At 42.5% G+C, this 922746-nt stretch carries 776 protein-coding genes, 35 tRNA genes, 2 pseudogenes and 3 riboswitches (1 of these 816 only partly in view); of the genes and pseudogenes, 451 read left to right on the top strand and 362 right to left on the bottom strand.

Annotated features, from left to right (window positions below):
- Nucleotides 1–219, bottom strand: the beginning of a protein-coding gene (pdsR, locus tag CXF83_RS15345) for a proteobacterial dedicated sortase system response regulator (protein ID WP_101091515.1). Its footprint begins 474 nt before the window's first position; the window shows 219 of its 693 coding nt (coding positions 1–219); the start codon lies at nucleotides 217–219; the stop codon falls past the left edge of the window.
- 224 nt (nucleotides 220–443) lie between these two features.
- On the opposite strand from pdsR, the gene pdsO reads away from it, so the two are divergent.
- The 3 genes from pdsO to CXF83_RS15330 all read left to right on the top strand — a co-directional run bounded on the left by pdsO (nucleotide 444) and on the right by CXF83_RS15330 (nucleotide 4227).
- A complete protein-coding gene (pdsO, locus tag CXF83_RS15340) occupies nucleotides 444–1193 on the top strand; it encodes a sortase-associated OmpA-like protein PdsO (RefSeq protein WP_101091516.1) in 750 nt (249 codons plus the stop codon).
- 74 nt (nucleotides 1194–1267) lie between these two features.
- Nucleotides 1268–3547, top strand: a complete 2280-nt coding sequence (locus CXF83_RS15335) for a marine proteobacterial sortase target protein (protein WP_101091517.1) — start codon at nucleotides 1268–1270, stop codon at nucleotides 3545–3547.
- On the top strand, nucleotides 3544–4227 hold the full coding sequence (locus tag CXF83_RS15330; protein ID WP_443019112.1) for a class GN sortase: 684 nt from the start codon (nucleotides 3544–3546) through the stop codon (nucleotides 4225–4227). The genes CXF83_RS15335 and CXF83_RS15330 overlap by 4 nt, the downstream gene beginning before the upstream one ends.
- A 17-nt stretch (nucleotides 4228–4244) precedes the next feature.
- On the opposite strand, the gene CXF83_RS15325 is transcribed toward CXF83_RS15330, so the two are convergent.
- Nucleotides 4245–5270 (bottom strand): GGDEF domain-containing protein, encoded by a 1026-nt coding sequence (locus CXF83_RS15325; RefSeq protein WP_101091518.1) that lies wholly within the window; start codon nucleotides 5268–5270, stop codon nucleotides 4245–4247.
- Nucleotides 5271–5461: 191 nt separating this feature from the next.
- Here CXF83_RS15325 and CXF83_RS15320 point away from each other — a divergent pair, with 191 nt between their 5' ends.
- The gene (locus CXF83_RS15320) at nucleotides 5462–7060 is read left to right on the top strand and encodes a M28 family metallopeptidase (protein WP_101091519.1); all 1599 of its coding nucleotides are present in this window, start codon (nucleotides 5462–5464) and stop codon (nucleotides 7058–7060) included.
- Nucleotides 7061–7149: 89 nt separating this feature from the next.
- Here the strand turns inward: CXF83_RS15320 and CXF83_RS15315 are convergent, their stop codons facing one another.
- Both CXF83_RS15315 and CXF83_RS15310 read right to left on the bottom strand, forming a co-directional pair.
- Nucleotides 7150–8022: a hypothetical protein gene (locus tag CXF83_RS15315; protein ID WP_101091520.1), complete on the bottom strand. Its 873-nt coding sequence runs from the start codon at nucleotides 8020–8022 to the stop codon at nucleotides 7150–7152.
- Between the two features lie 347 nt (nucleotides 8023–8369).
- Nucleotides 8370–8741, bottom strand: a complete 372-nt coding sequence (locus tag CXF83_RS15310) for a diacylglycerol kinase (protein ID WP_101091521.1) — start codon at nucleotides 8739–8741, stop codon at nucleotides 8370–8372.
- Between the two features lie 200 nt (nucleotides 8742–8941).
- Here CXF83_RS15310 and CXF83_RS15305 point away from each other — a divergent pair, with 200 nt between their 5' ends.
- From CXF83_RS15305 to CXF83_RS15295, 3 genes are all read left to right on the top strand, one after another.
- Nucleotides 8942–9829 (top strand): DNA ligase, encoded by an 888-nt coding sequence (locus CXF83_RS15305; protein ID WP_101091522.1) that lies wholly within the window; start codon nucleotides 8942–8944, stop codon nucleotides 9827–9829.
- The gene (locus tag CXF83_RS15300; RefSeq protein ID WP_198553551.1) at nucleotides 9795–10376 is read left to right on the top strand and encodes a DUF1353 domain-containing protein; all 582 of its coding nucleotides are present in this window, start codon (nucleotides 9795–9797) and stop codon (nucleotides 10374–10376) included. The genes CXF83_RS15305 and CXF83_RS15300 overlap by 35 nt, the downstream gene beginning before the upstream one ends.
- 413 nt (nucleotides 10377–10789) lie before the next feature.
- Complete coding sequence (locus tag CXF83_RS15295) at nucleotides 10790–11275, top strand: low molecular weight protein-tyrosine-phosphatase (protein ID WP_232775123.1); 486 nt, start codon at nucleotides 10790–10792, stop codon at nucleotides 11273–11275.
- A 43-nt stretch (nucleotides 11276–11318) separates the two neighbouring features.
- On the opposite strand, the gene ylqF is transcribed toward CXF83_RS15295, so the two are convergent.
- Both ylqF and CXF83_RS15285 read right to left on the bottom strand, forming a co-directional pair.
- A complete protein-coding gene (gene ylqF / locus CXF83_RS15290) occupies nucleotides 11319–12257 on the bottom strand; it encodes a ribosome biogenesis GTPase YlqF (RefSeq protein ID WP_101091524.1) in 939 nt (312 codons plus the stop codon).
- Between the two features lie 106 nt (nucleotides 12258–12363).
- Nucleotides 12364–13203 carry an isopenicillin N synthase family dioxygenase gene (locus CXF83_RS15285; RefSeq protein WP_101091525.1) on the bottom strand — a complete coding sequence of 280 codons (840 nt, stop codon included), beginning with the start codon at nucleotides 13201–13203 and terminating at the stop codon, nucleotides 12364–12366.
- Nucleotides 13204–13588: 385 nt separating this feature from the next.
- Between CXF83_RS15285 and CXF83_RS15280 the strand changes: the two genes are divergently transcribed.
- Nucleotides 13589–14503, top strand: coding sequence for a bifunctional methionine sulfoxide reductase B/A protein (locus tag CXF83_RS15280; protein WP_101091526.1), 915 nt, complete (start codon nucleotides 13589–13591; stop codon nucleotides 14501–14503).
- 71 nt (nucleotides 14504–14574) lie between these two features.
- On the opposite strand, the gene CXF83_RS15275 is transcribed toward CXF83_RS15280, so the two are convergent.
- Entirely contained in the window at nucleotides 14575–16134 is a 1560-nt protein-coding gene (locus tag CXF83_RS15275) for a SulP family inorganic anion transporter (RefSeq protein ID WP_101091527.1), read from the bottom strand.
- Nucleotides 16135–16263: 129 nt separating this feature from the next.
- A complete protein-coding gene (gene rne, locus CXF83_RS15270; protein WP_101091528.1) occupies nucleotides 16264–19566 on the bottom strand; it encodes a ribonuclease E in 3303 nt (1100 codons plus the stop codon).
- A gap of 595 nt (nucleotides 19567–20161) precedes the next feature.
- Here rne and rluC point away from each other — a divergent pair.
- Together rluC and CXF83_RS15260 are read left to right on the top strand one after the other, a co-directional pair.
- Nucleotides 20162–21121, top strand: coding sequence for a 23S rRNA pseudouridine(955/2504/2580) synthase RluC (gene rluC, locus CXF83_RS15265; RefSeq protein WP_101091529.1), 960 nt, complete (start codon nucleotides 20162–20164; stop codon nucleotides 21119–21121).
- Nucleotides 21118–21762, top strand: coding sequence for an HAD family hydrolase (locus tag CXF83_RS15260; protein WP_101091530.1), 645 nt, complete (start codon nucleotides 21118–21120; stop codon nucleotides 21760–21762). Before rluC ends, CXF83_RS15260 begins: the two co-directional genes overlap by 4 nt.
- Before the next feature lie 210 nt (nucleotides 21763–21972).
- On the opposite strand, the gene CXF83_RS15255 is transcribed toward CXF83_RS15260, so the two are convergent.
- Nucleotides 21973–22554, bottom strand: a complete 582-nt coding sequence (locus CXF83_RS15255; protein ID WP_101091531.1) for a Maf family protein — start codon at nucleotides 22552–22554, stop codon at nucleotides 21973–21975.
- A 262-nt stretch (nucleotides 22555–22816) separates the two neighbouring features.
- On the opposite strand from CXF83_RS15255, the gene CXF83_RS15250 reads away from it, so the two are divergent.
- The 12 genes from CXF83_RS15250 (at nucleotide 22817) to CXF83_RS15195 (ending at nucleotide 32059) form a co-directional block, all read left to right on the top strand.
- The gene (locus tag CXF83_RS15250; protein ID WP_102039990.1) at nucleotides 22817–23014 is read left to right on the top strand and encodes a hypothetical protein; all 198 of its coding nucleotides are present in this window, start codon (nucleotides 22817–22819) and stop codon (nucleotides 23012–23014) included.
- A gap of 393 nt (nucleotides 23015–23407) precedes the next feature.
- Nucleotides 23408–23932 carry a 23S rRNA accumulation protein YceD gene (gene yceD / locus CXF83_RS15245; protein ID WP_101091533.1) on the top strand — a complete coding sequence of 175 codons (525 nt, stop codon included), beginning with the start codon at nucleotides 23408–23410 and terminating at the stop codon, nucleotides 23930–23932.
- Nucleotides 23933–23949: 17 nt separating this feature from the next.
- Nucleotides 23950–24120 (top strand): 50S ribosomal protein L32, encoded by a 171-nt coding sequence (gene rpmF / locus CXF83_RS15240; RefSeq protein WP_012142966.1) that lies wholly within the window; start codon nucleotides 23950–23952, stop codon nucleotides 24118–24120.
- A 14-nt stretch (nucleotides 24121–24134) separates the two neighbouring features.
- Nucleotides 24135–25163 (top strand): phosphate acyltransferase PlsX, encoded by a 1029-nt coding sequence (plsX, locus tag CXF83_RS15235; RefSeq protein WP_101091534.1) that lies wholly within the window; start codon nucleotides 24135–24137, stop codon nucleotides 25161–25163.
- A 10-nt stretch (nucleotides 25164–25173) separates the two neighbouring features.
- A complete protein-coding gene (locus tag CXF83_RS15230) occupies nucleotides 25174–26133 on the top strand; it encodes a beta-ketoacyl-ACP synthase III (RefSeq protein WP_101091535.1) in 960 nt (319 codons plus the stop codon).
- Between the two features lie 44 nt (nucleotides 26134–26177).
- Nucleotides 26178–27104 (top strand): ACP S-malonyltransferase, encoded by a 927-nt coding sequence (gene fabD / locus CXF83_RS15225; RefSeq protein ID WP_101091536.1) that lies wholly within the window; start codon nucleotides 26178–26180, stop codon nucleotides 27102–27104.
- 9 nt (nucleotides 27105–27113) lie between these two features.
- On the top strand, nucleotides 27114–27860 hold the full coding sequence (fabG, locus tag CXF83_RS15220) for a 3-oxoacyl-ACP reductase FabG (RefSeq protein ID WP_101091537.1): 747 nt from the start codon (nucleotides 27114–27116) through the stop codon (nucleotides 27858–27860).
- 158 nt (nucleotides 27861–28018) lie between these two features.
- Nucleotides 28019–28252, top strand: a complete 234-nt coding sequence (gene acpP / locus CXF83_RS15215) for an acyl carrier protein (protein WP_011496723.1) — start codon at nucleotides 28019–28021, stop codon at nucleotides 28250–28252.
- Nucleotides 28253–28452: 200 nt separating this feature from the next.
- Nucleotides 28453–29691 (top strand): beta-ketoacyl-ACP synthase II, encoded by a 1239-nt coding sequence (fabF, locus tag CXF83_RS15210; protein ID WP_101091538.1) that lies wholly within the window; start codon nucleotides 28453–28455, stop codon nucleotides 29689–29691.
- Nucleotides 29692–29903: 212 nt separating this feature from the next.
- Nucleotides 29904–30272: a hypothetical protein gene (locus CXF83_RS15205; protein ID WP_101091539.1), complete on the top strand. Its 369-nt coding sequence runs from the start codon at nucleotides 29904–29906 to the stop codon at nucleotides 30270–30272.
- Nucleotides 30273–30566: 294 nt separating this feature from the next.
- Nucleotides 30567–31046 carry an acyl-CoA thioesterase gene (locus CXF83_RS15200; RefSeq protein ID WP_101091540.1) on the top strand — a complete coding sequence of 160 codons (480 nt, stop codon included), beginning with the start codon at nucleotides 30567–30569 and terminating at the stop codon, nucleotides 31044–31046.
- Between the two features lie 137 nt (nucleotides 31047–31183).
- Nucleotides 31184–32059, top strand: a complete 876-nt coding sequence (locus tag CXF83_RS15195; protein ID WP_101091541.1) for an NAD(P)-dependent oxidoreductase — start codon at nucleotides 31184–31186, stop codon at nucleotides 32057–32059.
- A 77-nt stretch (nucleotides 32060–32136) separates the two neighbouring features.
- Here the strand turns inward: CXF83_RS15195 and cdd are convergent, their stop codons facing one another.
- Both cdd and sbcB read right to left on the bottom strand, forming a co-directional pair.
- Nucleotides 32137–33027, bottom strand: a complete 891-nt coding sequence (gene cdd / locus CXF83_RS15190) for a cytidine deaminase (RefSeq protein ID WP_101091542.1) — start codon at nucleotides 33025–33027, stop codon at nucleotides 32137–32139.
- A gap of 97 nt (nucleotides 33028–33124) precedes the next feature.
- Nucleotides 33125–34540: an exodeoxyribonuclease I gene (gene sbcB, locus CXF83_RS15185; RefSeq protein ID WP_101091543.1), complete on the bottom strand. Its 1416-nt coding sequence runs from the start codon at nucleotides 34538–34540 to the stop codon at nucleotides 33125–33127.
- A gap of 178 nt (nucleotides 34541–34718) precedes the next feature.
- On the opposite strand from sbcB, the gene CXF83_RS15180 reads away from it, so the two are divergent.
- From CXF83_RS15180 to CXF83_RS15165, 4 genes are all read left to right on the top strand, one after another.
- The gene (locus tag CXF83_RS15180) at nucleotides 34719–35900 is read left to right on the top strand and encodes a tyrosine-type recombinase/integrase (protein WP_101091556.1); all 1182 of its coding nucleotides are present in this window, start codon (nucleotides 34719–34721) and stop codon (nucleotides 35898–35900) included.
- Nucleotides 35901–36280: 380 nt separating this feature from the next.
- Nucleotides 36281–37180 (top strand): DUF4747 family protein, encoded by a 900-nt coding sequence (locus CXF83_RS15175; RefSeq protein ID WP_101091544.1) that lies wholly within the window; start codon nucleotides 36281–36283, stop codon nucleotides 37178–37180.
- A gap of 2 nt (nucleotides 37181–37182) precedes the next feature.
- Nucleotides 37183–37836, top strand: a complete 654-nt coding sequence (locus tag CXF83_RS15170; RefSeq protein ID WP_101091545.1) for a hypothetical protein — start codon at nucleotides 37183–37185, stop codon at nucleotides 37834–37836.
- Nucleotides 37837–38001: 165 nt separating this feature from the next.
- Nucleotides 38002–38769 (top strand): toll/interleukin-1 receptor domain-containing protein, encoded by a 768-nt coding sequence (locus CXF83_RS15165; protein WP_101091546.1) that lies wholly within the window; start codon nucleotides 38002–38004, stop codon nucleotides 38767–38769.
- Nucleotides 38770–39083: 314 nt separating this feature from the next.
- On the opposite strand, the gene CXF83_RS15160 is transcribed toward CXF83_RS15165, so the two are convergent.
- From CXF83_RS15160 to CXF83_RS15135, 6 genes are read right to left on the bottom strand one after another with little or no spacing between them, the layout of a single operon-like run.
- A complete protein-coding gene (locus tag CXF83_RS15160) occupies nucleotides 39084–39332 on the bottom strand; it encodes a hypothetical protein (protein WP_101091547.1) in 249 nt (82 codons plus the stop codon).
- A 10-nt stretch (nucleotides 39333–39342) separates the two neighbouring features.
- Nucleotides 39343–39537 (bottom strand): hypothetical protein, encoded by a 195-nt coding sequence (locus CXF83_RS15155; RefSeq protein ID WP_101091548.1) that lies wholly within the window; start codon nucleotides 39535–39537, stop codon nucleotides 39343–39345.
- Nucleotides 39534–39800, bottom strand: coding sequence for a hypothetical protein (locus CXF83_RS15150; protein WP_101091549.1), 267 nt, complete (start codon nucleotides 39798–39800; stop codon nucleotides 39534–39536). Before CXF83_RS15150 ends, CXF83_RS15155 begins: the two co-directional genes overlap by 4 nt.
- The gene (locus tag CXF83_RS22855; RefSeq protein ID WP_232775122.1) at nucleotides 39797–40321 is read right to left on the bottom strand and encodes a sigma-70 region 4 domain-containing protein; all 525 of its coding nucleotides are present in this window, start codon (nucleotides 40319–40321) and stop codon (nucleotides 39797–39799) included. Before CXF83_RS22855 ends, CXF83_RS15150 begins: the two co-directional genes overlap by 4 nt.
- Before the next feature lie 2 nt (nucleotides 40322–40323).
- Nucleotides 40324–40683, bottom strand: a complete 360-nt coding sequence (locus CXF83_RS15140) for a hypothetical protein (protein ID WP_101091550.1) — start codon at nucleotides 40681–40683, stop codon at nucleotides 40324–40326.
- A gap of 39 nt (nucleotides 40684–40722) precedes the next feature.
- Nucleotides 40723–41061, bottom strand: coding sequence for a hypothetical protein (locus CXF83_RS15135; RefSeq protein ID WP_101091551.1), 339 nt, complete (start codon nucleotides 41059–41061; stop codon nucleotides 40723–40725).
- Nucleotides 41062–41738: 677 nt separating this feature from the next.
- Between CXF83_RS15135 and CXF83_RS15130 the strand changes: the two genes are divergently transcribed.
- Both CXF83_RS15130 and CXF83_RS15125 read left to right on the top strand, forming a co-directional pair.
- Nucleotides 41739–42074: a hypothetical protein gene (locus CXF83_RS15130; RefSeq protein WP_101091552.1), complete on the top strand. Its 336-nt coding sequence runs from the start codon at nucleotides 41739–41741 to the stop codon at nucleotides 42072–42074.
- A gap of 124 nt (nucleotides 42075–42198) precedes the next feature.
- Nucleotides 42199–42807, top strand: coding sequence for a hypothetical protein (locus tag CXF83_RS15125; protein ID WP_101098025.1), 609 nt, complete (start codon nucleotides 42199–42201; stop codon nucleotides 42805–42807).
- A gap of 256 nt (nucleotides 42808–43063) precedes the next feature.
- Here CXF83_RS15125 and CXF83_RS15120 read toward each other — a convergent pair whose 3' ends face one another.
- Nucleotides 43064–44164 carry an IS91 family transposase gene (locus CXF83_RS15120; RefSeq protein WP_101089235.1) on the bottom strand — a complete coding sequence of 367 codons (1101 nt, stop codon included), beginning with the start codon at nucleotides 44162–44164 and terminating at the stop codon, nucleotides 43064–43066.
- On the bottom strand, nucleotides 44161–45051 hold the full coding sequence (locus CXF83_RS15115) for a tyrosine-type recombinase/integrase (RefSeq protein WP_101097995.1): 891 nt from the start codon (nucleotides 45049–45051) through the stop codon (nucleotides 44161–44163). Before CXF83_RS15115 ends, CXF83_RS15120 begins: the two co-directional genes overlap by 4 nt.
- Before the next feature lie 219 nt (nucleotides 45052–45270).
- On the opposite strand from CXF83_RS15115, the gene CXF83_RS15110 reads away from it, so the two are divergent.
- From CXF83_RS15110 to CXF83_RS15090, 5 genes are all read left to right on the top strand, one after another.
- Entirely contained in the window at nucleotides 45271–45690 is a 420-nt protein-coding gene (locus CXF83_RS15110) for an Imm44 family immunity protein (protein WP_101098024.1), read from the top strand.
- Between the two features lie 108 nt (nucleotides 45691–45798).
- Entirely contained in the window at nucleotides 45799–46653 is an 855-nt protein-coding gene (locus CXF83_RS15105) for a hypothetical protein (protein ID WP_101098023.1), read from the top strand.
- 292 nt (nucleotides 46654–46945) lie between these two features.
- Nucleotides 46946–47263: a hypothetical protein gene (locus CXF83_RS15100; protein ID WP_157822865.1), complete on the top strand. Its 318-nt coding sequence runs from the start codon at nucleotides 46946–46948 to the stop codon at nucleotides 47261–47263.
- A gap of 112 nt (nucleotides 47264–47375) precedes the next feature.
- Nucleotides 47376–48077 (top strand): hypothetical protein, encoded by a 702-nt coding sequence (locus tag CXF83_RS15095; RefSeq protein WP_101089210.1) that lies wholly within the window; start codon nucleotides 47376–47378, stop codon nucleotides 48075–48077.
- 146 nt (nucleotides 48078–48223) lie between these two features.
- A complete protein-coding gene (locus CXF83_RS15090; protein WP_157822866.1) occupies nucleotides 48224–49036 on the top strand; it encodes an 8-oxoguanine DNA glycosylase OGG fold protein in 813 nt (270 codons plus the stop codon).
- A gap of 231 nt (nucleotides 49037–49267) precedes the next feature.
- On the opposite strand, the gene CXF83_RS15085 is transcribed toward CXF83_RS15090, so the two are convergent.
- Nucleotides 49268–49969 (bottom strand): XRE family transcriptional regulator, encoded by a 702-nt coding sequence (locus CXF83_RS15085; RefSeq protein ID WP_101089212.1) that lies wholly within the window; start codon nucleotides 49967–49969, stop codon nucleotides 49268–49270.
- A gap of 105 nt (nucleotides 49970–50074) precedes the next feature.
- Here CXF83_RS15085 and CXF83_RS15080 point away from each other — a divergent pair, with 105 nt between their 5' ends.
- From CXF83_RS15080 to CXF83_RS15040, 10 genes are all read left to right on the top strand, one after another.
- Entirely contained in the window at nucleotides 50075–50275 is a 201-nt protein-coding gene (locus CXF83_RS15080) for a Cro/CI family transcriptional regulator (protein ID WP_101089213.1), read from the top strand.
- A gap of 31 nt (nucleotides 50276–50306) precedes the next feature.
- Nucleotides 50307–50885 carry a hypothetical protein gene (locus tag CXF83_RS15075; protein WP_101089214.1) on the top strand — a complete coding sequence of 193 codons (579 nt, stop codon included), beginning with the start codon at nucleotides 50307–50309 and terminating at the stop codon, nucleotides 50883–50885.
- 10 nt (nucleotides 50886–50895) lie between these two features.
- Entirely contained in the window at nucleotides 50896–51024 is a 129-nt protein-coding gene (locus tag CXF83_RS22985) for a hypothetical protein (RefSeq protein ID WP_269801712.1), read from the top strand.
- A gap of 296 nt (nucleotides 51025–51320) precedes the next feature.
- Nucleotides 51321–52085: a helix-turn-helix domain-containing protein gene (locus CXF83_RS15070; protein WP_101089221.1), complete on the top strand. Its 765-nt coding sequence runs from the start codon at nucleotides 51321–51323 to the stop codon at nucleotides 52083–52085.
- Nucleotides 52082–52750, top strand: coding sequence for a replication protein P (locus CXF83_RS15065; protein ID WP_101089215.1), 669 nt, complete (start codon nucleotides 52082–52084; stop codon nucleotides 52748–52750). The genes CXF83_RS15070 and CXF83_RS15065 overlap by 4 nt, the downstream gene beginning before the upstream one ends.
- Nucleotides 52740–52964, top strand: coding sequence for a hypothetical protein (locus CXF83_RS15060; RefSeq protein WP_101089216.1), 225 nt, complete (start codon nucleotides 52740–52742; stop codon nucleotides 52962–52964). Before CXF83_RS15065 ends, CXF83_RS15060 begins: the two co-directional genes overlap by 11 nt.
- A 20-nt stretch (nucleotides 52965–52984) precedes the next feature.
- Nucleotides 52985–54217 (top strand): tyrosine-type recombinase/integrase, encoded by a 1233-nt coding sequence (locus CXF83_RS15055; protein WP_232775121.1) that lies wholly within the window; start codon nucleotides 52985–52987, stop codon nucleotides 54215–54217.
- A gap of 55 nt (nucleotides 54218–54272) precedes the next feature.
- A complete protein-coding gene (locus tag CXF83_RS15050; protein WP_101089218.1) occupies nucleotides 54273–54491 on the top strand; it encodes a helix-turn-helix transcriptional regulator in 219 nt (72 codons plus the stop codon).
- Nucleotides 54481–54837 carry a hypothetical protein gene (locus CXF83_RS15045; RefSeq protein WP_101089219.1) on the top strand — a complete coding sequence of 119 codons (357 nt, stop codon included), beginning with the start codon at nucleotides 54481–54483 and terminating at the stop codon, nucleotides 54835–54837. The genes CXF83_RS15050 and CXF83_RS15045 overlap by 11 nt, the downstream gene beginning before the upstream one ends.
- Before the next feature lie 81 nt (nucleotides 54838–54918).
- Nucleotides 54919–55632 (top strand): hypothetical protein, encoded by a 714-nt coding sequence (locus CXF83_RS15040; RefSeq protein ID WP_157822867.1) that lies wholly within the window; start codon nucleotides 54919–54921, stop codon nucleotides 55630–55632.
- 1063 nt (nucleotides 55633–56695) lie between these two features.
- On the opposite strand, the gene CXF83_RS15025 is transcribed toward CXF83_RS15040, so the two are convergent.
- Nucleotides 56696–56896, bottom strand: coding sequence for a hypothetical protein (locus tag CXF83_RS15025; protein ID WP_101098019.1), 201 nt, complete (start codon nucleotides 56894–56896; stop codon nucleotides 56696–56698).
- A gap of 478 nt (nucleotides 56897–57374) precedes the next feature.
- Here CXF83_RS15025 and CXF83_RS15020 point away from each other — a divergent pair, with 478 nt between their 5' ends.
- The 23 genes from CXF83_RS15020 to CXF83_RS14915 all read left to right on the top strand — a co-directional run bounded on the left by CXF83_RS15020 (nucleotide 57375) and on the right by CXF83_RS14915 (nucleotide 78135).
- Nucleotides 57375–57704 carry a DUF4406 domain-containing protein gene (locus CXF83_RS15020; RefSeq protein WP_101089156.1) on the top strand — a complete coding sequence of 110 codons (330 nt, stop codon included), beginning with the start codon at nucleotides 57375–57377 and terminating at the stop codon, nucleotides 57702–57704.
- Nucleotides 57705–57744: 40 nt separating this feature from the next.
- Entirely contained in the window at nucleotides 57745–58245 is a 501-nt protein-coding gene (locus CXF83_RS15015) for a lysozyme (protein ID WP_101089132.1), read from the top strand.
- Complete coding sequence (locus CXF83_RS15010) at nucleotides 58223–58738, top strand: hypothetical protein (RefSeq protein WP_101089133.1); 516 nt, start codon at nucleotides 58223–58225, stop codon at nucleotides 58736–58738. The genes CXF83_RS15015 and CXF83_RS15010 overlap by 23 nt, the downstream gene beginning before the upstream one ends.
- The gene (locus CXF83_RS23065; RefSeq protein WP_443018840.1) at nucleotides 58668–58850 is read left to right on the top strand and encodes a hypothetical protein; all 183 of its coding nucleotides are present in this window, start codon (nucleotides 58668–58670) and stop codon (nucleotides 58848–58850) included. The genes CXF83_RS15010 and CXF83_RS23065 overlap by 71 nt, the downstream gene beginning before the upstream one ends.
- Nucleotides 58847–59092, top strand: coding sequence for a holin (locus CXF83_RS15005; protein WP_101089157.1), 246 nt, complete (start codon nucleotides 58847–58849; stop codon nucleotides 59090–59092). Before CXF83_RS23065 ends, CXF83_RS15005 begins: the two co-directional genes overlap by 4 nt.
- A 23-nt stretch (nucleotides 59093–59115) precedes the next feature.
- Nucleotides 59116–59649 carry a terminase small subunit gene (locus tag CXF83_RS15000; protein WP_101089134.1) on the top strand — a complete coding sequence of 178 codons (534 nt, stop codon included), beginning with the start codon at nucleotides 59116–59118 and terminating at the stop codon, nucleotides 59647–59649.
- Entirely contained in the window at nucleotides 59624–61627 is a 2004-nt protein-coding gene (locus CXF83_RS14995) for a phage terminase large subunit family protein (protein WP_101089135.1), read from the top strand. Before CXF83_RS15000 ends, CXF83_RS14995 begins: the two co-directional genes overlap by 26 nt.
- Complete coding sequence (locus CXF83_RS14990; RefSeq protein WP_101089136.1) at nucleotides 61624–61827, top strand: hypothetical protein; 204 nt, start codon at nucleotides 61624–61626, stop codon at nucleotides 61825–61827. Before CXF83_RS14995 ends, CXF83_RS14990 begins: the two co-directional genes overlap by 4 nt.
- 19 nt (nucleotides 61828–61846) lie before the next feature.
- On the top strand, nucleotides 61847–63412 hold the full coding sequence (locus tag CXF83_RS14985; RefSeq protein WP_101089137.1) for a phage portal protein: 1566 nt from the start codon (nucleotides 61847–61849) through the stop codon (nucleotides 63410–63412).
- The gene (locus CXF83_RS14980) at nucleotides 63372–65393 is read left to right on the top strand and encodes a ClpP-like prohead protease/major capsid protein fusion protein (RefSeq protein WP_101089138.1); all 2022 of its coding nucleotides are present in this window, start codon (nucleotides 63372–63374) and stop codon (nucleotides 65391–65393) included. Before CXF83_RS14985 ends, CXF83_RS14980 begins: the two co-directional genes overlap by 41 nt.
- A gap of 85 nt (nucleotides 65394–65478) precedes the next feature.
- A complete protein-coding gene (locus CXF83_RS14975; protein WP_101089139.1) occupies nucleotides 65479–65799 on the top strand; it encodes a DUF2190 family protein in 321 nt (106 codons plus the stop codon).
- Nucleotides 65792–66097, top strand: coding sequence for a hypothetical protein (locus CXF83_RS14970; protein ID WP_101089140.1), 306 nt, complete (start codon nucleotides 65792–65794; stop codon nucleotides 66095–66097). The genes CXF83_RS14975 and CXF83_RS14970 overlap by 8 nt, the downstream gene beginning before the upstream one ends.
- A 22-nt stretch (nucleotides 66098–66119) precedes the next feature.
- Nucleotides 66120–66671, top strand: a complete 552-nt coding sequence (locus CXF83_RS14965; RefSeq protein WP_101089141.1) for a hypothetical protein — start codon at nucleotides 66120–66122, stop codon at nucleotides 66669–66671.
- A gap of 39 nt (nucleotides 66672–66710) precedes the next feature.
- Nucleotides 66711–67145: a hypothetical protein gene (locus CXF83_RS14960; protein ID WP_101089142.1), complete on the top strand. Its 435-nt coding sequence runs from the start codon at nucleotides 66711–66713 to the stop codon at nucleotides 67143–67145.
- Complete coding sequence (locus tag CXF83_RS14955) at nucleotides 67142–67861, top strand: hypothetical protein (protein ID WP_101089143.1); 720 nt, start codon at nucleotides 67142–67144, stop codon at nucleotides 67859–67861. Before CXF83_RS14960 ends, CXF83_RS14955 begins: the two co-directional genes overlap by 4 nt.
- Before the next feature lie 81 nt (nucleotides 67862–67942).
- Nucleotides 67943–71410, top strand: coding sequence for a tape measure protein (locus tag CXF83_RS14950; RefSeq protein WP_101089144.1), 3468 nt, complete (start codon nucleotides 67943–67945; stop codon nucleotides 71408–71410).
- Nucleotides 71411–71442: 32 nt separating this feature from the next.
- Nucleotides 71443–71814 carry a hypothetical protein gene (locus CXF83_RS14945; RefSeq protein ID WP_232775119.1) on the top strand — a complete coding sequence of 124 codons (372 nt, stop codon included), beginning with the start codon at nucleotides 71443–71445 and terminating at the stop codon, nucleotides 71812–71814.
- Nucleotides 71815–71821: 7 nt separating this feature from the next.
- The gene (locus tag CXF83_RS14940) at nucleotides 71822–74302 is read left to right on the top strand and encodes a hypothetical protein (protein WP_101089145.1); all 2481 of its coding nucleotides are present in this window, start codon (nucleotides 71822–71824) and stop codon (nucleotides 74300–74302) included.
- A 14-nt stretch (nucleotides 74303–74316) separates the two neighbouring features.
- Nucleotides 74317–75312, top strand: coding sequence for a hypothetical protein (locus tag CXF83_RS14935; RefSeq protein WP_101089146.1), 996 nt, complete (start codon nucleotides 74317–74319; stop codon nucleotides 75310–75312).
- A 4-nt stretch (nucleotides 75313–75316) separates the two neighbouring features.
- Nucleotides 75317–75601, top strand: coding sequence for a hypothetical protein (locus tag CXF83_RS14930; protein ID WP_101089147.1), 285 nt, complete (start codon nucleotides 75317–75319; stop codon nucleotides 75599–75601).
- Nucleotides 75601–77454, top strand: coding sequence for a hypothetical protein (locus CXF83_RS14925; protein ID WP_232775118.1), 1854 nt, complete (start codon nucleotides 75601–75603; stop codon nucleotides 77452–77454). The genes CXF83_RS14930 and CXF83_RS14925 overlap by 1 nt, the downstream gene beginning before the upstream one ends.
- A 7-nt stretch (nucleotides 77455–77461) precedes the next feature.
- Nucleotides 77462–77674, top strand: coding sequence for a hypothetical protein (locus tag CXF83_RS14920; protein WP_101089148.1), 213 nt, complete (start codon nucleotides 77462–77464; stop codon nucleotides 77672–77674).
- 26 nt (nucleotides 77675–77700) lie between these two features.
- Nucleotides 77701–78135 (top strand): hypothetical protein, encoded by a 435-nt coding sequence (locus CXF83_RS14915; RefSeq protein ID WP_332871123.1) that lies wholly within the window; start codon nucleotides 77701–77703, stop codon nucleotides 78133–78135.
- Nucleotides 78136–78271: 136 nt separating this feature from the next.
- Here CXF83_RS14915 and CXF83_RS14910 read toward each other — a convergent pair whose 3' ends face one another.
- The gene (locus CXF83_RS14910) at nucleotides 78272–78640 is read right to left on the bottom strand and encodes a VOC family protein (protein ID WP_101089150.1); all 369 of its coding nucleotides are present in this window, start codon (nucleotides 78638–78640) and stop codon (nucleotides 78272–78274) included.
- A 522-nt stretch (nucleotides 78641–79162) separates the two neighbouring features.
- On the opposite strand from CXF83_RS14910, the gene CXF83_RS14905 reads away from it, so the two are divergent.
- The 14 genes from CXF83_RS14905 to CXF83_RS14835 all read left to right on the top strand — a co-directional run bounded on the left by CXF83_RS14905 (nucleotide 79163) and on the right by CXF83_RS14835 (nucleotide 91200).
- On the top strand, nucleotides 79163–79639 hold the full coding sequence (locus CXF83_RS14905) for an Arm DNA-binding domain-containing protein (protein ID WP_101089151.1): 477 nt from the start codon (nucleotides 79163–79165) through the stop codon (nucleotides 79637–79639).
- A gap of 252 nt (nucleotides 79640–79891) precedes the next feature.
- Nucleotides 79892–80728, top strand: a complete 837-nt coding sequence (locus CXF83_RS14900; RefSeq protein WP_101089152.1) for a phosphate ABC transporter substrate-binding protein — start codon at nucleotides 79892–79894, stop codon at nucleotides 80726–80728.
- A 40-nt stretch (nucleotides 80729–80768) separates the two neighbouring features.
- Nucleotides 80769–81647, top strand: coding sequence for a PstC family ABC transporter permease (locus tag CXF83_RS14895; RefSeq protein WP_101089153.1), 879 nt, complete (start codon nucleotides 80769–80771; stop codon nucleotides 81645–81647).
- Nucleotides 81644–82540 carry a PstA family ABC transporter permease gene (locus tag CXF83_RS14890; protein WP_101089154.1) on the top strand — a complete coding sequence of 299 codons (897 nt, stop codon included), beginning with the start codon at nucleotides 81644–81646 and terminating at the stop codon, nucleotides 82538–82540. The genes CXF83_RS14895 and CXF83_RS14890 overlap by 4 nt, the downstream gene beginning before the upstream one ends.
- Nucleotides 82534–83259, top strand: a complete 726-nt coding sequence (locus CXF83_RS14885; protein WP_101089155.1) for a phosphate ABC transporter ATP-binding protein — start codon at nucleotides 82534–82536, stop codon at nucleotides 83257–83259. The genes CXF83_RS14890 and CXF83_RS14885 overlap by 7 nt, the downstream gene beginning before the upstream one ends.
- Nucleotides 83260–83550: 291 nt before the next feature.
- On the top strand, nucleotides 83551–84525 hold the full coding sequence (locus CXF83_RS14880; protein WP_101098018.1) for a transposase: 975 nt from the start codon (nucleotides 83551–83553) through the stop codon (nucleotides 84523–84525).
- 556 nt (nucleotides 84526–85081) lie between these two features.
- A complete protein-coding gene (locus CXF83_RS14875) occupies nucleotides 85082–85582 on the top strand; it encodes a hypothetical protein (protein WP_101098017.1) in 501 nt (166 codons plus the stop codon).
- A gap of 189 nt (nucleotides 85583–85771) precedes the next feature.
- Entirely contained in the window at nucleotides 85772–86395 is a 624-nt protein-coding gene (locus CXF83_RS22550) for a hypothetical protein (RefSeq protein ID WP_157822910.1), read from the top strand.
- A 96-nt stretch (nucleotides 86396–86491) separates the two neighbouring features.
- Nucleotides 86492–87055 carry a hypothetical protein gene (locus CXF83_RS14865; RefSeq protein ID WP_101091223.1) on the top strand — a complete coding sequence of 188 codons (564 nt, stop codon included), beginning with the start codon at nucleotides 86492–86494 and terminating at the stop codon, nucleotides 87053–87055.
- 272 nt (nucleotides 87056–87327) lie between these two features.
- On the top strand, nucleotides 87328–88023 hold the full coding sequence (locus tag CXF83_RS14860; protein WP_101091222.1) for a hypothetical protein: 696 nt from the start codon (nucleotides 87328–87330) through the stop codon (nucleotides 88021–88023).
- Nucleotides 88024–88238: 215 nt separating this feature from the next.
- Nucleotides 88239–88568: a DUF4406 domain-containing protein gene (locus CXF83_RS14855; protein WP_101091221.1), complete on the top strand. Its 330-nt coding sequence runs from the start codon at nucleotides 88239–88241 to the stop codon at nucleotides 88566–88568.
- A 489-nt stretch (nucleotides 88569–89057) separates the two neighbouring features.
- The gene (locus CXF83_RS14845; RefSeq protein ID WP_101091219.1) at nucleotides 89058–89882 is read left to right on the top strand and encodes a hypothetical protein; all 825 of its coding nucleotides are present in this window, start codon (nucleotides 89058–89060) and stop codon (nucleotides 89880–89882) included.
- Nucleotides 89882–90688: a 23S rRNA (guanine(745)-N(1))-methyltransferase gene (gene rlmA, locus CXF83_RS14840; RefSeq protein WP_101091218.1), complete on the top strand. Its 807-nt coding sequence runs from the start codon at nucleotides 89882–89884 to the stop codon at nucleotides 90686–90688. The genes CXF83_RS14845 and rlmA overlap by 1 nt, the downstream gene beginning before the upstream one ends.
- Before the next feature lie 305 nt (nucleotides 90689–90993).
- Nucleotides 90994–91200, top strand: a complete 207-nt coding sequence (locus CXF83_RS14835; protein WP_012155714.1) for a cold-shock protein — start codon at nucleotides 90994–90996, stop codon at nucleotides 91198–91200.
- A 657-nt stretch (nucleotides 91201–91857) separates the two neighbouring features.
- On the opposite strand, the gene CXF83_RS14830 is transcribed toward CXF83_RS14835, so the two are convergent.
- From CXF83_RS14830 to CXF83_RS14815, 4 genes are all read right to left on the bottom strand, one after another.
- A complete protein-coding gene (locus CXF83_RS14830) occupies nucleotides 91858–92757 on the bottom strand; it encodes an ABC transporter ATP-binding protein (RefSeq protein WP_101091217.1) in 900 nt (299 codons plus the stop codon).
- Nucleotides 92754–93518 (bottom strand): ABC transporter permease subunit, encoded by a 765-nt coding sequence (locus CXF83_RS14825; RefSeq protein ID WP_145992417.1) that lies wholly within the window; start codon nucleotides 93516–93518, stop codon nucleotides 92754–92756. The genes CXF83_RS14830 and CXF83_RS14825 overlap by 4 nt, the downstream gene beginning before the upstream one ends.
- A 155-nt stretch (nucleotides 93519–93673) precedes the next feature.
- Nucleotides 93674–94348, bottom strand: a complete 675-nt coding sequence (locus CXF83_RS14820; RefSeq protein ID WP_101091215.1) for a YceH family protein — start codon at nucleotides 94346–94348, stop codon at nucleotides 93674–93676.
- 128 nt (nucleotides 94349–94476) lie between these two features.
- Entirely contained in the window at nucleotides 94477–95310 is an 834-nt protein-coding gene (locus CXF83_RS14815; RefSeq protein ID WP_101091214.1) for a CvfB family protein, read from the bottom strand.
- Nucleotides 95311–95847: 537 nt separating this feature from the next.
- Here CXF83_RS14815 and speA point away from each other — a divergent pair.
- The 7 genes from speA to CXF83_RS14775 all read left to right on the top strand — a co-directional run bounded on the left by speA (nucleotide 95848) and on the right by CXF83_RS14775 (nucleotide 103155).
- A complete protein-coding gene (speA, locus tag CXF83_RS14810) occupies nucleotides 95848–97758 on the top strand; it encodes a biosynthetic arginine decarboxylase (protein ID WP_101091213.1) in 1911 nt (636 codons plus the stop codon).
- Between the two features lie 87 nt (nucleotides 97759–97845).
- Nucleotides 97846–98766, top strand: coding sequence for an adenosylmethionine decarboxylase (locus CXF83_RS14805; protein WP_101091212.1), 921 nt, complete (start codon nucleotides 97846–97848; stop codon nucleotides 98764–98766).
- 24 nt (nucleotides 98767–98790) lie between these two features.
- Complete coding sequence (gene speB / locus CXF83_RS14800; protein WP_101091211.1) at nucleotides 98791–99720, top strand: agmatinase; 930 nt, start codon at nucleotides 98791–98793, stop codon at nucleotides 99718–99720.
- A gap of 71 nt (nucleotides 99721–99791) precedes the next feature.
- On the top strand, nucleotides 99792–100433 hold the full coding sequence (pdxH, locus tag CXF83_RS14795; protein WP_101091210.1) for a pyridoxamine 5'-phosphate oxidase: 642 nt from the start codon (nucleotides 99792–99794) through the stop codon (nucleotides 100431–100433).
- A gap of 195 nt (nucleotides 100434–100628) precedes the next feature.
- A complete protein-coding gene (locus CXF83_RS14790; RefSeq protein ID WP_101091209.1) occupies nucleotides 100629–101204 on the top strand; it encodes a YceI family protein in 576 nt (191 codons plus the stop codon).
- Nucleotides 101205–101317: 113 nt separating this feature from the next.
- The gene (locus CXF83_RS14785) at nucleotides 101318–101671 is read left to right on the top strand and encodes a DUF3802 family protein (protein WP_101091208.1); all 354 of its coding nucleotides are present in this window, start codon (nucleotides 101318–101320) and stop codon (nucleotides 101669–101671) included.
- A 608-nt stretch (nucleotides 101672–102279) separates the two neighbouring features.
- Nucleotides 102280–103155 (top strand): putative ATP-dependent zinc protease, encoded by an 876-nt coding sequence (locus CXF83_RS14775; protein ID WP_101091206.1) that lies wholly within the window; start codon nucleotides 102280–102282, stop codon nucleotides 103153–103155.
- A 51-nt stretch (nucleotides 103156–103206) separates the two neighbouring features.
- Here the strand turns inward: CXF83_RS14775 and CXF83_RS14770 are convergent, their stop codons facing one another.
- Nucleotides 103207–105816 carry a PDC sensor domain-containing protein gene (locus CXF83_RS14770; protein ID WP_101091205.1) on the bottom strand — a complete coding sequence of 870 codons (2610 nt, stop codon included), beginning with the start codon at nucleotides 105814–105816 and terminating at the stop codon, nucleotides 103207–103209.
- A 202-nt stretch (nucleotides 105817–106018) separates the two neighbouring features.
- On the bottom strand, nucleotides 106019–107512 hold the full coding sequence (locus tag CXF83_RS14765; protein ID WP_101091204.1) for a methyl-accepting chemotaxis protein: 1494 nt from the start codon (nucleotides 107510–107512) through the stop codon (nucleotides 106019–106021).
- Nucleotides 107513–107940: 428 nt separating this feature from the next.
- Between CXF83_RS14765 and pheS the strand changes: the two genes are divergently transcribed.
- The 4 genes from pheS to lpxM all read left to right on the top strand — a co-directional run bounded on the left by pheS (nucleotide 107941) and on the right by lpxM (nucleotide 112663).
- Nucleotides 107941–108924: a phenylalanine--tRNA ligase subunit alpha gene (gene pheS, locus CXF83_RS14760; protein ID WP_101091203.1), complete on the top strand. Its 984-nt coding sequence runs from the start codon at nucleotides 107941–107943 to the stop codon at nucleotides 108922–108924.
- Nucleotides 108925–108939: 15 nt separating this feature from the next.
- Nucleotides 108940–111327 carry a phenylalanine--tRNA ligase subunit beta gene (gene pheT, locus CXF83_RS14755; RefSeq protein WP_101091202.1) on the top strand — a complete coding sequence of 796 codons (2388 nt, stop codon included), beginning with the start codon at nucleotides 108940–108942 and terminating at the stop codon, nucleotides 111325–111327.
- A 4-nt stretch (nucleotides 111328–111331) separates the two neighbouring features.
- Nucleotides 111332–111628, top strand: coding sequence for an integration host factor subunit alpha (gene ihfA / locus CXF83_RS14750; RefSeq protein ID WP_101091201.1), 297 nt, complete (start codon nucleotides 111332–111334; stop codon nucleotides 111626–111628).
- Nucleotides 111629–111706: 78 nt separating this feature from the next.
- Nucleotides 111707–112663 (top strand): lauroyl-Kdo(2)-lipid IV(A) myristoyltransferase, encoded by a 957-nt coding sequence (lpxM, locus tag CXF83_RS14745; protein WP_101091239.1) that lies wholly within the window; start codon nucleotides 111707–111709, stop codon nucleotides 112661–112663.
- A gap of 88 nt (nucleotides 112664–112751) precedes the next feature.
- Here the strand turns inward: lpxM and CXF83_RS14740 are convergent, their stop codons facing one another.
- The 10 genes from CXF83_RS14740 to hisG form a co-directional block, all read right to left on the bottom strand.
- The gene (locus tag CXF83_RS14740) at nucleotides 112752–113855 is read right to left on the bottom strand and encodes a phosphoribosylaminoimidazolesuccinocarboxamide synthase (RefSeq protein WP_101091200.1); all 1104 of its coding nucleotides are present in this window, start codon (nucleotides 113853–113855) and stop codon (nucleotides 112752–112754) included.
- A 153-nt stretch (nucleotides 113856–114008) separates the two neighbouring features.
- Nucleotides 114009–114791, bottom strand: coding sequence for a transporter substrate-binding domain-containing protein (locus CXF83_RS14735; protein WP_101091199.1), 783 nt, complete (start codon nucleotides 114789–114791; stop codon nucleotides 114009–114011).
- Between the two features lie 177 nt (nucleotides 114792–114968).
- Entirely contained in the window at nucleotides 114969–115616 is a 648-nt protein-coding gene (gene hisIE / locus CXF83_RS14730; protein WP_101091198.1) for a bifunctional phosphoribosyl-AMP cyclohydrolase/phosphoribosyl-ATP diphosphatase HisIE, read from the bottom strand.
- A 37-nt stretch (nucleotides 115617–115653) separates the two neighbouring features.
- Nucleotides 115654–116427 carry an imidazole glycerol phosphate synthase subunit HisF gene (gene hisF / locus CXF83_RS14725; protein WP_101091197.1) on the bottom strand — a complete coding sequence of 258 codons (774 nt, stop codon included), beginning with the start codon at nucleotides 116425–116427 and terminating at the stop codon, nucleotides 115654–115656.
- On the bottom strand, nucleotides 116409–117146 hold the full coding sequence (gene hisA, locus CXF83_RS14720) for a 1-(5-phosphoribosyl)-5-[(5-phosphoribosylamino)methylideneamino]imidazole-4-carboxamide isomerase (protein WP_101091196.1): 738 nt from the start codon (nucleotides 117144–117146) through the stop codon (nucleotides 116409–116411). Before hisA ends, hisF begins: the two co-directional genes overlap by 19 nt.
- Complete coding sequence (gene hisH / locus CXF83_RS14715; protein ID WP_101091195.1) at nucleotides 117143–117853, bottom strand: imidazole glycerol phosphate synthase subunit HisH; 711 nt, start codon at nucleotides 117851–117853, stop codon at nucleotides 117143–117145. The genes hisA and hisH overlap by 4 nt, the downstream gene beginning before the upstream one ends.
- Nucleotides 117850–118929, bottom strand: a complete 1080-nt coding sequence (gene hisB, locus CXF83_RS14710; protein ID WP_101091194.1) for a bifunctional histidinol-phosphatase/imidazoleglycerol-phosphate dehydratase HisB — start codon at nucleotides 118927–118929, stop codon at nucleotides 117850–117852. Before hisB ends, hisH begins: the two co-directional genes overlap by 4 nt.
- Nucleotides 118930–119002: 73 nt before the next feature.
- Nucleotides 119003–120070 (bottom strand): histidinol-phosphate transaminase, encoded by a 1068-nt coding sequence (gene hisC, locus CXF83_RS14705; RefSeq protein WP_101091193.1) that lies wholly within the window; start codon nucleotides 120068–120070, stop codon nucleotides 119003–119005.
- Entirely contained in the window at nucleotides 120070–121377 is a 1308-nt protein-coding gene (hisD, locus tag CXF83_RS14700; RefSeq protein WP_101091192.1) for a histidinol dehydrogenase, read from the bottom strand. The genes hisC and hisD overlap by 1 nt, the downstream gene beginning before the upstream one ends.
- A gap of 4 nt (nucleotides 121378–121381) precedes the next feature.
- Complete coding sequence (hisG, locus tag CXF83_RS14695) at nucleotides 121382–122281, bottom strand: ATP phosphoribosyltransferase (protein ID WP_101091191.1); 900 nt, start codon at nucleotides 122279–122281, stop codon at nucleotides 121382–121384.
- Nucleotides 122282–122843: 562 nt separating this feature from the next.
- Here hisG and CXF83_RS14690 point away from each other — a divergent pair.
- On the top strand, nucleotides 122844–124769 hold the full coding sequence (locus CXF83_RS14690; protein ID WP_101091190.1) for an ATP-dependent DNA helicase: 1926 nt from the start codon (nucleotides 122844–122846) through the stop codon (nucleotides 124767–124769).
- A gap of 13 nt (nucleotides 124770–124782) precedes the next feature.
- Here the strand turns inward: CXF83_RS14690 and CXF83_RS14685 are convergent, their stop codons facing one another.
- Nucleotides 124783–125208 carry a hypothetical protein gene (locus CXF83_RS14685; RefSeq protein WP_101091188.1) on the bottom strand — a complete coding sequence of 142 codons (426 nt, stop codon included), beginning with the start codon at nucleotides 125206–125208 and terminating at the stop codon, nucleotides 124783–124785.
- A 902-nt stretch (nucleotides 125209–126110) separates the two neighbouring features.
- Between CXF83_RS14685 and putP the strand changes: the two genes are divergently transcribed.
- Genes putP through CXF83_RS14670 form a run of 3 tightly spaced genes read left to right on the top strand, consistent with a single transcriptional unit; the run spans nucleotide 126111 to nucleotide 129961 of the window.
- Entirely contained in the window at nucleotides 126111–127607 is a 1497-nt protein-coding gene (gene putP / locus CXF83_RS14680; RefSeq protein ID WP_101091186.1) for a sodium/proline symporter PutP, read from the top strand.
- 9 nt (nucleotides 127608–127616) lie between these two features.
- A complete protein-coding gene (proB, locus tag CXF83_RS14675; protein ID WP_101091185.1) occupies nucleotides 127617–128717 on the top strand; it encodes a glutamate 5-kinase in 1101 nt (366 codons plus the stop codon).
- Nucleotides 128714–129961, top strand: a complete 1248-nt coding sequence (locus CXF83_RS14670) for a glutamate-5-semialdehyde dehydrogenase (RefSeq protein ID WP_101091183.1) — start codon at nucleotides 128714–128716, stop codon at nucleotides 129959–129961. The genes proB and CXF83_RS14670 overlap by 4 nt, the downstream gene beginning before the upstream one ends.
- Nucleotides 129962–130127: 166 nt before the next feature.
- Here the strand turns inward: CXF83_RS14670 and CXF83_RS14665 are convergent, their stop codons facing one another.
- From CXF83_RS14665 to CXF83_RS14655, 3 genes are all read right to left on the bottom strand, one after another.
- On the bottom strand, nucleotides 130128–130379 hold the full coding sequence (locus tag CXF83_RS14665) for a hypothetical protein (RefSeq protein ID WP_101091182.1): 252 nt from the start codon (nucleotides 130377–130379) through the stop codon (nucleotides 130128–130130).
- A gap of 296 nt (nucleotides 130380–130675) precedes the next feature.
- The gene (locus CXF83_RS14660; RefSeq protein WP_101091180.1) at nucleotides 130676–133759 is read right to left on the bottom strand and encodes an efflux RND transporter permease subunit; all 3084 of its coding nucleotides are present in this window, start codon (nucleotides 133757–133759) and stop codon (nucleotides 130676–130678) included.
- A gap of 4 nt (nucleotides 133760–133763) precedes the next feature.
- A complete protein-coding gene (locus CXF83_RS14655; RefSeq protein WP_157822909.1) occupies nucleotides 133764–134927 on the bottom strand; it encodes an efflux RND transporter periplasmic adaptor subunit in 1164 nt (387 codons plus the stop codon).
- Nucleotides 134928–135274: 347 nt separating this feature from the next.
- Here CXF83_RS14655 and CXF83_RS14650 point away from each other — a divergent pair, with 347 nt between their 5' ends.
- From CXF83_RS14650 to CXF83_RS14630, 5 genes are all read left to right on the top strand, one after another.
- Nucleotides 135275–135754 carry a hypothetical protein gene (locus CXF83_RS14650; RefSeq protein ID WP_101091177.1) on the top strand — a complete coding sequence of 160 codons (480 nt, stop codon included), beginning with the start codon at nucleotides 135275–135277 and terminating at the stop codon, nucleotides 135752–135754.
- A gap of 76 nt (nucleotides 135755–135830) precedes the next feature.
- Nucleotides 135831–136169: a hypothetical protein gene (locus tag CXF83_RS14645; RefSeq protein ID WP_101091175.1), complete on the top strand. Its 339-nt coding sequence runs from the start codon at nucleotides 135831–135833 to the stop codon at nucleotides 136167–136169.
- 155 nt (nucleotides 136170–136324) lie between these two features.
- Nucleotides 136325–137872 (top strand): winged helix-turn-helix domain-containing protein, encoded by a 1548-nt coding sequence (locus CXF83_RS14640; protein WP_101091173.1) that lies wholly within the window; start codon nucleotides 136325–136327, stop codon nucleotides 137870–137872.
- Nucleotides 137873–138388: 516 nt separating this feature from the next.
- Nucleotides 138389–139066, top strand: coding sequence for a potassium channel family protein (locus CXF83_RS14635; protein ID WP_232775117.1), 678 nt, complete (start codon nucleotides 138389–138391; stop codon nucleotides 139064–139066).
- Nucleotides 139067–139079: 13 nt separating this feature from the next.
- Nucleotides 139080–140222 carry an AI-2E family transporter gene (locus tag CXF83_RS14630; RefSeq protein ID WP_232775116.1) on the top strand — a complete coding sequence of 381 codons (1143 nt, stop codon included), beginning with the start codon at nucleotides 139080–139082 and terminating at the stop codon, nucleotides 140220–140222.
- A 103-nt stretch (nucleotides 140223–140325) separates the two neighbouring features.
- Here CXF83_RS14630 and CXF83_RS14625 read toward each other — a convergent pair whose 3' ends face one another.
- From CXF83_RS14625 to CXF83_RS14610, 4 genes are all read right to left on the bottom strand, one after another.
- A complete protein-coding gene (locus CXF83_RS14625) occupies nucleotides 140326–140646 on the bottom strand; it encodes a YdbL family protein (RefSeq protein WP_101091169.1) in 321 nt (106 codons plus the stop codon).
- 24 nt (nucleotides 140647–140670) lie between these two features.
- Entirely contained in the window at nucleotides 140671–140871 is a 201-nt protein-coding gene (locus CXF83_RS14620) for a YnbE family lipoprotein (RefSeq protein WP_101091168.1), read from the bottom strand.
- Between the two features lie 95 nt (nucleotides 140872–140966).
- Nucleotides 140967–144191, bottom strand: a complete 3225-nt coding sequence (locus CXF83_RS14615) for a YdbH domain-containing protein (RefSeq protein ID WP_101091166.1) — start codon at nucleotides 144189–144191, stop codon at nucleotides 140967–140969.
- Between the two features lie 474 nt (nucleotides 144192–144665).
- On the bottom strand, nucleotides 144666–145511 hold the full coding sequence (locus CXF83_RS14610; protein ID WP_101091164.1) for a D-hexose-6-phosphate mutarotase: 846 nt from the start codon (nucleotides 145509–145511) through the stop codon (nucleotides 144666–144668).
- Nucleotides 145512–145717: 206 nt separating this feature from the next.
- Here CXF83_RS14610 and CXF83_RS14605 point away from each other — a divergent pair, with 206 nt between their 5' ends.
- Nucleotides 145718–147508 (top strand): acyl-CoA dehydrogenase C-terminal domain-containing protein, encoded by a 1791-nt coding sequence (locus CXF83_RS14605; protein WP_101091162.1) that lies wholly within the window; start codon nucleotides 145718–145720, stop codon nucleotides 147506–147508.
- A gap of 158 nt (nucleotides 147509–147666) precedes the next feature.
- Nucleotides 147667–148347 carry a pyrimidine 5'-nucleotidase gene (gene yjjG / locus CXF83_RS14600; RefSeq protein ID WP_101091160.1) on the top strand — a complete coding sequence of 227 codons (681 nt, stop codon included), beginning with the start codon at nucleotides 147667–147669 and terminating at the stop codon, nucleotides 148345–148347.
- Here the strand turns inward: yjjG and CXF83_RS14595 are convergent.
- A complete protein-coding gene (locus tag CXF83_RS14595; protein ID WP_101091158.1) occupies nucleotides 148344–148952 on the bottom strand; it encodes a DUF938 domain-containing protein in 609 nt (202 codons plus the stop codon). The two genes, yjjG and CXF83_RS14595, sit on opposite strands and share 4 nt — an antisense overlap.
- A 281-nt stretch (nucleotides 148953–149233) precedes the next feature.
- Between CXF83_RS14595 and CXF83_RS14590 the strand changes: the two genes are divergently transcribed.
- From CXF83_RS14590 to CXF83_RS14580, 3 genes are all read left to right on the top strand, one after another.
- Nucleotides 149234–149599: a hypothetical protein gene (locus CXF83_RS14590; protein WP_101091157.1), complete on the top strand. Its 366-nt coding sequence runs from the start codon at nucleotides 149234–149236 to the stop codon at nucleotides 149597–149599.
- Between the two features lie 27 nt (nucleotides 149600–149626).
- Nucleotides 149627–149932, top strand: a complete 306-nt coding sequence (locus CXF83_RS14585; RefSeq protein ID WP_101091155.1) for a Fis family transcriptional regulator — start codon at nucleotides 149627–149629, stop codon at nucleotides 149930–149932.
- Nucleotides 149933–150147: 215 nt separating this feature from the next.
- Nucleotides 150148–150333, top strand: a complete 186-nt coding sequence (locus CXF83_RS14580) for a hypothetical protein (RefSeq protein WP_101091154.1) — start codon at nucleotides 150148–150150, stop codon at nucleotides 150331–150333.
- A 97-nt stretch (nucleotides 150334–150430) separates the two neighbouring features.
- On the opposite strand, the gene CXF83_RS14575 is transcribed toward CXF83_RS14580, so the two are convergent.
- The 4 genes from CXF83_RS14575 to CXF83_RS14560 form a co-directional block, all read right to left on the bottom strand.
- Nucleotides 150431–152479 carry a bifunctional 2',3'-cyclic-nucleotide 2'-phosphodiesterase/3'-nucleotidase gene (locus CXF83_RS14575; protein WP_101091152.1) on the bottom strand — a complete coding sequence of 683 codons (2049 nt, stop codon included), beginning with the start codon at nucleotides 152477–152479 and terminating at the stop codon, nucleotides 150431–150433.
- Between the two features lie 519 nt (nucleotides 152480–152998).
- Entirely contained in the window at nucleotides 152999–156073 is a 3075-nt protein-coding gene (locus CXF83_RS14570) for an efflux RND transporter permease subunit (RefSeq protein ID WP_101091151.1), read from the bottom strand.
- Nucleotides 156070–159363 carry an efflux RND transporter permease subunit gene (locus tag CXF83_RS14565; protein ID WP_101091149.1) on the bottom strand — a complete coding sequence of 1098 codons (3294 nt, stop codon included), beginning with the start codon at nucleotides 159361–159363 and terminating at the stop codon, nucleotides 156070–156072. Before CXF83_RS14565 ends, CXF83_RS14570 begins: the two co-directional genes overlap by 4 nt.
- Before the next feature lie 16 nt (nucleotides 159364–159379).
- The gene (locus tag CXF83_RS14560; RefSeq protein ID WP_101091148.1) at nucleotides 159380–160441 is read right to left on the bottom strand and encodes an efflux RND transporter periplasmic adaptor subunit; all 1062 of its coding nucleotides are present in this window, start codon (nucleotides 160439–160441) and stop codon (nucleotides 159380–159382) included.
- A gap of 580 nt (nucleotides 160442–161021) precedes the next feature.
- Here CXF83_RS14560 and CXF83_RS14555 point away from each other — a divergent pair.
- Both CXF83_RS14555 and CXF83_RS14550 read left to right on the top strand, forming a co-directional pair.
- Nucleotides 161022–161276, top strand: coding sequence for a hypothetical protein (locus tag CXF83_RS14555; RefSeq protein ID WP_101091147.1), 255 nt, complete (start codon nucleotides 161022–161024; stop codon nucleotides 161274–161276).
- A gap of 159 nt (nucleotides 161277–161435) precedes the next feature.
- Nucleotides 161436–162287 carry an RluA family pseudouridine synthase gene (locus CXF83_RS14550; RefSeq protein WP_101091146.1) on the top strand — a complete coding sequence of 284 codons (852 nt, stop codon included), beginning with the start codon at nucleotides 161436–161438 and terminating at the stop codon, nucleotides 162285–162287.
- A 324-nt stretch (nucleotides 162288–162611) separates the two neighbouring features.
- On the opposite strand, the gene CXF83_RS14540 is transcribed toward CXF83_RS14550, so the two are convergent.
- A complete protein-coding gene (locus CXF83_RS14540; RefSeq protein ID WP_101091145.1) occupies nucleotides 162612–163901 on the bottom strand; it encodes a citrate synthase in 1290 nt (429 codons plus the stop codon).
- 410 nt (nucleotides 163902–164311) lie between these two features.
- On the opposite strand from CXF83_RS14540, the gene sdhC reads away from it, so the two are divergent.
- The 10 genes from sdhC (at nucleotide 164312) to CXF83_RS14490 (ending at nucleotide 176008) form a co-directional block, all read left to right on the top strand.
- A complete protein-coding gene (gene sdhC, locus CXF83_RS14535; protein ID WP_101091144.1) occupies nucleotides 164312–164707 on the top strand; it encodes a succinate dehydrogenase cytochrome b556 subunit in 396 nt (131 codons plus the stop codon).
- The gene (sdhD, locus tag CXF83_RS14530; protein WP_101091143.1) at nucleotides 164701–165048 is read left to right on the top strand and encodes a succinate dehydrogenase, hydrophobic membrane anchor protein; all 348 of its coding nucleotides are present in this window, start codon (nucleotides 164701–164703) and stop codon (nucleotides 165046–165048) included. The genes sdhC and sdhD overlap by 7 nt, the downstream gene beginning before the upstream one ends.
- On the top strand, nucleotides 165049–166815 hold the full coding sequence (sdhA, locus tag CXF83_RS14525) for a succinate dehydrogenase flavoprotein subunit (protein WP_101091142.1): 1767 nt from the start codon (nucleotides 165049–165051) through the stop codon (nucleotides 166813–166815).
- A gap of 11 nt (nucleotides 166816–166826) precedes the next feature.
- Entirely contained in the window at nucleotides 166827–167534 is a 708-nt protein-coding gene (locus tag CXF83_RS14520) for a succinate dehydrogenase iron-sulfur subunit (protein WP_101091141.1), read from the top strand.
- Nucleotides 167535–167734: 200 nt separating this feature from the next.
- Nucleotides 167735–170557, top strand: a complete 2823-nt coding sequence (sucA, locus tag CXF83_RS14515) for a 2-oxoglutarate dehydrogenase E1 component (RefSeq protein WP_101091140.1) — start codon at nucleotides 167735–167737, stop codon at nucleotides 170555–170557.
- Nucleotides 170558–170589: 32 nt separating this feature from the next.
- The gene (gene odhB, locus CXF83_RS14510) at nucleotides 170590–171780 is read left to right on the top strand and encodes a 2-oxoglutarate dehydrogenase complex dihydrolipoyllysine-residue succinyltransferase (RefSeq protein ID WP_101091139.1); all 1191 of its coding nucleotides are present in this window, start codon (nucleotides 170590–170592) and stop codon (nucleotides 171778–171780) included.
- An 80-nt stretch (nucleotides 171781–171860) separates the two neighbouring features.
- Nucleotides 171861–173027 (top strand): ADP-forming succinate--CoA ligase subunit beta, encoded by a 1167-nt coding sequence (gene sucC, locus CXF83_RS14505; protein WP_101091138.1) that lies wholly within the window; start codon nucleotides 171861–171863, stop codon nucleotides 173025–173027.
- Nucleotides 173027–173899 (top strand): succinate--CoA ligase subunit alpha, encoded by an 873-nt coding sequence (gene sucD, locus CXF83_RS14500; protein ID WP_101091137.1) that lies wholly within the window; start codon nucleotides 173027–173029, stop codon nucleotides 173897–173899. The genes sucC and sucD overlap by 1 nt, the downstream gene beginning before the upstream one ends.
- Before the next feature lie 615 nt (nucleotides 173900–174514).
- The gene (locus CXF83_RS14495) at nucleotides 174515–174823 is read left to right on the top strand and encodes a hypothetical protein (RefSeq protein WP_101091136.1); all 309 of its coding nucleotides are present in this window, start codon (nucleotides 174515–174517) and stop codon (nucleotides 174821–174823) included.
- A gap of 261 nt (nucleotides 174824–175084) precedes the next feature.
- The gene (locus tag CXF83_RS14490) at nucleotides 175085–176008 is read left to right on the top strand and encodes an AEC family transporter (RefSeq protein WP_101091135.1); all 924 of its coding nucleotides are present in this window, start codon (nucleotides 175085–175087) and stop codon (nucleotides 176006–176008) included.
- Here CXF83_RS14490 and CXF83_RS14485 read toward each other — a convergent pair.
- A complete protein-coding gene (locus CXF83_RS14485) occupies nucleotides 176003–177673 on the bottom strand; it encodes an FMN-binding glutamate synthase family protein (protein WP_101091134.1) in 1671 nt (556 codons plus the stop codon). The two genes, CXF83_RS14490 and CXF83_RS14485, sit on opposite strands and share 6 nt — an antisense overlap.
- 210 nt (nucleotides 177674–177883) lie before the next feature.
- Here CXF83_RS14485 and CXF83_RS14480 point away from each other — a divergent pair, with 210 nt between their 5' ends.
- Nucleotides 177884–178384, top strand: coding sequence for a GNAT family N-acetyltransferase (locus tag CXF83_RS14480; protein ID WP_101091133.1), 501 nt, complete (start codon nucleotides 177884–177886; stop codon nucleotides 178382–178384).
- A gap of 123 nt (nucleotides 178385–178507) precedes the next feature.
- Here CXF83_RS14480 and fur read toward each other — a convergent pair whose 3' ends face one another.
- Nucleotides 178508–178939, bottom strand: a complete 432-nt coding sequence (gene fur, locus CXF83_RS14475; protein WP_101091237.1) for a ferric iron uptake transcriptional regulator — start codon at nucleotides 178937–178939, stop codon at nucleotides 178508–178510.
- A 268-nt stretch (nucleotides 178940–179207) separates the two neighbouring features.
- On the opposite strand from fur, the gene cobB reads away from it, so the two are divergent.
- A complete protein-coding gene (gene cobB, locus CXF83_RS14470) occupies nucleotides 179208–179942 on the top strand; it encodes a Sir2 family NAD+-dependent deacetylase (protein WP_101091132.1) in 735 nt (244 codons plus the stop codon).
- A 5-nt stretch (nucleotides 179943–179947) separates the two neighbouring features.
- Nucleotides 179948–180418, top strand: coding sequence for an AAA family ATPase (locus tag CXF83_RS14465; protein WP_101091131.1), 471 nt, complete (start codon nucleotides 179948–179950; stop codon nucleotides 180416–180418).
- A 78-nt stretch (nucleotides 180419–180496) separates the two neighbouring features.
- On the opposite strand, the gene CXF83_RS14460 is transcribed toward CXF83_RS14465, so the two are convergent.
- Both CXF83_RS14460 and fusA read right to left on the bottom strand, forming a co-directional pair.
- Nucleotides 180497–180658, bottom strand: a complete 162-nt coding sequence (locus CXF83_RS14460; RefSeq protein WP_157822908.1) for a hypothetical protein — start codon at nucleotides 180656–180658, stop codon at nucleotides 180497–180499.
- Nucleotides 180659–181094: 436 nt separating this feature from the next.
- Nucleotides 181095–183188 (bottom strand): elongation factor G, encoded by a 2094-nt coding sequence (gene fusA / locus CXF83_RS14455; RefSeq protein ID WP_101091129.1) that lies wholly within the window; start codon nucleotides 183186–183188, stop codon nucleotides 181095–181097.
- A gap of 1206 nt (nucleotides 183189–184394) precedes the next feature.
- Between fusA and CXF83_RS14450 the strand changes: the two genes are divergently transcribed.
- Complete coding sequence (locus CXF83_RS14450; RefSeq protein WP_101091128.1) at nucleotides 184395–185381, top strand: M61 family metallopeptidase; 987 nt, start codon at nucleotides 184395–184397, stop codon at nucleotides 185379–185381.
- Nucleotides 185382–185475: 94 nt separating this feature from the next.
- On the opposite strand, the gene bioA is transcribed toward CXF83_RS14450, so the two are convergent.
- Nucleotides 185476–186840, bottom strand: a complete 1365-nt coding sequence (gene bioA, locus CXF83_RS14445; RefSeq protein WP_101091127.1) for an adenosylmethionine--8-amino-7-oxononanoate transaminase — start codon at nucleotides 186838–186840, stop codon at nucleotides 185476–185478.
- Nucleotides 186841–187085: 245 nt separating this feature from the next.
- On the opposite strand from bioA, the gene bioB reads away from it, so the two are divergent.
- The 17 genes from bioB to CXF83_RS14355 all read left to right on the top strand — a co-directional run bounded on the left by bioB (nucleotide 187086) and on the right by CXF83_RS14355 (nucleotide 207942).
- A complete protein-coding gene (bioB, locus tag CXF83_RS14440) occupies nucleotides 187086–188138 on the top strand; it encodes a biotin synthase BioB (RefSeq protein WP_101091126.1) in 1053 nt (350 codons plus the stop codon).
- A gap of 121 nt (nucleotides 188139–188259) precedes the next feature.
- Complete coding sequence (locus CXF83_RS14435) at nucleotides 188260–189453, top strand: 8-amino-7-oxononanoate synthase (protein ID WP_101091125.1); 1194 nt, start codon at nucleotides 188260–188262, stop codon at nucleotides 189451–189453.
- Nucleotides 189454–189508: 55 nt separating this feature from the next.
- The gene (locus CXF83_RS14430) at nucleotides 189509–190279 is read left to right on the top strand and encodes a methyltransferase domain-containing protein (RefSeq protein ID WP_101091124.1); all 771 of its coding nucleotides are present in this window, start codon (nucleotides 189509–189511) and stop codon (nucleotides 190277–190279) included.
- A 27-nt stretch (nucleotides 190280–190306) separates the two neighbouring features.
- A complete protein-coding gene (gene bioD / locus CXF83_RS14425; protein WP_101091123.1) occupies nucleotides 190307–190972 on the top strand; it encodes a dethiobiotin synthase in 666 nt (221 codons plus the stop codon).
- Between the two features lie 293 nt (nucleotides 190973–191265).
- Nucleotides 191266–192129: a protease HtpX gene (gene htpX / locus CXF83_RS14420; protein WP_101091122.1), complete on the top strand. Its 864-nt coding sequence runs from the start codon at nucleotides 191266–191268 to the stop codon at nucleotides 192127–192129.
- 301 nt (nucleotides 192130–192430) lie between these two features.
- Nucleotides 192431–192778, top strand: coding sequence for a tetraheme c-type cytochrome CctA (gene cctA, locus CXF83_RS14415; protein ID WP_180961137.1), 348 nt, complete (start codon nucleotides 192431–192433; stop codon nucleotides 192776–192778).
- 374 nt (nucleotides 192779–193152) lie between these two features.
- Nucleotides 193153–195933 (top strand): nitrate reductase, encoded by a 2781-nt coding sequence (locus CXF83_RS14410; RefSeq protein ID WP_198553549.1) that lies wholly within the window; start codon nucleotides 193153–193155, stop codon nucleotides 195931–195933.
- A complete protein-coding gene (gene cobA / locus CXF83_RS14405; protein ID WP_101091120.1) occupies nucleotides 195933–196829 on the top strand; it encodes a uroporphyrinogen-III C-methyltransferase in 897 nt (298 codons plus the stop codon). Before CXF83_RS14410 ends, cobA begins: the two co-directional genes overlap by 1 nt.
- Nucleotides 196822–198003: a glycosyl transferase gene (locus CXF83_RS14400; protein ID WP_101091119.1), complete on the top strand. Its 1182-nt coding sequence runs from the start codon at nucleotides 196822–196824 to the stop codon at nucleotides 198001–198003. Before cobA ends, CXF83_RS14400 begins: the two co-directional genes overlap by 8 nt.
- Complete coding sequence (locus CXF83_RS14395; RefSeq protein WP_101091118.1) at nucleotides 197981–198541, top strand: ANTAR domain-containing response regulator; 561 nt, start codon at nucleotides 197981–197983, stop codon at nucleotides 198539–198541. Before CXF83_RS14400 ends, CXF83_RS14395 begins: the two co-directional genes overlap by 23 nt.
- A 295-nt stretch (nucleotides 198542–198836) precedes the next feature.
- Entirely contained in the window at nucleotides 198837–201452 is a 2616-nt protein-coding gene (nirB, locus tag CXF83_RS14385; protein WP_101091116.1) for a nitrite reductase large subunit NirB, read from the top strand.
- On the top strand, nucleotides 201449–201775 hold the full coding sequence (nirD, locus tag CXF83_RS14380) for a nitrite reductase small subunit NirD (RefSeq protein ID WP_101091115.1): 327 nt from the start codon (nucleotides 201449–201451) through the stop codon (nucleotides 201773–201775). The genes nirB and nirD overlap by 4 nt, the downstream gene beginning before the upstream one ends.
- A gap of 31 nt (nucleotides 201776–201806) precedes the next feature.
- On the top strand, nucleotides 201807–203288 hold the full coding sequence (locus CXF83_RS14375) for a NarK family nitrate/nitrite MFS transporter (protein WP_101091114.1): 1482 nt from the start codon (nucleotides 201807–201809) through the stop codon (nucleotides 203286–203288).
- 17 nt (nucleotides 203289–203305) lie between these two features.
- On the top strand, nucleotides 203306–205138 hold the full coding sequence (locus CXF83_RS14370) for a bifunctional protein-serine/threonine kinase/phosphatase (protein WP_198553548.1): 1833 nt from the start codon (nucleotides 203306–203308) through the stop codon (nucleotides 205136–205138).
- 69 nt (nucleotides 205139–205207) lie between these two features.
- Complete coding sequence (locus CXF83_RS14365; RefSeq protein ID WP_101091113.1) at nucleotides 205208–206350, top strand: tetratricopeptide repeat protein; 1143 nt, start codon at nucleotides 205208–205210, stop codon at nucleotides 206348–206350.
- Nucleotides 206351–206789: 439 nt separating this feature from the next.
- Nucleotides 206790–207425 carry a helix-turn-helix transcriptional regulator gene (locus CXF83_RS14360; protein WP_101091112.1) on the top strand — a complete coding sequence of 212 codons (636 nt, stop codon included), beginning with the start codon at nucleotides 206790–206792 and terminating at the stop codon, nucleotides 207423–207425.
- A 169-nt stretch (nucleotides 207426–207594) separates the two neighbouring features.
- Nucleotides 207595–207942 (top strand): hypothetical protein, encoded by a 348-nt coding sequence (locus CXF83_RS14355; RefSeq protein WP_232775115.1) that lies wholly within the window; start codon nucleotides 207595–207597, stop codon nucleotides 207940–207942.
- A 79-nt stretch (nucleotides 207943–208021) separates the two neighbouring features.
- Here CXF83_RS14355 and CXF83_RS14350 read toward each other — a convergent pair whose 3' ends face one another.
- Nucleotides 208022–208435, bottom strand: coding sequence for a helix-turn-helix domain-containing protein (locus CXF83_RS14350; RefSeq protein ID WP_101091110.1), 414 nt, complete (start codon nucleotides 208433–208435; stop codon nucleotides 208022–208024).
- A gap of 187 nt (nucleotides 208436–208622) precedes the next feature.
- Between CXF83_RS14350 and hinT the strand changes: the two genes are divergently transcribed.
- From hinT to CXF83_RS14215, 27 genes are all read left to right on the top strand, one after another.
- Nucleotides 208623–208979, top strand: a complete 357-nt coding sequence (gene hinT, locus CXF83_RS14345; protein ID WP_101091109.1) for a purine nucleoside phosphoramidase — start codon at nucleotides 208623–208625, stop codon at nucleotides 208977–208979.
- The gene (locus CXF83_RS14340) at nucleotides 208976–209479 is read left to right on the top strand and encodes a PaaI family thioesterase (protein WP_101091108.1); all 504 of its coding nucleotides are present in this window, start codon (nucleotides 208976–208978) and stop codon (nucleotides 209477–209479) included. Before hinT ends, CXF83_RS14340 begins: the two co-directional genes overlap by 4 nt.
- The gene (locus CXF83_RS14335) at nucleotides 209472–209942 is read left to right on the top strand and encodes a PaaI family thioesterase (RefSeq protein WP_101091107.1); all 471 of its coding nucleotides are present in this window, start codon (nucleotides 209472–209474) and stop codon (nucleotides 209940–209942) included. Before CXF83_RS14340 ends, CXF83_RS14335 begins: the two co-directional genes overlap by 8 nt.
- Before the next feature lie 49 nt (nucleotides 209943–209991).
- The gene (locus CXF83_RS14330) at nucleotides 209992–210381 is read left to right on the top strand and encodes a YcfL family protein (RefSeq protein WP_101091106.1); all 390 of its coding nucleotides are present in this window, start codon (nucleotides 209992–209994) and stop codon (nucleotides 210379–210381) included.
- 121 nt (nucleotides 210382–210502) lie between these two features.
- A riboswitch (TPP riboswitch) is annotated at nucleotides 210503–210634 on the top strand.
- 51 nt (nucleotides 210635–210685) lie between these two features.
- Entirely contained in the window at nucleotides 210686–212824 is a 2139-nt protein-coding gene (locus tag CXF83_RS14325; protein WP_101091105.1) for a TonB-dependent receptor, read from the top strand.
- Between the two features lie 66 nt (nucleotides 212825–212890).
- On the top strand, nucleotides 212891–213151 hold the full coding sequence (locus CXF83_RS14320; RefSeq protein WP_101091104.1) for a hypothetical protein: 261 nt from the start codon (nucleotides 212891–212893) through the stop codon (nucleotides 213149–213151).
- A 123-nt stretch (nucleotides 213152–213274) separates the two neighbouring features.
- Nucleotides 213275–213937, top strand: a complete 663-nt coding sequence (gene pnuC / locus CXF83_RS14315; RefSeq protein WP_101091103.1) for a nicotinamide riboside transporter PnuC — start codon at nucleotides 213275–213277, stop codon at nucleotides 213935–213937.
- Between the two features lies 1 nt (nucleotide 213938).
- Nucleotides 213939–214967 carry a phosphotransferase gene (locus tag CXF83_RS14310; RefSeq protein WP_101091102.1) on the top strand — a complete coding sequence of 343 codons (1029 nt, stop codon included), beginning with the start codon at nucleotides 213939–213941 and terminating at the stop codon, nucleotides 214965–214967.
- 135 nt (nucleotides 214968–215102) lie between these two features.
- Entirely contained in the window at nucleotides 215103–215945 is an 843-nt protein-coding gene (locus CXF83_RS14305; RefSeq protein ID WP_101091101.1) for a DUF6279 family lipoprotein, read from the top strand.
- 110 nt (nucleotides 215946–216055) lie between these two features.
- Nucleotides 216056–216649, top strand: a complete 594-nt coding sequence (locus tag CXF83_RS14300) for an HvfX family Cu-binding RiPP maturation protein (RefSeq protein ID WP_101091100.1) — start codon at nucleotides 216056–216058, stop codon at nucleotides 216647–216649.
- Between the two features lie 113 nt (nucleotides 216650–216762).
- Nucleotides 216763–217311, top strand: coding sequence for an NAD(P)H nitroreductase (locus CXF83_RS14295; RefSeq protein WP_101091099.1), 549 nt, complete (start codon nucleotides 216763–216765; stop codon nucleotides 217309–217311).
- Nucleotides 217312–217362: 51 nt separating this feature from the next.
- Nucleotides 217363–217965: a GNAT family N-acetyltransferase gene (locus tag CXF83_RS14290; protein ID WP_101091098.1), complete on the top strand. Its 603-nt coding sequence runs from the start codon at nucleotides 217363–217365 to the stop codon at nucleotides 217963–217965.
- Between the two features lie 427 nt (nucleotides 217966–218392).
- Nucleotides 218393–218797, top strand: coding sequence for a hypothetical protein (locus CXF83_RS14280; RefSeq protein ID WP_101091096.1), 405 nt, complete (start codon nucleotides 218393–218395; stop codon nucleotides 218795–218797).
- A 149-nt stretch (nucleotides 218798–218946) separates the two neighbouring features.
- Nucleotides 218947–219336 carry a hypothetical protein gene (locus tag CXF83_RS14275; protein WP_101091095.1) on the top strand — a complete coding sequence of 130 codons (390 nt, stop codon included), beginning with the start codon at nucleotides 218947–218949 and terminating at the stop codon, nucleotides 219334–219336.
- Nucleotides 219337–219731: 395 nt separating this feature from the next.
- Nucleotides 219732–220418 carry an ABC transporter ATP-binding protein gene (locus tag CXF83_RS14270; RefSeq protein ID WP_101091094.1) on the top strand — a complete coding sequence of 229 codons (687 nt, stop codon included), beginning with the start codon at nucleotides 219732–219734 and terminating at the stop codon, nucleotides 220416–220418.
- Entirely contained in the window at nucleotides 220408–221451 is a 1044-nt protein-coding gene (locus tag CXF83_RS14265; RefSeq protein WP_101091093.1) for an HlyD family secretion protein, read from the top strand. The genes CXF83_RS14270 and CXF83_RS14265 overlap by 11 nt, the downstream gene beginning before the upstream one ends.
- The gene (locus tag CXF83_RS14260; RefSeq protein WP_101091092.1) at nucleotides 221448–222614 is read left to right on the top strand and encodes an efflux RND transporter periplasmic adaptor subunit; all 1167 of its coding nucleotides are present in this window, start codon (nucleotides 221448–221450) and stop codon (nucleotides 222612–222614) included. Before CXF83_RS14265 ends, CXF83_RS14260 begins: the two co-directional genes overlap by 4 nt.
- Nucleotides 222615–222664: 50 nt before the next feature.
- Entirely contained in the window at nucleotides 222665–223852 is a 1188-nt protein-coding gene (locus CXF83_RS14255) for an efflux RND transporter periplasmic adaptor subunit (protein WP_232775196.1), read from the top strand.
- A complete protein-coding gene (locus CXF83_RS14250) occupies nucleotides 223849–225114 on the top strand; it encodes an ABC transporter permease (RefSeq protein ID WP_198553547.1) in 1266 nt (421 codons plus the stop codon). The genes CXF83_RS14255 and CXF83_RS14250 overlap by 4 nt, the downstream gene beginning before the upstream one ends.
- 624 nt (nucleotides 225115–225738) lie before the next feature.
- Nucleotides 225739–227100, top strand: a complete 1362-nt coding sequence (locus CXF83_RS14245) for a Na(+)-translocating NADH-quinone reductase subunit A (protein ID WP_101091090.1) — start codon at nucleotides 225739–225741, stop codon at nucleotides 227098–227100.
- Nucleotides 227100–228314, top strand: coding sequence for an NADH:ubiquinone reductase (Na(+)-transporting) subunit B (locus tag CXF83_RS14240; protein WP_101091089.1), 1215 nt, complete (start codon nucleotides 227100–227102; stop codon nucleotides 228312–228314). Before CXF83_RS14245 ends, CXF83_RS14240 begins: the two co-directional genes overlap by 1 nt.
- Nucleotides 228304–228453, top strand: coding sequence for a hypothetical protein (locus tag CXF83_RS22545; protein ID WP_157822907.1), 150 nt, complete (start codon nucleotides 228304–228306; stop codon nucleotides 228451–228453). Before CXF83_RS14240 ends, CXF83_RS22545 begins: the two co-directional genes overlap by 11 nt.
- Complete coding sequence (locus CXF83_RS14235; protein ID WP_101091088.1) at nucleotides 228453–229226, top strand: Na(+)-translocating NADH-quinone reductase subunit C; 774 nt, start codon at nucleotides 228453–228455, stop codon at nucleotides 229224–229226. The genes CXF83_RS22545 and CXF83_RS14235 overlap by 1 nt, the downstream gene beginning before the upstream one ends.
- A gap of 3 nt (nucleotides 229227–229229) precedes the next feature.
- A complete protein-coding gene (locus CXF83_RS14230) occupies nucleotides 229230–229853 on the top strand; it encodes an NADH:ubiquinone reductase (Na(+)-transporting) subunit D (RefSeq protein ID WP_101091087.1) in 624 nt (207 codons plus the stop codon).
- An 8-nt stretch (nucleotides 229854–229861) separates the two neighbouring features.
- The gene (gene nqrE / locus CXF83_RS14225; protein ID WP_101091086.1) at nucleotides 229862–230470 is read left to right on the top strand and encodes an NADH:ubiquinone reductase (Na(+)-transporting) subunit E; all 609 of its coding nucleotides are present in this window, start codon (nucleotides 229862–229864) and stop codon (nucleotides 230468–230470) included.
- Between the two features lie 55 nt (nucleotides 230471–230525).
- Complete coding sequence (gene nqrF / locus CXF83_RS14220; protein ID WP_101091085.1) at nucleotides 230526–231743, top strand: NADH:ubiquinone reductase (Na(+)-transporting) subunit F; 1218 nt, start codon at nucleotides 230526–230528, stop codon at nucleotides 231741–231743.
- Nucleotides 231744–232272: 529 nt separating this feature from the next.
- Nucleotides 232273–235449, top strand: coding sequence for an NAD(P)-binding protein (locus tag CXF83_RS14215; protein WP_101091084.1), 3177 nt, complete (start codon nucleotides 232273–232275; stop codon nucleotides 235447–235449).
- Nucleotides 235450–235538: 89 nt separating this feature from the next.
- Here CXF83_RS14215 and ggt read toward each other — a convergent pair whose 3' ends face one another.
- Nucleotides 235539–237290, bottom strand: a complete 1752-nt coding sequence (gene ggt, locus CXF83_RS14210) for a gamma-glutamyltransferase (protein WP_101091083.1) — start codon at nucleotides 237288–237290, stop codon at nucleotides 235539–235541.
- Between the two features lie 223 nt (nucleotides 237291–237513).
- Between ggt and CXF83_RS14205 the strand changes: the two genes are divergently transcribed.
- Complete coding sequence (locus tag CXF83_RS14205; RefSeq protein WP_232775114.1) at nucleotides 237514–238728, top strand: GNAT family N-acetyltransferase; 1215 nt, start codon at nucleotides 237514–237516, stop codon at nucleotides 238726–238728.
- 35 nt (nucleotides 238729–238763) lie between these two features.
- Here the strand turns inward: CXF83_RS14205 and CXF83_RS14200 are convergent, their stop codons facing one another.
- From CXF83_RS14200 to CXF83_RS14190, 3 genes are all read right to left on the bottom strand, one after another.
- A complete protein-coding gene (locus CXF83_RS14200) occupies nucleotides 238764–239384 on the bottom strand; it encodes a LysE family translocator (protein WP_101091082.1) in 621 nt (206 codons plus the stop codon).
- A gap of 226 nt (nucleotides 239385–239610) precedes the next feature.
- Nucleotides 239611–240654, bottom strand: a complete 1044-nt coding sequence (hppD, locus tag CXF83_RS14195) for a 4-hydroxyphenylpyruvate dioxygenase (protein WP_101091081.1) — start codon at nucleotides 240652–240654, stop codon at nucleotides 239611–239613.
- A 64-nt stretch (nucleotides 240655–240718) separates the two neighbouring features.
- Nucleotides 240719–241879: a homogentisate 1,2-dioxygenase gene (locus CXF83_RS14190; RefSeq protein ID WP_101091080.1), complete on the bottom strand. Its 1161-nt coding sequence runs from the start codon at nucleotides 241877–241879 to the stop codon at nucleotides 240719–240721.
- Between the two features lie 158 nt (nucleotides 241880–242037).
- Here CXF83_RS14190 and CXF83_RS14185 point away from each other — a divergent pair, with 158 nt between their 5' ends.
- Both CXF83_RS14185 and CXF83_RS14180 read left to right on the top strand, forming a co-directional pair.
- Entirely contained in the window at nucleotides 242038–242943 is a 906-nt protein-coding gene (locus CXF83_RS14185; RefSeq protein ID WP_101091079.1) for a LysR family transcriptional regulator, read from the top strand.
- A 700-nt stretch (nucleotides 242944–243643) separates the two neighbouring features.
- Nucleotides 243644–244003 carry a DUF6508 domain-containing protein gene (locus CXF83_RS14180; RefSeq protein ID WP_101091078.1) on the top strand — a complete coding sequence of 120 codons (360 nt, stop codon included), beginning with the start codon at nucleotides 243644–243646 and terminating at the stop codon, nucleotides 244001–244003.
- 87 nt (nucleotides 244004–244090) lie between these two features.
- Here CXF83_RS14180 and CXF83_RS14175 read toward each other — a convergent pair whose 3' ends face one another.
- Both CXF83_RS14175 and CXF83_RS14170 read right to left on the bottom strand, forming a co-directional pair.
- Nucleotides 244091–245083, bottom strand: a complete 993-nt coding sequence (locus tag CXF83_RS14175) for a cytochrome-c peroxidase (protein ID WP_101091077.1) — start codon at nucleotides 245081–245083, stop codon at nucleotides 244091–244093.
- Nucleotides 245084–245315: 232 nt separating this feature from the next.
- Nucleotides 245316–245543 (bottom strand): PGPGW domain-containing protein, encoded by a 228-nt coding sequence (locus CXF83_RS14170; protein WP_101091076.1) that lies wholly within the window; start codon nucleotides 245541–245543, stop codon nucleotides 245316–245318.
- Between the two features lie 426 nt (nucleotides 245544–245969).
- Between CXF83_RS14170 and CXF83_RS14165 the strand changes: the two genes are divergently transcribed.
- The 3 genes from CXF83_RS14165 (at nucleotide 245970) to CXF83_RS14155 (ending at nucleotide 248568) form a co-directional block, all read left to right on the top strand.
- Nucleotides 245970–246653, top strand: a complete 684-nt coding sequence (locus tag CXF83_RS14165) for a substrate-binding periplasmic protein (RefSeq protein WP_232775195.1) — start codon at nucleotides 245970–245972, stop codon at nucleotides 246651–246653.
- A gap of 124 nt (nucleotides 246654–246777) precedes the next feature.
- Nucleotides 246778–247773, top strand: coding sequence for a M14 family zinc carboxypeptidase (locus CXF83_RS14160; protein ID WP_101091074.1), 996 nt, complete (start codon nucleotides 246778–246780; stop codon nucleotides 247771–247773).
- Nucleotides 247774–247821: 48 nt separating this feature from the next.
- Nucleotides 247822–248568: an alpha/beta fold hydrolase gene (locus CXF83_RS14155; protein WP_101091073.1), complete on the top strand. Its 747-nt coding sequence runs from the start codon at nucleotides 247822–247824 to the stop codon at nucleotides 248566–248568.
- Here the strand turns inward: CXF83_RS14155 and CXF83_RS14150 are convergent.
- Nucleotides 248565–248972, bottom strand: a complete 408-nt coding sequence (locus CXF83_RS14150; RefSeq protein WP_101091072.1) for a YccF domain-containing protein — start codon at nucleotides 248970–248972, stop codon at nucleotides 248565–248567. The genes CXF83_RS14155 and CXF83_RS14150 overlap by 4 nt on opposite strands.
- A gap of 226 nt (nucleotides 248973–249198) precedes the next feature.
- Here CXF83_RS14150 and CXF83_RS14145 point away from each other — a divergent pair, with 226 nt between their 5' ends.
- Both CXF83_RS14145 and CXF83_RS14135 read left to right on the top strand, forming a co-directional pair.
- Entirely contained in the window at nucleotides 249199–250119 is a 921-nt protein-coding gene (locus CXF83_RS14145; RefSeq protein WP_101091071.1) for a pyridoxal-phosphate dependent enzyme, read from the top strand.
- Between the two features lie 892 nt (nucleotides 250120–251011).
- Nucleotides 251012–252619 (top strand): mechanosensitive ion channel family protein, encoded by a 1608-nt coding sequence (locus tag CXF83_RS14135; RefSeq protein WP_101091070.1) that lies wholly within the window; start codon nucleotides 251012–251014, stop codon nucleotides 252617–252619.
- Nucleotides 252620–252684: 65 nt separating this feature from the next.
- Here the strand turns inward: CXF83_RS14135 and CXF83_RS14130 are convergent, their stop codons facing one another.
- Nucleotides 252685–253350: a ChrR family anti-sigma-E factor gene (locus CXF83_RS14130; protein WP_101091069.1), complete on the bottom strand. Its 666-nt coding sequence runs from the start codon at nucleotides 253348–253350 to the stop codon at nucleotides 252685–252687.
- Complete coding sequence (locus CXF83_RS14125) at nucleotides 253343–253987, bottom strand: sigma-70 family RNA polymerase sigma factor (protein ID WP_101091068.1); 645 nt, start codon at nucleotides 253985–253987, stop codon at nucleotides 253343–253345. Before CXF83_RS14125 ends, CXF83_RS14130 begins: the two co-directional genes overlap by 8 nt.
- Before the next feature lie 224 nt (nucleotides 253988–254211).
- On the opposite strand from CXF83_RS14125, the gene CXF83_RS14120 reads away from it, so the two are divergent.
- Nucleotides 254212–255165 carry a chemotaxis protein CheV gene (locus CXF83_RS14120; protein WP_101091067.1) on the top strand — a complete coding sequence of 318 codons (954 nt, stop codon included), beginning with the start codon at nucleotides 254212–254214 and terminating at the stop codon, nucleotides 255163–255165.
- 14 nt (nucleotides 255166–255179) lie between these two features.
- Here CXF83_RS14120 and CXF83_RS14115 read toward each other — a convergent pair whose 3' ends face one another.
- Nucleotides 255180–255836, bottom strand: a complete 657-nt coding sequence (locus CXF83_RS14115) for a hypothetical protein (protein WP_101091066.1) — start codon at nucleotides 255834–255836, stop codon at nucleotides 255180–255182.
- Nucleotides 255837–255948: 112 nt separating this feature from the next.
- A complete protein-coding gene (locus CXF83_RS14110) occupies nucleotides 255949–256308 on the bottom strand; it encodes a DUF2750 domain-containing protein (RefSeq protein WP_101091065.1) in 360 nt (119 codons plus the stop codon).
- Between the two features lie 371 nt (nucleotides 256309–256679).
- Between CXF83_RS14110 and CXF83_RS14105 the strand changes: the two genes are divergently transcribed.
- The 4 genes from CXF83_RS14105 (at nucleotide 256680) to CXF83_RS14090 (ending at nucleotide 259714) form a co-directional block, all read left to right on the top strand.
- On the top strand, nucleotides 256680–257870 hold the full coding sequence (locus CXF83_RS14105) for a lytic murein transglycosylase (RefSeq protein ID WP_101091064.1): 1191 nt from the start codon (nucleotides 256680–256682) through the stop codon (nucleotides 257868–257870).
- A gap of 127 nt (nucleotides 257871–257997) precedes the next feature.
- Nucleotides 257998–258861 (top strand): WYL domain-containing protein, encoded by an 864-nt coding sequence (locus CXF83_RS14100; RefSeq protein WP_101091063.1) that lies wholly within the window; start codon nucleotides 257998–258000, stop codon nucleotides 258859–258861.
- A gap of 72 nt (nucleotides 258862–258933) precedes the next feature.
- Nucleotides 258934–259416: an FKBP-type peptidyl-prolyl cis-trans isomerase gene (locus CXF83_RS14095; protein ID WP_101091062.1), complete on the top strand. Its 483-nt coding sequence runs from the start codon at nucleotides 258934–258936 to the stop codon at nucleotides 259414–259416.
- A 79-nt stretch (nucleotides 259417–259495) separates the two neighbouring features.
- A complete protein-coding gene (locus CXF83_RS14090) occupies nucleotides 259496–259714 on the top strand; it encodes a DUF3389 family protein (protein ID WP_101091061.1) in 219 nt (72 codons plus the stop codon).
- Between the two features lie 12 nt (nucleotides 259715–259726).
- Here the strand turns inward: CXF83_RS14090 and CXF83_RS14085 are convergent, their stop codons facing one another.
- Nucleotides 259727–260737 (bottom strand): glutathione S-transferase family protein, encoded by a 1011-nt coding sequence (locus CXF83_RS14085; protein ID WP_101091060.1) that lies wholly within the window; start codon nucleotides 260735–260737, stop codon nucleotides 259727–259729.
- Between the two features lie 440 nt (nucleotides 260738–261177).
- On the opposite strand from CXF83_RS14085, the gene CXF83_RS14080 reads away from it, so the two are divergent.
- The 3 genes from CXF83_RS14080 (at nucleotide 261178) to CXF83_RS14070 (ending at nucleotide 264715) form a co-directional block, all read left to right on the top strand.
- On the top strand, nucleotides 261178–261849 hold the full coding sequence (locus CXF83_RS14080; RefSeq protein ID WP_101091059.1) for an alpha/beta hydrolase: 672 nt from the start codon (nucleotides 261178–261180) through the stop codon (nucleotides 261847–261849).
- Between the two features lie 383 nt (nucleotides 261850–262232).
- Nucleotides 262233–263981 carry a bifunctional UDP-sugar hydrolase/5'-nucleotidase UshA gene (ushA, locus tag CXF83_RS14075; RefSeq protein WP_101091058.1) on the top strand — a complete coding sequence of 583 codons (1749 nt, stop codon included), beginning with the start codon at nucleotides 262233–262235 and terminating at the stop codon, nucleotides 263979–263981.
- A gap of 293 nt (nucleotides 263982–264274) precedes the next feature.
- Nucleotides 264275–264715, top strand: coding sequence for an Hsp20 family protein (locus CXF83_RS14070; protein ID WP_101091057.1), 441 nt, complete (start codon nucleotides 264275–264277; stop codon nucleotides 264713–264715).
- A 125-nt stretch (nucleotides 264716–264840) separates the two neighbouring features.
- On the opposite strand, the gene ilvN is transcribed toward CXF83_RS14070, so the two are convergent.
- The 3 genes from ilvN to CXF83_RS14055 form a co-directional block, all read right to left on the bottom strand.
- The gene (gene ilvN, locus CXF83_RS14065; RefSeq protein WP_101091056.1) at nucleotides 264841–265335 is read right to left on the bottom strand and encodes an acetolactate synthase small subunit; all 495 of its coding nucleotides are present in this window, start codon (nucleotides 265333–265335) and stop codon (nucleotides 264841–264843) included.
- On the bottom strand, nucleotides 265335–267056 hold the full coding sequence (locus tag CXF83_RS14060; RefSeq protein ID WP_101091055.1) for an acetolactate synthase 3 large subunit: 1722 nt from the start codon (nucleotides 267054–267056) through the stop codon (nucleotides 265335–265337). Before CXF83_RS14060 ends, ilvN begins: the two co-directional genes overlap by 1 nt.
- A gap of 352 nt (nucleotides 267057–267408) precedes the next feature.
- Nucleotides 267409–268629 (bottom strand): multidrug effflux MFS transporter, encoded by a 1221-nt coding sequence (locus CXF83_RS14055; RefSeq protein WP_232775113.1) that lies wholly within the window; start codon nucleotides 268627–268629, stop codon nucleotides 267409–267411.
- Nucleotides 268630–269047: 418 nt separating this feature from the next.
- Between CXF83_RS14055 and CXF83_RS14050 the strand changes: the two genes are divergently transcribed.
- Nucleotides 269048–270907 (top strand): choice-of-anchor I family protein, encoded by a 1860-nt coding sequence (locus CXF83_RS14050; protein ID WP_101091054.1) that lies wholly within the window; start codon nucleotides 269048–269050, stop codon nucleotides 270905–270907.
- Between the two features lie 132 nt (nucleotides 270908–271039).
- Here CXF83_RS14050 and CXF83_RS14045 read toward each other — a convergent pair whose 3' ends face one another.
- Nucleotides 271040–271381 carry a hypothetical protein gene (locus tag CXF83_RS14045; RefSeq protein ID WP_101091231.1) on the bottom strand — a complete coding sequence of 114 codons (342 nt, stop codon included), beginning with the start codon at nucleotides 271379–271381 and terminating at the stop codon, nucleotides 271040–271042.
- 374 nt (nucleotides 271382–271755) lie between these two features.
- Between CXF83_RS14045 and CXF83_RS14040 the strand changes: the two genes are divergently transcribed.
- A complete protein-coding gene (locus tag CXF83_RS14040; protein WP_101091053.1) occupies nucleotides 271756–272508 on the top strand; it encodes a Nif3-like dinuclear metal center hexameric protein in 753 nt (250 codons plus the stop codon).
- An 86-nt stretch (nucleotides 272509–272594) separates the two neighbouring features.
- Here CXF83_RS14040 and metG read toward each other — a convergent pair whose 3' ends face one another.
- Nucleotides 272595–274640 carry a methionine--tRNA ligase gene (metG, locus tag CXF83_RS14035; RefSeq protein ID WP_101091052.1) on the bottom strand — a complete coding sequence of 682 codons (2046 nt, stop codon included), beginning with the start codon at nucleotides 274638–274640 and terminating at the stop codon, nucleotides 272595–272597.
- Nucleotides 274641–274800: 160 nt separating this feature from the next.
- Here metG and apbC point away from each other — a divergent pair, with 160 nt between their 5' ends.
- Genes apbC through CXF83_RS13990 form a run of 9 tightly spaced genes read left to right on the top strand, consistent with a single transcriptional unit; the run spans nucleotide 274801 to nucleotide 281734 of the window.
- Nucleotides 274801–275916, top strand: a complete 1116-nt coding sequence (apbC, locus tag CXF83_RS14030; RefSeq protein WP_101091051.1) for an iron-sulfur cluster carrier protein ApbC — start codon at nucleotides 274801–274803, stop codon at nucleotides 275914–275916.
- An 8-nt stretch (nucleotides 275917–275924) separates the two neighbouring features.
- On the top strand, nucleotides 275925–276563 hold the full coding sequence (gene udk, locus CXF83_RS14025) for a uridine kinase (protein WP_101091050.1): 639 nt from the start codon (nucleotides 275925–275927) through the stop codon (nucleotides 276561–276563).
- A 40-nt stretch (nucleotides 276564–276603) separates the two neighbouring features.
- Nucleotides 276604–277188, top strand: a complete 585-nt coding sequence (dcd, locus tag CXF83_RS14020; RefSeq protein WP_101091049.1) for a dCTP deaminase — start codon at nucleotides 276604–276606, stop codon at nucleotides 277186–277188.
- Nucleotides 277189–278007: an aminodeoxychorismate lyase gene (pabC, locus tag CXF83_RS14015; protein WP_101091048.1), complete on the top strand. Its 819-nt coding sequence runs from the start codon at nucleotides 277189–277191 to the stop codon at nucleotides 278005–278007.
- Nucleotides 278004–279011 carry an endolytic transglycosylase MltG gene (gene mltG / locus CXF83_RS14010; protein WP_101091047.1) on the top strand — a complete coding sequence of 336 codons (1008 nt, stop codon included), beginning with the start codon at nucleotides 278004–278006 and terminating at the stop codon, nucleotides 279009–279011. The genes pabC and mltG overlap by 4 nt, the downstream gene beginning before the upstream one ends.
- Entirely contained in the window at nucleotides 279008–279652 is a 645-nt protein-coding gene (gene tmk, locus CXF83_RS14005; RefSeq protein ID WP_101091046.1) for a dTMP kinase, read from the top strand. The genes mltG and tmk overlap by 4 nt, the downstream gene beginning before the upstream one ends.
- Nucleotide 279653: 1 nt before the next feature.
- Entirely contained in the window at nucleotides 279654–280571 is a 918-nt protein-coding gene (gene holB / locus CXF83_RS14000; protein WP_101091045.1) for a DNA polymerase III subunit delta', read from the top strand.
- Between the two features lie 6 nt (nucleotides 280572–280577).
- The gene (locus tag CXF83_RS13995) at nucleotides 280578–280904 is read left to right on the top strand and encodes a PilZ domain-containing protein (protein WP_101091044.1); all 327 of its coding nucleotides are present in this window, start codon (nucleotides 280578–280580) and stop codon (nucleotides 280902–280904) included.
- A gap of 41 nt (nucleotides 280905–280945) precedes the next feature.
- Complete coding sequence (locus CXF83_RS13990) at nucleotides 280946–281734, top strand: TatD family hydrolase (RefSeq protein ID WP_101091043.1); 789 nt, start codon at nucleotides 280946–280948, stop codon at nucleotides 281732–281734.
- A gap of 245 nt (nucleotides 281735–281979) precedes the next feature.
- On the opposite strand, the gene rsmF is transcribed toward CXF83_RS13990, so the two are convergent.
- Complete coding sequence (gene rsmF, locus CXF83_RS13985; RefSeq protein ID WP_101091042.1) at nucleotides 281980–283404, bottom strand: 16S rRNA (cytosine(1407)-C(5))-methyltransferase RsmF; 1425 nt, start codon at nucleotides 283402–283404, stop codon at nucleotides 281980–281982.
- 111 nt (nucleotides 283405–283515) lie between these two features.
- Here rsmF and CXF83_RS13980 point away from each other — a divergent pair, with 111 nt between their 5' ends.
- The gene (locus CXF83_RS13980) at nucleotides 283516–284742 is read left to right on the top strand and encodes a nucleoside recognition domain-containing protein (RefSeq protein ID WP_101091041.1); all 1227 of its coding nucleotides are present in this window, start codon (nucleotides 283516–283518) and stop codon (nucleotides 284740–284742) included.
- A gap of 97 nt (nucleotides 284743–284839) precedes the next feature.
- On the opposite strand, the gene CXF83_RS13975 is transcribed toward CXF83_RS13980, so the two are convergent.
- Genes CXF83_RS13975 through CXF83_RS13965 form a run of 3 tightly spaced genes read right to left on the bottom strand, consistent with a single transcriptional unit; the run spans nucleotide 284840 to nucleotide 288702 of the window.
- A complete protein-coding gene (locus CXF83_RS13975) occupies nucleotides 284840–287464 on the bottom strand; it encodes an MlaD family protein (RefSeq protein WP_101091040.1) in 2625 nt (874 codons plus the stop codon).
- Entirely contained in the window at nucleotides 287442–288086 is a 645-nt protein-coding gene (locus CXF83_RS13970; protein WP_101091039.1) for a paraquat-inducible protein A, read from the bottom strand. Before CXF83_RS13970 ends, CXF83_RS13975 begins: the two co-directional genes overlap by 23 nt.
- A complete protein-coding gene (locus CXF83_RS13965) occupies nucleotides 288076–288702 on the bottom strand; it encodes a paraquat-inducible protein A (protein WP_101091038.1) in 627 nt (208 codons plus the stop codon). Before CXF83_RS13965 ends, CXF83_RS13970 begins: the two co-directional genes overlap by 11 nt.
- 196 nt (nucleotides 288703–288898) lie before the next feature.
- Between CXF83_RS13965 and CXF83_RS13960 the strand changes: the two genes are divergently transcribed.
- The 13 genes from CXF83_RS13960 to CXF83_RS13900 all read left to right on the top strand — a co-directional run bounded on the left by CXF83_RS13960 (nucleotide 288899) and on the right by CXF83_RS13900 (nucleotide 309716).
- Nucleotides 288899–289180 carry a YebG family protein gene (locus CXF83_RS13960; RefSeq protein ID WP_101091037.1) on the top strand — a complete coding sequence of 94 codons (282 nt, stop codon included), beginning with the start codon at nucleotides 288899–288901 and terminating at the stop codon, nucleotides 289178–289180.
- A 94-nt stretch (nucleotides 289181–289274) separates the two neighbouring features.
- Nucleotides 289275–289733, top strand: coding sequence for a GAF domain-containing protein (locus tag CXF83_RS13955; RefSeq protein WP_101091036.1), 459 nt, complete (start codon nucleotides 289275–289277; stop codon nucleotides 289731–289733).
- A gap of 285 nt (nucleotides 289734–290018) precedes the next feature.
- Nucleotides 290019–290657: an RNA chaperone ProQ gene (gene proQ / locus CXF83_RS13950; RefSeq protein ID WP_101091035.1), complete on the top strand. Its 639-nt coding sequence runs from the start codon at nucleotides 290019–290021 to the stop codon at nucleotides 290655–290657.
- 33 nt (nucleotides 290658–290690) lie between these two features.
- Nucleotides 290691–292733 (top strand): carboxy terminal-processing peptidase, encoded by a 2043-nt coding sequence (gene prc / locus CXF83_RS13945; RefSeq protein WP_101091034.1) that lies wholly within the window; start codon nucleotides 290691–290693, stop codon nucleotides 292731–292733.
- Nucleotides 292734–292807: 74 nt separating this feature from the next.
- On the top strand, nucleotides 292808–295369 hold the full coding sequence (gene pepN / locus CXF83_RS13940) for an aminopeptidase N (protein ID WP_101091033.1): 2562 nt from the start codon (nucleotides 292808–292810) through the stop codon (nucleotides 295367–295369).
- Nucleotides 295370–295457: 88 nt separating this feature from the next.
- Nucleotides 295458–295688, top strand: a complete 231-nt coding sequence (locus CXF83_RS13935) for a DUF2835 domain-containing protein (RefSeq protein WP_101091032.1) — start codon at nucleotides 295458–295460, stop codon at nucleotides 295686–295688.
- Nucleotides 295689–296006: 318 nt separating this feature from the next.
- Nucleotides 296007–298055, top strand: coding sequence for a DUF1302 domain-containing protein (locus CXF83_RS13930; protein ID WP_101091031.1), 2049 nt, complete (start codon nucleotides 296007–296009; stop codon nucleotides 298053–298055).
- Between the two features lie 18 nt (nucleotides 298056–298073).
- Entirely contained in the window at nucleotides 298074–299438 is a 1365-nt protein-coding gene (locus tag CXF83_RS13925; RefSeq protein ID WP_101091030.1) for a DUF1329 domain-containing protein, read from the top strand.
- Nucleotides 299439–299488: 50 nt separating this feature from the next.
- The gene (locus tag CXF83_RS13920; RefSeq protein WP_101091029.1) at nucleotides 299489–300505 is read left to right on the top strand and encodes a WD40/YVTN/BNR-like repeat-containing protein; all 1017 of its coding nucleotides are present in this window, start codon (nucleotides 299489–299491) and stop codon (nucleotides 300503–300505) included.
- Nucleotides 300506–300518: 13 nt separating this feature from the next.
- On the top strand, nucleotides 300519–302822 hold the full coding sequence (locus CXF83_RS13915) for an efflux RND transporter permease subunit (protein WP_101091028.1): 2304 nt from the start codon (nucleotides 300519–300521) through the stop codon (nucleotides 302820–302822).
- 262 nt (nucleotides 302823–303084) lie between these two features.
- Nucleotides 303085–307929, top strand: a complete 4845-nt coding sequence (locus CXF83_RS13910; RefSeq protein WP_101091027.1) for an NAD-glutamate dehydrogenase — start codon at nucleotides 303085–303087, stop codon at nucleotides 307927–307929.
- A 59-nt stretch (nucleotides 307930–307988) separates the two neighbouring features.
- Nucleotides 307989–309008 carry a quinone-dependent dihydroorotate dehydrogenase gene (gene pyrD / locus CXF83_RS13905; RefSeq protein ID WP_101091026.1) on the top strand — a complete coding sequence of 340 codons (1020 nt, stop codon included), beginning with the start codon at nucleotides 307989–307991 and terminating at the stop codon, nucleotides 309006–309008.
- A 174-nt stretch (nucleotides 309009–309182) separates the two neighbouring features.
- Entirely contained in the window at nucleotides 309183–309716 is a 534-nt protein-coding gene (locus CXF83_RS13900; protein ID WP_101091025.1) for a cell division protein ZapC, read from the top strand.
- Between the two features lie 140 nt (nucleotides 309717–309856).
- On the opposite strand, the gene CXF83_RS13895 is transcribed toward CXF83_RS13900, so the two are convergent.
- A complete protein-coding gene (locus CXF83_RS13895) occupies nucleotides 309857–310453 on the bottom strand; it encodes a peptidylprolyl isomerase (RefSeq protein WP_101091024.1) in 597 nt (198 codons plus the stop codon).
- Between the two features lie 423 nt (nucleotides 310454–310876).
- On the opposite strand from CXF83_RS13895, the gene rlmKL reads away from it, so the two are divergent.
- The 5 genes from rlmKL (at nucleotide 310877) to rmf (ending at nucleotide 317423) form a co-directional block, all read left to right on the top strand.
- Nucleotides 310877–313012: a bifunctional 23S rRNA (guanine(2069)-N(7))-methyltransferase RlmK/23S rRNA (guanine(2445)-N(2))-methyltransferase RlmL gene (rlmKL, locus tag CXF83_RS13890; protein WP_101091023.1), complete on the top strand. Its 2136-nt coding sequence runs from the start codon at nucleotides 310877–310879 to the stop codon at nucleotides 313010–313012.
- Complete coding sequence (locus CXF83_RS13885; protein WP_101091022.1) at nucleotides 313002–313241, top strand: glutaredoxin family protein; 240 nt, start codon at nucleotides 313002–313004, stop codon at nucleotides 313239–313241. The genes rlmKL and CXF83_RS13885 overlap by 11 nt, the downstream gene beginning before the upstream one ends.
- 1 nt (nucleotide 313242) lies before the next feature.
- Entirely contained in the window at nucleotides 313243–315153 is a 1911-nt protein-coding gene (locus CXF83_RS13880; protein ID WP_101091021.1) for an ABC transporter ATP-binding protein, read from the top strand.
- Between the two features lie 30 nt (nucleotides 315154–315183).
- A complete protein-coding gene (locus tag CXF83_RS13875) occupies nucleotides 315184–317061 on the top strand; it encodes a DUF3466 family protein (RefSeq protein WP_101091020.1) in 1878 nt (625 codons plus the stop codon).
- A gap of 185 nt (nucleotides 317062–317246) precedes the next feature.
- Complete coding sequence (gene rmf, locus CXF83_RS13870; protein ID WP_101091019.1) at nucleotides 317247–317423, top strand: ribosome modulation factor; 177 nt, start codon at nucleotides 317247–317249, stop codon at nucleotides 317421–317423.
- A 78-nt stretch (nucleotides 317424–317501) separates the two neighbouring features.
- On the opposite strand, the gene fabA is transcribed toward rmf, so the two are convergent.
- A complete protein-coding gene (gene fabA / locus CXF83_RS13865; RefSeq protein ID WP_101091018.1) occupies nucleotides 317502–318017 on the bottom strand; it encodes a bifunctional 3-hydroxydecanoyl-ACP dehydratase/trans-2-decenoyl-ACP isomerase in 516 nt (171 codons plus the stop codon).
- Between the two features lie 67 nt (nucleotides 318018–318084).
- Nucleotides 318085–319794, bottom strand: a complete 1710-nt coding sequence (locus tag CXF83_RS13860; RefSeq protein WP_101091017.1) for a S16 family serine protease — start codon at nucleotides 319792–319794, stop codon at nucleotides 318085–318087.
- Nucleotides 319795–320021: 227 nt separating this feature from the next.
- On the opposite strand from CXF83_RS13860, the gene CXF83_RS13855 reads away from it, so the two are divergent.
- The 11 genes from CXF83_RS13855 (at nucleotide 320022) to rplY (ending at nucleotide 327292) form a co-directional block, all read left to right on the top strand.
- Nucleotides 320022–320112, top strand: a tRNA-Ser gene (locus CXF83_RS13855).
- 200 nt (nucleotides 320113–320312) lie between these two features.
- Nucleotides 320313–320957 carry a UvrY/SirA/GacA family response regulator transcription factor gene (gene uvrY / locus CXF83_RS13850; protein WP_101091016.1) on the top strand — a complete coding sequence of 215 codons (645 nt, stop codon included), beginning with the start codon at nucleotides 320313–320315 and terminating at the stop codon, nucleotides 320955–320957.
- Between the two features lie 28 nt (nucleotides 320958–320985).
- Entirely contained in the window at nucleotides 320986–322815 is a 1830-nt protein-coding gene (uvrC, locus tag CXF83_RS13845; RefSeq protein ID WP_101091015.1) for an excinuclease ABC subunit UvrC, read from the top strand.
- Between the two features lie 47 nt (nucleotides 322816–322862).
- The gene (gene pgsA / locus CXF83_RS13840; RefSeq protein ID WP_101091014.1) at nucleotides 322863–323411 is read left to right on the top strand and encodes a CDP-diacylglycerol--glycerol-3-phosphate 3-phosphatidyltransferase; all 549 of its coding nucleotides are present in this window, start codon (nucleotides 322863–322865) and stop codon (nucleotides 323409–323411) included.
- 152 nt (nucleotides 323412–323563) lie between these two features.
- A tRNA-Gly gene (locus tag CXF83_RS13835) sits at nucleotides 323564–323639 on the top strand.
- 10 nt (nucleotides 323640–323649) lie between these two features.
- A tRNA-Cys gene (locus CXF83_RS13830) sits at nucleotides 323650–323723 on the top strand.
- 82 nt (nucleotides 323724–323805) lie between these two features.
- Nucleotides 323806–323891: transfer RNA gene (locus CXF83_RS13825), tRNA-Leu, on the top strand.
- Nucleotides 323892–324079: 188 nt separating this feature from the next.
- On the top strand, nucleotides 324080–324652 hold the full coding sequence (locus tag CXF83_RS13820) for a type II secretion system protein (RefSeq protein ID WP_101091013.1): 573 nt from the start codon (nucleotides 324080–324082) through the stop codon (nucleotides 324650–324652).
- A 202-nt stretch (nucleotides 324653–324854) separates the two neighbouring features.
- Nucleotides 324855–326207 carry a L,D-transpeptidase family protein gene (locus tag CXF83_RS13815; RefSeq protein WP_232775112.1) on the top strand — a complete coding sequence of 451 codons (1353 nt, stop codon included), beginning with the start codon at nucleotides 324855–324857 and terminating at the stop codon, nucleotides 326205–326207.
- Between the two features lie 96 nt (nucleotides 326208–326303).
- Complete coding sequence (locus tag CXF83_RS13810; RefSeq protein WP_101091011.1) at nucleotides 326304–326852, top strand: DUF882 domain-containing protein; 549 nt, start codon at nucleotides 326304–326306, stop codon at nucleotides 326850–326852.
- Nucleotides 326853–327004: 152 nt separating this feature from the next.
- Entirely contained in the window at nucleotides 327005–327292 is a 288-nt protein-coding gene (rplY, locus tag CXF83_RS13805) for a 50S ribosomal protein L25 (RefSeq protein WP_101091010.1), read from the top strand.
- 61 nt (nucleotides 327293–327353) lie between these two features.
- On the opposite strand, the gene CXF83_RS13800 is transcribed toward rplY, so the two are convergent.
- The 5 genes from CXF83_RS13800 to nhaB form a co-directional block, all read right to left on the bottom strand.
- Nucleotides 327354–328883 (bottom strand): SpoVR family protein, encoded by a 1530-nt coding sequence (locus CXF83_RS13800; protein ID WP_101091009.1) that lies wholly within the window; start codon nucleotides 328881–328883, stop codon nucleotides 327354–327356.
- A 10-nt stretch (nucleotides 328884–328893) separates the two neighbouring features.
- Nucleotides 328894–330162: a YeaH/YhbH family protein gene (locus CXF83_RS13795; RefSeq protein ID WP_101091008.1), complete on the bottom strand. Its 1269-nt coding sequence runs from the start codon at nucleotides 330160–330162 to the stop codon at nucleotides 328894–328896.
- Between the two features lie 52 nt (nucleotides 330163–330214).
- Nucleotides 330215–332149 (bottom strand): PrkA family serine protein kinase, encoded by a 1935-nt coding sequence (locus CXF83_RS13790; RefSeq protein WP_101091007.1) that lies wholly within the window; start codon nucleotides 332147–332149, stop codon nucleotides 330215–330217.
- Between the two features lie 456 nt (nucleotides 332150–332605).
- Nucleotides 332606–333115: a disulfide bond formation protein DsbB gene (gene dsbB, locus CXF83_RS13785; RefSeq protein WP_232775111.1), complete on the bottom strand. Its 510-nt coding sequence runs from the start codon at nucleotides 333113–333115 to the stop codon at nucleotides 332606–332608.
- A gap of 89 nt (nucleotides 333116–333204) precedes the next feature.
- On the bottom strand, nucleotides 333205–334791 hold the full coding sequence (gene nhaB, locus CXF83_RS13780) for a sodium/proton antiporter NhaB (RefSeq protein ID WP_101091005.1): 1587 nt from the start codon (nucleotides 334789–334791) through the stop codon (nucleotides 333205–333207).
- Between the two features lie 303 nt (nucleotides 334792–335094).
- On the opposite strand from nhaB, the gene fadR reads away from it, so the two are divergent.
- A complete protein-coding gene (fadR, locus tag CXF83_RS13775; RefSeq protein WP_101091004.1) occupies nucleotides 335095–335814 on the top strand; it encodes a fatty acid metabolism transcriptional regulator FadR in 720 nt (239 codons plus the stop codon).
- A gap of 84 nt (nucleotides 335815–335898) precedes the next feature.
- Here fadR and CXF83_RS13770 read toward each other — a convergent pair whose 3' ends face one another.
- Both CXF83_RS13770 and CXF83_RS13765 read right to left on the bottom strand, forming a co-directional pair.
- Nucleotides 335899–339924 (bottom strand): translocation/assembly module TamB domain-containing protein, encoded by a 4026-nt coding sequence (locus CXF83_RS13770; RefSeq protein ID WP_101091003.1) that lies wholly within the window; start codon nucleotides 339922–339924, stop codon nucleotides 335899–335901.
- A complete protein-coding gene (locus CXF83_RS13765; RefSeq protein ID WP_101091002.1) occupies nucleotides 339921–341765 on the bottom strand; it encodes an autotransporter assembly complex protein TamA in 1845 nt (614 codons plus the stop codon). Before CXF83_RS13765 ends, CXF83_RS13770 begins: the two co-directional genes overlap by 4 nt.
- Nucleotides 341766–341904: 139 nt before the next feature.
- Here CXF83_RS13765 and CXF83_RS13760 point away from each other — a divergent pair, with 139 nt between their 5' ends.
- The 10 genes from CXF83_RS13760 (at nucleotide 341905) to CXF83_RS13715 (ending at nucleotide 354103) form a co-directional block, all read left to right on the top strand.
- On the top strand, nucleotides 341905–342963 hold the full coding sequence (locus CXF83_RS13760; RefSeq protein ID WP_101091001.1) for an isoaspartyl peptidase/L-asparaginase family protein: 1059 nt from the start codon (nucleotides 341905–341907) through the stop codon (nucleotides 342961–342963).
- Between the two features lie 109 nt (nucleotides 342964–343072).
- Nucleotides 343073–343372, top strand: coding sequence for a hypothetical protein (locus CXF83_RS13755; protein ID WP_101091000.1), 300 nt, complete (start codon nucleotides 343073–343075; stop codon nucleotides 343370–343372).
- Nucleotides 343373–343528: 156 nt separating this feature from the next.
- A complete protein-coding gene (locus tag CXF83_RS13750) occupies nucleotides 343529–344524 on the top strand; it encodes a Solitary outer membrane autotransporter beta-barrel domain (RefSeq protein ID WP_101090999.1) in 996 nt (331 codons plus the stop codon).
- 227 nt (nucleotides 344525–344751) lie between these two features.
- The gene (locus CXF83_RS13745) at nucleotides 344752–345168 is read left to right on the top strand and encodes a CBS domain-containing protein (RefSeq protein WP_101090998.1); all 417 of its coding nucleotides are present in this window, start codon (nucleotides 344752–344754) and stop codon (nucleotides 345166–345168) included.
- Nucleotides 345169–345254: 86 nt separating this feature from the next.
- Nucleotides 345255–349136, top strand: a complete 3882-nt coding sequence (gene hrpA / locus CXF83_RS13740; RefSeq protein WP_101090997.1) for an ATP-dependent RNA helicase HrpA — start codon at nucleotides 345255–345257, stop codon at nucleotides 349134–349136.
- Nucleotides 349137–350079: 943 nt separating this feature from the next.
- Complete coding sequence (locus tag CXF83_RS13735; protein ID WP_101090996.1) at nucleotides 350080–350385, top strand: chaperone NapD; 306 nt, start codon at nucleotides 350080–350082, stop codon at nucleotides 350383–350385.
- Entirely contained in the window at nucleotides 350382–352871 is a 2490-nt protein-coding gene (gene napA, locus CXF83_RS13730; protein WP_101090995.1) for a nitrate reductase catalytic subunit NapA, read from the top strand. The genes CXF83_RS13735 and napA overlap by 4 nt, the downstream gene beginning before the upstream one ends.
- 9 nt (nucleotides 352872–352880) lie before the next feature.
- Nucleotides 352881–353354, top strand: coding sequence for a nitrate reductase cytochrome c-type subunit (locus CXF83_RS13725; RefSeq protein ID WP_101090994.1), 474 nt, complete (start codon nucleotides 352881–352883; stop codon nucleotides 353352–353354).
- A gap of 20 nt (nucleotides 353355–353374) precedes the next feature.
- Nucleotides 353375–353965: a NapC/NirT family cytochrome c gene (locus tag CXF83_RS13720; RefSeq protein ID WP_101090993.1), complete on the top strand. Its 591-nt coding sequence runs from the start codon at nucleotides 353375–353377 to the stop codon at nucleotides 353963–353965.
- A 9-nt stretch (nucleotides 353966–353974) separates the two neighbouring features.
- Nucleotides 353975–354103, top strand: coding sequence for a TIGR02808 family protein (locus CXF83_RS13715; protein WP_101090992.1), 129 nt, complete (start codon nucleotides 353975–353977; stop codon nucleotides 354101–354103).
- A gap of 490 nt (nucleotides 354104–354593) precedes the next feature.
- Here CXF83_RS13715 and CXF83_RS13710 read toward each other — a convergent pair whose 3' ends face one another.
- From CXF83_RS13710 to rmuC, 10 genes are all read right to left on the bottom strand, one after another.
- A complete protein-coding gene (locus CXF83_RS13710; RefSeq protein ID WP_101090991.1) occupies nucleotides 354594–355595 on the bottom strand; it encodes a D-alanine--D-alanine ligase in 1002 nt (333 codons plus the stop codon).
- A gap of 207 nt (nucleotides 355596–355802) precedes the next feature.
- Nucleotides 355803–357800 carry an exodeoxyribonuclease V subunit alpha gene (gene recD, locus CXF83_RS13705; RefSeq protein ID WP_101090990.1) on the bottom strand — a complete coding sequence of 666 codons (1998 nt, stop codon included), beginning with the start codon at nucleotides 357798–357800 and terminating at the stop codon, nucleotides 355803–355805.
- The gene (recB, locus tag CXF83_RS13700; protein WP_101090989.1) at nucleotides 357800–361492 is read right to left on the bottom strand and encodes an exodeoxyribonuclease V subunit beta; all 3693 of its coding nucleotides are present in this window, start codon (nucleotides 361490–361492) and stop codon (nucleotides 357800–357802) included. The genes recD and recB overlap by 1 nt, the downstream gene beginning before the upstream one ends.
- Before the next feature lies 1 nt (nucleotide 361493).
- Complete coding sequence (recC, locus tag CXF83_RS13695; RefSeq protein ID WP_101090988.1) at nucleotides 361494–365171, bottom strand: exodeoxyribonuclease V subunit gamma; 3678 nt, start codon at nucleotides 365169–365171, stop codon at nucleotides 361494–361496.
- Between the two features lie 59 nt (nucleotides 365172–365230).
- Entirely contained in the window at nucleotides 365231–367270 is a 2040-nt protein-coding gene (locus tag CXF83_RS13690; RefSeq protein ID WP_232775109.1) for a transglutaminase TgpA family protein, read from the bottom strand.
- Between the two features lie 61 nt (nucleotides 367271–367331).
- Nucleotides 367332–368327, bottom strand: coding sequence for a DUF58 domain-containing protein (locus CXF83_RS13685; RefSeq protein ID WP_101090986.1), 996 nt, complete (start codon nucleotides 368325–368327; stop codon nucleotides 367332–367334).
- Between the two features lie 20 nt (nucleotides 368328–368347).
- A complete protein-coding gene (locus tag CXF83_RS13680) occupies nucleotides 368348–369256 on the bottom strand; it encodes an AAA family ATPase (protein ID WP_101090985.1) in 909 nt (302 codons plus the stop codon).
- 165 nt (nucleotides 369257–369421) lie between these two features.
- Complete coding sequence (locus CXF83_RS13675; RefSeq protein WP_101091230.1) at nucleotides 369422–370156, bottom strand: EAL domain-containing protein; 735 nt, start codon at nucleotides 370154–370156, stop codon at nucleotides 369422–369424.
- Nucleotides 370157–370476: 320 nt separating this feature from the next.
- Nucleotides 370477–372408 carry a transglycosylase SLT domain-containing protein gene (locus CXF83_RS13670; protein WP_101090984.1) on the bottom strand — a complete coding sequence of 644 codons (1932 nt, stop codon included), beginning with the start codon at nucleotides 372406–372408 and terminating at the stop codon, nucleotides 370477–370479.
- 49 nt (nucleotides 372409–372457) lie between these two features.
- Nucleotides 372458–373951, bottom strand: a complete 1494-nt coding sequence (gene rmuC, locus CXF83_RS13665; protein WP_101090983.1) for a DNA recombination protein RmuC — start codon at nucleotides 373949–373951, stop codon at nucleotides 372458–372460.
- A gap of 214 nt (nucleotides 373952–374165) precedes the next feature.
- Between rmuC and msrP the strand changes: the two genes are divergently transcribed.
- Together msrP and msrQ are read left to right on the top strand one after the other, a co-directional pair.
- A complete protein-coding gene (gene msrP, locus CXF83_RS13660; protein WP_101090982.1) occupies nucleotides 374166–375188 on the top strand; it encodes a protein-methionine-sulfoxide reductase catalytic subunit MsrP in 1023 nt (340 codons plus the stop codon).
- Nucleotides 375189–375200: 12 nt separating this feature from the next.
- Nucleotides 375201–375860, top strand: a complete 660-nt coding sequence (gene msrQ, locus CXF83_RS13655; RefSeq protein WP_101090981.1) for a protein-methionine-sulfoxide reductase heme-binding subunit MsrQ — start codon at nucleotides 375201–375203, stop codon at nucleotides 375858–375860.
- A gap of 338 nt (nucleotides 375861–376198) precedes the next feature.
- Here msrQ and CXF83_RS13650 read toward each other — a convergent pair whose 3' ends face one another.
- Nucleotides 376199–376516 (bottom strand): hypothetical protein, encoded by a 318-nt coding sequence (locus CXF83_RS13650; protein ID WP_101090980.1) that lies wholly within the window; start codon nucleotides 376514–376516, stop codon nucleotides 376199–376201.
- Nucleotides 376517–376704: 188 nt separating this feature from the next.
- On the opposite strand from CXF83_RS13650, the gene CXF83_RS13645 reads away from it, so the two are divergent.
- From CXF83_RS13645 to CXF83_RS13635, 3 genes are read left to right on the top strand one after another with little or no spacing between them, the layout of a single operon-like run.
- Complete coding sequence (locus CXF83_RS13645; RefSeq protein WP_101090979.1) at nucleotides 376705–377202, top strand: putative 4-hydroxy-4-methyl-2-oxoglutarate aldolase; 498 nt, start codon at nucleotides 376705–376707, stop codon at nucleotides 377200–377202.
- A 33-nt stretch (nucleotides 377203–377235) separates the two neighbouring features.
- Nucleotides 377236–379053, top strand: coding sequence for an AsmA family protein (locus tag CXF83_RS13640; RefSeq protein ID WP_101090978.1), 1818 nt, complete (start codon nucleotides 377236–377238; stop codon nucleotides 379051–379053).
- Nucleotides 379053–379601 carry a BsuPI-related putative proteinase inhibitor gene (locus CXF83_RS13635; protein WP_101090977.1) on the top strand — a complete coding sequence of 183 codons (549 nt, stop codon included), beginning with the start codon at nucleotides 379053–379055 and terminating at the stop codon, nucleotides 379599–379601. The genes CXF83_RS13640 and CXF83_RS13635 overlap by 1 nt, the downstream gene beginning before the upstream one ends.
- A 410-nt stretch (nucleotides 379602–380011) precedes the next feature.
- Here CXF83_RS13635 and sodB read toward each other — a convergent pair whose 3' ends face one another.
- Nucleotides 380012–380596, bottom strand: coding sequence for a superoxide dismutase [Fe] (sodB, locus tag CXF83_RS13630; RefSeq protein WP_101090976.1), 585 nt, complete (start codon nucleotides 380594–380596; stop codon nucleotides 380012–380014).
- A 225-nt stretch (nucleotides 380597–380821) separates the two neighbouring features.
- Between sodB and grxD the strand changes: the two genes are divergently transcribed.
- Nucleotides 380822–381169, top strand: coding sequence for a Grx4 family monothiol glutaredoxin (gene grxD, locus CXF83_RS13625; protein WP_101090975.1), 348 nt, complete (start codon nucleotides 380822–380824; stop codon nucleotides 381167–381169).
- Nucleotides 381170–381269: 100 nt separating this feature from the next.
- Here the strand turns inward: grxD and CXF83_RS13620 are convergent, their stop codons facing one another.
- Nucleotides 381270–382523, bottom strand: a complete 1254-nt coding sequence (locus CXF83_RS13620) for a uracil-xanthine permease family protein (protein ID WP_101090974.1) — start codon at nucleotides 382521–382523, stop codon at nucleotides 381270–381272.
- Nucleotides 382524–382697: 174 nt separating this feature from the next.
- Between CXF83_RS13620 and CXF83_RS13615 the strand changes: the two genes are divergently transcribed.
- Nucleotides 382698–383810 (top strand): DUF2066 domain-containing protein, encoded by a 1113-nt coding sequence (locus CXF83_RS13615; protein ID WP_101090973.1) that lies wholly within the window; start codon nucleotides 382698–382700, stop codon nucleotides 383808–383810.
- A 71-nt stretch (nucleotides 383811–383881) separates the two neighbouring features.
- Complete coding sequence (gene hda, locus CXF83_RS13610; protein WP_101090972.1) at nucleotides 383882–384592, top strand: DnaA inactivator Hda; 711 nt, start codon at nucleotides 383882–383884, stop codon at nucleotides 384590–384592.
- Nucleotides 384593–384598: 6 nt separating this feature from the next.
- Here hda and CXF83_RS13605 read toward each other — a convergent pair whose 3' ends face one another.
- The 5 genes from CXF83_RS13605 to CXF83_RS13585 form a co-directional block, all read right to left on the bottom strand.
- A complete protein-coding gene (locus tag CXF83_RS13605) occupies nucleotides 384599–384916 on the bottom strand; it encodes a hypothetical protein (RefSeq protein ID WP_101090971.1) in 318 nt (105 codons plus the stop codon).
- A gap of 38 nt (nucleotides 384917–384954) precedes the next feature.
- Nucleotides 384955–385164, bottom strand: a complete 210-nt coding sequence (locus CXF83_RS13600; RefSeq protein ID WP_101090970.1) for a hypothetical protein — start codon at nucleotides 385162–385164, stop codon at nucleotides 384955–384957.
- Nucleotides 385165–385578: 414 nt separating this feature from the next.
- Nucleotides 385579–385950 (bottom strand): DUF2069 domain-containing protein, encoded by a 372-nt coding sequence (locus CXF83_RS13595; RefSeq protein ID WP_101090969.1) that lies wholly within the window; start codon nucleotides 385948–385950, stop codon nucleotides 385579–385581.
- Between the two features lie 12 nt (nucleotides 385951–385962).
- Nucleotides 385963–386313: an arsenate reductase (glutaredoxin) gene (arsC, locus tag CXF83_RS13590; protein WP_101091229.1), complete on the bottom strand. Its 351-nt coding sequence runs from the start codon at nucleotides 386311–386313 to the stop codon at nucleotides 385963–385965.
- Nucleotides 386314–386386: 73 nt separating this feature from the next.
- On the bottom strand, nucleotides 386387–387847 hold the full coding sequence (locus CXF83_RS13585) for a M48 family metalloprotease (protein ID WP_101090968.1): 1461 nt from the start codon (nucleotides 387845–387847) through the stop codon (nucleotides 386387–386389).
- 111 nt (nucleotides 387848–387958) lie between these two features.
- Between CXF83_RS13585 and CXF83_RS13580 the strand changes: the two genes are divergently transcribed.
- Nucleotides 387959–388174, top strand: coding sequence for a sulfurtransferase TusA family protein (locus CXF83_RS13580; RefSeq protein WP_101090967.1), 216 nt, complete (start codon nucleotides 387959–387961; stop codon nucleotides 388172–388174).
- A 94-nt stretch (nucleotides 388175–388268) separates the two neighbouring features.
- Nucleotides 388269–389363, top strand: coding sequence for an AI-2E family transporter (locus tag CXF83_RS13575; protein WP_101090966.1), 1095 nt, complete (start codon nucleotides 388269–388271; stop codon nucleotides 389361–389363).
- A gap of 47 nt (nucleotides 389364–389410) precedes the next feature.
- Here the strand turns inward: CXF83_RS13575 and CXF83_RS13570 are convergent, their stop codons facing one another.
- Nucleotides 389411–390313 carry a LysR family transcriptional regulator ArgP gene (locus tag CXF83_RS13570; RefSeq protein ID WP_101090965.1) on the bottom strand — a complete coding sequence of 301 codons (903 nt, stop codon included), beginning with the start codon at nucleotides 390311–390313 and terminating at the stop codon, nucleotides 389411–389413.
- Between the two features lie 121 nt (nucleotides 390314–390434).
- Between CXF83_RS13570 and CXF83_RS13565 the strand changes: the two genes are divergently transcribed.
- The gene (locus tag CXF83_RS13565) at nucleotides 390435–391061 is read left to right on the top strand and encodes a LysE/ArgO family amino acid transporter (protein WP_101090964.1); all 627 of its coding nucleotides are present in this window, start codon (nucleotides 390435–390437) and stop codon (nucleotides 391059–391061) included.
- 63 nt (nucleotides 391062–391124) lie between these two features.
- Here CXF83_RS13565 and bcp read toward each other — a convergent pair whose 3' ends face one another.
- Complete coding sequence (gene bcp, locus CXF83_RS13560; RefSeq protein ID WP_101090963.1) at nucleotides 391125–391592, bottom strand: thioredoxin-dependent thiol peroxidase; 468 nt, start codon at nucleotides 391590–391592, stop codon at nucleotides 391125–391127.
- A gap of 12 nt (nucleotides 391593–391604) precedes the next feature.
- Complete coding sequence (locus CXF83_RS13555; protein WP_101090962.1) at nucleotides 391605–392147, bottom strand: glycine cleavage system protein R; 543 nt, start codon at nucleotides 392145–392147, stop codon at nucleotides 391605–391607.
- Between the two features lie 239 nt (nucleotides 392148–392386).
- On the opposite strand from CXF83_RS13555, the gene dapA reads away from it, so the two are divergent.
- From dapA to CXF83_RS13535, 4 genes are all read left to right on the top strand, one after another.
- Nucleotides 392387–393268 carry a 4-hydroxy-tetrahydrodipicolinate synthase gene (gene dapA, locus CXF83_RS13550; protein ID WP_101090961.1) on the top strand — a complete coding sequence of 294 codons (882 nt, stop codon included), beginning with the start codon at nucleotides 392387–392389 and terminating at the stop codon, nucleotides 393266–393268.
- 6 nt (nucleotides 393269–393274) lie between these two features.
- The gene (gene bamC, locus CXF83_RS13545) at nucleotides 393275–394375 is read left to right on the top strand and encodes an outer membrane protein assembly factor BamC (RefSeq protein WP_101090960.1); all 1101 of its coding nucleotides are present in this window, start codon (nucleotides 393275–393277) and stop codon (nucleotides 394373–394375) included.
- A 320-nt stretch (nucleotides 394376–394695) separates the two neighbouring features.
- Nucleotides 394696–395781, top strand: coding sequence for an efflux RND transporter periplasmic adaptor subunit (locus CXF83_RS13540; RefSeq protein ID WP_101090959.1), 1086 nt, complete (start codon nucleotides 394696–394698; stop codon nucleotides 395779–395781).
- Nucleotides 395778–398870 carry an efflux RND transporter permease subunit gene (locus tag CXF83_RS13535; RefSeq protein ID WP_101090958.1) on the top strand — a complete coding sequence of 1031 codons (3093 nt, stop codon included), beginning with the start codon at nucleotides 395778–395780 and terminating at the stop codon, nucleotides 398868–398870. The genes CXF83_RS13540 and CXF83_RS13535 overlap by 4 nt, the downstream gene beginning before the upstream one ends.
- Nucleotides 398871–398964: 94 nt before the next feature.
- Here the strand turns inward: CXF83_RS13535 and CXF83_RS13530 are convergent, their stop codons facing one another.
- The 14 genes from CXF83_RS13530 to CXF83_RS13465 form a co-directional block, all read right to left on the bottom strand.
- Nucleotides 398965–399159, bottom strand: a complete 195-nt coding sequence (locus CXF83_RS13530; protein WP_101090957.1) for a DUF2897 family protein — start codon at nucleotides 399157–399159, stop codon at nucleotides 398965–398967.
- A 15-nt stretch (nucleotides 399160–399174) separates the two neighbouring features.
- Nucleotides 399175–399912, bottom strand: a complete 738-nt coding sequence (gene kdsB / locus CXF83_RS13525) for a 3-deoxy-manno-octulosonate cytidylyltransferase (protein ID WP_101090956.1) — start codon at nucleotides 399910–399912, stop codon at nucleotides 399175–399177.
- 66 nt (nucleotides 399913–399978) lie between these two features.
- On the bottom strand, nucleotides 399979–401049 hold the full coding sequence (gene kdnB, locus CXF83_RS13520; protein WP_101090955.1) for a 3-deoxy-alpha-D-manno-octulosonate 8-oxidase KdnB: 1071 nt from the start codon (nucleotides 401047–401049) through the stop codon (nucleotides 399979–399981).
- Between the two features lie 81 nt (nucleotides 401050–401130).
- Nucleotides 401131–402315, bottom strand: coding sequence for an 8-amino-3,8-dideoxy-alpha-D-manno-octulosonate transaminase KdnA (kdnA, locus tag CXF83_RS13515; protein WP_101090954.1), 1185 nt, complete (start codon nucleotides 402313–402315; stop codon nucleotides 401131–401133).
- A 350-nt stretch (nucleotides 402316–402665) separates the two neighbouring features.
- The gene (can, locus tag CXF83_RS13510) at nucleotides 402666–403280 is read right to left on the bottom strand and encodes a carbonate dehydratase (RefSeq protein ID WP_101090953.1); all 615 of its coding nucleotides are present in this window, start codon (nucleotides 403278–403280) and stop codon (nucleotides 402666–402668) included.
- Between the two features lie 195 nt (nucleotides 403281–403475).
- A complete protein-coding gene (locus tag CXF83_RS13505) occupies nucleotides 403476–404306 on the bottom strand; it encodes an alpha/beta fold hydrolase (protein ID WP_101090952.1) in 831 nt (276 codons plus the stop codon).
- A 51-nt stretch (nucleotides 404307–404357) separates the two neighbouring features.
- Nucleotides 404358–405035, bottom strand: a complete 678-nt coding sequence (locus tag CXF83_RS13500) for a M15 family metallopeptidase (RefSeq protein ID WP_101090951.1) — start codon at nucleotides 405033–405035, stop codon at nucleotides 404358–404360.
- A complete protein-coding gene (gene dapE, locus CXF83_RS13495) occupies nucleotides 405026–406171 on the bottom strand; it encodes a succinyl-diaminopimelate desuccinylase (RefSeq protein ID WP_101090950.1) in 1146 nt (381 codons plus the stop codon). Before dapE ends, CXF83_RS13500 begins: the two co-directional genes overlap by 10 nt.
- Nucleotides 406168–406551 carry an ArsC family reductase gene (locus CXF83_RS13490; RefSeq protein WP_101090949.1) on the bottom strand — a complete coding sequence of 128 codons (384 nt, stop codon included), beginning with the start codon at nucleotides 406549–406551 and terminating at the stop codon, nucleotides 406168–406170. Before CXF83_RS13490 ends, dapE begins: the two co-directional genes overlap by 4 nt.
- 174 nt (nucleotides 406552–406725) lie before the next feature.
- A complete protein-coding gene (crr, locus tag CXF83_RS13485) occupies nucleotides 406726–407235 on the bottom strand; it encodes a PTS glucose transporter subunit IIA (protein WP_101090948.1) in 510 nt (169 codons plus the stop codon).
- Nucleotides 407236–407291: 56 nt separating this feature from the next.
- A complete protein-coding gene (gene ptsP / locus CXF83_RS13480) occupies nucleotides 407292–408998 on the bottom strand; it encodes a phosphoenolpyruvate--protein phosphotransferase (RefSeq protein WP_101090947.1) in 1707 nt (568 codons plus the stop codon).
- An 11-nt stretch (nucleotides 408999–409009) separates the two neighbouring features.
- Nucleotides 409010–409267: an HPr family phosphocarrier protein gene (locus tag CXF83_RS13475; protein WP_101090946.1), complete on the bottom strand. Its 258-nt coding sequence runs from the start codon at nucleotides 409265–409267 to the stop codon at nucleotides 409010–409012.
- Nucleotides 409268–409314: 47 nt separating this feature from the next.
- The gene (locus CXF83_RS13470) at nucleotides 409315–409710 is read right to left on the bottom strand and encodes an ACT domain-containing protein (RefSeq protein ID WP_101090945.1); all 396 of its coding nucleotides are present in this window, start codon (nucleotides 409708–409710) and stop codon (nucleotides 409315–409317) included.
- Between the two features lie 106 nt (nucleotides 409711–409816).
- Nucleotides 409817–411457 (bottom strand): methyl-accepting chemotaxis protein, encoded by a 1641-nt coding sequence (locus CXF83_RS13465; protein ID WP_101090944.1) that lies wholly within the window; start codon nucleotides 411455–411457, stop codon nucleotides 409817–409819.
- Between the two features lie 336 nt (nucleotides 411458–411793).
- On the opposite strand from CXF83_RS13465, the gene CXF83_RS13460 reads away from it, so the two are divergent.
- Both CXF83_RS13460 and CXF83_RS13455 read left to right on the top strand, forming a co-directional pair.
- A complete protein-coding gene (locus CXF83_RS13460) occupies nucleotides 411794–412498 on the top strand; it encodes a DUF3334 family protein (RefSeq protein WP_101090943.1) in 705 nt (234 codons plus the stop codon).
- A 119-nt stretch (nucleotides 412499–412617) separates the two neighbouring features.
- Nucleotides 412618–413634, top strand: coding sequence for a LacI family DNA-binding transcriptional regulator (locus tag CXF83_RS13455; RefSeq protein WP_101090942.1), 1017 nt, complete (start codon nucleotides 412618–412620; stop codon nucleotides 413632–413634).
- A 52-nt stretch (nucleotides 413635–413686) separates the two neighbouring features.
- On the opposite strand, the gene CXF83_RS13450 is transcribed toward CXF83_RS13455, so the two are convergent.
- On the bottom strand, nucleotides 413687–414355 hold the full coding sequence (locus CXF83_RS13450) for a 3'-5' exonuclease (protein ID WP_101090941.1): 669 nt from the start codon (nucleotides 414353–414355) through the stop codon (nucleotides 413687–413689).
- Between the two features lie 196 nt (nucleotides 414356–414551).
- On the opposite strand from CXF83_RS13450, the gene CXF83_RS13445 reads away from it, so the two are divergent.
- Nucleotides 414552–415697, top strand: a complete 1146-nt coding sequence (locus CXF83_RS13445; protein ID WP_101090940.1) for a ribosomal protein uL16 3-hydroxylase — start codon at nucleotides 414552–414554, stop codon at nucleotides 415695–415697.
- 126 nt (nucleotides 415698–415823) lie between these two features.
- Here CXF83_RS13445 and CXF83_RS13440 read toward each other — a convergent pair whose 3' ends face one another.
- Nucleotides 415824–416753, bottom strand: coding sequence for a transporter (locus CXF83_RS13440; protein WP_232775108.1), 930 nt, complete (start codon nucleotides 416751–416753; stop codon nucleotides 415824–415826).
- A 195-nt stretch (nucleotides 416754–416948) separates the two neighbouring features.
- Between CXF83_RS13440 and CXF83_RS13435 the strand changes: the two genes are divergently transcribed.
- From CXF83_RS13435 to CXF83_RS23060, 4 genes are all read left to right on the top strand, one after another.
- Nucleotides 416949–417497, top strand: coding sequence for a transcription elongation factor GreAB (locus tag CXF83_RS13435; protein WP_180961149.1), 549 nt, complete (start codon nucleotides 416949–416951; stop codon nucleotides 417495–417497).
- Between the two features lie 68 nt (nucleotides 417498–417565).
- Nucleotides 417566–418078: a GNAT family N-acetyltransferase gene (locus CXF83_RS13430; protein ID WP_101090939.1), complete on the top strand. Its 513-nt coding sequence runs from the start codon at nucleotides 417566–417568 to the stop codon at nucleotides 418076–418078.
- Between the two features lie 38 nt (nucleotides 418079–418116).
- The gene (locus CXF83_RS22715) at nucleotides 418117–418263 is read left to right on the top strand and encodes a hypothetical protein (protein ID WP_198553546.1); all 147 of its coding nucleotides are present in this window, start codon (nucleotides 418117–418119) and stop codon (nucleotides 418261–418263) included.
- 23 nt (nucleotides 418264–418286) lie between these two features.
- Nucleotides 418287–418538: a GNAT family N-acetyltransferase gene (locus CXF83_RS23060; protein ID WP_198553545.1), complete on the top strand. Its 252-nt coding sequence runs from the start codon at nucleotides 418287–418289 to the stop codon at nucleotides 418536–418538.
- Between the two features lie 177 nt (nucleotides 418539–418715).
- Here CXF83_RS23060 and CXF83_RS13420 read toward each other — a convergent pair whose 3' ends face one another.
- Nucleotides 418716–421217 carry a glycoside hydrolase family 15 protein gene (locus tag CXF83_RS13420; RefSeq protein WP_443018872.1) on the bottom strand — a complete coding sequence of 834 codons (2502 nt, stop codon included), beginning with the start codon at nucleotides 421215–421217 and terminating at the stop codon, nucleotides 418716–418718.
- Nucleotides 421218–421314: 97 nt separating this feature from the next.
- On the bottom strand, nucleotides 421315–422883 hold the full coding sequence (locus CXF83_RS13415) for an MFS transporter (protein WP_101090937.1): 1569 nt from the start codon (nucleotides 422881–422883) through the stop codon (nucleotides 421315–421317).
- Nucleotides 422884–423231: 348 nt separating this feature from the next.
- Here CXF83_RS13415 and CXF83_RS13410 point away from each other — a divergent pair, with 348 nt between their 5' ends.
- Nucleotides 423232–423594, top strand: a complete 363-nt coding sequence (locus tag CXF83_RS13410; protein ID WP_232775107.1) for a hypothetical protein — start codon at nucleotides 423232–423234, stop codon at nucleotides 423592–423594.
- A 10-nt stretch (nucleotides 423595–423604) separates the two neighbouring features.
- Here the strand turns inward: CXF83_RS13410 and CXF83_RS13405 are convergent, their stop codons facing one another.
- The gene (locus CXF83_RS13405) at nucleotides 423605–425140 is read right to left on the bottom strand and encodes a DUF3612 domain-containing protein (protein WP_101090936.1); all 1536 of its coding nucleotides are present in this window, start codon (nucleotides 425138–425140) and stop codon (nucleotides 423605–423607) included.
- Between the two features lie 157 nt (nucleotides 425141–425297).
- Between CXF83_RS13405 and CXF83_RS13400 the strand changes: the two genes are divergently transcribed.
- Nucleotides 425298–425810, top strand: coding sequence for a malate synthase (locus CXF83_RS13400; RefSeq protein WP_101090935.1), 513 nt, complete (start codon nucleotides 425298–425300; stop codon nucleotides 425808–425810).
- Between the two features lie 127 nt (nucleotides 425811–425937).
- Here CXF83_RS13400 and CXF83_RS13395 read toward each other — a convergent pair whose 3' ends face one another.
- The 4 genes from CXF83_RS13395 to CXF83_RS13380 form a co-directional block, all read right to left on the bottom strand.
- On the bottom strand, nucleotides 425938–428040 hold the full coding sequence (locus tag CXF83_RS13395) for a glycoside hydrolase family 97 protein (RefSeq protein WP_101090934.1): 2103 nt from the start codon (nucleotides 428038–428040) through the stop codon (nucleotides 425938–425940).
- Nucleotides 428041–428241: 201 nt separating this feature from the next.
- Complete coding sequence (locus CXF83_RS13390; RefSeq protein WP_101090933.1) at nucleotides 428242–430362, bottom strand: alpha-amylase family glycosyl hydrolase; 2121 nt, start codon at nucleotides 430360–430362, stop codon at nucleotides 428242–428244.
- 63 nt (nucleotides 430363–430425) lie between these two features.
- The gene (locus CXF83_RS13385; RefSeq protein ID WP_232775106.1) at nucleotides 430426–432408 is read right to left on the bottom strand and encodes a glycoside hydrolase family 13 protein; all 1983 of its coding nucleotides are present in this window, start codon (nucleotides 432406–432408) and stop codon (nucleotides 430426–430428) included.
- Between the two features lie 81 nt (nucleotides 432409–432489).
- Entirely contained in the window at nucleotides 432490–435312 is a 2823-nt protein-coding gene (locus tag CXF83_RS13380; protein ID WP_101090932.1) for a TonB-dependent receptor, read from the bottom strand.
- A 478-nt stretch (nucleotides 435313–435790) separates the two neighbouring features.
- Here CXF83_RS13380 and CXF83_RS13375 point away from each other — a divergent pair, with 478 nt between their 5' ends.
- From CXF83_RS13375 to CXF83_RS13365, 3 genes are all read left to right on the top strand, one after another.
- Entirely contained in the window at nucleotides 435791–437419 is a 1629-nt protein-coding gene (locus CXF83_RS13375; RefSeq protein WP_101090931.1) for an alpha-glucosidase family protein, read from the top strand.
- A 51-nt stretch (nucleotides 437420–437470) separates the two neighbouring features.
- Nucleotides 437471–438736 (top strand): sugar MFS transporter, encoded by a 1266-nt coding sequence (locus CXF83_RS13370; RefSeq protein ID WP_101090930.1) that lies wholly within the window; start codon nucleotides 437471–437473, stop codon nucleotides 438734–438736.
- Nucleotides 438737–438884: 148 nt separating this feature from the next.
- Complete coding sequence (locus CXF83_RS13365; RefSeq protein ID WP_101090929.1) at nucleotides 438885–440102, top strand: RsmB/NOP family class I SAM-dependent RNA methyltransferase; 1218 nt, start codon at nucleotides 438885–438887, stop codon at nucleotides 440100–440102.
- 125 nt (nucleotides 440103–440227) lie between these two features.
- Here the strand turns inward: CXF83_RS13365 and CXF83_RS13360 are convergent, their stop codons facing one another.
- Both CXF83_RS13360 and CXF83_RS13355 read right to left on the bottom strand, forming a co-directional pair.
- Nucleotides 440228–442264 carry a sulfatase-like hydrolase/transferase gene (locus CXF83_RS13360; RefSeq protein ID WP_101090928.1) on the bottom strand — a complete coding sequence of 679 codons (2037 nt, stop codon included), beginning with the start codon at nucleotides 442262–442264 and terminating at the stop codon, nucleotides 440228–440230.
- A complete protein-coding gene (locus CXF83_RS13355; RefSeq protein WP_101098016.1) occupies nucleotides 442251–442517 on the bottom strand; it encodes a hypothetical protein in 267 nt (88 codons plus the stop codon). Before CXF83_RS13355 ends, CXF83_RS13360 begins: the two co-directional genes overlap by 14 nt.
- Nucleotides 442518–442957: 440 nt before the next feature.
- Here CXF83_RS13355 and CXF83_RS13350 point away from each other — a divergent pair, with 440 nt between their 5' ends.
- The 16 genes from CXF83_RS13350 (at nucleotide 442958) to CXF83_RS13275 (ending at nucleotide 458083) form a co-directional block, all read left to right on the top strand.
- A complete protein-coding gene (locus CXF83_RS13350; RefSeq protein WP_101098015.1) occupies nucleotides 442958–444247 on the top strand; it encodes a L,D-transpeptidase family protein in 1290 nt (429 codons plus the stop codon).
- Between the two features lie 5 nt (nucleotides 444248–444252).
- On the top strand, nucleotides 444253–444660 hold the full coding sequence (locus CXF83_RS13345; RefSeq protein WP_101098014.1) for a helix-turn-helix domain-containing protein: 408 nt from the start codon (nucleotides 444253–444255) through the stop codon (nucleotides 444658–444660).
- 565 nt (nucleotides 444661–445225) lie between these two features.
- Nucleotides 445226–445432, top strand: a complete 207-nt coding sequence (locus CXF83_RS13340) for a Flp family type IVb pilin (RefSeq protein ID WP_101089105.1) — start codon at nucleotides 445226–445228, stop codon at nucleotides 445430–445432.
- A gap of 74 nt (nucleotides 445433–445506) precedes the next feature.
- Nucleotides 445507–446070, top strand: coding sequence for an A24 family peptidase (locus tag CXF83_RS13335; protein ID WP_101089075.1), 564 nt, complete (start codon nucleotides 445507–445509; stop codon nucleotides 446068–446070).
- A gap of 14 nt (nucleotides 446071–446084) precedes the next feature.
- On the top strand, nucleotides 446085–447407 hold the full coding sequence (locus CXF83_RS13330) for an AAA family ATPase (protein ID WP_101089076.1): 1323 nt from the start codon (nucleotides 446085–446087) through the stop codon (nucleotides 447405–447407).
- A 49-nt stretch (nucleotides 447408–447456) separates the two neighbouring features.
- A complete protein-coding gene (gene cpaB / locus CXF83_RS13325; RefSeq protein ID WP_101089077.1) occupies nucleotides 447457–448260 on the top strand; it encodes a Flp pilus assembly protein CpaB in 804 nt (267 codons plus the stop codon).
- 46 nt (nucleotides 448261–448306) lie between these two features.
- Entirely contained in the window at nucleotides 448307–449743 is a 1437-nt protein-coding gene (locus CXF83_RS13320) for a type II and III secretion system protein family protein (protein WP_101089078.1), read from the top strand.
- Between the two features lie 45 nt (nucleotides 449744–449788).
- A complete protein-coding gene (locus CXF83_RS13315; protein ID WP_232775105.1) occupies nucleotides 449789–450106 on the top strand; it encodes a hypothetical protein in 318 nt (105 codons plus the stop codon).
- A 17-nt stretch (nucleotides 450107–450123) separates the two neighbouring features.
- Nucleotides 450124–451467 (top strand): pilus assembly protein TadG-related protein, encoded by a 1344-nt coding sequence (locus tag CXF83_RS13310; protein ID WP_232775104.1) that lies wholly within the window; start codon nucleotides 450124–450126, stop codon nucleotides 451465–451467.
- 10 nt (nucleotides 451468–451477) lie between these two features.
- Nucleotides 451478–451957 carry a TadE/TadG family type IV pilus assembly protein gene (locus CXF83_RS13305; protein ID WP_101089080.1) on the top strand — a complete coding sequence of 160 codons (480 nt, stop codon included), beginning with the start codon at nucleotides 451478–451480 and terminating at the stop codon, nucleotides 451955–451957.
- Nucleotides 451954–452403, top strand: coding sequence for a TadE/TadG family type IV pilus assembly protein (locus CXF83_RS13300; RefSeq protein ID WP_101089081.1), 450 nt, complete (start codon nucleotides 451954–451956; stop codon nucleotides 452401–452403). Before CXF83_RS13305 ends, CXF83_RS13300 begins: the two co-directional genes overlap by 4 nt.
- A gap of 94 nt (nucleotides 452404–452497) precedes the next feature.
- Nucleotides 452498–453730, top strand: coding sequence for an AAA family ATPase (locus CXF83_RS13295; RefSeq protein WP_101089082.1), 1233 nt, complete (start codon nucleotides 452498–452500; stop codon nucleotides 453728–453730).
- A 1-nt stretch (nucleotide 453731) separates the two neighbouring features.
- A complete protein-coding gene (locus tag CXF83_RS13290) occupies nucleotides 453732–455060 on the top strand; it encodes a CpaF family protein (RefSeq protein ID WP_101089083.1) in 1329 nt (442 codons plus the stop codon).
- A 12-nt stretch (nucleotides 455061–455072) separates the two neighbouring features.
- The gene (locus tag CXF83_RS13285) at nucleotides 455073–456050 is read left to right on the top strand and encodes a type II secretion system F family protein (RefSeq protein ID WP_101089084.1); all 978 of its coding nucleotides are present in this window, start codon (nucleotides 455073–455075) and stop codon (nucleotides 456048–456050) included.
- Nucleotide 456051: 1 nt separating this feature from the next.
- Nucleotides 456052–457011 carry a type II secretion system F family protein gene (locus tag CXF83_RS13280; protein ID WP_101089085.1) on the top strand — a complete coding sequence of 320 codons (960 nt, stop codon included), beginning with the start codon at nucleotides 456052–456054 and terminating at the stop codon, nucleotides 457009–457011.
- 40 nt (nucleotides 457012–457051) lie between these two features.
- Nucleotides 457052–458083: a tetratricopeptide repeat protein gene (locus CXF83_RS13275; RefSeq protein WP_101089086.1), complete on the top strand. Its 1032-nt coding sequence runs from the start codon at nucleotides 457052–457054 to the stop codon at nucleotides 458081–458083.
- A 104-nt stretch (nucleotides 458084–458187) separates the two neighbouring features.
- Here the strand turns inward: CXF83_RS13275 and hypA are convergent, their stop codons facing one another.
- The 12 genes from hypA to asnS all read right to left on the bottom strand — a co-directional run bounded on the left by hypA (nucleotide 458188) and on the right by asnS (nucleotide 472211).
- On the bottom strand, nucleotides 458188–458535 hold the full coding sequence (hypA, locus tag CXF83_RS13270) for a hydrogenase maturation nickel metallochaperone HypA (RefSeq protein ID WP_101089087.1): 348 nt from the start codon (nucleotides 458533–458535) through the stop codon (nucleotides 458188–458190).
- Nucleotides 458535–459551: a hydrogenase expression/formation protein HypE gene (gene hypE, locus CXF83_RS13265; RefSeq protein ID WP_101089088.1), complete on the bottom strand. Its 1017-nt coding sequence runs from the start codon at nucleotides 459549–459551 to the stop codon at nucleotides 458535–458537. Before hypE ends, hypA begins: the two co-directional genes overlap by 1 nt.
- Complete coding sequence (hypD, locus tag CXF83_RS13260; protein ID WP_101089089.1) at nucleotides 459548–460669, bottom strand: hydrogenase formation protein HypD; 1122 nt, start codon at nucleotides 460667–460669, stop codon at nucleotides 459548–459550. Before hypD ends, hypE begins: the two co-directional genes overlap by 4 nt.
- The gene (locus tag CXF83_RS13255) at nucleotides 460669–460917 is read right to left on the bottom strand and encodes a HypC/HybG/HupF family hydrogenase formation chaperone (protein WP_101089090.1); all 249 of its coding nucleotides are present in this window, start codon (nucleotides 460915–460917) and stop codon (nucleotides 460669–460671) included. The genes hypD and CXF83_RS13255 overlap by 1 nt, the downstream gene beginning before the upstream one ends.
- On the bottom strand, nucleotides 460917–461678 hold the full coding sequence (gene hypB / locus CXF83_RS13250; RefSeq protein WP_101089091.1) for a hydrogenase nickel incorporation protein HypB: 762 nt from the start codon (nucleotides 461676–461678) through the stop codon (nucleotides 460917–460919). Before hypB ends, CXF83_RS13255 begins: the two co-directional genes overlap by 1 nt.
- 108 nt (nucleotides 461679–461786) lie before the next feature.
- Complete coding sequence (gene hypF / locus CXF83_RS13245; RefSeq protein ID WP_101089092.1) at nucleotides 461787–464156, bottom strand: carbamoyltransferase HypF; 2370 nt, start codon at nucleotides 464154–464156, stop codon at nucleotides 461787–461789.
- The gene (locus tag CXF83_RS13240; RefSeq protein WP_101089093.1) at nucleotides 464156–465916 is read right to left on the bottom strand and encodes a Kae1-like domain-containing protein; all 1761 of its coding nucleotides are present in this window, start codon (nucleotides 465914–465916) and stop codon (nucleotides 464156–464158) included. Before CXF83_RS13240 ends, hypF begins: the two co-directional genes overlap by 1 nt.
- On the bottom strand, nucleotides 465903–466460 hold the full coding sequence (locus tag CXF83_RS13235; protein ID WP_101089094.1) for a HyaD/HybD family hydrogenase maturation endopeptidase: 558 nt from the start codon (nucleotides 466458–466460) through the stop codon (nucleotides 465903–465905). Before CXF83_RS13235 ends, CXF83_RS13240 begins: the two co-directional genes overlap by 14 nt.
- A 9-nt stretch (nucleotides 466461–466469) precedes the next feature.
- A complete protein-coding gene (cybH, locus tag CXF83_RS13230) occupies nucleotides 466470–467138 on the bottom strand; it encodes a Ni/Fe-hydrogenase, b-type cytochrome subunit (protein WP_101089095.1) in 669 nt (222 codons plus the stop codon).
- Between the two features lie 14 nt (nucleotides 467139–467152).
- Nucleotides 467153–468856, bottom strand: a complete 1704-nt coding sequence (hyaB, locus tag CXF83_RS13225; protein ID WP_101089096.1) for a nickel-dependent hydrogenase large subunit — start codon at nucleotides 468854–468856, stop codon at nucleotides 467153–467155.
- Nucleotides 468853–469995: a nickel-dependent hydrogenase small subunit gene (gene hyaA, locus CXF83_RS13220; protein WP_101089097.1), complete on the bottom strand. Its 1143-nt coding sequence runs from the start codon at nucleotides 469993–469995 to the stop codon at nucleotides 468853–468855. The genes hyaB and hyaA overlap by 4 nt, the downstream gene beginning before the upstream one ends.
- An 815-nt stretch (nucleotides 469996–470810) precedes the next feature.
- Nucleotides 470811–472211, bottom strand: coding sequence for an asparagine--tRNA ligase (asnS, locus tag CXF83_RS13215; protein WP_101089098.1), 1401 nt, complete (start codon nucleotides 472209–472211; stop codon nucleotides 470811–470813).
- Between the two features lie 150 nt (nucleotides 472212–472361).
- Here asnS and CXF83_RS13210 point away from each other — a divergent pair, with 150 nt between their 5' ends.
- A complete protein-coding gene (locus tag CXF83_RS13210; RefSeq protein WP_101089099.1) occupies nucleotides 472362–472697 on the top strand; it encodes a hypothetical protein in 336 nt (111 codons plus the stop codon).
- Nucleotides 472698–472957: 260 nt separating this feature from the next.
- On the opposite strand, the gene CXF83_RS13205 is transcribed toward CXF83_RS13210, so the two are convergent.
- Together CXF83_RS13205 and pabB are read right to left on the bottom strand one after the other, a co-directional pair.
- On the bottom strand, nucleotides 472958–473554 hold the full coding sequence (locus CXF83_RS13205; RefSeq protein ID WP_101089100.1) for a CoA pyrophosphatase: 597 nt from the start codon (nucleotides 473552–473554) through the stop codon (nucleotides 472958–472960).
- A 4-nt stretch (nucleotides 473555–473558) separates the two neighbouring features.
- Entirely contained in the window at nucleotides 473559–475085 is a 1527-nt protein-coding gene (gene pabB / locus CXF83_RS13200) for an aminodeoxychorismate synthase component I (protein WP_101089101.1), read from the bottom strand.
- Nucleotides 475086–475263: 178 nt separating this feature from the next.
- Here pabB and CXF83_RS13195 point away from each other — a divergent pair, with 178 nt between their 5' ends.
- From CXF83_RS13195 to CXF83_RS13185, 3 genes are all read left to right on the top strand, one after another.
- Entirely contained in the window at nucleotides 475264–476784 is a 1521-nt protein-coding gene (locus CXF83_RS13195) for a fumarate hydratase (RefSeq protein WP_101089102.1), read from the top strand.
- A gap of 196 nt (nucleotides 476785–476980) precedes the next feature.
- The gene (locus CXF83_RS13190) at nucleotides 476981–479032 is read left to right on the top strand and encodes a dipeptidyl-peptidase 5 (protein WP_101089103.1); all 2052 of its coding nucleotides are present in this window, start codon (nucleotides 476981–476983) and stop codon (nucleotides 479030–479032) included.
- A gap of 91 nt (nucleotides 479033–479123) precedes the next feature.
- Nucleotides 479124–479441: an antibiotic biosynthesis monooxygenase family protein gene (locus CXF83_RS13185; protein WP_101089104.1), complete on the top strand. Its 318-nt coding sequence runs from the start codon at nucleotides 479124–479126 to the stop codon at nucleotides 479439–479441.
- A 678-nt stretch (nucleotides 479442–480119) separates the two neighbouring features.
- Here the strand turns inward: CXF83_RS13185 and CXF83_RS13180 are convergent.
- On the bottom strand, nucleotides 480120–481700 hold the full coding sequence (locus tag CXF83_RS13180) for an isocitrate lyase (protein ID WP_101089228.1): 1581 nt from the start codon (nucleotides 481698–481700) through the stop codon (nucleotides 480120–480122).
- A 110-nt stretch (nucleotides 481701–481810) separates the two neighbouring features.
- Here CXF83_RS13180 and CXF83_RS13175 point away from each other — a divergent pair, with 110 nt between their 5' ends.
- The 6 genes from CXF83_RS13175 to CXF83_RS13150 all read left to right on the top strand — a co-directional run bounded on the left by CXF83_RS13175 (nucleotide 481811) and on the right by CXF83_RS13150 (nucleotide 489951).
- Entirely contained in the window at nucleotides 481811–482761 is a 951-nt protein-coding gene (locus CXF83_RS13175; RefSeq protein WP_101089227.1) for a LysR family transcriptional regulator, read from the top strand.
- 213 nt (nucleotides 482762–482974) lie between these two features.
- Nucleotides 482975–485164, top strand: coding sequence for a malate synthase G (locus CXF83_RS13170; protein ID WP_101089229.1), 2190 nt, complete (start codon nucleotides 482975–482977; stop codon nucleotides 485162–485164).
- 742 nt (nucleotides 485165–485906) lie between these two features.
- The gene (locus CXF83_RS13165) at nucleotides 485907–486611 is read left to right on the top strand and encodes a response regulator (RefSeq protein WP_101091623.1); all 705 of its coding nucleotides are present in this window, start codon (nucleotides 485907–485909) and stop codon (nucleotides 486609–486611) included.
- Complete coding sequence (gene creC / locus CXF83_RS13160; protein WP_101091624.1) at nucleotides 486611–488083, top strand: two-component system sensor histidine kinase CreC; 1473 nt, start codon at nucleotides 486611–486613, stop codon at nucleotides 488081–488083. The genes CXF83_RS13165 and creC overlap by 1 nt, the downstream gene beginning before the upstream one ends.
- Nucleotides 488084–488156: 73 nt before the next feature.
- Nucleotides 488157–489527, top strand: coding sequence for a cell envelope integrity protein CreD (creD, locus tag CXF83_RS13155; RefSeq protein ID WP_101091625.1), 1371 nt, complete (start codon nucleotides 488157–488159; stop codon nucleotides 489525–489527).
- Complete coding sequence (locus CXF83_RS13150; RefSeq protein ID WP_101091626.1) at nucleotides 489514–489951, top strand: ribosomal maturation YjgA family protein; 438 nt, start codon at nucleotides 489514–489516, stop codon at nucleotides 489949–489951. Before creD ends, CXF83_RS13150 begins: the two co-directional genes overlap by 14 nt.
- 131 nt (nucleotides 489952–490082) lie before the next feature.
- Here CXF83_RS13150 and adhE read toward each other — a convergent pair whose 3' ends face one another.
- Nucleotides 490083–492698 (bottom strand): bifunctional acetaldehyde-CoA/alcohol dehydrogenase, encoded by a 2616-nt coding sequence (gene adhE / locus CXF83_RS13145; RefSeq protein WP_101091627.1) that lies wholly within the window; start codon nucleotides 492696–492698, stop codon nucleotides 490083–490085.
- Between the two features lie 329 nt (nucleotides 492699–493027).
- Between adhE and CXF83_RS13140 the strand changes: the two genes are divergently transcribed.
- Both CXF83_RS13140 and CXF83_RS13135 read left to right on the top strand, forming a co-directional pair.
- Entirely contained in the window at nucleotides 493028–493660 is a 633-nt protein-coding gene (locus CXF83_RS13140) for a YchE family NAAT transporter (protein ID WP_101091628.1), read from the top strand.
- A 159-nt stretch (nucleotides 493661–493819) separates the two neighbouring features.
- On the top strand, nucleotides 493820–494869 hold the full coding sequence (locus tag CXF83_RS13135) for an MBL fold metallo-hydrolase (protein ID WP_101091629.1): 1050 nt from the start codon (nucleotides 493820–493822) through the stop codon (nucleotides 494867–494869).
- A 283-nt stretch (nucleotides 494870–495152) separates the two neighbouring features.
- Here CXF83_RS13135 and CXF83_RS13130 read toward each other — a convergent pair whose 3' ends face one another.
- Together CXF83_RS13130 and yfbR are read right to left on the bottom strand one after the other, a co-directional pair.
- Nucleotides 495153–496487: an anti-phage deoxyguanosine triphosphatase gene (locus tag CXF83_RS13130; RefSeq protein WP_101091630.1), complete on the bottom strand. Its 1335-nt coding sequence runs from the start codon at nucleotides 496485–496487 to the stop codon at nucleotides 495153–495155.
- Between the two features lie 20 nt (nucleotides 496488–496507).
- Nucleotides 496508–497095 (bottom strand): 5'-deoxynucleotidase, encoded by a 588-nt coding sequence (gene yfbR, locus CXF83_RS13125; protein WP_101091631.1) that lies wholly within the window; start codon nucleotides 497093–497095, stop codon nucleotides 496508–496510.
- A gap of 521 nt (nucleotides 497096–497616) precedes the next feature.
- On the opposite strand from yfbR, the gene CXF83_RS13120 reads away from it, so the two are divergent.
- Complete coding sequence (locus tag CXF83_RS13120) at nucleotides 497617–499794, top strand: hypothetical protein (RefSeq protein WP_101091632.1); 2178 nt, start codon at nucleotides 497617–497619, stop codon at nucleotides 499792–499794.
- A 2-nt stretch (nucleotides 499795–499796) separates the two neighbouring features.
- Entirely contained in the window at nucleotides 499797–501491 is a 1695-nt protein-coding gene (locus tag CXF83_RS13115) for a LeoA/HP0731 family dynamin-like GTPase (RefSeq protein ID WP_101091633.1), read from the top strand.
- 79 nt (nucleotides 501492–501570) lie between these two features.
- Here the strand turns inward: CXF83_RS13115 and CXF83_RS13110 are convergent, their stop codons facing one another.
- The 7 genes from CXF83_RS13110 to CXF83_RS13080 all read right to left on the bottom strand — a co-directional run bounded on the left by CXF83_RS13110 (nucleotide 501571) and on the right by CXF83_RS13080 (nucleotide 507041).
- The gene (locus tag CXF83_RS13110; RefSeq protein ID WP_101091634.1) at nucleotides 501571–502785 is read right to left on the bottom strand and encodes a pyridoxal phosphate-dependent aminotransferase; all 1215 of its coding nucleotides are present in this window, start codon (nucleotides 502783–502785) and stop codon (nucleotides 501571–501573) included.
- A gap of 393 nt (nucleotides 502786–503178) precedes the next feature.
- Nucleotides 503179–503739, bottom strand: a complete 561-nt coding sequence (gene efp / locus CXF83_RS13105) for an elongation factor P (protein ID WP_101091635.1) — start codon at nucleotides 503737–503739, stop codon at nucleotides 503179–503181.
- 45 nt (nucleotides 503740–503784) lie between these two features.
- Entirely contained in the window at nucleotides 503785–504993 is a 1209-nt protein-coding gene (earP, locus tag CXF83_RS13100; protein WP_101091636.1) for an elongation factor P maturation arginine rhamnosyltransferase EarP, read from the bottom strand.
- A 108-nt stretch (nucleotides 504994–505101) separates the two neighbouring features.
- Nucleotides 505102–505629: a flavodoxin FldA gene (gene fldA / locus CXF83_RS13095; protein WP_101091637.1), complete on the bottom strand. Its 528-nt coding sequence runs from the start codon at nucleotides 505627–505629 to the stop codon at nucleotides 505102–505104.
- A 52-nt stretch (nucleotides 505630–505681) separates the two neighbouring features.
- On the bottom strand, nucleotides 505682–505954 hold the full coding sequence (ybfE, locus tag CXF83_RS13090) for a LexA regulated protein (protein WP_101091638.1): 273 nt from the start codon (nucleotides 505952–505954) through the stop codon (nucleotides 505682–505684).
- Between the two features lie 10 nt (nucleotides 505955–505964).
- Nucleotides 505965–506186: a DUF2788 domain-containing protein gene (locus CXF83_RS13085; RefSeq protein ID WP_101091639.1), complete on the bottom strand. Its 222-nt coding sequence runs from the start codon at nucleotides 506184–506186 to the stop codon at nucleotides 505965–505967.
- 96 nt (nucleotides 506187–506282) lie between these two features.
- The gene (locus tag CXF83_RS13080; RefSeq protein ID WP_101091640.1) at nucleotides 506283–507041 is read right to left on the bottom strand and encodes an alpha/beta fold hydrolase; all 759 of its coding nucleotides are present in this window, start codon (nucleotides 507039–507041) and stop codon (nucleotides 506283–506285) included.
- Nucleotides 507042–507319: 278 nt separating this feature from the next.
- Here CXF83_RS13080 and seqA point away from each other — a divergent pair, with 278 nt between their 5' ends.
- Both seqA and pgm read left to right on the top strand, forming a co-directional pair.
- Complete coding sequence (gene seqA / locus CXF83_RS13075; RefSeq protein WP_101091641.1) at nucleotides 507320–507883, top strand: replication initiation negative regulator SeqA; 564 nt, start codon at nucleotides 507320–507322, stop codon at nucleotides 507881–507883.
- 32 nt (nucleotides 507884–507915) lie between these two features.
- A complete protein-coding gene (gene pgm, locus CXF83_RS13070; RefSeq protein WP_101091642.1) occupies nucleotides 507916–509568 on the top strand; it encodes a phosphoglucomutase (alpha-D-glucose-1,6-bisphosphate-dependent) in 1653 nt (550 codons plus the stop codon).
- A gap of 204 nt (nucleotides 509569–509772) precedes the next feature.
- On the opposite strand, the gene msrA is transcribed toward pgm, so the two are convergent.
- Nucleotides 509773–510252 carry a peptide-methionine (S)-S-oxide reductase MsrA gene (msrA, locus tag CXF83_RS13065; RefSeq protein ID WP_101091643.1) on the bottom strand — a complete coding sequence of 160 codons (480 nt, stop codon included), beginning with the start codon at nucleotides 510250–510252 and terminating at the stop codon, nucleotides 509773–509775.
- A 247-nt stretch (nucleotides 510253–510499) separates the two neighbouring features.
- Here msrA and astE point away from each other — a divergent pair, with 247 nt between their 5' ends.
- The 7 genes from astE (at nucleotide 510500) to CXF83_RS13025 (ending at nucleotide 519120) form a co-directional block, all read left to right on the top strand.
- On the top strand, nucleotides 510500–511537 hold the full coding sequence (gene astE, locus CXF83_RS13060; protein WP_101091644.1) for a succinylglutamate desuccinylase: 1038 nt from the start codon (nucleotides 510500–510502) through the stop codon (nucleotides 511535–511537).
- Nucleotides 511538–511719: 182 nt separating this feature from the next.
- Nucleotides 511720–512898 (top strand): thiamine pyrophosphate-dependent dehydrogenase E1 component subunit alpha, encoded by a 1179-nt coding sequence (locus CXF83_RS13055; RefSeq protein WP_101091645.1) that lies wholly within the window; start codon nucleotides 511720–511722, stop codon nucleotides 512896–512898.
- A 3-nt stretch (nucleotides 512899–512901) separates the two neighbouring features.
- Nucleotides 512902–513879, top strand: a complete 978-nt coding sequence (locus tag CXF83_RS13050) for an alpha-ketoacid dehydrogenase subunit beta (protein WP_101091646.1) — start codon at nucleotides 512902–512904, stop codon at nucleotides 513877–513879.
- 9 nt (nucleotides 513880–513888) lie between these two features.
- Nucleotides 513889–515466 carry a dihydrolipoyllysine-residue acetyltransferase gene (locus tag CXF83_RS13045; protein ID WP_101091647.1) on the top strand — a complete coding sequence of 526 codons (1578 nt, stop codon included), beginning with the start codon at nucleotides 513889–513891 and terminating at the stop codon, nucleotides 515464–515466.
- A gap of 137 nt (nucleotides 515467–515603) precedes the next feature.
- Nucleotides 515604–516668: a quinolinate synthase NadA gene (nadA, locus tag CXF83_RS13040; protein WP_101091648.1), complete on the top strand. Its 1065-nt coding sequence runs from the start codon at nucleotides 515604–515606 to the stop codon at nucleotides 516666–516668.
- 187 nt (nucleotides 516669–516855) lie between these two features.
- A complete protein-coding gene (locus CXF83_RS13035; RefSeq protein WP_101091649.1) occupies nucleotides 516856–518850 on the top strand; it encodes a methyl-accepting chemotaxis protein in 1995 nt (664 codons plus the stop codon).
- 180 nt (nucleotides 518851–519030) lie between these two features.
- Nucleotides 519031–519120 (top strand) — tRNA-Ser (locus CXF83_RS13025).
- A 74-nt stretch (nucleotides 519121–519194) separates the two neighbouring features.
- Here CXF83_RS13025 and CXF83_RS13020 read toward each other — a convergent pair.
- Both CXF83_RS13020 and cls read right to left on the bottom strand, forming a co-directional pair.
- Entirely contained in the window at nucleotides 519195–519827 is a 633-nt protein-coding gene (locus tag CXF83_RS13020) for a sulfotransferase (RefSeq protein WP_101091651.1), read from the bottom strand.
- A gap of 60 nt (nucleotides 519828–519887) precedes the next feature.
- Complete coding sequence (gene cls, locus CXF83_RS13015) at nucleotides 519888–521345, bottom strand: cardiolipin synthase (protein WP_101091652.1); 1458 nt, start codon at nucleotides 521343–521345, stop codon at nucleotides 519888–519890.
- Nucleotides 521346–521509: 164 nt separating this feature from the next.
- On the opposite strand from cls, the gene CXF83_RS13010 reads away from it, so the two are divergent.
- The 4 genes from CXF83_RS13010 to CXF83_RS12995 all read left to right on the top strand — a co-directional run bounded on the left by CXF83_RS13010 (nucleotide 521510) and on the right by CXF83_RS12995 (nucleotide 527126).
- Entirely contained in the window at nucleotides 521510–522367 is an 858-nt protein-coding gene (locus tag CXF83_RS13010; protein WP_101091653.1) for an endonuclease/exonuclease/phosphatase family protein, read from the top strand.
- A gap of 40 nt (nucleotides 522368–522407) precedes the next feature.
- Nucleotides 522408–524336: a RecQ family ATP-dependent DNA helicase gene (locus CXF83_RS13005; RefSeq protein WP_101091654.1), complete on the top strand. Its 1929-nt coding sequence runs from the start codon at nucleotides 522408–522410 to the stop codon at nucleotides 524334–524336.
- Nucleotides 524337–524507: 171 nt separating this feature from the next.
- Complete coding sequence (locus CXF83_RS13000) at nucleotides 524508–526280, top strand: DUF885 domain-containing protein (protein WP_101091655.1); 1773 nt, start codon at nucleotides 524508–524510, stop codon at nucleotides 526278–526280.
- A 165-nt stretch (nucleotides 526281–526445) separates the two neighbouring features.
- The gene (locus CXF83_RS12995) at nucleotides 526446–527126 is read left to right on the top strand and encodes a response regulator transcription factor (RefSeq protein WP_101091656.1); all 681 of its coding nucleotides are present in this window, start codon (nucleotides 526446–526448) and stop codon (nucleotides 527124–527126) included.
- A gap of 66 nt (nucleotides 527127–527192) precedes the next feature.
- Here CXF83_RS12995 and ald read toward each other — a convergent pair whose 3' ends face one another.
- The gene (ald, locus tag CXF83_RS12990; protein WP_101091657.1) at nucleotides 527193–528308 is read right to left on the bottom strand and encodes an alanine dehydrogenase; all 1116 of its coding nucleotides are present in this window, start codon (nucleotides 528306–528308) and stop codon (nucleotides 527193–527195) included.
- Between the two features lie 180 nt (nucleotides 528309–528488).
- Between ald and lrp the strand changes: the two genes are divergently transcribed.
- The 7 genes from lrp (at nucleotide 528489) to CXF83_RS12955 (ending at nucleotide 536880) form a co-directional block, all read left to right on the top strand.
- Complete coding sequence (gene lrp, locus CXF83_RS12985) at nucleotides 528489–528992, top strand: leucine-responsive transcriptional regulator Lrp (RefSeq protein WP_101091658.1); 504 nt, start codon at nucleotides 528489–528491, stop codon at nucleotides 528990–528992.
- 193 nt (nucleotides 528993–529185) lie between these two features.
- Nucleotides 529186–531696 carry a DNA translocase FtsK gene (locus CXF83_RS12980; protein ID WP_101091659.1) on the top strand — a complete coding sequence of 837 codons (2511 nt, stop codon included), beginning with the start codon at nucleotides 529186–529188 and terminating at the stop codon, nucleotides 531694–531696.
- A 92-nt stretch (nucleotides 531697–531788) separates the two neighbouring features.
- Nucleotides 531789–532415, top strand: a complete 627-nt coding sequence (gene lolA, locus CXF83_RS12975; protein WP_101091660.1) for an outer membrane lipoprotein chaperone LolA — start codon at nucleotides 531789–531791, stop codon at nucleotides 532413–532415.
- A gap of 9 nt (nucleotides 532416–532424) precedes the next feature.
- A complete protein-coding gene (locus tag CXF83_RS12970; RefSeq protein ID WP_101091661.1) occupies nucleotides 532425–533756 on the top strand; it encodes a replication-associated recombination protein A in 1332 nt (443 codons plus the stop codon).
- A complete protein-coding gene (gene crcB / locus CXF83_RS12965; RefSeq protein WP_101091662.1) occupies nucleotides 533749–534123 on the top strand; it encodes a fluoride efflux transporter CrcB in 375 nt (124 codons plus the stop codon). The genes CXF83_RS12970 and crcB overlap by 8 nt, the downstream gene beginning before the upstream one ends.
- An 18-nt stretch (nucleotides 534124–534141) precedes the next feature.
- Nucleotides 534142–535428 carry a serine--tRNA ligase gene (gene serS / locus CXF83_RS12960; protein ID WP_101091663.1) on the top strand — a complete coding sequence of 429 codons (1287 nt, stop codon included), beginning with the start codon at nucleotides 534142–534144 and terminating at the stop codon, nucleotides 535426–535428.
- Between the two features lie 258 nt (nucleotides 535429–535686).
- The gene (locus CXF83_RS12955) at nucleotides 535687–536880 is read left to right on the top strand and encodes an amino acid aminotransferase (protein WP_101091664.1); all 1194 of its coding nucleotides are present in this window, start codon (nucleotides 535687–535689) and stop codon (nucleotides 536878–536880) included.
- Between the two features lie 54 nt (nucleotides 536881–536934).
- Here the strand turns inward: CXF83_RS12955 and yvcK are convergent, their stop codons facing one another.
- The gene (gene yvcK, locus CXF83_RS12950) at nucleotides 536935–537840 is read right to left on the bottom strand and encodes a uridine diphosphate-N-acetylglucosamine-binding protein YvcK (protein ID WP_101091665.1); all 906 of its coding nucleotides are present in this window, start codon (nucleotides 537838–537840) and stop codon (nucleotides 536935–536937) included.
- A 158-nt stretch (nucleotides 537841–537998) separates the two neighbouring features.
- Between yvcK and CXF83_RS12945 the strand changes: the two genes are divergently transcribed.
- Together CXF83_RS12945 and CXF83_RS12940 are read left to right on the top strand one after the other, a co-directional pair.
- Nucleotides 537999–538826 (top strand): glucosaminidase domain-containing protein, encoded by an 828-nt coding sequence (locus tag CXF83_RS12945; RefSeq protein ID WP_101091666.1) that lies wholly within the window; start codon nucleotides 537999–538001, stop codon nucleotides 538824–538826.
- Entirely contained in the window at nucleotides 538804–539424 is a 621-nt protein-coding gene (locus CXF83_RS12940; RefSeq protein ID WP_101091667.1) for a DUF2987 domain-containing protein, read from the top strand. The genes CXF83_RS12945 and CXF83_RS12940 overlap by 23 nt, the downstream gene beginning before the upstream one ends.
- 63 nt (nucleotides 539425–539487) lie before the next feature.
- Here CXF83_RS12940 and ttcA read toward each other — a convergent pair whose 3' ends face one another.
- The 11 genes from ttcA to ccoN form a co-directional block, all read right to left on the bottom strand.
- Nucleotides 539488–540426: a tRNA 2-thiocytidine(32) synthetase TtcA gene (gene ttcA, locus CXF83_RS12935; protein WP_101091668.1), complete on the bottom strand. Its 939-nt coding sequence runs from the start codon at nucleotides 540424–540426 to the stop codon at nucleotides 539488–539490.
- A 79-nt stretch (nucleotides 540427–540505) separates the two neighbouring features.
- The gene (uspE, locus tag CXF83_RS12930; protein WP_101091691.1) at nucleotides 540506–541438 is read right to left on the bottom strand and encodes a universal stress protein UspE; all 933 of its coding nucleotides are present in this window, start codon (nucleotides 541436–541438) and stop codon (nucleotides 540506–540508) included.
- A gap of 89 nt (nucleotides 541439–541527) precedes the next feature.
- Nucleotides 541528–542283, bottom strand: a complete 756-nt coding sequence (gene etrA, locus CXF83_RS12925) for an electron transport transcriptional regulator EtrA (RefSeq protein ID WP_101091669.1) — start codon at nucleotides 542281–542283, stop codon at nucleotides 541528–541530.
- A 55-nt stretch (nucleotides 542284–542338) separates the two neighbouring features.
- The gene (locus CXF83_RS12920) at nucleotides 542339–543031 is read right to left on the bottom strand and encodes a sulfite exporter TauE/SafE family protein (RefSeq protein ID WP_101091670.1); all 693 of its coding nucleotides are present in this window, start codon (nucleotides 543029–543031) and stop codon (nucleotides 542339–542341) included.
- Complete coding sequence (gene ccoS / locus CXF83_RS12915; RefSeq protein WP_101091671.1) at nucleotides 543024–543251, bottom strand: cbb3-type cytochrome oxidase assembly protein CcoS; 228 nt, start codon at nucleotides 543249–543251, stop codon at nucleotides 543024–543026. The genes CXF83_RS12920 and ccoS overlap by 8 nt, the downstream gene beginning before the upstream one ends.
- Nucleotides 543248–545644, bottom strand: a complete 2397-nt coding sequence (locus CXF83_RS12910) for a heavy metal translocating P-type ATPase (RefSeq protein WP_101091672.1) — start codon at nucleotides 545642–545644, stop codon at nucleotides 543248–543250. Before CXF83_RS12910 ends, ccoS begins: the two co-directional genes overlap by 4 nt.
- A 44-nt stretch (nucleotides 545645–545688) precedes the next feature.
- The gene (locus tag CXF83_RS12905; protein WP_101091673.1) at nucleotides 545689–546168 is read right to left on the bottom strand and encodes a FixH family protein; all 480 of its coding nucleotides are present in this window, start codon (nucleotides 546166–546168) and stop codon (nucleotides 545689–545691) included.
- Nucleotides 546169–546305: 137 nt separating this feature from the next.
- Nucleotides 546306–547262: a cytochrome-c oxidase, cbb3-type subunit III gene (gene ccoP / locus CXF83_RS12900; protein ID WP_101091674.1), complete on the bottom strand. Its 957-nt coding sequence runs from the start codon at nucleotides 547260–547262 to the stop codon at nucleotides 546306–546308.
- Nucleotides 547262–547438 (bottom strand): cbb3-type cytochrome oxidase subunit 3, encoded by a 177-nt coding sequence (locus CXF83_RS12895; RefSeq protein ID WP_101091675.1) that lies wholly within the window; start codon nucleotides 547436–547438, stop codon nucleotides 547262–547264. The genes ccoP and CXF83_RS12895 overlap by 1 nt, the downstream gene beginning before the upstream one ends.
- A gap of 11 nt (nucleotides 547439–547449) precedes the next feature.
- On the bottom strand, nucleotides 547450–548064 hold the full coding sequence (gene ccoO, locus CXF83_RS12890) for a cytochrome-c oxidase, cbb3-type subunit II (RefSeq protein ID WP_101091676.1): 615 nt from the start codon (nucleotides 548062–548064) through the stop codon (nucleotides 547450–547452).
- A 12-nt stretch (nucleotides 548065–548076) separates the two neighbouring features.
- The gene (gene ccoN, locus CXF83_RS12885; RefSeq protein ID WP_101091677.1) at nucleotides 548077–549513 is read right to left on the bottom strand and encodes a cytochrome-c oxidase, cbb3-type subunit I; all 1437 of its coding nucleotides are present in this window, start codon (nucleotides 549511–549513) and stop codon (nucleotides 548077–548079) included.
- A 263-nt stretch (nucleotides 549514–549776) separates the two neighbouring features.
- Here ccoN and CXF83_RS12880 point away from each other — a divergent pair, with 263 nt between their 5' ends.
- From CXF83_RS12880 to CXF83_RS12870, 3 genes are all read left to right on the top strand, one after another.
- A complete protein-coding gene (locus CXF83_RS12880) occupies nucleotides 549777–550247 on the top strand; it encodes a hypothetical protein (protein WP_232775103.1) in 471 nt (156 codons plus the stop codon).
- 202 nt (nucleotides 550248–550449) lie between these two features.
- On the top strand, nucleotides 550450–550683 hold the full coding sequence (locus tag CXF83_RS22850) for a hypothetical protein (RefSeq protein WP_101091679.1): 234 nt from the start codon (nucleotides 550450–550452) through the stop codon (nucleotides 550681–550683).
- Nucleotides 550684–550781: 98 nt separating this feature from the next.
- Nucleotides 550782–552074, top strand: a complete 1293-nt coding sequence (locus CXF83_RS12870; RefSeq protein WP_101091680.1) for a tyrosine-type recombinase/integrase — start codon at nucleotides 550782–550784, stop codon at nucleotides 552072–552074.
- Nucleotides 552075–554395: 2321 nt separating this feature from the next.
- On the opposite strand, the gene CXF83_RS12860 is transcribed toward CXF83_RS12870, so the two are convergent.
- The 9 genes and pseudogenes from CXF83_RS12860 to CXF83_RS12820 all read right to left on the bottom strand — a co-directional run bounded on the left by CXF83_RS12860 (nucleotide 554396) and on the right by CXF83_RS12820 (nucleotide 565863).
- Complete coding sequence (locus CXF83_RS12860; RefSeq protein WP_101091681.1) at nucleotides 554396–554575, bottom strand: hypothetical protein; 180 nt, start codon at nucleotides 554573–554575, stop codon at nucleotides 554396–554398.
- Nucleotides 554576–554844: 269 nt separating this feature from the next.
- The gene (locus tag CXF83_RS12855) at nucleotides 554845–555165 is read right to left on the bottom strand and encodes a hypothetical protein (RefSeq protein WP_157822920.1); all 321 of its coding nucleotides are present in this window, start codon (nucleotides 555163–555165) and stop codon (nucleotides 554845–554847) included.
- Between the two features lie 55 nt (nucleotides 555166–555220).
- On the bottom strand, nucleotides 555221–558067 hold the full coding sequence (locus CXF83_RS12850; protein ID WP_269801710.1) for an RHS repeat domain-containing protein: 2847 nt from the start codon (nucleotides 558065–558067) through the stop codon (nucleotides 555221–555223).
- 191 nt (nucleotides 558068–558258) lie between these two features.
- Nucleotides 558259–559230 (bottom strand): transposase, encoded by a 972-nt coding sequence (locus CXF83_RS12845; RefSeq protein ID WP_101091683.1) that lies wholly within the window; start codon nucleotides 559228–559230, stop codon nucleotides 558259–558261.
- 90 nt (nucleotides 559231–559320) lie between these two features.
- Nucleotides 559321–559596: pseudogene (locus CXF83_RS12840) on the bottom strand (transposase); the annotation flags it as partial.
- A 456-nt stretch (nucleotides 559597–560052) separates the two neighbouring features.
- A complete protein-coding gene (locus CXF83_RS12835) occupies nucleotides 560053–560901 on the bottom strand; it encodes a hypothetical protein (RefSeq protein WP_101091684.1) in 849 nt (282 codons plus the stop codon).
- A 683-nt stretch (nucleotides 560902–561584) separates the two neighbouring features.
- Nucleotides 561585–561782 (bottom strand): hypothetical protein, encoded by a 198-nt coding sequence (locus CXF83_RS22540; protein WP_157822921.1) that lies wholly within the window; start codon nucleotides 561780–561782, stop codon nucleotides 561585–561587.
- A 57-nt stretch (nucleotides 561783–561839) separates the two neighbouring features.
- Nucleotides 561840–564560, bottom strand: coding sequence for an aconitate hydratase AcnA (acnA, locus tag CXF83_RS12825; protein ID WP_101091685.1), 2721 nt, complete (start codon nucleotides 564558–564560; stop codon nucleotides 561840–561842).
- A 361-nt stretch (nucleotides 564561–564921) separates the two neighbouring features.
- Nucleotides 564922–565863 carry a LysR family transcriptional regulator gene (locus CXF83_RS12820; RefSeq protein ID WP_101091686.1) on the bottom strand — a complete coding sequence of 314 codons (942 nt, stop codon included), beginning with the start codon at nucleotides 565861–565863 and terminating at the stop codon, nucleotides 564922–564924.
- A 133-nt stretch (nucleotides 565864–565996) separates the two neighbouring features.
- Here CXF83_RS12820 and CXF83_RS12815 point away from each other — a divergent pair, with 133 nt between their 5' ends.
- The 5 genes from CXF83_RS12815 to CXF83_RS12795 all read left to right on the top strand — a co-directional run bounded on the left by CXF83_RS12815 (nucleotide 565997) and on the right by CXF83_RS12795 (nucleotide 569584).
- The gene (locus CXF83_RS12815) at nucleotides 565997–566245 is read left to right on the top strand and encodes a hypothetical protein (RefSeq protein ID WP_101091687.1); all 249 of its coding nucleotides are present in this window, start codon (nucleotides 565997–565999) and stop codon (nucleotides 566243–566245) included.
- Nucleotide 566246: 1 nt separating this feature from the next.
- Nucleotides 566247–567179 carry a sodium-dependent bicarbonate transport family permease gene (locus CXF83_RS12810; RefSeq protein WP_101091688.1) on the top strand — a complete coding sequence of 311 codons (933 nt, stop codon included), beginning with the start codon at nucleotides 566247–566249 and terminating at the stop codon, nucleotides 567177–567179.
- A gap of 15 nt (nucleotides 567180–567194) precedes the next feature.
- A complete protein-coding gene (gene purE, locus CXF83_RS12805; RefSeq protein ID WP_101091689.1) occupies nucleotides 567195–567677 on the top strand; it encodes a 5-(carboxyamino)imidazole ribonucleotide mutase in 483 nt (160 codons plus the stop codon).
- Nucleotides 567677–568777, top strand: a complete 1101-nt coding sequence (locus CXF83_RS12800; protein ID WP_101091690.1) for a 5-(carboxyamino)imidazole ribonucleotide synthase — start codon at nucleotides 567677–567679, stop codon at nucleotides 568775–568777. Before purE ends, CXF83_RS12800 begins: the two co-directional genes overlap by 1 nt.
- Nucleotides 568778–569140: 363 nt before the next feature.
- Entirely contained in the window at nucleotides 569141–569584 is a 444-nt protein-coding gene (locus tag CXF83_RS12795) for a SirB2 family protein (protein WP_101098012.1), read from the top strand.
- A 168-nt stretch (nucleotides 569585–569752) separates the two neighbouring features.
- On the opposite strand, the gene CXF83_RS12790 is transcribed toward CXF83_RS12795, so the two are convergent.
- Both CXF83_RS12790 and CXF83_RS12785 read right to left on the bottom strand, forming a co-directional pair.
- Nucleotides 569753–570355 (bottom strand): class I SAM-dependent methyltransferase, encoded by a 603-nt coding sequence (locus tag CXF83_RS12790; RefSeq protein WP_101098011.1) that lies wholly within the window; start codon nucleotides 570353–570355, stop codon nucleotides 569753–569755.
- Between the two features lie 297 nt (nucleotides 570356–570652).
- Nucleotides 570653–571627, bottom strand: a complete 975-nt coding sequence (locus tag CXF83_RS12785) for a transposase (RefSeq protein WP_101098010.1) — start codon at nucleotides 571625–571627, stop codon at nucleotides 570653–570655.
- Between the two features lie 500 nt (nucleotides 571628–572127).
- Between CXF83_RS12785 and CXF83_RS12780 the strand changes: the two genes are divergently transcribed.
- Entirely contained in the window at nucleotides 572128–574464 is a 2337-nt protein-coding gene (locus CXF83_RS12780) for a TonB-dependent receptor plug domain-containing protein (RefSeq protein ID WP_232775191.1), read from the top strand.
- A 681-nt stretch (nucleotides 574465–575145) separates the two neighbouring features.
- Here CXF83_RS12780 and CXF83_RS12775 read toward each other — a convergent pair.
- Nucleotides 575146–576498 carry a S41 family peptidase gene (locus CXF83_RS12775; protein ID WP_101090172.1) on the bottom strand — a complete coding sequence of 451 codons (1353 nt, stop codon included), beginning with the start codon at nucleotides 576496–576498 and terminating at the stop codon, nucleotides 575146–575148.
- A gap of 242 nt (nucleotides 576499–576740) precedes the next feature.
- Here CXF83_RS12775 and CXF83_RS12770 point away from each other — a divergent pair, with 242 nt between their 5' ends.
- A complete protein-coding gene (locus CXF83_RS12770; protein ID WP_219622744.1) occupies nucleotides 576741–576893 on the top strand; it encodes a hypothetical protein in 153 nt (50 codons plus the stop codon).
- 245 nt (nucleotides 576894–577138) lie between these two features.
- On the opposite strand, the gene CXF83_RS12765 is transcribed toward CXF83_RS12770, so the two are convergent.
- On the bottom strand, nucleotides 577139–580300 hold the full coding sequence (locus CXF83_RS12765) for an efflux RND transporter permease subunit (protein WP_101090173.1): 3162 nt from the start codon (nucleotides 580298–580300) through the stop codon (nucleotides 577139–577141).
- A 12-nt stretch (nucleotides 580301–580312) separates the two neighbouring features.
- Nucleotides 580313–581545 carry an efflux RND transporter periplasmic adaptor subunit gene (locus CXF83_RS12760; protein ID WP_101090174.1) on the bottom strand — a complete coding sequence of 411 codons (1233 nt, stop codon included), beginning with the start codon at nucleotides 581543–581545 and terminating at the stop codon, nucleotides 580313–580315.
- Nucleotides 581546–581909: 364 nt separating this feature from the next.
- Here CXF83_RS12760 and CXF83_RS12755 point away from each other — a divergent pair, with 364 nt between their 5' ends.
- Nucleotides 581910–582533: a TetR/AcrR family transcriptional regulator gene (locus tag CXF83_RS12755; protein ID WP_101090175.1), complete on the top strand. Its 624-nt coding sequence runs from the start codon at nucleotides 581910–581912 to the stop codon at nucleotides 582531–582533.
- Nucleotides 582534–582605: 72 nt separating this feature from the next.
- On the opposite strand, the gene CXF83_RS12750 is transcribed toward CXF83_RS12755, so the two are convergent.
- Both CXF83_RS12750 and CXF83_RS12745 read right to left on the bottom strand, forming a co-directional pair.
- A complete protein-coding gene (locus tag CXF83_RS12750; protein WP_101090176.1) occupies nucleotides 582606–584282 on the bottom strand; it encodes an AMP-binding protein in 1677 nt (558 codons plus the stop codon).
- 940 nt (nucleotides 584283–585222) lie between these two features.
- Nucleotides 585223–587103 carry a methyl-accepting chemotaxis protein gene (locus CXF83_RS12745; RefSeq protein ID WP_101090177.1) on the bottom strand — a complete coding sequence of 627 codons (1881 nt, stop codon included), beginning with the start codon at nucleotides 587101–587103 and terminating at the stop codon, nucleotides 585223–585225.
- An 839-nt stretch (nucleotides 587104–587942) separates the two neighbouring features.
- Here CXF83_RS12745 and CXF83_RS23020 point away from each other — a divergent pair.
- Nucleotides 587943–591215, top strand: a complete 3273-nt coding sequence (locus CXF83_RS23020) for a sensor domain-containing protein (RefSeq protein ID WP_198553544.1) — start codon at nucleotides 587943–587945, stop codon at nucleotides 591213–591215.
- 199 nt (nucleotides 591216–591414) lie between these two features.
- Here the strand turns inward: CXF83_RS23020 and CXF83_RS12735 are convergent, their stop codons facing one another.
- From CXF83_RS12735 to CXF83_RS12725, 3 genes are all read right to left on the bottom strand, one after another.
- Nucleotides 591415–592446 (bottom strand): sensor domain-containing diguanylate cyclase, encoded by a 1032-nt coding sequence (locus CXF83_RS12735; RefSeq protein WP_101090179.1) that lies wholly within the window; start codon nucleotides 592444–592446, stop codon nucleotides 591415–591417.
- 458 nt (nucleotides 592447–592904) lie between these two features.
- Nucleotides 592905–593282 carry a carboxymuconolactone decarboxylase family protein gene (locus CXF83_RS12730; RefSeq protein WP_101090180.1) on the bottom strand — a complete coding sequence of 126 codons (378 nt, stop codon included), beginning with the start codon at nucleotides 593280–593282 and terminating at the stop codon, nucleotides 592905–592907.
- A gap of 63 nt (nucleotides 593283–593345) precedes the next feature.
- A complete protein-coding gene (locus CXF83_RS12725) occupies nucleotides 593346–593696 on the bottom strand; it encodes a MerR family transcriptional regulator (protein ID WP_101090181.1) in 351 nt (116 codons plus the stop codon).
- 541 nt (nucleotides 593697–594237) lie between these two features.
- Between CXF83_RS12725 and CXF83_RS12720 the strand changes: the two genes are divergently transcribed.
- Nucleotides 594238–596124 (top strand): DUF294 nucleotidyltransferase-like domain-containing protein, encoded by a 1887-nt coding sequence (locus tag CXF83_RS12720; protein ID WP_101090182.1) that lies wholly within the window; start codon nucleotides 594238–594240, stop codon nucleotides 596122–596124.
- A complete protein-coding gene (locus tag CXF83_RS12715) occupies nucleotides 596124–596840 on the top strand; it encodes a 3'-5' exonuclease (protein WP_101090183.1) in 717 nt (238 codons plus the stop codon). Before CXF83_RS12720 ends, CXF83_RS12715 begins: the two co-directional genes overlap by 1 nt.
- A 121-nt stretch (nucleotides 596841–596961) precedes the next feature.
- On the opposite strand, the gene CXF83_RS12710 is transcribed toward CXF83_RS12715, so the two are convergent.
- Both CXF83_RS12710 and CXF83_RS12705 read right to left on the bottom strand, forming a co-directional pair.
- Nucleotides 596962–598539, bottom strand: a complete 1578-nt coding sequence (locus CXF83_RS12710; protein ID WP_101090184.1) for a BCCT family transporter — start codon at nucleotides 598537–598539, stop codon at nucleotides 596962–596964.
- Nucleotides 598540–599027: 488 nt separating this feature from the next.
- Entirely contained in the window at nucleotides 599028–599726 is a 699-nt protein-coding gene (locus CXF83_RS12705) for an aspartate/glutamate racemase family protein (protein WP_101090261.1), read from the bottom strand.
- Nucleotides 599727–600266: 540 nt separating this feature from the next.
- Here CXF83_RS12705 and CXF83_RS12700 point away from each other — a divergent pair.
- Nucleotides 600267–601379 carry an NADH:flavin oxidoreductase gene (locus CXF83_RS12700; RefSeq protein ID WP_198553543.1) on the top strand — a complete coding sequence of 371 codons (1113 nt, stop codon included), beginning with the start codon at nucleotides 600267–600269 and terminating at the stop codon, nucleotides 601377–601379.
- Between the two features lie 349 nt (nucleotides 601380–601728).
- A complete protein-coding gene (locus CXF83_RS23015) occupies nucleotides 601729–601857 on the top strand; it encodes a hypothetical protein (RefSeq protein WP_332871137.1) in 129 nt (42 codons plus the stop codon).
- 109 nt (nucleotides 601858–601966) lie between these two features.
- On the opposite strand, the gene CXF83_RS12690 is transcribed toward CXF83_RS23015, so the two are convergent.
- The gene (locus CXF83_RS12690; RefSeq protein WP_101090185.1) at nucleotides 601967–602437 is read right to left on the bottom strand and encodes a GNAT family N-acetyltransferase; all 471 of its coding nucleotides are present in this window, start codon (nucleotides 602435–602437) and stop codon (nucleotides 601967–601969) included.
- Nucleotides 602438–602635: 198 nt separating this feature from the next.
- Nucleotides 602636–603271 (bottom strand): protein-disulfide isomerase, encoded by a 636-nt coding sequence (locus tag CXF83_RS12685; protein ID WP_101090186.1) that lies wholly within the window; start codon nucleotides 603269–603271, stop codon nucleotides 602636–602638.
- A gap of 435 nt (nucleotides 603272–603706) precedes the next feature.
- Between CXF83_RS12685 and CXF83_RS12680 the strand changes: the two genes are divergently transcribed.
- Nucleotides 603707–606019 (top strand): peptidase U32 family protein, encoded by a 2313-nt coding sequence (locus CXF83_RS12680; protein WP_101090187.1) that lies wholly within the window; start codon nucleotides 603707–603709, stop codon nucleotides 606017–606019.
- Nucleotides 606020–606473: 454 nt separating this feature from the next.
- On the top strand, nucleotides 606474–608855 hold the full coding sequence (locus CXF83_RS12675; protein ID WP_101090188.1) for a Lon protease family protein: 2382 nt from the start codon (nucleotides 606474–606476) through the stop codon (nucleotides 608853–608855).
- A 64-nt stretch (nucleotides 608856–608919) separates the two neighbouring features.
- Here CXF83_RS12675 and CXF83_RS12670 read toward each other — a convergent pair whose 3' ends face one another.
- Nucleotides 608920–609840, bottom strand: coding sequence for a manganese-dependent inorganic pyrophosphatase (locus tag CXF83_RS12670; protein ID WP_101090189.1), 921 nt, complete (start codon nucleotides 609838–609840; stop codon nucleotides 608920–608922).
- 327 nt (nucleotides 609841–610167) lie between these two features.
- Here CXF83_RS12670 and CXF83_RS12665 point away from each other — a divergent pair, with 327 nt between their 5' ends.
- From CXF83_RS12665 to CXF83_RS12655, 3 genes are all read left to right on the top strand, one after another.
- Complete coding sequence (locus CXF83_RS12665) at nucleotides 610168–610503, top strand: PBPRA1643 family SWIM/SEC-C metal-binding motif protein (protein ID WP_101090190.1); 336 nt, start codon at nucleotides 610168–610170, stop codon at nucleotides 610501–610503.
- Between the two features lie 542 nt (nucleotides 610504–611045).
- Nucleotides 611046–612236: an efflux RND transporter periplasmic adaptor subunit gene (locus tag CXF83_RS12660; protein ID WP_101090263.1), complete on the top strand. Its 1191-nt coding sequence runs from the start codon at nucleotides 611046–611048 to the stop codon at nucleotides 612234–612236.
- Nucleotides 612237–612238: 2 nt separating this feature from the next.
- Nucleotides 612239–615421 (top strand): efflux RND transporter permease subunit, encoded by a 3183-nt coding sequence (locus tag CXF83_RS12655; RefSeq protein ID WP_101090191.1) that lies wholly within the window; start codon nucleotides 612239–612241, stop codon nucleotides 615419–615421.
- A gap of 246 nt (nucleotides 615422–615667) precedes the next feature.
- On the opposite strand, the gene CXF83_RS12650 is transcribed toward CXF83_RS12655, so the two are convergent.
- A tRNA-Ser gene (locus tag CXF83_RS12650) sits at nucleotides 615668–615758 on the bottom strand.
- 89 nt (nucleotides 615759–615847) lie between these two features.
- Nucleotides 615848–617092 carry a purine nucleoside transporter PunC gene (gene punC / locus CXF83_RS12645; protein ID WP_101090192.1) on the bottom strand — a complete coding sequence of 415 codons (1245 nt, stop codon included), beginning with the start codon at nucleotides 617090–617092 and terminating at the stop codon, nucleotides 615848–615850.
- 117 nt (nucleotides 617093–617209) lie between these two features.
- On the opposite strand from punC, the gene punR reads away from it, so the two are divergent.
- The 6 genes from punR (at nucleotide 617210) to CXF83_RS12615 (ending at nucleotide 620395) form a co-directional block, all read left to right on the top strand.
- Nucleotides 617210–618112 carry a DNA-binding transcriptional activator PunR gene (gene punR, locus CXF83_RS12640; protein ID WP_101090193.1) on the top strand — a complete coding sequence of 301 codons (903 nt, stop codon included), beginning with the start codon at nucleotides 617210–617212 and terminating at the stop codon, nucleotides 618110–618112.
- 202 nt (nucleotides 618113–618314) lie between these two features.
- Nucleotides 618315–618968, top strand: coding sequence for a Bax inhibitor-1/YccA family protein (locus CXF83_RS12635; protein WP_101090264.1), 654 nt, complete (start codon nucleotides 618315–618317; stop codon nucleotides 618966–618968).
- Nucleotides 618969–619025: 57 nt separating this feature from the next.
- A complete protein-coding gene (gene tusD, locus CXF83_RS12630; protein ID WP_101090194.1) occupies nucleotides 619026–619415 on the top strand; it encodes a sulfurtransferase complex subunit TusD in 390 nt (129 codons plus the stop codon).
- A 9-nt stretch (nucleotides 619416–619424) separates the two neighbouring features.
- Complete coding sequence (gene tusC, locus CXF83_RS12625; protein ID WP_101090195.1) at nucleotides 619425–619781, top strand: sulfurtransferase complex subunit TusC; 357 nt, start codon at nucleotides 619425–619427, stop codon at nucleotides 619779–619781.
- Nucleotides 619781–620062: a sulfurtransferase complex subunit TusB gene (gene tusB, locus CXF83_RS12620; RefSeq protein ID WP_101090196.1), complete on the top strand. Its 282-nt coding sequence runs from the start codon at nucleotides 619781–619783 to the stop codon at nucleotides 620060–620062. The genes tusC and tusB overlap by 1 nt, the downstream gene beginning before the upstream one ends.
- 3 nt (nucleotides 620063–620065) lie before the next feature.
- On the top strand, nucleotides 620066–620395 hold the full coding sequence (locus CXF83_RS12615) for a TusE/DsrC/DsvC family sulfur relay protein (RefSeq protein ID WP_101090197.1): 330 nt from the start codon (nucleotides 620066–620068) through the stop codon (nucleotides 620393–620395).
- 372 nt (nucleotides 620396–620767) lie between these two features.
- On the opposite strand, the gene CXF83_RS12610 is transcribed toward CXF83_RS12615, so the two are convergent.
- From CXF83_RS12610 to CXF83_RS12595, 4 genes are all read right to left on the bottom strand, one after another.
- Nucleotides 620768–620853 (bottom strand) — tRNA-Leu (locus CXF83_RS12610).
- Nucleotides 620854–620935: 82 nt separating this feature from the next.
- Nucleotides 620936–621009, bottom strand: a tRNA-Cys gene (locus tag CXF83_RS12605).
- A 10-nt stretch (nucleotides 621010–621019) separates the two neighbouring features.
- A tRNA-Gly gene (locus CXF83_RS12600) sits at nucleotides 621020–621095 on the bottom strand.
- A 432-nt stretch (nucleotides 621096–621527) separates the two neighbouring features.
- Nucleotides 621528–622961 (bottom strand): glyceraldehyde-3-phosphate dehydrogenase, encoded by a 1434-nt coding sequence (locus CXF83_RS12595; protein WP_101090198.1) that lies wholly within the window; start codon nucleotides 622959–622961, stop codon nucleotides 621528–621530.
- A gap of 202 nt (nucleotides 622962–623163) precedes the next feature.
- Between CXF83_RS12595 and CXF83_RS12590 the strand changes: the two genes are divergently transcribed.
- Together CXF83_RS12590 and gap are read left to right on the top strand one after the other, a co-directional pair.
- Nucleotides 623164–624018, top strand: a complete 855-nt coding sequence (locus tag CXF83_RS12590) for a DUF2989 domain-containing protein (RefSeq protein ID WP_232775102.1) — start codon at nucleotides 623164–623166, stop codon at nucleotides 624016–624018.
- A 216-nt stretch (nucleotides 624019–624234) separates the two neighbouring features.
- Entirely contained in the window at nucleotides 624235–625245 is a 1011-nt protein-coding gene (gap, locus tag CXF83_RS12585) for a type I glyceraldehyde-3-phosphate dehydrogenase (RefSeq protein WP_101090200.1), read from the top strand.
- Nucleotides 625246–625855: 610 nt separating this feature from the next.
- Here the strand turns inward: gap and CXF83_RS12580 are convergent.
- The 4 genes from CXF83_RS12580 to CXF83_RS12565 all read right to left on the bottom strand — a co-directional run bounded on the left by CXF83_RS12580 (nucleotide 625856) and on the right by CXF83_RS12565 (nucleotide 628718).
- A complete protein-coding gene (locus tag CXF83_RS12580; RefSeq protein WP_101090201.1) occupies nucleotides 625856–626173 on the bottom strand; it encodes a hypothetical protein in 318 nt (105 codons plus the stop codon).
- 271 nt (nucleotides 626174–626444) lie between these two features.
- The gene (locus tag CXF83_RS12575) at nucleotides 626445–626699 is read right to left on the bottom strand and encodes a hypothetical protein (protein WP_101090265.1); all 255 of its coding nucleotides are present in this window, start codon (nucleotides 626697–626699) and stop codon (nucleotides 626445–626447) included.
- A 90-nt stretch (nucleotides 626700–626789) separates the two neighbouring features.
- Complete coding sequence (locus tag CXF83_RS12570; protein WP_101090202.1) at nucleotides 626790–628130, bottom strand: NAD(P)/FAD-dependent oxidoreductase; 1341 nt, start codon at nucleotides 628128–628130, stop codon at nucleotides 626790–626792.
- A gap of 36 nt (nucleotides 628131–628166) precedes the next feature.
- Nucleotides 628167–628718 carry a GNAT family N-acetyltransferase gene (locus CXF83_RS12565; protein WP_101090203.1) on the bottom strand — a complete coding sequence of 184 codons (552 nt, stop codon included), beginning with the start codon at nucleotides 628716–628718 and terminating at the stop codon, nucleotides 628167–628169.
- A 224-nt stretch (nucleotides 628719–628942) separates the two neighbouring features.
- Here CXF83_RS12565 and CXF83_RS12560 point away from each other — a divergent pair, with 224 nt between their 5' ends.
- The 6 genes from CXF83_RS12560 to CXF83_RS12530 all read left to right on the top strand — a co-directional run bounded on the left by CXF83_RS12560 (nucleotide 628943) and on the right by CXF83_RS12530 (nucleotide 637887).
- Nucleotides 628943–629974, top strand: a complete 1032-nt coding sequence (locus tag CXF83_RS12560; RefSeq protein ID WP_157822893.1) for a DUF3080 family protein — start codon at nucleotides 628943–628945, stop codon at nucleotides 629972–629974.
- A 154-nt stretch (nucleotides 629975–630128) separates the two neighbouring features.
- Complete coding sequence (locus CXF83_RS12555) at nucleotides 630129–631844, top strand: dipeptidyl-peptidase 3 family protein (RefSeq protein ID WP_101090205.1); 1716 nt, start codon at nucleotides 630129–630131, stop codon at nucleotides 631842–631844.
- Between the two features lie 187 nt (nucleotides 631845–632031).
- Entirely contained in the window at nucleotides 632032–633150 is a 1119-nt protein-coding gene (locus tag CXF83_RS12545; RefSeq protein ID WP_101090207.1) for a hypothetical protein, read from the top strand.
- A 295-nt stretch (nucleotides 633151–633445) separates the two neighbouring features.
- Nucleotides 633446–635893 (top strand): M1 family metallopeptidase, encoded by a 2448-nt coding sequence (locus CXF83_RS12540; protein ID WP_232775189.1) that lies wholly within the window; start codon nucleotides 633446–633448, stop codon nucleotides 635891–635893.
- A gap of 3 nt (nucleotides 635894–635896) precedes the next feature.
- Nucleotides 635897–636394, top strand: a complete 498-nt coding sequence (locus CXF83_RS12535; RefSeq protein WP_232775101.1) for a DUF6702 family protein — start codon at nucleotides 635897–635899, stop codon at nucleotides 636392–636394.
- 449 nt (nucleotides 636395–636843) lie between these two features.
- A complete protein-coding gene (locus CXF83_RS12530) occupies nucleotides 636844–637887 on the top strand; it encodes a phosphotransferase (protein ID WP_198553542.1) in 1044 nt (347 codons plus the stop codon).
- A 34-nt stretch (nucleotides 637888–637921) separates the two neighbouring features.
- Here the strand turns inward: CXF83_RS12530 and CXF83_RS12525 are convergent, their stop codons facing one another.
- A complete protein-coding gene (locus CXF83_RS12525; protein ID WP_308303178.1) occupies nucleotides 637922–638431 on the bottom strand; it encodes a hypothetical protein in 510 nt (169 codons plus the stop codon).
- Between the two features lie 889 nt (nucleotides 638432–639320).
- Here CXF83_RS12525 and CXF83_RS12520 point away from each other — a divergent pair.
- A complete protein-coding gene (locus CXF83_RS12520) occupies nucleotides 639321–640364 on the top strand; it encodes a tyrosine-type recombinase/integrase (protein WP_101090209.1) in 1044 nt (347 codons plus the stop codon).
- 127 nt (nucleotides 640365–640491) lie between these two features.
- Here the strand turns inward: CXF83_RS12520 and CXF83_RS12515 are convergent, their stop codons facing one another.
- The 5 genes from CXF83_RS12515 to CXF83_RS12495 all read right to left on the bottom strand — a co-directional run bounded on the left by CXF83_RS12515 (nucleotide 640492) and on the right by CXF83_RS12495 (nucleotide 649424).
- A complete protein-coding gene (locus CXF83_RS12515; RefSeq protein WP_101090210.1) occupies nucleotides 640492–642492 on the bottom strand; it encodes a bifunctional metallophosphatase/5'-nucleotidase in 2001 nt (666 codons plus the stop codon).
- Nucleotides 642493–642889: 397 nt separating this feature from the next.
- The gene (locus CXF83_RS12510) at nucleotides 642890–645469 is read right to left on the bottom strand and encodes a M1 family metallopeptidase (protein ID WP_374702368.1); all 2580 of its coding nucleotides are present in this window, start codon (nucleotides 645467–645469) and stop codon (nucleotides 642890–642892) included.
- Nucleotides 645470–645811: 342 nt separating this feature from the next.
- Nucleotides 645812–646546 (bottom strand): RluA family pseudouridine synthase, encoded by a 735-nt coding sequence (locus CXF83_RS12505; protein WP_101090211.1) that lies wholly within the window; start codon nucleotides 646544–646546, stop codon nucleotides 645812–645814.
- A gap of 410 nt (nucleotides 646547–646956) precedes the next feature.
- Entirely contained in the window at nucleotides 646957–647997 is a 1041-nt protein-coding gene (locus CXF83_RS12500) for a porin (protein ID WP_101090212.1), read from the bottom strand.
- Between the two features lie 83 nt (nucleotides 647998–648080).
- The gene (locus CXF83_RS12495) at nucleotides 648081–649424 is read right to left on the bottom strand and encodes an FMN-binding protein (RefSeq protein WP_101090213.1); all 1344 of its coding nucleotides are present in this window, start codon (nucleotides 649422–649424) and stop codon (nucleotides 648081–648083) included.
- Between the two features lie 196 nt (nucleotides 649425–649620).
- Here CXF83_RS12495 and CXF83_RS12490 point away from each other — a divergent pair, with 196 nt between their 5' ends.
- The 3 genes from CXF83_RS12490 (at nucleotide 649621) to CXF83_RS12480 (ending at nucleotide 653397) form a co-directional block, all read left to right on the top strand.
- Nucleotides 649621–650793, top strand: coding sequence for an FAD:protein FMN transferase (locus CXF83_RS12490; protein ID WP_101090214.1), 1173 nt, complete (start codon nucleotides 649621–649623; stop codon nucleotides 650791–650793).
- Between the two features lie 230 nt (nucleotides 650794–651023).
- Entirely contained in the window at nucleotides 651024–652805 is a 1782-nt protein-coding gene (locus tag CXF83_RS12485) for a sensor histidine kinase (protein WP_232775100.1), read from the top strand.
- Nucleotides 652798–653397: a response regulator transcription factor gene (locus CXF83_RS12480; RefSeq protein ID WP_101090216.1), complete on the top strand. Its 600-nt coding sequence runs from the start codon at nucleotides 652798–652800 to the stop codon at nucleotides 653395–653397. The genes CXF83_RS12485 and CXF83_RS12480 overlap by 8 nt, the downstream gene beginning before the upstream one ends.
- Nucleotides 653398–653450: 53 nt before the next feature.
- Here CXF83_RS12480 and CXF83_RS12475 read toward each other — a convergent pair whose 3' ends face one another.
- The 4 genes from CXF83_RS12475 to CXF83_RS12460 form a co-directional block, all read right to left on the bottom strand.
- Entirely contained in the window at nucleotides 653451–653693 is a 243-nt protein-coding gene (locus CXF83_RS12475; protein WP_101090217.1) for a hypothetical protein, read from the bottom strand.
- 241 nt (nucleotides 653694–653934) lie between these two features.
- Nucleotides 653935–654687: a tRNA-uridine aminocarboxypropyltransferase gene (locus CXF83_RS12470; RefSeq protein ID WP_101090218.1), complete on the bottom strand. Its 753-nt coding sequence runs from the start codon at nucleotides 654685–654687 to the stop codon at nucleotides 653935–653937.
- 86 nt (nucleotides 654688–654773) lie between these two features.
- Entirely contained in the window at nucleotides 654774–656087 is a 1314-nt protein-coding gene (gene pssA, locus CXF83_RS12465) for a CDP-diacylglycerol--serine O-phosphatidyltransferase (RefSeq protein WP_232775099.1), read from the bottom strand.
- 10 nt (nucleotides 656088–656097) lie between these two features.
- The gene (locus CXF83_RS12460) at nucleotides 656098–656430 is read right to left on the bottom strand and encodes a DUF1904 family protein (protein WP_101090220.1); all 333 of its coding nucleotides are present in this window, start codon (nucleotides 656428–656430) and stop codon (nucleotides 656098–656100) included.
- A gap of 262 nt (nucleotides 656431–656692) precedes the next feature.
- Between CXF83_RS12460 and CXF83_RS22705 the strand changes: the two genes are divergently transcribed.
- Both CXF83_RS22705 and dacB read left to right on the top strand, forming a co-directional pair.
- Nucleotides 656693–656869: a hypothetical protein gene (locus tag CXF83_RS22705; RefSeq protein ID WP_180961032.1), complete on the top strand. Its 177-nt coding sequence runs from the start codon at nucleotides 656693–656695 to the stop codon at nucleotides 656867–656869.
- A 30-nt stretch (nucleotides 656870–656899) separates the two neighbouring features.
- Entirely contained in the window at nucleotides 656900–658303 is a 1404-nt protein-coding gene (dacB, locus tag CXF83_RS12450; RefSeq protein WP_232775098.1) for a D-alanyl-D-alanine carboxypeptidase/D-alanyl-D-alanine endopeptidase, read from the top strand.
- 74 nt (nucleotides 658304–658377) lie between these two features.
- Here dacB and CXF83_RS12445 read toward each other — a convergent pair whose 3' ends face one another.
- The 10 genes from CXF83_RS12445 to aroA all read right to left on the bottom strand — a co-directional run bounded on the left by CXF83_RS12445 (nucleotide 658378) and on the right by aroA (nucleotide 668712).
- Complete coding sequence (locus CXF83_RS12445; RefSeq protein WP_101090223.1) at nucleotides 658378–660138, bottom strand: acyl-CoA dehydrogenase family protein; 1761 nt, start codon at nucleotides 660136–660138, stop codon at nucleotides 658378–658380.
- Nucleotides 660139–660595: 457 nt separating this feature from the next.
- Nucleotides 660596–661138: a DUF2058 domain-containing protein gene (locus CXF83_RS12440; protein ID WP_101090224.1), complete on the bottom strand. Its 543-nt coding sequence runs from the start codon at nucleotides 661136–661138 to the stop codon at nucleotides 660596–660598.
- Nucleotides 661139–661161: 23 nt separating this feature from the next.
- A complete protein-coding gene (locus CXF83_RS12435) occupies nucleotides 661162–661968 on the bottom strand; it encodes an SDR family oxidoreductase (protein ID WP_101090225.1) in 807 nt (268 codons plus the stop codon).
- Nucleotides 661969–662067: 99 nt separating this feature from the next.
- Nucleotides 662068–662763 (bottom strand): orotidine-5'-phosphate decarboxylase, encoded by a 696-nt coding sequence (gene pyrF, locus CXF83_RS12430; protein ID WP_101090226.1) that lies wholly within the window; start codon nucleotides 662761–662763, stop codon nucleotides 662068–662070.
- Between the two features lie 66 nt (nucleotides 662764–662829).
- The gene (gene lapB / locus CXF83_RS12425; RefSeq protein ID WP_101090227.1) at nucleotides 662830–663990 is read right to left on the bottom strand and encodes a lipopolysaccharide assembly protein LapB; all 1161 of its coding nucleotides are present in this window, start codon (nucleotides 663988–663990) and stop codon (nucleotides 662830–662832) included.
- Between the two features lies 1 nt (nucleotide 663991).
- Nucleotides 663992–664312 (bottom strand): LapA family protein, encoded by a 321-nt coding sequence (locus CXF83_RS12420; RefSeq protein WP_101090228.1) that lies wholly within the window; start codon nucleotides 664310–664312, stop codon nucleotides 663992–663994.
- Between the two features lie 122 nt (nucleotides 664313–664434).
- Entirely contained in the window at nucleotides 664435–664722 is a 288-nt protein-coding gene (gene ihfB, locus CXF83_RS12415; protein ID WP_101090229.1) for an integration host factor subunit beta, read from the bottom strand.
- 73 nt (nucleotides 664723–664795) lie between these two features.
- Entirely contained in the window at nucleotides 664796–666463 is a 1668-nt protein-coding gene (gene rpsA / locus CXF83_RS12410) for a 30S ribosomal protein S1 (RefSeq protein WP_101090230.1), read from the bottom strand.
- Nucleotides 666464–666560: 97 nt separating this feature from the next.
- Nucleotides 666561–667253, bottom strand: a complete 693-nt coding sequence (gene cmk / locus CXF83_RS12405; RefSeq protein ID WP_101090231.1) for a (d)CMP kinase — start codon at nucleotides 667251–667253, stop codon at nucleotides 666561–666563.
- A gap of 178 nt (nucleotides 667254–667431) precedes the next feature.
- Nucleotides 667432–668712, bottom strand: coding sequence for a 3-phosphoshikimate 1-carboxyvinyltransferase (gene aroA / locus CXF83_RS12400; protein WP_101090232.1), 1281 nt, complete (start codon nucleotides 668710–668712; stop codon nucleotides 667432–667434).
- Between the two features lie 415 nt (nucleotides 668713–669127).
- Between aroA and CXF83_RS12395 the strand changes: the two genes are divergently transcribed.
- Nucleotides 669128–670318: an amino acid aminotransferase gene (locus tag CXF83_RS12395; protein WP_101090233.1), complete on the top strand. Its 1191-nt coding sequence runs from the start codon at nucleotides 669128–669130 to the stop codon at nucleotides 670316–670318.
- A gap of 61 nt (nucleotides 670319–670379) precedes the next feature.
- On the opposite strand, the gene serC is transcribed toward CXF83_RS12395, so the two are convergent.
- Nucleotides 670380–671471: a 3-phosphoserine/phosphohydroxythreonine transaminase gene (serC, locus tag CXF83_RS12390; protein WP_101090234.1), complete on the bottom strand. Its 1092-nt coding sequence runs from the start codon at nucleotides 671469–671471 to the stop codon at nucleotides 670380–670382.
- Between the two features lie 437 nt (nucleotides 671472–671908).
- Between serC and CXF83_RS12385 the strand changes: the two genes are divergently transcribed.
- The gene (locus CXF83_RS12385) at nucleotides 671909–673054 is read left to right on the top strand and encodes a serine hydrolase domain-containing protein (protein WP_101090235.1); all 1146 of its coding nucleotides are present in this window, start codon (nucleotides 671909–671911) and stop codon (nucleotides 673052–673054) included.
- A 103-nt stretch (nucleotides 673055–673157) separates the two neighbouring features.
- Here CXF83_RS12385 and gyrA read toward each other — a convergent pair whose 3' ends face one another.
- Nucleotides 673158–675857, bottom strand: a complete 2700-nt coding sequence (gyrA, locus tag CXF83_RS12380; protein ID WP_101090236.1) for a DNA gyrase subunit A — start codon at nucleotides 675855–675857, stop codon at nucleotides 673158–673160.
- A 292-nt stretch (nucleotides 675858–676149) separates the two neighbouring features.
- Here gyrA and ubiG point away from each other — a divergent pair, with 292 nt between their 5' ends.
- From ubiG to yfaE, 5 genes are all read left to right on the top strand, one after another.
- Nucleotides 676150–676860: a bifunctional 2-polyprenyl-6-hydroxyphenol methylase/3-demethylubiquinol 3-O-methyltransferase UbiG gene (gene ubiG / locus CXF83_RS12375; RefSeq protein ID WP_101090237.1), complete on the top strand. Its 711-nt coding sequence runs from the start codon at nucleotides 676150–676152 to the stop codon at nucleotides 676858–676860.
- The gene (locus CXF83_RS12370) at nucleotides 676853–677548 is read left to right on the top strand and encodes an HAD family hydrolase (RefSeq protein ID WP_101090238.1); all 696 of its coding nucleotides are present in this window, start codon (nucleotides 676853–676855) and stop codon (nucleotides 677546–677548) included. Before ubiG ends, CXF83_RS12370 begins: the two co-directional genes overlap by 8 nt.
- A 401-nt stretch (nucleotides 677549–677949) precedes the next feature.
- Nucleotides 677950–680238, top strand: coding sequence for a class 1a ribonucleoside-diphosphate reductase subunit alpha (gene nrdA, locus CXF83_RS12365; RefSeq protein ID WP_101090239.1), 2289 nt, complete (start codon nucleotides 677950–677952; stop codon nucleotides 680236–680238).
- Between the two features lie 73 nt (nucleotides 680239–680311).
- On the top strand, nucleotides 680312–681442 hold the full coding sequence (gene nrdB, locus CXF83_RS12360; RefSeq protein WP_101090240.1) for a class Ia ribonucleoside-diphosphate reductase subunit beta: 1131 nt from the start codon (nucleotides 680312–680314) through the stop codon (nucleotides 681440–681442).
- Entirely contained in the window at nucleotides 681432–681785 is a 354-nt protein-coding gene (gene yfaE / locus CXF83_RS12355) for a class I ribonucleotide reductase maintenance protein YfaE (RefSeq protein ID WP_101090241.1), read from the top strand. Before nrdB ends, yfaE begins: the two co-directional genes overlap by 11 nt.
- Nucleotides 681786–682206: 421 nt before the next feature.
- Here the strand turns inward: yfaE and CXF83_RS12350 are convergent, their stop codons facing one another.
- Nucleotides 682207–684222, bottom strand: a complete 2016-nt coding sequence (locus CXF83_RS12350; protein WP_101090242.1) for an oxidoreductase — start codon at nucleotides 684220–684222, stop codon at nucleotides 682207–682209.
- A gap of 155 nt (nucleotides 684223–684377) precedes the next feature.
- Between CXF83_RS12350 and sppA the strand changes: the two genes are divergently transcribed.
- Together sppA and ansA are read left to right on the top strand one after the other, a co-directional pair.
- Nucleotides 684378–686219 carry a signal peptide peptidase SppA gene (sppA, locus tag CXF83_RS12345; RefSeq protein ID WP_101090243.1) on the top strand — a complete coding sequence of 614 codons (1842 nt, stop codon included), beginning with the start codon at nucleotides 684378–684380 and terminating at the stop codon, nucleotides 686217–686219.
- Between the two features lie 119 nt (nucleotides 686220–686338).
- Complete coding sequence (gene ansA / locus CXF83_RS12340; RefSeq protein WP_101090244.1) at nucleotides 686339–687355, top strand: asparaginase; 1017 nt, start codon at nucleotides 686339–686341, stop codon at nucleotides 687353–687355.
- A 67-nt stretch (nucleotides 687356–687422) separates the two neighbouring features.
- Here ansA and CXF83_RS12335 read toward each other — a convergent pair whose 3' ends face one another.
- The 3 genes from CXF83_RS12335 to CXF83_RS12325 are packed head-to-tail and all read right to left on the bottom strand — an operon-like array spanning nucleotide 687423 to nucleotide 689182.
- Nucleotides 687423–687704, bottom strand: coding sequence for a YeaC family protein (locus CXF83_RS12335; protein ID WP_101090245.1), 282 nt, complete (start codon nucleotides 687702–687704; stop codon nucleotides 687423–687425).
- Nucleotides 687701–688018, bottom strand: a complete 318-nt coding sequence (locus CXF83_RS12330; protein WP_101090246.1) for a zinc ribbon domain-containing protein — start codon at nucleotides 688016–688018, stop codon at nucleotides 687701–687703. The genes CXF83_RS12335 and CXF83_RS12330 overlap by 4 nt, the downstream gene beginning before the upstream one ends.
- Nucleotides 688019–688054: 36 nt before the next feature.
- On the bottom strand, nucleotides 688055–689182 hold the full coding sequence (locus CXF83_RS12325; protein ID WP_101090247.1) for a M14 family metallopeptidase: 1128 nt from the start codon (nucleotides 689180–689182) through the stop codon (nucleotides 688055–688057).
- Nucleotides 689183–689447: 265 nt separating this feature from the next.
- Between CXF83_RS12325 and trxB the strand changes: the two genes are divergently transcribed.
- Nucleotides 689448–690401 (top strand): thioredoxin-disulfide reductase, encoded by a 954-nt coding sequence (trxB, locus tag CXF83_RS12320; protein WP_101090248.1) that lies wholly within the window; start codon nucleotides 689448–689450, stop codon nucleotides 690399–690401.
- Nucleotides 690402–690745: 344 nt separating this feature from the next.
- Here the strand turns inward: trxB and rplT are convergent, their stop codons facing one another.
- From rplT to thrS, 4 genes are all read right to left on the bottom strand, one after another.
- On the bottom strand, nucleotides 690746–691105 hold the full coding sequence (rplT, locus tag CXF83_RS12315) for a 50S ribosomal protein L20 (RefSeq protein WP_012142467.1): 360 nt from the start codon (nucleotides 691103–691105) through the stop codon (nucleotides 690746–690748).
- 18 nt (nucleotides 691106–691123) lie between these two features.
- Nucleotides 691124–691318 (bottom strand): 50S ribosomal protein L35, encoded by a 195-nt coding sequence (gene rpmI, locus CXF83_RS12310; protein WP_005503401.1) that lies wholly within the window; start codon nucleotides 691316–691318, stop codon nucleotides 691124–691126.
- Nucleotides 691319–691405: 87 nt separating this feature from the next.
- Nucleotides 691406–691948, bottom strand: a complete 543-nt coding sequence (gene infC, locus CXF83_RS12305) for a translation initiation factor IF-3 (RefSeq protein WP_101090249.1) — start codon at nucleotides 691946–691948, stop codon at nucleotides 691406–691408.
- Nucleotides 691949–691951: 3 nt separating this feature from the next.
- Nucleotides 691952–693880 (bottom strand): threonine--tRNA ligase, encoded by a 1929-nt coding sequence (gene thrS, locus CXF83_RS12300; RefSeq protein ID WP_101090250.1) that lies wholly within the window; start codon nucleotides 693878–693880, stop codon nucleotides 691952–691954.
- 288 nt (nucleotides 693881–694168) lie between these two features.
- Here thrS and CXF83_RS12295 point away from each other — a divergent pair, with 288 nt between their 5' ends.
- The 3 genes from CXF83_RS12295 (at nucleotide 694169) to CXF83_RS12285 (ending at nucleotide 695464) form a co-directional block, all read left to right on the top strand.
- Nucleotides 694169–694423, top strand: a complete 255-nt coding sequence (locus tag CXF83_RS12295; protein WP_101090251.1) for a hypothetical protein — start codon at nucleotides 694169–694171, stop codon at nucleotides 694421–694423.
- Nucleotides 694424–694524: 101 nt separating this feature from the next.
- Nucleotides 694525–695262, top strand: coding sequence for a pteridine reductase (locus CXF83_RS12290; RefSeq protein WP_101090252.1), 738 nt, complete (start codon nucleotides 694525–694527; stop codon nucleotides 695260–695262).
- A 1-nt stretch (nucleotide 695263) separates the two neighbouring features.
- Nucleotides 695264–695464 (top strand): CPXCG motif-containing cysteine-rich protein, encoded by a 201-nt coding sequence (locus tag CXF83_RS12285; protein WP_101090253.1) that lies wholly within the window; start codon nucleotides 695264–695266, stop codon nucleotides 695462–695464.
- A 269-nt stretch (nucleotides 695465–695733) separates the two neighbouring features.
- Here CXF83_RS12285 and CXF83_RS12280 read toward each other — a convergent pair whose 3' ends face one another.
- Complete coding sequence (locus CXF83_RS12280; RefSeq protein WP_101090254.1) at nucleotides 695734–696360, bottom strand: riboflavin synthase subunit alpha; 627 nt, start codon at nucleotides 696358–696360, stop codon at nucleotides 695734–695736.
- Nucleotides 696361–696392: 32 nt separating this feature from the next.
- On the opposite strand from CXF83_RS12280, the gene CXF83_RS12275 reads away from it, so the two are divergent.
- From CXF83_RS12275 to CXF83_RS12215, 13 genes are all read left to right on the top strand, one after another.
- Entirely contained in the window at nucleotides 696393–697751 is a 1359-nt protein-coding gene (locus tag CXF83_RS12275) for an MATE family efflux transporter (RefSeq protein WP_101090255.1), read from the top strand.
- Nucleotides 697752–697917: 166 nt separating this feature from the next.
- A tRNA-Met gene (locus CXF83_RS12270) sits at nucleotides 697918–697994 on the top strand.
- A gap of 2 nt (nucleotides 697995–697996) precedes the next feature.
- Nucleotides 697997–698073, top strand: a tRNA-Val gene (locus tag CXF83_RS12265).
- A gap of 29 nt (nucleotides 698074–698102) precedes the next feature.
- Nucleotides 698103–698179 (top strand) — tRNA-Val (locus tag CXF83_RS12260).
- Nucleotides 698180–698230: 51 nt separating this feature from the next.
- Nucleotides 698231–698307: transfer RNA gene (locus CXF83_RS12255), tRNA-Met, on the top strand.
- Between the two features lie 45 nt (nucleotides 698308–698352).
- Nucleotides 698353–698428, top strand: a tRNA-Met gene (locus CXF83_RS12250).
- Between the two features lie 45 nt (nucleotides 698429–698473).
- A tRNA-Met gene (locus tag CXF83_RS12245) sits at nucleotides 698474–698549 on the top strand.
- Nucleotides 698550–698594: 45 nt separating this feature from the next.
- Nucleotides 698595–698670, top strand: a tRNA-Met gene (locus tag CXF83_RS12240).
- A gap of 45 nt (nucleotides 698671–698715) precedes the next feature.
- Nucleotides 698716–698791: transfer RNA gene (locus tag CXF83_RS12235), tRNA-Met, on the top strand.
- Nucleotides 698792–698836: 45 nt separating this feature from the next.
- Nucleotides 698837–698911 (top strand) — tRNA-Met (locus CXF83_RS12230).
- A gap of 45 nt (nucleotides 698912–698956) precedes the next feature.
- Nucleotides 698957–699033 (top strand) — tRNA-Met (locus CXF83_RS12225).
- A gap of 45 nt (nucleotides 699034–699078) precedes the next feature.
- Nucleotides 699079–699155: transfer RNA gene (locus CXF83_RS12220), tRNA-Met, on the top strand.
- Between the two features lie 44 nt (nucleotides 699156–699199).
- Nucleotides 699200–699276, top strand: a tRNA-Met gene (locus tag CXF83_RS12215).
- 1319 nt (nucleotides 699277–700595) lie between these two features.
- On the opposite strand, the gene CXF83_RS12210 is transcribed toward CXF83_RS12215, so the two are convergent.
- Nucleotides 700596–701096, bottom strand: coding sequence for a VF530 family DNA-binding protein (locus tag CXF83_RS12210; protein ID WP_101090256.1), 501 nt, complete (start codon nucleotides 701094–701096; stop codon nucleotides 700596–700598).
- Nucleotides 701097–701412: 316 nt separating this feature from the next.
- On the opposite strand from CXF83_RS12210, the gene CXF83_RS12205 reads away from it, so the two are divergent.
- Complete coding sequence (locus tag CXF83_RS12205; RefSeq protein WP_101090257.1) at nucleotides 701413–703017, top strand: ABC-F family ATPase; 1605 nt, start codon at nucleotides 701413–701415, stop codon at nucleotides 703015–703017.
- A gap of 163 nt (nucleotides 703018–703180) precedes the next feature.
- Here CXF83_RS12205 and CXF83_RS12200 read toward each other — a convergent pair.
- The 12 genes and pseudogenes from CXF83_RS12200 to CXF83_RS12145 all read right to left on the bottom strand — a co-directional run.
- Nucleotides 703181–703402: pseudogene (locus tag CXF83_RS12200) on the bottom strand (prolyl oligopeptidase family serine peptidase); the annotation flags it as partial.
- 227 nt (nucleotides 703403–703629) lie between these two features.
- Nucleotides 703630–704718, bottom strand: coding sequence for a flavin-containing monooxygenase (locus tag CXF83_RS12195; RefSeq protein ID WP_101090258.1), 1089 nt, complete (start codon nucleotides 704716–704718; stop codon nucleotides 703630–703632).
- A 157-nt stretch (nucleotides 704719–704875) separates the two neighbouring features.
- The gene (locus CXF83_RS12190; protein ID WP_101090259.1) at nucleotides 704876–705994 is read right to left on the bottom strand and encodes an HNH endonuclease; all 1119 of its coding nucleotides are present in this window, start codon (nucleotides 705992–705994) and stop codon (nucleotides 704876–704878) included.
- Complete coding sequence (locus CXF83_RS12185; RefSeq protein WP_101090260.1) at nucleotides 705991–706185, bottom strand: hypothetical protein; 195 nt, start codon at nucleotides 706183–706185, stop codon at nucleotides 705991–705993. The genes CXF83_RS12190 and CXF83_RS12185 overlap by 4 nt, the downstream gene beginning before the upstream one ends.
- Before the next feature lie 250 nt (nucleotides 706186–706435).
- The gene (locus CXF83_RS12180) at nucleotides 706436–707413 is read right to left on the bottom strand and encodes a transposase (RefSeq protein WP_101098008.1); all 978 of its coding nucleotides are present in this window, start codon (nucleotides 707411–707413) and stop codon (nucleotides 706436–706438) included.
- Nucleotides 707414–707638: 225 nt separating this feature from the next.
- Complete coding sequence (locus CXF83_RS12175) at nucleotides 707639–707998, bottom strand: hypothetical protein (RefSeq protein ID WP_101098007.1); 360 nt, start codon at nucleotides 707996–707998, stop codon at nucleotides 707639–707641.
- An 86-nt stretch (nucleotides 707999–708084) separates the two neighbouring features.
- Complete coding sequence (locus CXF83_RS12170) at nucleotides 708085–709893, bottom strand: DUF4209 domain-containing protein (RefSeq protein ID WP_101098006.1); 1809 nt, start codon at nucleotides 709891–709893, stop codon at nucleotides 708085–708087.
- Between the two features lie 126 nt (nucleotides 709894–710019).
- Nucleotides 710020–710664: a hypothetical protein gene (locus CXF83_RS12165; protein WP_101092094.1), complete on the bottom strand. Its 645-nt coding sequence runs from the start codon at nucleotides 710662–710664 to the stop codon at nucleotides 710020–710022.
- A gap of 560 nt (nucleotides 710665–711224) precedes the next feature.
- Nucleotides 711225–713411, bottom strand: a complete 2187-nt coding sequence (locus CXF83_RS12160) for an OsmC domain/YcaO domain-containing protein (protein ID WP_101092093.1) — start codon at nucleotides 713409–713411, stop codon at nucleotides 711225–711227.
- Between the two features lie 718 nt (nucleotides 713412–714129).
- On the bottom strand, nucleotides 714130–714420 hold the full coding sequence (locus CXF83_RS12155) for a YkgJ family cysteine cluster protein (RefSeq protein ID WP_101092092.1): 291 nt from the start codon (nucleotides 714418–714420) through the stop codon (nucleotides 714130–714132).
- Between the two features lie 211 nt (nucleotides 714421–714631).
- The gene (locus tag CXF83_RS12150; protein WP_101092091.1) at nucleotides 714632–715414 is read right to left on the bottom strand and encodes an oxidoreductase; all 783 of its coding nucleotides are present in this window, start codon (nucleotides 715412–715414) and stop codon (nucleotides 714632–714634) included.
- A gap of 77 nt (nucleotides 715415–715491) precedes the next feature.
- Nucleotides 715492–716823, bottom strand: coding sequence for an aldehyde dehydrogenase family protein (locus tag CXF83_RS12145; protein WP_101092090.1), 1332 nt, complete (start codon nucleotides 716821–716823; stop codon nucleotides 715492–715494).
- A gap of 162 nt (nucleotides 716824–716985) precedes the next feature.
- Here CXF83_RS12145 and CXF83_RS12140 point away from each other — a divergent pair, with 162 nt between their 5' ends.
- Nucleotides 716986–717321, top strand: a complete 336-nt coding sequence (locus CXF83_RS12140; protein WP_180961067.1) for a winged helix-turn-helix transcriptional regulator — start codon at nucleotides 716986–716988, stop codon at nucleotides 717319–717321.
- Between the two features lie 73 nt (nucleotides 717322–717394).
- Here CXF83_RS12140 and prpF read toward each other — a convergent pair whose 3' ends face one another.
- From prpF to CXF83_RS12095, 9 genes are all read right to left on the bottom strand, one after another.
- Nucleotides 717395–718597, bottom strand: coding sequence for a 2-methylaconitate cis-trans isomerase PrpF (prpF, locus tag CXF83_RS12135; RefSeq protein ID WP_101092088.1), 1203 nt, complete (start codon nucleotides 718595–718597; stop codon nucleotides 717395–717397).
- A 247-nt stretch (nucleotides 718598–718844) separates the two neighbouring features.
- Nucleotides 718845–721451, bottom strand: a complete 2607-nt coding sequence (acnD, locus tag CXF83_RS12130) for a Fe/S-dependent 2-methylisocitrate dehydratase AcnD (protein WP_101092087.1) — start codon at nucleotides 721449–721451, stop codon at nucleotides 718845–718847.
- Nucleotides 721452–721632: 181 nt separating this feature from the next.
- Nucleotides 721633–722772, bottom strand: a complete 1140-nt coding sequence (gene prpC, locus CXF83_RS12125; RefSeq protein WP_101092086.1) for a bifunctional 2-methylcitrate synthase/citrate synthase — start codon at nucleotides 722770–722772, stop codon at nucleotides 721633–721635.
- 134 nt (nucleotides 722773–722906) lie between these two features.
- Nucleotides 722907–723785 (bottom strand): methylisocitrate lyase, encoded by an 879-nt coding sequence (prpB, locus tag CXF83_RS12120; RefSeq protein ID WP_101092085.1) that lies wholly within the window; start codon nucleotides 723783–723785, stop codon nucleotides 722907–722909.
- Between the two features lie 153 nt (nucleotides 723786–723938).
- Nucleotides 723939–724598, bottom strand: coding sequence for a GntR family transcriptional regulator (locus tag CXF83_RS12115; RefSeq protein WP_101092084.1), 660 nt, complete (start codon nucleotides 724596–724598; stop codon nucleotides 723939–723941).
- Between the two features lie 640 nt (nucleotides 724599–725238).
- Nucleotides 725239–726714 (bottom strand): efflux transporter outer membrane subunit, encoded by a 1476-nt coding sequence (locus tag CXF83_RS12110; RefSeq protein WP_101092083.1) that lies wholly within the window; start codon nucleotides 726712–726714, stop codon nucleotides 725239–725241.
- 1 nt (nucleotide 726715) lies between these two features.
- A complete protein-coding gene (locus tag CXF83_RS12105) occupies nucleotides 726716–729790 on the bottom strand; it encodes an efflux RND transporter permease subunit (protein WP_198553539.1) in 3075 nt (1024 codons plus the stop codon).
- An 8-nt stretch (nucleotides 729791–729798) separates the two neighbouring features.
- The gene (locus CXF83_RS12100; protein WP_101092081.1) at nucleotides 729799–730899 is read right to left on the bottom strand and encodes an efflux RND transporter periplasmic adaptor subunit; all 1101 of its coding nucleotides are present in this window, start codon (nucleotides 730897–730899) and stop codon (nucleotides 729799–729801) included.
- 93 nt (nucleotides 730900–730992) lie between these two features.
- On the bottom strand, nucleotides 730993–731880 hold the full coding sequence (locus tag CXF83_RS12095; RefSeq protein WP_101092080.1) for a LysR family transcriptional regulator: 888 nt from the start codon (nucleotides 731878–731880) through the stop codon (nucleotides 730993–730995).
- 574 nt (nucleotides 731881–732454) lie between these two features.
- Between CXF83_RS12095 and CXF83_RS12090 the strand changes: the two genes are divergently transcribed.
- Nucleotides 732455–734698: a tetratricopeptide repeat protein gene (locus CXF83_RS12090; RefSeq protein ID WP_198553538.1), complete on the top strand. Its 2244-nt coding sequence runs from the start codon at nucleotides 732455–732457 to the stop codon at nucleotides 734696–734698.
- A 119-nt stretch (nucleotides 734699–734817) separates the two neighbouring features.
- Nucleotides 734818–737517 carry a bifunctional acetate--CoA ligase family protein/GNAT family N-acetyltransferase gene (locus CXF83_RS12085; RefSeq protein WP_101092079.1) on the top strand — a complete coding sequence of 900 codons (2700 nt, stop codon included), beginning with the start codon at nucleotides 734818–734820 and terminating at the stop codon, nucleotides 737515–737517.
- A gap of 76 nt (nucleotides 737518–737593) precedes the next feature.
- Here CXF83_RS12085 and CXF83_RS12080 read toward each other — a convergent pair whose 3' ends face one another.
- The 4 genes from CXF83_RS12080 to dmeF all read right to left on the bottom strand — a co-directional run bounded on the left by CXF83_RS12080 (nucleotide 737594) and on the right by dmeF (nucleotide 742261).
- The gene (locus tag CXF83_RS12080) at nucleotides 737594–738637 is read right to left on the bottom strand and encodes a GGDEF domain-containing protein (protein WP_101092078.1); all 1044 of its coding nucleotides are present in this window, start codon (nucleotides 738635–738637) and stop codon (nucleotides 737594–737596) included.
- 106 nt (nucleotides 738638–738743) lie between these two features.
- Nucleotides 738744–740369 carry a phosphoethanolamine transferase gene (locus CXF83_RS12075; protein ID WP_101092077.1) on the bottom strand — a complete coding sequence of 542 codons (1626 nt, stop codon included), beginning with the start codon at nucleotides 740367–740369 and terminating at the stop codon, nucleotides 738744–738746.
- Between the two features lie 463 nt (nucleotides 740370–740832).
- Nucleotides 740833–741252 (bottom strand): MarR family winged helix-turn-helix transcriptional regulator, encoded by a 420-nt coding sequence (locus CXF83_RS12070; protein ID WP_101092076.1) that lies wholly within the window; start codon nucleotides 741250–741252, stop codon nucleotides 740833–740835.
- A gap of 28 nt (nucleotides 741253–741280) precedes the next feature.
- Entirely contained in the window at nucleotides 741281–742261 is a 981-nt protein-coding gene (gene dmeF, locus CXF83_RS12065; protein WP_101092075.1) for a CDF family Co(II)/Ni(II) efflux transporter DmeF, read from the bottom strand.
- Nucleotides 742262–742850: 589 nt separating this feature from the next.
- On the opposite strand from dmeF, the gene eco reads away from it, so the two are divergent.
- Entirely contained in the window at nucleotides 742851–743432 is a 582-nt protein-coding gene (eco, locus tag CXF83_RS12060; RefSeq protein ID WP_101092074.1) for a serine protease inhibitor ecotin, read from the top strand.
- Nucleotides 743433–743533: 101 nt separating this feature from the next.
- On the opposite strand, the gene CXF83_RS12055 is transcribed toward eco, so the two are convergent.
- From CXF83_RS12055 to zwf, 4 genes are read right to left on the bottom strand one after another with little or no spacing between them, the layout of a single operon-like run.
- On the bottom strand, nucleotides 743534–744175 hold the full coding sequence (locus CXF83_RS12055) for a bifunctional 4-hydroxy-2-oxoglutarate aldolase/2-dehydro-3-deoxy-phosphogluconate aldolase (RefSeq protein WP_101092073.1): 642 nt from the start codon (nucleotides 744173–744175) through the stop codon (nucleotides 743534–743536).
- A 21-nt stretch (nucleotides 744176–744196) separates the two neighbouring features.
- The gene (gene edd / locus CXF83_RS12050) at nucleotides 744197–746023 is read right to left on the bottom strand and encodes a phosphogluconate dehydratase (RefSeq protein WP_101092072.1); all 1827 of its coding nucleotides are present in this window, start codon (nucleotides 746021–746023) and stop codon (nucleotides 744197–744199) included.
- A 9-nt stretch (nucleotides 746024–746032) separates the two neighbouring features.
- Nucleotides 746033–746737, bottom strand: a complete 705-nt coding sequence (gene pgl / locus CXF83_RS12045; protein WP_101092071.1) for a 6-phosphogluconolactonase — start codon at nucleotides 746735–746737, stop codon at nucleotides 746033–746035.
- A gap of 9 nt (nucleotides 746738–746746) precedes the next feature.
- Complete coding sequence (gene zwf, locus CXF83_RS12040; RefSeq protein ID WP_101092070.1) at nucleotides 746747–748219, bottom strand: glucose-6-phosphate dehydrogenase; 1473 nt, start codon at nucleotides 748217–748219, stop codon at nucleotides 746747–746749.
- Between the two features lie 288 nt (nucleotides 748220–748507).
- Between zwf and CXF83_RS12035 the strand changes: the two genes are divergently transcribed.
- Nucleotides 748508–749362, top strand: a complete 855-nt coding sequence (locus CXF83_RS12035; protein ID WP_101092069.1) for a MurR/RpiR family transcriptional regulator — start codon at nucleotides 748508–748510, stop codon at nucleotides 749360–749362.
- Nucleotides 749363–749546: 184 nt separating this feature from the next.
- Nucleotides 749547–750986 (top strand): pyruvate kinase, encoded by a 1440-nt coding sequence (pyk, locus tag CXF83_RS12030; RefSeq protein ID WP_101092068.1) that lies wholly within the window; start codon nucleotides 749547–749549, stop codon nucleotides 750984–750986.
- A 565-nt stretch (nucleotides 750987–751551) separates the two neighbouring features.
- On the opposite strand, the gene CXF83_RS12025 is transcribed toward pyk, so the two are convergent.
- Both CXF83_RS12025 and CXF83_RS12020 read right to left on the bottom strand, forming a co-directional pair.
- Entirely contained in the window at nucleotides 751552–753828 is a 2277-nt protein-coding gene (locus CXF83_RS12025; RefSeq protein ID WP_101092099.1) for an acyl-CoA dehydrogenase, read from the bottom strand.
- Between the two features lie 11 nt (nucleotides 753829–753839).
- Nucleotides 753840–754487 (bottom strand): TetR/AcrR family transcriptional regulator, encoded by a 648-nt coding sequence (locus CXF83_RS12020; protein ID WP_101092067.1) that lies wholly within the window; start codon nucleotides 754485–754487, stop codon nucleotides 753840–753842.
- Nucleotides 754488–754673: 186 nt separating this feature from the next.
- Here CXF83_RS12020 and CXF83_RS12015 point away from each other — a divergent pair, with 186 nt between their 5' ends.
- From CXF83_RS12015 to CXF83_RS12005, 3 genes are all read left to right on the top strand, one after another.
- Nucleotides 754674–756509, top strand: a complete 1836-nt coding sequence (locus tag CXF83_RS12015) for a M2 family metallopeptidase (RefSeq protein ID WP_101092066.1) — start codon at nucleotides 754674–754676, stop codon at nucleotides 756507–756509.
- Between the two features lie 334 nt (nucleotides 756510–756843).
- Complete coding sequence (locus CXF83_RS12010; protein ID WP_101092065.1) at nucleotides 756844–757434, top strand: YybH family protein; 591 nt, start codon at nucleotides 756844–756846, stop codon at nucleotides 757432–757434.
- A complete protein-coding gene (locus CXF83_RS12005) occupies nucleotides 757430–757891 on the top strand; it encodes a YchJ family protein (RefSeq protein WP_374702339.1) in 462 nt (153 codons plus the stop codon). Before CXF83_RS12010 ends, CXF83_RS12005 begins: the two co-directional genes overlap by 5 nt.
- A gap of 77 nt (nucleotides 757892–757968) precedes the next feature.
- On the opposite strand, the gene CXF83_RS12000 is transcribed toward CXF83_RS12005, so the two are convergent.
- The 3 genes from CXF83_RS12000 to CXF83_RS11990 form a co-directional block, all read right to left on the bottom strand.
- A complete protein-coding gene (locus tag CXF83_RS12000) occupies nucleotides 757969–760140 on the bottom strand; it encodes a putative bifunctional diguanylate cyclase/phosphodiesterase (RefSeq protein ID WP_101092063.1) in 2172 nt (723 codons plus the stop codon).
- 132 nt (nucleotides 760141–760272) lie between these two features.
- On the bottom strand, nucleotides 760273–760551 hold the full coding sequence (locus CXF83_RS11995; protein WP_101092062.1) for a DUF406 family protein: 279 nt from the start codon (nucleotides 760549–760551) through the stop codon (nucleotides 760273–760275).
- Between the two features lie 73 nt (nucleotides 760552–760624).
- Nucleotides 760625–761107, bottom strand: a complete 483-nt coding sequence (locus CXF83_RS11990) for a VC2046/SO_2500 family protein (protein WP_101092061.1) — start codon at nucleotides 761105–761107, stop codon at nucleotides 760625–760627.
- A 141-nt stretch (nucleotides 761108–761248) separates the two neighbouring features.
- On the opposite strand from CXF83_RS11990, the gene CXF83_RS11985 reads away from it, so the two are divergent.
- The 5 genes from CXF83_RS11985 to CXF83_RS11965 all read left to right on the top strand — a co-directional run bounded on the left by CXF83_RS11985 (nucleotide 761249) and on the right by CXF83_RS11965 (nucleotide 763075).
- A tRNA-Tyr gene (locus CXF83_RS11985) sits at nucleotides 761249–761333 on the top strand.
- A gap of 34 nt (nucleotides 761334–761367) precedes the next feature.
- Nucleotides 761368–761452 (top strand) — tRNA-Tyr (locus CXF83_RS11980).
- A gap of 86 nt (nucleotides 761453–761538) precedes the next feature.
- Nucleotides 761539–761623: transfer RNA gene (locus CXF83_RS11975), tRNA-Tyr, on the top strand.
- Nucleotides 761624–761702: 79 nt separating this feature from the next.
- Nucleotides 761703–761787: transfer RNA gene (locus CXF83_RS11970), tRNA-Tyr, on the top strand.
- A gap of 211 nt (nucleotides 761788–761998) precedes the next feature.
- Nucleotides 761999–763075: a PLP-dependent cysteine synthase family protein gene (locus CXF83_RS11965; protein ID WP_101092060.1), complete on the top strand. Its 1077-nt coding sequence runs from the start codon at nucleotides 761999–762001 to the stop codon at nucleotides 763073–763075.
- 81 nt (nucleotides 763076–763156) lie between these two features.
- Here CXF83_RS11965 and queE read toward each other — a convergent pair whose 3' ends face one another.
- Complete coding sequence (gene queE / locus CXF83_RS11960; protein ID WP_101092059.1) at nucleotides 763157–763825, bottom strand: 7-carboxy-7-deazaguanine synthase QueE; 669 nt, start codon at nucleotides 763823–763825, stop codon at nucleotides 763157–763159.
- A gap of 129 nt (nucleotides 763826–763954) precedes the next feature.
- Between queE and queC the strand changes: the two genes are divergently transcribed.
- The gene (queC, locus tag CXF83_RS11955; protein WP_101092058.1) at nucleotides 763955–764641 is read left to right on the top strand and encodes a 7-cyano-7-deazaguanine synthase QueC; all 687 of its coding nucleotides are present in this window, start codon (nucleotides 763955–763957) and stop codon (nucleotides 764639–764641) included.
- 5 nt (nucleotides 764642–764646) lie between these two features.
- Complete coding sequence (rrtA, locus tag CXF83_RS11950) at nucleotides 764647–765213, top strand: rhombosortase (RefSeq protein ID WP_101092098.1); 567 nt, start codon at nucleotides 764647–764649, stop codon at nucleotides 765211–765213.
- A gap of 46 nt (nucleotides 765214–765259) precedes the next feature.
- Here rrtA and uvrB read toward each other — a convergent pair whose 3' ends face one another.
- Complete coding sequence (uvrB, locus tag CXF83_RS11945; RefSeq protein WP_101092097.1) at nucleotides 765260–767260, bottom strand: excinuclease ABC subunit UvrB; 2001 nt, start codon at nucleotides 767258–767260, stop codon at nucleotides 765260–765262.
- 999 nt (nucleotides 767261–768259) lie between these two features.
- Between uvrB and CXF83_RS11940 the strand changes: the two genes are divergently transcribed.
- The 15 genes from CXF83_RS11940 (at nucleotide 768260) to gloA (ending at nucleotide 778811) form a co-directional block, all read left to right on the top strand.
- A tRNA-Asn gene (locus tag CXF83_RS11940) sits at nucleotides 768260–768335 on the top strand.
- 46 nt (nucleotides 768336–768381) lie between these two features.
- Nucleotides 768382–768457: transfer RNA gene (locus tag CXF83_RS11935), tRNA-Asn, on the top strand.
- Between the two features lie 37 nt (nucleotides 768458–768494).
- A tRNA-Asn gene (locus CXF83_RS11930) sits at nucleotides 768495–768570 on the top strand.
- Between the two features lie 34 nt (nucleotides 768571–768604).
- Nucleotides 768605–768680, top strand: a tRNA-Asn gene (locus tag CXF83_RS11925).
- Nucleotides 768681–768712: 32 nt separating this feature from the next.
- Nucleotides 768713–768788 (top strand) — tRNA-Asn (locus CXF83_RS11920).
- Between the two features lie 36 nt (nucleotides 768789–768824).
- Nucleotides 768825–768900, top strand: a tRNA-Asn gene (locus CXF83_RS11915).
- Between the two features lie 183 nt (nucleotides 768901–769083).
- A complete protein-coding gene (locus CXF83_RS11910) occupies nucleotides 769084–771000 on the top strand; it encodes an EAL domain-containing protein (protein WP_101092057.1) in 1917 nt (638 codons plus the stop codon).
- Between the two features lie 114 nt (nucleotides 771001–771114).
- On the top strand, nucleotides 771115–771693 hold the full coding sequence (gene rsxA, locus CXF83_RS11905; protein WP_101092056.1) for an electron transport complex subunit RsxA: 579 nt from the start codon (nucleotides 771115–771117) through the stop codon (nucleotides 771691–771693).
- Nucleotides 771694–771695: 2 nt separating this feature from the next.
- Nucleotides 771696–772265: an electron transport complex subunit RsxB gene (gene rsxB, locus CXF83_RS11900; protein WP_101092055.1), complete on the top strand. Its 570-nt coding sequence runs from the start codon at nucleotides 771696–771698 to the stop codon at nucleotides 772263–772265.
- Nucleotides 772259–774877 (top strand): electron transport complex subunit RsxC, encoded by a 2619-nt coding sequence (gene rsxC / locus CXF83_RS11895; protein ID WP_101092054.1) that lies wholly within the window; start codon nucleotides 772259–772261, stop codon nucleotides 774875–774877. Before rsxB ends, rsxC begins: the two co-directional genes overlap by 7 nt.
- A gap of 3 nt (nucleotides 774878–774880) precedes the next feature.
- Entirely contained in the window at nucleotides 774881–775933 is a 1053-nt protein-coding gene (gene rsxD, locus CXF83_RS11890) for an electron transport complex subunit RsxD (protein WP_101092053.1), read from the top strand.
- 103 nt (nucleotides 775934–776036) lie between these two features.
- A complete protein-coding gene (gene rsxG / locus CXF83_RS11885) occupies nucleotides 776037–776675 on the top strand; it encodes an electron transport complex subunit RsxG (RefSeq protein WP_101092052.1) in 639 nt (212 codons plus the stop codon).
- Complete coding sequence (locus CXF83_RS11880) at nucleotides 776668–777363, top strand: electron transport complex subunit E (RefSeq protein WP_101092051.1); 696 nt, start codon at nucleotides 776668–776670, stop codon at nucleotides 777361–777363. Before rsxG ends, CXF83_RS11880 begins: the two co-directional genes overlap by 8 nt.
- A 65-nt stretch (nucleotides 777364–777428) precedes the next feature.
- Nucleotides 777429–778070, top strand: a complete 642-nt coding sequence (gene nth / locus CXF83_RS11875) for an endonuclease III (protein ID WP_101092050.1) — start codon at nucleotides 777429–777431, stop codon at nucleotides 778068–778070.
- 330 nt (nucleotides 778071–778400) lie between these two features.
- Nucleotides 778401–778811 (top strand): lactoylglutathione lyase, encoded by a 411-nt coding sequence (gene gloA, locus CXF83_RS11870; protein WP_101092049.1) that lies wholly within the window; start codon nucleotides 778401–778403, stop codon nucleotides 778809–778811.
- Between the two features lie 75 nt (nucleotides 778812–778886).
- Here gloA and CXF83_RS11865 read toward each other — a convergent pair whose 3' ends face one another.
- The 7 genes from CXF83_RS11865 to CXF83_RS11835 all read right to left on the bottom strand — a co-directional run bounded on the left by CXF83_RS11865 (nucleotide 778887) and on the right by CXF83_RS11835 (nucleotide 790541).
- Nucleotides 778887–781460, bottom strand: coding sequence for a TonB-dependent receptor (locus CXF83_RS11865; RefSeq protein WP_101092048.1), 2574 nt, complete (start codon nucleotides 781458–781460; stop codon nucleotides 778887–778889).
- Nucleotides 781461–782761: 1301 nt separating this feature from the next.
- Entirely contained in the window at nucleotides 782762–783772 is a 1011-nt protein-coding gene (gene ruvB, locus CXF83_RS11860) for a Holliday junction branch migration DNA helicase RuvB (protein ID WP_101092047.1), read from the bottom strand.
- 9 nt (nucleotides 783773–783781) lie between these two features.
- The gene (ruvA, locus tag CXF83_RS11855; protein WP_101092046.1) at nucleotides 783782–784399 is read right to left on the bottom strand and encodes a Holliday junction branch migration protein RuvA; all 618 of its coding nucleotides are present in this window, start codon (nucleotides 784397–784399) and stop codon (nucleotides 783782–783784) included.
- The gene (gene ruvC / locus CXF83_RS11850; RefSeq protein ID WP_101092045.1) at nucleotides 784396–784917 is read right to left on the bottom strand and encodes a crossover junction endodeoxyribonuclease RuvC; all 522 of its coding nucleotides are present in this window, start codon (nucleotides 784915–784917) and stop codon (nucleotides 784396–784398) included. Before ruvC ends, ruvA begins: the two co-directional genes overlap by 4 nt.
- A gap of 5 nt (nucleotides 784918–784922) precedes the next feature.
- Nucleotides 784923–785666, bottom strand: a complete 744-nt coding sequence (locus CXF83_RS11845) for a YebC/PmpR family DNA-binding transcriptional regulator (protein ID WP_101092044.1) — start codon at nucleotides 785664–785666, stop codon at nucleotides 784923–784925.
- Between the two features lie 108 nt (nucleotides 785667–785774).
- A complete protein-coding gene (gene aspS, locus CXF83_RS11840) occupies nucleotides 785775–787556 on the bottom strand; it encodes an aspartate--tRNA ligase (RefSeq protein WP_101092043.1) in 1782 nt (593 codons plus the stop codon).
- A gap of 162 nt (nucleotides 787557–787718) precedes the next feature.
- The gene (locus tag CXF83_RS11835; RefSeq protein WP_232775097.1) at nucleotides 787719–790541 is read right to left on the bottom strand and encodes a diguanylate cyclase domain-containing protein; all 2823 of its coding nucleotides are present in this window, start codon (nucleotides 790539–790541) and stop codon (nucleotides 787719–787721) included.
- Between the two features lie 151 nt (nucleotides 790542–790692).
- Here CXF83_RS11835 and cmoA point away from each other — a divergent pair, with 151 nt between their 5' ends.
- Genes cmoA through CXF83_RS11795 form a run of 8 tightly spaced genes read left to right on the top strand, consistent with a single transcriptional unit; the run spans nucleotide 790693 to nucleotide 799318 of the window.
- Nucleotides 790693–791424: a carboxy-S-adenosyl-L-methionine synthase CmoA gene (gene cmoA, locus CXF83_RS11830; protein WP_101092042.1), complete on the top strand. Its 732-nt coding sequence runs from the start codon at nucleotides 790693–790695 to the stop codon at nucleotides 791422–791424.
- Nucleotides 791421–792413, top strand: a complete 993-nt coding sequence (gene cmoB / locus CXF83_RS11825; RefSeq protein WP_101092041.1) for a tRNA 5-methoxyuridine(34)/uridine 5-oxyacetic acid(34) synthase CmoB — start codon at nucleotides 791421–791423, stop codon at nucleotides 792411–792413. The genes cmoA and cmoB overlap by 4 nt, the downstream gene beginning before the upstream one ends.
- A gap of 21 nt (nucleotides 792414–792434) precedes the next feature.
- The gene (locus tag CXF83_RS11820; protein ID WP_101092040.1) at nucleotides 792435–793187 is read left to right on the top strand and encodes an ATP-dependent zinc protease family protein; all 753 of its coding nucleotides are present in this window, start codon (nucleotides 792435–792437) and stop codon (nucleotides 793185–793187) included.
- 14 nt (nucleotides 793188–793201) lie between these two features.
- Nucleotides 793202–794707, top strand: a complete 1506-nt coding sequence (locus CXF83_RS11815) for a UUP1 family membrane protein (RefSeq protein WP_101092039.1) — start codon at nucleotides 793202–793204, stop codon at nucleotides 794705–794707.
- A 1-nt stretch (nucleotide 794708) separates the two neighbouring features.
- The gene (locus CXF83_RS11810; RefSeq protein WP_101092038.1) at nucleotides 794709–795659 is read left to right on the top strand and encodes an alpha-L-glutamate ligase-like protein; all 951 of its coding nucleotides are present in this window, start codon (nucleotides 794709–794711) and stop codon (nucleotides 795657–795659) included.
- A gap of 31 nt (nucleotides 795660–795690) precedes the next feature.
- Nucleotides 795691–797370: a M3 family metallopeptidase gene (locus tag CXF83_RS11805; RefSeq protein WP_101092037.1), complete on the top strand. Its 1680-nt coding sequence runs from the start codon at nucleotides 795691–795693 to the stop codon at nucleotides 797368–797370.
- The gene (locus CXF83_RS11800; protein WP_101092036.1) at nucleotides 797315–798415 is read left to right on the top strand and encodes a DUF3541 domain-containing protein; all 1101 of its coding nucleotides are present in this window, start codon (nucleotides 797315–797317) and stop codon (nucleotides 798413–798415) included. Before CXF83_RS11805 ends, CXF83_RS11800 begins: the two co-directional genes overlap by 56 nt.
- Nucleotides 798416–798418: 3 nt before the next feature.
- A complete protein-coding gene (locus CXF83_RS11795) occupies nucleotides 798419–799318 on the top strand; it encodes a LysR family transcriptional regulator (protein ID WP_101092035.1) in 900 nt (299 codons plus the stop codon).
- 39 nt (nucleotides 799319–799357) lie between these two features.
- Here the strand turns inward: CXF83_RS11795 and CXF83_RS11790 are convergent, their stop codons facing one another.
- Nucleotides 799358–799606 (bottom strand): chemotaxis protein, encoded by a 249-nt coding sequence (locus tag CXF83_RS11790; protein WP_101092034.1) that lies wholly within the window; start codon nucleotides 799604–799606, stop codon nucleotides 799358–799360.
- A gap of 476 nt (nucleotides 799607–800082) precedes the next feature.
- Here CXF83_RS11790 and CXF83_RS11785 point away from each other — a divergent pair, with 476 nt between their 5' ends.
- Entirely contained in the window at nucleotides 800083–800448 is a 366-nt protein-coding gene (locus CXF83_RS11785; RefSeq protein WP_101092033.1) for a response regulator, read from the top strand.
- 15 nt (nucleotides 800449–800463) lie between these two features.
- Here CXF83_RS11785 and CXF83_RS22535 read toward each other — a convergent pair whose 3' ends face one another.
- The 8 genes from CXF83_RS22535 to CXF83_RS11750 form a co-directional block, all read right to left on the bottom strand.
- The gene (locus CXF83_RS22535; RefSeq protein WP_157822928.1) at nucleotides 800464–800604 is read right to left on the bottom strand and encodes a hypothetical protein; all 141 of its coding nucleotides are present in this window, start codon (nucleotides 800602–800604) and stop codon (nucleotides 800464–800466) included.
- A gap of 116 nt (nucleotides 800605–800720) precedes the next feature.
- Entirely contained in the window at nucleotides 800721–801827 is a 1107-nt protein-coding gene (gene thiH / locus CXF83_RS11780) for a 2-iminoacetate synthase ThiH (protein WP_101092032.1), read from the bottom strand.
- A 36-nt stretch (nucleotides 801828–801863) separates the two neighbouring features.
- The gene (locus tag CXF83_RS11775) at nucleotides 801864–802628 is read right to left on the bottom strand and encodes a thiazole synthase (protein WP_101092031.1); all 765 of its coding nucleotides are present in this window, start codon (nucleotides 802626–802628) and stop codon (nucleotides 801864–801866) included.
- Between the two features lies 1 nt (nucleotide 802629).
- Nucleotides 802630–802833, bottom strand: a complete 204-nt coding sequence (thiS, locus tag CXF83_RS11770; protein ID WP_101092030.1) for a sulfur carrier protein ThiS — start codon at nucleotides 802831–802833, stop codon at nucleotides 802630–802632.
- A 49-nt stretch (nucleotides 802834–802882) separates the two neighbouring features.
- The gene (locus CXF83_RS11765) at nucleotides 802883–803698 is read right to left on the bottom strand and encodes a HesA/MoeB/ThiF family protein (RefSeq protein ID WP_101092029.1); all 816 of its coding nucleotides are present in this window, start codon (nucleotides 803696–803698) and stop codon (nucleotides 802883–802885) included.
- The gene (gene thiE, locus CXF83_RS11760; protein WP_101092028.1) at nucleotides 803685–805292 is read right to left on the bottom strand and encodes a thiamine phosphate synthase; all 1608 of its coding nucleotides are present in this window, start codon (nucleotides 805290–805292) and stop codon (nucleotides 803685–803687) included. Before thiE (CXF83_RS11760) ends, CXF83_RS11765 begins: the two co-directional genes overlap by 14 nt.
- 2 nt (nucleotides 805293–805294) lie before the next feature.
- The gene (gene thiC, locus CXF83_RS11755) at nucleotides 805295–807319 is read right to left on the bottom strand and encodes a phosphomethylpyrimidine synthase ThiC (protein ID WP_101092027.1); all 2025 of its coding nucleotides are present in this window, start codon (nucleotides 807317–807319) and stop codon (nucleotides 805295–805297) included.
- Between the two features lie 149 nt (nucleotides 807320–807468).
- Nucleotides 807469–807567, bottom strand: a riboswitch (TPP riboswitch).
- Between the two features lie 168 nt (nucleotides 807568–807735).
- Nucleotides 807736–808782 (bottom strand): hypothetical protein, encoded by a 1047-nt coding sequence (locus CXF83_RS11750; RefSeq protein ID WP_101092026.1) that lies wholly within the window; start codon nucleotides 808780–808782, stop codon nucleotides 807736–807738.
- A 366-nt stretch (nucleotides 808783–809148) separates the two neighbouring features.
- Here CXF83_RS11750 and trhA point away from each other — a divergent pair, with 366 nt between their 5' ends.
- Complete coding sequence (trhA, locus tag CXF83_RS11745; protein ID WP_101092025.1) at nucleotides 809149–809838, top strand: PAQR family membrane homeostasis protein TrhA; 690 nt, start codon at nucleotides 809149–809151, stop codon at nucleotides 809836–809838.
- Between the two features lie 242 nt (nucleotides 809839–810080).
- On the opposite strand, the gene CXF83_RS23055 is transcribed toward trhA, so the two are convergent.
- The 8 genes from CXF83_RS23055 to CXF83_RS11710 form a co-directional block, all read right to left on the bottom strand.
- Complete coding sequence (locus CXF83_RS23055) at nucleotides 810081–810245, bottom strand: DUF3861 family protein (protein WP_198553537.1); 165 nt, start codon at nucleotides 810243–810245, stop codon at nucleotides 810081–810083.
- Between the two features lie 14 nt (nucleotides 810246–810259).
- Nucleotides 810260–810394, bottom strand: a complete 135-nt coding sequence (locus tag CXF83_RS22980) for a hypothetical protein (protein ID WP_269801709.1) — start codon at nucleotides 810392–810394, stop codon at nucleotides 810260–810262.
- Nucleotides 810395–810498: 104 nt separating this feature from the next.
- Entirely contained in the window at nucleotides 810499–811308 is an 810-nt protein-coding gene (locus tag CXF83_RS11735) for a RecX family transcriptional regulator (protein WP_101092024.1), read from the bottom strand.
- 413 nt (nucleotides 811309–811721) lie between these two features.
- Nucleotides 811722–812522, bottom strand: coding sequence for a PhzF family phenazine biosynthesis protein (locus tag CXF83_RS11730; protein WP_101092023.1), 801 nt, complete (start codon nucleotides 812520–812522; stop codon nucleotides 811722–811724).
- Between the two features lie 83 nt (nucleotides 812523–812605).
- A complete protein-coding gene (locus tag CXF83_RS11725) occupies nucleotides 812606–813181 on the bottom strand; it encodes a YdeI/OmpD-associated family protein (protein WP_101092022.1) in 576 nt (191 codons plus the stop codon).
- A 534-nt stretch (nucleotides 813182–813715) separates the two neighbouring features.
- Complete coding sequence (locus CXF83_RS11720) at nucleotides 813716–814201, bottom strand: VOC family protein (RefSeq protein WP_101092021.1); 486 nt, start codon at nucleotides 814199–814201, stop codon at nucleotides 813716–813718.
- A 423-nt stretch (nucleotides 814202–814624) separates the two neighbouring features.
- Nucleotides 814625–815569 carry a hypothetical protein gene (locus CXF83_RS11715; RefSeq protein ID WP_101092020.1) on the bottom strand — a complete coding sequence of 315 codons (945 nt, stop codon included), beginning with the start codon at nucleotides 815567–815569 and terminating at the stop codon, nucleotides 814625–814627.
- A gap of 416 nt (nucleotides 815570–815985) precedes the next feature.
- Entirely contained in the window at nucleotides 815986–817104 is a 1119-nt protein-coding gene (locus CXF83_RS11710) for a multidrug effflux MFS transporter (RefSeq protein ID WP_101092019.1), read from the bottom strand.
- A 98-nt stretch (nucleotides 817105–817202) separates the two neighbouring features.
- Between CXF83_RS11710 and CXF83_RS11705 the strand changes: the two genes are divergently transcribed.
- Entirely contained in the window at nucleotides 817203–817988 is a 786-nt protein-coding gene (locus tag CXF83_RS11705; RefSeq protein WP_101092018.1) for an AraC family transcriptional regulator, read from the top strand.
- Nucleotides 817989–818159: 171 nt separating this feature from the next.
- On the opposite strand, the gene CXF83_RS11700 is transcribed toward CXF83_RS11705, so the two are convergent.
- The 8 genes from CXF83_RS11700 to def all read right to left on the bottom strand — a co-directional run bounded on the left by CXF83_RS11700 (nucleotide 818160) and on the right by def (nucleotide 830383).
- On the bottom strand, nucleotides 818160–819380 hold the full coding sequence (locus CXF83_RS11700; RefSeq protein ID WP_219621770.1) for a DcaP family trimeric outer membrane transporter: 1221 nt from the start codon (nucleotides 819378–819380) through the stop codon (nucleotides 818160–818162).
- A gap of 284 nt (nucleotides 819381–819664) precedes the next feature.
- On the bottom strand, nucleotides 819665–820018 hold the full coding sequence (locus CXF83_RS11695; RefSeq protein WP_101092017.1) for a cytochrome c3 family protein: 354 nt from the start codon (nucleotides 820016–820018) through the stop codon (nucleotides 819665–819667).
- Between the two features lie 28 nt (nucleotides 820019–820046).
- Nucleotides 820047–821567 (bottom strand): flavocytochrome c, encoded by a 1521-nt coding sequence (locus tag CXF83_RS11690; protein ID WP_101098005.1) that lies wholly within the window; start codon nucleotides 821565–821567, stop codon nucleotides 820047–820049.
- A 912-nt stretch (nucleotides 821568–822479) separates the two neighbouring features.
- Nucleotides 822480–823010, bottom strand: coding sequence for a DTW domain-containing protein (locus CXF83_RS11685; protein WP_101091902.1), 531 nt, complete (start codon nucleotides 823008–823010; stop codon nucleotides 822480–822482).
- 303 nt (nucleotides 823011–823313) lie between these two features.
- A complete protein-coding gene (locus CXF83_RS11680) occupies nucleotides 823314–826487 on the bottom strand; it encodes an error-prone DNA polymerase (protein ID WP_101091901.1) in 3174 nt (1057 codons plus the stop codon).
- Entirely contained in the window at nucleotides 826487–828064 is a 1578-nt protein-coding gene (locus CXF83_RS11675) for a Y-family DNA polymerase (RefSeq protein ID WP_101091900.1), read from the bottom strand. Before CXF83_RS11675 ends, CXF83_RS11680 begins: the two co-directional genes overlap by 1 nt.
- A gap of 18 nt (nucleotides 828065–828082) precedes the next feature.
- Nucleotides 828083–829663, bottom strand: a complete 1581-nt coding sequence (gene imuA / locus CXF83_RS11670; RefSeq protein ID WP_101091899.1) for a translesion DNA synthesis-associated protein ImuA — start codon at nucleotides 829661–829663, stop codon at nucleotides 828083–828085.
- A gap of 225 nt (nucleotides 829664–829888) precedes the next feature.
- Entirely contained in the window at nucleotides 829889–830383 is a 495-nt protein-coding gene (gene def / locus CXF83_RS11665; protein WP_101091898.1) for a peptide deformylase, read from the bottom strand.
- A 299-nt stretch (nucleotides 830384–830682) separates the two neighbouring features.
- Here def and CXF83_RS11660 point away from each other — a divergent pair, with 299 nt between their 5' ends.
- Nucleotides 830683–832395 carry an MFS transporter gene (locus CXF83_RS11660; protein WP_101091897.1) on the top strand — a complete coding sequence of 571 codons (1713 nt, stop codon included), beginning with the start codon at nucleotides 830683–830685 and terminating at the stop codon, nucleotides 832393–832395.
- An 88-nt stretch (nucleotides 832396–832483) separates the two neighbouring features.
- On the opposite strand, the gene CXF83_RS11655 is transcribed toward CXF83_RS11660, so the two are convergent.
- On the bottom strand, nucleotides 832484–833158 hold the full coding sequence (locus tag CXF83_RS11655; RefSeq protein ID WP_101091896.1) for a hypothetical protein: 675 nt from the start codon (nucleotides 833156–833158) through the stop codon (nucleotides 832484–832486).
- A 222-nt stretch (nucleotides 833159–833380) separates the two neighbouring features.
- Here CXF83_RS11655 and CXF83_RS11650 point away from each other — a divergent pair, with 222 nt between their 5' ends.
- Together CXF83_RS11650 and CXF83_RS11645 are read left to right on the top strand one after the other, a co-directional pair.
- A complete protein-coding gene (locus CXF83_RS11650; protein WP_232775096.1) occupies nucleotides 833381–833734 on the top strand; it encodes an MGMT family protein in 354 nt (117 codons plus the stop codon).
- Nucleotides 833735–833766: 32 nt separating this feature from the next.
- Nucleotides 833767–834558 (top strand): DUF3108 domain-containing protein, encoded by a 792-nt coding sequence (locus CXF83_RS11645; protein ID WP_101091895.1) that lies wholly within the window; start codon nucleotides 833767–833769, stop codon nucleotides 834556–834558.
- A gap of 81 nt (nucleotides 834559–834639) precedes the next feature.
- On the opposite strand, the gene CXF83_RS11640 is transcribed toward CXF83_RS11645, so the two are convergent.
- Nucleotides 834640–835416, bottom strand: a complete 777-nt coding sequence (locus CXF83_RS11640) for a class II glutamine amidotransferase (protein WP_101091894.1) — start codon at nucleotides 835414–835416, stop codon at nucleotides 834640–834642.
- A 241-nt stretch (nucleotides 835417–835657) separates the two neighbouring features.
- Here CXF83_RS11640 and fadE point away from each other — a divergent pair, with 241 nt between their 5' ends.
- Nucleotides 835658–838105, top strand: coding sequence for an acyl-CoA dehydrogenase FadE (gene fadE, locus CXF83_RS11635; protein WP_101091893.1), 2448 nt, complete (start codon nucleotides 835658–835660; stop codon nucleotides 838103–838105).
- Between the two features lie 83 nt (nucleotides 838106–838188).
- On the opposite strand, the gene CXF83_RS11630 is transcribed toward fadE, so the two are convergent.
- From CXF83_RS11630 to CXF83_RS11620, 3 genes are all read right to left on the bottom strand, one after another.
- Nucleotides 838189–840018, bottom strand: coding sequence for a cation:proton antiporter (locus tag CXF83_RS11630; RefSeq protein ID WP_101091892.1), 1830 nt, complete (start codon nucleotides 840016–840018; stop codon nucleotides 838189–838191).
- Nucleotides 840019–840373: 355 nt separating this feature from the next.
- The gene (locus CXF83_RS11625; RefSeq protein ID WP_101091891.1) at nucleotides 840374–841201 is read right to left on the bottom strand and encodes a leucine-rich repeat domain-containing protein; all 828 of its coding nucleotides are present in this window, start codon (nucleotides 841199–841201) and stop codon (nucleotides 840374–840376) included.
- Nucleotides 841202–841268: 67 nt separating this feature from the next.
- A complete protein-coding gene (locus CXF83_RS11620; protein WP_145991633.1) occupies nucleotides 841269–842189 on the bottom strand; it encodes a hypothetical protein in 921 nt (306 codons plus the stop codon).
- Nucleotides 842190–842796: 607 nt separating this feature from the next.
- Here CXF83_RS11620 and trpS point away from each other — a divergent pair.
- Nucleotides 842797–843834 (top strand): tryptophan--tRNA ligase, encoded by a 1038-nt coding sequence (gene trpS, locus CXF83_RS11615; protein WP_101091889.1) that lies wholly within the window; start codon nucleotides 842797–842799, stop codon nucleotides 843832–843834.
- A 521-nt stretch (nucleotides 843835–844355) separates the two neighbouring features.
- Here the strand turns inward: trpS and CXF83_RS11610 are convergent.
- The 4 genes from CXF83_RS11610 to CXF83_RS11595 all read right to left on the bottom strand — a co-directional run bounded on the left by CXF83_RS11610 (nucleotide 844356) and on the right by CXF83_RS11595 (nucleotide 847851).
- Nucleotides 844356–845201: an MBL fold metallo-hydrolase gene (locus CXF83_RS11610; RefSeq protein ID WP_101091888.1), complete on the bottom strand. Its 846-nt coding sequence runs from the start codon at nucleotides 845199–845201 to the stop codon at nucleotides 844356–844358.
- A gap of 82 nt (nucleotides 845202–845283) precedes the next feature.
- Nucleotides 845284–845919 (bottom strand): DJ-1/PfpI family protein, encoded by a 636-nt coding sequence (locus CXF83_RS11605; RefSeq protein WP_232775095.1) that lies wholly within the window; start codon nucleotides 845917–845919, stop codon nucleotides 845284–845286.
- Between the two features lie 156 nt (nucleotides 845920–846075).
- Complete coding sequence (hemB, locus tag CXF83_RS11600; RefSeq protein WP_101091887.1) at nucleotides 846076–847062, bottom strand: porphobilinogen synthase; 987 nt, start codon at nucleotides 847060–847062, stop codon at nucleotides 846076–846078.
- Nucleotides 847063–847578: 516 nt separating this feature from the next.
- Nucleotides 847579–847851, bottom strand: a complete 273-nt coding sequence (locus CXF83_RS11595) for a hypothetical protein (protein WP_101091886.1) — start codon at nucleotides 847849–847851, stop codon at nucleotides 847579–847581.
- Nucleotides 847852–848757: 906 nt separating this feature from the next.
- On the opposite strand from CXF83_RS11595, the gene CXF83_RS11590 reads away from it, so the two are divergent.
- Nucleotides 848758–850251: an EAL domain-containing protein gene (locus CXF83_RS11590; protein WP_101091885.1), complete on the top strand. Its 1494-nt coding sequence runs from the start codon at nucleotides 848758–848760 to the stop codon at nucleotides 850249–850251.
- 249 nt (nucleotides 850252–850500) lie between these two features.
- Here CXF83_RS11590 and CXF83_RS11585 read toward each other — a convergent pair whose 3' ends face one another.
- The 4 genes from CXF83_RS11585 to CXF83_RS11570 all read right to left on the bottom strand — a co-directional run bounded on the left by CXF83_RS11585 (nucleotide 850501) and on the right by CXF83_RS11570 (nucleotide 854361).
- Complete coding sequence (locus CXF83_RS11585; protein WP_101091884.1) at nucleotides 850501–851865, bottom strand: TrkH family potassium uptake protein; 1365 nt, start codon at nucleotides 851863–851865, stop codon at nucleotides 850501–850503.
- A 1-nt stretch (nucleotide 851866) separates the two neighbouring features.
- Nucleotides 851867–852520, bottom strand: a complete 654-nt coding sequence (locus tag CXF83_RS11580; RefSeq protein ID WP_101091883.1) for a potassium channel family protein — start codon at nucleotides 852518–852520, stop codon at nucleotides 851867–851869.
- A gap of 116 nt (nucleotides 852521–852636) precedes the next feature.
- Nucleotides 852637–853332, bottom strand: coding sequence for a response regulator transcription factor (locus tag CXF83_RS11575; protein WP_101091882.1), 696 nt, complete (start codon nucleotides 853330–853332; stop codon nucleotides 852637–852639).
- Nucleotides 853333–853341: 9 nt separating this feature from the next.
- Nucleotides 853342–854361, bottom strand: coding sequence for a DUF4118 domain-containing protein (locus CXF83_RS11570; protein ID WP_198553536.1), 1020 nt, complete (start codon nucleotides 854359–854361; stop codon nucleotides 853342–853344).
- Nucleotides 854362–855048: 687 nt separating this feature from the next.
- Here CXF83_RS11570 and CXF83_RS11565 point away from each other — a divergent pair.
- Nucleotides 855049–856056, top strand: a complete 1008-nt coding sequence (locus CXF83_RS11565; protein ID WP_101091880.1) for a DHH family phosphoesterase — start codon at nucleotides 855049–855051, stop codon at nucleotides 856054–856056.
- A 380-nt stretch (nucleotides 856057–856436) separates the two neighbouring features.
- On the opposite strand, the gene CXF83_RS11560 is transcribed toward CXF83_RS11565, so the two are convergent.
- Both CXF83_RS11560 and CXF83_RS11555 read right to left on the bottom strand, forming a co-directional pair.
- Nucleotides 856437–857981: a glutamate synthase-related protein gene (locus tag CXF83_RS11560; protein WP_101091879.1), complete on the bottom strand. Its 1545-nt coding sequence runs from the start codon at nucleotides 857979–857981 to the stop codon at nucleotides 856437–856439.
- A gap of 311 nt (nucleotides 857982–858292) precedes the next feature.
- The gene (locus tag CXF83_RS11555) at nucleotides 858293–859297 is read right to left on the bottom strand and encodes a DUF4382 domain-containing protein (RefSeq protein ID WP_101091878.1); all 1005 of its coding nucleotides are present in this window, start codon (nucleotides 859295–859297) and stop codon (nucleotides 858293–858295) included.
- Between the two features lie 685 nt (nucleotides 859298–859982).
- On the opposite strand from CXF83_RS11555, the gene CXF83_RS11545 reads away from it, so the two are divergent.
- Nucleotides 859983–860960 carry a zinc-dependent alcohol dehydrogenase family protein gene (locus CXF83_RS11545; RefSeq protein WP_101091877.1) on the top strand — a complete coding sequence of 326 codons (978 nt, stop codon included), beginning with the start codon at nucleotides 859983–859985 and terminating at the stop codon, nucleotides 860958–860960.
- Nucleotides 860961–861207: 247 nt separating this feature from the next.
- On the opposite strand, the gene thiE (CXF83_RS11540) is transcribed toward CXF83_RS11545, so the two are convergent.
- The 12 genes from thiE (CXF83_RS11540) to dnaQ all read right to left on the bottom strand — a co-directional run bounded on the left by thiE (CXF83_RS11540) (nucleotide 861208) and on the right by dnaQ (nucleotide 870144).
- A complete protein-coding gene (gene thiE, locus CXF83_RS11540) occupies nucleotides 861208–861867 on the bottom strand; it encodes a thiamine phosphate synthase (protein ID WP_101091876.1) in 660 nt (219 codons plus the stop codon).
- A 10-nt stretch (nucleotides 861868–861877) separates the two neighbouring features.
- Entirely contained in the window at nucleotides 861878–862681 is an 804-nt protein-coding gene (gene thiM, locus CXF83_RS11535; protein WP_101091875.1) for a hydroxyethylthiazole kinase, read from the bottom strand.
- A 33-nt stretch (nucleotides 862682–862714) separates the two neighbouring features.
- Nucleotides 862715–863377 carry a thiaminase II gene (gene tenA / locus CXF83_RS11530; protein WP_101091874.1) on the bottom strand — a complete coding sequence of 221 codons (663 nt, stop codon included), beginning with the start codon at nucleotides 863375–863377 and terminating at the stop codon, nucleotides 862715–862717.
- Between the two features lie 33 nt (nucleotides 863378–863410).
- Complete coding sequence (locus tag CXF83_RS11525) at nucleotides 863411–864358, bottom strand: ABC transporter substrate-binding protein (RefSeq protein WP_101091873.1); 948 nt, start codon at nucleotides 864356–864358, stop codon at nucleotides 863411–863413.
- 26 nt (nucleotides 864359–864384) lie between these two features.
- Nucleotides 864385–865236: an ABC transporter permease gene (locus CXF83_RS11520; protein WP_198553535.1), complete on the bottom strand. Its 852-nt coding sequence runs from the start codon at nucleotides 865234–865236 to the stop codon at nucleotides 864385–864387.
- The gene (locus CXF83_RS11515) at nucleotides 865229–865996 is read right to left on the bottom strand and encodes an ABC transporter ATP-binding protein (RefSeq protein WP_101091872.1); all 768 of its coding nucleotides are present in this window, start codon (nucleotides 865994–865996) and stop codon (nucleotides 865229–865231) included. The genes CXF83_RS11520 and CXF83_RS11515 overlap by 8 nt, the downstream gene beginning before the upstream one ends.
- Nucleotides 865996–866853, bottom strand: coding sequence for a bifunctional hydroxymethylpyrimidine kinase/phosphomethylpyrimidine kinase (gene thiD / locus CXF83_RS11510; protein WP_101091871.1), 858 nt, complete (start codon nucleotides 866851–866853; stop codon nucleotides 865996–865998). The genes CXF83_RS11515 and thiD overlap by 1 nt, the downstream gene beginning before the upstream one ends.
- A 99-nt stretch (nucleotides 866854–866952) precedes the next feature.
- Nucleotides 866953–867049: riboswitch (TPP riboswitch) on the bottom strand.
- 509 nt (nucleotides 867050–867558) lie between these two features.
- Nucleotides 867559–867635: transfer RNA gene (locus CXF83_RS11505), tRNA-Asp, on the bottom strand.
- A gap of 82 nt (nucleotides 867636–867717) precedes the next feature.
- Nucleotides 867718–867794: transfer RNA gene (locus CXF83_RS11500), tRNA-Asp, on the bottom strand.
- 85 nt (nucleotides 867795–867879) lie between these two features.
- Nucleotides 867880–867956, bottom strand: a tRNA-Asp gene (locus tag CXF83_RS11495).
- Nucleotides 867957–868088: 132 nt separating this feature from the next.
- Nucleotides 868089–869405, bottom strand: a complete 1317-nt coding sequence (locus tag CXF83_RS11490) for a TIGR03503 family protein (RefSeq protein ID WP_101091870.1) — start codon at nucleotides 869403–869405, stop codon at nucleotides 868089–868091.
- Nucleotides 869406–869415: 10 nt separating this feature from the next.
- On the bottom strand, nucleotides 869416–870144 hold the full coding sequence (gene dnaQ / locus CXF83_RS11485; RefSeq protein WP_101091869.1) for a DNA polymerase III subunit epsilon: 729 nt from the start codon (nucleotides 870142–870144) through the stop codon (nucleotides 869416–869418).
- A 72-nt stretch (nucleotides 870145–870216) separates the two neighbouring features.
- On the opposite strand from dnaQ, the gene rnhA reads away from it, so the two are divergent.
- Nucleotides 870217–870696 (top strand): ribonuclease HI, encoded by a 480-nt coding sequence (gene rnhA, locus CXF83_RS11480; RefSeq protein WP_101091868.1) that lies wholly within the window; start codon nucleotides 870217–870219, stop codon nucleotides 870694–870696.
- Nucleotides 870697–870716: 20 nt separating this feature from the next.
- Here rnhA and CXF83_RS11475 read toward each other — a convergent pair whose 3' ends face one another.
- Together CXF83_RS11475 and CXF83_RS11470 are read right to left on the bottom strand one after the other, a co-directional pair.
- Entirely contained in the window at nucleotides 870717–871613 is an 897-nt protein-coding gene (locus tag CXF83_RS11475) for a LysR substrate-binding domain-containing protein (RefSeq protein WP_101091867.1), read from the bottom strand.
- Between the two features lie 16 nt (nucleotides 871614–871629).
- Nucleotides 871630–872364 (bottom strand): class I SAM-dependent methyltransferase, encoded by a 735-nt coding sequence (locus tag CXF83_RS11470; RefSeq protein WP_101091866.1) that lies wholly within the window; start codon nucleotides 872362–872364, stop codon nucleotides 871630–871632.
- A 107-nt stretch (nucleotides 872365–872471) separates the two neighbouring features.
- On the opposite strand from CXF83_RS11470, the gene gloB reads away from it, so the two are divergent.
- Both gloB and CXF83_RS11460 read left to right on the top strand, forming a co-directional pair.
- A complete protein-coding gene (gene gloB / locus CXF83_RS11465; protein WP_101091865.1) occupies nucleotides 872472–873248 on the top strand; it encodes a hydroxyacylglutathione hydrolase in 777 nt (258 codons plus the stop codon).
- 90 nt (nucleotides 873249–873338) lie between these two features.
- A complete protein-coding gene (locus CXF83_RS11460) occupies nucleotides 873339–874901 on the top strand; it encodes a LysM peptidoglycan-binding domain-containing protein (protein ID WP_101091864.1) in 1563 nt (520 codons plus the stop codon).
- A gap of 116 nt (nucleotides 874902–875017) precedes the next feature.
- On the opposite strand, the gene CXF83_RS11455 is transcribed toward CXF83_RS11460, so the two are convergent.
- The 3 genes from CXF83_RS11455 to CXF83_RS11445 form a co-directional block, all read right to left on the bottom strand.
- Entirely contained in the window at nucleotides 875018–875458 is a 441-nt protein-coding gene (locus tag CXF83_RS11455) for a YcgN family cysteine cluster protein (RefSeq protein ID WP_101091863.1), read from the bottom strand.
- 173 nt (nucleotides 875459–875631) lie between these two features.
- Nucleotides 875632–876591 carry a lytic murein transglycosylase gene (locus CXF83_RS11450; protein ID WP_374702329.1) on the bottom strand — a complete coding sequence of 320 codons (960 nt, stop codon included), beginning with the start codon at nucleotides 876589–876591 and terminating at the stop codon, nucleotides 875632–875634.
- A gap of 72 nt (nucleotides 876592–876663) precedes the next feature.
- Nucleotides 876664–876945 carry a YcgL domain-containing protein gene (locus tag CXF83_RS11445; protein WP_101091861.1) on the bottom strand — a complete coding sequence of 94 codons (282 nt, stop codon included), beginning with the start codon at nucleotides 876943–876945 and terminating at the stop codon, nucleotides 876664–876666.
- Nucleotides 876946–877064: 119 nt separating this feature from the next.
- Here CXF83_RS11445 and minC point away from each other — a divergent pair, with 119 nt between their 5' ends.
- The 3 genes from minC to minE are packed head-to-tail and all read left to right on the top strand — an operon-like array spanning nucleotide 877065 to nucleotide 878828.
- Nucleotides 877065–877730 carry a septum site-determining protein MinC gene (minC, locus tag CXF83_RS11440; protein WP_101091906.1) on the top strand — a complete coding sequence of 222 codons (666 nt, stop codon included), beginning with the start codon at nucleotides 877065–877067 and terminating at the stop codon, nucleotides 877728–877730.
- A gap of 25 nt (nucleotides 877731–877755) precedes the next feature.
- Nucleotides 877756–878565 (top strand): septum site-determining protein MinD, encoded by an 810-nt coding sequence (minD, locus tag CXF83_RS11435; protein WP_101091860.1) that lies wholly within the window; start codon nucleotides 877756–877758, stop codon nucleotides 878563–878565.
- 2 nt (nucleotides 878566–878567) lie between these two features.
- Entirely contained in the window at nucleotides 878568–878828 is a 261-nt protein-coding gene (minE, locus tag CXF83_RS11430) for a cell division topological specificity factor MinE (protein ID WP_101091859.1), read from the top strand.
- Between the two features lie 187 nt (nucleotides 878829–879015).
- On the opposite strand, the gene rnd is transcribed toward minE, so the two are convergent.
- The 8 genes from rnd to CXF83_RS11390 form a co-directional block, all read right to left on the bottom strand.
- Nucleotides 879016–880125: a ribonuclease D gene (gene rnd, locus CXF83_RS11425; RefSeq protein ID WP_101091858.1), complete on the bottom strand. Its 1110-nt coding sequence runs from the start codon at nucleotides 880123–880125 to the stop codon at nucleotides 879016–879018.
- Between the two features lie 112 nt (nucleotides 880126–880237).
- Nucleotides 880238–881911, bottom strand: a complete 1674-nt coding sequence (fadD, locus tag CXF83_RS11420) for a long-chain-fatty-acid--CoA ligase FadD (RefSeq protein ID WP_101091857.1) — start codon at nucleotides 881909–881911, stop codon at nucleotides 880238–880240.
- A 167-nt stretch (nucleotides 881912–882078) separates the two neighbouring features.
- Nucleotides 882079–882972 (bottom strand): alpha/beta fold hydrolase, encoded by an 894-nt coding sequence (locus CXF83_RS11415; RefSeq protein WP_101091856.1) that lies wholly within the window; start codon nucleotides 882970–882972, stop codon nucleotides 882079–882081.
- 7 nt (nucleotides 882973–882979) lie between these two features.
- A complete protein-coding gene (locus CXF83_RS11410; RefSeq protein ID WP_101091855.1) occupies nucleotides 882980–883813 on the bottom strand; it encodes a class I SAM-dependent methyltransferase in 834 nt (277 codons plus the stop codon).
- An 89-nt stretch (nucleotides 883814–883902) separates the two neighbouring features.
- Nucleotides 883903–884637 (bottom strand): M50 family metallopeptidase, encoded by a 735-nt coding sequence (locus CXF83_RS11405; protein WP_101091854.1) that lies wholly within the window; start codon nucleotides 884635–884637, stop codon nucleotides 883903–883905.
- The gene (locus CXF83_RS11400; protein ID WP_101091853.1) at nucleotides 884630–884938 is read right to left on the bottom strand and encodes a hypothetical protein; all 309 of its coding nucleotides are present in this window, start codon (nucleotides 884936–884938) and stop codon (nucleotides 884630–884632) included. Before CXF83_RS11400 ends, CXF83_RS11405 begins: the two co-directional genes overlap by 8 nt.
- Before the next feature lie 57 nt (nucleotides 884939–884995).
- Nucleotides 884996–885712, bottom strand: a complete 717-nt coding sequence (tsaB, locus tag CXF83_RS11395; RefSeq protein WP_101091852.1) for a tRNA (adenosine(37)-N6)-threonylcarbamoyltransferase complex dimerization subunit type 1 TsaB — start codon at nucleotides 885710–885712, stop codon at nucleotides 884996–884998.
- 268 nt (nucleotides 885713–885980) lie between these two features.
- Nucleotides 885981–887477: a dipeptidase gene (locus CXF83_RS11390; protein ID WP_232775094.1), complete on the bottom strand. Its 1497-nt coding sequence runs from the start codon at nucleotides 887475–887477 to the stop codon at nucleotides 885981–885983.
- Between the two features lie 213 nt (nucleotides 887478–887690).
- Here CXF83_RS11390 and CXF83_RS11385 point away from each other — a divergent pair, with 213 nt between their 5' ends.
- The 7 genes from CXF83_RS11385 to CXF83_RS11355 all read left to right on the top strand — a co-directional run bounded on the left by CXF83_RS11385 (nucleotide 887691) and on the right by CXF83_RS11355 (nucleotide 898431).
- Nucleotides 887691–889868 (top strand): M3 family metallopeptidase, encoded by a 2178-nt coding sequence (locus CXF83_RS11385; RefSeq protein WP_101091851.1) that lies wholly within the window; start codon nucleotides 887691–887693, stop codon nucleotides 889866–889868.
- A gap of 476 nt (nucleotides 889869–890344) precedes the next feature.
- Nucleotides 890345–891118, top strand: a complete 774-nt coding sequence (locus CXF83_RS11380; protein WP_101091850.1) for a glycine betaine ABC transporter substrate-binding protein — start codon at nucleotides 890345–890347, stop codon at nucleotides 891116–891118.
- 489 nt (nucleotides 891119–891607) lie between these two features.
- Nucleotides 891608–891775 (top strand): hypothetical protein, encoded by a 168-nt coding sequence (locus tag CXF83_RS22530; RefSeq protein ID WP_157822926.1) that lies wholly within the window; start codon nucleotides 891608–891610, stop codon nucleotides 891773–891775.
- A gap of 172 nt (nucleotides 891776–891947) precedes the next feature.
- Nucleotides 891948–892823, top strand: coding sequence for an MBL fold metallo-hydrolase (locus CXF83_RS11375; protein ID WP_101091849.1), 876 nt, complete (start codon nucleotides 891948–891950; stop codon nucleotides 892821–892823).
- 221 nt (nucleotides 892824–893044) lie between these two features.
- A complete protein-coding gene (locus tag CXF83_RS11370) occupies nucleotides 893045–894415 on the top strand; it encodes a sigma-54 dependent transcriptional regulator (RefSeq protein WP_101091848.1) in 1371 nt (456 codons plus the stop codon).
- A gap of 42 nt (nucleotides 894416–894457) precedes the next feature.
- Complete coding sequence (locus tag CXF83_RS11365; RefSeq protein ID WP_101091847.1) at nucleotides 894458–895249, top strand: DsbA family protein; 792 nt, start codon at nucleotides 894458–894460, stop codon at nucleotides 895247–895249.
- An 830-nt stretch (nucleotides 895250–896079) separates the two neighbouring features.
- Nucleotides 896080–898431, top strand: coding sequence for a hypothetical protein (locus CXF83_RS11355; protein WP_232775093.1), 2352 nt, complete (start codon nucleotides 896080–896082; stop codon nucleotides 898429–898431).
- Nucleotides 898432–898598: 167 nt separating this feature from the next.
- On the opposite strand, the gene CXF83_RS11350 is transcribed toward CXF83_RS11355, so the two are convergent.
- From CXF83_RS11350 to CXF83_RS11330, 5 genes are all read right to left on the bottom strand, one after another.
- The gene (locus CXF83_RS11350; RefSeq protein WP_101091844.1) at nucleotides 898599–901658 is read right to left on the bottom strand and encodes an Ig-like domain-containing protein; all 3060 of its coding nucleotides are present in this window, start codon (nucleotides 901656–901658) and stop codon (nucleotides 898599–898601) included.
- 536 nt (nucleotides 901659–902194) lie between these two features.
- Entirely contained in the window at nucleotides 902195–902371 is a 177-nt protein-coding gene (locus CXF83_RS11345; RefSeq protein WP_101091843.1) for a Trm112 family protein, read from the bottom strand.
- Between the two features lie 4 nt (nucleotides 902372–902375).
- Nucleotides 902376–903374 (bottom strand): tetraacyldisaccharide 4'-kinase, encoded by a 999-nt coding sequence (gene lpxK / locus CXF83_RS11340; protein ID WP_101091842.1) that lies wholly within the window; start codon nucleotides 903372–903374, stop codon nucleotides 902376–902378.
- Nucleotides 903375–905192: a lipid A export permease/ATP-binding protein MsbA gene (gene msbA, locus CXF83_RS11335; RefSeq protein ID WP_101091841.1), complete on the bottom strand. Its 1818-nt coding sequence runs from the start codon at nucleotides 905190–905192 to the stop codon at nucleotides 903375–903377. It lies immediately after the preceding gene.
- Nucleotides 905193–905225: 33 nt separating this feature from the next.
- Nucleotides 905226–907547, bottom strand: a complete 2322-nt coding sequence (locus CXF83_RS11330) for a DNA internalization-related competence protein ComEC/Rec2 (RefSeq protein ID WP_269801708.1) — start codon at nucleotides 907545–907547, stop codon at nucleotides 905226–905228.
- Nucleotides 907548–907624: 77 nt separating this feature from the next.
- Between CXF83_RS11330 and CXF83_RS11325 the strand changes: the two genes are divergently transcribed.
- A complete protein-coding gene (locus tag CXF83_RS11325; protein WP_101091839.1) occupies nucleotides 907625–908134 on the top strand; it encodes a DUF2062 domain-containing protein in 510 nt (169 codons plus the stop codon).
- A 115-nt stretch (nucleotides 908135–908249) separates the two neighbouring features.
- On the opposite strand, the gene CXF83_RS11320 is transcribed toward CXF83_RS11325, so the two are convergent.
- The 3 genes from CXF83_RS11320 to yejK form a co-directional block, all read right to left on the bottom strand.
- Nucleotides 908250–909092 carry a M23 family metallopeptidase gene (locus tag CXF83_RS11320; RefSeq protein ID WP_101091838.1) on the bottom strand — a complete coding sequence of 281 codons (843 nt, stop codon included), beginning with the start codon at nucleotides 909090–909092 and terminating at the stop codon, nucleotides 908250–908252.
- Between the two features lie 19 nt (nucleotides 909093–909111).
- Entirely contained in the window at nucleotides 909112–909993 is an 882-nt protein-coding gene (locus CXF83_RS11315; RefSeq protein ID WP_101091837.1) for a 6-carboxytetrahydropterin synthase, read from the bottom strand.
- Nucleotides 909994–910232: 239 nt separating this feature from the next.
- Nucleotides 910233–911261, bottom strand: coding sequence for a nucleoid-associated protein YejK (yejK, locus tag CXF83_RS11310; RefSeq protein ID WP_101091836.1), 1029 nt, complete (start codon nucleotides 911259–911261; stop codon nucleotides 910233–910235).
- Nucleotides 911262–911724: 463 nt separating this feature from the next.
- Here yejK and CXF83_RS11305 point away from each other — a divergent pair, with 463 nt between their 5' ends.
- From CXF83_RS11305 to CXF83_RS11295, 3 genes are all read left to right on the top strand, one after another.
- The gene (locus tag CXF83_RS11305) at nucleotides 911725–911943 is read left to right on the top strand and encodes a YejL family protein (RefSeq protein WP_101091835.1); all 219 of its coding nucleotides are present in this window, start codon (nucleotides 911725–911727) and stop codon (nucleotides 911941–911943) included.
- An 84-nt stretch (nucleotides 911944–912027) separates the two neighbouring features.
- The gene (locus CXF83_RS11300; protein WP_101091834.1) at nucleotides 912028–913812 is read left to right on the top strand and encodes a DUF3413 domain-containing protein; all 1785 of its coding nucleotides are present in this window, start codon (nucleotides 912028–912030) and stop codon (nucleotides 913810–913812) included.
- 157 nt (nucleotides 913813–913969) lie between these two features.
- Nucleotides 913970–914046: transfer RNA gene (locus CXF83_RS11295), tRNA-Pro, on the top strand.
- 68 nt (nucleotides 914047–914114) lie between these two features.
- On the opposite strand, the gene CXF83_RS11290 is transcribed toward CXF83_RS11295, so the two are convergent.
- Entirely contained in the window at nucleotides 914115–914339 is a 225-nt protein-coding gene (locus CXF83_RS11290; RefSeq protein WP_101091833.1) for a cytochrome c3 family protein, read from the bottom strand.
- 462 nt (nucleotides 914340–914801) lie between these two features.
- Here CXF83_RS11290 and CXF83_RS11285 point away from each other — a divergent pair, with 462 nt between their 5' ends.
- Entirely contained in the window at nucleotides 914802–916991 is a 2190-nt protein-coding gene (locus CXF83_RS11285; RefSeq protein WP_101091832.1) for a sensor domain-containing diguanylate cyclase, read from the top strand.
- Here the strand turns inward: CXF83_RS11285 and CXF83_RS11280 are convergent.
- Nucleotides 916981–918420, bottom strand: coding sequence for an alpha/beta hydrolase (locus CXF83_RS11280; protein ID WP_101091904.1), 1440 nt, complete (start codon nucleotides 918418–918420; stop codon nucleotides 916981–916983). The two genes, CXF83_RS11285 and CXF83_RS11280, sit on opposite strands and share 11 nt — an antisense overlap.
- 112 nt (nucleotides 918421–918532) lie before the next feature.
- Between CXF83_RS11280 and CXF83_RS11275 the strand changes: the two genes are divergently transcribed.
- A complete protein-coding gene (locus CXF83_RS11275; RefSeq protein WP_101091831.1) occupies nucleotides 918533–918997 on the top strand; it encodes a DUF6942 family protein in 465 nt (154 codons plus the stop codon).
- Between the two features lie 76 nt (nucleotides 918998–919073).
- On the opposite strand, the gene nadE is transcribed toward CXF83_RS11275, so the two are convergent.
- Nucleotides 919074–919904, bottom strand: a complete 831-nt coding sequence (nadE, locus tag CXF83_RS11270; RefSeq protein ID WP_101091830.1) for an ammonia-dependent NAD(+) synthetase — start codon at nucleotides 919902–919904, stop codon at nucleotides 919074–919076.
- 186 nt (nucleotides 919905–920090) lie between these two features.
- On the opposite strand from nadE, the gene CXF83_RS11265 reads away from it, so the two are divergent.
- Together CXF83_RS11265 and CXF83_RS11260 are read left to right on the top strand one after the other, a co-directional pair.
- Entirely contained in the window at nucleotides 920091–920915 is an 825-nt protein-coding gene (locus tag CXF83_RS11265) for an AraC family transcriptional regulator (protein WP_101091829.1), read from the top strand.
- 110 nt (nucleotides 920916–921025) lie between these two features.
- Nucleotides 921026–921691, top strand: coding sequence for a LysE family transporter (locus tag CXF83_RS11260; RefSeq protein ID WP_101091828.1), 666 nt, complete (start codon nucleotides 921026–921028; stop codon nucleotides 921689–921691).
- 115 nt (nucleotides 921692–921806) lie between these two features.
- Here the strand turns inward: CXF83_RS11260 and CXF83_RS11255 are convergent, their stop codons facing one another.
- Entirely contained in the window at nucleotides 921807–922664 is an 858-nt protein-coding gene (locus tag CXF83_RS11255; protein WP_101091827.1) for a hypothetical protein, read from the bottom strand.
- Between the last annotated feature and the right edge of the window lie 82 nt (nucleotides 922665–922746).

Here is a 922746-nt window from a genome sequence, read left to right as displayed (position 1 = left end):
CGACATTGCTCTAAGTGACTGGCAAAGAGTGAATCCACCGTCGATCTCATACTCCAAGCCGATATCAATAATGGCTAAATCAGGTAGTCGAGTATTGAAAGCGCGCATTGCCTCAGGTCGATTAGCATAAGCCTGAACGCTATAACCTTGCTGCTGCAAAACATCTTTGTAGTTTTCTCTAAGGGCGGCTTCATCTTCTACTATCGCGATTCGTTTCATGGCTTGTTACTTATAGCGTTATCTCTGTAATTGATTGTGACTATACAGGATTTTATCTGCGTTTAAAGGCGGTAGAGTCGATTGCCTTTTTGTTGCCACATTTGATATTTAAATTGCCATGTTTGCTCCCTTTTGAAGACATTTGGCTGCGGTTTAATAGCGTTATTGAAATGACGCCGTATCTCGGCAACTGAATATGAGTTAACACTTAAAAGGGACATATTATGAAAAAGCATATTATCGCATCACTGGTTATTGCCGCTATCACACTTTCATCTCACGCTAGCGCCGCTGAAACGGCAGAAAGCACAGAACGTAGTCATAACGAAGAGCTCATTGGGTTAAGTTCTGGCATTGTTGTTGGCGCTGTCGTCGGTGGCCCTGTCGGCGCCATTATTGGAGCTTTTGCAGGGAGCTTATTGGGCAAGTCTGTAGGCGATGATGATGAGATAAAAAACCAGCAAGTGATGCTAGATAGTAAGCAAGGTGAGCTCGCCACTCTTAATGAACAAAATGAATCATTAATCGCATTATCAACTCAATATGAAGCTGCCCAGCAACAGCTAACAACACTTAAAATGGCACAGGAGCAAAAGCTAACTGAATTAGCATTGGGTCTTAATGTGCAATTCAAAACGGGCTCATCATCTATCGAACCTCACTTTGCTCAGCAACTTGATGATGTGGCTTACGCGATGTCGCTGTCACCTGAGTTGACGTTAGATGTCACCGGTTATGCAGATAGACGTGGTGATAGCGATTATAACCAAGCGTTATCGGAGCAGCGTGTTGCTGAAGTGACAAGCTATTTAGTGAAACAAGGTGTCGCTAATGACCGTTTGCATTATCAAGCTTATGGCGCGACATCGCCGTTAACGGCGGAACAGAACTTTGAAAATGACTTTTTTGACCGCCGCGTCACCCTAAAACTGCAATCACATGATAGCGAACTAGCAGCCAATCCTGCTCGCTAACCCATCTAGAGTCACGCTGATATAGCAGTCTGAAGTCTCTGTTCAGATTGCTTAGCGTTTATAAGGAGATAAAGATGGCTAGGCAAATGATATTGGTTAACAAACGCCAAGGAGTACGGTATTGGCAACGTGCTTTGTTACTGTTAGTTTCGACGATTTATACGGCAGCAGTGAGCGCGACAGGATCGACTGAACCCGCTGGATTTGAATCAGCCGATAGTGCTTATCGATTAAATGATGAGATCCAGCAAGGTAGCTTGATTATTTTTGATGCCATGGGGAACAAAAACGTGTCATTGCCAATGAAAACACAAGTCCATATGCAGGTCTCTGGCTGGACCAACCGAGTGTCTGTGCGGCATGAATTTCATAATGACCAACCGTTTTGGGTCAATGGTGAATATGTTTTCCCTCTGCCTAGTGAAGCAGCCGTCGATGGTCTCAGAATGCTGATCGGCGATAGAGTCATCGAGGGCGAGATAAAAGAAAAACGTAAGGCTAAAGCTTTATTTAATGAAGCAAAAAAGGCCGGTAAAAAAGCCAGTTTACTGGAGCAAAAAAAAGCTAATATTTTCAGCGCTCAAGTCGCCAACTTAGCCCCTGGAGAGACCTTGGTGGTGGAACTCAATTATCAACAGCTGGTCAATTATGACCAAGGTATGTTTAGTTTGCGTTTTCCTATGGTTGTGGCACCTAGATATTATCCCAAAGCGGGATCCGCTGCCGCATCTGTAAACTCAAACTCAACTTTCATTGCTACATCAGTTGCAAATTATGCCACTGCAGCAGTGGATGTTTGGAATAGTGTCAGTCAAAAAAAAAGCCAAAACTGGATAAATAGCGTTGATATCGAAGTAGAGCTAGATGCGGGGTTGGCAATCAGTGAGATTGATAGCCCGTATCATCAAGTGAACATTAGGCGTAACGATGATGGTCAAGCCAATATTCATTTAATCGCCGCAAAGGCCAACAGTGACTTTGTATTAAATTGGCGGCCGAGTGTCGGCAGTACACCAACGGCTGCAATATTCAGCCAACAGGGTAAAACCTATTTAGGTCATCAGCTAAATCAAAACACTAATCAAGCTTCAAAGTCACAATTAGACCCACAACCAAGCTCACCGTTAAGCCTGAACTCACACTCTAGTGATGACGCTAAGAGCGGAAAAATACCGATAACACCACAAGCGCAATATGCACTGGTGATGCTGCTTCCGCCACAACAAGGGAGTATCTCTACAGTGGTCGCCCCAAGAGAACTCATTTTGGTAATAGATACATCTGGCTCAATGTCTGGAGAGGCTATTGAGCAAGCTAAATCTGCAATTATTTATGCATTATCTGGGCTCTCATCTCAAGACAGCTTTAATATTTTGCAGTTTAACTCTCGCGTGTATGCACTGGCAGAGCAGTCCCTTACGGCGAATGCTAAGAACATAGGAAGGGCTCAAGCCTATGTGCAAAGCTTAGAAGCTGATGGTGGCACAGAGATGTCACTTGCTTTAGATAAAGCGCTCAATCAGCAAGCTAGCTCAACTGGGTCTTTACGTCAGGTGTTGTTTATTACTGATGGTGCCGTGGGTAATGAACCGCAGCTATTCAACCAAATTCGTAATCAATTACACGGTAGTAGGTTATTTACGATTGGCATCGGCGCCGCCCCTAATGGCCATTTTATGCAAAGAGCAGCAGAGTTGGGGCGTGGCACTTATACCTATATAGGCAAGCAATCGGAAGTGAAGAGTAAAATGGTCGCGATGCTCGATAAACTTGAAAAACCCACGGTCACCGATGTGGAGCTGCGCTTTGCTGATGGCAGTATTCCTGACTATTGGCCAGCCACTATTCCTGATTTGTATGCTCATGAGCCTATTATGGTTGCAATGAAGCTCCCCAGCTATAGCGAGAAAGAGTTCGTCGTTAGCGGTCAGTTAGCGGGCCAGTTTTGGCAGCAACAACTTTCAATAGAAAAGAACTCTGGCGCTAAGGGTTTAGACTTAATTTGGGCCAGAAAACAGATTGCTGCATTGGAGCTATCAAAAGAAGCGGCTAATAATGATCGAATTGAAAAGCAGATCACGGCCATCTCGCTTAATTATCATGTGATGAGTGCTTATACCAGTTTAGTCGCCATTGATAAAACACCGGCTCGACCTGATGGTGTCATGGTTGTTGACGGACAGGTTTTACCTCATATGCCAAAGGGATGGCAGCGTTTACCGCAAACCGCGACCAGTAGCTATGCTTGGTTAATATTGGGCAGCATGCTATTGGGTTTGTCGATACTTTACTCAGTGTCCTTTTGCGGTAATGGCAGTGGTACTCGCCGTCAAGTCACTAAGGTTATTACATGAGTATGGCTTATCGGCATGCAGCAGTGCGCTTCAGCTTTACATATCGGCGGCTGCATATTGGTTTTACCTGTTTACTGTTCATTTTAGGGCTAACGTTTGTTAGTCAAGGAGCGTATATGCAAGCCAAAGCCTACTTTGCACAATTCTTAATACAGCAAGCGTGGCAGAAAACACTTGATGATCAGCAGCAACATAAACCTTGGTCGTGGGCTGACACATATCCGGTCGCCAAACTTGAGTTTATTGCTTCAAACAGTGAGGTGACGGCAACACCTATCCAAAGGGAGAATGCATCAGTCACGAAAAACCGCAGTCTATACGTGTTATCGGGTGCATCGGGTCGTAACCTAGCCTTTGGTCCCGCTCAAGTATTATCTTCTGCAAAGATTAATAGCCGTGGTAATACTGTCATAGCCGGCCATAGAGATACCCATTTTTCGCTATTAAGTGGTACTCAAATTGGGCAACTCATCACCTTACAAAATGCTGAGGGCATAGAAGTGTTATATCAAGTAATGCAGACTCAAGTTGTACATGAAAGTGAGGTCTCAGTGATGGAAAATGTCGGAGAGACGAAGCTAACATTAGTGACTTGTTATCCGTTTGATAGTGCTGTGGCGGGTGGGCCACTGCGTTATGTGGTTACCGCAGTGCCGTTTGATAAAGTAGAAGCGATTTAGTCGGAATGGGGAAAAGCTTAATGAGTCATCGGCATCACTCTATTGCGACCAAGGCGCTTTGCTTCATAGAGCTGTTTGTCGGCACGTTCAATCAATGTTGAATCGGTATCTTTTTCTTGGTATTGAGCGACACCAAATGATGCTCTGACATTATCGACACGTTGATCTTTACGTTTATCCTTTAAAATTAATTTTTCAAGGCTACGGCGCATTGATTCTGCAAGTTGTCTCGCCCGACCTAATTGGCTCATTGGCACCAATAAAGCAAACTCTTCACCCCCAAAACGATAGAGTTTAATACCGTCATGACAACTTTCATTGAGCCTTCTTGCAACCGCTTTTAACACCTGATCGCCCAGCTGGTGGCCATAAGTATCATTAAAATCCTTAAAGTGGTCTATATCGGCAATGACTAGGCATAATCCCTCGGGAGTTTGCTCAATGAGTCCTTTGATATCTTTATTAAATGCTCTTCTATTTAGCGCGCTAGTTAACGCATCAAAGTGCATGTCATGCTCAGATTTTTTCAGCTGAATTTTAAGCTGATTAATCTCTGACTGTGCATGGGCTAACTGATCAGTAAAGTGCTGGGTACTGTTTTTAATATCGTGTGCGTCGCTGGCGAGACTTTTAACCAGTGTCAGTACTTCTTCAATAGAGAAACCTTCGTTTTCAATTTTGTTTAGCTTATCAAAGTTGGTGTTAATCTTAGTTTGATATTGGTTTGCATCGAGATTGGTATCTTTCAATGATTGCGATAGATCCGTCACCATCGCATCGAGATTTTGACGCATTTCAATAACGTCTAACTCTATTGGATCTGAAAGGTATGCTTGATATAAGCGCTCGCCCTGACTCGGGGGGCAAGTACGGTATTGACTGATCACTTCATCTAACTGCCGATTGAGCTCTGGACTACTTTGACCGACATACGCATACCACAAAGCATAATTGGTCGGCGTGGTGGGAATTTGGTGTTTTAGCATCAAGGGAATGGCTTTTTTTAACTTAGCCGCGGCTTCCCTTAGCAATTGATTTGACATTTTCTTGCCTTAACTTTATTAATTGACTCACTTTGTCATTATTATGCGAATGAGAGATAGCATCATTGTGCATTTTATAAAGCCATTCTATTATGATTTACCTTTGTGGATACATCTCTTTAATGAAAATAAGCCACAAAGAAGCAAATAATTAAAATAAAAACAAGATTATAAACATTAAGGGATAATCAGTGAAAAAACTCATACTAGCAAGCGTGTTGTCTGCGTTAGCCATACCATCATTTGCCCATTCAGATAAAAGCCCTGTTGGGCTAGATCTTGATAAATATCGAACCCATGTTAAAACACTTGCTAGCGATGAGTACGGCGGACGCGCGCCTTTGTCAGCAGGAGAGACATTGACGCTAAATTATATTGAAGCCGAATTTAAGAAAATTGGCTTAAAACCTGGTTTTGGCGACCGTTATTTGCAGCCTGTGCCACTGGCAAAAGTTACAGCAGATCAGAATATGACCTTGAATATTGGTTCGTTAAACCTGACCAATGGCACCGAGTTTACCGCGCGCACACAGCAAATAAGCGAGCGCATTAAACTTGAAAATAGCGAAGTGGTTTTTGTCGGCTATGGCATAAACGCACCAGAGTATGACTGGAATGATTATCAAGGCATTGATGTAAAAGATAAAACGGTCATTGTATTGGTTAATGATCCAGGCTTTGCTACCCAGAATGCGGCACTATTTAAAGGTAATGCCATGACCTATTATGGCCGCTGGACCTATAAATATGAGGAAGCGGCGAGGCAGGGGGCAAAGGCCGTTTTTATTGTGCATGAAACTGCGCCAGCGGCATATGGTTGGGGCGTGGTGCAAAACTCAAATACAGGCAGTAAATTCACCTTAATTGATGATGATAACAACCTAAGTCAAGTGGGTGTAATGGGTTGGATCCAGCATCAAAACGCAAAACAGATTTTTGCTGAGGCAGGTTTAGATTATGAGCAGCAAAAGCAAAAAGCCGCTAAGCCCAATTTTAAGGCTGTCTCTTTAAAAACCACGGCTAACCTAGCGCTAAATAACACTATTGAACGTGCTCAGTCATACAACATTATGGCGTTACTCCCAGGGAGTGACCGTGCTGATGAAATGGTGGTGATGCATGCTCACTGGGATCACCTCGGTACCAGAACCGATAAAAAAGGGGTCAAGCATATCTATAATGGTGCGGTTGATAATGCCAGTGGTGTCGCTGGTGTACTCGAGCTTGCCAGAATATTTAGTTTACGTGCTAAAGAGCAACCCTTTAAGCGCTCAATACTGTTTACTTCATTCACCGCTGAAGAAACGGGCTTAATAGGTGCACAGCATTTCGCAAAACAACCGCCGATACCGACCAAAAAGATTGTCTCTTTCTTAAATATAGATGGCATGAACGTGAATAATAGCGTCGATTACATATTGCGTTATGGTGAAGGCGTATCAGAAATGGAGCATTACCTGAATGATGCTGCTAAGCATCAAGATCGTTTTGTAAAGGGTGATCCTCTGCCGCAAAATGGACTTATGTTCCGCTCTGATCATTTCGCATTAGCGCAAGAAGGCGTGCCGGGTTTGCTATTTATGAGTCTTGGTGACACAGATCCTGATTACATTGCCCATAAATACCATAAGGAAGCGGATGACTATGATCCGAATTGGACCTTAGGTGGCGTACGCCAAGATATCAGCCTAATTTCCGACATTCTTGCGATGCTTGCCAATAATGATGATTGGCCTAAATGGCTAGAAGAGTCTGACTTTAAAAATAGGCGTACCCAAGATGGGAAATAGCTTAGATAGTTAGCAACCAATAAAAAAGACACCGCAAGGTGTCTTTTTTATTGCTATCACAGAGGGAACTAAAATCAGTTTAATGATAATTAGAACTGATAGCTCACTGAAAGCATTGGTCCTGTAAAGCTGTAGTAAATATTGTAATCGGCAATTTTTAAATCAGTATTTTTTAAATTAGAGGTAAATTCCACGTCAACTTCATAATAGTTAAATGCAGCGGTCATATGCCAGTTATCAGTAATAGCCGCTTCGACACCGAGTCTAATATCGACTAAGCCGCCTTTTAATTCATCTAGCTTGATATAGAAATATTGTGCGTGTCCGCTGAACTTAAATCCAGGGTAAATTTCATAACTGCCATAGACACCGATATCAGGTAGGGGGGCAGTCAGCTTCTCATCAACAATTTTAGGAATGCTAATCGTGTCAGGGCAGCGAGTTTCAGTATCGACGTCACAGATCCCAATATCACCACTGAAAGCTGTTTTAATAAACATGGCATGCAAACCAATCGACACACCAACGTCGTAGTTATCACCTTGCCAAATATCATAGCCATAACCGATACGTGCAATATCGATATTTAGCGTGGTATCTAATGCAATTCCAGATTTGACATCATAAGTAATGTCATCCCAAGTAAATTGAAATGGCTTTTCGACCGACTGGACGAGTGCGTTACGGTGCAGCTGTTTCCAGTCTACATAAACATTGTGTCGTTCGTTAAATTGGTAAGTGAATTCAAAGAAGGGTAAAAATTGAGACTCTTCAAGCTTTAAGTCTTGTTCAAAATCGAGGGAGAAATTATTGCCCAGAAGAGGATCGTTAACATCAATACTTGAATCAGTATTTGCATAAAAACCACCCACGCGAATAATGGTATTATTCTCGGCTTTGACACTATAACTTGTCATCAAGGCCAATAACGTGGCTGTGATAAATGTGAAACTTTTAGACATTAAAAGTAACTCCGCAATCTTTTATAATTTTTATTTTTCGCATTTGAATCGAGTCAAGTGCTTAGAGATATTAGAAACAGCATAACAGCATATGTCAAAATGTGAATAAGTTGTTTCAAGATATGTGTAATTTGTTTGATCTGTTGCAGTAAAACTGTATTTTTAACTAGTTTTGGCGTGTTTTGTGGAGGAAATGACAGAAAGTGTACTAAACGTGACTTAACTCTGATGTGATTTTGCAGACGGTGGACGTGTTATAGGGGCTTATATTGGTCTCTATGGCACAAGATGCCCTTTCGCTAGCGAGATGTCGTTAACAGAAAGAGCATGTTTAACTGAAAAGAGCGTTATATAAATTTAGGCAATAAGATCAGCGCCCAGCTTAAGCCACAAAAAGCTAAGCTCATAAATACCGCTGCTGATGCAATATCTTTAGCTTGACCACTTAGTGGATGGATCTCGTCACTAATTCTGTCCACGACAGCTTCAATCGCTGAATTTAATAGCTCAACGATTAGCACCAAAAACAAACCAAAGATCAGTAAAATGCGCTCTACAGTGGTGACGTCAACTAATAGCGCTATAGGTAACATAATGATAGCGAGCATCAATTCTTGTCTGAATGCAGCTTCATGTTTCCACGCAAGTTTAAGGCCTTGCATCGAAAATCCAGTCGCTCTAATTACGCGTTTAATACCATGATTATTTGCAGGTTTCATATACTCTCATCTATGTACGATTATTTTTAATTTGAATTGATCCCAAAAATTGCGGCTCAGTATAGCACGTTAAAATTATGTGTTAATGCAAAAAAGCCCAGCGATAATTCAGCCATTTTGCTGATTGAATATCTCTTTTATGGGGCTAGGCTTTTTAAAAGAGAATGAGCGCGGTGCTTATTTAGTAATGCGAGTTGTTTATGACAAAAATCTACTGGCTAAGTTCAGAACTCAATTATTTGGTACGTCTTTGTTGTGGGGGATTGGCGTTTTTCTTTGTTGTGACTGCGGAGCTAACTGCAGCAGAAATGGCTAAACCGCAGATTCAACTAGCAAAAGAATATGAACAGCAGCGCATTACTAAATTATCTGATTACTTAATAAGTGAAAAACTCGATGGGGTAAGGGGCTATTGGAATGGCTCCGATATGTTGTCTCGTTCAGGCAGAGTCATCAATGTACCCAATTGGTTTGTTGAAGGTTTCCCAAACTACCCCATTGACGGCGAGCTATGGATTGATCGTAATCATTTCGAACAAGTCTCGGCTATTGTCCGCAAGAATAACGCCAGCAAAGCAGAGTGGCAGCAAGTCAGCTTTATGGTTTTTGATCTGCCAGCGGAAAGTATGCCTTTTATAGAACGATATGAAAAAGCACTGGCTGATTTATCACAGATTAGTCCCTACATTCACGTTATTGAGCAGTTCTCAATTGATGACCAAGCTGAATTAGATACAAGGCTTAATGTTATCGTTGAGGCAAATGGTGAAGGTTTGATGCTGCATCGAAAAACGGCGCATTACCAAATTGGGCGCAGTCATGACATTGTTAAATTAAAACCTGTTTACGACGCAGAAGCTGTTGTTTTAGCGCATCAGCAAGGGAAGGGTAAATACACTGGCATGATGGGGGCATTATTGGTTGAAAGTATGCAGGGAAAACGATTTAGTATTGGCAGCGGCTTTACTGATGAAGAGCGCCGCAATCCACCAAAGGTGGGTAGCATTATAACGTTTAAATACTACGGTAAAACACAAAAAGGCACCCCTAGATTTGCGAGTTTTTTGCGAGTTAGAGATCCATTTTAATTCACCGTTTCACCCTTTAATTAGCTGCAAGGCTATTTCTTTCTTACTGCTATTTCAGTATGTTATTCGCACTAATATTTTATATCTTACTGGCAAAACCTTAACTAGCAGTGTTAAAGGCAGCGAAGTGCATACTTGGGAGAAGGCATTGATTAAGTATAAGCAGCGTAGAAAATACAAATATAATCTACATTCAGAATTAATCTATGAGACAGGTCTGTCTGTTAAAGTGCCTATTGCCAATCTTTTTCTTGAGATCAACGCCAGCGGCCGCTTAATTATAAAGGCAGGTTACGCATGGGATGGGCCAAGTAGCCCGGCAATAGACAGCAAAAACTTTATGCAAGGTTCCTTAATTCATGACGCGTTATATCAGCTTATGAGAGATCAGGTGTTACCACCGTCGGATAGAAAACGGGTTGATGCAATCCTTAAAGAGGTGTGCTTGCAAGATGGCATGTCAGCATTTAGAGCATGGTATGTCTACCAAGGTGTGAGATTCGGGGGGGCAAAGTCGGCTGAGTCCGACCTTTTAAGTGCGCCGTAACAGGCGTGTTTATCAGCTAAGTTTATGCGGTGGTAAGCCCTTAGAGCTGTAGACACTTGATAGCGTTACCAAGTTTTATGGACAAATTTCACCTAAGTTTCTTGTATAGGAAATATGATGGTCGTCAATCCAGCGTCAGGTTCATTGGTGATTGGTAAACCGGGCATATAAAATTTGATTATGTTCATGAAAACCTAAATAACTAACATGGATTATTTATGAAGTTAGGCCGCATCATCACATGTAGATACTTGTATTAATCCTGCTAGGTATCGTCTAAGAATATCCTAAAAAAAGCACTTTCACTTCCCCTCAGTAAATTATACTTATGATACCTAGTGAGTTTCAAATTGGTTAGGATTAATAAGTCAACTTATAGTAAATTTGCGATAAACAGAATGGAAAACTCTCTAATGGCTATTAAAAGTGTACTGTTTGTATGTATGGGCAACATTTGTCGTTCACCATCGGCAGAGGCTATGTTCAGAGCACAGGTACAGCAGGCTAAGCTTGATATCAAGATTGAATCAGCAGGTACAATAGCTTATCACCAAGGTCACTCTCCTGATAAACGCTCAATTGCTGCAGGAGTTAAGCGTGGCTTATGCTTTGATGGCATGACTGCTAGACAGGTGAGGATTGACGACTTTAGTGCATTCGATCTTATTTTAGCGGCGGACAAGCAAAATCTTGATGATTTAACAGATATCTGCCCATCTCAATTCCAATCTAAACTTGGTCTTATTTTAGATTATTGTGAATTTTCTGCCGGGGCTATAGCTTATGATGAGGTGCCAGATCCTTATTATGGCGTTGGTGATGGTTTTGAATTAGTACTGGATCTGCTTGAGAACAGTTGTAGTCATCTCGTTGCTAGCATTAGAGATAACAACACATAAAAAAAGCGCCTTATTAAGCGCTTTTTAATATGTTTCTATCAGTCTAGTTAAATCGTTTGCCAGAGCGCTTTAAGCGTTCTTGTTCACGTTTAACTTCCTCTTTAGCTTCTTTCTCTGCAAGTATTCTGGCGACTTCTGCTTTTTCAATCTCTGCCATGGCAGGTGTTTCTAATGATAGCTGGCCAATTTTTCCTGACCGGAACTCATGCAACAGTAGTTCAGATACCTTGTGCAAGTCGATACGACCACCTGGGCGAAGTGCACCACGCTTACGGCCAATAGCCTCAAGTAACTCGATGTCAGTTTCTGGCAATTCCTTTAGCTTATAACGCTCTTTCATTGCTTCAGGGTAGGCTAGGAGAAAATACTCAGCGGCAAACATAGCAACATCTTCATATTCCATCGCGGTATCTTTAATGGCACCAGTCACGGCAAGTCGGTAACTGCTTCTTTCATTGTCGACTTTTGGCCACAAAATACCAGGGGTATCAGACAGCACAATACCATTACGTAAATTAATACGCTGTTGGATTTTGGTTACCGCAGGTTCATTACCTGTTTTAGCAATTGTACGGCCTGCCAGGGTGTTGATGATCGTGGATTTACCGACATTGGGGATCCCCATGATCATGGTACGAATATCTTTTTCAAGTTTGTCTCTACTCGGGACAAATTTACGGCAAAGGTCAGGAATTTTCTTGACTTGAGCTGCTTGTAAAGTGGTAATCGCCATCGCTTTAACACCTTGCTCTTGTTCAAGGTATTCAATCCAAGCTTGGGTCGTTACCGGATCGGCCAAATCTGATTTATTCAGTAGTTTGATACAAGGCTTATCACCTCGAAGCTTTTGCACCTCAGGATTTTCGCTGCTGTAAGGGATACGCGCATCGAGCACTTCAATAACTAAATCGATCTGAGGCATTACCTCTTCGATCTCTTTACGTGCTTTGTACATGTGTCCCGGATACCACTGAATTGCCATGTGCTTGCTCTACTATCAAATTACATTATTGGGGGGATTTTACCTTGTTAAGCTTATTTATAACAAACAAAAAGCGCGTAAAAGCGCTTTTTGAATGCAATAGAGGCTAAATTACGCCTAATTCTCGAAGGCGTTCCATTAAATAGCTATCCGCTGTGTAGTTCTCTGATAATTTCACTTCAGGATTAGGGTGTAAAAATAGCGGCAGAGAGACTCGAGCCTTGGTCACATCGCTGCCTTCTGGGTTAATAACCCTATGGCTAGTCGATGGGAAATAGCCACCTGATGCCTCTTGCAACATGTCACCGATGTTGATAATGATATTACCAAAGTCGCTTGGTACATCGATCCAAGAGTTGTCTTTTAGCTGAACTTGCAGACCCGGCTCGTTTGCGGCGGGGAGTACCGTCAGCAAATTGATGTCTTCGTGCGCTGCAGCGCGGATAGCACCCGCTTCTTCATTACCCGACATTGGCGGATAGTGTAGTACGCGTAAAAGTGTTTTTTGGCTGTCTTCTATCATTTTTGGTAACGCGATTGAGAACTTATCTTTCACTTCTGTTGGTGAATATAGCTCTACCCATTCAAGCAGTTCCGCCGCTAAGCTATTTGCGTGGTCATAATACTTTAAAATGTTGGCTTTTAGTTGCTCAGGAATACGTCCCCATGGATAGATATGGTAATACTCTTTGATATCTTTAACGGTGTGGCCTTTGGCTGTTTCCGAGATATCCGCAGGGAAAAATCCATCTTGTGTTTCAGGTTTAAATAGAAATTGTCTTTTTTCGTCGGTATTAAAGAACGCTTGCCACTCGGTGTAGATATCTTCGACGAGTTGTTTGTCGATTGGGTGGTTACTTAAAACACCAAAGCCAGTGTCACGCAGTGATTTTACAAATTTTTCTGCACTGCCAGTCGCTCTATAATCAATTGTCTCTAAAATCATATTGTCTATTCTTATTTTTAGTTAGCCCGGGGCAAGTTTAGCGGCGCGGATACCGCGACGCAAACGTTAGTGATTTAGATCACATCGGTTATTGTTTACCAAGATGAATAGTGTTGCTGAGATAGACATTAATACAATAGATATTAGAGTGTTATCAATTAACACTGCTGAGTATTATACGGCTAAAAAAATTAATGTTTTTTGTTAAGTAAGCAACATTCACGCTGTTCTGTGGCATTATTGGCTAGAATATAGAACGGGTGTTGATTTATCGGATATACAAATTGCGCCGTAAAATGGCCGATTAGTGATGGTATATGAAAGCATTTGGTTGGATCTATGGTCTATGTGGATCAAGATATAAAATATAGATAGAGTCGTTATCATGCATAAACTGACAGAAATTGAAAAACAAGTCATAGAGCAAAAAGGCACTGAAAGACCTTTTAGCGGAGAGTATTATCAGCACGAAGCTGAAGGAACTTATTGTTGTAAGAAATGCGATGCGCCTTTGTACAACTCAGACAGTAAGTTTAATGCCCATTGTGGTTGGCCAGCCTTTGATGATGAAATTAGCGGCGCGGTAAAACGCAATATTGATGCTGATGGTCAACGTGTTGAAATCGTCTGTGCACAGTGTGATGGACATTTAGGCCATGTATTTGAAGGGGAGTTTCTCACTCCTAAGAATGTCAGACACTGTGTTAATTCGGTATCAATGACCTTTAAGTCTGCATCGGCCACGCCTATCGTTGAAAAACAGTATGAATTAGCCACCTTTGGTGGCGGTTGTTTTTGGTGTACTGAAGCGGTTTTTACGCCTTTAAAAGGCGTTAATAGTGTTGTTTCAGGTTATGCCGGAGGTGATGCTGATGATGCCAATTACAGGGCGGTCTGCAGTGGCATGACAAGGCATGCTGAGGTCGTGCATATTGAGTTTGATCCAAAGATTATTAGCTACGACAACCTGTTAGCCGTATTTTGGCAAAGCCATGATCCAACTACGTTAAACAGGCAAGGAAACGATAGCGGGCCACAGTATCGCTCCGTTGTGTTTATTCATAGTGAGAAGCAGGCTGAAATTGCTAACGGCATGATTGCTACGATGACTGATGCGGGCGTATGGCAAAACCCGATAGTGACTGAAGTCTCAGCTTTTAATGGTTTTTTTGCTGCTGAAGATGGTCATAAAGACTATTTTGAACTTAATGGTGAGCAACCTTATTGTCAAATCATCGTTAAACCTAAAGTCGATAAAGTAAAAGTACTCTTTGCAGAGTTAATGAAAGATAAGTCGTGAAATAGGCAGTCAATCGCAGACAAAAAAAGACGAGCTATTTAGCTCGTCTTTTTTATTGCTGATGTAAACTGTTATGAATCGAGTTTATCGTCAGCGACTTTATAGTGAGGATCTTCAATCAAGTTAACTTCAACTAAATCACCTGCTTTATGCAGTAACTCTTTACAGTCATTACTGAGATGACGTAAATGCAGTTTCTTACCTTCACTGACATAACGCTCAGCTAAGGTATCGATAGCATCAAGTGCAGAGTGGTCACAAACGCGAGAGTTCTGGAAGTCGACTATCACATCTTCAGGATCTGTTTTAGCAGGGAAGAGGTCTAAAAACTCAGCAACTGAACCGAAAAACAGTGGACCATTTAGCTTATAAACTTTCCAGCCATTTTTATCTTCACTGATCTCTACGTTGATATGTTTTGCATGTTCCCATGCAAAGACTAATGCCGACACAATAACACCAACAAACACAGCAAATGCTAAATCAGTGAATACTGTCACGATTGTCACTAGGATAATCACAAACGCATCGTGTTTAGGGACTTTGCGCATGACTTTAAAGCTAGCCCATTCAAATGTACCTAACACCACCATGAACATCACACCAACAAGTGCTGCAAGCGGGATCATTTCTATTAATGATGAGCCGAACAAGATAAAGGCAAGTAGGGCTAGTGCTGCCGAGATCCCTGATAGACGACCACGGCCGCCAGAGTTAATGTTGATCATTGATTGACCAATCATCGCGCAACCACCCATAGCACCAAAGAAACCACTAGTGATGTTACCAACACCTTGACCAATACACTCTTTGTTACCACGACCACGAGTACCTGTCATTTCATCGATAACGGTCAATGTTAATAGCGACTCAATCAGGCCTACAGCGGCCAGAATAAGTGAGTAAGGTAGAATGATGTAAAGGGTTGCTAAACTAAACTCAACAGCCGGTATAGAGAAAGTGGGTAAGCTACCCGCGATTGTTGCGTGTTCATCACCGCTCATTGATTTCAGAAAATCCAATACGGTACGCGTGTCTAGATTTAAGAAGGTTACTAGCAAAGTCACGGTTAGAATGGCAGCAAGTGATGATGGGATCGCGGTCGTTAGTTTTGGCAAAAACTGAATGATTGCCATGGTAACAGCCACAAGACCTAACATCAGTATCAGTTGGTCTTGAGGTAACCAGCTCATAACACCATTAACGTCAGGTGTTTGAAATTGCCCTAGCTGTGCTAAGAAAATAACAATCGCTAAGCCATTCACAAAACCTATCATGACTGGGTAGGGCACAATACGGATAAATTTACCGAGCTTAAGAACACCGGCAGAGACTTGAATGAGACCGGCGAGTACAACAGCGGCAAAAAGGTATGGCACGCCATGTTCGGCAACGAGTGCCACCATAACAACAGCCATAGCGCCAGTAGCACCAGAAATCATACCTGGGCGGCCACCAATAACGGCAGTGATCAATCCCATGATAAAGGCGGCATATAAACCGACCATAGGTTCAACACCCGCTACGAATGCAAATGCTACCGCTTCTGGTACTAAAGCAAGGGCGACGGTTAAGCCTGAAAGTAAGTCAGCTCTTGAACTGGCCGTTTTGTGACGAATGAGATCGAACATTTAACCTCTGTTAACAGTTTGTTGAATAGGAATAAGTCTGGGCGCGCATACTATCAAAATTCACGTTGTTTTAAAATAAAAAAGCCATGCTCTTCAGCATGGCTTTTTTGTCGCGAGTCTAAATCTAGATTAGGTGCGAGTCATATCCGAGTTAGCACTGTTTGAAACTCTTGATTTTACTTCATCATTTTGTTCAGAGGTTTCATATTGGCGACCAGCTGGGGTCTCTATGTTCTCTCTAACGTTAACAACGGGCTTTGTCGTATCAGACATCACCATTGAACCAAAACGACTTGCTGGCTTAGCTTTAGCAACAGGCTTTACTTCTATTGCCGCAGGCTGTGTAACCGCTTCGACTTCAACCGCTTTGCTTTCAGTAGGCTTAATGGCTACTGGTTTTGCCATTGGTGCAGATACAGTCTTTGAGGTAACAGTAGCTTCTACAGGTTTTACTGCAATAGCGGTTTTAACAGGCTCAGGCGTTACAACTGGGCTAGGCTCTTGTTTTACTTCTACCGTAACCGCTGGTGCAGCCTTAGCAACAACAGGTGCTTCAACCACGTTAGCTGTAGGAGCAGGAGCTTTAACTTCAGTCGCAGGCTTATAAGCCGGTGATGTATTCATCGCTGATGAACTTGCTACTGAGTTAGTTTTAGCTTTTACAGTTTCAGTTTCAGTTTCAGCTTCAACTGCGACAGGCTCAGCTTTTACTGTTTCGGCTTTAACTGCGACAGGTTCAGCTTTTACTGTTTCGGCTTTAACTGCGACAGGCTCAGCTTTTACTGTTTCTGCTTTAACTGCGACAGGTTCAGCTTTTACTGCGACTTCTACAGGAGCAGCTTCAACTTTAGGCTCATTAACTTTAGCAACAGGTGCTTCTTCGTGAGTTTCATAAGCTTGAGCAGACGTTGCAACTTCGACCATGTCATTTGGTGTAAATGCTGGAGTCTCAGAGGTGTTTTCATCTTCATCGCGACGACGACGTTGGCCTGCGGCACGAAGGTGACGGGGACTACGACGGCTTCTACGCTGACCTTCTCGAGGTTCACGTGATTTATCATCTGTTGCATCTTCAGTTTGATCAATAGCAACTGACTCAGCAGTTTCAATCGGTGTTGAAACAACTTCAGTCTTAGGCGTTGTATCTGTCGCTGTGTTGGTTTCAACAACATTTGCGACTTCAACGTTAGCCACTACTGCAACAGCGTCATCAGTTGCTTCAGTATTTTCTACTGTTTCAACTTTAGCTCTTGGCTTACGAGGCTGGCGCTTAGGACGAGCGGGCTTATCATCTGCAACTGCTTGTGTTTGAACAGGCTCTTCAGCTTGAGCTACCACTGCTTTAGTTTCTTCTTGCTCGTTACTGACGCGAACTTTACGGCGCATGTTACGACGTTGACGACGCTCACGTGCTGCTTCTTGCTTAGGCTCGACAGTTTCGGTGCTAGTTGTTTCTACGGCCTTACGTGGCTTTTCGCTACGTTGTGGACGTTTAGTCTCTTCTTGCACTTTTGCTTGGTTTTCATTAGCGTCACTGCGATTGCTCTTAGTACGCGTATCTTTACCTTGCTCACTGTCACTACGACCTTCATTGCGGCCTTCGTTACGACCTTCATTGCGGTTGCGGCGAGGGTCGTTGCGACGGTTATTGCTATTGCGACGATTATTGTTACGTGCTTGACCATTGCGGCTTGTTTTATCTTGCTGCTTAGGTTCAACCTTTACTTCTTCACTGCTACTAAAAAGTGAGCCGATTGCGGCTGCAATTTTAGCAAATAAACCGGGCTCAGCTGGTTTCACTGGCGCGGGTTTAGCTTCTGCAGGTGTAGGCGCTGCTATTTGTGGCGTTGAGAAACCTTTCAGTGCTGGCTGTGGTGGCGCAGCTCTTTCAAGTTTACGAGGCTCGTAAAGCTTAGCTTCTTCTTGCTCAAGCAATTTATAGCTAGATTCGCTGATTTGGTCATCTTTACGATGACGTACAACGCGATAATCAGGTGTGGTCATGTTTGGATCTGGGATCACATACACTTCAACATTGTGACGTTCTTCGGTGATACGAATTGCTTTACGCTTTTCGTTCAATAGGAACGCAGCAACATCAACAGGAACAATTGCCTCAATTTGCGATGTGTTTTCTTTGATGGCTTCTTCTTCCATCAAACGCAAAATTGAAAGGGCAAGTGACTCAGTACCGCGAACGGTGCCTTGTCCATGACAACGTGGACAAAGGTGAGCTGCTGACTCTTCTAGAGAAGGACGCAAACGTTGGCGTGACATCTCCATCAAACCAAAGCGTGATATACGGCCTAATTGGACGCGTGCTCGGTCATGATGAACAGCATCTTGCATACGCTTTTCAACTTCACGTTGATTGCGAACAGGGGTCATATCGATGAAATCGATGACCACTAAACCACCTAAATCACGTAGACGTAATTGACGTGCAATTTCGTCGGCCGCTTCTAGGTTAGTGTTTAGCGCAGTCTCTTCAATATCGCCGCCCTTAGTGGCACGGGCAGAGTTAATATCAATAGAGGTTAATGCTTCTGTTGGGTCGATAACAATCGAACCGCCAGAGGGTAAGCGAACTTCACGTTGGAAGGCCGATTCAATTTGAGTCTCGATTTGGAAATGCGTGAATAGTGGCACTTCAGCGTCATAACGCTTAATACGCTCAACAAAGTCAGGACGTACTAACGAAACGTGCTCTTTAGCTTCTTCATAAATACGTGGGTGATCGATTAGGATCTCACCAACGTCACGACGTAAATAGTCGCGGATAGCACGAACAATAACGTTGCTTTCTTGGTGGATTAAGAAAGGAGCCGGCGCACTTTCAGCCGATTCTTTAATTGCAGCCCAGTGATGTTGCAGAACTTTTAGGTCCCACTTCAATTCAGTTGGCTCTTTTCCTACGCCCGCAGTACGGACGATGAGGCCCATACCTTGTGGGATATCAAGTTCAGAAAGTGCTGCTTTTAACTCAGTACGTTCGTCACCCTCGATACGACGAGAAATACCGCCAGCCCTTGGGTTATTTGGCATTAATACAAGATAAGAACCCGCAAGACTGATAAAGGTTGTGAGTGCAGCGCCTTTGTTGCCACGCTCCTCTTTATCAATTTGAATAATAACTTCTTGGCCTTCTTTTATGACTTCCTTAATATTAGGACGGCCTTGGAAAGAGTAACCTTTTGGGAAATATTCGCGTGCGATCTCTTTTAAAGGGAGAAAGCCATGGCGGTCGGCACCATAGTCAACAAAAGCAGCTTCTAAAGACGGCTCTACTCGAGTGATCGTCCCTTTATAGATATTTGATTTCTTTTGTTCGTGACCTGGGCTTTCAATATCTAGATCGTATAATTGTTGCCCATCAACTAGGGCTACGCGCAACTCTTCAGATTGAGTTGCATTGATTAACATCCGTTTCATGATGATTTAATTCTTCTTTATAAAGGTCATCAAACGATACTTATTTCACTGCATTACGGGCCTAGGATTAAAAAACAGGACCTCACGGTCGGTCTCTAGGCAAGGTGCGCATTGCTGTTAGACGCATTCTCTGCGTGTCGCATCCTATTTATGGCTTATTTTTTAATGTTTACAAAAACAAGGAATTCGTTGTAAAACGTCAACCAACCCCATAAATTCTTAAATACTTTCCGGTAATGCCAATTCGAAATGGTAGCGTCTGACGACGAGTTAAAATTATTCTTCGAAATTGGGGCGTTTAAAGCAGAGAAACCAGTTGTAAGTTGGGATTACGTTTTGATTTAGTCGTGAAGGTCCATTTATTGACCTTTTGATTGATACAACGACCTGTAAATCAATTATTTACTATCAAACTGTAAACATTTTTAGTCTCATGCTTTAACGTGATGCATGGGGGATTTGTGAACACTTTATCCACTGGTTATCCCCGTTAGCGAGAGAAATATAGCAATAATAGATAAAATCAGCAATTGAAAAGGCACAATTCTTTTCACTTGTTGTACAATATGCACAACGAAACACATAGCGGCGCAGCATGAATACTCCATCTCCTAAAGTAGAAGTTCGAATGGTTACCATCGATGAAGACCATACCGGACAGCGTATCGATAATTATTTGTTAACTAAATTAAAAGGCGTTCCTAAAAGTATGATCTATCGGATTGTACGTAAAGGGGAGGTGAGAGTTAATAAGAAACGCATTAAACCTGAGTACAAATTACAAGATGGAGATATCGTGCGTATCCCGCCTATGCGTGTCTCTGATTCGAGTGAACGTCCTGGGCCGTCAGCTAAATTAACGAAAGTCTCGCAGTTAGAAGACCGTATTATCTACGAAGATAAATTCATTATTGTACTGAATAAACCATCAGGTATCGCAGTACATGGTGGCAGTGGTGTTGATTTTGGTGTTATTGAAGCAATGCGCTCGTTACGCACTCAGCAGAAGTTTTTAGAACTGGTTCATCGCTTAGATAAAGACACTTCAGGCCTGTTGCTCATTGCCAAGAAACGCAGTGCGCTAAAACATCTACATGATCAACTTAGATCTAAGAAGATGCAAAAAGATTACCTAGCGCTTGTTAGAGGTGAGTGGCAAAAGCATGATAAGGCAGTCAAAGCACCGTTATTAAAACTAACGCTTAAATCTGGTGAACGCATTGTTAGAGTCAATAAAGAGGGTAAAGAGTGTGAAACCCGCTTTAAGATCATGCAACGTTATAGTGATGCAACGCTTGTTCAAGCAAGTCCTATCACGGGTCGAACTCATCAAATTCGTGTGCATTGTCAATATGCGGGTCACCCTATAGCATGTGATGAAAAGTACAGCGAACAGAAATTTGATGACTCGATGCGTGTCCACGGATTGAATAGACTCTTTTTACACGCTGCTCAGCTTAGGTTTATTCATCCTGACACTGAAGAGATGATGGAAGTAAAAGCGCCAATGGATCCTATTCTAGAATCAACGCTAGCCAAGCTTAAAAAAGCATGAAGTCATACGAACTCGTCATTTTTGATTGGGATGGAACCTTAATGGACTCCATCAGTAAAATCGTGGCCTGTATGCAACAGATGGCCGATTCTCTATCTTTAGTTAAGCCAAGCGAAAACGCTATTCGTGATATTATTGGTTTATCTATGGATGAAGCGCTTAAGACGCTTTACCCATTGTTGGGGCAAGCTAACTTTGCGCCAATGATAGCCTCGTATAAAGAGCATTACTTAACGCTAAACACCACTCCGAGCCCATTGTTTGCGGATAGTGAAACGTTACTAAAGCAGCTATCGGCGAGAAACTATCGTATGGCCGTGGCGACAGGTAAGGGTAGAAATGGTTTAAATCGCGTTTTAGCCGAAACAGGTTTGGGTCATCATTTTGAATCTAGCCGCTGCGCTGATGAATCAAAAAGTAAGCCTAATCCTGACATGCTGCTCGAGTTGTTAAAAGAGCTTAATGTTGCGCCTGAACGTGCGGTGATGGTCGGTGACTCTTTGCATGATTTGAACATGGCAAATAACGCTGGCATTGATGCGGTAGGCGTTAGCTACGGTGCTCATAGCCACGACAAACTGATTTTAGCGCAGCCCAAAGCCATTATCGCTACGCCGTTAGCGCTGTTGAGCGTGCTATAAGTTATTCATATGCTTAACGCTAAACCGCGTTAACGCTCGTAGGACGACAGTGCCGCGGTCTCGTCAATCCAAATTGGTGACTCGCCACTGTCCATCCTTGTCATTATATTTATCTCAGTTGCTGCAGCTTGCACGCTTTTGACGACTTTCTTTCATATTCACTCCCTCGCGTCATGAGCATACTCATCTAGTCTCGGCAGACATTGTCATTTACAACACATCTATCCCTTGTAGGTGCAATAAATCGATGAGAGAGATTAACGGCAGACCGACTAATGTGTTGGGGTCTTTACCTTCTAAGCGTTCAAATAGTGCAATACCCAAACCTTCACATTTAAAGCTACCAGCACAATAAAAAGGTTGTTCAATATCGACATAACGGCTAATGGCTTCAGGGGTGAGCGTCCTAAAGTGGACAATGAAGGGTTCGACGATAGCTTCAACCTGACCGCTTTCTACATCGTGTAGCGCCAGTCCTGTATAGAAGGTGATGGATTGACCGCTCGATTGTGACAGTTGTTGTATTGCGGTTTCACGATTAAGTGGTTTGCCAATAATCTGATTATTGATGACTGCTACTTGATCAGAACCAATTACGACACCCTTGGTATATTTGGCTGCGCCTGCCGCCGCTTTAAGCTTGGATAGCCTAAGAACTAAGTCTTTTGGGGATTCGTTGTTTAAAGGTGTTTCATCGACTTCAGGAGAGCAGCAGCTAAAGGGCAAGTTGAGCTTATTTAGGAGCTGCTTTCGAAATGGAGATGTGGAGGCCAATATAAGCGCTTTTGACATGGTTTAACCTTAGAGTTGGCAATCGAGATACTTTTATAGATAAGTATTTTCGCTAAAGATGAATGGCATTAGCAAGTCATTATTGTACTCAACGCCTTTTTTATCTTTTACAAGACGACATCAATGGATGATGGCCTTACTTCTATTTTACGTAATAATATCTATTGATAGGGTAAATTGATGTCAACAGGTAATGTTCAGCCGTTATACAGGTGTTGGTGAATACCATGCAGTCGCAGAAGACATTCACTTGGAGATAAATATGTTTAAGCTATGGGTCGCGATTCTAATTATGCTCAGCGTTGTGGTGCATTTAAGTGGTGACGTGAGTCGACCACTTTATCCCACCATTTTATTTGCCATGGTATTGGGCGCTGTGGCGAGAGAAGGGATAGCAATGCTTGATCATATTATCGTTAGTTGGGTATCAAGGGCTGGCTCGGCGGTTAAGTCATACTAAGATTGGTTAGCGAAAATCATTTTGTACCAAGTGTTTATTTTTATTAACCAGTGCTAATCGCTAACGTTGCGAGTCGTGCGACGATTTTACTTGCCGTTTATCCGAAGAGGGGGGAGCACAAACGGCATCAAACGGACCTAATGCTTAGCCGAAGGGGTATTAATCGGATGCGAAAATAGCTCGATAGTAGCGCTGTTATCACAAATTTTGCGCCTTCGATGGATTTACGAACACTTAAACGCATTTACCGCTGAAATTTAATGTCATGCGCCTTGGGTTTCTTGTACAATGCGGTTACCTAACAACTCACTTAGCTGAATCCATCGGCGGTTAATCACCTTGGAAGAATAAGGGTGTTGACTTCTGCTAAAATTCACCTAAAATGCGCGCCTTATGCAAACAGTAAAGATACCGGTTTCAATTGATCCCGTTCGCGCTTCCGCTAGCCAACTTTCGTATGAAGGTTTGGTGCCCGGTAAGCAGTTAAAGCGATTAAATGAATTATGTGCCGGCGACTGTTCTGATGTGGCAGTGTCGCTTGAATGTGGCGTAGATATACAGGGGATAGTCTACCTTAACGGGAAGGCTGTGACGGAGCTCACTCTGGATTGTCAACGTTGTATGACACTATTTACCACTGAGGTTACGGTCGAGTTTAGTTTTGGTCTTTGTAAGACTGAAGCTGAAATCGATGAGCTCCCGGATGTGTATGAGCCTATTGAGTGCAATGAAATTGGCGAAGTGCGTCTACATCAATTGATCGAAGATGAATTGATAATCGCTATGCCTTTGATTGCCATGCATGAGAATGAAGATTGTCATCAAGGTAAACAAGACGTAGTTGTAGGCGAGATCGAACCCGCTCAAGAGGAGCGTCCAAATCCGTTTGCAGTGTTAGAAAAACTGAAGAGCAAGTAATCTAGGAGACAGGTCCAATGGCTGTACAAAAGAACAAAAAATCTCGTTCAAAGCGCGGAATGCGTCGTTCACATGATTCATTGAGCACGCCTCAATTGTCTGTGGATTCAACGAGTGGTGAACTACACCTTCGTCACAATGTGACTGCGGATGGTTTTTACCGTGGTCAAAAGGTTATCAACAAGTAATTGTTGAGACCCTGATGACAAATCTGACGCTTGCGTTAGATGCGATGGGGGGCGACTTTGGTCCCCGCATCACAGTGCCTGCAACTTTGCAGGCACTTCGCTTAAACCCCCTCTTAAAAGTCATACTCGTGGGCGATCAAGTCCAGATAGACAAATATCTTGTATCTGCTGAACCAGCAGTTAAAAATCGTATTGAGATTAAACATACAACCGAAGTGGTTACTATGTCCGATCGACCTGTCCATGCCTTAAGAAATCGTAAGCAAAGTTCTATGCGTCTCGCAATAGAATTAGTGCGTGACGGTAAAGCACAAGCTTGCTTGAGCGCGGGTAATACAGGTGCGTTAATGGCGATGTCCAAAGTACTGCTTAAGACTTTGCCCGGCATTGACCGCCCAGCACTTGTTACTTGTTTACCTGCGGTAAATAATACGCCTGTTTATTTATTAGACTTAGGTGCAAACGTATCTTGCGATTCAGAAACTTTACTCCAATTTGCGGTGATGGGCTCAGTGCTGAGTGAAACGGTTGATAAAACGGTTTCGCCAAAGGTGGCTTTGCTCAATGTCGGTATTGAAGAGATTAAAGGTAATGACCAGGTTCAGCAGGCAGGTCAACTACTGCAACAAATTCCTCAAGTGAACTACACTGGTTTTATTGAAGGTGATGAGATCTATTCGGGTAATGTCGATGTGATCGTGTGTGATGGTTTTGTCGGCAATATTACGTTAAAAACGTCGGAAGGTATTGCAAGGCTACTCATTCATCAGTTGAAAAAAGGCCTGTCTGATGGTTTTTTTGTACGTATTCTCGCCAAAATTATAGCGCCACGCATTCATTCTTTGTTAGATCAGATGAACCCCGACCACTACAATGGCGCAAGTCTGATAGGATTGCGCGGAATTGTAGTAAAAAGTCATGGGTGTGCAGATGAAACTGCTTTTTTACAAGCAATAAGCTTGGCAGTAACAGAAGCACAACGTCGACTCCCTCAGATGATCGAAGACCGTCTAGAGTCGATTCTTTTAGATATTAATAGCTGATAAATTTCTTATGCATACAAAAATTCTCGGTACTGGTAGTTATCTACCGGTACAAGTGCGCAGTAATCAAGATCTAGAGAAAATGGTGGAAACCACCGACCAATGGATCGTTGATCGCACAGGTATTTCAGAGCGTCGAATCGCTGCAGCAGAAGAAACTGTTGCGACGATGGGGTATCAAGCTGCATTAAAAGCCATCGAAATGGCCGGTATTGATGCAACTGAAATCGATATGATTGTTTGTGGCACCACTAGTGCGAGCAATGCTTTCCCCGCCGCGGCTTGTGAAATTCAAGCGATGCTTGGAATTCATACTATTCCGGCATTTGATATTGCAGCAGCATGCTCTGGTTTTGTTTACGCATTATCGGTTGCTGACCAATATGTAAAATCGGGTGCGGCGCGCAATGTGTTGGTTATCGGTGCCGATGTATTATCTCGTTTGTGTAAACCTGAAGACCGTTCGACTATCATTCTATTTGGCGATGGTGCCGGCGCAGCAGTATTAAGTGCATCCACAGAACCTGGTATTATTTCAACGCATATTTATGCTGACGGCCGTCAAGCTGACTTGTTAAAGTGTTCTATTCCATCGCGTAAAGGGGATGATTCAGAAGAGCTTGGGTACATGACGATGAAAGGTAACGACGTGTTTAAGGTTGCCGTTACGCAACTGTCCCATGTTGTCACTGAAACATTGCGTCAAAATAATATTGAAAAGTCTGATATTGATTGGCTGGTGCCACATCAGGCTAATTTTAGAATTATCAAAGCGACCGCAAAGAAATTGGACATGAGTCTTGATAAAGTCGTACTGACTTTAGCAAAGCATGGTAATACATCCGCTGCGTCAGTGCCGATTGCCTTAGATGAAGCCGTGAGAGATGGGCGTATCCAACGTGGTCAAATGATTTTGCTTGAAGCCTTCGGTGCAGGATTTGCCTGGGGAAGTGCTTTAGTTCGGTTCTAACAGCCGTATTAACGGTAAGACGTCAATTTTAAAGGTAGATTAATATGGAAAATACAGCTTTTGTATTCCCAGGACAGGGTTCACAGGCATTAGGAATGTTGGCAGAACTTGCCGAATCTCAACCGATTATAGGTGAGACATTTGCTCAAGCAAGCAACGTTCTAGGTTATGACCTTTGGGAACTCGTTCAACAAGGTCCGGTTGAAGCGCTGAATCAAACCGATAAAACTCAGCCAGCGTTATTAGCGGCGAGTGTTGCAATTTATCGCGCTTATGCAGCCTCGGGTAAAAGTTTGCCAAAGGTGATGGCTGGCCATAGTCTGGGTGAATACTCAGCACTCGTGTGTGCTGGTGTGATGGGTTTTGAAGCGGCAATTAAATTGGTTGAGCTACGTGGTCAGCTAATGCAACAAGCGGTTCCAGCAGGCACTGGCGCCATGTTTGCCATAATCGGTTTAGACAATGACGCTATCGCAACTGCGTGCGCAGAAGCTGCTCAAGGCGAAGTCGTTAGCCCTGTTAATTATAATAGCCCCGGTCAAGTCGTGATTGCGGGTGAAAAAGCAGCCGTAGAACGCGCTGCGGCAATATGTAAAGAAAACGGTGCCAAAATGGCCGTTGCGCTACCAGTGAGTGTACCTTCACATTGCCAATTGATGAAACCTGCTGCAGATAAACTTGCAATAGCACTAATTGATATTGAATTCAGCATACCTTCAGTAAAAGTGATCAATAATGTTGATGTCGCAAGCCCTAATGCAGCACAAGAGATTAAAGCTGCATTGGTTCGCCAGTTATATTGTCCAGTCAGATGGTCGGAAACTGTAGAGCTAATGGCCGAGCAGGGTATCACCGATTTGTTTGAAATTGGTCCAGGAAAAGTACTGACTGGGCTTAGTAAGCGTATCAATCGCTCACTAACAGCAAAAGCAATTAACGATGTTGCGTCATTCGCGGCATTGACCGAATAAGGAAATCTAATGAGTATAAGTTTTGATCTGACTGGCAAAGTTGCCCTTGTAACAGGCGCTAGCCGTGGTATTGGTCGTGCAGTAGCTGAGACTCTAGTGTCTGCTGGTGCTGTGGTAATAGGGACAGCAACAAGTGAACGTGGCGCAGAAGCTATTCAAGCCTATTTAGGTGATAATGGTCATGGTCTTGTTTTAAACGTTACTGACGGCGACTCGGTTAAAGCCTTGTTCAGCACAATTAAAGAAAAAGCTGGCGATGTTGATATTTTAGTTAACAACGCAGGCATTACTCGTGATAATTTATTGATGCGAATGAAGGACGATGAGTGGCAAGATATTATTGACACTAACCTAACTTCGATATTTCGCACTTCAAAAGCGGTCATGAGACCTATGATGAAAAAACGTCATGGACGCATCATCAATATTGGCTCTGTGGTAGGCACCATGGGCAATGCAGGCCAAACTAACTACTCTGCTGCTAAAGCAGGTTTGATCGGATTTACAAAATCTCTTGCAAGAGAGGTTGCATCTCGTCAAATAACAGTTAATGCTATTGCTCCTGGATTTATCCAGACAGACATGACAGATGAGCTGACGGAAGAGCAGCAACAAGCTATTATGTCTAGAGTGCCAATGGAAAGACTTGGTCAGGCGCAGGAAATTGCTAACGCAGTCCTCTTTTTAGCGTCCGACTCTGCCGCTTACATCACTGGAGAGACTCTCCATGTGAACGGTGGAATGTACATGGTTTAAGTGAATGACGGGCTATTACCTCTTTCGAGAGGTGATCTGCATCAAACGTGAGCCCATTTTGTGGTTAGACCACAAAAGTTAAGCTTGCAATGTCTGTCAAATTCAATAAACTACTCGCAATCTTACGCAAGTGCGTAATTTGAATAGGAAAGAAAACAATGAGCAACATCGAAGAACGTGTAAAGAAAATCATCATCGAGCAACTAGGTGTTAAAGAAGAAGACGTTAAATCAGCAGCATCTTTCGTTGACGATTTAGGTGCCGATTCTCTAGACACTGTTGAATTGGTTATGGCTCTAGAAGAAGAGTTTGATACCGAGATCCCTGATGAAGAAGCAGAAAAGATCACTACTGTTCAAGCAGCGATCGATTACGTTTCTAAGAATCAGTAATCTAGAATTTCTGAAAACAGGCGGCATTTATGCCGCCTGTTTTTGTTTGTAAAAGCCGCTGGTTGATGTAAGTCTTTAAGCAATAATGTCCTCGCTTCCGCTTCAATACACCAATCAGACCTGGCTCGTGAAGGTATTGGTAGTTCAAACTCTTTAGTACTATCATAACAATTCATTTTTAATTAGATAAAGGTGATAGCGTGTCTAAACGTCGTGTCGTCGTAACTGGCTTAGGCCTAGTTAGCCCTGTGGGCAATACTGTAGATTCAACTTGGAAAGCACTGGTTTCCGGTAAAAGTGGTATCGCACCAATAACCAAATTTGATGCTAGCGAGTTCACTACTCGTTTTAGCGGTTCTGTTAAAGACTTTGACGTTGAACAGTACATGTCACGTAAAGATGCCCGTAAGATGGATCTGTTTATCCAATACGGTATGGCTGCTGGCATACAAGCTGTAGAAGATTCAGGTTTAGAGATGGACAAGGTTGATCCTGGACGTGTAGGCACCGCTATTGGTGCGGGCATGGGCGGATTACCTTTGATTGAGAAAAATCACAGCGCTTTATTGAAAGGTGGACCGCGTAAAGTGTCGCCATTTTTTGTGCCAAGCACCATCATTAATATGATATCAGGTCACCTATCGATTAAATACGGCATGACAGGCCCTAACTTCGCGGTGACAACCGCTTGTACTACAGGTGTGCATAATATTGGTTTTGCGGCGCGTACAATCGCGTATGGCGACGCTGATGTTATGGTTGCAGGTGGCGCTGAAGATGCTACTTGTCCATTAGCGGTTGCAGGTTTTGGCTCTGCCAAAGCGCTTTCTACCCGTAACGATGATCCACTGGCGGCTAGCCGACCTTGGGACAAAGACCGTGATGGATTTGTCATTGGCGATGGTGCTGGTGTCATGGTCATGGAAGAATACGAACACGCCAAAGCACGTGGTGCAACCATATACGGTGAACTTGTCGGGTTCGGTATGAGTGGCGATGCGTTCCATATGACGTCACCTCCAAGTGATGGTGCAGGCGCTGCAGCGGCAATGGCGAATGCGATTAATGATGCTAAAATTGGTCGTGAAGCTATCGGCTACATTAATGCCCATGGTACATCGACCCCTACAGGCGATAGAGCGGAGGCTGCAGCGGTAAAGTCGACGTTTGGTGCTCATGCATACGACTTAGCTGTTAGCTCGACTAAATCAATGACAGGGCATCTTTTGGGTGCGGCAGGATCTGTTGAAGCTATCGTTACTTTGTTAGCACTTCGAGATCAGGTTATTCCGCCAACATTGAATTTAGATAATCCAGATGAAGGCTGTGATTTGGACTTTGTTCCTCATACCGCACGTGACTGTAAATTTGAGTATGGTCTCTGTAACTCGTTTGGATTTGGTGGCACTAACGGCTCGTTACTGTTTAAGAAAATCTAGCCACAACCACTCATTATTAAAGCGCCTCTATGGCGCTTTTTTTATGGAAATCATTTTTTAAACCTCAAATAATATGCTTTATCCTCGTTAGATTAACTTTGTATATTTCACAGGTTAACCTTGGTTCATCTTGCCACTCTAAACTGGTATAACCACTTATTGAGGCAGATACTAGTTACATAGCGTTAAACATCATATTTGAGGTTGAAAAATTGATAAATCCACTTGTGATCCCGATCATGCCGGTATTGGGAGTACTCACTGCAAACTTAAATGAACTCATCAGAGGAGAGGTGGTTAATTTGCACCCTAAGCTCATGATCGGGATTAAAACATTTAATGCAGCAGCGGCAGGTTTTGCCTTTATCTGGTTTGCCTTATTGGTGACTGCGATTTCTATCAGTGACCAATACAGTGCTCTTACCGGTGCACTTATCATCGGTCTATTTCTGCTGGGTATTGCGATATATGGGATATTTAAAGGGGCGAAGTTTTTAAGTGCTAGCACTCAAGTATGGATCTATCGTTTGGCATTGCCGCTGATGGCGCTGGGATCATATTTGGTGGTTCACTTTGGATAGAAACAACCAGTCTATTGAATTACTGAGCTATGTAGAGCGGCCCCAAAGCTTTGAAATCTAATTTGACAGTTGAGTCAATGGTACAGGCACCGTCAGAGCGACAACACTGAGATATAAGCGGTTGGAAGCTGGGCACGCCCTCATGTTGAGCATTATGATTAGCAAAACCTAATGACTGGCTTCGAAGATTTGACTTTCCTATGAGCTTACAAGTATGTATTGCCATTGGCATAATGTGTTGCTAAGTGAAAAGGTGTAAACTAAAGCTATAAATTACTATGTATTGAGGTCGATATGGCAGGAACCGATAGACAGCTCACGTTACGATTTTTAGCAGAACCTGCAGACGTTAATTTTGGTGGTAAAGTCCACGGCGGCGCGGTAATGAAATGGATTGATCTCGCGGGTTACGCTTGCGCTGCGGGTTGGAGTGGTAAATATTGCATTACGGCTTATGCTGGCGGAATTCGTTTTGTTAAGCCTATTCATGTTGGGAATATCGTCGAGGTCACTGCTAAAGTCATTTATACTGGTAGAACGTCAATGCATTTAGGGATCGACGTAAAAGCAGGCGATCCAAAGGAGTCTGAAAGGCATCTTACAACGCATTGTGTGTTGATTATGGTTGCGGTTGACGATGCTGGACAGCCAACACAGGTTCCTGAGTGGGTTCCGAGCACTGATGCTGATATTGAATTGCGTGAGTCTGCCGTGCGGTTAATGGATATGCGCAAAAAAATTGGTGCAGAAATGGCAGCGCACGTGACTTTATAGGGTTAAGTCTGACTATAAGAATAGAAAGCTAGCATTTTGCTGGCTTTTTTATTATCTGCGAGAGACTGTTTTGTTCGCGCTAAGCGCAGTAGAATGCCTTTAAACAACATAAAATAACCCTACAAATAGGAATAATAATGGCTAAAGTTGCATTCATCGGTTTAGGTGTGATGGGTTATCCCATGGCGGGTCATCTGGTCAAAAATGGTCATGATGTGACGGTATATAATCGTACTGAGTTTAAAGCTAAGGCTTGGTGTGACGAGTTTTCAGGACAATATTATTCCACTCCCAAAGCGGCAGCAGAAGGCCAAGATATTGTATTTATTTGTGTTGGCAATGATGCTGACTTACGACAAGTAACACTTGAGGCAGAGGGAGTGTTAGCCGGTATGAAACCTGGCGCTATCCTCGTTGACCACACCACGGCTTCTGCAGACGTTGCAAGGGAGGTTGGAGCAGCGGCAAGCAAAATTGAAGTTGGCTTCATCGATGCACCAGTCTCTGGTGGGCAAGCCGGTGCTGAAAAAGGTGTACTGACGGTTATGGCCGGTGGTGCAGAAACAACTTTTGATAGCGTTAAACCTGTCATTGACTCCTATGCACGCTGTGCGGAGCGACTTGGTGACGTGGGTGCCGGGCAATTGACCAAAATGGTGAATCAAATCTGTATCGCTGGCGTGGTACAAGGACTCGCTGAAGGTCTGCATTTTGCTCGTAGCGCGGGTTTAGACGGTGAAAAAGTGGTTGAAGTGATCAGTAAAGGTGCTGCGCAATCGTGGCAGATGGAAAATCGTTATCAAACAATGTGGCAGGGCGAGTATAACTTTGGTTTTGCGGTTGACTGGATGCGCAAGGACTTAGGCATTGCACTAGATGAAGCACGTAGCAATGGTTCTCACTTGCCGCTAACCGCGCTGGTCGATCAATTTTATTCGGAAGTACAGTCGATGGGAGGTAATCGTTGGGATACCTCTGGTTTACTGGCAAAGCTTGAAAAAAACAGACGTTAATTTATTGAGTATAAAAAAATGGACTGCTTTTGCAGTCCATTTTAATTTAAGCTAAGAATAACACGCAAGTATATGCGTTATTCAGGCTCAACAACGATATGTTCAAGTTCTACAGCGGCAACTGCGTGTAGCGCATCCATTGTTGCACCCACTAATGAAACCACGCCTTTAGCGGACTCGATAAGTACAGCACGGTTAATGTCACTGAAATCACGATTGTGACGCGCCATAGTCGACAAGGCCATTTGCATTGGTAACATCGATGGGTTAAATGCAGCGTTTTCTGCATAACGGCCACAAAAAGTAGCGCCATCTTTCGTTTCTAATACCACAGCAGCATAATTTTTAGTGTACGGAGCGTAACTCAGGCCTGCATGATCTACAGCCTCAATAATCATCGGATCGGCAGAATCAAGCGTTAGCGTATGCTGCTGTTTGGTTAGCAAGGGCTCTGTGATATTCAGATCGCTCGGACCAAAGGCATAGGGTAGATAATGGGACAGAGGTAGCATTTTTTGTTCAGGAAGGTGGATGTTCACTTTCTGGCCTTCAACCAGCTCATTCATAAATTGGCGACAGTGGCCACATGGTGAGAAGTTGACGATGACATCTTCAATTTGCCGTTCACCACTTAGCCAAGCATGGCTAATCGCGCTCTGCTCTGCGTGCACAGAATGAAACAGCGCTTCACCAGCAAGTTCAAGGTTGGCACCCATATAGATGTCACCACTTTTGCCTTTAGCAATAGCGCCAACATAAAAGTTACTGATAGGTACTCTTGCAAGTGCTGCTGCAATAGGTAATAAGGCAAGCAGTAATGCTTGTTCTTCCATCTGGGTTGCTGTTTTCAATTCATTAAGTTGCTGAGCATCGATATGCCCAGTAAAGTCTTTATCTAGAATCGGTACAAGTGCCTTAGCCAGAGACTCTGGTAAATTAGCTATGCTTTTTAAAAATCGGTCTTGCATACGCTACTGCCTTTTTATTAACGCTAATGAAATAACATTCTAGTAAGCTTGTTACATATAGAATGCGATCTAGATCGCATTCTGCCGTCTAAAAATCCTAAAGACTTCTAAGATAATGACACAAAGCCTGTAATAATTTCTGCTTTGTTTCATTTTGTTCAGTTTCTTCAATGATGTTTTCAAGCTTGATCATATACTCAGGATCATTGAGTCTTGGCTGACAGAATTCACGCCAACGAATGAGCTCTGACTCATCAAGTGTTTCAGGATAATTACGTGCTTTATATCGAAATAGCATTTCCGGTAGGCGTTCATCGTCAAATGACAGCTCAAGTGCTGCTAAGTTGACGGGCTTAGTATTACGGATCATCTCCATTTTTGCTTTGTCTGCGCGACTAAAGAAGCCACCGCTATAAAGCTGAAGATCAGGATCTGTAATGACTCTATCAGACTCGATATCAAACACCGCAACCAGCTTTTCTCTTATCTCCGGGTGCTGTCTAAGCTTTTTGTATTGCTCTCTGGCAAATGCTTTATCGATATCAAGACGCGCGGCATTCTCATCGGTTAACGTTTTAGCACCGGCAAGGAATGGGCTTTTGTTGATATGGATCTGTTTGATGCCGATAGGTAGCTCATCTTCAGCCAAATCGTCACGCCTTGTGTACATTCGTTCTCGAATTTGCTCAGCAGTTAACTCGATGAGTGGCGTGACGTCCATGGTTAAATTGACACATATAACCGAATTTTTATTGGTGGAGTGAAAGGCAAGCGGTGCGATTAATGTGGTGCAGCCATTTAACGCGCTAATTTTCGAACTTACATGCACTAACGGCTTCATTTCTAGCACGTCGATTAGCTTAGTGACTTCTTGTTTGCGTCGTAAGCTGAAGTAGTAATCGAAGAGTTTAGGCTGTACTGACTTTATAAGCTTAGCCATAGCAATGGTTGCATAAACATCAGACATCGCATCGTGCGCTTTTTCATGACTAAGGCCATTGGCAACAGTGAGTTGTTCAAGTTTAAAACTAGGAGAGCCATCTTCTTTCTGTGGCCAGTTTATTCCATCGGGTCTAAATGCATAACAAGCACGCACTAAATCAATGATGTCCCAGCGGCTATTGTCATTTTGCCACTCTCTAGCATAGGGATCGAAGAAGTTACGATAAAAGCCATAACGAGTAACTTCATCATCGAATCTAATTGAGTTATAACCGACAACACAGGTTTTTTCTTGGCTGAATTGTTGGTTAATTTTAGCCATGAATTCAGCTTCAGGCATCCCTTTTAGATTAGCCAGTTGCGGCGTGATCCCAGTTATCAAAATGGCTTCAGGCGACGGGAGGTAGTCGTTTGCCAGTTTACAGTAAAAGGTCACAGGCTCCTCAATAATATTGAGGTCCATATCCGTTCTGACCCCTGCAAACTGCGACGGTCTGTCTTTTGCTGGGTTTGCACCGAATGTTTCATAATCGTGCCAAAATAAAGTAGGCTGTTTCTTAGTGTTATTCATAGTTCGCTTATGTATCAAAAATACAGATATTTTCTTTATTTATCAGTATTTAAGGGTGAATTGGGTTCGCTTGTATTCAACCTTGAAATACAGTGTTAAAATAAAATTGTGCATCATAATGTGCATCATAATGTGCATCACAATTGTTAACAATGTGCATCACGCGAAGGTTGATAAAATGGCATTATCTGATAGTAAATTAAGGAATATAAAAGCACCTTACCACGGCCCCATTGAGATTGCTGATCGTGATGGTGTCAGTGTACGAATTACCAATAATGCTGTCATTACCTTTTATTATCGCTTTCGTTGGCAAGCTAAGCAACAGCGGATCAAGATTGGTCGGTATCCAGATCTTAAACTTGCCGGGGCTCGTGCAACCGCGCTGGAGTATAGACAGCTGTTAGTTGATAATTTGGACCCTCGCTGCCACGGCGTTAATAGAGGTGCTGCGCGGCTGCTTGGGGATATCTGCAACGACTTTATGAAAGCATACGCTTACCCGCAGTTATCGCCGACTACAGTTGTTTTGTATGAAAGCTTTATCTCTAAGTACATAACGCCTAATTTCAATATCGATGTTGAGCGGTACCGTTACACAGAATGGATTAAGTTACTTGATGGTGTAAGAGAAGAAACGACACCCGCAAACGCTGGGAGTATTCTCAAGCGTTTAAAAACGGTGATACGTTGGTCAAAAGCGCGTGGTGAAATAAAGTCATCTTCCTGCTTAGATATACCGATCAAAGCAATTGGTGCTCACCAGTCGCGCAGAGAGCGCGTATTAGAGTGGGGGGAGGTTGTTGGGTTATGGCGCCAAGTTGAAGCGAGTAGGGCGACACCTAAAACCAAAGCTTGTGTAAAGCTGCTTATTTTAACCGGCGCACGTAACGCTGAGATAAGAGGTGCTAAACGCTGCGAGTTTGATCTTGATAAGGCGATATGGATATTGCCTAAAGAACGCTCTAAAACGGGCAAAATGATCAGGCGGCCGTTAAGTAACCAAAGCATTAGTATTATCGAGTCGCTAGATTTTATTTATGGGCCAGACCGGCATTTCTTGATTGAGGGGTTAAGCCAGGATAAAGCGCTTTCTACTCATGCGCTGAATCGATACGTACAACGCTTAAATGAACGGCTCGATTACCCTCACTTTGTACCTCACGACTTCAGGCGAACAATTTCCACTCGACTGAGTGAAAATAAAATCATGCCGCATGTAACGGAAAAGATGTTGGGGCATGAGCTAGGTGGCATCATGGCTATTTACAATAAGCATGATTGGTATGACGAGCAGATAATTGCCTATCAGTTATATTGGGATTTGCTAAAGAAGCATATTCTGCAGGGGAGTGAGTAAAGAGATCATTTTTAATCTGCTGAGTTATGCTAGCTCACGCACGGACAAAAATGATTTAGAGTTTAAGTCCAAATAGTGGGTAGTAGGATTAGGACATGTATGGCAATCAAATAACTTTACACTTATCTCACATATCCTTGAACTTTGAACGCCTCCATTAATCATGAGTGTCAGCATATATAACCAGCATGAGGCGTTAGTGGGAAGTATAAACCTAAGTAAAGTGGGTTAATCAAGGTAAACAACCGACAGATTGCCAGTTTGCAGTGCGTAACACTATTTTGTGAAGTCCGTTATACTCCCAGCCAAGAACATTCCTCATTGACAAAAACCATTATAACTAATTAATATATATCGCTTTTCAACCTCGGAACTCACTGATGAGTCATTTTATTTTTTTCAATGTCCAACTTCTCCCAGACCCGAAGCATGACTTCATTGGTGCAACTGGATACAAACAACTGTTCACAGAGCTTAATGAGTTCAATAAAGAAGCTAAAAGCAAAAAGAACATTCTTGAAATGTCTTCTAAAATTCAAGCTAAAAGGTATATTTGTTTTGGAGAGGTAAGGGCTCAAGTTCAGTGTTGTAAAGGGACCTTAAGGATGTTTGATTATGTTGAAGAAGTTAAGAATGTTTTCAATAACGCAACTCGTCATAGATCAAGTGGTGTCGGAGCCCAAAACATCAAAGAAAATATCTTCTTATTCAACTATGAGCTCCATATATTAGCAGTTGAGTTTCAAAACCTACCTACGATAGAAAAATGCCTTCAAGCGCTTAGAGAGATCTTAGCAAAATCCGCAACAAACATTTTTCCAGAACATGTACTTACCGTAGAGGTTTTAAACTCTAGGGAACAGTTTGAAACCCTATTGTTAAATAAAGAACGTTTTTCTAGTGCAGAGGTTAGTGTTACTTTTTCAAACCATCAGTTGTTTGATGCAATTGAACAACAAAAGTTGAAAATGACAGAGGAAGAGTTACGAGAAAATGGTATTGTACAAACAAAATTGACTGAAAAAGCAGCGAGCGGAAAAAAGATGAAGCCGACAGAGAGAGCTATGCTTTTGATGCAATTGGCAATGAAGTTTGGTTCATTAAAAGCCGTCTATTATGACAAAGATAACAATAAGCAAAAGTTCAACTCTAACGAAAGCCAGAACGTAATTAAGGAAGATGTATCAATGCTCGGCGGTAAGTCCTTAAAAAATAGAGGGTTAATAAAAAGGATTCTTAGCCACATCACATCCGCAGACCAAAAGTCATCCGAAGGCTAAAAATGAAGTATATAAAAAAAATACCAATCCTTGGGCCGTTAGTCTCAATCATCAATAGTTACGTTTACAACGGAGCTGATGAGGCCTCGACAACTATAGCTCCATTTGGGCATTGGTTTAGAAAACTAGGCGCGAACATCGTTACTGCGGTAGCCTTATCCGCATTATTCATAGGGTATTTTGATCTTGGATATACAAGCTTCCCTTCTTCTGATATTGCGCTAGCTATTTTTCCATCCATTCTAGGTTTTGGTATCGGTGTATATGCGCTTCTATTTTCGATTCAAGACAGGCTTATTGCCTGGATGGAGGGATGTCATTCAATCGACGAGTTACCTTTTGGGCCCAAAGTATTAATATCAGACATGGCTTACCCTCTGATTGTTTATGTATTCGTACTGCTTATCTCTGGAATAAATAAAGCATTTGCGCCAGCAGTAATAGAGGGAGAATTTATCGGCTCTTTTTTGTTATTTTACGGGCTACTTGTAACGCTTGAGTTAATTATCACCATTTACACTGTAAGCGATATTATGTTTACCCTAAAAGTAAATGACATTAAGAAAGATAGGCTTACTCCACAAATTGAACCCAGAAAAAATCAGCTCTCAATTTTTAACCTCAGCCGATTCATGAAGTCAGATAATGACAATTAGAGAGAGTCCTAATTCGTGCCGACCCCTTTATCATTTGAGCTTGTTAGGCGGTTTAGATGTTGGCATATTGTAGCTTTTACTTATGTATTAATCACTTAGCGTTATTTCTTTAAGTTTAGACCCCATTTACTGAACAATATAGTTAATATGAATAAGGAGCTCCTTGTGAGCACAATCGTACCCAAAGTATTTATATCTTACTCTCATGATGACCAAGCCCATAAAAAGTGGGTGTTAGAGTTGGCACAACGATTACGTAATTCAGGTGTTGACGCAATCCTAGACCAGTTCCGTGTTAGTTTAGGTGACGATTTAGGTAATTTCATGGAAAAGAGCGTTGCAGAATCAGGACGCATCATTATGGTTTGTACCGACACATATGTTGCCAAAGCAAACGATGGCTTAGGTGGCGTTGGCTATGAAAAGATGATTATGACTGCCGAATACATGAATCAGATCGATACAAAAAAAGTGATTCCATTGATTCGTCAAAATGGCACTAATAATGTTCCTACATTTCTAAAAAGTCGTTTATACATCAACTTCTCACGCGAAGATGAGTTCGAGCTACAGTTCGACAATCTTCTTCGTGAAATTCATGAAGCACCACTATTCAAAGAGCCTGCCGTGGGTAATAACCCTTTTGAATCAGTGACCGAAAAGCCCGCAGAAAGTATCACAGACAAAAAGACTGAATTATTAAAATACTGGATCGAAAGTTACAACCAAGGTAACGGTTTTTTTACTTTTGACGATCTACATCGTAAGTTAGCTTGTTCGAAAATATTCGCTGAAGTTTACATCAATAAACTAATGGAAGAAGGCTTCATAAAGAAAGGTACAATATGGTCCGGAAACCAAGTTATTAACGGTTTTTCATTAACAGAGAAAGCAAAGCTATATGCAGTTCAACAAGGCTGGGTAACAGATTAAATAATAAGGGAAACCGTACTATATTTACGGCATATTCGCCAAGTAACTTATTCGATTGTAGCTCGATAACATTCTTTACTGAACGCATATTTTACTCAAAAATATCATCGGTAGAAAGAGATCGGACAGGCATAAGTTTTAAGACTATGCAAAACCCTTTCACATTAGTTTGTCTAGAGATAAAGCTTTATTCGGCCTACTTACTTTTTGAACTGCCAAAATGGTTTTGGGGCAATAACATTTTAGACCTACTGTCAGTTTTAGCTACCGATGGCTTAAAACTGACTGGTAGATCCAAGTGAGCTTTTAGCCGATCAATGCACCTCTTGCTTTCTCTCAATAAATGCAATTATTTCGGTTTGCCTGTATTGCTTTAAGCCATTATGGATTAAACACAGTGGTCTAACTATCTGGGTAAAGTCGGGGTCCTTGACCACTTTAGTGTAAAACTTTGCCCTGCTAACGCTGAGGATTTTCATTGTTTGTGTGGCTGATAGTAACTTTTCATCTATCAAATAGTTTTTTATAGGTGCATCTTCAGGTTGATTTTTAGTTGAATCCATTGCTTCGTCCTTATGCTGCAGTTGCAGCGGCTGTTTTAATACTATTAATGTGAGTGATAACTTTTGTGTGACAGGCTTTACAGGCCGTTGCTCCAAACTCTCCATATAAGGTTGTATCGTCATCATATTGATCTGATTCAATTAGAAACTTCGCACCGCGTATGACGTGCTTATTGCAGATATCACAAGTGAATTTAAACTTCATGCCGCCTCCAATTTGTTGCTCTGGCTTAACATTAATTCACTGCGCCAGGCGAGGGTGCTGTATAAATCGTTAGCTAGCTGCAGTAGTAATGGGTCATCAAGGATGTAAAAAGCGACGCCAATCAGAGTGTATGCCTGACTTTCATGAAATCGTATTGCCTGCTCTGAATGCGCGTTACAGTGGTTGGTGTATATTTGAGTCATCAAATAGCGCATTTTCAAGTGTGTATCTTTTGTCAGATCGAATTCAGGACGTTCATTCATACAGCTGCTCCTTGCATTCTAAGTTTAGTTTCGGCGTTGTGTGCAAATGCTTCTGCATCGGGTTGGGTAAAGTGACGAAGGTCATCAGCATCGTAGTTACGGCAAATTCCCCAACCGTTATAATTAATCGGTACGTACTTAATCTCGATCTGCTTATTGTCGTGGTCGATGGATGCAAACGGGGCCGACAGAACGACAGTGCCTTGTTGTGTTATAAATTTGCTCATGCAGGGGTCCTTAGCTTGCACTTGATGCTTTGGGGTACTGGTATATCCAAAGCGTGCCCAATCAAGCTCTTTGACTTGCTCTATATTACTGGCGACCTCTTCAAGCCGTTCTAGGGCTCTGACCAAATTAGAAACCTCAATACCAAACCGTGCAGCGGCACGTTCAATTGGCAAACCGTTAACGTAGTGTTCAATGAGTGCTTTCTTTTGTGGCTCAGAGTTCATCTTGGTGAACTTATGGATCAACAACTGAATTCGCTCAATAGGTTCATGCCCTGGTAAGAGATATTTCATGTTTAACTTCCTGCCCAAGGTTGGAACTTCATAATTTGCTGTTTAGTCTTTGGGTGAAATCTGCCCTCTAGCGGTTGGCGCTGAAAAATGCGTAATGCGCTGCAGGTCGATGTCCTCATGGCTAAAGTGATAAATTCTTTAGCGGCACTCGGTGTGGTCATATCCGCCGATATCTTTGCCGGTGCCTTTATACCTTTGGAATAGTCTTCGTACAGCTTTGCTGCGTATGTGTTTACTGCGGCTCCCCATTCATCCTGAGTTAGCCGGACCAAGTTTTTACCACTTCCTTTAGTCATTTTTACGCGTTTTTTAGCTATTTTTACGCAAAAGTCCATTGATGCTCCGAACACTGCAAAGCTCATAGCGGCTCTCCCTTTTGGTGGACGATCATGGTGTGCTTCTTACGCAGCTTGCGGGTTGAATGGGTAAAGGTTGGTTGCTGGGCTATTGGCCCATACAGTTACAGTGCCGGTTATCCCTTGCTTGGGTTCGGTGTAACGCAGGCTAAAGCTGTTACCCAGTTGGCCAACGCAATTTATAAACTGCTGTTCAAAGGCGGGGCTTGGGTGGTTATAGGTCAAATGCTTTTCAAGCTTTGCAGTGCGGTTTTGTACCCGTGAGCAATCCATGGGATGACTGTGGTTGTTAACCTGTGCCATTAAGCAGGCAAAACGGATAGCAACCAGTAGACGAAACTCATCGCGTTGCCTTGGTGTTGTTTGAACTCTCGCTAGAATCATTTCCTCGTCCTCAGTAGTGGGTATGGCTATCAATATAACTATGGTTAAGTCTGGCGTCAATAACTATGGTTATATTTATTTGTACTTTGGTTATTTTGTGGCAAGAGGTGTGCTTATAGGATATTGAACTAAGGAGAGGTGGAGATGTTAGGTCACGTCGTTTTTGCTGGGTGAGATTGATCCCTTTTACCAGCCTGAATGACTGGTTGGCTATTAGCTTTGGTAGAGGGTGATATAACTGATTTTCCCTAAAGTTGGTTAGCTTTAAGTTAAACGTGGATTACGTATTCTCATGTAGGTTGAACTAAGACTGGATATTTTTACAGGTATAACTAAAAGTGAGTAAAAACACCCATTATGGCGCAAATAAAGATGCCAAAAACAGTCCTGCTAGGCATCGATAATTTTTTAACATTTGATTAAGAGATTATAAATCAACATGATAAAAATTGTCGAAAAGAGATACACGGACCCATTGAACACCCTAGGCTTTCTTTCTCCGCTACCAATGAGGCACTTTTTATGGATTGATTTTATAAATTATCTATTTACAGCAATGCCTTAGAGGTGATATTTTGTTAAAAACTTAACGAGTTGCTAAGAACGTTATCAAGCGACTAATGAATAAGCTGTTAGTACCCAAAGCCGAAAGGTTTCCCACAGAAAAGAGGTCAAAAATGGATTACGCTAGTAATGAACATTATTTAGGGGCGTTAATTAAAGATTTAAGTGATGACCGAAATGCAACGAGTTATCGTGGTTTTTTTACTATTACGGCTGTTGTTAATGGTACAGAAAAGGTATCAGCCGATAGAATCGATTGTATGTTTATCAAGCATCATGATCATGTTGAAGTTGACGTTATGTGGGAAGACTGTGGCTATAAAAATTACAGGGACATGGGCATTTATGGGTTAATGCGATCACAATATTTCTCTATCAAAAATATTTATAAGAACTCATTTCAACTATTGGATAATAATGGCTCATACGAATTGACGTTTGAGTGGTAAGGGTACTAACAAGTCAAAGCACCGGACGCATTACGGCTGTCGCGGTTTTTGCTAAAAACAAAAGCCAGCAAAAACAGCACCAACCTACGCGCCAGTGTTTGATGCGTTATATTTTTGAGATCATATGAACCATAAAGCAGAGTACATAAAAGCACTTTCGATAAATACTAGTCTTGTGTTTAATCGTGAGATGCTCGGCATCGTAGGAAAAGACAATTTTAGCTTTGAACCTATGTATTTGAATATGATTCGATTTACATTTATCGAGTTAAAAAATTTCATTGATAATCAGAGATTTCAGTACTACTGGAAAGATGATGAGGCGATGAAAAATTCATGGGAAGGTATAAAACAATATGTTGATGATATTTCTGCAATAAGGAATGCTATGGGTGGTCATTTAGATGATACTGCAATTCAACATCTTATTAATGAGCGACCAGAAGGGTTTATTGACACTATCACTCTTGAATCTCAAAGGATTTTACTTGGGTTCGGTTTACTTGAATCATGCATAAATAACAAGTGTAAAATGCACAACTATCAATATAGTGATAAGTCATTTTCATTTATGTCTAAATCCGATCAACAAGCATTTATAAATTTTACATTTAAGCTAGTTGATACGATTTTAGAACTTACAGAGTTTATCGTACTCGCACTAAAACCGCTGGTTAATAAAGAAAATGGCAATGAATTAATTGCCCAATTAATCAACAAACACAAAATATAACGAATAAGGATAGGCCGCGCGTAGCCGCGTCCTTATCCCGATTGTTGAACAAGCCCGAGTGATACCTTTATTGTGTAAATATCGGCGTAAGATCTTACGCTTTTTCGATGTGTGCTGAGCAGTAGCATTTTTTACTAGCCGCATCTATCCCTTAGCATCGCCAGCTAATTTCGTTACCTCAACATATCAATGCCTTAGCACCTCCTTATACTTTTCTTGTTCCGCATCTTAAGTGTTAACTTTTTTATCCTTCCGCTTAAACAGTGGCGTTAGGTGTCGTTGGTTTTTGCCTAAGAAAGCTTGTCAGTCGTGCGTGCACTCCCATAAATGTCATCGGCTGCTGGCAGCAGGGACAAGGTCGTATAGCTTTGGTTTTGGTAGCTTTTTCGAACGGCGCAAACATCGTTCCCGCAACCGCTAGCATGAGCTGTATTTGCAGTCTTAGTTTTCGGCAACTTCCTTGCAGTAATCCATAGTCTCTCACTCGACGTAATCCCTTCGGTAGCACATGCTGAAGCACTAACCATAGGAACTCCACCGTAGGTAAAGTGCGTATTTCAGTGGCTTTGGTTTGGCTATTTTGATACTCGAAGGACACTTGATCTTCGGTTGCACTAATGATGCTTTTGTCAGACAAAACGCCGCGATAGAGGTATCTCGACAGGTACTTTAGCGCAGGTAGCCCTTTGCCAACATGCTGGCAGTCGACAACCCACTGTTTCGGGATGGCTGCTGGCAGCTTGATGTTGAGCTTGTCTGTCAATTGCTCAAGCAAGCGTGCTCGCCATACTTTGGCGAGGTTAAAACTGTTAAACAGGTACTTGCCTTTGTTCTTGTGCCACTGTTGTTTGGCTTTGTTGAAACTCCCCGCGGGAATGATGAAGTGAATATGAGGATGGTAGTCGCGTCGCCGATTATGGGTATGTAGCACGCCCGTAAAACCGATGTCACCACCGAGTTTTTTTGCGTTTTTAGCAAATTCCTTGAGCACGCTAGCAGCGACGGTGAACATGGCTTGATAGACAAGTTCAGGCTGATGTTTGGCGGTAACTCTAAGCTCATAAGGCAGAGTGAAAGTGACCATGTAATACTCCACGGGCAACAGTTTAGCCTGCTGTTTTGCCAGCCAGTCGCTCGTGGTGTTGTGCTGACATTGCGGGCAACTGCGATGACCACAAGACAACGGAAAGTCAGCATGATGAGGGCAACTCTGACACGCCCACTGACTCGTTCTCTCAGTATTGGTGCGACAACTGAGCATGGCGAAAATAGCTTGCCGCATCGAGGTTGTGATTTGTTGATCAAAAGCCTGATTAAAGGTATCAAGATGGTCGCGTAAAATATCGATGAACTTCATACGTCGCACTCCCACTTCAAGATTAAATCATCAGCAAGTTTGTTAATTGCCTCAGCGGTATTTTTACGGGTGATGTGGGTCAGTTTGGTGTAACGAGCGGTGGTGTTGAGGCTGTTATGACCGAGCAGGCTTTGCACTGAGCGCAGGTCTAGTCCTTGCTCTAGCAGATGGGTTGCGTAGCTATGTCGCAGATTATGCGGACTGATGGATTTATGAATATTGCACTCAGCAATGACTCGTTTTAAGGCTTTCTGAATGCCGCCTTTATCTATCATCGAATCCGGTTTACCGTCTTTACCAGGAAACATCAGGCGTGGATGGCGATGAGTTTGCCAGTAATATCGCAGCGCTAATAAGGTGCGTTGTGGTAGAGGAACCAATCTATCCTTACCGCCTTTAGCATTGCGAATATGCACCTGCATCATCTGTGAATCCACATCACCTATTTGCAATGAAATGGCCTCGCCGAGGCGCAACCCCATACTGTATAGGGTCAGAAAGCAGACCTGATATCGCAACTTATGTGTGAGACTTATAACGATGGCAACTTCAGTTGGGGTTAGGATATCGGGCAGTCGGTTGACCTGTGGAGGCTTAACGATGTTGAGCCACTCCCAGTGTTGGTTGAGCACATGGCGATAGAAAAACTGTAAGCCGTTACGGTCAAGCTTAACGGTGCTCCACGAGTGTGATGCTATCAGTTGAGCAAAGTAACGCTTTAAATCATCGGTGGTAAGGTTGTCGGGACAACGGTCAAAGAAGGCGGCAATACGCCGTACTGCACGGCTATATGCATCGATGGTGGCGGGTCGCTTGCCTTGTAGGGTTAAGTTGGTAAGATGTTGTTCATAAAGAGAATCAAAGCGGTGTTGTTCGAATGTGTCCATGATAATACTCCTAGTAGTAAAGACCTAACAGGGTCTGTACTAATAAGTATTTAGGATGGGAGATAGAGAGGGCTTTTATCTTTTCTGCCGCAGAGCGGCTTCGTTCAACAAGGCATTTAAACGGAACTAAAACAGTTGGTTAGGTTCCGCTTCGCTCCACATTATAACCAACAATTTTAGTCCGCTTAATGCGGCGTTAGGTAACTCAAAGGGTACGGCGTGAAATTCTTCTTAAGTGGTGAAATAGATGGTTCGAGACCACACGATTTAATTGATAAAAAGTTTCAATTAGCTAGCACTTATATTGAAGAGAAATTGACTCCTTTATTAGCTGAAGGTAACTATGGTGAAGAGGTTTTAGAGCTAAACATTATCCCCATAATTGCTAAGTTATCACCTGAAATGGAAGAGGCTGGTTGGTATAAAGAGCGTAAACTTTTTAAGCGCAAGTCAAACTCCACAGATTTTCGTTTACGAATAAACTATGACGAATTCAGTGCAGGAACAGATGATTCTAGGGTACAGCTTATAATTGATAATATTATTCAGTCTGTTCGTGTATTATCAACACGTGCTAAAAATGATTTCGCTGGTAAACAGTTAGAATTGGACGTTCAAGCTTGCTTTAGTAAAGTGTAAACGTTACCTAACAAGCTAATAAATAAGGATAAAAAATAGTTGGCTGTTTTCGTTCCTCAACATTTTAGCCAACAATTTTTTGCCCATTATTAGGGCGTTAGAGGTTTTATGGATAAACTAAAAGATTTGTTGCCACTAATAAATGACGAGTTTTCAAAAAATGAAATTCCTCACATCCAGCGACCAATGCTAGCAATGAGTGAAGTATCCAAACGCTTGAAAATGAGTTTCTTATTCGATTCAAAAGAGGCAACTTATATTCAGGATTGGTATTCTGTCAGAAGCAAACCTGAATCAATGAAGGCTGGGCCAATTTATCAAGCTGCATTCTATTTTGATTCTGAATTTTGGCCTGTAAAAATACCTATAATCTTTGGATCTGTGAGTGTTGATGCTTTTGATGCAATCAGTGAAATGCCCAATGCAATAAAACATCAAATTCAAAACAACAATCAAAATATCCTGCAATACTCTCTATTTTGGGCCGATTGTTTTGATTTTAGTTACGGTTTTTTTGATGTCGAAAATAATAAAGATCTCAATCAAAAAGGGCTTCAATTTTTGAAAGCCGCATTTGAGGAATTAAAGTCGGCCACGGCTTTATTACTTGAGCCAAGAATTAATAAAAGAGCCATTTTAAATTTAAGAATGGCTTTGGAAATGCTATTAAAAAGCTATTTGGCTATTAAAAAAGGATTGTCAGAGAAAGAAGCCAAATCTATCGGTCATGATTTAAAAAAAGCTTTAATAGAGTTTTCAAAATCATCAAAAATTGACCTACCTGATGAGAAAATTGAGTTGTTAAATTTATTTCCAAAAATAGCCAAAAGGTATGAAGAACAAGATATATCACCTAAAAACATCTCAACTTGCTACAATTTCTCGCTATTTATTGGAGCTACTATTTGTAGAGATTTATCAGGCCGAAATATGAGAAATCATGTGTTGGGAAACAACCTCTAACGAGGCATTTAAACGGAACAAAAAACAGTGGGTTACGTTTCGCTTCGCTACACATTTTAACCCGCTATTTTTGTCCGCTTAATGCGGCGTTATGTTACTTAATCATATACCGGATCAATTTTAGTTTATGTACATCTATAAATTTATAAAAAAATACAATTTCTATCTAACGACATTAGTCTATGTTGTTGCTTTATTTAGCCTATATCCATTTGAAGAAAGCGAATTCACCCTATTAGCATCTGCAACGGGGGTTTTCTTATCGATTCTATATTTTTTTCAGAAACAAAACTTGGAAGAATTAAAGGTGTTTAAAGAGTTATTCACCGATTTTAATAGTAGATATGATTTGTTAAACAATAAATTAAATCATATTGAGACCATTACTAACAATAGTGATTTACTCGATGATTACTTTAACCTATGTGCTGAGGAATATTTATTCTATCAAAAAGGTTTAATTCTAGATGAGGTCTGGGGCGCATGGTGTCGAGGGATTCTTCTTTACCTCGAGAATAAGGTAATATCAGATTACTGGGAAGATGCTCAAAAAGATAATACATATTATGGTTTAAATACATCCAAAATCATAAACGGTGCTAAAAAGTAACATAACAAGCTGTTAAACAAGGACAAAACAGTTGGTTTTGCTCCTTCGTCGCTAATTTTAACCAACTATTTTTTGCCTGTTAACAGGGCGTTATATATCCCTAGGAGTACTTTTGTCAAATTGGTTAGAAAGGTATTGCACTAAAAGAGGTAGAAAATCTCTACAAAGGCAGATTAGTAATGTTAATTGGCGAATTGTTAGTAAAGATTTATATTGCTTTATTGATACGCTTCTTAAAGATCATCCTACAGTATTTTATGATTTTTCCGTTGAAAAAACAGATGGAAATATGGGGCATACAGGTTTTTTTGGATTTGAATCATTACAAGTGACACAGACAAACCGAATGACTGGTACTGGTAACTGGAGTACGAATGGAGATGGAGCGAAAGTCTATAATTATCATAAAGATTACGGAGTCAATTTAGATATTAACTTTTCGGTTAAGGGAAGTATCAACGTTTTTCTTAGACGAGTTAATAAATGTGAGGCTTTAAATTGGGAAGCACCCAATCTATTACTTTTTTATACTGATGATCCTTTAAAATTAACAGAAAAAAAAGTGATCCACTTTATTAAAACTATGCTCTTCTATGCACATGCTACCAGTTTTGATAGAAAGCTATCGATTTTAGATAAATTAAAACTAGCTTCTCTAGAGCTGAAAAGTCACGTAAGACGGAAAAGTATGGGTAGTTATTTATATGAACTTTTTTCAAATAGCTTTTTCTCTATTATTACAATTATTCTAGCAACACTTGCATTGTATATTGGGTATTTGACTTTATTGGCTACAGTACCTGCAACCGGTTAATAAGTAATCGTCAGTCTACATGCAAGCACTTTAAACGGAACAAAAACAGTGGGCAATGTTTCGTTCCTCAACAAATTTTAGCCCACAATTTTTGTCCGCTTAAGTGGGCGTTAGCTGTCCGAGTTACCTTTAATTAATCGAGTATTATGATGTTACCTAATTATTTATTGAAAAATGTTAATCGCATTAAAAATCTTCCTACGCAAAAGTTAGGTTCTTGGAGCTCAGCATATGATGGAATAATATTTGATGAATTTCCCGTTATGCAACGTTTAAGAGAAAAATTCCCTCAAAAAACAATACATAGAGCTGATGTGATTAGCTTATTTGGTTCTGGTGATTTGTATTTAGCTTTTGTGGCTGCAATGGTTTGGGGAGGTATTAGCGCAAGTAGACCGAATATAAAGTCTGATAAAAAAACGACAAATTTATACTTGGCGCTATCACATCCCGAGGAAAAGGTTATTAAGGCAATAAAACATGCTGAAAATTGTTTTTTACAAAATGATTTTATAACCCCTTTCAAAGATATGACGCGCAAAGGTGAGCATTACATACCTTGTATTGGCTTAAGTTATTTTACTAAAATATTCTTTTTTATTGGTCAATCTAATCCAAATATAATAGTTAAACCTCTTGTTTTTGATAAATGGACATCAAATGCTTTCTACGCTCTGCTGTCAGAAACATATCCAGAGGATCGAACTAAATACTTTACGGGTATTAATCTTAAGCCTGAAATAGAAAAGCTGGGAACAGTTGCATTACGTTCGGGTAGTAAACTGTGTGTTGCCTATGAACGCTACTGTGCATTAATGAATAGTTGGTCTATTGCACCTGAAATCAGTGTAACCCCAGATAGGCTTGAACAATTTGTGTTTGGTTCTAGTTTAAAAAGTAGGGGCCAAAGAAATAATCCAAGAATAGAATTATGGGAAATAATAACTTCTAATCAGTAAAAATAGAAATAAAACAGATGAAAAGGCATTTAAACGGAACTAAAACAGTTGGTTATGTTCCGCTTCGCTACACATTTTAACCAACCATTTTTGTTCACTTAAGTGGGCGTTACCGTATATCTGTTTGCAATACTTCCTCTAATGGAAATAGTCATTTCGAAAGCTTTAGTTCTAACGCATTTATGTCAAAAAATGCGTTAGAACTGCTTTGCTTTAGTGATGAAATATTTTTTAGACTAAAACAGAGTACCAAAATACTTTGCCGATCACTGTTACCTGTTTTAACTGGTTGGCGTCGAGGCGTTCGTCGGGGTATTCGTCGAGGTTGTAGCTGCGCAGGCGCATACCGCCGCCAGGAAGTTTGTACAGCATTTTTACGCGCATCATGCCGTCGTGATTAATGGCGTACATTTTTCCGTCAACGATTGTTGTCGCGGATGTGTCTACCCCGACTGTTGAACCGTGGGGGAGTACGGGTTCCATGCTGTTGCCGTTCACTTTTACACAGGCCGCTTGTAGGCTGTTAACGCCTTGGCGTTTTAGGCTGCTTTTAGCAAAGCGTAGCTTAGGCCCTTTGTGTTCGGCGGCCTCAGCAATGCCTTCGCCCGCCGAGAGTTCGACCTCCATGTAAAACGGTATTTCAACTTCATCTTCACCTAATGGGCTATCACTGTCCCATAGTTCAAACCCGCCAGCCCATTCAGCATTCGATTCAAGCCTATTGGCTTTTGTGGCTTCTTCACCATATTGCAATTCTTCGGCTGTGCAACGTAAAGCGGCTGCTAATTTTAGCAGTTTCCCTGTTGTTTGAACTTTACCAGCGACTAGTTTATGAACCATCACTTGAGATATTTCTGCACGTTCGGCTAACTCTTTCTGAGTCATGCCGATGGCTTTCATTCTGTCACGTATGTTTTGGGCGAGTGTTTTCATTAGTTAATTATATTACCTAGGTTATATATAACAACTAACCAAAGTTATTGACTGTAATTAACTATAGTTATATTGTTGCTGTAATTTATTAGCTATGGAGTCACTATGAAAAAAGTCGTAGCCATCGATTATTTCGGTTCACAAGTCAAGTTAGCCGCCGCTATTGGTGTATCTCAAGCTGCCATTTCTAAGTGGGGTGATGACGTTCCAGCGCTTCGCGCATTTCAAATTGAGCGCTTAACCCATGGGGCGCTGCAAGTGAATGCTGTGGTTATTGATAACACCAAGTCAGTGAGTGTGGCTTAGGTTCACTTTAGGTTGAAGGAGAAAACAGTACATGAAACCACAATCACGTTTGAGTTTGTTGATGAAGACCATTCATCGGGTGTTAGAGCTGCCGAAGATGACGCGCTTTGCGCTGGCGATGGATTTTGTTGCGGCGGTTGATCGCCTTGGTTTAGCGGAGGTGCTAGCCACTGAGGGCATTAGCTTTGCCCATACCCAAGACATACATAACGATGCGCGGGTGAATGCGCAAAAGCTGTTCCGTTGGTTGGGGCAGTATGAGGGGCAACATCCACAGGCTGAGCGGTTGTTTCATGTTGAGCAGGCGTTAGTGGCGGCATTGCCGGAGCATTTACGGGTGCGCTATTTAAATGACGTGTTTAGTTGCGTTGGCGTGACGGTGATTGCTGACAAGGTGAGCGATGGTGCCGTGCTTAAGGTAGCTGATATGGCGGCGTCACTCACCAAAGAGAATGCTGAGGCGCAAGTGGCAGTGATCCATTTGGGCGAGGCGCCTAGTCGTGAGCAGTTAGTAGCGGCGCATCGTGAACTTAAGGAATCGGCGGCGACTACGCAGGGGAGTATGCAAGCGTTAGAGCTGGCTTATCCGTATTTGGCTGCAAGGCGATAAGGAGGCTGTTATGAGTAATCAAGAGCAAGAAACCCTTATTTATAAATTGATTGATATGAATCCTAATTGGGCCCCGAGTGACATTATTTTTATGCTTAATGAGATTAAGAAGTTGCGGGATCCTAACGATACCCCTTAGTCGCTATTAAGCATTCTTTATACAGGTCGAGTAGTTTTGAACGGTACTCATCTGGTTTTTGTTTAAGGTTCTCTTTTTAGCTATATCCATTGCTAGATTGAGTGCTACTGATTCTCTACTTGCGATTTTTAGCTCTGTTGAATCAGGCATCTTAACGTCTGTTATTGAAATTTAGACATAAGAAAGCCCGCAAAAGTTTGGCGACGAGCGCGGGCTTAATACCTATGAGAGGCAACAACTATGTTACGCATACAAGCATGTTTCGTCAATTTGGCGAGAGTGTGGGGGAGCCCCGCATGAGTATGGACCTGATGGTAAAGGCCATGAAGGCAAAGGTGGGCAACCCTTTACGTAAGTTAGTGCTCATTAAGCTGGCTGACAACGCCAGCGACACTGGCGAGTGTTGGCCCAGTTATCAACATATTGCTGAGCAATGTGAAATTAGCCGGCGAAGCGTGATGAACCACGTAAAAAGCCTTGAGAACGAGGGCTTTTTGAGGCGTGAATTTAGGAAGGGTGAAAAGGGCAATTCAAGCAATATTTTCCACTTAAATTTAACGTCTTTTGACCGTAATCGACCTAGTGCAGCAGATTCACCCCCTAGTGCAAGAGATTCACTAGGTGGTGCAGCAGATTCACTACCTAGTGCAGGAGATTCACTACCCCCTAGTGAATCTCCTGCACCCAGAACCAGTCACTCTTTTGAACCAGTCAATGAACCTTTAAAAGATTTACCCAAATCGAAAAAAACGATGTTGGATTTTTCTTGTTGGCCAGCGTTGCCGTGTGAGCAAACGCTGGCGGATTGGGTTGCGGTGCGCAAGCAGAAAAAAGCGTCGTTGAATCAGACGGCGGTTAATCGCCTTGCAAAGCATTTGCGTGATGCGATAGTCGCTGGATTTTCGGTGGAAGATTGCATTGCCACTTGTGCGACTCGTGGTTGGGTGGGCTTTGAGGTGGGTTGGTTGATTAACGCTGGCGTGGGGCGTTCGCTTGGTTTGCAGGGGGAGCAAGCTAATTGGTCTGAACAGGTGTTTAACGATGGGGATCCGCTGATATGACTGCTAAAAGTTTGCAAGCAATTTTGAATGGTTCTCGGGTGGGCGGCGGTGAGCCGGTTAATGATTCACTGCGTCCGTCTGACATGGACGTAGCGATTGTTGACAGCGTGTTTGAGAAACTGCGGATCTTGTTCCCTGTGGGGGCGCCTAAAGATAACGCCATTGCGGTGTACAAGGCCGAGTGGTTAAAAACGATGGCAGTGCAGGGTATTCGTAGCCGTGAGCAGGTGCAGTTTGGCTTAAACCGTGCGCGGCGTGAGGTGGGAGACCGCCAGTTTTGGCCAACACCCCGCCAGTTTTGTGCCTGGTGTGTGCCCTCGGCTAACGATGCTGGTTTACCTGAACTTGAAGCGGCTTTTCGTGAGGCGTTGAAGCATTACCGCAATGCGGCGCGGCACCAGTGGAGCCATGAGTTAGTTTGGCTGGCGGTGCGTGAAACGGGCACTTGGTTGTTTAGTCGGGGTCGGCAGAAGGAGGTGCTTGAGGTGTTTACCCGAAATTATAGCGCGTTGATGCGGCGCTACTTGGCGGGTGAGGTGTTTGATATTGAACTGCCTAAAGCATTGCCTCAAGGGGGCAGTATTGCGACGCCGCCTGAACGTGCTAAGCAGAAAATTGTGGATATTCGTCGTTCATTTGGATTGCGAGGTTGTAATGAAAACTAACAAGTTGACTCAAAAAGAACGTTTACAACGCATTATCACTGGGACTCGTTTTTGGTCCTTATTTGAAATACAGGAGGAGTGTTTAACTCGGTTTAAAACGCACGACAGTGAAACGGCGTTGTCGGCGCGTTGGCGTGAGTTGCCTATTGCGGCTCGGGTTAAGCGTTTACGTGAGGGTACACGAAGTACTTATGAATATCGGTTGGCGGGGTAGCTATGGCCAGTGGTGTTGATATGGGTAAACTCAATGATGCGGCTATTCGGCGCTGGCTTAGGGGCGGGATAACGCGTGACTTTAGGGACTTACGTTTTACCGAGCTGCGTTTACGCGCCAGTGCCGATAGGACCAAAGCGAGCGTGTTTTTGGTGTTGAATGAGGGGGGTGATACTAAATGGGAAAAGATTGCCACTTGGCCAAGCGCTTGTATTAAGACCTTGTGCGTCGATTTGCCTGTGATGTTGGCTAAACGCAGTGTTGGCAATATGGTGACCGGACAGTTTGATTGTGTTGGCAGTTTGCTGGACTGGTATCAACGGCACATTAAGGATAATTCGACTTACAGCGGCAGCTGGCGTAGTAACGTGAGGTCGTTGATCAAGTGCCATTTGTTACCCCGTTTGGGTGAACTGGTTTTGAATGAATTGAGCTTTGCGGTTGTTGATGAGTGTTTGGTTAAGACCATGCTCAAAGATGAGTTTGCCCCTAATTACATTCGTGAAGCGGTGAATAAACTCAAGGTGGCGTTTGCGACTGCGGCTAAGCTGCGTTTAATCACTACTAATCCCATTGCCGGTTACCAAGTGACTGACTCAATAAAGCTTAACCGCGCTAAAGATACCCGCCTGTTTGAAACTGATTTATCTGCGTTGTTTGCCCGCTTAAGTGAATCATCTATGCCGGTGACCATGCTGTTTGTGTTGATGATGATGTTTGGTACCCGCATTAATGAAACTCGCCAGGCACGGTGGGAATATTTTGCGGGTGATACGTGGGTGATCCCCGCGAGTCATGCCAAGAATAAGCAAGAGCATCGTTTGCCGTTAACCGATTCGGCCAAGGCGTTGCTTAACCATTATAAGCAGTGGCAGTTAGAACATGTGGGTAAACGAGCTCATTTATTCCCAGGTGTTAAAGGCGCTATTGCTATCCGTACTGCGCATGAGTGGAATACCCAGATCCGTTTTAAGCATTTCACGAGTCATGATTTGCGCATTCTGTTTAGAACCATGTTGGCTGACTTAGGGGTGGATACCATGATCGGTGAACGTTTGGTTAATCATGCCTTGCCTGTGCTTTTGCGTACCTATGTTAAGTCCACGCTTGATAAAGGTATGAGCCAAGCATTAGAGCTGTATCACGCATATTTGATTGAGCGGGGATTTTCATTAGTTGCGCCCGAGATATTACCTAGATCGTCTTTAAATTCTGGGAAGGCGCAAACCCTTATGGCCAGTGGGTGGGTGTAACTATGACTGCATCATTACTAATAGAGTATGCAATGAGTGGATTTTGGGGACTTTTATGATGATTAGAGGTGCTGACTTGCTTAAAACGGGTCGAGCAATACGTGGCTTTACCCAAGATGAAGTGGCTCAAGTTTATGGTATTAGCACTAAGACTTATCGTAATTGGGAGACGGGTAAAACGGCCGTGTCATTCGATGACTTGTTGGCGCTGTGTGACCAGGTGTTTAAGTTGCCACTAGCAAAACTGTCGGAGGTCGCGAACTATGCCGTTTGATGAAAATAATGAGCCGATGATGAATATGAAACGTTTGCGCAGCGAGTTAAAAATGTGGGGGCGCTATTGGGCCAAGCAAGAGTTAGGGCAGGGCTATGCAAGTCGTAGTGCTTGTGATCGCTTAAGCGAACCATTCATACCGAGCGGCTGCGGTGGGACACGTGATCACATCCCGCCAGATCATATCAATCGCTATGACATGAAAGTCTATTGCCTGGCACACGATTGTCGCCGAGCGTTACGGGCTCAATACATCTGCAAAGGACAGTGGCCGCTGATGGGATTTGATAGCGAGAAGACATTTTTGTATTGGTTGAGGCGTGCAGAGATAGCGCTAACGTGTTGACCTTAAGTATTTTTATTGTAGAAAGTGATAATGTTCATTAGTCTAGATGCCATCAATTTTGAAATGAATGGACTCATTGTCATGAGGCTAGAAGATTACTTAAAGAATGGCGCTTTGCTTGTAACGCTGATAACAGCTTATTTCTACTGTTCTAGTATGGTTTACAATATCGCTTATCTAACTCGTTTAGGCTTGGATTCAGACGTGTTAGAACGTAGCTTTAATGCTGTTGTATATCAAGGCTTTATGTTTAATTTGAAGTGGATGATGTACCTTTTTGCTCTATCCTTTCTACTTATTGGTTTACGAGCTCTTAGCATTATCAACTTCCGTCGATACATTAGGAAGGATAAGAATAATGCGAGAAAAGTAATTTGTAGTATTCGTTTTATGTATGGTGCTCTCAATCTCGGCCATAAAGATAGTGACTATTTTGAGCGGACATTGATAAAGAGGTCTATTCAAGCCTGTATATTTTTGGCTGTGATTTACTGTATGTTTTTTAGTATTGGTCACTTTCAAAAGGAAGGCACTAGAGTTGCAGATATAGTTAACGTACAAATTGAAAAGCAGAAAGAAATAATTGCTGGAAGAAAAGGTGTAACGCTTGTTAACCAAGATTTAGAATACTTGGCGATAATCCCAAACAAGCTCGACTTCACTGGACAGAGCCCGCAAATGTTCTTGTACTGTGGTGCTCGCATGTGCGCCAGTTTTGACTTCATTAACGATCAAATTGTCTATCTATCTCACTCTGGTTTTAAAATCAAACACCAAAAGCCAAGTGAAACATAGCATTTTTGGGAAGGTATATTTAATTTTATCTATTGATAACAAATTGTTACGTGGTTTATTTTTTACGGGTCCTTCTGGCTCGAGTCACTGCGGGGGCGGCGACGCGCAGTGCTTCACTACATGTGAGAATTTTCAGGGGTTGGTTGTTGTTTTAATCATTGGGATCGAACCCTTACTGAATTTAACTATGCAGCTTGTTTGTTCGTAACTGATTTTGTTGAAGTTTTAATCGTTATCGTTACTTGTTTCGTAGCCACTTATATTGTGATCTAACACACCAACTTTGCGACAGAACCGGAGGATTAGCTAAAACTAACCCTCCTTTTTTATGAGTATTTCTACTTTATTTTTGGTGTATTACTATTTTTATCGGTTTTTGACATTAAATATAAAAAGTAAATAATGCCAATTGGTTGCATAATATTTAGAATGAAATTCAAAACAATTAACCACTTTGATTCATTAGATTTAACTATTAGTATCAAACTGGTAGTTATCGCCATTAGTAAAACAAATTGACCCAAAAGCGTAGCATTTATGTTCATATTAGTACCTCTTATATGTCACTGTACAAACACCCTTACTATTGCAATCAATATCTCTTTTGAATCGAGATTTATTAATATCTAATGATGTTTAATCAGTAACGCATATTCTCAAGATGGCCTATGTCTTCATGGAAGTTAAGCCTGTTCATTAAGCGCGATTATTGGTTTTAGTCTTTATCAAGTTGAACGTAATCTTCAGACAATAAACCAGCTAGTGCAGCCATAATTATGTAGTAAATGTATATCGTCCACGATTCATGATCTTTTGGAATATAGGCATTGGAATTTATAAATATGAATGCACCAGTGCTGATTAATATCATGTAAATTAAGTATTTCATGAAATTGAATTCAGAGGTGTATCTTTGATTGCATTTCTTACACTCATAGATGTTGCTCTTTGAATTCAATCGATTGCGGAAGTTCATTCCTTTGCAATAAGGACATTTATTCATAGTGTTCTCTGTATACGTTTAGGTTATCAGTGAGTTTGTAAATTTGGGTTATAACTACTGCTATTGAAGATCTCTTATATAAACAGAGCCACAATTTACGAAACAGGAACCACCGTCACCGCCTCCGCCGACAACTCCTCCGCCGTCAGTTGTACCTGTAGAACCTCCACCAACACCACCACCGGATGAGCCTCCAGTTGTACCAGGTTGAGAAGGTAGTTGATCTATATCTGTTTCCTTACATTTATTTAACATTTTCATGTTGTTAGCTCCTTTTTATGAAGCTACAAATTACTATTTTGTATGATTTATAATCAACACTTAATTTGTAATACATGTAACTAAATGTAACCACTTCTGCTTTCTAAAGAATGATAAATCTGAGTTTATAATGAAATACTATCAGCTCGATTAAATCTTAAATCGTTTGCTATCTAGCATTTTGGTCACGAGAATCGATTTCATTTATAGAGCTAAATCCATAGGCTGATAACTCCAGCCTAGACTTCAGGAAGGGGGAAGACAGCCTCATGTTAAATCACTTAACTGATAACTAAACCTAGTGAGGCCGTGGGATTTAACATTTTAGGTCGATGTTTACCTATTTTCGGTAAGTTAGTGCCTTTTTAATTCCCTTAAAAATGGGTAGATTTATGTAAGCTTATTATGAATACCTTTTAGTTCACTGGTTTGGCTCCTTCTTAGGAGCCATTTTTTTTACCTGCAATTTGGTGGTGAGATGATTAAACGCAAAGTGTATATCGCTGGGCCTATGTCGGGCTTACCTGATTGTAATCGAACAAGGTTCCACTTGGCCGCTGACTATCTTCATGTATTAGGTCGCGTGGTGCTGAATCCTGCAAGTTTACCTGCAGGGTTAAGTGAGCCTGAATACATGCAGATTGGTTTAGCCATGATGATGTGTTGCGACGAAATTTATCTGCTCGATGGGTGGGGGCAATCATTTGGCGCAAGAGCTGAGTTGGCCCTGACTCAAAAGTTAGACCTAAAAATCATCTATCAAGAGGGGATTGATCATGAAATACAGCTTCAAGGTTTAGCGGTTTGAACATGGTTGCACTAAGGCCAATATTTCAAGTGAGCTCATTATGAATTTATCTCAAAAATTAGCGGGTTTGGGGTTAGCTGCAGCCGTTGCTTTTGGTGGTGCCGCTTTGGTCATTCCCCATGAGGGACAGGTTTTAGAAACCTATGTTGATCCTGTAGGGATCCTCACTAGTTGTTATGGCCATACGGGGCCGGAATTAAAGCCGCGGCAAACTTTTACTGATCAGCAGTGCTTAGAAACCCTAGCTGATGATTTATCTATGTTTGACCGGCAGCTGCTGCGCTTAACATATCCAGTCGAGTTAACTCTCGGTGAACATGCCGCGTATTTAAGTTTTATTTATAACGTTGGCGCAGAGGCATTTAGAACTTCAACATTACGGAAAAAGCTATTAGCCCAGGAACGACTTGGGGCGTGTCATGAGTTACCGCGCTGGGTTTATGCCAAAGGCAAAAAGTTACCTGGATTAATTAAACGTCGAGAGGCAGAGCGAAAGGTTTGTTTAAAGGAGCTTATTGATGTGGCAAAGACTGATCTCTAGTGGTGGCTTGTTTCAACTGTATTTGATTGGGTTTCTTATTCTTGCATTGGTTGGCTTAGGTGCTGCGCTTAAGTTCAGTCAAGCCGAGGTTGCTATTAAAGTCGGGAAAATTGAAACGCTAACTTTAGCGCAAGCCGTTTTGCATAGCGACCTTGATGCTATTGCTAGAAAGGTCGAAGAGATTGAAGCCGAAAAGCTGCGCTTGAGGTTGGAGGCTGAGCAAGTTTCAAAGTTAAACCAACAGAACGCCGAAGCGAAGGTGGCAATCGAAACAGCCTTTCGTCAGCAAAGGCGCTTGTTAGATGAAATTAGGGGATCACCAAATGAAGCCATTAAAATGTGGGCTAATACTCCTATGCCTGTTGATGTTGTGGTCTTGCTCAAGCAAGCCGCCTATTGTGCGCACCCTGATCACCAATCAGATGAAATATGTATTAGCGCCAGCCGAAATGATGAGCGAATGCTTACCGCCCCCTTTCCATTTCCCCCCTGAAAAGGTGTCTAACGATATGCATCTGGAATACAGTTTGCTGCTCCTTAACGTTATCGCTAAGTGCGAGGCTGATTGGGTAAGGCTGCGCCAATGGCGGGAGTCACAACAATGATTAATGATCCGAACACACAAAAAGTGATTTCAACTGCGGCCTATAGTGCCTCTTTCACAACCGCTGCAGGAGGGGCCGTTTCTGTGAATCAGCTAGCGCTATGGATAGGCATATTGTTTGCGGTGTTAACTTTTGTTGTCAACTGGGTTTATCAGGCGGCAAGAAATAAGCGAGATGCAAAGTTACATGAATTAAAGGCAGAGTTGATTCAAGCCAAGTTGGATAAGTTAGAAGAAGCTTAATTTTTTAGGTAAAGAGGTGTGGTATGGCTCAAATAAAAGTGCAAAAAACAGAGCCATTACTTTTAAATAAAACTGACCTGTGTCGTAGTCTTGGTATTAGTACTACCGCTTTTGATAAGTGGGCTGTGCCCGTCCATTGCAAAAAAGGTCGCGAATGTCTTTATACCATGGCTGATGTGGTTGCTAACCGAGTTGGCAACGAACGCAGCAAGCAGAAATCAGTGGGTGAAGATGTTGATCCCGATAAACCAAATCTTGATTATGAGCGATATAGGCTCACCAAAGCTCAAGCTGATGGCCAAGAGCTCAAAAACCAAAAAGAGCGAAAAGAGGTTGTTGAAGCTAATTTTTGTATTTTTGTGTTGAGTCGAATTGCCGCACAAATCGCCCCGGTGTTAGATCAGATCCACATTCGGGTAAAACGTAAGTTTCCCGACATTCCAGAAAAAACAATCGACGCTATCAAGGCCGAGGTGATTAAAAGCCAGAACACAGCCGCGGATCTCGCTGACGGCATTGGAGAATTATTAGATGAGTATCTCGGCAGCCCAGATTAAGAGTCTGCAAGCCGCCGTATCTGCTGGATTGCATTCGTTCTCTCGCCCACCAATGCTGACTTGCTCACAATATGCCGATAGCCATTTTTATATGTCATCTGAATCTTCTTACACAGAGGGGCGATGGGAAAGTTTACCGTTTCAGGTGGGTATTTTAAATGCCATGGGTAATGACCAAATTACCACGCTGAATTTGATGAAATCAGCGCGTGTTGGTTATACCAAAATGCTAATGGCCAATAGTGCCTACAAGGTCGAACATAAGAAGCGCAATGTACTGATTTACCAGCCTACCGATGGTATAGCCAAAAAATTCATGAAAAAGCATGTAGAAACGGCTATTCGTGATATTCCCATCTGGCGAAAGCTTGCCCCATGGATGGGACGAAAGCATAAAGATAACACCTTAGAAGATAAAATTTTTCTCAATGGTAAAACGTTGATGGTGCGTGGCGGTACCGCTGCAGCAAACTATCGTGAACACTCAACTGATGATGTGATTTACGATGAGCTAGCGGGTTTTGATGAGAGCATTGAGCATGAGGGTAATGCTACGTCACTGGGTGATACCCGTATTGAACTATCGATGTTTCCTAAGTCGATACGTGGCTCAACCCCTAAGGTACTCGGCAGCTGCCAAATGGAAAAAGCCTGCAGCGAAAGCCCACACTTCTTTAAGTTTAATCTTCCTTGCCCTCATTGTGATGAATTACAAGAGCTGAAATGGGGCGGGAAAACCGAGCCCTTCGGCATTAAGTGGGTGCATAACGATAAAGGTGAGCCAGTGCCAAGCTCAGCCTATTACCTGTGTGAACATTGCGCGTGCTGCATCGAAAACAACTTGCTCGACGATATGGAGTTAGACCACCGCGCTATGTGGCTGTGTGAAAACACGGGGGTGACGACTAAAGACTTTATCGATTTTTATGATAGCAATGGCAACGATATTACCACCCCAAGCAATATATCGGTCCATATCTGGTCGGCATATAACTCGCTAAACAGCTGGGCCAAACTGGTCACTGAGTTTTACAAAGCCAAAGGCGACCGCGACAAAATGCAAACTTTCGTCAATACCAAGCTGGGTCAGCCTTGGGACGAAGATAATGGTGAACGTCTAGAGTGGGAAGATTTAGCACGCCGCCGCGAGATGTACCCTGAAAACAAGGTCCCTGAATGGGTGGTCTATCTCAGTGCAGGCATTGATACTCAAGACGACCGCTATGAGGGGCGAGTGTGGGGATGGGGACCCGGTAAAGAGTGTTGCCTCATCGATAGATTTATTCTCAACGGTGATCCAGCTAGCCAGATATTGCTCGATAAAGTGGCTGAGCGTTTGCAAAAAAGCTATATCCGCGCTGATGGGGTGCGGCTTGAGCAAGGCATAGTCGCTTGGGACAGTGGTGGTCACTACACCGACACTGTTTATTCTATGAGTAAAAAACTGGGACCAATGCGGGTTATCCCGATTAAGGGCGCCAACGTTTACGGCAAGCCGATCGCTAACTTTCCCAGAAAGCGAAATAACAAAGGTGTCTATCTCACGGAGGTGGGTACCGACAATGCCAAAGAGTTGATTATGTCTATGCTGCGTATCGCCCCCGATCCGCACATTCGCAAGCCTGGTGCAATTCATCTGCCGCTAAACGAAGCCATTTGTGATGATAGTGAACTACAGCAGTTAACCAGTGAACGCAAGATTGCAGTGCGCCGCAATGGCCGCATCGTGTACCGCTGGGATGCAGGTAAACGCCGTAACGAAGCACTCGACTGTTTGGTCTACGCACTGGCTGCACTGTATATCGCCACTGAACGCTTTGGGATTGATTTAGAAAAATTAGCCGCAACCACAACCGCGGCTAATGACAGTGACGACCCGCAAGATGCTCAATCCGAGCCCAATAAACCCCACACAGAATCACGCTCAACGCAAACCAATAGCTGGTTAGGCGATACGGGCACAGGAGGATGGATATGAGTAAAGCGCAAGCCCAAAAAATGGTTGATGCCTACATCGCCGCTGAGTTAGATGTACTCGATGGTAAGACTGTCATCATTAATGGCAAAACCTTTGGCAGTGAAGATCTAGAGCAAATCCGTAAAGGACGCATCGAATGGGAGCGCCGTTTAAGTAGTTACTCTCGCCCTAATGGCGGTTTTAGCTTTGCCCAGTTTTAAGTGTCACTAAGGAATATTCATGAGCTGGTTAAACAATGCAATCGCCAAAGTATCGCCTAACTGGGCGCTAAAACGTGAAGCAGCACTGCAAAGCTTTGAGGCGATAAAAGGCTATGAAGCCGCTAAAAAGAGTCGTACTCACAAGGCGAATAAAGAATCTCGGGGTGCCAATCAAGCCGTCTTTGCTGCAGGTAAAAGTTTACGTGAGCAGGCTCGTTGGTTAGATGAAAATCATGATTTGAGCATAGGTATTCTCGACCGTATGGAAGAGCGAGTAGTGGGCGCTCAAGGCATTGTTGTTGAGCCGCAGCCGCGAGATTTAGAGGGAAACATTCTCGATGACTTTGCCGATGATTTGCAACGTCGTTTTGGGAGCTGGTCGCTAAAGCCTGATGTGACCGGTCGTTATTCACGCCCTGAGCTTGAACGTTTAGTGTTGCGCACCGCACTGCGTGACGGTGAGGTATTTGGTCAACATGTGTTAGGCAAAGTACCAAAGCTTATCCACCCCAATGAGCAGGGAACGCCATATTCTATCGAGGCATTAGAGCCCGACTTTATTCCTTATGAGCTTAACGATGTGGCAAAACGTATTCGCCAAGGCTTAGAGGTCAATGGTTGGGGCCAAGTGGTTAATTATCACGTGCTACTGGATCACCCTGCAGACCAAAAAGGCTTTCGTTATAAAACCAAGCCAGTCGCTAAAGCCAAGATGTTGCACCTGGGTTTATTCAAGCGCCTGCACCAATTACGTGGAGTTAGCTTGTTTCACGGGATCATGACTCGTCTTGCTGACATCAAAGACTATGAGGAGTCTGAACGAGTTGCAGCGCGGATCTCTGCGGCGTTAGCATTTGTGATTAAGCGTGGTGATGCAACCATGTTTAACACATCTGCCGCCGGTACCAGCAACATTCAGTTTGGCCCAGGCATGACAACTGAACTACAACCTGGCGAAGATATCGACACGTTAGAGTCAAACCGTCCCAATGTTCACCTGGTCGATTTTCGTAATGGGCAAATGAAAGCCGCTGCAGCAGGAACGCGAGGCAGTTACTCATCCATAGCACGAGATTATAAAGGCAGCTACTCAAGTCAACGCCAGGAGCTAGTTGAGCAGGACGAATCAAATCGCATTATGCAGCAATGGTTTTGCGCTGGTTGGTCACGCCCTGTTTACCGTAACTGGTTACGCATGGAGTTGCTAAACAGGGTAGACCCCCTTGTGTTGCCTGTAAATCTCGATATCAAGACCCTTTATGATGCCGTTTACTACGGGCCAACCATGCCGTGGATTGACCCACGTAAAGAAGCCGAAGGTTGGGAAATGATGATAGCCGGTAATGCGGCAACGGAGGCTGAGTGGGCACGAGCCCGTGGCCGTAATCCTGCGGAAGTGAAACGCCAGCGTAAGCGTGAGGTGGAGTATAACCGCGAAAACGAAATGGTCACCGCCAACGACCCCGACCCATTACTTGGAGAAAATCAACGTGAAGAAAACTCATCTAGCACGAGTAACGCTCGCAGCAATCAGCAGCGGCGCAATGCTGAGCGCACCGCAAGGGAGCGCAACGATCAGCAATGATTCAGCCCCAGATAAAAGCTGGTATCAAATTAAGGCGCAAAACGGCAATGCCGAGTTGATTATTTATGACGAGATTGGCGGCTGGGGGATCACTGCAAAGCAGTTTGCTCGTGACCTGCAATCGCTCGGTAAAGTGTCATCCATTACCGCTCGCATTCATAGCCCTGGTGGTGATGTGTTTGAGGGGATGGCTATTTACAACATCATCAAAGGCCATCCCGCACAAAAGGTCTGCTATATCGATGGGCTTGCCGCTTCAATGGCTTCAGTCATTGCTATGGCATTTGACGAAGTGGTGATGCCGGAAAACGCCATGATGATGGTACATAAACCTTGGGGCGGTACCTTAGGCGACGCTGATGATATGCGTAAATATGCCGATCTTCTCGACAAAGTTGAAGGTAACTTAGTCGGTGCTTATGCACAGAAAACAGGGCTCAGTGATGATGAGCTACATAGTTTATTAGCCAGTGAAACCTGGCTAACAGGGCGCGAAGCACTGGAAAAAGGCTTTGCCGACACAGTAACCGATCCGCTGCAGATGGCAGCGTCACTAAACTCTAAACGACTTAAGGACTTTACCAATATGCCTGAAGCTCTAAAAAACCTGTTTGCACCACAGGGTAATACTCCTGGTGCTCAAAGCCCTGCAGCAACAGTGCCTGCATCTGCTTCTGCTGCCTTAAATCCACCTTCTCAGGCCGAAATTCAAGCGGCCGCGATTGCGATGAACAAAGAGCGTATCGATGGTATTAATGCAGCGTTCGCTGCATTCCCGCAAATAACAGAACTTAAAAATAGTTGTATTGCTGATGCCAACATTGATGCTGCCAAAGCTAAAGATATGATCTTGGCCAAGCTTGGTGAAACAACTAGCCCAGCTGCGGCGCAGCCACAAAGCGTGATCATTCATGCAGGCAACGGAAATTTAGTGGGTGATTCGATTAGCGCCCACCTAATGGCAAGAGCCGGTCACGAAAAGGTGGAAAAAGATAATGGTTATTCTAGCTATAACCTCAAAGAGTTGGCGCGTGCGTCTTTGATTGACCGTGGTATTGGTATTGCTGGGTTAAATCAGATGCAGATGGTGGGTCTTGCGTTTACTCATAGTTCATCTGATTTTGGCAATATTTTGCTCGACGTGGCCAATAAATCAGTGATGCAAGGCTGGGATCTGGCGCAAGAAACCTTTGAGCGTTTCACTAAAAAAGGCCAGCTTGGTGACTTTAAAGTCTCCAAACGCGTGGGGTTAGAAGAGTTTGGAAGTTTGCGCAAAGTGCGTGAAGGTGCTGAATATAAGTACATCACTCTAGGGGATAAAGGGGCTGATATTGCGCTGGCCACTTATGGTGAAATTTTCTCTATCACTCGTCAGTGCATCATCAATGATGACATGGATATGCTCACTTCAATTCCTATGAAAATGGGAACGGCAGCTAAAGGCACTATTGGCGATCTGGTGTTTGCTATTTTGACGGGGAACCCCCAAATGGCTGACGGTAAAGCGCTGTTCCATGCTGACCACGGCAATCTAGGGGCTGGAGCGCCAACAGTTGAAGCCCTTGGGGTATTAGCTGAGTTAATGGAGAGCCAAACAACAGGTGGTAAGAACCCGCGTGCGCTTAACATTGTGCCTGATTTTGTGCTGTGTCCGCCTAACCTTAAGCGCACCTTGACCCAGATCATCAAGTCTAGCTCCGTTAAAGGTGCCGACGTGAATGCGGGCATTGCTAACCCAATGCAAGACTTTGCCGAAGTTATCTCCGAGGCACGTTTAAAAGCCGCCAGTGACAAAGCCTATTACCTCGCAGCGGGCCAAGGCCGTGACACTATTGAGGTCGCTTACCTAGACGGCATCGATACTCCCTACATTGAACAGCAAGATGGCTTTAGCATCGATGGCGTTGCCACTAAAGTGCGAATCGATGCGGGTGTGGCGCCGTTGGACCATCGTGGTTTGGTTAAGTCAACGGGAGTGTAATCGAAACCTCTATTAACGATAAAAACCGCTCATGAGCTTAGGCTGTAGCGGTTTTATATTTCACTGAACAAATAGGAACCCTGTTATGAAAAATCAAATTTGTGATGGCAATACCATCGACCATACCCCAACGACAGATATCGTCTCGGGTGCAACTGAGTTGATTGGCAAACTGGTCGGAATTGCTTTAGGTAATGTAGCGAAAGATACCGAAGGAACCTTTGTCACTACAGGAGTGTTTGAGTTGCCTAAAGTATCGGCTGATGCGATTGGCAAAGGTGGCCAGGTTTATCTTAAGGCTGATAATACGATTACCACCACAGCATCGGGTAACACGGCGGCAGGTAAAGCATGGGCCGATGCCGAAAATCCATCAGATTCAGTATGGGTAAAAATAAATGCTTAATTTTGCTGATAAAGCAAAAAGTAAGCTAGAACGGGGATGGCGTAAGCTGGCAGCACCTTGTCAGTTCATTCCTGCTACGGGGGAACCGCCTTTTGAAAGGGGGATGAATCTGCTGCCGACGCAAAGTGACATGAGTCGTGAATATCTCATGGAACCGATCCAATTGGTCGAATGGCTAAAAGCTGATGGTGCAGTGAACGTTGATGATGAGTTTGTAATGGTAGGTAAGCGTTATCAGCTAACCAAGCTTTATGAATTTGACCCGCTCACTGTGAGCTTTGTCTATCTTGAATTGTGATTAAACTTGCTCGAGGTGTGAGATGGCACTTTCAACCACAGGGTTTGATGCGGTAACTAAAGAGCTAAAACGCATGCGAGCCGCCCAAGCTCCAGCAATAGAAAATGCGATTAATGATGCTGCTGAGTTTGGTAGTAAGTTGGCTGTTGATGAAATATTTAACCGATATGGTTTTAAGTCTCGTTCTTACATCGAAAGCCTCATCAGTGTCAGTATTCACCCTAAAAACTTAACTGCTGTGATCAGTGCCAGGTATCGACCTAGCACCTTAACCCGCTTTGCTACTCCACATTACCGTGCGGGGAAAGGCGGTACTAAGGTTGTGGCGGGGTATTCGATTAGCGCTTTGCGTAACCAGCCTGTTTGGTTTAAAGGTGCGTTTACGGTGATCGGGCGCAATGGTAACCAGTTGATGTTTTTGCGCAGTAAAGGGGATAACTCATGGCGCAAACTCAATGGCCAAAAATCTAAATATGGTCCCTCTGTTGCGGGAAGTTTTGGTGTGATCCGCGATGTAATTGAGCCCCCTATTATTACGTATTTGCGTGAGCGTTATGGTCGATATGCTAAGTAAGAGCCGGGCACTTAATGCATAACTAAAGAGATAACTCCGATGATAAAAGCTATTTTAGACCGCTTAAAGCGGGTTGACGGTGCCATTGTGCGTGAAGGTTTTTATGTGTACAGCATCGCCAAAGAGTCGCAGTTTATTTTTCTTCAGCCCTACACGGATGCTTTTGGTGGCCGAAATGGCAACGATAAATATAAAGATGATTTGGTGTTGCAAGTGGTAGCGGGGATCAATCTGACTAAGTCAGATACGCCAACCCTAGATTTAACTCACTTAGTACATCGTATCCGCACCGTGTTTTACGTGGGCCAGCGCGATACTAGCAAGCCCGAATGGCTCACATCGGTGCGACCAATCATCAGTTTTATCGAACCCGAACCCTGCAAGTACATCATGCCCGAAGCCAATGAGAAACATGGCTTAGCGGTGATCACACTCTCAATCAGCAATACCGTTAAATTTGGAGAACTACTATGAGTGAAACAGTAACCGAGAGTTACATCGGCTCTGGCATTGTGTATGTCAAAGGTCGCGATGTTGGTAATGCCTCTGGCGTTAAAATCGATATCGAGCAAGAAACCAAGTCTTTACCTAATTACCGAGGTGGCGGTGGTAATGCTGCGGAAATAACTAAGGTAAAGTCGGTCAAGTTGTCTATGACAATAAATGATTTTAGTAACGACAACATGGCATTGGCCTTACGAGGTGTGGTTGATGTTGTGGCCTCTAGCCCGGTTACTGAAGAACTGATTACTGCGGTTCTTGATGGGCTATGCGATACGGCGAAGATGATTGACACTGCAGTTGCTCCAGTAGTGAAAACTGCCGACGATGCGACCACCTATGTTGTGGATGTTGACTATGTTGTTAGTGCTGGCGGTATTCGTCCGCTCAGTAGTGGCGCAATTGTCGCTGGTGCAGCGCTGAAAGTATCTTATACCTCTAAAGCCGGTAATGCTCTGCAAGCGCTGGTTGAGTCTGGTGAAGAGGTCAAGGTGGTGATTGACGGTATTAACGACGCTACAGGTAAACCTTGGACTCTCAAGTTCTACAAGTGGAAGCCTAGTCCAACATCAGGCCTAGATCTCATTGGTGATGACTTTGGTTCATTCGATATTGAAGGTGGTGTATTGGCCGATACATCGATTGTCGCTGCCAGTAAGTCTAAGTTTTTTGTTCGTAGCGCAGCCTAGCCAATAAGCCTGAAACTTAAAGCCGTTACTACTTGATTGTGGTCGCGGCTTTTTTATTGAGCCTGTTATTGGAGTGTTTAGATGAGTTTTAAAGATCAAGTCGTCAACCTGATCATCAAGGGTAAAGACCTTTTTTCGTCTGAGGCGAAAAAGTCAGAAAAGGCGTTAGCCGATTTAGCCAGGCAGAGTGAAACTTTAAATGACCGCTTGCATGAGCTTGAAGATCTGCAAGGCTCAATTGGCGCAGTCGATAAGCTAACCGGCTCTATAATCAAAGGCAAGGCTGCTTACACAGATAATAGTGTGGCGCTCGATAAGCTCGTCAAAGAGCAAAAACAAGCGATAGCTGCAATTAAACAGCTTGATAATGCCCATAAAGAAGCATCAGCCCAAACGGATCAAACCGAACAAGAATACAAGCAAGCGAAAGTACAGCTCGCGCAATATGAGCAGCAATTGATATCGGCTAAAGCCAATGTTGACAAGCTGACGTCAGAGCAGAAAAAAGGCAGTCAGGCGAGTAAAGAACAAGCTGCCGCATTAAGCAAAGCCAGCGCTGATTTAAAACAACTAGAACAGGCACAAGCATCAACAGAGCAAAGCGCTAAAGCATTGTCAATCGCGCTTGATAGTCAGCGCCGTGAGTTATTAGAAATCGGGGTTGCCTCCGACGAAGCCGGTCGCAAAAAAGCGGAATACACCTTAAAAGTAAAAAATGCCCGTAGTGAGTTAAATAAGCTCGCGACAAGCCTTGGTAAAAGCAAAACCGAACTCGAGCAGCAAACTACTAAGCTCACCAAAGCCGGTTACTCGATGGATAAGCTGGCCGACGCCAGTAAAGACTTAAAGCAGCAACAAGCAGCAGCCCAAACAGCCATATCAAGCGTAAATAAACAACTCTCACGCCATGACAAATTATTAACTCAATCGAAAAAATCAGCCAATGACTTTAGTGGCAGCATTAAATCAGCCACTGGTTCATTGTTTGCTATGGCTGGGGCTTATATTGGTGTTGATCGCCTATGGGAAAGCCTTAAAGGTATTTTGACTGCAGGTGATAACGCCCAAGCATTTAGCGTTCAAATGACCGCTATGATGGGTTCGATTGCCAGTGGTGAGCAAGCAGTGGCTTGGATTAAAGACTTTGCTAATAATACCGGGACCAAGCTGGAAAGTGTACAAAATGCTTTTTCAGCGTTAAAGACGTTTGGCATTGATCCAATGAACGGCTCACTGCAATCGATGGTTGATTACAATGCGCGGTTAGGCGGCAGCCAAGAAAAACTTGAGGGGATCATTCTTGCTGTAGGTCAAGCCTGGGCTAAGCAAAAATTGCAGGGTGAAGAAATACTGCAGTTGGTTGAACGTGGCGTTCCTGTATGGGATTTACTTGAAAAAGTCACCGGTAAAAACGTTACACAACTTCAAAAATTGAGTGCAAGTGGTCAGCTTGGCCGAGAGACAATAAAAGCGCTGTTTGATGAAATGGGCAAACAGGCCAATGGCCAAGCGTCGAAAAGCCTCGATAGGCTAGCGGGGCAAATTAATCTTATCTCAAATAAGTTTGAAGAATTTAAGCGGATCATTGCTGACTCTGGTGTGTACCAGGTAGCGGTTGATTTTCTCCAAGACTTAAATGCTCAGTTTGATCAGCTCAATCAAGACGGCAAGATAAAAGCCGCAGCAGAAGATATAAGCCAATTCTTTTCATCGATGATCCGCGACTCGGGCTCAAGCATAAAGGCGGTACTTGAGAATATCACTGCGTTTACCACAGCACTTAATACTATTTCAGGTGGCATTCGACTGTTCTGGAACGGTTTAAGCGCTGGGGTTTCTACTTTGGCCGCTTCTGTGACGTTACAGCTCGCTAAGATGATGGAGGGTTTTGCCAAGCTTTATGAGTTTATTGGTGCCGATCAATTGGCTGCGAGTGCACGAGACGCAGCTGCAGCACTCAATGCGATTGGTGATGCTTATGTTGCCCAAGTTGAGCAAGACGGCAAGGATGTTCGCGCCGCATGGCTGCAAATCACTGGTGAAGTTGAACGGGCTGCGACCAAGGCTTATAACACTATTTCGACCACGGCAAAAAAGTCATCAGATGATCAGGTAAAGGCCGGTGATAAGGTTGCTGAATCGCAAGACAAGCAGATCGAGAAGATCAAAAAACTTGAGCTTGTGATGGCGAAAGCGGGGATCACCACCGTTAAAACATTAAATGAGCAAGCCGTCGCGGCCAAGAAAACCTATGAAAAAATTAAGCAAGGCGCCAAAGACGGGGCAGCCTCAACTTACGAATTAAACCAGGCTTTTTTAAAGTATGCAGCTGCAGCAGTTGAAGCCGCAGCTGCGAGTGATACCCAAGTCGATGCTAGCATTCGCCAGCAAGCCGCTGCGCTGGGTTTAAGTGGTGATCTTGAAAAAATAATTGATAGCTATAAACGGCTTAAAAATGTGCAGAATGACTTAGGGAAAGATAGTCAGGATGTGCAGGAGCAAGTGGATAAAAGTGCAACAGGTATTGGGACTAGCATTGAAAATACGGCGGGGTGGATCACTAAAAGTGCCGAGCAAGCTGGGGTAGGTTTACAAAGTGTCGCCGCACATTTCACGGCCTTAGCGACAGAAATCCAAAGCAGTGTCGCTAAGCTGAGTGATAATGCGGTTGCTTACTTCGACAGTATTGTGAACAAAACCACATTGCTCATTGATAACTCGTCTGAGCTCGATAAAGTCACCAATGAGTATGACCGTTTGAATGGGGTTATTGGAGACCTTAATATCGCTATCGCTGGCACGATTGATTTTGTCGGTCTACGAACATGGGCACTTGAAACAGAGCGCGCAGGTAAAATTGCTGAGAGGGCTTATTACGGCCAAAAAATTGAACTGCTAAAACTGACCGAAGCACTTGATGGTGCTAAAGATGGTCAAGCTGATCTGATTGATAAAGCCGAGCGCTCAGCCAAAAGCCTCGAGCTTTTGAATGACCAAGATTTATCTAAATTAACAGGAGCTATTGACCGCGCAAAGTCCCGCTTAGATTCGATGCGCCAAAGTGCTGATGACACTCTGTCGTCATTGCGCGACGAGCTTGATGGCTTGCAAGGCGATGAACTATCAATTCAGCAGCGCGAATATGAGCGCAAACTCAAGAGTATTAGAGAGCAGTTAAAAGCCGCACAAACTAGCGGTGATAAAGATTTGTTAGCCCGGTTGCAGGAGTCTGAACGCTTGCTTAAAAGTATTCATGATCTGCGTGTTAAAGATATTAAAGCTGAAACGGCTAAATCAGTCGCGGATAAAGAAAAAAGCAATACACCGCAGATCCCTACAGAAAGCAAACTGCCAAAAACTCCCCCGAAGCCAGTCAAAACTATCGAACCGTCACAATTGGACTTTTCCCAAATTAAGCCGGCAGTGAGTAGTGATGTGGTGACGTTTAGAATGCAAGTCGGGCCGATGGTCATCGATGCGGTAACACAAAGAGGGCTGCTTGCTCAGCTTATGAATGAAATAGAACGTCAGCAGCGGCTTGGTGCATAGCCTTACATCTTTGAGTTAAATAAGAGGTTTCCATGCAAGTGATTGACACAATACAACCTAAATTACAGCAGCTTATGTGGCTTAATCGAAACACTCAAAAAAAGGTATTGGCTAACTCAAAACGGGCTAGCAATGGCGCGTTAATTATTAATCAAGTGATTATCCCTTCTGGTTACTCGGTGGTATTGGGCACAAAGGCCAGTGGCCTCGATCGCGCTGATTATCAATTGCTGCAACAGCATAACGCCAATGTGTTGACTGAATTTACGTTGAAACTTGATGGCGAAGTGATGCAAGTCATTTGGGATAACACTGGGAATGCGGTGAGCGGCGAGGATTTGTTTGATCAAGTTGGCGGTTATGACCTGGTCACAAACGTGGTATTACGATTTCTAACAGTGTGAGCAAACTATGACTATTACCCGCGATAATTTAAAAGTATTTAAGCCTGAATTATTAGGTTCAAGTGATGAGGCTGGGGGCTTACGCACTAAAAATGCGATTGAATCAGGTAAGTTAAATGAGCTATTTACTGCCATATCAGATATTGACCATGCGCAATCAGCTATCGATATCGTTAAATGCTATCCCGCACTGAACACGCAAGATACCGCGACGTTGCTCGACGCTCATGTTTTTGTGAGTGAGCCACCCACTGATCCATTAGTGTCATTAATGCTGGTTGAATCAAAGACATTAAACGATAGCGACAGAATGACAGATATGAAAGAGGTCATTGAGTCTGGGGTGACTAAAGGGCAATTAATCCGTGATGGTGGCCCGGGTTTTTTGTTTAATCAAAATTCATTCTCGGCTGATTATTTACAGTCGAGTACTCAGTTTAATGGTCGAGAATATTGGAAAACGACCAGATTAAGTCCTGGTAGCGTTATCGCGATCAGTGTTGAGTACCCAGATAATGAAGTCGGTGAGTGGCCGCGAAAAACCCATTTTTGTAAAGTGGTATCGGCATCATCAAGTAGTGCGAGTTTCTCTGGTGCGGTACGTTTTGAGCCTGCTATTCCATTTGTAACGCCCGAGCCTAATCTGAGTATTAACGGCCAGAATCGCTGTACTAAGCTGCGTTTTGTTAACTCAGCCAGCCCGCTTTTGTTTCATGGCGTCGCCAAATTGACCGCCGCCGCATCTGGCAGCACTATTGCTGTCACCAAAACGAAAGAGTCACTATTACCCGCAATCATTACCGAGGTGCCGAAAAACGGTAACACCATTACAGGCGGTAGTGATGAAGACGGCGATCCAACGGTGAGCAAGGTGTTTGATAAAATATTGACTCAGCCAAGTATTGAGGGCGATTACAGTTACCTATTTACCACCCCCGATGTATTGGATGATCCTGATAATTTACTCGCTATTTCATTGCAGCCGACCGCGAGCTTTAGAGGTTCGCACTATGTGCAAGCGATAACGCCTGGTGCGGGGAATATGACAGTAACACTGACCTCTAATGCACAAACCTATATTACCGCTAATGTCACACTGCGTTATAAGTCATCTTATCGTTATGCCATTTATAGAAGTAGCGCAGCATTCCCGAGTGATAAGCAATTAACCGTCGGCACGGTTAAGGGCTCTGTGGTGTTCGATGATAGCAATTATCCAAGCCAAGAGATCTACGAACGGGAAGGGGAAACCACAGGCAAGTTATATGATGGTGTTGAGCTATTAGCCACCGTTGATTATTTGACCGGGGGGATCACCTTGCACAATGTTAGCCGTGGCACTTTTACATTAACTTATGCCGGGTTAATTGAGTCAAGTAGTGCCGTCGCTGCGGGTGATACCACCGTATCGTTTGTGCTCTCGGCAACACAGCCGAGGCTAGATAGTTTTTATCTGCAGGTGGAGCGCATATCTGATCGGAGTGTTATTAGTGCCAGCGCCGACAGTAGCGGTGTTGTTACGGGGACAGGTGTTAGCGGCACTATGGTCAATGGATTAGTTGAACTGACATTTACCCATGCTGTTGATTTAACCACACTGCGTTATGACATTACCGAGCAATATCGACAGCTACCTCCAGCCGAAATCTATGGATTAAATCCGTTGCGTATTCCGAATGAGGGCGTGGTTGATATTTTCAGGCAGTGGGGAACCGTAGCGCTGCAGCACAGCCAATATCAACCAGTTCTCACTCCTACTGTAGGGCAAGTTAAAAACATCAGAGTTGGTGCGCGTTTTGCTGATATCACCGATGCTAACGGCGCAAGCCTTTGGACACTCACTGATGAACATTTCAGCCTAGATAAAGCTGCTGGCACAGTGACGTTAAACAGTGATTTTCCAGGTTTCACCGCGCCATTTGTGCTTAGCGATACTATTGGTGAGTTAGCGCTAGTGTCAGTGGTTAGCGATGCTGAATTAGTGCTATCAAGCAAACTTACCCAAGAGTACCCAATCAATTCAACGGTTGCTAGCGTGCAAATTTTAGGTGATTTACACGCACGAGTAGGCCCTGTGCGCGACATGACCGCTTGGTCAAACAATTGGGAAATAGACGGCAGCACTGCAACAGGCAATTTAAATACCGTAGACTTTCCGATCGAAGTCAGTAATGACACGGCCGTCAACGAAGCTTGGGTATTGCTTTTCACCTCTGCCACTGCTTTTAGATGTATAGGGCAACGTATAGGCCAAATAGCCATAGGCGATACCCTAAACGACTTTTCACCGATTAATCCCCTCACTAATAGCCCATTTTTTATTATCAGAGCTGGCGCGTTCGGCGGCGGTTGGAATGCGGGCGAAGCCGTCAGATTTGAGACAATAGCCTCTGCTAAACCAGTGATGGCGATAAGAACGGTACAGGCAGGTCATAGCCAAGTCACCACCGATAAAGCAGTACTTTCGTTCCGTGGAAATGAATCATAACAAGGGTAATTAAAATGGCAGATGCAGTGACGGTATTTTCAAGCGCTGACGATGGTGCACCACAAATTATTGACCGTAAACCAAGTGAGGTGTTAGCGGTATTACAAGCTTGTTTGGTTGATGGGTACGGTAGTAAAGCGCCGCTTGGCTGGACTAAGGAGTTTGAGGACGTAGGGGCTGTAGAGGCGGTATTTAGAAACTCTCCGGCTGATGGTGGTAGCGGTGGGTATTTTAAATTTCAGCTGGGTAGTACCGATACATCACATACTTTATGTTCGATTACACCTGCAATGTCAATGACCGATATAGACACTTTTATTTTACCGGGATACCGTACATTTATAGCAGCCTCAAGTACCCATTGGACAAACTGGATGGTTCTAGGTACAAAACATGCCTTTTACTTAATACTGGGTGATGCTAATAATCTAACCCTTGGTGCTCGTAGAGTCGCGTTAGAAAACCAAATGTTTGTTGGTGATTTCATAGCGAACATACCCAATGACCAAGCTAAGTTTATAGCGATTGGTACATGCATAGCTAAGGGCGCAAATGTAAACACCATTAATTATAATGTTTGTTTTGCATCTTGGTGGAGAAACAGAATCAATCGCCCGGTTACAGCTGGTCTTAAGACATACGGAGTTGATGGTGACGCTACCCCTGTTGATGGTGGTATATACACCCCCGACGGCGCTTGGAATGAATACGACCGTGCTCAGGCTGCTCATACTCAACAAGGTATTTACGTCAAAACATATGTTGGTGTTTTTAATGTATCACCCGGTGCTAATAATAAAGACCTTAACGGTGATTTTAACACTAACAGTCGGGTGTACCCTGCACTTAGAGGAAGTCTCCCCGGACTGTTGACGGAGGTTTACAGCAGCGTTGATAACTATTCGGCGGATACTTATCCAGCTTATAGGGATGTCAACGGTCAAGCTCATTTATTGCTTAGACAACCTAACGTTAGCTTCGACATTCGTTTAAATACAGTAGAGTGGTAACGATATGGTGCTGTTATATGAGGTATACCCTACAGACTTAATTGAAGAATCTAGAGCTAAGTTAGAGTTGGATATAGATCCACTTTCTGAACGGCATTTAATTATGGATAGGCAATCTGGAGCGAGGCTATACCTTGGTAAGAATGACATAAACATGCATTATTTCGCTAAAAAGTACGCTCTTGCAAATCAATTAATCGTGCTCATTTTAGATGATAACGGTGAATATAATGCAGCCGTTGCCGATGGTGTTAAGTGCGAACTGGTTAATTTGGTGGCTACCCCATAATGATCACACTTAAACTAGCCACGCCTTGGTTAAAAGCTGAGAGTCCGTTAATTTTAAGTTTCGACAAGCACCCTAACCGAGTAATACTGCGATTATTAGAGCCGTGGGTTCATTTTAGCTCACCTATTAAACTTAGGTTTGAGGATGAAGTTGAACCTAAACCGTCAATTCGCGATGGTAGCTTAGGGAACGATTTAGTGGTGGTTTGGGTAGAACCACTAAAGGCTGAAGTACAGGTAATGTTCGTTGGCCATAGTGATAGATTTGAAAATCAATTTCAACTTGTTTGGTTGGCTGATATTGCAACAGAAAACCAAAGTACAGCAGTATGGCAAATAGGGCCATTGCATAATGCTGACCTTTATTTGCCGCTGCAGCTTGGTATCCAGCAAGAGCAAAGTAACCGCCTTGCTTGGGTTTCACCAGCTCTGCATCATCAATCAACCTCAGTTAATTGGTTAAGCCGGCAAGCAACAGAAAGTTACTTGCAAGTGCCTTGGTTATTAACGGGTACTTACCAGCATGACACTGCGATAACGTCCCATAGTAACGATGCGGTTGCGGTCGTGATTGATGTTGGGTATTCATCATTAGGTAGCGATATTAGTCATCACGTCTCTGTCGCTTGGGGGCCACATAAAGCCGCTTGGATCTGCTCGACAGATTATCGCCCGCCACCGGTGGGATTAATCACCATGCGTTTTGGTAGATCCGCTATCAATGCTATGCATCCTATTACCTTGAGATTTACGGCCTCAGAGAAACACTGTTATTTCGATAATGGCGGTGGCCCCATAGATACTAATCCACCGTTACCAAACCTTGATTTTAAAGTCCCTATCGAACCTCAGATTAGACGAGCGTATTTAATGCAACCCACTTTAACTTGTACTCGAGTCAGTGACTCTCTATCCATTGTGTTAGACAGTGTTAGCTTTAGTGATAGCCGCAATCAGTATGCTCAATCAGTGGACCTGCAATTTAGCAGTGCTATCGATGCTAGCCGCGCAGAGAATGAATTACTGTTAATTGATATTAATGGCTATGAGTTTTTTGCCCTAGCCGAGCAACCATCAAGCAGTTCAAGCTTTGGAACCGCCAGTTATAGCAGCGCAGGTCGTAGCCGTTCAGCTTTGTTATCAATCCCATGGCGAGCACCTATAAGCTATACAAATGATGTTTCACGCTCATTTGCTGGCTTGTTAGGTGATCTACTTACTAATTCAGGATGGTCTATTGAGCTGGTTGGGGTTACTGATTTTACGGTACCTGCAGGTGCATACTCTATCATGAGGAAATCACCTATCGATGCCGTAAACGAGGCTTGTTCTCAAATTGGTTGCATGATTGTAGCCGATGAGTTTTCTAGCAAGTTAAAGGTTGTACCACGTTGGCCCACGTCGCCGTGGTTAATGAGTGAAGCTATTGCAGATGTGAATATTCACGACTCAGTGATCTTGAGTTATAGCAGTAAAAAACAGATTAACCAGGCATGTAACGCCGCATGGGTTCGTGGTGAGCAGCAAGGCGTGAGCGCAAAGGTGAAACGAGCGGGTACCGCTGGTGATATTCCTACTGCAGATATAAGTGCTCAACTAATTGTTGATAATCAAGCGGCGAGGCTTGCGGGTACCAACGCGATAGCAGCCAGTGGTAATAAAGAGCTGATTACAGTGTCATTACCTATAATGGCCGACTTACCCCCTTTGAAAAAGGGCATGTTGATTGGGGTTACGTATGAAGGCGAAGTATTCAAAGCAACATGCGATAGCGTGAGTATTAGCGCTAACATGGATCAAAGCAGCGGCTTAGATATAACTCAAAGCGTGAACTTAATTAGGCATTTAGAGTAGGGGATTTATGTTTAAGCAATTACAACAAGCGCTATCGATACCGCGCATGATCATGAAAGTACAGAGTGATAACGGCAATGGCACAGTAAAGCTAATCAGTGCTTCAGGCTTATCGATAACCGCGCTTGGCAGTGGATCAGCCGGTGCGAAAGTTTACGTGCAAGATGGTCGAATATTGGGAACAGCAGCAGATTTGCCACATACAGAGATAGAAGTATAAACTAGGTTAAAGTCATGGAGGATTTTATGAAAGCGTTACTACTAATTTCGACGTTGTTAATGGCATTACCCGCACAGAGTGAGGTGTATCGATGTGCTGGCAATGTCTATCAAGCAGATCCGTGTAATGAGTCGAGTAAGCCAATGGATTTAAGCAATGTTGGTAGCGTAGTGGCTAGTGACAGTGCTTTTAAACAAGCTGACATCAGTAGTTACATTCGTAATCGAGAAATTGAGCGTGAAATTACTAAGCATGAGAATAGGCGAAAGAAGGTGCTTACCACCCGTGATAACCGCATGACCAATTTGAAAAATAGAGGCCGCCACGCTAACAATAATTTAGCCGGTGCAACTTGGCAGCAAAGTTTAGCTCAAGAAATGAACGCTATTACTCAGCAAGCGGATACCGAAGTATCAACAATTGATCGCCAAATAACACAGTTAAGATCTGAGATAAAGTGAGTTTTGTAGGAGTTGGATTACAATAAATCTTGTCGTTGTAACGCGTTTTTGGATAAAGACGAGTTAGATAAGAAGCTCTAACTCGTTCGATTGATATTAGATAAAGTCTTTTTAAACCTCAAACACTTTTTCTCCATTACTCCGGTTGATGACACACTGCTTCAATATTATGTCCATCAGGATCTATAACAAAAGCTCCGTAATAATTTGGATGATAACGTTCCCTTATTCCTGGTGCACCATTATCCTTCCCACCACAAGCCAAAGCAGCCTCATAAAATTGCTCTACCTCTTTTCGGCTGCCAGCAACAAAGGCAACGTGCATAGGTGACGGTGACAGATTACCTTTTCCAAGCCAAAATTCTGGCTTTCCATTCATTCCAAAGCCACTTGCTCCCTCGACTTCAACAATTCTTTCAATTCCCAAAGGAGCCAAAGTCTTGCAATAAAATTCATTGCTCACAATAAAGTCTGATACTGAAAATCCAATATGATCAATTATCATAGTAATACTCTCTGAAATTCTGATACCTAACGCCCCGCGGAATAGCGAACAATGCAATACCGAGGGCGCTGTATATAAAAACAGTATCACGCAGGGTATCTATATGTAAAGCCAGTATTAAATACCAAGAATATATTAAGGGACGAGCAACGTCATGATTCGATCTGAGTGATTGTTTAATCGCATTTTAGGGCAGAAGTTTGACTAATCAGGGTATCCGCTAGGAGTTAAATTAAAAATACAAGTGTGCATCACGGCGTGCATTACGAGGTGTTTTATAAGGTTTAATTTGTTATTATTCAGAGGCTTAGTGGTGGTTGCTCATAATCGTGCCAAAATAAAGTAGGCTGTTTCTTAGTGTTATTCATAGTTCGCTTATGTATCAAAAATACAGATATTTTCTTTATATATCAGTATTTAAGAGTGAATTAGGTTCGCTTGTATTCAACCTTGAAATACAGTGTTAAAATCAAATTGTGCATCACAATTGTTAACAATGTGCATCACGCGAAGGTTGATAAAATGGCATTATCTGATAGTAAATTAAGGAATATAAAAGCACCTTACCACGGCCCCATTGAGATTGCTGATCGTGATGGTGTCAGTGTACGAATTACCAATAATGCTGTCATTACCTTTTATTATCGCTTTCGTTGGCAAGCTAAGCAACAGCGGATCAAGATTGGTCGCTATCCGGATCTCAAACTTGCCGGGGCTCGTGCAACCGCGCTGGAGTATAGACAGCTGTTAGTTGATAATTTGGACCCTCGTTGCCACGGCGTTAATAGAGGTGCTGCGCGGCTGCTTGGGGATATCTGCAACGACTTTATGAAAGCATACGCTTACCCGCAGTTATCGCCGACGACAGTTGTTTTGTATGAAAGCTTTATCTCTAAGTACATAACGCCTAATTTCAATATCGATGTTGAACGGTACCGTTATACGGAATGGATTAAGTTGCTCGATGGTGTAAGAGAAGAAACGACAGCTGCATTTTAAAATAAGCCTTGCTGATAAACGCCGTCTCTAATTGATTTTGACGAGCTTACCTGACTTTTTGTTATCAATCTGTCGTTAATTAATGGGCGTATTTGTCCCAATATCTAGTTTAATCTGAAAAGTTGCCGATATAGGTGGCAAAAAGCAGATAAACCGCTTGCTCCTAAGGCATTAATAGCAATAATTGCCCACCTTACCGAATGAACTTCTATCACTGCAAATTCAGCATCCATTTAACTGCTTGGAATTATTATGATGTTTAAAACCTACTCTGTTCGCTTAATGGCGATTGTTACCTTGCTCATATCGAGCCCACTTATTGCCGATGAACTCTCTTCCTTTGATGAAATGAGTGGCCAGCTGAATATTGCTGGTGGTACAGCCCATATCCCGGTGATGAAAAAGGCTGCACGTGAGATCATGGGCTATAACCCTGATATTCGTATCACCATCGCTGGTGGCGGATCGGGTGTTGGCGTACAACAAGTTGCGAACGGGCTGGTGGATATCGGTAATGCTGGGCGTGCATTAAAAAATAAGGAGATGAATCTAGGACTGAATTCATTTCCCTTCGCTATTGATGGTGTCGCCGTTATCATTCATCCGGATAACTCGGTCGATAATCTTAGCCAGCAGCAGATCATCGCAATTTATAAGGGAGAAATTACCAACTGGCTGGAGGTCGGTGGACAAGACCGACAGATACATCTGTTTAGCCGCGATGAAGCGAGTGGTACCCGTTCAGTGTTCACTAAGAAGCTGTTAAAAGGCGCACCACTTGCAGGTAATGCTAATATAGTGCCATCAAATGGCGCGATGAAAACTGCAGTATCACAAGACATCGGTGCTATCGGTTACAGTAGCGTGGGCTATATCGATGCGATGGTAAAAGCGCCTACTTATAATCATATTAAGCCGAGTCAAAAGGCTTGTGCTTCAGGGGAATACCCTGTGGTGCGTCGTTTATATATGAATACCAAAGGAGCACCTAACGCTTTGACTCAGGCGTTCATCGATTACATCTATAGTCAGCAAGGTGCAAAGTATATTCAGGCATCGGGTTATATAGCGCTTGATGTAAAGCCATAAACATACTCTCAGGCCCGCCCCTGAGGTTTGTTGACTGACGATGCAAAGCCACAACCATACACTAAAGCAAAACAGCTTGATGCAAGGCTTACTGATGACCCTAGTGGTCACCAGCGGCCTGCTGCTGTTTTCTGTTTTTTGTTTCTTAATTTGGTTTTCTCTTCCGGTTTTCTTGACTGAAACCAGTCCTGTTTTTAGTCTGCAATGGCAACCGGAGCAGGGACATTTTGGCATCCTTGCCATGGTCTTCGGTACCTTGTCTCTGGCCCTTATTTCGACATCTGTCGCCTTTGTGATTGCCATGGGGATCAATAGCTTTTGCCTGTTATCACGTTGGCGTTGGCTGGTTGTTATCTTGAAGGCTTTGCTTAAGTTTATGGCGGCAATACCTACTGTGGTTTATGGGTTAGCGGCACTTTTCCTACTTTTACCCCTTCTGCGTAACGGTCTTCAGCTAGGCTCTGGCTACAGCTTGTTTGCCGCTATCTGTATGTTGGTATTGCTTATTTTGCCTGTGATCTGTGTGATGTTAGATAACATTACCACGCCATTATGGCAGCAATATGCACTGGGTGCGCATGCACTGGGATTAACCCCTGAGCAGACTTATATGCACGTTATCTTGCCCCATTGCAAAGTCAATTTATGTGGGGCAGCGTTACTCGGGTTCAACCGGTCAATCGGGGATACGATGCTCCCTTTGATGTTGGCAGGAAATGCCACCCAATTGCCTTCTGGGATCTTTGATGCTATTCGCAGCTTAACCGCGCATATTGCCTTGGTGATCGCCACAGATCAGGGGAGTGAGGTTTATAACTCGCTGTTTGCTGCTGGAATACTCTTGTTAATGTGTAGTGCATGTATCTGTCTATTATCACGTTTTCTGGTGGGGCGAAATAATTTGGTGCGACTAGCATGAGACGCGCGATTGGCTTTTGGGGCTATCTCTGTACCTTCTTTTTAATGAGTATCATGCTGCTATTAATCGGTTTCATCTTGCTGAAAGGGGCGCCGACTTTAAGTCTGCAACTTTTCTTCGGAGAGTCGGAACCTCTTGCCGCCATGATGGGGTTGCAGCCTGTATGGGAAGGGATTTGGCCTGCCTGTGTAGGCACGCTTACCGTTGTTTTGTGTGCGGTCTCTTTGGCTTCTGTGCCCGGAATTGCCAGTGGTATTTGGCTCGCGAGCTCGCCTGATAAGCCAGCCCAGAAAGTGTTTAGTATGGCCGTCGATATTCTGGCCGGGATCCCATCTATCTTAATGGGGCTGTTTGGTTTTAGCCTGATTTTACTTCTTCGGGCGAGTTTCTTCCCCCACGCCAATGCCAGTCTTTTACTTGCAGCGCTGTGTTTAGCTCTGCTCATTTTACCTTATATCGCCTGTGCGACTCAAAATGCACTGAGTAGCTTGCCAAAACAATTGTCGGTCACGGGGGCGGCTTTAGGCATGACCCAGTGGCAAATCACGTATCGTCTGGTATTACCACAAGCCAGTCCTGGGATAACGAGTGGACTCATGTTGGCGATTGGCCGGGCGGCTGAAGATACTGCCGTGATCATGTTGACGGGGGCCGTTGCCAATGCGGGATTACCCGGCGGGTTACTGCAGCGATTTGAAGCTTTACCATTCACGATCTTTTATTACAGTGCTCAGTATCAATCACAACAAGAGCTCAATATGGCATTTGGTGCGGCGTTAGTCTTGCTCACTCTTACGAGTATTATTTTTGTTTTACTTGCCGCGATTGTCAGGCGGGGCAATCGAAATATATTGGGATCTGCACAGAGCATTAAAAAGGAACCTATATGTTAGATGTTACCGGAGTTCCCCAAGATGATGTCGTCGGTCACCTTGATGGCGTTTGTATTCGATTTAGCAATAAAACGATCCTCAAGGATGTGAGCTTACGGTTATATAAGGGACAATTACACATGCTGAGCGGCCCATCAGGTTGTGGAAAAACAACCCTTTTACGGGCATTGAATCGGCTCAATGATTGCTTCGACGATCATGAAATGAGTGGCAGTATTGGTCTGACATTGTCTGGGAGAGAAGTCGATGTCACTCAACTGGCTCATAAGCATCTGCCTCTGTTACGTCGTAAAGTCGGCATGGTATTTCAAATTCCTAACCTTTTACCAGGTAGCATCATCGACAACCTACTTCTGCCACTGAAGGTGGTCGCGGAGTTAAATCCAACCCAGGCGTTAGCCCGCAGCCAACAGGTGTTAGTGCAGGTGAGATTATGGGATGAAATCAAGGATAGGCTAAATCATGACGCCTCTTCGTTATCTGGTGGGCAGCAGCAACGCTTATGTCTAGCCCGAACATTAGCGCTTGAGCCTGAAATACTGCTGTTAGATGAACCTACCGCTTCTCTCGATCCTGAAAATACAGCGGTGATTGAGCAGTTATTACAATCATTGAAACAGCAATATACCATGGTGATGGTGTCACACTGCCCCGTCCAGACCAAACGACTGGCGGATAAAACCGTTAAGCTGGATCGGCAGCAGATCATCAGTAGCTAGGACCCGCTATGTCTCAGGTTATACCAATTAGTATAAGAAAGTGATCGACTCAGCGTGTTTTTTTGCCACTAATTCAAGGCGAATGGATGATGGAAAAGAACTAATAGGCAAAACTAATAGGCCACCCATCATAGTGGGCTAAGTTTTTGAGCCTTGCCTATACTTAATTTATTCAATTCTGGATGTTTGAGGAGGCAGGCAAAACTAATAGGCCACCCATCATAGTGGGCTAAGTTTTTGAGCCTTGCCTATACTTAATTTATTCAATTCTGGATGTTTGAGGAGGCAAGGATGCCTAGACCCCGTTCAACACAAGTTAGCTTGGAAGATACACCCTTTTATCATTGTGTCAGTCGCACGGTGAGGAGGGCGTTTTTATGTGGCATTGACGATTACTCTGGTCAGTCTTTTGAGCATCGGCGTGAGTGGGTTGAAGATAGACTTCTAATGCTGACTTCAGTCTTTGCTATTGATATTGCCGCTTACGCTGTCATGTCGAATCACTTGCATATCGTGCTTAGAATTGATTTAGAAACTGCACAATCGTGGTCAAGTATTGATGTGGTTAATCAATGGCATCAATTGTTTAAAGGCACGCTGTTAACACAGAAATTTGCTCACGGTGGTTCAATCGAAGCCTATGAGCTGGAAACGTTGAACGACACCATTGTTGAATATCGCAGAAGACTCATGGATATCAGCTGGTTTATGAGGTCATTGAACGAACCCATCGCAAGGCAAGCGAATAAAGAAGACAAGTGTACAGGGCGTTTCTGGGAGGGACGTTTTAAGTCGCAAGCCTTGTTAGATGAAGCGGCGGTACTTGCCTGTATGGCTTATGTCGACTTAAATCCTATCCGAGCTAATATGGCGACGACACCTGAACAATCAGATTTTACGAGCATTCAACGTCGAATTAAAGCGGTAATCAAAGGTGAACAGCCTATTGAACTGTTACCTTTTCTTGGTAATGAGCGTCAGCCTATGCCAAAAGGGCTGATGTTTGAGCTACAAGACTACCTTGAACTGGTTGATGATACAGGCCGAGTGATTAGAGATAACAAGCGAGGAGCGATTAAAGCAGGCACGAGTAACATATTGAATCGGCTAAATATCCCATTAGCCAATTGGCTTAAAGTCACGAATGAGTTTAAATATTTATTCAAAGGCCCTGTTGGCACACTAGAAGAGTTAACACGATACAGTGAGCACATGGATAAACAACGAGTAGCTAATGCAGGTACTTGTCAGTATTGGCCTGACTAAGCAGTCAGCTTCAACGTCATACACTCATGACTTCCGTGTTTCATGGGGGCGTATTACGCCTAAAATTGACTATTTTACACTTTAAGTCAGCTTAGTTTAATCAACTTAATAAAGTGACCTAAAATCGCAGCCAAATCTGGTGTGAGTATAACGGAACGGTTGATATGAACAGTTCAAAAATCCTGTAGTTTTACCTGATTATTAAAATAGGTGGCTTAGTAGTTTTCTTAAAACCTACTAATCTCTGTTAATTCACTTCTTTTCCGGCATTTATTCGCGCCACTCTGTTGAAAATGGTTCAAGTACTTCTTTGATAGACGTCAATCGTTGATATTGGGTTGAAAGCTAGTTATGTTATTGATTTTTAATGGCTGGCTATTATTTTTTTGCGAAAGGCTGAGATAGCACTCTGTTAATTAAAATTTGTTTATCAAAATACTTTCTAATTAGTTTGATTTATTTTAATTCCTTATGTAGTGTCACTATCAGTTAACAGATGTATCGCTCTGGATGGGCGTTGTTAATGAGTTGTAGCGATAACAAAAGGAAGATGTTAATGAAGTATATTTTGCAGTGTTCATTATTTATATTATTTATATTATTTCTATTTAATAGTAGTGCGTTTGCTTCTTGCTCATATATCTATGGGTATCAAGAAAAAATAGTAAAGAGCGATGTTATTGATTCATATAGAGGTAACGGTAGCCGTACTAAATGTGTAATCTTAAAAGGGCTTAACCCAAATAAAACAATTTTTCAATTTAAAAAACCAAGAAGAGAAAGTGGTGTTTATAGTCAGGTTAGTTACTCGACTGATTTATACCGAATTGATGGAACTAAGATAAAGTCATTTTCAATAAAAGATTCTACTATTTCAGATAGCTTAAGTTTAGTTGGTCAAACTGAGGTTAAGTTAAACTTAATACCTAATACCGGTAGCAGAGAAAATAAATTCACCTTTGATATATTAAATGTAACAGAGGGATCCGATTTTAGTATTGTTATGATAGACGTTTTAGTTAGTAAGTCTTCTTTTCCTCCTGTAGAACCGGAGTGATGTAGAGATTGTTCAAACCAAATGTCTCAAAGGTCAAGTTCTTCAGCCCGAATGATGACACGTGTGTCAGCACCTAGCAGCAGCTCCACTAATTTTTATGCAAGCTCTCCAGGAACTGATCTCGCTCAGTGTACAGATCAAAATAGACCTCCAAATCCAGCACCGGTAGATCAGGTATCTGGCGCGCAAATGAATTATTCAGATATCATACGAACTACTCAAGCTGAATATGCATCTTGGAAATCAAAGTATACGGCTCCTGTTGCGGAAGCTATGGCATATTGGTCTATGTACCAAGATCACAAGACTGCAGGCAAATATGATGTTAAGTCTGGGCAAAGTGATTACAATGGAAATGCCGACGATGGTAATTTCTTGCATGGACTCAGGATGGCCGCTTTTGGCTTTAGTCGAAATTTTACCGAGAGAGCATCAGCATCGTATCAAGGGCTCCAAGATCATGGGTTAAATCCAGTTGGTGCATATGCAAGTTATGCAAAATTTGTTTTAAATACTGGAGATAATGTAGGTGATCCTGAAATGGTTGCTCAAGGATGGGATTACAAGAAGCAGGTTTTTGATTCCAATTCGTCAGAAAAAGGTAATAGTTCTTGTGTAAGCACGTCAGTTAAAGGCACCCCAATCAGTAATAGTGGTCCATCAGGTAGCGGCAGTACCGGTGGCGCTAATGGAGGGGGAATCGGGCTCGTTGGTAATGGCGGGGCTGGAAATGGAAGTGTTGGAACTGTGTGGTGCATAGTACAGAGTGGAATTGTTCAATACTGTTATCGTCAGCAGCATGCTAGTAATTAATAGATAATATTAAACTTTTATTACTCATCCTAAGAAAATGAAAATGAAAATGAAAATAAAAATAAAAATAAATATAATGTTTGGGGTTTATAAATAATGAAAATAAACGTTGGAGTTATTATATCTATAATCTTATTAGTTTTTTTGTCAGCTTGCACAAGACAAGTGCAAGAAGATGAACTTTTTAAAAAATTCAATGAGAATAGGCCTAAATTTGAAAAGTTATCTGAATTATCATGCTCTCTATTAAATGGTAGCTTTAAAAGGTGGGCGTATAAAGTCGGTGATTATAGTAATGAAGCATTACAATCTAAGTCTGATAATTCTAGTATGGATTATGATTTTAAGTGGGCAAACTTAAGTAAATATGGAAAACAATTTAAAAGAGATATCGAAAAAATTGATGGTCTTCTAGTTGACTTAGATGCCGATGGCATATTAATTAGAGAGCCATTAGGGGAATGTCGATTATACATTGGAGTATGGTCAATGTGGATGACAGGTGAGGGGCAAGAGATGCTTTACGTGTTCAATCCTGAAACTATCTATGAATATAACCCTCAAATTCATATCAAAGCGAATAGAGATCTAAAAACTGAAATTGATTTTACTCTACCTTTATCTTCAGGTTGGTACGTAAAGTATAATAATACTCCTTAACCTGTTTTGTAGCGGGTCCTTCGGGCTCGCTTTACTGCGGGGACGGCGAAGCGCAGTGCTTCACTACATGTGAGAATTTTCTGGGGTTGGTTGTTGTTTTATAGCCAAGTTTAAAGCCACTTAAATATCGAGATTTATAATTTAACTAACCGATTGATATTATGTCGTAAATTGTTTCTAATATATTGGTGTTATGAACTGTTTTACAGGGATCGTATAGATCAACTTTTGATCTTATAGGTGTTGTTAAAAATTAATCGAGATATGCAGGTATGCCGAGTTCAGTATTATCCAGTGACTTTTCGTTGCTAAGTTTCTCCGTTGTGGGGGCTATACTAGCCGCGGCCTTTCCTCTTTTTAAGCTTTTGTCATTTCTCCATTTTGAAAAGCACAAAATCAATCTCAAGAAGCTTGAAATCGTTAACTCTGTATTGAGTAAAAACCCCAAGAACCCTAGCATTAAACAACGATATTTGGTTGAGAAAATTTTTAGCTCAATATACAAGTGTGAGCTTTCATATGAGGAAATCTACGGGTTACTTAAGTTTGAAAACCCGAGTAAAGCATTTGATTTATATCCTAAAGCTAGAAAGTGTCTTGAGTTATCTAAGAAAAAGAATTCTTTTAGGTTAAACCGTTCATATAGGAAATTTAAATTTATAAAACTCTCAATATACCCATACAACATTTATCAGTTTAGTAGGTATTTCTTATTTGGTTTTTTAGGTACTGTGATATTTTTACATGCATTCCAAGTCCTTTTAGACAGCAGTATCGATGACAGGATGATCAATGGTTTGTTTCAACCTTCTTGGTTATCTCTTCCTGTGTGGTTCTGGATTTTTTCTATTGTTGCGGCTGGAATCGTACTTTGGGTATATGCGATTAGATCCCTCTTTACAATAGGGTGTGTCGATAATGCTTTTTTATTGGTGGGCATGTATAAAAATCACTTAACCGATAACTAATTGCTTAGGTTAAATCACTTAACTGATAACTAAACCTAGTGAGGCCGTGGGATTTAACATTTTAGGTCGATGTTTACCTATTTTCGGTAAGTTAGTGCCTTTTTAATTCCCTTAAAAATGGGTAGATTTATGTAAGCTTATTATGAATACCTTTTAGTTCACTAGTTTGGCTCCTTCTTAGGAGCCATTTTTTTTACCTGCAATTTGGTGCTGAGATGATTAAACGCAAAGTGTATATTGCTGGGCCTATGTCGGGCTTACCTGATTGTAATCGAACAAGGTTCCACTTGGCCGCTGACTATCTTCATGTATTAGGTCGCGTGGTGCTGAATCCTGCAAGTTTACCACCAGGGTTAAGTGAGCCTGAATACATGCAGATTGGTTTAGCCATGATGATGTGTTGCGACGAAATTTATCTGCTCAATGGGTGGGGGCAATCATTTGGCGCAAGAGCTGAGTTGGCCCTGGCTCAAAAGTTAGACCTAAAAATCATCTATCAAGAGGGGATTAATCATGAAATACAGCTTCAAGGTTTAGCGGTTTGAACATGGTTGCACTAAGGCCAATATTTCAAGTGAGCTCATTATGAATTTATCTCAAAAATTAGCGGGTTTGGGGTTAGCAGCAGCCGTTGCCTTTGGTGGTGCCGCTCTGGTTATTCCCCATGAGGGTATTTTGGATGTTTGAGGAGGTAGACCCCGTTCAACACAAGTTAGCTTGGAAGATACGCCCTTTTATCATTATTGAATATCGCAGAAGACTCATGGATATCAGTTGGTTTATGAGATCATTGAACGAACGCGTCGCAAGGCAAGGGAATAAAGAAGGCAAGTGTACAGGGCGCTTCTGTGTTTTTGAAGGCATAAAATCATGGCAATTAACTTCTATTAAGTGGTTTCATCATAGCATTGCCTTAGTTCAATAGTCTTAACCTCAACGTAATAGCGCCTTATTTGGTTGAATTCACGCCAGTTTGATCACTGGAACCTAGCCTCTATAGCAAGTACAATACGTCTACGTCAATGAGGTGTTGTATGCTTGAACCGCTGTTAATCCAACCGCAAATAATCGAAATTAACCACCAATCAAAATTAAAACTCGTTTTGTCTGAACAGTTTGGCAACTTTAGTGTATTGCAGCTGCAATCTGGCCCTATTGCTGAAGTCGTTGTTGTAAGTGTTACAGCGACTAAAATGTCACTGATGATTCGGCTTCATCCATACTTGTCGCTTGATGTTATCGAAGCGAATGAATATGCCGCATCTGATGCAATCCTTAATCGTAGCGTTGGTCAAGGCTGGCGCCTATTTTCAACGCTGGGCATTTCGCCTAGACTTTGTGCGGAGCAGCTTAGAAAAGGGCTTTTCGTCGCAGTGAGTATCGGTAATGGCTGCCAGTTCAATATCGTGGGTCCTGTAAAATGGGAGTTAATCCCTTTAGAAGCAGATTTTCGATTAGGTAATTTCGCGAGAGAGATCCAGCGAGCGAAACACATTATTGCTCGTTCAATGGATTTAGAGCCCAATGCTGAAAGCCTTTTAGTCGAAATTAGCGAGTTAGACAGTATTTGTTACGACTTAAAACACTTTGCTGCCGAAGGTTTTTTAAAGCACGCCAATGACGATATAAGTCAACTAGATGCTCAATTGATAAGAAAAAGGCAGTTACTCAGTCGGCTATATTCTCAACTCATCGAGCGACCAAACTTGTATCGAGCAGCTAACGTTGATATTAACCAAGATATGTTGATGAGAAAGCTTGAAAGCTATCAACTATTAGCGCCACCACAGCTAAATAAAATTGTAGAACAACTTATGGCAGATGATACTGAGAGTTCATTTGCATTGGAGAATGATTGATGATTTACCGTTGCCCAATATGCGAACAACCTTTAATGCTGCAGAACAAAACTTGGTTTTGCGAGTCTAATCATCGATTTGATTGTGCGAAAGAAGGCTATGTAAACTTACTTCCAGTTCAAAAGAAGAAGTCTAGTGATCCTGGTGACAACAAAGAGATGATGTTTGCTCGAAGAGAGTTCCTGAATAAAGGTTATTATCAAGCGCTAAGCGATAATGTTAATCTGTTGGCAAAGGCTTATCTTAATGATGCTGAATATGGTCTTGATATTGGTTGCGGCGAAGGGTATTACTCGAATCGTTTAGCACAAGAGCTAGGTGATGATTTTACCTTGTACGGATTAGACATCAGTAAATCAGCTTTGAAGTATGCCGCAAAACGTTACCCCAATATTGCTTTTAGTGTCGCCAGCGCTTTTGATATGCCGTTTTCTGATGATAGTTTCGACTTCATGTTGAGGATCTATGCGCCTTCATTAGATACGGAACTTAAACGAGTGATAAAGTCTGGCGGAATTTTGATAACCGTATGTGCTGGGCCGCGACATCATTTTGCACTGAAGGAGCTCATATATGAGACACCCAAAGAGCATACTCAAGAGCCATCGACCATTGAAGGCTTTACATTATTAGAACAAAAGCGCCTTGAAAGTACGCTAATGTTGAGTGACGAAAACGATATTCGTCACTTTTTGCAAATGACACCCTATAACTGGAAGCTTACAGACGAACAAAAGCTGGAGTTATCAGCCTCAGGATTTGAGTGTGAATTAGATTTCAAGATAGAAGTATTTAGAGCTCACTAGTATAGGGCGTAAAAGTCAGTGCTCATGGTTTAAGTCTTTGTTTTAATAAGTTGTATAAGTTTTACGTGTTAGTTCAGTTTGAGATTTTTCAGGGCGAAGATAGAGCCTTAAAAATACTACAAATTTAGTCATTAATGTATGTTGACTTATCATGAGAATGGTTTATAGTATTTGCAGCTTGAAGGTTAGGGCTTATTTTTATGTGTTCAATACGACAATGTTCGTCCTGTTAACATTAAGTAAACCGGCATTTTCCAGCTTTACCGCCGTTAAGGCTTTAATTTATATTTACAGGATTCAATATTATGTCTCAAGTTACTGGCGTTGTTAAGTGGTTTAACTCTGATAAAGGTTTCGGATTTATCGAGCAAGAGTCTGGCCCAGATGTATTCGTACACTTCCGCGCTATCAACTCTGACGGTTTCAAAACTCTTGACGAAGGTCAAAAAGTTCAGTTTACTGTTACTCAAGGTCAAAAAGGCCCACAAGCTGAGAACGTAACTGTAGTTTAGTTACCAGCTTGATTAGCATCTAGCTAATCGCAAAAAAATTCCGAAGAGCCGTGATTTATCACGGCTCTTTTTTCTTTTCTGTATTTTAAAAAACATTTCATTCCCAGCTTAATTCCGCAATAAAATGTAAATCTCAGTATCACTCCGTTTTACCTAATCTAGTTACGCCCCTAAACACAAAACATGCTCTGTCTTGCTTGCATAAACGCTACTAGCCTAAAAGTACCATCGTACGACTCTATGGGTGGATGTTAGTTTTCTACGCTGTTTTCGTTATTTCAGTCACAATCCGCTTGCCAGCTGCAAGGCGATTGATAGCGATTGCATTAAGTGTCCGTTCATTCGGAGGGCGTTTAAATACTTAAGCTAAGTACTAGGCATTAATGGTGACTATCGATTGAGCATTATTCCGTGTTATGGATTTTTTCACGGACCACCATTATCTACAATCAATGTAATGGAGAGCACTGCTTACTTTGGTTATTTGGCGGGTTAAGCAATGTTGGGTAAAGAGTATTATGCAGTTTGAAGTATTGTAGAAAGTGATGTTAGTGGCGGGACAGGGGCAATGGACACTGAAAACACCATTGGTACCTTGCTTGGTACCAGTGGTGTGCGATCATTATTCATTAGACCATTTATTCAGCGAGTCACTTATTAAGAGAAGAGTTTATCTTCAAGGGTTCGTCCTTTGAGGATGGCTTTATATTGCCAGTTATTATGCTTGAATAACGCGAATAGGGCACTTTCAATGGCATAATCCTCTTCGCTATTATGCTTTATCAAAAACTCGTTATGTTGTTTTTTCTCAATTGAGTTTATGTCAGGTAGTGCCATGACAGCATCAACGACTTTATCGGCATCACACTGCTGCATCGTTAGCGTAATGTACTGATTTTGTAAGTTATCATTCATGGACACTGATTGGGTTAGCTGTCCTTGCTCTAGATACAAAACTTGTCCGCAGAGTTTTTCAAGTTCATCTAAATTGTGTGAACTGATGATAAAGGTTGTCTTGTTTGAAAGCGTTCTAACCAATTCTCGAATTTTCTTGGCGTTGGCGGGATCAAGACCTGCAGTCGGTTCGTCTAATAACACTAATTCTGGCGAACCAATTAATGATTGAGCGATAGCGACTCGTTTTGCCATACCGTGGCTTAATGATTTAGGCTTTTGTGAGGCACAATCGGCTAAGTCGACTAAGGATAAGACTCTAAGGGCTTCCGATTTAGCGTCACTTTTAGAAAAACCCTGCAAAGTAGCAAACAGCATTAGTTGAGTCAGGATATCAAAGTTAGGATCAAGAGTGGCATCTTGAGGTAGAGAAGAGACACGTCCAAGCAGTGCGCTATCTCCCGGCGTATGACCCAGTATACTAACCTCGCCATCAGTCGGTGTTATATAACCGCATAAAAGGCTGAATAGCGTGGTTTTACCCGCACCATTGGGTCCAACTAAAGCAATCGGCTCTCCGGCTTCCAAGTTAAGATCAACCTGCCTTAATGCTTGTTTACTGCCGTAGGATTTCGATAAACCTTTACATTCAATGAGTCTCATAGCGCGCTCCGTTTGATATATATACGTCCTAGTAACAGAAGCACTATTGTTTGCAATAAAGCCACAGGAGCATATGCAAAGCTGCCTAAGCCTTGGGTGTTAATCATTAATGAAATCTGAGAGCCTGGAAGGATCCATTTTAATTCACTAATAATGGGTAGGAAGTTATTGATGACAGCGATTGTTATCGACATTGCAGCCCAAATAAGAATGGCATATATGGTTGCTTGACGCGCTGAGTTTGCATAGAGCGAGAGTATCGCCATTAATGCGGTATAGGGTAAAATTACTATAACAAGGTTGACGATAACCAATATGCCACTGGTTATAGCGGGCATTAATAGTGCTGTTTCTCTACTCACTGCGAGCGCAATAGTGGCTAACACCGTTAAAGAAACTAAAATTGTTTGGATTGTCATGTGGCCTAAAAAACGGCCGAAGAAAATACTTTCTCTACTGGTTCTAAGCGTTAAGAAGCGGAATGTACCGCGAGATTTGTCAGAGGAGAACTGATCAGCTGCAATAAAGATACTGAACATTGGAAAAAGGTACAGCGCTGCAATCCAATAAATAGCCAATTCAGCGACAGACCATTTGAACAATTCACTGACAACGTCCGGCCCAAATATGCCTTCGATAAGATCTTTGTAGTGGGGAGTGATTAAAAACTCTGATGCTCCGCGGATTGGATAGAGCAAAATAAGTAACCAAACGAGAGCAAAAGCGGCAAGCGCAATCATCCCTCTAGGGTTGAATAACATTTTTTTGACTTCAAATTGGGCAAGTAAAAGCGTATTGCGCAAATCATTGCTGTGTTTACTGTTTTCCAAACTATTCCCTTAATATGTGGAATTAAAACGGCTAACAGATTAACACCAGAACTGACGGGCGCTAATCATTGGTGAGCTATTGTGGATTAATGATTATTTAACTCGGTATCGGCTTGTGTTGCCAGAAGCTGTTGTACCAGTATCTTTAACTCACTGACTTCAATTTCGAGCTTAGCGACTTTGTCGCTCAGTCCCTGCTGTGAATTGTCAGGCTTTACTGCTTCGATAGGCAATAAGGCGCTAGATTCTACGTTTGTAATGCAGGGGGTGAAAAGCTGACAATAACGTGCTTCTCTTTTTCCGGGCTCTTTGGCTAACAGAGCAACGAGTGGCGTTTCTCTGCGAGCGAGCTCAATTAGTGCATGTTCAACTTCACTTACGTCGCCAAATTCATGTAATCGATTACTACGCGTTCTTAATTCTCCTGGTGTTTGTGGGCCGCGGAGTAATAGCAGACAAACAATGGCCAGTTGCGCAGGATTTAACCGCAAATCACTAAATTCAGTATTACAGAAACGGTGCTTATATTTGAGTACTCGACTACCAAAGCCAGATTGGTCTGAAATTAGGCGTTTTTTTGTGAGGCTATCGAGTGTATTTTGAACGTCTGATTCGCTTAAGTTAAGCACGGGTTCTCTGCTAGACTTTTGATTGCAACCGGACGTCAAACTATTGAGAGATAAAGGGTACTGTTCAGGCGTGGTGAGCTCTTTCTCGAGTAGCACACCAATAATCCGTGCTTCATGTTGAGTAAGTTCCATTTTGATCCCTTAATAAAAAAGCATGGCTTTGTTATAACAGAGCCATGCTTCAATGCAAAGGTGGTTTAACTTACATCACCTATAATCGCTGTATTTATAGCCGTTTATACAGGCTACACAGTCAGATATTAATCGACTAAGCGGATCCCTTCGGGTGAGATAGTGATCTGCTCTTTCTTATACAAGCCACCAATACTCTTTTTGAAGGCTTTTTTACTCATAGAAAGTTGAGAGTATATGACTTCAGCATCTGTTTTATCATTGAGAGGTAAAAAACCGCCAGCTTGTTTTAATTTAAACAAGATGGTTGTTGAATGTTGATCTAACTCTTCTTTGACGCCTTTCTGCAAAGATAAATCAATTTTACCATCGCTTCTAACACGCTTAACAAAGCCTTTGATTTTTTGACCAAAGCTAAGACGAGTGAAGACTTCATTGGTATAAAGTACACCCCAATGTGCATTGTTGATTATCGCCTTAAAGCCAAGATCAGTGGTTCCACCAATAATAAGACTCACTTCTTCACCGTCTTCATAAGTAGGTTCTGTTAAATCTAAGAACTTATCGACTTTAGAGGAGGCTACAATGCGGTCATCAACGTGACTGGTATAGATATAGACAAGGTATGATTTACCTTCTTCAATTTCACGATGTTGCTCGCCAAAAGGTAGCAGTAGATCTTTGTCTAATCCCCAATCAAGAAAACATCCGTAGGGACCATTCACTTTTGCTTCCAAAAAGGCAAACTGGCCTACCTGTCCTAATGCACGTTTAGTCGTTGCAATAACCATGTCTTCAGAATCTAAATAGAGAAACACGTTGACCATATCGCCGACATGGCACTCTTTCGGGACGACTTTGCTCGGGAGCAGCACCTGACCTAAGTCCTTGGCATCTAAATAAACGCCAAATTCAACTTGTTTGACAACTTCGAGCTTGCAGGGTTTGCCTATCTCAATCATGTTTCTCTCTACTTTTTAACTATGACAACTAACTTCTGCAGCGATTATAGTGGAATTCATTTCAATATGCTTTAGTCACAATGCACTAATACAGAGAAGATGTGATTTAGCCTGAATAAATGAGGTCATTTTAGGGGGCGTTTTGTTGTTGTGGTCATGGTTTGGTCCGTTAGGTCAAGCGATACGAATATTTTTGCTTAGATCCTTAAGGTTAAGCTTGATTTATTCAACTCCTCAAGGTTTAATTGCGCCCCAAAAAACACGGTCAAATAGCGTTAATAATACGTAATGTTTGCTCGGTGTTTAACAAGGTTACCACCGACAAAAACGCAGTGATGAATTCAACCCACGCGTTTTACATGCTATGTTTATCAGCTAGCAACGTCAGATTTTAGTGCGCGTAAAGGCGGTAAGTGCAGCAGCACAGGACATAGAGTTAGTCATTTTTTCGTGAATGGCACAGAGTAATAAGATGGTTAAATGGAGCAATGGGCTTTGTTTGACGTTATATAGGTTAAATAGGCAGGTTAGGAAAATATGAGCAATTGGTCTATTGATGATGCACGTGCAAGTTACAACGTAAACTATTGGAGCCAAGGGCTCTATGGTATTAGTGATGAGGGAGAAGTGACAGCCTCTCCAGATCCTAGTCGTCCTGATTGTAAAATTGGGTTAAATGAACTTGCCAAAGACATGGTTAAAGCGGGCGTTGCTCTGCCTGTTTTAGTTCGATTTCCACAGATCCTTCATCACAGAGTTAATAGTCTGTGCCAGGCGTTTAATCAGGCGATTCAAAAGTACCAATATGAAGCTGACTATCTATTAGTTTACCCGATTAAGGTGAATCAACAACAAACGGTTGTTGAAGAGATCTTGGCGAGTCAGGTTGAAAAAGAAGTGCCGCAATTAGGGCTTGAGGCGGGAAGTAAGCCTGAATTAATGGCTGTTCTTGCAATGGCTCAAAAAGCCAGCTCTGTGATTATCTGCAATGGTTATAAAGACAAAGAATATATTCGCTTAGCATTAATTGGCGAGAAGCTTGGGCATAAGGTTTACATTGTGCTTGAGAAAATGTCTGAGCTTAAAGTGGTGCTAGAACAAGCTAAAGAGCTTGGCGTGACGCCGAGACTCGGCTTAAGAGTGCGTTTAGCATTTCAAGGCAAAGGTAAGTGGCAGGCGAGTGGCGGCGAAAAGTCTAAATTTGGGCTGTCAGCCGCACAAGTTCTCAAAGTTATCGATGAATTGAAATATGCAGGTATGTTGGACTCATTAGAGTTATTGCATTTTCATCTAGGATCGCAAATTGCCAATATTCGAGATATTCGCCAAGGCGTAAGTGAAGCCGGCCGTTTTTATTGTGAATTAATGAAACTAGGCGCCAATGTTAAGTGCTTTGATGTTGGCGGTGGGCTGGCGGTTGATTACGACGGTACCCGTAGTCAAAGCGCAAACTCGATGAACTACGGTTTAACTGAGTATGCTAACAATATCGTTAGCGTGCTTAATGATATGTGTAAAGAATATGAGCAGCCGATGCCGAGGATTATCTCAGAATCTGGCCGCTACTTAACCGCACATCACGCGGTATTATTGACAGATGTTATCGGTACTGAGTCATATAAGCCGGAAAACATCTTACCTCCAAGCGATGATGCACCACAATTGCTACAAAATATGTGGCAATCTTGGACTGAAGTGAGTGGTAAAGCGGATCAAAGAGCATTAATCGAAATTTTCCATGACTGTCAAAGCGATCTTAGTGAAGCGCATTCTCTATTTGCATTAGGACAACTGAGCCTTGCAGATAGAGCCTGGGCAGAGCAAATTAACTTGCGTGTATGCCATGAGTTACAAGGCAGCATGAGTCCGAAATATCGTTTCCATCGTCCGGTTATTGATGAGTTAAACGAAAAGTTAGCCGATAAGTTCTTTGTTAATTTTTCATTGTTTCAGTCATTGCCTGATGCATGGGGGATTGATCAAGTCTTTCCGGTATTACCCCTTTCAGGATTAGATAAAGCACCTGAACGCCGCGCGGTAATGCTTGATATTACCTGTGACTCTGACGGTATTGTTGATCAATATGTTGATGGACAAGGTATTGAAACCACGCTGCCAGTACCTGCTTGGACGCAAGAAAGCCCTTACCTTATAGGCTTCTTTTTAGTCGGGGCATATCAAGAAATCTTAGGCGACATGCATAACTTATTTGGCGATACTAACTCTGCAGTGGTTCGAATTGATGAAAATGGCCGCACTAATATTGATTCGGTATTAGAAGGGGACACGGTCGCAGATGTGCTTAGGTATGTGAATTTGGAAGCGGTTTCATTTATGAGAACTTACGAAGAATTAGTTAATAAGCATATTGATGAAGATGAGCGCAGTAGTATTCTTGAAGAGCTGCAGTTAGGCTTAAAAGGGTACACGTATCTAGAAGATTTTTGATCGTTTAGATAGATGTTGAGTTTTATCAGACCAGTGTTGAGTGTACTCAGCGCTGGTCTTATTTTTTACGCAAAAAAGAGTAGCTAGATGTTTTTTGAAGGTTCAGAAAAGAAAATCGAGCTCCGAGTCAAATGTGGAGTTCGTTCACTACGAAGCTATGAACGTGCGTTCTGGGATCGTGGACTTACACTAGCAGGAGCAGATATTCTTTCCGTCATGTCAAATGACGACTGTGATGCTTATATCTTAAGTGAATCTAGCCTTTTTGTTTGGGATAACAAACTATTACTCATTACATGTGGCAATACCAACCTAGTTAAAGCTGGCATTTTTTTGATTGATGAAATCGGTGCAGATAATATTTCATCATTTAACTATCAGAGAAAGAGCGAGTTTTTGTCTCACCTTCAATCTACACACTTTGAAGATGACGCTAAACAATTACAATCTAGGCTAAGCGGAACCGCATATCGTGTGGGTCATTTAGATGGCCATCACCATTATCTTTTTTGCAGCGAAATGACTGAAAAACTCAGCAGTAGCACTAGTTTGTTGATGTATCATATCAAAGGCGAGGTCGCTGATTACCTTCGTCAACCCCATCAAATCAAGCCGATGATATTGAGCCTGCTCAATCTACACGCATTATTACCCGATTTCATTTTTGATGATCACCTTTTCGATCCTTGTGGCTACTCAGTAAATGGTTTGAATGGCGAACAGTTCTTAACCGTTCATATTACACCTCAAGCACAAAGTGCTTATGTCAGTATTGAAACGAACTTGAACTTTGAGCTGTATGCGTTCAATATATTCACCGCCATGTTAAATATCTTACACCCCCGTAGTTGGGATGTGATCGGTGTTAATCAACAAATTAGCACGAGTGGCTTTCCTGAACATATTGAAGTAGCTCGTTGTGACCTGCAGCTTAATACAACTAATTATTTTAATTATAAACATTACATTCAAGCTGCTAGCGACAAGTTAACAGCTCATATATTGTGAATTTAGACCTTTTACGGAGCTTTTATGACTACTATCGCTGACAAACCTGATTACTCGCTTTACTCAAATGCGTTTGGCTATTTAAGATTGCCATTAGAGTTTAAGCCATTAGAGAGTGATGCAGATGTTGTGGTGTTAGGTTTGCCTTTCGATATGGCAACCACAGGACGTTCAGGCGGCCGCATGGGACCGGGTGCAATCCGTCAAGCCTCCGTTAACTTAGCGTGGGAAGAGTCTCGTTGGCCTTGGAAATTTAAACTAAGTGATCACATTAAAGTGGTTGATGCCGGTGATCTGGTTTATGACTGTGGTGACTCTGCTGACTTTACTAAGCGAGTTGAAGATTTTGCTACGGCAATTGTTGAGTCTGGTAAAGCGCTATTGAGTTTCGGTGGTGATCATTTCGTTACTTTACCGCTACTACGTGCTCACTATAAAAAACATGGAAAAATGGCGTTACTCCATTTCGATGCGCATACTGACACTTACAGCCAAGGCAGTAAGTATGACCACGGTACGATGTTTTATCACGCACCGAAAGAGGGCCTTATTGCTGCAGAACACTCTATTCAAGTGGGTATAAGAACGGAGTACGATCAATCAAACCACCTCTTCAAAGTGATTGATGCAGGCGCCGCGAATGATCAAAGTGCTGAGCAAATCGTCGCACAAATCCGTGAAAGAGTCGGCGATATGCCGATGTACGTTACATTTGATATTGATTGCTTAGATCCTGCATTTGCGCCAGGCACAGGCACACCTGTATGTGGTGGTCTAACGAGCGATAAAGCGATGAAAATCATTCGTGGTTTGAATGGTATGAACATCGTTGGTATGGATGTGGTGGAAGTCGCACCAGCGTATGATAGTGCTGAGATCACTGCATTGGCAGGTGCCACATTAGGGCTTGAATTATTGCATGTTTGGGCTGATTCTAACGGCAAAGTTAAGTAAGCTATTGGGACAGGTATTTACATGAATATCTGCAGTACTTCTTTTTGCATGCAATATGAAAGGATTGATAGATGTCAGAGCTAAGCGATATCAGGCGAGAGTATTCTCTAGGAGAGATGCACAGTGAGAATGTGCCTGATGATCCGATGGACCTTTTTACTTCTTGGCTAGAAGTGGTTAAGGACTCAGAGATAAAAGATCCAACCGCAATGTCAGTTGCCACTGTGGATGAAAGTGGTCAGCCGTTTCAGCGGATTGTTTTACTTAAAAGATTTGGCAATGATGGCTTTGTGTTTTTTACCAACCTTGAGAGCCGTAAAGCGCAGCATATTGCTCATAATTCACAAGTAAGCTTGCTATTTCCTTGGCATACGTTAGAAAAACAAGTGGCGATAACCGGTATAGCCGAACCATTATCAAAGACGGAAGTAGTGAAATACTTCATGTCTCGCCCAAAAGACAGTCAAATTGCGGCATGGGTTTCCAAGCAATCTAGCCCGATTTCAGCCAGGAAAGCACTGGAAACTAAATTCGCCGAGATGAAGGCTAAGTTTGCCAATGGCGATGTTCCATTGCCAAAGTTTTGGGGAGGCTACATCGTTAAACCAAAAAGTATTGAATTTTGGCAGGGCGGCGAGAACAGGCTGCATGATCGATTTATTTATGTTAAATCAGCCGATGGTCAATGGCAGCGAGATAGACTAGCCCCGTAGTCATTTATTAGTAAGAATGCCACTTCATTAAGTGGCATTTTTGCTTTTAACGGCAGCAAAATCGCCCCATGTACTAAAATAATCACATACTGTGAAATTAGAATTTACTGTGTGAGGTAACCGCTTGTGCTAAATTAGCAGCTGATGTTGTTTTGCATATTGATATCTATCACTATTTTTCTAGAGGGAGCAACCATGAACAATATAATAATTGGATTACTACTCATTCCGTTATCGTTTGTCACGTCAGCAGCAAGCTGGAAAGTGACAAATGATGAATCAAACGTCAATTTCATTTCGATTAAAAAAGGCGATATCGCCGAAGTTCACCATTTTAAAACCATTGCGGGAACGCTCAATGATAATGGCGAATTTGAGTTGACCATTTCTCTTGCGAGTGTTGATACCCAAGTTGAGATAAGAGACGAACGTATGGGGTCGTTATTGTTTGACGTTGATAAATACCCCAAGCTGACGTTATCTGCCAAAGTAGATAAGAAGCTGCTTAATAGTATTGCCGTTGGAGAGTCAAAAATCGCCACGATTGATGGGCAGGTGGACTTACACGGCAAGAAAGTGAGTCTCCCCTTTACGGTGAGCATTGCTAGGCTTTCTGACGCTAATCTACTCGTTGCGAGTGTCATGCCAGTGATTGTTAATTCAGACAGCTTCGGTTTGACGCAAGGTATTGAAAAGTTGCGCGAGATAGCAGGGTTGTCGGCAATTAGTAAAGCGGTGCCAGTCTCCTTTATTTTGAACCTCAAGAAATAGATCTAGGCAATATCATTTCACTTTAAACTCAGATAAGATTCTTATCCAAAAGAATTTGCGGCTCTTTTTGAGCCGCTTTATCATTTATGCACTTTGCATATTTCGGAAGGGATATGGTTACCGATACAGACGGGTATATGCACCTTGTTCAATATTTGACTGAACATTTAGGTATATTTGAAAACTCGCAACAACAATCAGCGGCTGAAGACACGGTTATGGAGCTGTTTGAAGAACAGCTTGCAGCTCAAATTATCATGGTTTGTGGTCAAAACCCGTCTTTGAGCTTTGCTCAGCGAAACATAGTGATTAGAGAGGTTGACTCGATTGTGTATGATCTTGAAGAGATCCTTGCAAGAGTGGCGACGCATAAAGCAACTGCTGAACAGACATTGTTCATTACAGAGTTTTCATGCCTGATCAAGAACTTGTTTGACCAAGAGATTGCTAAGCTCATGGCAGCATAGTGCAAATTGATTTTATATTTCGTTACAGAATTCTCTCTATTTAGCCTTGTTGCTTGTTTCAATAAGGCCTAATGTTCAGTTATGAACATTGAGAGTTCGATGCTAGAAAATCTAAAGCGCTCTATAAATGGACAACATTTGCTTGTTTATTTTTGCTTGTTTGTTTTTTGGTGTTTTTTGCGCCTATTCAGTCAGAATGCATTGGACTTAGGCTGGGGTTTTTTCCCTCTCGTCATCTCTCTCCCTTTTGTACCGTTTATCCTTGTCTGGCTAGGTGTGCAGTTTTATCGTAACGTTAGGCTCTATAAACAGAGTTTTCATAAGCGCTGGTATGTATGCCATTGCGTCTTTTCTGCTATGTTGTTGGTGCTATTTGTTCTTCATTTCTTCTGAGCACTTGTTTAGACACTTTGTTCAACCTAACGTCAGCTTTGAGCTGCTAAATTTATTTGGTTGGCGTGCTATCGATAAAAATTCAAGCTTATTGAATTGTTTATCGATGAGATAAGCATCATTTCCGATACAGCTTTGGCGCCAAACGGTAAGATTTCTTGCTATGATAACTTCAAACAAGCCATAAATTGACTTAACTATATTTAGGAATAGCGATGCTAAAAAAAATGGGATGGTGCCTCTTGACCTTGATGACTTCATTATCTGTTCAGGCCAATGATAAGGCGGTAATTGGCTCTACAGCGAATATGTTTGTAGCACATGCAGATTTGCCCTATGTTGCGCGTATAGATACAGGGGCGGTGAATACCTCTTTACATGCTGTCGATCTTAAAGTGGAAGGTGGAAGTGCTAAAAACATGAAAGACAACATCGGTAAAACGTTGTCCTTTACGACCGAAAACGCAACGGGTCAGTCTAAACGCATAAAAGCTAAGATTGTTAAGACATCGACAGTCAGTAATTCTCAAGGCACAGAAACACGCTATATGGTCGACCTAGATGTTGGCTTTAAAGGAGAAGAGCGAAAGGTAAGAGTTAATTTACGTGATCGTAGCCATATGGATTATAAATTGCTCATTGGCCGTAATTGGCTCAAAGGCCGCTATGTAGTGGATGTTTCTGATAAAAAGTATATTGGCCCGACCGCTCCGATCAGCATTGTTGAGTCAGGTATGATGTTTAAAACTCGTATTGATACGGGAGCGGTAGAAAACTCCTTACATGCTGTCGACTTTAAGATTGAAAATGAAGAGACCGACATGAATAAAAATGTCGGTAAGGTGATTCATTTTACCACTGAGAATGAAAAGGGTGAGTCTAAGGTCGTAAAATCTCGTATCGTTGAAACATCACTTATTCGCAACGCGCAAGGCAGTGAAACCCGCTACATGGTTGAACTCAACATTGGCGAGTTAGGTGAAGAATATAAAGTTAAAGTTAATCTACGAGATAGAAGTAAAATGACCTACAAGCTGTTAATCGGCCGTAACTGGATACAAGGTCATTATATTGTCGATGTATCAATGTAGTTTGATTGACGCTCTTTAGGCGTATAAAAAAGCACTCTAATGAGTGTTTTTTTATGTCAGCGATAAAGAGCAACTGATTTGTGTTTTATATTGAGCTCCAGCCTGCAAGCTGCGCAATTGTACTTTTCCATTAAACTCACTTTGCAACCACACCGACAATGTAGATATTGTGCCATGAATTTCATTTTCAGTAATTTGCAGCTGTAATGCATCCCGCTGGTTTGTGGTAAATCCTTTACCATTATCATAAACGGTGATGATCAGCTCATTTTTCTGTTTCACCAAAATTAGCTTAATACTTTTGTTCGTTTGATGAGGATCAAACGCATCGGTTAACGTGTTATTAATGAGCCTATAAAACAGGATTAAAAAGTGCCAATGGATACCGTCTACGATGAGCCTATTATCACTTTGGATCTCTAGATCAATATCTGCGTCGACAAACTTAGGCCGTAATAGTGCGATGATATGCTCTAATAGTTGGACTAAATCAATTGGCTTAGCCCCATAGTCTTGCGCTGAAAGTAAGTATTCTAAATGTCTTAAACGTTCTGTCTGTTCTGTCAGTTCTACACCAAAATCAGCCGCATTAAGGGTACCATTGGATAAGCGGTAAGCCTTGGCTGCGAGTTCATCTTGCTGTCGAAATATTGGCCTGACAAGGTTTGCCACTAGGGTAGGGTATAGTGCTTGATTATCAAGTTTAACTTTTTCGTAGTTAAACTCCTTATTTGATTGTATGCGTGCTTGTACCGTTTCATCTTGTAGTCGTTTATTGGTCTGTTCCAATTTTTCAATGAAACGGATGTTTTTGGACTTTTCTTGCCTGAGGATCTCAAACTGGGCTTTGTTTTTTAGCTCAAGCTTTTTGGTTTCAGTTATATCAAATGCAATCGTGCCTATGGATACAACCTCTTGTTGACTGTTCAATATTGGAAATTTGGTGACTAAATAGGTGTGAAAATTGCCTTCACTTGGGAATGCTTGCTCGTAACTGAGTTCTCGTTTCTGCGTGAGAACCATCTTATCGTTGTCGCTATTTACTTTGGCAACATCTCTGGGCAATACTAAATGGTCTCTCACACCAATAATGTCATCTCGATTTAACGCAACAGTACGGCAGAATTGATCGTTAACAAGTGTGAGCTCACCATTGATATTTTTGATGAATATTAAGTTATGTGCGGAGTTCAATACCAAATTGAGCTGCTCTTTACTCTCTTTTAGTTCTGCTTGTGCTAGCTGTTGAACCTCTAACTGCTTTTCTAAAGCAAGGTTGGTGGCATCTAAACTGGCCAGGGCTATCTCTAATTGGTGCGTGCGGGAACTGAATGCTTTTGCGAGCATGCCAATCTCATCTTTTCGATTATTGCTTTCAAGCTCAATTAATGCCGAGTTGCTATTGTTGAGTGCGTTCACCATTCGACTAATGGGGTTAATAAAGAGTTTGTTTTGCAAAATGAATAACAACATCAGTGCAAAAATCTGAATGCCCACTAAATAAAGACCTACGGAACTCGCCATCGACTTAGCGCTGGTTTCTACCGCTGTTAATGGCGTCACAAGGATTATTTTCCAATAAGTCCCCGGCATTAAGAAAACGGTGACAATAACAGGCTCTTGCAGTTGCGGATCATTGTCGAGCTCTATGCTGGCAATTAATTGAACACTTTGCAGTTTGTTTTTTGCATTTTGGTTAATCAGCGCGGTAAGTTTGGCACGTTCATTCGGCGGGATATTTGCCGTAACATTTTCAAGTTGCTTTGCAGTGTAAGCCTTGTCTATATTGGCTTGGCGCATAAACTCTGCGTCGATTTCATCTATTCTAGCTTGCAGTGGTTTGAACGACTCATATTGCTCGGTGAAATCAGCAAAAGGTTGAAATAAACGCTTTAGGACTCCCTCTTCAGTAAGATCAGTATCTAGGCTTGGGAATGAGAGCAGCCTATTTTGCTGATCCAGTGCAAATACATAGCCTCTTTGTCCAGATAGGGCTGTTTTGAAAAAACCGTCGAGACTCGATAGCGCAACATCAACGGTAGATACGCCAATAAACTCATGATGAGACCACATCGGCACCGAGGCGGTAATCATTGGATCTTGTGTAAAAGGGTCGATATAAGATTTAGACCAATATGTCGTGTCTGCTGGGTAATACTTTGCTGGGATATACCAGTTTTCTTGGTAGTAATTAGGGTTGTCGTCTTGGTTATAATCGTCAACTTTGAGCAGTTTCCCGCTGGGGTTGCGTGCCCAGAAATGGCTATCTTTACGTTTATCTTTGTCAAAAGCCTTGGGCTCGGGCCAAACTCCACCGCCGAGAATAACCGCTTCTTGGCCTAACTGATCGAGTAATGCTGGAATACTTGCGTCTAAAAGAGAAGGGTTGTGCTGGTACAGCTCACCAAGCGCGCTAATGGAGACGGCTAAACGTTCAATTCGATTGGTTTTTTGCTGCAAAGTTGCTGTAATCGCTTTACCGACATTAATATTCAATGTTTGCTGATTATCAATGAGTCGATTTATTTCAATAGACTTAAGAAACCAAACACTGGCTAAGATGATGATTGTAGCCACCGCGAGTTGGATGAACATGAATTTCATCGGTAAACTTTTACGCCAATCAGTCAATTTAGGGGGGCGGTTCTTACGATTTTGCATGCTAAAGTTACGCTCAAATAGTGAGTTGCTTCCTTAACGAGCATCCATACTGTTTAAGGATAAAATTGAAACGATAGGTCAAGTATACAAGCCTTGTTAAATTATTGTAAAACAATACACTATTAGGATTGTAACAATTTAGATAGTGACACAAAAAAGGGCAGCACTAAAGTGCTACCCTTTTTTATATTAACAATGTTAACTATATTTTGAGCCCTATCAACAATGTATCAAGTTGTTCCGCTGTTGCGTGCAGTTCATCGCAGCCTGCAACGGATTGATTAGCAGATTGTTCAACATCATGGGATTGATTGCGGATCTCCATTAAGTTGGTTGCAATTTCATTGGCAACGGCAGATTGTTCATCGGCGGATGTTGCAATCAATATGCTCATTTCGTAGACCTTAGCACTATGATGCGCAATGCCTTGAAGATCGTTACCGGTATCAAGCACATGTTTTTTACCTTCTTCAGCCTTTTCGACCGTACGGCCCATGACATGTTTTAGATTTCTCGAACCAGATTGAAGCGCCTCGATCATCGATTTTATCTCAACTGTCGCGGCTTGAGTTCGTCCTGCTAGCGTTCTGACTTCGTCAGCGACGACGGCGAAACCTCGACCTTGTTCTCCAGCTCTTGCGGCTTCAATTGCAGCATTTAACGCGAGCAGGTTAGTTTGCTCGGAAATAGCATTAATGGTCGTAACTACTTCATCAATTTTTGCGGCATTTTCGTTAAGATTATTGACAGCATCAGACGCTTGCGCAATTTCATTACTGAGACCACCAATAGCATCCACTGTTACAGCTATGTCTCGAGAGCCTGCATCAACTTGGTTATTTGCTTCTTGGGTTTCTATAGACGACTGTTCTGCATTGCGGGCAACCTCTTTCACTGCGGCTGTCATCTCTTCCATTGCGGTCGCAAGAGAATCTAAATGCTGCCTTTGGTTCATTGCCAGCGATTGGCCTTCTTGAGCTGTATCTCTAAATGCTTGCACTACGTTACGGATCTGGGTGTTGGCATGGGTCATTTGAGTGACCAGCTTATGCTGCCGATCAACCAAGGTATCGATACTAATCGCTAAGATACTAAACTCATCTTTGACTTCAAAAAAGTTAAGTCGACCGGTGAGATCGCCATCAGCTGCTCTCTTTAACGCCATAACATTGGTGTATAACGCGCCACCGACAAAGCTAGAGATATAATAACTGGTGATTAAAATTAACAGAATCAATCCAGCAAGCGTACCGTAGATAAAATAACCGTTGCTGCTCTCTTGCTCTAATGCAATATTCGATACCGTTATCAAGCCGTTTTGGCTGCGGCTGACACTTTTAATACGGTTACCTTGTACTTGAGCTCCTCCGCCCTGACTTGCTAAGGATTTGGCATCTCGCGTAGCCTCATTCTCATCATATAGGCTGATATCACCGTTCAACGCATTTAAAAAAGGTTGTTTGTCTTCATCTGCAACGAATTGATAGGCTTTGTCGAGCGCATCGCTCATTTTTTGATTATATTGCTGAGCTTGTATCAGTTGAGACTGTTGTAGGTTTTCATCGAAATGATGACTTAATACGAGCATGAAACCTATCAAAGTTAAAATAGGAATTATTGCCATAACAGCAAATTTTGATTTTAACGTCATATGGATAAGGTATTTATCGACCCAGCGAAACTTAACTTCTTTCATAATTTTCTCTCAATCCTAGAACGGCGACCATATTATTTATCGGCAAAAACAATAATTACTTTACCAATGTGTTACAGATTCATATCTGTTTGTGGTTTTTTTGTTCTCTAGATGGGTTAAGTAATTGAAACTGTTATATAGCTTGGGTTTTCTGATGTTAACTAATCGCGATAGAGTACCTTTGAGGCAGAATAATAACCCGCTTATATCTACGCAAAGGGGCGCAAATTTTACAACGCGAGCGAATAGGAGTGGTTTGTACTCGAACAAGGACTAAGCAAAATAAACAGTTAGCTTATAAAAAGGCGTAATTAACCCTAGTAAAATAGGGTTTGCTCGCGTAAAATTTGTGTCTTTTTCTATTTTCACCTAAGAAAATATGTAAGCCCGAAGACTCGTAGGTTTTCCTACATGCACTGGAAGAGATGATGTCACAGTTAACAGAGATCGTAGAACAGGCCTTAGCCGCCATCAAAGACGCTACAGATTTAAAAGCGCTTGATGACCTCCGTGTCGATTACCTTGGTAAGAAAGGTAAAATCACTGACATGATGAAGATGATGGGGAAACTACCCCCAGAAGAGAAACCGGCCTTTGGTCAAGCTGTGAACCAAGCTAAACAAGCGGTTCAACAGCAACTGTCTACACGCATCGATGGATTGAAAGCGGCAGAGCTTGAAGCGCAGTTGAAAGCTGAGAGTATTGATGTGAGCCTACCTGGGCGTCATATCGAGACCGGTGGACTGCACCCCGTTACTCGTACGATTGAGCGTATTGAGAGCTTCTTCGGTGAACTTGGGTTTACAGTTAAAGATGGTCCAGAAATTGAAGATGACTTTCATAACTTCGATGCATTGAACATTTCAGAGCATCACCCAGCGCGTGCTGATCACGATACTTTCTATTTTAATCCGAAAGTGATGTTGCGTACTCAAACATCTGGTGTACAGATCCGTACTATGGAGCATGAAAAGCCTCCACTGCGTATTATCTCACCTGGCCGTGTATACCGTAACGATTACGATCAAACACATACGCCAATGTTCCATCAAGTTGAAGGTTTGTTGGTTGCTGAGAAGGTTAACTTCGCAGAGCTTAAAGGGATATTGCACGATTTCTTACGTAATTTCTTTGAAGAAGACTTAGAAGTGCGTTTCCGTCCATCTTACTTTCCATTCACTGAGCCTTCAGCAGAAGTGGATGTAATGGGTAAAAATGGTAAATGGTTAGAAGTGCTTGGTTGCGGCATGGTACATCCAAATGTACTGCGTAGCGTGGGGATTGATCCAGAAATATACTCTGGTTTCGCCTTCGGTATGGGTGTCGAACGTTTATCAATGTTGCGCTATGGCGTGAATGATTTACGTTCTTTCTTTGAAAATGATCTTCGCTTCCTTAAGCAATTTAAATAAACGGAGCTGTATAGCATGAAATTTAGCGAATCTTGGCTTCGTGAATGGGTTAACCCAAGCGTTAATCGTGAAGAATTAGCACACCAAATTACGATGGCGGGTCTTGAAGTCGACGGTATTGATACTGTTGCTGCAGAATTTAGCGGTGTAATAGTAGGTGAAGTTGTAGAGTGTGGTCAGCACCCTGACGCGGATAAACTCCGTGTGACTAAAATTAATGTGGGTAGTGAAGAGCTAATCGACATTGTTTGTGGTGCTCCAAATTGTCGTTTAGGCCTTAAAGTTGCCGTTGCAATGGTTGGTGCTGTTTTGCCTGGTGATTTTAAAATCAAAAAAGCAAAACTCCGTGGCGAACCTTCTTTCGGTATGCTTTGCTCATACGGCGAGATAGGTATCGACATTGAAAGTGATGGTATTATTGAGTTACCAACCGATGCGCCTATCGGTCAAGATATTCGTGAATATCTGCAACTTGATGATACGGTTATTGATGTAGATTTAACCGCTAACCGTGCCGATTGTTTAGGTATGGCGGGTTTGGCTCGTGAAGTGGGTGTATTAAACCGTCAAGCGGTTACTGAACCAACTTGGGAAGCGGTTACGGCAACCATTAGCGATGAAGTGAGTATTGATCTTCAAGCTGAGCAAGAGTGTGGACGTTATTTAGGTCGCGTTATCAAAAATGTCGACGTTAAAGCGGCTACCCCTCTTTGGATGCAAGAAAAGCTACGTCGTAGTGGTATTCGTTCAATTGACCCGATTGTTGATATCACTAACTTCGTGTTGATTGAGTTTGGTCAGCCAATGCATGCATTTGATAATGCTAAATTGGAAGGCGGTATTCAGGTTCGCAAACCTAATGGTGAAGAGAAGCTGACATTACTTGATGGTAATGAGATCACTATCCCTGAAGGTATGTTGATTATTGCCGATCAGGTTAAACCATTAGCACTTGCTGGCGTATTTGGCGGCGAGTACTCAGGTGTTACTGCTGAAACTACCGACATTATGCTTGAGTGCGCATTCTTCGCACCTTTAGCCATTTTAGGTAAAGCCCGTAAAATTGGTTTGCACACAGATGCATCACACCGTTTTGAACGTGGTGTTGACCCAGAGTTGCAACATAAAGTAATGGATCGCGCCAGCCGTCTCGTGCTTGATATTTGTGGTGGTGAAGCGGGTCCTGTCGTTGAAGCTAAATCTGACGCTAACTTGCCACAACCAGTACAAATAGTATTGCGTCGCAGCAAGTTAGATCGCATTTTAGGTCACCATATTGAAGATAGCGATGTCACTGAAATTCTAGAGCGTCTTGGCTTTGCGGTTGACGTTAGTGAAGGACAGTGGAGCGTTACTACAGCGACTTACCGTTTTGATATGGCAATTGAAGAAGATTTAATTGAAGAAGTTGCTCGTATCTACGGTTATAACAATATTCCAAATATTGCACCAATTGCGCAACTAAGCATGTCTGATCACAATGAGTCTGATATCAGTCTTAAACGTGTTCGTAGCATGTTGGTTGCACGTGGTTTCCAAGAAGCAGTTACTTATAGTTTTGTAGATCCTAAACAACAGAATCTGCTGCACCCTGGTGCAGAGGCGATGATTTTACCGAATCCTATTTCGGTTGAAATGTCAGCAATGCGTTTATCGATGTTTACCGGTCTTTTATCGGCAGTCGGTTATAACCAAAGCCGTCAGCAAAATCGCGTTAGATTATTTGAAAGCGGCCTGCGTTTCATCCCCAATGCAACGGCAGACTCTGGTGTGTCACAGCAACCTATGCTTGCCGCGGTTATTTCAGGTAATCAGAATGATGAGCACTGGTCAATGGAATCAAATACCGTTGATTTCTTCGATCTAAAAGGTGATCTCGAAGCCGTCATCGGATTAACGGTTGCGGACAGTGAATTTAGCTTTAGAGCAGCATCACATCCAGCGCTTCATCCGGGCCAATGTGCTGAAATATTGAGAAATGATTGTGTTATTGGTATCATAGGCACGGTTCATCCTACCCTTGAGAAGCCATTTGGCCTTAATGGCAAAACAATTATTTTCGAGCTCGAATTAGACGCGTTATTGCATGCTAATTTACCGCTAGCCCAGACTGTATCTAAGTTTCCAGCGAACCGTCGTGACATCGCCATCGTAGTCGATGACTCTGTTGCAGCGGCTGATGTTGTAAAAATGATAAGAAAAGTTGGCGAAAATCAGTTGGTTGGCATAAACTTGTTTGATGTATACCAAGGTAAAGGTGTAGAGGAAGGCAAAAAGAGCCTTGCAATCGCACTCTTATTACAAGATAACTCTCGTACACTTGAAGAGAAAGAGATCGCAGCGATGGTAGATGTGGTGGTTTCTTCTTTGAAAGACGAGTTCAACGCATCGTTGAGGGACTAAAAGTATGGCACTTACCAAAGCCGAAATGGCAGAACATCTTTTTGAAACGCTAGGTATCAATAAGAGAGTAGCGAAAGAGATGGTAGAGACGTTTTTCGAAGAAGTTCGTCAAGCCCTTGAAAGTGGTGAGCAGGTCAAGCTATCTGGCTTTGGCAATTTCGACCTGAGAGATAAGAATCAAAGACCGGGAAGGAACCCAAAGACGGGAGAAGATATCCCTATTTCAGCGCGCCGTGTTGTGACGTTCCGTCCAGGACAAAAGCTGAAAAGTCGCGTCGAAGAAGCTAACGCAAAGAAGTAATTGCACTAGCATCGTGATGAAGAGGCCACTCAATTGAGTGGCTTTTTCTGTTATTCATCTGCTAACGAGGTTTTGCGTTTGTCTAGAAAACCTAAATATTTTGACCGTCGCTTCAGGCTATCTTTATTACACCCTAAGTATTGGCTTACTTGGGTAGCGATATTAGTGTTAGTGCTTTTTGGCCTTATGCCTGCGTGGTTAAGAGATCCCATCGCGCGTCAGTTGGCTAAACTCGTAATGAAAATTGCGGTAAAGCCTATTGAAGTTGCAAGAGCAAATTTAACGACCTGTTTCCCTCATAAATCGGATGATGAGATAGAGGGGTTGATTCGAGATAATGTCGAAAATTTTGTAATGATTTTGCTAGCTCAATCAGAGCTGTTAGTTAAGTCTCGTCAAAATATTCGTAACAGAGTTAAACTTATTGGCTTTGAGCATGTTGAGCAAGCAACCGCAGCTGGGCAACCGGTGATTTTTATCATGCCGCATGTGTGGGGTATTGAGTATGCAGGTCTGCGCCTAAATCTTGATTTACCTATGGTCTCTATGGCTAAAGCCCACAAGAATGACCTCTTTAACTGGTTTAATAATCGTATGCGCAGCTCGCAAGGTGGCAACATCTATATGCGTGAGGCGGGGATTAGAGCATTGCTCTCAGAATTAAAGCGCAACAACAGCTTTTTTTATCTACCCGATGAAGATCTTGGACCCGATAAAAGTATCTTTGCGCCATTTCTCGGCACGACTAAAGCAACGCTGCCCGTGGTTGGCCGTCTAGCTCAAGCAGGAAATGCGCAAGTGATGCCGGTCAAGATTGGTTATGACCAAACTAAGCGTCAGTATGAGTTAACGGTGATGCCGGCCATCGCACCTGACAGCATGCAGGGGAAAGAGAATGAAGCGATTGCATTGAATAAAGCGGTAGAGCAAGTCATATTAGCTTACCCTGAACAATATATGTGGTTTCTTAAAGTCTTAAAAACACGTCCTGAAGGCGAAGAGTCTATTTATAAAAAGAAGCCACGTAAGCAATAATGACTCTGGTCACACACCATTAAAAAGCCGCAATATTAATTGCGGCTTTTTGCTATATATTAATACTGAACGTTAAACCCAATCGAGCTTAAACGATAAGTTGATACTCATTGCGCAAAGTATCAATGATCTCTTGCTTTGGGTTTTCACTTATGTGAAGTTTCTTACCGATCACTTTCTCTGCAATACCAACGTAGGTATTTGAGATATCCATCATTACCGATTCTGGCAGTTTGTTGTCTTTAGCGAGTGAGAAACGCTCTTCCATGCGGTTTTTATTGAGTAAGATATCCGCATCAGAGAAGTGGTTTAGCAGCCACTGTCTAAAGCCTTCTTTTGATTGCTCAATGATCTTACCGTCACGATGAGAACTACCATCCCAAATACGTGAGCTATCTGGGGTGCCGACTTCATCCATATAGATGAGTTTTTCGTTGCCAGCTGCGTCATGGACATAGCCAAACTCAAATTTGGTATCAACAAAAATCTGATCTTGCTCTGCTAATGCTTCGCTTATCACATCAAAGCCTTCAGAAAGCAATTTCTCATAAAGATCGATGTCATCAGTATTGCTGAATTTAAAGCCCTTATAATGACGTTCTATGTCACGACGAGATACATTGACATCATCAGCTTCAGGTACGCCTTCAAGGCCAGTTAACACCCCTTTAGTTGAAGGAGTGATAAGGATCTCAGGCAGTTTTTGGTCTTTCTCTAAACCTTCAGGCAGCGTGATCCCGCAAAACTCTCGTTCACCTTTGCTATAAGCGCGCCACATTGAACCGGTAATGTATTGGCGGGCAATCGCTTCAATCATCACTGGGCGTGCTTTTTGGACAATCCATACCAGCGGGTGAGGAATATCAAGGATATGGCTATCAGCCAAGCCTTTCTCTTTAAATAACTTAAACCAGTGGTTTGAAATCGCGTTTAATGCTGTTCCTTTACCAGGAACACCATTTAAACCGTTCTCACCTTGCCATACGCAATCAAAAGCAGATATACGATCACTGATCACCATTATTGCTAATGGGGCGTCAGAGGGAACGTCATAGCCTTTATCTTTGATTAAGCGAGCGCTGTCTTCTGCTGTTAACCAGTAAACACTGCGAACTTTACCAGAATGGACAGGTTTGTCGGTACGGATGGGAAGGTTGTCATTTACGACTAAAACTTTATCGGCAAGATTCATAGGGCACACTTTTATTATTAAGAAGCTTCATTTTAGTGGCGCAGATTGTATCAGAACTTAGAATTGGCAACACTATGGCAAGCGCTGTTTTATGTCAGTAGAAAACAGTGTTCTTAATAAAAGAAAATAACATCACCTAACTAAGAGTGAGACTCATTGATAATGACTGATAATTCTTGCTATCTCACCGTTAGCTTTCATCTGCAAAATTTGCAGATCAATCGAGTCGATAAGCTCCTGCGGTACGGCATCACCGTAACTTAAGTGAATGTCGACAGGTGCGATAGCATCAGGAATATCTGTAAAATTAAAGGTGGATGCATCTATCTGGTGCTGTCTAATGCTATACAAAACCCGACTCTTCATTTCGATAAACAGATCCCCTCGACCATTTTTAAGGGCAAGAAGTGCACTTTTGTGGCTGTTAAGTTCAAGTGTATTCATCGCATTCTGTTGGATTATGGGTGTTAGGCCAGGGTAATCAAATCCTTTTAGCAGGATAACGGTTTTGTCGACTAAATCGTTAATATTCAATGGGGAATCATGCTGACTCTTTAGCGACACCATAATATGTTCTGCGCTGAATAAAACCTGTTTTGAAAGACGTTTGCTTTGTGCCATATGATCATCGGCAGCACGCCATGTAGGTGAGCCATAACTTATCCAATTAGGGTAGGACTGTTGCTTGATCTCGTAAAGGTAGCGTTTGAATGGCATGATCTGATGGTCAATTTCAAGTGACTTTTTCTGTGCAATAAATTTAACGATGTCAGTGATGGTCCCTGACTGCACATGGTCGGTCACACTGTTGATTTGAAACGGCTCTGCTTGTTCCGCTATGATCAGGTAAGTGAGTTTTTCAGCGGTAACAGACTGACTAAACAGTGTACATAAAAGCGCTGTAATTAAGGCAAGTGAGTTGATCATACGGCTCATGGCTAATCCCTAATAAGAGGTGGCTCATTCGCGATAAGTATATCGACTATTTTATTGGATGTAACTGTTATAGCGGGAATTAACTATTAATAGAGTTTGATTGTTTTTATTTTGACGTATGAATTTATTAGAAAGGTTAGCGTTACCTTAAAAGATATCGCTAACCTTAGCTGAAAACTAAGCTTGTTTGGCGGCGTTATGTCGCTTCATTAAATTGGCGGTGATATCTTCAAGTGATAGCGACTGATCTTCTAATAACACCAGTAAGTGGTAGATGAGATCTGAGGCTTCATCAATCAACTCTGGCTTGTCATTAGTGGCGGCTGCTAAGGCTGTTTCAAGTCCCTCTTCCCCGACTTTTTGTGCAATTCGCTTAGTGCCTCGGTCGAACAGGTATGCGGTGTAACTTGATTTGGGATCCTGCCCTTTTCGTGAAGCGATTAATGTACTGAGGTTATCAATAAAGCTGTGGGCTTTACCGTCTTTCCAGCAACTTTGTGTGCCTTTGTGGCAAGTTGGTCCATTGGGGATCACTTGCACTAATAAGCTGTCGTTGTCGCAATCCATATCGAGAGCGACTAAATCCAACGTGTTGCCAGAGGTTTCACCTTTGGTCCATAACCTCTTTTTACTGCGGCTATAAAAAGTCACTTGACCACTGGACAAGGTTTTGTCTAAGGCTGCTTGGTCCATATAGCCCAGCATAAGGACTTTACCAGTTAAGTGGTTTTGCACCACGGCGGGGATTAAACCATCTGTTTTTGCCCAGTCTAATTGACTCAGTAATTCACGGTCTTCTTGCTGTGATTGGTAAAGCGATGTCATATTACATCCTTAATTAGGTCTATTTATTCGGATCAATTTAGATACGTACGGCAATATTGTTATCGCGCAGATAGCGCTTTAATGCTTGGATATCAATGATCCCTTTATGAAATACACTGGCAGCTAATGCTGCATCAACATTGGCGAGTGTAAATACATCTTTAAAGTGTGCCATTGTGCCTGCGCCTCCTGAGGCGATTAACGGAACATCACACAGTGAACGGATCATCGACAGTTGTTTGATATCATAGCCTTGACGAACACCATCTTGGTTCATCACATTAAGCACTATTTCGCCACAACCTCGTTTTTGCACTTCTTCAACCCAATCGGGGGTATACCATTGAGTGTCTTTGGTTGCGGACTCATCGCCCGTAAACTGCTTTACTTTATAGCTATCACTGATGTCATCGTAGTAGGAGTCGATACCGATGACGATACATTGGCGACCAAATTCATCTTGCAGTCGTTCAATCAGGCTAGGATCGGTTAAGGCTGGTGAGTTAATTGATATTTTATCAGCACCGAACGCTAACTTTTCACGGGCTTGTTCGATGGTTTTTATCCCACCCGCAACACAGAAAGGGATATCAATACGTTCAGCAACACGGCTAACCCAAGATTTATCAATGACGCGATCATGCGCACTGGCAGTGATGTCATAAAACACCAACTCATCGGCGCCTTCTTCAGCGTAACGAGCGGCGAGGGGCACTATATCGCCCACAATTTCATGGTTTCGAAATTGCACACCTTTAACCACTTTTCCCTCTTTAACATCTAAACAAGGGACTATGCGTTTGGCCAGCATTCAATTGCCTCCTTAACCGTAAATTGATTAATAAGCAGGGCTTTGCCTATGATAATACCATTGGCACCACTGTTTTTTACTGCGGTAACATCTGCAAGAGTTGCGATGCCGCCAGATGCTTGCCAGTTAATGTCTGGATAGGTGGCGCTTATTTCTTGATAAAGCGCATTATTAGCGCCTTTTAAGGTGCCGTCGCGGCTAATATCGGTCACTAGCGCATGTTTAAGACCAACAGTTTCAAACTCTGCCACTAAGGACTCAAGCGTTTTACCGCCGCCTGATTGCCAACCCGATACCGCAACTATCTTTTCGCCTTGCTCATTGATATTGACATCAAGTGCTAAACAGATGGCATCGCTGCCATATTTCAAAAACCAGCGTTTGACTAACTCTGGTTCGTTTACGGCCAAAGATCCAATGACCACACGACTGACACCAATCTCTAGCAGTTCGCTGACTTGGGCTTCAGTTCGAATACCACCGCCGACTTGGATAGGCGTGTTTAAACCTTTAACCAAACTGGCGATCAGTTGAGTTTGTCGTTTTCTCGGGTTTTTAGCCCCGGTTAAATCAACAATATGCAGTAAGTTAGCCCCTTGCTCTTGGTAAGATTGCAGCTGTGCTAACGGGCTTAAGTCAAATGTCGTCTGTTGGTTGTAATCGCCTTGATAGAGACGAACCACTTGACCTTCTATTAGATCAATTGCAGGTATTATCATGATTGCCTCTGGTACGGTTTGCTTCTTGCTAAGGTGGACTGAGTCATTGTTAAGAAGTTTTTAAGCATCTTTGCCCCCACTGCAGCGCTTTTTTCCGGGTGAAACTGCAGGCCAATAAAATTATCTTTGGCGATGGCTGCGCTAAATTGCTCACCGTGTTCAGCTGTTGCTATGGTGTATTCACTGATTGGCGCTCGGTAGCTATGGACAAAATACACATAGGCGCCAGTGTCGATACCGTTGAATATGGGATGCGCTGAAGGGGTGATCTGATTCCAGCCCATGTGCGGCAGCGGTAGCCCTTTACTGTCCAATTGCTCAATATCTGTTGGGATCAAACCTAAACATTCGCAATCGGTTGCCGTTGCGCCACGCTCTTTAGAGACTCGGGTCAGCATTTGCATGCCCAAACAGACGCCTAGCACGGGTTGAGTTAAGGCTTTAATAACCTCTACCAACTGTTTGTTGTGTAATGACGCCATCGCAGCCCCCGCTGTGCCGACTCCGGGCAGGATCACCCGGGTCGCTGCCTTGATTGCCATTATGTCGTCAGTCACCACTAAATTTTTACGCTCATCAACAGAGAGTAAACGCTCAAAGGCGTAGCGAACAGAACTTAAATTGGCGCAGCCGGTATCGATAATGACCGTGGACCCTGTCACCGCAGCATCTTCGATAATCTGACTTTGGGCCTCTATATTGCTCATAGCACACCTTTACTCGATGGCAGCGCATCACCTTCAATCGCAACAGCTTGGCGTAAAGTGCGACCAAGCACCTTAAACAGACTCTCCACTTTGTGGTGGTCGTTATCGCCGACGGTGGTTAAGTGCAAAGTGCAACGTAGGCCATCAGCAAAGGAGCGGAAGAAGTGCGGTACCATCTCTGTTGCCATTGTACCGACCATTTCACGCTCAAATTCGGCTGAAAACTTGATAAAGGGACGACCCGATAGATCGAGTAGACACTCGGCACTGGCTTCATCCATTGGGATAGACTGTTCAAATGCATTGCCAAATCGTGCAATACCGCGTTTGTCGCCTAATGCTTGACGCAATGCATCACCAATCGCCAACGCAGTGTCTTCAACGCTATGGTGATCATCAATCTCCAGATCGCCATCAACGTTAACGTCCATCTTAAAGTTACCGTGAGTCGAAATTTGCTCCAGCATATGGTCGAAAAAGCCGATGCCAGTATCGATACTGCCTTTTACGCCAGAGTCCAAATCGATAGTCACCTTGATATCAGTCTCTTTGGTGGTGCGTACGACCGTCGCAATACGGTTTTTACTCAGTAGCTTATCGGCAATATCATCCCAGGTAAGATTTTGTGGGTGGTACTGTAATCCTTGGATACCCATTGCATCTGCGAGGCCCATATCTGTCTCACGATCACCAATAACGGCTGACTGGGTAAAATCGATACGGCCTGTTGTCAGGTACGTTTTAACAAGGCCAAGCTTAGGTTTGCGGCAGCTGCAGTTTTCATCATTGAAATGTGGGCAAATAAGCACGTCGTCAAACTTCACGCCTTGGCTGCTCAAAATTTGCATCATCATGTCTTGCGGCGCATCAAAATCATCTTTAGGGAAAGACGGAGTGCCTAGGCCATCTTGGTTGCTGACCATGACAAGACGATAGCCTGCTTTTTGTAGCTTCAATAATGCAGGAATGACATTGGGCTCAAAAACTAACTTTGCCAAGCTATCGACTTGCTTGTCTGTGATTGGCTCTTCGATAATAGTGCCGTCACGGTCGATAAAGAGTATTTTCTGTTTCATAGCGGTGATACCTTTCAGATTTTTAGATTGAATGGCTTAACCTAGGGTCGAACCATTATCATTGTTATTCTTGTTAATTCGACGCTGAAAACAGGCTAATTAAATAATCTGTTTGCGACCGGTTTGAGAAACTAAAGCGAATCGAGTCTGCTAAACGGCTATCGCTGTAAATTCTGGCGATGACGCCAGCTTGAGTCAATTTTTGTTGCACGGTCGTTTTATCGCTAAATTGGGCCAATACGTAGTTGCCATGTGCATTCACTACCGTCGCACCATAGGCTTGTAAAGCGTGTGCTAACCGCAAGCCTTGCTGGCTCATGTCATCAACTTGGCTTTGCATCGTCAGTAACCCTTGCGGGCTGAGTGCTTTTACCGCTAAATCACTCACGGGGAGCGGCACCGGGTAGGGGGCGATCACTCGCATGCACATATCAATAATGTCAGGATTTGCCAGTAAAAATCCACAACGGGCGCCCGCTAACGCAAATGCTTTTGACAAGGTACGCAGTACCACTAGGTTGGCTCTACTTTCAACAAGATCAGCTACCGAATACTCGGGGCTAAACTCAATATACGCTTCATCGACGACAATGATCCGCTCAGGGTTACTGTCAATCACCTTGATAAGTTCGGCTTTAGCGATAACGCTGCCGGTTGGATTATTCGGGTTGCAGATAAACACAATTTTGGTGTTTGCGTTATAGGCACAGTCGTCGAGTTGAGAGGCATAGTCACTTGGCAGCTGGAAATCATCAGTCAATTGCAGCGCGGTTACGGCGACATTGGCGGTCTTTGCACTGATGGCATACATGCCATAAGTAGGGCCGAAAGTTGCAATCGCATCTTGTGCTGGAGTACAAAAAGTACGAATGAGGATTTCAATCGCTTCATCTGCGCCGCGTCCCGTTAATATGCAATTATTAGCAACACCACTATAGCGGCTATAAGCGTCTATCAATGCAGAGGGTTGGCACTCTGGATAGCGGTTTACGCCTTCTAAACTGCTGTTATTAAACGGTGATTCATTGGCGTTGATCCAGATATCTCCTTGACCACCGATACGCCGCGCAGATTGATAGATTTGTAGATCTAACAGTTCTGGTCTGGCTAGGCGCTGGGCAAGGTTTTTTGCAGTTGTCATCACGCCTCCAGAGCTTGGTTGTTGATTGCGGCAATACGCAGCGCAACCGCATTTTTATGAGCATCGAGCTGCTCTGCTGCGGCCAATATCATCACGGTATCGCTTAAAGAGACTAAGCCTGCAGGGGTCAGTTCTTGTACCGTAAATCGGCGGCTAAAATCCGCTAAAGACAAGCTTGAAACCGTTTTGCTGTAGCCGTATGTGGGTAATACGTGATTAGTACCACTGGCATAATCCCCCACAGATTCTGGCGTATAAGCCCCTAGAAACACAGAACCCGCTGCACGAATATTAGCAAGTACGTCTCTTGGTGATGCCGTTTGAATAATCAGGTGTTCAGGCCCATACAGATTAGATACTGCTGCAGCCTCGCGCATATCGTTAACCAGCAATGTGCGGCTGCAACCGAGCGCCGTTTTAGCCACCTCTGAGCGAGAAAGTAGCGCGAGTTGCTGGGTTAATGCCTGATTAACCTGGTCTGCAAGTATGCTTGAGTCGGTAACGAGCATGACTTGGGAGTCAGGGCCGTGTTCTGCTTGCGACAACAGATCGGCAGCAACGAATTCGGCATTAGCATCAGCATCGGCAATGACCAATACCTCAGAGGGGCCTGCGGGCATATCGATACTGACCGTTGCGCGATTATCTTGGCTCACTGCGCGCTTTGCTTCGGTGACAAAACGGTTACCAGGGCCAAAAATCTTATCGACCTGCGGCACTGACTCGGTGCCAAAAGCCAGTGCGGCTATCGCTTGAGCGCCGCCAACTTGATAGATTTCGGTAATACCACAAGCATTGGCAGCATAGATAATGGCGTCGTTGATCGGCGGTGGGCTGACCAAAACTCGCTTGGCACAGCCGGCGATTTTTGCGGGCAGTGCTAGCATGAGTACCGTTGAAATTAACGGCGCTGTGCCCCCTGGAATATAGAGTCCGACCTTCTCAATTGGCTCAGTTCTCAGCTCACAACGCACCCCTGGCTGAGTTTCAATATCAACCTTGGTTGAGATCTGCGCTTGATGAAAAGCCTTGATATTACCTTTGGCCTGCGCAATCGCCTGTTTAAGTTGTTCGGGCACTGCAGCGCAGGCGTTGGCTATTTCATCTTTTGACAGTTTAAGTTGGTCAATATTGACGTTATCAAACTGCTTATTGAAACGACGCAATGCCTGATCGCCATCATTAACGACCGCTTCAATAATCGTCGCAACGCTTTGCTCTAGATTTGCATCACCAATTAAAGGCGATCTTAATAGTGCTGCTTGTTTTGCGCTGGGCGTTAGCGTTTGCCAATTGAGGATGTCCATCAGCTTACCCCATCATTTTTTCGATAGGCATAACAAGAATTGAGCTGGCACCTAACTGTGTTAGCTCTTCCATGGTGTCCCAGAAGAGATCTTCTGTGCTGACAGCGTGAATGGCGACGCGATTACTATCATCTTTTAGTGGCAATATGGTTGGGTTTTCTGCGCCAGGAAGTAGCGCTACAATTTGTTCTAGTGTTTCGGTCGGTGCGTGTAGCAGGATATATTTGCTCTCTTTAGCACGGACGACACCATTAATACGCGACAGTATTTTATTGATCAGCGCTTGCTTATCATCTGGCTGGCTTTTTGTTGACTGAATGAGACACGCCATTGACTGATAGATGACATCAGTTTCGTATAATCCATTGGCTTCCAATGTTGCGCCCGTTGATACGAGGTCACATATTGCGTCAGACAATCCAGCTCGGGGCGCCACTTCAACCGAGCCCTTTAGCATACAATCATTATAGGTAATGCCTTTTTCCTGCATGAAGCGACGAAGTATGTTGGGATAAGATGTTGCAATGCGCAGGCCTTCCAGTGAGTTAGCATCTTGGTAGCTAAACTCGTTAGGAACAGCGAGTGATAAACGGCAAGCACCAAAATCAAGCTGACGTAATTTGATACATTCTGCTGGCTTTCCTAAGGTTTGACGCTCAATTTGCTCCTCTTCTAATACATTTTCGCCAATAAAGCCTAAATCTACCACGCCGTCCATCACTAGGCCTGGAATATCATCATCTCGAACTCGTAGCAGATCGATTGGCATGTTGTCAGCGTGGGCGATGAGTCGCTGTTCATTGATATTGAATTTAACGCCACAGCTTTTTAATAATTTCAGCGACTCTTTCGATAAACGACCTGACTTTTGGATGGCTATTCTTAATCTATTTGACTCTGACATGGTGACTTCCTTTAAGTTGATTCAAAAATTTTTATAAAACAATCTGTTAATCTGAAACCAAAAAACCCCTGGAATTCCTTCCAGGGGTTTTTGATTTTTCTTGAATCAACCGCCAGAAGGAATGAGTCCTTCGGCAGTGAGCTTCCGAAGGCTACCGCATATGGTGGTGATGATGGATAGCGTTCGTAAGCTGTGTCATATTCTTATCTCAATAATGTAATAAACGTTTGGGTCTGATGACCGTAATATCTGCCAGCTGAAGAAGATCTTCAATCTGCGATGCATTTAAATTAATCAGTTTCATCACTGATTGCAACTACTATTTTGGCATATGAGTAATGTTCATCTAAATGTCACTTTTTTAGCACTCAGATAAATGCGCTGCTGTCTGTTTTGATGACAAGACAGTTATAGCTAACTATTTCGGCGGGTATAATTCTTTTTTGAGGCGTTGCATATCGGCTAGGGTATTTAACCAAAAAGCGGCTTACGTTACACTTCACCGATTTTTATTTTTAATGGCAATAATGTTGGACTCTATGACAACTAAGTACGGTGGCTTTTGAGCGTTAAATTGACACAGCAAGTCGCGACGACTTTTTCTGCTGACGGCGCGCTGGCAAAAGCCATTAAAGGGTTTAGTCGCCGCGAAGTGCAGCAACAGATGGCTGAAGCGGTCAGTGAGTCGATAAGCAGTCGCGATAATTTAGTCGTTGAAGCGGGCACTGGAGTCGGTAAAACGTTTGCCTACCTCATTCCTGCGCTGCTGAGCAGTAAGCAGATTATCGTGAGTACGGGCAGTAAAAATCTGCAAGAACAGCTGTTTTATAAAGATCTTCCGGCATTACTGTTGATGCTAGGCCTCACGCCTAAAGTGGCGCTACTTAAAGGCCGCAATAACTATTTATGTCAGCATCTTATGGAGACAGAGTTATCTGGTGCAAGCTCGATGGATACTCAAATTCTTGATGATTTACTGAGGATCAATCAATGGGCAGGACGGACCATTGACGGCGACCTTGGCGGCTTAACGTCGGTTTCTGAAAACTCAGCGGCATTGCCATTGATTAATAGTGCAAAAGAGACCTGTATTGGTCAGCGTTGCGACCATTATGATGTCTGTTTTACCCGCAAAGCACGTAATCGTGCGATGGATGCGCGGATCATTGTGGTGAATCATCACCTGTTCTTGGCTGATAGGATCATAAAAGAAACTGGCTTTGCAGAGTTACTCCCAGACTCTGATGTGGTTATTTTTGACGAAGCCCATTTACTCCCCGATATCGCCGTCAACTATTTTGGTCAGCAGTGCTCAACTCGGCAAATTGCTGAACTGCTTGAACGTTTCGCCGATATTTATCGTACTGAATTACGCGATGCAAAGCAGATCGAGCTATTAAGCGCACGTTGTTTAACGCTGTTAAATGAATGGCATCAGGCACTCTTTGCCACTGGAGACACTGATTGGCGCCGAATGCTGAGCAATAAAGCCTTGTCAGTCCAGTCTTGGTCGCTGCTAAAAGAGCTAAATGCACTGCAAGCCTTATTACAAGGACACGTTGGCCGCAGTGATAATTTGGATGATGCGCTTGAAAAACTTGATGCTAATACGGCAAAGTTACAGCTATTTTTTCTGTGTGAGAACAATCAAGCGGCGTACAGTATTGATTATGGTCATCGTTATCTCATGCTTAGGATCGCGCCCATTGATGTCGCCAAGGAGTGTAAAAAGCTGTTTGATGAGAATATCGCGTGGATCTTTACGTCGGCAACCTTACAGATAAATCAAGACTTAAGCCTGTTTACCAAGCAACTAGGCATCGGTAAGTGCAAGGAGCTGTTACTACAAAGCCCATTTGATTACGCCAACAATGCGTTGTTTTGCGTCCCTCGGCATCTTGCCAGCGTCAGTAACCATAATGCGATCCTACCGCAATTTGTCGATGTATGCATTAGAGCGATTGAAGCAGCAAAAGGTCGCACCTTTATCTTATTCACCAGCCATCGAATGCTTAAGCTGGTGGCTATCGAGTTACAACGGCGGGTGTCTTACCCATTGCTGGTACAAGGACAAGCGAACAAGCAAAGCCTATTAAAAAAGTATCGTCAATTGGGCAATGCAGTATTACTTGGTACGGGGGCATTTTGGGAGGGAGTTGATGTTAGAGGCAAGCTGCTTAGCTGCGTGATCATCGACAAATTACCCTTTGTGTCACCGGAAGATAATCTCTATCGTGCCCGTAGTGAGAGTATTTCACGTGAAGGTAAAGACCCCTTTACCGAGATCTCACTGCCGCAAGCGGTTATCTCTCTCAATCAGGGGGTTGGCCGATTAATTCGCGATGAAAAAGATCGCGGTGTACTTATTTTATGTGATAACCGCATTGTTAATCGACCTTATGGGCAAGCATTTCTAAACTCGCTACCGCCAATGGCTAGAACGCGAGAGCTGGACAACGCGGTACAATTTCTACAACAGATTAAGTAGCCGAAAGAAGAGCTTAGGTTATGAGTATAATAATCAGATAGATTAATATCATGAGTAGCAGCGCCAATAAGCAACGTCTGCGATATAACAGACCGTCTGGGTTGAGTAAACTTGGAAAGAGTAAAAAATTCATAGGATTAAACAACGTTTTATAGCTGATCATTGACACGCCTTTCAGTCTTCCTCGATACAGCATTTTTGAAAAATAGTACATAAATCGAAACAGCAATAGCGGAAAACTAATGTAAATAAACAGGGTTAAGCTCAACTCGAAGCTTATCTCTAGCTCCTCTAGCGTTAGCATTAAGCCTTTACGCAAAGCTTCATCAAGACTAGTTGAAAAATAAAGCAGCATTACTATCGTCACAACAGCGCTAAAGGCTATGAATAATAATGAGTAGCGAAATAGTCTGAACCAATCGACGTTGATCTGGCGCATATATCCCCCCCAAATAAAGCAAGCCGTTGATGGCGATGAAAACAAAAAGCACATTATATAAATCTAGCCTATTAAGGGTGTATAGATAACAATCTTTCATCCATAGAGAGAAGGATGATTGAAACTTAACCATATCGATCTTGCTGATCGCTATCGTGTCATGTTTAGGAATACCGTTCTTAAAAGGGACAAATTGACGCAGTCAATCCAATCGCTCGTGTGTGAAGTCCTCAATGTCCTCCCAACCTTGGCTACCTGCGATCACTGCACTGATCAAGAAATAGAATATCAAAGAGCATATGTCCCACTTTAGCCTTGCTGGCGAGGGTCATCGATATTTGAAAAGTACTTGAAGAGCGGTATTTGCGACATGTGACCTTATACTTCTTATCATAAAGAAGTATAAGGTCACAAACTTAAGTCAAGGTAAAACCTCGTGATCTTACCCTGACTTCAAGCCTTTGTTTTGATTAACGTGATTTAAATTTTCGCGGAGTGACCTGCGAAATTATTGCGCTTGGTATTGGCAGTATTTCTTGTCGAATACTAAGTGTTTTTCATTTTAACAACTATCCCTCACTTAATGATGGCATTGAATAAAATGATTTATTTTCATTCTGAGAAACCGCCTAAACATTAAGGTCTTGTAAAACAGTGATTTAACTTTGGCCGGTTGATATTAGTGTAATAAGTCTATAACATAATGGTTAGATCACTAATCATTAGAGGTAGAATTAAATGCAAGGCGAAATCCGTTCATGCGACAGCCCCAGTTATCTGCAAAAATTTACAACACGTTCAGTTGAAATAGCAAAACATACAGTGGGATTACTATGTTTATGGTTAATTCTTGGTACTTATATTTTTTATCCGCTAACAAAAATCATTAAGGCGTCTAAGTAATGGAATATACCTATCTTTCATTAGGGATTTATTTTGTACTCATGTTAGGTATCGGTATCTATGCCGCTAAAACATCTACTTCAAATCTTTCCGAATATATGTTGGGTGGCAGACAAGTGAGTCCTCAAGTGACTGCATTATCTGCAGGTGCATCTGATATGAGTGGTTGGATGCTAATGGGTTTACCCGGCGCCATTTTTGTTTCAGGTTTTGATACTATTTGGGTTGCACTAGGCTTAGTGGTTGGCGCATGGGCAAACTACAAACTTGTTGCGCCTAAATTGCGTTTGTACACAGAAACAACCAATGACTCTTTAACTCTGCCAGATTTCTTTGGTAAACGGTTCGATAAAGAAAATGGCGTTATTCGTCTGATTTCAGCTGTCGTCATCATCATATTTTTCACCTTATATACCTCTGCAGGTCTTGTCGGTGGTGGTAAGTTATTTGAAACCGCGTTTGCAATGAACTATCAAACCGGTGTGGTGATTACCATGCTGGTGGTGGTTGCTTATACCTTGATGGGGGGCTTTTTAGCCGTAAGCATGACTGACTTTGTACAAGGTGTGATTATGTTTATCGCACTCATTTTAGTCCCTGCTGTTGCTTACACGAATTTTGATAGTCCATCAAGTATGATGAGCTATTCTCTTGAGACGATTCCTTCCTTTAGTGAAAGCTTATCTGATTTAACCATGGTTTCTTTACTGTCTAGCTTGGCATGGGGACTTGGCTATTTTGGTCAGCCTCATATTATTGTTAGGTTTATGGCCATAGACTCAGTTAAAAATATTAAAAAAGCTCGACGTATCGGTATGAGTTGGATGATAGTCACCATCATTGGCGCATTAGCGACAGGCTTGACGGGGGTGGCTTATACTCGAAAATTTGAAGTTACACTCGCCGATCCTGAAACTATTTTTATTTTCTTTTCTGAAGTGTTGTTTCATCCTTTAATTGGTGGCTTTTTACTAGCGGCAATTTTAGCAGCGGTGATGAGTACAATTTCATCGCAATTGCTGGTTTCTTCAAGTTCACTAACAGAAGATATCTATCGTGCCTACAGCAAAAAAGCAGTATCCGATAAAACGGCAGTGAATATTGGCCGACTTTGCGTATTTGGTGTTGCTGTTGTGGCCTCTTTTATCGCAATGAATCCATCGAGTAGCATTTTATCTATCGTAAGTAATGCTTGGGCCGGATTTGGGGCAGCATTTGGGCCACTGATTTTATTCAGTTTGTTATGGCAAAAAGTAACCTACGAAGGTGCATTAGCCGGCATTATTACTGGTACAGTTACGGTTCTATTTTGGATTTTTGCTCCCGTGTTGGCCAATGGCGAAACCTTAAGCAGTGTGATTTATGAAATGTTGCCAGGTTTTATCATTAGTGCAGTATCGATTTGGTTAGTGAGTTTAATGACCAAAGCACCATCTGCTGAAGTTCAAAAAACATTTAAAGATGTTAATCATCAATTAATTCAACAATTATCATAAGGTCTACTCATGTCTATTAAATCCAATCAACGATTGGTGATAAAGGTGGGTAGTGCGTTAATTGCCCCTGAAAACAATGGTTGTAGTTCGCATCACCTGCTGAGTATTGCGCAATTTATACTTCGTTGTCGTAAGCAGGGTAAGCAAGTTATTTTGGTTTCTTCAGGTTCAGTTGCTGCTGGTCGTCAATGGATTGATATTAAATCACCGTCAATCGCCCTAAAAAAGGCAATGGCTGCAGCCGGACAAACCAATATGATGGCAGTATGGGATAAGTTATTTGATTTCCCCACCGCGCAAATTCTTCTTACCAATGCAGACTTATGTAATAAAGAGCGCTATGCCAGCATTAAAGAAACCATCGAATCCTTATTGGATCATGGGGTATTACCTATCGTAAATGAAAACGATACGGTGACTTCTGAAGAGTTAAAAGTCGGTGATAACGATAATCTCGCTGCTATGGTTGCGGCATCGACGGGGGCTGATGGCTTAATCCTTTGTACCGACGTTGATGGGTTGTTTGATAAAAATCCCCAGCAACATGCTGATGCTAAATTAATTAAAACCATTGATGTGATTGATGAGTCAATTTATCAAATGGCGGGCGGCGCAACCAGCTCAATGGGCACTGGCGGCATGAAAACCAAAATAGAAGCGGCTGAAAAAGCAGTTGCCCATGGCATTGATACTTACATTGTTAATGGCTTCAATCATCAAGCCTTTAGCGCCTTGTTGCAAGATGAAAACCCAGGTTCGCATTTTGTGTCTTGTAAAACCCCTATGTCACCAGAGCAACATTGGATGACCCACACTGTGCGCGAACGAGGTGAGGTGGTTATTGAAGATCAACATGCGGCGCTAAGCCAGCATGATGATGTTATCACCAGTGCCAGCATTCTTTCGGTAAAAGGGGAGTTTGCAGTGGGGGATACCATTTTGCTCCGCACCTATGACGGCTCACAAGTGGCGAAAGCGACATCCAATTACAGCAGTTGTTTGCTTAACTATCTCATGCAGCAAGCTGATAGCAGTATAACTTCAGGTAGTCAGCCACAAAACAATTCAATCATTTCACAAATAAATTTAGCCGTTTTGGAGAGAGCATGAGTTTAATCTCAACATTATCAGCCAATGCAAATCGCGCCGCACGGGCATTATTGCAACTGACTGAAGCAACGAAAAATACTATTTTACAACAGATGGCTGATGAGATTAGAAACAATCAAGCAGCCATTATCGAAGCGAATAAAGCAGATTTATTACAGGCAAAAGAGCACCAGTTAGCCGATTCGATGATCGACAGACTGACCCTCAATGCTGAGCGAATTGAAGCCATGGCCGAAGGCATTGAAACCATTGCCCATTTACCTGATCCCGTGGGTCAAATTCGCGACATGGGCACTCGACCAAACGGCATTAAAATTAGCAAAATGAGAATACCTTTGGGCGTGGTGTGCATGATTTATGAGGCGCGCCCCAATGTCACCGCTGATGCGGGGGCATTATGTTTTAAATCAGGCAATGCAGTCATTTTACGTGGCGGTAAAGAAGCCCTAGGATCCAGTAAAGCCATTGCTGCTGTATTACATAAAGTATTAGCTAAATTCAATTTACCAGAAGCCTTGATTACTGTTATTCCGAATGCTGATAGAGCCTTACTGATGGATTTAATGCAGCAAAGAGAATACATCAATGTGATTATTCCTCGTGGCGGTGAAGGACTGATTAATTTTGTTACTGACAATAGTAAAATCCCAGTGATTCAACACTTTAAAGGTGTTTGTCATTTATACGTTGATAAAGAAGCGGATTTTAAAAAAGCATTAGATTTATTACTTAATGGTAAAACCCAGCGAACAGGAGTGTGTAATGCATTAGAGGGACTGATTGTGCATAAAGCCATCCTTAATGATTTTATGCCTTTAGTTGCCAAAGCGCTTAAGTTACATGATGTCCGCATCAATGCGTGTCAGCAAAGTCTTACATTTTTTGAGTCGGCAAATTTACTTAATGATGCAGATTTTGGCCAGGAATATTTAAGCTTAGAAATTGCCATAAAAGTGGTTGATGAAATGGAAGGAGCGTTAGAGCATATTCATCGCTTTGGCAGTCATCATACAGAAGTGATTTGTACTGAGAACAGACAACGAGCACTGAAGTTTCAACAATGTGTTGACGCTTCTGTGGTGATGATAAATACCTCTTCACGTTTTTCAGATGGCAGTGAACTTGGTTTAGGTGCTGAAATTGGTATCGCAACCACAAAATTACATGCTTATGGCCCCATGGGATTAGAGTCTTTAACCGCAGAAAAATATCTGGTTGAGGGGAATGGCCAAATCAGAACTTAGCTCTTTAGGTGTTAGTTCTTTAGGTTTTAGTACTTAGGCCGGCATGCCGTGATGTTTTACCCACTACAGTAATTATTGGTGCCAGCCATCGGGTCCGCTGGCGGGCATTCTATAGGCGATATCCACGGTTTTTGCCCGCTGACTAATACACATATAATCAGGTGATTTAATATCGATTACCATCAGCCAAGATGAGCTTAACTAATTTGTTGGCATCTGCAATTGTTTTAGATTGAGCAGCTAATACAAATGTTTGAGCTTCAGGTTGCAGGGCGAATGCTTGTGGGGATTGAGATTGTAAGGCTTGAGTTGCATAAAAAGATCCTGCCGCTTGTACTGATGGCATCAGCCCAAATTGTAGTAGTCCAAATAGCAGTAAAACAGCCAGTAACGCGGGTTTGAATGATAATGATGGCATGGCTGTGTTAGTCACTTCTGTAGAGAAGTGACATCCTCTCTATATTGTTATTCTTATTAGGCCGATTCCATAGTCAGTTCGGGTTTATAGGTCAAAATCAATTTCTAGATCAGATAGCATTTACTGCTTACTTAGCTTGTGTATTTATGGGCTGACTTATCGAATTACTAAGCTTCAACTCATTGTTTAATGCAACCATTGTTTGAATAGCAAAAAGCCTAGAGCAAGGCTCTAGGCTTTATTGGTTTGACCTTACTTATTAAGGTCGCACTGAGATCATCTTCCTAAGACTTTATCTACGCTGTAGCGTCTGTTTTCGCAGGGTTACTTTGGTCTGTCACTTCAATGTCTTGTCTATGGTCTTGTGCCAAGAAGGTATAAACCGTTGGCAATACAAACAATGTAAACAAGGTACCAATTGACATACCGACGGTGATCACCAAACCAATGGCAAAACGACTTTCTGCGCCAGCGCCAACAGCAACTAACAAAGGTACTACACCAATGACCATGGCGGCAGTTGTCATCAATACTGGTCTGAGTCGCACTGCAGCAGCTTTAACGGCAGCTTCGCGTTTACTGTAACCATTTTCAGCTTGAAGTTGGTTAGCAAACTCAACAATCAAGATCCCGTGCTTACTGATGAGGCCGATTAAGGTAACCAGACCGACCTCGGTATAGATATTTAAGGTATCAAGACCTAAGTACAATGGGATCATGGCACCAAAAATAGACAGTGGCACACTGGTCAATACGACAAGTGGGTCACGAAAACTTTCAAACTGCGCAGCTAATACTAAGTAAATAATAATAATAGCTAAGAAGAATGTCGCTATTAGTGATGAACCTTCATCTAAGAACTGACGCAGCTGCCCAGAAGCATCTGTGCTATACGACTTAGGTAATATTTGCTCTGCAGCTTCAGCCATCACAGTATAGGCTTCACCAATACTGACTCCAGGCATCATTTTAGCTTCAATCATCGCGCTGTTTAGTTGCTGGAACTGATCAACCGCTGATGGTTGAACACTCTTGGTAATGGTGACTAATGACGCTAATGACACCATCTGTTCATTTGCTGATTTGACGTAGTACTGCGTTAAGTCTTTTGCAATTCGGCGGTCATCTTGTGGTACTTGAGTAATGACCTGATAGCTGCGTTCGTTCAAGGCAAAGTAGTTGACGAAACCTTCACTTAAATAACGTGATAACACTAAACCAATTTGTTGCGTATCAACATTCATTAATGCGGCTTTGTCGCGATCAATACTGACTTCAATCTGTGGCTTACTAAAGTCTAAATCATTCTGAACATAGATGAATTTTCCGCTCTTGATTGCGTAATCTTTCATTTTTTCAGCGTACTGATACAGATCTTTATAGGTACCCGTCGGTGTTTTTAAGATCATTTGAAACGGCAAACCTTGCGCTGTTCCAGGTAAATCTGGTGGCGAGAAAGTATAAACTTGCAGGCCTGGAATGGTCTTAATGTCACTTTGGAAACGGGTCATGATATCTTTTGCTGAGGCATCACGTTCACTCCAGTCTTTGAGTACTGCAAGGCCAAAGAATGTTTGGTCATTTTGGTAACCATTCACCATCATATCCATATCTTTTTCTAGATACGTATCAACAAGCTGCGTTAATGGTTGGGTAAAGTGGTTCAAGTAATTAGTATTAGAGGTTGTTGGACCTTTACCCATCATGATCATCACGCCTTGATCTTCCTGTGGCGCAAGCTCTGAAGCGGTATGAGTAAACATAAATACCAATGCTATCAAAATGGTTGCGGCAAATGGCCATACCAACTTACGGTTATCGATGACGACATTCAGCATTCGAGTGTAATGTTGAGTGACAACTTCAATAACGCCATCAATCTTTTTAACCAGCTTTCCTTCAAGCGTCTTTTGCGATAATACTTTTGAACACATCATCGGCGTTAAAGTCAGTGCTAAAAATCCTGAGATAAGCACGGCACCTACCAGGGTAAATGCAAACTCGGTAAACAACTTACCGGTCAAGCCGCCCATGAAACCAATTGGGGCATACACTGCAGCCAAGGTAATTGTCATAGCGAATACTGGGCCTGCGATTTCACGGGCACTAATAATGGCTGCTTTGACAGGGTCTGTGCCATCTTCCAAGTGACGGAAGGTGTTTTCAACCACAACAATGGCATCATCAACAACCAGTGAAATGGCTAATACCATAGCCAATAGCGTCAAAATATTAATACTAAAACCCATTGCCAGCATAAAAAACATGGAGCCAATAAGAGACAGTGGTATCGTCACTAACGGGATCATCATTGCACGCATCGAACCTAGGAATGCAAAGATGACAATAACCACGATAAGAGCAGCTTCCATCAGTGTTTTTGCCACCTCATCTATCGAAGTCTGAATATATTTGGTTGAGTCATAAACGACATCCGCTTTCATTCCAGCAGGCAAACTATCAATAATGCTCGGTAAAACAGTATAAACATCGGCAGCCACAGTCAGTGGATTTGAGTTCGATGTGTTGCTTATTGCAGTCAGTACGGCTGGCTTACCATTAAAGTTAACCACTGAATCATAACTATTGGCACCTAGCTCTACTGTTGCAACATCTTCCATATGGATCAGGCGACCATCACTCGCTTTTAATGCTATGTGCTTAAATTCAGCGACAGACGATGCGTCAGTATGCGCATTAATATCGACTTCTATAAACTGGTCTTTCACTTTACCTGCAGCACTTACCGCATTGTTGCCTTTAATAGCATTCTGTACATCAGCAGCTGTGATCCCAAAGGCAGCCATTTTGGTTGGATTTAACCAAATTCGCATCGCAAAATCACGCTGACCTAGGATATCTGTTTTCGATACGCCGCTGACGGTTGAGATAGTCGGCTTAACGACACGGCTAATGTAATCAGAGATCTGCTCGGTCGCTAATGTGTCACTGGAAAATGACAAATAAAGGATCGGTGATTGTGACGTCGATTTTAAAATACTAGGGTCCAATACGCCTGCAGGCAGACGGTACTTAACTTGTTGTACCAATGACAGTATCTCTGTTAGTGCTTTATCTGACGGGTAATCTAGTTTTAAATATACTGTGATAAGTGATTTGCCCAAGCTACTGTCTGAAGTCATATAGTCAATACCTGCCGTTTGCGCTATTTGCGCTTGCAATGGCTGAGTGACATAACCTTGTACACTTGATGCACTGGCACCTGGGTATTGAGTGGTAATGGTAATAACACCCGTTTCTAGCTCTGGGTATTGTCTTACTTGCATCATGCCAAAGGCTTTAAGGCCTAACACGAGTAACATCAGGCTTAATACTGTAGCCAGCACTGGGCGCTTAATAAATAGGTCGGTAAATTTCATCTTATTATTTCTCGCCTTTGTTAGCAGTCGTTGATGCTGTTTGAGTGAATGGGCGGCTGTTGTTTACTAGTACCTGCGCTCCATCTTTTAAAGACTGTGTATTGGATGTAATGATTAGCTCTCCGGCTTTTAGTCCTGATGTCACACCGACTAGACCGTTTCGTTCGCCACCGGTTGTTACTGATCGTCGCTCAACCTTGTATTCAAATAACTTATCATTCTCTTTACTGACGATTTTCGAGCCCGCTTTTAATACATATACCGCATCACCATAAAGTGAATAAGTCACCGCGATATTGGGTACTGGGATGACAGCTATCTCAATTGCAGTATCAATACTGGCTTCGATATACATACCTGAGATAAATGAAACCTTCTTGGTATTCTCGCTCTGATCTACTTTTGCACGGATATCCAAGTTATGTGATTGGCTATCGACTGAAGGTTGGATAGCCGAAATGCGAGCCACGAAATTCTGACCTTTATAGGTATCGGTGCTGAAGGTCACTGTTTGACCCAAAGCAACATTGGCGAGCTGTATTTCAGGTATTGAAAAGTCGATATATTGCTCGTCCAAATTTTGTAGCTCGACCACGGTCGTTCCTGGCTGAATAAAGTCTCCTTTATTCACTTGTCTAATGCCGACTCGGCCAGAGAATGGTGCTTTAACCTGCATAAAATCTATTTGCGTTTTAATATATTCGACGTCTGCTTGGCTTGTTGCTAGCGTTGCTGCAGCAGTATCAACGGAATCTTGCGATGTGCTGTGAGTTTTTAGTAATTTTAATTGACGCTTATATTCTATTTGCGATAATTTTAAATTAGCAATGCTTGTTTTTGCATTAGCTTGTAATAGTCGGTCGTCTAATTGAAGTAACACGCTGCCTTGCTTTACTATGTCGCCAGAGCTAAAGGATATACTGCGTATTTGCCCTGATAGTTGTGGAGTAATATTAACTTGTTGGTCGGCTGTAATATGACCAACTGCAGCAATATTTTGCTTCCAGTCATTACTTTTTACAGTGAAAGAGGTTACCGCAGCTGGAGCTGGCTTGTAGGCTGCAAGTTTAGCTTTAATCATATGTTGTTTAAATGAGTTAAAACCAAATACAACAACAATAATAGTGAGCATAGATGCTGCACTGATAAGGGTAGCTTTCTTAGACATTGTGTTCTCGCTTATATAAAGGGTGTCGATAACGCATCTATTAATCAATAGACTCATAACTTGACGCTAGGTTAACGCTGTTATCAGATAAAGAAATAAGCAAAAAATAACGGTTTCATAAAAGATATATTGATTGATTGTTGGTCATGTGGAATCTACGTAAAGAAAAATATTACTGCATCTGTATGATGACCATGCCTGTTGGTTAAGTCCTTTATATACAGTAACTTGATATATAAAATTCAAGTTTTATGTATTGTTTATACTTGCTTGATGTATCGTACGCTCAATGGCCTAAAATTCTTCCCAAGCTAACAAGGGTTAGTTATTCACTTTTAGGAATTACCATGAAAACACTTATTAATAACTCTAGTATTATGAATCAAAAAGTTATCCGTTCAGCATCAATTGCTTTACTCGCTTTTGTCTCTTTATCTTCGTCAGCAGCAAGCCTTAATAATAACAAACATGATTTGACTATCTTTAATAAAGAGATGAATCAGCTTGAGCAAGTTGAAATTAATAACAACATATATGTGGCTACTGTGTCCGATTCTTTTGAAGATATCACCGAAGCTACCGAATATATGTCTGAGTACGTATTAATAAAGAGAGTGACTGATAAAGAAGCTGTTGAAATGGGATTGTATGAAACTAAATCCTACTATATATATAGCGTTAATGGACTGAAGAACCTAACTGACAATGTTGAGAAACATCTGAAGAATGATGAACCAACATATTTTTCTACAACACTGTTAAAAGGTGATAAATATTATCAAGGTTTTAGTGAGTATATCGCCAAAGTCACTGAATATAGCCTTTAACTCATTTTAAAAAGTCATCTATTTATTGAGATTGATTTTATTGTAAATTTTTAAATTAAATCGTAATGGAAACATCATGAAAAAAACCATCATACTTACTTTATTACTGGTTACCTTTAGCTCATCAAGTTTTGCTGCTTGCCGTTGGGTCAACGGAAGTCGTTATTGTGGTAACAGCAACACCGTTGTGGTTAATAAACACCATAGCGTAGTGGTAACGCCAGGTTATCAAGCCAATCCATGGGCCGCCTTTGGCGCTGTCGTGGGGGCGGCGATTATTATAGATGCTGCGACAGGGCAACCCAAAGTTGAGGGCAAACAGTCCATTGTAGTTGAAACTAAGCTGATTGAAGCGGGCAAGGTAGATGTCGTTGATAAAGGCAACGAAGTGGTCTTTATCAAAGGTATTGGCTAGCAAATATCTTTTTAGCCCATAAGCTAACACTCTGAGTATAGAGTCCCCTAAACTGCTTCAGTTTGAATATGGAGCAGTGCGAGGGGGCTAGGTTATTGATATTTGTTCAAAACAGCCTAGTATAAGCCTATAGAGAGAACATGCTAGGACGCTAAATGACAAAGCAAAGTTATAGGATAGATAATTGGTTTTTTATTCCTCACGAAAATAAACTTATCCTCGATGAGCAAGAGATATTAATCGACAATCGCTTATCCAATTTGCTACTTTTTCTATGTCAGAATCCTAAAGCGACCTTAAGTCGTGATGAAATTATCGATCACGTTTGGAAGGGATCAATTCTTACCGACCAAGTCATCACCCAAGCCATATTCGAATTACGAAAAATACTTAAAACCAATAACCTACACCTTCAAGGTTATATCATCACTGTGCCCAAAAGAGGCTACAAGCTTGATATTGACGTTGAAACTATTTCAGCGCCATTTAAGCCATTATTAGCATTACAAGAGACTGCAAGCGGTACAACGACGGGATCTGTAGCCTCAGATGCTGTTGCGACGGCTTTGCCATTGCAAGCAGCATCAATTGAAGCTGAAACAAACGACGCAATAGCAACGCAGATGAAGCTTGGTAAAGATAAAAAATTTGAGTTTAGACTGTCAACCATTGTCGCCTCTGTCGGGGGCGTTATTGCATTAACTGCTGCTTTGGTTTTTTATCTTAGCCCGTCAATGGTTAAGCCTGTGCCGACTCAGACAAGTCAATATATTGCGTTAGAGCCACGATTTATTCAGGCATCAATCGATAATCAACTTGTAAATGCTAACTTGCAGAACGGTATTATATTTAAGGTCATTGAATACCTTAAATATAATGTTAATTATCGTGTTTCCTTTAACGCTCAAGATGAAGCGATGGCGGCAAAAGTGGTGTCTTTTATCGTCACTAATGAAAATGGAATTGACTATGTTAACGTCGAATATCTTAATAAAATCTCCAATTATCAGCATTTAGATAGAAAGTACCCTATCAGTGAAAATCATTTAAAACACAGTATTAAGGTTATGTTAGACGATATTTTAGATGCATTTAATATCGATATTGCTAATGCGGATATTGACCAAGTGCTGGCTGCAATGCCCAATGATCCACAAGCATTAGCTTACTCGCTAGAAGCCATTGGCGCATTGCATAGTTCGAAAAATCAGTTTGATTCCGTTTTAATTTTGCAAAAAGCACTGGATATTGAACCTAGTAATCACTATTTGATATCGATGAGTTATATCTACCAAATGACGATAGCCTACCTTGATAAGTCTAACTTAGCACTCGATGAAATAAAGGCCCTTAATAATGAGTTTGAGCTAGTTATTGCTGATCTAATCGCAGAGCCTGCTTCTTTTAAAGTATACGAAGCACTGGCGTTACACGCACTTTCAAAAGACTTACCGATTGAAGCAGTGCAGTACCTGAATAAAATCCCCCACACTCATAACACCATAATGACCTTTATTTTGCGGGCAAAATTATCTGAATCTTTTGGCAACCCAGCCTCTGCAGAAGAGTTCTATTATCAAGCTTTGCATGAATCTGGTACTCCTAGAGTTTTAGATTTTGCTGAAAGTCTATTATTTTACAGTGACTTGAGTAAAATGAAAAGCAAAATAAATAGCACTTTAACAACAGATCTAACTGATTAAAGTTATTAGGTTATAACAATGCAGTGCTTTTTACCGGGTGGGGATGACATTTACGGCGCTAACGTTTAGCAATGCCATGCCTAAGTACTGCCTCTTATTTTCTAGTTTATTCACTATCAATCAAAGTCCCATAGTTTTAATTTATTACTCGGTTATTTTACGATTGGCTCGATTATCAATCGTGCCGTTGATTGGACAACATATGCTAACGGCCAATCAATGGGCTCACTTAGCCGTTAAGTTTTCCTGTTGCTTGCTCACGCTGCGTGCTCATAAGTCATACTCTTGTCGTTATATCTCGACCTAGCATCTCAGATGGACTTCTCTTTTTGCTACAGGATTTTATTTTTAGGTGCTTTGTTTGGCTAAGCCAGTGGTTTTCAATTTTTAATGGTACTTTTCCGATTAACGGCCTGATTATGTCAGATTAAACATTGACCTATGTGAATTTTGTGCGATGTTTAATAGGGAGTTTGATAAGGTCAGTCATAACAATGTATTTAGGGAGTTTTTAGCGTGCTTGAGCGCAAAATTAATAAGCATAATAACTTTTACTACATGACCGCAGCGCTGGTTGTGCTTTTATTGAGTGCATCACTTGTACGTACTGTTGCTGATGGAATGCTTGAGTCTATTCTGGAAGGTATTATCGGGGTCACTTTCTTAGTGTGTGTCGTTAGCCTGGGTGTTGATAAAAGTTGGAAACACTTTATGCAAACGCTGATTGTGGTTTGGGTTGCAGCCATATTGGTTAAAAGGTTTGTCGTTGTTCCTCATCTAGATTTGCTCATGCTAGTGCTTATGTTTGCCTTTTTTTGGGGCACGTTTAGCTCTATTTCAAAGCAAATATTATTCTCTGGTTCAGTCGATACCAATAAAGTTGTTGGTTCGATTGCACTATTTTTACTGCTTGGTCTACAGTGGGCTTTGATCTATTTACTCGTATTAGCTTTTTCACCTGATGCTTTTACGGGGGTTGAACAGATACCTTGGGGGCAAAATTTTTCTAAAATGGCCTACTTTAGTTTTGTAACATTAACCACTTTAGGCTATGGCGATATTAGCCCCAATACGCCTTTCGCTCAGGTAGTGGTTTATATGGAGGCAATTGCCGGTGTGTTTTATATGGCAATTGTTGTTGCGAGTTTAGTGAGTGCTGGATTGGCTCAAAAAGAGACAGAACAGGAACCTTAATATGGAAAACCCGATGCAGCATAATCAAAGTAAATTGTTCGTTAGCAACATGATGGAATCCGCTATCCGTATAGGCTTGCTATTTATCTTGATAGTGTGGACTTACGATATTATAAAACCATTTGTTATCCCTGTGCTTTGGGGGGCGATTATCGCAGTGGCATTGATGCCTTTGACAAACAAATTAGAAAAAGCACTTAAAGGACGACGTGGTCTAGCGGCAACCATACTAGCTTTAGCTGGAATCACTTTGCTTATAGCGCCGTTTGTGATTGTTTCTAGTTCATTGATTGACGGAATAAGTCATACAATTAATGTGTTGCAGTCTGGAGAGATTAAGATCCCTGGCCCCACTCAGAGGGTTGCTGATATCCCCTTAATTGGTGATAAGTTATATGATGCATGGGCGCTATTTTCGACAAACCTTGAAAAAGCCGTTATTCATTTTCTACCGCAAATTAAATCAACTGTTGGCACCATGGCGGGAGTATTAGGCAGTGGAGTCGGCACACTGGTGATGTCTGTGATCTCCTTAGCGATAGCGGGCGGCTTTATGGCCCATGCTGAAAAATCAGCTGCTGCAGTAAGCACCGTTGCTGTAAAAGTTGTTGGCAAACATGGTGAGGAGTGGACCAGTTTAACCGCTGCGACGATTCGGAGCGTGTTGCTAGGCGTTGTGGGGGTTGCATTTATACAAGCGGTACTGATTGGCTCTGCGTTATTCACTTTTAGTATTCCTGCTGCAGGTTTATTTACTTTTATTATCTTTATTCTTGGAATTGCACAGCTTCCGCCGTTATTGGTGGTGTTACCGTTAATTTTTTATGTCTTTTCAACTCAAGACTCTACACCTGCAACCATATTTACCGTTTGGGTGCTCATCGCGGGTGTGTCTGACAGCTTTTTGAAGCCGATGTTGATGGGACGTGGAGTTGATGTGCCTATGCCCGTTATTTTAATTGGTGCTATTGGAGGCATGATCAGCGCAGGTATTATCGGACTATTCCTCGGGGCGGTTGTATTGGCTATTTGGTATGAATTGTTTATTACCTGGCTTAACACTGAAGATGGTCGTGTCAAAGCAACAGTACCGGATAATGACGATGTGAATAAACCTTTGGTGAGTGCAGCACCTCATAATGCTACAGATGAATAACGCTTACTTTTAGGCACATGATGCAACAAAAAAAGCCCGTGTAATACGGGCTTTTTTAATTCCAAATCGAGTCTTAGCTTTAACTAAAACGGGCGGGGATTAGTTATTTTTTGATCCATTTGCCGCGCGTATTTTGAATGTATTGGCCTTTTTTAGTCGCTTTAATGGCTTTTTCCGCCGCGAGTTTAGCAACATCATTCACAGAAATACTGTTCTTTTTGGCTATTTTTTGATAGTGAGACTTACGCTTGGCGTTAATTGAACTGACCAAGGTTTTAGCATCAGAGGTCTCTTTTACAAGCCCTAAGTAACCATTTGTTTGCTCACCTACGAATCCCTGTGCTTTTGCATCTTGCAGCGAAATAGCCAAGGCATTGAAGCTAAGTAATAGGCTAGCAAACAGTACTAATATTTTAGATTTCATTGATTACTCCTTTTTATCCTTAGGTTAAAAAAGTTCATCATCGGCGAGTAACTCATCGAGTTCTTTGTCGATTTTAATTTTAATTTCATGTTCTATTTTGACATTGAGATTAATGACGATGGGTTTATCTGGAGGCTCAATTTTAACCGTAGGACTGCAGCCGACTAAGGCATAGGTTGCAATGAGTATGCTCAGAGTCGATTTAGGGATATTAAATATCTTCAATGACTTATCCTTACTTCATAATAAAAGGGTAGAGTAAATAATCCTTGGCTTGATGTCATCTAGATTAAACAGATTTACCTTTTACGCCAATCGTTTTATTGCTGTATTGAATTTTCAATCTGGTTTTGCAAATTATTACCAATTTGCAAACTTTTAAGTAACTGTAACATGTTCTCTTCTTGAGAATAGTTCAAGTGGATAGGGCGTTCAATGCCGCGGCTTTGGCCTTTGACATTAACTTTGAGTATGGCATTGCCCAGAGAGTCCATATCAAAACTGCTGGATAACTCTGAATAAGCTAAGTGTTCTAATGCTGAAAAGGCGAATTCAAGATAGGGCTGACTCAAGCGCATTTGATCAACAGCAGGGTTGCCACTGACCGCGATGAGTCCACCGGGCGCTCTCGCTGCTATCTGCCCTCCAGCGATGGCAGCGTGGCCGTTTTCAAGCGTGACAGGCAGTACGGCATCAAAAATACCATCAGCGTAAACACCAACCTGAGGTTGAACCGCGAGTAGTTCCTCAAGATCAATATGTTGTAAAACAAAATAAGCAGATGAAGGCTGCTTTAAATTCAATTGAAATTGGGGAATAAGTAACTGACCATTAAGTAAGTCCCCCTTCGCCGTGAGGCTGATAGATGCCTGTTTAATACCGAGTAGCTCAGCAGGTAAAGCCAGCTTATGTTGGCTACTACTGTTTGACTCTGCTGTAGGCTGGTTGGAATCAGTGCTAAAAGAGACGGCCGCTTTTGCCTCAATGTCTGTCATTAACACGCCTGGATTGAAAGCCAGTAATGACAGTTTTATATCATCACAACTAAAGCTGCTAGTGCTGTTTTTGGCTTGAACTTGTTGCCAGTCATATTGACATTGGGTCTTCATATTACCGCCTTCGAAGGGCAAATTCGCGAAGCTGCCTTCAATATCGGTAACATTGGGTTCTAGGGTCAGAGCGAAGCTGGTGTCTTTGTTGCTGTTTAATCGGTAATGCATGTTTAGCGCTGCATTTCCGTTAAGGTCAATTGATTCAGGTAATGAATTACTCTGGCTAAAAAAGGCAATAATAGGTTCAAAATCACTATTAATTTGCCAATCCCCCTCTAATTGGAACTGGCTAAGAGTGCTCTTTAATGGAAGATAATGGTGTTGACTCGACAGATCTAAGCCATTTATCAGCCAAGTCTCATCGGTACTGAGTTGGCCAGAATCCAGATCAAGTTGCTGGCTTAGTTCAACTTGCTTTAAATGCAATAACGTTTGTTTTGTTAGTGGGCGTGCTTTTTTTATCTTAGCTGATTTTTTTGATTTCAACGCTAGAGCCGATTTATCTAGTACTAGGTTTTCTATCGATAAGTGAAGTTGGTTGATCTGTTTCTGCCGCATTAATTGGGTGATAAAAGGGTGTGAGTTGTTCGAGTCCAACGACAAAGAGATTGGCGCATTTAGCGCTATGTCTATTGTGTCGATAAACAGTTGATAATCAATTTGCTGTTCATCATTATTTTTTTGGCTTAGTTCAGCGCTGTTAACGTGGTAATGCAATGTTGGTATGGAAATGTGGGTTTGTCCGTTTGCAAAACGGTATTCAGCAGCAGAATCCCACAATAACTGGGTTTCAGCAATATTCGCGGTGAGCAAGGGATCATGCTGATTATCAAGATTAACGTTGTTCGGCGAGAGCGTTATCCCTTGAGTTAGCTGAGAAGCTTGAGGTAGGACGCTGACTTTATATGCCGACTTGCCCTGTTTTTTTATCGCTGAAAATTGCCCCTGTAGCGCAAGGGAAGCATTGTCGATTGCAACTTTGTAAGGTAACTTTGCTAACGTTGGCCACAGCGTATTAATGGTTATATTTTGTTGATGGCTCGCCTGTAGTTGCCACCCAAAAGCCAATTGATAGTCACCCTGCTGCGCTGTGGGAGTATTTGCTAATGTGGATTGTGATTCGTAGTCAATATCTTGAAAAAGAGCCACAGCGGCTAGTTTGGTATTTTCAATCGCAACTGACAACGTAGGCAACGATAAAGCCTTATCGTTAAGCTGGTAAACCAGCGGCGATGCCACTTTGATGCGTAATACAGGGCCTATTTTAGACGGACTTGTACCACTATTTGATGACAAGACTTGATATAGATGAGCCAGTGCGGCCTCTAGAGGAGCATCATCAAGGTGGTTTAATAAAATGGCTAGCTGATGGGGAACTGCACTTTTATGACTTGTCGCCAAAAGTTGCTTGTTCAATGCTATCGGTAACTCAAAAGGCTGCAAGGTCAGTTGCAAATCGGCAAGGTGCCCGTCGATGTTGAATGCCAGTTGCCCCCGCTGTTTTAACGGTGCTCGCGACGTGATTTTTTTGGCAGAGAGAGCATGATTACTGTCGTTTACCATTAGAGTTGGAGTAAGTTGTAACCCGGCTAACGCATTCAGTCTTATTTGTAGCTGACTTAACCGATGCTTTGATTGTAACTGCCCCGATTTTATTGCCAATGTGATGGTTGAATCTAACGTTGCATTGAGTTCAATTCGCTGCGCTTGAATTGCGGTTTGCAGGGCATATAAGGGGGCAAGTAAGCTGCTGTCTTGTTGGGTGTCAGTATTCGCATCAGCATTGGTATCACTAAATGATGGAAATAAAGCAGTTTCAGCGGCACGAATATCAGCGCTAAATACCTGTAGTTGAGTCAAATCGAGACGCGTAGTGGCGCGCCACTCCGAAGATGATAGTTGTGCTTTCAGAGCAAGAACTGAATGCTGGTTATGACTAATTTCACTGCTAAAATGACCATTTTGATCAAGCGTCAGGTGTTCTAAAGCCATATTGAGTTTAGCGGCTGTAACTCCTTTGATAGTGAACTGTGTTTGTCCTATTTGTATTTCGGGCAAGGCTGTAAAGTCGAGCGCCATTGTGGGCCCTGAGTCATTATTGGGTGTTGCTGAATGACGTAACACGCCTGGGTCTAGTTGTACCTTGAGGCTTTTGGCTGAAAGCGAGCGTAAATCGGCAACGCTTAATGCCCAAAAGGCAGCGTCTTGCCCAAGGACAATATCCAGCTCTGTAATCTCAATATTGCTATTATTGACCGTCAAGGAAACAAATGGCACTTGCCAATGCGTGAATGTCAGCGGCTTAACGCTAAGTTGTTCAATTTGCATTTGGTAAGGTTGTAAAAAATGATTAGCCAGCTTGATAGTTAAGCGCTGATAATTCCAGCCGACATAGAGTGCCGTCATTAAGGTTGCGCTTAATACAATACCGAATGATATCGACAATAAGCGACGGGCTGTTTGGCTAAATGTCTTTGGTACCGACTGTTGCACTCGTTACACTCTCTAAGCTTACTCACGTTTATCTATATTAACGCTAATTGCGGCTATATTTAGTGGGCTGATTCTAGCATCTTATTCCAATTATATTAAGTATTTGACCCATTCATAGCGCCTCAGACTTTTCAATTTAAGCCACTGCAAAGCAGAAGTGCTAAGCAATTGCATCTATCGACTGCTAAGGCTACGTCTAGCGCTTATTGTCATTTGCAGTCTTTATTAGGTTCGCGAGTTTGTTTTCATTGGCAATACCATGGGAAGTACTGCGCAATATTGGTTTTGGAGTTAGGTTATTTGCTGATTAATGGCACTGTTACATTCTATTGATTTAAAGCGGCAGTCGATTTGCTTGAAGACCAAAACAACCTAAAAATGCGGGGGGGAGTATGTTGAAATGGCTTAAATATCGATTGACGAACCTACATAAACTTGAGGACCAAAGTGCTATGTAGGTTCACTCCGTTAATGCTATTTCCAGCGAATATGGGTCGTTAATGTATGACTTTCATTTGGGGCTAAAGTGACTTTATCGTCAAGTACATTTGCAGCCTCCAGGCAGACCATTGTTAAGTAATCATCATCATTAAATCGAGATAAACGCTGAGATTTATCAATCCAAGGGTTCCACAATACTGCACTTTTACTGTTTTCACGGCTGACTTCGATGATGCCATCAACAGTATGTAATGCTTGTGTGCTGCCCAGTTCGGTATAAACGCGGTCTGTTTCGCGAGTGAAATCGACATGATCTTGTGCTTGAGGGAACGGGCCCTTAGCAAACTCTATGTAGTTAGCACCCTCAAACCCAGTGGCTTTTAATTGATGAATATCTTCAATAGGAAAATAGCTGTGCAAAGCTTGGGTTAAGCTCACATCATAATCAGCATGATTAATATTAGTAATACTTATTGAGAGTGTCTCATTAAGCCTAAATGACATCTCTACACTGGTGTTATGTGGCCAAAATTCTCTATCGTTGTCAGTCAGAGGTAAGCTGAGTTTTATCTCTACGGCATCTTCATCCATTTTGACCGAATCTAATGTCCAAATTCGAGTGCGCGCGAAACCATGTTGTGGAAAACCCGGCGTTGAACTCATGCCGAACCAAGGCCAACACACTGGCACTCCACCACGAATACCCATTCCTGGTTGATAATCATCAGCAGTTGATACCCATAAAAGAGGCTTTTTACCAGCAGGTTCAAAGTAGTCAATCTGCGCGCCTTGGAGAAAGATCCGCGCCTTGCAATGAGGGGTATTTATATCGACATATTCTAGACCGTTGGCGTGTTTTTTAGTGGTGACAAAACCCATGGAGACATGTCCTTTCAGAGAGTTAACGGGATAGATGATTTAGCTTAACCCGTTTTTACAAGTGAGATAAGGGCTATTTAAAGTGATTTTACGGTAACGCTGTTCTGATAAATAAACAAAGCAAAAATAATGCTGAGTTTTTGCTCAAATTTAGATAAGGTGGTCGGAGCACTGACCATAAAGACAATAATTAAAGGGATGACGCAATGCCAATTTATCAAGCACCATTACGTGACTATCAGTTTGTACTTAATGAATTGCTCGACATTTATAACCAAAAGGATTTAGCGGGTTTTGATGAGTTTGATCCAGAACTTATTGAAGCGGTATTGCAAGGTGTTGCTGATTTTACTACCGACATTATGTTGCCACTTAATGGTTCTGGAGATGTCGAAGGCTGTAAATTAGTCGATGGTAAAGTCGTTACCCCGAAAGGGTTTATCGATGCTTATCAGCAATATGTTGATAATGGTTGGGCTACACTGACTTGCGATCCTGAATATGGCGGTCAAGGGTTGCCTGAAGTCGTGGGTATATTTGCAACCGAGATGAAAACGGCCACTAATATGGCGTTTGCCATGTATCCAGGCCTTACGCATGGTGCCTACGCTGCTATTCATGTTCATGGAAGTGATAGCTTAAAGCGCAAGTATCTGGACAAGCTTGTCAGTGGTGAGTGGACTGGCACCATGAACCTGACAGAGTCTCATGCTGGTACCGATTTGGCATTACTGCGCACCAAAGCGATTCCCGCGGGAGAAGGTACGTTTGCCATTACGGGAGAGAAAATATTCATCTCCTCTGGCGATCATGACTTAACAGATAATATTATTCATTTAGTGTTGGCTAAATTACCTGATGCGCCTGAAGGTGTGAAGGGGATTTCGTTGTTTGCGGTGCCTAAAATATGGGTCAATGACGATGGCAGTTTCGGCGAGCCCAATACTTTATGTGCTGCGAGTCTTGAACATAAGATGGGGATCCATGGTAACTCGACTTGCGTGATGAACTTTGACGGTGCTATCGGTGAACTGGTCGGTGAACCGCATCAAGGTCTTCGTGCGATGTTTACTATGATGAACCAAGCAAGATTGGGTGTGGGTCTTCAAGGTCTTGGCGTCTCTGAAATTGCTTATCAAAATGCGTTAGCCTATGCCAAAGACCGTCTTCAAGGTCGCGCATTAAGTGGCGTAAAGCACAAGGAGTTGGCTGCTGATCCTATTCTGGTTCATGGTGATGTGCGTCGTATGCTGCTATCGCAAAAATCATTTAATGAAGGTGCCCGCGCACTGATGGGACAGCAAGCGCTTTGGCTTGATGAGGCAGAGCGTCACAGTGACCCACTACAAAGGAAGAAATCTTCTAAATTAGCGGCTTTATTCACACCGATTGTAAAAGGTTTTGTAACCGATCAAGGCTTTAAGGCCTGTGTTGATGCACAGCAAGTGTTTGGAGGGCATGGCTATATCCATGAGTGGGGCATGGAGCAGTATGTGCGTGATATTCGTATCTCAATGATTTACGAAGGTACCAATGGGGTACAAGCGCTTGATCTTGTTGGCCGAAAAATCATGTCTGATAAGGGGGCTGCATTAACATTATGGTCTGAAGAGGTTAAGGTGTTTATCCAAGCTAATCTTGGTAATGAAGCGATGAAACCACTGGTTTCAAGTTTGATGCTCGCGGCGGCAGATCTTGAAAAAGCCACGGCAATCATTGCCACTGAAGCGGCTGCAAAACCCGATGTGATAGGGGCGGCGTCATTTGCCTATATGCAACTATTGGGCATAACTTCTTTAGCATGGATGTGGGCGAGAACGGCTGAAAAAGCCTTAGCTGGCTTAGATAGCGCGAGTGAAGATACGGCATTTTATCAAAATAAGGTGAAAACAGCCCAGTTTTATATGGCCTATTGGGTTCCGCAAACGCGCAGCTTAGTGAAGCAGATTGAGTCTGCAAGTCAGATTATTTGTGAGTTCGATGAAGCTGACTTCTAGGCAACAAAGATAGCAAGCCAAAAGGTCAATGAGAAACCTATTACGCCGACGTAATAGGTTTTTTTATGCCCGTCTAATTAGATGGTCTGCTTTACTGGAGGCATTTTAGGTTAGTATAGCCAGCTATTCGCGACATGTTGTTTTAGAAGGATAAACCTGTGAAATATGATTGGGTACTATTTGATGCCGATGAAACTCTATTTCATTTTGATGCATTTAAAGGTTTGCAGCTGATGTTCTCTCGCTTTAATGTTGAGTTTACGGTAGAGGATTTTCAGCAATATCAAATGGTTAATAAGCCTTTGTGGGTCGATTACCAAGATGGAAGACTCACCGCTAAACAGTTACAAAATACCCGTTTTGAAACTTGGGCTCAAAAAATAAGTGTCTCTACTCAGCGTCTCAACAGTGACTTTCTTAGCGCGATGGCTGATATCTGTACCTTATTACCAGGGGCTCAAGAGTTAATTGATACCTTAACGGGTAGGGTCAATATGGGGATCATCACCAACGGTTTTACTGAGTTACAAACGATAAGATTACAGAAGGTAGGCTTTGGTGAGCGCTTTTCTCCTTTAGTCATTTCAGAGCAGGTTGGGCTGGCAAAACCCGATGTTGGGATCTTTGAGCATGCTTTTGCGCGCATGGGCCACCCTGCTCGTGAATCTATCTTAATGGTAGGGGATAACCCACATTCCGATATACAGGGCGGATTAAACGCTGGCATAGATACTTGTTGGTTGAATCGCCATGGCGAAAATCAACCAGAGGGTATTACGCCTCACTATGAAGTACGCTCGTTAAATGAATTACAGCAGATCCTGTTAGCAGGTCATTAAGCTCGTTTTTCAAAATGCAGTATTTGATTATTGGCCGGCATAGAAAAGTCGGCTATTAATGTTAATTGTTGCTCTGCTGCAAGCTGTAAAATCCACTCAAAATCTCGAATTGCACTTTGCGGATTTTGTGCCGCGAGCCAACCATCAAAATTACGATTGCTATCACTGCTATATTGACCTTGATAATTAAAGGGTCCGTAAACACACAGCTGCCCATGCACACTCAAGTACTGACCAACACCATTGAAAAATGCTTTAACCATCTCCTTGGACATTATATGCAGTGTATTCGCAGTGAAAATGGCATCAATGACAGGATGCGCTACGGGATCTATCGGCCATGGTTTTAACACATCAAGTGCTAATGGTTGCTGTAAATTAGTGCTCGGTGATTCGTTTAACCAGGCGTTGATACCTGCATGATACTCAACTTGATCGCTTGTTTGCCAGGTTAAATGCGGTAAAAGCTTGGCGAAATGGACCGCGTGTTGCCCTGAACCACTGCCAACTTCTAATACATGTGATGATTGGCTGAAGGCACTTTCCAAGATCACAGCGATGGCTGCTTTATTATTCTCACATGATTGAGAGTAGGGTAATGGCATCACAAAATACTCCTGTCGATTCAATAAGGGTTAATGTTTACCGTGTTACTTGCCTAAAAACAACTCTACAGCGTTTGTTCGCCAATTTATCTCTATCAAAGAGATAGTCATAGGCAGCTATAAGTAAAGGCGTTATTATCTAGCGTTAATATTTTGCCGCTTTTTACTGTGTTGTAGGCTATTGGTGGAGAATGACTAAACGACATAGCCTCCGCCAGGTCAAAATAGCCAATAAACAGCGACAACCCTGAAAGATCAACAGCCCTAGGTAAGGAAATAACTTGGCGATTGAACAGCAAGAGATGATGGCGTTATTAAGTGAACTTGAATGCCGTACAAACTTCACTATCAAAAAAGTCACTGAGTATATGTTACCTAAACTAAAAGAGCCTTTTTACCTCTATATAGATGGTAAGCAGGTTCAGTTAGTGATTCGGCCTGCTTATGAAGTGTTTAAAGGTGATTTTGCAGCGCTTGATGGTGTCACTGCAAAAGATCAATTTTGTCACTATTCAGAGATGACTCGTTTTCCGAAGCGGGTGCAAAAGAGTGTTAACGGGATCCATTATGGTTTGGCCTTTAGTTTCGAAAATATCGATGCTGTAAAAGGTTTTATCAAAAAACTAATCTTGATTAATCAAGGTTAATATTGGCGCGATAACATAGAGGTGAGTTTGAAAAAGACTGACAAAAAAATTGAAAACACTATCCGCATCTCGTTAACGGAGGTGTGCGAGAGCCTTAAAGGTGAAGTGTTTGGATTTGAATGGTTGAGCCATAAAGTTGATTTCTCAAATGTGAACCATAGTTTGCAGGTCACTTTTATGTTTGCCACTAACGAGTCACTTAGAAAAGCTAAGCTGCAGTTACAAACAGACAAAATGGCAAACCTTGCCTGTAGCGCGCTCGCTAAGCATAATATTCATATTAATAATGCCGCAAAGCAGTGCTGTTTTGAAACTGAAGAGCGAAGCCGTTAATCGATAGTGGGTGTGACTCCGTATGCTGACATCGATTTCTGGGCTGGAATACAAGTATAATAAGTAGGCCTGATGGTTGTTAAACACGATTTTTAATGTGTTAGTTAAAAGAGGGTTAACATTTTGTAGCAAGTGATGAGTGGCATTAACTGCAATTGCCAGCCATAATTTGTCGAGAAGGACATCTAATAAAAAGACAGGGAGTCGAATCAAATATGGATACCAATCAAGTGACTAATGAACAGGACCCTATTGATTGCGATAACGATATTGAGATGTTGTCACAATTAAATCGTAAAAGATTAAAGTTATTTGGCTTAATGATCGGCATTGTTGCAGGTTTACCCGCTGGCTTTTACAGTGCTCGTTGGGTGTATCAATGGTTATTCCCTGTGGGCTAACAACATGAGTATTGCTGTTGCATTAAAAAGGGCTCCCGAAGGAGCCTTTTTAGGTAACGGCTAACGTTCGCTAGGGTTACTCATTTCTCAATTCAACCTACTGAGTTAGATCAATTTTATAAATGGCGAAGCCAAATTCATCGTTTTCAGCTTGTTTCTCAAGCTTACGCTGTTGATTATCAATAATGAATTGATCAGCCGTTGCACTGTCTTGCGTTTCAAAACGCACATCAAGGGTAGTGGTTGGTGTGATCGTCACAAACCCCCAGTTGTAGTCAGCGCTTGGATCAACGTAACCAGGCCCGTCAACATTCTCAGTTTCACTGGTAATGTACTGTGCTAGTGCTTCACGGTTAGAATCAGGTAGTTCCATAACGACGTGCTCAGCACCAGTACCAGCGAACTTGCCGCCAAAGGCGCGGTAGTTGTTTGATGCAATGATAAATTCTTTGCTGTCTAAGTCAGTGCCAGTAAAGCTGGTCGTGCCATCATTAAATGTCAAATCGACAATGCGATTCGCATCGGCATTAACGACTTTGCAATCGCCATCAAACTTCGTCGGTTGAGTGACATCAATTTTGTAGGTTACGCCGTCAATAACATCAAAGTTATAGGTACGGTGGGTATCCCAGTTGATCAACATCTGCGGTGTGCTAACCGTTGGATCAATTTGATTGAATTGGTTAGCACTACACTCTAACCAATCTTTAAGTTCAGCACCGGTCACTTTAACCGCAACCATAGTGTTTGGATATAAGTAAAGATCAGCGGCATTCTTATAGGTTAAGTCGCCAGCGGGGACTTGAACATAAGATTCGGCATCAGCAGTTGTGCTATGACGTCCACCGGCTTTAAATGGAGCAGATGCAGACAGGACCGGAATGTCTTTAAGTTCAGCAGTCAGGTTAGCTTTTACTTTAGCAATTTGTGCATCAGACACAATTTGAACTGTTGGGTCATCTTGTACTAAAGTCAAAAAGCTATACATATCAGCAGAGGCTTTACCAATTGGTTGGTTTACGTAATTAAGCGTACCTTGGTGCTCTAATGCAACTGAATCACGTATGCCATTGTCTGCAATCACTAATTCTGGATTTTCTGCATTCTTATCATAGATAGGAGCGGCTTTTGCCGTGCGGTCGATAACAACCCATGCACCGTCTTGCATTTCAAGTTTGAGATCGACAATGCCTAAGTTGTCACCCCAGCGTCCAGGCATAACCGCTGCAACACCATTGATGGTACCTTTTTCCAAATCGGCATTCTCAAGACCTTCAAATGTTGCAGAAGGGAAAACTGAGTGGCTGTGGCCAAAAGTTATCGCATCAATGCCTTCAACAAGCGATAGCGCATAAGTGGCATTTTCGTCGTTGACATCAGTAGGATTAGACGGGGTACCGACACCTGAGTGTGGAATCGCGACAATCACATCTGCGCCTTCCGCTTTCATTAATGGAACAAATTTTTCAGCGGCTTCAACTATTCCCATCACTGACACTTTGCCAGATAAGTTTTGTTTATCCCAAAGAACGATTTGAGGGGGCACAAAGCCAATATAGCCGATCTTAACGATTTGTTGATCGCCATTACTATCGATAACTGTTTTTTCTTCGATGATATACGGGGTGAATAAGTTGTCACCTTTTGATTTACCTTCCCAGCAATCCGCTTCACACAATACGTTAGCGTTAATGTATGGGAAGTTAGCACCAGCAAGCGCCTCTTCTAAGAAATCCAGTCCATAGTTAAACTCATGATTACCTAAGTTACCCACTGAGTATCCTAGCGTATTCATCGCTTTATATGCAGGGTGAGTACCACCAATGGTATGATCTCGTTTAAAGTTATCGGCGACGAAATCGCCCATAGGGCTACCTTGCAATAAGTCTCCGTTATCCACTAATACGAAGTTGCTTACCTCTGCACCTTGTTGCTTAATTAAGCTGGCTGTTCTTGCAAGACCGATAGTTGGATCGTACTTAGTTTTGTAATAGTCATAATCCATGATATTGGCGTGTAGATCAGATGTTTCTAAAATACGCAGATCAACTTGAATTCCACTATTATTTTTATCATCATCTGAACCACATGCGGTTAGACCCAGTGTAGATGCGATAACAACTGCTAAAACTTTTTTGTTTAACATATCCATTCTCTTATATTTGTTTAGACCCCAAGAAGGCATTAAGCACTTCTTAAACTGTTAATAGGTTTATTTTTGGCATAACTCTCTATTAACGGACGCGATTATAGCGACTATTTGTGTAACTTTTGCGATCAATAGATGAATTTCAGTGTATCAATTTGTGACGTAGCTCAACATTTGCTTATCGGTTTTTTATTAATCAATACAGATGTTTGTTGTTGCGTTGGTGTTGGTTTTTGGTGTTACGCTTGTAGCGGGGGGCCGCTATTAAAATTAAGTCGCAAGGGATGGGAACATACTGGCAGTTGCCGATATCAATTAATAATATGTTAATAGCCAAAAAATAAAATTCATCAATGATTTTGCATCAAAGTCTCAAGTGTGGGCATAAAAAATCCGAGACCTTAGACTGGACTCGGATTTTTAGGTTTTGATAACGACAAAAACAGTTGTTCAAAATAAGTTATCGTCAGCTTTATTACAGTTAACGCCTTTTAATATCAAGGCCTCTTTTTGCTGTTAACTCATCCAAGGCAGCACCTTTCGTGAGAAACGATCAGCTTGACCCAAACGGATTGCTGATTGATAACGCATTCTATAAAGGGCCTGATAACACAGAGGCACTAGATACAGACTGGTCACGGTTGAAAACGTCAGACCACCAATAATGGCAATCGCCATCGGTGAGTATGATGGACCGCCGCCACCCAGTTGTGCATCTCCCATTGCTAAAGGAACCAAGCCCAATACCGTGGTACCTACTGTCATCAGCACAGGACGTAAGCGGGTATGACATACTTGGCTGATGGCTTCAGAGAGTTTATCTAACTCTGGATTAAGCTGGTTAATCTGATCGACCAATACAATGCCGTTGTTGACCACAATCCCCATCAAAATCAATATACCGATCATGGCCATAATGGACATCGGCGTCCCCGTAAACAGTAATGCCCAAAATACGCCAGTAATCGAAAACAAGATTGAGGTGATAATGGCTGTGGGTAACAGTAAGGATTCAAACAGAGCTGCCATCACAATATAGATCATCGCGATAGCTAGAATCATATTGGTTGCCATTACTGCTTCATCTTCATCTTGCTTTTGAAAACCGCCTCGCAGTGAGTATCCATAACCCGCTGGGAAGTTTATGGCTTCCATGACTTGGGTAATTTTTTCTTGAGCCTCTTCGGTGGTCATGTCATCCAAGTTAGCGCCAATAGACAATGCTGTTTGTCTGTCATAATGGCGAATGGTGTCGAATCGCGGCAAAATTTCAATGATAGCTAGGCTATCTAACGTATAAACGCGGCTATCGATACGAATAATCGGTAGCTGTTTAAGTTTTTCAAGTGATAAACGCCACTGTTGTTCATAAGCCATCTCAATACGTAGCTCGCCGTTGGGATCATGGCGGAATGAACGTAACTGAGTTCCGCGCAATGCCATTGAGATACTCGATGCCACTTCATTTAATTTAAGATCAAGTCTCGCGGCCATTTCACGATCAATTCTAATCACCACTTCTTGTTGAGCACCGCTCAGTTCTGAACGCACATCGGTTAAGCCTTCAATAGCACTCAGTAGCGGAATGACTTGTTCGCTGATGTGGATTAGCTCAGTGGTAGAGCGACCTGTCAGTGAAACCCTAATGCCGTTATTCTCTCCACCCCAACCAAATTGTGGTTTTGCGATAGAAAATTTTGGAAACCCTTCGCGAATGGTTTTTTTAAGGGCTTTCATATCCACTTCAATATCTTCTTTTAGCAACAAAGTCGATTGGCCTCTATCTGCTGCAAAGTAGCTATACACTGAGTCGATATGGAACTTGTCTTGGTTGGCGTAAAGGTAATCCTCCATTTTATTAATCATGGCTTCGGTAACATCTAAACTATGACGTCCTTCAACTTGATAGTTAATATAGAGTCGATTATTACCTTCACCATCGGATTGATCCTGCTGCACCATTGACAGTGGTAACGCTGTCGACGCGAGTAGTAATAACGCTATCACTCCTGATAGACGTGGTCTCGCCAATATCCAGTTAAGACTTTTAAGGTAGCGTTGTTGTAATTTACTCTCATGTACTTTTTCAGGTAGGTCAAACTCCATTTTACTGAGCATCAATGGCAACAGGGTTTTGGCGACCAAAAGTGATGCCGCTAGCGAAATGCAGATAGCGATGGCGACGTGTTCAAGAAAAATCGTTAACTCGACTTTAACGCCGAAGATATTGGGTAGAAATACAATGGCGGTGGTTAAGGTACCGGCTAGCACTGCTAGTGACACCTTATCGACACCGTTGAGTACCGAACTGTTGTCGTTTTTTGATGGTTGTTGTGAAGCGCCTTTTGCCATCTTTTGCAGCTGTTTTTCTTGTAATACACTTTCGGTGACCACAACGGCGTTATCAATTAACATACCGACGGCGAGCAGTAGTCCCATCATCGAAAGGATATTTAAACTGTATCCCAGTAAATACATTGCGGCGAGCGTCATACAAATAGCGATAGGTACCGATGACACAATGACCAAGGTCATTTTTAGGTTACGTATAAACAGATACAGCACCACAAAAGAGAGCAGGGCGCCAATCAAGCCTGCGGTTAATAAATCCTTCAGCGATGATGTTACGCCATACGCTTGATCTTCCATTACAAAGAGTTTAATCCCTTGAAATTGCTGATCTTGCTTAGCTCTTTCGATGACTTTCATTACGCGAGCCGATACGTCGACTAAGTTAGCTCCCGATTCTTTGAAAACATCCAAACCGACAGCATAATTTTGATCTAAATGACGACCATCTAAACGCTCAGGCAAGGCAAACTTCACCGATGCGATATCGCCTAACGTGATCCCAGGGGTAAGCACTAGCGAGTTTATCTCATCGAGATTCCTAAACTCCCCTTTAGGAGATACTTGATAAACACGTGAATCGGTTTTTAACACACCTGCGCTTATCACAAAGTTTTCTTGCTGCATGCGACGAGTGAGGTCTTTGATAGAGATGTTGCTCGCGGCAAGTTTGTCTGCGTTAATGCGAATTTCTATCTGCTTTTGCTCGACGCCATACAAGGTCACTTGAGACACGCCTTCAACGCGCTCCAGTGGTCTCTTTAGTTGTTTATCGAGCAAATCAAATGCACCAGACAGTTCTCGGTCACTGGATATGCGTAAATTGAGTACGGGCATATCGGCGGTACTGAATTGCCTGATAAAAACACGTTCGACATCTTTTGGCAGCAAGTGACGCACAGAGTCGACTTTCTCTCTCGCTTCTAAGCTTTTAGTGGCAACGTTTTCTCCCCACTTCATTCTGAGCTCTATTTCAGCGCCGTTTTGCGAAGAGCTAGAGCGAAGCTCTTCTATGCCCCCCATGGTGGCAAGCGTTTCTTCCAAGATACTGGTGATGTCTCGTTCGACTTCAGACGGCGTTGACCCCTTGTAGGGGACTTCAACGATGACCTGAGGAATGTCGATTCCAGGAAACATCTCTAGCGGTAATAATCTGCTAGAGGCGAGGCCGAAGAGTAAAATAGCGACAAAGAACATGGCTGTTGTTACCGGCCTTGCAATGGCTAAGCGTGTGATACTCATGCCTGGCCTCCTTCTGTTATCATCGAATCATTACTTTGTGGCTCTGTCGTTTCTTGAGCATAATCCTTGCGGTCAAAAAGTGCATAAAGAGCGGGGATGACAACCAGCGTCAACAGTGTTGATAGCGATAGACCAAATATTACCGTAATCGCCATTGGCGCGCGCACTTCGCTGCCATCACCTAAGCCCAAGGCCATGGGTGATAATCCGAGAGCGGTTGTCATGGTGGTCATGATAATTGGACGTAAGCGTGACTCTGCTGCGTTTGTTATTGCAGTCAGTTTATCTTGCCCTGATCGGCGTAATTGATTAATTCTGTCAACCAGAACAATAGCGTTGTTGACCACAATACCGGCAAGCATAATTAAGCCAATAAACACCACCACGCTCAAGTGAGTTTGAGTGATATAAAGCCCCAAAATACTGCCGCCTACTGCCATTGGCACTGCGATAAGAATGAGTAAAGGGTGCAATAGCGATTCAAACTGACTTGCCATGACCAAGTACACCAAGAACACCGCTAACACTAATGCAACTTGTAACGACTGGAATGAATGTTCCATCTCTTCATTTTGACCGCCAAAACGCGCCTGAATCGAGGTGGGTAGTGTTTGATTGGCAAGAATTTCTCGAGCTGTTAACACCGCATCATTAAGGTCGCCATAAGCTAAGTTGGCCGACACGATAGCCACGCGTTGTTGGCTCACTCTATTGATAGCCGAAGGGCCAAGCTTGAGAGTGACATCAGCAACGGCACTCAGCGAAATTGGGCGGCTACTGTTTGGATTGATGATCATTGAGTCGATATCACTAATTTGATTACGTTCATCAAGTTCGCTGCGAACCAAGATATCAATCTTACGATCGCGCACCGTATACTGACTGGCAACCGTACCGCCAATGCGTTGAGCAATACGGTTTGCGACAGAGGGGGCATCCATCCCCAAGGCTGCAAGACGCTGATGATCAAATCGAATACTTAACTCTGGCTGGCCATCTCGCAAGCTGGTATTGATATCGGCAAATCGGTCCGATTCAGACAAGGCTTCAACTAAGGTATCAGCCGTGGTTTTCAGTTGGGCAAGATCGTAACCTACCAGTTCAATTTCAAGTGGAGTCTTGAAACTAAACAGCTCAGGATGTTGGATCTTGGCTTCAAGCTCTGGGATCCGCATTGCGACGGCACGTAATTTTTGCGTGACTGCGTCAAAAGCATCATGATCGGCCAGTACAACCTGTAAACGTCCCCAGTTTTCTCCACCGCGTGAAGTATCGGAGGTCATTAAACCGCCACTGCCCGCTTGGCTGTACGCATGCTTTACATCAGCTCTATCCTTAATAGAAAGTGCTAGCGTGCGCAGTACTTTGTCTGTTTCAGACACTTCGGTCCCTGGTGGCAGTAATACTTCAACGTAGAACTCGCCTTGATTCATCGGTGGAATGAGCTCCATTCCTAAGCTTGGTACCAGCAACGCAGAGCCTGCCGTAATACCGATAGCAATAGACAAGGTGAGCACTTTAAATCTTAAGGCCGCTGCCAACAGGCGATGGTAGCCAGCTTCGAGCAAACTATAAACCCAGTTAAACGCGCTACTCAATGGGCGCATAACGAGTCCTACCACCCAAGAGACAGTGCGGCCTACAATTAATGTCAGCGTCAATAGTGCGCTGGGTATGTAGTTGAATAGCAGTATGAAAGGGAATGAAAAGACCGTTGCGCTGTAGTGCTTAAATTTTCCAAACTTGGTGTCTGGTTTGATTTTTTCAGACTTTGTTAATAATGGTGGTAGGGCTTTAAAGCCTTCACGTGAGGCTAACATCGGGATGGTGGTGAGTGCCACTAACAGCGATGCCAGTAGCGCAAATGCCACGGTAAGTGCTTGGTCTGAAAATAACGCACCAGCCACACCATCAACAAAGACCAAAGGAACAAATACGGCGAGCGTGGTTAATGTTGAAGCAAAGATAGCACCTGAAACCTCTTTAGTCCCAGTGACAGCGGCTTCGAGTTTACTCATGCCCAGTGATTTACAGCGGTCTATATTTTCCAGCACCACAATAGCGTTATCGACAAGCAAGCCCACGGCCAATGCGATTCCGCCAAGAGACATGATATTGAGGCTGATACCCGCAAAATACATCATGTTAAAGGTAGCAATAACCGAGAAGGGGATTGAGATTGAAATAATAAGCGTTGGAATAATATCTCTTAAAAATAGATAGATAACCAACATAGACAATAGACTACCGATGAGCGCAGCCGATGTGACTTCATTGACGGCACTTTCAATAAATTCTGATTGATCGTAAATGACTTTTAATTCAGCCTTGGGGCTGTTTTTGTTGAGTTTTTCGAGTTCGCTAGTGACCTTACGTGCGACAGCCACAGTATTGGCATCACCCTCTTTGTAAATGGCTAACTCAATAGACTCTCTATCGCCAATACGGGTGATATCGTTACGCTCTTTATATGAGTCAACAATATCGGCAACTTCAAACAATCTCACTAACGTTTGTTCATCACGATAGATAACAATTTGTCCGAGCTCATCCAATGAGTTGAATTGGTTTAAGGTTCTGACTAAATACTCTTTGTCGCCTTGAATCACCTTACCAGCGGAGAGGTTAATATTTTCTTCAGCGATACGAGCACGAATAAGGTCGGCGCTGAGGTTAAGTTGAGTGAGCTTTTGTTGATTAAGCAGTATATGAACTTCCTGCTGTAGTCCTCCTGAAAGACGCACCGCAGCGACGCCAGATAATGACTCAAGTTGACGTTTCAACTCCTCTTCAGCATAGGTACGCATCTGCTTTAAATCACTTTCGCTCGCAGATTTAGCCACATCAGAACTGGTACTTGGAACCGATAATGCGAGACGGACAATGGGATCTAAATTGGGATTAAACCGCAGTAATAACGGCTTTTTAACATCTAATGGCAATTCAATAGTATCGAGTTTTTCTCGTACATCGAGGCTGGCCATATCCATGTCAGTACCCCATTCAAACTCAAGTACTACATCTGACATACCAGAACGAGAAATAGAGTTGATTTTTCGTAAGCCTTTCACAATACCTGCGGCTTCTTCAATAGGTTTTGATACTAGTTGTTCTACTTCAACGGGCGCAGCACCCACATATTGCGTGCGTATGGTAATGGTTGGATAGCTTAAGTCAGGCAGTAGTTTCACTGCTAAGCGTGAAAATCCAACCATGCCGAAAAGAATGACGGCAAACATAAACATCCACACGGTAACCGGTCGGTTTACCGAGGTTTTTATTATTGACATAGCGCTTACTCCCGGTCTACTTAGCTGATGCAATATCTAAAGAGCTAATCACTTCAACGAGCGATTGGTCTTTTAGATTTTGATGACCACGAATAACGATTTGCTCACCAGGTTCGATACCAGCAACGACTTCTACTGTATCTGCTTCGCGATAACCGAGTGTTACTGTACGGCGATTAGCGCTTGTTCCGTCAATCACATAAAGGGCAAATTCATTGTCTTGATTTACAAGCGCGTTATACGGAACGGTTATTACGTCATTATGAGTGTCGTATCTAAGCTCTACGCGGGTAAACATACCAGCTTTTAAGGTTGCCTTTTGGTTTGGCACTGAAAGCGTAACTTTGAATGTACCGCTTTGAGCATCAACAATAGGGCTTATCCGCAACACTGTCGCGTGAGTGGTATCTTGAGTATGTTTATTGGCAAAAATCTGTGCATCTTGTCCTAAGCGGAGGTGTTGCAGCTGCTGCTCTGGGAGGTGGACAATGCCGTACAGCTCATCTTGGTTAACGATATAAAACAGTTCGTCGAACTCTTTAGCCATATTGCCTGATTTAACAAATCGCGTCGCGACCACGCCTTCAATGGGTGAGCGGATCATGCTTTCTTGTACGTACAATGCGGCCAAATCACGTTTAGCCATGGCAGCTTGTAGGTTATATTCGAGTTTAGCCATAGAGTCGGCACTAAAAAATTGCTTGTTGTTGATTTTTTTGAGGCGATTCAGCTCTTGTTGAATAATCTCGACTTCAGCTTGTGAGCGGTCTAAATCAAATTTCTGTCTTTTTGAATCGATAATCGCCAACAGCTGGCCTTTAGCGACGCGATCACCTTCTTCAACATTGATTGACTGGATAAGTCCGGCAACGCGGGTAACAACTTTAGCTTCTTCTGGTGCTTCAAGGGTCGCGGTAGTGCTATAAAATGACGACACATCCCCTTGGATCACTGTGGTTGTCTCTACAGGGACGGCATATTTCTCTTCTTCTTTAACCTCTTCTTCTGCGCCACAAGCACTAAGCAGTGCAGCAAGTAGTATTGGGAGAATGATTTTTTTGTTTTTGAATGCTTCCATGTCTTTAAACCCATTTAAGTTATTTCATTAGGCTTTACTAAGCATTATGTGTGCCAAAGTTTAATTGAGTTTAGATACAATAGCTTAGGTTGTGCACGTGAATGTTTGTTGGTTATTTTGATGGGTGATGTAGCGAAAAGGTTCAATTGTTGCGGTTTTTAACAATGTAAGCGGAAGCTCACTTTAGTAGAGAGAGTGCGATGACCTCTAGGGTATTGAGGTCAATTACTTTTGCGCTAAAGTTTGTTCGTTGACGATTGGACTTGTGAATCTATCAATCTGTGGCTTTCTCTTAATAAGTCAAGGTCGTGGCGCTTCGCCCATTCTGTTGTAATAGAGCAGAGTCAAGGGAGAAAGCGCTTGTACCCGCTCTTGGTTTCATAAAATTCAATTGTGGTGGTTATCGATTATTGGATTTTGTAAGTAGCCCAGAATTTGATTCAAGACTTGAACTCATAGAGGTGGAAAGTGTAGTTCATTCCTTTCCATAAGTGGGTTAGGGCAGCCCTGTAACGCCTTTTGTCCAAAATGCGTTAACAAAATTCTGTCCAGAACTAAGTGAAGAAGGGTTCAAACGTTATTGTTTACCTATGCTCATGAGGGTGAACATTTTTACACCCAAGCCATTGTCATTGACTCCATAACTGAAATTTTACTGATGGAAAGCATTGAAGGCCATTTTTATAAAGAGCTGTTATCTAGTGGTATTGATCTCTTGCTGTTAGAATCTCACATTATTGATTTTATAATGTGGCAGTTCATTGAACATAATGAGACCGTTATCGGTATCAATGTTTCAAACTCAATCGCTGAATTCATTTACTTTTATTACTGAAAATCAGTGCTGCGACACTTAACAAACGCATCTAATGTACGTCAAACGCTAATTTTCCCGCCAATTTTAGCCAAGCATTATTTGCCTGTTACGTGGGCGTTGCTATGATCATTATGTCTATTGAATTACTGGAAACACCAAGCTGGAGAACAACTTACTATGTCTGAAAGATTACGAGTGAAACAGGCATCGCCTTTACTCTCTTTCCTCACCACAGAGCTAAAAGGCTGGAGTCGCAGCAAAATAAAACAACGGCTGACAACAGGATGCATCATCGTCAACGGTCAGCCTATCATGCGCCATGATCATGAGATCAACGTCGGCGATGACGTGGAAGTTCGGGCAACGGGGAAGAACGTGCAACTTAAAGTCTCCCGGCTTGAAATCTTGTATTCGGATAACGATCTTATCGTCATCAACAAACCTGCTGGCTTGTTGTCAGTGGCAACAGCCAATGAAAACAAAGACCATGCGCTTGCCATTCTTCGCAAGCAGCTCACGCGTCCTAAGCGTACTGTTAATCTTTGGCCTGTACATAGGCTTGACCGTGATACATCGGGTGTTTTGATGTTTGCAACTTCTCGCGAGATGCGCGAAGCCGTTATGGATGGTTGGGCTGAGGCTGAAAAAACCTACCTTGCGGTGGTTGAGGGTTGCCCTAATCCGAGTCAAGGCACCATTGACCAGCCCTTGAGAATAGATCCTGAGAAGTATCAAATGATAGTTGGTCCACATCCAGAAGCTAAAAAAGCCATCACGCATTTTAACACCCTGCGAACAGTGGGGGAGCGGTCATTGCTTGAAGTTCAACTGGAGACGGGTCGACAACATCAAATTCGTGCCCATATGGCTTGGCTAGGGCATCCGCTGATTGGCGATCCCCGTTATGGAACTGAAGGCCCGCGCATGGGTTTGCATGCGTTGCGCCTGAGTATTACGCGACCAAAGACTGGCAAGCGACTTACTTTTGAGACACCGGCACCGGATGACTTTCTTAATTTGCTCCGATAACAGCAAATTGACTTACCATGCTAGCCAATAATGTTTGACGCAGGTAATAAAAAAGGCACTCAATGAGTGCCTTTTTTAGTTTAGCAATGAGCTTGCTTACTAACCGCGTTTGTCTTTAGCAACAAAACTACGTTCAGCATCACCGGTATAAAGCTGGCGAGGACGACTGATCTTGTGACCAGGCTGATCTAGCATCTCTTTCCAATGTGCAATCCAACCAGCTGTACGCGCTAGGGCGAATCATAACGGGGTGAACGTGCTTTGTTAGCCAATAAAAAAGGCACTCAATGAGTGCCTTTTAGGGTTCGTTAACGAACTCGCTTACTAATCGCGTTTGTCTTTTGCAACAAAGCTACGCTCAGCATCACCAGTGTATAGCTGGCGAGGACGACTGATCTTGTGACCAGGCTGATCTAGCATCTCTTTCCAATGTGCAATCCAACCGACTGTGCGCGCTAATGCGAATAGTACGGTGAACATGCTTGTTGGAATACCAATAGCCTTCATGATGATCCCTGAGTAGAAATCAACGTTCGGGTACAGCTTCTTAGACACGAAATACTCGTCTTCTAAAGCAATACGTTCAAGTTCCATTGCAACATCTAACAATGGATCATTGACGTTGAGTTCGGCAAGCACTTCATGACATGTTTCGCGCATAACTTTTGCACGAGGGTCGAAGTTCTTGTAAACACGGTGACCAAAGCCCATTAGACGGAAAGGATCTTCTTTGTCCTTAGCACGTGCAATAAACTCTGGGATACGGTCAACACTACCGATCTCTTCAAGCATGTTTAAGCAAGCTTCGTTTGCACCACCGTGAGCAGGTCCCCAAAGAGACGCAATACCCGCAGCAATACACGCAAATGGGTTAGCCCCAGATGAACCGGCTAAACGAACGGTTGAAGTCGATGCATTTTGCTCATGATCCGCATGTAGTATGAAGATACGATCCATAGCACGTTCAACGATTGGATTAACCTTGTACTCTTCACATGGCACTGCAAACATCATGCTTAGGAAGTTACCAGCGTAGCTTAAATCGTTACGTGGATAGACAAAAGGCTGACCAATAGAGTACTTGTAGCACATCGCTGCGATTGTTGGCATTTTTGACACCAAGCGGTAAGCAGCAATTTCGCGATGGCGCTCGTCATTCACATCCAAAGAATCTTGGTAGAATGCAGAAAGGGCGCCAGTAACGCCACACAACATTGCCATTGGGTGAGCATCACGTCTGAAACCTCTAAAGAAGCTCGCAAGTTGCTCGTTAACCATGGTGTGGTTTTTAACCGTGTGTACGAATGTATCGTACTGTGCTTTATTCGGAAGCTCTCCGTAAAGCAGCAAATAGCATAAATCTAGATAATCAGAATCTATTGCCAACTCGCCAATTGGGTATCCGCGATGAAGCAGGATCCCTTGGTCGCCGTCGATGTAAGTAATAGCTGATTCGCAGGAAGCTGTAGCGAGAAATCCTGGATCGAAGGTAAAGTGACCTGTGCTACCTAGCTTACTGATGTCTATTACATCAAATCCTGCCGTTCCTTTCTTGATCGGCAAATCGATTGATTCGTTCCCTGGTAGTTCCAACTTGGCTATATTATCAGCCATACCCCATTCTCCTTACTTCATTCTTATTGAGTGCGGCTTATCAAACCCCAATACTTTACAGTGAATCTAGATCACATTTCAATTTAAATAAGCGTTTAAATTTGTTAGACCATGGTCTTAATTAGCAATAACCACCTGTTGCAACAGGGGCTTGGCAGATTTTTTTACCAAAAAAACAAAATTTGCATAATGTGATGTTTGTATTTGACATTTCACCCACGTATACTTGCTGCGGCTCAGATGAGCTGCATACATTGACGAATAGTTACCACATTTATACAACCTTAATTAGTGGTCGCTAAACTGTTAAATGTTTGTTTCAAGTTTTCTTTTGCAAAGGGCTTAAACTGTGACCTAGTTCACGGATGGGGATCTGAGTAAAAGCGGTTCGTATAACAAAAATTAGCTCAATTGAGCAGAGTGAGCAGAACGTGAAAAAGCAAAGACCTGTCCATTTAGATCTGCAGACTATACAGTTCCCAGCAACGGCGATCGCGTCCATCCTACACCGTGTATCGGGCGTTATTATGTTGTTTGCTGTCGGTATTCTTATTTGGTTGCTTAATGAATCATTAGCATCCGCTGAAAGTTTTGCTGGCGTCCAATCTCTTTTTGATAACTTTATCGTCAAGTTTATCGTTTGGGGAATTCTTACCGCGTTGGGTTATCACTTGATAGTGGGTTTACGCCACTTAGTGATGGATGCCGGCTACTGGGAAGAACTTTCTTCAGGATTAACTTCAGCTAAAGTCGCTATGGCGTTATCAGTAGTGTTTTCTATCATCGCGGGGATTTGGGTATGGTAACTAATGCAGCAAGTCTTGGTCGCAGTGGTGTCCATGACTTTATTCTTATACGTGCAAGTGCAGTAATTCTAGCCTGTTACACCATCTTTATGGTTGGTTTTATCGCATGTAGCTCTCCATTGACTTACGATGCATGGCACGGTTTATTCAGTGCTCTGCCGATGAAAGTCTTCACACTTCTCGCACTGGTTGCGATTCTAGTCCATGCATGGATTGGTGTTTGGCAGGTACTTACCGATTACGTTAAGTGTGTGTCATTACGTGGTGTGCTTCAGTTTGTTTTTGTCGTAGCAGCCTTTTCTTATATGGCCGCAGGCATTTTGATTGTGTGGGGTGTTTAATTGAGTATTCCAGTTCGCGAATTTGACGTGGTTGTTATCGGCGCTGGTGGCGCGGGTATGCGCGCGGCATTGCAGATTTCAAAAGAAGGTAAGAGCTGCGCGCTGTTATCTAAAGTTTTTCCTACTCGTTCTCACACCGTATCTGCACAGGGTGGCATTACTGTCGCACTGGGTAATGCGCACGAAGATCACTGGGAACAGCACATGTACGATACCGTGAAAGGTTCCGATTTTATCGGTGACCAAGAAGCGATTGAATTTATGTGTAAAACCGGTCCTGAAGCCGTTATCGAATTAGAGCAGATGGGTCTACCATTCTCTCGTTTTGAAGACGGTACTATTTACCAACGTCCGTTCGGTGGCCAATCAAAGAACTTTGGTGGCGAACAGGCAGCGCGTACTGCTGCAGCAGCTGACCGAACAGGTCACGCTCTACTTCATTGTTTATACCAGCAAAACGTTAAGCATAAGACTCAAGTATTCTCAGAGTGGTACGCGCTAGATTTAGTTAAAAACGACGACGGTGTCATTGTCGGTTGTACAGCAATCGAAATTGAAACTGGCGAAATCGTTTATTTCAAAGCTAAGGCAACAATTTTAGCGACAGGTGGCGCAGGGCGTATTTACGCATCGACTACTAATGCACACATCAACACCGGTGACGGCGTTGGTATGGCGATCCGTGCCGGCGTTCAAATGCAAGACATGGAAATGTGGCAGTTCCACCCAACGGGTATCGCTGGCGCAGGTGTTCTTGTAACAGAGGGTTGTCGTGGTGAAGGTGGATACCTGCTAAACAAAGACGGCGAACGTTTCATGGAACGTTATGCCCCTAACGCGAAAGATTTGGCTTCTCGTGACGTGGTAGCACGTTCGATGATGACTGAAATTCGTGAAGGTCGTGGTCTTGACGGTCCATTAGGACCGCACTGTTTACTTAAGCTTGATCATTTGGGTAAAGAAACGCTTGAAGCGCGTCTTCCTGGTGTATGTGAATTGTCTCGCACATTCGCGCACATCGATCCAGCTGATGGTCCAATTCCAGTATTACCGACTTGTCACTATATGATGGGTGGATTACCTGCCAAAGTGAGCGGTCAAGTGTTACGCCAAAATGCTGATGGCAGCGAAGAAGATATAGTGGGTCTATTTGCCGTTGGTGAGATTGCGTGTGTATCAGTACACGGCGCTAACCGTTTAGGCGGTAACTCGCTGCTTGATTTGGTGGTCTTTGGCCGTGCAGCAGGTCAGCACTTAGGTAAAGCGCTTGATGCTACACCTAACCCTAAAGATGCCACTGAAGCCGATATTGACGCTTCTCTAGCACGCTTAAATCGTTGGGAAAGTAACAAAGATGGTGAAGAGCCTGAGGCTATCCGTAAAGATCTTCAACTTTGTATGCAGCTTAACTTCTCAGTATTCAGAAGTGGTGACGCAATGGCTGAAGGCCTTGAAGAACTGAAGACTATTCGAACACGTCTAGCAAACGCTAAGCTCTCTGATAATTCATCTGAGTTTAATACTCAGCGAATCGAGTGCTTAGAGCTTGATAACTTGATGGCGACAGCGATTGCGACAGCTACGGCAGCTAACTTCCGTACTGAAAGTCGCGGCGCACATTCTCGTGAAGATTATCTAGAACGTGATGATGAAAACTGGTTATGCCACAGTGTTTATGACCCGATTACCGAGCTTATGACTAAGCGTGATGTGAACATGGAGCCTAAGCTTCGTGATGCGTTCCCGCCTGTTAAGCGCACCTACTAGGAGAAGCCCCGATGAAATTGGAATTTGCAGTTTATCGCTACAATCCTGATGTAGACACTAAGCCTTACATGAAGGATTACAGCTTAGAAGTGGACGAAGGTACTGATATGATGGTACTGGATGCACTGATAAAGCTAAAAGAGTTAGATTCAACATTGTCATTTAGACGCTCATGCCGTGAAGGTGTGTGTGGTAGTGATGGTGTTAACATGAACGGTAAAAACGGTCTAGCGTGTATCACGCCTGTTTCTACCTTCAAAAATAAGAAGATTGAGATCCGCCCACTACCTGGTATGCCTGTAGTGCGTGACTTAATTGTAGACTTAACACAGTTCTACACCCAGTACGAAAAGATAAAGCCTTACTTGATTAACGATGAGAAAACGCCTGCGCGTGAACATCTGCAATCACCAGAAGAGCGTGCACATTTAGATGGGCTCTATGAGTGCATCATGTGTGCATGTTGTTCTACAGCTTGTCCTTCGTTCTGGTGGAACCCTGATAAGTTCATCGGTCCGAGTGGTTTGCTTCATGCCTATCGCTTCTTGATCGACAGCCGCGATACTGCGACTGAAGAGCGTTTATCAGAGCTTGATGATGCGTACAGTGTATTCCGCTGTCACGGTATTATGAACTGTGTTGATGTTTGTCCTAAAGGGCTTAACCCGACAAAAGCAATTGGACACATTAAGTCTATGCTTCTGAAGAGAGCTGTTTAGATGCAAATTAAAGAGCCGATATTGATATAGCTCTATGAGAGTCACTTTCATTTAGGAGAGTGACTCTTTTTGTCATGGAAGACAAAAATAGTAAATCTGGAACTCTAGGGGCTACAGAGATTGCAGAATCCTTGCTTAGAACAAGATTCTGTATTTATGACTTTGGCTAAGCACGTGTATACAGTTTGAAAGGAATAGAAATGCACCAAGGCATCATGAAAGCCTGGCTTGAATCGTCTCATCTTAATGGCGCGAATTTGACCTATGTAGAAGAGATGTATGAAGCCTATCAAGAAGATCCGCAGTCAGTAATTGAAGACTGGCGTGTCGTGTTTGATAACCTCCCTCTAGTGAATGGTACATCTAGTGACGTGCCTGAAGCTGCCCACTCTAAAGTACGCGACTATTTTCGTAGTCTTGCATTAGATGGACGTCAGAAAGGTTCACCTAAGGTGACCGATCACGAAGTCGATGCAAAACAAGTTAAAGTCCTACAGATGATTAACGCGCACCGTTTTCGTGGTCATCAGAACGCGAATTTGGACCCGTTAGACATTTGGAAACGCGATAAAGTTTCTGAATTAGACCCGGTTTTCCACGGTCTAGACAGCGATGATATGCAGCGTGAATTCAATACCGGTTCGTTTGCTCATGGTGGTGATACCATGAAGCTAGTCGATCTTGTTAAAGCGTTAAAAGCCACTTATTGTGGTTCGATTGGCGCAGAATACATGCATATCACTGATACGGACGAGAAACGCTGGATCCAGCAACGTCTCGAACCGTCTCTCGGTGCCGCAAAATATTCTAAAGCCGATAAAACTCGCATTCTTGAAGGACTTAACGCAGCCGAAGGTATCGAAAAATACCTTGGAGCTAAGTTCCCAGGTGCAAAACGTTTCTCACTCGAAGGTGGTGATGCGCTTGTTCCTATGATGCGCGAAATACTTTATCGTGCGGGTGATGCAGGTACCAAAGAAGTGGTCATCGGCATGGCTCACCGTGGTCGTTTAAATCTACTCGTCAATGTGCTTGGTAAAAAACCATCAGAGTTGTTTGATGAATTTGCCGGTAAGCATAGCGATGAACTTAACGGCTCGGGTGATGTTAAGTATCACCAAGGTTTTTCCTCAGATTTTGAAACACCCGGTGGCAATGTCCATCTTGCACTCGCCTTTAACCCATCTCACTTAGAGATCGTAAATCCAGTGGTTATTGGTTCAGTACGTGCTCGTTTAGACCGACGTGAATGTGACAGCGGCCTGCAAGTGATGCCAATCACCATCCATGGTGATTCTGCTATTACGGGTCAGGGCATTGTTCAAGAAACCTTTAATATGTCGCAAACTCGCGGCTTTAAAGTAGGCGGTTCAATCCGTATCGTTGTCAACAACCAAGTCGGTTTTACCACAAACTTGATGGAAGATGTTCGTTCAACAGAATACTGTACTGATATTGCCAAGATGGTACAGGCGCCTATTTTTCACGTTAATGCTGATGACCCTGAAGCGGTCGCTTTTGTTTCTCAACTTGCTGTTGATTACCGAAATGAATTTAAGCGTGATGTGGTGATTGATTTGGTTTGTTATCGTCGTCATGGCCATAACGAAGCGGATGAGCCGAGTGCGACTCAGCCATTGATGTACGCCAAAATCAAAAAACATCCTACACCAAGAAAAATCTACGCCGACAAGCTCATTGCTGAAAATGCAATCGGCAGCGACGAAGTGACCTCGATGGTGAACGCTTATCGTGATGCATTAGATGAAGGCGATTGTGTGGTTAAAGAGTGGCGTCCTATGACGTTACATTCTGTCGACTGGACACCCTATATCGGCGCTGAGTGGAATGATGATTATCCTGCGCAAATGTCAATGGATCGCATTAAGAACCTCGCCGATAAAATCAGTTATGTGCCAGAAAGCCACAAGTTGCAATCTCGAGTAGCAAAAATCTACAAAGACCGTCTATCGATGGCTGCTGGCGAAAAGCTTCTCGATTGGGGTTTTGCCGAGACGTTGGCATACGCATCCATTCTTGAAGATAAGAAGCGTATCCGCATTACAGGTCAAGATTCAGGCCGTGGAACATTCTTCCATCGTCATGCTGTATTGCATAATCAAAATGACGCAACGGCGTATATGCCATTGCGTAATATCGCTGACGATCAAGGCCCAATTGACCTTATTGATTCTGTCTTGTCTGAGGCATCAGTGCTTGCATTTGAGTATGGCTATGCAACGGCGGAACCTGGTGGACTGACACTGTGGGAAGCTCAGTTTGGTGATTTCGCTAACTGTGCACAGGTGGTGATTGACCAATTCTTGTCATCTGGTGAGCAAAAGTGGGGCCGTCTATGTGGCCTAACGATGTTGCTGCCACATGGTTATGAAGGTCAAGGCCCTGAGCATTCAAGTGCGCGTCTAGAACGCTTCTTACAGCTTTGTGCTAACCACAATATGCAAGTTTGTGTGCCATCAACGCCAGCGCAGGTTTATCACATGTTGCGCCGTCAAGTTGTACGTCCTATGCGTCGTCCACTTGTGGTTATGTCACCTAAATCACTGCTACGTCATCCATTAGCGGTTTCAAGCTTGGAAGAGTTAGCCGAAGGTACATTCCAAAATGTTATCGGTGAAATTGATGACTTAGAGCCGAGTAAAGTTGATCGCGTTGTGTTCTGTAGCGGTAAAGTTTACTTCGAACTGCTAGAACGTCGTCGTAAAGAAGGCAAAGATAACGTCGCACTTATTCGCGTGGAACAATTATATCCGTTCCCACATGAAGAAGCGGCAGCGATGATCGCTGATTATGCACACGTCAAAGATTTTGTTTGGTGCCAAGAAGAGCCGCAAAACCAAGGGGCTTGGTATTGCAGCCAACATCATTTCTGGAGCGTTGTACCTGCAGGAGCTCAGTTGAGCTACGCCGGTCGTGAAGCTTCAGCTGCGCCAGCATGTGGTTACCCTACGCTGCACGCTCAGCAACAAGAATCGTTAATTAGCAGTGCATTAAAACTGTAGTTATAGACATTATATAAAAAGGATCGTTATCCATGAGTATCGAAATTAAGGTACCCGTACTGCCAGAATCTGTTGCTGATGCAACTATTGCTACTTGGCATGTTCAAGCTGGTGAGCAAGTTTCTCGTGATCAAATCCTTGTTGATATTGAAACCGACAAAGTCGTACTTGAAGTTGTTGCACCTGAAGATGGTCAAATTGCTGAATTCCTTGCGGAAGAAGGCGAGACTGTTTTAGGCGAAGCTGTGATTGCTAAGTTCGTTGCTGGCGCAGTAGCGGGTCAAGAAGTGACTAAAGCTGAAGCTGAAGCGGCAACGCCTGCAGCTGAAGCTGAAGAGACAAGTGATGCTTTAAGCCCATCAGTTCGACGTTTAATTGCTGAGCATAATCTTAATGCAAGCGCAGTTAAAGGCACTGGCGTTGGTGGCCGTATTACTAAGGAAGATGTTGAAGCATTTGTTAAAAATGCTAAAGCAGCTCCTGCCCCTAGCGCACCAGCCGTTGTTGCAGCGCCGCTTGCTGAACGTAGTGAAAAGCGTGTACCGATGAGCCGTCTGCGTAAGACGATTGCTAATCGTCTACTTGAAGCTAAAAATTCTACTGCCATGCTAACGACGTTTAACGAAGTTAACATGAAGCCAATCATGAATATCCGTAAGCAATATCAAGAAGTTTTTGAGAAGCGCCACGGTATCCGTTTAGGTTTTATGTCTTTCTACGTGAAAGCCGTGACTGAAGCATTGAAGCGATTCCCAGAAGTTAACGCTTCTATTGATGGTGACGAAATTGTTTATCATAACTATTTCGACATCAGCATCGCCGTTTCGACCCCTCGTGGTCTAGTGACTCCAGTGCTGCGTGACACCGATAAGATGAGCCTTGCAGACATCGAGCGTAATGTTCGTGAACTTGCGCTTAAAGGCCGTGACGGTAAGTTAACTGTTGCTGACATGACCGGCGGTAACTTCACCATCACTAACGGTGGTGTATTTGGCTCGCTAATGTCGACTCCAATTTTGAACCTGCCACAAAGCGCGATTTTAGGCATGCATGCCATCAAAGATCGCCCTATGGCAGTTAATGGTCAGGTTGAAATCCTGCCTATGATGTACCTCGCACTTTCTTACGATCATCGTATCGTAGATGGTCGTGAGTCGGTTGGTTATTTGGTTGCTATTAAAGACTTCCTAGAAGACCCAACTCGTCTGCTACTTGACCTATAAATCAAGACAGACAATACCCTCGCTGCAGGTCCATTTGGGCCTGTTGAAAAATTGATTAGTAGTATAATGGATAGATCATCATGAATTTGCATGAGTATCAGGCAAAATCTTTATTTGCCGAATATGGTTTACCAGTGTCAGAAGGTTTTGCATGTGATACAGCTCAAGAAGCTGTAGAAGCTGCAGGACATATTGGCGGTGATATGTGGGTTGTTAAGTGTCAAGTACACGCAGGCGGCCGTGGTAAAGCAGGTGGCGTTAAAGTTACTGGCGATAAAGAAGAGATCAGAGCATTTGCTGAAAAGTGGTTAGGTAAGAACCTAGTAACTTATCAAACTGACGAGAAAGGCCAGCCGGTTGCTAAAATCTTAGTAGAAACCTGTACCGATATCGCAGAAGAATTATACCTAGGTGCTGTTGTAGACCGTGCAACACGACGCGTTGTGTTCATGGCTTCAACTGAAGGTGGTGTTGAAATTGAAACTGTGGCAGAAGAAACGCCAGAGTTGATCCATAAAGCTATCATCGACCCGATTACAGGTCCTCAACCATACCAAGCACGTGATCTTGGCTTCAAATTGGGTCTAAACCCAACACAAATGAAGCAGTTCACTAAAGTCTTTATGGGCTTGGCGAAAATGTTTGAAGATCATGATTTCGCATTACTCGAAATCAACCCACTTGTTATCACAAACGAAGGCAACATTCATTGTCTTGATGGCAAGATTGGTATCGACGGTAACGCTTTATTCCGTCAGCCTAAAATCCGTGATATGCACGATCCATCACAAGATGATGCTCGTGAAGCTCACGCTGCTAAGTTTGAACTTAACTATGTAGCACTTGACGGAAACGTGGGTTGTATGGTTAACGGTGCTGGCCTAGCAATGGGTACGATGGATATCGTAAACCTTCATGGCGGCAAGCCGGCTAACTTCCTCGATGTAGGAGGCGGAGCAACTAAAGAACGTGTTGCTGAAGCATTCAAGATCATCTTGTCAGATTCAAATGTTAAGGCTGTTCTTGTGAACATCTTTGGCGGTATCGTTCGTTGTGACATGATTGCTGAAGGCATCATTGGCGCAGTGAAAGAAGTTGGCGTTGAAGTGCCTGTTATTGTACGTCTAGAAGGGACTAACGCTGAACTGGGTCGTGAAGTGCTTGCGAACTCAGATCTAGATATCATTGCTGCTACAAGTCTAACTGACGCGGCTGAGCAAGTTGTTAAAGCTGCGGAGGGCAAATAATGTCTGTCTTAATTAATAAAGATACCAAAGTTATCTGTCAAGGTTTCACTGGCGGTCAAGGTACATTCCACTCTGAGCAAGCCATCGATTACGGTACTCAGATGGTCGGTGGTGTATCACCAGGGAAAGGCGGTAAAATTCACCTAGGTCTTCCAGTATTTAATACTGTTAAAGACGCAGTTGAAGTGACAGGCGCTACAGCGTCAGTTATCTACGTACCAGCACCTTTTTGTAAAGATGCAATCCTTGAAGCAATCGACGGTGGCATTGAGCTAATCGTATGTATTACTGAAGGTATTCCTACGTTAGATATGCTTCAAGTTAAAGTTAAACTTGAAGAGACTGGCGTACGTATGATCGGTCCTAACTGCCCAGGTGTTATCACTCCGGGTGAATGTAAGATTGGTATCATGCCTGGTCATATTCACAAGCCGGGTAAAGTCGGTATTGTTTCTCGCTCTGGTACGTTGACGTACGAAGCGGTTAAGCAAACAACTGACGAAGGTTTCGGCCAATCAACATGTGTTGGTATTGGTGGCGACCCTATTCCTGGTACTAACTTCATCGACGTATTGGAAATGTTCCAAAACGATCCACAAACTGAAGCAATCGTAATGATTGGTGAAATTGGTGGTACTGCTGAAGAAGAAGCAGCTGAATACATTAAAGCGAATGTGACTAAGCCTGTTGTTTCATACATTGCTGGTGTTACTGCACCTGAAGGCAAGCGTATGGGCCATGCTGGCGCGATTATCGCTGGCGGTAAAGGTACTGCAGAAGATAAGTTTGCTGCGCTAGAAGCAGCAGGCGTAACAACTGTACGTTCTCTTGCTGATATTGGTAAAGCACTTCGTACTAGAACGGGTTGGTAAGAACCACGTTTTATTGAAAAGCCGCTCTCTTGTAGAGCGGCTTTTTTATTGGCTCATTTAAAGGGCTCATAGATGATTTCTATTTTAGTTAGCGATATTTATTAGGGCATTAAGTCATTTCTAATTATTATTTTTGTCGCAAGCATAAGACAGCACTATTACTGCTCATTATAAATCACTCACTCTTCCATAATACCTAGCGTACCATCTGCAACGTTTTCAATTTGCAGCATTAGCTATCATAAAATATTTCTACCAGCACTTCTTAAATTAAAGTCGGTGGGGTTAACGGTATTTAAACGATTAAAAATATTAATCAGCGAATAATATAGAAGTCCTATTGATCAAACGAAAAGCTAATCGAGTTGCAGTTTTAAACAAGCTATTGGTATGCCGTTAACGTGATGGGTTAAACACTGGAGAAGACTCATTTAAAGAAGCACTGTTAGCGTATCTACATTAATCTGCCTTATTGTTTTTAGAGCTTAATAGTGCATTTATCAGTGTGGCTAGAACTTATGGTGCAAAAATCGCTATATTTAGTCAAAAATATGGCGGTATAGCCACCATCTGTTATACCTAATTTATCTATAGAGGAACTTGTAGGTACATTATATGTCTATGGTCAGTGCAAAAGAGTTTTCGGATTGGTTAAGGTTAAGGTTTGAAGGGCTTAGTGAAGGAGTATCTTTAAGCCGAAAAGATATCAATCAGCTTACGGGTCGGCAAAATTTTTCATCAGATTTTGTTAATGATATTCATTTTGAATTAATGCGTCATGATTTAGCTTTTGTGACGGACACGTCTCGTGAAAATTTTTATCTAGTTCCAATTAATAAACAATCGTGGCGTGTAAAGCTCGAAGAGCAGTTTGAGAAAGAGATTTTTTGTAATGTCATACCGCTAAATATCTCTAATAATTAAGCGAGGTCAACGAGTCTGTGGGATCTTCTTTGGGATTTAGTCTCTTTGTAAAAAATTTAATATTGTTAGCAGCGGATGCTTATAGCCCCTCAATAATTTAATTCCTATCTCCAAACACTATTTTTCATATAAGTCAGTGTTTACCTTGGTTCACTTCGTTAAATGACTTTAATATCCCTTTAATCTGTTACCATTACGGCTAATTTTTCTCGGTCGATAGACTTGGGTTGCTACAATTTTATAGGATGTTGTAAACAAAAAATGGTTATTATTTCAATCGTTTTCCCGCTCATTTTTATGGCTGTTTTAGGTTATGTATTAACCACTAAATCCGTTTTTTCTAAAGAACAAATTAGCGGTATTAGTTTGTTTACCTTCTATCTCAGCATACCTGCGTTTTTGTTTATTAATATGGTTCAAGCAGACCTTAGTAAGAGTTTTGATGTTAAAGCTTTAGCCTGTTTTTACTTGCCTGTACTTACAGTATATGGCGTCGGCGTCGCGTTATATTGTTTCCTACGTAAAGGTCAGGCTAAACTTATCGCTAATGCGTCTGCTTACGGCCTCGGATGCAGTTATTCAAATACAATCTTGGTCGGCCTACCTATTATTATCGGGGCGCTTGGACAAGAGATGATGGGAAATGTATTTGTAATTATTACATTTCATAGTGCATTACTGTTCTCTTTAACCTTCATGCTAGCGTTGAGAGAAGAGGGCGCTGGTGTTAAGTGTTGGCCTTTTATAAAAGGGATAGTGCTTAACCCGATAGTGATGAGTATTTCTTTAGGTTTACTGCTGAATTTACTGCACATTCCGCTATATGAAAATGTGGTTAATGGGATTAATTTACTTAGTCAGCCAGCGTTAGCCTGTGCACTTTTTGTATTGGGTGCCAACCTGAGTTTTTATAAAATAGCTAAGGACTGGAAATTGGCATTGCTTGCTTCGTTGGTTAAGTTGTTACTGCTTCCTTCGCTCGTTTATGCTTTGGGGTTATCATTGAAGTTGGAGGAGCAACTGTTAGCGGTACTTGTACTCTTAAGTGCTTCACCTCTCGGTATCAATGCATATCTGGTGGCAATGCAAGTAAAGGCTCAACAAACAGTGATAGCCAGTACTGTGGTGCTTTCCACAGTACTGTGTGTATTTTCAATGAGCTTTTGGTTAGCGATTTTATTATGAGTGATTTACATTATTGCTCGCATGTCTAGCGCGAGAAAACTCCGCTGGCGATAGGATATAGGTATCTTCGCTGTAAAAATCTTCGCTGTTTGCCATCCTCCACCATTCTCTCCAAGGTCCCTCTATTGGTTTTTCATCGACCAAGTCATTTTCCTTTAAAGGTTTAATGAGACTGCCTACAGACATTAGTAGGCCATATGGGGTGCGTCTTTTTAGCATATGCGGCATGAGTTTGGCAGGATTATCTAACCCCATCGTACCGACCAGTTCGAAGAAGCTTTCAATGGTGTTGTTGTGGTAGTTTTTAACCCGTTCACTTTTTTCAACCACATTAACCGCCTTGCTTCTGGCGGGATCTTGTGTGGCAATGCCCGTAGGACACATGTTGTTATTACAATGACGAGATTGAATACAGCCAAGCGACATCATCATGGTGCGGGCTGCATTAACGGTATCCGCACCCATGGCAATTTTGGCTAACAAGTCGAAACTGGATGCTGTTTTACCCGAAGCGATAATATTAATTTTGTCTCTGAGTCCAGTGCCTATAAGCGCATTGTGAACAAAATATACGCCTTCAAGACATACCATGCCTAAACGATTAGAAAACTCGACGGGTGCGGCACCCGTGCCGCCCTCTGCACCATCTACAGTGATGAAGTCGGGTGTTATCCCTGTTTCAAGCATCGCTTTGCATAGACCCAGAAATTCAACTGGATTACCCATGCATAGTTTGAAGCCAACCGGTTTTCCTTCGCTTAATGTTCTCAGTTTAACAACAAAATTGAGCAGATCTTTGGGAGTTGTACATTCAGGGTTAACCGCGGGAGACACACAATCTCTGTCTTTGGGAATATGGCGTATAGCGGCAATTTCATCAGTGATTTTTGCTGCGGGTAAAACGCCGCCATGTCCGGGTTTTGCGCCTTGTGAGAGCTTTATCTCAATCATCTTTATCTGTGGTCGAGTTGCCATGGCACTGAAAGTGTCTGGGTTAAAGTTACCTTCATCATCACGGCATCCAAATAATCCTGAGCCAATCTGCCAAACGATATCACCATGATGTTTCAAGTGGTAAGGGCTAACACTACCTTCTCCTGTATTGTGGTAACAGCCGGCTTTCAGGGCGCCTAGGTTTAGCGCTTCAATAGCATTAGCACTAAGAGAGCCAAAGCTCATTGCTGATATGTTTAAGTAGGAAGCATCGTAGGGTTTTAAGCAGTCAGGCCCACCAAAGCGAACACGTTTAGCCTCTGCCAACACATGCAGAGGGTGTAATGATTGCCAGAGACTTAAATAATTATCTTCTAAAAGATCGCGCTGAGTACCAAAAGCAATGGTGTCACGTACATTTTTAGCTCTTTGATACACTAGTGAGCGCTGCTCGCGGTTAAAAGGCTTCTCTTCAGTGTCATTGGCAATAAAATATTGTTGAATTTCGACACGATAGGATTCAAGGAAGTATCGAATATGCGCCACAACAGGGTATAAACGATTTAAAGTATGTTTGCTGTGGTACATATCAAAATAACCAACAGCGGTATAGCTGAGCGTAAACAGCAGCAATAATATCGTCCCTACACCTACCTGGCTGAGGGCAAAGTTAATGGCGAACAAATTTCCAAAGGAAGCGATAATCCAAAAGAATTTTTGCATGATGGTCATAATTGTTCCTTACTATTATACAGCAGATAAGTCTCAGTGATATTGAAAGCCATTATTGCAATTTAGGCAAACTTGTTTTAATACTTTCTAATTTAAACAGAAACTGGGTATATTAATAGCAATAATCGTCAATGAGTCGCGAATACAGATAGGCATACAAAGCTGAATCAGTCGTATGTTGCAGTGATGTGCAATACCAAGGAGTTCAAAGTGATAATCGCAGAAACGGAACGGCTAATCTTACGCAGGTTTGAGTCTAAAGATATTAAAGCTATTTTTTTACTCAATAGTATTCCGGAAATTCTCACCTATATACCGGGTGCGCCGATGACGAACATTTCTCAGGCTGAACAGATTTTCGAAAATATGATATTGAAAAATTATGAACAATTTGGCTATGGCCGTTGGGCTGTAGAGCATAAGGCCGATGGTGACGTTATCGGTTTTTGTGGGCCGAAATATATCGACGAGTTTGATGAAGTGGAATTGGGATACCGTTACTTACCCGCTTATTGGGGGAAAGGGATCGGAGGCGAGGCTGGCAGTGCCGCACTATCAAAATTCGTAGATTACGGTGTCAAAGAAGCGATTGCATTGATTTTGATCGGTAATAAAGGCTCTGAAGGGGTCGCTAAAAAGTTAGGCATGACAGAACGTGGTAGAGACAAATTTATGGGGCATAAAGTAAACGTCTTTCACAAACATCTCTAATATCGAGAACCCATTTACTCGAATACAGTGATTTCAATTCCCGCGGAATGAGCAACTATATAGTGGAATGGAGATAAAACAAAAAAACCAGCATTAAGCTGGTTTTTGTTTTTTTAATTTCTTTTATGCTTCGCCGTGCTCGCAGTTGTCGTTAGTGCAAACACCATAAAGGTATAAACTGTGGTTTGTCAGTTTAATATTGTGCTTCATCGCGATTTCATCTTGACGCTGCTCAATCATATCGTCTGAGAATTCGAACACTTTGCCACAAGTTAAACAAACTAGATGGTCATGATGATGCTGGGTAGCAAGTTCAAATACTGCTTTGCCGCTTTCAAAGTGGTGGCGGGTAACAATGCCTGCATCGTCAAACTGATTGAGAACTCGATAAACAGTTGCCAATCCAATTTCTTCACCCAATACGAGCAGTTTTTTATAGAGATCTTCAGCACTGATGTGTTGACTCTCTGGCGCTTGCATCAATTCTAAAATTTTGACTCGTGGTAAGGTTACTTTCAAACCCGCTTTCTTTAGCGCTTGATTTCCATCTGTCATTATTGGTCTCTTGATTGCAGAACGGCCTGATAACACGAGCCAGTTCATATGTGGGTATGCAATCCATTATATGTGCACAATTAGAAAACTTAAACCTTTGATCTATCAATAAGCCATCTATTGTAGATAAAAGCGATAAAGCCGATATAAAACAAGCAATTTAAGCATACTTTTTGTATTGTTATTAGTGTTTATACTAACGCCTAATGTGAAAAGGGTTGTTAACTAGGCAAAATGGAAATAATAAAACTAAGAAATAGGATTGTAGATGTACCAGCAGATAGTGATATTAACCGGAGCAGGGATCTCCGCAGAATCTGGATTACGTACCTTTCGAGATCAAGATGGTTTATGGGAGGAGCACAAGATTGAAGAAGTTGCCACACCTGAAGGTTATGAGAATGACCCACTGCTCGTTGAAAAATTTTATAATGAGCGCTGGCAACAGTTTCATAATGGGTCCATCGAGCCTAACGCAGGTCATTTAGCCCTGGCAAAATTAGAAAGTGAGTTCGATGGTAAGTTGCTCGTCGTAACGCAAAATATTGATGATTTGCATGAGAGAGCGGGATCACAGCGTCTATTGCATATGCATGGCGAACTTTCAAAAGGACGTTGTCCGCGTTCTAGACAAACCTTTCTGCTTAGAGAGCCTTTTGGCCCAGATCATACTTGTACCTGCTGTATTCCAGCGCAAAGGCTCAGGCCTCATGTTGTTTGGTTTGGAGAGATGCCAATAGGCCTCGATAGAATTCAACATGCATTGGATACGTGCGATCTGTTTATCGCCATTGGCACTTCAGGCACGGTTTATCCCGCAGCGGGTTTTGTCGATACCGCTAATCACCATGGTGCTCAAACGATTGATGTTAATTTATTGCCGGCAGATCGCCACAGTCAATTTCAGTATCATTTAGAGGGTAAAGCCAGTGAGGTTTTACCGAAATTAGTTGAACAGATCCTGCAAGGTAAAGTCCTTAATGATCAGTTACAAGTAGGGTAGCGTCAATGCGTGAACAAATTGATACTCCAAGGCAGGCGATTATAATGCGTGGACTGCCCGGTAGTGGTAAAAGTTACTGGGTGTCGCAGTTTGTCGAGGCTAAAGTTCAGCAGATGGAGTTGAGCGGCACGCCCGCTCAAGTCGAGGTTTTTTCAACCGACCAGTACTTTTGTCAAAACGGTATTTATCAGTTTAATGTTAAATTGTTGTCCAAATACCACCAATTAAACCTGACAGCCTTTATTGAAGCGATGTCGGATGCTGTACCGTTTGTTATTTGTGATAACACCAATCTAGCACTGTGGGAGTTTAAGGCATATCAAGCTGCTGCAGTAGCGTTAGGGTACGAGGTTCGCATACAGCAAATGGGTGTTCCTACAGATTTAGAACACCAATTAGTGTGCGCAAAACGCAATCGTCATCATGTTCCACTCAATAGTATCAAACGCATGGGATCAGTGTTTGAAGCCCACTAATTCTTAGGCTGCTTAGCTTTCATTATTACGCTAAACGTCATTATGGTAAATGGCGTATCAGCCATAATGGGGCCAATCTTACCGCTCATCACTGTTGCTAATCCATCGTTTATCGCGATATGCAAGGTATGCTCGACTGCACAATATTGTCACCACAGCGTAAACTTCAACATGCTCTAGTTTGGCGTAAATACCCTTGTTGCCTTGGGTATCGTCGAGGTTCAGATAGGTTTCTGACAAGGCAATATCTAAGCGTAGAGTTGTAATTGACCATCTTTGTCGCAAGCCCTGCTTTACACTTGTCAGGCATAACACCATCAAATGGCTCTATGGGGCACACCATCTGCTGTCTCTCTGAACTTGAATTCGTTATCTGCTAACACGTGGGGGAGTGAGTGTTTTGATTGAATAAGTAGATTGTAAACCGAGAGGGCATATTAACAGGGGCTAGGGCAAGGTTAGTCGATTTTAGCATTGTAAGATAACAGAGACTTTGCGTCTAAGCCCTGAATAAATACGTGCGTTAGATTATTAAAAACAAGGGCATTATTGTAAGTCAAAGATAAAGATGATTAAAATAACCATATATGTGAGTCAATAAAAAAGCCTATAGATTTTCATCTATAGGCTTTTATTAAAGTGTAAAACTCCTAGGAGCAATAACTATGATTAATAGTTACTTCTTAGCTTCAGCAGCTTTTCTTTCTCTAACATCAGCGATAACTTTCTCAGCAATGTTGTTTGGACACTGACTGTAGTGAGAGAACTCCATAGAGAACTGACCACGGCCTGATGTCATAGTACGTAGTGTACTGATGTAACCAAACATTTCTGATAACGCTACGTCAGCTTTGATACGAACACCTGAAACGCCAGCCATTTGGTCTTTAATCATGCCACGACGACGGTTAAGGTCACCAATAACATCACCAACATGGTCATCTGGAGTGAACACGTCAACAGCCATGATTGGCTCAAGAAGCTTAGGATCTGCCTTTGGAATTGACTGACGGAAAGCACCTTTTGCAGCGATTTCGAATGCGATAGCTGACGAGTCAACTGCATGGAAAGCACCATCATGAAGTTCAAACTCAACGTCAAGCACAGGGAAACCAGCAATAGTACCAGTACCCATTAAGCTCTTGAAGCCTTTCTCAACGGCTGGCCAGAATTCCTTAGGAACGTTACCACCAACAACTTTAGAGGTAAATGTTAAACCAGTGTTGGCTTCGCCTGGACGGATGATGTAATCGATCTTACCGAATTGACCAGAACCACCAGACTGCTTCTTGTGCGTGTAGCTATCTTCAACAACCTGAGTGATAGTCTCACGGTATGCCACTTGTGGCTCACCGACAACCAAGTCAACACCGTAGGTACGCTTAAGGATATCAACCTTAATGTCTAGATGAAGTTCGCCCATGCCTCTAAGGATGGTTTCACCTGAATCTTCGTCAGTTTCAACGCGGAAAGTTGGATCTTCAGCAATCATTTTACCGATAGCGATACCCATCTTCTCACTGCCACCTTTATCTGTCGGTTTAACAGAGATAGAGATAACTGGCTCTGGGAATACCATAGCTTCTAGAGTACAAGGGTGCTTAGGATCACAAATAGTGTGACCAGTTTGCACGTTCTTCATACCCACGATAGCGATAATGTCACCAGCTTGTGCTGAAGATAACTCGTTACGCTCATCGGCTTGCATCTCAACCATACGACCAACACGCTCAGTTTTACCTGTGAACGAGTTAAGGATGGTGTCACCCTTGTTAAGTGTACCTGAGTAAATACGTACGAAGGTCAGGGCACCGAAACGGTCATCCATGATCTTGAATGCTAATGCTTTAAGTGGCTCATCGGCAGATACGATAGCGAATTCACCATTTGGCTCGCCTTCTTCGTCGGTAAGCGGCTGTGGATCAACTTCCTGTGGAGCTGGTAAGTAATCAACAACGGCGTCAAGCAGAAGCTGCATACCTTTGTTCTTGAAAGCAGAACCACAGTATGTTGGGAAGAAATCTATCTTACGAGTACCGGTACGGATACAACGCTTGATGTCTTCCATAGATGGCTCTACGCCTTCCATGTATGCTTCTAATAAGTCATCGTCTTGCTCAAGAGCAGTTTCGATTAGCATTTCACGGTATTCTTCTACAAGCTCTACCATGTCAGCAGGAATTTCTTCAATCTTGTAGTTTTCAGCTTGTCCGGTTTCGTCCCATATCCAAGCCTTACGAGTCAGCAGATCAACCAGACCTGTGAACTCATCTTCGATACCGATCGGAAGTACCATGATGATCGGGTTAGCACCCAGAACATCTTTAGTTTGCTTAACAACACGTAGGAAGTCAGCACCCATACGGTCTAACTTGTTGACGAAGATGATACGAGCAACTTCTGATTCGTTAGCATAACGCCAGTTAGTTTCTGATTGTGGTTCAACACCACCAGAACCACAGAATACGCCGATACCGCCATCAAGCACTTTAAGAGAACGATAAACTTCTACTGTGAAGTCAACGTGGCCAGGGGTGTCAATAACGTTGAAACGGTGGTCGTTCCAAAAACAACTAACAGCAGCAGACTGAATGGTAATACCACGCTCAGCTTCCTGTTCCATGAAGTCAGTTGTTGATTCGCCATCATGAACTTCACCGATCTTATGGATTTTACCGGTAAGCTTAAGGATACGCTCAGTTGTGGTGGTCTTACCCGCGTCAACGTGAGCAAAGATACCAATGTTTCTGTACTTTGATAAATCAGTCATTTTTCTACTCTATTGGAGTTACGTTCTAAAATTCCGCGCAAGTATAGCAATACTTTTCCATTTATTTTATTCATTTTTATCATTCAGGGCTAAATTTCGCGAAATATCATGAAAAAACCATATTTTTTGGCCTAAAAGGGCTCCGGGCAATGTTTCACAACGCTCCGTTTGGCAGGCGGTGTTGCTTAATTCTTATACTGAGAACTGAAAAGCCAGTGGCAAGCTAACGCATATTGCAGATTCAGCAGATCCAATAAACGAAGAGGATTCGCGTTGCTTTTGGTGCACTTCCAACGGTTATTCCAACGGCAATGTCAGTTGCAATAGTGAGTTCGAAAAATAGCCGTTAGCTGACATTAAAGGCTAACAGCGAGTATTTGATATATTAGCATTCAACATTAATGTTAAATCCTAAATAAATAACATGAAAAGTGCGGGCTTAGGCTCAACGGAACCTAATCCAATAAAGAACGGACTCAACAGCTCATGATTGCTCTTGCCTTTACCTTAACCTGCATCGCTAGTCGATTGAGCTTTAAAAATAAATTGACCTAGTTGCTATTGTAACACTGCTAACTTTTAATGATTGGCGCACGCTTTTAGTGCACTTTCAGGATAAGCGGGCGTTGCAAATAACAAGTAAAGTCCTCGGCTTATCGACTCATCTTATGTTGAGCTAGATCAAGCGCTTCGATTCACTGAGGTAAGCAGAGCCGCTGTGCAAAACCGGTTTCTGAACATAAACTGCGTCGTAAAGATGTTGTTGCGAGTGCGAAGGTGCAAGATATGACTGCTAATGTATAGCGCATCTTAGTTCATCTGCTAGCTGAAACTTACACCATTACTGACGATAGACAGTCAAAAGGTGATCATTAAAGAGCACGTTTATAATGCGTTAATATCAGCGCTAGAAGCAGCATTTATGAGCTAAATAGTAACCAAATGTAAGGACGGTTAGCGCTGGGAATTGACGGTTTTAAATGCTCGCGGTAGCCAAATCCACAATAGAGCGACTGAGCGACGCGGAAAAGCGCGTGGCGAATATATCGCTGACTTAATGGCACCCAAGCCACCTTATCCACATTTTGTTCCCTCGAAACCGTTCATGCTTTGTTACAGTCCTTTGCACAATAATTTGTCCCTTTTACACTAGCATTACGTAATCCACTTGATTAGCTGAAAACTAAATAGAGTAAGGGATAAAATATGCAGGTAAAAGGGATGATTTTTGCTATTGGCGGTAAACTCAAGTCGGTTAACTTTATTGGCCTCATTAGCAGGCTCTTACTTGGCTTAGCGATGGTATTCATTCTGCTGCTAGTGCCTTTAGGTGCTTATAGTAAAGCTGAACGTGATACCACTGAGGTTTTGATTCAGCAATCTCATATCGAAAAAGCACAGCTACAGAAGATGAAGCACTGGCTTGAAAATGGTGTGAAAGTGGTTGAACTGACGTTAGGCCCAATGCCTGCCGACAGACTGAATGTCGAATTGGTCAAAAAATCATTTGCGAGTGAACCCGTCCCTTTTGCTCAAGTCATACGGGGGGATCCCAATAAAGTTAAGCTGCAAGTTAATCCAACTTGGCCTTTGCAAAACTTTGTTGATGACTGGACCTTATATCATGAGTTATCACACCTATATCTTCCCTACCTGAATTATTCAGCGTTTTGGCTCAATGAGGGCTTTGCCACCTATATGCAGAATGTCAGCATGCTAAACGGTGGGGTGATTGATAAAAAGGCGTTCATGCAGAAGGTGCTTGCGGGGTTAGAGAGGGGGCGTAAAAATACATTATTAAGACCGGGAAAACTAAGCGACGTTTCCGCCGATATGTGGCGTCAGCACGCCTATATGCGGGTGTATTGGACCGGTACAGCCTTTTTTGTTGAGGTTGACTTACTGCTGATGCAACAAGGAAGCAGTTTGGCGGCGGTGGTCGGAAAATACAGTCAGTGTTGTTTGGCACAAGAGAGTACGGGTGAAGCATTGATGCAGCAGTTAGATGCTATTGCTGATACTCGCTTATTTTATCAAACGTACCGCCGTTATATCGATAGACAGGATTTCCCGATGATTAAAGCTGAGCAGCTGCAACGATTAGCGCGGTATTATTCATCACAAGGCAGTCTATTAAGACATCTTCCAGAGCATTCGCAAGCGCATTCAAAAGATGGTTCATTACAGAATTGAGTTTTCAGCATTAAATCATCAAGGCGATAAAAAGGTGGGCTAAAAAGATAATGCAACGCCAACGGCCTGTACCGTCAGCGAGTTTATTGTTGTCCTAACCGTGACTGATAAACGCCTGTTTATCATCAGATAGCTTAATTTGGCTAGCGACGGTTTTCATCGCAGCTGTGAGTTTAGATAACTGCGAGGCTGAGATGGTATAGGGCGGCATGATGTAGATGAGATTGGAAAAAGGTCGGATCCAAACGCCTAAATCAACAAACTGCTGCTGAAGCTCAGCGGTATTCAATGTCGAATTCATCTCTAATACGCCAACGGCACCGAGAACTCTGACATTCACAACGTTGCTAAACGCCTTGGCGTCAGCAAGTTCAGATTTCATCTGTGACTCAATACTTGATACCTGCGTTTGCCACTGTTGTTGGTTTATCAGTTCTAGACTGGCGATGGCAGCAGAGCAAGCGAGTGGATTCCCCATAAAAGTAGGACCATGCATGAAAACGCCTGCAGGAGAGTCGCTAACACCTTTGGCGACCTTATCACTACACATAGTTGCAGCAAGTGATATATAGCCACCCGTGAGCGCTTTACCCAAACACAAAATGTCGGCTTCAATATTGGCGTGTTCATAAGCAAATAATTTGCCTGTACGGCCAAATCCAGTGGCGATTTCATCTAAAATGAGCAACACATCGTATTTGTCACAAAGGCGGCGCAAAGCTGTTAGATACTCAGGGTGATAAAAGCGCATGCCACCCGCACCTTGCATGATGGGCTCTATCAATACTGCCGCAATCTGTTGGTGATTGTTTTCAAACATGTCACTAATAGAGACCAATTCTTCAGGATCGAACGTATCCCCGAAGCAAGAGGTTGGCGCGGGGGCAAACAACTGTTTGGTCACCAACTCGCCAAACATGGTATGCATACCGCCATCAGGATCGCAAACGCTCATAGCGGCAAAAGTATCGCCATGGTAACCACTCTTGACCGTAAGAATTTTCTGTTTATCGGGTTTGGCTTTACCTTGCCAATATTGCAGCGCCATTTTCATTGAAACTTCAACTGCAATAGAACCTGAATCGGCTAGAAATACCTTTGTAAGATGCTCACTGGTCATATCCACAAGCATTCTTGCCAGCTCAATCGCAGGGCGATGGGTGATACCACCAAACATCACATGGCTTAGCTGCTGTGTCTGCTGTTGCATCGCGGCCACTATTTTTGGATGACTATAACCATGAACACAGGCCCACCACGAACTGGTGCCATCAATTAGCTTGTCACCATTTTGCAATGTGAGTTCGACCCCTTCAGCGCTTACCACACCAAAAGCCGGCAAGGCATTTTCCATCGACGTATAAGGGTGCCAAAGATGGTTCTTATCAAACTCCAAATCAATAGATTGATCGGCCGATTGCTCGACGGCTTGAGTGATTGAGTCTTTTTTTGTGTTCATAAATTAACCGCTAGTAAACCTTTTAAACTGGTTGGCGTTGACAGGTTAAGGCTTGTAGGTATCCTAGGCAAGATAAATAATAACTAGATCACGCGATGCCTGTGGCTTATGTTACTGCTTAGTAAGGATATAATTTATAACCCTTACTTTTTCCTGTACATTTATTAGCTCAGTAATTATAAACACAGCGTTAGTATTGATACCAAAGCACGTTTTTTAATGAGTGTGGTAGAAAAGGATTAAGTATGTCTGAAGTACAAGTGAGAAATAACTGGCAACGCGAAGAGATAGAAGCCTTGTTTGCGTTACCAATGAATGATTTGTTGTTTCAGGCGCATAGCGTACATCGCCAAGAGTTTGATCCCAATGAGGTTCAAATCAGCCGTTTACTCTCTATAAAGACAGGGGCTTGCCCGGAAGATTGTAAGTATTGTCCGCAAAGTGCTCGTTATGACACTGGTTTAGAAAAAGAACGTTTAGTCGCAATGGAAACGGTCTTAACTGAAGCGCGTAGCGCAAAAGCGGCTGGCGCTTCACGTTTTTGTATGGGGGCTGCTTGGCGTAATCCAAAAGAGCGCGACATGCCCTATCTAAAGACCATGGTTGAAGAGGTTAAAGCCTTGGGCATGGAAACGTGCATGACGCTAGGCATGCTTTCATCCGACCAAGCCGGTGAATTAGCCGATGCAGGCCTAGATTATTACAACCATAACTTAGACACTTCACCTGAATATTATGGTGAAGTCATCACTACCCGCACTTACCAAAATCGATTAGACACGCTATCAAATGTGCGAGCTTCAGGAATGAAAGTGTGCTCAGGCGGCATTGTGGGGATGGGCGAGAAGGCAACCGATAGAGCAGGGCTACTGCAGCAGTTAGCCAACCTAGAGCAACACCCCGATTCAGTACCGATTAACATGTTGGTTAAAGTCGAAGGCACGCCATTTGAGAATATTGAAGATTTAGATCCGCTTGTGTTTGTGCGAACTATCGCTGTGGCGCGTATTATCATGCCCAAATCTCGTGTACGTTTGTCGGCTGGCCGTGAAAGCATGTCTGATGAATTACAAGCCATGTGCTTCTTTGCGGGGGCAAACTCAATCTTCTATGGCTGTAAGTTACTTACCACGGCAAATCCTGAAGAAAATGATGATATGAGTTTGTTTAAGCGTTTAGGTTTGCACCCAGAGCAGGGCGTGGCTGCAACGAAAGAGCAAGATAAAGCCATGCTGGCTAAAGCTGCAGCACAGCAAGACAAAAAATCCTCAGCATTTTACGATGCAGCAGCGCTTTAATTTTCAGTAAAACAATATCAGGCGCTAACATTCATTTTTAGCGCCTCGTTTGGCTAACGTATTGATAAGTTTTTATTATACTATGAGTACTTAGGTTCCGCTTTTCAATTGAGTCGAGTTAATGTCTGACGCTGCTGATCGAAATACAACACCGCCTTCACTGCAATCGAGAGTCATCGATAAAAATCGTGAACTCGATAATAAAGGACTGTTGAGAAAGAGAGTTGAGGTTATCCTTGATACTGAACATGCTAATTGCTTTGAAGTCGATGATTTACCATACATAAATTTTAGCAGTAATGACTACTTAGGCTTGTCGAGGTCTGCAAATGTCATTGATGCGCTGCATAAAGGCGCGCAGGATTATGGTGTTGGCGGCACATCGTCTCCGTTGGTGACTGGTTATAATCAAGCCCACCAACAATTGGAGCAAGTCCTTTGCCAAGCAACGGGTCACGAAGCCGCATTACTATTTTGCTCCGGTTTTAGCGCCAATAATGCCTTAATGAAAAGCCTGTTTAACGGCAACGATACGGTAGTGGCCGATAAACTGGTACACGCCTCGGTGATTGATGGATTACAAGAGAGTGGCGCTGTTATAAAGCGTTTTCTTCATAATGATTTAGCATCAGTAAACACCCATTTTGAACGTCATGCTCCCTGCGCTTTATTAACCGAAAGCGTCTTTAGCATGGATGGCGATATTGCGCCTTTGGCTGAATTATCGGCGCTGTGTAGACAGTATAATGCGTGGCTTATTGTTGATGATGCACATGGCTTTGGGATTATCGGCGACAAGGGGCTTGGCGCCAGCGCACTTGCAGGCGATATTCATATCGATGCGCAGATAGTCACTTTTGGAAAAGCACTCGGCGGCCAGGGCGCAGCCATTTTAGGAAGCCGTGAGTTAATCGACTACCTCGTTGCCAATGCCCGTCATTATATCTATTCGACGGCGTTGTCTCCTGCCATGGCGTGCGCTGTTTGCGCTGCAGTAGAAACAATTATTGAGCGTCCCTCACTCAATGAGCAGCTACAGCAGAACATTGATTGTTTTATAGAAGTATGTAAAACAAAAGATATCACTTTAACGGGCTCAACCACTGCAATTCAACCGATTATTATCGGTGACAGTGCGAGAACCCTTGCGATTGCAAAACGATTGAAAGAGCATGGTTTTTGGGTTGGCGCAATAAGACCCCCTACGGTAACTCAGGGAAGTGCCAGACTCCGAATCACCATAACAGCAGAGCATTGCGCAGAAGAGATTAACGCGTTTGTCGCCGTACTTGCTGATATTTTACAAGATGATTAAAGCGCTTGTTTATCAGTGTGATTTCCATCTCTCATAGCATTTAGGATCCAATGTCGTGAAAACAGGGGTAAACCAGTTAAAAAGTGATGTCGCTCATCGGTTCTCCGCAGCGGCATCTTCATACCATTCACATGATGTTTTACAGCGAATTGCAGCTAAGTATTTGTTCGATAAAATGTCGCCTACTCAACCCTTACTCGATCTTGGTTGCGGCCCCGGAACCTCATTTACGCGTTTTAATCATATCGAAGATGTTATCTGTGTCGACATCGCACAGGGAATGCTGCGCACGCTGAAACAAGACTTTCCAGATTACAAGGCGCTGTGTGGTGATGCGCAAAACTTACCTTTGTTGGATGCTTCAATAGCGACGGTTTATTCCAATGTTGCACTGCAATGGTGTAGCAATCTGCCGCTTGCGGTAGCAGAAGCCAATAGAGTCCTTAACGTGGGGGGGGAGTTTAATGCCAGTATTGTAGCCGAAAATAGTCTGTACCAACTGTCAGATCTCCGCTTAAACGTTAACCGATTTAAAAGCGAACGAACGATAAAAGACTGCTTTAATGAAGATGTTTGGACCATTGAGCATATAGAGACGCGTGCTATCACGGTATATTTTAATGACTTTAAGTCGTTACTTCAGTCCATTAAAGGTGTTGGTGCATCTACCGTTGAGGTTAAAAGTCAGCTTAATCAAGGTCACGTCACATTGAGAGGGCGAGGCGATTGGCAAAAATTGCTTAATAAGGCAGAGTTAAGCCGCGGCCCGCAGGGGCTTCCTTTGACTTATAATATCAGTTTTATCAAAGCGAGAAAGACGCGTTAATAAAGGCTGAAAAACCTTGGAGTATGCATGACTTATTTTGTAACCGGGACTGACACTGACTGCGGTAAAACGTTAGTGTCTTCAGCATTGTTAACAGCAGTAAAGGGAGAAACGGTTGGGTTTAAACCTGTAGCGTCAGGTTGTGAGCAAACCGAACAGGGCCTTAGAAACAGTGATGCACTAGCGCTGATGGCAGCATCAAGCATCAAGCTTCCTTATGACGACGTTAATCCGTTTGCCTTTTTACCGGCTATTGCACCGCATATCGCCGCGAGCGAACAAAATATCTTGTTGTCACCGAAAAAGATCCAAGCCCAACTCAATATGGCGCAATATTTAGGGGCCGACTTCGCACTTGTCGAAGGGGCGGGTGGTTGGCGTTTGCCATTAGGCGATGGTCACTTCATGTCTGAAGTGGTGCAAGCGATGCAACTGCCAGTAATATTAGTGGTTGGCATGAAACTAGGGTGCTTAAATCATGCGTTGTTGACTGCAGAAGCGATTGAGCGAGATGGCCTTGTAATTGCGGGCTGGGTTGCGAATCAAGTTGACGCTGACATGGCTAATCAACAAGATAACCTAGCGGCATTACAACAGATGATGTCAGCACCGTTTCTTGGCCATATTCCTTATCTAGATAATGCTACAGCAGCAGAAGCGGCGTTGCACCTTGATGTAACACTGCTCGCTTAGACAATCAACTCCTCGCTATTTTAGCCCTTTAAATGACGCTAAATTGTTCATTTTATTAAGGGCTATCCCTCTGTTAAAAAAGATTAATCTTCTTATCCTTCTATTCAGTAGCGATTTAAGATTAGATTAATAAAAACGGCATAGACTCGCAGCTCCTGATAAATAAAGCGAATCGTCTAAGATAAACGCAGTTGAACTGTTTTTTGCTTAGCGCCCCTTGAAACTTCAACTTTTGGACATATTATGTCTTTAAGAGTGTTTATCTGGAACGTATGAATCCTACAGGAGCTTAAATGAAGCGTATATTTTTACTGATTGCTACCAATATGGCGATCTTATTAGTGGCATCAATCGTGATGTCTATTTTGGGTGTTAATACTTCAACCATGGGTGGACTGTTAGTCTTCGCTGCTATTTTTGGTTTTGGTGGTGCATTTATCAGCTTGGCTATCTCTAAATGGATGGCAAAGAAAACCATGGGTTGTGAAGTCATTACAACGCCTCGTGATAATACCGAGCGTTGGCTCGTTGAGACGGTTACGCGCCAAGCGGAGCAAGCGGGGATTAAAATGCCTGAAGTGGCCATTTATCAATCGCCAGAATTCAATGCTTTTGCAACGGGCCCGAGTAAAAACAACTCGTTGGTCGCAGTCAGTAGTGGCTTACTTTATGGTATGAATCATGATGAGATTGAAGCGGTACTCGCTCATGAAATCAGCCACGTTGCTAACGGTGACATGGTGACGCTGACGCTTATTCAAGGCGTGGTTAATACCTTTGTGATTTTTGCAGCTCGAGTGGTTGCAGGCATTATCAACAATTTTGTGTCTAGCAATGATGAAGAAGGTGAAGGCCTTGGTATGTTCGCCTATATGGGCGTTGTCTTTGTGCTCGATATGCTGTTTGGTATCTTGGCATCAATGATAGTGGCGTACTTCTCTCGTATTCGTGAGTTTAGAGCAGATGAAGGCGGTGCTAAATTGGCCGGTAAAGCGAAGATGATTGCTGCGCTCGACAGGCTTCGTCAAGGCCCAGAGACAGGCGCTATGCCAGCTCAGATGTCAGCACTTGGTATCAATGGTAAGAAATCTATGTCTGAATTATTGATGAGCCATCCACCACTTGAGAAACGTATTGCGGCTCTAAGAGCAAGCTAATTCATGTTTCACTAATAAAGCCGATTCGGAGGTTAAACTTCCGAATCGTGTTTTTACCACTCAAAATCAAGATGATAATTGAACGCTTGTGGGCTTTCATAGCGCAAGTGAGCCGTATAATTTGATGGAGCGCACGTTTTGCTATTTACCACAATGATATGATCTTCAAACTAAATTAGTTGCGAATTTGTCATTCCTTAGCTAAATTAAGCTAAGTCGTGCTAATAATATTGATCGCAAGATGGAAACAAACCTGACTGATAGCGTTTCCACTATGCGGACATTAAATGAGGATACAATTGTGAGCAAAAAACTATTAAGTGCAATCTTTGGTGCGGCTATCGCAGCGCTAGCATTATCTCCTGCTGTTTTCGCTGAAGGCCAAGAACTGGCTGAAATGCATGCAGAAATGGACGGATGTGAAGCATGTCACGCAGACGGTTCTCCATCTGCAGATGGCGAGTACGAATTTGAGCAATGCCAATCTTGTCACGGTACATTAGACGAGATGGACGCTGTTCATCAACCACACGATGGCATGTTGATGTGTGCTGATTGTCATGCACCTCACGAAATGAATGTGGGTGATAAGCCAACATGTGACAGCTGTCACGATGATGGCCGTACGGCAGAGTCAATACTTAAGTAATCTAAACCGTTACCAATAAAAGCCAGCTTCGCGCTGGCTTTTTTGTGCCAAAAATTTGAGACTGATGTTTTTAATCGATGTCAGGTGTCAATAGTGACTCAATGTGGTCACCTGATGTTTTTCCGTTGATTCGTCCTCTTGTTGTTATTTGTCTATCGTTTTAAATCTGCTAATACCTCTTTATGGTTATCCCATTGTTTTTTATCAATAGTTTGCCTGATTTTAGTGCGTGAATATGCACTCATGTAGCACATTAGATGATAACTTATGAATTCGTTTTCTTTATTTAGTATATAAAACAGTTGGTTGTGTATTGGCATAGGATTTGCGAAGTGATAGGCATGAGTTAATACTAATATTAAGAGATGCTAATCATGCCAAGCTGCAAAACAACCTGTGCATACTGTGGCGTTGGCTGCGGGGTTACAGTTAATAATCTTATCGAAACAGACAGCATCAGCTTTTCACACCACCCTACATTGACGGTTTCTGGTGATAGTGAACATTCGGCTAATTCGGGAGACTTATGCGGTAAGGGACTTGCATTAATCGATAGTTTAAACATTCCGAATAAATTACTGTACCCACGCCGAAGAAACCGCTCAGGTTTAGAGGCCGGCGATCAAAATATTAGCTGGTCTGCTGCGACAGTAGAAATAGCGAAAAATTTTAAAGATACCATCGCTGAGCACGGAGTCGATTCTGTCGCTTTCTACCTTTCAGGTCAGTTACTGACCGAAGACTATTATGTTGCCAATAAGCTTGCCAAAGGGTTTATGGGTACCGCAAATGTTGATACTAACTCCAGATTATGCATGTCGTCAGCGGTAAGTGCCCATATACGTGCTTTTGGAGAAGATGTGGTTCCTGGTTGTTATGAAGATCTGCAACTTGCTGATGTGGTGGTATTAGTCGGGGCAAATACCGCTTGGACCCATCCGGTTCTATTTAAAAAAATTCTCGCTGCTAGAGCAAAGCGTGGTACTAAAATTGTGGTAATCGATCCACGGCTAACAGCCACAGCGTCGCAAGCAGATCTACATTTGCAACTCACTCCAGGCTCAGATCTGCACTTATTTAATGGTTTACTCTGTTCCCTAGCCGATAAAGGCCAATTGAATGATGATTATATACATCGTCATACCGAAGGCTTCAAACAAGCGCTTCATAGTGCCCGACAAAGCGGTGAAACACTGGCCAAGATTGCTGAGGTCACTGGGCTTGAAGCTGATCAGATTGAATTGTTTTACGCACTTTACCAACAAGATCATAAAGTGGTTACAGCCAGTAGCCAAGGCGTTAATCAGTCAACCTCTGGCACTAACACTGCTAATGCGATTATTAACTGTCACTTGGCGCGAGGTGATATCGGTCAAGTTGGTTGTGGCCCCTTATCGTTAACGGGACAACCCAATGCAATGGGAGGTCGTGAAGTAGGCGGCCTGGCAACCCAGCTAGCCTGTCACCTTGGCTTTTCGGAGCCAGAACGGCAGTTAGTGGGAGACTTTTGGCAGACATCAGCGCTGCCAAAATCCAAAGGATTAACCGCCACTGAGATGTTTGCCGATATGGCAAAGGGTAAAATAAAGGCGGTGTGGATTTTGGGCACCAACCCGGCGGTTTCAATGCCTGATACCCAGTTAGTAAAACAGGCATTACAGCAGTGTGATTATGTGGTGGTTTCTGATATTACAGCCGACACCGATACCGCTCAATATGCCGATATGTTACTACCGGCGCAGGGGTGGTCAGAAAAGTCAGGCACGGTCACCAACAGTGAACGAACTATTAGCCGTCAACGCGGCTTTATTCAGCCTCAAGGAGAGTCAAAAGCGGATTGGTGGGCGCTGTGTGAAGTCGCAAAACAGCTTGGGTTTAATGATGAGTTTGCATTCAAAGACAGTGCCGATATCTTTAATGAGTACGCTAATCTCACTGTAAAAGTGCAGCAAAACTTTCCTGAAAAACAATTATCCCTCGCGGGTTTATCAGATCTATCCACTGAGCAATATAAGCAACTAATACCCACCCAATGGCCGGTTGAACATGTCGATGCGATCGGCCAAAAAAACATTCGCTTATTTACCCAAGGTCAGTTTGCCACTCACAGTGGTAAAGCTCACTTTGTAGAGACTCGATTGTCTCAAGCGAGCGATATCCAAGCCGTGATTGACCATCATTCCTTAAGTCAGAATCGAGTGCGGTTAAACAGTGGTCGTAGTCGCGATCAATGGCACACCATGACGAGAACGGGGCATATTGAGCAACTGGCAGCCTCAAATTATCAACCTGAATTGATGCTCGATGCACATACTCTGAATAAGCATGGGTTAGAGGCTGGTGGGCTGGTGGCAATTAAAACCGATAACCTAGTGGAGCCACTTATCGCTCGAGCGGTGATTGATGAATCACTATTGCAAGATACAGCGTTTCTTTCAATGCATTGGTCATCGCAATTTAGCAAAAGTGGTGGCGTCAATAAGGTCATTACCGCTCAAGTCGATCCTTTTTCAAAACAACCCGGTTTTAAAAATCAATGGGTTGAATTGCAACATCAACAGGTGGCGCAGCAAGGGATCGAGTGGGGGCAGACGCTAATCGATCCGCAGCAACTTTGTTGGGACGTAAAGCAGCAACTCCGCGGTGGGGTCTGCCGTCATATTGCGGCAACATCGAGCTTTACCTCTGAGATGATGGAGCTTGAACGGCATCGTGGGGCGAACCTCAGTCCATTGTCTTACCACCGTATTATGCACTGGCGCGATCAAGACAAACAGATTTACTGCATCCTCAGCCAAGGTAGCCTCAAAAGCGTACTTATCACATCTGAGCAGGTGCTAGACATTGATGTTAACGCGATTCAATCCTTTATCAACAATCCTTTTGATACTAAATTTATTAAATACTTACACCAGGTTTTACGAGCAGGTAGTCGCAAAGTGGTCTGCGCCTGTACTGGCGTGACCGAAAATGAAATTGAGCAACAGATGCTGGTGAGTTTTGACTGTGGCGCGACAACAACGGCGTTGATTGTCGACGCGGTGCAGCAAAAACTCAAATGCAGTGCTGTGTGTGGCAGCTGCTTAAACCAAGTGAATGATATTGCCGATTCAGTTATTGCAGAACAACAGAAATCAAAGCAGGAGGTTGCTTAATGAAACTCAATCATATTGGCAAGTTAACGCGATCAATAAAGCCAACAAATAGTGACTTATTGTTGGTAGAGCTACTGCAGCTCAAGGACCCCACGGGTAACGATGACCCCAATACAGTGACGATTGTAGGGGCGGGTTGTGGTGATATCGATATGTTAACGATTAAGGCGGCCAGAACGATTACAGCAGCACAAGCGATCGTCTATGACAATTTGGTGAGTAAAGATATTTTGCAATTAGCCGCTGATGATTGCGACATGTATGACATGGGTAAGGGTTTTGGAAAACCCAGTGCAACGCAAGAACAAATAAACCTAAAACTGCTGCAGTTAAGCCAACAAGGTAAAGTGGTTATTAGACTTAAGGGCGGTGATCCTAATGTGTTTGGTAGAGGCGCTGAAGAGGCCCTATTTTTGGCTGAAAACGGCGTTAAAAGCCATTTCGTCGCTGGAGTGACTGCCGCGTTAGGCTGCGCTGCTGGTGCGGGGATCCCGTTGACGCATAGAAAGGTTGCGCGCTCGGTTACTTTTGTGACCGGACATCTTTGTGATGACACCGCGATAGAGTGGGCGGGATTGTTAGCGGCAAAAAGTACCATGGTTTTCTATATGGGAAAAGAGAGAGCGGCTGATATCGCCCATGGTTTACTACAAGCGGGAGCAAAACTCTCTTTACCTGTGGCCTTTATTAGCAATGGTGCCCGCGATAATCAATCGATAATGACCACCTCTGTGCAAAATATGGTGGATGTTGCCACGACCATTAACGTCGACGGTCCAACGCTTTTAATCGTGGGAGAGGTGGTTGGTATAGGGCAAGAGCTAGCGCAATGGTTGGCTGCTTGTGATATCAACAGCGATGTTAAAAGTAATGCATTTGAGCGTGCATATGGATAGTCACAATAATAAGCTCACAGGAGTGACTGACCCGGCAGAATATCGACAGCTTATTAAAACGCTTGGCCGAGGTAAAAAAGGGTCTCGATCATTGACGTTAGTTGAAAGCTTTCAGTTGGTTCGTGGTTTTTACGACAACATTGGCACTGTTACCCAGCTTAGTGTGGCGTTAATGCTTATGCGCGTAAAAGGTGAGACCGCAGAAGAGGTTGCTGGGGCGGCACTCGCTCTGCGCTCTACGGTCGATAATCAATGGCAGCAACTTCAGGTCGATATTGACTGGCCCTGTTATGGCGCAAAGAGAGATCAGCTGCCTTATTTACTGCTGAGCGCCAAACTGTTGGCTGGTAATGGGTTTAAGATATTATTGCACGGCGATAATAGGGTATTGCCTCATCGGCAACACATTGCGGGTTTCGTTGAGGCGGTAGGGATCACCAGTGCCACTTCAATGGCCGAAGCGGAAGTTGCATTAACATCAACGGGGATCTGTTATGTCAACGCCGATGTATTGTCCCCCCTAGTGAATTCGTTTACGGATATTCATCAGGAAATTGGCCTTAGAAGTCTTTATCAAAGTGCCATCCGTTGTATCAACCCTACGGGGGCAAGGCTCAGTCTTAGAAGTTATTTTCATCCGGGCCTAGATGATATTCATTTGAACGTGGCCAAGTTAATGGCTGACAATGCGCAAGCATTACATAGAACGAATGTGGCGATATTTAAAGGCTATCAAGGAGAGTGTGAATTAAATCCAAGATCGAGCAGCAGCATCAATGTTTTCAGGCATGAAGGATTTGCTCAGGTTGAGATTACAACTCAGCTTAATGCGTTAATAGGCCGTAAGGCGCAAGCGGCACAACTTCAGGCGCAGTGGTTAACGGCAATTTGGAATGGTGAGCCGTTGGACAGCGATAGTCATGATATTTGTACTAGCACTGGAAATGCAACCGAAGCTCTTCGGGCTCACAGCGCTATTATGACCAATGTCATGGCGGTACTGATGTTAACGGATCAGTCCCTCAATATTGATAACGCTAAGAGGTTGGCGAGTGAATATTGGATGAGTAGGCATTCCCACTTAATGACTCAATCTGCTATAGCTATTTTCAAGCCTTATCTATCGCTTACGACTAATTGTGAGGTGGCTAATGCGCATACTGAATCTATATGATATGACGGATCATGAGCCGCTATTAAGCAGTGCAGTCAACCGCAACCATGAGCTAATAAAATTCAACACGTTATCTGAATTAGAACGTTTTTCGCTAAAAACGGATAGCGATATTGTGCTTTTATGCGTTGACTCAATGACGGCGATGCACGTCCAGTTCATTGAACGAGTCATGATGTTTGCAGCTGTGCCGCTGATTATAACCTCAAGGCGTGCAGAGCCCTCGCAAATCGCGGCACTATTACAATGTGGACGAGTGACTTATATCCCGCAGCAATTTAATTTTGCACGTCTAGATAAAATCATAGAGTTAGCGTTGATACGCTTTAAAACAGCAAATCAATTGCTTAATAAGCTGGCGGAACTGAAGCAAAGCCTTGAAGACCAAAAACAAGTGCGTGTCGCCAAACAACAGCTGCAACACATTGGCTTATCTGAGCAAGACGCACATATGGCACTACAGCAACAATCGATGAGCAGTGGATTGAGCTTGACTGAAGTTGCTACTCACCTTGGTAATCATGCTCCGAGCCGCTAAATTGCACCTAAATCAGCACAAGGTAACCACAATGGTGCAATGGCAGCGTGGAACATATTGAAATGCGTTGGCCTCGTTTTTATTTTCAATATTAAAGTTAACAGTAACAGTGCTTTAGCTTGGGTAGTAGGTAATTTGTAAACTGGCATACTCTCTGCAACATATAAATAGAACAGATAATAGCAGTATAGAAAACTAACAATTTTAATTTTTGGCAAAGGCGCCATCTCCTGCAAGGGAGATTGGCGCCTTTTTGTTGGCAAAAAGCCAGTGTGGATAGCGATAGGGGCGAAACATGAAAACAAATAAACCCAAGTTGGTCGTGGTGGGAAATGGCATGGTTGGCCACCATTTTGTCGAGCAGTTATGTGAACGACAGATAAGCCAACACTATGATGTTGAGGTGTATGGCGCCGAAAAGATACCTGCATACGATAGAGTGCAACTGTCTAAATATTTTGCCAATGGCAGCGCTGATGAACTGATGCTGACGTCACAAGCTGATTATGAGTCTAAAGGTATCGCGCTACACCTGGGTCAGCAGGTTTCTCATATCGATACCGCGAATAAATGGCTGACCGTTAATGGCGAGCAAACCCCATATGACAAACTGGTGCTCGCGACAGGATCTTATCCATTTGTGCCGCCAATAAAAGGCAATGATCGCCGCGATTGTATGGTTTACCGCACGATTGACGATCTAGAAGCAATAGAGCAAGCAGCGCTCAATGCCAGCTCTGGGGTCGTGATCGGTGGGGGTCTACTCGGGCTTGAGGCGGCTAATGCGTTGAGCGCATTAGGATTAAAGACACATGTCGTTGAATTTGCACCGCAACTGATGTCAGTTCAGTTAAACGATAAAGGCGGTGAGCTACTGAAGCAGAAAATCGAAGCGTTAGGGCTTGGCGTCCATTTAAGTAAAGCCACTGAAGAAATTGTCGATGGGGAGACTGCACAACATCGGCTTAAATTCAGTGATGGAAGCTTTTTAGAAACGGACATGATTGTATTTTCTGCGGGTATTCGACCTCAAGATACATTGGCAAGAAACAGTCATATCAGCGTAGGTGAACGAGGTGGCATCGTTATTGATGATAACTGCCAGACCTCTGTTAATGATGTGTATGCGATAGGCGAATGCGCTTTATGGCAACAAAAGATATTTGGCTTAGTGGCCCCTGGATATCAAATGGCAAAAGTGGCCTTGTCACAAATTACGCCGCTAATGCCGGGCTTATCGGTGGCCCCTTTGACATTTTCGGGGGCAGACATGAGCACCAAGTTAAAGCTACTGGGTGTTGATGTGGCGTCAATTGGCGAAAGTCGAGGCTTTGATAAAGCACAATATGTTGAGTTGAGTGACGTACAAGCGGGCGTCTACAAAAAGCTGTGGCTTGACGAAACGGGTCTTTATCTTCGCGGCGCAGTGCTTGTCGGTAACGTCGATGAATATAGCCTTTTGCTCAGTCAATACTTGAGCGGTGAAGCACTTGAAGAGCCAGCAGTAACCTTATTGCTAGCGGATGAGTCTGCGCCACTAACGCTAAAAGACAACGCCATAGTGTGTTCGTGCCATCAGGTGACCAAGGCCGATATTGTTGAACAGGTGATAGCGGGTAATCATCAATTGGCTGAGGTAAAGAGCTGTACCAAAGCGGCTTCTGGTTGTGGTGGTTGTTCTGCTTTGGTACAGCAGATCATTGATCAAACGATGCAGGCGCAAGGATTAGAAACGGACTCCGGTATCTGTTGTCATTTTGATCATGACCGTCAGGCGCTATTTCACCTATGCCAGGTTGAAGATATTAAAGACTTCGAACACCTGTACCAACAGCACGCTGTCGCGAATGCCTCACCATTAGCACTGGGTTGTGATATTTGCAAACCTGTTGCCGCCTCTATTTTTGCTTCGCTTGAAAATCAGTATGTGCTTAATGAAAAGCATGTGGCACTGCAAGACAGTAATGACGCCTATTTGGGTAATCTACAAAAAAATGGCAGCTACTCGGTAGTGCCAAGAGTTCCTGGAGGGGAGATCACCCCAGACAAGTTAATTGCCATGGGGCAAATTGCCAAACGATATGATCTCTATACCAAGATCACCGGTGGGCAGCGGATAGACATGTTTGGCGCACAACTTTCAGACCTACCCGCGATTTGGTCAGAACTGATAGCACAAGGGTTCGAGACCGGACATGCCTATGGCAAGTCATTGCGGACGGTTAAATCATGTGTTGGCAGTACTTGGTGTCGATATGGTGTGCAAGATGCTGTCGGGTTAGCGATTGCGTTGGAGCATCGATATAAGGGTCTGCGTTCTCCCCATAAGATTAAGTTTGCCGTGTCGGGCTGCACAAGAGAGTGCGCCGAAGCACAAAGTAAAGATATCGGTGTGATAGCCACTGAAAAAGGATGGAACCTGTTTGTGTGTGGTAATGGCGGCATGCGACCAAGACACGGTGATCTATTTGCCACTGATCTTTCTACTGAACAATTAGTTCAGTACATCGACCGTGTACTGATGTTCTACACCAAAACAGCCGCTCGACTACAACGCACTTCAGTGTGGATGGAGTCACTTGCTGGTGGGCTTGAGTATTTGCAGTCGGTGATCATTGATGACGCACTAGGTGTGAATCATGAATTAGAGCTGCAGATGGATAAAGTGGTGGCTAATTATCAGTGTGAATGGAAAACCAGCTTACAAGATGACGTTTTTTTGCAGCGCTTTAGTGAGTTTGTTAATCCAGAAGAGGCGCCGATGAACGCTGAAAAACACTATCAATATCAACGTGAACAAAAATTCCCAATAACATCAGATGTGCAGACTTTTGCTGCGATAAATAACCGTGAGTCAGGGGCTGGCAATATTGCTATCACCCTATTGGATAACGAGGAGGCGTTGGTATGAGTTGGGTCACTATTTGCGAAGAGTCGGTACTGCCGGCAAAAAGAGGGGTTGCCGCTTGGGTTGCTGGTCGAGCTGTTGCGGTATTTCATTTGGGAGAGGCGGGAATATTCGCGATAGATAATATTGACCCCGCTACCGGGGTTAGCGTGCTGTCGCGTGGACTATTGTGTGAACTCAATAATGAGCTGTTTGTCGCCTCCCCAATTCATAAGCAACATTACAGTTTAACGACTGGCCAGTGTTTGGAAAATGAAGCGCTAAGTGTCGATATTTTTGAAATCAAACGTCAGTCGGGCAACGTCCTGGCGCGTGCATTAGCTTAAGGATGAGGTCGCTATTATGTTCAAGGACAGTATGAGTAATAACAATGTAAGTCAGTCAACATTTAAGCTGTTTTCGTTTTCAGGAAAAATGAAAATGATGCACCTAAGCTGGATGGCATTTTTCATTACCTTTATGGTTTGGTTTAATGCGGCGCCTCTGCTGGGGGTGATTGCTGAAAGTATTGGGCTGACGACATCGCAAATAAAGACCCTGCTTATTCTCAATGTCGCCTTAACTATCCCGGCTCGAGTATTGATCGGTATGGTGACCGATAAGTATGGACCCAGATTGGTTTACTCCTTACTACTTGGCTTTTGCTCTATCCCTTGCTTTATGTTTGCTTTGGGGACGACTTTCGAGCAACTGGCATTAGCACGTTTCCTCCTTGGTTTTATTGGCGCAGGTTTTGTTGTCGGTATTCGCATGGTCAGTGAATGGTTCCCTGCGAAGGAGTTAGGTACTGCAGAGGGGATCTATGGTGGTTGGGGGAACTTTGGTTCAGCGGCGGCCGCCTTTACGTTGCCTACGATAGCATTAGCATTTGGAGGGCCAGATGGATGGCGCTATGCCATTGGTCTTACCGGTTTGATGAGCTTAGGTTTTGCATTTATCTACTATTTTAATGTGACAGATACTCCTAAAGGCTCAACCTACTTTAAACCGAAAAAGGCGGGGGCACTGGAAGTCACTAGTAAGGGCGATTTTGTGTTGTTACTGATCATGAAAGTGCCTATGTATGCCACGTTAGCATTGCTGGCTTGGAAATTGTCACCCACCGGCGTGGTGATGTTTAGCCAACAAGTCACCAATGGCATTTATGCGCTACTTATCGCCATATTTATCATTGACGTATATCAGACTTATCAAGTTAACAAACAAGTGTTTACTGGCACGATCCCAGAGTTTGAACGCTACGAGTTTAAGCAGGTGGCAGTGCTCAATGTATTGTACTTTTCAACATTTGGCTCTGAACTGGCAGTTGTTTCTATGTTGCCGCTTTTCTTTGCCGAGACATTTGAGCTTGGTTTTGCTCAAGCGGGAATGGTGGCGTCTTCATATGCCTTTATGAATTTAATGTCTCGTCCTGGAGGAGGTTGGTTAAGTGATCGTTTTGGCCGCAAATCAACGTTATTGATTTTAACGGCAGGACTCGCCATCGGCTATTTAGGAGTTGCGCAAATTGATGGTAGCTGGGCATTGCCTTTAGCGATCTTGATGGTGATGGCTTGCTCGTTTTTCGTTCAAGCTGGAGAGGGCGCTGTATTCGCGGCTGTGCCACTGATTAAGCGCCGTTTGACTGGCCAGATAGCTGGTATGACTGGAGCATATGGCAATGTGGGCGCAGTGTTCTTTTTAACCGCTTATTCAATGGTATCAACGCAAACATTCTTCTACATTATTGCGGCTAGTGCGCTATTTGGCTTTTTTACATTGTTCCTGATGACCGAGCCCAAAGGCCATATCGTGGAAGTAAATGAGAAAGGTGAAGTTACCTTGATTAGCGTCAACTAATCATGAGTTTATTGAACATGGCTAGGCAGACCTTGGATAAAACCGATGAACTCTTCAAAGATAGCAATACTATAGCCTCATTAAAACCTGCTAACGGCTTAATGATAGCGGCTGGTCAGTATTCTGATAAGGGCATTAAAGCCACAAATGAGGATGCTATTGGGATCCGTATTCCAAGTGGGCTCATGCTCACAACTAAGGGGGCTGTTGCTGCAATAAGTGATGGCGTGAGTACGGCCGAAAGTGGCGCTGCCGCCTCCGCTATTAGTGTGAGTAATTTCCTCGCGGATTACTACTCGACTCCTGATCTTTGGTCGGTAGAAAAGTCTAGTACTCAAGTATTAACGGCACTGAATCGATGGCTTTACGGATTAGGGCAAGATTACCGCGATGCCAGGCGGGGCTACGTATGTACCTTTAGCGCATTAGTCTTTAAATCCTGTCATCTACATATGTTTCATGTTGGGGACTCAAGAGTTTACCGTTATCGCGATGGCACGCTTGATAAACTTAGCCATGATCACACCAGCCTTGTGGGGAAAAACCAGCAGTACCTGGCCCGAGCCATGGGGTTAGATGTCAACGTTGACGTAGATTACCGAATGTTAGCAATAGCCAAGGACGATCTGTATTTGCTCACCACAGATGGTGTGCATGATGTCATTACCGACGTCGAAATTGAGGCAAGACTGCAGCAGTTTTCCCAAAGTCGTTATGATGCAGGGAAAAGTGCTGGATTTACCGATGAAGATTGTGATCAGTTTTGTATGGCGATGGTTGATAACGCGTTCAATTACCGTTCTCAGGATAACGCTAGTTGCCAACTGCTGCATATCGAGGCCTTACCGGATAAAAACATTGATGAGGTTTATCAAAGCCTATCTAAACTGCCATTTCCACCACCGCTCAGCATTGGTATGACGTTAGACGGTTACAAGGTGGTTGATGTGTTGCACGAAAGCCAGAGGAGCCAAGTCTATTTAGTTAAAAATGAGCTGGGGAGTTTGATGTGCATGAAAACACCGTCTATCAACTATTTAGATGATGCGGCCTACATAGAGCGATTTCTGCTTGAAAGCTGGATTGGCAAACGTATTAATAGCCCTTATGTGGTGTCGATAATCGATCGAAATAGAGAGAAGTCGGCACTCTACTATTTAACCGAATACCTTGCCGGTCATTCGTTGAGTCAATGGATCAAACACAATCCAACACCCGAAGTTCAAGCGGTATTAGAGCTGTTAAAACAGCTAGAGACGGGGATACGAGCATTTCATCGTAAAGAAACGTTGCACCAAGACCTTAAGCCGGACAATCTAATGTTGACCAATGAGGGGAGGCTGAAGATCATCGATTTTGGCGCCTGTTTTATTAAAGGTATTGCTGAGATCACCAGCCCCTTACCACGAGACCGAATCTTGGGTACTGCAGATTATTCAGCCCCAGAGAGCATATTGGGTTATCAAGTTAATCAAAAAGCGGATCTTTATTCTATTGCGGTCATAGCGTTTGAGATGTTAACGGGTCGATTACCCTTCGATGGAAAGCAGTCGCACTGTAAAACAAAACAGGATTTTTTACGGCTTAAGTATACCCCCAGTTATGACATTAATCCGCTGGTGCCAATCTGGATGGATAAAGCCCTTAAAAAGGGGCTTAGTGTTGCGCCAGAGCAGCGCCAAGCTGACAGCCGTGAATGGTTGTTTGAGATGACTCAACCGGTAACACATTGGCAGCAATCAGCGGTTAAAGCCCCTTTAATGGAAACTAAGCCGCTGCTGTTTTGGCAAAGTTTGAGTGCCTTCTTTGGGCTGTTAACATTATTACTTGCGCTATTTAAAGGAGGGTAGTAGGAGGTTGTAGTTAACACAAACTTACTATAGTGTTGGATAAATGGTCGTCCCAAAGGAAGGGGATTTATGAAGCACTTATTGTTGGTTGTATGTTTAATTGCGAGTGGTTGCCAATCGGTACCACATCCGCCAGTTGAGCCACCGAAAATGCCAACGTTTGATTATGCAGTAGATGCTGCATACGATATTCCCGAACCCAGGGCTTTAATTGCCTTATCCAGTGAACAAATAGAGCAACTTGAACACTTTAAACAACAAAGTAACATCAGCAGCTTGCATCCTAATCGACAGGTGGCCGAATTTGTTGGACAGCGCTTGGTCAATTTCAATTATGAAGGGATGAATTACGGGGCAAGTGAGGCGCTTGAATTAAATCGTGGTAATTGCATGTCACTAGCGCTATTAACTTATGCCATTGCTGAACAATTCGACGTAGATGTGGCATTTCAAGTGATGCATACCATGCCTATGTTATTAGATGTTACCAATAGATACGCTGTTGTTTCTGACCATGTGAGAACATTCCTTTATGAGATACCAATAGAAGGGGAAAGAACATATGTATTTGGTAACAATCGAATCACGGTTGATTTTTTTCCTGAGCGATATGATCGAGGTGGGAAAACTATCGGTAAAGATATATTTTTTGCCATGTTATACCGAAACTTAGCTGCTGACGCTTTGTTAAAGAATGATCTACCACTCGCTTATGTACTCTTAAAGGAGAGTTTTGTTTTCAGTGAACATTACGCACCATCGATTAACATGATGGCAGTTGTATTAAGGCGACTAGGTTATGAAGATAACGCCGAAAGCTTGTATCGATATGGGCTTGAAGTTTCTGAAAGTAAAGTGACCCTGCTAAGTAACTACCATTACTTGCTTGCTCGTCAGGGCCGTACTGCTGATGCTCTAGCGATAAAGTCACAATTACTCGAGTTGAATGATACAAGTCCATATAATTGGTACTTGGTAGCACAGGATTCAATCGCTAAAGGAGATTACCCAAGTGCTAAGATATTCCTTAAAAAATTTATTGATAACACGCATTACTTCCATAAAGCATATTTTGACCTAGCCAAAGTTCATACGCAGTTAGGCGAGCCAGAACAAGCTAAAATAGCAATGTTGAAGGCGCTTGATTATGCTGCTGAACCTAAGAACAAACAGCGCTATCAAGCCAAGCTTACTTGGTTAAATTCTCGCTAGTTTTGTCGCTATTTTAGACCAGTAGTCAATAGTTGGCTGTGGGGGGCAAGGCAGGATATTTTTAAAGGTGGAAATTTTATGGCTTCCTTTGTGAGTATGAAAATCTTAAATATCCTCAAATATGACAGGCTCTGCTCGTCAGTTTAAATGAATGATATTTGATTGCGCTGTCTGGTTAACTTATTGATATTGACTGTCTGTTAATCGATGGTGAACTAGCATGCAAAATTTGTATAGCGTTTACTAATTGAAATTTTCAACCGGGATGGGAGTATTTTATTAGCAGACTATTAAGGTATACAATCTGGATTTTCGATAGCAAAAATAGTATGAAAATTATAAATATTCAATGCTGAATTTCTTTCGTTAGTTCATTATTTGAATTTTGTATTACACTAATAGATACAAGGATGGTTACCATATAAACATGGAGAGTTAAATGTTTAAAGTTATGCACTGGGTTATTGTAACCCGATCACAAATATTAGTCGATCTGCTCAATACTCGATGGCCTCAACAATTTTTAGTTAAAATTCATAATGTTATTCCAGATAATGTTATCGATTATTTTACTGAAAACAGAGTAAGTCTGGTCATTATTGATCTCTCTAGTGTAGATATCCCAAAAGCCTATCAAATTCAACGAAGGTTAGATAAAGAGAGGAGTGGGGCTCGGGTTGTGTTCCTGCATTATCCTCAACAAGTAGATGCCAAATTCTTAGTTCAAAGCAATATTACAGCGGGTCTATTCTATTCGGGCGCCTCATTAGACACTATTGGCTTAGGCATGGCCAAAATAGTTCAGGGGTTAACTTGTATTCCAGACGATTTTAATCAGCAAGATGTTCATAACGTCAGTACTGATGAAGAGTCAGACGCTCTGACTATCCGAGAACGTGAAGTACTGCAGGTCCTGCGTTCAGGGAGTACCAACATTGATATTGCCAATCAACTATTTGTGAGTGAAAGTACGATTAAAACCCATTTATATCGTGCTTTTAGAAAAATTGGAGTTTCTAGCCGCGGCCAAGCAATCGCTTGGGCACAAATGAATACCCATGAAGTCATTCAATAAATCTCTTCAATGGGATTAAGCTCTCATTGACTTTACTGATATTGTTAGGCGCTCAACTTAAGTGCCTTTTTTATCACTACCATCACAACTAAACTCATTGCTATACAGTTGTGTATTCATTTGGTATTATCGCTCTAGTGGTTAAACTATGAGATCGAAAGAGATGAATATGATTAAAGTTATTATGTTGGTTATTACTATTTTATCGGTAATGTTTTTTGCTGAAGCGGCCACTGTCGGTTGTGATAGGGCGGGTGGAGTGAAATGCCAGAAAGTTAATAAGCCCTACAAGTCCTATAAACGTGCAAAAGTGATTGTCATTCCTAGAAGTCATCTTCATTACCATGCTTATCATACGCCACTGCTTTCAGCATTAGGCTTAGCTATTGTGCTAGATGCTGCCGGTAATGCGGTAACCAATAAAGGCGATAAAGTGGTGGTGCTTGGGGAAGGTAATGAAGTTAAAAATGTTTATGAAAAAGATGGCGTTGTTTACCTGATTAAGGAACAGAGTTAACTTGGATAATCTATGGGCCAAATCAACGGAAAGCGGTGTTGTTTTGGCCATGTACATATAACGAGCACCAAATCTAATATTACTTGTCTTGCTCACGTTCACTGTTTAAAAATTCAAAGCCTCTTTTCCAAAATATAAATTGCTCTTCATCAGGTAACTTTCTCACTTCTTTAAGCATATTGTTAAAAGCTGAGTCAATCATAAGTCGATCTGATAATTTGAGGTAACGATACACAACAGGTCTTAAAACAACTGAAAAATCTCCGCTAAGATCTGAGTAACGCTGTTCTTCTAACGCATACGTATTCAACACCAGTTCACGCATGCTAAGTGCGGCAAGTAGTGAGTTTTTGTCACTGAATGACTGATATTGAGCAGCGCGTGAGTAACCAGCTCTTTTATGAACGTCGGACATATTGAGCGCGATCATGCCATTTTCTTTTATCAGCTCGGCGGCAGCATTAAGCAGTGCGGTTTCTTTAGCGGTGAGCATGATGAGTCCTGTAATTTTTTATTTATTTAAAATGGATATGGTCCTAAAGTCAATCATATTGTGTATACAGCTGTTCAATTGGCACTCAAATCATTGCAAATAGACTTTTTAACGCATAAAAACGCGAATCGCCAGATGCCGTTTTTCGAGTATACTAGGTTTAACTTATTCTTATGAGAGCAATAAAATGGCCGAAGAAACCATATTCAGCAAAATTATTCGACGTGAAATTCCAGCAGATATCCTATTCCAAGATGAGCTAGTGACTGCATTTAGAGATATCAGTGCACAAGCACCGACGCATATATTGATTATTCCTAACCATCTGATCCCGACAATAAATGATATTAAGGCTTCCGATGAGAAAGCGTTGGGAAGAATGATGTCTGTTGCGGCCAAACTGGCTCGCGAGGAAGGGATAGCAGAAGACGGTTATCGCGTGATCTTGAACTGTAATGAACACGCAGGCCAAGAGGTTTTCCATATTCACATGCATTTAGTCGGAGGCCACTCTTTAGGCCCTATGTTGAGTCAAAAACGATGAAAAAAGCTGCCGATGTTTTTCCGTTAACGGAGATGGCAAGTCGATTTGTTGGGCAACTTACTCAGTGCCAAAAATTAAAGCTTAAGGTGTTAGAGGGCAGTGATAAACATGTGCTCATTGAGCTGCCTTATGATCCTCAACTTGTTGGTTACCCAGACACTGGTGTGATCCACGGTGGAGTGATAACAACATTGATGGATACGGCCAGTGGCTGCGCTGTCGTGTGTTCTATTTTTGATCAGTTTGGTGCTTTGGAGATCTCACCAACGCTTGATCTGCGAGTTGATTACATGAAACCTGCTGAACCGTTTAAGCCAGTCTATGGTTTTGCAGAGTGTTATAAATTGTCATCTAGCGTCGCTTTTACTCGTGCTATTGCTTACCAAGATTCAATCGATGATCCCATTGCTAATGCGGTAGGCTCGTTTATGCGAATTAGTCCAGAAATGGTTGGCGAAGAGTTTAGACAAGCACTGATGGGAGAGCCGCGTCATGACTAACCCGAGTCATTCAGAATCTGATGCGACAAAGTTAGATTTCAAAAGTATCGTACGAAAAGCAACGGAACTAAATGATTTTGGTCACTTGCTTGAACATGTGCCTTACGCCCAGTTTATTGGAATGGGTGTTGAGCGTTTTGGCGATGAACTGGTTTTTAAGCTGCCAGCAAAAGATGATAATATCGGTAACCCAGTACTACCTGCACTGCATGGTGGTGTTATCGCAGGTTTTATGGAAATGTCAGCCATTGTGCAGCTAATGGTCTTTATGCAGACCACTAAAGTACCAAAAGTAGTTGATTTCTCAATTGATTATCTCAGAGCTGGCTACCATAAAGGTAGCTTTGCTGAATGTAAGATCACTCGCCAAGGTCGACGAGTCGCTAACGTGAGCATTACTTGTTGGCAGACTAATCGTAAACACTTGATTGCGACGGCAAGAGCCCATTTTTTAATAGATTAACTTAGCTATCCTTGTATTAACACTGAATGATTTTATTCTAGGGAACAAAATGAAAAAATTGATTTTAGGCTTATTTACAGCGTTGATTGTCGCGGCTTGTGCACCACACACAGCAGGCTTAATGGTGGGTTCTAAAGGTGAAGTGCGTGTTGATAACAACAGCTTTGGTAAAGAAGTCACCGTACGAAGTGTAATGGCGCGCCCTGAAGGTGGTTTTTTACAAGGCACGGGCACGATTATTAGTCAGGTCTCTACTGACTTGCGCTTGCAGTATAAATTCACTTGGTTTGATACCAGTGGCATGACGATTGATGATGAAGGCGTAAGCTGGAAGTCAGTAAAATTGCATGGCAAGCAGCAGCTACAAGTATCAGCGGTTGCGCCTAATGTTAACGCAACTCGCTTTGAGCTATATGTAAGAAAAGCCTTTTCAAATTAATATGTAGATGATTAGAAATTATATTTGTTATGAAAACGTCAGCAAAGCTGACGTTTTTTTATGCATAAAGATTGTAAACGTTAAGAAGACTGTCATCAGTTTGTGAAATTCATGTATAATCGGCCGCGCCAAGGGGTGTTAAAGTCTATAAACCATAAGTTGGATATTGTGGATTTTAACTGAGATGTTGAAAAACGAACCCTTAGAACCTGATCCGGCTAATACCGGCGTAGGAATGGGCCACAATTCATTTCCCGAACGCTTCTTTATGTTGCCGGATCTCAAAATTTTAATTTGAGGTCCTATGTTAAATCTAAAAACTTATTCTCCTATAGCGGTTGCCGTCATGGCTGCGCTAGTTTCATCACCTACGTTTGCCAATACTGACTCAGAAACACCTGTTGATGAGATGGAAGTCATGGTTGTGACATCTGATTTTCGGGGCACATCGCTAGAAAAAATGCCATCAAGCGTCACCGTTATTGATCAGCAGCAAATTGAGGATGAAGGTGCACAGCACTTTGAAGATATCTTAAACTCAATTGCTAATTTCAACTGGTCCGGTGGTAGCTCAAGACCCAAATACTTCCAAATTCGTGGTGTCGGTGAGCAAGAAGAGTATCAAGGCGCACCTAACTCCTCTGTTGGCTTTATCGTTGATGATATCGATTTGTCCGGTTTAGGCATGGCTTCAAGCATGTACGACTTACAACAAGTTGAAGTATTACGCGGTCCTCAAGGTACACGTTATGGCGCTAATGCGTTAGCAGGTCTTATCTACCTTAAAAGTAATGATCCTACCGACGTATTTGAAAATGGTGCAGAGATCTCGCTAGGCGATGATAATTTACAGACCTTTAGTGGTTTTAGCTCGGGTCCATTAACCGATTCTGGAAACTTGCTTTACCGTGTGTCGCTGCAACAGCATCAGCAAGATGGTTATCGAGATAATCTTTATCTTGGTGAGAGCGATACTAATAACCGTGATGAATTCACTGGTCGCGCAAAATTACGTTGGTACGCGACTGAAGAACTAGAAATTGACCTGACTTACTTACATGCAAATTACGATAATGGATATGATGCTTGGACATTAGATAATAACGGTTTTGATACGTTAACGGATGCACCTGGCGTTGATAAGCAACGTACTAACGGCACCGTTTTAAAGTTTATTTACACTGGTGCTGAAAATGTTGAACTGACTTCATTAACCTCTCTGGCACAGTCAAAAACTCACCATAACTATGACGGTGACTGGGCTAACCCTGATTATTGGGACAGTCGAGATTGCGATGGTAGCCCTTGTGAATATGAGTATAACTGGGATAAGAAAGGCGACAGGCAGACCATCACGCAAGAGTTTAGGTTAGCTTCAACTGAATCAGGCCGTATATTCGCGGGCAGTACTGACTGGCTCGTCGGTGTATACGCAATGGATCTACAAGAAGACAATGAGACTATGGATACTTATAGTCAGTTAAGTGCGGAATACGAGGCGCAAAACTATGCGTTATTTGGTCAATTAGATTCAGACCTAGGTTCGGGCTATGCTTTGTCGGTAGGACTGCGGACAGAGCGTCGAGATAGTGAATACAGTGATTCAGATGGCGACGAATTTAAGCCAAGCGAAACCATGTGGGGCGGGCATATTGCGTTAAGCAAAGCACTCGGTGAAAACCACGAGTCATATATCCGCGTGGCGAGAGGCTATAAAGCGGGTGGCTTTAATATGTCACTGCCGAGTGAACTCGCCGATAAAAAAGAGTACGACACTGAAATTCTTTATAACTACGAAGTGGGTTTGAAGTCGGTTTGGTTTGATGGTCAAGCAAGCACTAATCTGTCGGTATTCTTTATGGATAGACAAGATCAACAAGTCGCGGCATCGCAACAATCGACAGTACCTGGCGAAGAGGGGAATTTTATTCTCTTTACCGAAAATGCAGGCAGTTCTCATAACTATGGTGCTGAGCTTGACGGCAACTGGTATGCAACCGATAACCTAAAGCTTTACACCAGTTTAGGTTGGTTAGAAACCGCTTATGGTGATTACGAGTACGAAGATAAATATGGCACCGTAGTCGATCTTTCTGGCCGTGAGCTAGCGCATTCCCCTAACTTTACCTTTAGTGTTGGCGCGACTTATCGCAACGATGCTGGTTGGTTTGCTAACGTGAATGCCAGTGGTAAGAGTGATTTTTATTACTCGGATAGTAACGAGTCTACATCAGATGCATACCAAATTTTTAACGCCAAAATAGGTTACGAAGCTGACATGTGGTCTGCATATCTCTGGGGACGTAACCTATTTGATGAAAAATACGGCGTTCGAGGCTTCTATTTTGGCAACGAGCCAGATTTAGGCTGGGCAGATAAGCAATATGTGCGCTATGGTGATCCACGCCAACTAGGGGTTACTTTAAACGTTAAGTTTATGTAAATCCTAATTAATAAATAGTTATTACTCTTTAATATTGTTACCAACAATAAGTGCTTGAGGTCAAAAATGAAGTTAACGGCAGAAATTAGTTGCTACCCACTACAAGACAATTATTTAGATCCAATAAGATGGTTTATAGGCCGGGTCGATACCTATGACAATATCCAACGTGTGACTAACGCTATGGCAACACAGGTGTGCGGTGAGTACGCCGAGGTGATGGCAATGTTGGCAACAGAGATGGAAGCGGCCCACGAAAAGTGGGGAAAAGCGGTATTTGTATGTAAATTTATTGGTGGTGAGCTCGACTTAAGCCACAGTGAATAACTAAGCTAAAGTAATATAAGCCACAGCCGTAATGACAATTAGCCACAGGGTGTTATCGATACTTTGTGGCTTTTTATTTTGGGCTTTTAATCGTATATATTTTTAATAGAGAGACTTAAGTCAATGGCAGATTTCTGGCTATCGTTAGTCGACAGTTTTACATCAGCATTCGGTGAAGCGCAAGCGCTAACGGCTTGGGAAGCGGTTGCTGTGCTGCTGGCTTTAGCCTACTTGATACTCGCGATGAAAGGTAGCGTGTGGTGTTGGCCCGCGGCATTAACCAGTACTGCAATTTATACGGTGTTGTTTTGGAAAGTGTCATTGCTGATGGAATCGGTGCTTAACGTTTATTATATGGCGATGGCCGTTTATGGTTATTGGCTGTGGACCAAAGGAGGCAATGGCCATGATGGGGTTAAAATTGTTTCATGGCGACTGTCGACTCACCTTAAATTGATTGCGAGTACCACATTGTTGGCGTTGATTATTGGTTATTTTATGGCAACACAAACCCAAGCCTCATTTCCCTATTTGGACGCCGCAACGACCTGTTTTGCAGTGATGACAACTTTTTTAGTGGCTAAAAAAGTGTTGGAAAACTGGATCTATTGGTTTGTTATTGATGCTGTGTCTATCTACTTGTATGTAAGCAAGGGACTGATGTTAACGTCAGTGCTCTTTGTGTTCTATGTCGTTATGGTGGTGTTTGGTTACTTTATGTGGCGCAATCAAATGAAAACGCAACGGCCAAGTGACAGTATGGTTGTACTGGCAGGAGCGGCTTAAGTTGAGTGACTCGCTTAAGCAAGACTTAGCTCGCTATTTGACTCTGTCAGGTTTGACTCGGGTAAGTGTTATAGCCCCTTTAACGCAAGGTTTGAGCAATCAAAACTATTATGTTCGCGGATTACACCCGAGTAAGGCCGTAGAGTCTGAGTGGGTGCTTAGGCTTAACAGCTGGGCTAGCTCTCAAATCTGTGACCGAGACAGTGAAGTGCATGCTTGGCGCTCTGCAAGCGATGCTAACCTGGCGCCTAAGATGGTCTATATCAGCCCCGATAAGCAATTTTATTTGAGTGAGTTCTTATCCCAACAGCACCACCGTAGCTGGAGTGAGCTTATAAGTGCGAATGGGGCTCACCCTGTTACCCATACCCAAGAGAATTGGCCGGGTGCAGAACAATTGTTACTGCAATTACTCAATGGTTTAAAACAGTTGCCTCCCCCTAAAAATGTCATCACAGTGGATAAACAATGGCAGATATATCACGCCCGCTTGTGCCAAATGCAGCAACAATTACTGAATAAAGACAGTGATATTCATCCAAATATTGAGTCTTGGTTACAACAGTTTGATTGTTTAATCACACAGACTGATGCAATTAATTCAATGTTAGACACTCTTGAACAGTGCTTGGTTAATTTGCAGTTTAGCCACCGTGATTTAAATCCATTTAACATATTAATCGGGCAAAACAAGCTCCATTGCATCGACTTTGAATATGCCTGTAGCTCGCATCCATTATGCGATCTAGCCTCAGTGATCGCGAGTCATTCCTTGTCGTCGAAACAGCGGCATTGGTTGATAGCAAATTATCTGCGACAGCAAGGTAATTTGAATCAACACGCAGCGGATGCTGTACCCGCAGCCGTTGATCTCTATTGGGTTTTTGCTGTCTGTTGGGCGCTGCAAATGGCGTTTGATAATATTCTAGCATTTGATGAAAACAGCCAACCAATATCCTCTAATGAACAATCGAGTAATTATCTTATTTGCGCCGAGCAATACCAGCATCTTATTGCCAGTTGTTCATAATTCAAGACCCTTTACGCCGTAAACCTGCCAATATATCCAACGCGACCTTGTAAACTCCCTTTATTGACACTTTGTAACCGTTCATACGATTGCGCATATTCTGTGCTAGGTTGATATTAACGGTTGGGGAGAGATATGAAAAAAGTGATTTTATGGGGATTGTTGTCTATTAGCTTAATTGGCTGCTCCACCAAAGTCGGTTATTACTTTTTGGATTGGGCTATTGAGTGGAAACTCGAGGAGTTCGTGACATTAGATGACCAGCAGGGCAAGCAATTTGAATTGGCGTTAGATACATTTTTAGTGTGGCATCGGACACAAGAAATGCCCCGCTATAGAGATCAGTTAGCCCTGCTCGGGGCTGAAATCAATCATCAACGTTTTAGTACAGAATCTTGGAGTGATCATGTGCGTTCGGCCAAAGCACATTGGATTCGAGTGTTTGATTTTGTTGAGCCATCGTTAATCCCAATCATAAGTTCTTTCTCAGATGAGCAAGTTAAACAGGTGATTGCTCATCTAAGAGTCGAAGAAAAAGAGTTAAATGAGAAGTACCTTGGCAAGAGTCAATCGCAATTGATTGAAATGGCTGATGAGCGAATAGAGAAACGGGTTGAAAAATGGGTTGGAAAACTCTTGCCGTCGCAAAAAATAGCAATACATACTTACAATGTTGAGCGCGGGGATACGTTAGATATGTGGCTTGAATACCGTCATGATTGGATCCGTTTATTCTCACAAGCATTAAAAAATAGGCAAAACCAAAAAGCGCTGTCACATAGCTTAAGGTTGCTAATGACTCAGCCTGATACGCTGAAATCAAAAGCCTATCAGACAAAATTGGATGACAACACGGCAAGGTTCGGTGAGCTACTGATCAAACTAAACCGTTTAACAAGTGAAAAACAAAAACAGCGTTTTGAAAAAAAATTGAATACACTCATTAGAGAGCTTACTGAAATCAGTGAAGATATTTAACCTTAACATCTTGATATTATTGTAGCAGGACAATTTTTATCAACTACAGTTGAAAGATTGTTATGTTTGTTAAGGTCTAATGGATTAATGGAATTTAAAGAGGGATCGACATGCTACTTGGACAACTATATCAAAAATTTCTAAACACCATTCGCTATGCTGAAGGTATTGCACCGTTGGCACTACGACTTTATCTCGCGCCGGTATTAATGCAGGCGGGTTACAACAAACTCTCTCATTTTGGTGACACAGCGGCTTGGTTTGGTAATCCTGATTGGGGACTTGGTCTGCCATTCCCTGAAGTGATGGTCGTCTTAGCAGCGGGTACTGAATTTGTCGGCGGTGGCTTACTCATTCTTGGTTTAGCGACTCGTTTAATCGCAATCCCATTATCAATTACTATGTTAGTTGCCGCTTTTGCGGTTCATTGGGATAACGGCTGGTTAGCAATAGCGGATGCGAGTTCATGGTTAGCAAACGACAAGGTGTTGGCATCGACAGAAAAGCTTGAACGCGCTAAAGAACTGCTACAACAGAACGGGAATTATGAGTGGCTAACCAGTTCAGGTAATATTGTGGTACTGAATAATGGCATTGAGTTTGCGATAACTTACCTCTTTATGTTGGTGGCTCTGGTATTTATGGGGGGCGGCCGATATACCAGTCTTGATTATTACATTGCGAAGAAAAACGGCATTGCTTAACGCTGCCAACGAGCTCACTTTATTAAATCCCACCAAATAGGTGGGATTTTTTTTGGGAGCTTGATACTCTCAACGCAAGCAATTATTAATCGCAATTTATTAAGGATGATCCGTTGGACGCATTAACCCTTTTATTGACCAGACAATCCGCGCCACGCCTTATCGCGCCAGGCCCATCAGACGACCAGCTTAAGACTATTTTAGATGCTGCGGCACGAGTACCCGACCATGGTGGTTTGACGCCATGGGAGTTTATCATTGCGACGGGTGGTGGGCTTGAGAAACTAGGGAACGTTTTTGCTGAAGCGTCAGCATTAAATGGTGCAGAAGAAGATGTTATCAATAAAACAAAGAACATGCCTTTAAGAGCCCCTATGGTTATCACTGTGGTGGCTAAAGTAAAGCAGCACCCTAAAGTTCCGGCATTTGAACAACAGCTTGCAGCAGGTTGCGCGGCGATGGCAATGCAGCAAGCTGTATTTGCCCAGGGCCTGGGCGGAATATGGCGAACTGGCGCCTTAGCCTTTGATAAAAATGTGCATCAATTACTTGATCTTGAACAGACGGATCAGATTGTTGGCTTCCTTTATATCGGGACTCCAGCACTGAAAGCAACAACTAAGCCGGTGAAAGAGGGGATGGGGTTCGCTCGATATTTATAGTGGATGAGCAACCATGCTAAGTTAGTGACAACAATTTAAAAGGAGGTTGAGTTGAATGCACAACAAGTGAATGACAACGCGCTGGTGGGCGAACACGTTGTTTTAGAACCTTTAACGTTAGCGCATGCTCCAGCATTGAGTATTGCTGTTTGTGATGGTGAGCTTTGGCAACTGTGGTTTACCAAAGTCCCTCATCCCGACGATGTGAACGATTATATTAGCCAAGCTCTTTTAGCCGAAGAAAAAGGGGAAACACTGGCATTTGCGGTTCGAGATCGTCACTCGGGAGCCATTGTCGGTTGCACACGGATCTGTCATTGGCAGCAAAATCATCGACGTCTTGAAATCGGCCATACTTGGTATGCTAAAAGTGTGCAACGCACTGCAGTGAATACCGAGTGTAAGTTGCTGCTGTTAGCCTATGCCTTTGAAACATTGGATGTTATCGCGGTAGAGTTTAGAACTCATATTCAGAATGAAGTGTCACGGCAGGCGATTTGTCGTTTAGGGGCGAATCAAGATGGTATTTTGCGCAACCATCAAATTTTAGAGAATGGTACTATAAGAGATACAGTCGTTTACTCAATTATTGACTCTGAATGGGGTGAGGTAAAAACCGCTTTGCGTAACAAACTCAATGTGACTACCCCATAAATGTGTACACATTAAACGATGGTTTTTAATCTGTTCATTGGGGGCTGTTGATCTTTCGAGCTTAGTTTTTGTTCGACTCTTTACCGTAAAGAATAATGATTTTAGGTCAAGGCTTGAGCGATGATGCTTGGCTGGCTAAGCGAAAATCTCGTAACGCATTCTAGTTATAAAAGACTAAAACTATTGAAACGAACCCTAAGGGCCGCGCTTCTTGGCTATTTTTACGGTGTTGTAGGCTATTTGTGGAGAATAACTAAACGACATAGCCTCCGCCTTGTCAAAATAGCTAATAAACTGCGGCAAAAACAACCGTGAGAGATCAACAGCCCCTAGCGTCTTTGCATCTTTTTTGATGTTACGCTTGATATTAAATGAAAGCTAAAGTAGAAGTAGTTAAATCGAACGAATATAAAAAGGGATTATTTTCATGTCTGGTACCACTTACGCAAGTACGCTAGCAATAGCCGTCGGTTTATTGTCTTTTAATGCTGTTGCGGGCGATGCTGAAGACGCATTGACTAAAGAGTTAACTGAATGTGCTGCATATTATCAGATAGCGTCGAATGCGATTGCAGCTATGAATGCACCACAAATGCAAGCAGTAGGTGATAGATTAAAACTCTCTGGCGAACAAGCGGTTGAAATCGCGAATAAATATCAAAGCACAGAGTATGTTAATCAGGCTGTTATTGCAGCTACAGAGCAACATAAAGCATCAATGCCTAACTCAAAGAGCCTAGGTCCTTTGATGGGGAAATATAAAGAGTCGTGTAAAGTGGTGATTAGTCAGCCAGATAAGCGGCTTGATTACTGGACCATGGCAACGATGTAATAAAAAGAGAGCGAAAGCTCTCTTTTTTTGTAAGATAACCACGATATTCCCTGTCTAATCCGGTATGAGTAACCCTTAAAATATGAGCTATCTTTAAAAGCAGTGTTTTAGCGCTGTTTTTGAAAGAAAAAATCGTGTCGGAGCAAGAGATGAATATTTATTTTTTACTGGCGGGGATCATTGCTGCATTAACTTGTGTCATGCACTTTACCTATGACAGACAACAATTCTTAGTGCCCATGCAGCAAGCTGTTTTCGACCCTATCGCTAAATCTGTGATGCAATGTGTCTTTCACTATATTTCAGTCTTTCTGCTACTTTCAACGTTTATTTTATTGGCTTGCGCTTTTGAAGCCATTTCTCAAATGCATAGCTTTGGCATGTTGGTGTTTATTGCTCTTAATTTCGGCTTATTCGCGATATGGCAAATCTATATTGGTTTTAGCAGTGATCTTGAACAGCCATTTAAACACCTATTCCAATGGATATTTTTTGTTGTAATTTCGGTACTTACCCTATTAGGCGCTTTGTTGGGATAGTAGAGGTGCCGACCTTATATAACGACTGATGAGTGGCGCTATATTGGTGACAGTCATAGATAAACGAGTTGAATTATTTGCACGTTGTTAATCGTGTTATTTGTTGTGTTTATAAAAAATAATCAGTAAGTTGTTTACAGAGTAAGGTGTGTTCCAAATGGATTGGATCGCTGCAATCAGGATGAAAAATGCAAACAAAGCTAAGTCGAATACAATCCTCCCCCCATATTCCCACTGTTGATAAACCATACTAGCCAACTATCGATTGATAGGTGGTTCGGTAATATCACGATAATTTACAAATTTTTTCACAATGGCTGGCTATATCATTTGGGCTTTGGTTGTATGATAGGCCCATTGTTCGGCTGATTAATTGCTATATAAAGAGCATTTTTATGATAGAAGTCCATGACTTAAAAAAAGAATATCCCATGGGTGATACATGTGTAAAAGCACTCAATGGAGTGAGCTTTAGTATCGCTAAAAATGAATTCGTTGCGATTATGGGGCCTTCAGGTTCGGGTAAGTCCACCTTGATGAATATTATCGGCTGTTTAGATAAACCAAGTTCAGGAGGCTATAGCCTGAACGAGCAAGAAGTAGCTCAATTGGATGATGACGCATTGTCGGCAGTTAGAAATAAAGAGATAGGCTTTGTTTTTCAAAGCTTTCATTTATTACCGCGCTTATCAGCATTACAAAATGTGTTACTGCCTTTAAGGTTTTCGGATCATCCTGATCAAGACCCTCGTTATGCACATGAGTTACTCGCAAGAGTCGGTTTAGAGACTCGGCATGATCACCGTCCTAATCAGCTGTCAGGTGGTCAAAGGCAGCGCGTCGCCATCGCCCGTTCTTTAGTTAATCGCCCTGCCATTTTGCTTGCCGATGAACCAACAGGGGCGCTCGACAGTAAAACGTCAGTTGAAATTATGGCCCTTTTCACTGAATTGCATAAGGCTGGCCAAACCATTATTTTGGTGACCCATGAAGAGGAAGTTGCCGCATATGCACAGCGAATTATTCGTATGAGAGATGGTGATATCGTTGAGATTGAAGAGAGGGCGACTAATGCAGCCTAATACGATTATTGGGTTAAGCAGTTTGTGTATTTTATTAGCCCTTTCACCAAGCCTAGCTCAAGCAAATGAAGTGGCCGTCAAGCCAGTTACACTGCTCAATACTGCACCACTGTCGCCATCGCCTGCAGAGTTATCACCTTTGCTTTTAACCGGGAAAATATCCTCAGTAGACTCACAAGCGATCATGGTGCCCAAGGCCGGTGATGCCTGGCGCTATCAGATCAAATGGATGCTACCTGAGGGTAGCATTGCTAAAGTTGGCGAAGTCGTGGTTATTTTTGACAAAAGTGCTATTGCAAATCGAATTGAGCAATTAGAAGCGAGCTTGTTAAGAGTCACGGCGCAAGAACAGAGTCAATCGATAGAACTGGATGCGCAAATATTGCAGGCGGAGTTTGACCTGAAACAAGCGAGGTTGGAGCTGGAAAAAGCAGAATTAGATGCTGGGATCCCTGCCGATTATATCGCGGCTAAGAATTATGCCGATAATCAATTTAATAAGCTTAAAGCAATATCTGAACTGTCTAAAAAGGCACAGTTATTGAAAGAGATCACTGACAAGAGAGTCGCGTCAATAGCACAGTTACAGATTGATAGAACACGGGCTGAAAGAGAGTTAGAGCAGTCACTTAAAGGTCTTCAACAGTTAGAGATAAACGCCAGTCTAGATGGCCCTATTTTATATTCACGCGATCCTTGGTCAGATAAAAAATTTGCCGTGGGTGATTCAGTTCAAATTGGCCGCCAAGTCGCCACCATTCCAGCCATGAATGAGCTAGAGGTGATTGCTTGGGTCAATGAGGTTGACGCTGATAGGTTAACTATTGGTGAGCCGGTACAGCTTCGATTAGACTCGCAATCAAGCATATCCCTTAAAGGCTCAGTTCAAGGTATTAGTCGCCAAGCAACCAAACAAGCCGCTTGGGGTAATAGTAATTGGTTTCGGGTTAAGATCGCTTTTTCAGGTGATGAACGGGTGAAAATTATTCCAGGAATGAGTGTGTTAGTCGAGCCTAAGAGGGATGCATCATGAAAGCATCGTTATTGAGTGTTTCTTTATTGAGTGTTTTCTTAGTGGGTTGCTCAGACATCGCCATTACTCAAGTTGAAACCGGTGTCTTGAGTCAGCAAATTGAGGTGACTGGCGAGCTAGTCTCGTCTAATACGGTCAACCTAAAACCGCCTGCGGTTAGACGTGTGTGGCAATATCAAATTAAAATGTTAGCGCCTGAAGGTGGGGTTGTGAGTGCAGGCGATCAGGTTGCTCAACTTGACACCTCTGAGCTGGGACAACGACTTTCGGTTAAAACGGCAAGTTTAGAAACAACTATACAAGATCTAGCAACATCAAAACTTCGGAATGCAAAGAAACTGGAGGAGCTAAAGCTAGAGCTAGCTGAAGCTAAAATGAACCAGGAAAAAAGCCAGCTTAAAGTTGAGATCTCTGATGAAACTATCTCTGTCATCGATAAAAAGAAGTATCAGCGTGATGCGATTATTGCAACGGATAGAGTGAGCTTGATTAACAAGAAAATTGAACTTGAGATCATGGGCGCTGAACAAAGAGTTAAAATGCTTGAAGGAGATAAACAAAAGTTCCAACTCGAAGTGGCCGCGCTAAAAAAAGGCATTCAATCTCTTACCTTGATAGCCCCCCGCAGCGGCATGGTCGTTTACGGCAATGATCAACAAGGCAATAAAGTCGCCGAAGGCCAAAATGTGTTTAATGGGGATACGCTGTTAAGCATTCCAGACCTTAAGCATATGCAAGTCAATATGACGATTCCTGAAGTTGAAGCCGGTAGAGTTAAGGTTGGGCAGAAGCTAAAAATTCGATTAGATGCTAATCCAGAAAAAAGCTTTAATGGTGAGATCAAAGAACTTGGTGTCATATTTAGGGTGAAGAATCAGGATGTGCCTCTGGTTATCTTTGATGCTGTAGCCAGTATTGCTGAGGTGGATACAGATTTGATGAGGCCTGGAATGACGGCAAAAATTAGCATCGATATAGCTAACGATATCCCAGAATTATTGCTGTCTGTTGATGCTGTGCATTACGAGCAGGGTAATGCTTACGTGTATACCCCAGGCTTATTTAGCGACAGTAAACAATCGGTATCGTTAGGGGCAATGGGAAAAGAACAGGTTGTTATCGCTTCCGGTTTAAATGAAGGCGATGAGGTACTGTTACCATGAATAATCCATCGAAAAGGCACCACTCGGCTGCAATCCGTATCGCGATTAGCATGGTAAGCACATTGCTTTTAATTGGCACCGTAGGCTGTAGTCAACAATCTAGTGATGGCGTGTTGACGCTTGAAATCGCGCCCGCCGATTTTAAGGTTGATATCCCTGCAGCAGGGGAGTTAGAGGCCAGTAATTCAACTACCGTAACCGTGCCATCCGGGCTTAGAGGGCCACAATCTCTGGCGTGGATCATGGATAACTTTAGCAATGTAAAAGCGGGTGATGTCGTTGCCACTATGGACTCAACACGTGAGAGTTATCGCTTAGAAATGGAGAAGTTGGACTTTGACCGCTTAGGCTTAGACAGTCAGATCCAAACAGAGAAAGACAACACTATCGATAAGACTTTAACAACAGATACTAAGTTAACGGGGCAGGAACGCGAGCTCGCTGACCGCTTCTTTAGCGAAGATGAGCGAGTGTATACCAAGATAGACATTATCGACCAGATGCGTAATCAAGATTATTTAGAAGCAAAAATGATGTTTTATAACTGGGGCATCGATCAGCATGGTTCTCAAGCACAAGCTGAGCAGGAGTTGATTAAGCTTAAGCAGAAGGGACATAAGGCGAAAATGACTCGCTATTCAAATAACCTAAATCAAATGCAGATTATCGCACCTCATGATGGGGTATTTGTGGCTAAACCAGGTTGGAGCGGGGTACCACCTGTAGTGGGCGATATGATGTGGTCCGGTATGACAATCGGTACCTTACCTGATACGTCAAAGATGCAAGCCAAGTTGTATGTGCTTGAGTCTGAAGCATTGGGTTTAGCGGTGGGTAAATCGGTGACTTTATATCTCGATGCTTACCCTGAAATGCCGATACATGGCACCGTGTCCCAGCTTGATGCTTTGTCAAAAGCGAAAGAGAAAGACAGTCCGGTTAATTATTTTGAGATGGTCGTGAGTATTGATAAAACCTTGGTTGAAGTGATGCAACCCGGCAGACAAGTTAACGCCAATGTTCATGCATTAGATCTTAAAAACGTCATCACGGTGCCTAATCAAGCTTTATTCCAGAAATCAGGTGAGTATTGGGTTTACTTAAAAACCTCAGCAGGCTTTATAAAGCAGAAAGTAGCGCCAGGTAACCGCAGTTTAAATCGTACTGTTATTACCGAAGGCCTCACACAAGGCGATACTATCGCCCTTACCACGCCGCCGAAAAGGAATCGAGTATGACGGGTAATAAACCATCGGCAAATATGTTGATTTACTGGGACGGTATTAAACAAGCCTTCGATGAGATGCGTCATCATAAGTTACGTACCCTATTAACTTTACTAGGCATGATTTTTGGTGTGGGTGCGGTTATCGCGATGCTCAGTGTCGGCGAAGGCGCTGAGCGTGAAGCGTTAAAGATGATTGAATCAATGGGGGTGAACAACCTCGTTGTAAACGCCAGAGCAACTGAGGGCGAAGCATTAAAATCAATACGCGAACATAGTATTGGCTTAAGTCTAAGGGATATCGAGAGTGCTAATGATACCTTACCTTTTGTTGAAAACTGGAGCGCAGAAAAGAACGTCAAAGTATTTAGCTTGTTTAGTTTGAAAGGTCGAAGCGATGCAAAAGTACTGGGCGTAACGCCAAGCTACTTTGATTTAAGTGCATTAGATTTAGGAGAGGGTCGCACTCTTAATGCGGCTGATGAGTCGCATTTTCAGCAAGTGGCCGTACTTGGGCCGGAGGCGGCACGGAGCCTATTCCCACAGGGCAGTGCGATAGGCAGTTTAGTTAAAGTTAACCATCAGTGGTTTACGGTGGTGGGAGTTTTGTCTGAGAAAGAGGGAACCAAGTCAACGATTCAAGGTGTTAAATTGGGTGGCGAGCGTAACCAAGTCTTTATCCCACTTAGTACAGCATTAAAAAAGATGCAGTTTAAACATTTAGAAGATGAGCTGGACTCCTTTAAATTAGCACTTGTTGACGGCATTGACCCCACATTGGCATCTAAAAGTGTGCAACATCTGCTCAATCGCCGTCATGGTGGGGAAAAAGACTTTGATGTAGTGGTGCCAGCGGACCTGCTAGCGCAGCATCAAAAAACCCAACAAATATTTAATATCGTGATGGCCTGCGTCGCAGGGATCTCTTTGCTTGTGGGCGGCATCGGCATAATGAATATTATGTTAGCGACCATTTTAGAAAGAACTGGTGAAATAGGGCTATTAAGAGCCTTAGGTGCCAAGCGCAAGGATATAGCACGTCAGTTTCTTATTGAAAGTATCGCAATATCAGCCACCGGTGGCATTATCGGTATCGGGGTTGGATTATTGCTGGCATTGGTTATCTCCACTGCCGCAGGTTGGCCTGTTGCTTGGTCTCCTTTTGCCATTGTGCTTGCCTTAGGGGTTTGTATGACGATAGGGGTTGGCTTTGGTCTATACCCTGCAAAAAAGGCGGCAAGGTTAGACCCTATTGTTGCGCTACAGCGCGATTAAATCGCTTATAGACTAGTGGAGCGATAAAAGTAACCTGTGAAAGGGCAATAATAAATTTATTGCCCTTTTTTATTGATGATATCTAACCTAGATAACACTATTTTAAGGTGCCTACACATCAGCGCTAGACTCACCGCTAAATTCTCAACTTTTATCATTGTTATCCAATAAAATAGCCATTTTTCTGGCAAAAAAAGTGCTCTGTTTTATATCATGAGTAAACTTTCAAGTTTGTGTCGCTTTATTAGATATCATCAAAGAAGAAGGATTTTATAGTAAAGCGTAAACGACTAGTTATTGGTGTTGTGGTAGTGATTTGAACTTATTTCGAGGGGGTAATGTCACGGCTGTTGAAATTTCTATCGGTTTACAAAAAAAAATCTATTTTAGGTCTTTTAGAACGCAACTCTAGAGCTGATAGTGATCAATACTTTGTGTTGTAAAATTACATTACGTCAAGTTTGTATTAATTAATTACAGCGTAATAGTGTCAATGTAGCTCGAGATTAGGGTGTTCTGTATGTAAGTTACGAAATCGACCGTAAAGTGTGATGTTAAACGTGGAATATTAGTTAACAAACAACTACTATTAGTCATCCAATTATTTAACGGTTGATGTTTGTGATGACAGGTTATTCAAACCCAGTTATAACAGTGAAAAAAGGCCTTGATGTGCCTATTGCAGGAGAACCGAAGCAAGTTGTTAACACTAGCAAATCTTGCTCCCATGTTGCCCTTCTCGGAGAGGAATATGTTGGCCTAAAACCGACGATGCTAGTCGAAGTTGGCGAACTCGTGCAAAAAGGTCAGGTTCTTTTGGAAGATAAAAAGAACATTGGCGTAAAGTACACCGCTCCTGCTAGCGGTAAAGTCATCGCTATCAACCGTGGCGATCGTAGACTTTTTCAATCTATCGTCATTGAATGTAACCAAGGTGATGCTATTAACTTTGGTATGAGTCACGATATCTCCGCGCTAGAACGCAGCCAAGTGCAATCTAAATTAGTCGACAGTGGTCTGTGGACAGCGCTGCGTACTCGCCCGTTCTCTCGAGTACCTCAGTTAGACACTGCGCCTTCAGGTATTTTTGTCAGCGCAATGGATAGCAATCCATTGGCTGCAGACCCTCGTATTGTTATTGCTGAACAAGCTGAATCTTTCGCTGCCGGTATCGCAGTACTGGGTCACCTAACCGATGGTAAAGTCCATTTGTGTCAGGCGCCGGGTGCAGAACTACCTGGTAGCGATTTAGCGCATGTAAGCAATCATTGTTTTACTGGCGTGCACCCAGCAGGGCTTGTCGGCACTCATATTCATTTTATCTTATCTGCGAGTATTGAGCGTCCGGTTTGGCATTTGGGTTATCAGGATGTCATCGCTTACGGCAAGCTGTTCTTAACGGGTGAAATTTATACCGACCGCGTCGTTTCACTCGCGGGGCCAGATGTGATTGAACCTCGATTAATCCGCGTTCAAACCGGCGCATGTTTATCCCAAGTGGTTGCCGGTGAACTCACAGAGGGCAACTCTCGTGTGGTCTCTGGCTCGGTGCTATCAGGGCATACTGCATTCGGTGCGCATGACTTTCTTGGTCGTTTCCATAATCAAATTAGCGTCCTTCAAGAAGATTCAAAACATCAGGTCTTGCCTTGGATCAGAGGCGGTTCTGAGAAGTTTTCAATTACCCGAGCGGTAACATCTCGCTTTAAGGGTGCTAAGAAACTATTTGACTTCACCACCCACACCGGTGGTTCGGCTCGCGCCATGATGGCTTTCGGTCAATTAGATAGAGTGATGCCGCTGGATATATTGCCAACACTCTTGGTCCGCGATCTCGTTGTTAGAGATACAGATGAAGCACAAGCTTTGGGAGCACTCGAACTCGATGAAGAAGATCTCGCGTTGTGCACCTTTGTTTGTCCTGGTAAGTACGACTTTGGTAAAGAGTTACGTGCTTGCTTAGAAATTATTGAGAGGGAAGGTTGATGAGTCAGCAAGATAAAAAGCCTGATATCCAAGAAGATTATTATGCACCGGGCAGCTCAGTAAGAGGCTACTTGCACTCTTTATTAGTTGCAAATGGTCGCAGCACTAAAGGCAAAGTCCATGTACGTGATGCAATTGATGTAAAGAGAACCATGACGATTGTTGGCTTGTGCTTACTGCCAGCAATATTGTTCGGCATGTACAATATTGGCTTACAAGCGCAAATCGCGATTGCATCAGGTCTAGTGGCTTCCGATATTTGGCAGCTTATCCCCTTTAATTTTGTTTTTGGTGGAATGACAGAGCAAACTGGTTTTTTTGGCCTATTTGTTTACGGTCTAAGCCTTTATGCCCCTATCTATTTAACGGCGCTGTTGGTAAGTCTGTTTTGGGAAATGGTCTTTGCTAAAGTGCGTGGCCAAGAGTTACACGAAGGCTTCTTTGTTACTGCACTGCTATTTACGCTAATTTTACCGGTTTCGACACCACTTTGGTTAGTCGCGATGGGGATAACGTTTGGCATAATAATGGCAAAAGAAGTGTTTGGAGGGATGGGATATAATTTCCTTAACCCAGCGCTTGCAGGTCTTGCCTTTATCTACTTTGCCTATCCATCACAAGTCACCGCGGTGACTCAATTGGTTGCGGTCGATGGTTTCTCAGGTGCAACAACACTGATGCAAACCGCTGCAGGCGATTTAAGCTTTGCAGATTACGCTTGGTACGAAGCATTTACCGACCCTAATTGGTGGAACGCATTCTTCGGCTTTACCGTTGGTGCAATTGGTGAAACCAGCACGTTGGCATTACTTATTGGTGGTGGGTTTTTAATCCTTACTCGCCTTGCCGATTGGCGTATCGTTGCGGGTGTATTAGCCGGCATGATAGCGACAGCAACCTTGTTCAATATTATCGGCTCGTCTAAAAATGAACTCTTTGCCATGCCATGGACTTGGCACTTGGTCACGGGTGGTTTTGCGATTGCGATGATGTTTATGGCAACCGATCCGGTGACAACGTCTTATACCCGTAAAGGTAAGGTGGCCTATGGTCTGCTCATTGGCTTTATGACGGTGCTTATTCGTGTGGTTAATCCCAAAATGCCTGAAGGCGTGATGCTGGCAATATTGTTCGCTAATTTGTGGGCGCCTATCTTCGATTATCTCGTGGCTAAAGCCAATATTAAACGGAGACTTAAACGCAATGGCCTTTAAACCTAATCAGAAAGCTGACTTACCCGCAGTGGCAATGCCAGCAATGTTGTTAGCAAAACTTTGGGAAGCGATATTTGAGTACCTACTTTATCGTACGCCAACAAGTGCAAAGCAGGTCAATACGAGGAATAAAGCGTAATGGCATTTAAGAAAGATTCATTTGTGGGCACCATGATTTTTACGGTAACCCTATGCCTACTGTGCTCATTTATGATCACTGGCACAGCAGAGCTACTTAAAGAGCGCAAGCTGGTAAAAAAGCGTGATGAACTTAAGCGTAATGTATTAATCGCGGCAGATGTCGATATCGCAGATAAAGACTTTAGAGCCATTTTTGATAAAGACGTTAAATCGATGTTGGTATCGCTTGATACGGGGGTTGTTGAAGCCAATGCCGAAGTGCTTGATTTTGACGAGCGTATGGCGGCGATAAATCCAGAAACGTCGAGTAAGCTAGAGAGAAAGAAAGATAAAGCAAAAATTAAGACCCGTGCTGATCAAGCGCGAGTGTTCAAAGTGTTTGACGACAATGGCAAGTTAACCAGCGTCGTGGTGCCTATCTACGGTAAAGGCTTATGGTCGATGATATACGGTTATGTTGCGCTGCAATCCGACTTTAATACAATAGAAAACGTGGTGTTTTATGAGCATGGTGAAACCCCTGGTATTGGCGACTTTCTTAATGATCCAGATTGGACTGATAAATGGCATGGTAAGCAAATTTTTGATGCTAACGGTAAGGTCTCATTTAAGATTGTTAAAGGGGGGGCTAAAGCGGGCGACTTACATGGCGTTGATGCCGTTAGTGGTGCAACCATGACCGGTCGTGGCGTTCAGCGAGCAGTACAGTTTTGGTTTGGCGCTCAAGGATTCGAAATGTTCTTTAATAAGCTAAAAGCGTCGGAGGGGTAATTGATGAGTACTCAAACTGCATCGACTCGTGACATTTTAACCAGTCCCATTTTTAGTAATAACCCAGTCGCCATGCAAGTACTTGGCGTTTGTTCGGCACTGGCCGTCAGTAATTCAATGCAAACTGCATTGGTGATGACATTGGCCGTGACGTTTGTATTGGTGTTTTCAAACCTCATTATCTCAAGCATACGTTCTCTGATCCCAAATAGTGTTCGTATTATTGCGCAAATGACGATTATTGCTTCATTAGTGATTATCGTGGATATGGTATTGCAAGACATCGCTTATGAATTATCACGTCAGCTTTCAGTATTCGTTGGATTGATTATTACCAACTGCATCATTATGGGACGCGCAGAAGCGTTTGCCATGAAGAATCCGCCGCATCTCGCCGTGGTTGATGCTGTCGGTAATGCTATGGGTTACGGCGTTATCTTATTAGGCGTCGCGTTTGTACGTGAACTCTTGGGTAGCGGCACCTTATTTGGGCATGAAATTCTAAAGACTGTTGAAAACGGTGGCTGGTATTTAGCCAATGAAATGTTCAAGTTACCGCCAAGTGCGTTTTTCTTAATTGGCTTAATGATTTGGTCAATAAACGTCATTCAGCGTAAACGAGGGTAGTAAGCGATATGGAACATTATATAAACCTGTTTATTCAGGCGGCGTTTATCGACAATATGGCGCTCTCGTTCTTTATGGGAATGTGTACCTTTTTAGCGGTATCTAAAAAAGTATCGACGTCTTTCGGATTGGGTGTTGCGGTTATCGTTGTGATGGTCTTAGCTGTCCCTCTTAACCAGTTGATTTATGCCAATATCTTAGCGCCTGGTGCACTTGTATGGGCAGGATATCCAGCATTGGACTTGAGCTACCTACAGTTAATCACCTTTATCGGTGTTATCGCTGCGCTGGTGCAAATCCTAGAGATGTTCTTAGATAAGTACATTCCTGCACTTTATGACTCTTTAGGTATTTTCTTACCTTTGCTGACGGTAAACTGCGCGATTTTTGCTGGAGTTATTTTCATGGCTAACCGCGATTACAATCTAGGCGAGTCCGTGGTGTTTGCAGCAGGTTCAGGCTTTGGTTGGGCGATGGCCATTGTCATGCTCGCAGGACTTAGAGAGCGGATGAAATTCCATGCAATACCAGAAGGTCTGCAAGGCATTGGGATTGTCTTTATTACCACAGGCTTGATGGCGTTAGGCTTTATGGCTTTCTCTGGTATTTCTATTTAAGTCTGTTAGCAATAAAACGACTTAATGAAAACGAATTAAACAAAAGGTAGATTCGATGGAAATGGCAATTGGTATCGGTATGTTCACCGTTGTGGTTAGCATCTTGGTCATGGTGATTTTGTTCGCCAAAAGTAAATTGGTGTCTACGGGTGATGTCAACATTCGTATTAATGATGATGCAGAGAAAAGCATTTCAACTTCAGCGGGTGATAAATTACTCGGGGCACTCGCAAGTAAGAATATCTTTATTCCATCAGCGTGTGGTGGCGGCGGAACGTGTGGCCAATGCCGAGTGACCGTTAAATCGGGCGGTGGTGATATTTTGGCTACCGAGCGAGATCATATCAGTAAGAAAGAAGCGAAGGAAGGTTGTCGCTTAGCGTGCCAAGTCTCTGTGAAAACCGATATGGAACTCGAAGTTGAAGAGGAGATCTTTGGTGTTAAAAAATGGCAGTGTGAGGTTATTTCAAATAATAACACTGCGACGTTCATCAAAGAGTTGCTGCTTAAACTTCCTGAAGGAGAGGACGTACTCTTCAAAGCAGGTGGCTACATTCAAATTGAAGCGCCGGCACATAAAGTTAACTATGCTGATTTCGATATTCCAGCTGAATATCGTGATGATTGGGTTAAGTACGACCTCTTTAAGTTAGTCTCTAAAGTCGATGAAGAAGTGCTACGTGCATACTCAATGGCTAACTATCCAGACGAGAAAGGCACCATCATGCTGAACGTGCGTATTGCTACGCCGCCAAATGATAAAGTGGCACCGGGTAAGATGTCGTCGTATATCTTTAACCTGAAAGCGGGTGACATGGTGACGATTTCAGGTCCATTTGGCGAGTTCTTTGTCAAAGAAACGGATGCTGAAATGATATTTGTTGGCGGTGGTGCGGGTATGGCACCGATGCGTTCACACATATTCGACCAACTTAAGAGTAAAAAAACTCAGCGTAAGATGAGCTTCTGGTATGGCGCTCGTTCAACACGTGAAGTGTTTTACCAAGAGGATTTTGATGCGCTTGCTGCAGAGAATGAAAACTTTGTTTGGCATGTGGCACTGTCTGATCCGTTACCTGAAGATAACTGGACAGGTTACACCGGCTTTATTCACAATGTCTTATTTGAAAACTATCTGCGTGATCATAAAGCGCCAGAAGATTGTGAGTTTTACATGTGTGGCCCTCCAATTATGAACTCGTCAGTGATCCACTTGCTTGAAAGCTTAGGCGTGGAACCTGAAAATATTTTACTCGATGATTTTGGTGACTAAGCAAATCTCAATCGTTTAAAACAATAAAAACGCAGCCCATTGGCTGCGTTTTTTTATTGACTGCAAGCTACAAACTTACTCGATGTTAGACTGAGATGTAACGTGGCAGAGCAGAAACGTATTGCCATTGTTTAATACCCACGCTACTAAATAGTTCCTCACTATGCGAGTGATCTCAATCACTGTAGGCAAGTGAGTGGATTGTTGCTCCTGCGTTACTATAGCTTCCTCATCTGAGCTTTATGGAGAAAGGGCATGTCTTATTTCGTTTGGAAAAAATAGACAATGTTGTGCATATCGAACGCCACATGCGCAGCATGAAGTAAATTTGTGAGCTTCTCAGGACTCCCATTCGTGCGTTGCATTGTCTCGAAAGGGCATAACCATTTTTTCAACAATGTGCTTAGCATTGAAAGCCTTCAGAGAGCTCTGAATTGATCACATATTTAATGGCATTGGTATAACAGTGTTTTTACTGGTTTAATAAGGGGTTAACTACTTTTACTCTGGAACTTACAGGAAACTGGCAATGGACGCTCAACGCCCCAATTTTATCTATCCCCCTGGCTCAATGTTAATGCACTCACCACTGATGTTAAGTAAAGCGGATATGTACGGCTTTTTCTTAAAAGGCAAAATGGCAAATCTGCAAAAATCTATCGATACCTGTCTTAATCAAGTGGCTTGCAGTGCCATGTATTTCAAAGTGTTATCACCCTATGTGTTAACCAGTTTTACTCGGGTAGAAAAAGCCTATTCTGAGGATCCTCAAGATCGAGATAAAGGCTGGATCCAAGAAACTGATATTGTCACTTGGGTGATGGTGGGGAGGCAAAACAGCAGTGACAGTGATGATGTGAGTCATGTTTACTTCCACCCGTTACATATTTTTGTCAACGACGCGATGGCATTAATTAATGGCCGTGAGCTTTTTGGCTATCCCAAATACATGTGCGAGTACGAAATGCCTGAGGTGGGAGCGCCGCTAACGAAGCTTAGCTTATCTGCTAAAAGCTTTAAGGTGTTCTCAGCGGAGAGTGAACTTGCCATTCACCCCCTACTTAGCGTTGATTGCGAGGCAGCGGAAGAGCAACAACTATCGACATTAGAAGCGATTAGCCAGACATGGGACTTATTTAAAGCGCAGACTGACTTTATCCCTGAGCTTGATAAGCTGGGTGAAAATCAATTGTTTAGTTTGTTGTTTAAACCTGCAATCGATCAAGTGTTTCTCAAGCAGTTACCGGATAGCGCGGGTAATAAAGCGGTGTATCAAGCCATTACCGCAGCGCCAGCCAAAGTGAATAAAGTGCATTCCATTGCGTTATTAGAAAATGACTTGCTGGCGACCATTTTTGACAATGCTTCATTCTCATTTAAAGACTCACTTGGTGTTGAGCTGGGCGAGCAGCATGTACTGTTGCCTTACCATGTTAACTTCGACTTTGAGGTACCGCAAGGCGAGGTACTTGTCGATAACTCGATCGTTAAAAAAGAGAAAATCGCGATATTGGGAGGCGGCGTTGCAGCAATGACGGCTGCAGTTTGCCTAACGGAGCAACCAGGTTGGCAAAATCGTTATGAGATAGATGTTTATCAAATGGGCTGGCGTATTGGCGGTAAAGGTGCCAGTGGGCGTAATGCTGAAAAAGGCCAACGTATTGAAGAGCATGGCCTGCATATATGGTTTGGATTCTATCAAAATGCCTTTAGCTTAATGCGTAAAGCGTACGAAGAACTTGATAGACCAGCGGGGGCACCACTCGCAACTTTTTTAGATGCCTTTAAACCGCATAATTTTATTGTGCTGCAAGAAGATGTGGGTGGTGATTCTGATAGTTGGCCTATTCAATTTCCTGAACGTAATGGCTTGCCTGGTGACAGTACTGAAGTGCTAACACTGTGGAAAGTGGTCAAGGCGGCGTTTAGCTGGATCCGACACTGGTTAACTGAGATGGACGATCTGCTAGATGCACTAGAAAATGAAGATACCGCTGCGACTAAAGAGTCTGCAAGGCCAGTGCATTGGTTCAGTCGTGAATGGTTTGAACAGCTAAACGACAGCATTGAAGACTCAATTGATGACGCAAAAGAGAGTTTGTCATCACTTGCCGATAAGTTGGAATGTCATTTCAATCAAATGATCGGTCGTGACTGTGAAGCACATCATCATGATACTGAAGATGAAGGCGGTTTTGTCGAGTCCGCGGTTGATGCCTTCAGAGCACGCCTAGAAGAGCGTTTTGTCGACAAATTAGAAACCAATGATGAGCTGCGCCGCTTGTATATTGCTGCGGATTTGGGTTTGACCATTCTGAAAGGTATGTTCGTTGATGACGTGTTCAAGCACGGTTTTGATGTGATCAATGATTATGATTATCGAGAGTGGCTAACCAAGCACGGTGCTAACCAAACATTCACGGTTGATTCTGCACCAGTACGTGGTTTTTATGATCTGGTGTTTGCTTATGAAAAAGGCAACTTTGACAAACCGAATCTTGAGGCAGGGACGATTATTCGGTCTATGATGCGCATTGCGCTTTGCTATCAAGGCGGAGTGATGTGGGAGATGCAAGCAGGTATGGGCGATACCGTGTTTACGCCTTATTATGAAGTGCTTAAACGCCGTGGCGTTAATTTTCATTTCTTCAATAAAGTCGACAACCTTGAATGCAGAAATGCCAGTATTCAGGCGATTGAGATCACCGAGCAAGTGGCTTTAAAAGAGGGGCTGCAATCATACTCACCACTGGTGGATGTGAAAGGCTTAGATTGTTGGCCTAGCAAACCAAATTTAGACCAGCTGGAGCCTATTCAAGCACAGTTAATGCAAGAGCATGATATTAACTTGGAGCATTTTTGGAGCAATTGGGACGAGGTGTACCAGTCACACTATGGCCATGCATTACCGAAAAAGCGCTTGGTTAAGGGCAAGGATTTTGACAAAGTTATCTTTGGCCTTTCAATAGGCTCTGTACCCCATGTAGCCAGCGAAGTGATGGCACAGAGCGAAGCATTAAGCCTAAGTGTTGATAAAGTCAAAACGGTTGCAACGCAGGCTTATCAGTTGTGGATGGATCAAGATTTAGCCGGGATCGGTTGGCCTTTAACACCTGATAATGGTGAAGAGCCAGTGCTGTCTGGCTTTACAGAACCTTTTGATACGTGGGCATCATTAACTCACCTTATCGATAAAGAAGACTGGCCAGCGATACAACCTAAAAATGCCAGTTACTTTTGCTCGGCTTTACCTGTCGATAGTTATCCACCGAGCAGTGATATCGATTTTCAAACTCAAAAGACATTAGAGGCAAAAGCCGGGGCCATTGGCCAGCTTACTCATCAAATCTATAAACTCTGGGGCAATGTTCCTACGCCGGGCAGTTCTCTGGCTGATACAGCAGGATCATTCCCATGGAAGTGGTTACATGATGAGAGTGGGGCTTCTGGCGTAGCGAGGTTTGATAGCCAATACTGGCGAGCCAATGTCGACCCGTCTGAGCGTTATGTGATGTCAGTAAAAGGCAGTACGCAGTATCGTATCGCAACTGATGGTACGGGGATAGATAACCTTTTCGTCACTGGCGATTGGATAAAAACTGGCATTAATGCCAGTTGTGTTGAAGCGGCAACAATGGCCGGAATGCAAACCTCCAAAGCCATTAGCGGTTTTCCAACAGCGATAAAAGGTGAGCAAGACTTTTAAGCTCTTTTCTGTGTATAAAATGACGTTAGGCTAGCAATAAAAAAGGCGCTTCAACCAATGTTGAAGCGCCTTTTATTATCTCTTATGCGTTAGTAACCGACGGTTTCGCTGCCCGCTCGGCGAGGGTCCGATGAACCGAAAATACCTTGGTCAGTGACCATAATTGATTGAGTTGAACCCATCGAGTTATTCACCTTTATGTGATGTCCCTTGGCTTCAAGTAGGTCGCGAGTATCGCGGTTTAACGTATGTTCTACACGTAGCACATCGGGCAACCATTGGTGATGAATACGCGCAGCATTAGTGGCTTCTGCGATGTTCAGGCCATGGTCGATTACGTTCATTATTACTTGTAAGGTGGTGGTGATGATGCGTGAACCGCCTGGACTGCCAGTGATGATGTAAGGTTTACCGTCTTTCATCACCATCGTCGGACTCATTGAACTCAAGGGGCGTTTTCTGCCTTCAACCGCATTTGCGTCTCCGCCAATTAAGCCAAAACCGTTGGGTACACCTGGTTTTGCTGAAAAGTCGTCCATCTCGTTATTGAGTAAAACCCCCGTTCCTTTAGCGACTAGACCTGAGCCATAACTGAAGTTGAGCGTGTAAGTATTAGAAACTGCATTGCCCCACTTATCCACGACAGAATAATGGGTGGTCTGATTACTTTCATAAGGCGCTATGTTACCTGGTTTTATCTCACTGCTGGGCGTGGTCTTATTCATGTTGATTTTTTTAGCTAAGGCTTTAGCGTAATCTTTGTTAGTCAAAGCCTCGACGGGAACATTGACGAAGTCTGGGTCACCTAAATACTCACTACGGTCGGCATAAGCTCTTTTCATCGCCTCTGTCATTAAATGCAAAGTGGCAGCGGTATTGTGACCTAACTTATCAATAGGGTATTGCTCGAGTATGTTGAGCATCTCAATAATATGCACTCCGCCAGAGGAGGGAGGCGGCATTGATACCACTTGGTAGCCTCGGTAATTGCCTGTTACGGGCTTTCTTTCGATAGCTTGGTAGGTTTTTAGATCATCAAGGGTCATTATCCCGCCAGCCGCTTTAATTGCTGTGACAATTTTCTCAGCTGTTTCACCTTGATAAAAGCCCTTACTGCCCTGTGTTGCGATGAGTGATAGCGAGTGAGCTAGCTCTGGCTGTTTAAGCGTGTCACCAATTTGATAGTCGGAATTGTCTTTTTTGTAAAACACTGCAGCAGAGCTTGGCCACTGTGCTATGCGTCTTTTTAAACCTGTTAACGAGGATGATAGATCGGGCGTGACGATGATGCCATCTTTAGCCATTTTAATCGCGGCCTGAGTCACTTGCGTCATGGTCATGGTGCCGTACTTTTGTAATGCCAATTCCATACCCATGACGGTGCCCGGTACGCCAACCGCCAAGCCATGCTCACGGCTAAGTTTATTGACGGCATTGCCATTCTCATCGAGAAAGATATCTTTGTGCGCGCTAGCAGGGGCCATTTCACGATAATCAATTGCGATGGTTTTGTTCTGTTCGGCTAAATGAACCAACATAAAACCACCGCCACCAATATTACCGGCGCGCGGCAGAGTCACAGCAAGACTGAATCCTACGGCAACAGCAGCATCGACAGCATTACCACCTTGTTTAAGAATTTCAACCCCCGCCCTTGTGGCCAATGCTTCTTGGCTCGCGACCATACCGTGCTCGGCCCATACGGGGAGAGCTGTTGCCATATGGCTGTATATGGAAGTTTCAGCAGCATTAACCGATAGCGGGGCGCTGGCGGTTAATGTTAGAGTTGTGAGTGGAATTGCCATGGAGATGGCAAATGCTAAGCTCTTAAACATACGCATTTTCAATCCTTTGTATTTTTTGTATTGTCTATTGCGGTTGAATCTCTTGGTTAACTCGACGTTAGCGCCAGGTTAACTCTAGGTCTTGAGTTCAACTCTTCATTTGAGTTTAGCAATGTGACGCTTATCGCAATTAAATGCAATAGCGATAGGCTAAAGGTGCAGCATTAGGCGCTAACTGGCTTATTTAACATCAGTTTTATTAAAGGCTCAGGGATTAAGTTTGGACAAAAATCAGTTAAAAGTGGCTCCGCCACCGCGAGCAGCGTTGGATCTAAGCTTAGAGTTTATTCGCGCTATCGATGCTGTGGATGCGAGTATTTGGGATGATTTAATGGATGATGATAATCCCTTTAATCAACACGCTTATTTAGCGGCGCTAGAACAAAGTGGCTGTGTCAGTCAGCAAACGGGTTGGACTCCGTTACATCTGTTAGTGCGTCAGTCCTCTCGGATCATTGCTGTCATGCCGCTGTACATTAAGACACACTCCTATGGGGAGTATATCTTTGATTGGGCTTGGGCTGAGGCTTACGATAAACATCAAATCCCTTATTATCCAAAGCTTGTTTCTGCTATTCCATTTACCCCAGTTACAGGCAAACGTATCGGTATTGCCAGTGATATTACTCAACCGTCATTAGTGTGGGATGTAATTAAAAAAGCGCTTGATGGCAGTTTATTGGAGCATGGGTTTTCTAGCTGGCATTGTTTATTCCTGCCAAAAGAGCAGTTCATAGAGATGTCAAAATCTGCTGAAGACAGCCACTCTTGCTTGAAACGACTCAGTACTCAGTTTCATTGGCAAAATAAAGGTTATCAACATTTTGATGATTTTTTAGCGGCACTGACATCTCGTAAGCGTAAAGACATTAACAAAGAACGCGCTAAATTGACGCCACACGAGCTGCGCTTTGAATTTATCAATGCAGCGCAAGCGACGACAGCAATGTGGCATACCTTTTATGCCTGTTATCGACAAACCTATACAAAACGTTCAGGGCATTCCGGTTATTTAAACTTGGCTTTTTTTGAGTCGATAGCTAAAACGATGCCTGAAAATATCTTGTTATTGTTGGTGCATGACATCGAAGGCGAAGTGGTGGCTTCTGCGCTGTATTTTAAATCAACAACGCATCTCTATGGTCGATACTGGGGCAGTTTAGTCGATATAGATGGGCTGCATTTTGAAGCCTGTTATTACCAGGGCATTGAATACTGCATTACCCACAATTTAGCCGTGTTTGACGCAGGCGCGCAAGGTGAGCATAAGGTCGCACGCGGTTTTGAGCCTATGGCGACATACTCTACTCACGAGGTTATTCACCCTGAGTTTCGCAGTGCGATTGAAAACTTTACTTTTCAGGAAGCTGACAATATTAAAACTTATATGCAGCAATTAACCAGCAAGCTACCTTATCGACAAGACCCCAGCTAAGAAATAGCGAAGCTGTTGGTCCTAGCTAGCTCCTCCTAGCCTAACGCCAACCAAAAGCCGACCGCAATCATTAGCGAACCTGCAATACGGTTCATCCACTTAATGTTGTCACCGCGACTTAAAAAGACGCGTAAACTTTTACCGCCGGTGGCATAGGCCATCATGCTGGTGAATTCGGTAAGCATAATAATACTGAGTAGGGCTAGCAGCTGTGGCGCAACTTCGCGCTCTACGCTAATAAATGGCGGTAATAGCGAAACCATAAAAGCCCACCCTTTGGGGTTAGCAATCGCGGTCATAAAGCCTTGTGTCATCAGCTCTATATTGCCAACACTCGGTGCAGTTTGACCTTCGACTAACGCCATTCTTCCTTTCGAACGCCACATGTTAACGCCAATATAGGCGAGATAAAGACCGCCAACCCACTTGAGTACTGCAAACATCTCAGGGTAATGGAGCATAATGCTAGCAACTCCCATGACCGCCGCTAAAGCGACTAATGCGACACCAACCAACTCGCCTAGCATCATCCACATAGTGCGGCGAACACCAATGCTCATACCAAGTGTCATGGCTAATGTCATACACATACCGGGTGTAATTGAGACGAAAAAGAAGGTCGGTAAAAATACGGCGAGTAAAGCGATATCAGGCATGGCGTGGCAAGTCTCGTGAGTTTAAAAGGGTTTAGTCGCTTGGGGCAAACGGAAGCGTCATTGTAGAGAAGATGATGAGCTTTGGATACAAACGAGTTATAAATATGGAGACTATGGGGCAGAAAAAAACCAGCTTAGCCAATTGATAAGGCTATAGCTGGTTTTATCATGGAGAGGTAAGGTGTTATAAACGTTCTTATGCCAGCACTTTAATTAACGTGCTGTATTAAAGTACGCCACGTCGTTGCTGATCACGTTCAATTGATTCAAATAATGCTTTAAAGTTACCTTCACCAAATCCTTCATTATTTTTACGTTGAATGATCTCAATAAAAATAGGACCAAACAGGTTTTTGGTGAAAATCTGCAGTAAATAACCATCATCATCACCGTCAACCAGGATCTGGTGATGTTTAATACGGTCATGATCTTCAGTGACTTGGGGTAACTTCTCAAAGATAGTCTCGTAGTACTCAGGAATAATATCCAAAGTTTGAATTGATGAACCTTCCATCGCATCTAAAGAGCCTACAATATCACGGCTTCTGAAAGCTAAATGCTGTACACCCGGTCCGTCATATTCACGTAAGTATTCATCGATTTGGTTTTTGTCACTGCCTTTGCCTTCGTTGATCGGAATGCAGAAGCTACCATCAGGCGAACGTAGCGCATAAGAAACAAGCGCGGTTTTTGAGCCTTTAATGTCAAAGTAACGTACTTCGGTAAAGCCAAAAATATTTTTGTAGAAGTTTGACCAATGCTCCATCGTTCCTTTGTAGACGTTATTGGTTAGGTGGTCGACTTCAATAAAGCCTTTTTCCTGAGTGATTACTTGCTCATCTAAATCTTCAAAGTCAGTGGCATAAATGTTGTCTGACTCGCCAAAGGTATCGATAAAGTAGATAAGGCTATCACCAATGCCATAAATGGCGGGGTATGGCATATCTTTCAATGCTGCATCAGTTGCAGGCTTGGCGCCACGCGCTACTGCACCTTCGAAGGCGAGGTTAGCATCTTCAACACGCCAGCCCATTGAGCAAATGGCTGGACCATGACTCTTAGCAAATTCAGCAGAAAACCCTTTACGCTCAGTATTAAGCAAAAAATTGATGTCATTTTGCTTGTAGTACAAAATATCTTTTGACTTAGATTTCTTCAACAAAGAAAAACCGAAATCGATAAATACCTGATGCATGTAATCTTGATCAGATGTCGCAAACTCAGTAAATTCAATACCGAGTAGGCCTAGTGGGTTTTTTTCGCTTGCCATTGTTATATCCTTTATCAATTCAGACTAGCCATTACGTTGACGGCCGGTGTGCTTGGTTAATTGCTTAGCTTTCAATCCAAGAACGGTTGTAGTCGATGCTCATGCAGTTCTTTACATGTTCAGTTAATTTGAGTGGGGCGAAAGTATCGACCATCACTGCGTATTCGTAGGTTTCTGTTTTGCCTATTGAGGCTTCGGTGCGACCCGGTTGTGGTCCATGAGGCACCCCTTTTTGATGCAATGTCATGTAGCCCGCTTCAATACCGGTACGGCTCATAAAGTCGCCATCAACGTAATAGAGCACTTCATCACTATCTATATTTGAATGGTAGTAGGGCGCTGGAATCGATTGAGGGTGGAAATCGTATGGACGTGGTACAAAGTTACAGATCACAAAGTTATGCGCTGTAAAGACAATATGGTCGGATGGTGGAAGGTGGATTTTACCCACTTTCGGCGCATACTCTTGGATATTGAAAGCCCACGGGTATACACAACCGTCCCAACCGACTAAATCAAATGGATGCCACTCTAGCGAGGTCAGTTGATACTTATCACCGAACTTACAGACTAAAGAGAAATTGCCTTTTTCGACGATAGCTTGTTGTAGCTCAGGAGTGCGGATATCTCGTTCACAATAAGGCGCCGACTCGAGCATCTGTCCGTATTCGTTGCGAAAATGTTTTGGCACTTCAACCATGGTTGAAGACTCAATAACAAATAGGCGGGCAGTACTATAATTACTGAATTTCAATTGATAGGTGGTACCGCGCGGAATAATCAAGTAATCCCACTTTTTAACCGCTAAAGCGCCATACTCACTATAAAGCGTTCCTTCACCTTCGTGGATAAACACCACTTCGTCAGCATAGGCATTACGATAAAACTCGTCTGTATCTTCTGTGACCTTAGCGGTGTACATCGCAACGTCATTATTGAAGAATATTTTATTGCGAGCATTAAAGAAGTTACCTTCACTATCAGCCAGCTTAGTATCAAGCTTATAGTTTTGAATTAAAGAGTCTTGCCAGTCCTTACCATGAGACAGACTGTAAGGTGCAACTTCTAATGCCTTGGTCGGCATATTATGGTGATACTTATTGGAGTAGATATTGGAAAAGCCATGAGTTGAAAAGAGCTCTTCACGATAGAGCTCCCCATTGTCTTTTTTAAATGTGATATGACGCTTTGTGGGAATGCTCCCTTGCTTCACATAAAATGGCATACTGGCTTTCCTTGTAATGTGCACATTGCACTTATCTAGTCGATAACGTGATCTAGGTATCAATTTAGTTGCTAACACCCGCAAAAAAAAGAATAATAATTACTCTATCTCCATCTAAAAAATAGATGGTATGTTTGTGTTTACGCTAGGAGAGCCAAATGCGTATTGATGTAGATGCGTTTAAAGTACTGCAAGTCTTAGTCGAAGAAGGCAGTTTTGCTAAGGCTGCAGAGCGATTGCACAAAGCGCAGTCGGCAGTGAGCTATCAAGTCAAAAAGCTAGAGCAACACCTAGGTGTAAATCTTTTTTGTCGCGATCAATACCGCGCAGAATTAACGCCAGAGGGCAAAGTTATCTTGGCTGAAGGCCAAAGGTTGCTGCAATACCTAGCAAATATTGAGCATTTAGCCAGCAGATTTAGTGAGGGCTGGGAACCCAAGTTGGAGCTAGTGGTTGATGGTGCATTGCCAATGAAGCCAATTATGCGGGCACTAAAACGAATGGCTGAGCAGCAAATACCCACAAAAGTACAATTGAATATGGAGTTTTTGGGCGGCGTACAGGATCGCTTCGAACGGGACAGTGCCGATTTAATGTTGGTTAAAGATTATCGAACGGGTCCCAATTACCGGCCGCAAGCCTTACCGCAAATTACCAGTATTTTGGTTGTTGCCAATAGTCACTCCTTGGCCAGCGAAAAAAATATCAGCCTATTTGAACTGCAACGTCATGTTGAATTAACCATTGAAGATTCTTCACCCGAGAAACGATACCGCGATGAGCTGCAGTTTGGTGGTGATAAGGTGTTCTATCTTTCGGGCTTTATTATGAAAAAAAATGCTCTGTTGATGGGATTAGGGTTTGGATGGATGCCAGACTTTTTGATAACAGAGGAGCTAGCCAGTGGTCAGTTAGCCGAAGTCGATTTCAATGGTGGTAACCGCTACAGCTTTACGCCGCAATTGGTCTCTACCATGGAGCGGCCACTCGGCAAAGCAGGGCGTCTGTTTACCGAGTTGATAATGGAGGAGTTTAATGCCGAAGACCCGCCCGCATCAACTTAATCATTTATTAAGGATGACGTTTTTACTTGGGTGTAAGTTATCTTTAATCTAATGTCGATTCTCTCTCTGATCTTACGATTAAGATTAATCGATGACTCTCTATGGCTATGTTGCCATAAGAGTCTACAGGTGCCGTTATCCTAGCTCTTTAAAATTGATTATTGCCTAATCTGTCTTCTGCTTTGAGTTTCTTCTGCCATTCAGGCGGCAGAGCTTCTCCTCTTTCTACCTTTTTGTTTGTCGTCCTTATCGTGTTTAGCCAACACATAAGCGGGAGTCGAGCAGATGTGTTGGCAACAAGTAATAACATCATTCAGCGGGGGGTAAATTTTGTAGCGGCTCAATGTTAGGCTTCATCAAGCTTTAGTATCGTTATTGCAAATTGCGACTACATCTTGCAATAACCGTTGAAAGTGGACTTGAGTAAGGCGGCCAAAATAAGATTTCTAGGTATTCAGTGATGCTTTATTAACGCTTTATAGCGTATTGAGAAAACGGATTTATTTAATGATACTGTATTTATTTCTTTTATAACAATAGTTTAATTTGACTAGCCGTTGTTAAGGTTGTGTTCAGTTACCTTCAATTAGAATTACCTCATTAAAAGCTGGTATGGCTTATGCAAATGAATGTTTACACATTCTGCATATTTGTCCTCTATACACCGAGGCAAAAGACCAGTTCTAAACGGAGGTACAGTATGAACAACTCAACAATACAGAGCCACGCTACTGGTTTATATAATGAGTATGCTAAAGATCTTGTTATTGGTAACCATTTTGTGTCGGACAAACGTTTACAAGAGTTTGTGGCTGATCTAGCACGTGAAGGATTATTACTCGAAAGCTTTAAATGGGATGAGTGGTATAACAATAGTTATATGGTTGAACGTCCTGAGTATATTGCCGACGCCACGTTATATGAGTGCCAGTTATTGGTCACCGCCATGTCGAGATTAGACCGATTTAGTCCCGGTGTATTGAGTAATATGCGCCGCCAAGGAGTGCTTAATGCAATTGCAGAACGATTTAAAGCATTATCTTTTGAACCTGTTATGTAACGAGTAGGTAGAACATTAATTTGAAAATAAAAAGCCGCATTTAGCGACTTTTTGCTGTAATCATATTTTAAATCGAGTTTAGATTATTTAGTCTGCAAAAGGCACTGGTCTTGGCGTATTCGGTGTTGAAGGTGGTAATATAGGTAAGACTATCTGTGGTTGCTCGCCTGTAAGTGAATTTAAAAACGACACCATTTGCTTGGTTTCTGTCGCTGTTAAAGCTTGACCTAGTTGAATATCTGCCATGGTATTCACGGCGTCAGCAAGGTTCCATACACTGCCGTCATGGAAGTAAGGGTAGGTTAGCTCTATATTCCTTAACGTAGGTACTTTAAAGACAGATTTATCGGCTTCTTTACCCGTAACCCCTTTTCGTCCTTCAGCAGGATTCTTTGTATGGAAAGGTTTTACTAGCCCCATCTTCATGTACATCGTCCCGCCAACGGCTGGTCCATTGTGGCAACTGACACATCCTTTGTCTTTAAAAAGCTGGTAGCCGGCTTTAGCATCGCTATTAATGGCACTTTTATCGCCAAGCAAGTATTGGTCGAAAGGTGCATTAGGTGTTACTAGTGTCTTTTCAAATTCAGCAATGGCATCCGTTATGGCATCAATACTGATATTGTTTGTTTGATACACGCTGGCAAAGCGTGCTTGATACGCTGGCATAGAGCGAATAGTATCAACCGCGAGTTCATGGCTAAAGCCCATCTCTTTAGGATTGGCAATCGGACCACCGGCTTGCTCTTGCAAATCTTTAGCTCTGCCATCCCAAAATTGGGCTAAGCCGTATTCAGCATTCAATACTGTGGGTGAGTTTATAGGACCTTGCTGCCAATGATGACCAATAGATGTTGGCAGAGCATCAACGCCGCCAAGTGATAGGTTGTGGCAAGAGTTGCATGAGATATAACCAGACTTAGACAGTCTAGGCTCGAAAAATAGCATTTTACCCAGTTCAACTTTTTCTGGATTAGTGATGACCGCTGCGGGGATTATTTCAATAGGTTCACTTGCTGCAAATGAACTAGCAGAACAGATTGCTGCAATAGCGATAGTGAGTGTGGTCAGTTTTAGCATGGTTATCCTATAAGCTTACAATAATTGTGGTTATATTTCTAAGGCCATAATAAATAGTTATCTTTATAGTAGGTAACGCTTTGTTTCGATTGAGGCTATCGTTAGTTTGGATTGATTTATTGCGACCTTGGTCGCAGACTATTGACAATAGCCTTGGTAGGGGTGGCTGCAGTGATTTACCTTTTGCCCTAGAAATGGTGATGGTTATCACCATTGAGTAACATAATGGTTGTTATCGTTTCATCTTACGCAGCAGGATTTTTCTATCGAGCCAGCGAGCGGTGTTACTCATGTGGTTTTGACTCTTCTTTAGCCAACGATGAGCCCAAGGATATTCAATGCTTAATACGGCTAAGCCAATAGGTAAAAGCAACCAAGCTGGACCTGGCAGAATGATCAGTGCTGCACCTGTTAGGGTTAATAAACCACCCACAATGGTGATAAGTGCTCTTTTTAACATCTTTGACTCCAAGGGTGTATGTATTTGCAGCTAAAAGATGCATGACGCGTTATGCGCAGGTTCATTCATTTAGCGTTATAGCGTTTAGTATATGCGCATTTAATCTGCAGTTCTTGACCTAACTGTAACAAATCCTTTTCTGTTTGTTTTTGCATCTTCAAGAGCCACTTTAGTCCAAATTGACTCTTTATAACCAATAAGCGATAACATTGTTTTGTACAGTGACCTTGGTGATATCGGCACTATTGACTAAAATAGGTGGTAATGACAGTGAGTCATCACGAGAGCATTTAAACTGAAACGGCTTACTAAACGAAAGGCTGCGAAATACACATGTGTTGTTATTTAATGGATTATGTACGCCGAACGATTAATATTGTTCCAGCGCTTAGGCGGTTGCTACTGATAGCGGCTTGCTTCTCACCAATGGTGAGTGCTGATACCCTGTACTTAACATCATTGCATTGGCCGCCTTATTCTGGAAGTCAGCTCAAAAATGAGGGCGCGAGTATTGCTATCACGCGAGCTGCTCTTGCGGCGGTAGGCCATAAAGTGGAGGTCGATTTTTATCCATGGAGCCGAGCGGTAAGAATGGCTTCAAGAGCGGACTCAAAATACTCTGGATATTTACCAGAATATGCTTATCCAACAGAAAAGTTTGTTTTTTCAGACTCGATGGGAAGCAGCCCGCTGGGACTGGTTGAGCAAAAACGCCATCCTATTAGTTGGTCAGAGCAAAGCGATCTTAACCAATACAATATTGGTGTGGTGCAAGGTTATGTCAATACCGAGCAACTCGATAACATGATAGCTCAAGGTGTTCAGCCTGTTGAAGTGGTCGCGTCTGACATCCATAACATTAAAAAAGTGGTGTCTGGACGAATTGACGCTGCGGTTATTGACGTTTATGTGTTGCGTTACCTGCTTGCGCAACCCGATATGGAGTCTGTCGCCAGTCGAGTTCAGTTAAATAAGCGTACACTGACAAAGAAAGAACTCTATATTGCCTTTAAAAATAATGTAGAGGGAAAGAAGTGGCGAGACTTGTTTAATCGAGGTTTGAAACAAATAGATGTCGATAAAATATTAAAAGACAACATGGTCGATTAAGTTCGTTTGATTAGGCTCGAACGATTAGATATCACCCGTTAGATATTGTCATGTAGCTGACCTCACTTTGTCTTAATCTGCTGTTATTTTTACGACATTATTCATCTCTTTTGCAAGTGGTATGATGCAGATAACGCCACCAGAACTCAATACACTAACAACCCTTATTGAATCCTTTCCACAATTGCGAGCCAAAACACTAACTGAATTGACTTATAAAAATCAGTCTTTCCCTGTCATTTGTGCTGAACTAGGCAGTGAAGCAGCAGACAAGCCTTGTGTGCTGTTTGTCGGAGGTGTACATGGAGTTGAAAGAATTGGCACTCAAGTGATCCTCGCTTTACTCGAAAGCCTATTAGCCAGGCTGGACTGGGATAGTCAGTTACAAATTCTGTTAACAAAAATTAGAATTGCATTTGTGCCTATCGTTAATCCAATAGGCTTGCTAAATGGTACTCGGTGCAATGGTCAGCAAGTTGATTTAATGCGTAACGCGCCAATTGATGCGACAACGAAAGTGACCTTTTTAGTGGGGGGGCAAAGAGTGACTCCGCTATTACCCTGGTATCGAGGCAAAAAAGGGGTGGAGCCGGAAACCGCCGCCTTAATCAACTATGTAGAATTATTGCGATCAAATGCTTCTAGTGTTATTTCACTGGATGCACACTCAGGATTTGGACTATCAGATCATATTTGGTTTCCGTTTGCAGGGTCTCATCAACCGATAAAGAGTCTAGGCCAAATTTACCATTTAAAGCAGCTTTATAAAGCAAGCTTCCCGCACCATAATCATTATCAGTTCTCCCCCCAGAGCCTTATTTATCGTACTCATGGTGATATATGGGATTATTTGGCAATGAAGCAAAATGACGCGCCGTTGTTGCCTTTGACATTGGAGATGGGCTCTTGGGCATGGGTAAAGAAAAACCCACGACAGCTATTCAATTTTGCCGGTTTATTTAACCCTCAAAAGCAACATCGACATGTTAGAACGTTGCGAAAACACACTGTATTGATGCAGTTTCTAATGGACTTAGCGGCGAGCCGAGCTATAGAGGACATGAGTTGTGAGTTATTAACTCGTCAATACGCTGCTGCAATGCAAGACTGGTATGACTAAAGATAACTATAAAAGACAGCAGGCCTAAAAGATAATTAAGGACGGACTATGCAAAGCTGGGTACTCATTAGGGGCTTGATGCGAGATAAGCGTCATTGGCGAGAATTTGAAGATGATTTAACGGTGCAAGTGGCAGCAAATAAAATTGATGTTATCGCGCTCGATACGTTAGGCAATGGGACATTGAGTGATTGCACCAGCCCGCTAACCATAACGGCATACGCTAAGGCATTAGTTAAACAACTAACAGGCAATGACAACTGTCTTATAGGGCTTTCTATGGGCGCAATGATCGCGCTTGAAATGGCTCGCTTAGCGCCACAAAAAGTAAGCAAGGTGGTTGTTATCAACGCAAGTGCGGCTAACTTATCTCCTTGGTATGCAAGGTTTAATCTAAAAGCCATTGTTACTGCCTATCTGGGGCGAGTTAAGCAGGGGGCGGTGCATTGGTTAGAGTGCACAGCGCTTAAACTCTCGAGTGAGCGTTATGGTGACAATCAAGCGATGTGTGAGCATTGGAGTGAACTCAGATTAGATTATCGAAGCAAGATGCATAATGTCGTTCGGCAAATATGGGCCTGTGCTAACTTTCAAACCCCTGATAATTTACAGCAGCCCATTTTTGTTTTCAATGGCAGCTCTGATAGGCTAGTTAATCCCAGTTGTAGTGTACAACTGTCACTTTATTATAAAACTGAACTGATTGAGTTTGAAGCGGCGGGACATGATATTAGTTTAGATTGTCCAGCTGCGCTAATTGCGCAGCTGGAAAAAGTGCTTTTGTCATCGGCTTAAGCTTTTGCTACCACGGTTTGACCTATAGGGGTTAAGCTCAAAATGGCGAGCTTTAAATGCTGTATTGCAAACGGAATACCAATAATGGTAACGGCGCATGCAAAAGCGTGAACGATATGACCAATCGCAAGCCAGATACCAAACAATAAAAACCAAACAATATTGCCCAGCATACCAAAAGCACCCGTGCCTAAATCTTCCACCCCTGTGATTGAGCGGCGACTTATAGAGTCTTGACCGAATGGCCAAAAAGTCATCTCACCGATAACGAAACAAGCTCGTCCGAATGGGATCCCAATAATGGTAATAAAGCACAAAAGGCCGGCTAACCACCACGCTAGCCCCATTACAAAACCGCCCAACACAAACCAAGCTATATTAAACACTAAGCGTAAAACTGCCATGAAAGATCCCTCACTATAAAAATATACTGCCCTGTGGGCACTGCTATATTGTATAAAGCAATTATCACGCCATGTGTTGGTGGGTTGTTTTATATGCTGTTTGGGGGTTTATGAATGTTTTCGAATAACGGAATAGACCAAAAGTTAGTGATTTTTTTACATCGAGGTCAAAACTGCACTAAGTAAAGCGTTACAATAGTCACTCATTACATTAAGAGAATTTGCTGTGTTTACTCACACTCCAGTTGATAGTATCGACTTTAATGGTTGCCGTGTTTTTGTAAAAAGAGATGATCTGTTACATAAAGATTTCTCTGGTAATAAGGCACGTAAATTTGCTTACTTTCTACATAACGACTTCCCTGGTATCACCCGATTAGTCGGTTATGGTTCTCCTGTTGCAAACTCGCTTTATTCAATGTCAGCTTTAGCTAAATTAAAAGGCTGGAAACTTGATTTTTATACTGATCATATTGCAGCGCAAGTTTTAGCATCGTCAAAGGGGAATTATGCAGCGGCTGTCGAGAATGGCGCAAACGTCATCGATCTATCTTTGGTTGCTGATAGGAAGGGTAGAGGCTGTAAAGAGTATATCGAGCAAGATGTGCTACCAAATGATAGTAAGGCTTTGTTTGTGCCTGAGGGAGGCCGTTGTCTTTATGCTCGGGAAGGGGTACACCAACTTGCAAAAGAGATTGTCAATTGGTTCGCGTCTAGTCAGCTAGATGAATTGACTGTTTTTCTTCCGTCTGGAACCGGCACTACTGCGGTATTCTTAAATGAATATTTTGTACTTAATAATAACAACATAAAAGTAATGACATGTGCTTGTGTAGGAGATGAAGACTACCTTAACCAGCAGTTTTCTGAGCTAATCAATGGCACTTCATTTCACCCAGAGATAATAAGCACAGCTAAAAAATATCATTTCGGAAAGCTATATAAAATCTTTTATGACATTTGGCGTAAAGTGGGTGAGCAGGGGATTGAGTTTGAATTACTGTATGATCCTAAGGGTTGGATGTGTGTAGAGCAGTATTTATCCGAATATCCAGATGCAGCGATTATCTACATTCATCAAGGTGGTTTATTAGGAAATGAGACGATGTTGCCACGTTACCAACGTAAATATACGGCAGTATTGTGAGCTTAGGATTGTTTCTTTTTTTCTGGGGGGAGGAATTTCCATTTGGTTAGGCTAGATACCTGAGCAGAGGTAAAGCCTAAACCAAATGAAGATGACTAAATAGCTGAATATGTTTCAGTCCTATTCGTTTGCCTATGAAGACAAACTATCGATACGAGTGAGAGGAGTTGTATCGAAAAGTCGGTTTTACTTACTTGAAGACAATAACCAATTCATAAATTTAAGCGCTTCAGTGCGCTTTGAAAAAGTCTGTCTGTTTTTGCCTTGACTGTCTGTGAAGGCGATTGAAGATTTGTTGACTGAAATTGAATCTACTGGAAAGTTGACTGTAATTTCGTGTCCATTTACTAGGTATGACATATGGTCACACTCCTTTTATTAAAGCTACCAAGTTGGTAGTGATTTATAACAATAAGATATCCTTAGCATTTTTGCGAAAGATGAATTTAAGTTCAATTCGAGAGTACTCATCTTTTTATGCTTATACAAGTGACTTGTAGTCAGTTTTGTTAACGAATGTGTTGTTTATGTCGCAAAAACAAAACTAATCTCAAGCTGAACCAAGTAAAGCATAAAGATATGACAGTAAAATGACTGTCTATTAAGATGATTGAACCAGTTGTGATAACGCTTATGTGGGGATCAAACGACGAATCGTGGATGTTTACAGAAGGCGGTGAAAGTATATCAAAAAGGGTATATCTCTAAAAACTGACTGGATTATATCGAGTAAATGAATCTTGTCAACTAATAAAATTAAAACGCTTGTGTTTAAGATAGTTTATTATTAAGTGTTAACAATACGTTAATCAGTGCTAGGTTGACTAATATTTGATTAATCATATTTTGTCGATGTTTATTAAACATCGGTGTATCAAAATGGAGTCTTTCGATGACAAGGATTATTTTCTCTCTACTGTTAGTCATGCTAATGGGCAATATATCCGTGGCATATGGCGCTACAGGGCTAGTGAGTGCTGTTAAACAGGCTGCAGAACCTACTGAAGAGGCGCAACCGACGAGCTTTAAAGCCAGTACTTATGAATATAAAGACAGCTTATTTAGAGATACACCACGAGGCACAATTGAAGGTTTTTTTGAAGCAACATTTGAACAGAACTTCGAAAAGGCCTCCAAATACTTAGATTTACGTTATTTGCCAGAAGGTATGTCAAAAGAGCTAGGGCCAGAATACGCAAAGCAACTAGTAGCAATTATAGAGCGTAATCTTTGGGTTAATCTGGAAGAGATCAGTGATGTACCAAGTGGTACTAGCGATGACCAACTGCCAAATTACCGAGATGCTTTTGGCAGAGTTGAAGTTAAAGGTAATGAGATAACACTGTTACTGCAAAAAGTACCCGATAAACAGCTAGGTAAAATCTGGAAGATATCGAATGCGACGGTGGCTAAAGTGCCGATGCTTTATAGCGAACTGGGTTATGGGCCAGTCGTTGAGTGGTACGTACAAAATATTCCACAAGGTCACCTCTTTAAACTTAACTTGTGGGAATGGGCGCTGCTGATTAGTTACTTAATCTTGGCATTGCTCGTTATTATCCCGTTAACTTGGTTTGCAAAAAAACTCATTTTGCGCAGCGAATATCAATATAAAGATGATGTCGCGCATCTTGTCGTTGGGCCTTCACGCTTTTTACTTGCATTACTATTAGTCCGGATATGGATGGCAAATACCACGCTTTCCGCCAATGTGATGGAAGCCATTAATACCGGTTTCTTACTGGTTATCGCCGTCATTTGGTTTATCTGGAACTTAGCGGATGTACTGCAAAACAGTTTGCGCCTACGTTGGATTAATCAGGGTAAGAGCCAAACCGCTTCTTTATTGCGGCCATTAGCAAACTTTCTTCGAGTGATTTTAGTTGCGCTGACTATTTTGATCTGGCTAGAACATCTTGGTTTTGATGCTTCCACAATTCTTGCTGGTCTTGGTATTGGTGGTGTTGCGATCGCATTAGCCTCTAAGCAATCTATTGAGAACTTTATTGGTACCATCACCCTATACTCATCAGCACCTATAAGGGTTGGGGATGTTGGTCGATTTGGGACTATTACGGGAACCGTAGAAGAGATTGGTCTACGTTGCACTCGCATTAGGACAATTGATAGAACGGTGATAAACGTACCTAACGCGCGTTTATCTGAAATGGATATTGAAAACATATCGGAGCGCGAAAAAATCCGTTTAAAGACTGATATCCGCTTGGATTATAAAACCACGACAGCGCAGTTACATGGCATCATCGAAGATATACGTGCACTCCTCATCGAGCATGAAAAAGTAGATGAGACACCGTTAAGAGTTACATTCAAAGGTTTTGGCTTACACGGGCTGCAACTCAATGTGTTTGCTTACATCGGTACTACCGACTTTGCTGAGTTTCAGTTGGTCTCTGAAGAACTGCATTTTAGTATTATGAATACCGTGGTAAAACATGGCACTAGAATTGTGCCAGTAGTGCCTATTGCAGCAGAATAGCGCGAACAAATGTTCGATTAAAAAAGGCCGCTAATCAGCGGCCTTTTTTAGGGGCAATACTGCTTTTAATAAATCAGTTCACCGATAGGATTCAGCAGTTTACTGATCCCTTTGGTAAAGCGCAAAGGGGCATCGACTACTGTGTAACAAAGGCATCCATCCTCAGTTTTAGGCGTATGCTGGTGGTCGCTATCGAGTAAAATAAAATCCCCTGGACCATAACGATTAAATTCATCTTCAAAATGGCCTGCAAGTAACAGTGTTAATTCTGTTCCCTGGTGAGTATGCTCCGGTATTTCTCCACCAGCCTCGATATGCAGTAAGCTAGCGCGTGCCTCACCACTGTCAGTTTCAAGTCGCATTCGACTAATTTTACCTAAGCCATTCCAAGTCCCACTAATCTGTTGCCTTAAAGCATTCGGTAATTGATATTCATGCCCTTTTACTGTGACGATGGCACTCTTGGACTGTCTTTTGCTTGCGGACGATGGGGTTAAAAGCATAATGCTATTTAACATATCATCAAGGTCAATACTGGTTTCTAGTTCATCAGCCGCGGCATCTTCTTCAATTAATGCAATATGTGCATGCTGCTGAGTCATAGTGGTCAGTTTTTCTTGGCATATTGAGCAAAGTTCACAATGAGCAGATAACGCGGTTGTCATTGCTAGATTGAGGCAGCCCTTAGCATGTTCAAGTAACATGTCATCATTTGGATGGTAATTAATCATGGTGTTTCTCCAAAATGCTTCTAAGTTTGACCAAACCCAATCTTAATCTTGATTTAACGGTGCCTAGAGGAACATTCAGTTTACTTGCGAGTTCCTGCTGGCTTAGCTCTTGTAAGTATATCCCCCTGACAATTTGCTGCTGTAGTGGTGGTAGCTCATCGACATGCTTCATTAACTTGTTGGTCAGCATGTGATCTTCTGGCTCGACATGCTCAACGGTTTCAAAAATAGGCCAAATATCATCACTGACCGTATCTTCTCTGTTGTGCTGAACTTTGCGCAGCATATCAAAACAGCGATTGCGCATAATGGTGAATATCCAAGTTGTTACAGCGCCTTTGTCTGCGTCAAATAGATGCGCCTTAGTCCACACTGCTGTCATTGTTTCTTGCACCAGATCCATCGCTAAGCCTTGGGTGGATAATCGTTGATTACCAAAGGCTAAAATTTTGGGTGCAAAATAGCTAAACAGCATCGCGTAGTCAGATCTGCTACGGCTGTTAGCAACACTAATAAGCTTTTCTTTTAGTTGTTCAGTTGTTATATCGGAATTTTTTTCTTCCATATAGGGCTTATTGTAGAGGACATAACCCTTAGCATAACGACTTTGTGAACGTTGTGATTGAATATTTTGCATTATTCTCACTCTGTGTTGTAACGCCGCCGATACTTTAAGTATCAGCTCTTTAACGTTATTACGCAGCTAGTGGCAGAATGGATCAGGCTATTGGTTACTTTCTGCCGATAGGAGATGAGGTACTTTTAATGAGATGCATGCCTTAAAGTTAGCTTTCGCTTAGTGATTTTATACTCTATATCGTTATAATCGTCGTTCTTATAGTACTTTAGGTGTGAAGTCTTATGGCGCAAATGCTTGCAAGTGTTGATCAGCGTACCAAGCTTGTTGGTGAAAACCGATTGGAACTTTTGTTGTTCAGAATTAGTGTGACGCAATTATTTGCCATTAATGTTTTCAAAGTAAAAGAAGTGGTAAAAATGCCACCTTTAAGTACTTTGCCTGGCAGTCACCCTAGTATCATTGGTATCGCTAACCTACGTGGGTTAGCAATCCCAGTGATTGATCTTCGTAAAGCCATCGGCTTCAGACCTTCAGTTGTGCATGAGAACAGTAACCTCATTATTACTGAATACAATCGTTCAGTGCAGGGATTCTTAGTCGACAAGGTTGAGCATATTGTCAACCTGACCTGGAGCGATATTTTACCGCCGCCTAAGACAGTAGGGCGAAATAATTATCTCACGGCAATAACGCGGGTTGAGTATCAAGATAAACAAGAATTAGTGTCAATTATTGATGTTGAAAAAGTACTGGCTGAAATTATTCATTACGATATTAAGTTATCTGAAGGTGTATTAGATCAACAATTACTGCCATTAATGCAGGGAAAAAGGGTACTCATCGCGGATGACTCGGCCACCGCAAGGCGTCAAGTCAGAGAGACATTAGAACAATTAGGCTTAGAGGTGATTGAAGTCTCAGATGGCTTGATGGCATTAAATCAATTAACCCAATGGTGCGATGATGGTATCGATGTAACAGAGCATATCATTATGTTGATCACCGATGCAGAAATGCCCGAAATGGATGGCTACAAGCTGACCCACGAGATCCGTAACGACAAGCGTATGAGTAACCTTTATATCACCTTGAATACGTCACTGAGTGGTAGTTTTAATAATGCGATGGTTGAAAAGGTGGGTTGTGATCGCTTTATCTCGAAATTTCAACCTGATCTGCTTGTCGAAGTTGTGCAAGATAAATTGCGCCAATCAGAATTGATTAAGGCGCAGTAGAGCCAGTAGATAATTTAGCCCTCTTGCTCTTGTTCTTGTTCTTGCTTTAAGTCATTAATGATCTGTCGCTTAAGTTCTGGAGCAGCAGCAATATTGATCTGTGCGACTCGAATAGCATAACCAAACCGCTGTTTACCAACAATGCTAATGATGTCTTCTAAAAAACGTTTATCGAGCACAAATTGTTTAGCGTAGAACTTAATTGCTTGAGTGACTGAACGGTAATTGACGCCATCAAAACTAAAGTCCGCGTCATAACCATAGTCATCAATGGTGACACCAGTAAGACTCAATGGCCAAGCTGGATAGTTAACTCTATCCCTGGCTATCTCATACATCATCCAAGCACTTTTTTTAAATCCACCAAAGACTTTGTCTTCAAACTCTGATTCTTCGAGCTCTTGTTTAGTCCAATTGATACCAATGGCGAGATGCTTTTCATAAATTCTCATTAGCTCATCTTTGACCGCCATTTTACAATCCCAGATAGAGGTCAGCTTATGCTGTTTAGCAATTTTGCAGCACTCTTTACACGCGGGAAGCATAAGCGATGGGTGCGGCGTGTAGTGCTCTTTGATATAACTCAATTGCATAGAACTGGGTTCGCCACAAAACCAACATTGGTGTCTGCAGTCAAATGGGATGTCGATTAAAGGGGCTAATTCAAACACAATGGCTCACTTAATAGCATTGATAAAGATTGGATTTTCACTTAAAAAGAAAGCGCACAATCACAGATGATTGGCGCTTACTTTTAATGTTTTATTCGCTTTGGAGAAAGATTTACTCTTCTTCAACATTAACGAGTGAAGTGGCTAGCACGATTGGATCGATTTCAAGGCAGTCTTGTTCTGCAACCCAATCAACACCGACGAGTACACCATCGTCATTTAGATCAGCAACCCAAAAATCTAAAAATTCATTAAGTGTAATGGCAACCGCGTTATAACCATGCCATTCTTCAGTGCAATGGCTTTTAGCTTGCGCTTCTTCCGACCATAGAGGCATCACATCAGTCGCTTCGAATTCAGATGAATCACATACGACCCAACCTTCACCTGTTTCATCTTGCAGGCCCCAAACCACTTGGTGTTGCTTTACGTTATTAATAAAGCTTTCTAATGCTGGAGTGATCTCAGTCATGATTAATCTCTTTTGGTTATTGGAAGATATCGATTATATCCACTCACAATAGTCTGCAACTGCATGTTACTTTTAGCAAGTTATTTAATGTTTTTCGACGACGTTTTTAGCGCGATGAGCTTAGGTGTTTATAGGCTAACGGGCGGAAATTGAGCGGTTAAGCAAATGAGTGAAGATAACTGCAATAATGACATTGATTTAGTCTATATTAATGCTGCAGGATGTTGTTTTTCGAGTAAATCAGCTTACAGGTCCAAATAGAGTGTTTAATGAATTAAAGATCATCATTTAACTCACCCGTTTAAGGTAAGCTTCATCTCTACACATCAAAGTAACACGTTAGTGTCATTAAATTTTTTGGGAGTCTTCTCTTGTTTAAATCAATCCCCCTGGCAGCAACGCTTATATTAACAAGTTCCACCGCTATCGCCTCAGTGGCTTCTCCTGACTGGGGAACTTGTGTGGCTAATCTTCAGCAAACGGCCAAATCTCAAGGTTTGTCGCAACATACCATTGATACAACACTCGCGAATGTAAAATATGTGGCTAGAGTGATGGAACTGGATAATAAACAACCTGAATTTAGTTCCTCGTTTGAAAATTACTTCACTAAGCGGGTTACCGATTGGCGAGTTCAACAAGGGCGAAAGCTCTATAAAGAGCACAAAGCACTGCTGCAAGGCTTAGCAAAAGAATACGGTGTTCCCCCGCAGTACTTATTAGCATTTTGGGGACTTGAAACTAATTTTGGTTCATATAAAGGTAAGATGTCGGTGCTGAATTCTTTGGCAACATTGGCATGTGATCCTCGTAGAAGCCAATACTTTACCACTGAGTTGATGCAAGCATTAAAGCTAAAAGAGCAGTATGGCTTTGATGAAAAACAAATGGTGGGCTCGTGGGCGGGTGCCATGGGACATACACAGTTTATGCCGTCTGCTTATGCTAAATATGCGGTCGATGGTGATGGTGATGGTAAAGCCGATCTTTGGAACAGTACGGAAGATGCGCTTTCATCTGCAGCCAATTTTTTGCAACATTTAGGCTGGAAGAAAGAGGAACGTTGGGGGCGTGAAGTGACACTGCCGGCGGATTTCAGCTACGCATACCTTGGGCGATCTGAGGCGCAGCCGCTCACTAAGTGGGCAGAGCTTGGCTTGAGACAAACCAATGGAAACGCACTTAGCACACCGGATATGCAAGCTGCGTTATATTTGCCATCAGGGCATACTGGACCGGCTTTTTTAGGTTATGACAACTTCAATGTGATAATGAAATGGAACCGCTCTACGTTCTACGCCATTGCCGTTGGCCATCTTGCTGACAGAATAAACGGCGCGGCAGGGCTTAACGTTAACCCGCCTAAAATGCCTAATTTAAGCCGAGCAAGGGTAAAAGAGTTACAGACTCAGCTTAATGTTCTCGGTTTTGATGTGGGTAAACCTGATGGGATTTTGGGTTCTAAGTCATTAAAGGGCTTGCAAGCATTCCAAAAAGACAAGGGTTTAGTTGCTGACGGCTATCCGAGCGAAGCGACGTTTAAGGCCCTTGCCGTAAAGTAATCATTAGCGGCTATTAGGCATATCGTTTTCCAATAATGAAGATGCAATCAAAAAGATTGCATCTTTTTTGTTGATCCATTAGATTGAATTCCATCAATAAAGTTATCGACTGGAATGGCTTATATCAATGGACAACCTCTCCCACGCACAACGTCAACGTTTAGCATTTATCGATTTCAGCCTACAGTATTTTGGTCAAGTCTCCCGTCAGGATTTAATTAATAAGTTTGCCACCGGACTTGCCGCCGCTACACGTGATTTTCAAAGTTATAAAACATTGGCGCCAACCAATATGCGCTTGGTACATCAAACGAAGTGCTATCATCGTTTACCCGAGTTTACCGCGCTATTTACCCACGAGCCCGAAGCTATACTGCACGGGCTGGCTAAGGGCTTTGGCGATGGTTTATCACACCCCATAAAGCCGAGCGCAGTGTGTATTGACGCGATACAGCTTATTCACCCAAATACAGAGATTATTGCGGCGTTAATGCGAGCCATTCAAGCTAAGCAGGCACTTGCTATTGAATATGTGTCGGTGTCATCGGGCAAGAAACAACGAGAAATAGTGCCCCATGCATTGGTTAATAACGGCCAGCGTTGGCATGTGCGCGCTTTTGACAGAGCAAACCAGGTGTTTACTGATTTTGTTGTGACACGAATTAAGACAGCTTCGATGTCAGATGTAAGTGCTAAATCTTTGGAGACTTGCGAAAATGACCAATATTGGCAGCAAGAAGTGCAGCTAACGCTCATTCCTCACCCCTCTTTAGCTCACCCTGAGGCAATAGAGCTGGACTATCAAATGGTCGACAAACGCCTTAGCTTAAAGTGCCGGGCATCGTTAGCGGGTTACCTGCTTCGGCAATGGAGCGTTGATTGCTCTGCAAAGCATCAGATTGGTTCAGGAGTATGCCAATTAGCATTGGCCAACCATGAGGTGCTGCAGCAGATAGAACATTTGACCATAGTACCTGGCGCCAAATCGTAACAAGAGATAACACTAGTGGCTTTGAAAGACTTTTGTTAAGCTCACGCAACAAAATTTGAGTTAAGGATTACCATGAGTATTAAAGACAATTCTGTAGTGCAATTTAACTACACACTACGTGATGAACAGGGCGAAGTTTTAGAGAGCAATAAAGACCTTGAGCCGATTGCGTACCTTCATGGTCACAACAATATGATGCCTGGTGTTGAAAAAGCACTTGTGGGAAAAGACGCTGGCGCTACTTTTTCAGTCACACTGCCAGCAAGCGAAACTTACGGTGAGCGTAATGATGATGCAGAGCAGCGTGTTTCGGTTAAGCATCTGCAAGGCGCTAAAGTGTGGAAAGCGGGTATGCGTGCATTGATTAATACCGATGACGGTCAACGTCAGGTGACTATTATCAAAATGGGTAAGTTTATGGCGACTGTGGATGTTAACCATCCTCTTGCGGGCCGTGAATTAACATTTGATATTGAAGTGGCTGATGTTCGTGATGCAACACCTGAAGAGGTTGCCCACGGCCACGCCCATGGTAAAGGTGGTCACCACCACTAAGCTGATTTAATCGGCAACAAAAAAGCCCAACATTGTTTGGGCTTTTTTGATTAATGAGTCAATACTGCAGAGACAAAACATGATCATAGAATTAAGCAGTGGCAAAATGGTACTGAGTCCATTTGAAGTTCAAATCAGACTAAATAATCAGTGTCAGCTTTATGCGATGGTGGAAGATATTAAGTTTCATCCAGATGCATTAATGATGGTTGCTGATGCTGGCGCCGTTCGTTGGAGTATTAAATTGGACAACAACGAACAGCTACAAACAATAAAAACAGAACTCGGGGTTGGCTAGCGAAGCTTACATTCATGGCCTCATATCTTGTCGACTATGGGGTTGGTTAAAATCGAGTTCCGGCCCGTTGGGAACAATCCGAGTTGGGTTAATCATGTCATGACTGAAATAGTAATGCTGCTTAATGTGCTCAAGATTTACTGTCTGCGACACTCCCTCCATTTGATAAATATCTTTCACATAACCGGAGAGGTTAGGGTAGTCCTCTATGCGCTTTTTATTGGTTTTAAAGTGTCCAACATAAACAGCATCAAAACGAATTAAGGTGGTAAACAGACGAATGTCAGCTTCAGTAAAGACATTACCAGTGAGGTAGCGTTTAGTTGTAAGCCGCAGTTCTAGCTTATCGAGTGCATCAAAGAGTTGCTGGTAAGCGTCATTATATGCGGTTTGGCTGGTGGCAAAACCGGCTTTATAGACACCATTATTAATGCTGCTATATATCCATGTGTTTAATTCATCAATTTCAGTTTGTAATTGCAGCGGATAAAAATCACGGTCGTTATCAACTAAATGATCAAACTCACTGTTCAGCATCCGTATAATTTCAGCTGATTCGTTACTGACAATGGTGTGTGTATGCGAGTCCCATAGCACCGGTACTGTAACGCGGCCGTTATAGTTGGCATCTGCTTTTTGATAGATTTGATAGAGAAAATTGGCAGCGTTTAATGTGTCGTGTTGAGCACCATCGATATGATGTGCGATTTCGCTTTGATTGACGCCAGAAAACTCCCAGCCATTAGCGAGCATATGCGGTTCAACCACTGTAACGCCTATTATGTGTTGTAGGTTTTTCAATTGTAGATAGATTAATGTTCGATGCGCCCACGGACAAGCTAATGATACATAAAGATGATAGCGATTTTTTTCGGTTTTGAACCCCAGTGTACCCGCTTTTTTAGGCTGCCCATCTTGGGTTATCCAGTCTCTAAAGCTAGATTCTGATCGGCTAAACTCGCCAGCCGTTTTATCTGTTGGATACCATTTGTCGATCCATTGACCATTATGCAGTAAGCCCATTATGTTCGATTTCCATTTTATCTATTGTTAATAATCACAGCTTAGTTGCCAGAAGGTCGACATTAAAGCGTATTTAGTGGTTTAAACCTTTCTATTAAATATGTGTTATACCAATTCCATTAAATAGTTGCTCATTCAGCGGGAATTAAAATTACTTTAGGCAAGCAAGTGGGTTGTAGCTAATAGTTATTTTATATCGAAAGCCACATGCGCAGTATTAAAGTGATTTTAAACCCGCACGTTGTGAGCTTCTCAGGACTTTTACTCCTGCGTTGCATCGCCTTAAAAGGGAATAACCATTTCTTCCACAATGCGCCTGGAATTGAAAGCCCTGAGAGAGCTCTGAATTGGTCACATATTTAATGGAACTGGTATTAACAGCTCTGCTCCTGATATTATTGCGCGCAGTTAATTAGCCATTGTCATTGAAAAGGAACGTCATGTTAGATAAGCCGTTAGAGAGAATTACAGTCGAGCCCATCACTAAGGCAACTGCCTGTGTGATTTGGCTGCATGGGTTGGGAGATTCAGGTGCAGGTTTTGCGCCTGTGGTGCCAGCATTAGGGCTGCCAAGTGATCATGCTATTCGATTTATCTTTCCCCATGCCCCAGAGCAAGCTGTCACCATTAATGGTGGCTATGTTATGCGTGCATGGTATGACATAAAAAGTATGGACTTGCATGACCGCGCTGACATGCAGGGGGTTTTAGAAAGTGAAGTTCTCATCAGAGCGCTTATTGATGAACAAATAGCGTTGGGCATTGAGTCGAGTAATATCGTGCTCGCAGGATTCAGCCAAGGCGGTGTAATGAGTTTGTTTACCGGCTTAAGACTGCAACATAAATTGGCAGGAATAATGGGGTTGTCGTGTTATTTGCCTACTGCTGATAAATTGCCAAATGACCTTGCGAGTGTGAATGCATTGACCCCAGTACTTCAGCAACATGGTGTTCAGGATGAAGTTGTCCTATTAAGTGCAGGGTTAATGGCATTCGAACTTCTTAAAGAGCAAGGCTATGTTAATCAGTGGCAAACCTATGATATGGGACATAATGTGCTACCGGAACAGCTGCGTGACATCTCAAAATGGCTACAAAAAGTCCTAAAGTAAGATTAGAATAGTCTAATAGCTTGTTTTTTGAGCAGTGAGGCGTTGTGAGTTGTTGCAACGCTTGTTCTCATTTAAAGACAATCTTTTATAAACCGTTAAAATATCTAAATTGATGAAATGCTTTATTTTAGTTGCCTGTATTTATGTTGCCACAGTTTATAACGCCCTCGCTTAATCATTATGGTTACCCCTTTGTTCTGTTTTTAACACGTAATTTGAAATAAAACACTTAGAAATGAGTTATTTAGTTCATCTAATGTAATATTTGTAACACAAATAAAGCATAATCTTTGCTAAGATGCTTCACGGCGAAAATAGGGTTATTTCTGCCGAACTAATTAAAATATTACGAAAACATAAAAATAATCAAGGGGTTGATTTTAATGAATAAGACTTTAATCAAAGGGCTAGTGGCGACTGCTGTTGTAACTGCGTTAACAGCGTGTGGCAGCGACAATGATGACAACAAAGAAGTTGTATTGCCGACAACATGTGCAGAAGCTGGTGAAGCTTGTACTATTTTCACCGTACTTCACACTAACGACAACCATGGTCGTTTCTTTAAAAACAGTAAGGGCGAGTATGGTATGGCAGCGCGTAAGACGCTGATCGACCAGATCCGTGCTGAAGTTGAGGCGAACGGTGGTGAGACTATCTTACTTTCTGGTGGTGATATCAACACGGGTGTACCTGAGTCAGACTTGCAAGATGCACGTCCAGATTTCGTGGGTATGAACCTGATTGGTTATGACGCTATGGCTGTTGGTAACCATGAGTTTGATAATCCATTATCAACGGTTGATATGCAGCGTGAATTAGCTAACTTCCCGATGCTAGCAGCTAATATCTATGACAAAGTCTCTGGTGCTCGTTACTTCGAACCGTACAAGATTTTTAATATTAACGGTATTCGTATTGCTGTTGTCGGTCTAACGACGGAAGATACAGCTAAAATCGGTAATCCTGAATTTATCAGCGGTCTTGAATTTACCGATCCAAAAGAAGAGCTTAAGAAAGTTATCAAAGACATTAAGGACGCAGGTACTGCTGACTTAATCTTTGCCACGACTCATATGGGTCACTATGCCGATGGCGCTAGCGGCAGCAATGCTCCTGGTGACGTAGCTCTAGCACGTGCTATGACAGCAGGTGATTTAGCCGCAGTGATTGGTGGACACTCTCAGAATCCTGTTTGTATGGAAGGCGACGGATATGATGCTGAGTTCAAACCTGGTGCAGAATGTAAGCCAGACGTTCAGAACGGTACAGTCATCATGCAGGCACATGAATGGGGCAAGTATGTTGGCCAAGCTGATTTTGAATACTTTAATGATGAGCTGCATTTAGCTAGCTACAAGTTGATCCCTGTTAACTTGAAGGCAAAACTGAAAGACGCTGATGGCAATACGGTTAAAGATGCTGATGGCAACTCAGTTTACGAACTTATCGGCGAAGAAATTAAGCCTGATGCAACTGTACTTGAAGTTATGCAGCAGTACCAAAATGTCGGTCAAGAAGAATTGCTTGAAGTTATCGGTAATACTGATGGCAAGCTTGAAGGTGACCGAAATATCGTTCGTACACAACAAACTAATATGGGTCGTCTGATTGCTGAAGCTCAACGTAGTAAAGTAGATGCAGACTTTGCGGTAATGAACTCTGGCGGTGTACGTGATTCTATCCTGATGGGCGAAATCACTTATAAAGACGTGTTAACAGTGCAGCCATTTGGCAACTCAATTACTAAGAGTACTTTAACCGGCGCTGAGATTACTGAATATTTGAATGTTGTAGCAACAGTTGATGTTGGTGAAACAGGTTCTGGAGCATATCCACAACTTGCGGGTATTAAGATGGATGTTGATTGTGAAGCTAAAACAGTTTCAATTAACGACATTAATGGTAAAGGCTACGCAGCTGATGCGATGTATAGCTTTACAGTCCCTAGCTTCAATGCTGCTGGTGGCGATGGCTACCCTAAGCTGACTCCAGTTATGACAGGTTATGTTGATGCTGAAGTTATGTACACATTCATTAAAGACACTGGTGATATCAAGGCTGCTGACTTTGCTCCTGTAGCGGGTGAAATCCAGTTCTTGAACAGCAATAGCACATTGGCTTGTAAGCGCTAATCTAGTCTTTGTTTTAAGAAAGCAGCCTTGAGGCTGCTTTTTTTATGTCTAAATTTTCTCACTTATAAAAATATTATTATTTCTTCAAATAATTGTAACTCCAGCCTTGAAAACAAAAAAAATGCCTACATATATTAACTATGGAACGCTCAACGAGGTTCTTAAGTTAACGGAATTATTGATGCCTTCGGGGTCATAAAAGTTAACCTTTAACAAATCGGTGCGACAACATTGCGTTTGCAATCTAGTTGGCCAAATTAATTTAATATATTGCTTAATACAAGGATATACCCATGAGAAATTACGACCTAACTCCACTTTACCGCAGTGCCATTGGATTTGACCGTTTAGCGCAACTTGCTGAACATGCCGCGTCGAACAAAGGTAATTCTGGTTACCCACCTTATAATATTGAACTCATTGATGAACATCGTTATCGCATTACTATGGCGGTTGCTGGCTTTACTATGGATGAACTCGATATTACCAGTGAAGGTGATAAGCTACTGGTAAAAGGCACGAAAGCCGAACAAGATAAAGAGAGTAAATACCTCTATCAAGGTATTGCTGAACGTGGATTTGAACGCACATTCCAATTGGCTGATTACGTCACTGTTATTGGTGCAAATCTAGAAAATGGTTTACTCAATGTTGATCTTAAAAGAGAGATCCCCGAGGCGTTAAAACCGAGAAAAATTGAGATCGGCACATCAAGAATATTGGATGCTAATTAAGTAAATTATCGCCTCCCTGGCTGATCTATTTACAGTGTAAGATGTAAAAAAAGGGAGTCTTTAGACTCCCTTTTTAGTGGGTGATTTTTAATCAGCTAATCTACTATTGCTATTCAGCTTAGTCGCTATGCGCGCATTGATTTTTCGCCGCGTGCTAGACCCACCACACCTGAGCGTGAAATCTCAATCACTTTAGTCACATCTGCCAAGGCGGAGATGCAGGCATCTAACTTATCACTGGTGCCAATTAATTGGACCGTATATAAGCTCTGAGTGACATCGACAATTTGACCACGGAAAATATCTGCCAGTCTTTTGACTTCTTCTCTGTGCTCACCTTGTGCTTTGACTTTAATCAGTGCGACTTCTCTTTCTACATGCGCAGACTCAGTGATATTAGATACTTTTAGTACATCAATGAGCTTATGTAGTTGCTTCTCTATTTGCTCAAGAACAGCTTCATCAGCTTTTACGGCAATGGTTAAGCGAGATAGGGTTTTATCTTCTGTTGGCGCTACAGTTAAGGTTTCAATGTTATAACCACGCTGAGAAAATAATCCTACAACCCGAGAAAGCGCACCCGGTTGGTTTTCAAGTAATACACATATAATCCGACGCATTAGCTTTTCTCCGTTTTGCTCAACCACATTTCATTCATCGCACCGCCACGAATTAACATCGGGTATACGTGTTCGGTCTCATCAACGTGAATGTCGACAAAGACTAATTTGTCTGTCATGGCGAAGGCTTTCTCTAAACCTGATTCTAGCTCGGCAGGATCACGAATGGTCATGCCTACATGACCATACGCTTCAGCAATTTTGGCAAAATCGGGTACCGAGTCCATGTAGGATTGAGAATGACGACCTGCGTATATCATGTCTTGCCACTGTTTAACCATACCCAAAAAGTGATTGTTTAGGTTGATGATTTTAACGGGAATATCGTATTGTAGTGCGGTTGATAACTCTTGGATATTCATTTGAATAGAGCCATCACCCGTAACGCAAATAACCGTTTCATCGGGTTTTGCAAGCTTAACACCCATTGCGGCAGGCAGGCCAAAGCCCATGGTGCCAAGGCCGCCAGAGTTAATCCAACGACGTGGCTTATTAAATGGATAGTAGAGCGCAGCAAACATTTGGTGTTGACCAACATCGGATGCTACATAGGCATCACCATTGGTTAATTTATGCATGACTTCGATAACTTGCTGTGGTTTTATCTTTGTATCTGATTTTTGGTAATCTAAACTCTTGCGACCACACCACTTGGCAATGTCGCCCCACCAATGATCATTGGCAGTCGGATCGGTAATAGCATAATCATTGGCTTCAATCTGCTTTAGCATTTCATCCAATACTTGATCAGCAGAACCCACGATTGGAATATCGACTTTAATGGTTTTTGAGATTGAAGAGGGATCGATATCAATGTGTAAAATAGTGGCATTTGGACAGTATTTTTCTACATTATTGGTGGTGCGATCATCAAAACGAACCCCAATACCAAAGATAAGATCACTGTTATGCATGGTCATGTTTGCTTCATAGCAACCGTGCATACCGAGCATACCGACACTGTTAGGGTGAGTACCAGGAAAGGCGCCTAGTCCCATCAGAGTGCTTACCACTGGAATTCCAAGCTTTTCTGACAGCGCGAGGATCTGGCTGTCACACCCAGATATAACTGCGCCGCCACCGACGTATAAAACAGGTTTTTTAGCGGCTAAGAGTGCTTGTAAACCTCTGCGGATCTGGCCTTTGTGGCCAGATGTAGTGGGGTTATATGAACGCATGGAAATATCCTCTGGATATTGATATTCATGCAAAATTTCTGGGTTCATACAGTCTTTAGGCACATCAACCACCACAGGACCTGGACGACCACTGGCGGCAATGAAAAATGCTTTCTTGATGATAGTCGGAATGTCACGCGGATCAGTGACTAAAAAACTATGCTTAACAACCGGTCTAGATATACCAATCATGTCGCATTCTTGGAATGCATCATTACCAATGAGGTGGCTATGAACCTGACCTGAAATAACCACTAAAGGAATAGAGTCCATGTAAGCGGTAGCAATACCAGTAATGGTATTGGTAGCACCAGGACCTGAGGTGACAAGGACTACACCAACGTCACCTGTAGCACGAGCATAACCGTCAGCCATGTGCACGGCAGCTTGTTCATGTCGCACGAGTATATGTTCAATGGTGGACTTTTCGTGCAGTGCGTCGTAAATATCTAAAACTGATCCGCCTGGATAGCCAAAAATATGTTTAACGCCTTCGTCGATAAGAGAACGGACGACCATACTGGCGCCTGATAGCTTCTCCATAATAATTCCTTTTTAAGTTACCGCTACGGTATGCAGTATCTCACTACAGCGACGGTAATCGCTCTAAAATTAAGCTTGGATGGTAATCCTTGCTCTCGTTTGCCGTTAATCTCAACTGAAAATGAGTCTTCACAGAGGTACTTGTGCGGCGATGACTTCAATTTGAGTCAGCTTCATCATATAAAACCCCCATACGATTACAAGGCATGAATGCAAATAAATCGTTCTAAATGAAGAATTTTCAATATGGCGGACAGAAAAGCAAAGTTGCAGGTGGTTAATGACAAGTGATTAAAGGAAGGTTTGGCTATAGAGAGGCGACAATCACGGTAAGCGTGATTGTCTAACATTGTTATAGGTTCGGCTCTCGTTTACTAAACAGTTGGCATAAGCCGACAAGAATAACAGCAGCCAACATGAGTGCAGAGAAGGGCACTGCGGTTCCGGTATAGAACAATGCAAGTAGCGGACCTGCGAGTGCGCCGCATCCGAATCTAAGTGTTCCTATTACGGCCGTTGCGGTGCCGGTTTCTTGTTGGAATTTCATCAATACAATGGCATCGGCATTGACTGACATCACACCGAGACACGCCATTAATGGCAGTAACATAACAACAGTAAATAGGTAGTTTAAGTCGAGCATGTTGACCAGTAATAAGCCGCTTGCGGCTATTGCACCGAAAATGGTCGATACACGTAGCATTCTTTTTGAGCCGTAACGACCCACAATCTTGCTATTGACTACATTCGCGAGCATCAGTGCACCAACATTGGTGCTAAACAAAATGGCAAATAGTGATTTGTCGAGTCCGAACACTTCCATATAGACAAACGGTGAGGCGGTTAAATAGCAGAAAAAGGCAAAGGAGGTGAGTACACCACAGGTAATATTGAGCTTCACACCTGGTTTGGTCAATACGGTGGCATAGGCGCCAAAAAATGATTTACCACTGCGGCTGCTTGCATCACGGTCACTCGGCATTTTTAATTTAAAACACACTAAAAAAAGTAATGCCAGCGCATAAAACGCTAGAATAAAGAAAATTAGGTGCCAATCCCCAAGTTCTAAAATTAAGCTCCCAATACTCGGCGCAATAAGCGGTGCAAGCATCATAATAAGGCTGACATAGGACATCCCTTTAGCGGTGTTTTGTCCGTAAACCTCTTTAATATATCCGGGCACAACAACCGTGGCGGCAGCGCCGATAAAAGCTTGTAAGAATCTTAATGCCAAAAAGGCTTCAATTGATTGAACAAATGTCAGAGCAAAGCTGGTGAGCATAAAGCCCGTTAAACCAATTATCACCATCTTGCGGCGACCATACCTATCAGCAAGCGGACCAAAGCACAGCATACCTAGGGCGTAGCCAGCTAAATATAGGCTAAGAGATTGTTGAACTAACGTAATGCCAGTGTCAAAACTGCTGGCTAGCGCTGCCATGGCCGGTAAATACATATCGATGGCTAACGGTGTAATGGCTACAATCGCGGCAAGCATTGGGATGAGTAATACTAAATTGGGGATGCCAACCGGATGGGTGCTTGATTGTTCATTGTTGGACGTGTTCTTCAATACTGCCTCTTTGAGTGTTGCTTGCTGAGCTGCGGATTTGTCGGAAATACTTGAAATATATTAACTAGGGAGTCGATCTTAATGTGACTTAATTAAAGCCTTAAGGATCCGTTAGTTTAGTTGATTTAAGGTCGAATTGAGATGGTACTCATTGTATAAAAAGTATTTTACGACACTATATTATCGTTTTAAAAACATTTAACCAATCAAAATTATATTGTAACCGTGCTAAAAAGTGATTCAATTTGTGTTGAAAGCCTCGCAACTAATTAGACAGTCCATTTTCTTGTGCAACTGTCATTCAACTGTTATCCAAATGTCATTGCCGTGACTTTATTTCGTTCTAAATTAGGCGACTTTATAATTCAAGTTGCTGAAAAAGTAGTTGCAGCTAATTGCTTATTACGAAGGGAATGAAATGAATAACGAGTACACAATTGTACCGCTGTTAATGTCGGCATTATTACTAATGGCTTGCAGTGATGGCACATCTGGGAAAAATGGTAGTAATACCTTGGTTAAAATGTCAACACTCTCGATTGGTAATGAACAATGTGCTATGGGTGGACAACTACTGCAGTCAGGTTTAGACGTAAACGCTAATGGCGTTTTGGATGAAAGTGAGATTGACGATGCTCAGTCACAAACTGTTTGTCATGGTCAGGGCGCGACGTTAAAGGCTGAATTGGTCGGCCGTTACCAAAGCGAAATCTATGGACTGAGCGCAGCTGAAATCGTCGATTTTGACCCGTTATCGAAACAAGTATTTGTGATCAACGCTAAGAGCGGTAAAGTCGATGTACTTAACGCGGCTGATATCGATGTCACTGATGCGGTGTCAGGCAGTGGTGCACTGGCCCTTAATAATATCGTTAAAACTACTGATATTGATGTGGCTGCAGATGTGGGTCTTACTCATTTAGGCGGCGTTAATAGTTTAAGTGTTTATGGGGATCTGCTCGCGGTGGCGATAGAGCGAGGTGATGCGCTGGGCAACAGTAAACAAGCCAATGGTTTCGTCGCTTTTTATCGTATCAATGACGCGGGTGAAACAAGCTTCCTTCATGCCGTTGAAGTCGGAGCATTACCGGATAACGTGACGTTTAATCGCAATGGCTCGTTATTGATAGTGGCTAATGAAGGAGAGCCAAACACGGCTTATAGCCTTGATCCTGAAGGCAGCATATCAATGATTGCAATTAAAGAAAATATTCCAGCAACGACTGCGACAGCTATCGGTTTTGCTGATTTTAACAAGGGTGGAGCCCGCGAAGGTGAGCTGGACTCAATGATCAAGATCAACGGGCCTAATGCCTCTGTCGCACAAGACTTGGAGCCTGAATATATTGCGGTGAGTGAAGATAATCTAAAGGCTTACGTGTCTTTACAAGAAAACAATGCCATTGCGGTCATCGATCTTAAAGATAAAAAGATTGAATCTATTCTGCCGCTAGGGCTTAAAGATTACGGCTTATATGAAAATAGAATTGACGCCAGTGACAAAGATAGCCGGATTAACTTCAGTGCATATGCTGGGGTCTACGGCATGTATCAACCCGATACCATTAGCAGCTATCAGTGGCGGCAGACTAATTTTATTGTCACCGCTAACGAAGGTGATGCTAGGGACTACGATGGCTTTTCAGAAGAAGCCAGAGCAGATGATTTGAATTTAGACCCCAGTCACCCACAATTAGGTGCAGCGCAAGACAAGACCCAATTAGGCCGTCTTAAAGTGACGACCAGCATGGGTGATATTGATAACGATGGTGACGTAGATCAAATTATCAGTTATGGCGCCCGTTCATTCTCTATCTGGGACGAGCATGGCAATCAGGTGTTTGACAGTGGCTCAGAGTTTTCCCGTATTACCGCCGCAGTACTTGGAGATAATTTTAATAATAATAACGATGAGAACAAAGGCGATAGCCGCAGTGATGACAAGGCCGGCGAACCTGAAGCATTAGCTATTGGAAAAATAGCCGACCAATACTATGCTTTTATTGGTTTAGAGCGCACTGGTGGCATTATGATTTACAATATCACCAACCCATTTTCAGTCAGCTTTGTCGACTATGTGGTCAATCGTGATTTTGATACAGACTTTGAAATTGATAGCGATACGGGTGAAGTGAAAGGTGATGCGAGTCTTGCTGGAGATCTCGGCCCTGAAGGGATGAAGTTCATCAGTGCAAACGATAGTCCTACTTCGCAGCCTTTGTTAGTTATAGGCAATGAGGTGAGTGGAACCACCAGTGTGTATGCACTGAGTTTCTAGTTATAGTTGATATTAGAAGCCATGATTAAAAGCGTTAAAATAAAAAACTCCGCTGCTGCAACAGTAACGGAGTTTTTTAGCACTTAAGCAAGGCAAATGATGAGCGATGCTCAAATTGCCGCAAGTACCGACTTAGAAGCCGCGAGGAAGTTGACCTTTACCCGCTAACTTTTCACGCCAAAGTTCTTTAGCTGTTTTGCCGCCAGTTTTAGCCGCGGGTTTTGCGACCTTTTTAGGAGTGGCTTTTATGGCAGCTGGCTTGGCTGCTACTTTTTTATCGGCTTTAGCTTCTATGGGAGCACTTTTGTCACCCATTTCGGCTAACATCACTTCTAACTCACTGAAGCGTAATGATTTACCGCCATCGATTTTGTACCAGCTACCTTTCTGTTCAATTTTAACAGCTTGGCCTTCTTGCTTAGCAAGTGTGGCCTCAAGTGTACTGATAACCTCTTCTTTGGTCAGTTTTGACATAATAATAACCTGTTTATTTTTTGTGTTTACATGAAGGTTTCGAGTGATTTTATCGTTTAATGCACCAAAAAGTCCAATTTTCACCACTAATGCCTTCAACTATAGGATGATTTAGACATTTTACCGCCATTATGTGAGTCAAAATTGCTGATATTTGGGATATGACAATTTAAATCTCGGTGTGCTTTAGCTATAGAATAACTATTAGCTTGAATCTCCTAACTCGCCAACAGGGCTTTTGAATTCCCGCTGAATGGTCAAACTTTTAATGCAACTGGTATAAAAATGTGCTGCTTAAATGGAACTTGAATTGGCTTGTTTGGGCATAAAAAGCGAGAATAGGGTATGCAAAAGAACATTTTATAGGTGAGTTAATGACACGCACAGAATTAAGCCAGTATTTGGCACAATACCTACAGGTCGCCAATTTTAAAGATTACGCACCTAATGGGTTGCAGGTTGAAGGTAAACAAGAGATTAACACTATTGTGACAGGCGTAACGGCTTGCCAAGCCTTGATTGATGAAGCGATAGCGTTAAACGCCGATGCGATTATTGTACATCATGGTTTTTTTTGGAAAAGTGAGCCCGAGATTATCGTTGGGATGAAGCAGAAAAGAATTAAAGCGTTACTGCTCAATGATATTAACTTGTTTGGTTACCACTTGCCGTTAGATGCACATCCTGAGGTGGGCAACAATGCTGAATTTGGTAAAGTGATTGGCATAGAAAACGCACGAGTGATTGAAGGGCACGCGCAAGGCTTAATATGGCGTGGCGAACTCAGCACACCCGTGCTGGCAAAAGATCTTGCAGCGGCCATCTCACACACGCTATCAAGAGAGTGTTTGCATCTTGGTGACGAACAAAGCCTAGTCGAGACAATTGCTTGGTGCACGGGTGGCGCGCAAGACTACATCGACATTGCAGCATCCCTTGGGATTGATGCATTTATTAGTGGCGAAGCATCAGAGCGCACATATCACTGCGCAATCGAGCAAAATATTCAGTATTACGGCGCGGGACATCACGCTACAGAGCTTTATGGCATTCAGGCGCTCGGTAAACATCTAGCCTATAAATTTGGCTTAAAGCACCATTTCATTGATATCAGTAATCCAGTTTAGACTGAGTTGATAACGATAAACGGATACAAAAAAGCCGCTCAACGTTGAGCGGCTTTTTATGGCGGGTGCCCGCGTTTAGATAAGCGCTACATCACTCGCATACCAGGTTTTGCACCTGCATGTGGCTCAAGGATCCAGATATCTTTACCGCCTGGGCCAGCAGCGAGTACCATACCTTCAGACTCACCGAATTTCATTTTACGCGGCGCAAGGTTAGCCACCATTACCGTGTGCTTGCCAACCAAATCTTCAGGCGCATAAGCTGATTTTATACCGGCGAAGACTTGTTTGATTTCACCCCCTAAATCAAGCTCTAATCGAAGCAGTTTGTTGGCTTTTTCAATATGTTCAGCTTTTGAAATCAGCGCAATACGCAGATCAATCTTGGCGAAATCATCAAAACTAATTTCAGCTGCTAACGGTTCTTTCTCAAGTTCCGTTTGCACTTCTTCAACTTTAGGCACTTCAACGTCTTTGGTGACTTGGAGATTCTCTGATGAAGCTTCGATAATCGCTTCGATACTCTTTATTTCGATACGCTGCATTAATGCTTTGAATTTAGCGATTTCATGATCAGCGAGATCGACGTCCAAATTATTCCACGTTAGCTCTATCTGTAGGAATGCTTCAACATCTGCCGCAAGTTTTGGCAATACTGGTTTTAGATATGTGACTAGAATGCGGAATAAGTTTAGTGCGTTACTACAGACTTGATGGGCTTCTTCTTGCTTAGCGTCATCTTTAATTAATTGCCATGGAGCAGCGTCAGCAACATAAGCATTAGCAACATCAGCAAGCGCCATGATTTCACGCATCGCTTTACCGAATTCACGTGTTTCATATAAATCTGCAATAATGTCCTGCTTTGACAAGAATGCTTCAGTCAAAGTCATATCATTAATTTTAGCTAACTTACCATCGAAACGTTTACTGATAAAACCAGCTGTTCTTGAGGCTAAGTTAACAAGCTTTCCGACTAAATCTGAGTTAACACGTTGAGCGAAGTCTTCAAGGTTCAAATCTAAGTCATCGACACGACTATTTAATTTAGCTGCGTAGTAGTAACGAAGATACTCAGGGTCTAAATTATCTAAATAGGTACGTGCTTTAATGAACGTGCCTTTTGACTTAGACATTTTAGCGCCGTTTACAGTGACATAACCGTGTGCGTAGACCGCTGTAGGTTTCCGAATTCCGGCACCGTCTAGTACGGCAGGCCAGAATAAACCATGGAAGTTGACAATATCTTTACCGATGAAGTGATATAGCTCAGCTTTAGAATCTAGGCTCCAAAATTCGTCAAAATTTAAATCTTCACGTTTGTCACATAAATTTTTGAATGAACCCATGTAGCCGATTGGCGCATCTAGCCATACATAGAAAAATTTACCTGGCTGATCCGGTATTTCAAACCCAAAATAAGGCGCATCACGAGAAATATCCCACTGTTGCAATCCTTGACCGAACCATTCTCTTAATTTGTTCGCGATTTCAGGTTGCAGTGAACCAGAAGCTAACCATTCGCCAAGCATGGTTTCAAATGCAGGTAGATCAAAAAAGAAATGCTCACTGTCTTTCATCACTGGTGTAGCACCAGAAACTGCAGAATAAGGGTTGATTAGGTCGGTAGTGCTATAAGTCGCGCCGCAATTGTCACAGTTATCACCGTATTGGTCTTCACTTTTACATTTTGGGCAAGTGCCTTTGACAAATCGGTCTGGCAAGAACATTAACTTTTCTGGATCGAATAACTGTGAAATCGTTTTGGTTTTTATATAACCCGCATCACGTAACTTGAGGTAAATTTCATTGGCAAGTTCACGGTTTTCTTCGCTGTGAGTGCTGTGGAAATTATCAAATTGAATATTGAAATCAGCAAAATCTTTTTCATGCTCTTTTTGTACTTGAGCAATCATCTCTTCTGGTGCAATACCCATCTGCTGTGCTTTAAGCATAATTGGCGTGCCATGAGCATCATCCGCACAGATATAGTGACATTCATGTCCACGTAACTTTTGAAAACGTGACCAAATATCGGTTTGAATATACTCAAGCATATGGCCTAAATGGATCGGACCATTGGCATACGGAAGTGCACTAGTGACTAAGATTTTACGTTGTGAATTGGCCATCTTTTCTCGAAATCGCTGGGAACCTAAATAGAATGGAATAGATACTAACCGATCCAATGCTGAGTTTCATCAAAACCTAGCGTAACTGTGGTAAATCTAAACTAATGTTTACCTAAAATTCTGGTACAATTGCGCAAATCATATTTAGGGGGTCTACATTTTGTCTTCATCTCACCCAAATTATCATCTCAGTGATGATCTTCTCGTTCCTGTTCTAGCCATTCTTGATGCGTTCCAAGATCCATATTTAAACAAAAGCTTTTTAAGTGCCGGCATGGTGACTAGCCTTGCAATTGAAGGTAAACGCTTGCAATTGGGCCTTTGTTACTCGTACCCATGCCAAACGCAATATCAAGATATCGTCATGGCGGTAACAAAAGAGTTAGCGGTATTAGATGCAATTGATGAAGTAGAGTGTGAAATCGATTTTCAGCCAGATACTGTATCAGCGATCAGTGCAGTAGAACCTCTGCCAAATATACGCCAGATTATTGCGGTTGCATCAGGTAAAGGCGGTGTAGGTAAGTCAACAACGGCTGTCAACCTTGCATTAGCGCTGGCAGCAGAAGGTGCCCGCGTGGGTATTTTGGATGCTGACATTTATGGTCCATCCATTCCGATGATGCTAGGCGTTGAAGGTTTTAAACCTGTCTCTCCGGATGGAAAGATAATGACTGCCGCCAAAGCTCATGGCATTTCTGCGCAATCGATAGGTTTTATGCTAGATGGTGACCAAGCAGCTGTATGGCGTGGTCCAATGGCAGCGGGTGCATTGATTCAATTACTGACTGAGACTGAATGGCCAGAGTTGGATTATATGGTGATCGATATGCCACCAGGAACAGGTGATATCCAGCTCACCTTATCGCAAAAAGTACCGGTAAGTGGCGCCGTCATTGTAACAACACCGCAAGATATTGCCTTGGCTGACGCTAAAAAAGGCGTGAATATGTTCCAAAAGGTCAATATTCCAGTACTCGGTATTGTTGAAAACATGAGTTTTCATTTATGCCCTGAATGCGGTCATAAAGATCATCCTTTCGGCGCTGATGGCGGCGAAAAAATGGCAACTCGTTACAATGTTCCATTATTGGGGCAGTTGCCATTACAGTTAAATATTCGAGAAGACGTCGATAAAGGAATACCCACGGTAGTCGCTGATAGCGAGTGTCAGGTTTCTAGCATGTATCGTGAAATAGCCCGCAAAGTGGGCGCTCAACTTGCGTTATGCCAAGCGCAATCTAAAGTGTCAATAAGCATATCGGACGATGAGTAGATTTTAAAATGAATTCAAAACAATGTGTTGTAATCGCAATTGCAGGCGCATCGGCCTCAGGTAAGAGTCTTATTGCCAAAACGATTTATGAAGAGTTATGCCGTGATTTAGGCACTGATCAAATTGGTGTTATTGCTGAAGATGCTTACTATCGTGACCAAGGTCATATGTCGATGGATGAACGTGTTTTAACTAACTACGATCATCCTAAAGCGCTTGATCACGAGTTACTTTGTAAGCATTTACGTGCGCTCAAAGAAGGCAACGCTGTTGATATTCCAGTTTATAGCTATAACGAACATACTCGTACTGATGAGAAAGTAACCTTAACCCCTAAGAAAGTGATTATTCTTGAAGGGATCCTACTGCTCACTGACCCTGCTTTGCGTGAGCAAATGGATGCGAGTGTATTTATGGATACTCCACTCGATATCTGTTTTATGCGCAGACTCTCCCGTGACGTAGCTGAACGTGGTAGAACAATGGAATCGGTGATGGCACAGTACACCGAGACGGTACGACCGATGTTTTTACAATTCATTGAACCGTCAAAACAATACGCAGATATTATTGTACCTCGTGGCGGTAAGAACCGTATTGCGACCGATATTTTAAAGGCACGAATACAGCACCTTCTAGTTAAGTAAAAGTAACCTAAAAAAATCAGTATAAGGGACCTTAACGATTATGCGTTTGACAGATATTGAAATTGAAGAATGTTTAGATAATGGCACTATCGTTATGGAGCCTAGGCCCTGCGCTGAGGCGATAAGTGGTGTGAGTGTTGACGTTAAATTAGGCAATGAATTTCGCGTATTTAAAGATCACACTGCCCCTTTTATTGATTTAAGCGGCCCGAGTGCAGAAATGCAGCAAGCACTTGATAGAGTAATGAGTGAAACTATTGTGATAGCAGAAGATCAATCATTCTTCTTGCATCCAGGTGAACTTGCACTGTCGGTCACTCATGAGGAAGTTACTTTACCAGCAGATATTGTCGGTTGGTTAGATGGTCGTTCATCGCTGGCCCGTTTAGGGTTAATGGTCCACGTTACCGCGCATCGCATTGATCCGGGTTGGCAAGGAAAAATCGTATTAGAGTTTTTTAACAGTGGTAAATTGCCATTGGCTCTTAAGCCTAATATGACGATCGGCGCGCTTAACTTTGAACGTTTGTCTCAGCCTGTTGCTAGACCTTACAATAAACGTAAGAGTGCAAAGTACAAAGATCAGCAAAACGCAGTCGCTAGCAGAATTAGCCAGGATAACTAAATGTCGGTAGTTTGGGTTAATGGACAACCTGATGCCACTATTAGTCCTCTTGATCGAGGATTAGCCTACGGCGATGGTTTATTTGCAACAATGCGAGTCAACAAAAGTGAGATTCAATTTATTGAATCTCACTTTTTGCGATTAACCCAAGGTGCACAGCGGTTAGGCTTTCAATGGCAACCAACAGCGGCACTGAAAGAGCGGTTGTTGCAGTGCGCTAAAGATAACCCTCAGTCATGCCTCAAAATACTATTGTCTCGTGGTGTGGGTGGACGTGGCTATACGCCGCCAAATTCAAACCCATCGATAACTGAAATCGTATCCGTTCATCCTTTCCCTGATATTTACCAACATTGGCAAAAAACGGGCATCAGCTTACAATCATCGGATGTGTTACTGGCAAGGCAACCTCGCTTGGCGGGCATTAAGCACTGTAATCGACTTGAGCAAGTGTTAATTAAGTCGGTTGCTTTAGCCAATGGGATCGATGACTGGTTAGTACTTGATAGCAATAAAAATATTATCGAATCTTCAATGGCTAATCTGTTTTTTGAAACCGATGCCGGCATCATAACACCTCAGTTTTCCTATGCCGGAGTGGCGGGCATGATGAGAGAACAAGTGATTTATCAATTGCTAGAGATGAAATTTTCGGTATCGGTGACTGAAATAAATGTTGATATACTGTCTCAAGTGAAACATGTTTTCATGACCAACAGTTTACTCGGGGTTGTTGATATCAATAAAATAGACCAACAGTCCTTTAAAATAGCGCCTTACACTTCATTATTAAGAGAGCAGCTTGATCTGACATTATGAAAAAATTCTTAATTGGTTTTCTAGCAACAAGTTTTACGCTACTCACCATTACCGCAGTGGGTGGCTATTGGGGTTACCAAACGTTAATGACGTTTGGTCAAACACAACTCAATGTCGTAAACGCACAAGAATTAGAGATTAAAAGAGGCACATCATTTAATCAGTTTACCAACATATTAACCCAGAAAAAGTTAATAGAAGAGGGTTGGAAATTAAAGTGGTTAGTGCGTCTTAACCCCGCATTAGCACAAATAAAGTCAGGCTTATACGAAGTCGTTCCACAAGAGACTGTCAACAGTTTGCTTGAAAAGCTAGTGGCAGGAAATGAAAAATCATTTGCGCTGACGTTACTGGAAGGGCAAACCGTAAAAGAGTGGCGGGTGCAATTATCAGAGCAACAAAAGTTAAGGTTTGACGACGCGCTATTTACCAATATATTAATGAATAATGGTGATAATTCCGGATTGCCAGAAGGGAAGTTTTTCCCTGATACCTACCATTACAGGGCACACAGTTCAGCCAACACATTATTGCGAGAAAGCTATCGCAAGATGCAAGTAGAACTCGAAAAGGCATGGGACAGTCGGCAAGCAGGCTTACCGCTTAAGTCACCGTATGAACTATTAATACTCGCGTCAATTATTGAAAAAGAAACGGGTAAAGCGAGTGAAAGACCCTGGATATCTGCGGTCTTTATTAATCGTTTGCGCAAAGGCATGCGCTTGCAGACTGATCCTACGGTCATTTATGGCATGGGGGAACGTTACCAAGGTAATATCACCCGTAAAGATCTGCGCGAGCAAACGGCTTTTAACACTTATAGAATTAACGGGCTACCACCAACGCCAATTGCCGCTCCGAGTCTTGCGGCCTTGCATGCAGCAGCCAATCCAGCTGATGTTAATTACCTTTATTTTGTCTCACAAAATGATGGTAGCCATGTATTTTCAAAAACACTGTTAGAACATAACCGAGCAGTGAATAAATATCAGAGAAATCGATGAACACTGAATCAACCGTGGCTAAAAAAGCAAAGTTTATTGTCATAGAAGGGCTTGAAGGGGCTGGTAAATCCAGTGCAATCGCATTAGTACGCGATTTTATTGAAAAACACACTGGCCAAGCGCCGGTATGCACCCGCGAGCCAGGCGGTACGCCTTTAGCTGAACAGATGCGTGATTTAGTCAAAATTGCCAATGAGTCTGACCCATTATGCGATGAAGCTGAATGCCTCATATTTTATGCCGCCAGAGCTCAATTGGTCGCGAATGTGATTAAGCCATCTCTTGCAGAGGGGAAATGGGTACTGGGTGATAGGCACAACCTTTCATCGCTTGCATATCAAGGCGGTGGGCGTGGCTTAATGCCATTGGTTTCGGCCATTAGTGAGGCGACTTTAAAAGGGTTTAAACCGGATTTAACGCTTTACCTCGATATTGACCCTACGCAGGGTTTAGCTCGCGCTGCCAACCGTGGCGAGTTGGACCGAATCGAGCAGCAAGAGATTGCGTTTTTTAACCGAACCCGAGCGACGTTTTTGTCTTACGCTGACAACGATGATTCTATTATGATCGTTGATGCGAGCCAGAGTATGGCGGCAGTGCATAAAGATATCATTGCAGTACTTCAAGATCAGGCTTGGTAATATGCAGTATTTACCGTGGTTGCAGGGCGCAAGCGATGAGTTTCACGCGCAATTAGGCCGTCAACAAGTCGCACATGCTTATCTCATTGGACTAGACGCCGGTTATGGCGGTGAAGTGTTAGCGTTAGATCTTGCTAAAGCGTCATTATGCAGTCAAGTAGGGATTTCTGGCGCTTGTGGGTTTTGTAAAGCGTGTCAGCTAATAGAAGCGGGTAGTCATCCTGACTTTTATAAAATTGAAGCCGATGGTGCACAGATTAAAGTTGATCAAATCCGGGCGTTATGCCAGAAACTGACCACTACTGCTCAGCAAGGTGGCCGCCGAATCGCTGTGATCCTTAATTGTGAACGCCTTAATCAAGCTTCTGCAAATGCATTACTTAAAACCTTAGAGGAACCAGGTAAAGATACCCTTCTTTTTTTACAGGCAAATTCACCTAGTCGGTTAATGGCGACGATTAGCAGCCGCTGCCAACGGATCCAAGTCAGGCTCCCTTCAAGACTGGAGGTAAAGAGCTGGCTTAATGAAGAACTAAAGGTGGCTGATGATTACAGCTGGTGTTTACCCGTCGTCGGTGGACCATTAGCGATAGTGTCAGCTATCGAAAGTGGCCGTTACCAGAGCTTGTTGGACTTCAGAAAAGGTTGGATACAAAGTTTGTCGTCAGCTCAGCTCTGTGCTAGTTTACAAAATGTGAATGAGAAGCAAGTTTCTGACGCGATTAAGGTTTTATATCTTGTGCTGCATCGAAAGCTTGTAAAAGATCAGACCATGGATCCATTGATCCGCTCATCACTCGCCACTTTTGCAGCTAAGATCATGCAGCAAGAAGTACGCTTATCAGTCATGCCAACCGTGAATGTATTGGGATTGTTTGAAGGCATAATCATTGAATACGTTACGTTATTGGACCGCTAAATAATTATGACTAATCTTGTTGTCAACTTTGATACCTTGCATCAACTATACAGGGCTTATATGCCTTTTATAAAACCAGCGGGCTTATTTGTTGGCACTACAGAGAGTTTTTTCCTTGGACAATCGCTGTCCGTGGCTTATCACCTGCCTGGTTCAACGGAAAGAATGCAGTTTGAGGGCATCGTGGTTTGGATTAACCCTTTAGGCGCCTCTGGCGGACGGCCTGCAGGTATCGGGGTCAAAATCATTTCCGAGCCAGACATGCACAAACACCACATTGAAAAGCTGCTTTCTGCAGAACTAGCATCTGGAAATTTGACCTGCACCATGTAGCTCGGTAGACTTGCTCTCCTTTTAGAAAGTAGGACTCTCCAGTGCTTATCGATTCACATTGTCATTTAGACCGCCTCAAAACTGCCCCCGATCAAGATGCATTAACCAACATTATTAATGCAGCCAAAGCGCGTGATATCGCGTATTTTTTGTGCGTAAACGTTAGGCAGCAAGGTTTTCTAGAGATGAAGCAAAAAATGGCTTCATTTGATGAGGTTTTTCTGTCTGCTGGAGTGCACCCGCTCGATGTGCAAGACGGATTAAATGTTGAAGAGATAGAGCAGTTTGCACGCGATGAAAAAGTGGTGGCGATAGGAGAGACAGGCTTAGATTATTTCTATGCTAATGAAACTAAAGCGTTACAGCAATCATGTTTTGAACAACAGATAGATCTCGCCGTTAAAGTCAAAAAACCACTGATTATTCATACCCGTGATGCAAGGGAAGATACCATTAATTTTCTCAAGCGCGGCAATGCAGACACCGTCGGTGGCGTATTGCACTGCTTTACTGAGAATTGGGAAATGGCGAAAGCTGCAATTGATATGGGCTTTTACATTTCGGTTTCAGGTATTGTCACTTTCAAGAATGCAGGTGATCTGCGTAGCGTCATTAGGAAAGTCCCTAAAGATAGACTACTTGTAGAGACCGATTCTCCTTATTTAGCACCTGTGCCTCATCGAGGCCAAGAGAATCAACCCGCTTTTGTGCGTGATGTTGCTGAGTTTGTTGCCGAGCTCAGGGGCGAAAAATACTCTGATGTTGCTGAGTATACGACTGAGAACTTCTTTAACTTGTTCAAAGATGCAGCGCGTATAGTCGGAAGATAACCACATTGGTGATTTCCCTTCAGTACTTTTAACGACAAATTTTAGGCAAAAAGAGACCCAAAACTATTCCAATTGTTCTGGGTCTAGGGGAATGGCTCTTAAAGAGCCGTGCGCTACTGTTGATAACCTTTACGGTTAAAATCTGCTATTACTCAATTCAGTAAAACTAATGTAATAGAGTGTAGTAGAGCATTTGTATTTAGGCCTACTTTTTTTATTAAACGCTTTATCAATACCAATAAAAATTACAATGTTGGGTAGCGAGCAATTTTGTCTCTGACTAAGTCTCTGGGAAGATTGTTTTTTAGCTTATTACCAAGGTGTTTAACGACACCTAAAGAACAACCTGCATAACTGACAATAGTTTCGCCTTGAGGCTTAATTTTTTCAATCAATGCGATATCACGTCCCATCAGAAACGTTTGCGCCTCTTCATCAGTTAACGCAACGCTTGTTGATGTCGTTAATGCCGAAATCGCTTCGTGCTTCACTTTAAAGCCTTTCTTTAAGGTATCAGCCAGCTTGATCCCTATACGTTGAAAACGCATTTTTCCGATAAGAGCCTGAAAGGGCTTAGGGAAAAGCCATAATTCGGCATCGCGAACATAGATATCCGCTTCATTGGCCACAATGATATTAAAAGAAGTCTCAAGATAGTCAGCTAGTGCTTCGACCTGTTTTGCTGAGGCCTTCTCAAATGGGAAGTTTTTTTGCTTTCGGGGTTCAGGTAATAGCCTTTCTACACTGGATACCTTTTTTATTTTAGCGACAAAAAAACCTTCACTATCATATATTTGCGGCCATACATGCAAAAATCCTTCTTCAGTACAAGCTCTCTCTGCACCAGGAAATAGTGATGATAAATTAACAAACTCAACAGCATCAGAATAACGCTCCTTTAAATAAGCGCAAACATCTTGATTCTCTTTTCGACTTAAAGCACAGGTCGAGTAAACTAATTCACCCCCTGGTTTTAGTGATTGAAAAGCTGAGTCTATTAATTCCTTCTGCGTGTTTACGATGCCTTTAACATCATTGTTATCCCAGTTTTTTAAGGCATCGGCATCCTTTCTAATGGTGCCTTCACCACTGCATGGTGCATCGAGTAATATGGAATCAAACGTCTCAAACAAGTACTCGCCAAACACACGGGCGTCAAAATGAGTTAGCGCGCAATTAGAAACACCCATTCGCGCTATATTGGCATGTAAGACTTTAACTCGACTAGCGGAGTACTCATTAGCAACAAGTAATCCCTTGTTGTTCATCAGAGCTGCTATTTGTGTTGTTTTTGACCCAGGGGCTGATGCCATGTCGAGCACATATTGTTTGGTACAGTTTTGCCCTTCGGTAATGAGTGCCGTTGGGGGCAACATTGAACTGGCTTCTTGAATATAAAACAGCCCTTGTAAATGCTCAATGGTATTGCCGAGTTGTATGCCAACGCTCAGTTCAATCCAATAGCCGTGTTCACACCAAGGTATTGGGGTGAAATTCCAGCCTTTAGGCGTCATCAATGCGATGAAATTTTCTGCTGATATTTTTAGCGTATTAATACGTATAGAGGGCCGCAGTGGCTTGTTGCTGAAACGGATAAAGTCTTCCATGGTAAGGTGAGATGGAAGATCTTGTTCAATGCTACTGATAAAATTCTGATTTAAATGAGCCATATGCCGAAGATAATGCGATAAAGTATTCAGATTATAACCCTAAACAGCGATATAGTGGGAGCACATGTAGAGAACTGCGTCGCGTTGTACTAGATAAGGAAAGGAACTTCAGTGCTAAATAAGATTTGGTTTGGCTTTTTTGCTATAGCGTTAGGCGCAATATTTATCCAGCTATTGAACGGTAATGTCGTTGTACTGAGTCATAGTGTTGAAGCCATTTTTTCGAGTGCAAGGCTGGCAGCTGAAATAGCATTAGGATTGATAGGTGTGCTTTGTCTGTGGATGGGACTGATGCGTGTTGGTGAAAAAGCGGGGGTTGTAGCATTTTTCTCTCGTGCTTTCGAGCCGCTATTATCGAGGTTGATGCCTGAGGTGCCACGTGGACACCCCGCTTATGGCAGTATCACCATGAACCTTACGGCAAACATGCTTGGTCTAGACAATGCAGCAACCCCGTTAGGGTTAAAAGCGATGCAGGACTTACAGACATTAAACCCGGTAAAGCATACCGCGACCAATGCTCAAATATTATTCTTGGTGCTCAACACTTCTTCTATAACGCTGGTGCCCGTCACGGTATTTCTATATCGGGCGCAGCAAGGTGCGGTCGCACCTGCAGATATATTTCTGCCCATCTTGTTAGCGACGACTGCATCGACGTTAGCCGGGGTCTTGGCTGTGGCAATTGTGCAGCGTTTATCAATTATCAATACCGTTGTTATCGCTTATGCAGCAGGTATTTTAGCGACGTTAACGGCGTTGATGTTCTATTTGTCGACCCTAACAGTAACAGCGATAGGGGAGGTGAGCACCGCAATGGGCAATGGTATTTTGCTGTTACTCATTTTCAGCTTTGTGTTGATTGCAGGACTTAGAAAAGTGGCGGTTTATGATGAGTTCATTGAAGGCGCTAAAGAGGGGTTTTCTCAGTCAATAAAGCTTATTCCCTACTTGCTTGCTATGTTACTTGCTATTGCTTTGCTGCGGGCCTCTGGTGCGCTAGATTACGCTTTAGATCTGTTAGCAGGACTCGTCGCATTTGCAGGCGGGGATACACGTTTTGTTGATGCAATGCCAACCGCAATCATGAAACCGTTTAGTGGTTCAGGGGCGAGGGCGATGATGCTAGAGACAATGCAGCATTATGGGGTCGATTCTTTTGCTGGGCGGTTGGCAGCTATTTTACAGGGCAGTACTGAAACCACTTTTTATGTACTGGCTGTGTATTTTGGCGCGGTAGGCATTCGCAATGGAAGACATGCATTAGCGTGTGGTTTGTTTGCTGATCTCGCCGGTATTTCGGCAGCTATTATTGTTTGTTACCAGTTTTATGGTTAATGATCTCTAAGTGACTTGGGTACATAACGATAGTTATTGCATTAAAAGACGCTACCGAAGAGCAGCGTCTTTTTAAAGAGATTCAATGTCTCAGGCTCTATTGAGCCGTTTGTTTAGGCGCCCATTCAAGCCAAAGTGGATCTACTGTTGAGCTAAGAGAAAAGCGGTAGTCGGTATTAATCATGTTATCTGAGCTGGTAATCTCTTTGGTCGCTAGGCCTATGCCACCGGCAAGAATAGTTTCTAGAGACCCCGTTTCAATTTTGGCTCCAGAGAAAAGACCTACATCAACTTTTACCCCGGAAAGATCCCAAAATACACTGGTGTTATTAATAAGGTGTCGATACTGGTTATCTACGTGTACTGTCATTTCAACGCTGGTGCCATCTGCTATCAATCTGTATTCATCAACTTGACCGACTTTAATACCACGGAAGAATATGGCGGTGCCTTTATTGATCGAACCCAAATTATCATTGCTGATGACGAAGGTGAGCGCGTTATTAATATTATGAAACGGCTTTTCAATTAAACCGATAAACTCTGATGATGTTTGAGCACTCACCCCTGGGAACACTGAAATATAGGGCCCTGTTAGGATGGTTTCTGGCGCTTCAATTCCTGCTAGAGACACTCTGACATCGACAATCGAGAAATTAGCATCTTGTTGATTAAAGCTGGCGGCATAATCACCATAAAGGTAAGCCTCTACGTTTAATTCAGATAGGTCTTTACTCAGTACCACTGAGTGAACCTCACCCACCTTGTGGCCTAAATAACGGATGGGTGCTTTTTTCTCCAATTTAACCGTGGCAGGGAAGGTTAATGCGATTGTTGTTGACTGACTCAAGGCGAGAAATTTTGAATCGTATAGGTGTTTGCCATTGTCTAGCACTGGACTATCGAGTAACCCCAATGTGATCCCACCCTTAATGGCAGCTTGAAGTGGTGCGACTTCAACTTCGATACCGTTTAGACTGGCGTTTATTGATAATGCGCTATTACGCCAAAATACCGTTTTGTCGTTGAGTAAACTGGCAAATGATTTTTGGATACTGATATCGATGATGAAATTATTCTCTTTACGCTGCCATTCGACCTGTTCTACTTGACCAATCTGCATTTTTTTATAATAAATTGGCGAACCTTTAATCACGTCCGCTCCGTCTTTACTGGTGAGCTGCTTATTGATTCGCTGCTTATTCTTAAAGAAGCTTTTAGCGTCGCTGCTGTTGGCAAACACATTTAATGATGCACCCTTAGCAATCTGCTGATTATTACTACTTCTGACTAAGCTTAATGCTCCAAGGCTAAAAGTATTTAAATCACGTGTTTTAACTGCAACGCCTCCAAGGTCAGCCTCAATAGATAATGCCGACTCGGCGATAAAGTAACTGTCTTTAGTGACAAGCGAGCTAAAATCAGCGTCGACTTCAATGTTATATTCCACTTCTGTTAACGCAGCATTGAGTTGGCTAGACAACACAGTGCCTATTTTTATCTGTTTAAATCGCAGTTCAGCACCCGCGGAAATACCCGGATTTGTATCGGAATGTAACGTTAAAGCCAGTTTTTGCGTATTTAAAGGCTGCGGTTGGTCAGTTAACAGTGGGTATTGCTGCAGTGGCTCTCCAGTACCTGGAGTAAAGTTAATCACGCTGCCGGTCAATAATCTTTCAGGGTGCTTTATACCATTGAGAGAGATATCTGCGCCTTCTAGCCAGAATGACGAACTGCCAGCGAGTAGCTCACTATATTGGCTGTCAATTTTAACAAGTAAACTGACTCCGTCATCCGTCAATATTTTATCAGTGACATGGCCAATTTTAATGCCTCTGAATATAATTGCCGTGTGCTTTGATACGGATTCAGATCCCGTCGCCGTAAGCATCAACTCTACACCACCGAATGCTTGCTCTTCACTGTCGTATAAAGAAAATTCATGTTGGTTCTGAGCAGCGTCAGAATGATCACTAGAGCTAAAACTAATACCACCGGCTAGGATGGAGGCGAGGCTTTCACTGCGAACTTCTATCCCTGAAAGTGATGCATCAATACTGATCCCTGATACATTCCAAAATTGTGAATCAACTTTGACTAAACTGGCATATTGTTGCTGAATAAACGCCGTTACAATGATTTTTTGGCTATTGTCTAAGCGGTATCCAACGACTTGTCCCACGGGAATTTGACGATAAAAGAGCGGTGAGCCAACGTCTAAAGACCCTAGCTTATCCGAGGTTATGTTGACAATAAGGCCTTCATTACCAGGGGTAATAACGGGGGCGGTAATTTCAGCTTCAAAAAATGAACGAGATTCACCTTCACCGGGCAAAATGCTGATGTAGTTACCTGAAAATAGAGTGTCTAGTCCTTCGATGCCTGTGATTGAAGCTTTCGGCGTCACCAACCAAAATTTAGTCCCTTTATTGATAAAAGGCGAAGAGCGATAGTCCATTAATACATCGACATTCACACCTTGTAGTTGATCATCAATACTGATATCGGCCACTTTTCCTACAGTTAAACCTTGGTATTTAACCAGTGTTTTACCAATATCCATTCCGGTAGCGTTTGGGAAATGAATTCTAACTTCTACACCTGATTCTCGGATGCTTTTTACGCCAAGCCAAGCGCCTAACGCGAGCGCAATAATAGGCAATAACCAAATAGGCGAGAACAGTTTTTTCTTTACGACTTTAGGTGTTTGTACTTGAGTCATTTTTTGTTTCCAGTCGGTCCCAGAGTAAACGCGTATCAATTACTTTTGCTGCCAGTTGCGTCAGTAAAATGACCAAGGCAAATGCAGTAGCAGCCGGTGCGGGTTTCGCATCTAGTAATTGCCCCATATTAACTACGGCAACGGTTAACGAAATAACGAAAAGATCCAGCATAGACCAACGGCCTATCCATTCAATAATATGAAAACCTATCATCAAATTCTTTTTTGAAATAGGTAATTTAAAACTGATCGCAGTTAAGTATATGGTAAGGCCAATTATTTTTAATAATGGCACCAAAATACTCGCCGTGAATAATATGATTGCTATAGGGATCATATCTGTTTTTACAAGGTGTGCGATACCCGAAAAAATAGTGTCTTGAGTGACTTGCCCCTGATTTGTAAGCGTCGTTATCGGGTATAGATTCGCGGGTATGAGTAAAATCGCGGCTGTGATTAACAAAGCCCAGCTTTTTTGTAAACTCCCATAATCTCTAATAACGAGTTTGGTATCACAGCGACTGCAACAAGCTGATTCAGCACAGGTAACCTTATTGCATGTTGGGCAACATGTTAGGCCTATTTGCTTACCTAATGTGGATTCGTTTGGGTTACTTTTCAAGAAAACTCCACATATGCTCCAAATCGTACTCTCTTAAAAGGAATAAATTCATAATAAACAGCATTGTAAAGCAGAAGGTGCCGAAACCAAATGAAACTGTAGCAAAGTCGGCAAGGTTGAAAGCGGCCACTAAAAAGCTAATGACATAAATTTCGAGCATTGTGAGTTGTGTCAGCAATCCCTGTAGTTTTAATGCCTGCTTTAATATTGACCTTAATAGACGATGCTGCAATCCATGTTTTATGATAACGATTTGTATCAAGATAGACATAAGTAGAATGCCTGGTGCAATTACTGCGGCAGTCATTACTGCAATGGCAACAATCCAGTAGCCTTGTTGGTATACTGCTAAAGCGCCTTCTAATACCGTTGTGGTACGCATGCTACCAAGAAATTCTAATTCTAGCACTGGGTAGGTATTGGCAGGGAAGAAAAATATTATTGCGGTAATACACAGTGCTAGCATGCCATTTAATGAGCAATATGGTGTGTCATAGAGCTGGGTGTGGCAGCGTGGACAAAGGGCTCTGACGCCTGTAGGCAGTGCACGCTTTCTGATGACGAGGTCACAAGACCGACATAAAGTAACACTATTATCTAGCGCGTCCGATGTCATAAGAATTAAAACCTCTATAAAACGTACAAAGTTAAAGAAAAAGCTTTATCGTGATATTGAACTCAATTTATGCGTAGGCAATTGATTAATACAGAGTCCTTATATTGATAAGCCTACCAGATTTTCAAGAAAACTTGCATAAGAACTTCAATGTGTGAGACTCTTTACTGTATATAAAAACAGTGTGAGGTTAATTATGGCCGTTATAACAAAATTTGTCGTAGTTAGAGAAGGGGTTGAAAAGATGACTTTTACATCGAAGAAGGAGGCTGATGCCTACGACAAGATGCTTGATGTCGCTGACAACTTGATCCCTTTTCTAAGTAAATCTGAACTAGGACTCGAAGATAATGATATTGAAAAAATTGGTTTTTATTTGGCGCAACATAAAGATGAGCTGCAATCTTTGCTTAAAGGTAGTGCACCGGAAAAAAGTACACCCGCTAAAAAAGTATCTAAAAAGACTGATTCAAAATAAAAAAGTCGAAAATAGTCTGTTTGAAATTGATTGTTTGTTGGTAAAATGCGACGAATTTATTTGTTTTAATTGATGGAACTGTTAAAGGATATTTATGACTGCGTCGTTTTATGACACATTAAACCGTCAGGTTACCGCTTTACTGACGGGTGAAGATGATCAAATTGCCGCTTTAGCCAATTTTTCAGCGTTGTTAAATGACAACTTAGCTGACCTTAATTGGGTTGGGTTCTATCTATTAAAGAATGATCTGTTAGTACTTGGACCTTTTCAAGGGAAAGTTGCTTGCTCCCGTATTCCGGTAGGTAAAGGTGTTTGTGGCACAGCAGTGGAAAAAAATCAAACACAAAGAATTGCCGACGTACATCAATTTTCGGGACACATTGCGTGTGATTCTGCCAGTGTTTCAGAATTAGTTGTGCCCTTTAGGCGAGATGGTATTGTTATCGGAGTACTCGATATCGATAGCCCTTCGTTATCAAGATTTGATGAAATTGACCAGCGTGGTGTGGAAACGATGGTTAAAAGTCTCGAAAACTGCCTATTTGGTTAATCTACGACCAATTATTGCTAATTGGTGGTCGCAATCATTTCGTGCGTCTCTATAATGAGCGGTTTGAGCAATGAAATTTCAAATCGTGATTATTCGCTAAAGCGAATCAATAGCGTTTATGATAGGTTGTTGCTAAGGTAGGTTTGATTTTGGCACTAAAAATATAAATTAATCATTATTAATTTGTGCTTTAGGTCATAATCAGACAAATATAAACGACACGTAAATCAATGAGAGAGATAAACTCTTTTGGTGGTGTCCCTTTTTTAAACTGTGGAAGTAAAGATGGAATCAACAGAAAAGTTGACCGATACCAACGCTATTCTTGCGTACTTATATGAAACATTTCCTTTATGCTTTATTGCTGAAGGTGAAACGAAACCATTAAAAATCGGGTTGTTTCAAGATTTAGCGGAAAGGTTAGCTGATGATTCTAAAGTCAGTAAGACTCAACTAAGAATCGCTTTAAGAAGATACACAAGTAGCTGGCGTTACCTTAAGTGTGTGAAAGCCGGTGCACACCGTATCGATTTAGATGGTAATTCTTGTGGTGAGCTAGAACAAGAGCACGTTGACCATGCTCAAGCTACACTTAAAGAAAGTCAGGAAAAAGCGAAAGCAAAAAGAATAGCGAAGGCAGGTAAAACTCCAGCGCCTTCAGCTACTGCTAACAAGCCAGCTAAAAAACCGGTTGCGAGAAGACCGAAAGCGGCTACTAACGCAAAACCTGCAAAAGAGAAAGTCGCGGTAGCAATTTTAACGCCTGCAGTATTGGCTGAGTTGAAGAAAAATCAACGTGTAAATGTCAAACTAGGTAAGGCGCCAGTAGCTGGTGTTATTTTGGATATCAAAAAAGAAGATGTTCAAGTTCAGCTAGATTCAGGTTTAACGATTAAAGTTAAAGCGGAATACATACTACTGTAATGGTTTAAAAGCATGTAAAGGAGTAACTTGTTGATGCGGAAAATGTCTCTGGCTGTATCTATCGCCAGTATTTTTGTAGGATTCTCGGCGTGGGCTGTTAGCCCTACTATTCAATTCAGCGAGTTACCTGCTTTAAAGCAGGAACCCCAACATAAAGTGGCGAGTAAACGCGTCACTGGTTTGTTTACCCGATCACATTACCATCGTTTTGAAATGGACGATGCGTTCTCAAAGCAAGTTTTCGAGCGTTATCTTAAGCAATTAGATTATCGTAAGAATGTGTTATTGCAATCCGATGTTGATAGCTTTATGGCTTATTCAACTCAATTTGACGAAATGTTAAAAAGTGGCAATCTCCAGCAAGCATATTCAATGTTTGAAGTCATTCAAAAGCGTCGCTATGAACGGTTTACCTATGCACTTTCTCTGCTAGATAAAGAGATGAAGTTTGATGTCGTCGGCGATGCTTACGAATTCGATCGTAAAGATGCTGCTTGGCCTAAAAATGAAGCTGAGTTAAATGAACTCTGGCGTCAGCGAGTCAAATACGATGCGCTTAATCTTTCACTCACAGGCAAAAAGTGGGATGAAATAGTTACTGTTTTATCGAAGCGATATAACAATTCAATTAAGCGTCTGAGTCAAACCCACAGTGAAGATGTTTTCCAAGGGGTGATGAACGCATTTGCAAGAACGGTAGAACCCCACACTAGCTACTTATCTCCTCGAAATGCTGAACGTTTCCAAATGGAAATGAATTTGAGCCTAGAGGGTATTGGTGCGGTGCTTCAAGTCGATGACGATTACACGATTATTAAGAGCTTAGTAGCAGGTGGTCCAGCGGCGACAAGTGAGAAGTTATCACCAGAAGATAAGATCGTTGGTGTTGGCCAAGAAGGTGAAGACGTTGTTGACGTTATCGGTTGGCGTTTAGACGATGTAGTCGAGTTAATTAAAGGACCAAAAGGCAGTAAGGTTGTTTTAGAGATCTTGCCAAATAAAGGCGGATCGAGTGCCAAGCCTTTTGAACTAACAATTGTTAGAGATAAAATACGACTAGAAGACCGTGCAGCAACATCAAAGGTTGTTGAACCTACAGAAGGTCCTTACGCTAATCGTAAAGTGGGCGTCATCCATATCCCTGGTTTTTATATGAACCTTTCAAAGGATGTTTCTAAAGAGCTTGCTGAGCTGAAAGAGGCAAAAGTTGAAGGGATTATTATTGACCTGCGCGGGAATGGTGGCGGTGCGTTAACAGAAGCAACTTTGCTTACCGGTCTGTTCATTGAACAAGGTCCTGTTGTACAAATACGTGACGCTAATGGTCGAGTTTCGCAAAATAGAGACAATGACGGAAGAGTGACTTATGACGGTCCTTTAACCGTGATGGTAGACCGTTACAGTGCATCAGCCTCAGAAATTTTTGCTGCAGCGCTGCAAGATTATGACCGCGCGTTGATTGTAGGTGAATCTACCTTTGGTAAAGGTACTGTGCAACAGCATAAAGGACTTGGCCGTATATACGATATGTATGAGAAGCCTATTGGCCATGTACAGTACACTATCGCAAAGTTTTACCGGATCAATGGCGGTAGCACTCAACTTAAAGGGGTAACCCCTGATATTCCGTTCCCAAGTGCATTAGCGCCTGGTGAATATGGCGAGGCTGAAGAAGAAAATGCACTGCCGTGGGATAAGGTACCTGTTGCTCAATACGGTACGTTAAATGAAATATACCCAGAGTTAATTCAGAATCTTGATGGTAAACATCAGCAAAGAATTAAGACTGACGTTGAATTCAGTTATATCTTCCAAGATATAGCGGAGTTTAAAGAGAGTCATAACGACAAGACCGTTTCATTGGTCGAAAGTGAACGACTCGCTGAACGTGATGAAAATGATAAGAAGCAACTTGATCGTGTCAATGAGCGTAGAGTTCGAGAAGGTCTAGAGATTGTTAAATCGTTAGACGATATTGAAGATGACACTGAAAAAACAGATGCATTTCTTGATGAAACTGCTTACATTACACTCGATTTAGTCGACGTAGAGAAAGTAGCGAAGAATCAAAAATAGTGATTCATCCTGAATTAGAAAACGCGCTTTTAGCGCGTTTTTTTTAACCTAAAATTAGAATATGTAGGCCTACAATGACACAACCACAAGCTAAGTATCTCAAAGATTACCAAGCACCGCGTTTTCAAATATCTCATCTTGATTTAGATATCTCTTTAGCGGGTATACAAACAGTAATAGTTGCTACAAGCAAAGTGACCAAAGTCGGTACTCATAGCGAGCCTTTAATCCTTGATGGTGAAGATATTCAACTTAAATCAGTCAAAATTAATGGTGTTGAAGCTAAATTTAGCGAGCAGGTTAGCCAGCTGACTATAGAGACGGATCTTCAAAGCTTTGATTTAGAAATTATTTCTATACTGGACCCTGAAGCAAATACCAGTCTTGAAGGCCTTTACATGTCTGACGGCGCATACTGTACTCAGTGCGAAGCAGAGGGCTTCCGACGTATTACTTACTTCCTAGACCGACCCGATGTGCTGGCCATTTATACCGTTCGTATTCAAGCCAATAAGGCATTATTTCCATTCTTACTCAGTAACGGTAATCTTGTTGCTAGTGGTGATCTAGAAGACGGTCTACATTATGTGAAATGGCATGATCCCTTTCCAAAACCAGCTTACTTATTTGCGTTAGTTGCAGGCGATTTCGATCTTTTAGAAGATGAGTACATCACTCGTAGTGATAGACCCGTCAAGTTACAGGTGTTTGTTGATAAGGGGAATTTACATAAAGCGCATCACGCGATAGCGTCACTTAAGAAGTCGATGCAGTGGGATGAAACACGCTTTAATTTAGAATATGACCTCGATATTTACATGATTGTAGCCGTTGATTTTTTCAATATGGGCGCCATGGAAAATAAAGGGCTCAATGTCTTTAATACTAAGTATGTACTAGCAGATAAAGCCTCAGCGACAGATGATGATTATCATGGTATTGAGTCCGTTGTTGGTCATGAGTATTTTCATAACTGGACAGGAAATCGAGTCACTTGTCGAGATTGGTTTCAGTTAAGCTTGAAAGAAGGTTTAACCGTTTTTCGAGATCAGGAGTTTAGCTCTGACATAGGTTCTCGTGCAGTTAACCGTATTCATGCTATCAAGGTAATGAAAAACCAACAGTTTGCTGAAGATTCAGGCCCAATGGCACACCCGATCCGTCCTGAATCAGTGATCGAAATGAATAACTTTTATACGGTCACTGTTTATAACAAGGGCGCTGAAGTGATTCGTATGATCCACACCTTGTTAGGTGAAGGAAAATTCCAGGCGGGTATGGCGTTGTATTTTAAAAGACACGATGGGCAGGCCGTTACTTGTGATGATTTTGTCGCTGCAATGGAAGATGCTAGTAAGGTCGATTTGGGCCAATTCCGCCGTTGGTATAGTCAAGCAGGTACACCCCAAGTGACTGTGGCAGAGTCTTTTAATGAGTCAAATAACACTTACACCTTGACGTTGACACAAACAACACCCGATACGCCTGGGCAATCTGATAAATTACCGCAACATATTCCTTTTGATATTGAGCTTATTGATGCAGAAGGTCATAGTTTAGTGAATCAAGTCTTAGACTTTAAAGAACAATCTCAGCAATTTGTGTTTGAGGACGTGAAAGCCAAACCCGTTGCCTCGTTACTGCAAGATTTTTCTGCGCCGGTTAAGCTAAGCGTTAAATACTCTATAGAGCAACTGCTTCATTTGATGCGTTTTGCAAATAGCGAAGTCGCTAAATGGGAGGCTTCAGTAGCACTGTTTAGTCAGTCTATTTGGCAATGCGTTGATAATTTACAAAATGGCAAAGCAATGCACATAGATAGCCGCTTGGTAGATGGTTTTAAAGGTGTTTTGTTGTCAGAAAACCTCAATGAAGCCCTAATGGCTGAAATTCTAACGCTAACAAGTGCAGGTTCGTTGATTGAGCAAACAGATTCAATTGATTTAGACAACTTGGCGCTGGCGCGTCAGTTTGCGGTGCTGCAAATTGCGCAAGGGTGTGAAGAGGAGTTGCTCGCCAAAGTAAGGCAGTTACAAAGTCTGGATAGTGCAGATGCCCGAGCATTGAAAAACGTTTGTTTAAGCCTGCTTTTGAACGTTGACGATTCATACCGTGAATTAGCTAAGCAACAGTTTGAGTCTTCAGACAATATGACTGATACGTTAGGCGCGTTAACGGCTCTGAACGGTGAAACGTCGCTTGACAGAAATCAGCTAATGAACGCATTTGAAACTCGCTGGTTAGAAACCCCATTAGCGATGGATAAATGGCTTAGTTTGCACGCAACGTTTGCTAGCAAAGACTGTATAGGGCAATTAGAACAGCTGTTAAAACATGATGCCTTTAGCATGTCTAACCCAAATCGAGTGCGCTCACTGATCGGTGTTTTCGCTGCTGCCAATACATTTGAGTTTCATCGTAAAGATGCAAAGGGTTATGAGTTTCTGACTAAAGCAATCATTAAGCTTAATAAAGTTAACCCACAAGTGGCAGCAAGGATCATCACGCCGCTCATTCAATTCAAAAAATACGACCTAGCAAGGCAAGCGTTGATGCGTAAATCGTTACAGGAGATTTTGGCGATTAATGATCTTTCTAAAGATCTTTATGAAAAGGTGACCAAAGCATTGTCATAATCGTTATCGACTAAGTAAAATATCAGCTTATTCAGAGTATTACTCTCTGTTTAAGCTGTGCTGTTAACATCAACCAGAGAAAAGACGAGTGCGACAATCAGACCAGATATTTCAATTTCCCCTCAATATCAGCTACGAAGATTTCCTACCATACTATCGTGGACAAGTGACTAAAGTAGAAGTCGTCGATACCGCCGGTAGAACCTTATGGATCAGCGCCAGACATTTTAGACCATTTTTTACTCGTTCAGGGATCCGCTCCTACTTTGAAATGGTGGTTGATGGGCAAGGAAATTTGATTAGCCTTAATAAAAAATAGAGTAATTACTTAAAACGGTCGATTACTTTAAACGCACTGGTTTAGGTTTGTTTAATTTTAGATAAGGTATTGTTATTAAATAATATATAACCTGTAATTGACCACTTCTTTATATTATCTAAACCTGATTTAAATACACCCCCTCAAACACCACACAAATTCCTTGCAAAACAGCTGAATCTATTAAAGATTTTCGATATTTCGTTCTTGCTCACTTCGTAAAAATGCTGTAACAATGGTGTTACCTGTACGCTAACAGTATGTTGGCTATCAATTCCAATAACAAAAGAATCCAGCAGGTTACGGAGAGAAGCTAAAATGAAAAAGGTTAAAAACGGCTTTAACAAGTCGACGCTCGCTTTGGGGATAGTTGCGGCGCTCGGATTTGGCATATCAACAAGTGCTAATGCAGTCTCATTTAATTGGGGCGAAGTAGAGGGAACATTTGATTCGACCTGGACTGCTGGTGCGAGTTGGCGAGTTGCAGAGCGAGATTGGAACAATCAGATTGGTAAGGTTAACCAACCGCAATTTGATTGGGCTGGTTATTCGGCGTTTGGTAATACCAAATACAGCTCTGCTGAGATTTGGGCCCAACCAGGTTCCTATTCAAGTAACGGTGATTTGAGTAATTTACTGTATTCGCAAGGCGACACCACTTCTGAAATATTTAAAGGTCTGCACGAACTATCTTTAAAGTACAAGAATTTCGGTGTTTTCGCGCGTGGTATGTACTTTTATGATCGTAAGCTCAATGATGGTAACTATGACTTTAATGACCCGCTAACGGGTAAAGAATTTGATCCTTGTGAAGATAGCAAGGCATCAGAAGTTCAGTGTAAAGACATTCGCTTACTTGATGCGTTCGTTTACGCTGATTTCGATTTTAATGATGGTGCTAATCCACTATCCATCCGTGTCGGTAATCAAGTGGTTTCTTGGGGTGAAAGTACCTTAATTGCTCACGGTATCGGATCGATTAACGCAGTTGATTTAAACATCTTGAATGCCCCAGGTGCTGAGCTTAAAGAAGCTTTTAGGCCTCAGGGCATGGTGTGGGCATCTTTTGGGATAACCGATGACTTGTCAGTCGAAGGTTTTTATCAATATGATTGGCAGCCAATTTGGGTACCTACACCTGGGTCTAGTTTCTCAAGTAATGACTTTGCCGGTTATGGCGGTTATAACCAAAATGCCCAGTTAGGCTTTAACTCAAATCCTGACATGAACCTTGATTTCCTTTTGTCTGAGTATAATACGCTAGTGGGTATGGTTGGCTCTGGACAAGTAGATGGTGCAACTCTAGCTCAGCTTGCATTAGCTTATCCGACTAAGGCCACCTTAGTTGAAGATGATGCTTCAGCCAGTGATGATGGCCAATGGGGTGTTAAACTTGGTTATTACGCGCCTCAACTGGGTGAAACCGAATTTGGCTTGTACTACATGAATTATCACAGCCGTCGTCCACTGATTAGTGGTACCACGGCTAATTTCACTCAAGAAGCGATTGGCAGAGACTTACAACGCCTAGGTGGAAAAGCGCAGTCAGGCGAAATGATGACGCGTGAAGACCTATTGGCACTGGAAACCTTTTCAAAAGCACAAATTGTTTATCCTGAAGATATTCAGTTAATGGGCTTTAGCTTTAACACGCTTGTGGGTGACACCTCTGTAGCGGGTGAAATTGCTCATCGCTTAGATGAGCCGCTGCAGATTGATGATGTTGAATTGTTGTTTGCAGCAATGCCACAGCAACTCGCAAATGCGGGTTTACGCCCCGATTTGGACGGTATTTCACAAGTTGAAAATTATGGTCCGGGTCAATATGCTGAAGGTTTTATCCGTTTAGATACCACTCAAGCTCAAACAACCTTTACCCATCTATTTGGTCCAACATTGGGCACCGATAATCTGACGATGCTGGCTGAAATTGGTGGCGTTTGGATCCATGATATGCCGAGCTTTGATGAGCTTCGCTTAAATGGACCTGGCACCGCTCGTTCAGGTGGTAACCCTGATATGCCTGGCATTATTGAAGCAGTGCATAACGGTCCAGAAACCAATCCATTCCCAACCGATTTTGCTTGGGGTTATCGTTTAGTGGCTAAGGTTGACTATAACAACGTGTGGGGTGGAGTAAACATCGCACCGAGAGTGATTTTCTCTCACGATGTTGATGGTATTACACCCGATCCAATGTTCCTATTTACTGAAGGTAAGAAGTCGGTCGCTTTAGGCGTCAACTTCGATTACCAAAGTCGCTGGAGCGCTGATGTCTCTTACAACGCTTTCTTTGGCGGCGTAGGAACGACTAATACTATGGCTGATCGAGACTATGTGTCGTTCAACATTAAGTACTCAATCTAAATCACAAGGACAATAAAAATGAAAAATCTTGCGATATTGTCTGCAGCAGTCATTCTGGCTTTAGGCGCAACCAGCGCTTTAGCAAAAGTATCTGATGCAGAAGCAGCCAAATTAAGTACTGAGTTTACGCCACTCGGCGCTGAGAAAGCAGGTAATAAAGATGGATCTATCCCAGCTTGGGATGGCGGGATCACTGAACCTGTTGCGGGTTACAGTAAAGGCATGCATCACCCAGATCCGTTTCCAGCAGATAAAATTGAATTTACCATTACTAATGCTAACAAAGATAAATACAAAGCATTTTTAAGCGACGGTCAAATCAAGCTTTTTGAGCTTTATCCTGAAACTTTTAAAATGAATGTTTATCAAACGCGTCGCTCAGCGTCTGTGCCACAGTTTGTATACGATGCGACTTTGGCTAACGCGACACGCGCCGAGTTAATTGATGGTGGTAACGGTATTACGGGGGCATCTATTGGTATTCCGTTCCCAATGCCTGCAAGTGGTTTGGAAGTGATTTGGAACCATGTGCTGCGTTTTCGCGGCGTAGATATTAAAACCTCTCGTAGTCAAGCCGCACCAACAGCAGGTGGTAGTTACACACTGGTTGAGACCGGTGAAGAGATCCGTTTTCAATATTCTCGTCCAGAGATGACATTGGATAAACTCGCAAAAGAAAATACGCTGTTTTTCTTTAAACAAGTGGTGATTCAGCCAGCTCGTTTAGCGGGTACTGCACTGCTTGTAAAAGAAACAATGGACCAAGAGAAGTTGCCACGCCAAGCATGGACTTACAACACGGGTCAACGTCGTGTACGTAAAGCGCCAAATGTGGCATTTGACACGCCAGGCACGGTTTCTGATGGACTAAGAACGACAGATGATTTTGATATGTTTAACGGGTCGCCAGTGCGTTACAACTGGGAGTTGGTCGGCAAGCAAGAGTTATATATTCCTTATAACGATTATAAGCTGCATTCCGATAAGATTACCTATGATCAAATCATCACTCCAGGTCATATCAATCCAGAGTTTGTTCGTTACGAAAAACATCGTGTATGGGTTGTTAAAGCAACGCTAAAAGAAGGTATGCGTCATATCTATAAAGCGCGTACTTTTTACATTGATGAAGACTCGTGGCAGGTATCGGTAGCTGATATCTATGACAACCGAGATGAGCTTTACCGTGTGGCAATTGCTCATGGATTGAACTACTACGAAGTACCAACTCAGTGGAGTACTTTAGAAGTATTTCATGACTTACAGTCTCGTCGCTATATCGCAATGGGTCTAGATAATGAAGGCCGTATGTACGACTTTGATGCAAAATTGAGTGAAAGTAATTTCACTCCCGCTGCACTAAGACGCGCTGGTATTCGTTAACCCACTTAAAGAGGGGCGCTTTGCCCCTCTTATATTTAAAGGAAGTCTGTATGTCGTTTAGCATGCTTCGATTTATCTCTCTTTTGAGTATCGCCAGTATTTTTAATTCTTCTGCTTTATTAGCGCAAGAACAAACCCTAGAACAACAAATTCAACCCCTAGCTATCCATTCGTTAGTCCTCGATATTGTTCAATACGGTAATACTTTGGTTGCGGTTGGCGATCGTGGCCACGCATTTGTTTACGATAAAAAATGGCAGCAAGTCAACACTCCTACATTTGCTCTATTAACCAAAGTTTTTTTTGTATCTGAAGATGAAGGTTGGGCAGTTGGCCATGATGCTACGATAATTCATACCGAAGATGGCGGCTTGACCTGGCAGTTACAGATGCAGGCCCCTGAAATAGAAAAACCTTTTTTAGATCTACACTTTTTTGATAAAGATAAAGGTATTGCAATCGGTGCTTATGGTCTTTTTTATCGTACAAATGACGGCGGTAAAAATTGGATCAGTGAGTACCATCAAGAGCTTCTGTTTGAAGAGGATGTCGCTTATCTTGAAGAGTTAAAAGCAGAAGACGAAGCACTGTATTTGTCAGAGCGTAACAGCTTGCTACCGCATTTTAATCGCGTGGTGTCTGTTTCGAATGAGCTACTCATTATGGTAGGCGAACTGGGGCTTGTCGCCATATCGAGCGATAAAGGTGTCCATTGGCAGAAAAATGATTTTCCCTACGAAGGCTCACTCTTTAATGTAAGTGTCGTCGATAATAGTGTTTATGTTATGGGGCTTAGAGGGCATCTTTTTAAGTCAAATAAAGACTTCGCGACATGGCAGGAAATTATGTTGCCTGTCGACTCGACAATTAATGCAGGGATCCTTTTAGAGGGTTCTGTGTTGCGTCTAGTTGGTAATGCTGGCGTTATTATTGATGTTACGGAAAACGGTGACGCGCAACTGGTTGAACAACGACAGGGCGAAAATCTAGTCGCAATTGCTAAAGACTCCACGGGTATGTTGTGGGTTGCAGGCAATAAAGGTCTCATCAAGTTAGAACAAAAATAATAGGACCTGACTTATGTTAGATAAACTCGTAAATGGCATTGAAACCTATCTTTTCAGGCATCGCGCTTTCGTTATTTTCTTATTTATAATCACCACTCTTTTTTTAGGTTTGCAAGCAAGCAATCTGAAAATGGATGCGGCATTTGTTAAAAATATTCCGCTAAACCACAGTTATATGAAAACCTATTTAAAACACCAAAAGCAGTTTGGTGGAGCCAATAGCGTTATGGTGGCGGTTGAAGACACTAGCGGAAATATCTTTAACGCGAACTTTTTTGATGCACTCAAAAATGTTCACGATCAGCTATTTTTTATCCCTGGTGTTGATAGGGCACAGGTTAAATCGCTATTTTCCCCATCGACTCGTTTTACTGAGGTGGTCGAAGATGGTTTTGCCGGTGGTCCCGTTATACCTGCAGACTTTACGACGACTGACCAAGGCTTAGCTATCGTTCGGGGCAATATTGAGAAAGCGGGAGTCGTCGGTCGACTTATTGCTGAGGATTATTCTGCAGCAATGGTGAGTGCTCAGTTAATGGATTTCGATCCTCAAACCGGTAAGCCTCTTGATACGTTAGCGATTGCAGAGCAGTTAGAGCAGGAGCTAAGAGCTCAATACGAAACTGATGATATAAAAATTCATATTATCGGTTTTTCTAAAATGGCTGGCGACGTTGCTGAAGGTGCAAAAGGCGTATTACTATTTTTCTTAATCGCAATTGTTGTCACCGCGATTATGGTTTACTTTTTCTCTAAATCAATCGTGCTGACTCTATTACCGCTTGTTTGTAGTCTTACCGCAGTTGTTTGGCAGCTTGGTTTATTAACGGTTGTTGGCTTTGGTTTAGATCCCATGTCTATCTTGATACCGTTTTTGGTCTTTGCGATAGGCGTAAGTCATAGTGTACAGATGATTAATGCGGTCAAGCGTAGGGTCAATGATGGGCGCAGTACTAAAGCTGCGGCGGCGCTAGCGTTTAGAAGTTTATTGATCCCCGGCGGCGTGGCTCTCCTATCAGATACGATAGGATTTATGACGCTACTGACGATTGATATTGGCATTATTCGCGAACTGGCTATTTCAGCCTCTCTTGGTGTCGCGGTCATTATTCTGACCAACCTCATTTTGTTGCCACTTGTTATTTCTTATACGCAAGTTCAGGCGCAAAAGAACACTGCACCTGTTAAAGCCAATAATATTTGGGTCAAGCTGTCAAAGTTTGCAACGCCTAAATATGCAATATGGGTTTTACTCATTACAGCTGGTTTATATGCTGTTGGTTTACAACAAGCGAACAAAATGAAAATAGGTGATCTTCAAGGCGGCGCTCCTGCACTGCACTTAGATTCTCGATATAATCAGGATACTTTTTTCATTACCGATAAGTTTACAATTACCACCGATGTAATGACTATTATCGTAGAAGCATTCCCTGAAGCTTGTACCTACCACTCAGTATTAACGCAAATTGATGAATTTGAGTGGCAATTGAGTAACACTGCTGGTGTTGAATCAACGGCAAGTCTGGCCTCTGTCGCTAAAAGAGTAAACGCTGGCTTTAATGAAGGTAATCCTAAGTGGCAAGTCTTGCCTAGAAACACAGCCAGTCTTGTGCAAGCAGTAGGGCGGGTGCCAACCACTTCAGGTTTATTGAACAGCGATTGTTCTGTTATGCCGGTGTATCTTTTCTTAAAAGATCACAAAGCAGAAACCATTGAAGTCGTTATCAATAAGGTCAATCAACTGCAACAGCAGATGAATAATGAGCAGCTTACCTTTAGGTTAGCATCAGGTCCTGTTGGCGTGATGGCTGCAACTAACGAAGCGGTTGCTGAAGCGCAACTTCCAATGATGCTTTACGTCTATGGTGCCGTATTTGTGTTGTGCTTAATTAGCTTCCGCTCTTTACGGGCAACCATTGCGGTTATTTTACCTTTGTATGTGGTATCAACCTTAGCGCAAGCATTGATGACTCAGCTCGATATTGGTCTTGCGGTAAGTACATTACCGGTTATTGCCTTAGGCGTCGGCATCGGTGTTGATTACGGGATCTATATCCTATCGACTATGGCGGTAAGATTAAGAGATGGAATGCCAGTTCAACAAGCCTATTACGAGGCGTTAGTAGAGCGAGGCAGTGCGGTTATCTTTACCGGTTTAACACTTGCGATAGGGGTAAGTACTTGGTTCTTCTCTGCCCTTAAATTCCAAATGGACATGGGTATTTTGCTCACCTTCATGTTTTTGGTGAACATGCTAGGTGCCATCATTATCCTACCGGCGATAGCCGCGGTATTTTGGCGGCAACCCAAGTAAATGAAACAAGAAGAGAAGCTAAAGCTTCTCTTTTTTTTTGCATAAAAAAACGCTATCAGCGATTGTTATTTCACCAGACAGCCAGAAAAGCTGCTGAGCAATGTTTTAAGGAGGCTCTACCACTAAAATAGTTCTCGAATTATGGCAGGTTTAGTAATAGACTTCGCGCTATGACCTAGGTCACAGAAAAAGGCTCAGGTCAGATTTGAAGCATCCATAAAAATATAAAAGAGCTGCCATAGCCCCCTAAGGAATCACCAACATGGCCTTGAAAGATGCAATGCCTTCAGTACTACTAGAAAATGTCGTTAACCTTATTAATTCTAAAGTGCCTCATTCACAAGCAAAACAAGTAGAACAGTTTGCTACTTGCCTATACGCGCATATGTCGAAAGACGATCTCAATGCCCGTAATGACAGTGACCTTTATGGTGCTGTTTTGAGTCAGTGGAATGCCCTTAATAAAACCTCCGTCGGGGAAGGGCACATTCGTGTGTTTAACCCGAGCCAATCGAAGCATGGTTGGGAATCGACCCATTCGATCATTGAGATCATTCAACCCGATATGCCTTTCCTAGTCGATTCTGTCGGCATGGCAATTAATCGACTCGGTATTACGGCGCACATGATGCTCCATACCCCAATGGCTATTGAGCGCAAAGATGGCTCAGTCATTCAAGTCAGTTATAGCGCTGACGAACAAGCTGATGTTGATAAAGTTGCCGTCTTTTTGATTGAAATTGATAGACAGAGTAGCGAAGCGGATATTAAAGCCTTAACCAAAGAGATTGAGTCGATAATTGCGGACGTCGCAATATCGGTCAAAGATTGGAATGCAATGTCGGCCAAGTTGGGCGAGACGATTACTGAACTGGCTAACCGTCCTTATCCTGGTACTAAAGCAGAGTTAAGTGAAGCGACTAAATTTCTCGATTACCTCAATAACCACCACTTTACCTTATTAGGTTATAGACGTTACGATTTACGTAAAGTGGAAGGTGATTTAGAGCTCGTTGCAGATAAGACAACAAGCTTGGGCTTGATGACTAAATCGGCAAAAGCCAATACTGAAACCGGTCTATTACTGTCTAACTTCTCTGAAAGTGCCCGCAAAGAAGCGCTTGATACAAGTTTGTTGGTATTGACTAAAAGTAGTGAAAAGAGCCGAGTTCATCGTCCAGCCTATGTCGATTATATTGGTGTTAAGCGTTTTGACGATAATGGTAATGTTATTGGCGAAGATCGTTTTATCGGTTTGTACGCCTCTAACTTATATAACCGTAGCCCGCGTGAAATCCCATTGCTTGCAGAGAAAGTACAGCGCGTGCTTGACCGTTCAGGACTAACACCTCGTTCTCACGATTATAAAGCATTAATGCATATTCTTGAGACGTTACCCCGTGATGAGTTAATCCAGGCAAATGTAGAAGAACTAGCCCGTATTGCACACGGTGTACTTGAGATGCAAGACCGAGACAAGCTAAAATTATTTGTCAGAAAAGATGGCTTTGGTCGATTCTTATCTTGCTTAGTATATGTGTCTAAAGACCGTTACAACACTAAGCTACGTGAAGATACCCAACGGATTTTAGCTCAGCATTTTAATAGTAGTGAAGATGTTGAGTTTACAACATATTTCTCAGAGTCAACCTTGGCTCGTACTCATTACATTATCAAAGTTGATAACAATAATATGGATGTTGATGTGGCAGCGATAGAGAATAATTTGACTGAAGCAGCTCGTTCTTGGGAAGACAAACTGGGCAGTGCTTTAATTAGTGCTCAAGGTGAAGAAATTGGCACAAGCTTGGTTAAGCGCTACGTAAATGCGTTTCCTCGTAGCTATAAAGAAGATGTACTACCCAGTTCTTCTGTCGTTGATATTCAACAGCTTGAAGCATTAGATGACAATCATAAACTGGGCATGCTGTTTTATCAGCCACAGGAAACGGCGCTTAAAAATAGTAAAGTGCGTTTAAAGTTATTCCATAAAGATGAACCGATCCACCTTTCTGACGTGTTACCTATGTTGGAAAACTTTGGCTTACGTGTCATTAACGAACGTCCATATGAAGTCATAAATGCTGACGGTGCGACTTATTGGATCCTGGATTTCCTCATGACAACACAAGCTGTTGCCACTGACAATTTAGCTGATAGCCAAGAGCGATTCCAAACTGCACTGTCGCAAGTGTGGAAAAAAGAGCTTGAAGATGATGGTTTTAACCGCTTGATACTATCAACCGGTTTGACGGGTCGTGAAGTGTCTGTATTGCGAGCTTACGCTAAATACATGCGTCAAATTGACTCTACCTTTAGCCAAGCTTACATCGAAGAAACGTTTTCTAGCTATCCTCAAATAGCTGATTTACTCGTTAAAATGTACATTCGAAAATTTAATCCAAAGTTGAAGACGCGTACACTAAACAAGTTTATTGAGCAGATCGATCTTCGCCTCGATGACGTTTCAAGCTTAGATGACGACAGAATTATTCGCCGCTATCTTGATTTAATCAATGCAACAAATCGTACTAACTTCTATCAAGTTAGTGCTTTAGGTAGCGCAAAATCATATATCTCCTTCAAGTTCGCACCAGAACTTATCCCTGAGATGCCAAAGCCATTACCTAAGTTTGAAATCTTCGTTTATTCACCTCGGGTTGAAGGTGTACATCTACGTGGCGGTAAAGTGGCTCGTGGTGGATTGCGTTGGTCTGACAGAAGAGAAGATTTCCGAACTGAAGTGCTTGGCCTTGTAAAAGCACAGCAAGTTAAGAATACGGTAATTGTTCCTGTGGGTGCTAAAGGCGGTTTTGTTTGTAAGCAACTGCCAACAGACGGCGGCCGTGAAGCCTTTTTTGCCGAAGGACAAGAGTGCTATCGTCTATTCATTCGTGGCTTACTCGACATTAGCGATAACATTATTAATGGCGAACTTGTAGCCCCTATAAATGTGGTTCGACACGATGAAGATGATCCATATTTAGTCGTTGCAGCCGATAAAGGTACGGCGACGTTCTCAGATATTGCCAACGAAATCGCTGACGAATACAACTTCTGGCTTGGCGATGCGTTCGCTTCTGGTGGTAGTAACGGTTATGACCATAAGAAGATGGGAATTACAGCACGTGGTGCATGGGAATCTGTTAAACGTCATTTCCGTGAAATGGGCGTTAATTGCCAAACAACAGACTTTAGCTGTTTAGCTGTCGGCGACATGGCAGGTGATGTATTTGGTAATGGCATGTTGTTGTCTAAGCATATTCGCTTAGTTGCTGCTTTCAACCACATGCATATCTTTATTGACCCTAATCCTGACGCTGTTAGCAGCTATGTCGAACGTGAGCGTTTATTCGCATTACCTCGTTCAAGCTGGGAAGATTACAACGCTGAGTTAATCTCGAAAGGTGGCGGAATATTCCTGCGTTCTGCGAAGTCTATTCCACTCTCTGCAGAAATGAAGAAGATGTTAGGCACTCAAAAAGCCTCAATGCCCCCCCTTGAGTTACTCAAAGAGTTACTCAAAATGCAGGTTGATTTGATCTGGAATGGCGGTATTGGCACTTATGTTAAGGCCACAAGAGAAACACATGCAGAAGTTGGCGATCGCGCCAATGATTCTATCCGTGTTAACGGTAACGAAGTTCGAGCCAAAGTTGTTGGTGAAGGCGGAAACTTAGGCTGTACTCAATTAGGTCGTATTGAATATTGCGCTAATGGCGGCCGCATGAATACCGACTTTGTTGATAACGTGGGTGGTGTTGATTGCTCTGATAACGAAGTAAACATTAAGATTTTACTTAATGCGTTAGTGGCTGATGGCGAAATGACCGTTAAACAACGTAACCGCTTGTTAGTAGATATGACGGATGAAGTTAGCCGTATCGTTCTGCAAGACTGTAAAGATCAGACGCGTACTATCTCTGTTACTCAGGTGCGTGGTGCTGAGCAATTAAAAGATCAAATTCGTTTTATCCATTACCTCGAAAAAGAGGGTAAGTTGGACAGAGCGCTTGAGTTCTTACCTAATGAAGACGAGCTTGCTGATCGTTTAGTTAATGGCAAGTCACTGACTCGTCCAGAGCTTTCTGTACTCGTTGCTTACGCTAAGATGGTGCTTAAAGAGCAATTGTTGACCGTTGAAATCACGGAAGATAGCTTCTTAAGTCAGTTATTGGTTGCCTATTTCCCGCAGCAACTTCAAGAAAAGTACACGGTCAATATGGCGGCTCATCCACTGCGCGGTGAAATTATTGCTACTTCATTAGCGAATGAACTCGTTAATGACATGGGTCTTAATTTTGTTCAACGTATGCAAGATGAGACAGGTGCCTCAGTAGCTGAAGCTGCCATTTGTTACACTATGGCTCGCGAAGTGTTTGGTTTGGCTGATTTAACTAAATCAATTACTGATCTAAATGGCATTATCCCAGCTGTTGTACAGTGCGAAATGTTACATCAGTTACGACGCAATATTCGTCGTGCTAGCCGTTGGTTCTTACGTCATCGTAACCGTAACCTAAATATTGAACAGACTATTGAATTCTTTAGACCCGTCTTTGATGAGCTTAAAGCAAATGTGCATCAATATATGGTTAACGATGAAGTTGCAGGCATACGCGCAGAGTCTGATGCACTGATTAAAGAAGGTGTACCAGAAGATGTAGCGATGGTCGTGGCTAACGTGAGCACGTTATTCTCCGCGTTAGATATTGCACAAATTTGTGATCTCGAGGCCAAGCCAGTTCCCTTGGTTGCGGAAACTTACTTTAAGTTAGGCGCTAGTGTTGATCTACATTGGTTCCTCGAACAAATTAGTGCACAACCGGTAACGAATCATTGGCAAGCACTGGCAAGAGCTGCATTTAGAGAAGAGCTTGATTGGCAACAGCGTTCACTGAGTTCAGTTGTCTTGAGAACTTGTACTGAAAGCTGTGATGCTAGCAAGATCATTTCAGAATGGATTGAATCAAATCAAGGCTTGTTGGAACGATGGTTCCATATGCTGGCTGATTTCAAGACTTCGCAAAGCCATGAGTTTGCTAAGTTCTCTGTAGCCCTACGTGAACTTAATCTTTTGATCCTTCATTGTGAAGGTCAAAAGTAATCTGATATAAATCAGAAGCCCTGGCAAATGCCGGGGCTTTTTTCGGTCTAGGAGAAAACATGTTTTATAAAATCGCACAAAAGTTCATGTTTCAGATGGATCCTGAATTGGCGCATAATTTCGCTATCGGCAGTTTAAAATCCACAGGCAATTCACCACTAAACTGCTTCTATGCGCAAAAGATAAAACCTGCACCAGTCACTATGATGGGCCTGACATTTCCAAATCCAGTCGGCTTAGCGGCGGGAATGGATAAAGATGGTGAATGTATTGATGCATTTTATGCGATGGGATTTGGTCACGTTGAAGTCGGTACCGTTACGCCACGTCCTCAAGCAGGTAATGACCAACCCAGGTTGTTTAGACTTAAACCTGCTAAAGCGATTATTAATCGTATGGGTTTTAACAACAAAGGCGTAGATAGTCTGGTTGTGAATCTGAAAGCGGTTAAATCAGCAGCAATGGTCGGTGTGAATATAGGTAAGAACAAAGACACCCCCGTTGAGCAAGGAAAAGATGATTATTTGATCTGTATGGATAAAGTTTATCCATATGCAGCGTACATTGCGGTTAATATTTCTTCACCCAATACGCCCGGTTTACGATCGCTACAATATGGTGATCTGCTCGATGATCTTTTAGGATCACTTAAGCAGAAGCAGAAGGATCTTGCAGAAAAGCATGGGAAATATGTACCAATAGCATTAAAAATCGCACCAGACCTTTCAATCGAAGAGATTGAAAAGATTGCAGATTCACTTATTCGTAATGAATTTGATGCGGTAATTGCCACCAACACAACCTTAACTCGTGATGGGGTTAGTGGTTTGCTCAATGCAAACGAAGCCGGTGGTTTAAGTGGTAAGCCACTGAATTCATTGTCGACAGTGGTAATAAAGCAATTGTCAGATTGTCTTAAAGGACAAGTGCCTATCATTGGGGTTGGTGGTATTAATAGTGCAGCCGATGCTTTGGATAAATTAGATGCGGGTGCTCAAATGGTGCAGATTTATTCTGGATTTATTTATCAAGGTCCACAATTAATAAAAGAAATTGTTGAAGCATACCGTATAAAATAACAGCAATAGCATGGTTGATTAATTAATCGATCATAAAACGATCATTTAGATCTCGCAATAGATCCAGATGATCGTTTTTTGTTTTATATGATCGTAATGTTTAGTTTAAATTTATTTTGATATTGATGAAATTTTCATCTATTATTCAATTGTATCTAAATAAAGGTAAACATTATGTTATTAATGCCAAAAAGGGATTGGCAATGGGGATATAACGAAACATATGGTGTATTAACTGTTTCGTTAGGTCGTGATATGGAATTTCTATCACCTTATAAATTAAAGTCCCTAATACCTGATGCCAAAATTACAACTGAATTTAGCGTTGAACATGCTAAGTTCTATATTGCTTTGGTTGACTGTTTATCAAGAACCCTTTCTCTAAACGATGCGCTTATCGTCCAAATAGCATTAAATGCTACTGCTGCACATTTTTTATTAAAACCACAAATGCCTAAGTCTTGGTTTTTCGAAGCATCACACGAATGTGTTTATAGCGATATAGGTAAGATTTTCCAACTGAGAACCTGTGAGCATAGTGTCTCAGCAATGGTTATTGAGTCAGGATTACAAGCATCGCTTATGATGATCTTATCCCCAGAATGCCGCTTAACGGATTCAAAACAATTGACTCAATTCGAAACTATTAAGGTTATGCATAATCGTTTAGCGCCTTTAACTGTTGAGAGAAAAATAAACGTCGCATAATCAATATATGTATCAGCTTTAAAGTTGTAACTCGTTATTTTTTTCTCTATTTAATGCATAAAAAACCGGCAACTGATGTTATTCAGTTGCCGGTTTTTTAATACTGTAAGCTAGTGCTTTAATATGGTAATAAAAGTGGATTAACTTGTTGGGCAACTGATTTCGACAACGCTATTAATTAGAATTTCGTCTACTGGAGTATCATTTCCTTGAGTAGTAACAATACTAATTTGGTCAGCGACTTCCATACCACTAATCACCTGGCCAAATACCGCATAACCGGCACTCGAAGCTGATGCATTTAAGTGTGGGTTATCTAATATATTGATAAAAAATTGCGATGTAGCTGAGTTGGGATTATCGGTTCGTGCCATTGCAACTGTACCGCGATCATTACTTATGCCAACACTCGCTTCGTTAATAATCGGGTCATTGGTAGGCTTAAAAACAAGCCCTGTGGTGAAACCTCCACCTTGGATCATAAAGTTGTTAATGGTTCGATGAAAAAGAGTGGCATTGTAAAAGCCTGTATCGACATACTCCTTAAAATTCTGTCCTGTAACCGGCATATTGGTTAGATCAACTGCCAGAGTCATATCGCCTTTAGTCGTTGACATTAAATAACACACATCTGCTTTTAGCTCTGGTACTACTTTTGGTGGCTCTGGGCTATCTGAACTCTCAGAGCCACAAGCGACAATGGTTAGACAGGCTAGTAGTGGGAACAGCTTTTTCATATTTAGACCTTATTATTATGGTTTGTAATTCAGAGCAAGGGTGAGGATCCATTTTGATGATTTATGTGGCGCATTTGTTGTGTTGGTGTTTTTTATGCAGTTTACATGCTACGGAGTTGTGAGCAATAGAGGATAGCGGCTAGTTACAAAGTGTTGCAGTTTTAGGCAGTTAGACAAATTATGTCTCAATGGTTAATCTGTGCTTTTATTGAACAGTTTGGCGCTTTTTTTTCCGTTACTGACACTAATCTATTTTAGGTTTTCATCGATTAATGCCTCGCACCTCATCGCAAAGCCCTGAAAAACACAAGCGTTTCATTGAAACTCCCACAATATATCGATTTTAAGACAATATCTTTTTATCATTTAGTGGCGCTTACAGGTATAATCACCAACTAATTTTTATTCAGTGTCTATCTATCGATGTTAAAATTTTTTGCTGCAGCTCCTCGGGGCTACGAATACGCGTTATCGCTTGAATTAGCGGAGCTTGGCGCTTCAGATATCAAAGAAAGTGTCGCGGGGGTTTATTTTTCTGCTTCTCTAGAACTTGGTTATCGGATCACCTTGTGGTCGCGACTAGCCAGCAGAATCATTTTAGTGATCTATAAAGGTCCGTGTGAATCTCCAGAACAGCTCTACAATGCCGCTTATGGTATTGACTGGCAGATGCAGTTCTCTAATCGTAGTACTTTCAGTGTTGATTTTCATGGCATGGGTGGTTTTATTAATAATACCCAATTTGGTGCTTTGAAGATTAAAGATGCGATTGTTGACCGTTTTCGTGATGATGATTTTGCGCGTCCCAATGTTGAAAAAATAGATGCAGACTACAAAATTGATGCACATTATCGCCGCGGTGAAATTACCCTCGGCATAAACTTCTCTGGGCCTGCATTGCACAAACGTGGCTACCGTTCAACAACGGGTGAAGCGCCGCTAAAAGAAAACCTCGCGGCAAACATGCTAGTACGCAGTGGCTGGAAAACGTCACCAGTTACCTTGCTCGATCCTTTTTGCGGTAGCGGTACAATCTTGATTGAAGCGGCTATGTTGGCATGTGATATTGCGCCAGGGATCCATCGAGAACGTTTTGGTTTTGAGAAGTGGTTACCTCATAACGATAAAGTATGGCAAGAACTACTCGATGAAGCGCGTGCACGTGCATCGATTGGTAAAACGCGTTGTAAAGTCAAGTTTTATGGCTCAGATATAGACTCAAGATTGGTCTCGTTGGCTAAGCATAATGCCGAAAATGCCGGCGTATCAGAGTTGATTAATTTTGATGTATGTGACGCGTTGAATGTAGCTCCTCCTGAGGCTAGCGGTTATTTAATTACTAACCCGCCTTATGGTGAAAGACTGGGTAATGTGACCTCTTTGCTACAGCTTTACTACCAACTAGGCGATAAGTTTAAAGCTGAGTTTGGTGGCTGGAGCTTGGCAATACTGAATAGCGATGTCGAACTGTTATCAGCGTTAAAGCTTAAAGCCGATAAACAGATGAAGATGAATAACGGCGCACTAGAATGTGCTTTCAATCTTTATACTGTCCACGCAGAGAACACTCGCCGAGTTGATCCGGCGAATATTCAAAGAGACGGTGATGTCAGTGACATTGCGGTACCTTTTGCTAATCGTCTTAAAAAGAACTTTAAACAGTTACAAAAGTGGGCCAAAAAAGAGGGTATCGACAGTTATCGTTTATATGATGCCGACATTCCTGAATACAATGTTGCTATCGATAAGTACCTCGACCACGTGGTTATTTATGAATACGCTGCGCCTTCTGAAATTCCTGAGTCAGTCTCAAAGCGTCGTCTAACCGATGTGCTTATTTCTTTGCCGCATGCGATAGGGATCGATCCAAATAATATTGTTTTGAAAACCCGTGAGCGCAAAAAGGGCACCACTCAATATGAAAAAGTCAGTGTAAACAAGCTTGAATTGATTACTACTGAGTACGGTGCAAAGTTTAAACTTAATCTTAAAGAGTACCTTGATACTGGATTATTTTTGGACCATAGGTTAACTCGTAAGTTGGTTGGCGAAAAATCTAAAGGCCGCAGTGTGTGTAATCTATTTGCTTATACCGGAACAGCTTCGGTTCATGCTGCAATGGGCGGCGCAACTTCGGTCACCACTGTTGATATGTCAAATACCTATATCAATTGGGCGAAAGAGAACTTTGCACTGAATGGTTTGAATGATGATAAATATCAGTTTGTTCAAGCTAACTGTTTACAGTGGATTAAACGTACTCATGACCGCTTTGACCTGATCTTTGTCGATCCACCAACCTTCTCAAATTCAAAGCGCATGGAAGACTCTTTCGATGTGTTGCGCGATCATGTTCCATTGCTCAGTAATTTAATCAAGCTACTTAACCCAGGCGGCGAGATTATTTTCTCGAACAATAAGCGTAAATTTAAGATGGAAATTGCGGATTTAGAAGCGGCTGGTATGAGTGTGAAAAACATTGATAACCAGACGCTACCACTCGATTATAAGCGTAATCCGCAGATCCATAATACCTGGCTTATTACGCATGCCGAGTAAGGCCTGTTCCATTATTTTATATCACACAGATGCCTGCCACCTGTGTGAACTTGCAGCAGGGTTACTTCAACAAACACAAGTAACCTTTGTTGCCCAAGATATTTGCAATAACGATCAATTAGCTGAAGTTTACGGCACTCGCATTCCTGTCATTAAAAAGACAGGGTGTAATAGTGAACTAAACTGGCCATTTGACCTCGAAGCATTAGAAGAATTTTTAGGAGCGTAAGTTGAGTTTAGTACGTATAAATAACGGCTCTTTAGCCTACGGTTATACCCCGTTATTAAAAAAAGCTGATTTCACAATTGAACCTGGTGAACGTGTTTGTATTGTAGGCCGAAATGGTACTGGTAAATCCAGTCTTATGAAGGTACTAAGTGGCGATGTACTGCTTGACGAAGGTGAATTTAATATTGCAACCGACGTCAAAGTCAGCCGCTTACAGCAAGATCCACCCAAAGCTGAGCAGGGAACTGTTTATGCTTATATTGCAGCAGGCTTAAAAGAGGTTGGTGAAAAACTAGAACGTTATCATCAGCTCTCTCATGATGTTGCAACAGCGTCTCCCAACGAAATGGATCGAATGCTGAAGCAGATGGAAAGGCTTCAAGGCGATATTGATCACTTAAATGGTTGGCAGTTAGACAGTCGTATTAACCAGAATTGCGAACTATTAGGCTTAGATGCGGATGCATCATTGTCCGAGTTATCGGGCGGTTGGCAGCGTAAAGTGGCTTTAGCACGTTCATTGGTTAGCGATCCAGATCTGTTATTATTAGACGAGCCCACTAACCATCTCGATATTGATACTATTGAATGGTTGGAACAGTTCCTACTCAGCTACCGAGGCGCTATCGTCTTTATCAGTCACGATAGAGGCTTTATTGATCGAATGGCAACTCGTATCGTTGATCTTGACCGCGGTATTGCTACCTCTTGGCCTGGCAGTTACCAAGCTTACATCACCGGTAAAGCGGAATGGTTACGAGTAGAAGCGGAGCAGAATGCTCATTTTGATAAAAAGCTTGCAGAAGAAGAGACGTGGATCCGTCAAGGCGTAAAAGCCCGTCGTACTCGAAATGAAGGACGCGTGCGCGCCCTTAAAGATCTTCGTGAAGAACGTATGGCACGTCTTAACCGTCAAGGTGGCGCTAAGATGGCTGTGGCGGACACTGACCGTTCGGGCAAGCTGGTATTTGATATTGAAAATTTAGAATACAACCTTCCTCACAAGAATCTGGTTAAGAACTTTAATTCAACCGTGATGCGTGGTGACCGAATTGCACTTATCGGTCCGAACGGTTGTGGTAAGTCAACGTTAGTTAAACTGCTTATTGGCCAGTTAGAAGCACAGTCTGGTAGTGTAAAAGTGGGTACAAAGCTAGAAATAGCTTATTTTGACCAATATCGTGAAGCTCTTGACCCTGAAAAAACGGTAGAAGAGAACGTTGGTGAAGGAAAGAAAACAGTCACGATTAATGGTCAAGACCGACATATTCTAAGTTATTTACAAGATTTCTTATTTTCACCTATGCGAGCACGAACACCTGTTAAAGCGTTGTCTGGCGGTGAAAAAAATCGTCTGTTACTCGCTCGGTTGTTGCTTCGTCCTGCAAATCTTATTATTCTCGATGAACCGACAAACGATCTAGATATCGAAACGTTGGAATTACTTGAGTCCTTACTTGCTGACTATAAAGGGACCTTGTTACTCGTCAGTCACGATAGAGCATTTATAGACAACACTGTAACGAGCAGTTGGTGGTTTACAGGTAATGGTGGTTGGAGTGAGTATGTTGGTGGTTACCAAGATGCGGTATCCCAGGGCGCTAAATTTTATTCTGAGGAACCTCAGGAGATAAAGAATGTCCAAACTGCAGTTGCTGAGAAAAAGCCAGTAGCGGTCGTGAAACCGGTAAAAAAATTATCGTTTAAAGTACAAAAAGAATTAGAATCATTACCTGCAATGATGGAAAAGTTAGAGCAGGAACTAGAAGCATTGCAAAGTATTATTAGTGGTCCTGACTTTTATGCACAGGAACAAAAAACAGTAAATGAGAAGTTAAAGACTTTGTCCGATAAGGAAAGTCTACTTGAGAGTTACTTTGAGCGATGGGAAGAGCTCGAGTCATTGAAGTAAGCTAAAAATAAAAAAATGGGAAGTGAGTTCATGAAGTTTAAGTTGGAAAAAACCCTATCCTTAGTGGCTGTAGGCGTATTAAGCGTGCTTCAAGGTGCACAAGCTGCACCTGTATATGAAATAAAAAATATCGACGCTGATACGTTTAACCTAAATGGTACGATCGAAAATACCCGTAACGGTTATGGCATGTCGGTTAATAACAATAATGAAGCAGTTGGCGCCGCTAAGGGTAAAAAGAAACTCAATGTCGATGAAGGTGATGATGGTGTAATCGACATTGAAGACGGTGTTTCCGATGCTGAAACCATTACTTACTCCGTTAATTTGCCCATTCTAGCCAATAATTTCACGTTTACCTCAATTGAAAATGACGCAGCAACCCCTTGGTTGCCAACATTTGAAAGCGTAAACGGCACTACTGCACCGACTTTTCCAGAAGTTGATCCTGTTAACTCAGTTGATACTTTTTACTACGGCATTAATGATGCCAAAGTAAAAGTAGGCGAAATGACGGCTGCCGAACAAAAAGTAGATTACTCGGGCTCAAGCACTACCCAAGAGTATTGGTATTATCGTGAATATGAACAGCGTGGTTTTGTTAAATCTGGCACTGATACAGAAATTGCCTTAATTCCACCCTATTTTGAGTATGTTTCTAAGCAAGACAGTGGCGATGTTACGGTTAATGTGGGTGGTTTTTCGAGTGCGACGGCAGTCAATAGTGCCAATATGGTTACTGGCTATGCCAGTACTGATATTAGTAAAAACAGTGCCAGCATTATAGATTCATGTGTATCGAACAACAGCGAAACAGCTCCCACTGATATTTGTGTTCAGAATAGACAATATCCAAAGAGTAATGGCCTTAGAGATATACAATATCAAACACGCGGCTATGTTTGGCGTTACGACGCAGGTGCTATTACTGAGGAGTTTCTTTTACCTTTGGGACTCGAAACCACTAACGATGGCGTTTATATTGGCCAAGGTTTAGGGATCAATACTGAGGGTGTCGTTGCTGGCCGTTCACATGTTTACCGCAAAAATGATAAAGATAGATTGTATTTTGATGCCGCCTATTGGACTCAAGGTGCTGATGGTAGTTACCAATACAACTGGGTCGACGTCGATACAGTGAAAGATGTGACTTCATCTATCGCTTATGACATTAATGACAATGGTATATTGGTCGGTAGCTATAATAAGTATATAGAAGGTTATCGCAGAGATAAGTTCTTCTATATCGATACCAGTGATGCTAATGCTGAGCTGATAACCCCGTTTGATTTCTATAACAACGTGTCTGATCTGTCGAGTCGTGGTCGCGATATCAACAACAATGGGCAAGTCGTTGGTTATATTGAAACGACTCATGATAAAGAAAAACCGCGGCCAAAAGCGGGCTTCCTTTATGATATCGCCAAAGATGAGTTTACAAATCTGAATGAATTGTTGACTTGTGAGTCTAAAGGCTTCGAAAAAGACGATGCGGGTAAATGGATCCGCAATAAAGTTGAAGTTGAAGATGGCTCTGGAAAAACGTTAACTTACAATAGCGAAATCGTTATAGTTGAAGCTAACAGCATTAATGACAGTGGCACGATTGTTGGCACAGCCTTTATTCGTAAACCGTCGTATAAATTTGATACGGACGGTAACTTAGTTATTGGTGACAATGGATTACCATTCTTCGAGCTTAATGGTTATGGCGATCCAGTTACTTCTTTCTTACCTCGTATGATGGTTCTGCAGACTTCTGGTGCTGAAATTACTGATGAATGGAAAGCGGCTAACAACTGTATTGATGAAAGTGGCGAAAGTGGCGACTATGAAAGAAAAGGGGCAGCGAGCCTCGGATGGTTGTTAATGTTACCGCTGGTTTGGTTGAGACGCAGACGGAAATAGATGAGTAGACTAAATCGAGGCAAATGCCTCGATTTTTTTTATTTTTATTTTTATCCCACAACTCAATAGCTTAATATTTGACCGTCGGAATGGTCGCATTTTTTGATTGATCTCTACCGCAAAAAGTTTTATTCATAGTGCTGAAGCATTAGAGCTTCAATCATTATGGAAGAGAGGACGCTTGCATGAAGAGACAAAAAAGAGATCGATTAGACAGAGCTTTTTCGAAAGGTTTTCAGGCTGGAGTTGGGGGCCGTTCTAAAGAGATTTGTCCATATTCGACACTCGACTCAAAATCACAATGGCTTGGTGGTTGGCGAGAAGGTATTGATGATAGGTTAAGCGGTTTGTTTAATAAGTAACGTTTATCTAATATTAAACATGAAAAAAAGCCCTCATAGTTGAGGGCGTTGTTTATCTTTAATACTATAACTTGGCGCTTAGAAGCTTGAGGTGTCAGTAAAAATACCGACTTTTAAATCTTTTGCGCTGTAAATTTCACGACCATCCACTTCCATGGTGGCATCTGCAATGCCCATCACTAACTTGCGGTACACTTTACGTTTAATCGTTAGTTTATAGGTCACTTTTTTAGCATCTGGTAGCACTTGACCAGTGAACTTCACTTCACCTACGCCCAATGCACGGCCTTTACCTTCCGCGCCTTCCCAACCAAGGAAAAAGCCAACAAGCTGCCACATAGCATCTAAGCCTAGGCAACCCGGCATAACCGGATCTGATGCAAAATGACAGTCGAAAAACCAAAGGTCAGGATTAATATCTAGCTCAGCTACAATTTCACCTTTACCGAATTCACCGCCATCTGCATTAATTTTAAGCACGCGGTCGATCATCAACATATTGTCTTTCGGTAATTTAGGAGAGTTAGGTCCTAAAAGGGTACCAAGTCCACAGGCGACTAGGTCTTCTTTTGTAAAACTGTTTGCGTTACTCATTATATTTAATTCTCCAGCTATTTGAGCCTCCAAGGTTAGCGAACACGTGTACGCTAAACAACTCCGATCAGCTAGAAAATGATAATTTTTCGCGAAGCCTCACAAAAAAAGACTTATCTTCGTCTTGATAACCTGCCAAACTTTCTAATCTAGCCTGCACTAAGCCATAAAGTGAGTCATCAGGAAACTGGTTGTCTTTGTCTGCGGTACCGGCCGGGGTCTGCATTAAAATTTCAGCGGCTTCATCAATGTGTTTAACTTGATACAGCGTAAAGAGCCCTTGATGAACGGCATCAATAACAGATTGCTTGAGGTTCAATTGCTGCATATTAGAGCAAGGAATAATGACACCTTGATTACCTGTTAAACCACGGCGTTGACACAGCTTAAAAAAACCTTCAATTTTTTCGTTAACACCGCCAATAGCTTGTACATTACCGAATTGATCAATCGCACCGGTTGCTGCCAGGCTTTGTTTTATCGGCTTTTCTGAAATTGCGGAGATTAAGCTGCAATACTCTGCAAGAGAGGCACTGTCGCCATCGATCTCTTGATAAGATTGTTCGAACACAATATTGGCATTGAGATGTAAAGGTGCATCTTTACCAAAAATACGATACAAGCAGGAAGACAATATCATCATTCCTTTAGCATGAATGTTACCGCCGAGTTCTGATTTTCGCTCAATATCGGCGACTTCTCCATCACCATAATGCACTGACGCGGTAATCCTTGCGGGTTCTCCATAACTGTATTCAGCATTTTCTATGACGGTTAACCCATTTATTTGGCCAATCATTTCATCTTGGGTGGGGAGACTGATAAATAGATCGTCAAAGTTCTGCTCTGAAAGCTTCTCTGAGGCGTTGTGACGTTGATTAAACATATCGATACTATGTTGGAATGCCTTGATATCGATATGTCGTGTATGCGCGTATGCGCTAGCTTGAACTAATAACTGCTCAATGTTGATAGACATCAAACTTAATCGTTGTTGATGATCGGCAAGTCTGGCGCTGTATTCAAACAATGCCAATCTTGCTTGTTGATCTAAAGTCAGATTAAGATCGTTTAAAATGCAGTTTAACCATTGGTCGTATTCAACCAGGCTGACTTCATTTAAGTCAACTTCGTTGATGAGCTCCCCCAAAAGAGGGAAATGATTTGAAAAACTAGGTTCACCTAACCAGCAGTGACCATATTGGTTACTAGAACCAATGAGGATGATTTTGCAGTTTAAAGAAAGGGCAGGAAGGCTCGAATGCACCTGGTACTCTTTCTTATCGAGGATCTCAAGCAGCAACTCCCATAGCGCTTCACGTTTCCAGATAGAATCAGCACACACAAATAGGTAATGACAGTTGGCAAGAGCCCCCGCTTTATACTGCTTGGTGTTTTCATCATAACGACCAACAAGATCATGCTTCTTGATCGTACCAGAAAGGTATTGATATTGAGTTTGTTTGGTCGCAATAACGGTGTCATTAGAAGTGACTTCGGCCTCAAGCCAAGCGGTAGTGTTGTCTTGTAGTATAAGGCGTTTATTTGGGAATACGCCTTCTGTATGAACAAGTGCATTGATGATGTATTTACGATTACAGCCAGAAAAATCGGCTAAATACATATGCTGGTCGTGAGTGCGGCCTAAAAGTTTGAATGCATCACGCACACGCGATTGACCGATTAGCCGCATCTCTGGTGAACTTTCATTAACTAAATCCGCAGGTAATGTAAATTGCGGTTTAAGTGCAGCTGTGGGAATAATGTTTGAGTTCATATATATCATGTAAGTTTTTCTACTAAATCGATATTACCATAGTATTGCTGCTAGCTATCAAGTAAGTCTGTATTAGTCGTCACCATAACATTCTGAGCGCGAGTGCTGCTGATAGGAGGAAGAACCACCAATTTGACTGTAAGATAGGCAGTTGTGCCGTTACACGAAAATTATCAAGTATTTGGTATTTACAATTAAAGCTTAAACGCCTAGTATCTACGGCGTTCGGAGAGATGGCAGAGTGGTCGAATGCACCGGTCTTGAAAACCGGCATGGGTTTGTAGCCCATCTAGGGTTCAAATCCCTATCTCTCCGCCACATTAAAGAAGGCAGCCTAATAGGCTGCCTTTTTGCTTTCTGGCTAACTCATTGTTATTGAAAGCGATATACATTATTGTCATGTTGGCGCTTGTGTAAAATTATCTTTCTAATTTGAAGTATATGGGCTAAATTAGACTGAATAAGTTAGCTTGATTCTAGTTTGATTCAAGCCAGATTCATTTTAAGGTAGAGCAGCTTTGATATCAGTATATTTGGTCGATGACCATGAGCTCGTACGCACCGGTATTCGACGGATTTTAGAAGACGAACGTGGAATTAAAGTCGTAGGTGAGGCCGGTGACGGAGAGACCGCGGTTCAATGGTGTCGTAAAAACGAAGCTGATGTCATTTTAATGGACATGAATATGCCGGGTATTGGGGGCTTAGAAGCCACTCGTAAAATACTCAGATTTCAAGCGCATGCTAAAATTATCGTACTGACGATACATACTGAAGATCCTTTTCCCACTAAAGTGATGCAAGCAGGAGCGTCTGGTTATCTAACCAAAGGGGCTACCTCGCCGGAAGTGATGCAAGCTATTCGACAAGTGGCACATGGACAGCGTTACTTATCGCCAGAAATTGCTCAGCAAATGGCGCTGAGTCAATTTAATCAGTCGGAAGACAATCCATTTAAAACCCTTTCTGAAAGAGAACTGCAGATCATGTTGATGATCACCAATGGTGAAAAAGTCAGTGATATTTCAGAGCAACTCAACTTGAGTCCCAAAACGGTTAACAGTTATCGCTATCGTTTGTTCGCAAAATTAGGTATTGGTGGTGATGTTGAACTCACTCGATTAGCCATACGCTATAAAATGCTCGATACTGGCCAGTTCTAATTAGAGTCTATAGATAAATAAAGAGCGTATGACAGCAGCGTTTAATTCAGATGAGTTTTTGCAAACGGTGACATCTTCGCCTGGTGTTTACCGGATGTATGATGTTGCAGATACCGTTATTTATGTCGGTAAAGCAAAAGATCTTAAAAAGCGGTTATCTTCCTATTTTCGTAAAAATTTAGCCAATGTAAAAACTCAAGCATTGGTATCAAGAATCGTCAATATCGATGTCACAGTCACGCACAGTGAAACCGATGCTCTCATTCTAGAAAACGATTATATAAAGCAGTACATGCCTAAATATAATGTACTGCTTAGAGATGATAAGTCCTATCCCTATATTTTATTAAGTAACCATAAGCACCCAAGGCTCTCTTATCACAGGGGTCCTAAAAGAGATAAAGGCCAATATTTTGGACCTTATCCTAATGGTGGCGCTGTGCGTGAGAGTTTGCATCTACTGCAAAAAATATTCCCAATTCGTCAATGTGATGATTTGTATTACAAAGCAAGATCTCGTCCTTGCTTGCAGTATCAAATTGGTCGTTGTAGTGCACCGTGCGTAGATCTTATATCGCCTAAAGACTATCAAGAACAAGTCACATTAGCTGGGCTGTTTTTAAAAGGTAAAGATCAACAGGTTACCAAAGCACTTGTCGAAAAGATGGAGCAAGCGGCCAGTGAACTCCATTATGAAGACGCCGCTCGTTACCGAGACCAGATCACAGCGCTAAGGCGAGTTGCGGAGCAACAAGAGGTATCTCACTCTTCTGGTGATATGGACGTGATAGGTGTTCACTTCGCATCTGGAGTGGCTTGTTTTCATCTGTTGTTTATTCGTGAAGGAAAGATTTTTGGTAGCCGAAGTTACTATCCAAAAGTGCCGGTTGATACGGAATTGTCTGAAGTGTTACGCGCCTTCATGTTTCAATTTTATCTTAATTCGGACAGCCAACGAATAACGCCTAAAGAGATCCTTGTCAGTGACGCTTTTGAAGAGCAAGGGCAACTTGCTGATGCCATTAAAGCTGCTCAAGAAAAAAAAGTAGATATAAAGAGTCAAGTGCGAGGCGAACGTGCCCGTTTCTTGCGATTAGCGCTAACCAATGCGACCAATGCGGTTAATACCAGGCTGTCACATAAGAATACCGTTGAGCAACGCTTCTTGTTACTAGAAGAAGCGATTGAAGTCAGTCATAAAATACAGCGAATGGAATGTTTTGATATCAGCCACACCATGGGGGAAAGTACGGTTGCTTCTTGCGTTGTATTTAACAGAGAAGGTCCGCACAAAGCCGATTACCGTCGTTATAATATAAATGGCATTACTCCCGGGGATGACTACGCTGCAATGAAGCAAGCCATTAGTCGCCGTTTTGATAAGGTTGTTAGTGGTGGCAAGATACCTGATATTTTGTTTATTGATGGCGGAATAGGGCAGTTACGCATCGCCCAAAAGATAGTAGATGAGAAATTTGTTGCGTTAGATCACGCGCCTACATTAATTGGTGTTGCCAAAGGGGAAGGCAGAAAACCTGGCCTTGAAACATTGATCTATGGCGAAAATGAAGTGTCTTTTTCCCTGCCCGCAGATTCCGGTGCCCTACACTTGATCCAACAAATACGTGATGAGTCACACCGCTTTGCGATTACAGGGCATCGTAATAAACGGCAGAAAACCCGCAATACCTCTTCACTAGAATCTATTGAAGGAGTGGGGCCTAAAAGACGTAAGGCATTATTGCAACATTTAGGCGGTTTACAGGAAGTTAAGGGGGCGAGCGTAGCAGAATTGGGAAAAGTACCTGGTATCAGCTTAGAAATGGCACAAACAATACATGATGCATTGCGAGGGTAGTAAAATTAAGGCAAGATTAGCGCAGATTTTGAATTCTAGGTTTTATAATGCCGTTTAACATTCCTATTGCGTTAACACTTTTCAGGTTGTTACTGTTACCAGTGTTTATCGTTCTTTTTTACATGCCTGACAGTTGGGCCCTTTTCGCCGCAGCTTTTGTTTTCTGGTTAGCCGCGGTTACCGATGCGCTCGATGGATACGCTGCACGAAAACTAAAACAATCGACTCGATTTGGTGCTTTCCTTGACCCCGTAGCTGACAAAATCATGGTGACCACTGCATTAGTTCTGCTAGTGGCTCAATACGATAGTGTGTGGTTGACATTACCGGCATTATTTATGATTGGCAGGGAGATTGTTATTTCTGCTTTAAGAGAGTGGATGGCTGAAATAGGTAAACGAGGCACAGTAGCCGTCTCTTGGATCGGTAAATATAAAACAGCGGCACAGATGACTGCGATTACAGGATTAATATGGCAGCCAAACGATTTTATTACTTATAGTGCATTTGGTTTGTTTTATGTTGCTGCAGTTCTCACTTTTTGGTCAATGATGAGCTATATACTTGCCGCTTGGGGCGATTTAACAGCCGAGTAGCTCGTTTTAAAATCAATGAGATTAATTAGTGCGCAAGCAGTTGTTTATCTCTAAATATAGCGTTGACTCTTCGATATAAATCGGTAGAATGCCATTCCGTAGTCAAGGGGAAGCGAACTAAGCAAGAACTAGATTACAGATTAAATTGAAACGCGACATTAGCTCAGTTGGTAGAGCGATACCTTGCCAAGGTATAGGTCATCAGTTCGAACCTGATATGTCGCTCCAATTTAACACCGGCGCGATGGCAGAATGGCTATGCTGCGGATTGCAAATCCGCCTATCTCGGTTCGACTCCGGGTCGCGCCTCCAAAGATTAAGAGTTTGATGAGTGGTTAAGCAATTAACTACAGTGTTTCTACCGATAACACGTATCATCAAAATCAACGAGTTTGCCCGAGTGGTGGAATCGGTAGACACAAGGGATTTAAAATCCCTCGCTTAATAGGCGTGCCGGTTCAAGTCCGGCCTCGGGTACCATCATTTAAGCCTCGACATTAGTCGGGGCTTTTTTGTGTTTAAACGTTAATGTAAATCAGTTGTTTTGTAATGAATTATAGTGACATTATTTAGTAAGTTCTTAATTAATTCAAAAGCTTATGCATCATATGACAGTAGCTGTTAATTTATGTATATTGCACCACAATATCTAATGTGTGAGTCTAAGCATGAAGCAAAACTCGAAAGGGTTTACCCTAATAGAACTTGTTGTCGTTATTATTGTGCTCGGTATTTTAGCCGTAGTGGCAGCGCCAAAATTTATCAATCTAAGCCAAGATGCCCATGATGCGTCGATTAAAAGTACTTTTGGCAGCTTTACCTCTGGTGTGAAGCTTTATCACAGTTGTTGGTTGGCGTCTGGTAAAAGCGGTTATCAAGTCGATGTAAGCTGTTATGGTGATGGGACATTAGATTCAGGGGTGACGGGGTTCCCACTCGGTATAGATACCACTTTGAGTGAAAGTGGTACAAGGCTGCAGGGAAAATTTTGCAAAGAAATATGGCAAGGCCTGCTTGAAAATGACGAATATACTTTAGAGAGCCACGGTAACAATACGTTCGATAAAAGCGATGACATTATTTATTGGTATTCAGGTGGTGTGTTAAGTAATGCTAATACTTATTGTTATTACAACTATATCGCTGATGATCGTACAAAAGACGCAAAAAACTGGGTACTAAAATACTATCCCAATACTGGTAAGACAGAGGTTGAGAAAGGGGTTCTTAGTTACCCATAACTAACAGGGTTTTTATCTTTATTAATCAAGCTCCTCTATCGTAGGAGCTTTTTTATTGGCTTGAATTTATTTTTTTGATAAAGGCTAATTCTTTATTACGTCATATACAAAACATAATTGTTTGCCATACTTAACATTAGAATGTTAATAGGGTGGTTAAATGCGATTTTGTGGTTTCATATGCTGTATAAGTATGCTTTTCATGAGCTTGAATGGATATGCTGATGAACGAATTACACGTGCTGAAAAGATGTTATACCAACAGGTGTCTTTGCTTGCATTAGTCGATACTGACGGCAAGTTTGTTCAGTATAAAGAAGCACTCTCTATTAACAAACTCTCCTCTAAAGAGTTAAATCAGCTCGAAAGTGATATCGAACTATTTTGGAGTGAACATCATATACCCATTAGAAACAAAGGATTAACTGAAATTAGTGATCCTTTCGTTAGGGCTATGGGTTTAGAACCACAATTAAATGGTTATCTGCAGGTTCAAAATCGTATCCGCCATTTGCAATGGTTAGCTGAACAAGATTGGTGGCAGCCGATAATCATTGACGGTTTGATCCGCCCTGGAACAAATCATCCGGTTTTTCCCGTTATTGTTAAGCGATTATGGTTGCTTGGTGATGCTAAAAGTGCCGTTACAGAGTCTACAGTGCTAAATGAAGATATTGTTGATGCATTAAAACGTTTTCAACAAAGGCATGGCTTGAAAGCTGATGGGATTATTGGCCCTGAAACGGTAAAGTGGTTAAATGTGCCCCCAGAGCAGCGCGCATCTATTCTGGCTAAAAATTATATCCAACGAGCCGAGTTTATGGCTCAACGTGACGAACGTTTTCTGGTGATCAATATACCTGCATTCGAAATGGAATTGTTTAATAAGGGAAAGGTTGAGCTTTTTTCAAGGGTAATAGTCGGAAAACCTTACAGACCAACGCCGTTACTTAGTAGTTCAATCTCTAATGTCGTGATCAATCCGAGCTGGCGAGTACCAAAAACAATCCTCCATAAAGACTTGCTGCCACAAGTAAGAAAAGACGGTAATTATATCGCTACGCGTAATTTTGATGTATTTGATCGTAATAATAATTTGGTGGTGAGAACACCGCAGCAGTGGAGTGATCTGGCAAGAGGACCTTTTCCTTTTAGATTTGTGCAACGTCCAGGTAGAACGAATACATTAGGCCGTTATAAATTTTATTTTCCAAATGACTTTAGTGTTTACCTTCATGACACGGCTGATCCAAACTTGTTTGAGCGCAGTAATCGGGCACTTTCATCAGGGTGTATACGGGTTGAAAATGTTGAAGGCTTAGCTAATTGGATGGCGGCAAATTTAGTTAAAGATAAACAGACATGGGTCGATAGACATGCCGACCGAAACCGGACCCAATGGTTTGCGTTAAATGCCACTCTCAACGTGCATTTGGTTTATTGGACTGCTTGGATAGATGCGTCCAATCAGACACAATTTAGAAATGACATCTACCAAATACGGGCTGCTACTAGCTTTGCAGATACCGCCAGTGCTCAAATCAACGACTTATAATACACTTAACGATATTTTATACGGATAACTTGCAATCCTAAAACTAACAGGGTAATTTGCCTGCCAGTTGTAGGAAAAGTAGTCAGTGGTGAAAGTGTGACCGTAGTATGTTCTGCTCGTAGACAGTTATTATTAGGCCTTGGTGGTGTTGCAATGTTTTCTATGCTTCCAACAAAGGCACAGGCAAGTCGTTCAACCAAGGGGGTGCGCAGTTTAGGGTTTTACAACCGCCATACCGGTGAGAGAGAGCAGGGAAGCTATTGGATCGATGGTGATTATCAAGCGGATATTTTGACCGGTTTTAATCAAGTACTACGAGATCATCGCCAGAATGAATCAGTTCCTATGGATAAACGTTTATTTGATTTTGCGTATCAATTGAAAACATCACTGAGTTTTGATGATGAATTTCATATCATATCGGGCTACCGTTCTCCAAAAACGAATGAAATGTTGGCAAAAAGAAGTCATGGTGTTGCAAAGAAAAGTTACCATATGAAAGGAATGGCCTTAGATATCGCTATCCCTGGTGTGAAACTCGCAGATGTAAGAAGTGCTGCCATTGCACTTAAATTAGGCGGTGTCGGTTATTATCCTAATTCTGGTTTTGTACATATCGATACGGGGCCTATCCGAAGCTGGTAAGTTTGGCGTTAATGAGTCATAAGTGAACCCAATTAATATTTTGTGTAGTTCTTAATTTTATGTTAATATCCGCCCGCTTTTAGCCAGTAATGGTTGGTCGAAAATCGTTACTGTAATCTTTTACATCTTATTTATATTAAGTGAGTTTTATTATGTCTTATACTATTCCTGCACAAATCCGCACTGAAATAGGGAAAGGTTCGAGCCGCCGCCTACGTCATGCTAACAAAGTTCCTGCTGTTATCTATGGTCCAGGTAAAGAAGCTATCTCTATTGTTTTTGATCATAAAGATATCATCAACATCCAAGGGAACGACGATTTTTACAATACTGACCTAACTATCGCTTTAGATGGTAAAGATGTATTAGTACGAGTTCAAGACATGCAACGTCATGCGTACAAGATTTTAGTTGAACATATTGACTTTAAATTTGCTTAAGTTTTAAGTAAATTGAAAAAGCGCCTAAATAGGCGCTTTTTTTGTGTTTGAAAAATGTGTTTTAAATATTCGCGGAGTTATCAAGCTTGCATTCAGGGCTGGCGGCTATCACTTTGTTCTCTCCATTTTCAGCTTGCTCAATCCGCACATCAAATCCCCATAAACGATGGATATGTTTGACAACCTCATGTCGGCTATCAGCTAACGGGATCCTCGCGTTTGGAACATAACGCAGTGTTAGAGACCTATCACCCGATACTTCCACATTATGGACTTGAATATTAGGCTCTAAATTAGACAAGTTATACTGTTGCGATAATTTTTCTCTTATCTCTTTGTACCCTCGTTCATCATGAATAGCTGAAACTGCAAGGTGATTCTTATTGTCGTCATCTAGGATCGAAAACAACTTAAACTGTCGAATGATGTTAGGTGAAAGATATTGGCTAATAAAACTTTCATCCTTGAAGTTTTCCATGGCAAAGTGCAGTGTTGTTAGCCAATCGCTGCCTGCAATATCTGGAAACCATTGTTTATCTTCTTCGGTTGGTTTTTCACATATTCGACGAATATCAATAAACATGTTGAAGCCAAGGGCATAAGGGTTAATACCACTATAATGCGGGCTATTGTAGCTGGGTTGAACGACAACATTAGTGTGGCTTTGTAAAAACTCCAACATAAATCTATCGGTCACCAGCCCTTCATCATAAAGATGATTAAGAATGGTGTAATGCCAAAAGGTAGCCCAGCCTTCGTTCATCACTTGGGTCTGTTTTTGCGGGTAGAAGTATTGGCCCATTTTTCTCACAATGCGAACAACCTCCCTTTGCCAAGGTTCTAGAAGCGGTGCATTCTTCTCAATGAAATACAATATATTCTCTTGCGGTTCAGCGGGGAAATGTTGCTTTTTGGCCTTTAACTGTTCTTGAGGCGTTTCTGGCACGGTGCGCCAGAGATCATTAACTTGGCTCTGTAAATAGGCTTCTCTATCTTTTTGACGCATTTTCTCCTCTTTAAAGGAGATCTCACTTGGACGTTTATATCTATCTACACCGAAACTCATGAGTGCATGGCATGAATCAATGATGCTTTCCACTCTTTCAACACCATGTAACTCCTCACATTCACTGATATAATTTCGGGCAAACACTAAGTAATCAATAATGGAGCTAGCATCAGTCCATGTCTTAAACAGATAATTACCTTTAAAAAAGCTATTATGACCAAAACTTGCGTGAGCCATGACTAAGGCTTGCATGGTGATGGTATTTTCCTCCATTAGATAGGCGATGCAGGGATCTGAATTGATGACAATTTCATAAGCTAAGCCCATTTGCCCACGCTTATAACCTTGTTCCGTTTCGATAAAACGTTTGCCGAAGGACCAATGGGTGTAACCAATAGGCATGCCTATACCTGCGTAAGCGTCCATCATTTGCTCGGCCGTAATAACTTCTATTTGATTTGGATAGGCGTCTAATCGGTAATGGTGAGCGACGCGCTCTATTTCTGTTAAATAGGTTTGAAGCAGATCGAAGTTCCAATCGGGTCCATCATCTAATGGTTTTCTTTTTTCTGTTTTGTCCATAACGTCCCCCTTAGACAGCCTGTTTCTTAAATAACTCTCTAAACACTGGATAGATATCTTCGGCTTGTTTTATGTGTTGGACCGCAATATTAGCGTGTGTCTTCTGTAATGTTTCGTACTCTCGCCACAGTGTTTGATGCGCTCTATTAGTGATCTCGATATAGCTAAAATACCTCACGACAGGTAATAGCTGTTTTTCGAGTATGTGATGACAAGAAGGAGAGTCATCCGCCCAGTTGTCTCCATCAGAGGCTTGTGCTGCATATATATTCCACTCATTTTCTGGATAACGCTTTTGTTGGATCTCATGCATTAATTTAAGCGCACTTGAAACAATGGTTCCGCCTGTTTCTTGTGAGTAAAAGAATTCGTGTTCATCAACCTCCTTTGCTTGGGTGTGGTGACGGATATAAACAACATCCAAGTTCTTATAGGTGCGAGTGAGAAACAGGTATAGCAAGATATAAAAACGCTTTGCCATGTCTTTGGTTGCTTGATCCATAGAACCTGAAACATCCATAAGGCAGAACATGACTGCTTGGCTTGAAGGAACTTCTCGCTTAGCATAATTGTTATAACGTAAATCGAAAGTGTCGATAAAGGGGACTTTTTTAATTCTTCGTTGTAGATCGTCTATCTGTGCTTTAAGGGATAGAATGCGCTCAGCGTTAGAACCTGCAGTGCCTTCAAGTTCCATCAGTTCTTGTTGCAGCTCTTTTAGCATGCGTTTTTTTGATGAGGTCATGGTCATGCGGCGTGCAATAGAGGACCGTAATGAGCGGACTATATTGATATTAGCGGGCACGCCATTATTGGTAAAGCCTGCTCTATAGACTTGATATTCAACTAGTTTATTAAGTCGATTGTTCTGTAGGTTAGGCAGCTCTAAATCTTCGAACAGTAACTCTAAATATTCATCTTTTGAGATTTCAAATACAAATTCGTCATTTCCCTCGCCAGAATCAGAGGCTTCACCTTGTCCAGCACATTGACCACTGCCTGAAGGGGGTCTTTCAATTTGATCACCTCGGCTGAACTTATCATTTCCAGGATGAACTCGTTCTCGTATTCCGCCTTGACCTTGGTGAAATGTGGGCTCGCTTATGTCACGGGTGGGGATACTTATTTTCTCGCCTTTATCGACGTCTGTGACACTACGGCGTGTCACAGCATCACTGACCGCTTTTTTTATCTGTTTTTTGTAGCGATTAATAAATCGCTGTCGATTGACGGTACTCTTGCCTTTTGCATTGAGCCTTCTATCTATGAAATTTGCCATGCGCACCTCCGAGCCTAAATAGTAGGGGAGTAATCTCCCCCATTTGGCTTTCTTAAGAAGACTTTCTGACTCTCAGATACCATTCTGACAGCAATCTAACTTGCTTTTGTGTATAGCCTTTTTCCATCATACGGTTCACAAAATCATCATGCTTACGTTGATCATCAGTCGATGTCTTGCCATTAAATGAGATTACCGGGAGCAGATCTTCAGTGTTAGAAAACATCTTTTTCTCAATCACCGTTCTGAGCTTTTCATAGCTAGTCCACAGTGGGTTAGTGCCTTCGTTATTGGCTCTAGCTCGAAGTACGAAATTAACAATTTCGTTCCTGAAGTCTTTTGGATTGCTGATCCCCGCAGGCTTTTCAATTTTTTCAAGTTCAGCATTTAACGCTGCTCTATCGAATAATTGACCGGTTTCTGGATCTCTGTATTCCTGATCTTGGATCCAAAAATCGGCATAGATAACATAACGGTCAAAAATGTTTTGTCCGTATTCAGAATAAGATTCGAGATAGGCGGTTTGGATTTCTTTTCCAATAAATTCAACATATTTAGGAATAAGGTAGCCCTTTAGAAATTCTAAATATCGTTCTGCAGTTTCTGATGGGAATTGCTCTTGCTCGATTTGACGCTCTAGTACATAAAAGAGATGCACAGGATTTGCGGCAATTTCTGTATTGTCAAAATTGAATACCTTGGACAGAATTTTAAATGAGAAACGTGTTGATAGTCCTAACATGCCTTCATCTACACCAGCATAATCACGATACTCTTGATATGATTTTGCTTTAGGGTCGGTATCTTTGAGGCTTTCGCCGTTATACACTCGCATTTTGGAGTAAATAGAGGAGTTTTCTGGCGCAACCACACGTGAAAGTACACTGAATTGAGCCAAGGTTTCCAGAGTACCTGGTGCACAAGGCGTATTCGCCAACTCTGAGTTTGTCAGTAGCTTTTCGTAAATGCGTACCTCTTCCGATAAGCGCAAGCAATAAGGCACTTTAACGATATAGACTCGGTCTAAGAATGCTTCATTGGTTTTGTTATTCCTAAATGTTGTCCACTCTGATTCATTAGAGTGGGCCAGAATGATGCCACCAAAGGGCAGGGCGGAAAGCCCCTCTGTGCCGTTATAATTACCTTCTTGAGTTGCAGTAAGTAGAGGGTGAAGCACTTTAATCGGTGCTTTAAACATCTCTACGAATTCCATTAGTCCTTGGTTTGCGCGGCATAATGCGCCTGAATAGGAATAGGCGTCTGCATCATTTTGTGCAAAATGTTCCAACTGTCGAATATCGACTTTACCGACCAAAGATGAAATGTCTTGATTGTTTTCATCACCAGGCTCAGTTTTTGCGATTGCCAGCTGATCTAAAATTGAAGGGTAGACTTTGACGACTTTGAATTTTGAAATATCACCACCAAACTCGTGCAGCCGTTTAACTGCCCAAGGCGACATGATACTTTTTAAGTAACGTTTTGGTATGTTGTACTCTTGCTTAAGAATCTGGCCGTCTTCTTCAAGATTAAATAGACAAAATGGGTGGTCATTAACAGGGCTGCGAACACCGTCTGCGGTCAGTACGTAAATCGGTACATTTTGCATTAATGCTTTAAGTTTTTCTGCCAATGAGGATTTACCGCCTCCCACAGGCCCTAAGAGATAAAGGATCTGTTTCGATTCTTCCAGCCCTTGGGCCGAATGTTTCAAATATGCCACAATCTGTTCAATGGCCTCTTCCATACCATAAAAGTCTTTAAAGGCAGGATATCTGGAAACCAGACGGTTTGAGAATAGCCGACTTAGAATAGGATCTTTTGATGTATCAATTAACTCTGGCTTACCAATGGCAATGATTAGTCGTTCAGCTGCTGATGCAAAAGCGCTATGGTCCTCTTTACATATGCTTAAAAAATCTTCTAATGAATACTCTTCATCAAGTTTTTTTTCATAACGTTGTTGGTAATGCTCGAAAATACCCATAACCCACCCCCTAAACAATCTAAATAGAATGAGAGGCTGATAACAGTGGCCTCCTACTATTAAGGTTAGACCTAATTTGGTAGGGCTGAGATAAAAAAGTAAATAAAAACAATAAGAAATAGTTGCAATTGCAATAGTTGCAGATGAGAATAATATTGTAATAACGTGTTTTTATTTAAATAAATGATCCGTAATCGGTCATTGTTTTACACTTTGAGACCCTAACAATGCAGAGGGGATAGACCGAAGCGTTAACGCGATGCTTTATCATTGTTTGTCTAGAGTGGTGAGGGAGGGGGGAACTAAAGCGCATTGATCTTTATGTCATCGAAAATGAATTCAAAATAGATAAAACCCGAGCTCATAGAAAGCTCGGATGAGTTAATCACTGTATATCAAGGGCAAATATGTTGGCTGGTTAGTTGTTAATGCAACACATTTGCAACCTAGGAGTGTCTACTTCTTTGACCGTAAAGCAGGTATAACAAAGATTAACCAGGCAAAGAGGTAAACTGAAAATGCAACAATCATCCATTGTCCCATTGTCACACCCATCATTTCCCAGGGAATATCTGAACACATTCCTGTTGGCATAAACACCGAAGGCAGCCATTCATGCAGTGGCATCCAGGTTGGAAACTCAGGTAGAAATGAACAGGTTGCAAATGGCGAAGGGTTAGTTTGCATGTCCACTAATTCGAGTGCCAGTTTCAGTCCCCAACCGGCACTTACGCCCCAAATACCCATAGCAGCTAATCTGGCGATGCGAGATTGATAACCAGCTAAACCTAAAACCGCAGCAAACAAAATGCCGAATAGGGCTAATCTTTGATAGACGCACATCACACAGGGATCGAGCTTCATGATATGTTGAAAAAATAGTGCTGTTAACTCTAATGAAAGAGCGGTCGCTGCAAGCGTAAGCCAAGCGGCTTTTGATTGGGCAAAACGGGTTAGTGCATTCAAGGACAATGTCTCCATTACAAATAAAAAACGCCCTGATTAGGGCGTTTTATATGACTAACTATTATTAAAATAGTTCAGTTACTGCATTATCAATGTGCTGATACAGCACTATTGCCTACATCTTGAACTGTGTGATGGATCAGTATTCCAGTATCGTAGAAATATTGGGTCATCTGTTCTAACCCACCAAACTGTATCGCAAGTATACCCACGATAGATAACACAATCGTATAAGGTAATGCCATCCACACCATACGTCCGTAAGACAGACGAATGAGAGGAGCGATAGCTGAAGTGAGGAGAAACAGGAATGCGGCCTGACCATTGGGCGTCGCTACCGACGGAAGGTTAGTTCCGGTGTTAATCGCAACGGCCAGAAGATCAAACTGATCTCTCGTGATTTGACCATCAAGCAATGCCGCTTTCACTTCATTGATATATACGGTGCCGACAAACACGTTATCGCTCACCATTGAAAGCAGACCGTTGGCTATATAGAAAATAACTAACTGGGTGCTGCCTTCGTAACTTAGCGCCCATTGAATAACCGGTGCGAAAAGATGTTGATCGATAATCACACCGACAATGGCAAAGAAAACGGCTAATAGCGCAGTAAACGGCAACGCTTCTTCAAATGCTTTTCCGAGAGCGTGCTCATTTGTCACACCATTAAATGCGGTGGTCAAAATGATAACTGATAGGCCAATTAAACCAACCGATGCCAAGTGCAGCGCTAATCCCAAAATTAACCAAACACCTACAAGTGCTTGAACGACCAACTTCATCTTATCGTGATTAGTACGATGAGTATCTTCGTGAGCCGCATAGTCAGATAAAATCTTATGCACTGCATCGGGTAACTGCTTACCATAATCAAAAACTTTAAACTTTTCGACAAGGTAACAAGTCAGAATACCCGCAATGAAAACAGGCACAGTAACAGGAGACATACGCAATGCGAATTCAGCGAACTGCCAATTTGCCTGAGCAGCAATAATGAGGTTCTGTGGTTCGCCCACCATGGTGCAAACGCCGCCTAATGCAGTACCCACTCCCGCGTGCATAAGTAAGTTACGTAGAAAGCCTCTAAAGGCTTCTAACTCCTCTTCACACAACTGGTTTTTGCCATCGTTAGTATGGTCATGGTTATCATTAAAGTTTTTGCCCGATGCCACTTTGTGGTAAATCGAATAGAAACCTACCGCGACAGCGATAATGACTGCGATCACTGTTAGTGCGTCTAGAAATGCTGATAAAAAAGCAGATGCAACACAAAACATGATGGACACGGCGACTTTAGATCGTACCTTGGTAATCATTTTAGTAAAGGCAAACAGCAGTAGCTGCTTCATGAAGTAAATGCCCGCAACCATAAATATCAGTAACAGCAATACTTCTAGATTTGCTTCAATTTCATGCAGTACTTGACTGGGGGATGTCATGCCGATAATCACGGCTTCGATAGCAAGCAATCCACCAGGTTGTAAAGGATAGCATTTAAGCGCCATAGCAAGGGTAAAGATAAATTCTAAGACCAGCAGCCAACCCGCAACAAACGGATTAATATAAAAAACAACTGGGTTGATCACTAGAAACGATAATATTGCGAATTTGAACCACTTTGGCGAATTGCCTAAGAAGTTATCAAGAAACGCCTGACTCATAGTCACAGGCATGGAATCCTCACTCTTATATTTTTATAGTTTGATAATAACAAGAAACGCTTAGATTTGTTGTTACTAATAAATCTGCCGATGCTAAAGGTAAAACCTTTTGGCCAACTTAAAAAGCATTGATTACCTAAAGGGCTACCTAAATCAAAAAAAATCCTTTAAAACTCACTATACGAAGGTTTTTTGAACGTTTTATTAGGTTTTGACTTATCGAGCTTGTCTAATACTCTTGTTTAGGTTCCCATTTTAGATAGCTCTGGTATGATCAGTATTAGAATAATACTAACATTTGGATAAAGTAGGCTGATGATCATTAATGCCAAAGGTCCTGCAAGTTTTGCAGAGAAATATATTGTGCGATCCATTTGGGACAATAAATTTCCCCCTGGCTCTATCTTGCCAGCTGAACGTGAGTTGTCAGAGTTAATCGGTGTAACCCGCACAACACTAAGAGAAGTGCTGCAACGATTAGCACGTGATGGGTGGTTAACCATTCAACACGGAAAACCTACCCGAGTGAATAATTATTGGGAAACGTCGGGACTCAATATTCTTGAGACGATTGCCGAACTTGATCCTGATGGGTTTCCTGAATTAGTTGACCAACTGCTGTCTGCACGTAGCAGTGTTAGTGGAATTTACTTCCGCGGAGCCATTCGTAACAACCCTGAACAAGCGGCTGAGGCATTATCAAAGCTAGATGAGCTTGAAGATACTGCACAGGCTTATGCCGATTTCGATTATGCATTACAGCATACGCTGGCTTTTTCGTCGGGTAATCCGCTGTATGTATTAATTCTTAATGGATTTAAAGGTTTGTATAGCAGAGTCGGTCGTTATTATTTTTCTAGTGCCGATGCTCGCGCTTTAGCAATGGATTTTTATAAGCAGTTGCAACAGTTAGCAATTGATAAAAATCATGCTGATGTAGCGCTATTAATGCGAACCTACGGCATTAATAGTGGCATTATGTGGCAGAGTTTACGCGACAAAATGCCCGTAGAGCTTGGTCACTCTAATACATAATCAATATATCTTGTTGATGTAATGTGATTATTGAAATCAAAAAAAGCCATCAAATATGATGGCTTTTTTGTGAGCCGTGATAAGTTACAAGTCAAAGCTGTAATAGATATCTAAAGATTGCTCAATCGTACCGGATACGGTTTCAAGATAGAGTTGTGATAATAAGTAATACCGCACTGTCATTTCATAACCCGGATTGAATACACCAATTCCATATTTCACCATTAGGTTCTCCCCAATAAAGCCACTAATCGCAAATCGGCCATCATCATTGGCGTCGAGTTGAACATTTGAAAATCCAATTTTCTCGATGATCCCGGTGGCGGTATTGCCAATATTGCCGATAGCACCCCCGCCAATTTGATTACTGAGGCTGAGTGCTGCCCCCATCATCAGGCCACTATTTTGATCTCCGTCGCTACTGTTAAGTCCTGTGCCTCTGATAATGTAATTTAAAATTTCTGCCTGCTCTTTGGCTGGATTAGAAAAAAGGTTCACAATGGGTTTCATTGGTGTGCCTGTGATGCGAACCCCTGCCACTACATCTTCCTCTTTTATCTCGCGAGCAGCTTCAATATTTAAATTCGGTAGATCCATAGGGCCTATGAATTGCATTTCGCCAGCCCTAATTTGTAATGTTTGTCCCATGAATTTATAAGTCCCATCGATGACTTTAATTTCACCAAACAGCAGAGGGGGTCTAAAAGGACTCTGCTTTAACTCTAATTTGCCTAACAACTTGCCATCGAGTCCCATACCATCAACTTTGAGATTATCGCCGATGTTTAAATTGACCTCTGCCGAGACCGCTAACGGTGTGGCTTTTTTCATTTCAGTGGTGAGGCTGTCTTTAAATACCACATCTTTTGAAACGGCCACGGCACCTTCGGGTAATTGGACAATAGTGATGTGGCCAGATGGCACATTAATGTCACCTTTTACATCTACTGAGTGATCAGTGAAGCTGATATTAAGATCAGTGCCAATACTCAAAATCGCGAGGGGAGGTTGAATGACCGCAAGGTTATTCCCTTTTATGTTGAAACTGCCTTTTATTTTCTTATCTAGCCAATTGAGCTGGCCATCAATATAAGCAAGCCCATCGCCCATTTTTAGCTCTCCGTCTATTTGCGCTTTTTTACCCGCAAAAGTCAGATTCAAATCAATATCTTCAACAAGGGTTGGGTTGGCCGTGGCCAATATAGAACCCTTTTTCAGGGAGATATCACCTGATGCCTGTGGGTCGTAAAGTGTGCCCCCGATACTTAAGTTACTCGAAATGACCCCTTCTAATACTTCTAATTGAGGTAATAGCTGTGCCAATGCTTGCAAGTTTATTTGTTGTAGCGATAGGGCACCGTCGATGGCTCTATCTGGGGTTACGTTTATCGATAAATCAGCATTTAGGCTCGCTATCTCATCTGATTCAAATGCAACAGAGGTTTTAAGGTGTTGCTCGTTGAGTTGGCTATTAACAAGAAGAGACTTATAGTTGATAGTGACTTCGTTTTTGTTGGTTGCTTTTGCTTGGAAGTCGAGGGTTCCCGGGGTAAGCTCAAACTGCAATAAACCTGTAGGTTTACCTTGGTCAAACCATTTAAACTCCGTTGCTAATTTGGCCGGACCATGCCAGTTGACGCTATTAGGTAGCCAAGGTTCAACTAACACTCCAACGTCTCCGATATATTCAATTTTGGCTTCACCGCTTAGCCCAAGTTTAATGGGGGCTTGTGAACATAATTGTCCACTGATATGCGATAGACAAAACGAGCTGAGCTCACCCTTTGCGAGGGTTAAATCGTAAAGGCCATTAAGCGGTTTATCGAGATTAATAACACCAAGGATTGATGATACCGATAATTGGTTAATGCGTGCTGTAATGGCATTTTTTTCGTCATCGTATTGGCTATTAAAGTCAGTTTTTAGGGCTATTTCCCCTTGGGTTTCTAACTGCAATGATTGCTGGTTGAGATCGCCATGGCTATTAAGATTAATACTCTCTAGATTAATATCATTATAGCTAAATTTTTCAGAGGTCAGTTTAGCTGAAAATGCTTGATTATCCGCCGGTTGGTATTGGCCATTTAACGTGAGAGTTTCCAGTGCCAACTGCTTCAGTTTTAGATTGTTAGCGAGAAGGGAGACATTAATATTTGGATGTTCAGATTCGCCCGACACATCAATATGACTATTAACTTTTCCGCTAGCATCTTGAAGCCATAAACTTAAATCTGGCACTTTTAGCTCGCCAGTCAATGCCCAACGTTTATCCACTTCGCCTTTAATATAGAGTGAGCTTTGCAGCGCGCGAATGTTAAGTCCAGCGGAGCTTAAATACCAATGGTTATTTAGGGTTAGATCGCCATCTAACGTAAGAGGGTAACCCGCGACATCTCCGTTGAGGCTAGCGTCGGTTATGCCTAAAGACCATTGAGCATCTTTTAGTACTAATTGCCCGGTTGTTGTCATGGCACCATTGATGTCACTCTTAGGCAAGGATTGTTTTAAGCCAAAGTTGAGTTGACTTAAATCTAATTTTTCGCTCATGAAATGGGAGTTCCATGAGAGTGTTTTACCATAATTTAAGTTGCCTTTTAACGTCACATTTCCCATCTGGCTTTCTATTTCAAGCTGACTAAAATCCAATGTTTGTTCTTTGTGCTCAAACTGACTAACAACCTTTAACAATGGATGGTAATGAGAGTTAAAATTAGTCTTGAGATCAATCTGTTGTAGGTTAAGGTCACCCTTGGTGTTTAAGTCAATATCAGTGGCTATAAACTCAGGTTCAGTTAATGGCCATTGTAGTTTGTTCGATGTTAATGATATCGAGTAAGGTATCGTAGGTTTAGTGAGAGCAATGCTTGACGATAGTTCAAATTCAAACTGTCCTTGGCCTTGGATCTCGCTTTTAAGCTGATTAAACCCTTGGCTTACGATGGCATGAAGTTGCTGGTTATGTAACCCGGGGATTTCAGTGACATGATCAAGTGTTAGATCTAGCTCAAAATCCATTGGATAATCTTTAGAAAGGGACATTTCCCCTTCTAAATCGACTGTGCCATAAGAATGACTTGCCGAAAATGCTGATATATTAATCAGAAATGTTTGATAGCTGCCACTGAGGTAAACACGGTTGAAGTGATCTTTTCTTGGGCCTAGGATTAAGTCGCCATTATTGATTTCTAGCGCTTCAACATAAACGGGTATGGGCATAAAAACTTCGGGCAGATGTGCCATTGCCCACTCGGTGTCATCCTTTGCATCAATGCTCTTTTTTTCAGTCGCTGCCGCGGTGGTCTCAGCGGCAGACTGCGGCGCAATCTTGGTGGTGACTGCTTGATGGTCTTTTATTGTGTTATTAAATGGGATCGATACCAGTAACCCTTCAGCGTAAATAGTCCTTGCTCTAATTCCGGTGCTTTGCCATTCAGCACTGAGATCAAGTTGGGCGGCATTAAAGTCCATATCGTTGACACTAACGGTCACTTGGCTCAGTGAGCCAACATCTAATTTGATGCCGAAAGGCAGAATTATCTCTTGGTTTTTTGTAATCTCATTGAGTATATTTTCGACAGATTGACGAGCACCATCAGTAACTAATGCATCACGAGTGGCTAAATCAACCAGTGCGATATCAGTATTGGCAGTATCGTTGGTCATATCACTGGAAGGAGGTGCACCAATAAGAGCTGTATCAATCTCAACATTGACTTTGCTTGCGCTGAGTTCATTAACGCAAAGCTGCTTTTGGACTAAACACATTGGGTTCCAATCCAATATCAGATCGGTTGTTTCAACTTTTACGCCGGGCATTTTCCAATTGCCGATGTCCAGTATTAAGCGTCGGTTTATCTTTCCTGATTGATAAGAAACATTAAGATCGGGCACCAGCATATCAGCTACCTTTACAGCAATATGAGTCCCAAAATTGGTGCCTATAATGATGGCGAAAAAGATAAGCAGTGCTAATGGAAGGTAAACAATTACCCGGCTAATGCGTTTAAACCAACGCCATAACAGTGTTGATACCGTTTGAGGTGGCAGTGTCGGTGAGCTTGCAATTTTTGTATCACCTGAGCTTGAGATACTATTATTGAGTTCACTCATAGCTCTGCTCCCATGGTGATATGGATCCGCCAAGGCCTGCTAATCGTATCGGTTTCTTTTAAGCCAACGCCCACGTCAAATTTGACGGGACCAATAGGTGATATCCAATGCACGCCAGCACCAACCGACGTTATCGCTTCTATCTGGTTGATGTCAAACGCATTACCCGCATCAACAAAAGTGGCAACTCGCCAACTTGGGGTGACGTAATATTGGTATTCAATGCTGCCAACCATTAAGTAACGTCCACCAACGACTTCTCTAATTACTTCTCCTTTATCATTAACTGAGTCGATAGACGGGCCTAATTCGTTATAGCTGTAACCACGAATACTTTGGTCACCACCCGCAAAATAGCGTAAAGATGGCGGTATTTCAGCCAAGTTACCTTCGTTGGTTAGGTTCGCGGCAAGATCTAAACGAGAGACGATGCGATGTTTATCAAAGAATGTTTCGATCCATTTAAACTTTGCTTGTAGACGCGCAAGGCGTACTTCAGAACCTAAATTCGGATCTGCATACTCAAGGCTGTAATATTGCAAAAATCCAGATTTTGGATCGAGTGAATTGTCTCCACGAGAAGTTTTAGACACGTTAGCGCCCAAAAGGACAAAGCGGGGATCATAATCAACGCCAGACTGGGTATAACTCTCTTTCATCATTTCAGCAGAATAGTTTACAATCCACTGATATCCCAAACGTTGTTGACGGATCACCGCAAAAGTCATTTTAGATGACTCGAGCTGTCCAGTATTCTCAAATTTGCGGTCATCAGTGTTATAAACTTGAGTAACACCATATTTATCACGCAGCATACCAACACGTAATTTAAGTTGGTCATCGAGTGGGTGCGTTAGCGGGATAGTGTAAGTGGTTAAAAATTTGGGTCTGTCGGGGGCCCATTCCGCCGTTGTTTCTTGTGAGTGACCATAACTGTTTATCTGCGGCGTACGCCAAGTGACTCGGACTCTTGGCTCGATAGTGTTATCAATCGTATTACCAATATCGACACCTAAACCCAGCTCAATAGAGTGATCTGGTTTTGGACTTAAGTCGACTCTAATAGGCACCAATAATCCCTCTACCTGCTCAACTAACGGTAATACCTTAATGTTTGAAAAGTAGCCGGTATCGAGCAGTTGCCGATTAAGTTGTCCGAGGTTACCGGTACTGTAGGGAGCATCAACGTCAAAGGGGATAAGCTCTTGCAGTATTTGTGGCTGCAGTGTGTGCCCAGTAAAGGTTACCTGGCCTATATGATATCGTTTACCTGAGTCGTAATGCAGCGCGATTTTTGCACTGTTATAATCCCGATCAACTTCAATTTCTGCTTTTACGAATTTACCATCAAAGTAACCCCGCGCTAGAGATAAAGTCAGTAATTGACCTTTTAACTCTTCATATACGCCATGATTAAGCCTATCTCCTGGACGGATTGATAGTTGCGCTAGCCATTGTTCGAATAGAATGTCGTCGCGCAATTCTCCGTCAACTTGTATATCAACCCAACGCACCGTTGTTGGTGCGCCTGGTGTGATGACATAGTTGAGTACCCAAGGGCCGTTTTCGTGGGTTATAAACTCCTGTTTGACGCTACTGTTGTAATAACCCATCGAATGCATGGCTGCATTGATATTGTCTTCTGCGTTAAAAATAAAAGCGCGTCTTTTCACATTTGAATCTGGCAAGGCGCCAAGGTGAGCTTTTACGTTCCGCTCCAGACTGCCTTTTACGCCCTTGATATTGAGCGTTAACCAGTCGTTTGCGAAAGCGGCAAAAGATGTCAGTAGTACACTGATCAAAAATAACAATTTGGTCGTTGCTCGAATCAAACTTATCAAAAGATATCAGGCTCTTATTATTAGCTTTATTTTTATGTCCCTATTGTCACTAGAATAGTGAACTCAAGCAAGTTGCTGATTGTAATTATGGTCGAAAATGGTTACAAAGAGAGCAAATAAATATAATTGGATAGTGTTTATGAATTATTCCCCAATCTTAGCCGCCGGTTTACTGGTATTCGTCACTGTTAGCTCAACTTCATTTGCGGCTGAAAAGCCATTTTCTATTGCAATACATGGCGGCGCCGGCACAATTTCCAAAGCCAGTTTGACTGAATCACAACAAAAGGCTTATCGCGCTAAGTTACAAGAAGCTATCGATGCCGGGTATAAAGTATTGGCAAACGGCGGTGATAGTCTTGATGCAGTGCAAGTATCAATTAACGTACTCGAAAACAGCCCTCTATTCAATGCCGGTTTAGGAGCGGTTTATACTTATGATGGTGCCCATGAAATGGACTCGTCGATTATGGATGGGAAGACCATGAACGCAGGCGCCGTTGCGGGGGTTAGGCATATTAAAAATCCGATCGATTTAGCAAAAACAGTTATGGAAAAATCACCTCATGTGATGCTCTCGGGTCAAGGCGCTGAAGAGTTTGCACTTACGCAAGGTTACCAATTGGTGCCAGCTAATCACTTTGATACTGAAAGCCGCTATCAACAACTGCAAAATGCTAAAGAGAAAATCAACAAAGCTGAATCCAATCCAGAGTATCAAGCGAGCACGGGTCACAATTATAAACAAAGTGCACTCGACTATATGGAACTCGATTATAAGTTCGGTACCGTTGGTGCGGTCGCTTTAGATCAACATGGCAACCTTGCAGCGGGAACTTCAACTGGTGGAATGACGGCTAAACGTTTTGGTCGTATTGGTGACTCGCCAGTCATTGGTGCCGGCACTTACGCCGAAAATGGCGTGTGTGCAGTGTCTGCAACGGGTCATGGTGAGTTCTTTATTCGTTACCACGTGGCAGGCGATATATGCGCAAAAGTAAAATATCAAAAGAAATCCATAATACAAGCGGCAGATGAAGTGATTAATCAACGTCTCATTACCGCTGGTGGCAGTGGTGGTGTCATCGCAATCGACCAACGGGGTAATATTGCAACGCCGTTTAATACCGAGGGAATGTACCGCGCTACCCGCAAAGGTGGCGAACCCGCTCAAGTGATGATTTGGTCTGATATGTAGAGGCCCCAATGTGTACTAAAGCAAATTAATGGGCTTTAGTACACATATCGACCTACGTATATTGCGATATACTAATGAATAATTATTATTGTTAAATTCGATGTGTTCTATGTCGCCCAAACCCGATCGTATTACTGCAATGCAGAACATTATCGAGCAAGTCAAACTTGAGTTACCCTTAAAAGATCCTGCAACGTTTGTTTGTGGCCCTGAAGGTAGTTGTATTGGTTGTCCTAAAAAACTACTGGAGTTGGTTGATAGTGAGCTGTGCTACTGGGAAAGCGCCATGGCTAACGGTGACATTCCGCAATTGGGAGATATTAGTCGTTTTGCCAAACTGTGTAAGAATGTGAGAAGAGGGCTGGTACGTAACGATGCGCTATCAAGGTATCAGAATATAAAGCAATGACAATACTGATAAACTTATGCAATTGGTCAGTTGCTTGGCCCCGATGGATAAATGTAGAAAGAGATGCTATGAGTCATGCGGGATGTTATAAAGCCGGTATTTAACACTGCTATACTCCCTTTATCATTCCAATCTTAACACTGTCATTTTTCTAATATGCGCTTATTAATTGTCGTTTGCTGTCTGGCCATACTGTATAGCGCTTGCGTTAACAGTGCGGAGCCATCCATAGACTCTTTAGATGATATGGTCAGTCGAGTGACTCGAGAAAACATTGCGACTTCGATAGTGTTAACAGATGCAAGCTTGATTACGTTAGGCGTCGTTAATTTTGATCCTAGTTCGTTCGCTGATTTTGGTGACTTAGACACGGGTTCACAAAGTTCTCTTCAGCGACGGCGCGAGCTTAAAACATATTCTTTGCCGTGGAACGGTGATGTGACACAAGCTTCTCCTCATTGGCAAACATCGACTTACTTCAAGTTATCTTATATTGGTTCAAATCAGACGGTAGATTTTTCTCAGCCATTGAATGACATCGATCAGCTGTCGGAGAAAAGTTATCTATTTCAAGCTGAACAGCGTTGGCAATACGAGTTAACTGATCATTGGAAAACCCAAATAGGGATTGGAGCACAAGCGATTTGGTATGAGAATCAATTCCTGTACCGAAGCGTATTAGAACAATTTGAATCTTTACTTGATAACGGCTTACTGAATACTTCTTATGGCGCTTTGATGATTGATCCCTCAATTGAGTTTCGCTATGACAACTTTGTTTTTGGTCATCAATGGCAATTTACCAGCCGTTACCGTTTTGCTATTGGCCGTACTTTATTGACAGATACAGCATCACAAGAAGTGTCTTCAAAAGTGGGTCGCTTTAGCAATGCACTGATTTTTCATTATGATCTTCCGCAATTGTTTGATAACGGCAATGAACTGCGATTCATGTTCAAGCGTATCGATCTATCCGGTGATGCCGTTGACCCTTTAGGAACGGATCATTTTTATGAAGTGGGTGCCGGCTGGGTACTTGATACACCTTGGTTGTCATCATGGGTTGATAATGTGGGTTTAGGCGTTACGGTTAACATCGGCAGTGTGTTAAGTGGCGGCAGTATATTATTGTTATTTAACGAAGATATTTAGTCTAACCGATATAAACGCAGTGGCCATTTTTACAAGTCAAACGGGTATAAGTGACTCTCCCCATTGTTCAATTTTGTACAAGCCCCCTCTTTGATTGCTAGCGTTCTAATGCAAAACGGCAAATTTAACCATATCGACTTTTACGGTTACCGCTATCGGTTTAATCCACTCCCTAATTGCTAAATATTAGCTAAACTAAATTAGAAACAAATGAATAGGGGAATGCAATGGATTCAATCAATGTAAAAGAACATATGGATCGCCAACCGGTAATGCTGACACCATCGATGTCGATAGCAACCGCGGTAGAAAAATTACTAGCGAACAAAAAGTTAGGTGCGCCCGTTGTTGATGTTGACGGCAAACTGGTGGGTTTTTTATCTCAGCAAGACTGTTTATCGGTAATGCTTAAAAGTAGTTATCATTGTGATTTAACGGCCATCGTTAAGGATTGCATGCGGACTGAGGTGTTATCTGTAGGGCCTAATAGCAGCGTATTAGCTTTAGCAGAACAAATGTTAGGTCCCAAGCCTAAGGTTTATCCCGTGGTTGATAATGGAAAAGTGATAGGTACCATTAATCGCACTAATGTTTTAGCGGCGATAAATACCTATATGCAACAATGTTATTTAACTCCGGCTTAGCACAAAGTATTTTTATGTCAGCTATACCACTGAAGTGCGTTCCTTGTTAGGATCAACCTCTTTGATTTTGGCTATGGAATTTGCACTTGAGTTCGCAACAGTATCACCTATCTAACGCATTTTTAAAAAACTGTTATGAAGCCGACGCCGCCCAAATTAGGCGTCGCTTGTTTAGGCTTCGTAAAGAGCCGGATTCTGAAAAGAAGAGTGCAACGTTAGATTCTCTTGAGCAGCTCGCGTTAGCCTCTCGCAAAAAAGTAGAGCTTCGTCTTGCTAATCGGCCACAAATTACCTTTCCAGAAAATTTACCAATATCGCAAAAACGCGATGAAATCGCTACAGCGATTGCCAGTAATCAAGTGGTCATTATTGCGGGTGAAACCGGTTCTGGTAAAACCACTCAGTTGCCAAAAATTTGCTTAGAGCTGGGGTTGGGCACACGTGGTTTAATAGGCCATACGCAGCCACGTCGACTTGCCGCGCGCAGCGTTGCCACACGTATCGCGGAAGAGATGAATTCACCACTAGGTGAGGCAGTAGGCTTTAAAGTCCGCTTTGCCGATGCGATAAAGCCTGAATCCTACATCAAGTTAATGACGGACGGTATTTTACTGGCTGAACTCACGTCAGATAAATTACTTAACCAATATGACACTATTATTATCGATGAAGCGCATGAGCGTAGCCTTAATATCGATTTCATTTTGGGTTACCTTAAAAATGTTCTAAAGAAACGTCCTGATCTAAAAGTGATTATTACTTCAGCGACCATTGACGTTGAGCGTTTTTCGCAACACTTTAATGGTGCGCCCGTGATAGAGGTATCGGGTCGAACGTATCCGGTTGAAACGCGCTATTGCTCTCTGGTTAAAGACAATGCGGAAGATTTTGACCTCATGGAAGGTATTTTTGCCGCGACCGATGAGCTGATCAATGAAGGTCTTGGTGACATTCTTATTTTTATGAATGGCGAGCGCGAAATTCGTGATGTTGCAGACCAGCTTAACCGCCGCCAATACCGCGATACAGAAATTCTGCCTTTGTATGCTAGGCTGTCATATGGTGAACAAACCAAAGTATTTAAGAGCCATGTTGGCCGACGGATAGTATTGGCGACTAACGTGGCTGAGACTTCGCTGACCGTGCCCGGTATACGGTATGTGATTGATCCCGGTACAGCGCGAATGAGTCGTTATAGCTACCGCACTAAAGTGCAGCGGTTACCGATTGAGCCTATTTCTCAGGCAAGTGCCAACCAACGTCAAGGGCGTTGTGGCCGCGTCGCACCAGGGATCTGTATTCGGCTTTATAGTGAGGAAGACTTTACCTCTCGCCCCGAGTTTACCGACCCAGAGATTTTACGCACCAATCTGGCCTCAGTGATCTTAAAAATGTTGGCGATTGGACTGGGAGATATCGAAGGCTTTCCCTTTATTCAGCCACCTGATGAACGCTATATTCGTGACGGCTTTATGCTGCTCGAAGAACTACAAGCCGTGAGTCTGAAGAAAGGTCTGTTAACCCTAACATCATTGGGTAGACAGCTGGCCCATATTCCGGTTGACCCACGTCTTGCGCGGATGGTGATCCAGGCACAGAAAAATGGTTGTTTACATGAATCGCTAGTGATTGCTTCGGCCTTGTCTATTCAAGATCCACGCGAACGTCCTATGGATAAAAAACAAGCTGCAGATCAAGCGCATAATCGCTTCAGCGACCCCGATTCTGACTTTGTTTCTTTTTTAAACTTATGGGATTTCTTAAAGCAAAGCCAAAGAGAACTCTCGAGTAGCCAATTTAGAAAGCAGTGTAAGGGGGAGTTTTTAGCCTACTTGCGTGTGCGGGAGTGGCAAGACCTCTATGCACAGTTGAGGCAAGCGACCCATGAGCTTAAGTGGAAGCTCAATGACACCAGCGCTGAAATCAATTATGAACTGCTACACAAGTCTTTGTTAACCGGTTTATTAAGCCACATTGGTTTTAAAGATAAAGATAGAGAATACCTGGGTGCTCGAAACAGTAAGTTCTTTGTGTTTCCTGGCTCTCCTCTGGCCAAAAAAGGCCCTAAATGGCTGATGGCAGCAGAGCTAACTGAAACATCACGCTTATTCGCTCGTTGCTGCGCTAAGATCCAGCCTGAATGGATAGAACCGCTTGCAGAACATTTAGTGAAAAAAAGCTACATCGAGCCCCACTTTGAAGCTAAACAGGGCTCTGTTGTTGCACTAGAAAACCAAGTACTTTATGGCTTACAAATTGTGAATCGCCGTAAAGTTCAATATGGACCCATTGAGCCGGTCGAAGCCCGTGATATCTTTATTCGTTCAGCACTTGCTGAAGGTGAGCTAAGAACCAACGAAGCCTTTTTTGTCAGTAACCAAAAGTTATTACTAGACATTGAATCGCTTGAACACAAATCACGTCGTCGCGATATTTTAGTCGATGAGCAAGCGTTATTTCATTTCTACGAGCCTAAAATTCCGGCTGATATTTATAACGAGCCGACATTTATAAAGTGGTGGAAAAAAGCCAAGCAACAAAATCCCGATCTACTTGATTTTGAACGCGAAGCGTTAATGCAGCGCAGTAGCGATCACGTATCAATGCTGGACTTCCCAGATAAATGGCATAAAGGGAATTTAACCCTTAATGTCAGTTACCATTTTGAGCCATCGGCGGCTGATGATGGCGTCTCTGTGCATATTCCTGTGGCATTGATTAATCAGGTCGATGACATCGATTTTGATTGGATAGTACCAGGACTTCGCGAAGAGAAATGCATCGCGCTGATTAAGTCTTTGCCTAAAACACTGCGTAGAAACTTTGTTCCAGCACCTGATTACGCAAAAGCGTGCATACAAGCTATTACGCCATTTGAATTACCTCTTATTGATGCCATGTGTAAACAGTTGCTAAGAATGAGCGGCGTGCGGGTTTCTCCAGAGGATTTTGATGATACTCAGTTAGCACAGCATTTATTGGTCAACTTTCAAGTTGAAGGTGATAAAGGAAAGCTATTAACCCAAGGGCGTATTTTGGAGCCCTTGAAAGCGAGTATGCAAGGACAAGTCGTTCAAGCTATTCGTGAAGTCGCTGACTCGGGGATTGAGCAAAAGGGGCTAGAGAGCTGGACGTTTGGTGATTTGCCTAAACTGTTTGAACAGAAAAAAGGCAACTTTGAAGTTAAAGCGTTTCCTGCGCTGGTGGACGATAAAACTAGCGTTTCGATCAAACTATTTGATGATGAATTTGAAGCACAGAAACAGCATCGAATAGGCTTGCAACGCTTGCTGCTGATCAATATTCCATCACCGGTAAAGCACTTACAAAAATCCTTGCCCAATAAAGCTAAATTGGCGATGTACTTCAACCCATTTGGTCAGGTGCAGATCCTTATTGATGATATTTTATCCGCGGCAGTACAACAGCTTATCGATGAAGAAGGATTCGACATTCGTTCTGAATCCCAATTTGAAAAAGCTAGGGACTTAGTCAGGCAAGAATTGAATCCAACGGCTGAAAAGTTAGCGCTTAAAGTTGAAGAAGTATTGACCATTTATAATCGTATCAAGAAACGCCTGAAAGGCAAAATCAGCTTGGATATGGCATTTGCGATGAGTGATATTCAAAGCCAACTTGAGCAATTAGTTTTTAAAGGTTTTGTGCAACAGTGTGGATGGAATCGACTGAGTGATATCATTCGATATTTGAAAGGCATTGAAAATCGACTAGAGAAACTACCGGTTGACCCGAACCGCGACCGTTTACACATGCACAGCATCAATAAAGTGCAGGAACTGCTAAAAGGACAGCTGGTCAAATTGCCTAAGTCGATGCCAGTTCCTGATGTGCTGGTAGAAGCTCGTTGGATGATAGAAGAGTATCGAGTGTCTTGTTTTGCGCAGACATTGGGCACCGCATATCCAATATCTGAAAAACGTATTTTGAACCAAATCTCACAAGTTTAATCCTAGTCATTATCAGCGTAATGATAAAAACGCACGGCTTATGCCGTGCGTTTTTGTGTCTATCAGTTAGAAAGTAATTTAACGTACAGCCTCTCTTTTTCTCACTACTCATTACTAGTTTGATCCATTTTTTGTTATGTACTGTATTGACTAGCGATAACCTAACCAATTAATGATGCTAATTTACGATGAGGTTATATACTTTGTGTAAAATAAATACAGTGTATACCTCATCATCTAGCAGATAATAATGCGATTAAAATTGGTTGGGCAGGGAAGAGTTATGTATTGTTTTTTACAAACTCGAGACATAAGCGATACTTTTTAAATTTTAAATGCTACCCCGTCGAAAATATGTAGTACCTCTTTGTGTATATTTTGTTTAAAAAATAGCATTTACTGATTGATATTTATCCACCCATAACCCATTGTTTAGAGTGTCCTTAATAGCTTAAGGGCTATTTTACTTAAATCTTAATCTACCCAGTTGATTAGGAAGGGTGATCTAGTAGTTTTTCATGAAAAAAGGATGATCTAGATCAACCTGCGGTTGGCTTTACCAATAGTAGGTATGTAACAACTATATGGAGAGCTGTTATTATCTGCACTAAGTTAAATGCGTGTTAATTCACGCTCAAATAAGACTGTCATTCTGTTTTTGATTATCGTTGTTTAAGTCGTTCGTTATTGGTATTTAACCGCACAAAATTTTATTGCAGCAACCTACCAACCATTGCTAATGATCGCTGGGAAAGCATAAATACAAAATAACATTCAGTGCATAGTTAGCGAGTAGTGTCCAATACCGATGTATTTTTTAAATAGACAACATGACGAAGAAACAATAGCAAGACACGACTGTAATGGATGAGGGTTAGCTTAATGAAGTTAACCAGATAATATCATTTCAGCTTTATTACTCAGATAGATAAGGAACGCACCCATGTCGTTACCTGAGGTACATATCTCAAGCTTACTTGTACAAGTTAGCCCTGAGCACTTAAATACAACGAAAAAGCTGATAGAAGATTTTGAAGAAGCCGAAATTTATGGTGTTAATGACGTTGGTAAAATCGTCGTAGTGTTAGAAACACAAAAAGAAGGTTTTATTAGCGACATCATTGAAAAAATTAATAATATGCCCGGTGTGCTTGGCGCAACCATGGTCTATCACCAAATAGATAGTGATCCCGACTCCACCAATTTACCCCCTTATAATAAAGAGTGTGTTAGCGAGGAACAAGTATGAAAATGACTAGACGTGAGTTTATCAAAGCCAATGCAGCAGCGTCAGCTGCTGCGCTTGCAGGTATTACTCTTCCAGCCACAGCAACAAATTTAATCGCAACAAGTGACGAGTCAAAGATCCATTGGGACAAAGCCCCATGTCGCTTCTGTGGCACTGGTTGTTCAGTGCTTGTTGGTACTCAGGAAGGTAAAGTCGTCGCGACTCAGGGCGATCCAGAATCACCAGTCAATAAAGGCCTTAACTGTATTAAAGGCTACTTCTTATCAAAAATCATGTACGGTTCAGATCGTTTAACTCAGCCATTACTGCGCCAAACCGATGGTAAATTTGATAAAGACGGCGACTTCGCACCTGTTAGCTGGGATCAAGCCTTTGATATCATGGCTGAGAAATGGAAGTCTGCGTTAAAAGCAAAGGGCCCAACCAGTGTGGGTATGTTCGGTTCTGGTCAGTGGACCGTTATGGAAGGATATGCTGCTTCAAAAATGATGAAAGCAGGTTTCCGTTCTAATAATATCGACCCTAATGCACGTCACTGTATGGCCTCTGCTGTTGGTGGCTTTATGCGAAGCTTTGGTATTGATGAGCCAATGGGTTGTTATGATGACTTCGAAGAAGCAGATGCGTTTGTGCTTTGGGGTTCTAATATGGCAGAGATGCACCCCATTTTATGGAGCCGCATCACTGACCGTCGCTTGAGCTTTCCACATGTTAAAGTGAATGTATTATCTACCTATTATCACCGTTCGTTCGAACTCGCTGATAAAGGTTACATTTTTAAGCCACAAACCGACCTTGTTATTGCAAACTTTATTGCTAATTACATCATTGAAAATGATGCTGTAAATTGGGATTTTGTAAGTAAGCATACCCATTTCAAGCAAGCAACCACAGATATTGGTTATGGTTTAAGGGATGAGCATCCTCTACAGCAAGCAGCTGCTAACCCGAATGTCGGTAAGATGTACTCAATTGATTTTGAAGAGTACAAAAAGTCGGTAGCACCATATACGCTTGAAAAAGCGGTTGAGATGACGGGCCTAAATGAAGAACAACTGGTTACGCTTGCTAAGCAGTTTGCCGACCCTAAGATTAAGGTGATGTCTCTTTGGACTATGGGTATGAACCAACATACTCGTGGTGTTTGGATGAACTCGCTGGTCTATAACATCCATCTATTAGTGGGTAAAATATCCACTCCAGGTAATGGGCCATTCTCACTAACGGGTCAACCGTCAGCGTGTGGTACAGCGCGTGAAGTCGGTACTTTCTCCCATCGTTTACCTGCAGACATGGTCGTAGCGAACCCTGAGCACCGTAAACGTGCTGAGCATTTATGGAAAATTCCTCAAGGCACTATTCCACCGAAGCCGGGTTTCCATGCAGTACAGCAAGATCGTAAATTGAATGACGGTGTGCTTAATGCGTATTGGACCATGTGTAACAACAACATGCAGGCTGGTCCAAACATCAATCAAGAGCGCTTACCAGGCTACCGTAATCCAGAAAACTTTATTGTTTGTTCAGACCCATACCCAACGGCGACAGCGCAAGCTGCTGACCTTATTTTACCGACGTCTATGTGGGTAGAAAAAGAGGGTGCTTATGGTAATGCTGAGCGTCGTACTCAGGTTTGGTATCAACAAGTGAAAGCGCCGGGTGACTCTAAGTCTGACCTATGGCAGCTACTGGAGTTTTCAAAACGCTTCAAAATTGAAGAAGTGTGGAGCGAAGAGCTAATCGCCCAGATGCCAGAAGTACGTGGTAAAAACATGTATGAAGTGCTATTTGAAAATGGCCAAGTGAATAAATATCCATTATCAGAAGCGCAGGAGCTTAATGATGATGCACAAGACCAAGGTTACTACATCCAGAAAGGCCTATTTGAAGAGTATGCAAGCTTCGGACGTGGCCATGGTCACGATTTAGCACCGTACGATCGCTACCATCAAGAGCGCGGTCTGCGTTGGCCTGTTGTGGACGGTAAAGAGACCAAGTGGCGCTTTAGAGAGGGGTCAGACCCTTATGTAGGCAAGGGTAAAGGTTTTGAGTTCTATGGTAAGCCAGACGGTAAAGCATGGATCATATCGGCACCTTACGAGGCACCACCAGAGTCTCCAGATGAGGAGTATAACCTGTGGCTGTGTACTGGTCGTGTACTAGAGCATTGGCATACAGGAACTATGACACGTCGTGTACCTGAACTTTATAAGGCCGTCCCAGATGGGCTTTGTTACATGCATCCAGATGATGCAAAGTCTCATGGTGTACGTCGTGGTGATGAAGTGCTAATGAGTAACAAACGTGGTGATATTCGCGTACGTGTCGAGACTCGCGGACGTAACCGTCCACCAAAAGGCTTGGTATTTGTCCCATTCTTCGATGCTCGTATCTTAATTAATAAACTGATTTTAGATGCAACCGATCCACTATCAAAACAGACAGACTATAAAAAGTGTCCTGTTAAAATCACGAAAATAGTATAAGGCAGGGTTATGATGAAAAAATCAATTTTATTAACATTGAGTATTACCTTAACTCTGATCAGTGGTTTTGCTTTTAGTGAGGAACAGGGTGTCGGTCTGGACAGAGGGATCGGTGGCGTTGAATCGCTACGCGGCGATACTGAGTTAGAAACCACAAGACCCGCTGATCCTATGAAGAAAGTGCCGCGAGATCAGGTGGATATTGAAAGCAGTTATGTGTTTCAGCCTCCATTGATCCCACATCACATTCGACACTATGAAATCTCATTGAATGCTAACAAGTGTTTGTCATGCCATAGCTGGACAAAAGCCAAGCAGATGGGAGCCACTAAAATCAGTGTGACTCATTTTGTCAATCGAAACGATGAAGTATTAGCTGATGTTTCTCCTAGACGATATTTTTGCTTGCAGTGCCACGTGACACAAGCAGATGCGAAACCGTTAGTGGGTAACTCCTTCGAACGTGTTAAATCACTGCAATAACAAAATAGGCAGGTAATAATATGAAATGGATTATTAACGCCTTAAAAGGCTTCTGGGGCATATTGAGGCGGCCTAGTAAAGCTGCTGTAGGTATCGTTCTATTTATGGGCTTTGCTGGTGGACTCATGTTCTGGGGTGCATTTAACACGGGTATGGAAGCGACAAACACTGAAGAGTTTTGTTCTGGATGTCATGCGCCAATTGTGGCAGAAATTAAAGAAACTATTCACTACGCTAACCGCTCTGGTGTGCGTGCTATCTGTTCAGATTGTCACGTACCCCATGCGTGGACGGATAAAATAGTACGTAAGGTTCAGGCTTCTAAAGAGCTGTTTGCTTATTTTGTCACTGAAACCATTAACACACCTGAGAAGTTCAAAGAGCGTCGAGCTCATTTAGCCGAAAGAGAGTGGGCAAGAATGAAGAAGAACGACTCTTTAGAGTGTCGTAACTGTCATAACTTTGAATTTATGGATTTCTCTGAGCAAAGTCCTCGCAGTGCAAGGCAGCACTCTACTGCACTTGCCAGTGGCGAGAACACCTGTGTGGATTGTCATAAAGGTATCGCCCATAATCTACCAGATATGCACAAAGTTGAAGGTTGGCAATAAGGAGCCATTATGAGTACATTAGAGAATGTTATATGGCATGTCCTCGGCTACAGCGCCATGCCGGTCATTATAATAGGTGGTTTTTCTGTCGTTGCTGTTGCTTCTATTTGGATTTTGTCCAAAACTGCTGACAAGTAAACCATAATAATAGGATGCGAAGGTCAGATATTTCTGTGCTGACCTAAGCAAAAATTAAAAAAGCCTGACTAGATTAAGTCAGGCTTTTTTATAGCAGAAATTGTATAGCAAAGAATGTGTTATAGCTGTTGCATTAAAAGTTTGACCATTCAACGGGAATTCAAAGCCCTGTAGGCAAGATGGGGGATTGAAGCTAATCGTTGTTCTCGGCTCTGGCATCCTCGGCAATTGCTCCATGCATGACTCTCGATAATTGCCCCTGCATTATTCTACCTTCGTCCATCTGTGGACTCGTACCTCCTGCACTTGACCTCCATGAAGGAAGGCAATGGCCTATTTTGTATGGAACAAAATAGACCATTTAGTCGTATATCCAAAGCTCACAACCAAGCTTAAAGGGCTTTGCCATTTGCTTTAAACGTCTGAGACGCTCTGTATGGTTCAAATACTTAATGCAATTGTTCTGCTCAAGTACAACAGCCCCTAGAATCTATGAGTTAATGACCCCAATGTTGCTCGACAGAAAAGCAGGGAAGCTATGTCCGTGATTTTGCAGCATCTTGGGAAACATAGAAATGGGCGTTAGGCCTGGGAAGGTGTTGATCTCATTTAATAGTATTTCACCCTCATCAGTTAAGAAAAAATCTATTCGAGATAAATGTCTAAGCTTCATGCCCTTGAAGGCACTGATGGCATATTTACGGATCAAATCGCTAATGTCGCTTGGAATATCTGCGACGATGTGAGTTTGAGCTTGGCTGTTAGCTGCATATTTTTCATCGAAGGTATAGAAACTATTATTCGAACAGATCACTTCACCCGGCACGGTTGCAACGACGTTCCCGTCAATTTCATATACTGCGACTTCTAGCTCTCTAGCGTTAATGGTTTTTTCTACAACCACATAGTCTGAGAAGTGAAAGGCTTGCGCTAATGTCGATTCTACATCGTCGATATCATCAACACGGTAACAACCTACAGATGATCCCTGTGATGCAGCTTTAACAAATATACTGCCCCATTGTTTTAGTGCTTCTGTGGCTTGAGCTACTGTTAATTCCGATAGCTCGCTTAAAAACAAGTAAGGTGTATTGGGGATATTTAACGCACTAAACCACATCTTAGCAGTGATCTTATTAAAACAGTTGCGGCTCGCTTCAGCTTTACAGCCAAAGTAGGGAAGGTTGATTAATTCAAAGTATGATTGAATGTCACCGGTTTCTCCTGGAAAGCCATGAATACAAGGAATAGCATAATCGACATGCCAAGGGGCTTTTTGCTCATTTTCAAAACGGATCTGTCGACGGTTATTGAGCTCACAGTTTTCGCCTGCTGAAGTACGATAATGACCGTTTGCATCTAGCTCAACACGAAGCACATTAAAATGAGGCAATGTTGCTAACGAAGATTCAAAATAGTTGGCAGATAATAGTGAAATAGCATGTTCATCACCACCGCCACCACATAGCAGTAAAACATTCGTTGTAAGCATTTAATCCCCACTTGTTACTCGATAAAATTTGCAGACTTACTATGGCGGAATCATTCGCTAATGCAACTGTTAGCGGTGATTTTGTTGCCATTTGCTGCTTTTGTATTCAAGGTTACTTAGGGGCTCAGTATTATATCCAAGCCACTTCAAAATTCCTCGGCTAAAAGCGCCCTGTAAGATGGCTAAACAAGATCGTAATTATCCTCTCTATAATAAATTAGCCGTATCACGGTTATCCACAGGGCGCCAAAGCCGCTGTGCTAACCCTGATGCTCGCTGGGTTAAGCGCGAACTGGCCTGCTCAAATACACGTTGGCTGCCAAGGCAGGTAAAGTGATGCTTTGCACGAGTAATCGCCGTATAGACAAGCTCTTTAGACAGCAGTTGCTGTTGCGCCAGACTGGGCTTTATTGGCAAGACTAAAGATACATGGCTAAATTCACTGCCTTGACTCTTATGCACCGTCATTGCAAAGCAGGTTTCATGGCTCGGTAAGCGAGCAGGAAGCACCTTTAATAACCCACCATCAGCTTGAATAAAGTGCGCCATCAATCGTTTGGCATCACTGTCTTCATCGGGCAAGATAAGTCCTATATCGCCGTTAAACAGTCCAAGATTATAATCATTGCTTTGAATAATCACCGGCCTGCCAGCGTAAAACTCTTGTTCTGGGTTGATGAGATCTTTGTCAGCAAGACTGCGAGTGACACTTTGATTAATACCATCAACGCCGTATTCTCCTGCGCGCATGGCACACAATATTCGGTATTGATTAAAGTTTTCGATAATATGTGCCGCTGTCACACCCGGTGTGCCAATTGCATTAAGGTAAGGAGCATATTGAGTAACAGATTGATCGAGTAGCGTCTCTAAACCCTGATTGGTCATCTTGTTCGCACTATTGAGATGACTATGATCAATCCATAATAACTCTTGATAACCGGTCTGCCATACCTTGGCAATGCACGGCAGGTCCGCTTGATTGACCGCATTCGCCAGTTGTCCAATGCCAGCATCACCTTGAAAGCGATGGCTGTGCATGAGCATACAGAGGCTGTCACCAATTTGTGGGTCAGCGCTGATAAAGTCATTCAACGGGTAACCGGTTAAATGACTTAATCGCTCTGCTTGAGGCGGTGAATAGCGCATCTGCCAGCCAGTATTACCCTCTGCTGACTTCATTTTTAGTCCACTACAGATATCAGCCAGCACGGCGCCAGCCTCGACGGAGGCTAATTGGTCTTGATCGCCCAAGAGGATGAGGCTTGCGTTTGCTGGTAAGGCGGTGAGCAACTTATGCATCATCGGAAGATCAACCATTGAAGCTTCATCGATAATCAGTAGATCGAGCCTTAAAGGATTATCTTTATGGTGTCTAAATTGATGCGAGTTTGGGATAACACCGAGTAATCGATGCAGGGTGGCAGCTCCCTCAGGAATACGCCCCATGTTTAACTTCAATTCATCGGCAGGTAAATGTTTTAATTCATTCGCAAGTCGCTGTTTCGAGGCTTTAATCGATTCACTTAAACGCGCAGCGGCCTTACCCGTTGGGGCCACAAGGCGGATGGTAAGCTCTTGTTGTGAGGTTAACAAATACAATAACTTAGTCACTGTGGTTGTTTTACCTGTACCCGGGCCACCAGTGATAACCGCGAGTTTTTTGGTTAATGCGGTTGCAGTCGATATTTTCTGCCAATCGTAGCTTTGCCCATTTTGTGGAAAGAGATCATCGAGTAATGCCTTGGCCTGGGTTAACTGCGCTTTATCCGATGAGTCATCGAAAGCGGGAGTATGGGACAGCCGAGTTAAGTGCTCGGCAACTTCACACTCAAAGTGGTAATAACGCTGCAAGTAAAGATTACCACTGTCTAAAATGAGTGGTTTTAAGTCACTGTCTCCTGGTGTGCCGACGGCAGCACAGCGAAGTAGCTCTTCCGTTAACTCTGCAACACTTATGTTAATCTGACATTGACTGCTTTTCTCTTTTACAGGGTTAGCTAAGTCAATCTGGCTCAGTGGTAAGCAGGTATGTTGACTCGATAAGTTCTGACTCAGCAGGGCGTAAATGAGTACAATAAGTGGCGATGGATCTGGATGTAGCTGCGCCATTTGTAGCGCAAAATGTCGATCAAGAGAGGTTAACAATCGCTCGCTTTGCCACTCTTTTAATAAGGTTTCTATTGGACGTGAAGTGGTCAACATTAGTTATCCTCCACAGGTATTGATTGCCGTTGAGTCTTGCCAAATAACACATCAAGCTTTTCAATCAGCTCTTTGGGTGGTTTGTCATAAAATACACCGGATTGAGGCTCACTCACTGACATCCCTCTTAAGAACAGATAAAAACAACCGCCAATATGTTGGTCGTAATCATAGTGGGTCATTCTGAGTCCTAAATATCGGTGTAAGGCTAAGGTATAGATGATGTACTGCAGATCGTATCGATGGCTACGAATAGCTTGTTTCATATTGTTGTAGTGGTAAACATTGAGGCTATCACCCAAATGATTAGATTTATAATCTGCAATAAAATACTGCTGATTATGCTCAAAGGTTAAATCAATAAAGCCCTTGAGCATGCCTTGTAAATCATCGAATACTAGGCCACCGCTATAACCAAAGTCGATAAGTAACTGGTTCAGTTTATTGGCATTGAGCTGGGTTATAGGCAGGTAAAACTCCATCTCAACTAATTTTTGCTGGTTTGTTAGCTGCGCAAGAGATAATGAATCATCGGTTGCAAGAGGCGCATGGAGGAGATCCATATACCAGTCTTTTAACACCTCAGTCCATTGCTCATCAATACCATACTTACTCATGGCATTGGGTAACTGTTCATCCAAACCTGAACTTGCCTCTGTGAAATCAATCAGCTCCAGTACTAAATGCATAAAGCTACCTGCATTAGCGCCGCGCTCAAAACTGAAACGAGAGGCTTCAGTATCAACCTCATCAATGATGAGGTCGACCTCGGGAAACTGTTCATCATCGGCGCCAGGGAGCACTTTCTCATGGGCAAGGTGTTTAACCAGTCCTGAGTAACTTCCAACGCGCCAAGGTGTTTGCAGTGGACGTTTAAGCACCTTTGGCGCAAGTTCTACTTGCACGTCAGTGTTGCTTGGAAGCTGTAAATACGCCTCTTCAAAAGGAGTCGAACCTGCCGCGGTCATTTCAGTCAAACTAATGGCTAGCGGGTCTTTTTGAGCAAATAACTGAGCTTTGCTTTGCAACTCACTGTACTCGCATATTTTATCCTCAATACCAAGAAGATAACCGATGGCAGTTTCGTTGAGTTGGCTGGTCATTCCTTTGCTTTTTGTTAAGCGACTATGGTTGGCGATGTACAAATAACATTTGAGTACTGGTCTTGTTAGCGCAACATACAGTAAGCGTAGATCTTCGGCTAAGGTTTCCCGTTTTTGTCTGTCCCAACCCTCATCCGATTGTTCGATATCCCATACCAGTTTATTGTGCTCGTGATAGAGCATAGGCGCAGGCCTCTTACTACTACCTCGACTTAAGCTCACAAACGGAATAAAGCAGATCGGGTACTCAAGTCCCTTACTTTTATGGATGGTGACAATTTGCACTAGGTTTTGCTCACTCGCGAGCTTTAGCTGTGACTCTTCATTGGGTTGATTACCGATTAACGCCTGTTCAAACCAGTTGATTAACGCGCTCATGCCATCAAGCTCGGTCGCTTTTTGCTGCAGCAGTTCACCAAGATGCCTAAAGTCGGTTAGGCGACGTTCACCTTCACTGTTGTAGAGTAGTCGTTCGATAAGCTTTGCTTGGCCAGCAAGGTTAAGCAGTGCTGGCATGATGCCGCGTTTAAGCCATTGTTGCTGCAGCGTTGCGAATTGCTCCAGTAGCACTTGGCGCTTATCTTCATCTTGGTTAAAGCCATGGATCTCTTCCGCGCTATAGCCCAATAAAGAGGTCGCAAGGGCGCTTCGTAGCGCTCGCTCATCTTTAGGATCGGCCATGGCGTATAATATAAGCAACATTTCTCGGGCTTCAATAGTGTCAAACACGCTGTCACGGCTTAAGAATACCGAGCCCACTTGTCGCTGTTCGAGCGCTTTTTTTATCACATTGGCTTCATGTCGGTCTCGCACTAATACGGCGATGTCTTTCGCTTTTAAGGCGGCCTTACCAATGGCACATAAGCCTTGCTGGGCTTCAATCAGCAGGCGGGTGATCTCATCGGCAACGTCGCTAGCAAGCAGTTGTCTTGCCGTGGTTTTATTTAATCCCTTTTCAGGATCTTCACTTAAAATTCTGAGCCTTAATGCGCTCTTGTCCGTCTTAGACTCTTGCAGCACTTTAGTGTCTGCAAAGCTTGCGGCTTTTACGGGCTCAAAGGGGATTGATGCGCTAATAAAAGGATCGTCTCTATGCTCAAAAATACAATTGACGGCGTCGACCATCTGTCTATTTGAGCGGTAGTTAGTATCAAGGTTATAGTGCTTTTCAGTTTGTTCTCTGGCATGAATATAAGTGTGAATATCGGCGCCGCGAAAAGCATAGATTGCTTGTTTGGGATCGCCAATCATCAGCAAACTTAGGCTATCTTGTGGCTCTGCTAACTGAAGACCATTCGCTGTTGTTACCGTTTCAGCTGCAAGGGCGCTAGGGGTAACAGGATGAGCGCTAACCGCTGCCGACGGTTGATAGATTTGACTGAATATATCAAACTGCAATGGATCGGTATCTTGAAATTCATCAATCAGCGCCACGGGAAAACGTTTTGCAATTGACGTTGCAAGAAACTGGTCTTGCGAGGCGGTTAATGCACGCGCCAATGTTAACAATAGGTCGTCTGGGGTCAGTAGGTTACGCTCTGATTTTTGTTGTGCAAAACGTTTCGCGATCCCCTCTCTGGCGCTAAAGAGAAAACTGGGTATAAGGTCGGTAATAAGGCCTGCGAGCCTTTCAATATGGGCTAGCACGGGGGCTTGCTGCGCACTTGGGATCTCGCCGCCTTTATTTAATTTAAGTCCATTAAGGGAAAGGGCTTCGAGCACCTTTTGTGGTGGTAAGCCTGTACCGAAGGCGACCCAGTTATCAAGGGCATCAAGCATCACGGCGAGTTTTGGATAAGCATCGGCCTTTTTACCGAATCGAACACCGCTGAGTGGCAGAGCATGAAGCAGCGCTTCTGTTTGTGCTCGCTCCGTTGGCCAAATGAGTTTTAAGCGACTTAAACTTTGTAATAAGTTGGCTTCTACCTTCTCAAAAGCCACAGGCAAGGGGTGGGCTATCGCACTACTTGCCCCGAGAAGTGGCCTCAGTTGGCGCGATAATTCATCTGGGCTGGCAAACTTCTTTTGGATCACGGCAGCGAGGCTTTCGTCGAGTGGATAGCATTTCTCTCGCCAAAAATCGCGTACGGCATGGTGTAAATATTCACTATCATCTAAGGTGAATTCGGACTCAAACAATAATGAAGATTCAAACGCCATATCAGCCAAAATACGTTGGCAAAATCCATGAATAGTATAGATCGCGGCTTCATCAAGTGATTTGAGCGCCAAATCTAACCGTTTTCGAGCTATCGCTTTATCGCAATCAGGCGTCGCAACATATAGCTGAGTGATAAGCACATCATCAACGCTTAAGCCAATAAAGCATCGATAAGCCAATTGGATCTTTTTACGTATACGATCTCTTAGCTCACCTGTCGCGGCATTGGTAAAGGTGACCACCAGAATTTGCTCGCAAGTGAGCGCATGCGTAATACCATGACCAAGCAATAACCGCACATATAGGCCGGCAATCGTGTAGGTCTTACCCGTACCTGCGCTGGCTTCAATCAGTCTGCTGCCACCAAAGGGGAGCGTGAGAGTATCGAGTGGCTCAGTGATATTTGTCTTATTTTCAAGCGGGTTCATATTATCCTTCTTCGCTAGCAGTGGTAGGCGAGGTAGCGACTTGGGCCCCAGCTTCTACATAGGTGGTTAGCTCACTTAACCTACCCTTGTGATATAAGCTCAGCAGTGGCGACAATAAGGTGTGTGCAGTGTTGCCAAAACACTGTTCGGTAAAATCATCCGGGAATTGATACAAACGCTGAAAATGCGGTTCCATACCTTCACCAAGCTGACTCTGCTCATCAAGCCATTGCGATTGTGCTTCACGTAATTTTTGAAAGTGATCGCCCTCAGCTTCAACATAAGCCAATGCGGTGCGTGGCATAAACATTAACGGTTGTAGTTGACCTTGCTTAAAGTAGCCGAGCCATAGCCCTAACTGGCTCGTTGCTTGCTCGGCGGTGATTGGCGCAAATACATGAAAATGGCCAATATCAAGTAAGTAGCTATTAATGGGCAGGTTTAAGCGTGACACATCGGTTTTACCTTGCATCGCGCACAGGCAAAGGTGGCGTAAATACACCCGCACTAGATCTCTGCCATTGGCCGTGCCGGGTCGATAGTTGACCAGACCTTTGGCACATAAATCATCGATTCGACCCACCAGATTAATGGTTCTGCTTGCCAATTCATTGGCGATAGCCCCATCGTCTAAATTCGTTTTAGGGCTCAATGCAATGGCAATATCAACAGACTGACTAGACTCACCTTTTAGATATAAGCTTCGGCCTATGAGCGGAGTTATATCGTGCAGGTACTGTCCCAATAGTAAATCATCAAACGGTTTCAGCGGGATATTGCCTTGTGCTTTTAAGCGTTCAAGTAACACGTCATCGGGTGTTTCAGTTTGATTGTCTATGGCATGATTGATTAACGTCGCCTGCAGCTTATAGCGCTCTAATGCGTTTAAACTAAAGGGCTCATCGTTATCATCGGCACGGATATTAATGGCTAAATCTACTTTTAAGGTGCGATTGAAGAAATACTGTGCAGGATTTCGGAAAAATCGAATTAACGCAGAAAGCTCAATCTCTTCAATCTCATCACTGACTGGCTCCGTAATACCTAATAGCGGGCTGCTTAAGTTAATAAAGCCGTTAGCGCTGGTTGCTATATCGACAGCGTTATCTTGGGCCATTGGGACGGGGCACCACTGAGCGCTATAACTTTGTTGCACGGGAAGCAAACCAGCGTCTTGGTTGGCGCGGTAGAGGCGTTCATCAAAAGGTTGTAGCGGCTGTTTACAGATCAGCTGTTGCTCAATGGCCTGTTCTATCTGTTCAACCCGTTTGGCCGCTGCTTGATTGTCACCATTGTTATCTGTGTGCAACTCAATCGATGATAACGCTTGGGGTAGATAGACTAATTGACAATATTCGACCAGTTCTGAGACTAACATTGAGGGGATCCGCACGGAATCATCTCGCTCACTATTACCAATGTAACTGATGTAAAGCTGCTCTCTTGCAGACAGTATGGCTTCTAAGAAAAGGTATCTATCGTCCAAGCGACGGGAACGGTCACCTTTACGGGGTCCCATTTGCGCTACCAAATCAAACCCGACAGGATGCTGAACTCGTGGATAGATCCCGTCGTTCATACCGAGTAAACAAACCACTTTAAAAGGGATCGAGCGCATTGGCATCAAGGTACAAAAATTGACACTGCCGGCAAGGTAGCGCTGACCGACACGTGACTCTGATAATCGGCAGTTAAACCAATTTTGCAGTACCTCTATGGGCAGCGGCGTACTGTGTCCTGATTCGGTTAACTCCTCATCAAGTTTAACGATGGCATCGCGAATTTCTTGCAACTGTACCTGTTCATCATCGTCAACGAGGTAGAATGCAGTTAATAATTGCTCTAGTTGGCTGATACGTTCAGTTAAACTACAGCTTTTGGCCATTGCGCTATGCACATCATCAAGCGCTTCAATAAAATCGAGTAACTTGCCTAACGCTTGCGCTGTTTGTCCTTCAATGCCATTCACCGCGAGTGTTTGCTGATAAAGAGGCGCGTCATCGGCAAAGCTATAACCCAAAATAAGGCGTTTTATTCCCAGCGACCATGCATTTTGTTCAAAAGCGGGTAGCTGATGTTCCACACGGCTGGTTTCGTCACGGCCCCAGCGTACGCCAGCTTGTTCTAACCACCGCTTGATAATGGTTAAAGCATCATCATCTAGTTCAAAACGCCTCAACACGCTCGGAACCTCTAAAATGCCGAGAATATCGGTCAGTCCGAAACGACTTTGATTGATATTGAGCAGGTGTAAAAAGCTCGCAATGAGCGGTGATTCTTGCACTGCACCGCGATCCGCAATGGCGTAAGGAATGTAGTGACCGCCTTTTTTCGCGCTGAACACCGCGTCGATATAAGGCGCGTATGCGGCGACATCTGGCATCATAATCACGATATCTTTGGGTGCCAGTGGTTTACCGTTGGCGTCTTTTGAGTTGGATAACATTTCCAGCAGATGATCATGTAAGGTTTCAACTTCGCGCAGCGGGCTGTGGCAGCTGCGGATGGTAATGGAATGATCGTCTTGCTGTAACAGTCTTCTACCTTCTAAATTCAAATATAGCGAGGCATCAGGACCTAAGATCTGCCCTCGGGTGCTGAGCTCTAAAATATCGTGCTGTACGCCATGTAGCATGCAGTCTACGCCAGGATCTTGATAACAGTCTAAGTTAAATGCAGTATGCTCTTCAGGCAATTCCAGCATAAGGTCTAACAGTTCTCGGCCCATCTTGCCGTTATTGGCAAGTAGGGGGTTGCCAACTTCCAGTTTATCTTCCCATTCAATATCGAGTTTATTTTTGTTAGCATATTGCAGCGCCATGCGTGCTCTGAGTCTTGGGTCAACAATATCGCCCCAATAGTGCTGGCAAGGACTAAGGCTAAGCATGATAACGTCGATACGCTTGGCGAGATAATGCAGTACATCCAATGTTTGTGGCGCCATTGAAGAGATCCCAAAGACAAATAAGCGCCTAGGCAACGTCTCCATTGAGGTCTCTGGATCATCTAATGCGTCAAATAGTGCCTGATGTAAATTGGCGCGATGATATTGGCTTTTTTGCAATGTATTGGCATTAAATTCAATGAGCGCCCGCCATAATATCGGTTGCCATGCTTGAGCTTCACCGAGCTTGTCACCTTTAGGGGGGAGGGTGGGCTCATTGGCTTCCCACGCCGCTATCCAATCGGGACGGTAAACAAGATATTGGTCGAAAATATCCGCGATTTGCCCACAAAGCTGGTAAAGCTTGAGTGGACTGGGCTCTGCATTACTTTGGACGCTACTATCAGCACTATTATCTATAGCGCTATCTTGATTGTTACCATTATTTAAATAGTTAGCTAATGGCGTAAAGTCATCTTGGTCGATAAGTGACGGTAGTAGCTCCATCAACTTCCACGTCATAGCCGCCTTGGTAAAGGCATTTTCCTTAGGTACATCGTCAAGCAAGGTGTGGCAAAGTTGCCAAATGAAACTCGATGGCAGTGGAAATTCAAGTGCGGCAGCAATGTTATTTTGCCGCGCTATCTCTAGTCGTAACCACGTCGACATACCTGGACTTTGCACCAATATGTGTTCTGGCATCAGTAAAGGCGTGTCTGGCAGTGGCTGAGTTAGCTCTGCTGCCAGTAATTGCGACAAGGCTTCCATTTGATTGGATTGGACTAGGTATAGCATGACGTTCCTTTGACAAAAATGCGCTAGGTTAAGCGGATCATTTCTCGAATTTATCCATTCTATGTGTTTGTTTTATTAAGTGCCAATCTCTGTTTGATGATTATGATTTTTAGCCACCTCGATTGTTTGATAAGTAATCGAGAAAGCTTCTTTTGTGGCTTTTTTCCAACATTCTGGTATTTAATGGCAATGTAGTAGCGAGTCAGCTTGTCAAAATCCTTGGCGATACTGGGGAAGGCTGCTGCAACTCGTTGATTATAATCCAGCGGCCCTTCGTTGTAGTCTCTGGGTAAGTTTCGCTTTCTAAGTAGCTTACACACCGCATAATAGGCATTAAGATGTCGGTCTTTTGAACGATGAAATTGTATCAACCCTGCGCTATAGGCGATAGACAGCCCTATCACACCTAAGCTGGCGATGATAAACATCGCCAGCTTGATGCGAGTGACTTCACCTAATACCTCCTCTAAAACACGTTGCTGTTTGTCAGTGTTAAATCCCAGCACCCATACGCTCCAAAAGTAATCAACACTGGCAAATTGCATTCGCAGCTGGTTAAACATTTCGCTGGTGCGGTAGCTCATGTAACCGAAAGGACTGTCGGCTAAATAGCTCTCCTGTGGATCGAAAAACGCGTCAAAGCCAGCTTCAATTCTTTCGGGAGCGATCATGGCGGTGGGATCAAAGCGAACCCAGCCGCGAGCGGGTAGCCATACCTCAACCCATGCATGGGCCATATATTGATAAACACTGTAATAACCTGCAGCCGAGTTATATTCGCCGCCTTGATAGCCGCTGACCAATCTGGCAGGGATACCGGATGCTCTAGCCATAAAGGCAAAAGCACTGGCGTAATGCACACAAAAACCGGCTTTGTTATCCAGTAAAAAGTTATCGATTTGCTGTTTGCCTACCGCAGGAGGCCGCAGGGTGTAGTAATAAGGCTGCTGGGTAAAGTAAAGCATCATGGCATCAAGCCGATCGGTTTCTTTGGGATATTGAGCTGCAAACTGCATGGCTAAACGTGTGGTGCGCGGATTACTGTTGTTAGGCAAGCTTAAATTGACGGCTCTCAAAGCTGGAGAAAGGCTCGGCTCTAACGGTTGGTTTGGGTAAGAGGTGACATTATAGAGCCTTTGTTGATCAATCGGCTTGGAGGCGTACAAACGAAAATCAGCCAACATATTGATGCCGTGATCTTGGCTGGTGGCCCGATCTAAACCAAACAGCCAATGTTGTGAGCTTGGTTGAGCTATGACTGAATAGGAGAGTGCTTTGGCGGAGTTAAATACATTATTGCTAACGGGTGCGAAACGCTGGATCACTGCAGTATCAAGGCCTTTAGGGCTTGTGAGTCCTCGTTCGACAGCGATAATACTTGGATTTTGTAACCACTGGGTGCCATCGTAATCCTCCATCACGATAGCTCGCCAGTAAAGCGCTGAATTTTGGAGCAAAACATTGTCACTAAAGGTGGCTCTAAAAGCCAATTCTGCAGAGCGAGTGAGCTCAGTGATATTGGCGAAACTCACGGTATTAGACAGGCCTGTTTTGGCGCCGCCCTGAGGCGGAACCATCCACAGCGGAGGAATGCGTGGCAGAATAACAAACAGAATGACCGCTAGCGGAACACTTTGTAATAGGATTTTGGCGCCGAGTTTAGCGGCGTGTTTAAAATTATTTTCGTCGTGATAAAGACTAATTAACACGCAGGTATTAATGAAGGTGACCACAAGTAAGTGCAATGTTGACCACAGACTTTGTTGCTGAATAAAGGTTAAGGCAATTAAAAAATACCCAGCAAGCACCACAACCTGTACATCTCTTCGATTGCGCATCTCAATGTACTTAAGAGCGTAACCTAAGATTAATAAATTGATAAGGGCAGTGAGCACACCAATCTTATTGGCCACCATTGCCAGTGTCATCGCTGAGGCAAAAGCTAAGGTAGTCACCAACCACTGTGGAGGCTTGGCTACTTTGCCGAGATAAATACCGACTCGCCAAATAATACAGATAGTGCAAATGGCTAATGACCATACTGTTACTTGCTGGTACAGAGGCGATAATATGGCGATATTAGTGATCAGCAGCCACATCAGTGTGTGCCTCGAGATACTCCTCTGTGCAGTTAATTTTACTTTTTTATTACGGCTTAATTTAATCATCGCTATGCACTGGGTATTTTTTAGGAAATAGCGCCAGTTGGGTTTGCACTTTTATTCTGTGCTGTTCACCTTTCGCAGGGGCTATGGTATTGGAACCAATTTTGAGGCCGAATATTTGTTGTTTATTCGTCAATTGTTCGGTTTGCCACGCAAGCTTACTTAAGCTCAGTTCTGGGTTGCTGGCGGTTAAGTCTAAGGTTAGCCACATTGGGGCCCCTTGTGGTTGCTGAAACTCTTTAGTTAACATGCCTCGGCCTTGAGCCCATTGTTTCCAAGCCACTTGCTTAAGTGACTCGCCTTTTACGTATTGTTTCAGCCCTTTAAATTCATCGATTCCAGCAATGAATTTACCACTCTGTAATTGATCATCGTGTGCACCGAGATTGTAGGCAAGTGTGTCTTGCCCGCTTATGGGTTTAGCAAAGATAACCTGTTTTATGTCTAAATCAACATGAGACCAAGCTCGGCAAAGTCCTAGAGGGTAGCGTGATTCGACTTTTAGTCGGCCAGGCCTTAATAAGCCGCGAAAAGGGTGCTGCACGGTGAGTCGGCTAGGGAGCGATTGAGCAACCACTTTGTTAGCAATTTCCAACGGTTGACCATTAAAATTGAGTTGGATCTCAAATGCACTGCTTTTCGATGACAACAATATAGGGATGTAACTAGGTTGACCTGCAAAAGAATGAGTTGATGACTGAGTACTGGAAAGGGTGAGCCCAGCAAGATTCTGGTAACTGTAGATGATACAAGTATTAAACATGCTTAATAGCAAAAAGCTTAACCCCATTACCAGGTTGTTTTGATAATTGGTGCCGAAGAGAAACAGAATAATAAACAAAAAAATCCAAGCAAAACCGAAACCCGTGGGCAGTATGAAAATACTTTTGTGGCTTAAGGTGACTGATTTAGCCGCAGGTATACGCCGAGATAACCAGCTATCTAATCGAAACTTTATCTGACGTTTAATGGCGGTAAAAGTTAATATCATAGATCCCTTTAACAGCGTGATTAAAGAATGGGGTTTACTTGGCTCAATATCGCTGCTGACATCACCTGGCCTTGTTGTTGGGCATTTTGTCTAATTCTATGCTCGGCAACATAAGGGAATATAGCTTGTACATCTTCGGGAACAACATATTGGCGGCCATTGATTAAGGCCCAGGCTTTAGCGGCTTGTAAAATTGCTTTACTTGCTCTTGGTGATAAACCTATGCCTTCAGTTTGGTTTCGTGAAGTATTCACTAAAGCCAAAATATACTTTAGCAGTGAATCAGAGGCGCTGACGTCACTGACGTTTTCTTGTAATGCTTGCAGAGTCATCGCATTTAAGCATTGTGGTAACGCTATTGCGTTGTCATCTTGTTGGTTCTTTAACATCGCGAATTCAGAGCTGGGATCGGGATAGCCAATAGATAAGCGCATCATAAAGCGGTCAAGCTGAGATTCTGGCAGCGGGAAGGTGCCTGATTGATCGCTGGGGTTTTGCGTTGCAATAACAAAAAACGGTGCGGGTAAAGGGTATGTTTCACCATCGACGGTGATCTGTTTCTCCGCCATAGCCTCAAGCAAAGAACTTTGGGTTTTAGGACTGGCACGGTTGATTTCATCGGCAAGGATCATCTGTTTAAAAATGGGACCCGGGTGAAAGATGAATTTTGTTTGTTGTTTGTCGAAAATGGTCACGCCGAGGATATCGGCTGGCAACATGTCACTGGTAAACTGGATCCTTTGATAACTGAGGCTAAGACTTTGCGCTAGTGCGTGAGATAGGCTGGTTTTACCCATACCAGGTAGATCTTCGATCAATAGGTGCCCCCTCGCTAAGATGCAGCACAACGCGAGTTTTATCTGGTGATTTTTACCGAGTAATACCTGATCTAATTGGGCTAATAGAATAGCGATATTTTCATTAGTCATGAGCGTCCTTTACTCAGTTAGATGCCAATAATAAACTGCTGAAGCTATTGTTCGCTGGCGAATTAAGCTTCACCATGACTATGGTGGAAAATCCTCTTGCTTTCCACTCTATTATTTGGACTAGGCTAATTAAAATCTTGTTAGCCATAGAATGCCGGTTCGGGGTTAACTAATGATTGGCTGTTGCTGAGATGACTCTATCAAGGGTGCCAGTAACACTTTTTTATCCGCTGAAATAAACAGGGGTTTAAACAGGAATCCTTGTACTAAATCGACGCCAATCTGCTGGGCAAATAACAGTTGTTCCTCAGTTTCGATACCTTCTAGAACGGTGAGTTTATTAGTTTTTTTTGCAAAACTTAATAGGGCGGTAATGAGATGGTGATATTGAGGATCTTTAGCGGTTTCTAGCCAGTATTTATCAAATTTCAGGCAGCTAACTTGGCTTACTAAATCGATTGAAAGCATGGAGTGGGGGGCACCAACGTCATCTAAACCGACGGGAATATCATATTTCAGCAATTGTTTGATAAAGCTTGTGGCTAGGTGTGCATCATTTATACAGGTATTCTCAATTATCTCAACGCAGATATTGTGTTTCTGCCTAAGTAAAGACAGCATGTCAGGAGTATTAAATTCAACCGCATGAGGGTCAATATTAACGAAGAGCACACCCTCTTTAGGTGCATGCTTAAACTGGAAAGATTTCGCCGCCATTTCAACATTGCTGAGTAACTCATGATGAGCATGTAATTCTTCAAACACAATATTGGGCGCTATTGGTATGCCGTCTTGGTTATAAAAACGTGAAAGCGCTTCATAACCGTAGATTTCATTGTTGTGAGGATTTAACAGAGGTTGAAACTCTGCACTTAAATGTAGGCCCGTTAGCTCAAAAATAGTACTTTCCAATCGTAGCGCTTCCATGTGAAATGATAATTGTTAACACTATCATGTATTGAGGTAAACAGAATGGAAATAATATTTAAGTGGCTTATTTATAGACACTTATAAGTGGTTAGACTAGAAACTATAGGCTTGTTCAAGGATTGATTTACAACACTTGGATGGATGAGAACGCTATGTAAGGGCCCTCATGAGTACGGTAATACGCTTAGGTTGATGCGCATGCAAAAGTGTCAGTGCTTAAATTACAGTCGTTAAATGCCGGTCCCTAAATGGAAGCCGCTTAGCTGCGATTCATTCTAAGTATTTATGATTTAGTACTCAAAATCGAGTTCATCTTTAGAAAGTAATTCGGGTATTTTACCTTGCTTTACTTGATAGATAATTCGATAACTTAGCACGGCTTGTACATATTCTCTTGTTTCAGTGAACGGGATAGACTCAATAAAACTCACAGCATCGAGCTGCGCGTCGCTCTTTTTAAGCCACCCCTTAATCCGGTGTGGCCCTGCATTATAGGATGCAGTGGCTAGAACTCTATTATTATCGAACTGTTTAAGTAAACCTGAATAGTAGGCACTGCCCAAGGCAATATTAAGTTTCTCATCGTAAAGGCTACGGGTACCGCGGTAGTTCAGCTTGGCTTTTTTTGCGGTCTGTTTGGCTGTAGTTGGCATGAGCTGCATGTAACCTCTTGCGCCGACACCTGAGGTGGCATTGGGGTAATAAGCACTTTCACGCCTTGCTATGGCGCGTATTTCATCAATATCGACGTGATACTTTTTACTGGCATTGGTAAATGAAGATTGAGCCGCATAAGGGAAGCGCATATCCATATCGTTCCATAATTTAGCTTGGATACTCGCTTGCACACCTAGGCTGTGCCATTGTTGTGAAATAGCATAGACAGCGTACTCTTTTTGCATGGCTTTATCGTATCGATTTAATAACATAACCCATTCAGCACGGGCATCTGACTGTTTGTCTAGCGCTAATAGTTCCGTGACACGCGCTAGCCCTTTATCAGTACCAATCTTGCTTTGACGAGCTAAAACACTAAGAGTCGGTTGATGTTGTACCTGAACGGGGACCTTAATAGCATTTGCCGCTAAAAAGCCATAAAAATTACGTTGTTGGCTTAGTGATAATAATAGTTTTTGAGCCTTTTGTTGGTTTTGCTTATTGTCACTATTGAGCAAAATATTTGCGCGCCAATATGTCCAGCGAGCGGTATTTTGTTTTTCTTTACTGAGCAAAGGGACAAATTGTTCAAATTGAGTGCGTTCATTTGTTCTTAGTGCCCAACGCAATCGCATCTCAACTAAATCGTCACTATCAAGCAGCGGTAACATAGTATCGACAAAACTCTTTAGCTCTTCAGTCTGGTAAATTAAGGCTCTACGGACGAGGTAACGGCTAAGTTGGCGTCCTTTATAATCGCTAAAACGATCCGCTTTTTGATATTTAGCATATAGCTTAACCGCTTGCTTTAAATCTTTTTTTGCTAAACGTCGCAGACCAAAATCTACAATTGTCGCGTTTATCTTGGCTTTCCCACTAAATCTTGAGGTGTGACGAAGGCTACGAGGATCTTTATAGACATTCACTAGACGCTCAGCGGCTTGCTTATTACTGGTGACTTTTCTAGATAGGTAGCTTAATAGGCCGTATTGACCTTGCTTAAAACTGAGCAGCATTCTTGACCAAATCATCTCTTGAGTCTGAAAACCTGCTTTTTTCCACTCCATAAACAGTGGATCACACTCTTTTGGACGTGAACGGCCATAAAGCCAAAGCTCGCCTGCACCTTTGTAGGCTTGCTGCTTGTCGCCTTTTTGTAATTGGGCACGATAAAAATAGCATTGCAATGAGATGTTATTGGGTCTTTCGGGGCTAACAGCCAGAAAGTCATTCCAGCGTTTTTGTTTGCCACTGCGGGTTAAATATCGAGAACGAGCAGTGTTATATAAAGGACTACCGTCAAATTGGAGGAAAGATTCTGCTGCTTTACTACCGGGTTGTTTTAATATCGATTCGATATTTTTGTTAAAATCCAGATAGATAGCTAAAGGGTAATCTGCTAATTTATCGCGTAATTGTTGATAAGTATTTAGCTTTTTTTTATCGAGTGCTTGTTTGGCATCGAGGTAAAGTTGCTGCTCAGGCGTTAACGCCTGAGCAGCAGTAATAGGGTAGGAAATGAACGTTATAACCGCGAATAAAATGCCTCGTAATTGCTTGTGCATCTGCTTAAATCCTCTTTCAATGTCCCTATTGCAAGATATGTTTCTCTATTTATTGCGAGATGATTTCATCTTGAGATAAGCTTAGCGCTTTATCCAGCAACTGGGTATCGACTTTTTTACTGGTTTCGACTCCGAGTAGCTGCATTTGGTGAGCTTGACGTATAACGTTACCTTTACCGGATGCGAGTTTGTTCATGGCATTGTTATAATTTTTATCAGCAGACTCCAGAGAGCGACCGATTTTTTCCATGTCTTCTAGGAACCCACATAACTTGTCGTAAATTTTCCCTGCTTGCTTTGCTATCAACTGCGCATTTTGATTCTGATACTCGTAACGCCAAATATTATGGATGGTTCTAAGTGCCACTAATAAATTGGTAGGACTCACCAGCATGATATTACTATCAAGCGCATAATTAACTAAACTTGGATCATGCTCTAACGCGAGTAAAAATGCCGGTTCCAGCGGAATAAACATCAATACATAATCTAAGCTAGTTAAACCGTGTAGCTTTTGATAATCCTTGTGGCTTAATCCTTTAATATGAGCTCTAACCGATACAATGTGTTCTTTAATAGCTTGAGCGCGCACTACATCATCGTCACTGTTAAAATAGCGCTCATAAGCAACCAATGACATTTTTGCGTCGATAACAACGTCTTTATTCTCAGGCAGGTGCACAATGACATCGGGCTTAAAGCGTTTGCCATCATCGTTTTTTAGTTCGGCTTGAGTGTCATACTCATGTCCTTCGCGTAGCCCGCTTTCTTGTAATACTCGCTCTAAAATAACCTCACCCCAGTTACCCTGTTGCTTGTTATCGCCCTTTAACGCTTTGGTAAGGTTAATAGCGTCTTGGCTCATTTTGAGATTGAGTTCAGTTAAAGAGTCTAATTGGTGTTTTAAAGCGCTGCGCTGGTTTTGTTCATGGGCATAAGAGGTTTGAACTTGGACTCTGAACCCTTCTAGCTGTTGTTTGAAGGGCGCTAGCACGCTGTCAAGCTGCTGATTGTTCTGGGTTTGCAGTTTCTCGCTTCTTGCTTCAAATATTTTAGTGGCTAGATTTTCAAACTGAGCATTAAGCCTAATCTCTGTATCTTCTAGTAATTGAATTTTATCGTTAAGCGCTTGCTGCTCCGCATCATAGCGTGCCGTGATGGTTTGTTGCATAGCATTGGATTTAGACAGGGCTAATTGGGTTTCCATTTGCTTGCGCTGATTATCGCTTAACGCTTGTTCAAGCTCGGGAGCTCTTTCTGCTTGTGCTTGTGCCTTACCCAGTTGCTCTATGCGATATTCTAATTTTTCTTGCAAATGACTTAATTGATCATCTTTTTGATGTAGCGACTGTTTTAGTTCTAAAATCTCTGAATTGAGTTCAACTTTCGTCAGTTCAATGTCATCTGTTAGCTGTTTACGAACGTATTCCCATTTAATGCGCGTTTTACGTTGGTTAAAAAGAGCACCGATTAAAATAGAAAGAAACGCGATTGCGATTATGATGATAATCTCAGGAGTAGAAAAAGCGATATTTAAAGGCATGTGAGAAGGCTCTTAACATGGTTGATGAAAACCGTAGAGTGGCATGCTGCTTTAAACACTGCAAGCTTAAGTACATCAAGTATAAGATGAGTGCTGCAGACGTAATCAGCTGTTAATGAAATGTAATGTTTTAACGGTTACGAAATCTTTTACACAATAGCGCGGTCTGATTATTTAAGTGTTTTAATTTGACGGATCTAGAGGATAGCGGCCAATGAATATAATTAAGAAAGCTGCATGGGACAAATTTAAAGATTGTGATGTGACACCTGAAGAGGTTTACCACGACAGAAGACGTATTTTGAAGCAGATGGGGTTTGTGGGCGCGGGAGCCTTGCTTTCTTCCCATGCTAACGCGGGGGTGTTTGATCTTTTCTCTAGCGAAGAGGAAAAAGCGGCCTTTGCACGCGTAGCCTTGCCACATGCGAAACAGACTGAATACGATCATCTGCTTTATGGTGAGCTGACACCTGAAAATAAGGTGATATCACATAACAATTTCTATGAGTTTGGTACCAGTAAGACGGATCCTGTCGAAAATGCGCAGGGCTTAAGGGTTAATCCTTGGCAGTTAGTGATTGATGGTGAAGTTGATACCCCTTTGACATTGGATTATGACGACATTTTAAAGATGTTTCCGTTAGAGGAGCGGATCTACAACTTTAGATGTGTTGAGGCATGGTCAATGGTGATCCCGTGGGTAGGTTTTTCATTGGCCAATCTATTAAAAAAGGCGGGTGTCAAAAGCAATGCAACTCACGTCGCGTTTGAAACACTGTATGACCCTGAACAAATGCCAGGACAAAAGAATCGTTATAGCGGTGGTGGAATAAACTATCCCTATGTTGAAGGCCTCACATTAGCGGAAGCGATGACCGACCTTACGTTTATGTCTGTGGGTTTGTATGGTAAAACGTTGCCGCCACAAAACGGAGCGCCAATCAGATTAGTTGTGCCTTGGAAATATGGTTTTAAAAGCATTAAATCTATTGTTCGAATTCGTGTTACCGATAGTAGACCCAAATCTTCTTGGAACCTCTTGGCTGCGAGTGAATATGGTTTTTATGCGAATGTGAATCCAGAAGTGGATCATCCTCGATGGTCACAAGCGTCAGAACGACGCATTGCAGAAGGAGGACTGTTTTCAGCGAAAAGGATCCCCACACTTCCTTTTAACGGTTATGGTGATTTAGTATCTGGTTTATATGAAGGGCTAGACCTAAAAAGAAACTTTTAGTGAGAGGGTTTGATGAAGAATAAACAATTTAGATTAACCGCTCGCTCGCTGTTTTGGCTTAAAGGCTTGATGCATTGTATCGGATTGTTACCTATTATCTATTTGGTGTTATTGGTATTAAATGATAAGGCTGGCGGCGACCCAGTGCAATACATCATCCACTACACGGGCGTTGGCGCCCTCAACGCATTGATTGCTACGTTGTTGATATCGCCTATTGCCAAAAAGTTTAAGCAAGGCATGTTATTGCAAACAAGGCGGCTTGTGGGCCTTTATGTATTTGCGTACGCAAGCCTGCATATACTGGCTTTTTTTAGCCTAGACTTATTGTTTGCGTGGGGACTATTTTTTGAAGAAGTGCTAAAGCGACCTTACATTCTAGTGGGAGCAGCAGCTTATTTACTCCTAACTGCACTGGCGTTTACTTCGTTTAAAACCGTTATGCGAAAAATGGGGAGACGCTGGCAAAAGCTGCATAATGCTATTTACCTAATAGCCTTACTTATTCCAATACATTTTTATTGGTCGGTAAAATCTGAGATTATAGAACCGATACTATATTTTATAATAATGGGTTTACTGTTAGGAATAAGATTGAAAAAGTCACGTTGGTGGAAACAGTTATCTGTTAAAAGTAAGTTTAAAGGCAGAGTAATAAATCCTGAATCTTAACATCTCTAGTTCAAAGAGGCTGGGTATTGATAAATGCCTGGCCTTTTTTATAGGCATGAATAAGACGTAACGCTATTAATGTCTTGAAGCAGTATCAATTATGCTGTTGATCATCACCGAAAATGGCTATTGCAGTAGCTTAGTACTGGTTCTATTGAATATTGATCTCATATAAGAACGATATTTGTAGCCGATGTGTCGCTGGCGCCCATCCGTAGGCGTTTTGCGAATGTTTAATGGCGCAATTTATTCAACGAATAACTGAGGATTGAGATACATATCGCAGTGCTTCTATAACATCACAATCATTAATGAGTGGAAAATCACACGGATTATTTTTATGCGCTTTCTTGTTGTCTCATGATTTGGATGACGTCATCGTAAGAGATATTGAATTGACGAGAAAGATTAATTATTTTTGTTTTATATGTTTGAATGCTTTCTTGCTGAGCAAGTAATCTTTTTTCATTATCAACAAGTTCACTCACAGCCTCTTGTAAAATAAGTAAACGTCGTAAGTTAAAATCAAGCGAATCAATATATTTTAGCATTTGTGGCTTATTACGAGCTTGCTCAAGGTCGCTGCTGGTTTTTTTATCATAACCGTATTGGTCTAAAGCTGCGATGGCATTTTCTAAATCAAGATTTTCTTTCATAGGAGTCCGAGGTTAACAAGATTCGCGTCTAAAAGTAGACATTGATATAGATTATAGTTTGTAATCTATATCTGTAAAAGGAAAAACGTCATTTTTAGTATAAAAGGACAACTATTTACTTGGGTTTAGCTTAATGACCTGTCAGTCTAGTTAATATGAGTTAACGCTTTTAAAGCAAGGAACCGCTGATGCAAGATCTATTACCTGATTTATTTGATTCATATGCTGAACGTTTGTCACTGCTTCCCCCCATGTTTAAGTCTTTTGGTAAACAAGATTGTTTCTGGGGTGAAGTTGTAACCGTTAAATGCTTTAAAGATAACTCATTAGTAAAAGAAGTGTTATCGAAAAATGGTAAAGGTAAGGTGCTTGTTGTCGATGGGCAAGGAATAACCGACAGTGCATTGCTAGGCGATATGATCGCAAAAAGTGCCGAAGATAATGGTTGGCAAGGTATTGTTATTTTTGGCTGCGTTCGAGATGTGGCTGCGCTTAAGACTATGGATATTGGCATACAAGCAATTGGGGCTAACCCAATTAAAACAGTTAAGAAAGGGCTTGGGGAGATTAATATCGCGGTAGAAATATACGGTGTCATTATTTCTCCACACTCATTTGTATATGCTGATCTGAACGGGATCGCAATATCTCATCATGCTTTAGATTTATCCGTGCTAAATTTATAGTAATCGCTTTTTATTATTCAGATGGAATCTGTCATGAAATTTTTAAAATGGTTTTTTGTAGCAATCTTAGGTTTAGTTGCAGCGTTGGTGTTATATATCACCTTAATTTTTGACCCAAATGATTTTAAACCTCAAATTGTCGATGTGGTTAAAGATAAAACAGGTCGTAATTTGGCAATAAGCAGTGATCTATCGTGGACCTTCTTTCCTAGTTTAGGGATCAAGCTCGGGGGGATCACACTTTCAAATCCAGCAGGGTTTGAAAATGCAGCCATGGTTTCAATCAATGAAGTCGTCGCTGAAGTGGCGTTAATGCCTTTGCTAAAGAAAGAGGTAGAGATCTCCCAGCTAAACTTAGATGGATTGACATTGGCGTTAGAAACTCAAAAAGACGGTCGAACCAGTTTTGACGGGCTTACTGGGCAGGCTAGCGATAGCGCTCAACCACAATCCAGTGACGGTGCGACATCAAGTGCAACCTTATCAACATTAGATATTGGTGGCATTTCAATCACCAATACCAAAATCAGTAATTTTGACCATCAAACAAACGCGACACAAGTGTTGTCACTCAAGTCATTAACGCTAGGGCGCTTTCAGCTAGATCAGTTTGCGACATTACAATATGAGTTATCCGCGTCATTACCCGATCTTAATCTAGACAGCAGTGGTGAAGGCCAAATTAGAGTTTCCCAAGATCTACAACATGTGACGATTAACGATTTTGTGGTGACAAACCTCATTACCGGTAACAGTATTCCAAATGGCTCCTTAAAAGCTGACATCAATACGTCGCTTGAAATGGCGTTAGATAAGCAAACAATGAGCTTAGTGTTAGCCAGTTTCAGTGCCGCTGATATTAATGCATCAGGTAAAGTCGATATTGCGTATGGGGCGAAAGTCCCCTCTGTCGTTGCCAAGCTTGATATTGGAGATATTGATATAGATCGTTTATTGCCAAAACAAGAGGAGGGTGCTGCAACTCAAAAACAGACCAGTCCATCTAATGCGGCTGCCGTTGAACCAGATTTAACGGCAATGAAAACAGTTAACTTAGATATCAACGTTAATGTTAAATCAGTAAAAGTAGCCAATTTAAAAACTCAAAACTGGGTATTTAAAATGGTCATGAAGCAAGGTGTTGCCAATATCAGCCAGTTATCTGCCGATTTATATGGAGGAACGATAAAGGCGTCGGCAAAACTCGATGGCCGAAATAAAGTGGCACAGTATCAATTTGACAAACGCTTGAGCGGTGTCGATATTCGTGCATTATTAGTGGATGCTGCTGAAATTGATATGCTCGATGGTACGGCTAACTTTAATGTTGCAGGTAAGGGCAAGAGTTTGCTCCCTGATAATTTGAAAAAGAACTTGCTTGCAAATGGAAAATTTGAAATTGCCGATGGTGCTATTCATGGCGTAAATATTCCACAAATGATCCGCGATGCAAAAGCCAAACTTGGCGGTGATATGTCACCAAGTGACTCAACAGAACAAAAGACTGACTTCACCAGTATGACGGGGTCCTTTAAGGTCGCCAAAGGGCTTGTCTCAAATCCAGACCTTCATATGGCGTCCCCTCTCATACGACTTACGGGAGCGGGGACCGCTAATGTCATCAACGAAGCGTTAGATTACAGGTTGACCACGTCGGTCGTTGGCTCGCTGGAAGGGCAAGGAGGCAATGAACGCGATGCGCTATACGGTGTTGAGATCCCATTTGCAATAAGCGGGACAATGTCAGAGCCTAAATTTTCGTTAGATACTAAAGCCTTGTTTGATTCAAAGCTAAAAGATGAAACCAATAAGCTGAAAGACAGCTTATTTAAAAAATTCGGAGGATTTTGATGTTACATAAAGCAGGATTAGGTTTAGTGGTATTAAGTGCTTTGGGGTGCTCACAGGGCGCGACGAGTCACAGTTCGGTAGAGGTCGCAGAGATGACAAAAGCATCGAGTAATGCAAAGGTGTCGCCAGCGATTATTACTCCAATCGATAAGAGTGATGATATGAAGGCTAAGCTTATCGCCAAAAGCTTGTTTGATGGCAAGCTGATTGTAGATCGTGTTGCAGGTAGTGCAATGAAAGTAACCTTGCAATATACCAATAATCAATCACATGGTGTACCACTGATGTTTCGTTCAGGAATGACTGCTGACCTATGGCTGTTTAATTCAGCAGGCAAAAAAGTATGGGCTTGGTCTAATGAGATGATGTTTACTCAAGCATTACGTGAAACAGTGATGGCAGCGGGTAAAACGCAAAACGTAAAATTTAGCATTACTGCTGATATGGCATCCGCTATAGAAAAGGGTTATTACTTACAGGCAATATTTTCAGGGCGAGCAACTGAATCTACAACCCCTGCAATGGCACCAGTACTGTATAAGTTTTAACGTAAGTAAAGTTAAAGGGGGCGATTGAATCATTTGCCCTGAATATAAATGCCGATACGCTTTGCTTATCGGCATTTTTGTTTTAGCGCCTTAGTGGCTATCCATTCGTTTTATGACGTCAGTAAACGCAGTTTTTATTGAATGTAGTTCACTAACATTGTCAGCCTAACGACACTTGAAGACTGGTTTTAAATCACAGTTATAAGTCGAGGTATACCTTCAAGTTGCTTGTATAGTTAGGTTTCATCATTCGCACTTATAAGCTGCCGCTATAATTTAGCACAGTAAAAAGTGCACGATTAAGGTCAGTGGGGACCATAGGCAGGTATAAAAAAATCCGACCTCTGAAAGAGCTCGGATTTTGTATTTAGTCCATTTTCAACAGTATTTGCGTTGAAAGAGACTTGCTATTAACCAGCGAAGTTTGCGTTAACAAATTCCCAGTTAATTAGTTGCCAGAAGTGAGCCATGTAGTCAGGGCGAACATTGCGGTAATCGATATAATAAGCATGTTCCCAAACATCAACAGTCATGATTGGCGTAACAGTTTCATCAGTTAGTGGAGTCGCTGCATTGCTAGTATTAACGATTGCAACAGTACCATCAGCTTTCTTCACTAACCAAGTCCAAGCGCTACCGAAGTTGTTAACTGCAGAATCTGTAAACTGTGCTTTAAATGCTTCAAAAGAACCAAAAGCTGCAACAATAGCGTCAGCTACTGGTCCAGTTGCTTCTCCGCCACCATTTGGTGATAGGCAGTTCCAGTAAAAAGTGTGATTCCAGATTTGAGCTGCGTTGTTGAAGATACCACCAGTAGAGGTCTTGATGATCTCTTCTAGGCTCTTCTGTGCAAGGTCAGTTCCTTCAACTAGGCCGTTAAGCTTTACAACGTAAGTGTTGTGATGCTTACCGTAATGGTAGTTGATTGTTTCTTCTGAGATATGCGGCTCAAGTGCGTTTTTTGCGTAAGGTAATGCTGGTAATTCGAAAGCCATTAGTTTTCTCCGTTAACTCTAGATTGTTGTTTTATGCGTTCTTGCTCACTGCGAGACATTTTACCTAATAAACTTGTGAAGTGTATCATTGTTTATTCGAATTGGTCGATTACCTCAATCGATTATATCTATTAGCAATTGTCCTTACTAAAAGTAGGTTTTTGTTCTGTACTATACTGGCGTACAATAGCTAAATTGCAATGTTGTATAACTCAGGAAATAAAAATGGAAACAGTTGAAAAAATCAAGCAGCAAATAGCTGAGAATCCAATTATCGTTTACATGAAAGGCTCACCAAAGTTACCGAGCTGTGGTTTTTCTTCTCAAGTCGCGCAGATCATGATTAATTGTGAAGCGCAATTTGCTTTCGTTGATATTCTTCTGCACCCAGATATTCGTAGCGAGCTGCCTAAATACGCTAACTGGCCGACTTTTCCACAATTGTGGATCGAAGGCGAGCTGATCGGTGGGTGCGATATCCTTACTGAAATGTTCCAAAAGGGCGAGTTACAGACCCTTATCAAGGAAACGGCTGCAAAACATAAAACGGAAGATGAGCAAGCGAGTAGCTAATCTTCAGTTTGTTAAAGAAAAGCCCTGAATATTTTAGATATTCAGGGCTTTTTTATTGATGGGGTTTTTAGGTTTTTATGAAGAATGTAAACTCAGTGACCTAAATCTGGTCAATCTCTTCACTGATGATTTTGCTATGTGCTGCTGCATTATCAGGAAGCACAAGATTCATTAATATCGCTACGATACCGCATAAACTGATCCCAGTAAGGCTAAATGAACCGATACCAAAGGCCATCCCCCCAATACCAAAAACCAAGGTCACACCTACAATACTTAAGTTACGCGGTTCATTCATATCAACGTTATTTTTGATTAGAGAATTAAGCCCTACTGCTGCGATTGAGCCGAATAGTAAGCACATAATACCGCCCATCACAGGGACAGGGATAGTTTGCATCAAGGCGCCCAATTTACCGACAAAGGCCAGAGTAATGGCGGTAATGGCAGTCCATGTCATGATCACGGGATTAAAGGCTTTTGTTAGGGTTACAGCGCCAGTCACTTCAGAATAGGTGGTGTTTGGTGGGCCACCGAATGCAGAAGAGGCTATGGTCGCAAAACCATCACCCGCGAGTGTTCTGTGTAGGCCTGGTTTCTTGATAAAATCTTTTCCTGTGACGTTGGATATCGCCAGAATATCACCAATGTGCTCTACCGCTGGTGCTATCGCTACCGGGATCATAAAGAGGATCGCATGCCAGTTAAATTCTGGAGCCACAAAGTTAGGCATGGCAATCCAGCTCGCGTTGGTCACGGCTGAGAAATCTACGATACCAAATGCCAAACTTAAGCCATAGCCAACAGAGATACCTGCCAAAATGGGCATTAGCTTTAACATGCCTTTAGCAAATATTGCCACCGCGATGGTGGTAAACAAAGAGGCCAAAGAGATGATTAACGCCGTATTTTGCTCTATTAATACTAAGCTACCATCGCCCGTTTTTCCGATGGCCATATTGACCGCAACAGGAGCTAAGCCCAATCCGATAACGATAATCACCGGACCAACAACGACTGGAGGTAATAAACGTTTAATAAAGCCTGGGCCGCGTACTTTGACAACGGTGGCTAATAATACATACACCATGCCGGCGGCCATCAGTCCACCCATGGTTGAAGGGATCCCCCATGTTTGTACTCCATACATAATGGGCGCAATAAAGGCGAAAGAAGATGCTAAGAAGATCGGAATTTGACGTTTGGTAATTAATTGAAAGATTAAGGTGCCGATCCCCGCAGTAAATAATGCAACATTGGTATCTAAGCCTGTCAATAAAGGCATCAATACTAGCGCACCAAAGGCGACAAACAACATTTGTGCCCCCTGCAAAGGCAGTGTAAGGTTTTTCATTATTATTCTCTGATTTTAAATAAACTTATCAATCATATCTTTATGCAGCAAAATATAAAGCGATTTAGCTCAAACTATACTGATCTTATTACAATAAAGCCTTGTTGATAAAAATTCCTAATCTCAGCTACTGTGGTACAATTTGCATAATCGTGTCGTTTTTGAAGCCTAAGTATGCTGAGATCTATTTGTCGTTACTTGATGATATTTGCGCTATTCGCGAGTATTCCTCCCCTTGTTACCGCCGCTGAAGTGAGTAAGCTTGATGAAAGCCTTGTGGCTGTTGAATCAAGAGCCAATAATTTGAGAAGCCAAGCGATTAAACAGGCTTTCAAGGAAGTTGTGCTTAAAAATACAGGTACCCGGAGTGCTTTATCTCATCCAGATGTTGTTAAGCAGTTAGCGAGTGCCAGTTCATTGATGACCCAGTACGGGTATCAAGAGTTAGACGGTGAGTTATTCATCCAAGTTAACTTCGACCATAAACGTTTAATTAGTCTATTACGCCAAGCTGGTTTGCCTGTTTGGGGAAGGCAACGTCCATTAACCTTAGTGTGGCTTGTTGAAGATGTAGAAGATGATAAAAGTATTCTAAGTGATGCCTCTTCGTCGACAACTCGTGATGCGTTTAATACACAGTCGGCTAATCGTGGTGTGCCTTTAGTGTTCCCTTTAATGGACTTAGATGATGCGATGCAGGTTGGTGTTAACGATATTCGTGGTCAGTTTACTGATAATGTCGCCAACGCGTCATTAAGGTATCAATCAAACTATTTCATTATGGCGACCATAGAACCGCAAGGGGCTGTATTACGTTACCAAATGGCACTTTATCCAAGAGAGCGTGCTGATGACGCGAGTCAACTCACCCCCTTAATCAGTGCTAATGGTGAAGTCTCGACGGTAGAACAGGCTGTAACGGCGATAACGGCAGCGGCGAGTGAGTATTATGTGGGCCAATATGCGATCGCTGATTCAGGTGAAAAGTTGACCGCTAAAGTTGCGTTTACCGATGTCAGTCAAATGAAGCAGTTGGTTGAAATAGAAAAATACCTTAATCAGTTAAGCGCGATCAAAACAGTAAGCGTTGCGCGTATTGAAGGCATGACCGTTGAATTTAACGTCGCACTATTTGGTAATGAAGATGACCTACATCGCCTGATGAAGCTAGATCCGCGAATTGAAGTCATCAGCAGTATTACTGCTGATGAAGTCGAATATGCAAGCTTTGAAACAATGACCAAGGTCGAGAAACAGACACAGATCTACTATTGGAAAGGTCAATAGCTCCCAATTAGGAGGTGCACATGGTAGCATGTGCACCTAAACTGAATACTGCGTTGTCGAGATACTCCTGAGTGAAATCAAACTCACCGTTACAATTATCATTACCCGTTCATCTACCAGATGATGAAACCTTTAACAGTTATTATCCAGCTGCTGGAAATGATCAACTCATACAGAGTTTGCAAGCCTGCGCCGAAGGGTTCGCTGAAGGTGCTGTTTTTATCTGGGGCCCAGAGAAGTCTGGTCGCACTCATTTAATGCATGCAGCGTGTGCCCATGCTAACGAGCTCGGACGCAGTAGCTTTTATATCCCATTAGGGATCCATGCCAGTATCTCTCCTGCATTGTTAGAAGGTTTGGAAAAGATTGATTTAGTCTGTATTGATGATGTCAATGCCATCGCAGGCCATCCCGTTTGGGAAGAAGCTATTTTCGATCTTTACAATCGAATATCCGAACAAAAAACCTGTTCATTGGTATTAAGTGCCAGTGTTTCACCGGGAGATACCGGATTTTCGTTACCCGATCTCATCTCACGTATGCAGTGGGGTCTTAACTACCAACTACAGCCTATGGCTGATGATGAAAAGCTTGCAGCGCTGCAGCGCCGCGCCGCGATGCGCGGATTACAGCTGACTGACGATGTTGGTCGTTTTTTGCTGAATCGATTAGCCAGAGACTTAAGAACCTTGTTTGATGTGTTAGACCGTCTGGATAAAGCATCATTGGTTCACCAACGTAAACTGACCATTCCTTTTATAAAAGAGATGCTACGACTTTAATCGTTGTCATTGAGTCAAAATATTAAAGATAAAAAGCCCAGCGTTTGCTGGGCTTTTTGCAACTTGGACTGCATCTACTGAGCGACTCTTCGCGTAAGAGGTGTCGATTGCCACTTCAACTCGGTGTGATACGCGATTGGTTGAATTAGATATCGCTTCTGAAATCGTTAAATTTTCAGAGCCGCTATCTCCTTGAACAATGAGATTTGGCCGCAGTAAGCGACTCACCAAGCCAACACTATCGAGTTCTGGCAATATTTGCCCAATAACGAATGCAGCGCGTGACAGCAGGGCATTATCACCGACTCTCCCTCTTGCCCTCAATCAGCACTAATGCTTTCGCTGTGGTCACTTCAGGCCCGTCAGTCACTGCAACGTCTCGTAGTATTGAAAGTCAATAATTCATCATGCTCTTCAAATAACATCGCAGCATCTTCCCTACGCGTTGAATATGCATAGTAATCAAGTGCGGTATCGGTCGAGAAAAAGCATGTTATACCACTTGGGCGATAGGCCTTTTGGGTATTATCGGCAGTTTTAGCTCTGAAACTCACATCGGCGAGGTTCGCCATTATCTCGCGGCTTAACGGATATATGGCTGATAATTGATCAGCGATGAGCTGTTGCTGATTATCTCGCTGTTGATAATCGTCTAGCAGTGTTGGCCCTTGAAGGTTTGAATGAATTCTGCGAGGGAAAAAGTCATTCGCGTGTGCGAGTTGCTTTGTCCTAGTATTGTTAGTTCAAATTGATAGCTGCCACTGGTTTACGCCGTAAAATCCAATATTGGGCTATGGCTAGACTTTAATGATATGTTGCGCCGGATTCTGGTGCCGATTGAAAAGCGTAATGGACGCGGTAGGCATTTTTCGTAGAGTTTTTTGGCTCAGAGTTGACTGAAAGTTGTTGCTATGGTGAGCCTTGAAAAGGCTTTAAAATGAAGTAAAGAGTTAAGGCTGGAGCAAACCAGCCTTTAGGGATACGTGTTATTTTTTCTTCTTTTTAAGACCAAGGCCTAATTCGCGACCACGAATTCTAGCGTAAAAAGGAAAACCAATTAACAGTGCGCCGATAAGGAGAGATTCAGTCAGAGCAAACATAAAACTGGTATCTGTAACATAAAGTAAGGTTAGGGCGTGAAGCATATATAAACAAAGTATAAAACTTGCCCAAGCGTAGGTGTATGGCTTGCCCGTCAAGATCCCTTTCAGAGGGAGTAGCAACGGCACTAACCATAGCAGACTAAATAACATTGAATATTCGCCTGACATACCTTGTTGAATAAACCAGCTGCCAAGCAATATAACTAAAATGACATATCCAGCGCGGCAAAGTGTAAAGAGGGTGGATGACTCCATTTGCGTGCTCGCTTATAAAATTGCTAATACATTTTCAGGGGGACGACCAATAGCCGCTTTATTGTTGGCTAATACAATGGGTCGTTCAATTAACTTGGGAGTGTCGACCATCGCTTGAATTAGCTGCGCATCTGTTAAACTTTCGTCAGATAAATTTTGCTGTTTGTATTCATCCTCTTTTACTCGCATCATTTGTCTAGGACGTACGCCAAGCTTGGTTTGTACGCTGGTGATTTCATCTGCCGAGAGAGGTGTTTTCAAATATTCAATGACTTGAATATCACAGCCTTGCTCTTCTAATAAAGCCAGCGTCTGTCTGCTTTTTGAGCACCTAGGATTGTGGATAATGCTTACACTTGTCATAGTCATTGTATTCTTATTTTAAAATTGCCGACATCATACTGTAATTAGTGATGTGAGTCACAATAAACAGTAGTTACTGCAAGGCTTCCATTGCTCTGTCTGCTTGTCTAAATTGTCTTATTCTGGCTTCAATTCGCGCAAGCTGCAATGGATTATCTTTGGATTGTTTATAGGCAAAGTTCAGTTGATCGATTGCTGTTTTATAATCGGCGGCTAGCGCTAAAGATTCTGCTTTAACATAATGTTCCATCGCCTTGTTGCCGTTCTTTCTATAAGCCTGATACAAGAGTAAATAGGCAAGCTGATCTTGCTTGTCAAGAAAGATAAGATCTTCGAGTAATGGGATCGCCTTTTCGGTTTGGTCATCTTCTATGTAAACATTGGCTAAGTTGGTATTAACCACATTGGAGGTTGGTTTTATTTGTTGCTCTTTAAGCAGTAACGCTATAGCGCCTTTAAAATCACCTTTTTGAGTCAATAGATCGGTTTTCGTATCAATGAAAAACAAATTGTTCGGGGCACTTTTTAACAATTCGTCAATCATCTCTTCCGATTCGTCAAATTTATCCATTCTAAAGAGTGCGAGTGCTTTGCCATATTCAGCCGCACTTTTAAAACTATAACGGTTATGTTTTAACTGTTTTTCGAATATCGATAGCACTGCAGCTTCACTGTAACCAGAGAATCGAACTTGAATTCGTGCCTTTGCTAGCTGAAAGTTCAAATTATCTGGGATATGTCTTAACGGGTATTGCTGTGCTCTAATTCTGGCTTCTGAAATCCGTGATTCTGGTAAAGGGTGAGTCAGTAACATTTGTGGTGGCTTGGTGGTGAATCGATAGCGGGTTGCAAGTTTACCAAAGAAATTGGCAGCGCCATTGGGATCAAAACCGGCATCAACTAAAATCTGCATGCCGATTCTGTCAGCTTCTTTTTCGTGTAAACGAGTGAAGTTAATTTTTGCTTGAGTAGCTAACGCTTGGGTCGTTGCAAGGGCTGCCATACCCGCTTGAGGTGAGGCTATGGTTAATAATATCGCCCCTAACATCCCCACTATAGTGGCAGTAGAGCTTTTATCCTGAGCTTCAAGCGAGCGCGCTAAGTGACGCTGTGTAACGTGAGTTATTTCGTGGCCAAGCACTGAAGCAAGTTCGCTTTCGGTATCAGCATTGAGAAACAAACCAGTATGTACGCCAACATGGCCACCAAAAAAGGCAAAAGCATTAATTTCATCATTACGCAGTAAGAAAAAATAGAAAGGTGTTTTCACCCCACTTGCATGCGCTACCAGCTTATTGCCCAGTTCTGTTAGGTACTGGTTAAGCACGGGATCATTGAGCATTGGGGCTGAAGCCCTGATAACACGCATGTACGCATCACCATATACAGTTTCTTTCTCTAAACTGAAGGTGTTTACTGCGGCAGTACCTAAATCAGGCAGATCGTTGTTAGCGTAGGTAACCGCTGTAGTGGTACTTAAGATAAATGCCAACGTCCCTGCAATAACTGATTTCGAAAAAGTTAATTTACTCAAGCGGATCCTTAATTTGGGCTATGCTTTTCTTGTTGTAAGGCCACAATGCATACTTGTGGTTTGCGCTGCTTATTAGGATAATAGCCTTAGATTGTTTATAGCAAGTTCATTATGATTATTATTGATTTAACTGCTTTTCGCTGTCCGTTGCCATTAGTCAAAGTTAAACTGGCTTTAAAGCAGCTTAACCCGGGACAAAAATTAAGGGTATTGTTATCAGACCCTGGGTCTAAGCAAGATGTTCCCCGCTTTTTAAAAAAAGTCGGTTATCATCACCAAACTTTCAAACACGATGAGTGTATTTTGGCACTTGAGATCACTAAGTAAAGTGACTTTTAAACTGTTTTACATCTGTAAGTGTAAAACATCATTTTTAGCGGCAACAGTACCGTGTGTATTTTTGCTGGATTAGGGAATATAAATGTTAACCATTTTGAGCCGTTGGTATAAAGAACGTTTTAGTGATCCACAAGCCGTGACTTTAGTCTTTATTCTTGTTGGCATCGCGCTAGCTATTTATGTTGCTGGTGGCCTACTTGCGCCTTTACTCGTCGCGCTAGTCCTGGCATTTTTGTTGGAATGGCCGGTTGCTCAAATGGCGCGGATTGGGATCAACCGCACACCCGCAGCATCGCTGGTATTAATTTTGTTTATCGGTTTAATGTTGCTGATAAGTTTTGGCTTGATCCCAAGCCTTTGGCGTCAAGGTGTCAGTTTAATTGGTGATCTGCCTAATATGATTGATAAAGGGCTGCAGACAGCGCAGCAATACATTAATCAGTACCCACAATTTGTCAATCCGACGCAGTTAGATACGATGGTTGGAGAGCTGAAAAAAATGCTAGATACCCAACACCTGTTAGATATTGGTAAGCAGTTGTTAGGTTACTCAGCATCGCTCTTAGTACTTATGGTTTATGTTATTTTGGTGCCATTATTGGTGTTTTTCTTTTTGAAAGATAAAGATCAACTGATCCGCGGTAGCAAACGGTTTTTTCCTTCAAACCGAGATTTAGCGCGTAAGGTTTGGAATGAGATGCATCAACAAATTTTTAATTATATTCGCGGTAAAGTGATCGAAATCGTGATCATTGGTGTTGTGAGCTATGCCTTTTTTGCCGTTATGGATCTGAGATATGCAGCGTTGTTGGGCGTGCTCACTGGCTTGTCAGTGCTTATCCCTTATGTTGGGGCAACACTGGTGACTTTACCTATCGCATTGGTGGCTTTTTTCCAGTGGGGTATAAGCTCTGAATTTGGTTATCTCATGATTGGTTATGGAATAATCCAAGCCTTAGACGGTAATGTACTAGTGCCGCTATTATTTTCTGACGCGGTGGATTTACATCCTGTATTTATCATTGCAGCGGTACTGGTATTTGGCGGGATGTGGGGAGTGTGGGGCGTCTTTTTTGCAATCCCGCTGGCATCACTGGTCAAAGCAGTGATTAACGCGTGGCCAGTGCATGAACCACTACTGACCAATAGCGATGAATCATTGCCTGAAGTAAAATAATCCTTGAGTACTTAGGTCAATTGAAAGGGGCTTAATGCCCCTTTTTTTTATTCACTAGGATTGATCAGCAGATGACGAGCGGTCGCGGCTAATGAACGATAAACAATCGTTGTTTGCTTCGCTTTAATGTTCCAATGTTGCCAATAGAGCGGCACTTGCATCCGTTTAGCCGGAAATACTTCTACAAGTTGGCCACTGTCGAGCAAGGGTTTTGCCTGTAAATGAGCCACTAATCCATAACCTAGCCCCATTTTTATTGCCTCTAAGAAACTTTCCGAAGAGGGGATTTTATGCTCTCGACTACTGCATTCGCTAATATCAAAATAGAAGCTAAGAAATTTATCGTGCAGTTTATCTTTAGTGGAAAATACGACGGCAGGTGCCAATAGTATTGATTGGGGTTGGTCTATTAAGTCATTAAAGTAAAGGTGTATAAACTCGGGTGTCGCGACACAAATATATTCCATGTGGCCAAGAAACTCACTGCTACAACCCGCCATTGGTGATTGGCTGGTGGTCACACATCCTACAGCGTCACCACTTTTCAATAGATGATGTGTGTAAGCCTCATCATCGACCACTAATTCCAATAGCCAACTATGCCGTTTAAAAACTTCGGTGAGTGCGGGCAAAAACCATGTCGCTAAGCTATCAGCATTAACCGCGATACGGACGATGGTCGGTAAGGACGGGTCGTCAACATTCATCTCGCTGCGAAGCTCACTTTCTAGCAATTGAACTTGAGCGTAATGCCTGAGCAATCGTTTACCCATATCGGTGGCATAAACCGGAGAAGCTCGAACCACTAGCGCTTGACCGACTTTATCTTCTAGTTGTTTAATCCGTTGCGATACAGCCGATTGGCTAATAAACAGCAACTTTGCTGCCTTATCAAAGCCACCTCGTGATACTACAACCGACAGGGCTTTTAGGTGGGCGTAATCAAACATAGATGATCCAACATAGCTGTATAAGTTTTACTTATGATACATAAATAAAATTAGTTGTACTTATTTTTCTTTGACGAATATTCTGCGCCTCAAATCATCGTATATTTATCAAGGTAAACTCATGCAAACAGCTTTCATTCAAGGAATGGGAATCGGTGGCAGCCTCATTATGGCTGTCGGCGCACAAAATGCTTTCGTGTTAAAGCAAGGACTAAAGAAGGCTCATTCACTGCCTATTGCAGCCTTGTGTTCACTGATTGATGCGATAATGATTACGGCGGGCGTGGCAGGTTTAGGTCATCTCATTTTGGCTTTTCCGCTAATAAAAGATATTGCCAGTTTTGGCGGGGCCATTTTTTTGCTGTTCTATGGCTATAGCGCTCTGAAATCCTCTTTTAGTGAAAACAACATGGTGGATGAAGAACACCAAGCAACAGATAGTTTGAAAAAAGCGGTATTAACCACCCTTGCGATAAGTTTGCTTAATCCGCATCTGTATCTTGATACTGTTGTGTTACTGGGAAGCATAAGCGTGCAGTTTGAAGGTAGTGCAAAGCAGTGGTTTGGCGCTGGCGCAGTACTGGCCTCATTTTTGTGGTTTTTTAGCTTGAGTATTGGCGCAAGATACTTAAGCCCAGTATTCAAAAAACCGAAAGCCTGGTGTTACCTAGATAGATTTATCTGCTTAACTATGTGGACCATAGCATTTGTACTTGTTTACCCGTATTTAACACTCATTCTAAGTTAATAAAAAATGCTAAAACAAAAAAGGAGCTAAAAGGCTCCTTTTTTTGTTTAATAACAGCAGGCCTTACTGAGCCAAATGCGCTAGCACAACTTCATGGTGATCTTTAGTTTTAAACTTATTGAACACATGAGCAATATTGCCATCTTGTCCCACGAGAAAGCTTAAACGATGAATGCCATCGTAGATCTTACCCATAAACTTTTTCTCACCCCAAACGCCAAAAGCATCAGCGATGGCGTGGTCTTCATCACTAAGTAATGAAAAGTTGAGTGCTTGTTTATCTGAAAACTTAGCAAGCTTTGCAACTGGATCTGGGCTAAGGCCTAATACAGTGACCGATAAGTCATTAAGCTGAGGTTGGCTATCACGTAGGCCACAAGCTTGCACGGTACAACCTGGGGTTGAAGCTTTTGGGTAAAAGTAGACCAGCACGGGTCCTGACTTTAACGCATCGCTCAAGCTAACTGTTTCGTTATTTTGATTCTGTAAGGTAAACAGCGGCGCTTTATCGCCAGCAGCTAACGTATTCATATAATGTCCTCTTTAATCTAAACTATCAATGCCTTGCATATGTTCCAAGGTGCACTCTAACGACATCTCTTTGGCAAGCTCGTGAATACTGATTTCGAGTTTTTCGAGATCAACTTTCTCAGGAACATTAATGGTGAATAAGATATTTTGAGATGGTTTACCCGCATCATCTTCGTCAGCATGGGACTTAACTGCGGCTAAATCTAACGAGCGGTCAGCTAAAAACTGGGTGATCTTCTTCATGGTGCCACGTTGGTCATGGCCATTAAAGTTGACTTCTAAACGGGAAATATAATTCTGCGTAGTATGTTTTGATGTTCGCTTCATGACTGTCATCAATTCAAGCTCAACACTTAAACTCGGCAGGGTAGATTCCATCCTAGTGATAGAAGACCATGAACCTGACAGCATCATAATCAAGGTAAACTCATTACCAAAAAGTGCCATTCGACTGTCGACAATATCACAGTCACACTCACTTGCGAGTCGAGCAAATTTACTCACAATGCCTGGACGGTCGGCCCCCATTGCAGTAACGACCAAGTGATTGGACATTAAGTACCTCATTTTTTGTATTAGTAGAACAAAAAAACAGCAAATTTATGACGTGTGCTTTTTTGCGGTTAACAATGCTACCACAAGTAAGTTAATTTGCGATCTTTGTCGTTGATGCAAGCTGGCATATTTAATATATTTCAAGTTGATAATGAATCTGGCATCAGTTGCTCAGTAGTGCTTGTTTTTAACGGCTTGCATCAGTACCATAGCCAGTCCTGAACCCTTGGGGAATACACATGATAAACGGAAGCATCGTCGCCTTAATCACACCAATGAATAGTGATGGCACAGTAGATAATAAGAGTCTTGAACATTTAGTTGAGTACCATATCGCCCAAGGTACAGATGCAATTGTTGCTGTTGGCACAACAGGTGAGTCGGCAACTTTGCCAGCAAACGAGCATATTCAAGTTGTTGCACAAACTGTAAAGTTTGCAGCAGGGCGCATTCCAATTATTGGTGGAAATGGCGCAAATGCAACATCAGAAGCAATAGAACTGACAAAAGGACTATCAAGTGTTGGCGTTGCCGCCATGCTTGGCGTGACCCCTTATTATAATAAGCCGTCGCCTAAAGGACTTATTGCACATTATAAAGCGGTTGCACAAAGCACTGATGTTCCTCAAATCCTATACAACGTACCCGGTCGTACGGCCGTTGATATGTTACCAGAGACAGTTGCAGAGCTCTCGAGTGTTAGCAACATCATTGGCGTTAAAGAGGCTACGGGCGATTTAGCTCGAGTGAGTCAGTTGCGTAAATTATGTGGTGATGACTTTTTACTCTATAGCGGTGACGATGCAACGGCTCGAGAATTTATTTCTTTAGGTGGCAATGGTGTGATATCGGTGGCAAACAATATTGTTCCTAAAGCGTTTAAGGCCATGTGTGATGCTGCATTAGCAGGTAACACTGCCGAGGCTATAAAAGTTGAAGAATCTATTCAATGTTTGTTCGGTGCACTGTTTTGTGAAGCTAATCCTATCCCGGTAAAATGGGCAGCTCATAGAATGGGACTTATCAGCCAAGGTAAAATTCGTTTACCTTTAACTGAACTTTCTACCGAGTTTCATGGTCTGTTGCTAGAAGCAATGAAAAATGCCCGAATTGAGGTTTAAGAATAAATGCTAAAGCAAGTATCACCATTATTACTGATCGCAGCAGTTACAGCGTGCAGTACGCCGATTGACAGAAGGCAAGCAAATGACGTGGATCAACAATATCAAGATCTCACCTCTGCACCTCAGTTAGTTATGCCTGAAGGCCTAAATCAACCTAACTACAGCAAGGAATATGATATTCCTGAAGTGGGTTCTAAAGTTGATACCACATTAGTGGGTAGTACCTTAGACATTCGTCCGCCGCTACAGGTTTTACCTATGTCAGCAGGTACACGTGTTGAAGAAGGCGATGACAATATTAAGATTATGGTTGAATCGATTGATAATGATTCTGACCTAAAGAAAGAGATCTTTGATGTTCTAGAAGAGTATTTCACCAGTCAGTCGATTGAAGTTCGCGCCGAAGATTATGAAGCGGGCACATTTGAAACCGATTGGATTGAACGCTCAGAGGTAGTCGAATCCAGTTTTTGGAGCAGCGATAAAATTTATCTATTACGTCAACGCTACAAATACAATATTGATGTTCGACCACACGGTCGCAGCGGTAGCGTCACCATCGATTTAATCGAACATGAAGAATCTTATGATGGTGAGGAGCAAGAGATTCTGCTCAGTGGCGAAGATAAGCGTCGTTATACCATCGACATTCTAAATGAATCGATAAGCTATATGAGTGTTAAACGTGCTCAAGCAATGAAAGCTAAGCGTCTTAAGCAGAGCCTAGGTATTGACGTTAATCTGATATCAGAGCAAGACGAGCAAGCGTATTGGCTTGCTGACGCTAAGTTTAAGCGTACGTGGGATCGTTTGCGTATCGTATTGCCAGAAATGGGCTTTGAAATCGTTGATATGGATAGCAACAAAGGATTGTTATATATCAATGTAACTGATGACTCAGGTTTTTGGAGCTCATTATGGGGTGAAAAGAAACTGACACTCGATGAAGGTTCTTACCGTATAGAGCTTAAAGACGACACTGACGATAATAAAACACGGATCAATCTATTAGGTGCTGACAATGCGCCATTAGATAGCGAAGTTGTTATTGCTATTTACGAAGGCTTCTCCGAGCTAATGGAAGAAGACCGAAAAGTGCGTTAACGCATTACAGAACATAAAAAAGGAGCCTTGGGCTCCTTTTTTTATATCTGCAATAAACGGGTTTAGTGTTTTGTCATCTCTCGAGCCAATAATACTTAGGGTGTTATATCCGGTCGATAGAGGAAAATTTTAGGCAGAAGGTGGTGATAAGGATTTTTACCACAGGTATGCCCGAATAATTGATAATCTATTGATAAAGTGCTGCAGATTACGAATGTGACTGAAGTGTGTTATTTGTAAGAAAAAGTAAAACGTATTGATGCATAGTCACAGCAAGGTAAACTACCCCTAATTGAATAAAGTTGTTTGTTAGGAAATCCATGAAAAAAATAACAATAATCATACTGATTGCATTAGCAGCAGGCTTTGGGTATCAATATTATCAACAAGGGAACGTGGTTAAGGTTAAAAAAGCCAGGCCTACACCCAATGTGGTGGTCGCTAAAGCGACGATTCAACCGATCCGTGATGAAGTGGAAGCGTTAGGCACCAGCAAAGCAAACGAATCTATTACGGTAACCCCTAAAGTGTCTGAGGTCGTGACTAAGGTCAACTTTGAAGATGGTGATTTGGTTGAGAAAGGTCGCTTAATCGTGCAGTTACAAGATAGCGAGCAAAGAGCACGAGTGACGGTCGCAAAAGTGAAAGTGCAAGACCATCAACGGGAATTAGACCGGATCCGCTCGCTAGTCACAAGCCAAACGATTGCAGAGCTTGAGCGAGATAGATTACAAACACTCATCGATACCGCGAAAGCAGAATTAGCGCAATCGCAATCGGCGTTAAGTGATCGACGGATCACCGCACCATTTTCAGGTGCACTCGGTTTACGTCAGGTCAGTGTCGGTGCATTAGTGACTCCTGGTAACGCTATTACTACACTTGATGATATCTCGGTCATTAAGCTGGACTTTTCCGTACCGGAACGCTTTCTTCAATCGTTAGCGATTGGAAAGGTTGTTGAAGCGACAGCTGTTGCGTTTGATGGCGAGATGTTTATTGGCAAAGTGGTGTCCATTGATAGCCGCATAAATCCCAGTACGCGTACCGTCATTGTCCGAGCACTGATCCCAAACCCTAAGCACCGTTTGCTGCCGGGCATGTTGATGAAAGTAAAACTGATCAAACAAAGCCGAGAAGCCTTAATCTTACCCGAGTCTGCGATTATTCCAATACAAGATAGACACTATGTTTACTTGGTCAATGATGAGGGCGTGGTGGAGCAGCAACAAGTGACGCTTGGCTTACGAAAACGTGGCTGGGTTGAGATCATTGATGGCGTTGAACTCGACGAGCAAGTGGTGATCCGTGGTATTTTAAAAGTTCGTCCAGGTGATACCGTTAAAGTGACCTTTAGTGAGAAATTTAGCTTTCTAAAGCAAGCTAGCGTGGAGCCTGTGGCATGATCTTAACGGACATTTCGGTTAAGCGGCCTGTCTTCGCTTCGGTTATCAGTATCTTGTTAATCATTTTTGGTTTAGTGGCATTTGAAAAACTGCCATTGCGCGAATATCCTAATATCGATCCCCCAGTCGTTTCAATTCAGACTAACTACCGCGGCGCCAGTGCCGCAGTGGTTGAAAGCCGAATTACTCAGCTCGTTGAAGATAGAATTAGTGGTGTCGAAGGCATTAAACACATTAGTTCATCAAGCAGTGATGGTCGCTCGAACGTCACTTTAGAGTTTGACGTTGGTCGAGACATTGAAGCCGCTGCCAACGATGTCAGAGACCGAGTGTCAGGTCTTTTGAATAACCTTCCTGTAGAAGCTGATCCACCAGAAGTCCAAAAAGCCAATGGCGGAGATGAAGTCATTATGTGGCTCAACTTGGTCTCGGATCAAATGAACACATTGCAGCTGACCGACTATGCCAGGCGATATCTTGTCGACCGTTTCTCTGTGATCGATGGTGTGGCCAATATGCGTTTAGGCGGTGGTAAAGTCTATGCGATGCGTGTCTGGATCGATAGACAAGCATTGGCCGCAAGAAACTTAACCGTTGCTGATATTGAATCGGCACTGCGATCTGAAAACGTTGAGCTACCAGCAGGTAGCATAGAATCTAAAGAGCGTCACTTTACCGTTAGACTAGAAAGAAGTTATCGTACCTCTGATGACTTTGCCAATTTGGTACTCGCCGAAGGTGATGACGGCTACTTGATTAAACTAGGCGATGTAGCAAAAGTAGAAATAGGCTCTGAAGAGGAGCGCATTACGTTTAGAGGTAACCGAGAGGCGATGATTGGTCTTGGTGTGTCTAAGCAATCGACGGCCAATACCTTGGATGTTGCTCGTGCAGCGAATGCTTTAGTGGATCAAATTAACCCCACTTTACCAGCAGGCATGGAAATAAAACGCTCTTACGATAGCTCCGTCTTTATTGAAGCCTCGGTTAAAGAGGTTTATCAAACGCTGTTTATAGCCATGTTCTTGGTCATAGCGGTGATCTATCTGTTCTTGGGCAGTGTGCGTGCCATGTTAATACCTGCACTCACTGTCCCCGTATCATTAATGGCGACCTTTATCGTGCTTTATGCGCTGGGTTACACCATTAACCTATTGACGTTGCTGGCGATGATCCTCGCCATTGGTATGGTGGTTGATGACGCCATCGTTGTGCTGGAAAATATCCATAGACGCATTGAAGAGGGCGATAGTCCGCTAAAAGCCGCGTACCTTGGCGCTCGGGAAGTGGCCTTTGCTGTAGTGGCGACAACCTTAGTATTGGTTGCGGTATTTATGCCAATCACCTTTCTCGAAGGTGATTTGGGTAAGCTGTTTAAAGAGTTTGCCGTCACAATGAGCGCAGCAGTGATCTTCTCTAGTATTGTGGCGTTAACATTAAGCCCGATGATGTGTTCTAAACTGCTTAAGCCTGCTGGTCAATCTTCTTGGCTTGTAAGGAAAATAGATAATGGAATGAATAAGCTATCAGCGGGCTATCGAGCTTGGCTTAGAAAGGCAATGTTACATCCGTTTATTGTGTCATCATTCATCCTTGTTGCATTGGTCAGCAGTGCATACCTTGCAACAGAAGTACCGCAAGAGTTTGCACCCAGAGAGGATAGGGGATCTATGTTCCTTATCGTCAACGGTCCACAAGGGGCAAGCTTTGAGTATATCGAATCTTATATGGATGAAATTGAAAACAGATTAATGCCGTTAGTTGATTCAGGTGAGATCAAACGCTTATTGATCCGTGCGCCTCGTAGTTTTGGTCGGAGTTCTAACTTTTCCAACGGTATGGCGATTATCGTATTAGAAGACTGGGCCGTAAGACGCAGTGCTTTTGAAATTATCGGCGATATTCGTGGACGTTTATCTGATTTAGCCGGCGTACGAGCGTTCCCTGTTATGCGTCAAGCTTTTGGGCGTGGTGTGGGTAAACCGGTACAGTTTGTACTGGGTGGCCCCAGCTATGAGGAACTTGCTCGCTGGCGCGATATAATTCTCGAAAAGGTGAAAGAAAATCCTAATCTTGTTGGCGTCGATCATGATTATAAAGAGACTAAGCCTCAGCTTCGAGTGGTTATCGATAAAGATAGAGCCGCAGATCTTGGTGTTTCTATTTCACATATCGGTCGTACGCTGGAATCGATGTTAGGTTCAAGGCTGGTGACCACCTTTATGCGCGATGGCGAAGAGTATGATGTCATTATTGAAGGTAATCGTGATAATCAAAATACGGCAGCAGATCTTGAGAATATTTACGTGCGTTCAGAACGTTCACAAGAGCTTATTCCGTTATCAAACTTGGTCAGTGTTGAAGAGTTTGCAGATGCAAGCCAGCTGAATCGTTATAACCGCATGCGAGCAATTACCATTGAGGCAAACCTTGCAGATGGTTATAGTCTTGGTGAAGCACTTGATTATCTCAATGATTTGACTCTCGAGTACCTGCCAGCTGAAGCGATCGTCAGTTATAAAGGTCAGTCATTAGATTACCAAGATTCAGGTAATTCTATGTACTTCGTCTTTATCTTAGCGCTCGGTATTGTGTTCCTAGTATTGGCGGCACAATTTGAAAGTTTTGTTCACCCAGTGGTGATCATGCTAACAGTGCCATTGGCGACACTCGGTGCCTTAATAGGTTTGTGGGCGACGGACCAAAGCCTCAATATATACAGCCAGATAGGTATTATCATGTTGGTAGGCTTAGCGGCTAAAAATGGGATTTTAATTGTCGAGTTTGCCAATCAACTGCGTGATAAAGGCGTCGAGTTCCAAAACGCTATTATTCAAGCATCTAGTCAACGCTTACGCCCTATCTTAATGACTGGGATCACCACCGCTGCGGGGGCGATTCCATTGGTCATGGCCGAAGGCGCTGGCGCAGAGACACGCTTTGTCATTGGTGTTGTCGTTTTATCGGGAATAAGTTTAGCGACTTTCTTTACGCTATTTGTTATTCCCGTGGCATATTCGCTGTTGGCGAAAAATTCGGGTTCGCCAGAGATGGTTGCCCAACAACTTGAAAAAGAGCTTGCGGATTAGGCTCATTAGAAAGGTGAGTTAAAAATAGAAAACAAAAAAGGCGCTGTAAGCGCCTTTTTTATTGTCTGAATTTCAACAAAATAGAAAGATAAAATTATTGTGGTTTATCGCCTTTATCATCTTGTTCTTTCTTTTTATCCTGATCGACAGGATCTGTTGATTTAGGTTTCTTCTGATCTTTACCGAACTGAGGCATCTTGTATTTAGCGCTGTATTTAAGCACGGCTAAATTACTGGCGATGACACCAATTACTAATAAAATAAGTAAGCCAACTTCTAGATCAGACATATTCTTACCTTATTGTTAATCAACTGCCAAACGAGATTCACAGATACGAATATCTTCAGGTGTATCCACTTCTGGAGAGTCAAAAGCACTGATGGCGACTTTGATCTTGTAGCCATGTTCTAGCGCTCGTAACTGCTCAAGCTTTTCCAAATCTTCTAATCTACCGAGTGGCAGCTTGGCAAACGTGTGCACAAACTTACGCGTGTAGGCATATACCCCTAAGTGTTTATACACGGGGTAATCGTCTGTATCACGGCCAAAAGGAATGCGTGCACGTGAGAAATACAATGCATTAAACTCATTATCAAACACCAGCTTTACGTGCTTTGGATCGTTGAGCTCTTCCTCTTCGGTAATTTGAAATCCGAGAGTTGCCATTCCGAACTCACCAGGGTGACGGTCGAAAAGGCTAATAATTTGTTCGATAGAGATAGGGTCTATCAGTGGCTGATCACCTTGTAAATTAACCACTAAGTCATCTTCTGCAAGCCCTAGCTGTGTAATCGCATCTTCGATACGATCTGTACCTGAAGCGGCTTCTGCACTTGTCATGATAACCTTACCACCGAAACCTTCGACGGCATCTTTTATGCGTTCGTCATCGGTTGCGACATAGATATCTTTAAGCCCTTTTGCTAGTGATGCACGCTCGTAAACATGCTGGATCATCGGTTTACCGTTAATTGGAGCCAACGGCTTGCCAGGAAAACGACTTGAGCCGTATCGAGCAGGGATCAACAAGGTTACATTCATTCAATTTACCTAATAATAAAATTAATGGGCTTCTTGATAGAAGCCCATTTAGCATCTAAAGAGGACTTAGATACGACGGAATAGCTTAGTTAGCATTTCGTCTGTGACTTTCTCTTCCCAGCCTTCGCCGTAAACATTGTCCCAAAGTGGACCCATGCTCTTTGTGACTGCAACCATCTTAGCGATAGTTTCGTCAGGCAAGTCTTTACAGATATTCTTTGGTAGGACAATGTTATGTTTATCCATCATCTTACGGAACTCTGCAACACCCTCAGGATAGAACTCTTCAAGCACGTCGAATGCTAAACAGTTACCGATACCGTGATGGTAACCAAGTACATAGCCTAGACCATATGAAACAGCATGACATGCACCTACTTGGCTGTAAGCAATGCTCATTCCGCCCATGTATGATGCCATCATCAGCTTGTCATCTTTCTCTTCATGGTCGTCAATGAAGACTTGACGGCAAAGATCCATCGACTTTTCAGCGAACGCTTTAGCGAATTCGTTGAGGTAGGTACCTTCAAGTGATTCAACACAGTGAATATAGCAATCCATACCGGTATAGAACCACTGATCGGTAGGCACGCCAGCAATTAATTCTGAATCCATGATGATTTGATCAAAGACGGTGTAATCAGAGTTAAGTCCAAGCTTACGCACAGGTCCGCAAAGCACTGCAGTACGAGACGCTTCTGCGCCAGTACCTGATACTGTCGGAATACCGATGTGGTGTACTGCTGGGTTGTTTATTAGATCCCAACCTTGATACTTAGCACTGCCACCGTCATTGGTTAGCATAAGAGCTACAGCTTTTGCTAAGTCGAGGGTAGAACCACCGCCTAGACCGATAACACTTACTGGCAACTTGCCGCTAAAAGCTTGTACTTGTTCAGTCAGCGCATCAACTTGCTTAGTGCTTGGCTCGTCATCGACATTGACATAGATAAGCATGTCTTGGTCTTTAGCAGGGACTCGGCCACTAAGAGGCTTATCTTGGTGAACGTCATCGACCAAAAAGACCACAAAATCATCTTCACTTTTGCGTTCTTCAGCGAGAACAGTATCTAGCTGGACAAACGATCCGCGACCAAAAATCATTTTTGGTACACATTTGAAATTTTTAAAACTCATTACAACATTCTCCGTTGAGACTATTACTGTAAAAAGTGCAATCGCGTCTTAAGAATAGACGCGACAACGAAATAAATCTTATTAAGCGAACGCGCGCTTAATATTTTCGATACGTTGGTTTATCTCTTCTTCAGTCCAAGATAGCTTGATCAACATCGAGATAGTACGGCTCATAATGGCATCAGACTTTGGTACTGAAACCTTAGTATAATCAGGACGATCTTCGATTAATGTGATCGGTAAAGCGGCCGGAGACTTAAGCTCTTGGATATGCTTCCAGTTGTTTAGGTAATGCCAGTTATTGATATACCAGTAGAAACAACCATCAACGCCATTTTCAGCTAACTTCTTGTTGATCTCAATAGTGCGAGCTTCAGTCGGCAAAAAGAAGGTTAGGAAACCTGCTGAATCGCCTTCTGGATCGGGCAGTTCGCGGAATGTAAGCTCCGGAATAGTCGCCATTGCATCTTTGATGACTTTCTTATTGGTACGTTGAATATCAATAATTTTATCAAGCTTACGCAGCTGCGCTAAGCCCATCGCAGAGTTTAACTCTGAGATGCGGAAGTTCAGCCCCATCATGGGATGACCTTCAGCGCCGCGATCGTTGCCAACATGGTCATGACCGTGGTCAGAGAACATGTGTGCATTGTTGTATATGGTTTCATTGTTAGTGATGACCGCTCCGCCTTCACCGCAAGTGATGGTTTTAACAGAATCAAAAGAGTAGCAACCTACATCACCGATGGTACCAAGGGCCTGACCTTTGTAGCTGGCACCAATAGCTTGGCAAGCATCTTCAAGAATAACCAGGTTGTGCTTAGCGCAAACTGCTTTAATCTCATCCATCTTACCCATAGAACCACACATTTGAACTAAGTTGATTGCTTTAGTTTTTGGTGTGATAACCGCTTCAATGCCTTCAGGAGATAAACAAAGCGTTTCATCAATCTCAGCAAAAATAGGAACAGCGCCTGCCATGAATACAGCTTCAACTGAAGCGACAAACGTGAACGGTGGTACAATAACTTCATCACCTGCGCCAATGCCAGCTGCAGCCATTGCGGTTTGCAGTGCAGCGGTACCACTTGATACTAAGTGAGCATGCTTTGCATTCATTTTCTCGCAAAGTAAGGCTTCCATCTCACGTGTTTTCCAACGATCATTACGCATATGATCGAAGTTATAACGGAAAGTAAAACCGTTCTCCATTACGTCTGCAACTTCCTGCTTCTCTTCAGGACCAAATAATTCAAAACCAGGCATGGACATTTCCTTAGAATTTACTGCGCTCATAAGCGCTAAAAATAACTAATGGATTATAACTGTGATATGGGGGTAACTGCGAGATTTCTTAGCAATTTTCTATCGATTAATACGAATTACACGCAATAACGGCGGTTTCTGAAATACGAGTATGCTTGTTTGGTTATCGGGAGTCTCAATTACGCGGTTTAGTCGAAGGAAGTAGGGCAATAAAAAAGTCTGTTAATTTAGGGAACGACCATTGGATAAATCGACTAGAACGGTGGATTTGGCTAATGCATTGACTCACTTAGTATAACAAAGGCTATCGACTCTAAAGCGCTGATAGCCTGTATTTATATAGAAGCTACTTAGTCTTTATTAAGCTCGCTTTCTTTGTTTATTGTCACATCAAGATCAGAGAGTAGGCCGTTTTCGACACTGTATATCCAACCATGAATGGCCACTTCTTGGCCACGATGCCATGCCTCTTGCACTATAGTGGTGCTGCAAACGTTATCCACCTGTTCCATTACATTAAGCTCACACAAACGGTCAAAACGTTCCGCTTCATCCATTTTGGATAATGTGTCTTTATGCAGACGATGAATGTCTCGTATGTGACCTAACCAATTATCAATTAACCCAAGCCTTTCTGTGCCCATTGCAGCCTTTACCCCACCGCAACCATAATGCCCTACGACCATGATATGTTTAACTTTTAACACATCGACAGCATATTGAAGTACCGAAAGGCAGTTAAGATCTGTATGGATCACCATGTTGGCAATATTACGATGAACAAATACTTCGCCAGGCATTAAATCAATGATCTGATTAGAAGGGACTCTGCTATCAGAACAACCAATCCATAAGTACTCAGGGTTTTGCTGTTTGGCTAATTGCTCAAAAAATTTGGGGTCTTCTTTGAGTATGCGACCAGCCCAGCGTCTATTATTATCAAAAAGCGGTTTTAGTAATTTCATTCTGCTCTTATTTTCAGTCAGTTAACTAGAACGGTGATGCAGGGTAAGGATATCATCAATTGATTGCCTTGCTGGTCTATTCAGTCATGGTTGTTTGTGCCCTAACGATCAGTAAAATAGTAGAACACAAACCTTAACTGGTTGTTAAATAATGTTACGTGACAGTAATGTATGTTTAGTTTGTTTCATTTCTAGCTAATTTGTAGCAGAGAGAAATTCAGTTAGGTGCTGATTAACAAATTCAGCTTGCTCTAACGTCGATATATGCCCCGCATCGGGTATATGGATAAACTTACTGCCATCAATGGCATCGTGCATCAGGTAACTCTCTAATACCGAACGTGCTTTATCTTGCACCCCAGCCATAATCAAACAGGGCAACGTCAGTTCTTCCACTTGTTCCAGAGTATCTCGTCGGCCGAAAATCATCTTTCCTAAACGGAATAGGCTATCGATTTGCTCGCTGCTGATATTGGCGAGTATTAATTCAAACTTATCAACCAGTAATTGATTAGGATTATCCGCAAAAAACAACGGAATTATAGTGGCTCGTAGCGCTGGGGAAATACCTTTTTCATGCTTTATGACGTCAAGCATAGCGTAGTATTTGTCGCGGGTGATCTCTGGTTCAAAGCCAATAAAGCTATTGAGCATGACCAAACGTTTGACGCGGGTTGGCGCAAGTAGCGCTAATTCTGCACCCCACATAGCACCGACAGATAAACCGATAACCGAAAAGTCTCCGATATCTAACGAATCCATTAGGGACAGCATTTGAGCTGAAACATCGCGTAAGTTACGGCATTGAGCTGGCATATCTGTTGATAAACCATGACCCCATAAATCGGGAACGATACAACGATATTGTTGGCTCAAAAGTTCAATCTGTGGCGCCCACATTTGCGCATCCCACAGGTAGCTGTGCCCAAACAAAAGCACAGGGCCTTGGCCGATATCAATATAGCTAATGGCTTTATTATCGATAGTGTATTGCTGTCTATGAGTGGCAAAATCTAGATTTTTCACGGATTATTCTCTGTCATTGTGAATTTATTTGTTGTTAATTTCGATACTTGATTATAGCGGGACTGGCGCGACACGGTAAACATATTCTCGGGTTAACGCGTCTAACTTATCTAGAACTTGTGCTTTATATAATACCGACGAGTGTTGCAGGATATCGGCTAAGGTCTCTACATTGAACGCATCCACGTAGTGCTTAGATACCGGATAATAACTAAGATGCCATGGTTCAGCACTGACACCACTCAAGCCTTGTTGAAAAGGCAAGTAAAAGCCAAAACGTTGAGCATTGTTAGTTAACCACAAACTCAAGGTATAGCAGGGCCCATTCAGTTGATACTCCTGCGGAATTAGCTGTAAATCATGCTTTGATATCTTGTTACTATCAAAAATATCGATATCAGTACCCCAATGATGTCTTGAGGTCCCAGGTAGTGCAGACCATAGCAGTATTAGCGCGATAATCTGCTCTGCAGTTTTACCGCCGATGTCGACTGGCTGAGCGTCTTTGTTGAGTAATGTGCGAGTGCCACTGGCTTTTGCATTCCAAATTAACTGTTGTCGATCAAAATCTCGAAAAGCAGAGCATATCTCTATCGCAATACCTTCTTTTTCAGCAGCGGTGCGCATTTGAGCAAATGCGTGTGCGGTTTCTTGCTCAAGGAGGTAACCGGAGCACTCAATTAAATGAGCACTGCTGAGTCCATAAAGGTGAGGGGCTGCTATTGGCACAACAGATTTTCCAAAATGGCTTCATAACACAGAGCTAGTTGCTCAAGGTCGGTAACTTTAACGCATTCATTCACTTTGTGAATCGTTGCGTTGACAGGCCCCAATTCCAGCACTTGTGCCCCCGTTGGCGCAATAAAGCGGCCATCGGAAGTTCCACCTGATGTCTGAGGATCAGTATCTAAACCGGTGACTTTCTTAATCGCATCGCGTGTCGCATCAAGCAGTGGTCCATCACCCGTTAAGAATGGTAGGCCATTGAATATCCAGTTTATATCATAATCCAGTCCATGTGCGTCGAGTATGTTAAGCACTCGTTCGATCAATATATCAGCGGTGACTTCAGTAGAGTACCTAAAGTTAAACATGACCTCTAGCGCACCTGGAATAACGTTTGATGCGCCTGTGCCGCCATTGATGTTAGCGATTTGAAAGCTGGTAGGCGGGAAAAACGCATTGCCATTGTCCCACTTCATCCGGGCTAATTCATCGAGCACTGGTGCCGCTTTGTGAATAGGGTTGTCAGCAAGGTGAGGGTACGCGACGTGTCCTTGGACCCCATTGATGGTGAGGTTGCCTGTTAAGCTTCCACGGCGTCCATTTTTAACAATGTCACCCAGTTTATGCGTTGATGATGGCTCACCGACTAATGACCAAGTGATTTTTTCATTACGCTCTTCTAAGGTATCAATAACTCGAGTGGTGCCATTAATAAAGGGCCCCTCTTCGTCGCTCGTGATAAGAAAGGCGATTGAGCCATTATGGTCGGGATGGTTTTTAACAAACCGTTCAGTAGCAACGACCATTGCCGCAAGTGAGCCTTTCATATCTGCTGCGCCGCGTCCATGCAGGTAATCATCAATGACGACAGGCTCAAAAGGTGGCGTGTGCCAACGGTTGAGATCGCCAACGGGGACCACATCAGTATGGCCAGCGAAACAGAAAACAGGGTCTTGGGTGCCTTTTCGAGCCCACATGTTCGTGGTGTCTTCGAACACCATATCTTCAATGTTAAAACCTGCAGCAGCGAGTCTTGTAGCCATCAAGGTTTGGCAACCTTCATCTAGCGGCGTAACGGATGGACGAGAGATTAAATCTTTTGCCAATGCCAGTACTAAAGAATCTTTAGGTTGGCTCATAGACTAAACCACGCTTTATATTCAGCTTCTTTGAATCCGACATTAACCTTGCTGCCGTTGACGAGTACAGGGCGTTTGATTAATGTGGGATAAAGGACCATTAGCGCGATAGCTTTCTTTTCATTAATGTCATTTTTTTCGGTGTCAGTTAAATTTCTAAAACTGGTGCTACGTTTATTAAATAAAGTTTCCCATCCAACGACAGCGACCCATTCTTCGACTTGCTCGGCAGTGAGCCCATGTTCACGAAAATCATGAAAATCAACGCTAAGATTATTTTGTTCTAGCCATTTACGGGCTTTACGTACGGTGTCGCAATTCTTAATGCCGAAAAGTGTCAAAGCGGGTACTCCATTATTAATTTTATTAGTGAATCTCATTGTGTCATTGGTTTTGTAAAGCCTCAAGGAAGAAATAGCTCTGCTTGGGGTTATTGAGTTTTATTCAACTTATTGGCGCTGATATGTGATAAACATGATTAGGAAACATTACATGTAAGCAACAAAAGCCGAATGATTGCATTCGGCTTTTGTTATGTGAAACGAACCATTAGCTTAAAGTATGGCGGAAAAAATAATGTCTTTACCCGCTTCTAAGGTCCCCTGTTTTTTATCCAAACCTTTCACGTCTTCCATGTTGGCGATAAGCACCGGTGTCAATAGGCTATCGGCATGCTCTTTTAGATATTCAATATCGAACTCTAAGATAGGCTCGCCCATTTTGACTTCTTGGCCCTCTTCAGCGAGACGTTTAAAACCGTTCCCCCTAAGCTCTACAGTGCCTATCCCAAAATGAACAAAAATCTCTAATCCTTGCGGCGATTCAATGCTAAAGGCATGGTTGGTTTCAAAAATTTTGCCTATGGTTCCATCTATCGGCGCAACAATATGCTGGCCTGTTGGTGCGATGGCTAATCCATCCCCGACAATTTTTTCAGAGAATACAGCGTCGGGTACTTTCTCGATCGCAACAATTTTGCCAGAAACGGGTGCATATACATTTACACTGCCCGCGATGTCTGTTTGTCCGGAAACAAGACGTCTAATGCGGCTTAAAAATCCCATTTATTTGCCCCTTGGAATCATTATAATATTCAAATTAGACTGCATTTATTATATCTCTATAAACTAAGACCTGTTAGATAAAGATTTAATTCTTCGATTCTTTCTATCTTTTGTGCCTGTTTGGCCATCTCTAAGCAAGATGAGTAACTGCTGGCTCTTATCGCCGATTTGACTTCCAATAATGAGACTAGATTGACACTGAGTTCATCAATACCCATTCCCACAAGTAAAGGTGCAACAATAGGGTCGCTGGCCAGTTCGCCACAAAGAGAGACTTTGACATTATGTTGCTTGGCAGTATCAATACTCATTTGAACCAAGGTTAAAATGGCAGGTGAAAGTGAAGGGTAATCCCGTGTCAGTTGCGGATTTGTTCTGTCAGCCGCCATTGCATATTGTGTTAAATCATTAGTACCAATGCTGATGAAGTCGAGCCTAGGCAGCATTGATGCAAGGTTTATCACCGCGGCAGGTGTCTCAACGACGATTCCGTAACTCAGTTCACCGTAGCCTTTTTCTTCTTCGTTTAAGCTGCTTTTACATTGTTCAATCAATTCAAAAAGTGTGTCTAGCTCTTCGACTTGGTTGATCATAGGAAACATCAACCGAATAGGTCCGTGGTTCGCAGCACGCAAAATGGCTTTTAGCTGGGTGACCAGGATTTCAGGATGTGCGAAGGTATATCGAATGCCTCTGATGCCTAGGGCGGGGTTATCTTCACAAGCTGGATTTAAGCAGGGTAACTCTTTATCAGCGCCCACATCGAGGGTACGTATGGTAAAGGGCTTTCCATCCATGAGCTGAAGCGCATCGCAATAGAAGTGGTACTGTATTTTCTCCTGTGGAATAGTCATGGTATTCATTAGCATGAACTCGGTTCTAAAGAGCCCGATCCCTTCAGCGCCAACATCGGTGAGATGGCTTATTTCATTTAAACTGCCCACATTAGCCAGTAATCCCACACAGTGCCCGTCGAGGGTCTGAGCGGGGAGATCTTTAAGCAGCAAGAGTTGCTGTTTGTGCGCTTCATCTTGTTGGCGCAGTTGGGTCAGTCTTTCGATGATGTCAGCGGTGGGGTTTAGATGCAGCTCGCCGTCGATAGCGTTGAGTACGACGGCGTCGCCATCGTTAATTTGTGACCGTTCAAATTGGCAACTTAACAGCGCTGGGATCCCAGCGCTGCGTGCCAAAATCGCAGTATGGCTTGTTAACCCACCGGTGTTAAGCACCAAGCCTGTTATGTGTTGTAGCGGTAGCATGGCGAATTCAGCAGGGGTGAGATCATGGGCCAAAATAACGGTTGGCGTAGTTAACTGGCTGAGGTCCAGATGCTGTGCGCCGCTGAGTCTGGCGATTAAGCGACTCGCTAAACACAAAACATCCTGTGCTCTATTGGCTAAATAGGGGTCTTCTAGTTGTTCAATCACCGAAGCTTGATGGGAAAATACTCTCTCAATGGCCACCGCTGCGTTAATTTGTAGCTGGCGAATTTCATTTACGACGACCTCTAGGAGCGAATCATCATCAAGAAAGAGTAAATCAGCTTCAATCAGATCATAATGCTCAGAACCGACCTTAAGCTTGGCTAGTATCTCTGCTAAATGACTTTTTTGCTTATTGAATGCTAATGCTAGTTTTCGTTGTTCATTAGGGATTTTATCAGGGGACAAACGTCGATAGTCGATTTTTTCATGGTGTAGATTGAGGTGTAGGGCTTGGCCGAACGCGACGCCTGATGAAACAACAATACCTTTAATCGACATAACGGAGCCTTTTAGCTAAGTGTAATAAGGAGTTCAGAAACTTCTTCAACTGCTTGCTGAGCTTGTTCACCTTCAGCGATAACGTTGACTTCTATACCGAAATAAAGCCCTAGTGTTTGTAGCTTAAAAAGGCTTTTTGCACTGGCCTGTTTTCCGTTACATTCTACGATGATATCGCAATCAAATGATTTGGCTTTTTTAACTAATAGTGCCGCAGGTCGAGTGTGTATACCGTGCTTAGCGGTTATTGTAACGGTTTTTTGGTACATATAATCTTCTCGTTAAAAGGCTAAGAATCGGCTGTATAAGCTGATGATTATCTGCTCTGATGTTCAATGATTTGATAGTTCTTTTTCTTGAGTGCTTTTGTGGCTTCGGCCAAGGTGTCTTTTTTTACCAGAATATAGTCGGTATCGAATGTAGAGATAGCAAATATACTAATTTTTTCTGCGGCCAATGCGCCTGATACGCTCGATAATATGCCTGTCATAGAAAAGCCTAAAGGGCCCAATACTTCAAGACAGCGCCAACCGTTTTCCTGCTCTAGGCTTTCCATTTCGAATGTTGAAATTACGACAACTGACAGTTCTTCGCTCGTTTTACCGATAAAGTAGATATCTTGCTGAAAAATCGCACTCGGTACGATACTGTCAGGAGCAAGGCTATGAATAGTAAAAAGTTGCGGATGAATCGCTAAGGTCATGCGTGCCATAAATTCAATTCCGTATTGATAGATCGTCCGAATTGAATTTAGCTTAACATAGTTTGAATAATGAAAAAGGGGCAAATTATGCCCCTTTTTTAATGTGGATAAGCGTTTAGCTGACCTTAAACTGGCTTAATGTTTTGGCTGAGTTTTTGCTAATCGATTGTAATGACACTGCGGCATGGCGGTTACTTTCGTTGGCCTTTACTGACACTTCAGTCAGTTCTGTAATACTGCATATATTGCGATTAATCTCTTCCGTGACCAGAGATTGCTCTTCTGTTGCGCTGGCTAACTGGGTATTCATATCGCTGATATGAGCAATAAGATCCAAAATTTCAGCTAGTGATTCCCCCACACCCTTAGCTTGACTCTGCACTTGCTCAGATTGTTGTTGTGTACGCTCGTTACTAGAGACGACCGAACTCACGCCTGATTGGATCTCAGTGATGATTTTTTGAATTTCATTGGTAGAGTCCTGAGTTCGGTTTGCTAAAGCACGCACCTCATCGGCAACAACAGCGAATCCTCTGCCGTGCGCACCGGCACGGGCGGCTTCAATCGCGGCATTAAGCGCAAGCAGGTTGGTCTGATCGGCGATGCCTCTTATCACATCTAATATGCTGCCAATCTGTTTTGAAGACGTGCCAAGATGGTGGGTTATCTGTTCAGATGTTTTTAACTCTTCGACTAATCGCTGCGTATTATCGAGGGTGTTATCCATTTTTTCCATGCTGAGTTGGGCTTGCTGTTTGACACTATTTGCGGCGTCTGCGGCTTGACTGGTGTTGGTCGCCATCTCATGGGTGGTTGATAGCATCTCGTTGATTGCAGTTGCAACGCTGCTGGTTTCTTGATGGAGATGATCAACACTGCTATTTGACTCCTCTACGGCATTAAGTAAACGTGTGGCATCATCATCTAGGTTTTTTCCTAGCGGTTGTAGTTGAGCAACAGTATCTGCAATCTTTATCACAAACAGATTAAAAGCCTCTGCTAGCTCTGCTACCTCATCTTTACCTTTTGTGGGTAACCTTTTGGTTAGATCACCGTCACCTTGTGCAATATCTTTCATCGCCGCAATCGCATTTTTAAGCGGTGCGGTAATCGATAGATTAAGCAATAAGAAGAATGAAAAAATGGGAATAGATATCATTAGCATGATAAGCACGTAATCAAATGCCATCGAATACATGACATTGTTTATCTCGCTATTATAACTGCCGGTAATGAGTGTCCAATCCCAAGCGGGATAGTACCTAGCCTCAACCAACTTATCTTCTAACTGGCTGCTTTGAGCATTAATAAAGCTGACTTGGCCTTTGGCTGTGCCATTGATTGCAGCAGCAGCAACGATTGCAGAGAGTGTGGTGTCATTACCTTGCTGGTTAATGCTGGCAAGTTTGTTACCGATAGTTTGCTTACTCGCGCCATTGGCTAAAATGGTGTTATCTCTATCAAGTAAAATGAAGTGGCCTTTATCGCTAAAATGGATCTGGCTGATAAGGTTAGCACTTTCTACCTTGGCATCACTTTCAGAAATATCACCATTAGCCGCTTGCATCCGATGCGCTTCAATAACACTGATAACCGTGTTTAGCTGCGCATCATTTTGCTGCCACTTTTGCGTAACAAGGTTGTTGTATTGCTCGTTTATCGAAAAACTGGCAAAACAAACGGTACCGATCGCTGCCAGCATGAGCATTAAAATAAGTCGTTGGAGGATGGTTAGTTGTCTTAAAAGGGCAGTCATAAGAGCCTGGCTACATTAAATAAAGAGTGTCATGAATGTATCGTTTATTGTTAACCAAAAGAACCCATAACAGTATGTTTATTTTAAAAATGTTAACTATATCGACTCTTTATTTATTTTTATATTTTTTAAATCATAGATCTCATTTTTCACCGCTAAACGACATTTTATTTTGAGGTTTAGAATAGATGTTCTGATGACATTTGTTTAAGCATAATTTATTTAGCCTAATGTCTGAACAACGGCAGATAAAATCGACGTTTTAGCTTAGTTTTTACTTTGATTTGTTACGGGATTGCGGCACTATGAAACGATTACTACAACAAGGTTTTAAATATGCTAACAACGCAAGAATCTGTAACAACTGATGACATATTGCGCAAGCTGTGTTTGTCGGTTTCTCACGTGCTTTCTAGCACGACTAATAGTCAGATCACGCACGCTGGAATGGTGCAATCCATCACGCGTACTTGTTTAAAACCTGACTTAGGTTGTTTTTCAATTTTTGACGGTGGTTTCTCCGGATTAGTGGTTATCAATTTTTCAGCGCCAGCAGCAATTGAAATTTACCGCGAATACATGATTAACATGGGAATGCCAGAGTCTGAACTCGCGTTCTCCCATACCTCAGATGAAGTCAGTAATGTGATGGGCGAACTGATGAATCAGATGTTAGGCGATTTCATCAATAAAATAAGTAAAGAACTGCAAACGTCGATTAGTCAAAGTCAGCCAAAAATGTTGACGATTAATAAGGAGCTTACCATTTCGGTTGACACCAACCTCGATGAAGCCGTGGCGAGAAGAGTGTCTTTCAAAACACAAAAAAACCATATCTTTTATCTTGAATTCGCAATGGATAAAACTGAGTTCATTAAGCTAAACGATTTTGATGCCGATGAAGATTTCGACCTAGACGATCTTTTAGCAGAACACGGTCAAGGCAGTGGTTCACAACATTCAAAGCAAGTACAGAATAAGCAAAAAGATGTTCAAATGAGCACCAGTGCAGATGATCTGTTTGATGAATTAGGGATTTAAGTGGCGTATCTAGTGGGCAACCTCGGTTGCCTGACGGTATTGATTGACGGTATTAATTAGACGTAATTAAGGCGTGCTATAGCGTTATTTATATAATAAGAAAGGTTTAAATAAATATTATGGTCACAAAAGCAACCTCAATCGATATCGCCTACAAAGCAGGGGTGTCTCAATCTACAGTGTCTAGAGCACTGAGAGACAGTCCTTTAGTGAATTTGGAAACGCGCCAGCGGATCCAAGCCATTGCAAAAGAGCTTAACTACAAAGTGGATAAAAATGCCAGTAACTTGCGGATGCAAAATAGCCAAACGCTAGCCTTGCTGCTTTGTGAAGATCCAACTAACGATGATTCATTAATTAATCCTTTTTTCCTATCAATGCTCGGCTCTATAACACGCGCATCGGCCCAAAAAGGCTATGACTTACTGGTCTCATTTCAACAGCTAAGTAGTGATTGGCATGCTGACTACGAAGACAGTAATAAGGCCGACGGCATCATACTGCTTGGTTACGGTGACTTTGTAGATTACGAGAGAAAGTTAGCAAGATTACTTGAGCAAAATACCCACTTTGTTATTTGGGGAGCTGAACATAATCATAAGTCGGTTCTGACCATAGGTTGTGATAATCATCAAGGCGGCATGAGCGCGACAGAGCATCTATTGGCACTGGGTTATAAAGATATTGTTTTTGTGGGCGACTCCTCAAGTCACAGCCCTGAATTTCGAGATCGTTATCTGGGTCATCTGGCCGCACTAGAAAAAGCCAACATAAAACCGAGTGAGACAATCCCTTTCGAAGCGATAAGTACCGAAACCTCAGGCTTTGAGGCGACTAATAAATTACTTAACAGTGGCGAGAAGTTTGACGCCATTTTTGCGGCAAGTGATCTTATCGCGATAGGTGCAATTAGAGCGCTCAATGCCAAAGGGTTATCGGTACCCGCTGATATTGCAGTCGTAGGCTATGACGATATACCAGTGGCAAGTTTTGCTAATCCACCTTTAACCACGGTTAAGCAGAACACCAAACTTGCTGGAGAAATTCTAGTCGAAAGCGTGTTAAAGCTGATTAATGGCGAAGAGGTATCACCACAGTTGATCCCGACCAATCTTGTGATTAGACAATCAACTTAGCAGTTTAAGATGTTCTAAGGTTGACGAAGCACATAGACCATACTCATGAGCACTAGCGGCCTTGGCTCGCCAAGTACCTTTGCACGTTGGCTTTGCTTTGTTTGGTTATTGCCTGCATCAACTTAAATTCAGGGTGTTGAATATGATGATCTTGTTTAAGATCATCGAGCATCACTAACCATAGGTCCGCCGTCATTTCTGAATCCGCTAACGCTCGGTGAAATACACCGTCGTGTTCAATCTGCTTATAGTGGATCAAGCTGCCAAGTTTATGGTTCGGTGCATCTTGATAAAGTCTTCTGGCTATTAACATAGAACAGGCGAATTCACCGCTATAGTCTCGACCTATCGATTTAAGTTCGGCGTCTAAAAAACGTTGATCGAAAGAGGCGTTGTGGGCAACCAGATTATAATCACCGATAAAGTCCGCAAATTGATCCATCACTTCATCGCAAGGTGCAGCGCTACTGAGCATTTGATTGCTAATGCCAGTGTAACTTTCGATAAAGCTGCTAACGCGAAACCCTGGGTTCATTAACTCTTGAAACCTATCGATGACAATGCCGTCTTTTAACATCACAGCTCCGATCTCTATCGCACGGTCACCTTGGGTGGGCGATAAGCCGGTGGTCTCGAAATCCAACACAATAACGGTGTTGGCTTTGCTGCTAAGTTCGGTGCTTAAACGATGAGAGTCTACTGCAGTTGAAAAGTGTGCCAATGTGCTACGCGCCCTATTAAATTTGTCGTTATTGTAGTTCTACAGCGAAGCGAGTCAATTTAAATGTTGTGGTTAATTGCATACCGCGGCGTTATTACGTCGTTTAAGACGACTAATCAGCCGTTTTATGATCTCGACCAAATTACTAAATGCTAATACTTGTTAGTATCGCCGCAAATTATAGTGGGTAACAAATATGCAATTAGATTTAAATGGTATAACGCCAAAACAGTTTCTAGAGCAGTACTGGCAAAAGAAACCACTGGTGATCCGTCAAGGCTTTAAAAACTTTAAAGATCTTCTTTCACCAGAAGAGATGGCAGGGCTTGCTTGCGAAGACGTGGTTGAATCACGCCGCGTGTTTAAAGAACATGATGAATGGCAAGCTGAGTTTGGCCCATTTGAATCTTATGAAGAACTTGGTGAAACAGACTGGACGTTAATCGTGCAAGCGCTTAACAACTGGGTGCCTGAAGCTGAAGAACTGATAAAATGTTTTGATTTTATCCCACGCTGGCGCTTAGATGACGTCATGGTCAGCTATGCCACACCGGGTGGCGGAGTCGGTCCACATATCGATCTTTATGACGTATTCATTTGCCAGGGTTCCGGCCGACGTCGTTGGAGAGTGGGTGATCTTGGACCACATAAAGAATTTGCAGCGCACCCAGCATTACTGCACACCGAAGCATTCGACCCCATCATTGATGTTGAATTACTACCAGGCGATATCTTATATTTACCGCCAGGGTACCCTCATGACGGCGTCACGATAGAGCCATCAATGAGCTTTTCTGTGGGTTATAGAACTGCGTCAGCCAAAGATATGATCAGCGCTATGGCAGACCACATCATCGACAAAGATATGTGTAATGAGCAAATTGCCGATCCTGATCGTGTATTAAGCGAAAACTCTGGTGTTGTTAACAACGGCGATCTTGAGCGTATTAAGCAACAACTGTTTGCCACGCTTGATGACAAGTTAGTTAGCGAGTTTAGCGGTCGTTACCTCACTCAATCTAAGTGTGAACTGGATTTGCCAGAAGAGCATTTAGGTTTCCAAAGCTTAGATGTGACCGAGCAACTTAAGCAGCAGCCTTTAATTAAGCTTGGCGGACTGCGTACCCTGTATTTCGAAGCAAGCGTTGCTGACGGTGTGCTTTATATCAATGGCGAGCAATTTACGCTTTCAGCCAGTCGAGAAGCGTTGATTGCATTGTTATGTGATACCCAAGAGCTAACTGCAGTGAACTTAAGCCCGTGGTTAGAAGATATCGAAGTGGTTGAGCAATTAACCGCTTGGGTGAATGCTGGCTACTGGTATTTTGACGATATCGACTAAATTTACCTAACACTAAAGATTTAAAAATGGGTTCAGTGGCTGTTGTCGTTGAACCCTTTTTTTGCTCATTGTTTAAGGAGGATGTAGCGAACAAGCTTAATTATCTTATATTGAGTAGGGGCAGCGCTAAAAGATGTACTGCCATACCGCCCCTAATGTATCAAAATCGCTGCCTGCTTGAGTTATAACTCCTGTGCTGGCGTAGAGTTTAATGCTATTGCTTCTGTTTATTGGGGCTGAATAGGTAATACCAAAACGTGAATTTTCTTGGGAATCGAAAGAATCGATTTTATTTTTCTCAGTCTCGCCGCCGAAATAAAAATTGGCATTGAGCGACAACCAGTGACCTCGACTGAAGTTATAAATTAAGTGACCTTGTAGGGTATATTGTGGCTCTTGTTCAAGTTCCACATCGTTAAAGTATGCATCGTTATCGCCATAAAAGCGCACAGATGCAATTAAGTCGTAATACCAATCTCCCAGTTTGTGGGACATGCCTATTCCTGGTCTAAATACCCAGCGATTAGCCCCTGAATTAATTAACTTATCTTTATCGTACGATCCAATGGGTAGGGTAAGCTGCAGACTGGTGCCAACGACCACTCCTTGTTGCCAAGCACCGAAGTCTTGCGGCTTTAATGCTGGCGCACCGTAAAAATTCCAAGAGAGTCGAATGTTGGGGTCGCCATAACCGCATCGGTCTGCGCTGACACGCTGACCTTGAAAATCGGCGCTGCCTTTGTAGCAGATTCGGCTGGTTGTCATGTCTATTTTTGCTGAGCGTCCCGCTAAGGCAAAAGTATGAGCATAACCTACAACCCCAGCATCTATGCTGAGATCGGCATTATCAATCGGTGCTGAAGGAGCGGGTGATAGATCACCTTCTGAGTGGGCTACACCCACGACTAAAAAATTCATCCCAATGGGGATATTGGTATAACTTCTGGGTTCTAAATCTTGTGCAAAGCAAAACGTTCCGCAGCTAAAAAGCGTGACAAGCGCTAGCACTTTAGCGGGAACGATTAAACGATGCTTATATTGTTGACTAATATTCAACCAGTATCCTTACTTGATAAATAATGAGTAACGCTTAAGCTGCTCAGTTGCTAACTAAAACGTTGATTCACACTCTAAGTTAACCAATTTGTCAGCTTAATCAAGCATGTTATGCTGCTTAATATTAAAGAGATACTCACAAGCAGTTTTTCTAAAATCGCAAAATCAATCGAAGTCACTCAAATAGGTCGTTAAGTGTTACCAAGAATATCCATTGAACAGTCAATTCAACAAGCCCTCGCAACAGCGCATCAAGATGCCGTTGATGCGGCTAAACGTGCCCATGACACGGCGACTGGCAGCGAAAGTGTCGCTGAAAATAAGTACGATACTTTTGGCTTAGAAGCATCATACCTTGCTCACGGTCAGTCAGTGAGAGTGGCTCAGTGCAAAGACGATATGCATGCTTACGAGCAATTGTTTGCCGTATTGAAACATAAAGCGGCAACAAGTGCCTTGCTCGATGTATCACTTAACGTATCAAATACAACAGCCAAGGAAGTCGCAAAACAAATAGCGCTAGGCGATCTGGTTGAGTTGATTGATGAAAACGATAAATTCAGTAGACTGTTTATGGGCCCGAGTGCAGGGGGCTTAAAAGTACAGACCGCAGCGGGAAGTTTTATGCTGATAACACCTCTATCTCCCATAGGTCAAAAATTACTGACACGTGAAGTCAATGATGAGATAGCGCTAACGGTTGCTGGCAAGATCCATTGCTATGAAATCAGTGCAATAAGCTAGTCCCTAATTTAAGAAAACGCTTAGCGTTAACCACTAAACCGAATAGTAATTAACTCAAAAGGATTTATATGGCATTAATTACCACCGAGCGGCTTATTTTGAGAGAAGTCACCTCAGCCGATGCCGAGTTTATTATGGCGCTCTATAACGAGCCTAGTTTCATCGAGGGGATAGGTGATAAGCAAGTTTATACTGTCGAAAAAGCGATCGAATATATAGCCAACAGCTTTACTAAAAGTTATCAAGACAATGGTTATGGTATGTACTTAGTCGCACTGCGCGATGTTGGTACGCCGATTGGGATCTGTGGTTTGATCCGCAGAGACTATCGGGATGACTATGAGCTTGGTTATGGCTTTGCTAACGCATTTTGGTCGAAAGGTTATGCACGGGAAGCGGCAACATCGGTGCTGGAGTACGGCAAACAACAGCTGAATGCTAAAGCGTTTATTGCGGTAACATCGATGTCTAATCAAGCATCGATAAAGGCACTAGAGGCATTAGGGTTTGTATTTAGTCAAATCGAAAAATTGGCGGCGTATGATGAAGAAAGCCGTTTATTTACACTATCAGTTGATTAAAAGGTCCGTTAATTCAAGAGCCAGTCGAGTCACTAAAGATGTCCATTATAGTAGAAATAGGTAATGTAACTATTCGTCAATTCGAAAAGAGCGATCTGCAAACCTTTACTCGCTATCGAGCAATACCTGAGGTTGCACAATATCAAAGCTGGAGCAATTACACCTATGATGATGCCATTAAATGATATGACTCAATGCAGGGCACACATTGGGGAAGGTCGCCAGTGGTTTTACCTTGGCACCGGAAACCAAGAAAGGTATTGGCAGTAAATCACTTTCGGCATTTATGGATCACCTGTTTAATACGATGAACAAGTATCGGATCATTGCGACCACCGATTGCGACAATCATGCGGCTTATAAATTGTTAGAAAGAGTCGGCTTTCGCCGGGAAGCTCATTTCGTAAATAACATTTTTTTAAAGGGCAATAGGGCAGTGAGTATCAATATGCGTTGCTAAAGTCCGACAGAGGCTTAAGTCGGTAATATTGACGGTTCTGCTTTAATACTAGGTTTTAATAGACGTTTTGAATCAACAGTTTGAATAAAGGCTTGCTTAGGTGATTAAAAAAGCCCGTTAGATTCATGCTAACAGGCTTTTAAATTTATTCGTCAATGATGATTTATAATAGTTTTATCAGTTATTTAACTTGTCAGTCACGACACTGTAATTATCCCAAACCTGCTTATCTGACATCGAACGCACAAGCTTAATATATTCAGCATGTGTCCAAGCCAGTGGTGTGGCAGAGTTTGTGCCTTGGCCTTTTGTGTACTGATAGCGAGTAGGATTGCCGACGCCATCCCATGCTTGCTCGGGTAACATTAAACCTTCGTTGGCAAAGGTTTCCATGCCTTGTACATACGTTTGAATCAGTGCTTTGTGGCTATCACTGTTTAAACTGTTTGTTTTAATCGCTTTGGCAAGTTCAAAGTGACCACGTTCCCCGGTAAAGAAAGGCCAGACTCGTCCACGTTGACCAGGCGTGTTTTTACCTTTTTCTGCATAACTTTCGCCGTTGATCTGGTCTTCACCATAGCCATCATTTCCGTAGCGGCGATAGCCTGGGATGAGTGAGCCATCTTTAGCTCTGAACTGGTATTTGACTCTTAAGTTGTCTTCTAAATTGGTGTTATCAATCAAGCTAACGCTGTTGGTTATGGTCTGATCATTCGCCGCTGTAACACCGTATCGAACCAGTTCTAAAAAACCACCATCAAGGATAAGGCGCTGATCAAGGCCCGCTCTACCATTGTTGTCGCCGAGTTTAGTGTTGCTATTGGGTTCACCATTGGGAGCGAGCCTGACAAAATAGGGCTGAGCGCTAACTGGCTCTTTAGCGGTTGCTGAAAGTTGCCCTGATGTGGTGACCATCAACTTGGCTATTTTACTTTGCATCTCTTTGGCGGTGCTTAAATATAAACTAGCGGCTGTGGTGTCACCCACGTGGGATGCGATATCACTGGCAGTAATAAGGCCTGAAATTACCGCAGCGGTTGTCGATGGTGAGTAACCTTGTTGCTCCTCCCAACGCTCTTGCTGTGTTCTCAAAGGGGTAATATTTGTGTGATTCCAGTCTAAATTCACCTCTCCGCCATTAACCAAGAACTCGGCAGCCGGTTTTAGCATTTTATGGTACCAGTAGGTTATTTCAAGATCTGACAATACGCCCGCTTGCCATAGCTTCCAACCAAGCATAATCGGCATGGCAGTTTGATCTAGCTGTACACCCACCCATTCAATCTGCCCATCAACGTGGGTCTTTTGTAAAAACCAGCCGGGCCTGCCTGAATAGCCAGGCGTCTGTGCTGTGACTTGCACTTTTTCTAAATACTCAAAGGCGGTTTTAGGAGTTTGAGTATCACCCATGGCAAGAAATGCCATGGCGCATTGGTAAAAGTCACGAGGCCAGACGGCTTTGTAACCCGTACTACCGACTTTTGCAGATACGGTATCTCCCCACGGGTTTGATAAAGAGGCAATCAGTGCCCCTGCGTGGGTCTTGTCTTCTTGTGCTTTTAGCACTAGTGCACTGGCAAACAGCAACTTACCGTTATCGGTCGTGGTATCAACCATTCTGGTGAGCGCGGGTAGCGAGCGAAGATAATCTTCCCAGCCAAGATGTTCACCTTCACCATTAAAAGCGGCCAATACGTTATCACTGCCTCGAACAAGGGTATTATTGGCGTTTGCTACGCTAATCTCTATGTCTTTGCCAAAACCTAAAACAACATCAAAACTGATACTAGCGGCGTGTTGACCTGATTCAATTATCGGGCTCGGATACTGCGCCGTTAGTGCAACATTGCCGCCTTGATTAGCGTCGCTGGTATTGGTGTAACGCCAATTCATCTCTCCGTTTTGCCGTAAATCTGTTAATCCGTCAGATTTACCGACAAAGCCGACACTGGCTTGCTCAAAACCGAGATTTGATTTAACGGTCATGACGCTGGTGTCGGTCACTGAAGTTGAGACTGAAAACAGCTCGTTGGCACTGTCATAGCGTGCAATATCATTGGCGCCGCTGTTATCAATATGGGGGTTAACATAAAGATAAGGTGTGACTCCTGCTTCGAAAGCGGTAAAGATCACTTTCATCATCAAGGTATCGCGATCAGGATCGGTAAAAATGTGTTTCTCTATCTGGTATTTACTGTCGCGGTCTTTATTAATGAGTTTATATGCAAGTGATAATGGTCGGCCCTGTTCGTCGGTATGTAAATACTCAATCGAGTGCAGGGTATCTTCTTTCTCGGTATCGACAAAGCCGTTACCCGTAATGACAAATTGCATCTCTTTAAGCTGAGCATTATGGATAAGGCCAAACATGGTCTCGGTAACGACACCTTGTGCCAATGAAAACCAAACACGGCTCAGCGGGTTTTCAGCGGTGTTTTGGTAACGGCCATCGACATAAGGTTCGTATGAGGTGCCGATCCCTGTTTTTCCTGCAAATGCCCAAGTGGGCTCTGCGCCAGGTATTCCGGGTGCTACCGAGTCTTGTAGGCTTATATCTGTTGCAAGGGGAAGAGCAGTTGTTTCCGTTGATTGCTCACCGCAACCTGTAAGCATTAAGCTCATACTGATCGCAGTGGCCAATATTTTATGTGTTAGTTTTATCGAGCTTGTCATTTTCATCCCCAAAAACCTTATTAATTATCTATCTTTTTTAGTTATTTCTTATTGGCTATGTCCGTCAGAACAGCGTTTATAGCCTAAGCGTTACAGCAAGTGATTAATGACCATCGACATTAACTCTAAGTACGGCAATGCCTGCTATCATCATAAAAATGCCGCCGCTAATAAGTGCGTAGATAGGTTGGCCATCAAAGCAGACCCGCAAGATAAGGCCTAAAACACTGGCGGCGAGTAGCTGTGGGATCACAATAAAGAAGTTGAATATGCCCATATAGACGCCCATTTTCTTGGCCGGTAGAGCATTCGATAGCATCGCATACGGGATCGATAGAATCGAAGCCCAAGCAATACCAACGCCTATCATCGGTAGCCAAAGTAAGCTTGGATCATTGATAAATATAAAACTGATAAGACCAAGGCCACCGCAAAATAGATTGATGCAATGGGTGACTTTGAGGCCACATTTTTTAGCGACGATGGGAATGAAAATGGCTGCAATGGCTGCAAATCCGTTATAGACGGCAAACAATAAACCGACCCAATCTGCACCATCATTGTAGGCTTTAGATAGCACATCTTGAGTACCATAGTGGTAATCGGTAACCGCTGCTGTGGTATAAATCCACATTGAGAATAGTGCGAACCAAGAGAAAAATTGCACCAGTGCCAGTTGAGACATCGCCTTAGGCATATTAAAAAGGTCATCTACAACACTAAAGATTAACCCCTGCTTTTCACGACTCTTTTTGTGGTTGTTTGTTTCATTATTTTCTTGGCTATGACTTTGTAGTGCCTTTACTTTTTGTGCACAGTAATATTGAAGCGGTCCGAAAAAAAAGATGCCTAAGCTCAAGATAAACAGTTGTTTATCCCATTCTAATAGCCAAATTGCTGCGGTGAACAAGATACCTATGCTGGTCCATAAAACACTGCCGTTTTGATACTGGTGCGCATCACGTAGCCCAGTTCTCTCTGTATCGATATTCTGATCTGAATGTTGTTCAAATAAAGCGAGCTCTTCTGGCGAGTATTCTTTGGTTGAAAAAACGGTCCACATCACCGCTAAAAACAGCACCGCGCCACCAAAATAGAAGGCGTAACGTACCGAATCTGCTATTTCACCGGCGGGTGCTGTATTGCTAACGTCGAAAAAGTTAGTCAAGACATAAGGCAGTGCTGAGGCGATAACAGCGCCAATGCCAATGAAGAAGCTTTGCATCGCATAACCAAGAGTGCGCTGTTTATTGGGCAAGTTATCGCCAACAAAAGCGCGAAAAGGTTCCATTGCAATGTTTATTGATGCATCCATGATCCACAGCATTCCTGCCGCGACCCATAGTGCGGGCGAGTGGGGCATGACGAAAAGTGCGAGGGTAGTGCAGACTGCACCAAGAACAAAGAAGGGACGTCTACGGCCCCATTTACCCCAGGTGTTATCACTTAGGTAGCCGATAATAGGCTGTACGATAAGCCCTGTCAGTGGGGCTGCTATCCATAGAATGGGAATATCATCAATTGATGCCCCAAGCGTTTGAAAAATACGGCTAACATTGGCATTTTGCAGTGCAAAGCCAAATTGAATGCCTAGAAACCCAAAACACATATTGAATATTTGCCAAAAACTGAGCTGAGGTTTCTGGTGTAGTAACGGCTTTGTATCAGACATGAACCATCCCTTTCAGGTTTATAATTATTATTGTTGGTCGAATCACGATTAAAAAATAGGCAGCTGCCTGCGACCTTTGCTGGCAGTTACCTTAAACCTCTGTCATTAACAAAGTCACAGACCTACTAGTTAGCGTAGTTCTGCTGTATTTTGTTAGAAAAGGGTGAAAGCTAACAATATAAATTGCTAGAAACGACCCTACTTTTATCGTCCACACCACAAGCTGAACATGAATAAAAGTAGAATTTCATGTTACCCTTGAGCAGGAATTAGGCACAACACAATACATACGTATTCATGCCGTGCATTTAACTCTAATGAAACACATTATTAACGGAGTCTTAGCGGATGCAGAAGAGTTTTAAGTTGCAACTAATTGTTATATCGATATTTTTTTTAATATCTGGCTGTAATGTTGCAAACCATGGTTCATTTACCAGTAAAACCTATCAAACACCGGCTCAACAAGAACAGCTGGTAAACTTAGGGCCAGTGGTGGGTGAAAGTTGCCAGACACAGTTTTTATATTTAGTGCCAATAGATGAGAGTGTTTCCACACTGGCGGCGATTAACCAGGCAAAACAAAAAATTGAAGGTACCGTCATATTGGCTGACATGATCATTGACGATACGCTTTCAATTCAATTTGGCTATTCAGAGCAGTGTATAAGTGTGCATGCGATAGCCTATGGTTCGCCTGTTAACGATTGAACCAGTGGCATTAGGCTTCTTCACATAAGGCTTTGCCTGCTTGATAACAGCTCGGTTGTCTTGGGCAAACGGCGCCGCGTGAACAGATCAGCCGTGCTTCGTTTTGAATGCCACGTTCTACCCAATTGATATTTAGAATTTTTGCGACGCTCATTAGGTTTTGTTTAATATGTTTAGGCATATCTACTGAACCGCTATTGTCTGCACAGATCTGTTTTAGTTCTGCAGCGATAGAAGCAGCATCACCGCCTTGGGCATCAATGGCGGGGTTAAGATCGATACCTGCGCAGAGCACGTGATTGTTACCCGCCATATCTTCAACTTTTATCGACTCACAGCAATAGATCCTTGGCTCTTGAGCCACATCCAAAATAGATATTTGTGCAGATGTTCCAACTTGTGGTTCGTTTATCATTCTAAATACGGCCCAATGCTGGCAAGGGTCTTCGACCACCCGCATGTTGCCCCATGGCAGGGGAATGCCGTTACCACGGTAAACAGCTTTTAATTTACCCGGTGCATAGGCATCAAAGTAATGCCAATGAGGATAAGGGGATACTACCGTCATACGACGCATGGCTACAGAAGCTGAGACACCAACGGTTTTATTGACGTTAATTTCATAACCATGTCGGTCGAGTAGTTGCCTAAACGGCACTTTAGGGCAAAGCAGCGCGCCGGCAAAAAAGCTTGATTCAAAATCACGCCAAGCATGCAAAATATCTTGGGCATTTAAGGTCGATGATGCTGGGGTGGCTATCTCTTCATGCGCAGCAGTATGGCGGCGGCCTGCTGTTAGAACGCATTTTAAACCGTCTTTGTTGTGTAATACACAATGACCAATATGCACTGACAGGTCGTACTTGAGTCGTGTTGGATAGGATTTAAGCATCTTGTTCAGGTAGATGGTTGAGGGTGGCTCAAAAAATGATGTCACTACATGGGCGGTGCTGACCCCCATTTCGTCGACGACTTCTTGCGGCGTTCTGTCGATCCACTTAAGTTTAAGCCCTAACGATTTGGCAATATCTTTTATGTCCTCTAACGCGAGTGGTAACCGCTTTTGACCGACCTCTTCAGCTGCACGTTCGAGATCAGGGAAGTGATTTTGATGGTGCTCTTGGTGGGCCCGAATGAGTAAATGGGCAAATTCACGCCCTGTTGTACCTGTTTGTGACAACATTTCGGGTATGGCAATCTGCAAAATATCACTCGAAAACAGAAAACTGGGTTCTAAAGCCATACCACTTATACCACCTCGACGACCCTTATCAGGGGTGATCGCATCGTCTTCAGGTACATCATCGAGGAACCAATCAACCTCTTTTTGGAACACTGTGGCAATGACGGCTAACATGCCAGCACTGGGCACGCGTTTACCCCGTTCAATCATCGAAAGGTAAGATACAGAGGGGGCTGACTCAGGATCAACACGCACACAACGGGCAGACAGATCTTCCATTGTAAGGTGATTTCTTTTACGCAAATTTCTAATCTTGGTACCGAGAAAATGTGACTTTCTGATCAAGCTCTGATTACTTTTCATATTGTAAAATTCACAGTGTAAAATTTTTATTGTGAAATTGTAATGAAATTTGCACTAGACTACAAATCAAGCAGTCAGAAAACGAACAAGTTTTTTGAAAGCAAATGAAGTTAGCAACGATGAGCGACCTATTTTAGGATTGAATGAGGACAGGGCTATGGATATATCAACAATCAATAATACTGCAAATAACCACGAGAACAATCTATATATTGGTGCAGAATTTGCTGATGTGAATGTTGTCAGCCAGGCAGCAAATGACACAACAACACCCTGTGCTAAAACCTTTTTGGATAATAAGTTTCCGCTAGCAATAGGATCACATAAAGACGCTTGTAGTTATGTTGTCTACTATCAACAGCTATTAGTGTTTATGAAAGACGGTAGCCAAACAGGCTTACGTTGCCCAAAGCAGTTCGTTGCACTTAACGGCTATAAGAGTGAGCCAACAGCCATTTTGCTTAAAGACAATGGCGTTCATGTTGAAATGACGTTCGACAGCAAAAGTGAAAAGGGCGCACAGGATTGTGCCAATATTGAAGATATCTTAGTTGAAGGTCATCAGTACTGGATTAGTTTGGTCAATGTTGAAAACTCTATCGTAGCGTCATCGGTACTCGATCAAGTCTTTACCGCCAAAGACGGTAGCGACTATGAGTTAAAGCGTTAGTCGAATAAACTTTTAATGGATTGTTATAGCGACGAACAAAAAAGCCCTTTAACAAGGGCTTTTTTAGTGATAAAGATGAGATGTGACTCGTCTTTCTGTTTACGTTTGGGCTGTTTGGCTATCTTGTTTAATTAAGCGCCTTAAATCTGATTGCAGTACCGCCGCTTGACGCAAGTGAGAGGGTTAATAACTGATCACGGCTAACAATTTCGCTTTCGATAACATGGTCGTAAGGATTAGTACGCCAATCAGCATCTTTACCGTCACGATAGATTTCAGCCCGGTAGCGAACCCCTTGGGTTAGAAAGTCTAATTTAACGTCGACATCTCTGGCATTATCATCGGTAATTGCACCAAGGTACCAGTCCTTACCTTCACTGCTACCGTTTCGCTCTTGTCTGGCAAATACCACAAACTCACCAACTTCACCTGCTAACGCGACGCTGTTGCTCCAATCGGTTGGTACGTCTTTAATAAATTGAAAAGCATCTAAGCGCTCAACATAGTTTCTTGGTAGATCTGCCGCCATCTGTATCGGGCTGTAAAGTACAACATATAAGGCCAGCTGCTTAGTTAAGGTGGTTTGTACACGGTTAACAGCATCAAGCCCTTTTGGCGCTAAATCAAAAATGCCGGGAGTGAAATCCATTGGCCCTGACAACATGCGGGTGTAGGCCAGCGTTGTGGTGTGAGAGGGGTTATTAGGCGGAGTGCCCCACGCATTGAACTCTTGACCACGGGCACCCTCGCGGGCGATCCAGTTTGGGTAAGTGCGGCGAAGGCCAGTATCCTTTATCGGTTCATGAGTGTTGATACTGATGTGACGTTTCGCAGCTTCTTTAACACTGTGAAGGTATTCGCCAGCCATAAACTGGCCATCATGCCATTCATGTCGAGTAATGCCGTTTTCATCTACGCGTTTAATACCACCACCATCAGCCACATAACCGGTTTTTATTTGGCTAACGCCATGCTTTTGATAGAGATCATAAGCATCTTGCATCTGGTTACGGTAATTGGTCACAGAACCTGATGTTTCATGGTGACCTATCAGTTTAACCCCTTTTTCCTTGCCGTAATCACTTACGGCTTTGAGATCGAAATCAGCGTAGGCCTGGGTAAAGCTAAACACATCGCCATTATGGAACCAGCTACCGTCCCAACCAATATTCCAACCTTCAACCAGTACGCCTTCGAATCCGTTAGCTGCAGCAAAATCCATATAGCGCTTGGTTTCACTCGTGGTTGCACCGTGTTTTTCACCTGAGCCCCAGGTGTTTTCATTGAGGTGCATGCCCCACCAAATACCAACATACTTACCCGGTTCCACCCAGCTTACATCGCCGAGTTTGTTGGGCTCGTTTAAATTTAGGATCAAATTTGAGTTTAATAAACCCGTCGCATTATCACTGATCTGAATGGTACGCCAAGGGGTTTTAAATCCTGCTTGGGTTTTAACTAAGCTGCCATCTGACCAAGGGGTTAGATCAGCCTTTAGCTTACCAGTGCGGCGTTGATTGAGCGTCATTGCAGCATAATCGACCAATGCGGCTTCATGAATACTCATGTGGACGCCCGATGCCAACTTAAAAGTCAATGGCGTATGCACATTGGTGACTTTGTCGAGTGTGGTATTGCTATATAGATATTCATAGCGATTCCAGCCGCGGGCTGGGATCCACCAAGCCTGAGCTTGTTCAGCTTTAGGCACTGAAAATTCAGTGAGCTCATTGGTAATGACTAATTGGTTAAGCTCACCTTGCTTAGGCAGTTCATAACGAAAGCCAATACCATCGTTGAATGCTTTAAAGTGCAGTTTGAGTTGGTATTGTCCATTACTGAGCGTAGTGGTGATTTGATGATAGTTATCTTCAATCCACTCTTGCTCGCCCCAAGGTTGCTGCCAACGGTTTTCAGTTGAGCTGTGTTTGCTTTGTTCTATTTTAAAACCTTGACCAAATTCCCCCAACGATTTAAAAACCAGTCCGAGTCTAGACGGAGTAATGACCTCTTGCCCTTGAAATTCAACGGAATATTCTGGCTGGCCATTGTCATCTGATAGCGTGACAACAATTTGTTTATTGGGTGAGGTCAACGAAACGCTTTTAGCTAACGCACAATGACTTGTAAATGCACTGACCAGCAAAGAAGCGGTAATGGCCATGGTGGTTAGTTTAACAGGGGAAGAACACCTATCTAGGGCCTTATATGCAGGGTGCCGAGTTGTCATTGTGCAATCCTTTTTCTTGAATTATTGTTTTTGAATTAAGAATTTTGTTGTTGTAAGCATACTAAGTTGAATATTGAAGTGGCTGCAATGGACTGCATACGTATTCAAATCTGTATCCAGCGCTGTGTTGGCAGAGATAAAAATAAAGTCACTAAATTTGTGCCTTCTCAAGAGATACGCGCTTTATTAAGATAGAAAGAGCTATTGATTTAGCTTTAACATCAATATCCTGAATTGATTTGGCGCGAGCGTTATCGCAACTGTCGCGTCGTAGTGTGTGACATGTAATGTATCGTTACTCTGCTTTGTTTGTTGCTGCACGGCGTCAGCAGCCAATAGATCCACCAGCGCAATATTGCCTAAAGGTAAATTCCAGTTACGGGTCAATGACAGAGGTAAGTGCAGCGTGAATTGCTTTGTTTGCTGTTGGCTAAAATTATTAACGATGATGAGCTGCTGCTCTGCGGAATAACGGCTAAAAGCGAAGATTTGCTCATCATAACCATTAACCTTTTGTAAGCGGTTAAAACTGTCGAGTTCGACATACTCACCGGTTAATGCGGGAGCGCTGTGACTGAGGTTTAACAACTCAGCATAGTAGCGGTGAAGCTCAAGCTCTTGTTGGGTTGATTGGCCGCCATCGAACTTACCATTATTCATATATCGTTGATGCGCAGGTACGCCGATATAATCGAAGATACTGGTTCGAGTCGGGCTGCCAAACCCTGGGTTTTCAGCGCCTTTTTCACCCACTTCTTGGCCAAAGTAAATTAAGGTCGGTGCACTACTGATCGTAGTTGATACCACCATGGCGGGCAGGGCGGCAAAGGCATCACCCGCAAAATCTGGGCTCGCAATTCGTTGCTCATCATGATTTTCTAAAAAGTGCAGCATATTTGCTTCAATGTCAGTAACTTGTGCTTGTTTGACCGCTATCGCTGCAGTGCTCTCTTTGCCTTGAATGATGCCTTTAAGCGTGTCATACATGTCGACTTTGTCGTACAGGTAATCCATTTTACCGAGATGGATATAATCTCGGTATAGGGCAGGGTTATACACTTCAGCTAATAGAAACGCATCAGGATTCGTGTGTTTAATATTGGAATTTAAATAGCTCCAAAACGGGACAGGCACCATCTCCGCCATATCGTAGCGAAAACCATCGACGCCATTTTCCAACCAAAATTGAGTGATCTGTTTGAATTTAACCCATGAATCTGGGATCAACTTATCTTTAGGCGCGAGTGCTAGATCTGCTGTTTCGATTGCGAGCCAGTATTGATAATGCGCATTCACATCCTTACTGCTCATTGATCCATCAAGTACTGGGAAGTCAAAACTACCATCAGGTTTAACGCCGTAGTTAATTTTAACCGTTTCATACCAGTCATTAGCGTCAGGCTGCGCTGCGCGGGCACCATTGCCTGTCCATTTGGCAGGGAACTCTTTGAATTTGCCATCGGCTAAAGGGTGTGACTCACCCACTAATGGTTGGTTTTTAGGCGATAAATCAGGGACTTTAAATGCAACTGGGGTACTTTTACCCATCGCTGTCGTTTGAACAACATAATAGAAGTTGTTGTGGCGCTTGTAAGTTACGCTGGTGTCGTCATTAGCCCCAAAGCTAGTTACACCATTTTCAGCGAAGGGTGATTGATATGCTCTGGCAACATGGTTTGGCACAATATCGATTATCACTTTCATGTCTTGTGCGTGTGTACGTGCTATTAACGCTTTAAACTCTTCAAAACGATTTTCAACGTTGTCGGCTAGGTCCGGATTAACGTTGTAATAGTCTTTAACGGCATAGGGCGAGCCTGCACGGCCTTTGACAACATCCGGATCATCATCGCTAATGCCAAATTGCTTGTAGTCGCCTATCAACGCATGGTGAGGTACGCCGGTATACCAGACATGGGTAGTGCCTAAAGACTTGATACTATTAAGTGCAGTTTCATCAAAATCACTGAATTTTCCAACACCGTTTTCAGTGATAGTGCCCCATGGCTGGTTGTTAGTATTCTTATTGCCAAATAGCCGGGTGAAAACCTGATAAACAACAGGTTTTTGGAGGTCATTGTTTACTGTGTTTTGCGTATCGGCCGCAATTTGTTTAAAGGAGATCTCATTGTGCTTGTTCGCACTCACGGCGATGCTCTTTTGCTCTTGCTCTGAACATCCGCCCGCAAGCAGGAAAACAGGAAACAGCAGGCTGATAAGCAGTGCTTCACTTTTATTACTGCCAAACTCTCTCTTTTTACAGCCAAAAGCTAATCTTGATAGCGTCGGCTTAAAGAGATGATTAAATTTATTAACAGTCATTAAAGTGTAACCTTATGATTATTAGTGTTTTTGGTTGTATTTTCTTAGTTTCAGTTGGTTATACTAGTTTAGTGTTAACACCAGTACTCCATTAGCAGGAACGGTAATGGTTTGAGTGATATTTTGCGTTTTCTGCGTCAATACATCAGTGGCTGATGAAAAATCAGCTAGTGGCTGTTTAAACCTGTCGCTATTAAGCAGCACGTTATTAGGGTTCTTATTCATCACTACCATGACGGTTTGCAGCGCATCAATTCTGAAGTACACATAAGTGCCATCTTTAGGGACGTAATGGATTAACTTTCCATGATGAATAGCTGCAGAGCTTTTTCGGAAATTGAGCAGAGTTGAAACGAACTTCTGCGCATCGATTTGCTGTGGATTTAGTCCTTCTTGTGTATAAGCATTTTTATTATCAATTGGCCAACCACCGGGGAAATCGGCACGTACTGTACCGTCATGCCTGCCCTCTAGCGGACTGGTCATCAACACCTCGGTACCATAAAAAATCTGTGGAATACGGTTTGAGGTAAGGGTGTACACCATGGCCATCTTATAATGGCCTAAATCTTCGTTCATCAGGCTAAAGAGACGATTTGTATCGTGGTTTCCTTCAAATAACACTAGGTTCGTCGGGTCTGCGTAAACAACATCATTGGCCATCATTTCATAGAGCTGGATAAAGCCTTTGTCCCATGACTCTGGCGTATTAACTGCGTCAAGCATGGTTTCGTAGAGTGGGAAATCCATTAGGCTTGGAAGGTAAGATACATAACCATCTTTGTTGGTTTTACCCGCTTGCCAATAGGAGACGGTAATGGGGTTCGCCGTCCACTCTTCACCCACAATATTAAAGTTAGGATACTCGGTCATAATAGCTTTTGACCACTGTGCTAAAAAGGCCTTGTCGGCATAGGAATAAGTATCTTCTCGTATTCCACTTAAGTTTGCATATTCAACCCACCAAATACTATTTTGAATGAGATACGTTGCAAGCTTTTGATCTGTTTGATTTAAATCGGGCATGCTGTCGACAAACCAACCATCAACAAAATGGCTACGGTCACTTGCAACGGCATAGGGATCTTGTACCGTAGTGCGCCTGTGACTGGTGAATTGCACCTGACTTAGATCGGTACTTAGATTAGTCCTTAGATTGCTACTATGGTTTGTCGTTAATCCATTTACCCATGTCGAGCTTGGAATATCTTGCATCCACCAATGGTTTGAACCGATATGGTTGACGATGATGTCTTTAATGATGCCAATCCCTCTATCGTTTGCCGCAGCGACCAGCTGGCGATAGTCTGCATTACTGCCAAAACGAGGGTCGATACGGTAATGATCAGTGGTTGAGTAACCATGATAAGAGTACTTTTGTTGATTATTCTCAAGTAGGGGATTGATCCAAAGCTGTGTTATGCCGAGCTGTTCAAGATAATCTAGGCTGTTGAGAATACCTTTGATATCACCGCCATGTCGGCCATCTTTATCGGCTCGATTAGCTGTTTCTAACATGCTGATGTGATTATCATTTGACTCATCGCCGTTGGCGAACCTATCGGGTGTGATGAGGTAGATAACGTCACTGTTATCAAATCCTTTTCTTTGGGCCGAACCAGCACGCCTTTGTTTAATATCATAGTCAAACTGATGTTGTGTGCTGCCATCTTTAGCGAGCGAAATTGAAATAGTTTGCGGCGCAGCATTTTTAAGTGAGAGGCTAATGAATAAGTAATTAGGATTGTCGGTTGTTGTCGTTTTAACAATGCTGATGTTAGTGGGGTGTCCATTTAGTCTGGCTTGCAGAGAGGCAATATCATCTCCATGTAGCATAAGCTCAAGTGTTGGATTTGCCATATTTGCCCACCAAAACTCGGGCTCGATTTTCAGATGAACAGGGATCCTTTCTTGCTGACTAAATACCGATGTAACCTCGCTGATGCTCTCTGTAGAGCTGCCCATAGCGCTAGTCGTTAGGCTCACAGATGCCACAATGGTAGCGAAAATAGCATTGAAAGAGCGGTAAATAGGCGTTGATTGCATCTTAGGTGACCTTGTTGCAGAGCATTATTTTTATAGCAAAAAGCCTACTTCATCGTGAAGTAGGCTTTTGATGCTCGAGGATTACATACTGTAACTAAATCCTAGATAATATTGACGACCAAAGGTTTGAATGGTACCTGTTTGCTGCGGTTGCCCAAAGTAGGTTTTGTTAGGCTCGTCAGTCAAGTTGTTAACCTGGAGTAGCAGTTTCAAGCCATTATCCATTGCATAAGATGCTTGATAATCGAAAATCGTTTCAGCATCAAAAAATGCTAATTGAGATTCGACAGCGACCTGCTCTGAAACATACTCACTACGATAACGCATGCTGACACGGGTATCGAAACCCTCGAGTGAATAAAACAACGTGGTATTAGCAACATGTTCAGACAAACCAGGTAAAGGTATAGAAAGTGATTGACCACTCAAATCTGTTTCAAATTCAACTTCGCTGTCTGAAAATGAGTAACTACCTGTAAAACCAAGACCACTAAATGCGCCAGGAAGGAAGTCAAAGATCTGCGTGTAAGTCAGTTCAACACCACGGATATAACCGCCGTTATCATTGTTAACCGCAGTTTGATATTGACCTTCATCTTTAACCACTGGGAACTCTACGCCGTTGTCGACGATGGTATCAGGAACAATAAAACCCGCTTTTTCAAAATCAAAAGGCACAATAGTAAAGTTATTAATGAATGACTTAATATCTTTATAGAAAATAGCCAGTGCAATAGCGCCTTCACTATCTTCAAAGTAATGCTCATAAGAAAGGTCATATTGGTCGGCATAAAATGGGTCGAGTAATGGACTGGTGTTTCCCCAAGCGTTGTACTTTTTATAGCCTGGAGTTGCAGAGTCATCATACCAAGAACCCATGCCTGATTTTAACTTGTCTATCGGTGGACGCGCCATTACCGATGCTGCAGCAATGCGGATTTGGTCGTTGTCTGTTAAATGGAAATTCAAGTTGATTGAAGGTAGGTAATCTGTGTAGGTTTTGCCCACTTCATGACGAACGTAATCAGAGCTAATCACACCTTTCTCATCTGCGATCTCTTCTCCTAAACCAAAGCCAACCTGCTGAAGACCCTTGCTCGATTGGTCGGTATTGACAACGCGCACACCAATGTTACCCGTCACAGGCAGGTCGCCAATCTCTAGGTTTAAATTGGCTTGTACGTAACCTGCAAGCACATCTTCATTGACTGAACCGCTTTGGATCATGGTCCAGTTATTATCCCAGTTAGCCGTTGGTGTAAATGGATCTTGTCCTGTGGCTGCGAGCTGTTGATTAACCAGGTCTACCGCTTTATCAAAATCGATTTTTAGGAAACTTGGGTAGTTTGAAAGATCACCGCCAAAGTTAACCACATCTGTCATATCGTCTGTTAAACGCAGAACAGGTTGATTCGCTGGGTTATCGCCATACTCAAAACCGTAACCAGCTTGTGAGCGTTGTGCGTTAAATTCGCGCTGAGAATAACGCACACCAAAATCAACCGATGAGATAAAATTATTATCCAAGGCATAGTTAAAATCTAGTTTGTAAGCGATAAGATCATTTTGTTGATCGTATGGCCACATACCAACTTCTCTAAGTCCTAATGTCGCCGTATCGGTGTAACTTTTATCAAAGCTTACATCGGCAGGATTAAGACCATTTAGTTGGTAATCAACGGACTCAGATGCACGAATTTGATTGTCGATATCATCATATATAACCGCTCTTGTGCCGCCATTGACGAACTCACCATCTGCTTTTGAATAACTAACATCGGCAGCAATGGTCAAGGCATCACCGTCATTCCACGTCACATTAAACGCACCAGAGGTGAGTGTTGAGAACTTAGAGTCGTTATCGTTAACCACAAATACTGCAAAGTTATCAGTGCCATCGGTCGCAACAGTACCGCCTGTCATCGAACCATTTTGCACTGTAGCGTTGCTAATATTGCCGTTTTTAAGTGACTTTACACGAAATCCTCGAGCAAAATTTTCTGAATCAAACTTAGAATGGAACAGGTCCCCTTTAATGCTCCAGTTGTCATTGGGTTGCCAATGAATCGCGCCCATATAACCATCGCGGGTGTCTTCACCGCCTTTTTGTTGCATTTCGAAGCCTTCACTGATTGATTCAGCTTCGCCATCGCCGTTGACATCGCGTGAATCATCATTAAATCTCAGGCCGATGAATTGACTGGCAACATAAGGCTGATAAAGGTGCGCATAGCCCACTGCCACGCCTAAAGTATCTTCAAGGTACTTACCTTGATAAGAAAAGCTTAAACGGTTACCAAACTCTTCAGCATCGGCAACATCACCGGCTTGATCGTTGTAGCTTCCACGTACATTCACTACAAATGAATGCTCTTTATCACTCTGTAAAGGATCTGCTGTTTTTAATTCAACGGTACCTGCAACGCCACCTTCAATCAGTGATGCTTTTTGAGATTTGTATACTTGTGCTTGCGATATTAACTCAGACGGGTACTGATCAAATTCAACTGCGCGTTTACCACCAGTGGTAACCTGTTCACGGCCATTTAATGTGGCGAAAACGAAATCACCGTCAAGACCACGAATATTCAGGCCACTCGCTTGTCCGCCCGTTCTAACGGCTGTGACACCAGGTAAACGTGTTAGTGCGTCGGCAATTGATTGGTCTGGTAAAGCGCCTAAATCATCTGCAGATATGCTTTCAGATACTGTGTCAGCAAAACGCTTATTATTTAAAGATCTTATAACGCTGGTTCTAAAACCTCTAACTTCAATAACTTCTATTTTTTCTTCTTGTACTTTTCCTTCCGTTTCTACTTTGGCTTCTTCAGCAGCATAGCTGCTCATACTTGCCCCTGCAGCAACTAATGCTAAGGTCAGCATACTAGGTTTAAATTGCAACATCTCCATCCCCTTTAACTAAACTGTCGGCTAGTTATTATTTTTTTAATTATCACTGACGTCGTAACAAAACTGGGTACAGAAGCGCACTTGTTACAACAAAATCGCAGCGTTTATAAGTATATTGTTGCGCAACGGTGAAGATAGTACTCCCGAGATTCTGACCATAACAATGTTATGCATACGTATTCAATGGTTTCATAACTGTAAATTAACCGATAAAAGGACATTTGTTAACAATGTTCGGCACAGGCTTATTAAACTCTAGTTGTTGTTTTAAAACAAGATTTTTAGTGTTACATGTTTGGTGGTTGTTAATGCTATTACTGCATACGTATGCAGGGATATTGAACCTTATTTCGCTATTCACGTATGCTGCCAACATTCCAACAACAAAAGCGACCGATCATTAGGTGGCAACATTGTTTTAACTAGTGGGTTGTTTTGCTAGTTTCCAAATATAGAGTGTTAAGGGGCAATAATGGATCAGCTTACATGGTGGCGCGGAGCCGTCATTTATCAAATTTATCCACGTAGTATGCTGGATACAAATGGTGATGGAGTTGGAGATCTGCAAGGGATAATCAATAAGCTGGACTATATTGCCAGTCTAAACGTGGATGCAATATGGATATCGCCTTTTTTCACCTCTCCGATGAAAGACTTTGGTTATGACATTAGTGACTATCGTGATGTTGACCCGATGTTTGGCAGTATGCAGGACTTTGACGATTTGATTGCTAAGGCACATTCGTTAAATATTAAAGTTATTATCGATCAGGTGTTAAGCCATACCTCAGATCAGCATCAGTGGTTTATTGAAAGCCGTGAAGACAGAGCTAACGCTAAACTGGACTGGTATGTGTGGGCTGATCCTAATGAAGATGGCACACCTCCTAACAACTGGTTAGCGATATTTGGTGGCTGTGCGTGGGAATGGGAACCCCGCCGTCAGCAGTACTACTTGCATAACTTTCTCACCAGCCAACCCGATCTGAATTTCCATAATGAAGATGTGCGCAATGCGGTACTTGATAATGTGCAGTTTTGGTTAGATAAAGGGGTCGATGGCTTTAGATTGGATGCGATTACCTTCTGTTTTCATGATGATTTATTACGTGATAACCCAGCTAAGCCAAAAGATAAACGCCAGGGGCGCGGTTTTAGCGAAGATAACCCTTACGCATATCAATATCACTATTTCAACAACACCAGACCTGAAACAGTAAGCTTTATTGAGGACCTTAGAGCCCTTATTAATCGATATCCCGGTGCGGTCACTTTAGGTGAAGTATCGTCGGAAGATTCGTTAGCGACGATGGCTGAATATACACAAGGTAATGAGAGGCTGCACATGGCCTACAGCTTTGAGCTATTAACCGATGACTTTAGCGCTGAATATATTCGAGAAACGGTAGAAGCCTTAGAGGGACGTATTGGTGATGGTTGGCCTTGCTGGGCTATTGGGAATCATGATGTGCAACGTGTGGCTTCTCGTTGGGGTAAAGGGCAGGCAACACCAGAGATGATTAAGATGCTCAATGCGATGCTGTGTTCGCTACGCGGCAGTGTTTGTAGTTATCAAGGTGAAGAACTTGGGCTTACTGAAGCCAAAATAGAATATGGGCAACTGCAAGATCCTTTTGGCATCGCATTTTGGCCGATGTTTAAAGGCCGCGATGGGTGTCGTACGCCAATGCCTTGGTCTGAAAAGTCTCTCAATGCAGGCTTTAGTGAGGCGAAGCCATGGTTGCCAGTCGCGAAAGCACATTACGCTTTGTCAGTAGAAAGCCAAGAGCAAGATGAACAGTCGATTCTTAATAGTTACAGACATTTCCTTGGCTGGCGCAAAAAACATCCAACATTGATAAATGGTGATATTGAATTCATCGTAACTGCTGAACCCATATTAAGCTTCATACGCAGTGATGAAGGGATTAGTTACCTTATCTGTTTTAATTTAGACGCTCAGCAACAAACGCTAACTTTACCTGAAATGGGTATTGACGAGGTGCTCATTGACCATGGGTTAGTGAATGGCACTGTGTCGAATGGCTTACTTACACTGCCGCCTTATGGCTGTTTTTATGCTCAGTTGACCAGTATTTGATTGAAATTGAGTTCCACTTAAGAAGATTGACCTAATAAGAGAGAAAATAATATGGCTTCATCTTTTAGTACTAACACTGCCACGGTAACGTCTGGCGAAAACGGTAGCACCCGTTTTGCTTTGGTATCTTTAACTTCACTGTTTTTTATGTGGGGTTTTATTACCTGCTTGAATGACATTTTAATCCCCCATTTGAAAGCGGTTTTTTCGCTTAATTATACTGAAGCAATGTTGATCCAATTTTGCTTCTTTGGAGCATATTTCTTAGTGTCTATCCCTGCTGGGAGATTAGTTAAAAAGGTGGGCTATCAAAGGGGGATCATTACTGGACTTGTCATCGCAAGTTTTGGTTGTGCATTGTTTTATCCTGCCGCTTCTCTCGCTGTTTACCCACTGTTTTTGGGAGCTCTTTTTGTGTTAGCGTCAGGAATCACCATATTACAAGTGGCTGCAAACCCATATGTGAATGCACTTGGCAGTGTTGATACGGCTTCAAGTCGTTTAAATTTAACGCAAGCTTTTAACGCATTGGGGACGACGATAGCACCTTACTTTGGTGCGATACTCATTTTGTCTGTTGCTGTAGAGGCACAAGTTGGGCTGACACAGATGCAAGCAGAAGCAGAGGTCGTTAAACTTCCGTATTTATTGCTATCTGCCATGCTGGCAACGCTTGCTATCATTTTTTCCAAACTAAATCTCCCTGAGATTAAGGCGCATACAGAAGCGGCCGTTGAAGGCCTAGCTGACAAGAATGGTAAAACCAGTGCGAGTCAATATAAGCATCTTGTGCTGGGGGCTGTGGGTATATTTGTCTATGTTGGCGCTGAAGTATCTATCGGTAGCTTTTTAGTTAACTTTTTAGGTGAAGAGCATATTGTTGGAATGAAAGAAGCCGATGCGGCTAAATACATTGCTTACTACTGGGGCGGGGCAATGGTAGGGCGCTTTATTGGCTCAGCAGTCATGCAAAAAATACCAGCAGGTACCGTATTAGCATTTAATGCCTTTATGGCAGCAAGTCTTGTTGTAGTTGCAATGAATACCTCAGGCGAAGTGGCCATGTGGTCAATCTTGGCTGTTGGACTATTTAATTCGATAATGTTTCCCACTATCTTTAGCTTAGCGCTACGTGATCTTGGACCGCATACTTCTCAAGGCAGCGGAGTTTTGTGCTTAGCGATTGTAGGTGGTGCTATTGTGCCATTGCTGCAAGGTGTTATGGCGGACAATATGGGGATCCAGCAAGCATTTATTCTACCTGTTATCTGTTATGGCTTTATTCTTTACTATGGTGCTAAAGGCTCTAAATTATAGGCTGCTAGGTATTAGCCTGAATAAAAGCTGTTATTTTAAAAGCGACTTCAAGTAAGTCGCTTTTTTATTGCTGCTTTTCTTAAGTTGACTTGCGTATTGGGCACTTTGCTCCTATGATCGCTGCGATTTCTTTCTATGGTAACTTTAAATGCTAAATTCGTCTTTATCCCCCAGCTCGACTGAACTTGTGATTAGTATTCTTGACCTTGTATTAAAAGAGGGCAAGCCACTTGATCGTGCCTATTCACAACATTTTTCAGGGCTACAATTAGAGTCTTCTGAGCTAGGACGGATCACCTTTGTTACGGGTGATATTTTAAGACGTTTAAATTTGTATTGTTATTTGTCTGACGTTAAGCCTGAAGAGATGGTTCGAATGGGCTCTCGTCTGCTTAATGTTTGGCACTTATTTCATCAATTACCGTTACCTAAAATGCAATATGCACTACAAGTTGATGAAAATGATCTCGCTGAACGAACCGAAATTGCGCGTCAACAACCGGTGCTTTGGGATGGCTGTCCAGATTGGTTGAATGAAATGGGTGAAGCACAGTTGGGTGACCGTTGGCCTGCTGAGCGTGCAGCGTTAAATAAGCCTGCTAAACGTTTTATTCGTGTCAATACGCTTAAATGTACCCGCGATGAGCTTGCTAAAAAGTTGCGTAACGAGCGTGTCCAAACAGAAGAAGTTGAAGGTGTTGATACTGCGTTAGAAGTAGTATCAGATTCAGCACTGTTTAAAACGGAATGTTTTAAAAAGGGTTGGTTCGAACAGCAAGATGCAGGTTCACAGCTCATCGCTGCAGCCCTTGGCGCAAAGCCAGGTATGTGTGTTGTGGATGCATGTGCGGGTGCTGGTGGCAAGACGCTATCAATATCGGCACAAATGCAGGGTAAAGGTCGATTACTCGCAATGGATGTTGAGCAATGGAAACTCGATAACCTTAAACAACGTGCTCGTAGAGCCGGTGCTCATAATGTTGAGACGCGCATTATTGCTAGCAGCAAGACCATTAAGCGTCTTAAGCTGACCGCTGACCGCGTACTACTTGATGTACCGTGTTCTGGTCTTGGGGTACTAAAACGTAATCCAGATGCTAAATGGCGTGACACACCAGAGAGATTGCCAATATTAGTCGCACTGCAAAAGGACATCCTACAGAGCTATAGTAGAATGGTGAAAGTCGGTGGTATTTTGATTTATGCAACATGCTCTATCATGCCAGAAGAGAACCGCAACCAAGTTGATGCCTTTTTAGCTGAAAATAAACATTTCAGCTTTATCGAAGAAGACAATATCAGCCCAGCAGAAACGGGTTTTGATGGTTTTTATTACGCAAAACTGGAACGTATCGCAGAAGCTTAAGCTTTTTGTGTTACCGCTATATAAAAGGGCGCTCAAAGCGCTCTTTTATATGGATGTAATTTAATGATAATAGCTCGGTGGTTGCCTATGCTCACCAGGAAAAAGACTTCGCTAGTCTATATAGCCTAGCCATTATCTGGATATTTATTATTATTATCGTAATCGCATCTGTTTATTTCGTCGAATCCATAATCCGTTTTATAGAACTGACAAAGTTTTAAAAGTAGACTGTCTACTATGTGATTATTTTCTGCACTACCTACTATTTTTACTTCTTTCTTTTCAATATTTAGTAATACTAACTGACTGTCAGGTAACATTGCTAATTGATGTTCCCCTTGATAAATAGATCGTTGCTTACGTCTTATTAATGTTCTGTATTCTTCTGGTTTTATTACTGCTTTTCCTGAGGGTCTAATTTCATAAATTGAAGCTGTTTCCGAGACAACTTTTTCTTCATCAATAAAACTTGCATTTAAGGATGATAAAGATAATGAAGATTCAACAAATAGATGTCTATCATTTGGTGCTTCTGTTTTTGCGGGTAACGGGAAGCCATCGTATGCTATTGGCAGATTCAATTTAAGTTCTTGGTCAATACTGGGAAGAATATCTATAAGTGAGAACAATCCCTCTATAACAGCAGGTTCGCTTACAATTTCGTTATTTTTATACCTTATTTTTGCTAGCAAAACTTTTGCTTGTTGTTGATCTAACACGTTAGTGCCATGCCCCCAGGATTGCATGGGTGGTCGGTTTTTAAGAGCATTAAAATCATCTTTTTCGTTGAGTTTAAAACCTTCTCCATGATCTGAAATAATATAAACGATAGAGTTTCTTAAAAATCCATTAAGCTCTAATTGTTGATAAAATAATTCTATCTGTTTGTCTATTTTCTTAAGCATGGATTTGTACATAAAATGGTTATAATTACCATTCCATTCAGAAGGATTATGTTCAATAAAACTGTTTGAGGTGTAAGGCCAATGTAATTGACAAAAGTGTACAGCTAAAAAATTGGGTTTATTATTGTCAAGTTTACTCAACACTTCAGTGTTAAATGAGATAGGTGAATAGGCTTTGCCATATCCTCTATTATTATAAAGATAAGGTAGTAAGTGCTTTGAATATGGATGTTTCAACAATATGTTGATAAGGGGCAAGTCTGCAAAATTAGAAATTATAGCATCTGCTGCTCCAATTTTAGGACCCGCTGTACTATCAAAACCATAAGATTCATCTATTTGATTAAATCTACGTTCATCCATTGCATATATGGTTTGGTAACCAGACTTTTTTAACTTACGTATTAGTGGTAGTTGTTTGTCGATAAGTTCAGGTGGTGCTAAGTTAAACCTTGCTCCATTAGTTTTGGGGTACTGGCCTGTTAAAAGACTCATCCATGCTACATAGGTTCTACCTTGAGGAGTATAACTATCTTTATAAACCTGTGATTTTTTCAATATTCTGTTAATAAAAGGGACATAATTAAATTGCGCTCCTTCATAATGTAAATGGTCAGGTCTTAAACCATCAATACCTATAATTATAATGTTCGGTTTTTTTGTGAGGACACTCTGTCTTGGCGTTTCTACACTAATAAAAGGGAATAACACCAATAGGCTCGAAAGAGCTACCGCTATAGTGATAGTTTTTATGTTTTTTAAATGAAACAATCCAACAATAAATATTATAAATAAAGTAATCGTGAGCAATGTAATCAAAGGAGTGGAAGAAAACATTCCCTCTCTAAAGTATGAAGTAGTTGATGTGGGGTATAAAAATGAGTTTAATCCTATAGTAAGAGTAAAGTGGGTTAGTACTAGCAAAAGCCAGTAAAGTTCTTTTTGTAAGGGCGTCTTATTTGTTTTCCTTATAGGGATATAGGATATTGTTATTATAAGTGCCCAGACAAACTGGATTGTGAGTAATATAAAAATAAAATAAACAATATCCTTAACCAAACCAATGCTAACTAAATGTTCAATATCAATGTGAGTCATAGCGTTTGCGATAGTAAATGCAGAATAAGGAAGGAGCCCGCTACGGTAGTTGATCAAAACTACAGTGAGTAATAAAAGTAATCCCAATGTTCTAAAGTAAATTCTAACAATAGAATTTTCTTTTTTATCCCTAACTTCCTTATTGTTATTGGTTTTCATCCATGTCCCGTTCTGTTTTGTTTATTTTAAAATCATGTGTGAAATCTTCTATATTATTATCTCTGTTTGCTGGCCAATCACCAATAATTAAATATCTTTCTGCTAATGTTGACCCAGATGGATCATCTGTTTTTATATTTTCTACGATGGAGTACGTTTCGTACATAGCGCTTAAGTGCTCCACAATAATTAGCAGTATAAAAAAGAGCAATATAATGTTCTCTAATTTGTACAAGTGTATTTTTGTAATCATATTCATTCCGAAGCAGTAGCTTGTTTGATAATATTTTTTATGTTTTATCTAATAGTATAGAAGTGTTTTTACTAAATGTAGAAAATATATGATGCTATATATTTAAAAATCTAGATGTTCTCCTAATTTATGATTCTGTAAGTTTTTTGTGAGGTTCCTTTAGTCTCGATATTGTGGTTGTTGGTTCAAGTATGGAAAAATATACTGTACTGCAGCAAGGTAGAAATAAAGATAATTATCAATCATTTACTGAAAGGTTAGCAGACTAGTATTCAACATACATCCTCCGTCTAATTTGCTAAAAAGTACTATTATGTACTAGACCTATTACATGGTTATCGTCATCTTCGTTAGTTGTTCAATAACCATTTGAAAGGATTCAAGCGCTGATCAGACTGGGACGTCGGTATACGATTTACTTGCTTTTAAGAGGGATTCTTTTGCTTATAGATTTTAATTCTTCATCATTCAGTATTCGTGCATTTATGCTGGTTACAGTATTGGTGCCTTTTGATGTGTATACGGATAGCTCTAGTGTTAGTGATATTAATGCTATAGATAACAAAGGTATACTGGTAAGTGAGAGAGGTGTAAGCCCGCTTGATTTTGCATTTTTATTTTCTGAAGAACAATATCTGAAGTTAACAGAGCTTTCTAAAGAAAGGTTAGTCATTGTTCTTAAAAGTGAACGCATTAAGAACCTGGTACATCAAATAGAGAAATATAGAAACTTACAGCATTATGAATGGCCTACATTGGAATTAGTAAAGCTTGTACTAGGAAAGAAGTCTGATGAAATAGCAAAATTACGTTGGATGTTAGTGAGTTTAGAAGATCTTCATTATCAAGATTTACCTCCTTATCGAGAGAAAATTTTTGATCCTGCAATCACGGTAGGTATTAAGCATTTTCAGAAAAGACATGGCTTAGAACCATCCGGTTTATTAACAACAGATACCGTTTCGTTGTTAAACACTCCGCCATCTAAAAGAGCATCAGAGTTGACATCATTACTTTTTAAACACATTACATCATTTAAGTTAGAAAAAAGTGAGTATGTCGAAGTCAATATTCCTAGTTACCAGTTGCGGGTAATTAAAAATAACCGAGAGGTTTTGAAACTTAATGTTATTGTTGGAAGAAAGAAAACTGCAACACCTGAATTAAATACTACCATTTCTCAAATTACAGTCAATCCTAGATGGACTGTCCCCAGGAGTATAATAAACAGTGATATATTGCCTAAAATACAAGTCGACAAATTTTACTTAGGCCGAAATGATTTTGCTTTTAGAGGTTATAGTGGGAATAACAATATTGATAAAATTAAAACTATAGACTTACAATCATTTAGGCGTGCACTGAAACATAAACAGTTGATACAACTACCGGGTGATAAAAATGCATTAGGTCACTATAGATTCACTGTACCAAATAACAGTTCAATATTTCTACATGATACGCCAAGAAAAGATCTATTTAAAGTACCTAAAAGGGCACTAAGTCATGGCTGTATTCGTGTGGAACAACCAAAACTGCTCGCTGACTACCTTATGAGCAGAGAACCGCTTAAAAAAAGGATTTTGGTTGAAGTTGCTTCAAGGGGTCTACATACCAGCCACTTTGCCTTGAGCAACCCAATACCGATATTTGTGACTTATAATACTTTATGGCTTGATGATAATGGTATTTTACAAATACGACCTGACGTATATTCACTTGAGGAGTAGGTGAAATGGATAGTAATTGTCATGATAATGAACCTCTGTCTATTCTTATTCGAAAAGAAAAGAACGCCAGAATGAAATTAAAATTATTAGCAATATTACATTTTAAAGAAGGTAAATCTCGTTATAAGATAGCGTCTTATTTAAAAGTTAGCCGTACTAGTGTAAATAGATGGGTGAGCGACTACCTTTCATATGGCCTAAATGGATTAAAAGAAAAAGCACATTCTGGAAGACCTCCTAGTTTAACTAATGAGCAGCAGCTACAATTGACCCATCATATTAAAAAAAATATCGGCTTGTCTCATCAAAAAGAATTGAAAGGGAAAAGTATCCAAGAGTATATATCTAAAAGTTTTGGTATTAATTATGAGATATCTAGTGTCTATAAATTATTAGAACGTTTAGGTAATTGAAAAAGATATAAAGTGCACATGTTACATCATATCTATTGCTAGCTCACTTAATATAAAACAGCTCTTGTATATTCCTCTAGTATGATTTTCTCATGCATATTCATTATGTTGTTAACAAACGATTTATTCTGTTTGTTAACTGTCATATCCCTATCGCACCATGTTTTTGTTGAATAATAATCTGGTCTGATATCATACTTTTTATAAAATATTATGATCCATAATGTAACTTGTTATATTTGTTGTTTTTCACAAATGGTAATTCTTATTAGTTGGAAGTGTTGTAGGTGTAATAATTATCTATATTTTTCAGCTGGTTACAACTACCATTTGTTCGGTAAGTAATTTAATTGCAGGTGAGGTTTTTATTTAATCGATTCATAACTCCAAAAGATATAGACCAATAAATTATTCAACAATGTCGGTCTCTCTAGCCTTTGCTATCTTTAACTGACAACGTCATTGGAGATATTAGTAGGTGACGTTATGTAAGCTACTGCCATTTTGGGATGATGTTTTTCAATATTCTAACTGGCTTGAATTAATGGTTATTTGGAGAGTTATTATGAATGTTAAAAAATTGCTTAAAGATTTTATCGAAGATGAAAGTGGTTTGACAGCTGTTGAGTATGCCATTGCAGGGGGGCTTGTGGTTGGAGGTATGATCGGTGCTTTTAATATATTAGGCGATAATGCGACAGCTAAAATTACTTGTCTCGGTAACGCGGTGAATGGTGCTTCAGCAGATTGCACCACGGCAGCAGGTTCTTGATTAGAGTAAGGTGTAAAGATAGCTCACGGTAAAGCGTGAGCTTTAATCAGAGGTTTATTTTTTAACAGGTTATTATGAATGATATTCAAATAATAGTGCAGGTTGTTTTAACTAGCGTATTTTTCATAATGGCTATTTCAATAGACTTGTTGAAAGAGAAAATACCTAATAAATTATGCTTGATGGCTATATTTTGTGGTTTTGTAGTTAATAGCTATTTTGCCCACTTTAATGGGCTACTGTTATCTTTTGTTGGTTTTTCTCTAGCTTTTATTATACTTTTCCCAACATTTTTAATGCGAGTATTAGGTGCTGGAGATATTAAGTTAATGATGGGCATTGGTGCCCTAATAGGGCCTAGTCTTCTTGTCTCTAGTATTGTATATGCACTTTTTGCGGGTGCGTTTACGAGTATATTGTTGGTTCTTTGGAAGACAGGTTTATCAGGGTTATTAAAAACAGTTAGAAGATATTGGTACTGCTTTTATTTAAGAACATACTTTAAACCTGACGGTGATGAAGCCGCTGGGCAAAAGGTCCCCTATGCTCCAGCATTGGCTTTAGGTTGGATATGGGCATGTAGTGCGGATCCGCATATATACGGTTTATATTCTTCTTTTAGCCATTATATATCTTAATAGGGGTTTCAGTCATGGAACTTAAAGAACAAAGATACCCTAATTTGGTTAATACTGATGCTTCAGAATTAACGGACGCCGCCACTAGATTGGCACCAAGGCCTACAACACTAGAGGATACCGGTCTTTCTGAGTCATTATTGCTAGATTTGCTTTTGAAGCATTTTTTAGCAGGCGGTGTGCTTACAAAAGAACAAATGGTGAGTTTAATTGGTGTTACTGGCGGAATTATCCAGCATTTACTCGACTCAGCAAAGGCACTCGCTTGGGTTGAAAATAGGCAAACGACAAATGATGGACAGATGCGTTATTCGCTTAGTGCAGGAGGAGAACTCCATGCGAAGCAGGCTTTATCTAGAAATGGCTATCTGGGACTCGCACCAGTTCCTTTGAAACAATATGGAGATGTTTGCAGAAAACAATCTAGCAGGGCTAATCCAATTACTTTTGAAATGTTAGAAAAAAGCTTGTCTTCGTTGGTATTGCCAAAAGATCTCCTTTTTAAAATTGGGCCTGCTATGAACTCAAGTAGACCTGTACTTATCTATGGACCTCCTGGTACTGGTAAGAGTTATTTATGCCGCCACTTAAATTTGGCGATAGGTGACAATGTCCTTATCCCATATGCTTTAGCAATTGGTAATGAAATTATACAGGTGTTTGATCCAGAACTTCATCATCAAGTGAATAACGAAGGACATGTTAGTAGTCTACATTTGGCTAAAGGACATGATCCAAGATGGCTGAGGTGTAAACGACCACTGAGAATAACCGGAGGTGAGTTAACTTCTGAGATGTTGGAGGTTCAGTTTGATAGTCATAGTCGTACGTATATGGCGCCACTCCAGCTAAAGGCCAACAATGGTATTTTATTGCTAGACGATCTTGGTAGGCAGAAAATTAGTGCGAAACAGCTCTTTAATCGCTGGATTATCCCTATGGAAGAACGTAGAGATTTCTTAAGTTTACAGTCTGGTGAGCACTTTGAAATTCCTTTTGAGCTTATTTTACTTTTCTCAACTAACCTTAATCCGAAAGAGTTGGTTGATGAAGCTTTTCTTAGACGACTTGGATACAAAATTCATTTTGATGCACTAGATGAAAAGTTATATAGAAAAATTTGGTTTCAGGTCTGTGCAGATTTGAACCTGAGCTGTACGGAAGATGTATTTCAATACCTTTTAAATGAACTTCATAAGCGATATGAAAAGCCCCTTATCCCTTGTTATCCGAGAGATTTGTTAGGGATTATGTCAGATCAAATTAGCTTTATGGAATTTGAGCCCGTCATAACGCCTTCATTGGTAGATTCGGCATGGTCCATTTATTTTGTCTAAATGTATAACATTCAAATTCAAATTTAATTTTATCTTTTAGGAGCGACAAATGAATAACAAAACTCTCTTATTTGTCATTTTATCACTCGTGTTTGGCGTTACTGCTGTTTATCTCGCTCAAAACTGGCTTAAAAGTAACAGTCAAATTGAGGTTTCAGGAAAAACAGGCAATGTCATTACAATGGCAGTTCAAGTGCCTTTAGGCGCGATATTAGAGCGTAAGCACCTAGCATTAACATCGGTACCAGAAGCATTTATTCCTAAGGGAGCAATACAGGATATTAAAGATGCTGAAGGTAAAGTCGTTAAACAACGGTTATATGCTGGAGAAGTGTTGAGGAAAGAAAGGTTAACGGTTAAAGGGGAAGGGAGTACTTTAGCCAGTTTAATCACACCCACAATGCGGGCGGTAACTATTAGGGTGAACGATGTAGTTGGTGTCGCAGGTTTTCTACTTCCTGGAAATAGAGTCGATATTATTAATATTTTTAAATCAAATGGTTTGAAAACTGACGTTGTACTTTCTAATGTAAAGATTCTCGCGATTGATCAAAGAGCTTCAAATGATGAAAATAAACCCGTTGTGGTCCGAGCTGTAACACTGGAGTTAAGCTTAGAGCAAGCAGAAGTGCTGATGATTGCTAAGAGTAGAGGTTCATTACAGCTAGCACTGCGAAACCCAAATGATACGGCTGTCATTGAATTAGCAACCATAGACGAAACTGCAGAAGTTAACACTGAAAGTGCTCAACCAGTTGAAATTAAGCAAGTGGCTAGCGTCTCTAATAGAAGTAAACAAAAAGTAATTTTGCTTAAAGGAATGAAAGAGCAAGAGATTAAAGTCAATAATTAACAGTTAATGACACAAGCGTTAAGTATCGTGTTTTAAGGAGAGTAACATGTCATTTTTTCGTCATTGTTCAATCGTCTGTTTGTTAGCTATGTTAATTACGTCAGTTGCACAAGCTGGAGGTCCTACTGCAGGTGTTAGAAATGATATTAAACAGATTCCAATTTTCAAGTCTAAGGTATTGATGTTAAATCAACCTGTACATCGCGTATCAGTAGGAAACCCTAGTATTGCAGATATTAAACTCTTACCAAATAATGAACTTTATATATTAGGCAAGCAGTTGGGTAGTACTAATATAATGATTTGGGACAAAAATGAAGTACTGTCCAGCATTATGGATATTGAAGTTACTCATGATTTAAATGGGTTAAAGACACGATTACACCAGTTCCTTCCATCTGAAAAATTGGGCGTTCAAACATCTCAAGGACAGTTACTTCTCAGTGGCCAAGCATCTAACCTACAAAAAATGAATACAGCTGTTGAGCTCGCCCAAGGATACGCTGAAGCCGCTGCCGGCGGTACTGCACCAAGCAGGGTTTTAAATATGATGACCATTGGGGGAGACCACCAAGTCATGTTGGAAGTCGTGGTTGCGGAAGTGCAGCGCAATGTAGCGCGTCAATTTGATTCCAAATTCTTTATTTTTAATCAAGGTGATAATCTTTCTGGAGGTGTTATCGGCGGCGGTGGTGGTTTTAATCCTGGAAGCATTGGTGGTGTAGATGGAAAAGGTTTGTTTGCACAATACGTTAATGGTGATCTATTGATGAATTTTGCGCTAGACGTCGCGAAACAAAATGGGTTGGCAAAAGTGTTAGCAGAACCCAATGTTACTGCCATGAGCGGTCAATCTGCAGAGTTCCTTTCTGGTGGGGAATTCCCTATTCCGGTGCCAGGTGAGAACGGTAACACAACCATTGAGTATCGAGATTACGGTGTTGGGGTTAAATTTGTGCCAACAGTGCTCGATTCAGGACAAATTAACTTAAATTTAAATGTTGTTGTAAGTGAAATTAGTACTGCAAATGGCTTTTCAATATCGGGTAATACGTCCACATCATTGATTGTCCCGTCTTTAGTAAAACGAAGTACGGCGACAACAGTGGAACTCGCAGATGGACAAACTATCGCGATAAGCGGGTTAATCAGCGACACTCTAAGAGAAAATATAGATAAATTGCCAGGGATAGGAGACATCCCTGTTTTAGGACAACTATTCACCAGCAAGAGCTTTCAGAATGGGCAAAGTGAATTGGTGATCCTAGTGACGCCTAGGCTTGTTCGTCCCTTTAATCGCAAAGATATTTCTCTACCTACTGACGGATTTGTGTTGCCATCTGATGTTGAATTCTACCTATTAGGAAAGCTATCTCATAAAGAAAAGTCTGAAAATGACGGTGAAACACCTTATGAGCCTGCCAGATCCGATACTAATATTGACGATACAGGAACTCAACAGAAGTATGGTCATTCACTTTAAGTCAATAGAGATAGAGCGGTAATTTAGAGTTATGGAGATAGCATAATGAATTTATTAAGAATTAGAGAAAAATGGTGTATCTCGTTGGTGAGCTGTCTTACAGTATTTTCCCTTAATGGCTGTACCCAAATTAATGATTTTCCAATGGGTGAAAGTTACTATCAAATAAAACAAGTTCAAATACTCGATGTTGAAGCCCCAGAACGTAATGATGGAACTATACTTAGTCTTGATGGCACTTATGGTGAAAAGGTCATGCAAGCATACCGAGATAGTAGCGTTAAACCGCAATCATCTAAGAATATGGGGTCGACCAAAGCAAGTAGTTCAGGTAGCTCCGGCTCGGGTTCAAGCAGTAATTAGGTCAGAGGTGAAAGGCCATGATGTTATTAAATAGTGGATACACAAACAAAGGTGGAACTTCATTACATCGACAGTCCGGTGCGATTTTGGTGATGTTTACCCTTGGTATTTTTGCAATTGTTGCTATGTCGGCCTTAGCGCTGGATGGTGGCCATATGCTACTAAGTAAAGGCCGTTTACAAAATGCAGTCGATGCTGCGGCGTTGAATGCAGCAAAAGAGTTACAAGAGGGGGCGACATTGTTTGAAGCAAGGCAAGCTGCCTACTCAATCTTGCTGCAGAATTTATCGTTTAACGAAAATGGTGAACTGAACAGCTCGGTGTCTTTGTCGAGTCCTGATTATAATAGCACGCAGGTAACCCCCCGTTTAAAAATCGAATTTTCTGAGTTACCAGACCCTTTCAACCCTGTTCTTACTGAAGGCACTAGGTATGTTCGGGTTAAAGTTGAAGATGTTTCTTTATCAAACTTTCTTGCCGACATTCTTGATTTTAACAAAGTAATAAGAGCCTCTGCTGTCGCTGGACGTAGCCAAGACCTCGCTTGTGTAAACAAAGTATTACCACTCCTGGTTTGTGGCAAAGTCGGCTCAACAGCTGAAACCAATTACGGATTAGCGGATGGGTTGCACTTGATGAAACGAGGGGCTAATCAGCCAAGTACAAATGGCTCGGGTAACTTTCAGTTGATTAGCCTAGATGGCGATAGTGGCGGGAGTGATTTAAGAGACGCTTTTTCTGGCAATTATTCTCCAGACCAATGTGTCAGTAAAGGCACTGTGGCTACAACCCTACCAGGAAACAAAGTTGGGCCAGCCGCTCAAGGAATGAATACTCGGTTTGCGGATTGGGGCCAGGCAGGAACAAATAATGAAGACAATCCGCGCGATTTTAATATATGTGAGGGCACACCGGTAACTATCGAAGAAGTTCAAGCTGTCGATGATGGCGGAAACCTGATGTTTGATGACAAGGGCAAACCCGTTATGCAAACCGCTATCGATCCTACCTCAATAGCGGGTGCGTATCGATGGACTGATTACGACGCCGCCAATCATTCTGAGACTCCAGTAGCTTGCGCAACGACGGATGATGAAAACGCTATAGCGTTACGTAGGGAACTCGAAGTTATTGTGGGAATTTGCGATCCGGATGCAGGCGGAACTTACGATGTTAGCATTTTAGGTACAGCTTGCTTCTTCTTAACGCAAAAGGTGGGTAAGACCGGTCAGGATTCATATATTGTAGGTGAGTTTTTAAAGACCTGTTCAAATTCAGGCCAAGCTTCTTTAGATCCCGATTATGTAGGTGATAGCTCAACGATTGTCCTGTATTGGGACCCTGACAGTCCAGACTCTTAGGTGAAACACAATGAAGAACCAATTATTGTATAAAAAACAAAGGGGAATAGCGGCAATCGAATTTACGATTATTCTGCCTTTGTTTTTGGTATTAATATTTTTTACAGCCGAACTAGGACGAGCGCTTTATCAATACAGTCAGTTAACAAGAATGATACGCGATGCTGGCCGTCATTTGTCCCAAACCATAATCACTACCGGGAACGGTGTACCCTCAGATTTAATCGACGCATATTGTAATGGCTGTATCTCCGAAACTACAAATATACTTATATATGGTGCCAGTTCCGGAGCAACCACACAATTATCTGGTATTAGTATCACTGATATTTCAATTTCAGAATTTCCCATTGATAGCGGTATTATGGTTATTTCAGTCGATTATGATTGGACGCCTATTTTCTTCGATAAAATGTCTGGATTTGGCTCGGGGGAGGGCATAGACCTGAGCTTTAGCATGAATTCAACCTATGCAGTGAGGGCAATATGAAGCATATTAAAGGAGTTTATGCTATTGAGTTTTCTATTGTCGCGAGTGTATTTTTCTTAGTGCTGTTTTCTGCTATAGAAGTAGGTCGGTTGTTGTATACCTATAGTGTTTTACATGAAGCTGCGCGACGTGCTGCGAGAATAGCTGTAGTTTGCCAGCTGAGTACTGATATTCGTTCCCAAGCGCTTTTTAATGGTGCTGACTTAGTCCCTAACTTGTCCAATGATAATCTAACGATTAGTTATCTAAAATTGGATGGCACCCTTATAGAAGATTTAGTCAGTGATCACGGTCTCATTCGGCTAGTTAGAGCTGAAATTACAGGTTATAAACACCAATTTCTGATTCCAGGCCTATCACGTACACTTAATTCCCCCACTTTTTCAGCAACTTTACCAAGAGAAAGCTTAGGCGTTTTTAAAGGCGGTACATCCGACTGTAGCTAACTTTTCTTAAATTAATCGGTAAATATTTAAATGAATTAGGGATTTATGACTATAGTGAATGTAGTGGTATTAAACTTATGGGATAGGGAGCGAAATGGATAAGCCGCTAGAGTTATATGTTCCAGATAATAGCCAAAACCCAGAGTCAAGCTTGCATATGTCTTTACCATTTCCAGTGCAAGCGATAGTTGCGAGTAATGGAAATGAGCCTTTGGAGTGGATGACTCACCATTTCGCTAAATATGATAACTTTAAATGGTGTGAAACCTCATATCTAGAGGCTTTTATTGGTAAGGAACAAGTTGAGTTTAATCTAATATTATTAGTTCTACCAAATGATGAATCCGAAGCGGTTAAAGCCTTAACTTATGCTTCAAACTTTAATACTGACATTATAATACTTGGTCTGGATACTCCACAGAAGATCCTTCGATTAGCCTTTCAATATAAAGTGAGTGATTTCATCCCTTTTGGTGCGAGTAAAGAAGAGTTGTTTTCTTCGCTGGAAAAGGTGTCTTTAAAATTAATTGAACAAGCTGATTTGGCACCCGTGATAGCCGTTATTAATGGTAAGGCTGGTTCGGGAGCAAGCTTTATCGCAGCCAGTTTGGCTGACGTTGTGTCTCAAAGAGCACAAGGCAGTGTTGCATTAATCGATACCGATCTCCATCACGGTACGTTGGCGCACATGTTTGGATTTGAGCCAAAGTATTCACTTTGTGATGTTTTAGGCTCATTAGAAGAATTAGATGAAGTCGCATTGAAAAGCACCATGGTGATTAAGGGGAATTTGAATTTATTGGCGTCAAAACCATTTGAACTATTAAACACCAATAATGACTTAGATTTAAGCCGGAACAAAGAATTGATCTGGAAGTGTAGGCACTTCTATAACCAAGTGGTATTGGATTTTTCTCGTGGTCCTGAATATTGGAATGGCGATATGCTTAATGATGCTAATATTTTGGTTGTTACTCAGCAAAATATTATGCATCTACGTCAAACAAAGGATTTGATCCTCCAGTTGACATCAAATATGGGAGTTGCACACGAAAGAATTAGTATTATTGTCAATCGATACGACAAAAACTCTAATATTAAGCTCTCTGATATAAAAGAAGCGATTGGTGTTACATCCGTTTTCACTATTATTAATGATTATAAGTTATCTAGTGAATGTGTGGAGTTAGGGAAGCCTATTACTGAAATTGCTAAGAAACAGCAAATGTTTTTAGACATGAAGCTTATTGCAAATAATTTCATGCCTGAAGTTAATAGTAAGCCTTCTAAGAAGGCTGGTTTTTGGAAAAGACTATTGGGGACATGATATGGAAATAAATAAAGAGACCCAAGGGATTAATGACTTCCAGCCATTAACTCAGGAAGAACAGGATATTAAAGTTCAATTATACGATAAGCTATTGAGTGTTATGGACTTATCATTAATTGAGACGATATCTAAGGATCAAGCTCGAGAGCAGATTAGTGAGATTAGTAGCCAATTACTTAATGAATTTCATATACCAATTAATTTAGCCACCAGAAAACGTTTGATAAAGCTTATTATTGATGAGGTGTTAGGGCTAGGTCCCTTGGAGACACTATTGGCTGACCCCTCTATTTCGGATATTTTAGTTAACTCGTTTGATCGAGTTTACATAGAACGTAGAGGTAAGCTTGAACCTGTAAATATAAAGTTTCATAGTAATGTACACCTACTTAATATCATCGATAGGATTGTTTCCAGCGTAGGGAGACGTATCGATGAATCTTCACCTATGGTAGATGCTCGATTAGCTGATGGATCGCGTGTGAACGCCATTATCCCACCGCTTGCTTTAGATGGACCATCATTGTCGATTAGACGATTCGCAGTCGATAAGCTTAATGCGAAACAGCTTATTGATATTGGTTCGGTTACTGAGTCGATGATTGAACTCCTTAAAGGTGCGGTTAAAGGAAAACTAAACATCCTAGTTTCAGGTGGTACCGGCAGTGGTAAAACTACTTTACTGAATATGTTATCTGGTTTTATTCCAAGCGATGAACGTATTGTCACCATTGAGGATTCAGCCGAATTACAACTACAGCAGCCTCATACGGTAAGGTTAGAGACTCGTCCACAGAATATTGAGGGTAAAGGGGAAGTTTCACAGCGTGACTTAGTTAAGAACTGTTTAAGAATGAGACCCGATAGAATTGTGATTGGTGAGGTTCGTGGTGGTGAAGCTTTGGATATGTTGACCGCGATGAATACAGGCCATGAAGGCTCCTTAACAACTCTGCATGCAAACAGTCCTCGTGACGCCCTGGGGCGATTAGAGTATATGGTTTGTATGGCAGGGTTCGATATGCCAGTGAGTAACATCCGCACTCAGGTAGCTTCAGCGATAGACTTAGTAGTACAGCTTGAGCGTCAGGAGGATGGTAGAAGGAGAATAACAAGCATTCAAGAGATTAACGGCATGGAAGGCGACATTATTACGATGTCGGAAATCTTTAGATTTTCTAGACAAGGGCTGGACGAAGATGGGCAAATCAAAGGCGAGTTTGAAGCAACAGGGGTCATTCCAGGCTTCCACACCAAGCTGAAACTACACGGAATTGAGTTGCCTTATAATTTATTCAATTGTGGCGATCCATTTGCAGAATTTTAAAGGCGGTCTTAAATGTTTTCCAATCAACTCATATTTCTCGGCCTTATTTTTGTTGCTGTAATTTTTCTCTCGCAGGCCTTGTTTCTACCTGTTTATAGCCCACAGCGAGCCAATACTGCATTAATTCGTAAACGTTTAAAAAAATTATCAGAACAGTCAGGAGATATTACTTACGAAACGTCTTTACTTCGCAAGAGCCGACTTGGAAAGCTTGGTACTGTTGGCCGATGGTTAGAAAGTATTGAGTTCATAGAAAGCATAAGCTATCGGTTGGAGCTTGCTGATTATAAAATGATGGGTCATCAATTTATAATCTTAGCCTTTATTAGTGCTTCGATTGCAGGTATTGCAGCTTGGGTCTATTTGGCTGAGCCATTAGCGGCTTTGTTAGCGTTCGCAATGATTCTCTATTTATTTAACTTCAAGCTCAACCGTGATACATCAAAGCGAATGGACAAAATTGAAGAGAGCTTTCCTGATGCTTTAGATGTATTGCGAAGGGCTTTGCAGGCCGGTTATTCATTTTCTGATGCGGTAAAACTTGTTACAGAGGAGATGGAAGGGCCACTTTCGAAAGAGTTTAGTCTAATGTTCGCCAATATTAATTACAGTAAGGACACGAAAAGAGCCATTTTGGCGTTTATTGAGCGAGTACCAAGTGTATCCGCAATGGCATTTGCAAGTGCTGTGATGGTGCAAAAAGAAACTGGCGGAAATTTAGCTGAAAATATTAAGAACTTAGCTCGAGTTATTAGGCTGAGATTTACCTTTAGGCGTCGAGTGAGAACTTTATCTGCAGAAGGACGGTTATCAGCATGGATCCTTATGTTACTTCCTTTTGCTCTATTTGCTGTTATTTATATCCAGACCCCTGGGTATGTCGGAGAGTTAACTGGTACTGAAGAAGGACATAAATTACTTATTTGGGGCGCTATCGGGATGTTTATCGGTGGTATATGGATAAGCAAATTAATAAGGATAGATATGTAATATGGACTTCCTCATTGGTTTATTTGGTCAGTTTTTTGAAGATCCCCAACATGTCGAATGGGCTATTTACACTGTAGCTGCAATTGCTGGAGTGACGCTCGCTATCTCAATCTCGTATTTGATCAGTGGTGTTTATTCACCAATTAGAAAGAGGCTAAAATTATTAAATGATAATACACCCATTAAAACAGAAGATGTAACAGGGACACTTGAGCATGGTATCGGTGAAATGGCGAAAAAGCCTTTTTTTAATTTGTCCAACTACCAAACAAAGCGACTACTCATACATGCAGGGTTTCATTCTCAGAATGCATTAGCAGTGTTCAATGCTTCTCGTTTATTGTTAATTCTATTAGGCACTATTATTGCTATTGCTTTACTCAATATTTTTCCGAATATTTCTGGGATATGGACTATATATATATTTTGCTTATGTCTAGGTGGTGCTTTTATAACCCCATCAACGGTCTTACAATCGTTGGCTAATCGTCGTATGCGTCAATTACGGGTTGGTTTTCCAGATGCATTAGATCTACTTGTTGTTTGTTGTGAAGCGGGTCTAGGCTTGATGGCTGCAATGCAAAGGGTGGCCAGAGAACTTGCATTTAGCCATCCAAAATTAGCGAGTGAATTAGAGCTTGTTTGCAGTAAAACTAGAGCCGGACTGACTATTAAAGTTGCTCTTCAAGAGTTTACCGATAGAACGGGCCTTGAAGATATTAAAGGCCTTAACTCTGCTATTTCACAAAGTATGCGCCTAGGTACTGGTATAGCGGAGACGCTCAGAGTATTTTCAGATGAGTATCGTGATAAGCGCTTGCAAGCTGCTGAAGAGCAAGCTGCAAAGTTAGCGGTAAAGATGATCTTTCCAATGATGTGTTGTATTTGGCCTTCATTTTTTATTGTGGCTGTAGGACCTGCGGTGTTAAAAGTGATGAAAGTATGGGGTCAGGCTTTTTAAATAATTAATGGCTACAATCAGAGACCAAAAGGGATCCAAAATGCTGACTGTTAAACCTACTTTTAGAATTTCACGCAACTCTGTTTTAGCGATGTTATTTCTTATACTATTTTGTGGCTGTTCTTCAACCACTCCAGAAGAACCGTTAGCAATCAAAGCACCTGACAGACAAGATCTACTTGATGCCGGAGCCTTATCATCTATAACCTCTGATTTTGAAGCTCCAAAAACGGAAGAGGAAGCATTGAGTAAAGCTAGGAAGGAGGAGCAAGCTGGTAATTTGGAAAAAGCACTTTATGCGTATATTCAGGCTTTAGATTTTAATGCCAAAAATGCTAACACCTTTTATCATATAGGCCGGATCCATACGATGCGGGGAAATCCTGATATCGCTTTTAGAGCTTATAATGAAGCCCTTGTACTTGACCCTAATTTGGTGATGGTACATGCAGATCTTGGGGTCGTTAGCATGGATAAACGTCAATATAGAGAGGCGAGAATCCATTTAGAAAAAGCGATAGAGTTAGATCAAAAAAGGTTAGCGTCAATCAAGACCAGTCGTCTAATTGGGACATTGTATGTTCCAGATCGTGAATCACCAGCTCGAGTTTATAATGCGATTGCCATCCTTGATGATGTACAAGATGATCATGATAAAGCACGAGAATATTTCAGGCTTTTAATAGAGCTTCAGCCACATTCAGCCATCTTGATATCAAACTTGGGATATTCTTATTACTTAACGGGGGATCTCACAACGGCTGAAAAATATTTACGACAAGCAATTCAAGAGGATCAAAATTTGGACCGTGCTTGGACCAATTTAGGATTAGTTTATGTTCGAAAGGGCTTGTATAAGCGAGCGCTAGCGACATTTGAACAAGCAATGGAACCAGCAGATGCACTAAATGATCTCGGCTATTTTTTAATGTTAGAAGGCAACTACGATAAAGCGATAGAGTTATTTGAAAGAGCTATCGATACTTCACCAAGCTATTTCGAACAAGCACAGAAAAACTTAAAAAGAGCGAGAGCTGAACTATCAGATGAGTTTAGTCACGCTACTAATTAGTCAAAATATCAATCCAACTTATTTGTTAAGGGGTTATTGGTTGTTATGCCAATGACCCATTATTAATGTGCACTTCGTTTAAATTTAAATCATTCAATCAATGACTAAACCTGCTCTAACTCTAGTTGCATTAACATCATATCTTCACCGTCTAAAACTTCAGTATGGGTACTTTGACAATGGCTACAAACGATGTTTCTTTGGTCATGTATCGATTCGTTGTTACACGATAAACAGCTTATGACGAGTGGCTGTATATTCATTTCGAGGGTCGCTTCTGCGCATATACCTTCCAACTTAAACGTTTCAAAAGCAGTTTTTAGCAGGCTGGGTTCTACACCACTTAAGATCCCCAGTTTAATACTGACCCGAGTCACCTTATTAGCATCATTTTGCTGCGCAAACTTTTCACACTCTTCGATCAGTGCTGTGACTATAGAATATTCGTGCACTAACAGATCCTCGGTAGAAGTTCGCCCTGGGGGACGTCTAAAAATCGGCGACTACCCCATGGAGTATTCAATATCACTTTACCCGGTTTTATTTGATTTACATGGCCAATAAGCGCGGCTTGTTCGCAATGGCAGAAAGTCTTCATTACTTCTAGTGTTGCCGCGACAGAGGTTTGAGGTACTGCGAGAATAAAGGTGCCTTCATTGGCTAAATCAAAAGGCTCAAAACCGTATAACTCACATAAGCCAGACACCTCACTGCTCACTGGTATCGCTGATTCGTTCACCTCTATACCAACATCTGACGCAGATGCCCACTCATTTAGCACTGCGGATAAACCACCACGCGTGGCATCTCTCATGGCATGGATCTCTATATTGGCGGCAATTAGCTGCTCCACAATTGGCCAAAGGCTAGCGCAATCGCTGGTGAGATCTGATTCGAGTGCAAGGCCTTCGCGAGCCATTAAAATAGCGGCGCCATGACGACCTATATCTCTGGAGACGATAATGGCATCTCCGTCTTGTAGATTTTTAACCGAGATTTCATTATTAATAATTCGGCCAACACCTGAGGTATTGATAAAAAGGCCATCTGCACAGCCTCTCGGTACCACCTTAGTATCTCCACAAACAATACGGGCACCTGAACGTTTAAGCTCGTTCGCCATGCTGGTTACAATGACCTTAAGATCATCAATGGCAAAGCCCTCTTCGATGATAAAACTGCTGCTTAAAAATTGTGGTTCAGCCCCCATCATTGCTAAATCGTTAACGGTTCCTGCAATGGCAAGTTTGCCTATATCTCCACCCGCAAAAAAAAGGGGGGCAACGGTAAAGGAGTCAGTTGTAAAAGCCGTATATCCACTAAAATGCAGTCGAGCTGCATCTTCTTCACTTCTAAGGATAGGGTTGTCAAAGGCTTTGAAAAATATATCTTTAATCAGACGGTTCATCTCTTTACCGCCACCGCCATGACTTAGCTGAACGGTTTTATTGGCTTTTAAATGACTCATTCAGTAACTCCGTTATAACGAAAATGTGCATTACAAGCACCTTCAGAGCTGACCATACAACTGCCCAAAGGTGTTTCCGGGGTGCAACCACGGCCAAAAACTTTGCAATCTTTGGGTTTTGATAAACCACGTAAAATATCACCACACTGGCAAGCTTTATGATCGTCTATTTCAATATTTGGTAGTTGCTCTTTATATACCTGTTCAGCATCTCGGTGACGATATTCATCGCGGAGCATTAGAGCTGAATCAGCAATGGGACCAAGTCCGCGCCATCGAAAACTGGGTCTAATGATCATGTATTTGTTGATCAGTGCTTGAGCGGTTAGATTACCTTGTTCTGACACTGCACGGCTATATTGGTTTTCGAGCAATGCAATGGCTTTAACCTTTTGCTTAGCAATCATTAAGATCGATTCCATTACATCAACGGGCTCAAAACCGGATATAACCAATGGGGTATTATAGGTTTTAACTGCTGAGCGATATACCTTGGCGCCACTGATCACACTGACATGCGCAGGGCCGATAAAGGCGTTAACTTTAACATTTGGGTCTGCCATGACAGCATCGATCGCCGGTGGGACCAGTACATGGTTGATATGAAAAAGCAGGTTGGAAATATGACGTTTTTCTGCTTGCTCTAACAGCACTGCCGTCATTGGGGTTGAGGTTTCGAATCCAATAGCAAAGAAAATGACTGTTTTCTCCGGATTGTCAGTGGCTATAGTAAGACAGTCTAGTGGATCGTAAATGGGTCGAATATCGCAGCCGCTGGCTCTGAACTGAGCAAGGTTGCCGTTGGAACCGGGCACTCGGATCATGTCACCGAGTGTAATAAGAATAGTATCGGGTAAGCTTGCTAACGCCGCAGCATGGTCAATACGCTCTTTTGGCATAATACATACGGGGCAACCAGGTCCATGAATAAATTCAATATTGTCTGGCAACAATTGATTTAAACCGTATTTCATTATGGTGTGGGTATGTCCGCCACACACTTCCATAATATTAATTTGGCCCGGATATTTTGCCGCCGTGATGGCTATTTGTTTTGCCAGCGACTTAATCACCTCCGGATCTCTAAATCCTTGGTAGAGCTCGTTTAAAGAGAGCATTATGATACGTTCTCCTCTTGCTCTAGTTTCTCTACGATCTCTTGATATAACGCGAGGCTTTCGAGTGCGTCAGCCTTATCTATCTTATTCATGACAAAACCAATGTGAATAAGGACATAGTCACCCAGCGCCAGTGGTTCACTCATCAAATGGCTACTGACTTTACGTTTAACGCCCATGGTATCGACAGTGACAGATTCTTGCCCTGCATGTAATTCAACGACCTGCGATGGGATTGATAAACACATTAGGCGTTACCTCCCATATGCTTCGCTATCCAGTCGGCAACGTTGCGTAGTGATTGAGTGTCTTTAATCGAAACCTCAATAAGCTCAACATTGGGGTTAAGCTTTTTAAGTTGGGCTTTTGATTCTTCAATACTGAAATCAAAATGGGGTAGTAAGTCACACTTGGTGATTAAAACTACATCTGCACGACGGAACATTACCGGGTACTTTTCGATTTTATCATCGCCTTCTGGCACCGATAACAACACAATGTTTTTATGTGTGCCAACATCATAGCTAGCAGGGCAGACTAAGTTACCTACGTTTTCGATAAAGCAGATATCGAGTGGCTCCAGATCAATATGGTGCAATGCACTATGAACCATAAAGGCATCTAAATGGCATGCTGAGCCGGTTTGGATCTGGAAGGCTTCGATCCCTTTTGCTGTTAATCTATCGGCATCTCTCGATGTTTCAAGATCGCCTTCAATAACAGCATATTTCAAATCCATGTGCAGGTGTAAATGTTCAAGCACTGTTGTTTTACCACTGCCTGGGCTACTCATGATATTAAACGCAGTCACTGACTTGGCTTCAAAGTGTTCGCGGTTATGTTGTGCTTCTATGTCGTTTTTATCTAGAATCTTATGGATCAAAGACAAGGTTTTTTTGTCATTTAACTGCGGGTTAGTCGCTATGTTTTGATCTTTTTTTGAATGAGAATGGCTCGGGTTTAAAGAGTGATCATGACGGGTAATTGAACAGCCACAGTCTTGGCACATAGGTAACTCCGTATTATTAGTTATATCTCATTGTCGGCCATCTTTAATGGCGTAGCATTGATGTAAATCAGTTTTAGCGGCATCGAAAGGTGATACTGCTCATGTTTGTTAGAGGGTGTTATGGATAGCGTACCAAGCTTGGCCTAAGGCTATGCCTGCATCATTAATAGGTACCCGACCACTTGGTATTAGCTTATTACCTTGTATTTGAAGTGATTTTTCACAGTGCTCAGAAAGGTAGCGATTTTGAAACACCCCGCCAGTTAACACTATGGGGTACTGAGGATAGTGTTTCGCAACGTCACAGATGGCTTTCGCAAGAGTGTCCATAAATGCTTTCGCAATTAAGGCTGTTCTTGCCTGAGTTAACGGTTGGCTTATCACTGCATCAAGGATTTGTTTGATAAGCGCAGTTGAGTCCCATTGATTGTCAGTTGATAATGTCATGTCAAAAATAATGCTTTCTGAGTCACTATCGACCGCTTTATTACTTGCCAGAGATGCTGCATGAGTAATATCAATACTTTTGATTGATTGTATGCAAACGGCTTGGTTTGCGGCGGTTTCGAGCAGTATTCCGGCTTGCCCTTCGTATTGCGTTTTATCAATAAGGTTCAGTAACACTGCAACGACGTCGAACAAACGACCGATGGAGCTTGTGCTTTTAGCTGCGGGTGTTGTTTGCCATACCTTATTTAAATTGGACAAGGTAATAGTGGATAATTTTCCTATAGCAGGTATTGCAAAGTGATTTATCTGTTGCAGTGAATATTTTTCAAGCAATATAGACAAAAGCAACCTAACGGGTTGTTTAATGGCTTGTTCACCACCAATTAATTTGAAGGGTTTTAGATAAGCAATGCGGTGATAACAGTGCGCATCGGCGATCAATGCTTCGCCACCCCAGAGGGTGTTATCGGTACCGAGTCCAGTTCCATCAAAAGCAAACGCTAAGACTTGTTGTGTTGATTTGTTTTCAGCAAGCACACTTAATACGTGAGCATAATGGTGCTGGACTGCAGTTCTTTTTATGCCTGTTAATGATTCGCCCCAGCGGCTAGTAAAATAGTCAGGATGAAGATCATGTACTAGCCGCTCAGCTTTAAAACGATATAGTCTTGAGAATGTCTCTAGCGTGTCATGAAAATAGCTTTCAGCCTCTATAGAGACAAGATCGCCAATATGTGGACTTAAGAAAACATTATGCTCAAAGCCAAAGCAAACGGTATTCTTTTGCTGTGCACCTAAACCCAATGTGGGTGAGGTTATCCGCTTAGGACTGTAAATTGATAGTGGGGCATAGCCACGAGCGAGTCTAATAACTTGTAATCTATGGTTTATCACCTGTACGACACTGTCATCGCAGCCGTTTAAAATGGGACGGTTGTGGTCCAAGATGTAATCAACAACGTGGCCAAGCTTAAACGCTATATCTGCGCTATCGGTAATGATAGGTTCGCCGGATAGATTGGCACTCGTCATCACTAGCGGTAAGTCGACTTGTTGCAGCAATAAGTGATGCAAAGGAGTATAGGGCAAAAATACTCCCAGCCTATCGATATCAGGGGCCACCAACTTACTTATCGTTAAGGTTGGCTGGAGCTTTTTTCTCATTACAACAATAGGCCGTTCATTACTTGCTAAAGTGAGCCACTCGGTTTCATTTCCTTCAACAAGCTGCTTAGCAACCCAAATATCTTTAACCATTATCGCTAATGGTTTGGCTGGTCTGTGCTTACGCGCTCGTAACGCCTCTAGGCTGTGTTGATTGCTTGCATCACAAACTAGATGAAATCCGCCTAATCCCTTTATGGCAACGATATTTCCCGCTTTAAGCGCTGCAACGGTTTGCTCTAGAGCATCTTTGTGGCCGTTGTGATGGCTTAAGTCTGGTTTTTTAAAGGTCAGTAGGGGACCGCAATCTGGGCAACTTACAGGCTGTGCATGATAACGTCTGTTTAACGGATTTTGGTACTCGCTTTCGCAGGCTGAGCACATGTCAAAATGTGCCATAGAGGTATTTTTACGATCGTAAGGTAAGGTATTGATAATCGAATATCTTGGCCCACAATTAGTGCAGTTGGTGAACGGGTATCTAAAATAGCGACTCTTTGGATTTGTAATATCGGCAATACAATCATCACAGCTACATTTATCCGGCGATACTGCAACGACGGCATTAGTCGTATGCTTGCTATGGATAATACAAAATGGCTCTGTAACTTCAACAGGCGGTAGAACAGTCATTGAGATATTATCGATTCGGGCGAGTGGCGGTGGCGATTGGATGAGTAATGTTTTAAATTGATCGATCACATCTTCACTGGCCTGAGCCTCAATCGTAACGCCTTCACTATTATTAAGGACACTGCCAGTCAATTTTAGTTCATGGGCTAATCGGTAGACGAAAGGCCGAAACCCGACACCCTGTACGATGCCGGTGATCTTAATAAGTACCCGTTTAATAGACTGGGTCATTAATGTCTACGCTGTTTTAAAAACAGTGATCCTACTGCGATATTTACACCCTCTAAATCCATCTGTTGATTGGGGTTAAGGGTAAAGTTTTTACCTAAGCGCAATGAGATCCTTTTTCCCAACAACTCATTATTAAAAGAACTGCCTGCTAATGCGACCGATTTAATACAGATGTTTTGATCTAAATGCTCAATCCAGTTACAGATGAAATCGGCGAGCGAATCGTGCATGCCAAACGCGAGCTTTTCAATATTGCCATCTTCTGCCAACCTAAAACTGATAATGCTGCCCAGTGTTTTGCACCAGTTTAGACTGCGAAATGCTTCGCCTCGTGTGAGAGGAAAGTCGACTCTTGGTGCATTGCTGCCTTTGTGTCGCATAGCACTGGCGATAACGAAATCACTTAGCTGGACTTTGTTTAACGTTATATTTTCATTTGTTGTGGCGGCGCCGAGTAAAACGGCCGCTATCGCCCACAAAGACTGAATATTGTTTGTCGGTGCCGTCAGTTTTAACTCGAGTAATGCTAAATAGTCTTCTGGGTGTTGCTGTTTAAATTTATCAAACAAGTTCTTTTGCGGTGACGAATCGATTTGATGGACGATGTCATAGCCATTATCAGGTAACGTTGGAAACTCAAAAAACAGTTCTAATTTTTGTTTAGAATCCATGGTTACAATACGACTTTTATTGGTATCGCTTAAGTAGAGTACAGCGCAGTTTTTTGCCTTTTTCACCCCCAGATTGGCTGCATGTAGTGCACAAGTTGCTGCTTCATGCAGTTCTTGAATCGATGCGAGCTCTATATCTGTAGACTGCGGAGAAGTTAGCGTACTCACTTCAATATGATCTTTCACCCAGTGCACGTCATATTGTCCAAGATGTACATCATCATGTAGTGGGGTCTTATCTGAGTGATAAGTTTTATGGCCTGTTTCTTTAAGAGGAACCCATAGCGCGTTAACTAAAGCGAGCTGTGGGTTATCGGTGCGACTAATATAGATCCAATCCACACCACGCTGACGTAACAGTTCGCAAATAACTAATAATAATCTCGAATTAGCGAAACAAAGAGAGTAAAGCGGGTCTGTTAGCCTAGGGTGGTTATCAATTGCTCTGCTACAAATCAGTGGTTTTTCAATGCTTGATAATGCGAGAACTTGCTGCTCTGTGACCACAAAGTGTGCATTGAGGTTGTTAGGGTTGCAGATCACTAGTTTTTGCCGCTCACTGTTCCCGATTGCATTATTGGGCTTATAGCTAAGCTGTACTATCTGTTTGCCATCAACGACTGGCAGATCAACATAGCCTTTAGTTTCAAGGTTATCAACCAGCACCTTGACTGCCTTTAGATCGATAGCCTTATGTTGTTCGTTAACGCGCTTTTCTGCTTGGCAACAAGGACAAACATAGTCCAGTTGGCCAAAATACCCGGCTTGATTATCACCAAATTGTGGCTGACAGTGCTGGCAGTACTCTTGTAACAGTGGTGTATGCTGCAACAGTTTATGATTACCTATGGGAGCTTCAATAAGCGAGATATTGGGCTTTATCAGCCATGATGAGATCAAAAAATCTTCTGCTATGGCATCAGCAAGTTGTTCTAATTCTGATTGTTCACCTTTAGCTTCAATAAAATAGCGGTTGCCCGTTTGCCCGATCGTGACATCGTATTGGTCGTTTAATAAGTATTGATTGCAGAGGTGGCCATAAAAGGGCACCTCGCGCTGACAGTCAAATTCAAATCTAATATTCTTCATCTGATATTAGGCCCCGTTTGTATGAGTCTGGGATAAGAGCGTTGATATCGATGTTTGCCCGTCGGGTGTGTGAAAAGCCCAATTGTTCAAGGTGATTCATTAAGGTGCGCTCCATTAAAGGCACCGCGGCTTGAATTTGCGGCGTTAAGCCGAGAGTCATAGGTTCAAGCACGGTGGGAGTCACACCAAGAACAAAGGTTTTTGGCCTGTCGCCGACCATTTCCATCATAATCAAGGTTTGCAGCATCTCAACTTCGTGAGCACTGCCTTGCCAATCAATTTCAGCGGGAGCGTTATCGAAGTCGAAGAAATAAACCTCTCCGGGTTCGACGCCATTGGCGTTAACGGTATCAACCACCAGTAAATAGTCATATTGGCATAACGTGGGAATAAGTCCCTGAGCGAGAGTGCCACCATCAATGAGATCAAGTTGATGTTCTGGATGGTGGAAAAGGTAATTTTCTTGGATATAATTGACGAAATGTACGCCGATACCTTCATCGGCGTACAGGACATTGCCAATACCAAGTAGCAATATCTTCATGTTTTCCTTTTATTTCTTTTTATGATAATCATAACCAGAGACAATAGAGTCCACTGAATTGTGCTTAAAGCGGATCCCAGTCCAAACAGCCATATAGACGTGGATAACGACAAAAATAATAAAGACCCAAGTAAAGTAATGGTGCCATATTCTGACCGGTGCTAATCCCCCCATCATCATGGTGATCCAACTAGCCACTCCACCAAGCATTCCTCCCAGTCCTTGATGATATACATTGGCATATAACACTAGGCCCGTAACGCAGATCAGCAAGGCAACTAATGAAATTGCAAGGTAAGTCACAAATTGCAGTGGCCCGTAGACTCCGGCTTTGTCTAAATGTCCCATCCAAAGGTAAGACTTTAGCTGGGTGATCCAACTTTTAGGGCTTAATACATCTTTAAATGAACGTCTTTCGTTATCACTTTTACCAAAAAAGAACAGATAGGCTCTCACCAATGTAATGGAAACCAGAAGGAAACCAAAAACTTGGTGGGCGGCGCGAATATAGCCTTGTACCAACACATCCGAACTTTCTGGTGCGACCAAAAATGGCCAGGAAATGTAGAATCCTGTAATGATAAGGATCAGAATGGCTAATGCTCTTAACCAATGAAATATCCTTATCGCCGCACCAAAAACAAGTTGTCTTTGGTAGGGTGCTGATTGAATTTTCATGCTTACCCCCTTTACTAAAACCCGTTGGGATTGACTTTAAACGCACCTAAATCAGTACCCTTGAAATCCATAACGTGCACTGCACAAGCCATACAAGGGTCCAATGAGTGGATAATACGGATGACCTCTAATGGCTTGGTTGGGTCTTCAAGTTTTAACCCAATCAAAGATGCCTCATAAGGTCCCATGTTACCGTTCACATCCACAGGTCCAGCATTCCATGTGGTTGGCACCACAGCTTGATAATTCTCAACTTTGCCTCCCTTTATTCGGATCCAATGACTTAGCATGCCGCGTGGCGCTTCAATCATAGAGTGACCGACGTATTCTTTATTCGGATCAATTTCAGGCTTAGTATAAGTAGACTCATCGGACTGCATGTTAGTGAGTAAAGCATCAAAGGTTTTCAGGCTTTCTTCAGCAACAATCACCGTCTGCAGCATACGACCAGCAGTGCGGCCTAGGGTGGTAAATAGCGCCTCAATCGGCAGACCCGTTTCGCTGAGTAATCCATTTACAGCGTCAACCACCACTTGATTGCCGCGAGCATAGTTCACCAACAAGCAGGCGAGTGGGCCAACTTCAACTGGCTCACCTTGGTAACGAGGTGATTTAACCCAGCTGTATTTACCATCACCATTAACGGTAGGCAGCTTGCCGTAAACCGTGTCTCTTTCTACAAAACCGGTGTAATCTGGTACGGTAGTGCCATCGTAAGGGTGCTGTGGTCCATCGGCTTTGTACCAGGCATGGGTAACATCTTCTTTGATTAAATCAGGGTTTAAATCGCTCACTCCTGCTAGATCACCGTTCATGATCACGCCTTGGTTGAACATGTACTGCCCGTCACCCAATAAGAAGTCATCTGTGGCTAAGAAGTTCTTTACGTTGACGCCACCGAGTACGCTTGGCTCACTACCAAACGCTTCTGCTGCCATCACTATGTCTGCTTTATATGCGCGAATAATAAAATCATTTACGATGGCGTGTTTTTGTTTCCACTCTTGTAGACGTGCCGGGCTTAACATGTCACGAACTGACGTTACGCCACCAACAACAATGGACTGTGGATGGGGAGATTTACCACCAAATATGGCTAGCATCTCTGCCGCAACACGCTGTACTTCAAGTGCTTTGAGGTAATGAGATAGCGCAATAAGATTTTGCTCAGGGGTAAACTTGTAAGTACCGTTGCCCCAATATGCGTTAGCGAATGGGCCCAGCTTACCGGTCTCTACTAAGCCTTTTACTCGTTCTTGCACTGCTCTTAAGTCACCTTCACCGGCATTAATTGGCTTATCAGTGTATTTGAGCGCAACTTGAGCGGCTAAAGCTGGATCTGCACTTAAAGCTGATACGACATCAACCCAGTCCAAACCGTGAAGATGGTAGAAATGCACAATGTGATCATGCATATAAAGTGAAGCCTGCATCAAGCTACGTAGATATTTAGCATTTAACGGAATTTTCACGCCTAACGCATTCTCTACGGCTTCTGTACCACAGCGGTAGTGGGAATAGGTACACACACCACAAATACGCTGTACGATTAAGCCAACGTCCATTGGCGTGCGACCTTTTAGAATCACTTCGATACCGCGCCAAAGCGTAGAAGATGACCATGCTTTTTGAATAACATTATTCTCATCAACCTCAACCTCAATCCGCAAGTGACCTTCAATTCGAGTGATAGGATCGATTACTACACGTTTACTCATGATTCTTCCTCTTCAGATTTGGCAAAGACACTGGCGACGGCATGTGCACCAATACCGACAGCTGTGGCGCCTAATATGACGGCACCTATCGTATCTGTCGTGGCGTCTAAGCCGTGTAGTAACTGTCTACCCAATGGTTTTTCAAAGTCAGCCATCTCATCCCAAAAATTGGGCTCTGAGCAGCCCATACATCCATGGCCTGCTAATACTGGCCAGCTGGTATGGTGGTTAAATCGCTCAGTTGGGCAGTTGTTGTAGGTGTAGGGACCTTTACAGCCGACTTTATATAAGCAGTAACCGTCTTTGGCCCCTTGATCGCCAAACTCTTCTACGAATTCACCGGCATCGAAACGCCCACGTCGTTCGCAGTTGTCATGTACACGCGCGCCATAAGCCCATTTAGGACGGTTAAACATATCTAACGCAGGAAGTTTGCCGAACATAATGAAATACATCAGCGTGCCGACAATGTTTTTCTCACTTGGGGGACAGCCGCCGAGGTTGATAACAGGCTTATCAACTACCTCATAAACGCCTTTAGCGCCGGTTGGGTTTGGTGATGCAGCTTGTACGCCACCAAATGCTGCACATGTACCCACAGATATTATTGCTGCAGCGCCTGCTGCTGCCTCTTTGACAATATGCAGTCCAGTATGGCCTTTACAACCAACAGTAAGGTAAGCACCGTTATTCGCGGTGGGTACAGCACCTTCAACAGCAAGTAAATAGTTGCCTTTATAGGCTTCTAATGCGTGCTCTAGGTTCTCTTCAGCCTGCCAACCAGCGGCGGCCATCAATGTTTCATGGTACTCAAGAGAAACATGGTCAAAAATTAGCGCATCAAGATTAGGGGTATCGGTGCGAATAAGGGATTCTGAACAACCTGTGCATTCAGCCAAATGTAACCAGATCAGCGGCACGCGGTTTGCCAGTTCTGCAGCTTCAGCAACCAAGGTGCTAAACGGCAAGGGAAGGGCCAGCATGGCAGCAACAGATGCGGTCCATTTCATAAAATCACGGCGGCTAATGCCATTTTGCAACATCTTTTCTTGGAGCGTTTCACCGTGACGAGGTTGTAATTGGCGCAGCTGCTCCATTCGCGTCACACCTTGCTGATAAAGGGCTTCGTGTGTATCCATGGTTATACCTATTATTATGGGTAAGGAATTTGCTCTACGAAGACAGTCTATGCCTCAAAAAGCCCCCTAATATTGATGTGCGTCAAGCTTTATAAGGGTTTGGCGGGCTAGGTAAAATGTAAGGTTTACTCCCTTGAGCTAGATCATTTATTTATTGGGGTAAAGGACAATTTGTCTACGCTGTAAAATAAGTGTGACTCGCATCACCTTTTGTTATCATTCTTTAGTTAAGTGATTGTTAATTAAACCAATGGTGATAAACGTCTGATTTATCTTGTTTTGAGGCTGAGCTTAGCGGTTCTGATCTTAATGGCGTTAATGCAGTGTTACAGTAATACCGTCATATTGAAGGGAGCTATTACGGCTGAAATAATATTTTTGGCGTTTGTTTGTGGAATGGTACTGTAATCTAAATGGATTGCACTGGTGCTCGGTCCTTTACTTGCGATGTACCTTGTGGCGCTAATGCACAATGATATCCAAGGTGAGATTGTCACCGTTGGTGATTATAAGTTGTTTCAGTTTTGGCTGAGTATGTAGGGGCTGCTTTGGCCTGATTAAGTTTATATATCCACAAAGAGATTGATGGCCTGCAGTCGATGACACGCAAAGCGGGCGAGTATTAGTATAAACGTTAGAATTAAAGTTAATACAGCCTAGACGCCTATATATCAATGAGATAAAGAAGTTAGGTAGTGTGTCAGTGTGATGACTTAATTGACTTGGCGACAGATACAAAAAAGCCTCTAATTTAGTTAGAGGCTTTTTTAGTTAAGCAATTTAAATCTACATTAAGAATTAGTTAATACTAATCGTTAGAAGCTAGCTGATTTAGGTGCTCTTGGGAATGGGATCACGTCACGGATGTTAGCCACGCCAGTAACATAAGAGACTAGGCGTTCAAAACCTAATCCGAAACCTGCGTGTGGCACAGTGCCATAACGACGTAGGTCACGATACCACCAATAATCTTCTTGGCTTAGTTCCATCCCTGCAAGACGTGCATCAAGAACGTCTAAACGCTCTTCACGTTGAGCGCCACCGATGATCTCACCAATACCAGGTGCTAATACATCCATCGCTGCCACTGTTTTACCATCGTCGTTCAAACGCATATAGAATGCTTTGATATCTTTAGGGTAGTTTTTAACAACAACAGGGGCTTTGAAGTGTTCTTCGGCTAGATAGCGTTCATGCTCTGAATGCAGATCGATTCCCCATTCAACGTCGTACTCAAACTTCTTACCAGACGCTTTAAGAATTTCGATAGCATCGGTGTAATCAATTTGAGCAAAGTCACTGGTGACGAATGCTTCTAAACGCTCGATAGCGGTTTTTTCAACACGTTGTGCAAAGAACTCAAGATCATCTCTGCGCTCTGCTAGTACCGCTCTAAAGCAGTACTTCAACATATCTTCAGCAAGTTTTGCGACATCGTCTAGATCGGCAAAAGCAACTTCAGGCTCAACCATCCAAAATTCAGCAAGGTGACGACTGGTATTTGAATTTTCAGCACGGAATGTAGGACCAAAGGTATAAACCTTAGATAGCGCGCACGCGTATGTCTCTGCGTTCAACTGACCCGATACGGTTAAGAAAGATTCTTTACCGAAAAAGTCTTCGCTGTAATCAACGGCGCCTTTATCGTCACGGGGTAGGTTTTCGAGATCCAAAGTTGAAACTCGGAACATCTCACCAGCACCTTCAGCGTCAGAGGCGGTAATTAAGGGAGTAGAAACCCAAATATAACCTTGTTCGTGATAAAAACGGTGAATCGCTTGCGATAAACAGTTACGCACACGTGCCACGGCACCAATGATATTGGTACGCGGACGTAAATGCGCTAGCTCACGTAGATGTTCAATAGAGTGGCGTTTAGCTGCCATCGGATAAGTGTCTGGATCTTCTACCCAGCCAGCAACCTCAACGTGGGTCACTTGCATTTCGAAGGCTTGGCCCTTACCCGGTGATTCAACAACTTCACCGGTCATAATGACAGAACAACCCGCAGTAAGCTTTAACACTTCGTTGTCGTAATTCTCTAAATTATTCGGTACTACGCCCTGAATAGGGTCGAAACATGAACCGTCATAAATAGCGAGGAATGAGATCCCAGCTTTAGAATCGCGGCGGGATCTAACCCAGCCACGTACTGTGATTTGCGAACCAATCGCAAAGTCACCTTTAAATACAGAAGCGACAGATGTAATGCTCATTGTTGCTTAGCTCTCCAACGAAACGTTTTAAATAAAAATTTGGACGTTTATATTACCTTGATACACGCTTTTCTCAAGTGGAAAGTAAGGTAAGTTGGTCAGGATCTTGTTATTGTTTCAAAAAGATGGCGAAAACTACGGATAGTATCGATGAAAAGGCTCAGGTTTTTCCAATATTTGCTGACAACCTTGTCTGTCGTGGGTTGGTCATTAGCGGTTTATGCATTGATTTTGTTTGATGGTGCAAGACCTGATACCGCTGTGGGGTATCTTAAAAGTAAGGGCGTTGAAATTCAGTTTGAATGGGATCCCGTACAAACGGTGTTACTAGCCGATATCGTTTGGTGGTGCGCATTCGTGAGTTTTATTAACTTAGGCTTCAATTATTATATTGCCAAGCACAGTCGTCTTGGCTGGTGGGTGAATATTCCTTTGCTATTTTTATGCTCATTATCGGCAGGGCTCTATATTCGCTTTGTGGTGTAACTCAGTGTGCAATCAAAACACTTTCTCATACCCATCACATTAAATTTCAGCCAATACATAAACGGTTAAGTGTGTTAATCAAAGATGCATTGATGGGTTAAGGGCGAGTGTCTTGCCAATTACAGGCATTAATAAGCAGAGTGTTTAGGTGTTTCCCGTAGAAGACAAAGCAGCGAACGTTGAGTTTACCCATTTAGATAGGATAACGAATAACCTAGAGTGGATGCATCGGGTATAACGAATTCGGATAGGGGTTAAGGTTAAGTATCGGTGTGGGAGATAAGCCTGCACAGTTGATCAATCATCGCTGCCGTGGCGCCCCATATAAAATAGGATTTGTAAGGGATAAAGTGAACTGGGTATTTAATCCCATTGCGGCTAAAGTACTGCGTGTGTCTATTATCATTATTCAATAGAAATGACAGCGGAATGGTAAATAGCTCATCGACCTCACCAGGATCAATAATGGGCGTAAATGGCTGTTTTACAATGCTTACCACCGGTGTTATATCAAAACCAGTAAACGTTTTATGGTCGTGCAATAAGCCAATGACATCAACATTGTCAATAAACAGTCCGATCTCCTCTTCTGCCTCACGTAAAGCAGTAGCTTCTAAACTCGTATCAAACTTTTCTACTTTGCCACCAGGAAAACTGATCTGTCCAGGATGTGCTCGCAGATGGGTAGGTCGCCGGGTAAGAATAAGCTCGAGTTCACCGTGATTAAAACTCAGAGCAATGAGCACGGCAGCCTTACGAAAAGGTTTAGTGAGTTCAAACTGATGAGAAGCCGGTAAATGATGTGACTGCGGCAAAGAGTGGAGATTAAATTTGAGTCTAAACTCCACTAAATCCATATCATTACGCCTCTTGATTAATCCGAGATAGCACCGGCAGGATCTTACTCACCTTATCGAAACTTTCTTGATATTCAGCATCCACTTTAGAGTCTGCAACTATGCCGCCTCCCGCCCAACAATACAGAATGTTATCCTGTTTGGGACTAATATCCCTACTTTGCTGTTGCGCGACTAAAGTTCGAATGGTGATACTGGTGTCCATATTTCCATTTTGGCTAATATAACCAATAGATCCACAGTAAAGACTTCTTCGTGATGGTTCAAGTTCTTCAATGATCGCCATTGCGCGTATTTTAGGGGCGCCCGTAATAGAGCCTCCAGGAAAGCAGGATTTCAAAAGGTCACTAGCGTCTAAAGTTGGTTTTAATGTCGCCGTTACCGTACTCACAAGATGATGCACTGCCGGAAAACTTTCTATGTCAAATAGCTTAGGCACATTAACGGAGCCAGCAGTGGCAACTTTACCAATATCATTCCTGAGTAAATCAACAATCATTAAGTTTTCAGCGCGATCTTTTTCAGATGTGGCTAACAGCGAAGCCATTTGCTTATCTATCCGCGGATCGCTATCTCTTGGCATCGTGCCTTTTATCGGCTTAGTTTGGATTTGGTCAGCTTGCAAGGAAACAAAGCGTTCGGGCGATATCGATAACACAGCATGCTGAGGCAATCTAATAAACGCGGAGAAGGGCGCGGCATTACTTTGTCTAAGTGCTAAATACGCTTGCCATTCATCACCTTCATATTGGGTGCTAAATCGTTGTGTCAGGTTTATTTGATAACAATCGCCGTTATGAAGGTACTGCTGTATTTGCTTAAACTTGTCACTATAAGCTGTAGCATCAATTTGATTTTGCCAATCGCGGGTTAATCTAAAAGGCGTTTTACTCACAGATGTAAAATCGACCGTTTTACCTACGCGTGGTTCTGATGCGATAAGATTTGCCTGAGCAAGTAAGCTATCCAGTGCGTTTTTTGTTGCCTCTAATGCGAGTTGGCTTTGATAATGCACTAGAGTCCACTGCCGTTGTTCATAGTTAAACACCAGCGCCCAATCATAGAAGCCGACATTCATCACCGGCAGTGAGATATCATCTAAGGCTATAGTGGGGATTTTCTCGATCTTACGGGCTAAGTCATAACTAAAACTGCCCATGGCGCCCCCTGAAAAGGGTAACAAGCTGTTTTTATGAATGGGAAATAGTTCAGACAAGGTGGTTTTTAACAGGCTAAAAGGCTCGCCTTCGTGTTGTTCAATGTAATGCGATGATGATAATTGATCGCTTGCAAGCGCAAATAAAGGTGCTCTATTTGCTGATTTTGTTATTTGGGTAGAGCTTTTGCTGCTGACCAATGTCGCAATGGGGCTGGCGCAGATCACATCGAACTTCGCGTCAACGTGATCAGCGTCAGCTGAATCGAGTAAAATGGCCCAAGGTGAATCTGAAAACAGGCCGAAAAGTGTTTCTGTGGTTAAATTCCAATCAAGACGCATCGAAAATACGGATTTAGGCGCCAATTTGTTCATCTATTAACCCTATCTAAAATGTGATGTTTAACTCAAAGTCGCGAAAGAGTATCATATTGCTCACACAAGTTATAAAAACAAAACACACATGCCGCTAAGGCAGCTGGAGCGTACATCCCGGTCTATTCATGGGATGTATCAGTCAATAGAATAAGTGTCTGTTAAAAAGGAAGTGTCTGTGAGCAAAATAGTCCCTGTAATCAAGCAAGCCGATTTAATCGAAAGCGTTGCTGATGCCCTGCAATATATCTCCTATTATCACCCAAAAGATTTCGTTGACTCAATGGCCGATGCCTATGAGCGTGAAGAAAGCGCTGCCGCAAAAGATGCGATAGCGCAAATCTTGATCAATTCGCGCATGTCAGCCGAAGGTAAACGTCCTCTTTGCCAAGATACCGGTATCGTGACCAGTTTCGTTAAAATCGGCATGGCGGTTCAGTGGGATAAAACCGATATGACGGTTCAAGAAATGGTCGATGAAGGTGTACGCCGAGCCTACACTAATCCTGATAACCCTCTTAGAGCTTCTATTGTCGCAGATCCTGCTGGTGGCCGTAAGAACACCAAAGACAATACCCCGTCAGTCGTGCACGTTGAAATGGTGCCGGGCAATCATGTTGACGTTGCTATTGCAGCGAAGGGTGGTGGTTCTGAAAACAAATCTAAGATGGTGATGCTTAATCCATCTGATGACATTGCAGCATGGGTAGAAAAAACACTGCCGACAATGGGTGCGGGTTGGTGTCCTCCTGGAATGCTCGGGATCGGTATTGGTGGAACGGCCGAGAAAGCAGCGGTTATGGCGAAAGAATCGCTAATGGACCCGGTCGATATTCATGAGTTACAAGCTCGCGGTGCAAAAACGACTGAAGAAAAGCTTCGATTAGATATTTTTGACCGAGCCAATAAACTGGGTATTGGTGCTCAAGGGCTTGGTGGCGTGACAACGGTGTTGGATATAAAAATTAAATCATCACCTACCCACGCAGCCTCTAAGCCTGTGGTTATGATCCCTAATTGCGCTGCAACACGTCATGTGCATTTCCATCTAGATGGCAGCGGGCCGGCAGAACTCACGCCTCCGTCACTTGAAGACTGGCCTAAGATCACTTGGGAAGTCGGTGAGAGTGTACGTCGGGTTAATCTTGATACGATTACACAAGCTGAGATGCAAGAGTGGAAAAGCGGCGATACCGTTTTGTTAAGCGGTAAAATGCTCACCGGACGCGATGCGGCACATAAGCGTATTCAAAGTTTGATTGAAAGCGGAGAAGGCTTACCTGAAGGCGTGGACTTTAAAGGTAAGTTTATCTATTACGTTGGTCCTGTTGATCCTGTTCGAGACGAAGTGGTTGGCCCTGCAGGTCCTACGACGGCGACTCGTATGGATAAGTTCACCGATCTTATGTTAGATAAAACTGGCCTGATGGGCATGATAGGTAAAGCTGAGCGTGGCCCTGCGACAGTTGAATCCATTAAGCAGCATAAGTCATGTTATTTAATGGCTGTAGGCGGCGCGGCATATTTAGTGTCAAAAGCCATTAAAAAGTCGAGAGTGGTGGCATTTGCCGATTTAGGCATGGAAGCTATTTACGAATTTGACGTAAAAGATATGCCCGTTACCGTGGCGGTTGATTCTAATGGCGTGAATGCTCACGAGACAGGACCTGCTATCTGGAAAGTGAAGCTAAACGGGTAGTGACACAGCGGCATGACTCTATAGTCGCTATCACATTAACGGAAAGTTAACGGCGCTATTGATATAGCGTCTGCTCTGAATGGCTTAAACGTATTGCTTAAGCCATTTATTTTGGATAGTGTCTGTATCGCTCCAGGGATTATTTTGTCGCCCATCGTGGTAACACACCTTTAAACATAACAATAAGACTAAAACGATGAAAAAAACTGCAATCATTATGGCGTTAGCATCTGCTGGCGCTGTTTTTAGCGTACAAGCTGCAACACCCACGCCTTTCACCGTCCAACAGTTAGTTAAAATCAATAAGCTCCATTCGGCTGTATTATCCAATGATGGCACCAAAGTGGTCTATGCTGTCAAAAATGTTGATACTAATGGAAAGGGCAGTTCAGACCTTTATATCCAAGATTTAGACTCAAGCACTGCTAATGTGAAACAAATTACCCAGTTTGCCGGTACAGAGCACAGTGTTGCCTTTGGCCCAAACGACAAGAGCATCTATTTTCTTGCTGCTCGCAATGGCTCAAGTCAGCTATATCAACTAGCACTCGATGGTGGCGAAGCTAAACAAGTTTCTGATTTCCCACTCGACGTTGAAGGTTTTAAGCTTTCAAATGACGGCACTCAAGCCGTGGTTAACATGCGTGTTTTCCCAGACTGTAAAGACCTCAACTGCTCAAAAGAGAAGTTTGATGCCGAAGCTGTGCGTACCTCAACAGGTCGAGAGTATAAGCAGTTAATGGTTCGCCACTGGGATACCTGGAATGACCATTCAAGAAGCCACTTATTTGTCGCTAAGCTAAATGGTAAGACGGTCACTACGGCTGTTGATGTTACCGCAGGCTTAGATACTGAAACGCCCCCAAAGCCTTTCTCTGGTATGGAAGAAGTGACGTTCACGCCCGATGGCAAGTACGTTGTTTATAGCGCTAAAGCGCCGAGTAAAGATCAAGCTTGGACGACAAACTACGATTTATGGCAAGTCAGTGTTGATGGCGGTGATGTTAAAAATTTAACTGAAGCGAATAAAGCGTGGGACGCTCACCCCACTTATTCTGCAGATGGACGTTATTTAGCTTATTTAGCGATGTCGAAACCCGGTTTTGAGGCTGATCGTTATCGCATCATGCTGCGTGACACTGTCACTGGCCAAGAAAAAGAGGTTGCGCCGCTGTGGGATCGTAGCCCAAGCTCATTGGCATTTGGTAAAGACAACAAAACGCTTTACGTCACCGCTCAAGATATTGGGCAAGTCTCTATCTTCGAAGTTAATACCCAGTTTGGTGATGTTAAAACCATCTATAACGAAGGCAGTAACAGTGTCGTTGGGATCAATGCGGACAAGATTATATTCAGCAATAAGTCACTGGTTGAACCTGGCGATCTTTATTCAATTAATCTAGATGGTCAAAACCTAAACCGTTTAACTGAGATAAACAAGGATAAGCTGGCTGAAATTAAATTTGGTGAATATCAGCAGTTTAGCTTTAAAGGTTGGAATAACGAAGAGGTTTATGGTTACTGGATAAAACCAAGTAACTATAAAGCGGGCGAGCAATACCCGATTGCCTTTTTGGTACACGGTGGACCACAAGGTTCATTCGGTAACTCTTTTAGCAGTCGCTGGAATGCACAGCTATGGGCCGGCGCTGGTTATGGCGTAGTGATGATTGATTTCCACGGTTCAACTGGCTATGGCCAAGCATTTACCGATTCAATTACTCAAGATTGGGGCGGTAAGCCGCTTGAAGATCTACAAAAAGGCCTCGCGGCGGTGACTCAGCAGCAGAAATGGCTTGATGGCGACCGTGCTTGTGCACTGGGTGGTTCATACGGCGGCTACATGATGAACTGGATCGAGGGTAACTGGAGCGATGGTTTTAAATGCCTCGTTAACCACGCGGGTCTATTCGACATGCGCTCTATGTATTACGTCACTGAGGAGCTATGGTTCCCTGAGTATGAATTTGGCGGCACCTATGCCGACAACAAAGACCTTTACGAAAAGTTCAACCCAGTTAACTACGTCGATAACTGGAAGACACCGATGTTAGTTATTCATGGTGAGAAAGATTTCCGTGTTCCTTACGGTCAAGGACTTGCTGCCTACACATTTATGCAGCGTAAAGGGATCCCATCTGAGCTATTGGTTTACCCAGATGAAAACCACTGGATTTTAAACCCTGATAACTTAGAGCAATGGTACGACAATGTTCTAGGCTGGATGGACCGCTGGACCGAGAAGTAAATACGATGATGAAAAGCCAGAACATATGTTCTGGTTTTTTTTTGCTTTCTTGAGCGCACTTTTTCCAAATAGTATTTAACAATGGAATGATATGACAACATTAGCCAATACTCCTAAACCACCGTATTACTGTGTGGTGTTTACTTCAGTTTTATCTGCCGATACTGAAGGCTACCATGCAATGGGGGCGCGCATGGTTGAATTAGCACTAAACCAACCGGGATTTTTAGGGATTGAAGCAGCACGAGAAGAGCTCGGCATTACGGTCTCCTATTGGCAAACGCTCGATGCCATTAAGGCGTGGAAACAAAATGCTGAACACCTGCAAGCACAGGCAATGGGGAAAGAGAAGTGGTATAGCCGTTTTGCACTGAGGATCGCAAAGGTGGAACGTGACTACTTAATCTAAAAAGATTTTGGTATTAATAAATTAACAAAGGCGGCTTAAGAAAAGTTGATTTGATCTTCCTGTTAGAGTCAAAAAAGCAATGATAATTTCTATCAGTGTAAAGCCTATTTTCATAAGTCCAATGGGTGATATAAAAATACTCATAACGACGAATGCGCAGCCTACATCAACCTAAACGGTAGCAATAATTATTGCGGTTACGTATTGATATATTGTTATGGTTGAATATTACATGGATCGCATTTTGAAAGTGAAGCCCTCCAATAACCGTCATATTGTCTTTATCTATCAATCAGTGACGTCATTCCGAAACATGACCCTTTCGACAGCCCTTAACAATGCTGATTTCCTATTTATTTATCCGGCTATTTAAGGAGAATAATGAAAGTGAATTAAGCGTTAAAACTATTCTAAATATGAACTCTCAGTAGGTATTAGATAATGTCTATCATTACATTGTGAATTTTTTTGATTTTAAAATCATACGTAGACACGTCAATTGACAGTTATCTCTATTCTATATCGTTATGGTCGGTTGAAAATATTTCAATGCAACATTTCATCTAGATGAAATGTTTAGATGTAAAAAGGCCTGCATTAGAGCAGGCCTTTTAGCGTTAGCTTACTTTGGGGCTAAGTCCACTTCAAAAAACTTAGTAAATCCAAAGACGACATTAGCTAAAATTGGTTCATGGTGTTGTCTTTACCCGATGCTTTAAGCGCTTGGTCACCAGAGAAGTATTCTTTATGAGCATCACCCATATCAGAACCTGCCATGTTTTGATGTTTAACACATGCAATACCTTGGCGGATCTCTTTACGCTGTACGTTGGCGACATAACCAAGCATACCTTGGTCGCCAAAGTACTCTTTGGCAAGGTTATCAGTCGATAGCGCAGCAGTATGATAAGTCGGTAACGTAATAAGATGATGGAAAATGCCGGCTTCACGAGCAGAATCGGATTGGAAAGTACGGATTTTTTCATCTGCCTGAATGGCGAGTTCAGTAGTATCGTAATCGACACTCATCAACTGTTCACGGTTATAAGCTGTCACATCTTGGCCAGCCTCTTTCATTGCGTCAAACACTTGCTGACGGAAGTTAAGAGTCCAGTTGAACGATGGTGAGTTGTTATACACCAGCTTGGCATTTGGAACGGTCTTACGGATCTCGTTAACCATGGCACCAATCTGAGATACATGTGGCTTCTCAGTTTCAATCCAAAGTAGATCTGCGCCATTTTGTAATGAAGTAATGCAATCCAATACACAACGCTCTTCACCTGTACCTGCACGGAACTTAAACAGTCCGTTTGGTAAACGAGAAGGTTTAACGAGTTGTCCGCCTTGCTGGAAGACAACATCACCGTTTGCAAGTTCGGCTGCATCGATAGCCTCAACTTCAAGGAATGAGTTGTATTGGTCACCCAAATCACCAGCTTCGCTAGTCACGGCAATCTTTTGAGTCAAACCGGCACCCAAAGAATCGGTACGAGCTACAATGACGCCGTCATCAATTCCGAGTTCTAAAAATGCATAACGCACTGCGTTTATTTTTGCTAAAAACTCAACATGTGGGACGGTGACTTTTCCGTCTTGGTGGCCACACTGCTTAACATCAGACACTTGGTTCTCTAACTGAATACAACAAGCGCCGGCTTCAATCATCTGCTTAGCCATCAGATAGGTGGCTTCTTCATTACCAAAACCAGCGTCAATATCGGCGATAATTGGTACTACGTGAGTTTCAAAGTTATTAATTTTATCTTGAATCGCGCTCTTTTCACTTGCACTAGCAGCGTCTAGCTGACGGAATAAGCCGCCTAATTCGCGCGCATCGGCTTGGCGAAGGAAGGTGTACAATTCTTTGATGAGGGCCGCTACAGACGTCTTCTCATGCATTGATTGGTCAGGGAGGGGACCAAACTCACTACGAAGCGCCGCAACCATCCAACCAGAAAGGTATAAGTAACGACGTTTAGTGGTTAGCAGATGTTTTTTAATCGAAATCATTTTTTGCTGGGCAATAAAACCATGCCAACAACCGAGAGACTGGGTGTACTGCGAAGTGTCCTTATCGTAGTTGTCCATATCTTCACGCATAATCTTGGCAGTATACTTAGCGATGTCCAACCCAGTTTGAAAACGATTCTGTAACCGCATACGCGCTACTGATTCTGGGTTGATTGCATTCCATGCACTACCTTCTGCATTAATCAAGGTAGCGGCTTCATCGATGTTAGTTCTGTAGTTTGTCATGCGTATATTCCTTTAACAATATGATTGGCGGCAATTGATTACGTTGAAAATATTAGTTAGATTTGGTTAAATAAGTCTAATTTATAGTTTCTATTCTCGGTATTTATCTTATGAATATATCTCGTATCGACCTGAATTTGTTGGTTTATTTAGATGTTTTACTACGTGAACGAAATGTTACCAGAGCAGCTGATCAACTAGGAATCAGCCAACCCGCGATGAGTAATGGTCTAAAAAGGTTGCGGACATTGTTTGATGATCCCTTGCTCATTAGGACTAGCCAAGGGATGACGCCCACTGAAAGAGCGCAAGAGTTGCAGCCAACAATAAGCGAGTTAATGATTGGTTTAGAAAAAGCCGTACAGCCACGTGCCGATTTTAATGCTGCAGAAAGTGAAAAAGTCTTCCGTGTTATGGCAAGTGATTATGCTGAAGCGACATTGATCCCACCGCTTATTGCAAAGCTTCGTACTGAAGCGCCTAATATTATTCTTGATATCATGACCCCAAGCGACGTCAATTTCCCTGATGTAGAACAAGGAAGAGTCGATATGGTGATCAATCGATTTGATAGTATTCCACAATCTTTTCATCAAAAAGTACTCTGGAGTGATGACTTTAGTTGCCTGATAAGTAAGACAAATCCTGTATTGGAGAAGTTTTCACTTGAAAGTTATCTAGAAGCCAAACATGTATGGGTTAGCAAGACGGGAATGGGCGTTGGGGTTGGTATGGACCCAGATGATGTACAGCGGTTAGGATGGGTCGATGAAGCGTTAACACGGATAGGCGTTAAGCGACGTATTACTGTATTTACTCGGCATTACCAAGCAGCCTGTTTGTTGGCGGAGCAACAAGATTTGATCGCAACCATACCAAGTAAGATGGCCAGGCAGTACGAGCATAACGACCGTGTTAGCATTGTCGCACCGCCGTTTATCATACAACCCATCGCACTCACTATGGCGTGGAGCCCTTTACTACAGCATAATCCAGCGCATAAATGGATGAGGCAACTGATCACTAAAACAGCCGATAGTTTTAGTCGTGGTAATGGCTAATAAGTTGTATTTAGTCAAAAGTGACGTTAAATAACACCAAAAAGCTATTTTGCATAAGTTTGGTGAATAGTGGGAATAACAGCTATAAACTGGATAAATGTGTATTGCTTGATATAGGGTAAAGAAAATTACCCTTCATAGGTGTAATCAATAGATGGATGATAAGTGCTCGAGCAACTTAAGAGCGGTGCAAAGGATGAACAGGGGCAAAACATGACAACATATATTCAAATCGGTGGTCTACAAGTCGCCACTGAGTTAGCTAATCTCGTCGAAAACGAAATGTGTCCTGGTACAGGAATGAATGCAAAGTCGGTTTGGGCTAAATTCGAAGAGATCGTCACTGAGTTTTCCCCAATCAATCGTCAGCTGTTAGAGAAGCGAGAGCAATTGCAACATCAGTTGGATGAATGGCATGTCGGCAATAAAGGCAATGATTTTGACTCGGACGCCTATAAAGTATTTCTTTACGATATTGGTTACTTAGTCGCTGAAGGTGAACCTTTTTCGATTAGTACTGAAAATGTTGATACCGAAATTACTCAGCAAGCAGGGCCGCAACTGGTCGTTCCCGTTAAGAATGCACGTTTCGCGCTAAATGCTGCAAACGCGCGTTGGGGAAGCTTATATGACGCATTATATGGTACCGATGCAATATCAGAGCAAGATGGCGCAGAGCTCACCAAAAGTTACAATCCTGTGCGCGGAGCCAAGGTGATAGCCTTCGCGAAACAGCATCTTGATACCGCCGCTCCATTGTCTAACGCCAGTCATGCAGAGGTGACTGAATACGTTGTTGACGCTGGTGAGCTAAAGGCAACGCTTAACAATGGCAATATAACAGGACTGGCACAAGCAGAGCGATTTGTTGGCTATCAAGGTTCAAAGGCGAGCCCTAGTGCTATTTTACTGAAAAATAACGGTCTACATATTGAGATCCAGATTGATGCTACCAGTGTCATAGGTAAAAGCGATCTGGCTGGCGTGAGTGATTTGTTAGTCGAAGCCGCAGTCACAACCATTATGGATTGTGAAGACTCAGTGGCCGCTGTTGACGCTGAAGATAAAGTTGAGATCTATCGTAATTGGCTAGGGTTGATGCAAGGTAACTTGTCTGCTTCAGTATCCAAAAATGGCAAAGAGATTATCCGCCAGCTTAATGAAGACCGTACATACCTCAATCCTAAAGGTCAAAAATTGGTCCTTGCGGGCAGAAGCTTACTCTTTGTGCGTAATGTTGGGCATCTAATGACCATCAATGCTGTGCTAGATAAAGAGGGCAGAGAAGTTCCTGAAGGGATCTTAGACGGTATGCTCACCGTACTTGCTGCAATGCATGATCTTAAAGGAAATAACAATAATCGTAGTAACAGCCGCAAGGGCTCAGTCAATATTGTTAAGCCCAAGATGCATGGTCCAGAAGAGGTTAAATTTACTTGTGATCTGTTTACTAAAATTGAAGACGCATTAAAGCTTGCCCGTAATACCATTAAAGTGGGCATTATGGATGAAGAGCGTCGTACTACCGTTAACCTTAAAGAGTGTATACGGGTGGCATCAGAGCGTGTGGTGTTTATCAATACTGGCTTTTTAGATAGGACCGGGGATGAGATCCATACGTCAATGCAAGCAGGACCTTTTGTAGCAAAATCGCTGATGAAACAACAGAAATGGATAGCAGCGTATGAAGATTGGAATGTTGATATCGGTTTAGAGTGCGGTCTGCAAGGCCGTTCACAAATAGGTAAGGGTATGTGGCCGATGCCTGACGAAATGGCCGCCATGTTAGCGCAGAAGATAGGGCACCCTAAAGCGGGCGCAAATACGGCTTGGGTTCCTTCACCCAATGGCGCAGTACTGCATTCTACCCATTACCATCAAGTCAATGTTAGGGATGTGCAGGACCAACTCAAGCTAAGATCACGCGCAAAGCTCGATGATCTGCTCACCATCCCTTTAATGCTCGAACCTGATACGTTGTCAGCAGAGCTTAAAGCCTTTGAATTAGAAAATAATGCCCAAGGTATATTAGGTTATGTGGTGCGTTGGATTGATCAAGGTGTGGGTTGCTCCAAAGTGCCTGATATCAATAACGTTGGTTTAATGGAAGACAGAGCGACATTAAGGATCTCTTCACAGCATCTGGCCAATTGGTTAGCACACGGAATATGCACTGAAGATGAAGTAATGGCTGCACTTAAAAAGATGGCGGCGGTGGTTGATAGTCAGAATAAAGTGGATAAACTCTATATCAATATGGCACCTAATTTTGATGGTATTGCGTTTAAAGCGGCTTGTGATCTAGTATTTAAAGGGCAAGAGCAACCATCCGGCTATACCGAACCTCTTTTACATGCTTATCGCATCCAAGCTAAATCGATAACAACAGCTAAAGCCAGTTAAGGCTTATTATCGTCAATACAGTTACATAAAATCATGCTTTATATTGTGTACTTTTATAAAAAATTGATTTTATGTAACATATATTAAAGATGAAAAAAGTGAGAATAAAACCTTGCTAGATCTGCAATTATTAGGGAGTAGTCTTGATGGCCTAGTGTTATGTGAATTTATGCTACCATCAAATAAAGCTTTAGAATAAATGCTTTATATAAATATCACATAAATGCATCAAGTTTATTTTCAACAATTAGCGGTTGTGTAGAAACAATATTTGATCGTGCTAAAGCATACTAACTAATATGGATAGGTCGCGCGAAGCCGCGTCCTTATCCCAAGTGTTCAACAAGCCCTGTTTGAAGTGATCGTTATCAGGCTACATTTCGTTAGTCAGCATGCCCCTCAGCGCAATGGTCAACAGCTTAAAACTTTAATTTCAGTCTCTTAAATTAACTTTACATCGTATCAGTTAAACCATTACCGTTATTTCCAACGTTAAATCATGACTTTTAAGTTTATCGGTCGTTTTAGTACGCCTATAAAACAGATTGGTTGCAGACGAGATATCTTGTACGTAAATTTCTGGCTTCTTGCCTAGGTAAGTTTCAGATGTTAATGCCTCACTTTTCCTTTTAAGTCTCCCTTACGCAAAATTTGACACCAACAATATGATTATTATGTCGATTTATTATATCGCTCTAAGTTAAGCTAGCTGCCTAGAATGTAAAGTAAAAGGGTTAACTAGGTGAACGCTAAAGCGACGATAGTCATCATTGAAGATGAGTCCGCCATTGCAGAGAATCTTATCCATGTATTAGAAATGGATGGCTTTAAAGTGTGCTGGTTTGCAACCGGTGAACAAGGCTTGGCATTTTTGACTGAGAATATGGTTGATCTTTTGGTGCTTGATGTTGGTTTGCCCGACGTGAATGGTTTTGAGCTGTGTAAAACCATTCGAGATTTTTCTGATTTACCGATTATCTTTTTAACCGCGAGAAACGATGAGATAGATAGGGTCGTAGGTTTAGAAATTGGCGCAGATGATTACGTCACCAAACCTTTTAGCCCTAGAGAGATGTTGGCTCGAATTAAATTACGCATTAAGCGAGCGATAACGCATAGTATTGTAGTGGATAATAAGAAGACCATTGAACACACTCTAAATGGAGGTTTGCAGCCTATAAATTTTGATTATTGTGTTAATGGTCAGATGCTTGGTTTAACCGCAGTAGAGTTTAAAATTTTAAACAAGTTAATGAAGGACGGTGGCAATATACTCAGTCGAGAGCAGTTACTTGTCGCTGCCGATCTCGCGCCCTCAGCTGCCTATGAGCGAAACATCGATTCTCATATTAAGGCTATCCGGAGTAAACTTAAGCCGTTTGAATTGTCTGAATTTGTTAAGACTAAACGTGGTTTTGGTTATTTTTACAGTGAGAAGCTTGTGTAATGACCCACTGGCCAAAGATCCCGTTAGGGTTAAGATTATTTTCGCTGTATTTCATTCTTGTTGGTGTCACGGCTTATATGGTCAGTACTACCGTTATTCAAGAGCTTAAGCCTACCGTCCGCCAAACAACCGAAGAAACCCTTATTGACATGGCTAATTTGTTAGCCGTTCTCGCTGAGGAAGAAGTGGCTAATAATCTTATTTCAGAAAGCCGCTTCTCTAAGTTACTTGCAGCCTATGGACAGCGTGAACTTGAGTCCCGTACGTGGGAGCTAGGTAAAAAAGCGCTTAATCACCGCATCTATATTACCAATAAAAATGGCATTGTGATTGCTGATTCTTGGCAGCAAGATGTGGGTGAAGATTATTCACAGTGGAACGATGTGTATTTAACCTTGCGGGGAGAATATGGCGCGCGCAGTACAACAGAGAACCCCAACGATCCTTCATCGTCGGTGATGCATGTTGCTGCGCCAATCTATCATGACAATACCATTATTGGCAGCGTCACGGTTGCCAAAGCTAACCGTTCTGTACAGCCATATATAGACCTTTCTAAGCGAAATGTTCTTTATTGGATGATATTAATGAGTGGCTTAGTGTTACTTGCTGGTGGGATTTTTTCATGGCGGATCCATTCAGCTTTGCACAAACTAGAAGATTACGCTGATAAAATGGGTCGCGGCGAAAAAGTGATTAAACCCACATTTCGCGTATTCTATGAATATGGCAACTTGAGCGATGCCTTAGAGAAAATGCGAGAGCAAATTGATGGTAAAAAATATGTAGAGCAGTATGTAGAAACGCTCACTCATGAGTTAAAGAGTCCGCTTTCAGCAATAAAAGGGGCCAGCGAAATTCTACAAACGCCGTTATCTACAGATAAAGTCACACGCTTTTCAGCTAATATCGAGCGTGAAAGCGATCGTATGCAATCTTTAATTGATAAATTATTGGAGCTTGCTAGGTTAGAAAAGCGGCCACAGCTGGATGCATTAGTGCAAATTAATCTACACGACATTATAAACGAGATTAACTTGGCATCTGAGGTACGGTTAATCGCTAAGTCGGTCACATGTCAGTTTGAAAATCATGCATTACAAGATAAAGGCAACACTTACCACGTATTGGGAGACGAGTTTTTATTTAAACAAGCGCTGTTTAACTTGATGGATAATGCGATTGATTTTGTTAACCCGAACGGCACTATTAAATGGTCACTGACGTGTGACAGCAATGGGGTTTTGCTTACTATTGACAATACTGGCCCGCAGATCCCCGAATACGCTATGGAGCGTATTATTGAACGTTTTTACTCCTTACCAAGAGAAAATGGCATTAAAAGCACCGGTTTAGGGCTCAATTTTGTTGAACAAGTAGTTAAGCTGCACCATGGTTTACTCAAGATAGATAATGTTCTTCAGGGCGTTAGAGTCTCTATCATTTTACCTAGAAGCACAAACTCCATCTAATCTCCACATTCACTCCATTAAATCTCCAATTGTTATTTATAAAATGAAACAATCAACTATTGGAGAATGACGTGTGAAAAATATACTAAATAATCAGATCGTGACTAAATTGGGGTTTATCCTTTTACTTTTTGTATTACTGCAGATCCCCGTATCGATGGTCAGTAATTTAATCTCTGAGCGTTCTCTGCGTTTACAAGAAGTGCGGGAAGAGATCGCGCGCAGTAGTCATGGCGCACAGCGGATTATTGGTCCGTTTATTAGCGTTAATTATACTAAAATGGTAAATCATGAAGGCAAGTTCTATTCCACTGAATATCGGAAGTATATTTTACCTGAGTCATTTAAAATGAATGCTGACTTAGAAAGCTATGCCAAGTATCGGGGGATCTACCAAGCGCGATTATACAAAGCAGATAGCCATCTAAGCGGGTCCTTTGATCTAAGCCCCTTAAAAGAGTTAGATCAGCATCAGATAAAATCGGTTTCAATGGTTGTAGGTGTCCGTGATAGCAGGGGACTGATAAAACTCAACAAGATGACGTTAGGGGGCAAAAGCATTGAGGTGAAACCGGGGACTGGGCTTAATCAGTTTGCTCAAGGGTTTCATATCAATCTTGATATAAATCAGCTTACAGTTTCGGCTCCAATGGCCTATGACTTAAACTTTTTACTGCAAGGTATGGAGTCGATTCAGGTTACGCCAATCGGTAAAGTATCTAGCATTGAAATGAGATCTAAGTGGCCTCATCCGAGTTTTATTGGTGACTTTTTACCGATCTCGTCTGAGATCTCTGCTAAAGGATTTAACGCGCAATGGCAAAGCAACAACTTTTCTTCAAATATTAGTCAGCTGTTTGAACGTTGCATGGCCGATTCTACGGCATGTGTTGAGCTGGAACGTCGTCAAATGGGAGTTGATTTAATTGAGCCTGTTGATCATTACCTTAAATCCCATAGAGCAGTGAATTATTCGTTGTTGATTATTACGCTTGTATTTGCGAGTTTCTTTTTATTGGAACTGTTTCAAGCTCGTTTAATGCACCCTGTCCAATATGGTTTTGTTGGCCTAGCATTGGCGCTATTTTATCTATTACTTATCTCTTTAAGTGAGCATATTGGCTTTAATTGGGCTTATGTCTTATCAGCTATAGCCTCTACGGTATTACTGAGCGGCTATGTCGGTGGTATGTTACATAATGGCAAACATGGCAAGTTATTTGGTGTCTGTCTAATCGCTCTTTATGGTTTATTGTTTGGCCTGCTTCAGGCTGAAAGCTATGCTTTGTTAATGGGAAGCTTACTTTGCTTTGCCATTTTAAGCTTGTTGATGCTACTTACAAGAAATGTAGATTGGTACCAACGAAGCGGCGACGCTTTACCAGAAGCAAAAAAGCATGAAACTAAAATGAGTGAAATAGAGGTTGTGGATGACAACTCATAAAGGAATGATTGATAGAGGACATAAAGTAGACCTTACTTATTTACATTTCTCCTTGGGACGTGCGCTTACCAGCTTAGTATTATTACTGGTGCTAATTTTTATTGCTCTTTTTGTTCGAGATGCGTTTATTCGGCCAATTTTAGGCGATGCTCTGGTTGTTGTGTGGCTATATTATTTGCTATCGAGTTTTATTAATTTAACTTCTAGAACGCTGGTGGCAATCACCATACTCATCGCCTTTTGTGTTGAGTTTTCGCAGTATTTAAATATAGCTGAACTGCTGGGGATCAAATCAGCCACAGTGTTAAGTATCATTTTAGGTGCGACATTTGATGTGGGAGATTTAGTTGCTTATTTAGCCGGAGGCGCAGTGTGTATTATTGCTGAACATATACGTGTAAGGTTAAAAGAGTCTGTAGATTGAATGTATGAGAATGTTTAAGCGGAAAGAGAAAGAGCAGCCGCTAATTATAAGTTCTTAGAAGTAAAAAAGACTAGCCAAGTTGGCTAGTCTTTTTTCGTTATGGTGACTAGAATTGCGAACCTATAAGCAGATTATTCATCGATATAATCATTACCGTAATAACTGCTCAATAGAACTTGCTTTAGCTCTGCAATAAGCGGGAAGCGTGGGTTTGCACCTGTGCATTGATCGTCAAATGCATCTTCGGCAAGCTCATCTAATTTTGCGATGAAATCGGCTTCGTTGACGCCGGCAGCTTGGATTGAGCTTGGAATGCCAATCTTCTCCTTGAGAGCATCAATTTCTTTAAGTAGAGCCTCGACTTTTTCTTCATCTGTAATGCCTTCACCTTGGGTGCCATTAAGTTTTAAGTGTTCTGCAATTTTGGCGTAGCGACACAGTGCTTTCGGTCTATCATATTGGCTAAACGCAGCCTGTTTAGTCGGCATATCTGTCGCATTAAAACGAATGACATTGCTAATTAGTAAAGCATTAGCGAGTCCATGGGCTAAATGAAACTCAGCCCCGAGTTTGTGGGCCATTGAGTGACAGACGCCTAGAAATGCGTTGGCGAATGCGATCCCGGCTATTGTAGCCCCATTATGGACTTTCTCTCGGGCGATAGGTGCGTTGGCACCGTGTTCATATGCAGCAGGTAAATGAGTAAACAGCAAATCGAGCGCTTGCAGTGCTTGACCATCACTGAATTCATTTGACATCACGCTGACATAAGCTTCAAGTGCATGGGTGATGGCATCAATTCCCCCAAAGGCCGTTAGTGATTTCGGCATATTCATGACGAGATTAGGATCAATAATTGCCATGTTTGGCGTTAGCTCGTAGTCTGCAATCGGATATTTCATCCCGGTCTTTTCATCTGTAACTACCGCAAATGGGGTAACTTCAGAGCCTGTACCTGAGGTTGTAGGTATGGCCACCATCATGGCTTTTTTACCTAGCTTTGGAAATTTGTAGATACGTTTACGGATATCCATAAAACGCAGTGCTAAGTCGGCAAAATCGACATCAGGGTGTTCGTACATGACCCATATAATTTTAGCCGCATCCATAGGAGAGCCACCACCGAGTGCAATAATAACGTCAGGTTGAAAGCTTTGAGCCACTTTTGCACCTTGATTCACGATGAGCATTGTAGGGTCAGCTTCAACGTCGTAAAACACTTCGGTTTCGAGACCTTGGCTCTTCAATATCTTAATTGTTTCATCACAGTAGCCATTATTAAACAGATATTTATCTGTCACGATAAGTGCTCGTTTCTTATCTGATAACTCTTCTAATGCAATCGGCAGGCTACCTCGGCGGAAATAGATAGAGGATGGAAGTTTGTGCCACAACATGTTTTCAGCCCTCTTAGCGACCATTTTTTTATTGATAAGGTGGCTTGGGCCAACATTTTCAGATATTGAGTTACCGCCCCATGAACCGCAACCTAAGGTTAATGATGGTGCGAGTTTAAAGTTATAAAGATCCCCAATTCCGCCTTGTGATGCCGGAGTATTGATTAGGATACGCGCTGTTTTCATTCTAAAGCCAAATGCTTCAACGCGATCGGTTTGCGTATCTTGATTGGTATATAGCCCGGATGTATGACCAATGCCGCCTAGCGTGACGAGCGCTTCAGCTTTATCCATTGCATCTTCGAAATCATTAGCGCGATACATAGCCAGCAGCGGAGACAGTTTTTCATGGGCGAAGGCTTCGGCTTCATCTATATCGGTCACTTCACCAATAAGCACTTTGGTATTCTTGTGTACATCAATACCCGCCATTTTGGCAATGGTAGCGGCACTTTGACCCACGATATCGGCATTTAATCCACCATTATTAAGAATGACGTTTTGCATCAAAGCCGTTTCTTCAGTGCTTAACATGTAACCACCGTGGCTGATAAAACGCTCTTTGACTACATCATAGATCTCATCGACCACCACCACGGCTTGTTCAGAGGCACATACCACCCCGTTATCAAATGTTTTTGACATTAATATAGAGCTAACCGCTCGTTTAATATCAGCGGTTTCATCAATGACAATAGGCGTATTGCCCGCTCCCACGCCAATGGCAGGTTTGCCTGATGAATAGGCGGCTTTAACCATTCCGGGGCCACCCGTGGCCAAAATGAGATTAATATTTGGGTGTGTCATCAGTTGATTTGATAATGCCACAGATGGTTCATCAATCCAGCCGATAATATCATTAGGTGCACCAGCAGCAACTGCAGCTTCTAGCACTATTCGTGCAGCTGTGGTTGTGGATTGTTTAGCTCTAGGATGAGGCGAGAAGATAATCCCATTACGGGTTTTAAGGCTTATGAGTGCTTTGAATATCGCGGTTGAAGTCGGGTTTGTGGTGGGCACAATACCACAGATGATACCGACAGGCTCCGCGATAGTAATCGTCCCGAAAGTTGGGTCTTCAGATATGATCCCACAGGTCTTTTCATCTTTATATTTGTTGTAGATATATTCTGAGGCGAAGTGGTTTTTAATCACTTTATCTTCAAGTACACCCATTCTCGTTTCGGTTGCCGCCATTTTAGCTAATGGTATTCGTGCATCTGCAGCAGCAAGCGCGGCTGCCCTGAATATAATATCGACCTGTTCTTGTGAGAATTCGGCAAATTGTCGCTGCGCTTCAACGACTTTGCTTACCAGATTATTGAGGTCTTGCTCATTGGTGACTGTCATAGTGTGTATCCTAAAAAAATTTAGCAAAATTTGGGTTTGCTAACCTTTCTCTGACTACCTTTAGAGTCTATGAAGAAAAATTACACTCAAATGACCTATTTCACCGTGATCAGTCCCGCAAAAATGTTGCTATCTGTAATAAAATAACTATGTTAGCAACAGAGTGTTACGTTTTTACAGCAAGGTGCCGTGTAAATGGTTTAATAAAATTTATTCAAAATTGTGATTTTGGTTAGATAAACTCATTTTTCCTTTTTAAGGAGTTGCGTTAGAGTAGCGCAACTTTTTTTATATCATCAATAACGCGCTCGACCGCAGAGGATAAGACGTTGGATTTAACTATTTATTTTAAGTTTTTTCTAGGGTTAGTAGCAATCATCAATCCAGTTGGATTGTTACCTGTATTTGTGAGCTTAACCAGTCACCAAACGATAGCTGAACGCAATCAAACCGGCAAAGTGGCTAACCTTGCCGTGGTGATCATACTGTTAGTCACCATTTTTGCTGGGCAACATATTTTGAATATGTTCAGCATTTCTCTCTCAGCGTTTAGGATCGCCGGTGGTACTCTTATTTGCATCATCGCGATGTCGATGTTGCAAGGTAAGCTAGGTGAAGTTAAACGCAACAAAGAGGAAGATCGAGAAGCATCTGGTATGGAATCCGTTGCGGTTGTGCCGCTTGCCCTTCCTTTAATGGCAGGCCCTGGTGCTATTAGTTCGGTTATTGTCACTGCCGCTGAGTATAAGACTTTAGAAAATCTAATTGGTATGTCTATTACGATTATTTTGTTTGGACTATTGAGTTTTAGCCTGTTTCGTATGGCCCCTGTTATATTTAAAGTGCTGGGCAACACTGGCATTAACGTGATTACTCGTCTGATGGGATTGTTGATGCTTTCCATAGGCATTGAAGTTATTGCTGCTGGCGTTAAAGGCTTGTTTCCCGGGATGATGTATTAACGATTACCTACAGTAATGCAAAGGCACCTATTAAGGTGCCTTTTTTGTGCCGGTAGCAGATAACAGAGTCTAGAGATTAAATACAGGTACTTATTAACATTATACTAAAGACACTCGCTATACTTTCAAGAACGAATACATGAGTACGGACAAATCACCATGCTAATCACAAGCACCCAGCGTCCTTTATATGTAAAGCAACTGTTTGATAGGGATAGTTGCACGTACACCTACCTGCTGGGAGATCCAAAAACCCATGAAGGGGCGATTATTGATGCGGTTAAAGAACATCTGCAACGAGACCTGCAATATATTGAAGAGCTTGGTATCGAGCTTCTCTATATCATTGAAACGCATATTCATGCCGACCACATCACTTCTGCTGGTTTAATCCGACAAAAAACCGGTGCGCAGATTGTTTACAGTCAGGCGGCAGCTGTCAAATCAATTGATATAGACCTGAAAGAGGGTGATGAACTTCCTATTGGGGGACATCACATCAGGGCAATAAATACACCGGGCCATACCCATGGCTGTATGAGTTTTTATGTGGATGGTATGGTTTTTACCGGTGACTGCTTATTAATCCGGGGCTGTGGCCGTACAGACTTTCAAGAGGGGAACTCAGGGGATTTGTACCATAGCATCACCGAAAAACTGTTTAGTTTGGCAGATGAAACGGTCATTTATCCAGGGCATGATTATAACGGTAAAACCAGCTCAACGATTGCTGAAGAGAAACAATGGAATCCTCGGGTGGGTCAAAAAAAATCATTCGATGATTTTTTGCAGATCATGAGTAATCTGAACTTAGACATACCTAAAAAAATCAATGAAGCTGTCCCCGCCAATACTAACTGCGGTATTAACTTTAATCCGGATGCTTATATTCATAACGACTTTTCGATGAATGCGCTTTATAGCGTTTGGCTAAAAGAAAACAGCAACACATTAATCATCGATAATCGCACAAAAGAAGAATATTCAAAAGGGCATATCCCTCGTAGTCACAACATACCCTTTGGGACTGAGTCACAACACCTGGAAGAATTGAAAGGCTTTAATCATATCTACATCTACTGCCATTCAGGGCGTAGAGCCCAAACCGCATTAACCAATCTGTCTATTATGGGGCTGGATAATATTACCTGCGTTAGCCATTCAGGTTTACCTGAATGGATTGCAATGAAATACCCAATAGAGCGCTAAGTTTATACATACTTTATTAGCCGTATTCTGAATACGGCTCACTTAACGGTATAGCGCTTAGCTTCAGCTGATGCTTGTAGCGGGTAATAAAGGTAAGGGCCTTATGGGATTGTTGTAACAAGTAAATGCCTACATAAGGTATTGAAATTCGTCGTTATAAAACAAGATCATTGTTTAGCTTATTGCTTAACTTACTGTAGATAGCTAAAAAGTGATAGACAGTATTGCAAATGAATCGATTTCATTGCCAATCAATATCTATCACCGTAGTGCAAGTTAGGTATTAAAGCTCGCGGTTTAATTCAATCATCGAGCCTGACTTCGGGCTAAACAGATGTTGATGCAGTCTTGCTGCAAATTCGTCTGTCATTCCTGAAATGTAATCTGCGATAACACGGTGGCAATTGAGTCCTTGATCTTTTGCTTCAATCCAACGCGCTTGGGTATTTGTTGGCAGTAGTCGCTCAGGATCTGAAATGAAGGCCTCAAATAACTCCATCACAATTTGTTGGCCTTTATACTCGAGCATCTGAATCTCAGGTTTTCGAATCACGTATTGATATACAAATAGCTTTAGCGTGTTAAGCGCGGAGTCAAAAGGGCCTTCAAGCGCTGCGTTAAATTTAAGCAGTGGCTCACTAAACCCGTCTACCTCGGTAATCGATATCGCGGTGACAAAACCATTGACTAAAGTACCAATCGCGTCTTTTCTAAGATGGTGTTTACTCGAAAATAGTCGTTGTCCAATAGTGGAAAACTCGCTTTTAATCCAGTCGTCATCGCTTTCTTTAAGTTGGCTTTCAACATCTTCAGTCCATTGCTCACGGCTGACAATGCCCATCACAATAGCATCTTCTAAATCGTGCACAGCGTAGGCGATATCATCCGCAAGCTCCATGATAGAGCAATCAAATGATTTGTATTGCGTTCTTTGATGCTTTGATTCATCAACTAAGTGATGAGAGAGAAACAGTGCTTTATCGGCTTCTGACAATGGGTCTAACACCCAGTTTAGTACCTCTAAGTCATCATCAAATAGTCCTTTAACCGGTGGCCACTCAGAGGGTTTTAACTGACGAAAGCGGCTAACCTCACTAAAAGGCAATTCACGGTGGAGCAGGCTATAGGGGGCAGGGTACTTGAGTATACCTAATAACGTGCGTCGACATAGGTTCATGCCATAATATTCGGTATAGGGTTCTAGGCGAGCTAATATCCTAAAGGTTTGGCCATTTCCTTCAAAACCGCCGTGTTTGCGCATCATATAGTTAAGTGCAACTTCACCGCCATGACCAAATGGTGGGTGACCTATATCGTGGGCAAGACATATCGACTCTATCAGGCTCATCGAATCGAGTAGTTCATCATGCTCTGGGTGTTTCTGTTTAAGCTGTGCACGAATCCCCGTGCCTATTTGGCCTACTTCTAACGAATGGGTCAAGCGAGTACGATAAAAATCATTCATACCAATGCCTAAGACCTGAGTCTTAGCTTGTAGTCGCCTGAAGGCGGCTGAATGCAGAATACGGGCACGGTCTCGTTGGTAAGGGCTACGATGATCGTTACGTCTTTGCTTGTCTTCAGCTAAACGTCTTTCATGCCAGGGTGTTTGATCCATGCTGGTTCCTTATTAATGACTTAAAGCAATTTATTAATATCATCGAGATCAAGCGTAAAACTTGGAATAAAACATTCTATAAAATAGTTTACTGCCGGGTTAGGGTTATCTTTTAGACTTTGCTCTAAGCGCTTTTGTGCCGTATTGAACTCAGTATTCCCCGCACGGCGCTCTTCTAAACATTTTAAATAAGCGCACAAGGTATCGGCAGCTTTAACCAATGCTTTGTATTCAGGGTCAGCATGTTCACTTGTTAACAATGCACAATAGTCTTCTTTGAACTCTTCAGGCACCATTTCGAGTAACCGATGTTCAGCAATAGCTTCAATTTTTTTATACTCGGCCTCAATCTCTTTATTGAAATACTTAACCGGAGTCGGGAGGTCGCCAGTGAGGATCTCACTGGCGTCATGGAAAATGGCGATGGTTGCGGCTTGGTTAGGATCATAGTTGCCATCAAATTTTTTATTGCTAATTAAGGCAAGAGAGTGTGCAACCATAGCGACCTGTAGAGAGTGCTCTTGTACATTCTCTGTTCTAACGTTATACATTAGCGGCCAGCGTTGAATTAATTTCATTCGAGCAAGGTGGGCAAAAAGGTGACTCATAGTATTCCTTAATCTATGGCGGACTCACTGAGGTTATCATAGTCTTAAGACCATTAAACGACCCTTAAGTCGTTTAATGGTCGAGAAAGAAACACCAATATTGGTTTATATATGCTCAAAGCATACAGCCAATGCTTTATTCTACAGCGTGAACCTCATGCTTTAGCTAAACCTCTTAACCAGATGTCCCGCTTAGATCTTACTTCCTAACTCCTTAACTCGCGCTTGTTAGCTGAGCCTCATCTCGTCAGAGTTGTCATTTGGTTATCTGATTTGCGGCTTTCTATAAGCTCATAAATTCGACGATACCTTATATATTGTGACCTCCCGCCCTTTTATCAAGAATGCTAGTGCTTTTTTAAATAGTGTTAATTCGATGCCATAACTGTGTTGCAATAGATATAAGTGCATGTAATAAAGCTATATAATCGGAGTTAGTTGCAATTGCTACATTAACGATATTTAGATGGTTAGGTGTACTAACTACCTTAAGAAAACACCGAGTGGTATAGGTTATATTTATGAATGAAGATCAAGACTCACCGAGTCAAATCTATCAAAAAATTCAGTTGATTATTAATGAGCTGATCCAAAAGCTAAGCCAAGACACTAGCGATCTTAGTACCAAAGAGACGACTGAACTTAGTCGAGATATACTCACTAAGCTACATGTTGAAATCAGCCAACAACTCATAAATTTAGAAAAAAACGCAGAGTGGGATACTTTTACCATTGCTTTGTATGGTGAAACCAATGCGGGTAAATCCACAATAATTGAAACCTTGCGCATTATATTAGCTGAGGAGTTAAAAAATAAACAACAGGCCGAGTTTAAACAGTGGCAGCTAGAGTCTGGGATTTCTGTCGAGCTGATAGAGCAGACTCGGCAAGGTATTCTTGATAATGAAGCAATGCTTAAAAAGTGCCACTTCGACTGGAAAGTAAGCCAGCAAGGGCTCGAACAGACAGTTGATCGCTGTGAAACTGAGAAGCTCAGTACTAAGGAAAAGCTAGACAGTGCACAAGCGACAGCGACATTACTACAGCGATTTATTTGGCTATTTAAAAAAATGCCACAGCTGTCAGCTTATCAAGCAGCATCTAAAAATCTTGAACAAGGCACGCAAGCGTTTACTGAACAAACGGCAAGATACCAACAAGAGTGTCTGGATATTAGTGCCAATGTAGAGGGATTACAGAGCAGACATCAGCAGATTGAAGTGCAGGTGAATCAAGCCCAAAGCTTGGCTGATGGCTTTATCATTGGTAATGGCCGTTCAGATTTTACGTTAGATACCCAGAGTTATACGTTTGAGCATGATGGATGCAAGTTCAACATACTCGATGTTCCGGGTATTGAAGGTAAAGAAGACAAAGTGAGTGATGCCATATGGAAAGCGGTTCATAAAGCTCATGCCGTTTTTTATATTACCAGTAAAGCGGCTGCGCCGCAGAAAGGGGATGCATCTAACCCGGGTACATTGCAAAAGATAAAACAGCACTTGGGTGCTCAATCTGAAGTGTGGTCAATCTTTAACAAGCGCATTCAAAACCCTATTCAGTTAGAGAAAGTCACTTTAGTTTCTGAAGGGGAATTAGAAAGCTTGGCAGTGTTGGATAAAGTCATGGTAGAGCATCTTGGTGACAGTTATCAAAAAAGCTTAGCCCTCAGTGCATATCCAGCATTCTTAGCCTCTGCGACTTGTTTGTTACCGGGTTCACGTGACCAAGGCATGCAAAGCAAGTTTTTAAACAAATTTGATGCTGCGGATTTATTAGCTAAGTCCAACATAAATGCTGTTGTGGGTATGTTCGATCAAAGCATGGTCAATGACTTTAAAGCCAAAATTGTTAGATCAAATAAGCACAAGGCGAAACAGATCGTTAGTTCTGCTTTGGAGGATGTAACAGGCTTATTAAGTCAAAAGTTTACGCCCCTTTTACATACATTGACCTCAGAGCTTAAAGATACAGATACAGAGCTTAACACTTTGGTAGCGACCCTAAAATCTAGGTTGAGCAATCGGGCGAGAGAAGTTGTTCGTCATTTTGAATCTTCAGTACGTTCATCTACTTATGACTGTATCGATGACAATATTAGCAATGATGATTTTAAGGGCAGTTTAGAGAGCAATATTGAAAAATATCAAAAGCGACTCATAGAATCTATGCCAGATATTATGAATAAAGAGATGGACGCATTTGAAACAAGCCTTAAAGATATTGTTGAACGCTTTCAAACCCAAAGCAGTGAATTGTTAGGTTTATACAACAATATTGATTCTGTAGACACGAGTTTAGAAGTCGATATTGATCATGGTATTAATGTGTGGGGCGTCGTTGGTGCGGTTGGTGGCGGTATCGCTTTGTTCTGGACGCCTGTTGGCTGGGCAATAATTGCGGTTTCTGCCGCGACCTTGGTTTTTCAATTGTATAAAGCCGTTCGCTCCTTTTTTAGTAGTAACTATAAACAATCTCAGCAGAGAAAGTCGACGGATGAGAATATCTCAACAGTATCGAAGAGCATTAACGAAAAACTAGATAATACGTTAGCGAATGTCATGCAAGAGGTCGAAGCGAATGTCGATATCATTAAACAAGCAATGACGACCTCGGTCGAGCATATAGAAGTTGTGAGTCAAAAATTAAAATTAGCTAAAAGTGAATTAAAAATGCTTTGCAAGCAGTTGGAGTCTTAACAATGATTGAAACTATAAATGAATTTGAGTCAAGCAAGCAACAGGCTCGTACTTTACTTGAAAAATTAGTTACGTTCTTACAATTGGGTGTAGACGCAGGGGCTGACATTGATGCAAACCTTACCGCTAAACTTGAGCATGCCTTAAGCACTGTTGACCAAGGTAAGCTAAAGATCGCCTTAGTTGGCGGTTTTTCTGAGGGTAAGACTTCAATTGCTGCGGCTTGGATGGAAAAGTTAGACAGCGAAAGTATGAATATCAGCCATCAAGAATCATCTGATGCGGTTAAGGTTTATGATTTAGATGATAATTGTGAGCTTATAGACACACCAGGCCTGTTTGGTTTTAAAGAAAAGCTAAACGCGGATTCATCACAAATCGAAATGTATAAAGACATCACAAAGAAGTATGTCAGTGAGGCGCACCTTGTGCTTTATGTGATGAACTCGACTAATCCTATTAAGGCGAGCCATCACGATGATCTTAACTGGTTGTTTCGTGATTTAAAGCTTCTTTCTAGGACGGTGTTTGTTTTAAGCCGCTTCGATGAAGTCGCTGACGTTGAGAGTGAGTGGGATTACAGGACTAATCTAGAGATAAAGCAGCAAAACGTCATAGAAAGGTTAAATGACGCAATTACGTTAACTGAAGAAGAGCTGATTACGGTTGTGGCAGTGGCTGCTAACCCATTTGATATGGGAACGGAATACTGGCTAGAAAATGTTGAAAAGTTTAAGGCATTGTCTCATATCGAAAAACTTCAGCAAGCAACGGTAGAGAAGGTGCGTGAAAATGGCGGCCAAATGTCAGTTGCGCTAGAGGCTAAAAATAGCATAATCCGTGATGTACTCGGTCGTCAGTTGCCGAAGGCGGTAGAAAACGACGAAAAAATTGGTGAAGAGCTTGCTCGTCTGAATACCATGAATATACGCCTTGAAAAACAGATTAGTTTGGCGAACACTCGAATTATTGAAGTTCAAATTGGCTTACGTAACTTTGTGATAAACTACTTTGGTGACTTGATTATTCAGGTAAAAGGGACAGATCTGAATACATTTAACGATTTCTTCGAGAGAGAAGTTGGCAATGAAGGGGTGATGTTAAACACTCGGGTTCAAAACGAAATAGAAAGTCAAATCAATGCCTTATCTGGCGAGTTAACTCAGCTTCAAAATAACTTTCAAAACGAAGTTAAGCACTACAACGATACTGTGATGCTGATGGGTAAGCAAGGCGTTAATTACCTTGTGAAAGGGAGTTTCATTAATAATCAGAGTATCCTAGCAGCCCGTGACGGATTGAGCGCAGCAGGGAAAATGGTGGGTATTGATCTTGCCGGTATGTTGAAATTTAAACCTTGGGGCGCCGTTAACTTAGCCAAGGGCATTAATGGTGCGTTAGCTTTTGTTGGGGTGGCACTTGAAGCTTGGAACTCATGGAATGAACATAAGCGCCAGCAGGCCTTTGAAGTTGCGATTACTGAAATGGTAGATAACTTTGAAGGTCAGCGTAAAGAGCTATTAGCACTCATAAACAGTGGCAGCTTTATTGCCAATTTCTTTCCTAGTCAAATCTCGCTAATAAGTTCGATGGATGATTTGTGTCAATGCATTTCACAACAAACCGCGAAAAGGGCCAAATTCAAGCAATGGCGTGAACAGGGAGAGATTATTGAAGCTGAATTTTCAGTTGTTTAAACGTTCAGCACGTTAATATAGGCTTAATACTAAAAAACGACCCAGAGGTCGTTTAAGTGTTAAGCCTCTTTTTAAAAGGTTATTGCTTGTATCCTTCAAGGAACTCACCAACTTCACCTAAGGCCTTTGTAAGTTCATCCTTGTAGGGTAAAAAGACGACCCTAAGATGGTCAGGCTCTGGCCAGTTAAACGCTGTGCCTTGCACCAAGAGTATTTTCTTCTCTTTTAAAAGGTCGAGCACTAGTCGTTCGTCATCCCGTAAATTGAACTTCTTCTGATCCAACTTGGCAAATGCATATAACGCACCTTTTGGCTTAACCACGCTGACGCCAGGGATTTGATTGAGCATTTCGACACAAGCATCTCGTTGGACACACAAACGTCCACCCGGTTGTACTAACTCTTGAATACTCTGATATCCGCCTAAAGCCGTCTGGATAGCATGTTGATTCGGTACGTTGGCGCAGAGGCGCATTGAGGCGAGCATATCTAAGCCTTCAATATAGCTTTTTGCCGATTTTAAGTTGCCGGTAAGCATCATCCAACCGACTCGAAAACCTGCGGCGCGATAAACTTTAGAAAGGCCATTAAAGGTCACCGTCAGGATGTCATCCGATAAACTCGCAGCAGGTATATGCACGGCCTCGTCATACAAAATTTTGTCATAGATCTCATCGCTAAATAAAATCATATCATGTAGTCGACACAACTCGATGACTTCAAGAATAAGTTCTTTTGAATAAACCGCGCCAGTAGGGTTATTGGGGTTGATAAGCACAATGCCACGTGTACGTGGGGTGATTTTGCTTTTTATATCGTCAATATCAGGAAACCAGCCGGACTCTTCATCACAACGATAATGCTGCGCTTTACCACCTGACAGATGCACGGCGGCGGTCCAAAGCGGATAATCGGGTGAGGGAACAAGTACCTCGTCATCACTATTGAGGAGACCCTGCATTGCCATTACGATAAGTTCTGACACTCCATTACCGATATAGATATCTTCAATGTCGACGCCAAGGATCCCTTGAGATTGATAATGTTGAACAATCGCTTTTCGTGCCGAAAATAGCCCTTTAGACTCGCAATAGCCTTGCGCACTAGGCAAGTTTAAAATCACATCGCGGACGATTTCTTCGGGTGCTTCAAATCCAAAAGGCGCTGGATTGCCGATATTGAGTTTTAAGATCCTATGACCTTCGTCCTCTAATCTTCTCGCTTCTTTATGGACTGGACCACGAATGTCGTAGCAAACAGAGTCCAATTTGGTGGATTTGATAATTGGGCGCATCTAAACCTCGAAAATGCTTTAAAAATGAGTCTATTGTAGTAAAGACGTAAGTTGAGTGAACAATAGCTAAAATGATTAGACAAAGATAGCCTTAAATCCTAGCTTAAATAGTGTGATCTACCGTGAGCACCGTGCTTTAGAATGCTATTAAGCATCATACACTGCCATTAGTTGCAATTGTGGTGTAAGTCTCTTCTTTGTGCGTGGTTGACTGGGTTATTCGCTAGTTGATCAACATCAATAAAAGATCAATTGATTCGGTCGCGGGTCTGTGAGGCGTGGAGAACATATCTAAGAAGTGTATTAATTGGTTTTTTGATGTTGATTTTGTGAGATCAAAAGTAATAAAAAAGCCAACCTGAAGGCTGGCTTTCTCAGAGACACGAATTGAGATTAAACGCGTTTCTTAAATTCGTTAGTGCGAGTATCAATTTCGATCATATCGCCAGTTTTAACGAAATCAGCAACACTCAGAGTGCTTCCACCTGCGATAGTTGCAGGCTTCATTACTTTACCTGAAGTGTCACCACGAGCTGAAGGCTCTGTATAGGTAACTTCACGACTAACAGTAATAGGCAGCTCTACAGAGATAGCTTTCTCTTCATAGAAAGTAACCTGACAAATATCTTCCATACCGTCAACGATATAAGCTGCTGCATCACCTAAGTTTTCTGCTTCTACGTCATACTGGTTATATTCAGCATCCATAAACACATACATAGGATCGGCAAAGTATGAATAAGTACAGTCAAGACGTTCAAGAATGATGTCATCTAACTTATCTTCACCTTTGAACGTTGTTTCAGTCGTCGAATCAAGCAAAACGCTCTTAAGCTTTAATTTTACGATAGCAGCGTTACGGCCAGATCGAGTTGTTTCAGTCTTAAGTACAACCCATGGGCTGCCATCTAACATGATCACGTTACCAGGACGGATTTCATGAGCAGTTTTCATTACACTATTTCCTATTTTTGGTTTTTTCTATTTCAACGCAGTATCTTAGCTATTTTTGACGAATTGAACTAGTCGAGAAGCAAGATCTGCGTCATTTAATATGTAAATTGGCCATTGTTGTGCGTGAAGTGACATCTCTGGCTGGATTAAATCTAGGTTTTGCCACTCTTGAGCGGCAGTGTCAGCTTGCTCTTTATTAAAAGCGATATTGAGTGAACGGTAGATATTGCTCGCTTGTGGGCTGAGATTATCACAATAGCTATCCATAAAGGCGGCTAATTTTACCAGATGGTAATCATCCTCTTGAGGATAAATATGCCAAATAAACGGTTTCCCTGCCCATTGTGCTCGTAAAAAGGAGTCTTCACCGCGAACAATATTCACGTCACAGCTCCACAACAGTTGATCGTAGCCTTGCTGATCTGTCATGGGCAAAATATGAATAGTAAGATTACCATGCACCACTTGTTGGCCTACGTTGAGGTCATTGATAGCACAAGGTAGCAGTGATTGTAGACTGTTTAAACTTCGTCCTTTGGGGATCAACGCATGTATTCGATTATCTGACTGCATCCATAACTTGCATAAACGAAGTAGGGCAGAGGTCTCATAGCTGAATACACTGATCACTGTGTCGTTATCGTCAATATTATTGAGGCCAAGCTTGTTGAACAACTGGTGTCGAAAGTCCAGATTCGATTGCCATACATTCCGCTGATCTAAAGTGTCCTTTTCGCAAATCAAACCACCAGTGTTACCCGTAAATCCAGGGAAGTAAAAGTACTTTTTGAGGCCGTTATTTTGCATAGAGGGTAGGCCATGACAACCTTCGACCCAAGACTCAGCACTTAAGTACTCTAAATTTAACCATACAGGTGCTTTAGGGACGCTGGTATCTTGCTTATGGGCTTCATGCTGGGCATGCATCGCTTGCACAACTGCGTTAGGCAAATTACAGGCGAATGCCTCAATGACTACATCTGCAGCGTTATAGTTTACCGGGAGAGGCTCAGACCATAAGTTGATGCGCACACCATCATGTTTCTGGCTGTTAAGACTTGGATCTAACGGTGGCAAAATGTGTGAAAAACTGTTTAAGTCATCAACCCATAAGGTGATATTGATTTGATATTCTTTTGTCAGTTGCTTAGCGAGTCGCCAAGTGACCCCTATATCACCATAGTTGTCGACAACACAGCAAAAGATATCCCACTGAGTTGTCGTTTTTACAGGCTTTAATGCGTAATGAGTCAATGCTTCGCTACCTTGGTTAGTTAAACGGCTGACATTTATCTTTAAATACGAAAAAACGGCATAAATGCCGTTTTTTTGTTGCTAGAGATGAATAAACTTAAGCGTTTATTAATCTGCTAGTTCAGCTAAACACATCTCTTCATAGATCTGTTTAACCCAAGCATCTACTCGCTCTTCGGTAAGTTCAGGTTGACGGTCTTCATCAATGCCTAAACCGACAAAGTGCTTAGGATCCGCTAAGCCTTTCGAGGCTTCAAAGTCGTAGCTTTCTGTTGGCCAATGACCAATGACAATACCACCACGGCCTTCGACGATTTCGTTAACCATGCCCATGGCATCGAGAAAATACTCAGCGTAATCCTCTTGGTCACCGCAACCGAAAATAGCGACTAACTTATCTTCAAAGTTTACTTGCTCAAGTTCTGGGAAAAAATCGTCCCAGTCACATTGTGCTTCACCGTAATACCAAGTTGGGATCCCGAAAAGAAGCAGATCATACTCTGCTATCTGTTCTTTGGTACTTTTGGCGATATCTTTCACCTCAACCATTTTTTTACCCAGTTTTTTCTGGATCATTTTGGCGACGGCTTCGGTGTTGCCTGTATCAGACCCGAAAAAAAGACCTACTGTAGCCATTGTTGTTCCTTTATGTCTAGTTCACTTTAAAGTATGCGTGCTGTAAAAGCGCTCAATTACTGACTTGCTTTTGCAGTATTAATTCAATTAACTGACTGCGGCTAATATTACTGGCCATTGCCTGTTCATTCAAGGCGTCATACAAATCTTGTGACACCTTTAGCTCTATTCGCTTTAAACCGTTAGCTCGGTCACGTTGGATTTGGTTTCTTTTATTAATTTTTAGCTGCTGGTCCCGCGGCAATGGATTGCTACGAGGACGACCACGTCGTTGTTCTGTTGCGAACAGATCAATGGTGGTTCTGTCTGATGTTTCTTTTGCCATTGAGTCCAATTTAACCGATGCCTGAACCTTCCCAGGTCATCTGTATAATCCCTTTTGCGATAAACCCGGCACAGCCGAGAAATAAAACTAACCAAACGATACGTCGACCAAACAGAGGCACTTTACCCTGTTTAAGTACATCGTGAATGGCCATACCAATAAAGAAGAAAATGGCTGCAAAAAACAAGTTTAGGCCTAACGCCTCAATTTGCTCCATATGTTGCATTAACATCTACCATTCCTTCTGGCCAAAAAAAAGTGGCGGGAATATACCATATAAGTGGTAAAGCGGCTAGACGATTTACATCTTATTGGCAGTAAATTTTTATCAATTACTCACGAGGAAATCTTTTACTATACGGTTAAAAATGCTAGTTTTTTGAGCATGTAGCCAATGCCCCGTACCCTCAATTGTTTTTGCTTTTATGGTAGGGAATTGCTCAATTATAGCGCTTCTATGAGCGGATGTGACGTAGTCTGAGTCGCCGCCGCGTATTAATAGGCATGGACCGGTATACTGAGTTGTGAACGTTGGCCAGCCAATGATGTCGTTATAGCTTTGTTTTAACCCTGCTAAATTCATCTTCCATTCAAAGCCATGGTCACTGCGTTTAAGTGACTTAAGTAAGAACTGCGCAGTGCCTTCATCGATATCAAGGCTACGCATATGGGTTAGTGCATCACGCCTATCGTTGATCTCGGTTAATGGCATAGTTTCAAGTGCATTAAAAACCTTATCATGACGACTGTTGTAGGCAACGGGGGCAATATCAGCCACAACAAGCTTGGTCACACATTCTGGATAGAGAAGGGCAGTTGCCATCGCTATTTTACCGCCCATAGAGTGTCCGACTAATATTGCTTCGTTTATGTTGAGCGTGCTGAGTAGCTGTTTCACATCGTCAGCTAACGTTTGATAGGTCATTGAGGAGACATGTTCACTATTGCCATGGTTGACGACATCGACTCGAACGACGGTAAAGCTATCTTCTAACGTTTTCCCGAGTGCTTTTAGATTATCAAGATCGCCAAATAGCCCATGAATGAGAATAACAGCAGGTCCGCTGCCATTGGTCGTATAGTGCATTTTATGCCCGCCTAAAAGATCGAATTGTGCAAGATTGTGCCTGTATCCTATTTAGAATCCAAGTCAGGTCATAAAATTGTCACCTCTTTGACGCATTATTAACCGCTTAGTCGGCTAACAAGCCGCTCTTTCTTATTTGGATCGCAGTTTTCAATTATTGGTGCTTTATCAAGGCTCTAAACCTCGTTACACTGAGGGGATAATTTGGGGCCGTAATGCGCTCATGATCAGTACAAATAACACCGATCCCAGTTTTCTACGTAAGGAAGATAACCGTTATGAAATATATCGAGGTTGATGAAGAGCTTTACCGCCACATTGCCAGCAAAACTGAACATATTGGTGAAAGCGCTTCTGATATTTTACGACGAATATTAGGGCTGCGTGTTGATGCAGTGACTCCAGCTCAACCTCAACCTGAAACGATTAGCCACCCAAGTTTAGAACGTGACGACAAGGTTGTAGAAGTCATCAATAAACCCATCATAGTTGAAAGTAACCTTATTGGTGACTTTATTGGTTTAATCGATGCAGAGCTATTAGCGGCGCAAAAAGGCGCTGTTGGGCGGTTCTTGTTTATTTTGGACACTGTGTATCAGACATCAAAAAGCCAGTTTGAACAAGTTCTGTTGATCCAAGGGCGTGACAGGTTGTACTTTGCAACGTCAAAGGACGCGTTATTAAAAGCCAGCAAGTCAGCTAATCCGAAAGAGATTGGCAACAGTGGCTTTTGGGTGACAACCAATAATAACACGGCTAAGAAACGCACTATTTTGTCTGAAGTGCTGACACAGTTTGGAACAGATGATGCGCAAGTTGTCGCTATCATCGATAAAGTATAATAGATATCTACGTTAACTAAAGGAGCTAGTTTTTGGCCATACATGAAAGAGCGGGACAGATTGCTGAACAAAAGGATTTGGTCAATATATCTAAACTGATAAGTTTGTATTATCGGTTAAGCCCTAGTGCCAAAGAGGTGACGCAACAGGTTACTTTTGGCACTTCAGGCCATCGTGGCAGTGCCATTAAGCGTAGTTTTAATGAAGCTCATCTATTAGCGATTTCTCAGGCAGTAGTTGATTACCGTATCGAGGCGGGGATCACGGGCAAGCTTATATTGGGTATTGATACGCATGCGCTATCACAACCTGCTGCCATTTCTGTTATTGAAGTTTTAGTCGCAAATAAAGTGACTGTCGCTATTCACGAAAATGACGGTTTCACGCCTACGCCGGTGGTATCGCACGCTATTGTTTGCGCCAATAGCCAGCAAGATAATAGTGTTGCTCATCTGGTCGATGGTCTTATCGTCACGCCTTCACATAATCCACCTCAAGACGGTGGAATAAAATACAATCCACCGCATGGTGGTCCAGCAGAAGGCGAGATCACCGATTGGATCCAAAATAGATCAAATCAGTATTTAGCGAATGACTTAGTTGGCGTTAAGCGGATTGATTATGCCCAAGCGTTGCTAACGGAGTATGTCAGTGCTGAAGACTTCATTACGCCGTATGTAAACGATCTTGCCAATGTCATCAATATGTCGGCGATTGCGGATGCTAAACTGCATTTAGGCATAGATCCTCTTGGCGGTTCAGGGATCCATTACTGGCAGCCAATAGCAGATAAATATGGCTTAGACATTACGATTGTAAACAACAAGGTCGATCCAAGCTTTAGTTTCATGCCATTGGATAAAGATGGCAAGATCAGAATGGACTGTTCATCTCCATTTGCGATGGCCGGTTTACTTCAACATAAAGACCAATATGATCTTTGTTTTGGTAATGATCCCGACTTTGATCGACACGGCATTGTATGTCCTGGCAGCGGTTTAATGAACCCGAATCATTTTCTTGCAGTGGCAATTGATTACCTTGTGACTCATCGTCCTAATTGGACTGACAAGATGGTGATTGGTAAAACATTAGTCTCAAGCGCTATGATTGATAAAGTCTGTGCCATGCATGATAAACAGATGTCTGAAGTTCCCGTCGGCTTTAAATGGTTTGTTGAAGGTCTTGCCAACTGTTCGTTTGCCTTTGGTGGGGAAGAAAGCGCTGGAGCTGCATTTTTACGATTGGATGGCAGCACTTGGTGTACCGACAAAGATGGCTTTATCTTGTGTTTATTGGCGGCTGAGATATTAGCTGTTACGGGCAAAACACCGCAGCAACGTTATCTCGAATTAGAACGCGAGTTTGGCCAGAGCTTTTACCAACGCATTGATAGCCCCATTAGCTTGGATAACAAAGCTAGATTCGCCAAAATTACTGTCGCTTCAATCTCAGCGACAACGCTAGCTAACGATACTATTACCCAAAAGCTGACACATGCTCCAGGTAATGGGGCCTCGATAGGGGGCATTAAAGTGGTCACCGACAATGGCTGGTTTGCGGCTCGTCCATCGGGTACTGAAGCATTATTTAAGCTTTACGGTGAGAGTTTTGTCAGCCAAGAGCATTTACAACAATTGCTTAAAGATGCTGCCATTATTGTTGAGCAAGCATTAGCGAGCTAAATGTATACGGGTAATAATAAAGAGGGCGCTGTTATGGCGTCTTTTTTATATCTGTGGCTTCAATACTCTGGTTTCTGGTTTCTGGTTTCTGGTTTCTGGTTTCTGCGACTGAGGTTATAGAAGAACCATTAGTGTTAAACTTGCCACTTCCCTTTTAATTCCTAATGAATGACCGATACCCAATGTTATGGGTATAACTTGCATCTAGAAGCTAATGTGACAACTGGGTAGGTCGTTCTTAGCTAAGTAATCTTGATGGTAAGTTTCAGCTTCATGGAACTGCTGCGTAGGGACAATTTCAGTCACTATTTGTTTATCTCCCCACTTGCTACTTTTTATCAGTGCAAGCTTTGCCTTTTCTGCTTGGCTTCTTTGCTGGGTATTATGGAAAAATACGCAGCTTCTATACTGGTTGCCTTTGTCTTCGCCCTGTTGATTTAGTGTGGTCGGATTATGATTTTGCCAAAATATATCTAACAATGTTTCATAACCCACTTTGCTAGGGTCAAACTCAATCTGGACAACTTCAGCATGACCGGTATTACCTGCTTTAACGTCACTATAAGAGGAATACAGGTCATTGCCACCCATGTAGCCACACGTACAGTCGGTTACGCCGTCAACTTGCTTGAAAAAATACTCAACGCCCCAAAAACAACCCGCACCGAATGTAGCATAAGCCATGATGACTCCTTAATATTGTATTAGCCGTTTGGATGGCTAGATGTCCTCATTGTGTTTTATCTTTTCAACCAATGCAAGCATAATTTTATCCAGCTGATTACTTGTTGCACTAAGCCTGTAAATTCGTTGCCTTATTAGTCTCTGATTCATGCTAATATTCCATGCAATATCAGCAAAGGGGATAGGTTTGGTAAGGCATACGAGCTATCACTGAGCGAACTGACAAGTATTAAATAAGGAGTTGTTTGTGTTTCACGAATTGAAGCAGTCCAAGGATTTTCTCGCGTTAACCTTAGCGCATCCACAATATCTTCCAGAGAGTTTTGAATTTGACTTAGGTGAGCACACTCACGTACAAGTTTGGGATACTGGCGTTATTGTGTTTGAACCGATACAAACTAAACACAGTAAGGATATTGTGTTGTCCTGTGCAGTTCACGGCAATGAAACGGCGCCCATTGAGCTTTGTAATGGACTCATTACGCAAATTCTGGCTGAAGAAATAAAGCTGAAACAGCGGGTGATGTTTTTAATCGGTAATCCTGCAGCAATCCACAATGGCACACGCTTTATCGATGAAAATCTAAACCGTCTGTTTAATGGGGCGCATTCACGTGGCGATGGCCTTTGTAATCCAGAGCGGGTCAGAGCGCACAAACTAGAACAATATGTTGATAGATTCTACGCCTCTCAATCAGGTCAAAGACAACGTATTCATTACGATCTACATACAGCTATTCGTGGGTCAAAACACGAAAAGTTTGCCATCTATCCCTACCGTCCTGGCCGTAAGTACAGTCGAGAACAGATTATGTTCCTCGAGTCTTGCGGTATTAACACCATTTTATTCCATCATGAACCGACTACAACCTTCAGTTACTTTTCGTCTGAGAACTATCGAGCCGATGCCTTTACCATTGAATTAGGCAAAGTATTCCCGATGGGGCAAAATGACATGACTCGATTTATCGCCATGAAGGAGATGTTGACACTATTGATGACGGGACGAGATTTACAACTGCCAGCATTCGATCTTAAGCGGTTAAACCTTTATCAAGTGTGTCGTTCTGTTAATAAACACTTTGACGATTTTGAATTTAACTTCACTAACGATGTTGAAAACTTTACTGCATTTCCAAGAGGTTACACCTTAGCCAAAGAAGGTGGTCAGGCGGTTAAAATAGAACATGAGTTTGAATCGATTGTTTTTCCGAATGCAAAAGTGCCGGTCGGCCAACGGACCGTATTGATGTTAAAGACGGCAGATGATAGTAATTTGGACTAAATTCATACTGAATAACTGTGCATGTAAACCAATATATACATGCACAGAGGCGCTTAGTTGTCTTTTGAGTGATGGGAAGTATTGAGAGTTAGTTTACGTTAACGTAATGTTCTTCCCGCGTATTAGAATAGATAGATGCTTCTTTCGTCATTTGGAAGCATCATAAATAACAAGAGCACATTATGAGCAACGCAACAACAAATGCTGAGACAGTCCATCGCGTAAGTTTTTTAGATAAAAACTCCATCGCGATCCCCATCCTTAAAGTATTACAAGCCGATGGCACAGCCTATGAAGGCGCGGTATTACCCGTTATAGACGAAGCCTTGGCTAAAAAAGTCCACGATACATGTGTGTTCACCCGAGTATTAGACGAGCGTATGCTGGGAGCACAGCGTCAAGGGCGTATCAGTTTTTACATGACTTGCACCGGTGAAGAGGCTTCTATCATCGGTAGTACCGCTGCACTCGATGACGGCGATGTTATTTTAGCCCAGTACCGTGAACATGCTGCTTTACGCTACCGTGGATTTACCACTGAACAATTTATGAACCAAATGTTCAGCAACGAGAAAGATTTAGGTAAAGGCCGTCAGATGCCAATCCATTATGGTAGCCAAGCATTAAACTACCAGACCATATCATCGCCACTGGCGACCCAAATTCCACAAGCTACAGGCGTTGCTTATAGCTTGAAAATGCAAAAGAAGCGTAACATTGCTATTTGTTACTTCGGAGAAGGCGCTGCATCAGAAGGTGACTTTCATGCTGGCCTCAACATGGCCGCAGTGCTTAGTTCGCCAGTGATCTTCTTCTGCCGTAATAATGGTTATGCTATTTCGACGCCAACGGAAGAACAGTTTGCAGGTAATGGTATTGCCAGCCGAGGACCTGGGTATGGCATGCATACTATCCGTGTCGATGGTAATGACATGTTGGCAGTATTAGCCGCGACGCAGCAAGCTCGCGCTTACGCACTAGACAATAATGCTCCAGTGTTAATAGAAGCGATGACATATCGTCTCGGTGCTCACTCGTCATCAGATGACCCATCAGGTTATCGCTCAAAAGATGAAGAAGCCAAATGGCAGCAACATGATCCAGTGAAACGATTTAAGTTATGGATGATTAACAAAGGCTGGCTCAACGAAAAACAAGATGCCGATCTTTATGTTAAATATCGTGAAGAAGTGCTAGCTGAACTTAAAGTTGCAGAGAAGATCCCGTTACCGCATTTGGATGACCTTATCCAAGATGTGTATGACAAGCCAACGCCAATATTAGAAAAACAATTGGCCGAGTTAAAGACACATATCAAGAAGTATCCAGAAGCCTATCCAAAAAGCGCAGGGAGAATATAAGCTGTGGCAGAGATGAATATGTTGCAAGCCATTAACGAAGCCCTGAGCTCGGAAATGGAAGCTGATCAAAAAATGATGGTATTTGGTGAAGACGTTGGTCATTTTGGCGGCGTTTTTCGAGCGACTTCGGGCCTGCAAGAAAAATTTGGCCGTGACCGCTGTTTTAATACACCGCTAACAGAGCAAGGTATCGCTGGCTTTGCCAATGGACTCGCCTCTAATGGCATGACGGCCGTAGCTGAAATCCAATTCGCCGATTATATCTTTCCAGCGATAGATCAGATCGTCAACGAAAGCGCTAAATTCCGTTACCGCAGTGGTAATGAGTTTGACGTGGGCGGTCTAACGTTTAGAACGCCTTATGGCGGCGGTATTGCGGGGGGTCACTATCACTCACAGTCACCCGAAGCCTATTTTACTCAAACACCGGGTCTTAAAGTGGTTATCCCGCGTAATCCAGAACAAGCTAAAGGCTTGTTGATTGCGTCAATCCGAGACAAAAATCCGGTCATCTTCTTTGAGCCAAAACGTCTTTACCGTGCATCAGTAGGCGAAGTGAGAGATGGTGACTTTGTTATTGAGTTGGGTAAAGCTGAAGTGATCCGCCAAGGGACTGACATTACATTGTTAGGCTGGGGCGCTCAGATGGAAATTCTTGAAAATGCTGCCGACATGGCAGCAAAGAAAGGCATTTCATGTGAAGTTATCGATCTGCGGACCTTATCTCCTTGGGATGTCGACACTGTTGCTGCATCAGTAAAGAAAACTGGCAGATTACTGATCAACCACGAAGCGCCATTAACGGGTGGTTTTGCCGGTGAAATAGCAGCAACGATACAAGAAGAGTGCTTCTTATACCTAGAATCACCGATTACGCGTGTTTGTGGTTTGGATACACCTTATCCATTAATCCATGAAAAAGAATATATGCCTGATGCATTGAAAACATTTGAAGCCATTAAAGCGTCAGTCAAATTTTAGGAGCCCGCCATGATTAAAGAGTTTATCCTGCCGGATATCGGTGAAGGCGTTGTTGAATGCGAGCTAGTTGAATGGTTAGTGCAAGAGGGCGATGTTGTCACTGAAGATCAGCCAATAGCCGATGTGATGACGGACAAAGCATTAGTGCAAATTCCCGCACCGTACGCTGGCACTATTGCTAAATTGTATTATGCCAAAGGCGAAATTGCCAAAGTACATGCGCCTTTATATGCTGTTGATATTGCAGAGGAAGGCGGATCTCAAGCTGCGCCACTTGCAGCGACCAACATTGAAGCTGTCAGCAATACAGAGAGTCAAAGTGACATAGGTACAGCGAATGTGACTATTGAAGAATTTTTGCTGCCAGATATTGGTGAAGGTATTGTTGAGTGTGAACTGGTTGAATGGCTGGTTAGTGAAGGCGATATCGTGGTTGAAGATCAACCCATTGCTGATGTAATGACAGACAAAGCCTTGGTTCAAATTCCGGCGATGAAAAACGGTAAAATAACAAAGTTACATTACCGAAAAGGGCAACTGGCTCGGGTACATGCCCCGTTATTTGCTATTGAAGTTGCCTCTGAAACGCCAACGGTAGCAACAGCTGTCAATACCGCAGTAGAGCAAGCAACTAACACTGTAGTGGCCGAAAGTGTCGAACCTGCCCCACAAGGTAAAGCATTAGCTAGCCCAGCGGTACGCCGTATGGCTCGCACATTAGACATAGATATCTCCAAAGTGAAGGGCACGGGTAAAAATGGCCGTGTGTTTAAGGAAGATATTGAGCGCCATCAATCTCTTATAGTGTCGCCAAGCAACCAAGTAAACACGGTGACAACGTCGACTACTGCCAGCCCTAATGTAAGTCAAAGTGTGGCTGCTGGTGATCGCATCGAACCTATTAAAGGTGTTCGTGCGGTGATGGCGAGAATGATGACAGAATCCGTGTCGACCATTCCTCACTTTACCTATTGTGAAGAATTCGACCTCACCGCATTAGTTGCACTGCGCGAAAGCATGAAGAAGAAATATTCCACTGATGAGCTTAAGCTCACCATGATGCCTTTCTTCATGAAGTCGATGTCTTTAGCACTGGCGCAGTTCCCTGATATGAACAGCCGCGTCAATGCCGATTGCACCGAGCAAACATTGTTATCGAGCCATAACATAGGGATGGCGGTTGATTCTAAAGTGGGCTTGCTGGTTCCAAATGTTAAAGATGTGCAAGATAAGACTATTTTGGAAATTGCTGCTGACATCACCCGTTTAACGACGGCTTCACGCAGTGGTCGAGTGTCTCCCGCCGATCTTAAAGGTGGCAGTATCACTATCTCAAATATTGGTGCATTGGGCGGGACTGTTGCAACGCCTATCATCAATAAACCTGAAGTGGCGATTGTGGCACTGGGTAAATTACAAGTATTACCAAGATTCAATGCTGCGGGCGAAGTCGAGGCGCGTAAGATAATGCAGGTGAGCTGGTCTGGTGATCACAGAGTCATCGACGGTGGTACGATTGCACGTTTTTGTAACCTGTGGAAACTCTATCTTGAGCAACCACAAGAGATGTTACTCGCAATGCAGTAAACATTTCGTTGATAGCTCAATAGATAAAAAGGTGCTTAATAAAGCACCTTTTTTTATTCCCTTTACGGTAAAGAGTTTTAAATGGGTAAAAAATTCCGTATAATTCCGCGAATCAGTTACTGTCCTTTGGTTGTAGTATGAGCGCGTTCACCCCCAGTATCAAAAGTATTGAGTATCCATTCCCCGCGAAGCCTGTACCTTTATCTGACATAGAAAAGGAACAATCTAAAGAGCGCATTAAACAGCTACTTAAAGAGCGTAACGCCGTTCTTGTTGCTCACTATTATACTGACCCAGAAATTCAAGCATTGGCCGAAGAAACCGGCGGATGTGTTTCAGACTCACTAGAGATGGCACGATTTGGTCGTGATCACCCGGCAAAAACACTGATTGTTGCTGGGGTAAAGTTTATGGGGGAAACCTCTAAAATCCTTAGTCCCGAAAAAACGGTACTAATGCCTACGTTGGAAGCTACATGTTCACTTGATATCGGTTGTCCGATTGAAACATTCAGTGAATTTTGCGATGCACACCCAGACCATACCGTCGTTGTTTATGCCAATACATCTGCAGCGGTCAAAGCGCGTGCTGATTGGGTTGTCACTTCAAGCATTGCATTAGAAATTGTCGAACATTTAGACAGTCAAGATAAGAAAATCATTTGGGGACCGGATCGTCATCTAGGCAGTTACATTGCTAAAGAGACTGGAGCCGAAATGCTGATGTGGCAAGGCGAGTGCATTGTTCACGATGAGTTTAAAGCAAACGCGTTAATAGAATTAAAGAAACTACATCCAAATGCTGCAGTATTGGTTCACCCTGAATCGCCTGCTAGTGTGGTTGAACTTGCTGATGTCGTAGGCTCAACAAGCCAACTGATTAAAGCAGCTCATACAATGGATAACGATATGTTTATTGTTGCCACTGACAGAGGTATTTTTTATAAGATGCAGCAAGCTGCACCGAATAAAATATTAGTGGAAGCCCCTACCGGTGGTAATGGAGGTACGTGTAAAAGTTGTGCCCATTGTCCTTGGATGGCAATGAATGGTTTAAAGGCGATTGAAAACGCACTTGAGAGTGCAGGGCTGCAGCATGAGATTTTCGTTGATGAGACTTTGAGACTCGATGCACTAAAACCTCTCAATAGAATGTTAGATTTTGCTAAAACCTTGAATATGACAGTGAAAGGTAATGCTTAATAAAACGTTGATAACCATCTCATAAATGCTCGAATAATTGATTTGGATCACGTTTTTATCCGCAATGCCGAAAAAGTCTGCAATCGCAGGCTTTTTTTATAACATTTTGTGTAAACGACTGTTTACCTTGAACTAGTTTCGTTTATCCTAAGCCATAAATTGATTTAATTATTAATAAGGCTTACGAATGAAATGGAATTGGATCGGCAACCTTACATTAAAACAAAAATTTGTGATTGTTATCGCGCCTTCTTTACTCGCCTCTATCCTATTTGGCGGGCTGTATGCGAATGATCAGTACAAGTTAACCAAAGAACTCGACCAAGTACTTATTTTGAGTCAACTTGCTGTTGCTAATAGTAGCTTGGTCCACGAAATACAAAAAGAGCGCGGCATGAGCGCCGGCTTCATTGGCTCTAACGGCTCGGCGTTTCAAAGTAAGTTACCGCTACAGCAAAGAGATACCGATAAGCTTATTCACACTTTCCAGTCATTTCTGAGTGATCATCCATTGCCTTCGGCTTTTACAACCGAGATCCGCAATACTAAAAATTTAATCAGTGAGATCCCAGAGATTCGAAAAAAGGTAAAAGGTCTATCGATTAATGTTGCGGATGAGGTGGCATTCTATACTGCTTTAAATAAAGAGCTACTGAGCATCGTGGACTTAACAGCGAAGAAAGGTGCTAACCAACAAATTGCCATTAAGGCCGCAGCATTTGCTGCATATTTGCAAATGAAAGAGCGGGCTGGCATTGAACGCGCGGTACTGAGTTCAACCTTTGGTAATGACACTTTTAAAGCCGGTGCTTATCGTCGTTTCGTGACACTTGTATCGGAGCAGGGCGCGTATCAAGAAAGATTCTTGGCGTTAACTGACCCGCAAACATATTCTGCTTTTCAGCAGTTAAAGAACAATCAAGCCTTTAAAGAGGTTGAAGCGTATCGAGCTATTGGTTTTGTGCAAAATTCTGCAAAATTAGAACAACAGCTGCCGGAGCTCTGGTTTCAAACTGCAACTAACCGGATTGAGCTGTTAAGCCAATTTGAGCACCAGTTATCAAATGAATTAATCACCGTCACTGAAGCAAGGTTAGCCATTGCGACTAAATACCTTTATGTAACATTAGCGATATTGTTATTGGCAGCAAGTATGGTGTTGCTGGTTTCTATTTCTGTCATGCGTTTTATCCATGAAAGTGTTTCTAACCTGCAGCGTTCAGTGACGCTGGCGAGAGAAGATTTCGATCTCAGTGTCAGAATTGTTCAGAACAGCGATGATGAATTTGGCCAATTAGCCAAGGCATTTAACGGCATGATGACAGATTTTGAAAATGTCATTGCTCACGTTACCACTAATTCAACAGTTTTATTTCAAGCAGTAGAAAAATTGGAGCAACACTCTACACAGCTAAAAAGCGATGTCGAGCTGGGCCACCGTGAAGTGGAGCAGGTCGCGTCAGCCATGACCGAAATGAGTGCTACCGTCGCAGAGATAGCCATTAATGCTGAAAATGCCTCTGAAGCATCAGCGGAAGCTAACATTGAGGCGCAAGACGGTAATGAAGAGGTCGGGCGTTCAAGCGCTGCTATCACTTTACTTGCCAGCGACATTAATGAGTCTGCAGCAGCGTTGCAAGCACTTGAACTTGATATACAAGGCATTGTAGCTGTGTCTGATGTTATAAGCGGTATTGCAGAGCAAACTAACTTGCTGGCACTCAATGCCGCTATCGAAGCCGCAAGAGCTGGGGAAATGGGCCGTGGTTTTGCTGTTGTAGCTGATGAAGTACGTAACCTTGCGCAGCGAGCACAAAGTGCAACAGGAGATATAAAAGCCATGACAGAGCGACTAAGCTCCGGGGCTAGTATCGCAGTGCTTTCAATGGAACGCGGTACAAAGCAAGCAAGTCAAAGTGTTGAAGAGGCAGAAAAGGTTAGCGTAGAGCTTAAAAAGATAGTCAATCATGTCGGGGTAATAGACAGCATGAATGAACAGATCGCGGCATCGACGCATGAGCAAAGTGCAGTGGCGGAAGAGGTGAATCAAAATGCGTTAAAAATTAGTGAGCTCTATAGCAATACTCACACTATCGCTAATGAACTCCAATCTCTCACCAACGAGCTGGTTAAAGGGTCAAGCAATGTTGCTATAGAAGTCAGTAAATTTAAACTGAGTTGACTGATAGTGGGTTAAAATTACGGCTAATAGCGCTAATTTGGCTAGCAAATATGCAAACGCTGCAGCTGGCCACAAATACGCTTGACGCAATTGCCCCTTTTGCGTAAAGTGTCGCTCCGTTAGCAGCGTAAGCTATGTTGTTGACTATTGTGATGATTAACCACATAAAAAGAATCAATTGGTGAGCTGGCTGAGTGGCTGAAGGCGCACGCCTGGAAAGTGTGTTTAGGTTTATCCCTAACGAGAGTTCGAATCTCTCGCTCACCGCCATATATAGAAAAGCCCGTTATCGAAAGATAACGGGCTTTTTGCTGTGTTATTTTTGCTTGTTACCGCCCAAATATTTAGTGCGAGTAATCAAAGAACTTACGCTGCTCTAGGCCTGCGGCATTTGAATTAACTTTATTGGGGTGCTTATGCTCTTTCCAGCAAGCGACTTTTCTGCCTACATTTAGATGAGGGAAGTCCAAGTTTTCCTCTGTACTTATCCCTATAAATGTCAGTAACTCGCTTAAGCTACTTGGTTTGCTAACGTCGATACAGATAAGATCATCTCTGTTTTCAAAATATGCGAGTACTCCCTGTTTATGTTGCTGATAACACTTTGCCAGGTGCTCTTTATTGTCTGGGACTCGTGTAGATGAAAATTCAAAAACAGCATTGAAAGTACGTTTTAATACGGGGTTGAATATACCGCTTTTAAGGTCTAAGTTAGCCAACATTTTATTAATGAGCATCTGCATAGAAGGCACCCAAAGCGTTAAGTCTCTTTCTAAATAGACAAATTTGGAACCTGGGAAAAGCTTATCAAGTTGTGCGTAATCACAAAAGCATGGAGAGTCAGAAATTACATCGGCTAATTCAAATGCCCTTTTTGTGTAGGCGGTGTGAGCGACATTGAATCCATAGTCTAGTAAGGCAACGCTGATACTCGTTGTACCTGTTCTGGGTAATCCAATAATAAAAAGTTTGTTCATGTGCTTATAAAACCAATATAAAGAAATAAGTGTTAGAGGTTGCTGTTGCTTGCAATCTACCTACAGCAAAGGGCTAAACAGGTAAAAAATACGTTCAGTGATACGGTTGGCTAAAGAGCGTTTTGCCCATAGCTCAGGAGATACCATTACAGAGTCAGCTAAATAACTTTGTTGGACCCGTTCAAGCTCCTGCGTAAACGGAAGGTTGTCTACCGCTAAGGTAACCTCAAAGTTGAGCCATAAGCTTCGCATATCAAGATTTACCGTGCCTATTAGGCAATGATTTCCGTCGATGACAACTGACTTGGTGTGTAATAATCCGCCTTTAAAACGATGAATATTCACACCAGCATCGAGGAGTTCCGAGAAAAAGGCTCGGCTAGCCCATTCAACCATCAGCGAGTCATTTTTATCCGGTACGATGATATCAACTTGCACATCGCGCTGAGCAGCAATAATGAGTGCCAGTTGCAAATTTTCACTGGGTACAAAATAGGGAGTGGTAATAACAATACTTTTTTGCGCTTGATAGATGCTTTGCAGTAAGACCTGATGAATAATCTCATCTCGCATTCCTGGCCCTGACGGAATAACCTGCACTAAATCTGTGATGTCATTGTCATCATGTGGTAAACATTTCGGCAGTTCGGGTAACACTCGCTCATTGGTTTCAACTTCCCAGTCCCACGCATGGATGCTGTTTAGTACAGGCACCGTAGTGCCCGTGATCCTGACCATCACGTCAATCCATTCTCCAACGCCTGCCTCTTGATTGAAATACTTTGGATCAACAAGGTTCATGGAGCCTGTATAAGCAATCTGATTATCTAAGACCACAATTTTCCGATGTAATCTTAAATCGAGCCGTCTAAAGAACATCCTCAATGGTGAGACTTCGAGTGCGTTGACAACGCTGATCCCTGCTTTTTTAAATGTAGTAGGCCAATGACTTTTAAAAAAGCTCCGGCTGCCAGCGGCATCGAGCAGCAACTTTACGCAAACGCCGCGATTAGCCGATCCCACTAGAGCTTGCGCGACATCATCGGCTTTACCACCAGGTTGCCAGATGTAGAACTCAAGGTGGATTGATTCAGTCGCTTGGTCAATATCCTTGATTAACATTTCAAGGATCTCATGGGTTTGGTTCAGCAGTGTTAATTGATTATCGGCAAGTGCAGGAATACCAATCTGTTTTTCGCATATGGCACTAATTGATTGCCCGTAAAGGCTGGAGACATGAGGCTTATATTGGCGGACGTTATAGAGATTTGAAAACCATTGCTCATAGGGCGAGTACATCTGCTGTGCGCGTTCTGCACGTTTTTTCCCTAAGTTGAGCTCGCCAAACAAGAGGTAGGCAAATGCTCCCCCTAACGGCACGATATAGATTATCATCAACCACGCCAATGAGACGCCAATTGCCCGCCTTTTAACAACGACTCGCACGCTGATACCAGCAATCACTAACCAGTAAATAAATACGCCAGCGAGGGTGAGTAGTTGATAAAAGTGGTACATGTTTTCTTTGATAATATAAGCCTTAGGAGATCGAGAAGAGCACTGGAACAGTCATTAAAGGTGCGCTAGTGAGTTAAGCGACTAATGTTTATGCCACACATGAGTAAAAGCTATTATAATGAAAACATTACCGTAAATCTAAGTAAGAAGCAGAATAACTCATCATGTTTAGAATTCTTCGTAAGCTCATTTTATTTTCACTGTTGTTAGTGACATTGATTGGCCTCTATATTTACCAAAGTACAGTAATTCCGCTTAAAGATACATTGTTAGCAAATGACACTGATGGTGTTAATGCAGTGCAATGTGTCACACATAGCCCGAATGTACCGCTTGATAGACATGGCTATCTAGATATTGCAATCTGGAATATCTATAAGCAGCAGAATGAGGGCTGGCAAAATGTACTAAAACAGCTGGCAGACCGGACTGACTTGCTATTGCTGCAAGAGGCAACGCTAACAGATGATCTAAAGGCACTAATTAACGAGCAAAAACAGGGTTGGGTGTTGGCAAAGGCATTTATATTCGGTGGTGAGCCTGTGGGGGTGATGAATTTGTCGCAAGACTATCCCTTAAGTACCTGCGCCTTTAGATACTCAGAACCATTAATCCAATATCCGAAATCTTTATTGGTATCCTATTATCTGTTGTCAGATAACAGCCAGTTGTTGGTCGCTAATATACACAGTATCAATTTTACGTTAGGACTTGAAGAGTACCGTGCTCAACTCAACGTCGTTGCTGCGGCGATAAGCGAACACAAAGGCCCTGTTATTTTGGCGGGAGATCTCAACACCTGGAGTAGCGAGCGTGGAGAATACATAGCAACAATGGCGAGAAATGCAGCATTAACGGAAGCTGTGCCTAATGATGACTCGCGAACGACCATTTTTGGTCAATCGCTTGACCATATATTTTATCGAGATCTGCAATTGGTAAAAACTGAATCAATTGTCACAGATAGTTCAGATCATCATCCGCTTAAAGCATATTTTAGATTACTCAAAAAAATCCCTTAGTAAGTCAACTACTCGTGAAGAGTCACCGATAGGACAAAGTATGGATGACGCGCACGCGTTACTTAAACAGTATTTCGGTTTTAGTGCTTTTAGAACCGGCCAGCAAGAAGTCGTTAGCAAGATATTAAATGGTCAAAGCGCAGCTGCCATTTTCCCAACAGGGTCAGGCAAGTCGCTATGCTATCAATTACCTGCAGTTACATTGCCAAACCTTACATTAGTTGTATCGCCGTTATTGGCGCTGATGCAAGACCAGTTAGCTTATTTAGACGCTCGAGGTATTTCTGCTGCATCTATTGATTCCACTCAAACCCCTGAGCAGGCCGCGGCAGTATTAGACGGTGTGACCGATGGCAGTATAAAAGTGCTGATGATCTCAGTTGAGCGTTTGAATAACGAAAGATTCAGGCGTTTTATCAGTGGTATTGCAATCTCTTTACTGGTGATAGATGAAGCACATTGTATCTCGGAGTGGGGTCATAACTTTCGGCCCGATTACTTAAAACTACCAAGTTATCAACGGATGTTGAATATTCCGCAAGTGCTGCTGTTAACCGCGACAGCAACTTCAAAAGTGATTGCCGATATGGGCAGTAAATTTGCAATAGCGCCTGAAAACATTACATTAACCGGCTTTTATAGATCTAACTTACATCTCAATGCTGTTGGGATAAAAGAAGCCGATAAATCCCGATTTTTAGTTAATTGGTTAAATGAACGACAACGCACGAGTGGAATTGTTTATGTGACCTTGCAAAAAAGTGCTGAAATAGTCGCCAAGTATTTACAAGCCAACGGCTATAACGTATTGGCTTATCATGCTGGAATGGACAGTGATGAACGCAAGTCAATTCAGACTCGCTTTATGTCAGGTGAAGTCCCCATCATTGTTGCCACTATTGCTTTTGGAATGGGTATAGATAAAAGCGATATACGTTTTGTGGTGCATTATGATCTGCCTAAATCGATAGAAAACTACGCGCAAGAAATTGGACGTGCTGGGCGAGACGGTAAAGATTCCGAATGTATGGTGCTGGCAAATAAAGATAATCTTAATGTATTAGAAAACTTTGTATTTGGCGATACACCTGAGCTTAACGCTATTACCCGTGTTATTGATGAGATTAAGTCAGTGGCTCAACAGAGTAATATTTGGGAGTTGATGCTCAATCAGCTTTCTACATCCTCAAATATTCGACCTCTGAGTTTGAAAACCTTGTTAGTTTATCTTGAGATGCAAGGCGTTATTAAACCTAAATACAGCTATTTTGCCGAATACAAATATAAGTTGCAGACCTCTTTAGAGGCGATGTTGAGTCGCTTTGATCCCGAGCGCCAGCATTTTGTTAAAGCGATTGTCGATACCTCTGTAAAAGCTAAAATTTGGCACAGTGCTGATCTTAATCAACTTGAGACTATTTACCCTAATAGTCGTGGTCGAGCAATAAAAGCTTTAGATTACTTAGATCAAAAACAGCTAATAGAGCTGCAAAGTAAACAGTTAACACAGGTTTATGACGTGTATGCCGCAGAATTAAACGTTGATGGACTAGCAGAGCGGCTTTATCAGCAATTTAGCATTAAGGAGAGCAGTGAAATTGAGCGAATTAATTTTCTCGTGTCATTTTTTGGTAGTGACCGTTGCTTAAGTTTGCAGCTCGCGCAGTATTTCTCAGATCCAAATGCCATCACAGCGTGTGGTCATTGTTCTGTCTGCCTTAATCACATCGCGGTATTACCCGAACCCGCGTACTTGAAACCTTTGATTGAATATGATTTTCAGCAGATCTGCGCTGAAGCCGTTTCAAAGTTAAAATCGCATACATCAGCGGTGTTGTTAACACGCTTTTTATGCGGCTTAACAACGCCCTTGTTTACCAAACTGAAAATGAGACAAGTGCAAGGCTTTGCACAATTTGAACGCTACCGCTTTAAAGAGGTGCTAGCGTGGGTAGAGCAGCAGCTTTAAAGTAGTAACACCTGTATTAGTAGTATGCATAATACGCGTTGTTTTATGCATACTATGTAACAAAGATTTTCCAACTCGACTTTATTAATGTAAAAAAACAAAGAACATGTTTAACTGACTGCAAATTTATCGCTACATAGATTGCGAATAATGATAACTAAGGGATTTCACATGAAAAAAGCCGCGCTAACGCTTGCCATCGCATTATCACTGACTGGGCTCACAGCCTGTCAAACTCAAACGTCTATAGAGCAAAGCACTATTGAAATGACAGATCAAAATTCGGCATTTCAACAGTTTAGTCAGAGTTTTATCGATGATTTGTGGCTCGAATCGCCAACTTGGGCTTTGTATAGTGGTTTTCATCAGTATGACGGTGTGCTTAAAGTCCCCAATGAGCAGGCTCGCCAAGCTAGCTTAGATTTTGTATCGAAGCAATCAGCATTGTTGACTCATTTTGACAAAGACAGTCTAACTCCCGGTTTGTTAACGGATTATCGCTTAATTGAAAACTTGATTGGTCAGATGCGTTGGGACATAGAAACCTTTAAGTCTTGGCAGTGGGATCCAACTAACTACAATGTCTCAGGCGGCTTTGCGCAGATCATCAATGAAAATTTCGCGCCTTTAGATCAACGTTTAGCTTCAGTACTGTCGAGAATGGAAAACGTCCCAGCTTATTACGCTGCAGCTCGAGAAAATATAAGTCACCCTACGCTAGAGCATACACAGCTGGCGATTATGCAAAATGAAGGTGCTTTTTCTGTCTTTAACAATGACCTTCTAGATCAGGTTATCGCTTCAGAGCTAACTAATGAGCAAAAGGTACTGTTTGTAACACGCTTCAATAAAGCCACCATAGCCATAAACGAACATATCGACTGGTTAAAGGCACTTGAAGCCAAATTAGACAAAGAGGGCGCACGTAGTTTCAGAATTGGCGAAACGCTGTATGAACAGAAATTTGCCTACGACATTCAAGCGGGGATGAGCGGTAAGGCCTTGTATGAAAAAGCGATAGAAGATAAGAATCGCGTACAAGCAGAGATGACAAAGATCACCAAAAAGCTATGGCCTACCAATTTCGATACGCCAATGCCGAAAGACAATAAAGTGGCCATCAAACAGCTTATCGATAAGTTATCGGTTAAGCATGTTAAGCGTGACGACTTTGTGGATGAAGTTAGGGCGCAGATCCCAGAGCTAATTGCCTTCGTTAATGAAAAGGACTTAGTCACGCTTGATCCCAATAAACCTCTCATCGTACGTGAAACCCCAGCTTATATGCGTGGTTATGCTGGAGCATCGATTAGTGCTCCGGGACCATATGAAAAGTCGGGTAACACCTATTACAACGTCACTCCATTGGACGGCATGAATGATGAGTCCGCAGAAAGTTATCTAAGAGAATATAATCATTGGATTCTGCAGGTGTTAAATATCCATGAAGCGATCCCCGGTCACTACACACAATTGGTTTACTCGAATGAATCGCCAAGCTTAATTAAGAGTTTGTTTGGTAATGGCGCTATGGTGGAAGGTTGGGCGGTTTATACTGAGCGAATGATGTTAGAAGAGGGCTATGGTAATTTTGAGCCTGAAATGTGGTTAATGTATTACAAATGGAACCTACGTGTTATCTGTAACACAATACTCGACTATGGTATCCAGGTTAAAGGAATGACAGAAGCAGAGGCTCTTGATCTTATGATCAATGAAGCTTTCCAGCAACAAGCCGAGGCGCAAGGGAAGTGGCGTAGAGCAACGCTGAGTCAGGTGCAGCTGACTAGCTACTATTCAGGATATCGTGAAATATATGACTTTAGAGAAGAGTATAAAGCACTGAAAGGTGAGGACTTTGACCTTAAGGCATTCCACGAAGAGTTCTTAAGTTATGGTAGTGCTCCAGTCAAATATATTAGAGAGCTAATGCTGCATAAATAGCATATTCAAATATCATTAAACCAGCAGTTAACATAATTGCTGGTTTTTTGTTTGTTTAGTCCTTTGATTTAACAGAAATGTGATCTATCCCATCATTCTCTACTAGCTTATTTAACGCTCTTAATGTAATCTCAATGGTAATCGTTCGCATTTAGATTACGTGAAATGAAAAACATACTGCTCGTTGATGATGATCTTGTACTACAAAGTCTATTAAAGAGCCATTTAGAGGCTGAACACTTTATGGTTACTCTTGCGTCAGATGGCCAAGAGGCACTTGAAAAACTGCAGCATATTAACCCTGATCTTATTATTCTTGATATTAACATGCCAAAGTTAAATGGTATTGAGATGTTAAAATTACGCAATGATAAAACCCCGGTAATGGTTATCTCTTCACTGGATACAGAACGTGAACGCGTTAGTGTATTTGAGCTAGGCGCAGACGATTTTCTGAGTAAACCTTTCAGTCAACGTGAGTTAATCGTAAGGATCAGAGCCATTCAACGTCGAATAGAATTAGTCAGAAATGAATCTGAAATAAACGACGATTTAGCCACCGATGTGTTGTTTGATGATAGTAGCTATAGCGTGTCTATTTCTTCAAAAGAAGTTTCCTTTACTCAAACAGAATTTAAGTTGTTCAAATACCTATTTGAACGCAAGGGTAGGGTTATTGCAAAGCAAGAGTTACAGCTAAGAGTACTGCAAAAAGAACTAGGCCAGTTTGATAGAAACTTAGATATGCATATCAGTAACACGCGAAGAAAATTAGCAGCGATACAGCTGCCTAAATCCTTAATCAATACGGTTAGAGGTAAAGGGTATAGTTTTGCAGAGATGTAACTAATTAAACGCAATAAAAAAAGGGAGCTTAAAGCTCCCTTTTTTTAATCGTAATCAATTAAGCTATTATTTTAATAGGATAGTTGGATTAACATATTCAAGGTTCAACGCTTCAGCTACTTCCGCACAAGTGATCTTACCGTGCATAACATTAAGACCATTTAATAGGTGCTTGTCTTGAAGCAAAGCTTCACGGTAACCAAGTTGAGCCAACTTAATAATGTATGGCAATGTGGCATTGTTAAGTGCAAAAGTCGAGGTACGAGCAACAGCACCAGGCATATTCGCGACACAATAATGAACAACATCATCAACAATATACGTAGGGTCTTGGTGTGTTGTTGCATGTGAAGTCTCAATACAACCACCTTGGTCGATTGCAACATCTACAATTGCAGAACCTGGCTTCATTGCGGCAATATGCGCTCGAGTGACAAGCTTCGGCGCTGCAGCACCAGGAACAAGTACACCACCAATGACAAGGTCAGCTTCTAAAACATGCTTTTCAATAGCATCAGCTGTTGAATAGATTGCTTTAACTTTATTATCAAACTGTGCATTTAGACGACGTAATGCATCAATGCTACGATCAAGAATAACAACATCAGCGCCTAGGCCTACTGCCATTTGCGCAGCGTTTGTTCCCACCATGCCGCCACCGATAATAACGACTTTAGCAGGTTCAACACCTGGTACACCGCCAAGCAGCATACCACGTCCGCCCATCGACTTTTCAAGTGCCATTGCGCCAGCTTGAATCGACATACGGCCAGCAACTTCAGACATTGGCGCAAGTAAGGGAAGTGCACCACGGTCATCTGTTACCGTTTCATAAGCTATACAAACAGAGCCACTTTTAATAAGGTCTTCTGTTTGTGGTAAATCAGGCGCTAAATGTAAGTAGGTAAATAGAAGTTGGTCTTCTCTTAACATTGCACGTTCTACTGCTTGTGGTTCTTTTACCTTAACAATCATTTCTGATTGGGCAAAAACCTCAGCTGCAGTTGCTAGGATTTTAGCGCCTACATTAACGTAATCTTCATCGGTAAAACCAATGCCAGAGCCAGCACTTGTTTCAATAAAAACCTCATGACCACGTAGAGTCAATTCACGAACGCTAGAAGGTACCATGCCTACACGATATTCGTGGTTTTTGATTTCTTTTGGAACACCTATAATCATCTTAGAGCCTCAATTTCGCATAAAAACCCATTTTCTATGGGTGTAATTGTTATTTTGTTATGCCTGAACGTGAATGTTTCAGGGAAATCTAGTATAGTATTCCTTCGGCAGTTTATGCTGCTGAAGTTTATCTAAACACAGTGTTTTATTTTGTTATAGATGCAATTCAAGGTTGTAAATATGGTTAATAATAAAAAGAGTCCTATAAAAGACTTAGATCGAATCGATAGAAATATACTTAATGAGTTACAACTTGATGGGCGCATTTCCAATGTAGAACTATCAAAACGTGTTGGGCTGAGTCCCACTCCTTGTCTAGAGCGAGTTAAAAGGCTTGAAAAACAAGGATATATCAAAGGATATACAGCATTAGTCAATCCCCACTTTTTGGGTGCATCTTTACTGGTGTTTGTTGAGATCACGTTAAATCGTGATACAGCGGAAGTATTTGATAAGTTTAACGATGCAGTGCAACTACTTGATGATATTCAAGAATGTCATTTAGTTTCAGGTGATTTCGATTACTTATTGAAGACTCGAGTATCCGATATGTCCGCTTATCGTCGTTTATTAGGGGAAACCTTACTTAAACTACCTTCAGTCTCTGATACACGCACTTATGTGGTGATGGAAGAGGTTAAGCAGACGAATCGTGTGGCTATCAATACGACTTCTGAAATGTAATTTTGTTGTTTTCTTGTGCAAGAAGGGCGTCAATCGACTCCCTTCTTTTATACAAAATACAATTGATACAAAATGATGCAAAGATTCCACATGAATAATTATTCACTTTATTGTGTCCAACTCAAACGCTGCAAAATAAACTCATTTCTGGTATCTTACTGACATTATCGTCTTTTTTATTGTAGGCTTGCGATTGTCCAAGGCAACTAGTGTAAAAACCCTTTCCGGCGTACAACGACTATTAGAAGGTAGTCTGATCATCTGTTGCATGATTGCAACTTATATCCTTATTGCGCTAAGCAGTTTTAATGCATCCGATCCCGGCTGGAGCCAATCCCATTTTGATGGAGATATTCAAAACCTCACCGGCGCTGTTGGTGCTTGGTTAGCCGACGTATTACTTTATATTTTCGGTTATACCGCTTATATCATCCCGGTCATTATCGCTTTAACGGGTTGGTCGCTGTTTAAACGCACCCATAGATTGCTAGAAATTGACTACTTTTCTGTAGGCTTGAGATTAATAGGCTTTCTTCTTATTGTGTTTAGCCTTGCAGCATTAGGCAGTATGAACGCAAATGGACTTTACGAATTTTCAGCCGGTGGTGTCACGGGGGATGTAATAGGCCAAGCGATGCTGCCCTACTTTAATCAGTTAGGGACAACACTACTGCTATTATGTTTTGTGGGTGCCGGTTTTACGCTGCTTACTGGTATTAGTTGGCTAACTATTATTGATTTAACTGGCTTCGCGACGTTATGGTGCTTTAAGTCATTACGACAATTACCCGCAAAACTTGTCCCTAATAAAGAAGAAACTGAAGATACTCGCGGTTTCTTATCCGTGGTTGAGCGTTTTCGTGAAAAACGCAGTAAAGAACGGGATGAACAAGAAACGTGTGATGCTAATCTTTATGAGCAGGATGATTCAGTTAACCCAGAAACAGCAAAGAGTGCTAATACTCGGTTAGAACCTAAAATAGAACCTTTATTAACACAGCCATCGCAAGCCATAGAACCAACAATTCAAGCGCCTTGGATTGCAGACGTTCAACCTGAAGTTGAGACGATTGATTTTGACGCAAAAAAATCAACTGGCGCGGTAAACGCAAGCAAACGCATAAATGATGGCAAAGCCAAGATCGTCGATGGCATCGTTATTTTACCTGGCCAAGAGGAAGGTCCGGTGAGCAAAGCTGCGATGGAGCCGCTACCAAGTATTTCATTACTCGATGTACCCAATCGAAAAAGTAACCCCATAAGCCAAGAAGAGTTAGACCAAGTCGGTAGATTAGTCGAAGTTAAACTTGCTGATTTCAACATTACGGCAAAAGTCGTTGGCGTATATCCAGGTCCTGTTATTACTCGTTTTGAGCTCGAACTAGCGCCTGGCGTTAAAGCTTCAAAGATCACTAGTTTATCCAAAGATTTAGCGCGTTCGCTGCTGGCAGAGAGTGTCCGAGTGGTTGAAGTTATACCAGGTAAAGCATTTGTAGGTCTCGAGTTACCTAACAAGTTTAGAGAAACGGTCTTTATGCGCGACGTATTAGATTGCGATGAATTCAGAGATAGTCCATCTCATTTAAGTATGGTACTTGGGGCTGATATCGGCGGTAAGCCCGTCATTGTTGACCTAGGTAAAATGCCACACCTGTTAGTGGCAGGTACCACTGGCTCAGGTAAGTCAGTCGGCGTAAACGTGATGATCACTAGTTTACTGTATAAATCGGGGCCAGATGATGTTCGCTTCATTATGATCGACCCGAAGATGTTAGAACTTTCAGTTTATGAAGGGATCCCACATCTGTTGTGTGAGGTTGTTACTGATATGAAAGAAGCGGCTAACTCACTTCGCTGGTGTGTCGGTGAAATGGAGCGTCGCTATAAGCTCATGTCAGCTCTTGGGGTACGTAACCTTAAAGGTTATAACCTTAAAATTAAAAATGCTAAAGAGGCTGGCGAACCCATTGTCGATCCTCTATGGAAATCATCCGACAGCATGGAACCCGAAGCGCCAGAGCTCGATAAGCTCCCTTCAATCGTTGTCGTCGTTGATGAATTTGCCGACATGATGATGATTGTGGGTAAAAAGGTTGAAGAGCTTATTGCACGTATCGCGCAAAAAGCACGTGCGGCAGGCATACATTTAATATTAGCGACGCAGAGACCATCGGTTGATGTTATTACAGGTTTGATTAAAGCAAACATTCCAACTCGTATGGCTTTCCAAGTGTCTTCACGAATCGATTCAAGAACGATTTTGGATCAACAAGGCGCAGAAACCTTATTAGGTATGGGTGACATGCTTTATTTGCCACCGGGCACGAGTGTTCCTAGTCGCGTCCATGGCGCCTTTATTGACGATCATGAAGTACACAAGGTTGTTGCTGATTGGCATGCTCGCGGAAAACCACAATACATTACAGATATTTTACAAGGCTCAGCAGAAGGAGAGCAGGTGTTGCTTCCTGGTGAGGCCAGCGAATCTGACGAAGATACTGATGTGTTATACGATGAAGCAGTGGCATTTGTTACCCAAACGCGTCGCGGATCAATCTCTAGTGTGCAACGAAAATTCAAAATTGGTTATAACCGCGCGGCACGGATTATTGAACAAATGGAACTTCAAGGTGTAGTTAGTGCCCAAGGCCACAATGGGAACCGTGAAGTATTAGCACCGCCTCCACCTAAAGACTTTGATTAATTTCAATAAGTTTAGCGGATGAATTTGTGGTTATGAATAATGAAGACACTCAATATCAGTGTTGTGCCTAGGGCGCAACCGGGAGAACCAACATGAATAGACTTATCGCTATGGCGATGGCAGGGTTACCTTTATTAGCGCATTTTTCAGTTCAAGCGGATGCTTCTGAGGAGCTAAAAGTAAAGCTTGCCGAAATCAATAACCTTAAAGCCAATTTTAGTCAGACCGTCACCGATATTAATGACAAAGTGATTCAGACGGGTGAAGGTATTTTTGCACTGGCGCAGCCAAATCAATTTTACTGGCACTTAACCGCGCCGGATGAATCATTGATTGTCGCCGACGGTACTGATGTATGGATCTACAATCCTTTTGCAGAAGAGGTGTCGGTTATGGATGTTAACCAAGCAATAAGTGCATCTCCTATCGCCTTACTTGTCCATTCTGATCCGCAAACATGGTCACAATACCAGGTTGAAAATAATGGCCAATGTTTTGAAATAAGCCCAATAGATAAAGAGGCTGGCGTGTCGGAAGTTGAGGTCTGCTTTAACGAGCTAACATTGACTAAAATGGTGCTAAAAGATCAACAAGGCAATACCAGTAACTTTACTCTTACAGATCAAACCCATGTAACCGAGAGTGAAGGTAATTTATTTGAATTTATCGTGCCTGAAAATGTTGATATTGATGATCAACGTTTGAAGTCTAGTCATTAAGAGTGTTCCGTGAGTAGTTTAAGTTTAGATTTCGCACCCGATTTTAGGCCTCTAGCGGCTAGAATGCGCCCGGAAACATTAGCGCAATATGTTGGACAACAACATTTATTGGGCGAAGGGCAACCGTTAAGGCAAGCACTTGAAGCTGGAAGAGCTCACTCCATGATGTTTTGGGGGCCACCAGGAACAGGTAAAACCACACTGGCAGAGCTTGTAGCCAGTCATGTTAATGCCCATGTTGAACGTATTTCTGCCGTCACCTCAGGTGTTAAAGAGATTAGAAGTGCAATAGAACATGCAAAAAATGTTGCTCAATCTCGTGGGCAACGTACTTTACTTTTTGTTGATGAAGTTCATCGTTTTAATAAAAGCCAACAAGATGCCTTTTTACCGTTTATAGAAGATGGAACGGTGATTTTTGTTGGTGCAACAACTGAAAATCCTTCTTTTGAGATAAATAACGCACTCTTATCGCGTGCACGTGTGTATCTGATTAAGGCGCTGACTACCGAGGAGATCTGTCTGATCACCCAGCAGGCTTTGGCTGATGAAGAGCGTGGACTCGGTAAGCGTAAGTTGATTTTACCGCCAGATGTGGCGTTAAAATTAGCACAAGTATGCGACGGCGATGCACGTAAAGCATTAAACCTTATCGAATTGATTAGCGATATGCTTAAAGACGGTGAAGTTTTCACCGAAGCGATGATCATTCAGGTGGCAGGCCAGCAACTCGCGGGGTTTGATAAGAATGGCGACCAATACTACGACCTAATTTCAGCGGTACATAAATCTATTCGTGGCTCAAACCCCGACGCTGCGCTTTATTGGTATTGCCGAATGCTCGAAGGTGGCTGCGATCCTCTCTATATTGGCAGACGGTTACTTGCCATCGCGTCAGAAGATATCGGCAATGCAGATCCTAATGCGATGTCTGTTGCGGTCAATGCTTGGGAGTGTTTTCATCGAGTGGGCCCCTCTGAAGGGGAAAGAGCGATAGCACAAGCTGTTTTGTACCTAGCAAGTGCGCCCAAAAGTAATGCTGTCTACACCGCTTTTAAAGCCGCAAGACAGCTTGCACGAGAAACGGGCAATGAAAGTGTACCGGAGCATTTAAGAAATGCACCGACTAAACTGATGCAAGACATCGGTTACGGTGAAGGATATCGATACGCTCATGATGAACCCAATGCTTATGCTGAAGGGGAGGTTTACCTGCCTAAATCGATTGCCGATAGCCGTTTTTATTATCCAACAGAGCGCGGATTTGAGAAACGAATAAAAGAAAAGCTTGAGCACTTAGCGATTCTTAATCAGCAAAGTAAGGTAAAAAGATATGAGTAATATACTTTTTGTTGCGTTAGGTGGGTCTGTTGGTGCAGTTTTACGTTATCTTATCTCAATTTTAATGCTTCAGGTGTTTGGTAGTGGATTTCCTTTTGGTACACTTGTAGTCAATATACTGGGATCATTTTTAATGGGTGTTGTATACGCCTTTGGTCAAGTCAGTGAAGTGAGCCCAGAAATTAAAGCATTTATTGGTGTGGGAATGTTAGGCGCCCTCACTACGTTTTCTACTTTTTCCAATGAGTCTTTATTGCTGATGCAAGAAGGTTATTTGGTTAAAGCGATTTTGAATGTTGTTGTCAATGTAGGCGTGTGTATATTCGTCGTTTTTCTAGGACAGCAATTGGTGTTTTCTCGTTATTAACTATTAAGACAATAAGACATGTTAGATCCAAAATTTTTACGAAATGAATTAGAAGTAACCGCTGAGCGTTTAGCAACTCGTGGTTTCATTTTAGATGTCGACCGTTTAGGTAAATTAGAAGAAAAGCGCAAGTCGCTGCAGGTCGCTACTGAAGAGTTACAAGCTTCACGCAATGCGATCTCAAAATCGATTGGCCAAGCAAAAGCAAAGGGTGAAGATGTTGCCCCTATTATGGCTAAAGTCGGCACTCTTGGTGCAGAACTTGATGCTAAGAAATTAGAATTATCTGCATTGCTTGAAGAGCTTAATGCTATTGCGATGAGCGTGCCTAACTTACCGGACGAATCAGCACCGATTGGCAGTGATGAGTCTGGTAATGTTGAAGTACGTCGCTGGGGTACACCAAGAGAATTTAGCTTCGACGTCAAAGATCATGTTGAACTCGGTGAAACACTTGGCGGGCTTGATTTTAAGAGTGCTGTTAAAATTACCGGTACGCGCTTTATTATAATGAAAGGCCAAATTGCTCGCATGCATCGTGCGTTAGCACAGTTTATGCTTGACCTTCATACGACTGAACACGGCTACACAGAGGCTTACGTTCCGCTGCTGGTCAATGAAGATAGCTTGTTGGGCACAGGACAGTTACCCAAGTTTGGTGAAGACCTGTTTCATACCAAACCCGCAACAGAAGAGGGGCAGGGCCTAAGCCTTATCCCAACCGCTGAAGTGCCACTGACCAACATGGCTCGTGATACTATTATCGATGAAGATGAGTTGCCGGTAATGTTGACGGCTCATACACCTTGTTTCAGAAGTGAAGCGGGTTCATATGGCCGTGATACTCGTGGATTAATCCGTCAGCATCAATTTGATAAGGTAGAGCTAGTACAGCTAGTAAAACCAGAAACTTCAATGCAAGCGCTTGAAGAGCTGACGATTCATGCTGAAACAGTGCTACAGAAACTTGAACTTCCGTACCGCACTATGGTGCTATGTACCGGTGATATGGGCTTTGGATCAAGCAAGACGTTTGATATCGAAGTCTGGTTACCGGCTCAAAACACTTTTAGAGAGATTTCATCGTGCAGTAACATGCAGGATTTCCAGTCTCGTCGTATGCAAGCCCGTTTTAAAGCTAAAACAGCTAAGAAACCAAGCCTATTACATACGCTTAATGGTTCAGGCCTTGCAGTAGGTCGTACCTTAGTGGCTGTCCTTGAAAACTACCAGAATGAAGACGGTTCAATTACGATACCTGAAGTGTTACGTGGTTACATGGGCGGTTTAGAAAAAATCGGCTAAACCAAACTCATTAAAAAGGCCTCTACAGTGTAGGGGCTTTTTTATGTGTGTTTTTTGATCGCAAATTACTCATTTAGATAATATCAATTAATTGACTTAATTAATGCTGTTTATTGATCATACTAGGGCTATAAATGACAAATATTGATAATATGGGTAATTTTATTTTTTAGTCGCTAAAACTCACTTTCTACGGCGTGACTTCAATGGTATAACTACAGCAGAACCCCCTACACACCTCTATTTAGGAAAGCAGTTATGATATTTTCCCAGGTTGAACTTGCCCCAGCCGATCCAATCCTAGGCCTTACCGATGCCTTCAAAGCAGATCCCCGAGAGGATAAAGTCAATTTAGGCGTTGGGATCTATAAAGATGAATCTGGAAAAACCCCTATTCTTAAAGCCGTTAAATTAGCAGAAGAAAAGTTACTGGCAACAGAGAAGACTAAAAGCTATTTAGGGATGGAAGGCGTACAGGCGTATAACGGTGCAGTACAAACGCTATTGTTTGGCAATGATCATACCGTTGTTAATAACGGCCGAGCGTTAACCGCACAAGCTCCTGGCGGTACTGGCTCACTTCGAGTCGCAGCGGAGTTTTTAGTTCGACATACGAAAGCTGACACCATTTGGGTCAGTAATCCTACCTGGGCAAACCATCAAAATATTTTTCAATCTGCAGGCTTGAAGACGCAATCTTACGGCTATTATAAAGCCGAGACGCACAGTCTAGATTTTGATGCCATGTTAGCTGATTTGAGTGGCGCAAAAGAGGGCGATCTTGTTTTACTCCATGGTTGTTGTCATAACCCGACAGGAATCGATTTAAATGAGGCCCAATGGCTCGCGGTAGCACAGCTATGCGTGAGTAAGTCATTAGTGCCGTTATTTGATTTCGCTTATCAAGGTTTTGGCACTGGCGTTGAAGAGGATGCTACAGGACTACGTATTGTTGCCGACACTGTCCCCGAGCTTATTATTGCCAACTCTTTCTCGAAGAACTTTGGTCTGTATAACGAACGTATTGGCGCTGTAACAGTCGTAGCCGCAAACGATACCGAAGTGGTAAATGCTTTTAGCCAGATAAAGAGCACCATTCGTGCTTCATACTCTAACCCTCCAGCGCATGGCGCATTGATCGTTAGTACTATTTTAGAAGATGAGTCGTTAAAGCAACTTTGGCATGATGAACTACAAGGTATGCGAGAGCGCATCGCCGAAATGCGGACTTTATTCGTCGCATCATTGAAAGAAAGTGGTGTGACTCAAGACTTTGAATTTATCTCTAGCCAAAATGGCATGTTTAGTTTTTCAGGCTTGGATAAAGCGCAGGTAAAGCGTCTAAAAGATGAGTTTGGCGTTTATATTGTAGGTTCTGGACGTATCAGCGTTGCCGGCATGACTAAAACGAATATGCCGATTATATGTAAGGCGATTGCCGCGGTTCTATAAACGGATATTACACTTAAAAAGGACCTTCTTAGGTCCTTTTTTTGTTGCTAATGTTTAAACAATATTGAGTTTATCTGGCAACATTTCTGCGAGTGCATTTGCCAACGCACGCTTATCATGTAGCCCAATATGATGTGAACTTCTTAAGGGATAGTAGCTGGTGTTACCCTCTCGATAAGCGGTTTCAGCATGGCTAAGTACCTTATCAATGATTTTAAGGCCAAGCACTTGATGACACCAATCTAGCTTTTGCGTGAGTCCACAATTTGCTATCGGTGACGGTTCATCGGTTAGATTGTCAATTAAAATCACTTCCGCCGAAGATTCGGCTAGCGCTTTTGCTATTTTAGGCAACAGCAGTGGAGGCATTATACTGGTTAAAAAACTGCCTGGGCCGAGTATGATTAAATCTGCATCGCGTATTGCATCGCAGGCTTCACACGTTGCTTGTACTAACGGGTCAAGTGACAATGCTATGGGAGTATCGGTCATTTTGTCGACGTTCATTTCACCAAAAACACTTCTGCCGCTCGCTTCGATGGCGACAAGGTGTGTTGGTTCTTCAGACATCGGGATTAGACGAGTTGTGATATTTAAAAATTGACGCACTAAATTAATCGCTTCCAACGGCCTAACGCATAGCTCATCTAATGCGGTGAGCATTAAATTACCTAAATTGTGGCCATTGAGTTCACTTTCACCCTTAAAGCGATACTCAAACATGAGTGAACCAATTGAAGGTTTTTTAGATAGCTGTGTAAGGCAATTACGTAGATCGCCCCAAGCAATACAGTCTTTTTCGGCTCTTAGACGACCGGTAGAACCACCATTATCAGTTGTGGCTACGATCCCTGTCAGTTTAGGGCCAAGAAATGACAATGCTGAGAGTACGCGTCCTAGGCCATGTCCGCCACCAATGGCGACGACTTGCTGATATTGATTAAGTGCATTGTGTTCCATGGGGGGTCTCCTTCCTGAATACCCAGATGTTTTATTGGTCGCAATAAGTATAACGATTTAATCGGAATCTTTCGCGATGTAATCTTGATCTAGCTGGCATATAATACAAAAATCACAGGTTAAGCAAAGACATATTTTGTATATTATAAGGATGTGCAGTGAAGACAGGTAAAGTTGGTTTGTTTACCATCGCTTTTGGTGTCGTTATTGGTGGTTTCTTACTTATTAGGCTAACACTAATCCCTTCGCTTACTCATGAAGGGCAACCATTAGGTAAAGCCATAAGAAATAATGAACTGGTTAGCAAAGTCCCTAGATTTAGCGACATTAAAGATGTAAAAGCAAAGAAACGTGCATTTTTTGATTTTCTGCGCCCATCTGTTAAACATCAAAATGCCATTATTGAAGATGAGCGTCAGTTTTTGATCGGTATTAATACCCAGCTTGAAAATGACAAACAACTCACTGATGCAGATGAGTTCCGTTTGCAACAGATTGCAGAAAAATACCAGTATACTTCGAGACGAATTAATACTAACACCATCAACAAACTGCTCGTCAGAGTCGATGTTGTCCCTGTACATATGGTGTTGATACAAGCCGCCAATGAGACGGGTTGGGGCAGTTCTCGTTTCGCGAGAGAAGGGCTTAACTTTTTCGGCCAATGGTGCTTTAGAAAGGGCTGTGGATTAGTACCACAATCTCGCACTAATGGGCTATCACATGAAGTTGCTGTTTTTAAAACAGTTGAGGACTCTATAGCCTCCTATATGCGCAATCTTAACTCCAATGCTGCTTATGCCTTGTTTAGGTCAATTAGAGCAGATATGAGAGCGGAGAACCAAGAGCCCAGTGCTGATAAACTTGTTTATGGCCTGGTGAATTATTCAGAAAGACAAGAAGCTTATATCGATGAGTTACTTGAAATGTTACGTCAAAATCAACCCTATTTAGTGGAAAAAAATGAAAAAATCCCTGCTGTTTAGCTTAGTTATGTTTAGTTGCGCAACGGTAAATGCTGAACCTATATCGTTAGAGTACCAAAGTTTTTATCAGCGACTTAAGCAAGTCAATAAAGGTAATTATCAACTGGTTGAAGTGGCTTTTTCAGTATCAAAAGCCAATGGTTGCAAGCTTATTGATGGAACAATTTCGACTGAAAAAGAGTCATTTCCATTAACGTTCACCAAAGACCAAAGAATATTTTTGCCTTATGACGCACAGTTAAAATCAGACAGAGCACTGATTAACCTTAATGTTGATGGCGATGCGAAGTCTTGCGCAATTGCGATGCAGGTGAGATCAAAGAATACAAAACAAGCATATGACGGTGCAGAGTTACTGCAGATCCAAACAGAAATGAATACCCTGTTAAGTATGATGCAAGGGTTTCCTATGCGTTATTTTGCATCTGAAATAGCCGGACTTAATTTAGAGTTTGATGCCGATGTTGTGATAACGCTCGATGGGAAAAAAATACCTGTTAGTGGAACTTACCGTTTGGATAAAGAAGTGATTGAAAGCCTTAACTCAATCGAGTTTAGTCAGGCGCCTAAAGTCATTAGCCCATGGACAGCCAAATAGCCTCTAAGCTGATCGAATAAAGCCCTCTAAAGAGGGCTTTATTAATATCGATTAACGCTTAACTTAGCTATTCGGACTATAAGTGCTAACGACATCAATACGCGCCGCTTTATCTAAATCAATATGGCCATTATTGGTGATATCAACAAAATCAAAGGCAGGTAGGTCAGATTCAGCAACATCGCCCTTCAAAGGCGCATCTGCATTACGCTCTAGCGCTAGAAAATCAAATTTAGCCCTGTCGACACCTTGAGAAGGCGCTGTATTTTGCATCGCAGTGAATATGGTTTCTATACGTCCAGGGAAATCTCTGTCCCATTGAACTAGCATATCTTTAACTGCTGCACGTTTTAGATTCTCTTGCGAGCCACAAAGGTTACAGGGGATGATGGGAAACTTTTTCAGCTCAGCATATTCAGCTATGTCTTTTTCTTTGCTATAAGCCAGTGGACGAATAACCATATTGGCACCGTCATCAGATAAAAGCTTGGGTGGCATCGCTTTCATTCTGCCCGCAAAAAACATGTTTAGGAACATGGTTTCAATAATGTCATCTCGATGATGACCCAGTGCAATTTTAGTCGCACCAATCTTTTGCGCAAAACCATAAAGCGTGCCACGGCGCAAACGTGAGCATAATGAGCAAGTGGTTTTACCTTCTGGAATTTTATCCATGACGATAGAGTAGGTGTCTTTTTCTAAGATATGATATGCCACACCAAGCGTGTCTAGGTAGGTGGGTAAGATCTCTTCAGGGAAACCAGGCTGCTTTTGGTCAAGGTTGACCGCCACTATTTCAAACTTGATCGGCGCTCGTTGCTGAAGGTTAAGCAGAATATCTAACATAGCATAGCTATCTTTGCCCCCAGATAAACAGCACATAACACGATCGCCTTCTTCAATCATGTTGTAGTCGCCAATGGCTTTGCCAACTTCAGAGCGCAAGCGTTTCTGTAGTTTGCTGCGACGAGAGATCTGTTCTGGTGATAATTCTTCGGACATAAAAAAACGCGCCTAGTACACAAATGTTCAGGGCGCGTATTATTCCAGCTAAAGCACTTCGGGTAAAGCCCGTTAAGCGTTAAGCTTCTTCAAGAGGTGATTTATATCCGTCAGGCTTCACCGCAAGTAAATCACAGTTAATACTGTCGATGACATGTTCTGCGGTATTACCAATGAGCGCAGCCGAAAGTCCGGTTCTGCCTATGGTGCCCAGAATGACTAATTCGGCATCAAGCTTTTGCGCGAGATCTGGGATCACATCTTCCGGTAAACCTTCTCTTACATGACAAAAATCAGGCGAAATATCATAGGCTTCGGCAAGATAGGTAATACGTTCTTCATGTTGTCTGCGAATGGTTTCACTGTAGGAGTGAGAGTCAAAGTCTGGTAACTCAATCGCCAGATTAACCGGTGTGCCTGGATAGCCGTTTACGAGGTGGATCTGGGCATCAAACTGCTTTGCGAGCTTTTGTGCATGTTCGATTATTTTAACATTTAATGACTGGTTGGTTTCGTCTTCAGAACTCACGTTAATGGCGCAGAGGATTTTACCGGCAACAGGCCAATCATGTTCTTTGACTAATAAAACAGGGACAGGAGCTTTTCTTAACAGATGCCAATCAGTTGGGGTAAAGATAACTGACTTTAGCTTATCGTGCTCATGAGTACCTTTAACGATGACATCATATTGGCCCTGAATAACGTGGTTAATGATGCTTTCGAAAGGACGGTTGTGCCAAACGACTTTAGATTCAATGCTGATATTTCCAGTCTTAAACTGACCAACAATATCATCTAACCACGCCTTACGTTGTGCCACTACGCCTTCGCGCATCGCTTCTCGTTCTTGGCCTGACAAAATAGATGTCATCTCATAAGAGAAATCGAAGATAGATAAAAAGACGGTAATACTGGCATTATTAGCCGATGCTAGTTCAATGGCTCTGGCTAATGCGGCTTGTTTATCGGTGGTTGGATCAACCACTACAAGGAGTTTTTGATAATCCATCATAACTTTATCCTTATCTAATATCGTATTACCATCTTGCACCATAAAGATGGCTTTGTATTGTTATAGATCAACAGAATAGTCGATAACGTTTAACGGGCAATATTACTGTTGCCTGATAGCTCACTTAACGCATCAATATCGAGAATGGTAATGTATTTACCTTTTACTTCAATAAGATCAGCTTTCTGAAAACGACCCAAAAGTCGGCTAATCGTTTCTACGGTCAAGCCCAAATAATTACCGATATCACCACGAGTCATGGTTAAACGAAACTCTCTTGGTGAAAAACCACGGCTACCAAAACGTTTAGCAAGATTACTGATAAATGCGGCTAATCTTTCTTCGGCATTTTTCTTACTCAGTAGCAGAATCATCTCTTGATCGGTTTGGATCTCATTACTCATTAGACGCATAACTTGCTGTCTGAGTTTAGGCATTTTGCCGATGAGCTCATCCAATGTTGTATAAGGGATCTCACACACCATTGAGGTTTCAAGTGCTTGTGCAAAGCTTTGATGGAATTGAGAATGAATTCCGTCAAATCCTATCACGTCACCCGCGAGATGAAACCCTGTGATCTGTTCATCACCTTGCTCAGTAATGGTGTAACTTTTTATGGTGCCAGAACGAATGGCAAAAAGAGACTTAAGAGGGTCACCAGACTTAAAAATAGCTTCACCTTTTTGGATAGGCTTTTTACGCTCGATGATTTCGTCTAATTGATCTAATTCGGTAGTATTTAGAGTAAACGGAATACACAGAGTACCCATGCTGCAGTCATGACAATGAATCGCACAGCCTGATGCCATTTGACGACGATGTTTATTATTATTATCTACGCTCATTATCTATCTCAGTTTTGTGTTCACACACTATGTTAAACTAATTTAATAAATGGGGCTAGTTTAGCTGCCCAATTGCAATATATAGCGTCTGTATTCCGAAGGCGATTAACACTAAGCCACTGACTTTGCGGACTGACGCTTTTTGCACCCAACGACTAAAAGTACTCGCTGCAACCCCCGCACTTAATAAAGCGGGAAGGGTGCCTAAACCGAAAGCGGCCATCACCATAGCGCCATCAACAGCATTCCCAGCCGCTACAGCCCAAGTCAGCATGCTATAGACTAAACCACAAGGTAACCAACCCCATAACCCGCCAGCGATAAAGGCTTGTCGTTTATTTTTAATCGGGATAAAGCGATTTGCGATGGGCGATATTAACTTCCAAAGCCATTTACCAGCACGCTCTAGTTGTACAATACCCGACCATATTTGCGCAATGTAAAGGCCAGTGATCACCATCATAAGGCCCGCTAAAATCCGCAGCACTAATAAGTATAGGTCAACGTCAAACAATAACCCTAACGCATTAGTGCTGGCCCCCACGAGCGCTCCAGCCATGGTATAACTGATGATCCGTCCGCTGTTATAGCTAAACAGGTAACCCAGTTGATTGACTAATCGGTTACTGCCATCGTTTTGAGGTAAATTTGCGGATAAAGCACCGACCAAACCACCGCACATCCCAATACAGTGTCCGGCGCCCATTATGCCGACAAGAAAGGCACCGAATACGCTGTAATCATTCACCGTCTTTATTTTTCCCTGTGGCGTTCGGCTCAACCGTTGATGTGGCGGTATCTATCTCTGTCTTAGCTTTTTGTTCATGACTGTCGTCTTCAAACAAAATAGATATACTTTGTTTATCAAGATCATCGAATTGATCCGATTTAACTGCCCAAAAAAAGACACCTACAGCGACAAGAACAAATAACATAGCGATGGGGATCAGGACATAAATAATGCTCATACACGTACCTTGAGTAGTCTTAAGCTATTGCTAACGACTATAAGTGAACTGGCGGACATGCCAATAGCTGCAATATAGGGCGCAACATGGCCGCTAACAGCTAAAGGGATTATAAACAGGTTGTAACCCAGCGCCCAGAACAAATTCTGTTTGATGACCCGTCCGGTAAATTTAGCGACTTTTACGGCGTCAGAGAAACGCGATAGGTTATCGCCCAACAAAATAATATCTGCACTGTTTTTACTGATGGCGGCGCCGCTGCCCATTGCTACCGAAAGGTTAGCTCCTGCAAGCACTGGGGCGTCATTAATGCCATCGCCAAACATAGCGACTTGGGAGTGTTGTTGTAGTTCTCTGACTAACGTTAATTTGTCTTCAGGAGATAAACCTTTGTGAACATCTTCAATACCAAGTCGTTTGGCTAGGTTTTCAACTTCACCAGAGTTATCACCACTGGCAATACTGATGTTACACCCCAATTTCTTCAACAACTGCACCGCATTGGCTGTATCGGGCCTAATTTCATCTGCTAAAGTGAATTTAGCCCGCACAACGCCCTCGAGACTCAGCCAAACAATGATGTCAGACTCAAGGTGATGAGTGCCGTTAACAAATGATTGGCTACCAATTTTCACCTTTTGGCCGTTGATATCACCTTGAAGGCCATTGCCGACAAAGTTTTGCTTGTTGGCTACGCTGATTGCTGGGTTAAAGTGGCCTTGAAATGCATGGGCAATAGGGTGAAGCGAGCTTGCCTCAAGTGCTGCCGCATACTCAAGAACATGCTCTTTCGTCATAGCATTAGTGGCACTTTCCACCAGTTCTATATCTGTAATAGACAATGAGCCTAGTGTCAGCGTGCCTGTTTTATCGAAAACAATATGGTTAAGCTTAGGCAGCTTTTCAAATACACCCGCTTTACGAGTAATTATCCCCAGCTTTGTGAGTATTGCTGTGCCACATGTGACCGCTGTAGGCGTTGCCAGCGCTAACGCACAAGGGCAGGTAGCAACCAACACTGATAAAGTCACCCAAAATGCATCTTCTGGTGAATAAAACGACCAAAAGAGATATGTCCCAGTCGCAATTAGCAACACGGCTGCAGTAAAATAATTTGAAAACCTATCGGCATACAGCGCAATTTTAGGTTTACTGTTTGAAGCAATTTCTTGCAACCTGATGATTTCTGCAACTAGCTGATCTTGTCCTAATGCCGTCACTCTTACCGTTATGGGTTGCTCAATGTTAATGGTGCCGGCAAAGACTTGAGCATCGACAGATTTAGCCAATGGCATCTGCTCACCGGTTAACATGGCTTCATTAACCGACGAACTGCCCTCAATAATAATACCGTCAGCGGCAATAACATCGCCAGGCTTAATTAAAATCAAATTTCCAATAACAAGACGCTTAGCGGGGACTTCTTCAATCGTATTGTCTGATTTAAGAAAAGCAGTCAGCGGCACCAGTTTATGTAGATTACTGGAGCTCACGGACGCCTTTTGGCGAGCATTTTGCTCAAAATAACGTCCAAGCAGTAAGAAGAAGGTAAACATAGAGACGGACTCAAAATACACTTCTCCAGTCCCGTTAATAGTCTCTATGCAACTGGCTATGTAGGCACCACAAATTGCGATACTGACAGAGACGTCCATATTTAACCGGCCCATTAAAATGGAACGAATGGCACTAAAATAGAAAGGTTGAGCAGAATAGAAAACAACAGGGGCAGCAAAGAGCATGCTCACCCAACGGAAGTAATCTCTAAACTCTATATCGAGTTCGGTAAAGTAACCAGAATACAGGGCCAGGGCGAACATCATCACCTGCATGGTCGCAAAACCCGCAAGACCTAAGCGCAATAAAAATTTGCGACTTTCTTTCTTGCTTTTGGTTTCTTGCTCGTCAATCTGAAACGGCGCGGCTTGGTAACCTATAGCACCGATTTTATTGAGGATTTCGCTAAGTTTTACCTGCTCGGCATGCCAAGATATCAATGCGCGTTGCGTTGTTGAGTTAACTTGAATGCTCGCTATACCGTTGAGTTTTTTGACTTGGTGTTCAATGAGCCAAGCACATGCAGCGCAGGTTATTCCGTCAATGGTTAACGATATCTCATTTAGATCATCGCGTTGATGAATAAAATCTTGCTGTACCTCTGGCAGGTCATAGGCACTGACGCTGTTAAGTTCTTCTGGCACCAAAGCCGTTTGTTTGTTACCTGGCTCGGTTCTAAACTTATAGTAATTCGATAAACCCGCATCGATAATCGCTTGCGATACAGCCTGGCAGCCAGGGCAGCACATCGCTTTATCTTCATTTTGTATACGTGTAGTGAACTGGCTACCGGTTAATACAGGTTCACTACAATGGTAACAACTGATTTGACTCATAGATTTGGGTTCATACGTTTATGTTGCGATCAAAAAGGTTCAAATTAGTTTAGCCAGTACTGCTTATCATCAACTAGCGTGACGCGCTGCTGGATCCGCCATGTTTGATCAAATCCTTCAATGCGAACTTCCCAAGGTCCTGACATCGCTTGATGGATTTCAATGCGATATACGCCATTCGCGTCAGCTGTGACTATCTGATTAAAATCACGCTCTGCCATTGTAGGATGGAAAAAGCCAACACTAAGAGCAGCTTGGTATTGCTCTCCACCTTGCTGAGAAAGTTCGACATACTTATCATCAAACTCGAGCAGATAATTCATGCCCAACTGTTTTGCATGTTTGATTTTTCGAAGGTCCATATTAATGGCTTTACCTTCTTTATAATAATCCTCAGAAACAAGGGAGTCTTTATTATCAATTGCTAGATATAATAAGTTGAAACTTGCAACGACGGCACAAAGCGGAAGTACGATAAGAAACCAGGGCCAGAACTGTTTATACCAAGGCTGAGGAGTAGACATTTTTTAACACCTATTATTTGCTGAGACGACGTTTTTAAGAACCGCCATTTTACCGTTAAAAGTGTGATTTAGCACTTAAAAAAAAGGCCTCGTTTGTGACGAGGCCTAATATTACGTTTAATGTTACTTAAGTGTAACTACTTGTTTGACAAGCTATAAACGTATGCTGAGATTACGTGAACTTTTTCTTCACCTAATACATCTTTCCATGCTGGCATGACGCCGCTACGACCATTCTTAACTGACTGTTGAATAGCACCACGGCTTCCGCCGTACAGCCACGCATTATCCGTTAGGTTAGGTGCGCCCATGAATTTGTTACCTGTGCCGTCCATACCATGACAGGCAAAACAGCCTTTCATGAAAGAACCTTGACCTTGAGCAGCAAGTGCTGCGTCATGTTCACGGCCAGACAACTTAACAACATATTCAGCAAGACCAGGTAACTCACTATCTTCGATTGGTAAACCACCTTTAGGCGGCATCATACCGTGACGACCATTCATAATGGTTGTCTTAATCGTTGCTAGCTCACCGCCATATAACCAAGCACCATCGGTGAGGTTAGGGAAGCCTTTGCTACCACGAGCGTCACTACCATGGCACATTGAACAGTTTTGCAAGAACAAACGACCGCCAACTTTTAGCGCTTCCTTATTCTTAACTAACTCTTCTAATGGCGTGTCAGCATAGGCCTTAAAGATAGGGCCAAACTTTTCATCAGCATGCTTTACTTCTTGGTCATACTGTACCCAACGTCCTTCCTCTTGAGCATCGATAACCGCCTGCTTAGATTCTGCGAGAGTACGTACACTTTGGTTAGAACTCGTCCAGCCTAAAAGGCCTTTGAAGCTACCAAGACCAGGGTAAAGTGCAAGATAGATAACACTAAACACGATAGTAATGTAGAACATATAACTCCACCATTTTGGCAGTGGGTTATTGAGTTCTTCGATACCGTCGAAGCTATGGCCCATTGATTCGCCTTCTTTTACGCCAGTGTTGTTCTTAGAACAAGCGCGTAGTAGAACGATACAACCAATGATGACCACAGACGAGAGTACAATGATCCATATACTCCAGAAATCAGTCATTACTTTTTCTCTCCTGAGTCCTTTGAAACCTCGGTTTTCTCTTCATCAGAGAACACAAGGTTAGCTGCTTCGTCAAATTGCTTCTTACGACGAGAGCTATATGCCCAAGCAAATATACCGATAAAGGTAACCATCACAACTATGGTTATAATTCCTCGTAATGTACCGTAATCCATATCTTGCCTCCTTATTTAAGCGCGTGACCAAGTGATTGTAGATAAGCGATCAATGCATCCATTTCCGTCTTATCTTTCACTGCGTCTTTAGCAGCTGCAATTTCTTCATCTGTATACAGCTCATGTGTCGGATGAAGGTTGCGTAGGATATCCATTTTCTTGCCAGTCAACTCGCCGCTAAGCTTGTTTTCTGCCAACCAAGGGAAACCAGGCATATTCGACTGAGGTACAACAGCGCGAGGATCAATTAAATGAACTTCATGCCACTGGTCACTGTAACGACCGCCAACACGGGCTAGATCTGGACCTGTACGCTTAGAACCCCACTGGAATGGGTGATCCCATACAGATTCGCCAGCCACCGAGTAGTGCCCATAACGTTCTGTTTCTGCTCGTAGTGGACGGATCATCTGACTGTGACAGTTATAACAACCCTCACGTACGTAGATATCACGACCCTCTATCTGCAAAGCAGTATATGGGATCTGGCCTTCTAGCGGCTCAGTCGTGTCTTTTTGGAAAAGTAGGGGAGTGATCTCAACCAAGCTACCGAAGCTGATTGCGATTACAGTCAAGATCCCTAATAGACCGATGTTTTTCTCAACTAACTCATGATTAAATTTCATCGAATCTACTCCTTAAGCTGCTTTTGCATCAGCAATCGCTGGCAAAGAATCTTTAGGGGCCTTAACAGTACGGATCACGTTGTATGCCATGATGAACATACCTGTCAGGAAGAAAACACCACCTATGAAACGAACAAAGTAGAATGGGTAAGATGCTTCTAAGCTTTCTACAAAGCTGTAAGTCAATGTACCGTCAGAGTTAACTGCGCGCCACATAAGACCCTGCATTACACCAGAGATCCACATTGAAACGATATAAAGAACAGTACCGATTGTTGCCAACCAGAAATGAACGTTAATAAGGTTTGTGCTGTACATACGGCCTTGGTTATACAGTACCGGTATCAAGTGATACAAAGAACCGATAGAAACCATTGCAACCCAACCCAAAGCACCAGAATGAACATGTCCAATTGTCCAGTCAGTGTAATGAGACAATGCGTTAACTGTTTTAATCGCCATCATTGGGCCTTCGAAGGTAGACATACCATAGAAAGACAATGAAACAACAAGGAAACGAAGAATAGGGTCCGTACGAAGTTTGTGCCAAGCACCCGATAGCGTCATGATACCGTTAATCATACCACCCCAAGAAGGAGCGAATAGGATAAGCGACATCACCATACCAAGTGATTGAGTCCAATCGGGTAGAGCAGTGTAATGGAGGTGGTGAGGACCAGCCCAAATGTACAAAGCAATCAGTGCCCAGAAGTGAACAATTGATAAACGGTACGAATAAACAGGACGACCAGCTTGTTTAGGGACGAAGTAATACATCATACCTAAGAAGCCTGCTGTCAGTAGGAAACCAACCGCGTTGTGTCCATACCACCACTGAACCATTGCATCGACAGCGCCACTATAAAGTGAGTACGACTTGGTTAGTGATAACGGCACAGCCATAGAGTTAACTATGTGCAACACTGCTACGGTGATAATAAAGGCACCAAAGAACCAGTTCGCCACATAAATGTGGGACGTTGTTCGTTTAACGATGGTACCGAAGAACACCACTGCATATGCAATCCAAACGATGGTAATTGCGATATCAATAGGCCATTCAAGCTCAGCATATTCTTTTCCCTGGGTGAAACCCATAGGTAAGCTAATTGCTGCTGATATTATGATGGCTTGCCAACCCCAGAACGTAAATGCAGCTAACCTAGGTGCAAATAGTCGAGTTTGACAGGTGCGTTGAACGATATAATAGGATGTAGCGAAAAGGGCTGAAGTACCAAACGCGAAAATCACGGCATTCGTATGTAGAGGTCTAAGACGACTATACGTTAACCATGGAGTATCGAAGTTTAGCTGCGGCCAGATTAGCTGGGCTGCGATTAATACACCTACTGACATTCCAACAATTCCCCAAAACACGGTCGTTAAGGAAAATTGACGAACAATAGTGTAGTTGTAATCAGCGCCTTGAGGCTGGGAATGGTTCATCATTTTGCTTCCACTGCTTATTACTTATACTTATTATTAAGTAGAGCGAGACTCTACCCGGTAAAATGACACAAAAAAGCGGATTACCTATCGGAAATTAGCCACCTGTGTCAATGTGTAACCTTGCGTTTTATGAAGTAAAAGCAAGGCAATGCAATGATACTTGAGCTATGTCAAAAAAGATAGGAATTAGGCCTGCTGAAAAGTTGATCTAGATCAAGCTACTCAATAGAATGTTAATAGATTTGATTAAAAGGTTAATTATTGTGCAAATTACTCATAATTCAGTAGTATTGCGAGTTTTATATACGTTTTTTATAGCGATTAACATCAGTGGATGTGAACCTGATAACAGTAAAAATAACAAATCATTTGAGCAAGATACAGGACTGTGCAACTTCCAAGAAAAGGCGTGTACCAACACCGTTGATGACATTGAACTTAGTTTACGCATTACCCCATGGGATACCCCAAGTGAAAAGCCACTTTCCTTAAGTTTGAATAGCTCAGAACCACTCGAAAATGTAAAAATGCGTATTGAAGGGCGAGACATGTTTATGGGCATTATCCCTGTGAACTTGTCTAAAGACAGCGAAACGACCTATAGCGCACCGCTGATCTATGGATCTTGCAGTAGCGGCTACATGGTGTGGCAAGCCATTGTAAGTTACCAGCAAGACGGTATCGAAAAGTTCACCATCTTTGAGTTTCTTGCTGACAGCGAAAAGACCCGCTAATGCGATTAAAGCAATATGATCAAGTTCATGATTTTCAAAGTAGTGTATTTAAGGCGGTAACATCATCTGAAATATGACTGCATAAACAGCTGTTTCTTGTTGTAGGTGTGGTTTAAATCTCAATATTTCAATATCGCTATTGATAATCATTCTCATTAAGTTATATTAGGCGTATAAATAAGATAACGTATAAGAGAATGTTATGGGATCTGTAAGTCAAAACCTCAATATCAATATATCGCAACAAAAGATGGCCCAACTAATACAGCAAGGGCACTTATGTGCAGCAGATTTTAAATGCTTAGACGCCGAGTCAAAGCAGACTGTTTGGCAGTTGTGCCTTTGGTGTTGCGAAAAGCGGATTCATTGTGAAAAAGCCTGTTTAAGCGACTGTATTAGTCATTGCGGCAGTAAAATAAGTATAACAACAGCTTAATTATGCTTAATAACTAACCTCTGAGCAATATAAGGCTACTTTGATGCAGCGTAACTGATTAATATGCAGTTATAGTCAGTGATCTTAGTAGTAATAAAATGCAGCTACCCAATGTTATGCCACTGTTTGACTCTATCCAATTCATTCAAAGCGGCAATCCCATCATAAATCAACATATTACTCAGCTAGCACTCTGTGGAATTGAAGACGCGAGTTTGGTATTTGAGCATGCCACAGACTGGCTGTGTGAACAGAAATTCAGTGAAAACAACTATAAGGCCTATCGGAGCGAATTAACCACTTTTTTACATTGGTGTTTCGATGTCGCTCAAATAGAAGTCTCAGCAGCAGGGCGAAAAGAGATAAGCCAATACGTTGAATATTGCCAGGCACCGCCACTCACGCTAATAGGTTTTTACAATGTCGCTCAGTTTAAAGAGCAAAAGGGCAGTGAACTCAGAAGCCCCAATCCACAATGGTTACCTTTTAGAGGTAAGAAGGTGGAAGGTGTTGTACAGCCATACAGCTTAAGTGAAAGCGCGCTCAAAACCAAAATGGCGATTCTGTCCTCTTTCTATGCTTATCTTATGAGTGAAGATTTTGTTGAAAAGAATCCGGCTCAAATGTGGCTCAATAAAAGTAGGTTCTCGTCCAATAAAAAGTATCGCATCAATAATGACGGTGAGAATCAACTCGCCTTCACTGAATTACAGTGGTCTTATGTGATGTCGACTGTCACTAAGCTTGCAGCAGAGCAGCCCGAACTTCATCAACGTAGTTTGTTTCTCATTAAGCTCATTTACGCCTGCTATCTAAGAGTGTCAGAAGTATCAGCAAGGGCAGGTTACTCGCCTATTATGGATCAATTTAAGCGTAATCCTCAAACGGGAATATGGAGTTTTCATATTCCTTCAAGTAAAGGCGGCAAGCGCCGTACTGTATCCATGTCCGATGCTTTACTTGCCGCTTTAGTGGAGTATCGTCATTACCTTAATCTACCCGATTATCCAAAAACCAATGAAGGTCACCCGCTCATTATTAGGCAAAAAGCAGCTGGGAGAGGTAGGGAAGTCGGTTTAATCAATGCGAACCTTGGAATACGTCAAATAAGGGAAGAGGTAGATAAGATCATCGTACTTGCTGCGATATGTGCTGAAAATGATGGCTTTGTTGAAGATGGGGCACAGATGCGGCAGCTAAGTATCCATAACATTCGCCATACCGGCATTACCCATGACATCAATATTCATGGCCGGCCATTGTCACATGTGCAAGCTGATGCAGGGCATGAGAGCATCGATACAACGTCGCAATACTTGCACACAACACAAATTGAGCGCCATCAAAGTGGGCAAAATAGACCCTTAGATAACCTGCAAGGTATAGGTTAAAGGCTTAACTAGAGAATGAATTAGCCAAATCCTGGTTTTTTTCTTATCCGTTAATCACAATATCAAAGCTTTAAAGTCATAGACAATATTTGAACTATCATAAAATCCAGAACAGTTAATGCCGATAAGTGACATTATCGGCATCTCATTAATAAGTCTAAACCCAAGCCTAATCTCACGTCTTTTAGTTACTATTCTATAATAGCTACAATGACTTCAAGACTTACATTACCATCAACATTGCAACAGCAATGACTAATCAGTGCTGCTGTATACACTGACGAACTAGTTTATCGAATGATTAAATCGCACAGTCGGCGCTAAAATAGTTAACGCCAGTGTTGATTAAGGATCTACAGTTTTATCGAACTGTGCTTGTCATTATGGTATCTAGCAGATGCTGTGTTTATCGAGCACTAAGTATCAAAAGCCATCTATAGATGGTTATCTAACAATACGTCTTGTGAACATGATTAAACTAAGCTGCAATGCAGGTTAAAATTAGGTTTTGTATGAGCGCGTGAGCGAGTTCTTTTGTGGGGCTTTGAGCTGGAACTTGGGTTAGCCAAAGCAATCAGCATCATTTCTACGAACTTGTTCAGCGGGCTATTTCAACAGAACGCGACCGTCAAACCAATATGCATGGCCGGAGCCAATGTTTGTTATTGAGTTAACGAGCATAGTTAGCATTGAAAGTTTGCAGTGAACGTTAGCTTTCTGCGTATGTTAGCTAAGTTAGTTTTAGTCTCAAGTTACTTTAACCGGACTAGAGTTTCACGCATTCATAGAACAATTTACTCAGTGCATTAAAGATATCAAGCAAACGCTATGAGCAAAGCTCAAATCATGATCATGCTAAGATTAATTCTTGTATAGATGATTACTAACATTTGCTAATGTCAGTGAACAAACCAAGTTCAATGTTGATACGTGATAATAACGACTTGTGTATCTAGTGTTTGCAGTAACTACGTTAGTTCAATATCAGTTAGCATCTAGAAATACAGCTACAGAGATATTGAGTTGGCAAATCAGTTGATAGTCAAAATCAGGCTTTAATCAGAAACTCTTATCTATAGCATGATAAAAGTGGCGTGCGCTGTGTGGCTGCTTTTAGAGATTGATTGGCTTAGTACTGCAGAATCAACACAGTAGCGCTGTACATCATCATAATGGTAATTAAACATTATGTTAGCTATGTAAGCTGCAAATACCTTAATGAGTAAAACTCATTCGATAACATCCTTTTCTAGTCCATTATCAATTACACACTACTATGCGCACAATGTATATTATGTTAAATAGGGTTTATGAGGAAATGAACTGGCATGATTTTTTGTAATTTCAAGTTGAGACTGAGATCCGATCTCATGACTGTTTGTATTCCTCTAGCCCTTTCGGGTACTGGCTTTGCACAAGATTTAACATCCTTAAGAAAACTTGTTTTTCAAATATAAGTGAGATCAATGTAAATATTGGCAGAGATTTGAATTACGGCTATTCCCCAGAATCACTGCGAACTATGCCAATGTGCAAATAGCGCCTGTACGTAAAACCTGTACAAAGTTGAGTATCTTGGTCAATCAGATTTAACGCACAGTACAATTGTCACAGTAACCAACGTGAATGATCTTGCCCCGAATGCTGGATGCTTGTCTTTAGTTTTGAGGTTAAATAGCCTATTAGCTTGCATTTTGTATTGGAAGTCGAGGCTACTTTAACTTGCTTGTAAGTTCTGCCATTGTCCTTGACCTGTGCCATAAGTGAGGAAACCCCTGGTCGTTACCAACCATGTTAAAGCTAAGATTTGAAGGCGCTTCTCTATCGTAGTTGCCAATAGTAGGATAAGCGGAGGTCCAGGATATTTGACTGTGTTGCTTTCAATTGAACTAAGGCAAGCCCACTTGGTGAGTTGTTTTTATGTTCCCAAGTTCTATTCTCGGCTGTTTTGCTCCAAGAAATTAAACAACTTACTGTAAATCAAAAGAGCGACTTTGCTAAGACATCCAATGTAGGAGTTAAACATGCCCTACTCCACGCTAGAAATTGGGGGGAAATGAGCGCCGCAGTTACTGAACTTTTGAACACGCTGCCAGCGTCCGTTCACGACACAAAAGCGACACTCGGTATCTTATCTGTAACACGCTTTTGGACAGAAACTGCTTAGAGTATTCAGTCTAATGTCATTAATATTGATTAGAAAAAGTATCTCAAACATTCATGAAGGCCATCCTTGCGTTAAATCGACCTGTGACCACTTCAAATTGACCAACTCAGACACACTCAGTGCGTGATGGTAAGCAATCATGATGATGGTGCTGTCACGATGACCGTGGCGACCGACCGACAGACTTGGCAGCTTTGCTGATGCGTTCAATTTCTGATGAGGTTAGATATTCACGTTCACGAACATCTTTATATTTGCGGGTATTGGTAACTTTCGAGTTTTCGGTGTTTGGGGTGGGTGTTCTGTAATCTTCTAAGTTGCTGATATTACTCATTCGGCTATCCATAACTTTCGAGATTATAGCCCAAGGTTGGAAAGATTTATACGGTGATGAAGATTGCTAGTAATGTGACATTGATAACTTTACAAGTTTCTTTACAGATTATCGGCTGTTTTGACCATGATTAGCCATGATGATGGCAATGGTTCATAAACGGTGGTTTTCTTTACACGGTGATGGTGGGTGGGAATTGCTAGTGGTGTAGAGACTCCCCTCAAAGCTCTTTAGGTCTAAACCTTAAAGGGCTTTGAGGGGGTCGAAAGTTAGTTTTTTTCGAGTTTCAGGTTAAGGGAACGAGCTTTGATTTCCTTCGCAAAGGCGTCAAAGGCCGCTTTGTCAATGGTGCCTATTTCATTGACTTTGCCTGAGGTTTGAATTACGAACACGCCACTAGTACCATTTCCTTTAAAAGATACTGACTCTACATCAGAAAATTTAATCAAGTACTTGTATTTTAACCCCTTAACGGTAATCTCCTCACCTTTTGAGTCAAATGACACGGTCACTTTATCAATCTCGCTGGTGAATTGAAGCGCATAAATTGACCCGTATGAGAATTCCTTTTTGTAGATTAGCTCGTTCATTTCTCTCTCCCCGCAAGCCATTAACATTATAATACAAAGGCTCAAAATCAAACTGTTAGTTTTTATCAAAACTACCTCCCATGTCAGAAAATAAATAATAAGGTGTTTTGCTATTACCGTAAGATTGTCCTGTCGCTCGCAATACATGCGTAGCGAACGAACCGCACATGCGACTCTGTCCCATGTAAGGGGTTGAATTCCAACTTGATATAGCGCTCACTCCACCTTGGTATTGTGTCTTAGTCAGTGCAAATGAGCGGAACGCAAATTGACCGCCTTGCGGGTCTTTACCTGTTGCTTGCCAAGCCTTGAACCTCGAACTGTAATCCCCTTCATCTGACAGGGTTCCCCCTAAAGGAGTGTCAGAGATAAAGTCCTCAAAAGAAGCCCCGTCACCACCTGGCCAAAAGCCTTTGGCGAACTCTCCGTTTGGCCCTCTCATAATAACAAATGCGTGACCTATAACGTCTGGAATTTCTACCCCTTTAAATTCTATTGACTCATCTTGGTGGGCGACTAAGGTAATTGAATATTCAGACTCTTTAGCTTTTGCTGCTTCAACTTCATTAATTTGGTCATTCAGTCTGTTAATTTTTAAATTCGCTTCACCACCTACATTGGTACCACTATTCCCCTTAGCCGCATTGTTCCCCAAATTTCCAAAATCGGACATTTTCCCGACGCTTATGCTCTCCACTTTACCATTACTGATATTCGCAGAAAATGCTCTAGCCCCATTAGAGCTTGTAGCAGTGCCAGAAGCCGAGGTCACTTTACGCTTAATATGAGACCCAGTATTCGATACTAATGCCTCTGTTTTTTTATCGACTTGAATTTTTTTATCAAATTCTTCCGCCGCATACCCTGTCGGATCCGTGCCTGCCAGCGGGTTGTTCATGATATACGAGTACGGATTCACGCTCTGGGTCGAGGTGGGGCTCTGAATAAGAGGGTCCACACTCATAAACCGCCCAAGGTTGTAATCGTACACCCGACCGTTCATATGAATGAGCTGCTGCTCGTTCAAATGCTCATGGTCGGTAAAGCCGCGACGGTTTTTGTTGGTAATGTTTAAATCTTGTAAACTTGATAATAAGGTATTTTTATTCAATATATCCTTACTATGGCTACTACCAACTGCGGCAGTTCGACCAAAGGGGTCAAAGTAACGCTGGCTGATAATATTGCCATTTTGGTCAGCCATGGTCGTCGCACTGCCTAGCCTGCCCCTGAGGGTAAACTGCAACAAATGCTTCCGCGCGGGCGTGTAGCTCAAAACCGCTATGTCATCTATATAGGTTCGCCAGCTACCATCATTATCGATTTCATAATATTTATCAACATAGTAAGTGGTGGTGTTAACACCTGACACATTTCTGCTTTGCTTGGCGCGCATGCCATCACTGCCGTAAGTAAAGCCTGTCACTGTGCTGTTGCCTGGGCCTCTTCCGGTGATGGTTAGCGGTTTGTCCATGGCGTTATAGGTCATGGTTAGCCCATCACCGATACGTAAATTACCTTTGGCATCATATTGAAAGTTAACAGTGCTACCGATAAGTTTGGTTAGCTGACAAACCGCATTCGGCTTATTGCCACAGGCCGAACCACCATAACGATATGCGGTGTTGCTATTGGCACTGTAATCGGTTTTCTTTAAAAAGTTACCGACCTTATCATAGGCATAATTGACTGTTGCGTTAATCAAAGGGTTAGTATTGCTAAAGGTGTACGCTTCTAAACGGTTTAGTGTGTCGTAACGGTAATGCTTATTTAACCCTGTAGTAGCATTACGCTCATCGATAAGGTTCATAAAATCATCGTAATTGTCATAGTAATGCCCATGAATACGCCCCAGTGGTGCATCCACTTGCACATTGGCCATGGTGCCTTCAGGATTATATTGACGAGACTCACGCATAACACTGTTGCCAAGCTCTGCCCCTGTGATATGGCCAGCTTCGTCCATTGCAGTAACTTGGCGATAAATGTAGCCAGAAGCGGCGTTACTGGTTTGCTCCAAATAGCCGTAATCGTTATAAGCGTATTTAAGGGTTAGTCCGTTAGGATATTCCAGTGCTTTAGGACGACCATAGAAGCTGTCGTATTGATGTTTAATGGTGCGATTAGCCCCATCCACATTGACGGTGGTGCTGGCCAGTTGCAACGCAGTTGTGTAAGCATAAGTGCGGCTAATGCCATTTTCAGTTTCAGAGCTTAACATACCTAGTTTAGGCGTATCCCACACATAGGTTGCGGTACTTGGTGCATTACCGCCTACCGTGGCTCTAGTGGCTATGCGTCCTAATGTGTCCAAGGTAAACGTTTGCACTACACCATTGGCATCGGTTTGCTTATCCAGCTCACCTAAGGTGTTATAGCCAAATAAAGTTATCCCCTGGTTAGGGTCATCCACTTTGGTTTTATGACCAAAACCGTTATAGGTGGCTTTGATAACATTACCATTAGCGTCTTGAATGATTAACGGGCGACCTGCACTGTCATAAGCAAAACGATTCGTGCCATTTTGGGCGTCAACCGTTTCATACAACCAGCCTTGGCTACCGTAGGTGCGCGACATAGTGCGCCCACCGACAGTAATATTGGTGGTGAGGCCATCGTAGTCGTATGTCGACTCAAGCCCTGACTTGCCATTAGGCATACTGCGCCTTGCAGGCCTGTCCAACTCATCGAAATCGCTAAACTCAGTGTATTCGGCGCCCGTGCCATTACCATAAGGAGCAGATTCACGCAGCAGGCGCCCCAGTGCATCATAGTGTTTATCTTGATACTGATAACCGCCATCAAAACCTTGGGTAGCAATGCGTAGCACTCTGCCTTGGGCATCAATGTATTGCTCAGTCTCACACAAAATGACGTGCCAGCCATTATTAATCAATAACATAACAACATTCGTGACAGCAAACAATTACGAGTCTCAGCTAAAGAAGGAATTTGAGAAATGTGCAGTAGGAAATATTGATAAACACTAAATATTAGGTAAAAACATAGATATTTATGAGGTTATATACATGGAAAATCCCCACGAATTACTTAAAGGGGAATGGGTGCCTAAGGTGCGGTTGCTCTGTAGCGCTATAGTATAAATTGGCAACTATTTGAAAAATGCCGTCGCCGTCTATCTAAATGCTCACAATAGACACTCAGCTCTTGCAGTGTTCCCACTGGGCCATGGAATAATTGTCCGAATTCGGTGACGATTTTCACCCAGTTAGCTACAGGTATATTAAGCCTAGTGAGGATATCTTCTGCACTAGCAGAAATGGCTCCACGCTTATCGTTACGGATAACCCTGCCTGTTTCATCAACCAGTATTAAGTAGTCTTTAAGTGAGAAATTAATGCCTTTAGGCTGGTGTGCTCGTTCGTTACCAATGAAAGGTAATAGTTTCTTGGGCTGCTCACCTTTCAGAGCGGCTTTGACTCTTAGTTTGATACTGGTGAAGTCTGATTGCTCTGGTGTGTTAGCCATCTTAGCTCGAATAGGATTGAGCTCAACGTAAGCCATACAAGCAAGGACTGCTGCTTCATCAAGTAGAGCTTGTGACTTGAAACGCCCTTCCCAAAAGTGCCCGGTGCAGTTGTCCTCTAGATTGGCTTGTCGTGCGATAGGCTCATTTAAGCACCTCATAAACCAGCTTATATCACTGAGCCTTGAGCGATAGGTAGCAATAAGGTGTTTGAGTTGAATCACTAAATACTCATCGATTACTTCACCTTTGGCGAATTTTTGCGTTAGCGCCGTGCCATTAAATAGCTTATGCCATTGTAAAACAACCTCTCTATCTGACCAGTTGTTCACCGTTTCTAGGTCAATATAAAGCACAATATGCAGATGGTTACTCATCACTGCGTAAGCCGCTACATCAATAGCAAACACCTCGGAAAGCTTAAGTATTTGCGTTTCAACCCAACCACGGCGGTGGTCGTAGTTCTTACCAGCGTATTTATCATCGCCACACAAGAAAGCGCGCCGAACAACTCGGCTGCAACAGTGGTAATAGGGAGTGTCTTCAATGCTAATGAGGGTTCGTCTTGGGCGCGGCATACAACCTCCTTGTTAAATGCTCGTTCAAAGCATAGTAGAAGGTCGCTATTGAGGCCATTAACTATGGCTGTCTATGTATTTTTTGCTTAAAACAACCTCTCTATCTGACCAGTTGTTCACCGTCTCTAGGTCAATATAAAGCACAATATGCAGATGGTTACTCATCACTGCGTAAGCCGCTACATCAATAGCAAACACCTCGGAAAGCTTAAGTATTTGCGTTTCAACCCAACCACGGCGGTGGTCGTAGTTCTTACCAGCGTATTTATCATCGCCACACAAGAAAGCGCGCCGAACAACTCGGCTGCAACAGTGGTAATAGGGAGTGTCTTCAATGCTAATGAGGGTTCGTCTTGGGCGCGGCATACAACCTCCTTGTTAAATGCTCGTTCAAAGCATAGTAGAAGGTCGCTATTGAGGCCATTAACTATGGCTGTCTATGTATTTTTTTCGTAACATACTGATTTATAAGTTTTGGTTAGCATATCGAAAAAACTTGGCTATCGATAGTAGGTAAGATATTTGGAGTCTGTGATATTAGTATTGACCACGACCCGTTATTTCAATGATTATATTTGACTAAAACGTTTTGGGGCAATAACGGCTTAGAGGGATCATTCTAAGACGTACCTGGACAAAAGCTTGTTAGAGTTAAAGTTCTTAAAATGATGAGTCTCATTAAGGAATGTATGGCAAGTGGATATTTAACGTCGCCTTAAGGGAAGAGGGGAACCACCTCTCAATTCAAATTGACCATCGAATACACAAATGTGGATTCAAACTACACAAGCGTGACGTTTTGAATCCCGCTTTAAGGCTTTTTTATGTGCGAGCCAAAGCTTGTTCACACTTGTTCCAAGCAGGTAACCAACTGAAGTTTGCATTACGCAATGAATTAGAATGACAAACCTTAACTGGCAAATAGTTCAAGGTCTTCAAAATGAGAAGTCCAGGGTTAAACGCAAACATCAATAAATCAACTATTATGTGTTGATATTTTGACATTAACTCTTCAATTTTCTTCTTATCGTCTCCTTGCGAAAAGATATAACCTCCTTTGGAATTTGGAACCATCAAATGTAATACACTCTCTGCTGCAGGGTGCGTTAATTGACATAATTCAGAATAGCACGCATAAAACTCTTTTTCTGTTTGTTTTTCCAGACTGTTCACATAATGAGCAGTACTTTGGGCTTTATGAGTTGGGGCGGCATCATCATTCTTATCTAAGCGCCGACCATGCGAATAATGGATTAACATATCTTCTAGTTCATTAATGGTAACTATGTAATCGAGTTCTCCAGCAATACCGCCAGAGATAATTTTGTGATTATCAGTCAAGGACTTAGCCACATTAATTAAAGCCTCTGAGCTATCACCAGTTGACTCAATTAATGATCGAAATGCAGATGCAAACGGCAAGTACACTCCCTGCTCATACGCTAATGCCATTCCTTTGATCCACTCTAGGTTTCGAGCTAGAGACGATGCCGCTCCAAAGTGTGCTCGATAAACTAACTCCGACATATAAATTCGATTTATATCCCGTTTAGACTCGTTCGAACTCGCAAAGGTGTAAGCGCTACCTTCACTTTCATTTAATGCTTTAAGGATTAATGGCTTATAGCCTTCAACTAACTCTTTACCGAACAGCTTATAATACGTATCCATTTCCTCTCCACATTTAAACTCGTTGAATTAATATAAAGCACATAACGACTCGTTATATTTACCATTTTGACAATATATCAAGAAGCTCTAATGCGTCATTCCCATTTCCTATCTGCGCCAATTATACATGTGACTACACCAGTGTAAACAAAGGGTGTTGTTTTATTTTGATTAACGATGACTCAGCATCTTTATAAATCGAGCTGCAACCGATAAGAAAAAATAGGGGAAATGGATAGGGTATGCGCATAGCTAAAAATGGCTTATAGCTCGTTTTGGGGAAAAGTTAGTTAGCCCCCTTACCCATTCTTGGACAATTAAGGAGTGAATGTCTACATAACACTCGATTAAGCCATATGGTTCAAGTGGAGTAGCCAATCCATAATCATGAGTTCAGACGACGTAGCGGCTCTAACTGACATTTCTCAGGCTAGAATTGATTTTCTCAATAGTCACGCCGGTATCCAAAGCACTTTTAATTAAGCTATCCAAAACAGTTTCAGTGTAGAACCTTAGTCCTCTTTCACTACTTTTTGGTAGGACATACACGCTTCCTGATGCCGCTCATAGTCGTCGCATTTTAACGAAGTTCAATGCACTTAATGGATTTAAGCCAATATCTGTTTAAGTTGATAAATCGAATATATTCGAATAAAAAGTAAAGCATTAATATTTGTGGTTACTTACATGCTGATTGAACCTTTGATTGAACCTTTGATTGAACCTTTGATTGAACCTTTGATTGAACCTTTGATTGAACCTTTGATTGAACCTTTGATTGAACCTTTGATTGAGACACACAGTGCCACCAAACGGCTAAACAACAAACCGTCGCTGCCCATATCCATTTCGACAGAATACAAATAGGCCCAAGTCGTCAAACTTGGGCCTATTTACAGGTTATCTTAAACGGGTGATTACCTTATGTAGAACCCTGATTACTTGGCTAGATTGCGCAATACATAATGCAGAATACCGCCATGTTGGTAGTAACTGAACTCATTGGGAGTATCAATACGGATTTTCGCTTCAAACGAATCTTGCTTACCCGCTTTGTCGGTCGCAGTTACCTTGACTATTTTCTGACCAGCACTCACGGCAGGAATACTGAATTGCTCTTCACCAGTGAGGTTCAGCGACTCTGCACTGTCATCTGGCATAAACTGCAAAGGTAAAATACCCATTCCAACCAGGTTAGAGCGATGAATACGCTCATAACTTTGGGCAATGACCGATTTAACGCCCAACAGTGCAGGCCCTTTGGCTGCCCAGTCTCGTGAGCTACCCGTGCCATATTCCTTACCTGCAAGCACGATACAAGGATTGCCCTGTTGTTGATACTGCATGGCAGCATCAAATACTGTCATCGACTCACCGTTAGGCATCAAGCGTGTCCAGCAGCCCTCAGTACCCGGAGCCAGCAGATTTTTCAGTCTGATATTGGCAAAGGTTCCGCGCATCATCACTTCATGGTTTCCGCGACGCGAACCGTAAGAGTTAAAGTCCTTAATGGCCACACCAGCCTGTTGTAAATAGTCTCCAGCAGGACTGTTTGGGGCAATAGATCCCGCTGGTGAAATATGATCGGTCGTGACCGAGTCACCCAATTTGAGTAAACAACGGGCATTGTCGATAGCCATTATTGCTGGTATCTCAGCACTGATCCCATCAAAAAATGGCGGTTGTTTAACATAGGTGGAATTCGGCCAGTTATATTTCTGGCTCTGCACCACTTCTAACCCTTGCCAGTCGACATCGCCACTGTAAATATCGGCATAACGGGACACAAACATATCGCTTTGTACTGCGCTGGCCATGACCTGTTGGATTTCTTGATTGTCCGGCCAGATATCTTTTAAATAAACCGCATTACCATCAGCATCCTTCCCAAGTGACTCGCTAGCAATATCGGCCTTCATATTACCGGCCAGTGCATACGCCACCACAAGGGGCGGCGATGCCAGATAATTCGCTTGTACTTCAGGATGAATACGTCCATCGAAATTACGGTTGCCCGACAACACCGAACACACCTTCAACCTGCCCTGTTGTATCGCTTCACTAACAGGCTGAGGTAAGGGGCCGGAATTACCAATACAAGTGGTACAACCGTAACCCACTAACTGAAACCCTAGAGCATCTAAATCGACATTGAGACCCGATTTTATTAAATAATCTGTCACCACCTGCGATCCAGGTGCAAAACTGGTTTTCACCCAAGGTTTAACCTGCAAGCCTTTTTGGCGGGCATTTCTGGCCAATAATCCGGCGGCGATTAACACTGATGGATTGGAGGTATTAGTACAACTGGTAATCGCGGCAATCACCACCGCGCCCGCTTCGAGGACAAAGTCCTTATCTCGATACTGGCAGGCAACGCCTGTGTTGCCATCAGCGACCGGTGCAGAGGGACCACCTTCGCTTGACAGTTCATCTTTACCTACAGTTTCGATTTGATTAACAGGGATCTGGCTGTCCAGCCACTGACGGAAACTGACACCCGCTTTATCAAGTGCAATCCTGTCCTGCGGCCTTTTAGGACCCGCAATAGAAGGCACAATACTGCCCAAATCTAATTGTAAACTGGCGTGATAACAGGCTTTGTTCTCAGATCCGCAGCCCCACATGTCCATCTCTTTAAGATAAGCCTTTATGAGCTCGATCCGCTCAGGATCACGACCAGTAAGGGCTAAGTAATCTACAGTTTGCTGATCGATCGGGAAAATACCACTGGTGGCACCGTATTCAGGGGCCATATTGGCAATGGTTGCTCTATCGGCTAGGGTCAGTTGATCGATGCCAGCACCAAAAAACTCAACAAATTTTCCTACCACCCCAAATTCACGTAATTGCTCGGTGACCGTTAACACCAGATCGGTAGCTGTAACCCCTGGTGGTAATGTACCGGTAAATTCAAAGCCGACAATTTCGGGTAACAGCATGGTAACGGGTTGGCCTAACATGGCGGCCTCAGCCTCAATGCCTCCTACGCCCCAGCCCAGCACACCCAAACCGTTAATCATGGTGGTATGAGAATCTGTACCGACTAAGGTGTCGGGATACAATAAGTTGTCTTCATCTTCTTTGACAAAAACCACCCGAGCCAAATATTCCAAATTAATCTGATGCACAATGCCGCGCCCTGGCGGCACCACTTTAAAGTTGTCAAAGGCTTGCTGACCCCAACGCAGAAATTGGTAGCGTTCACGGTTGCGCTTTATTTCGATGGCGGTATTTTTTTGCAGCGCGCCGGATTCGGCAAACACATCAACCATTACCGAATGGTCAATCACCAGCTCGACTGGATTGAGTGGATTAATCGCGTCAGCATTGCCACCTAATGTTTCGATAGCATCACGCATCGCGGCCAAATCGACCACAGAAGGTACACCGGTAAAATCCTGTAAAATAACCCTAGAGGGCACAAAAGCGATTTCGGTTTCTGACCAGTTATCTAAATCCCAGCGGGCCAAGGTATCTATATCCTCTGGCTGGACAAATTCTGAATTTTCATAGCGCAGTAAATTTTCTAATAAGATTTTTGCCGCAAAGGGTAAGCGGGATAAATCATAGTGTTCGGCTAATCGATCAAAGCTATAATACCGGAAAGTTTTTCCTTTACTTTCAAGCTGTTTCAATAATTGCATCGAATTTGTCATCACTGATCTCCCTATAAACGTTTATTGGTACTTCCTGCTAAGCTTAGTAAACACACTAACATAACCACATTAAAATCGTTCTGAAGTGGTATAGATAATTTGGCCACTCAATTAAAGGTTACATTAGGTTTTTGAGGGTAAATACAAACAGCTAAACTTCGAGATATATCCATTTCAAACACGTTTTGGGGTAGAAATGTGTTAATGCTTTAGCTCTATAAATGACTGTTGGTAGGTTTCTGGGTAGCGAAATGCCTTGTGGACACAGCCAATCTCGTGGCGGTTAACGCTAACATCTTCAAGCCTTTTACCTTCTACTGAGAAACTAAACTTGCCATTGCAATTAACCCTGTAGCGGGAATTAGAATGAATGGCGACTCAGCTCTGTAACTAACATACGGCGACCGTCGCTCTCAACATGTTGTAAAAAGGCCTGAGCAATGGCGGTTTGTCGTTTGGATTTTAGCCATAAAAAATACCAGTTCGAGTTAATAGGCAAAGATTCTACCTGTAATTGCGCTAATCCCATATTGCCGCCAAATGCTAAGGTGTGCGCTGACAAAATACTAACTCCTAGACCCGACATCACGGAGTGCTTAATGGCCTCATTACTTTCTATGGTCATCTTGATATTGAGATTGACTCCCTTCTTTTCCATAAAACGTTCTATGGCTAAACGTGTGCCAGAGCCATTTTCACGCATTAAAAATGGTGCTTGACTTAACTCCTCAAGCGATACGGACTTTTGTTTAACAAAGGGGTGGTTCTCGTGGGCTATAGCCACTAAAGGGTTATTAAAAAACTCTATGCTTTCGGTATTAAGATCGGCTGGCGGGTGACTGAATACATAAAAATCATCAACCCCTTGTTTAAGTCGTTCAATAATTTGTTGGCGGTTGCCGATATTAAGCTGTACGCCAACATTTGGGTAACGCTCGCAAAACGGGCCTAACAAATGGGGGATAAAATACTTAGAGGTTGTCACTACCGCAAGACGCAACGTTCCCGACTTTAGTTCCCCTAAGTCAGACAAGGAACTTTCAAGTTTGGCAAAGCTGTCTAGCACTTCGGTGGCAGTTTTAACCACTTCTAGCCCTGCTTCTGTAAATACTAATTTACGACCTATGACATTGTATAGCGGTAAGCCAATGACATCGGCGAGCTTCTTAAGCTGCATTGAAATGGTAGGCTGAGTGAGGTGCAAATTTTGCGCAGCGCCGCCTACCGTACCGCAATCATACACTGCTAATAAGATCTCTAATTGTCTGAGCGTGCCCATATGGGCTTGTAAGCGTAGTGACATTGTTTACCTTATATAGATGTTTATCTATATAAAAACACATAAACATCTATTTTTATATATAAACATTTTTTGGCACACTGCACAGCATAAAGCCAAGGTCAGTTTGTGACCCTCAATGAATGCTGGAGTCAGTATGAAGCAAGTAAAGCAGAACGTGTTACAAGATAAACAAGCGTTATTTGGTTTATTTACCGCTGCGATAATTTGCACCATTGCATTGACTGGATTAGCGCAAGGGCAGCCTAGCCTAGGGCTTTTAAGTGTTGGTGTTGGTATTGCCGCACTAATCTGCCTGTCATTGATATCAAAACGGGTTCGCCAATACCGAGTTTCTCAGCTGCTAAATGCAAAAGTTGGCTCACCTCCCCTTAAGGGACACTAACATGCAGTTAGATATCACTATCGCCTTTTTCATCTTAGGTGTGCTGGCAACCTTAGTGAAAGCCAATATTCAATTTCCTAAGGCATTATATCAGTCATTAACCTTGTTTCTATTAATTGCTATTGGCCTTAAGGGCGGTGTTGCATTAGCAGAATATGGCAATGCACAACTATTACCACAATCGTTATGGGTGATTGGCTTGGGGTTGCTCATTCCCTTGATTGCCTTTCCTGTATTGAGATTTGTCGGTCAGTTAAATAAACAAGATTCAGCGTCGATAGCTGCACACTATGGTTCGGTCAGTATTGGTACTTATGCAGTGGCAGTGTCGTTTCTAGAATCGCAAAATATCGAGTACGAAGCCTATTTCCCACTATTTGTGGTGCTACTAGAGATCCCCGCTATTATCGTCGGCATTGGGCTTGCCCAGCAAGCTGGTGAAAAAATTAAATGGCGAGCGCTACTGCATGAAGTGTTTTGTAATCAAAGCCTAGTGATCATGGTCGGTGCGCTGCTGATAGGTTACTGGGGCGCGGGTCGAGTGAGCACCGTCACACCACTGTTTTTTGAGTTATTCCATGGCGTACTAGCACTCTTTTTACTCGAGATGGGGATGTTGGCTGCCAGCCGTATAAAAGATTTAAAGCAGATGGGTAACTTTATGTTGTCTTTTGGTGTAGCAATGCCCTTGGTGGGGGGATTTTTAGGCTGCCTACTCGGCGTACAGATGGAGCTGAGCTTTGGCGGAGCAACCCTACTTGGCGTGCTAGGTGGAAGTGCATCATATATTGCAGTACCCGCAGCGATGCGGGTGGCCGTCCCCAAAGCGAATCAAAGCTTATCTATTACTTATTCACTGGCAATCACATTCCCGTTTAATGTGTTAGTTGGCATTCCAACCTACGCGTTGTTCACATTTTGGTTAACTAATTAAAATTATGAGGCAATTATGACACAAGCAAAAGTCGCGATTATTATGGGCTCTCAAAGTGACTGGCCAACCATGAAAAATGCTACCACAGTGTTAGAAGCATTAGAGGTAGAGTTTGATGCGCAGGTGGTATCGGCTCATCGTACACCAGAGCGTTTAATTGAGTTTAGTAAGCAAGCAGCAAACAACGGTGTAAAGGTGATCATTGCTGGTGCTGGCGGCGCTGCGCACCTCCCCGGAATGACCGCGGCTATGACTCACCTGCCAGTGATTGCCGTACCAGTATCGAGTAAAGCGTTAAAAGGCATGGACAGCTTGCTATCTATAGTGCAAATGCCAAAAGGTGTTGCGGTAGCGACTCAGGCAATTGGCGATCCTGGTGCTTACAATGCAGGCTTAATGGCGGTGCAAATTTTAGCTCTTGGCGATAAAGCACTTACCGAACGTTTATGTCACTGGCGTGCGAAGCAAACAGCCAATGTGCCAGTGGAGGTAGAGTAATGCACATCGCAATTATTGGTTGTGGCCAACTAGCAAGAATGATGGCGCTAGCTGGCATGCCGTTGGGGATAAATTTCAGTTTTGTTAACGACAATGCTTCAGACAGCGACACCGCATGTGTCGACGGGTTAGGCAGCGTGGTTACCTGGCAAACAGGTGATAATATTGGTCAGTTATATCAATCTTTGGGTCGCCCAGATGTCGTTAGCGTAGAAAAAGAGCAGGTGGAGCTGTCCTTGCTGCGAGGGCTAGCACTTTATTGCACTACTCATCCGAACGTTGACAGTGTTGCAAAATGCAAAAGCCGCATTAAGGAGAAGCAGTTACTTCGTGAGCTGAACATTCCATGCGCTGACTTTTCCCACGGACAAGCTGTAAGCTCACTGGGTGAAAGACTGGGCTTTCCTTTGGTGATCAAATCACTTGAAGAGGGTTATGATGGCAAAAATCAATGGGTCATCCGCAATAGAGACGATTTAGTCAATGCCTCCCCCAAGATAGCACCGGACTCCTATCTTGCTGAGCAGTTTGTTCATTTTGAGCGTGAAGTGTCGATTATAGGTGCCAGAGACGTACGAGGTAACATTCGCTGCTATCCTCTCACCGAAAATCAGCACGACAAAGGCATTTTATTAGCTTCTATGGCTCCGGCTCAAAAAGTTAGCCCTGCAATGACCAACGCCGCTGAAGACTATTTTAGCCGTCTCGTTAAGCATCTTGATTATGTCGGCGTGTTAGCCATTGAGTTGTTTGTGATAAATGGGGAATTACTAGTCAACGAGCTAGCACCAAGGGTACATAATAGTGGCCATTGGACCCAACTTGGTGGTCAAACTTGTCAATTTGAAAACCATATTCGTGCTATTGCCGGGTTGCCGTTGGGTAACACAGAAGTGCAAGGGAATGTTGGTATGCTCAACCTTTTAGGCACTAATAACCCTCCCATGAATAGCCTTACCGCCAGCTCTAGTTTGCATTGGTACAACAAACAACCTAAACCGAATCGTAAGCTTGGCCATATCAACTTCAGTGCTAGCAACCACGCGACGTTACAACAGCAAATGGCTAGTGCCGCGGCGAGTATTGATATTAATCGCTAACAGCAACGTAGTGTATTGACCAGCTATATAGAAGTTTTACATTACAAAAGTATGCCTACATTATATTTTACAGATTGAACTAAACGACCAACGTAACTAATAAAGGGCATTAACGGGTTAGACCAATAACCCACTTCTGGACATAAATATGTTCGATAATAGAGGTCTCTTGGTCAGAATTAGTAAACCTGATTGATCTTTATTTCATCTTTTTACGTAATTTTTCAATGGGAATATTTCATTAAATCTAGTAAGCATTCTTAGAAATCATAAGATTGTTAAAACTTAAGATCTACGGATATATAATTAAATTACAAACAGATAGTATAATTTAAAATGTAAAAACACTTAGGGAACAACAATATGTACATGATAGTTAAGCACACCCACCTGACAATAATAGCGATTACGTTTATATTTTTCATCATTAACTTTGTGTTAACTATGAAAGGGTCTGACAAGGTCAATAATAAACTGCTTAAGATTGGACCACACGTTTTATATACTCTATTTACCTGTACCTTTATTTATCTGGTTGTAGTTAACCCACTTAATTTGTACCCCTTCGTGAATGGCTGGGCATCATCTAAATTAGGTGGTTTCGTACTCTATGTACTCTCTATTACTTTTGCGCTTAAGTGGGCAAAGTCAACATCATGGCGTATTGTCGGCTTCATAAGTGCAACGTTTTGGTTAGTAATGAGCGCACGACTTGGTTTTGCCGACCATCTTAAATTAAAAGGTATTGATCAAGATACTAATACATATTTTGAGTTAGGACATTCTATGTTAACAGCAACTTGTTAGCCTCTTTCGATTGAAGTGGTTAATTTATTTTGATTACTATTTAGAAGACATGGGAAGACTATATCCAACTTTTTCCATTAGATATTATTCCGCCAATTAGCGTAGTTAGTAACTTGTTTGGGGCAAAAAGGAGTTAGTCCCCCTAGCCCATACTTGGACAAAAACGTGTTAGCTTTCGCCGGTACTGACCTTTACTGCATTGAGCGTATAGGCCCAACGCCATCCCAGCTTTTGCAATGGCACAAACCCGTGCTTCTGTAGGCTAATGGAAACCGCATCTGCATATTCAAAATCAGGATCAGGATGATGCTCCGTAATTGAAAGCACACCATTAGCCTTTAACACTCTAGACGCTTCCGACAAAAACGACGCCCGATCTTCGATTTCACCAAACACCGTAACCAAAAAGATCGCATCGTAACTTTCATTCTCAAAGGGAAGTATCTTTGCGTCGGCCTGCTTGATGGTGAAATTAGAGATACCCGCTGCCTTGAGCTTGCTTGCACTTTTTTCAAGCATTTCGGGCTGTATATCGAGTAGAGTAAGAGCACCGTCTGGTACACGCTTGGCAACTTGCACACTGTAATAGCCCGAACCAGGACCAATTTCCAGAACACTAGCATCTGGTCTAACGGGTAAACGCCCAGCCACGGTTTTGGCTGACATTATCAGGCCGCGCCCCGGCAAATCAAGAAACCACGTCATTTGATATGGATAGACACCTCGACCGAATGCCCTGGACCAGATGCCAATTTGTTTTGAAATTTTCATTAGGCTCTCTTGAAAGCTAACGCCTGCATAAAACGTTTACTACGACACAGACTCAGCTGAATTTTACTAACAGACTAATAAGCCATCCATTTTAATAGTTAGCTAAAACAACAGGACAATGGAACTGTTCATATCAACAGTTCCATTGTCCTTATACCGGATTCGGTTGCAATGTAAGGCAATTTTATTACATTGGTTAAACTAAGCTGACTTAAAGTCATTAAATAGCCATTTTTAAGCGTAATGCGTCCCCATGCAACACGGAAGTCATGAGTATATAACGTTGAAGCTGACTGCTTAGTCAGGCCAATACTGGCAAGTACCTGAATTAGCCACTCGTTGTTTATCCATATGCCCACTGTATCGCGTTAGCTCTTCTAGTGTGCCAACTGGGCCTTTAAATAAATATTTAAACTCATTAGTGACTTTAAGCCAATTTGCTAATGGGATATTAAGCCGATTCAATATGTTACTCGTGCCTGCTTTAATCGCCCCTCGCTTGTTATCTCTAATCACTCGGCCTGTATCATCAACCAGTTCAAGGTAGTCTTGTAGCTCAAACATCAGCCCTTTTGGCATAGGCTGACGCTCATTACCAAGAAAAGATAACAGTTCAATAGGCTGTTCACCTTTGATTACCGCTTTAATTCGACGTTGAATGCTCGTAAAATCTGATTGTTCAGGTGTCGTCGCCATATTAGCTCGGATAGGATTTAAGTCGACATAAGCCATACAGGCAAGTACCGCCGCTTCATCTAACAAGGCTTGCGACTTAAAACGTCCCTCCCAGAAACGCCCTGTACACTTGTCTTCTTTATTCGCTTGCCTTGCGATGGGTTCGTTCAATGACCTCATAAACCAGCTGATATCCATGAGTCTTCTGCGATATTCAACAATGGTGTCGTTCAACGTTTCCAGCTCATAGGCTTCGATTGAACCACCGTGAGCAAATTTCTGTGTTAACAGCGTGCCTTTAAACAATTGATGCCATTGATTAACCACATCAATACTTGACCACGATTGTGCAGTTTCTAAATCAATTCTAAGCACGATATGCAAGTGATTCGACATGACAGCGTAAGCGGCAATATCAATAGCAAAGACTGAAGTCAGCATTAGAAGTCTATCTTCAACCCACTCACGCCGATGCTCAAAAGACTGACCAGAGTAATCGTCAATGCCACATAAAAACGCCCTCCTCACCGTGCGACTGACACAATGATAAAAGGGTGTATCTTCCAAGCTAACTTGTGTTGAACGGGGTCTAGGCATCCTTGCCTCCTCAAACATCCAGAATTGAATAAATTAAGTATAGGCAAGGCTCAAAAACTTAGCCCACTATGATGGGTGGCCTATTAGTTGTTGAACGGGGTCTAGGCATCCTTGCCTCCTCAAACATCCAGAATTGAATAAATTAAGTATAGGCAAGGCTCAAAAACTTAACCCACTATGATGGGTGGCCTATTAGTTGGCCTAGTTGTATTAGAGCAATGGAAGAGTATTTAACGCCGAGCCGGAGCTGTTTGTGGATGAAATAAAACCAATATAGCACGACCTACATCACACCGATTCAATAAACTTGACCCATCCCTCAGAGCGCTGATGATCTCTATAACTCTTGGCTCTGAAACAGCAGGTTTCATTCTAAGGGTATCAAGTGTAACGGTGTTAGCCTGCGCGCAACATCATATAGATTAATGTAACAAATGGATTTCATGAAAAATAAAATTGCAACCTTTACCATAGGCGCTAGCTTAGTCGCACCACACGCCATGGCGGCCGAAGAGATCAGCAAAGTTGAGCGTATTCAGGTGATCGGCTCACGCATCTCATTGCGTACTGCGACTGACAGCGCAGTGCCTGTAGATATCATCACGGCGGAGCAACTTGAATCAACGGGCATGTCAGAAACGGCCAAGGCACTGCAATTTGCCGCACCGAGTTATAACTTTCCATTTTCATCTATCACGGACGGTTCAGATGCGGTACGTCCGGCGAGTCTGAGAGGCATGTCGCCGGATCAGACCTTGGTATTGGTCAATGGTAAACGCCGTCACGGCTCCGCCCTAGTTCACCTAGGTGGTACCACAGGCAAGGGCTCATCGAATGTGGATCTTAACGCGATCCCGATGACAGCGATCAAACGTATCGAAATATTACGAGATGGCGCCGCAGCACTCTATGGCTCAGATGCCATAGCCGGCGTGATTAACGTCGTATTGAAAGACAGTGCCCAGGGAGGTAGCATAATGGCCCAAACCGGCCAGACCTATGAAGGTGATGGCGAGCAGATACGTGTTGGAATTAACCAAGGTATTAGTTTTAGCGAAGATGCATTTGTAAACTTGTCATTCGAGGCGCACCAGAAAAATAGCACCAATCGTGCTGGGTTAGACCCTCGTCAACAATATCCCTTGCTCCAAGATGGCAGTCTGGATCCCCGCGAAGATACCTTAAATCGTCTAAATCATCATGTCGGTGACAGCGATTATAATAACTACGGCCTGTTTATTAATGGTGCACAAATATTCACCGATGACAGCAAATTTTATGCCTTCGGCGGCGTAAGTTCACGCAATTCGACCTCTGGTGCCTTCTATCGCCGCGCCAAAGACTCTCGCAATATCATTGAAACTTACCCTGACGGCTTCTTGCCTCAGATTAGCCCGGAGATTCTCGATTATTCGTTAGTGACAGGATATGAATTTGACTTGGGCCAATGGAGCCTAGATATCTCTGGCGGCTATGGTGGCAACTCCTTTCAGTACCAGGTTGAAAATACCTTGAATGCCTCTCTTGGGACGACCAGCCCGACCTCTTTCGATGCCGGCACTCTGTCGAATTATGAGACAAACCTTAACCTAGATGCCACGACCTATTACGATTTTTTCAATGAATCCGACATACTGGTGGCAATGGGGATCTCTTGGCGTGACAGTCGATATCAAATTGAGGCGGGTCAGGAAGAGTCATATATTAAGGGAGATTATCAAAATAAAGCCGGTGGTAGCCAAGGCTTCGGTGGTTTCAGTAAGGGATCTGAAGTCGATATAAATCGCCAAAACACCGGTGTCTACCTGTCACTCGAAAACCAGTTAAGTGACGATTTTTACTGGGCGATGGCTGTGCGCTATGAGCACTACTCAGACTTTGGTGGCAACACCAGCTGGAAGATCTCTGGTCGTTATGATATCACCGACCAGCTGGCAATCCGAGCCAGCACAGACACAGGTTTCCGCGCTCCTAGCGTCCAGCAGCTTTACTTCACCAACGTATCGACCTTCTTCGATCCAGACCCGATCACCGGCGAGTTTGTGCCAAGAGAATCAGGTACATTTAACAGCCTATCTCCAATCACTACAGGCTTGGGCGTCGAGGCGCTAATGCCTGAAATTTCACACTCATATAGCTTAGGATTGGTCTACACCAGTAGCTATGGGCTGACCGCTAGTTTGGACATGTATCAAATCGACTTAGACGATCGCATCATTCTATCGGGTTCGGTCGATAGCGAGAGCTCTGAGGAAATCGCCGCCATTCTCGCCGATACCAATGCCGATTCGGCGCGTTTCTTCCTCAATGCCATCGATAGTCGCACTCGCGGAGTCGATCTGGTCATCTCCCAACAATTGGATTTAGGCAGCTTGGGTGACTTGGAAACCAACCTATCCTTCTCCTACAACGAGACAGAGGTCCAGGATTTACATCTGCCGAGCATCTTAAGTGGTCAAGAAGAAGAGTTGTTCGATCACCAAGAAGAAGTGAACATGACCGAAGGCACGCCACATAATAAGGGCAATATTGGTTTTACTCACAGATACGATGACTTCACCACTAATCTAAGATTCAGCTATTTTGGCTCTTACACCATTGGCTACTCGCGCACTGATGTTACCTATGGCGATAAATGGACCACAGACATTAGTATGCGATATCAGGCAACTGCCGATCTTGCTTTGAGCGGCGGAGTGCAGAACTTATTCGATGTGTATCCCGACAAGCGTCCGGAAGATAATAACTTCAATGGTATATTCGTGTATCCACTCACCAACTCTCCTTTCGGTTTCAACGGTGGTTACTATTACGTAGAGGCTAAGTACACCTATTAATCGATAGGCTCTAATTTTCTTCATCTGCCATCAAAGGTGTAAGGAATTGAGTTTAAATGGCTTTATGTAACAAAATTGCAAGGCTGAGTTATGTCTGTATATGCCAGTGTGTTGTCATAATCGCCAATCAAGATAGTTTGCATTATTAATGCACAGAGTCGATCAGTAAGGGAGTTACTGATCGACCATTTTCTGTATCACCTCAGGCATAGTGATATCTAGCAAGATGAGGGCTGGGCACGATGAATTTAAGATAGCTATGCCACCACTGCGATCACGGACTAATAAGACACCCATTTTAATAATCAGGTAAAACCACAGGATCTTTGAACTGTTCATATCAAAAGTCCCGTTGTACTTATACCAGATTCGGTTGTAATTTAAGGGACTTTATTACGTAGGTGAAGCTAAGCTGGCTTAAAGCATTAAATAGCCAATTTAGGCGCTATGCGTTCCCATGAAACACGGAAGTTATGAGTGTATGACGTTGAAGCTGGCTGCTTAGTCAGGCCAATACTGGCAAGTACCTGCATTAGCTACTCGTTGTTTATCCATATGCTCACTGTATCGGGTTAACTCTTTAAATTTGTCACTTAAACCCGGGTAAATTTTCGTACCGATATTTACTATATAAAGGTATTACCTCCAGCAAATTCGGGCCTGTTCAACAATCCTTACTCGTTAGATTTTTGTTTTCAACTTTTGAATAGCACTAGTAAGCACTATATCTTTTTCTGACTTTAGGTGTTCAGGCATACGGTTAATGACAATTTTTGGGCTAATACCATAACCTACAAACTCTCTCCCGTCAGGGTATGTATCTCGTTTAGCACAAATTCTTAAAGAGCCTCCTCCCGGTAAATCAAAGAAAATTGGCTGTCCGGTGCTACCATAGGTTTTTTCACCAATAGTAGAAAAGTGTTTTAATTTATCTGCATAGATCAAGAAATCCTCTGCAGCAGAGGCTGTATGTCTCCCAATCAATATATAGGTAGGTACGATGTGATTATTGTCTTTTGCCTTAAGTAGCTCCATAGGCCCAGATTCCCACGCATTATCTTGGGTGTAATCTTTATATTTTTCGCTATAATTCCCCCAAGCTTTATACGCAGCAATATGTTTTCTGGTTTTCCAAATTGATCCTTCTAAATCTTTATTAGTAAAGTGAGACAATATTTCAGCAGCAATACTTGTGTTACCGCCACCATTAAACCTTAGGTCAATAATTAGCCCTTTAGATTGTTTGATTTCTTTGTAAGCACCATTGAAATCTTGTAGAATTTTTTCATCATGAAAGCCGTTTAAAGATATGTAAGCGACTTTATTATCTAACCACTTAAACTCAAACAACTCTCCATTAGAGCTAGGCTGCTTCAATGATATTTTATCTGCTTTTTTGTGTCGTGAATTTCGTGTAAGTGTTAAATCTTTTAACTCTCCAGAGGGGGTCTTTATGCTAACATTAACTTTGGTGTTAGGTGTGCCATTTAACATATTTCTTACAGCATTGTTCCACAAAATATGCTCTGTTGAGCTAGCAATATAAGGCATGATATGAGTTTTTAAATGAGTTTCTAAATTCACTCCTTCAACTGAAATAATGGTAGAGCCTAAAGGGATTTTATTTTGAAGTTCCCTTCCTACTTTAGTCACTACTGCCTGATGATTAGCCTCTGTAATATTTAATGCTGGCCAGTCAACAGACTTCGAAGAAAGCCCTTTAGGTAAGTAGATGTTAGTATGTCCATCTTTCAATAAAGCGTTGAATTTCATTAATTCACGATAATATTCGTAAGTTGTTTCAGTCGCTAAAACTTTGGGAATAAATTCTCTATAAGCCTTATCAAAGTTCAATTCAGGTACTTGGTCAAAAAATGCAAAGTTATAACTTGCTTCTTTCCAGAATAACGATAAACCATACAATTTATCTTCTTTTGACAAATTATCTGGTGTATTTAAATTTTCTCTGGCTGAAATAGAAATTGATACAATTCCTAAGATTAACAAAGATGCTAATAATATTTTTTTTATCATTTAAACTATCCTTAGTAATTTGAAACACTGATGTGACCACAAAAATTTAACGCCTAATAATGGGCAAATAATTGTTGGTCAAAACAAGCGACGAAGGAGCAAAAACCAACGGTTTTTGTCCTTTTGAATGACTTGTTGAACGAAACCGCTCTGCGGCAGAAAAGATAAAAGCTATTTTTATCTCTCACCCTAAATACTTACTAGTACTGACTAAGCTAGCTGTTTACTACTAGAGTATGCTCATGGACACATTCGATCAGCAACGCTTCGATTCCCTTTATGAACAGCATCTTACCAACTTAATTCTGCAAGGCAAGCGGCCCGCTACCATTGATACTTATAGCAGTGCGGTACGGCTTATTTTGACCGTTGCCCCGACAACCTACAATCGATGATTTAAAGTGTTACTTCTCTCAACGGATTAAATTACTCTCCTGGGGCACCGTTAAGACTTTTTGCGTACCGCCAACCTATTTATGGAAAATCAGTTCGATTTTAAGCTCTAACGTTTGCGGTTAGTATTATGATCAGTATGGCGAAACAGAGTTTAACCGCGCAAAAAATAGATATAAAAAGGCCCAAACATTGATGCCAATGTTTGGGCCTTTATTATCAAGGTCGCAAGATATGAATGCAGCCGTTATTCTTGTGAGCTTTCTGGTGCTGATGCTTGCGGTTTATTTTTGCCACGTTGCGCGAATGCATAATAAAACAGCGGTGTTAGCAGCAGACCGAAAATGGTCACTCCAATCATGCCCGAAAAGACTGCTACACCCATAGCTTGACGCATTTCTGCCCCTGGTCCAGTTGAAAACACCATGGGTACCACCCCCATGATAAAGGCAATTGAAGTCATTAAAATGGGCCTTAAACGTAACCGACCAGCTTCAAGTATCGCATCAAAGGGACTCATGCCTTTGTCTTGTAACTCTTTGGCGAATTCGACAATAAGAATGGCGTTTTTGGTTGCCAGACCCACGAGAACAATCAAACCTATCTGGGTGAAAATGTTGTTATCTCCCCCGTAAAGCAGCACACCGCTTAAGGCTGATAATAGCGTCATTGGAATAATAAGAATGATCGCTAAAGGTAAGCTTAAGCTTTCGTACTGGGCCGCTAATACCATAAAGACCAACAAGATAATGAGTGGGAAAATATACATGCCCGCATTACCTGCCAGAATTTGTTGGTAGGTGATTTCGGTCCACTCATAAGTCATGCCGTTTGGTAAGGTTTCAGCAAGAATCTTCTCAATCGCTGCTTGTGCCTCACCGCTACTGTAACCCGGCGCAGCGCCGCCGTTCAGTTCTGCAGTGGTAAAACCGTTATAGTGCATGACGCGATCGGGCCCTGCCGTGTTGGTAACATTGATGAATGACCCAATCGGCACCATATCACCCTTCATGTTACGAACTTTAAGCTGAGAAATTTGTTCAGGGGTTTGTCTAAACTGCTCATCCGCCTGTACATTGACTTGGTAAGTTCGGCCAAATTGATTGAAATCATTGGCATAAACAGACCCCATATACCCTTGTAGGGTTTGAAATAACTCATCCAATGAAACTGATTGTTGCTTTGCTTTAGTACGGTCTATATCGACATCAAGTTGCGGCACATTGACTTGATAGCTGGAGAATACTCCCGTTAATTCGGGCGTTGCCCACGCTTTTTGCATCACCTGCATGGTGACACTGTACAGTTCTTCATAGCCGTAGTTGGCACGGTCTTGTATCTGCAATCTAAAGCCACCAATGGTGCCTAGACCTTGTACTGGTGGTGGTGGGAAAATGGCGATATAGGCATCTTTAATGGACGCAAATTTCTGGTTCAATGCAGCAGCAATCGCATTTGCAGACAAAGAGGGATCTTTACGGTCATCAAAGTCATCTAATGGCGTGAACAACACACCGCTATTGGTGCTGTTAGTAAAGCCATTAATGCTCAAGCCTGGGAATGCGACCGCATGGGCAATACCCGGTTGCTCGAGTATGATGCTCGACATCTCTTTGAGCACTTCTTCTGTTCGCTCTATCGACGCGGCATCGGGCAGTTGAGCAAAGGCCACTAAATACTGTTTATCTTGGCCAGGCACATAACCGGTTGGTGTCGACGCAAACTGCATGCCGGTCAAACCGACGAGACCGATATAGATTATTCCTACAACGGCGCCAAAACGGATCACCTTCTTCACTACCCAGCTGTAACCAGTGGACAGGCGATCGAAGAAGCGGTTAAACGGCTTGAACAGCCAAGCTCCTAGCATTTTGTCCATGCTACGGGTGAGCAGATCCTTTTTATCATTGTGACCTTTTAGCAATAACGCGGATAACGCAGGGCTTAGCGTTAAAGAGTTAATCGCAGAAATAAAGGTGGAAATGGTAATGGTTAAGGCAAACTGCTTATAAAACTGGCCGGTTAAACCAGACATAAATGCGGTCGGAATAAATACTGCGGCTAATACCAAAGTAGTGGCAACAATAGGACCGGTCACTTCTTTCATTGCTTTTTGGGTTGCAGCGACGGGTGTTAACCCTTCTGAGATGTTTCGCTCAACATTTTCAACCACCACAATAGCATCGTCGACGACGATCCCGATGGCTAATACTAAACCAAAAAGTGATAACGCATTGAGTGAAAACCCGAGTAAATGCATGAATGCAAATGTACCGATCAGTGAAACTGGCACCGCGACTAATGGAATAATAGAGGCGCGCCACGTTTGTAAAAACAGCACTACCACCAGTACCACGAGTAATAAGGCTTCAAGTAGCGTTTTAATGACTGCTTCAATGGATCCACGCACAAATACAGTGGGATCATAGACGATGTCGTAAGCTAACCCTTCAGGGAAAGATTGTGATAACTGCTCCATTCTGGTACGTACATCATCAGAAATTTGAATGGCGTTTGAGCCAGAAGCCTGAAAAACGGGTATGGCTACAGCATCTTTATTATCAAGCATCGAGCGTAATGCATAAGTCGATGCACCCAGTTCAACGCGAGCCACATCTTTTAGGCGACTAATTTGTCCCTGTTCACCAACCTTAACGATAATATCTTCAAATTCTTCGACGTTGGATAGACGCCCTTTCACGTTGATAAGTAATTGAAAATCACTTTCACCGCTGGGTTGAGCGCCTAAACTGCCGGCAGCTGCTTGTTGGTTTTGTTCTCTAATCGCCGCAACAATATTGCTAGGTGACAAACCCAAGGCCGCCACTTTATTGGGGTCTAACCACACTCGCATACTGTAGTCACCGGCACCAAATATCCGTACATTACCTACGCCTTCGATACGCGCTAATTCGTCTTTGACGTTAAGAACCGCATAGTTTGATAGGTATAGCATGTCGTAACGATTATCTGGCGAGGTTAAATGCACCACCATGGTCAAATCGGGCGATGATTTTTCGGTTACGACACCTAAACGCTGCACTTCTTGAGGTAAGCGGGGTTTAGCTCGCTCTACTCGGCTTTGTACTTGGCTTTGAGCTAAGTCGACATCGGCACCAATAGCGAACGTAATGGTTAACGTCATACGGCCGTCAGATGTGGCTTGCGAAGACATGTACAACATGTTTTCAACACCGTTTATCTCTTGCTCAAGGGGGGAAGCAACCGTTTCTGCAATCACTTTAGGGTTAGCACCTGGGTAACTTGCGGTAACAACCACGGTAGGTGGCACCACTTCAGGGTATTCGGTGATGGGTAATTGCCATACGGCCAGCGCACCGGATATCAAAAATAGTAGTGATAGCACGGAGGCAAAAATAGGTCTTTTAATAAAGAATTGCGACAACATAGTGTGTTTCCCTTAACCCTGGTTGGCTTGCACTACAACATTCGCTGTTAGTGGAAGGCTATTGAGGAGTCGTTGTGCTTGGTGGATATGGTCCAATTGAGTACTGTCTGCCATTTCAGTGACGTTTGGTTCAATGGTGACGTTGGGACGCACTTTCTGCAGACTATTGACGACAATGGTGTCGGTTGGGGTCAAACCTGAGCTGATAATGCGTAACCCATGAAGTTTTTCACCTAGGCGTACATTGCGATATTCAAGGATGTTTTGGTCATTAACCACCAAGACGAATTTTTTGTTTAAGTCAGTAAAAATGGCTTTATCGTCAATTAAAATTCCTTGGTATGTTGCACTACCTGCAACTCTAATTCGGGCAAATAAACCGGGTAATAGGCGATTATCTTGATTGGCAAATGCAGCTCTAACTCTAATGGTGCCAGTTTGTTGATCCACCGTGTTGTCGACAAAATCGATTTTGCCTTGATGGCCAAAACCAGTGTCGTTAGCTAATGCCATAAACACAACATTGGTGCCTGACCGTGGATCGTTACGCTTATTTGCAGTCGATAATGCGGCATATTTTAAATAAGTTTGTTCATCAACATCAAAGTAGGCATACATTTTTGTGGTTGAGACTAAATTGGTGAGATGGGTTTGACCTGCAGTGACATAATTGCCCGCTGTTTCTCTGGCAAATGAGACTCGTCCACTAATTGGCGCGGTAACTTGAGTATATTCAACATTGAGTTGGGCCCGCGTTAAGGCTGCTTTTACTGATGCCACGGCCGCTGCGGTTTGATGCATGCCGGCACGACGAGTATCGATTAACTCTTCTGAGACTGCATTTTGATTGAATAATTTATTGGCTCGTTCGAAATCATTTTTAGCGAGTTGATGAACGGACGTTGCACTGGTCAATTCTGCTTGTAAGCGTTCAACCTCGGTAACAAACACACTCGAGTCGATGGTAAATAACACCTCACCCTTTTGGACCAATGTGCCTTCTTGAAAATTGACTGACTCAATATAGCCAGAAACACGTGGGATTAGTGTTACTTTTTCAGGAGCTTGCAAGCGACCCGTGAATTGGTCCCACTCGGTAATACTTTCGTAAAGCACCTTAGCAACATTCACCTTGGGTGCGGTTGGTGGAGTTTGTTGAGTGGTGGTTTGCTCGCTGCATGCAACCAATACAAACGCTGAAAAGCTGATGATTACGAGGCTTCGAATTGATTTAATCATGTTCATGTTACTGTCCTTTCCCAATACCGCTAAGGTTATCTTGATTTTTATGGTGTTAGTTACTGCTTACCTAAATATGTACCGTTTGGTAACATATGTTGTGTACCGAACGGTAATATATAGATTGTTGATATCTTGTCAATCATTTATGTACCGTTCGGTATATAACTTGATAATCTATGTAAGTCAGATTCGTACTCGATGAAATAGCGCTGGCTAAGCTATATTTGTATGTAAATTATGCAGTGCATTAACAGCAGTTGAGATGCTGCTCATTGTTTGGTATCTTGCCGACGGGTATTTGATGTGGAACATCAATAGGTATGTAAGAGCATGATTTATATCGAATCGCTAATGTAGGACTACTTTTATGACAGAAATCAAAGCGGCTGGTGTCGGTCGCCCTCGTGGGTTTGACATCGATATCGCACTCGAGCAAGCGCTAAATGTATTTTGGCGTAATGGTTATGAAGGCACTTCTTTAAGTGAACTCACTGAAGTCATGGGGATTAAAAAACCCAGTTTATATGCGGCATTCGGTAATAAAGAACAACTATTTTTAAAAGCGATTGAATTGTATGAGAATCGTCCTGATTCATTGTTTAATATCGCATTTCAACATGCACATATTGCCGATGTCATTCGAGCATTATTGATTGGTGCAGCAGCACAATTTACTGACACCAGTCATCCCCAAGGTTGCGCATTGATTAATAGTACTTTGTCATGCAATGAAGCGAGTGAATCAATAAAAATCGCTATCAATAATCGCAAAGAAAAAAATCAAGCTACGATAATTAATAGATTTGAATTGGCTAAAAGCTGCGGTGAACTCAACGACAGTTGCCAACCTGAAGCGTTGGCCCGACTGATCATGACGTTATTTAAAGGGATGTCGTTACAGTCTGCAGAGGGAGCGACTAAAGATGAGTTGCACCAAATTGCTGAAATGGTCGTTGACGGGATCATCAGTCAGCATGTGAATGAGGTTTAGTCGGATTTGCTCGACTGCGCCTCATATCTATGCCAAATATGCCGGTTATCCTTAGGACGTCAGCAATCGCTCCTAAGAATCTCGCAATTCTCGACGTAAGATCTTGCCAACATTTGATTTTGGCAATTCATCTCTAAATTCGATTATCCTTGGGTTTTTATAACCGGTAAGATATTTTCTACAATGTTTTTTTATCTCTTCAACGGTCACATTACCTTTGCGTACTATAAATAATTTAACTTTTTCTCCTGTGGCGTCATCAGGAATGCCAATGGCAGCAGCTTCGATGATGTGAGGGTGAAGTGTTGCAACTTCTTCTATTTCAGTTGGAAAAACATTAAATCCCGACACTAGAATCATATCTTTTTTACGGTCTTCAATATAAAAAATCCCATCGTCATCCATTCTTCCTATATCACCAGAGCTTAACCAACCTCCTGCATGCATTACAGTATTGGTTTCGGCTTCTTGTTGCCAATAGCCTTTCATCACTTGGGGCCCTCTAATTTGAATTTCACCAATTTGGTTGGGACCTAAAGGTTCATTATCATCATTAACGATACGGAGTTCAGTGCTGGGTAAAGGGACACCAATTGAAGAAATAAATGATTGTTGTTGATGAGTCCCTGCCGCGACCACTGGGGAACATTCAGTTAAGCCATAACCCTCTATGACGGGCATTCCAGTGAGCTCTTGCCAACGGTCAGCAATATGTTTCTGCGTCGGCATTCCACCTGCAATAGTAAAACGAGCATGACTAAAATCTAATTCCTGAAAACCAGCATGATTGTTTAGACCATTAAAAAGTGTATTTAATCCAAAAACCATAGTGAATGGATATTTACTTAAATCTGCTACGAAACCATCTATATCTCTTGGGTTGGTAATGAGTAAATTAGTTGCACCGAGAAAGAGCATAAACATCATACTCACTGAGTTGGCAAAAATATGATAAAGCGGAAGTGGGGTTACTGCATATTCCTTATCATATAAGGTTCTTGGGCTAAAATGAGCATGAACCTGTAGAACGTTAGAAATAATATTACTATGAGTAAGCATTGCCCCTTTCGCAGGACCCGTCGTTCCACCTGTATATTGGAGGTATGCTAAATCATCTACTTTTATTTGGGGATCAATAAAGGGAAGTTTTTTGCCTTCGGTTAACGCTCTACGCAATGAAATAGCGTCAGGAATATGATATTTAGGCACTATTTTTTTGACATGTTTGATAAGGAAGTTAACCAATGTACGCTTATGAATAGCTAACTCATCGCCAATCTTGGTTAAAATAACATGCTTAATGTTAGTCTCATGCAGTATTTGCTGCAGGTTATTACCAAAATTTGTGACAGCAACAATAGCACTGGCTCCAGAGTCTCGTAATTGATGTTTTAACTCTCGAGGGGTATAAAGTGGATTAACATTGACAATAATGAGTCCTGCTTTTAATGCACCTAAAATAGTGATGGGATATTGCAATAAATTAGGCATCATCAAGGCGATTCGTTCGCCTTTTTTCATTTTTAGTTCAGACTGTAGATAAGCAGCAAAAGCGTTACTTTTACTTTCAAGATCTTGATAGGATAAGCTATGTCCCATATTAATATAGGCTGATTTTTTAGCATGTGCACTAAAAGACTCTTTAAACAAATCATTGATATTGTTATACATACTTGAATCTATTGTTGTGGGTACATCCTCAGGATATCGTTTTAACCACGGTTTATCATTTGTCATTATAGCCATCATTATTGTTGTTTAAACATCACTATTGTAAATTAATTTACCTAATTAGTATAAAATAATAGGCTGAATTCAATGAATTAACTAGTGTTCTTGGGGGTTAGCTGTCGCTAATATCTCGGAGTGTGACTCGTCCCTGCTTTTATCGCTTTTCCGCTTCACTCTATCTTTCTTCAACAATGAAAAAAGCATTCAGCGACTGCATATCATGACAGTTTCTACTGTGGCACATGCTTGCTTCTATGGTTTGTTGTTAGGAAAGCTTCGTCAGTCAGAACATGTATATAACTTAAAAAACTCATATATCCAGCTTAGACTTTTTGTAACGCTCTTCGCATCTATCCGATTAACCACTCACAATAGTGGCCAATTCGCCTTTTTAAAGGGATGGGAGTAGTAGGATCTCGATGAGATCACGCAGTTATCCACTGACACCTACTTGGACATAAAAGAGCGAGTGCTTGGATTAGGAAATGTAGGACAATCGTATGTTCGATAGACATAATGACCGATAATCAAACAGGCTGAATGTATAATTGAGGACAAACTAAAATCAAAAACCAAATGATAGCCTCAAAGATAAATCTAAAAAGTCAGTATAGGGTTAATAGCTATTATTCTAAAGGCTGTCGCCTTTATTGTTACCACGGTAACTGAGAATCACCTTAGTAATACATCTTTGAAAATATTATAAGATAGGTTTTTGGAACACGAAAAATAATACACATAATGATGTGTATTATTATAAATTATAAATTATAAAGATGTAATAATCGGTTAGCTCAAGCCATTTAACTTTAAATGGGATAATCATTATTACCTTAATTCAGATGTTTATAAACCTCATTAAAAAAGCGAACCATGTCAGGTTCGCCTTTAAAATTGATTGAATAGGTTATTCACAAGTTTTTAGAAGAGTGGTCAGCCTCTGAATAGGTGCCAGTCTTTAAAGTTTGAATTGGCTCACTATACCATTTAGGGTATTAGCCATTCCGCCGAGTTCTTGTGCAAGTTCCGTAGTGCTATTAGAGTGGATATTTGTTTCTTTGGCCGAATCATTGATCTCTAAAACACTCTGGTTAATTTCCGCAGCTACCTGAGTCTGCTGCTCTGATGCCGTGGCTATCTGGTCATTCATATTGAGAATAATAGAAACAGATGTGGTGATTTGTGTCAGGGATTGATTTGCTTCCTCTGTCTTTGTCGAGGTCAGTTGAGCCAGCTGAGTATTCTTCCCCATCTGTTCTACCGCTTTTTTTGCCTCTGTTTGTAGCTTTTCAATCATCAAGGTGATCTCATTAGCACTCTCTTGTGTCCGGCTTGCAAGACTTCGAACTTCATCAGCCACGACCGCGAAACCACGACCTTGCTCACCGGCTCGTGCCGCTTCAATTGCAGCATTTAGAGCCAAAAGATTCGTCTGATCAGCTATTCCTTTAATCACATCGAGAATGCTACCAATATTGACAGTTTCGGCCTCAACGTTTTCGATGACATGGGTCACATTGTCCATCTCATTGACCAGTGAGCGGATATTAGAGTTCATATCCTCTACCACCTTCATTCCGACTTCAGAATGCTCACTCGCCCCCTGGGCCGATTCAGCCGCTTGCAGTGCACTTCGTGCTACTTCATCGACTGTAGAAGTCATTTCGTTCATCGCCGTCGAAGTCTGCTCGAGCTGCACTGTTTGTGCCTTTGAGCCATCACTCATAGTTTGTGCTGACGATGACAGGGAGGCTGAAGAGCTATTAAGTGCAATTGTCGTTTCATTAATATTGGTGACAATAGCTCTAAGATTCCGTGTCATGGAGATCACATTGCCATATATACCTTCTTCCAAGCCTGAAGTGGATAAATCCATACTTAGATCACCCTCTGCAACTTGTTTGACCATGTTTGATATTTCCAGTGGTTCCCCGCCGATAGGTTTATAAATAAGACGAATAACCATCTGGTAGATAACGATCATCAGTGCAGCGAGTGAGATAGCAATCAAAATTAGCGTGTCATATAGGTTATTCATGCTGGCAGCTTCTATGACTTTCATGGCTTCATAACTAGCCACAGTCCAGTTACGAACCTTCATCTTATTACTTGTTACAAAGTACTCTCCCAAACCCGGAGCAATGTATGTCATCGACTTGTTTGATTCAGATATTACTTTGTACTGCGGACGTAATTCAAATATGTTCTTACCAATATTGTCTTTTACCTCACTCGATACTATGTAGCCATCGCTTCGGTAGACGAACATCTGATTGTTACTGGTAAGAGAAGCGACATAATCACTGAATAGTTTAACCGGGATATTGATTAACACGACTCCGGAAATTCGTCCTTGGTGCATGATAGGCACAGAAAGACCAAACACTTCAACATTCTTAGTGACATCAACAAAAGATCGAGTAACTACATAGTGCTCTCCTTCAAAAATCTTCAAGAACCATTCACGTTTAGCGGTGATAGCATTGAAATTGAGTACGGCTTTACCATCACTAATTAGGGTGCCATCTTTTAAACCTAAATAGATACCAGCCTCCCCTTCAATCGTATTAGCAATCTCTTCGACAGTGAGATTTGCTCGTTCAAGATCGAGGTTGCCATAGTCATCGAAAAAGAATGTACCAGAATCGATTACGTCGAAAAAACGCATTAACTTTTCATCTAATGTCTGAGCTACGAGCTCTGATTGCGTTTCAACTTTATCCTGATAACTGGCCTGACTGAACTCCGCGAAATTTTGATAAGCAAGGATGGATACAAAGAGCACCATAAAAAATGATAACGAAGTAAAGAGTCCCGTTATTTTGTGTTTCAGTAGCATAGATATTTCAGTCCATATTTTAAGAACAAAGAATCAGAGGGTTTTTACTTAGTCATTACAGACTTGATCATAAAAACTTCATTTTAATTAAAGGCAAGATACAAATAATCTTTATAATGGGCAACGTAGTTCGGCCTGACTTTTGAAGTCTTCTGCAACATGGTAAATATCTGTAAACCCTGTCTACTTATGGAATTAGTTCCAAATTGTTATGGTCACCTTTGATGTGTTTACGGGTTTTGTTCAGGACTGAGTTTAAGTTATTACTTTTTGGCAACGACTCCGCTAATGCTGTCACAGATTAAAGTGGGTTTATTTTAAATAACGCTTTTCAAAATAAAAAGGTATGACTCGGATCGCAGTGGATGGCACTAAATGCAATCGAAAAGGTGATAAAGGTCGCGAACATGTACTCGTGACACTTATTTCTATCAATTATTTGCGCGTAACACTTGTTCATTGTGACAATAATGGTAGGAGAGAAATTATTAGATACTACTAAAAACTTTGTCATTAAACGTCACTTTGGGACTAATTCCAAAGCGTGAGTGAGTGGGAGTTTCAAGTTTAAATAATTGTTTTCTATATATGTTGGTGGTCTAAATCAATTATGATCCATGATGAAACGTTGATGTTAAAATTCTGCTTTAATACTGGGTGCATCAAAGACCATATTATTATTGAGCCGCTTCAACTAATGACTAACAAGATTAACATTCGAATTTAAAGTATATAAGAGTGGCTAAAAGCGTTAATTGCTTTTGTCATACGCTCTTTTATTTAGCCTGATGGCCATCAGACCTAGAAGGTCTGCTTGTAAGTTTATTAGAGAAATAAAAATGCATACGTTTGACATCATTACACCAATAGCATACTGGATCTTGACCGCCTTATGGTTAGTTATAGTCGGTATTTATCTGGTAAAACTTAGACAATTACAAGCCGTTGATGGCGCAGTTGGCGGAACGGTTGCGGTTCTCCTTATAGTGCTTAGCATTGATGCATTCAGGACCATAATTGAAAGTGTCTATTTTGGATTGTATTTCAACTCATTGTACGGGCTGGTGCCAAAATCTATCCACGAGCTGTTGTCGCAACCCTCTTTGCTCATTCTCCCAAAATTAATCAATATTGCTGCTGGCTTACTAGTCATCTTGCTTCTCCTAAAGCTCTGGGTACCAAGAAAGATTCGCGAACGTGAAGAAGCTCTGCGCGCCCTTGAGGAAACTAAAACAACCTCCGTTCATAACGAAAGGTTGTTCAGAACAATTTCTGATTGTGCTACCGATGGCTTCATTTTTGCAGATCTAAATCGCCAGATTATTTCGATAAATCAGGCTATGGAAGTTTTGTTAGGCTATAGCCGTGAAGAACTTGTGGGGGAAAAAGCATCGATCATTTATGAAAGCGATGAAGAGTTCCAGCGACATGGTCGTATGTATTTCAATCTCGCCGCTGGAGATAAGGTCAAACCTTATGAAGCGAACTACCGGCACAAGGATGGCAGTATCGTCGTAGGTGAAACAAGTAGAGTCGTGATCAAAGCTGTTGATGGCCAAATTCAGGGCTATATGGGGTTCATTCGGGACGTGACAGACCGCAACAAGGCAGCAACGGAGTTACAGGCTAGTGAGACGATACTGTCCCACCATGTTCAGAATACGCCGCTTGGGTATATTTCATGGGATAAAAACTTAAATTGTAGTGAATTGAATAAATCAGCCGAGAAGATATTCGGATACTCTGTCGACGAAGTCATGGGTCATTCTCTATTAGAACTTTTGGTGCCTGAAGGAGCTAGAGAAGATGTCAATAAGATCGGTAAAAGATTGATTGAAAATAATAAAGCGTCCAGAAATATAAATGAGAACATGACAAAAGATGGCAGGGCCATCATTTGTGAATGGTACAACACGCCCATTGTAAGTGAGACCGGTGAAGTGCTTGGCGTGACATCATTGGTCCAAGATATTACCAAAAATAGGCGAATTCAAGCTGCCTTGCATGAGACTGAGAAGGCATTTCGCGACCAAAGCCAACGTTATGCAGAAGTGATTTTGGGCGCCAACATGGCCACCTGGGAATGGAATGTACAGACAGGTGACTCCGCATACAATGAACGCTGGGCCGAGATGTTGGGTTACCGCCTTAAAGAGCTTGAACCCGTTGACATCGGCACCTGGGAGACACGACTCCATCCCGATGATGCACATAATACCAATGAATTGCTAATGCGTTGTTCCAAAAATGAAACAGATACTTACGAATGCGAATATCGGATGCTGCACAAGAACGGCAGCTGGGTCTGGATACTCGATCGTGGGCGAGTGGTTGAATGGACAAATGATGGCAAGTCTGTGCGAATGTCAGGCACGCATGAAGATATAACCAAGAGCAAGCAAACCGAGGAAGAACTCAAACTTGCCGCTAGCGTATTCACCTATGCCAGAGAAGGTATCGCCATCACAGATACTACTGGTGTCATCATAAACGCTAATGAGGCTTTTAGTGCGATCACAGGCTACCCCCGTGATGAAGTGATAGGACAAAACCCGCGAATCCTCCAATCCGGACGTCATTTGCCTGAATTCTATAAAGAAATGTGGGACACTTTACAAGAAAAAGAGCATTGGACCGGTGAGATCTGGAATAAACGTAAGAATGGCGAGGTTTATCCGCTGATTCTCACGATAAGCGCGGTACTCGATGATACTGGCATAGTGCAAAATTACGTGGCGCTATTCAATGACATCACCGCGATTAAAGAGCATCAGGGGCAATTAGAACGTATTGCTCACTATGATATGTTAACTCACTTACCTAACCGGACATTATTGGCAGACCGTCTAACGCAATCTATGAGCCATAGCCAACGTCAACACTCATTACTAGCGGTCGCATTTCTTGATTTGGATGGATTCAAAGACGTTAACGATACCTATGGTCATGTCGTTGGTGATGAATTATTAATTGTCGTCTCATCTCGCATGAGGGAAGCTTTACGCGATGTCGACACCCTGGCCCGTATCGGCGGGGATGAATTTGTCGCTGTGATGGAAAATATAGCCACAGTGGAAGATTGTGAACCTATGTTGGAACGCCTGTTGCAAGCTGCATCGGAACCGGTAGTCATAGGCGGAGTCAGGCTGGAAGTCTCTGCCAGTATTGGTGTCACCATTTACCCGCAAGATGGTGTCGATGCAGACCAACTTATGCGACATGCTGATCAAGCCATGTATGTGGCGAAGCAAGAGGGAAAGAACCGATATCGTTTGTTTGACTCTGCACATAATGCTGCGATGATCACTCAACATGAAAAGTTAGATTGTATACGTAAAGCTCTGAACAAAAATGAATTTGTGCTTTATTACCAACCTAAGGTCAATATGAAAACGGGGAAGATGATTGGTGCCGAAGCGTTAATTCGTTGGCAATGCCCCGAGCGTGGTTTAGTCCCCCCTAACGATTTTTTGCCCGTCATTGAAAATCATATTCTCAGTATCGAGGTAGGTGAATGGGTTATCAGCACTGCTCTTCGTCAGATTGAAGCGTGGCAAGCGTTGGGGTTGGATATTCCTGTCAGTGTCAACATTAACGCACTTCAATTACAGAGTGAAGGTTTTGCAACACGCTTAGCGGAGCTATTGGCCGAATTCCCGGGGGTTGCTCCTAGCTCTTTAGAACTAGAAGTACTTGAAACAAGTGCGATAGCCGATGTACTACAGGTGTCAGAAACCATGCTAGCCTGTATCGAACTTGGGGTTAATTTTGCATTAGATGACTTTGGCACGGGTTACTCTTCACTGAGTCACTTGAGACGTTTACCAGCGAGCTTAATTAAGATCGACCAGACTTTTGTTGGGGATATGTTGATTGACCCTGATGACTTGGCGATTGTCGAAAGTGTAGTGGTGTTGTCGAAGTCATTTAAACGTGAAGTGATTGCAGAGGGTGTTGAGACTATCGCTCATGGTATTGCTCTGTTGAAGTTAGGTTGTGAATTGGCACAAGGTTATGGCATTGCCAGACCGATGATTGCTAAGGATATTCCTGAGTGGGCGGCACACTGGCAGCCTGATGATACGTGGAGAGATGAAGTGGCATCTTGTTGATGTTCATCATTTAAAAAAGCATATTGAATCCATCAGCAATCCCTTTTAACTCTAAAAAGGGCTCTTACGCTATATTTAGAATTCCATTTGTTCTCTGCCATCATTAGGGCTTTAGTTGAGAGACTCGTTTTACTTGGCTTAGTTACTCGTCTTGTTTTTTGATTATAGTGTCTTCATAAAAAGGAGCTTCGATAAAAGTTTATGCTAGTTTGCTGACTACATCTGCAAAGTAGATCTGCGAGTTGTTTCTCCCCAAATGTTTAGCGAGGTAAAGAGCTTTATCTGCTTGTTTTAGTAAAGCCGTGGCATTTAGCTCATCATCTTTTAAACACGCGACGCCGATACTAACCGTTATATTAGCGATCATACCTGAGTCGCTATTCCGAACCTGTAATGCCTCGATATTAGTACGAACCCGCTCAGCGATACAAAAGCCCGCGTTAACATCTGTTTCCGGCAACAAAATTGCAAACTCTTCACCGCCAATTCGAGCTGCAATGTCGGTTTGTCTAAGTAATGAATTGTCTATCGAATCCGCGATACTTGCCAAAACTAGATCACCAACGTCATGCCCATATTTGTCGTTATAGGTTTTAAAATTATCAACGTCTATCATCAACAACGAAAGGCATTTTTCACTTAATTTAGCAGATGTTATGCTCATGCTTATGTGTCTATCAAAGGCAAGGCGATTAGATAACTTGGTTAAAAAATCTGTTTCAACTTGTTGATGTAATGCCTTATTTGCATTCTCAAGTTTAAGTGTTCGGATATAAACTTTGCGTTCAAGCTCATCATTAAGCTGTTCTAATTCTCGTATGCTGGCATGCCTTGCAGTTACATCGATTGAGACTACCATTAAGTAATCAATTTGATCTCCATTTTCACTGACTGGCGAAATAGTTGAATGAAACCACACTTCATTTCCACGCGTGTCCACCACAGCAGCCTCTTGCTCTATAACTAAGCCGGTATCTCGCGCCTTTCTTAAATTATTGGACATTTGGTCACGAAAAGATTGCGGATAAAAACCAAAAGGATAAGCCTTGCCGTAATACTGTTTAACATCACTAATGGCAAGTGTTTTAACCCCTGCTGAGCTCATAAACTGCAGGTTGAAATCAAGATCTATAATTTTTGTACAAATAGGAGAATGTTCAATCCACGCATGACTCTGTTTTATAGAAAAGCGCAGATGATCTTCATTGGCTCTGAATTTAGGTAATGGCATTATATATCAACTCTATCCATGAGATTATTTATCCTGACAGTCACTTCAACGTCCTCAAATATGGTTATTGAAGTTAACAGCAGGCCTGATGTAAAACGACGTCTTATATATTTAAATAATTGTTTACCTTGCAGTTTTATCGTTCTCTTTTTACCGGGCATTGTCAGTTAACACTGGCAATCTCATGTAAGTGTAGTCGGTCGATTAAGTACTGTTAAGTTTAATATCTACAAGTACCCTTCCCATGTATGCGTAAGTTTATTCTTCATTTCTAATTCGACTCTAAGATGACTTGTAGCATGGGAAGTAATAGAAAAAAATTCTGAATTTAACACTAAAGTTGGAGCTCTTTTGTGGCTGTCACTGTGGTTGTGCTGACCTAGACTACTTATAGACATAAATGCGTTAGGTGAAATCCCTAACGCATTTAATTCAGAACAGTTAAAGGAAGTTAAAGCTTAAACTTTTCGCTGGTTTAGAACATCTTTAAAGGCAAACATTCCATTTAGCGCTGCTGGGAAGCCGGCATAAACTGACATTTGCAACAGTACCTCTTTTACCTCTTCCTCGCTGCAACCCACGTTCAAAGCGGCATTTAAATGAACCTTAAGCTGTGGAGTGCAGTTACCTAATGCGGTTAGCGCTGCAACCGTTGCGATTTCTCTCGACTTCAAATCAAGAGCCTGGCGGGTGTAGATGTCACCAAAAGGATATTCAATAGTGAACCTAGCCAGGTCAGGACAGATCTCTTGTAGGCTTTCAATAACTTGATGTCCCGCCTCACCGTCAATTTTTGACAGCTGCGCTAGACCTAAGGTGAATCTGGTATTTTTCATGCGTAAACTCCAATTTTCAAACTGAAGCCACAGCTTACTAGTTAGAGTTAACTCTAAGTCAACTCACTTTCCCTCTTTATATTGGCTGATTTTATGCGCCAAAGCCGCCAGATGCTTTTGCTGTTGCTGAATATGAATTTTTAAGCTTTCTTGGTGTTGTTCTAACAACATTTGACGCTCTAATGCGGTATTTGAGCCCAATTCTCGGAGCGTTGCATACTCAATGATGTTCGCTAAAGGCATTCCAGTTTCCTTCAGGCGATTCACAAAACTAACCCACTCTATATTTCTGCTGGTATATGCTCTGTGGCCACTAGTGTTTCTGTGCACGTTTTTAAGTAAGCCTATTTTTTCATAGTAACGCAGCGTATGAGGTGATAGACCAACTATATTTGAAAACTCTTTCATATTCATTGCATTACCTCTTATACATAACTATTTTTTGACTCTGTTTTAGCGGATTGATGACATTACGCAATAAGGCACCAGAAACAAACCGCACTATAGAGGCTTACCTTCATATCCGTGACGATGGGAATTTTTTTATTCACAATTCAATCGATTACATTCCATATTAGACAGCAGCAACATGGAACGCAGCGAGTTTCGTATAGGCTAGCTATCCGATAGTTCTTTAAAGCGTGAATTTAACCGCTAGGTTACTGCTCTAACCCAGTACTAAACTCAAATTATACCGAATGATTGGTCAATGACTTTTGCTTAGCCAACGTCTAATCATTGCCATTATTTACATTTTTTTCTTTATACAGCTTGGTTCGGTGGCTCGTTATATCAGAGCAGAACCAACGGAATGATAACGAGTTTTACCGTTAAGTACCGATAAAAAAACAGATGAACATTAATAATAACAGTCTGATAAACCGGCTAGCTGCATATATGCCGTAGATACCATATACTGTTAATATATATTCAAATTATCAATATCGAGCGAACAATGGAAGTCGAGCTACTTGAAATTCGAAATTTCATCCGCCAATACCCACCTTTTGATCAACTGCCAGAAAAAGCATTAATCGAAGTTTCAAGAAGTGTCGAGATCTCATACTACCGAGCTGACAGTATGATCATTGAGTTTGGTAACAAGATCCACGACCTCTATATGATCCGCAGCGGTGTAGTAGAGATATATCGCCGTACCGGTGAGCTTTATAACCGTCTTGATCAAGGTGGTTTATTCGGCCAAATGGGGCTGTTGACCAATAATAAGGTGCGTTTCCCAGCCAAATCGCTTAAAGACACCCTTTTGTACTGTATTCCAGATGACATCTTTGCTGATTTTTGTGAACGCTTCGACACCTTTGCCGACTTTGTTGAAGTTGAAGGCAGTATTCGATTACAGCAAGCCGTTGAAGATAATAGTGATGATGCTAATTCACTGACGACCTCAAAGGTAAAAACCCTACTCAGTGGCGAGCCAGTGATGCTGCCGACCACGACCACGATTCAAAATGTGGCTAAAATTATGGCTGCTGAGAATGTCTCTGCGGCAATCATCAATGATCCTAACCTTGCGGATGAAGGCGGTAATAGCTTTGTTGGCATTATTACCGAGCGCGATCTGTGCGCTAAAGTGATCGCGCAAGGGCTAAATGTTGATACCCAAGTGGTCGAGGTGATGTCTACAGAACTCATCTCTTTGGACCACAACGCCTATATTTTTGAAGCGATGCTATTAATGCTTCGTTATAACGTTCATCACCTCCCAATTTTAAAAAACAAACAACCGATTGGCTTAATAGAAGTTACTGACATTATTCGTTATGAGTCTCAAAATAGCTTGTTAATTGTTAGCAGCATATTTCAACAGAACAGTATTGAAGACCTTATTATTCTGTCTAGTCAACTCAAAGATTGTTTTGTGCGCATGATTAACGAAGATGCAAACTCACACATGGTGGGTCGAGCCATGTCGGAAATTGGCAGAAGTTTTAAACAGCGTTTTCTTGAATTAGCGGAAGAGAAGTTGGGGGCACCACCTGTGCCTTACTGCTTCCTAGCATTAGGCTCTATGGCGCGCGATGAACAACTTATCGTGACCGACCAAGACAATGCAATTATTCTTGATAACGAGTATCAAGAGTCGCTACATGGGGACTACTTTAAGGCGCTTGCCACTTATGTTTGTGATGGTTTGGCCGCATGCGGTTACACCTATTGCACTGGTGACATCATGGCGACTAATCCTGAGTATCGAAAAACCCAGTCTCAATGGGAAGAGTGTTTTGCTGATTGGATAGAGAATCCAAACCCGCAAGCGCTGCTTAATAGCTCCATATTTTTCGATCTTTACGGCGTCTATGGCAGACAAAAATGGGCTGAACAGTTGAATGCCTTTATCCTTAGAAAAGCGAAGAAAAACAACCGATTCTTAGCCTGCCTTGCTAGAAACGCATTAAACCGTACACCTCCACTTGGCTTTTTTAAAGATTTTGTGATGGAAAAAGATGGTCGTCATAACAACACTATTAATTTGAAGCGACGCGGTACAGCACCCTTAGCCGACTTGATCCGTGTGCACGCCCTTGCTATTGGTTCTCAATCGCAAAATTCATTTGATCGATTAGAAGACATCATTGAGGCAGGAATTTTACCGCCATCAAAGGGCAAAGATCTGCAACATGCGATGGAGTTCATCTCTTTGGTTCGTATTCGTCATCAAGCATTAGACATTGAGTCAGATCAAGAGCCGGATAACAATATCGAGCCTGAAAACATGTCCGATTTTGAAAGGCGTAATCTAAAAGATGCCTTTTTGGTGTTAAGCAGTGCACAAAACTTTTTAAAGTTCCGCTATACCGCTAACAGTATGCAGGGTAAATAATGCGTAATTTTACCAATCAAGAAGTATTAAACTGGGAAGCGTTTTTGCACATTAAAGCGCTTGAGAGTAAAGATAGCCGCCTGACTAACTTTTATAATGCCAGTACTTACCATGGTGAAACCGAACTCAAGGATATAGACTTTGTTGCCTTAGATTTTGAAACAACCGGTCTGGATGCTGATCAAAATAGCATTATAAGCATTGGTTTGGTTCCTTTTACTCTGCAACGAATTGCTTGTAGACGGGCTAAACACTGGTTTATAACACCGGAAGATAAACTCAAGGAAGATTCAATTATCATCCATGGGATTACCCATTCTGATCTCAAGGGTGCGCCCGATCTGTTGCGGATTTTAGAGCAGTTATTGGACGAGCTAGAAGGGAAAATTGTGGTGGTGCATTACCGCAGAATTGAACGTGACTTTTTTGATGCTGCACTTAGAAGCTTGATCAATGAAGGTATTGTTTTCCCTGTCGTTGATACCATGCAGATTGAAGCTGATATCCAACAGGCTCGTCCGAAAAAGTTTATTGACTGGTTTAAAAATACTCGCCCAGAATCGATTCGGCTTGCCAATAGTCGTACCCGTTATAATCTGCCCACTTATCCGCCACACGATGCCTTGACCGATGCCATTGCTACCGCAGAGCTACTACAAGCGCAAATCCACCACCATTTTAGCCCAGACACACCGATTAAGAAGCTATGGTTATGAAGTTTTAACTATAAAGCTATGGCTATGGCTAAATAGTTAAACCCATAAAAAAACCGAGTAATGCTTTATTTTAAAATAAGTGCATCACTCGGTTTCTATTTTTATCGAACATTGCAACAGATTAACTAATACGTTTCTCTGTTCGTAGTCCCATTATCAAACTGACACACATCACCAATAGAATAATGGTGAACGGCAAGGCCGTTGAAATTGCACCCGCTTGCAAGGCTTCAATGGCTTCTGTGCCACCCACCCAAACTAGAGCTGCAGCAATCGCGCCTTCGATAAATGCCCAAAATACGCGCTGTGGGATGGGTGCGTCGACTTTACCACCTGATGTAATGCTATCAATTACCAGTGAACCAGAGTCTGATGAGGTCACAAAGAAAACCAGCACCAACACAACAGCAAGTAGAGACAAAATGTTACCCATTGGCAATGCGTCAAACATTTGGAACATTGCTAGTGGCACTTCTGTTAAGCCTTTTTCGCCTAACGTACCGACTTTATTAATGACTTGATCAATCGCAACACCGCCGAATACTGACATCCAAAGCGTTGTAACTAACGTAGGGACAAGTAACACAGCCGTCATGAACTCACGAATAGTACGTCCACGTGAAATACGCGCAATGAACATGCCCACAAAAGGAGACCATGAAATCCACCATGCCCAATAGAAAACTGTCCAGCCATGCATCCAAGCTTCGTCTTCACGGCCAATAGGGTTACTTAATGGAATGATGTTTTCAATGTATCCCATGACTGTTGTCGGAATGGTACCCATCGAAACAGCAAAAGTAACCAGAGTGACAAACAGGACTAAAGCAAGTGCCAACAGCATATTGACATTACTGATGACTTTAACGCCACCATCAATACCACGGACTACCGACCCAACGGCCAACAGAGTCACTACAAATATAATGCCTACTTGAAGCATTAAGCCGTTTTCAATGCCGAACACATGGTGAAAACCACTTGCGGCTTGTTGAGCACCAAGTCCAAGAGAAGTCGCTAGACCAAACAGAGTGGCAAGCACCGCTAGAATGTCTACAATATGTCCTGGCCAGCCCCAAGTGCGATCACCTAGGATTGGGTAAAAGACTGAGCGCATGGAAAGCGGTAGGCCTTTATTGTAGGCGAAAAATGCTAACGACAGTGACACAACACCGTAAATCGCCCATGGGTGAAGTCCCCAATGGAACATTGTTGCACCTAGCGCTAGCTTAGCCGCTTCGGGGGTATTTGGAGTCACATTAAGGGGGGTTTCAAACCATCCGGTAAAGTAAGCAACAGGTTCTGCTACGCCCCAAAACATTAGACCGATACCCATGCCTGCTGCAAACAACATTGCTATCCATGACATCATCGAATAGTCAGTTTTTGCTTCATCACCGCCGAGGCGAATTTTGCCATATGGCGAGACAATCATTGCCAAACAAAATATGACAAAAATATTGGCAGACCACATAAACAAACCATCAAAAGTACCAATGATTTTCCATTTTATGCCATCTAATACGGATTTTGATGTTTCAGGATCGACCACTAAAATGGCGATTAAGAAGAGTCCAATTAAGGAAGCGCTGATCCCAAAAACAGGGTTATGAACATCAAAACCCCATTTTTGAATGTTATCTTGACCGACTGTGTAATCGGTATTATCAATACTGTATTTATCTTTTTTAGTATTCATTGATCCTCGTTTAGAACAACTTTCATTCGAAAATGTGGCTTTATTTTACGTTATTAGACGGCAACTTGCAGCTTATTGCTGAAATCAATCATCTCTGATGTTACTTTCCCGGTAATAGATTGTAAATTTTTGCTGATAGCACTTCGTCAGTTTGTCTGGGGCTGAATGGCAATTGAATTTCAAATCGACCTAAACTTGAGCTGTTAATACGGTATTAAGCTGCTCCTATCCTATCGGACAACAAATGGCCCTAGTTTTTTTGATTAATTTGAAATTCAACTATTTAAGATAAAGATTACATCTTTATTGTATGGTCTTTAGTACTCGGTCGATTGCCATAAAAGTGGCATTTGAACCGTCGTTAAATAAAATTCAAGTTTATGAACTGCGAATTTAGTCGATATTAGCGGCAAACAGAGAACTCCACATAACGTTTTAAAGCTGAAATTATCTATTTGTAAGCCGTTAACCTTAAAGGATGAGTACGACTAAACAGACGCTAATGCCTGCTCAACACCCCTTCTCGCGTGAATTTCAGTCGTATCGTACAATGGAATTTCTGTGTCTGCTTGGTGAACAAGTAACGCAATCTCCGTGCAGCCTAATATGATAGCCTCAGAGCCTTGCTGAAATAGCGTGTTAATAACCTCTAAGTATTTTTCTTTAGATCCCTGCTTTATCTCGCCTAGACATAGCTCATCGTAGATTATGTTGTGTATTACCGTTTGCTCTGCTGAATTGGGGACGTTGACATTGATACCGTACTTTTCAGTTAACCGAGCCTTATAGAAGTCTTGTTCCATGGTAAAGCGTGTTCCTAAAAGCCCGACCGTTGTTATGCCATCTTTAACCAGTTGCTCTGCGGTCGCGTCGGCAATATGTAGGATAGGAATGGTAATTTTAGCTTCTATTTCAGGGACAACTTTGTGCATAGTATTGGTACAAATCATTATAAAATCAGCACCCGCAAGTTCTACGGCTTTAGCGGCGTGAACAAGAATATCTGCAGTCTCAGTCCATTTTCCTTGATGTTGCAGTAACTCAATTTCAGCGAAATCGACGCTATAAAGGCATATTTTGGCTGAATGTAATCCACCAAGCTTAGATTTAACGCCTTCATTGAGTGCCTTGTAATAGTTACTCGTTGATTCCCAACTCATCCCGCCTAACAGTCCAATGGTTTTCATAATATCCTGATAATACGTCGTTAATGAATGCACAAATCCCATTTAAACATTAATCCTTATTAAAATCAGTGGTATTACTTCAATCTTTTAAGTGCCCTCTCCTTTAATATTATTCTCGTTACAGCATTGCAAAGCACAAATAGCGCTTTAACTATATATAGAAATCAGATTCAAGAACAATAGCCATTAAAGATTGAAAAACGGCTTGAGGATCGCAGTACTAACAGACCTCTGTAGTGCAAACGCCAGTAATTTTGAGTAGGTAATCTACGCTCAACTCTGAGCCTGCTATGCTCAGGCGGTATGCGTGTTCGACGCCCCTATTGAGTGATGTTCATCACTCGTTTTAAACCGGTTTTCAGATGATTTATATGACACTATCTTAATCCAGATTAAGGATTGTCTTCTATATTATAGGTAATATTAGTTATTGCTGATTCGTACATAGCAAAAAAGAACAGCCATGCTTAATGCATGGCTGTTCTTTTTTATCTCATGATCACGCTATATTACAAAAATCGATTTTTAAGAGGATTAGACTTGAGTACTTTGTTTGCAGAAACCTGTATTGGCAAGATGACATTGAAAAATCGCTTCATTCGAAGCGCTACCTGGGAAAATATGGCGACTGAAGATGGCCATATGACAGATAAGTTGTACGCTATCTACGCAGAACTCGCTAAAGGAGAAGTCGGTCTCATTGTCACGGGTTACGCCAATATTGTAGAAGAAGAGCAGCCTAATGCCGGCATGATGGGAATGTACAATGATTCCTTTATCACTGAATACAAAAAACTCACCGAGTTGGTACACAGCAATGATGCCAAAATAGTGATGCAACTTGCCTACGGTGGCACAAAAACCACGCATAATGTGGGCGAAAGAGTGATCTATGCGCCGAGTGAAGTGTGCGAAAGAGGTACACTAACTTTAGGCAAAGCCATGACCAAGGATGAAATAGATTACATCGTTGAAGGATTTGCTCAAGCAAGTCGAAGAGCTCAATCATCGGGGTTTGATGGAGTCGAAATACACGCGGCACATAGCTACTTGATCAATCAGTTTTTAAGCCCATATTACAATCGAAGAGAAGATGAATATGGTGGCAGCTTAGACAATCGAATGAGACTATTAGTAGAGATCTATGCAGAGATAAGAAAGCTTGTAGGTGAAGACTATCCAATATTAGTTAAATTGACCGCATCTGAGTTTTTTGAGGGGGGGTTAACCTTTGCTGAAACCCGCATAATTTGTAAAAAATTAGAAGCGATTGGCGTGGATGCTATTATCATCTCAGGGAATATCCACGGCAAGGCCAGCACCATGATTGGTCAATGTTTTGATGGCTATACTATTCAACAAGAAGGCTACTTCCATGAATATGGCCATGTTATTAGCCAAGACGTCAATGTCCCCATTATTACCGTTGGCGGATTGAGTGACATTACTGCGATTGAAGAGATTGCCTACAAAACCAATATCCAATACTTCGCAATATCAAGACCTTTGCTGGCAGAACCTCATTTAATTAAGCGCTGGAAACAAGGCGAAAAAGCTGCAGTTGATTGTGAAAGATGCTCAAAATGCCGCACTAAGCGTGGTAATTTTTGTGTCGTGCACAGAAAGAGAAAAACTAATCTAAAGCCAATGTAAAAGCACAGTTAAAACATCGATGCAGTCGGTTGTTCTACCCAACTACAATCACCCAAGCCTAAACTCTGCGGCGAGCATTGATATAGCGCAATGGCTTTCTGTCACTGATTTTTCGGTGGGATCACTTTTACAACTAGGGCGTACAGATCCTCTAGTGTGTTGTGCAAAGCTAGATGAGCTATTTTTCCATTGTTAAACAATGCTATCGAAGATCAACATAGTGAAATAACCCGTAAGGTGCTGCCACTATTAGATTCAACACCTATTTCCGCAGCTGTCTTGCTCGCAGAGAACGTTAGAGCGCAGTTTTAATCGAGTCACCGGGCTCACGATGAAACAATGCCAGTCGATGAACAAATTAGAAACGATGTTAGAATATTTGTATCAGCGCAATGCAACGGACATTGATTGGGTTGATGTGGCGTTAACATTCGACTTTAGTGAGCAACCTCATCTCATTCGGCAACTTAAAAAATAAATTGGCTTAACGCCGAAAAATTACATTGAAGAAAGAGGCTTAACTATCGACATCTATGGCGGGGTTAACTCTAGCGAGTAGATGAGACTGGGTTACCGCTCGAATGGGTTTATTTAATCATGTACAAACAGTGTTGTAGCGGTATTGCTGCGGGGTATTCGCTTTGCACAAAACCCAATTTCAGGTAGGTGTATAATGCTTGGTGGTTGTGAGATAACACAAACAATGAACTTTGCTCAACATTGAACGCCTTAAGCCCTTTGGCTGTCAGTTGTTCTATAAGCATTTTGGCTAAACCGTTACCACGCCATTGTGGACTGATGACGATTCTACCTAAGTGACACCTATCGATTCGCCGGTAGTATTGGCCAAAGCCTAAAAGCTGTTTTTTGTCAGACACTAATACAAAAGAAGCTAGTTTATCAAGCGTAAGATCTGCTGTAAAAGAGCTTAGATTGTAGGGATATCTAAAATTTGGGCCAGCCCAATCAAATACCGCTTGTGTATCGGTGAACCAAGTCAGCATCTGTTCTAAATGCTCTGGCTCGGGGCTTACTAGCTGGGCTTTGATTACAAGCATTGTAAGTGGCCTCGCAAATAAGAAAATACACTGCTGAAAATGACTTAACTGCTTAACCGTAAACGGGCATCGTTTTGTTCAATTATACGGTGTTGCTGGCGTTAAACTGAGTTTATTACCTTAGCGTTGTTCTGAATAGAAAGGCCTGTAACTCAATCACAATCGGAAGCAATAAGTCACAAGCCTCAGCACTCAGTATTAGTCTAAGTGTTCAGCCTCTTGTCGCACTGCTTCAACAACGGTTTCAGGGGCCGCTAAATACTTTGAATGATCAATGAAAATACCTTGGTCATCAACGGTTAACATTAGCACTGGAAATGATGTTGTACCAATAACTTCATAGATCTCAGCAATCCCCGCCAGCGTCTGCTCAGCATCATTGATTAACCCCTCTCTAAACACCTTATTCGATGGCGATAGCTTATGAGTATCAATGATGGTGCTAAAATCATGTTTGTTGGTCAGTGGATTGCCTTCGACAAAATGAGCATGCTGTAATGCAGTAAGCACGGTTAGCATTTTATCTGGTTGTTTGGTTTCCAGCCAAGCCATTAGATTGGCGACCTTAGTGGCATCTTTTGGGCTGTTTGCATAACGAATATGCTCTCTACCAAACTTAACCTTAGATAGCTTTTTAATCGCGTCAACTTGGTCAAGACCCGCAGAATCTGTGCCGTCAAAGTGGCAGCAGTGCAGTAAGTGAAGTTGTATGGTTGGAAAAGCTTCACATAGAGCATTAACTAAGGGCGTTGTTGCATAGCTCCATGGACAATGACTGTCATAAATAAAATACAGCTCAAGCTGGGCATCATTAAGTTTGGTATCGTTGTTCATTTACTTCAATCTTGATATTGATAAGTGAATGCTGATCCTATGAGCTTTTTCACTTTATATCAATTGACCTTGTGCAATAAAAGGCAATATTGAGCAATCTTTTGCCAGATTTTGATCCATTAACGCCTCAGCAAACAATCCTGGACCATTGCATAGCGATAAAACTAACATTTGTAGCTCTGTTGAAGCCTATTTTGTCTAGCGAATTGCCGCTTCAATTGCTCAGGTGTTGTATGTCAGAGCATCATTCAATAATGGATAGGTCGAAAATGCGAGTCAAAGGCGATCAACTTCATAGTTTAGTCATAAGTTAATCATGTTCCGTAGCCACGGGATTATTGAATCACTAAAATCCATTTTTAACAGCTTCTAATACAGCACATCGTTTGCCTATTTGAAGATCTTAGTCATACATGTTGTAGGTTGATATATATCGTGAGAAAAATCGAGTTGTTGGCACCGGGTGGTGATATAGAGTCAATCAAAGCGGCTATCGTTGCAGGGGCTGATGCCGTTTATTGCGGCCTTGATAATTTCAATGCTCGAAAACGCGCTGAAAATCTCAATTTTGAACAGCTATGCGGATTATTAAGAGTCGCTCATAAGCACCACTGTGAGTTATTTTTAACCTTGAATATTATTGTGCTAGAGCATGAGTTACCCGCTCTTTTCAAACTACTCAACCAACTTGTGAATACCGATATTGACGGTGTCATCGTGCAAGATCTCGGTGTGTTTGACATTATTTCCCGTTATTACCCCAGTTTAGCGGTGCATGCCTCAACTCAATTAACCACTCACAATAGCGGTCAACTGGCGTTTTTAAAGGAGATGGGAGCTACGCGAGCAAACCTGTCTAGAGAGTTGGATCTTGGTGAGATCACCGAGTTATCGACGATGGCGCATAGGCTCGACATGCTAACGGAAGTATTTGTACATGGCTCCAACTGCATCGGCTTTTCTGGCCTTTGTTATTTCAGCTCCGCGCACGGCGGTAATTCGGGTAATCGCGGCCGCTGTAGTCAACCCTGTAGAGATCAATATCAACGTACGGATGTAGGATCTGATTACCCTTTAAATATGAAAGACAATTCCGCCTTTGATGATCTTGAAAGTCTCATTAACGCGGGTGTTGATTCATTAAAAGTTGAAGGCCGAATAAAAAAATCCCATTACGTTTATAGCGTTATTGATACTTGGCGGCAGCAACTGACAAAACTGCAACAGCAGCAAACATTAACAAGTGATAAAACAGCACTATATACGGTGTTTAACCGTGACTTTACCAACGGCTATCTAACGGGGAACGTGGGCAAAGAGATGTACATCGACAATCCCCGAGATAACGCTGTACAACACTTTAGCGCGATAGCGTCTAAAAGTGACCAACCGACAAGTGAGGTTATTCAGGTCGTTAAGCAACGGCTCTATGATAAGAAAACCCTTATTATTGATTCAGTAACTGAACAAATCAAAACGTTGGATATTAGTAAGCCTGAAATTGAGCTACAGATCAGCGGTGATATTGGCACTCCACTTAACATTAGTGTTTTTGTCGCAGCGAGTGACACCCCAAGTTTTAGCGTGATATCAACAAGCTGTTTAACCGCTGCGGACAAGTATCATTTATCGGTTGAGGAACTAACCAGCCGCTTCGCTAGCCTCAATTCTTATAAACATGTGCTAAAGAAAGTTAACTGCACCGGCTTGGCAAGCGCCATTTACCTCTCTTTTAAAGAACTGACACAGATGAAAACGGCCATTGTAACGTTTTTGAACGGCAACAAGGCGCTATATAAGCCGATTGAATTCAGTGATATTCGTAAACAACGCCTCGCTAATGCAGTATTGAACACACGCCAAAATACCGCGCAGCCAACTGAGTTATCTGTTTTGATCGGTAATCGAAAAGATCTGGCCTTATACACACAATTAAAGCAACAAAGCTCGACTGAACAAGTGAGATTTTACTACGCGGTGCCTGACTCAATTGCCATTGAACAGGAAAAACTCATTGCGCTGTTCAACGCACACCCAGAACTCACTCCCTGGTTTGGCGCCATCGTGCTGCAAGCAGACTTTATTACCGTAGCGCAACTGCTTAAGAGTATTCCGCAAACACTGATAGCCACGAATAATAGCGGTGTAGGCCATATCGCACATACCTTGGGTGTTAACTGGATTGCAGGGCCCCACCTCAATACCAGTAATTCATTTAGTTTGCACAGTTTGAAAAAAGTCGGTTGTGTTGGCGCATTTATCTCTAATGAACTTAATGCAAAACAGATAAAAGCCATTAATCCACCACAGAATTTCAGCCTACATTACAGCGCATTGCATCCCGTATTACTGATGACGAGTCGACAGTGTTTGTTCTTACAATCTTCTGGTTGCGATAAGTCTGTAATGGATAGCGAGTGCCTATCGGTTTGCAAAAAACAGACGACAATTACTAATGTTAAAGACGTCAGTTTTATCATTGATAAAAAAAGGCGGGATCACAATAACTTGATCGGTGCAGAGCACTTCTTCAACCCAGACATTATTCATGAAATCCCCAATAAATTTGAACATATATTGTTGGATCTAAGAGCGATAGAAACACAGAGTCAATTTGTGTGGCCAAAAGCAGATCTTGTTAGTGCTGTTAAGCGGTTATTGACCCCAGACTCTAATCCTGAGCAGGTTAACTTTCTTAAGCAAGCGCTTTCAGCTTCAACCCGAGCTCAATACTTAAAAGGCTTATGATTGCTAGGGCATAAATTATCGGCGCGAAATAACAGAGGTTTATGTCGTTAACTGCATCAGCATTAACGACACTGCTATTGTCTTAATCTATTACAATCCGCGCCAGATATAAGCGCCGTATTTGAAGTTGAATGATAGAGTCGTAATATCATTTGATGGCGAGAAACAGTTTTCATTGTAATAAGGAATTGTTAGCGCTGCCCCTAACATTTGATTAATACTTGCTGAGCAAACTTTACGATAGTCGTCTATTTTTTACGCACCTTTAGAACAATTCAGCCAGAATTGAACATCCGCATCTCAGTAAATAAAAAGCGAACAAGGTCACTTTGTTTACTTATACAGCACTTGAGCCCATATAGCGGTGATTTTACTCATTCATATCAATTTTTTGCGGATAAATGCTATCTAACTGTATAGAGTAGAATTATTAACCGTCATAAGAGGAACGACTATGCCAATAACACCTCTCAGCAGTGACCAGCTATATCGAACTTCAGGACTTAATCAGCTTGCGCCTACCTGTAAATCAACCAAGCATTTAGAGCCGCTAGACAAAATTGTCGGCCAAGAAAGAGCGCAGCAAGCTGTTGAATTCGCACTGTCCATGAAAGAAAAAGGTTACAACATTTATGCACTAGGCCGTAATGGACTAGGCAAACGTACTATGGTGTTACGCCACCTGAGTCGACAAAAAGAAAACGCTAACGGGCGTACGCTTTATGATTGGTGCTATGTCGTCAATTTTGACGATACGCGCAGCCCTAAAGTACTCAAGCTTCCCGCGGGAAGTGGACTCGAATTTAAAAAGCAGATTGAAAAGTTAATGCTCAAATTAGCTAAAGGTTTACCTTTAGCGTTTGATAATGACATGTATTTTTCTCGTGCTGATAAATTGAAAAATCAATTAGCCGCAAAGCAAGAAGAAGCGTTAGTTTTACTCACTGAGGAAGCCAAAAAAGAGAGCATCTCTTTATCAATTTCTGCGCAAGGAAACTACGAGCTAGTGGCACTTGATGGTGAAGAGCCACATACAGAAGCTAGCTACCTAATGCTGTCGGCAAAAAAGCAAGACACACTGCAAACGGCAATTAGCGGACTTGAATCAAAACTTCGCGGTATCGTTAGACAGATAACGGTATGGGAAGACGAGTATTCTGAAAAACAGCAAAAGCATGATGAACAAGTGGCAGAAGAAGTCTTGTCGCTTGCCTTTACCAAGCTAAAAGAAAGCTATAAAGATCAAGCTAACGTTAAAGCTTTTATAAAAGCGATGCACAAGGATATTTTGGACAACCTTGATATCTTTCTTGAAGAAAGTGAAGAGCAAGCTGCCCTAGCCTACGCATCAATGAGCAAGAAGATGCCAAGGCGCTACCAAATTAACGTACTGGTTGCACAGGACTCTCCGTATCAGCCAATAATTGTTGAAGAGACCCCTAACTACCACACTATATTTGGTTACGTGGAAACAGCGACTTACAAGGGCACAGTATTTACCGATTTCTCTTTGATCCGTCCAGGTAGCTTGCATAAAGCAAATGGTGGCGTATTGATGATCGATGCGGTTAAAGTACTTGAGCATCCCTACGTTTGGGATGGTCTTAAACGCGCATTACGTTCACGTAAATTGAGCTTGACCTCTCTTGAGCGTGAAGTGACGTTGTCCGGCGCTATCTCTCTTGAGCCGGAAGCAATACCGTTAGATGTGAAAATCATTCTGTTTGGCGACTTTGCCACCTACAAGCTATTACAGCAATATGACGCTGAGTTTACCGAGCTATTCAGAGTCACAGCTGATTTTGAAGATAGAATGCCAAGAACCGATGACTCTGAGAGCCATTACGCGCAGTTTATCTCTAGCATTGTACACAGCAATAAGATGCTGCATTGCGATCGCAAAGCGATAGCACGGATAATTGAGTTTAGCTCTCGGCAAGCCGACGATCAGAATATGCTCTCTTTGCACTCGGTTGATATTGCTAATTTACTCAGAGAGGCAAACTACTGCGCGCGGGCCGTCAGTTCAAATATGATCCGTACCAGTCATGTCGAACAAGCATTAATCAACAAAGAGCAGCGTATATGTCGTGCTAAAGACGATTACATGCAAAGTTTCATTAACGGCACTACCTTAATTGCCACTGAAGGTAAGCAAACCGGTCAAGTTAATGCACTATCAGTCATGTCGACGACTGACTACCAGTTTGGTTCACCAAGTCGGATTACAGCGACCACCTCTTTCGGTGAAGGGCGCGTATTTGATATTGAACGCACGGTTGAACTCAGCGGTAGTATTCACTCAAAAGGTGTGATGATTTTAACCGCTTATATTGCTTCGATCTTGGGTAAAACAGATAAAATCCCCCTGTCGACGCACCTGACTTTTGAGCAATCCTATGGCGGTGTTGATGGTGATAGTGCCACTATGGCTGAGCTATGCGCGATGTTGTCCTCTTTTGCTGACCAGCCACTGAGACAGGATATTGCAATTACCGGTTCAATGAACCAGTTTGGAGAATCTCAGCCTATTGGTGGGGTTAACGAGAAAATTGAAGGTTTCTTTGATGTCTGTAAAATTAAAGGCCGCAAGAGCAGTCAAGGCGTGATCATTCCAGCTTCAAATATTCATAATTTGATGCTTAGAGCTGATATCGTCGATGCCGTTAAAAAAGGGAAATTTCATATATGGGCCATCAGCCACGTAGATGAAGCGATAGAACTACTCACTGGAATTAAAGCGGGTAAAGCGGATAAGCAAGGAAACTACGACCCTAAAAGCTTATTGGGCAAAGCTCAGCTCCGGTTGAAGTCTCTTTATAAAACAAAACAATAATTGACATATTGGAAGTAAATAAAAAGGCCGAACATATGTTCGGCCTTTTTGATGCATTTTCTGTCTAAGCGAAAGCGGCTTGCAAAGGCGGAACCACTTGCTTCTTACGACTCAGCACGCCATCAAGCCAAAATTTAGCGTCAGTTGAGTGCTTATCAAAAGCAGATTCGATAATGCTTAAATCGTCACTAACGATAAGCATTTCTGAACCTTCTTTCATTATATCAGTCAGTAGCAACAAAACGCTGTGACGTTTGCCTTCAGCTTTTAATAATGCGATATCAGCGGCTAAACCGGCTTTAATATCATCAAACACCGACAAATCAATCACTTCTAGCTGGCCAATGCCGACTAAATTCCCGTTCATATTGAAGTCTTTAAAATCACGTAGTACGAGATCACGTGCTGGTGTGCCCTGCACTGCGGATTTCACTTTAAACATATCCATGCCAAGTTCTTTAAAGTCTTCAATACCGGCGATTTCAGCAAGTGCTTCAACACACTTAATATCAGCGGTAGTACAGGTGGGTGATTTAAAGATGACGGTATCACTTAGGATGGCACACATCATAATGCCAGCAATCCCTTTAGGGATCTCGACATTATAAAAGTCATACATCATTTTAATAATAGTGTTGCTACAGCCTACTGGACGGATCCAACATTCGAGCGGTGTAGAGGTTGTTAGATCACCCAATTTATGGTGGTCAACAATACCGACAATTGTCGCTTCAGCGATATCATCCGGCGCTTGAGTAAGCTCAGAGTGATCAACAATGTATACTTCCTCGCCAGCGTAGCTCATCTTGAGTTCTGGTGCGTCAAAACCAAACTTTTCTAAAATAAACGCAGTTTCAGGTGATATTTCACCTAAACGAGAAGCAATAGAAGCTTCTCCAATTTGGTTTCTTAGATGTGCAAGTGCAATTGCACCACAAATTGAATCTGAATCTGGGATTTTGTGGCCCACGACATAAACTGGCATAAATAACGCTCTCCTTTAATTTTCAGCGATTTTAACAAACTTTTCGGCAATGCGGAATTAGCAAAAAGGTCGAATACACTGTCCTTACACCAATATACTCCTTTTTAAGCCACTCTATCTTGCCAAGCGCTGAGTATCGGAAGTCTAACGCCTAATCGTCATCACGCCTCACAGAGCTAAACTTATTTGCTAATTGCGATGTAATACTCAAAAAGGGTGTTTATCTACCCAATTACGCTAGAGTTGGGCTCCAAATATATCAAAATGTGCCATTTTCCTGTATAAGCATGCGTCCTATTACACTTTTCACACTAGAGCTTGGTAACGATGTCAGACAAATTTTTTTTTAAAGGTCGCAAAAACCCTAAACCGAAACATGAAAGTTACGGATTCAATACTAAACGTGTAGCCAAGCTTGGTACCGACGTAAACCCTCTTGTTTTAACGGTTCAAAGTGAAGAGCGCCTTAAAGAGGTAAACCTCTTACTGTCTGATAACCAGCTTCTTGGAAACGTGACCATTGACGCGACTATTGAAGAAAACGTTATCGATTTAATGGGTATTCTTAATCGACCTGAAACGACGCGCGTTGAAAAACAACCTAATCGAAATGAACCTTGCCCATGTGGTAGTGGCAACAAGTTTAAAAAGTGCTGTGGTTAATCCCATAAACTCACCGATTTAGTGAAGCATTTTTAATTTTGTACTCTATTCCTATTTTTGTAAAAGATGTTATTGGTGAAGGATGCAATGTCCTTCGCCGACAGATTCTTTGTTTGTACAATTGAAACATCTTTTGCTTATCTCTATCGCGTTAACCATTACCAGCCTCTACGGAGGTTCAGTTTGTTACATTTTTAACCATTCAGAATATCCCTAAATATAGCAAAAATAGACCATTAAAAACTAAGTTTAGACATATCCCCTGCATTTCAAAACACAATATACTCTTGTAATTGTTGATTAGTTTACTGATACACTCCTTATCTAAGTTTAAAAGACAACCCACTCAGTGCACCACAAATAGAACAATATCGTCCCCTTCCGAAACACACGTTTACACAATCACACTGTTACAATTACTCATATCAATTAACATACGTTCAAAATAATTATTCGATTGCGCTGACCTTGGCCGTACAAGCATCAGGATCAAGGTTAAATTGCAGTGTGTGTTGGAACTGCTTCAACAAGAGGACGTGTTTGTGGCTACGAAAAAACAAATAATTCTACCCGTGGTAGTGATTGCATTAGGTGTCGCTGGATTTATTGGAATATCGGCATTGAAAAAGCCCCCTGAAGAGAAACCGGAGCTTGATACGACCCCTTTAGTGTCGGTGCAAGCAGTTGAAATCAAGCCGATGGACTTTTCAGTCAATTCTTACGGTGTTGTTGCAGCAAAATATGAAACTGAATTGGTTTCGCAAGTAAATGGCGAAATTGTTTATTTGTCAGACAAGTTTGTCCGCGGTGGTTTCGTCAAAAAAGGCGACGTATTAGCTAAGATTGATCCAAGCGATTATGACGCTGCACTCATTGATGCACAAGCTAGCATGGCATCGGCACGAGCGACTTTAGTGCAAGAGAAAGCTTTTGGTAAGGTTGCCGAAGCGGAATGGAAACGTATCAAAGACGGAGTTCCTACTGAGCTGAGTTTGCGTAAACCACAACTTGCACAGGAAATAGCCAAACTAAACTCTTCTGAAGCAGGCCTTAAACGGGCAAAACGTAATGTTGAACGCACCATCATTAAAGCGCCTTATGACTCTCTAATTGAATCACGCAAAATTGGACTAGGCTCTTATGTCAGTATGGGCACCCAACTAGGGAAAGTGTTAAGCACTGCGGATGCCGAAATACGTCTGCCAATTGCCGATAAAGAGATTCAATTTTTAAACAATAAAGGTAAGAACGCAGAAGTTATCTTAAAAGGTGATTTCGCCGGCAAGCCTCAGGAGTGGAAAGCCACTATCGTCCGCAGTGAAGGCGTTATTGATAGTCGCAGCCGCATGACCTACCTGGTTGCAGAGGTTTCAGATCCTTATGGACTGAAAAGTAATCTGAACGAACTGCGCTATGGCACCTATGTAACTGCGACCATCGAAGGCTTACACGCGGGACAGGTCACTGAAGTCGCCCGTCACTTAGTTATTAATAATCAAGTGGCTGTTATAGATGATAAGGGCGTACTTAGGTACAAAGATGTGACTATCGTGCGTCAAATAGGTTCTAAGGTGATTATCACTGACGGACTCGACGTGGGGATGAACGTGATTACTTCCGCGCTTGATTATCCAATCGAAGGTATGCAACTTGCCCTTCCCAAAGATAAAGTGTTTGATGGTGAAGTTCTCGCCCCTAAACCAACGCAAATAGCGATGGGTGAGAAGGAATAACCATGATAGATACCCATAAAGGCGTAATCGCTTGGTTTGCCCGTAACAGTGTTGCCGCAAACTTATTAATGATCATCATTATTGTCGGCGGCTTGCTAACTGCAAACACGATACGCAAACAGTTTTTCCCAGCAGTTGAAATAAATTGGCTAGAATTCAACGCTGTATATCCAGGCGCAGCCCCACAAGAAGTTGAAGAAGGAATAACGATTAAGATCGAAGAAGCGCTCGAGAGCGTTCAAGGTCTTAAACGCGTAATTACCTATTCAAACCGTAACGTCTCTTCTGGCTATTTTAGAGTCGAAGACTCTTATGATCCTCAAGTGGTACTAGAAGAGGTTAAATCAGAAATTGATTCTATCTCGAGCTTCCCCGATGATATGGAACGTCCTAAAGTAGAGCGTATTAAACTTCGCCAAGAAGTGATGTACATGAGCCTCTATGGTGATTTAAACCAACGTCAGCTTAAAGATCTTGGTGAGAAAATACACGATGAATTACTGCAACTGCCTTTAGTTAATATCACCGATTTTTATGGTGGCTTAGGCTATGAAATTGCCATTGAGGTCAGTAAAGATCGCTTAAGGGAGTTTGGCTTAAGTTTTAACGATGTCGCTGCTGCAGTACGCGGTTACTCGCGCAACATGTCAGCAGGGCAAATACGCGCTGAAAACGGTTATATCAATCTGCGAGTGCAAAACCAAGCTTACGTCGGCTATGAGTTTGAAAGCTTACCGCTGCTCACTTTGCAAGATGGAACTACCCTGCTGCTTGGTGATGTCGCTACTGTCATTGATGGCTTTGAAGAAGGCATTCAATATTCAAAGTTCAATGGTAAAAACTCGGTCACCTTCTTTATTGGCGCCGCCAATGACCAAAGCCTAACCGACGTTGCTGATGTGGTAAAAGGCTATATAGCGGATAAGCAAAAAGAGCTGCCTAATGGCGTTACGCTAGAACCTTGGGTTGATATGACCTACTACTTAGAAGGCCGTCTTAACTTGATGTTAGACAGCATGAAAAGTGGCGCTATTTTAGTCTTTATCCTACTGGCTTTGTTCTTACGGGTAAGACTGGCATTTTGGGTGATGATGGGCTTACCTGTTTGCTTCCTCGGCACGTTGCTCTTCATGCCAACAGCAATGATCGATGTCACCATTAACGTCATTAGCTTGTTTGCTTTCATCTTAGTGCTCGGTATTGTGGTCGACGATGCCATTGTGATGGGCGAAAGTGCCCATGCTGAATGCGAAGAGAAAGGCCAGCATATCGACAATGTCATCCGGGGTGTCAAGAGGGTTGCAATGCCTGCGACCTTCGGAGTCTTGACTACGATAGCGGCGTTTTTACCGATAACACTGGATGATGGCCCCTCCTCTGCCTTTGGTAAGGCGATTGGTTTTGTGGTTATTCTTTGCTTAATATTCTCGTTAGTTGAATCTAAACTCATCCTGCCAGCCCATTTGGCACGCATGAAGCAACCGAAAGTAGTGCAACCTGGTTCTAAAAATCCATTAGATTGGCTGCGTAATATTGTGAATTACCTGCAGAAAAAGGTCGATACCGGCCTGAAAATACTGATCAGCCAGTATTACCGTCCCTCTCTAGAACTTGCCGTTAAATATCGCTACACGGTGATTATGATATTTATCAGTATGATTTTAATCTGTGCTGGGTTATATGCAGGCGGTTTGGTCAGATTTATTGGTCAGCCGAAAATCCCTCATGACTTTCCACGCATTACCTTCGAGATGAATATTGATGCTTCAGAAAAATCGACGTTAACCGCGGCACTGCAGATTGAACGTGCGCTACGTGAGGTTGATGTTGATCTTGAAGCACAATACGGCCAGAAAATGATCTCCGACATGCAGGTTGAGTTGCGAGGTCGAACTTCAGCGCAGGTAATGACTAAGTTGGTTGACCCTGAACTTCGCCCTATGGATACCTTTGCCGTTGCCGAACTTTGGCGTCAAAACATGCCAAAGATCCCAGGTATGAAATCATTCACCATTCAAGATAACCTCTTTGGTGGTGGACGCGATGATGGTGATATTAGCTTCAGGCTCGAGGGTAAAGACGACGCACAATTAGTTGCTGCGGCTAAAGAGCTAAAAGCAAAGCTTAACACCTTAAAAGGTGTAGGCGATGTCAATGATAGCCGTCAATCGAGTGCGAAAGAGATCCAGTTCGAACTTAAGCCGCTGGCACATAGCTTAGGTTTAACATTGGCAGATATAGCAGGCCAAGTAGGTAATAGCTTTTATGGTCTAGAAGCCCAAAGGATTTTACGTAATGGTGAAGAGATAAAAGTGATGCTTCGCTATCCTGAAGAGCAGCGAAACTCAATTGCTCAGGTGTCTGATGTCAATATCAAAACACCACAGGGTGCTGAAATTCCTTTGTCTGAAGTGGCTTTGATTGTTGTCACCGACGGTGTTAACAGCATTCGACGTGAAAATGGTAATCGTACCATCAACGTTTGGGGTTCTGTTGATGCAGACCAGGCTGAACCGTTTAAGTTAGCCAAAGATGTTAGAGATAACTTCTTACCTGAATTATTGACTAAGTACCCAAGGGTTAAAAGTGAAGTGTCTGGCAATATCCAAGAGCAACTTGATAGTGCCGATACCCAGTTAAGAGATTTCCTCATCTCGATGCTAGTGATCTACAGCTTGCTTGCCGTGCCGCTAAAATCATACGCACAACCGATAATGATAATGGCTGTTATTCCATTTGGGGTAATTGGCTCTGTACTGGGACACATGCTGTTAGGTTTAGATCTGAGTGCTCTTTCGGTATTTGGTATTATCGCCGCCGCAGGTGTCGTGGTGAACGACTCCTTGGTGATGGTCGATTACATCAACAAGTCTAGAGAGTCTGGGATCCCGATGAAAAAATCGGTACTAGAGGCGGGTTGTCGACGCTTTAGAGCGATTATGTTGACATCACTAACAACATTTATCGGCCTAGTACCTATTATGGCTGAGACCAGCATGCAGGCGCAGATGGTCATTCCAATGGCTGTATCACTCGCTTTTGGTGTGTTGTTTGCCACAGTGGTTACTTTGGTGCTTATTCCTTGTCTTTACGTGACTATCGAAGACATAAAGCGATTGATTGGCAGTAAATCAAGAGCGGAAGAACCAATTGAAAATCAGGAGTTTTTAGAACCTGTGCTTTAAAATAGTACCCAGTAAGATCAACGTTAGTCGTATCAATTAGGTTGTCACCTATCTCAATCAAGCCAGTTGCTAATGTAACTGGCTTTTTTGTTGCTCTATTCAAAGCAAAGGCCATTACAAAATAACAGGCTACGTCTTAATGTTGTGCCAAGATAGCGAACTTAAACAATAGCAACCCTAGGTTCGACGGGGTCTATTTTACAAAGCAAAAAGCCCGATATCTTTCGATATCGGGCTTTTCTAATGTGGCGGAGAGATAGGGATTTGAACCCTAGATAGGCTACAAACCTATGCCGGTTTTCAAGACCGGTGCATTCGACCACTCTGCCATCTCTCCGAACGCCGCGAATAATATAGCGCTCGATTAATCTTGTAAAGACTTTATTGTAGATTTTGACGCACTTGGTCAATTACACTGCAAATTGACTACTTTTCGTCTCTATCTACGCCAACTCTAGCCGGGTCAGGGAAAACAAAGTTTTTATTAGCCTCTTCCCATGACTTATAGTTACGCAGTTTAAAACCAACAAAAACAATAAATGAACTGAGCATGATACCCCAACCTATTGCGGTTTCGCCTTTACTCGCCCAAATAGCCACTAAGCTTGAAGCACCGAATGATAAGCTAATTTGTATGAAATTTTGAAGTCCTGCTGCTTTAGCGGCATTTTTCGAAAATTCCTGTAACGCACCATTCACCACTATCGGATAGATAGCACCATTACACGCTGCTAAAACAGAAAATGCTGCAAGCAATGGAAATATAGAAAGTCCTTTAACTAGAATCGTGACGATAACAATGGCAAATACACTGAGACCAAATATACTCAGAAGTACTTTAAGCGCAGCCTCAGAACCAGATTTACGAATAAGTGTCTTACTCGCATAACCGCCTAAAATAAACATTAGTGTTTGTGGAATGAAGCTAAGGCCGATTGCTGTTGCATCGAATCCATGCTGTTCCATTACCATTGGCCATACCGTAAGGTAGGAGAAAAACGCACCTGAGCATGCACCAAAGATAATAACGTTACCTAAATATTTGGTATTTTTTAAAATAGAAAGGTAACTAATCTGACTCGTTTGTTTTTCAGTGACCTTAGTTTCACTAGGGACAAAGAAAAATGTTAACGCAATCATGGCTACAGCTAAACAGCTCAATGTAATGAAGATACTTTCCCAACCAAAATACTGCAGTATAAAGGCACCCAAAAGTGGCGCCAATGCGGGTGAAAGCGCGACTAAAGGCATAATGTTTGAGAATACATTTTGTGCTTTGCTAGCATCGTATTTTTCAATCACTATGGCTTGCCAAATAACACCGGCAGAACAGGCACCGATAGCTTGCGCAAATCGGGAAAGGTTAAACACCAACATTGATTCGCTTGTCGCAAGTGAAAGACTCGCCAATGTAAATAAGGATAAGCCAAAAATAAGCGCGTTCCGTTTACCAAAACGTTCTACTATTGGACCATAGATTAGTTGACCTAATGCTAACCCAGCCAAGAAAAATGTTAATGACATTGCCACTTGTGAGGGGGATGTTGCCATTGTGTCTTCAATTGCTTTGAAAGCAGGCAAATACATATCAGTGGCGATGAATCCAAGCATGCTTAACAGCGCTAGGTAGGATAGAAATATATAGTATTTAGCGTTCATTAGAGATTTCATAAGTAAAAAATTGAATTTGGATTAATTAAGTCGGGCAGTGTAAACACTTGCTAAATGGCTGTGAAACGTTTATTTTTCATATTAGCCTTCAAAAAAACTCACAGCAGGATGTGAACCATGATTTCAGAACAATCTATGCGGTTAATTGATATGGTTGCGCGCGTAGGGAGCTTTACCGCTGCCGCCAACAAACTTCACAAAGTCCCTTCAGCTGTGAGTTACGCCGTTAAGCAAATTGAAGAAGAACTCGGGGTGATCCTATTTATTAGGCATCACCGCAGTGTTAGTTTAACGCCAGCGGGTGAGCATTTTGTAAAACAGTCACGCACTATACTCACTGAAATGGAAACCATGCGCTCTGACACTATTAGAGTGGCTAATGGGTGGCAACCTACTTTGTCTATCGCGTTAGATAACATCGTTCGTGCCGATAAAATCAGTAATTTGATTGCTGATTTCTATCGCACATTTGACAATGTTGAATTGATTATTCGAATTGAAGTCTTTAATGGGGTATGGGAGTCGATTGCAACGGGACGAAGCGATATTGCCATCGGCGCAACCACCGCGATCCCAGTGGGGGGAGATTACCATTTTAAAGACATGGGTGACATTGACTGGTGTTTTCTTGTCGGCAAAAATCACCCATTAGCAACAATTGACCGGCCAATTACTGATGACGAGCTACGTCAATACCCTTCGATTTGCTTAGAGGATACGTCTCGAGAGATCCCTAAACGCATGACCTGGTTATTAGAGAACCAACGACGATTAGTGGTACCTGATTGGGTCCGCGCCATTAATTGCTTCAGAGAAGGCTTAGGTATTGGCTACATGCCAGCACATTTTGCCTATCCTTTCATAAAAACAGGGGCGTTAATTGAAAAACAATTAGAGCGTCCAAAAAAGAAAAGTCCCTGTTGTTTAGCGTGGAATGATGCCAATAAGTCCCCCGCTATGGCTTGGGTATTGGATTACTTGGGCGATACCGAAAAACTGCATAAAGATTGGTTAGACTAAAAATTTGATCTTCAATCAGTGGGGATCAGTATTGATAATACCGATATACAGGCCATTAGCTTTATCCGGCCGTAAAGCTAGGGTATGATTCAGTAACTTAACGAGAGATTTGACACTTATTGAGATTATCGGGAACTACCGGATTAAATAAGGTTCAAACATACAGCTCGAGCATTTGTCTTCGGAGAAAGAAATGAAAGATATGACACAACAAACCGCCTACAGTAGTACGACTGTAGAGGTGAACAAACTTCTTAAAAATACCTACATGCTGCTATCAATGACGTTAGCTTTTTCTGCAGTATGTGCAGGTCTAGCAATGGCACTCGCGATCAGCCCAATGATGTCTTTGGGATTATCAATTGGTAGTTTGGTACTGCTGTTTGTGACATTACGTAAAGCAGAATCTAGCGCTGGTCTCTTCTGGGTATTTGCGTTCACTGGTATGCAGGGTGCATCACTGGGTTATATCCTTAACCATTACGCTGGCATGGCTAACGGCCCACAGCTTATTATGCAAGCGCTAGGCTTAACGTCCGTTATCTTTGTGGCCTTGTCTGGTTACGCGGTTACCACTAAAAAAGACTTTTCATTCATGCGCGGCTTTCTAATTGCTGGCTTGGTGATCATGGTTGTCGGCTTGCTGGTAAACATGTTCTTGGGTAATGGTATGGTCTTTATGGCCCTTAACGCGGGTATTGCATTATTGATGACCGGGTTTATTCTTTACGATACCAGTCGAATCATTAATGGTGGCGAAACAAACTACATCCGTGCAACTATCTCACTATATTTAGATTTCTTAAACCTTTTCGTCGCTCTGCTGCATTTAATGGGTATCGGAAGTGATGACTAATACCAATTAATTTTTATTGAGTTAAAATGGTCCTACTTAAGGGCCATTTTTTTTATTATGAGTAAATTTATTATCCAGGTTAACTCCCCTGCCTACGGCAGTTCATCGAGTTATAATGCCTATCGTTTTACCGAAACAGCCTTAAAAAATGGCCATGTCGTTGATAAAGTTTTCTTCTATCAAGATGGTGTACTCAACACTAATCATCTGAACAGCCCTGCAAGTGATGAATTTGATTTGGGTAAGGCGTGGTTATCGCTCAGTGAACGCTATAACGTGCCATTGGTTAATTGCGTCTCAGCGGCACTGCGGCGTGGCGTATTGTCACAGACTGACGCTAATGAAAACCAATTATCTCATTGGAATATGGAGCCTCCATTTATGATGGGTGGTTTAGGTGAGCTGGTGGTTGGAATAGAATCTGCCGACCGCTTGGTTAGTTTTTAGGAGTTAACGTTGAAAAAACTGTGTATTGTGTTTCGTCAAGGTCCTCATGGAAGCGCACAAGGTAGAGAAGCTCTCGATCTTGCGTTGTTGAGTGCCAGTTTTGAGCAGGAAGTCAGTCTTGTTTTTACTGATGAAGGCCTGTTGAACCTCCTTAATCATCAATCTCCAGAAACCATTGGTGCTAAGGATTATATTGCGACTTTTGGCGCCCTACCTCTTTATGATGTTGATACTATTTTAGTGTGTAAGGACTCAATGAAAGAGTTATCACTAGTGGAAGATGATCTTAAACTTGTGGTTGAGGTCTGCGAACCACGCATGATAGCGTCACACTTTAGCCAGGTTGATGAGGTCTTAGTATTTTAATGATTTTACATCATATCCAGTCTTCACCAATGCAAAGCTCAGCGTTAAAAACATGCTTACGCTACATAGATCCCTCTGACACCATTTTACTGTCAGGAAACGCGGTAAATTGCCTGTTAACTCAAGAATGGCAACAACGGTTGAGCCCATACACGTTAATGTTGCTCGCTGACGATGTTATTGCGCGTGGCTTACAAGCCCGCTTAAGCGCTTATAAGCACATTGACTATAGTGACTTTGTAGAACAGACGTTAACCCATAAGAAAGTGATTAGTTGGTAACAGATGATTGAATATAACGGACAGCAGATAGAAACAGATCACCAAGGCTATTTAAAAGTTGTCAATGATTGGAGTCCAGAGCTTGCGTTGATCATTGCTCAAGATGAACAAATAGTGTTAACGGATGCACATTGGGAAGTCATTAACTTTGTCCGCCATTTTTATTTAGAATTTAAAACAAGCCCTGCGATCCGCGTGTTAGTCAAAGCGATAGGACAAAAGCTAGGAGCCGATAAAGGTAACTCAAAATACCTTTATACACTTTTCCCGATTGGCCCCGCTAAACAAGCAACTAAAATAGCGGGATTGCCTAAACCAGCAAAATGCATTTAGTGACGAGCTAGTTAAAATTGCGTCATCATCAATATTGCCCCATCAAGCCCTATAAATAGGGCTTTTTTGTGGCTATTACTGCTGGCTAAAACAGGAACATACCAATTGTTCGTACAATCTTTAACAATGAATCTAGTGGATCAGCCTATGTAAATAACACGATTGCTAATGAATGGGGATCGAGCTGTAATCTGATGGTTGTTAGATGCGTTATTTCCCCTTCCCCAATCCCTTCAGCTGTCTACAGCGTTTATAAGCGCACGGAGCTTGGTTATGGGCGAGTTTATTCACACGGTAAATACGAGTGTCATTACCTAGGATTGCTAAATTCAAGATACAAAAAAGCCCCGACTAATGTCGAGGCTTAAATGATGGTACCCGAGGCCGGACTTGAACCGGCACGCCTATTAAGCGAGGGATTTTAAATCCCTTGTGTCTACCGATTCCACCACTCGGGCAAACTCGTTGATTTTGATGATACGTGTTATCGGTAGAAACACTGTAGTTAATTGCTTAACCACTCATCAAACTCTTAATCTTTGGAGGCGCGACCCGGAGTCGAACCGAGATAGGCGGATTTGCAATCCGCAGCATAGCCATTCTGCCATCGCGCCGGTGTTAAATTGGAGCGACATATCAGGTTCGAACTGATGACCTATACCTTGGCAAGGTATCGCTCTACCAACTGAGCTAATGTCGCGTTTCAATTTAATCTGTAATCTAGTTCTTGCTTAGTTCGCTTCCCCTTGACTACGGGATGGCATTCTACCGATTTGCCCTAGAGAGTCAATCGCGAAAAAACATTTTTATGACTGTTTGATGTTAAATTCATCAAAGATAACGTTTTTTGTTCTTATTGATCGAATCTTGCTCAGCACAGTAATGCTTTACTCCCTGCCCGCTTAACAATACCCGACTAACTCAGACGAATAAATGAAGAGTTGCCTTTACTCTTTATCGCTGTTAATAAAAAGCATCTGCATTAAAAGTCGATGATTCAAGCAAGCGGGTTTAATCTAGAAGCCGTTATTACGTTCTAGCTGTTGGGCAATCTAAATTTAACGGTAAGAGACTAAAAACAAAAACGCCTCTGTAATAGAGGCGTTTTAAATAGCGTTAACTCAAATCAATCTTAGCCAAGCGGCAATGATTGATAGTTAAGGCCTAACATCTTTTGCATAACACCAACGACCTGGCAGCTATAGCCAAACTCGTTGTCATACCAAACATACAGAATAGCGCGCTTGCCATCCGCAATGGTCGCTTGAGAATCAATAACACCTGCGTATCGAGAACCGACTAAATCACTTGATACTATCTCTGTAGAATCGGTGAAATCGATTTGGTTCTGCAGATCAGACTGTAGCGCCATATCTTTCAGGTATTCGTTGATTTCATGCTTATTAGTTTCACCATTTAGGTTCAAGTTAATAATCGCCATTGAAACGTTAGGCGTTGGAACACGAATTGCGTTACCCGTTAGCTTACCTTCAAGAACCGGTAGCGCTTTAGATACCGCTTGAGCAGCGCCAGTTTCAGTGATCACCATGTTTAGCGGAGCACTGCGGCCACGACGGTCAGCTGAGTGATAATTATCAATCAGATTTTGGTCATTGGTATAAGAGTGAATCGTCTCTACGTGACCGTTTACAATACCGTATTTATCGTTAACGGCCTTAAGCACAGGTGTTATCGCGTTTGTGGTACAGCTTGCGGCTGATACAATAGTGTCTTCTTCAAGAATGTCTGATTCGTTTACGCCGTAAACGATATTCTTAATCGCACCTTTAGCAGGCGCGGTCAACAACACTTTGCTAGCACCTTTTGATTTAAGGTGTAACCCAAGACCCGCTTCATCCTTCCAAATACCCGTGTTATCAACTACCAGCGCATTAGTGATCCCATGCTCTGTATAGTCCACTTCATCTGGAGAGTTTGCATAGATAATTTGAATATAAGTACCGTTTGCAATAATGGCATTATTTTCTTCATCAACTTCAACTGAACCATTAAAAGGTCCATGAACCGAATCACGACGCAGTAAACTTGCGCGTTTCTCTAAATCGCCCTTACGGCCACCACGAAGTACAATGGCACGAAGTCTAAGCTTGTTGCTTACACCTGTTCTTTCAATTAGCAGGCGAGCCAATAGGCGTCCAATACGGCCAAAACCGTAAAGTACAACATCTCTCGCTTCGGTATCTTCTTGTGTGATTGCTGCTGCCAGTTCACTGCTCATGTAAGCTTCGATTTGGCTAGCATCTTTATATTCGCGCCAGTAGTTAACAGCAAGCTTACCAATATCTACTTTGCACTGTTTTACCGCTAATTTGCTTAAAGCTTCGATAAATGGAAAGCTTTCACGTAGTCTTAGTTTGTCACCGACATGGCGACGTACTAAGCGATGTGATTTAATGATTTCAATGGTAGAAGCATTTAGTAAGGGTTTACCGTAGACGACAACTTCTACACCTTGGTTACGATATAACTTACCAAGTAGAGGCTGCATAGCCTCAGCCATTTCGAAACGTTCTTGCCAGCTTTGTAGGTGTTTATCAGCGCTCATTAACAGATCCTTTATCTCACTTTTCTGATTTTTTATCAGAAATGTTTGAGTAACAAAAAGAAAAGACCAATAATCTAGGTTATGTAGGCTATCTTTCCCCGTTTGGTCGGCGCTATTGTAATGAAAAGTCGCCTTTCAGGCTAGTTAGATATTTTATATAACAATGTAATTTTATTAGAAAAAAAGACGCATGGAGCCCCTTTTGAGCAGAAACTTTGTAATGTTTACATCATTTTTAGTATTTATTGCTTTTTTTGGGCTGTTTGGCTGTGAACCTAGCTCAAATACAGAGGCTATATGTAACAAAAATCCTGAACTTTGTTCAGATTTGCATAAAGATAGTTGGTGTCGATTCGAAAAAGGTGACCTTATTCGTGGCCGTTACAAGTTAAAGCAGACTAAAGAGCCCAGAGGTGAGCAATTATTTGACCAGTTATTGTACCTTGAAGATTATAACAAGTGCATTGAGCTAGCCGCGGGAGTACAACATATTCTGCACCCTGAACGTTCTAATGATCGTGCTCGAGCATTTGGCCTTAGCTCCCAAACATTAATGCAACTTCAAGAAACCACCAGACATAGTCAAGATCCCCATTTAGCCTATTATCATTGGTCACGATTTAATGATGTCGAGTCTGGCAAGGTGTTATTTGCGGCAGAAAGAAACGGCCTTATTAAAGATATCAGATTAAAAGCCCAACTCGCGGCACACTTTTTAAGAGAAAATCCGCTAAAATCGAAACGTTTATATGCTCAAGCATTAGATGGAAGTGATAAAGACACATTCGATCCTGACTGGTTGCTCGCCTTAGCGACCATTTATCAGCAAGAACAGCGCCCAGAAATGCATTACTTACTGTCAAAAACCAATATCATTATTACCCAAGCTAATTTTGCCGAAAAAGAGATGTTAGCCATGCTCCAAGGTAATAGATTGTTGCAAGATAAATTAGATAAAGAAGCTAAAGATTTAGCTGATGTACTAAAATCTGGAAAGTATGCAGAAAGTAAGCTAAGAATCGTATTGGAACAGGACATAAACCAAGAAACTGAGTAAAAAGTATTTTGTAATTTGTATTCGGCAATATGTTTGCCAACTTACAGTTTTTTTTAAAATTTAGTAGAAAAATAGCTCAATACGCGATCCATGTAAAAAAATTACCAACTTTGTTAAGAGAATATGGCCTATTTAGCCGATATTACTTGACGGTAGCTGTCAGTTTGGTAATTTTACAACCAGATTCTATTTATACTTTTCCTTGAGGGATATGAGATGACTATCCGAGTTGCAATTAACGGCTATGGCCGTATCGGCCGCAATGTTCTACGCGCTTTATATGAAAGCGAAAAGAACCACCCAATCAAGATTGTTGCTCTAAACGATCTTGGTGATGCTTCAATCAATGCTCACTTAACTAAATACGATTCTGTTCATGGTCGTTTCGATGCGAAGGTAGAACATACTGATGAAGCTATTTTTGTTAATGAAGATAAGATTCTAACGTTCCAGGAACGTGATCCTTCAAAACTTCCTTGGAAAGAGCTAGAGATTGATGTTGTTTTTGAATGTACAGGTATATTCACTTCTAAAGAATCAGTCCAACCACATTTAACGGCCGGTGCTAAGAAAGTTATTATTTCTGCTCCAGGTAAAAACGTTGATGCAACTATCGTTTACGGTGTGAACAACGACATCATAACAAGTGACATGACGGTTATTTCAAGTGCATCTTGTACCACTAACTGTTTAGCACCTTTTGCTAAGCCGTTGAACGACGAAATTGGCATAGAATCTGGTCTTATGACGACCATCCATTCTTATACCAATGATCAGCGTTTATCTGATGTGTATCATACTGACCCGCGTCGTGCTCGTGCTGCCGCGCTTAATATGATCCCAACACGCACTGGTGCAGCTGCAGCAGTTGGTCTTGTAGTCCCAGAACTTGCCGGTAAGTTTGATGGTCTAGCCGTTCGTGTACCAACAATAAACGTTTCTCTTGTCGACTTGTCGTTTGTTGCGGCTCGTGACACAACGGTTGAAGAAGTTAACGCTATCATTGAAAAGGCGGCTTCTGTCGCGCCGTTGAGTGAAGTGTTAGCGGTTAATCATGAACCTTTAGTTTCTATTGATTTTAACCACAACCCATTCTCATCTAACTTTGATGCGACTCAGACCCGTGTTAATGGTCGTTTAGTTAAAGTGATGTCTTGGTATGACAACGAATGGGGTTTCAGTAACCGCATGTTGGATAACGCTGTTGCGTTAATGTCAGCTAAGTAAAACCTCAGATATCTTGAGTGAAAAGCCCAGCTAAATGCTGGGCTTTCTTTTAGCTATAGATTGCGCTTTATACTCACTAGACACAGATCGAGTCTGCATTTACCCGCCCTAAAAACCGTCTTTTGAGAGCAACTTTTTAACCGCTAGTAATAATCCCTATATTGTTTGGTCGCCACCATCGTGAACAATATTCTCGTTAATCCTATGAATATATCTATATCAAACAACATTAAGGTTAAACTTGATCGTGGCCCATTGTTTTGTTTATCAAATGGAAGCATAACATTGCGGTGATTACCGTTAGTAGACCTGTTCCAGCGAGTAGCTACAACATCATTGGACAAAGTGCTGTAACACATTCCAAAAATGGAATTGAGATACACAGTGAGAATGAAGCGTAACTTGTCTTGAATAACGGTAAAGGCTGCGCGAGGAAAACTAGCTGGAAATAACATATGACGTATAAGTAACAGCGTTTGATAGGAGCAACTAATGACAATCACAGCTCTTAATAAAAAAGAGCTGTTGGCATTATGATTCGCAGCGTGCTTAGTCAAATCGCGGAGTGGGTTATTCCCTTTAATAGCGGGTTTGTATGAGAGCGTTCTGGCTAATTAATTCTTTTTTTGCATAACGCTTCGTCAATGATCTCAATATTTTGATCAATATAACTAAGTAAGATTGATTTTTCTGTATTGCCAAGTAGTGAGTCTAATACAATTCGATGTAGCTCTAATGATTCTGATTTATGAGTGAGCAGGATAAGCGATGAGGCATTTACACTATTCAAAGCACGTTTCAATAATGCAGCCTGGGTCAGTTTCATTGACGTTTTTACAGTATCCGTTAACATTGCTAATCTTTCGTCATTAACAATTTGTGCCGCTAGTCCTGTGTGTTGCAATTGATTCTGTTGTGTAAAGTACATATGTCACCCTTCATCATAAATGGAATAAAAACCACCTTTGATATGGATTATATGTGCCTCTAGCTGTATCCGTGCTGAATGGGCGAACCGAATACACTCATAATTTTCACTCGAAAAACCATCGCTAACAGCGTTTAAAGGGCACAGATCAGTGCGTATTCAATCAAATATGGAAGCTCGATGACTTCCATATTGAGTAGCATAATGCACAATACGCAACACTGAATATCCGAGAATGACGCTGTAGAATCTTGTACAACCAAAAAATGAGTTAGCTACGCTTTATTCTAACGACTTTAAAAACATCTATCTCAAAGCCTGCAATACCTTCAGTTCCGCTGTAGTACGTCATGTTAACGTTGGCATCCTTAAGACTTTTGTACTTCTTCCGTCTTTTGAATTTGAAAGGCGTATCACAACCTTCAATCATTACAGTGTGCAAAACCCATTCCTCTTTCTCTCTTTGAATATGCGATAGAACCTTCACATCCTCAGAGTGGGTAAGTTCATCGTGGTTCTCTAACATTTTATCAACAGGATGCTTCTTCACTAACGGTTCCTCAAAAAATTGTAATCTATAAAGGTAGCACAGCTACATAAAACCAGCTGACTTTGGTTATAAAAATCTATCTCGTAGCCAACCATAATGATAGTAGCCCCATTGTCCTACGCGTCTAAATTTAGGCAACGGGAATTTAGGCAGCTCATTACCATACAAAGGTAAACTGGGGACTTTATGACCCGTAATCTGTTGCGCCAATCGAAAAGCGGCTTGCGTACTAAATGATACACCAGAACCGCAGTATCCTAGACTATAACCCACGCTATTATGACAAAAAACATGCGGCATATCATCTAAAGTTGCAGCTATCCATCCAGTCCAGTTATAAGCAATCGACTTATTTGCTAACGAAGGGAAGCATTGTGTCATCGCAATCTTTAATCGGCGTTGAAAGACAGCGTCGTATGCATCCCTCCCCCATATTGCGCCTCGCCCCCCAAACAGTAAGCGATTATCAGGCAATAGTCGATAATAGTACTTTAGAATACGCGTATCCATGGTGACTTGATGTGTTTTCAATCCACAAGTAACCAACTCATCTTCCGTTAATGGTTCCGTGACTATCACATTACTTAATATAGGAAGGAATCGATTATCGATGCGAGGGTTAAATTCATTTGGAGTATAGGCATTACCCGCGGTAATGACTTTATTGACCCTTAACTCACCCTCTGAGGTGATTAAACGATGTTTTCCATTTTCCTCTATCCAGCCTTCAACACAACTATGCTCACAAAGCGTTACACTCTGTTTATTTAGCAACGACTTATAACCCAAAAGCAGCTTTAGTGGATTGACACCAAATCCATCTTCAAGTCGTAATGCGCCATAAGCTTGGTGATGATCCATGTACTCGTTTTTAAGTGTTGACGCATCTATGAATTGGGCATCTTCACCGAGATGTGTTGATATAAATGAAGCTGTATCTCTTAGCTGCGTCAGTGCTTTGGGGTTATGCGCGACTTTAATGTATCCCTTAGGTTGTGGGTCACATTTGATATCATAGTCTTGAATTAGCCCTTCTACGCGCTCAACGGCTTGGCTAAATTCGTTATAGATGCCCTTCGCCGTATTCAAGTCCCAACGTTTGGCCATTTGAGAATAACCTAAACGGCCAGCCCCTTTTAGAACAAAACCAGCATTACGAGCGCTTGCGCCAAAACCAACCTGATTTGCCTCGAGAATACATACATCTACATTATAGCGTTCTGCCAAATAATGCGCCGTTAGTAGGCCTGTGTATCCGCCACCGATAATTGCAACGTCTGCAGTCTGACTGCCACGGAGACTTTTATTTGCCTCACCTAAAGACACAGTACTAGCCCAATATGAATCGCAGGGACTTAGGTTCGCTGGTGACTTATGTTTTAAAGGATCAAATATTCTGCTATTCATAATAAGGTTTTTTAACGTATTCAAAAGAGTTTGTTATTAGAAAATGAGTAGCATTTCACATGCAACGCAGTGACAGCTAGGTCCACAAAGCACGCAATTATAATCTGGGTGCTCAAGGGTATTATTCCAACGATCAGGATGTTCTTTTATCAGTACACCGCCAGCCTTGGTAAAATAGCGAACAGCTGAATTATGCGGGCTTTGTTGCCACAAATGACTCACACCCGCGATTGCGCCTTGCTGTTTTAGTGCGCCAATAGCAGCATTAAGTAACAAACCACCAATACCCTTGCCGCGAGCATCAGATGCTACGGTGTTGCATTTAAAGTAGCCAACTTGAGTTTGATCTACTCCCCAACGATTTGGTGTACACCATAGGTCGATAGGCCATTGGCCAGCGGCATACGTTAATCTAAAGCCCAATAGTCGGCCAGATTCAATGGCAACAAAACAACTGTTGATGCCGTTGCTATTGCCTTTATCGACAATGCTTTGTAGTGAGGCTCTGTCCAAGTAGCCATTACCATGAACTAAATTACCTAATTCAATGACATCATGAAAGTGTTGCGCTTCAAGGGGTTGGATCATATTTTTTCTAATTATTATTTGTATCCAGTATTCATTTTACCATAGTCGAAGTGTTTATCTCAGATTCTTCTGACTTGAACTGTTAATAGGAAATCGCTCCCGCCTAAAATTACCGGCTAGTGTTCAAGCTAATTAATGCTCAATATATACTGTCATTACACAAAGAGATCTAAACTTAGCCGTTAACGTATTCATATTTTAACTCTACCAATAACGAGGCTATAGTGCTAAAAACCGTTGGCTATTTGGCCATAATTGCTTTGTTATTAAGTGTGGTATTACAGCGCCCGGTCAAGGATGCAGACTTTCTGTGGAATAATTACCAAAAGCGCTTAAGTACCGTTTTAGGCCATGAGATAAAGTTGCAACCCCCCTATTTTAAAAGGTTTAACTCAGCGTTAAAGGAAGCGCCTGAGAAAAAACAGACTATATCGGTACTTGATAGTTTTAAGCTCAACAAATGTCATCTGGGTCAATTAATCGCTAATCAAAATAGTATCTTAGGCAAGGTCGCTTTATCAAGCCAACAACTTATCTATCATGTTAAGTTTATTCAGCTAGCCCCTGCATGTATTAAAGCGCTATCAATTGAGCACCCAATGTTAGCGAATCAGCTTCGCGAAGAGTTAATCAGGAAAAAACAGCGTGCTTATGCCCAATTCAATACTTTTATAAATTCGGAGAAAACCATAGCGGCTCTGCTGTTTAGCAGTCATGAATCATTGGAATTTGATGCCACACTTAAAGGGATAAACCCTTTAGAAAATGCACTAACTAGATTACTCATTGTAAAGACAGCGATTAAGCAGCAACGGTGGGAAGACGCCGACATTGATGAGCTTGAGAAACATTTGAGCTTGCTGCATCAGCACTCGTTTTTAAAAAAGTATATGCGCAGTCTCGTGATTAATATGCATCAGCTTAAAATGACTAACGATTTTTTGGAACAGTATTCTAACCTAGTGCAATGTCAAACAGGCCGGTCAAATCAAAAACTGCCAATACTTAAAAATGTATTTAATAAATACTATTTAGCAGACATTCAAGCATACCTTTCACGTATGAATAGCGTTCATTTTAGACTGAATAAACTTTTAATCGCGTTGTTTGAAGATACCCAGTATCAACAGTTGATTGAGCATTACTTTTCAGACGACCCTACAGCCTTGCCTGCCACACTAATCTTAGAGATAAAACGACACGTAAAATGGTGGCAAGCAGTGCAGAATAACTGCGGTTCTTTACGTCCCGAATAAGATCCCATAGCCTACAGGCTGTATAGAGATCCAACACTCACACCTCTAGCGCAAAGTTTAGCTTCTCCTTACTTTTATGAAGGTGTAGATTGTTTGCTAGAACAAAGTAAATATAACTATAAAAAAAGTAAAAGAAATACAGGGGTCTTAATAAATGAAACGCTCATTAATCACTTTGGCACTCGCCGTTGCCATTACGGGCTGTTCTCAACCAGAGCATACTCAAGCCGCAAATGACACGTTAACGTCCAACGTTACCACAGAAAATAACGTCAACAAAAATCCAACAGAAACAAAGCTATCGGTTACTTACCAAGCAATGCTTGACCGTTTTGTAGATGTTGAAATGGCAGCAGACCTAACCAGTTTGACCGCGACTGACACGCGTGTACTGCGCAAGATAATAGAAGTTGCAGATATACTCGATGGGATCTACTTTAAGCAGACATTTGAAAATAATGCCCAAGTTAGACAACAGATATTGGCATCAAACGATGCTAATAAGTCTGAAATATTATCCTTGTTTGATCTGCATTATGGCGCTTGGGACACCTTAGACGGCGATAAAGCGTTTTTTGGCAACCTAGCTCGCCCAGATGGTGCAGGTGTCTATCCAGTTGATTTAACTAAGAATGAGTTTAATCAATGGATTGCTGCACATCCAGAAGATGAAAAAAGTTTTAAAAGTGGCTATACCGTTATTGTTAGAGATAAAGCACAATTAAAGGCTATACCATATAGTATCTACTACAAAAAAGAGCTGACCGAAGCGGCAAAGATTATGCGCGAAGCAGCCGAGTTAACCGAAGACCAGTCATTAAAAACTTTTTTGTCTAAACGCGCCGATGCTTTTCTTAATGATGAATACCGTGACTCAGAAATGGCTTGGATGGATCTCAATGGTTCTTTAGAAATTGCGATTGGACCTTACGAAACCTATACCGATAAACTCTTTGGTTATAAAACATTTTTTGAAGCGTTTATCACCGTCAGAAATCCAGAAGATAGCGCTAAGTTAGATATCTATAAAAAGTATCTAACCGCAATGGAATCCAACTTACCGATCCCAGATGAACATAAAAATGTTAATAGAGGCTCTGAATCCCCTATCTCTGTCGTAGAACAGGTTGCTGGTGGTGGTGATAATAAACCTGGAGTACAGACAACTGCATTTAACCTGCCTAATGATGAATATGTTAGAGAAGTTAAAGGCAGCAAAAAAGTGATGCTCAAAAACGTGCTTAATGCAAAATATCAAGCCGTTATGAAACCGATTTCCGATCTAATCATTGCCGAATCGCAACAGTCACTGTTGATGGAAAAATATTTTTTCAATGAAACTCTTTTCCACGAACTATCACATGGTCTAGGTCCCGGTACGATTATCGTTGACGGCAAAACAACGACTGTCTCAGCCCAGCTTGAAGAAACCTATTCAAAAATTGAGGAAGGAAAAGCAGATGTAATGGGGGCTTATAACATGTTGTTCTTAATGGATAAAGGTGAGCTTCCCATTGCAGAAAGAGACAACATGCTAGTGACTTATTTTGCGGGTCTATTTCGCTCAATGCGTTTTGGAGTGCATGAAGCTCATGGTGCTGGAGCCGCATATCAGTATAATTACTTCAAGCAAAAACAAGCATTTACCTTTGATGTAACCACACAAACGTACAGTGTTAACTTTGACAAAATGGTCTTAGCCATTACAGAGTTAGTACATGATGTCTGTATGATCCAAGCGTTAGGTGATTATCAGCAGTCAAAGGTATTCCTAGATACTTACGCAATACTCGCACCAGAAGTTGCGCAGTTAAACAGTAAGATGGAAACTATACCAACTGATATCCGTCCAAATTACCCTAAGATCTAATCTCGTTAGATACTGAGATCGTAATGACAAAGAGCGCATGTTTCATGCGCTTTTTTATATAAACTCGCTTGTGAATGAACCTCCTGCCTACTTCCTCTTGAACTGATGTACTCATATGCATTATCGTAATAAACTGAATATTTCCTAAAATTAATTCTACATTAGCGATCATAAGGATACTGTCTTAGTGACCATAAAGAAGATTCTGCCACCTGCTTTCAATTTAGCAAAAAAACTAATGGCAATAAACAATAGTGTTTATGACGCTACTATCTCTTTATCCGGAAAACTAAGTACGGTTCAAAAGCTGTATCTACTCGCAATAGTCGTGCTTATTTTCTCTGATAGTTTGGTTTTTGTGGCGCTGCTAACGGTGCTGGGTCTAACTGCTGAATTCTGGCCTCTATTTAACCGTGTATGGCATTCACTGGCAGGTAAAGCTATTTTGTTGCTTTTTTATGCGATTATAGCCAATTTTGCATTGGCTGGATCTGCTTCCGTCGTCAATGAGGTTGTCGGTGTTTCATCATCACACTTTAACTACACTCATAACTTTGCCATTTTGCTTTTCTTGCCCTCTTGGGCTTTAGCTATGAGCATTATTGCGTTACTTTTACTACAGATAATTGCACCGATATATTTCTTTTTATTGCTTATAGCAAGGCCCTTTGGCATTAAAGGTTTTAGGATCACCAGCCATCAACACTTTCAAAAGTGGACCATGTTTATCCGTCTGATCCTCTCTAGTATTCTTATCTTTAACCTTTCTTTACTCAGTAATGTTGATTCTGTCATCGAAGATAATTTTTATAGTTCATCATTCTTCCTAACCAACGAACAACCGATAATAACACCTCCCACATTGACCAATAATAATCCAACGATAGAAGATACCATCGTTAAAATACTCACCACAGAAAACAAAGATAACGTGGAAGGATTGAGCCTAATAACCGGAAATAAAGCCATAAAGCCAACAATACAATCTGCCAATAATCTTGATATGACGACTAATACAGATGATGAGAAGATCTCAGAACGAGAGAAAAATATAAAAAATGAAGTCAATAACTCAGTAAAAATTAAAACATTTTACTCACAAAAAATACGTGATCTGATTGCGCATTTTGCCTATCAATTGGAAGCGAATGAAAAGTCCCGTTGCCTGATTACAAATAATGCGCATGTTGTTGAATTAAATGACTATGAAATTTTGCAAATTACACCTGATAGTACTATGCCACACGGTTATAAATTTGAAGTTAAAGCCTGCATATCGCCTGCATTTCCCGCAAAAACCGAGTGACGTTAAAATGTAAATCTTCCAGCTACCTCTATAAATGAGACTGTAGATCTTTCACTTAATACGTTGTTTGCGGAAGGCTTCTCTAACGAGAGTTTATAGAAGCATCCACACATAAATGGCATGAAACCTTACAAAAATACCTTTTCTGAAACTAGATTAATCGTTACAAAGTATTAAGTTACATTGACTGCTTACCTATTGTCTACTGTATAATTATCTGACTGTATAAAAAAATAACTATAAGTAGTGATGCATTATCACTGCAATAAAATAAGAGAAGTACTCAGTGAACAGAATACTAACGTCATCAATCGTAGCGTTTACGATTTTGTCAGGTGTGGCACTACCAGCCTACGCTTCAGCAATAAAGCAGTCTAAAGGCGATTTTGAAGATAAATTTCGTCAATTAGATGCCGATCTGCCCACACCTAATGTTTACAGAAATGCCGCTGGGGAACCTGGACATCAGTATTGGCAACAGCAAGTTGACTATCATATTAAGGCGTCTCTTTTAGAAGATAAAAGACGCTTAGAAGCCACACAAACGGTGACCTATACAAATAATTCTCCCGATACCCTAAAATATTTATGGTTACAACTGGACCAGAATTATTACAAGGCAGACTCTATTGCGAGTCGTACTCGTACATTTTCTAGCCCTTCAGAGCTGGCAAAAAGTGTCGATGGAAAACCAACAAAAATAAGCTTAAAGACCTTACGCGGCCAACAATTTTTAGCGGATAACGAAGTCGGCTACGAAATAGGTAAAGTGACCATCAATGGTAAACTGTTAACAGCGACTATCGTTGGCACAAATATGCGTATCGATTTACTGAAACCATTGAAGCCCGGCAAGACAACAGAATTTGAGCTCGATTATGCCTTTAACATAACGGATCAAAAAGCGATGGGCGGTCGTTCTGGTTATGAACATTTCCCTAAAGATAAACGTGACGGTGGCAATGATATTTTTCAATTAGCTCAATGGTTTCCACGCCTCCACGCTTATACTGATTACGAAGCTTGGACCAATAAAGCCTTTCTGGGGAGTGGTGAATTTACCTTAGAGTTTGGTGATTATGATGTTGAAATCACGGTCCCAGCAGATCATATTGTTGCTGCTACGGGGGAATTAGTAAACGCCAGTTCTGTGCTAAATAAAAAACAGCGTAAGCGTTTTGAAGAAGCAAAAAGCAGTCAAAAGCCCGTCTTTATTGTGACTGAAGCAGAAGCATTAGAAAATGAAGCGAACGCTACCAGTAAAACAAAAACATGGCACTTTGAAGCTGAAAATGTAAGAGATTTCGCCTGGGCTTCATCAAGAAAATTCATGTGGGATGCTAAAGGCTATCAGCAAAAATCATCAGAGCGGCCACTGGTTATGGCGATGTCTTTCTATCCAAAGGAAGGTGGCGATCTCTGGAAGAAATACTCAACAGAATCGGTCATCCATACCATGGAAGTTTATTCCAAGTATTCTTTTGATTACCCATATCCGACAGCCCAATCAATAAATGGACCTGTTGGTGGCATGGAATACCCAATGATAACCTTCAATGGACCACGTACAGAATTGCAAGATGATGGTAGCCGTACCTATACCTTGTCTGAAAAACGTTTCTTAATTGGTGTGGTGATCCATGAAATCGGCCATATATATTTTCCTATGATCGTTAATTCTGATGAACGTCAATGGACTTGGATGGACGAAGGGCTGAACAGTTTTTTAGAATCTTTAGCAGTGAGAGAGTGGGAAACAGACGCTCATTGGGCTAGAGAACCGAGAGATATAATTGAGTACATGAAGTCAACGGTACAAGTGCCGGTGATGACACAATCTGACAGTATTTTAAAGTTTGGACCTAACGCCTATACCAAACCTGCAGTCGCCTTGAACATTCTTCGAGAAGTTGTACTGGGTCGTGAATTGTTCGATTTTGCTTTTAAAGAGTATGCCACTCGATGGAAGTATAAACGCCCTACTCCATCAGATTTTTTTAGAACAATGGAAGAGGCATCCGGTGTCGATTTAGATTGGTTTTGGCGTGGCTGGTTTTACACCACAGATCATGTTGATATCTCAATAGATAAAATCTATAAGTTACAAATGAATACCAAAAATCCAGATATTGATTTTGCTCGTGAACGTCAAATGGAACAAGACAAGCCAGTGCCAATGGCGATAATAAAAGATCAGCAACAAGGCATAAAAACTTGGGTTGAGCTAAATCAAGACGTTACTGATTTTTATGATAAAAATGATGAGTACACGGTTACGAATAAAGAGCGTAATAAGTATAACAAGTTAGTAAAAGACCTTAAGCCTTGGGAGCTTGCCGTAATAGAAAGAGCGGTGAAGGAAGACAAAAACTATTATGTACTCGAGTTTTCCAATATAGGCGGCCTAGTCATGCCGATTCTTTTGCAGCTCACTTATGAAGATGGTTCGATTGAATCTATTAATATTCCGGCAGAGATCTGGCGTAGAAGTCCTACTTCAGTGAATAAACTCATTGTGACTGACAAAGTACTTAAGGAAGTTGAAATTGACCCGAGCTGGCAAACCGCAGATGTGGACCTAAATAACAACTATTTTCCGCGTCGTATCATTGAGTCTAGGATCGAAGCCTACAAGAAAGAGAAGAGTAAGCACAAACTTAAACGCGATATTATGCAGGACATTAAGACAGAGCTTAAAAGTGAAGATGATGAGAGTACTTTAAAAACAGATAAGGCTGCTTAATAAATGAAGATCCGTGTATTAGTCGCTAGCCTATTTTTCTTTATGATCGGCAACGTGAATGCTCATCAGCAAAAAACGGCGGTCACAACGATTAGTTTTAACCATAGAATTAATACTATTGAAGTCATGCATAAGTTCTATCTACATGATGCAGAACATGCAGTAAGAGATCTTTTTGACCCGAGTGCAGACATCTTAAGCAGTAAAGTAACTCAAAATACTTTTGCAGACTATGTTCAACATCAGTTTGCAATTGAATCTAACGATGGTAAACCGTTGCCTTTAAACTTCGTCGGCTTAGAGTTAGATGGCAAATACTTGTGGATTTATCAGGAAACAAACATACCCAAAAAAATATCAGGAATGTCTATTTCAAATGGAGCATTACAGGATCTTTGGCCCTCGCAGGTTAACTTAGTTAATATTGAGGGACAAGGTAAGTTACAGTCACTCCTTTTTGAACACAGTGACCGTTGGTTAACAATTTCACTACCTGAATAGAAAAGTATAAAGGCTAAGGCGCATTAGTGACTTAGCCTTTTTATTATTTTAATTTTATTAGCACTGCACAATTTTATTCTGCCGTTAGATAAAATGCCAAACCATCACCCTATCGCCGTTTATCATTTATCAGTATCAAAGCAGAAGCTTCTTTAGGATCTCACACTATGACCTTACCTTTAGTTGCACTATCAATTACAGAAAGACTAGAATATGTTACATGGAGAGATAATTCATGATGACGATGTAAAATAGAATATTTTTATATTCGCCACGTTTATGTCTACATTCATATTCTAAGTAATATTAACTGAAACAAACTGCTAAAATGGTCTTTATTGAGTTAGAAAAACAAATGGCAGGCCAAACTTATATAAGCTATGTCTGCACGCCCACAAAAGGACTCGTTATTTAGACTATGGTGCATTGACGCCACTTAGGTTAAAACATTGAAAAATAATGAGCACGAGTTTAACCAACTGTTGTCAGAGATAATTAAAACAACTCACTTCATTAAAACTGAGGTAATTCAGACACTCTGGTCTGGTTATGGTGAAATAGCACGTTTTGAAACAGTAGAACCAGATTTAGACGAGTTCAGTGACGTTCGGGATATGACTTTTGTCGTTAAACATATTCGTCCCCCTGTTATTCAGCAGCATCCGCGAGGTTGGAGTGGCGCCATATCACATCAACGAAAGCTAGCATCTTATGATGTTGAAGCGGAGTTTTATCAACATTGGGCCAATAAAATAAAACCCTTTTGTGCATTACCTCAGTTTATCGGCCAAGCTAGTTTAAGTCAGTCTTGCCTCTCTTCAAAAATGATCGTTATGTCCGATTTAGATAGCGAAGGTTTTCCGACTAGATTAACTACCGCCTCTGCTGAAAACTCGAAAATCTGCTTACATTGGCTAGCACGTTTTCATGCGTACAATATGCAACATGATCCGCTAGACAATTGGCCAAACAAACTTTGGCCAATTGGGACTTATTGGCACCTTGCGACAAGAGCGAAAGAATTTGACGCTATGGAAAAAGGCCCATTAAAAGATGCTGCAGTTGAGCTTGATAAAAGCCTTAATAATTGCAGATACAAAACGTTAGTCCATGGTGATGCAAAGATCGCTAACTTCTGTTTTTCCAATGATTTAGCCCATGTTGCGGCAGTCGATTTTCAATACATTGGTGGCGGTTGTGGTGTTAAAGATGTGGTCTATTTTTTAGGTAGCTGCTTAGATGAAACGACTCTTGAGCTTCAGTTTGAGCAACTTATCGACGACTACTTTACTGAACTTCACACGGCTTTGCGTTTATTCCAAAGTGCATTTAGTAGCCAAGAAATAGAAAAAGAGTGGCGTCCGCTAGTGAATATTTCTTGGGCTGACTTTGAACGTTTTCTGGCAGGCTGGGCACCTTCACATGCCAAACGCACAAATTTTAGCCACCGTCTAACTGTTGCAGCTATTGCTACACTCAATAAATCATCATGAAAATAGCCTTTACCGGTCAATTAGGTGGCCGTGTTCAACCCATCTCAATCATGTCTATATCATGGTTTTGCTCTTCATTACTGAGTAAATGGTCCATTGCTTGATCAAAGCTATCTAATTGCTTCAACGACATAAATGTTTTTAGCCGATATATTAGATCGTTACTCAGTTCAATATGTGATTTCTTTTTCCGTTTTTTTATCTGCGACAATTCTTTTCTTACCATGCGCCATCCATAATCACTAAAGTAATTGTTTAGCGCCAGGTTTACCGCGTCTAAATCTAATGATAAAGCACTGTCTGTAGGAAGGCTTGTCGCGATTACTGTCAGCTGTGTTGATAATGCTATATGGTGAGTTTGTAACTGCAACTTACTTTCAAACGGTAAAAACCAATCTAATCTTTTAGAATTTTCTTGCATGGGTAACAATCTTAAGAGCAGCGGTAACGCGTACGCCAGTTCATCTGGTTGCAGTAATAATAACTTACGGCCCTTTGTTGGCTTTTTATCATGATACTGCCATTCATGCTTAGTATTATTCATCATGTAGACCTTTCAATCTTAAAGTATGGTTAAACCATTTTAAGTAATAATACGGCAAAATAGTCAGCATTAATAGGATGTTATTCAATATTCTCTTGTTGGTATTGATCGTATTGGTTACCAATATTAGCGATAGCGCATATTCTGGTTATCTTTGTTGCAGTAGCCCTAACTTGCGGACTGTTGTTAGCTTCTTATCATAATATTTCCAGTGATACTTAGTCATAAGCACATCATATTGAGCCCTTAGATTTAAAGTATGTTTAACTTTTTTGAATGATAATGCGAATAAATAATCTGCACTAATAACGCTTTATTCAGTGTTCTATTGCCAGTACTTATGGCCAATCTTAATATTGGCGATAGTGTATTCATGCGCTATCTTTGTTGCAGTAGTCATAACTTACGGAAGTTTTGTTAGCTTTTTATCAGGATATTCCATTCATGCTTAGTATGATTCATCAGATAGTCCCTTTATATTTAATATATGGTTAAACCATTCTGAGCAGTAATGCAGCAAAATTATCCTTATTTATAGCGGATTATTCACCATTCTATTGCTAACGCCTTTAGGATAACTCAGCCATTTAATGTTTAACATTTTTCATGGCTTAAATTGATGCTCTATCATCCAATCGCGATTAATAAGAATACCGTGGTGGAGTCGTCGTAGTTAATTATCTCCCTTTAAAAAACGTCTGACTTTACTCAATTATTGATAACCTCAAACAAATTAGCTTACTTATCGTGCATGATGTTGGCTTATTGCTCTCTACCAGTGATAATGACGATTATCACTGGTAGAGATAGCGTAAAATCGTTAAAATAGTGGCCGAATAACGTCTTATAAAAACCCACAACCACAGTGCTAATTGAGGAATATCATCTAATGAGTGGAAAGCGTATTAGCCCTATTTCTAATAAGGCGTTAAAGACGGTTTCAGACGACGGTTTTTACCAGGAGCATGAGTTACCTCTTTCTATCCTCAATGATTTTGAAAGCGCCGCTAAAGAAACTCGTTATGAAATTTCGCACAATACCAGACGGGTATATCAGTCCAGCTTTGGAATTTTCGTTACTTATTGCGAATCACATGGTTTAAGTTCATTGCCTGCAGATCCAAGAAGTGTTATTTCGTTTATCGGTCATCAAAAAGATATTTATCAAGCTAACAGCGGCCACCAGCTTTCAACACAAACAATTAATAGTCGATTAGCAGCTATACGATTTTTTCATATTCAATCTGGATCTCCATCACCGACAGAGCACCCTTTGGTCATCAGAGTAATGCGTGGGCTTATGCGTAATCAAAATAGAACGGTTGCGGATTATGATCAACAGCCCATCATGTACGATGAGCTTGAATTACTGATACAAACTATTGATGAACGAAATCAAAACCTCACAAAAAAACGAGATAAAGCGATTCTTCAGTTAGGGTTTCAAGGAGGGTTTCGACGTTCTGAACTCGCGAATATCAAAGTGAATCATTTAAGCTTTTTACGCGATAAACTTAAAGTAAGACTACCCTACTCTAAAAGCAATCAGCAAGGACAAAGAGAATGGAAAGTACTACCAAAAGAAGAACCATTTTCTGCGTTTGATGCCGTTAAAGAGTGGCTCTCAGCTGCAGAAATTAAAGAAGGTCATTTATTTAGATCGTTAACAAGAGATGGAAATCAAATTAGAGACTACCAGATTACCGATACTAATTTGGGGAAAGGATTTCTGCGTGGTGATGATATTTATCAACTGATTAAACGATATTGTAATAAGGCTGGCTTAGATCCTCAGTACTACGGAGCTCACAGTTTACGTAGCGGATGTGTAACGCAACTACATGAAAATAAAAAAGATCATCTTTACATTATGGGTCGTACAGGACATACGGATCCGCGTTCATTGAATCATTACCTGAAGCCGAATGAATAACAGATCACAATGACTTGTTAATTTAAAATGTGTTCGACTCTATAAAAATAGTAACTGACGTAAACCTATAAAAATAAAGGGCATCTATTTAGATGCCCTTCTTAATACAATATTTCTAAGTTACTGACTATTTGTAAATAACAGTCGTAGTTTCAAATGGAAGGCTTTTTAATACCACTTTATCTTTGGCATAATCGATAAAAGATAAGGCATCAGTATTACAAATATCAACACCACCATCATCACAACTAGGAACGTCTCCTGCGTAAACGACACTATATGTATTCTTATCGGCATTGAAAGTTAAATGGTCAACTTCATAAGCACGGTATCCATTGGGTGTTTTAACCAGGTCAACACGATCAGTCGCAGACAGCTGCGCATTCCCTAACGCATTCCAACCATCATTACCGCTAGCATTATAATTATTAACGATCACAACATATTCAGCATCGCCAGTTACAGCAGCCCACTTAGGTTCAGTTTCGGTGCCAGTATTAACTTCAATTGCAGTGATACTACCGCTGACGTTCTTATTATCTTCGGTAAATGTATAGCGCATTCCGCCAACATACGGAAACTTACCTGCGTGACTGCCTTGTGGAAGTGTATCGTTAATGGTTGTCGTTAGTAGATTTTTAAGCGTTGTGCCATTAATAGTCAAAACGGATAGATAGTTTGAGAAAGGCAATAGCTCTAGGCTCGCGTTTCCTTCTCTGAAATCACCTGATGTGATATCAGTTCTCACACCACCAGCACCTACAAGACCAATTTGAACTTTCTTTCCAATAACTGAATTTACACTTTCTTGATTTGCCCAAAACACCATGCCTTGAGCAATTAATGGTGCAACGTCAGATCCATGTTCGTCAGTACCAGCATCACCTGGTCGACGTTCATGATTAATATCGGTTGGAGTATTAGCAATCACATCGCCATAAGCTTTTTCTAAAGCAGGTTTATAAATAGCATCTATATGCACCCGCATGGCATCATTCTCATCGACGTCATCAATAAGATTATTATTATCAATAAAGGCTTCAACCTTTTCATGCTCAGCGCCAGTTAATAGGTCGCTAGGTTCACGCTTGCCATCACGATAAAAGGTTTCATTAGTCAACAGTGTGTTCTGCCCTACACATGACAGAAGATCACCTTCATTGTTAAATTTAATATCAACTTGACCTATTGCTTCCGCATATTTACCGGCTTGAACAATACAGGTTTTTCCAACTTCATCTTTTTGATTTACTAATTGAGCATAGATCCCATTATCGCCCTGACCAAGTTCAGTAAAATCACCGAGTAAGGTATGGGAATGTCCACCTACAATAACATCAATATCGGTAGTGCCTTCCGCTAGTACGATGTCTCGTGCATTACCAATATGAGATAGAACTACAATCTTATTAACCCCTTGGGCTTTAAGACTATTGACTGTTATTTGAGTTAATACTATTTCGCTTTCAAATTTAACATCGCCAGTCCCTGTTGCAATAGTGGGCATATCTTCTAAGACGACACCAATCACAGCTACGATTTGCTCATTCTCTTTAGCATCAGAAACTTCAGTTATTTTACGTTTCAACACTCCATCAAATGCAAACAGTTGATAAGGTTTTAGATTTGTAGAACCACTAAGGTTAGCGTCTAGACCTGTGTCTATATTATTTGCAAGTAGAGGGAAGTTAACACTATCGATAAAACTAGCCAGTTTCGCCGTATCTAAATCGAATTCGTGGTTACCTAGTGCCATAGCATCTAGTCCCATTCGTGATAATAGATCTGCGTTTGCCGTGCCTTCATTGAGTTTGAAGTAAGCTGTTCCCTGCCATGCATCACCGCCATGTAAAAAAAGTAGAGGTTGGTTTGCATCAGTAGCATCTTCTTTAATTTCATTTGCAGCTTCAAGTATTCTTGGATAACCACCAAACTCATTAAATACAATTTCTCCGTCTTTACCCATGGTAAAACTAGACTTCACAGGATCAAAATTTGAATGAGTATCATTAACATGAGCAATGGTTAAGTTAAAGCCATCAGTAATTTGGTTATTGTCATCATCATTTGAGCAGGCTGATAATGCAGCCAATAGGGCTACAGCTAATACAGTCTTTTGTAGTTTCATTTTTATTTCTTCTTTGTAAAGGACCCGACGACAAAATAACAGAAGATAATAAAATAAACCACCAGCGTTAATAGATTGTAAATCGAACAAATACAACAAGTTAGTTACAAATCTACAGGTGATTTGGATACGTCAAATTGAGAGAAATAAATAAAAAAGGTATTGTTACATTGAAGATGATTGAACAGGCACTTGCTAAATACAAAATCCGATTAACATTTTGAATATTAATTTATCGCCCAACTAATGGTTACCTAAACGTATTATTTACGCTCCTTGATGGTTGTCATATTGTAGCGTGAATAAAAGTGAAAATAGTTTATTTTGATTGATTTAATGATATTTGAAGTTAAAAAAAGCCAGTACGAAGACTGGCTTTATATTAAATCAACTCAGATTAGTAGCGACTTAAGTAGTCTTCTACACTGGCTTGTTCACGTTTTTTCAAACTAACACAGTTTCGTACACTCTCATCCAGCTTGGCTAACGTTCGAGCATACTCTGGAGTTTGTTCCATTTTAGGGGTGAAAAACTGCACCGTAGTGTCAAGTGCAGTAATATCACAACCGCTACCCGTATAATAAGGAATACTCGCCACCGCAAACGGAGGCAGCTTTTCCTTTATGGTCTCATAATTGGCATAAACCCAATCTCTGAACCTTTGCTTACGCACGTCAGTATAAGTTTGACCTGATAAAATATATCTCAAGTCTGGCGCATTAATTTTATCTGTTAATGTATAAGCTAACACTTCTGTTTGCAGTTTATCAGTAGGTGCATATCCTAGTGCTGACATTAATCGAGTACGCTTTTGAGGATCTTTAGTGGTCTCAAACTCACTCTTAACCAGTGACAATAATTTAGCATCACCGTAATAAACTGCAATAGTAAGATAGTTACCAATCAAGTATGGATCAACGTCATTATTTCCAGCAATGTAAGATTTTGCTTCTTTTGTTGCTGTCGCAATAATCGCATTATCTTTCGCTTCAAATGCTAACAAGTTAATCAATGTTGGACGCAGCTTACTGATTGCTGGACTTTCACCGGGTTTGGCTTCAACTCCATACTTTTCTATCGCACTATTAGCACGTTTCGCAATAAACTTGGCCCACTGCTGTTGATTACTCTCATCAATAAAAGTACGTTTCTGTGATTGCAAATAACCGAGTGCAGTCGATACTATTTCTGGATGTGGGTCAGCAATGAACTCACCCAAAATATTAAGCAATTCACCACCTGAAATAAATCCACCGTCGAGTAAGGCATCAGCAGAAGAAATTAGTGCTTTACGTTCACGTGGCGTTAAATGAGCTTGGGCATTCTGCAAAAGTGCTGCCATTTCTGTTTCGTCTAACAACCAACGGTAGTAACCCATAGCGTCAGAATCTGGATAGATCCACTCTGGGGTATACGCGAGCTCAACCGTTTGTGTGTCACCGCTTAACAAAATTGTTTGTTGTGAAACCTCGGCGCCTTTACCATATTTAATCGATACCGGCACGGTCCAAGATTGCGGGTCAGCTTTAGTGCCTGCGGAAACAAAGCGGCTTTGTTTTAATGTTAACTTATTACCCACAAGCGACACTTTTACCAACGGGTAAGAAGATTGCTCGATGAAAGTACTGAGTACAGAGCCAACATCTTTACCTGATGATTTTGACAGCGCGCTCCATAGATCATCCGCTTGAGTATTTTTAAAGGCATTATCTTTAATATATTGACGGATCCCGGCCTTAAACTCATCTTCACCAATATAGTTTTCAACCATAGCAAGTACGGCTTCTCCTTTACTATAAGCTAAGCCTAAGCCATCCATGATATCGGCTTCGGTCTTGATCGGCTTTCGAATCGGTTTAGTTGAGACTCTTGCATCCATTGCCATTACATAGTTTTTTGAAAGTGACAGGTCAGATTCAAATTCAGGATGGAGCTGATGAGTGATTTTTGATGCCATCCAACTTGCAAATGCTTCATTTAACCAGAGGTCATTCCACCATTGCATCGTCACTAAGTTACCGTACCATTGGTGTGCTAGCTCATGAGCAATAATAGACACGGCGCGCTCTTTACTATTTTGGCTCGCCGTTTTTTCATCAACTAAAAGAATATCTTCTCTATACGTCACTAACCCAGCATTTTCCATCGCACCAAAAGGAAATTCTGGCACCGCAATGGTATCTAATTTTTCATAAGGATAGTCAACACCAAAATAGGCTTCTAACGCTGAAAGTACTTCAGGCATTTTCTTGGCTGCGTAGTGCGCTAGCTCAATCTTGCCTTTAGTCGTAATGACTCTACCGGGCACTTTCATGCCTTTAACCGCTATCTCTTCAAATTGACCGACTGCAAAAGCCACTAAGTATGATGGCAATGGTTTAGTTTGCTTAAAGACATGAGTTGTTGCGCCATTTTTATCTGTCACTGACACTTCTGGAGTATTGCTATACACCTTCTCAGTGCTTGGAGCGGTAATCGTTACTTGAAAAGGGATCTTATATGCAGGTTCATCGAAGCTTGGAAATGCGCGGCGAGCATCACTCATTTCAAACTGAGTAAATAGATAGGGTTGGCCTGCATCAATGGTCTTGTAGAGGCCGACTGATTGCCTGTTATAAGGCGCAGTAAAGTCCATCGATAACGTATATTGGCCAGGCTCAATGATATGGGGGCAATCAAACAACACCACACCAGTCGATTGCATTGTCGCTTTCATTTGGCAATCTTTGCTGCCATTTAACACTATATTGCTGGTATTGTATTCCAAGCCATTTAATTGTAATTGCTTAGTGGCCTCCGTCACTTCAAGCTTTATTGAAGTACTACCTGAAAAACTATCCTTTGCTGGATCTAAATTCAGCTTAACACTTTGCGTTATAGGCTTGGCAACTTTGCTCAGTACATACTCATTGGCGAGCACATTAAAGCTAGTTGCACATGTCAGCGTGACTAAAGAAGCCGTAACTATTCGATACATATGATTCCCTGTTATCCAGTATTCCAATAGATTGATCTATTGCTACAATTTAATCGATTAAGGACGGGCATTTACCTCGCGTCCTTTACCGCTATAAGATAACAAAACTTTAACGGTAACGGCAGTCGATAGAGAACTGAAAGGCCACCTTGTTGTAACAATTCATTGCCGTTCTAATGCTAATACATTTAAAGCACGCCAATGAATTGCCTCATGTACCAATAGAAATCGCGGTATAAGTAACAATATATTTGGCTAACGCGGCTTGAATGTATCCAAGCAGGACGGTTTTTGATAACGATACATGAAACTGCATCAAAGGTGTCTAGATGCATTCGCGCACTAGAAAGGACAAGGGCTAAAGCCGAGTACGCGCAATCCTGTCACAGGGTGATCAAACTCTAAACGAGTGGCATGCAGCATTAATCTCGACGCCATCTTATAAGAGTCACTTGTACCATATAGATCGCAGCCAATAATAGGATGGCCAATTTGCTGACTATGGATCCGCAATTGATGGGTGCGACCCGTCTCGGGTGTTAGCTCTACTCTGGTCACTACTGTCGCAATGGCCGCCGTCTTCTGGGTGTTATCTGTTGTGGCTGCATTGCCTAAAGGAGCAGCAACAAAATGTTCTCGAGACAAGACTTTATATATTGAAAGGGCTGGTTTGCCCTCTTTCTCACAAATCTTCATTAACGGAAAGTTGGGCTTATCCTTCGCTATCGGCAGTGCTATCTCACCCTCGTCATTTGGTAAGTCACCCAACAATAATGCGGTGTACCGCTTAAGCACGTTGCGCTCACTAAATTGTTTACACAAGGCGGCATTAATCGTTTTGTTCTTCGCCACCACCATAACCCCAGAGGTTCCCAAATCGAGTCGATGCACTAGCGTACAATCTGGATAATCTTTAACGAGACGGTAATGTACAGAATCCCAGTTTGCGGGGTGTTTACCCGACAAGGATAAAAGGCCGGAGGGTTTATTGATCAATAATAGATTTTCATCTTGATAGATAATTGAAATATCTTCAAAACAAGGAGGTGCAATAAAATCATCAGCCGATGGCGGCATATAACATTCCTGTGGCGTTATAACGATTACTGATGCAGGAGTTTACCAGACTTAGCTCTATTGGGGATTGAGAAAATGCCGACCGATAACGACTCTTATCGTGGCGCAACTTACCTTGGCTAAGTAATCACAGTATTGAGGGCAAAGAGTAGCGCAGACTCACTCTAGTCATATTATTGAATTTATACTCACTTATTAAAATATAACCCCGAGGATTTTTTCATTTAATCGAATAATGAGTCACATTAACGCTTAAAGATTGATGATTAATGTCAATGTAGTGTGGCTATCCTAGTCAAAATCCCCCTACAGTGGCAGTATTTGAGAAAGGTGAGTTAAGGCTGTGGTGTAAATGAGATAAAGAGCGCGCTGCTTTGCACGCTCTCTGGGATTAGACATTTAAATCGATGTTAGAAATCGATTCTAAAACCAACACTAATAATAGTGTCATCAAAATCAGAATATTGTTTCACATCAAACTGACCCAGTTCGGTATGCACTCGCGTCGACTTTGATAAACGGTACTCGGCACCAATGGCCCATTGTGATACTTCTGGTACGTCAGTGGCCGCGGCGCCGTATTGATCGTAAACTCGGCCAGCAATTTTGCCCGTACCCGAGTCATCCTGACCGTACTGCGCTTTTAACGTGAGTTTATCAATTTGATACTTAGCACTGATGATAAAACCATCGCCATCACGTTGCTGCCAGTTATCTAAGTTAGGGTTAACGATTTTGGCACTCTGGTAGATAGAGCCCAGTTTTAAGTTACCATACTTATACTGCGCAACCGCGCGAAAACCTTTGATGTCTTCAACGCCATCAGTGTAAGCAGCGGCGAGATAAAAATCACCGCTTTTAAACAGTTTGTCACCGTAAGTCACTGCGACTTGGTAGTTACCGTTATCACGATGAACATCGTCTTCGGCGTAATAGTTATCTTCTAGAATATAGCTGGCGCCAAATTGTAATTTGTTCCATTTAACGGTTTTATATTCTAGAGAATCACCCCAACGCTTATCACCGGCAAACAAACGGTCATGCTTTAGTGAATACATGTCCATTGCATCAGCGGTACCCTTAGCCATTTTAAACACTGGATCGATACGACCTGCAGCAAGTTGACCGACTGTAGAATGCTTTATGCCTAAGAATGTAGGACGCGCCGAAAATGGATTATTTTGCTTACCTTCGCTGGCACCATTTACGCCCACTTCGATTTGATAAAATACCGTAAAATCATCATTTAGCGCCGCGTTGCCCTTAACGCCTAATCGACTCCAGTTGTTTTCCAGAATGGTGCCACTTTTACCGCTATGAGTCGCACTACCACTGTCAGAGTTTGTAATCGAGTAATCGATACGGCCATAAAATTTGTAGGCATCGGCCATAACAGCGGGTGAAGCTAGAATTGCCGCGGCAAGTAAAGTCAATTGAACTGTTTTCATCATCATATCTCTTAACATTATTATTGGTTTAAAACGAAGATGACTCCCCAGCTCTAAGGCGGTTAGGAGTCTTTTTCACCGCAAGTTTAGATTTTATTGTGTGCTACGATTACGCCGTCTTGACGCATCTGGCGATACAAAATGTCAGCTTGATGTAAATAGAGATCCCAAGAATCTGAGCGCTTGGTAAAGCCCGTTGCTGCGTAGCTACCGGTATCGCCAGTTGCTGGTAAATCATTGATTGAGAATAGAGAGCCGCCTTGCTGAAGGTGGACATTTAACGCATCGAACATGACGTTAAAACCGATACGTGCGGGTTCCACATAGTTAATCGATTCATATTTTGACTGGCGGTAGAATTTCTTTAACGAAGCATCTTTTATCTGAGTCTTTTCATCAGCGAAGATTTCGTCATAATGGGCTTTAGTAATTTGCTTGCTGTCGCGATTAACCACTAGGCGTAAAACGGCGGTCACACCGGTCCATTTGCCTTTAGCATCGAGTAACTTTTCTGCGTTCTGGTAAAACAGCTCATTCGTGCCCTCGCCATTAATCTGCGCATGGATTTTAGCCGTAAGCGGCACCATAGACTGTTGAACACTGTTAGAGGCACCCGCAACAATATCGATACCGGCATATTTTAATCGATTCGGCTCTTTCAACTTATTGCCTAAAGCAGGATCAAAATCGGGGTTTAGCTCGAAGGTTAACTTGTCCTGCTCTACCATGAGCTTTTCCATGGTCAACGCAGACTGTACCCAAGCAGTCCCTTTCTTTTTACCCATTGAGAAGTTGTATTCAGACATACGCTTAGGCACATTTTGGTAAAGACGAGTGTAATAATTTGGGCGACCACTCTCATTAAATTCGGCAAAAATCACATTGTCAGCATTATTGCTGTCAGTGACGATAGCAACACTGCCCATATGACCTTGACGAAAGCGGGCTTCTTGGAAGTAATAATCCCCTTTCAATAAACCCAATTGAGGCTGAATAGACCATTTAAGTTTAAAATTATCGTCTCCAGATTCTTCTTTAGAACCGACGGCAACATATTCAGGCTGACTACCGTCCGCTCTCGGAAGGCTGTTAATGGCTTTTAAGATCCCGTTAGAAGAGTAAGTCGCTCCGGAAACGGCATCAATGCCTTCATGGCCGTTATTCGCGACAACTTTCGCTAATAAACGCTCTGCATTGAGATAGAGAGATTCCGTTTCTTTTTGGGATTTTGTTTTAATATCAACAATATTACCGTTCTTAATCTCAACGGTTAAGGTAATAAGACTTTTCTTACCTTTAGCAGATACATCATGAACGCCATCGGCGTATTTGCCGTGATCGACGCTGCCAGCACAACCTGCAAGCGTCATCGTGGCGAATAGTACAGCGCTACTTACTAATGTTTTATTAAAGATGTTTAAGCTTTTCATTCTGTCAGCCTTTAGATGTGTTATTTCATTGAGGCCAGAATATAAGTTTTAAATTTCTACACAATTGCGGAAAACCGCAATGTGATGAGTTGATGCTTATTTATTTGATCGGGTTAACATAAACAAACTATTTTTTTAATTTTAAATTACTTGTTATGATACTTATTATAGCCAATCAACATACCTAGGCCATATTGTGAAAATATCACTTCCTATATTAACGCTATTGTTTTTTTCTAGTTATAACTATGCAAATGTCATTACGCAACCAGTAGCACCAGACTTTAAGGTTATTAAAGTCGACACCAAGGGAGAACCTTATCGGTGTGAAGGAAATGCATTAATAACTCATAATACTGTCAGCAGTAATCTCACCACGCTTAAATACTTTGGCACTTCCATCAGTATTGATATATATGATAATAACAATACAGGTATAGGAATTGCATTATGTAACGCACTACATGTTATTCAGGAATATCATTATCTCGCATCAAACTACAGCACTTACCCCCATGTCACCAATATTAAAAGCATCAATAATCAACCTGATAAAAAACATAAAATAGATCCAAAGTTGACTGAACTGATCCAGGCGAGTATTGATTGGCATGATAAAACCAATGGCTACTTTAACATCGCCCTATCGCCTGTCATCGATATCTGGCGCGGGTATCGGGCCAAATGTAAGGGTGAACGTAAGCTCCAAGACCGCTGCAGTATTCCTACTGAAGCTGAGCTAGCCAAGGTTAAGCGATTGATTAATATTAAAGACATAGACTTAGATCTTACCAACAACACCATACAGATGAAAGCAGGCATGAGTATCGATCTTGGTGGGATCGCGAAAGGCTGGATGGCTGAAATGGTTTATAGGCAGTTAAAAGCGGACGGTGTTGAGAACTTCATGATAAATGCAGGGGGTAATATACGGCATTACGGCGTTCACCCTGAGGGCCGAGATTTTACCACTGCAGTCGAAAATCCTATTTGCAAAAAATACAATAATACTCTTGAACAGTGCCAGAGCTTTGAAGACCAATATCATGAAGTGGTGACAGGTAAAGATTTAGCCATTGTCTCGAGTGGCAATTATTTACGCTACTACCGAGTCAAAGGTAAAGAATACCATCATATTATCAACCCAAAAACATTGTATCCTAAAAGCACAGGGATATCGACAACGATAGTGGTCAATAATAACCAACTTTTCGCGGATGTGATTTCTACTGCTCTATTCTTAATGCCTTTAAAAGAAGCGCTTGCCTATGCTAATAAAAATGAGGATGTAGAATCAGTTTGGTATTTGAATGTACAAGGAGATAAAGTGGAATCTGATCAGTTTAATAAATACAGAAAGTCATTTTAGACTGACATTAATAAAATAATTATTTACTACCATATATTTCTAGACGATAACGTTTATTAAAACAAAGGCACATCGCTCATATATTATAAATGAGGTTATTTATAAATGCTGTAGTGGTTTTCCGCAATATAAAGGAAACTGTGATTTATTTCTCTTCGTGTCGCTGTTTATCAGTACATTTTATGATAATGGCGTCATAATACTCAGGTGTCTCTTTGTTGAACTAAATAATGATAGCCAAGCTTCGCCAACTCATCATCTTAAGTACTATAGTGCTTTCATACTGTAGCTACGCCGATAATACCGATCCGGTTCGTGTCGGTGTATTGACCTTCACGCATCCTGATAAGGTCAAGCAACGTTGGCAGCCAACGATAGATAAGTTAGAACAAGACCTTAAGAAGTCCTTTAAACTGATGGCCTTAACGCCCAGTCAACTTGATCGTAGCGTTGCCGAAGGCAAGTTAGATTTTTTAATCACCAATGCCTTAACAGGGGTGAGCTACAAGAAGGATTTTGGCAGTAGTAGCATACTGACACTCATCCCTTTAGGTAACAAAGACCCAAACTACTCCGTTGGCTCAGCATTAATTACTCGTTCGAGCTTAAAGGTCACTAGCTTCAACGATTTAAAACAGTTGAATGCAGTCTCAAGTGATAAACAAGCGTTTGGTGGTTTTCAAATTTTTGCCGGAGAGATGGCACATAATGGCCTCAACCCTTTCAGTGACTTTAAGCAGCTTAAGTTTGTTGGATTCCCACAGAAAAAATTACTCACATTAGTTGTTAACGGCGAAGCCGATATCGCCATTTTACCAACCTGCGTCCTTGAGAATGCTATCAGTACCGGTGAGATAGCTCCCGATAGCTTACATATTGTTCTACCTAAGCAACCCTCAGGTTTTAACTGCCAACGTTCAAGCGAGCTGTATCCTTACTACTCTTTTTCAAAATTAGGTAAAACAGACCACCGCTTAGCAACTAATGTCATTCGCTCCTTACTATCGATTCATGCCGAAGACTCCGCAGCAATTCAAGGCCGTTATGATTCCTGGTCTGCAACCGTCAATGATAGTGAGGTGTTTAAATTATTAAAACAGTTACAGCGATGGCCATTTGTCACCAACTGGACCTCGATATTTAAAAGCGCACTACCCTGGGCATGTTTTGCAGCTATTTTCCTTTTGTTGGGTTACATCCACCATTTACGGGTAAAACGTCTGGTCGTTTTACGCACCCAAGATCTACAAGCTGAAACTCAGCAGCATACTCAAACCCAAAAAGCGTTATTAGAACAAACAAAACAGTTCTACAAGGCTCAGCGAGTACTGTTAACCGGAGAGATGGCGTCAGGTATCGCTCACGAGTTAACCCAACCCTTAGCGGGGATCCGCTATTTAACACAGGGTTGTATTTATCGTTTATCCGATGAACAAGTCGATTTGAAAGAAGCGATGACAAAGGCGATACAGCAGGTCGATCGAGCGCAATCGACCATTAAACGATTTAGGCATTTCTGCCAACAGCCCAGTGTCATGAGCCATTGCAGTCTCAATCAGATCTTGGATGAAACTTTAAGTTTAATGGCTGCAGAGTTTGGCAGGATGCAAATTGCTCCAGAGTTAAATGCAGAGCAAGTCTCTCTTAATGCCGATCCAAGTCTGCTACAACAAGTTTTTGTTAATATTATCCGCAATGCATTGGATGCAATGGAAGGTGTCAGTTCACCCCAATTGATTATTTCACTGACTAAAAACGAGCAGTATGCACAAATTGATTTCAAAGATAAGGGCAGCGGGCTCACTGAGAGCGCCTTAGAACGTTTGTTCTTCCCCTTTGAGACATCAAAAGAAAATGGCTTAGGCCTTGGCATGATAATCTGTAAGCGCATCATTGAAGAGCACCATGGCGAGATTAGAGCACACAATAATCCCCATAAAGAGACAGATAATAGCGCGTCTGGTTTAACCATAACAATAATCTTACCCACGAAGGAGGCTTCTAATGAATAACCTGTACCTTGTCGACGACGATCAAGCTGTATTGGACTCATTAACCTGGATGCTAACCGGGCTGGGTTATCAACCAAAAGGCTTTTTATCGGCAGATAGTTTTCTACAAGCAGTTGATCTGCAACAAAGCGCTATCGCGATTTTAGATGTGCAAATGCCAGGAATGGATGGCAGCGCGTTATTGAATCATATGACAAAGGCCGGCAGCCCTATTACCGTTATTATGTTAAGCGGTCACGGCAATATTGCAATGGCAGTACAAGCCATTCAAAAAGGCGCGCTCGATTTTTTGGAAAAACCAGTAGACGGTGACAAGCTGGTGTTACTGCTCGAACAAGCGAGCGCACAGACGGAACAAAACATGCTCCGTAAAGCGACACGGCAAGCGCTAGCCAATAAGCTCGTAACACTAACCCCACGAGAACGGGAAGTGATGGAAAAGGTGTTGGAAGGGAAACTGAATAAAGTCATTGCTGCTGAACTTAATGTTGCCCAACGCACTCTAGAGTTACATCGCCAAAAAGTCATGCAAAAAATGCAGGTCAGCAATGTCGCGGAACTGGCATTTTTAATGGGGAAAAATATTGATTAGAACCTCAAAAATCAAAGTTAACAGTTGTCCTTGCGTGAGAGAACAACACTTAGCTATGCAATGCGACTCCCTGGACCGCGGATAGAATTTGCCCATGTAGCACAAAATTCCCAACCTTTAACTTGGCAGACTAATCCAGCACTGTAGCGGCTTTTAGCCAAGATGGGGCCATGATCACTAGGTGCATTGAGTGCGGTGAACAATAAACCAAAAATCGACAGCATTAAAGTAAAGCAATAAGCTTTTACGTTATGCCCTTTTAAGCCATAGCTCTGCTGGTAATAAGGTGTATTCATACTGAGTAAGGCCTCCTGTCTATTGGGCTTCATTTAAGGTTAACGGATCTCCATTTAATTGCAACTCGCTTACAAATGAATCCTGGTCACTGTTTTCAGTCCAATTCTTAGTTCAGTTCTTAGTTCAATGTCCAGCTCACTGTTTACCGTTAGCAACGACTTCAATCTACTTTTGACACTTTTCAGCAATTCAATCTGCTCTAGCTTCGGCCTACAAAGCTGAATCGAGTCACCGCAGCGACTATTCGATTTGTTTCCTAGCCTCTAAATAATCTTGTTTCAATTGACTCAATAGTCCTAGTTCATCACGTTTATTACGACTACGGCCATGCAAAGAGGACTCTACAAAATAGCTAAACCAGGTTTCCAATACGCCAGCATTTTTGGGTTCACCCGCTGCGGCAATAGCCAATGATGCCACTTCGGCAGTGCCCAGTTGAAAATCGCGGCTACCTTTTCTAAGTGCATAAGATGCCGCTGCTTTCGGAGAAAAAGACAACATAGGTAATCCGTGTAAATAGGGACTTTTCCTAAACATTTTAATCGCTTCTCGCCAACTACCATCCAGTACGATCAGCAAGGGTGTTTTACCCACTGAGAGTGCGCCTTGATCAATGCTTTCGGCTATTGGCTGATTTTCGACTGCATATTCAGATGGGAAAACCACATAAGCTTGATACTTTGGATCTGTAATAACAGATAGCATCTTACGGTTAGGCTCATTTCTGGACCAGATATAGGCATGGGTATCAGGGACAATATCTGCAATGAGACGGCCACTATTACTGGGCTTAAGCACTTCATCGTCATACATGATCAGCATAAAGGCTATCTGCGTATTAACCAATTTGCGATAGGCACAAGTGCAATACCTTTTGGCTAATAAACAACGTTCACAGCGGACAACATTTTTGCCGCGGGCCGTAAACGGCTTAGATGATATTGCTTTACGGTATTGGTATAAACGATGAACGGCGTGATCTGGCAAATGCATGCTACGGTTGAGCCTCTATAGGAAATAAAAAAGCCTACTTAATCAGCAGGCTCATTGGTCGTCGGTTGCTCACTATCGTTCTATAACTATAGTATACGGCGTAATAAAAAATCAGCGCGTAAGCGTTTAATCCGCGTCATAATTTTACGAACAGGTTCGGGATAATTATGCAGCGTCTCGATTTGACTATAGTGATACAGTCGCTCTGTATGCTGCAAAATATGAGTTTGTTCTGCTTCGAACTGCTCTTTCCAGCTTTCGTTATCATCTTGCAGTAACAAGCCATTCTCTAAATCAAGCGCCCAGGCGCGAGGATTAAGGTTACTACCAGTGACCAAATGACGTTTGCCATCAGCGCTGATCCCTTTAAGATGAAAACTATTACGGCCATCTTTCCATAAGTGAATATTTAACTGACCATTATCGATTGCCCACTGCTGACGCTTGGCAAACTTTCGCAGTGACTGTTCGTACATATACGGCAGTGCACCAATAGTCGAAAATGCCTCTTCTGGTGGAATATAAAAATCGTTAGCTGTTTTATCTCCGACAACAATATCGATTTTCTTGCCTTGTCTTAAATGCTTCGCTAAAGCACGCACTAAGATATAGGGCGGATTAAAGTAAGGAGTACAGATAAACAATGCGTCTGCAGACTCTTCCACCAACGCCACAATCACTTTGTTCAAAATGTTCTTTTTACGGCCTAGCCCAACAAGCGGTGTGACACGGCTGCCTATCTTTGTTGAATTGAATGTGTATTCAGCTTTAGACAAGCGGTGCTTTAAACTGCTCACTTCAGTCTTAGTTGGCAGATGCTCTAACGCTTTTGGTTGAGTCAAAGAGCTCACCGCGACATCATCAACTAAGTAAGTTTGGATCATGTCACGCATACTGCGGGCAAGCTCAGCAGATTCGATGACATGGTAGCGATCGAATCGATACTTCTCCTCTTGATGGAGATAGATATTGTTAATGCTAGCGCCACTAAAGATCACGGCATCATCAACAATGAAGCCTTTTAGGTGTAACACACCCATAAATTCTCGAGATTTTACCGGCACACCTAAGATCTCAATCGGATGCTCTGCGGCTTCGATGACCTTGCGGTACATTAAATAATTACCGCTGTCACCTTTGTGACCAATAAGCCCACGTCTGGCACGATGAAAATCGACCAAAACTTTGATATCGAGTGCTGGATTATTTTGCTTTGCATCCATTAACGCTTGCAGTACTTCTCTGCCCGCTTCATCGTCTTCAAGATAAAGGGCTGCGATATAGACTGAATGTGTTGCATTTTCTATCCGCTTAAGCAGCTCTGTTTTCAACGCTTTTGGTGTTAATAACCATTGCAGTGAATCAGACTGTAGCGGTATACCACCTAGCTTACTCAGCAAGGCTCTCTCCTTAATAATGCGTACCATCTTTATAATAGGTGCTAGGTGTTAACTCTCTAAACATAACAATGGTATGTTTAAGTCCAGGATAAGCACGTATAACGGCTTCACGGATCACCTTTTCTGCACGATGGTGTGTTTCGGGATCTTTAGGGAACCATAGCACTTCGACTTGCGCTGTATCGTTGACGCATTGTCCGCGTCTATAACTCTGACTACTAATACAATCGATAATGAATGATTCTGCATTTACCTGACAAATTTCAGCAAGAACCTCAATCAGCTGGTCACTTAAGTTAGCAACGACGCTTTCTGGCATTCCATACACTTTAATATGTGGCATCAAGATCCTCCTAGATAAGGGCATAGAAATTACCGATTTAACACGCTCTCGGCAAGTCATTTCTACTGTTTAGCCCTGTTGAGAGCATAAAACAGCACTAAGTGTCACTATTCGGTAAATAATTAGACAAACAACGTCTACATATCAATGTTATCTCTGTGCTTTTATTCGCCAAGCAGTCGGTGATTTACACAATGATCACAGCTTAGCTAAGCGTCGTTTGTTATCATCACTATTCATTTATTTCACAGCTGAGATCACGATGAATTTTAAATCATTATTAACGTTGATAGGTGTTTTGTTAGCCGCATGGGCTATCTTTCATTTTAAAGCGCAGTTAGGGTTACTGATGTTCCCGCTATTTTTTGGCTTGGTGTTGTTTGTCACGCTCAAACTGTATCATTTAATGAGCCATGATGATGACGACAAACCTGAGTAATCCGCTTTGTTTCTTATAAAGGACAGTACATTGATACTTCGGAATATCATTTCTACAGCGCTCTTGATGACCCTAGCCAGCACAGGGATTGCCGCTGAACTCAAGCTTGTATCCCCACCGCGCACCACACTCACAGCATTAACCGTTATCGCGACGAATCCAAGTGGCGTAACCCAGCGTCAAAATGCCGATAAATTATTTATCCCCGCAAGCACGATGAAATTGCTCACAGCGGTGTCCGCTACTGCGGCACTCGGCAAGGACTTTCGTTACCACACTAACATATACGCTGATAACCCTATCCAAGATGGTCAAATTGAAGGCGATGTCTATCTCTCTTTTACCGGTGACCCCACTCTGACAACTGAAGATATTCAAGCGTTATTGGACCAACTTAAACAACAAGGCTTAAAACACATTACAGGTAACCTTTATCTTGTAGGCGAACAATACGAGATCCAACATGCTCCGGGCCGAGTATGGGACGATTTAGGGATCTGTTATGCCGCACCAGTATCAAGTTATGTACTCAATAAAAACTGTATACAAGCTCAGTTTAAGCCAAGACTGGCAGACAATGCGGGTGTGGTTGAACTGTCAAAAAATGAACCTGTAGTGATTGTAAGCCGCGCTACATTTGATAAAAGTGGTCAGCGGGCGATTTGCAATTTAACGCTGGCAAGATTTGAGAAAAACCAATATCGCTTAGACGGTTGTTATCCAGGAAATAAAGCCTTGAAGTTATCTGTCGCCATTACAGACCCAGGCCTTTACGCAATAGATAAACTGACTCAAAGCATTAACTACAACGGCATTAGTATTAACGGCAGTATTACCTTAACTCAGCAGCACGCTGCTAATGCTCTGTTAGTCGCTCAGCATCAATCAGAGCCCTTATCTAGTTTAATAACAACCATGCTATTAAAGTCTGATAATTTAATAGCAGACAGCCTCTTAAAACGCATGGGGCAGTATCTATTTGGATCCTCTGGAACATTTGCCAATGGTAGCGCTGCAATGACACAGATATTATCTGAGCAAGGTGTTGACTTAAGCAGTGCCAATATTGTTGATGGTTCAGGTTTATCTCGTTATAACTTACTCAGCGCCAACCAGTTAGCTCAGGTTTTAGCACTCATACAACAAAACGAACACTACAAATACATCATTGATGCACTTCCTGTTGCAGGCATCACAGGCACGCTGAAATATCGTCATGGCTACGCTCAAGCCCCCCTAAAAGGCCAGATAGTGGCCAAAACAGGTTCTATGCTGGGCGTGGTGAATATTGCAGGATTTATAAAACAAAATGATGCTTTGCCGTCTATTGTGGTTATTTTGCAAAACGGCGTCAGTCCGACACCCGTTAAGGCCAATGTCCCCACTTATGATGTCTCTATCTTAAAACAGCTTGTTAATAACGCTAATCACTAGATTCACAACATTAAAAGATAAAAAAGGCGGATTAAGTTAACTTAATCCGCCTTTTAATTGTTGGCGCTTTTTAGTTAGAAAAGTGATTCATCAATATCCATTATTGAAGCGTCGCCTGTTGCAACTTGAGACAAATGATAATCTGCTTTTGCTAACAATTTGTCGAAATAGAAACGGCTTAAATGCTGCTTTTGCACCTTGAAGTTATTGTCTTCATGGTCATTTGCTGCATCTGCCATCGCCAGCCAAAAATAACCATACAAGCTATATCCAAACGCATCTAGGTAATCAACGGCACACGCATTAATTAATGCAGGCTGGGTAAGTTTATGTTCATTCACTTCACGACCAATGACTAATAGCTTCTCAAATAAGCCTAATACTCTGGCTTTATCAGCACCCGATACATGCTCAAATTGGTCAATATTGGCAGTCTGTTCTGCAACGAATTCGGTCAACGCTTTAAGATTGTCTCCAGTGACCTTACGCCCCAAGAAATCAATAGCTTGAATGCCATTGGTGCCTTCATAAATCTGTGCAATACGGGTATCACGTACCAGTTGTTCTATACCCGTTTCACGAATATAACCATGACCACCAAACACTTGTTGCGCCATAATCGCGGCATCCAAACCGCGATCGCTTAAGAAAGCTTTTGAAACCGGAGTGAGTAAGCCAACATAGCGACTCGCTTTCGCTTTTTCGTCTGCGTTATCGGAAAATTTCGCTAAATCTAATTGCTGTCCAGTATAAACAGATAACGCTCGCCCAGCTTCCGTTAACGTACGGACAGTGAGGAGCATGCGTCTGACATCGCCATGCACTAAGATGGGGTCGCTTGTTGCGCCCGTAGGTGAACCGCCGGCAGCAACACCTTGAACACGCTCTTTTGCATATTCAGACGCCATTTGATAAGCCGCTTGTGACGTGCCCAGCCCTTGAATACCAATGGCGAGTCGCTCATAATTCATCATGGTGAACATGCACACTAATCCACGGTTTGGCTTACCAATCAAATAACCTTCAGCATCGTCAAAATTCATCACACAAGTTGCCGAGCCTTTAAGGCCCATTTTGTGTTCAATAGACCCCACGGTAACACCATTGGCATCACCCAGATTATTGTCGGCATCAACCTTTATTTTAGGCACCAAAAATAGCGAAATACCATTGGTGTTAGGCAATTTTGCTAATACCAAGTGAATCACATTTTCAGTTAAATCATGATCGCCACCAGTAATAAATATTTTGCTACCGGTGATGTTGTAACTACCCTCTTTGTTGGGGACGGCTTTGGTGCGTATATTACGCAGATCAGAACCCGCCTGAGGCTCTGTCATATCCATCGCCCCAGCCCACTCTCCGCTGTACATCATCGGCAAATATTGGGCTTTGATCGCTTCAGTACCATGCGCATGAATCGCCAATGCGGCGCCAGCGGTTAACGAACCATATAGGGTAAAAGCATTACACGCGCTATAAGCCATTTCATCAACGAGCACGCCAAGCATTTTTGGCATACCCATGCCACCAAGCTCTGGATCGCCACATAGACCCACCCAGCCACCTTCTGCATACTGGTTGTATACCGCTTTATAACCATCAGGTGTGATCACCTTATCACCTTCGTGACGAACACCTTGCTCATCGCCGCTGCGGTTAATAGGATGGATAAGTTCACGGCTGATCTTGTCTGCTTCATCTAAAATCGCTGCCGCCGTATCCATATCTACAGACTCGGCCATTGCAGGCATAGAAGCCCATGTTTTAGGGGCATTAAATACTTTTTCTAGCAGAAAGCGCATCTCAGCTAATGGCGCGTTATATGGGTTCATACTCAACTCTCAAACGATAGATTAAAACAGTTGTTTCAAATCTACCAGATAACACCAAAAAAGAAAGCCTTTTCTTGCTCTATCTTTAAGCTACAACATAACGAATTCATGTGCCTAATCGGCATTCAAATGATCGTCTCAATGCGCTAAAAAATTGATATTTAAGTTTTAGAAACGAAACTAATACTGATGTTAATAGTGCTAAAAGTAGAATATGAAAGCAGCCAAAAGGATTTAGTTGGCTAGCAATAGATGGAAGCGAAATGGTGCTAGTTTGGGATTGTTGCGGTATTTGATGACGTTGCTTTTAAGGCAGAGGCTGACGGTATGCAGCGTTGAACACTATGACTGATAATGACTGATAATCCGAAAGACTAAAGGAATAGTCATTATAAAAAAGCCGTAATCATCTTGTATTACGGCTTCCACACTTAGCTGTAAATAACAGTCTCTTAAGTTACCACATCAGGTCGTCTGGAATAACGTAGTCAGCGTAAGGATCATCCGCTTCTACCGCAGTAACATTATCTTCTTGAGTCCATAAGTAACCAATCCAAGCTGGCACTAATAGATTGACTCGCTCAACGAGCTTATGCGGCGCCAAATAACTCACATCTTCATGTCTGATAATGCCAAGGCGTCCATTTAATAGCTGCGCTTGGAGCTTATCATCAACATAAAGAGAGAAAATCTTTTTATCAAAAGTGTAGTTGAATTTAATCTCTGCCGATCTAGATGGTGTGATAGCAAGTTTCTTAAATTCGGTCACTAAACCACGCACAAGCCCTTTTTCAGAGGCTTCTGCAAAACGTTTTTCGTTTAATTGCTTATCTTTTTCAATTTGCGCTAGCTTCTTAGCAGCGATCTCTTGTTTGAGCTCGTCGCTGCCATCATCGACTTTTGCTTTTTTATCACGACGTTTTTGAGTTTTTGTATCTCTTACTTTCTGCTTGCTAACCAAACCAGCCTTAAGTAGCTGTTCCTGAAAAGGATTTGCCATATCTTATTTTCTCTACTTTAACGTTATTTTTGTTTCGCTAATTGACCGATTTCGGCCATCGCCGCGCCAGCACCACCGAGTGACCAGCCACCGTCTACCGGCAATACAGCGCCTGTAATGTAAGACGCCATATCAGAGGCTAAAAACAGTGCTGCGTTGGCGATATCTTCACAACGACCATTGCGCCTTAAAGGAACACCTTTAGCGACATGATTTTGTAATTCTTCTGTTGGTGCTAATCGATTAAAGCCTTCTGTGCCTGCGATGGGGCCCGGCACAATTGAGTTTATTCTAATGCCTTTATTGCCCCACTCAATGGCTAACGTTTTAGTCAGCATATCTACACCCGCTTTTGCAGCACAAACATGGACTTGCATTGCCATAGGGACAAAAGCTTGCGGCGCTGAGATCTGAATGATGGCGCCACCATGTTCTGCCATCAAAGGTAAAGCTTGCTTTAATACTTGAAAACTACCCAGTAAATCAATATCCATCACTGACTTAAAGCCATTTTCTGATAACTTTTCGGCCGAGGCCGGAAAGTTACCCGCAGCGCCACTGACAAGCACGTCAATAACGCTATAAGAAGCGCGAATATAATCAAAACCTAAGGATAATGCGTCTACATCTCGTACATCGAAGCAAGCTCCAATATGGTGACCTTGAGGATTTGTCGCTGATAATTTGGCGACTGCGGCATCGACCTTGTCTTTGCTGCGGCTAGCCACCGCCACGTTAGCCCCTGCTTTTGCAAAACTAAGCGCTATACCTAAATTAATGCCACTGGTGCCACCGACGACAACAACGTTTTTTCCTTGGTAATTAAACATAGAGTGCACTCCACTTGCGGTATAAATGACGGTTAATTATCTAACTAACTTGTAACTTATATGACTGCACTCTTTTATTAAAGCATTTAATTGATACTGTTATGCTATTGACTGATGAATATCATGCAATGCTTTTAACGGATCAGCAGCTTTAGTGATTGGTCGACCTATCACTAAATAATCTGAACCGGCTGCCAATGCTTGTGGTGGCGTCATGACACGATGTTGGTCGCCTTTGTCGCTACCGACAGGTCTAATCCCTGGAGTGATGAGCTTAAACTCTTGGCCAAACTTTGCTTTTAATAAGCTAGATTCGTGCGCAGAACAGACCACGCCGTCGAGCCCGGCTCTTTGAGTTAAAGCTGCCAAGCGTAATACATGTTCCGAAGCCGGGACGTTAATGCCTAGCAATTTAAGCTCTTCATCACTCATTGAGGTTAATACAGTTACAGCGATTAACAGCGGTGCTTTATCACCATAAGTCTCAAGTGCACGCTTAGCGGCTTCCATCATGGCAAGGCCACCGGAGGCATGCACATTGGTCATCCACACACCCAGTTCAGCTGCCGCTGTAACGGCTTTTGCTACCGTGTTGGGGATATCGTGAAACTTCAAATCTAGAAAGAGATCAAAGCCGCGGCTATGAATATCATTAACGATTTGTGGGCCGAACAAAGTAAACATTTCTTTGCCAATCTTAAGTCGGCACATATCAGGATCGAGCTTATCTATTAGCTGCAAAGCATCATTTCTATTATCGTAATCTAAGGCAACCAAAATAGGTTTGTTTGTCATTTTGTCTCCAATCGCTTTGCGTTTGTCATTTGACTAATCGTATTTTTAACGGAGGAGGAAATCACTTTACTCTCCGTCTAACCCTCGAACTCTTTTTATACTTCCCCAATTTTTACAAGAGGGACAGTGCCAATACAGTCGATGGGATGGGAAACCACATTCACTGCAGCGGTATCCAGGCCGAAATTTTATTTGCTGTTCAACAAGTTGCTCAAGCATCGATAAGCTCTTTTTTGCTTGACCATCTTCAGCCTGTTTGACGTGCATTTTCATTAAATGTTGAAAGCTCTTCATTGTTGGATGTCGAATTAAGCCTTCTAGAATGAGTTTCTCTGCATCCTGTTCATTACCTTGAGATATCATATGCTGCGCTAATGTCACCGCAATACTGGCGCCAGCGCCCTTCTCGATAGCTTCTCTTAGGAGCTCTTGATACCCAATACTGTCATCAGTCAGTAAATAAACCTGCTTAGCAATCGTTAAACAATCAGGAAACAGGTCAATGTTGCTGCTAAGCAATTTCTCTATCGATTGCTTACACGCTTTAAAATCTTCTAATTTTAAGTGAAGTTCAGCGAGTGTCAGTAAGGCTCTTCCGCAACTAGCATCAAGCTTAATCGCCGCATGTAAACGCTTAAGTTTAACGGCATCATCATCCGTTTCAGCGGCCAATTCACAATAAAAATGAGCACTGTCATGCTTTAATACTTGCTGGCGTTTACGCTTAAGCTTTTTAATAATGTCGATAGCCTTTTGCCAATCTTTAGTCACTTGGTAAATGGCAATAAGATGAGTTTCTGACTCTTCGCTATGATCGTCTTGGTTTACAAGGTTAATAAAAATTTCTTCAGCGCGATCATAAAAGCCGGCGGCTAAATAATCTTTACCCAACTCCATCATCGCAATATCTCTTTGCTCTGTGGTTAAGCTAGGTCTTGCGATAAGGTTTTGATGAATTCTGATGGAGCGGTCGACTTCGCCGCGTTTTCTAAACAGGGAGCCCAACGAAAGGTGAGTATCTATGGTGTCGTCATCGACATCTAGCATAGATATAAACAGATCAACGGCTTTATCAGACTCATTAGACAGTAAAAAGTTTAAGCCGGTGAAATAATCACGACTCAGCTGTTCTCTCTGATTACTCTGCTTTTGCCTGACACTTCTGCGCCCCATATACCAACCATAACCGGCGGCGATAGGAAGAAGCAGAAAGAGGATTTCTAACATATTAAGCGTCTACTTCCTTTGCTGCGCTTTCAATAACAGCAGTGCTATTATCCGATGTCTTAGTATCGTTTGGATTAGCTGATGCTGCCAACTGTTTTTTTAAACGTCTAATTGAAAACTTAAGACCTGCAATATGATACATCGCAAATATCCAGCTCACTAAAAATCCAGATAGAAATACAAACGCAAGCACGACTGGCAACCTAAATTCACCCTGAGCAACAAAGTAACTGATGGTGACGACTTGTTCGTTCCGAGCGCCAAAAATAAGCGCTATGAAAAAAAAGGCGGCAACTAAAACGGCAATGATGAATGACTTCACGTTAAGCTCCAGACACGTGTTGGTAGGCTTTGATTATCTAAGAAAAAGAGCGAACTAGCTAGTGATACCTAAGTTTTAGATATAAAAAAGCCTCCCGAGGGAGGCTTTTAATACTTTGTAAATTACGCGTTGAGCGCGTCAACACGTTCGCGCAGTTCTTTGCCTGGCTTAAAGTGCGGTACGTACTTGCCTTCCAAATCAACTGATGTTCCAGTCTTAGGATTACGGCCAGTGCGCGGTGCACGATAATGAAGCGAGAAACTACCAAAGCCGCGGATTTCTATGCGATCTCCACCTTCCAATGTCTCGGCCATTTGCTCTAACATCTCTTTAATAGCACTTTCCACTTCTTTCGCAGACAGCTGCGACTGCCTAGTGGCAAGTTTTTCGATCAGTTCGGATTTTGTCATCCTATACCCTCTATTTATCAAGCCAAACACAGTCACCTTTTAGGGGTGCATGCACCCCTGAACTTCAAGGCGATTATTTACGAGCTGCTTTGAACGCTTCAGCCATAGCACTGCTCATGACGTCATCTTCTTGCTTGTTCAAGCTAGCCATTGCTTCTTTCTCTTCAGCTTCATCCTTAGCACGGATAGAAAGGCTGATAGTGCGGTTCTTACGATCCACACCCATGAACTTAGACTCGACTTTGTCACCTACAGAGTAAACTGTTGATGCATCTTCGATACGTTCACGAGAGATATCTGAAACGCGAAGGTAACCTTCAACAGTCTCAGCTAGTTCAATTGTAACACCTTTTGCGTCAACTGCTGTAACAACACCATGTACAACAACACCTTTCTTCTTATCAGCAAGGTATGCATTGAATGGATCGTCTTCAGTTTGCTTAACGCCTAAGCTGATACGCTCGCGTTCTGGGTCAACAGAAAGTACCACTGCGTGGATTTCGTCGCCTTTCTTAAATTCAGCAACTGCGTCTTCGCCAGTACCATTCCAAGAAATATCAGAAAGGTGAACTAGACCGTCGATGCCGCCGTCAAGACCGATGAAGATACCGAAGTCAGTGATTGACTTGATCTTACCAGAAACCTTGTCGCCTTTATTGAAGCGCTCTGCGAAGTCATCCCATGGGTTAACTTTACATTGCTTAAGACCTAGAGAAATACGACGACGCTCTTCATCGATGTCAAGAACTAGAACTTCAACTTCATCACCTAGGTTAACAACCTTTGATGGGTGGATGTTCTTGTTAGTCCAATCCATTTCAGAAACGTGAACAAGACCTTCAACGCCTTCTTCAATTTCAACGAAACAACCGTAGTCTGTTAGGTTAGTTACGCGACCAGTCAAACGTGTGTTTTCTGGGTAGCGTTTGCTGATTTCTAACCATGGATCTTCGCCAAGTTGCTTAAGACCTAGTGATACACGTGTGCGCTCACGGTCGTACTTAAGAACTTTAACGTTGATTTCGTCACCAACATTAACGATTTCTGATGGATGCTTAACACGCTTCCAAGCCATATCAGTGATATGTAGAAGACCATCAACACCGCCAAGATCAACGAATGCACCGTAGTCAGTAAGGTTCTTAACGATACCTTTAACTGATTGACCTTCTTGAAGGTTCTCAAGAAGAGCATCACGCTCTGCGCTGCTTTCAGATTCGATAACTGCACGACGAGAAACAACAACGTTGTTGCGCTTCTGGTCAAGCTTGATAACTTTGAATTCTAATTCTTTGTTTTCTAGGTGAGCTGTATCGCGAACTGGGCGAACGTCAACTAGAGAACCTGGTAGGAATGCACGGATACCGTTTAATTCAACAGTGAAACCGCCTTTAACCTTACCATTGATGACACCGATTACAGTTTCAGCATCTTCGTACGCTTTTTCTAGAACGATCCAAGCTTCGTGACGCTTAGCTTTTTCGCGAGACAATTGAGTCTCACCAAAGCCATCTTCAACAGAGTCGAGAGCAACGTGCACGGTATCGCCAACAGAAATTTCAAGTTCGCCATTGGCGTTCTTGAATTCTTCAGCTGGGATTGGGCTTTCAGACTTAAGACCTGCGTCAACAAGTACAGTACCGTTTTCGATGCGTACAACTACACCAGTTACGATAGAACCTGGACGGAACTCCAAAGTTTCAAGGGATTGTTCAAATAGATCAGCAAAAGATTCAGTCATGTTTAGGTTACTTTCTTTAATAAACCACAGTCCATCCTAGACGCGGAGTCAGTATAATAATTTGCCTCATCCTTGGGGCAAATAGTTAAATACCTGCTTACGCAGGTACTCGAAAACTTTTATGAATATGCGTTAGCGCCATGTCTAACACATCTTCTATAGAAATATCAGTCGTATCGATAATAAGTGCGTCCTCGGCAGGAACCAAAGGTGCGACGCTACGATTCATATCGCGGTCGTCTCGCTCTTTTATCTCAGACAAAAGTTGATCAATTTTAACATCGAAGCCATTGTCCTGCAACTGATTATAGCGTCTTTGCGCTCTTTCCTCTGCCGTAGCAGTTAAAAAAAGTTTCGCCGGTGTTGTTGGGAATACAACAGTTCCCATATCGCGACCATCTGCAATCAATCCCGGTGTCTCAGCAAATGCGCGTTGGCGACGCAACAATGCTTCTCTAACACGTGGAAATGCAGCCACTTTTGATGCCGCATTCGAGCACTCTTGGCTACGTATCGTAATGGATACATCTTCGCCTTCGAGTACCACTTTGATGCCTCTACTTCCATTACCAGTAATGAACTGCACATCTAAATGTGCTGCAAGTAGCGTTAATGATTCTTCATTATCAAGTTCTACGTTGTGATGAATAGCAGCCAATGCTAATACGCGGTAAATTGCACCACTATCTAATAGCTTGTAGCCTAACCTTTCGGCAAGCAATTGACTAATAGTACCTTTTCCCGCACCGCTAGGGCCGTCAACAGTGACAACAGGAGCCCGTTCTAACATAAAATCCTCCACAAGAAATTCAATCTTCCTTGATATAACCGAAAATGAGCGCGCGTATTATAAACCATCTGACACTAGAAAGCGGCATCTAATTCAAATATCCAAGGATCCCATTAAGCAATGGTTCAGACTACTGAAATGAGTCTGAACCAATTAATCAAAGGTATTAGTGCGGAAGCTACTTAGCGAGGGCCTTAAACTGATTAAAATAATCAGGAAAGGTTTTAGAGGTACACTCTGGTTCGTTAATGGTGATACCACAATCGGCAAATGCCAACATAGAAAAGCACATCGCCATTCTGTGGTCATTATAAGTGTCAATATCAGCAGTCTGTAGCTTTGCTGGTGGGGTCACACTAATATAATCATGCCCTTCATCGACAATAGCGCCAACTTTACGCAGCTCTGTCGCCATTGCAGCAAGACGATCGGTTTCTTTAATGCGCCAGTTATAGATATTACGGATATGGGTCGTTCCCTCAGCAAACAAAGCCGCTGTTGCTATTGTCATCGCGGCATCCGGGATATGGTTCATATCGAGATCAACCGCCTTCAGTTTAGAGCCTCGAGCTATAATGTAGTCATCGCCCCACTCTATATCCGCGCCCATTTGTGCGAGGACATCGGCAAACTTAACGTCGCCTTGAATACTGAGCTTACCCACGCCGGTGACTTTAACTTCGCCACCTTTAATCGCGCCAGCCGCAAGAAAGTAAGATGCTGAAGATGCATCACCTTCGACTAAAATTTTTCCAGGTGAGATATAACGCTGACCGGTTTTAATTTCAAAAGAGGCATAATCCTTGTTGGTGACTTTGACACCAAACTGTTCCATCAATGCTAAGGTGATATCAATGTAAGGCTTTGATACTAGCTCGCCTTTAATTTGAATATTAACGTCGCCTTTCGCGAGAGGAGCGACCATTAATAGCGCCGTCAGAAACTGACTAGATAAATCCCCCGCTATCTCTACGTTACCGCCCCTTAGCCCAGTGGCATTGATGGTTAACGGTGGAAAGCCTTCATTTTTCAAATAGGCAACATCAGCTCCCAGTTGGCGCAGTGAATCAACAAGGTCACCAATAGGTCGCTCTTCCATTCTCGGTTCACCCGTCAAGGTAAACTCACCGTTACCCAGCGTCAAAGCGGCGCATAAAGGCCGCATTGCAGTACCTGCATTGCCAAGAAACAGAGTTTGGGCTTTCTCACTGTTGAGTGTGCCCGCAATACCGTCAAGTTCACAAACAGTATTGTTGTTTGATAAACGATAATTCACACCTAGCTGTTTAAGCGATGCGAGCATATATCGAATATCATCAGAGTCGAGTAAATTTGTTAATGTCGTGGTCCCTTCAGCTAGCGTTGCTAGCAATAAAGCGCGATTAGAAATGCTTTTAGATCCAGGGATATTAATAGTCCCGTTGACTTGTTCGATCGGCTCTAAACGTAATTGATTCATTGATAACTTCTTTATATGACTGCAGGAGTCAAACTCACCTGCGGGTTAACAGTAGATGTTCATGCTAAAAGCTTTTTATGTCACCACGACAAAATGACAGCTGGTTTAGCGATTGTTTGAACTTCGTAGTTACAAATTTACTGATTGCTGCGAAGTATTCAACACTTTTCTGCTAAAAAATGCCCTTTAGCTGCTAAATGTTACTCAAGAGGGTGAAACTGAACATTAATAACGGTAAATAAGCTCGCTTGAGGCTGAACTTAGAACAGTGGAATGTTTTTTTGCCACTTTTAATCCACATTCAATTAATCACAAATGCTATTAACTCCCCCCTAATTTACGTTACCCTAGGTTTAACAAAAAATAATAATTAAATTGGGCCAATTAGGCTAATCAACATGAGGTAGATGGAGCTATGTTTAACAAACTGACCGCTATGCCAGCAGACCCGATTTTGGGTCTGCTTACAAAATACCGAGAAGACAACAATGTGCAGAAAGTCGATTTAGGCGTTGGTGTGTACAAAGATGAGACCGGTCACACGCCTATTTTGTCTTGTGTGAAAAAGGCTGAAAAGTACAGGTTGGACACCGAGTCAACTAAAGTTTACATCGGCCCTACCGGTTCTGCTGATTTTAATCGCCTAATGTCAGAGCTTGCTTTTGGCACCGAAAACCCTGCCATTATGGCCAATAGAGTTCGCACTGTATCCACCCCCGGTGGCACAGGCGCCTTAAGAGTCGCGGCGGACTTTATCAAACGTTGTAATCCTAACGCTGTACTGTGGGTTAGCGATCCAACCTGGGCAAATCATACTGGCTTATTTGAAGCGGCAGGCATCACGGTTAAGACCTACCCATATTACGATTATGAGACTAAATCACTCAAGTTCGATGAAATGAAAGCCGCTTTATCTCAAGTGGGGAGTGATGATGTAGTGTTATTGCACGCATGCTGTCATAACCCGAGTGGTATGGATCTGAATCAACAGCAGTGGGATGACATTATTGAGCTGACTGTTGAACAAGGCTTCACTCCGTTAATTGATATGGCTTATCAAGGCTTTGGTGACGGTGTTGATGAAGACGCATATGGCGTTAGAAAAATGGCAGCCAGAGTAGACAACATGATTTTATGTAGCTCTTGCTCTAAAAACTTCGGCCTGTACCGTGAACGTATTGGTGCCTGTTCTATCATAGGTAAAAACGCTGCAGCTAGTGATATTGCGTTTTCAGTGTTGCTGTATGTCGTCCGTTGCATCTATTCAATGCCGCCAGCACATGGTGCAGCTATTGTTGAAACCATTTTAGGTTCTGCAGAATTAAAGCAAGAGTGGCTTGATGAATTAACAGTGATGCGCAATAGAATAAATGGCAATCGCATCATGCTGGTTAACAAGCTAAAAGAGATAGGCGTTACTCGTAACTTTGACTTTATTACTCACCAAAAAGGGATGTTCTCTTTCCTTGGTATTACGCCTGCGCAAGTGGCACAACTTCAAAGCGAATACAGTGTGTATATGGTAGATTCAAGCCGTATTAGCATCGCCGGAATCGGCACTGGAAATGTGGATTACTTAGCAAAGTCGATTGCAAAAATTCTTTAACAGTCAGCCAGCTCAATAAAAAGCCGCTGTTCAGCGGCTTTTTATTACTCAATTTATAAGCTTAAGCATTCTTTTTTGCAAATTCTCGCATAAAACCAACAAGTGCTATAACGCCCTCTAAAGGCATAGCGTTATACAAGCTTGCTCGCATACCACCGACACTACGGTGGCCTTTTAGGGCGACCAAACCAGCATCTTTGGCGGCTTCAAGGAACACACTATCAAGTTCAGTGTTCACCAATTGAAATGTTACATTCATGCGCGAGCGGTTTTCAATTGCAACACCACTGGTATAAAAATCTAGTTCATCAATACATTGATAAAGCAGTTTTGCTTTTTCAATATTAATTTTTTCTATCGCGGCAACACCTCCGCTTGATTGTAGCCAGCTAAAGACCTCTGCAGCCAAATACCAAGCAAATGTTGGCGGGGTGTTATACATAGATCCATGTTTGACGGCCAGTTTATAATCCATGATTGAAGATTGCGGTAAGCTAGGTAGGGCCAGCATATCGTCACGCACAATAACGATACTTAAACCTGACGGACCGATATTTTTCTGGGCGCCAGCATAGATGAGGCTAAACTGGCTAACGTCAATTTTGCGCGATAAGATATTTGAAGACATATCGGCAATCACAGGCCATGGGCTGTTTAATGGTTCAAAAATTTCAATACCATCGACGGTTTCATTAGGGCAATAATGTAAATACCGATAATCTTTATCGATTTGAGATAAATCAGGTAAGACTACAGCATTTTTCCCGGTAGATTTTTCGACGATGTTAATCGTGTCGATGTTCCTGTCGCCGGCGAGTTTTTTTGCCTCATCAACAGCCGCAGAAGACCAACTGCCATCGACTAGATATAAAGCGCGCCCATCTTCACCAAGAAAATTATTAACGACTGCAGAGAACTGACCTCGTCCACCACCATGCATAAAAAGAACATGATAATTTGCTGGGATATCCATTACCGCTCGAAGATCTGTTTCTGCTTGCTCCGTTAATGCAATGAACTCTTTACTGCGATGGCTTATTTCCATCACTGAAGTGCCCATACCGTTCCAATCTAATAATTCTCGTTGTGCTTTTTGCATAACAGCTTGAGGCAACATCGCAGGTCCGGCACAGAAATTATAAATAGCGCTCACAGCATTGTCCTTATATCATTTTCAGCTAACACATTAATAGGATATACAATAATCTACAGTATATCGTAACTAACAGCTGATTAGTGGTTAGAAAAAAATTAGTCATCAAGTAAAAATAGGCCGTTATTTTACGCTAAAACAAAATCAGTAATCACTAGTAAAGTCCTGCTTTTTGAACAACAATAGTAATCTTATATAAGAGTGTGGAGGTGAACATTGTTGCTTATTCATCGTACTGTTTTACACCGTTTGCACGATAAATTTAGCTGAGTTCCTTTAATGATGACTTAAGTTTACATGTTGAGTCGACTAATAAAAATTTGAATATTAGCAATATACCCCTAAATATTTTAGTCGTTATCAATTGTTACTCAGCGCTCATGGAAGTCTCACTTTTAATTGAAATAACACAAATAAATGGTCAACTGGATATTTACATGTTTTTAAAATCAGCCTTTTTCTTCGGCACTATCTCATTATCTTTAAGTGCCTTGCTAAACACTCAACAAGTACAAGCCTCGCAATTTGACACGGTATCAGACAAGTTCAAACAGAGTTTTCATAGTCAATTAAAAAAGAGAAAAGTGCCTGGTGGTGCATTTGTTATTGTCGAAGGCGACAAGATATTAAAGCTCAGCTACTACGGGAAGCGCAGTAAAGGAGGCTCACTAAACGTTAATGCGAATACCGTATTTAGATTAGCATCAGTATCAAAAACCTTTGCTGGCTCTCTCGCGAGTATGTTGGTTCAAGAAAACAAATTGGATTGGAAGCAATCGATAAACGCTTACCTTCCCTCCTTTTCATTAGCGGATCCCAATGGTAGTAAGCAAATTAATTTAGGACATATTATTGGCCAAAGCACGGGGTTAATGCCTAATAGCTACGATAACTTAGTTAATGCTGACGTGAACATAGAAAAAATTATTAGTAAGTTCTCTGAATTAACACCTATGTGTAAACCAGGTGTGTGTTACAGCTATCAAAATGTGGCTTTTTCATTCATCGAGGCCGCTATTGAACAAAAAAGCGGACAAACCTATGAGAGTTACATCAATGAACGAATATTTAGACCATTAAACATGAACACAGCCTCTGTGGGTTTTGAAGCTTTCAAACAAGAAAGCAATAGAGCTGAGCCACATGTAAAGACAAAGTCAGGTTTTAAAAAAGTAAAAGTTAAAGCTAACTATTACAAACTGGCTCCTGCTGTCGGTGTAAACGCCAGTATTACGGATATGTCCAAATGGCTAATCGCTAACTTAGGAGAAAGACCCTCGGTGTTATCTCCTGGTGTCATTGCAGATGTAACGACACCAGGGGTTAAAACCACAAAAGAACTCCGCCGTCGAGATTGGAAGACTTATCTTGATGATGCACATTATGGTAAAGGTTGGCGAGTTTATGAGTTTGACGGTCGCCCACTCATTTATCATGCGGGTTGGGTTGCAGGTTACGTCGCTGAAATTTCCTATTCACCAGAGCTCAATATTGGCATGGTGATGCTATTGAATGGTGAGTCTAGAGTCATCGCAAAATTAAGTGCTACCTTTTGGCACGACGTATTTAAACAGCAAAAGTAATGCAGGCCATAAATCATCTTGATTGTATTAAACAAAATGTATAAACAACAGAACTAAAAAAGGATGCCAATTGGCATCCTTTTTATTGACTTAAACAACCGCGTTATGCGTCGTCTTCAGGTTTCTCATCTGTCGCTGGAGCTTCAGTTGTAGCCTCGGTATCAAGCGCTTCAGTGATGATTGGGTTTCCCTCTTCATCAAGCTCAACATCTTCATCTTGTATCTCATCAATACGCTGGAGACCAACAACTTTCTCGTCATCAGCAGTACGGATAATCGTTACACCTTGTGTATTACGACCAATACTTGATACGCCAGTAGCCGGAGTACGCACTAAGGTGCCTTTGTCACTAATCAACATGATTTCATCATTGTCGCCAACTTGCACAGCACCAACTACAGCACCATTACGGTCGCTGACTTTAATTGAAACCACACCTTTAGTGCCACGACTCTTAGCCGGATACTCAGATAACGCAGTTCGTTTACCGTAACCGTTCTCTGTCACCGTTAGAATCGCACCATCTTCTTTAGGTACAATCAATGATACAACAGACTGGCCTGCTTCAAGTTTAATACCGCGAACACCGGTAGCAGTGCGCCCCATAGCACGTAACGCGATAATCTCTTCGCCGGTTTCCGGATCAATTTTAACTTCACCCGTTTCTGCATTCCGCGCTTTCTCGTTGAAGCGAACCACTTTACCTTCATTAGAGAACAGCATGATGTCGTCATTACCATCGGTAATATCTACACCAATTAACTGATCGCCATCTTTAAGGTTCACCGCGATAATACCGTTAGCACGTGGATTGCTGTATGCCGTTAACGCTGTCTTCTTAACCGTACCGTGTGACGTCGCCATGATAATGTACTTATCATCTGCGTATTCACGTACAGGCAAGATTGCAGTGATGCGCTCACCTTCTGATAACGGTAGCAGGTTCACAATTGGACGACCACGAGCAGTTCTGCTTGCTAGTGGTAATTGATAAACCTTAAGCCAGTACATCTTACCAAAATCTGAGAAGCATAAAATCGTATCGTGGGTATTGGCAACCAAAAGCTTTTCAACGAAATCTTCGTCCTTCACTTTAGTTGCTGCTTTACCTTTACCACCACGACGCTGCGCTTGATAATCACTTAACACTTGGTATTTCGCATAACCAAGATGAGAAAGCGTAACAACAACATCTTCTTCGTTAATAAGATCTTCAAGACTCATATCAACTTCGTTAGCATTGATAACCGTACGGCGTTTATCACCAAAGTTCTCTAATACTTCATGAAGCTCTTCAGTGATGATCTCCATCAGACGTTGTGGGCTGCTTAGAATAAGAAGTAGCGCTGCAATAACTTCAAGTAGCTCTTCATATTCAGCAATGATCTTGTCATGTTCTAGACCCGTTAGACGGTGCAGACGTAGCTCAAGGATGGCTTGTGCTTGTTGCTCAGTCAGATAATACTTGTCATCACGGATACCATATTCTGGTTCTAACCATTCAGGACGAGCAGCATCATCACCGGCCTTTTCGAGCATGCCTTTAACATGACCGAGCTCCCATCCCTGTGCAATCAGCTTAACTTTGGCTTCAGCAGGAGTAGGTGACGCTTTAATTAGCGCAATAATAGGGTCAATGTTTGCAAGTGCAACGGCGAGAGCTTCCAAAAGATGAGCTCTTTCACGTGCTTTACGAAGTTCAAATACGGTACGACGAGTAACCACTTCACGACGGTGAAGGATAAAGCACTCTAGCATCTCTTTAAGGTTAAATAGTTTTGGCTGACCATTCGTCAACGCAACCATATTGATACCAAAAGAGCACTGCATTTGTGTTTGAGCATATAGGTTGTTAAGTACAACCTCGCCTACTTCACCACGCTTGATCTCAATGACAATACGCATGCCGTCTTTATCAGACTCATCACGTAGGCCACTAATGCCTTCAATCTTTTTATCTTTAACAAGCTCTGCAATCTTTTCGATTAAGCGCGCTTTGTTAACTTGATAAGGAATTTCATGAACAATAATTCGCTCACGTCCATTCTCTTCGGTTTCGACTTCAGCAAGGGCACGCATAATGGCGCGACCACGGCCCGTGTTATAAGCATCAATAATGCCTTTACGACCGTTAATGATTGCTGCAGTAGGGAAATCTGGACCAGGAATGTACTCCATCAACTGTTCAATTGATAAAGCCGGATCTTCAATCAGCGCTAAACAACCTGCAATCACTTCACTCATATTATGAGGTGGAATGTTAGTTGCCATACCGACCGCAATACCTGATGAACCGTTAACAAGTAACGTAGGAATGCGCGTAGGCAATACAGCAGGAATAAACTCAGTACCATCATAGTTAGGTACAAAGTCAACAGTCTCTTTTTCAAGATCCGCTAATAATTGATGCGCAACTTTATCCATGCGGATTTCGGTATAACGCATTGCTGCCGCAGCATCACCATCGACAGAACCAAAGTTACCTTGGCCATCGATAAGTGGATATCTCATTGAGAATGGCTGTGCCAGACGAACAATAGTGTCATATACCGCTGTATCACCATGTGGATGATATTTACCGATAACGTCACCAACGACACGAGCAGACTTTTTATAAGGCTTGTTCCAGTCGTTTTTCAATTCACTCATGGCGAACAATACGCGGCGATGAACAGGCTTTAAGCCATCACGAACATCGGGCAGTGCCCGTCCTACAATTACGCTCATGGCGTAATCTAGGTATGAATTTTTTAATTCGTCTTCAATATTAATTGGTGTTATAGATGAAGCCAGATCAGTCATAAACCGCTCGATCCCTTGAAATTTAGCACGCAATCCTTACAGATAAGAATAGTCATGCTTGAAAACGTGATTTGGCATTCTAACACAGTTATTTGACGGCGCTAGACCCAATACAGCATTCATTTACTATATGAAGTAATAGGCAATACTATTGATTAAAATCAAGGCATAAGTGTATTTTTTGGTCACTTTTAATGATTCCTGAGAAACGACGCGATATCCGCTTTGTTTATTGGCACTAATCATTATAATGAGCACAAAAGACGAATTAATCGATCTGAGGTAATTAATAGTGCAAAACAATCATAATGTCGATCCTGAAGAGATTGCTAAATTTGAAAAAATGGCCGCCACTTGGTGGGATCTAAACGGTGAATTCAAGCCTCTGCACAATTTAAATCCACTTCGCCTCAATTATATAGATCAAACCGCTGGTGGCATTTTTGGCAAGAACGTACTTGATGTTGGTTGCGGTGGCGGTATCTTGTCTGAAAGCATGGCGCGTATCGGCGCAAACGTGACCGGTTTAGATATGGGTGATGAGCCACTCGACGTCGCTCGTTTACATGCATTAGAAATGGGTGTCTCGGTAAACTATATAAAGAACACCGCAGAAAATCATCGCGATGAGCACAGACAACAATATGATGTCATTACGTGTATGGAGATGCTCGAGCATGTACCCGATCCAAGCTCAGTGATCCAAGCCTGCGCAGATATGGTAAAACCGGGTGGCTTTGTTTTCTTCTCTACTATTAATAGAAATATGAGAGCTTATGTCGAAACAATCCTCGGCGCAGAATATTTGCTGAAAATGTTACCTGTTGGCACTCATGACCACAAAAAGTTCATTAAGCCTTCTGAACTCATTGCACTTGCGGATAACGCCGAGCTTATCTGTAATGATGCCGTAGGGATAACCTACAACCCTATTACGGATGTGTTTAAGTATACTAAAAGCTTAGAAGTCAATTATATGATTACCACAGTAAAGAATGACTGACAGTAACCCTTCTACAAAGCACCGTGCCATTAAAGCGGTGCTTTTTGATCTTGATGGCACACTTGCAGACACCGCTCCGGATATGGTTGATGCGCTAAATATCAGCCTGACCCAATTTGGTTACTCGACAGTCACCTTAAGTCAACAGCGTAATCACGCATCTCATGGCAGCTTAGCCATGGTTCGCGCTGCACTTCCTAATGCCAATGATGATATTCAACGACAAGTACAATTGGCGCTGCTAGAGAATTATGAAAAGGTTAATGGTAACAACTGTGACTTATTCCCTGGGCTGTGGCCTTTTCTTAGCTTGTTAAAGCTTAATGATATTCCCTACGGCGTGGTCACCAATAAGCCTGCTCGTTTTACTCGGCCACTGCTGATTAAATTAGGCCTAGACAAACAGATGCCTGCCATTGTGAGTGGCGATTCAACACTTTATTCAAAACCTCATACCGCCCCTATGCTACTGGCGGCTCAGCAAATCGGTGTAAGTTGCCAACATATTCTTTATCTGGGCGATGCAGAAAGAGACATGGTTGCTGCTCGAGCAGCCAATATGCAAGCTGGCTTAGCAGCGTGGGGTTATATCGCGCCCAACGATGATATTAATGCCTGGCCAACTGACATTTGCTTTGCTAACTCAGATGAGCTGATGAAATGGTTCACGCTTCAGCTTAATGACTGAGTTATATTATCAGTATATTGATAAGTGAAGATCGCTCAAGGATCCTGCGATCTTCAAATCCATTTTTGGCTGTATAAATATTCATCTTCCGCTAGGAACCCAAATCAAAACAAGCTTTAAGGGTTAGCTGTTACTAACTGTCAAAATTATCCTCAAGATATCCACAACTTGTTCCCAGAATTCGTACTTGCAAATAACCCCGAACCTCACTATCTTGTACCTAAGAAATTTAAAAACACCATATATTGTGTGTAAGTGGCAATCAGAGACACTATTTAGCAGTTTGTGTCAATAAATTGGAAGCCACTGTTTTACGGTTTCGTTTGGATTGTTTACAGGGAAATGTACGGTGCACCTATGCAGGTCACTTTCATCAATATAAGAACCAAGGTTTATCTTTAATGAATAGTAATATGACAGTCACAAAACGCAGTGGCGAACGTGAGACAATCGATCTCGAAAAAATCCATCGTGTTATTGAATGGGCGGCAAAGGGACTGACTAATGTCTCGGTGTCTGAAGTTGAACTACGTTCTCACCTACAGTTTTTCGAAGGGATCCCAACTGAAGCGATCCACGAGACTATCATTAAAGCCGCTGCAGACTTAATTTCCCCCGAGTCACCTGACTATCAGTTTTTATCTGCAAGATTGGCCATTTTCCATCTTCGTAAAAAGGCGTTTGGTCAGTTTGAACCACCAAAACTTTACGAACATGTCGTTCACTTAGTAGAACTGGGCAAGTACGATGCCCACATACTGCAGGACTATAGCCGCGAAGAGATCGATATATTAGGTAGCTACATTGATCATTGGCGTGACATGAACTTCTCTTATGCAGCCGTTAAGCAGTTAGAAGGTAAGTATTTAGTTCAAAACCGTGTCACTCATGAAATTTATGAAAGTGCACAGTTTCTTTATATTTTGGTTGCTGCGTGTTTATTTGCTAAATATCCAAAAGAAACACGTCTTAAGTACGTAAAAGATTTTTACGATGCAACATCGACGTTTAAGATTTCACTACCCACACCGATTATGGCGGGTGTGCGTACACCAACACGCCAATTCAGCTCTTGCGTGCTAATTGAATGTGGTGACAGCTTAGATTCAATTAATGCCACTGCATCTTCAATCGTTAAATACGTCTCTCAGCGAGCTGGGATTGGTGTGAATGCCGGTCGAATTCGCGCGCTAGGTAGCCCTATTCGTGGTGGTGAAGCATTCCACACCGGTTGTTTACCGTTTTATAAGTATTTCCAAACCGCTGTCAAATCGTGCTCACAAGGCGGCGTACGCGGCGGTGCTGCCACCCTCTTCTACCCTATGTGGCATCTAGAAGTTGAATCGTTACTGGTACTTAAGAATAACCGTGGCGTAGATGACAACCGTATTCGTCACCTAGATTACGGCGTGCAAATTAATAAGCTGATGTACCAGCGCCTTATCCAAGGTGGCATGATTAGCTTGTTCAGCCCATCAGATGTGCCTGGCATGTACGATGCGTTCTTTGAAGATCAAGATGAATTTGAACGTCTCTACCTTAAATATGAAGCTGACGAGAGTATCCGTAAGCAACAAATTAAAGCCGTTGAACTGTTTTCATTGATGATGCAAGAGCGTGCCTCTACGGGTCGTATCTATATTCAAAACGTGGATCACTGCAACACGCACAGTCCATTTGATTCAAAAGTAGCGCCAATCCGTCAATCTAACTTATGTTTAGAAATAGCGCTGCCGACTAAGCCATTGAACAACATCAATGATCCTGACGGTGAAATTGCCCTTTGTACGCTTTCAGCGTTGAACTTAGGCGCGATTAAAAAGCTTGAAGAGCTAGAGCCATTGGCAGATCTTGCCGTACGAGCACTGGATAACTTATTAGACTATCAAGATTATCCGATTATCTCTGCTGAAAAAGCATCGATGAATCGTCGTACTTTAGGGATCGGAGTTATCAACTTCGCTAACTATCTCGCGAAAGAAGGTGTGCGCTATTCAGATGGTTCAGCAAATGGTCTTACCCATAAGACATTTGAAGCAATCCAGTACTATCTATTGAAAGCGTCAATGAACTTGGCTAAAGAGCAAGGGGCTTGCCCAGCGTTCCACGAAACCACGTATTCGAAAGGGATCTTACCTATCGATACCTATAAGCGTGACTTGGACAAAATCTGTGACGAGCCATTGCATATGGATTGGGAAACGCTGCGTGAAGAGATTAAAACTCACGGACTGCGTAACTCTACCCTTTCGGCATTAATGCCGTCAGAGACCTCTTCGCAGATCTCTAACGCCACTAACGGCATTGAGCCACCGCGCGGTCTCATCAGCGTTAAAGCCAGTAAAGATGGTCAATTAAAGCAAGTTGTTCCTGACTTTGAAAAATATCAGCATAGTTATGAACTATTGTGGCAGATGCCTAATAACGATGGTTACATACAGTTAGTCGGTTTAATGCAGAAGTTTGTTGATCAATCTATTTCAGCTAACACCAACTACGACCCATCTCGTTTTGAGGGTGGAAGAGTGCCAATGAAGGTACTGCTGAAAGACTTATTGACTGCTTATAAATACGGTGTGAAGACACTTTACTATCACAATACTCGTGATGGTGCTTCAGATAATCATGATGACATTACTTCCGTTGAAGTAGAAGATGACAGCTGCGAAGGCGGCGCATGTAAAATCTAGTCTCGAGCAGTTATTCATGAGTATTAAACGTTAATTAAAGGGGGCAAAGCCCCCATTATCGGAAGATAGAAAAATGGCCTATTCTACATTTTGTCAAACACCTAACAATGCACTGCTTGAACCTATGTTTCTTGGGCAGTCAGTTAACGTTGCGCGTTATGACCAACAGAAATATGAAGTATTTGAAAAACTGATTGAAAAACAGCTTTCATTCTTTTGGCGCCCTGAAGAAGTTGACGTCAGCAAAGATAAAATAGATTACGCTGCACTGCCTGAGCATGAAAAGCATATTTTCATTTCGAACTTAAAATATCAGACTCTACTTGATTCAATTCAAGGACGTTCACCCAACGTCGCATTTTTACCGTTAGTATCTCTGCCTGAATTAGAGACATGGATTGAGACATGGTCGTTTTCAGAAACGATTCATTCGCGCTCATACACTCATATCATCCGTAATATCGTTAATGATCCATCGGTTGTTTTTGACGATATCGTTGAGAATAAAGAGATCCTTAAGCGAGCAACTGACATTGCAGCTTATTACGACGAGCTCATCATACTTAGCCAAGCATTCCACTTACACGGTGAAGGTAGCCATCAAATTAATGGCGAAACTGTTGAAGTCACTAAGCGAGAAATAAAGAAAGCACTCTACTTATGTATGGTGTCTGTTAACGTGCTTGAAGCCATTCGTTTCTATGTTAGTTTTGCTTGCTCGTTTGCATTTGCAGAGCGCAACGTTATGGAAGGTAATGCAAAAATCATTCGCCTAATTGCCCGCGATGAAGCATTGCACTTGAACAGCACGCAACACATTTTAAAAATCATGCATGCAGGTAAAGATGATCCTGAAATGGCAGAGATAGCTAAAGAGTGCAAGCAAACTGCCATCGACATTTTTGTCAAAGCTGCAGAGCAAGAAAAAGAGTGGGCTAAATACCTGTTCAAAGACGGTTCAATGATTGGCTTAAATGAACACATCCTTTGTCAGTACGTCGAGTACATTACTAACGAACGTATGAAGTCAGTTAACTTTGAATCACCGTACGCTGAGATAACTAACCCACTTCCATGGATGAAGAACTGGCTCGAGAGTGACGCGGTTCAGGTGGCACCTCAAGAAGTTGAAGTTTCATCATACTTAGTTGGCCAAATCGATTCTTCTATTGATGAAGATGAGTTTTTAGACTTTGACCTTTAAGCATCTCAGCTTAAAAAAAGCCCCCATCGTTAGCCTACAAGGCCAACCGGTGCTGTTGTTTAATCAACAGCACCTGACCTTGCTTGAAGCATTAGAGCAGAAAAAAGTGAAGACTTTTTCTGAATGCCGAAATGGATTTTGTGGGCAATGCAAAACTAAAGTGATTAGTGGTTCCGTTAGCTATATAACTGAACCGCTAGTGACATTAGAAGCAGACGAATGTCTGCCATGTTGTTGTATTCCAACGACCGATATAAATTTAGAACTTTCAGGGGAAGGTGCGGAAGTCGTTGTTAGAGCACCCAAACGTAAGCAACCTGAAACTCACGAATCTATAGATTAACAGCAACAGTTTAGATTGCAGAGAGTCATGACCGCAGTTTTATGTCATTAATCTCTGCAGTTCATTTATTTCAGTGCATAACGCACTACCCTACCCAGACATTAAACACTCCGTTAGTATGCACCAGTGAACACTAGAGCTTCATCAATGCTCGACATATCAAACTATAGACTCCTCCAAGCTTTCTATAACCTAACATGCCCCGCTAATACCCGACTCCCTCTACTTCTCCGTATGCTCTCGTGCGTAGGAATTAGGAGGTTAAATGACTACCTATTGCAATAACCACTAGCAGCCTCATTATTTTGGAAAATATTAATCTTTAACTTGTTATCTAAACACAAAACATCAATGACAAAAAAGCCTGTTTAGTTCGCGTATTGAACTAAACAGGCTTTTATTGGAATATTGAACGGTTCGCTTAAAGAGCGATAGCGAGCTCCGCACCTTGGCGTATAGCACGCTTGGCATCAAGTTCAGCGGCAACGTCAGCTCCGCCAATCAGATGAACCGGAATTCCCGTAGACTTCATCTCTTCAAGCAGTGCAGTATTTGAAACCTGACCCGCGCAGAGTACAACATTATCGACTGCTAACACCTCAGCCTTGTCATTAACGGTGATATGCAGCCCTTCATCATCAAACTTTTCATAAGATACGCCGGTTTTCATCACCACTTTATGCTGCTTCAATACTGAACGGTGGATCCAGCCCGTTGTTTTACCCAATCCTTTACCCATTTTTGTGGTTTTACGTTGCAGTAACACCACCTCACGATGCTTTTCATCGAGAACAGGCTCTGTTAAGCCACCTGCAGTTTGGTATTCTTTATCGATACCCCACTGCTTTAACCATTTATTTGGGTTTAACGTAGAGGATTCTTCTTCGCATAAATAGTGCGCCATATCAAAACCAATACCGCCAGCACCAATCAAAGCAACTTTCTGTCCAATTTCAACTTCGCCGTTGAGTACTTGTTGGTAATCAACCACTTTTTCACTATCGAAACCAGGTAAATCAAGCGGACGCGGTTTAACCCCCGATGACATCACTATTTCGTCAAACTTTTCATCTCTAATGACACTAGCATCGAGTCGAGTATTTAGACGCAGTTCAATCTTATGCAGTTTTATCTGGTTTAGAAAATATCTAATGGTCTCGTCGAACTCCTCTTTGCCAGGGATCTTCCTGGCTAAGTTAAATTGTCCACCGACTTCAGATTTTGCCTCAAACAAAACCACTTCATGACCTCTAGTCGCCGCATATACTGAGAACGCCATCCCTGCAGGGCCTGCGCCCATTACCGCAATACGCTTTTTAATGTTCGCTGGGGTGAAGTTAAGCTCGGTTTCATAGCAAGCACGTGGGTTAACTAAACAGGTTGCTCGTTTAAGCGCAAAGCTATGATCAAGACACGCTTGGTTACAGCCAATGCAAGTATTGATAAGTTCAGGTGTGTTAGCTTCAGCTTTATTTACAAATTCAGGATCGGCTAAGAAAGGCCTAGCCATCGACACCATATCTGCTTGGCCCGACGCAATAATAGATTCTGCTATCTCGGGTGTATTAATGCGATTAGTCGCGATAAGCGGAATAGACATCTCTTTCATCAGCTTTTCCGTCACCCATGCAAACGCGCCGCGAGGTACGCTAGTGGCAATGGTCGGAATACGCGCTTCATGCCAGCCTATGCCGGTGTTTATAATCGTTACACCCGCGCTTTCTAACCGTTTTGCAAGTTGTACAACTTCATCCCAAGTGGAGCCATTATCAACCAGATCAAGCATAGACAATCTAAAAATGATAATAAAATCAGTGCCCACTTTGGCGCGGATCTGATTTACGATCTCAACAGGGAACTGTGCTCTATTTTCAAATGCACCGCCCCACTTATCTGTACGCTTGTTGGTGCGAGAGCTAACAAACTGGTTTATCAAATAACCTTCACTGCCCATCACCTCTACGCCGTCATAACCTGCTTTTTTAGCCAGTGCAGCACTGGTTGCATAGTCTTTAATCGTTGCGGCTACTTGTCTTGTAGACATTTCAGATGGTGTGAAAGGGGTAATCGGAGATTTTATTTTACTCGGGGCCTGCGAGAATGGGTGATAACCATAACGTCCCGCGTGTAGTAGTTGCATGCATATCTTACCGCCGGCGTCATGCACTGCTTTAGTGACGATAGTGTGTTTCTTTACCTGCCATGGAAAACTCAACTGACAAGCATTAGGCGCCAACCGCCCACGGAGATTAGGTGAAATACCGCCGGTAACGATAAGACCTACTCCGCCTTGTGCACGCTCTTTATAAAACACTGCCAGTTTCTCAAAACCGCCCTTTTCTTCTTCCAAACCAGTATGCATTGAGCCCATCAGCACACGGTTCTTTAACTGGGTAAAGCCCAGATCTAAGGGTTCTAATAAATGCGGAAACGACATTCAAACGTCCTTTTTAAACAAGTGATTTAATTCAGCATACATTGTGTAAACCATAAGCTCAATAAGTGAGTGATTAGATTCCTTTACAATTGAATTTTCCTTTCGAGACTGTTTTCAGTTAGCATTGTCATAATTCGGATTCAAAGGAGTGGCTGATGCCCGCTAAACCCTCAATATTTAAAAAGATATTCCTACTTAGCTGGAATGTAATCAACGGCACAAGAAAACTATTTTTAAACCTTTTCTTTTTCGGTATTGTCATCGCACTCATCGTAGTATTAAGCGGTGAAGAAAGCATAAAAGTAGAAGATGGTTCAGCACTGGTGCTGAACCTTTCTGGAGCAATCGTTGATCAAAAACGCCATGTAGACCCTTTTGAAGCGGCAATGAAAAGTGGTAATGGTAAAGATGCTGGTGGCGAGATCCTATTAGCAGATGTCATTGATGTTGTTAACAATGCCGCTGCTGACAATCGGATCAGTCAGTTAGTACTCGACTTAGGCCACCTTAGTGGCACAGGCATGAGTAAGCTACAATCGATTGGTGATGCCTTAAACAACTTTAAAGAATCGGGTAAACCCATTGTTGCTCACGCAAATTGGTACGGACAAAATCAGTACTTCCTCGCCAGCTTTGCAGATAGCATCACCTTAAACCCACAGGGCAGCGTTGAAATTGAAGGCTTAGGTCGTTACCGCCAGTATTTTAAGTCAGCCTTAGACAAGCTTAAAATTAAAGCTCATGTCTTCCGCGTCGGTACATTTAAATCTGCAGTAGAACCCTTTATTCGTGATGACATGTCAGACGCAGCTAAAGAGGCTAACTTAACCTTATTAAATGATTTATGGGAAAGCTACAGTACTACGGTTGGACAAAACCGAGATATCCCTGCAACGAGTCTATCTTTGAGCGCAGAGGACTATTTAGCCCAGTTAGACAAAGCGGAAGGTCAGTCTAGTCAAATGGCGCTGAATATGAATTGGGTTGATAACCTTAAAACAGCGGAAGGATTTCGATTGAGCATGGTTGATGCCGTCGGTGAATCTGCCGATGGTGAGTCATTCAAACAGATCGATTTCTATGATTACCTTTCTGTAACGGCAAGTCATCCACTGCTTTTATCAGACAATAAAGTCGGCATCATCGTTGCCAAAGGCACGATCATGAATGGCGCGCAACCTGCTGGGCAGATTGGCGGAGAAAGCACCGCTAAGTTGCTCCGTAAAGCACGTTTTGATGATTCCATTAAAGCCGTGGTACTTCGTGTTGATAGTCCTGGTGGCAGTGCATTCGCATCAGAGCAGATCCGCCAAGAAGTATTAGCCCTTAAAACAGCCAATAAACCTGTTGTTGTCAGTATGGGCAGCTATGCAGCGTCCGGTGGATACTGGATATCAGCCAGTGCAGATTATATCTACGCCACCCCAACAACGTTGACAGGCTCTATCGGCATTTTCGGAATGGTCACCACCTTTGAAGACTCGCTTGCGAGCATAGGTGTCCATACCGATGGTGTTGCAACTTCTGACTGGGCAGGATTTTCTGTCACTAAAGGTCTTTCTCCAGGGATCAGTGCTATTATTCAGCGCCATATTGAACGCGGATATAACGACTTCATTTCATTAGTCGCTAAAGAGCGTGATATGAGCCTTGAGCAAGTAGATAGTATTGCACAGGGCCGTGTTTGGACTGGCCGTAAGGCACTTGAGCTTGGTCTGGTAGATGAACTCGGTGATCTACAAGACGCAGTATCGCGAGCAGCGGATATGGCATCAATCGAACATTTTGATACCGAAGTGATTGAGCAAGAGCTATCACCGCAAGATCTGTTTGTACAAGAGATGTTTGCTAGCGCGTCGGTATACATGCCACAAAGTTTGGTAAAAACCACGCTAATTGAACAACTTTTGGGTCAGTTTTCAACAGTTGCTCAGACATTGCAGACGTTTGATGATCCAAATGGTGTCTATCTTTACTGTGATACTTGCAGTGACTAAGTCATAAAGCTTTATCACTCACTAAAGTTTTATTAAATAAAGCCCAGTTTTACTGGGCTTTATTATATCCACACCTTTATAATCATCCCATTGTGTTCAAAAACAAAATCAAAACCAACATGACTAAACGCTGTATATATGTAGCCTACACGGGCGGTACTATTGGTATGCAAAAAACTGAACAAGGCTTTGCCCCTGTTGCAGGATTTTTGACTGGATGTATCAAAGCAATGCCTGAGTTTTACCATGAAGAAATGCCAGACTTTGTCATCAGTGAATACTCTCCCCTAATCGACTCATCAGATATGGCACCGACTGATTGGCAGATGATCGCTAATGATATCAAAGCCAATTATGACCAATACGATGGCTTCGTGATTTTGCATGGTACCGATACCATGGCGTATACGGCATCTGCTTTATCGTTTATGTTACAAGGGTTATCTAAACCCGTTATTGTTACCGGCTCACAGATCCCACTGGCACAGTTACGTTCCGATGGACAAACTAACTTACTTAATGCGCTCTATATCGCAGCAAATTATCCTGTCGATGAAGTGTGCTTATTCTTCAATAACAAACTGTTTAGAGGCAACCGTACGACTAAAGCGCATGCTGACGGCTTTAATGCGTTTGCTTCGCCGAATTTCCCATTATTATTAGAAGCTGGAATTAAGATCCGCTGGCATGCAGGTAAACTCGCAAAGGATAATCCGAGCCAAACACTTAATGTGATTAATATCAGTCCACAACCGATAGGTGTCGTGACTCTTTACCCTGGTATTAGTACAGAAATCTTCGCCAATATATTACAGCAACCTGTAAAGGCGCTGATATTGCTGACCTTTGGCGTTGGCAATGCACCACAAACACCCGCGTTACTTAAAACACTGCGTGATGCACACGAGCGTGGGATTGTACTGGTGAATTTAACCCAGTGTTTGCAAGGTAAAGTCAATATGGGCGGTTATGCGACGGGTAATGCACTTGCATCGGCAGGGGTTATCAGCGGCTACGACATGACGACAGAAGCTGCACTGGCTAAGCTACATTATTTATTATCAACGGATCTCACCCCTGATGCCATCCGAAAAGCCATGCAAGTATCCATTGTAGGTGAGTTAACCCAAGATTAGACCATCAGCCTCTAGAAATAGATAAAGCCCTGCGCTAATAAATTAGCACAGGGCTTTTAGTGTTAATCTACAGCTCTTTTTCTTGGAACTCAGCGATAGTCTCGCCTTTGAACTGCTTCTTTAATTCTGACTTAGAGAGCTCGTTTACGTTACCTTCACTGTTAATAGTGAAGTGTTCCGTTTGTGTAAGCTTTCTAGCCTGATAAAGCATAACGACCTGTTGAGTCGACGCACGCTGCTCTTGTGTTAGCACAGTGCCATCTTCCCACTTACCCAGCTCTACCGCACTCAGTAAGCGCTGGTAAACTTCAGTCGGCATATCATCAATGACTTTATTTATATCGGTCATACTCTTTTCCGTTTATGTAGCACGATTTGCATTCGGGTAACCAAGTAGCCAACAAAACCCAGTGTAAAAGCAGACACAGCAATAATAGAACGGGTCCCCTCTGCAGGTTCTCCCCCCCAAAACCAAGTGACTACGCCGCCAATAAATAACGTTAATGCCAAAAAGCTCTGATTCATTAACTGATTAGAGCGCTTTATATGACTAATCACTTGCAGGCTTTCATTGTTGGCAGAAATGCTAGCTTTACAATGCGAGCACTCTTTAGCCATGCTTGAAATGCGTTCACCACAGCTAGGACACTTAACTAATGCCATTTACTCCCCTCAATACTCATTTAATAAACGTACAACTTACTTTAATTTATCAACCACAGCGTTCATCGCAATCAACGATGCTTCACCAAGGTAAATACAGCGCTCAGGCGACCAACCAGCCATAAGATCAGGCATATTGTCGTTGTCTTTGAATGGCATTTCTAACGTGTTAGAAAGACAACCAAACGTATGTGCCACCCAGTTAGAACCAACGGTTAAGTTGGCTTGACCCGGCGCATCTTTATCATATCCAAATTCAGTTTGAAAATCAGGGCTCGCCATTTGTAATGCATCTACAAATGCTTGCTGACGTACTGCATCTTCTTTGGTATAGGCTGGGACACCTTCACAGCCGGCAAGGAATACGAACGGTAAGCCTTCATCGCCATGCACGTCATAGAAAAGATCAACACCCGTCTCTTTCATTTTATTAACCACATAAAATACTTCAGGGCTTTTCTCTAAAGAGGGAGACTGCCACTCACGGTTAAGATTTGTTCCTACCGCATTGGTGCGCAAATGCCCTCGAACACTCCCATCTGGGTTCATATTTGGCACAATATAGAAGTTAGCTTTGTCTAAAAGTGATTTAGCCGTTGGGCAATCGCTATCAAGCAGGTTGTTAATTAATCCTTCAACCAACCATTCAGCCATAGTTTCACCAGGATGCTGACGCGCTGTGATCCAGATATTGGCTTTCTCTTCGTCACCGTCACCGACTTTGATGAGCGTCATATCACGTTCATCCAATGTCAGGCCTAAATGCTCTAAGCTGACTTGTGGATGTACCTGTACGGCCGCTAATAAGTCTTGATGACGCTCATAGCTGTATGGCGCAAAATAAGCGATTTGAATTGCATCACAATCAAGATCGACTGAGATAGTTAACTTGCCGTCTTGATACGTCGTCGGCAATCTAAACCAGTTTTGTCTATCGTAAGTCGCTACAGCTTGGTAATCATCCCAACCTTTAACGTAAGAAGCTTTGTCCGCATTAACAATATTAAGCGTGTACTGAGTACCAACAACACCATCGAGTTTGAAATTAAACCATTGAAAAAACTCTCCACCTTCATCGGGACGAATGGCCAACTGCACATCGTCTTTATTGTCAGCATTGATTACTTCTATGTTTCCGCCATCAAAATTCGCGCTAATACGCATAACACTTCCTTTCTACTGTTTTAGGCTGTGATCCAGCTCGATTTCAATCTTTGCGCTATAGAATAAACCAAAATGTGATAAGGAGCAGCCTAAACAGTGTAAAAACCCCTAAAAATCGACGCTGTGTAAGCTTTCCGTTGCAGTGTTCTCTCAATACAGAGCTTTACCCACAACCTTAAATTCCATACAATCGCTGCAATTGATAGAGATAGAGGGGTTGATCCCCCTTGATAGACATTGCATTCGTAAAAGAACGGAGAAACAAATGACCCAAGCTAGACATTGTAACTTACTTATTCTGGGTTCAGGCCCTGCTGGCTATACTGCAGCAGTATATGCCGCTCGTGCTAACCTAAAACCTGTCATGATCACAGGTATGCAGCAAGGTGGGCAACTTACGACAACGACAGAAGTTGAAAACTGGCCAGGTGATGCGGATGATCTTACCGGTCCAGCATTAATGGAACGTATGCAAAAGCATGCAGAAAAGTTTGATACTGAAATTATTTTTGATCACATCAATGAAGTTAACTTAAACGTCCGCCCTTTCCAGTTAAAAGGTGATGACGGCGAGTTCACTTGTGATGCACTCATCATCTCTACAGGTGCATCAGCGATGTACTTAGGTCTTGAGTCTGAAGAAGCCTTTAAAGGCCGTGGCGTATCAGCTTGCGCAACGTGTGACGGTTTCTTCTATCGTAACCAGAAAGTCGCTGTTATTGGTGGTGGTAACACTGCAGTTGAAGAAGCACTGTACCTCAGTAACATTGCATCTGAAGTGCACCTTATTCACCGTCGTGATAGTTTCCGCAGTGAAAAAATCTTAACTAAGCGTCTGATGGATAAAGTGGCGAGCGGCAATATCATCTTACACCTAGACAACACTCTCGATGAAGTTGTTGGTAATGCGATGGGCGTTACCGGTCTTAAGATGAAGAGCACTAAAGATGGTGTCATCAAGGATTTAGAAGTGGCTGGCGTATTCGTCGCCATTGGCCACAGCCCAAATACTGGTATGTTTGAAGGCCAGCTAGAGATGAGCAATGGTTATATCAAAGTAGAAAGTGGCCTTAATGGCAACGCTACCCAAACAAGCATAGAAGGCGTATTTGCTGCTGGCGATGTAATGGATCAACATTACCGCCAAGCGATTACATCTGCGGGTACAGGCTGTATGGCCGCACTTGACGCTGAGCGTTACTTAGACGCCAAGAAGTAATTGGTAGTTTCGATAAAAAGCAGGCTTTAAGCCTGCTTTTTTTGTATCTGTAATTAACCAAAAGCGTCAGATAATGAGTACCGCGATAAGATAAGACGTTTGTGGTGATAATCTAATGTTTAGCTTAATTATCACGGTACCTAGGTCAGTTCGCCTTTTTCTGCAGGCCTAAGCAAAACCACTGCTAAGTCCAGAGTGTGCTCACCTTGTGTACGCTTTTGCTGATGGAACTTAAAGATTTCATCAATCAGTCTCTAAAACGTCAACTTATTCTCAAGACGGGACAAATTTCAGATACAAAAAAGGGAGCCCTAAGGCTCCCTTTTTACAAGAATCACAGCTAATTACTTAGCTAAAGCTTCTTTTGCTTTTTCTACTAAAGTTGTAAATACAACTTTATCAAAAACAGCGATGTCAGCCAGGATCTTACGATCGATTTCAATAGAGGCTTTTTTCAAACCATTAATGAAACGGCTGTAAGACAGACCATTTTGACGAGAAGCCGCATTGATACGTGCAATCCAAAGTTGACGGAATTGACGTTTCTTCTGACGACGGTCACGGTAAGCATATTGACCAGCTTTAGTTACGGCTTGCTTTGCAACACGGTAAGTACGTGAGCGAGCTCCGTAATAACCTTTGGCTAGTTTGAGTACTTTTTTGTGACGAGCACGAGCGGTTACACCACGCTTAACTCTAGGCATTGTTCTTTGCTCCTTTAATTAAGCGTAAGGTAGTTGACGTGCAATAGCAGGCATGTCAGCTTTAGATACTAAACATTTAGCACGTAAGTGACGTTTACGCTTAGTGCTCTTCTTGGTCAAAATGTGACGTAAATGGGCTTGCTTACGTTTAAAACCATTGGCGGTTTTCTTAAAACGCTTCGCTACACCCTTGTCTGTTTTCATTTTAGGCATTGCTAAAACTCCGCATTGGGACAATTAATAAAACGCAAGGCGAACAGGTATCTTAATAAAAAGACCCTGCTACTTTCAATTGCCTTACTATTTCTTTTTCGGTGCGAGAACCATGACAGCTTGGCGACCTTCCATTTTTGGAAAGGACTCCACGACTGCAATTGCTTCCAAATCAGCTTTGATACGGTTCAAAAGATCCATACCTAGGCTTTGGTGAGCCATCTCACGACCACGGAAACGAAGCGTTACTTTCGCTTTGTCGCCGTCTTCTAGAAAACGAGTCAGGTTGCGTAGTTTTACCTGATAATCGTTCGAATCTGTACCGGGACGGAATTTAATTTCCTTCACCTGTACAATTTTTTGCTTCTTTTTTTGTTCTTTTTGAGCTTTCGCTTTATCAAAAAGGAACTTACCGTAGTCCATTACACGGCAAACCGGCGGCTCAGCATTAGGACTGATTTCTACTAAATCAACACCTGCTTCGTCAGCAACTTCCTGTGCTTCACTAATAGTCAAGATACCTAATTGCTCACCGTCAAGACCGTTAAGACGGACTTCTGAAACACCAGTGATGAGCTCGTTTATTCTATTCGGGGCCGCCTGGCGCCCTGCAGTTTTTTTGATCTTTATGACCTATTCCTCCAACAAATTGAGACTACGGAGCGAAATTTGGTTCTTGAGCTTAGTCGCAAATTCTTCGATTTGCATCTTACCTAAGTCAACTCCCTCTCGGGTACGCACCGCGACTTCCTTATTTTCTATTTCTTGATCACCAACGACCAATAAATAAGGGACACGCCTTAACGTGTGCTCACGTATTTTAAAGCCTATCTTCTCATTCCTCAAGTCTTTAGTTGCACGAATTCCATATTCTTTTAATGAATTGACAACTTTTTCAGCATAATCCGACTGTTTGTCAGTAATATTCATCACGACAACTTGTTGAGGTGCTAACCAAGCTGGGAATTTTCCGGCGTACTCTTCAATAAGAATACCCAAGAAGCGCTCTAATGAACCAAGAATGGCTCGGTGGATCATTACGGGCGTTTGACGACTGTTGTCTTCCGCTACGTAAGTTGCACCTAAACGACCAGGTAATGCGTAATCTAATTGTACAGTACCGCACTGCCATGCTCTATCTAAACAATCGTGTAATGTGAATTCGATCTTAGGTCCGTAAAAAGCACCTTCACCGGGTAGGATGTCAAATTCAATATCATTAGCTGTAAGCGCTTGCTTTAAGGCTTCTTCAGCTCGGTCCCACATATCGTCATCACCAATACGTTTTTCAGGACGAGTAGAAAGCTTAACGGCGATATTTTTAAAGCCAAATGTTTCGTATGTGTCATACACCATTTGAATACATGCGCTAACTTCCTGCTGAACTTGATCTTCAGTACAGAAAACATGTGCATCATCTTGCGTAAAGCCACGAACACGCATTAAGCCATGCAGTGAACCTGATGGCTCATTACGATGACAACAACCAAACTCAGCCATACGTAATGGCAAATCGCGATAAGACTTAAGGCCTTGATTAAATATTTGAACGTGTCCAGGACAGTTCATCGGCTTAATGGCGTATTCACGATTCTCAGAGCTAGTGGTGAACATTGCCTCGGAATATTTATCCCAATGGCCTGAACGTTCCCACAACACTCGATCCATCATTAATGGACCTTTAACTTCTTGATAAGTGTATTGACCCAGTTTTTGACGAATGAACTTTTCAAGTTCTAGGTATAGACTCCAGCCATCGTTGTGCCAAAACACCATACCAGGTGCTTCTTCTTGCATATGGTAAAGATCTAGCTGCTTACCAATTTTACGATGGTCACGCTTAGCCGCTTCTTCTAAACGGTTAAGGTGCACTTTAAGTGCTTTCTTGTCTGCCCATGCTGTACCGTAGATACGTTGCAGCATTTTGTTATCTGAGTTACCACGCCAATAGGCACCAGCTACACTCATCAACTTAAAGTTCTGGCAGAATCTCATGTTCGGTACATGCGGACCACGGCACATATCAACATATTCTTCATGATGATAAAGCGCTGGAGTTGCATCTTTGCTGATGTTCTCATCAAGGATTGCAATTTTATAGCTTTCACCGCGAGCTTCAAAGGTATCACGCGCTTCTTGCCAGCTAACAACACGTTTATCAACAGCGTAGTTAGTTTTTGCAAGTTGGGTCATACGCTTTTCTAGCGCATCAATATCTTCCTGGGTCAATTTATGATCTAAGTCGATATCATAATAGAAACCATTGTCGATAACAGGACCGATCGCCATTTTAGCGTCAGGCCAAAGCTGCTTAAATGCATGGCCGAGCAAATGTGCACAAGAGTGGCGAAGGATCTTTACACCCTCTTCATCTTTAGCTGTGATAATCGAAAGCTCTGAATCGGTATCAATGATATCGCAAGCGTCTTTCAGCTCACCATTAATACGTCCGGCAATACAAGCTTTCGCCAGACCAGGACCAATATCGGCAGCAACATCTAAAGTAGAAACGGGTTGAGCAAACTCGCGTTTGCTTCCATCAGGAAGTGTAATTACAGGCATGAATTTTCCTTTTCCAGTGGTGACCCCCACGTAGGGCCACTTGGGTTTAATAATTAAGAGTTAAAACGCAGCCAGGACAAGACCGTACAGGAGTCTATGTTTTCCGACGCGTAAGAGCGTGATTCTAAGTGATAGCCATGGGTGGATGCAAGTTTTACCTTGAGATTAGTTTTTCTTATTCAAACCATTAAAAACATCAGGGGAATATCATCAGTGATAAAGGCTGACTGTAACTTCAGCTTCATTTTTAGTCGTTAATCTAGCCGCGTCTTAAACAAGGAGGACGTTATGATTAAGCTAATGTTATTGACCGCAACGCTAATGCAAGCCGGATATACTGAAAGCCCACAGGTACCATCACAAACAATCAACAAAGCACAACTAATCGTCGAGATAGAAACAGACTTAACTAACACTATGGTGTACATGACAAAGGCATTAACCGAAAATATCGTTGCCACAGAGCAAGGGAGCTATCTTCAATTAGCAAACAAGACATCATTAAGCAGCATGGCGGTCACAACGTATAATGTCGCGAAGTAGCACAATCGATATCAATACTAAACCCAGTATTAGATTGTGTGATGTCTTATGATAAGGCCATAATACCTTATATATAGCAAACAACTTTATGGAAAAGCGTTATGAATAAATGGGCACTCATCACCGGCGCAGCAAAACGTATTGGACATTGTATTGCTAAACAGCTTCACCACGATGGGTTCAACATATTAATTCATTACAGCCAATCTTATAACGACGCGCTATCACTGTGTTCTGAACTCAATGCGACAAGGCCTAACTCTGCACAAATTATGCAGGCCGAACTTAACAACCAGATTGAACTACAACAATTTATAGTCAACGTAAACGCATTGGCATTACCCTTAGCAGTATTAGTTAATAATGCGTCAGAGTTCACCCCTACTCCCCTAGGTGAAACGGATTACTTAGCAGCACAACAACTACTTGCCACAAACCTGTTAGCGCCCTACTTTTTAGCCGAGCAATTTGCGCCGACACTCAAAGAGCAAAGAGGCTGCATAATCAACTTAATTGATATCCATGCTAAGCGCCCGCTGAAAGATCATGGACTATACTCTATATCAAAGGCAGCACTTGAGATGGCAACGCTTTCGCTGGCACAAGAACTCGCACCTGATATCCGCGTAAATGGAGTGGCACCAGGCGCAATCCTCTGGCCAGAACAATCTAATGATGACTCTCAAAACCATGTCTTAAAAGAAATTCCCTTAGCTAAGCTTGGCCAGCCGGACGACATTGCTAAGTTGATATCTCATTTAGTCAGCGCTCCTTATATCTCAGGGCAGATTATTGCAGTAGATGGAGGACGAAGCGCAGTCGGATTTACGGGAGTTTAATATGCGATTTATCAATAAAACCATTTCATGCCCACATTGCGGACATCATCAACATCTCAATATTGATGCGACTGGCGGTGATCAAGATTACTACGAAGATTGCAGAGTATGTTGCAACCCCATTCATATGCGGATGCATCTGGATGAATCGCGAATGACAATCGAACTTTATATCGATTCCGATGACGAACAAATTTATTAGCTCAATGTACTGTTTGTGAGTCAAACAGCGCATTGATCCAGTTGCTTTAAAAGTTTGACCATTCGGCAGGAATTTAAAGCCCTGTAGACAAGATGGGGATTGGAGCTAAGGGCTTTGCCATTTGCTTTAAACGTCGGCTGCACTCGTTAAGCGCCTCCGTCTTTCCAGCTTTGCATTGGCTTAAAAGGGAATACCATTTTTCACCAATGCGCCTTGAATTGAAAAGTCTGAAGCGCTCTAAATGGGTCAAATACTTAGTGCACTGGGTGTTAAACGTCCATTGAGTTAACAAAACGCTTGGCTAATACTCGCTCAACGGTATCAACAATCGCTTGCGTCTGGCTATCAATCTCAATATTGATTTTGTCACCAGCAGTGTATGACTCCAAGTTGGTCAATTTTAATGTTTCAGGGATCAAATGCAGCATAAAGCTAGACTCAGTAACCGCCCCAACCGTAAGGCTACAGCCGTTTACACCAACAAATCCCTTATAAAGAATATAATTCATCCATTTTGGTTCAACAGACAAACAAATATCATAGTGAGATTCTGTTTTACTTACCGATTTAACCTCTGCTTCTGTGTGTACATGACCTGATAAAATGTGGCCGCCAATCTCACTGCCAAAGGTTAACGACCGTTCGATGTTAACTTGTGATCCAGGTCTCAGATTAGATAGGTTAGTTAGCTTTAGCGTCTCTTCCATTACATCGAAAAACACCCTATCATCTTCCATTCTTGTGACTGTTAAACAAACACCGTTATTTGCGACACTTGCCCCTAGTGAAAGTCCCTCGCGCAAATCCGGTCCAATTTCGATTTGTAGCGTATTTAAACCCGTTTTTTTATCTATCGCCAACACTTCGCATGTTGCTTGAACTATACCTGTAAACATTTTATCTCTCGTATGTATTAAGGGCTGTATTCATGAACCACTCAGGCTTTCAGGCCAAACGTTTAATTCAATTAGCACTACCTGTACTCATTGCTCAAGTTACCCAAACCATGATGGGCTTCATCGACACTGTAATGGCCGGCCGAGTTAGCGCCGTTGATATGGCTGCCGTTGCTATTGGCTCCAGTTTATGGCTCCCTGCATTGTTATTCGTGCAAGGACTATTAATGGCATTTACCCCGGTATTTGCTCACCATCATGGTGCTAATGATCAAAAAGCAATACAACCGTTGGCTTTCCAAGCTGGATATATTGCCATAATAGGCAGCGTAGGTGTGATGTTCTTCCTCTCACTTGCCGACAATATATTAACTCTGATGGATTTGGAACCGCAACTGGCTCAGCTCAGTGTGGGTTACCTCAATGGCTTTATGTGGGGCGTTCCCGCCTTTGTCTTATATCAAGTACTTCGCGGTTGCAGTGAAGGGATTTCTTATACTCTGCCGACGATGGTGATCGGCTTTGTCGGCTTAGCAGTCAATATCCCTGCAAACTATATCTTTATTTATGGCCATTTCGGTATGCCCGCAATGGGCGGCGCCGGTTGTGGCATCGCAACAGCCTTAGTATTTTGGGCAATGCTTATTGCCATGATTATTTATATGCAGTTTCATGCCAAATTTAAAGAACTTGCTCCCTTCAAATCTTTTCATCGTCCCAATGTAAAAGTAATGGTCGATATGACAAAGCATGGCTTCCCAATCGCTATGGCGCTATTTTTTGAAGTCAGTTTATTTGCAATCATTGCGCTATTACTGGCGCCCCTCGGTGCAACTATTGTCGCTGGTCACCAAATCGCACTCAACTTCTCATCCATTGTCTTTATGCTGCCACTATCTATAGGTATTGCCGTATCGATACGCGTTGGCTACTACCTTGGACAAGATAAACCTGCAATTGCAGCGATGATCACCCGACTTGGGTTAATTATCTCTTTCTCACTTGCACTATTTACTGCAATTATTACGGTGACGTTTAGAAATGAAATTGCACTACTCTATAATGATAACCCTGACGTCATTACATTAGCAGGTAGCCTAATGTTCTTTGCCGCTATCTATCAATTGTCGGATGCCGTACAAGTCGTCACTTCAGGCGCCTTGCGCGGTTATAAAGATACCCGTAGTGCTTTTTACATTACGTTAGTCTCGTATTGGGCTGTAGGGATGACACTTGGCTACACATTGGCTCGAACTGACATACTGGTTCCAGCCATGGGCGCACAAGGTTTTTGGATTGGACTCATCGCAGGACTCACTACTGCTGCAATATTATTCGCTATGCGCTTGAGGTATATCCAAAAAAGGGGTGTAAAACTTTCGGCAATGTAAGATTTTTACTTATAAATCGTTCGAAACGCTTAATGAGCATACAAGTTGGCGAGCAAAGCAGCATTTAACACAAAAGAATGTTTTTTTACTTGCGCCAATCCAGCATCGACCGTACTATAGCGCTCGTTCCAAGGCATCAGCCAACAGGACATGCAGTATACACAGTCGCGGGATGGAGCAGTATGGTAGCTCGTCGGGCTCATAACCCGAAGGTCGTTGGTTCAAATCCAGCTCCCGCAACCAATACAACCGTAGCTCAGTTGGTTAGAGCACTACCTTGACATGGTAGGGGTCGGTGGTTCGAATCCACTCGGTTGTACCAATTCTGTTTATAGTGTCACGCTTTACAATACAACCGTAGCTCAGTTGGTTAGAGCACTACCTTGACATGGTAGGGGTCGGTGGTTCGAATCCACTCGGTTGTACCAATTCTTTTTAGTTGAATTCAAATACTAGTTTTTAAACATGATACATCCGGACGCGGGATGGAGCAGTATGGTAGCTCGTCGGGCTCATAACCCGAAGGTCGTTGGTTCAAATCCAGCTCCCGCAACCAATTCTTTATTAGTAGAATTAAAACAATTAATGCGTTCAACACGGACGCGGGATGGAGCAGTATGGTAGCTCGTCGGGCTCATAACCCGAAGGTCGTTGGTTCAAATCCAGCTCCGCAACCAATTCTTTATTAGCAGAATTAAAACAACTAATGCGTTCAACACGGACGCGGGATGGAGCAGTATGGTAGCTCGTCGGGCTCATAACCCGAAGGTCGTTGGTTCAAATCCAGCCCCGCAACCAATTCTTTATTAGTAGAATTAAAACAATTAATACGTAAAACACGGACGCGGGATGGAGCAGTATGGTAGCTCGTCGGGCTCATAACCCGAAGGTCGTTGGTTCAAACCAGCTCCCGCAACCAATTCTTTATTAGTAGAATTAAAACAATTAATACGTAAAACACGGACGCGGGATGGAGCAGTATGGTAGCTCGTCGGGCTCATAACCCGAAGGTCGTTGGTTCAAAATAGCTCCCGCAACCAATTCTTTATTAATAGAATTAAAACAATTAATACGTAAAACACGGACGCGGGATGGAGCAGTATGGTAGCTCGTCGGGCTCATAACCCGAAGGTCGTTGGTTCAAACCAGCCCCGCAACCAATTCTTTATTAGTAGAATCAAAACAACTAATGCGTTTAACACGGACGCGGGATGGAGCAGTATGGTAGCTCGTCGGGCTCATAACCCGAAGGTCGTTGGTTCAAATCCAGCTCCCGCAACCAATTCTTTATTAGCAGAATTAAAACAACTAATGCGTTCAACACGGACGCGGGATGGAGCAGTATGGTAGCTCGTCGGGCTCATAACCCGAAGGTCGTTGGTTCAAATCCAGCTCCCGCAACCATTCTTTATTAGTAGAATCAAAACAACTAATGCGTTTAACACGGACGCGGGATGGAGCAGTATGGTAGCTCGTCGGGCTCATAACCCGAAGGTCGTTGGTTCAAATCCAGCTCCCGCAACCAATTCTTTGATAGTAGAATTAAAATAATTATTAGCGTAGATATGACACGGGATGGAGCAGTATAAAAGCTACTCGGACTCAACGCTTTATTAAAAGACTGGCGAAGGTTATTGCCCTGCTCTTTTATGAAAAGTAATCCAGCTCCCGTAACCAATGTTATATCGACTAGTAGGCCAGCGGAAGCTGGTTTTTTTGTGTCTAAATTTTAGCTCTATAAACAATAATTTGATGGCAGCAATAACACCGTGCTAAATGTTGCTATGATAAGCGCCTAAAATCGCCTCGTAGATAAAAATCAGACTCAACGATTCCTAATTATTTACAATACCATTCACAGATCTACCCACAGAGATTCACAAAAATAGAAGAAGGCCATAGAAGCCCAGTGTTTTTCAAGATGGTACTCAGCTCTAAATAGATTCATTCCGCTCTCAAAGCCAAAACATATCAATACATTGGCCCGCGGACAACGGTTTTAATATCCAAAATCCAGTAACGGCTCACCTACTCTGTCTGATGTCTTAATCAATAACACTTAAACAAAGCCCTTTTTTCAGCGCCATAATGATCAACACTGCTATAAAGCCAGTCTATAGAAGTGCCAGTTCAGCGCGTCTCATTTTTTGATCCAAGCTGCCTTGATGTAAAATCCAGATCCATTTTTGAGTCAATGCAACCCACAGATAAAAATGTCTTAGAACCACACGCCGGTGTGGCTGATATCAAATAGAGGGTTAAGCGCTGCAGTTACATACAAGATAAGACTCAATATCCTCTATCGAGATCAACGCATTAATAATGATTGGCTTAAAACATATACGGCCACATGGAAATGGTGCATCTCTGTATTGCATGAGTTAATGGATTCGAAAGTACCTACCATTTATCTGTAACGGGTCGATATTACAGGCGAAAACCCAGTCCAGCCTATATGACTTTTAAATTTAAATTCAAATTCACGCAGAAAGTACCGATACTGACTTAGAAAGATATAAAGCAGCGCAATAGATTGAATCTATGAAAGAAAAAGTAGCTAACTTGCTCAGCTTGGATAACGAGAAGAGTGACTAAAGTTAATACTGGGTATATTACATTAGGGAGATACTGCGATTAAACAGGGGTATGAAGAGTGAAGGAAAATATACGACATTGTCGGCGCCGCAATACCCGTTTAAGGATACTCGGGTTGAAAAGTATGAATATTATAAGCGTTTAGCCTAAAGCCAACACCTAGTTTACCATTGAGACGATAAACTAGATGTGGTTCAGTTCAAGCACGTGTTCTGTACGAACCGGTCCTAAAATAACAGACCTAAAAGATTACTTACCCCAAGGGTTAGTCGGATCTTGTGACGGTGCAGGTCGATTACTGTCTTTACGGCTGTTCTGCGCGTAAGAATCTTGCGCTTTAGGTTTATCTTTACCGTAACTTGGGCGACTGCCTTTGTTCTGTTTCATCGCTTCGTAATCAGCCGTAGCTTTAACGCGCATCTCTTCAATCAACTCAATGGTTAACTCTTGCGGCTTACGTGGCACAATACCATCTGCAAACCCACGCTCACGCGGCTTAAGATCAAATTGCGATTCGCTGCCTTTAGGCATACGTTTGAAGCGATAAAGATAAAAGGCCTCAACACGCTCCCTCGCCCATTCAGTCTTCTTAAGGAACTTATTACAAGCTGGCATACTAGGATTAGAGTTAAAACACTCTAAGCGAATGGCCGCATAGAGGATTTTCCAATCGTAAAATTCGACAAGCTCTGTCACCATAGTTTCAAGTTTTAGGCCGTGCAATGGGTTGTTCTGTTGATGTTCAATCATGGGGTGTCCAAAAAATCGCTGATAATGTACAAAATCGTTAGATAACTAACGAGGCCATTTTTGTAATGGCCAAAATATTCCGTTAATAATAACAAGAAAATACCGATATCACCCGTTCAAATCCGCTAAGCCATCCATTTTTTGATAAAAGCACGCAAAACAGGACAAATAAACCGTTTTAATTAATTGCTTGCTCGACATATGAGCACCTATTTCTGTATAATCCGCGCCTGTTTTACCTATGCAAACGCTCGCCTTATTTTAGGGTGGCGGTTATCTGCTTAGCTTTGAATACTTAACCTTTCAGGATATTCCATTGATCTCTACCGCAAACATCACCATGCAGTTCGGCCCAGAGCCATTGTTTGAAAACATTTCCGCAAAATTTGGCAACGGCAACCGTTACGGTTTAATCGGTGCAAACGGCTGTGGTAAGTCAACCTTTATGAAGATCCTCAGTGGGGAACTTGCACCGACATCTGGCAACGTGTCAATCACACCAGGCCAAAAAGTCGGTACCCTAAGCCAAGATCAGTTCGCTTTTGAGCAATACAGCGTTATCGATGCTGTAATTCAAGGCGATCCAAAACTGTGGGAAGTAAAGCAAGAGCGTGAACGTATCTACTCTTTGCCTGACATGACCGAAGCTGACGGCATGAAAGTCGGCGAGCTTGAAAGCGAGTTTGCTGAAATGGACGGTTACAGTGCAGAAAGTCGCGCTGGCGAAATCTTACTTGAAGCGGGTATTGAAGAAGAGTATCACTTTGGCTTAATGAGCCAAGTTGCACCGGGTAAAAAACTGCGTGTGTTACTTGCACAAGCATTGTTTTCAAATCCTGATATTTTGTTGCTCGATGAGCCTACCAACAACTTGGATATTCATACCATTAGTTGGTTAGCCGATGAGCTGAACAAACGTAAGTGCACCATGATCATCATCTCGCATGACAGACATTTCTTAAACACTGTCTGTACTCACATGGCTGATATCGATTACGGTGAACTTCGCGTTTACCCAGGTAACTATGAGTACTTCCTCGACGCTGCTGGCCTTATCCAAGAGCAACTGCTCGCGGGTAACGCGAAGAAGAGTGCCGAAATGGCAGAGCTGCAAGACTTCGTTAACCGCTTTGGTGCTAACGCATCTAAAGCAAAGCAAGCCAGCTCTCGTGCTAAGAAATTAGATAAGATTTCTCTGGATGACGTTAAATCATCGAGTCGTATGACACCGTCATTACGCTTCGAAGAAAGTAAGAAAATGCATCGCCAAGCGCTAGTGATTGAAGAACTAAGCCACGGTTTTGACGGCAACACACTATTCCAAGGCGGCGAGCTCATTCTTGAAGCTGGCGCTAAGTTAGCGGTTATTGGTGAGAACGGCGTGGGTAAAACAACCCTACTTCGTTGTTTAGTTAATCAACTAACACACAATTCCGGTGTCATTAAGTGGTCTGAAAATGCTGCTATCGGTTACTGCCCACAAGACAGCAGCGCTGATTTTGATAACGACTTCACTCTATTTGATTGGATGTCGCAGTGGCGTACACCAAAGCATAACGACCTTTCGGTTCGTGGCATGTTAGGTCGTCTACTCTTTACTGAAGACGATGCCAACAAAAAAGCCCGTAACTGCTCAGGTGGTGAGAAGAACCGTCTGTTGTTTGGTAAGTTAATGATGATGGATGTCAATGTGCTCGTCATGGACGAACCGACTAACCACATGGACATGGAAGCCATTGAGGCGCTAAACAACGCGCTTAAAGATTTCGAAGGCACCTTGATTTTCGTCAGCCACGATAGAGAGTTTGTGTCATCACTTGCAACTCGTATCATCGATGTGAAAGACAAACACTTGGTCAACTTCCACGGTACTTTCGACGAATACATGTCGAGCCAAGCCGAAGCATTAGTCAAAAAATAGCCTAAACATCAGCACTCATCAGTGTCGATAAAAGCGTAAAGAAAAGGCCATTTGAGTAATCAAATGGCCTTTTTGTATAACTGACCCGCCTTCTTAATGTTTATCGAGCATCACTTATACTCAGCACTACAACTAGCAGTAGTACCGGACTTTTAACCTGATCACCAAAAATATTGATCCCCACTTTAAACTCATCTGTAACGCCATAGCGGCCATCGTTAGGTAACCACCATAATAGTCTGCCATAACGCCAATCTTATCCGCATCCACCCAATCTGAGTCTGTAGGGACTTTTGTTGTACACCACATCTTGCAGATCGTCCTCACCATGACGTTTATCATCTAAATAGAAAAATGTCTTACCGTAACTGGGGATCCGTTCGTTAAGGCAACAACATTAGGCTTTATCAATTTTGGAGTGCAATGCTTAACTTAATAGCAGACTTGCTCAAAGGCCAACGATCAGAATCGTTTGAAAGTATGAAAGGAAATAAGCAGGTAAGGAATAATCAAACGCGCCTGATGTAAGGCGCGTGAAGTAAGGCTGGAAGTTATTGGGTCGCTTAGGTGTAAGTTAAATGATGATAACAGTGTCGCAGTCATCCACTTTTCTTAACCCACCTCAACCAGCTCAGCACTTGGGTCAGCTATACCGCTAGTTTGGTTTTTCTGGATATGGGTCATCAAGTATTGTGCATCTTTCCATACACCACCCAATGTTGCCGAACCTCGGGTATACAGCCAAGGAAGCCCAATAAAATATAATCCTTCAACATCATTGCTCACTCCTCGATAATTACTCGGGTAGTTCGTCTCATCAAAAGTGATATCTTCAATCCAAAAAAAGTTAGGTTTGAATCCTGTCGCCCAGACAATATTTTTGATACTACTGATGCTACCTTTTTGAAACTTAATACTGTTTTTGTCTGCTGACAATGTTCTGCCCATATGGATAACATTATCTTTTGCCAGCAGTGACTTCACGTCAGTACCAATCACTGGCTGCACACCTTTGCTCAACCATTTACCCATCTTGCTAAAGCGTGTCACCGATAAAAAGCCGATTTTAGTGAACCACCACCATAAGGTTTTACCTAAAAATGATTGTGGGATCGCAGTGATTTTATCCGTTCCAGAGAAATGCACTGTGCGTCCCGTCTCGGCAATTTCTGATAAAATTTGCACCCCAGAGTCACCAGCACCAACCACTAAACAATCACCATCTTGTAGCTGTTCAGGACTTTTATAGTGTTCACTGTGTAATTGAACCACATTCTCAGCGATATCAGCGTGGCAAGGGGGCGTAAAAGGCGTATGGAAGGGACCAGTGGCTATAACAACCTGTTTAGCCTTGTAGCTACCCGTGGCACTGGTTATTTCAAAAATACCATTCACTTTTTTTACTGAAGTTATTCTTTGATTAAATTCAATCGGGATCGAGAATTTTTCAACATAACTTTTTAGATAATCTGCCACTTCATATTTATTGGGGTAGTAGCCTTTAGGAAATGGAAATAACATGCCCGGGAGATGGTTATATTCGGTAGGAGTGAACAGTTTTAACGAATCCCAGCGCTTCAACCAAGGCGCACCAATGTGCTCATTGGCGTCTAAAATCAGGTAATCTTTATTCGTTTGGGATAAGTTATAAGCCATTGCCAGCCCAGACTGACCAGCGCCAATGATGATAAATTCTTTCATAAATCCCATAAGTTCTTATTATTATGCGCGGTATTCTAACAGATCGTAGCAACCGAATCTGACTATTCGTGTTTTGGATAATGCTGGGTTTAAGACATCACACTGAAGTAAGACAATAAGTGCAGTAATCCTAACAATTTATGGATTTACTCAAGTCCTACTCATGTGGCATATCAAGTAACCCTTGCTCACTGTCTATTCCGCCCTTTGTATCACTGATGGCTTCGAATTCTCTCCCTGATAACCAAAGCAATGAATGACTTTGTATTGCTGATTGATAAGCCCATGCTGCAATAGCCTCTGAACGTTGGCTCTCGCAAATAAAATACTGCCCTAGCGCTGAAGTGATCGTTTTATCATTGCAGATAATATTTTGTTCAAACCAACGATCTTTATGCTGTTGTGCCGCTAAATGGTCACGCTTAGCGTTGTTGCAGACCCGATGCGCTAAGACAAAATTATGCCCAAGATCGTTTGGATAACGCGCCCAAGGAATGAAGTGATCAACCTCACCAGCTTCCTTTAACGGTTTTTTGCAGTAAAAGCAATTACCTTGCTGGATCTGATGCAATACGGGCCTAACTTTAATCAGCGCATTACGTTCTTTACCAAACAAAAAATTTGACACATCACTTTGCCCGCCAAACAACTGAATATTAGTAGGAAAGTTACTCACCTTTTGTGTCCAATGGGTTCTTGAAAGCGAGATTACCAAATCGTAGAAACGCCGAAAACAAAACGCAACTCCAGGGTTTAACTCAATGTAATCTATAGATTTTTGGTGCGGATAATAGAAGCAAACTTCTTTACCAGCCAGAAGCTGTAACCGCCAAAGAGGGCCGTCTTTAAACGTCCTGCGCGTTTTACTCATGAGCTTGCACCAATCTTCATGTTTTTTTAATTCAGCAAGACTTGTTACACCTCGATTGCGAAAATCAGCCAAGCTGTTAATCAATGCTGACTGCAAACCTGCATTTTGTAAAAGAATAAACTGGTTGTTGTTTTTACCGCTGTAGGGCAATGAATGTTGCCAATAAAGGTCAATGAATTTCTCAACTAACTCATCGATGGCTATAACACCGTCTAATTGAACCTGTTGCTGATTAGCGGAAAACTCACCTTGTAACGGCCGCTCAATACAAATATCAGCAAGTGCATGTAACAACGCAAACTTGTAAGTGGCGGCAAAGTCTCCTTCTACAAGTAACCGTTGCAGATAGGCAATAAAATCTACTTGCAACTGTGCAGCTACATCATCTGTTGCAGCTTGAGTCATATTGGTTCACCACTAAGTAAATCATCGCCAAGAGAAATCGGTCGTTGGTTGTCGAATTTGCTTAACACTACAGTGTGCCAGCGTACTTCTTTTCGGCCTAATTTATCAACTACGGCTAAAGCTTTATCAAGAATTTTGAGCCCTGATCTCAGACTTAACGCTTCTAACTCTTTAATACTGACTGAATACATCTCTCGCTCATCACTACTGGGGCCATAAATAATTATTGCCAGCCATTATTAATCAATAACATAACCAGTTTAAAAACCAATATCAACGATTGACGTATATCAAAGAAGTACTTGAACCATTTTCAACAAAAGTGGCGCGAATAGATGCCGGGAAAGAAGTGAATTAACAGAGATTAGTGAGTTTTAAGGCGTGGATTGTTAACCCTGTGCATTAACAGAGGAAAGTGCTCTTGAAGTTACGGCCTTTAGCTTAGCCTACTTGCATATACTGACAACTATTTGAAAAGTGCCGTCGACGTTTATCTAAGTGTTCACAGTAGCTGCTGAGCTCTTGCAACGTCCCTACGGGGCCGTGAAACAGCTGCCCAAACTCGGTGATGATTTTTACCCAATTTGCCGCTGGGATATTTAATCGGCTCAAAATCCTTTCTGCACTAGCAGAAATGGCTCCACGCTTGTCATCACTAATAACTCGGCCAGTTTCATCAACCAGTATTAAGTAGTCTTTAAGTGAGAAATTAATGCCTTTGGGCTGGTGTGCTCGTTCGTTACCAATGAAAGGTAATAGTTTCTTGGGCTGCTCACCTTTCAGAGCGGCTTTGACTCTTAGTTTGATACTGGTGAAGTCTGATTGCTCTGGTGTGTTAGCCATCTTAGCTCGAATAGGATTGAGCTCAACGTAAGCCATACAAGCAAGGACTGCTGCTTCATCAAGTAGAGCTTGTGACTTGAAACGCCCTTCCCAAAAGTGCCCGGTGCAGTTGTCCTCTAGATTGGCTTGTCGTGCGATAGGCTCATTTAAGCACCTCATAAACCAGCTTATATCACTGAGCCTTGAGCGATAGGTAGCAATAAGGTGTTTGAGTTGAATCACTAAATACTCATCGATTACTTCACCTTTGGCGAATTTTTGCGTTAGCGCCGTGCCATTAAATAGCTTATGCCATTGTAAAACAACCTCTCTATCTGACCAGTTGTTCACCGTCTCTAGGTCAATATAAAGCACAATATGCAGATGGTTACTCATCACTGCGTAAGCCGCTACATCAATAGCAAACACCTCGGAGAGCTTAAGTATTTGCTCCTCTACCCAACCACGACGATGGTCGTAGTTCTTACCTGCGTATTTATCATCGCCACACAAGAAAGCGCGCCGAACAACTCGGCTGCAACAGTGGTAATAGGGAGTGTCTTCAATGCTAATTAGGGTTCGTCTTGGGCGCGGCATACAACCTCCTTGTTAAATGCTCGTTCAAAGCATAGTAGAAGGTCGCTATTGAGGCCATTAACTATGGCTGTCTATGTATTTTCCTTAACTATGGCTGTCTATGTATTTTCCACACACAAAAAAAAGCGTAAGATCTTACGCCGATATTTACACTATAAAGGTATCACTCGGGCTTGTTCAACAATCGGGATAAGGACGCGACTGCGCGCGGCCTATCCTTATACGTTATGTGCCGCGGCCTAATTGCCCAGCAATATAAAAAGATGAACCAAAATAAAGGGCAGCTAATGTTAGTGCAAAAGCAACTTGACTAAAACTTAACTTAGTTTTGGTATTGATGCTCATTAGATACCAAAGTTTGTATGGGTAATGCTCTTTTGCAGCCATGAACAAACAAAGTAAAAAACCATTAAAATACATAAAAATAGAATTCCAATACATAAATCCATTCTCGTATTTTGAAATGGAAGAGAGCCCTTTTACTTTTTCATAAACCCAAACGCTTTCATAATAAAAGCCTAATGCGCTCATTACTAATAAAACAACACCGCAGAACAACCACCATTTATTGATGCGAATATCCATATCACTCTTTAGACACATAACGCCTGCTTAAATGGACTAAAATAGTGGGTTAAAATGTGTAGCAAAGCGAAACCTAACCCACTGTTTTAGTTACGTTTAAAGCTCTTATTAGCTGTATTTTCTGGTTTATAGTGTTGTTTCCAGTGGCTACCTAAAGGCAACATTACAATATGTAAAATTAGCCACCAAAGAAAGACAGGCGCAATGCCATAAAAATGCCCTGCTGGCATGTACCCATGTGACATTTGATTTCTCAAATCCCCATATATCTTATCTATTAATATTGCCTGTAGATTACCAACAATATCTTGCCCTAAAGCTTCAATAACAGCAGGATGATCTAATAGAAATTTAAGACCACTTCTTTCTTGAGAACCGTCACCATGTAATGTTGTTGGTTCCTCCCCTTGAGTCCGCGCTACATACCTAAGTGAATTCTCAACCTGTGGAATAAGAATGTGACATGCACTAAGAAAATCACCTTCAAGGCCAAATGTAATACCCTTTATATAAAAGTGTTCATGCCCATAAGGTATGAACGGATTATTTTTTAAAATCCTCTCTAAGGCATACTCTGAAACATGATGCTGTATCATTAACTCATCTAGAGCAGGTCGTATTTGCCCTTGTACTGCAAGTTGATGATCAATTCCGATATTTTTCATCATAGTGGACCAAGTAGCAGGCCCATCTTGTTTATCATCAAGACCCATTCCAGATGGGACTGTAGCAACGGTGATACCTTCATGATCTATATGCGTTCCGCCAAATATCCATGCAAAACTATTTTGCATTTGTTCGATAGCTTGTTCTTTAAGCCTATTAATATCTGTAGGTCTTGAAACCAAAACACCGAGTCTAAAAAGCATATCGAAAAAATCTTTACCTTGAACTTCAATTTTTGATTTATGAACAATTTCGCTAATGTCTTGAGGCGGAGTTGAAAACTCATGAAGTTGATGCAGGGATTCAATTTGATGATCTCTCATAGTCTCATATAGCTCAAGTCTTTCTTGTCTAGTATTAGGAGCTTTCGACAAAGCATCGATTGCCCTAAGTATGCAGTTAGCGGCTATCAACCCACCATCTTGTAATTCAGAATCTTTAACGTGGCAAGCCGCTATTTCTCTCCAAATTTCTTGCTGTTTAATTTTATCTCGTGTTGAAATTGCCGAGTTCAAGGCACATTCCCATCCACTTATCGCTGTTCTCGTGTCGCCTAGTTTAAAACGAGTTTGAGCAATTTCTTCCGCTGTATTAAGAATCCAGTCATCATCACCTACACCGCATTCATGCGATAGTTTCAATAAACGTAATGCATAAAAAGGCGAATCATCTAATTTTTTATTGTTTATTTCATCTGAAATAAAGTCTGATAATTTTTCAAACAAATCAGGTCGTTGCGAATCCCGACGAAACATGCAACTTAATCTTAAGGCTCGTTCAATTCGTTCTGCAGGATGAACCCATGAATCAGCTACAGCTAATAAATGCTTTGCTGATTCAATATATGATTCTATTGCCATATGCGCATGTTCAACACTTCCAGCTTTTGTAACCCAAGAAATATCCGCTAATCTAGCCTTTAATTCAGGTATTGTTACAAACGAACAAAACTGAGAAAGAGAGTTCAAAGACTTTTTAGAAAAATCATTTGCAATAAGTCCTCTTCGGTCTTGCATAATAAACTTTGGTGAAAAAGGAGCTTTCGGATTTTCAGGCTTTAAATGCATAGAGCAAGTTGCAGACAACAACTTTGCAGCTTCAGAGCCTTTAATACTCCCAAAAGCTGATTCCAGTTCATAGTACACGGGACTTTTACATAATCTTAGAATTTCATCTTGATCTAATGACTGTAACTCTTCCAATGTAACATCAACTTCTTGAATAGACATATAAACTCCGAGTATGACTTACAGCTAACGCCGCAAACAACAGCGCATAGGTTGGCGTTGTTGTTGCTGGCTTTTTGTTTTAGCAAAAACAGTGACAGCCGTAATGCGTCTGCTTGATTTGCTTTGTTATATTTTGTGAATACCACACATCAAGCAATAATTTTTTAAATAGGGATAATCTTTAGTACCTTTGAACCTATGTATTAATTGATTTTCTGGATTCCAGCGGACATTTATTAAAGCCATTGATTCTAAAAATGTTTTTTTCTCTTTATAGCGTTTAGAGATTACCCCATTCATATCTTTGTGGTTCTCTTTGGATGTCCACCAAAAAGGAATTGACTCTTTGTGAGAGCCTTCTAACCAAAGATCAGCTAAATAAACTATAAAATGCTTTTCTATTTCGAAGTTTGCTTTGCTAATAATATGCTTTCGATTGTCTTCGATAAGCAATCTATTAATATCACGATAAACCTCATTAACTTTCTTATTCGGCTTATCTATTCGTTTAGCTTCAATAAAAACGACTGATTTCTCGCTTGGAATAAAAACCACACCATCAATATGAGGGTATTTTATACCTACCTTTTTTAATGGGGGTTCAAGCCAAGCAAAAGCATCACCTTTAAGATACCCTAACGATTTAATAAAAAGGTGAACTTGATTTACTTCCATAAATCCTGTTGAGTCATGGGAGGGATAGTAATTATCAAAGATGAAATCATACTCTTTAATCAGGTGGCTAAAAGCGTCTTCCAATGTTTGTTTCATGCCGCACTCCGATAAAAATATAACATTTTAATATACGGCGTGCGCGTTTTGCCAAGCCATGTTGAGAAAGCGTGCACAGTAAAAAGTCTGAAAAAATCATTAATAACAGCTTATTAAACATTTACGCTTAAGATTGTATCCAATACACCTAGGGAGAAAAGTGAGTCGCACACTTTGCTTTCCGGTTATCTGAGCTTTTCATGAACGCACACTTACATCTTACTGAATTTACACCTCTTTTTCTTTTCACTCAATAGCAAACCGTGAACTGATTGCGCAAAATTTAGAGATTAACCGCACAAAACCGATACTACTGTATAAAAGTACAAGCATTGGTTAACTAAAAGGTTTTCACTAGACGGAACCCATACCTTTCCGACTGATGAGAAAAAGTATTACAAAGAGGTCAGTGCTGCATAGGACAAATTACTGGAGATAACACATAAAGGGGCATAACTGAGCCACCTCCTCCCTTTTAACCACTGCGCGGGCAATAAAAAGCCCATCCATTGATGGGCTAAATATCTAAAGAGCTGAAACGCTAATGCGAGTAAAGAGTATTAACTTGCAGCTTTGTCTTTACGCGCTTGATGCAATTTCTTATAGCTTTCAATCAATCTTAAGTGTGGCTCTATGCCTTCAAGCTTCATGCTGGTCTGCGTCAGGCCAAAGAACTTCACTTCACCGGTAACAGAACCGACTACGTTTTGCATGTTCTCTTTACCAAACATTCTATTGAAGTTACCAATAAAGTGTTCGAGCTCGAGTTCGTCGTCCATGGTGACTTCAAGGACTGCATTAACCGCTTGATAGAACAAACCACGCTCTACGGTATTGTCGTTGTACTGTAGGAATTCAGCGACAAGCTCCATCGCATTTTCTAACTCGCCCATTGCTAGATAGATAAGGATTTTAAGCTCGATGATAGTGAGCTGGCCCCAAACAGTGTTCTCGTCAAACACAATGCCAATTAATGTCGGAATATCCGTTTGGTTATCGAGTTGACTCTCTTCGAGTCGCTCAACTAAGCCTGCCAGTTGGTCATCATCTAGAGAATGAAGATTTAAGATATCTTCGCGATAATGCAGCGACTTATTGGTGTTGTCCCAAATCAAATCTTCGACGGGATAAACTTCTGAGTAATCCGGCACGAGTATACGGCACACTGACGCGCCTAACTGATCAAACTCAGCTATATAAGCTTCTTTGCCAATATCAGCTAATATGCCAAAGAGGCTCTGAGATTCTTCTTCATTGGTGCCTGAGAAATCCCACTCACAAAAATCATAGTCATGCTTGCTGCTGAAGAAGCGCCATGAAATAACACCGGTAGAATCGATAAAGTGCTCAACAAAGTTCTCAGGTTCAGTCACTGTCATGCTATCGAACGTAGGCTTAGGGACATCGTTTAAGCCCTCAAAGCTACGACCTTGTAGTAGCTCAGTCAAACTACGCTCAACGGCGACTTCAAAACTTGGGTGTGCACCAAAAGAGGCAAATACACCGCCCGTTCTTGGGTTCATCAAGGTGACACACATAACAGGGAATTGGCCACCCAGTGAGGCGTCTTTTACTACAACAGGGAATCCGCGTTCTTCTAAGCCTTGAATACCCGCTAAAATACTTGGGTACTTTTCAAGTACCGCCATAGGGACATCTGGCAGAACGATTTCTTGTTCAATGATTTGTCTTTTAACGGCGCGCTCAAATATTTCTGATAAGCATTGCACCTTCGCTTCAGCTAGGTTATTGCCCGCGCTCATGCCGTTACTTAAAAATAAGTTTTCAATTAGGTTAGACGGAAAGTAAACCGTTTCACCATCAGAGTGACGCACATAAGGGATAGAACAAATGCCACGTTCAGTCATACCTGAGTTAGTATCGATAAGATTAGAACCCGCCAGCTCTTCGTCTGGATTGTAAATGTCTAAACAATGCTGGTCCAAAATGCCTGCAGGTAGTGAGTCATCCTCTTCTAACGCAAACCATTTTTCATTCGGGTAATGAACAAACTCACTGTTGGCGATCTCTTCACCGAAGAATTGATCGTTATAAAAGAAATTACAGTTTAAGCGTTCAATAAACTCGCCCAGCGCTGAACAAAGTGCACTCTCTTTCGTTGCGCCCTTACCGTTGGTAAAACACATTGGAGATGCAGCATCACGGATGTGCAAAGACCAAACATTAGGCACAATATTACGCCATGACGATATTTCTATCTTCATCCCTAAATCAGCTAGCATGCTGGTCATATTGGTAATCGTTTGCTCAAGCGGCAAGTCTTTACCTAAGATGTAGGTGCTAGCATCGCCATCGGCTTGTCCCATCAACATCGCGTTAGCGTCTTCGTCGAGGTTTTCAACCGTTTCGATTTTAAACTCAGGCCCCGTCTGAACAACCTTTTTTACAGTACAGCGGTCGATTGAACGAAGAATCCCCGTTCTGTCTTTCTCTGAAATATCTGCTGGTAGCTCAACTTGGATTTGAAATATTTGGTTATAGCGATCTTCAGGGTCAACAATGTTGTTTTGCGACAGTCTGATGTTTTCCGTTGGAATATCTCTAGCCTTACAGTACACCTTGATAAAATAGGCGGCGCATAGCGCTGACGAAGCTAAGAAATAGTCAAAAGGGCTAGGGGCTGAACCGTCGCCTTTGTAACGAATAGGCTGATCTGCAGTGACGGTAAAGTCATCAAACTTTGCTTCAAGTCTGAGGTTGTCGAGAAAGTTAACTTTGATTTCCATTGAATAGTGTCCAGAGTCGCGCGTTGTCAATCGGCTAGCGTGCCTTAATGGTGAGAATTATCGGTGTTTTTGAGGCAATAGTCTTGGGTTAATTACGTAATTTGCTTAATTAGCCGAGTTTAGTGTGTGAACGGTGGCCACGGTGATCAATCTCCTTGCACCATAGATACTGCTCGCCTTATCATTCTGAGCTCAGAAACAAACATTTAGAAGTCACTTGAGTATAAAATGGTCGCTTGGTCAAAGAAGCAGCGTCCATCGATAGATCCCACTGAGTTAAAGAATTTCAGATGCGCTAGGCCTATCAATTGTCCTGCTATAAGGCCATACTGAAGCAGTTATTGATTGAATTGGCTTTTATACTAAAAGTCACTGATTACTTCAATCCTTAGGCTGGTTCAAACTGGCTTTGGGTGTATCACGTAAAAAGGTGGAAAGTATTATGAGTAAAGGACAAGACAGTAAAAAGGCAGTTAAAAAACAGCCGCTTTTAAATGCAAAAGAAAAGAAAGCCGCTAAGGCTGCTAAAAAAGCTGCACCAAAATCGTCAGCGATGTAAGCAGCATTATGGCCGTCGAGATTACACGATGGCCATTATTTTTAGAGCCGATATAACGCTATAACCGCTTTAATCAAACCGTCATTATCAACATATAAAGACCTAAAGCAGCTAGCTTACTGACAAATCAAACTAGATTTCTCAAGGTCATAAATATCGCTACAGCATCCCTTCTCTTTCTACGAGACATTCATAAGAAGCCATTTCGAATTCTCGACAAACCCAAGGGCGATTTTCATAAATAGAGCACATCAGTGTCTCCCGATCTAATGCTGCACACCACCCATCCTCTAAACGAAACATCGTTTCGCCGCCCCAATTATCAACAGCAATATACTCTTCAGGAACACCAGTATCAGTCAGAAGAAACACCTCTAAACGGCAGCAGCAAGCCTGACAGTTTGAACAGGTGACTTCCTTTTCTGGTATATTTTTAATATTAATGGTCATGCGCGTCATCAAATCGAATAATCTGCTATTTTACCTCAACTAGAGCAAATTAGAAATTAGCATGATTAGCACTTGATGTGTTAGCAGGCAGAGCAAACCTCCACCTTCAATGCCATTCCATTAGTATTTGGTTAGTGAGTAAACTTTAGTCCTTCTTAGTAGAAAGACTAATCGTTAGGACTAATGAAGCCTAAACCAAGCGATGAATCTTTTACACTGCTAACAAAACATCGGTGCGGATGATGTATTTAACACCTTTAGTGATCGCAACAGAGCTATGAATACAGTGCATAGGATGCATTCCGTGTGGAAAACACAATACTCCACCAGCGGGTGTTCTGACATCGACATTAACAACCTCATCGCCTGCTTTTGCGGGTTTAGTTGCATCGTTTGCGTTCACCAAAAAACGAGTTTCACCGCCTTCAAAGTCTTCGCTAAGGAGAATTAAGAAGGTCATTTGACTAAAACGATCTGGGTAGGCATTGGCAATTAACTGGTTATCTATAATTCGGCTGCCAGGCCAAGAACCATCGGAGTGCGGTTTAAAATAATCATCTTGGCTATAACGATAAAAACGAAAACGTGCATTAATACCTAATGCTTTATCGCCGTTAAAAATACCCTGTCTATCATCCATCAAATGAGCAATACGTTGCCAAATAGTGCCATCTGTTTTTGGGTCAACAATCCAGGTTAAGCTATCGTTATGGCGAACACTTCGGGGTAACGACACTGCTGCATCTGGTAAAAACTCAAGTTGCTCACTTATCTCAATTAATCTTTTGCATTCATCTTTAGACAGCACGTTTAACAACTGAAAAGCGCCGGGTACGTCGGCAAGTTCCCGGCGCTCTACTTGGCTAATATCAAAATCACTGCTTAGCTTGGCAGGATTGAGTGTGCTGTTGCCCCATGCTGGTAATGCTGGATGCTCAGCGCCCGGCTCAAACGCGGCAACAAAGAACGATTCTGGCTTATTTTCTTGTCTCATATTCGACTCAACTGTATTTAATTTTATGTGATGGTTACTGACGCTATTAACGACATAAGGTGCTGCACCGAGTGATTCTATTTACTGAGCACTCTTACTTGAGCAAATTGTCGGTGGCCAGCCGCCGTGCCATGAAAACCAAAGCCACTTTGCTTAGCACCGACCCAAGGCCCTGCTCCACCAGCACCTTGATTTACGCCCACCATGCCAGCCTCCATCTGCTCTGCAACATCTGCAGCGCCAACGCCGCCAAATACCGCTGCACCAAGTCCATAAGGGCTCGCATTTGCGCGTTCAATGGCTTCAGATATATGATTGAAACGACTGATGGCAACAATAGGGCCAAAGGTTTCATGCGTCTCTAACTGCATATCAGGGGTGATATTTGTAACAACCGTTGGCTGTACAAAAGGCGTTTCATAATGCGCTTGGCCTAAAAGGAATTTTGCACCTTTCTGCTCGGCATCTTTAAGCTGTGAGATAATGCCCTGATGCTGCTTATGATTAACAATCGGCCCTATATTAACGCCAGTTTGATCCCAAGCGCCCACTCGGTAGCGGCGAGCAAGCGCCACCACCTTTTGCTCAAACTCATCGGCAACTCGCGCATCGACATAGACCCGTTCAGTCGACGTACACATCTGTCCTGCATTCTCAAATGAACTTGCCACGGCATACTGCACCGCTTTATCGATATCAGCCGTTGCCATGACGATCATAGGATCGTTACCGCCAAGCTCCATCACGAGTCTTTTAAGAGACGATGCCGCCGACGCCATTATGTGTTTGCCCGCAGCAAGCGAACCGGTGAAAGCCACCATATTAATATCGGCATTGACTAACGCCTTACCTGTGTCAGCCCCACCGTGAGCGACTTGCAATACGCCGACCGGCAATACTTCGTTAAGTGTGTTAACGAACAAGTCGGCCACCAAGGGGGTTTCTTCTGATGGTTTTAATATCACGCTATTACCCGCCATGAGCGCTGGCAGTAGCAAGTTATTCGCCATCGCCAGCGGATAATTCCACGGTGAGATAACAGCGACCACGCCCAAAGGCTTATATTGCAGCTCAGCGCCATGCCCCAAAGATTCAGGCTGCAACGCTGCAACAATTTCTTGGCAAAAGTAATCAGCATTTTGCACTGTACCTGCCGCCTCATAACCTGCTCTGCGGTAATCCTTTCCCATCTCTTTGCTGATTAATAGCGCCAGCGACTCCTGCACTTTTGCAAGATTCTGATAAGCTTGAACCACTTTTTTCTGGCGTTCTATTAACGATAACTTAGCCCACGTTTTCTGTGCTTTTTTTGCTTGGCTAACCAAGTCTGGCATACGTTCAATCGTGGTAACGGGAACTTCGCCGAGTGGTTTTTGATCGATTGGATCGTAAGATATAAGCATTGTCATCTATTTGCTTCCTTAAAAAGGCATTCACTTATCGTGATGCAGAGCAATTTATCTTTGGTTCTTAGGGCATATTTTGCTAGAGTGGAGAATTAAAGCAACCAGTATACTTTTAGTAACCACTGTAAATTTGATTGCGACATGATAAATAAGACTTTAAATACAATGACTAAAGATGAAAAAATAAATATTCAAAACTGCGAGCAGCCTTGCCTTATCGAACGAGGAATGCGCATTTTAGGCGGCAAGTGGAAAGCGTCTATTTTGTGGCATTTAAAAGATGGGCCAGTGCGATTCAATGAGCTGTCACGCATGTTAGGAGGTGCCAGTAAGAAAATGGTTGATCAACGTCTTAAAGAGCTAGAGAGCCAAGGACTGGTTATCAGAGAGGTGATTTGTACTCGTCCTATTGCTGTCACTTATGAGATAACCGAGTTTGGTCGCACCGCGTTAGAGATATTAGAAAAGCTAAAAGACTGGACTGAAGAAAGTGATTTTTAGCATAACAAGCAGAACACGTACATTGGTGTTCTGCTTCTTATGTTTAGATTAACCAGCTAGGTTACCGTTATGTTTAAACAGTATCGCTTGGCACCCTCACCCAACCTTCCATCAGTATTCGAGCACTGCGGCTCATAACAGCTTTGTTCACCTTCCATTGACCATCAACTCGTTTTGCTTGAGCACCCACTTTTAAGGTGCCAGATGGATGGCCGAAGAGCACAGATTCACGTTCAACGTTACCGGCAGCAATACTTACCAGCGTGCCAGGAATTGCGGCTGCGGTGCCAATGGCTACTGCAGCAGTGCCCATCATTGCGTGATGTAACTTGCCCATAGATAAGGCGCGCACGTTAAGGTCGATATCGCCTTTAGCGATAGCCTTGCCACTTGAAGACGTGTAATCAATAGGCGCGGCGACGATGGCCACTTTTGGGGTATGTTGCCGACCAGCAGCTTCATCTATATGGCTAATAAGCCCCATTTGCACGGCGCCATAAGCGCGTATGGTTTCAAACATCGTTAACGCGTTAGCGTCACTGTTTATCGCCTCTTGCAATTCGGCACCGCTATAACCAAGATCTTGTGCGTTAACAAACACGGTAGGAATGCCTGCGTTAATCATGGTGGCTTTTAACACCCCAGCAGCGACAACGTCAGTCGGTACGATTAAGTCATCGATTAGATTGCCAGTGGGGAACATAGCTCCTTCGCCATCGGCGGGGTCCATAAACTCGACTTGCACTTCAGCGGCTGGGAATGTGACACCATCAAGTTCAAAGTTACCGGTTTCTTGCACTTCACCATTGGTGATAGGCACATGGGCAATAATGGTTTTACTGATGTTTTTTTGCCAAATTCTAACCACTGCAATCCCATTTTCAGGAATACGGCTGCTATCAACAAGTCCGCAGCTAATGGCAAACGAGCCAACCGCGGCAGATAAATTACCGCAGTTACCACTCCAATCGACAAAAGCCTTATCAATAGCGACTTGTCCGAAAAGGTAATCGACATCATGATCGGGCTGAGTACTGCTTGCCACAATCACCGTTTTACTGGTACTTGAGGTTGCCCCACCCATACCGTCGGTTTGCTTACCGTAAGGATCTGGGCTACCGATCACTCGAAGTAGCAGTGAATCACGGGCGGGACCTGCCACCTGCGCTGCTAGTGGCAGATCAGTTAAATTAAAAAATACACCTTTACTGGTGCCGCCACGCATATAGGTTGCTGGTACTTTAATCTGGGGTAAATGTACTGTGTTACGCGTCATAAGGATTACCGTTAGATTGCTAATATTGGGTACAACAGATCGCGGCGCCGCCACTAGAACCGTGAGTGAGCTTAGGTTCTTGTGCGCTGACATAACACCGCGAGAGCAAGTAAACCCTGCGCGGGCAGTCGATGCACTGAGTCAATGGCGTTATTGCCGCGAAGATGAGCTGCGGCGACGGGGATGTCGCTGCAGAGCCTACAAGCATTTGCTTGCGGGATCTCATCTGCGTTGCAAGATATAAAGTCTACGCGACTGAAGACTCTAGAAAGTCGTTGGCGAAGCGTTGTAAAATACCGCCAGCTTCATAGATAGACACCTCTTCGGCGGTATCCAAGCGGCACTTAACGGCTATTTCAACGCTCTCACCATTGCTGCGCGTCATAATCACGGTCAGTGCAGCGCCAGGCGTGCGATCACCCATCACATCATAGGTTTCTGTTCCATCGATTTGATGAGTATGACGGTTTTCATTATTAGTAAACTCAAGCGGCAATACCCCCATACCTACAAGGTTAGTGCGGTGAATACGCTCAAATCCTTCGGCGACAATCACTTCAACACCCGCAAGACGAACACCTTTTGCTGCCCAGTCACGGCTTGAACCTTGGCCATAGTCTGCACCCGCAATAATGATCAACGGCTGCTTACGCTCCATGTAGGTCTCAATCGCTTCCCACATACGCGATTCAGTGCCTTCTGGCTCGATACGTGCAAAAGAGCCCTGCTTCACTTCAACTTCGCCGGTTTTGCCAAGCTTAGTGACCATTTCATTAAATAACTTAGGGTTAGCAAAGGTGGCACGTTGCGCGGTTAAATGATCGCCGCGATGAGTTGCATACGAGTTAAAGTCAACTTCAGGTAGGCCCATTTTATCTAAATATGCCCCTGCTGCACTGTCGAGCATAATCGCATTCGAAGGTGACAAGTGGTCAGTGGTAATATTATCGCCAAGTACCGCTAATGGACGCATGCCTTTCATTGTGCGCTCACCGGCTAGTGCTCCGTCCCAGTAAGGAGGACGGCGAATATAAGTACTCTGTGGACGCCAATCGTACTGTGGATCGTTATCAGAGCCGTATTCAACTTTAATATCGAACATGGGTTCGTAGACTTTGCGGAACTGCTCGGGTTTAACACTTTGAGCAATGACCGCATCAATCTCTTCATCGGATGGCCACAGATCTTTTAGCATAATGGCATTACCATCCGCGTCGGTACCCAGCACATCTTTTTCGATATCAAAACGGATTGTTCCGGCAATCGCGTAAGCGACGACGAGTGGTGGTGATGCTAAAAACGCTTGTTTGGCGTATGGATGAATTCGGCCATCGAAGTTACGGTTACCAGACAGTACCGCAGTGGTGTACAAATCGCGTTCAATTACTTCTTGTTGAATCACTGGGTCCAGTGCGCCGCTCATGCCGTTACACGTTGTGCAGGCAAAACCGACAATACCAAAGCCTAATGCTTCAAGTTCTGTTAGCAGATTGGCATCTTCAAGATAAAGCTGTACCGCTTTTGAACCTGGAGCGAGTGAGGTTTTTACCCATGGTTTACGGGTTAACCCTTTAGCATTCGCGTTGCGAGCAATAAGTCCTGCGGCAATCACGTTGCGGGGGTTTGATGTGTTAGTACAGCTGGTGATCGCCGCAATAATGCAGGCGCCATCAGGCATTAAGCCCTCTTCATTTTCAACTACGCCACTAATGCCTTTTTCGGCAAGATCCTTGGTTGATACTCGGCGATGAGGGTTGGATGGTCCGGCAATGTTACGCCCGACACTGGACAGGTCAAAACGCAGTACCCGCTCATACTCAACCTCAGTTAACGTATCAGCCCATAGGCCTGCACGTTTTGCATAGGTTTCAACGAGCTTAACTTGCTTGTCGTCACGGCCTGTCAGTTTAAGGTAATCGATGGTCTTATCATCGATATAAAACATCGCCGCTGTTGCACCAAACTCTGGCGTCATGTTTGAGATGGTTGCTCGGTCGCCCAACGTTAGGTTTGCAGCGCCTTCACCATAAAACTCAAGGTAAGTAGAAACGACTTTTTCATTGCGTAAAAATTCAGTAATAGCGAGCACAATATCAGTTGCAGTAATGCCATCTTGGCGCTTACCCACCAGCTCAACACCCACAATATCTGGCAGACGCATATAAGATGGTCGGCCAAGCATGACACTTTCAGCTTCAAGACCGCCAACACCAATGGCAATAACACCCAATGCATCAACATGAGGTGTATGGCTGTCGGTACCCACTAAGGTGTCCGGAAACGCCACACCTTCTCGAGCCTGCACCACGGGAGACATCTTCTCTAAGTTGATTTGATGCATGATGCCGTTACCTGGCTGGATCACATCAATGTTCTTAAAGGCCGTTTTGGTCCAGTTAATAAAATGAAAGCGATCTTCATTACGTCGATCTTCAATAGCGCGGTTTTTCTCAAACGCGTCTTTCTCAAAACCGGCGTGCTCTACAGCCAACGAATGGTCGACTATCAGCTGTGTTGGTACCACTGGATTTACTTTTGAAGGATCCCCGCCCCTATCTGCAATAGCATCACGCAGACCTGCTAAATCAACCAAGGCAGTTTGGCCTAGAATATCGTGACACACTACTCGAGCAGGATACCAAGGGAAGTCTAAATCACTTTTGCGCTCAATGATCTGCTTTAAACAGTCAGTTAGCGTTTCTGGGTTGCAGCGACGCACTAAGTTCTCGGCATAAACACGAGAACAATATGGCAGCTTACGATAAGCATCTGGGCTAATCGCATTAACTGCAGCCTCGGTATCAAAAAAATCTAATTCAGTACCAGGTAACGGTTTACGGTAGGTTGTATTCATAAGGCGTTCCACTTAAAAAGCATGACATCACGTTGGGTGGGGTCTTATTCATTTACGGTCACTTCTTTTACGAAGTGGGCCCGCTTTGCATTGAAATTATTAGATAGAATAAAACCGATTAAAATCAATAGTTTTTTAAGTAGTGACAATAAAATAAATTGCCACTACTAATTTCTATTGATTATCTTTCACTTATCGGAGAAACCTTACGCGGATCGCTACCGGTGTAATCTGCACTTGGACGAATAATGCGATTATTAGTACGCTGTTCCATAACGTGTGCCGCCCAGCCCGTAAGACGTGAACAGACAAATATAGGGGTAAACAACTTAGTTGGAATGCCCATAAAGTGATAAGCCGACGCATGGAAAAAGTCAGCGTTACAAAATAGTTTCTTGCTGTCCCACATAAACTCTTCACATGCGACAGAGATATCATAAAGTGAAGTATCACCAGACTCGTGAGCCAGCTTCTCAGACCAAGATTTGATAATCACATTACGTGGATCAGAGGTACTGTAGATGGCATGTCCAAAGCCCATTATCTTCTCTTTACGTGCAAGCATGCCCGCCATTTGCTCTTTAGCATCGGCTGGTGAGCTGAACTTTTGGATCATTTCCATTGCCGCTTCGTTTGCGCCACCATGCAGTGGACCACGTAACGTACCGATAGCACCCGTAATGCACGAGTACATATCTGATAGCGTTGATGCACAAACACGGGCGGTAAAGGTCGATGCGTTAAACTCATGCTCTGCATAAAGAATCAGTGATACATCCATAACACGGCGATGCTGCTCTGATGGCGCTTTGCCATTAAGCAGGTGTAAGAAATGACCGCCTATAGACGCTTCATCGGTAACACAATCTATCTCTACACCGTCGTGAGAGAATTTGTACCAGTAACACATGATGGCCGGAAACGCGGCTAATAAACGGTTTGCCGAGGTATTTTGCTCGCTAAAGTCATTCTCTGGTTCTAAGTTACCTAAGAAAGAACAACCGGTCCGCATTACATCCATTGGATGAGCATCAGCTGGAATGCGTTGCAGCACCTCTTTTAATGCTTGTGGCAGATCTCGCTGTGCAAAAAGCGCTGTTTTGTAGTGATCCAGCTGAGTTTGGTTTGGCAGTTCGCCATTAAAAAGCAAGTAAGCGACCTCTTCAAATGTCGCGTTATCTGCCAAGTCAGATATATCATAACCACAATAGGTTAGACCTGAACCTGATTTACCCACGGTACAAAGCGTTGTCTCACCTGCACTTTGACCACGTAGTCCTGCACCCGCTAACTTCTTATCTACCTTTTTAGTATCAGCCATTTCTATCTTCCTTCTATTTTTTGTTACCCGTCAAATGACGACTGCGGGTATTTATATTTTTATTCTAAAACGCAATTTCATCGCGCTTTAGATTTGTTTTGTAAGGTACTGCTGTCGAGCGTGTTGCTGCTTGCTTAAAGGTTTTTACCTTCAGCAAATAAACTATCTAGCTTTTGCTCATAGTCGTGATAACCAAGGTAGTCGTAAAGATCCATACGCGTTTGCATAGAATCAACCACCGCCTTTTGGTCGCCGTGGTCTAGAATCGAGGTATAAACCATTTCCGCTGCTTTGTTCATTGCTCTAAACGCACTTAATGGATAAAGCACCATAGACGCGCCCCACTCACCTAACTGCTCTTTGTTCCACAGCTCAGTTTGGCCAAATTCAGTGATATTGGCAAGAATAGGCACATCCAGCGCGTCAGCAAAGGCGCGGTAATGTTCTTCGGTTTTAACCGCTTCCGCGAAAATACCATCGGCGCCAGCAGCAACATAAGCTTTAGCACGTGCAATGGCCGCTTCAAGTCCTTCTTGTCCGAATGAATCTGTACGGGCCATAATGAAGAAATCTGGATCGGTACGAGCATCGACAGCCGCTTTAATACGGTCGACCATCTCTTCTGTTGACACAATCTCTTTATTTGGACGATGACCACAGCGTTTTTGCGCAACTTGATCTTCCATATGCACAGCAGCTGCACCGGCTTTTTCCATATCGCGAACCGTTTTGGCGATATTGAACGCGCCGCCCCAGCCAGTATCGATATCAACTAACAACGGCAGATCACATGCAGAAGTAATACGCTGCACATCAACAATCACATCGTTTAGGGATGTCATGCCCAAATCAGGTAAGCCGTACGATGCGTTTGCAACGCCGCCACCAGATAAGTAAATAGCTTGGTGACCAATTTTTTTCGCCATCATTGCTGAATAAGCATTAATGGTACCGACAATTTGTAGCGGACTATTGGCAACTAGTGCCTCGCGAAACTTCTTACCTGCGCTCATGTGCTGTTCCTTTCTTTGTTGCTCACACAGCTTGTTTAAACGACTTGTATAAATAGCTTATACAAGCTGGGCCCTGTGAAGATGATAATGATGACTTAACGGTCTATTGATTACGTTTTTATGATCTAACGGTTTCACTATTCGTTGAGCTATTTAGCTCAAAAGCTTGCTCTCAATACTCGATTTTGAATACAAGATATGACGGCGCATTAGCATTTCAGCGAGCTCCGCATCTCGGTTACAAATCGCTTGTACTATGTGTTTATGTTCATCAAAAGCTGTGGTCACACGCGGTCCACTCATTCCCAACTGAACGCGATACATGCGTACAAGATGATAAATACCATCCGTCAGCATCGAAATAAGGTGTTTGTTTTTGCTACCAACAATAATGCGATAATGGAAATCGACATCACCCGCTTCTTGATAATAAGACTGGCCCGATTGCACTTTTTCAAAATGAGAATTGAGCAGCGATTGCAGATCGGTGATTTCGCCATCTGTCATATTTTGTGCCGCTAAGCGTGCCGCCATGCCTTCGAGTGACTCACGGACCTGATAAAGCTCAATCAAACCTTCAGGTGTTAATGTCACCACTCTTGCACCAACGTTGGCTTTGCGCTCAACTAAATGGCTTGCCTCTAAACGGTTAATCGCTTCACGGATCACCGCTCGACTAACGGCATACTTTGTCGACAACTCGGTTTCACTTAACTTAGAACCCGCCAATATAGCCCCTTCTACGATATCTTTACGTAGCTGAAAAAAGGTCTTATCTGCTGACGTTACTGGCTGTTCGGTGAAAAATGTCATAAACCATCGTTGAGTTCTGCTAAAAGGATTGTCGACAATTTAGCGTCATTATGTGACCTAGTCAACACTTTAGCCCTAAATTGTCGACAAAGTAGAGTAAAGCATAATGGACAACTTTTGTTCACCCACATAAATATGGCAAATTTAACTGACAGTAAGAATCTCTAATTTTTAGCACTCAATAGCAGCATAACAAGGAGCGAACTTTAAATGATCAGTCTTTAAAATCACTACAGTAATGTTTAGATTCATGAGGTTATATTAAAGTTACAGATTAAACCTCAAGATTTAGAGTATTATCAAATAGACTCAGAACTGCTCTTTATTGGTTTTAATTTCACGAGTCACATTTGCATTGTGGGGACAAATATAGGCACTAGCATGAAGTCAACAAGTGTCGACAATATCCTTTATAGATAACGCAAGGTCGCGCTTCTTGATTATTTTGACTGTGTTGTAGGTTATTTGTGGAGAATGACTAAACGACATAGCCTCCGCCTTGTCAAAACTGCCAATAAACTGCGGTAAAAACAACCCTCAAAGAACCACACTCCCTAGGCTAGTTGCAGCTTTAGTGTCTCGTTTTTAACAAAAAAAGCAGCACTGAGTGCTGCTTATATAGATTGACTAAAAATAAAGATTAGTGAGCAGGAACATTCTCAACCTGCCAGTTACCCCCGAGGGCTTTATGGAGGCCAATGGTCATATGCGCAGTTTGTAATTTTGCAGCAACCACACGGTCTTTAATCATATTTTCTTGACGCTGCGCGTCCAAAATAGACAAATAGCCACTGAGTCCCGCTTTGTACAGTGATTTGGCTTTATTGACCGCATTAGTGGTCTCAGCTTCTGCTTCGCTGATGAGTTGCACATATTGCTGGCTATAGCCGTAGCCCTGCAATAAGGTTTCAACTTCACCAAAAGCGGCAATCACTGCATGTTGATAGCTGAGAACACTGGAATCGAACCGTGCCTCTTGCATTTCAACAATGGCATCACCTCGACCACCATCAAAAACATTCCAACTCACACCTATGCTACCGGCCCATGCTATGGAGTCACTGCTAAACAAGTCGTCAAAGTCTTTTGCCAAAACACCAGGAGCACCCGTTAAGAATACTTTTGGATATTGAGCGGCGATGGCTGCAGCGCGCTCTTCATTGAGCGCCGCCATTTCTCGCTCGGCAATCCTGATATCCGGTCTGCGGTTAAGTAAATCAGATGGCAAGCCTGTTGGGATAACGCCATCAAAATTAGGCAGTGGCATAGGTTGACTAAAGCGTTGTTCACCCTGTTTTGGCGTTTCACCTAGCAAGATGGCTAAGCGCTGTTTATGGGCATTTTCAGCAATATTAAGTTGTGGCACAACAGATTTTGTCACTGCTAACATGGCTTTAGCACGTGCTTCATCAAGCTTTGATCCATAACCGCTCTTAACCATTAACTGCACTAATTTGAGCGTCTTCTGTTGATCTTCAACCGTGTGCAGTGCGATCTGCTTACGTTCTTGAGCGCCACGCATTTGCAGGTAATTATGGATCACATCAGAAGTAATCAGTGTTGTTAAGCCTTCACGCATAATGATCATCTGTTCTTTGCGGATAGCGGCGGCATTTGCTAGCCGGTCTATTCTGCCAAAGAGATCCGCCTCCCACGCAATGGTCGCTCCCGCAAAGAAAGCGCTATTGTTATCATCAACCAAGCCCAACTCTTCACCACTAACAGGGTTAGTCGCGGTTATCGCGCCCCCGAGTAAAGGGTCATTATCACTGATCTGATAGTTACCAAAACCCGCGCCCAGATTAACCGTAGGCACTTTAAATGACTCAATCGCACTTTGATAAGACTGCGCCATTCTGATGCGTTGCGCTGCGATCTTTAGCGGGATCGCTTGATTTTGCGCATCAATGACCAACTGATTCAAAATAGGATCATTAAACTGCGTCCACCATGCATCGGTATTAGCCGCGCTTCGCTCACCAGCAACCGTCCCAGCTGTATCTTGATACAAATATTCGCTGTCTAAGTTAGTGGTCGGCGCCTGATAATCAGGTCCTACTGCGCAACCAGTCATGATCATAGCAATCGCTAACGGCGCAATTTTATAGAGATTCATATTATTTTTGCTCCATAGCGGCACTAGAAAATATTGGGTCAGTTGCTTCTGCATTATCATCGCAGTTGCGATAAAACAGGCAGTAGAAGGCCGGCATAATAAACAGTGATAACACTGTCGCCGCTGCTAATCCGCCAATAATTGTTGCTGCCATTTGGTCAAACAATCTATCGTTTAACAGTGGGATCATCCCTAATGCTGTAGTCAGTGCACCCATAGAGATCGCCATCGTACGATTAAGGGTTGCCGCTTTTACTGCTTCTTGTAATGGCTTGTTATTAGCCCGTTCAAGCTCAATTTGATCCATCAATACAATGCCATTTTTAATAATCATGCCCGATAGCGTAATGGCACCAATCAACGCCATAAAGCCAAAGGGTTTGTCTAGCAAGAGTAAGGTCCAAGTCACACCTATAGCCGCTAGTGGCAGAGTGATTAAAATGATTGCTGGCTGCTTAAAGCCATTAAACATCGCCACCATAATCACCACCATCATCAATAGCGCCTTAGGTAACTGGCTTAACGTGTCGGTGATAGTTCGGTTTTCATCGTAGTATTCACCACCCCAATTAAATGCATAGCCCGCTGGGAGCTTAATGGCTTCAATTTGATCTTTTATCTGATTACGCACTACAGCAGGCGTCGCATCAAACACATCCGCTTGGGCTGTAATTGTCGGCACACGATTGCGGCGCCAGATTATGCTCTCTTCGCTCTTCAGCTCAAAGCTATCAACCACCTGCCCTAACGGCACACTGTTAACGCCTAGCAATGAACGAACAGGTAAGGTTTCTAAGCTACTTAGATCTGCATTTGCGCTTCTGAAACTAATAGGAATTAGCTGATCCCCCTGATTCAATGTACCCACAGTGACGCCCTCTGTGGCTCGCTTAATCGCAAGGGAAATATCGGTGCGATTGATACCTGCTCGGCGAGCCTGCTCCTGGTTTACCACTGGTTTAATCACTTTACTCAGCTGACGCCAGTCATCACGAACATACTTGGTATTACTGTTTGCCTGCATGATAACTTGTGCTTCAGCCGACAATCTATGCAGGACCTGTGGATCAGGGCCAGAGAAACGTGCTTCAACACTGTATTTATCTTTAGTCGCCAGCTTTAGGTTTCTAAAGCGAGGCTCAGAGCCCGGAAAGTTATTTGCCAGCCATATATCACCCCGTTTGGTGAGCGACTCAATAGCCTCGTAATCAACTACATTAATCACGATTTGCCCATAACTCGTATCAAAAGGTTCTGGTTCTACTGTGACTGAGAATCTTGGTGCACTTGCCCCTACGTAACTCGAGATAACCGCCACTTCGGGTTGTTTTATCAACCAGCCTTCAATTTTCTTCATGTCAGCTGAAGTGCTTCCTATCTTAGCACCATTGGGTAACCAGTAATCTAAGAAGACCATAGGGCGGTCAGAGCTAGGAATAAAATTGATAGCGACATAAGGGGCTGCCAATGCTGTCACCAATAACAACGGCACGACCATAGAAATCGCTTTGACTGGATTCATCACCGTCCAGTTAACCGATAATTGGTAACGACTTGGTTTGGCGTTAGCATCTACCTTTTTCGTGCTTGGCTTTATCCATAACCAGCACAATAGCGGTGTGAGTGTGACTGCCACAAGCCACGAAAATAGCAGTGAGGAACACATAATAACGAATACTGAACCAGCAAATTCACCCGAATCAGTTTGCGAAAACAAGACAGGGCTAGAGCCCATGATGGCAATAATTGTGGCAGCAAATAAGGGTTTAGATGTCTCTTTGACTGAATCAACTGCAGCTTTAGTGCGTTCAATCCCCTTATTTAACTTGACCACGAACAGGTCGGTGATAACAATCGCGTTATCGACTAGCATGCCCAGTGCCAAAATAAAGGTTCCTAACGAGACGCGTTGAAGGTCGACCCCTGCAAGGTACATATAAATGAGAGTTAACAAGATGGTAAAAACTAAGCTGCCACCAACAATGGTTGCGCTTTTAAAGCCCATAAAAATAAGCAGTACAACAAATACAATTGTGACACTCTCAAGTAGGTTCACCACAAAATCTTCTACAGACTTTCGCACTTCGTCTGGCTGAAAAGCGATAGTGCCAATTTCAATGCCTATCGGCAGCTCTTGCTGATATTCAGCAATGATCTGGGTTAAGCTTTCACCCAAGCTAACGACATTAATTCCAGAAACCGGACTCACGGCCAGTGTAACGGCTTGCTTACCATTGAAACGACTCAAAGTCATTGCGGGGGCTTGGTAACCTAAGCTGACATCGGCAATATCTCCCAATCTTAACAGTCCCGTGCTGTAGTCGCCGAACCCTCCTTTAATTGTGAGTGCTTTAATATCATCAATGGACTTAAAGGCGCTACTTTGGTCAACACGAATACGCTCATTGTCAGCTGCAAAGCTACCGCTGTTATAGGTTAAGTTCTGGGTTGCTAACTGATTAATCACCTGTGCAGAAGAGATCCCGTACTGGGCTAATCGCGCATCAGGAAGGTCAATATAAACCGCCTGACTTTGGACCCCGTGAAGCTGGACTTTCTTAATGCCATCAACGGTCTTAATTCGACGTTGTAGCTCTTTTGCGTATTGACGTAACGCTTCAGGCTGAGCGTTCTCGCCATAGACACTGAATAACATGCCGTACACTTCTGAGAACTCATCTTGCACTATGCTGACTTGCGCGGTAACAGGTAAAGTAAGCTTAACGTCATTGACCTTGCGTCTCAGTAAATCCCACTCCTGTGGTAACTCATCAGAATTAGTCGTTTCTTTTAAATCGACAAAAATCATCGAACTACCAGGACGAGACAAAGAGCGCAGCTTCCACACTGAGCCCATTTCTTGTAGCTTAGTCTCAATTTTATCAGTAACTTGTAACTCAACTTCTTTTGCAGAAGCACCGGGATAAAGCGTCACAACTACTGCGCTTTTAACCGTAAAAGTAGGGTCTTCCAGCTTACCCAGCTCAAAATAGGAAATGATACCGACAATCACACATAACACGCTAAAGAACAGCACAAACAGACGCTGTTTAATCGCAAATTCAGCCAAATTCATCATAATTCCTAATAGCTAAAAGCTTTAACAACGGTTTTGGTGACCGTTTGATTGGGTTGAAGATAATTAACACCGGCTGTCACAATGGCGTCACCCACATGTAAGTCTCCGCTTAAACAAACACTGTTACTCTGTAGGGATTGCACTGTAACGGCGGTTTCAATAACCGTTGTATCTTTAATGACATAAACACTTTTTCCTGCTTTATCTTGGATCAGCGCCGCGTAAGGTACGCAGTAATTGACCTGTTCATTGTTGAAATTCACCGCGACATTAACCGCTTTACCTGGCAACGCATCTGTTGGCTGTTCGATGACAAATTCAACGTTATAAGTCTGTTTAATCGGATCGGGCAAGGTGTCCATTGCGCTAAGTATTGACGTAAGCCCTTCCTCTCCATGCCAGCTAACCGATGCTTGCTGAGACAGCATCAACTGACCCATCAAATTTTCAGGCACATCGATAATGGCTTTTAACTCGTTAGGTTGATGCAGGGAAAAGACCGCTGCGCCTGAGGCCGTTTGTTCGAATGTTTGTTGAAACTTTGCACCTATAACGCCGCTAAAGGGGGCTTTAAGCTCAGTATAATCGAGAGCATCTTGGGATTTTTGCAGGTTCTGCGTCACAACATCGACCATGGCTAAGCTACGCTGAAAGCCGCTTTGGGCTCTATCTAGATTAACTTTAGAAATAGCATCATCAGCGATGGCTTGTTCGACTCGGTCGAGTTCAACTTTTGCTAGGTGGTGAGCGGCATTTGCTTCGGCTAGGCGAGCTTGTAACTCAACCACATTGACTTGGTAATCATGAGGTTCGAGCCTTGCCAATACTTGGCCTTTTTCGACAATATCACCGGTTTTGACCAGAATAGCTTCGATGGTACCCGAAACTTTGAAGGCTAAATTTGCAGTTTGCGTCGCTTCAAGCACGCCTGAAAATTGTTTAATACTGGCTTGCTGTGTATTGTCCAGTGTCATCACTTGAACAGGTCGTTCAGGCTTTAACATATCTATGTGCACAGAAGCTGGAGCCTGGCTGCAGGCTGAAGTGATCACTAATGCAAGTGGTGCTACAGCAAACTTTACGATTTTCGACGTCGGGTGGTTCATTATTTTCTCCCAATAGAACTATTGGGAGAGAGTGTATGTGTTTAACTTTGCAAGATAATCAGTCTTTCCCGCACTACACTGTCACGAATTTCATTACAAATTCGCACGTTGTGGTATTTCTTGTAATAAAAAATCAATCAATAGCCGAGTCGGCAAGCTCATCCCTTTTCTATCTGGGTAGATAAGCCAAACATCTTCTTTCTTAGATTCATACTCAGGTAAGATCCGTACTAAGTTTTTGCTTTCAATTGCCGCCAATGCAAATAGCGGGGGCATAAAACCTATGCCCTGCCCGCCAACAATGGCTCGCCGTACAAAGCCCATATGGTTACAACTAAAGCGACAATTAACTTTAACGGTATCAGTAATTAAATCCCAGTTATCATCTAGTGTTCCATCAGGCCAGCGATAACAGATGGCTTGATGCTGTGCCAGTTCTGCTAACGACTTGGGCTCGCCTTTGTCTTGGATATACTCAGGGCTCGCATATATTGCCCGTCCAAGACTGAGCAAACGTCGAGCAATAAAGCCCGAGTCTTGAATTTTACCGGCATGAAGAACAAAGTCGAGCGCTTGAGAATAGATATCGGTGACATAGTTATTGGTGATCCGCAGATCCAGTTCAATATGTGGATATAACAGCTGAAACTTTGCCAATGCAGGCTGCAAAGCTTCATCGCTTTCAGGTAAAAAACCCACTTTCACTTTTCCAACGGGTTTGTCATCGATGTCGAGGAGCTTAGTTTTAGCTTGCTCAAAGCCTTCAAGCACCGTTAATAACTCGTGATAATAAGCCTCACCATGTTGAGTCAATCTCAGTTGTCGGGTGGTTCTGAAAAAGAGTTGCGCATTGAGTGCTCGTTCCAATTCGCCTATTCGTCGACTGACGTTGGCTCGCGGCAGATCTAAAGCATTAGCTGCCGCAGTAAAACTGCCGAGCTTAACCACAATCGTAAATAACTTTAGATCTTCTATGCGCATACTAAACTGCCTTTATCGTGCTATTTATCTGTATTACAGAGGAAATTGATGCCAAAAAGTATCTGCCATCAAAAGACTAAGATTGCGTAGAACTGTAGCGGTTTTTAACATGCGGTCATAGTTTTGTCTGCCGCTATGTGGATTAACGCACAGATTACAATACGCAAAGTAACCAGCCGATATGATTTAAGCGGTAACAATTCGAGATAGAATCACGAGAGCTAGCGCTTATGGACGCTTCAAAGCCACGATAACTTTTTGTCTACGCTCCGCGCTATTAGCGAGCAATAGCAATTAACGGCATCAAACACTGCCAAGCATCAATGCTGTTTATACCATTAGTGATTATGAATCATTGCTTATCCCTGCCAATATTAGATAACCGCAAAAGCTATAAAAAATAACTCAAAACGAATAGAGGTGGTGTTTATGCCCTTTCTCAAGATCTTGTTTAAGTGTAAAGTCAAATAAGGCTCGAGTGATTATTTGATACCAAAAGGAACTGATTATCAAAAGTTTGCCAAGAAAAAAGCTAAGACAAAGTGCGTTTCAACGCTGGGCATTACTAACATTTATGTTGATGAGTATATTTGCCACTCGGCACATCATTGCAGCTGAGTTTGTCGGTTCATTTGAATGCGAGCAGTGTCATCAGCAAGCTTTTAACGATTGGAGCGGTTCTGATCACGATATGGCAATGAAACACGCCAATAAGCACTCTGTTGCCGCAAATTTTAGTACTCAATTCACCTACCAAGGTAAGCAAAACCGTTTTTTTACTCAAGGTGATGAATACTGGGTCAATATCGAAGATGGCAGCGGGCAGTTCAACGATTTTAAAATAAGCTATACCTTCGGTATCGAGCCATTACAGCAATATATGGTTGAGTTTGAAGATGGACGCGTGCAACTCATCCCTTTTGCATGGGATAACCGCCCAGTCGCAAAAGGCGGGCAGAAATGGTTCCACCTATACCCAGACTCTAGCGCTAAACATGATGATTTCTTCTGGCAGAATGTAGGCCAAAATTGGAACTTCATGTGTGCAGATTGCCACTCAACCAATGTTAAAAAGAACTACGATTTCGAAAAAGATCGCTTCAACACGACCTTTTCCGAGATTAACGTCGGCTGTGAAGCCTGCCATGGGGCTGCAAGCAAGCATCTATCATGGGCGAATAAAACAGCTGAGTCAGCGTCGCAAGCCAAAGGCTTCGACAGAGTCTTAACCAAACCCGTGTCAAACTGGACATGGCAACAAGACGATGCTGGTAAAAGTGACTTAGCCAATACGGCCATTTACACCGCTAAACCCGTAGGTACACAACCCAGTGACCAATTACAAACGTGTGCTCAATGTCATAGTCGCAGACTGCAAATAAGCGATAGTAATCCATTAGTTAATACAGATTTTGGTGATCGCTATCAGTTAAACCTGATCAGCCAAGATCTTTATTATGATGATGGCCAGGTCTACGATGAAGATTACGTTTACGGCTCGTTTCTGCAGTCAAAAATGCATGACAATGGTGTGGTTTGTAGCAACTGTCATAACCCCCATTCGACAAAAACGGTACTGCCAGGTAATGCGTTGTGCACTCAATGCCATAGTCCTGCTAAGTTTGATACTAACGAGCACCATAAGCATCAAGCCAATAGCAGTGGCGCTCAATGTGTCAATTGCCATATGCCACAAACAACCTATATGCAAATCGATAAGCGCAGAGATCATAGTTTTAGCATTCCAAAACCCGCAAACTCTCAGCGCATAGGCACCCCAAATGCTTGTAATCAATGCCATCAAGACAAAGACATAGCGTGGGCAGTCGATAAAACAACCGCTTGGTATCCAACATTAAACACCTACGATGCAACACATTTTAGCAGTGCTTTTGCTGGCGCTAGAGCGCGTATGCCCACGGCTGGAGATCAACTTTCCTATATTGCCCAAGACCACCAGCAAGGAGCCATTATTCGCGCTGGATCGCTTGAGCGCTTACAGCAATATCCTGGTAGAAACGGGGTGGTCGCTATTGCAAGAGCGACTCGCCATGACGACCCTTTATTGAGATTTGGTGCAATACAAGGCAGTACTCCGTACCCGATTGCAGACAGATGGCGTATGTTAGCGCCGCTGCTTAATGACGATGTCCTTATGGTGCGCAGTCAAGCTGCAGGAGCATTAGCGGGGTTTTGGCCTGAACTAACCTCTGCGCAGCAAAAGCAATTATCAGCGCCATTGGCTGAGTATATTGAAATCTTGAAGTTTAATGGCGACCGTGGCTTTGCTCGTACTAACCTTGCTCATCTTTATGCTAATCAAGGTAAAGTAAAACAAGCTATTACAGAATATAAAGCCGCAATTGCTGTGCAATCAAATTATGCAGCTGCCTATATCAATCTTGCCGATCTCTATCGCTCAAATGAACAAGATACGCTGGCACTGACAACTCTCGAGAAAGGCATTAAGGCGCAACCCACCTCAGGTGCAATCCAGTTTAGTATGGCCCTTGCTCTTTTACGGGCGAAACAAACGGAAAAAGCTATGGAACACCTTATTCGAGCAACAGAGCTTGAACCTAATAACGCTCGATTTTGGTATGTGTACGCCATTGCCATAACGCCCGCTTCAGTCGTCAAAGCGGGCGCCGCATTTGATAAAGCTTATCAGATCAGTGGTAATCCGCAGTACCTATATGCTTTATGTGAGCTGATGCTAAGTCATCACAGCCCTCAGGCTAAGCAATGCTTACAGCAGTTATCGACTCGGGTACCCGCTGATACAGTCAATCAACTGAGGGCGCGTTTCCAACCCTAGTTTGCCGCATTGATGATGATCAATTTAGGTTAAATTAGAGGGTATGCACGACTAAACTCTTATGGATAATTCAATCTGCTCATGTACACTCATAACATACTGACTTATAGGATAAGTGCATGAGCCAACGTACGCTTCATAACCTTTTTAAACCAAAATCAGTGGCGATTATTGGCGCTTCAAATGACCCCAAACGAGCGGGTAATGTGTTGATGAAGAACCTGCTCTCAGGCGGTTTCTCTGGGCCTATTATGCCTGTAACGCCAAAATATGAAGCTGTAATGGGGGTGCTTGCTTATCCAAATATTCAAGCTTTGCCGCTTAAACCTGATTTAGCCATCATCTGTACCGCGGCGAGTCGCGTACCTGCCATTATCGAAACCTTAGCCCAGTTTGGCTGTAAAGTCGCTATCGTGATGGCGTCGGGGATGGCGGATGAGTTAACCGAAGATGGTATTAGCCTACTGACTCAAATGCAGCAGCATGCTAACCGTTATGGCATGCGCATTTTAGGCCCCAACAGTCTTGGCATGATCCTGCCTAACTTGGGGCTTAACGCCAGCTTAGCGCACACCAGTGCCCTGCCAGGAAAAATTGCGTTTGTGTCTCAATCAGCCGCAATATGCACCACGGTTTTGGATTGGGCTAATAATAAGGGTATTGGGTTTTCATCATTTATTTCTTTAGGTGATGCTAATGATATCGACTTTGATGAACTTTTGGATTATTTAGGTCGAGATTCAAAAACCAACGCCATTATGCTGTATATCGATTCTGTTAATGAGAAGCGTCATTTTTTGTCTGCAGCTAGAGCAGCTTCCAGAAATAAGCCTATTCTAGTGATTAAATCAGGGAGAAGCGCTGAAGGCACCAACGCCGCTCAACTGCATACTGGTGGGATCCCTGGCAATGATGCGGTGTACGAGGCTGCTTTCAGGCGCGCTGGTATGCTGCGCGTAAATGACTTAATCGAACTCTTTGCCGCGGTAGAAACGTTAGCGCACTCAGCGCCCTTGCAAGGTGAACGTCTTGGGATAATCAGTAATGGTGGTGGCCCCGCGGTACTTGCTCTTGATGTGTTAATGTTAAGCGGCGGCAAGTTACCGCTGTTATCTGCCGATATTCATCAAAGATTAAATGCACTGTTACCAAAAAGTTGGTCAGGACAAAATCCCGTCGATATTGGCGGGGATTCCGATGCACAAAGGTATGCAAAATCACTTGAGATCATGATGGATAGCGATAACTTGGATGCTATATTAATCTTGCACTCGCCTTCAGCATTAGGCGAAAGTGTTCAGATAGCAGAAGAGATTGCTAATACGATCGCAAAACATCCCAATAAAAATAGAGTCAATATCTTAACCAACTGGAGCGGTGAAGATTCAGCTTATGCTGCGCGCAAACACTTCTCCCGTTCTGGGATCCCAACTTATCGCACGCCAGAAGGCGCCGTCGGCGCCTTTATGCACATGGTTGAATACCGCCGTAACCAAAAATTGCTGCAAGAAGTGCCACTATCGATCCCCGATAATATTCCAGCCAATACCGAAGTGGCGCGTGAAAGACTGCAACACGCTTTAAGCCAAGGTAAAACCATTTTAGAAACACATGAATCACGCAGTATTTTAAACGCCTATGGTCTTAAAACGATTGATACTTGGTTTGCCAGTAGCCCTGAACAAGCAGTTGCCTTAGCCAATCAAGCTGGCTACCCTATCGCGTTAAAAGTGCAGTCTCCTGATATCCATCATAAATCTGACGTACACGGGGTGATGTTAAACCTGACTTCCGATCAAGAAGTTAAGCATGCCGCAAAATCAATGATTGAACGAGTGATCTCGCTTAATCCTGACGCCAGAGTTGAAGGACTTATAGTACAAAAAATGGCGTTAACAGCCGGAGCACAAGAGATTAGGGTCGCTGTGGCGAATGATCCAGTATTTGGTCCCGCGATATTACTCGGTGAAGGTGGCTCTGAGTGGGACCCAACAAAGGATGCCGCCGTTGCCTTGCCGCCATTAAACATGACCTTGGCTCGTTATATGGTGATCCAAGCACTCAAAACTAAAAAGCTTAAAGATAGACATCTACCCCTTGGGCTCAATATGAATGCCCTTTGCGTAATGTTAACGCAAATATCGCATCTGATTATCGATTGTCCAGAGATAGCCTCGTTAGATCTAAATCCTGTTTTATGTGCGGGCACATCAATCACGCTATTGGATGTGAATATCCAACTGCATAAAGAGCCAGTAGACAATGCAGGCCGTTTAGCTATCTCTCCGTACCCTAAAGAGCTTGAGCAACTAGCGACGCTTAAAAACGGCCAGCAAGTGATGTTACGGCCTATTTTGCCGGAGGATGAACCTAAACATTTGGCGTTTGATAACTCATTGTCTGATGAAGATAGATATAAACGCTATTTTGGTGTTCGCTCTAAAATGACACATGAGGAGATGGCGGTACTCACCCAGATTGATTACGCTCGCGAAATGGCCTTTATCGCCACCACCAAAGGGGAAGATGGAGAGGATATTACCTTAGGTGCGATTAGGGCCTCTATCGATCCTGATAACACCGAGGCTGAATTTGCGATGGCAGTAAGAAGTAACCACCAAGGACAGGGACTCGGTAAATTACTGCTTGAAAAGCTGATTAGCTATTATAAAGATAATGATACTGAGGTTTTGACCGGCTTTACCCTGTTTGAAAATCGCAATATGGCGAGCCTAGCTAAACATTTAGGCTTTACGGTCACTTTTGATATGGAGGAGCGTTTAATTAAAATGCATATGGATTTAAAACCTAAGCCTTAACAGCAACCTTCACTCAATGTGCAAATGGGCAGTAACGGAGCTGCCCATTTCGATAGTGATAAAGTGACGCTGCAGCCTACTCTACTGCTGACTCCGCTATCACACAGTTTCGCCCTGCAGATTTAGCGCGATACAAGGCTTCATCAGCGCGAATAAAATAACTGTCTTTGCTATCGTTAAATTTCAGTGATGCACAACCAACTGAAACGGTAATATTACCTAATGGAAGTTTCTTCTCTTTACCAATGGTTAGATTCCGCTGGGCAATTTTTTTACGTAGGTTCTCCGCAACTATTTTGGCTTCTGCTATTCCAGTATTATGCAATAAAATAACAAACTCTTCGCCGCCATAGCGCGCAACAAAATCATCGCCTTTGACGCTCTGTTTTAGGGCTTGAGCCACATAAGTTAGCACCTTGTCACCGATTAAATGGCCATGTACATCATTGAATTTTTTGAAATGGTCGATATCAACAACCAATAAACTGCTTTTAAACTCTTGTTGGTTGAAGGTGTCCATATGGCTAATCACTTCTTCGTCAAAAGCACGGCGATTATTAAGGGCAGTAAGTTGATCCGTCATAGCAACCGAGCGCAGGTCAAGCATCTCTGTTTTAAGCGCGCTCACCTCCTGATTCATGCTATTGAGGCTTTCATCCATCGCGATATTAGCACTGATAATGTCATCAAGTTCTGTGGCGATGTCATCCACAAGCGTCTGTAATACTTCAGGGCTTGGATTATTTTTGAGCGCTTGATCAAACGTTTTAAGCGAGGTTGAAAACTTTACAGTACCTTGACTCATCCCTGCAATTTTAGACAGCAGACTATTAATCAACATCTGCGTCTCTATCTGCACATTTTCTATCACTGCGGGGGAATGCTGTTGGATATAAGTGGTAAATAAGCCATCGCTAACATCAACGGTAAAGCTTACTTCATTCGCGAGTAAACCATCGATCGCTCGCTTTAAATCCAAATTAATCCCTAAGTAATATTCATACCATACTGAATAATTATTAGGGGTGACGGGGATGTTCAGTTCAGACATTTTAGGAACAGCATGCCGTAAAATTCTCGCTGACAGCTCTATCTCTGACAAATGTTGAGCCATATCCATATAATTCCCATCCCTAGTTTTAAACTTGATATATATCAATACAATAAACAAAAAAGAGGATGTTGCCATCCTCTTTTATAATTTATTTAACACTTTTGACTAAACTTTACTGACGACAGCGAGAGAATATATCTTTATCTTTTTGATAAACATCAGATTTAACGTTCATCAACCCCAGTAAGCTGTCAAATAAGTTGTCATGAGAATAACCACCCTGTTCAGCTTCTTTCGCTAAACACGCAAGGTTAAGGCGATTTTGTTTGGCGAAACTTTTCGAAAACCATCCTAGAAATGGCACTTTGGTTTGCTCTTCAGGTGCAAAGGCATAAGGTGCACCATGAAGGTACATGCCACTTTCACCTAACGACTCACCATGATCACTAATATAAAGCATCGCGGTATCAAACTTGTCACTTTGCTGCGCTAGCTTTTTAACCACTTCAGAGACGATATAATCAGTATAGAGAATAGTATTATCGTAGGTATTCATCAGTTCTTCATCGCTACAATTTTGGATATCACTGCGCTGGCAATCAGGCGTGAAAAAGCGATGTGCTGCTGGGTAACGTAAATAGTAAGTGGGCCCATGAGAACCAATAATGTGCAGTACTAATAGGCTATCTTTACTCTCGATATTTTCAAGACGGTTATCAAGCGTGTTGAGTAGCACTTGGTCATAACAGTACTGTCCATTGCAAAGCTCAGGATCACTGCTACGATCAATAACGATATTGTCGACATTGTCACAAACGCCTTTACAACCACTGTCGTTATCCAGCCAATCTAACGCAATCCCTGCATGATTAAGGACATCAATGGCGCTGTCCTGAGCTCTGGCTTGCCTTGACTCATAATCTTCTCTATCCATCCGCGAGAACATACAAGGCAATGACACCGCTGTTGCGGTTCCACAAGAAGAAGTGTCTTTAAAGGCTAGCAAGCCTTGGCTTTCTGTGTGCGCGTTGGTCGGTTTGTCATAGCCGTAGTATTCGTAGTTCATCTCACGAGCCGTTTCGCCCACGACTAACACCACTAAATTAGGTTTCCCGTTGGCTTTGTCAGTGCTGTTTTTAGCATCTAGTCCTAGTTGCTTATACTCAATAGGCTCTTGCAGGTAATTAATATTAATATACTTAGCAGTAGAGCCAATAAAGTAAGTTGGAATGATATTGCGCTTAATAATGTCATTATTTCGACCAAAAGAGACATAGTTTTGATAGAAAAAGACAGCAATAACAGCAATGCCAATCAGCATCACGACCATAAAGACCAGTTTATGTAACAACTCCTTGGCTAATGGTTTAAATTGGATATTGGCTTTATATATGAGCAAGGCTGGTATAGCGCCGGTGAGCATAAAATTGAGCCCTGAAGCCCAATTCAAATAGGTCGCCGCTTCGGCGTAATTGGTTTCAAATGTGTTCTCGATCATGCCGTAATCAAACACAACCCCGTATTGTAACGCTGCAAAAAACACACTCGACGACATCAATGTTAGTACGATAAAAAAGGGCTTCGCTACATGCTTAAGGCTAAAAAGACTGAATATAAAGCTCAACGCAAAAATAAGAAATAGCGGGATGGTAGCAATAAAAACAAAGTTTACATCAGCCTGCTTGTCTATACCTTGCTTAACTATTTGGAAAAAAGGAATATTAAAAATACAGACATAATAAAGTGCCAGTAAGACAGTGAACTGATTGCTACTAAGGCTTTTTAAACGAGATAACACAATGAGACACTCTCTTCTTATTTGGGATTGATAACGTTACGATACTGAGCCACATTCTGCTTGGTCAGCGTGATTATGATGAATACTTTAACTTACACCTCACTGTAACAAAGTTTATTTAAAAGTGAACATATGAAAATATTCTAACATTTGATCTTTGTTGAATGAATGCTTTTGACCCTTTATTTCAATAAAAGAATCTACTTTGCATTGATGAGTATTCAAACATAATACGATTTAGCGTGATTTATGCGCACTGACTTATAGGCAACGAATGAACCTATAAGTTCATAACGTTTTACACAGGAAGATAAAGAGGAGGCATAAAACAATAGATGAAGCGCTTTTGCCCCCTAAAAGGCGACATTATCTAGCCTTGCTAGATAGTAAGAACTCGCAATCAGTGTTGAACGTTTAGCACTAACTTTGAACATTTGGGTTTGTAAATGGTGCTTTAAGCCGATTAAAACTCTTTATTGATACGATTAAAAAAATCTAACATCTGCGCTCGTTCGGCTTCGCTAAATTGAACCGTAAGATCGGTCGTTAACTGCATATGCAGTTTGTCGTGCTCTTCAAACATAACTTGGCCTGGATCCGTTAATTCAACTAATATCGAGCGTCGATCGGTTTCATGAGCACGGCGCAACACTAGACCAGCTTTAACCATTTTATCGATTTGAACGGTTAACGTGCCTGTAGTCACCCCAATTTTCGCTGCCAACTCTTTCATTCGCATAGGGCCATTAAGACCTAGGATTTCAACAATGTGAACTTGAGGTAAGCTAAATCCATTATCTTTGACTACAGCCATTTCCCAAGACGATAACTTTTCATAAAACTCGATAATCGCATGATTTAGATGATCGTCTTGGTTCTTCATTAATTAATATTCCTTAGCGGTTTCAGGCTTATTGTGCCTGACTCGCCATGTGCACTTCAACGGTTACATGACTTAAGGCCTTAATTTTTGCCAATTTATCTTTAAAATGGTCACTATTTGCACCACTTTCGCTGACAACAATCAAGCTAGCTGCATAATGGTCTGCACTGACTTTCCATACATGCAGGTCAACTAAACAATCGCCCTCTTGTTCTATCATCTGTTTTATTTCAGTAAGTTGTTTTTGCTTCATGCTGGCATCAAGTAAAATGGGGGCGGTTTGCCTCATTAACCCCCAAGCCCAGCGAGAGATGATCACCGCGCCCACGATACCCATTAATGGGTCGAGCCAGTTCAGTCCGACATATTTACCCAGTAATAACGCACCGATTGCCAATAATGAAGTCAGAGCATCGGCCAGTACATGGAAGTAAGCGGCTTTTAAATTATGATCTTCATGACCATGCGAGTGACCATGGCTAACAGAGTGCTCGTGGCTATGATCATGATCGTGTCCATGACTATGACTATGTCCGTGATCATGACTGTGATGATCTTTTAGTAAAAACACACTGACTATATTGACGATTAAGCCGATGACCGCAACCATAATAGCCTGATCAAAGTGAATGTCTTGCGGATTAAATATCCTAACGCCCGATTCTACCAACATAACAAGCGCCACTAAGCCTAATGCGACGGCACTGGTAAAACCGCCCAATACACTCACCTTGCCAGTGCCGTATGAGTAGCTAGCTGAATTGGCGTGTTTACGTGCATAGCGGTACGCAAACAGCGTAATAAGAAAAGCGGCCGCGTGGGTACCCATGTGCCAACCATCAGCAAGTAAAGCCATTGAACCGTAGATTGTTCCCGCTGTAATCTCAGCAAACATGGTCACCACGGTCAATAACAGCACGATTGCGGTATTACGTTCTCCGCTATTATTGTGACCTGCAAAATTGTGCTGATGTGACCATTGCTGACGTAATTTTTCTGTGTTTTCCATCATACCCGTACCTTTTGTGCAACGTTCGTTGTCTTGTAATTAATGTCTTGTCACTAATTTTGTCATCAGTGTTTTGTCATCAGTTGTTTTATGCGTTAATGATTCTTAATCATCGACCAAACACCCCTTAAGCGTTTATCTTAGATAAGTGTTTAGATAAAGGCTTGTCTGTATCTTTTGATTTTAAACGTCATTTTGTTTGATATACAACTAGTTTGACTGCCACTTAACTTGAATACCATATAGTTCGTAAATCAAAGCAATAATCCTTCATTTATTTTTAACTGACAACCTAAAAACAAAAATCATGTGATCTAAGTCCAAAAGACTTAGTATGGCAAGATCAGTTGATTCCGTTGCAACACTCCCAAACCGGGACTAGTGCTCAAGCTTATCGCAATACTCACACCACAGATAATGCCTTTATTGAATATCGAGACATTACAGTAAGCCATTGTTTTAATGTGTTATGTTTAAATATTGAAATAAGTTTTAAATTATTTTGGAAATATTTAACCCTTTTGGATTTTAATGCCGTTTATAGAGACATATCAAACAAGTACACCCTATATTTATTTTTGGAGATATTATGATTTTCAACTTATTGACTAACAAACAAATCCGTTCTTTTACGCTGACATCAGGTCTTCTACTCTCTGTTTGTACTTTTTCAGCTAATGCAACTTCACCTAAGCACCCGAGTGGAGAAAATGAGCAGATGGTTAACGCACAAACTTATTCAGCCTCAAATTACGTGTCACAGGAAAACTCGAAAATGTTTCCTGCGCCTAAAGAGGGTCAAGTCCAGCATATACTGACGCTTAAAACACTAGAGAACGAAGCTGACTACATGCTAGAGATCCAAATCGGGCAAACCAAAATGGTCGATTGCAATAAGCATGGGCTTTCGGGAAAGGTCATTCAAAAATCAGTACAGGGCTGGGGTTTTAGCTATTATGAAGTAGAGAGCATATCTGCAGGTCCGAGCACGATGATGGCTTGTTTTGATCAAGCATTAACAGAGAAGTTCCTCCCTATTACAACGGATTTGAAGATGCGCTATGACAGCAGATTACCTAAAGTGATATACCTGCCTGAAAATAGCCAAGTACGTTATAGAATCTGGAAAGTTGAATCACCTTTTTCTTATTCAGGTGATAAACAAAAATAGTTGTAACAGCAGATAAAGAAAAAGCTACCGTATAGGTAGCTTTTTTACTTTAGGGGTTTAGTTAAAATAGCTCGCCTGACGCAAGCTAAAACTAATGTAGATTAAAGCGCACTAATGGCTTCTTTACATAAAGCGGTGATTCTGCCCCAATCGCCCTGCTCCATTGCATCAGTCGGCGCTATCCAGCTGCCACCAATACAATCAACATTTTTAAGCGCCAAATAGTCTTTGTAACTACTTGGGGTAATACCGCCCGTTGGGCAAAAACGAATATCCGCTAATGGGCCTGAAAATGCTTTAAGGGCATTAACACCGCCAGACGCTTCTGCAGGAAAAAACTTAAAGTTCTTATATCCAAGCTCCATGCCTGCCATTACTTCAGAGATACTTGCTACACCCGGGATCAACGGTGTAGTACCTGCCATTGCAGCTTTTAGCAGTTCAGTGGTCGCACCAGGCGTGATAACAAACTGAGCGCCAGCTTTTACAGCTTGAGCTAACTGAACTTCATTTAGAATAGTACCTGCGCCGACTAATGCTTCAGGCACTTCTTTAGCAATTTTACTAATCGCTTCTAATGCGCAGTCAGTACGCAAAGTTACTTCTAAAACACTAATACCGCCTGCAACAAGTGCTCTTGCTAATGGTACTGCATGTTCAATCTTATTGATCACCATGACAGGAACAATAGGGCTGCGATCAAAAATATCTTGTGGTTGAATTAACCAGTTATTCTCAAGCATTGCGTTACTCTTCCTTAGTCTTTAATAATTTTCATCGATGGCGCTAGTACTACGGGCACCCGTTTCAGGACTACTTAGGCTAGCTCTTAGCGCTCCGAAGAGTTCACGTCCCATGCCATAGCTTGATTTGTGTAGATCAACTTTTTCAGCGGTTCTAGCGAGAAGCTCAGCTTCATCGACTAAAAGACTTAATTCGCCTGTCGTGGCGTTAACACGGACTAAATCACCATTTTGGATTTTGGCAATTAAGCCTCCATCAAGCGCTTCTGGGGTTAAGTGAATAGCGGCAGGAACCTTACCCGATGCACCAGACATGCGGCCATCAGTCAGTAAAGCGACCTTATAACCTCGATCTTGGAGCGTACCCAGTATGGGGGTTAACTTGTGTAGTTCAGGCATACCAATGGCTTTAGGGCCCTGTCCTTTCACTACCACAACACAGTCTTTATCTAAGTCACCGGCATTAAAGATTGCTTCCAGCTTATTCTGATCATCAATCACAATGGCTGGCGCTTCAACAATGCGATGCTGCTCTGCCACGGCTGATACTTTGATAACCGCTCGGCCTAAGTTACCTTTCAATAACTTCAAGCCGCCATTGACTTGGAACGGCGTATTTAAACTGGTTAATACTTCTTCGTCTAAACTGGTACGCTGGCCATCGACCCACGTCAGCTGTCCATCTCTAATCTGCGGCTCTTGCGTATAGCGCTTTAGTCCAAAACCTACAACCGTTTGCACATCTTCATGCAAAAGACCGCCATCGAGCAGTTCCTTAATCAGAAATGCCATGCCACCAGCTGCGTGGAAATGGTTAATATCGGCATGGCCATTAGGATAAACGCGTGCCAGTAATGGCACTGCATCGGAAAGTTCAGAGAAATCATCCCAATTGACAATAACGCCTGCAGCTCTAGCTGCAGCAACGATATGCATCGTCAAGTTAGTTGAACCACCAGTTGCTAGTAATGCGACGATACCGTTAACGACAGATTTTTCAGATACAATATGTCCAATCGGTGTGTACTGCGTGCCCATTTCGGTCAGACGACAAACCTGTTTGGCTGCTGTTTTACTTAAGACTTCACGTAAAGGATCATCAGGATTCACAAAAGAGGAACCGGGTAACTGCAGACCCATAACTTCGAGCATCAACTGGTTACTGTTTGCCGTACCATAGAAGGTACAAGTACCGGCACTATGGTAAGACTTTGACTCAGCATCTAGCAGTGCTTCTCGATCAATTTTACCTTGAGCATACTGCTGGCGAATACGGGCTTTCTCTTTATTAGGAATGCCTGACTTCATCGGTCCTGCGGGTACAAACAGCATTGGAAGGTGACCAAAACTGAGTGCGCCAATAAGCAGCCCAGGTACGATTTTATCGCAAATACCAAGCAACAATGCGCCGTCAAACATATTATGTGATAGACCAACAGCCGTGCCCATTGCGATAACTTCACGGCTTAATAAGCTCAGCTCCATTCCGGGCTGACCTTGCGTTACACCATCGCACATTGCAGGTACACCACCGGCGACTTGCGCTACACTGCCGATTTCATTACAAGCCTGCTTTAACAGATCTGGATACTCGCCATAGGGCTGATGCGCAGATAACATGTCGTTAAATGAGGTGATAATGCCGATATTAGCTTTTGTGAGCTGTTTAATCGCTGATTTATCCGCGGGATTACACGCCGCAAAACCATGAGCCAAATTACCGCAACTCAATGCACTACGATGAACGCCTCTATTTTTTGCATCATCTAAAGCCGCAAGGTACTTTGCGCGGGAATCTTTGCTTCGTTCAATAATTCTGTCTGTAACAGACTGTACAACGGTGTGCATAATCACTCCTTAGGCGCTCCAGTAAACATCGACAGGTGTTTTATGTTGATCGAGAACCGCTCTGATCGGCATTTCACTGCTGTCGTCGTTTGCTAACGCGAGTCGATAAACATCAAGTTTCTGTTCACCAACAATATGTAAATAGATTTGACGGCTAGCCAAGATGGCTGCCTTTGAAAGCGATATACGTGCATGTGGAGCACTACCTGGGGTTACTGCTACACATAAGTCATTTGTTGTGAGTGCATTTTCAAGCTCTTGTGCTTCTGCGCAAGGAAACCAAGAACAAGTATGTCCGTCATTTCCCATACCGAGTATTACAACATCAAACGGTTTTGGAAAATGTGCCAACTGCTCCATGGTCATTACTCGACCCTCTTCTGGAGTAGAGTACATATTCTTCAAACCACAGAACTTGGCGCTAGCGGCACGGTTTTTAAGTAAGTTATTTCTAACCAGTCTCTCATTAGAGTCGCTATGGTCGTTGTCGACCCAGCGTTCATCCGCTAACGTGATATAAACGTCATTCCAATCGATAGACTTCTTACTTAATAACTCAAAAAGCTTTAAAGGTGTCGAACCGCCAGAAACAACTAAACTCGCTTTGCCCTTGGCATCAACAGCTTCTTGTAACTGGTTGGCGATTCGGTCTGCAAGTTGCGCTTCAAGCGCATCTTTGCTGTCGAATGATTTGAACACAGTTTCTTTAATCATCTTTATCCCTTACTCATCCCAAGAACGGCCGTCTTTAGTAATCAGGGCGATTGAAGCAACAGGTCCCCAGGTGCCCGCAGGATATGGCTTAGGTTTTTCGTCTGTTTCTTCCCAAGCTTGGATGATGCCATCAACCCAGCTCCACGCTTGTTCTACTTCATCACGACGAACAAACAGTGCCTGATTACCCAACATCGCTTCTAATAACAAACGCTCATATGCATCGGCAATGCGCTCATTTTTAAAGGTGTCAGAAAAACTCAAATCTAGCTTGGTCGTCTGAAGACGCTGCTTTTCACCAAGGCCAGGGACCTTATTTAGCATTTGGATCTCAACCCCTTCATGAGGCTGTAATCGGATAGTAAGCTTGTTTGGCGGCAAATTACGGTAGTTTGAGCGGTATAAGTTATGCGGTGGATTTTTGAAATAAACCACAATTTCAGAGCTCTTAAACGGCATACGTTTGCCACTTCTTAAATAGAACGGCACACCAGCCCAACGCCAGTTATCAATATCAACTCGAAGCGCAACGAAGGTTTCAGCATTAGAATGAACATTTGCGCCTTCTTCTTCTAAATAGCCAGGAACAGGAGCCCCTTTTAAGAAACCACTAGAATACTGCCCACGCACGGTATTTTCGTGAATATTGTCTGAATTTATCGGCCGTAGTGATTTAAGCACTTTTACTTTTTCATCACGAATATTATCAGCATCTAGGTTGACTGGCGGGTCCATAGCAACCAGCGTCAATACCTGCAGTAGATGATTCTGGATCATATCGCGCATCTGACCCGCTTTATCAAAGTAGCCCCAACGCCCTTCAATACCCACTTCTTCAGCAACGGTTAATTGCACATGGTCAATCGTACGATTATCCCATTTTGAAGCGAACAAAGAATTGGCAAAGCGCAGTGCAAGCAGGTTTTGAACCGTTTCTTTACCTAAGTAGTGATCAATTCGATAAACTTGATCTTCATTGAAGTGGGCAGAAACTTGGTCATTTATAATTTTAGAGGTGGCGAGATCTGAACCAATAGGTTTTTCTAATACAACGCGAGAATCAGGGAAGATAAGATTTTGTTCATTTAAGCAACGGCATATATCACCAAAAATAGAAGGAGGCGTAGCAAAATAGCTCACCATCACTCTTTTTTCAGGCTCTAAAACATCATGGAATGCTTTATACCCTTCAGAATCCGTAAAGTTTGTTCCTATATAATGACAGCGGTCTAAAAAACGGTTTACGGTTTCTTCACATAACTCGTCTTTTACAAATGTCTTCAATGCCGTTGTAACTAATTCACGATACTCTTCCTGAGTAAAGTCATCTTTTGCAACGCCTAGTACTTTGGTCTCTACATTTAATAAGTTTGCTTTGTCTAGCTGATATAGAGATGGCAGCAACTTCCGCTTAGCGAGGTCGCCCTTGGTACCAAATAGAACAAAATCACAAGCTTTGGCTTCTGGTGTTGGTATGCCCATAGCGTCAAAATCTCCTTTTGATCCTGTGTCTCACCATTTTTGATGAGTATTCACATATTTGTTGTAATATAACAACAGAAATTAGTAATTGCATCTAAATTCTATAATAAACTTCAACTCAGTCTATTAGGCATGTTGACTCAATCTCTGATATGCTTTCGTGATAAAATTACTAAATTTTATCATCTTTGTACCTGTTATCATTATAATTTAATGTCAGCTCCGGTGCTTAGCCACCAACGGGACTATAACGATATAATAAAACTACTATTGAGTGGACGTACGTATATGAATACCCTAGAAAAGGTCCAAAAAAGTCTTACCCATTTTAGTAAATCTGAACGTAAAGTAGCGGAAGTTATTCTTTCTTCACCGCAAACCGCAATTCATTCTAGTATAGCTACACTGGCCAAAATGGCAGATGTCAGTGAACCAACGGTAAACCGTTTTTGCCGCCGGCTTGATACTAAAGGCTTTCCAGACTTTAAGCTGCACCTTGCCCAAAGCCTTGCCAATGGTACGCCCTACGTAAGTCGTCACGTCGAAGAAGATGATACCCCTGACTCATATACCACAAAAATATTTGAATCATCTATGGCATCGCTTGATACCGCGAGACAAAGCATAGATACCACCGCGATTAATAAAGCCGTTGATGTGCTTACCCAAGCAAAAAAAATCTCCTTCTTTGGTCTTGGTGCATCGGCATCTGTAGCTCATGACGCTCAAAACAAATTTTTCCGCTTTAATGTTCCTGTCATATGCTTCGACGATGTTCTTATGCAACGCATGAGTTGCATCAACAGTAATGAAGGCGATGTAGTGGTACTTATTTCACATACTGGTAGAACTAAGTCACTAATAGATGTAGCAAAGTTGGCTAGAGAGAATGGCGCAGCAGTGATTGGTATTACCGCCCGTAACTCACCACTTTCAACCGTTTGTACACTGCCTGTCACAATGGAAGTCCCTGAAGACACCGATATGTACCTTCCTATGGCTTCACGTTTAGCACAGTTGGTTATAATTGATGTACTAGCAACAGGATTTACATTGAGACGAGGTCCTCGTTTCCGTGAGAACTTGAAGCGAGTTAAAGAAGTATTGAAAGAATCTAGAATAGACAAAGATCCCATTCTGTAAGTGGCTTTCGGCATACTTTAGGACAGTTTAGCCAATGCTTGACTGTCCTTTTTAGTCCATAATGTTGCAATAGGTCACAAAATTTAAAACTTGAGATAGATCATTATGTTCGTAACTTTACTACATTTATGGGTATTGTCTGTTAATATAGTGTCAGAATTTTTAAAACTTAACGGAGTATGTCATGTTCCGCAGAACCAAGATTGTAACAACATTGGGCCCAGCCACTGATCGTGATGACAACCTACGCCGCATTATTATTGCCGGTGCTAACGTTGTTCGCCTAAACTTTTCTCACGGTGCACCTGAAGATCACAAAAAACGCGCAGCAGATACGCGAGCTATTGCAAAAGAGCTTGGCGTACATGTTGCCGTACTCGGTGATCTACAAGGTCCTAAAATTCGCATTTCAACTTTTAAAGACAACAAAAAGGTACAGGTAACCCTAGGGCAAACTTATACTTTAGATGCTGATCTTGAAAAAGGTGAAGGCGACGAGAACCAAGTGGGTATCGATTATAAAGAGCTACCAAATGATGTCAGCTTAGGCGACATTCTAATGCTAGATGATGGTCGTGTTCAGCTGCGAGTTGAAAAAGTAGACGGTAATAAAGTTCACACTACTGTGACTGTTGCTGGCCCTTTATCTAATAATAAAGGCATCAACAAGCAAGGTGGTGGTTTATCCGCTGCTGCATTAACTGAAAAAGATAAACGCGATATCATTACAGCTGCAGAGATTAAAGTTGATTTTCTAGCAGTGTCTTTTCCACGTAGTGGCGCTGACCTTGATTATGCTCGTGCTTTAGCATTAGAAGCCGGTAGTAACGCGCTGATAGTGTCTAAAGTTGAGCGTGCTGAAGCCGTTGTTTCTGATGAAGCCATGGATGATGTTATCCTTGCATCAGATGTCGTGATGGTTGCACGTGGTGATTTGGGTGTTGAGATTGGTGATCCAGCACTTGTTGCGGTTCAAAAGAAACTGATTAGCCGCTCTCGCCAACTTAATAAGCCTGTTATTACTGCGACTCAAATGATGGAGTCAATGATAACAAGTCCAATGCCTACTCGTGCAGAAGTCATGGACGTTGCAAACGCAGTACTTGATGGTACGGACGCTGTAATGCTTTCTGCTGAAACCGCTGCTGGTGACTTCCCTGAAGAAACCGTAAAAGCTATGGCTGAGGTTTGTTTAGGTGCTGAGTTACACCCAAGTGTACAGGTATCAAAGCATAGACTTGATCAACAGTTCACTACGATTGAAGAGACGATTGCTCTTTCAACAATGTACGCTGCAAACCATCTAGGTGGAATTAAAGCCATTGTTGCATTGACTGAGTCTGGTGCTACACCGCAAATGATGTCTCGTATCAGTTCGGGGCTGCCTATTTTCGCGCTGTCACGTCACGAAGTCACTCTTGCTACAATGGCGCTTTACCGTGGTGTTCAACCTGTTTATTTCGACTCTACGGCTTACGCTCCTGAGTTTGTTGCTCAAAAAGCACTAGAAACGTTAGCAGCTGCCGGTTACCTAAAAAGTGGTGACATGGCGATGATGACTAAAGGCGATGCAATGGAAACCGTTGGTGGCACTAACACCAGCAAGGTTGTCATTGTCGCTTAGTTTATTGCTCGTTTGAGCCATACTAAAGCGTCTTAAATAAAATGCATGTCAGCTAATTACTGATGTGCATTTTTTGTATCTACACTTAATATTCTCATTCCGTTTTAATTCCAACATCTTTGCCTAAATGTGTGGTCCCTTAACGCATCAGTCTATAGCCAATTCAGTTTAGTCCTACTTCCCTCTTCTTCATTGGCATTACTTGTCATGGATAATTAGTCATCGACAAGTTAATTTTGAATTCATACTAATTGCATTAAAAGTTTGATCATTCAGCGGGAATTCAAAGCCCTGTAGGCAAGATGGAGGATTGAAGCTAATCGTTATTCTATATCCAAAGCCCACAACAAAGCTTAAAGGGCTTTGCCATTTGCTTTAAACGTCGGCCCACTAGGTGAGTAGCTCTGAATTGGTCAAATACTTAATGCAATTGGTATCAGTACTGTGTGGTTGGCATAAAAAAATCCGTTGAACTTAATTCAACGGATTTTCATTTTAAAGCGTATACATATTTACCAACGAAATATTAATTCATTATCAAGTGATTTATAGCCTAGCGTCACTTTTACAATGCATCAAAGTCATCAACATTTATCGCCGCTAACCGTAATTGATTAGCCTCACTAAGCTGTAGGTGCTCATCTTGATTAATGAGGTCAAGCTCAAGGGCTGAATCAAACAACGCTTGCGGCGCAAGTTTACGCGGTAAACCTCCCTCTCTTTGAGCCTGTTTTAATCGACTAAAGAGCACTTTGCACTCATGCTTTGCAATAAAAGCATTCTCAACATCAGCAATGCCACTAATGTCATCTTTAATATTAGGACACAAAAATGTCAATCTATCGCGAGCTGGACCTGGGGTACTCATCGATTTAACCACTTCAATTGATAATTTATCATCAGGTTGATTAAAGTGATTTCCCAGAGGGAAGATCATGACACGTAATAGTGCTGCGACAATACGGTTAGGGAAATTACGGATAGCTTCATCGAGTGCTTTCGCAGCCAAATGTAGTCTTGTCGCCATCACATGCTTAACCGTGGGTAAATCATCAAACTGACGACCATTATCTTCAAACAACTTTAACGTTGCAGATGCCAAATACAGCTGACTGAGTACATCCCCCATTCTCGCACTCAACATCTCTTTACGCTTCAGTTCGCCGCCGAGCATCAACATAGACATATCGGTCATGATTGCTAATGCAGAAGATATCCGCGTCATGCTCTTATAGTACTTCTTCGTTTCGCCACTGACTGGAGATGCTGCAAATATGCTTCCCGACAGTGCGTGGCTAAAAGCACTGAAAGCATTGCGGGCAGCGTAACCAATATGACCCGTTAATAGATCATCGAATCGTTCAAGCCCTGCACTTTTATCTTCCATACCAGCAGCTTCCATTTCAGCCAGTACATAAGGATGGCAACGTGTCGCTCCCTGACCAAAAATCATTAAACTACGCGTAAGAATATTGGCACCTTCTACAGTAATAGAGATAGGAAGTGCGATATAGGCATTCCCTAGATAGTTTTTAGGTCCTAATTGGATGCCTTTACCCGATTGAATATCCATCGCATCATCAATAACCTGACGACCCAATTCAGTCATATGATATTTCGCAATTGCAGTCACAATTGAGGGCTTAACGTTAAGGTCGATACCCGTAGTCGTTAAGCGTCTGGCCGCTTCGAGCTGGTAAGTGTTACTAATGATCCGCGCCAAGGCTTCTTGTACACCTTCAAACTGACCGATTGGCATACCAAATTGTTGCCTTACTGCGCTGTATGCAGTGGTCGTTTTAGTGGCCATATGCCCCAAAGCCGTTGACAGTGCAGGCAGTGAAATTCCGCGCCCAGCAGATAAACACTCAACCAGCATCCGCCAGCCGCGACCGGCGTATTGCGGTCCACCAATGATCCAGTCAAGTGGAATAAAGACCTCTTTTCCTTGCGTAGTACCATTCATAAAGGCTAAATGTAATGGGTTGTGACGACGGCCAATCTCGACACCGGGATGATCTGTTGGGATCAATGCACAAGTAATGCCTATATGCTTTTGCTCTCCAAGCAGTCCGTCTGGATCATGCATTTGAAACGCTAGCCCTAACACATCAGCGACGGGAGCAAGCGTTATATAGCGTTTATTCCAATTGAGCTTTAAGCCTAAGGTTTGTTCACCATTAAATTCTTGACGACAAACAATGCCAGTATCAGGAATTGCGCCAGCATCACTACCAGCTTCAGGTCCTGTTAATGCAAAACAAGGGATCGCTTGTCCATCTGCAAGTTTAGGTAACCAAAAATCCTTTTGTTCGGTTGTACCGTAATGGGTTAATAGCTCTCCAGGACCTAATGAGTTGGGCACCATGACAGTGACAGCGGCACTCACACTTCTGCTGGCAATTTTACTCACAATCGTTGAGTTTGCATAAGCAGAAAAGGCGCGACCACCGTATTTTTTCGGAATGATCAGGGCAAAGAAACCCTCTTTTTTAAAGTATTCCCACAGTTCTGGCGGGAGATCTTTTCTATTGGTAACGATGTCATAATCGTCAATCATAGATAACGCTGTTTCAACTTGATTATTTATAAAATCGTGTTCTTCAGACGTTAGCGTAGGTTTGCCGTAACTGTGTAAAGTTTGCCAGTTAGGTTTACCTTTAAAAAGCTCTCCCTCCCACCAAACATCGCCCGCTTCCATTGCTTCTTTTTCGGTGTCAGATAAAGGAGGCAGTACTTTCTTAAAGAAACTAAAAACAGGCCGCGTAACCAGTTGCATTCTAATGTTCTTCACACTAAAAATGACCACTACGCCGATAATAAAGAGTATTAATAACGTCATAAACATAATTTCTACATTGCATCCTTGTTCACAGGAACCGATACCCCCGCCGATAGATAAGGGATAACTTTTCGAATAACCGCTTCTATATCATTGTGTTCGCCAAAATCTGCTGCTGCAATCTCGGTTAATGCGTCAGCTGACGCCATAGTGAACACGACTGTACCTAAGGTGAAGTGTAAGCGCCAAAACATCTCAGCGGGAGGAATATGTGGGGTACTCTCGCCAACAGCTTTGACAAATAGGCTCAAATACTTGCCATAATGGGTCGTAATAAACCAGCGCAAATGGCCTTGGCTTTCTATATAGCCACGCCCTAATAGTTGCAAAAAGGTCGTAGTGCCTTCAGATCTTAATTTGTTTAGCTCTAGTAATGGGTTAACCAAGCTTGAAAAGATATCATCTAGCGATGCATTCGCATCTGCAGAGCGCACTGCCACAATAGCATCTGCCGCCGCCGGCATAAAGACATCGAGATAACGTGCTAAAACCGCTCTTATCAACTCTTTTTTTGAGCCAAAATGGTAGTTTACCGATGCTAGGTTTACTTCAGCTTTACTGGTTATTAATCTAAGAGACGTTTCTGAAAACCCTCTCTCAGCAAATAGCTTTTCTGCTGCATCCAGTATTCTTGTTTTTGTATCGGAGCGATTTGCCATTCCGTTGCCTTTAGTCATTCAATTTAAAACACTCGTTTAAATTAAACACTCGCTTGCTTTTTGTCAAACAAAAACCCCGTTTACCTTACATATGTACACTATTTTATCCATCTAAGTCTCATCACTATCAATCAGCAACAAAATAAGTAAAATAAGCAACACAAAAATAACAAAGGATTTTGACAGATGAACATGACCTTTACTAAGGTTTCTAGGTTATCCGCTTTGATTGCCATTTCACTCGGCGCAACGGCATGTAATGAAACAGCAGCCGTCAGCACTCAAACGGTTGATAAAACGATTGAAGCGCAAAAGTTTATTGCAGATGCTGAAGCTCAAATGGCTGACTTATCGATAGAGATCAATCGTTCAGAGTGGATTTACAGTAACTTCATCACCGAAGACACAGCAGCCCTATCAGCGAGTGTCTCAGAAAAGTACACAGGTACATCTGTTAAGCTTGCGACTCAATCCGCTCAATACGCTGACCTACCACTAAACAATGCCGATAAAAGAAAGTTAAATATTTTACGTAGTTCTATCGTCCTCCCTGCACCTTTAGATCCCGCAAAGAATACTGAGCTGGCTAACATCAGTGCCGAATTGAACGGTCTATACGGTAAGGGGAAATATTGTTTTGAAGATGGACGCTGTTTAACCCAGCCGGAGCTATCGGCGATTATGGCTGAGTCAAAAGACCCTGCTGAGTTACTTGAAGTTTGGCAAGGCTGGCGTGAAATAGCAAAACCAATGCGTCCTCTGTTTGAAAGAGAAGTGGAACTTGCAAACGAAGGTGCACAAGATCTTGGTTATGCAAATCTTTCTGAATTATGGCGCAGCCAATATGATATGAAGCCTGACGCGTTTTCAAATGAATTAGACCGACTTTGGGGGCAAGTTAAGCCACTTTATGACTCTTTGCATTGTTATGTCCGTGGTGAGTTAAACGAACAGTATGGGGAATCTGTAGCGCCAGCATCTGGCCCAATACCCGCTCATCTTTTAGGTAACATGTGGGCACAAAGTTGGGGCAATGTTTATGATCAAGTTGCACCACAAGATGCAGATCCTGGCTACAACGTCACAGAGCTACTCGCAAAACATAATTACGATGAAGTAAAGATGGTAAAACAAGCCGAAAGCTTTTTTACCTCGTTAGGCTTTGATGCGTTACCCGATACCTTTTGGGAACGTTCTCTATTTGTTCAACCTGAAGATCGTGACGTTGTTTGCCATGCCTCAGCCTGGGATCTGGATAACCTCGACGATTTACGCATAAAAATGTGTATTCAAAAAACAGCCGAAGACTTTACGGTCATTCACCATGAGCTGGGACACAATTTCTATCAGCGCGCTTACAAAGAACAGCCATTTATCTTTAAAAATAGCGCAAACGATGGCTTCCATGAAGCAATCGGTGACACGATAGCGCTGTCGATCACACCAAATTACTTAAAACAAATTGGTCTGCTCGACGAAGTCCCTGATGCATCAAAGGACATCGGTTTACTCCTAAAGCAAGCGTTAGATAAAGTTGCTTTTCTGCCATTCGGATTAATGATCGATCAATGGCGTTGGAAAGTATTTAGTGGTGAGATCACACCTGAGCAATATAACCAAGCGTGGTGGGATTTACGCGAAAAATATCAAGGTGTAAAAGCGCCTATCGCGCGCACTGAAAACGACTTTGACCCCGGCGCTAAATACCACGTGCCAGGAAATGTGCCTTACACACGCTATTTCTTAGCCCATATACTTCAATTCCAGTTCCATAAATCACTCTGTGAAATTGCAGGCGATACCGGACCAGTTCACCGTTGCAGTATATATGGTAATAAAGAAGCCGGCGCTAAGCTTAATACCATGCTCGAGATGGGACAAAGCAAACCTTGGCCAGAAGCGTTGGAGGCGGTGACAGGCACTAAAGAGATGGATGCCAAAGCCGTACTTGATTATTTTGCTCCACTGCAAACATGGTTAGACCAACAAAACAAAACGGCTAATCGTCAATGCGGTTGGTAAAACAGAGGTCACGTTAACATACTCGTCTTAACCGAGTATCTAAAAGCCATTTTTCTCTAGGGGAAGAATGGCTTTTTTATATCTTACTCATTTCCAAAACTCCTCGAAATGCAGCATTTAGCATGTTGATAAGTGACAAAGTTCAAACTCGTCAATTGCGCCAGCATGTTGAAGTAATCTGGGTATCGCCTTTAAAAATATGCCAAAGAGTCGACTTGGCGGCTTAAATAATGAACAAACCGCTATTTTTACACATCTTGTAAAGATCTAATTCTTTAGTTCAATTAAGGTGTCTATTATAGTGATACTAGGAATTATTTTTTTGAAGTAATACATGTTTAAAAAAGCAGCAAGTCGTTTGGCGTTAACAGTATGTCTGTACCTCGCCGCTATGCATTTAGCTTTCGCTAATGATAACGAAGCGTTAAACGAACTTTATACTCATTTTAACGAAGCATTTGACGAATTGGATATCAGTAGGATCCAATCAATTTATTCGGAAGACGCCTGCTATATCCCTGAAAGCCAAGGCGAAGAAATTACCCTTGGGCGAGACAATATTGTTGCGCTTTATAAAACATTTTTTGGCAAGATCAAACATAAAAATGCCAAAATTGAAGTGGACTTCAGAGTGATCGAAAGAAACCTTGAAGGCACGAGTGCAACGGATATCGGCTACTACCTTATTCGTTTTCACCCTTCAATCGATGCCGGTGAGCCTGTTAGCGAATTTGCGGGGAAATTTGTTACCGTGTCTCAAAAGAAAGAGAACGGCAAATGGTACTTAACGGTAGACACTAATAATCGTGCTGAAGCCTCGTTTTATTTTAATGCTAAACCCACTTCAAACCTTTATTATGGACGTCAATTTTCAGCGTTAAACAGCAATATAAAACCCAAAACTCATGATGAACCAGAACATTGATCCCGAGAGTCCCTGCCCTTGCTGCTCAAGTAAGACCTATAGTCACTGTTGCCAACCACTGCATTTAGGTGTCAAAGCAGCACTAAGCCCTGAACAGCTTATGCGTTCACGTTTTTGTGCTTTTTATTTGGGGCACTTTCCTTACCTCATCGACACTCACCATAAAAACTACCTATCGGGCTTAACACAGCAAGCATTAAGTGATGGCCCGCAACCTAATTGGTTAACGTTAGATATTATTTCGTTTTCAGAACTGGGTCACCAAGGTAAAGTTAGCTTCCAAGCTTGGTTTCTTGACGACAACAAGCTGGATGCAATACATGAATGTTCAGATTTTATAAAAGAAGACGGTCGCTGGTATTACACTGAGGGCCTACAACAAGATCCTGTGTATCCCAAACGAAATGCGTTGTGTGTCTGCGGTAGCGGTAAGAAGTTTAAGCAGTGCTGCTTATAACCTCCTCAAAATTGGGATATTAATAATGGGGACATTTAGAATGAAATATTGTCACACAGCGTGGAAACATGGAGTACTTAATGTACCAAGGTCGATTTAGCTAAAAAATCGCCAAACTCAGAGACTCTTAACGCTGGGCTGTATAAAAAGCCTTGTGCTTGGTGACAATGGTGCTCTGCTAAGAAAAGCTCCTGTTCTTTTGTCTCAACACCTTCTGCAGTAAGAGAAATATTTAGCGCAGACGCCATTGCAATAATCGCGCTAACAATTTCTCGGCTTTCATGGCTGACGCTTAGATCCGAGATAAATGAGCGGTCGATCTTAAGCTTACTAATGGGGAACTGTTTCAAATACCGCATTGAACTGTAGCCGGTACCAAAATCGTCTATGGCTAAACCGACACCCAACTCTGCTAACTCATTGCATAAATTGGTGGCTAAACGAATATCTTCCATCAATTCTGTCTCTGTAATTTCCAGAATTAAACTCTGTGGAGTCAACTTATAACGGCCAATTAGTTCCCAAACCTGCTCAAACAACGTCCCGCTAAAAAACTGTCTCGCAGAGACATTGACGTGCATTGAAATATCTATTTGACGATGCTGCCATAAATTTAGCTGTTTACATGCCGCTTCTAAAACCCATGCCCCTATATCGGTGATAAGCCCCGTTTGTTCTGCAATATCAATAAAAGCACCTGGATACAACACGCCTTTTTTAGGGTGATGCCATCGAATAAGTGCTTCTGCACCGATGTAAGTTTGTTTCTGCAAATCTTTTAACGGTTGATAGTAAAGTTCAAACTGGCGACCTTTTATTGCCACCGCTAAATCTCTCTCTATTTGAGCATCCTCTTTAAATGCATTAAGTAATGCAGAGTTAAAGACTTGAATGGCATCGCCTTGCTTATTTTTTGCATACTGCAAAGCAATATCAGCGCAAGTCAGTGCCGGAAAAAGTTGTTCAATCGAGGCGATATCAACAGAGGCTAAGGCGGGTTTGGGTTCTATCTGCTCGGTACCGATACTGACGGGGAGCTCTACTTGACGATATAGACGTTCAATTAAGGCGTTAATGACGTTAACATCACACGAATCAGCGATTAACACAGCAAACTCATCACTGCCAATACGCGCAATCTCTGTAATATGGTTAATATCGGCGAAGTGTCGAATTCGCCTAGCGACTTCAATCAGCATCAAATCGCCATTAGCATGACCATAGGTATCATTAAAACGTTTGAAACCACGCAGATCGATGAGTACTAGGTGACCCTCTTTGGCCTTATCTAATACGCAGCTAAAATGAGTACGATTATATAAGCCGGTTAAAGTACAGCGCCACGCCAACCTTTCTAATTCGCTCTGATGAAGGTGCTGTTCGGTACAGTTGTCTGCATTAATTAACGCAAAGTGATTGCCTCTTTCTGAGATAAACCGCTTTACGCTGAGCCGAACCCAATAATCTGAACCATCACGACGAACGAGTTTCATCTCCTCTTCAGAGCTTTCTCCAGCCCGTGCTTTTGCAAGCACACTCTCTGCTTTTTGAGGGAACTGTTTAAAAAAATCTAGCGCCTGAACAGGACGCCCAATGATTTGATCTTTGGGGATGTGAGTCAGCTCAAAATGGGCATGATTGACGTATTCGATACAGGCTGACGAAAGGTTCACCACCATCATAATCTGGTCAGACTGCTCGGTTGCAGACAAAAATAGCTTTAAGCGCTCATCTTTATCATAAGAGTATTGGGTTGCCAATGTGAGCGCGAGTTGGTCGGCTACTTGAGAGGCTAATTGGATCTCTGAGTCTTGCCAGGCAGGAGTTCCTGTATGACGCTCTAAGCTCAATACACCTTCTAAGTGACCATTGATCCTTATTGCAACTTCTAAAGCGGCTTTCACGTCGTGTTGCTGATAATAGCCATTGAGCTCTATAAGGCGACAATCTTCAACACAGTGGTCGGAAGCAACATGTCTGTTCACTCTAAGTTCTTCAACAAAGATAGGGCAAGCTAATGGTTGAGGGCGAGATTGGAGGGCGACATTTAGCGCAATAGCAGGTTCGGTGTACACCGTTTCTAACGTATTAGTGAGTTCACTTAAACCAGAAATAACAACTCGAGAGACCTCGAGCTGTTCAAAAAGTAACTCCGTAGACATTTTAGCCGTGGCGTGAAAGTCGCCTACTTGCTTTGCCTCTGAGTTAACAATCTGTTCTAAAAGTTTCTGGTATCTATGTTTCTTCACTCGATATCCTAAAGCAAGGTAAACAAAGGGTTCACCAAATGGTCGGAGAAATTAGCTTCATACTTGCGACTAATTTTTATAGCAAAGAAGATACCGAAAAACAGTGATACCAGCAAGACATACCGTTATTGCTTACAAACTATTCTCTAATTGAAAAATCATCTTTTCTGCACTAAATGAGAAGGTTAGTACCAAATTAACATCTTTACCCGTTATTGATATTTCGCTACCAACATCAACAAAACGTTTGGTTGCTTTCTCTGCAACGACTTTAGCTGCATCTTCGCTAGAAAACGCTAATTCTAATACCGTGTCATGTTCATCGATCACTGCACCAACGTCAACAAAGCTACCACAATCATTACACGTGTCATTAACTAGATCAGATTGTGCCTTTTGAATATTTTTCATGTTAAGCCTCTTTCCTACACAAGATATATGTTCAGATTATATATCAGCTTAACGTGCGACAAAGGGATCATTCTCAAACTTGAGCAATTAATTCACTCATTTGACGTTGCATAACCAGTTGATCTACAAAATGGTTGAGTTTTACAGGGTGTTCCACAGATATGTTTTGATGACGAAGACGTGCGTTGAGCTCGCAGTTCGCAATAACCTCTTCCATCTCTAGCGGTTCTTTACGCCGAATAACCAGCGCTTCTTCATGGATAGCATTGGCTAATCTGAACGAGGTGGTGCCACCGTTTTGGAATGAAGCACAGTTATTGGTAATGTGGGTGTCACTGTTAAGTAGGTTTATCAACGGCTGGCTTTCGCCTAAGTTGAATTTAGCGCGTAAATCTACCTGTTTAAACTCAGGTGTTTGGAACTGTGCCATATCGCTAGCATCGGCAGATAGCAAAGAAAGCAATAAAGCAAACTCACCACGACGATTCGACTCGACAGCACTGTTAAGACGTGAGCCTAACTGTAATTCATTAACTAAAGGGTTAACTGCTTGCATAACACTCGATTAGCATAAAAAAAAACCTACAAAACAACCTGTTGATAGTTAATCGACCACTTAACCAAATACTTTAGACATTATTTCAAATTTAAGCTTTACACAGGGAAAAAATCTGACTACTATTGCCGCCGCAATTGAGGAGGGGTTCCCGAGTGGCCAAAGGGATCAGACTGTAAATCTGACGGCTCAGCCTTCGAAGGTTCGAATCCTTCTCCCTCCACCATTTGCGCACAATTAGTTAGTAGAAAGATATTCGTGGAGGGGTTCCCGAGTGGCCAAAGGGATCAGACTGTAAATCTGACGGCTCAGCCTTCGAAGGTTCGAATCCTTCTCCCTCCACCATTTCTATTTACGATTTGTGTTAAGTGTTAAGTGTTAAGTGTTAACCGCAGTAGGCCAATATTGTGGGTAAGATTAAAGTAAAATGTGGAGGGGTTCCCGAGTGGCCAAAGGGATCAGACTGTAAATCTGACGGCTCAGCCTTCGAAGGTTCGAATCCTTCTCCCTCCACCACTTTACTTTAAAGAGTTAAGAGTTAAGAGTTAACCACAGTAGGCCAATATTGTGGACAGAATGAAAGTAAGAAAAATGTGGAGGGGTTCCCGAGTGGCCAAAGGGATCAGACTGTAAATCTGACGGCTCAGCCTTCGAAGGTTCGAATCCTTCTCCCTCCACCACTTCTTACTTCTCTAGCCAAAGATCAAATTCATTTATTCCTATGATATCCATCTCATAATTAAAACTATCAAAGTTGTAAAATCAAGGTTAATCATTAGCTTACTTAACGTTGCCAAACCTCATTTCTGATTTTTATCTACCGTTTCTACTACCAATCCCTGATCAATTTCACTATGATTTAGCTTTGTTACTACCAGCTAAGGCCTTAACGTGACCAATTATTGGGTAAATCAAGCCATCGAAAAAATTGAGGCTGACTTTCAACGAAGTGCTGACACTCATCTCATCAAACTCGAAACACCGAGTTTGAGCGGAATAGATATTTATCTGAAAGATGAAAGTACCCACCCAACTGGTAGTTTAAAGCACCGTCTGGCCCGCTCTCTTTTTCTTTACGCTTTATGTAATGGCTGGATAAAAGAGAACACCACGGTGATAGAATCATCTTCAGGCAGTACCGCGGTATCAGAAGCCTACTTTGCTCGTTTACTTGGACTGCCCTTTATCGCAGTCATGCCAAGTAGTACCGCTAAGACAAAAATTCAGCAAATTGAATTCTACGGAGGACAATGCCATTTCGTTGACCACTCAAGTAAAATCTATGCCGAATCAGAACGACTAGCGCAAGAGCTTGATGGCCATTATATGGACCAGTTTACTTACGCAGAGCGTGCGACTGATTGGCGCGGCAACAATAATATTGCCAACGCTATTTTTAACCAGATGGAAAAAGAGCAACATTCAATTCCTACTTGGATAGTGATGAGCCCTGGCACGGGTGGCACCTCAGCAACAATAGGACGCTATATCCGCTACCAACGGTTAGCCACTAAACTTTGTGTTGTCGATCCTGAAAACTCAGTTTTCTTCGACTATTTCAACAATGGCGATAAAAAAATTACTTGTGTTAACGGCAGTAAGATAGAAGGTATAGGCCGACCAAGAGTTGAACCCTCTTTCATCCCGGGTGTCGTTGATGAAATGCGTAAAATCCCTGATCCAGCATCTATAGCGACCATCTATTGGCTAGAGAGCATCATTGGTCGCAAAACGGGTCCATCAACCGGCACTAACCTGTATGGCGTATTGCAGTTAGCCTCTGAAATGGCTAAGAAGGGACAAACAGGTTCTATCGTTACTCTTATCTGTGACTCTGGTGAGCGCTACCTAGATACTTATTACAGTCCTGAGTGGGTGCAAGCTAACATTGGTGACTTAACACCTTATAATGACGCTCTGAAGCAATTTAGTATGACTAGCGTGCTAGATTGCCCCTCTAAAACATAGTCTGTAAACAAGATCTAAAAAGCCCTAGTGAAATCACTCTCACTAGGGCTTTTTGCTATACCTTTATTAGTATATTACTGACTAATCAATATTTAAGTATTTATGGGTCTGTATCGATAAACGCCAATTACGCTCAATACAGGTTTTCATCGCCAGTTCAGTTGCTCTTGGCTTTTGGCTGATAGGTTGCAGGCAAATTGTTTTATCTTCAACGTCGATATTAACCAACAGTTGGTCAAGCTCTTCAATGTGGTTGTTGGTCGCAACAGGGTGCTTTATCTCATTCGCGCGCTCAAGTGCTTGCGCTAAGACCTTATAACCGCCTTTCATATTAATTTTAGGTGAGACTGTCACCCAGGTATCACTGTCGCATAGAACGTCGAATGTACCACTGGTTTCTATCTGTGTTTGATAACCATTGTCATGCAAATATGCGGTCAATTCTGATAAGTCATATAGACATGGCTCACCACCAGTAATCACGATATGTTTTGCTGTAAAGCCTTTCTGCTTAAAAGCACTGACAAGCTGTTCACTTGAAAGCTCAGACCAGCGACCTATTGTGCCGTCAACTTGGATAACTAATTCAGGCTTAACCCGATTACTCTCCACTAACTCCCAAGTATGTTTGGTATCACACCATGCGCAGCCAACAGGACAACCTTGAAGCCTGACAAAGATAGCAGGCACACCGGTAAAATAGCCTTCGCCTTGTATTGTTTCAAACACTTCATTGACTGGATAGTTCATCTAATTTACCTCGTGATTAGCAGGGCGGCATTTATAGAGGATTTTTAACCGAGTCGCAAGTAGTTTAAAAGCGAGCGATGCTGCGTTAAACTGTCAGTTCTCATTAGAAATATAAATTGAAGCCTTACTATGTCCAAAGCTGTTGTCGTTTTTAGTGGTGGTCAAGATTCTACTACCTGTCTTATTCAAGCACTCACCCAATATGATGAAGTCCACACTGTGACCTTTGATTATGGTCAGCGTCACAGTCAAGAGATAGAAATAGCAAAGACTTTATCTAAACAGTTGGGCGCCATAAGCCATAAATTACTCGACGTTGGAATACTCAATGACCTAACTGTCAGTGCATTGACTCGTGATATACCTATCGAAGAAAACAAAGATAGTAATTCAATTCCAAATACTTTTGTTCCCGGGCGTAATATTCTATTTCTGACCCTTGCGGGGATCTATGCCTACCAGCTTGATGCTGACGTCATTATTACTGGCGTATGCGAGACAGACTTCTCTGGTTATCCTGATTGTAGAAATGAATTTATCAAGTCGATGCAAACAGCATTGATGCAGGGAATGGATAGACAATTAGAGATCAGCACGCCTTTAATGTGGCTTGATAAAGCCGAAACTTGGGCTCTTGCTGACAAATACGATAGTCTAGAGTTAGTGCGCCAGCAAACCTTAACGTGCTATAACGGCCTTAAAGGTGATGGTTGTGGTACCTGTCCTGCGTGTTTGTTACGTCAACGCGGCTTAGATGAATATTTAGCAAACCCAAAAGATATTCAAGCGCAATTAGCGGTTAAATGCACCAAATAACAACAATGGTAAAAAGCCCTTACGCTGTGGCTGCCATTATTAGCATCATTTGCATTGCTCTTTTTTATTTGGGCTTAGATGATCTTTTAGCTTATCGGCGTGATCTGATTTTTGATGGCCAATACTGGCGATTGTTAACCGGGAACTTTCTGCACACCAACGCCTGGCATTTGGTCATGAACTTGGCCGGTTTATGGGTGATACTGTTATTACATGAGCAACATTACCGCGCTAAATCGCTCGCGGTTATTATCGTCGCTTTAAGTTTAATGCAAGGTATTGGGCTGTTACTGTTTTTTCCTGAGACTAAAGGCTATGTCGGCCTCAGTGGCATGCTGCACGGATTATTTGTTTATGGTGCTGTACTTGATATCACTAAAGGATTGAAAACAGGTTACTTGCTTACGCTAGGGGTGATTTTAAAAGTTTTCTATGAACAAACATACGGTGCCAGTAGCGAAGTCACCGCGCTTATCGGCGCGAGAGTGGCAACTGAAGCACATTTTGTCGGACTGATTAGTGGTCTTATCTGTTTAGCCTCAGTATATGCCGTTAGGAAGTTAAAAAAATAGGGACTAGGTCCCTATTTTTCATTCTCTATATCATCACGGTTCATGGCTACGCTTTGATAAACTGCTCTCGCAATTGACCCACTCGATCTCTTACCGCTGCAGCTTCTTCAAATTCAAGATTCTTAGCATGCTCATGCATCTGTTTCTCAAGCTTATCAATCTCGTGGCTAATATCGGCGGGTTTAACCAGATAGTCAGCGCCCTGCTCTGCCACCTTGCGCGAGTTACCATACTGTTTGCTATCACCCACATCCATAACATCGGTAATACGCTTAATAACACCTCTAGGGGTAATTCCATTATCAAGGTTGTACTGGTGTTGCATCACTCTGCGGCGATTGGTTTCGGTAATCGCTTTATCCATAGACTTAGTTATGCGGTCACCGTAAAGAATGACTTTACCATTCACATTACGTGCAGCACGGCCAATTGTTTGGATAAGTGAACGCTCTGAGCGCAAAAAGCCCTCTTTATCTGCATCGAGAATGCACACTAATGACACTTCAGGCATGTCTAAGCCTTCACGCAGTAAGTTAATGCCAATCAGCACATCAAACACGCCGAGTCTGAGATCTCTGATGATTTCAACCCGCTCAACAGTATCGATATCCGAATGCAGATATCTGACTTTGACTCCATGTTCATCTAAATACTCAGATAAATCTTCAGACATTCTTTTGGTTAATGTCGTAACTAGCACTCGTTCGTTAACCGCCACTCGCTTAGCAATTTCTGAGAGTAGATCGTCAATCTGAGTCCCTACCGGCCTCACTTCAATCTCAGGATCCAACAAGCCCGTCGGCCGCACGACTTGTTGAGCAATTTCGCCGTCTGATTTATTAATCTCATAATCACTCGGCGTAGCTGATACAAAAATGCTCTGTGGCATTAAGGCTTCAAACTCTTCAAATTTTAACGGACGATTATCAAGTGCTGATGGTAAGCGAAAGCCATATTCAACAAGGTTCATCTTGCGAGAACGGTCACCTTTGTACATCGCCCCAATTTGCGGAACGGTCACGTGAGACTCATCGATAATTAATAAACCATCTTTGGGTAAGTAATCGAGCAAGGTCGGTGGTCCATCGCCCGAAGCTCGTCCCGAGAGATAGCGTGAGTAGTTTTCGATCCCCGAGCAATATCCGAGCTCTGTCATCATCTCAATATCATATTGCACGCGCTCGGTAATACGTTGCTCTTCAATCAGCTTATTGAGTTCCAGTAGCTGCTTCTTACGGTCTCTTAACTCTTCTTTGATGTACTCTGTTGCGGCGAGTATAGATTCACGCGGCGTAACATAGTGACTCTTAGGGTATACGGTAATACGGGCAATACGCTTAACAATGTGCCCCGTTAACGGATCAAACAGGCTCAGTCGCTCAATCTCATCATCAAAAAGCTCTACTCTAATGGCATGTTTATCGGAATCTGCAGGGAATACGTCAATAACCTCACCGCGAACACGGTAAGTACCGCGCTGAAGATCGGTATCATTACGCTTATATTGCAGTTCACTGAGTCGTTTCAGCATATCGCGCTGTTCCATTATCGCTCCTTCTCGAAGGTGCAATAACATTTTCATATAGGCTTTTGGATCACCCAAGCCGTAGATAGCAGAAACAGAGGCTATGAGGACTACGTCTTTACGCTCGAGCAGTGCCTTGGTTGCTGACAAACGCATCTGTTCAATGTGTGCGTTGACCGAGGCATCCTTTTCGATAAAGGTACCGGTAGAGGGAACATAAGCTTCAGGCTGGTAATAGTCATAGTAAGAAACAAAGTACTCAACGGCATTATGTGGAAAGAACTCTTTCATCTCACCATAGAGTTGAGCTGCCAGTGTCTTGTTGGGTGCCATAATAATAGTCGGTCGAGACATTTGTTCTATCACATTGGCGATAGTAAACGTTTTTCCTGAGCCAGTAACACCTAATAAGGTTTGACTGGCAACCCCAGACTCTAATCCATCGACAAGCTGTTTAATTGCCGTAGGTTGATCGCCCGCAGGTTGGTATTGCGATTCCAATTGAAATACAGATTCAGACACTAGGTTATGCTTCCTCATTTTACTTGGGCGCATTTTACCCTATTTAACACTAAGATGGCATGAACCGTAAAATTATCACCGATACAGAAGATTCAACAATGTAGGTAACAGCAGAGGTTATTGCTATATATACGGCTATCCAAAGTGAGCCCTGTACATAGCCTTCACATTAATCGCATTGATATCATGAGCGTTTAAGGTCAGTTCAACTCTTATGGGCTAGTTTTCCACCTTTAATCCAATCTAACGAATATCGACCACCACAAAGTTTATAAGCATCGCTTTATATTAGAAATAATGCGCTCAGCAGAATGTACTTCTTACTAAACGCTCTTACACCAATGTTATTACCGTTTATGATTAATCATATGAAAGTTTGTGACAAGATAACAATCAAGTACTTAGCAAAGGGGATTAGGCTACAACGGCCTAGAACAGGCACTTTAATTCACAATTCGACCACAATAAGCGGTTACAATTTGGCAACACCCCCTGAATGGCAAAAAATTAACTGTTGATTTTTACATCAGTCTGTTTTTAAACAATAAAAAAAAAACTCGACAAAATTGCTCATTTTAAGCTCAAGCCCCTATTCATAGGCCTTAGCAACCGATTTTTTCACTTAACCCACAGGCTTATCCACAGATTTAGTGGATAACTCACTCTAGCCTTGTTATAGCGGGACTTTTAACCAATACTGCTACTGAAGCTTTATGTAGCAAGATTTTGTAATTTTATTACATATGAAGTGCTCGTACTCTTCTGTTTGAAGCATTGTTTTTCTCTATATACTTTGAAAGTAATCGAAAACTACGATTAACTCATTCACTTGCGTTCTAGCTGTTCAGTTAATGACAAATATGGTGCATTCATCACCATGATGCACATTTGATGAACACTTAACCGCATAAATTCACTTTTTTTCCATTGTCGAGTTGACTCAGTAGTAAGAGCCATTTAATATGCGCTCCGTCTTCAACGAGACATAACTTAAACGATTCCCCTGTAGTTCAGCTGGTAGAACGGCGGACTGTTAATCCGTATGTCACTGGTTCGAGTCCAGTCTGGGGAGCCAAAGTTTAAGTTAATCAGATATTTATCTGGTAATATAAAAGAGCAATTCCCCTGTAGTTCAGTTGGTAGAACGGCGGACTGTTAATCCGTATGTCACTGGTTCGAGTCCAGTCCGGGGAGCCACTTTTATATCACCGTTAAATATTGGTAAAAATGCAATTCCCCTGTAGTTCAGTTGGTAGAACGGCGGACTGTTAATCCGTATGTCACTGGTTCGAGTCCAGTCCGGGGAGCCACATTTTTATCAGCGTAAAAGAAGTAAAATGCGATTCCCCTGTAGTTCAGTTGGTAGAACGGCGGACTGTTAATCCGTATGTCACTGGTTCGAGTCCAGTCCGGGGAGCCAACATTTTATTTAAGATTTAGATTTAAAGCGATTCCCCTGTAGTTCAGTTGGTAGAACGGCGGACTGTTAATCCGTATGTCACTGGTTCGAGTCCAGTCCGGGGAGCCAATTTAAAGATAAGTTTGATATAGGTAGTACTGTGATTCCCCTGTAGTTCAGTTGGTAGAACGGCGGACTGTTAATCCGTATGTCACTGGTTCGAGTCCAGTCTGGGGAGCCAACCTTATCTAAATTAATCTCTGCTTTTCCATAACAAGCCTCTCGATAATCAAGAAATAATCGTTCAAATAAAACACTCATCAAACAAAGCAACTGATATTCAATCTAAAACCTGTTTATAATACCCATAGAGATACACCTTTTTAGAACAATTTTGTCTTCTATGATTGTGAATGGACTCATTATGACCAGCTTCAGATACTCTCAACTTTTTTTAGTGTTCGTTTTCTGCGGGCTCACCTTCATTACCTATTCAATCAATCAAGCTGATTTTGCCCATAGTCGCGAGCAAGAACTCACAAAATATACTGCAAGTATTGCGACCCAAAGCAATTGGCAAGGCAATGGCAAGGCGTTATACCAACATTTGACGACGAGTTTTAATTTTCAGTTCTTCCAATACATCGACACCAATGACAGTGACAATAGCTTCACTCACGGCAAGTTACTTGCTGAAAGTAGAAGTATTATTAAAAATATATATCAGATTGATATCCCGTTAACCCGAACACTCGCTAATGGTCGATTACAGGTCAAGCTTGCCATAGACAAAGAGCTCACTGCAGTATCCAATCGATTTCAATATCAACTGCTGTTAATTTGGGGCACCTTCCTACTCATCAGTGTTTTTAATGTGTTACTCGCGGCACTCCACGCTAAAAAGTTGCGCTACAGTTGCAAAATAATCGATGACTTACCCAATTTTACTTTCCATGCGATTCAAAAATCTAAATTAAAGGGAGAGCTCACTCCATTAGCAAAAGTGCTAGAGTCATGCCAAAGCAATCTAAAAGCTAAAGTGGATGAGTTTAATGATGCCCATGAAAAGCTCACTAGGGTCGCCTTTCAGGACCCAGTCACGGGCTTCGGTACACGCGCTAAATTCACTGAAAAGTTAAATGAAATATGTTTGCCTAACAGCCAACAATTAGGTGTACTGGCTATCGTTAGAGCGACTGAGCTTGCCGTCATCAACCAGCTACATGGGCGTGAAGCGGGTGATGATTATTTAACACGCATAGCCAACCACATCAGAAAGTCTTTAGTTAAATCACCCAATGCTTATTTTTATCGCATATCGACTGCTGATTTTGCACTCATATTACCCGACATATCCTTAAAAGATGGCACCACTATTATCGAGGAGCTTAAAGTTGCCTTTGATGAGTACCAACAAAATTTGGGCACCGATTCTGTCGCCTACATAGGTTTATGCCCTTATCTGCAAGGCTGTGATCCCGTGTCATTAATGACATTAGCCGATACTGCCGTCAGTATTGCGCAAACACTTGGCCCAAATAGTTTTCATGTACAGCAGAAGCTGTCGGGTGATGAACTGTTTGGTGATAGCCGTTGGAAAATCGCAATCGATGATATTCTAAAACGGAAAGCGATAAAATTTTACGCTCAGCCTATTCGTCCCTGCCGAACTAATATTGAATCTTACCGAGAGCTGTTGTCTCGCTTTTACAACGATCAAGGTAAATTCTTACCCACTACCACGGTTATCGCGATGGCAGAGCGCCATGGCATGAGCGAAGAACTTGATAAACTAGTGATATTAAAAACGCTGAGCACGCTCATTAATATGCCTTCGCTTACGGGCCTATTTGGGATCAATATCAGCTCATCATCCGCAAACCAAGAAAGCTTTGTCGCTTGGCTCAAAAACATTTTGGTTCGCCAACGACATTTGGCCGCTAGACTTGTTTTTGAAGTCAGTGAATCGGGGATGCAAACCAACTTATCTGCGACGTATCATTTCATCAATGAAGTGCATAGTGTTGGCGCTCGAGTATCGATTGAAAGATTTGGTCTCGGCTTTACCTCGTTCAAGTTTTTTAAAGATGTTCGCCCAGACTTTATCAAGTTAGATGGTAGTTATACTCGAGGTATTATTTCGGACACACATAATCAGTTTTTTGTTAAAATGATCATTGATATAGCAAGAAAACTGATGATTAAAGTGATTGCGACCAGCGTCGAAAATCAACAAGAAAAATTGGCCATGGAGCAGCTATTACTCGATGGGCTTCAAGGATACTATATTGCGAAGCCAACGCCGTTAATCACCGTGAGTAAGAGCGAAAAATTGAAATAGTGCGTTAATTTCACCCACAAGAAATCAAATTTATTTGTCCTTGTTTTCTTTGTGTTGTTTATAGTGTCGGAAAAGCCGATAATAGCGCTAAGATTGTCTAAAAAATGAATTGAGATGAGTGAATATCTCCTATTGTTGGTCGGCACGGTGCTGGTCAATAACTTTGTATTAGTAAAATTCCTAGGTTTATGCCCTTTTATGGGGGTGTCCAGCAAACTTGAGTCTGCTATTGGTATGTCCATGGCGACCACATTTGTGTTGACGCTCGCGTCTATTCTCAGCTATCTGGTAAACCAATACCTGCTATTACCTTTTGATCTCGGTTACTTGAGGACAATGAGCTTTATTTTAGTTATCGCCGTGGTTGTTCAATTTACCGAAATGTTAGTACAAAAAACAAGTGCTTCATTACATCGCGCGTTAGGTATTTACTTACCCTTGATCACCACAAACTGCGCAGTACTTGGTGTTGCCCTGCTCAATATTAATGAAGACCATAATTTTTTTGAGTCTGCCATATTCGGTTTCGGTGCAGCGGTTGGATTTTCGTTAGTCTTGATCCTATTTTCAGCAATGCGTGAACGACTCGCCGCTGCAGATATACCCGCCCCGTTTCAAGGTGGCGCTATCGCAATGGTAACCGCGGGTCTTATGTCCCTTGCATTTATGGGCTTTACAGGGTTGGTTAAATAAACATGTCAGGTATTGTCATTGCTGTTGTTGTTCTCACAGTACTCGCGCTTGTCTTTGGTATTTTGCTGGGATTTGCCGCTGAAAAATTTAAAGTTGAAGGAGATCCGCTTGCAGAGCAAGTGGAAGCATTACTGCCCCAAACACAATGTGGTCAATGTGGGTATCCGGGTTGCAAGCCTTATGCTGATGCTATTGCCAATGGTGATAAGATCAATAAATGCCCCCCGGGTGGCACTGCCACAATGGAGAAGATTGCTGATCTCCTTGGCGTAGATCCTGAGCCTCTCAACGCCACAGAGGAAGTCCAAGAGAAAAAAGTCGCCTATATACGTGAAGACGAATGCATAGGATGTACTAAATGCATTCAAGCTTGCCCTGTCGATGCCATTTTAGGGTCAGGAAAGCTGATGCATACTGTCATTATCGATTATTGCACCGGTTGCGATCTATGCGTTGCTCCCTGCCCTGTAGATTGTATTGATATGCTTCCCATCGAACAAACAACTAAGACCTGGAATTGGCAATTAAATGCGATTCCAGTAACACAAGTGCAAGAGGATCCGCAGTGCTAACTTTATTAGAACAAGTTGATAAAGGAACGCTTTGGCGCTCGCATGGTGGTATCCACCCCCCAGAGTTAAAAACGCTATCAAATAAGACCGCTATTGCCGATTTCCCCTTAGCAAAGCAATTTGTCATTCCTGTTCCACAAGTGGGCGATAGTGCGTTGCTTAGTATCAACGCCGGTGAGCGGGTATTAAAAGGCCAAGCACTGACAACAGGCACCAGTTTCTCTCATTGTCCTGTGCACGCACCGACTTCAGGTACCATTACAGCCATTAAACAGATGCCCAGCAACCATGCGTCTGGCTTACCTGTTTTAAGCTGTGTGCTCGCCGCTGACGGACAAGATGAAGCTATCGAAGCCATTACCAGTGACGTTTCCGCGTTGGACAATCAACAGATCTTAAAAAAGATCCAAGACGCTGGTATAGCTGGCCTCGGTGGAGCCGCATTTCCGACCCACATAAAACTACGACCAGCGAGCGACATTGAGCTCGTGATCATCAACGGTATTGAGTGTGAACCTTACATCACGTCCGATGATAGATTAATGCAAGAGCATAGCGATCAAATCCTGTCCGGCATCGCCATTATTGAACGCTTATTGACCCCTAAACGGATCATTATCGCCATTGAAGATAATAAACCCGAAGCCAGTGAAGCAATGCAGCATTCACTCAATCGAAGCGAACTGTCCAGTGACCAAGTTAGGATCACAAAAGTACCCACAAAATACCCATCTGGCGGTGAGAAACAGTTAATCCAAATTTTAACCGGTCAAGAAGTACCTTCAGGCGCAATACCCGCCCAGCTTGGTATGCTGGTACAAAATGTCGGTACCGCATACGCAATACAAGATGCTGTCATTAATGGAAAACCACTCACATCAAGAGTGGTCACGGTTACTGGACTTAATAGCGAAAATCCTGGTAACTACTGGATGCCGATAGGCACGCCGATTGAGCATATTCTTCACACTAACGGCTTTAAAGGCGATCTAAACCAAGATAAAGTCATTATCGGCGGCCCAATGATGGGCCACTTATTACCTGATGTCGCAGCGCCGGTGCTTAAAGGGACCAACTGTGTATTATTGCCAAGCAGTGAAGAGATCGCAGAAGAACAACATGAAATGCCTTGCATTCGTTGCGGAGAATGCGCCGTAGTATGCCCTGCATTGCTATTACCACAGCAGCTTTTTTGGCATGCTCAAGCAGAAGAATATGACAAAGCCGCTAGCTTTAATCTTCGTGATTGTATTGAGTGCGGTTGCTGCAGTTATGTTTGTCCAAGTGACATTCCATTAGTTGAATATTATCGCGTCGCTAAATCTGCACTGCGTACACAATCTGAAGAGAAAAAACAGGCGGATTTAGCCAAACAACGTTTTGATGCGAGACAGCAACGACTGGAAGATGAAAAACTCGCTCGAGAAACTAAAGCAAAAGAAGCTGCCGAACGTCGTAAAAATAACATGGGGAGCACCGACAACAATGCGGTGGCAGAAGCCATGGCACGCATTAAGGCGAAGAAAGCCGCCGAGTCGAATGCTGGAGACACCACTGCAACGGACGCTGTTCAAGATAAAAAGGCGCAAATAGCCGCCGCGGTTGCTCGTGCAAAGGCTAAGAAAGCCTCTCCTGCTGCAACGAATAAACAGCCAGCGGACTCCGACGATGTAGAAGTCGACGAGAGCAATGATAAAAAAGCTAAAATAAACGCGGCCATTGCCAGAGCAAAAGCCAAAAAGGCACAACAAAACACAACGGTGGTGAAGTCTCTCGACGTTACAGAAGAAGCTCATTCTGTAGATGCTGTAGACGAAAAGAAAGCGAAAGTGGCCCGCGCCAAGGCAAAGAAACTACGACAGCTTGATGCAGAGCCAGTTCAAAACAACGCGGTAGTAGCTGAATTGGTCACTAAAACAGAGTTACAGCTCTCGCCTGAAGAGATCAAAAAAGCCCGTATTGCTGCAGCTATCGCCAAGGCGAAAGCAAAAAAGCAGTCCGCTGTTATTGATGCGTCAGCACCGACGCAAAGTAGCGTGCTAGAAAACGATTCAGTTACTCCGACAGAAATAGCACTGTCCCCTGAGGATATCAAAAAAGCCCGTATTGCTGCAGCTATCGCTAAGGCGAAAGCAAAAAAGCAGTCCGCTGTTATTGATGCGTCAGCACCGACGCAAAGTAGCGTGCTAGATAACGATTTAGGGACTCTGACAGAAATAGCACTGTCACCAGAGGATATCAAAAAAGCCCGTATTGCTGCAGCTGTCGCCAAGGCGAAAGCAAAAAAACAATCTGCCGTAATCGATGCATCAGCGATTATAAAAAATAGCGTGCTAGAAAACGATTCAGTTACTCCGGCAGAAATAGCACTGTCCCCTGAGGATATCAAAAAAGCCCGTATTGCTGCAGCTATCGCCAAGGCGAAAGCAAAAAAGCAGTCCGCTGTTATTGATGCGTCAGCACCGACGCAAAGTAGCGTGCTAGATAACGATTTAGGGACTCTGACAGAAATAGCACTGTCACCAGAGGATATCAAAAAAGCCCGTATTGCTGCAGCTGTCGCCAAGGCGAAAGCAAAAAAAGCGCAAGCCAAATTGGAAGAGAAGGAATAATTCATGGCATTTAAGTTAGCTTCATCGCCACACTTAAAAGTGCAGCTGCAAACCCAAAGTGTGATGCGAAGAGTCATTTTGTGTGCACTCCCCGGTATCGCTACCCAGTTTTACTTTTTTGGCTGGGGTGTTTTGATCCAAGTATTACTGGCGATTGCTGTTGCTTTGCTCAGTGAATCAGCCGTACTCAAGCTAAGAAAGCGTCCTGTTCGACCGACCATAAGCGACAATAGCGCGGTCCTTACGGCGTTATTAATCGGGGTCTCAATCCCCTCAATAGCACCTTGGTGGGTCGTAGTGATAGGTACTGTCTTTGCCATTGTCATCGTCAAACACCTATACGGTGGCTTAGGGCAAAATATATTTAATCCCGCGATGGCAGCCTATGTCATGTTACTGATCTCCTTTCCAGTACAAATGACCAGTTGGGCAGTACCGTTATCATTAGCGTCAACGCCAATGGATTTAGGGTTAACACTCAAAGCCATTTTTGGAACCATGACGTCAGAGCAACTCAATATATACAAATTGGGTTTTGACGGCATAGCAATGGCAACGCCTCTCGATACAGTAAAGACTGACTTATCACTTGGATTAACCATTACAGAAAGCCTAACGAAAGCCATTTTCTCTGACGGTTACGGCGTAGGTTGGTTTTGGGTAAATATTGCCTACTTACTTGGCGGCCTCGCCATGCTTAAATTAAAAGTTATCCGATGGCAGATAAGTGTCGGCATTATTGCCTCTCTTTTTGTATGCAGTAGCTTTGGTTACTTATTAAGCCCAGACACACACATTGGTCCATTATTCCAACTGTTTTCAGGCGCAACGATGCTGGCCGTATTCTTTATCGCCACCGATCCGGTCACCGCTGCAACCAGCGTACGAGGTAGATTGCTATTTGGTGCCTTAATCGGAGTATTAGTTTATGTTATCCGTACTTATGGTGGCTATCCAGACGCATTTGCCTTCGCGGTTTTACTGGCGAACCTATGTGCACCTTTCATCGATTATTATGTAAAACCACGTAGCTACGGGCATCGATCTGGAAACTAATCGCCGTTAAATGGCGAGTAAAACAGCGGAACTTAAGTCAAATAGGTGCCATCAAGACTGTGTTTAGAGGCTATATTTTGAAAATCAGTTTAGAGACAATATTTTGAAAAATTCAATGTTAAAAAATGGTTTGTTACTCGCACTATTTGCCCTGCTTTGCACCGGACTAGTCGCCGTAGTCAACCAGCTTACATTTGCTAAAATAAAGCAACAGGAACAGATTGAGCTGGCAAGAGTGTTACATCAGATAATTCCTGATGAATTACATGATAACGAGCTCACAGAACATTGCATAACCATTACATCTGTTGATTTCCTAGGCACTGACAAGCCCCTTCCAGCTTATATTGCTACAAAAGAGGGTATTGGTATTGCCATCGCAATTGAAACTGTTGCACCCGATGGTTACAACGGCGACATTAGAATTATCATCGGCTTAGATAAGTCAGGCACCGTGTTAGGCGTGCGTACACTTTCACATCAAGAAACCCCTGGCTTAGGTGACAAAATCGAGCGAAGAAAATCAGATTGGGTATCTTCGTTCAAAGGGTTATCGATATTGTCAGACAAAGATAAACGCTGGCATGTAAAAAAAGATGGCGGAGAGATAGACCAATTTACTGGTGCTACAATTACACCCAGAGCATTCGTAAAAGCGGTTAAAAAAGCCACGCTATATTTTAATGCACATAAAGACGAACTATTAGATGCGCCCGCTAACTGTGAGGTAGGTAATGAGTGATTATAAAGAGTTAGCCTGGCAAGGACTTTGGAAGAACAACCCAGGGCTAGTTCAATTACTGGGCTTATGTCCGTTGCTCGCCGTTACAGCCACTTTAACCAATGCGTTAGGACTTGGGTTGGCGACATTACTGGTGTTGATTGGTTCGAACATTTTAGTCTCTTTAGTGAGAGATTTTGTCCCGAAAGAGATCCGCATACCGGTGTTTGTAATGATCATTGCCGCATTGGTCACCAGCGTTCAGCTATTCATTAATGCTTATGCCTATGGTCTTTACCTGTCGCTAGGGATATTTTTACCACTGATTGTGACCAACTGCGTCATCATTGGCCGAGCTGAAGCATTTGCCTCGCGAAACAACGTAGCAAAATCAGCCTTCGACGGATTAATGATGGGATTAGGTTTTACTCTCGTACTTTGCGTACTAGGTGCTAGCCGTGAAATATTGGGACAAGGTACGCTCTTTTACGGTGCGGACCAGTTATTAGGTGAATGGGCAAAAGGGTTAACGATCCAGCTTTGGCAAGTCGATACCACTTTTTTGTTAGCCATGCTTCCACCCGGTGCTTTTATCGGAATTGGACTGCTGATCGCGCTTAAAAATGTAATTGATAGTTACTTCGAGGCTAGACAGCCTAAGATTGAGGAAGCAGCGCCAACACGCGTTAGGATCACGAAAGTTAACTAATACAGGTTCATTTAATCTAAAAATATCATCTTCAAAATAATAATAACATCGATGGATACTGGCATATGAACACAGAAAAACGGCGCATTATTTTAGAGCGACTTAGAGATAACAACCCTCATCCTGAAACTGAGCTGAATTTCTCAAGTCCATTTGAGCTGTTAGTGGCAGTGACACTTTCAGCTCAAGCGACCGATGTTAGTGTTAACAAAGCAACAAAAAAATTATTTCCTGTCGCTAATACAGCGCATAGTATTGCCGCCCTTGGGGTTGACGGACTCAAGCAGTATATTAAGACCATTGGCTTATACAACAATAAAGCAATTAATGTCGTTAAAGCCTGTGAGATCTTAGTCGAGCAATATGATGGTGTGGTACCCGAAAATAGAGAAGCATTAGAGGCGCTACCTGGCGTTGGTAGAAAAACAGCTAACGTAGTACTTAATACCGCATTCGGCTGGCCTACCATCGCGGTAGATACTCACATTGACAGAGTTTCAAATCGTACTAAGTTTGCGATGGGTAAAAATGTCGTTGAAGTCGAGAAGAAACTGTTAAAAGTGGTGCCAACTGAGTTTAAAGTTGATGTACATCACTGGTTGATTTTACACGGCCGCTACACCTGCATTGCCAGAAAGCCTCGCTGTGGCAGCTGTATAATTGAAGACTTGTGTGAATTTAAAGACAAAATTTACCCTGAAGATTAATAACACCTTCACGGTTTATGATAAATATTACCCATAAAAAAGCCGCTTTCGCGGCTTTTTTTAAAACATATTGATAAAGAAAATAGACAGTCCAACCGCAATAATAACGCTAAGTCCTAGCGACATTTTTAGTTCAGTTTGCATCGGTAACTCCTCGAATAAGTTAATTAATACTATAAGATAAATGAGACTTTATCAGGCTAATTTAAACGTTTTGTGATCTGCGCACGGTCTAATGTAGTCAAAACTCTATCCTAATAACAAACAGTATCCATCGGCTATATTTTCGATATAATTCAATGAGAAAAAACAACAAATAAAGAGGACGAAATGGCACAGTTACTACATACCATGTTACGCGTAGGAAATTTGGAGCGCAGTATTGAATTTTACACCCAAGTTATGGGCATGAAATTATTACGTAAAAGCGAAAATAGTGAATACAAATATACCCTAGCATTTGTTGGCTACGATGAAGAGTCTACAGGCAGTGCGGTGATTGAACTGACCTATAACTGGGGGACTGAAGAATATGACATGGGTAACGCTTTTGGCCATATAGCCATAGGTGAAGAAGATATTTATGCCCGTTGTGAAGCAATAGCCAACGCTGGCGCTAAAGTTATACGTCCAGCGGGTCCCGTTGCTGGCGGCAGTACTGTCATTGCCTTCGTAGAAGACCCTGATGGTTATAAGATCGAGTTAATCCAAATGAGCTCATCTCAGCAAGGCTTGGGATAACGGCCTCTTTTAAATTTCTCCTTTTCTAAAGATATAAAAAAAGCGCCTTTCGGCGCTTTTTATTTTTTGGTTACTTTAGAACTTAACAGTTACACCTGCATAGTACTGGCGACCAATTGTGTCGTAAACTTCTGGTACGGTACCGCCATCACTACCGTTAGAGACGTTTGAAGGCTCTTCGTCAGTCAAGTTCTTAACACCAGCGCTTAACATCCAAGCGTCGTTGATGAAGTAGCTTGCTGAAACGTTATGGTAAAGAATCGCATCAACCTTAGTGCCTTCGCCTAAGTCATCCATCTCACCGATGTAACGGTTGAAGTACATAACATTCCAATCATCTTGACCGGCTTTGATGCTAAAGTTATTACGTACTTGAGCATATGCACCGAAGTTACCATCGATAGTATTAGTGTAATCTACGCCATCTTGCTCAAAGTTCAGCAAGTAAGTGGTGTCATTGCTAACGGTCCAGTCTAGGTTTAACACTTCAAAGCTATACGCTAGGTTAAAATCGATACCGCTAGTGTCTTGGTAACCGACGTTAGTTAGTGAATTGGTAAGGTTATCTAGATCACCGTTTGCACCAATATTAAAGGCTTCACACGCTGCTTGGTCACCCGCAAAACAGTTGTTCAAACCATTTTGGGTATCCATACGTGCAATTGCATTCTTCACTTTAAAGCGCCAGTAATCGACAGTCAGTGACATGCCATCAACATAGCTAGGCGAATACACTAAACCCGCAGTGTAAGACTCTGACTCTTCAGGTTTAAGATCTTCATCAGAGGTTCGAATAACTAAGATCTGTGGGTCTTGCTCATTACCCCATGGATCTTTAAGATAATCGAATGAACCTGAGTTTCCGCCGTATAGCTCGCTGACACTTGGTGCACGGAAACCTGTCGCCGCAACTGTACGGATCATTAAGTCATCAGTCGCTGCGTATGTTAGACCAATTTTCCAAGTCGATGCGTTACCGAATGTAGAGTAATCGTCGAAACGAAGCGCGAATTCACCGGTTAGCTTATCAGTAAAAGGCACGCTGACTTCTTGGAAAACAGAAATTACGTTGTAGTTACCATCAGTAGGATCTTGTTGAGCAGCGGTACTTTCACCTGCAACCACAATTGGGTCTGGATTATAGAAACCACTCTCATAACGGTATTCTGCACCGATAGCGTAAGCTACAGCACCTGCATCAAGGTCAAAAAGCTCACCGGTTAGACCCGCGGAGAATACATGTTGCTCGTTACCGCCATCAGCATTTTCAGTATAAGCAACACTATCAAGTAATGCTTGGTCCGTCATTGGCTGGCCACTAAACCATGCATCTTGATCGGCATAGATTGCATCTGTCATGATTGATGCATTGATCGAGTTTTCTACCGCTGTTTCAGCTTTGTTTTTACCGTAAGTATAGGAAATATCCCAGTCCATACCGGTATTGACATCAATTGAACCTGCAAGAGCAGCTGAGACACGTAATGTATCAGTGTCCTGAGTATAAACACGAGGACCAACGTCATTCATACGTTTTCTGTAGTTTATCTCGCCTTTATCATCAGCAACAATACCGCCAGCTGCCATTTCAGGCGTAATCTCTGCACAAGTTAATGGATCTTGACCTGTCTTACAGACATCTAGTTGTAAATTTGCTGGCTGAGGCGCCAACTGCTGGTTTGACTTACGCTTGGTGTAAAGAATATCACCCGTTAGCACTAGCTCATTGCCAAGCTCTTGAGTCATGTTAGCAAATAAGCTGTAACGCTTACTTGGAGTCTGGTAAAAACTGTCTTGGGTATAATCATAGCCTTGCCCTTGGGGAACCCACGCAGTGCCATCATTATTCTTAACTTCTGTTTTATTGTTGCCTTTGTCATCTAGTATTGGATTTCCATTCTCATCCAATTGATTTCCAACAATGCCGCCATTTGGTGTAAATGAACTGTTACCTGGATCTGTCCAGTCACGATCAGATTGAACAACACCACGACGCTCAGAGTAAGCAGCACCGAATGTGTAGTTACCTGTATCGGTATTAAAACCGTAAAGAGCACTGATTTCGCCGTTTTCACCGTCGCTCTTATCAGTCATGCCACCAGTTACATCTATCTGGAAGCCATCAAAATCTTTTTTAGTGATGATGTTAACAACACCTGCAATAGCGTCAGAGCCATAGACTGCTGATGCACCATCTTTTAGAATCTCTACACGTGCAATCATTGCAACAGGGATAGAGTTAAGATCCACAGCGCTATCAGCACCTGAACCTGAGTTAACCATACGGCGACCGTTAAGCAATACTAACGTACGCTGTGAGCCCATACCACGAAGGTCAACTTGAGCAACACCGTCTGCACCGTTGTTAGTACTTGAACCAACAGCAGCACCAGCCATAGAAGTTTGTGCTTGTAGCATTTGGTCAACAGAAGTAAAGCCTTCAGCTTTAATTGTTGCTGCGTCAATAACGGTAACTGGAGAGGCTGTTTCCATATCCTGTCGTTGAATACGGGAGCCGGTTACAGCGATACGCTCTACTTTAGCTTCCTCTTCAGCGTAGGCTGCTGTAGAAACAGTAATTGCTGATGTAGATACAGATGCGATCAATCCGAACTTTATTGCAGAGGCCAATTTCGATGGTCTGTTCATTTATGTCGTACTCCCTAGCTTAATTATTTTTATATGCACGTCATTTGTTATCAGTGACGTTGCTAGAGATACTGCAATTTCACGTTTATGCCGTCAATCCACCAAATCGTTAACCATTCACTTTGCCTTGTTAACCAATATGGTAAATAAAGTAATCAAAAATCGAGCCGGTCGTTTTTCATGAAAGCAATAACCCAACAAGGCAGAGTAATAAGCCGCAATGCACCCATATATTGGTGTAAACACCTGCTGAGCCAGTAACCTTTTATTAACCATCAAAATAAACAAAGCGTGACACAGATCACATTTATTCTTTTGTTTTTTTAGTAAAAAGGCCACATATATGGTCAATTATTAGAGTTGGCTCATGCTTTTTTATGCAGAAATAGACTAGCCAGCAAGAAACCGTTCAGAATTGAAACAATACTTCACACTGGGATTGTTACCGCTGACAACATAAGGGCGTACAAACACACATCAATCCACACGTATCAGCAACAGATGTTATAACTTCAGATGTTAGAAGTAACATTTATGAATTAGAATAAATACTCACAATTGATAGATAACTAAGCTGCCGAATTGTAGATTTAGACCCATTACATCACAGAGCATCAATCACGCTGAAATAATCACGGCGAAATATTCAACATAGGCTGGAATCACCTTGAGTTCATCACTGTCACTCAAACTACAGTGTATAGATGACTGTCTACATAATTTGAAAGGGTGAATTGTTGCTCTTAGGTACCATTAGAAAGTACAGGGATAGATTCGACGTAGGCATGATGTGCGCCAATGGTTTTGACAGTTCGACCTCACGATTTTGCAGTTTGATTTTACCTAAAGTTGTATTCGAACGCGCACAAGTATCACTTAAACGTTGATCAACATGTCTAAACCCCGCCACTAAAATATTCAACACCCATTAAGAATGAGGGGCTGTCCACTGTTGTCATTAATGGGAAAGGGAATTAGCCGTTCGTTCGATGCAACACTGCTCGATAATAATGACTATCAAGGAAAGTAATGAGTCACATCGGATACGGAGCCCCCATTCAATTAGCCAATAAGCATAAACTAAATCTAAAAACGTTGCAGCTTAGATAAAAACAACACTTACAAGCCCTTTCCGGCCATGAGTTTAGAGAACTCAGGCGTTGTCCGGAAATAATTCTGATGGGTTAAAAGGTGGTTACGGTTAAAAAATGCAACTGCAGGTGATAAGCACCTACAGTATATATTGCGGATTGAAGAGCAATCATAACGCGATTGCTTAAACAGTGAAGTAAACGGAATGTTTATTTAGATTCTGGTTGGATCATATTAAAATGGTTATAGGCCCGTTGCGTTGCAATACGTCCACGTGGCGTTCTTTGTATAAATCCTTGTTGGATCAAAAATGGTTCCAGTACGTCTTCAATCGTTTCGCGCTCTTCACCAATGGCTGCCGCTAAGTTATCAAGCCCTACAGGGCCACCCATAAATTTGTCGATAATGGCAAGAAGTAGTTTTCGATCCATATAATCAAAACCTTCCGCATCGACATCGAGCATGTCTAAGGCTAACTCTGCAATCACTTTGGTCACATCTCCACTATGTTTAACCTCTGCAAAGTCACGTACTCGCCGCAGTAAACGATTGGCAATACGAGGTGTACCACGAGAACGTTTGGCTATTTCAACCGCGCCTTCTTCGTCAATTTCTAAGTCCATCACTTTTGCAGAGCGGAGCACAATGGTGGATAAATCTTTAACGTTGTAAAACTCTAAGCGCAGCGGAATACCAAATCTCGCCCGTAACGGAGAGGTCAATGAACCGGCTCTTGTGGTGGCTCCCACTAATGTAAATGCCGGTAGATCCAGCTTAATAGAACGCGCCGCTGGTCCTTCACCAATCATAATATCTAATTGGTAGTCTTCCATCGCGGGATACAAAATCTCTTCTACTACCGAACTTAATCGATGAATTTCATCAATAAATAAAACGTCGTTCTCTTCAAGGTTAGTCAACAAAGCCGCTAAATCACCCGCCTTTTCTAGCACAGGCCCTGATGTAGACTTTATATTCACGCCCATTTCATTGGCAACAATCATCGCCAATGTTGTCTTTCCAAGACCCGGAGGACCATAAATCAGCATATGATCTAACGCTTCGCCACGCTTTTGCGCGGCTTCAATAAAGATTTTCAACTGTGCGCGAGTATCATCTTGCCCAGTATACTCGTCCAAAAGTTTAGGACGCATCGCCCTATCAATGACTTCTATAGGTTCGATAACGTGTGGTTGTATTAGGCGATCAGCTTCAATCATCGGTTATCCTTAAAGCATCGATTTAAGTGCTGATTTAATCAGCGATTCAGAGTCTATACCGTCAACATACACTGCAGAAACAGCTTTACTCGCTTGCGCTGGTTTATATCCGAGCGACAACAGTGCGCCAATAGCATCTTCTTCGGCAGTATTGGCGACTACGGGAACGGTATAGTTTGATTGCAGCATAAACTCTCTTTCAGATCCTACCGATGCTTCCATCAGGCTCTTGAGCTTATCACGCATTTCAATGAGCAAACGTTCCGCCGTTTTCTTACCGACGCCAGGCAACTTTACCAACGTAGCAATATCATCTCTGCCTACGCAAGCGACAAACTCACCCGCTGTCATGCCCGATAAAATGGTCAACGCCAGTTTTGGCCCGACGCCATTAGTCTTAATTAACAACCTAAAGAGTGCACGTTCCTGCTTAGAGATAAAACCATACAATAATTGCGCATCTTCTCTGACCACGAAGTGGGTAAAAACAACGGCCTCTAATCCTATTTCGGGTAACTCATAAAAGCTTGTCAGTGGCATTTGGATCTCATACCCCACACCGCCAACATCGATAAGCACTTCAGGTGCTTGTTTTTCTACAAGTAGACCACGTATACGACCAATCATTTATATCTTCCGTATGTACTTGAATTCGCTTTGCCGCCCATAGCAACCAAGCTTTGACTTGTATGAAAATGACATACCGCAACCCCTAATGCGTCAGCCGCATCGGCTTGAGGTGCACTCGGCAACTTTAAAATTTGCTGGATCATGTGCTGTACTTGCTCTTTTTGTGCCCTACCTGTGCCGACAACTGATTTTTTTATTTGAGTCGCACTGTATTCAGCAACGGGTAAATTTGCTGCGGTGGCCGCCACAATGGCAGCACCACGCGCTTGACCAAGCTTAAGTGCTGAATCAGCATTCTTAGCCATAAATACCCGTTCAATAGCAAATTCATCAGGTTGGTATTGTCTGATAATTTCGGAAAGACCATCAAAAATTTGCTTAAGACGCAGTGGTAATTCGTCTGAACTGGTTCTTATACAACCGCTACCAACATAAACATGTTGGCGACCAATACATTGAATAACACCATAACCGGTGATCCTAGAGCCTGGATCAACGCCTAAAATAATTGCCATATCGCTTATTCCAGCCCCGCCATGACATCGTCAGAAATCCCACCATTGTGGTAAACCTCTTGCACATCATCATGATCTTCAAGATTATCGATTAAGCGTAAAAACTTTGGTGCCGTGCTCGCATCAAGTTCCGCTGTTGTGGATGGCAACATGGTCACTTCAGCATTCACCGCTTCAAGCCCTGCAGCATCCAATGCATCTTTTACTGCACCAAAATCCTCTGGTGTGGTGAATACATCAATAGAACCGTCTTCATGCGCAATAACATCATCAGCACCAGCTTCAAGTGCGGCGTCCATAACAGTATCTTCATCTACATCTTGATAAGAAATAATACCTTTTTTATCAAACAAATAAGCAACAGAGCCATCGGTGCCTAAGTTGCCGCCTGATTTACTAAACGCATTTCTGACGCCGGAAACCGTACGGTTTTTGTTATCCGTCATGGTTTCAACTAATACCGCTGTACCGCCAGGACCATAACCTTCATAGATAATGGTCTCTAATATTTGACCATCTAACTCGCCAGCACCGCGTTTTACCGCTCGCTCAACCGTGTCACGCGTCATGTTATTTGATAATGATTTATCGATGGCTGCCCGCAATCTTGGATTTGAATCGGGATCAGAGCCACCTTCTCTTGCAGCGACAGTGAGCTCACGGATAAATTTAGTAAAAAGCTTACCACGCTTAGCATCTTGCGCTGCTTTACGGTGCTTAATATTGTCCCATTTACTATGACCTGCCATCTCTTTCTCCTACATTCGATTCTCTAGAGAATAAGCATTTCATCATGCCCATCACCAAAATTATTCGAAAAAAAAGCCGAGTCTAAACTCGGCTCTTTTTAACAGTATTTACTGCTCGTCTTTGTTCTCTTCCGCAATGACACAGATACCCAGTTCAACTAACTGCACTGGATTTGCAAAGCCAGGCGCATTGGTCAATGGACATGCCGCCGTTGTTGTTTTAGGAAATGCCATTACATCACGAATTGAGCTTGCGCCCGTCATCAACATGATGATGCGATCTAAACCAAATGCTAAACCTGCATGTGGCGGCGTACCATAACGTAGCGCTTCAAGTAGGAAGCCAAACTTTTCGTTCGCTTCTTCGTCATTAATACCTAGAATTCTAAATACTGCTGACTGCATCTCACTATTATGGATACGTACCGAACCGCCACCTAACTCACAACCGTTCAATACCATATCGTAGGCATCTGAAATAGCGCCAATAGGATTCGCTTCCAGTTCTGCTGGTGTCATATTGCTCGGCGCGGTGAATGGGTGATGCATCGCATGCAATCCACCATCTGAAGTCGGCTCAAACATCGGGAAGTCAACGACCCAAAGCGGTTTCCAATCGCCTTGTAGTAATTCAAAATCTTCACCCGCTTTCAAACGAAGTGCGCCCATAGCTTCGGCAACGATGTTCGCTTTATCTGCGCCAAACAGAATTAGATCACCTGTTTGTGCACCGGTGCGCTCAAGCAGTGCGGTAACAACATCTTCAGTTAAAAACTTAAGCACTGGAGATTGAATACCTTCCATGCCTTTATCAAGGTCATTAACCTTCATCCACGCTAAGCCTTTTGCGCCATAAATAGTGGCATATTTTGCATAGTCATCGAGATTCTTGCGTGAAAGTTTAGCGCCGCCAGGAATGCTAAGAACGGCAACTCGCCCTTCTGGATCGTTTGCAGGGCCATTGAACACAGCAAACTCAACATCTTTTACAAGGTCAGCAACATCAATTAGCTCAAGTGGGTTACGTAAATCTGGCTTATCTGAGCCGTAACGACGCATCGCTTCAGCGAAGGTCATTTTTGGGAATTCACCCAAATCAACATTCAACAATTCTTTAAATAGACCGCGAGTCATCTCTTCTGTTTTAGCCATCACTTGCGCTGAAGACATAAACGAGGTTTCAATATCTATCTGAGTAAATTCTGGCTGACGGTCAGCACGTAAGTCTTCATCACGGAAGCACTTCACGATTTGGTAATAGCGGTCAAATCCAGACATCATCAACAACTGCTTAAATAGCTGTGGAGATTGTGGCAAAGCGAAAAACTGACCTTTGTAAGTACGACTCGGCACTAAGTAATCACGTGCACCTTCTGGTGTCGCTTTGGTCAGGATTGGCGTTTCAATATCTAAGAAACCGTTCCCATCAAGAAAACGTCTAACAGCACTGGTCACTTTAGAACGGAATACGATACGGTCAGCCATTTCAGGACGACGTAAGTCTAAGTAGCGATACTTTAAGCGTTGCTCTTCAGTATTGTGCTGGTTTTTGTCCATATTAATTGGCAATGGAGCAGAGCTGTTTAATATGGTCAGTTCAGATCCAAATATCTCGATTTCACCGGTGCGCATATCTGCATTAATCTGGCTATCGGGTCTAGCGCTAACTCGACCTTTAATTTGAACACAAAACTCACTGCGTAAGGTGCTTGCTATCTCAAACACCTCAGGAAGATCTGGATCATAAACAACTTGAACAATGCCTTCTCTATCACGCAGGTCGAGAAAAACAACGCCGCCTAAATCTCGGCTACGATTAACCCAACCCACTAGGGTTACTTCTTGACCAACGTGAGACTGATTAACGTCCCCACAATAATGACTGCGCATTTAACTCTTTCCTTTATTCCACAAAACGATGTTTGAAGATCTGGTTCAAAACAAGACAAAAGCGGCATTATAGAGACATATTGCCGTTTTCCAAATAACTTATCGACTAGTCGGTTAAGTATCAGCCAATTTTCAAAAAAAATGAATAGATTTAACCGAATGTTACTGCTGTTGCGAATTTCTGGATGATTTTCCGCCGGCATTCTTAGCACGATACATATGCCTATCCGCCGTCTTTAATAATGTATCAACACTGTCACCATCCGCAGGGTATAACGCAATCCCCATACTGGCAGATACCGATAGTGAAAGTTGATCAATCACAAAGGGGCTCGACAAGCGCTGTAGCAACAGTTCTGCTACATCATTTACCGCGGATATCGAATCCACTTTATGAAGTATGACAATAAATTCATCGCCACCTAATCTACCGACCGTATCGGCACGTCTAACAGCGTTGTTCAATGCTTGGCTAATCGCAATAAGATAGTCGTCACCAACATGATGACCGTATTCATCATTAATGGCTTTAAAACCATCAAGATCAACAAAAATAACGGCAAACTGTGACATTTCTCGACTATGGGTCAATATTGCCTGCTCCAATCGTTCCTCTATCATTGAGCGATTAGGGAGTTTGGTTAAACTGTCATGTTTAGCAAACAGCGCCATCTTATTCTCGGCCGCAATTCTTAGCGCCACTTCTCTGCGCAAACGCCTATTTGCCAACAAGGCCACAATAACCAATACCGCAAGCGCACTAAAAACAATAATACTTAACCGCAATCTATTTTCAAAATCCTCACGACCAAACTCTATTGTTTGCGATACCCATTTTTGATGAATCTTTTGCTGCTGAGCACGATCAATGTTGTCAATGACGCTATTAATGAAAGGTAACAAAAGCTGTTGTCGCTTATTGATACCAATGTGGCTACGCTGCTCAGAAAAATCAACCAACATCGACATTTTGAGTTCAGAAAATTGGCCTTCTTTCAGCCCTGCACTTAAATTCATCACTTTATCGATAAAGACATCCGCTAAGCCTTCATCTACAGCATTTAGACCAGCGTGACTATTGGGCACCAATACTAACTCTAATGTGGGGTACTCTTGCATTAAATCAGTAACAATATGGTAGCCCTCAACAACCGCAAGTCGCAAGCCTTTGAGCTCCGTTAAACTAAATATACTAACGCTATCTAACGAGCTAACCAATCCCCATGGCGCTGGCCAGTAAGAGTTGGAAAATACTAACTTCTCTTGACGCTGCGCCGTAGGCACAATACTACCCGACATGTCGATATCACCGCGTAATAGCGCATCTAGCAATGTCTGCCAATTACTGAATTCGACATAGTTGAGCTTCAAACCAAGCTCCTGCGAAATGATCTTAAATACCTCGCTATTAATCCCTGCGTAATCACCATTGTCGCTTTTATATTCCATCGGAGCCCAATTATTAACAAAACCGACTTTAATCTCACCCATGCTTTTTATCATGGCGCGTTGTTTTGAGTTCAGCTGGACGAGTTTTTTGGTCGAGGAATAAATTCTATCGGCAGGATTTAAAATCCACTTTCTTTCAATCGCAGCCAACTCCGAAGAGTTAATAGCGTTAAACCCTTTTGAAATACGATCAGAAAAATCGAGATCATTGTTTCGATTTAATACATAAAGGTCGGTTTTAAAATGGATCGGTTTAAATTGGTAAAAATCTTCCCAGCGATCTTTTAACAATAAGTAGTGTTGTGTCCATGCTGCTGCAGCAATAAAGCCGTCCACTCTGCCCGATTCAGCGGCTTCTATCATCTGCTGGACATTGGCCACATAGTAAAAATCAGAATCCGGCAGGGCTTCAATTAACTCGGTTAGATAAGGCGATGTAGGCGCGACTGCAAAAACTTTTCCCTTTAGCTCTTCAACTGTTTTAAAAGACGTTTTATAGGAAAACAGCCTGCTGCTAACTTGATAGATCAGATGGGCTCGATTGAGTCCTGACTTCATAGACTCACTTTCGGGGTAACCCAGCTGCACATCCGCGATGCCCCGTTGAACATTCACGATGCCTTGCTGCATGTCTCCAGCAATAAAGCGTATCGGCAACCCCGTTTTATCCGACCATAATTTCCAAATATCAACCAATAAACCATGTGGTAAACCGTTGGGACCAATATCCGCATAGGGTTCAACCCCGGTCTGCATCGCCACGACAACTTCGTTCTGGCTGCGCTGTATGCCCAGCCAATCACGTTCAATGTTATTACGTTCTACTGGCGTAACTAAACTGAATCCTTGCATTACGGTCCGTAACAATGACGCTTTACCCTTTTTAACCGCCGGATAAAATGCAAATTCACTAATCGCGATACGCCGATTAACTGGAAATGACATGATCACTTTTTGACTAATGTTGCTCTCACGCAGGTAACCTTCAAGACCTGCAAAGACAAAAACGTCATTGTTAATCACCGCATCCAGTAACTGTTGACGATTAGCGTAATAAGCAAAAGTCAGCTTCGGCTGCTTTTCGAGCAACGCGTCAATATGGGCTGCGCCCTTAACAACACCAATTTTATAAGGAATAAGCTTTTCTAAGGTATTGATACTGGTCAAAGCTTTATTAATATAAAGGTAGCCATTTACCTTTGAGATAGGTTCAGCAAAATCGAATAATTTTAGCCTCGCAGGCGTCTTTGCCATCCCAATGTGAATATCGGCAAGTGATTGCTCAACATTGTCTAAAGATTGCTGCCAATTAACGGGCCTAAACACAACGTCTTGTTGATTAAGACGCGCCCATTGCCGCCAAAAATCGACTAAGAGACCATCAGCGACCCCGTTTTCATCGACATATTGGAACGGGTAACTATCATCGCTCATTGATATCACTAATGGCTGCCCGCTATCTTTAGCTGCAGAAAATACTGATGTCGAAAAAAAGACGGAGAAAACAGTCAGCAACACGTAAGCGTTATATTTCAATTACAATCCCTATAAAAGGTCAACTATCTGTAAATAATTTGTATCTATAATGCTATTAGACAAAATTTTATGAGGAATTTCCAGTACTAGTCTTGCTGGTTGCAGATATGTTTAGCTAGAATAAGGAGTTGAATCCCCACTATTTGATCACATGAAACTTTCTCAAGACGACCTATATGCTAAACCGTACCAACAAGTCAGCGATTTTCAATTCGATGATAAAGTGGCAGGTGTGTTTAATGACATGATCCGTAGATCTGTACCAGGATACGGGCAAATCATTAATACTATTGGAGATTTAGCACAAAAATATGCTGTACCAAACAGTAAAGTGTATGATTTAGGCTGCTCTTTGGGCGCGGCAACGTTAAGTATTAGACGTCGAGTAGAGGGCCGTAATTGTCAGATAATCGCCGTCGATAACAGTGAATCCATGGTTGAACGCTGTAAAGAAAACCTTTCTGCTTATGTCAGCGAAACCCCCGTGAAGTTAATTTGCGGCGATATCCGCGATATCGAGATAGAAAATGCCTCTTTAGTCATACTCAATTTCACCATGCAATTTCTTGCGCCTGAGCATAGAGAAAACTTGCTCAAAAAAATCTATGATGGATTGTTACCTGGTGGGCTTTTAGTCTTGTCTGAGAAGATTTACTTCGAGCAAGACAAAATTCAATCCACTTTAGATGATTTACATCTCGATTTCAAAAGAGCAAATGGTTACAGTGAGTTAGAGATCAGCCAAAAAAGAAGTTCACTCGAACATGTCATGAAGCCAGATACGCTTCAACAACATGAAATACGGATAAGAGAACAAGGTTTTAGCCAGTTTAGTGTCTGGTTCCAATGTTTTAACTTTGCATCTATGGTGGCAATTAAGTGATAAGTTTTAGCTCGTTTTACAAACAAATTTCGGACTCTAGTCTACAACACTGGCTAGAGACCCTCCCAGCCATTTTAGGTGAATGGCAGCGAGAACATAAACATGGTTCGCTGCCTAAATGGGAAAAAGTGCTCAACAAATTGCATTACCCTACACCCGATAGCATTGATTTTAAAACCAGTGTAACGATAGGTTCTGGTAGCCAGTTATCGACAGGCGAACAAGAGAAACTTGAAAACCTGTTAGCGATATTTAAACCTTGGCGTAAAGGCCCATATTCTATTCATGGGATAGAAATCGATACAGAATGGCGCTCAGATTGGAAATGGGAGCGTTTAGCACCGCATATTTCACCTTTAGCCAACAGAACGGTACTGGATGTAGGTTGTGGCAGTGGTTATCACATGTGGCGTATGCTGGGTGATGGTGCTAAACATGTGGTAGGAATTGACCCATCACCCCTGTTTATGTGTCAGTTTGAAGCCGTTAAAAGAATTGCAGGTAACGACCAACCGATTCACTTCTTGCCGTTAGGCATTGAAGAACTGCCCCCCCTTGATGCATTCGACACCGTCTTTTCGATGGGAGTACTTTATCATCGCCGCTCGCCAATCGATCACCTGATCCAACTCAGAGATCAATTACGTACGGGTGGAGAACTCATTCTAGAGACCTTAGTCATTGATGGCGACGAGAACACTGTTCTAGTCCCAGAAGACCGCTATGGAAAAATGAATAACGTGTGGTTCTTACCTTCAGTTGCAGCGCTCATGCTTTGGCTTAAAAAGAGCGATTTCATCAATATACGTTGTGTTGACATTGATGTGACCTCCTTAGCAGAACAAAGAAGTACGAGCTGGATGCCGAATGAGTCATTAGTCGATTATTTAGACCCTAATGATGTTAGCCTTACCGTTGAAGGTTATCCTGCGCCAAAAAGAGCAACCATCATTGCCACCAAAAACCAACCAAATAAAGATTTAATCTAGCCGATAGTAATGGGAAGCACTATGTTAAAGCAGATAATTTGTATCGCCGCCATCGCAACCGCAATAAGCGGTTGTGCATCAACTAAAGACGTCAACGCACCTATGCCCGTTGATGCAACTGTGCTCGAAGCCAGTTTGAATCAACAAGAAGTTAATATTGTGAACGCAATTGATTCGTGCAAAGAGATGCAAACAGCAAGCATGACAACCTTGTCTGCCCAGCTAGCGCAATTAGACGAAAAAATCACCACTCTGAATAAAAAAGATAAAACAGCTGTTATCCCGGTTATTGCACCAAAACAATGCCCTCCATCACCGCTTCAAGGTAAGTTTATTCTAGGCGCAGTCGAAAATGTCTATGTCGATGAAATAAAAGCAAGCTTTAACACTCGCATCGATACTGGTGCAGAATCATCTTCACTAGATGCTCATAATATTATTTTATTTGAAAGAGATGGTAACCAGTGGGTTCGATTTGATGTGCTCACTAATGGCGCTAAACAGCCGGCACAAACGTTTGAATCTAAAGTCGAACGCTTCGTGCGGATTAAAGAATCTGATGATAAAACGGACAGACGTCCTGTTATCCATGCACACCTCGAGATTGGTCAATACAAAGCTGAGACAGATCTAAACTTAAGCGACAGAAGTCACTTAGAGTTCCCACTGTTACTTGGCCGCAAATTTATGCAAGATATTGCCGTGGTTGATGTTGGCCAAACTTATATCCATGGAAAGAAAAAAGGCGATAGTGCATCGTCTGCTTCTAAATAATAGGAATACAAATAATGCATTCTAGAAAGCCTTTTTATATTTTAGTTGCCTTGCTCTTTATTGCAGGCATCACCGCGAGTGTTTATCGCGGCATTGAGCACAGCGTACCTTTTTTCCCCGGCAAACAAGTTCAAAGTTGGGCCATTGATGCAAAAGTCAGCTTCCAAGGAACCGGCGAGCCTTCTGAGGTCTCTTTCTCTTTACCTGAAGATCCTGCTTATGAAGTCTTAGTCGAAAATGCAACATCACCCGGCTATGGTTTAACCATCACTAATAACAAGTATGATCGCCGCGCAATATGGTCTATTCGCAGCGCGACGGGCCAACAAGATCTCTATTATAAAGTGACCTTGATCCCAACAGGTCAAGAGCAACTGCTTGCAAAGGGTGAACCAGAAGCACCAACGCCTTATATGTGGCCAGCAACTGAAAGTGCCGCAGCAACACAGGCAACGGAAGAGGTTTGGGCTAAAAGTGCCACTAACCTTTCGTTTGCTCAGCAGCTCAACAAAGAGCTGAATGCTAATGAGCGCAGCCAAAATATTGAACTACTACTGACCGGAAACTCACCGAATAAATTATTCATGAGAATGCTGCACAACAAGGGAATTCCAGCTCAGGAAGTGAGCGGATTATTCCTTGAAGACCAGCGCCGCAGACAACAATTGACCACTTTCGTTGAAGTGTATAATGACGGTGAATGGCACTTATTCGACCCAGTCAAAGGAACTCAAGGCCGTCCAGAGAATCTATTGCTCTGGGATCGTTCAGGAACATCTGTACTCGATGTCATTGGCGGCGTTAACTCGCAAGTTAATTTCTCAATGTTACAAGATACTCGTTCCGCCCTTGCGACTGCCATTGATGTAATGAAGAATGACAATGCACTTGATTTCTCTTTGTATCAATTACCGCTTGAGGAGCAAAGCCTTTTTAAAGGTATATTGCTTATCCCAATCGGTGTGTTAATGGTGGTGTTTTTACGCGTACTGATCGGCATTAAAACCTCAGGTACGTTTATGCCGGTGCTAATTGCCCTCGCCTTTATCCAAACAACACTCATTACAGGACTGGTGGGCTTTTTGCTAATTGTGGCATTTGGCTTGATGATCCGCTCATACCTCTCTGAATTGAACCTGTTGCTCATATCGCGGATCTCCGCCGTGATTATTGTGGTTATCGGTATTATCGGACTCTTTACCTTAATATCTTATAAGTTCGGTTTAAGCGAAGGTCTCACAATTACATTCTTCCCGATGATTATCTTGGCATGGACAATTGAAAGAATGTCTATTCTCTGGGAAGAGGAAGGCGCTAAAGAAGTGGTTATACAAGGTGGTGGTAGCCTATTTGTAGCAACATTGGCTTACTTAGCCATGAGCGCGACTTGGGTTCAACATTGGGTATTTAACTTCCTTGGAATTCACCTCGTGATCTTGGCCCTCGTGTTATTGATGGGACAATATACGGGTTATCGCTTGCTTGAGCTAAAACGCTTTAAGCCTTTGGCTGGAGAATAATATGTTTCTCGCTAACCCCTCTGCTTTAAAGCGTGGCGGTGTTTTGGGTATGAACAAGCGTAATATCGACTATATTGGTCGTTATAACCCGCGTAAGTACTACAAACGAGTCGATGACAAGCTAACCACAAAGCAACTCGCCCTTGCTAATAATATTGCCGTACCTGATCTTATTGGTACTGTCTCCGAGCAACACGGAATTAACGATATTCCGGCAATGGTTAATGACACAGTTGGTTTTGTCATTAAGCCATCAAAAGGCTCTGGCGGCAAAGGGATCCTCGTGGTCACTAAAGTCGAGAATGGTCGCTATTACAAGCCAAACGGTCAGGAGGTTACGCCTTCTGAAGTTTATCGCCATGTATCAAATGTGCTCAGTGGACTGTTCTCATTAGGCGGTAATCCCGATGTCGCGATTGTTGAAGGCTTAATCCAGTTTGATCCGGTGTTCGATGGCTACTCCTATGAAGGCGTGCCAGATATCCGTTTAATCGTGTTTAAAGGCTTCCCGATTATGGGGATGATACGCCTATCAACGGCAGCATCAGACGGTAAAGCGAATCTACACCAAGGTGCAGTGGGTGTTGGAGTTGATATTGCAACAGGCAAAGGGCTGCATGCCGTCCAGTTTGATAAACCTATTGACTTGCATCCAGATACCCAAAAGAAGCTAACTGACATTCAGGTGCCGCACTGGGATATGCTGCTGCATACCGCCTCTAAAGCCTATGAAATGTCTGAGCTCGGCTATTTGGGTACCGATATGGTGCTCGATAAGTATAAAGGTCCTTTATTACTAGAGCTAAATGCGCGTCCGGGCCTTGCGATTCAAATTGCAAATGGCTGTGGGATCTTGGCAAACTTGCGTCATGTTGAGCAGATGCCAAACCACAACATGTCGGTTGAAGAACGTGTGGCTTACGCCAAGATACACTTTAGTGCTAACCGCTAGATTCAAAGTAAACCTTGTTGGATTAGTTATTATGCTAACAAGTATGGTCCACACGGCAGCCTGTGCTGCCGTGTCGCCTATTCCACTATTGGTTGAGCAATGCCTGCGCTATCGTTTTCCAACTCATGCTATTGACCCCACCTTAGACAGTAATACCAATGCCATTAAACTTGAACGACAGCTTATTGGCTTTTTCAATATTAACGATCGAATTAAGTATTATCGTCAATATCCGCTCTCTTATTCTGATAGAGAACTCGTACTCCAATGCCAGCTATACCTCGCTGATGAACTGGCACTTTTTTTAGATTCCTCACCGTTTCAAACTTTACAATTTAGCTTTGCCAATAACGATAGTCAGCAAATCACGGCCCTGCTAAAACGTATCAATCAGTTATCAAAGAGCAGTCAATCCCCCAGATACAAAGCACAACTGCATACTGCACAAGCTGCGTTTAAGCAGGAAGTGAGCTCGCAAGCATTAAGCTTGAATATTCAAGATAAAACCTGTGAGCTTTCCCATAACACTGCCGATGAAACAGAAAATAATTTCAACGGTTCATTAGCCAGTTATTTGATTAGGCAGCCTGATGAGCTGTGTCGAAAGCGTGTTTGGCAAGCCTATCAATCACGAGCATCAACTAAAAATAAAACCGCATTAGACACCATTAAAGACTTAAGGTCTCAACAAGCGCGACAGTCAGGTTTTACTGATTACAGTCAATTCAAATTACATCAACAAATGTTGTCATCTTCAGAGATAGTTGAGCAATTTTTGCTGTCTCAAACCAAGAACATCAACATAGCACCATGGAACCTTGGTCGGGCGCTTGCGTCTGCCCCTTCTTCTCCGGTCACCGCAATGGATTCGGGCAAATGGCTCACTTTGGTGGCTAAAGAACTTGAAGTGTTAGCCATACGTTTTGAGTGGATAAATGAAAAATCGATTCGTGTATGGCATAAGCAGCGACTACTCGGTGATATTTATTTAACTGAAAATAAGAAGATCGCCGTCAAACCAATTCGACAACTTGTTGTTGGACACCAGTTCGGTCAAATTGAACTGTCATTACCAATAAAACTAACGCGATACCAACAACAAAGGCACGCCGTTAAAGCCGTTGCAGCGGCAATAAAAAAACTGAGTAAAGGTCATCAATTTTATTTGCTCAACACCTTAGGTGAAACGGCAGATAGTAATAATATCGATGCATTGTGGATAGAGTATTGGTTATTAGATAAACTACTTAAAGCCCCTAAACAAGGTTCTCGAGAAGCCATACTGCAACTCTATTCAGAGCAACTTTCGCTGTTTCGCTCTAAAGTCGCACTGGACTTATACCGAGCAGACTCAAGCTCACCGCAGTTCGACCTTAATAAGCAGTTTTCACTAAGCTTCGAAAAATACTGGGATAAAATAGAAGATGCGCCCTTTACCTTTAGTGCTATTGTTTACGAAGGTCCGCTTTATTATCAAAAATTATGGCAACAAAACGTCGCAAATTATATCTATCAATCGACCAAGGGCTGCCAAAATCAAGCCGTTATTTTTGACACTTTGGTGGTGAATGAACCTTCCGACAGTATTGAAGTAATCCTTCAAGAGCTATTGGGATCGCCGATTACCGCTGTTCCACTTATAAAAAGGATTCAATATGCCTTCGATACTCCGAATAAGTACCCTAGCCGCTGCACTTTTTTGCGCCAGTAGTTTCGCATCAGCCCCTTTGGTCACTGAAGCGGCTAAAAGTGAAGTCTATCAAGGAATTAAAGCTAATCTTGAAACGCATCTATTTGAGCTACCTCCGCGAGTTCAAGGCCACTATGGCATTAGACAATATAGAATGACCGGTGACAGTCGATATGCCAATGCAGCATTGGTTGACCTATATGCGGTAACAGAAGCCCAAGCCTTCTACGCTTGTAATCTTGATAAAAAAGACTTCATCAGCAACGAAGCAACCAAAGCCATCTCAGTTTTGGGTAAAGGGCCGAGAGCTAAGGCGCGTAAAAAAGCCTTAAAGCCTTTTCCAGAATTTATCTTCTACACCGACGTATTGTTACGCTACTCAAGCCGCATTGATGAATTTGGTCTCACTGGCCCATGCCATGAACAATTGATCACTACCTTGAAAAAAGCCGATCTAAAAACCGGACTCACTGACAAAGCCATGATAGAAACATGGGCTGCTCAACTCATTAACTATGTCTATTGGGCAAAGCAGATTGGTGTTGGGGATTATTTAGCGGACTATAAAAGTGCATTCATTGGTGTCTACCCTGATAGCCAAGATCAACAGCTCGATAAAAAGCAGTATCGGAATAAGCTCTACGGTATGACCCATTTCATTTTCGCCGCTAGCGAATATTATCAGCATGATGTTGATGCAAAAGAGTTTGCTTGGATTTTAGATCATTTTGAGAAAAATATTGACCGGATCCTTGAAGACGCTACTGATGATATTATTGCAGAGGTTGGCATCAGCTTCCTACTTGCAGGACAACCCCATAACCCCGTTGTCGCCAAAACTCAACAGCATATAATCAAGGCTTTCAATCAACAAGAGCAGATGATCACTTCGCCTCGTGGCAATCCAGATCTGGCGATGGGTGAGCATCGTAATGTGTTAGCAATGATGCTGCTTGATTGGCCAGAAAAACTGCATAAAGGCCCCTATTTGTCTGAACTAAAAGCAACCAAAAAATACTTGCCAAAGCAGGTTCAGTCTAAACAACAAACAAATAGTGAACGCTAAAAAATGGATAGAGCAAAATCTACATTAGAGCAGTGGCGTATTATACAAGCGGTTGTCGATTACGGTGGCTACGCCCAAGCTGCGGAAAAACTGAACAAGAGTCAGTCTTCACTCAATCACGCCGTTGCTAAGCTGCAATTTCAACTCGGCGTTCAACTGCTTGAAGTTAAAGGCCGTAAAGCCTACCTCACCGAGTGTGGCGAAGTACTGCTACGCCGGTCGCGCCATATTACACAATCGGTGAATGAGTTGGAGCTGCTGGCCAATAATTTAGAAACCGGTTGGGAACCGACACTGACGATAGCACGTGAAATTATCTATCCTATGGATGATCTTGTTGATGTACTCAGTCAATTCTATCCTCTTAGTCGCGGCACACGCATTACAGTCATCGATACGGTATTAACCGGTACGTCCGAACTTATTATCGATGAGGCTGTGGATATTGCCATCTGTGGTGGCCCTCCCCCTAAAGGACATTTGGCTGAGCCTTTAATTGATATTAACTTTAATCTCGTGTGTCATCCTGAGCACCCACTGGCTCAGTACGATGTGATTGAAGAAGATGAAACGCTTGCTCAGCACCTGCAAATTGTCATCAAAGACACCGCGCTAAGCCCCAATACTGACTTGGGTTGGCTCAAAGCTGAGCAGCGTTGGACGGTAACAAACTTTCACGAAGCCATTGTTATTTTAAAAAAAAGGATGGGGTTTTGCTGGCTGCCAGAGGATGTGGTGCAGTCTCTTATTGAAAATGGAGAGCTGAAAAAGCTCCACTTGAAAGGTTCATCTAAACGCAAAGCAACGCTAAGTTTGGTTATCCCTAATAGAGATAAACAAGGGCCCGCGAGCGAGTTAATCGAGTCATTGATAAAAAAACATCATTTAATCGATACTATTTGAAAATTAAAAAAACGCTCGAAAGAGCGTTTTTTATGCTTTCTACACTTCAATATTAATCAAAGTTCCGATGGTCTCAGATGAGGCCTCAATAACCTCGGCTGATGCTTGAGCGTGACTTACGGCTTGCGTAGCACTTATTAACGCCGATTGACTATCACTGCTGTCGACTGTCGTAGTTGAAGACACCGATTGACTTGAACTTGCCACATCAACCGTTGCTTGGGTTAAATCAGACTGTGCGCTTTGAAAACCATTGTGCCCTGAAATAATACTGGGAGGTATTTGCATAACGTGTCTCACTTGTTAGTCAATGTTTAGATTATCAAGTAACGTACTAAAAATGTACAGCATTTATGTAAAGATAACGCTGACTAACCCATCATTAAAGTGCATTACTGACGGCTTCAATGGCTTCGCTATTTAGCAAGGTTTAGATTTAACGTCAAAGCTAGCAAAAGATTATACTTTGCATGATCGCTACAACGCCTTTCTCACCGAACTCAATGACCAGTCACACCGCCACTTCTAAATAACCGTTATCAGTGACGTTATTCAGCTTTAGTTCAAGGTTTATAGCGTAATCTTTTATTGTCAGCTTCAACGGAAGTGTCTTTCAAGTGATGAATATTTTTACTCACAGATATGAGCAATCTATACTCTCTATAGAAAGTGAGGTGAAGATGGGTTTAAAATAGCCACTATTGTTTTTAAATGATACGGTAAGGTTAAAAAATTAATTAGACTAGGAAGAGGAAACTATTTATATGGATAAACCTAAAATACTCATTGTTGATGATGACCCCATTTGCTCAAGCCTGCTGCTATCAGTATTAGGTGATGACTATCATGTCATTACAATTAATTCAGGCATACACGCAATTGATCTTGCTAGTAATTTACAACCCAACTGTATTTTCCTTGATATCATGATGCCAGAAAAAAATGGCTATCAAGTGCTCAAAGATCTAAAGAGCAATAACTTAACAAATTTAATTCCCGTGATCATAATTAGCGGTTTAAATGAAGGTTCAGATGAAGATTTGGCCCTAAGATTAGGTGCCCAAGACTACATTTTTAAGCCTATTAATCCTGATGATGTATACAACAAATTAAAAACACATCTTAAATGAGCTTAGTGAGTTAACTTATTGACTGGCAAGCTGTATAAAGCGTATTCGGTGTTTTTTATCATGCAGCAGTTGCGCAAAAAAATTGTCTTTAGCCATGCCTAAATCAACTCGTATTGAATCGGTACATTGCGCTAAACCAATGACCCAATTTATCAATTAATTGGCAATACCCTACTTTCGATGCCAATAAGAGGGATAAACTTTGCAGCCTAGTGTTTAAAAAGCTACTCCCCCCCTCAATACTCGCATAAAAAACACTAATAAATGCCTCTTTACCAGCCCATTTCCCAATCTTTCCACACCGGATTGAAGCCTCGCGCATTCATTGCAGCAGCCACTTGTTGTGGGCTACGATCATCACTGATCTCAAATTGATCTAACTGCGAATTTGGCTCATCGTAACCGCCAGGTTGTGTTGAACTGCCGGCGCTCACATTAGTCACACCCAATGCAAATAGATTATCTCTCAGCGCGGGGGTTTCACGGGTAGATAAGCTTATTTCAAGTTGCTGATTAAATAATCTGAACGCACAGATCATTTGCACTAAGCCTGCATCCGTTAACTCAACTTTAGGTGAAACGCCACCAGTACAAGGTCTTAAGCGTGGCAGAGAAATACTATAACGACTGCGCCAGTAATGCTTCTCCAAATAAGCCAGATGATGTCCCATCAACAATGCATCCAAACGCCAATCATCAAGGCCCAGTAATACGCCTAAACCTATCTTATCAACCCCTGCTTGCGCTACTCGTTCTGGTGATTCTAAACGATGACTAAAGTCTTTCTTTTTACCACGCGTGTGGTGCTTAGCATACGTCACGGGATTATAGGTTTCTTGATAGAGCATAACAGCATCTAGACCATCTTCTATCAACGACTCGTAGTCGCTCTTATCCAACGGCTGAACTTCCATGGCAACATGGCTAAAATGCTGCTTTACCAGCGGCAACATCTGCTTAAAATAGGGTAAACCAACTTTAGTGTCGTGCTCACCCGACACTAAAAGAATCGCGTCGTAACCCATCTGTTTGACTAAAGACATCTCTTTAAGCAGTTCAGTTTCCGATAGCGTTTTGCGTTTAAGCTTATTACTCATGGTAAAACCACAGTAATCACATTCGTTAGCGCATAGATTTGAAAGATACAGCGGGATATACATCCCGAGACTGGCACCAAAACGCTGCCGAGTCAGCGCAGCAGAGCGCTGCGCCATCTCTTCAAGATAATGTTCAGCAGCAGGTGACAGCAATGCGAGCAAACTATTGAGATCGCCAGCCGGGCTTTGTAACGCGCGTTCAACCTCTTGCTTCGTCGTCGAATATAGCGACATTTGTAGCTCACTGCGGGACAACTTTTTAAATTCATCGACAAAGCTCATAAAATCGCCTTTTGATTATGCTCAGGCCAGATAGCATTAAACATTTAAAAAACCTGTGAGGGGGCTAGTGCTATTTGCATGCTTACTCTCACGACCAAGCCCAGCCAAATAAGCCGTTCTGCCAGTCTCTACTGCCTGAGCAAAACAGCGGCTCATGGCAACAGGATCGGCACTACTGGCAATTGCGGTGTTAACCAATACGGCGTCCGCGCCCAGTTCCATCGCTCTTGTCGCTTGCGACGGCGCGCCAATTCCTGCATCAATCACCACTGGCACATTAGACTGCTCAATAATCATTTTAAGAAATGGCTCTGTGGCTAAGCCTTGATTTGAACCAATAGGACTGCCAAGTGGCATCACAGCAGCGCAGCCCACCTCTTCTAAACGTCGACATAAGACAGGATCGGCATGCACATAAGGTAATACCACATAGCCTTGCTCGCATAAAATACGCGCCGCAGCTAAGGTTTCGATGGGATCTGGCATCAAATATTTTGGATCTGGATGGATCTCAAGTTTGATCCAGTGAGTGCCTAACATTTCACGGGATAAATGCGCCGCAAAAATGGCCTCTTTGGCATTACGAGCGCCCGCTGTATTAGGCAGCAGTTTTACCCCACTGTCTTGCAAGGGTTTTAATATATTATCGCTACCTGTCTTCAAATCGAGACGTTTAACCGCCAACGTTACCAGTTGCGACTGCGATGCACTAACGGCTGCAAGCATGTCACTTGCATGAGAGAACTTACCCGTTCCAGTAAACAATCGTGAACTAAACTCTGTATCACCAATTCTTAACACATTAACCTCCTGCAACGACTGAAAACACTTCTAACTGATCATCCTGCTGACACACAATATGCGGCCAACGGCTTCTCGGTACGACTTCAGAATTTAGCGCTAACGCCACCGCATCGAGTGCAATGGTTTGATGCTCCAATACCTTAACAAGTGACGTTCCAATTGAAACGGTTACAACTTCATCATTGAGTACAATGCTGATCATCTGTCTATCTCCTAGATCTCTAATCTTTAGATTGCTCACGGTTTGAGACTCATGACGCCCTGCACACCGTACAATCAGGGTCCCGTGCCAATTTTGCTTGCCGCCAAGTAAATTTAGCGCCATCGAATCGGTATAATTGCCCCAATAACTGATTGCTATCGACTTGAGTCTTTAGCTCATCTATCTGGTGATCCGCTTTTGCATTATGACTAAGCAATAAATTCAAGCTCATTAATGCCTGCATTGACGCCAAGGTGCCCACCATAGGCCCAAGTACGCCGACCGTTTGACAACTCTGACTGACGCTCATGTCGCTTGGGTATAAACAGTGATAACAACCAGTATCAGGACATTGTTGTTGGTTCACACTCAGTAGCTGACCTTGAAAGTTAGCCGCAGACGCTGATACCAAGGTGACCTTATGCTCAACGGCCAGCTGATTGACAACTTGCCTAACCGAAAAATTATCTGAGCAGTCCAACACCAAATCGAATTTTGGCTGATTGGCATTAAACAGCTCGACCCCATTGTCTGCCGTCAAATAGCGTTGAAAGCTATTGAAATGACAATCACTGTAAGTTCGCATTAGCTTTTTGGCTGCGACATGGGCTTTGTTGCCTCCTAAATCCTCAACAGTAAATAGCAACTGTCGAGGAAGATTGGAGCGCTCAATGATGTCACCATCAATGAGCGTTATCTGGCCAATGCCAGCGGCAGCCAAGTACTGCGCGGCCAAATTGCCTAAACCGCCCACCCCCACAATGAGTACATGAGATTGACTAAAGATGCTTTGCCCGCGTTCGCCCACTTCAGGCAGTAAAATTTGCCGTGAATACTGCATAAATGCTTGATCAGAGAGCGCCATTGCTTACTCCCAACGTCCATTCATCTGCCAATGTTTGATAGGCTTTTGCAGGATCATTAGCTTCAGTAACGGCTCGAACCACCGCCACATCATCAACACCACTGGCTTTCACCGCCGCAAGATTACCGACATCAATACCGCCAATAGCAACAATTGGCAGCTCTCCTTGCATGAGATCAACATAGCGAGCCAGCTTGTTTAGCCCTTGAGGCGCCGAAGGCATCTGCTTAGTGGTGGTGGGGAATATGTGCCCAAAAGCGATATATGATGGCTGGTGCTGCATTGCCAATAAGATTTCAAAATAACTATGGCTCGATAAGCCCAGTGCAATATCAGCTTCGTTAAGTCGTTTTATATTGCTTTCAAACAGATCTTCTTGGCCTAAATGCACACCGTAGGCTTGGTGCTTTATGGCCAGCTGCCAGTGGTCATTAATGAACACTTTCGCTCTGTAGTCTCGGCCCAGCGCGATTGCTTGAACAATTTTTTGCTCAAGCAAAGGATCGTTTTCATCTTTAACCCGCAGTTGAATAGTTTTAGCGCCTGCACTGAGCAGTTGTTGTAAAAGTTCAACCTCAGCAACCACAGGGTAAACGCCTAATGGCTCAACTATTTTTTTAAAAGCATAAACCTGCTTACTACTGGCATTAACGCCATAAAGGGACTGATTCGATGATGAAAGTGGCTCAATAAATGGATATGACAGCAACTCATTTGGCCAACCGCAGCGCGCTAAACAACCAGGCCCACTACCGGGTTGATAACTGTGGTGTAAACCCTGCGACACATAAGCTTTTGCAACCACAACGGCATCATTCAATACAAATCCATGTGCCATAACAGCAGTGATTGCCGATGACAATGTGCAACCAGTGCCGTGACTATTGTTAGTCGCTATTCTTGGCGATGTTAACCAAAAAGCCTGGTCTCTATGCACACTAGAGATCCCTGTCACTTGGTGGCAAACAAGCAAATCGCGGGCATGCTCTTGGTGCCAATGTGGCCCTTTATCGCCACCTTTAGCCAGCACCGACGTCGCTAATAAAACCGCAATCGAGGTTGCCGCCTTTATACTTTCTTCAGCTGTCGATAATGGACGCCCAGCTAAAATCGCTAACTCACTCACATTAGGCGTAATTAACGTCAGTAAACCTTTAAACGGACTAAAATCGAGTTGTGCACCTTTAGCCAGTGCGTCGCCGCAAGTCGCTACCATCACAGGATCAAGAATGACAGGTACAGCTAAGTTATCGCCTTGCCATAGCGCTAGTTTGTCCGCTAACCAGCTTGCAACGATATTAATCTGCAGCTGACTTGCCAATAAACCAATTTTAATGGCCTTTGGTATGAGATCCGCCGCTAACGTATCAAGTTGCGCCACGAGCATCTCGTCAGAGACCGCCTCAACCGCTGCCACCGTCACCGAACTCTGTGCCGTGACAGCGGTGATCACGCTGCAACCATGTGTTTCAAGATCAAGCATGCTGGCCAAATCGGCCTGAACCCCTGCACCGCCTCCGCTATCGGAACCCGCAATCGTCCACACTAATGGACGATTGCTAACAGGCCGTCGGCTAGAATTAACCTTCGCCATGACTATTCCTCTACAGCGACCTCTTTCGTTGCACTTTCAGTGCTAGCACCAGCTTCGTGATATAACTCAGCGCCCTTGGCCTTAAACTCAGCTGACATCTGCGCCATGCCACTGCTAATATCACTATCCGAAAGCGCTGATGTTTCAGTTTGACCGCTATAGGCTTGATACTCTGCGGGTGACTTAACTTCGACCCCCTTTGCTTCAACTTCTAACGCCAGCTTCTCTTGCGCTGCGGCGTAGTCGCGAACCTCTTGGCTTATTTTCATTGAACAGAACTTTGGACCACACATAGAGCAAAAGTGAGCCACTTTGGCTGACTCTTGCGGCAGTGACTCATCGTGATAAGCGCGAGCCGTTTCAGGATCCAAGCCTAAGTTATATTGATCTTCCCATCGGAACTCAAAACGTGCTTTTGAAAGTGCGTTGTCTCGAATTTGTGCACTTGGGTGACCTTTAGCAACATCGCCAGCATGAGCCGCAATTTTATAAGTAATAAGCCCCTGTTTAACATCGTCTTTATTAGGTAAGCCCAGATGCTCTTTTGGCGTCACATAGCACAACATTGCACAGCCATACCAGGCAATCATCGCCGCGCCTATCCCAGAGGTAAAGTGATCATAACCAGGAGCTATGTCGGTCGTTTGCGGGCCTAAAGTATAAAAAGGCGCCTCATCACAAATATCTAATTGCTTATCCATATTCTCTTTAATGAGGTTCATTGGAATATGGCCAGGCCCTTCAATGATGGTCTGAACATCGTATTGCCAGGCAATTTTAACCAGCTCGCCTAAGGTCTCGAGCTCTGCAAATTGAGCTTCATCATTGGCATCTGCAATCGAGCCCGGACGCATACCATCCCCTAATGACAGTGAGACATCATAAGCTGCACAGATCTCACAAATATCTCTGAAATGTTCATAGAGGAAGTTTTCTTTATGGTGCGACAAACACCATTTAGCCAGAATAGACCCCCCGCGCGATACGATGCCCGTGAGGCGTTTTGCGGTCATGGGTACGTAACGCAGCAATACACCCGCATGGATAGTAAAGTAGTCAACGCCTTGCTCAGCTTGCTCTATCAAGGTGTCGCGGAATGTTTCCCAGTTAAGATCTTCAGCAACACCATTCACTTTTTCGAGTGCTTGATAGATAGGCACGGTTCCAATGGGGACAGGAGAGTTGCGGATAATCCACTCTCGGGTTTCGTGGATATAACGACCGGTAGACAAGTCCATTACCGTATCAGCCCCCCAGCGGGTAGACCACACCAGCTTTTCAACCTCTTCTTCGATAGAAGAAGTCACTGCTGAATTACCAATATTGGCGTTCACTTTCACTAAAAAGTTACGTCCAATAATCATCGGTTCAGCTTCAGGATGATTGATATTTAACGGGATAATGGCTCGACCACGAGCAATTTCACTGCGAACAAACTCAGCAGTGATTGGCTCATCGATAACGGCGCCAAAGCTTTCGCCCTTATTTTTTTGAGTTAACATAGGGTCGGTCACCTCTGCCATTGCCATATTTTCGCGAATAGCGATATATTCCATTTCAGGGGTGATAATCCCTTGGCGGGCATAGTGCATTTGCGTTACGCGCTGACCTGACTTTGCACGGCGAGGAGGCACTAACGACTCAAAACGTAAATGGTCTAAACCATCATCGGCCAAGCGTTGCTGGGTAAAACCAGAGCTGACAGCGGGTAACTGTTCGGTATCATTTCGTTCAACGATCCAGTTATGACGTAATTTATCTAAGCCTTTGTGCACATCAATATTGGCATCAGGATCTGAGTAAGCCCCAGCACAGTCGTATACTTTCAGCGGTGGGTTAGCTTCAAATACAGGATTTTTCTCATCACCACTGAGCAAAGTGTCAGCTTGATGAATTTGGCGCATACCGACGTTAAGATCAACGCGGCTACCTTGAAGATAGATCTTCTCGGAATTTGGGTGTTGTAACGGTTTTAGGTTATCGATGAACTGTTGAGCTTGAGCTCGGGTTTCGCGGCGTTTAGACATTAGCAAACTCACTATTATAAAAATGAAGTTGCTTGTCAGGAGAAATGAGTAATTGAAAGTTGAAAATGAAACCGCGTCATAACGCTAATTCCAGATGCACTTAACCACCGAAATGTGACTGCTAGCAGCATTAATACAGCCGATACTATGCAGTTATTTCGCTTGTTACCTACGCAGGTTCTAGCCTGATCAGGTTCAACGGATCCCGAATAAACGGTCTCAGCCATATGGCACTCCGACAAGATGAGCCGGCAGTATAAGCCTAACAGTGACTAAGAAACAAGTACAAATCATTCACAAACCCCTGTTATGGTAAATATTTTTATTGACCCATAGCTTATTGATAATAATACGAATAATTTAATACTGCATATTAAACCACTATTTATCATGAAAAATTATCACCTCAAAAACGACTATTTTCGACTAATCATTCTCTTTTCTAATCGTGCTGAGATAGCGTCATTAATCGCTTTTTTAACTTTATCACCACCGCAGTTAAAGGGGTAACCGATATTTTCTGCGTAAGGGTTAATTTGGGTCGGCACCTGCACTATTCGAAAGCAGGTATCACCGTGACGTACGATACGGTTAGGATCGAGTCGATGATCTGTCGTGGGTATTTTGCTGTACTCATCTACCTCAGGAAAAACTAACTCTACCATGTCACCATCCATCTTACTCAAAGAGTGCGGCCCGCTATATTTATTGGCTTTATCGACAATCAGTGCGTCTAGTGCGGCATCATTTTTTCGTTGAAGATAGGATTGAGCAATAGCCATTGCACTACGGCGAGGAACGTACGTCGGCAGGCTCTTATTGATTCTTATGTCCGTTTTTTCCGATAAATCCGTTGTCGGCAGTATGGCTTCAATGGTGTTGTCAGCCTCCATCGCGGGTTCATGTACTGGCGATGTCTCGACAAGTTCGTCAGCCTCGCTGGGGTTGTCGCTATCTGTTGGCGAATGACGTGGCGATCTCACCTTACTTGTTGAGCTGTCGATGCTATCCATCACCTCATCTTTTACCGGTTTAGCTTCGACATACAGGTATGATTGGATTTTGATTGAGGCAACAGTTGTAACCTTTAGCGTTTGTCTCACCCAAAGCTGATTAATAATACCAATCAATACAATGTGCAGTAAAATAACCCATATGAATGATTGAAACAGCTGAAATGAACGCAAGCAAGAAGAGCGTTTCACGCCGCCTTTATCACGATTATCCGCCTCAACAACGACTTCAAAGATAGAGGTTAATTCCGCAGCGGTGTTGATACCAAACATAGGTTTAAATAGAGGATGGCTGACCGGGAGCTCAAACTGTTTATCAGCCCTAATGACCGCCAAAGTTGCACTGGCTGCCTCAGTGCTTACCGATAAACTGAGCAGAGGTTGTCCTTTGCCATTCTCTGCTGCAAGCGCAGTAAAAACAGGTGCTGAGGATCTGCTAACTGGTTTCATCCGATGAATAACTCTATAGTCCATAAGGTTCAATTAACGCCATGAGAAGACAAGGTTAACCTTAATAATGGCGTTATTTATAACGATTGACTCATGCTGATTTATTTAACATGAAGCTTGTTTGTGGCTGGTTAATTAAGCTAATTTATCAATGAATAATAATCACTTAAAACATTAGATACCGCTTTATTACAAAAGTTCAACATCGAGTGTTATTGTCTTTTTTTATCATTGATCATCACTAATGTAATGGTGATTGCATTGGACCTATTTTAAGCTAACACGTGTACGCTAAACTATGGCTATTATCATTAAAGCTGATACACTGCAGCTAATCGTGGTCAAACCAGAAGTCATTTACGCCCTATGTCTACTCAAGAATCAACCTTGTCGCCAAAGCAAACCCTAGTATCAAGTGCTAGTTATAGCGTTAAAGAAGAGCTAGCAAACAGCCTAAGTCATGGGTTAGGCGTTGTGGCAGGTGTTATCGGCTTGATTATGTGTATTTTAAAAGGCTATGAGCAATTAACTTTTGTGCAAATGGCAGGTGTAGTGATTTACTGCGGCAGCATTATTTTGCTCTTTCTTTGCTCGACTCTATATCATAGCGCAACAGATAAAGCTTTGAAGCATAAATTAAAAATTGCCGACCATTGTGCCATCTACCTGTTGATAGCGGGTACCTATACCCCTTTAATGCTGATTAGTTTAGAAAATGAAAATGGCAACGGAAATGCCAACTTGGTGCTCATTGCCATTTGGTCATTGGCAATCGGAGGCATTCTTTTCAAGACACTCTTTATCACTCGCTTTAAAGTCTTCAGTCTAGTCTTGTACCTTGCCATGGGTTGGCTCTGTGTCACCGTGATGAAAGAGTTAATTGCAGGAATGTCGCCATTAGGCTTTAACCTTCTCATTATTGGCGGGTTATTTTACAGTTTAGGGATTGTTTTTTATGTTGCTAAACGCATTCCCTACAACCACGCGATATGGCACTTGTTTGTATTAGGTGGCGCCATTAGCCACTTCCTCTGCGTTTACTTAACGGTCATTTAATCGTGTATAAATGGTCTTCATTGTGTATGACAATATAATACTAAATGACTGAGCTCTTATTTTAGACAAGGATTTGTTAGCGTATTGGCTTGATGTAGCGTAGAGGGTATTAGTCTATATATCGCGATATAGCTTTCTTCGAACAAAGACGACTTGTTAGCTTAGAGCCCCTATAACATTAACACTGTAGATGTCAGTCTCATCGATAAGGAAAAATAGACCACTTTCCTCAGGCAGCGAAACTATTTTTCTTTTACTGCACTTTTCACCATACTTTTTATATGTTGCATAAATGTCTTAAAATGGGGCATAAAATCTAAAAACAACGCATGTTTGCAATGTTCAATCATCACGGGACCTAATAAGCGTAGCGCAACAGCAACCTTAGTTGCAAGAGAGTCTTCCAACCCACTGCCTTTCTTTAAGTTTCTACAGCCTTGAACAAATCTTCTCTATCTTGTAACTCAAACTGTCGTGTTTTCCCCATTTCCTCTAGCGATACTCCCTCTTCAATGGTGACGCGGTAGCAATTATCACTTCGAATTTTAGTGGTCATCGTTATTGCCTCTAGTGTTAGGTGCTTATCGATATATTACTGTTTACAATATTTAAAATCGCAATACTGAGTACCATAATTGTTTCTTTAACGGTTTCTTTTAGTTAGTCATCATCCGGATTCATTGCTTCTTTTATTTCATCACTGCCGAACCCTTTCCGGGATAAATAGGCGTACGCTTTCGACTTTCCTTTATAATCCGATAAGTCATAGCGCTTTTTCGCCAACTCTTTTTTACAACTTTGATAAAAGTCGACATCTTCTGATAGCGTTAATTTGTACACCGTATCTTCAAAGTCACTCACATCAATCAGTCGCTGCTTTAATTCTTGCAAGATCAAGGTTTCGCCTTTACCTTTGTTAAATAGCTTGATTATTTCCGTTGTTAAGTCAACTTTGTCTGCTTTCACCGCTAATTTACTGCGCAGTGTTTCACGCTCTGGATGTTGTGATAATGCGTGATCTATTTCTACGCGAGAGAAACCTTTAGTGGTCATCTGCGTATAGACCTTTTCTTTGTTGGTGCCATAAAAGTTATCAAACTTGCTTAACAGCCTAGATGTGGCCATCTCAAACGCATCGACTTTTTGCTCGTCCATTACTTGCTCTATCGCGGTATCAATGTCGGTGACGGGAACGCCGCGCAGTTGTAACTTACGTCTTATTGCGCCTTTACCGAGTTCATTACTAAAGGCTACCTCGCAATAGCGCACCGCAAAGTCAAAGTCATTTTTTAAATATTCGTTCTCTATTAGTTTGGCGAGGACAATATCAATCCATTCTTGGTTTTCGGTTTTCCGTTCAAGCTTGGTCCGAATTTCATTAATGGTAAAATCTTGCTGACCAAGGTGCCAATAGGCGCTATTGAAAACGTTATCGATAGTTTTGGCTTGACGTAATGGTTGGCGCTGCATAACAAATTGATCTTAAATTAAAAAATAACCAAAAGCAGTGTAGCAGATCCCCGCGTTGTTGAGTACGCACTAGGTGTATCTTCGTACTCGAATACGATTTGACAAAAACCATATATGCCCCGGTTAACTCTGCTTGTATTAGGGAATGTGTGAGAAAAGTAGATGCAGATAAACAGCATATAAACGCGTCTTTACCCCCAACACTTCTTGGGCATTTTGATAGGCACTTACCCTAACCCACATCTTACATCAGTGGGTTAGTGCTTAGGCTTTAATTCATGAAATTCTGATTAGGGAATGTAAGAAGCTTACGGTGTCGCAACGCCTTAATAACAAATAAGATTGGTTGTAAAAAGTGCAAAGAGTCAAGATGGATGTTAAATTTTACATTTATTATCAAATCGTTACACTGCCTATACGTATAAAACCCCTTTCAACGTAGTTATCGCTGAACCAATCAGTTTCACTCGATTATTTGGCAATAATTCAACATTGACGAAACCACCACGGGCAGAAGCTTGATAGCCTTTAAGCTTGTTTTTCTTAAGCTTTGCTTCCCAATATACAGCTAAAGCACAATGTGCTGAACCCGTAACTGGGTCTTCATTAACACCAACCCAAGGAGCAAAATACCGAGAAATAAAATCAAATTCACTGGATACTGATTTTGCAGTAATGACAACACTACGGCCCTTTAATTTCTTTAAGCCATCAAAGTTTGGGTTTAACCCCAACAGCGTTTCCTCGCTGTCAATTTCGATAAAAAATTTTGAATCGAAGTGACCCAAAAAAATCACGTGTTCTGGATTGATCCCAAGAAGATCTAAGAGCTCTACATGGCTAGAAATACCCGGATTGATAGTGGTTGATGGAAAATCCATTTCAATCGTTTTATCTTGTACTGTGACCAGTAAAGCACCTGACAATGTGTCAAAAACTAATGTATCGCCAATCGCAACCAAGCCATTTTCCTTTAAAACATGTGCGACGGCCAATGTTCCATGACCACACAAGCTTACTTCTATTTTGGGTGTAAACCACCTTAATTTCATGTTACTTAATGATAAAAATGCAGTTTCAGAAACTGCCATTTCTTCTGCGATAGAAAACATGAGATTTTCATCAAGATCATTTTCTGATATACAAACTCCAGCTGGATTCCCTTTAAATGGCTTAGTCGTAAATGAATCAACTTGATATATATCTAATTCCAAGATTTCCTCCTTGCGTTGAACAACTTGGTTGCATAACGACTTATTATGCGTCCGTTTGAAAAACCTATTAAGCCTAATTCCACTTATTTAGGCTTTTCTTCGTGCACAAGCATGTTCATAAATTTTGTAAATCGCCTAAGTCTGGTTTCGGGTTTCTTCGCACTTTTCAATCCATACGCGATAGCATAACGACTCGATTTATTGAGAGTATCAAAAAACGCCTTAACATTCGGCTTGCTCTCCAGTGCCGCTAGGAAGTCTGCGGGTACTTCCATTTCACTTACCACATAGGCATTTTCCCAGCGACCGTCCGCTTTTGCAGCACGAATATGCACGAGCCCTGATTCCATCATCCGGCTCTCATTTATCAAACTCTCCGCATGCTCTGTATTTCTTTTAGACCAGTTACTGCGCGTTTTTCTGGGAGTAATACGCTGAAGGTAGGCTTGGTCATCGATTGACTTCTTAATACCGTCGATCCAACCCCAACATAGAACCTCAATCACGAGCTCATCCCAAGTCACGCTCTGAATCCTAGTATTTTTCTTGTATATCTTCACCCATAGTTCACTTTCAGAGGCGTGATTCACTTTGAGCCACTGACTGAGATCTTTCGGCGATACAAAGGTCATGATTCTCGCTGGATTGGCTTCAGGCATAAAACTTGATTCTCTTCGGGATAACGTCGCATTAAGCGCACTAAAATTGTTAGTTATAATATGGCCAATAAACATAACAAACTGTTTTGTTCAACAGCTTATTCAATAGCAGTTCGATAACGTTCTTGACTGTACGCTTATGTCAACCCAAGGTAGCATTGCTAAGCTATTGTCGTAAATGGGTTTATTTACGTAATTATTACCAATAATAGAGAGTATTTTGCAGGGAGAAATAGAGCCTGCTTGTTTACGAGGTCTACGTATCACTTTTTATCATTTCGCAGTAGTTTGATATAAATAGCTTTTATCAATTGTTACAGAGTCATCGGTAGCTAACGGCCGCATCTTAGTTTAGGGATGAAAACCCCAAACGAGGTGCATGAAAAAGCCAGCTGGGAGTACCAACTGGCTCAATAAAAACCGTCAACCTATTTTAGGACTAGGCACATAACGGGTTATTCGCAATGTTAATTGTAAATACTCGCTAATCTGTTCATATTCAAATTAGTCGTATTCAAATTAGTCGTATTCAGACTAATCGTATTCAGAAGAGTAAGTCTCTGAATAAGTGTGTGAGTAAAGCTCAAATAAGTTTCCAAATGGATCTTCAAGGTAAACCATTTGGTAAGGTTTGCTATCATCTTCAGGATGATAACGCATGATATCCATTCTCACTTTGCCACCGAACTTTTTGGTTCTTTCAATAACACCTTCAAAATCATCCGTTTCAAGACAAAAGTGAAAGATACCAATCCGAGAGAAATCAACTACGTGTCGCTCTTGGCGCTCTTTCATTTCAAATAGCTCAAAACCAATGCCATCGGTTGTCACTAGGTGTGCAATATTAAAGCCTTTAAAGCCTTCCCCAAAAACAGCAATACACATTTTACCGATTGCAGTTTCGCGTTCCTCTTCGACCTTAGTATTGCCCATGACAATCTTAAGACCAAGCGCATTGGTATAAAACTCAACAGCTTTATCCATATCCCCAACAAGGATCCCAACATGACTCATTTTCATAATATGCTCCAAAAACCTAGTTAACTGATGTGTTGTTTGTTTTGATGAGCTAAGTATATGGACAAGATAGCATTACGTAAAATTATAGTTATTTATTAAAATAATAATTTTACGTAATAACCAGATAGTAATGAGTGATAATAAACAGGCTTGACGCTCTCTCAGTGCCAGAAGGGTTACCATTCATTACCCGATGAGAAATTTTATAATAAGTTGAGACTCTTAACGCGGGGCCGAGGAAAATCAGTTAGCACTTAAGCCCTATGATTTACGGTTTTAACTACCACAAGTATGACTGTGGTAACACGCTAACGTCACTAACGCGGATCAAGTGTAGCGACGTATCAAACGACTTCGTAGATTACAATTATAAGCGCCTAATAAAGGACGTTCTGAATTATAGTATTGATATCCGATTCAATGTTATTTTTCATATTCTTCAATAACGCATTGGGGAGTTGGGAAATCAAATAACACAGGTTTGACCGGCGATATGCTGCCATCAAAGATGCCAATGACTTCGTCCTTTAATCCATGCAAAATATCATTGGCAGTTCGACCTGTCAGCTCAAGCAGTAATATCATTTCAGGCTGAAACGTAAACTGCTCTTCCAGTTCAAAAATATCACTGACGACTTTGTTAACATCAAGGCTAGCTAATTCCAAATGATGTTTTTCTCTGCGACGGATCAACGCATTACGGATAAATTCTGCAGCGCAGAGCTTAATAAAGTCGTCACAATATGCAGCATCAGCGAAACGCTTAACAAATGATGCCGGCGGTTTGGGTAAGACGGCTTCAGTTGAATAAACCGTCAATCGGCCAAGGATCATCGCTGCATAAAGCACGGCCAACTGTTCACTTTCAGAGCACTGCCGCACAAACTGACGTTTGGGTTTATCAAAGCCCAATTCATAACCGCGATCAGATGTGCCAAAAGCGTCACAGTAGAGATCAATATATTGTTCCCCTAAATCCGCTAAAGCATAAACGGGATCTTTGATGATCTGTGCCTCACCGGTTGTAACCAACGCAAAGGATGTGCCGAGGAAAAAATTGTAGGCGGTCATCTTTTTTATATAAGCAACCAATAACGGTCTTAGTGCATCATTTTTAGCGAGTACACTATAAAAACTAGCCTTACATACCTTTGGTTTTCCAAGCGACAGTCCATGCTCATCAACGCCGATAAAGCGGTAATCACGATACAACCTCCTCTCTGTTTCGACACTTTCTAAATCAAGATCTTGGGTTAGCGTTTCAATACCACGTTGCAGCGATCCCAGATCGCCGAGGGAATATTCAATCGTAACGGCGTGAATTTTCAATTTAACAATACCTTGTTTCCTGATTTTTTTACTCAACATATTTGAATGATGAGATAAAAATAATACTTAAGCTAAAATAGTAGCCATAGACCTAATGACTCTCCACGAGGTGCTAGTTTCCATTACGTGGGTTAGTTTAAAACCAGAGCCTCCTGTTATATGTGTTCCACATATAACAGGAGGCTCGTATGACCAATAATAGCATTATTTCTTTCGCTCCAGATACCCATAAACAATCCATTTAATGAGTGTATTCACTTGATAGTATTAAAAATAATAATCTAGGCGCGAAAACTAACAACGGAAAAAAATTTAAAAAATGTGCAAGACAGTTACAATCAGAATACTGCGAAGTAACTTTACACTTAATACATGAAGCGGGTCCCTGCGGTGACTAATGGTCGTCATAATGAATAGCAATCATTACTCAATGATTGCTATCTGACCCGAACTCACTATTTACGTGAGAGTGTCACCAACACCGCCACTACAGCGCAGGCGATTAGCACCAAGCCTAAGTGTTGAGCAGTACCAGCCAGCGCCAAACCACTGCCAATAAGCAGATAATACATCAACCCAAATATCGCAGCCGCACTGCCCGCTTGCTGTTTATAATTGACTAAAGCCAGACTTAGTACATTGGGGATCGCAATAGCAAAAGCCATCACAACCAACATCATTGGCGCCAAAAACAAGATAGAGTCGAGCAACATATACACCCCAAAAGCTCCCACGGTAAGTTGAACAGCAGAGAGCCAAAGCAGAGAGCGTGCAGACACCTTTTTGGACAGAAGGACTTTGTTAAAGTAACACCCCATAAATGTGCCAAGGCCTAACACCATTCCACTGTAACCAAATTGCTCTGAATCAAATCCCAGTTTTGTAAAGATAAACCCACCAAGTTGATAATAAGAAAACAATGCAATGTTATATAGCGCAACCAATAATGCAGATTGCCAAATGTGAGCATCTTTCAACATTAGAACACTTAACTTACCCAGCGCTAAAGGTCGCTTTTCACGCTGAGTTTCAGGAAGCGTAAATACATTAAGGATCAATAAGCCTAATGCCATCATAAATAGAGCTAAGAATATATAATAGTGACCACCCGCTTGCGATAATTGACCACCCAATAACATCCCCACAACAGGACTAATAGAGAGCCCAAATCCCATTAAACTAAAGACTTTAGCGAGGTCTTCGCCTTCAAATGCGTCACGCAACATCGTCTGGGTCACAACAGAGCCAACGGCTATTCCGAATGCACTTAATGCTCTTGCGACCATTAGAACGGTGAAGTTTTCTGTTTGCATTGCTAATAAAGCGGCGCAGCCGTAAATAAACAGTCCAATGAGCATTGTTGGTCGCCTACCCCATGTATCCGACAATATCCCCCAGACCACAACGCCAATAGCAAATGCAGTAAAATAGATAGATAATGTTTGAGCTGCCTGCGCATAAGTCACTGCAAATGATTGTGAAATGGAACCTAACGCTGGGCTATAGATGGTTTCCACTATTTGAGGAAACATCAACATGACAACCATCAACCATAAAGACGGTTTAGTGTTCATTTTGGAACCTGTGATTAATTAACTTGGCGGGCAGTATAGATGTGGCTATCCTTTAGCTATTAACAACATTAATACCAAAAACATCAGAATTCGGACAAATGGCGATTATTAATCCACAAACCCAGTTCGACGCAGATAAAATGGCCTCCTCCGTAGTGGGGATCGCCATCAATGTCGGTGCGCATGACTCCGGGATGCATCAGCACAGCAAAGGGCAATTACTCTATGCACCACAAGGAAGTATGACCTTTGCCTTAGAAAACTCTATCTGCATATTGCCGCCAACAAAAGCGGTCTGGATCCCGCCGCATACACAGCATCGAGCGGTGATGACGAATGTAGTCGCTTATCGCTCGCTATATTTTGATTGCACCATGTTCCAATGTCCAAAAGACATCACCATGTTTGAAGTAGATGCTCTGTTAAAAGCGTTAATTGATAAAATGGCGCTATGGCCATGGGATAAACCCGATGACGAAACAAAGCACACTATTGCACTTTTTTGGGAGGAATTTTACGCCGCTAAACGCTATGAGTTCCAACTCCCTTTACCTTCAGACCGCCGATTACAAAAATTCCGCCAACAAATGATACAAGAAACTTTTCTTCCTCCATCGCTGACCTCTGTCGCGGCTTCCATCGGGGCAAGTACCAAAACAGCCACCCGATTATTTAAAGCAGAAACAGGAATGTCCTATCAAGACTGGAGACAGCAATGGCGTTTACTCAAGGCAATTGAGTTATTGTCTAGAAAAATGCAAGTCAGTAACGTTGCTGATGGATTGGAGTTTTCCTCTGATAGCGCTTTTATCGCATTTTTCAAGAAACAAACGGGCCAAACACCACTAACTTTTATGAACAGCAAAGCAGAAACATTAGATTAGGTTCCAATGGTATCTGGCAAGGTCACTTAGTAATTATTTAAAAACAATTAGTTAACGACACGTGTGGTAACAGATAACTTAAATATACTAAATAAAAAGGAGGCCTTAGGCCTCCTTTTTATTACACTCACTCTTTGTCATCATGCTGTCAACAATAATGACTCCTGTAAGCTAAAGCACGTATTTTGCTGAAAACATCAATCGATTAAGCTCACCCTCAAGGCCGCTTTCTTTACTGTTCTTAGCATACATATATTCAACCCCTAGCGTTAATGGTTTTATAGGGGAGTAGAGCAAGTTAACATAGCCAGAATATGAGTCTTTGTTAACGTTTTCGCCGGTCAAGCTGACATCATTATCTGCGCTAAAGGCTGATGCAGTAACACTTGAACGCCATTTTCCATTCCACCAATGGCGGTAAGCAATAAAACCGCCATAAGAGGTAATCGCTTCAATATCGCCATCAGAATCGATAACCCCAGCATTCACATAGTTGAGTGCCATGTAACGACCAAGACCCTCACCGTAGGTCGCAGTAAATTTAATGTCATCTTTACCAACGGGTAAGATGCCACTTAAACTCACGCCGTAACCCAATGCAGTCGAATCTAGCTGAGTTCCACCCTGCTTAGTTTCTATATTGAGCTGTCTTCCTATACCGGCAAGAGATAGCTTGGTGCCACCGTCGGTCTTAATGTTATAACGTGCCACAAAATCAGGCACCATACCACTGCCACTCACCATCCTCGAACCAGTTTGGTACTCATTTAAGGTCGTTTCAGGGTTTTCTACTGAAAATTGGAAGCCACCATTGGTGTAACGTATTTGAGTTTGACGTACAAAAGGTGTCCCTTCTGCTGCTCCAACAAAATCAAGATTCTCTGGTAAGGCTGCAGGGTTTTGAAAAGTTGTCCATGTTTGACCAAAGGTCCATTTATCAAAGCTAACAAACGCATGACGAATTCGCGGAGAATAGCTATTAGACACGCGTTCATTACCATCGGCGTGAGTCATGAAGTCTAGTTCGATAAATCCTGTTAGTTTATGACCCTCTATATTAGTGATGGTCTTGAAATTAAACCTAGACTCTCTTGCCTGAAAATCAATAACTTGACTTCCATTACCATCAACACCATATATTGTGCCTGGTACATAGAACTGTCTAGAAATAGCTCCTGAACCTGGAGCACCATTACTATAATCACTCAACATTGCATCGACTTTGACATAGCCACCAAACTGCATATCAGTATTGTCTAAAACCGCTGCGTTAACACAAGTAGCAGAAAAAGCACTCGCCACAAATATTCCAATTAAGCTCAATCCTCTTTTATTTTTATAGAATTGACTATTGATCGAGCTTTCTTGAGTTGCAAACAAACATTTATTCATCACATCACCATTATTTTTATTGTTAAAAAATAACCTTCTCTAAAATAAAATAACGTAGAGAAGGCGTTCCACATAGACACCGTTCAACAGCAATAAGCCAGTGAAGCAACTTCGTGCGCCAATTGGTGTAATCAAACATCCGGGTCCAAACTACTTTTGCAGGGAGCAATAGACTAGGCGTTTATCATTATGAAAAGCCCAACCATATTAAGAAGACAAAAACTCAATATGGCGGGTGACTTCGGTACAAACCGAAGATGGAGAACTCGCTAAACGGCAGTAGACTACTCTTTGAACTTATCAAACTTAAAAGTATGACAATTGCTGCACATTGGCTTTTTAGATGTATGCTCGCCATGACACTCTTGGCAAGGTAACTCTTTACCGTAATGCAGGTTGTTATGTGGATTCTGCCACTTATCTTCTTCGCTACGCGCTGTTTGCTCTGCTAAGTCATCTACATCATGACACTGCAAACATGCTTGATCTGATGGAAACTGTTTGATGCCATTGTCGTGGCATGTTTTACAGTCTTTACCGATCACTTCTTTATGGTGGTCTCGCACCTCTACTGCTTGTGCAGATAGAGTTAACAGGCAACCCAATGTTAGCGCTAATACCGCTTTAAATTTACTCATCACTCATTCCTTTTATTATCTGGTAAATTTAGGCTTTCATGACGCTGCGTGCAGCTGTCATACCCATCACCATGCATTCCGGAATTGAGCAACTACCTAAACGGCTCACACCATGAATACCACCACAGACTTCGCCGGCTGCATATAGACCAGCAATAGACTGACCAGTGAAGCTGTCTTTCACTTCAGCGCTAGTATTAATCTGTACACCACCTTGGCAGTAATGCACTTTCGGCCACAGTCTTACCACTGTGAATGGCGCTTCGATAAACTTATCTTTAGCCTTGGTCATATTCTTGCCAAACTGCTTATCATCACCAGACTTAACGTATTCGTTATACTCTGCGATCTGAGCTTTCAGCGCTGTAAGCGGCACATCAAAATGTTTGGCTAGTTCTTCAACTGAATCGAATTTCCAACCTACGTTGTACTTGATTACTTTTTTAGTATTCGGATGCTTTTTAGAATCCTTATAGCTAGTGATCAAGATTGGAGGCATGGCTTTACCCTGCTCGTCACGGCAAGCTAGCTCAGCATCTGCACGCGTCTTACGGTCAGCAATTTCATTCATGAAACGCTTACCCGTTAGGCGGTTTACCGCCATTGAATGAGGGAAATTGTAGATAGTGTAGTTAGACACATAACCGAATCCACCTTCATCAGGTGACGCCCAAGGGCCAGATTGGATGTGCGCTAAATGTACTGGGATGGCGCCTAAACGGAACATCTCATACATACCTTCGCCCGTAGCACCGGGTGCGTTAGTACAACCCACTTCAGCTGTTAACGTTGGATCTTGCGCCATACGTAAATCAACGTTCTGGGCAAAGCCACCTGTTGCCATAATCACGCCGCGCTTGGCACGGATATTAATCACTTTACCTGGCTGATCTTCTTCAAAGTGATAGTTTTCGCGCATTTTAACGCCAACAACTTCGCCTTGTTCACCCACTAAGAAACCTTCGAACTTAGCGCGGTTATGAGTATGAACACCGAGTTTACGACATTCATTAAGTAGCGGTTGAGTAATACCAGCACCACAACTGACGGTAGTTTGATAAGTACGTGCTACCGAGTGACCACCTAACTGCTGCAGATAAGGATGGAATTCAGAGCCTGCATCTAATGTCATTTGCAGTGCTTCTACTGCATGCGAAGCCACGTGACGAAGTAAAGCTTCATCAGCGATACCACGGCCAGATTTAAGCTGATCTGCGACCATGCGGTCAACTGAATCTTGAACGCCTTCAGTTTTTTGCATTGGCGTACCAGGCGCAGCAAACAAACCACCATTAATGGCTGAGTTACCGCCAAAGTACGACATTTTTTCAAAAATATGTACGTCTTTTGCGCCTTTGCGTGTGGCTTCAATTGCCGCCGCTAACCCCGAAAAACCGGAACCAATAATAAGGACTTCAACTTCTTTATCCCATTTAACACCATCCGCTTTCTCAGAAATGGCCATTGCTGGTGCAGCCATTGCAACACCAGCTGCAGCTCCCATTCCCTTAATGAAATTGCGGCGTCCTAGCAGATCTTTATTACTCATCTGTCATCATCCATAGTTATAATCGACAACGAGATCATAATGCTGGAATCGATTCCAAAATGAGAGTTGCAATATGGTTTACAAAATACAACACATTTGTAATCAAGAAGTTAAAGGAAGGTTCCATATTTTTGTTTTTAGGGATATTAACTGAATTTTGGACTTGGTTCCAAACTGTGACATAGCGATAAAACAAGCCGATGGGAATAATAACGGTGCTATTTATTTTTGGTGTTCACCCTCGCCTTCACCTCCTAACGACCAAAGAAAGCATGCCTATTTACCATTCTACGCACCACCACCATAAGCACACTAACACCCTGATAAGTAACAGTTAAAACCCATTTGACTGAAAGTTATTGGTAGCGCGATCTATCACATATTTTGATTCACCAAATAAACAGCTAAGAGATAAAGCCTCAGCATTTATGACGAGTAAATCATGCGAAATTTCAAGCCGAAAAAGATTAAAATAGTCTGGTGTAAGTGATTTTGAGGATGTCCAAAGTACGGGTTACATGTAATAGATGTTACACGCGCCGATACATGTGTAACGTGCAGTGGCTCGGACTAATCTCAATATAAGAGGAATGTAAAACTCTTCTGCAACTGAATTGGCAATAAAAGCTAGTTCGGCGATGGCGAACATCATCCATATTTAAAAGACAGTTCGGTCTATTGCTAGATAATTCTATCTTTCAACAAAACTTGGACGTTAACGACCGGAATAACACTGGGTTAAAAGCACAATACTTAAACCATATATAGAAGAAATCATTGTAAAATAATAACTTTACTCTAGAGCTGTTGAACTGTTCTCTTTACAAAAAAGAAGCGCAACGCTCAACCCCGGCAGTTAAGCTATTTTGGAGCACGATGTGGCTTGTCACCGTTAGGCATTCCCTATGAAGATTACTTCTGCATAAGAGCAAATTTTTCAGCTAATTGGGCCGCCTGCTTAGGCATATTAGCTGCCTTAAATAACTCGATAATGCACTCTGCGGTACATAATCCGCCATCCACTTGGTTGCGCCTGAGGGTAAACAGAGAGTCCTGCTGTGAAGATATCGAATATTTCTGCGCATTTTTCAAATAATCACTTCGGCGCAGCATCTTTCGTGCTTCCTGCCACGTCGCATCGAGAATGACTAAGGTTGATGGCATTGCCGGTTCACTTTTCTGTTCATCATGCAGGACACTTGCGACTTGGCTGTTTTTTTCTGACGAGCTAACTAAAGCGGCTAACTCTGAAGGACTATCAATCTCTTCTGGAAACAACAGCGCACAATCAGCTGTTTGTAATTGTTTAACCAGTACAGCATCGGGCGAGGTTCTTGCCCATATGATCCGTGTGCAAATGTCAGGGAAGCATTCAAGTGCTAATTGCCCAGTGTTACTTGGACGTGTCACTTCACGCTCATGAGTTAGTAGAATTATTTGCAATGTCTGTACCCAAAAAAAGACCCAGCCAGATTATATCCCAAATGACCTCGGAAAGCAGAATCCAGAATGTGGAGAAATGGTAGAATTCAAGATCGTTAATTGCAGCTTCATTAACGACATACCCACCGTCTGTGGTGCTCTTCTGAAATCACAGCACACGTTATGCTAGGCTTTGGTATCCTCGGTCACGGCTCCTGCATTATTGATCCTGGACACATTTTGCTAATACTCATATCACTCATACTCAATTCGCGAATAAAAACACGTATTTATTAGACCCTATTATCAAATGAATAATCGTCATTAATGAAAATCTCTTGAACGTACCACTAATTCATTCAGTGCCGTAGAAATATCAATTAGCTTGCCAGCCACAACATGAGTCACTCCAGATTTTCGTTCTAAAATACCACTCACCTTCATGATTTTAGACACCAAATATGCCTGCCGTTGCGCTCTTGCTGTTGCGCTCCAAACGATTAAATTCACATTGCCGGTTTCATCCTCTAGGGTAATAAACGTCACCCCTGACGCAGTGCCAGGCCGCTGCCTTCCGACAACAAGGCCAGCGACCGTGACCACTTGCCCGCTACGGCACTCATCGAGTTGTTCTGCCGTTAGACAATGCTGTAGACAAGGTTTATCCCGTAATAAACTCATCGGGTGCTGACCCAGTGTGACTCCGGTATAGGCATAATCGGCTTGCATGGACTCAGCAATGCTCGGACAGGGTAACATCACCTCTGCCGCCTTAAATAATACAGCACGCGCTTGCGGGTCAATGTTGTTTGCTCGCGGAGGCTCCCCTTCAAACTCCGAGGCATTGTCAAATAAAGGTAAGCTTGGCTGACATGCCGATAACTGCCAACGCACTTGATGACGGTGACCTGCGACCTTGATAAACGCATCAGCACTGGCAAGTGTTTCCAGTTCATGGCGAGCGATGCCTAATTGATAAATCTGATCAATATGAGAAAAACCTTGCTCTGGTCGCTGCTCCATCAATTTATCAATTTCGTTTCTATTAAGCCCTTTCACCAATCTAAATCCTAAACGAATCGCCTTTGAGCCATGCGCTGCTGCCACGAGTGTATGTTGCCACTGGCTTTGATTGATACACACGGGTAACACAACAACGCCGTGGCGCTGTGCATCTTGGATCAATTGCGATGGGCTATAAAACCCCATTGGTTGGCTGTTTAATAATGAACAGCAAAATGCCGCGGGATAATGATACTTAAGGTAAGCTGACACATAGGCTAATAATGCAAAGCTTGCTGAATGGGACTCTGGAAAACCATACTCGCCAAAGCCCTTTATCTGCTTGTAGATCTGTTGTGAAAACTGAGCCGTATAACCTCGGCTTTGCATACCGTTGAGTAGCTTACCCTCAAACTGCTGTAATTCACCCGATCTCTTCCAGCTTGCCATCGCCCGCCGCAGTTGATCCGCTTCCCCACCCGAAAAACCCGCAGCAACCATTGCCAGCTTAATCACTTGTTCCTGAAAAATCGGCACGCCCATTGTTCGAGACAACACAGATTCAACCTCTTTGCTTGGGTAAGTCACCTTCTCTAAACCGTCTCGACGCCTTAAATAGGGATGCACCATATCCCCTTGAATGGGCCCTGGGCGGACAATAGCGATTTGCACCACTAAGTCGTAATAGCAACGCGGCTTAAGCCGCGGCAGCATTGACGTCTGTGCTCGCGATTCCACTTGAAAAACGCCGATACTGTCGCCACGTTGTAGCATGTTATAAACAGCGGCTTGCTCCCACTCCACCTGATCCATCGTAAAATTATGCTTGGGTGTGCTGAGCAGTTGAAAACATTTCCTAATAGCGGTCAGCATACCAAGCGCCAGTACATCCACTTTTAGTAGCCCTAGGCTTTCTAAATCATCTTTATCCCACTGAATCACGGTTCTATCGGCCATCGCTGCATTTTCAACGGGCACTAACTCACTTAATGGACCTGAAGAGATAATAAAGCCACCAACATGCTGCGATAAATGCCTTGGAAACCCTAAGATGCTCTGCACTAGCGGCAATAAATGTTTGCCCATTCCCTCGGTTGGTACCAAGGATTTATCTTGTAGCTGGGTTAACCAATCCGCTTCACTGTCACGCCTATCAATGCTGTGCTGCATATGGTCTAAGTGCTGTTTATCGATGCCTAATGCTTTTCCAACGTCTGCCAGTGCGCTTTTAAAACGGTAACTTATCACTGTCGCTGCCAGCGCCGCCCGCTCTCTGCCATACTTGCGATAGATGTATTGAATGATCTCCTCACGGCGTTCATGTTCAAAATCAACGTCAATATCAGGAGGCTCATTGCGCTCTTTAGAGACAAAACGCTCAAACAGCATATTCACTTTTGTAGGGTCAACCTCAGTGATCCCTAAGCAGTAACAAACAACTGAGTTAGCCGCAGAGCCTCGCCCTTGATGCAAAATTTGTTGTAACTTGGCATATTGAACGATATCAAAGATGGTTAAGAAGAAGTATTCGTACTGCATCTCTTTAATCAAGATAAGCTCTTTTTCGTACTGCAATGTCACGCTTGTTGGAACATGGTCGTTAAAGCGGCGCATAGCTCCTTTATAGACTTCTTGCGCTAAATACTGACTCGCTGATAATCCACTCGGCACCACCTCACTTGGGTACTCATATTTAAGTTCATCAAGGCAAAAATCACACTGCGCGGCGATAAGTAATGAGTTATCAATCCACGCCTTTGGGTAGCGTTTATATATCGCACTCATCGGTTTAAGCGCCGTTTCGGCGTTGGCTAACAAACGATCCCCCGCTTGTGAAAGTTCAGTGCTATAACGGATGCAGGTGAGTATGTCTTGCAGTTTCTGCCTTTGCTCGCAATGCATACGAACATTACCTGCCGCAACACACGCCATGTTTAACTGACTGGCAATTTGAGTCCACAACTGGATCTTTAATGCTTCGCCAGCCACTAAGCTGCGCTCCATCAGTAGATAACAACGCTGAGCAAAAACATTGCGGATAGACTGACCAATGGCGAGCATCTTAGTTTGATAAGCCTCTAGTTGCGGTGATAAATCGCCTAAATCACTGCGAATTGGATTAAGTGACGTCGGTTGCCATAATAAAATGGTGCGTTCTAAACCTTGCTTTAGTTCACTAAAGTGCAGTTGATATTCGCCTTTTGCAGCTCGGCGACGGCTGGTTGTGATTAATTGACTAATTTGCCCGTAACCACGGCGATCCATCGCAAGCAGCACAAACACACCTTCTGCTAATTGAAACTCCGCGCCCACCAGCAACTTAATCTGCTGTTTTTTGGCAGCCTCATACGCCTTCACGATGCCCGCAAATGAACACTCATCGGTAATCGCAATCGCTTTATATCCCAGTAATGCGGCTTGTTCGACCAACTCGTGAGGATGAGAAGCTCCTCGAAGAAAGGTGTAATTAGAGATAGCATGTAGTTCGGCGTACATTAGCCAAACCAGCCATGTAAGAAAAAACCACGGCTATCTTTAAATACCCAACATAATCCGCCTAGCTGATGACTCGCAATATAGTAATCACGGCATATGGCTGGCTCCTGCCACCAGTGTGTTTGCAGTCTTTCAGGTCCTTTTAACAGCTCAATCATCTCAATCGAGATCATTTCAGGTGTCGTCAACAACCAACTTGGACGGCACGCCCCCACGCTGAGGCCTGTCGTCGGATGGCCAAGATCAGAGAGTTGTTGCAATGACTTGATAACGGGTCTGTGCTCTTGGCTGGTAGCGGAAAGATCCGTTGCTTGCCAACTCTCTTCAGGTAAATGAGCAGAAGTTGCCAGCAGTCCTTTCACCTTATCGCTACCCAGTCTTGCTTGTAGCAGCGCCATCAGCCGCAAAGCTTTCTCTGAACGTTGCCCCTGAGCTGCCTGTTGTGGTCCAAACCAGTTGTCATTAGCAATCGTAATAGGTACAAACTTGTCGACAGAAATCACCATTTCAACCACAGGTTGATACAGAGTGACACGCTCTAGTTGCATACGGCATAAGCTTAATAAGTTATCACTGCGATGCTCGGCAAAGGGGTACTGAATAATAATATCAAGCTGACTGCGCTCGCTATCACGGTAGATGAGGGTCAATTTAAGCTGTTGAATCGCAAGTTGGCGTTGCTTTAAGTAGCTCGCCATCTCTTTGAGCATTCTACCTAACGGAAAAACAATCCCTTGCATCAATTCAACTTCATATAATAAAGACAGTTTTTGCAGATAAGTTTCCTCTGGCTCAAAATAGGTTAACGGATGCGGTATAGCGCCCGAGATTTTTGCCAGAAGTTGCAGCAGCTTGGGGCCGAATCGTCGCCCTAGTTCCTTATCCGGTAAAGTGCACAAAGCCGCAAAAGAGGTCACGCCAATATCGAGAAAGCTTTGCCTTAAAAAGCATGATATCGGTAGTGAGGCAATCGGTAATTGACTAAGTAACGCATGGCTCTTATCAGGATTAAGGGATTCACTTTGGGTCACTTCAGCCATGACTGAAGACTGCTGCGCGAGCAACTGTGCCGCTAAAGGTGTTTTGCCTATTGCAAGAGACACCTCTAAACCATAGGTTTTGGCTCGTTGAGCATATTGCTCAATAAGCTTATCAATACCATCGAAAATAAGCGCCATGGAACTGACTTCAAGCAACAGGGTGTTACAAACAAACTCATCGACATGTAACTTCGCACTCGATTGACCATCTTTGTGTGCATCATGCACCAAGGCGCAGCGCAGGGGCACGACGCGTGCACTAAACTCATAGCTCCATTGGCATAGCCAATCTGACGCTTGCTGATTAGTGGAGGCGTCGAACTCAGCTAACATCGCCGACGGCGTTAAACTTTGCGCGGTAGAAAGGCTCATCCCAACCGTCACTCCAGCTTTGTGACTCCCAGCGTCAAGTGCCAGCACGTGTAAAGACTTAGGGTCATACAATAGTACTTCAGCGCTTTGATTTAGCTCATTGCGGTAACAGAAGTATTGTAGTGCCCACTGTGGGTAATGAGCTGCTAGCCATAACATATCCATTAGCGACCATGCATTAGGTTAATGAATTTTGCTAGGTGATGTTGGCGCCCCTTGCTGCAGCGTTTTATAAGACTCTGTCCATCTATCTTGAGCAGAGTCGTTATAAGATGCAGCAAGCGATGGTTGACTGTGACGCTTTACCTCTGCTGACAATGTCGGTGTTACTAACGTTGCCTGCTCTATTGAATCGCTCACCAGTTCACTCAAAGGCGCTTTAAGATAATATGTCGGCTGCAGGCTTAATCTACGTGTTGGCTCAAGCTGCAACGATAAGTGGTTTTCTCGCTCAGCCTCAGCTGCATGATAAATAACAGAAGATGAATTAGCTTTTTTGCTCGCTCTCTCAGCGTTTACCGCTTCGATGTGTACAGCCAATATTGATCGTCTGCTACTTGTGACTTTAACCGCTGCACTCTTATTAGTAACAGATAAGGTGTTAATAACAGATAAGGTGTTAATAACAGATAGAACCTTATCACCCGCAGTAGACGGTAATAGTGGGCTACTGATTACAGCCCTATAATCCGCCAGCCCTTTAATTGCGCTAACTTGCGCTTGGCACAGATCCTGACCTATCAAATCGATATTAAGTGAGGCGCTACCGGACAAGTCATCATTTAGCGAAGCGTTATCAATCAAACAAGCACTGACACCCAATAGACTTTCTTTTAAATGAGGAGGCAGCAGCGGTAGACTAAAGACAGGGCTAGGCCAGCCACCACGGCGCTTAATAATATTGATTTCAGTCATCCCTAAATGACTATTTGAAAATCGACTTAAACTTGGCTGCTGGCGCTCAGTCAGCTTGGGCACTAATTTCAACATTGATGCTTCGACGATAACGGCTTTTTTGTTATTACTGTCATTGGCATTTAACGCCGAAAAGCACTGTCTTTGCAGCACTAAACGTAAATTCACTGGGTGTGACAGCTGTGCATTCGTTGTCGGTAAATAGAGCATACACAAGGCTTGGCCTTTCTCTGCAGCTAGCTGCAACCTTCTCGCCTCAGTTATCGATAAACTGTCTAGCCAAGCTAATACTAGTGGTACGCTGCCACTCGCTAACGCTTGTTCAATGGACCACAAGCGTTCTTTTCGCTCTTCAGTATCTATCCAGATCAAGCGTTCCACATCCAACCCTTGTTGTAACAATGCTTGCGGCGAAGGGATGTGAGGCGGCGCCACCAGCATCACCAGCATCACCATGGAATCATTAATTTGTGTTGATGACACACAGTGGCTTATAAGTTGTTTCAATAAAGGCAACACGATACTGAGCTCACCTTGACCCACACCATCACATAAAATTTCGCACACACCGATTTGTGGCCAACCATTATCAGCAAGATTTTTATCTAACAATGAAAAACCCGTCGGATAGGCTACATGTTGCTGCTGCCACTGCTGCCCACGCCAAATGTCTTGCCGTTCTAACAATTGATTTAAAGAACAGGTTCCTGTTGTATTAGCGCTGGTAGCGGTCTTGCATATTCGCTCAGCATTGACGATCACCGGCTTGCGGAAACTGGCACTATCAATCGGCTCTGACGCTTCTTTATCTTGTAATACCGAATATGCCTTTGCGCTTGATTGATCCATGTTTCCACCTGTCTGTGAGATAAAAAAGTACTCATCATTTGAGGGCCTACCCTTTGATAACAGGCGTTATGATCCTTAAATTTAAATACTGTATATACATACAGTATAATTATCTTTATTGAGATCGCAAGTACTCGATTCAGATCTGCAAGCCAAAAAAAACGCCCCTCAATTGAGGGGCGTTATTAAATAATGCGTTTGTGTATAAAATTTTAAGGCAAGAGCCTAATATTTATACTTTTTCACTTTCTTGAGCGCTATTTGCTGCTTTAACATCGACAGGTGATCGGTGAACACCACACCCTTGAGATGATCCATCTCATGTTGCAGTACAACGGCAAGAAACTCATCGGTATCGATCTCGAATGCTTGACCTGTGCGATCTAATGCAGTGACTTTTACGCCTTCATGACGATTCACTTTCGCACGATAACCAGGAATGGACAAACAGCCCTCTTCCCCTTGAAAATCACCACGCGTTTCTACCATTTCAGGATTAATCAATACCATCGGCTGATCGCGTTCTTCAGACAAATCGATAACTAAAATAGCATGCAAGCTACCGACTTGAGTTGCTGCAAGCCCGATACCATCCTCGGTGTCGTACATGGTTTCAATCAAATCATCAATAAAACCCTGCACCGCATCAATATCCTTAACCGGCTCAGCTTTTCGTTTAAGCCGCTCATCAGGGATCGTTAAAATGTCTAACACTGCCATATCATTATCACACTAGTATTAACTAAAAAATTTCGCGCTATTATGACCGAATCGACAATAAAGGCAACTCTTGCGAGTCTTAACTTACCGTACTCAGCCCCTGTTTGCCCCGAAAAGAGGCCGTTCAGATGGCAACCGTTACGATACTGAGAATAAAGTCGATAATATAAGCTCGGGAATTATATTAAATTACGGCGCTTCCCTTAGCGCGAAAACGATTCAAAATCACACAATACGATCCATTTTAGTAACAGCTATGTTAACATCCTTAAAAATGTATAAAGTATACGGATGATAATATGACACAAGCTGTGCGATCCCCCTTACCCCCGACATTCTTTGTCGCAAATACCATGGAGATCTTTGAACGACTCGCTTGGTATGGCTTTTTTGCCCTTTCATCGCTCTATATGACCTCGCCAGAAAATCAAGGTGGATTAGGTTTTTCTGATCAAGAACGTGGCCTGCTACAAGGTATGATCCCCTTTTTCTTGTACCTTTTCCCAGTACTGACAGGCGCACTTGCCGACCGTTATGGTTACCGGAAAATGTTTCTAATTTCTTATGCCATCATGTGCCCCAGTTATTATATATTGGGTCAGGTCGATAGTTTTATGGGCTTCTTTGTTGCCTTCATGGGCGTGGCTGTAGGCGCTGCGTGCTTTAAACCTGTTGTAACAGGTACTGTCGCCCGTACCACCGATGACACTAACCGTGGCTTAGGTTTTGGCATATTTTACATGATGGTCAATATTGGTGGATTCTTAGGGCCATTCGTGGCGGGTTACGTGCGCGCCATTAGCTGGGACTGGGTGTTTATTATGTCTTCATTCTGGATCGCACTTAACTTTATCCCTGCTCTGTTATTCTACAAAGAGCCAACGGATCAAAATAGCCAAAAAGGTAAACCACTCAAAGCCGTTTTCAGCGATATTCAAGAGGTCCTCGGTAATGCTCGTTTCGCGATTCTATTTTTCGGTACGCTGATTATATTAATGTCTTTTGGGGCTAAATGGATCACCGGTGAAACGACGCTTATTATCTATGCCTGTTGGTTCAGTGCCCATCTTATTTGGGACAAGCTGGCTTCATCTCAAAAAGGCGCGCCATGGTATGGCCAAAAAATTAGCCTAGGTAACAAACCATTTGTTATCTACCTGCTTATTTTATCGGGCATGTGGATGGTGTATCAGCAAATCTTTATTACGCTACCTATCTATATCCGTGACTTTGTCGACACCACTGATTTAGTCTTGATGCTAGCTAACTACCCAGACTTACAGCAGTTCTTTGCGCCCGTCGATATCAGCTTACTGCAATCAGAAGTCACCCGCTTAGCACAAGAGTTCAGTGCTGGAACCTTAAATGCGAAGCAAGCCTATTTTGAACTGGTTCATGCCAAAGTGATGGTACCAACAACCGAAATAAGCCAAGCATTTACCGCTATTGAGCAAACTCCAGCCTTGGCAGTGCAATACGCCCAGAGCTGGGCCAGTGAACATCGCCAAGTGAACCCTGAATACCTTATCGGGCTTAACTTTTTATCGATTGTCATGATGCAACTACTTGTTAGCCGTTTTGTTGAGCGCTTCCAAGCGCTTCCAGTACTGGTTGGCGGAACCATTATCCTCGCACTAGGCACAGCCATTGGTGGCTTAGCGCATGGCGCAATCATGGGCGGTGCAATGGTACTCACCTCGATTTTAGTATTCTCTATTGGAGAAATGGTTGCCTCACCAAAGAGTCAAGAATACGTTGCTAGTTTTGCACCTCATGATAAAAAAGCCATGTTTATGGGCTACTACTTTGTCTCATCGGCTATTGGCTTTTTACTGGCAGGTCCATTATCTGGCTACCTTTATAGTGAAGTTGCCAAAGGTGCTGAGCGCCCAGATATGATGTGGTTTATTATTGGCGGACTCGGTCTACTGACTGCGTTCGGTTTAATTATTTTCCATAAATTTGGCGTTACACCACACGCGCAAGACACCATTGACGGCGAGCTAGCTTAAGTCATTCTGCCTCAATTAACATGTTTAAAGCCCACACTAATTTCATTAGCGTGGGCTTTTTATTGTGTACGATGTTATTGCAACAGCATTAAAACTGAGAGCGAACGGCAAATACCCATTGGGTGTCATCAGTTTCAATATTTTCAAGCTTTTCCCAATCATACTGATAACGTACCACCCATGACCACTGAGGGTTCACTTGGTAGCCCATTGCTAACCAGGCCCTCGCATCAAAACGCTCAACACCATCAATCCCTGCATTACCTCTGGCATACAGTTCGCTGTACCAATGTTCGGTAATCGGTTTTAACACTGTGATACTGGCGTTAGCCGCGGTACTGTCGGTATAAGACTTAACCGCTAAATGGTTAACGGCAAACTCAGTAAATACTTGGGTATTTAACCAGCCTTTATGCTCATGCATCAAACCCAGTTGATACTGATAATGGCTGGCTTTTCCTTGAGGGGTATCGGTTTTACCATGATCAATCGATGCTCTAAGATGCCACTGATTAGAGGATGAATATAGATAACCCAAATGCCATTTATCACCTCCGGTATTAGTGTTGGCCGAAAATTTTTGATGGTCCGTCGCCAAGGTGCCACCAACGTTGAGTACATTGTCAGTAAAGCCAACATACAGCGAATCACTTAGGTTGAGCGGATCCGCAATATGACGATACTGCTCAGCCACAGCAGGTAGAGAAACAGTAGATAGCAACAGTAACGAGCTAAAGAGAGGGTTGATGACCTGCGCAGACATGATATATACCGTAGAAAAGCGCTATTATTACTTTAGCGCTAAGTCTCAGCAAGAACTTTTACCTTATATTACAACGCATTAATAAAGTAGCAGCATGCTGGCAAAAGTTTAACAGGCGTAACCAACCTTCGCGTTATCAACCGCATTAATGATCTGCTGACAATCTTGTGATAGATCCCGATACACGATAGAGTTTAAGAGAAAATAAAGGGATAGTGATTCATGGAAAGCGACAACAAAGCTTCACCTATGACGCAAATATGGCATATTGTGTCTATGATCCCTGCAGGGAATGTCAGTTCTTATGGCAAAATTGCAGATTTAGCCGGGCTACCAGGCAGAGCACGTTATGTGTCTAAGGCACTTAAAGCCGCACCTGAAACACTAGCCCTACCTTGGCATAGAGTGATTAACAGCCAAGGCAAGATTTCGTTTGCCGAACATACTCAACCTTTCAGGGATCAAATGGAGCTGCTACGCAGCGAAGGCGTTATCGTCAATCGCGGTCGAGTTAAGCTGTCTGATCATGAATGGCGACCTGATATGGCAACATTAGTGCTTTCAATACCGTTTTAAAGCACATTAAACACTGTTTTAAGGAGAGATTTTTGTCTAAAAAGTCACGTATTTTATTTGCTGCTAGCTTGCTATTGACGAGCTATCCCCTCACAGCTGACACTACGCCTTTGACTCCCCACACAGCTGAATATCAAGTCAACTATGGCAGTATCGAACTGGGTCGTGCGCGTTATATTTTATCGGCCCCTGACGGAGGCGTATTCCAATACCGTTTCGACAGTGATGTCAGTCTGCTAATGCTCTCCGATCAACGCCATGTTCGCAGTGAATTCACACTCCAAGACAACCAGCTAGTGCCAATGCGTTACTCTGTCGAGAGAACTGGAACCGGGCCTGATTTTAGAGAGCAAATCGCTTTTGCTAAGGGGCAAAATGTGGTTCATAGCCGTTATAAAGATGAACGAGCAAAGTTCCCTTACGACGCCGAGCTGTTTGATGCTCTAATGGTGCAGTTACAATTTAGGCTCGATATGGCCGCCAATAAAGAAGAGCTACATTACACCATGGTGAAAGAGGGAGAAATTGATGACTACGCCTTTAAAATTGTCGGCAAAGAGCGCGTCAACATTGACAGCGGCAGCTACCAAACCTTAAAGTTTGAAGTTAAGCGTGACAGTACCAAGCGACAAACATTTTTCTGGATGTCACCAGAATTAAGCTATCTCCCCATCCGCTTAACGCATTTTGAGAAAGGCAGTAAACAACTCGATATAAAACTGCTCAGTTATAAATTTGAGCAAGAGGCAACCGTTGTTACGCCAGTAATAGCCGAAACCGTTAAGCCAGAGACCACTGCATCAGGCAATACAATCGAGCAATAACTAACATCAACGTCCAAACCAAACATTAAAAAAGCGCGGATAGCCATTAGCTAACCACGCTTTTTATTATTTCAACAACCCCTAACCTATGAGTAACTCACCTTTCTTAAACAGCTTCCACTCACCTGGTGCTAATACATTCCACTGCTCATTCTTTGTCAGTGGTCGAGTCGCAATGACGGTTACAACATCATTCGGCGTAGTTTCAGTATCAAAATCAATCACCACATCGGTATCGATTAGCTTGGCTTTACCAAACGGCGCGCATCGGGTGATGTAGCACAAGTTATTACTGCAATAACTCATTAGGTGCTCACCGTCACTCAAAATCATATTAAACACACCTAGGGCTCTTATCTCATCAGCCAAAGTGGCAATAAAACGATAAACCGCTAGCATGTCGTCAGGGGCTTTATCACCAAACTGCGCTACCACTTTGTCCATAATCCAACAAAATGCCATTTCGCTATCGGTATCTCCCACCGCATTGAACCGTGTCGGCACAAACTTAGCTTCATAACCGCTTAACTGGCCATTATGCGCATAAGTCCAATATTGCCCCCAAAGCTCACGCGTAAAAGGGTGAGTATTCTCTAGTGAGACACAACCGCGGTTAGCCTGACGAATATGGCTCACCACCACTTCACTTTTAATTGGGTATGATTTAATTAATTTTGCAATATGAGATTCACTGCTAGGGCGCGCATCTTTAAATGTTCGACTTCCTTTACCTTCGTAAAAAGTGATCCCCCAACCATCAATATGTGGGCCAGTCACACCGCCGCGTTCTGCAAGGCCAGTGAAACTAAATACAATATCTGTCGGCACATTGGCACTCATGGCCAGCAACTCGCACATTAATCTTAACCCCGTTCAATAAGCTACAACTTTATTTGTCCATTCTAACCAGTTGCTAGCCATAGTGGAATCCTCCCCTGACACAAAAAATTTAAACATTTGTTTGAAAAGACTTGTATTAAAACTGACTAGCGTTTAAATTTTATGAGACACAGGTCTGACCACAGACTATAATTGTGACCCAGACAGTAAATAAGTGACTCGCTAAACGTGATAAGTCACAACTAAAAGGAGAATAACAGTGACTACCCTACTTTGGATTCTGGCGATGATTTTTACCATAGGCGCTTTTGCCTATCTAAGAGTCTCCCTACTCACTGCCACCTTGGGTGCCGCCATTGTTATGGCTATCGGCACAGGTACAGCAGTAATTAGCCCGCTACTATGGGTTGTTTTTCTGGTTATCGCCTTACCGCTTAATCTCAGTTCTTTCAGACAAAATGTCATCTCTCGCCCGTTACTCAAAATATATCGCGGGATTATGCCAGAGATGTCAACAACAGAGAAAGAAGCGATTGAAGCCGGAACCACATGGTGGGAAGCAGACCTATTTGCAGGAAAGCCTGATTGGAGCAAACTACATAACTACCCAAAGGCCGCTCTCAGTGCAGAGGAACAAGCATTCTTAGACGGTCCAGTTGAAGAGGTGTGCAAGATGCTCAACCAGCATCAAGTGTCGCATGAGTTAGCAGACCTCCCCGAAGAGATATGGCAATATTTGAAAGATAATGGCTTCTTCGCCATGATCATTAAGAAGAAATATGGCGGTTTAGAATATTCTGCATATGCACAGTCACGCGTATTGCAAAAACTGGCGGGTTTAAGCAGTGAGTTAGCCTCTACTGTTGGCGTACCAAACTCACTCGGCCCTGGTGAGTTACTGCAGCATTACGGCACCACCGCTCAACAAGATCATTACCTTCCACGCCTTGCAAAAGGGCTTGAAGTCCCTTGTTTTGCATTAACTAGCCCTGAAGCGGGTAGTGATGCAGGTGCTATTCCCGATTACGGCATCGTTTGTAAAGGTGAATGGGAAGGCGAAGAAGTCCTCGGCATGAATCTGACATGGAACAAGCGCTACATTACTCTCGCGCCAGTTGCGACTGTGTTAGGCCTTGCCTTTAAACTGCGCGACCCAGACCAACTCTTAGGTAAAAAAGAAGAGCTAGGCATTACTTGTGCACTTATTCCTACCGACATTGAAGGGGTAGAAACCGGTCGTCGTCATTTCCCACTTAACTGTATGTTCCAAAATGGTCCAACCCGCGGCAACGATGTGTTTGTCCCATTAAGCTTTATTATTGGTGGTCCAGAAATGGCTGGCCAAGGCTGGAAAATGCTGGTTGAATGTTTATCTGTTGGCCGTGGTATTACACTTCCGTCTAACTCAGCAGGTGGTATTAAAACCGCCGCATTAGCAACAGGGGCTTACGCTCGAATTCGTCGTCAATTTAAGCTACCGATTGGTAAGCTTGAAGGTATTGAAGAGCCAATGGCGCGCATCGGTGGTAATGCTTACCTAATGGATGCTGTGACTACGTTAACGACAACCGCTATCGATTTAGGTGAAAAACCATCAGTCGTTTCCGCCATTGTGAAGTTTCACCTCACCGACAGAATGCAACGATGTGTTATCGATGCCATGGATATTCATGGTGGTAAAGGGGTTTGCTTAGGCCCAAATAACTATCTCGGCCGTGGCTATCAAGCCGCTCCGATTGCAATTACCGTTGAAGGTGCAAACATTCTGACTCGCTCGATGATCATTTATGGTCAAGGTGCGATCCGCTGTCATCCCTATGTGTTAGCAGAGATGGAATCCGCATTTGATACGGATGTTAACAAAGGTCTGCGTGATTTTGATGCGGCTATCTTTGGTCATATTGGTTTTACCACCAGTAACTTGGTTCGTAGCTTCTGGTTAGGTCTTACCTCTAGCCGCTTCTCTAACGCACCTTACTCAGATAAAACTAAGCGCTACTATCAGCAAATGAACCGCTTCAGTGCGAACTTGGCGTTACTTTCTGACTTAGCGATGGCGACATTAGGTGGCAACCTTAAACGTAAAGAACGTATTTCAGCCCGTTTAGGAGACCTGCTCAGCCAGCTATACCTTACTTCGGCAACGCTTAAGCGTTATGAAGATGAAGGACGCCAGTTAGAGGATCTACCATTAGTACAGTGGGCAGTTGAAGATTCACTTCATAAGCTACAAACTTCACTAGATGATCTACTTGATAACTTCCCAATGGGTCTTGGTTTGCCGTTACGTGCTGTTATTTTCCCATTTGGTCGTCCATTAAAACGCCCTACTGACGTGCTTGACCATAAGGTTGCTCAGATAATGCAAACACCTTGTGCTAGCCGTGAGCGTATGGGTAAAGGACAATTTTGGACACCTAGCGAGCACAATGCTGTGGGTATTCAAGAGCAAACCTTTAAAGACATCTTGGCTTCAGAGCCTATCTACGACAAGGTCTGTAAAGCAGCTGGCAAGCGCATACCGTTTATGTGGTTAGATAAAATTGCTGCAGAAGGCAAAGCGCTTGGCGTGCTTAGCGAAGATGAGATTGCACTGCTAGAGCGCGCTGAAATTGGCCGCATGAAGTCCATCAATGTTGATGACTTTGATCCTGAAGAGCTTAAAGCACGTGTGCTTGAGTTCGCCAAACAGGTACAAGCAGCCTAATCAATACCAGGTTAACAACGTAAGTTGATACTCTAAAAGCCAGTCGCTCACCGTGACTGGCTTTTTTATTGAGATGGGTTTGCTTAAGGCTGCGTAATATTGACTATTGCAGCAGGTTTAGCATCTCTGGGAATTAAACTAATCAACTCTACACCCGAAGTTAACGCTACCGTGTCAGCCGCACTTATCACTTTGACCTTGCCCCCTTGCAGATACACCAAAGGAATCGCACTTTGACCGTACTGCGCCATAAACATCGAGTAGTCAAAGTTTGCCGTCAAGCTGGTACTTTTTATACTGGCGCCTTTAGCCATCAAACTGGCTAATTTAGAATAAGACACAGCATCACCAAATAAACACAACTGCCTTAAATAAGACTCGGATAACTGATGCCTTGCGCTATTACTACTGCTAGTACTGTCATTATTATTAAGTCCATACACCTTCTCCCTGCCAAACACATCTTGGAAATAGAAACTGACCAAAGGGTTAAGCTGTCTGTAAGGTGACAATACCAGTACACGCCCTATTTCGCTCATGTTCATATGGTTTTCAGCGTGCTCAGACGCTGGATTACCAAAATAGACTGCAAGGTTTTCCATCCGAGCTAATCGAATATTGTCCCAGTTATTGTCGGCTAACAACACGGTAACGCCGTTAGCCTTTAATGTTTTGGCTAGAGCACGTGAAAATTGAGACGCGCCAAAAATGAGTAATCCTTGCGACGTTCCAGCGGTCACCCCCAGTATTTTAGCCCAGCGTCCCGCCGTTAGACTTTGGATCACCACCGTACCGATGATGATTAAAAATACCAAAGGCACAATTAACTCTGCTCCGGCTACACCTGCTTTTTCTAGTTTGATGGCAAACAGTGAGGAAATTGCTGCCGCGACAATACCCCGAGGGGCAACCCAGCTTAAAAACCATTTATCCGCGCTCGATAATGATGTCCCAACACCACAGCACCAAATGCTAAGTGGCCGAGCAATCAACATCACCACCGCTAACAGCACCAATCCTTGCCAACCTAAACTGATCAAAGCATCAGCATTTAATCTCGCGGCTAATAAAATAAATAGTGCAGAAATGAGCAGTACCGTCAGCGTTTCTTTAAATTCAAGAATATCGTCAATCTCGACACCCTTCATGTTTGCAAGCCATATACCCATCACGGTTACAGACAGTAAGCCAGCTTCTTCTTGCAGTAAATTAGAGGCGACAAATACCGCTAACATTAAGGTTAATACGGCGGTATTACGCAAATAATGTGGCAGTAAGTTATTGCGTAAGATCAAACCCACTAAATAGCCGCAAAGAGTCCCTAAACCGAAGCCGACTAACAACATCGAAGTTAAAGCATGCAACACATGGGTTGTTGGGTCCGCTGCCACCCCTATGTATTCAAATACCAATACCGCTAATATCGCCCCGATAGGATCAATCACTATGCCTTCCCAGCGTAAAATACTCGATAACTCTGTTTTAGGCCTCACACTGCGCAGCAATGGCACAATCACAGTCGGGCCAGTAACAACCACTAATGCGCCAAATAACGTCGCCATTGGCCAATCAAAACCAATTAAGTAATGCGTTGCAACACTGATACAAACCCACGTAATGGCGGTACCTAAGGTTACAAGACGAGTCACCATACCGCCGTGCTCTTTAATCTCTTTAAAATTAAGCGTCAAAGCACCCTCAAAAAGAATAATGGCAACACCTAAGGAGATAATCGGAAACAGGAGGTCACCAAAAATGGCATCTGGCTTTAAAAAACCCAACATTGGCCCTAGCAGTAGGCCACACAGCAGCAAAGGTAAAATAGCAGGTAATCTGAGCCGCCAGCCCAACCATTGACAAAATAGCGACAAAACGCCTAAGAGCGCGAGCATAGCGGTGATGTGCTCCAGCATGATATATCCTTATCCAATAATTGCCGTCATTACATTGTTAACATAGAAGTAAAAGTAACTAATGTAAAAGTGATCGCGATAAGTGATCTGCAGAATTAGGGATGTAGTCCATCAAGTATTCATTAGCTGCTCGCTAAAATACAATTGGATAGGAATTAGTTAGACCCAAAGCTCTAATGTTGGCGACTAGCATTAAAAAGTAATGTCTTAATTTTCGAAAGACGATATCAATCTAATTTTTAATGGCTGTAAGGCGTTAACGCTTTTCATAGCGAGGCCCCATTACCTCGCTATAATATTTTCTCAAAAGCCAAGTACTTTGATAGAAACATTTAATAAACTTGGGCTAGCATAATTAATATCGTAAAACATCCATCCAATCAATCGTAGCCAAGTAATCAAGTGTATCTTTATCAAGTGGGTTGTTCGTGATATTAACGTTTGTCAACTTAGGGTTATTATAAAATCGAATGCTTTCGATGTTATTATCCTTGGCACCGAGCACTATGAGCTCTTGATTATATGAAACATCTAAAGTACTTATCCCGGTGTTATAAATAGTTAACGCTGTTAAATCTTGCAGATTGGACAGGTCAATATTGGTAATGGGGTTACCCGTTAAGGTCAAATCGCGAATGCTTCGAGCATTGCTCAGATCAATGTTTTCAATTAAATTATTTTCAACGTTTAAATATCTGACATCAGTACCATCGAGTTTAAGCGCTTTAATATGATTGTTATTTAAAAAAGCATGATCAAGCTTAGGTAAGTTTGAGAGATTAATTTCCTCTACGGCATTTTCGTAGACATACATTGCAGTTAACTCTAAATTCTGTGATACATCGACAGATTTTAAGTAAGGATTCTTGCCTATATTGATATAATCCAATTTAGGATTACCGCTGAGGTCTAACTCCTTAAGTGCAGTATAACTAAGATACAACCGACTTAGATTTTCGAACTGTTCAATTCCAGCAATAGAATCTATGCCATTACGGCTGCAACTTAACTTAGTCACCTCTTCCGCACTTGTCCAACCATATTCTTCAACCCAGCTAATCAAACACTGTTTCATGGCTGGGTGTTCAAAATACAGATCGTCATACCATTCTTTGGCTGTATCATCAGATGAATTACAGCCCATCATAAAGAGGGTAATAAATAAAAATAAATATTTTTTCATAAAATTAATTCCCACAGGGGCGCTACAGATATAGCGCCTCGCTTAGCGATATATTGTTATATAGGATTTAGTTATAGATGTGCTGCAAATTATCAATCACACTCTGATAATCTTCGCCTTTAAGGATATTAAGGTAGTTAGTGGTAAGGCTGTTTACTTTATTGTTAGCCATGCTGCTATTGGTACCGCCGTGGTCTTGATATCGATAGCGATAGCTCGACCCATCTAGATTATCAGTCACTGTATAGTCATAACAACTTGAGGGTGTACCATACTTGAGGCTTAAATCTTCTGCTGCTTCACCTAGCACATTACGATTAAGTTGACACTGCGTCGTTTTATATGATGTTAAATATACATTTTCAGCAATCTTTTTATCGCTTGCTGCCCCCATCGCTTCAACATAAGTGGCCATTTGCGTGCCTGCGCTTTCTATGAAAGTAATACTGTTTTCTTTGAAGTGAACCCTATCAGCCAATATGGCGTAACGAAACGCAGCCGCAGCCGAGTAATGCACTGTGATGTCGGTATAGTAAGGTTTAGAGGTGTTGAAGGCGGGTGATGCATAAAGTTTATTAGACTCACTTTCCATGTTCGCTAACGTGTCTAAATCACGAATGCCCTCACTATCTAGCCGATCACTGTAGGCCTTCATGCTGTATTCTAACGCTCTTAAATCTCGAATCATGTCTTCTTTTGCTGCATTATCAAATGCACTTTGTACTATGTCTTCAATCTGCTGCAGGCTTTCTTCAGATAGGTTGACATAGTCCGGTGAACTAGGGCCAAAAATTGCATCTTGCAATGCAGATTTAACCCCACCTTTAATTGCAGAGCTAGCACCAGCCATCACCTGACCAGCAACCCACCCATAGGTAAGAACAAAACGAGGGCTTGCTTCTTCAACTTGTAAATTACCCTCATTATTCGCCGAAACAGAACTAGCACTTATTATGCTAGCAAGGGCTACGATTGTTTTACATTTCATATTATTTAAATCCATTTAATTAATGAATCTGCAAACTACCTCTCCATTTATTTTAAGTACAGAGTAATTAACCTTAAGATACAATATATTACACCAGGTTACTAATTTGTAAATACGCAAAGCCTTTAAATAAGGGCTTGGTAATGTATTTAAACGTTAATTAAGGCGAGCAAATGGGCTTTCTCGGCTAAAACACTAAGCATCGTTGGCAGAAAACTCTGTTCCATATTGAACAATATCATTTGCCGATCTTTTTATTAAAATATGTATCAACAACTTTATGGTACAACCTAAAGGTTCACCAGTAGTGTAATTAAGCATAGAAATCTGAACATCCCTAGCAAAACGGTCTCCGACCTATAAATCACTTTGATTAGTGCACATTTGAAGCCAAAATTTAAATCCACTTGAGCCATATCATCCAAAATGCTACTGTCAAAGTATGAATTCAATAAACCTGTTCCAACTAACCTCAGTTTTTTGGTGGCGCTCTTTCACATAGAGCGGCACTGAATCCTGTTTGTTCAATAGCCGTCGGATGACAGCTATTGACCCACTATAAATAAGTCTATAAATGTCTCCGATGGAAAATTTTGGAGATATTAAAATGCAAAATAATAACTTAAACTTAAATCAATCCCCCCGTAAATCAGAGAAAATCTTAACTGGAGACAGAGCAACTGGCCCACTACATTTAGGGCACTATGTTGGTTCACTCCAGCAGAGAGTGATGCTACAACATCTGCATGAGCAAACTATTTTAGTGGCCGATCTGCAGGGGCTTACTGATAACGGTCATAATCCACGTAAAGTCTCGAACAATATTCTAAATGTTGTGGCTGATTATCTAGCCGTGGGCATTGATCCCAGCAAAACGACCATTTGTCTGCAGTCAGCAATCCCGGCTCTGTCTGAGCTCACCATGTACTATTCAAATTTAGTTTCCGTATCGCGATTACAAAGAAACCCTACGGTAAAATCTGAGATATCTAATAAACAATTTGGCAGCTCCATTCCGGCAGGTTTTTTGACTTACCCGATTAGCCAAGCAGCCGACATCACTGCATTTAACGCGACACTTATCCCTGTTGGTGATGATCAGCTTCCCATGATTGAGCAGACAAATGAGATCGTTCGACGGCTAAATCATATTGCCGACGAGCAAATACTCGTTGAGTGTAAACCGTTATTGAGCAAATCTTCACGGCTACCGAGTCCGGATGGAAAGAGCAAAATGTCAAAATCTCTCAACAACTGCATTCTATTGGGTTCGAATGAGCAGGAAATATCGCAGGCAGTGCAATCCATGTACACAGATCCGAATCACATTCGAGTTTCAGACCCAGGTCAGATCGAAGGGAATATCGTGTTCACATATCTGGATGCGTTTCATCCTGATGCAGCCTATATCGATGAGTTAAAAGCTCATTATCAGACGGGAGGCTTAGGTGATGGAACGACCAAAAAGATCTTAAATCAGGTATTACAAGAGCTTTTACAACCAATACGTGAACGCAGAGAGATTTTTCTATCAGATAAATCGCAACTCGTAGAAATCTTAAAACGAGGGAGTGAACGCTCGCAGGATGAAGCCAGTCTTGTGCTCGCAAGGATAAAAAGAGCCTTTGGGTTGAATTTATTTTAGTGCTGCGATAACTTTTATAATCATATCTTCGGTACGTCGCATTGATAGAGTCCGGGTGGACGAACATCTGATCTCAGAATAGCCACAATGCAATCTACGAGGTTACTTAGCACTGGGTTTTCATCGTTATGAGTAATACTTTACTCATAACTAAACTTCCCCTGATGATGATAGCTGAAAAACATTTCAGATCAGACAAGGCCACATCAAACCTACTCTAATGAATGTAAAATAAAAGTTCATATTAATTCATATTTAGCCTATGAACTATTGAAGAACAAATACATCTTGAACATTAATCTTTAGCGGCTTCGTTCAACTCACTTATGTGACACAAAAGAGTTAGTGCCTAGACTCCAGCCCATACAGCTTCGATTAGGCAAATTATGGCAATCATATGCCCGATAACACTGTAATAAAACGTTTAAAGCTGCAGCACTAACTGTAACAAGAAGCACTAGAAAATGGGCAATAGACAATGCGAAATATAATACTGACTTAATTTATTAATAGCAGTAAAATCAGATACTAATGCTGCGACCTGCTGGGAAATATTCTAAGCGGTCACCAAGTACACCTTTCAAAATATTATAGGCTTTCATTCCTGTGCAGTGTCCTGTATACAGCTTATCTATTGGGTAATTTAATATTAATTCACCAATCTCTTCAATCTTCTCTCTAGTTCCACCAATACTGTTGAATAATGGTAATCCAACTAAGTGAAAACCACCAACGACAGCTTTTATTTTAGTGCTAGGAAAATGATTAAGCGCTGTATCGATCATATTGAGAACGCCACTATGAGCGCAACCAGTAAATACTATAAGCCCATCATTTTCCTTTATGACCAACAACAATTCGTGATCAAATATATCAGGTTTGCAACTATCACCTGAGCCAGTAAAAAGGTATTTATTACCTTCTGGCTTTGCATATTTATTACTTAAATCAGTGATTATAAAGATATTAGGCAATATTTCAGTCATTTGATTAACAAAGGTCAAGCGACTAGCACCTTTGGTAAGCAACTGTTTATTTACACCCACATCAATTTTAAAACCCAAAGTTTTAAAAGTATAATTGGTGTCTTCGCATTCACGTAAATACACTTGGGCCTTAGAGTTGTAGTCTAGAAAGTGCGTAACTCCATTACAGTGATCATGATGACGATGTGAAATAACAGCGGCATCTACATTTTTAATATCCACACCTAACAAACCTGCATTATCACAAAAAGCTCTACTGTTTCCCGCATCAAATAATACACTCTTTCCCATAGTGCTGGCGTGAATAGACAGCCCTCTTTCAATTTTTAGATCTGTTCGATTATTCAATCTTGTATTATCAATTAATGAAGTAAGAATCATAACGACTACCTTTTCTACAACTCTATAAGTATTGGGAGGATCTACTTTATGCTCAAGCGCTGAATAAGCGAACAATGCACGACTACCTTTTAGAGGTCATTCGATTTATGCCTTCTTGTTCTGCTAATAAAATTGTAGAGCTAATGAGTTCTTCAAAGTGTTCCAATTGACCCGCTGGTATTAGCTGGTTTTGGATAAATTGTCGCTTCTCTGAATCAAACAAACGTTCCGCGACCCAACCTATTAGGTACACCAAAGAAAGACAACCGCCTGCTGTAGCAATATTGCCTTCGATGACCAAAGGTAAATCTTGAACATTGCCGCCCATTTTCTTCAGTACATTTTTAGCATCAGGGTTTGTCGTTAACAACAAACCGTTTAACAATCCAAGTTCATGAAGAATAAACGAACCAGCACATATCGAACCAATTAACTGTCTGTTTGGATCGAGCTTTAAAGCTGACATAAATTCACAATCCTGTAATGCTGCAGGAATACCACGCTTGCCACTCGTAATTAGCACTACATCTTGATTAATCACCTCTGAGATAGGACCATCTGTCTTTACCGACATACCTAGATGCGAGCGGTGTTCTGATTTAGTGCCTAATATTGACACAACCCAGCTATCTGTCGTTCTACCGAGTAAGTCATACATTAAGAAAAAGTCTACATCTGTAAAATCGTCAAATAATACAATGCCAATGTTGTACATCATTTTGATACCTCATTATTCATGTTTGAGATCTGCATAACAGCCATTAAACAACATATTACATAGCAAAAAAAGAGTGTCAGTAGCTTCTACAAACACTCATTTGGACACTAAATTTTACAGACAAACACAAAGGACTGCAGGAAGGTTTCGATGAAACTAATTTTTCCCCTCGGCTAACCATGTGGCATATTGTTTCGTATAATAACTAACAATTAGGTCAGCCCCAGCACGTTTTAACCCAATAAAAGTTTCAGTTACTACCGCTTTTTCATCGAGTGCGCCAGCAAGAGCTGCGAACTTAATACCGGCATATTCCCCACCCACTTGATATGCAGCGAGGGGTAAATGGGTTTCTTGCCTTAAACGACAGATCACATCTAAATAGGGTGTTCCTGGTTTAACCATCAGAATATCTGCACCTTCAGCCTCATCAAGTGATGCTTCAAGTAGAGCTTGACGACCGTTGGCGTAATCTAGTTGGTAGCCTTTTCTATCCCCACTAAGTTCACAGTCTACTGCGGCCCTAAATGGGCCATAAAAAGAAGACGCAAATTTTGCCGAATGTGCCAAAATTGCCACGTCCTGAAAACCAGCAGCATCAAGTCCTAAACGAATGGCTTTTACTTGGCCATCCATCATTGCCGATGGTGCTAACATGTCAGCACCTGCTTTAGCTGCAGTCACTGATTGTTTGACCAAATTTTCAACTGTAATGTCGTTACAAACTTTGTTGTTTTGCATTACACCACAATGACCATGATCGGTATATTCACAGAAACAAATATCTGGAATTACCATCATTTCGGGAACGGCAGATTTTATCGTCTTGACCATACGAGCAAGTAGACCATTATCATTCCAGGTGTCACTTCCTTGAGCATCCTTGGTGTGAGATATGCCAAAAGGCATAACATAGCGTATGCCGAGAGCGTAAAGCTGTCGAATCTCATCGGCTAGGTGACTCTCGGGAATACGGCTGATACCAGGTAGGGTAGAGATAGGTACTGCTTGATCGATCTGTTCTTCGATAAATAAAGGATGAATTAAATCGTTGAGCAAAAGGTGGCTTTCACGCAATAGATCGCGCATGGCTTCGGAGCTACGTAAGCGTCTTAAACGACGCAATGGGGTTATGTTCAAAATGGAGTAACCTATTCAGATATTATTAGGGACTCAGTTTAAATAAAGGAAAATAAATTTAAACCTTACATAATAAGACTTAAAGCGGTATGAAAAGTTCTGCGTAACTATAGCTAAATATTTTATTACCATTAGTATTGACGATATAAACCAATTTATACATAACACAACAAATCGATAACAATAATCAGGCTAAACAACTTGCTAAACACATGTAGTAAACAATAGCCTTAAAAGGAGTATAAACAAGCTTAATAAGTATCTAATACTTTAAGAGCCTACCTCCGATGTGCTAAAACTACTTTAAAGTACATTAATGAACGTTTTAGAGCGGTAAACCAATTATCCGTCAAAATAACTGTTACAAGTATATCTGTCATGGCTATGTGCCCACATATCCCAAGGAAAATTTCTTACTTACCTCAATAGCTCCACGTTAACTTCAGCTAGGGAGGCGAAATGTTCTAGCGAACAAAACTGACAGGCATAGGCTTTCGATGTTCGGAAATGACATAGCTGCTATTCATCTTTCATCCAATCCAAATTCGGCAGTGCGTCCAAATGCTGGGCATAACGTATTTCGTTAAAAGAGGCACCATTTTTCATGATATCGGATACTTCGATAGCCAGCGCGCACGCCATCCATTGAACCGCTTCTTCACGCGGTGTACCTGTCATGACTAAACGCATCAAGGTTTCTTTTACCTTTTTGGGTTCACCGTCAGCGATTTGATTTTCGACTGTTTCAATTAGTGTCTCTTCAGTCATGTAGCTGTCTTGTTGTTTGTCCATTATAAATTCTCTGCTAAGTACATAACGCCATTATGTCGTAAACATAGTGCAAGCAATAGAACAAACTCTTAATAACTTGAGCGTTGTACTCAATAAAGCAAATTTTGGAAATGAAGATTTAACGGTGTTTATAATCTGATTAGATTTTATTCGTCTTTATGACGTTTTTTGAGTTAATAATATCAGCAGCTAACACATACAGGAAAAATTGAGTTAAACGCCCTAACCCATTTTTGACGGAAACAAGCTACTGCTAAGACCTTAGAGGTGGGTCGTGAGATTAGGAAATGTATGGTAATAAAATAAAGTTTACACTGACCCCACATACCTATAAGCAAGGCTCAAAAACTTAGCCCACTATCATGCATGGGTGGCTTATTGGTTCTTGGCCAATTTTTTTATTGCTGGCTCTGCTGAACTATTGAGCTTTGACCCAGCTAGCGAGGCTGTTTGCCGTGAAAAGTGCTAACGAGCTCATTCAGTGGATAAGATACTAATCTCGTATCAGGCGTCACGCTTTACTTTTTAGTGAACTGACAAGAGCCCTGATAGCAATGCTATCAGGGATTTTTTGTTTCATACAAGTGGCGTTTATTAATCATGGTCTCTATTTTTGTTGCTAGCAACGATTTCATGGCAAGTCTAAGATGCACAAGGCATTTGTTCGAAATGCTAAGGCATTGATCGGTTGGGGCGTCATGTAGTATTGTGATGTCGCAGATGGCGTTGTTCTGGTTACTTTTTGATAGAGCCTATTAAGTTTAACCGACTTTTATGCAGCAGACTCTTGATTTAACTATTTTATTTTAAGTTGCTTAATTGAAAATAAGTTGCTTGGGGGTTTAGCCTAGGGCTTGCCATCATTTTGGTCACATTGAACGTATTTTTGTGTTTGAGGCAAGCTTCATGGAACGGATGAAATATGGGGCTGTATTTGTGGTCATTTTTCTTTTATGCATGGTTAGCATGAAAGGGCTTGATCACTTTCTGGCAAAAAAAATTATTGCCCACGATGCAAAAATTCTCGCTGATAAGTTTGAAAAGGTAATTAGAAATAGCGCTTTAGAATTGAATAAGCTGCCATCGATTTCAAAGACAGATTTTAAATGCGATCAAAGCACCACTGAGAATTTAAGGGAATTTGTATTTGATGCAAGTTTTATTAGATGGGCTGGGGTGACAAAGGATAGAGAAATATTTTGTGAGTCCAATGATATCATTCGCGATATCAGTAAAATTTACACCCATAGAATATCCCCTAATTTTAGTTTTGGCGTCGTAGAACTAGCCAATAGAAAGCATAATGAATGGATATTAGTGAGGCATTTTGAGGATGTAAACTATACAGCAAGCATTACGCCGCTAGCGCCTCGCTTCTTTGTGCCGTTAGAGTGTGAACACTGTTCCGAATACACCATCTCCTTTAAGTCAGATCCCATGTTAGTTTTTGGCTTTGAAACATTTGACGGTAAGCCATTTGTGAGTGAAACGGTGGTCTTGGAATCACCTTATTTTGTCGCCACCTTTGAGCTTTCGGGGAATTTTGAATTCTATAAGCAATACAGTACAATTTCTTGGTTGTTTATTACTATTTTTGCACTGTTGTTTGCTTTTGGGGTGACCTATCTGGTTAAGCGTTGGCAAAGACATTCAGTTTCTATGCACGCTCAAATTGTGGCAGGAATTAAGCACCAAGAGTTTATTCCTTTTTATCAACCTATCGTTGATTCAAGAACCCAAGCTGTTATCGGCTGTGAAGTATTGATGCGATGGCAGCAACAAAATGGTTCATTGATCCCCCCTAACCAGTTTATTCCCTACGCGGAAGCCAATGGTCTGATTATCGATATGACAAAGGTCTTGCTTGAGCATGTTTTTAATGATGTTAAGTCATTAGGTAGTAAGCGCAAGGCACTATTCTTTAGTATCAATATTGTTCCAGAACACTTAGATAACGATGATTTATATCTTTTGCTTAAAGGTATTGTTGAGTCCAGTGAGTTGAAGCCGCATCGTATTTCCTTAGAAATCACAGAGCGTTTGCCCATCAGTGATTTAGTTGCTGCACGTCAGATGTTAGATAAAATTTACGCGTTAGGGATCGATTTAAAATTAGATGACGCTGGTACGGGATATGGTGGATTTAGTTATGTACAAACCCTCGGTATTAGTACGTTAAAAATAGATAAAATGTTTGTCGACACCATCGGTCATGAAGATAACTTTAACGCCAAAACCATTGACGCTATTATTTCATTTGCTCAAAAATCAGAATTATCCATGATTGCAGAAGGCGTAGAAAATGATAACCAAGTGGCATATTTAAGTGCACAAGGTGTGTATTTAATTCAAGGTTACATTTACTCAAAACCTTTGTCTGCGAAGCAGTTTTTTCAATAGTCTGATTAGTTTTTATATGGAAAAAGGTTATTAATCCAGAGTTGGTGAAATTATCTCCCAACTCACTTTGGGTAATAAACGTGTTAAGCGCTTTATCCTGTTCCTGAACATAAATGAGCTTACTTACACACTTTACCTAATAGTTTAAGATAATAAAAAGTAAGTCAAAGTTCAATTTGGCAAAGTTCAAGACCTGACCTTAGAATTACTTTTATGATCGACGGAAAATTTCATCAACCTGAAGGAAAGTTACCCTATAGCAAGTTTAGTTTCAGCGTAGCGGGTTTTTTTCTTTCTTGGGCTAGCTAAAAAGTATGCCAGAGTAAGTGGCCCTAGCCTTCCCATAAACATCATAAAAATGATAATGGATTCCCCTGCCATAGAAAGGTCTCCCGTAAGCCCTCGAGACAGCCCAACCGTGCCTAATGCAGAGACGGCTTCAAAAACAATATCTAACATCGGGGCTTCTTCCGTCAGCAACAATGCAAAAATGGCTAACCATGTCACAACGATTGATATCATAGTTAATGCAAATGCCTTGCTGATCGTTTCCTTAGCTAGCTCGCGCTTAAAGATATAAGTTTGCTCATCGCGTTTTAAAAAGCTGTAAGTCGACAGTATCAACACCATGAACGTCACCACTTTTATACCACTTGCAGTGCTCAAGGACCCCCCACCAATAAACATCAATATTAAGATAATCGAAGATGTCGCATCTTTAAGCTGGTCAATTGCAAGAGTATTAAACCCAGCAGTCCTTGGCGTTACGGCTTGAAACCAAGAAGCGAGCCATTTCCCTGTTTCACTCAAAGGCCCCAAAGTATTAGGGTTATCATACTCAATCAAATAAATGGAAATCAGAGCAACTGCATTAATGACAATCGTGCCAATAATCATCATGCGGCTATATACGGTTAATTTAGACCATTGACGATGACGTTTTAAGTCCATCCACACCGAAAAGCCCAGACCACCGATAATAAAAAGCCCTGTAATGGTTAGATTAACAACTGGATCACTAACATAGGACATTAGACTATCTGCGCTCAGTGCAAATCCTGCATTATTAAAAGCACTAATCGTATAGAAGAAGGCGTGAAACAAGCTAGTTTGCCACCCTAATTCGGAGCGCCAATAAGCCGCCAATATGATCATACCGATCAATTCTACTATCAATGTAAATATCAATACCGATTTAGCTGTAGCAACCAATGTTGATGAGTCCGTTTGATTAAAAGCTTCTTGCGCTACAGTTCGTTCCATAAAGCCAACTTTGCCACCCAATGCGATTAAAGTAACAATGGCAAATGTCATTAGTCCCAAGCCACCACATTGAATCAATATGGCTATGATTGTTTGGCCAAACTGTGTGAATTGTGTCCCTGTATCAATCACGACTAAACCTGTTACCGTAATGGCTGATGTCGCCGTAAACACGCTTTGAACCCAACTTATTGAATCATGAGTTGCGATAGGAAGTTTGAGCAATAATGTTCCAAGTACGATCAACAGTAAAAAACTACCGCACAGAATCACTGGAGGAGCGGCATATAATTTCTTACCTGCGTTAGGTTTACGTTCAATCAGTGAAACTGAAGGGTGCCATAAAACCATATTACATCATCCTTGGAGCTAGGTATTTCAGTTCTGATTGAGTAGCACAAAGCAAAATTATATCGTTAGCTTTAAGCACAAAACTCTCTTTAAGCTCACTGAATACTTCTTTATCGCGCTTCACCAGTATCGTTTTTATACGGCTATTAGCCTCTCCTAAAACCTTGAAAATGGGAGAATCGTGTAACCTTGGCTTGACTTTAATTTCAACAACATAAACACCGTGCCCTATAGGTATATAGTTATTTACCATCGGATAATTGAGCGCTTGCGCCACTCTTATCCCCATTTCTTCTTCGGGGTGGATAATACGCTGTACACCAAGTTTAGATACAATAGTGTGGTGAGCTTTTGTGCTAGCCTTAACCCATATCTCTTTTACCCCTAAGTTTTTTAAGGCTAATGTAGTCAATAAGCTAGATTGCATGTCTTCTCCAATCGCAACTAACACAGCTTCACTATTGGCCAAACCTAACTCTCTAAGCGCACCTTCATCTGTCGAGTCACAAATGATTGCTTGGGTCAGATCTTCCACATATTTATCTACGAGCTTGGAGTCTCTATCTACACCGGTCACTGTATGTCCAAAGTGGATTAATTCTAAACTAGCAGACACGCCGAAACGCCCCAATCCAATTACAGTAAAATGAGCCATGGTTTTACCTTTCTTATTGTTCAAATGCGGAATTTATATCGCCAGAACGGCTCCACAATCTAAGTAACCTATCATCATAGGGTGCTTTAAAATCAGCGTACTTTAAGAGCTAATAATCACACCTTCGCCCCCATAAACACCAATCGATACCCCACTCCCGCTTCTGTCTTTATTACTTGCTGTTCATCAGCGCCGTCATTGAGTTTTTTGCGTAAATGGCTTACCAAGACTCGTAAATAGTGCGTGTCCTCAGTATGAGTATTGCCCCAGATCTGTTGCAGTAAGTCCGACTGTTTAACCAATCTCCCTGGGTGTTTCATTAACATCCCCATAAAGGCGAATTCTTTCCTCGTTAGCTCTATTTCTAACGCCGATAACCAAACTTGATTCGTACTTTTTTTCATCTTCAACGCACCAAAACATTGCATGTCATCCAAGTTAGTATCACTAATTAGATCTCGCACTAGCACTTTAATCCTTACGATAAGTTCACGAACTCCAAAAGGTTTACTCAAATAATCATTCGCGCCAGCTTCAAGTAAGCGAATTTTTTCATCCTCTTGATCTCGGGCAGTCAAAATCAATACTGGTGTTTTGCTCGTTTGGCGAATGATTGATAGCAGGTTTATACCATCGCCATCAGGTAAACCAAGGTCGAGTACAACTAAATGGGGGGCGTAACTTTTAAACATCTCTACTCCCTCAGCAACGCTATCAGCACCTATATATTCAAAACCCTCTGCTGCCAAAGATATACGGATAAAGGTATGAATTTGTGGCTCGTCATCGACGACTAAAACTTTATAGCTCATATTGTATCCTTAGCTGCCTAAAGGTAGACAAATTCGTATCAGACAGCCTTTTTTGACCTCAATACACTCAATGGATCCTTCATGAGCAGTGATCACTCCTTTTGCTACTGCAAGGCCGAGCCCTGAACCAGAATCAGCATTCTTAGTTTTATCCCCAGAATAAAATAGCTTAAACATTAGCTCTGATTCTCCAGCATTAGGTGACTGGCCGTCATTATGTATATCAACGACAACAAAGCCCGTTTCCTGACGAACTACCACTTCTACAAAAGATCCCTTTGGAGAGTAGCGAAGTGCGTTATCTAGGACATTAAAGAAAGCTTGTTCAATTAAGGATCGGCTTACAGATACAGAGTCGATAGCGCCCTCTACAGTAACGACTATCAGCTCTGATGAAATATCAAAGCGATCGATAACATTGTTCAAGATATTGATGAGAGATTCTTGGCTTTTTCTAACCACCATTGCTCCGTGCTGTAATTTAGTCGCTTGTAATAGATTTTCTATATACTGGTGTAGCCGATGGCTCTCTATCGTCGCACTATCAAGTAGTTGATACTTTTCTTTATCACTGAGTAGAAATAGGTATTCTTTTAGGGTAGTTAAATTACCGATAATACCCGCTAAAGGTGTTCTCAAATCATGAGATACCGAAAGTAATATTTGATTGCGAAGTTGAGCCTGTTTTAGCTCGTCTTGCTGACGACGGTAACGTTCTGCCAATTGGCTCGTTGTAAACGCAACAACAAGGAACACCACGAGATTGATAGAATCATCAAGATGAAACATCTGAAGTGAATGACGAGGGGTTGTAAAGAAAAAATTAAAACTTAATGCTTCTAGAATAGCGACGATATAAGCCATTCTAGAATTGCACTGAAAAGCAATAATCACTATTGAAAGTTGAAGTATCAATAAAACTGCAATGGTAGAGCCTAGCCATAGATCTACACCCTGCGATACAACAATCGCGGCTGCGAATATAAAAAATGAAAACAAATAGCGATTCTGAAACCAATACATTGTCATATAGAGAATACTAAAGTGGTTGCCTTAGGTATTACTCTAGCAAATGCTATTCATCTCTTCGCGTAAAAAAAACGTAAAACTAGCAAAGTAGTAGCCTTTTTAGCACGTACAATTCTAGCTTTTCACTGTTTGGCATGTACATTATTCAATTGCCGTGAAGTTTAAATGTCATTGATGTTGGGTAAGTATATCCCGTCCCAAAGTGTATCTACACATATGACAATCCCAATGAATTAGTTACTCAATTTCACAGTTAACCGAGGAAAGATAGAATCAAATAAAACGAATAAGCCACCCATGCTAGTTGGCAAGCTTTTGCGGGGATATCGATACTTTGGAATATTCGACTTTAATGTTTCAGGAGGAAAGGCGAAAGTAGAATGAACTCTTTAAGCAAGAGCCATGGAAACCTTGATAAAAGTAGGTTATTGTCGGTAAAACAAAGGAATGCTAGCTGTCAATGAACAGCAAGAGTCAAGGACGAAGCATTAGCCAAAGGGTCACTAAACAAGGTTCTTATCATTAAGTACCGACTCGAAGCGCTAAAGCCTTCCATTTAAATCTCACTAAAGCATTTCAAACTAAAAATAGGATAGCGGGTCTGAATTTTTTGAAATTTGAAAAGTTTGCTCTGCCCTCACTTATCCATGACCTCACTGATTAAAAATTAATAAAGTAAATAATATAATGAAAAAAACTACATTAATTAATTTTATACAAAAGTTATCTTCTTTACAGCGCGTCGTTATTCAAGCTCATGATTTCCCAGACCATGATGCGATTGCATCGGCCTATGCAATGTCATACCTACTTAAGGAACTGGGGATAGATTCACTCATTGTATATAATGGCGAAATTGATCGGATCTCTTTATCCAATATGATTGAGTGGCTAGATATACCAGTAACGCATTGCAGCAAAGCTCAGTTGACTCCTATGGATAAAATCATAACTATCGATGGTTGTATTGGGGAAAGAAATGTTACCGATATGCCAGGGGAAGAAATTGCCGTTATTGATCATCATGTTGTGACGCCGCCAAAAAACTTATGGTTTTGTGATGTTAGGGAAAACTATGGGGCAACTGCATCAATAATATTTGAATATTTTCAGGATTTAAATATCAATATCCCTAGAAAAGTCGCTACTGCGCTGCTCGTTGGTCTTAAGATTGATACCGCACATTTAACCCGTGGTGTTTGTTCTGCGGACCTAAAAGCTTTTATTGTGTTTAATCAATGTGCAGATCTAGCATTAGTTAATAAAATTTGCCGAAATGAAATTACTTATACAGAGCTAAAATTGTTTGAGCATGTTTGCCAGTCTGTTGAACAGAATAAAGGGGTGGGTTTAGCAACTGTCTCTATAGACTGCCCTAAAAATATGTTGGGAATTCTTGGAGACTTTCTACTGACTGTCAACGAGCTTGATGTCGTTGTCGTGGCACAGTCTAATAATCAGGGGATACAATTATCGTTACGCTCTGAATGTGAACATGTCGATGTTGCTAAAATTATGAGAGAACAATTGAACTTCAAAAATATAGGCTTTGGGGGAGGACATCCACATATGGCTGGCGGCATTGTTTTTAAAGATTTTTTTGATAAATTTGTCGATAACGAAAACGTTCATTTATCTCCCATCATCGATTCAATTTTAGCATTGAGAAGTTTGAATTTAAGTACAACCCAATAGTAAGTAGCATCAAAGTTCAGTCAAAATTTGTAGCAATATCCTTTAACTTTATTTGCTTTGTAAAGGGAGATTGCACATGCTTAGAACACTAAATAATGAGTCCTATTTAAGCGTCACTAAGATTTAAAACTCATTGAATATATTCGTCAAGCCCCCCACAAAGGCATGGCTATTGTAAGTGTAATGCCTAGGCTCTGTGGGAATGTTCATATACGTCTTTGTTGCTCATCTGTATAAATAAAGCCAGTTAACCACTCTCAAGTAAACGAATAAAAGCTCTTTGCTAATCTTTAGCAAGGAGCCTTTATTCACTAGTTAAGCTGGTTGATTCCGATATCATGTAACATACTGATAAAATTAAAAATCATTACTGCTCCATGCTAAAACTTGGTCAATCCAGAGTATTTAACACCCGATAGTTCTGCCATCTCTTTATTCCAAGTGGCAAGGTCGTGTTGGTTGAATTTGTTTAAATCATCATGACCACACGCTCTCGACATCACTTGCATCAGCTCAACTGAAGCTTCAAAGAAATTCTGCAACTGCTTTGATGCTTTAGTCACATTAAGCCTTTGTCTTAGATCCGCCTTTTGCGTCGCAATGCCTGCCGGGCAGTTATTGGTATGACACATCCTAGCAGCGACACAACCAATCGACTGCATCGCACTATTTGATATCGCGACGCCATCGGCTCCCAACGCCATTGCCTTAACAAAATCCATAGGTACACGAAGCCCGCCTGTGACTATCAAGGTGACTTTTCCACTAACACCTTGCTTATCAAGGTAAGCTCTTGCGCGTGCTAACGCGGGAATGGTTGGCACACTAATATGATCTCTAAACATCTCTGGCGCCGCGCCAGTGCCACCACCACGGCCATCGAGGATGATATAATCAGCGCTAGCATCTAATGCGAATTGAATATCATCTTCAATATGGTTGGCGCTGAGTTTAAAGCCGATGGGAATGCCTCCCGTTACCTCGCGAACCCTATCAGCAAATCGCTTAAAATCGTTAGCGCTATGAAGATCTTTAAAGGTCGGCGGAGAAACTGCAGCGGTTCCCGCTTCGATGCCACGAACCTCGGCAATTTTACCAATATTTTTGTTGCCCGGTAGATGACCGCCCGTCCCTGTTTTAGCGCCTTGCCCTCCTTTAAAATGAAACGCTTGTACCCCTTTTAACTTGGACTCATCATAACCAAAACCGGCGCTGGCAAATTCGTAGAAATAGCGCGAGTTTGCTGCCTGCTCTTCCGGCAGCATCCCTCCTTCACCTGAACATATCCCCGTTCCAGCTAACTCGGCTCCGGTGGCCAGTGCAATCTTAGCCTCTTCAGACAAAGCGCCAAAGCTCATATCTGATACAAGCAGTGGAATATTCAATTTAAGGGGTTTTCTTGCGAGTGGGCCAATCACCAACTCGGTGCTGACAGATACATCTTCCTGTAAAGGTTGTTTTGCCATCTGTGCCACCATGACTTGCAAGTCGTCCCAGTGCGGTAGCAGATACCTTGGTACTCCCATTGATGTCATTGGCCCGTGGTGTCCCATCTTAGACAGCCCTTCACGTGCGAGCTGATGGATAAACTCGACCGTCGGTTCCTCTTTGGTTGCCGTAGCGACAGGCTCCTCGCCTGCGATGGTGATCTGCAGCCCTGGGCCTTCGTGTCCCACTTGCCCATTAGAGAACTGCTTATGAGAACCGTCACAAAAGGGCAAGTTTGCGCTGTGTTTACAGCAGCAAAGATAGGCATCGCCGCTATCTTGAGCTATAAAACTCTTAGGTTTGAAGTCCGTTCCGGCATGAGTCCCATCACAAAAGGGTTGGTTTTTGGACCGACCACAGGTACAGAAATAATATTCCTTATCTTTGATCAGTTCGACTTTGATTGGTTTGTTGTCTGCAACAATAGGTTTACTCATGTTCCATCCTTCTAATGATAGTATTCACTTTTCATGGCTTATCTATAAGGTTAGAAGAAGGATAACCTCTTTGGTATTTCTAAAAAAAGTATTTCACATTCAATGTGATTAACTGATCCGTTGGCTAGAAGTCATCAATAAGGAGCAACGATAGCCACTAACAAGCCATCCATGTTACCCATTAAGAAAATGCAGGGCTTCTAACATGCTAACGTGCAATAGCCTGTTACAGAGAAAACTAATTGTCTGTGAACACCAAGGGACTTTGTGTTCCAGGCTCCAAAAGTGAATCAGAGCCTGACTCATCATCGCTAGCCGCCCATACCGCCGTGCATGCCACCGTGATGGCCACCATTACCATTACCGCACTCATGTACCGTCTGCTGGCCGCCCTGTGTTCCAGTCTCTATGGTAATTGAACCAGAATCTTTAAACATTACAAACGAACCACTGCTGATATCATCGGCGATTGGGTCATCTAAATGGCCTAAACAGCTGTAGCCAACCCGATAGTTTCCGGCTGGCAAGTAGCCCATGGAAAAGTGCCAGTTACCGTCGATGTCCTGCATCATAGGACTTACCGCTGTAGGGGCGGTGAAACTCGCAGGCGGATTGGTTCCCATATCCGCCATTTGGTTTATATTGGTTACCTGTTCTGGGTACAAGTAGGCCAAATGGTTAAATTGGCCTCCCGCTGGGGTCAGATCGGCGTAAGCCGTCTCACAATCAGCAATCCATTGGGGGTCTACCTCACCCAACAAGTGGCCCATATGGCTATTATCGATGGACCACATGGCTTCATGGCTTAAATTGTATTGTCCCTGCTCCTGAGACAGGCCACGATACAAATCAATTTCCATGGTGATGGCAAGATGCTGCCCAGTAACAATCTCAACATCTGAAATGGGCAGCTGTCCATTTTCAACATGCAAACCGTGGCGCCCCTGACCATCTTCAACATAGCAGCCCTGATTACCATCACCCTGATGAATGGTGACATAAGCATCATGGTATTGTCCTGAGGGCAAGTCGATGCTATCGACCATAAGATGGCTATCAATCCCCTGAAAATCAAGTAGATTAAATGCCATATTCTGTAAGTCATGCCTATGGATAACGCCAGAGGCGTCTGTCATTACCAGTTCCCCCATGACCATACCCACATGGGAAACCCCAGCCATAGGTGAATCAGAAATGGCTAAAGAGAATTTACCCAGAGGCAATTCCGGTGCAGTGACAGTGCTATCACCATCACTGCCACAAGCCCCAAGCCAAAAAACCGAGGACAACACCAACACTGTTTTACAAATCGTCATAACGCCCCATTATTGAACCTATAACCCCCCCCCAAGAATAGCCCTTTAGTAGTATGAGTGCTGATTTTTTAACCGCGAATATGATACAGATCAATATGCAGTGCACGGGTATAATAAGTTGAATGCAGTCACCTGAAAATAAAGGATTTTAATACATACAAGTATGTGTACTGGTCACATAAAAAGAATGAAAAACCACTTTTACAGCGTATTTACTCAGCGTCGGTATTACAAAGCAAACAAAAACATCCGTTGCAGAATGATAAATTTACCAACCCATTATATATCTGCTGGGGTTTATTCCGGCGACGGTGCCGATGACTTTATTTTTATCTACTGCTGGTAAGTCGGTGGATTGTGGACAATATTAGCAACAGCGAGCATCATTCATACCCTCACGGTAGCGTTGGTCTTTGCACTAAAACTGTGCTCCGCCACTCACCCTGTGAACCTAATAACAAGCTGATCCTTTGTCAGCAGTCATATGCAACGAGTGATAGACCCAGCGTCTTTCGATGACCATTGCCATGTACATCGCTATGCTTCTTTGCTTGCTAAACCCTATTTTTGTCTAGAAAGCAAAAGTGGTTTGCCTCACGGGTTATGGTTGGTTCATTGAACAAAACATAGAATAGCCCCATCTTGTTAAGCAAGTCCCATACTATTCTATTAAAAGGCAGCAACCATGAAAGCAATGATCATTAAAGAAATCGGTTCAAGCGACGTTTTTCAATTAGTAGAAAAAGCAAAACCAACATTAAAATCAGGCCACATGGTTGTTGAAGTAAAAGCAACCAGCGTAAACCCACTTGATACTATGCTACGTTCAATTGAACTGCCTTGGTCTGCAAACTTACCCGAAGTATTACACGGTGATGTTGCTGGTATCGTTGTTGAAGTAAGTGAAGATGTAGCAAACTTCAAGATTGGTGACGAAGTTTATGGTATGGCAGGCGGGATTAACGGTGTTGACGGTGCACTAGCAGAGTTTATGTTAGTAGATGCACGTTTAATGGCGCAAAAGCCAAAAACACTAACCATGAAACAAGCGGCGGCATTACCCCTCGTTGCGATCACATCATACGAAGCACTTGTACACAAAATGAATGTACAAGCTGGCGATAACGTACTTATTCATGGTGCAACGGGTGGCGTTGGTCACATCGCAGTACAACTTGCAAAAGTACTGGGCGCCACAGTGACATCAACTCATTCACCAGCGACTGCTGAATTAGCGAAAACAGTCGGTGCAGATAACCTAGTTGATTTCACAGCAGAAACAGTGGCTGACTATGTGCAAGCACACACTGGCGGCAAAGGTTTTGATAAGATCTTTGATACGGTAGCTGGTGAAAACATCCAAAAGTCATTTGAAGCAGCAAAATTCTATGGTCACGTAACAACAATTTTACCCATTGAAAACGTACTGCAAGTGGCCCTTAAAAGCTTATCATTCCACAGTGTATTAATGTTGATCCCACTATGTCACGGCATTAACCATGGATCACACGGCCGTATCTTAACTGAAATTGCAGCACTGGTTGATGCAGGTAAGATCACGCCAATCATTGATAACAGCAATTTTTCTATCTGGGAAGTAGCACAAGCACATGATCACCTAGGATCAGGTAAAGCGGTAGGTAAAATCACCCTAACAGCGTAATTATAGTGTAAAGATTCTAAACACCCAAAAGCCTCACAATCTCTAGATAATAGAAGCTGTGGGGCTTTTATATTTATGTATATTTATAACCAGCTCTTTTTATAACAGGCTTGTGTCTAAAAAGATTAGCCTAGGATTCACGCAGTCACAGCTTGAAATACCACGCCAGTGACCTTATCAATCTGCTGTACATTATGGGTTTATTGATCCCATCATTATGAGAGCGTTATTCTAGACTGCTCATTAATCATGGTGAGTCATAATCGCGAACAATAAACTCATCATTTTCTGCTGCCATCAAGCCTAACAATACTTGGCTTGCTTGTTTAGGAGAGACAGCATGACAAATGGCTGATACCAGCGCAATCCCATCAACCTGGGTAGTCGCTATCTGTCTAATGTTAGCGTCATTTATTCCTCCAATGGCAACCAGAGGCAATCGACTCTCTTTTACCGCATTTGCTAAGCCTTCAATGCCCCACTCTTTAATGATATTTGTCTTCGTTGGCGTCGAAAAAACAGCACTGATCCCAAGGTAATCAACAGGTAAATTTTGTGCTTCATGTAACTGTGCTTCATTTTCAACAGACAAGCCCAATATCATATCAGCGCCAATCAGCTCACGAGCAACAATGGCAGGCATATCCGATTGCCCCAAGTGCACCCCATCGGCCTGAACCGCCAATGCTACATCGACTCGATCATTAATAATCAATGGCACACCACTGCCTTGCAATACCTGTTTGACCGCAGCCGCTCTTTCAATAAACGCGCGTACATTGCCGTGCTTTTCACGTATTTGCACCATAGTAACGCCACCTTTTACCGCCTCAGAGACAACTTGGCATAACGTATCAATGTCTTGCTGATCATCGGTCACTAAATACAGTTTATAAGGGTTATTCATACTGTATTGCCTATGCATTCACGGTTAATTTTAAACGACGAGTCAGTGTTTCTTCATCTAATAGATAAAGTGCATCCAGCAGGTTCATTTGTAAACTACCTGGACCTGCTGATTTCTCTGCCGCTATTTCACCCGCCACCCCTAGAATCGCCGTTGCTGCTACGCCAGTATCATCACCAATCGCAGCGAAAGCCCCTGTTAATGCCGTATGCGTACAGCCCATTCCAGTCACAAAAGGCATCATCGCGTGACCATTATTCAATTGATACTGCGTATCAAGGGTAACCACATAGTCGGTTTCACCAGAAATAACGACGTTACACCGATACTCTTGCGCCACATACCGCGCAGCACCTAATGCGGAATCACTGCTGTCTAATGCATCAACCCCTTTGCTTTGCGCGTTTTCACCCGCTAATGCGATAATTTCAGACGCATTACCACGAATGATCAGCTTATTCGCGGCATCAGCAATGTGGCGAGCCGTTTGCGTACGAAGTTGACTCGCACCACTGCCAACAGGATCAAGTACCACCACTTTATTATTGGCATTGGCTTGCTCGACGGCAAAATGCATTCGTGGCGTCCAAACACTGTCTAACGTACCAATGTTAATCACTAAGGCACCGGAGAAACTCATCATCTCTGCCATTTCTTGTTGGCTATGCGCCATGATGGGTGATGCACCTAACGCTAATAAGGCATTCGCAGTATTGTTCATCACAACGTAGTTTGTGATATTCACCACCAATGGTTTTGTCTCACGCAGTGTCGCTAATGCTGCAATAATTTTTTGCGTATTCATAACTGTCATGATGCTTTCCTATTTTGTATTTGGTGTGCCCATTTAGGCGCCGTCGAGACCTTGTTGCCAAAATGCGACTTCCATTCGAGTGGCGGTTTTAAAAATATGACATAAACGCTGGCCTCGTTGGCTATTTATATCAATATCAGCCAGCAGCTCATCCAATTGTGTCATGCTTTTTTGAACACCAGATTGGAACTCTTCTCCACCGTACATCTTGATCCAATTAGCGTAGGGATTACCCTCAAATATCGTTGATTCACTTGCTAATAATTGCGCGCCAATAACAGCATATCCCTTTGAACATGGCGCTAGCGCGGCATATAAATCAATCACATCACCGGACATTCCCGTATCCAATACAAAGCGCGTATACGCCACCGTACCAAAGGCTTCGGGTTCCGCTTCCATCTCAGGCTCTGAAATGGCCCATTCAGCACAATACGTTAAGTGGTGGGCTATTTCTGAGTCCAATAACGCTTGCACGCTCGGTAATGCCATCCGCATTTCAGCTAAGGTTCTCGCTTTGTAAATAGCCAAGGCATACGCTCGGGCATATTGCTTTAAAAACAAAAAATCTTGTTTTAAATAATGTAAGAAAGACGAATGAGCTAACTCGCCGACCGCTAATGCCTTCACAAAATAGTGCTCAGTATATTCATTCCACTCACTTTGACACGCTTGAATTAGGTCTTGATGATTCATATTTGTCTCTAACATTAAAAAGGGGGAAGTTGTTTACAAAACGGGTACAAAATCTTGTGCTTTAGGCAGCGTTTTAATGATCTTATGTTGATACATGAATGCAGAAAAACGATCATAGCGTTGTAAATCAACGGCGGCAGGACGCAAAGCAAAGCGCGTTAACGTATCGTTCCATGCTCGCTTATTTAATTCATTATTCAAGGTATCTGGCGCGTAAGAAACGAAGGTTCTCCATGCTTCTTCTGGGTGATTCACAATAAATTGTGTAGCCTTTTCAATTGCATGATTAAACTTCTTTAAAGCTTCGGCATCATAGGTTTTTGCATTTGCCACAAAAACCAGTTCATCATACGATGGCACTCCATGCTCTTCAGGAAAAAAGGATTTTGCTTTATAGCCTTCTAACGCTAATTGATTGGTTTCAAAATTACGTAATCCTCCCCAAATCGCATCAACTTTACCCGACGCTAATGATGACGATAGCGCCCATCCAACATTGATGATTTTTATCTCAGAGAAATCCACACCCTCTGTTTTTAACATGGTGCCAATGGTCGCTTCTTCGTTACCCGCAATCGAGATCCCGACTTTCTTACCTTTTAAATCAGCCAGTGAGTTAATGTTTCCATTATCAAGCACCATTAAGGTATTGAGTGGTGTCGCAATCAGTGTCGCAGAGCGGATCAGTGGCAATCCTGCAGCCACATCGATGGTTAAACTGGTTTGATAGGATATCGCTAAATCGACATTATTAGCGGCCACCAATTTGGCTGGCATACTGGGATCCGCAGGCTCTTGAATGGTAATGTTCAAGCCTTCTTCTTTGAAATAGCCTTTTTGTTGAGCAATCACCACAGGGCCATGATTTGGATTTACAAACCAATCCAACATTAATGTCATCGCTTTATCTTCAGCACTCGCCATCAAGGAGTAACTTGCAATAAGCACAGCCATCGCTCCTTTAATCATGATCTTTTTCATTTGTTTAAATCCCTTACGCTATCAATCTATTTATCGTGTTGCCACGGTATGAGTTTTTGAATCAGTACATCAGTGAGAAAATAAAGGCTGACGGATAAAGCAGCAAGAATGAATAAGGCGGCAAACATTTCATCAATCATCATTCGAGCATTAGCTTGCAGCATTAAATAACCAAGCCCTTCACTTGATCCTACCCACTCCCCCACCACGGCACCAATAGGCGCAACGACCACTGCAACACGGATCCCAGACGCTAATGAAGGTAAGGCAGCAGGCAAGCGAACGTGTTTAAGTAACTGCCATTTTGATGCGCCCATGGTGTGCGCTAAATCGAGGTAACCGGTTGGGGTATTACGTAAACCGTCGTAACAACAAGTTGTCACCGGAAAGAAGATAATCAGCGCCGCCATCACGATTTTTGACGCAATGCCGTAACCTAACCACAGCATTAAAATCGGGGCGATAGCAAATACAGGAATGGCTTGGCTCGCAATTAAAATAGGCAATAACCAACGTCGAAGTGGGTCAAACAGCAGCATTTGGAGTGCAAACAATAACCCCATAGAAAGGCCCAAACCAAGACCAAGAATAATCTCTTGCGCGGTGATCCATGAATGGAATAACAACACATCGTAACGCTGTATTAGTTTTTCAAACACCGCTATCGGACTCGGCAAAATGAAACTGGGCAATGCGAAAATCATAATAACAAACTGCCATATCGCCAGTATTACAGCAGCACTGACGATGATTCTTCCTATCGATTTAGCGCTTTTCGGTAACGCTTTTGGCTCTGCCCTCTCCGTTTGTAACACAATCGTTTGAGATGCAATGTGGTTGTCGGAGTGCTCATGATTGATTGAAATTGGCTTAGACATAGTCAACCTCCAACGTATCAATGATCTGTTGCTGAAGAATCGCTAACTCCGCATCAAATTTTCGTGGAATGCTTGAGTTTGGCACCGGTAAAAGCACCGCTGAGGCTGGTTGACCTTGCATGATATAAATCGCATCACTTAATCTAAGTGCTTCTTGCGGATCATGCGTGATGAGTAATACTGTTTTACCCGCCAAGACTTGGACTGCAAGCGCTTGCAGTCGATGGCGAGTAACCGCATCTAACGCAGAAAAGGGCTCATCCATTAATACCATCGGCTTGTCTTGCATTAACGTTCTTGCTAACGCCACACGCTGACGCATTCCTCCAGACAGTTGCACGGGCATACTCTGTTCATGCCCTTTTAATCCAACACGCTCTAGCAATTCAATCGCGCGGGCTTGATTGGCATTAAATTGAGTGTTCACCGAAAATTTGCGAGCAAAACAGACGTTATCAAGTACGTTTAACCACGGCATCAATAGATCTTGTTGCGCCATGTAAGCAATGTTGCCTTCTAAGCATTCTCCCCCATCAATGTGAATGTCACCCGACCACATCACTTTATCTGTCAATAAACCTGCCATATAACGCAAAATTGAAGTTTTACCACAACCACTTTTACCCAATATCGCCGTCCACTTTCCTGCAGCGATGGACATGTTTAAACCCGACATAATGGCCGCTGCGCTGTCTTTGTATTGCAAAGTGCCATTTGAGATAACTGCACCGAGGCTGTTATTACATGGCTCTAGCTTCATTACGACTGCCCTTGAGTGTTTAAGACAAAAAAGTGATTCACGGGCCCATGTCCTTGTCCAATATTCAACTCATCAGCATGGGCAATCGCTTGAGTAATGTAGTATTTGCCCCGTTTTACCGCCGCTGATAATTCATGCCCTTGAGCTAAGTAAGAGGCGATTGCAGAAGATAAGGTGCAACCTGTTCCGTGTGTATTGCGAGTTTTAATCCGCTCCGTTGATAAACGCTCAACATTGTCGGCAAGGATCAGTAAATCAGTGCTGTTGTCATCGGTTTCTAGGTGGCCACCCTTTAGCAAAACAGATTTAGCGCCTAATTGACGAAGTTCGTCGATCATAGCAATCATTTCATCTTCGTTTTTGGGGACTGAGCAGCCAATTAGCGCAGCGGCTTCTGGCAAATTAGGGGTAATGACATCAGCCAGAGGGAGCAGTTCCGATTTAAGGCTATCAATGGCAGAGGAGTGGAGAAGAAGATCACCGCTGGTTGCGACCATGACGGGATCAACTACGAGATATTTAGGGGTGTACTGTTTAATTTTTTTAGCGACAGAATGAATGATATTTGAATCACTTAACATGCCAATTTTTACAGCAATCACATTCAGATCCGAAAATACGGCATCAAGTTGTTGCTCGACAAACTCTGCATTGATCGGGTAAATACCCGTAACCGCTTGTGTATTTTGTGCCGTTAATGCCGTAATAACAGAGCATGCATAACCGCCAGTCGCTGAAATGGCTTTAATGTCGGCTTGAATACCGGCACCACCGCCGCTGTCTGAACCGGCAATGGTCAATACAATAGGAGTCGTAACGAATGGAGTTAAAGATGCTGTGGTGACTAATGAAGACATATTTATTTCCCTAACTAACAGTCAGGAAAAAACAGTCGTGTGAGAATAAATGCGCCAAAAGGTGCTATCACAGCAAAAGAAACGGATCAGGAAGAACGCCTCAAATGACCATTAGTTCCCTACGTCAGTATTAACTGAATCAGGTTCAACGGGTTCATTTTATGATCTCAGCCTATTGGCTCCCCGACTAATCACCACACACTATCATTAATCGATTTGTAAAGAGCATGCTTTTTGATGAGAATGCTAACTGAGTTAACTAATTATCATCTTATGCATTCGATTTGGATACTAATTAAACAATATTTCTGCGCAGTTAAGAAAGCTTTGACGCTTCGTCAACTTGCCATGCCAAATAAGACATTCCCACCCTTGGCGGCCAGATTTAGGAGGTACGAGTCCACGGATAGACGAAGGTAGAATAATGCAGGAGCAATTACCGAGGATGCCAGAGCCGAGAATAACGATTAGCTTCAATCACCCCATCTTACCTATAGGGTTTTAATTCCCGCTGAATGCTCAAACTTTTAATGCAACGGGTATTACATAAGAAAATATCGGATTAGTTAAACTGAATATATTATGAATCAGTAACGGCTCTTACCAGCATTGGGGAATGTGAGTTAGTGCGAATGCCTGATGGGTGTCCGAAGCGGCTATAAACGAAAAAAGCCTCATCTTTCGATGAGGCTTTCGTCTTTATGCTGGCGGAGTGGACGAGACTCGAACTCGCGACCCCCGGCGTGACAGGCCGGTATTCTAACCAACTGAACTACCACTCCTAACTCTTATAAAAACTAACTAAATTAGCCTTTATACTATTTATTATGTCACTGATAAATAGTTTGAAACTTGACACTAAATTGGCGGAGTGGACGAGACTCGAACTCGCGACCCCCGGCGTGACAGGCCGGTATTCTAACCAACTGAACTACCACTCCTAAACTCTTATAAAAACTAACTAAAGATTAGCTTTTATTCTATTCATTATGTCACTAACAAATAGCTTTAAATTTAGCACTTGATTGGCGGAGCGGACGAGACTCGAACTCGCGACCCCCGGCGTGACAGGCCGGTATTCTAACCAACTGAACTACCGCTCCACATCAAGTGCGATGAATAATACGTAGACTGCCAAACTCAGTCAATCATTTTTTGCGTCAACCATGACTAACCAGCTAAAAAATGACCAATCCCGATATTCAACGCTTTGCAACGGCTGTCGCGGTGGTTAATTATCCAGCTTTTGGATCATCGAAATCTTCAGGCATCGATAAATCAATCTCGTCCAACGCTAATGTCATTTTCTGTTGCTGACTTTCTTTATCCATTCTCGCCTGCGTCGCAGCGAGTGCTTTCTTTAAGTTACTGCGTTTACGAACAAACAACAAAACCAATATGCCTAAAATAAACAACACCGTATTCACGGTTATCAGCCAAAACACCGCTTCTTCTTTTGCTGTGCTTTCAGCTTTTTGAGCTTGGAGATCTGCTTTAGCGGCGAGTTCTTCAGCTGACGGTGGTGGTTCTGGCGGTTTAATAAAATTAAAAAACAGTTCCGGTAACGTCAAGTAGATCTCTCGGCCGTTTTGGGTGGTGCTGACCGCCGTGAGCTTTATTCTATAGCTGCCAAAGTCATTCACCTTGCGTAGGCTATACAAGGTCTCGGGGCTATTTATCTCGGAAACCGTGACTTGAAGACGCATTCCCGCAGGCCCTACGATTTCAGCTTCAACATGAGTCTCAGCCAAAACCAGTTCATTTTCATCTACATTGATCCGCAGATCCCACTCACCTGAATCGAGGTTTTGTGGGGCAACAATATCGACAGCAATGGGTCGAGTTGACAACCTAAAGGGCTCAGAATACTTACGTTCAAGCACCGCATTTTTAGCCATCACTTGCAGTGTGTAGCTGCCCCAAGCCTGGTTTAGATTCAGTTTACTGGTGAATACACCGTCGTCGGGTCGCTCGTCTAATGACTCGCCATTATCGCGATAGGTCCCCACGATAACGCTACCGGCTGCAAAGTTTTCATCGGCTGGATTATTATCACTGATAAATTTTGCCGTCCAGCTCATTAAGTAATCTAACCCGGGTAGGCGTACCTTTTGCTCGTCACCTATCAAGCGGGCGGTGAGTTTTAAGCGCTCGCCTTGGTACAGCGGCTGTGGGATCGGATCTACATCAATGGACAGCACTGACACTTTATCGATGACAGAACCTTCAACCACCTTACCGATTAACTGCCAGGGGCCTGGCATTGGGTCTTTGATAGTGATCATGTCGCCAGTTAGGCCATCCATCCATTTAACATGCTCAGGATGACGACTGATATACCATTTACTGCCGTCAGGTTGCACGATAATAACCGGTGAGCTGCCGTATTCACGATGGATAAGTAGCGTGACACTGTCGACCATATGGTCAATTCTAAATCGATTTTTTAACTCTGATGCCTGCGATGAAAGCATCACTTCGGCGACGGCACAATGAGTTATCATTAGCCCCAAATATGCCATCACCACACAAGTTGTTACGCGTTTAATCATAGAATGAGGTCTATCCTCGCCAAATACACTGTCCAGATTTAGCAACTAAATCGAGTCGCTCTTCATGTCTAGTTAGTTCATCGGCCGTTGCGCTGATCACTTTAAGTATTGCGCGGTCTCTAGGCAGTTTATTTATACCTCCGCCTTCTTGCCCTGCTTTCTCACTCGATAGGTTAAAGTTTGTTTGCCCACCAGTCATGATGAGGTAAACGTCAGCTAAGATCTCAGCATCGAGCAATGCGCCATGGAGATCGCGACGTGAGTTATCAATGCCATAACGCTTACACAGAATATCCAGGTTATTCTTCTGACCTGGATGCAGGTGCTTTGCTATCGCAAGTGAATCGAGAATTTGACAGATATTTGCGGTTTTAGGCCCAACAGGCTGTAACATCGAAAACTCATGGTCCATAAAGCTAACGTCAAAGCTGGCGTTATGGGCCACAATTTCAGCACCATCGATAAACTCAATAAAGCTTTTGGCTATTTGATGAAATTTGGGTTTATCCGCCACAAACTCATTGGTGATCCCGTGAACCTCAATGGCCTCAGGGTCGATAGGCTGTAACGGATTAATATACTCGTGGTAATGTCGACCCGTTAACTTGCGGTTAATGACTTCAACACAACCAATTTCAATAATTCGGTGACCAAGATGAATGGCACCACTGGATTGGTTCATACCTGTCGTTTCGGTATCAAGAATAATCTGACGTTTAGCGCTTGAAATAATATTCATGTGAATTAATGCATTTCTCAGTTAAATTTTTTGGGTATACTCGCCCGGCACTTTAGCTATGGTACCAACTTGATGACTGGACTGAAACAGATCTCTATCTTTACCGACGGTTCTTGCTTAGGCAACCCTGGACCTGGCGGCTACGGCATTGTAATGAAGTATAAAAAGCAGACCAACGAACTCGCCGATGGTTTTGCGCTAACAACGAACAACCGCATGGAGATGCTCGCGCCTATTGTGGCATTAGAAGCATTAAAAGTCCCCTGCCAAGTGATCCTAACGAGCGATAGCCAATATATGCGCCAAGGGATCACACAGTGGATCCATGGCTGGAAACGCAATGGGTGGGTCACTTCAGCCAAGCAACCGGTAAAGAATGTCGATTTGTGGCAACGTCTCGATACGGTGTCGCAATTGCACAAAATCGACTGGCGTTGGGTTAAAGGGCATGCTGGCCATATCGAAAATGAACGTTGTGATGACTTAGCCCGTGAAGCTGCTGAGAAAAAACCAACTCAAGAAGACAGTGGCTACTTAGCACAACAAGCTTAACGGCGACTCAGTTATAAAAACTAACTATCAGTGTTTAAAAAATCTTGGCAAAAAGTGGTGAACGCGCTGCCAATTGCGCTGAATTTCCGGCTTTTATGATGGATCCGATAAAATTTTCGCTCAAGCAACAGCCCATCGACATGGATAACAGCGAGCTCTTTACGGCTGATCTCTTTTTCAAGGGTTAACTCTGAGAGCACACCAAGCCCCGCCCCCTGATTCACGGCTTGTTTAATTGCATCAGGCGTTGAGAACCTAAACTTTTCTTGTGGCTGCATATCAAGCATGTTGGCTGCATTGACAAAACAATCACGGGTGCCTGAGCCCTCTTCTCTCATCACCCAAGACTGACTGGCTAATTCATGCGGGCTCACTGTTTTCCCCGCCAGAGGATGCTCTGGCTGGCAAAAAATCAATAAACGGTCTTTATGCCAAGCTTCAACGGTAATACGGCTATCGAGACACTGCCCTTCAATAAAGCCCATTTCACTTCTAAATTCGAGAACCGCATTAATCACAGCTTGGGTATTATCAATATCAACATTAACCATTGTGTTGGTATGCTGCAGACAAAAAGCCACTGCACTTTTTGCTAATAAATAGTTGCCAATGGTTGAACTAGCACTGACATTAAGGTCACCGCCTAACTCAGTGCCTGCAGGAGAAAATGCATTTTCTATCTGATCTATTTTGTGTAGCGCATCGGTTGCCAGTGGCAGTAGCATACTGCCTTGTGAGTTTAGTTGCAGTCGATTACCAATCCGCTCAAACAGTCGAGTATCCAGTTGCTTCTCTAGCTCTGATAGTGCCATTGATGCTGCGGGAGAGGACAAGTTAACGATTTCAGCCGCTTTAGCCACTTGGCCACTGCGGGCTACAGCTTCAAAAATAGCGAGTTGTTTCAAAGTAATACGCATTAATAGTCTTAACCATTCATTTGGTTGATTGAGAAGTATGGCCTGTTCGACCCGCACTCGGTGCTGTCGACCAATTGGGTTGCTTAACTTTTCGCTTTGATCTCATTGGAGTGAGCGGTGTTTCTAGCTTTCTTGCTACCAAAACATAAAGGCTGCCGGTACTCGGTAACCAGGATTTTAAAGCATGAGACCAAATACTGTCACTTTTAACTTCATTTAACAGGTGATGGTGCAGGAGTCGCTCGTCGGCAACCACTTGATAACCTAGAAGACCAAGCCAATCTTTAACGCGAGAAGGCATGAAAAAGCGGCCATTCCAGGGGATCTCTTGTTGATGCTTTGGTAGCACTTTACCCAAGAACATTGAACTTAACGGATTAAACCCAACAATAATCAAATAGCCGCCCGAAATGAGGACTCGGTCGACTTCGCGAAGTAACCGATATGGATCTGCCTCAAACTCAAGAAGAAAGTTCATCACCACAGCATCGACACACGCATTTTGAATGGGCAATTGACTATAATCAGCCACAATATCGGCTTCAGGTTCATCAAAAAGCGAATACTGGCAACTAACGCCGACACCGGTTTTATCCAGCTTGGCACTGAGCGGCCCTAGGCTTAGCATATAATAGCCAAACACCCTCGGCCACCATGGAAACAACGCCTCTTCTATACTTTCACGTATCACGGCACCGTTTGGTAATTCTGACCAATGATAAGGTTTTAGCGGAATACCTGTATGAGTCAAAGCAATCTCCTGATCGGCTGAAGCTCTACTTTAATGACGAAAGCGGTATACAAGCAATAGCTTTGATAAGTAAACTTGTTTTAACGCTCAAATTATCGGGATTTACTATGTTAACAGTCACTCCATTACCCGCTTTTGATGACAATTATATCTGGGCACTGCAAGTTGCTCATATCCACGGTGCCTATGTCGTTGATCCCGGTGATGCTAATATCGTTATCGATTTTCTTGATCAGGCCCAGATGCCTTTACTGGGTGTACTGATAACGCATCACCACCATGATCATACCGGTGGTATTGCTAAACTCCTTAGTCATTATGGCAGTAACACCCCTGTTTATGGACCTTTGAAGGAGAATATTGAAGGTGTGAATCAGTCCGTTAGTGCGACTAAAAACCTGCAGCTACACAATATTGAGCTAAACGCAGAGGTCATTGAAGTACCAGGGCACACCTTAGGCCATGTTGCTTATTTGATTGAAGATGTCTTATTTTGCGGTGATACTTTATTCAGTGCTGGTTGTGGCCGCTTGTTCGAGGGCTCGCCGGAGCAAATGTTAGCCTCGCTAACGCAGTTAAGTAATATCGTCGATAGCACCAAAGTTTGTTGTACTCACGAGTACACCCTCGCTAACCTCGCCTTTGCCAATGCCGTCGACCCCAGCAATGAACAGCTGCGACAATACACCGAGCAAGCGCAACAGTTGAGAGCAACTAACACCCCGACGTTACCGTCATCTATCGCCCTAGAAAAAGCGATAAACCCATTTTTACGCAGCCATACCGAAGAAATACGCAATTCTTTAGCTGATAAATTCCAACAACCTATAATCGATAATGTGAAAAGCTTTGCACTTCTGCGCCAATGGAAAGACAATTTCTAAAAAATACTCTATGATAACTCGCTAATCCAGCGCCACCAAGCCAGATATACTCTGGCTTTTTTGGGCCTAAATCAAGGACACACATTTTACATGCGCGTACCCATTTTATTTGTCGCGGGGGGGATTGCCCTGCTGACTGGTTGCCAAACGTTAAGCAACCAACCGACTTCAGAAGGAATTTCAACTGCGCCAGTCGTGGCAGAAAAAGTCACCATAGAACCCGCTCAAGCTGACGTTGTTGAGGTGGTCGAAATCACTGATATCTGGCAACGGATCCGTCTCGATATGCAGATGGACATTCCAGATGAAAAGTTAATCAGACAGTACCGTGATTGGTATATCAAACATCCAGAACACTTAAAACGTATTTCAGAACGAGCTACACCGTTCATGTTCTTGATTGTGGAAGAGTTGGAAAAGCGCAACTTACCGATCGAATTGGCACTTTTGCCCATCGTTGAAAGTGCATTTGATCCTTTTGCCTACTCTCACGGTGCAGCATCTGGCTTATGGCAGTTCACCTCTCCAATGGCACGCCACTTTGGCCTGCAGATGAACTGGTGGTATGACGGTCGCCGTGATGTGCCCGCTGCAACCATTGCCGCACTTGATATGCTTGAATACTTATATGATAAGACAAGTAATAACTGGTTATATGCGATTGCCGCTTATAATACCGGTGAAGGCCGAGTCATCAACGCTGCTAAGCGCAATAAGCGCAAAGGTATACCGACTGATTTCTGGCATTTAGATTTGCCACGCGAAACAGAGCGCTATGTTCCGCAACTATTAGCGCTAGCCGATGTGATTAAGAATGCCGATAAGTATGGCATTATCTTAACCCCAATCAGCAATGAACCAAAGATTGAAATTGTTGAAATTGGCAGTCAAATTGATCTCGCGCTTGCTGCAGATCTCGCCAATATGACGACTTCCCAACTGCATAAGCTCAACCCAGGATTTAACCGCTGGGCAACCGCGCCTGAAGGCCCACACAATTTGGTGCTACCCGTTGAAAAAGCGGCGGCGTTTAAAATTGCCCTAAGCGAGACCCAAACTAGCGACAGGCTAAATTGGGAGCGTTATAAGATAAAATCAGGTGACAGCTTGGGCCTGATCGCCAAGCGTTATCGCACTACAGTGTCGGCGTTAAAATCAGTCAATAATATCAATGGCAATACCATTGTCACTGGCAAGTTTCTATTAATTCCTGTCGCAGCCAAGAATTTAGATGAGTATTTACTGTCAGCTGATCAGCGTAAAAACCGTAAGCAAAACAAGACTAGTGGGCAGCAGAAGCTAACATACAAAGTAAAATCAGGTGATTCACTTTGGAAAATAGCCAAGCAACATCAAGTTAAAATATCACAACTGGCAAGTTGGAATAGCATGGCGCCCAAAGATCCACTTCAAATTGGTCAAAAATTGGCGATTTGGACTGGAAGTCGCACGGCCAGTAAGCAAGGCTTAAGTGAAGTGATGCGTACGATTAATTATAAAGTGCGTAGCGGTGATTCATTAGCGAGAATTGCGAGCAAGTTTAACGTTAAGGTAAGCGATCTTGTGCGTTGGAACTCACTTGAGAAAAGTAAGTATATTCAGCCAGGACAAACGCTTAAATTATATGTCGATATGACAAAAGTGAGAGCATAAATAAGCTCAGCTAACTCTGAACGTTAGCACTGAGACCGTCCCCTAAGTTCGAAAAACAAAAATGCCGATAAGTTTAACTTATCGGCATTTTTGTTTACCTGGTCAATATAGATGATTCAATCTACATCTTTCATTGGCCAAATAACGATGTGATCTTCCATATAACGAATTTTGGTTTCGCAAGTCACTTTACCCGCAACTGACATTCCCGCTTCGATCATCGCGTCCTTTGAGCCTGTCTTTAACGGATGCCAAGTAGGCAAACCACGCCCTTCATTGAGACGTTTATAAGTGCAACTATCGGGTAACCAAGTTAGCATCGCCAAGTTATCGATGGTAACTTTGGTACAAGATGGAACAAAGCTGAAACGTTGCTCATAATTCTGGCAATGACCCTGTTTGGCATCTAATAGCTTACACCCGGCGTTGGTGTAATAAAGTTCCTCGGTTTCATCGTCTATCAACTTATTGAGGCAACATTTACCACAGCCATCACACAATGACTCCCACTCCGTTGTGTTCATCTGTGCTAGTGTTTTTTCATTCCAAAATGCCATCTAAAATCGTTAACTCTATTCTGCTCAAAGAGACGCTATTGTACACCAGCAATATGTTCTCTTGCACTACAGTTCAAGCCATAAAAATAGGTTTGCTTAGCTAAATTGACACTTGGCTTATATGTGGCGCATACAAAAATAGCGGCTTAAAAGCCGCTATTTTTATATTACCGTTAACTGATCGGTGGGTACTTAATTTTTTCTGAAAGATAAGTCACTGAAATGGCGAAGTAGTTCGATTTATTCCAACGTAGTAATCCGCGATAGTTATCGTATACCAAGTATTTTCGACCTTTCGCACCATCTGGCATCACCATAGAGATCATCATGTCATCTCGGTTGGGAAGATCGCTACCATTAAATCGTCTAACACCTAGCGTTTGCCATTGTGAAAATGTTTTCTTAACCGCTAAATCTGCCAGGGTATTGTCAAATGTATCAGGGACTTTAACTTGTCGGCCCCACGTTTCAGACTCTTTCCAACCGGCTTGCTGCAGGTAATACGCTGCGGACGCAAACGCGTCACTGGCGTTGTTCCAAATATCTTTTTTACCATCACCGTCGCCATCTTGAGCGTAAGCTAAAAAGGAGGTGGGCATAAACTGAGTTTGCCCCATTGCCCCAGCCCAAGAACCTTTCATCTCTTCAAAGGAAAACTGCTCTTGTTCAGCGATTTTAAGCGCTGCAAAAAATTCCTTTTTGAAAAAGGCTTCTCGGCGACCTTCATAAGCTAATGAAGCTGTTACCGATAACACTGGATAATTACCGGTTAACTTGCCGAAGTTTGACTCGACTCCCCACAAAGCCACTATAAATCGAGGTTGCACGCCGTATAGCTTACCAATGCGCTCAAGCTCTACTTGATGAGTTTTGAACAAATTACGTGCTTTATCAACTTTCCACGCAGGAACCACTCTTGGAAGGTAGGTCTCTAACGTTAACTTTGTTTCCGGTTGTGCTTTATCAGAGGCTACCGCTTTCTTAAACATTTTGATTTTGGGAAAAACATCATCAATGATCTGTGTGCTAACGCCCTGCTCCACAGCTTCTTGTTTTAGCTGAGCAACATAATCGCTAAAGCTACCTCTATCGGTAGTGTTGGCATGACTTACCATCGCAGTAAAAGAGAGCATTAACCCACACGTTAATGTAAAAGCCTGTTTATTCAGTAGCATAAATACTCCCTTTGTCCTGACTAAATGCTGTTAATCAGGGTTATAACCAATATCTTTCTTATGTTGTTCTAACAAATTAATCACAGGTGGCGGTAGCTGTAAATAAAATCCTTTGGCATTTAATTCGGATTCCACTTTTTTGATATCAGCAAAACCTAAATGATCGCGCTTTACCAGCGGCAACATCATCACTAATTTAGGTACGCCAAACATCTCCATTAGAGCGGCAGGAACGCGTTCAAAATGATCACGTTTTTCAACAAAAAGATAGCTATCCGCTTTTCTTAAACTTTTATATACAGCACAGATCATATACGACTCGATTTCCAGACTATTCAACTTGCCAGCTTATGCCACACACTATAACATGGACTGTTAGGAATATAATGGATATCAGCGATACGCTGACTTTTCTAGAGAGTTATACAGGAATGCAAACACCCCGCCTCGAATTAAAAGGCTCCTCTTTTACTCTCTCTGTTCTGCATATTAATAGTCAGGATATGGCAGTTATAACAGCGGAGTTAGACAGTAAACTTGCTATTGCACCTCAGTTTTTTCTTGGTGCGCCTTTAGTGGTTAATTTAAGTGCCATTAAAACGAGTAATTTCGACTTATTAGGCTTGAAAGAAATTTTAACCAGCCGCCAGCTTATTATTGTTGGGATCACGAGTGCCTTGCCTGAAATTAACGAAATGGCTAAATCAATAGGATTAGCCATTATTAAATCAGGCAAAGCAGCTTCTAACCAACCTCAGATGCCAAAAACCACCAAAATCGTCAAACAAAACATCCGTTCAGGTCAGCAGATCTATGCTAAAAACGGTGACTTGATTGTGATAGGTGCTGTAGGCAATGGTGCAGAAGTGATAGCAGATGGCAGTATCCATATTTATGGCACGCTGCGAGGAAAAGCAATGGCTGGCGCCGCGGGTGATAGAAATGCCGTGATAATGGCGCAAAAAATTGAAGCTGAACTAGTATCGATTGCAGGTCAATACTGGTTAACTGAAAATCTTCAACAAAACGGAGCCGCTCAGAGCGGTTGTATTCGCCTAGAGGGCGAATCGCTTACGGTTGAATCATTGCCTCTGTAAGAGCGCAAATAAAAAGGAATAACAAATGGCGCAAATAATTGTTGTCACGTCAGGAAAAGGCGGTGTGGGGAAAACAACCACAAGCGCAGCTATTGCCACCGGCCTTGCATTAAAAGGTCATAAGACCGTCGTCATTGATTTTGATATCGGTCTACGTAATCTAGATTTAATTATGGGTTGTGAACGACGTGTCGTTTATGACTTCGTTAATGTCATTAACGGTGAAGCAAATCTAAACCAAGCACTGATTAAAGACAAACGTTGCCCTAAGCTATTTGTATTACCAGCATCTCAGACGCGCGATAAAGATGCGCTCACCAAAGAAGGTGTGGGCACGGTACTTAATAACTTAGCGAAAGATTTCGACTATATCATTTGTGATTCTCCGGCGGGTATTGAAACAGGTGCCATGATGGCGCTTTACTTCGCGGATATCGCCATTGTAACCACTAACCCAGAAGTAAGCTCGGTTCGAGACTCGGACCGTATTCTAGGGATGTTGCAAAGCAAGTCTAAGCGGGCTGAAGAAGGACTTGAGCCAGTAAGAGAATACCTTTTACTGACTCGATACTCCCCAGCTCGTGTCAAGACTGGCGAAATGCTCAGTGTGGAGGACGTTGAAGAGATCCTCGCCATCCCGCTATTAGGTGTTATCCCTGAATCACAAGCTGTATTAAAAGCGTCGAATTCTGGTGTACCTGTTATTATTGATACAGAGAGCGATGCTGGTATGGCCTATAGCGATGCTGTAGAGCGATTGCTTGGTGAAGAAGTGCCTTTCCGATTTATTACGGAAGAGAAGAAAGGTTTCCTGAAACGAATTTTTGGTAGCTAATTATGTCATTACTTGATTATTTTAAAACGAAGAAGACCCCGAGTACTGCTGCAACCGCCAAAGAACGTTTGCAGATCATTGTCGCCCACCAGCGTGGTGAACGCGATGCACCCGATTATTTCCCGCAAATGAAGCAGGAGATCATCGACGTTATTCGCAAATACGTAAAAGTAGGAGCCGATCAAGTGTCAGTGCAACTTGATCAAAATGACGACAACTTATCGGTATTAGAACTCAATGTAACCTTGCCAGATCAAGGATAACGAGTAAAAGGTGCAACCGGCATGTCTTGGCTATGTGACGGCGCTTTTATCGCTCCACGTTGATTTAAGGTGACCTATAAAAGTCACTTTTAGCAGATAAAAAAAGCCCGCTATATGCGGGCTTTTTTGTCAGTCTAATATTTGAGACTAAAGCTCTTGAGCAGAGCTGTTGATATAACGCAACGCTCTACAACGCAAGCGCGTTAAGTGCGTCGCTAACCACCGTTTTACGCCAGCCACTTAATACTAAAGGCAGCTTACCTTTTTTGCCATCCCATACCCATTCCAGATATTCATGGATCAATTTCTTCGAACCAAGTTGCTCAATCGGTACATCTTGCGCTTCAGCTTGTTCAGCTATGCACTGTTTAATACTCTTAAAGGCCGCTTTATAGCCCGTCTTAAGCGCTAAAACATCCAATGCTTTAGGGAGGTCGTCAAAGTTAACGTTTTCGATGATATTTAAGATATCTTTACCATGAATACGTTTTTCTTGTTCTGTAACCTCAGTCATTTTATACAGTTCATTAGACGTTTTCGGCATCTTTTTCGCCAAAGCAATCAGAGCATGATCTTTAACCACAAAGCCTAATGCTAAATCTTTAACTAACGCTCGATTTAAACGCCAACTTGCTAACGCTTTCAATACGGCTAACTGCCGAGGCAACAACTGAAATGCATTTTTAACTTTAAGATAAGCCACTTCTGGAGCGGGAGCATCAAGTCGACCTAACGTCATCCGCTCTCCATCTTCATAAACCCAATCTAATCTTCCCTGAGACTCAAGTTTTTCGACTAACTGAGGGTAAAGTTCGTACAAGTAATAGACATCATTCGCAGCGTAGCTTAATTGAGCTTCTGTTAGGGGACGTTTCAACCAATCGGTGCGAGACTCACCTTTATCCAGCTTTATATCAAGGGTTTGATCTACCAATTTGGCGTAACCTAAACCATACCCCATACCACAAAGGCCTGCTGCTATTTGACTATCAAACAGACGATTAGGTTGGCAGCCACCATTATTGGCAAAGACCTCTAGATCTTCACTGCAAGAATGGAGCAGTTTGATAATATTGTCATCGGTTAACAAGCTCCAGAACAAGCTAAGGTTACTGACTGCAACGGGATCGATTAATGCTAACGTTTTACCGTCATAAGCTTGAATAAGCCCAAGGCGAGCATAATAAGTGCGAGTCCTTACAAACTCAGTGTCTATCACAAGTAACTTGGTTTCACGGTATTGCGCTACGAGCGCCGCTAAACTGGCATCATCGTCAATATATTGAAACGCTAACAAAGTCTTCTCCAAAAATCCTGAAATAACCTGAATTCGGTCTAGAAATGCTAAAACCGGCATATGCCGGCTTTAGTTTATAAAAAGTGGCGATTACCACTAATGATCAAGAGTGCTAATCGTTCTTAGCTTCATCTCTTAATTCACGACGTAGGATCTTACCTACATTCGTTTTGGGTAATTCATCTCTAAATTCTACCAGCTTAGGAATTTTATATCCCGTCAAATGTACGCGACAATGCTTGATAATGTCCTCTTTGGTTAAAGATTTATCGTTTGTCACCACAAATACTTTCACCAGCTCACCCGAAGCTTCATGCGGTACACCCACAGCGGCGACTTCGATGACTTTAGGATGTAGAGCAATAACCTCTTCAACTTCATTTGGGAATACATTAAACCCTGAAACTAAAATCATGTCTTTTTTACGATCGACAATAAAGAAAAAGCCTTTCTCGTCCATATAACCAATATCACCAGTGGCTAAGTAGCCCCCTTTATCGATGACATTAGCGGTTTCTTCAGGACGGTTCCAATAAGCCACCATCACCTGTGGACCTTTGGCAAATAGCTCTCCCGTCTCGCCTTGTGCTAACACTTTACCGTCATCATCTCTAATTTGGATGTCAGTGTTAGCCACAGGGAAACCAATAGAGCCATTGTAGCCTTCCAGATTATAAGGGCAGCATGTCACCAATGGTGAGGCTTCTGTTAGGCCATAACCCTCTAGCAAACGTGTCTTAGTGATCCCCTGCCACTTGTCTGCGACAGCACGCTGTACCGCCATGCCGCCACCAATAGACAGTTTTAAGTCCTTGAAATCGAGCTTAGTAAACGCTTCTGAGTTAACCAATGCATTAAATAGCGTGTTAACCCCTGTTAATGCCGTAAATGGATGTTTTTCAAGTTCGCTAATAAAGGCTGGTAGATCTCTTGGATTAGTGATCAGCAGGTTATTTGCGCCTTTATGCAAGAACAACAGACAGTTAACGGTTAATGCAAAAATATGATAAAGCGGTAGTGCGGTAACAACAAACTCTTTACCGTTAACCAGCAGCGCCCCATAAGAAGCATCAGCTTGAAGTAAGTTGCTCACCACGTTGCCGTGACTCAACATCGCACCTTTAGAGACACCCGTAGTGCCACCGGTGTATTGTAAAAAGGCTAAGTCCTCTTTTTTCACAACGGGTTTTACATATTGTAAACGACGCCCTTTTGAAAGGGCTTTACGCATCGAAATGGCATGTGGCAAATGGTATTTAGGCACCATCTTTTTAATATACTTAACCACAAAATTGACTAGGGTACGTTTAGGCGCACTGAGTAAGTCACCTAACCCCGTTAATATGACGCTTTCGACGGGTGTTTCAGCAACCACTTTATCTAACGTATGAGCGAAGTTAGATACAACCACAATCGCTTTAGCGCCAGAGTCCGTCAGTTGATGTTTGAGCTCACGAGGTGTGTAGAGTGGATTGACGTTAACCACAACCATACCTGCGCGTAATATGCCAAACAAAGCGATGGGATATTGCAGTAAGTTAGGCATCATAATAGCAACACGGTCGCCCTTACTTAGCTTTAACTCATTTTGCAGATAAGCCGCAAATGCTCGACTACGCTCTTCCAGTTTACGATACGTCAAGGTCGCGCCCATATTTACAAATGCGGGCTGATCTGCATATTTAGAAACCGATGTTTCAAATAGATCCACTAGCGAAGCATATTGCTCCACATCTATTTCAGAAGGTACATCGTCTGGTAGATTATCAATCCAAAGTTGGTCCACAAAAATCTCCTAATATTTCCACCTAATGGAAACAATACCTCAACGGTCGTTTGCAGCTTGCCAATAAACAAGCTAAACACTGTTAAATCTTTATATTTATAAGAAACGCCAATAAATCATACAAGCGTTTAAATTTTGATTATCATCACATAAATAAAACAAAAAACCTAGTCTCTTTTTTTGCCTTTAGCAGCCAAGAATAATTCAATTGCTAAAGCAACCTCTTTCGCATTACCCATATGAAGATGATGATCTCCCTCAAGTTCCATGACTTCAAGCTGTTTAAACCAACGTTGAGCAGTAGGTATTGCACTGTTCAGTTGGGAAAATCCCTGATGGCCCAAAACAAGTAATGTTTCGACTTCATGTTCTTGCATTAATGCGTCAACTTGGGTGTAAGCGAGTCTTAATGGGGAATCTAACTTTAAGCGGGGATCACTGCGCCAGCATACTCTAGAATCAATTTCTTTCATATTACGTTGAGTGATAATTTCGCACCATGCCACATCTAAAGCAGTAAGTTTATGGCGTGCATTGACAGCGACAGAAATATCTTTATAGGTGCTGGAATTATTTAGCTTATTTTGTCGGTAACGCTGATGTGCAACAAAGCTATTGTTGAGCCGCTGCTTAAGTTTACTCTCTTTTTCATAAAGCGGGGACAAGGCTTCAATAAGGATCAATTGACCCACTTTATTCGGAAATGCAGCCGTATAGGCTGACGCAATAATCCCTCCTAAAGAGTGTCCTAAAATCGCAACGGGTTGTTGATGTTGGGGAAGTGCATCTAACAATGCATCTAAATCGTAGAGGTAATCAATCCAGTGCAGCGGGTATTTACCTGGTCGGTGCTCAGATAATCCATGACCAGGCCAATCAATCGCCATTATTTGGTAGTTGGTTAAATAACGGCTTAACGGCAGAAAACTATTAGCGTTGTCTAACCAACCATGCAAAGCCAATATTAATGGCTTGTCCTGCGTGCCCCATACTTTCGCTGCTAACGTAATATGAGGTAATTGAATTGTTATTTCGTTTTCTTTTTCGCAGGACAGATCCATATTATAATTATTTTTTAGTGAACTTGAGCGTCATTCTATCGCTTTCACCAATGGCGAGATACTTATCTTTATCTTGATCATCAAGCGCTAAGCGCGGTGGTAATGTCCAAACTCCTTTTGCATAATCTTTTGTATCTTTAGGATTAGCATTAATTTCTGAGCTTTCAACAAATGTAAATCCCGCTTTTTTAGCCAGCGCTATCATTTCCGCTTGATCCATGTAACCCGTTTTAGCATCCATACCAGGGTTCGATCGATGTTCAACGATACCGAAAGTTCCGCCTGACTTAAGCACTTTATAAGCAGAGTCAAACACGGGTTCTAAATAACCTTTCATTGCCCAGTTATGTAGATTTCTAAAGGTAAGTACTACATCGGCACTATTGTCATCTCCCAACGCATAAAAGCTAGGAGGATCGAAGGTTACCGTTGACCCATTACCTAATTTGGCTTGGTTATCTTTTAGCCATTGCTCAAACTTTTTACCGGCTTTGGCGCGATAACCATTACGTTGTTTTTGATCTTTTGGATTAGCGTCAAAATTGCCGCCAATGTAATGACCTTTATCTGCAAGGTAAGGCGCTAAGATTTCAGCATACCAACCTCCGCCAGGCCAGAGTTCAATGACGGTATCCGTTGGCTCAATCTCAAAAAATGCGATGGTTTCTTTTGGGTGTCGGTAAGTATCTCTTGCGGCATTCTTACTTTGGCGGAAGTCACTACTAACAGCAGTATCTAGTGCGGTGTTTTCATGAACATGCGCAGCGGCAGTTAGACTAACAACTGATAGACCAAACGCACCGGTAAGAATAAGACTTGCAGCGAGGGTATTCATTTTCATTCGATATCTCCATATATAGGCTGGCATCAACCTAGCAGTCAATAGGTTAAAATCCAAGCCCAAGAAACAGAGATTTACACTTTGTTATATTATTTTGAGTTTCGCTTATCCGCTTGGCTGTCGACTCTACGCCAGCAGAGAAATAACATGAATGCGCTGGTGACTAACCAAACAAGCACCCAAAACCATGCAGGGAGCCAGCTTTGTCCGGCTAACATATTGGCGTCACCCTGCCCTTGAAGGCCAAATAACACCGTAGGGCTAGCAAGAGCATTTAAAATCACCATTAATGCCATAATGCGTAAACTAGTGGCTAAGTATTTATTTAGCTTAAGCTTTAACGGCATTAAAAAGAGCAGTGCCAATGACACCAATATCGATATCGTCAGTAGATCTCTAGCCCAAAGTAATGTCGTTAAGATGACTCCTGCGCCTAACAAGCCAAAGCTAAAGCGGATCCCTTTAGGCCAAGTCGCAAACGTAAAAATTAAGTAGCCCCATAACGCAGCGCCAAAATAGCCCGAAAAACCAATAACCAAAGGCCATCCACCTTGGCTAAAACACAAACCAGCACCGTTAGGAAACAGCTGTATATGGCTCACAGCCCCGCCAGTGACTAGTGTTGCTAAACCATGAGACAACTCATGAAAGTAACTTTCTAACCATTTAAACGGCACACTAATAAAAGGCAGTTTAGTCACTAAAAATGCAATCAGTAGTTCGAGAAAAAAGCGACTTCGACTGGGCGTACCTGAAGAGGACTGAGCAGGAGATTCGCTTGAGTGCAGCGGAGAAGATTGAGTTGTCGGACGAATGCTAGGCATAGGTGTCTATACCCACCATTTGTTGGATCTCTTCACGCTTGGCAGCATGTTGATTAGTAAGATATTCAGCCACTGCACCGCGGTGGCCTTGAGTTTCATTTTCATACTCTACATGAGCCCCTAGCCTAGATGTTAGTGCTGCGGCATCTTCAGTATAATCATTAAACTGATAGGACTGCTGCGCTTGGATTGGCAATACAGGATCCGTGGCATCTACCGGCACCTTAGCGTGCTGGTTTATCCCTATCGACTTATTAACTTCAACTTTTGAAGGTGCAAGTTGATTTGAATTAATTTGCATCAAATCGTCCTTAATTTATAAAATAACGCCGCGAACTCTAATTTAGATACCTAGATGCTACTCTTTCCCAGGCAGTTTTTTCCACGTCACCGTATCACGTAGATAAACAGGCGTTAGCTCATCCACACTGGTGCTCAGTCCTAAAGCATGCCCTTTTTGAGCCAAAATCGCCATGAATTTGGCGTCTGGATATTTAGCTAACTCACATACTGTAAGGCCTCCCGCCAATGCCAGTAACTGCGGATAGGCTTCAAAACCCGTCCCACAGGCAGTAATCGTGTTAGCTTCATTCAAACTTAACACTACTGCTTCTGGAGCACTGACAACCTCTTCATTAACGAGAGTTGCTACGCCATCAACGTTGATATATTGCCCCCAATACACTTCACCCATACGCGCATCAATAGCCGCTAATACTTGCTTGGCACCATTTTCAATCGCAGCTTGTGCCATCGTCGCGAGCGTAGAAATACCTATCACGGGTAACGACTGACCCAAGGCTAACCCTTGAGTAATACTGGTGCAGATCCGGATCCCAGTAAAGCTGCCAGGGCCTCTGCCATAAGCAATTAAGTCAACCTCGGTCAGTTTTATATCTGCTTGTGATAACACAGACTTCACCATGGGTAATAACCTTTGGCTATGTTCGCGCGGAGCATCAGCTTGCTCGCTAAAGAGCAAACTATTGTGCGTTAGCGCGGCAGAGCATGACTCTGTACATGTATCAAGCGCAAGTATACTCAGCGGAGTTACTTCAATGTGCTGTTCTGTCATCTATTACTTACCAAACTCTATAATCGGGCTAAACACGTAAAATGTGTACCTACGTATTGCAGTAGAAATTCGCTATGACGAACTCAGAAATCAATACTAAGTCATAATCCACAGCATAGTTCACTATAAAAGAGCGAGGATTATACCTAACTCGCTCCGCAGCTTTAAGTAGAAGTGAAAAATAGTTTTATTATTACCCCTTTTTTCCAAAAAAGAGGCTGTGAGCAACGCTGAATGGCGACCACTCACTACCATTTATCAAAAGGCGCTACTGAGCCAACTCGATAAATGCAGCGGTATACATCTTAAGGTTCAGCATAAATTGATCGTAAGTGATAAATTCATGCTCGGTATGGCCCGTATATTCAACACCCGGCATAGCGGGTCCAAAACTCAGCGCATTAGGGAATAATTTGCTATTGGTTGAGCCGCCAATAGCCACTGGCTGCGGATTTTCAACACCGGTAAAATGGGCAAAAACGTCAAGTAGAGTATCAAGCTGCGGCGCGTCTTTCATCACCATTGGCTCTCCCCAATAGGTCTCCAGACCGACTAACTTAACCTGATGCTTGGCTTGCCAGTTTTCTAGGGCTGCATGTGCTTGGCTATCAAGCAGCTCAGGCGTTTTCCCCAGAGGACGGCGCAGGTTAATCATCACTTGAGTGCCCTTTTCGCCTGATTTTACAATTGTCGGCGCTAAACTCATCGGCCCCATAAAGTCATCTTGATAAGCAATATCACCAAATTGCTCAGCATAAATGCCCATCCCTATCATTTCGTGAATAAAAAGTTGAGTTAACGAGGCTGTGGTTTTCGGCCACGGGTGAATGGCAAGTAACTGCGCCAAATGCGTGACAGCATTAACACCATCTTCAGGGGTTGAAGAGTGTGCGGCCTTGCCATCAGCAAAAATAAGTAAACGACTGCCTTGCTGTTCAAAACGATAATGCATCCCTTGCTGGGTTGTTGCCTGCTGTTTTAATTGATTAATCAGCTTTTGATCTGCAAAGCTAATTTCTGCTTGGGCTTGTTGAGGTACTTGACTACCAAAATAACCTCCTGAAAACTGATTAAGCGTTGGCCGCTGCGTTGTCACATTTTCATCAGTGACTTTGGGGATCACAAATTCAATTTTACTCCAGCCTTTTTCCGCGGTGACAACCGGATATTCTGCATCAATGGTGATATTAATATCCGCGGGCGTAAAAGTCGTCAAAAACGTTTTAAGTGGTGTCCAGTCAGATTCTTCAGCCAAATAAACCATCAGTTCTATGCGCCTATTAAGCTTAATGTCATGGTCTTTTATCGACTTCATCGCATACATAGCCGTGACAATGGCGCCTTTATCATCTTCTGTACCGCGGCCAATGAGTTTTCCTGGCTCTGATGTCATATCGAGTTCATAAGGGCTTTGCTGCCATAACGCTGGATTAGCCGGTTGTACATCTCCGTGGGTGATAATCCCCAGTTTATCGCTCTGCTGCCCCAGTCCGATTAAGATCACGTAGCCATGATCAACATAATCTAAGCCTAATTGCTGGCTTAGGCTTTTAAGCTCATCTTTAAAGCCGATAAATTCTGGGTTGGTATCGGGCGTTTTGCCATTAACCGCAACAGTATTGAATTTGACCAAATTTTGCAGGCTTGTCACCATCTCGTCTGCATAATGACCAACAGCATAATCGGCAATTTGTTCAGATTGAGGTTCAACGGCAGAGGTAGGCAAACAAAATAAAGCGATAAATAGCAAAGGTAAACGTTTCATAGTCATCCATTTTATTATTATATTTCGAAAACGCGCCAAGTTTGCCATAACTTTTGCCATTAAAGTGATAAAAAGTAACCAATCAAAATATTTGTTACAAACAATACGGTTTTTTAATAGATTTAACATGTCCAACCGTGATATTTAATGACGTTAACGTCAATGCAAAGATATTGATGAAAATTAAAACAAGTAGAATCGGGGATTTAAAATATGAAGGGATCTACCCTTAAACCATTGGTTGCAGCCATTGCAATCACGCTCTCTCTTGGCGCATGCAGCAGTGCAAATAACAGCAGCGACAGCCAAATAGCACCTAATGTTGTTGCTCAGAAAATTATTGAAAACAATGCGAGCAATCCATTTTTTGCGCCATATGATACCTATTTTGGCATCCCAGATTTTTCTAAAATCAAAGCAGAACATTATTTACCGGCTTTTAAAGCTGGTATTGCACAGCATCAGGCTGAAATTCAAGCGATTATCGATAATTCAGATGCTCCCACCTTTGCAAACACTATCGAAGCGATGGAGTTTTCTGGTGAACTAACAACTAAAGTCGCCAGTGTTTTTTACAATTTAACCGGTGCCGACACTAATGAGCAGCTGCAAGCTATCTCTAAAGAAGTGTCACCAATGCTATCAGCCGCAGGCGATGACGTATTACTTAACGACGCATTGTTCCAAAAAGTTAAAGCTGTTTATGACCAACGTGACACGTTAAACCTGAATGTAGCTCAAGCAAAACTATTAGCTGATACTTATAAGTCGTTCACTCGTGGCGGCGCTAACCTAAATGATGCCGACAAAACAAAGCTACGTGCTTTAAATGATCAAATAGGCAAGTTAAGCCTAGAGTTTGGCGACAACTTACTTGCGGAAACCAACGCTTTTGAATTGGTTATCGACAGTAAAGATGATCTTTCTGGTCTACCTGAAGATGTTATCAGTATTGCCGCTCAAACAGCGACGAAACGTGGCCATGAAGGCAAATGGGTATTCACCACTTCACGTCCCTCTATCACGCCTTTTTTAACCTATGCAGATAGCCGTGAACTTCGCGAAAAGATCTACAAAGGTTATGTTGAGCGCGGTAACAACAATAACGAGCATGACAACAAAAAAATCCTAGCCAAAATGGCTGCACTTCGCGCCGAGCGCGCACAGCTCATGGGTTATAAGACTCATGCTCATTTTGTATTAGAAGAGCGCACAGCTCAGACGCCTGAAAATGTTTATGGCCTATTAAATAAAGTATGGCCAGCAGCGTTAGCTCAAGCTGAAGCTGAAGTTGCAGACATGCAGCAGTTAATTGATTCTGAAGGCGGTGATTTTAAGCTAGCAGGATGGGACTGGTGGTATTACTCAGATAAAATCCGTGTGGCTAAATATAGCTTTAACGAGCAACAAACTCGCCCTTACTTCTCGCTAGAAAACACGCTTAAAGGTGTATTTTATACGGCTAACCGCCTATACGGCATTACCGTTAAAGAGCGTACAGATCTGCCAAAGTACAACGACGAAGTGCGTACTTGGGAAGTATATGACAAAGATGGCGAGATCATGGCTATTTTCATGGGCGACTATTATGTCCGTGACAGTAAGCGTGGCGGCGCTTGGATGAACTCTTATCGCCAACAGTACAACATGAATGGCGTTGACTCTAAGCCTATCATCGTCAACGTACTTAACTACCCTCGTCCCGTTGGTGATGCTCCTGCATTACTGACATTTGATGAAGCTAGTACGTTATTCCACGAATTTGGTCATGCATTGCACGGCATGTTGTCTGATGTTAAATATCGTTCACAAGCAGGGACTTCAGTGCCTCGCGACTATGTTGAGTTTCCATCTCAAGTGATGGAAAACTGGATGACACAACCTGAAGTGCTAGCGCAGTTTGCAAAGCATTACAAAACAGGTGAAGTGATCCCACAAGAGCTTGTTAAGAAAATTCAAGCGGCGAGCAAATTCAACCAAGGCTTTGCCACTGTTGAATATATGGCCGCGACCAAACTTGATCTTGATTGGCACACAGTGACCGACTTTATGCCTAAAGATGCGGCTAAGTTCGAAGCTGAATCCTTAAACAAAATGGGCCTTATCAGTGAGATTGCACCGCGTTACCGCAGTACTTATTTCTCACATATCTTCTCAGGCGGATACTCTGCCGGTTACTACAGCTACCTTTGGTCTGACATTTTAGGGGCTGATGCATTTGAAGCCTTTAAAGAGAATGGTATTTTCGATAAAGCCACTGCAGATGCCTTTAGAAATAACGTGTTATCGCAAGGTGGCAGTGAAGACCCTATGAAGCTATATAAGCAGTTCCGTGGCAAAGAAGCGGGTATTGACCCACTACTACGCAGCCGTGGTCTGCTAGCAAAATAAACCACCCACCTAGTGGTTAGCTAATTAAGTATTAGTATCAAAATCCGAGTTCTAGTCATAGTGCTCGGATTTTTTATGCTGGAGTTTTAGGATAAATGAAGCAAGCATTTTCACAGTATAAATCAACCAAGTCCTTACCCAGTTAAAGCACAACTTAGCGATAGCTAATCATCGCTATATTTATGCCTCTCCTCAAAAAATGCAACTTCTTGTATTTTTCCAGCACATTGAAGTGGGCTGATACAGATAACGTTCAGCGATTTAACATCCATCAACTATTAACATGACAACATTAGCTGTCCGTGCTTGCTGCACCAAATTATATACTCGTAAATGAACGCTTATTATCAATCTATATTTGATAATAATTCAATTATTATCCTGTTTAAAACCTCCAAATTACAGATTAATATACTGACATACCAAATGCACACTGCAATATTGGCATACCTCCAAACTTTATATAGGTACTCATTATGTCTAAAACTATTACTATTGGAGTCACCGATCTTTCATTTCATCGGGTTACAGCGGCTATCATTGCACATGTGTTATCTGATATGGGTTTTGACGTTACTCGTCGCTATGCTCCGCATCAGGCTAATTTTGAAAATCTCAAGGCTGGTGATGTTGATATGCTCTCTTCTGCCTGGTTGCCTTCAAGTCACGGAATTTATAAAGCAGATGTTGAAGAGCTTGAACCATTAATAGAATTAGGCCTGCACTATGAGCCATACGCACATTGGGGGGTACCTGATTACGTACCAACCGAGGCTATATCACAAGTGAGTGATCTCCTGAAGCCTCATGTACTGTCGCGTACAATAAAACACATTCAAGGTATTAATCCAGGGGCGGGTATCTCTCGTTTTTCTATCGAAATGATGGAAAAATATCACCTCAACGAAGCCGGTTATCACTTTCATACAGGATCAGAAGAAGATTGCTTTGGTGCGTTTGAACGTGCTGTTGCGAATAAGGAGTGGCTTATTGTCCCCCTCTGGAAACCGCAGTTTTTACACCATAAGTTTAATATTCGAGAAATTGCCGATCCGAAAGGCTTATTAGGCACAGTTGATCGCGCTGTATTGCTGCTGCGCCAAGATCAAGCATATAAATTTACTTCAGAGCAACGAGTACAGTTGGATAACCTGTGTTTTTCCAATGAAATTATTGCCGAACTTGATTACAAAGTATCTCGGGAAGGTCAAGACATCGATGTTGTAACACGTGAGTGGCTAATGAAATAATATTACTGATACTGTTTTTACCTACGGCTATCTCAGCGGCCTTTTTAAAGGGGATAGAAGGTATTATTTTAAGCGTTATTTTTGTTTAATTCATATTTTCAAATGCCTCCCTCGCTGTAAAAGTACCTGCTCTACAATTAAGAAATAGGCCGTGGCGATGTACTACCGCCACGATACTTACAGGTATAATTAAACGATGACACTATAGCCAAACGTCATCAACTTACTACAAATGAAAAAATCAGGAGCCGCTACGAAAGCCATTGATTATAAATAATATTAATATCAAGCATTCAGCATCTACCCATCCATCCCGATGCTGCAGATCCTCGCGTATAAAGCCAAGGAAGCCCAATAAAATATAATCCTTCAACATCATTACTGACCCTTGTATTTCGGAACAGAGTAAAATTTAGCAACACTTACAATTTAAGGTCTTTTTCGAACAAAACTCAAAGACATGAATAACCCATAACTTGATTTTTTTCTATGGAAAAACGACGTGTAACACGAGCGAATGAAATTATTCGCCAACACACTTTTGGCCAAAAGAAAGTTAGCTTTGGCCTAAATGATCCCAATGACCTGCAATCATGTCCTTGTGAGCTCAACGAAAACGTCCCTGTTTTCAAAGGCCTCAGCCATATCGACACTTAGTTATAAAAGCGCAAACTCTCAGCATTTGAGTTTTCAAATTTAAAAACACAGCTCTAAACACCTACCAACACTTTTATCGTTTGGCACGACTGTGCAGATAACTAATGCAATAAAATTAACCTACCTGTAACATCGTCAAATACAGAAAGCCGCTTAATGTAAGGTTTAAAATATGACAATGCTCCCTAAAATCATCAAATCGTCCTTGCTCAGTTGCACTCTATTTGCACTGACACTGGGCAACTTGGTTAGCGCTGACGATAGATTTAAAGATGTCGAAATAAAACCCATAAAACTCAGTGAAACGACCTACATGTTTGTTGGCTCTGGCGGCAATATTGGTGTTTCCGCAGGAACCGATGGCATACTTATTATTGACGACCAGTTTGCCCCACTTGCCGACAAAATATCTGCAGCGCTTAATCAAATTCAAGCTGGAGCGCCAAAATTCATTATTAACACCCATTACCATGGCGATCATACTGGCGCCAATGCACACTTTGGAAAAAATGGCACCATTATGGCGCACCATAATGTGTTAAAACGCTTGGCTTCAGACAGTAAAACGACAGCTGATGCATTGCCAGTTATTACTTTTGAACAAGGCATTACGGTACATTTTAATGGTGATGCTTTAAAGGTTCGCCATATGGGACCTGGCCACACCGATGGAGACAGTGTGGTTATATGGAGTAACGACAATATCGTTCATATGGGCGATCTATTTTTTAAGGATAGATTCCCCTATATCGATTTGAACGCTGGCGGTTCTGTTGAGGGGTATCGAGATAATGTTGCAGCAGTATTGCGTGACTTAGACACACAAACCAAAGTCATTCCAGGTCATGGTGCGTTAGCTAACAAAAGTGATTTAACACGCTTTAAACACATGTTAGATGCATCAATTAACTGGATGAAAGACCAAAAAGCATCAGGCCTAACCTTAGATCAATTAAAGGCAACAGGTATGCCTGAAAAATGGAAAGACTGGAGTTGGATATTTATATCTGAAGAACAATGGATAGAGACCTTGTACCAAGGCCTCTAGCATTTAAATCACTGATGCCAATTTAACCTATAAAGATAATATCAACATAATATGAGGGTGTTAGCACTGCTAAGTAGCATTAAAGCACTACCATCCGTCAATTATGCCACATATTATTTCACTACTGACTTGCGATCCCTCCAATCCTTCCTAGAATTTAACCATTAGCCATTAGCCATTAGCCATTACAGTACAGACACAACATTCCTCTAGGGAATATCGTGAACAAATTCCAGCATAAAATAGATATCATTTATAGAGATATTTTAATACTCGATCTCACAAGTGAAAGGATTTGCTGCGGAGAAGAACTCAAACAATTTCATTGGCGCTGTTTCCATGCCAATACGCTTTCGGCTGCCATAAAATCGTTGCGGAAATATAATGTTCATGTCGCTATTGCGCTGATATCAGCGACTCAGCTGCAGCGAGTATTGCATACTATCAACGCACTTAATGAGGCTCAAGACAACCTTATATGGGTGGCTATATCGGTGGACAGCACGCTTGATAATAATCAATTAGCATCGTGTCTACCCCGTTACTTCACCGACTATCATCATCTACCTATCGACTGGGAACACTTCAACCAAACATTAGGTCATGCCTATGGTATGGCGCGATTAAAGCAACGAAGTCAGCCGCCAGTTAATCACCTTAATCATGAAAACCCGCTATTAGGTAACTCAAGTCTGATCAATACACTGAGATCAAATATAGCTAAAGTCGCTAAGGTCGATGAGGCGGTTTTAATCAGTGGAGAAACGGGCACCGGTAAAGGCCTGTGCGCACATTTGATTCATAGCCAATCAAAACGTAGCAATGGTCCATTCATTACCATCAATTGTGGGGCTTTACCTGCCAGTTTGATCCACTCAGAGCTGTTTGGCCATGAAAAAGGCGCCTTCACTGGCGCTGACAAACAATATATTGGCCATATAGAACGAGCTAACAATGGCACTTTGTTTCTCGATGAAATTGGTGATCTCTCATTAGAGTCACAAGTGAATCTATTACAGTTTCTGGAAGAGCACATCATTGAACGCTTGGGTGGCAGTAAAACGATTAACATTAATTGCCGGATCATATTCGCTTCTCATATCAACTTAGAAACCGCTATCGAAGAGGGACGTTTCCGAGAAGATCTCTACTACCGGATCAATATATTACATCTTCATGCGCCTAGCCTCAGAGAGCATAAAGTGGACATTACATTGCTCGCAAATGAGTACCTTCATCAATACAGCCCCACCCACCAACCATATGCCCTTATACCACAAGCGGTGGAAGCGATACTTGAGTATGACTGGCCAGGCAATGTCAGAGAGCTAAAAAATCGTATACACCGTGCCATTATTATGGCCGAAAGTGAACAACTAAGCGAAACGGACTTAGGGATCAAAGTTCCAAAATATCCGTCAGATGGAAGCGATATCGTCAACCTAGCACAGCATAGAGTTGAGATAGATACAGAACTGCTACTAGACGCTATCAAACGTAATGACCACAACATATCAGCAGCCGCGCGAGAACTTAAGATATCCAGAACGACTTTTTATCGTCTCATTAAAAAATGCAAAATCAAACTCTAACAATAGCAACCCACGTTCATTTAGACATCGAGGATCGCGGCAATGTTAAGATATAAAAAACAATCTATTGTGTTAATACTGACATCGCTATTTATTGTAGCTTGCCAGCCACAAGGTGACGCAAAATTAAAAGAGGAGATAAGCTCACTCAAGCAAGACGTTAGCCTATTGAAAAAAGATATCAGTCGCATAGGCAGCCAAGTTAACGATATACATACCATCGCAATGAGCTCACAGAAACCGCAATATAAAACCTTGCCAACTCAAACTGACTTAACGGCAAATGGCACTCTGCCCTTATTGGGCGAAAAAACCGCACAACTTGCCATTATTGAGTTTTCTGATTACCAGTGCCCTTACTGCAAACGTTTTATCAACAAAACCTTTCCTAAACTTAAATCCAGTTACATCGATACCGGTAAAGTCCAATACCTGACTCGAGATTTCCCGTTAAATTTTCACCCAAAAGCCAAGGGGGCCGCAATAGCCGCAAATTGCAGTCTACAACAGGATGCATACTGGTCTATGCGTGATTCACTCTTTGAAAATATGAAGCAACTCAGTGATGAGGTATATCAACAGGCAGCCGCCAGCTTATCCTTAGACATGAACAAATTTAGCAGCTGTCTGCTCGATGAAGCGATAGCAAACAAAATTCAGCAAGATGTCGCTTACGGCACTTCCTTAGGGATTAGAGGCACGCCAAGCTTCATCATTGGTAGAGTTGAAAACAATCAATTGATCAATCCCAAGCTCGTTGTCGGTGCGCAAAGTTTTGAAACCTTTGCCTTACTTATCGATTCACTGCTTGTAAAACCTACGCAAAACGATTAGCAGACTATGCCAAGCAAGCGTATAGCGGCTATGGGATAATCACCTGCAGTATAAATTTTATAATGCCAGTACAGATCAATTAGCACTCTGCTGGCAGTTTTCTCAAAGGTTAAAATCCTTAAAGCTATCAATACGACACCTTGACCTCTTCGTAGCTCCCCCAGCCGCTATATCGCTTCACAAGCGCTCTAAAGCATCAATCTAGTCACTGCAATCAGGCTTATCTTTTATCATTAGTTTGCTTAAGCCTGTCACTGAAGCATTAGCTTTGAACCACCCATACCCATACCCATACCCATACCCATACCATCAGGATAACCATCCGAGATATCAAGATCGAGTCGAATAATGACCTTTAGGCAAGGTATCCATTTGAATATTATTGATATTTTGTAGAAAATGAAAATTAAGCCTACAGACATAATCAGAGCTGTAACAGGCGTTACAGTCACAACTTGAACACCCTCTAGAAAATAAACCGATTATAAACAAATACTTAAAACAAACATCCTATTTACCCTGTTTCATCAATGAAACATAAAGGCACTCCTAACAGACTCAAATGCAAATATTTACCTTTAAATATAACTACTTACACTGCCGGATCAATACTTGCTTACTATTTGACCACAAGATTGAATTACACCTCACAGGAATCCTGTAATAGATGCGGGTTTAGTCAGGTAATCAGTCTTATCGGCAATAGGCCGACAACGGCGCAACCAGACGTTACGCCAATAGTGAAACACTGCAAGCAACAAAATTGTTGGAAATAGCAAGCAAGTAATAAGCACGTTTTATCCGTATTCACTTATAGGATGGTAAATATTATGAAACGATTTAAATGCAAACAGCTTATCAGGGCGCTAGGTATTGCGCTGGTAAGTACAACAAGCCTCTATGGTGTCACGAGTCTGACGACAGCCAACGCTGGCGCCTACGATTGGCTCGCTCTGAACGAACCAACTGAAAAGTACTGTATGGCCGATGCCTACCTCATGAAAGATGGCAATAAGCTAGCGCAGGATGCACTTAACTGTACCGCTAACGATGTCGAGATCACTAGGGTGACACCGACCGACCCTAGCGCGGAATGTAACTTAGGTGAAGTATTCTCCTTCGATGCAGATGTGACGGTACGAACCAACGCCAACGCGCGTTGGGATACCACCTTCTATCTCCCTTTAACAGATGCAAGCCCTCAGGTCGTGCATGGTCCCGGTCTACGTGACTGTAGTATGATCTTACCGATCCCGGGTGACAGTGGCGAGATCGCCGATGTACAGTTAGACGGCGATCAATGTGGTGACATCACCAAGGCAAATGGCCCAGATGAATACGTACTAACCGGTGAGACCATCACCATGCTGTGTGCGGATGGTGATCAGGACAATCGCGCCGACTTCACTTACTGTGCGGCTTGGGATAACATCGAACGAAGTAATTGTACCTATGGAGAAGATCCATACGCTGGGCAGATCCCCAACAACAAATCTAAGTGTAACTGTGACACCTTTAATATCGATGTCTTTATTAAACCAGCCCCACCCGTAGTAACTAAAGCGCTAACCAGTAGCAGCCCATCATCTCGCAGTGAACCGGGCGGAACATTCAGCTACTCAGTGAGCTTTACCAACCCCAACACGCAGACTTCACTGTTTATCACATCTCTAACTGATGAGATTGATATTGGTGGCGAAGGAACCTTCGACACATCTGTGGATCTATGGAACGGTCTAGATACTGTCTTGCCTGAAGTAGAGGGTGTGTACCTGACTGCGACAAACTGTTCACAGCCTTCTAACGGCGGTGAAATTTTACCGAGTGGTACATACAGTTGTGAATTCACGGTGCATATTGTCGACAGAGACTTGCCCGATGATCAATCACCTCAATTCTATGATGACTTAGTCAAGCTAGCTCTGTTGGATAAGAACGGTGATGCCGTTACTGACGGCGACAGCTGTGCAGCCATTGCTAGCATAGACGGCGATCACTGTAGTAATGAAATTACTGTGCAGATAACCAATCTGGCACCGGCGATTACCGTTACCAAGACCGCTAACCCAACGGAAGTGTTGGAACCAGGTAATGATGTTCTGTTTACCATTACGGTCGACAATGATGCCCAGTTCTGGGATTCTCCACTCACGCTAACCGCGTTAAATGACACCGTATTTGGCAATCTTCTAACCGACGAGTGTTCCGCAATCTCCACCAGTATCGCCGAAAACGGTACTTACACTTGTACCTTCACTAAGTTCATTGGCGGCGATGCCGGCGATCTGCACTCCAATACAGCGTCTGCAACTGCCATCGATGATGAGAATGATGTAGCAACCGGCAACGACTCAGCAATGGTCGATATCCGCGATGTGCCATCGATGATCACCTTGGTTAAAACCGCAACGCCAACCTCAGTACTTGAGACTGGTGACGACCCAGATAATTATAGCAATGTTAGCTATAACTTTACCTTTAGCGTTAATGCGGCTGGTGTGGATGACGTAACCTTCATCAGTCTAACTGATGATATGTTCGGCACCCTAACCGGAGAATGTACGGTCGACAGTAAAAACGGTTCGGCTATCGCTGACACCCCTCTTAGTGGCTTTGTGCTAGAACCTGGCGATTATGCAAGCTGTAATATTAGCAAGGGTCTACAGGGTCAATTCGGTGATGATCCCCACGTTAATGTCGCCACCATCAGAGGTATCGATGAAGACGATATGGACGTAGACGCATCAGATAACGCCACGGTGAACTTTACACCGCAAGCCCCTGATACGGATATGGCGTTCGCTGCGAGCATGTTAGTGGTGATCGAACTAACCAATGCTGGTGTTGAAAATGTAACCTTAACCGCACTCACCGTACGTGGTGTCACTGTGGCTAACGGTAATACACATCCAGCCTTTACTATCCTTAATGCCGTCGGCGGTGAACATGCCGGTGTGGCATATTCAGCCTGTACGATAGGGACTGTATTAGGTTACAGCGGCTCTGGCAGCGATGTCTATAACTGTGCCTTTACCGTAGAACTCAAGCCGGGTCTTGAGGATACTCTGCCTGTTGCGTTTACAACACAAGGAGCATTAGACGGCATAGTTGTCACTGTAGAGGATGATGATGGAGCTGAAGTTCTTAATTTCATTTCAGCAGAAGTTAGCATTATCGAGTAAGTAAAATGAGTTTAATGACTCAAATACTCACAATGTAACAAGCCTGACCTAGCAAAAGGGCAACGGTTAGTACCGTTGCCCTCTTTATATAACCAAACACCTCTCAAACAACTCCCAATCACCTTAGTGATATAGCGCACTCGATAATTGTTGCCCCATGGTTAACATTATTTTTTCCCCTTTCCTTTATTACCACCACTGGAGCCGCTCAGGCTCAGGCTAACCGAGGCCGTTGCCGTCATATCACCGTCGCTAATGGTGTAGCTAAAACTGTCGCTACTCTTAAAGCGCTTGCCCGGGGTGTATAACAGCTGACCAGTGCTAGTGATTTGTACACTGCCCTTGGCGCCTTGGCTCACCGAGACGATAACAAGCTCATCACTTTGCGCATCGGAGTCATTGCCTAGCACATCAATAGTGACCGACGTTTTAGCGGCCATACTCACACTATCATTAACCGCAACAGGCGCAGTATTAGCAATCGATTTAACCGTATAACTGACACTGTCACTGCCGATATAAGAAGCTTCAACTGTATTTTGCGCGTTAACAGCGATGCTAAATGAACCCTCGGCCGCTGCAACGTCAGAAGTGACGCTAATATTCACCTCCGTACTGCCACCCGGTGCTAAGTTCACTTTGGTATTGCTTGCACTCCAGCCAGTCGGGACATCGGCAAACACCTCAACACTGGCCTCTAAACAAGCCTCGCTATCTTGACTGGTTACCGTCGCACTGTAACTCACCTGAGTGCCCGCTACCACTTGGGCTCCTTGAGGATTTAATACCACAATAGAAGGCGCTGCTAGCGTACAAATCGGTAATGGATTTGATACCGTATAACTGGCTATAGCATTGCCTGTATAGCGATTATCTAGTCGATTTTGTGCACTTAAATCAAAATCATAAGTGCCGTCTTGAGCCACCGTGGATGACATCACATTTAAGCTAATATTACGGCTCTCACCCGCAGCTAAACTCACGCCTAGCGTATCAACGCTCCAGCCAGCGGGCACATTAGCGGTTATGTCAAAATCACTGCTTGCACAGCTGCTACTGTCCTGACTGGTTATGGTACCGCGATAGGTCGTAACCGTTCCAGAGGCAACCTCACCACTGCTGTCAACTGACAGCATCAATCTTGGGCTCGCCATTACGCAGGTCGCGACTGGAGAGTCCACCACATAACTGACGATTCCGGTCTGTGCGTAATCGCTATTACTGCTGTCTTCTGACCTTATTTCGATATCGTAAAATCCATCAGCTGCGGTATCTGATGAGCTCACATTCAGTGTCACCACCCCACTTACCCCAGGTGCTAAGCTAAGGCTGGTCTGTGTCACTGACCAGCCGCTTGGCACAAATGCAGACACATCATAATCAGAGGTTGAACAACCAAGACTGTCATTATTAATCACCGATACACTGTAGGTAACAGCGGTTCCCGCCACGACCCAAGCACTCTCGTTTGGTTGCAATGACAAACTTGGATTAGCCTTAACGCAGCTTAGACCTGAGTAGCTAACATTGACGCTCGCTCCGGTAGTATCGGCCCATTCTGTCGTTATCGTCACGCCGGCGTCAACATCGGTATAACTGGCGCCGGCCAACAAAGCCGAATCGTCCAAGTCACGCAAACCACTATTTGGGATCATGTCGAGTAGCAGATTACTCTGCACATCGTTCTCCGTCGCTAAATGCAACACCACACCATCTGTAACGCCACTTTTTCCTTCGAGGAAATTATCAAAGCCTATTGGCTGTCGATACTCAAGGTAGTACCACAGCGGTAGCCCTGTATCAGCATCAATGCCGCGTCGTACTTTCAGTCCCTTGGCTTTACCTGCAAACGCTGTTTCATAAGGTTCAAGTTGATAGCTGCCATCACTTTCGGCAGTGATCACTTCGCCCGCAGAAGATGTGATCCAACCAAGTTGTTGCTTACTAAAAACATTAAAATGGCCTGTTATTCCAGATTTACCCATGATATCCATGGTATCGCCATATTCAGCTGAAGCGCAGCGGGCACCGATAATATCCGCTCCACAATCAAGATCCTTAGCATGGTGCAAGCCAAGATTGTGACCCAATTCATGTCCCACGGTGCGCAGGGTCATTGATCCGTTGATGAATGCACGAGAAGGGCTTCCACCAATGGTTCCCTGCCCTGTCCAGCCACAATCTGGATTTTGCGGGTAGATATAGATCCAACGATCGTAGCTCGCGGCATCTATGCCACTATCGATAACCGCCTGACGTCCATAATTATCGATGGCATTGGTACTGCAAGTCGCATCAATTGGTAGGGTGAAATAGCCTTGTACCTCTCCGCTTAACCAAGATCGTCCATAAGACGCTTCTTGGTAATAATCGTTTACACGACCAAAAACTAACTCCTGCGCCTGTGCAACAGTCCAGGGCTGGCTGGTATTATTTTGAAAGTTGACCAGAAGCACCAAGGTGCGTTGTTCGCCAGTGGTATTCGATAACGTTGACTCGGAAACGGTGGTTGTCGTCATAGCCGTCGTTATCGCAACGCTGGTATCCGCGAGCAACACCAAGCTATCTAACTCATCATTGAGCACTAACGCGCTTGAGTCCTTATCATTCAAGTTATTACCTGTAAACATCCAGCCTTTAGCAATAATCCGAGTGCCGGATTTCAGTGCATCAACTTGGCTATTTTTAGACGGATACAACTCAATAGCTCCATTCTCTGTCATTAATGAATGACGCAGATGACTCTTACTACTATCAGCATAATCCACATATAACACTTGCAGCTCGCCTTTAAGCTCACGTTTTTGAGTCAGCATCGCGAGCACGTCGTCCGGCATACCGGCTCTGGCAGATGCTGGTAACACTGCACGCACTGCCGCAGATGGATCGGTTTTGACTAAGTCAATGAGCAGATTCTGGCGGGCCTGAGTGTACGCCATTAACTCTTGCTTAAGCTGCTTCTTATTTGGTTTGCTCGCACGGCGAAACTCAGCCATACGATTGGCAAGCACCAATGTCTGTTCTTTTGCTTGTTGTTTGTGGGTGTGTTTGTCTTGAATTTTAGACTGAACGTGGGCAGAGAATCCCCCGTGAGCAGCGCTACTTGCAGCTGCAACATTCGATAATACTGAAAAGGTGAAGGCAGAAAAGACCAATAATCCAGCAGTAGATAGTTTGCAAAAATTGGTAGCCGAGTTCGATGCCAATATGACATTTTCTTTGTTCAAAAATCATTACCCCTAAAAAGCAAACTTACATATTTAATCCGATCTAATGACAGATTTTTATTGTTGAGCTTTCTGGTACTACAGTTATTAAATAATCGACTGCAGAGCGTCACAGCGCTTGCCCACCCTGGGATGACCAGCTAAGTCTGCGGGCATACTAGCAAAACCATTGGTGAATTTACAAACAACAATTGATCATTTTTTGATCGATCGCTCAATATTTAACCACGGGCAGTGCTAAGTAATTGAAAAGGGGGAGTTGCTAAAATTATCAATGATTATTTGCTATTTTGGGGCTGGATTGTTACCAGAAGCTAGAGAGAGTGGCATTTAAAAGTTTCAATTTATGCTGACGGGTATTAACTATTAGAGCTGTTAACGCTATCAATAAGGTGTGGTGCAAACCATCCATTAAAAATGATTAATAGCTAAGATGAGAATAGCAAAAAAGCGCTCAAAGGCGCTTTTTTATATACATCAATTCAGAGGTTAATTTTAATCTCTGTTTAGCGAGTCTAAACGACCCTTTAATGTGGTTAGCCTTCGATTAGCGGCTCTGCTTTATTTTCGAGTAGTACTGGAATTCCATCATTGATCGGGTAAGCTATCTTATCAAATTTGCAGATAAGCTTTTGATCTTCTTTGCTATACTCTAGCTTTCCTTTACATATTGGACACGCCACAATTTCGAGTAATTTTTTATCAAATGCCATGCTGTTACCTTTGTTTATCTATGACCAGTTGTTTAATGCGGGCCAAAAGTTGTTGATCAAATGAAGGTGGTAGCTTCGCATCTACGGCTAAATACCACCAGTTATCTTTTGCGAATTCGCGACATTTCACCGCATCTTTTTCTGTCATCAGTAACGGATGTTCACCCGCGAATGCTGTTAGTTCTGCTTCGGTATAAGCGCTGTGGTCGTCAAATGCCTGTACTTTATCAGGGCTGAAACCTAAGTCCGATAAAGTATCAAAAAAGCGGCTTGGGTTACCAATACCCGCCATCGCCACCACGGCTTGCTCAGGTTCAGGGGCTTTTAATTGACTTCTATTCGCGCTGACAGAATGCCAGAGTGTTGGTTGCAGTCGCATTTGCTGTTCATTCGCTTTAGCAGCCCCGCCATTAACAATAACGTGATCGACCGTAGAGGTACGCCAACACCCTTCCCTTAATGGGCCAGCAGGCAGCAGCATGCCGTTACCAAGACGCCTTTCACCATCAAGAATGATCAGCTCGATATCACGGGCCAATGCATAATGCTGTAATCCATCATCACTGATGATGATATCGACATCAAAATCTGATAACAGCTGATGTGCGGCATCCCCCCTTTTAGACCCCACAACCATAGGCACTGAGGTTCTGGCGACTATCATCGCGGGTTCATCTCCGACCACCGCTGCAGAATCGTTAGGGCGTACACTGCGCACGCCATCGATATTCGCGCCGTAGCCCCGACTAATGACACCGGGCTTTAATCCATGCTGACGTAGAAGTTCAATTAGATAAATGACCATCGGTGTTTTACCGCTGCCCCCGACCGTAATATTGCCCACTATAATCACAGGAACCGGCAATCTGACTGCCGATTTTACACCTAGGGTATACAGCTTTCGCCTAACCCAGCTGACAGCTGCAAAAATGATTGATAGCGGCCACAGCGCAAATCTGAGTATATGGCCGTCATACCAGAGTTTGTTTACCCAAGACTGCATTTAGCTTCCAAACTGCATCTGATACAGGTTGTAATATACGCCCTGCTTTGCAAGCAAAGACGTATGAGTGCCTCGCTCAACAATCTTGCCTTGGTCAACAACAAGAATTTGATCGGCGCTTTCAATGGTTGATAATCGGTGCGCAATAACAATCGAAGTTCGGTTTTGTCTTAGGTTATCAAGCCCGCCTTGAATCGCTTTTTCTGATTCAGTGTCTAAGGCCGATGTTGCTTCATCTAAAATCAATACAGGCGAGTTACGTAATATCGCCCGCGCAATCGCAATACGTTGTCTTTGACCACCAGAGAGCATGACACCATCTTCACCAATTTGGGTATCAAGCCCCTGTGGCATAGGGTCGATAAACTCCATCGCATGCGCTAGGGTCGCAGCGTGAATAATCTGCTCGCGCGTAGCTTCACCAGGGTAGGCGTAAGCAATATTATTGGCAATGGAGTCATTAAATAGGGTCACTTGTTGGGAGACTAACGCTATTTGGCTGCGTAGAGAGGTGAGCTTGTACTCATCAATATTGACGCCATCGAGGGTGATTTCGCCCGATTTTAGCCCCGTATAAAAACGAGTGATCAAACTGGCGATAGTCGATTTACCAGATCCTGAACGGCCCACTAACGCCAACGTCTGACCTTGTTCAACTTTAAATTCGATACCGTTTAGCGCCAATTTCTCATGCCCAGAATAGCTGAAATCAACATTATTAAATGCAAGTTCACCCTTAACACGTTCAACTTCAAGCTTTCCGTTATCCCTTTCAGGCTTGATATCAAGCAATGCAAACACGGTCGTACAAGCTGCAATACCCCGTTGGAATTCGGCATTAACGCGGGTAAGGTTTTTAATGGGTTGTAACATTGCCAGCATAGCACCCAAAATTGTCGCAAAGGTACCTGCTGTGAGCTCTGCTTTCATGCTATCAATGCTTGCTGCATATAAGATAAACGCAATCGCAAATGAGCCAATAATCATCACTAGTGGCTGGCTAATCGCTTGAGCGGTTGCGAGTTTCATTGTTTGATAGCGGTTTTGATCATTTACTTTTGCAAAGCGCTGCGCTTCCGTTTCCTGACCGCCAAAAGATAATACATTCTTATGGCCTTTAAGCATTTGCTCTGTCGCGGCGGTAACACCACCCATTGCAGCTTGGATATTCTTCGACACTTTTCTAAATCGGCGGCTAACCACCGCAATGATCAACCCGATAATGGGACCGATAACCAGAATAACTAATGATAGTTTCCAAGAGAAATAGAACATAACGCTTATCATGCCGACAACCGTAATACTGTCGCGCACGATAGTGATCAGCGCACTACCCGTCGCGCGGGCGATTTGTTCTGTATCGTAGGTCACGCGGGATATAAGATTACCCGTGTTCTCATTGTCCATATAACTCACAGGCAAAGTCAGATAATGTTCAAACACCTCTTGGCGCATATCCATTATCACTCGAGCACTCATGTAAGCGATGCAATAGGTCGACAGAAAGTTTGCTAAGCCACGTAGGCTAAACAACACAATGACCACAATAGGAGCGATCAGTAACACGTCACTACTAGAGCTAAAGCCACCACTCGTACCAAGATCAAGATTACTTAGGCCGCCAGAAGCTGTTTGACTTGCTTGCCCGACAAAACCTTCATCAATGAAAGGTTTGATGACGGCAATAAATGTGGCATCAACTAATGCATACATGATTAAGCCAATAACGGCAAAAAACAGTACTTTCTTAAGCGGTTTCAAATAGCCGAGAAGGCGCTTAAAGACTGTCCAGACTTCATTTTTAGGAGATGTTGTCATTGAGAGAATTTACGTATTGGCAAAAGAAGCATTCTACTCTGGATTTTTGATCTCACCAAACCTAAACACTTTGTTATACCAAAATGGCGCAAAATCTGACCGATATGTATAAATTTTGGTACTGTCAGACTGAAAAACAACACTGACTTGTCCCTGTTCTCCAGTCACTAACGTATCAATACCCAAATCATCATATCGCGCCCAAACATCTTTCTTGGGAAAACCATATCGGTTATTAAACCCCGCAGGAAACAACACCAGTGTTGGTGATACCGCATCAATAAAACGTGCACTTGAAGAGGTTCTGCTGCCATGATGTGGCGCTGTCATCACTGAACTGGCAATGCCTTTATGATGTATAAGTTTTTGCTCCGCTTCATGTTCAATATCTCCCGTGAGCAAAATACTGTTGTTATCTTTGAATAAACGGATCACACATGAGCCATTATTGCCTTTAGCAGGTATTAAAGGACCAATAATCTCGAGATTGATGGTTTGCCACACAATATTTTTAGGTCGACAATTAACCGTGCCCCACCTTTTATCATCTGCTATAACGATGGCCTCGGGGTAAGCCGTCATAACGACTGACACGCCACCAGCATGGTCATTATCAGCATGGCTAATCACTAAGTAATCAATGTTAGTAATGCCTTTACTCTTTAAAAACGGCAAAATTATACGCTCGGCATAACTAAAGTTTTCACCAAAACGGGCTCCGGTATCGTAAATAATAGCTCGACCATTGCGCTCTATCACGGCTGACATCCCTTGGCCTACATCCAATAAATGTACCTTCCATTGCTGATGTTGCACACCAAATATCGCTTGATAAGCCAGTATTAGGGCCGGCAGCGACATGACACTAAAGGCGAAGCGCCAATGCATAGCGCGAAATTGCAAACAGAGCCAAATCCCAAGTATCGCGCTCAGTCCAGCAGCTATCCATTGTGTTGACAGATCAAGCCAAGCAAACTCGATACTGCTGCCCATGTCTAACAGCATCAGTACCGGTTCCATCGTTAACTGTGTCAGCCAAAAAAGATTAAGTGACTCAGGAGCAACACCCGCCAACATTGCCATGATAAATATCAACAGTGATAATAAAGCAACGGGTAAAACAACAAAACTAAACCAAGGCACCAGAAGAAAGTTGATTGCAATACTGATTATCGACGTACCAGCAAAGAAAGTCGCTTGTACTAGCCCTAACACAAGAGCCAATCGCCACTGTATCGCCCAAAATGCAACAATCCAGTGTTGAATGCCACTGCAGCCATTAGCCACTTTTATACGCAATACTTTGGCAATTGAGCTAACTGCAGGCTGATTGGTCGCCACGTTAGTTTCTAAGGCTTCAAGCCTTTGCGGATTAAACCTTGCTATAGTGATTAAAATAACCGTCAACGCCATAAATGACAGCCAAAAACTGGCACTAAGTGGACTCAAAGGATCCAGTAACAACACCATAAATAGCGCATACAACAATCTCTCCCAACTGCTTGAAAAACGGCTCAATACCCATGACGATATATAGGCTAATAGCATAATGAGGGCGCGTTGAGTTGATACCGAAAAACCCGCTAAATACGCGTAAGCAATTGCCGTCACGGCACAAAGCACCATAGCGATAACATTGTTACGCCGTCCTTGAGTCGGCAAAAAGTGAAACAGTAACGTTTTACTCAGCAGGAATATCCAAAAGCAAGCCACTGATAAATGTAGGCCTGATATCGCAAACAAGTGACCCGTACCGGTATTTCTCAGCTGTAACCAACGCTCTGATGTCATTAGGCTTCGATCGCCAACTAAAAGAGCAAACAGCAAGTCTTGTGAAGAGTACTCAGCCAATGCGGGTTTTAACTGTTCAATGAGCTTGTCTCTAACACCTTTTTTGTCGCCGAGTAACAGCCCTGCCGTCACCTTGCCTTTAGCAAAAACATGTTTACTCAGTAGGTATTTCTGTTGATTAAATCCTCCTTCATTTAAAGGGCCTGTAATCGACTTGGGCTTAATAGTGAATAACCACTGTTGGCCAACCTTAACTTTTGGCGGTTTTGACCACGATAATCTAAGCTTTCTTGTGAGCTTGTGGGGCAAAATTGAATCAACCAGCATAATATCCATACTAATCCAGTCGCCGTTTGCATGAACTAGTGATATGATTTCGCCCCTAACATTGATAGCGTCAGTATTTTCACCCGTGTCCCAGTCCATTAATAACGCATAGAACATCGTTATCCAGCTGAGTGCTAATAAGCAACCAGCTAACATAGGGGCACGCTGAATCACGACCACAGCCATTAGAATACACAACGGCACCAAGGATAGCTGAGGGAGCGATGGCCAGATCATTGCTGATAATATCGTGGCGCAGAAGCCACACATGAATCCATTCATAATGAAGTTAGTTAAGACAGTAAATTCGAGTTATGCCAAAAAAACTTATAAAAAAATTTATGCCCAAGCCTGAAACACTGCGTAATCATAAAAATCTACGCATGTTCGGCGATCTATTACTAAAGCCTAACTTATGGGCTCTCAATAGGCGTTCAGCACCGGGGGCGTTTGCTGTAGGACTTTTTGTTGCGTGGATCCCAATGCCATTTCAGATGGTACTGGCTGCAGCGCTAGCGATTTTATTTAACGTCAACTTACCCGTTGCCGTAGCGCTTGTTTGGATCACAAACCCCGTTACTATGCCGTTTATGTTCTATATGGCCTATATACTAGGGGCAAAAATATTGGGGCATCATCCGCAAGAGTTTGCTTTCGAGGCTAGTTGGCAATGGGTTGAGTCATCCATAGAAACCATTGGCCCCTCTTTTCTAATAGGCTGCTTGGTTTTTGGATTACTGTGTTCGGTTACGTCCTACTTCACCATTAAAACGTTATGGAAGTACTCAGTGCTCTTTAAGTGGAAAAAACGCAACAAGGAATAGCACGCCATCTCTTTTAGTATGCTGTACAGCAGGCTTTGATAACGTAAATAATCTTAATAACAAAAAAGCAGCTTATCGCTGCTTTTTTTGTTATGTAAGAGGTTCATCTTAGACGCTAATGCACTGCTTGATTTTCCAGTACGCTTTTCATCGAAGGGACGATGCTGGTTGGATCAAGTCGCATCTGATACCAATTCACTCGCCAGTCAAGATGAGGCCCTGTTGCACGACCTGTCGCGCCAACTTCGGCGACCTTATCGCCTTGTTTAATCTCTTGGCCCTCTTTCACGTACAACTTACTTAAATGTAAAAAGCTTGAACTAACACCGAAGCCATGATCAATAATCATCGTTCCACCAGAGTAGAACATATCATCAACAGCAAGCGATATAACACCATCAGCAGGTGCAACCACAACAGTCCCGGTTTTTGCGGCAACGTCGACCCCATAATGTGGAGTGCCAGGTTTACCATTATAGACACGTTGACTGCCGTAAACGCCTGAAATACGCCCCGTTAGCGGCCAAATAAACGTTTGGTTAAACGCGTTGCTTTTAGTAAATTGTGTTCGTGCCGCTTTGACTTGCTTACTGTCTTGTGCCGCACGATTTTGGGCTTTGGGATCAGGCTTCATGATTTTCTTACTGATCCCATTCACATTTTGGATCTTGTATTGTCGCTTTGCTAAAGTCAGCGGCTTTAACTCTGTTAATCCGTCAGGATAAACAAGTTTAAGCAATTGCTTGAGTTGTGCCTCCCGAGCAAAACCAAACGCAAATTGCCCTTCAGAATTTACATCAATAGCAGCATCGTTTAAATAAACCTGAGTACCCGGTTTAACTTTGGCGCGAATTAACGAACCTTGTTTAAGCTCGCCATTCAATTCAACTTGAGCATTTACCTGCAACGATAAACTGCTCACGAGACTTGCAATGACGATAGGGATTATTTTGCTCAAAGTGAGATCCTAAAAAAGACTAGTTATTGGCTTTTCGGCTGGCAATTGCACCCTTGCCAACGCCTTCATAAGCGATGACTTTAAAATCACTGCGGGGTACTTTTTCTGACAAGGTTTGCACCATGTAGTCAGCTAACAATTCAACCGTCGTATCATGTGGCAAAACATCGCAACACTCTTTTGGCATTGCAAGCTGAAAATCACCTTGTGGCGCTTGATAATGAAAACCAAAATGAGTGTTGTCGCTGACGTTTGTCTGTGGTGACAGCGTTAGGGTGTTCACCGAGACACAATCTTCTTCGCTACCGAGGTAGATATCGTGCCAGCGTTTAGCCCAGTACTCATCCCATTTAGGCGCTGCTGCGCCGTTTTCAAATACGGTCACGGGGCTTCTGTGCCCATGAGCGATACGCTGACAGTTGCCATCATGCTTCTTTAGGCCATGGGTATAATGGTAAAATGGAGCGTCATGGAACTCATTTCTCAACGTCAAAGAGATCCCCTCAACGTTTGCAGGCAAGACCTCTTTAAGCGCTTTTTGCAAAAACGCATTTACGCTTTCAAAATCGATGATTTCACTTGGAATTAAGGCAAATGCTTGCGAAGGACACGCTAAATGTATATCCCCTTGCTGGCTACTAAAATCCATCCATACTCGGTCACCTTGCTGTTGCCAACGAACTTCACTACAAGCAGTAGGCACCAACAAACGATGATCAGCAATATCGTCTATAGTACTTTTAATTACGCGCTTCACTTTGGCAAAATCGAGCACCATGTTTTGCTCATCTAAACCACCGTCGAGCAAAACATCGACAATCCAGCTCTCTCCTACCATGCCACGAATAGGACAAAGATAAGAAAAATCAATAACAGTTAAATCTTTAACAAACAGTTGCATTTGAGCTCCTAGGTAGAAAAACAGTCTACCTTGCACCGTCCAGGCAGCGATGGCTGCAGGATGTAATAACAGGTAAAAAGCAGCTTTTTAGCCGCCCTCTTTAGAATTTCTGTAGCTTACAATGATAAGCATTATTATTCGACCACTTTAAGCCTAATCAAGGCTATTATCTGCTGCCATAAAAAAACCGAGTGCTAATACACTCGGTTTAAACCCAACAGAGTTAAACTCTTCTTTTTTTATTCGCCTTTCAAGCGACGATCCAGTTGATCTTTAAGGTTTGCAGGGACGCCTTTGATGATAATGCTGTCTGACACTGGGTCGTAAATAACTCTTTCGCCCAAGTGTTGACTATCAAAGCTCAACGTTACTCCACCACCCGTACCTGAAAACTTCTTCAACTGACGAAGTGTTGGCTTGTCTCCTGGGAACTCCTCTTCAAGCTCATAGTTACCGCCTTGAGCAAATTCATAAAATGAATCCATTCCTTGATCCGCTAACTCATCAGCGAGATCTTTCATGTGAATGTCAGCCCCTTCATCACAACGTTCGGTGCAGTAATCAAACACGCGCTCACGAGCGACTTGACGCTCATCTTTGTTTAATTCGCTGCCGCCGACAAAATCTTCAACCGCATTCAATAGTGATTTATTTTGCGCTTTGGTGTTAACACCTTCAACACAGCCCATGAAATCGAGGAAAAAATCAGCCACTTTACGGCCCGCTCGTCCACGGACAAAAGATATGTACTTTTTAGAGTCAGGATCGGCTTGCCATTCCGTTAAATCAATCCGAGCAGCAAGTAGTATATTGTTGAGATCAAGGTGGGTATTTTGGGTTAACTCCATATCATCTAAAACGGTCATTGATGACTTGGCGTTCAGTAGCGACACAAAAAGGTAATCACTGGTCATGTAGGTATAACAGGACAGTAACAGGAAACCACCGGTACTAAAGTCATACTTGGCTAACTCTTCTTGCAACAATTTTCCAGCAATACCCGAAAACTCAACAAAGCCCAGTGCGTTATTACGATATTGGCTCAGTGCGGTTTCAAATTGGGTGTTAGCTTCACCATCTTCACCACTAATACCGAAGTGGCCAAAGCCTTTACCAGCCTTACCTGTATAGGTGTGATGGAGTTCATCTAACATCGTCTCAACGGCTTGACTATTTAATAGCGGTTGTGGGCGTAACCGACAGCTGAGCTGACCTTCTCCATCTTGAGAAATGGCATGGATAATTGCTTGTTCGACGTTAATACTCATTGAGCCTCGATAGAAAGTTGCTTAGAGCGATAGCCTGATAGTCAGCTCTATATGAAATAGATAAGTCAGTTTACAACCACAGCCGTAAGATAACATCTGCTGTGCCGGAAACATTTAGGCAGACATCATACCAGACAAAACCCAGAAATCCATACGGAAAATAGTGGCTAGAAGTGTAATCGATCACACTGAAAAAGCACGCTAATGAAAGACAATAAAAGATGAATAAATCAACGTATTTCTGACTAAAAGATGTAGGTTGAATAACCTAGTTTGATTAATACTCTTTGCCGATTATGCATTTAACCGCTATGTTCAGAATAATATGGAAGCACGACCTTACTCACAGCATCGATTAGTTAAATGATAAAAGCACTCGCTCAATGGTAAAAAGTGCAGAGCTTATTGAAAAAATCCGTTATTATATGCCGTTAATCAGGACTTAAAGTGAAATTTTTCAATTATGGCTATCAAATCAAAATATTCAAACACGCAAGTTGAGTCTATCATTGCTGAGCTTTTAGCAGTATTAGAGAAACACCAAGCCCCCACAGACTTGAGTCTGATGGCACTTGGCAATTGCGTTACACATTTATTGCAAAACAAAGTGCCTGCAGAATCTCGCGCCGTTGTTACCGAGCAGTTTGCCAAAGCATTATCTCAGTCAGTAAAAAATAACTAAGATTAAATGTAGGAACCACATTGAGTAAGGGTTTAACGATAGTGATTAAACCCATTAACCGCATTTACAGAATAATGGGTCAACATGGTTGAGCGACAAAAACAGTTAGGACGAGATCGAGTTTCACGCTTAATAAGCTGGGGACATTGGTTCGCTTTCATTAATGGCTTACTTGCTATTGTGGTTGGTTATCGGTATCTCGACACTGTCGGTTTTCCTGAATCGATTATAGGCTCGGTTTACCTCGCATTCAGTACCATTGGCCACTTCAGTTTTCTTGCTTTCATGGTTTATCTGGTATTCATTTTCCCCGTCACTTTGTTGCTACCTTACTCAAAAATCCTCAGAGGCTATGCGGCCGTTGTGGCGACCTTAAGCTTGTGTATATTGCTATACGACACCATTATTTATGACGACTACGGTCTGCATCTTAGCCCTTTTGTGTTTGACTTAGCGTGGACTGATCTCAACGGGCTACTGCAAGGTACCTCCTATATTATTACGCCTATCGGTATTTTAGCGATTGAGCTTACCCTCGCTAATTATCTATGGAAGCGTATCGAAAAAATTCGTAAGCGCAATTATGGCAACAAAGTTGTTGTCGTTGTTGGTATGTGCTTTATCGCCAGTCACCTTATTCACATATGGGGAGATGCTGCCGAAGTCACTGAAATAACACAATTTGATGATGCTTATCCACTATCCTATCCCGCGACAGCAAGAAGCTTTATGGAAAGTTATGGCATTGATAACACTCAAGTTCATCAAACGAACCTCCGCCCGAAAATCAGTCTTAAATATCCTCTAACGCCAATGCAGTGCGTGGCGGATGATAAGCCCAATATCCTATTTATTGCCATTGACAGCCTTCAAGCAAAGCTTGTTAATGATACGACCATGCCCGTTTTAGCAGCCTACGCTAATAAAAACCTCTCTTTTCAACAGCATCTTAGCGGCGGCAACCAGTTTAATAGCGGCATGTTTAGTCTACTTTATGGCTTGCAAGGCAGTTATATGAACGCAATAGACCTGCACTATGAAAGCCCGGTATTGACTCAAGAACTCATCGCCAGCGGCTACCAATTAGGTTTATTTACCACCGTCGATACTCTTGCTCGCCCGCAAGCAATTTTTAATGACTTTGAACGTATTGATGCTCAACACCAAGATAGTTATGCCCGCTCAGACCTCAGTTCGATTAACAACTGGCGCCAATGGACTCAAGCAGCAACAAAACCTTGGTTTACGTTATTAAACCTAAAATCACCCGATAGCTATGATACTCCTATCGGTTTCTTGGGGATTAAAACGGTAAAAGCAGACAAAGCACTTAAGCCTGCACAAAAAGTATTATTCAATCAATACCGTCAATCTTTGAATTTTATCGATACTCAACTCGAAAAAATCTTGAGCGACCTACCCCAGAACACCATGGTTGTGATTACTGGTGTCAGCGGGAAAATGTTTACCAGCAATCCTAACGAAGCCAGAACCAATCTATCTCCTGACAGTGTTAGAGTACCAATGGTTATCCATTGGCCAAACCAAAGGGCTGCCAAGCGTATCAACTACAGAACGACCCACAATGCCCTTGTACCGACATTAATGGTCCAAACATTGGGTTGCACTAACCCAGCCACTGATTTCAGCGCCGGCAGCAGTCTTATGCAGCCCAGTGATGAGTCATGGGTCTATACTGGTGATAACCGTATTTTCGCCATTTACCAAGAATCTGAAATAACCACGATTGATCGCCACGGTAAATATCGAATTTACGATAGTGAATATAAGAAACGCCTTAAAAAGAAGTTGAGTGCACCCGAGCTAATTGAAGTGATGCGCGAAGGAAGACGCTTTTATATTCATTAAAATAGCGTCAAAAGAAGACATACCCAAACAACTTGGGTATAAACTAGCCAAACAAATCGAAGACTTTAATGAAGCGCTTGCACTCACAATTATGACTTGATACAGTGCTTGCTCTTCAGAATTCCCCTTAGTTTATAACTTGTTCTGTAGCAAAATTCGGGATATGGCCTAGTTCGGTAGGGCGCTTGTCTGGGGGACAAGAGATCACAGGTTCAAATCCTGTTATCCCGACCAAATATCAATAAAAAAAGCCAGCTGAAAAGCTGGCTTTTTTTATTGGGAACTCACAGCTAACGATGTCGTTAGTCGTGACAATCAGCACACTCTTTGATTGTTAAGTCGACAGTGTGGAGCTCAGCATCAAGCTCATGTGCACTCGCCATATCATGACAATCGTTACAAGTGTTGATTGTCGCTTCCATTTCAGTGTGAGCAGCCACGTCGATTTTTTCGTGGCAATCGGTACAATCAACCGCCATAGCTGAAGCGGAAAAGACCAGCACTGCGAACATAGATAAGTATTTCATAACGGTTCCTTAATCACGGAGTAGTTGCACTTAAATACGATTTTTCACCGTCGATTTAAGATGCACGTTCAAAAACCCCACCAGCTAAAGTCCATTAATTAATAGAGACTTAGACCATGGGATCCCATGACTAATATCATATGAGTTAATATTAACTGAATATTAAAAGATGCCCTATTGATGAATAAATGCTGGATAAAAAATGACTGGATATCAATGCTGTGAACTCGGTCATGTCCGCAAGCGACTAAGACTAAATAAGGTAGGAAAAACTAAACAAAAATTCACATAGCGATTTTTTATACAATGACCATAGTCACAATGACTAAATACATCGAAATCCAGTTCGGTGGCACCATAACAGTTGCTATCCGGTAGAAAAGTTAATAGATTGTAAAGTGTGACTTATAATAAAAAATGGCTAACGTGTAATCTTGCTTAGCCAAATCAAAGGTTTCGCTTTTGGACAAAATCAACCAGAAAAAACTTCTCATCGCATCCATATTAGGGCTAGTAGGTTTCATCATTAACCTCTACCCATTGCCTCTATTTGCCAATATACAACTTATTCTCGGTAATGCCAGTTACGTTATTTGCGCCATCTTATTCGGCCCTTGGTATGCACTCTATACAGCAATGATAACCGTGTCAGGCCTGTTTATCGGGTGGGATAGTTGGCATGTTTATTTACTGTTTCCAATAGAAGCTGTATGCCTAGGTTTAGCAAGGAGAAGAGATCTCTACTCGCTCTATGCAAGTATCGCTTTTTGGATTGTTATTGGGATGCCACTGTTTTATGTGTACGCCATACTCAATACCAATTTACCGAGTAGTCACCTACCATTTATCATACTAAAGCAAGGTATTAATGGGGTTTTCTATACAGGAATAGGCTCATTACTTGTTATCTTAACCCCCTCTTTTTGGTATTTTCAACCGAAAGCTAAACACAAGCAACGACGCACTTTTAATGCGCAGTTAACCTACGCATTTACTCTCGTCATTTCCTTAGCGCTACTTTTAGCTGCACTATTGTTTAATAATCAGTTTATTAATCGTTATCAATCACTATTAAACGATAACATTAAAGAATCAGCACTGCAGTTAGGAACCTTGGCTCAAGCCTACATAGATACTCATGTTCAAGCGTTAAACAATGCCGCTAGCGGATTAAGTTTAAGCGAAACAACCTTAGCTCAACAGCAATTATCGCTGTCTAAACTGCATCAAATGTACCCAGGCTTTATCACTATGCTCATTGCCAACGAACAAGGACATATCAAGGGAGCGAGTCCAGTTTCACGATTAAAAGATCTCACTGGTAACGATACCGACCTCAGTATTATTGATCGAGATTACTTTATTGAATCGTTTGTAAACCAACGGAATTTCATATCACCGGTCTTTTTAGGCCGAGGTTTTGGTAACGATCCTATTGTCGCGATAAGTGCTCCTCTTTATGCTCCCCATAATGCATACCGTCCTATTGGGATTATTGAAGGTTCGCTGGATCTAAACAAATTCAAAGAGATTGATGAAACAAATAAAAAGTTCAAAAATCAATCTATCGTACTCGTTGACCGTACCAATCGCGTTATTTTTGCTTCGCCGGAACTGAGTATCAACCCACTATCTGCATTTAGCTATTCACAAAATAATACTAATTATACAAGTCCTTTGCCGATGCTGAATATTATTGATAAAGATAACATGGCACCTGAATATGTATTTGCGTCCTTCGAGCTGGAGAATAAATGGACGCTGTACGTGCTTAATCCCTTTAGACCTTTAGTGTTATTAGTCGAAAACATGTATATAGCAACCTTTGCCATACTGGTAATTTCACTGTTAATTACTTTTTTTATTACTCGGGTTATCAGCGCCAGATTGACACTGCCATTAGAGAGAATTGCCAGTAGGTTCAGTACCTCAAATGAAAACGATAATCACGACTACGGCATTGATGACGAATCACCTAAAGAGGTCTACTCACTCTATATGCGTCTTAAGCAAAGCAAGAGCTTGCTCATTGGCTACCAATTAGCGTTAGAAGAAAAAGTAGCGTTAAGAACATATGAATTAGAGCAGGCGAATATCAAGTTAAAGACTCTTGCAGAAAAAGACTCACTCACAGGGCTTTATAATCGCCGCTATGCTGAAGATCAGTTTTCAATAATCCAAGAGAGCTGCCAAAGAACTGATGAAGTCATTGCCATTGCCCTATTGGACCTGGACAGGTTTAAACACATAAACGATACCTATGGTCATTTAAGTGGCGATCTCACGCTTAAGACCGTTGCAAGCCTGTTAAACGATGACTTTAAAAGGGATGGTGATATTATCGTGCGTTTTGGCGGGGAGGAGTTCCTCATCATTATGCCTTTGTGTAACGCATTGAAAATAGAATCTCACCTTGAACACTTTAAACAAAAGCTAGCGGACACCATCATTGCCCCTCCTGGTAATACAGCCCCTTTTAATGTGACCACAAGTATTGGAGCCGTTATCGCTAATGGCACTTACAGTGATTCTCTTGAAGACTGGATAAAGCAAGCCGATATCAACTTGTACAGCGCTAAAAATGGCGGTCGAAATAAATTGGTATTTACAACCTTGTCAGAAACCCCAGCTGAAAACGATGTTAATCAGTAATAACCTTATCCATTTTGTCCATCATATAACCAAAAAATGGATTCCATTTTTGTCGAAGAACCTCACTTGCAGGAACGCTAAGCACTCCGCGTTCTCCTTTTGAAGCTCCTGCACCGATTTGGATCCTATTGCCAGCCTGTTTTTTATATGGGCCATATAGCTCGTCGTCTTGGGGAAAGGGTAAGGCAACATGGGACAATGAATAAACCTGTTTAGGCCAATGCTGAATAACAGCTTCAATATCGGCTCCATTAGTGAGATTTCTTGCCTGTACCGCTCCCCTTCCCCCTCCAGTATTTTCGATTAATGTAAAATCGAAATCTAGTTCTGTCGTGTCAACTAAATCAAAGAAAGGGAGCAAAGGATCCGTTGGCATTAGGCTTAAATTAACTTGAGTACGATTAATATCGAACATCACCAATTCATGGTTTTCCCCCTGCAACCGCAGATACAGATCTCGCAGTACCGCCATGGTATCAACGGTGTCGTCAGTCAAAGATTGAAAGGTGAGTACGGGCGCCAGCCGAGCAAGCGATTGACTATCGAGTTGGTTTAATAATTCAACATTTCGACTTGCAAGCTGATAGACCACATCGCCAGCATTAACGGCAAATGAACTGTATTTGAAAGGATCATATTCGGTTTGAATGCTGTTCCAGCTTAGCTTATCTAACCCCAAAAAATTGCCCAGTATTGCCTGCCATTTTGCGCCTGCTGCCACTGGCGGTAGACCTATTGCGGGTGAGACAAACACCAATCCAGAAAAATCGCCAGCATCCCCTCCCCTTAACTTCTCTAGCTCATGATTAAGCGCCAGCGCTGCACCCGTTGAAAAGCCAACCACATACAGCGGTTTATCCTGCAGAACCTGTTTCATATGCTCTACAGCAATAGAGACTGCTGCAGCCATGTCCTGCCAATTTATATCGGTAAGCCCAGAGGGCAGTGTTCCATGCCCTGGTAATCTTAACCCTAGGACATGAGCCGATTCTTGGTAATGCTTTGCAAAATATTGCATTGTATAAGGCGAGTCTGACATTCCATGCAGTAACAACACGCCATATTGCGCATGCTCATTTTTCCACTCAAAGCTTCGATTCCAATTTTGCTGCCACTTATTAGGATCAGAATAACTCCCCGGTAAATAACGATTAACTACTAACAAAGAGTCAGATGTTGTTTTAGCGGTAACCTTGCGCTCAACCTCTGCGAACAGTTTATCTTCCAAACGCAGGTAATCATCAAAGTTGGCAATGCTGGGTTGTTGCCTATATTGTGCCTCAAGCTCCGTTGTGTGCCATAAATCCAGCGCCGGGCGTGAATTTAAATACCAAACAGCACCCGCAATTAAGGCGATGCTGGTTCCCACTGAAGAGTAAAACAGTGCAAACGCCAAATGCTTAGTTGAACCAATAATAATGGATTTCATCATCAAATTAACTCACTGATTTAAGTTGTTGGTATTCATTAATAAATCGAAATAGTATACACACTCTATATAGCTAACTTACACTGCTTTTAACGCGAAACAAATAGACACTATGATGATCGGAACAGAACTGGCGACAACTTGCTTTTATCTACCAACCCCTCCAAAACTACCAGAGAACTGGAGTTACCAGGATTTAAATGCAACGCAATCCATGATTGTATTAAATGGTAACCATTGGCGGAAAATTCTGACTATCATGGCAAAGATAACCGTTAATGGCCAAGATTGGCGACGCTATCGTGATACGCTATTATTAAAACAAGAAGAGTCGATAGTGATTACCGCCCTATCTTTGCAATCCGAACCGAAAGTTCACATTATATGTGGACAGGAAAGCGCCCAGAGTCTACAAATAAATAGAGCGGAATTTATTCCTATCAGCACTCAATGTAGCAGCCTACTGAAACACCCACATCAGTCCATTTATCTTTGTCCATATTTAGATTATCGACAATTTCCTAACAAACAGATTAATCAATTAAGACAAGAACTCGGATTACAGCCGCTTGATTAGCCCAATTAAGATAATAAGAGTTAAGTTTAACAGACCAAAAAAAAGCGCCTATAAGCGCTTTTTAAGTGATAAACCGTTAATCGTAAATTGTCGGGATAGCGTCACGCTTATGCTGCGTCGCGCGGTAAATGCCAATCAATTTACTATTGACGAACTCACTAACCTCTTTGCCTTCAAGAAAATCATCTATCTGGTCATACGTCAGACCTAGTGCTATTTCATCTTCTAATTGAGGCTGTCCCTCTTCAAGATCTGCAGTAGGCGCCTTATGGACCAAGATATCGGGCGCGCCTAAAAAGTGAGCCATCTGTCTTATTTGACGTTTATTCAAGCCGAATAATGGGGCTAAATCACATGCTCCATCACCCCACTTGGTATAGAAACCGGTAATATTTTCTGCACTGTGATCTGTACCTACCACTAAACCTGCCACTAGCCCTGCTATCTCATATTGAGCAACCATGCGCATTCTTGCTTTGACATTGCCTTTTACAAAATCCACTTTAGCGCTATCAGGCAGTATCATTCCAGCAGATTCAATCGCATTGATGGTTTCACTATGAACCCCATCTACACCTTGTTTAACATTCACAGTCACTTGTTTAGACGGGTTGATAAATTGACATGCTAACTGAGCCTCATCTTCATCCTGTTGTACATCGTAAGGAAGACGAACGGCAATAAATTGGTAATCATTCTGAGCAATGCTTTGATTAAGTTCATCAACAGCTAACTGGCATAAGCGCCCGGTTAGCGAAGAGTCAACGCCACCACTGATCCCGAGGACAAGGCTTTTGCAGTGTGATTCCTTGAGTTTCAGTTTGATAAAGGCCACCCGTCTTTGCACTTCATACTCTGGCTCAATAGCCGCTTGAACCTTCATTTCACGTAGAATCTGTCCCTTCACAAGCTGTGCTCCAATAAAATGACGATATTTAGCAAATCAGCTTGGTATTATGAGCCAAAATACTGATTAATACAGTGTTATCTTGTAACATATTTTACTACTGCAATTTTTTCCTAGCCTATATAATTAACCAACCGCTAAAATAAAAAAAACTCAGCGTAATCCCGCTTCGAATGGTGAAAATGAATGATCGAAGAGAAAATTGAATATTGGCACAACCCAATAGTGCCTGATATCGAGCTCAGTAAAGCCAGCTTTCAGCGCTTTGAGTTCGATCAACATATTCATCTCGACTATCACATAGGCGTGGTGACTAAAGGTGGACAAAAATATCAACATAAAGGGACTAGCTATCAACTTGATAAAGGGTTTATTTCGACTCTAAACCCCGACGAAGCACATAATGGACAAAGTACCCAAATACAAGGTTATCAAGCCAATGTTATGGCTATCCCGGTAGATTATGTCAATCAAATCGCCAATGAGCTTTGCATTAATGAACAATTTTTCAGCTCACCTCTTTGTTGGGCCCCTGACCTGCATCTCGCCTTTTCACATTTACATAAAATACTCACGAGTCCCCAGACACAGCAAACGAGACTCTCCATAGAGACACATTTACTAGCTTTACTCACTGAACTATTTGAACGGTTTGGGGCTGTTCACACTCTCACGCCTACTCGTCACGCCCTCTCCCAACAACAGCTGGGTAATATTAAGAGCCAGTTTCACGATGAACTGTACAGAGAATTTAAACTCGATGATTTAGCCGTTGCCACAGGCTTAAGTAAGTTTCAGTTTTTACGTCAATTTAAATCGGCAACAGGTATGACCCCACACGCCTATTTAAAACGCATACGACTGGAGTATGCCAAAAAGGCGTTAATCAAAGGCGAGCCGATAATAGACATTGCACATCAAGTCGGTTTTTACGATCAGAGTCATCTAAATAAGGCGTTTAAGAGTGCCTTTCTTATCACGCCATCACACTTTCAAAAACGAGTGCTTTAGTACCAGGATCTTTCACAGCACCAATATGTCGCCCAACCTGCAATAATTTACAATACCTAACACCAACGATCAGCCATCATAGATGACAATATTATTATTCGGACTTTTTTATGGAACTGCAATTGCTGCTCTCTTTAGCCATCATTCATTCGGTCGCACTCGCCAGCCCTGGACCCGATTTTGCGTTAGTCGTAAAAATGGCAAGCCAAGAAAGTCGTGCCACTGCCATTGCTGCCGCGATAGGGATCTCGGTGGCTATCTTACTGCATAGCCTACTTAGCCTTACTGGTGTCAGCGTGATCATTAAGAGTTCGCAATGGCTATTTATTGCAGTCCAACTCATTGGGGCATCATATCTAGGTTGGATGGGTATAGGTGCTGTTCGTAGCGCGATGACACACTTTCAAACTAAGCGGGCTAAAAAGGATGCTATTGAACTGGGATCCACAATAACGACCAATACAGCTCATAATGGGCTGTCCATCAAGCAAGGGTTTCTCCGGGGTTTGTACACCAACTTACTTAATCCAAAAGCAATGGTGTTCTTTATCACCTTATTTTCAGCTTTGATCACACCAGATATCAATTTGCTCACCAAGATTGTCGCAGTATTTATTATGTTAATATTATCTTTGTTCTGGTTTATATTCATTGCCTTAGTTCTGTCAAAACCGACGATACAGCAAAAAGTTAAGCAAGCGAGTCCTGTCATCAATTTGGTTACCGGTCTTCTCTTTATCTCCGTTGCGGTGATCATCGTCTGCGGCGCTTTTTAAGCGCCATATTACTCTCGCAAAAACTCGCTTATTTGCCGCCATGCTGCGGCAAATAAAACTTGATAACGTGAATATCACAACCACGCCATGAGTCTGTTTGTTAACCTCATATGCATTAGAAGAACCAATTCAGATAGATCCCAGCAAACATTTGTTTACTGCCTCCCTTTGTCTCGTTCACTTCAGTCACCGATTTGCTTGTCGAGTCAGTGCTGGATGCTGAATAGATTTGTGCATTACGTTCAGACTTAATGCCCTTTTGTGGTGTGATATGACTCAGGTGTCCAGATAAATAGACACGTTGATGAATCGGGTAATCCACTTTTATACCCATTTGAAAATGGTTAACTCCGTTATAACCGTCAACGACAAACTCATAATCGAAAGCTTGGGTCACATAGGGTGTTACTGACACGCCGTGAGCCAATACAAAACTCATGCCTTGCAGACTAATTTCAACATAATGCCCATTAGCCTCAAGTGAGTATGTGTGTTCAATGATGGGCGTAAACCAATCTATTCCTGAATAGGAAAATGTCGTGAATAGTTCAACATCACTTTCGCGATCAGCGCCAAAAATTTCAATAAATTGGATACCTGCGGTAATGTCAAAAATTGCAGTTGATAACAGTTCTAATTCCATACCTATATTTAATTCAGTGTAGTCTTGATGTGTCGCCCTTCCAATACCAGCGTCCAGGAGTAGATAACTCAGATCCCAGTGTGCATTCCCCCAGAAAATACCTCCCTCATCGAGCAGATTGCATCCTTGGTCTATATAGTGTGAATCAATACCCAAGTCGACATGAAAGGCAGGCTCAGGTTGCTCAGCAAGATGCTGTTCCATGGCGTTATTCGTCATTGCCGTCGCGACAGTCATTGTAGAGGCAAGGAGTATAAATGCCTGAATAACAAAAAATGTTAAACGATAAAATTGACGAGAAATACGATTTTTTACTTGTTTATAGGACATAAGTAGTCCTCCTATCTAATCAGGATCTAATGTGAAAAATGAAGAGAAAAACTGTTTCGCAGTAATTGACTACAAATTGAAT

The sequence above is a fragment of the Shewanella sp. Choline-02u-19 genome, from assembly GCF_002836205.1.
Taxonomy (GTDB): Bacteria; Pseudomonadota; Gammaproteobacteria; order Enterobacterales; family Shewanellaceae; genus Shewanella.
Note: the sequence above shows the minus strand (reverse complement) of the source record. Positions and strands in the feature narration are given on the sequence as shown.

Excerpts from the sequence above, each read along its gene's own strand:
- CXF83_RS15120 (WP_101089235.1), bottom strand. The coding sequence starts at position 44,164 with ATGAAGTTCATCGATATTTTACGCGACCATCTTGATACCTTTAATCAG.
- CXF83_RS13815 (WP_232775112.1), top strand. The coding sequence starts at position 324,855 with ATGAGCTTGAATGGATATGCTGATGAACGAATTACACGTGCTGAAAAG.
- CXF83_RS12145 (WP_101092090.1), bottom strand. The coding sequence starts at position 716,823 with ATGACAATGCTTATATCTTACGATCCAATCGATCAAAAACCACTCGGC.
- kdnA (WP_101090954.1), bottom strand. The coding sequence starts at position 402,315 with ATGCCTGGTTTTGAATTATTTGGTCCTGAAGAGAAGCAGGAAGTTGCA.
- CXF83_RS13410 (WP_232775107.1), top strand. The coding sequence starts at position 423,232 with ATGCAGAAGAGTTTTAAGTTGCAACTAATTGTTATATCGATATTTTTT.
- CXF83_RS22705 (WP_180961032.1), top strand. The coding sequence starts at position 656,693 with ATGAATTTTAAATCATTATTAACGTTGATAGGTGTTTTGTTAGCCGCA.
- cpaB (WP_101089077.1), top strand. The coding sequence starts at position 447,457 with ATGAATAACAAAACTCTCTTATTTGTCATTTTATCACTCGTGTTTGGC.
- CXF83_RS14895 (WP_101089153.1), top strand. The coding sequence starts at position 80,769 with ATGCAAAGCCACAACCATACACTAAAGCAAAACAGCTTGATGCAAGGC.
- CXF83_RS15285 (WP_101091525.1), bottom strand. The coding sequence starts at position 13,203 with ATGATTTTAGAGACAATTGATTATAGAGCGACTGGCAGTGCAGAAAAA.
- CXF83_RS12690 (WP_101090185.1), bottom strand. The coding sequence starts at position 602,437 with ATGCTTGTAATCAAAGCCCAGCTAGTAAGCCCCGAGCCAGAGCATTTA.
- punC (WP_101090192.1), bottom strand. The coding sequence starts at position 617,092 with ATGAAATCTCTAATGAACGCTAAATACTATATATTTCTATCCTACCTA.
- pgl (WP_101092071.1), bottom strand. The coding sequence starts at position 746,737 with ATGATTAAAGAAACTGTGTTCAAATCATTCGACAGCAAAGATGCGCTT.
- hisA (WP_101091196.1), bottom strand. The coding sequence starts at position 117,146 with ATGATAATACCTGCAATTGATCTAATAGAAGGTCAAGTGGTTCGTCTC.
- CXF83_RS22545 (WP_157822907.1), top strand. The coding sequence starts at position 228,304 with ATGGCCTTTAAACCTAATCAGAAAGCTGACTTACCCGCAGTGGCAATG.
- CXF83_RS11460 (WP_101091864.1), top strand. The coding sequence starts at position 873,339 with ATGCGCGTACCCATTTTATTTGTCGCGGGGGGGATTGCCCTGCTGACT.
- nirD (WP_101091115.1), top strand. The coding sequence starts at position 201,449 with ATGAGTTGGGTCACTATTTGCGAAGAGTCGGTACTGCCGGCAAAAAGA.
- CXF83_RS15040 (WP_157822867.1), top strand. The coding sequence starts at position 54,919 with ATGAGGCTAGAAGATTACTTAAAGAATGGCGCTTTGCTTGTAACGCTG.
- rnhA (WP_101091868.1), top strand. The coding sequence starts at position 870,217 with ATGACTGGACTGAAACAGATCTCTATCTTTACCGACGGTTCTTGCTTA.
- CXF83_RS13310 (WP_232775104.1), top strand. The coding sequence starts at position 450,124 with ATGATGTTATTAAATAGTGGATACACAAACAAAGGTGGAACTTCATTA.
- CXF83_RS13755 (WP_101091000.1), top strand. The coding sequence starts at position 343,073 with ATGTCGCCCAAACCCGATCGTATTACTGCAATGCAGAACATTATCGAG.
- CXF83_RS15195 (WP_101091541.1), top strand. The coding sequence starts at position 31,184 with ATGGCTAAAGTTGCATTCATCGGTTTAGGTGTGATGGGTTATCCCATG.
- CXF83_RS13320 (WP_101089078.1), top strand. The coding sequence starts at position 448,307 with ATGTCATTTTTTCGTCATTGTTCAATCGTCTGTTTGTTAGCTATGTTA.
- CXF83_RS14905 (WP_101089151.1), top strand. The coding sequence starts at position 79,163 with ATGGCATTATCTGATAGTAAATTAAGGAATATAAAAGCACCTTACCAC.
- cobB (WP_101091132.1), top strand. The coding sequence starts at position 179,208 with ATGTACCAGCAGATAGTGATATTAACCGGAGCAGGGATCTCCGCAGAA.
- CXF83_RS15295 (WP_232775123.1), top strand. The coding sequence starts at position 10,790 with ATGGCTATTAAAAGTGTACTGTTTGTATGTATGGGCAACATTTGTCGT.
- lapB (WP_101090227.1), bottom strand. The coding sequence starts at position 663,990 with ATGTTAGAAATCCTCTTTCTGCTTCTTCCTATCGCCGCCGGTTATGGT.
- CXF83_RS11610 (WP_101091888.1), bottom strand. The coding sequence starts at position 845,201 with ATGATTCTTACTTCATTAATTGATAATACAAGATTGAATAATCGAACA.
- fabD (WP_101091536.1), top strand. The coding sequence starts at position 26,178 with ATGGAAAATACAGCTTTTGTATTCCCAGGACAGGGTTCACAGGCATTA.
- htpX (WP_101091122.1), top strand. The coding sequence starts at position 191,266 with ATGAAGCGTATATTTTTACTGATTGCTACCAATATGGCGATCTTATTA.
- CXF83_RS14955 (WP_101089143.1), top strand. The coding sequence starts at position 67,142 with ATGAGTGAAACAGTAACCGAGAGTTACATCGGCTCTGGCATTGTGTAT.
- CXF83_RS12615 (WP_101090197.1), top strand. The coding sequence starts at position 620,066 with ATGATTGAATATAACGGACAGCAGATAGAAACAGATCACCAAGGCTAT.
- CXF83_RS13380 (WP_101090932.1), bottom strand. The coding sequence starts at position 435,312 with ATGTTGCAATTTAAACCTAGTATGCTGACCTTAGCATTAGTTGCTGCA.
- CXF83_RS14375 (WP_101091114.1), top strand. The coding sequence starts at position 201,807 with ATGAGTAATAACAATGTAAGTCAGTCAACATTTAAGCTGTTTTCGTTT.
- CXF83_RS14970 (WP_101089140.1), top strand. The coding sequence starts at position 65,792 with ATGCTTAATTTTGCTGATAAAGCAAAAAGTAAGCTAGAACGGGGATGG.
- CXF83_RS12575 (WP_101090265.1), bottom strand. The coding sequence starts at position 626,699 with ATGTTAGAGAACCACGATGAACTTACCCACTCTGAGGATGTGAAGGTT.
- thiS (WP_101092030.1), bottom strand. The coding sequence starts at position 802,833 with ATGATCAGCATTGTACTCAATGATGAAGTTGTAACCGTTTCAATTGGA.
- CXF83_RS13405 (WP_101090936.1), bottom strand. The coding sequence starts at position 425,140 with ATGAAAAGTAATCAGAGCTTGATCAGAAAGTCACATTTTCTCGGTACC.
- bioA (WP_101091127.1), bottom strand. The coding sequence starts at position 186,840 with ATGAACACAAAAAAAGACTCAATCACTCAAGCCGTCGAGCAATCGGCC.
- CXF83_RS14060 (WP_101091055.1), bottom strand. The coding sequence starts at position 267,056 with ATGGAGAAGCTATCAGGCGCCAGTATGGTCGTCCGTTCTCTTATCGAC.
- rmf (WP_101091019.1), top strand. The coding sequence starts at position 317,247 with ATGAAGAGACAAAAAAGAGATCGATTAGACAGAGCTTTTTCGAAAGGT.
- sodB (WP_101090976.1), bottom strand. The coding sequence starts at position 380,596 with ATGGCTTTCGAATTACCAGCATTACCTTACGCAAAAAACGCACTTGAG.
- lrp (WP_101091658.1), top strand. The coding sequence starts at position 528,489 with ATGGTTAATAATAAAAAGAGTCCTATAAAAGACTTAGATCGAATCGAT.
- CXF83_RS13685 (WP_101090986.1), bottom strand. The coding sequence starts at position 368,327 with ATGATATTAACTTTTACCGCCATTAAACGTCAGATAAAGTTTCGATTA.
- CXF83_RS15330 (WP_443019112.1), top strand. The coding sequence starts at position 3,544 with ATGAGTATGGCTTATCGGCATGCAGCAGTGCGCTTCAGCTTTACATAT.
- cybH (WP_101089095.1), bottom strand. The coding sequence starts at position 467,138 with ATGAAAATTCAATCAGCACCCTACCAAAGACAACTTGTTTTTGGTGCG.
- CXF83_RS14360 (WP_101091112.1), top strand. The coding sequence starts at position 206,790 with ATGTTTAAAGTTATGCACTGGGTTATTGTAACCCGATCACAAATATTA.
- CXF83_RS13395 (WP_101090934.1), bottom strand. The coding sequence starts at position 428,040 with ATGACAACTCGGCACCCTGCATATAAGGCCCTAGATAGGTGTTCTTCC.
- CXF83_RS12510 (WP_374702368.1), bottom strand. The coding sequence starts at position 645,469 with ATGTATCGAATAGTTACGGCTTCTTTAGTCACGCTGACATGTGCAACT.
- CXF83_RS13005 (WP_101091654.1), top strand. The coding sequence starts at position 522,408 with ATGGATGACGCGCACGCGTTACTTAAACAGTATTTCGGTTTTAGTGCT.
- CXF83_RS12095 (WP_101092080.1), bottom strand. The coding sequence starts at position 731,880 with ATGCGCATAGAAGATCTAAAGTTATTTACGATTGTGGTTAAGCTCGGC.
- yceD (WP_101091533.1), top strand. The coding sequence starts at position 23,408 with ATGCAAACAGTAAAGATACCGGTTTCAATTGATCCCGTTCGCGCTTCC.
- CXF83_RS14570 (WP_101091151.1), bottom strand. The coding sequence starts at position 156,073 with ATGAGTATCACACGCTTAGCCATTGCAAGGCCGGTAACAACAGCCATG.
- udk (WP_101091050.1), top strand. The coding sequence starts at position 275,925 with ATGAATTCAAAACAATGTGTTGTAATCGCAATTGCAGGCGCATCGGCC.
- CXF83_RS14835 (WP_012155714.1), top strand. The coding sequence starts at position 90,994 with ATGTCTCAAGTTACTGGCGTTGTTAAGTGGTTTAACTCTGATAAAGGT.
- kdnB (WP_101090955.1), bottom strand. The coding sequence starts at position 401,049 with ATGAGTTTTAAAAATTTCAAATGTGTACCAAAAATGATTTTTGGTCGC.
- CXF83_RS15055 (WP_232775121.1), top strand. The coding sequence starts at position 52,985 with ATGGGTAAACTCAATGATGCGGCTATTCGGCGCTGGCTTAGGGGCGGG.
- CXF83_RS14245 (WP_101091090.1), top strand. The coding sequence starts at position 225,739 with ATGACAGGTTATTCAAACCCAGTTATAACAGTGAAAAAAGGCCTTGAT.
- CXF83_RS11365 (WP_101091847.1), top strand. The coding sequence starts at position 894,458 with ATGTTAAGATATAAAAAACAATCTATTGTGTTAATACTGACATCGCTA.
- hisIE (WP_101091198.1), bottom strand. The coding sequence starts at position 115,616 with ATGACATCGCTTTACCAATCACAGCAAGAAGACCGTGAATTACTGAGT.
- dmeF (WP_101092075.1), bottom strand. The coding sequence starts at position 742,261 with ATGGAAAACACAGAAAAATTACGTCAGCAATGGTCACATCAGCACAAT.
- CXF83_RS13535 (WP_101090958.1), top strand. The coding sequence starts at position 395,778 with ATGATCTTAACGGACATTTCGGTTAAGCGGCCTGTCTTCGCTTCGGTT.
- CXF83_RS15115 (WP_101097995.1), bottom strand. The coding sequence starts at position 45,051 with ATGGACACATTCGAACAACACCGCTTTGATTCTCTTTATGAACAACAT.
- cmk (WP_101090231.1), bottom strand. The coding sequence starts at position 667,253 with ATGTTAGAACGGGCTCCTGTTGTCACTGTTGACGGCCCTAGCGGTGCG.
- CXF83_RS11715 (WP_101092020.1), bottom strand. The coding sequence starts at position 815,569 with ATGTTGAGTAAAAAAATCAGGAAACAAGGTATTGTTAAATTGAAAATT.
- ybfE (WP_101091638.1), bottom strand. The coding sequence starts at position 505,954 with ATGGCAAAAGAAACATCAGACAGAACCACCATTGATCTGTTCGCAACA.
- CXF83_RS15310 (WP_101091521.1), bottom strand. The coding sequence starts at position 8,741 with ATGAAACCTGCAAATAATCATGGTATTAAACGCGTAATTAGAGCGACT.
- CXF83_RS14050 (WP_101091054.1), top strand. The coding sequence starts at position 269,048 with ATGAATAACGAGTACACAATTGTACCGCTGTTAATGTCGGCATTATTA.
- CXF83_RS13875 (WP_101091020.1), top strand. The coding sequence starts at position 315,184 with ATGAAGTTTAAGTTGGAAAAAACCCTATCCTTAGTGGCTGTAGGCGTA.
- CXF83_RS14130 (WP_101091069.1), bottom strand. The coding sequence starts at position 253,350 with ATGATTAATTACCATCCAAATGATGACATGTTACTTGAACATGCTAAG.
- CXF83_RS15130 (WP_101091552.1), top strand. The coding sequence starts at position 41,739 with ATGGATTACGCTAGTAATGAACATTATTTAGGGGCGTTAATTAAAGAT.
- CXF83_RS11575 (WP_101091882.1), bottom strand. The coding sequence starts at position 853,332 with ATGAGCTATAAAGTTTTAGTCGTCGATGACGAGCCACAAATTCATACC.
- acnA (WP_101091685.1), bottom strand. The coding sequence starts at position 564,560 with ATGACAAATTCGATGCAATTATTGAAACAGCTTGAAAGTAAAGGAAAA.
- fur (WP_101091237.1), bottom strand. The coding sequence starts at position 178,939 with ATGACAGATGGAAATCAAGCGCTAAAGAAAGCGGGTTTGAAAGTAACC.
- hisG (WP_101091191.1), bottom strand. The coding sequence starts at position 122,281 with ATGTCAGAGTCAAATAGATTAAGAATAGCCATCCAAAAGTCAGGTCGT.
- grxD (WP_101090975.1), top strand. The coding sequence starts at position 380,822 with ATGGAAACAGTTGAAAAAATCAAGCAGCAAATAGCTGAGAATCCAATT.
- CXF83_RS12955 (WP_101091664.1), top strand. The coding sequence starts at position 535,687 with ATGATATTTTCCCAGGTTGAACTTGCCCCAGCCGATCCAATCCTAGGC.
- gap (WP_101090200.1), top strand. The coding sequence starts at position 624,235 with ATGACTATCCGAGTTGCAATTAACGGCTATGGCCGTATCGGCCGCAAT.
- nrdA (WP_101090239.1), top strand. The coding sequence starts at position 677,950 with ATGAATAGTAATATGACAGTCACAAAACGCAGTGGCGAACGTGAGACA.
- nhaB (WP_101091005.1), bottom strand. The coding sequence starts at position 334,791 with ATGCCTGTGACTATGAGTCAGGCGTTTCTTGATAACTTCTTAGGCAAT.
- CXF83_RS13150 (WP_101091626.1), top strand. The coding sequence starts at position 489,514 with ATGACAACTCATAAAGGAATGATTGATAGAGGACATAAAGTAGACCTT.
- kdsB (WP_101090956.1), bottom strand. The coding sequence starts at position 399,912 with ATGAATGTAACCTTGTTGATCCCTGCTCGATACGGCTCAAGTCGTTTT.
- CXF83_RS11620 (WP_145991633.1), bottom strand. The coding sequence starts at position 842,189 with ATGAAATGTAAAACAATCGTAGCCCTTGCTAGCATAATAAGTGCTAGT.
- CXF83_RS14270 (WP_101091094.1), top strand. The coding sequence starts at position 219,732 with ATGATAGAAGTCCATGACTTAAAAAAAGAATATCCCATGGGTGATACA.
- CXF83_RS14575 (WP_101091152.1), bottom strand. The coding sequence starts at position 152,479 with ATGTTAAACAAAAAAGTTTTAGCAGTTGTTATCGCATCTACACTGGGT.
- CXF83_RS13760 (WP_101091001.1), top strand. The coding sequence starts at position 341,905 with ATGAATTATTCCCCAATCTTAGCCGCCGGTTTACTGGTATTCGTCACT.
- CXF83_RS13930 (WP_101091031.1), top strand. The coding sequence starts at position 296,007 with ATGAAAAAGGTTAAAAACGGCTTTAACAAGTCGACGCTCGCTTTGGGG.
- pnuC (WP_101091103.1), top strand. The coding sequence starts at position 213,275 with ATGGCAGATTTCTGGCTATCGTTAGTCGACAGTTTTACATCAGCATTC.
- CXF83_RS14170 (WP_101091076.1), bottom strand. The coding sequence starts at position 245,543 with ATGTTAAAAAGAGCACTTATCACCATTGTGGGTGGTTTATTAACCCTA.
- CXF83_RS15005 (WP_101089157.1), top strand. The coding sequence starts at position 58,847 with ATGATTAATGATCCGAACACACAAAAAGTGATTTCAACTGCGGCCTAT.
- CXF83_RS14645 (WP_101091175.1), top strand. The coding sequence starts at position 135,831 with ATGAAAAAAACCATCATACTTACTTTATTACTGGTTACCTTTAGCTCA.
- ruvA (WP_101092046.1), bottom strand. The coding sequence starts at position 784,399 with ATGATTGGTCGTATACGTGGTCTACTTGTAGAAAAACAAGCACCTGAA.
- CXF83_RS14995 (WP_101089135.1), top strand. The coding sequence starts at position 59,624 with ATGAGTATCTCGGCAGCCCAGATTAAGAGTCTGCAAGCCGCCGTATCT.
- CXF83_RS12500 (WP_101090212.1), bottom strand. The coding sequence starts at position 647,997 with ATGATGAAAACAGTTCAATTGACTTTACTTGCCGCGGCAATTCTAGCT.
- CXF83_RS11810 (WP_101092038.1), top strand. The coding sequence starts at position 794,709 with ATGTTTCTCGCTAACCCCTCTGCTTTAAAGCGTGGCGGTGTTTTGGGT.
- CXF83_RS14185 (WP_101091079.1), top strand. The coding sequence starts at position 242,038 with ATGCGTATTGATGTAGATGCGTTTAAAGTACTGCAAGTCTTAGTCGAA.
- CXF83_RS23015 (WP_332871137.1), top strand. The coding sequence starts at position 601,729 with ATGAACAAATTAGAAACGATGTTAGAATATTTGTATCAGCGCAATGCA.
- CXF83_RS15325 (WP_101091518.1), bottom strand. The coding sequence starts at position 5,270 with ATGTCAAATCAATTGCTAAGGGAAGCCGCGGCTAAGTTAAAAAAAGCC.
- rmuC (WP_101090983.1), bottom strand. The coding sequence starts at position 373,951 with ATGCCTTTAAATATCGCTTTTTCTACTCCTGAGATTATCATCATAATC.
- tmk (WP_101091046.1), top strand. The coding sequence starts at position 279,008 with ATGAACACTGAATCAACCGTGGCTAAAAAAGCAAAGTTTATTGTCATA.
- pabC (WP_101091048.1), top strand. The coding sequence starts at position 277,189 with ATGTCGGTAGTTTGGGTTAATGGACAACCTGATGCCACTATTAGTCCT.
- CXF83_RS11380 (WP_101091850.1), top strand. The coding sequence starts at position 890,345 with ATGTCTAAAACTATTACTATTGGAGTCACCGATCTTTCATTTCATCGG.
- CXF83_RS14265 (WP_101091093.1), top strand. The coding sequence starts at position 220,408 with ATGCAGCCTAATACGATTATTGGGTTAAGCAGTTTGTGTATTTTATTA.
- CXF83_RS13750 (WP_101090999.1), top strand. The coding sequence starts at position 343,529 with ATGCGCTTATTAATTGTCGTTTGCTGTCTGGCCATACTGTATAGCGCT.
- CXF83_RS14830 (WP_101091217.1), bottom strand. The coding sequence starts at position 92,757 with ATGAGACTCATTGAATGTAAAGGTTTATCGAAATCCTACGGCAGTAAA.
- efp (WP_101091635.1), bottom strand. The coding sequence starts at position 503,739 with ATGAAAACTGCTCATGAAATCCGTCCTGGTAACGTGATCATGTTAGAT.
- CXF83_RS12720 (WP_101090182.1), top strand. The coding sequence starts at position 594,238 with ATGGAAGTCGAGCTACTTGAAATTCGAAATTTCATCCGCCAATACCCA.
- hypD (WP_101089089.1), bottom strand. The coding sequence starts at position 460,669 with ATGCTCTCTTTAAACGAGCTCTACCAAGGATTTAGAGATCCGGAGGTG.
- CXF83_RS15200 (WP_101091540.1), top strand. The coding sequence starts at position 30,567 with ATGGCAGGAACCGATAGACAGCTCACGTTACGATTTTTAGCAGAACCT.
- CXF83_RS12750 (WP_101090176.1), bottom strand. The coding sequence starts at position 584,282 with ATGATGGCTATAATGACAAATGATAAACCGTGGTTAAAACGATATCCT.
- ruvB (WP_101092047.1), bottom strand. The coding sequence starts at position 783,772 with ATGATTGAAGCTGATCGCCTAATACAACCACACGTTATCGAACCTATA.
- CXF83_RS22715 (WP_198553546.1), top strand. The coding sequence starts at position 418,117 with ATGTCCATTATAGTAGAAATAGGTAATGTAACTATTCGTCAATTCGAA.
- hisC (WP_101091193.1), bottom strand. The coding sequence starts at position 120,070 with ATGACAACTGCAAAAAACCTTGCCCAGCGCCTAGCCAGACCAGAACTG.
- CXF83_RS12155 (WP_101092092.1), bottom strand. The coding sequence starts at position 714,420 with ATGACCATTAATATTAAAAATATACCAGAAAAGGAAGTCACCTGTTCA.
- ttcA (WP_101091668.1), bottom strand. The coding sequence starts at position 540,426 with ATGTCCGAAGAATTATCACCAGAACAGATCTCTCGTCGCAGCAAACTA.
- CXF83_RS13955 (WP_101091036.1), top strand. The coding sequence starts at position 289,275 with ATGACTGCGTCGTTTTATGACACATTAAACCGTCAGGTTACCGCTTTA.
- CXF83_RS12010 (WP_101092065.1), top strand. The coding sequence starts at position 756,844 with ATGTTTAAAAAAGCAGCAAGTCGTTTGGCGTTAACAGTATGTCTGTAC.
- queC (WP_101092058.1), top strand. The coding sequence starts at position 763,955 with ATGTCCAAAGCTGTTGTCGTTTTTAGTGGTGGTCAAGATTCTACTACC.
- CXF83_RS14770 (WP_101091205.1), bottom strand. The coding sequence starts at position 105,816 with ATGCAAAATCGTAAGAACCGCCCCCCTAAATTGACTGATTGGCGTAAA.
- CXF83_RS14670 (WP_101091183.1), top strand. The coding sequence starts at position 128,714 with ATGAGTTTAATCTCAACATTATCAGCCAATGCAAATCGCGCCGCACGG.
- ccoN (WP_101091677.1), bottom strand. The coding sequence starts at position 549,513 with ATGATGAACCATTCCCAGCCTCAAGGCGCTGATTACAACTACACTATT.
- CXF83_RS12565 (WP_101090203.1), bottom strand. The coding sequence starts at position 628,718 with ATGATCCAACCCCTTGAAGCGCAACACTTTCATGATGTCATTGAATTA.
- CXF83_RS11525 (WP_101091873.1), bottom strand. The coding sequence starts at position 864,358 with ATGAAAAAGATCATGATTAAAGGAGCGATGGCTGTGCTTATTGCAAGT.
- CXF83_RS14820 (WP_101091215.1), bottom strand. The coding sequence starts at position 94,348 with ATGGAACTTACTCAACATGAAGCACGGATTATTGGTGTGCTACTCGAG.
- CXF83_RS11265 (WP_101091829.1), top strand. The coding sequence starts at position 920,091 with ATGATCGAAGAGAAAATTGAATATTGGCACAACCCAATAGTGCCTGAT.
- CXF83_RS15175 (WP_101091544.1), top strand. The coding sequence starts at position 36,281 with ATGAGTCATTTTATTTTTTTCAATGTCCAACTTCTCCCAGACCCGAAG.
- CXF83_RS14490 (WP_101091135.1), top strand. The coding sequence starts at position 175,085 with ATGGTTATTATTTCAATCGTTTTCCCGCTCATTTTTATGGCTGTTTTA.
- CXF83_RS11475 (WP_101091867.1), bottom strand. The coding sequence starts at position 871,613 with ATGCGTATTACTTTGAAACAACTCGCTATTTTTGAAGCTGTAGCCCGC.
- bcp (WP_101090963.1), bottom strand. The coding sequence starts at position 391,592 with ATGAATACGTTAGCTGCTGGCGATAAAGCGCCGCTGTTTACCTTACAG.
- thiH (WP_101092032.1), bottom strand. The coding sequence starts at position 801,827 with ATGAGCTTTGTCGATGAATTTAAAAAGTTGTCCCGCAGTGAGCTACAA.
- CXF83_RS12495 (WP_101090213.1), bottom strand. The coding sequence starts at position 649,424 with ATGAAAAGCTTAAACATCTTTAATAAAACATTAGTAAGTAGCGCTGTA.
- CXF83_RS14735 (WP_101091199.1), bottom strand. The coding sequence starts at position 114,791 with ATGAGCCGTATGATCAACTCACTTGCCTTAATTACAGCGCTTTTATGT.
- CXF83_RS14565 (WP_101091149.1), bottom strand. The coding sequence starts at position 159,363 with ATGTCAATAATAAAAACCTCGGTAAACCGACCGGTTACCGTGTGGATG.
- CXF83_RS15180 (WP_101091556.1), top strand. The coding sequence starts at position 34,719 with ATGGCATTATCTGATAGTAAATTAAGGAATATAAAAGCACCTTACCAC.
- pyrD (WP_101091026.1), top strand. The coding sequence starts at position 307,989 with ATGTTTTATAAAATCGCACAAAAGTTCATGTTTCAGATGGATCCTGAA.
- CXF83_RS22855 (WP_232775122.1), bottom strand. The coding sequence starts at position 40,321 with ATGAAATATCTCTTACCAGGGCATGAACCTATTGAGCGAATTCAGTTG.
- CXF83_RS14785 (WP_101091208.1), top strand. The coding sequence starts at position 101,318 with ATGGTTACCGATACAGACGGGTATATGCACCTTGTTCAATATTTGACT.
- can (WP_101090953.1), bottom strand. The coding sequence starts at position 403,280 with ATGAAATTACTAAAACCGCTTTTTGATAATAATAGACGCTGGGCTGGT.
- CXF83_RS12210 (WP_101090256.1), bottom strand. The coding sequence starts at position 701,096 with ATGATTGAACATCAACAGAACAACCCATTGCACGGCCTAAAACTTGAA.
- rne (WP_101091528.1), bottom strand. The coding sequence starts at position 19,566 with ATGAAACGGATGTTAATCAATGCAACTCAATCTGAAGAGTTGCGCGTA.
- CXF83_RS14520 (WP_101091141.1), top strand. The coding sequence starts at position 166,827 with ATGAAATTGGAATTTGCAGTTTATCGCTACAATCCTGATGTAGACACT.
- CXF83_RS14215 (WP_101091084.1), top strand. The coding sequence starts at position 232,273 with ATGGACGCTCAACGCCCCAATTTTATCTATCCCCCTGGCTCAATGTTA.
- CXF83_RS12765 (WP_101090173.1), bottom strand. The coding sequence starts at position 580,300 with ATGTTGTCGCAATTCTTTATTAAAAGACCTATTTTTGCCTCCGTGCTA.
- uspE (WP_101091691.1), bottom strand. The coding sequence starts at position 541,438 with ATGATGGATTATCAAAAACTCCTTGTAGTGGTTGATCCAACCACCGAT.
- pabB (WP_101089101.1), bottom strand. The coding sequence starts at position 475,085 with ATGAACAAATTGGCGCCTAAATCCGTATTTTCGATGCGTCTTGATTGG.
- CXF83_RS11795 (WP_101092035.1), top strand. The coding sequence starts at position 798,419 with ATGGATAGAGCAAAATCTACATTAGAGCAGTGGCGTATTATACAAGCG.
- CXF83_RS14790 (WP_101091209.1), top strand. The coding sequence starts at position 100,629 with ATGAACAATATAATAATTGGATTACTACTCATTCCGTTATCGTTTGTC.
- CXF83_RS15075 (WP_101089214.1), top strand. The coding sequence starts at position 50,307 with ATGAAACCACAATCACGTTTGAGTTTGTTGATGAAGACCATTCATCGG.
- CXF83_RS11880 (WP_101092051.1), top strand. The coding sequence starts at position 776,668 with ATGAGTGATTATAAAGAGTTAGCCTGGCAAGGACTTTGGAAGAACAAC.
- CXF83_RS11280 (WP_101091904.1), bottom strand. The coding sequence starts at position 918,420 with ATGAAATCCATTATTATTGGTTCAACTAAGCATTTGGCGTTTGCACTG.
- CXF83_RS12285 (WP_101090253.1), top strand. The coding sequence starts at position 695,264 with ATGCGATTTATCAATAAAACCATTTCATGCCCACATTGCGGACATCAT.
- CXF83_RS14935 (WP_101089146.1), top strand. The coding sequence starts at position 74,317 with ATGGCAGATGCAGTGACGGTATTTTCAAGCGCTGACGATGGTGCACCA.
- CXF83_RS12725 (WP_101090181.1), bottom strand. The coding sequence starts at position 593,696 with ATGAATATGAAAGAGTTTTCAAATATAGTTGGTCTATCACCTCATACG.
- CXF83_RS11450 (WP_374702329.1), bottom strand. The coding sequence starts at position 876,591 with ATGCTCTCTTTTACTGCGATGGTAAGTCATGCCAACACTACCGATAGA.
- CXF83_RS14090 (WP_101091061.1), top strand. The coding sequence starts at position 259,496 with ATGATCATAGAATTAAGCAGTGGCAAAATGGTACTGAGTCCATTTGAA.
- crcB (WP_101091662.1), top strand. The coding sequence starts at position 533,749 with ATGAGTAATATACTTTTTGTTGCGTTAGGTGGGTCTGTTGGTGCAGTT.
- CXF83_RS12335 (WP_101090245.1), bottom strand. The coding sequence starts at position 687,704 with ATGACCGATATAAATAAAGTCATTGATGATATGCCGACTGAAGTTTAC.
- CXF83_RS15070 (WP_101089221.1), top strand. The coding sequence starts at position 51,321 with ATGAGTATGGACCTGATGGTAAAGGCCATGAAGGCAAAGGTGGGCAAC.
- CXF83_RS14930 (WP_101089147.1), top strand. The coding sequence starts at position 75,317 with ATGGTGCTGTTATATGAGGTATACCCTACAGACTTAATTGAAGAATCT.
- dapE (WP_101090950.1), bottom strand. The coding sequence starts at position 406,171 with ATGAGCCAACCTAAAGATTCTTTAGTACTGGCATTGGCAAAAGATTTA.
- CXF83_RS14855 (WP_101091221.1), top strand. The coding sequence starts at position 88,239 with ATGATTAAACGCAAAGTGTATATTGCTGGGCCTATGTCGGGCTTACCT.
- prc (WP_101091034.1), top strand. The coding sequence starts at position 290,691 with ATGCGGAAAATGTCTCTGGCTGTATCTATCGCCAGTATTTTTGTAGGA.
- CXF83_RS15170 (WP_101091545.1), top strand. The coding sequence starts at position 37,183 with ATGAAGTATATAAAAAAAATACCAATCCTTGGGCCGTTAGTCTCAATC.
- CXF83_RS12470 (WP_101090218.1), bottom strand. The coding sequence starts at position 654,687 with ATGCATTTGCCAGATCACGCCGTTCATCGTTTATACCAATACCGTAAA.
- CXF83_RS12580 (WP_101090201.1), bottom strand. The coding sequence starts at position 626,173 with ATGTACTTTACACAACAGAATCAATTGCAACACACAGGACTAGCGGCA.
- arsC (WP_101091229.1), bottom strand. The coding sequence starts at position 386,313 with ATGACAAGTGTAAGCATTATCCACAATCCTAGGTGCTCAAAAAGCAGA.
- CXF83_RS11560 (WP_101091879.1), bottom strand. The coding sequence starts at position 857,981 with ATGAGTAAACCTATTGTTGCAGACAACAAACCAATCAAAGTCGAACTG.
- pheT (WP_101091202.1), top strand. The coding sequence starts at position 108,940 with ATGAAATTTAGCGAATCTTGGCTTCGTGAATGGGTTAACCCAAGCGTT.
- serS (WP_101091663.1), top strand. The coding sequence starts at position 534,142 with ATGTTAGATCCAAAATTTTTACGAAATGAATTAGAAGTAACCGCTGAG.
- CXF83_RS14155 (WP_101091073.1), top strand. The coding sequence starts at position 247,822 with ATGCAAAGCTGGGTACTCATTAGGGGCTTGATGCGAGATAAGCGTCAT.
- CXF83_RS13430 (WP_101090939.1), top strand. The coding sequence starts at position 417,566 with ATGGCATTAATTACCACCGAGCGGCTTATTTTGAGAGAAGTCACCTCA.
- CXF83_RS14350 (WP_101091110.1), bottom strand. The coding sequence starts at position 208,435 with ATGCTCACCGCTAAAGAAACCGCACTGCTTAATGCTGCCGCCGAGCTG.
- CXF83_RS13000 (WP_101091655.1), top strand. The coding sequence starts at position 524,508 with ATGAAAAAAGCCGCGCTAACGCTTGCCATCGCATTATCACTGACTGGG.
- CXF83_RS13330 (WP_101089076.1), top strand. The coding sequence starts at position 446,085 with ATGGAACTTAAAGAACAAAGATACCCTAATTTGGTTAATACTGATGCT.
- CXF83_RS15080 (WP_101089213.1), top strand. The coding sequence starts at position 50,075 with ATGAAAAAAGTCGTAGCCATCGATTATTTCGGTTCACAAGTCAAGTTA.
- CXF83_RS11785 (WP_101092033.1), top strand. The coding sequence starts at position 800,083 with ATGGATAAACCTAAAATACTCATTGTTGATGATGACCCCATTTGCTCA.
- CXF83_RS13465 (WP_101090944.1), bottom strand. The coding sequence starts at position 411,457 with ATGACTGCCCTTTTAAGACAACTAACCATCCTCCAACGACTTATTTTA.
- eco (WP_101092074.1), top strand. The coding sequence starts at position 742,851 with ATGATTTTCAACTTATTGACTAACAAACAAATCCGTTCTTTTACGCTG.
- CXF83_RS13690 (WP_232775109.1), bottom strand. The coding sequence starts at position 367,270 with ATGTGGCTGCTGATCACTAATATCGCCATATTATCGCCTCTGTACCAG.
- CXF83_RS14230 (WP_101091087.1), top strand. The coding sequence starts at position 229,230 with ATGAGTACTCAAACTGCATCGACTCGTGACATTTTAACCAGTCCCATT.
- CXF83_RS14595 (WP_101091158.1), bottom strand. The coding sequence starts at position 148,952 with ATGCCATTACCCTACTCTCAATCATGTGAGAATAATAAAGCAGCCATC.
- CXF83_RS14450 (WP_101091128.1), top strand. The coding sequence starts at position 184,395 with ATGCAGGTAAAAGGGATGATTTTTGCTATTGGCGGTAAACTCAAGTCG.
- CXF83_RS11995 (WP_101092062.1), bottom strand. The coding sequence starts at position 760,551 with ATGAAAAATATTCAAAAGGCACAATCTGATCTAGTTAATGACACGTGT.
- nth (WP_101092050.1), top strand. The coding sequence starts at position 777,429 with ATGAACACAGAAAAACGGCGCATTATTTTAGAGCGACTTAGAGATAAC.
- CXF83_RS15085 (WP_101089212.1), bottom strand. The coding sequence starts at position 49,969 with ATGAAAACACTCGCCCAAAACATACGTGACAGAATGAAAGCCATCGGC.
- CXF83_RS11845 (WP_101092044.1), bottom strand. The coding sequence starts at position 785,666 with ATGGCAGGTCATAGTAAATGGGACAATATTAAGCACCGTAAAGCAGCG.
- pyrF (WP_101090226.1), bottom strand. The coding sequence starts at position 662,763 with ATGACAAACAAACCTATTTTGGTTGCCTTAGATTACGATAATAGAAAT.
- CXF83_RS12185 (WP_101090260.1), bottom strand. The coding sequence starts at position 706,185 with ATGTATTCAGTCAGTATTAAAGAGTTAGAAGCGTTAAGTCTGAGATCA.
- CXF83_RS11345 (WP_101091843.1), bottom strand. The coding sequence starts at position 902,371 with ATGGCATTTGATAAAAAATTACTCGAAATTGTGGCGTGTCCAATATGT.
- CXF83_RS12395 (WP_101090233.1), top strand. The coding sequence starts at position 669,128 with ATGTTTAACAAACTGACCGCTATGCCAGCAGACCCGATTTTGGGTCTG.
- CXF83_RS13795 (WP_101091008.1), bottom strand. The coding sequence starts at position 330,162 with ATGGCAAATTTCATAGATAGAAGGCTCAATGCAAAAGGCAAGAGTACC.
- recD (WP_101090990.1), bottom strand. The coding sequence starts at position 357,800 with ATGTTGACCACTTCACGTCCAATAGAAACCTTATTAAAAGAGTGGCAA.
- CXF83_RS11990 (WP_101092061.1), bottom strand. The coding sequence starts at position 761,107 with ATGCAAGCAGTTAACCCTTTAGTTAATGAATTACAGTTAGGCTCACGT.
- CXF83_RS12715 (WP_101090183.1), top strand. The coding sequence starts at position 596,124 with ATGCGTAATTTTACCAATCAAGAAGTATTAAACTGGGAAGCGTTTTTG.
- purE (WP_101091689.1), top strand. The coding sequence starts at position 567,195 with ATGACACAAGCAAAAGTCGCGATTATTATGGGCTCTCAAAGTGACTGG.
- CXF83_RS13960 (WP_101091037.1), top strand. The coding sequence starts at position 288,899 with ATGGCCGTTATAACAAAATTTGTCGTAGTTAGAGAAGGGGTTGAAAAG.
- CXF83_RS14605 (WP_101091162.1), top strand. The coding sequence starts at position 145,718 with ATGCCAATTTATCAAGCACCATTACGTGACTATCAGTTTGTACTTAAT.
- CXF83_RS11595 (WP_101091886.1), bottom strand. The coding sequence starts at position 847,851 with ATGGACAAACAACAAGACAGCTACATGACTGAAGAGACACTAATTGAA.
- CXF83_RS14235 (WP_101091088.1), top strand. The coding sequence starts at position 228,453 with ATGGCATTTAAGAAAGATTCATTTGTGGGCACCATGATTTTTACGGTA.
- speA (WP_101091213.1), top strand. The coding sequence starts at position 95,848 with ATGAGCAATTGGTCTATTGATGATGCACGTGCAAGTTACAACGTAAAC.
- cdd (WP_101091542.1), bottom strand. The coding sequence starts at position 33,027 with ATGCAAGACCGATTTTTAAAAAGCATAGCTAATTTACCAGAGTCTCTG.
- CXF83_RS12905 (WP_101091673.1), bottom strand. The coding sequence starts at position 546,168 with ATGTCTACTCCTCAGCCTTGGTATAAACAGTTCTGGCCCTGGTTTCTT.
- CXF83_RS12385 (WP_101090235.1), top strand. The coding sequence starts at position 671,909 with ATGTTTTTAAAATCAGCCTTTTTCTTCGGCACTATCTCATTATCTTTA.
- CXF83_RS11290 (WP_101091833.1), bottom strand. The coding sequence starts at position 914,339 with ATGAAATACTTATCTATGTTCGCAGTGCTGGTCTTTTCCGCTTCAGCT.
- CXF83_RS13975 (WP_101091040.1), bottom strand. The coding sequence starts at position 287,464 with ATGACTCAAGTACAAACACCTAAAGTCGTAAAGAAAAAACTGTTCTCG.
- CXF83_RS11385 (WP_101091851.1), top strand. The coding sequence starts at position 887,691 with ATGAAGGGATCTACCCTTAAACCATTGGTTGCAGCCATTGCAATCACG.
- CXF83_RS14110 (WP_101091065.1), bottom strand. The coding sequence starts at position 256,308 with ATGACTGAGATCACTCCAGCATTAGAAAGCTTTATTAATAACGTAAAG.
- edd (WP_101092072.1), bottom strand. The coding sequence starts at position 746,023 with ATGCACACCGTTGTACAGTCTGTTACAGACAGAATTATTGAACGAAGC.
- etrA (WP_101091669.1), bottom strand. The coding sequence starts at position 542,283 with ATGAGCGTAGATAATAATAATAAACATCGTCGTCAAATGGCATCAGGC.
- CXF83_RS23065 (WP_443018840.1), top strand. The coding sequence starts at position 58,668 with ATGAAATATGTATTAGCGCCAGCCGAAATGATGAGCGAATGCTTACCG.
- pgsA (WP_101091014.1), top strand. The coding sequence starts at position 322,863 with ATGCCGTTTAACATTCCTATTGCGTTAACACTTTTCAGGTTGTTACTG.
- CXF83_RS14240 (WP_101091089.1), top strand. The coding sequence starts at position 227,100 with ATGAGTCAGCAAGATAAAAAGCCTGATATCCAAGAAGATTATTATGCA.
- CXF83_RS15045 (WP_101089219.1), top strand. The coding sequence starts at position 54,481 with ATGCCGTTTGATGAAAATAATGAGCCGATGATGAATATGAAACGTTTG.
- CXF83_RS12835 (WP_101091684.1), bottom strand. The coding sequence starts at position 560,901 with ATGGATACGTATTATAAGCTGTTCGGTAAAGAGTTAGTTGAAGGCTAT.
- CXF83_RS13385 (WP_232775106.1), bottom strand. The coding sequence starts at position 432,408 with ATGCAATCAACGCCTATTTACCGCTCTTTCAATGCTATTTTCGCTACC.
- CXF83_RS15255 (WP_101091531.1), bottom strand. The coding sequence starts at position 22,554 with ATGTCAAAAGCGCTTATATTGGCCTCCACATCTCCATTTCGAAAGCAG.
- CXF83_RS12090 (WP_198553538.1), top strand. The coding sequence starts at position 732,455 with ATGTTGATGAGTATATTTGCCACTCGGCACATCATTGCAGCTGAGTTT.
- odhB (WP_101091139.1), top strand. The coding sequence starts at position 170,590 with ATGAGTATCGAAATTAAGGTACCCGTACTGCCAGAATCTGTTGCTGAT.
- CXF83_RS13670 (WP_101090984.1), bottom strand. The coding sequence starts at position 372,408 with ATGCACAAGCAATTACGAGGCATTTTATTCGCGGTTATAACGTTCATT.
- CXF83_RS12525 (WP_308303178.1), bottom strand. The coding sequence starts at position 638,431 with ATGAATAATACTAAGCATGAATGGCAGTATCATGATAAAAAGCCAACA.
- cobA (WP_101091120.1), top strand. The coding sequence starts at position 195,933 with ATGAAACTCAATCATATTGGCAAGTTAACGCGATCAATAAAGCCAACA.
- CXF83_RS12140 (WP_180961067.1), top strand. The coding sequence starts at position 716,986 with ATGACTAAAGATGAAAAAATAAATATTCAAAACTGCGAGCAGCCTTGC.
- bioD (WP_101091123.1), top strand. The coding sequence starts at position 190,307 with ATGACTTATTTTGTAACCGGGACTGACACTGACTGCGGTAAAACGTTA.
- CXF83_RS11700 (WP_219621770.1), bottom strand. The coding sequence starts at position 819,380 with ATGAATAAATGTTTGTTTGCAACTCAAGAAAGCTCGATCAATAGTCAA.
- speB (WP_101091211.1), top strand. The coding sequence starts at position 98,791 with ATGACTACTATCGCTGACAAACCTGATTACTCGCTTTACTCAAATGCG.
- CXF83_RS14175 (WP_101091077.1), bottom strand. The coding sequence starts at position 245,083 with ATGCTAAAACTGACCACACTCACTATCGCTATTGCAGCAATCTGTTCT.
- CXF83_RS12035 (WP_101092069.1), top strand. The coding sequence starts at position 748,508 with ATGAATACCCTAGAAAAGGTCCAAAAAAGTCTTACCCATTTTAGTAAA.
- CXF83_RS14960 (WP_101089142.1), top strand. The coding sequence starts at position 66,711 with ATGATAAAAGCTATTTTAGACCGCTTAAAGCGGGTTGACGGTGCCATT.
- CXF83_RS14665 (WP_101091182.1), bottom strand. The coding sequence starts at position 130,379 with ATGCCATCATTATCATTCAAACCCGCGTTACTGGCTGTTTTACTGCTA.
- CXF83_RS11275 (WP_101091831.1), top strand. The coding sequence starts at position 918,533 with ATGATGATCGGAACAGAACTGGCGACAACTTGCTTTTATCTACCAACC.
- CXF83_RS12275 (WP_101090255.1), top strand. The coding sequence starts at position 696,393 with ATGAACCACTCAGGCTTTCAGGCCAAACGTTTAATTCAATTAGCACTA.
- CXF83_RS13285 (WP_101089084.1), top strand. The coding sequence starts at position 455,073 with ATGTTTTCCAATCAACTCATATTTCTCGGCCTTATTTTTGTTGCTGTA.
- CXF83_RS13475 (WP_101090946.1), bottom strand. The coding sequence starts at position 409,267 with ATGTACCAAAAAACCGTTACAATAACCGCTAAGCACGGTATACACACT.
- ccoO (WP_101091676.1), bottom strand. The coding sequence starts at position 548,064 with ATGAAATTTAATCATGAGTTAGTTGAGAAAAACATCGGTCTATTAGGG.
- cls (WP_101091652.1), bottom strand. The coding sequence starts at position 521,345 with ATGTACCACTTTTATCAACTACTCACCCTCGCTGGCGTATTTATTTAC.
- CXF83_RS14190 (WP_101091080.1), bottom strand. The coding sequence starts at position 241,879 with ATGCCATTTTATGTGAAGCAAGGGAGCATTCCCACAAAGCGTCATATC.
- CXF83_RS14975 (WP_101089139.1), top strand. The coding sequence starts at position 65,479 with ATGAAAAATCAAATTTGTGATGGCAATACCATCGACCATACCCCAACG.
- CXF83_RS13120 (WP_101091632.1), top strand. The coding sequence starts at position 497,617 with ATGAATGAAGATCAAGACTCACCGAGTCAAATCTATCAAAAAATTCAG.
- CXF83_RS12485 (WP_232775100.1), top strand. The coding sequence starts at position 651,024 with ATGATAGCCAAGCTTCGCCAACTCATCATCTTAAGTACTATAGTGCTT.
- CXF83_RS14965 (WP_101089141.1), top strand. The coding sequence starts at position 66,120 with ATGGCACTTTCAACCACAGGGTTTGATGCGGTAACTAAAGAGCTAAAA.
- CXF83_RS14325 (WP_101091105.1), top strand. The coding sequence starts at position 210,686 with ATGTTAAATCTAAAAACTTATTCTCCTATAGCGGTTGCCGTCATGGCT.
- CXF83_RS11625 (WP_101091891.1), bottom strand. The coding sequence starts at position 841,201 with ATGAAAAAATATTTATTTTTATTTATTACCCTCTTTATGATGGGCTGT.
- CXF83_RS13490 (WP_101090949.1), bottom strand. The coding sequence starts at position 406,551 with ATGAGATTCACTAATAAAATTAATAATGGAGTACCCGCTTTGACACTT.
- CXF83_RS13420 (WP_443018872.1), bottom strand. The coding sequence starts at position 421,217 with ATGAAAATGACAAGCTCGATAAAACTAACACATAAAATATTGGCCACT.
- CXF83_RS13925 (WP_101091030.1), top strand. The coding sequence starts at position 298,074 with ATGAAAAATCTTGCGATATTGTCTGCAGCAGTCATTCTGGCTTTAGGC.
- CXF83_RS15140 (WP_101091550.1), bottom strand. The coding sequence starts at position 40,683 with ATGAGCTTTGCAGTGTTCGGAGCATCAATGGACTTTTGCGTAAAAATA.
- CXF83_RS12820 (WP_101091686.1), bottom strand. The coding sequence starts at position 565,863 with ATGTCACTACGCTTACAAGCCCATATGGGCACGCTCAGACAATTAGAG.
- recB (WP_101090989.1), bottom strand. The coding sequence starts at position 361,492 with ATGAACCCGCTTGAAAATAAGACAAATATCACTGAGCCACTCGATACT.
- CXF83_RS13595 (WP_101090969.1), bottom strand. The coding sequence starts at position 385,950 with ATGGAGTCATCCACCCTCTTTACACTTTGCCGCGCTGGATATGTCATT.
- CXF83_RS14915 (WP_332871123.1), top strand. The coding sequence starts at position 77,701 with ATGAAAGCGTTACTACTAATTTCGACGTTGTTAATGGCATTACCCGCA.
- hisD (WP_101091192.1), bottom strand. The coding sequence starts at position 121,377 with ATGGACATCCTCAATTGGCAAACGCTAACGCCCAGCGCAAAACAAGCA.
- lpxK (WP_101091842.1), bottom strand. The coding sequence starts at position 903,374 with ATGCAGTCTTGGGTAAACAAACTCTGGTATGACGGCCATATACTCAGA.
- CXF83_RS13115 (WP_101091633.1), top strand. The coding sequence starts at position 499,797 with ATGATTGAAACTATAAATGAATTTGAGTCAAGCAAGCAACAGGCTCGT.
- CXF83_RS11325 (WP_101091839.1), top strand. The coding sequence starts at position 907,625 with ATGCCAAAAAAACTTATAAAAAAATTTATGCCCAAGCCTGAAACACTG.
- nrdB (WP_101090240.1), top strand. The coding sequence starts at position 680,312 with ATGGCCTATTCTACATTTTGTCAAACACCTAACAATGCACTGCTTGAA.
- rlmKL (WP_101091023.1), top strand. The coding sequence starts at position 310,877 with ATGTTAAAATTTTTTGCTGCAGCTCCTCGGGGCTACGAATACGCGTTA.
- CXF83_RS13820 (WP_101091013.1), top strand. The coding sequence starts at position 324,080 with ATGAAGCAAAACTCGAAAGGGTTTACCCTAATAGAACTTGTTGTCGTT.
- rlmA (WP_101091218.1), top strand. The coding sequence starts at position 89,882 with ATGATTTACCGTTGCCCAATATGCGAACAACCTTTAATGCTGCAGAAC.
- CXF83_RS13555 (WP_101090962.1), bottom strand. The coding sequence starts at position 392,147 with ATGTCCAATCACTTGGTCGTTACTGCAATGGGGGCCGACCGTCCAGGC.
- CXF83_RS12860 (WP_101091681.1), bottom strand. The coding sequence starts at position 554,575 with ATGAGTAATATCAGCAACTTAGAAGATTACAGAACACCCACCCCAAAC.
- CXF83_RS11720 (WP_101092021.1), bottom strand. The coding sequence starts at position 814,201 with ATGAAAATGAGTCATGTTGGGATCCTTGTTGGGGATATGGATAAAGCT.
- acpP (WP_011496723.1), top strand. The coding sequence starts at position 28,019 with ATGAGCAACATCGAAGAACGTGTAAAGAAAATCATCATCGAGCAACTA.
- sbcB (WP_101091543.1), bottom strand. The coding sequence starts at position 34,540 with ATGAATAACACTAAGAAACAGCCTACTTTATTTTGGCACGATTATGAA.
- CXF83_RS12670 (WP_101090189.1), bottom strand. The coding sequence starts at position 609,840 with ATGCCAGTTTATGTCGTGGGCCACAAAATCCCAGATTCAGATTCAATT.
- CXF83_RS13080 (WP_101091640.1), bottom strand. The coding sequence starts at position 507,041 with ATGCACTATACGACCAATGGCAGCGGACCTGCTGTTATTCTCATTCAT.
- fabA (WP_101091018.1), bottom strand. The coding sequence starts at position 318,017 with ATGAGTAACGCAAACAGTTTTACAAAAGAAGACCTAGTCGCCTGTGGA.
- tsaB (WP_101091852.1), bottom strand. The coding sequence starts at position 885,712 with ATGACAGAACAGCACATTGAAGTAACTCCGCTGAGTATACTTGCGCTT.
- CXF83_RS13680 (WP_101090985.1), bottom strand. The coding sequence starts at position 369,256 with ATGACTAATGAAAATATCGCTATTCTATTAGCCCAATTAGATCAGGTA.
- CXF83_RS14610 (WP_101091164.1), bottom strand. The coding sequence starts at position 145,511 with ATGGGTTTTGTCACCACTAAAAAACACGCCAACGGTCTAGAATATGTC.
- CXF83_RS12475 (WP_101090217.1), bottom strand. The coding sequence starts at position 653,693 with ATGAATACACCTTATTACCAGCAGAGCTATGGCTTAAAAGGGCATAAC.
- CXF83_RS14370 (WP_198553548.1), top strand. The coding sequence starts at position 203,306 with ATGGCTAGGCAGACCTTGGATAAAACCGATGAACTCTTCAAAGATAGC.
- ihfA (WP_101091201.1), top strand. The coding sequence starts at position 111,332 with ATGGCACTTACCAAAGCCGAAATGGCAGAACATCTTTTTGAAACGCTA.
- nqrE (WP_101091086.1), top strand. The coding sequence starts at position 229,862 with ATGGAACATTATATAAACCTGTTTATTCAGGCGGCGTTTATCGACAAT.
- CXF83_RS12815 (WP_101091687.1), top strand. The coding sequence starts at position 565,997 with ATGAAGCAAGTAAAGCAGAACGTGTTACAAGATAAACAAGCGTTATTT.
- CXF83_RS12020 (WP_101092067.1), bottom strand. The coding sequence starts at position 754,487 with ATGGCAAATCGCTCCGATACAAAAACAAGAATACTGGATGCAGCAGAA.
- CXF83_RS13315 (WP_232775105.1), top strand. The coding sequence starts at position 449,789 with ATGAATTTATTAAGAATTAGAGAAAAATGGTGTATCTCGTTGGTGAGC.
- CXF83_RS11765 (WP_101092029.1), bottom strand. The coding sequence starts at position 803,698 with ATGGCGCTCTCTGATCAAGCATTTATGCAGTATTCACGGCAAATTTTA.
- CXF83_RS14080 (WP_101091059.1), top strand. The coding sequence starts at position 261,178 with ATGTTAGATAAGCCGTTAGAGAGAATTACAGTCGAGCCCATCACTAAG.
- CXF83_RS14655 (WP_157822909.1), bottom strand. The coding sequence starts at position 134,927 with ATGTCTAAGAAAGCTACCCTTATCAGTGCAGCATCTATGCTCACTATT.
- acnD (WP_101092087.1), bottom strand. The coding sequence starts at position 721,451 with ATGAATACAACCTACCGTAAACCGTTACCTGGTACTGAATTAGATTTT.
- CXF83_RS14150 (WP_101091072.1), bottom strand. The coding sequence starts at position 248,972 with ATGGCAGTTTTACGCTTAGTGTTTAATATAGCTTGGTTTGTGTTGGGC.
- CXF83_RS12055 (WP_101092073.1), bottom strand. The coding sequence starts at position 744,175 with ATGCTTGAGAATAACTGGTTAATTCAACCACAAGATATTTTTGATCGC.
- CXF83_RS13135 (WP_101091629.1), top strand. The coding sequence starts at position 493,820 with ATGCTAATCACAAGCACCCAGCGTCCTTTATATGTAAAGCAACTGTTT.
- CXF83_RS11410 (WP_101091855.1), bottom strand. The coding sequence starts at position 883,813 with ATGAAAATGAATACCCTCGCTGCAAGTCTTATTCTTACCGGTGCGTTT.
- sppA (WP_101090243.1), top strand. The coding sequence starts at position 684,378 with ATGCCCGCTAAACCCTCAATATTTAAAAAGATATTCCTACTTAGCTGG.
- CXF83_RS15155 (WP_101091548.1), bottom strand. The coding sequence starts at position 39,537 with ATGAAGTTTAAATTCACTTGTGATATCTGCAATAAGCACGTCATACGC.
- CXF83_RS13470 (WP_101090945.1), bottom strand. The coding sequence starts at position 409,710 with ATGGCACGCATGACCTTAGCGATTCATCCGCAACTTTTTACTATTCAT.
- hypB (WP_101089091.1), bottom strand. The coding sequence starts at position 461,678 with ATGTGCCAAGACTGTGGCTGTTCAATTACCCGTCATGATCACTCTTTA.
- CXF83_RS13370 (WP_101090930.1), top strand. The coding sequence starts at position 437,471 with ATGGCTTCATCTTTTAGTACTAACACTGCCACGGTAACGTCTGGCGAA.
- putP (WP_101091186.1), top strand. The coding sequence starts at position 126,111 with ATGGAATATACCTATCTTTCATTAGGGATTTATTTTGTACTCATGTTA.
- CXF83_RS12770 (WP_219622744.1), top strand. The coding sequence starts at position 576,741 with ATGGACACATTCGATCAGCAACGCTTCGATTCCCTTTATGAACAGCAT.
- CXF83_RS13565 (WP_101090964.1), top strand. The coding sequence starts at position 390,435 with ATGCAAACAGCTTTCATTCAAGGAATGGGAATCGGTGGCAGCCTCATT.
- CXF83_RS14395 (WP_101091118.1), top strand. The coding sequence starts at position 197,981 with ATGCGCATACTGAATCTATATGATATGACGGATCATGAGCCGCTATTA.
- CXF83_RS12685 (WP_101090186.1), bottom strand. The coding sequence starts at position 603,271 with ATGAACAACGATACCAAACTTAATGATGCCCAGCTTGAGCTGTATTTT.
- CXF83_RS12080 (WP_101092078.1), bottom strand. The coding sequence starts at position 738,637 with ATGGATATGGCTCAACATTTGTCAGAGATAGAGCTGTCAGCGAGAATT.
- CXF83_RS13045 (WP_101091647.1), top strand. The coding sequence starts at position 513,889 with ATGATTAAAGAGTTTATCCTGCCGGATATCGGTGAAGGCGTTGTTGAA.
- hypF (WP_101089092.1), bottom strand. The coding sequence starts at position 464,156 with ATGACCCAGTCTATTAAACGGGTACTTATTAAGATCACCGGCATCGTA.
- CXF83_RS14300 (WP_101091100.1), top strand. The coding sequence starts at position 216,056 with ATGCTACTTGGACAACTATATCAAAAATTTCTAAACACCATTCGCTAT.
- mltG (WP_101091047.1), top strand. The coding sequence starts at position 278,004 with ATGAAAAAATTCTTAATTGGTTTTCTAGCAACAAGTTTTACGCTACTC.
- CXF83_RS12760 (WP_101090174.1), bottom strand. The coding sequence starts at position 581,545 with ATGAACATGATTAAATCAATTCGAAGCCTCGTAATCATCAGCTTTTCA.
- rsxA (WP_101092056.1), top strand. The coding sequence starts at position 771,115 with ATGAGTGAATATCTCCTATTGTTGGTCGGCACGGTGCTGGTCAATAAC.
- CXF83_RS13915 (WP_101091028.1), top strand. The coding sequence starts at position 300,519 with ATGTTAGATAAACTCGTAAATGGCATTGAAACCTATCTTTTCAGGCAT.
- CXF83_RS14040 (WP_101091053.1), top strand. The coding sequence starts at position 271,756 with ATGACACGCACAGAATTAAGCCAGTATTTGGCACAATACCTACAGGTC.
- CXF83_RS12180 (WP_101098008.1), bottom strand. The coding sequence starts at position 707,413 with ATGCCGCGCCCAAGACGAACCCTAATTAGCATTGAAGACACTCCCTAT.
- CXF83_RS14885 (WP_101089155.1), top strand. The coding sequence starts at position 82,534 with ATGTTAGATGTTACCGGAGTTCCCCAAGATGATGTCGTCGGTCACCTT.
- CXF83_RS12105 (WP_198553539.1), bottom strand. The coding sequence starts at position 729,790 with ATGAATTTGGCTGAATTTGCGATTAAACAGCGTCTGTTTGTGCTGTTC.
- minE (WP_101091859.1), top strand. The coding sequence starts at position 878,568 with ATGTCATTACTTGATTATTTTAAAACGAAGAAGACCCCGAGTACTGCT.
- CXF83_RS14070 (WP_101091057.1), top strand. The coding sequence starts at position 264,275 with ATGAGAAATTACGACCTAACTCCACTTTACCGCAGTGCCATTGGATTT.
- sdhD (WP_101091143.1), top strand. The coding sequence starts at position 164,701 with ATGGTAACTAATGCAGCAAGTCTTGGTCGCAGTGGTGTCCATGACTTT.
- proQ (WP_101091035.1), top strand. The coding sequence starts at position 290,019 with ATGGAATCAACAGAAAAGTTGACCGATACCAACGCTATTCTTGCGTAC.
- CXF83_RS12665 (WP_101090190.1), top strand. The coding sequence starts at position 610,168 with ATGTCAGACAAATTTTTTTTTAAAGGTCGCAAAAACCCTAAACCGAAA.
- hinT (WP_101091109.1), top strand. The coding sequence starts at position 208,623 with ATGGCCGAAGAAACCATATTCAGCAAAATTATTCGACGTGAAATTCCA.
- msbA (WP_101091841.1), bottom strand. The coding sequence starts at position 905,192 with ATGACAACATCTCCTAAAAATGAAGTCTGGACAGTCTTTAAGCGCCTT.
- recC (WP_101090988.1), bottom strand. The coding sequence starts at position 365,171 with ATGCTATACCTAGTCCAATCCAATCAAATGGAAGCCTTGTCGCAATTA.
- CXF83_RS13575 (WP_101090966.1), top strand. The coding sequence starts at position 388,269 with ATGTTAACCATTTTGAGCCGTTGGTATAAAGAACGTTTTAGTGATCCA.
- rplY (WP_101091010.1), top strand. The coding sequence starts at position 327,005 with ATGTCTTATACTATTCCTGCACAAATCCGCACTGAAATAGGGAAAGGT.
- CXF83_RS13445 (WP_101090940.1), top strand. The coding sequence starts at position 414,552 with ATGCAATTAGATTTAAATGGTATAACGCCAAAACAGTTTCTAGAGCAG.
- CXF83_RS11725 (WP_101092022.1), bottom strand. The coding sequence starts at position 813,181 with ATGCCTGAAGCCAATCCAGCGAGAATCATGACCTTTGTATCGCCGAAA.
- yvcK (WP_101091665.1), bottom strand. The coding sequence starts at position 537,840 with ATGGAACACAATGCACTTAATCAATATCAGCAAGTCGTCGCCATTGGT.
- minC (WP_101091906.1), top strand. The coding sequence starts at position 877,065 with ATGCAAACACCCCGCCTCGAATTAAAAGGCTCCTCTTTTACTCTCTCT.
- thiE (WP_101092028.1), bottom strand. The coding sequence starts at position 805,292 with ATGGCGAAGGTTAATTCTAGCCGACGGCCTGTTAGCAATCGTCCATTA.
- CXF83_RS13895 (WP_101091024.1), bottom strand. The coding sequence starts at position 310,453 with ATGAAAAAGCTGTTCCCACTACTAGCCTGTCTAACCATTGTCGCTTGT.
- CXF83_RS14765 (WP_101091204.1), bottom strand. The coding sequence starts at position 107,512 with ATGAAAGAAGTTAAGTTTCGCTGGGTCGATAAATACCTTATCCATATG.
- CXF83_RS12595 (WP_101090198.1), bottom strand. The coding sequence starts at position 622,961 with ATGAGCGCTGATAAACACCTACAAAGCTGGCAAGAACGTTTCGAAATG.
- crr (WP_101090948.1), bottom strand. The coding sequence starts at position 407,235 with ATGGGATTTTTAAGCCGCATTAGACGTCTTGTTTCCGGACAAACAGAC.
- CXF83_RS13615 (WP_101090973.1), top strand. The coding sequence starts at position 382,698 with ATGCTGAGATCTATTTGTCGTTACTTGATGATATTTGCGCTATTCGCG.
- CXF83_RS13240 (WP_101089093.1), bottom strand. The coding sequence starts at position 465,916 with ATGAAGAATATTAGATTTGAATTTGACTGTCAGCGCGAGGTGCCCTTT.
- CXF83_RS12160 (WP_101092093.1), bottom strand. The coding sequence starts at position 713,411 with ATGGAAATCAAAGTTAACTTTCTCGACAACCTCAGACTTGAAGCAAAG.
- CXF83_RS15050 (WP_101089218.1), top strand. The coding sequence starts at position 54,273 with ATGATGATTAGAGGTGCTGACTTGCTTAAAACGGGTCGAGCAATACGT.
- bioB (WP_101091126.1), top strand. The coding sequence starts at position 187,086 with ATGTCTGAAGTACAAGTGAGAAATAACTGGCAACGCGAAGAGATAGAA.
- CXF83_RS12780 (WP_232775191.1), top strand. The coding sequence starts at position 572,128 with ATGGCGGCCGAAGAGATCAGCAAAGTTGAGCGTATTCAGGTGATCGGC.
- CXF83_RS13110 (WP_101091634.1), bottom strand. The coding sequence starts at position 502,785 with ATGCGCCCAATTATCAAATCCACCAAATTGGACTCTGTTTGCTACGAC.
- CXF83_RS11680 (WP_101091901.1), bottom strand. The coding sequence starts at position 826,487 with ATGTACGCCGAACTACATGCTATCTCTAATTACACCTTTCTTCGAGGA.
- trpS (WP_101091889.1), top strand. The coding sequence starts at position 842,797 with ATGCAAAATAATAACTTAAACTTAAATCAATCCCCCCGTAAATCAGAG.
- CXF83_RS14860 (WP_101091222.1), top strand. The coding sequence starts at position 87,328 with ATGCCGAGTTCAGTATTATCCAGTGACTTTTCGTTGCTAAGTTTCTCC.
- CXF83_RS15315 (WP_101091520.1), bottom strand. The coding sequence starts at position 8,022 with ATGTCTAAAAGTTTCACATTTATCACAGCCACGTTATTGGCCTTGATG.
- minD (WP_101091860.1), top strand. The coding sequence starts at position 877,756 with ATGGCGCAAATAATTGTTGTCACGTCAGGAAAAGGCGGTGTGGGGAAA.
- rsmF (WP_101091042.1), bottom strand. The coding sequence starts at position 283,404 with ATGGCTCATTTAAATCAGAATTTTATCAGTAGCATTGAACAAGATCTT.
- pdxH (WP_101091210.1), top strand. The coding sequence starts at position 99,792 with ATGTCAGAGCTAAGCGATATCAGGCGAGAGTATTCTCTAGGAGAGATG.
- CXF83_RS13340 (WP_101089105.1), top strand. The coding sequence starts at position 445,226 with ATGAATGTTAAAAAATTGCTTAAAGATTTTATCGAAGATGAAAGTGGT.
- msrP (WP_101090982.1), top strand. The coding sequence starts at position 374,166 with ATGAATATAATTAAGAAAGCTGCATGGGACAAATTTAAAGATTGTGAT.
- CXF83_RS14465 (WP_101091131.1), top strand. The coding sequence starts at position 179,948 with ATGCGTGAACAAATTGATACTCCAAGGCAGGCGATTATAATGCGTGGA.
- hisB (WP_101091194.1), bottom strand. The coding sequence starts at position 118,929 with ATGAAACAGAAAATACTCTTTATCGACCGTGACGGCACTATTATCGAA.
- CXF83_RS13170 (WP_101089229.1), top strand. The coding sequence starts at position 482,975 with ATGACAACATATATTCAAATCGGTGGTCTACAAGTCGCCACTGAGTTA.
- CXF83_RS12850 (WP_269801710.1), bottom strand. The coding sequence starts at position 558,067 with ATGTTATTGATTAATAATGGCTGGCACGTCATTTTGTGTGAGACTGAG.
- CXF83_RS15280 (WP_101091526.1), top strand. The coding sequence starts at position 13,589 with ATGCATAAACTGACAGAAATTGAAAAACAAGTCATAGAGCAAAAAGGC.
- CXF83_RS12635 (WP_101090264.1), top strand. The coding sequence starts at position 618,315 with ATGACACAACAAACCGCCTACAGTAGTACGACTGTAGAGGTGAACAAA.
- CXF83_RS13715 (WP_101090992.1), top strand. The coding sequence starts at position 353,975 with ATGAGTACATTAGAGAATGTTATATGGCATGTCCTCGGCTACAGCGCC.
- thiM (WP_101091875.1), bottom strand. The coding sequence starts at position 862,681 with ATGACAGTTATGAATACGCAAAAAATTATTGCAGCATTAGCGACACTG.
- CXF83_RS11640 (WP_101091894.1), bottom strand. The coding sequence starts at position 835,416 with ATGTGCGAGTTGCTGGCCATGAGTGCCAATGTGCCGACAGATATTGTA.
- CXF83_RS13290 (WP_101089083.1), top strand. The coding sequence starts at position 453,732 with ATGGAAATAAATAAAGAGACCCAAGGGATTAATGACTTCCAGCCATTA.
- CXF83_RS12790 (WP_101098011.1), bottom strand. The coding sequence starts at position 570,355 with ATGAAAATTTCAAAACAAATTGGCATCTGGTCCAGGGCATTCGGTCGA.
- nirB (WP_101091116.1), top strand. The coding sequence starts at position 198,837 with ATGAAAACAAATAAACCCAAGTTGGTCGTGGTGGGAAATGGCATGGTT.
- rsxB (WP_101092055.1), top strand. The coding sequence starts at position 771,696 with ATGTCAGGTATTGTCATTGCTGTTGTTGTTCTCACAGTACTCGCGCTT.
- CXF83_RS12460 (WP_101090220.1), bottom strand. The coding sequence starts at position 656,430 with ATGCCACATATTAAAGTGTATGGAATGCCAGAAAGCGTCGTTGCTAAC.
- CXF83_RS11705 (WP_101092018.1), top strand. The coding sequence starts at position 817,203 with ATGGCGATTATTAATCCACAAACCCAGTTCGACGCAGATAAAATGGCC.
- CXF83_RS13390 (WP_101090933.1), bottom strand. The coding sequence starts at position 430,362 with ATGACTGTTAATAAATTTAATCATCTCTTTAAGCCGACGCTATCAAGA.
- CXF83_RS13770 (WP_101091003.1), bottom strand. The coding sequence starts at position 339,924 with ATGAGTGAACTCAATAATAGTATCTCAAGCTCAGGTGATACAAAAATT.
- CXF83_RS13640 (WP_101090978.1), top strand. The coding sequence starts at position 377,236 with ATGAAATTTTTAAAATGGTTTTTTGTAGCAATCTTAGGTTTAGTTGCA.
- CXF83_RS14045 (WP_101091231.1), bottom strand. The coding sequence starts at position 271,381 with ATGTCAAAACTGACCAAAGAAGAGGTTATCAGTACACTTGAGGCCACA.
- CXF83_RS12845 (WP_101091683.1), bottom strand. The coding sequence starts at position 559,230 with ATGCCGCGCCCAAGACGAACCCTCATTAGCATTGAAGACACTCCCTAT.
- CXF83_RS14400 (WP_101091119.1), top strand. The coding sequence starts at position 196,822 with ATGGATAGTCACAATAATAAGCTCACAGGAGTGACTGACCCGGCAGAA.
- fadR (WP_101091004.1), top strand. The coding sequence starts at position 335,095 with ATGATCATTAATGCCAAAGGTCCTGCAAGTTTTGCAGAGAAATATATT.
- napA (WP_101090995.1), top strand. The coding sequence starts at position 350,382 with ATGAAAATGACTAGACGTGAGTTTATCAAAGCCAATGCAGCAGCGTCA.
- CXF83_RS12440 (WP_101090224.1), bottom strand. The coding sequence starts at position 661,138 with ATGGCAAATCCTTTTCAGGAACAGCTACTTAAGGCTGGTTTGGTTAGC.
- CXF83_RS11910 (WP_101092057.1), top strand. The coding sequence starts at position 769,084 with ATGACCAGCTTCAGATACTCTCAACTTTTTTTAGTGTTCGTTTTCTGC.
- ccoS (WP_101091671.1), bottom strand. The coding sequence starts at position 543,251 with ATGAGCATTATTTATGTCCTGATCCCCATCGCTATGTTATTTGTTCTT.
- CXF83_RS11710 (WP_101092019.1), bottom strand. The coding sequence starts at position 817,104 with ATGAACACTAAACCGTCTTTATGGTTGATGGTTGTCATGTTGATGTTT.
- trxB (WP_101090248.1), top strand. The coding sequence starts at position 689,448 with ATGACCCAAGCTAGACATTGTAACTTACTTATTCTGGGTTCAGGCCCT.
- CXF83_RS22980 (WP_269801709.1), bottom strand. The coding sequence starts at position 810,394 with ATGACCACTAAAATTCGAAGTGATAATTGCTACCGCGTCACCATTGAA.
- proB (WP_101091185.1), top strand. The coding sequence starts at position 127,617 with ATGTCTATTAAATCCAATCAACGATTGGTGATAAAGGTGGGTAGTGCG.
- CXF83_RS14900 (WP_101089152.1), top strand. The coding sequence starts at position 79,892 with ATGATGTTTAAAACCTACTCTGTTCGCTTAATGGCGATTGTTACCTTG.
- aroA (WP_101090232.1), bottom strand. The coding sequence starts at position 668,712 with ATGAATCAATTACGTTTAGAGCCGATCGAACAAGTCAACGGGACTATT.
- ccoP (WP_101091674.1), bottom strand. The coding sequence starts at position 547,262 with ATGACTGATTTCTGGAGTATATGGATCATTGTACTCTCGTCTGTGGTC.
- CXF83_RS15230 (WP_101091535.1), top strand. The coding sequence starts at position 25,174 with ATGCATACAAAAATTCTCGGTACTGGTAGTTATCTACCGGTACAAGTG.
- pepN (WP_101091033.1), top strand. The coding sequence starts at position 292,808 with ATGACACAACCACAAGCTAAGTATCTCAAAGATTACCAAGCACCGCGT.
- CXF83_RS13300 (WP_101089081.1), top strand. The coding sequence starts at position 451,954 with ATGAAGCATATTAAAGGAGTTTATGCTATTGAGTTTTCTATTGTCGCG.
- ylqF (WP_101091524.1), bottom strand. The coding sequence starts at position 12,257 with ATGGCAATTCAGTGGTATCCGGGACACATGTACAAAGCACGTAAAGAG.
- CXF83_RS12810 (WP_101091688.1), top strand. The coding sequence starts at position 566,247 with ATGCAGTTAGATATCACTATCGCCTTTTTCATCTTAGGTGTGCTGGCA.
- CXF83_RS12910 (WP_101091672.1), bottom strand. The coding sequence starts at position 545,644 with ATGAGTCAAATCAGTTGTTACCATTGTAGTGAACCTGTATTAACCGGT.
- CXF83_RS14120 (WP_101091067.1), top strand. The coding sequence starts at position 254,212 with ATGGCGCAAATGCTTGCAAGTGTTGATCAGCGTACCAAGCTTGTTGGT.
- CXF83_RS15135 (WP_101091551.1), bottom strand. The coding sequence starts at position 41,061 with ATGATTCTAGCGAGAGTTCAAACAACACCAAGGCAACGCGATGAGTTT.
- CXF83_RS12755 (WP_101090175.1), top strand. The coding sequence starts at position 581,910 with ATGACAGAAATCAAAGCGGCTGGTGTCGGTCGCCCTCGTGGGTTTGAC.
- tusB (WP_101090196.1), top strand. The coding sequence starts at position 619,781 with ATGATTTTACATCATATCCAGTCTTCACCAATGCAAAGCTCAGCGTTA.
- CXF83_RS13295 (WP_101089082.1), top strand. The coding sequence starts at position 452,498 with ATGGATAAGCCGCTAGAGTTATATGTTCCAGATAATAGCCAAAACCCA.
- CXF83_RS14650 (WP_101091177.1), top strand. The coding sequence starts at position 135,275 with ATGAAAACACTTATTAATAACTCTAGTATTATGAATCAAAAAGTTATC.
- CXF83_RS11260 (WP_101091828.1), top strand. The coding sequence starts at position 921,026 with ATGGAACTGCAATTGCTGCTCTCTTTAGCCATCATTCATTCGGTCGCA.
- gloB (WP_101091865.1), top strand. The coding sequence starts at position 872,472 with ATGTTAACAGTCACTCCATTACCCGCTTTTGATGACAATTATATCTGG.
- CXF83_RS13185 (WP_101089104.1), top strand. The coding sequence starts at position 479,124 with ATGACAACATTAGCCAATACTCCTAAACCACCGTATTACTGTGTGGTG.
- CXF83_RS11570 (WP_198553536.1), bottom strand. The coding sequence starts at position 854,361 with ATGACAATGTATTGGTTTCAGAATCGCTATTTGTTTTCATTTTTTATA.
- CXF83_RS11660 (WP_101091897.1), top strand. The coding sequence starts at position 830,683 with ATGACACAAGCTGTGCGATCCCCCTTACCCCCGACATTCTTTGTCGCA.
- queE (WP_101092059.1), bottom strand. The coding sequence starts at position 763,825 with ATGAACTATCCAGTCAATGAAGTGTTTGAAACAATACAAGGCGAAGGC.
- imuA (WP_101091899.1), bottom strand. The coding sequence starts at position 829,663 with ATGGATCAATCAAGCGCAAAGGCATATTCGGTATTACAAGATAAAGAA.
- CXF83_RS12370 (WP_101090238.1), top strand. The coding sequence starts at position 676,853 with ATGACTGACAGTAACCCTTCTACAAAGCACCGTGCCATTAAAGCGGTG.
- CXF83_RS11695 (WP_101092017.1), bottom strand. The coding sequence starts at position 820,018 with ATGAGTAAATTTAAAGCGGTATTAGCGCTAACATTGGGTTGCCTGTTA.
- CXF83_RS15000 (WP_101089134.1), top strand. The coding sequence starts at position 59,116 with ATGGCTCAAATAAAAGTGCAAAAAACAGAGCCATTACTTTTAAATAAA.
- CXF83_RS12085 (WP_101092079.1), top strand. The coding sequence starts at position 734,818 with ATGAGCCAACGTACGCTTCATAACCTTTTTAAACCAAAATCAGTGGCG.
- CXF83_RS13275 (WP_101089086.1), top strand. The coding sequence starts at position 457,052 with ATGCTGACTGTTAAACCTACTTTTAGAATTTCACGCAACTCTGTTTTA.
- CXF83_RS13860 (WP_101091017.1), bottom strand. The coding sequence starts at position 319,794 with ATGAACTCAAACATTATTCCCACAGCTGCACTTAAACCGCAATTTACA.
- nadA (WP_101091648.1), top strand. The coding sequence starts at position 515,604 with ATGAGCGCGTTCACCCCCAGTATCAAAAGTATTGAGTATCCATTCCCC.
- CXF83_RS14890 (WP_101089154.1), top strand. The coding sequence starts at position 81,644 with ATGAGACGCGCGATTGGCTTTTGGGGCTATCTCTGTACCTTCTTTTTA.
- CXF83_RS11650 (WP_232775096.1), top strand. The coding sequence starts at position 833,381 with ATGGAAAGCGACAACAAAGCTTCACCTATGACGCAAATATGGCATATT.
- hyaB (WP_101089096.1), bottom strand. The coding sequence starts at position 468,856 with ATGAGTAAACGTGTAGTAATCGATCCTATCACTCGAATTGAAGGTCAC.
- CXF83_RS12870 (WP_101091680.1), top strand. The coding sequence starts at position 550,782 with ATGCAGCTACCCAATGTTATGCCACTGTTTGACTCTATCCAATTCATT.
- CXF83_RS15010 (WP_101089133.1), top strand. The coding sequence starts at position 58,223 with ATGTGGCAAAGACTGATCTCTAGTGGTGGCTTGTTTCAACTGTATTTG.
- CXF83_RS15105 (WP_101098023.1), top strand. The coding sequence starts at position 45,799 with ATGGATAAACTAAAAGATTTGTTGCCACTAATAAATGACGAGTTTTCA.
- CXF83_RS12445 (WP_101090223.1), bottom strand. The coding sequence starts at position 660,138 with ATGAACCCATATAACGCGCCATTAGCTGAGATGCGCTTTCTGCTAGAA.
- CXF83_RS14775 (WP_101091206.1), top strand. The coding sequence starts at position 102,280 with ATGCTAAAAAAAATGGGATGGTGCCTCTTGACCTTGATGACTTCATTA.
- hisF (WP_101091197.1), bottom strand. The coding sequence starts at position 116,427 with ATGCTGGCCAAACGCATAGTCCCTTGTTTAGATGTTAAAGAGGGAAAA.
- CXF83_RS14865 (WP_101091223.1), top strand. The coding sequence starts at position 86,492 with ATGAAAATAAACGTTGGAGTTATTATATCTATAATCTTATTAGTTTTT.
- CXF83_RS14990 (WP_101089136.1), top strand. The coding sequence starts at position 61,624 with ATGAGTAAAGCGCAAGCCCAAAAAATGGTTGATGCCTACATCGCCGCT.
- rplT (WP_012142467.1), bottom strand. The coding sequence starts at position 691,105 with ATGCCTAGAGTTAAGCGTGGTGTAACCGCTCGTGCTCGTCACAAAAAA.
- CXF83_RS14950 (WP_101089144.1), top strand. The coding sequence starts at position 67,943 with ATGAGTTTTAAAGATCAAGTCGTCAACCTGATCATCAAGGGTAAAGAC.
- CXF83_RS14410 (WP_198553549.1), top strand. The coding sequence starts at position 193,153 with ATGCCAAGCTGCAAAACAACCTGTGCATACTGTGGCGTTGGCTGCGGG.
- CXF83_RS12675 (WP_101090188.1), top strand. The coding sequence starts at position 606,474 with ATGCCAATAACACCTCTCAGCAGTGACCAGCTATATCGAACTTCAGGA.
- thrS (WP_101090250.1), bottom strand. The coding sequence starts at position 693,880 with ATGCCTGTAATTACACTTCCTGATGGAAGCAAACGCGAGTTTGCTCAA.
- CXF83_RS13255 (WP_101089090.1), bottom strand. The coding sequence starts at position 460,917 with ATGTGTTTATCAATCCCATCGCAGGTCGTTGAATTACATGCAGGGCAA.
- pdsO (WP_101091516.1), top strand. The coding sequence starts at position 444 with ATGAAAAAGCATATTATCGCATCACTGGTTATTGCCGCTATCACACTT.
- CXF83_RS13335 (WP_101089075.1), top strand. The coding sequence starts at position 445,507 with ATGAATGATATTCAAATAATAGTGCAGGTTGTTTTAACTAGCGTATTT.
- CXF83_RS11655 (WP_101091896.1), bottom strand. The coding sequence starts at position 833,158 with ATGTCTGCGCAGGTCATCAACCCTCTCTTTAGCTCGTTACTGTTGCTA.
- CXF83_RS13530 (WP_101090957.1), bottom strand. The coding sequence starts at position 399,159 with ATGTCTGATCTAGAAGTTGGCTTACTTATTTTATTAGTAATTGGTGTC.
- CXF83_RS11330 (WP_269801708.1), bottom strand. The coding sequence starts at position 907,547 with ATGATCTGGCCATCGCTCCCTCAGCTATCCTTGGTGCCGTTGTGTATT.
- ushA (WP_101091058.1), top strand. The coding sequence starts at position 262,233 with ATGAATAAGACTTTAATCAAAGGGCTAGTGGCGACTGCTGTTGTAACT.
- msrQ (WP_101090981.1), top strand. The coding sequence starts at position 375,201 with ATGAAGAATAAACAATTTAGATTAACCGCTCGCTCGCTGTTTTGGCTT.
- CXF83_RS11300 (WP_101091834.1), top strand. The coding sequence starts at position 912,028 with ATGGTTGAGCGACAAAAACAGTTAGGACGAGATCGAGTTTCACGCTTA.
- ald (WP_101091657.1), bottom strand. The coding sequence starts at position 528,308 with ATGATTATAGGTGTTCCAAAAGAAATCAAAAACCACGAATATCGTGTA.
- rpsA (WP_101090230.1), bottom strand. The coding sequence starts at position 666,463 with ATGACTGAATCTTTTGCTGATCTATTTGAACAATCCCTTGAAACTTTG.
- CXF83_RS12175 (WP_101098007.1), bottom strand. The coding sequence starts at position 707,998 with ATGGATATTCGCATCAATAAATGGTGGTTGTTCTGCGGTGTTGTTTTA.
- CXF83_RS12800 (WP_101091690.1), top strand. The coding sequence starts at position 567,677 with ATGCACATCGCAATTATTGGTTGTGGCCAACTAGCAAGAATGATGGCG.
- ansA (WP_101090244.1), top strand. The coding sequence starts at position 686,339 with ATGACTAAACGCTGTATATATGTAGCCTACACGGGCGGTACTATTGGT.
- CXF83_RS15125 (WP_101098025.1), top strand. The coding sequence starts at position 42,199 with ATGAACCATAAAGCAGAGTACATAAAAGCACTTTCGATAAATACTAGT.
- fabG (WP_101091537.1), top strand. The coding sequence starts at position 27,114 with ATGAGTATAAGTTTTGATCTGACTGGCAAAGTTGCCCTTGTAACAGGC.
- CXF83_RS14880 (WP_101098018.1), top strand. The coding sequence starts at position 83,551 with ATGCCTAGACCCCGTTCAACACAAGTTAGCTTGGAAGATACACCCTTT.
- CXF83_RS11675 (WP_101091900.1), bottom strand. The coding sequence starts at position 828,064 with ATGGATATGTTATGGCTAGCAGCTCATTACCCACAGTGGGCACTACAA.
- CXF83_RS14945 (WP_232775119.1), top strand. The coding sequence starts at position 71,443 with ATGCAAGTGATTGACACAATACAACCTAAATTACAGCAGCTTATGTGG.
- CXF83_RS14815 (WP_101091214.1), bottom strand. The coding sequence starts at position 95,310 with ATGATTGAGATAGGCAAACCCTGCAAGCTCGAAGTTGTCAAACAAGTT.
- CXF83_RS13995 (WP_101091044.1), top strand. The coding sequence starts at position 280,578 with ATGACTAATCTTGTTGTCAACTTTGATACCTTGCATCAACTATACAGG.
- CXF83_RS12775 (WP_101090172.1), bottom strand. The coding sequence starts at position 576,498 with ATGATAAAAAAAATATTATTAGCATCTTTGTTAATCTTAGGAATTGTA.
- CXF83_RS13900 (WP_101091025.1), top strand. The coding sequence starts at position 309,183 with ATGTTATTAATGCCAAAAAGGGATTGGCAATGGGGATATAACGAAACA.
- CXF83_RS12745 (WP_101090177.1), bottom strand. The coding sequence starts at position 587,103 with ATGCTACTGAAACACAAAATAACGGGACTCTTTACTTCGTTATCATTT.
- uvrC (WP_101091015.1), top strand. The coding sequence starts at position 320,986 with ATGACAGCAGCGTTTAATTCAGATGAGTTTTTGCAAACGGTGACATCT.
- CXF83_RS13415 (WP_101090937.1), bottom strand. The coding sequence starts at position 422,883 with ATGTCTGATACAAAGCCGTTACTACACCAGAAACCTCAGCTCAGTTTT.
- thiE (WP_101091876.1), bottom strand. The coding sequence starts at position 861,867 with ATGAATAACCCTTATAAACTGTATTTAGTGACCGATGATCAGCAAGAC.
- hyaA (WP_101089097.1), bottom strand. The coding sequence starts at position 469,995 with ATGGATACACACGAAGCCCTTTATCAGCAAGGTGTGACGCGAATGGAG.
- CXF83_RS11735 (WP_101092024.1), bottom strand. The coding sequence starts at position 811,308 with ATGCAGCGCCAACCATTACGTCAAGCCAAAACTATCGATAACGTTTTC.
- CXF83_RS12015 (WP_101092066.1), top strand. The coding sequence starts at position 754,674 with ATGAACATGACCTTTACTAAGGTTTCTAGGTTATCCGCTTTGATTGCC.
- dapA (WP_101090961.1), top strand. The coding sequence starts at position 392,387 with ATGATAAACGGAAGCATCGTCGCCTTAATCACACCAATGAATAGTGAT.
- CXF83_RS11630 (WP_101091892.1), bottom strand. The coding sequence starts at position 840,018 with ATGCTGGAGCACATCACCGCTATGCTCGCGCTCTTAGGCGTTTTGTCG.
- CXF83_RS11815 (WP_101092039.1), top strand. The coding sequence starts at position 793,202 with ATGCATTCTAGAAAGCCTTTTTATATTTTAGTTGCCTTGCTCTTTATT.
- CXF83_RS13710 (WP_101090991.1), bottom strand. The coding sequence starts at position 355,595 with ATGCTTACAACGAATGTTTTACTGCTATGTGGTGGCGGTGGTGATGAA.
- tenA (WP_101091874.1), bottom strand. The coding sequence starts at position 863,377 with ATGAATCATCAAGACCTAATTCAAGCGTGTCAAAGTGAGTGGAATGAA.
- CXF83_RS14660 (WP_101091180.1), bottom strand. The coding sequence starts at position 133,759 with ATGAAATTTACCGACCTATTTATTAAGCGCCCAGTGCTGGCTACAGTA.
- CXF83_RS14625 (WP_101091169.1), bottom strand. The coding sequence starts at position 140,646 with ATGAAATCTAAAATATTAGTACTGTTTGCTAGCCTATTACTTAGCTTC.
- CXF83_RS12555 (WP_101090205.1), top strand. The coding sequence starts at position 630,129 with ATGAAACGCTCATTAATCACTTTGGCACTCGCCGTTGCCATTACGGGC.
- CXF83_RS12570 (WP_101090202.1), bottom strand. The coding sequence starts at position 628,130 with ATGAATAGCAGAATATTTGATCCTTTAAAACATAAGTCACCAGCGAAC.
- CXF83_RS15065 (WP_101089215.1), top strand. The coding sequence starts at position 52,082 with ATGACTGCTAAAAGTTTGCAAGCAATTTTGAATGGTTCTCGGGTGGGC.
- CXF83_RS13650 (WP_101090980.1), bottom strand. The coding sequence starts at position 376,516 with ATGAAAGAAAATCTTGATTTAGAAAATGCCATCGCAGCTTTAGACCAA.
- plsX (WP_101091534.1), top strand. The coding sequence starts at position 24,135 with ATGACAAATCTGACGCTTGCGTTAGATGCGATGGGGGGCGACTTTGGT.
- CXF83_RS13345 (WP_101098014.1), top strand. The coding sequence starts at position 444,253 with ATGGATAGTAATTGTCATGATAATGAACCTCTGTCTATTCTTATTCGA.
- CXF83_RS12325 (WP_101090247.1), bottom strand. The coding sequence starts at position 689,182 with ATGCGTATTAGCGCGAATTTTGATGGCGGAAACATAGAAGTAATCAAT.
- CXF83_RS14920 (WP_101089148.1), top strand. The coding sequence starts at position 77,462 with ATGTTTAAGCAATTACAACAAGCGCTATCGATACCGCGCATGATCATG.
- CXF83_RS14495 (WP_101091136.1), top strand. The coding sequence starts at position 174,515 with ATGTCTATGGTCAGTGCAAAAGAGTTTTCGGATTGGTTAAGGTTAAGG.
- CXF83_RS11555 (WP_101091878.1), bottom strand. The coding sequence starts at position 859,297 with ATGACGATTTGTAAAACAGTGTTGGTGTTGTCCTCGGTTTTTTGGCTT.
- CXF83_RS13920 (WP_101091029.1), top strand. The coding sequence starts at position 299,489 with ATGTCGTTTAGCATGCTTCGATTTATCTCTCTTTTGAGTATCGCCAGT.
- CXF83_RS14260 (WP_101091092.1), top strand. The coding sequence starts at position 221,448 with ATGAAAGCATCGTTATTGAGTGTTTCTTTATTGAGTGTTTTCTTAGTG.
- CXF83_RS11305 (WP_101091835.1), top strand. The coding sequence starts at position 911,725 with ATGGCTATCAAATCAAAATATTCAAACACGCAAGTTGAGTCTATCATT.
- CXF83_RS12190 (WP_101090259.1), bottom strand. The coding sequence starts at position 705,994 with ATGACTCAAGCTGCAACAGATGATGTAGCTGCACAGTTGCAAGTAGAT.
- CXF83_RS14940 (WP_101089145.1), top strand. The coding sequence starts at position 71,822 with ATGACTATTACCCGCGATAATTTAAAAGTATTTAAGCCTGAATTATTA.
- gyrA (WP_101090236.1), bottom strand. The coding sequence starts at position 675,857 with ATGACTGATCTGGCTTCATCTATAACACCAATTAATATTGAAGACGAA.
- CXF83_RS13130 (WP_101091630.1), bottom strand. The coding sequence starts at position 496,487 with ATGGATCAAACACCCTGGCATGAAAGACGTTTAGCTGAAGACAAGCAA.
- pheS (WP_101091203.1), top strand. The coding sequence starts at position 107,941 with ATGTCACAGTTAACAGAGATCGTAGAACAGGCCTTAGCCGCCATCAAA.
- bamC (WP_101090960.1), top strand. The coding sequence starts at position 393,275 with ATGCTAAAGCAAGTATCACCATTATTACTGATCGCAGCAGTTACAGCG.
- CXF83_RS13635 (WP_101090977.1), top strand. The coding sequence starts at position 379,053 with ATGTTACATAAAGCAGGATTAGGTTTAGTGGTATTAAGTGCTTTGGGG.
- fusA (WP_101091129.1), bottom strand. The coding sequence starts at position 183,188 with ATGACTGATTTATCAAAGTACAGAAACATTGGTATCTTTGCTCACGTT.
- CXF83_RS14100 (WP_101091063.1), top strand. The coding sequence starts at position 257,998 with ATGGACAACCTCTCCCACGCACAACGTCAACGTTTAGCATTTATCGAT.
- cmoA (WP_101092042.1), top strand. The coding sequence starts at position 790,693 with ATGAAACTTTCTCAAGACGACCTATATGCTAAACCGTACCAACAAGTC.
- CXF83_RS14910 (WP_101089150.1), bottom strand. The coding sequence starts at position 78,640 with ATGATAATTGATCATATTGGATTTTCAGTATCAGACTTTATTGTGAGC.
- CXF83_RS11585 (WP_101091884.1), bottom strand. The coding sequence starts at position 851,865 with ATGGTTTTATGGCACCCTTCAGTTTCACTGATTGAACGTAAACCTAAC.
- CXF83_RS12785 (WP_101098010.1), bottom strand. The coding sequence starts at position 571,627 with ATGCCTAGACCCCGTTCAACACAAGTTAGCTTGGAAGATACACCCTTT.
- CXF83_RS13175 (WP_101089227.1), top strand. The coding sequence starts at position 481,811 with ATGAATATATCTCGTATCGACCTGAATTTGTTGGTTTATTTAGATGTT.
- CXF83_RS12025 (WP_101092099.1), bottom strand. The coding sequence starts at position 753,828 with ATGACGTTATTAATACTCTTTATTATCGGCGTAGTGGTCATTTTTAGT.
- CXF83_RS13365 (WP_101090929.1), top strand. The coding sequence starts at position 438,885 with ATGCTAAATTCGTCTTTATCCCCCAGCTCGACTGAACTTGTGATTAGT.
- hisH (WP_101091195.1), bottom strand. The coding sequence starts at position 117,853 with ATGAGCAATATAGAGGCCCAAAGTCAGATTATCGAAGATGCTGCGGTG.
- CXF83_RS13745 (WP_101090998.1), top strand. The coding sequence starts at position 344,752 with ATGGATTCAATCAATGTAAAAGAACATATGGATCGCCAACCGGTAATG.
- thiD (WP_101091871.1), bottom strand. The coding sequence starts at position 866,853 with ATGTCTTCATTAGTCACCACAGCATCTTTAACTCCATTCGTTACGACT.
- CXF83_RS15335 (WP_101091517.1), top strand. The coding sequence starts at position 1,268 with ATGGCTAGGCAAATGATATTGGTTAACAAACGCCAAGGAGTACGGTAT.
- CXF83_RS12195 (WP_101090258.1), bottom strand. The coding sequence starts at position 704,718 with ATGAAAGAATTTATCATCATTGGCGCTGGTCAGTCTGGGCTGGCAATG.
- CXF83_RS15060 (WP_101089216.1), top strand. The coding sequence starts at position 52,740 with ATGAAAACTAACAAGTTGACTCAAAAAGAACGTTTACAACGCATTATC.
- CXF83_RS12350 (WP_101090242.1), bottom strand. The coding sequence starts at position 684,222 with ATGTCGTTTCCGCATTTATTAGAACCCTTAGATCTGGGCTTTACCCAG.
- CXF83_RS14255 (WP_232775196.1), top strand. The coding sequence starts at position 222,665 with ATGGTAAGCACATTGCTTTTAATTGGCACCGTAGGCTGTAGTCAACAA.
- CXF83_RS12895 (WP_101091675.1), bottom strand. The coding sequence starts at position 547,438 with ATGGATTACGGTACATTACGAGGAATTATAACCATAGTTGTGATGGTT.
- CXF83_RS13455 (WP_101090942.1), top strand. The coding sequence starts at position 412,618 with ATGGTCACAAAAGCAACCTCAATCGATATCGCCTACAAAGCAGGGGTG.
- CXF83_RS14875 (WP_101098017.1), top strand. The coding sequence starts at position 85,082 with ATGAAGTATATTTTGCAGTGTTCATTATTTATATTATTTATATTATTT.
- sucD (WP_101091137.1), top strand. The coding sequence starts at position 173,027 with ATGTCTGTCTTAATTAATAAAGATACCAAAGTTATCTGTCAAGGTTTC.
- msrA (WP_101091643.1), bottom strand. The coding sequence starts at position 510,252 with ATGGCTTATGCTACATTCGGTGCGGGTTGTTTTTGGGGCGTTGAGTAT.
- CXF83_RS14805 (WP_101091212.1), top strand. The coding sequence starts at position 97,846 with ATGTTTTTTGAAGGTTCAGAAAAGAAAATCGAGCTCCGAGTCAAATGT.
- rsxD (WP_101092053.1), top strand. The coding sequence starts at position 774,881 with ATGGCATTTAAGTTAGCTTCATCGCCACACTTAAAAGTGCAGCTGCAA.
- CXF83_RS14355 (WP_232775115.1), top strand. The coding sequence starts at position 207,595 with ATGATTAAAGTTATTATGTTGGTTATTACTATTTTATCGGTAATGTTT.
- CXF83_RS14845 (WP_101091219.1), top strand. The coding sequence starts at position 89,058 with ATGCTTGAACCGCTGTTAATCCAACCGCAAATAATCGAAATTAACCAC.
- CXF83_RS12480 (WP_101090216.1), top strand. The coding sequence starts at position 652,798 with ATGAATAACCTGTACCTTGTCGACGACGATCAAGCTGTATTGGACTCA.
- CXF83_RS13360 (WP_101090928.1), bottom strand. The coding sequence starts at position 442,264 with ATGAAAACCAATAACAATAAGGAAGTTAGGGATAAAAAAGAAAATTCT.
- CXF83_RS13035 (WP_101091649.1), top strand. The coding sequence starts at position 516,856 with ATGAAATGGAATTGGATCGGCAACCTTACATTAAAACAAAAATTTGTG.
- CXF83_RS14640 (WP_101091173.1), top strand. The coding sequence starts at position 136,325 with ATGACAAAGCAAAGTTATAGGATAGATAATTGGTTTTTTATTCCTCAC.
- hppD (WP_101091081.1), bottom strand. The coding sequence starts at position 240,654 with ATGGCAAGCGAAAAAAACCCACTAGGCCTACTCGGTATTGAATTTACT.
- prpC (WP_101092086.1), bottom strand. The coding sequence starts at position 722,772 with ATGGCTGATACTAAAAAGGTAGATAAGAAGTTAGCGGGTGCAGGACTA.
- ggt (WP_101091083.1), bottom strand. The coding sequence starts at position 237,290 with ATGCGTATGTTTAAGAGCTTAGCATTTGCCATCTCCATGGCAATTCCA.
- CXF83_RS13280 (WP_101089085.1), top strand. The coding sequence starts at position 456,052 with ATGGACTTCCTCATTGGTTTATTTGGTCAGTTTTTTGAAGATCCCCAA.
- CXF83_RS14180 (WP_101091078.1), top strand. The coding sequence starts at position 243,644 with ATGAACAACTCAACAATACAGAGCCACGCTACTGGTTTATATAATGAG.
- CXF83_RS11580 (WP_101091883.1), bottom strand. The coding sequence starts at position 852,520 with ATGGCTCATTTTACTGTAATTGGATTGGGGCGTTTCGGCGTGTCTGCT.
- CXF83_RS13460 (WP_101090943.1), top strand. The coding sequence starts at position 411,794 with ATGCTAACAACGCAAGAATCTGTAACAACTGATGACATATTGCGCAAG.
- CXF83_RS12070 (WP_101092076.1), bottom strand. The coding sequence starts at position 741,252 with ATGAAGAACCAAGACGATCATCTAAATCATGCGATTATCGAGTTTTAT.
- CXF83_RS12535 (WP_232775101.1), top strand. The coding sequence starts at position 635,897 with ATGAAGATCCGTGTATTAGTCGCTAGCCTATTTTTCTTTATGATCGGC.
- CXF83_RS14985 (WP_101089137.1), top strand. The coding sequence starts at position 61,847 with ATGAGCTGGTTAAACAATGCAATCGCCAAAGTATCGCCTAACTGGGCG.
- CXF83_RS22985 (WP_269801712.1), top strand. The coding sequence starts at position 50,896 with ATGAGTAATCAAGAGCAAGAAACCCTTATTTATAAATTGATTGATATG.
- yejK (WP_101091836.1), bottom strand. The coding sequence starts at position 911,261 with ATGAGTATTAACGTCGAACAAGCAATTATCCATGCCATTTCTCAAGAT.
- CXF83_RS14685 (WP_101091188.1), bottom strand. The coding sequence starts at position 125,208 with ATGCGCCAGATCAACGTCGATTGGTTCAGACTATTTCGCTACTCATTA.
- CXF83_RS12795 (WP_101098012.1), top strand. The coding sequence starts at position 569,141 with ATGTACATGATAGTTAAGCACACCCACCTGACAATAATAGCGATTACG.
- CXF83_RS14250 (WP_198553547.1), top strand. The coding sequence starts at position 223,849 with ATGACGGGTAATAAACCATCGGCAAATATGTTGATTTACTGGGACGGT.
- metG (WP_101091052.1), bottom strand. The coding sequence starts at position 274,640 with ATGGCCAATTCACAACGTAAAATCTTAGTCACTAGTGCACTTCCGTAT.
- CXF83_RS13885 (WP_101091022.1), top strand. The coding sequence starts at position 313,002 with ATGCCGAGTAAGGCCTGTTCCATTATTTTATATCACACAGATGCCTGC.
- CXF83_RS12115 (WP_101092084.1), bottom strand. The coding sequence starts at position 724,598 with ATGACATTTTTCACCGAACAGCCAGTAACGTCAGCAGATAAGACCTTT.
- fldA (WP_101091637.1), bottom strand. The coding sequence starts at position 505,629 with ATGGCTACAGTAGGTCTTTTTTTCGGGTCTGATACAGGCAACACCGAA.
- ilvN (WP_101091056.1), bottom strand. The coding sequence starts at position 265,335 with ATGCGTCGGATTATATGTGTATTACTTGAAAACCAACCGGGTGCGCTT.
- zwf (WP_101092070.1), bottom strand. The coding sequence starts at position 748,219 with ATGGGCATACCAACACCAGAAGCCAAAGCTTGTGATTTTGTTCTATTT.
- CXF83_RS11800 (WP_101092036.1), top strand. The coding sequence starts at position 797,315 with ATGCCTTCGATACTCCGAATAAGTACCCTAGCCGCTGCACTTTTTTGC.
- holB (WP_101091045.1), top strand. The coding sequence starts at position 279,654 with ATGCAGTATTTACCGTGGTTGCAGGGCGCAAGCGATGAGTTTCACGCG.
- CXF83_RS14280 (WP_101091096.1), top strand. The coding sequence starts at position 218,393 with ATGTCTGGTACCACTTACGCAAGTACGCTAGCAATAGCCGTCGGTTTA.
- CXF83_RS14630 (WP_232775116.1), top strand. The coding sequence starts at position 139,080 with ATGCAGCATAATCAAAGTAAATTGTTCGTTAGCAACATGATGGAATCC.
- rluC (WP_101091529.1), top strand. The coding sequence starts at position 20,162 with ATGAATACTCCATCTCCTAAAGTAGAAGTTCGAATGGTTACCATCGAT.
- CXF83_RS14340 (WP_101091108.1), top strand. The coding sequence starts at position 208,976 with ATGAAAAAAGCTGCCGATGTTTTTCCGTTAACGGAGATGGCAAGTCGA.
- CXF83_RS12515 (WP_101090210.1), bottom strand. The coding sequence starts at position 642,492 with ATGAAACTACAAAAGACTGTATTAGCTGTAGCCCTATTGGCTGCATTA.
- CXF83_RS12735 (WP_101090179.1), bottom strand. The coding sequence starts at position 592,446 with ATGCCATTACCTAAATTCAGAGCCAATGAAGATCATCTGCGCTTTTCT.
- sucC (WP_101091138.1), top strand. The coding sequence starts at position 171,861 with ATGAATTTGCATGAGTATCAGGCAAAATCTTTATTTGCCGAATATGGT.
- CXF83_RS14165 (WP_232775195.1), top strand. The coding sequence starts at position 245,970 with ATGGTGAGTGCTGATACCCTGTACTTAACATCATTGCATTGGCCGCCT.
- CXF83_RS14335 (WP_101091107.1), top strand. The coding sequence starts at position 209,472 with ATGACTAACCCGAGTCATTCAGAATCTGATGCGACAAAGTTAGATTTC.
- CXF83_RS12100 (WP_101092081.1), bottom strand. The coding sequence starts at position 730,899 with ATGAACCACCCGACGTCGAAAATCGTAAAGTTTGCTGTAGCACCACTT.
- asnS (WP_101089098.1), bottom strand. The coding sequence starts at position 472,211 with ATGAGCATTACATCTGTCGCTTCTGTATTTAAAGGTGACTTTGCGATT.
- CXF83_RS13725 (WP_101090994.1), top strand. The coding sequence starts at position 352,881 with ATGATGAAAAAATCAATTTTATTAACATTGAGTATTACCTTAACTCTG.
- aspS (WP_101092043.1), bottom strand. The coding sequence starts at position 787,556 with ATGCGCAGTCATTATTGTGGGGACGTTAATCAGTCTCACGTTGGTCAA.
- dcd (WP_101091049.1), top strand. The coding sequence starts at position 276,604 with ATGCGTTTGACAGATATTGAAATTGAAGAATGTTTAGATAATGGCACT.
- CXF83_RS11455 (WP_101091863.1), bottom strand. The coding sequence starts at position 875,458 with ATGGCATTTTGGAATGAAAAAACACTAGCACAGATGAACACAACGGAG.
- CXF83_RS14305 (WP_101091101.1), top strand. The coding sequence starts at position 215,103 with ATGAAAAAAGTGATTTTATGGGGATTGTTGTCTATTAGCTTAATTGGC.
- def (WP_101091898.1), bottom strand. The coding sequence starts at position 830,383 with ATGGCAGTGTTAGACATTTTAACGATCCCTGATGAGCGGCTTAAACGA.
- CXF83_RS13210 (WP_101089099.1), top strand. The coding sequence starts at position 472,362 with ATGAAAAGGCTCAGGTTTTTCCAATATTTGCTGACAACCTTGTCTGTC.
- CXF83_RS13720 (WP_101090993.1), top strand. The coding sequence starts at position 353,375 with ATGAAATGGATTATTAACGCCTTAAAAGGCTTCTGGGGCATATTGAGG.
- CXF83_RS15275 (WP_101091527.1), bottom strand. The coding sequence starts at position 16,134 with ATGTTCGATCTCATTCGTCACAAAACGGCCAGTTCAAGAGCTGACTTA.
- CXF83_RS14365 (WP_101091113.1), top strand. The coding sequence starts at position 205,208 with ATGAAGCACTTATTGTTGGTTGTATGTTTAATTGCGAGTGGTTGCCAA.
- CXF83_RS13800 (WP_101091009.1), bottom strand. The coding sequence starts at position 328,883 with ATGGACAAAACAGAAAAAAGAAAACCATTAGATGATGGACCCGATTGG.
- CXF83_RS13965 (WP_101091038.1), bottom strand. The coding sequence starts at position 288,702 with ATGACATCGGACGCGCTAGATAATAGTGTTACTTTATGTCGGTCTTGT.
- ruvC (WP_101092045.1), bottom strand. The coding sequence starts at position 784,917 with ATGGCAATTATTTTAGGCGTTGATCCAGGCTCTAGGATCACCGGTTAT.
- CXF83_RS13180 (WP_101089228.1), bottom strand. The coding sequence starts at position 481,700 with ATGACAAACTACAGAACTAACATCGATGAAGCCGCTACCTTGATTAAT.
- CXF83_RS14125 (WP_101091068.1), bottom strand. The coding sequence starts at position 253,987 with ATGCAAAATATTCAATCACAACGTTCACAAAGTCGTTATGCTAAGGGT.
- CXF83_RS12330 (WP_101090246.1), bottom strand. The coding sequence starts at position 688,018 with ATGGCATTAGTTAAGTGTCCTAGCTGTGGTGAACGCATTTCAAGCATG.
- CXF83_RS13735 (WP_101090996.1), top strand. The coding sequence starts at position 350,080 with ATGTCGTTACCTGAGGTACATATCTCAAGCTTACTTGTACAAGTTAGC.
- CXF83_RS13540 (WP_101090959.1), top strand. The coding sequence starts at position 394,696 with ATGAAAAAAATAACAATAATCATACTGATTGCATTAGCAGCAGGCTTT.
- CXF83_RS11790 (WP_101092034.1), bottom strand. The coding sequence starts at position 799,606 with ATGCAAATACCTCCCAGTATTATTTCAGGGCACAATGGTTTTCAAAGC.
- rpmI (WP_005503401.1), bottom strand. The coding sequence starts at position 691,318 with ATGCCTAAAATGAAAACAGACAAGGGTGTAGCGAAGCGTTTTAAGAAA.
- CXF83_RS12655 (WP_101090191.1), top strand. The coding sequence starts at position 612,239 with ATGATAGATACCCATAAAGGCGTAATCGCTTGGTTTGCCCGTAACAGT.
- gloA (WP_101092049.1), top strand. The coding sequence starts at position 778,401 with ATGGCACAGTTACTACATACCATGTTACGCGTAGGAAATTTGGAGCGC.
- creC (WP_101091624.1), top strand. The coding sequence starts at position 486,611 with ATGACCCACTGGCCAAAGATCCCGTTAGGGTTAAGATTATTTTCGCTG.
- CXF83_RS11390 (WP_232775094.1), bottom strand. The coding sequence starts at position 887,477 with ATGAAACGTTTACCTTTGCTATTTATCGCTTTATTTTGTTTGCCTACC.
- CXF83_RS13055 (WP_101091645.1), top strand. The coding sequence starts at position 511,720 with ATGAGCAACGCAACAACAAATGCTGAGACAGTCCATCGCGTAAGTTTT.
- CXF83_RS11490 (WP_101091870.1), bottom strand. The coding sequence starts at position 869,405 with ATGATTAAACGCGTAACAACTTGTGTGGTGATGGCATATTTGGGGCTA.
- hypE (WP_101089088.1), bottom strand. The coding sequence starts at position 459,551 with ATGAGTCATTTAAAAGCCAATAAAACCGTTCAGCTAAGTCATGGCGGT.
- CXF83_RS11445 (WP_101091861.1), bottom strand. The coding sequence starts at position 876,945 with ATGATCTGTGCTGTATATAAAAGTTTAAGAAAAGCGGATAGCTATCTT.
- yfbR (WP_101091631.1), bottom strand. The coding sequence starts at position 497,095 with ATGAGTCACCTTTTTGCCCACCTTGCTCGAATGAAATTAATTCAACGC.
- CXF83_RS14560 (WP_101091148.1), bottom strand. The coding sequence starts at position 160,441 with ATGGAAGCATTCAAAAACAAAAAAATCATTCTCCCAATACTACTTGCT.
- CXF83_RS12505 (WP_101090211.1), bottom strand. The coding sequence starts at position 646,546 with ATGCCGCCATCGGCTGATGATTTTATTGCACCTCCTTGTTTTGAAGAT.
- CXF83_RS15250 (WP_102039990.1), top strand. The coding sequence starts at position 22,817 with ATGTTTAAGCTATGGGTCGCGATTCTAATTATGCTCAGCGTTGTGGTG.
- CXF83_RS13400 (WP_101090935.1), top strand. The coding sequence starts at position 425,298 with ATGGATATATCAACAATCAATAATACTGCAAATAACCACGAGAACAAT.
- CXF83_RS13375 (WP_101090931.1), top strand. The coding sequence starts at position 435,791 with ATGGATCAGCTTACATGGTGGCGCGGAGCCGTCATTTATCAAATTTAT.
- CXF83_RS11865 (WP_101092048.1), bottom strand. The coding sequence starts at position 781,460 with ATGAACAGACCATCGAAATTGGCCTCTGCAATAAAGTTCGGATTGATC.
- CXF83_RS11545 (WP_101091877.1), top strand. The coding sequence starts at position 859,983 with ATGAAAGCAATGATCATTAAAGAAATCGGTTCAAGCGACGTTTTTCAA.
- CXF83_RS14160 (WP_101091074.1), top strand. The coding sequence starts at position 246,778 with ATGCAGATAACGCCACCAGAACTCAATACACTAACAACCCTTATTGAA.
- CXF83_RS14095 (WP_101091062.1), top strand. The coding sequence starts at position 258,934 with ATGAGTATTAAAGACAATTCTGTAGTGCAATTTAACTACACACTACGT.
- CXF83_RS11255 (WP_101091827.1), bottom strand. The coding sequence starts at position 922,664 with ATGTCCTATAAACAAGTAAAAAATCGTATTTCTCGTCAATTTTATCGT.
- CXF83_RS12855 (WP_157822920.1), bottom strand. The coding sequence starts at position 555,165 with ATGAACGAGCTAATCTACAAAAAGGAATTCTCATACGGGTCAATTTAT.
- CXF83_RS15150 (WP_101091549.1), bottom strand. The coding sequence starts at position 39,800 with ATGAATGAACGTCCTGAATTCGATCTGACAAAAGATACACACTTGAAA.
- CXF83_RS13570 (WP_101090965.1), bottom strand. The coding sequence starts at position 390,313 with ATGTTTGATTACGCCCACCTAAAAGCCCTGTCGGTTGTAGTATCACGA.
- CXF83_RS13190 (WP_101089103.1), top strand. The coding sequence starts at position 476,981 with ATGAAAAAAACTGCAATCATTATGGCGTTAGCATCTGCTGGCGCTGTT.
- CXF83_RS23020 (WP_198553544.1), top strand. The coding sequence starts at position 587,943 with ATGCATACGTTTGACATCATTACACCAATAGCATACTGGATCTTGACC.
- CXF83_RS11415 (WP_101091856.1), bottom strand. The coding sequence starts at position 882,972 with ATGGATCTGTCCTGCGAAAAAGAAAACGAAATAACAATTCAATTACCT.
- CXF83_RS12165 (WP_101092094.1), bottom strand. The coding sequence starts at position 710,664 with ATGAAACAAACATTGGAAGACGCTTTTAGCCACCTGATTAAAGAGTAT.
- CXF83_RS14925 (WP_232775118.1), top strand. The coding sequence starts at position 75,601 with ATGATCACACTTAAACTAGCCACGCCTTGGTTAAAAGCTGAGAGTCCG.
- CXF83_RS12280 (WP_101090254.1), bottom strand. The coding sequence starts at position 696,360 with ATGTTTACAGGTATAGTTCAAGCAACATGCGAAGTGTTGGCGATAGAT.
- CXF83_RS12710 (WP_101090184.1), bottom strand. The coding sequence starts at position 598,539 with ATGAATACTAAAAAAGATAAATACAGTATTGATAATACCGATTACACA.
- CXF83_RS13020 (WP_101091651.1), bottom strand. The coding sequence starts at position 519,827 with ATGAACAAACTTTTTATTATTGGATTACCCAGAACAGGTACAACGAGT.
- CXF83_RS11375 (WP_101091849.1), top strand. The coding sequence starts at position 891,948 with ATGACAATGCTCCCTAAAATCATCAAATCGTCCTTGCTCAGTTGCACT.
- CXF83_RS12940 (WP_101091667.1), top strand. The coding sequence starts at position 538,804 with ATGAAAAAATCCCTGCTGTTTAGCTTAGTTATGTTTAGTTGCGCAACG.
- CXF83_RS22530 (WP_157822926.1), top strand. The coding sequence starts at position 891,608 with ATGGAAAAACGACGTGTAACACGAGCGAATGAAATTATTCGCCAACAC.
- CXF83_RS14550 (WP_101091146.1), top strand. The coding sequence starts at position 161,436 with ATGTCTGAAAGATTACGAGTGAAACAGGCATCGCCTTTACTCTCTTTC.
- CXF83_RS11565 (WP_101091880.1), top strand. The coding sequence starts at position 855,049 with ATGAAAAAAACTACATTAATTAATTTTATACAAAAGTTATCTTCTTTA.
- CXF83_RS11820 (WP_101092040.1), top strand. The coding sequence starts at position 792,435 with ATGTTAAAGCAGATAATTTGTATCGCCGCCATCGCAACCGCAATAAGC.
- CXF83_RS13790 (WP_101091007.1), bottom strand. The coding sequence starts at position 332,149 with ATGGGTATTTTCGAGCATTACCAACAACGTTATGAAAAAAAACTTGAT.
- prpF (WP_101092088.1), bottom strand. The coding sequence starts at position 718,597 with ATGACGCGTAACACAGTACATTTACCCCAGATTAAAGTACCAGCAACC.
- rrtA (WP_101092098.1), top strand. The coding sequence starts at position 764,647 with ATGGTAAAAAGCCCTTACGCTGTGGCTGCCATTATTAGCATCATTTGC.
- nqrF (WP_101091085.1), top strand. The coding sequence starts at position 230,526 with ATGGAAATGGCAATTGGTATCGGTATGTTCACCGTTGTGGTTAGCATC.
- CXF83_RS13010 (WP_101091653.1), top strand. The coding sequence starts at position 521,510 with ATGTTTAGAATTCTTCGTAAGCTCATTTTATTTTCACTGTTGTTAGTG.
- CXF83_RS13580 (WP_101090967.1), top strand. The coding sequence starts at position 387,959 with ATGATTATTATTGATTTAACTGCTTTTCGCTGTCCGTTGCCATTAGTC.
- CXF83_RS15025 (WP_101098019.1), bottom strand. The coding sequence starts at position 56,896 with ATGAAAATGTTAAATAAATGTAAGGAAACAGATATAGATCAACTACCT.
- CXF83_RS15090 (WP_157822866.1), top strand. The coding sequence starts at position 48,224 with ATGATGTTACCTAATTATTTATTGAAAAATGTTAATCGCATTAAAAAT.
- seqA (WP_101091641.1), top strand. The coding sequence starts at position 507,320 with ATGAAATATATCGAGGTTGATGAAGAGCTTTACCGCCACATTGCCAGC.
- CXF83_RS12705 (WP_101090261.1), bottom strand. The coding sequence starts at position 599,726 with ATGAAAACCATTGGACTGTTAGGCGGGATGAGTTGGGAATCAACGAGT.
- CXF83_RS14320 (WP_101091104.1), top strand. The coding sequence starts at position 212,891 with ATGAAGTTAACGGCAGAAATTAGTTGCTACCCACTACAAGACAATTAT.
- sucA (WP_101091140.1), top strand. The coding sequence starts at position 167,735 with ATGCACCAAGGCATCATGAAAGCCTGGCTTGAATCGTCTCATCTTAAT.
- CXF83_RS13910 (WP_101091027.1), top strand. The coding sequence starts at position 303,085 with ATGGCCTTGAAAGATGCAATGCCTTCAGTACTACTAGAAAATGTCGTT.
- CXF83_RS13620 (WP_101090974.1), bottom strand. The coding sequence starts at position 382,523 with ATGAAAAACCTTACACTGCCTTTGCAGGGGGCACAAATGTTGTTTGTC.
- CXF83_RS14275 (WP_101091095.1), top strand. The coding sequence starts at position 218,947 with ATGAATATTTATTTTTTACTGGCGGGGATCATTGCTGCATTAACTTGT.
- CXF83_RS12170 (WP_101098006.1), bottom strand. The coding sequence starts at position 709,893 with ATGTCTATTCAAGAAGTTGATGTTACATTGGAAGAGTTACAGTCATTA.
- CXF83_RS11605 (WP_232775095.1), bottom strand. The coding sequence starts at position 845,919 with ATGATGTACAACATTGGCATTGTATTATTTGACGATTTTACAGATGTA.
- ptsP (WP_101090947.1), bottom strand. The coding sequence starts at position 408,998 with ATGTCGATTAAAGGTATTGTTGTTTCATCAGGCGTCGCGTTCGGCCAA.
- dnaQ (WP_101091869.1), bottom strand. The coding sequence starts at position 870,144 with ATGAATATTATTTCAAGCGCTAAACGTCAGATTATTCTTGATACCGAA.
- CXF83_RS14085 (WP_101091060.1), bottom strand. The coding sequence starts at position 260,737 with ATGGGCTTACTGCATAATGGTCAATGGATCGACAAATGGTATCCAACA.
- CXF83_RS12290 (WP_101090252.1), top strand. The coding sequence starts at position 694,525 with ATGAATAAATGGGCACTCATCACCGGCGCAGCAAAACGTATTGGACAT.
- CXF83_RS14540 (WP_101091145.1), bottom strand. The coding sequence starts at position 163,901 with ATGGCTGATAATATAGCCAAGTTGGAACTACCAGGGAACGAATCAATC.
- CXF83_RS13205 (WP_101089100.1), bottom strand. The coding sequence starts at position 473,554 with ATGGATTTAGTGGAGTTTAGACTCAAATTTAATCTCCACTCTTTGCCG.
- CXF83_RS13355 (WP_101098016.1), bottom strand. The coding sequence starts at position 442,517 with ATGATTACAAAAATACACTTGTACAAATTAGAGAACATTATATTGCTC.
- CXF83_RS11805 (WP_101092037.1), top strand. The coding sequence starts at position 795,691 with ATGCTAACAAGTATGGTCCACACGGCAGCCTGTGCTGCCGTGTCGCCT.
- thiC (WP_101092027.1), bottom strand. The coding sequence starts at position 807,319 with ATGTCTAAACGCCGCGAAACCCGAGCTCAAGCTCAACAGTTCATCGAT.
- CXF83_RS11750 (WP_101092026.1), bottom strand. The coding sequence starts at position 808,782 with ATGAAACCAGTTAGCAGATCCTCAGCACCTGTTTTTACTGCGCTTGCA.
- CXF83_RS12150 (WP_101092091.1), bottom strand. The coding sequence starts at position 715,414 with ATGAGACAAGAAAATAAGCCAGAATCGTTCTTTGTTGCCGCGTTTGAG.
- CXF83_RS11400 (WP_101091853.1), bottom strand. The coding sequence starts at position 884,938 with ATGCAAATTAATTCAAATCAACTTGCACCTTCAAAAGTTGAAGTTAAT.
- CXF83_RS11315 (WP_101091837.1), bottom strand. The coding sequence starts at position 909,993 with ATGCAACTGTTTGTTAAAGATTTAACTGTTATTGATTTTTCTTATCTT.
- CXF83_RS14740 (WP_101091200.1), bottom strand. The coding sequence starts at position 113,855 with ATGAATCTTGCCGATAAAGTTTTAGTCGTAAATGACAACCTTCCCATC.
- CXF83_RS11355 (WP_232775093.1), top strand. The coding sequence starts at position 896,080 with ATGAAACGATTTAAATGCAAACAGCTTATCAGGGCGCTAGGTATTGCG.
- CXF83_RS14135 (WP_101091070.1), top strand. The coding sequence starts at position 251,012 with ATGACAAGGATTATTTTCTCTCTACTGTTAGTCATGCTAATGGGCAAT.
- rpmF (WP_012142966.1), top strand. The coding sequence starts at position 23,950 with ATGGCTGTACAAAAGAACAAAAAATCTCGTTCAAAGCGCGGAATGCGT.
- CXF83_RS11405 (WP_101091854.1), bottom strand. The coding sequence starts at position 884,637 with ATGCCTAGCATTCGTCCGACAACTCAATCTTCTCCGCTGCACTCAAGC.
- ihfB (WP_101090229.1), bottom strand. The coding sequence starts at position 664,722 with ATGACAAAATCCGAACTGATCGAAAAACTTGCCACTAGGCAGTCGCAG.
- CXF83_RS13305 (WP_101089080.1), top strand. The coding sequence starts at position 451,478 with ATGAAGAACCAATTATTGTATAAAAAACAAAGGGGAATAGCGGCAATC.
- CXF83_RS22550 (WP_157822910.1), top strand. The coding sequence starts at position 85,772 with ATGAATTATTCAGATATCATACGAACTACTCAAGCTGAATATGCATCT.
- CXF83_RS22850 (WP_101091679.1), top strand. The coding sequence starts at position 550,450 with ATGGGATCTGTAAGTCAAAACCTCAATATCAATATATCGCAACAAAAG.
- pyk (WP_101092068.1), top strand. The coding sequence starts at position 749,547 with ATGTTCCGCAGAACCAAGATTGTAACAACATTGGGCCCAGCCACTGAT.
- CXF83_RS14825 (WP_145992417.1), bottom strand. The coding sequence starts at position 93,518 with ATGTTATTCAACCCTAGAGGGATGATTGCGCTTGCCGCTTTTGCTCTC.
- CXF83_RS14980 (WP_101089138.1), top strand. The coding sequence starts at position 63,372 with ATGCTGAGCGCACCGCAAGGGAGCGCAACGATCAGCAATGATTCAGCC.
- CXF83_RS11520 (WP_198553535.1), bottom strand. The coding sequence starts at position 865,236 with ATGTCTAAGCCAATTTCAATCAATCATGAGCACTCCGACAACCACATT.
- CXF83_RS12520 (WP_101090209.1), top strand. The coding sequence starts at position 639,321 with ATGAGTGGAAAGCGTATTAGCCCTATTTCTAATAAGGCGTTAAAGACG.
- CXF83_RS15305 (WP_101091522.1), top strand. The coding sequence starts at position 8,942 with ATGACAAAAATCTACTGGCTAAGTTCAGAACTCAATTATTTGGTACGT.
- CXF83_RS12435 (WP_101090225.1), bottom strand. The coding sequence starts at position 661,968 with ATGTTTAATTACCAAGGAAAAAACGTTGTTGTCGTCGGTGGCACCAGT.
- CXF83_RS11515 (WP_101091872.1), bottom strand. The coding sequence starts at position 865,996 with ATGAAGCTAGAGCCATGTAATAACAGCCTCGGTGCAGTTATCTCAAAT.
- CXF83_RS14485 (WP_101091134.1), bottom strand. The coding sequence starts at position 177,673 with ATGACCATCATGCAAAAATTCTTTTGGATTATCGCTTCCTTTGGAAAT.
- punR (WP_101090193.1), top strand. The coding sequence starts at position 617,210 with ATGATTTCAGAACAATCTATGCGGTTAATTGATATGGTTGCGCGCGTA.
- CXF83_RS14435 (WP_101091125.1), top strand. The coding sequence starts at position 188,260 with ATGTCTGACGCTGCTGATCGAAATACAACACCGCCTTCACTGCAATCG.
- CXF83_RS13085 (WP_101091639.1), bottom strand. The coding sequence starts at position 506,186 with ATGTTAATGCAACATATGGAGCAAATTGAGGCGTTAGGCCTAAACTTG.
- CXF83_RS13600 (WP_101090970.1), bottom strand. The coding sequence starts at position 385,164 with ATGGCGAACCTCGCCGATGTGAGTTTCAGAGCTAAAACTGCCGATAAT.
- lolA (WP_101091660.1), top strand. The coding sequence starts at position 531,789 with ATGAATAGACTTATCGCTATGGCGATGGCAGGGTTACCTTTATTAGCG.
- CXF83_RS12295 (WP_101090251.1), top strand. The coding sequence starts at position 694,169 with ATGATTAAGCTAATGTTATTGACCGCAACGCTAATGCAAGCCGGATAT.
- CXF83_RS15260 (WP_101091530.1), top strand. The coding sequence starts at position 21,118 with ATGAAGTCATACGAACTCGTCATTTTTGATTGGGATGGAACCTTAATG.
- CXF83_RS12730 (WP_101090180.1), bottom strand. The coding sequence starts at position 593,282 with ATGAAAAATACCAGATTCACCTTAGGTCTAGCGCAGCTGTCAAAAATT.
- adhE (WP_101091627.1), bottom strand. The coding sequence starts at position 492,698 with ATGACAGTCACCAATGAGCAAGACCTCAATAATCTGGTAAGCAAAGTC.
- CXF83_RS15160 (WP_101091547.1), bottom strand. The coding sequence starts at position 39,332 with ATGGATTCAACTAAAAATCAACCTGAAGATGCACCTATAAAAAACTAT.
- CXF83_RS13645 (WP_101090979.1), top strand. The coding sequence starts at position 376,705 with ATGCAAGATCTATTACCTGATTTATTTGATTCATATGCTGAACGTTTG.
- tusD (WP_101090194.1), top strand. The coding sequence starts at position 619,026 with ATGAGTAAATTTATTATCCAGGTTAACTCCCCTGCCTACGGCAGTTCA.
- CXF83_RS15020 (WP_101089156.1), top strand. The coding sequence starts at position 57,375 with ATGATTAAACGCAAAGTGTATATCGCTGGGCCTATGTCGGGCTTACCT.
- CXF83_RS13235 (WP_101089094.1), bottom strand. The coding sequence starts at position 466,460 with ATGAAGATATTGCTACTTGGTATTGGCAATGTCCTGTACGCCGATGAA.
- CXF83_RS12110 (WP_101092083.1), bottom strand. The coding sequence starts at position 726,714 with ATGAATCTCTATAAAATTGCGCCGTTAGCGATTGCTATGATCATGACT.
- CXF83_RS11690 (WP_101098005.1), bottom strand. The coding sequence starts at position 821,567 with ATGAGTAATAAAGATCTGCTAGGACGCCGCAATTTCATTAAGGGAATG.
- CXF83_RS14580 (WP_101091154.1), top strand. The coding sequence starts at position 150,148 with ATGGATACCAATCAAGTGACTAATGAACAGGACCCTATTGATTGCGAT.
- CXF83_RS11590 (WP_101091885.1), top strand. The coding sequence starts at position 848,758 with ATGGAACGGATGAAATATGGGGCTGTATTTGTGGTCATTTTTCTTTTA.
- CXF83_RS15015 (WP_101089132.1), top strand. The coding sequence starts at position 57,745 with ATGAATTTATCTCAAAAATTAGCGGGTTTGGGGTTAGCTGCAGCCGTT.
- trhA (WP_101092025.1), top strand. The coding sequence starts at position 809,149 with ATGTCTACTCAAGAATCAACCTTGTCGCCAAAGCAAACCCTAGTATCA.
- CXF83_RS14330 (WP_101091106.1), top strand. The coding sequence starts at position 209,992 with ATGAAAAAATTGATTTTAGGCTTATTTACAGCGTTGATTGTCGCGGCT.
- prpB (WP_101092085.1), bottom strand. The coding sequence starts at position 723,785 with ATGAGCGCAGGTAAGAAGTTTCGCGAGGCACTAGTTGCCAATAGTCCG.
- CXF83_RS14200 (WP_101091082.1), bottom strand. The coding sequence starts at position 239,384 with ATGCCTGATATCGCTTTACTCGCCGTATTTTTACCGACCTTCTTTTTC.
- CXF83_RS12995 (WP_101091656.1), top strand. The coding sequence starts at position 526,446 with ATGAAAAACATACTGCTCGTTGATGATGATCTTGTACTACAAAGTCTA.